Below are 922,746 nucleotides of genomic sequence, written 5' to 3'. Positions count from 1 at the left end.
TGCTCAAGACTTTTATACGGCAGGTGGTGGAATCAGTGGTTTCCAAAATGGTTTGGCGATTGCGGGTGACTATATGTCAGCGGCATCATTTTTGGGTATTTCAGCATTAGTTTTTAGCTCAGGCTTTGATGGCTTACTTTACTCACTTGGTTTTATGGTGGGTTGGCCAATTGTACTTTTCCTTGTTGCGGAACGCTTACGTAACTTAGGAAAATATAATTTGTCAGACGTGGTGTCATTCCGTTTGGAAGAAAAGCCAGTCCGTACTTTGGCAGCATTTAGCTCATTGGTTGTGGTTGCGTTCTACCTGATTGCACAGATGGTGGGTGCAGGTCAGTTGATCAAATTGCTATTCGGTTTGAACTACAACATCGCAGTTGTGATCGTCGGTCTATTGATGATGGCTTATGTGATCTTTGGTGGTATGTTGGCAACGACTTGGGTACAGATCATCAAAGCGGTGATGTTACTCAGTGGTGCGACTTTCATGGCCTTTATGGTGATGAAAGCTGTTGGCTTTAGCTTCACCAATATGTTTAACCAAGCCATTGGTGTGTATAGCCAAGCGCATAGCATGAGCTGGGAAGAAGCATCCAAAATCATGGGGCCAGGTAAACTCGCGGCAAACCCAATTGATGCGTTATCACTTGGTCTTGCTTTGATGTTTGGTACGGCAGGTTTACCTCATATCCTTATGCGTTTCTTTACAGTAAAAGATGCGAAAGAAGCACGTAAATCAGTTGTGGTTGCAACTGGCTTTATTGGTTACTTCTATCTGCTCACCTTCATTATCGGTTTCGGTGCAATCCTGTTTGTTGCGAACAACCCACAATTCCTTGATGTTGCAAAAGCGGCAGTAACAGGAAAATTAGAGTTGGTAGGTGGTAACAACATGGCTGCCGTGCATTTAAGTGATGCAGTGGGTGGCGACTTGTTCATGGGCTTCATTTCAGCAGTCGCATTCGCAACAATTCTTGCAGTGGTTGCTGGTTTGACCCTGTCAGGTGCTTCAGCGATTTCACATGACTTATATGCCAACGTGTTCAAAAAAGGCAAAACGACTCCTGAATCTGAATTGAAGATGTCAAAAATTGCAACTTTAGGTTTAGCAATCTTTGCCATGATCTTGGGTATCTTGTTTGAGAAGCAAAACGTTGCCTTCATGGTGGGCTTAGCATTCTCAGTCGCATGTTGTGCAAACTTCCCAATCCTCGTGTTATCAATGTTCTGGAAAGGTTTGACTACACGTGGTGCGGTGATTGGTGGTGTAGTTGGTTTGGTTGGTGCGGTGAGCCTAATCATTCTGTCTAAAGCCGTTTGGGTGGATACTTTGGCAATTTCTGAAACTGCGCCAAACCCATTCAATGGTCCAGCATTATTTGCAATGCCACTCTCATTCTTCTGCTGCTGGTTCTTCTCTGTAACAGACAAGTCAGCACGTGCGGAGAAAGAGCGTAAAGCCTTTGATGCTCAGTTTGTTCGTTCAATGACAGGGGTTGGTGCATCTGGCGCGTCAGATCACTAATCAAAACCAAGCATAAAAAAAGCCCTCATTGATTGAGGGCTTTTTTTTATGGCTTATTGATGCATACTTGCCAGTTGCTGCCCTTGGTTGCGGTATAAAGACAAACCAATGCGTTGTACCTGTCGTCCATTTTGTTCAAGGAAGTTATTTAATTTTGGAATATGTTTAGCACCTGTATATAAGGCTAAATTACGACCAATCAGATAATAAGCAAACCAAGATGCTGATTGTGGAGCTAAACCGAGCTTCTGCATTTTCTTACGACCAATAAAGAACTGGGTAATTTCTAAATGTTGCTTATAGGCGAGTTTTTGTTGAAAAGAACGTAGATAGCGATATTTTCGCTCAAAAGGTTCTTTGGAAAGACTGGAACCCAATGAAACGCTGCTCGCATCAGATTGAGGATGTGCGAAGTGCATCCAGTAAATCAGTTTCCAACCATCGGCTTCTTGATCGACCAACCATTTTTCTTCAACGCCCATTAGCCAGCCTGCATATTTCCAGAAATGTAAAAAGCTATCAACTTCTTGTTTACTCGGAAAAATGCCTAAAGCCCGTATCCCAAGCAATACCACACCGCTAAAAGCGATATTGGTCATCGCCTGATCATATTGATTGATCGGAATTCCCCAAGTTTCGGCATCCCATTTCTCCGATTTTTGCAGTTGATGACGCACGAGTGAATGAATAAAACGCACAAAAATGGTGGAGGTAAAACCTTTGCTAAAACGTTCAAAACCATTTTTTTCGGTGATATCGACCCACCATTTGGTGGTTTCAGCCAAACGTGTACCTGCCTGTTTTTTTAATGCGCCTGTCAGGACCAAGGGTTGGTTAAAACCAGGGTACATATAGCCTGTCATTAGGGATAAATCTCGGAGGATAAGACCGTTATTGATTCCCAAGCGATAGGTAAACTTCAGTGCAGCATCAATTTTGTTTTGATCATACCAAGCAGGTTTTTGTTCAACGAATTGGAAAAAGGTAGTGAGTTCAGGAATCTCATGTGGCAATTTATCTAAGCCTTGATATAACGCCGTTTCAAAGTATTTACGATGTTGTTTTGGATTCTGTAGCACCCATAGCAGCAGTTGATCCATCGGTTCATCACCACTTTGCAGAGCGGTATTCAGTGCCTGATACTCTGCATAACTTGGTTGCACCTGTTGATGGGTCATATAACTCAGAATTTTGGTTTTGATATTGGACTGACTCATATCTTCAAACGCAGCCAAGCGTTTAGGTTTAATGATGCTTTGCATTGCATAAAGCCTGTGATTGTTATTTAATCAAAGCTTAATATGAATAATTATTCGCATTCAATTCGCATTCCAGTCGAGTCTGTTTATGAGAAAACGACCACAGCAGCAACGTGCCAAAATGATTGTCGAAAGCATTTTGGAAGGGGCGCAGAAATGTATTTCTGAATATGGGGTTTTGCAGGTGACTACGCCTAAAATCTCTGAAAAATCAGGCGTTAGTGTTGGGTCGATCTATCAGTATTTTGAAAATAAAGAACAAATCATCGCAGAACTATTATTGCGTAAAAGTGAAAGCTTGGGGCAAGCCGTAAAGCAACTGGTGATGCTACAACAACAAACCTCTATTCAAGACATCATCACATTAAGTATTGCTTTTGGCTTTGAATCTTTGAAATCCGATCAAGGTTTTTTTATCGAAATCTTAAAAAACTGGCATGCCTATAGTGACTCAGAAGCGGCACAAGTTTTAGAGCAGCATTTTTTAGAAGTCGGCATGTATTTGTTTGGACGTTATTATCCGCATTGGGATTTTGAGACCTTAAAGCACAAGTCTTTTGTGATTATTAACAGTACATTATTTACCATGATGCGTTATGCCAGTAAAAATACTTTTCTCATTGAAGAACAACGACTGCAACAAGAACTGTTTAAAATGATCGTTTCTTTTTTAGATGCAGTATGATGCACTCAACAAAAATGAAAACCATAACAAGATTCAGGGAAACAACATGCAAACGTTAAAACAATTTTGGCAGGGCTTTCGTTTACTTCCATCTGCATGGTTGTTGCTGGTTCAATTGGCTTTGTTAATTTTGGCGATGCTCACTTATGGCGATAGCGAATTTCGTGCCTTAACTTGGTCATTGGGCGTATTGGCCTTACTGATTATCGCTAAAGTGATTCGACAAACCCCTGTATTTACCTTTTGGGGGCTGGTTTTTGTGAGTGGTGCTTTTTTATTTTCGATCCTGATTTTTATTGGCTATAGCAATTTGATGATTCAGATCATCGCACATAGTTTTGAAGCGTTGGCCTATTTCTATGCAGCATATGGTTTGTTGCGCTATATGTTTGCGGATCGTTATCTCACCAAAGATGAATTGTTTGCGGCAGGGGCGGTATTTACCCTCATCGCTTGGGGTTTTGCCTTTCTATATAGTATCTGTCAGCTGTTACTACCGAACAGTTTTCAAAATCCAAATCAGCCTCAAGCCTTACAACATTGGCTGGATCTTTTATTTCTCAGTTTCAGTCTACAATCGGCAACAGGGTTGTCAGATTTGATTCCGATTAGCCCTGCGGCAAGAGTGTTGGCAATGCTGCAAATGTTTGGTGGGGTCATGTATTTGGCTGTCGTCGTATCTCGATTAATCGCATTGCAATATATTAGCCATCAGCCCAAAAATAATTAATTTGATGCGTATGTTGAGATTGTTGGTAAAGCGGTCTCTTGTTGCAGCCATTCAATGAATTTCAGCATGATTGGGTTATGTGGCTGTTCAGCATAAACAAAATAATAGCAACGTGAGCCAGTCAATTTATGAGATGACACAACGATGAGTTCACCTTGCTTCAATTCTTTTTCAATCAGCATTTGCGGAATCAATGCCACACCTAGATGATGTGTGGCAGCAACGGCCAGCATTGAAAACAGTTCATGCCGCTGGCCTTCCATGGCATAAGGTGCATTGTAATTTAGGCTATCAAACCATTCCTTCCAAATCGCTGGGCGAGTGGTTTGCTGTAATAGTGGGAGCTTCGAGAGTTGTTCCGCACTGAGATCAAGAGTGGTAGGGGAATCGTATTCAATCAACGCTGGATAAAACTTCTTGATCAAGGCGGGAGAACAAACGGCAACCACTTCCTCTGGCATTAAAAAATGTGCTGTTGTGCCAGGCCAGTTTTCCACTTGAGCAGGTGTGCCTGCATAAATTGCGGCATCAAAAATTTGTTCACTAAATAAAAAAGGTTTGGTGCTGGTCTCGAGGTGAATGGTAATTTCAGGATAAATTTTATTGAAACGATAAAGACGTGGTAATAACCAACGTGTTGCAAAGGTTGGGACCACGCCCAGTTTGAGTGTGCCACCCAGTCCCTGATGCGACATTAGATCAAGGGTGCTGTGCTCCAGCCCCAACAAATGTGTCTTGATATTCTTGAGGTATTGCTCACCCGCACTGGTGAGTTCTACACCATGCCTTACTCGATGAAACAGTTGTAGGTTGAGAAATTCTTCCAGTTGCTGAATCTGCCTCGAAATCGCACTTTGGGTCATGCTGAGTTCCTGTGCTGCATGGGTATAGGTTTTATGTTTGGCAGCTGCTTCAAAGCAAATCAGTGATTGCAATGAGGGAATCATACGTCGCATAACATCATCCTTATGTTGATTGCGAAAAAGAGAGATGACCCGAAGATCGTTTAAATTTTTACCTTATCCTTAACTTTCTTTTTAGCAGAACAGCAGCAGTGATTTCAATCGAGCTATGCGTTTTTTGCATAGCTGTATGAAAAAACATCGTTTGCTTCACTGTGCAATCTGGCCTAGCATCAATAGCAGAACTTATATTAAGATCGATTAAAAGGAAGATAAAAAGTCATGGCAAATCAAGGAAAGCGCGTCTCTTTTAACTGGCAAGATCCATTTTTACTTGAACAGCAACTCAGCTCAGAAGAACGTATGATTCGGGACAGTGCTCAGGCCTATTGTCAAGACAAACTCATGCCACGGGTATTGGAACAATTTCGCCATGAAACAACTGATCCAGCTATTTTTCGCGAAATGGGCGAGCTAGGGCTGTTGGGTCCAACCATTTCAGAGCAGTATGGCGGTGCAGGACTAAACTATGTCAGTTATGGTTTGATTGCGCGTGAAATTGAACGGGTAGATTCAGGCTATCGTTCGATGGCCAGCGTACAAAGCTCATTGGTGATGGTACCGATTGATGAATTTGGTAGCGAAGCACAAAAACAGAAATACCTACCTAAATTAGCAACAGGTGAATACATCGGTTGTTTCGGTTTAACTGAGCCCGATCATGGTTCAGATCCTGGCAGTATGTTGTGCCGCGCTAAAAAAGTTGCAGGTGGTTATCGCCTCAGTGGCAGCAAAATGTGGATTACCAATAGTCCAATCGCAGATGTATTTGTGGTCTGGGCCAAAGAAGTTTCAGAACAAGGCAATGTTGGGGAAATTCGCGGTTTTATTTTGGAAAAAGGCTGGGAAGGACTGTCTGCACCTGCCATTCATGGCAAGGTTGGACTTCGTGCATCGATTACCGGTGAAATCGTGATGGATCAGGTCTTTGTGCCCGAAGAAAATGCGTTTCCTGAAGTGCGCGGTCTGAAAGGTCCGTTTACCTGTTTGAACAGTGCCCGTTATGGTATTGCATGGGGTGCAATGGGAGCCGCTGAATTCTGTTGGCATACTGCACATCAATACACCATGGATCGCAAACAGTTTGGTCGACCTTTGGCTGCCAATCAACTCATCCAGAAAAAGCTGGCGGATATGCAAACCGAAATTGCTTTGGGTCTGCAAATCGCATTACGTTTTGGACAAATGAAAGATGCAGGTATTGCTTCAGTAGAAGGGACTTCGCTGATCAAACGCAATAACTGTGGTAAAGCGCTGGAAATTGCCCGACTGGCACGAGACATGATGGGCGGTAATGGGATTAGTGATGAGTTTGGCGTGGCACGTCATCTAGTCAATCTGGAAGTGGTGAATACCTATGAAGGCACCCATGATGTACATGCCTTGATTCTCGGGCGTGCACAAACAGGTATCGCTGCATTTTCTAACTAAAGTTTCATCACCTAGTTGAATTGAAAGATACGCTTTCGGGCGTATCTTAGGGCAAATTCATGCCTAAAAAAATTGACCTATACCAATTAAAATCGTCAAGGATTCATCAAGCGCATTTTAGGTGAAAAATGACACTTTGCTAAAAACAATAAATAGCACTGTAGCAAAGTATTCATCACATCAATGATTGATGAAAGACCAGACCCATTTGAGAAAATGAGGTGTCAAATGAACAATGATGTTCAAGCGGTAGCAAGTCCAAATATGAGCAAGTGGCCATCCAATTTGGGAACTTATGAACGGATTAGCCCACACACATGGAAGTTTGCCTTGTTGTTTGCCTACTTCGCCATGGTGGTGGATGGTGTCGATATTATGTTGCTGTCCTATAGCCTCACCAGCTTAAAAACGGAATTTGGATTATCGACCTTTCAGGCGGGTGCACTTGGCAGTGCATCTTTAGCTGGGATGGGGATTGGTGGTATTTTGGGTGGTTGGGCTTGTGACAAATTTGGGCGGGTTAGAACCATTGCCCATTCCGTGACTTTCTTTTCAGTTGCGACCTGTTTGTTGGGCTTTACCCAAAGCTTCGAACAATTTATGTCACTACGCTTTATCGGAGCATTAGGGATTGGTGCCCTGTATATGGCCTGCAATACCTTAATGGCTGAATATGTTCCAACCTCTTATCGCACCACGGTACTAGGCACCTTACAAACAGGTCAAACTGTTGGCTATATTGTCGCAACCCTACTTGCAGGTGCCATCATTCCAGAGCATGGCTGGCGTATTCTATTCTTCATTACATTGATTCCTGCAGCAATTAATATCATTTTGCAGCGCTTTGTACCTGAACCTAAATCGTGGCAGCTCTCAATAATTAAAAGCTTGTCTCCTCAAATACAGGACGTTGTTACGCCTCAAGAACAACCGAAAAGCCAAAGTATTTATAAACAAATTTTTGCCAATCTAAAGCATCGGAAAATGTTCTTGTTGTGGATGAGCACAGCATTCTTTTTACAGTTCGGTTATTACGGTATTAACAACTGGATGCCAAGTTATCTGGAAACCGAAGTCAATATGAACTTTAAGTCGCTTACCAGTTATATGGTTGGTTCGTATACTGCGATGATTTTAGGCAAGATTTTGGCTGGTTATTTGGCGGATAAATTCAATCGCCGTGCCATTTTCGTATTTGGAACGTTGGCCAGTGCAATCTTTTTGCCGATTATTATTTTCTTTAATACGCCTGACAATATTCTGTATTTATTAATTACCTTTGGCTTTCTTTATGGGATTCCATACGGAGTCAATGCAACCTATATGGCGGAATCTTTTTCCACTGATGTGCGTGGCACAGCGATTGGCGGGGCTTATAACATTGGTCGAGTGGGTGCAGCAATCGCACCAGCAACCATCGGTTTTTTAGCTTCTGGCGGAACCTTTACCATGGCATTTATTATCATGGGAGCAGCCTATTTTATTGCAGGGGTGTTACCTGGGTTATTTATTCGTGATCGTCAATACGATCCACAAAAAGCATAATTAGGAGGGATCATTATGGGTGCATTAACAGGTTTACGTGTACTAGATCTAAGTCGGGTTTTAGCAGGGCCTTGGTGCAGTCAGATTCTGGCTGATTTAGGCGCTGAAGTGATTAAGATTGAACGTCCTAAAACGGGTGATGATACTCGTATGTGGGGGCCGCCATGGATGAAAGACGATACAGGACAAGCCACACGAGAGGCGGGATATTATCAATCTGCCAATCGGAATAAATATTCGGTTGCGATTGATATTGCGTCAAATGAAGGCCAAGCGTTGCTCAGAGAAATGGTCAAAGACAGTGATGTCCTGATTGAAAATTATAAAGTTGGTTCATTGCGTAAATATGGGCTGGACTATGCCAGTTTAAGCGAAATCAATCCAGGTCTAGTATATTGCTCGATTACGGGTTTTGGGCAAACGGGACCACGTGCATCTGAACCTGGTTATGATTTTGTCATTCAGGGCATGGCGGGATTGATGAGTATTACGGGTGAACGTGATGATTTAGCAGGTGGTGGCCCACAAAAAGTTGGGGTTGCCGTTACCGATTTGCAAACAGGTTTGTATGCCACGATTGCAATTCAGGCTGCACTTTGGTCACGTCAAAGCACGGGGAAAGGACAGCATATTGATTTGTCTTTGCTCGATGTGCAGGTCGCAGGTTTAGCCAATCATGGGATGAACTATTTGATTACAGGGCAGGCACCGAAGCGTTGGGGCAATGCACATGCCAATATTGTGCCTTATCAAACTTTTAAGGCAAAAGATAAGGACTTTATTATTGCTTGTGGTAATGATGCCCAGTTTAAAGCCTTGTGTCAGGCTGTTGGTCGTGCTGAATGGGCTGAGCATCCCAAGTTTAGATTTAATCAAGATCGACTTGCAAACCGTGGAGAATTGACCAGTTTAATGGATCAGCATTTTCTTAGCCAAGCTGCACAATATTGGGTAGAGCGGATTCACGCCGTTAAAGTGCCTGTCGGGATGATTAATAATGTGGATGAGGCATTACAAGAACCGCAAGTACAAGCACGGGAAATGGTGGTGTCTATTCCACATCCACAATATCGTCATTTTAAAATGATTGCCTCACCGTTGAGATTGTCTGCAACACCTGTGGAATACCGTCTTGCACCACCACGTTTGGGAGAGCATACCCATCAAATTTTGGCAAAATATCGTTCAACAGAAAACTTAGGATACTTAACAGAACTTGGTGTCATCGGGCATTTGTAAAAATGCCTGAAATTTATTCTAACTTTTAGATTGCTTTAAATCTTTATGAGATAAAGCTGTGTAGAGGTTAAATATGATCTTTGTTACAGCATTACAACTGCTTTATTTTTCACATTTTTTATAATTAGTATCGAGTTTTTCATGCTTTAAGCTCGCTTTTATTCACATTGTGAATGTCTTCTTTGGCCGTCATGGCCTGTCCATTATCATTAGAATAACGTGAGGGAATTATGCCTTCCAAGCCATCTTCGCATTTTGCGAATGTGAATCCAAACGTGTTTTTAAGCACGGTGATTATCATTGCGATTTTTCTCGCAATCGTCATTGTCGCACCTAGTTCATTTGAACTGCTTACACAACAGTTAAAACAATGGATCACTGATTCATTTAGCTGGTTTTATGTTTTATCAGTTGCAGTCTTTCTGATCATACTGATTTACATTGCTTGCTCTGCCAGTGGAAAAATTAAATTAGGCCCTGATCATAGCCAGCCTGAATATAGTAATGGCTCATGGTTTGCCATGCTGTTTACAGCGGGGATGGGGATCGGGTTGATGTTCTTTGGCGTGGCTGAACCTGTCATGCATTATATCAGTCCACCGAGTGGTGCACCTGAAAGTGTAGAGTCAGCACAACAAGCGTTACGCATTACCTTTTTCCACTGGGGCTTACATGCCTGGGCCATTTACGCACTCGTTGGTCTATCCTTGGCTTACTTTGCCTATCGTCATAACCTGCCTTTAAAAACCCGTTCTGCTTTATATCCGATTATTGGCAAGAAAATTTATGGCCCATGGGGCGATAGTATTGATACTTTTGCCACCATTGGTACCGTTTTTGGTGTTGCAACTTCCCTTGGTTTCGGGGTAACCCAAATTAACTCAGGTTTACACTATCTTTTTGGTATCGAGCAAAGTAGCAATGTTCAAGTTATTCTGATCATCTTTGTCAGCGCATTGGCATCTTTATCGGTGTTCTTGGGACTAGATAAGGGCGTTAAGCGTCTTTCTGAACTGAATCTGATCTTGGCCTTGGTGCTGTTGGCATTTGTATTTATTGCAGGCCCGAGTATCTATTTACTGCAAACGACCATCCAAAACACGGGTTCTTACATTTCTAACCTGTTTAGCATGACGTTTAACTTATATGCCTATCAACCTAATGGTTGGATCGGTGGTTGGACCATTCTCTATTGGGCGTGGTGGATTTCATGGTCACCATTTGTGGGGATGTTCATCGCACGTGTTTCACGAGGACGGACCATCCGTGAATTTATTGTTGGTGTACTCTTAATCCCGACTGGTTTTACCATTATCTGGATGGGTTTTTTAGGTAATGCTGCGTTATTTAGCATTATGCAAGAACATAATGTCACCCTAATTCAAGCTGTACAAAGCGATTCATCGGTTGCCTTATTTGAATTCCTGAACCATTTACCTTTTTCAGGTGTCATGAGTTTACTCGCGACAGTATTGGTGATGTTGTTCTTTGTCACATCGGCCGATTCAGGTGCATTGGTCACAGATTATCTGACTGCGAAATCTGAAAACTCTCCGACATGGCAGAGATTATTCTGGACTGTCTTGATGGCAGCTCTGGCGATTATTCTGCTTTTGGTTGGCGGTTTAGCTGCTTTGCAAGCTTCAATTATTATGAGTGCTTTGCCTTTTACCTTAGTCATGTTGTTGATGAGTTGGGGTTTATTGAAAGCCTTGAAACTTGATGTGACCAAGATGAACGCGATTCAGGAAGCACGAATTACACCGCGAGCGATTAATAACCCAAGGAGTTGGCAACAACGCTTAGGTTTGATCATGCATTATCCGCATACTGAGGTAGAAGTTCAGCAATACATCGATACGCAAGTGCGTAAGGCATTCGAAAGTATTCAACGTGAATTTAAACGTCGTCATTTAGAGGTGGATATTCGTGAGATTGAAAATGGCTTACAACTGCATGTTGACCATCATCATGAGATTAACTTCACTTATAAAGTAGTTTCGCACGCGACTGTTCCACCAAGCTTTATGTTAGGGCGGGCAGATGAAGATGAGTCGAATTATTTCCAAGCAGAAGTGTTCTTAAGAGAAGGCGGTCAAAATTATGATGTGATGGATTGGACCCAAGAAGATTTAATCCAGGATATTATTGATCAATATGAACGCCATCTTTATTTCTTAAATATTGTGAGAGGCACGACTTCTTAACAGAAGATTTGCATTGCAATAATAAAAACAACGGTTTTGAGTGCATCAAAGCCGTTGTTTTTATTTTAGATGATTGAATTTTAAGCATGACAAGGAGATAGCAAAGATGTTTTAACTGAATGATTGACTCAAAATAAGGGTTAAATATAAAAATAAAGCTGCTTTTTCGATGATAATTAAAACAAATTCCATATAAAAGTCTTAAATTACAGTGCTTTACTTTGTTTAAATTCACTTTTAAGATAATTAATAAATTTTAAATTATATAAATCAGTAGATTAGATAAGTTAAAGTTTAAAAATAAAACAACCGAATTATTAAATTTTTAAAAGTGCTTGCACCTGATGTGAAATGCTGTAGAATGCACATCCATCGGCGGTGATGCAGATAAAAACTTGTTGAGAAACAAGGATTTGGCTTAAGGGTTAAATTTTTGGGTTTGAGAATAAGTTTTGAAAATATCTAAATTACCTGTTGACTTTAAAGAAATTTAGAGTAATATAGCCGACCTAGCTTGATGATGACGAATCATCGAGAAGATCATTAAGAGAATAGAAGAACAACTTGTGTGGATTTTTACTGATTGATCGATCGAAAATATTTCATTGATTGAATGGTAGAAATTTCTCGAAGTTTATTTGAGCGAATTTTTAGTCAGAAAATTGATGAGCCAAGATTTGTAGCCATAAGCTACTAATGATTTTAAACTGAAGAGTTTGATCATGGCTCAGATTGAACGCTGGCGGCAGGCTTAACACATGCAAGTCGAGCGGAGTGATGGTGCTTGCACTATCACTTAGCGGCGGACGGGTGAGTAATGCTTAGGAATCTGCCATTTAGTGGGGGACAACATTCCGAAAGGAATGCTAATACCGCATACGTCCTACGGGAGAAAGCAGGGGATCTTCGGACCTTGCGCTAAATGATGAGCCTAAGTCGGATTAGCTAGTTGGTGGGGTAAAGGCCTACCAAGGCGACGATCTGTAGCGGGTCTGAGAGGATGATCCGCCACACTGGGACTGAGACACGGCCCAGACTCCTACGGGAGGCAGCAGTGGGGAATATTGGACAATGGGCGGAAGCCTGATCCAGCCATGCCGCGTGTGTGAAGAAGGCCTTTTGGTTGTAAAGCACTTTAAGCGAGGAGGAGGCTCTCCTAGTTAATACCTAGGAAGAGTGGACGTTACTCGCAGAATAAGCACCGGCTAACTCTGTGCCAGCAGCCGCGGTAATACAGAGGGTGCGAGCGTTAATCGGATTTACTGGGCGTAAAGCGTGCGTAGGCGGCTGATTAAGTCGGATGTGAAATCCCTGAGCTTAACTTAGGAATTGCATTCGATACTGGTCAGCTAGAGTATGGGAGAGGATGGTAGAATTCCAGGTGTAGCGGTGAAATGCGTAGAGATCTGGAGGAATACCGATGGCGAAGGCAGCCATCTGGCCTAATACTGACGCTGAGGTACGAAAGCATGGGGAGCAAACAGGATTAGATACCCTGGTAGTCCATGCCGTAAACGATGTCTACTAGCCGTTGGGGCCTTTGAGGCTTTAGTGGCGCAGCTAACGCGATAAGTAGACCGCCTGGGGAGTACGGTCGCAAGACTAAAACTCAAATGAATTGACGGGGGCCCGCACAAGCGGTGGAGCATGTGGTTTAATTCGATGCAACGCGAAGAACCTTACCTGGCCTTGACATACTAGAAACTTTCCAGAGATGGATTGGTGCCTTCGGGAATCTAGATACAGGTGCTGCATGGCTGTCGTCAGCTCGTGTCGTGAGATGTTGGGTTAAGTCCCGCAACGAGCGCAACCCTTTTCCTTATTTGCCAGCGAGTAATGTCGGGAACTTTAAGGATACTGCCAGTGACAAACTGGAGGAAGGCGGGGACGACGTCAAGTCATCATGGCCCTTACGGCCAGGGCTACACACGTGCTACAATGGTCGGTACAAAGGGTTGCTACCTAGCGATAGGATGCTAATCTCAAAAAGCCGATCGTAGTCCGGATTGGAGTCTGCAACTCGACTCCATGAAGTCGGAATCGCTAGTAATCGCGGATCAGAATGCCGCGGTGAATACGTTCCCGGGCCTTGTACACACCGCCCGTCACACCATGGGAGTTTGTTGCACCAGAAGTAGGTAGTCTAACCGCAAGGAGGACGCTTACCACGGTGTGGCCGATGACTGGGGTGAAGTCGTAACAAGGTAGCCGTAGGGGAACCTGCGGCTGGATCACCTCCTTAACGAAAGATTGACGATCGGTAAGAATCCACAACAAGTTGTTCTTCGAAGATGTATCTGAGGGTCTGTAGCTCAGTTGGTTAGAGCACACGCTTGATAAGCGTGGGGTCACAAGTTCAAGTCTTGTCAGACCCACCAAATCTGATTGCAGTAGCTTAGATTGAAAGATATGTCGTTCATTAAATGATAAGCTGGGGACTTAGCTTAGTTGGTAGAGCGCCTGCTTTGCACGCAGGAGGTCAGGAGTTCGACTCTCCTAGTCTCCACCATACATTACAAAGTGATGTAAAACGAAAGTTGAATTCCAAGATAGCTTATAGAATTTAGTAAGTAGATAGCTTATTAAGTTCTGTGATTTATCACAGTTTACTACACACCGACGAGGTGGTAGTTAATCATTAACAGATTAGAAAATTGAGTCTGAAATAAATTGTTCAAACTCGATTAATTTGACACTAACGGTAATACGTAAGTATTGCAGTTGGATGAAGAATTAATCTGAGAACTAGCAAATTAACTGAATCAAGCGTTTTGGTATATGAATTAGATTGAAGCTGTACGGTGATTAAATTCACAGGACAACAGATGGTAGCAATTAAGTTTGCAACGATAACACTCACTTGTATGTGTTAACGACTGTTTGGGGTTGTATAGTCAAGTAATTAAGTGCATGTGGTGGATGCCTTGGCAGTCAGAGGCGATGAAAGACGTAATAGCCTGCGATAAGCTCCGGGGAGGCGGCAAATATCCTTTGATCCGGAGATTTCTGAATGGGGGAACCCACCCGCTATAAGGCGGGTATCATAAGCTGAATACATAGGCTTATGAAGCGAACGAGGGGAAGTGAAACATCTCAGTACCCTTAGGAAAAGAAATCAATTGAGATTCCCTTAGTAGCGGCGAGCGAACGGGGAGCAGCCCATTAAGTTGTGTGTGTTCTAGTGGAACGCTCTGGGAAGTGCGAACGTAGAGGGTGATATTCCCGTACACGAAAGGGCACACACAATGATGACGAGTAGGGCGAGGCACGTGAAACCTTGTCTGAATATGGGGGGACCATCCTCCAAGGCTAAATACTCCTGACTGACCGATAGTGAACCAGTACCGTGAGGGAAAGGCGAAAAGAACCCCTGTGAGGGGAGTGAAATAGATCCTGAAACCGCATGCATACAAGCAGTGGGAGCCGACTTGTTCGGTGACTGCGTACCTTTTGTATAATGGGTCAGCGACTTATATTCAGTAGCGAGGTTAACCGAATAGGGGAGCCGTAGAGAAATCGAGTCTTAATAGGGCGTTTAGTTGCTGGGTATAGACCCGAAACCAGGCGATCTATCCATGAGCAGGTTGAAGGTTGGGTAACACTAACTGGAGGACCGAACCCACTGTCGTTGAAAAGCCAGGGGATGACTTGTGGATAGGGGTGAAAGGCTAATCAAGCCTGGTGATAGCTGGTTCTCCCCGAAAGCTATTTAGGTAGCGCCTCGGACGAATACCATTGGGGGTAGAGCACTGTTTCGGCTAGGGGGTCATCCCGACTTACCAAACCGATGCAAACTCCGAATACCAATGAGTACTATCCGGGAGACAGACTGCGGGTGCTAACGTCCGTAGTCAAGAGGAAAACAATCCAGACCGCCAGCTAAGGCCCCAAAATCATAGTTAAGTGGGAAACGATGTGGGAAGGCATAGACAGCTAGGAGGTTGGCTTAGAAGCAGCCACCCTTTAAAGAAAGCGTAATAGCTCACTAGTCGAGTCGGCCTGCGCGGAAGATGTAACGGGGCTAAAACTATGTGCCGAAGCTGCGGATTTACGCATTAGCGTAAGTGGTAGGGGAGCGTTCTGTAAGCCGATGAAGGTGTATTGAGAAGTATGCTGGAGGTATCAGAAGTGCGAATGCTGACGTGAGTAACGACAAAACGGGTGAAAAACCCGTTCGCTGAAAGACCAAGGGTTCCAGTCCAACGTTAATCGGGGCTGGGTGAGTCGACCCCTAAGGCGAGGCCGAGAGGCGTAGTCGATGGGAAATTGGTTAATATTCCAATACTTCTGTGTAATGCGATGAGAGGACGGAGAAGGTTAAGTCAGCCTGGCGTTGGTTGTCCAGGTGGAAGGCAGTAGGCATGCATCTTAGGCAAATCCGGGGTGCTCTATGCTGAGAGCTGATAGCAAGCTGTACTTGTACAGTGAAGTGGCTGATACCATGCTTCCAGGAAAAGTCTCTAAGCTTCAGTTACACAGGAATCGTACCCGAAACCGACACAGGTGGTCAGGTCGAGTAGACCAAAGCGCTTGAGAGAACTCTGCTGAAGGAACTAGGCAAAATGGTACCGTAACTTCGGGAGAAGGTACGCTGCTGACGGTGATGGGACTTGCTCCCTGAGCTATTGGCAGCCACAGAAACCAGGCCGCTGCAACTGTTTATTAAAAACATAGCACTCTGCAAACACGAAAGTGGACGTATAGGGTGTGATGCCTGCCCGGTGCTGGAAGGTTAATTGATGGGGTTAGCGTAAGCGAAGCTCTTGATCGAAGCCCCAGTAAACGGCGGCCGTAACTATAACGGTCCTAAGGTAGCGAAATTCCTTGTCGGGTAAGTTCCGACCTGCACGAATGGCATAATGATGGCGGCGCTGTCTCCAGCAGAGGCTCAGTGAAATCGAATTCGCCGTGAAGATGCGGTGTACCCGCGGCTAGACGGAAAGACCCCGTGAACCTTTACTGCAGCTTGACATTGAACTTTGACCTTACTTGTGTAGGATAGGTGGGAGGCTTTGAAGTTGGAACGCTAGTTCCAATGGAGCCGTCCTTGAAATACCACCCTGGTAATGTTGAGGTTCTAACTCTGCCCCGTAATCCGGGGCGAGGACCATGTCTGGTGGGTAGTTTGACTGGGGCGGTCTCCTCCTAAAGAGTAACGGAGGAGTACGAAGGTGCGCTCAGCGTGGTCGGAAATCACGCGTAGAGTATAAAGGCAAAAGCGCGCTTAACTGCGAGACCCACAAGTCGAGCAGGTACGAAAGTAGGTCTTAGTGATCCGGTGGTTCTGTATGGAAGGGCCATCGCTCAACGGATAAAAGGTACTCTGGGGATAACAGGCTGATACCGCCCAAGAGTTCATATCGACGGCGGTGTTTGGCACCTCGATGTCGGCTCATCTCATCCTGGGGCTGAAGCAGGTCCCAAGGGTATGGCTGTTCGCCATTTAAAGAGGTACGCGAGCTGGGTTTAGAACGTCGTGAGACAGTTCGGTCCCTATCTACCGTGGGCGCTGGAAATTTGAGAGGATCTGCTCCTAGTACGAGAGGACCAGAGTGGACGAACCTCTGGTGTACCGGTTGTGACGCCAGTCGCATCGCCGGGTAGCTATGTTCGGAAGGGATAACCGCTGAAAGCATCTAAGCGGGAAGCCTACCTCAAGATAAGATTTCCCTAGGAATTTATTCCTCTAAAGAGCCGTTCGAGACTAGGACGTTGATAGGTTGGGTGTGGAAGCACGGTGACGTGTGAAGCTGACCAATACTAATTGCTCGTGAGGCTTGACTATACAACACCCAAGCAGTTGTATGTAAAGCTGATAATCGATTCATAAAAGATCAGTTAAACCTGATCTTGAACAAAGAACTTGATTTAGTGATTGCTAAGCAATAAACTTCGACTCAATAATCTAATCCGTTAATAACTCTTTGGACCGTAAGTAAGGCATACGATGAATACATCGTGAATAAGACCCGAAAGCACCACAACAGTTTGCTGGCGACAATAGCAAGAGTGAACCACCTGATCCCTTCCCGAACTCAGAAGTGAAACCTCTTAGCGCTGATGGTAGTGTGGCACTTGCCATGTGAGAGTAAGTCATCGCCAGCTTTTAAATTAGAAACACCCCAATCTCGTGAGAGGTTGGGGTGTTTTTTATTGCGGGGAATTTTATATCTCAACTTATTTTAATTAGATCTGACTAAAAATACTTCATACTCCTCCATCTCTTGCTTAAGATATAAACAATTTGAATCGAGCATCAGTTCATGCAGTTTAAAATTATCGCCGCTCAAGATTTGGATAGACTACAGCGACAACAGATTGCTGAGTTATGTTTTACAGCTTTTGATGAAGATCCTTGGAGTCAGTATGCCTTCATGCAAACAGCTTCTCATTTAATCTGTATATTGGATGAAAAGATTGTATCGCACGCTCTATGGACGGATCGAATGTTCATTGTTAATGACAATATCAGTGTAAAAACTGCCTATATTGAATATGTGACGACTGATCAAATGATGCGGGGGAAGGGGCTAGCATCACAGTTATTAAGATATTTAATCGATGCTTTAACTAATTTGGGTTATGAACTTGCTGCACTCCAGCCCGAAGATGATGCATTTTATAAAAAACTAGGCTGGATTTCTTGGTCGGGGGATTTATATATCAAACAAAATAGCTCTGCTTATCTGACAGATGAACATGAAATTCTGTTGTATCCATTGAGTGCTAAGCTGAAAGAATTACTATCACATCATACAGCTGATGATGCTATTTGCGCGGATTGGCGAGAGGGTGAGCTTTGGTAGTAATCACTGTATAGCGTACTAATATTGAAAAAATTATTTTAATTTAAAGACCGTATAAAGATAAGAATAGCTTGGTATTTCACCTTGCTAAGTTATAACTTTTCATAAATCTTACGTTTTCTGCTTTCCTCCTTGGCTGACAAGCCTATAATGATTGAGAATCATTCCAAATCTAATAAGGAAATAACATGTCAACCGATCAGCAATTTCCAACACCTGCAAACCTCGGTATCGCAGTTTATTCAAATAATGCCGAAGCGATTGGTAACACACCTTTAGTCCGGATCAATCGCCTTATCAAAACGGGTGCAACGGTACTGGCAAAAGTGGAAAGCCGTAACCCTGCATTCTCAGTGAAATGTCGTATTGGTGCAGCGTTGATTGCAGATGCGGAAAAACGTGGTGTACTTAAAACAGGTATGCATATTGTTGAGCCAACCAGTGGTAATACAGGCATTGCCTTGGCATTTGTCGCAGCAGCAAAAGGTTATCCAATTACCTTAACCATGCCTGCAAGTATGAGTTTAGAGCGTAGAAAAGTATTAAAAGCATTAGGTGCAGATCTGGTTCTGACTGACCCAGCGAAAGGCATGAAAGGTGCGGTAGATGAAGCCGTTCGTTTGGCTACTGAAAATCCAGAACAATACTTCTTACCACAACAATTTGAAAATCCAGCCAATCCACAAATTCATACAGACACCACTGGTCCTGAAATTTGGCAGGCAACCAATGGTCAAGTGGATATCTTAGTTGCTGGTGTAGGAACTGGCGGTACCATTACGGGTATTTCACGTTATTTTGAGCAAGTTCAAAATAAACCATTGTATTCAGTTGCGGTTGAACCTGCAGAATCACCAATCATCACGCAAACCAAGCACGGTGAAAGCATTACACCTGCACCGCATAAAATTCAGGGTATTGGTGCGAATTTTATTCCAAAAAACCTGGACTTAGATCTAGTCGATGAAGTGCTGCCAGTGAATAGCGCAGATGCAATTGAGTGGGCAAGAAAATGTGCAACTCAAGAAGGGATTTTAGTCGGCATTTCAAGTGGTGCAGCATTAGCGGCAGCAGCCAAAATTGCTGAACGTCCTGAAAATGCAGGCAAAACTATTGTGGTGATCTTACCTGATAGTGGTGAACGTTATTTATCTTCAGTTTTATTTGAAGGTTTGTTTGACGAAGCTTAATTTCGTGATTCAACCAATAAAAAAAACCATGCTTGAACAGCATGGTTTTTTTATTATTTAACTATTTTTAAAGTGCTTTTTTCAAGTTTTTTTCGTGATGTTTAACCGAGCGTGCATATTTCTTGGCTTTATGGCGCGTCCAGAAACTGCGTTCATAGCCAGTTGGTCCGACATTATAATAGGCCACGGCTTTAGACCAACTGCCAGCAGATCTATAGTAAGTCGAGAGCACATGTGCACCACAGTTAATATTGACATTCTCATCATAGAGATTGCCCGGACAAGACTGACGCCAATGGCTGGAAATAATCTGGGTTAAACCGATTGCACCCGTTGGCGAGCGCGCTGAGCTGTTGTAATTCGATTCTTGACGGATCAGGGCCGCAAGTAGAGTCGGTGATACATCATAATGCTCGGCACTTTGGATAATCATCGGCGATAAGCGATTGGCTGTAGTCGGAGAAACCGAATAGGCATTTTGTAAGCCTGATGAAAGTTGATTCGAGCGATTGGCAAAGGACCCGCTTAAACTGCTACATGCAGATAAACTGATTGCAAGCACAACAAGGCTGATCTTTAAAATGATTGAGGCAAACGGTTTAAAAGCCATATGTTGATCAGAAGAAGTCGATGTGAAGTGCAAAACCAGAACCCGATACCAAACAGAAGTATAAGGATGGTATGCACTCAGTTTAGGCGAGTCAATAGTAGTTATTTTACGGTAATGAATGGGGCAGAGAGGATCATAAAAAAGCCCCGACATCCTGTCGAAGCTTTTTCATATTCGGTTTCCTGCCGCCAACTTCTGTAAATGACTACATTCTGTATTTTTTGTTTGTTTGAATGAGATATCCTGTCTCTCTATGAGTTATAGATTAGTGAATCTAGCCCATTATGTACATTCGGCAATCCCCGCAGTTGTTTTAGGTTTTAAAGAGCTTCTTTTAAACTTTGTTCATGGCGTTTGACTGAGCTGGCATAGCGTTCAGCTTGCTGACGCATATAGGGACTTCTTCTGTAACCTGTGGGGCCAACATTGTAATAGCCGAGGGCTTTTGACCAATCGCCTGTCGATTGATAGTAGTTCGCTAAGATATAAGCACCACAATTGATGTTGACGTGTTCATCATATAAATCTCCAGGGCAGAACTGTTGCCAAAATTTTGGGCGTACTTGGGTTAAACCCACGGCATCTGCTGAAGATCGTGCACGGGTTCTATAGCTAGACTCTTGACGAATCAGCGCGGCTAATAAATGTGGTGAAATATTGTGACGCTCAGCTGTTTGCAGAATGATGGGAGCGACCCGATTTGCGGTTGTTGGTGCTACTGAAAAAGCATTTTGAATACCAGAAGACAATTTCTGGGAGTGATTTACCGTAGGTGCCTTGGTTGTCGTACATGCGACAGTGAAGTAAGTACTTAAAAAATGAGACTCAATTTGGCAAAAGCAATGTGAAAGCGAGAAAAAGAAAATTTTTTGTAAATTATCATCGTAGAAAAAGTTTGACCGTCATCTATAAAACATGCGGATGGTAGGGAGCAAGCCGATAGGAGTCAATGTAATCTATAGGGGTAAATCGTTTAGTTTTAGATATTAAGCCGAATAAAAAAGCCCCGACATCCTGTCGAGGCTTTCTCATATTTGGTTTCTTGCCGCCAACTCCTGTCAACGACCACATCCTGTGCTTATTATTATTCTGAATGAGACATCCTGTCTCTCTATGCTTGATATATTAGCGAATCTATCTCATTCGGTATATTCGCCAATCACCACAGTCACTGTAGGCTTTTACTTACAGAGTGAAAATTAGCGTTTCTTTAGAATCCAGCCGACCAACCTTTGTGCAATTGGTGCGCAGACCAATACGCTAGGAAAGGCAAACATCCACGCCACGATCCATGCTGACATCCACATGGCAAAGAAATTATCGATAAAACCGACTGCTTTTAATGTGGTGATGCCAGAGATTATACAAGACATCATGCAGGATAAAATCAATGGAAATAAAAGACTTGCTGCTTTCACGTGATCATCACTCCTTGATATGCACTTAAGCTCAATGCAAAATTTTGTCCAAATAACTGAGCGGTTTTGATATCGCCAAAATCAAAAGCATCTGCCGCACTGGCATGTTCAGCTTGTGCCATAAGGCCAGACCATGACCCGAGACGATTGGCCGCTTGCGTATAAGGAACACCTTGATGTTGCTCAGGTAAAATAGGATTACCGACCCATATCATACCGTGTTGCATCGAAAAGGTGAAAAGTGAAATCAGGGTAGATTGCTTATCGCCTGCAGGCAGTGAGGAAACTGTAAATCCTGCAGCTAACTTTCCTTTAAATGCTTGTTTTTTCCATAAAGGTCCTGTGGCATCCATCAACAGTTTCAATGTGCCTGACACACCACCCAAATAGGTTGGTGAACCCCAAATCAGTCCATCATAGTGACAGAGTAATTCAGGTTGTGACATTAGCTGCTCAGCGGTGAATAAATCAATTTTAATCTGTCCAACTTGTGCGGCACCGAGTTGAATCTGTTGGGCAATAAATTGGGTATGGCCCTGACGGCTATGATAAATAATAGCAATGGATTTCATGGTTGAACTCCTCAGTGAAACCGTGCAAGCAATTGAGCGCTGAGATATAAACCGCAGCCAAAAATAGTGTGATTGATCAGACTTCGTAGGCAGTTGCGCAAAGGTTGTGCTGTTTTAGCTGAAGCAATGCCTGCTCCCATGGCGGGTTGCATGATGAAAAAGGGAATAAGCACTGTAATCACCCCGAAAATAAAGGCAGAGCTGAATTGAGGGTGTCGTAACCATACACCTCCTACAATCAGGACAAAGCTGAAGGCAAAGAGGATGCCGACACTGTAATGTGCCAGCCAACCCAAGGCATATTCCCTTTGAATGGCAGGGCTTTGCGCAATCGATGCATGGATGAACTTGCCCCGAAATATCCAACCGACCCAACGGCCCAGTAAGGCAAAATTTAAGCTCGGGAGGTGGAGTCTTTTTAACAGCAGTAGCCATATATCCATGATTATTGTGGCTCCTACGCCTAGGCATAGGATTTGAAATAATAGTTCCGCAGTTTCCATTTTTTCACCTTGATCTTTTTTGCATAAAACGCGATAAATATAGTGTGCAAGTTCAAGTCAACTTGAAGTCAAGGGGTATTTATGGATATTGGAGAAGTGGCTAAACGGGCCAATGTGACCACCTCAACCTTACGCTTTTATGAGGAAAAGGGCTTAATTAGATCGATTGGTCGTCATGGATTACGCCGACAGTATGGCAAACAAGTCTTGGATCAATTGGCATTGATTGCTTTGGGGCGGGCGGCAGGTTTTTCCCTCAATGAAATTGCGCATATGTTTGGGGAGAGTGGTCAGCCCGAATTGGACCGAACCATGCTCAATGAGAAAGCAGAGCAGTTGGAACAAATGACCCGACGTTTGCACTTTATCAGCGAAGGGCTGAGACATGCGGCGGTATGCCCCGCAGAAAATCATATGCAATGCCCAACCTTTCAAAATTTTTTAAAAGCTGCGATTGCAGGAGAGTATCAACCGATCAAGCTTTAGCAACATGGAGTCAAGAGGAGTTGGCATGATTGATAGCGTAAAGCCATGAGTGACATTGTCATCTTTTCGCCATAAAGATTTCATTTTATTGCAGTAAAAACGTCATCAAAGCTTGTTTTAATTTGCGTAAATTTTTACCAAATGTATAAAACCATGAACAAGAAAACTTTATTGGCCTTATTCTGCTGTAGTGCTTTGGGTTTAACGGCTTGTAATAATGATGACAATAATCAAGATCAGAATACATCGACAGACAAAGTCACAGAACCCACTCTGATTTCTTTCGCCAAGCTTCCTGTCGCAACTTATGCTGCGGGACCAGATTCAGGTAAAGCGGTGAGTGGGGCCAATGGCATCTATCCACCTTTTAAAGGACAACCTGTACAGGGCTTTTCTGCTGCCTTAAAAAATGAGGATGGCACTTATATGGCCATGGCCGATAACGGTTTTGGCACACAGGATAATTCAGCTGATTTCTTATTACGCATTTATAAAATCAAAGCTGATTTTAAAACCAAGAGCAAAGGTTCGGGGCAGGTTTCTGTACAAAGTTTCATTCAATTACGTGATCCCAATAAGCGGATTCCTTTTGAGATTGTAAATGGCAATACCGCAGAACGTTTATTGACAGGGGCGGATTTTGATCCTGAATCGATGCAACGTGCGCCAGATGGTACTTATTGGATTGGTGATGAATTTGGCCCATTCTTACTACATTTCTCAGCCGATGGTGTGTTACTCGATGCACCGATTGCTTTGCCCAATCCATTTAATCCGAGCCAAGAATTACGCTCTCCGCAAAACCAGCTGAATAAAACCAATATCAATTATGTGGAGCCATTGGTGGGGCGCAGTAGTGGTTTTGAAGGCATGGCAATTTCACCTGATGGCAAATACCTGTATCCGCTACTGGAAAAGCCATTGCTGAATGACTCGACAGGTAGGCTGCTGATCTCCCAGTTTGATCTTCAGAAGAAAGCCTATACGGGTGTTTATTATTGGTTTGTACTGGATAGTAAAGCCACCAATATTGGTGACTTCCAGCTGTTTAATGACAAAGAGGGCATCATTATTGAGCGCGATGTGAGTCAAAATAATCTCGGTGGCCATAAGAAACTGATTCGAATTAAATTCAATGAGCCGAAGCAGGTGGTGGCACGCGAAGACTTGGTCGACTTAATGAAAATTGCCAATCCAAATGGGCTGTATGGTACAGCGCGTGAAGGAGATATTGGTACAGGCAAGCTGTTTGCCTTTCCATTTGAAACCATTGAAGATGTGATTATTGAAAATGGCACCACTTTGACGGTATTGAATGACAATAATTTCCCTGGTTCATCAGGACGCAATGCCAAACTCGCCGATGATAATGAAATAATTCAGATCCGTTTGCCTAAAGCATTATTTTAAACATTTGATAAAAATGGCCGAAATGATCATTCCGCATTTCGGTCGAAGGCGTATACTGATCGGGCATAAGGAGTCCTCATGTCTGAATCAGTGCTGCGCCCAACCCATATTGAATATGGTTCGAAATCGTTTACTGCGATTTTATGGTCATTGTTCTTTGCTGGTTTCGCGTCATTTTCCTCGTTGTACTGTGTACAGCCGATGATGCCGATCTTTGCAGAATTCTTTCATGTCACTCCGACCCACAGTAGTTTTCCGCTCTCTTTTTCCACCATTGCACTGGCTATTGGCCTGTTGTTCACTGGCTTTATTTCCGATCGATTCGGGCGTAAACCCATCATGGTGTTTGCCTTATTTCTGGTCTCGATTTTATTACTGATTAGTGCTTCTTTTCCAATCTGGGAAATCTTTCTAAGTACCCGTGTTTTGATTGGTCTAGCTGTTAGCGGTGTTGCTGCGGTAGCGATGACTTATATCGGAGAGGAGATTGCGCAGAAGGATATCGGTTTTGCCATGGGGCTGTATATCTCAGGTACCGCGATTGGCGGAATGGGTGGACGTCTGATTGCAGGGGTTCTGGTTGATTTTATTTCTTGGCAATCGGCAACTTATATTATTGGTTTTCTGAATTTTGTGATTGCCTGCTTATTCTATCTGCTATTACCTAAGTCACAGTATTTCAAACCGTTTCCATTCCGATTTTCACGTTTTAAAGCAGCGTTTGAGCAAAATTTAAAAGACCCAAAACTACGCATTTTATTTGCCCAAGGTTTTATCTTGATGGGCTGTTTGGTGACTGTATTTAACTATATCAGTTACCACTTATTAGAAGCCCCGTTTCATCTATCGCAAACATGGATTGGTCTGATTTCAATTGCTTATCTGGCAGGGATTTATAGTTCACCCAAAGCCGCGCAATGGGGCTTTAAATATGGGCGCGATAAAGTGTTGCCAGTTTTACTGGTCATGATGATCATCGGTCTATTGATTACCTTGATTCCATCGCTTTGGACCATCTTACTGGGTCTCATAATTTTTACCTTTTCATTTTTTGCGGCACATTCGACGGCCAGCAGTTGGGTTTCTGTTCAAGCTGTTCAGTATCGAGCAGTCGCGTCTTCACTCTATTTATTCTGCTATTACATCGGCTCAAGTTTGCTTGGCAGTAGTGGTGGGTTGGTCTGGGAGAACTATGGCTGGACGGGAATAAATCTTATGGTGGTTGTGGTCTTAGTGATCGGTTTTATGCTCGCGATACGCTTAATGAAGAATGAAAATAAAACGACAAATAAAGTCGCATAAACTTGATAAAAGTTCTGAAGATTTAGTAACTTAAATAAGCACCTATTTGGGTGTAGAGATAATATTAAAATTGGGGAAAATAATATGGAATTACATAGTCGCGTTTATTATAAACATCCTGATTCAACAATCATGGGGCAATTAGAAGTTTTATTTACCACACATCATGGAGATGAAGAAAAGTTCATTCAGACAGCTTTACTAATTAATCCGCAAGCAGATGAGATTACTCAAGAGCTGGTTGATTTGATCGATTCGATTGAACATGATCTTACACCAGAGACACTGCACTATGTTGATGGGTTTGCTGTGCTAGATTTTACCCATGGCTCAAATGGTGATGAAAACATTGAAAATATTTTATTATTCTTAAAAAGAGTATTACCTGATATTCATGCACAAGCTTGGGGCTGTGGTGATGATGATCCTTGGGAGTTTTGGTTCAAATTTAATGGCGATGAGCTTATCCGTGAAGATGATGAACCTTTTAATGATCCTGATGAAGATGAAGAAATTAAAGCTTCTATTTATATATGGTGGCATCAAGATTTACCTTCTGAAATTAAAGAAGGTTTCTTGAACGAAAAAGAATAATTATCATCATCTTATGACGCTGTTTCCTCAATAAGTTACAAATACTTTTTGGGGAAACACTATTGTTTGTTTTTTGAGCTATAAAAATGAATGAAATTCATGTTAAAATGATCGGCTTTCATTTTAGGGGTTAAAATACAACCAACCCCGATAAATGTCTCTCCTTCATCTGCTAGCCGAGATTCGCAAGCTATGTCTACTGCCTATACCATGCAGACTGCGCCTAAAGCGCTGTTTGATTACGACAAATATTGGGCGTCGTGTTTTGAACCCGCACCATTTTTGCCGATGTCACGAGAAGAAATGGATCTACTCGGCTGGGATGCATGTGACTTTATTTTAGTTTGTGGCGATGCTTATATTGACCATCCATCTTTTGTATCAGGTGTGATTGGGCGTGTACTTGAAGCACAAGGCTTCCGTGTCGGAATTATTGCGCAACCTGATTGGACGAATGCAGAGAGCTTCCGCGTTCTAGGCAAGCCAACCATTGCATGGGGTGTGACCGCAGGGAACATGGATTCGATGATTAACCGTTATACGGCTGATCGTAAAATCCGCTCTGATGATGCCTATTCACCAAATAATGAAGCGAATAAACGCCCAGACCGTGCAGCCACGGTTTACTGTCAGCGTTGTCGTGAGGCTTTTCCAGACGTTCCAGTCTTACTTGGTGGGATTGAAGGCAGCTTACGTCGTATCGCACATTATGACTATTGGTCAGACAAAGTCCGCCGCTCGATTTTGATGGACTCTAAAGCTGATTTACTCATGTATGGCAATGGCGAGCGTGCCATCATCGACGTGATGCATCGTTTAGCCAAAGGTGAAAAAGTCCACGAGATCACTGATGTTCGTGGTACTGCATTTATTATTAATAAACATAATAAAAAATCGAAAGCAAAATTTGTTGAAATCGCCAGTAACGATGTTGATACCATTGGTCGTGTTGATCAGATCATCAATCCTTATGTGATGACTGAAGATATTGATGGCTGTGAAGTTGAAAAAGAAAAAGGCAACTCACTGGCGCAGTATCAAAACTTCCAAAAAGAATTTGTGGCAAACCCAATTGTACGTGAAGGCGACAATCTAGATCCAGATACGCAGATCGTACAGCTGAAACCTGCACCATCAAAAGCAATTAAACATAAATTACCACCACGCGAATTAGCGGTAATCCGTTTACCTTCTTATGAAGAAGTGGCTGAGGATCAGGTACTCTATGCACATGCCAACCGTATTTTGCATCTAGAAACCAACCCCGGTAATGCGCGTGCATTGGTGCAACGTCATGGTGAGCGTGATGTTTGGATTAATCCACCGCCAATTCCTCTGACCACTGAGGAAATGGATTATGTGTTTGATTTGCCTTATGCGCGCTTACCGCATCCAGCTTATGGCAATGCGCGTTTCCCAGCATTTGATATGATCAAATTCTCTGTGAATATCATGCGTGGTTGCTTTGGTGGTTGTACTTTCTGTTCGATTACCGAGCATGAAGGTCGTATTATCCAAAACCGTTCAGAAGATTCGATTTTACGTGAAATTGAAAAGATCCGTGATACTGCACCTAACTTCACTGGGATTATTTCGGACTTAGGTGGACCAACGGCAAACATGTACCGTTTGCATTGCCAAGACCCTGAAATTGAAAAGAATTGCCGTAAACCATCGTGTGTTTATCCAGGCGTTTGTCAGAACTTGCATACCGACCATGCACCATTGGTTCAGCTTTATCGTAAAGCCCGTGAAATCAAAGGGGTGAAGAAGATTCTGATTGGTTCAGGTCTACGTTACGACCTTGCAGTTCTAAATCCTGAATATGTCAAAGAATTGGTACAGCATCATGTCGGTGGTTATCTAAAAATTGCGCCTGAGCATACCGAAAATGGCCCATTATCGAAGATGATGAAACCCGGCATCGGGACTTATGATCGCTTTAAGCAAATGTTTGAGCGTTTCAGTAAGGAAGCAGGTAAGGAACAGTATTTAATTCCATACTTTATTGCTGCGCATCCGGGTACCACCGATTACGACATGATGAATCTGGCGATTTGGTTGAAGAAAAATGGCTTCCGTGCCGATCAGGTACAGACCTTCTATCCATCGCCAATGGCAACTGCGACCACAATGTATTACTCAGGCAAAAATCCATTGTCTAAAGTGGCACGTTATACGGAAAATGTGGATATCGTGAAAGGCGAAAAGCGTCGTCGTTTGCATAAGGCATTCTTACGCTATCACGATCCAAACAACTGGCCTTTATTGCGTGAAGCCTTGAAAGAGATGGGGCGTGTAGATTTAATCGGAAATTCAAAGCAGCATTTGATTCCAACTTATCAGCCACAAGGGACTGCTGAAGGTGAATATAAATCGGCACGCAAAAAGAATTCATCTGTCGCAGGGGATTCTGCAAAACGTGGTCAAGGCCAATCTCGTTCACAGTCAGGTCAACAGCGTCCGCAAAAAGGACAGGTCTTAACCCAACATAATGGTTTACCACCACGTGAAACGGGTGAGAAAAGACCATTTTCAGGAAAGCCAAAGTCTAAAACCAAAGCACATCGTTAATTTGGTGTAGAAGAGGGCATGAGAGCGTTCATGCCTTCTTTTTTATGCCTAAATTATCATGTGGTCACAATTTGATCGTAAAACTATCGCCCATAGAAACATAAACTGACAATAACGACTTGAATCTTGGATGCCGAATGATTATAAATAAAGTGCAGAGGGCTATTACGACTTTGGTCGTCTAGGAAAACACGATTAAAAAACTTAAGTTTGCACTGCAAAATGACTTTGCTATCGATGTTCTTGATTAAAAAAATTGGCATAAAGCCAAAATGATTATAAAAAATCTAAAGGGATTAGTTAGAAATGTATTATTTTATAACAACAGTTGGGTTGCTGTTGATCACAGCACTTGCACTTCGCCGCCTACAACAAAATAGGCGTCAGGATAGTCCGTTAAAACGCCGTGGTATTTTGAATATCGCAGAACAAATTACACTCATGCGTTTGCAGGCTGTTTTACCTCGTCATACCATGTTGGCACATGTTTCTTTTGATGCTTTACTGACTACAAAATTTGCGCACACACGCCGTAAATATCAAGGTTTGGTTGCTGATTTTGTGGTTTTAGATCAACAGCATCAAGTGCTTGCGATTATTGAGATTGCAGACGAATCTTATGTGAACCGTCTGCATCAAAAGCACTATCAAGACAGTTTGCTTGAGTTGGCCGGCTATCGTGTACTACGTTATAGCAGTATTCCGACTGAGCAAGAGCTCAGAGAGGATTTGGTGCCTGATCTGTTTGAACCTGCGACGGTTTCAACCGCTTCCACGACAACATCAATGCCAATCGCGAAAGCGGATCGAATGATGAAATATAATGAATTTGCAGTGAAATCTTATTAATCTGGGCGAACTGCGGTTACCGTCATTTCAACTAAAACATCAGGTGTGTATAGTTTAGATTCGACACAGGTACGTGCTGGGGGATGTCCCTCAGCAATCCATGCATCCCATACTGCATTCATTGCCGCATAATCTTTTTCAATGTCTTTTAAAAAGATCAGTACAGATAGAATATGGGTTTTATCTGTACCCGCTTCTGCCAATAAACGATCAATATTATCTAAGGTTTGCTGTGTCTGTGCGGTTACATCAACACTGGTATCATCAGCCAATTGACCTGCTAAATGAACAAGATTTCCTGAAATTGCAACTTCGCAATAACGTGATGTGACATGAAGGCGTTGCACAGACATAGTGATTCCCAAATCGAAAAGTATAGTGGGGATTGTACTTGATGCCATTCAGCTGCAATGTAATTTTGTATAAATCAGGCTAAAAAACTTTCTATTTCCATTAAGTTACGATGTTTGAAAACCAAAATACAGCGTTGTTGTGGGCAAACAATAATATTTCCCAGATTCAAAAACTGGATTTTGGCTTGTCGTAATTGATTCAGACAGCTTGCAATTGAGCTATGTAAAGGACATAGCTGTTTCAGTTGCTTTAACGCTAAATAAGTTGTTTGGTACATGGTATTATTCCTTATTCATGCAGTGAAAAGGGACGAAGACAGTACTTCACCCCTATGTGCTTTTATTGGCTTTGTTGTTCGGATTGGTACCAGTTGACATGACGGGTGATGAACATGACGCAGGCAATCAGGATGAAGGACAGGATCGAACCAAATAAGAAGGTCTTACCACTGGATTGCAGTAATAGATACATCATGCCGTAGAGCACACCGAGTAGAATCCCGAATAACAGTGCAGGTTTAATCCCTTTGACCACAAAATATAAATACCATGTGATGAGACCGACACAAGCGATTGCTGCCGCTAGATAGGCGAGTGAAAAGGCGTAATATTCACTGATCGAAAGTAACAGGACAAAGAAAACGCCTTGCGCCATGGCAACCAGTGCATATTGCACAGGGTGGATTTTGAGTTGTTTTAAAACTTCAAACAGGAAGAAGCAGCCAAAGGTAAGGATGATCACCATCACGCCGTATTTAATCGCACGATCGGTTTGGGTATAGATATTGACAGGCTCTAGGAATTGAGTCGAAATACCTGAAATATTGGAGGGGGTGCGGCTATCATAGGCAGCTTCTGCGGGTGCATTTTCTGTATTTAAGACCTGATAAAAACATTGGCTATTTTCACACAGTGACACATTTTCTAAATTACGTTTACCCAGTGCGATATTTTTCCAGTCTGCCTGAAATTGGTGTTTTTCACTGGATTTTTTAAAGGGTAGGCTTTGCCCATCATATTTAACATCGCCCCAGTTACCTGTGGCTTGATAGGTCATTTCATAACTGGTTGGAATGAAGCTGAATGCACTGAGTCCTTCAAGCTCGAACTGCAGGCCAAATTTAAAACCCTGCTGAAATTTTTGTACCAGTTCAGGATATTTTTTTGCAGTAAGGTGCATCAGATCAAAACCGCGTTGCCCTTGGCTTTGCTCAGAAAAGTCAAACTTATAGGCCTTACCCTCAATATCCAATACAGGTTTGGCATTCAGCCCACGTGCATCTTGGATCGGGAAAATAATTTCAGCCTGCTCCCATAGATAATCACGTTTTGCTTCGTTATCGATGCCCTTAAATGCCCCTTTGCCTGACATTATGTTTTGATAGCTGATCGCTTTATAAATATTGCGTCTATAGGTACTGTCCGAAACTTTAAATTGTGCAGTCCAGTCGGCACTTTCAGCGCCTACCGCGACAAATAGGGTTTGCGTACAGGTATAACTTTTCTTTTGTTCATCGGTACAGGTGGTTTGCACTTGATAAGGCAGTTTTAAATAAGGGGCAACAATTTGCTGTGGACGGATTTGTTCATTGGCAATGTCGCGAATGACTTGTTGTTGATAGCTTTGGCGTTCTGAGACCAAGCTCGAAATAAAAAACAGACCAATATAAAAAATCAAAATCAGGAACAGAATGGCTCCGATTTTAAGATTGATAAAATTGCGACGCATATGAAATTCCATGGTCATTAGGATATGACCAGTATCTATATGCGATATGCAGTTCGGATGTGTTCAGTTTGAAGCTTAAGTGAAGTTTGTGTGAAGTATGATGGTCAAGAGCACACCAGGTTGATGTGTTGCTAAGAAGTCGAGGCGATTTGCTTCAATATTCTGGATGCTAATCTGACCTTGGTGCTGCTGAATAATTTGTTTGACGATACTGAGCCCAATGCCTGTACTGCGTTGCTGATTATGCGGACGTGGTAGAGAAAAATAGGTTTCAAATACACGGCTTAAGGCATATTCAGGAATCGCATCACCCTCATTAAAAAACAGCAAGGTGATGCTTTGATGGGGTAGGTCTTGTTGAAGTTGGACTGCGATTTTTCCTTGTGGCGGGCAGAAATCTCTGGCGTTATCTAAGAGATTATTCAATGCTTGCTTCAGCCAAAATGGATCGGCATGGATCGAACAGTGTTGGGGCAGATCAAGTTGTATTTGGATCTGCTTAAGTTGCAAAGCACTATGTTGTTGCTGAAAGCATTGTTGAATGAGTTCGTTTAGGTCTAAGTTTTGAAACTCTAAAGCATGCTGATTTTTTTCGAGTCGTGTTAATAACAACATCCGTTCAATCAATGACTGCAAACGCTGGCTTTGCTGGACGATATGATGGGCAAACTGTTGCTGATCAGCCAGTGGTAAGTCATCCTGTAGTAATTCAGCGCTGGCTTGAATCGCGGTGAGGGGGCTTTTGAGTTCATGGGTGAGTGTATTGACATAGTTCTCGACATAGCCACGATCTTCCAGTTTTTCCCGCATTTCGCTCAGTGCTTGAGTCACTTGGTTGAGTTCTTTAGCGGAATAAAAGAAAGGCGCCTGATTCACGGGTGCCAAAGCCTGTGCATAGCGTCGAACGCGATCAATACTGTGTCTTAGCCAATACGCCACCATACTCGCCAATAATAAGCTCAGTGCTGCGATCCATAAGGATTGATAAATTAATTGCTGTTCGGCGCGCTCGATATAAGGTTGTACCGACTGATTTGGTTTACCAATACTGACCACACCGAGCAATTGCTGTTGATAAATAATTGGTGCTGCAATATGCATGACACTGCTATTGCGGTCATAGGGGTTGGTTGCCGTTGAACGTGCGCCGTATTTGCCGCGTAGCGTTAAGTAGACATCATTCCATTTTGAATAGTCCTGTCCTACAGCTTGCCCTTCAGAATCATAAATCACGATGCCTTTGGGATCGGTAATGTACAGTTGCTGGTTAATCTGTTCTTTGCGGTGCTGCCAAATGGTGGCATTCAGTTGACGGGACAAAGCTGCTTGAATTTTTTGATCAAATTCGGGCGTATCCACCTGATGTTGATAGACATCTTCCGCAATCAGTTGGGCAATGATATTGGCATTTTCAGCGAGGGTGTCTTCAACCACTTGCCGTACATTGGGTTTCACTTGCTGGGTCAGGGTATAGGCGATAAAACCTAGACTCAGTACCACCACTAAGCTAAAGAAAAACCAGATACGGACAAAGATCGACATGCTTTAGCTCAACTTCATCAAACTATAGCCAAAGCCACGATGAGTACGAATTGGGTCATCATGTGGGGTAATCAGTTTGAGCTTCTGTCTTAAACTCTTGATATGCGTATCGACGGTACGTTCTAAGCTATGTTCAGGGTGTTCCCAAATATGATCCATCAGTTGTTGGCGGCTAAACACCTGTTCTGGATGCTGAATCAGTAAAAATAACAAGCGGTATTCATAGCGAGTCAGTTGTAGCGCTTGTTGATGATAATGAATCTGCAAGGACTGCGGGTTACATGACCAGATTGCCGATTGCACAATAACTTCAGTTTTCGTCGCTGCTACAGAGGCTGTAACAGGCTGAGCTTGCGCTTCCATTCTGCGCCAAATCGCTTTGATTCTTGCCACAATTTCTCGTGCGCTAAAGGGCTTGCTGCAATAATCATCTGCTCCAATTTCGAGCCCCACCACTCGATCAATTTCATCATCACGGGCTGTTAAAAACAGTAAAGGTGTTTGGTATTTTTGGCGTAATTGTTTGCAGACTTCGAAACCATTCAGGTCAGGGAGTCCTACATCTAAAATAATAAAATCAAAGGATTGTTGTGTCAGTAATTGCAGTGCCTGTGTCCCTGTATTGGCCCAACTGACTTGCCAGCCTTCACGCTCAAGCGCATAACGTAGTGGGAGTACAATTGCGGCTTCATCTTCTACACAGAGAATTTGTTTTTGTTTCATAAGACAGTTGTAATGCGCAATATTCTAATTTTATGCACTTAGTTTAACTGAAGTCTTGGAGGAGAGAAGAATTAAATTCAGAATTTTTATAGCGAGGGGGAATTGGTAAAGCACACTTGAAGTGCCCTGTAATATTCGGATTTGATCGTCACGCCAACCACAGGAGCAGATGCTAAAAGTGAGGTTTTCTTTAGCAAAGCAAGCAACATGGATAATGTTACTGCGTTGCTTAGAGTACTGAAAACTGGATAAAAAGCAAACATAAATTTCAGTCTGCGTTGTATGGTTGTGCAAAAAAACAGCATCACCATAAAGAAAGTTGTGATTCTTCTTCAAGCGGTTGCAATTGATAAACACCTACCCCAACCAGACGAAATTGAAATTCTGGGTCAATATGCATTTCATCGAGCAGTTGTAATAGTACTTGGGCTAAATCCTGTTGCGATTGCAGTGCTTGCTTAAAGCTTTTACTGTGTTGTAAAACTTGGAAATTTTTAAGCTTAAGTTTGACCGTCACACCACGCGCGGCTAGCTGTTTTTTAGTCAGACTACGCCAGACTTGCTCGGTCAATGGCTGCCATGCATGGCTGCATTGAGCAAGGGTGTAATCATCATCAAAAGTAATTTCCTTGGAGATTTGTTGACGTTCCCGTTCTGCTTTGACAGGTCGGTGATCAATGCCTTGCGCATATAAATACAGCTGTTTACCGTACTTCCCAAAATGATGAATCAGCACATTTTCGTCGATTTTTTGCAGATCACCCAAGGTATGCAAATTCAGTTGTTGCAGTCGTTCTTGGGTGACTTTTCCCACCCCAGGAATTTTATTCAAGGCTAAATCTTGAATAAAACGTAGCACCTGATTGGGTTTAATCACAAATAAGCCATTGGGTTTGTTCCAATCCGAGGCAATTTTTGCCAAGAACTTATTCGGCGCCACGCCTGCGGACGCGGTCAGTCCTGTGACTGCAAAAATATCAGCACGGATTTGTGCAGCAACTTCGGTGGCACTGGCAATATTCTTTAAGTTTTCAGTCACGTCCAGATAGGCTTCATCTAAAGAAAGCGGTTCAATCAAGGGCGTGTATTGCTGAAAAATCTGATGAATTTGCGCTGAAACTTCGCGGTATTTTTCAAAATTGGGTTCGATCACGATGACCTGTGGACAGAGTTTTTTGGCTTGTCCCATTGACATGGCAGAACGGAGTCCAAAGACACGGGCAGGATAAGAGGCTGCGGCAATCACTGCACGAGGATGATGTGAGGAAATCACCACTGGCAAATCTTTTAGCTCAGGGCGGTCTTTGAGCTCGACTGAGGCGTAAAAGGCATCCATGTCGATATGGATGATTTTGCGTAACTCATTTGACATCGTCAATGCCTTGCTCTTTCAGAAAAATCCGCCATTGCTTTGGCGATTCCGCATAGACATTTAAATCGACCGCTTTAGGAATTCCAGCGATTTTGCCTTGGCTGCTGTGCTGCCAAAATAGCCATTGTCGACCATCTTTGAGTTCAGGTTTGCCCTCATAATCACGAACCCAAACAGGCGTCTGATTAAAGTTCCCCATCAAGACAATGTGATAAAAGCTTTTAGAAATATAAAAAATCGGCTGTTTACCATAGTGTTTTTGCAGTTGATCATGCATGACCTGAATTTCTTTGAGTAGCTGCTCTTTGGTATAGGTATTAATGCAATTACTGTCATATTCCAGATCAATCACAGGCGGCAGGGCATCGGCTTTTTTCGGAACGGTGGCAATAAAATTTTCTGCTTGTATAGCACCATCACGACACAGGCGATAAAAATGATAAGCACCGACATGCAGACCTTGTTCACGCGCCTTTAACCAATTCTGCTGAAAATTGCGATCTTTAAAATCACCGCCCTCAGTTGCTTTGAGATAGACGAATTGATATTGCATCGGTGAGATTTTCTTCCAGTTAATCTCACCTTGATGATGAGACACATCAAAGCCACGGATGGAATAATCTTGTGCCGAGGCTTTTTGCTGATAGAACAAACCAAAGTAACTGACCACACCCAACATGACTGCTAAACCGATACTGACGTAAGTCGGATAATGTTGAGCACGTGGAAATTTTATCGATTTTTTTGCCATATCATTTGTATTATGCGATGTCTAAGCGAGTGTCAGATTTACAGTATTGGTCATGTAGAGATTGTACTCGCTTCGCCTTCATGTGGGTCACCTGACTGCCTAATTGTGCCACAAATTTGCATGATGCATAGTTCTCGGCTTGTTTCTGATAGTCTCGAACCCAGTTTTCACGGATCGCTAAACGTGCTTCACTCACTGGCCAGACGCCGAGTGTTAAGCGATTCACACCAATTCGCCAAGGTTTTGGGCTGATTCTGGCTCGGAAACAATTTTGATTTTTACACATTCGGACGTAGTTAGGATCCGCATGAATGGCATTGAATAATAATTGGGCTGCATCACTTTTAGGTTCAAAGATCTGATGCATTGCCAAAACACGATAACCTTTTGGTGTGAGATAAACGCGTAAATGCCATGTGGGGTGCTGTTGAGAGAAATCTTGAATTGATGCAAATGCACGCTGTTCAGGAGTTCCAAACAACTTGTTTTGTAAATAGAACAGCGCTTTGCCAACTAACCCTGTCAAGATGAGGGAAACAATCACTCCGATTCCCAAGATCATCCATGAACCTAAGTAAACAGCCCCAATACTCGTGACTAGCATTAACAATAAAAAAGCGAATAGATATAGTCTAAATCGAGGTGCGTATTCGAAATCGATATCGGCAAATAACACATCTGGGGTATTTAAGCATAATGCGCCGTAGGAATTTCGCGTGATAATGACATCGTCATGCTGAGCAATAATCTGTTCTCTGATTGGTACACCCTCGGCACCATTGTAGGGAACTTTATGGTCGATTCTTCGGATATTTTCACCAGCCTTGATCCTTTCAATTGCCTCGTCAACACGTTGCTCAGCATGCGATTGCGCTGCTGTAAGGCTTTGATCTGACCAACCAAAGCGTTTAATGGTGTATTGTCGTCCTGCAATCTTGGTTTTTGTTTTGGCCTCTGCCCAATGTTGGGGAACGATCATTTTACTTTTCCTTATTCTGTTTATTTGCGAGAGTTCTAGGCTTTTCGCTTTAATCTGTGGTTTCTTTGGGAATTTGCCAAAACACCAGTGCGGTAATGATATTAATACAGCCAAGTGTGATCAAGGTGGCGTGGAATGCCGTGCTCAGAGATGTGCTTGAGAGGTGTTGACCAAACACATTAATCAGTGTGCCTGCCAATGCTACCCCGATACTCATCGAAAGCATCATAATCATGGATAAGAAGCTATTGCCGCTGCTGGCATCTTGTTGTGGTAAGTCTTTCAAAGTTAGCGTATTCATACCCACGAATTGCAGCGAATTGAGTGTACCGAAGATAAATAGGTGTAGCACTTTTAACCAAAGCGGTGTCGCGGCTGTCATCAATGAAAAACTAGCGATGCATAAACCAACCAAGACGGTATTGGTCAGTAGAAACCGACGATAGCCAACCCGTTGAATTAATGGGCGAATAATGGGTTTGGAAAATAATGAACCTAATACCATTGGAATCATCATTAAGCCAGTAATGAACGGCTCGAAACCAAAAGCCACTTGCAACATCAGCGGCAAGATAAACGGGATTGCATTACTGCCCAAGCGGGCAAAGAAATTGCCGAGTACACCGATCGAGAAAATTTTGTAACGAAATAGGCGACCATGAAACAGGGCATTTTGATGTGTATGTGCGTGATAGGCATAGCCTATTGCTGCAAATAATCCTGCAATGAGTAAACCAATACTGATCAGGCTGGAATATTGAGATGAGGCGATATTTTCAATCCCAAGGGACAAGCCCACCATTGCGACCATTAATAGGATAAAGCCACTTAAATCGAAGGATTTGACGCTAGGTTCTTTCTGGTTTGGCATGACTTTGAAGGTCATGATCATTCCCAAGATTCCCATCGGAATATTAATTAAAAAAATCCAGTGCCAAGTGGTCACTTCGACGAGCCAACCCCCTAAAGTCGGTCCCATCAACGGTCCAATCAAACCTGCAAGGCTCATCAGACTCATGGCAGACAGAAATTGGGAGCGTGGAATGAGTTTTAATAAAGCCAAGCGCCCTACAGGCATCAGTAAAGCACCACCAATGCCTTGAATCACGCGGAAAAATAATAGTTGTTCTAGGTTTTGAGACAAGCCACAGCCTAGCGAAGCCAAGCTGAAAATCACCATAGAACTGAGGTAGATATTACGAATACCGAAGCGATCAGCCAACCAACCACTTAAAGGGATACACGCTGCAACTGACAATACATAGGCCACAATGACGCCATGCATCTGCAATGGATTTTCATTGAGTTGAACCGCCATCGCTGGAATTGCCGTGTTGACGATGGTGGTATCCAAGGCTTGCATAAAAAAGCCAATCGAGACCAGAAGCACCAACAATCGGAACTCAGGTTGTACCGCTTGATGTGTTGTCGTTGTCATGAGCCGTGATGAATAAAAAGGCAGTTTTAGTTTAATGCAACTGTGCGTGAAATAAAGCCTAAAATTGTCAAAGAGTGGTCATGAAACTGACATTAAAGTGTCATCGAATTTGCATCACCAACTACTAGATTAGCCATACAGAATAAATTGTATGGAATTTGATCATGAAATTTAAGATTTCAGTTTTACTGACAGCGTTACTGTCGGTGGGGTTAGTGGCATGTAATGACGATAATGACAAGCAGTCGATTGTGCCTGAAATGGTCGAAGCAACGCCTGAAACGATTAAGTTAAGTTTATTGGGACGTTATGAAACTAATGTTTTCGCCAAAAGTGCGGCTGAAATTCCAGCCTATGATGCTGCAAGCAAACGATTATTTGTGGTCAATGCCCAGAAGGGTTTAGTCGATGTCTTAGATGCTTCTAAGCCTGAAAAGCCAGTTCATCTTGCAGAGCTTTCTGCCCGTACTTATTTAGCCAATTCGGAAGTGAACAGCGTTGCAGTTAAAAATGGCATTGTTGCGATTGCGGTTCAAGCTGAGAAAAAAACTGATGCTGGGATCGTGGTGTTTTTTAATGCTAAGGACTTAAGTTTTATCAGTAAAGTTGCCGTAGGTTCATTGCCGGATATGTTGACTTTTAGCCCAGACGGCAAAACTGTTTTGGTGGCCAATGAAGGTGAGCCAAACGATGACTACTCGGTTGATCCTGAAGGTTCAGTTAGCATTATCGATATCAGCAATATTCAACAACCCAAAGCCAGTGTCGCGGACTTTAAGGCGTGGAATTCACAAAAGGCGGATTTAATCGCCAAAGGTGTGCGTATTTTTGGACCAAATGCGAGCGTTGCTCAGGATTTAGAACCTGAATATATAACCATTTCAGCAGATAGCAAAACTGCTTGGGTGACATTGCAAGAAAACAATGCGATTGCCCGTATTGATATCGCTCAGCAGAAAGTCACCGATATTTATCCATTGGGTTATAAAGATCATGGGCAAATAGGTAATGAACTAGATGTCAGCGATAAAGATAAGAAGATTGATATCAAAACATGGGCTGGCTTGTTTGGTATGTATCAACCTGACTCGATTGTCAATTATCAAGCCAATGGTCAAACCTATCTGGTCACTGCCAATGAAGGTGATGCACGTGCTTGGTTAAAAGATTCAGATGCATATTTTGGCGGCGATACCAGCAAAGGTTTTGTCGAAGAAATACGTGTTAAAGATTTATTCAAGAGCAGTGGTTTTACCAATAAAGTGAAAGACGAGTATCCAGCACATTTACAGAAAATTGCGGTGGGTGTTAAAGGCGCAAGATTGAATGCAGCAGTATTTGGTTATTGTGGGGCAACGGCAACAGATGCAAAAGAATGTCGTGATGATAGCCAATTAGGTCGTTTAAAAGTGACTTGGACCAAGGGTTACCAGATGTATGCAGATGGTACGCCAAAACTGGATGCAGATGGTTATTTGGTTTATGACAAGCTTTATGCTTATGGTGCACGTTCATTCAGTATTTGGAATACTCAAGGTCAAATGATCTGGGACTCTGGTAGCGAATTTGAAAAGAAAATAGCAGAGCTCTTCCCGAATTACTTTAATAGTGATCATGAGGAAATAACATTTGATAAACGAAGTGCAGCGAAAGGTCCAGAGCCTGAGGGTATTGCTGTTGGTACGATCGGTAAGAAAACCTTTGCCTTTATTGGCCTAGAGCGGATGAGTGGGGTGATGGTGTATGACATCACCACACCGAATAAACCGAAATTTATTGAATATTTTAGCACACGTAATTTTGTCGAAACCGATACGGCCAAGCAGGGGGATTTAGGGCCTGAAGGTTTGATTTTCGTTACGGCAAAAGATTCACCAAATGGCAAGCCTTTACTGGTGGTCGGTAATGAAGTCAGTGGTTCAACTGCGCTATATCAAGTGAATGTGCAATAAGTTCTCAATATAAAAAAGCGGATCGATGTGATCCGCTTTTTTTATATGGGGCGGTTTTAGACTTCGATATGGCTAGGTGTGCTTAAGTTTTTAATCACACTTGAAATCTGTTCCAGTGTTTCACAAATAATCACTTTGGCACGGTGCTGTGGTGGTAAAAAGCCTTCTTCTACCGCATGATCAAGCTGTGCAATCAGGGCATCATAAAAGCGATTGACGTTATAAATAATCATGGGTTTCTGGTGCTGATTGAGCTGTCCCCAAGTGGCAATTTCCAGAATTTCTTCAAAAGTACCCAAACCACCTGGTAAGGCAATAAAGGCACTGGCACGTTCAGCCATCAGGGCTTTACGTTCATGCATACTATTGACGATATGCAGTTCAGTCAGTTTATGGTGAGCAATTTCATAATCCAACATAAACTCTGGAATCACACCGACTACTTCGCCACTATGTTCTAGTACGGTATCTGCCACTTGTCCCATCAGACCAATACTGGCACCGCCGTAGACAATACCAAAGCCTTGATTGGCAATATGCTGGGCTAGCTCAATGGCTTTGTCTCGGTAAATCGGCTTGTTGCCTGTACGTGAGCCGCAATATAACGCAATAAGAGATTGAGTGGTTTTTATGGGAGGAGGAGTAATGGTTCTTGTCTCTGTCATTCTTAATACACTATTCATTCGTTTATTTTCACCTTATCATTTTCGCTGTGCTTGTCTAGGCTAAATCAGGTTTGTGACAGTTTTATGCACATTTTACATACAATGTACTTTTGTCGTGCTTCGAAAGAATTTGAAAACATCCTCAACATAAAAAAAGATGAATTTCACTGAAATCTTGCCTATACTAAAAATCCTTTTATTAATCTATGTACCTCTATGAGTAGTGGTTGTTGTCGCTCCGCATTGTTCTTATTTCCTAAAAAAAATGTTTTGGCTGTTTGTGCCGACCTTTTAAAATCTCAACTTCATAACAATATTGCTGATTTTGCAGAGGAGTCACCTCAATGATTCTGGAATGGATGTCAGATCCTGCTGCTTGGGTTGGCTTAGCCACATTGGTGGTGCTTGAAATTGTACTAGGTATTGATAACCTTGTTTTTATTGCAATTTTGGCAGAAAAATTACCACCAGAACAACGTAATGCTGCTCGTAAGATTGGTTTAATTCTCGCCCTGTTAATGCGTTTGATCCTGCTTGCCTCGATCGCATGGGTGGTGACTTTAACCACACCGCTGTTCCATATTTTTGATCATCCCTTTTCCGGACGTGACCTGATTCTACTGTTTGGTGGTGTGTTCTTATTATTTAAAGGCACCATGGAACTGCATGAGCGAATCGAAGGAAAGCAGGCACATAAAGAAGAAAACCCAGTACATGCCGTGTTCTGGATGGTGGTGGTACAGATCGTCGTCCTCGACGCAGTATTCTCTCTTGACAGTGTGATCACTGCAGTGGGGATGGTGAAAGAACTTTCAGTGATGATGATCGCGGTGACGATTGCGATTGGTATCATGTTGCTGGCTTCACGCCCATTGATGGATTTCGTCAATAAGCATCCAACCGTAGTGATTCTGTGTCTTGGCTTCTTGATGATGATTGGCTTCTCATTGGTGGTTGAAGGCTTTGGTTTCCATATTCCAAAAGGTTATTTATACGCTGCGATTGGTTTCTCGGTATTGGTAGAAATGGTCAATCAGACTATGCGCCGTAACCAAGAGAAATTGGTGACGACAACAGATTTACGTTATCGCACCGCCTCTGCCGTACTGCGTATGTTGGGCAGTAAAGGCAATGGTAACGAAAGTCAGAACAAAGAAGCAGAAGATGTTTTAGCGACTCAAGCTTATGCCAAAGAAGTCTTTGATGAAGATAATGGCGTATATCACAGTGTTCTAGTTCAAGGGGTCTTGGGTTTATCCGAGCGTCCAGTCAAGTCGGTGATGACACCACGTCCAGAGCTAGAGTGGCTAGACTTAGATGATGATCCTGCTGAGTTAAAAGAACGTTTAATGGCAATGACCCATTCGCGTTTGATTATTGCTCGTGGTGAGTTAGACAATATTGAAGGTATTGTTCTCACCCATAAAGTATTGAATGAATATATCGAAACAGGTGCGATTGATTTCAGTAAACACTTACGTGAACCTGTGATTGTGCATGAAAATGCACAAGTCCTGATGGTGATGGAACAGTTACGTCAAGCACCATTACAAATGGCGATTGTCCTGAACGAGTATGGTTCGATTGAAGGGATAGCTACTCCAATTGATATGTTAGAAGCGATTGCGGGTGAATTCCCTGATGAAGATGAATTGGAAGCAACTGCAGAAAGTCTAGATGACGGTTCTATGTTGTTAGAAGGTTCAACCGACATTCGTCACGTTTCTTTGTTATTGGGCAAAGATTTGGTCGATGAAAGCGAAGAATACTCAACCTTGTCGGGCTATATCTTATTCCATCTTGGTCGTTTACCTGAAAATGGTGACATGATTGAAGTCGATGGCTATCGTTTTGAAGTGGTGACAATGGATGGGCACAAGATTGAAAAAGTGCGCATCCTTCCGAAAGAGAAGACGACCGAGAAATAATTAAGTTTGAGCAAATAGCCTTTGGGTTTGGCCTTGTGGTACAAGGCTTTTCTCAGGGCTTTTTTATTTGAGAATTGGAAATGACTTCATCACAAAATTGTCCATGTGGGCAGGGGCAATATGCTGAGTGCTGTCAGCCTTTGCACTTAAAACAGCAAGTCGCTCAAACTGCAGAGCAGTTGATGCGATCGCGTTATAGTGCTTTTGCATTGCAACAGATTGATTATATTTTGCAGACGACAGCCTTGGGGCAACAGCCCGCTTTAGACCGAGCTGCGATTGCAGACTGGAGTCAATCGAATCAATGGCTCAAACTGGAAGTCGTGCAACATCAGCCCAAGCTGGATAAAACGCATGCGTTGGTTGAGTTCAAGGCACATTATCATGATGGCACACAAGCGCATATTCATCATGAAATTTCACATTTTGTATTACACCAACAGCGGTGGTATTTCCTTGATCCGACTCTGGATATGCAAATCACCATGAAACAACCCTGCATTTGTGGCTCGGGGAAAAAATTTAAGCAATGTTGTGCGCAATTCATCTAAGTTTGTCTTAGAATAGCGCACACTTTTACGCCTGATTTAGGGATGTAGGCAGATGTTACTCACCGTAATTTATATTATTGCCATTACTGCGGAAGCGATGACTGGTGCTTTGTCAGCGGGCCGACGTAGTATGGACTGGTTTGGTGTGGTGCTGATTGCCTGTGTCACTGCCTTAGGCGGTGGTTCGGTACGTGATGTGCTGTTAGGACATTATCCTTTAACCTGGGTCAAGCATCCTGAATATTTGGTGCTGACCTGTATTGCAGCCTTTGTCACTATTATTATTGCCAAGTGGATGCGCCATCTGCGCAACATCTTCTTGGTACTGGATGCCTTGGGTTTAATTGGTTTTACGATTATTGGTTGTCAGATTGCTTTGTCGATGGGACATGGCTTTGTGGTGTCTGCTGTTGCAGGGGTATTAACTGGAGTATCAGGTGGTATTCTGCGCGATATTCTGTGTAATGACGTACCTTTGGTGTTCCGTCGTGAGCTCTATGCCAGTATTTCCTTTGTCGCAGTGATTTGTTATTGGGTGTGCTTGGAAGTCGGTTTGCCACACGATCTTACTGTGATTTTTACTTTGGTCTTTGGCTTTACCTTACGTTTGATTGCGATTTATTTTGGTTTGGAAATGCCGAAATTTATTTATAAAGAAGATGATGCCGAGTCTGCGTCCTCAACCGATGAGCATTGATATTTCTAAGTTCAAAGAAAAATATATTACAAAAGCAAAATATTGTCTTGAATAGCGGCTTTATGCCGCTTGTCAGCTTATAAATCATGAAGAATGTTTAAGTTTTGAGGCCTTGTAATCATCCTAAGACACCATTTGACGTTTAAACAACAACAAGGGCTTGTCACAACGCCTGCATCCACATAGCATACAAAACATTGACGATAATAAATGATTTTGGATGACTCGCTGAAATGACCAGCCTTGCACATCATGCAACAGAAAACCGTTCCGTAGCCGAATTCACTGAACAGGCTTACTTGAACTATGCCATGTACGTGATTATGGATCGTGCATTGCCCCATATCAGTGATGGTTTAAAGCCTGTACAGCGTCGTATTGTCTATGCGATGAGTGAGCTGGGCTTGAAATCGACGGGTAAGCCGAAAAAATCGGCACGTACCGTCGGTGACGTACTTGGTAAATACCATCCACATGGTGACTACGCCTGTTATGAGGCGATGGTATTGATGGCACAGCCATTTAGCTATCGTTACCCACTGGTTGAGGGTCAGGGCAACTGGGGTTCACCTGATGATCCAAAATCATTCGCGGCCATGCGTTATACCGAAGCTAAACTTTCGGCTTATAGTGAATTATTGCTGAGTGAGCTTGGGCAGGGCACCAGCGAATGGCAGGATAACTTTGATGGTTCGATGAAAGAACCAATCACCTTACCTGCACGTATTCCCAATATTCTGTTGAATGGTACCACGGGTATTGCAGTGGGGATGGCAACCGATATCCCGCCACATAACTTGCGTGAAGTGGTGAAAGGCACGATTGCGCTGATTCGTAATCCTGAAACCACCGATGAAAAATTAGCAGAATATATTCCTGCACCAGATTTACCGACCAAAGCTGAAATCATTACTCCGCCTGAAGAATTACTGAAAATTCAAACCACAGGTCGTGGTAGTTATCGTGTTCGGGCGGTGTATACAGTCGAAAAAAATGAAATCGTGATTAGCGAATTGCCCTATCAGGTTTCTGGTTCAAAAGTTGTGACTCAAATTGCTGATCAAATGATTGCCAAGAAGTTGCCACTGGTTGCCGATATTCGAGATGAATCTGATCATCGCAATCCAACGCGTTTGGTGATCGTGCTGCGCTCTAATCGTGTCGATGCAGAAACGGTGATGAGTCACTTGTTTGCGACGACTGATTTAGAATCAAGCTACCGTGTCAACTTGAACATGATTGGAGCCGATGGTCGACCACAGGTGAAATCGATCCGCCGAATCTTGTTAGAGTGGATTGAGATTCGTAAGCAAACCGTGACTCGCCGTTTGCAATATCATTTAACCAAAATTGAAAAGCGTTTACATATCTTGGCAGGTCTTTTAATTGCCTACTTAGATATTGATACCGTGATTCGGATTATTCGTGAAGAAGACCAGCCAAAACCTGTATTGATGCAGCATTTTGGTATTGATGAGATTCAAGCTGAAGCGATTTTAGAACTCAAGCTTCGCCATTTAGCCAAGCTTGAAGAAATGGAAATTCGCCGTGAGCAAGAAGAACTGGAAGCCAAAGCTGCCATTATTCGTGAGCAATTGGCAAATCCAGAATCATTGAAAAATCTTATTATCAGTGAATTAAAAGAAGACGCGAAAAAATTTGGTGATGATCGCCGTTCGCCAATCGTTGCCCGTGCAGATGCGGTACAGATCAAAGAACAAGATTTAATGCCAGCCGAAGCGGTGACCGTGGTGTTGTCAGAAGCTGGATGGGTCCGTGCTGCTAAAGGTGCGGAAGTGGATGCTGCTAATCTTAACTTCCGAGCGGGGGACCAGTATTTAAGTCATGCGGTGGGTAAAACCAATCAGCGGGTGTACTTCTTGGATGAAACAGGGCGTAGTTATGCCTTGCCAATTAGCAGCTTACCGTCGGCGCGTGGCTTAGGAGAGCCGCTCAGTTCCAAACTATCTCCAGCCAGTGGTGTTTCATTTATCCAAGTCTTTATTGATGACGATAATAGTGAATTACTTGCGGTCAGTTCTAAAGGTTATGGTTTTAAAACCCAAGCCGCGCAATTGGATACCAATGCCAAAGCGGGTAAGGCATTCTTGACGGTTGCAGATAAGGCAACGGCTTTACCATTGCTTCCAATTCAGCAAGCAACCCATGTCGCGATTCTCAGTTCATCAGGACGTTTATTGATTATTGATTTAGCTGAACTTCCAGTTCTGAATAAAGGTAAAGGTAACAAGTTGATACAACTTGATGAAAAAGAGCAAATTTTATCCATGACAACCCTGACGTTAGATGAAATAATCCAAGTCGCTGCAGGACAACAGCATCTAAAACTGAAAGGGGACGATCTCCAAAAATATCTAGGAAAAAGAGCAACAAAGGGGCAACTTTTACCACGCGGATATCAAAAAGCAAATAGACTCTTCATTCAGAGATAAGGCTAGTATTCTGTGATACAAATACGTTATATATGACAATGTATTCATATTGTTTGAATAGATTGACAGGGCAATTCAAAAAGTTAAAAAAATGTTTTGTCATGGACGTAACGTTGTTACATTTTAAGGATTACCACTCGGAGATAATGGCATTATGGAAAAGATTTGGTTTGCTGAATACCAAAAGACAGGAATTCCAGAAACAGTTGAACTGCCTGCTGAAAACACCTCACTTGTTGATATTTTTGAACGCAATTTCCAAAAATTTGGTTCACGTGATGCCTTTATCTTCATGGATAAAGTTTTAACGTTTAATGAATTAGAAGTCGCTAGCCGTAAATTCGCTGCTTATTTACAGAGCTTAGGTCTAGCTAAAGGATCACGTGTTGCGGTCATGATGCCGAACGTTTTCCAATACCCAGTGGTTGCTTTAGGTGTATTCCGTGCAGGTTTAGTGCTTGTAAACGTGAATCCATTGTACACAGCACGTGAACTTGAGCATCAATTGAATGACTCTGGTGCTGAAGTGTTGGTAATCATTGAAAACTTTGCCAGCGTTTATCAAAGCATTATTGGTAAAACACCTGTGAAGCATGTTGTGGTGGCTTCTGTGGGTGACATGTTGGGTACATTGAAAGGTACCTTGGTCAACTTTGTTTTACGTAAAGTACGTAAGCAAATTCCAGCGTGGAATATCCCAGGGCATACCAAATTCAATGCTGCATTAAGCAAAGCCAATCCAAGCAACTACAAGCGTCCAAGCTTAACCTTAAGTGATACTGCGGTACTCCAATACACGGGTGGTACAACAGGTGTTTCTAAAGGTGCTGAATTGACGCATCGTAACCTTGTTGCAAACTTACTTCAGTGTGAAGCAATTTTCTCAAGCAAGTTTGGTGCTTCTGACAGCGCGAAAGGTGATCGCATTGTTTGTGCATTGCCGCTTTATCATATCTTTGCGTTCATGGTATGTGCGCTTTACGGTATGTACAAAGGTCAAGCCAATATCTTGATTCCAAATCCACGTGACTTGCCAGCAGTGGTTGGTGAATTACGTAAATACCAGCCATCATTTTTCCCAGCAGTAAACACATTGTTTAATGCTTTAGTGAACAATGAAGAGTTCAAACAACTTGACCATAGCAATCTGAAGATGGCGATGGGTGGTGGTATGGCGGTATTGCCTTCAACTGCGGCAGCATGGAAAAAGATCACAGGTACAACCATTATTGAAGGTTATGGTTTGTCTGAAACCTCACCTGTTGCAACTGCGAACCCACCTGCAACAACTGAATTCAGTGGCACGATTGGTATTCCATTGCCATTAACAGAAGTTGCAATTTTGGATGATGACGGTAAAGAAGTTGCACTGGGTGAACAAGGTGAAATTTCAATCCGTGGCCCTCAAGTCATGAAAGGCTATTGGAATCGTGCAGATGAAACTGCCAAAGTGATGACTGCTGATAATTTCTTCCGTACCGGTGATATCGGTGTGATGGATTCACGTGGTTATGTGAAGATTGTTGACCGTAAAAAAGACATGATCTTGGTATCTGGTTTTAACGTTTATCCAAGTGAAATTGAAGAAGTGATTGCAAAACATCCAAAAGTATTGGAAGTGGCTGCGATTGGTGTTCCAGATGAAAAATCAGGTGAAGTGCCAAAATTATTCATCGTGAAAAAAGATCCTTCTTTAACGACTGAAGAAATTATTGCTTATGCAAAACAAAACCTAACAGGTTATAAGTGCCCACGTTATGTTGAGTTTATGGAAGAATTACCGAAGTCAAACGTAGGTAAAATCTTACGTAAAGACTTACGTAAACCAGCTTAAGAATAAAGCTAAAAAAAGCGCCGCAATTGCGGCGTTTTTTATTTGGATTTATTTAGTACTATTTGATTTCATGAGCCAACGATCGATATACGGTCGTCCAATACCGACAATGCCGACAAACACCACCATAGTGGCTAATTGAAAGCGTAAACGGGTTGAATCGATACCATTAAAACTAAAATAGTTGTCGGCAAGAGCATAAATTACAATGACCGCCAACCAATGCCAGAGTGTTAAGCGATAAATACCGACCGCATAAAAGGCAATGCTGAGGATCACAAAAGTACCCAAGGTCGACTGCCAATTCAGATTTGCACAAATCACACTGAGTAAAAATGCCATGATTGGGAGTACGACTTTCAATACACGATCAACTAAGAGTTGATGCTGTCTTTGCTGTGCCAAAACATCAAACATTTCTTTTTGATCTTGCTGCTGCATAGTTTGACCTTAAAACTGTATGAAAAAACACAACTTTTACACACAAACGTGGTGTAAAAGAAACGCTTGTAGAACAAGCACAAATGAAAGTTCAATAAATTATAGATTATGATAGCATGATCAGAAGAACTTCAAATGATGGATCTCAGCATGCAAGGTATTAGCGGCATTATATTGATGATTATAGTCGCATGTTTGTTGCCGTATGTGTTTACCTTGATTGCAAAATCGAAAGGTGGTTTTCAAGCAAAAGATAATCAAAATCCGCGCGAGTTTTTAGCTAAAACAACAGGGTTGTCTGCACGAGCCAATGCCGTGCAACAAAATAGCTTTGAAAGTTTACCTTTGTTTATTGCTGCGATTTTGATGGCTGAATATATGGTGGTACCAGAGCGATTCATTTTTAGCTTGGGCTGGGCCTATGTTGTATTTCGCGTGATTTATGGGGTTTGTTATTTAGCCAATCTTGCAACTTTGCGTTCAATCATTTGGTTTTTCTCGCTACTTTGTCCAATTTTACTGTTCGTGATCACAATCAAAATGACTTAAGCATGGCTGGATAGAAAATTCTCCAGCTGTTTGCATATCTAGCATCATTTTCATTGTATTCACGTTATAATCTGTCCGATTTACATCTGACTTCACAATATTAAACGAGTGTTGATATGAGTTATAGCAATATTCCTGCGGGTAAAGACGCACCTAATGACATCTATGTCATCATCGAAATTCCTGCAAATGCAGCGCCAATCAAATATGAAATCGATAAAGATTCAGATGCGTTATTTGTAGACCGTTTCATGGGTACAGCAATGTTCTACCCAGCAAACTACGGTTATGTACCAAATACATTGTCTGAAGATGGTGACCCATTAGACGTACTTGTTGTAACTCCACATCCTGTTGCTGCTGGTTCTGTGATTCGTTGCCGCCCAGTAGGTAAATTAAAAATGGAAGATGATGGTGGTATCGATGCGAAACTGATCGCTGTTCCACACGAAAAATTATCTCCATTGTATAAAGATGTTCAAGAATATACGGATCTTCCGCCGTTATTGATCAGCCAAGTTGAGCATTTCTTTGCTCACTATAAAGATTTAGAGCCAGGTAAATGGGTAAAAATCAGTGGTTGGGAAGGTGCTGACGTTGCGAAAGCTGAAGTACTTAAAGCAATCGAAGCTGCTAAAAAGTAACTTTGAGATGCTCGACCAGATTTTAAAAATTTAAAATCTGGTCATAAAAAAACTCCATTCAAATGAATGGAGTTTTTTTATTGCTTGATCAACTGTGAATTAGAATAATTTCACAGGAATATCAAGCCAGATACGCCATTCGTTGGTATCACCGATATAGTTACCCGCTTGATAAGCATCGCTTGCACGGTAATAAGAGTGACGTAAACGTAAGCTTGCATCTTTGGCAAAACCAGATTGAACGGTGTATTTCACTTGGTTAAAGAATTCACGTTCTTGAGCATTGTCCGTTACGTTTTTAACTTTAATGTCCCAACCATAAACAAATGCAGTCGTCCAGCTTAAACCAGGAACGCCATAACCACCAAAGTCGACGTTATATTGTAATTGCGCAGATTTTTCACTGTTACCAATAAAGTCAGATAGGTAAGAGTTTGGTAAATAGATACTTTGAGCGCCATCAGCGTTCTCGCCGTAGTCATAACCTGTATTACCATTGTTTTGTTGGTAAGCTAACATCACGCTGTGTGGACCAGTGTTATAGGTCGTAGAAAGCGCCCAAATAGTATTCTTACGATTAGATAAATCATCAGTCGTGCTTGAATACGTTGTAGCTTTTTCATCCCACTTGGTGTGGTATGCGCTCAAATCGTAAGTAAGCCCACTGTCTTTATCCAATGGCTGCTTATAGTTCACATTAATATAATGACGATCCAACTTATTTTTGCTGTCTAAGCCAAAATAAGCGGCATTCAAGTTGTCATCGAATTTATATTTTGCGCCCCAAACCACAGCACGATCAAGTTTGCGACCATCAGTATTGATTTGATCAGAGTATTGGTCTTTGGTGAATTTACCCGCAGTTAACTCCAAACCATCAATCTCACGGCTAGTTGCCAAAACACCTTCAAAGTATTCAGGTACTAAACGTGTTGTGTTACTTGCTAAAACAGGGATATCTAAGATTTGTGTACCATAGGTCACAGTTGTATTCGAGATACGTGCTTTTACAAAACCGCCACCACGTGCCCAGTGATCATAGGTATCGCCAGTATTGTTTTTACCATTTAAGCGTTCGCGTGGAATCATGCCGTTACCAGCATTATTGTTTGAACCCAATTTAAAAGAACCATCACCAATGACACCTGCACCAAAACCGATTAAACCTTGAGTAAAACCAGTTTCCAGTTTTACCATTGCGGTTTGGGCATATGAACTCGTGTCTTTGACTAGAATTTCTTCGCCTTTTTGATCAATGTAGTTTTTCTTGTCACGATTTAAATAACCAGTACGGAATAAAATATCCCCTTTGGCATCTTCAACAAGTCCTTTTGCTTCGCTTTGTTCGCTTGCATATGTTGAGGTAATTAACGCGGCATTAATCAAAACCGCTAAAGTAAGTTTATTTGCCTTTGGCATAGCTCGCCTCATTAAAAAAAATAAATTTGGGATAGAACCGAAATTTTGACCAATTGTATAAGTTATGCATAAAAAAGATAGATTTTTATTAAAATAATTTAATTAATATTAAATAAAATACTTATATAATTTTATGATTTGTTTCTCGTTTAAAAAACCGTCAAATTCAATTTAAGCTAATGATTTTTATATCTAAAATAATTTAATTTGGTTGTAAAATAATCTGTATATTTTTTGATTTATTTTTATAAAAATATGTGATTTATTGCATTATTTTTTCTTTTTATTTAATGAGTTATTTTTTCTTTGTTTAAAAAATAAGCGTATCGGTTTGCAAAAAATACCATCCCGACGAATGACAGTGACTCATCAATCCAAAAGTTACAGATGTTCAGGCGAATTTAAGTTTTTTGCTGATGCACTTTTATGGAACACTGCTTACATTTCCTGCATGATGCTTATCTTTTAAGCACTTTGTTGCTTTTTTACTTCACAGATATGCCTCTTTTTTGTGCAATAAATAGTCTTTATTTTTATAGCGCTTCTAAATAGTTCAAAAAAACAGATCTGTTTTTGATAAAGATCAATTCCAAGGCACAGATGAAAGAAGCTCAGCACTTTTATGGGACAAAATCGAGATTTAACCTAGTTTTTATAAAGTTGGCACAGCAATTGCTAATTACTTTGCGATGCAATTTAAAACATAAATCAGTCGAATATCCATCATGGGGGAGATCAATATGATGAAATTTGCATGTAAAGCAATCGCGTTGAGTATTTGTGCAGTGACTTCGACTTTTGCTATGGCGGAAGATAAGCCTTCACTTTATGGTGTAACAGCATCAGGTAACGTCTCTGCTACAACAGACTACCGTTTTCGTGGTGTAACACAATCTTCAAATAATCCTGCTATTCAAGGTGGTTTTACATTTTCACATACTTCAGGTGCTTATCTAGCTCTTTGGGGATCGAGTGTTGATTTTGGTATCTCTGGTGTATCTACTGAAACTGATGCGACATTAGGTTTTACCAATAGCTTTGCATTGACAGATAAAATTAAGCCAGTATATGACGTTGGTGTCATCCATTATGGTTATATTGGTTCTAAGTCAAACTATACAAATACTTATAATGGTAAAAAAGGTTTGGCATTTACTGAAGTATTTGGAAAGTTAACATTCCCTGAAACCATTTTTGCTGGCGACGCTCTAAGTGTTGGTGTGAATTATTCGCCAGATTATTGGGGTAGAAGTGATGATTTTTGGTATTTCAACCTCGGCTATTCTGCTCCAATTGCTGATACAGGCTTAACAGGCCTTGCATCTGTCGGTTACAACAAGCTTAAAAATGCAGACTCATTAAGTGTTGTTGCTGGTGGCCCTGGCAAGGACGATAACTATGTTGATTATAAACTGGGTGTAAATTATAACTTCCTTGGTATCTTAGCTGAGGTTGATGTGGTTGGTACAAATATCAGTAAATCTGGTATGACCAATGCACAGAAGAAACCATATGACACGGGTGTGTTATTTAGTTTGACTAAAACCTTCTAATCTTCTTTGAAGAAAGAAAAAGCCAGCATTTTTGTTGGCTTTTTTTATACAGATTTCGGTCGAATTGTTTTAAGCCGCTAGAGCTTTGGTTCAACAAGGTTTTACAGTCATTTAGAATATAGAGAACCCCATTCTGATAATCAGAAAAACCAAAAGGACAAGAAAAAATAATCTAATAAATTGGCTGCCATAGTGTAGCGCTAAAAAAACACCCACTAAAGAACCCATAATATTACAGACGGCGATCGTTAATCCGATTGACCACAAGACATGACCTGTGGGGATAAAAAATAAAAGTGCTGCGCTAAATGTCCCAAGGTTAACAACCTTTGCCGATGCTGAAGCATTCAGAAAATCAAAGCCAAAAACTTTGACAAACAGAAAGAGCAGAAAACTTCCGCTACCAGGTCCAAAAACACCATCATAAAAACCAATCAATCCGCCAAAGAGGATTCCAAGCAAGATTTCTTTATAGCCACATTTGACATAAGTACTTCGTGCGCCTAAGTCCTTCTTTAAAAAAGTATAAATGGCCATCGTGATGAGTAAAAAGAAAATGACATACGTCATCAATTGTTTTGGGATATAGGCAGTGGTCATCGCCCCAACAAATGCAAATATAAATGCTGCAAGCATGGTGGGAATCAGAAGTTTCCACACAAAATTGATTTTATGAACAAATTTAAAAATAGAAGAGGCTGTTCCAGCCCAAACAGCTAACTTATTTGTACCAAAAACGGTCGCGATGCTGTGTTGTGGCAAAGCATGTAATAGAGCTGGAATTTGAACTAAACCGCCTCCACCCACTGCGGCGTCAATAAGACCACCGCAGAAGGCAAAGAATCCTAAAGTCAGTAGGACGGTTTCATTAATCATCATATTAGCCAGTCTTAGAATTTTTTATGTTGTTCGCACTTTTGAAGGAACAGCATGCGAATCTTGTTAGATCATTATTAAACATCGTTTCTTTTGAAATTGCTGTTTTTTTATGCTGTTCAGGAACTAAAGTTTTGAATGTATAAAAATTATTTGCTTGGCTAAAAAGGTGCTTTTTATGCGCTATGAAGGATAGGGGGGGCGCTCATTTCAGTTGCATGATTAGAAATACTTTGCCTTAAAACTTGGAAAATATTGAGTTAATCTTTATTAGTATTTGATTTTATTTGTCTTTTTTTTATTTTTGTGATTTGGCACAGCAATTGCTAATTAGCTTGTGATGCAATTTAAAGCTTAAAAATCAATTGAGTATCTAAAAATAGGGGGAGATCAATATGATGAAGTTTGCATGCAAGGCTGCTGTACTGGGAATGATGACTGCTGCATCAACTTTAAGTTTAGCAGAAGAAACAAAACTGCCATTTCCGGGCACTGTTACAGGAAATGTGAATGTGGTATCGAGCTATAACTTACGCGGCATGACCAACTCACCAGAAAGTGATACACCAGCGGTTCAAGGGGGGCTGGATTATAGTCATGACAGTGGCTTCTATTTGGGCTATTGGTTTTCGACTTTAACGGCTGCCTATGCTGATTTTAATACTTCACCTACTGATGTGAAGGAAGAGAAGAAATCCTTCGAAAACGATTTTTACGCGGGATATAAAGGCAAAATTACTGACGATTTGGGCTATCAGATCGGGGGGACAGTTTATTACTATTATCCGGGTTGGGAGTCGACAGGTTATGAAACCATCTTGGGTTTGAGTTATAAAGATTTCAGCATTACCGTGCAGACTTTATTGAATAATGTCACCTTCGGGAACAAAGGCGATACCTATTTCTTGGCGACCTATGCGCCAAAACTTGCAGGTGGATTTACAGGTAAAGCGCAAGTTGCAGCCTACTATTATGGTGATGACGATGAGTATCTAGCTTATCAAGCCAAAGCTGGTGATGTAACTAAAACGGATTTTGCTTTCCGTCATGCAACACTGGGTTTATCACATCCTTTGGGTAATACAGGCGCAACGTGGAGTCTGGATTATATTTTTGGTGGCTATACCCGTGATGAAACCAAGCAAAAGAATAAAGTTGTTTTAGCACTTGGTTATGCCTTTTAATGCGCTCTGATCTATAAAAGAGGCGACCTATATGGTCGCTTTTTAGCTTTGACTACCACGATAAGACAATGCTTCCGTCAGATGATTGCTACTGATGCATTCGCTTTCAGCTAAGTCAGCAATCGTTCTGGCAACACGGAGGACTCGATGGTAAGCACGGGCAGAGAGATTTAAACGCTGTTGTGCCATTTCTATGATTTTGGTTGAGCTGTCATCTAAAAGTGCATGTTGTTCCAGCAATTTCGGTGAAAGAGCCTGATTCAAACAGTGTTGTCTCTGGATCTGTTTTTCATAAGCATTGATAACGCGTTGTCGTACCGTATCAGAATTTTCGACGGGAGTCCGATCTTGTAGTTCCTGAGCTTGGAGTGGTGGAACCTCAATATGTAAATCAATCCGATCTAACAGCGGGCCGGAAATTCGATTTTGATAGCGTTGGATACTCTCAGGAGAGCATTGGCAGCGACTATCCTGATTAAAGGCATAACCACAGGGACAGGGATTCATTGCGGCAATAAATTGAAAATTTGCAGGAAAGGTCATTTGACGTGCTGCACGAGAAATCACAATTTCTTTGGACTCTAGTGGTTGACGCAAGACTTCGAGGACTTTGCGATCAAATTCGGGCAATTCATCCAAAAATAAAACACCCAAATGCGCCAAGGTGATTTCGCCAGGCTTGGGTTGAGAACCACCACCGACCAAGGCGATCGCAGATGCGGTATGGTGTGGTGCTCGGAAAGGGCGTTGTCCAAAGCTATGTTGTGCATTGGCGACTGAATAAATACTGGCGACCTCTAAATTTTCCTGTGCATTGAGTGGCGGTAAAATGGAGGGAAGGCGAGAGGCGAGTAAGGTTTTACCTGTACCAGGAGGACCTTTAAATAAGAGCGAATGTCCACCTGCTGCTGCAATCTCCAATGCACGACGTGGCCGTAATTGCCCTTTAACGTCTGCGAGATCAAGTTGATAAGAGGTTAAACCATGATCTGATCTTTGTGGTGCAGCAGTAATTTGCGAATTGCCCGAAAAATGTGCACAGACATCCTTTAGGTGATTGGCCGCATATACCTCAAAATCGGGAAGCTGATTGGCTTCTTCTAAATTGCTTGTAGGTAGTAACAGGCGATGTTGAGCCTGTTGGCAGGCCATTGCGATGGTCAATGCACCTGAAATCGGGCGTAAATGACCATCTAATGCAAGTTCCCCAATAAATTCAAAACCTTCAGTACTATTTTCAGGAAGTTGTCCAGAAGCAATCAAGATACCTAAGGCAATTGGGAGGTCAAGTCGTGAACCATCTTTAGGAAGATCAGCGGGTGCTAAATTGATGGTTAAGCGCTTGGTTGGGAACTGAAAACCGCTATTAATAATAGCTGAGCGGACACGATCTTTACTTTCACGTACTGCTGCTTCAGGTAGCCCCACAATTGTTAACGAGGGCAAGCCTGAACTGATATGAACCTCAACTTCAATTTGTGGGGCATGCAGGCCCAATAGGCCTCTCGTATAGATTTTGGCAAAAGACATCTTATTATTGTTCCATTGTGGTGCTTTATTTTTAATCATTTTTCGGTGCTGTTCGCACCGAATTGGTGCTTATTTTTTATTCTGAACGATTTCTTCGAGTATTTTCATTTGCTGTTGCAGTTCAGTGAGGCGTTGATTGGCCGTATTGAGTGCAGTTCTTTGGCGATCAAGTTCTTGTTTAGAGACAAGGTCTAGTTTTTCGATACTTTCACTGAGTAACGCACGTAAGTTTTTTTCTAGGTCTTTTTTAGGTTGGTCAACTTGTTGCAAAATTGCCTGTAAAAGAGTCTCAATCATAAAGTGCTCAATAGGTTATGTATATTTGCTGCTCAGTGTATCACTGCTGGCTATATTCCTCTAGCACACTTCGGGACAGAAGGATGAGTGACTGGTTGATTTCATTCAATATAGCGAAATGAAACTTATTTTCGATGCACTATCTACATCTTCAAGCCTAAATAGGTTATAAAGAAAGCTTGTGCTCAATATTTAAAAACCCCCAACCTTTAAATATTGGCATGAAAATTGAACATAAAACCTTACTGGTGAAAATAAGCCGAAGGAAAACAAACATGAAGCTTGTAACTGCAATTGTAAAACCATTTAAATTAGATGATGTGCGTGAAGCACTCTCTGAGATTGGTGTTCAAGGGATTACCGTAACTGAAGTCAAAGGTTTCGGACGTCAAAAAGGTCATACAGAACTGTATCGTGGTGCAGAGTATGTGGTTGATTTCTTACCGAAAGTAAAGATTGAAATTGCAATTAGTGATGAAATGGTGGACGCAGTCATTGAATCAATCACTCGTGTCGCAAGCACAGGCAAAATTGGTGACGGTAAAATCTTTGTCACGAATTTAGAACAAGTAATCCGTATCCGTACGGGTGAGACTGGGCCAGATGCTGTCTAAATTGGCACAAACTTTGCTGAGTTAGAAATTAAGAGAAATAGCTCGCAAAATAAGGTTGGGGGACACGAATGAAAAAAATGCTTATGGCGCTCAGTCTATCTGGCGCACTCTTAGGTGGTTCAGCGGTGGTTTGGGCAGAAGATGCTGCATCAGCACCAACAACTGAACAAACCGTAGCCGTTGCTGATACGGGTGCTGCAACAACTGAAATCGTTGCAGTTGAAGCTCCAGCTCCTGAAGAGGCTGCTCCTGCTGCTGTAGCAACAGTGGATACAGGTGATACAGCTTGGGTTCTTGTTTCAACAGCATTGGTTCTGTTGATGACTATTCCTGGTTTGGCTCTGTTCTATGGTGGTATGGTACGTAAGAAAAACGTACTCAGCACCATGATGTTCAGCCTTTCTGCGGCGATCTTAGTGAGTTTAATCTGGGTAATTGCCGGTTACTCATTGGCTTTCTCTGGTTCAGGAGCTTATGTGGGCGATTTGGGCAAGGCGATGCTGAATGGCGTTGCATTTGATGCCTTAAGTGGAACAATTCCTGAAAGCTTATTTGTTATTTTCCAAATGACGTTTGCGATCATCACTGTTGCGATTATCAGTGGTTCGATTGCTGATCGTATGAAATATTCAGCATTTATGGCATTTATCGCAGTATGGGTCATCTTGGTTTATGCACCAATCACTCACTGGGTATGGGCGGCTGATGGTTGGTTATTCAAAGCAGGCGCATTAGATTTTGCTGGTGGTACGGTTGTTCATATTAACGCAGGTGTTGCAGGTTTGGTTGCAGCATACATGTTAGGGAAACGTACAGGCCTTGGCCGTGAATCTATGGCACCGCATAACTTAACTTTAACTGTGATTGGCGCAAGCTTGATTTGGGTAGGTTGGTTCGGCTTTAACGGTGGTAGTGCTTTAGGTGCTGGTGCGCGTGCAAGTATGGCGATTCTTGTAACTCAAGTAGCTGCTGCCGCTGCTGCATTCTCATGGCTCATTGTTGAACGTCTTGTTCGTGGTAAAGCATCAGTTCTTGGTGGTGCATCAGGTGCGGTTGCTGGTTTAGTGGTGATTACCCCTGCTGCTGGTTTCGTTGGTGTAGGTGGCGCATTAATCATGGGCTTAATTGGTGGTGTGGTGTGCTTCTGGGGGATTACTGCACTGAAACGCCTGCTTAAAGCGGATGATGCTCTGGACGCGTTTGGTTTACATGCTGTTGGTGGTATCGTTGGTGCGATTCTTACTGGTGTGTTCTACAGTGATGAAATCATCAAAGCGGCAAATGTTGCACTTGCACCGACCTTTATCGGTCAATTGTGGGTACAAATTGAAGGTGTGTTAGCGACAATCGCTTATAGCGCAATTGTGACCTTCATTATCCTGAAAGTAATTGATCTGGTGATTGGTATCCGTGTAAGTGCTGATGATGAGCGTATGGGTCTTGACCTTAGCCAACATGGCGAACGTATCGAATAATCAGTGCAAGATGTGATTAAAAAAAACAGCCTTATGGGGCTGTTTTTTTATGGCTTTAGGGTGCTAGTTCTGCAATTGAAGAAACTTTGCTACACTTAAGCAAAGTGAGTAAATAATCGCGCAACTATGCATTGTCCATTTTGTAACGCTGCTGATAGTAAAGTCATAGACTCCCGTTTGGCTGCCGAAGGCTGCCAGATTCGTCGTCGTCGTGAGTGTGTCATTTGTGGGGAGCGTTTTACCACCTTTGAAAGTTATGATGTGGTCATGCCTCGTGTGATCAAATCAGACGGTAAAAATGAACCTTTTGATGAGGCCAAACTACGCCGTTCTTTAATGCATGCCTTACAAAAACGTCCTGTCACTCAGGAACAAATTGAAACCGTACTCAGCGATATTCAATCGCAGATCCGCCGCCTAGGCGAACGGGATGTCAAATCTAGAACAATTGGTGAAATTGTGATGCAGGCATTATTTGCTTTGGATCATGTTGCCTACGTTCGATTTGCCTCTGTGTACCAAGATTTCCAAGATGTAGAAGCATTTCGCCATCAAATTGAGCAAATGCAACAACGTGAAAATGAAGCTTAAATTCGAGAGATCATGTCTGAGTTAACCCAAGATCATTTATCTGAACATCAGCACTGGATGCAACAAGCCATTGCCTTAGCTCGACGTGGTCAATATTCGACGAAGCCGAATCCAAATGTCGGTTGCGTCATTGTCAAAGACGGTCAACTGATTGGGGAAGGCTATCACCCTAAAGCTGGTCAGCCGCATGCGGAAGTTTTTGCTCTGCGTCAAGCAGCTGAGAATGCCAAAGATGCAACTGCATATGTCACTTTAGAACCTTGTGCACATTACGGTCGAACACCGCCTTGTGCGGAGGCTTTGGTCAAAGCTCAAGTGAAAAAAGTCGTCATTGCCTGTTCTGATCCAAATCCACTGGTCGCAGGTAAAGGCGTTAAGATTTTACAAGATGCTGGCATTGAGGTTGAAACGGGAATCTGTACGGAAAGTGCAAAAACGCTCAACTTGGGTTTTTTAAAGGCTATGTCAACTGGCCTGCCTTATGTACGTTTAAAGATAGCATCAAGTCTGGATGGCCGTACTGCGATGGCTTCGGGTGAATCAAAGTGGATTACTGGCAAAGCAGCTCGACAAGACGTACAACATTGGCGGGCAATTTCGGGTGCGGTGATTACTGGTATTCAAACGGTTTTAGCTGATGATTGCGAACTGAATGTGCGTGCATTAGAAGGCGTTGATCTGACAACAGTGGTGCAACCAAAACGGATTGTTTTAGATCGACAAGGGCAATTACCACTTTCTGCAAAAATTTTACAGCAATCTGAAACGGTGATGGTGATGACACCATTTCGTCAAGAACTTGCTGATTTAGGCGTGATACAATTGCCACCGCAACCTTTAAACCAGTTATTGCAGACTTTGTCTCAACAATATCAAATTTATGATGTTTTGGTTGAGGCAGGTGCGACTTTATCAACGGCCTTTTTACAACAAGGATTGGTTGATGAAATGATTAGTTATGTTGCGCCAACTTTACTTGGTCAATCTGCTCGGACTATGTTTAATGCTGAATTTAGCAAAATGGCAGAGCAGCTCCGTTTTGAGTTGGTCGATGTAACCCAACTTGGGCAAGACATTCGCCTAAGATTGCTCCCTATCCAAGAGATGATATGAATCCAGAACCATCGGTTTATCACAAACGTCGTCATGCTGCCCGTACGACTGACGAATATCTTTTTCATCAGTTAGTACCTTATCTCGGTAATAAGCGTCGGCTGCTTCACCTGATTTTAGAAGCGCTTGAGATTACGGGTACATTGAATAGCAAGAAAAAGAATCCACCGATTTTTGCTGATTTCTTTGCGGGGAGTGGGGTTGTTTCGCGGTTAGCACGTCAAAATGGCTATCGCGTGATTGCCAATGACTGGGAACCGTATAGTCATGCATTGAACAATGCCATTTTAGCTTGTGTTGACGCCCCTGCTTTTAAAGAGCTAGGTGGTTATCAGAAAGCCATTGATTATCTAAATCGTCTACCTGAAGTTAAAGGCTGGGTCACGCATAATTTATGTCCGCGTAATGATGATGTATATGATCCCGCCCGTGATCGTTTGTTCTTCAAACGCCGTAACGGTATGCGGATTGATGCGATTCGTCAGCAGATTGCAACTTGGCAAGCGCAAGGTGCAATTAATGATGTCGAGATGAGTGCTTTATTGGCACCGCTACTGTATTCAGCAAGTTTCGTCAGTAATACCAGTGGTGTCTTTAAAAGTTTCCATCAGGGCTGGGGTGGACGTACCCAAACTGCCTTGGAGCGGATTGAATCTTTATTGTGGCTGACACCGAGCCGCTTCTGTGAGATTGGTGATCCTAAGCGTCCTGCTGCTGAAATGTGGTGTGTTGATGCACAGCATCTTGCCAATCAAATGAGTGGTTTTGAGGTTGATGTCGCCTATCTAGATCCACCCTATAATCAGCATGCCTATAGCAGTAACTATCATGTTCTGAATGCACTGACTTTATGGGATCAAGTCGACTTGCCATCTCCTGATACTAAAGGTTTTAAAAGCGGTATTGATCGTGCTTGGCGTAAAGAACGTCCAAGTCCTTATAACTCCTCTAAATATGCCAAAGAGGCTTATGAAAAGTTATTGGGAACGATTAATGCACGTTATATTTTGACCAGTTATTCGACTGATGGGAATATTGAGCCTAAAGACTTGCTGACTGCCAATTTGAAGCGCGGTAAAGTGACTTTGCTGACCCAAGATGTTCCACGTTATCGGGTGAGTAAACAACGCCAATCTGAACGTGCTCGCGTACTTGAGTTTATTGTGATTACGGATACCCATGCCAAGTCTGGACCACCGTTACGGCAGCTTTTGGGACAGTTATACCATTTCGCTGAATTGGGTGGTGTAGATACCACGGGTAACAGTACTCAATTGGCACTTTGGTAAAAGAAAAAAAGACACCATTTTGGCAACAAAGTGGTGTTTTTGTATCCAATATTTGCTGAGTATCGGTTAATTAGATTGTTGTGATCGATTTGTAAGATAAGCCTATGTTTTTATAGTAAATATCTACCAATTTTGAGTTGGTTTATACATGCGAAGTCATACATTTAAATTAGAGCTTAGAAAATTATAATTAATAAATAATGATTTAAAACAAATATATGGAATAGTTTTGTCTTTGATTTTTATCGTCATGTTCACTTAATATAAGGCTGGAAATACTTTAACCAATCGTTCAAATTTTTACCAAATGATATTGACCATATCTAAAAATAACTATAGTTTGCCGAGCTTAATTTAGGGTCTTGCCTATTTGCAGCGATGACCAAGAGAGGTTGTTATGAGTCGCTCGGAACCCACCTTATTGGGGCAATGTGTAGCTGAATTTTTTGCTACCGCAATTTTTTTATCATTCGGTATTGGTGTGGTGGCTGCACTTAAGCTTGCGGGAGCGAGTTTAGGCTTGTGGGAAATTAGTATCGTATGGGGTTTGGCTGTTGCATTGGCAGTGTATTTATCTGCTGGCATTTCTGGGGCACATCTTAATCCCGCAGTGACTATCGCTTTGGCATTGTTTGCTGGTTTTGAAAAACGTAAAGTACCTTTCTATATCATTTCACAAGTTGCTGGTGCAGCTGTGGGTGCACTTCTGGTTTATGGTCTGTATAGCAATTTATTTGTGGACTATGAGCAAACCCATCATATGGTGCGGGGCAGTGTAGAAAGTTTAGAATTGGCGGGGATTTTCTCAACCTATCCACATCATCTGCTCTCGCTTGGTCAGGCCTTTATGGTGGAAATGTTTATCACCATGCTATTGCTGTGGTTGATTATGGCGATTGGGGATGATAGCAATGGTTTACCACGTGGTGCTTTGGCACCGATCTTAGTTGGTTTATTGGTTGCAGTGATTGGTGCATCTTTTGGCCCATTGACTGGCTTTGCTATGAATCCGGCCCGTGATTTTGGCCCGAAAATTGTGGCTTACTTCTCTGGCTGGGGACCTGTTGCTTTTACAGGTGGTCGTGATATTCCCTATTTTATCGTCCCAATTATTGCGCCAATCGTGGGTGCTTGTTTAGGTGTGCTTGGTTATAAGTTGTTCTTTAGCTATTTCTTGGTCAACAACCCTGCTGTAGTAAAAGAAAAAGAAATTGCTGAAAAGCAAGTGTCTGAAATGTAATAAAGACCAGATCAAGAATTTGAAGGGCAGTCAACGGATTGCCCTTTTTATTTGCCTGTATTTGGACTGTACATGCCTTGTTATCTCTAGTTCTTTGCTTTAAGGTATCTTCTTTACAGTGGTACATACTGCAATAAAGATAGGTTGAAACTCCCATGTTTACAGGCATTATTGAAAGTTTAGGTAAGGTTGAGAGCCTACAAAGTGTAGGTGGCGACGTTCGTTTACGTATTCAAACTGATTTGGATATGTCTGATGTACATTTGGGGGATTCGATTGCCACCAACGGGATTTGCCTGACCGTGATTGAATGGGGTGAAAACTGGTATGCGGCTGATGTTTCGCGTGAGAGTTTAAACCGTACCACATTAGGTCAATGGAAAGTTGGTCAAGCCGTCAATGTCGAGAAAGCAATGCTGCCAACCACACGTTTTGGTGGGCATATTGTCAGTGGACATGTGGATGGTTTAGGCGAAATTACCTTGGTCCGACATGATGCACGTTCACTGTATTTTGAAGTGACAGCGCCTGTTGAATTAGCTAAATATTTAGCTGAAAAAGGTTCAGTTACTGTCGATGGGATCAGTCTGACCATTAACCATTTACGCGGTAATATTTTAAGTTTGAATTTGATCCCACATACTGCTGAACGTACCAATATTGGCACTTGGCAGGTTGGAAGCAAAGTCAATTTGGAAGTGGATGTCTTGGCACGTTATATCGAGCGTTTATTGCTAGGCGATAAAGCTGCGGAACAGAAAGCTGAATCGAATATCAGTATGGCATTCTTGGCTGAAAATGGTTTTTTAAAATAAAAGATGAAGTATAAAAAAGCCCAGTTCGAACTGGGCTTTTTTATTATTTTTCGTCTGAAAATTCACTGTTTTTCAGGATGTAGTCAATTTCATCTTGTGCTAAGGCGTGCAGTTTTGCTCTAAATACCGTTACTGCTTGCTCAATTAAACCTTCAGCTTCTAATTCAAGTCGTACACGGACACTTTCCAGTTCTGACAGAATTTGCTGATCATCGATCACAACACGTTGAGCCTGTGAATAATCGATACTTGGCTGTTCAGGGTTGCTTTGATAGCGTTCCGTTTGCTGTGCAATTTCCTGATCAATATGGCCACGTAAGGCAAGTAAGTTTTCAGTCTGTTGTTCAAATTGACGGGCTTCATCGGCTTGCAGTTGTGCAGCGTAGGCGGCTTCAGCTGCACGCTTCTCTTCCAGAGCCTTTTCCAAAGCCAGTTGTTTTCGAATACGTGCTTGTTCAATCAAGTCTGCTTTTAAGTCGGCATAGGCTTGATCAATGCGCTGCTGAGAAAGTTGCTGCGCATTTTCCTCATGTTGTGTCCATGTCTGAGTCAGTGTTTGTGGTAGCAGTAGATCACAAATACGTGCTAAATCATCCTGATAGGTCTGACGGACAGCCTCAGGTGCATTTAACCAACGTTTTTTAAAGTCCTGACCTACATTTAATGCCACAAGACACTCCTCAAATGATGCTGTTTATTGCCGATTTATAATTTAAAGGTTCGAGGTTCAATACCTAAACGACGATACATTTTAAATTTTTCCCGCCCGATCTGTTTTGCCGTTTCATTATTTTCAATAATTTCGATAATGTGGCGAAAATCTTGAGTTTGTTCAAGTGCATGATTGTTAAAATTAAACACGATCCAATCATTCGACGGAGGTAATTCCGCTGAAATACACACAGGACTATGCGGCTGATCGATGCCATGTGGAATAAAGCTGAGTGGATCAAAGTTCCAAAGTTTCTCATCTAACTCCGATTGCTGCTCTGAATCAGCGCAATACCACCAAATTTGTGGATGCTGATTCAGAATCTTACGGCATAAACGGCAAGCACTTTCGACTTGCCGTTCTTTACTATTCTCAAATAGATAAAAGCTGATTTGTGGCATGTTTTAGTTTTTCGTTGCAACACGATTGGCTAAAAACTGCATCAGTAATGGCACTGGACGACCTGTAGCACCTTTAGCTGCACCCGATAACCACGCTGTACCTGCGACATCAAGATGCGCCCAACGATAATCACGAGTGAAACGTTCGAGGAAACACGCTGCAGTAATTGCGCCACCATATGGGCCGCCAATGTTAGCAATATCGGCAAAAGGAGAGTCGAGTAATTCTTGATACTCTTCCATCACTGGCATACGCCATACGCGGTCTAGTGACTGTTCGCCTGCCTGTTGTAGGTCTTGGGCAAGTTCGTCATCTGGCGTAAATAAGCCACTCACCACTTTACCTAGCGCAACCACACAGGCACCTGTGAGGGTTGCAATATCAATCACCAGCGCAGGGTTAAAGCGCTTGATATACGTTAAGGTATCACAGAGAACCAGACGGCCTTCTGCATCGGTATTCAGGATTTCAATGGTCTGACCGCTCATACTGGTCACAATATCACCTGGACGAGTAGCATGAGCAGAAGGCATATTCTCAGCAGCTGCAATTGCACCGACCACATGAATTGGCAATTGTGCTTCGCATAGTGCTTGGATTGTCCCAAGAACAGAAGCTGCGCCGCACATATCAAATTTCATTTCATCCATGCCTAGGCCGGGTTTCAATGAAATACCCCCTGTATCAAAGGTCACACCTTTACCGACAAGTACGACAGGTGCTTGATCTGCTTTGGCATTGTATTCGAGTGTAATAATGCGGCCTGGGCGGTCAGAGCCTTTGCTGACTGCAAGGAAGGCATACATCCCCAAGTCTGCCATTTGCTGCTCATCAAGCACCGTGACTTTTAAAAGCGTTGGATATTGTGCTGCAAGTGCAAGTGCTTGATCTGCCAAATATTCAGGGAAGCAGATATTGCCTGGACGGTTGCCAAGATCACGTGCATAGTTTTGGCCTGATTGCACTGCATGAATTAGATTCAGTTGCGCATCATCTAAAGTGGTTTGATTGGCAACAAGATGGATTGTTTCTAATACAAATTCATTTTTTTCGATTTAAATTCATCATAACCATACGCTGCTTGAGTCAGGCTTAAGACAAACAGTGAATGTAAATCGGTTGGGAGTGCTGAAAGATCGACACTAATTTGTTTAAATTTATTTTGTGATGATTTGATAATAGTTTGTGCGAGTTTTGCTAATTTTGTCGCTTTTAACTCGGCACTTTTTCCAAGTCCGAGCAGTTGAGCATTGGCTTGTACGGGAATATTGGCAATTAAGGCTAAGCTTTCGTTAAAACCTGCTTTGAATTGTGTTGCGTTAAGCACTTCTTCTAGGTGATTGATTTGATATGTATTTAAGTTCTGTTGTAATTGTTCTGAATCAACCAAAATCCACAAAGATTCGCTAGACGCCTGAGTTGGGAATGCGTTATGAAGGGTAAATTTCATTGTTTGTATGGAACCTGATGAGTGAAAAATAAAGATAAGTCCATTAAACACTTTCAGATATGAGGTTGCAATCCGCAACAAGCGATAGGTTTTATATTTTTAACATTCGGGTAAACTAGCGTTACCTTCAATTGGGCTTTTTGGAAGTATTACTTTGATTATTCGGCGTTATCTCGTCAAACAAGTGGTTTCGACATCTCTCGTCGTCATTGGTTTATTAACCCTGATTATGATGGGTGGTCGTTTAATCAAATATTTTGGCGTGGCAGCTCAAGGTCGTTTAGATGCAGGTATTTTATTTAGCATCATCGGCTATCGTTTGCCTGAGTTTTTAACGCTGATTCTTCCTTTGGGTTTCTTTATTGCCTTGATGCTGGTGTTTGGTCGTCTTTATGTTGATCATGAAATGGCAGTTTTAAATGGCAGTGGTGTGAGTCGCAATCAATTGGCACGACTGCTGTTGCCGATGACACTGGTTTATCTGGTGGTGCAAACCTGTTTGATGGTCTGGGTTGGACCATGGGGGTTGCGTGAGTTTGAAAAACTAACCAGCACACAAGCGGTACGCACGGGCTTTGACTTGGTTCGTCCCAAGGAGTTTATTTCTTCAGGACCTTTTACCATTTATGCAGGGTCACTTTCAGAAGATCGTAAGAATTTAAAAGATATTTTCTTCTACCAAAAGGCTAAGCAAGAAGACAAGCCCGATGTCATGATCTTGGCAAAAGAAGCAACACGAGTTGAAGTAGAAAATGACACAGCGAATGTGGTGGATTTAGTCCAAGGTCGCCGTTACGAAATTTACCCAAATCAGCCGAGATATACGCAAGCCGAATTTCAGTCTTATCGTTTACGTTTAGAAAGTGATAAAGATGTGAAGTTTGAAAGTGATGATGTTGGGGCATTGTCTATGTCAAAGCTTTGGCAGAAACGTGATGATTCGGTGCTTAAAAGTGAGTTGGGTTGGCGTATTTTTGGACCATTGGTAATTATTGTGGCATTGATGTTGGCGGTGGCATTGTCAGAAGTGAGTCCACGTCAGGGTCGTTATTATCGTTTGATTCCTGCAATTTTTATCTTTGCCAGTTTAATCGTGTTATTGATTGCCATTAAAACCCGAATCAGTAAAGACGAACTGGATATCTGGGCTTATCCAGTGGTACTTGCTGTCTATGCAGCAGCCGCAGCAATCTTTGCGCGTAAACAAAAACTGGCGCCAAAACTTAAGAAAAGCATTCAGCGAGTGGGGTTATAATGTTAGCACGTCGAATAGTCGCCAAACATGTGACAACAACCACGGTTCTAGCCATGCTCGGAACCACGCTGGTATTATCTTTTCTACAAGTTTTATTTACCTATTTAGGTGAATTAGGTGAACTCAAACCTAATTATAATGCTTGGCAAGCTTTTCTCTATGTGATGTGGGGTGCGCCGCGTTATTTATATGAAATTCTACCTGTTGCGGCATTGATTGGTTCAGTGTTGGGTTTAGGCGCATTGGCTTCGAATAGTGAACTGATTGTGATGCGATCTGTCGGGATTAGTCTCTGGCGGATCGTCGGTTGGGTGATGCGAGCGGCCTTGTTATTGATTGTGTTGTCTTTCGTGCTGAGTGAGTGGGTCATTCCATATACGAATGAAAAAGCACAAAGTATTAAAAAACAACGTAGTGTTGCCGCTTTAGGGGAAGTAAAAGGCTATTGGTCACGTGAAGGCCAACGTTTTATTTATATTGATTATGCCAACTCGCAAGGTCAACTTCGCAATATTCAAGTGATTGATTTTGATAAGGACTATCGTTTGCAGTCATTTGTGAATGCTGAGAAAGGCCAGTTTATCAAAGATGGGCAGTGGACCTTAGAGCAGTCTCATCAAGTCGATTTGCTGGCACAGGGTAATGCCATCAAAACTGATCATGATCAACAAGCACTGGGTTTGGCACTGCAGCCGAAATATGTGCATATGGTGACCTTGGACCCTGAAGATTTATCTCCAAGCCAATTGATTAGTTTCATGCGCTATATGGATGAATATAGTCAGGTGCCGAAAACTTATGAACTGGCATTTTGGCAGAAGGTTACTTCACCATTTTCTTTGATTACTCTGGTTTTGATTGCGTGCTCCTTTATTTTTGGTCCATTACGTCAGCAGTCGATGGGCTTCCGTTTAGTGATTGCATTATTTACAGGGCTTGGCTTTTTCTATTTACAAGATTTCTTGGGTTATGCAAGTCTAGTCTATGCACCATCTCCAGCATGGTTTGTGCTGCTACCTGTCGTGCTGATCTTTATGGTGGGTAGTTATTTATTGTATCGGGCGCGATAAAACACGTTATATGAAGACTCTATCATCAGGATTGATGAAAGCCATCAGTCTGGTCATGGAGAATTAGCTTAAATTTCGGTAAAATATGCCGATCAAATGATAGACAAAAAGAGAGTCCATTATGACGGATGCAAATGCTGGCAAAATTCCTCACGTTCTTGTAATTATGGATGGTGTAGGACATCGGGAAGCAGTTGAAGATAATGCTTTTTTAGCAGCAAAAACACCAAACCTCACTGCAATGGTGGCTAAGCATCCGAATAGTTTGATTTCAGGTTCAGGTGAAGACGTTGGCTTGCCTGATGGTCAAATGGGGAACTCAGAAGTTGGGCATATGAATCTTGGTGCGGGTCGTGTGTTGTATCAGGACTTTACCCGAATTACCAAAGATATTCGCACAGGTGCCTTTTTTGAGCATGAAGTGTTAGTTGATGCCGTTGAAAAAGCTAAAGCAGCAAACGGTGCCGTCCATGTGATGGGGTTGCTGTCACAAGGTGGCGTGCATTCGCATGAAGACCATATTGTGGCGATGTGTGAGCTCGCATTAAAACGTGGTGCAACGGTTTATCTGCATGCATTCCTTGATGGACGTGATACACCACCACGTAGTGCAAAACCTTCATTAGAAAAACTCGATGCTTTATTTGCTCAGTATCCAAATCAAGGCCGTATTGTTTCCATGATTGGCCGTTATTTTGCAATGGATCGTGATAATCGTTGGAATCGTGTTGAACTCGCTTATCGTTTAATGACAGAAGGCGAGGCAGTTCGTGTTGCAAACTCAGCTGTTGACGGTCTAGAGCAAGCCTATGCAGCAGAAGAAAATGATGAGTTTGTTCAAGCAACCCGTATTGGTGAGATTGCTAAAATCCAAGATGGCGATAGTGTGGTTTTCATGAACTTCCGTGCCGATCGTGCGCGTGAAATTACCCGTGCCTTTGTTGAAAAAGATTTTGCTGGGTTTGAGCGTAAAGTTGTTCCGAATTTGTCGAAATTCGTCATGTTGACACGTTATCAAGCCAGTATTGATGCACCTGTGGCGTATATGCCAGAAGGGCTTAAAAATTCGATTGGTGAATATCTGTCAGGTTTAGGTAAAACCCAATTACGTATTGCTGAAACCGAAAAATATGCACATGTGACCTTCTTCTTTAGCGGTGGTCGTGAAGATGAATATGAAGGTGAGAAACGTATTCTGATTCCATCACCGAATGTAGCAACCTATGACTTAAAGCCAGAAATGAGCGCGTATGAAGTGACGGATGAATTGGTCAATGCAATCAATTCGCGTGAGTTTGACCTGTTGGTGGTGAATTATGCCAATGGCGATATGGTTGGACATACAGGTATTTTTGATGCTGCAGTAAAAGCGGTTGAAACTGTAGATACATGTCTTGGTCGTGTTTATGATGCAGTCATGGCAAACAAAGGACATATGTTAATTACGGCCGATCATGGTAATGTAGAACAAATGCAAGACTATGATAGTGGACAAGTTCATACGCAACATACCACTGAATTGGTGCCATTTATTTATGTCGGACCGACACAAGCAACGATTGCGGAAGGTGGTGTATTGGCCGATGTTGCACCTACACTACTTCATTTGATGAACATTCCTGTACCTCCAGAAATGCAAGGCAAGAATTTAATTACTTTAAAATAAGGTGAAGCAATGACCCAACACAACAACATTTACAGAACATTATGTGCAAGTGTGTTGATGTGTTGGGGATTGCATCTCTCGGCAGCACCGATTACTCATTCATCTGGATGGGCTGATGAAGACAAAAGCATCAGCAGTACAGAAGTTCCGATTGAGTCGATTCAACAATTTGTACAAATTTATGGCATTGTTAAAGATAACTATGTTGATAAGAAGTCTGATGATGCTTTATTCCAGCAGTCGATTAAGGGCTTAGTGAGCGGTCTGGATCGCTATTCTCGTTATTTATCAGCAGAAGAATATCGTCAACTCATTCAATATACAGAAGGTGATTTAGCCTCTGTCGATTTCAATTTAAATTATGATGCACACTCCAAATCTTGGCAGATTCAAGATTTGAAGCCAGGCTCAGATTCGAGCAAATTGGGTTTGCGTAATGGGCAAGTGATTCTGAAAGTTGATAACCAAGAACTCAAAAATTTAAATCAAGACCAGATTCAGGGTCTATTGTATGGTTCGATTGGCAGTACCGTGCAGATTCACCCAGAAAATAATAACAGCACAGTGATCTTGGTTCGAAATAAAAAAGTCGAGACAGATATTGAACCTGTTCTACTACATAATCAGGTACTGGTACTGAAAATTCGCGTTTTTCAGCAAGATACAGCCAATGAAGTTAAACGTTTAATCGAGGAATATAGCTCAACCAAACTTAAAGCTGTGGTTTTTGATTTACGTAATAATCCTGGAGGACTACTCTCTGCTTCAGTCGAAGCTGCCGATTTATTTTTAAATCAGGGGCTAATTGTGACGACGAAAAGTCGTTCTGAGGGCGACCAGCAATTCCAAGCTTTACCATCCAATGAATTTCAAAATCTAAAGTTAGGTATACTGATCAATCGTCGTTCTGCTTCTGCCGCTGAAGTTTTTACCGCTGCATTAAAAGAACACAAGCGCGCTTGGGTGGTCGGTGAAAACAGCTATGGTAAAGGTGTGGTACAAAAGTTGTTCCCTTTACCAAGTGGGGCTGCATTGCAAATGACGGTATCACACTATTACACCCCGAATGGCAATATGATTGAAGGTCAGGGCATTCAACCTAATCAAACCTATGCTTTGTCTGCCGAAATGAAAGAAGATAATTATCTTGAGCATGTCACAGATCTAGTTTTGAAAAGTAGATACTAAAAATAAGCCCCGAATGATCGGGGCTTATTTTTAAATATTATTCATCATCTTCAGTATCTAAACCGAATTTTTTCAAACGGTAGCGTAACGAACGGAAGGTCATTCCTAATTTTTTCGCGGCTAATGTTCGATTCCAATGGGTGAGATTAAGTGCATTCAGAAGAATTTCTTTTTCGATATTCTCTAAATAACGTTCCAAGCCTTCAGGTGGAAGCTTCTTTGAACTCATGTTTGGGCTTGCAGAATGTTGTGGTGTTTCAGCTTCTTCTGCTGCTGTGTTGGAAAATGACGGTGCTGGATTGGCCAATGAACTGCGTAATGGTGCTGTTTGTAAATGGGCCAAGTCGATATTGTCATCATCACTCAGTGTAATCGCACGTTCAATGATGTTGCGTAATTCACGCACATTTCCCGGGAAATACTGCTGCAATAGGAATTGCTCTGCACGCGAGGAGAGTGACTTTGTCGATAACTCCCATTCTTGGCTAATTCTTTGAATAAAGTGATTTGCCAATAAGAGGATGTCTTGTCCACGTTCACGTAATGGTGGTAGAACGATGTCCATCACATGAATACGGAAGAATAGGTCTTGTCGGAAACGACCTTGCTGTACCAACAGTTCCAAATCTTGATGACTGGCACTGATGACACGGAAATCAACATCAATCTCTTGATCTGAACCGACAGGACGAATTTTCTTTTCTTGTACTGCACGGAGTAGTTTGACCTGCATATTTAAAGGCAGTTCAGCAATTTCATCTAAAAATAGACTACCGCCGTGAGCAGAGAGAATTAAGCCTTGTTTGTCCTGTGTTGCACCGGTAAAGCTGCCTTTTTTATGCCCAAATAGTTCGCTTTCCATCAATTCAGTTGGAATCGCGCCACAGTTAATGGCAATAAAAGGACCTTCGCTACGGTTACTCAAACGATGCACTAGATTCGCGACGACTTCCTTTCCTGTTCCTGATTCACCTGTAATAAAAACAGGGGCTTGAGAACGAGCGATTTTCTTTAAAGCGATACGTAATTGTTGAATAGGTGCTGAACGTCCGATTAACAGTTTATTTTCTAAAGCTGTTTCAGCTGCCTCTTGTTCTGGCTGTGGACGATTCAAGGCTTTTTGGATCAGTTGATCCAAATGCATTTGATTGACAGGTTTGCTGACAAAATCAAATGCGCCTGCTTTAAGTGCTGCAATGGCAATATCCATATTGCCGTACGCAGTTAACACCGCAATAGGTGTATTGGGATAGTTCTGTGTTACATGTTTGACCAGATCCAAACCATTACCATCTGGAAGATTTAAATCTGTTAAACAGGCATCGTACTGGAACTCAGTAAAGAATTTTTTTGCCTGTTCGACCCGATAAGCGAGATGTGTCTTGATGCCCATGCGTGCTAGCGTCATCTGCATTAAAAGACATAAATCTTCTTCGTCGTCTACCAGTAAGACGAGTGGTTGTTTTGTTGCCATTCCCCGAGAAACCTAATCTAATCAATGAATTTTAGAGCATTCAATCCTGAAGCATGCTCCTTGTTGTCGCTCTATATAGGTGAGCTTTGCATGATTGGCCTCACAAAATGTGTGAGACAAATACAATCCTAAACCAGTTCCTTTAATTTCGGTACTAAAAAATGGTTTGAACAGTTGAGAAATATCTCGTTTTGAGACACCCGTCCCAAAATCGATGACATCAATGCAAGTTCGACCATCTTTTTCGTGTACTTCGACCTCAATATAAGGCGCGTCAGTTGCATTATGTCGGAGTGCATTTCTAATTAAATTAATCAGCACTTGGCGTAATTGTTTTTCGTCAAATAAGATACCGACCTGTTCTGTTAGTTTAATTTGAATTTGTTGTTTAGCATCGGCAAGATCTTCATTGAGTAAACTTTCAAAGAAGGAGCTTAGATCAATTTCTTGTACTTCTGTTGGCTTATTCCGTGCCATTGCCAAAGTGTCTTGCACGATGCTATCAATCCGTTTGGCCTGTTTACTGATCATGCGTGACAGCATTTCTTGTTGGTGTGGGTCACTGTCTTTGAATAATTCATTGGCTTGCACAATCGCGGCCAAAGGGTTACGAATTTCGTGGGCAATACTGGCAGAAAGCTGACCAAGTGCTGCAAGCTTTAGTTGCTGAACTTGCTGAGTCAGTTTCTGTGCATCTTTTAAAATTAATAATACTAAGGCCTGTTCAGGTACAAGCAGATGTTTAACCCGAACATTGATGGTGTAGGCGCTTTGTTGTGACTCAAAACTAAACTCTTCACCATCTTTAAGATCACTAAATTGAATCAATTCAAATAGGTCTGGTTGTAATTTGATCAGTGGTGTTTTTTCTAATGAAATCGGTAAATGGATACCTAATAATGTATTGGCTGCCGGATTGGTTAAGACAATATGATTGCTTTCATCGAGTACCAAATAACCATCTTCAATCTGTTCTAAGATATAGCGGTTAATATTTTGCAGCTGGTGAATTTCAATGGATTGATGAAAAGTTAAAGTTTCTAAAATTTTAAAACGTTGTACTGCAATACGACCAATGGCATGGACTACAAAGAACAAAAACGCCAGAAAAATGCTATTACCAAGATGATTTAAATTATTAACGTCAAAGAAGTCACCTAAAAAACGCTGGTAAACCACCATAATCACGGCAAATAAAGTAATGATCAGCGAAAGCTGAGCATTTAATAATATCGCAGAAGAAAAAATAATAATGACGTAAAGCAAGCTTAGTTGCAGATTTGGACCACCCGCAGAGAAGGTGATTAAGCTTAAACAAATGACATCTATCAGAAAGATAAAAATCAGTTGCTTGGACGTCTGTATCGGAAGCAGTTGCAGTAAAAAAAGCTGAAAAATATTGATTGTGATATAACAAATCAGCGTATAGAAATATAAAAAAGGGTAAATATAGTTGCTAGACAGCTGCTCAGCAGTCAATAAATAAATTAAAAGTAGGCTGATCGAAATAATGAGCCGATAGCCACTATACCAAATGCCGAGCCGATAGACCGTCTGTGAAACTGTTGACGCAATTTTCCCTAACATAGGCGCTTACTGTTGTTTTAAGGTTTAATGAGCCCATAGCGAATTGCAAGATGGGTGAGTTTGACATCACTATCAATCGCCAGTTTTTCAAAAATACGATAGCGATAGGTATTTACCGTTTTAACGCTTACAAACAATTTGTCAGCAATCTCTTGGGCACTGATACAGTTCACTACCATCATGGCAACTTGCATCTCACGTTCAGAGAGCGCATCAAAAGGAGATTGTTGTGTATCAGAGAGATAAGAGCTGGCCAATTGTTCAGCAATATCTGCACTAAAATATTTTCCACCTTGCATTACTTTGTTAATGGCGCGAACCATTTCCGTAATTGGTGCACCTTTGGTGATATAACCTTTTGCACCGGCTTTGAGTAAGAGTGATGGATAGGGTTCTTCGGCAAGACCACTCACGGCAATGACTTTGGTTTCAGGCGCGGTCTGTAACAAACGGCGTGTGGTTTCTACGCCACCAATGCCTGGCATATTCACATCTAGTAACACCACTTGAGGATGCTTTTGACGCACCAAAGCAATCGCTTCTTCTCCTGATTCTGCTTGTCCGATGACTTCAACATCAGGGTGATCTTCCAACATACGACAAATTCCTGTGCGTACGAGTTCATGATCATCAACAACGAGAACAGTGATCAAGAAGACCTCCTTTTTTCAAAAAACTGGTTTTTTGTTACATAAAGCAAAATTAGCTTGCAATGAAACGACAAAATTAGCAATCCTATTCTTCGTTTTTAGCGAATAGTTGTACACAATTGTGTCTATAAAAGCTTTACCCGATTTGTTCAAATGTAAGGCATAATGGTATTAAGCGCAAATGTGCAGCGTCCTGAGTTGAGTATTGTGTCGTGAAAAATTCTAAAAAATCTATCATGCATGTTTTAAGCATGTCTATCTTGTGGGCTTTGAGCTCAACAAGTTTTGCAGAACTGGTTGTGAATAACAATCCAGCTTCTTCGCGTGTGAGTGGTTCAGCTTCAATGAATTGGTCTGCAAGTGATGCAAGCCAGTTGATGGAAGATGATGAACCATTGGAAATTGGTCCACAAGGTTCAACCTCTGTTACCACTACATTGCGTAATGGTAGTTCGGCAACGATTAGCTCTTCTACTGCACAGCAATCAACGTCGCAGATTCGAGATACTTTTGGTTACAGTAGTCAGCCTTCTGTCAATGCACGCGCTGCTTTGGTGATGGACGCACAGACAGGCGAAGTGTTGTACAGTAAAAATAGTAATATGTCGGTGCCAATCGCATCTATTACTAAATTAATGACGGCTGTGGTTACTGCGGACGCTCGTTTGAACATGTCGGAAGAAATCACTTTACAGTCGATTGATTTTGCAGGTGCTGGCGGCAAGAACTCAAGTTCGACCTTACGCGCTGGCGATACCATGAATCGCGCAGAAGCACTTCTATTTGCATTGATGAAGTCTGAAAATCCAGCTGCAGCTGCTTTAGCACGTACCTACCCAGGTGGTCGTTCAGCCTTTATTGCTGCGATGAATGCAAAAGCGAGGCAATTGGGCATGACTGCGACACGTTATGCTGAATCAACTGGCTTAGACCCACACAATGTGTCTTCAGCGCGTGATTTGGGTATTCTGGTCAGTACGGCTTCACAATATGGCTTGATTCGTCAATTTTCAACTACACCAACCTATGACTTCAATTTAGGTTACCGTGTGCTGAAATCTAATAATACTAATGCATTAGTGCGCAATGGCGGCTGGAATATTAACTTGTCAAAAACAGGTTATATCAATGAAGCAGGTCGTTGTGTGGTGATGCATACGACTGTGAATTCACGCCCAGCGGTTGTGGTGTTATTAGGCGCGCCAAGTTCACAAGCACGTAACAGCGATGCAACTAATCTATTAAGCTGGTTAAGCACTTTACCAAAACGCGTTTAGTTGTTTTAAGTCAAAAACTCCTCTTTATGAGGAGTTTTTTTATGCCTGAATAATGCGACATAACTTGTCTTATTTCAATAAATTATGTTCGTTTTTTGAGCCGAAATCGGCTAATGTGTGCATACAACAAAAATTGATGACATACCGTTATGAATGCGATGCAACACGCACGGATTTCTGCAAAACGCTGGGGCGGGGAACCCGAAGACTACTATGAACTACATGCGTTTATAGACAGTACCAAAAACCTATGTCGTGATGCACGACACCGAATTTTGCATACCTTGTGGGGCGTAAATTCGGTTGTGATTCCTGTGTTTGGGCATAGCCTTCAAAATAGTGCAGGCAAATCAATTGATATTAAAGATTTGTGCGAACGTGATCATTTATTGGTGGATTACCAACAACGTTTTATTCCGACACTCAATGATTTTGTAAATGCGATAGATGCAAGACAATTGCCTAAGAACTTTGAACAGAATTTAGAACAATTACATCATGATTATGTGCAGGACAAAACACTTTCACAATTAATGTTATCGCCTTTAGCATTACATCAAATAAAACAAACAACTCAATCATAAATGAATTAAGGGGAACACCATGACGACTTACGTAATTCGTGCCAAATACTTTGGTTATAACGATGAAGTGTTTTATGTGGCAGGCAATCGTATTGCCAATATTTTTGAGGATAAAGCCCAAGCCGAAGCTGCATATAAAAAGCTTGAAATTGATGGGGCGAGAGATTTTGCCCTGTATGAAGTGGAATCCCTGTTTGATGCAGATGAAGTATTGCTAAAACAACTGGATGATTTTGTGTTTTCACGTTGTGGTGAGCATGTCTGTGAAGATGGGGATATTTCAGATGATGTATTACCTGAAAGCTTAAGCGATGAAGATACCTTTGAATTTATTCAATTGGCAGGAATGCAAAAATTTCAACTGGTACAGTTTGAACATGAGGCTCGATTTTATGCGCTTTGGTCAGTCAAAAAACAGAAATGGGTGGAAGAGCATGATGAGTTTTTTGCCAGTTTGGCTTATGCAGATCAACCTGAGCAATTAAAAACCAATGTTGGAACTATTTTTGCAGATTATGACTATGGTGATATTCAGCTTAAAGGCTCACTTGATGAGTTGTCTGATCAGCCTGTGCTCTTACAGGCAATGATCACAACGCAATCGGGTTTGAAATACGACCAGAAAAGCCAAATTTTAACGATTATGCAGGGGTGGGAAGAGGAAGCTTTATATGCGGTTAATCCCTTACTCAAACAACCATTATTTGAAATCAAAGAAATTGAGCTTGAAGAAATTCAGAGGATTGAAAAAGAATTAGCTGCACAATATAGCTATGATGATTACGAATAACTTTTTCTTTCTATGATTACGAATAAAAAAACCAGTTGCAGGCAACTGGTTTTTTTTGAAGAGTTTATACTTACATATTTGAAAGAATAGAATCTTTCACTTGATCCATAGTCGCGTCAATCGACAACATCACGGCATCAGCACATTGCTTGATTGCAGTGTCTGGGTCTTTTAAGCCATTGCCTGTCACTGTACATACAATCACAGAACCTTCAGCAATTTTACCTGCTTTAAGATCACGGATCGCACCACCAATAGATGCTGCTGACGCAGGTTCAACAAAGACACCTTCATACATTGAAAGCAAACGTTGCGCTTCTAGAATTTCAGCATCAGTCAGTTCATCAAACCAACCTTTAGAATCACGTACCACTGCTTTAGCATGGTTCCAGCTTTGTGGATTACCGATACGAATTGCTGTTGCAACAGTTTCTGGGTTCTCTACTGGCGCACCACGTAAGAATGGAGCAGCACCAGAAGCTTGATAACCGACCATTGTTGGTAAGCCTTCTGGTTTAGGACCAGTGAATTGATCTGTTGCAGCATCATAAATCACTTGTTCAAATTGATCTGTAGGTTGGTTTGCAACTGCTTCGGTATAGCCCATCCAGTGTGCTGTGATGTTACCAGCATTACCGACTGGTAAGCAGTGATAATCAGGAGCACGACCCAATGCTTCTACGATTTCATAAGCAATGGTTTTTTGACCTTGCAGACGGTATGGGTTGATTGAGTTTACAATCGTTACAGGTGCTTGATCTGCAACTTCTTTAACCAAACGCATGCCGTCATCGAAGTTACCACGGATTTGCATAGTGATCGCGCCGTACATCATTGCCTGCGCCATTTTACCCATAGCAATTTTGCCTTCTGGGATTAGAACAAACGCTTTGATGCCTGCACGTGCTGCATACGCTGCTGCCGCTGCAGAAGTATTACCTGTAGATGCACAGATAATTGCTTTAGAGCCTTCTTCAACTGCTTTGGTCACCGCCATGGTCATACCACGGTCTTTAAATGAACCAGTTGGATTCAGACCTTCGTATTTCACATAGATTTGGACGTTTTTGCCAATAATACGTGGAATGTTCTCTAGTTTAATCAGTGGGGTATTCCCTTCACCTAAAGAAATTGCGCGTGTAGTTGCAGACACAGGTAAACGGTCACGATAACGATCTACAAGACCAGTATAACGATTGGCATTCGACATGATGGTGTTCCAATATGAGGTAGAGCGGGTTGAGGGAAGTCATTTTCCCTCAACCTGATTAACTATCGAGCGATTCTAAACGAATTCTTACGATTTCGCCACGAATTGCAGGTAATGCTTGAATTTGTGCTAGTGCTTCATCCATTTTTGATTCAACGATCGGATCTGTTAAAATCACGATAGGAATCAAGTCTTTTAAGCGTGATTGCTGCATGATGGCATCAATACTAATGCCTGCACGGCTTAGAATCGTAGTGACATCAGCGAGTACGCCTGTTTGGTCTTCAGCATTGAGACGGATGTAGTAACCAGTGGTCATTTCTTCACGGCTCAAGATTGGCACGTTAGTCAATGCTTCAAAAGCAAGCTGAGGAATTGTTCCTGCGCCATCTTCGGTATATGAAATATCACGAACGATATCAATCACGTCAGCAACCACAGCAGAAGCGGTTGGACCTGCGCCTGCGCCAGCACCGTAATATAAAGTAGGACCAACTGCATTGGCCTGTACCAAGACTGCATTTTTAACGCCATTGACGTTAGCAATCAATTCTTCAGCAGGAATTAAAGTTGGATGTACACGTAACTCAATGCCTTTATCTGCGCGACGTGCGATACCTAAGTGCTTGATACGGAAACCAAGTTCTTCTGCATATTTCACATCTTGAGCAGTGATTTTGCTGATGCCTTCGGTATAGACCTTATTAAATTGCAATGGAATACCAAAAGCACATGACGCCAAAATTGTCAGCTTATGTGCAGCATCAATGCCTTCAACATCAAAGGTTGGATCAGCTTCAGCATAACCGAGTTCTTGCGCTTCTTTTAAAACGTCTTCAAAGGCACGGCCTTTTTCACGCATTTCAGTCAGAATGAAGTTACCTGTACCGTTAATGATGCCTGCAAGCCATTCAATATGGTTAGCAGCAAGACCTTCACGGATCACTTTAATGATTGGGATACCACCAGCAACAGCTGCTTCATAGGCAATCTGAACAGCATTGTCTTCAGCTGCTTTAAACAGTTCATTGCCATGTTCAGCCAGTAAAGCCTTGTTTGCAGTCACAACCTGTTTGCCATGTTTAATGGCTTCCATGATGACTTCATAAGCAGGATGAATACCACCCATGACTTCGACCACCATATCAACATCTGGTTGACGTACGATCTCCATCAAGTCATCGCTTTGTTTAATGCCTTCGAGTTGTAAATCTGGACGTGGACGGCGTGTGCCTACGTGTGTAATTTGAATTTCTCGACCGGTACGGCGTTTAATTTCCGCAGCATTTTCTTGTAGTAATTTAAGGGCTCCACCACCTACAGTACCAAGACCGAGTATCGCCAGACGAACTGGTTTCACGTCACACTCCATTATATTCAATCATTTTAATGAAGCTTGATCATAGCTAAAAAAATGCAGAGACACTAGGGCTAAGATCATCTTTAATCTGTCGCCCGAGTCTTTGTTATTTTGAAAGGGATTTTTAGCTTATTTGTTTAAGCGTTGAACAATTTCTTCAGGAGTCATGTAACCACCTAAATATTCACCTTCGACGTTATAAATCGCTGGTGTACCATTTACACCCATATTTAAACCCAATTGATATTGGTCACGTACTGGGTTCTTACATTCTGCTGCAGTCACAGGTTGGCCTTGAGTTGCTTGCTCAAATGCAGCTTTACGATCTTGGCTACACCAGATAGCCTGCATCGTTGGCATGAATTGTTCGCCACGTGGCCAAGCGATATAACGCACTTCAATCCCTTTGGCATTAATCTCTGCTAAGTGTTCATGCAGTTTATGGCAATAAGGGCAGCTTGAATCTGTGAAGACGTAAATGACATGCTTCGCCTTACCACCTTGCGCTGGATAAACGATGAGGTCTTCAGTTTTGAGTGAAGCTAGATGTTTTTTATTTTCGGTTGCTTGTAGAGCATCACTAACATTGTGCAGCTGCTTATCACCTAAACGCACCACATCACCTTGAATGATGTATTGACCATCAGCAGTGGCATAGACTGAACCCATCCCTTCAAGGCTAACCCAGTAAAGGTTTGGAACTTCAGTTTTTTTGATTACTAGAATTTTGGCATTGATGTTTGCTGTTTTAAAATGCTTTTCTAATGTTGAAACCAAGCGTTGTTGCGTATTGCGTTCATTTAATGTCGATGCTTCACCTGTCGCAGGTGCACTTGCTGTGAGTGCATCTTGTTTTTGTGCTGAATTTTCTTTTGAGCAAGCACTTACCAATAATGTTGATGCTAATGTACAAGCAATTACAAGCTGAGACCGAGTAAACAACATAGAGAACCTTTTTGTACGAATTCATTTGTATAAGGGGCTTAGCATAACAAAAAAAATGACTCACTTCGTTAAATCTTGCATAGGCTCTGTGAACGGAATCAAGTTTTAGCTGAATCCTAGATAAAAGGTGGTTTTAGCCTCTTGGATGGTATTTGCCATGTAATTCCTGCATCCGCTGCTGAGCCACATGGGTATAAATTTGCGTGGTAGATAGGTCACTATGCCCAAGCAGCATTTGTACCACACGTAAATCTGCACCGTGATTGAGTAAATGGGTGGCGAAAGCATGACGCAATGTATGGGGGGACAGCTCTGCTTGAATATTGGCCTGTAAGGCATAACGCTTAATTGCATACCAAAAATTCTGGCGACTCATAATACCGCCATGTTGGGTGAGAAACAAATAATCGGTGCTGCTCTTATACAATTGGGGGCGTGATTCAACTAAATATTTTTCAATCCAATCACAGGCAAACTGTCCGAGTGGAACAAGACGTTCTTTATTACCTTTGCCCGTAACACGCAGAAAACCCTGTTTTAAATTAATCAGCTCAAGTTTTAAGTTGAGTAATTCAGAAACACGCAGACCGCAGGCATACAGTACTTCGAGCATAGCGCGATCGCGTAGGCCTAAAGCAGTATTAATGTCAGGTGCATTGATCAAAGCCTCGACATCTTGTTCAGATAAGTCCTTGGGCAAGGCACGACCAATTTTAGGGGAGTGGTGAGTCGCAACAGGATTATCATCACGGAGCTTTTGCTCTCTTAAGAATTTATAAAACTGTCTGAGTGCGGATAAGCAACGGGCAATCGAACGAGGGCTTTTCCCTGCTTTGGTGAGGGCGATGAGAACATCAGCAATGTCATCACTGGACCATTCTGGCAATGCTGAACTTTGATGTAATTCACTACATTGAATCAGATCGGATAAATAAGCATTGCGTGTATGTGGACTGACTGTTTGTGCGACGAGATAATCTCGAAAACCTTGCAAAAAACCGAGCTGAGCTGGAATCGTAATAGCAGCGGGAATACGTGGCTTTTTATTTAGCATAATGGGCCTAAAACGATAATCTATGAAAAAAGTATATGTGCTTTTTAGTCGCGATATACCCTAATTTATCCTTAATTTCATTGCACTGTAAAAGAAAAAGGAATTGTTGTCGAACTGTCACAAAGCTAAATGCCACTGAGATTGTTTTTGGTAATTATTCTCATTTGCTTGTATACTATAATAAAGAGAGTAAAGGGTTAGAGCGGTGCGATTGTCAGCATTAAAAGTCAAGCAAATAGCGGTGATCACGAAAGTGAATCGCTTGGTCGATGAGACAGAACAGCCAGATTTAGTTGCAGTTCGTTTAGAAAGTTTAGGCTTTGTGCCTGGTACACAAGTGCAAGTGATTACCAAAGGTATTTTTGGTGGTGATCCGATTCTAATCCAGCTCGGTTTTACGCGTTTTGCGTTACGAAAAGCTGAAGCCGATAAAATTGAAATTCAACTTGAAGGAGCACCTGCATGAGTGATGCGTTACGTGTTGCCCTTGTGGGAAATCCAAACTGCGGTAAGACATCTTTATTTAACCATTTGACAGGTACACGCCAAAAAGTTGCGAACTATGCGGGTGTAACGGTTGAACGTAAGGTTGGACATTTTCAGCTTCCTTCTGGGAAAGCAGTACGTGTTTTGGATTTGCCAGGAACCTATAGTTTACAAGCAACCAGTCCAGATGAGGAAATTACCCGTGATGTTTGTCAAGGCAAAATTGCGGAAGAAGGGCAACAAGATGCTTTTCTGTGTGTGGTGGATGCAACCAACTTAAAACTACACCTTGGTTTGGTGTTGGAAATTATTGAGTTGGGTCGTCCGATCCTTGTTGTGTTGAACATGATGGATGAAGCACGTCGTCGTGGCATTCAGATCAATACGCAAAGATTATCAGAGCGTCTTGGTGTGCCTGTTGTTGAAACGGTGGCGGTACGTAATTCAGGTATTGAAAATCTGTTGCACGCATTGGATCAGGAAAAATATACGGTTCCACAAACAGAGCTGAGCGGCTTGAAAGGCGACCATCATCAGAAGATTGAAGTGATTTTCAAAGATGTGGTCAACTTTGTCGATCAAGAAGATAAACGTACCGATTTCCTCGACAAAATCTTCTTACACCCAGTCCTGGGTTTGCTTAGCCTTGCGATTATGATGTTTATCGTATTCCAAGCCGTGTTTGCTTGGGCTGCGCCGTTTATGGATGGCATTGAAACCTTCTTTGCATGGTTTGGTGAGAAACTCGGAGAGTATATCTCGCAACCTTTACTACATAGTTTGGTTGTTGATGGAATTATCGCGGGTGCGGGTAGTGTGGTTGTGTTCTTGCCACAAATTTTGATTTTATTCTTCTTTATTCTGGTTTTAGAAGAATCAGGTTATTTACCACGTGCAGCTTTCTTGCTTGATAAATTGATGTTTAAAGCAGGTTTAAGTGGCCGAGCGTTTATTCCATTACTTTCAAGCTTTGCCTGTGCAGTCCCTGGGATTATGGCAACACGTAGTATCAGTGACCCACGAGATCGTTTTACCACGATCATGGTTGCGCCATTGATGACCTGTTCTGCACGGTTACCTGTTTATGCCTTATTGATTGCTGCCTTTATTCCAAGTCAAACGGTCTGGGGCATTTTTAACCTACAAGGTTTGGTTTTATTTGGCTTGTACATGTCTGGTATTGTCAGCGCACTCTGTGTAGCGATCGTGATGAAATTTTTGCAAAAAGATAAGTCACAACATGCACTTTTGCTTGAGCTGCCAAGTTACCGTATTCCTGATCTGAGAAGCGTTGGAATTGGCTTATTAGATCGCGGTAAAATCTTCTTAAAACGTGTTGGTGGCATTATCTTTGCCTTGTCGATTTTACTTTGGTTCTTATGTACGTTCCCGCAAGCGCCAGAAGGGGCAACCTTACCGGATATTGATTACAGTTTTGCTGGGATGTTAGGACACTTGCTGCAACCGATTTTTGCACCTGTTGGTTTTAATTGGCAGATTGTGGTTGCGCTTATTCCTGCAATGGCAGCGCGTGAAGTCGTGGTTGCGGCTTTGGGTACGGTCTATGCTTTATCTGGTGCTGATGATGATGCAATCTCTCAGGGGCTTTCTCATTTGATTAGTGCCGATGGTACAGGTTGGTCATTGGCTACAGGTTTATCACTGTTGGTGTGGTTCATCTATGCACCGCATTGTTTGGCAACCTTGGCAACAGTACGTCGTGAGACAGGTTCATGGAAACATGTTGCTGCGATGACTGCGTATTTATTTGGTTTGGCATATTTAATGTCTTTCTTGACCTACCAAATTGCATCAAGCATTTGGGGCTAAGAAATCCCACCTCGCCACCCTTTAACAAGGGTGACAATTATTGGAGAGACGCTTATGTTTGAGTACTTGATTGTTGCTGTATTGGTGCTGTGGAGTGCTGTTGTAGTCTTTAAGAAGGTGTTCCCTCAAACAGCAAGTTCAGCATTTCTGAGTCTGTCAAATCTTTGTCAGCGTTTAGGTTGGCAACGCTTGGCAGTATGGTTAAAACCTAAAATGGCTGTCGGTTGCGGTGGTGGTTGTGGTTGTTCTACTGATGAAGCAGAGAACAAAAAAGCAGAACCTATTCAAACGGTCAAATGGCGTTAAAAAACAAAATTGCCCATCTTAAGATGGGCAATTTTTTGGAAAAGAAAAAAATGAATCTAACGGATACGATAGAGAAGACATCATTAAGCTTGAAGCACAAATTGATTTTATTGGGCTTTATACTGGTGATGACACTGCTTTATCTTTCTGCTTTATCTAAAGGTTTAAATATTTATAAAGAAACCCTCTCTTGGCTTATCTCATGTTTAATCTTGATTTATCTGTGGCTGAGACCAGAACTGATTGAACTTAAGATCAAACAATATGCCTTTAAGTCTGTAGATTGGCTAGGTGCTGTGATCTTGGTTTTATTGGGGATTAGCTTTTTTATACCTGTCTAAGCTTTTACGCACTGACACAAAAAAGATTGAATAAAACTAAAACTGAAAAAGCATTTAAAACAGTAAAGTGCTAACATTTTTGCCATTCTGTAATCTGCAAAAAATGGGGCGAAAATGTTAATACAACGTGGTGGATTAAAAGTTGTGGCTGGCTTGGGTATTTCCGGTGTGTCAGCAGTCAACTTTCTACATGAACAGGGCTACCAAGTTGCAGTAACAGACTCACGAGCAACCCCACCTGGACATGATCAGATTCCAGCAGGTGTGCGTACCAGTTTTGGTCAACTCGATACCGAACTTTTATTACAAGCAGAAGAAATTATTCTCAGTCCAGGGCTTGCACCTCAACTTCCAGAAATTCAACAGGCCGTTGAAAAAGGTATTCCAGTGGTTGGTGATATTCAATTATTACGCCGTGCGACTGAGGTGCCAATTATTGCGATTACAGGATCAAATGCAAAAAGTACCGTGACCACATTGATCGGCTTGATGGCACAAGAGGCTGGCAAAAATGTGGCTGTCGGTGGCAATTTAGGTCGTCCTGCATTAGATTTATTAAAAGATAAACCTGATCTGATTATTCTAGAATTATCGAGCTTTCAGCTTGAAACCACATCACATTTAAATGCAGAAGTTGCTGTGGTGTTGAATATGAGTGAAGATCACTTAGATCGTCATGGTGATATGCTGGGTTATCACAAAGCCAAACATCGTATTTTTCAGGGTGTGAGAAAAGTCGTATATAACCGTGATGACAATCTAAGCCGTCCATTGGTTCCAGATGTTACCCCAATGCAAAGTTTTGGTCTGAATGCACCTGATTTAAATCAATATGGTGTGTTGCGTGATGCCGACGGCAGCATGTGGTTAGCACGTGGAAGAGAGCGTTTACTGAGAACCTCTGAGATGTATATTCAAGGCATGCATAACGTCGCTAATGCATTGGCATGTTTGGCTTTGGGCGAAGCTGTTGGTTTGCCTACAGCTTCGATGTTTGAAACGCTTAAGCATTTTAAAGGCTTGGAACATCGTTGTGAGTATGTCGAAACGATTGATGGAGTACGCTATTACAATGATTCTAAAGGAACCAATGTCGGTGCGACGCTCGCTGCAATTGATGGCCTTGGTGCTGCAATTGAAGTGAATAAAGGTAAGTTAGCCTTGATCTTAGGTGGACAAGGCAAGGGGCAGGATTTCAAGCCGCTCCGTGATGCAATTCAAAAATATGTGAAATCAGTGATTCTCATTGGTGAAGATGCTGCGGTGATTGAACAGGCGATTCAAGGTACAACAGTTATTCAGCATGCAAACAGCCTAAAAGAAGCGGTCGAACTGGCTCAAAAAGCCACACAAGCGGAAGATGTTGTTTTACTTTCGCCAGCCTGTGCAAGCTTTGATATGTTTAAAAGCTACAATGATCGCGGGCATCAATTCGTGGCATGTGTAAATGCCTTGAACGAAAAGAAGAACTAGGAACAAGACTATGGCTGATTTAGCCCAAAATACGGTGCAAAAGATTTCGCAATTGCTGAATCGTTTACCCAAGCTTCCAGCAGAAATGACGGCACGAAATATCTTAATTTTTTGTGTGATTTCGTTGCTATGTTTTGGTTCAATCATGGTTGCATCGGCGTCAATGCCGTATGCGGAATACATCCATGAGAGTCCTTTTTACTTTTTGATTCGTCATGGTATTTCGATTGTGGTTGCTGCAGTGGTGGCATTTTTAACCTATCGGGTTTCATTGAATCTCTGGTTTAAAAATGCCTTCCCTTTATGGCTCATTACCATTGTATTGTTATTGGCGGTCTTGGTGGTCGGTTCCGAAGTCAATGGTGCGCATCGCTGGATTAAAGTGGGTGGTTTCACCTTGCAGCCAACGGAGATTGCCAAAATTGTCATGGCGATTTTCACTGCGGATTATGTGGTACGCCGTGCTAAAGAAGTCAGAACACATTGGAAAGGTTTACTACGTTTAAGTGGTGTCATGGCTTTAACGGTTGGTTTTATTGTTGCTGAGCCTGACTTGGGTGCAACAGTCGTTATCGTATTAATGATGGTTGGCGTATTCTTTCTGGCAGGGGCGCCAGCAACGCAGTTCTTGATTATGCTGGGTGCGATCTTTGCGGGTGTCAGTGCATTGATTATTTTCGAACCATTCCGTTTCCAGCGTTTGATTTCGTTTACTAACCCTTGGGCAGATCCATTGGGTGTGGGTTATCAGCTCTCCAATGCCTTGATGGCTTTTGGCCGTGGTGAGTGGTTTGGTACGGGCTTGGGGCACAGTGTACAGAAGCTGTCTTATTTACCTGAAGCGCATACCGACTTTATGTTGGCGGTATTAGGTGAAGAGTTCGGTTTCTTTGGCGTGTCTATCGTGATGATGCTGTCGTTTACTATGCTGGCGTGCTGTATTCGCATTGGTCATCGTGCTTTGCAACATAATTACTTGCGTGCAGGCTATTTAGCTTACGGAATTAGCATTATTTTTCTTATGCAGATTCTGGTGAATGCAGGTATGAATATGGGCTTAATGCCAACCAAAGGTTTGACCTTACCTTTCATTAGTTACGGTGGTACTTCCTTGATGATGTGTGCTGCGATGATTAGTTTGATCTTAAAAATTGATGCATCGACACAAGAGTTGAATCCATTGAAAGAAGAATCGAATTTCTAACTACATTTAAATTAACAGCCCTGACAATGTTCAGGGCTTTTTTATGATTTATTGAAAAGTTCCAGCTAAATGGATGCCGAGAGGGATCGAGTTTACATCCCATTGTTGCACCGCTTGTTGCAGCATGATGCGCGGTTGATCCAGTTCAACCTTGGATTGTCCTAAAGCCAAAATGGCTTGTTGTAGTAGTTCAGGTGCTTTGTTGATATCTAAGGCCTGTGCCAAATTTTGCTTAGACAGTTTTTGTCCTTGATCGTTCATGGCAAGTGGTAAATGCATATAGCTTAAACTTGGATAATCAAGCAAACAGCCCAACCAGATTTGTCGAGCAGTGTTATCGAGTAAATCCGCACCGCGTACTACATGCGTGATACCTTGTAGATAATCATCGACCACCACAGCCAGTTGATAGCTGATAATGCCATCACGACGCTTCAAGACAAAATCACCTAACTCATCTTGTAAGTTAGAACATTGTTGGCCTTGTAAACGGTCTTGAAAACAAATCAATTGATCTGCGACTTTTAGACGAATCGCCTGATTGGCAAAATCCAGATTCAGATTGCGACAGGTACCTGCATAGATGTGATTGGAGCCCAACATTTTCCGTGTGCATTGGCAAGCGTAAATGTCTTGTGATTGCTTGAGTTGCTCAAGCACTTGCTCATAAATATCTAAACGGTCTTTTTGGAAAATAATCTCCGCATCTGGTTCAAATTGAAATGCATCGATACAGGAGAGGATATGTGTTTCGCTATTGGGATAAATGCGGGGGATGTCGGTATCTTCAATTCGAACCAGCCATTGGCCGTGATTGGCTTTGGCATCGCAATAACTGGCAACTGCGGTGAGCAGAGAGCCAAAATGCAATGGGCCGGTTGGCGATGGGGCGAATCGTCCGATATAAGACATAAAGATTGAATGGTCGTGTGTTTTAATCCTCCCCCAGACCCCTCCTTTATAAAGGAGGGGAGTACTCCTCCCTTTGTAAAGGGAGGTTGGGAGGGATTATTAACCGTTGTTTTGCTTTTCTTTGATTTCAGCCAAAGTTTTGCAATCGATACAGAGTGTCGCAGTTGGACGAGCTTCTAAACGACGTAAACCGATTTCGATACCACAAGTTTCACAGAAACCATAGTCTTCGTTTTGAATTGCTTCGATCGATTGTTCGATTTTGCGAATGAGTTTGCGTTCACGATCACGTGTGCGTAATTCAATTGCAAATTCTTCTTCTTGCGTTGCTCGGTCGTTGACGTCAGGAAGCGCACTTGATTCGTCTTGCATCGTATTTAAAGTACGATCAACTTCAGACATTAATTCCGCTTTCCATGCATTTAAAATTTGGCGGAAATGCTCAAGTTGTCCTTCAGACATATATTCTTCATTTTTCTTTGGCTGATAAGGCGCAATTCCAAATAAGCTCGCAGTCGTACCACCTTCTGAAGCTTTAGGTTTGGTTTTACGTGTACGTTTCACAGCCAATTTTTGATCGTCGATCACGTCTGTTTGTTCGTCCAAGACTTGATTTTGGTTGTCATTCGCCATATAGGGCATTCCTCATCTTACACGTACTATCTATACGCAAAAAATATGGTGATATGCAAGTGTTTTTATAGAAACCTAAGATGGTTTTTTCCATCAAGGGTCGACATCATATAGAGTTTTTGGACAAGATGGTAGTCATTCCCGTCCAGATTTTGTGAGAAATCGACAATGTAATTTGTAATCAAAAGTTTAGTCATAGCCTAAAACTTCCGAACTGTTCATTCGCTGTGAAGTCGGAAGGCGATAGACCTGAGTTTCAAGTTCACCATTGGCTTTTAGGCGAATAAAACGGTAGCCAGGGTGTTCTTCATCCAAGGCAAATTTATCACTTTTGGGCTTGAACTGAATACAAGTGGATGGGGTCGATAAAAACTCAACACCTTGCCAAGTATTGATTGAGTCTTGATGCACATGACCACATACGATTGCTTTGACATTCGTAAAAGGTTGAATCGTTTCCAGCAAGTCGGATGAATTCTTGAGTTTATGCTGATCAATCCACGCAGATTGCATGGCAAATGGATGGTGATGACAAGCAATAATCACATGACGATCATGGTGTTGTGTCAGCAACTGGGTAAGCTGTTGTAATTGTACTTCAGCAATTTTTCCATCAATTCGCTTTGGCTGTGCACTATTGAGCAGGATAATGCACCATTGACCTAACTCAATTATCGTAGGTTGGGTCTGATCCGCCTCATGAAATGGAAAATGTGTTACATCGTCATGATTTCCTGGGGTTTGAAAAAAAGGGATTCCCAAGCTTTGCATGTGCTGTACATAGCGTTTATACGTCAAAGGTGTTGGCGATTGAGCTAAGTCACCTGTATGTACAATAAGGTCAATATGAGGATGTTGCTGGCGCATCAAGTCGATTACAGCATGAAAACTTTGTTCGGGTTGCATCCCGACAAACTCTAAATGTGGATACTCTAATAAATGTGTATCAGTAATCTGTATCATCACAAAATCTTGTTGCGATAATGATGAGACTTGGAAAGTCACCGTCTTTAGCCCCTTCAGATTTTTATCTTTGTTGTATGTGTTGAGACAACCACTGTAATGCCATGATTACAGGTGCATTTCTCAACCGCCCGTTAATTAACAATGCTTCTAATTCGGAATAGGCAAATAGATGAAGCTGAATATTTTCACCTTCATCTGGCATCCCAAAAACACCCCCGTCCTTTGGTAAATCAACTTCTGCAACATATAAGTGAAAAAATTCAGAACATGCACCAGCAGAAGGGTAGAAGCTAAATAAATGTTTTAATTCAGTGATCTCACAGCCAGACTCTTCTAAGCTTTCACGGCGAATACAACTTTCTGGAGATTCATCTCCATCGAGTACTCCTGCAATAACTTCAAGTTGCCATGGCGAAACTGGATCATTCAATGCACCGACACGAAATTGTTCAATCAATGCAAATCGTTGTTGTTGGTCATTATAAAGTAAAACGCCAGCAGCTTCTGGACGATGAACCAATTCACGCTGAATTAAAGGTGAGTAATCTTCTCGATGAAATAATCGATGTTTTAATCTCACTTTCTCAACTTGAATGAACCCCCGAAATAAAGGCTCTCGAGATTCTATCGTAACGTCGGTTGCTGAATAGCTGGCGTGGTCAAGAATAGTCATCTTCAATCAGGATGAGATTGTACATATCTCATCCTAACCGAGAATGATTCGCAGGAAAATCTTTTTTTAGTCGATTTACACCTTGTGGTACAATTTTTGACCATGTTCCTGATAAGCGGTTTTCATGGCATTGAGACCTGCTTCAACTTCTTTTTCAGCATTATTTGACTGCTTGGCATTGTGCTGGTTTTGCGCATAATCTCGCACATTCTGGGTGATTTTCATCGAACAGAATTTTGGACCGCACATTGAACAGAAATGCGCTGATTTATGCGCTTCTTTTGGAAGCGTTTCATCGTGCATGCTGCGTGCTGTGTCTGGGTCTAAGCTTAAATTGAATTGGTCATCCCAACGGAATTCAAAGCGTGCTTTAGATAGGGCATTGTCGCGGACTTGTGCACCTGGATGGCCTTTGGCTAAGTCAGCTGCATGTGCTGCAATCTTGTAGGTGATGATGCCATCTTTAACATCTTTTTTGTTTGGCAAGCCCAAATGCTCTTTCGGAGTAACGTAGCAAAGCATCGCTGTGCCATACCAGCCGATCATCGCAGCACCAATCGCCGAGGTGATATGATCATAACCCGGTGCGATATCCGTGGTGAGTGGCCCAAGTGTATAGAACGGTGCTTCTTTACAGACTTCGAGTTGAAGATCCATATTTTCTTTAATCATATGCATTGGCACGTGACCTGGGCCTTCGATCATGACTTGTACATCATGTTCCCAAGCACGATGGGTCAACTCACCCAGTGTTTTAAGTTCGCTAAATTGCGCTTCATCGTTGGCATCCTGTACGCAACCCGGGCGTAGACCATCACCTAAGCTAAATGACACGTCATAGGCCTTCATGATTTCGCAGATTTCATCAAAATGCGTGTATAAGAAGTTTTCTTCATGATGAGCCAAGCACCATTGCGCCATAATTGAACCGCCGCGAGAAACAATGCCCGTGAGACGATTTGCAGTCATAGGTACATAACGTAGTAATACACCTGCGTGAATGGTGAAATAGTCAACGCCTTGTTCAGCTTGTTCAATCAAGGTGTCTTTAAAGATTTCCCATGTTAGGTCTTCAGCTACACCATCGACTTTTTCCAGTGCCTGATAGATCGGTACAGTTCCGATTGGCACAGGTGAGTTACGGATAATCCATTCACGGGTTTCATGGATGTTCTTACCTGTTGATAAGTCCATGATGGTATCGGCACCCCAACGGGTTGCCCAAGTCATTTTTGCCACTTCTTCATCAATAGATGAACCAAGTGCAGAGTTCCCAATATTGGCATTAATCTTCACCAAAAAGTTACGCCCAATGATCATTGGTTCACATTCTGGGTGATTAATATTGGCTGGAATAATGGCACGACCTGCGGCAATTTCCTGACGTACAAATTCTGGGGTGATCTCTCTTAAATTTTGTGCACCAAAGTTTTGCCCTGGATGCTGACGCATATCCACATTTTCACGTTGGCGCTGGTTTTCACGAATGGCGATATATTCCATTTCAGGGGTAATAACACCTTGCTTGGCATAATGCATTTGCGTGACATTTTTGCCTGTTTGTGCGCGACGTGGGTTTTGAATGTGGGCAAAACGAATTTCAGCTGTACGAATATCTTTTAAACGTGCTTGACCAAACTCAGAACTAAGACCAGAAAGTACATCGGTATCTTGGCGTTCTTCAATCCATGTTTGACGCACTAAAGGTAAGCCTTTGTTTAGGTCAATTTGTACATTTGGATCGGTATATACGCCTGAAGTGTCATAGACCATGACAGGTGGATTGTGTTCACCACCTAAGCCAGTCGGCGTTTCGGTTAAGCTAATTTCGCGGAAGGGAACTTGGATATCAGGGCGAGAACCTTCAACATAGACTTTTCGAGATGCAGGTAATATTCGGGTTAAATCTTTTGCAGCTTGCTCATGTTGAGCAGAAATATCAGCAGGGGAAAGATTCGTTAATTGGTTCATGGCATGATCCTTATGTATGGCATTAACGAATCAAGCACGACCAAAAACCATGGCGGATTTATCTCTATGATAAATAGAAGCTAAGTTTTTTGCTGGGCTTGATTCCTACGCAGGTGTTAACCTGATCAGGTTCAACGGTACCTATCTTTAAATTGAGTAATTAAGATAATCTCAGCAGTTTGTTAACTGCGCTCCGTCAAGCTAGGCATTTAGCCTAACAGATTTTTTTATTTTTGTTGTATCAATTCGCACCAATCAACAAGACTGAATCCGTGCTATTGTCATAAAAGTTTCATCATTTCTATGTTTTAATCACCAATCATTTTTTCCATGTGTCTAGTGGAGGCATACTGTGAGCCCAAGCAATCCTGTGTTAAGTCATCATATTTCTTCACAATTTAATGAAGACTTGCAAGATGTGCACACCAAGTTTATGACCATGGGTGGATTAGTGGAGCAACAGGTCGCGAATGCGATTCATGCTTTATTAGACACAGATGCTAATTTAGCGATTGATGTACAGTTTAAAGATAATGCAGTGAACCAATTCGAGCGTGATATCGATGAAGGTTTGACATTGATTTTAGCGCGTCGTCATCCTGCAGCAATTGATTTGCGTATGGTCATTGCCATGAGCAAAGGTAATACAGACTTAGAGCGTATTGGCGATGAAGCAGCGAAAATTGCACGTATTGCGCAAAACCTGTGTGAAGAAGGTGAGTCACCGCGTGGTTATATGGAAACCCGTCATATCGGTAACCAAGTACGTGTCATGATTCATGATGCTTTGGATGCTTTCGCACGTTTAGATGTAGAACAAGCCTTGAAAGTGGTGATGGCTGATGTCGATATTGACCGTGAATATCAATCTGCAACTCGTACCTTAATGACCTATATGATTGAAGATCCGCGTCATATTTCACGTGTCATTAATGTGATGTGGGTACTGCGATCATTAGAGCGAATTGGTGATCACGCACGTAATATCTCAGAACAAGTCATTTATATGGCAAAGGGTACTGATGTGCGCCATACCAGTATTGAAGAAATTGAGCAGAAAGTGCATCAAAAATAATAGTAAAAGTAAAATAATCACTGGCCGCTCTAACTAGAGCGGCTTTTTATTTTGAGAACGCCGCAATAAAAAAATCCCAGACTTCGGGGGAAAGTCTGGGAGAGAAATATCATGCGTTACGTGAGATATCAACGTATCTCTTTGTCCTTCTGAATATAACTATAAACAGGGTACCTTAAAGTGTCATGTAGACAACTGTGTATACTCTGTAAGGCTTTATTACTTATGTAAATATCATGTAAAAAGAGAGCTAAAAAACAGCTCTCTTTTTAACAGTGGGGTGAGACAAAACGACTTATTTTTGTTCAGTCCAACCTTCCGCTTTTTCTACACTTTCATCGTTATTAAAGAACTTCTCACGTTGCTCTTCGAGGAACTTCTTCGCATCAGGTTCAAACACATTCAAACGTTTTTCATTAATGAGCGTGGTTTGGTGTTTTAACCATTCCTGCCATGCCTGCTTTGAAACAGTTTCAAAGAATTCTTGGCCTTTGGCGCCTGGAAATGGCGCAAAGTCTAAGCCTTCAAGCTCTTGTTTATATTTGCGGCAAAATACTTGTCTAGTCATTATGGCATCCAGTGAAAGTCCCTCTTTGTAAAAGAGGGATATAGAGAGATTAATATAACTGTTCTAGGCGAGTGTGCGCACGGGCAATCGCAGCTTCAACTTGTTTTGGTGAAGTGCCACCAATATGGTCACGAGCATTCACAGAAGCTTCTAAAGTCAATGCTTTGTCAAATACATCGGCTGTGATCAAATCAGAGAACTGTTGCAGTTGTTCAAGCGTCAATTCTGATAAATCTTTTTCTTCTGCAACGCCTAAAGCCACGGCTTTACCAACAATTTCATGGGCATCACGGAAAGCAACGCCTTTTTTGACGAGGTAGTCTGCAAGATCGGTTGCAGTAGAGAAACCACGTAAAGCTGCTTCACGCATAATCTCGATATTTGGCACTAAGGCTGGAACCATATCGGCAAATGCCATCAATGAACCACGAACGGTATCAATTGCATCAAACAAAGGTTCTTTGTCTTCTTGATTGTCTTTGTTATAAGCCAATGGTTGGCCTTTCATTAAGGTTAATAGACTAATTAAGTCACCAAAAACACGACCTGACTTACCACGTACTAGTTCAGGTACGTCTGGGTTTTTCTTCTGTGGCATGATGGATGAGCCTGTGCAGAAGCGATCTGGAATATTCACGAACTTGAATTGTGCCGAAGTCCATAAAATAAGTTCTTCAGACATACGTGATAAATGCATCATGATCAAAGACGCGGCTGCATTAAATTCAATCGCAAAATCACGATCAGAAACTGCATCTAATGAGTTTTCTGATACAGCTTCAAAGCCAAGGAGTTCTGCTGTGTAAACACGATCAATCGGATAGGTTGTTCCAGCTAACGCTGCTGAACCGAGTGGCATACGATTCACACGTTTACGACAGTCTTGTAGACGCTCTGTATCACGGACTAACATCTCAAACCATGCTAATAGGTGATGACCAAAGGTCACCGGTTGAGCTGTTTGTAGATGAGTGAAACCTGGCATAATCGTGTTGGTGTTTTTACTTGCCAAACTGAGTAAGCCTTTTTGTAAACGCAGTAATAAACCTAAGATGTCATCAATTTCATCACGCAAATATAAGCGGATGTCAGTTGCAACTTGGTCATTACGGCTACGGCCTGTATGTAATTTTTTACCTGTAATGCCGATACGTTGAGTCAAACGAGACTCAATGTTCATGTGCACATCTTCTAAATCAATACGCCATTCAAAGTTGCCAGCTTCAATTTCAGCTTGAATAGTGCTTAAGCCTTGGATAATGTCATCACGTTCAGCTTCAGTGAGGACGCCAACTTTGGCAAGCATGGTTGCATGTGCGATTGAACCTGCAATATCTTGTTTATAAAAACGTTGGTCAAATTGCACAGATGCGGTAAATTCTGCAACAAAAGCATCAGTTGCTTCAGAGAAGCGACCACCCCACATTCCAGAGGTTTGATTTGGGCTTGCTGCAGAAGAGGATTGAGAAGATGTGGTCATGGCGGCTCAGCAAAATAAAAAAGAGTATAGCAAATCCAAACACAGTTGCCGAAACTCGACGTAAGAAGTTATCGCAAACTCGTCAGGGAAATCCAACAGGCTCCTATTTTTTTACGAAAATTGGGCAATGGCAATACTTATTAGAACTAATTGTTGCAAGTAATGTTTTGGCGATGGTGTTGGCTTTGGCTGAAGCCCGCTCATGGCAAGCCTTAGAGGGCTTTCGTGTGCTGCAATATATGGTTTTTATTAATTGGGTGATTTTATCATTTGCGGCACTGGTTGATTACTTTCAAGGTTTTTTTGCCAAGTTTAGTCAGAAAGTGGCATTAATCTTCGGTTTTATTTTACTTCAATTGATTGTTTTATTGACCACCTGCGCGGTCAATGTTATTCAGTATTGGGCAGCACGTTCAGGTACATTTAGTGAAGAGTTGCTGTTTCATGGGACAAGTCTGCATCTAGGTTATGGCGTTTTACTCGGTGCATTCTGTTTGCGTTATTTATATATGCGCGAACAATGGATGAGCCAGCAATACAGTGAACTGAATGCGCGGATTCAGGCGATGCAAGCACGAATTCATCCACATTTCTTATTTAATAGTATGAATAGTGTGGTGAGTTTAATTGCGATTGATCCTGAAAAAGCTGAAAATATGTTGATTAATCTGTCGCGCTTATTCCGAGCCAGCTTTCAAGAGCTGAAATTGGTGAGTCTGGCAGAGGAAATTGACTTATGTCAGCAATATTTAAGTATAGAAAAGATGCGTTTAGGCGAGCGTTTAAATGTAGAATGGAACATACAGGCGACACCAATTGAATTAAAACGAGTGACGATTCCGTTATTAACGTTGCAACCTTTGCTTGAGAATAGTATTTTTCATGGGGTGGAAAAAATTTTGCAGCCATCAACCATTAGCGTATTGGTTGAAATATTGCAAAATCAAGTCAGTATAGTCATTACCAACCCTTATTCTCACGATACAATAAAATCGAGACAGGGAAATGGTATTGCGATAGACAATGTGAAGCAGCGCTTGAAAGCTTATTATGGGCCAACAGTGAAGTTTCAGATTTATGGGGGAGCGTCGTTATATACGACGGTGGTGAGCTACCACTATCGAGTAAAATAATAAGTCAAGTTAACCATAAAAAATATGGATGAAGTTAACGGTGACAAGGAGGAGAGGATGAGAGTTCTGATTGCTGATGATGAGCCTCTCGCTGTAGAGCGTTTGTCACGTTTAGTGACCCAGATGGGACACGAAGTCATTGCGACGGCGCATCATGGTCAGGATGTGTTAAATCATATTGAAAACGACTCACCTGATGTCGTTTTATTAGATATTCAAATGCCAGGAATGAATGGTTTGGAATGTGCTGAGCAACTCAGTCAGCTCAATCCTAGACCTGCGATTATTTTTTGTACGGCATATGATCAACATGCATTGGAAGCATTTAAATTTCAAGCACAAGGATACTTACTTAAACCTGTTGCACAACAAGATTTACAACAGGTGTTTAATCATTTAACTCACCTTACACAAGCACAAATGACTGGTTTAAAACAACAAGACGATATGTACGATACCAAAACACAACGCCATCAAATTGCTGCGAAAACATATCGCGGGGTAGAACTGATTCCATTGGAAAATGTTTATTATTTTTTAGCAGATCAGAAATATGTCACCGTTCGCCATAAAAATGGCAGTGTGCTAATTGATGAAACACTGAAAGATTTGGAATTGGAATTCGCAGATCGCTTTATCCGTATCCATCGTAATGCCTTGGTCTCATTAGACTATCTTGAAGGGCTGGAATTGGTCGCCGCAGGGCAATATCAGGTACGTCTGCGTGAACTGGAGGAGCGATTATCGGTCAGCCGTCGCCACTTGCCGAGTTTAAGAGAGTGTATGCATCAATTATAAAACCCAGCTTTTTAGCTGAATGATTGATCACTTTATGAATTTTTGCTTGCAATTTCAGGTGATCAAGTTAAGTTTGGAACAATTGCTTTGATCAATACTTAACTTGAATTTATGAAAACCTTAAAAATTGCGACTCGACAAAGCCCTCTTGCACTTTGGCAGGCAGAACATATTCGTTCTCGTTTAAATGTGCTTTATCCAGATTTAACGGTTGAATTGGTTAAGTTTGTCACCCAAGGCGACAAGATTTTAGATACACCGTTAGCCAAAATTGGTGGTAAAGGTTTATTCGTAAAAGAGCTAGAAGCGGCATTGCTGGATGGTCGTGCGGATTTGGCTGTGCATTCAATGAAAGATGTGCCGATGCATTTGCCTGAAGGTTTAAGCTTGGCCGTGATCTGTGAGCGTGAAGATCCTCTAGATGCTTTTGTCTCAAATCAATACTCGCATTTTGATGAGCTGCCACAAGGTGCGAAAGTAGGTACATCGAGCCTACGCCGTAAGTGTCAAATTTTACAGCTCCGCCCTGATTTAGAAATTGTCGATTTACGTGGAAATGTGGGGACACGTTTATCCAAGCTAGATGATGGTTTATATGATGCGATCATCTTGGCCAGTGCTGGTTTAAAACGGTTAGGTCTCGTGGATCGAATTCGTCATTGCTTAACACCTGTTGTAAGTTTACCCGCGGTGGGGCAAGGTGCACTTGGTTTAGAGTGTCGTACGGATGATGTGGAATTATTAAAACTGATCCAACCGTTACAACATGAAGAAACCTCGATTTGTGTGCGTGCAGAACGTGCCTTTAACGCCTATCTTGAAGGCGGTTGCCAAGTGCCGATTGCTGGTTATGCGATTTTGGCCAATGATCAATTACACATTGAAGGGCGTGTTGGCAGTGTAGATGGCAAGACCTTGTTGAAAGAGCAATTGGTTGGTGCAACAGTCGATGCTGAGCAACTGGGTGAACAGCTTGCTCAGCGATTGCTAGCGCAGGGTGCGGGTGAATTGCTCAAAGCGTTGTATTAATGCTGTTTATTAATACACGTCCTGATGACCGTGCTTCTGTTTTAACTCAAGCATTGAGCGAGGCGGGTTATCAGGTTGAAGCATTACCTTTGCTTGAATTGGTTGCAGAGCCTTTTTCTGAAGCTTTGCAACAACTTTACTTAGCCTTGGCTGAGACTCAAGTAATCGTAGTGGTTAGCCCGACTGCCGTTGACATTGGAATACGTTATTTGCAGCAAGCGGGATTGCAACTAGATCAGCTTAAACATATTCAATGGGTTGCGGTGGGACAAGCTACGGCAAAGGCTTTAGCCCAATTTAAAATAGCAAGTGTTGTTCCTGAGGTAGAAACTTCCGAGGGTATGCTGGAGCTTCCCCTCCTAAAACAGCAGATGCATTTAAAGAAAATTGCATTTTGGCGTGGTTTGGGAGGGCGGCAGTTTATGATGCAGCAATTGCAGCAACAAGGTGTTGATATTCTGAATTTTGTGCTCTATCGCCGCCAATGCCCAGAACAAAGTTTTACCAAATTTCCTGAAATTGTAAAAAAAATAAGTTTAAATCAACCTGTTGCAGTGTTGATCAGTAGTGAAGCGAGTTGGAACTATTGGCAACAGCTATGTGGTCAGCGTCCATGTGAAGCAGCGTGGGTTTATTTGGTTTTAGGGTCACGTTTGGCCCAGATTCTGAGACAGGTGCGGGATCAGACTGCTCAAGGATTTAACATTATTCAGCTTGAAAATTTATCTGCATCAGAGATCATTCAACGCATGAGTGATTGGCAAGGACATGTATGAGAAAAATTGGTTATTTAATATTAGGATTGAGTTTATTGTGGTTAGCTAAACTCAGTTACGATGTTGCGCAATATTCTCAAACTGTACCCCAATTGCAACAGCAATTAGATCAAACCGAGCAGCGTTATGCTTTATTGAATGATCAGTTCGTTGCCGTACAACGCCAGTTGCAAAATACCAGCCCAGTAGAACCTACGGATAGTGTTGCCATCCCAACTACGGTAACGGGGATTGCGCCAGTTGTTTTGATTAAGCAGCAAGTGCAATTGGTGCAGTTTGCGCTGGATCAGCAACAATTTATTTATGCATTAGATCAATTGAATCAAGTCCAACAGCATGTTGTGCAATCGGCAGTCTCTCCCGCATTGCAGCATAGTCTGGTGAAATCGATTGAGCAGGATAAACAAATCATTCAGCAATATGTTTTAAGCCAAACACAACAGCAACAACAACTCGATAATTTATTGCAGCAACTGGATCAAAAGATTCAACAAGAAATTCAGAACCCAAAACTCAGCATAGCAAACAATGAAAGCAGATCTTGGTGGCATTGGTTTAAATTGGAAAAAGTCCAACGCAATTCTCCAGATTTACTGAGTCGTAATATCACTTTAAAAGAAGCTCAATTACGCTTATTGCTTGCTTCTCAGGCATTACAGCAAGGTCAGTTAGTTGAATATCGAAAATCGATTTTGGAAGTCATGCAGTTATTTGCTGAATTGCCTGATCAAGCTAGCCAACAGATGAAACAGAAATTAGAGAAAATTGTAAATTTACCGGCAGTGCCTACACCAAAACTAACCACACTGGGTTTATTGGGGTAACGCATAATGAAATATTTGCTGCTCGCTTATTTGCTTGTAAGTTTGGTGCTATTCGCACTGTTTGCTGTGTTGAGTTATGGCTATGGAAATGGCTATGTTTATATTTACTGGCGAGACTGGCAGTTTCAAAGTGGTGTTTGGGGGCTGATTGCACTTTTTATTGTGATTAGTTTACTCGCACAATCAGCATGGTTACTTGGTAAACGTTATCTTGCCCGAGAGCAGCGTAAAAAAGAGACGATTTTACATTTTAAAGATTTACACCCTTATGAGCAGCTCGGCATTGTTTGGTTACTGGAAGCTGCGAAAGATCAACAAGTTTTTATTGAGCGTGTTTTTACCCAATCGGGATTACTGAATAATATTATTGATGCGCAGTTTGATTATAAGAATGGTGATTATGAAACAGCATTACAGAGCTTAGAAAGCTCTGCACCGATGGCATTTGAACTGGCTGAGTTGCAACGCATTGATATTTATTTGGAGCAGCAACAGACTGAAAAAGCACTTACACATTTAGAGTTTCTTGCTCAACATCAGCTTTCTCCTTGGTTGACTGAAATTGAAACTGCTTATCAGCAACGTATCACTGCTTTGTGGGGCAAGCTTGCCTTACAAAAACCGTGGCTATTCCTACAAGCGATTCAATTTGGTTTGTTGGATGCAGAGCATCGTGATTTATGGCTGCAGCAGTTATTAATACAATTTGAACATGCTTCGGTGGATGATCTCTCTGCTTTACAGCAACGTTACTTGGCTTTGCAAAGCGAAATACAGGATCGACCTTATAGCAGTAAAGTCCTTTGGTTAAAGTTGCTGGCGCGTATGCCAGAAATGAGTTTACAGCATGAAGATTTGGCCTTGCATTTATTGCAAGAGCAGTTTGATCCAGAAGTATTTTATCTGTGGTTCCAACAACAGTTATTAAAGCAAATTCCAGATTATACCTATGTTGAACAGCGGATTATGCAGCTTGAGCAGCGCTATACCAGTGTTCCGATGTTAACCTTTGCTAAATGGCATATTTATGTGGCCACACAGCGTCAGCAAGAAGCCGAACAGCTATTAACTCTATACCCAGATAACATTTTAATGAGTTATTTAAGGATTAAATCTACATTAGGTGATAATCCTGATTTAATCAGGCAGTTAAATTTAATATTTGAAAATGATGTGAATTTTCTTAACTTTAAGATATGAGTGTAAATATGAAAGAACTGTCTGTCTATCCTGTGGTACATAAGCAAGCAGTAGCGTGGGGAGATATGGATGCTTTCGGGCATGTTAATAATGTGCAGTATTATCGTTATATGGAAAGTGCACGAATTGCCTATTTAATGGCATTAAATATCTTTGATCAGGATATATTGACGGTGGTGGCTTCCAGTCAATGTAAGTATTTAAGTCCTGTATTCTATCCCGATGTGCTGCATGTTGGTGCGCGAATTGAGGAGTTACGCAATAGTGCTTTTCGTATGCATTATGTTTTGTGGAGTGAAACACAACAACAAATGATAGCGACCGGTGAAGCGGTCATGGTCTGTGTCGATAAAGAAACATCGGGGAAATTGAATATCCCCGAAGTGATTAGACAGAAAATTATTCAACTGGAACAAAGTGTGGGGCACGATTTAATATCTAACTAATTATTATAAAGACGATTATGTCTATTTTTGTTTGATTATATAGTGAAATTATATAATAAGGTTCAAATACCGAGGTCACATATGTTGAAGGTATTTGAACCAAATTAGCGTCAATAAAATTAGATTTTTTTAGATAAAATTAAGAATAAGTTAATATAAATGTGTTGTTTGCTCTGTTCAGATATTGCCTTTACAGAATATGTTTTTATATAACAGGTCTACTTTTTAAGGTTTATTGTAAACAAAATGCTATTTTGCACCTGATATACGATTAACTGGGGTATTCTTATATTGATTATTTAATCATTTATAAATTAATATTGAATCGAATTTTAAATTCATTTTATTTTTTGAGTGATATATTTCCCCTATTAAGTCGGAGTGGTTCTAATGAAACCAGATATTAGCGATTTATCTGTAGAAGATTTAAAGCGTTTACAAGCAGAAGCGGAAGCTTTAATTGCAAGTAAAAAAGATCAAGCAATCGAAGATGCATATAATCAAATTATTGCAATTGCAGATGCGATTGGTTTTAGCGTTGAAGAATTATTGGAAGTTGGCGAGCAAAAGCGTAAGAAAACAACGCGTAAAGCAGTAGAGCCACGCTACCGTAATAAAAGCAATGCTGAAGAAACTTGGACTGGTCGTGGTAAACAACCACGTTGGTTAGTTGCTGAATTAGAAAAAGGTGCAAAACTTGAAGATTTCTTAATCTAAGCAAGTTTTAAAGTCATCGTTTTGTCATACGACGACTTTATCCTTTATTAAAAGCCAAGCTCAAAAAGCTTGGTTTTTTTATATGAGAGAATTGGCGATGTTGAAAAAGTATGCATAATGTCATTCAGGGGCGAGTGTCTCAAGAAGGATGATATTTGGCATGTTGGTAAGGGTGGAATGAAGAAAAATACCAAGCAATGGAGATGGTGGATTTTCGCCATTTTTGCATTTTTAATTTTTATTATTTTACAAATTCCAGCAACTTGGTTAATTGCGAAATTTTCAAAAGATAATCAAATATTACATAATGTCAGCGGCAATATATGGCAAGGACAGGCAGATTGGCAGCGTGGTCAATTGCGTGGATCAGTGCATTGGAAAACACGACCTTTAGATTTGCTGTTACTGCGCGTTGGTGCAGATCTCGATATTCATAGCGGTAATACCCAATTCAATGGAATTTTTGCTTATGGTTTTGGCAAAAAAATCATGATCAAAGATCTGCAAGGGAAAATCTCGCCTGAAACATTAAAGTACTTTGCCAACTGGCAGTGGCCTGAAAATTCAATTCAGTTGAAAGATGTACAGTTCAATTATCAAAAAGAAAAAGGCTTTAGCGCGACGGAAGGTCAATTAAATTGGGGCGGCGGTGAGTTGGGCTATACTTTTGGTCAACGACAGGACCGCATGAATATGCCTTCTTTGGTGGCTGAACTGAAAGATGAAAACGGACAATTACAAATCGATGTTCGTGACCAACGCAGCCAAAAAATGGCAAATCTGAGTTTAGATGCAAGTCTGATGTTGGATGTGCAATTAACGCAACGCATGTTATTGAATATTCCATCCTATCAGGGTAAAGCTGGACTTGACACGTATGTGATTAGCTCGCGTCAACCATTATTGCAAGGTGGTTTCTAATGAAGGCAATCACTCAAAAGTTGCAACAATTGCGTTGGCAAAAAGTTGATAAGCTCAGTGGCTTGGTTCTAGCTTTACTGATCTTGTGGTTATGCTGGAAATTAGCTTCATTGTTTTGGTGGGTGCTTGCACCTCCTCAACCCATGCAGTTCGATCGGGTTGAGTTGGGTTCGCAACAAGCACAGGTACCAAATATCAGTTCCTTTGCTTTATTTAATGAGCCTGCAGCAACTTCAGCTGATGATAATGTTAACTTGGAGTTACAAGGTGTATTGTTGGGTCAACCAAATTACTTGTCTTCTGCGGTTATTAAGTTGAATGATACAGCTGAGCGTTATCGTGTGGGAGAGACGGTTGGTTCGACCTCATATCAATTGGCGGAAGTGTACTGGGATCATGTGATCTTGAGACAAGGCAATGGCGCGACTCGAGAAGTAAAGTTTAAGGGTTTGGATAATGGCTTGTACCAACCGATTGCACCTGTATTGAACAGTGGCAATAATGCCCCACCTCCAGCAGCTGCACCGACTCAGAACTCACCGCAATCAGCCTTAGGTCAGGCAATCCAGCAAATGCAGGATAACCGTGAGCAATACATGAAAAACATGGGGGTAACGGGAGGCGGTTCAGATGGTTATGAAATATCGGATAAGACCCCATCGAATTTAAAAAATACCTTGGGTTTGCGTGCTGGCGATCGTATTCTATCGGTCAATGGTCAGAGCGTCGGGCAGGGGCTCAACGAAGTACAATTATTAGAGCAAGTACGTCGTGAAGGGCATGCCAAAATAGAAATAAAACGTGGTGATCAAGTGATGACCATACAACAAAGTTTTTAGTGATCACACGTCACCATATCAGTTAGGAATAAGTGCAGGTTATGGCTTTTTTAAATCATCAACGTCCACTTTGGGCATTATTGGCCGCGGCACCTTTGGTTGCGACAATCAGTACCAATGTGCAAGCACAGACATGGAAGATCAATCTACGTGATGCGGATTTAACGGCATTTATTAATGAAGTTGCAGATATTACAGGAAAGAACTTTGCTGTAGACCCACGTGTACGCGGTAATGTGACGGTTATTTCCAACAAGCCGCTAAATAAAGATGAAGTATATGACCTATTTTTAGGTGTACTTAACGTCAATGGTGTGGTGGCACTTCCTTCTGGGAATACGGTTAAGCTCGTACCTGATAGTAATGCCAAGAACTCAGGCATTCCTTATGACGCACGTAGTCGTGCAGGTGGCGATCAAATCGTGACACGGGTCATTTGGTTGCAAAACACCAATCCTAATGATTTGATTCCTGCTTTACGTCCGCTGATGCCGCAATTTGCTCATTTGGCAGCAGTTGCTGGGACCAATGCCTTAATCGTTTCTGATCGGGCAACCAATATTTATCAGCTAGAAAGTATTGTGCGTAATCTGGATGGTACGGGGCAAAATGATATTGAGGCGATTAGCCTGCAATCGAGTCAAGCCGAAGAAGTGATTGGTTTGCTCGAAACCATGAGTGCAACAGGGGCTTCAAAAGACTTTATTGGATCACGTGTTCGGATCATTGCTGATAATCGCACCAACCGAATTCTGATCAAAGGTGATCCCGACTCGCGTAAGCGCTTACGTCAAATGGTTGAAATGCTAGATGTGCCATCAGCAGATCGATTGGGTGGCTTAAAAGTTTTCCGCTTAAAATATGCCAGCGCAAAAAATTTAGCTGAGATTTTACAAGGCTTGGTGACAGGTCAATCTGCTTCGTCTTCATCATCGTCGTCGAGTAGTAATAACCGATCTAGTTCGTCTAATAATTTGATCTCAAACAATCAAAACTCAAGTTCATCAACAGGTTCATCGGTCTCTACGCCTTCGATTAATTTAAATGGCAATTCAAATAACAGTCAAAACTTGGCAATTACCAGTTTTAATGGTGCAGGCATTAGTATTATTGCGGACCCGACTCAAAATGCATTGGTGGTTAAAGCCGATCCACAGTTGATGCGAGAAGTTGAAGCGGCCATCCAACAGCTGGATATTCGTCGTCAACAAGTATTGATTGAGGCAGCAATTATTGAAGTTTCAGGAGATGATGCAGATCAACTGGGAATTCAATGGGCATTGGGTGATTTGAGTAGTGGAGTCGGTCTTCTTAGCTTTAGTAATGTAGGTGCAAGTCTGGCATCTATTGCTGCGGGTTATGCGACGGGTGGTGCAAGTGGTGCAGCTGCGGCGATTGCTGGGGATGCCAATAAAGGGAATGGCGCGACGCTTGGGTTAGGGAATTTTGAAAACTCACGTAAAGCTTATGGCGCGTTGATACAAGCGTTGAAAACCAACACCAAATCTAATTTCTTGTCTACGCCTTCAATTGTGACCATGGACAATGAAGAGGCTTATATTGTTGTAGGTCAAAACGTTCCATTTGTTACTGGTTCGGTATCGACGGGGACCTCTGGTACAGTTAACCCTTATACGACAGTTGAACGTAAAGATGTGGGTGTCACTTTAAAAGTGGTTCCGCATATTGGTGAAAATGGTACAGTGCGCCTTGAAGTTGAACAGGAAGTTTCCGATGTTCAGAACAATAAAGGCCAGGCAACCGACCTTGTTACCAATAAGCGTGCCATCAAAACGGCGGTGCTTGCTGAGCATGGACAAACGGTCGTATTAGGCGGCTTGATTGCGGACAATACTTCTTTGTCACGTCAAGGTGTTCCAGGCTTGAGTAGTATTCCATATCTTGGACGTTTATTCCGTGCTGATGCGCGTAGTAATATCAAGCGTAATCTGTTGGTATTTATCCATCCTACGATTGTCGGGGATGCGGATGATGTGCGCCGTCTTTCTCAGCAACGTTATAATCAGCTTTATAGCTTGCAATTATCTATGGATAAAAATGGTAATTTTGCAAAGCTTCCTGAAAATGTGGCAGATATTTATAATCCGCGACCTGTAGTAAGCAACTCTCCTTATCAGAAAGTTCCAACTGCGACGCAAGCGAAACAAACGGTTGTAGTGACAACACCTGTTGCTGTTGAAGAGCCGCAGGTGCAGCAAAAAACAGTGCAACTGCCAGCAAAATCTACAGAGCGCAGTAAAAACACCGTGACGACAACCACAATTCGTCCAGTGTCTTCACAGTAGAAGCACAGAAGCGCTTATGTCACAATGCTATGATTGCAAGAAATTATATAAGGATATGCATCTATGACTTGGAAATTACAAGCCATTACAGGTGAATTTACGGGGCAAGAACTGAATATCGAGCGCGATATGCTGGTGGGTAGACACCAAGATGCCGATATTTTGTTGCAATCAGCAGATATTTCGCGTCGTCATGCCGCTTTGTTGCTGAAAGATCAGCAGCTTTGGGTACAAGACCTTAATTCGTCAAATGGTACCTTCATTAATGATGCGCGTGTCGAGCAAGAAACCGAATTGCATGATGGTGATATTTTGCAGTTTGCAAGTTTTGTCTTCTCTGTACTTGCACCAGCAGTAACTGAAGCTGAATTACCTGAAATCGAAATTGAGCCTGTGACCTCGACTACACATGATCAAGGTATGCCAAGTATTGCTGAGCGTGCAGTTGAAACACCAATAACGCGCGATGGTATGCCGCAACAGGTCTCGATTCCAAAACCCGCTCCAATTCCTGAAGGGGTGAGTGTTCAGGCTGTACCTGAGCCACAACCTGTTGCGATTGATGAGCCAGTTTCGCGTGTCGCTCAGGAAAAAGAGCAACAAAAGAACGCTTCTGTTGGTTTGATTTCGATTATTGTACTGATCATTTTGGCTGTGATTGCCTGGCTGTTCTTTAAATAATCGGGCGAAGCTTCTACAATCAAGGCATGCCCACGTTGGTATGCCTTTTTCATTTCTTGGGTCGAAATATATGTCTGTTGCTCAGTTACAAAGCCGTAATTTAGTTTTATTTGATCTGGATGGGACACTGGTGGATTCTGCTGCTGATCTATATCGAGCGATGAATTTGAGTCTGGAAAAACTGGGCTTCGCGACAGTGACTGAAGCGCAAGTCCGTGTTTGGGTCGGAAAAGGTGCTGCCAAACTGTGTGAAGCTGTGTTGGAACATTTATTTGAACAAGTAGATGCCCAACAGCAAGAACAACTCCTCAGTACATTTGTTGACGTCTATGCTCAGGAACTCTGTGTAAATACCCGAGTGTATGAGGGTGTTTTGCCATTTCTGGACTATTGTCAAACGCATAACATTACGATGGCATGTGTTACCAATAAGCCTGAGCATTTAGCGAAGGGTATTTTGGATATTTTGCAATTGAGTCCGTATTTCAAAATTGTGATTGGTGGTGATAGTTTGTCTGAACGAAAACCGCATCCATTACCGCTGCTGCATTGCGTGGAACTCGAAGGGACATCTACAGCAGAAACCTTAATGATTGGTGATTCAAGTAATGATGTGGAGGCGGCAAGACGTGCAGGTATTGATTGTATTGTGGTCAGCTATGGCTATAATCATGGAGAAAGCATCTATGATTGCCAACCACAGCAAGTGGTCGATCATTTGGCAGAATTAGTTTAAGAAAATTCGGTAAGGAGACAGGCATGAAGATTGTTATGGTTTTTCGATGGCGGGCTTGAAATAGCACTACAGAAAAAACGCACAGAAATTAAAAAACCATAGAGATGATTCATGACCACATTTGTACAATTTGAGCAATTAAAATCAGCAGGCTATAACACCATTCCTGTATACCGCCAACGTTTGGCGGATACTGAAACCCCACTTTCTGTTTTCGCACGGTTTAAACATCATCAACAAGCGTATCTCTTCGAGTCTGTTGAGGGGGGAGAAAACTGGGCGCGCTATTCCATGATTGGGTTGGGTGAGTCGACTGTTTTTTCCTGTAATGCTGGCGTATTAACGATTCAAGACGCAGATGGTACGGTGACTCAGCAAGATTGTGCCGACCCATTTCAATATATTCGAGAGTTTCAAAGTCAGTTCAAAGTGCCTACACAGGCAGATTTACCCGATTTGCCTAATTTTACAGGTGGTTTGGTCGGTTATTTGGGCTATGACGCTGTGCGTTATATTGAACCAAAACTGAAAAATGTACCGACTGCTGATCCAGTTACTTTGCCCGACCTTTGGTTGATGCTCTCTCAAACCGTGATTGTGTTTGATAATTTAAAAGATACTTTATTCCTCATCCATCATGCCGATGCAAATCAGCCTGATGCCTATGCTCAAGCTCAGCAAAAGCTAGATCAACTTGAACAATTGCTGGCGATACCTGTTAGTTTGCAAGCCAAACCCCATACTGCACCGCATTTTGAATCGATTACAGGAAAAGAGAAGTTTCTGGAAACGGTTGAGAAGGTTAAGGAATACATCCGTGCCGGCGATGTGATGCAGGTTGTGCCTGGTCAACGTATGGTATCGGACTTTGATGGTGAAGCCTTGCAAGTGTATCGTGCGCTCCGTCATTTAAATCCATCACCGTATTTATTTTTGGTGCAAGGGCAAACCCTTGGAGATAAAAAACCATTTCATATCGTTGGTTCATCACCAGAAATCTTATCTCGTCTGGAAAATGGGATTGCGACAGTACGTCCATTAGCAGGGACGCGACCACGTGGTAAAACCAAAGAAGAAGATATTGCCTTGGAACAAGATTTGTTAACTGATGAAAAAGAGATTGCCGAACATCTCATGTTGATTGATCTGGGGCGTAATGATGTTGGACGTGTTTCTAAAATCGGAAAAGTGCAAGTTACCGATCGTATGGTGATCGAGCGTTATTCACATGTGATGCATATTGTGTCAAATGTACAAGGTGAAGTTCGTGATGATGTCGATGCTTTAGATGTTTTTAAGGCGACATTCCCTGCAGGGACACTTTCTGGTGCACCAAAAATTCGTGCTATGGAAATTATTGATGAAGTTGAACCCGTAAAACGTGGTGTATTTGGTGGGGCTGTTGGATATTTAGGCTGGCATGGTGAAATGGACATGTCAATTGCGATCCGCACCTGTGTTATTCGTGATAAAAAAGTCTATGTACAGGCTGGAGCAGGGTTAGTTGCGGACTCAAATCCAGAGTCTGAGTGGAATGAAACCCAAATAAAAGCTCGCGCAGTGATCAAAGCGGTTGAATTATCGTCAAACGGATTGATTTTATGAGTTTTTAGCGATTTTTTTGAAAAAAGCACTTGCATCGATTCAGAGTTTTGCTAAACTGCACACCGTTCCGATACGAAACGTACGAAACACTAAGAAAGAGCCGGCATAGCTCAGTTGGTAGAGCAACTGACTTGTAATCAGTAGGTCCACAGTTCGAATCCGTGTGCCGGCACCATCTTAAAAGTGTGATAGTATAGTGTAAAGAACAGCACTGTGTAAGTGTGATATGGTGAGATTCCCGAGCGGCCAAAGGGGGCAGACTGTAACTCTGCTACGAAAGTTTCGAAGGTTCGAATCCTTCTCTCACCACCATCTAACTTCGATAGAAGTGGTAAATACCAATATGCGGGAGTAACTCAGTTGGTAGAGTGGCAGCCTTCCAAGCTGCATGTCGCGAGTTCGACCCTCGTCTCCCGCTCCATCGAAGATGTCGCTCTTATAGCTCAGTGGTAGAGCACTCCCTTGGTAAGGGAGAGGTCTCGAGTTCAAATCTCGATAAGAGCTCCAGATATAAAACTTAGTAGAATTTCTACAGATTTTAAAGAAGCAGGCTATTATAGTCTGCTTTTCAAGTATTGGGTGTCTAGTTTTTTAGGCGATTGTCGATAAGTAAGGTTTTTCAGGGTTGTTTTTCTCTAAACTTGTGTCGACGTAAACGAGGAGAATCAAATGGCTAAGGCTAAGTTTGAACGTAATAAACCACACGTAAACGTGGGTACAATTGGTCACGTTGACCATGGTAAAACAACTTTAACTGCTGCGATTGCAACTATCTGTGCAAAAACTTACGGCGGTGAAGCGAAAGATTACTCACAAATCGACTCAGCTCCTGAAGAAAAAGCACGTGGTATTACAATTAATACTTCACACGTAGAATACGATTCTCCAATCCGTCACTACGCTCACGTAGACTGCCCAGGCCACGCCGATTATGTTAAAAACATGATTACTGGTGCTGCTCAGATGGACGGCGCGATCCTTGTATGTGCTGCGACTGATGGTCCAATGCCACAAACTCGTGAACACATCCTTCTTTCACGTCAGGTTGGTGTACCTTACATCATCGTATTCTTGAACAAGTGTGACCTTGTTGATGATGAAGAATTACTTGAATTAGTAGAAATGGAAGTTCGTGAACTTCTTTCTACTTATGACTTCCCAGGTGATGACACTCCAATCATCCGTGGTTCAGCTCTTCAAGCATTAAACGGTAACGACGGTCCTTATGGCGAGAAAGCTGTAATTGATTTAGTTGCTGCACTTGATTCTTACATTCCAGAACCAGAACGTGCTATCGACAAAGCATTTTTGATGCCAATCGAAGACGTATTCTCTATCTCAGGCCGTGGTACAGTTGTAACTGGTCGTGTAGAAGCTGGTATCGTAAAAGTTGGTGAAGAAGTTGAAATCGTAGGTATCAAAGATACGGTTAAGACAACTGTAACTGGCGTAGAAATGTTCCGTAAATTGCTTGACGAAGGTCGTGCAGGCGAGAACTGTGGTGTTCTTCTTCGTGGTACTAAGCGTGAAGACGTACAACGTGGTCAAGTACTTGCTAAGCCAGGTACAATCAAGCCGCACACTAAATTCGATGCAGAAGTATACGTACTTTCTAAAGAAGAGGGTGGTCGTCATACTCCATTCCTTAACGGTTACCGTCCGCAGTTCTACTTCCGTACAACTGACGTAACTGGCGCGATCAAATTACAAGATGGCGTAGAAATGGTAATGCCTGGTGACAACGTTGAGATGTCAGTAGAATTAATTCACCCGATCGCAATGGACCCAGGTCTACGTTTTGCGATCCGTGAAGGTGGTCGTACTGTAGGCGCTGGTGTTGTTGCTAAAGTAACTGCATAAGCCCAATACCGTGTGTTACACTCAAATCGAAAGCTCCGGCTTTCGATTTGTACGTTAGGTCAGTAGTTCAATTGGTAGAGCGTCGGTCTCCAAAACCGAATGTTGGGGGTTCGAGTCCCTCCTGGCCTGCCACTTTTTTTTAAGAAAAAAGCTTAATTCTGGCTAAGTTGTCATATAATAAGTCGCGAATTCTACGACGAGTAAAAAAATGTCGAATGATAAATCGCGTGACGCATTAAGCGACGCGCCAATCCCTCAAAGAAATAATGTTGCAGAAGTTGTAAGTTCTGGTTCACCGCTAGATGTTGTCTTATGGTTGATTGCTATAGCTTTATTGGTCGGTTCAGCATTGGTAAATCAGCATTTACCTGCCTATTGGGCACCAGCAAATGATATTTGGGTGCGTGTTGGGGTGATTTTGGCTTGTGTCGTAGTCGCTTTAGGTTTATTATACGCCACCCATCAAGGCAAAGGCTTTGTGCGTTTATTACAAGATGCGCGAATTGAACTGCGTCGAGTGACCTGGCCAACAAAACAAGAGACGATCACGACATCGTGGCAAGTTCTTTTGGTTGTACTTGTTGCATCATTGGTTTTATGGTGTTTCGACTACGGCTTAGGTTGGTTTATTAAGTTAATTATTGGGTAAGAACGCGATGAAACGTTGGTATATTATTCATGCCTATTCAGGCTTTGAAAAACAAGTGATGCGTTCGCTTAATGATCGAATTCAGCGTAGTACTGTTGCTGAAAGCTTTGGTGAAGTCCTTGTCCCTACTGAAGAAGTAGTGGAAATGAAGGATGGTAAGAAGCGCAAGTCTGAACGTAAATTCTTTCCTGGCTATGTGTTAGTCGAAATGGAAATGAATGATGATACTTGGCATATCGTAAAAGAGTGTCCAAAAGTTCTTGGTTTTATTGGTGGTACTCCAGAGAAACCAGCTCCGATTTCACAACGTGAAGCTGATGCGATTCTTGCTCGTGTACGCAACACAGGCGAAGCACCTCGTCCTAAGACGATGTTTGAACCTGGTGAAGAATTGCTCGTTATAGATGGTCCGTTCACAGACTTTAAAGGAGTCGTGGAGGAAGTACTATACGAGAAGTCACGTTTAACGTTGACGATTAATGTATTTAATCGACCAACTCAAGTTGAACTAGAGTTTCGCCAAGTCGAAAAAACAGTTTAATTTGAATAGGTTGTGAAGCGCCCGATCTGATCGGGCATTGTTGTTCTAACACTTCGGTGTTGTTTAATTTTTGGGGAGCCTAACGGCGTCTGTACCCAGAGGTAATTTTCAATGGCTAAGAAGATTGACGGCTATATCAAGCTGCAAGTTCCAGCTGGTAAAGCAAATCCATCTCCACCAATTGGTCCTGCTTTAGGTCAACGTGGTGTAAACATCATGGCATTCTGTAAAGAATTCAATGCTGCTACACAAAAACTTGAAGTTGGTTTGCCAATTCCTGTCGTGATTACTGTGTACAACGATAAGTCGTTCACTTTCATCATGAAAACTCCACCTGCATCTATTCTTCTTAAGAAAGCTGCTGGTATCCAAAAGGGTTCTTCTGTACCTAACAAAACTAAAGTTGGTAAGTTGACCCGTGCTCAGTTAGAAGAAATCGCGACTACTAAAGAACCAGACTTAACTGGTGCTGATTTAGACGCTCGTGTGCGTACCATTGCTGGTTCTGCACGTTCTATGGGCTTGGAAGTGGAGCTATAAGACATGGCAAAGTTAACTAAACGTCAAAAAGCCATTGCTGCTGCTGTAGAAGCAAACAAAGTTTACACTTTGGAAGAAGCAGTACAAGTTCTTAACAGCCTTCCAGCTGCGAAGTTCAAAGAATCTTTAGATATCGCTGTAAACCTTGGTGTAGACCCACGTAAATCTGATCAGGTTGTTCGTGGTGCTACAACTTTACCTGCGGGTACTGGTAAAACTGTACGTGTTGCAGTATTTGCTCAAGGTGCTGCTGCAGAAGCTGCGAAAGCTGCTGGTGCTGATATCGTTGGTTTTGATGACCTTGCTGAAAGCATTCAAGGTGGAAACCTTGATTTCGACGTAGTGATTGCTGCTCCTGATGCAATGCGCGTTGTTGGTAAGCTTGGTACAATTCTTGGTCCACGTGGCTTAATGCCAAACCCTAAAGTGGGTACAGTAACTCCTGATGTTGCTAACGCGGTTAAGAATGCTAAATCTGGTCAAGCACGTTACCGTGTAGACAAAGCGGGTATCATCCACGCTGCGATCGGCCAACTTGGCTTTAGCGAAGAAGCTGTACGTCAAAACGTTGAAACTTTAATTGCAGACTTGAAAAAGTTAAAGCCTGCAACTTCTAAAGGTGTATACGTTAAAAAGATCACTTTGAGCTCTACTATGGGTCCTGGTTTGATCGTTGACGTAAGCAACGTTTCTAAGTAATTAGAAAGAATTTTGAAGCCTTAGATTTTTTCGTTGAAAAAATCTAAGCAAACTTTGAATTGATAAATGAATGTTTATCAGCGTCAAAGACCTCAGGCGAAGTGATTCTTTTTAGAAGATCTTCTTAATAAACCAGTCTGAGTAGACGCGGTGGTGTGATTTGTTGCTCCTCCGCGTGTAAGTCTGAATAGGGCTTACGAATTGGGAGTGCACTCGTATGAGTGCATAAATCACCGTTAGGAGGTTTTACGATGGCTCTTCTTATCGAAGACAAAAAACAGATCGTTGCTGAAGTAAGTGAAATTGCTTCTACAGCGTTCGCTGCCGTTGTTGCTGACTACCAAGGTTTAACCGTTGAGCAATTAACTGCTCTTCGTGTTGAAGCTCGTAAACTAGGTGTTGCTACACGCGTTGTACGTAATACTTTAGCTAAACGTGCTCTTCAAGATACGCCATTCGCTATCTTGAATGACGACCTTGTTGGTCCAACAATCTTAGCATTCTCAACTTCTGAAGACGACATGGGTGCAGCTGCACGCTTGTTCGAAGAATTTGCTAAAACTAATAAAGCATTTGAATTAAAGGCTGCTGCATTTGAAGGCAAACTTTATCAAGGTGCTGACGTTAGCGTTATCGCGAATCTTCCGAACCAAGAAAAAGCGCTTACTATGCTTGCCTCTGTTCTTCAAGCTCCTATTTCGAAATTGGGTCGCTTACTTACAGCGCTTCAAGAGAAAAACGGGTCAGAAGCTGCTTAAGCTTAAATCTACTTTCACACCATTCAATATCCATTTGGAGTTACTCTCATGGCTTTAACAAACGAAGAAATCTTAAACGCAGTTGCTGAAAAAACTGTTCTTGAACTTGTTGAACTTATTTCTGCTTTCGAAGAAAAATTCAACGTATCTGCTGCTGCTGTAGCTGTTGCTGCTGGTCCAGCTGTTGCTGCTGCTGAAGAACAAACTGAATTCAACGTAGAGTTGACTTCTTTCGGTGCTAACAAAGTTGCTGTAATTAAAGCAGTTCGTGAAGCTACTGGTCTTGGTCTTAAAGAAGCTAAAGATCTTGTTGAAGGCGCTCCTGCTGTTCTTAAGGAAGGCGTTTCTAAAGAAGAAGGCGAAGAACTTAAGAAGAAGCTTGAAGAAGCTGGTGCTACAGTTACACTTAAGTAATGCTGTAGGGAGTCGATTTTTTGAAAATCGGCTCCAAAAAATGGCTGATGGCTCTTGGGTCATCAGCCTTTTTGCGTTACAATAATCGGCTCGTTTTTTGTTAGTTTTACGTTTTTGTGCGTAAAATTCAAACAAATAACACAATATCAAACGCTTACCAATATTTTTTTGCTTATAAAAATATTGTTAAGCGTTTTAATACCACTAAAAATTGCAGCATTTGTAAACAGTGGTGGCCATATCGGCCTGCGTAATTCCTTCTAAACCCGTTCTGCAGGCGGGTTTAGTTTACTTTCCGAGGACTCCAGATGGCATACTCATATACCGAAAAGAAACGGATTCGTAAGAATTTTGGTAAATTGCCCCACGTAATGGAAGCACCGTACTTACTTTCGATTCAGGTCGATTCGTACCGTACTTTCTTACAAGGTGGTAAAACTCCAAAAAATCGCGAAGATATCGGTCTCCAAGCCGCATTTCGTTCAGTTTTTCCTATTGAAAGTTATTCTGGCAATGCTGCTTTAGAATTTGTTGAGTATAGTCTTGGTAAGCCAGAGTTTGACGTACGTGAATGTATTTTACGTGGTTCAACTTATGCGGCACCAATGCGCGTAAAAATTCGTTTGATCATTAAAGATCGTGAAACGAAATCAATTAAAGACGTGCGTGAACAAGAAGTTTATATGGGTGAAATGCCACTCATGACAGATAACGGTACGTTCGTTATCAACGGTACTGAGCGTGTAATCGTATCTCAATTACACCGTTCACCAGGTGTATTCTTCGACCATGATAAGGGTAAAACCCACTCAAGCGGTAAAGTGTTGTATTCAGCACGTATTATTCCTTACCGTGGTTCATGGTTAGACTTCGAATTTGATGCCAAAGATTTGGTATTCGTACGTATTGACCGTCGTCGTAAGTTGCTTGCAACGGTAATCCTACGTGCCTTGAATTATAGCAATGAACAAATCTTGAATTTGTTCTACGAGAAAGTACCTGTATATCTTGATATGGGTAGCTATCAAATTGACCTCGTTCCAGACCGCTTACGTGGTGAAATGGCGCAATTTGATATCTTGGATAATGATGGTAAAGCGATCGTTGAACAAGGTAAACGTATTAATGCTCGTCATGTACGCCAAATGGAAGCTGCTAACTTAGCGAAGCTTTCTGTACCTGATGAATATTTATATGAGCGTATTACAGCTGAAGACATCAAGTTGAAAGACGGTGATGTGATTCCTGCAAATACCGTACTTAGCCATGACATTATGGTGAAGTTGGCTGAAGGTGGTGTTAAACAGTTTAACATCCTGTTCACAAACGATATCGATCGTGGTTCTTTCGTTGCTGATACATTACGTGCAGATACAACAACAGGTCGTGAAGAAGCGCTTGTTGAAATCTATAAAGTAATGCGTCCAGGCGAGCCACCAACAAAAGAAGCTGCTGAAAACTTATTCAACAACTTGTTCTTCTCTTCTGAGCGTTATGACCTTTCTCCAGTGGGTCGTATGAAGTTCAACCGTCGTTTGGGTCGTCCTTACGAAGTGGGTACAGATCAGAAGTCTCGTGAAGTTGAGGGTATTTTATCGCACGAAGATATCATCGATGTACTGCGTACATTGGTTGAAATCCGTAACGGTAAGGGTGAAGTCGATGATATCGATCACTTGGGTAACCGTCGTGTACGTTCTGTTGGTGAAATGACAGAAAACCAATTCCGTGTTGGTTTAGTTCGTGTTGAACGTGCTGTTAAAGAGCGTTTAAGCCAAGCAGAAACTGATAACTTGTCTCCGCAAGATTTAATCAACGCGAAACCAGTTGCTGCTGCAATCAAAGAATTCTTTGGTTCAAGCCAATTGTCTCAGTTCATGGACCAAAATAACCCATTATCTGAGATTACACACAAACGTCGTGTATCTGCGCTTGGTCCTGGTGGTTTGACACGTGAACGTGCAGGCTTTGAAGTACGTGACGTACATCAAACTCACTACGGTCGTGTATGTCCAATTGAAACACCGGAAGGTCCAAACATTGGTTTGATCAACTCGCTTTCTGTTTATGCAAAAGCGAATGACTTCGGTTTCTTGGAAACCCCATACCGTCGCGTTGTTGAAGGCCGTGTAACAGATACAGTTGAATATTTATCTGCGATTGAAGAAGTGGGTACTGTGATTGCACAGGCCGATTCTGCAGTAGATAAAGATGGCAACTTGACTGAAGAAATGGTTTCTGTACGTCATCAAGGTGAATTCGTACGTATGTCGCCTGAGCGCGTTACACATATGGACGTTTCAGCACAGCAGGTTGTTTCTGTTGCTGCATCATTGATTCCATTCCTTGAACACGATGATGCGAACCGTGCATTGATGGGTTCGAACATGCAACGTCAGGCTGTTCCTACATTACGTGCTGACAAGCCGCTTGTTGGTACTGGTATGGAAGCAAACGTAGCACGTGACTCGGGCGTGTGTGTGATTGCAGACCGTGGTGGTGCGATTGAATATGTAGATGCATCTCGTATCGTTATTCGTGTAAACGAAGATGAAATGATCGCGGGTGAAGCAGGTGTAGATATCTACAACCTGATCAAATACACACGTTCAAACCAAAATACATGTATCAACCAAAACGTGATCGTAAACTTGGGCGACAAAGTTGCTCGTGGCGATATCTTGGCTGATGGTCCATCGACTGATATGGGTGAACTTGCGCTTGGTCAAAACATGCGCGTCGCGTTCATGACATGGAACGGCTATAACTACGAAGACTCGATCTTACTTTCTGAGCGTGTACTTCAAGAAGACCGTTTAACGTCGATTCACATTCAAGAATTGTCATGTGTAGCGCGTGATACTAAGTTGGGTGCAGAAGAAATCACTGCCGATATTCCTAACGTTGGTGAAGCTGCACTGTCTAAGTTGGATGAGTCTGGTATTGTTTATATCGGTGCTGAAGTGACTGCGGGTGACATCCTTGTTGGTAAGGTAACGCCTAAAGGTGAAACTCAGTTAACACCTGAAGAAAAACTACTTCGCGCAATCTTTGGTGAAAAAGCAGCTGACGTTAAAGACTCTTCTTTACGCGTTCCATCTGGCACCAAAGGTACCGTGATTGACGTTCAAGTCTTCACACGTGATGGTTTGGAAAAAGATGAACGTGCTCAAGCAATTGAGAAAGCTCAACTTGATGCATACCGTAAAGACTTGAAAGAAGAATACAAAATCTTCGAAGAAGCAGCACGTGAACGTATTGTTCGTTTGTTGAAAGGTCAAGAATCTAACGGTGGTGGTTCAACTAAACGTGGCGATAAACTTGCTGAAGACGTATTGTCTGGTTTAGAGCTTGTTGATTTACTTGAAATCCAGCCGACTGATGAAGCAATTGCAGAGCGTTTAACTCAAATTCAAGTGTTCTTGAAAGAGAAGAGTTACGAAATTGATGAGAAGTTTGCTGAGAAGAAACGTAAACTTTCTACAGGTGATGAATTAACAACTGGCGTATTAAAAGTTGTTAAGGTTTACCTCGCTGTTAAACGTCGTATCCAGCCTGGTGATAAGATGGCGGGTCGTCACGGTAACAAAGGTGTTGTATCAAACATCTTACCAGTTGAAGACATGCCGCATGATGCCAATGGTGTACCAGTCGATATCGTATTGAACCCGTTGGGTGTACCATCACGTATGAACGTGGGTCAGATTCTCGAGACTCACTTGGGTATGGCTGCTAAAGGTCTTGGCGATAAAATCGAAAAAATGTTGAAAGAACAGCGTACAGTGATTGAACTGCGTGAATTCTTAGACAAGATTTATAACAAGGTTGGTGGCGAGCAAGAAGAGCTTGATAGCTTAACTGATGCAGAAGTCTTGGCACTTTCAGGTAACTTGCGTGCAGGTGTTCCATTGGCAACACCTGTATTCGATGGTGCTGAAGAAAGTCAGATCAAAGACTTACTAGAATTGGCTGACATTTCACGTACTGGTCAAACGGTATTGTTTGATGGTCGTACAGGTGAACAGTTTGATCGTCCTGTAACTGTAGGTTACATGTACATGCTTAAATTGAACCACTTGGTTGATGACAAGATGCATGCGCGTTCAACAGGTTCTTACTCACTTGTTACTCAACAGCCGCTTGGTGGTAAAGCACAATTCGGTGGTCAGCGTTTCGGTGAGATGGAAGTATGGGCACTTGAAGCATACGGTGCAGCATATACACTTCAAGAAATGCTCACTGTGAAGTCGGATGACGTCGAAGGTCGTACACGCATCTATAAGAATATTGTAGATGGTAACCATTATATGGATCCGGGTATGCCTGAATCGTTCAACGTATTGACCAAAGAGATCCGTTCTTTAGGTATCAACATTGAACTGAAAAATGGTGACTAAAAAATCTCCCCCAACCCCTCTTTAAGAAAGAGGGGGGGAAGTCCCCCTTTGTAAAAGGGGGATTTAGGGGGATTAGAGATTCCCAAATTTCAGTAAAAACAATATTTGTGACCCAGTCGAGTGAGCTTAGCTCCTCGACACACGGAGAAAAAAATTGAAAGACTTGCTCGATATCATGCGTAAGAAACCGGATTCAGAAGGTCATGCACCTGTTGAATTTGACCGTATCCGTATTGGTCTTGCGTCGCCAGAGATGATTAAGTCATGGTCTCACGGTGAAGTTAAAAAGCCTGAAACCATTAACTACCGTACTTTTAAACCTGAACGTGACGGTTTGTTCTGTGCCAAAATCTTTGGTCCAGTAAAAGATTACGAATGCTTGTGTGGTAAATACAAGCGTATGAAATACAAAGGTGTCATTTGTGAAAAATGTGGCGTTGAAGTAACAACTGCCAAAGTTCGTCGTGAACGTATGGGTCACATCGAGCTTGCATCTCCAGTTGCACATATTTGGTTCTTGAAATCATTACCGAGCCGTATCGGTTTACTTCTTGATATGACATTACGTGATATCGAACGCGTATTGTATTTCGAATCTTATGTTGTAACAGATCCTGGTATGACTCCGTTTGAAAAGTATCAACTTTTAACAGACGAAGAATACTACAATGCACTTGAAGAACACGGTGATGAATTCACTGCGAAGATGGGTGCAGAAGCGATTCAGGATCTATTAAAAGATATCGATCTTGAAGCTGAAATTGCGCGTTTACGCGAAGAAATTCCTCAAACAACCTCTGAGACGAAACTTAAGAAATCGTCTAAGCGTTTGAAATTGATGGAAGCTTTCAAAGATTCAAATAACAAGCCTGAATGGATGGTGATGAACGTACTTCCGGTACTTCCACCAGATTTACGTCCGCTTGTACCACTTGAAGGTGGTCGTTTCGCGACTTCAGACTTGAACGATTTGTATCGTCGTGTGATCAACCGTAACAACCGTTTAAAACGTCTTCTAGACTTAGCTGCACCAGACATTATCGTACGTAACGAAAAACGTATGTTACAAGAGTCTGTAGATGCGTTGCTTGATAACGGTCGTCGTGGTCGTGCAATTACAGGTTCGAACAAACGTCCATTGAAATCTTTGGCAGACATGATCAAAGGTAAACAAGGTCGTTTCCGTCAAAACTTACTTGGTAAGCGTGTTGACTATTCTGGTCGTTCGGTAATTACCGTTGGTCCTACTTTACGTCTTCACCAATGTGGTCTTCCGAAGAAGATGGCACTTGAACTATTCAAGCCATTTATTTTCGCGAAATTACAAGCTTCTGGCCAAGCAACAACCATTAAAGCTGCGAAGAAAATGGTTGAGCGTGAGACACCAGAAGTTTGGGACGTTCTTGCATCTGTGATTCGTCAACATCCAGTCATGTTGAACCGTGCGCCAACACTTCACCGTTTAGGTCTTCAAGCGTTTGAACCTATTCTGATCGAAGGTAAAGCGATCCGTCTTCACCCACTCGTATGTGCTGCGTTTAACGCCGACTTCGATGGTGACCAAATGGCGGTACACGTTCCATTGACACTTGAAGCACAGTTAGAAGCACGTGCGTTGATGATGTCAACCAATAACATCTTGTCACCTGCAAACGGTGAGCCAATCATCGTTCCTTCTCAGGACGTTGTCTTGGGTCTTTACTACATCACGCGTGATGCGGTAAATGCCAAAGGTGAAGGCATGGTGTTTGCGGATACACACGAAGTTAACCGTGCCTTAGCGACTGGTAAAGTTGCGATCCATGCACGCGTTAAAGTACGTGTACACCAAACTGTAATTGATGAAAATGGTCAGCGTGAAAAGCAAACTATTATTGTTGATACAACACCAGGTCGTTGCTTGTTGTGGGAAGTTGTTCCACAAGGTTTAAGCTTTGAATCGATCAACCTTGAGATGACTAAGAAAAACATCTCTAAGTTAATCAACTCTTGCTACCGTAAGCTTGGTTTGAAAGATACTGTTATCTTTGCTGATCAATTGATGTATTTGGGCTTCCGTCAAGCGACGCGTTCAGGTGTATCTGTAGGTATGGAAGACATGCTTATTCCACCAAATAAGCACACCATTATCGACAAAGCTGAAACTGAAGTTCGTGAAATCGAACAACAGTTTGAACAAGGCTTCGTAACTGCGGGTGAGCGCTATAACAAAGTGGTCGATATTTGGGCTCGTACCAATGACCAAGTTGCGAAAGCAATGATGGATAACTTGTCTTATACCCTTGTGAAAAACAAACAAGGTGAAGACGAGAAACAGAAGTCATTCAACTCAATTTATATGATGTCTGACTCGGGTGCCCGTGGTAGTGCGGCGCAGATCCGTCAGCTTGCTGGTATGCGTGGTTTGATGGCTAAGCCAGATGGCTCGATCATTGAGACCCCAATTAAAGCAAACTTCCGTGAAGGTTTGACAGTACTTCAGTACTTCATCTCAACACACGGTGCGCGTAAAGGTTTGGCCGATACCGCATTGAAAACTGCGAACTCTGGTTACTTGACTCGTCGTCTTGTAGACGTAGCACAAGATTTAGTTATTACTGAATCTGATTGTGGTACAGCTGGTGGCTTAGTGATGACACCATTCATTCAAGGTGGTGACGTGATCGAGCCATTACGCGATCGCGTATTGGGTCGTGTAACTGCTGAAGATGTACGTCGTGCATCTGATGATGAAGTTGTACTTCCACGTGGTACGTTAATTGACGAGAAAATTGCTGCTGAGCTTGAAGAAGCGGGTGTCGATGAAGTTAAAGTACGTTCAGTAATTGCATGTGAATCGACATTCGGTGTATGTGCACGCTGTTATGGTCGTGATCTTGCACGCGGTCACTTGGTGAATCCAGGTGAATCTGTCGGTGTAATGGCTGCTCAGTCAATTGGTGAACCTGGTACACAGTTAACAATGCGTACCTTCCACGTTGGTGGTGCTGCAAGCCGAACTTCTGCTGCAAACAGTGTTCAAGTACGTAATAAAGGTACTGTACGTTTCCACAACGTGAAAACTGTACAACATGCCAAAGGTCACTTAGTGTCAGTTTCACGTTCAGGTGAAATTGGTATTGCGGATGATTTAGGTCGTGAGCGTGAGCGCTATAAACTTCCTTACGGTGCAAGCATCTTGTTGAAAGATGGTGAAGCTGTAGAAGCTGGCGGTATCGTGGCGACTTGGGATCCACATACACATCCACTTGTTACCGAAGTTGCGGGTAAAGCACGTTTCAGCCAAATTGCTGATGGTGTAACTGCAACCTCTAAGACAGATGATGCGACAGGTATGACCACTGTTGAAATCTTGCCTGTAACAGCTCGTCCTGCTTCTGGTAAAGATTTACGTCCTGCAATTGTGTTGGATACAACAGATGGCGGCGAACAATTCTACTTCTTACCACAAAATACGATCGTAACTGTTCGCGATGGCGCAACGATCGGTGTGGGTGATGTACTTGGTCGTGTACCACAAGAAACTTCACGTACACGTGATATTACCGGTGGTCTTCCACGCGTAGCTGACTTGTTTGAAGCGCGTAAACCGAAAGAGCATGCGATTCTTGCAGAAGTATCAGGTGTTGTAAGCTTCGGTAAAGAGACTAAAGGTAAAAACCGTTTAGTGATTACTCCGGATGATGGTTCTGAGATCTACGAAGAATTGATTCCAAAATGGCGTACGATCAACGTGTTTGAAGGTGAGCATGTGAACCGTGGTGAAACCATTTCTGATGGTCCACAGAACCCACATGACATCTTACGTTTGAAAGGTGAAGTTGCATTAACCAACTACATCGTGAACGAAGTTCAAGACGTTTACCGTCTCCAAGGTGTAAAAATCAACGATAAGCACATTGAAGTTGTTGTACGTCAAATGTTGCGTAAAGTTGATATCACTGATGGCGGTGATACAAGCTTCATCAAAGGTGAGCAAGTGGATTACATCCGCGTTGTTCAAGAGAACCAAGCTGTCTTGGCTCAGAACAAGTTCCCTGCGAAGTTTGAACGTCAGTTAATGGGTATCACGAAAGCGTCGCTTTCTACTGACTCGTTCATCTCTGCTGCATCGTTCCAGGAAACAACTCGTGTGTTAACTGAAGCGGCTGTAACAGGTAAAGAAGATGATTTACGTGGCTTGAAAGAGAACGTTGTTGTAGGTCGCTTGATCCCTGCTGGTACAGGTCTTGCGTATCACCTAGAGCGTCGTCGTCAAGAATCAGAAGCTGCTGAGTTTGAACTTCACAACGATTTCAGTGAAGTTGATCAAGCATTTAGTCAAGCGTTGAACTCAGACCAGTTCTAAGTTTTAACGAATTAAAAAGGCACCTTCGGGTGCCTTTTTTTGTGGAAAAATAAAGCAGTTGTTACAAAAACACATTACAGCATCAGCATTTGATTACTTAATAAAAGTAAACAGTTCATTAAACAATACTATTCTATGCACATCTGAGAGAGGAGTTGTTCTAATGAAAAAAATGATGATGATTGCTGGCGTTGGTTTAATGTCAACTACACTTTTTGTGGGTTGCCAGAATGCGAGCCCAGAAAGTAAACGTATTGGTTCTGCTGCAATTGGCGGTGGTGCAGGCGGTGCAGTAGGTAAGCACGTGGGTGGTAACCTTGGAGCTGGTCTTGGTGCTGCAATTGGCGCGGGTGTTGCTGCCAATGCTAAAGGTTCAAATAGTAAAAATACCAGAAACAGTGCGATCGGTGCTGGTTTAGGTGCAGTGATTGGTGGTGCAGTATTGGGTGGCGATTCAGGTGCGGCTGTAGGTGGTGCACTTGGTGGTAGTGCTGGTTCTGCTTATGGTGAGAAAAAAGGCAAGTACTAAGCCTGAATAGAAATCGCTCGATGGCTGATTATCTCTTTGAGCTTGAGCCATCGAACAGTTTCATTGAAGAAAGTTGTCCTTTCTCATTGGGCATAAATGCATTGCCGAGAAAAGTTCCATAATAAAGCCCCTATTTATAATTCAAATTTTAATTCATCCTAATTCTTTAAAGCACTCAGTGTTGAGCAAAGGTATCTTGATCTTATTTATATCATCTTCATTCAAATTTTTTAAAAGCAGCCGCCTTTACAAAATATCAATCGATTAGGACATTGTGATAACACAATGTGATCAAATTCCCCATAAAAGAAGATTATGCTTTTCACTAGATGGTATAGAAGTGAGTATAGTCATGAAAAAAACAATTGGTTTAGTTTCAACTTTGGTGTTATCGGCGGTAATGTTTACAGGCTGTCAAAATATGAGTGCCTCTGACCAGCGTATTGGTACAGCAGCTCTTGGTGGTGCTGTCGGTGGCGGTCTAGGTAACCATGTAGGTGGCGGATTAGGTGCGGGTGTTGGTGCAGCTGCGGGTGCAGGTGTAGGTGCTAATGCGAAGGGCGCGAATAGCAGTTCTACCACCAGTAGCGCGATTGGTGCTGGTATCGGTTCTGTCGTGGGTAAAGCAATCTTTGGTGGTGACTCAGGCGCTGCAATTGGTGGTGCAATCGGTGGTGGTGCGGGTGCCGCAATCCAAGAGAAAAAGAGATAATTTCTGATCATCAGATTCAAAAATGCCTGCAAACGATTGCAGGCATTTTTATGTGAAGGGCGCTAAGCACTGGCTTTGGGTTTTTTACGACGGATATAAAGAACCTTTTCAACTTCTGCAATTCGCGTTCCTGCTTCATCAACAATATTCAATGTGTAATGGCGTAGAACAGGCTCATGATTTTCAGCCAATTTCTTGATTTCAGTGATTTCATCACGATTCAGTTGAATCTCAGCATACACTGTATTACGGCCTGGTGAGAGAAAGTTAATCGTGGCACTTTTATCCCAGACAATATATTTATGCCCCAAATGATGAATCAGAATCAGCATATAAAAAGGGTCGACCATTGAATAAAGGCTGCCGCCAAAATGCGTTCCGACAAGATTGCGGTTACGTCTCGTCAGTGGCATTTTGACTCGAATGTAGTAATCATCCAGATCAATGGTTTCAATCTCAATACCTGCACCGCGATAAGGTGAGTAATGATTGAGCATAAATTTGGATATCGCAGGAATGGTTCGAATTTTTTTGAAAAAGTCTTTCATGGTCAATTTTTTTTCTTGCAACTCTATTCATACTCCATAAGTATCATTTTTATTGCATCGCTGGCAATGGCTGTTTTATGACCAAGCCGATAGAAAACAAAATGGGAAAGAATTATGCAAGCACAAGTAAAAACAGTAACGACGTCTGATCAGCAAACGCTTTGTGTCAAAACATGGGGAGATGAGAAAAAAACACCTCTAGTTTTAGTACATGGCTATCCAGATAATCAGGAAGTTTGGGAGCCGATCATTGAAAACCTTGTCGATGATTACTATGTGGTGACTTATGATGTGCGTGGTGCAGGTCTGTCTTCGATTCCTAAGCGCATCAAAGATTATCGTTTGCCACGTTTGTCATTGGACCTTCAAGAAGTGGTTGATGCCGTGATCCCAAGCCGTAACTTTCATATGGCAGCACATGACTGGGGTTCATTACAGTCTTGGGAGTCAGCGACTGAACCAAAACTCAAAGGTCGTTTATTGTCTTATACGACGATTTCAGGTCCTTGTTTAGACCATGCATCTCTCTATTTACGTGAAAAATTTAAATCTGCACCAAGCAATGTACTGAAAATGCTGACCAAATCTTGGTATATCGGTGCTTTCCATTTACCTTTAGTTGCACCAACGGTATGGACATTCTTTAGTCCAGAAAAATGGGGCAAGATCCTAAGTGGTTTGGAAAAGAAGAAAAATTTACCTTTGAATGCCAATATTGTGGCGGATGGTAAATACGGTATTAATCTTTACCGTGCCAATTTTATCCCATCTCTTACTCAGCCACGCCAACGCTATGCACAATGCCCTGTACAAGCGATCGTGCTACAGCGTGATGCTTTTGTGAGTCCAGAGTACATCACTGAAGCAATGCCGAAATGGGTGGAAAAATTTGAGTATGTCGAACTGGATGCCAACCACTGGGCGGTACTGAGTCAGCCTGAAAAAATTGCTGAACTGATCCGTCAATTCGTGCAACGTCAAGCTGCTTAAGGCTTTAGTGGATTTATTAAGCTAAAAATCACTTAAGATTAGCAATAAGACGGCGATATTTTCAGCTAGGTTTTAATGAATCTGCTAGAATATCGCCTTTTCTTTGCTCCTGAATTTGTTCATGAATGCTGTCGTAATTGCGATTGCCGTGATGTTTATCTTGTCACTGGCACGAGTTTCTGTTGTTCTCACTTTGGTGATTTCAGCCATTATTGGAGGCTTGGTCGCTGGTCTAAGTCTTTCTCAAACTGTAGAAGCATTTAATGCTGGCTTGGGTGATGGTGCTGAAGTTGCTTTGGCTTATGCAGTATTAGGTGCATTTGCATTGGCACTTTCAAAGTCTGGATTGCCCGATTTACTGGCCCATAAACTGATTGGTTTATTAGGAATGGAAGCAGGTAAAAACCAGCAGAAAAAGGTGAAATATCTTTTATTAACGATTCTACTAATTGCTGCAATCTTCTCTCAAAACCTGATTCCTGTACATATTGCCTTTATCCCGGTATTGGTTCCGCCTTTATTGAAAGTGATGAACCACTTGAAGCTAGATCGTCGAGCGGCAGCATGTGTGATGACTTTAGGCCTGGTCGGGACCTATATTTTCCTGCCTGTTGGCTTTGGTGCGATTTTCCTTGAACAAATTCTGATGGGCAATATCAACAAGATTGGCGCAGCTTACGGTTTGCATGTGGAACGGGGCATGATGCCAATCGGTATGGCGATTCCAGTCTTAGGGATGGTGATTGGTACCTTAGTTGCGGTATTTATTAGCTATCGTAAGCCGCGTATTTATGTTGATCGTTCAATTACACCAGTTAAAACCATTGATCTAGACAAGCCACTGAAAGTGACTACACAAGCAGAGTATGATCTCAAAGCGGATGCTGAAGAACTCAAACAAGAAGCTGAGAATGTACCTTATATCTCCAAGAAAACCATGTTTATGGCCGTTCTTGCGATTGGTTTAACTCTGGTTGCTCAGCTCTATTCAGGTTCGATGATTCTAGGTGGCTTGGTTGGTTTTGCAGTGTTGTCCGCATCAGGTATTTTTAAATGGCAAGATGCTGATGACGTATTTGTACAAGGTATGCGAATGATGGCGCTAGTGGGCTTTATCATGATCTCTGCGGCAGGTTTTGCCTCAGTGATGACCCATACAGGTGATATTACCCATCTGGTTAATGGCGTGGTGCATATCATTGGTGATAACCATGCATTAGCTGCGTTCCTGATGCTCTTTATCGGCTTATTCGTGACGATTGGTATTGGTTCATCGTTCTCAAGTGTGCCTGTGCTGGCCGTGATTTACGTACCTTTGTGTGTACAGTTTGGCTTCTCACCTTTAGCAACAATCGCTTTAATTGGTACCGCTGCAGCATTAGGTGATGCGGGTTCACCTGCATCTGATTCGACTTTAGGACCAACAGCTGGTTTAGGTGTAGATGGTCAACATGATCACATTTGGGATACGGTTGTGCCGACTTTTATACATTTTAATATCCCGCTGCTTATTTTTGGCTGGATTGCCGCAATGGTTTTATAATGAAAATGGCTCTTTAAGAGCCATTTTTTATGCTTGTATATTTTCTAGAATTAAAATATAAAAATAATCAGTATTTGACATTTTTTGTCTCTTTTATAATGTGATTTTAATATTAAGTTTTATGTGACTATATTTTTTAATCCATCTAAATTGAATTTTTCTAAAAACTTTATCTAATATTTGAAATTGATGTATTCTGATTGAAATGCTAGGTTTTATAGTGATTTAAGTGGACTAAAAAGGTCTGAATTAATAAATATTACATATTTTAACAATTATATTTTATTAATATTCAACATATTACAAAATAGATTTAAATGGTCGGAATTAATAAGTATTGCATAATGTAAAAACCCGTGTTTATTATGTTGAACAAGAACATAAATTGTTAAAGAGGTTGTTTTAATGTTAAAGAAAGTATTGGTTGTTGCATTATTGGGGTTATCTTCAACTGCATTTGCAGGGGGCTTTCAAGTTAAAGTAGGTGCGAGTTTAATTGATCCAACTGCGGATGTAACTTTAAAGCCAGGTGCAACTGTAAAAGGGGATTACGAGTTTGCATTTACGCCATCGGTTGAATATTTCTTTGGTGAAACGCCATTCTCAGCTGAAATTTTATTGGCGACACCTGTGAAGCATGATGTTTTATTAAATGGTGAGTCTGTTGCGAGTGTTCGCCATTTACCACCAACAATTACAGCGAAATATAACTTTAAAAACTCAACTCGCTTCACGCCATATATTGGTGTCGGTGGTACAGCCTTCATCCCTTGGCATGAAAAGGGTGTAGCGAAAGATGTAAAAGAAGCATTTGGTTTTGCCGGTCAGTTAGGTTTTAACTTCCAGCCTGCTGATGCGAAAAACTGGGGTGTTTATGTTGATGTGCGTTATGCAGACATTAGCCCAGAAGTGACCTTGGTCGATGGCACTAAATTTGATTTAGACCTCAATCCAGTGGTGTATACATTAGGTTATAGCTACAAGTTCTAAGTCAGTGAAAGATTGAAGAACCTCACCTTGTGTGAGGTTTTTTATTTTTGCAATTTGAATATAAAACCAATACAGGCTTCAACACTTGAGTTTTGTATGCTGAGACATAAGCTTAAATAAAAGTGAATGATCCATGATGAAAAAATTGATAACGACAGCATTATTACTCACACCCTTATTAATTTTGTCCCAAGCTCAGGCAGCGAGTTTCTCTTGTAAGGCGGCGAAGCTAAAAGCTGAACAACAGATTTGCAATGACCGCAGTTTAAATGATGCCGATGTCAAACTTGCGACCACCTACCAAATCATTCTGCATGCTTTACCTATGGGTGGTCGTGATGCAGAGAAAGATCAACAATTTAAATGGTTAAAACAGCGTAATTCCTGTGCTGCCAATAGCCCTTGTCTGAAGCGTGCCTATGCACAAAGACAGCAACAGTTAGATCAACTTCTACAGACGCGAGTCTTGAGTCAAGGTCCATTCTAATTGTAACTTTTGTGCGATTTTTAGCTGAAAAATAAACATCAAGGATTGAAAAATCCAAGATATGCACCATTCATAAATCATTCCAAGATATAAGCACAGATAAGGAGTGATTTATGAGTGAGCAAGTCGCACAGAATTATAGTTTCCAAGCTGAGGTTGCTCAGTTATTGCATTTAGTGACCCATTCACTGTATTCCAACCCTGAAATTTTCTTACGTGAATTGATTTCAAATGCATCGGATGCTTGCGATAAGTTACGTTTTGAAGGGATTAATCACCCTGAATATTATGAAAATGATCCAGATTTACGTGTTCGCGTCAGCTTGGATAAAGACAATAAAACCTTAACTATTTCAGATAACGGGATTGGTCTAAGCCAACAAGAAGCCATTGATAACCTAGGGACCATTGCAAAGTCAGGTACCAAAGACTTTATGTCTAAGCTAACAGGCGACCAAAAATCAGATGCCCAGTTGATTGGTCAGTTTGGTGTTGGTTTCTACTCAGGTTTTATTGTTGCCGATAAAATTACCGTTGAATCACGTCGTGCAGGGCTGGATGCAGCTGAAGCTGTGCGTTGGATCAGTGGTGGTACAGGTGAATTTGAAGTTCAAACGATTGAGAAAGCAACACGTGGTACAGACATCATCTTGCATTTACGTGATGATGCACTTGACTATTTAGAGTCGTGGAAGGTTAAACAAATCATCAATAAATATTCTGACCACATCAGTTTGCCAATCGAAATGCAAAAAGAAGTGTGGCAAGAGGAAGAAGTCGCTGAAGGTGAAGAACCGAAAGGCGGCCAAATGGTGAAGACGGATGAATGGGAAGCGATCAACTCAGCAAGTGCGTTATGGACGCGCAACAAGAGTGAAATCACTGATGAGCAATACATCGAGTTTTATAAGAACCTGAGCCACGATTTTGCAGAGCCTTTGGCATGGGCGCATAACCGCGTGGAAGGTAGCACTGAATATACTCAGTTGCTGTATATCCCAAGTCAGGCCAAACAGGATTTGTTTACCCGTGAAGCAAAAGCAGGCATTAAGCTGTATGTAAAACGTGTATTTATCTTGGATGAAGCAGATAACCTGATTCCAAATTATTTACGTTTTGTTCAAGGCGTGGTGGACAGTGCGGATTTACCGCTGAACGTCAGCCGTGAACTTTTACAAGAAAGCCGTGATGTAAAAACCATTCGTGAAGGTAATGCGCGTCGTGTATTGACCTTACTGGATGGCTTGGCAAAATCGGAAGATGAGAAAGACCAAGAGAAATTTAAAACCTTCTACACTGAATTTGGTTCAGTATTGAAAGAAGGTTTAGGTGAAGACACGGGTAATCGTGAACGTATTTTAAAATTATTACGTTTTGCAACTTCAAATCATGATGAGATCAGTACTTCTTTTGCCGACTACAAGGCACGTATGAAAGAAGGGCAGAAAGCGATTTATTATGTGACTGCGGATAATTTAACGGCTGCGAAAAACTCACCACAACTTGAAGTATTCAAGAAGAAAGGCATTGAAGTTTTACTCATGGCAGATCGCGTTGATGAGTGGGCCATGAACTTTGTATTTGAGTTCGATGGTACGCCATTGCAGAACGTGTCTAAAGGTGCAGTTGATCTTGGTGATCTACAAGATGCCGAAGAGAAAAAGGCCTTAGAGCAGGCGGCTGAACAGTTTAAGCCAGTGGTGGATCGTTTAAGTAGCTCGTTAAAAGACAAAACCAAAGAAGTGCGTGTGACGACACGTTTGGTGGATTCTCCTGCATGTTTGGTTACCAGTGAAGGGGAACTTTCGCCACAGCTAATTCGTATGTTGAAGCAAGCAGGCCAAGCTGTTCCTGAAATTAAGCCAACTTTGGAAATTAACCCTGAGCATCCTTTGGTGAAAAAATTAGAGAACTCAGCGCAGTTTGATGATTTGGCCAATGTGATCTTTGATCAGGCTGTGATTGCAGAAGGTGGCTTACCAGAAGATCCAGCAGCCTATGTTAAACGTATTAATAGCTTGTTATTGAAATAAGCGTTTTAATCACAAAAAACCTCTGCTTCGGCAGAGGTTTTTTTATGTGTGTGGATAACTTTAAAGTTATCCATAGTGGTGTTGCTATTTTCATCAGAAGTGGGCTTCAAAGCTCATTTGATAGCTGAAATGATTGTCCTGCTTATCGGCAGGCAGATTTAAATAATTCAGATCATTTTGCATATACAGCCAGTTACGCCAAATCGGACGCTTCCAAGAAAAATAAGGTCCCCATTGATTGACTCGAAGTTCTTTCTTTTCATAATCGCCTTCACTGACAATGCCATAGCTGAGGTTGTCTTTGGAGAGTAAATGCAACTTTTGGAAAGTCCGATTACGCCAAGTGTAGTCTTCATCTTGGGTCTTCGACAGATTGAATTGAGTTGAGAATAATGCTTGTTGCTGAAACATCTGGGTTAGATTTAGATTGGTTTCCGCATAGTTTTTACTGCTTGAGCCATAACGGAAGATTTGCGCCGTATCCAGATTCAGTCCTGAGTGTAAATTCCATTGCTTCTTGGCAAGAAATTGCACATAAATATCAGTATTGGAGTTCGAACCCAGATCTAGATCATTGTTAAAGGGTAACCAATTTGAAATCGTACTCCAACTTGCGCTGACAGGATTGGGAGAATTGATATTTTTATGTGATTGATGATGTTTAGTGACTTTACCAAGTTTTTTTAGCGGAGGTGGCTGCTGTGCACGCTGCCATAATGAGTCTTCGCCAAAAACAGCCATTAACTCCTGACTCAGTTGAGTATCATTGAGTTGCTCCTCTGGTCTTTCTGTTGCAACATCGCAAGCAAAGGTTTCTGTGGCTTGTTTTTGAGTGAGGGGATGCCAAGTCTTTTGATCTAAGAATAGATTTGATGTGCGATTGAAATGTCTATGAAGCGGTAAGAATATTGGAAAGAAGGGTGTCAGTAGCTCGCCGAGGCAAAGATTGCCTACAATCAAAAAATACACAGCCAAAGCGTATCGTTGATACATGTTAAAGTGAAGAAAAATAAAAGAAAATAATAATAACAGTCGAAGCTTAAAAAATTATTGATTGTGCAAGCAATTTTAGCAATGAAAATGCCCAATCAAAATTTCAATTGGGCATGATGAGCTGTGATGGAAGGACTAGAATAAGGTCTCAAGTCGGACGAAAGTACTGACAAAATGATTACGGTCTTCTCGATGATCATTAAAATAATTAAGATCGCCTTGTACATAGAACCATTCACGCCAGAGTGGTTGTCGCCATGACACAAACGGTCCCCAACTGTTTAAACGGAGTTCATCTTTGTTGTAGTAGCCACCGGTATAAATGCCATAATTGAAGTTGTTATGTGCAAAGAACTGGTGTTGACGGAAAAGACGGTTATCCCACCATAGATCATCATCCTGCTTGTCCGCGTAGGTCAAACTGAACTGATTGGAGATAAAGGGTTGATTTGGGCGTGCGTGGATCAACTCTAAATTGGTGCGCAGATAATTTTCACTTTTGCTGCCATAGCGATAAATTTGTTCTGCATTAAAGCGAAAATCATTGCGTAGATCCCAATGTTTTTCCGCTCTTAAGCGGGCATAAATATCACTGCCTGAACGAATACCAATGTCAGCATCGGTTTCAAAAGGGAGTTTTTTGGAGAAATTTGACCAACGTAAGGCTAAAGAACCATTACTGTCTCGGGTTTGTTTGGAATCAAATTTTTTATCTGGATCCTGATTCGGCTGGTTATTGGTGTTGGCAACATTATTTTTAAATTCATCATCGAGAGAGTCATCACCAAATACCACACTGACCTTTTTCTCTAAGGTCGGTAATTTAATTTTACCGCGGATACGAGGTTTGACTTCATAACCATCATATTCATTCCAGTAGTTATCAAGCATTACCCGAATAGTGGCTGAGGCTGGATTTTCAGGATCGACATCACCAAACCAATCATCAATTTTGACTGAAGTACGGTCAGCCCATTCACGAATACTGCGTTGCTTTTTATCGGCCCAGGTTCTGTCTTCGGTTTCGGCAGTCGGTGGGACCGTAGATTGATTGGATTGCGCAGGAAAGATTGTTGGCGTTGCATCAACCCAGCGTGGAATGTAGTCCAATGCATTTTCATCGTGATTTAATGTGGTCGAATTTTCAGCAGAATTGGGCTGCTGGTTTTGAGCATTGGTTTCTGCGTTGGTAACACTCAACGTACCCAGTGAAAGTGTTAGCAAAGCAAAAAAGATACGTGTCGGTACCATTTGCTGTAAATTATTCATAATGAAGACTTATATATTGTTCTTATGTTAACTTTTGATGATTGAGGCCATAAAAGCAAGTATCAGACACAAAAAGCAGCAATTTAACCATGTAAAAATGCTAGAAATCATAATGGTTTAGTGAGATATAGCGGCATGAGCTGATCCAAGTCCTTTTGGAAAAATGCAGCTAATCACTGAATTACAGCTTGGGACAGAGCGTATCAATAATGTTCAGTTTAAGACGATTCTGGCAAGGCACTATTTTCTAAGGCTTGATAGAGATCATGCACAGAAATAGGTTGAGGTAAGCGGCTAATGACCTGACGGATCAATTGCCATGTATAGCCATCGGCACGGTCTAATAATAGATAAGGGTAGGCTTGGTCTTCATTTGACAGCTTGACACGTTCTAAGCCATGAATAACACGAATTTTCTGACGCTCTCTAAGTAAAATCACAGGCGTTAAAAAAGTAGCAGCAGTCTCATCAAATGGAATAAATTTCTGCGTGTTGATAAATGATGCAGGAATATAAGGATAAACACGCTGATCGCGTTGCCAAACCAGAGTGCCATTCATAATACATTCATTAAACAAGGTCTCATGCTGATGATAATGTTGTTTAAAATTATTCCAGCTGGTTTGATGAATGGAGCTGGTTCGAGTATGTCGTTGATTGGTATAGGCCTGTAAAATTGTGGTTGCGTATTCGACACTATGGGTTCCGACCAAGACCACATAATGTGAAAATTGGCCCTGCGCATAAAGTTGCTCAGCAATGAAAATTTGTGCTGATCCCCAAAGCGGTTGAGCTTCATTTTCGGCTTTCAGATACAGCCAGTCAATTTTGATATTTTGATCAATTTCGTTATGTAAATCGACTCGATACAGCGATGGAAAGGTTCGTGGATCCAGTCGTTCTAATTTGCAGAGTAAACCATCCAAATTAAAATCATTCAGTGTTAGCGGTTTTGCCTTATTCAGGTTTGCTGATGGACGTGTACCTGATCTAAAACTCGGCTTAACCCGTGTTGCTGCTGGAATAGAGGGAGTCACTTGCGCGGGTTGAATTTTTTCTTGAATAATTGCTTCGAGCTGTGTCTGGAATTTGGCAGTTTCTTCTTTAAGAATAGATAGGCTGTCTTTACTTGTCGTTTGTTGCATATCCGCAGCTTGAATCGGTTCTAAGATAGGGATCAAATTTTGTAATTCATGATCTGTTTTAACATATTCGCTAGCGTGCTCTTGTAGCCATAGTAAGGCATCTTGAGCGGAGTTCAGCCAAGGGCTTTTCAAGAAGGAGAGTGCAGGACGAATCACCCAAACCTGCCAGTGCTGTGCTTGACGTAATGCCGCCCAGCCCATATCAGCCGAAGCAAATAATGCATTTTCCACACGGCCCATAAAGTTATAGGTTCCACGATAGGTCATCGCATAGCCATAATGAGCCAAATCCTCGCTAGAAAATTCTTCATTGAGAATAAATTCTTTAAAGGGTGTCAGTTGATCCTGAAAATTAGGATCGTCGCAAGATGCGCAGATGTCTTTGATGCGTTGTTTTGATTTAGCAATTTCAAAAAGTGATGTTTTATCATCATTAAGCCCGTTAACGAGCGTTTTAAGCTCATCAACCAAGAGTGCTTTCTCTAATACGTCCATCTATTGTTTCCTTAGAGATAGGCTTGAGCCTGTTTTAAATCATGAATAAGGACAAAGTGACAGCAGCTTCTAACAGTTTTTAATCGGTTATAGTTGATAAAGTATGCTGTTTTACGCTTGTGACAAGCGGTTTTCGATATGGATGTATGCGTACATTTGCTTCAAAGACGCAGCTTCCAAAGACTACATTTTAGTCACAAAAGATTGTCACTTTATGACGATTATAGAAGAAAAAGAGGCAAAATCTATAGTGGAGCAGTTAGTAGAAAATCTCATTTGCATCGCTTAAATCGAGATATGGGTCATGGTTTCTCTTTGAAAATAAAAACATTTTAAAATAGTGAATCGAAGAAGCAGATCATAAGATAAAACTTTATCTATAAATTTGTGCGTGAATTGTGATCACTTTCACATATCTCTTGATGAAAAGCTCAGCAAATAAAAATATGTTGTTATTGAAATAATCATGACCGTCGATAAACGGTATTTATTTAAAGATAAAAGACTGAAATAAAAGAAAATTAGTTATAAAAAAGCCGCTGCCATACGTTGCTGGAAGCGGTTTTTTGATCAATCTAAATTAGGGTTTAATTTCGCATTGATCATCATTACATTGAGCTGCATCAGTTTGCTCAATCTCTTCGGTTGATTCTGACTGTGCTTGCTGCATAGCCTGTAAGAAAATCTCACGGGGTTGAGCACCTGAAAGAGCAAGTTTTTGATCAAACACAAAGAAAGGAACGCCTGTCACTTTCAATTGTTCGTGGGCAATTTGTTCATCGTGATGAACAAAATCAGCGAGTTCATTGGTATCCAGCACATATTCTACTTCGGCATTGTCTAGGCCAATCCGTGAGGCGATTTCTTCAACCACTTCACGCTCACCAATCGCAAGACCTTCAGTCATATAAGCATGGAAGAATGCTTCTTTCGCTTCATTTCCCAAGCCCTTACTTTGTGCAAGGTGGATAATGCGGTGTGCATTGAAGCTATTGCCTGAATTGGCCTTTTGCCATTGGAAATCGATACCTTCTACTGCGGCCATAGCTGCAACATTACGTTCCATTTCTTCCATTTCAGCATAACTACGACCATACTTTTTGGCTAAACGTTCAGTATTTGAGGTGTCGTGTTTAGCAGGTGCATTTGGATCCAGTTCAAAGCTATGCCAGTGGATGTCTAATTCAATACCAGCTTCTTGGGCAACATGTTCAAGACGCTTTTTACCGATATAACAAAACGGACAGACCACATCTGACCAAATATCTACACGCATGGTGGATCTCTTCAATTCTCGTTAAACAGATAATAGGGGCGAACGTGTAGAATTTAAAGCGATGAAAATGTAATGCTCCGTTACGAGAAGTGAAATAAAAAGGACTATAACCACATGTGTTTTATCAATTAAACTCAGATTCAGAACATAAAAAATATAATGATACTTGGAGGCAATATGCGCCGTTTTTTATTATTTATTACAGTTGTGGTGCTTTGTATTGGTTCATTTTTCTTTTATCAGCATACTCTGAAACAACGAGCCATCAATAATCAGCAAATGTTTGAAGTGGTGATGGCTGAGAAAATGCGTGAACTTTATGATCAGGCACAAGACTGGTCAACCCCCGTACAGTTGGATATTCATGATGATCGTTTATCTGGCGATTATAAGTTGATGTCTGAGTTTCTACTGAACTACTGGATGCAAAATGTAGAAGCCCGCAATCATTATTTACGGGAACTCAAAGCTGCTAATTGGGATACTTTTCTCAATGTCGAACGATTAGATCAAGATCGTAAACAGGGCTATAAAGATACGGAACAGATGTTTGTGAATGTCCGTAAAGCATCAGCGAAGTATGAACAAGCACGGCAACAGATTCAGACCAGTTCAATGCAGCAGGCAAAAAGTTTAGCAATTCATAATGAAATGAGAAGCTCGCTCCTAGCAAAATTAGAACATAATCTGAAAGCAGATAAAGCCCATGACATTTTTCCGATTGAGCAGCAAATCATTGAAAAGGCACAAGCCATGTTCGATATGCTGAAGAAATATCAGTGGCAACGTAAGGACAAAATGATTCTTTTTGCTGAAACAACACAGGTGAAAAAGTTTAATGGACTCTATCAAGATGTATTAAAGCTGAATGCCAAGATGGAGAAAATTAAAAAAAACAATACTGAAGTTTTAGAGGATGAGTTGTAACAGAGCTTGATAACGCACAGGCATTGCAGACTTAGCACAGGTAGACGTCGAAGAATATGAATCTATGGCAGTTATTTCATAAAGTTAAACCTTTTGTACTTCCTTATAAGTGGCTGGTTGCGGTGACGCTTGTGCTGACCTTGATCGGTGCCTTAACGGCACAAGTCAATGCATTAACTTTGCAATATGCGGTCGATCAGATCAATGCCGTGGTTGAGTCAGGGCTGGGCTTAAATGCAGGTTGGCATATCCTGATTACCATCAGCGTGATTTTATTGAGCAAAGAAGTGCTGAATATTTTCATTCAGTTTGGGCAGAAATTTTTTGGTGAAAAATTAAGGATTCTGATCTCACAGGATGTCGCACAGTCGATCATCGTGAAGTTTCTACAATATCGTCTGGCTTTTTTTACCCAAGATGACAATCAGGCAGGAAAATTACAGACTCGAATTGATCGAGGTATTGGTTCGATTACCCGATTGGTACAGATCTTCTTTATTGATATTTTTCCGTTGTTTAGTAGTGCAATTATTGCGCTGTGTCTGATGTTCTACGCCAACTTCTGGATTGGATTGGTGGCGTTGAGTATCGTGCCAATTTACTTCTGGATCACCTTTAAGCAGGCACAAAAACTCAGTGGGACAAGACGTAATTTACGTGATGGTCGAGAACGTAAAAGTCAGGGTACCTTAAGTATCATTCAGTCGATCACGGTGATTAAGTCTTTTAACCGTGAACAAATTGAAGCGGAAAAACAGCTGACCTTACAAAAACAACTGACCGATGATCAGATGCGTACTCGCCAACTGAGCTTTCTGTTTGATGGTTTAAAAACCTTTATTGAGCAGATTGGTGTCGTCTTCATTATCATTTTAACGGCCTATTTTGTTCTGGTCGGTGATATGAGCATCGGTATGATCATGTTTCATATTCTGCTATTCAATAATGTCTCAGCACCGATTCGCTCTCTACATCGAATCTATGATGAAGTGAATGATGCGATGATTTATGCGGAAAGTTTTTTCAAAATTTTAGAAGCCGATGATGAAATTGAAACTTCTGGAGAATTGAAACCTCAGCCCCTGACAGGTAAGTTTGAACTCAAGCAGGTGAATTTTTTCTATCCCAATGGCTATCATGCGCTGAAAGATATTAATTTAACTATTCAGCCGAATAAGATTACCGCGTTGGTTGGATTGTCGGGAGCAGGTAAATCAACCTTAATTAGTCTACTCGATAAATTTTATTTACCTCAGTCTGGTGAAATTCTACTCAATGGGAGTTCATTGACCGAGATCGATACCCAATATCTACGCGACCATATTGGTCTGGTACTGCAAAAGAATCATATTTTTCAGGGAACGATTGAGGAAAATATCCGTTACGGCAAGATGGATGCAACACAGGATGAAATTATCCTTGCTGCAAAAAAAGCCTCGATTCATGAGCAGATTCTCAAGTTACCGCTGGCCTATCAATCCGATGCCTTATTGCTTTCTGGCGGTCAGCAACAACGGATTGCTATTGCACGTATGTTTCTGAAAAATCCACCGATTATTTTTCTGGATGAACCGACTGCCAGTCTGGATGCCATTGCAACTGAACAGATCAAACATAGTTTGGATGAGATCAAGCAGGGGCGGACCGTGATTATCATCTCGCATAGCTTGTCGCAGATTATAGATGCGGATTATACCTATGTGATGCAGGATGGCATGATCGTGGAACATGGTGAGCATCATCAGCTCTATCAGCAACAAGGGGTGTATAAGAACATCTTTGATGCGATGGCGAAGAGTCTTAATATCGAGAAGATTTCCAAGACCTTTGAAGGGGATGATGAAGAGGAAACACATAGTTAGTCACTTCATCATCCTGTTAGAGAAGGCTTTATTTTGTAGCGTTAATCAAAAATCTTATCCGCAGCTTGGAAAGGAAGGCTGACCACGTCAATCGCGACTGCAAAAGGCAGCAGCACCAGTTTTTCAAAAGGATTCAAGCCAGATTTGGATTTATAACTTTCTTCTTTGTTTGTATAGATTGTGACTTGATAAGCCTTGCTTAAGGGCTTTAACGAGGTGAGATTGTTTGCTGCTGGATAGACCACGCCTTTCAATTTAAGATCAAAACAGAAGCGTTGTGCCTGCATGCGTTCATCACTTGAGGACGAGCATTCTTTGGCGCCATTTTCAATAAAGAACTCAAGGTCTTTCTTGCTGAGGTCTTCTTTTAACTTCACATAACTAAGCGGCAAAGTACCTGAAAAATTGCCGTCATTTTTTTCTGAATAGAAATTGAGGTCTCGAGTGATTTGAATGTTTTTAGGATCAAGTTTGCTGATGAGAGTGACGAATTGTGCACCGCCCTGAGTGAGGATATAACTGTTTTTCTGACCTGCAATGACGATACTGTCTTTCGGTAAATTTGCAGCATTTTGTGCTGGTCGACCAAAAGCCACTACGTTGTCTTCGACCAAGGTCACTTTTGTGGTTCGAGTATAGCTGCGATTGTCTTTCTTGATCAGGGTTGAAGTAGCGCAGCCTGTAATAACTATGCTCGACAACGTGATAGCGAACGTCGTTTTTATTATATCCTTCATCTTTATGATCCTAAGTATTTGATTCAACTGTACCATGATCTAAAAAAGATTTTAACAAGTCATGCGATCGTTGTAATTTGCTTAATTGTCCATCCACTTGTTTAAGTTCATTTTCTAGTTTCGACAATACAACTGAACATAAACTAAAACGGCGATCTGCTAAATCAAAACATGGTAATAGCACTTGGATGTCTTTTAGGTTCATGCCTGCATCATTCAGTATTTTAATCTTATGAATATCTTCAATATTTTTTTGACTGTAATCTCGGTAGTTATTTGCAGTCCGTTTGGGTTGTAGCAGTCCTAGATTCTCATAATAACGCAGCATACGAGGGCTGACTTGAGTCAATTTGGCAACTTTTGCAAGATTCATAAATACGACTTGACCCTGACATTGGTGTCATAGTTTAGCATAGCTTTTAAGCAATATAACTGTGGTCGATTTGAATGAAAAAAATGGTTGGTTTGATTGGATTATGGTGTATTTCAATGTTGGGATATACGGCTCAGCAAGACGTTCCACAACGACATATTTATATTGTGCCTGGCTATGGGGCTACAGTACATGACCATTGGTTTGAGTCCGTTCAAAGGCAGATACAGGATGCCCATACGAAGGTAACGATTTTATCTTTACCTGATCCGATGCAGCCAGATGTAGAGACGTGGCAACAAACTTTGGAACAGAATATTCATGTGATAGATAGAAATACTTATTTTGTCGCCCATAGTTTAGGTGGTATCACGTTATTAAATTTTCTATCTAAGCGGAATCCCTCACAGGTTGGAGGTATTGTGCTGGTGTCGGGTTTTACTGAAACTTTACCCGCTTTGCCACAACTCAACTCTTATATTCTAACCAGTCAAAATCTTAAATTTAATTTTCAGAATGTTGTAAATAATCATCTGTTTATTTCTGACAATGATGCTTATGTCCCGCCTGAATTGAGTCTGAAATTAGCAAAACAATTTAAGATACCTTATACCGTTGTTGCTAACGCAGGTCATTTCTTAGCAGAGGATGGTTATAGTGAATTTACACAATTAGTTCTGTATCTAAAGGAAATATTGGCACATTAGAAATTTATATATAAGAGTTTGTGTTTTGTTTTCCTATTATAGAATGGAACTAATGGCTTAAATCTAATTGATTTTAGGTTCAAACTTTGATTGATATTTACCGTTTATCTGACCTCTACTGAATCAAACATCACTTTGTTGTAGCCTATTAAGTAGACGCTTTTATTTAACTCGATCTTCTTATGGATGAGGGATGTTTGGAGCAAGAGATGAATTTCCTAAAACGATCCGTCCTGATCACTATATTGGCTTTTACAGGTTTGCCGATGGCCTATGCGAATGAAGCAGAAGTTACTTCATTACCAACCATTCGTGTAATGGCTGAATCTGAATTACGTGAAGAAGTGGGATTTGTGCCTTATCAGGAAGATAAGCAAGTCCGCCAAGCACTGCAACATCGTGTCTATAAAGTTCATAATGATATGCAGAATGCTGGTGTGAGCGAAAGTCCACTGATCGTGAACTATCAACCGATGCAGGCACAGCCAGACATGTCTCAGCTTTCGCCTATGCTGCAGCAATATATTTTAGCGGTTGCAGCGGGTTTTCAATCTTCTGACCCAACCAATGGTCTATTTAAAATCCTAGAACCACTTAATATTAATCGGAATAGTGTTGATGGGATTCGGAATGGCACCATTAAGGTTAATGTTGATGATATTTTGAGATTACAACAACAGTATAGAGATGCACTCAATGGTTCTCAAAATAATTTGATCCCACGTTAGTACTTCTATCTCCTCTAAAAGAAAAATCCCCGCATAGTGCGAGGATTTTTCTTTTTATCTCAGTGTCGATTAAACACGTTCGATAATAGTCGCGATACCTTGACCAAGGCCGATACACATGGTCGCAAGACCGATTTGTGTATCTTGTTGTTCCATCACGTTCAACAAGGTTGTAGTGATACGCGCACCAGAACAGCCCAATGGGTGACCCAATGCAATCGCGCCACCATTCAAGTTGATGATGTCTTGCTTGTCATATACACCTAAGCCTTTCATCACTGATAAGCCTTGAGCAGCAAATGCTTCGTTTAACTCGATAGTCTGGATATCCGCCATGGTCAAACCGGCACGTTTAAGTGCTTTTTGCGTTGCTGGTACTGGACCGTAACCCATGATTGCAGCATCACAACCTGCGATCGCCATTGAACGAATCACGGCACGTGGTTTTAAACCCAATGCTTGCGCACGTTCAGCAGACATCAATAACATTGCAGATGCGCCGTCAGAAAGCGCAGATGAAGTTGCTGCTGTTACTGAACCACCTTTAGGATCGAAAACAGGTTTCAATGCTTGGAATGCTTCAAGGTTCGCATCAGCACGAATTACTTCGTCGATGTCGCAAAGGATTTTGAAGCCATTTGCATCATGACCTTCAACACCAATGATTTCGTTTTTGAAACGACCTTCTTGAGTTGCAGCCCAAGCACGACGGTGAGATTCAACACCGAAAGCATCTTGTTCTTCACGAGAGATACCGTTCATACGACCTAACATTTCAGCTGTTAAGCCCATCATGTTCGATGCTTTCGCATAGTGTTTAGATGCTTCTGGGTTAAGGTCGATGCCGTGCATCATACCAACGTGGCCCATGTGCTCAACACCACCAATGATGAATACATCACCTTGGTTGGTTGCAATCTGTGCAGCAGCTGTGTGGATTGCTTGCATTGAAGAACCACAAAGACGGTTTACTGTTTGACCGCCAGCAGTTTTTGGAATATCAGCCAATAAACCAATGTTACGAGCAATGTTCATACCTTGCTCTAAAGTTTGGTTTACACAGCCCCAAATTACATCTTCAACTTCATTGGTATCAAACTGGTTACGAGCAACAAGTGCACGTACTAATTCAGCAGATAAACTGTCGGCACGTACATTGCGGAACATACCGTTACGTGATTTGCCCATGGCAGAACGAACGCCATCAACAATCACAACGTCACGTGGATTTAAAGTAGCCATTCACGTCGCTCCTTAACCGTAGAATTTTGTGTTGTTAGCAGCCATGTCACGCAACATTTGTGGCGCTTCATAAGCCTTACCTAAGTGTGCATATTTGTCGCAAAGCGCAACGTATTCAGCAACACCTGTTTGGTCGATGTAACGGCATGGACCACCACGGAATGGAGGGAAACCTACACCCATGATCATCGCCATGTCTGCTTCAGAAGCAGTTGCAACGATGTTGTCTTCTAGGCAACGAACTGTTTCGTTACAGAAAGCAAGCATCATACGGTCAATGATTTCTTGATTATCAAACTCGCGTTTTTCGCCAGTAACGAACGGTGCAATAATTTCGTATGCTGTTGGATCAACAGTTTTCGCTTTCTTGCCTTTCTTATCTAATACGTATTTGTAGAAACCAACGTCATTCTTTTGACCAAGACGTTTTGCTTCGTACATCGCTTCGATAGAACCTTTGTAGTCTGGCTTCATACGGTCAGGGAAACCTTCAGCCATCACTTCTGCGCCATGAACACCTGTATCGATACCAACAACGTCGATCAAGTATGCAGGACCCATAGGCCAGCCGAATTTTGCCATCACATTGTCAACTTGTTGGAAATCTGCACCGTCTTTTACAAGCAGGTCAAATGCACCAAAGTAAGGGAACAATACACGGTTAACCAAGAAACCTGGGCAGTCGTTAACAACGATTGGTGTTTTACCCATTTTTTGAGCAAGAACAACAGTTGTTGCAATCGCTTCTTCAGAAGTCTTTTCACCACGAATCACTTCTACAAGTGGCATCATGTGTACAGGGTTAAAGAAGTGCATACCAACGAAGTTTTCAGGACGTTGTAATGCTTTCGCCAAACGAGTAATTGAAATCGTAGAGGTGTTAGATGCAATGATCGTGTTTTCACGAACGTGCTTTTCAGTATCAGCAAGAACGATTTCTTTGACTTTTGGATTTTCAGTCACGGCTTCGATCACGATATCCACTTCTTTAAACTCGTCATAGCTTAAAGTTGGACGGATGCGAGCCAGTGTTTCACCCATTTGCGCAGGTTTCATTTTCTTGCGTTCAACTTGCTTGGTCAGCAAGCCATTCGCTTCTTTCATACCCAATGCAAGTTGTGGGTTACCAATGTCTTTCATGATGATTGGTGTGCCTTTGCTTGCCGCTTGGTAAGCAATACCACCACCCATGATACCTGCACCTAATACAGCTGCTTGGTTAACAGGGTGAGCACCTTTCTCATATTTTTTCGCAGTTTTCTTCACCACTTGGTCATTGATGAATAAACCAATCAATGCACCGGCTTGTGGCGTAATCGCTGCTTTTGCAAAACCTTGTGCCTCTGCTTTTAACGCGTCATCACGTGTTGAGCTTGCACCAGCTTGTAATGAATCAAGCAATAATTTTGGAGCGGGGTATTGAGCAGGGTTTGCTTTCGCAAGAACCGCACCTTTCGCTGTATTGAACGCCATCATTTGTTCAAGTGGGTTCAACTTGATTGCGTCTAATTTTTCTTGACGCTTTGCTTTCCAGTTCAAACGACCAGCAATCGCTTGTTTAACTAAGTCAACCGCAGCTTCTTGTAATTTGTCAGCAGCAACAACCGCATCTACAGCACCATCTTTTAGTGCAGCAGCTGGTTTTTTAGGATTCGCCATTGCCATCCATTCAACGGCATTGTCGATACCAATAACACGGCTTAAACGTACGCTACCACCAAAACCAGGATAGATACCCAATTTGATTTCTGGTAAGCCCACTTGCGCTTGTTCTGACATCACACGATAGTCACACACCAAGCACATTTCAAAACCACCACCAAGCGCTGTACCATTGATCGCAGCAACTTTCGGTAGATCTAAATCTTCAAAGCTGTTGAAGATTTCGTGTACAGGCATAAGCCAATCAACAATCGCTTGCTCACCCGCAGCGAAGTTTTGGCCGAATTCAGTGATATCAGCACCAACGATGAATGTTGATTTGCCAGAGGTAACAACTAAGCCTTTAATATCGTTATTGGCTTTCACTGCAGCAATCGCTGCTTGGAAGTCTTCGATGGTTGCACGGTTAAATTTATTAACCGACTCACCTTGTAAGTCAAAGCGGAATTCTGCAATTCCGTCCGCAAGCATTTGGACGGTAATGGCATTGCCAGCGTGGATCATGCCTGATCTCCCTTGTTGTGGAGGATTCTGAGTGGATGTCATAAAGCGTGTGTGCGCTTAAGCACACAAAAAAGCTTCGCTAATCTTACGATAACTATATCCAAAAAGGACATAACAAGTTGTATCAAGCCGTGACGCTAGGGTCATCAATTGTTTAGTTATATATAATTTTCACTTTATCTTTTTGAAAATATTTGTTTTTTATGATTTTGGGTTGCTTCTGTCCGCAGTTTTTGATGAGGTGCTTATCACCTGATGCTAAAGAAGGCTGTTTTAATGATGAATGCTGATTTTTATGAAATTGATACAACAAGGTTTTTAACTCTAATGGTGAGACTTAATAACAAAGAAAAAATATTTATTAAATAGTTTAGGACAATTTAAAAGTATTAGACAGAAAGGCTTGTCTTTTTTTTATTCTTAGATAATCTTTGTGTTATAAAAATGTTCTGGAAAGTAAAATTATGTTAAAAAATAAATTCCTAGTTTTATCAATAATTTCAGTAATGTTGAGTGCTTGTGGAGGCGGAGGAGGCTCTTCTTCCGCTGAAAATAACTCATCCTCTGGTAATAATTCATCTTCTAATCCAAATGAAGTTAAGGCTGAGCTTTTCCCGAACGGGGAAGCTAAATTATTTAGCTATGCAATTGATATTGATTATGGTCAAGACTCGTTGGATTTTGATAAGTCTGAATGGAATATTCAGAAAGGAATTTTGCTTGAAAAAACTAAAAATCCTATCTTTTATAATCATTATGTAACTCAAAAGGATGGATTATATATTCCTGAAACAGAGCAGACTTACAATGCTGCGCAGGGTATCCGAGATAGTTTTATCCATTCAATGAGTTCAACAGCATGGGTCACGTCACCATATAATCAGGCTGGCTTTAAAGATCTAAAAATTACTCAGAAGGTGAAAGAAATTGACCTTCAAGGATTACGGATTGTTGATCAGTTTGCTCCAGCACTGATTTCTATGTATGAGTTCGAAGTCAAGAATGGCGGTTCGCCTAATTTAGGTGCCATACCGAGTCAGTTGGTCAATATAGTGGACACATTTCCACGCGGAGCAAAGTGTTTACAACAACAAGGAGTCAGCTCGAATCAAGTCTTTTTTGAGTTTGGGCCAAATGAGTCGTATGAAATTCCAAATGCCAAGATTTTACAGGATTGGGCTGATCAGGAGTTTAAAGCAGGTAGGACTGCTCAAGCAGTCCCCGATATAGAGGTGTGGGGAAAAATAAAAATAGGCTCTCTCTTGGATAAAAATGATAATCCATCTGAACCGCAATATTACCAGTTCGCATTGGAATACCAGAGTAAGGTATATCAAGCATTTCCTCAACAACCCGAATGGAAGAGCGATGAACTTGTTGAGGAGCTAAAAAGTCAATTTAGAAAGACTGCGTGGTTTCAGGATGTTGTCGTTCCTTTAGGTAAAGCAAAAGAAGATCAGTTCATGGCATCAGTTGAAGCAAAAATGCGTAGCCAATGTAATTATTACAATGCAGAAGCAGCAAAATCTAAGGATAGTGTTCTAAGTAAAGTTAAAAAATAAGTTTCATTTAGACAGGTATGAGGAGCACCGCATACCTGTCGATCTATTTAAATTATGCAATTCTTGTTTGAATCAATAAATACGGTGTTAAAATAGTGCTGATTTTTTTAAAGCTAAAGCAATAGTCTATGATTAAGTGGATCATATTAGCGATTTTTATCATTTCTGCACTGTATATTCAGCGTCGTGGGAAAGTGAAGCATTCGTTTTATCGTCAATTTTTTGACCATTCTACGATTCTCGCACCCATTAACTTTTTAATGTACATGTTTTCCAAAGTGCCGAATCAACCGTACATCGATACCCAACATTTCCAGGACTTAAAAGTTTTAGATGAAAATTGGGAAATGATTCGTGATGAAGCAAAAGCCTTATATGACAAAGGTGGGATTAAAGCATCGAGTAGTTATGATGACTTGGGCTTTAACTCATTCTTTAAAACAGGTTGGAAACGTTTCTATTTAAAATGGTATGACTCAGCGCATCCATCAGCTGCGGAGCTTTGCCCAAAAACAACAGCATTGCTAAAGACTTTGCCAACGATTAAAGCTGCAATGTTTACTGAACTAGCACCAGATAGCCGTTTGGTTCGTCACCGGGACCCATATGCAGGTTCATTACGCTACCATTTAGGCTTAATCACACCCAACGATGATCGCTGTTTTATTGATGTCGATGGTGAGCGTTATTCTTGGCGCGATGGTGAAAGTGTCGTATTTGATGAAACCTATATCCACTATGCTGAAAATACCACTGACCAAAACCGGATTATCTTTTTCGCAGATGTAGAGCGTCCATTAAAGACTCGCTTTATGGAGAAGTTTAATCACTGGTTTGGTAAAAGTGTGATGACGGCTGCGAGTTCACCGAATGAAGCCGGTGACCAAACAGGCGGTTTGAATAAAGCTTTTGGTTATATTTACCAAATTCGTATTAAAGCGAAAGCATTAAAAGCATCGAATCGTTCTCTATATTACTTCTTGAAGTGGTTCATCATGCTCGGTTTGTTTTTCCTTATTTTTATTCGTCCTTATGTGTTTTAAGCTAAGATCGAATTTTAATATATTTAGCCCTGAAATCTAAAAGATTTTAGGGCTTTTTCCACTTTGCAATCATGGTTGTAATCTCAGTTTGGTTGTATCAAATGATATAAAATAAGATAATTAGCTCAATTTGTAGTCATGAGAATACATAATGAAAAAACAATTATTGATATGTATAGCTATTTTAAGTTTAGTGGCATGTACGGATGAGAATGATGATAGTTTCGGTACTGGTAAAAATCAGGGATTTTATAGTTATGATTTTGCTACGAAAAATTCCTCGAATAAGTTAACCAAGAAACTCTATCAAGTTAATAAAAATAGTGATCTTTTAGTAAGTTATACTGAAACACCAACACTGCAAACAGAGGCGTTACGTAACTTTATAACCAAAGATGGAATATCAACAATATTTCCACCACAGAATACAACTGGTGATTATATCATAGGTCGTAAAGCAACCTTTAGTGATACGATTTTAGAATACGAACCTTATAATTTAGACCAGAAAACAACATTTAAACTCACTTATCAGCTCAAGAAGGTTGATTTATCAGGCTTAAATGTATCAGATTATATGCGTTATTTTCTGAAGCAGGCATCAGCCTCATCTTTTTTTAGCGACACCACTTTAGAAATTATTCAGGCATTAATATTGCCTACACAAGATAAATTTTCTTCAGGTGCAACATGTTGGCAAAAACAAGTTCAGTTGAGTACTCAAGATTATATTGAGTCTTATCCAACACAAAATCTTGAGCATGTCAGCACGAGTAATAACGTTCAAAATCAAGGGACTTGGCAAAATGCGGCTTGGACAGTCTTTGAGTCTGATGTTGAGTTTAATTTAGCTAATACGAGAGTTCATTATCAAGGGAAAGAGCATTGGGGTTTTTTCCATACAACTAGAGAAGTTAATCCCATTTCCCCAACAAATGAGCTAGCCTGTGATTTCTTTAATGAGTCTGCATTTAAGAGTGTAGATAAAGTTTTAAGTAAAGTCTTTTAACTTGGCATTGATTATATTGACTCAATAGATGGATTTCGCAGCATGAGGCTTGAAATTCATTGGTACAGACTACATCATCAAGAGATTACTGATGATCAAAGTTGACTAGTGAACCCAAACGCTCGAGAACACATTGAAAAAATATTGGCGCATATGACTCAGTTACCTGGCGTTTATAAAATGCTGGGTAAGGATGGGGAATTATTGTATGTAGGCAAGGCCAAAAATCTAAAAAATCGTGTATCGAGCTATTTTGTTAAAACCATTGAACATCCTAAAACGCAGGCATTGGTTGCCCGTATTTATGATATTGAAAGCTTGGTGGTACGTTCAGAAACTGAAGCATTATTGCTTGAGCAGAATCTGATTAAGCTGCATCGTCCACCTTATAACATTATGTTGCGGGATGACAAATCCTACGTCTATATTTTTGTCTCGTCAGATAAGCCTTATCCGCGTATCGCTAGTGGACGTGGTAAGGGAAAGCATCAAATTGGTAAGTTTTTTGGGCCCTATCCAAGTGCTTATAGTGCACGTGACACCTTATTGGTATTGCAGAAGCTGTTCAATGTGCGTCAGTGCGAAAACAGCTATTTTTCGCAGCGCAAACGCCCATGTCTGCAATATCAAATTAAACGCTGTACTGCACCTTGTGTTGGCTTAATTAGTCCTGAAGAATATAAAGAAGATGTTGATAACTCCATTCGCTTCCTTCAAGGCGATACCAAAGAGCTAAATCAAGAGCTAATTGGAAAAATGGAACAAGCGGCTGAAGCACTGGAATTTGAAAAAGCGGTGTTTTATCGAGATCGTTTGTCTTTACTTCGTGAAGTACAGGCACAGCAAGCGGTTTTTAAAATCAAAGGTGAAGCCGATATTCTGGCGATTGCTTATCAAGCTGGGGTGACTTGCGTCCAAATTATGTATGTGCGTAATGGACGCATGCTCGGTGGTAAAAGTTATTTCCCCGATATGCTGAGTGATGATTTGGGACAGATGCTCAGTGATTTTATGGCGAATTTCTACTTCCAAGTTGCCGATGAAGTGCCGACAGAGCTGATTGTAAATGTTGATGTACCAGATCAAGAACAACTGGAAGAAGCTTTACAGCAAACCTTTAATAAAAAGGTACAGATCAAGCATAAAGTACGTGAGACTCGAGCCGAATGGTTAGAGTTGGCTCAAATGAATGTACAGCATGCAATTAAAGGTAAGCTCAGTAATCATTTAGAATTAACAGAACGCTTTCATCAGCTTGAACAGGTGGTGGGGCGTCCGATTGATCGGATTGAATGCTTTGATATTAGTCATACTATGGGTGAAGCACCAATTGCTTCCTGTGTTGTGTTCGATCAAGGTGGGTCACGAAAGCGAGACTATCGTCAATTTGCCATTCAGGATATTACCGGGGGCGATGATTATGCTGCAATGCGGCAAGCGCTGATCCGTCGCTATAAAAAGAATATGTTGCCTGATCTTCTGCTCATTGATGGAGGTAAAGGGCAATTACATATGGCGATGGAGGTTATGCAAGAGCTAGAGCTGGATGCCTTTATGATCGGAGTGTCTAAAGGTGAAGGTCGTAAGCCTGGTTTGGAAACGCTACATTTTACCGATGGCACCAAGATTCAGCTGCCAGAAGATCATAAAGCGCTACACCTCATTCAACAGGTGCGTGATGAAGCGCATCGTTTTGCAATTACCAAGCATCGTGCCAAGCGCGATAAACGTCGCAGTAGCTCTGTGTTAGAAGCTATTCCAGGACTTGGGCCAAAGCGTCGTCGTGATTTATTGACGCATTTTGGTGGGATACAAGGCGTACTTAGAGCATCGGAAAAAGAGTTGATGTTAGTACCTGGATTGGGAGAGGTTCTGGCGCGGACGATTTATAAAATCCTACATGAATAATTTGACTGATTGACTAAATCTTCCCAATAAAGCTGTAGTAAAGATCATTCACAAAAGACGAAAAACATTGAAAGATAGAGTGTTTCGATGATGAAGGAAAAATGATGTCATTGCTTCCGTTATATCAGCAGGTTGAACAACAAGAGTGGATTGATATTCCATCGGGTTGGTTGCAAGGCCGTACAGTGTTTGGTGGTCTGGTTGCAGGCTTATTGATCCATAAAGCTCTTAGCACAGTGCATGATGCGGCAAAACAATTACTCAGCTGTAATATCACCTTTGTCGGGCCTGTACAACAAGGGCGAGCAAGACTCAGTGCTGAGATATTACGTGAAGGGAAATCGGTTACGACACTGGAAGTTAGGCTATGGCAGGATGATGCTGCTCAAAGTATCTTAATTGCCAGTTTTGGTACGCAGCGTGATTCTCGTATTCATGTACAGAATCTGCCGCAAGTTCCAGCTTATCCAACGCCAGAGCAACTGGATAAGACCTTCTATCTGGAAGGATTAATGCCTGAGTGTTTACAGCAATTTGAACTGTGCTGGGCAGAGGGCAGTTACCCAATGGCAGGCAGTAAGGTGCCAGACTTTGGTGGGTGGAGTCGCTTTGCACCCAATTTTCATCCAAATCGAAGCATGCAATTAGCAGATTTATTTGTGCTGATGGATGTATGGCCGCCAGGGGTTTTGCCAATGTTTAAAATCCCAGCTCCTGCAAGTTCGTTGAGTTGGCAGATTACTTATCTGAGTCCGATTTCGGATCAAATTCAAGATTGGTTTAAATATAAAGTTGTGACTGAATATGCAGAGCATGGTTATTCAACCGAATATGCATATGTTTGGGATCGTGAAAACCAGTTAATTGCGGTGCTTAGACAAACAGTTGCGGTTTTTGCCTAGTCGACACTACGGTGCATTTCGTATAAAGTTGCTGACACATGAATACAATCTCAGCACATCCTTTGTGCAGTATGCATATTTGATGCGAACAACATGGCGGTGTTTATGAGCACAGGGCAGATCCTGAACATTCCTAATATTTTAACTTTGGCACGTATTGCCTTTATTCCTGTATTTTTGGTGATTGCTTATTGGCCACCAGCAATCGGAATTGCTGAGCATCATGGGGGAATGATGCGCCATATGGTACTCACTGCAATATTTATTATTGCAGCAGTAACCGATTGGTTTGATGGCTATTTAGCGAGAACCTTAAATCAGACCTCTGCTTTTGGGCGCTTTCTTGATCCTGTGGCCGATAAGTTAATGGTTGCGGCAGCACTGATTGTATTGGTGCAATGGCAACCGACCATTTCAATGGCTTTTGCTGCAATTGTAATTATTTCTCGGGAAATTACTGTTTCTGCCTTGCGTGAATGGATGGCAGAATTAGGTGCTCGTACGAATGTGGCAGTCTCGACAGTAGGGAAATATAAAACCGCTTTTCAAATGATTGCGATTAGTGTGTTTTTATTGAATTGGAAGCCTTTAGAAATTTGGGCTTATGCTTTGCTTTATGCAGCAGTGATACTAACGCTTTGGTCGATGTTTATTTACCTGAAAGCCGCTTGGCCGTATTTAAAACAACCCTGAGAGCATATATTTGACAGAAAAAGCCTTCTATCTAGAGGGCTTTTTTATTGCGTTATAAAAATCAGACAAGAAAAAAGCCCATCACAAAAATGAGCTTAGTTCTCTGAGGAAAGTCATGCTCTTTTGGGAGAGTATGCTGAAGAACATAATCATCATATGAGAATTTAATGTGATTTACAACAGTGAAAAATGTAAATGTTTTTTAATATTCTCAACTTTGATTGTTCTGAATTTCTGAAAGTGTTGCAAATTTATGCTCGATTTGAGTTGCGTTATTTTGCAAAATTTCAATTAATTTCTGAATATTGATGAAATCAAAGCGATTCTTCGATGCCACTAAAGTGAGTGCAATAGGGGCTTCTTTGCTGGAAAAGCGGATAGGAACGGACAAACTGCAAAGTTGAGGATCAATTTCACCTTGTGATAGGTAAAAACCCTGTTTTTTAATTTTCCGCATGTGTTGAATGAACTCATCCTGAGTTTGTGCAAATCCGACTTGCGCCAATTCTTTCGAAAACTGCTGATAATAGCCCTGAATACGCTGCTTGGTTAAATGTGCGATGACAATTTTAGGAGAAGCTCCGACATAGACGGGGCGTGGACAACCTCGTCCAAAAGAAAGTAATTCTGCATCTTTAAAAGTTTCATGATGTAGGTCGATACAATAATCATGATTTAAATAGGTCAGTAAACAGCACAGTTCGGTGCGTTCCACGATATCTCGCATAAAGGGAATACTGATCTGAACCAGAGGATCGGTGCTATGTGAAATATAGTCTAAAACCGCAATTTTAGAGCCAAGCGTATAATCGCCAGAAGTACCGCTGATTCGTTTGAGAATATCGGCAGAAACAAGTTCTTTCAAATAACGATAGGCTGTTGGTTTGGATAGGCCAAGCTCATCACAAATGATATCGACATTGATAATCGGACGTGAAACTGAGAATAAATCCAGCACGGTGAGAATTTTACCAAAACTCGAAATTGCCATGATGAGTTGTCTACTCCTTAAAAATAACGTGAAAACCGAACTTTTATTGCTTTATAGCAGAAAAGCAGAAGATCGTGTATGGGCTTTTAAATTTGATCAATCAAGATCAATAAATTAATTTATATCCTGAGAAAATGAATTACTTTTATAGAGATTATTCTAAATTAAAATTAAAAATTATCAAATAGTGATAATTTATGTTGACTATTTCACTCTATTTTGAAAAAATTAGCAACACAATGTCTTATTGGGATAATAATTTTTAGGATTTCTGACCTAAAAATACCCAACATTGTGCATCACGCCCAAACCCCAGCTTTATTTATATTGGTTGCCCTGATTCGAATTGTTCTAATCAGTTAGGACGAGCCGTCACTTTTTTAGTGCGTAATGAAGAGTAAAGCTGAATCTGAATTGAGACATGTTCATGCTATTTAAACAGTTGTTGGCTTTTAGACCGAGTCGACTTGACATCATTTTTGCGTGCAAAACATTTGTGGCAGGTATGCTGGCACTGTTTATCTCGTTTGAATTGGATTTAATTAATCCGATGTGGTCAATTGGTACAGTCCTGATTATTGCCAGCCCCTATTCGGGTATGGTGTCTTCAAAATGTGTCTATCGTTTGGTCGGTACTATTGCAGGCGCGATCATTGCGTTATTGCTCACACCACATTTCATTAATACGCCTTGGCTATTTACTATTATTTTGTCGTTATGGGTCGGCTTTGCTTTATACGTATCATTGCTTGACCGTACTGCTCGTAGTTATGTATTCATGTTGGCGGGTTATTCAACGGCCATGATTGTCTATAACGCGATTACTTATATCGACACCTACAATATTTTTGATATTGCCTTGGCACGCGTCTTGGAAATTTCAATTGGTGTGATTGCAACAGCAGTGGTTTCTGCAACTTTCTTTCCAGTTCATGTTGGCGCAATGATCAAGCAACGTGTGAACAAGACTTTAAGTGATCTGGAAAGTACCTTCGAAAAACTAATTAAAGTGCAGGATCAACCCGAGAATTACACCCAAATCTTGTCTGTGATCACCCGTGATGCCTCAGATATTCATGCTTTAGCGGTGCATTTGGCTTATGAAAAAGGTGAGCTAAATGGTATGACCAAACCTTTGCAGGAAATGCTGCATCAGGTCTCATTGGTGGTTGCCAATCTCGTTGCTATGTCTCAACGGGTAAAACAACTGCAGCAAATGCAATTGCTTGATCTTGCACCGCATTTAAAAACTATTCATCAACATACTTTGGCTTTTTTAAAGCAAGAACGCGTGCTTAGCCCAAAGGATTTACTGACGCTTCCCGTTGGATTTGAAGAGGATTTTGCTGAGCTAATTTCGATGGCGTCATCGGAGCAGCAAATTGTGTTAGCAGCGTTAAAAATGGATGTTCGGCATTTTATTGCCAATATTTTGGCAGTGAAGTTGATTTGGCAGCAAATCCAGCAAGGCCAAAAAGATATTCCAACTGAGATTACTGCGATTACAACTAAATATCCGAGTTTACATCGAGATCATGGTATTGCGATTCGTGGCGGGATTAGTGCGGTATTGATTACCTTTATTGTAACAGGGGCATGGATTTTATCAGGTTGGAAAACGGGCTTTATGATGGCACAAATGGGTGCGATTACTGCCTGTATTCTTACAGCTTTGGATAATCCAGTCCCTGTACTTAGAATCTTTATTTGGGGCAGTATTGTGTCTGCTGGCTTAGTGTTTTTATATGCTTTTGGTATTTTCCCGCATGTGACCCACTTCTGGCAATTGGCTTTGGTACTGTTCCCTGTATTCCTTGTGGCTGTGACGATGATGGCGAATCAAATGTTAATGCCGATCGGAATGGTGCTTGGGATTAATACCATGATGGGTTTGAATCTGCATAATCAATATACGATGGACGCAGTTTCTTATCTGGATGGCTCTTTTGGGATGATACTAGGTGTTTTGGTTTCACTTATTGTCATTAATTTGGTTCGTGCAATTTCACCAGATACCAGTGCAACGCGAATCCTAGCTTTACATTATCAAGCGATGCGGCAAGCTCTTCATTTGCCTTATGGTAGTGATTTCAAAATCCATTTACGCAGCATGTTAGATCGTGTTGGGGTATTGAATACCAAGATGGTACAAAATCCTGAGATTAAAACTGCGATTCAAAATGCGTTGGTTGAAAGTAGTTCGACCGTGGATTTGGTACGTTTACAAGAAATTAGCCAGAAGTTACCACAACAAGCAGAGCTACAAAGTGAACTCAATCTATTGCAGCAGCAACTCGCTGACTATTTTCATGCCCAAGAAAAGCAGCTTTCACTTAATCACTTCCCTATACAAATTGTGCAGCAAATAGAACATTTGCAGCGCATGGCGCAACAGATTGAAGATGTTCAATTACACCAGCGACTGTTGATTTCTCTTAACAATATTTGCGAAAGCATTGGTCACGTCTCAACAGAACAGATGTATTCCGATATCTACGGTTTAGGTGTATCTCATGGGTGAAATTAATGTTTATGGGATTTATATCCCAATCCTTTTGGTGCAAGCCATTATTGCCTATGTGCTGTTCAAATTGGTGAGTCCTTTAATCGACCGTGCGGCAATCAAAGGCTGGATCGCGTTACCAAGTATTTTTAACTTATGTTTTTACTTTGGTTTATTGCTTGTGGTGCATTGGCTGTTTGTTTGGTTGTGGGCCTAAGGTCTCTGAATCAATACACATTCTGAAATTTAATGATTTAAAAATAAGTGGTAGAGGTAATGAACATGAATGCATTTGATGTGCGAAAAATCATACGTCCTATTGTATTGATACTGGCAGTTCTCATTGCTGTATATACCGTGGTGCATTTATGGAATTACTACAATGCTGCGCCGTGGACGCGTGATGGTCGTATTCGTGGTGATGTGATTCAGGTTGCATCTGACGTCAATGGTTTAGTCACTGAAGTATTGGTTCAAGATAACCAGACGGTGAAAAAAGGGCAGGTGCTTTTTAAAATTGATGTCGCACGTCAAGCACTCGATGTCGAGCAAGCTAAATCAGATTTAGCCAAAGCCAAAGCGGGCTTGGCGCAAGCACATGCCAACTTGGCTGGTGCAAAAGCCAGTTTGGTCAAGACCGAAGCGAATAAAAAACTGGCTGAAAGAAATGCAGCTCGGTATGCGAGTTTGATGGATGGTGCGATTTCAAAGCAGGAACAAGATCAGGTGTTTGCAGTGCGTGATCAAGCTGTAGCTGAAAAAGAGCAACTGACAGCCAATATTGAGCAAGCCAATGCTGCCATTCAACAACAACAAGCTTTGATTGAAGTTGCGAATAGTAACCTTCATTTGGCGCAATTGAATTTACATCGCTCGGAGGTGGTCGCTCCAGCGGACGGAACTTTATCAAACTTTGATTTGCGCGTGGGTAACTATGTCAAAGTGGGGCAGGCGGTTGCAGCACTTTTAGATCGCCAACAGCTTTATGTTGTCGGTTACTTTGAAGAAACCAAATTGAATCGTATTCATGTGGGGGATTCAGCAACAGTTCAACTGATGGGTGATCGTCAGCAGATTCGTGGACATGTGCAAGGTATCGCGACAGGGATTGAAGATCGCGAGCGTTCAGGCAGTTCTAATCTGTTGGCAAATGTGAATCCCACCTTCAGTTGGGTACGTTTGGCGCAGCGTGTACCAGTGAAAATTGTTTTGGATGAGCAACCGCATAATCCATTGGCCTTTGTTTCTGGACGTACCGCAACGGTTAGAATTATTGAGAAATAATGTTATTCACTTACGCTGAGCGGCACGGATGCCGCTATATTGAAAGAACTGTAATGAGATTTATTGTTAAGGCGTAATCCCAACAGGATCGTGATACCAACTTTGAATCAGTAATGCAGCAGCAAAACTATCCGCAGATAAACGTTTAGCCTGTCCTTTACTTTGATAAGACTCAAGTTCCTCTCTCGCTTCACGTGTAGTCAGCCGTTCGTCTACCATCCAGGTTTCAATATTGGTTTGGTGGCGTAAACGACGTGCAAATTTTCTCGCACGGGCAGACAGTTCCGATTCACTATCATCCATATTCAGCGGTAAACCGACTAGAAATAAATTAGGCTGCCACTCTTTAACGACTTTTAATAATTTATCCCAGTCGGGAATACCATCTTTCATGGCAAATAATGGTAAGGGATTGCTACTTTCAATAGTCGATTGACCGATTGCCATCCCCATTTTTTGTGTGCCGAAATCAAAAGCCATAATCGATTGAGCGTTTTGCATATCAGGCATGACCAATCTCAGACGCAAGCCAAGTACGGTCTACCCCAATTTTTCTGTAAGCTGCATCCCAACGATCGTCATATGGCAGATTAAAAATCAGATCCATATCTGAATCGCAAATGAGCCAATCACCACGTGCAATTTCTTCTTCAAGCTGATTTTTGCTCCAACTCGCATAACCCAATGCAATTTGATAACGTCCTACACCTTCATTATGCGCAATTGCATCCAGGATATCTTTACTGGTGGTGATACAGACGTTTTCACCCACTGCAATTGATGAATGCCATGTTGGTTGCCCTGTGTGTAGAACAAATCCAGCTTCTGGACGTAATGGGCCGCCCTGCAAAACTGCATGCGGCTGTACATTGTCGGCATCAATCTCTAAATCATTGAGTAGTTCTTTGATTTGTAGATCAGACGGGCGGTTGATAATAATACCTTGAGCACCGTCTTCATCATGGCGAGCAAGATAAATGACGGTATTTGCAAAGCTGTCATCTGCCATGTCTGGTGGAGCGATGAGACAACGGTGAGTTAAGTATTGTTTCGTCACCTAGGCGGTTCTCCATCAAAAATTGTGCTGATCTATCTATATAGGTTCTTTTTATCAACATACAAGAGTTAATCGGATTTCGCCAATTATTTTCTAATATTTTGTAATAAGGTCAGGCAGACTGAAATTTTAGCTGACGTAATTGTTTTGCATGCTGCAAGGTGGTTTCACTGATTTCAACACCACCAGACATACGTGCCAGCTCTAAAATACGTTGTTCTTCATCCAGCTCAATAATGGTACTGCTTGCAGGATCGGTTTGTTGTTTCTTCACTAATAAATGTTGGTCAGACTGTGCGGCTACCTGAGCTTGGTGGGTAATACATAGCAATTGTACGTGTTGTGCTAGATCAGCCAATAAACGCCCAACAACCTCAGCCGTACCACCACTAATCCCCACATCAATTTCATCGAATACCAGCACCTCAGCATCTGTTTTTTCAGCATTCATGACCTGCATCACCAACGCAATACGTGAAAGCTCTCCCCCTGATGCAACGCGTGCGAGTGGCTGCGGTGGAATCCCTTTATTCGCGGTAAATAACAGTTGAATAAAGCTTAAGCCTTCTGCATTGGCAGGTTCTTGTGGTTCAAATTTAAATTCGAAATGTGCTTCAGGCAGTGCGAGCGGTTTAACTTGCTCGGTCAGTTGTTTGGCCAATGGAATTGCTGCTGCACGACGAATATCATCTAAATGTTGTGCTTTCTGCATAAATGCTTGATAAGAGACTTCAACTTGTTCGGCCAAGGTTTCTGGATCTTCAAGTTGATGTAATTGCTCTAATTCTTGCTGCCAAGTTTCGTATTCTTGCTTGAGTAATTCAGGTTGAGTACGGTGTTTGCGGGCCAAGCGATGGAATACTTCCAACGTCGCATTCAGTTGTTCCATACGCTCTGGATCAAAGCTTTGACGATCAATAAATTGACGTAAGCTCGCCGTGGCGTCATCAATTTCGCTTTGGGCATTCAACAAGGCATTATAAATATTCGACAGTTGTTCACTACGACCAGCATGGGATTCTAAGCGACGAATGATCGAGGCAACTTCTTGGGTAATGTTTTGTTCTGCTTCATCCAAGACATTCAGGCTATAGCTACAGTCCTGCATGATATGTTCATGGTGACTCAGACGATCAAACTCTTGTTCAGTTTCGCGATAATCCGTTTGAACGACGTCCTCAAGCTCTTCGATTTGAGATTCTAGGTTTTGTATTTTTTGAATACGCGTGGTTTGTGCATCTAAAGCCGCTTGATGTTGGCGAATATTTTTTTGCCATGTGCTATATGCTTCGCGTACCGCATTCGAGGGCTCGGCAAAATTGTGATAACGGTCTAACCAGCGTTTAGGATAAGGTGGTTCTAATAATTGTTGTTGACTGTGTTGGCTGTAGAGTTGTACCAGTAAGCGTCCGATTTCTTTGAGTTCGGCTAAACTACTCGGACGACCATTAATCCATGCCTTGCTGCGACCTGTAGCAAAAACTACACGTCTTAAATGAATTTCACCAGAGTCATCATCAAGTTCATGTTCCGTGAGCCAATGCGCTTCGGCACTCTCCGGTTGATAGCTAAATACGGCAGTGATGTCTGCTTTATCTGCCCCGTAGCGTACATAGTTGGTATCGGTGCGTTCACCTAAGCAGGCAGAGAGAGCATCTAACAATAATGATTTGCCCGCGCCAGTTTCACCAGTCAGTACATTGAAGCCTTGTTCAATATCTAAAGCCAAATGGTCAGCGAGTGCAAAATTAATTAAAGTTAAATGGGTGAGCATAAACGCATCCAATGCACAGAATCTTTTGCTTAAAGATAGAGAAGTTTTAAAGTTGCTACAAGAGTTGAATGTAGGATTTTCCTGATTTACTGAGGAATTGCTGATTGTTTGTAAGTTTAAGAGAAAGTTTCGCTTTGTATTTCTTCATCGTGGGTAGAAAAGCGGTTGGTGTAGTGCTTAGCTCTTGCGATCAGTAAACATTAATAATGTTTGCTGATCTTTGCACTCATAGTAAAGCTACGGGTCTTGAGTCCCAACCTTACGAAGCGCTGCTTCTCATGCTTTGTTAATCCTCGCCACTCACAGCAGAGCTGTTCGTCTTCTTGCGGAACTTGAATCGTTCCTCAGGACAAAGCTTCGCTTTGTTTTTCTCGCCACCCGCAGCATATGAGCCATGTATGGCGCAAGGTCTTGCGCTCGGGCAAAGTTTCACTTTCTTAATCCTTGTCACTCGTAGCATAGCTACTCGTCTTACGCTCGGACAAAGCTTCGCTTTACTTTTCCTCTTCACTCACAGCATAGCTGCTCGTCTTACGCCCAGACAAAGCGTTGCTTTGTTAATCCTCGCTCAGGTATGAAAATTGCTATGATTAGCCTAGAAAATGGATTGATTAGTTGTCACAGCGCAATTAAACTACGTCCAGCATAATCTAATATAAATGCGGCATTATTTGGAGAGTACGCATGAGTTCAGTGCAATTTGATCATGTAACGGTCATTAAGAAATCGAATGTGTATTTTGGTGGGGCATGTATTAGCCATACAGTACAATTTGAAGATGGTACAAAAAAGACTTTGGGTGTAATTCTACCTACTGAACAGGCTTTAACTTTCGAAACACATGTTCCAGAACGTATGGAAATTATTTCTGGTGAATGCCGTGTTAAAATAGCAGATAGCACTGAAAGCGAATTATTCCGTGCAGGCCAGTCATTCTATGTGCCTGGTAACAGTATGTTCCACATTGAAGCGGATGAAGTACTCGATTATGTCTGTCATTTAGAAGGCTAACTTATTCCTTTCTAAATCGAGTACACTAGAGTCAGTAAAAATCCTGTAAAGACATTTTGCAGGATTTTTTTATTAAGTACTCTTGCGGAGCTATAATCGCTCCTCACCTGTAAAGTTACTTTGCAGGATTTTTATTTTTCGTTGATATGAAATTGTTAGAGGTCGTTCATGGCAAAACCTGAATATTATTATGGCGTTCATTCGGTAGAGTCATTGTTGGAGTTAGAGCCTGAACGCGTTTTGACTTTATTTACGTTAAAAGGTCGTGATGATCAGCGTTTGCAAAAGATTTTGCAGCTTGCGGAACCTTTTGGGATTAGTGTCCAAAAAGCCAGTCGTGATAGTTTAGAAAAGCTTGCAGGCTTACCTTTTCATCAAGGCGTGGTTGCCGCTGTTCGCCCACATCCAACTTTAAATGAAAAAGATTTGGATGAATTGATGCAGCAGTCACCAGATGCTTTGTTGTTGGCGCTTGATCAAGTCACAGATCCGCATAATCTTGGTGCATGTATTCGTACTGCAGCTGCGATGGGTGTTCAGGCGGTAATTGTTCCACGTGATCGTTCAGCAAGCTTAACACCTACTGCACGTAAGGTTGCGGCAGGCGGTGCTGAGAAGGTTAAATTCATCCAAGTGACCAATTTAGCGCGAACTTTAGCGCATCTAAAAGACAGCACCCATACTCGTGTGATTGGTACGATGTTGGATGAGAAAGCATTGCCGATACAACAATGTGATTTTAAAGGTCCTGTGGTGATCGTTATGGGTGCGGAAGATACGGGACTTCGTCCAATTACTCAGTCACAATGTGATCATACTGTTTATATTCCCATGTCTGGTGATTTACAAAGTCTGAATGTCAGTGTGGCAACAGGTATGGCACTTTATGAGGCGTGTCGTCAGCGTAGTGCTGTATAATTTAGCCAAATGTTGGCAATGTAAACTCAGATGACCGTCCGTACGCAAGGCTATTTCTTTGTCTTTATTACCATGTGTATTTGGGGAGGATTCACCATTTTCTCCCGCTTAAATGCACATTGGCATGTCAGTGTCTGGGATCTGGTGGCAATGCGTTTTGCAATTGCCTCCCTGATTTTAATGCCAGTCTTGATCTATAAAAAAGATTTTACATTTTTATGGGACTCTCGGCTCGTCATCTTGGCTCTCATTGGTGGTCTGGCTTATTGTTTTACCGTCTATACTGCTTTTTTACATGCACCTGCCGCACATGCTGCTATTTTTTTAAATGGCTGTATTCCACTTTGCACAGCCGTTGCTGCTTATCTTCTATTCAAACAACCATTTGATAAACATACGTGGTTGAGCCTGATCATCATGATGGCTGCTCTAATCCTCATGAGTTATCTCATGCTGAATGATCAAGCTTCAGCATTAGGCGTAGGAGATTTACTTCTTTTTATCAGTGCGGTGTGGTGGGGGATTTTTACAGTCTTACTCAGACAATGGAAATTATCTGCTTGGCATGCGACAGCTGGTGTGGTGATTTGGTCGGCCATTATTTATTTACCGATTTATATTTTATTTATTCCTAAACATTTTCAAGATGCAGCGCCCATACATTTACTGATTCAAGGGCTGTTCCATGGCATTCTGGTGGTGATCGTGGCAACGTTGACGTATGTGGCTGCAATTGAGCGCTTAGGTGCATTTAAGACAGGCAGTATTGTGACTTTGGCACCATTTATTGCAGCTATTGTGGCTGTGCCTTTGTTAAATGAGCCGCTGAATGCCGCGATCGTGTCTGGCTTGATCGGGATGGGTGTCGGTGCATTACAGCCATGGCGATGGCTGCGGAAAGACACCTTGGCAACTCAACTCGCTAAACAGAAACAAGGCTAAAATGCGTGTTCTGCTCGTTGTAAATAACTGAAGTGCAAGGGTCTGAGTTGTTGATGTAGATGTTCTAATAAACCATCATTGAGCACAATATCATTGGCTAACTGTTGTTTTTGAACACGTGGCATTTGTGCTGCAATAATTTTCAGAATCTGTTCTTCACTCTGCCCATCTCTCTGACCAGCACGTTGTAGCTGAGTTTGTTCATCAGCATCGATCAGTAAGGTATGCTGAACCAATTGATGTTGATTGGTTTCAAACAAAAGCGGTGAGACTAAAATTACATAAGGACTTTCAGCATGTTGTAGTTGGTGAATGATTGACTGGCGAATGGCAGGGTGGGTAATTTTTTCTAGGTTTTGACGTGCGTCTGGAAACTGAAAAATATGCTCACGCAGTGCACGGCGGTTCAAACTACCATCTTCTAATAAGACCCAGTCACCAAATGCTTGTTGAATCGCTAGCAAAGTGGGCTGACCTGGTTCAACTACTTCTCTTGCGACAATGTCAGCATCAACGACGGTGATACCTTGAGACTCAAACCATTGTGTAGCAGCCGATTTTCCACTACCAATACCGCCTGTAATGCCCAAGATAAAACTCATATTAACCACCTAAATAGACTTTCATAATTTGATCACCCCATAAAAAAGCAATCCAACCTGCAATTGCGATATAAGGGCCAAATGCGAATGGCTGGTTTTCACCACGCATTTTCATCAAAATAATACCAATAATTGCACCGACCATAGAAGAGAGCAGCACAATTAAAGGCAACAGCATTGGACCCATCCATGCTCCGAGTGCGGCTAAGAGCTTGAAATCACCATAACCCATACCTTCTTTGCCTGTTACTAGTTTAAAGATGTAGTAAACAATCCAGAGGCACAGGAAACCAATGAGATAACCCCAAATTGCGGCGGTCGCTGTCGTGTAAATCGCATAGCTATTAATACCGAGGCCTAAAGCAGCTAAGGGTAAGGTAAAGCGGTCTGGCAGTAGTTGAGTATCAAAATCAATAAACGTTAATGCAATCAATACCCACGTGAGGACTAAACCAAATAGCATTTGTATGGTAGTACCGAATACGGCAACAACAACCAAAGAGCAGAGCATGGTCAACAGTTCAATGAATGGATAGCGGATACTAATTGGATTTTGACAAGTCCCACATTTACCACGCAGTACTAACCAGCTAATCACGGGGATATTTTGATACCAACGGATAGGCGAATCACATTTTGGACAGGTTGAGGCTGGTTGGCTTAAGGTCAGTTTACTCTGATCAATAATGGGTTGTTCTGGGTGTAACAACATTTGACATTCTTGCTGCCATTCCTGTTCCATCATGCGAGGGGTGCGGAAAATAACAACATTTAAAAAACTGCCGATGCATAAACTAAAAAGCCCAACCGCAAGATAAAGGGCGGCTGGGTTATCAATAAAATAAGAAAGGAATTGTTGCATAAATATTAGACCACAGAACCCATTTGGAAGATTGGTAAGTACATGGCAATCACTAGACCACCGACTAAAACACCAAGAATTGCCATAATAAGGGGTTCCATCATAGACGTTAATCCATCTACGGCATTGTCCACTTCATTTTCATAATGAGTCGCGACTTTATCCAGCATACTGTCTAGCGCACCTGATTCTTCACCAATTGCAACCATTTGAATCGCCATGGATGGAAAGCGATTGGAAACACGCATGGCAAATTGCAGTTGTTGACCTGTGGCCACATCTTCACGAATTTTCATTACTGCTTCTTCGTAAACGACATTGTTGGTTGCACCCGCAGTGGATTCTAGTGCATCAATCAGTGGAACACCTGCTGCAAATGTTGTCGCTAAGGTACGGCTGTAACGTGCAATAATGGCTTTATAAACGAGATCTCCAAAAATTGGGGCTTTGAGTGCCATTTTATCCAGTAGATCTCTGAATTTTTTACTGCGTTTTTTTGCTTCCAAGAAGGAAGCAATAATAGCACCAATCACAATAATCAAAATAAACCAGTACTCTTGCATCCATTTCGACATTTCTACCACCATTTTGGTAAATGCGGGAAGATCTGCACCAAAAGAGCTAAATAAATCTTGGAATACTGGGACGACTTTCACCATTAGAATAATGGTGACAATGACGGCAACAACAACGACTGTGATCGGGTACTTCATCGCTTTTTTAATTTTCTGCTTTAGTAGTTCACTCTTCTCTTTGTAAATCGCGACGCGATCTAACATGGTTTCAAGTGCACCAGACTGTTCGCCAGATTCAACTAAGGAACAAAATAAATTATCAAAGTATTGAGGGTATTTTTTGAGTGCGCCAGCAAAGGTATTACCGCCTTCAACTTCGCCTTTAATACCTAGAACAACTTCACGCATGGATGGATTTTCTAATCCCTCTGCGACAATTTCAAAGCCTTGTACCAATGGGACACCCGCTTTCATCATGGTTGCCAATTGGCGCGTAAAGATGGTGATATCGAGTGTCGTGACTTTTTTCTTCATCAGACCTTCGAGAATATTTTTACGTTTTTCTCGAATGTTTTTGATGGTCACGCCTTGTTTACGCAAGGTGACTTTTGCTAAAGCCATGTTGCGTGCTGGTACTTCCCCTTTAATTTTTGCTCCTTTCCGGTCGACCCCTTCATAAGCAAAAGTTGGCATCATTTGCGCTTTTTTAGCTGCCATGATTATTAATCCTTTTTATTAATTTTATTCACTTGTTACTCGGTTGACTTCTTGCAAAGAGGTGATTCCTTGCATGACCTTTTTCAAACCTGAACGACGTAGATTATTAAAACCTGCTTGTTCTGATGCTGCCGCAATTTGTAAGGCGTTACCATCTTCCATAATCAGTCTGGAAATTTCTGGTGTGACCTTCATGACCTCGTAAATCCCCACACGCCCTTTATAGCCTTCACGGCACTCAGCACAACCGACAGGTTGAAAAATTTTAAACTCGGGATCATTTAAATCTTGTTCAGTAAAGCCGAGTTCTAACAAGCTTTGTTTAGGTATGCTAATTTCTTCTTTACATTGACCACAGAGGCGGCGTGCCAAGCGTTGCGCAATCACCAGATTGACGGAAGTTGCAATATTGAATGAGGGAACGCCCATATTGCGTAATCGGGTCAATGTCTCCGGTGCACTGTTGGTATGCAGTGTCGACATCACCATGTGACCTGTTTGCGCAGCTTTAATTGCAATTTCTGCTGTTTCCAAATCACGGATCTCCCCGACCATGATCACGTCTGGATCTTGACGTAAAAAGGCTTTCAGGGCAGCAGAGAAGGTGAGTCCTGTTTTTGGGTTTACGTTAACCTGATTAATCCCTTCCAAGTTAATTTCGACTGGATCTTCGGCCGTGGAAATATTGGTGTCTTCCGTATTTAAAATATTTAATCCCGTATACAGCGAAACCGTTTTACCAGAGCCCGTTGGACCTGTAATCAGGAGCATGCCTTGAGGTTTATCAAGTGCATCCATAAATAAAGCTTTTTGTTCGTCTTCGTAGCCGAGAGCTTCAATACCCAGCATGGCGCTGGATGGATCTAGAATACGCAGTACCAACTTTTCGCCAAACAGTGTGGGGAGTGAGTTGACACGGAAATCAATCGCTTTGGTCTTGGACAGTTTAAGTTTAATACGTCCATCTTGCGGCATTCGTTTTTCAGAAATGTCCATTTGTGACATGACTTTTAAACGTGAGGCGAGACGGGTTGCCATTTGTAATGGTGGGTTGGCGATTTGACGAAGTACACCATCAACGCGATAACGGACACGATACATTTTTTCATAAGGTTCGAAATGTAAATCGGATGCACCCATGCGAATCGCATCAATCAATAGCTTATTGATGTATTTTACAATCGGAGATTCATCCCCTTGAGGCGCCTCATCATCGTCTTTGGCAGTGTCTTGATTCACATCGATATCGAGATCAAAGTCTTCACTATCACCAAAATCAAAGCTGCCAGAATCGCCAAACTGCTGTTCAATCAGTTTTTCGAGTTTGGTGTGTTCAACAATAATCGGTTCAATATTGAGTTTGGTATTGAAGCGAATCGCATCCAGTGCCTCGATATTGGTTGGATTGCTGGTCGCAACATAGAGGATTTGACCACGTTGAATCAGCGGGACCACTTTATGCTTTTGGATTAGCTTATTATCCGCCAGATCACGAGGTAACAAGGCAGTATCATAAACAGCCAAATCGAAAAGTGGCTCACCAAACTCGGCTGCAATGGTTTCAGCAATGGTTAATGGAGATACGCGATGCTGTTCAATCAGATGTGCAACGATATCTTGTTGTGCTTTTTTAGCAGCATCGATGGCTGTTTGCATTGTTGTTATAGGCATATGCCCATCTTCAACTAACCGTCGAATAAACCCCGAAAACTTTGGAGACGTATGTAATCCTGACATCTGTCCGCCTTATGACAATAAATGTTTATAATATGTATTTTAAAAATTATACTTTTGTTATGCAAAAATACCACTACAGAAAGTGTTGTTTTCACCTTGATTCATAGCCAAAACTTTGAACTGATCGAGTGTTTTGCAAATTAATTTTCTTTTATTAAGCTAAATCTTATAAATAATCAAATCAATTGTATGTAAGTCAGCTTTTTTTTAAGCACAATTGGAATTTTTTTATGAAGCAAGAATGAGCAATTTTCTTGATCTTTATGATTTTGGAGTGATTTCTATCGCATTAAAAGAAAAAACTGAATTTTATAAAAATCCGTGTAAAATATGCAGCATTTTTGAGAAATTAATTAACAGTGGGTGGGCGAAGTATGTCGAACTCGAGCATTACTCCTTGGGTTGTTGGCAATTGGAAAATGAATCCAATGCATGCGAATGCTTTCCAATTAGTAGAAGAATTTAAACAGTTATTACAACAGGAAAATATTGCGCCTGAGCAATGTCATATTGGTGTCGCACCAGTTGCAATTGCTTTGGGTAGTATTCAAACGCAATTTAAAGATGCAACGAGACCAATTCATACGGTTGCTCAAGATGTGTCTCGTGTTGCAGGTACAGGTGCCTATACAGGTGAAGTCAGTGCTGAGTTATTGAAAGACAGTGGCATTGAATTTGTTTTAATTGGGCATTCTGAACGCCGTGAATTATTCGGCGACAGTGTCGAAATTTTAAAAGTAAAATTGCATAATGCATTGAATGCAGGTTTGACTGTTATTTATTGTGTTGGTGAAAGCTTGGAACAACGAGAGCAGGGTGCTGCTGAACAAGTGGTATTGCAACAAATTTGTGATATTGCGGCTGTTGTTCAAGCGGATCAATGGCAAAAAATTGTGTTCGCTTACGAACCAATTTGGGCAATTGGCACAGGTAAAACTGCATCGCCAGCGGATGCTCAAGCCATGCATGCAAAGATTCGTGAAGGTTTAAAACAAATTACCTCATATGGTGAACATGCTGCCATTTTATATGGTGGTAGTGTTAAGGCTGAAAATGCAGTTGAATTAGCTGCTTGTCCAGATATTAATGGTGCTTTGGTGGGTGGTGCATCTTTAAATGCAGAATCATTTTACCAAATCGCAAAAGCATTTGCTCAAAGCAAATAACGAGGAATCGAGATGTATAGTTTTATACTCGTTGTACATATCATTTTAGCAATTTTAATTATTGCGTTGGTTTTGGTACAACAAGGTAAAGGTGCAGAAGCTGGGGCATCATTTGGTGGTGGCGGTGCTGCTACAGTTTTTGGTGCTTCGGGTGCAGGTAACTTTTTAACTCGTTTAACTGCGATTTTTACGGCATTGTTTTTTGCAACTAGCTTGACCTTGGCTGTATTTGCTAAAAAACAGACGACAGATGCATATAGTTTAAAAACTGTTCAAACAACGACATCTGCACCAGCGACATCGTCTGAAACTTCACCAAATGCACCAAAAACAACTGAATAAGTTGAATTAGCACTTTCCTTTTTGTGTTTATGGGACTAGAATGCGTCCCACAATACTGCGGTGGTGGTGGAATTGGTAGACACGCTACCTTGAGGTGGTAGTGCTTTCGGGCGTGGGGGTTCAAGTCCCCCCTTCCGCACCAAGCTTAATAACCAGTAAGTTTGGTGTGTGCAGTGTTTGTATTGTTGCGGGATGGAGCAGTCTGGTAGCTCGTCGGGCTCATAACCCGAAGGTCGTTGGTTCAAATCCAGCTCCCGCTACCATTTGATTAAGGTGCAACTTAATCAAGCGAGTATGAAGAAAACTTAAATTGACTTTTTTTCATATTTGTATATAATTTTTGCACGTTGATGCGGGATGGAGCAGTCTGGTAGCTCGTCGGGCTCATAACCCGAAGGTCGTTGGTTCAAATCCAGCTCCCGCTACCAAGTTTCTAAAAAGAGGCTCACAATAAGGTGGGCCTTTTTGCACAGTGGGCTTTGCTTTTCTGTGTAACATAGGGGCGATTTACGCCCTTTTTTATTGGTTGTTTAGCTATATCGTGTAGTTGTTCGACATCAATTGGTCAAATAGTCGTGCTTCACTATACGGTTAAGATTGATTGGCTCGTATGAGAGCGACGAGAGTAAATGAAATTATCAAATAAATCTCAAGCATTGCATGATCTAATTGCACCAGCTGTAGCTGCGTGTGGTGTAGATTTGTGGGGAATTGAATTCCTCCCACAAGGGAAACGTTCTTTATTACGCATTTATATTGATAAAGCGGTCGAGGAGAATGTTGAACCTGTCTTAACAGAAGATGGTGAAGTTGAGCTCGGGCGTGGTATTGGCGTTCAAGATTGTGTTCTCGTAACGCAACAAGTGGGTGCAATGCTTGATGTTCATGATCCGATTTCAGGTGAATATGCTTTAGAAGTTTCTTCACCAGGTTGGGATCGTCCATTTTTCCAATTGAACCAACTGCCTGCATATATCGGGCAACAAGTGGCTTTACGATTAATTGCTGCTGTCGAGAACCGTCGCAAATTTCAGGCAAAATTACTTTCTGTAGACTTAGAAAATGAAATGATTCAAGTTGAAGTCGAAGGTAATCATGTGCTTGAAATTGATAGTCATAATATTGATAAAGCAAATTTAATCTATCAAGACTAATATTAACTTAATTTTATAAGAAATCGGTAGGTGACTTATGGGCCGCGAAATTCTTACCGTTGCAGAAACGGTTAGTAATGAAAAAGGTGTTAGTCGTGAAGCGATCTTCCAAGCGTTAGAGCAAGCACTTGTTGCGGCAACGAAGAAAAAGTTTTACGAAGGCACACGTTCTGAAGAAGCTCAACTCCGTGTTGAGATTGACCGTAAAACAGGTGATTACCGTACTTTCCGTCAATGGACTGTGGTTGCGGATGAAGATCATGAAATGCCAGCATGCCAAGACGCGATTTCTGATTTAGACCCTGCTCAGTGGTCAATCGGTGACGTACGTGAGTTGGAAGTTGAATCGATTGAATTTGGTCGTATTGCAGCACAAATTGCAAAACAAGTAATTGTACAAAAGATTCGTGAAGCTGAACGCGCATTGGTTGCGGATGCATATGAATCTAAAGTTGGTGAGCTGATTTACGGTGAAGTGAAAAAGCAAACCAAAGATGGCTTTATCATTGATCTTGGTGACAATGCAGAAGCGTATTTAGCGCGTGAAGAAACCATTCACAAAGAAATTTTGCGTCCTAAGCAACGTATCAATGCAATTTTGTTTAACGTGAACCGTGAAGGTCGCGGTGCGCAATTGTTATTGTCGCGTGCTCGTCCTGAAATGCTCATTGCTTTGATGAAGAAAGAAATTCCAGAAATTTCTGAAGAAATCATTGAAATTAAAGCAGCGGCGCGTCAGCCAGGTGTTCGTGCTAAAATTGCAGTGAAAACCAATGACCATCGTATTGACCCTGTAGGTGCATGTATTGGTATGCGTGGTACACGTATCCAAGCAGTACAGCAGGAATTAAATGGTGAGCGTATTGATGTTGTGGTGTGGTCTGATGATCCAGCACAATATATCGCAAGTGCATTAGAGCCAGCTGATGTATCGGGTATCGTGCTAGATGAAGATACGCGTAGTGCAGATATCATTTTTGCAACCAATGATCAGTTAGCGCGAGCAATTGGTTCTCAAGGGCAAAATGTTCGTTTAGCATCAGAATTGACGGGTTATAAACTCGACATGATGTTGGAAGAAGAGTATCGTGCACGTCAGCAAAATGAAGCGCAACAATATTTAGACATGTTTGTTTCTCGTCTGGATATTGAAGAAGATTTAGCAATGGCATTGGTTGAAATGGGCTTCACTTCGTTAGAAGAGATTGCTTATGTACCAGCTGAAACATTTGATGAAATCGAGCTTGAAGCTGATTTAGTTGAGTTGTTGCAAAGCCGTGCTAAAGAAGCCGCTTTAACGGATGCTTTAAAACAGCAAGAAAATATTCAAGAGCCAAGTGCGGAACTTCTCGGTATGGAAGGTATGACGACTGAGATTGCGTATGCATTGGCGGCGCGTGGTGTGGTTACTGTTGATGATTTGGCAGACCAAGCAACTGATGATATCTCGGATATCGAAGGTTTAGGTCATGACAAAGCAGGTCAGTTAATCATGAAAGCACGTGAATCATGGTTTAACTAGGAGATAATAGATGACGGACAAGTCGATTCAAGAGTTAGCGCTCAGCGTAGAACGTCCTGTAGAGAAACTCCTAGAGCAGGTTCGCGAAGCAGGTCTACCACAGCGTAAAGCAGATGACATTATTACCACTGAACAGCAAGATACTTTGATCAATCACTTGAAAAAAGTACATGGTCAGGAAAGTGGTAACACAGGAAAGATTGCGTTGAAACGTAAAACAACGAGTACTGCTAAAGTTACAAGTACTTCAGGTAAAGCGAAAAGCATTAATGTTGAAGTTCGCAAGAAGCAAGTTTTTGCTAAACCAAACCCTGAATTACTTGCAGCTGAAGCAAAAGCGCGTGTAGAAGCAGATGCAAAAGTACGTGCTGAACAGAAAGTACGTAATGAAGCTGAGCAAACTGCACGTAATACTGCGGAACAAAAAGCCAATGCAACTTTAGAAGCAATGCGTGCAGCGCATACTTCTGACAGTTCAGGTCAAACACCAGCGAAAACTGCTGTTGTGGTGAAAAAGCGTAATAGCGATAAAGTTATTAAAGCACCTGTTATTCGCCCTACAGAAACACCAGAGCAAAAGAAAGCACGTGAAGAGCAAACAGCTCAGTTGAAAGCGACTGAAGAAGTCGTACGTCGTAAAGCAGCTGAAGAAGCGCAGCAACGTACACTTGAGCAAATGCGTCAGATGGCATCAAAATATTCAAATGATGATGCGACTGCAACGATCCGTGTGATTGATGATTCACCTTTAGCTGCTGGTCTTGTTGGTCAAGCATATGAAGATTCCTTCAATAAGGAAGACCGTGAAATCAAACGTGGTGGCGCAACTGCAAATCCACGTGCTGGTAAGAAAGGCGGTCGTGGTGGTGATGCTCAATCTGAGCAAAGCTTCAGCAAAAGCCATCATAAGCGCGGCTTAAAAACCAGCCAAGCAAATAAACATGGTTTTGAAAAACCAGTTAAAAAGCAAATTTATGATGTTGAGATTGGTGAGAAAATCATCGTTGCTGATCTTGCACAAAAAATGGCGGTTAAAGTTCGTGAAGTGATCAAGACCCTCATGAAAATGGGTGAACTTGTAACTCAGAACCAAGCCATTGATCAAGATACTGCTGTACTTGTGGTTGAAGAATTGGGTCACAATCCAGTTTTAGTTTCTGATACGCAAGCAGAAGATAACTTATTGGTTGCTGCTGAAGAAGCACGTGGTGAGCAAACAACTCGTCCGCCAGTTGTAACGATCATGGGTCACGTTGACCATGGTAAAACGTCGTTACTGGATCGTATCCGTCGCTCTAAAGTAGCTGCGGGTGAAGCGGGTGGTATTACTCAGCATATTGGTGCTTATCACGTTGAAACTGAGAAAGGTATTATTACTTTCCTAGATACACCAGGACACGCAGCATTTACCTCTATGCGTTCACGTGGTGCAAAAGCGACTGATATCGTGGTTCTTGTTGTTGCTGCTGATGATGGTGTTATGCCACAAACAGCTGAAGCAATTGACCATGCACGTGCTGCAGGAACACCGATTATTGTTGCCATCAACAAGATGGATAAAGAATCGGCTGATGTAGACCGCGTATTAAACGAATTGACCACCAAAGGTATCGTACCTGAAGAGTGGGGCGGTGATGTTCCAATTGCTAAAGTATCAGCACACTCTGGTGCAGGTATCGATGGCTTACTTGATTTAATCTTGATCCAAGCTGAATTGATGGAGCTTAAAGCTTCAGCTGAAGGTGCGGCACAAGGTGTTGTAATCGAAGCACGTGTTGACAAAGGTCGTGGTGCAGTAACGTCGATTCTTGTACAAAATGGTACATTGAACATTGGTGACTTGGTACTTGCTGGTTCATCTTATGGTCGTGTTCGTGCGATGGTTGATGAAAATGGTCAACGTATTACTTCTGCAGGTCCTTCAATTCCAGTTGAGATTTTAGGTTTACCTGATGCGCCAATGGCGGGTGATGAAGTTCTTGTGGTTAATGATGAGAAGAAAGCACGTGAAGTTGCTGATGCTCGTTCTGACCGTGAACGTCATAAGCGTTTAGAGCGTGCAAGTGCAATGCGTCTTGAAAACATCATGGCATCTATGGGTAAAAAAGATATTCCTTATGTGAATGTCGTACTCAAAACTGATGTTCGTGGTACGTTGGAAGCATTACATGTTGCGCTTGATGAGCTTTCTACTGATGAAGTTAAAGTCCGTGTAATCGGTTCTGGTGTTGGTGCGATCACTGAGTCAGATGTTACTTTAGCTGAATCTTCAGAAGCAGTCTTGTTAGGTTTTAACGTACGTGCGGATAACTCTGCTCGTCAAAAATCTGATCAAGATGGTATCGATATTCGTTACTACAGCGTCATTTATCATTTGATTGATGATGTTAAAGCTGCAATGAGCGGTAAGCTTGCACCAGAACACCGTGAAACGATTCTGGGTGTTGCTGAAGTTCGTGAAGTGTTCCACTCAAGTAAGTTTGGTGCAGCAGCAGGCTGTATGGTACTTGAAGGTGTATTACACCGTAACAAACCGATTCGCGTATTGCGTGATGACGTGGTTGTGTTCCAAGGTGAGCTTGAATCTCTTCGTCGTTATAAAGAAGTGGTTGAAGAAGTTCGTGCCGGTATGGAATGTGGTCTTGCGGTGAAAGGTTATAAAGACATCAAAGAAAAAGATAAGATCGAAGTCTATGATGTTCAATTGATTAAACGGAGTCTTTAATGGCGGGTAGCCAACGCTTAAAGCGCATGGCGGATTCAGTACAACGTGAGTTGTCTGAGCTCATCCGTCAGGAGCTTAAAGATCCACGTCTAGGTGGTCTTGTGACCATCTCAGCCGTGAAAGTCAGTGCAGATATGGGATATGCTGAAGTATATGTCACTGTAATGGGGCGTGCGCTTGGTGATGATCAAAGTGAAGCTGCAAATAAAGAAACTTTAGATGTATTGAATAAAGCTTCTGGTTTCTTGCGTCATGAATTGAGTCGTCGTATCAAGACACGTATTACGCCAAGATTGCGTTTCCATTACGATAAGACCAATGCCTATGGTAACTATATGTTTGGTCTGATTGCTGAAGCGGTTAAAGATCTGCCTGAACAAGAGCAAGATGAACAAAAGTAAATCGATATAAAAAAAGCCACCTTCGGGTGGCTTTTTTATGGCTTGGATTAATCCTTTTTCAGTGGATGGCGACGATAGCGTTGCCAAGGCAATGGGCGATTGAGTGCTTCAGGTACATCACCACTGGTTGAACGTAAGCGTAGATGAATTGCAGCCTGTGCCATCAAATTGGCAGATACTGGCGCGGTAATAAACGCAAACAAAGTAATCAGTAGCTCAGCAAAACCAAAGCGACCATGCATTGCAGCAAAGATCATGGCAGCGATCAGGAAGCTACCTAAGCCCAAGGTACTTGATTTGGTCGGAGCGTGTAGACGCATAAACAGATCGGGTAGGCGAATCATACCGATTGAGCCGATCAGCATAAAGAAAGCACCAAAGACCACAAAGAATGAAACGATAATTTCAAGAATGAGTTGCATGAGGCTGCTCCTTAATCAATCACATGACCCGTAGTGAAATAACGAGCAAGCGCGGCAGTCGAGACAAAACCAAGCATTGCAACCAAGAGCGCACCTTCAAATAGATTGGTACTTACCCAGTAGATACTCAATACAACGATGAGACAGGTTGCATTCAAAAATAAGGTATCCAAGGCTAACAAACGGTCAATCACAGAAGGGCCAGCAATCAGACGAATCAAACACAAAAACATTGAAATCGTAATGGCAATTAAGCCAATCCCAAGTGCATAAGGTAAAATAGTCATTTAGTTGCTCCTTCTGCAATCTTTACATCAAAGATTTCGATTAAAGGCGTTTCATAGCGGGTTTTGATCTCTTGAATGTCAAGTTCAGTGTCATCTGAACTGAGCGCATGTACCAGAATATCACCACGCTCTTGATCGATACCGGCTGAAACGGTACCTGGTGTGGTGGTGATAATCATTGCGAGCAAGGTATTCACTTGCTCGTGCTCAGTTTCAAGTGGGACGCGATACCATTTGGGATGTAGTTTATCCATTGGCCCAAGTACCATTTTGGCAACACGGAAATTAGAAACCACAATATCCCATAACACTACAAAAACTAACCGTATTGCAGGAGCCCAATGAATGTGGGGTGTTCTGGTAATAAATGGGCTGACTAAACGGGAAATCCCGATAGCTAAAACCAGTGCGATTAAAATATCAGTAGCATCGAGACTGTGTGCCAGCATCAACCAACTCAAAAAAATCAGAAAAGACACAAATGGATGGGGGAACCAACGGTCAAGCAAAGATTGTTTTTGCATTAGTGATCCTCCATTGGTTTTAACTGAGTTGTATTTGGAATGGTTGGAGCTTCTAGGATTTGCTCAGCAATTTGACGCTGCTTATATTCAGAAATGTGCCCACCTTGAAGGGTTGGCTTTGAAATAATATCTGGGATAAGCAATGCATTATGATCTTCAACTTCACCACCATATTTAGTTTCTGGTAGATAGCTTGGATCATAAGGCTGTACGCTGATTGGACGACCTTGCGCATCATTTTTTAAGATGGTCTGGTTGTAAAGCGCATGGTTCTGAATTTGCTGTGCTGTTGCAACCGTATAAGTTTGAATTGGCGAAGCAAAGACAACATAGGTCATCAACGCGCCAAGTAAGACATAAATTGCAGTATCATTACGCTTTGGTGCAACTTCAGGTAAGGCCTGATATTCAGCATAAGCTGTTTCTTTCAAGTCTTCTTCAGGTGGTGTGGCACGCCAGAACAGAATAAAACCAACACGGGTCAGTGCAATAATGCTGAGTAAGCTGACAATCAGGATAACCGCAATGATCCAACCCTGATACGGTGTTTCAGCAGTAGCTTGCAAAATAAAGACTTTACCCAAGAAACCACTAAATGGCGGTAAACCTGCCATCATCAGAGCAATGATAAAGTAGGTAAAAGCAGCCGCTTTTTCCTGTTTGATTTTTGGTGCAACTTTTAAATGATCTTTAAAAGCACCACGTTGTGAAGTCATCCAACCACAGAATAAATAGAATGATGCTGCGATTAAAGTACTATGCACCACATAGTAGAGTGCAGCAGCCCATGCCTGTGTATTGAACATTGCAAGTGCAATCAGCAAGGTACCAATGGATGACAGCACCATAAAGCCCACAAAACGACGTAGACGTTCTGCGCCAATTGCACCAATCACACCATAAAGAGAGGTCACAAGACCGATAACCAGCAGACAGTTTTTGAAAATGCTTTGTGCCATAGCATCGTCAAAGACGGTGCCATTAACACGTAAAATGGCATAAATCCCGACTTTAGTCATGATGGTAAAAATGGCTGCGACGGGTGTGCTGGCAACGGCATAGGTTTTTGGTAACCAGAAGCCGACAGGCAACATTGCTGCTTTAATGCCAAATACGACAAAGAGCAGCATTCCACCTGCAATCGCAAGCTTGTGCTGGTCGCCATCAAGCAGAGGAACCAGACGACCGACATCGGCCATATTCAAGCTACCAACGCTACCATAGATCATGCCTAGACCAATCAGGAATAGGGCAGAGGCAAGGAGGTTGATGGTGACGTAATGAACCCCAAGTTGAAAGCGTGGACGCCCTTGACCGTGCAATAACAACACATAGGAAGCTAATAGCAGAATTTCAAAGAAGACAAATAAGTTAAACAAGTCACCGGTTAAGAACGCACCTGTGATTCCCATGAGCAGGAAATGCAGCATGGTATGGAAATAACGACCACGGGTGTCCCAGTTATCGCTTGCATACCAAATCACAGGGACTGCAAGAATGTAGGTAAGCACCAGCATAAATGCGGATAGACGATCAAGGACTAAGACAATCCCGAATGGTGCAGACCATTCACTGAGTTGATAAACAGTAATTTGCCCAGTATTGGCTATGCTGAGATAACTGACGGCGGTGATTAAACCTAAAATAGCAGAGCTAAGACTAATCCCGCGACGCCAAGGTTGGCGCCAATCTTGTTTTAAAGAACCTGAACCTGGATTGCCCAATAACACCAAGATAAAGCCTGTAAATGCAGGGATTAAAATACTGATAATTGGAGCGTGAGCGTGCCAGAAACTATAAAAATCAAACATTATGGCTCATCCTCACGTGGGTCATAAGTTACGGTTGGTTCTTCTTTCGAGTCGACATGATCTGTACCCGATTCATAACGACTACGTAATGCAAGTTGCACGATAAAAGCTGTGGTTGCGAAGCCAATCACAATCGCAGTCAAGACCAGTGCCTGAGGTAATGGATCAGTGACTTTAGTGGTTTCAGTTAGCACTGCGGGTGCATTGATTTGTAAACGTCCCATTGCAAACAGGAATAGATTAACGGCATAGCCAATCATGGCCAAACCCAGCACTACGGGAAATGTTCTGGCACGCAGAATTAAATAAATGCCTGTTGCAGTAAGTAAGCCAATCCCCGAAGCGAGTAAAAATTCAATACTAACCATTTTCTTTATCTCCACTTGGGATTGGACCAGCCATGCTGGAGTGACGTGAGTCTCCTAGGACTGAGATCAGCAACATGGCAGCACCAACGACGGTAATGTAGACACCTAAGTCAAATGAGACCGCAGAGGCGATATGCATTTTTCCTAGCACAGGGAATTCAACATAAACATGTGCGCTGGTGAGGAATGGGCGTGCCCAGAACCATGCAGCAACACCTGTTAAACCTGCAATGGTTAAACCAGAGCCAATCCATACCTCATACAGGCGACCCGATTTTGCTTTGATCATCTGTTCGGTTTGGTCTTGGCCTAAAACGATGTATTGAATAATTAATGCTAGCGAGGTAATCAAGCCCGCGATAAAACCGCCACCAGGAAGATTATGACCACGCATAAAGATATACACGCTGACGACTAGTGCGAGCGGTAAAATCCACGATGCAGTGATACGGAACATCAACGGTGAAGGGTTAAAACGATAAGAAAGGCCTTGTGTCATGGTGGTACCATGCGCACGCATCCCATCCATGAGGCAAAGTGCACCAATCGCAGCAATACCCAAGACCGTAATTTCACCGAAGGTATCAAAACCACGGAAATCGACCAGAATAACGTTCACTACATTTGAACCACCACCCAGTGGAATCGCTTGCTGCATGAAGAACCATGAAATTGAATTATGGTCACGTGTCAGCAATAACCATGCGATCCAGCCAATTCCTAAGCCGCCCGCAATTGCCAGACTGGCATCTCGCCAACGACGTGAACGACTTGATTCATATGGTGTGAGTTGTGGTAATAACGACAAACTCATTAACAAGAGCACTGTGGTCACAACATCGACTGTAATTTGGGTCAATGCCAAGTCTGGTGCTGATAAGGTGACGAATACCATGGTCACCACCAAACCAACCGCACCACTGATCAATACTGCTTTGATGCGTTCATGGTGGAACCACAGCATCATCCAACAGCCAGAGAACAGCGTGAGCCATAATACAATTGCAACCCATGGTGCATGTGTCAATTCACGTGTACCCGTCGTTAAACCTTGGTTGAATAACGGTAGACCAACCATGACAATGCTAAATAAAACGATCAAGAGCAGATAGCTCTGTAGCGAACCATTCTCGGTTGTCTGTTTGATCTTGCGGCTGGTGAGTAATAAATTTTTAAGGAACAGGTCGAATAGGATTTTACCTTGGAACTTTCCAAGATACGGATCTAAGTCGATTTTGCGGATACGGCCCTCTTTTGCTAGTGCAAAGTAGAAGACTGACCCACCGATTAAGGCAATTAGACTCATGATCAAGGGGGCATTAACACCATGCCAGATCGCGAGATGAACACCTTCAAATTCTGGCTGTGCCAAACTGGCGCGAGTCACGCTGTTAACCATGGTTCCAGCCAGTAGGGCAGGGAGGATGCCTACCAAAATACATAAGGTTGCCAGAATGATCGCTGGTAAGCGCATGCCTAAATGTGGTTCGTGCGCATCTTTATTCGGCACATGTTTACCAATCGGACCATCAAAAAACACACCATGTACCAGACGAATCGAATAACTGACTGCAAAAATACCTGCTAACGTAGCGACAATGGCTGAAATGACCATCACTGGACCAGACAAATTAGCCAATAGCTCTGTAAAGAACATTTCTTTAGAAATAAAGCCATTGGTCAATGGTACACCCGCCATTGAGGCAGCAGTGATCATGGTTAAGGTGCCTGTAAACGGAAGCAGTTGCCAAATACCACTGAGCTTGCGTAAATCACGGGTTCCAGTTTCGTGGTCAATAATCCCTGCAATCATGAACAGTGCAGCTTTAAAAGTTGCATGGTTAATGATGTGGAAAATTGCAGCTGCAACTGCCAGTGGTGATCCAATACCGAGTAGACAGACAATCAAACCTAAATGACTGATGGTCGAATAAGCGAGAAGGCCTTTTAGATCCTCTTTGAAAATGGCAAAACCTGCGGCCATACACAAAGTGAATAAACCAACAAACGTTACGATGTTGTGATACAGCGCAGCACCAATAAAGATTGGTGCTAAACGCGCTAGCAAGAAAATCCCTGCTTTTACCATCGTTGCTGAATGCAGATAAGCGGATACAGGCGTTGGTGCAGCCATCGCATTCGGTAACCAAAAATGGAATGGGAACTGAGCACTTTTGGTGAATGCACCTAATAAAATGAGCAGTAAAGCTGGAACAAAAAGCGCATGCTGTTGAATGGTATCTTTCATCAAGACCAATTCATCAATCTGATAAGTTCCTGTGATTTGTCCAATCAGGACAAAACCACCCAGCATCGCCAAGCCGCCCATACCTGTAATGGTGAGCGCCATACGCGCGCCGCGCTGAGCAGCTTCATATTGGCTCCAGTAACCCACTAGCAGGAAAGATGAAATACTGGTGAGTTCCCAAAAGACCAATAAGATCATTAAGTTATTTGAGAGTGAAATCCCCAGCATAGCTGCCATAAACAGCATCAATAACTGGTAAAGCTTACTGAGAGAGTTTTTAGGGCTGAGATAGTAATAGGCATAAATATAAATCAGGGTGCCGATACCGCTAATCAGCAGACCAAACAATAAACCTAATGCATCTAGGCGAAAACTCAGATTAATTCCGAGCTGAGGAAGCCAGTCCCAACTTTGTTGCAGGGTATTGCCCTGAAGAACCGTTTCTGCCTGAGTTAAAAGTAAAATAAAACAACTAAGGCTGATGCCAATCGCCCCAAGTGCCGTCACGCCACGCGAAATACGCTGTAATTGTGAGACAAGGGTGGTGCCGAGTATGAGCGGTAATAAGATAATAATCGGTAGCACACTGGTATCCATGTCGATGATTTAGGTCGAAGACCTAAGGGGTGAATTTTCTTTCAAGACTTACAGGCACTCAAAGAGAATACCAAAAACTTTAAATCTTGAAGCCCAATCAAGTTAACGGAGGCAGCAAGTTGTATTGCACAACTTGAAAATAAAAAATACGATTTATTTTACTATAAAATATCAATAAATATTCGATGATATTACATGAAACAAACAACATAATTTATTGAAAACATTTCAATATTCCCTCCATCTAATCTTTCATAAAGGGGTTTCTTGAGGTGTGTCATCAATCTTGAGTAGATTGAGTAAGTCGCTCTTTTCTTGTTCGTTTAACTCCTGAATTTGCTGGAATAAATCATCAACTTTATGGGTTAAGAGATCAGATTGCAGCAAAGTCTGGGCTTGATCAGAAGCAGTGGCTTCAGTTTTTGTTAATTCATTATATAAATCTGAAAGCTGTTGTTGAGATGCTTCTAAATTGAGTTGATAGGCACCTTTTTGATCGAGTTTTAGGCATTGGTAATGAACAGCATGTTCGAGTAGCGCATCGCGATTACCTGTGGCAATGATTTGCAGACGAGGGAATGCTTGATGTAAACGTTCAAGAATTTCAGCACAGTTATTCTGATCGAGTTGATGATCAATTTGATCAATCATCAAAATACCTTCACCCTCTAAGCATGGGTTAAAACAATGCTGATTTAATAAGCATAGTCGACGGCTCACGTCTCCTACCAGAGCAATCCATGCTTTGAGAGAGGCCGACAATTGTTGAAATGGGATCAGTTGGTCTTGGTAGCGCACCATCAATTGCAGTTTTGGAACATACTGAATGTAAATATCATTTAATTCAGGAAAAACGGCATGCAGGCTATTTTTCAAGGCATAGAGATTGGGTGCAGACAACTGTTTTGGATGATTGACCAATTCCTGTTGTAATTCTTGCAGTACTTCTGATTGATTTTGTTGATTAAAATCATTGCCCATTAAACGCCTAACAATATGGGCTGAATGTGCATTTTCGACATCGCTGATTTCACGCAGCCACTCAAAAAAACGGGCAAAGGTCGTATAGGGCACAGCGGTTAAATCGTAGGCCGAAATTTCCTGTAATGTCCCTGGGGTATTTTTACTTTGCAAATTGATGTCTTGGACAAAACGTTCGGCAGGATAATAGGCAATCAGTGGGAGTCCAAATAAAGGATCTTGCAGCCCTGTTTTTTGATATAGGGTGACCATTTGATCAAGCTGTTGGGTCTCAACTTGGCTAATCCCAACGCCTTGACTGTTAAATGTTTTATAGAGTTTCCATGCACAAGTTTGCGTGTCGGTCTGTTGTGATGAACTACTTTCTGTCATCGTACCGCTCAGTTCGCTGCTCATACGAATTTGAATTTGAATTTTTGCCTGTAAGCGATTTAGCATAATATCTTGATCAGCAATCACCACACCTGCAGTACGAATATCCTTATAACGTGCAGAAAACCAAGTCAGGCTTTGATAGATATTTTTTAAAATTGTACTTTTGCCTGTGGCTTGATCACCCAAAATTAGGGTAATAGGATATTGCTCAGGTTGAAACTCGAGATTTAAATCCCGAAACATCCCGATGTGTTTAAAGAGAACCGATTCAAGTTGCATAAGCTGACCTCAATCATAAGCGCTTTAACCTGCTGACTGACGAAGACTTGAGGGGGCGCACCGTTTTAATTGTTGTATTAAGTCGTATAAATGATGAATATTTAAACTTACTTTAGCACGCGTACAGGCCACGTAAAGTAGTCTTAGCTCTTCATCTGTAATTTTATGTTCTAGTCCATTTATTTTAAATTGGTAATCGTCTTCGATATGCACACGATTCCATTCCAAACCTTTGGCTTTATGTGCAGTTGAAATTACATAATCTGCCTGTTCAATCGGGGTGATTTTTGCCAGAGCCTTCTTAAGTGGATCGGTACCATGATCATCAACCAGTTTGACTAAGGGCTTGATATCACTGCCATCATTGGTTTCACAATATTCGTGTACATCATGCCAAGAGTTAAACCAAGCCAGCTCAGGAACATCGGTAATTCGTTTGCCTTGTTTCAATAAACTTGCTGCATCGACAAAACGACTCAGTTTCTGCTGGTCCGCTTGTAAGCCGACTTTATCACCATTGACAAGACCAGAAAGTAATAGCTCCATTGCACGGGCGTTAGTCCGACATAGAATTGCATCGCGCATCTTGGTATGGGGCTTATTCACCACACTTGATTTTTGGTTTGGATTACCAAGTAGGGGCACGGTTTCATTTAATGCGCCAAGCAAGCTGTTGGCGACATCTGCAATGGCATCGCCAAAACGGAAAGAGGTGGTTAAACGACTTTCAGGCAATGGCATTTGCTGCATGGCATTGATTGCTCCACGCCATGCGTAAATTTGCTGGTGTGCATCACCGACATAAATCACTTGGGTACTTTTCTGACGCAGTAAAATACCAAGCATCAGTGGATCGGCATCTTGTGCTTCATCAAACAACACGTAATCCGCAGGAATATTTGGTTCTGATAAAGCCCAAAGCTTTAAGTAGATATCGTGTCCAATACCTGCTTGATGATTTGGATCAATTGATTCGAGCCAACGTCGTTCCACCGCAGGGTAGAGATGTTGTTGTAAAGCTTCGATATCATCCAGATGTAACCAGCTCGGTGCCTGAATATGCCGAGGAGCTGGATACTGTGAACTGGTTGAGCAGAAGTAGCTCACTGCATTGGCAACTAAGCTGGCCAAACGACTTGGCATCAACACGTATTTTTCGTAACGCCCACCCATGAGGCGACGTAGCGTTATGGGTTCCAGGCGATATTCTTTAGCAATGAAACTTGGGCTTAAGCGTGGTAAGCGTAATTTGTCGGTCACGCCACGCGGTGCACTGCGAAATGCAAGCGAGTGAAAGGTTCGACAGTTTACATTACCATGAAATTTATTTTGTGCTTCTGAAGCGATGGCTTTGTTGAATGCCAAGTACATGCCACGCCGTTCAGGCATGGCATCACTGATCATTTGCAATGTTGTGGTTTTTCCTGTGCCAGCATAGGCAATCACTTTAAAGGATTGACCGAGACGAGCATTGTCTATGGCAATGGCTTGCTCATAGGTGGCTTTGGGTTTTTCTATATTTGACACAGGCTCTGATTACGCTTCTTGACTACGGTTGGCTTTTTCAACTAAACCAGATAAGCCTTGGCGACGTGCTAACTCATCCAGCACCACTTGTGGCTCAAGATCGAAATAACCTAACATCACAATGCTGTGGAACCATAGATCCGCCACTTCATAAATTAGATCATGTTTATTTTCCAGTGAAGCTAGAACTGCATAATCTTTGGCAGCAATAATACTTTCAATACTTTCTTCACCGACTTTTTCTGAAATCTTATTGATGCCTTTTTTATACAGGCTGGCGATATAAGAACTATCAGATTCAGCTGTTTTACGCTCTTGCATTAAGCGACCTAAATAGCTGAGTACATCAACTTGTTCACTTTGACCATGATCATGGGCTTCAACTTTAGCTGATGCACCGTAAATCGCTTTTGGATCTTTAAGCTGAGCATCAACAATTTCCCAGCCTTGTGGGGTGAGTTTACGATAGAAACAAGACTCACGACCAGTATGGCAGGCAATACCACCATGTTGTTCAATCTGTAGAATAATCACATCTGCATCGCAATCCAGACGAATTTCATGCACGGTTTGAAAGTGTCCTGATTCTTCGCCTTTATGCCAGAGTTTTTGACGTGAACGTGAGTAATACACGGCCTGATTTTTTTCAGCCGTCAGTTGTAAAGCCTCACGATTCATCCACGCAACCATTAACACTCGACCAGTTTGATGATGTTGTGCAATGGCAGGAACAAGACCATTGGAATCAAATTTAACTTCATCTAACCAGTTTGACATGAGTGAAAATCCATTGAGTGGAGAGCAGCTAGTGTAGCGGTTGTGGCAAGGGTTGGCTATGCTTGTTGGGTAAAAAATCGGTTATGCGGTTTTTGCATGAGATTGATAGAGTGAAGTTTATATTGTTATAAATAGGAATTAACTTACTTGTTTTAAGTAAAACTTTTTCAATCCGTATTAATTGAGTGTTGGGTAAAATTTTGGGGTTCAGTATTGAAAAATCATGGAAATCTGGCTTGTAGAGTGTGTGGACTTATTCAATTCGAAGCACCATGGGGGGACGATGGGAAAACACCTAACTTTATGATATGTGCTTGCTGTGGTGCTGAGTTTGGGTATGAGGACTGCACAAAAGAATCAGTAAAAGTTCATCGTACAAAATGGCTAGATACTGGTGCAAATTGGTGGGAAATAAAAAATAAGCCGGATCATTGGGATATTCATCTGCAACTGCAAAATATCCCGATAGATTATAAATAAAGGTGGTTTCTTAGTAGTTTGAAATTTCAATCAAATTTTGATCAGGATCTCTTAAATAAACCGATAAAATTTTTCCCATCGCACCCGTTCTTTCGATTGGACCTTCAATGATTTCAAGTTGCTGTGCTTGAAGATGTGCAATTACTTCATTCAGTGGCGTTTCCGCAATAAAACACAGATCTGCCGAACCAGAAGTCGGGCGAAGTGCTTTGGGTTCAAACTCTTTGCCCACTTGATGCAGGTTGATTTTTTGATTGCCAAATTGCAGTGCTTTGCGGTTTTCACCGAAATGAATGACCTCAAAATTCAGGGCTGATTGATAGAACTTACAAGTTGTCTCAATATCTGCAACGGTCAGAACCAAATGATCTAAATGACGAATTTTCATATTAAACCGCTCTTATTCATATTCAGGTAGTGATTCCGTTTTAGTATTGGAAACATGATCTTTGTCAGCATATTGCGCCACTTGTTGATAATCAAGTTGCTGAAATAGTCCTGTTTTTAAGCCTGAAATGGTGATTGCCATTTCTTTGCGAAAATAGGGGATTTGATACATCCACGGGAAGGTTAAGTCACGTAAGCCACCTGCCCACCAATGATCAGATTGATACAGTGGGGTGAGTAGACGACTTAAAAATTGATAGAACTGGGTCGAGGAACCACGATGTTGATGATAGTGCTGCCACAGCATTGACCAATCCATTTGCTGATTTTGTTTTGCTGCTTGTAGTGACTGTGAAAAGGCCCATGCATCCAACAACGCCATATTAGCACCTTGGCCCAGTTGAGGGCTCATGGCATGAGCAGCATCACCGATGACGCCAATTCGACCTTGCCCAAATTGAGACATCACCACATCCCGATATTGAGCGGATAACCATTGTGGTTGATTGTATTCGTTTGAGATTAACCGTCTTAACCATTCCGCGACATCAGGCCAACGATCGGCCACCTGTTTTAACCACTGCTGTTTTGCCGACTCATCTTTTAAGAATGATTGTAGTTGCGAGGTTGGCAAACTCCAGAACACACTAGAAAGTCGTTGCTGAGGTGCTGTTGGTATAGCACCCGTAGGCAACACGCCCATCATGATTTTGGAGCGATCATAAAATTGATGCAGAATTTCAGGATCGAGTGTTGGACACTCAGGCACGATACTCCATGCAGCTCCCCATGGGTAAGCCTGATCGACTTTCACCCATGCTGGAGGGCGCAATTGACTGCGTGCACCATTAGCAATCAGTACAGCATCGAAGCAGGCATCAAAACTTTGTTGCTGGTGAGTGCCGAATAATCGCACTTCATGTGTATTTTCTTGAATACGATCAACTGTATGACTCATACGCCAAGTCAGATGACTGGAATATTCTTTTAGCTTTTGGATTAGGACATAGCATAAGGTGGCGCGGTGAATACCGAGACCATAGAGATTGCTGCCTGCTTGATGATAGTGACTATTCACCAACAGACGTTTATTCGGAAGTTGGCCTTCCAGTCCTGTGACTTTGGCACCTAATTTTAAAGCCTGATCGAGTACACCTAGATGCTCAAATACAGCTAAGCCAGCAGGTTGCAGCAACAAACCTGCACCCACGGGAGAAAGTTCATCGACTTGTTCAAAAATCGTAACTTGATGGCCTTCTCGAGTAAGTAAAATTGCGGTTGCGAGGCCTGCTGTGCCTGCACCAATAATGGCAAAATGAAGTGTTTTCATTGTTTGTTCTTTTAAAGTCTTTATGAAATGTACTCAAACAGCATCTTAACTGATCTGAAAGACTTTTTAAAAAAGAAAATCTGATGCACAACGAAGCTACAGGTTGTTTATTTAGGTTGATCTTGCCCCGTAGTCATCTTGAGGAGAGTACGATCTTTTTTCACAAAGTGATGATACAGAGCAGCGCCTGCATGTCCTAAAATCAGCATCCAGATCAGCCATTTTCCAAGAATTTGCTTATGTATAAAATCAATCGGGATCTCGAACTCTTCAAAGCTCAAGCCTAAGCCTTGAGCAATCAAGTTTTGAAACAGACTTGTGTGTTCAAATTGGGGAATTTCAAATAAGAAAAAGAACTCGGTATTTACACTCGTACCCAAATAACCTGTTAAAGGTGCAATGACCATAATGGCATATAGGGCAAAATGCCCTGCATGCGCTGCAAAAGTCGCAGCTGGGCTAGCAGGCTCTAATTGGGGTTGTGGATTGTTCAGACGCCAAATAATTCGAAGGATAATGAGTATGGCAATACTGATGCCGACGGAAAGGTGAAGCTGTAATGCTGTCCAGTTTTCAGGTGTACCTTTTTCGGTAAACCAATGTCGGTAATAGACACTGCAATAAGCGCATAAAAACAATAATGCCGTGCTCCAATGCAGCCATTTTGCAATCGAGCCATAGTTATGAATACTATTTCTTAAACCCATGTTCTCTTCCTTTAAAATATGTGTCGATTCACCTTAGTATCTTGCTGTGGCACGTCGCACAGGGATGCATGATCGTATATCTACAAAATGATGAGAAGCTTTTGAGTGAGAATGGCCTAAGTTGGAGTTAAAACTTTCCTAAACTATAAAAATGAATTGAGTTTTCATCAGGATTTGGATGGAGGTAGCGTTTAAAACAATAAAGGCCGTATTTAAAAATACGGCCTTCAATGCAAAACAGAATAGTTTATTTCACGATTCGCCAGAATGCTAATAGGCTACTCAGCACAATCAACACAATGGAAATAAACCACGGGCTAATAATGGCAATGGTGAGTAAAATCACCATGGTACTGCCAAATATCCAGCTACGACGTTGCTGTTGCTGCATTTGCAAACGCATTTGCTGAAGTTCACGCAATTGTTTGTCGTGCCAAGCCGATTGGTTTTTTAGACCATTTAAGCTGTCAATTAATAAACCTGGAATATCTTGTGCGCCAAGTAATAGATCTGGAATTTGCTGTCCCAGTTCTTTCACATTTTTGACTGGATTCATATTGGCTTTGACCCATTCGGTCAGAATTGGTTTTGCCAGTTTCCAGATGTCGAGTTGTGGGTAAAGATCCGTTCCTAGGCCTTCAACATGCACTAAGGTTTTGAGTAACAGCATCAACTGCGGTGGAATTTCTAAATGGAAACGACGGGCAATATCCATCACCTGAATCAAAATGCCTGCAAAATCAAGTTGATCCATTGGTTTGGAAACCATCGGACCAACGGTACGACGCATTTCGCGGGATAGGGCATCTTGATCTGTACCCGGTGGAATCCAGCCTGCTTGATGCACAATTTGAATCAATTGCATGAAGTTACTGTTCATCACAGCCAGTAGCATACGAGCAATCGTCATTTGATCGTGCTTAGACAATTCACCCATAATTGCACAGTCCAACGCGATAAAACGTGGATTGCTTGGGTTAATGGTCTCGACAAAGACATTGCCTGGATGCATATCCGCATGGAAGAAGTTGTCACGGAATACTTGGGTGAAGAAAATGGTTAAGCCTTTTTCCGCCAGATCCGCACGATCCATACCTAAACGATCAAAGGTAGCAATATCCGAAATCGGGACACCTGTGATGCGTTCCGCCACCATGACGTCTTTACTGTCCATATAGACTTCTGGCACGTACATCATGCTTGAGCCAGTAAAGTAGTGACGCATACGGCGGGTGTTGTCTGCTTCCAGACTCAAATCAAGCTCATTTAAGATGATTTGACGATAGTCTTGAATAATTTCTGATAAATGCAGGGCACGCGCTGCTTCTAAGCGATTTTCCAACCAATCGCCAAGCCAAGCCAGAATCTCAAAATCTTGTAAAATTTGACTGCGAATATCGGGGCGAGTGACTTTAACGACAACTTCACGACCATCATGCAAAGCTGCTGTATGCACTTGTGCAATCGAGGCTGCGGCAAGCGGCTGCTCATCGAAGCGTGAGAATAAGGTTGATACATCTGCTTTGAGTGATTCTTGAATGCGCTGTTTGGCTAGCTGAGTGTCATACGGTTTGACACGATCTTGCAATAACACCAGTTGTGATAATACTTCAGGTGGAATCAAGTCACGACGCGTAGATAGCAATTGGCCGAGCTTAATCGCTAAGGGACCCATATCCTCAAGGGCTTCTTTTAGCTTAAGCGGGTTCTTTTTTTCACGACTTGACCAAGCTGCAGGATGCATTTTAATCAGGCTTAATGCATGACGAGCTTTTACTGGTAATTCTTCCGCAGGGAACAAGGTGTCAAGGCGATAGTGTGCTGCAATACGCCAAAGTTCGAGTAACCGTGTAACATGCGGAATCATATAAAGTCTTACCTAGTCTTGTGTGGGTTGCTTGGATGGATTGAGTTGAGTATTGAGTTGTTGAAGCTTGGCTTCCAAACGATCAATTTCCTGATTGAGTTGGCGGGTCTCTCGATTGAGATCATCCATTTGCCAACGTGGGGCAAATAAACCGCTATCTTCTTTTAAGGCATCTTCAACAAAAAATAAATGACTTTGTAGTGAGCGTCTCAAATGCTTGGGTGCAAGTTGAACTTTACCCAGCTCATGTGCCAGTTGCGGGCCAATCCAAGGTGACAAATGTGCTGCGAGATCAGGCTCAGCCTGTTGTATGATTTTTTGAATATCCTGCAATAGGTGATAATCACCTTGCAATGGGATATTACCAATTTGATCCATATCACTGAGCAGTAATTTAACCAGCTCAACCGTATTTTCAACATGTAATGTTGCGGTTGCAGTCGTAATTTTAGATTGAGGATCAAATGGACGCTGTTCAAAGAGAGAAGGGGTTTGACCTTGTCCAGTCACGGTCGGTTCTAGACGAACTCTATTTTCATCAAAAAAAACATCAACTGAGAGTTGTGGACTGTCGATCACAACACGTAATAATTGACCTTGTAGTTGATTAAGTTGAATGCGAGTAATCGCATCCAAATCAATCACATGATGAATGATACGCTCGACTGCACCGAGTGCTAAAATCGACCACATATCTTAAGCCTTAAAGTTTGAATCCACGGTGAACAGCAACAATACCACCCGTTAAGTTGTGGTAGTCACAGCTTTGGAAGCCCGCATTTTCCATCATACCTTTCAGTGTACGTTGGTCTGGGTGCATACGAATTGATTCAGCAAGATATTTATAGCTTTCAGCATCATTGGCAACCAGTTTGCCCATGATCGGCAATGCGGTGAATGAATAGAAGTCATAAAGTTTTGAGAACGGCTCAAATACAGGCTTAGAGAATTCAAGAATAAGCAGGCGACCACCTGGTTTAAGCACGCGGTACATGGCTTGTAAAGCAGCATCTTTATCGGTCACATTACGCAGACCGAAGCTGATAGTGACTAAATCAAAACTGTTGTCTGCAAATGGCTCGAGCGTTTCAGCGTTGGCAAGCACGAAATCAACGTTGGTGCAGCCTGCATCGATCAGACGGTCACGGCCTACATTTAACATTGATTCGTTAATATCTGAAAGAACCACATGACCTTGAGGTCCAACTTCACGGCTAAATACTTTGGCTAAATCGCCTGTACCGCCTGCGATATCAAGCACGTGTTGACCACGACGAACACCTGACATATTAATGGCAAAACGTTTCCAGATACGATGGATACCAAAAGACATCAGGTCATTCATGATGTCGTATTTGCTGGCAACCGAATGGAATACTTCAGCAACTTTCTGTGCTTTATCATCACTATTTACGGTTTGATAACCAAAGTGTGTGGTTGCACCGACGTTACCAGTATTGGCACCACGGGGTAAGTTATATTTTGGAATTGAAGCTGTTGAGGTCTGTGCTGCACCTTGTTGAATCGGTTGCTGCTGACCTTGTGGTGTGCCTTGTGGAAGGGGCGTGTTTAAGAAAGGGCTGACTTTGTCTGAACTTGGGTTTTGCTCAACTTCTGGGGTAGGCTGTTGGTTTTCGTTAGACATTGTTTTCTCCTAAACTTTCGCTCTAGCGGCACGAATCAGCAAGCATGATGACAGATTTTGTATCTTTTTACAGGGTTTCAGCTGTAATTGATATGAATAATATACAGAAAGTCACTTTCTAAAAAGGGTTTTAATTTTTCTTAAGATTTGAAAAGACTCATTTTTCTCTGCAACCCCAAGCGTTAAGGTTGCAGAGCAATCATCTAAACTTTAGTTACGGAATGGATTTGGATGTCCAGCATGTACCTTCTCAATAATTTCACGCTCTTTTTCGCTGAAGGTTTTGATAAAGGTTGCAGCTGACTTCATTGGTTTCATGGCTGCGAAACCTTCTTGGATAAACTCGTACATACGATCAAATTGATATTTATGCGCAATGCCTTTACACATTTTAAAAGCGGCATACATCATGGTTGAACGCATATATTTATCAAGGGTAAGGCCTAGCTCATCAAGCAGTTGTAACTGTTCATAACGCGCATCGCCTTGATCAAGTTTAACTAAGGTTTGACGCATGATTTCATCAGTTAACGGTGTGTCGGGAGAGTAATCCTGCAACAGCTGTACCGCGACTTGTTCATCCAACTGTGTAGCAAGGACTGCCAAACTGACCGATTTTGTGCCTGTCTTGATGGCATTTTCTGGCAAAAGACTTTCAGCTTTATGTGCATATTTCAGCAGGCGTTCGATTTGCTGCGCCATTGCATCAAAGTCTGGTCCACCATACAAACGATTTAAAAAATACTGGGCCATGAGTTGATTTTGAGGTTCAGCAAAAAACTCAGCATGCGTTTGTGCAATACGCTCTTTCATCCATGCCTGTACTTCATGCAATCTCTGTGCAAGCACAGGATCTTGGTGGTAATTCAAAGTTTGATATTGTAATAAAAGATTATCAAATGCAGCGAGTTTTGACATGTTCGAACTCAAAGAAAATAAAACCATAAAATCATAGGCTGCATCATAACCAAGAACCATGACAGCATAAACTCTAAATGTTTAATAATCGGTCACTGTGCTGATGTTGAAACAGGAATCTACAGAAATTGTACACGGGTTTTTCTGAGATAAGCCTTGGTTTTGACTATACTCTTTTTTAATTTGAATAATGAGCCGCTTAGAGCAAAAAAAGATGAGTAAACAACAACCGACATTTGAATTACGCGATGAAGATGAACTTTCGCTAGAGCTGATTGAAGCACAATATGCTTTAAAGAATAGCCGAGATAAAAAAAATGCCAAAAGTGTTTTGGTTCTAGTCAGTGGAATCGAGTTGGCAGGTAAAGGCGAGGCTGTTAAACAATTACGAGAATGGCTCGATCCACGTTATTTACGGGTGAAAGCCGATGCACCTCAACTCTTATCAAATAATCAGGCTTTTTGGCAATCCTATACGCGCTTTATTCCAGCCGAAGGGCAAATCGTAGTGATGTTTGGCAATTGGTACAGTGACTTACTCACTACTGCGATGCATGTTTCGAAGCCTTTAGATGAGAATCTGTTTGATGGCTATGTGGAACAAATGCGCGCTTTTGAACATGATTTGCAGAATAATCATGTGCATATTGTCAAAGTCTGGTTTGATTTATCATGGAAATCATTGCAAAAGCGTTTAGATCAAATAGATGCTTCTGAACAGCAATGGCATAAATTGCATGGTTTGGATTGGCGCAATAAAAAACAATACGATACTTTGCAAAGTTTGAGCCAGCGCTTTACCGATGACTGGTTTATTGTTGATGGTGAAGATGAAAAACTGCGTGATCAGTGCTTTGCCCAATATTTATTGCAAACTTTACAAGAGTTACCTGAGCATCAAACCAAAGTTACGCAAAAATGGCAGCAAGCTGCGATACCGAAAGCCTTACTTGAACCTGAAAAAGCGGGTTTAGAAAAACAAGATTATAAAGAAGAGCTGAGTAAACTGACTAAAAAGGTGGCAGATCGGTTACGTTATGACGAACGTAAAGTGGTGATTGCCTTTGAAGGAATGGATGCAGCAGGCAAAGGCGGTGCGATCAAACGAATTGTGAAAAAACTCGATCCAAGAGAGTATGAAATTCACACCATTGCCGCACCTGAGCGGTATGAGTTACGCCGTCCTTATTTGTGGCGTTTCTGGAGCAAGTTGAATGATAGTGGCAAGATCGCCATTTTTGACCGCACTTGGTATGGGCGTGTGCTGGTTGAACGGATTGAAGGTTTTGCTTCTACGGTCGAGTGGCAGCGGGCATATAGTGAAATTAACCGTTTTGAAGAAAACTTGGTGGATAGCCAAACCGTCATTGTGAAAATCTGGTTAGCGATTAGTAAGGATGAACAAGCCTTACGCTTTAAAGCGCGGGAACAGACGCCACATAAACGCTTTAAGATTACTGAAGAAGATTGGCGTAACCGTGATAAATGGGATGAGTATCTCAAAGCGGCTGCGGATATGTTTAAGCGCACCGATACAGATTATGCACCGTGGTATGTGATTGCAACCGATGATAAATATTTAGCCCGAATTGAAGTGTTGAAAGCGATCTTAAAACAGTTGAAGGCGGATTAATCCGCCTTCTGTTTGTCATTGCCTAGGTTAATTGTTATTTGCCAATTGTGCGCTGTAACTGCGATGTTGTCGGAACACGATTAAGGTCGCGATTAAGCTGGTGATGGCAGCAAACATGAGCCAGAATGCAGGCATGCTCTTATTGCCAGATGTTTGTACCAGATAGGTCGCTATCATTGGCGTGAGTCCACCAAAGATAGAAGTGGCAAAGCTATAAGCAACCGAAAATCCTGCAATCCGTACTGAGCTTGGCATCATTTCAGCCAATGAAACCACTAAAGCACCATTATAAAAGCTATACAGTAATGAGAACCACAATAACACCATCAGCATGTGCGATAGGCTAATCGTATGTGTTAACCAAGTCAGTAGCGGATAGGCACTGACAAAGATCAATACAGTCGTCGCGATTAAGAGAGGCTTGCGGCCAAACTTATCGGAGAGATGACCGCCAAGGGGTAATAAAATAAAGTTACTCAGCCCAACCATGATGGTGGCGATCAAACTTTCGGTGCGTGTTAAATGTAGTACTTCTTTACCGTAGGTTGGGGTGTAAACCGTAATGAAATAAAACATCGTGGTGGTGGTTGCAACCATGCATACACCTGCCAACACAATTTTCCAGTTGGCCGCTAATGTGGCGAGAATTTGTCGAGTACTTGGATGCTCTTTGCGAGAAGCAAAGGCTTCTGTTTCAACCAGTGACTTACGCAACCAGAAAATAAAAGGAATGATGGCACAGCCGACAAAGAACGGAATCCGCCATGCCCAAGCATCCACTTGTGCTTTGGTAAACACTACACTGACGATATAACCTAAGACGGCTGCAAAAATGACGGCAACCTGCTGACTTGCCGATTGCCAACTGGTAATAAAACCACGGTTATGCGGTTCGGCAATTTCGGCCAGATAAACTGAAACACCGCCCAGTTCAACACCTGCGGAAAAGCCTTGCGCAAGACGCCCTACGAAAATCAGCACAGTCGCGGCAAATCCAATACTGGCATAGCTCGGTGTGAATGCAATGATTAGCGAACCGAAGGCCATGATACTTAAAGTCACCATCAGACCACGGCGACGCCCAATGCGATCAACATAAGGACCGAGTACTAAAGCACCAATTGGGCGCATGAGAAAACTGACTGCAAATACGAGGAAGGTTTTCATCAGCGCGGCATAGCTACTGTCTGAATGGAAAAAAGTTTGGCCTATGGCTTGTGCATAGAGTCCAAACAGGAAGAAGTCGTATTGTTCAAGAAAGTTCCCGCTGGTCACGTTAAAAATTGAACGGACACGAGAAGGTGATTGGCTATTTTGCACAATGACGCTCCATCATCTGTTTATCATCGAGATGTGGAGATTAAAAATACAATCTTTATGAATGCTTAAAAAATTAAGTGAATATTAACGTATTTGTGTGGTTTTTTTATTGATCTGTTGCATCACTGTAAAGGTCAATAATTTACAGTGATGCAAAAACACGGCTTGAGATGAACTGACCGTTTTTTATTTAATAGGTTGAAACGGTCTTCTTCTGAATGCGTTTTGCAAGGTTGTAGCAATCCTGCACATGTGCTTCGGTAATTTTACGCATCATAAAGTAGCCCAGACTAGCGGCAACAAGTTGCCCGCCTAAAGGGATAAACTTGGTCACTTGCTTGGTGGCAATTTTGGTAAAAAAACCATTAAATGATTTTTTCATGGCAGTACGTGCCACCACAAAACCTGAAAACTCAAAACCACGTTTGCGTAGTTCATCCCAATGAATTTTTTTGGTTTCAGGGTCATAAACACTGATGTGCTCAGGTGCAAGACCGAAACGCGCATTAATATCTGGGATCACTTGTGTCAGCATACCTAAATCAACAACGACATCAAAAAAGGGAATGGGTACAATCGCTGCACCTGCTGACCAATATGCACGCTTTTTAGCGAGTTCTAGACACTCATCACGAATCTGTTCCAAGTTTAAGTTTGGATTAATTGATTCAGGAATATTATCAATTTTCATAAAGTTATACCTAAAGTCTATCCCTCGATAGTACATTCAATCGTATGGAATGGTGAAATTCAAAACAATTTTTTTATTTCCTTGTGTGTTTAGCGTGACATAGTGATTTGAAGTTGTATAGTGATGATTGTGTACGATTTCGTGCAACAGTCTGCTGTTTTATTGATGAGGTTACATTAACGCATGGGGATTCATGTTATTCAAAGTCAACGCCTTGATGTATTGTTGCAAGGTGTGATGGCATCAATCACTCAGCCGAGTAGCTCCGCATTTCAGGTGTTTAAAACCCAGCATTTTATTGTACCGAGCCCCGCACAAGAACAATGGTTGACCCAGAAAATTGCTGAACAGCAAGGCATGACTGCCAATTATCAATTTCATCAACGCATTCGTGGTTTTCAGTGGTATGCCTATCAACAGGTATTAGAAAATAAAGAGCAAGTACGTAAAGCCAATATTCCACATTTGATCTTAAAATGGCGTATTCATCAGGCCCTGCAGCCTTTTATACAAGCGCAACAGAATACACTTGCTTTAGACCATCCATTATATTCGATCGTACAGCGCATTTATGACAGTGCAGACCAATTACAACAAGGCACAGAAAAGCAGCTTAAAAAGCAGAGTATGTTGTATTGGATCGCGGAGCAGGTTTCGCAGCTTTTCAGCAACTATATGATTTATCGGGGTCACTGTCAGCGAGCCTGTCAAGGCAATTGCACATGTACAGGTAACTGGCTATCGGCTTGGGGACAAAATCGCGCTTTAGATATTGAACAACTCATTTCTAAAACAGATCAAGAAACCTCAGCATTTACCTTAAATCAAACTCAGCAGCTTGAAGCTTGGCAACGTTGGCTATGGCAGAACTATTTCCATGATGATTTTTTAGAAATACAAGGTATTGATGCTGATTTCTGGCAGCTTCTAGACAATGAACAGACACGTCAGCAAGCATTGGCACAGCTCCCGAATCAGGTGATTGTATTTACGATTTTAGATTTACCGCCGAGCCAGCTACAATTTCTACGCCGTTTGGGACAATATTTAGATGTGGTGATATTGCACTATAACCCATCACAAGAATATTGGGCGGACAGCGTCGATCCTCTCTGGAAAAAACGCTATGACTTAGGGGTGAAAGAACGCTTTCTGGTTAAACATCCCAATGCCAGTGATGCAGATATTGCTACATTTTTTGAAAATTTCAGTCTCGGTTTCAATGCCTTAAATCGTGAATCTCGCCATCCTTTACTGACACGTCTGGGCAAGCAGGCACGTGACCACTTCTCATTATTATCGCAACTGGCAACAGGAGAAGAAGGGAAGTGGGTCGATGCTTTTGAGGATTATTTCCCTGACACTTTGCTGGGTAAAATTCAATCCGATATTTTCTATTTAGTGGAACCCCAGCCACAACAATATGAACTTGCACCTGATGATCAGTCGATCCAGATTCATGTTTGTCACTCCAGTATACGCCAGCTCGAAGTGTTAAAAGAGCAGCTGGTACATTGGTTAGCTGAAACCGATTCGGTACCTCGCCGTCCAAGCGATATTTTGATTTTAACGCCAAACTTAGCTGAGCTTGAGCCTTCAATTCGCAGTGTTTTTCCTGCGGTCGCAAACGAGCATGAAGTTTTTTTACCCGTTAAAATTGCAGGGGTCGCGCAGTTAGATGCATTAAATGCCTGGCGTGCAGTGCTTGGGCGTTTGCAACTGACGCAAGGTCGATTTATCCAAGATGAGTTTGCCGATTGGCTTAATCTTGCCGCAACGCAACAACGCTATGGTGTGGATTACTCGCAGACACAACGAATATTGGAATTGCTCAATGATGCTGGTTTTAAGCGTGGTTTAGATGCAGAACATTTAAAACATAGTTTAAGTGCAGAGGATCAAGACTATCGTTATAGCTTTAAATTTGCTTTAGATCGTTTGGCTCTCGGCATTGCCGTACCCGTACATGCGATGGTGCAAAACACCTTGAGTTATGCTTTGGTGCAGCCAAGTGATTTTGAATTGATTGGGATTCTGATTCAGATTTATCATGACTTATCTACTCGACGGGATTGGCTGATTGCACATGAACAAGGCCAACGCTTCCCTGTTGAAGTATGGTTAAAGCGAATCAAAGATGATGTATTAGAGTTTGAACAAGCTGATGTGGTTGCCTTAAAAGCAGTTCGTGAAATTATTCAAAAACAAGAACGTATGCTGACTTTGGCCAGCTATTATGACGATGCAGAAACCCAGTTACGCCAAATTTCCTTGCCTTTGCCTTATATCATTGAAGAAATTCAAAAAACACTAGAAAACCAGTCAGCCCAAGTTGAACCAACGGGACAAATTACTTTTAGCCAGATTGGGCAGATTCGTCCAATTCCATATCGCTTGATTGTATTGTTGAGTCTAGATACAGGTAAATTTCCAAATCGAGACAGTCATATTCCCTTTGATTTGATGGATGCATTGCGTCAACAATTGGGTGATCGTTCTCGTCTGGAAGATGATCAGGGCGCATTTTTAGATGCAATTTTATTGGCACAAGAACAAGTATGGCTGTTTTATAATGGCTTTGACATCAACGATGGTGAGGTCAGAGAGCCATCCAGTGTGGTACAAGGTTTCCGAGATCATTTGGCTTTGATTGTGAAACCTTCATCAGCTCAAAGTGAACAGCGTTCTATTTTACCAACCGGAGATGCTGGTGAGTTTGAGGCATTGCAAATCCCACCGCAGCTTTATCCTCTTTACTATCTACACCGGTTACAGCCATTTGACCCCTTAGGTTTTGTGGCGGATCGTCCTGTTCGATATCAGGACCAATGGTTTAAAGTCGCCTCACAGATTCAGCAAGTTAAAGGTGAACGACAGGCATGGGCCAATATGCCTTACCCTGTTGAGCAGCATGAAATGACTATTTTGAGTAGTCAGCAATGGATTCAGGATGTTACTTTCCCTGCAAGGTTGTATTTAAAGACATTAGGAGTTGAAAATTTAACTGCAACTGAACTGGTCGATCAAAACGAACCTCTATTGTTGGATGGGTTGGGTAAATATGCCATTCGCCATTTTTTACAACAGCATGATGAGTCGATATCACCGAATATTTTGCAAGATCAATTGCCTGTTGGAAAAGTCCAACAAAGTGCATGGCAGCAAAGTCGTTTAGAGCAGCAGCGTTTGCTGGAGCGTTTACAGCAATATGCCGCAGCACCGACGGAAACTACACAACGGGTTTGGCGTGTCTCTAAACATTTACAAATCGGCTGCGTCACACCTAAACAGTTAACCCAAGATTGGGTGAGTTTGGACCCATCGAGTGCACGTGCTAAACGCTTAGCCAAGGTCTGGCTGGAATATCTGTTGTGGTTGGTGGTGTTGGACAGTGTCAGTGCAACCGAACAACGTCGTATAGTGGTATTTAGTGACCAAACTGTGATTTGTGAAGGGTTAAATTCTCAGCAGGCACGAGATTATCTGCAAGCATGGTTGCAGCTTTGGTATACAGCACAACAGCAACCCGTGGTGTTGCCAGCTGCATTGATGTTAAAACCGCTGGAAAAAGCCAAGCGCTATGAATGGATCGAACGGGATGCACAGCTTATTCTAGCTGAAGACAGTCAGAAACAAGTCTTCAAGGACTGGAATGATACAGGTGATTTCTCAGGTTTTGATATGAGCCAAAATGAAGCTTGTAAATTGCATCGCGATTGGCAGTTTATTTTACAAGAGCAAGATGCAGCAGCCTTATTGCAATTTGCTTGTGATCATTATTCTTATGCCTTGTATCAACCAATTTTTGAATTTTTACGGGTGGAGTAAGACATGAGCTCGCAATATCCTGTGTCTTATCAGCCTATTCTTGATATTCAATTTGAAGGGCTGCATTTAATTGAAGCTTCTGCGGGGACAGGTAAAACCTACACGCTATCAAGTTTGATGGTGCGGATTTTTTTAGAAAAATATCTCCCCAGCCAAGTGATTGCCACCACTTTTACCCGTGCCGCAGCTGCAGAACTTAAAAGTCGTATTCGCTTGCGTTTAGTCGAGGTACTTGAATATTTAGAACCTTTTCGTGACGTATTGGAACAAGATATTCAAGCACAGGCATTACAGCAATCTGATCCATTAAAACAACAAGTCTTACAAAAGTTTGCGCCACGAATTGCCTATGCTTGCGAACGTCTCAAACTGGTGATTGACCAGTTGGATGAGTTGTTTGTGGGAACGCTGGATAGTTTTAGCCAAAAGCTATTGCGAGAATTTGCCTTTGAAAGCGGCAAAATCGAACGAACAGAAATTACGGATGATTCGAAAAGTTATACCCGCCAATTGATTCATGATGTGTTACGTGAATGGATTCAAACCCAGCCGCAGCAGGTCATTGATGCCCTGTATAGTGTGGGTGGGCTGAAAAGTGTTGATCATTTTGTGGGGATGGTGGAAAGCTCACTGAACTTTAGCTCAGCACAATTTAAACTCCCTGCCATGCCTGAAATTGAGTTGGCACAATTACAGCAGTGGCAACAGCAAACACAGCAGATTGAATTGAATACACTGGCTGACTACTTTCAGTTAGACGGTATGTATTACACACATATTAATGGTGCCTCTTTTCGCAATAATGCTTTTCATAAACTGTTTACCGAATCATTGCCAGTTTTGTTAGGGGCGATCGGGAGTGCAGAGAATGTGCAGGTTTTTGATGTTTATTTTGCCGATGCGCGTGATGCGGTATTTAAGTTTTTAGAAAAGCTCGAAAACCAAAAGATTTTTAAGAAATGTCCTGTCGACATTGCCGAAGGTTTTTATCAGCATCCGACACTATTGCAATTGCAATCGTTGTTTCAATCATTGCAACGCATACAGCAAGCGTTTGAGCAGCTACAGGTTTATCTAAAAGCTTATTTGTGTATTGAAGTAAAGAAACGCTTGCCACAAGTGCTACAGCAAAAGGGTGAAACCACCTTTTCTCAGCAAATCAAAACCTTGTCTGATGCTTTAAAAGGAGAGCAAGGGCAGCGTTTTGCCGTGTTTGTGCAGGCTCGATATCCTTTGATCTTGGTCGATGAGTTTCAGGATACTAACCAAGATCAAGATGATATGTTAGCCAATATTTGGCGGCATCCGCAGCGTTATCAAAAAGGCTGCATGATTATGGTCGGTGACCGTAAGCAAGCGATCTATGGTTTCCGTGGCGGAGATATGCTGACCTTTCTGAATGCGTATCAGGATGTGATGTCCAAGCAGGGGCATGAATATAAACTGATTCACAATCATCGTTCTGTGAAAGAACTGGTTGAAGTGGTTGATGTGCTGTTTCAGCGACAGATAGATTTTGGTGAGCAGGTCATGTATGACCCGATTCAAGCAGGTTCACGACCACATCCAGCCTTGATTGAAAATACTCAATCTAATCCTGCACCTTTACGTTGGCTGCAACTGCAAGAGGGCAATGAACAGGCGACGCAAGTGGCTTGGCAGATTCAGACTTTATTGAATCAAGCTTATTTAAAACAGTTGTATTTAGAAGCTGATGTAGCCACGGCAATTAACGAAGATGATATCGCCATCCTTTCTCGTAGCCATCGCCAACTGGATGAAGTGCAATATGTACTAGAGCGCATGGGAATTCGTGTTAATCGACCTTCGAAACGCAGTGTATTTGATTCAGCGATTGCAAAAGATGTAGGTGCTTTATTAACGGCGTTACTTCATCCTTATGATGAAGCCAAGATCAAACGTGCTTTGCTCAGTCGTTTATTCGGATTTGATTTAACCCGACTGTTGGCATTGGAGCAGAGTGTAGAAGGGCTGAGCTATTATATTCAACAATTTGATGACATCCGTGAGATGTGGTTGAATCAAGGTTTTCTATCCGCATGGCAGCGTTGCTTAAACCAATTTGGTATTTGGCAGCAGTTGGTTGCAGCACAAAGTAAAGACAATGAGCGTGCGGTAGTAAATTTACGCCATTTGACAGATCTTCTGAGTCAGCATAGTGAACAGGTACAAGGTAGTCATAATCTGTATCACTGGTATTTAAAACAATTAAATTCACATAGTGATCGGGAGTGGGAGCTAGAGCATAAGCTGTCTAATGAAGCAGGTGTACAGTTGATGACGATCCATCAGTCCAAGGGGTTGGAGTTTAAAATTGTCTTTTTGCTTGGCGCAAATAAAGCTTTTGCTGAAGTACAGAAAAGCTTAAATTTCTCCACCACAGAAATCCAATTGCCTGCGACAGGTCAAACTCGTATTCAACGTGTGGTTGCAGTGGCCGATAAAAACTTTTTACAGCAGGCCGAATTGGATCAGCATCAACAGCGCGCTTTAGCGGAACAAAATCGTTTGTGGTATGTGGCACTGACACGCGCGAGTCATCGTGTTTATGCAGTGTTCGAACCTGAAAAAGGGGATAAAAATAAGCACTCTGGTTTGGCGTTCTGGAAGAATCAAGGGGATGGCTTTCAGCATCCGTACAGTATGGAGTTATCCCCAATTTTAGAGCGGCCTCAGGCAGTACAGTTACAGCAAGCGCAGCAGCATGTAGTCGTCTCAGCACAGCCTTTACCTTCGCAGCGTTTTTATGCACGTGGTAAAACCAGCTTTAGTTATTTGGCGCAACATTTAAAGCATAAAGCCAACCGTGTGGATCGCATGGCCAATATTGATGCTGATTTTGAGCAAGCAGAAGATGAGTTGAATCTTACTGAAATAGAAACCATATCAGGTACTCAGCCGATTGTCTGGATTAAGCAGTATTTCCCCAAAGGGACTTTGGCAGGCAATTTCCTGCACGAAATTTTTGAACAAATTGATTTTCAGCAGCCCTCAACTTGGGTGGAGGAAATTCGCCGTCGTTTTAAAAATACCTATCAAAGTTTATGGCTAGAACTGTTGCAACAGTATCAACAGCATTTTCCAGAACAGGAGAATGCTGAGCAACAACTTTATCAATGGATTGCCGAATGGCTGCATGAGGTACTACAGACGCCGCTTAATCAAGATTTTCAATTGCAGCAATTAGATGCAGGGCAATATTTATCAGAATGTCCATTCTATTTGGCTTTGTCAGATCGTGTGTTGGCCATGCAACGTGTACAACAACTGTTTGAAGAATACGGCATCGAAATGCCTGAGCTACTTGAAGCAAAATCTGCTCGTTATTTGAATGGTTCGATCGACTTGGTGTATTTCGATGGACAGCGTTACCATATTGCCGATTATAAGAGTAATTATCTGGGTGCAGAGCAGAGAGATTATCAGCAAGCTCAGATTGCTGAAAGTATGTCGCTTTCCAGCTACTGGCTACAAGCGGCTTTATATCTGGTGGCGTTGCATCGTTATCTGACGGTTAAGTTGCAAAATTACGATATACAGCAACATTTGGGTGGTGCATCGTATTTGTATTTACGCGGCATGAATGGACAAGCTCAGCAGGGCTATTTCTATTGGAAGCCTGAGGATGAATTTATTTTGCGTTTGGATGCAATCCTTGGATATTTCTCTGAGGATAATGCTGGAAAAATGGTGTAGATAAAGTGTGTGAACTTAAATTAAACAAAAGCTTAGCTTGTGAATAACTCTGTTTATAACCTTGTGGACAAGCGTGTGGGTAAGTGTGAGGATAACTCTGTGGACAAACAAATCGGTCATCAGATAGAACAAATGACTTGGTTAAATATGTGGAGTAATTACCTCGCACAAGCCCCATTTTCCCAATCAGCTCAAGCAGTTAACGCTGCAGAAGTACTGCAACAATTGGTTGAAGCCAGTTTACAGGGTGATAGCTGTATCGAAGCCGATCGTGCACAGATCGAAGCACTGGCTGATTTGGCTATTTCGAGTGAAAATGCAATCACTCAAGTTGCCCCATGTGTCTATGATCAGCAGGGCTTGGCATTATACCGATATTGGTCCTTAGAGCAACGCCTTGCCCAGCAGATTTGTCGATTAAAACGACAAACGATTCAGGTCGTGAATCCAGAAATTTTTCAGAACTTACTCAGCGATGAGCACCAACAAGCAGCGCTTAAAATGGTGTTGCAACAATGGCTGAGTATTATTACGGGGGGGCCTGGTACGGGTAAAACCTATACCTTGGCACGTATCATCGCGGCTTTAAACCAGACTATTCCAGATATTCGTATTGCTATGGCAGCGCCTACAGGCAAGGCTGCACAACGTATGCAGGAAGCATTACAGAACTCATTTAATGATCCAAAATTATTGGAATCAGGTTTAATTACAGATGAGTTGCGTAATCAAAACACTCAGACCTTGCACCGTTTATTGGGCATGGGCAATCGGCAGATTCCACGGTTTAATTCAAAACAGCCTTTGCCTTATGACGTGATTGTGGTCGATGAAGCATCAATGCTGGATTTAAATCTTGCGACTTTATTATTTGAAGCAGTGCCTGAGCAGTGTCGGATCATCCTACTTGGGGATGCTAATCAGTTGGCCTCTGTAGATGTCGGTTCGGTTTTGGCAGATTTACAGCAAGTAGAAGCATTGGCAGAAAACCGCGTCCAGTTACAAACCAGTCGCCGTTTTTCTGCTGAGGCGAAAATTGGACAGTTTGCGAGGTTCATTCAAGCCCAGCAAGATTCAGTTAAGCATGATGACGTACTTTTGAAGCTAGCGCATGACATTGTAGAAGCAGCGCCATTGCAGGCAATAACGTTAAATACAGATATGTCAGATCATATTCAACTGGAATATCTACCAGAGCCGCATGGCCTTGATATTGAGTCCTATCAGCAAAAATTGATGTATGGATTTCAAGGCTATGTTGATGCCTTAAAAGGTTATATGCATGCAGATGAAACAGCCGATTCTATTCAGTCCGTGATTCACGCTTTTGATGATTATCGAATTTTAACCGCTGTTCGGCATGGGGCATTCGGTATTGAACAACTCAATCGTTATGCTGAACATTGGTTAAACCAGCAACTCAAACAGGTCGCTGTAGGGGATTGGTATATCGGGCGTCCAGTGATGATGACGTATAATGATTATCAGCTTGGGATTTCCAATGGTGATATTGGCATTTGTTTTAAGCACCGTACTCAAGCACAGCAATTTGAAGTATTTTTTCCAAGTTTAAATAAGTGGATTGCAGCACATCGATTACCACGTAGCATGCAGACTGCATTTGCTTTAACCATTCATAAATCTCAGGGTTCTGAATTTACCCACACAGCGATTGTATTGGATGCGCAAGCTGAGAAATTATTAAGTCAGGAATTGATTTATACAGCGGTGACTCGTGCTAAAAAAGTCGTGAGTATTTTGGCTGATTCAAATGCCTTACAGCAGGCATTGACGATACGCACGATTCGCCGTAGTGGTTTAGTGCAGAAGATCAATTTGAACAGATTGTGAACTTATTCTTCAGAATTCACCGTTTTGTAAGTAAAAGCTTACAAAGATTCGAGATATTGTCGCTAGAGCAAGCGCAAGGTTTTTGAGATTATGTACACACAAAGAGCCTAGCAAGGAAAGCTAGGTAAATCGCATAAATATAATAATAACGTCGTATGACAGCGAACTTACAGTGAAGTAAGTGATAAAAGAGGAAATTTACAGCCGCTAAGCCTTGTAGTTTTGGGAGAGACTACAGGGCTTTTTTATTTTTATACGTCATCTACGATAAAACCCTTATGATTCACTGGTTCAATACCCTACATATTTAATATGTGAATATTCATCTACTGTTTATGGAGGGTCTATTTCAGTGTGCTCTAGGGTTCAAATAAAAGGAAGAAATATAAATCTTATTGTCTGACAATTTTTTGTTATTATTAAGTTAAATGTTATACAGACTTGTACGTTTTTTCGTACACAGAGATAAGAGAAATGCTATTTTTCTCCACAATTGAATCTGACAGAATAGTCGGTATAGAGAGAGGGAAAAGCAAGACAAACAACAATAAAGAAAAGGATGTGTGTGAACATTCAGAGGGTTTGAATGGTGCAGGAAAAAAGAATAAAAAATAATAAAATAGAAGAACAATGAAAAGTTTCAAGCGCAAAAGCCCAAGTTTAACTTGGGCTTTTTTATGCCTGTGATTTGGATGTCGAGCGCTTAGACCAAATCTGCTTCTGTACGATCTGTTGCAAATAATGAACGACGTTGATTCTTTGGGATTTTCGGGCAGTTGGTCGAAATCTGATAAAGCGTTTTTGCTAAAGCGGGTAAATGAGTGCCGACTACAGACTTTCCTGTGGTCAGCAGCGATACGCTGATATCTCGCTCTGGATCTGCCCAGCATAGAATATTCGAGAAGCCAATATGACCGAATGCCTGTCCTGTCATTGGGCCAAATAATCCTACTGGATTACTGCCGAGCATTGGACCCAGTGCATAACGCATCGGTGCCAATAGGGTTCGATCTAGACTAAGACCAGAGGTTGGGAGGGTAGAGCGGAACACCGTCTTGGCACTCATAATCTGTTTGCCTTGATATTCGCCGCCGCTGAGTAACATTTCAAAGAAACGACCGGCCTGTTCTGCACTGGTATAAATGTTTCCAGCAGGACAAATGGTGTCCATGAAGCGGGTATCGTTCGTCACATCAACTGCGAGTTGTAGGCCGCCACCTAGTACGTGATTGAGATAGTGGTCTGTGCCTAATTTGGGATGGATCCCTGTCGCATAGTTCAAAGCTACGTCTGCACGATACTCAGGTTTTAAACCATAGTTGAAATAGTCTAGGCCCATTGGCTTTTCAATATGCTCAGCCAAAAACTCACGAACGCTTTGACCAGTTACACGCCGAACGATTTCACCCAGAATATAACCCGCAGTGACGGCATGGTAAGCAAGGTGTGTTCCTGACGGAGAAACAGGTTTCGCAGCGTAGAGTAGTTTTAAAATATCTTCTTGATTAAATAAAAGCTCTGGTGTGACCTCAGTGTCAATGCGAGGAATCCCACCACGATGGGAAAGCAAATGAAAAATCGTGGCACGACGTTTACCATTCACACCATATTCAGGAATGTAGTAGCTGATTGGATCAAGTAAATTAAGCTCTCCACGTTCATCCAACATATGGATTAACATGGCGGTAACCATTTTAGAGGCTGAGAACAGACAGACAGGCGTATCTGGCGTTCCAATCTTGGCATCCGTTGCCAAGCCCTCCGCGGAATTACCTTGCGCATAACCAATACTGCGGTTTAAAAGAATTTTCCCCTGACGACGCAAACATAAAGTAATGAGTGGATAATTGCCTGTTTTATACAGTCCTTCAACGCTGTGCCAAATCTTTTGGACCTGTGTTTCAGTCATGCCGCCCAATTCAGCTGAGACTTCATCTTTGCTGCGAATCACTTGATTTAAGTCATGTGGCACATAACAGGTATTAGTTGATAAGATTTTCACGATTCCCTCGCAATATTTTCGTTTTCTTTCTTCTCTGTCATAAATTGAAAACAGAATCAGGCTAGTGTGCCTATTTTGTACAACGCTGTCAGCTGCCGAATTGCCAGTGAACTTAAAACATTTTTGCAATATAACGATAGATCACTTAAAATAGGCGACTTGCTGTAGTGATGCACGGCAGTCGGTTGGTAACAACTGATCATTATCATTTTATTTTTGTAAGCATCTCGGAGAAATCGAATGGCTTTAACTAACACTGATCGCGCAGAGATCATCGCTAAATTTGCTCGTGCTGAAAACGACACTGGTTCACCTGAAGTACAAGTTGCTTTATTAAGTGCTCAAATCAATGATTTGCAAGGTCACTTTAAAGAACACAAACACGACCATCATAGCCGTCGTGGTTTGATTCGTATGGTAAACCAACGTCGTAAATTACTTGACTATTTAAATGGTAAAGATCACGGTCGTTATGTTGCTTTGATCGGCGCATTAGGTTTACGTCGTTAATTCGATTTTACTTTGTTTTCACTATTTCGCATGTTGTTATGCTTTATTGCTGAAAAGAGAGTTTCACCTAATTTACCTTAGGTGATTTTTAGAAGGGGCGCTTGTTCGCTCCTTCTTTGCGTTTAACTTTTTTAAAATTTAGTCTAGTGTGATGGCTTCTAAGCTTTGTCATTTATCTACACAGCAGTTGTAGTCTGAATGCCAAACCTTAGGGGTCTCACTAGAAAAAAAGTAGGAAAATACAATACATGTCAATGTTTAATATCATTCGTAAAGAATTCCAATTTGGTCAACACCAAGTTGTTTTAGAAACGGGTCGTGTTGCGCGTCAAGCAAATACAGTTTTAGTCACTATGGGTGGTGTGACTGTCCTTGTTGCAGTTGTTGCACAACCAAAAGCAAAAGCGGGCCAAGACTTCTTCCCGTTAACAGTTAACTATCAAGAAAAACAATATGCTGCGGGTCGTATCCCAGGTGGTTATGGTAAGCGTGAAGGCCGTGCTTCTGAAGCTGAAACTTTAATTTCACGTCTTATTGACCGTCCAATTCGTCCGTTGTTCCCAGAAGGTTATTTCAACGAAATCCAAGTAACAGCAACAGTTGTGTCTTCTGACAAAACGATGGACGCTGATATCGCTGCGATGCTTGGTGCTTCAGCTGCATTGTCAATTGCTGGTACACCGTTCCGTGGTCCAATTGCTGGTGCACGTGTTGGTTTAATCAATGGTGAATACGTTCTTAACCCGAATTTTGAACAACTTGCTCAATCTGATCTTGACCTAGTGGTTGCGGGTACAGAATCAGCTGTACTTATGGTTGAATCTGAAGCGAAAGAACTTTCAGAAGATCAAATGCTTGGTGCTGTACTTTTCGGCCATGACGAAATGCAAATTGCAGTTCAAGCAATTAAAGAATTTGCTGCTGCTGCGGGCGCAGTTGAATCTACTTGGGTTGCTCCAAGCAAAAACGAAGCACTTCTTGAGCAATTAAAAGCAGCTTTCGAAGCGAAGATTTCAGAAGCATATACCATTGCAGTGAAACAAGACCGTTATGCAGCACTTGATGCACTTTATGCAGAAGCGGTTGCCCAATTCGTTCCTGAAAATGACGAAACGGGTATTGCTGATGAAGTAAACGAATTATTCGAAGACCTTAAATACCGTACCGTACGTGACAACATCTTGTCAGGTAAGCCACGTATTGATGGCCGTGATACCAAAACTGTTCGTGGTATCGATGTACAAGTGGGTGTATTAGACCGTGCACACGGTTCTGCATTATTCACACGTGGTGAAACTCAAGCGTTAGTTACAACGACTTTGGGTAATACACGTGATGCGTTGATGGTTGATACGCTTTCTGGTACTAAAACCGATAACTTCATGTTGCACTATAACTTCCCTGCATACTCTGTAGGTGAAACAGGTCGTGAATCTGGTCCTAAACGTCGTGAAATTGGTCACGGTCGTTTGGCACGTCGTGGTGTTCAAGCTGTTCTTCCTGCAGCTGATCGCTTCCCGTACGTGATCCGTATCGTATCTGACATTACTGAATCTAACGGTTCATCTTCAATGGCTTCTGTATGTGGCGCATCATTATCATTGATGGATGCGGGTGTTCCATTGAAAGCACCAGTTGCGGGTATCGCAATGGGCTTGGTGAAAGAAGGTGAGCGTTTCGCAGTACTTTCAGACATCTTGGGTGACGAAGATCATCTTGGTGATATGGACTTTAAAGTCGCAGGTTCTGCAAACGGTATTACTGCACTTCAAATGGACATCAAGATTGAAGGGATTACAGAAGAAATTATGGAAGTTGCATTAAACCAAGCATTTGCTGGTCGTATGCACATCCTTAATGAAATGAACAAAGTGATTTCACGTGCTCGCGCAGAAATCAGTGCAAATGCACCGACTTTTGAAGTGATCAACATCAATCCAGACAAGATTCGTGACGTGATTGGTAAGGGTGGTGCAACCATTCGTGCGATTACTGAAGAAACTAAAGCTGCGATTGATATCGAAGATAACGGTACAGTACGTGTATTTGGTGAAACTAAAGCGGCGGCTAAAGCTGCGATTGCAAAAATCCAAGCACTTACTGCTGAAGTTGAACCAGGTACGATTTACGCAGGTAAAGTCATTCGTATCGTTGAATTCGGTGCATTTGTAAATATCATGCCAGGTACTGATGGCTTGCTTCACATTTCACAAATTTCGAATGAACGTATTGCGAATGTGACTGACGTATTGAAAGAAGGTCAGGACATCAAAGTACAGGTTGCAGATGTTGACAACCGTGGTCGTATCAAATTAACCATGAAAGATATTGAACAAGCTTAATTAAGCCAATATCCAAATCTAAAAAAGCGCATTGTTTAAACAATGCGCTTTTTTATTAAATGAATGATTGTTATAGCTATAAAAAACCAAAACTATAAACATAAATTTTCTTTATATTAGACATTAGTCTAATGCTTTAATTGCGGTACACACAATTAACGTAGAATTCTCCCACTTTCCGCTCCTACCTGTGTTTATAAGGGTTTAGATAGACAGTCGGAAGTCTATTTGTCATCTCAATATGAAGGAATATCGCGCATGCACGTCGATCATGTAGCCACAGGTCAAGATGACCAACAGCCGCCAAAGAAACCAAAATTTTATCAAATTCTCTATGTGCAAGTGATCTTCGCAATTGTTGCAGGGATATTGCTCGGTCATTTCTTCCCAGAATTTGGTGAAAGCTTAAAACCACTAGGTGAAGCTTTCATTAAATTGGTAAAAATGATTATTGCACCTGTGATTTTCCTGACTGTTGTGACAGGTATTGCTGGGATGAAAAATCTCGGCAGTGTTGGTCGAGTGACAGGGAAGGCGATGATCTACTTTCTGACTTTCTCAACCTTGGCTTTGATTGTCGGTCTGATCGTCGGGAATGTGATTGAGCCAGGTCATGGTTTGAATATTGATCCAAGCACGTTGCACAGCACAAAAGTTGATGAATACGCAGCAAAAGCGCACGAGTCGACGATTACCGGCTTCTTGATGAATATTATTCCAGATACCTTGATCAGTCCATTTGTATCAGGTCAAATTCTTCAAGTCCTCTTTGTTGCAGTGCTATTTGGCTTGGCTTTGGCGAAATCAGGTGATTTAGGTCGTCCAATCACTGATTTCCTACAGCAACTCACTACACCAGTATTTAATTTAGTCGGTATGTTGATGAAGTTTGCGCCGATTGGTGCATTCGGTGCCATGGCCTTTACCATTGGTGCTTATGGAATTAGCTCGATTGGTAATTTGATGTTATTGATTGCGACCTTCTATATTACCGCTTTACTGTTTGTCATTATCATTTTAGGTGCAGTGGCACGCTATAATGGTTTCTCGATTATTGATCTGATTCGTTATATTAAAGATGAGCTCTGGTTGGTGCTTGGAACAAGCTCATCAGAAGCTGCATTACCATCGTTAATGGCGAAAATGGAAAAAGCGGGTTGTGAAAAATCTGTGGTTGGTCTGGTGATTCCAACGGGTTATTCATTTAACTTGGATGGTACTAATATCTACATGACATTGGCGGCATTGTTTATTGCACAGGCATGTAATATTGAACTGACTTTAACGCAACAGATCACGATTCTTTTGGTAGCAATGTTAAGTTCTAAAGGTGCTGCGGGGATTACAGGGGCGGGCTTTATCACCTTGGCTGCAACACTTTCGGTTGTTCCCGCGATTCCTGTTGCAGGTATGGCATTGATTCTCGGTATTGACCGCTTCATGTCAGAATGCCGTGCATTAACCAATTTAGTCGGCAATGCTTGTGCAACAATTGTTGTTGCAAAATGGGATAATGCTTTAGATAAAGAGCAATTAGACAACGCTTTGAAACATGGCATTGTTGAGAAAGACGCTTAATTCCTTATATTGTTAAAAGCCTCCATGTGAGGCTTTTTTTTTATATTTGATGATGTTCTTGCTCTGTAATATCCATAGCTTTTTATACAGCTTCGTGGCAGCATTTCTTTCATAGCTATTCAAATTTCTATTGTCCTATGCAGCTTTATTATTTTTATCGCCATAACAGTGAAAATACAATTTTTATCAGTACGGAACAACAAACAGAACATACGCTTGAATTCTTATGGGTCGATAGTCTAAGACAGGATATGGTGAATCACACCGAGTCTTGGCAGAAAAAAATCTATGACTGTACTGGGCTAGTTTTGAATGAATTCCATATGCGGGATTTACTCAATATTGAGCATCCTTGTGCCTTCGATACGGTTGAAGAATATGACCTGTTGGTGTTTCGCAAGTTGATTAGTCCAGATGACCAAATTCTTGAAAGTGAGAATGTACTGGAAGCGCATGAAAGTGTATTTGGCCTTGCAACAACACCCATGAGTTTTATCCTCACGCCAACAGTTTTAGTCAGTGTGAGAGAACAAGGCAATAAGGCGGTAGAAAGCTATATCCAACGTATCCAAGTGATTATGGGGCGACCGATTGCAGAGCAGAATAAACCACGCAAGTTACCCAGCACACCTGCTGATTTATGCTTGCGTTTGCTCAATAGTATGATTGATGGCTATTTAAATCTACGTAACCCTCTAACACGCCGTGTTGAATATTGGCAGCAGCAATTGTTACAGGGTAATCGTCGTTTTAAGCAGTGGCATCAACTGTTTCATGAAGATATGGCTTTTCAACAAATCGAAAACTTGTGTGAGGAACAGATCGAGACTCTGCAAGAGTTTAGAGATGAATTGGTTGATAATTATCATCATGTCGTTGGTGAGCATAAGCAGCATAAAGCGCAAGATATTCTACTGGTGCGTTTGAATGATCTGATGAGCCATGTCGAGCGAGTACAGAAGCATACGTTACGTTTAAGAAATGCGATTCAATCCGCTATCGATTTACACTTTTCTGCAATTGCCAATCAAACCAATGAAAACATGCGCATCTTGGCAATCATTACTGCCATCTTTGCACCGCTGACTTTGCTAACGGGCGTGTATGGCATGAACTTTGAGTTTATACCAGGACTAAAATCACCTGTCGGTTTTTGGATTATGCTGGGTGTGATGCTGATGAGCACCGTATTCTTGCTGTATTACTTTTATCGACAGCATTTGGTTGGACGTGGTGAACGCAGCGTGATTGATTTGCTGGCGCAGCAGCATAAGCAGCGTAATTTTAATTTGTTGTGGTTCTTGGATTATGAACCGATTAAGCAAACATTGAAAGAAGTGGAGAAAATGACCAAGCTGAAATAGTCTGGGCTTGGTCATTTGCAGGATGGCTTAATGAAAATGTTTGAGCTGTTTACGTAAGTGCTGGACTTCATCGATTAAATCCAGCATCACTGCTACTGCAGATAAGCTTGCATCAAAGTCACGTTGTAAACGGTATGCACGTCTCGCCCGACTCACATCTTCACCAATAAATTGATAACTTTGAGGATCAACGGTGATCTGCAAAATATCATAATCAATCAGTTTTAATACCCAGTCGGTACTTTGGCCACATGCTTCTGCAAAGTGTTCAAGATCAAGTGCCAATTGCTCATCAATGATTTCAACTTGATAATGACCGTCGTATTGAATTTCTTTGTATTGAATGGTTGTCATGATCTTACTCCTTATGAGGCACGTGGTTGGAATGCAGCAAAGGCATCGGCAAACTGTTGATAAGCCTGCTGCTCTTGCTCACTGTGCGCTGGCGGTAAAACAATATTAATAATCAGGTATAAGTTTCCTGCAGTCTTGCTTGGAATCCCTTTATCTTTTAAACGAAGCTGCTGCCCATTTTTAGCATTTTTAGGTAAGTTGACTTTGAGTTGTCCAGCAGGAGTGCGAACCTCAACACTTTGTCCTAAACCTGCTTCCCAAGGACTGACATCAATGGTTTGGTAAACATCAGCACCTTCAACACGGATTCGGTCGCTATCTTTGTATTGGATCTCAATGTATAGATCACCATTTTCGCCGCCATTAACACCGCTCTGACCTTGACCATTTAAGCGAATTTGTTGACCTTCCTTCATTCCTTTTGGAATTTTAACCTCTAAGGTTTTACGTTGTACCTCAGGTTCACCATAAACGTTATAAGTCGGAATCTGTAGGGTAATTTGTTGGGTTGAACCGTGATAGGCAATATCTAAATCAACTTGAATGCTGGCGTGCTGGTCTTCACCACGATAGCTACGTTGTTGACGCTGAGAGCGTTGCTGACCTCCACCAAAGCCAGAACCAAAACGGCCAAATAAGTCCTCAAATCCACTAAAGTCAGCACCATCGCCTGAACTTTGGCGATAGAACTGTGAACCGTCAAAACCACTTTGATTGCCTTGTCCAAAATTAGAGAAACCTTGTGGATGATCCAGCATCTGGTCATATTCAGCTTTTTTAGTACTGTCACTCAAAGTGTCATAGGCGACATTAATTGCCTGCATTTTGGCTTCAGCATCGGCTTCTTTGCTAATGTCAGGATGATATTTACGCGCCAGTTTTCGATAGGCTTTTTTGATTTCATCTGCTGAGGCATCTCTTGAAACACCCAGCTCTTCATAATAATTTTTTGCCATGATCTATAATAAATATAATGATGTGTTTATTTTATTATGAAACGAATCCAAGAGATTTCAATGGATTCGATTGTATAAGACTTGTTCTGTTTGGCTAAAAACTACATCGTTAAGGTTTTTAATGTGGACTTGATGTCGATTTTAAATAAAGGTATCGACCAGTCCATAGAGCGCGATCAAGACCAGTAAAACACCACATAGTCCCAGAATCTTCGGATAGATGCTGCTTTGAGATAGGCTACGGAAAAACAGATAGACCAACGACAACGTGAGGAAATCCAAAATAATCCACGTTACTGTGAGTAGGCTTAAACTGAAATTGATATTCGATGAGATGTTAATAAACTGCGGGAAAAAAGCCGAAAAGAAAATAATATCTTTCGGATTGGAAATTCCCACGAGAAAGCCTTTTTTAAAGCCGCCACTTTGTGCTGACACAGTTTGGATGGTAGTTGGATGTGCTGCCTGAAGCACTTCTTTAATAATGCTATAACCCAGATAGGCAATATAAAGGCAACCTAATATGCGAATGGCTTTTAGGTAGTTTTCATCAATGGTGAGAAAACCCTTGAGAATGAGTACGGAAATAAAAATCAGGATTAAAGAGGCGAAGTTGGTTCCAAAAATTGTCTCTAATGCTTTTTTATAGCCACCCTTAAGGCCAGCACTGGCCACCAAAATCATCACAGGGCCAGGCGTGGCAATCAGTACAACCACACTGATGATAAACAGCAAGTATTCGAAGTAATTCATAAGGCAAATTTTAGGTCTATGTTATTGGGAGATTTGCAAATTGTTTTATCGCATAGACCTTAATACAAAATAAAAAAAGACGGAAGCCCGTCTTTTTTTATTTTTAACATTTAGTCAATTAACTTAAATGTTCACCGAACAAACCTAAAGCTTCTTCTGCGGTAAATTCATAACGTGTATTACAGAACTGACAATCCATTTGGATCGGGTTTTGCGCTTCTAAAGTTTCATGAACTGCAGTAACGCCGATTTGGATCAAGGCATTGGCACAACGTTCTTTCGAACAAGTACAACCAAACTTTAACTGCTCAACTTCAGGTAAACGCACTTCTTCTTCGTTATACAAACGATAGAGGATTTCATTTGCTGATAGATCAGTCAGTTCTTCCGGCTTAAGGGTTTCAGTGAGCATGGTTAAACGTGGCCATAGATCTTCATCAACCAACTTTTGCTCTTCTTCATCATTACGAGGAAGTAACTGAATCAATAGACCACCCGAACGTTGGTTATTCGTTGCCAATACAATGTGGGTTGGGATCTGTGCAGACAAATCGTAATACTGTGTCAAACAACCTGCCAAGGTTGGTTGATCAAGTGGAACGATCCCTTGATAGCGTTCGCCGTGTTCAGGTTCAATGTTGATGAACAGCACTGGATTGGTTAAAGCCGCAAGCACAGTACGACTGTCGCTACCTTCAACGAAACGAGGATCTTCTTCGTAATCCGCCAATGCGCGAACTTCACCCAAATGGTTGCACTCAGCCATCGCCCATTTAAATGTTCCATTTGCTTGGATCTGTAAGCTAATACGGCCACGAATCTTGAGTGTACTGGCAAGTAAGGCTGTTGCACTGAGCATTTCACCTAACAGGCTTTGTACTGCAGGCATATATTCACGTTGCGCCAAAATAGTTTGAAGCGCTTCTTCTAAATGCACTACTTCACCGCGAACAGGGCAGTCTTCGATAAAAAAGCGTTGGCGTAAATCAGACATATTTTTCTCCAGTACCCCCTAAGGGGAAAACAAAGCAACGCTTTGCCTTGTAAAGCACTTCAGGCTTTATAAAAAGGTGCATGGTTATGCAGTCAATAATGGTGTCAGTTTGCCAAAACTCAAGATGTTTCATTGAGTGAATTTGCATCACTTTGTGTGTTTTGATCATTGCTCAAGCGATCTGATCTTAAAGTTTTTGTGTTTTCAAACAAATGCTCAAGTTCTGCAATCGCACTTGGATAGTTTTCAAGGACATCTTGTTGATCATGGGACCAATGTTGCTGCATGAGCAGCTTTTCATCTTCTTGTTTAAAGCGCTCAATTTGAATATGTGCATCTTCAACGGAGAGACCCGTTTCAATCAATGCCTGTTGTGCCATATTTAACGATGAGGCATAGGTTTCACGCCAAATATGTTGTACGCCTAAATCATTGAGTAAATGCGCATGATGGCGGTCACGTGCTCGTACAAACAGGGTTAAATCTGGATAGTTCAAACGTAGATGCCGTGCCAGATTCATACTGTCTTCAACATCATCAATTGCAACAATCAATAATTTGCAATATTCAATGCCTGCAGCACGTAAGTTCTCGACTTGGGTGACATCAGCATCAAAGAAACGATGTCCATATTGTTCAATAAAATCAGCGTCAGGTTGGTTGCTATCAATGACACTGAATTGTTTGCCTTGTGCGTGTAAGGTCCGTGCGATGACTTGTCCAAAACGGCCAAAGCCCAAAATAAGAATCGGGTGTTGAGGGACATCGTCAATCTGTACTGCCACCTGCTTCTGCAATTTTGGCAAAACTTTTGAATCAAATAACCAATACAGCAGTGGGGTCAATAGCATTGAACCAAATACAATGAGTAAGGTCGGTTGCAGAAGATCTTTAGTCAGCAAGTTCTCACTTTCTGCCAGCTTGAGCAGAATAAAACTGAGTTCGCCGCTTTGCGCCAAGGTGATTGCAAACAGGGTGCTGAGCTTGGCATGGCGTTGTTGGTAATAGCTGATTGCCGTAACAACAGCAGCCTTGATCACAACTAAACCAAAGATTGATGCGATGATCAATAATGGTGTTTGGATAAGGGGTTGCAGTGAAAGCCCCAAGCCAATCGCCAGAAAAAATAGTCCTGTTGCAGCATCTTTAAAGGGTTCAAGAATGCGTTCAACTTCACTTTTAAATTCTGTCTCTGCCAGTAATAAGCCCCCCAGAAATGCACTAATTAGCACATGAATATTTAAAATATCCATGATGAGGATGACAGAAAGTAAGACCAATAAACTGAGTACAGGAATGAGATGGATACTATTTTTCCGTGCTAAGAAACGGAATGCTGGGCGCACTAAATAACGGCTGGCTAAGAATAATCCTGAAAATGTCGCGATGATTGCTGCAAAATAGGCAATGCCATGCCGTGTAGAAGCAGTGTCTTCGAGTAATGGAAATAACATAATCAAGACGATGGCAACAAAGGCTTGAAATTGCAAGGTTGCTAAAGTCGCTTGCCCTAATTTGTTATTGAGCTGCTGTTTTTTTTCTAGGAGTTGTAATGGTAAAGCAACTGCGGATAGCGCTAAAGCACATCCGAGAATCAGACTGGTTAGCACATCATTAAACAGTAAAAAACATGCGCCAATCAGAACAAGGGTAATGATTAGGAGTTGTAATCCGCTGTTTTTTAGAATGCCTCTACGCTCGAGCCAAAGTTGTTGTGGTCGAAAAGCAAAACCGACAAAGAACATGACTGCAATCATACCAAAATGTAGCAATTGCTCGATCAGTTGAGGATCTTCAATCAGGCCCGAAACACTGGAGCCAAGTAATAGCCCTGCAATCAGATAACCCAGAACAGTGGTGGAGGCATAGCGTTTTGCTAATGGAGCAAAAATTAAAGTCGCAGCCAGTAATAAAATAATCGGTAGCAGAAAAGACATTGAATGCCTCAAATTTTTCTATTTTGTCTAGACTAACTCAAATGAGTCGTCTGTAAAAATATGATCTGAAAAGATGATGTTGGAAAACGTTCGATGACTTGAACACGCTCAGGCTAAGCCTCTAACTAAACTCTTGCGGATCAACATCAATCGATAGCCTCAGTAGATGCTGGCGAGGTAAGTGTACGACGTGTTGCCACCACTGGCGCAAATAAAAATGCAGTTTTGCTCGATCGCTAGACAAAATCACCATATGTGCACGATAACGGCCTGCTTTACGTTCCATCGGTGCGGGAATCGGTCCCCAAATGTCGACTAAATCTCCAGCCATTGTCCGTAATTGTTGTGCAATATCCGCTAAGAATTGCTGACTATAATCCCGATCTTTAGATTCAACCCGAACCAATACTGCATAACGATAGGGTGGTAACATCGCGATTTTACGATCAGCCAGCATTTGTTTGGCGACAGTACGGTAGTCATGCTCAATTAAAGTGGTCAACATCGGGTGATCAGGGCGCAGACTCTGTAAATAGACACTGCCTTTATGCTCGCCTCGACCAGCACGACCAGCAACTTGTACAATCAGCTGTGCGGTACGTTCAGGCGCGCGTGGGTCAACACTGAGCAAGCCTGCATCAATATCTAAAATCGCAACGAGCGTCACATGTGGGAAATGGTGACCTTTGGCCAGCATTTGTGTGCCCAATAAAATATTGGGTTTATTTTGCTGAATGCGATCATAAATTTTCTGCCAGCTACCCACTTTGCTGGTACTGTCACGATCGACCCGAATCACTTCATGGTGAGGGAATAACTCTTGTAGGTGTTCTTCAAGTTTTGCTGTGCCTGCACCAATGGTTTTTAAGCTTTGTTTTTGACATGCAGGACAATGATCAGGCAGACGATTGATGGTGCCGCAATGATGGCAATGCAAATAATGATAAGGCTGTGAATGTAGGGTAAAGTGCGCATCACAGTGTGGGCAGTTGGCTTGCCAGCCACAGCTTTCACACATCAGAATCGGCGCATAACCGCGTCGATTTAAAAAGATCAGCACTTGTTCTTTACGTTCTAACGTATGCTTGATCTGTTCGATGAGCGTTTGGCTCAGTCCGTGTTTCTTTTTTGCGATTTTTAAATCAACCACATGCATTTTCGGCAGTACAGCCACGCCCGCACGTTGATTTAGTTCAAGCAAATGTAATTTGCCTGACTCCACTAAATGATAACTGTCGATACTTGGTGTTGCCGATCCGAGGATGACAGGGCAGTTCTGTAAATGACCACGATATAAAGCCACATCACGGGTATGGTAGCGGAAACCTTCTTGCTGTTTGTAAGAGAGGTCATGCTCCTCATCCAAGATGATTAAACCAAGCTGAGGAAGCGGGGTGTAAATTGCAGAGCGTGTACCAATAATAATCGAGGCTTTACCCGTTTGCGCATGTTGCCATGCCTGTAAGCGTTTCGAGTCATTTAAGCCTGAATGGAGCAAGGCCACATCACAATGAAAACGTGACTTAAAACGAGCTACAGTTTGAGGCGTCAGGCCAATTTCAGGCACCAGTACCAACACCTGTTTACCTTGTTTTAATACCTCATACATGACTTGCAAATAGACTTCAGTTTTACCGCTGCCGGTCAAACCATCCAATAAAAATGCTTGGTATTGATGCTGTGCTTTGAGAATCTGTTGAATTGCTTTCTTTTGATCTTCGTTCGGTGTCAAAGGCACTTGCGCCAGTTGTACAGGTGTTGGGGTGAAATCATGCGGTTCCAGACAGCACTCAACCAAGCCTTTCTTTTCCAGTGCTTTCAGGGTTGATGTTTCTACACCACTTAGATTGAGCACGTTTTCAGTAGTGCCATGTGGATGCAGTTTTAAAACCTGATAAGCATCATATTGTTTTTGAGAGCGTTTTAATAAGGAGGCTGGGTCTTCATGCGGTGTGATCTTCCATAAATGAAACAGGATATCTAAGGCGCGACCTTGTCTTAATAAGGTAGGTAGGGCACTTTGCATCACCTCGCCAATCGGGAATTGATAATATTGGGCTGACCATGTCAACAAAGTTAAAACTTGTTGGTCTAGAATGGTTTCCTGATCAAGTAATTCTGTGATGGCCTTAAGTTTGAATTGTCCTGTAAATACTTCGTTAGGATCAACTTTCTCGATAATGATCCCAACAAGATTCTGCCGACCAAAAGAAATCGCGACACGTGCACCGATTTGAGCTTGAGCGTACTGCTCAGCACTGACCGTGTAGTCAAACGTGTCATACACATAAACGGGTATTGCAACTCGAATACGGTACAAAATAGCGTTAGAATTTTCGGTAGGCATATAGGCTTCATTCATATAAGGGGCGATTGACACTTCAGCCTTTAGGTTGTGTTATTGACTAAAACAACTTATACAAGGCATGACTGCATGTCATGGAATTATGCTAAAGTGCGGAGTGTTATGTCGATGAATTTCTTGTGAAACTCACGTATTTCATTGCAAACACGGATGCAATAGCAACAACAACTATTTTGGGACAATTAGAACAGAACCATGCCTGCTTATCAATTTACCGCTCTTGATGCCTCAGGAAAGCAACATAAAGGTGTGCTGGAAGGGGATTCTGCACGTCAAATTCGACAACAGTTACGCGATAAAGCATGGACACCAATTGCAGTCGATGCCGTTGAGCAAAAAGACAAACAGCAACAACGTTCATGGTTTAAAAAAAGCTTTAGTGCTTATGATTTGGCACTGATGACCCGCCAGCTTTCTGTGTTAGTTGCTGCTGGTATTCCATTGGAAGAAGCTTTGCGTGCAGTGAGTAAACAAAGTGAAAAATCACATGTGCAAAACCTATTAATCGCCGTACGGTCTAAGGTTTTGGAAGGACATTCACTGGCAAAAAGTATGCAACAGTCAGGTCGTTTCCCAGAACTATATATTGCAACGGTTGCAGCTGGAGAGCGTTCAGGACATCTTGATTTGATTCTAGATCAGCTGTCTGATTACACCGAAAATCGTTTTGCCATGCAGAAGAAAATTCAGGGCGCGATGATTTACCCGATAGTGCTGATGCTGATGTCTTTCGGGATTGTGATGGGTTTGATGACCTACGTTGTGCCTGAAATTGTCAAAACCTTTGAACAAAGTAAAGAAGCCTTGCCTTGGATCACGGTCGCATTGATGAAGGCCAGTGCCTTTATTCGGCATACTTGGATTGGCATGCTCATTCTTGCCTTTATTGCCATTATTGTATTTACCCGTTTTTTAAGAACCAATGCAGGGCATTATGCATTTGACCGATTAACGCTCAGATTGCCACTATTTGGTAAACTTTCGCGTGGTATAAATGCTGCACGTTTTGCCAGTACCTTATCGATTTTGACCCGTTCAGGTGTGCCTTTGGTTGAGGCCCTACGGATTGGTGCTGAAGTCAGTAATAACTGGGTGATTCGTGATGCGATCGAAGTGGCGATGGAGCGTGTAACAGAAGGTGGTAATTTGGCAACGCAATTGGAGCGTTGCGGTTATTTTCCGCCAATGATGGTACAAATGATTCGAAGTGGTGAGGCGTCGGGTGAATTGGATCGGATGTTGGATCGTGCATCGACCATGCAAGATCGTGAGGTGACCACCTTTATTTCAACTTTACTGGCGTTACTCGAACCCTTGATGCTGATTTTTATGGCAGCAATTGTATTGGTGATTGTGATTGCGGTAATGTTGCCAATTATTAATATGAACAATATGATCTAATGAGTGACATGTAAGAGATGAATATGAATAATTCAATGGATAAACAAAATGTTGGACGTAGCTTGAATGCTTCTCCTGTTGCAGAATCTTGCAACTCAGAGTCCGAGTATAATCTTAATCCTGCCACTCGAAGCATAGCTTCTCGTCTTACGACCCGACCGAGCGCTGCTCGGTTTAATCGGGTCTCAGGATTTACACTCATTGAAGTGATGGTTGTTATTGTAATTCTTGGTGTTTTGGCAGCATTGATCGTTCCAAACGTAATGGGTCGCGGTGAAAAAGCCAAAGTCGATACAACCAGTATTACCTTAAAAGGTGTCGCGGGTGCTTTAGATCAATATAAATTAGATAATGGTCGTTACCCATCGATGCAAGATGGCGGCTTAGATGCATTGGTGAATCAACCTGCTTCTGCAAAGAATTGGTTACCGGGTGGTTATGTCAAAGGTGGCTATCCAAAAGACAGTTGGGAAAATGATTTACAGTATGTAATTCCAGGCCGTGAAGGTCGTTCATTTGATTTATATTCGTTTGGCGCGGATGGTAAAGAAGGTGGCGAAGGAAATGATGCGGATATTTATTATCAGCCATAATGTAGAATAAAATATCACTTCACTTTTGAATTAAATAAATAGAGAGTGAAGTGATAATGTTTCTTAATTCAATAAAATAACATAACTGTTTGAAAAATATAAAATGAATAAAATATTGAATATGTGAGAGTTATAATAAGAATTATTCCCATATTTGATAGTTACAATAAAAAGAAATTATGCAGAAAAATAGACTATTTCTTTAGATCAAAGCTTTGCATAATAAATTCAAGCCATTGAAAAATAAGATGTGGAGAAATCAGATGAAAGCATTCTTTATGTTGGATGAACTGAATCAGTTTCATTGGGCAATGCTTAAATCTGTATTGCTCATTTTAACTTTATTGCCTTTTAGTGAAGGCGCTTTAACATTGTGGCAAGCTTCGGAAGGAAGCAGTCAAATCATGATCGGCTTTTTTGCACTGAGTATGTTGAGTGCATGGTTTGTATTGTGTTTTTTAAGTGCCTTAAAAACCAGTGTCTGGGATAATCGGGAGCTGATTTCTAAATATGAGCAGCTTGTATTTAAAGCCTACCGATATATTCCGATGCTGTTTCTGTCGAGTCTTGTGGCTTATTTATCGGTGCAATTGTCGATTAATTTCTAAGCCAAAGATATTCAAAAACGTAGACCCAAGATCTACGTTTTTTTATGGCCTAAATTTAAACTGGTCGAACCAATAGCATTGTCATTTTACGCACGATAGGTAACACCAAGAGCAGCACAGGAAATGCGATCAGCCAAGAAATTCCCCATGCCGACATCCACGTAGAAAAAGAGAACTGCTCAAATCCCATACTTCTGAGCGTACTAATACAAGACACAATAAAAGTCATGATAATGGATAAGAAGAAAGGTAAAACAAAGGATGCGTAACGATTAGGAATTTTTTGAAAATTAAAACAAAAAGATTTTGAACTCTGCATTTTTTACTCCGTAAACCAACAAACGCCAGTGCCTGATCAAAGATAAAAATATCTTGATCAAATAGCTCCAAGCCTTGTTGGAGATATGTTGGCACGTTGATTGACGTAAACGTTTACGGCTTTATGATCAGCAAAATTAATTTAGCATGAAGTTACTCAATTGAAAATAAAAATAAGCGTATTTATTGAGTCGGATAGATTCGCTATGCTGCAACTGGGCTTAAAAAGAGAGAAAAGGAAAAAGCATGCAACAGATCGAATGGAATGACTTTAGCAAGGTTGAATTACGTGTGGGTAGAATCATTCAGGCGGAAGTGTTTCAACAAGCGCGGAAACCCGCTTATATTTTGCAGGTAGATTTTGGTGAAGAACTTGGCATCAGAAAATCTAGTGCGCAAATTACCAAGCTGTATCAGCCTGATGATTTGATTGGGAAACTGGTGGTTGCGGTCATCAATTTTCCAAAAAAACAAATTGGACCGATTCAATCAGAGTGCTTGGTGACAGGTTTTCATAATGCAGAAGGGGATGTCGCACTTTGTGTCTCAGAGTTTGATGTTCCTCTGGGCACAAAGTTACTGTAATTTATCGACGGGATTTGAAGCTAATATCAACTTTATGTGGACGATAAATCCACCCCATCACTAACAATAATAGTGAGAAAATCAAGATCGGATAATCGCTTAAACGGTTGTAGAGCGTTTGTCCTTGCATGGCAGGTAATTCACCACGCAAGACCACTTCTAGATCCATTGGTGCTTGTTTGACAATATGACCATTCTGATCGATAAACGCGGTTACACCTGTATTGGTGGCACGAATAAACCAACGACCATTTTCTTTGGCACGCATCTGTACCATTTGCAGGTGTTGCCAAGGTCCAGCTGTACCTGTAAACCAAGCGTCATTTGACACGGTGATTAAGAAGTCACTGTTAGATGCATTACGACGAGTCAGGTTTGGATACGCCACTTCATAGCAAATGGCGGCTGCCAGTGCATGACCTTTCACAGTCAGCGGTTTTTGATTGGCTTCACCACGTGAAAAACCACTCATACTGACATCGTTTTGCATTGCAGGCAGTACCCATTTCAGCATGCCTGACAGTGGAATATATTCACCAAACGGTACTAAACGTTGTTTCTTATACAGACCATATGAATCGCTACCTGATGCCATAATACTGTTGTAGTACAACGGCTCACCTACTTGCTGCGATTTAGCCAGATCCCAATAAGGAATACCTGTGACCCAAGCGCTATCGGTTTTCTTCGCCTGTGCTGCCATCGCATCCAAGAATTCTTGAATATCGGTCTGGAACATTGGAATTGATGATTCAGGCCAAACGATCAGATCACGGCCCCATTCTGCGCGCGTCAGGGTGGCATAAATTTCCAAGGTTTTAATCTGATATTCAGTTAACCATTTCAGATCTTGCGGAATATTCCCTTGGATCAGTGAAACACTCAGCGGCTTCGCTGCTTTAGGCTGTACAAATTGAATAAACCCAGCCCCCCAAGCACCTAATACCAAGAGTGCTGAAGGAATCGCCCAAAACCAACGACGATTTAAAATCTCGACTAAGGCACAGGCCAGTACGATGACCACGAAAGAAACGGCATAGACACCAAATAAAGGTGCATAGCCATCGAGTAAACGTTCAGTGAAGGCATAACCTGCAAATAACCATGGAAAACCTGTGAATACCCAAGTTTTTGCCCACTCAAATAAAACCCAGAGTGGAGCGAAGGTTAACGGTGTTTCTGGGAAGAAGCGACGATACAACCAGGTTTGAAATGCAGTAAATAAGCCCATTGCGGCTGCCATAAAGACAATCATCAAAATGCTTAGAAAGGCATTGGTATCGCCGTAGGTATGGATAGAGGTGTAGAGCCAGAACGCGCCGACAAACCATAAACCAAAACCATAGGCCCAACCCAGCGCAAAAGCTTGGCGTGGACTACGTTGACGTAATACCGCATACAATAGTGCAGGCGACAGAATCGCAAGCCACCAAAAATAATATGGGGCTAAAGCCAAACTAAAGATTGCACCAGAAATTAGTGCAATCAATAGGGGAAAAATAAAAGGAAGCTGAGTTTGTGCTTGAGATGGATTTAACAGCTTCTCAAAATAGGTTCTCATTGACGGACAGCTCGAATCAGATGGATAGTGCGTGCATCTGCTTCAATAATGGTAAATTGCCAATCGCCAAGTTCAATGGTTTGACCTTGTAAATCGCTCACTAAACCAATCTCTTGCAGCAGTAAACCGCCCATAGTTTCAACTTCATCGTCAGAAAAATCTGCATCTAAAATAGTGTTGAAGTGTTCGATTGGTGTAAGTGCCTGCACAATCCAGGTATTGGCTGTGGTCGGATCATTGTCTGGGACGATATACAGTGCTTCTTCGTCTGCGATATCGTGCTCATCTTCAATTTCACCGACAATCTCTTCGAGAATGTCTTCAAGTGTGACTAAACCAGAAGTCGAACCATATTCATCGATGACAATCGCAATATGGGTTTGGGTATTTTTCAACATGCGCAACACTTGGTCTGAACGTGCACTTTCAGGTACAAATACAGGCTGACGCATCAGTGAGCGAATATCGACTTTGACATTACGTTCTGTTAAGAAGGGCAATAGATCTTTCGCTAATAAGATACCAACGACATTATCCGTTTGATCCGCAGAGAATACTGGGAAGCGCGAATGTGCCGAATCAATCAGCACATGCAGAATATCAAGTAATTGATCATCTTCCTGCAAGCTGATAATCGCTGTACGCGGCGTCATGACTTCTCGAATCTTAGTTGCTGGCAGATCGAGAACACCCTCAAGCATAGCAACAGTATCTGGCTCTAAAAAGCGACGTGAGTCTTGAACTAACTTGAGTAATTCATCGCGGGTTTCAGGTGCGGTACCTAACCATTTTCTTAAGCCACGCATACCCCACGATGGACTGGATTCCTCGACCATGATCTTTCCTAAAGACTCTCTATATCAATTAGATGATTTTCATCATACCGAAGATAAAGCGGATATGCATCAATAATACTATGTAAAAAACGTACAGTTTTTCAAAAAGCTGCTGATGATTTTCATATCAGCAGTTTATGCTAAAATGTGAAAATTCGAATATTTGAGTTTTATGATGTCTGAACAACCAAAACTTCCTACTGTTCAAATCAATACGCGAGGTTTACGTTGCCCTGAACCTGTGATGATGTTGCATCAAGCCATTCGCAAAGCCAAGTCTGGCGATATTGTCGAAGTCTTAGCTACAGATCCATCAACATCATGGGATATTCCAAAATTTTGTATGCATCTTGGGCATGAGTTGGTACTCAAAGAAGAAAGCCAAGATGAAAATAGCAATACGGAATATCGTTATTTGGTGCAGAAGGGTTAACTGTCATTTCAGCCAAATAAAACGAAAGCATAAAAAATCCGAGTCTAAACTCGGATTTTTTATTTTGAATTACATATTCGGGTAGTTTGGACCACCGCCACCCTCAGGCGTTACCCACGTAATGTTTTGTGATGGGTCTTTGATATCACAAGTCTTACAGTGTACACAGTTCGCAGCATTGATCTGGAAGCGTTTAGAACCATCATCATTTTCCATGATTTCATAAACACCAGCAGGGCAGTAGCGTTGAGCTGGCTCATCCCATTTTGGTAGGTTTACATTCACTGGAATAGATGGATCAGTTAACTTCAAATGGGCTGGCTGATTTTCTTCATGTACAGTATTTGATACGAATACAGAAGATAAACGGTCAAAGGTCAACTTGCCATCTGGTTTTGGATAGTTTGGTTTAAACGTTGAAGCATCCACTGTTTTAAGCACTGCAAAGTCTTGTTTAAGATCATGCAGAGTGAATGGCACTTTAAAGATGTTTTGATCGATAAAGTTAAATGCACCACCAATCCATTGACCAAACTTATGCATCGCTGGACCAAAGTTACGCGAGCTATATAACTCTTCTTTTAACCAAGAATTGTTATATTTATCGGTATAAGCAGTTAATTCTTTATCGAAGTGGTCTTCGCCTTCAAGCACACGTGCAATCGCCAGATCACCACCTTTAGCAACACCCGCAGCAATCGCTTCAAATACTGCCTCACCACACAACATGCCTGATTTCATTGCAGTGTGTGAGCCTTTGATTTTTGAGAAGTTCAAGAAACCAGCATCATCACCAATCAAGCAACCGCCTGGGAAGGTAAGTTTAGGTAAAGCATTGAAGCCACCTTTCACAACAGCACGAGCACCATAAGAAATACGTTTGCCACCTTCAAGGAATTGCTTGATGGTTGGGTGTGTTTTCCAACGTTGCATTTCCATGAATGGGTACATGTGTGGATTTTCATAAGATAAATCTACGATCATGCCCATGGTAACTTGATTGTTTTCTGCGTGATATAACCACCAACCACCAGTAGAGCCTGTTTCAGACAAAGGCCAACCAGCGCCATGCATCACTAAACCTGGTTTGTGTTTTGCAGGATCAATTTCCCAAAGTTCTTTAATCCCGATACCGTAATGTTGTGGATCAGCATCTTTATCTAGATTGTATTTGGCAATCAGGCGCTTACCAAGGTGGCCGCGGCAGCCTTCAGCAAATAATGTGTATTTGGCATGCAGTTCATAGCCAGGCGTGAAGTTATGTGTTGGCTCACCATTTTTGCCAATCCCCATATCACCTGTTTGAATGCCTTTTACCGTACCATCTTCATGGTAAAGCACTTCAGCAGCAGCAAAGCCTGGGAAGATTGAAACTTCAAGTTCTTCGGCTTTTTGACCTAACCAGCGAACAACGTTACCAAGAGAAACCACATAGTTTCCATCGTTGTGCATTGATTTAGGCACCATCCAATGCGGCATTTTTTGTGCTTTGCTATCAGACAGTAAGAAATATGTTTCGTCGCCTGTTACAGGGACATTCAGTGGCGCACCTTCTTCTTTCCAGTTCGGAAATAATTCGTTCATGGCACGTGGTTCAAGTACAGCACCAGAAAGGATATGCGCACCTACTTCAGAGCCTTTTTCAACAACACATACAGAAAGATCAGGTAGGTTGTTTTCAATCGCTAATTGACGAATTTTAATCGCAGCAGATAAACCCGAAGGTCCTGCGCCAACGATCACTACGTCAAACTCCATCGCTTCACGTTCGATGTGTTCCATGTAGGACTCCTCATATTTTTAAGGGTGGCAACCGTAATATTGCGATTCGGTGCTGCCATGAGTGTTCTGAATTGCCGAACACAAATGATAGTATGTGCTCGCAAACGTTTGGGCTAGTATAGTTTTAAACCTTGGTCTCGCCAATTGGCTGAGCGGTCATATTTTCTCGTCATCAAGGCATAAACTATGATAAATGAAAATGATTCTCCACAAAACCCTTTAGAAAATCAGGGAAAAATCATGTTTTCTGATGATAAAAACTTAATCGACATTGCACAATACATAAAAGATGTACAGCAAAGTCACAAAAGGTCAATTCCCCCATTGGAGCAGTGGCATCCAAAGCATTGCGGCAAAATGGATCTACGCATAAAAGCCAATGGCGAATGGTGGCACGAAGGTCAATTGGTCAAACGACAAGCGCTACTCGACCTGTTTAGCAAAGTCTTGTGGAAAGAAGATGGCAAATTCTATCTTAAAACCCCAGTTGAACAGATTGAAATTGAAGTCGAAGATGAGCCTTTGCTCGTTAATCAGGCAGATCAGGTGGAAATCGAAGGTAAAACCTATTTGCAGCTGACGACGATCAATCAGGATGTGGTGATTGTTGATGAGCAACATCCCATTTTTATGCGTGAATATGACGGTGAGTTAAGGCCTTATGTACATGTTCGCTTTGGTATGAATGCCTTGATTCAACGTCAGAGTTTTTATCATCTCGTGAACTACGGCAGTTTGTCTGAAAATGCGCAGGGCGAGACGGTTTTAACACTAAAAAGTGGTGATTTGGTCTTGCATTTGAGCACCTGAGGTTTAAGCTTAAAAGAGCGAATAAACCAATGCCTAAGTGTGTATGACAGCTGTTCAATCGATGCCTCTTTTACTCAATCCTATGCCACATGCGTCATCAGATGCGCCTATTGGTGTTTTTGATTCAGGGGTAGGTGGATTGTCAGTCGCGCAGGAGATTGCCCGACATTTACCCAATGAACAGATTATCTACTATGCAGATACGGCACATGTCCCGTATGGCGCACGTAGCGATCAGGAAATCCGCCAGCTCACGGCTAAAGCGATTGAATGGTTGTATCGTCAAGGCTGCAAAATTGCGGTAGTCGCATGTAATACAGCTTCGGCATTTAGCTTAGATTATTTACGTGACCATTATGGTGAGCGATTTCCAATTGTTGGCTTAGTACCTGCATTGAAACCCGCAGTGATTCAAACCCAGTCAAAAGTTGTAGCTGTACTGGCGACACCTGCAACCTTTCGCGGTCAGTTGATCAAAGATGTCATCGCTAAATTTGCGGAACCTGCTGGTGTCAATGTTCTAACAGTCACGAATTTAGAATTGGTACCGTTTGTGGAAGCTGGTCAGGAAATGAGTCCAGCATGTTTAAATGTCTTGCAACAGATACTTCAACCTGTGGTTGAACAGGGTGCTGATTATTTAGTGCTGGGATGTACTCACTATCCATTTCTAAAACAAGCGATTCATCAGATTTTTGCAGAAAAATTAAAATTAATTGATTCTGGACAAGCAGTTGCACGACAAACCACCTATATTTTAATTAAAAATGGGTTATTATGTGACAAATTGCGTCATAACATTACACGTATTGAATGTTATGTCAGTGGTAACAATGCTGTTGCACTGCAACCAGTCCTTCAGCACCTAATACCAGAACAATTAACATGGAAAGTTAGAAATTTGGACGATCTAGGTGTTTCTCATATCTAAAATCGAGCCAGTTTTATATATTTTATTGGGGATAGCTGTTAATAAAAATCAAGATGCATACTTGATATTATTGATAAATGAATTGGGGCTTAGCCTATGCAAGATACTCGTTATCAAGTCTTTATTTCTACCTCTGGCAATGAAATGCAACCAGAGCGAGCGGTTTTGGCACAAACTCTTGTGGGAATGGGATTCCTGTCTTGGGGTTTAGAACAACGTACGCCTTTAAGTACATCAATTGCACGCCGTCAAATTGATGATTGTGATTATGTGGTGATTCTATTGGGTAGCCAATATGGCGAACAATCGGTTTCAGGTGTGGGCTATATGCATCTGGAATATATTTATGCGATGACCAAACAGAAGCCTGTGATTGTGTTTATGCATGAAGATCCAGAATCGCGTGATACAAAACTGCATGATCATAAATCTGAGTTAAAAGAAAAATTTAAAGAGTTTAGAAAGCAGCTTCAACATGAAGTTGACCAAGTATTCTGTTATCGCACATTAAGAGATCTAGAGTTGGCAGTGCGTTCTAGTATGCCGCAGATGCTAGAGCGTTATCCTGTAGTGGGTTGGGTACGTCCACAAAACACGCAAGTATTGCGCGATGAAATTGATGCATTGCGTGCCAAAGTGAAACAGCTGGAAACTGAACTGGGGAACCGTGAGGCAGACCCGCTGACCAATGTACCCAAAGTCTCTATGCACGAACTCTATTCATTTGAATACCGTATGCATGCTTATCAAGATGGTAACTTCAAGGAAGTTAAATCGCATCGTAAAATGACTTGGGCGCAATTGTTAAATGTTCTAGGCACAGCATTTGTGACTCCGACCCCTGAAGAATATTTTTCAAAAAGAATGAATGAATATTTGAATGAAACGGGTTTGGACGATGCCCGCAAAGAAATGCCACGGGCGCATGCGGTGTCGCGCGCGCAGGTAAATATTCGTGCTTTGCATGAGATCAAGTTACAAATGCGTCAAAATGAATGGATTGTGCCAACTGGACGGGATGATCGCCAGCGTATGTTGTGGCAACTGACTTCCAAAGGGCAGAAATTGTTGGAAAGTAATGTTTTGGACAGTAATCGGGTTTTTCAATTTAAGACCATGCATTAATCCAATTTAGTAAAAAGCGCTAAAACTGCTAAAGTAATTGAATGAATTCAATGAAAAGCGGATGCGGTCTATGTTAGCGACACAAAAACCTAAAGTGACGGTGATTCTGGCAAATTTGGGAACGCCTGATGCAGCTACTGTGCCAGCTGTACGACGCTTTCTGAAGCAATTTTTATCTGATACACGTGTGATCGAGATTCCAAAACTGCTTTGGTGGATCATCCTGCACTTATTTGTCCTGACCTTTCGTCCAAAACGTGTGGCTGAAGCTTATGCTTCGGTTTGGTCAAATGACTCGCCAATGCGTGAAATTGTATTGGAACAAACACTGCTGATTAAGCAGCGTCTACAAGAAGAAAATCATCAGTTTGATCTTAGCGTTGTCCCTGCAATGACTTATGGTCAACCCAGTATTCATGATGTACTTGATCAACTGGCGCAAACCCCACAAGAGCATGTCATTTTATTACCCTTGTTCCCGCAATATTCTGCGACCTCAACTGCACCTTTATACGATGCCTTTGCCAAATGGATTCCACAGCAGCGCCACTTACCTGGTATTACCCTGATTAAGGATTATTATCAGCATCCTCTGTTTATTCAGGCTTTGGTAGATAGTGTATTAAATTATCAATTGCAGCATGGAAAACCTGAAAAATTACTCATGTCGTTCCACGGTATTCCTCAGCCTTATGCCGATAAAGGTGATCCTTATGCCGATCGTTGTCGAATGACTGCGCGTCTGGTGGCAGAGGCTTTACATCTGCAAGAGCATGAATGGGCAATCAGCTTTCAATCTCGTTTTGGCAAACAAGAGTGGGTCAAACCGTATACCGACCAACTATTACAACAATGGGGCGAGCAAAAAGTTCAGTCTGTGCAGGTGATTAGTCCTGCATTTTCAGCCGATTGTCTAGAAACGCTGGAAGAGTTGGCAATGCAAAATAAAGAGATTTTCCAGTATGCAGGTGGTGGAGATTATGCCTATATTGCTGCCTTGAATGCAGATCAGGCCCATATAGATTTGCTTGCCAGTCTGGTTCAGGCTAATCTTGACGCACTCACTCATACCTTAGCCCATCGTTAAATCGACGCTTTATTTCGCCAGAGGTTTCTATGCTACAAGTCAAAATTGTCCCTGTTACTGCATTTGCCCAAAACTGCTCAATCTTGTGGGACAGTGAAAGCAAAGAAGCGATTTTGATTGATGCGGGCGGTGATGCTGCGGTACTTAAAAAAGAAGTAGAAAGCTTGGGCTTAAAAGTGAAAGCACTATGGTTGACCCATGGACATCTTGATCATGCAGGTGCAGTCGGTGAGTTGGCTGAAGCGTGGAAGATCCCTGTGATTGGCCCGCACAAAGAAGACCAGTTCTGGTTGGATATGATTCAGGAAGTCTCGGCTCGTTATGGTTTCCCAATCCCGCAACCTGTAAAAGTAGATCAATGGCTTGAAGGTGGCGAAGTATTAAAGTTGGGTGATGATGAGTTTGAAGTGCGTTTTGCGCCAGGACATACCCCAGGCCACGTGATGTTCTATAACGCCAAACATGGCTTGTTGTGGACTGGCGATGTACTGTTTAAGGGTTCGATTGGGCGTACAGATTTCCCAAAAGGCAATCACCAGCAGCTATTAGATTCGATTCAACGCGAATGCTTTAGCCTGCCAGATGAAACGCAATTTATTTCAGGACATGGGCCAATGAGTACCATTGGCTATGAGAAGCAATTTAACCCATTTGTTGCCAGTAAAGCAGGTTAATCTTTGATTTCAGCTTCTGTATAAAGATTGGAATTTATACAGAAGCTTGTGGTTCAAATTGTTTCCAGCCATTTTTGATTAGCAAGATTCACATCAAAATTCAAACTATTACAAATTGTTTGTAAGTCAAAAGACGCTTTATCTTCTGGGATTTGAATCAAAATCGGTAATCGCGTAATGCCATTGTCGCCTGTAGGAAAAGCATAATGGCGTTCTTTATGATTGATTGAGATGAGCGACTCAAACTCTAAATACACAATCAATGATGGAAAGCGCCGTTGAATACGAATAATTTCCTGATGCGCATGTCTTTTGATTTGCGTGGTTTTTTCTTTTAACTTGATAATATTATCTTTAATTTTCTGAGGTTTATTCAGTAGCTTACTGAGAAATGACGCGCTTTGTTTGAGTTGGCGTTGATTTTCCTTTAATTCTGAAAAGGCATCTTTATATTCTTGTAAGGAACTTGCGCTGAGATCTTTGAGAATATTGGTTGGTTCCAGTGCTTCTGCGTGGTGTTTTTTCCAATCCTCATACGAAAATACAGTAAACACATCGGCATGTCGTTTTTGCAATAAGGTGGCATAAGACTTAAGTCGGGCGATGAACAAATTGACCTGTTTATTGAAGATGATTGAAGGCTGAGAGTGAAATTCAATAAAGTGGCTAATTAGATCGTCCAGTGTTTGTTTGACACTCAGATACAGGTAGCTGCATTCATCACTATGATGAACAGCATGTTTTAAGGCATCTGCAATTGGTTCAAGAATATGGCGACATAACTTTTGTTCAAAATCAATCAGTCGCTGTTCAACCAACTTTTCAATAAACACGCCCTGAGGATTGAGAGGTTCCATCAAAAATGGAATCAGAGTTTTATTGGCATACAGTTCGATTTGGCGGACCACATCAGAAACATATTGGTTGACCTGTTTATCAATGGTAATGATGTGGCTTACTTGCCATTGAAACTGTTCATGATGGGATTCGTTTTCAATCTGATCTAAATCTAAAATGGCAGAATTGAAGTAAACGTTTTCGCAGGCTTCAAATTGTTCTTCTTGTAAAAAGCGTCGAATTGAAAATGTATTTGTTAATCCTTCCTTGCTCGGAGCGAGTGCAAAAATATATCTAGAGGTTCTAACGATATCCAGTTGTCTAGATTTCTGCTGTTTATATAAAAAATATTTAAGAATATGCGGCTTTTCTTCTCGTAGTTGATGAGCACGAACGATGTTAAAAGAATATTTGAGTAGTTGTTGTTTTAAAAATACTTCGCTAATAAAAGTCTTGATGATGTCCGTATTGATATTGCGTTGATTGCGAGGTAATTGGATCAGTTCTTTTGCCAAGATGATTTGTGCTGCAGCATAAATAAATTCTTTTAGCACCTGTTTTTTTTGTTCTTGTAGATCAAAGTCATCTTCGGTATTAATCCGATGGATTTGACTCAGCATATTCTCTAAATAATCAGAAATTGCATAGATATCATTGTATTGTTTTAATTTCTCTAAGGAGTTTGCAATGGTTCTGACCAATACCTTCATGGGTGCATCTTGAATTTTTTCTGCCAGTAGATTGATGTCATGTTTGGCCAAATAGCAGAAGCTATTTTCTTTTCGATTCCAATGGATTTTTTTGAGTTGCAATATCTGTTGGCAGATATTTTCGCAGTCTTCATGAGAGCATGTGACAAAAAGTGCCTGTAAATGAGTCTGCCAATTGGCATCTAAGTTTGGATCGATTTGGTTGACCAAAACCTTCAGTTGATAGGGAATATACTGATTCATTATTACATCCTGGTAAGTCTAAATATTTTTATTAAACAAACTGATCCCTATAAAATTTAGAGTAAAGCTGGATCAGTGTGAGCGATAAGTTGTCGTGTTATTTGCTATTTTTATTCAATACAATGTATAGCTTAAGATTTGCACAGGGTCATAAAAAAGTAAATTACCGTGATGTAAATCACATATCTAAAATATGTAAATTTTTATTAAAATAAATCTAAGATGATCAATATTTAATTTTATTTTTTGAAAAATGAAGATGATTAGTCTTCATAATCATCTTCATTGCGTTTGCGGTCTGCTTGTGGCGCATCTTGTGTAGGCAGTTTATATTCATCACTGGCCCAGGCACCAAGATCAATCAACTTACAGCGTTCTGAACAGAAAGGACGAGATTGATTATCTTCCCAAGTGCTGGCTTCACCGCAACGCGGGCAGGGGAATGTACGTGACATAGAAAATTCCTAAAACATAGAGCAAATAGATTAGGCAAAAGTAAGGTGAGTTGTTAGACTTATGCCGATTTCTAGATAGTTTGATGAGATTATGTCGATTCGTCAATTTCAAGCACAACGTATGCAAGCCCCCCGTGATTTTATAGCCATTCCTAACACGCCGATCTGCGTTGAGATTGGGGCAGGAAAAGGTAAACATGCCTTATTGTTTACTGGGCAAAATCCGCACACCACGTTGTATGCAATTGAGCGAACCAAAGAAAAATTTGTGGCAATGCAGAAACAGCATCAATTAGAACCACGTGAATATTTAAATCCGATTCATGCAGATGCACTTCCTTGGGTGGTGCATGCCTTATTCCCTGCACAAGTTGAACAATTTTTTATTCTCTATCCGAATCCCGAACCGCATAATCCTGCGCAGCGTTGGCTGAATATGCCGTTCTTTGAGTTTCTACTGTCTCGTCTTCAGCCGAATGGCACAATTACTTTGGCGAGTAATATTCCTGAATATATTGATGAAGCAGAACAACAATTGATTGAATTGTGGAAGCTGCCGCATGAAAAGCAAAAAATTGCAGCAGATTCTGCCCGAACACATTTTGAAATCAAATATTTAGAGCGTGGTGAATTGTGCCAACAGTTAATCATTCGAAAACCAGAAGGCTATACAACCCGCTTTGATGATTTTGAACCGTTACAAGGTCAAAATGCTCAAGAGCAAGCTGATGCCTAAGCGTGTTGCAATTATTGGTGCAGGCCCAGCAGGGTTGATGGCTGCTGAAGTTCTAAGCCAATATGACTATGAAATTGATGTGTTCGAACAAAAGCCTTCGGCGGCACGCAAGTTTTTAATGGCGGGTAAAACAGGTTTAAACATTTCACATGCTGAGCCTGTGGATACGTTTATACAACGTTATGATCGTGCAGAATGGCTGGGTCCATGGATTAAGCAATGGGATGCGCAGTGGATTCAGAACTGGATGCAAGGACTTGGGATCGAATCTTATATCGGTAGCTCTGGTCGGGTTTTCCCGATTGAAATGAAAGCTGCCCCCTTACTCCGTGCGTGGTTAAAACGATTAATGGCTAATGGTGTGCATTTTCATTATCGTCATCGTTGTGTGGATTTATCGCATAATCATCTCACGATTGAGAACCAAACAGAGCACTTTAGTGCAACGTATGATGCCATTATTTTGGCCTGTGGGGCGGTGTCATGGTCACAATTGGGCAGTGATGGTGCTTGGCAGCCATGGCTCTCAAAAAATGAAATTGAGCCTTTCCAAGCCAGTAATGCTGGTGTTCTGAAAACATGGTCACCGTTCATGCAGGCGTGCTTCGGTCAGCCGTTGAAGCGTGTCAATGCATGGGTGCAATCCGAACAGCAAACTCATGGCGATATCATCATTACTCACTACGGCTTTGAGAGTGGCGTGATTTATAAATTGGGTCGTGATCTCAGAGCACAGCTTGCCCAAAAAAAGCGTTTACAATTACATCTGGATTTACTGCCTGATATCAGCATTGATCAATTAGGAAAGAAATTACAGGGCAATAAAAAGCAGTCTTTGACCAATCTCTGGCGTAAAGCAGGTTTGGACACTGTCAAAATTAGTTTACTTCGAGAAATTGTCGAAAAAAGCTTATGGTCAGATGCCAAGCAAATGGCTCAGCAAATTAAGCAGTTGAGTATTCCTTTGGATGGTTTCCGTCCAATCGAAGAGGCCATCAGCTGTGCCGGTGGTGTGAAGCAAACTGCTGTATCCCCACAACTGCAATTGCAATCGAACCCTTATGTATTTTGCTGTGGTGAAATGCTGGATTGGGATGCACCCACAGGTGGCTATTTACTGACAGCCTGTTTTGCGACGGGAAGAGCGGCAGCAGAAGGGGTCAATACATTTATCAAATGATAAAATAAGCTAAAATAATTGAATAAAAATAATCTAAATCAATTGATGAAGAGGGTATATGAATATTGAGCCGATTGTAGAAACACAAGACAACGTAATAATAAAACCATTGCAACCGAAGCAAGTGATCACTTTATTTTTTCAACCGAAAAAATTCTTTTCACAATCTAAAACCTATCATCATCAAAGCATTATTGTGATTGCTTACTTAATTGGTATGGTGACGGTGATGGACCGAATCGATCAGCAGCTATTACGTGCCGAAACAACAAATAGAACCTCTTTCATGAGCTCAGCTGTGGATTTTTGGTCAAGTTACTGGGTATGGGTGCTGGGTATGGGGATTATTTCTGCTGCATTTGGCTGGTTGATTCAAGGCTGGTGGTATAAGAAAAGACTACAGTTTTCAGGTGCTAAAGAGGCTGATCCACAACTTGCCCGACATGTCTATGTGCTGCAATCGTTTGTCTTTGCTTTGCCGATCGTGATTACAACTGCGATCCAAACATTTTTATATCCAAATTATATTGAAGCCTATAATCAATCTACAATTTTAGGCTTTATTTCAGTTCCATTTTTATTCTTGTCATGTTGGGTGAGTTACCGCGGGGCTACCCAAGTGTTTCATACCAATGGCTGGGCAAAATTTTGGTTTTTAGGATTGCCTATTCTGTTCTACGTTTTGATCATTGGGGTATTTTCTGCTTTGATCAGTTAAGGTTAAAGGGGCTGTGTGATTTCCCTTGAATCACATTATATTTCTTGAGCAGATTTGCCTTGTGATTCAGCATTTAAAAATGCTAGTTTTGAGTAAATGTTCATCAGGAATAGGGATATGTCTCAAGCTTCATCGGTCTATCGTGGCAGTTGTTTATGTGATGGGATTCATTATGAGATTCATGGTGAAATTGGTGAGATCATACAATGCCATTGTCAACGTTGCCGAAAAGCCAATGGTACGGCCTATGCAACCAATGCACCGATTAGCAGCACAGCGTTTAAAATCGTACAGGGTGAAGCGCTAGTTAAAAAGTTTGCTGCATCTGGGGTGTATCGCTGGTTCTGTGGCGAATGTGGTTCTCCACTGGTCAGTTCACGGGATGCACAGCCTGAGCTTTATCGTTTAAGAATCGGAACTCTGGATACACCATTACAGCAAAAGCCAAGCATGCACATTTTTGCTGCGTCTAAAGCAGAGTGGGATTGTATCGTAGATGATTTACCGCAATACGCTGAACGTCCTTAAACTGGATGTATTTTTGCGATGATTTTTGAGACTTCAGATTTACAAGCAAATGATATCTACCGCTTATTGGTTGGTGGGATTTCACCTCGACCGATTGCATGGATTAGTACGCTTTCTGTAGATGGCGTAGCAAATATTGCACCTTATTCATTTTTTAATGTTGCCAGCTGTAATCCACCCATTTTATGGTATTCACAAGTCAATCCAAGAAATGGTCAGGATAAAGATACCATTCGCAATTTGATCGATACACGAGAATGTGTCGTGCATATTGTGAATTCAGCATTGCTGGAAAAGATGAATTTATCCTGTGCTTTATTGCCACCAGAGCAAAGTGAATTTGATTTTGCCAATATTGAGGCTGAACCAAGCCATACAGTTGCAGCTTTATCTGTCAAAGATGCACCTATTCGCTATGAGTGCCAGCTAAGGGAAGTTCTGCAACTCAGTACGCTTCCATCGGGTGGTACAGTGGCTTTGCTGGATGTGAAGTCGATTTATGTTGATGATCGGCTTTGGGATGGACAGATAATTGATCAACAGCAACTGGACAGTGTCGGGAAAATGGGTGGTGATTTTTATAGTTTAACCACCGACTTGCGAAAATTGACAAGACCCTAGCCATCGAATAGAAGCAATAAAAAAGGAGGCTTTGCGCCTCCTTTTCTTATTTTGCAGCTAAAGCTTCACCTTCAAACTTCACGCCATCCCAACCGTGTTGCATGAATTGACGAATATTCTGGTGATCAGTCGCCTCAGGGGTCGCCAGTACAGAAGCATAATGTTCTGCAAATAAATTTAACGTCTCTGCTTGGCTCAAACCTTCAATTTTTGCAAAGCTAAGTACTTTGGCACTGCCTTGGTTCTCAGTGGCTGCATTTGACTGTGCGCCATTTTGAAAGGCTGTTGGAGTGTGTTGATAACGTGCTTCGATAAATGCCAATACATCAGCAAATTTTGCCGAGCCATCTTTAAGTTGCGCCAATAAGCTTTGAGCCATTTCAAAATTCCATGTTTATTGAATCAATGGCAGCATCATAACATTGAAAATGTAGAATAGAAGTCGATAGATATCCGAACTAGACGTTATAGCGCTGGCGGTTTATGCTCAGAATGCTTATGAATGCGTTGAATAATAATGAATCGACATGACTTTAAATTACCGCCATCCAAACGCTTATTGCGCTTTCTCGCTCCCGTTTTTAGTTGCTGTTTCCTATTGCAACTGCGCCGTTTGATGATGCGCATATTGCCGTTTATGCCTTTGCAGAGTCAGGTCAGCAATATTGTGTATTTATCGTGGCTGGTGGATGTTGAACAGGTCCGTCAGCGCTATCCGAAAGATGTACTCTTATGGGAAAAAGATGGGAAAACCATTTTTACCATTCTGACTTATCAGCATCATCATTTTGGTTTCAGTTTCTTGGGAAAATTACGTCAGTTAATGCCTTCACCTCGACAAAGTAACTGGCGCTTTTATTTGGATGAGCCGCATCCAAAGACCGTGATTTTTGAACAGGTAATCGTCGATCAGTCCTTATATGTGATTGGTGGCCGTTTTGCCAGTGATGTGATGCCAGCACAATATGCTTCGGTGTTTCAACATCAACTTGATGAGCAACAAGGCAGTATCCATACTGAAATTAGCGTTGATAAGGATTATGCCTTGATCAGCGATGTGCAGATAACGAAGCAAAAGCAATTACCTACTTCATGGGAAATGCTATTTCCATCATGGGATGCCGCTGTTCAATTCTTAGTTGATCAAGACCATGCATGGACAGAATGGGTCGATCAACCGACTCGAATGTCGCAAGGGGATATTCAGATGCCGTTTCAGTTTCAACAGATTCAAGCTGCTCAGGTTCGTGCATTACAAGCACCCAAATTATTGCAACAATTCGGTTTAGACCAGGAGACAGAAGCCTTCGCTTTTGTCGTACCTGCATTAGATTTCTATGTGGTTGGGGAAAAAGTTTTAGCAACATCGGAATAAGCTGTGGATAAGTTGATGTTTATACACAGCGTCATTCAGCATCAAAACATGGGTTGAGTTGCCCAAAAAATATGTTATTTTAGAGCAAAGGAGATGGCATTCCTCCTGTCACAAACCGCCATAATGGCTAATGATGCCTACGTTACCCTGAACAGGGGGCGTAGGTTCGTGCGTGCTCTGTTCCCATTTTTGGAGTTCGCCAATGAAAATTCTTCAAAACAATAGCTATAAATCCATGTCACCCTATTCTTTCACTCCAACATTGTCTTTGGAGTAAGTCATGTACTATCCATTACTTTCAATCGCTTTAGGCTCGGTACTCGGCGCATGGCTGCGTTGGTTTTTGGGGCTAAAACTGAATCCGATCTTTCCAACGATTCCTTTGGGTACGGTCACAGTCAATTTTGTTGGTGGCTTTATTATTGGTTTTGCAATTTCCTATTTTTCTCAAAGCTCATTGAGTCCTAATTACAAGCTGTTTGTAATCACAGGCTTTTGTGGTGCATTAACCACCTTTTCGACCTTTTCTGCCGAGATTCTTGCGTTATTGCAAAGTGGTAAGTTGGGTTATGCCTGTGCAGCGATTCTGATTCATGTACTTGGGTCGTTGCTATTTACGATTTTAGGCATGAGTTTGCATCAATGGCTGAGTGCTGCATAGTTGAGGAGCAACGATAATGAATGGATTTTTAATTACTTTTTATACCGCCCAGAATCGTAACTATCAGGGACAACCGATCAGCGAATGGTTATTGTCTGTCGCAAAACAAATGAATTTACGTGGCGCGACGGTGCTCGCTGGACTGGAAGGCGTTGATCATCATGGTTTGTTTCATTCTGCCAGTTTCTTTGAGTTGGCTGATCGACCTGTACAGATCCAGTTCGCAGTAACAAATGAGCAGGCAGTCGAATTAATGAATTATTTGAATGATAAAGAAGTTTCTTTGTTCTATGTCAAAACACCAATTGAGTTTGGTGTAGTTGGACAAGCAACGACGGATTCTTAGAGGGTAAACGTTAGGTATAAAAAAAGAAGTCTAAGTGGAGGAGAGATAGCCTTAGACTTCTAATGTTTACAGCTTAATATGTGAAACTTAACAGAAGATTAACTATTGCGATTGAAACGTGCAAAGCGTTTGTTAAAGCTTGCGACACGTCCTTCATTACTTGCCTGACGTACTTCACCTGTATAAAACGGATGTGATGCACTTGAAATATCAAGGGTCACGTATGGATAAACTTTACCTTGATATTCACGAGTTTGTTTGCTTTGCAGGGTACTACCAATTAAGAAATAAGTATCCGCATTGGTATCGTGAAACAGCACTTGTTGATAGGTTGGATGAATACCTTTACGCATTTTGAATGACTCCTATTATTTGTGGAAATGTTATAACATAACAATATGTGAAGTCAATCTTCTTCATTTCAAGTTTTGTTGGCACTTATTTTTAAATAGCTGATCGGCAAGTACCGAAAAACCTAGCTTTGATCATGTGATTGTATTGGTTCAATTGCCTCATACTTTATCGAGTATGGGGAAAAAATAACGAAAATTGATGGGCTAAAATAAATGAGTTCATAAAAATGCCAATCAGATGATTGGCATTTTTATATGGACTAGTTTGGAACTAATTCTTCAAACAAATCATTGAGATTGTCATGCACTTTGAGGTGAATGAGATTCCAATAATGTCCTGAAATAGTTCGATTAACCATGAGGGTATCTGGAGAGGGTTTAAACACATCCCAGTATTTCAATGATTGTTTGACCAGACGTATACCATCGTGATGTGATGAGTTTTCGGCAAAATCATAATGTGTGCTTAGAGGACGCAACAGGATTTCAATCCATTGTGTATATAACTCACTTGGGAATTTCTGCTTTTCAGCAATCGAATGTAATTCCACCAGCAGATCTTCAACCTGAGCAATATCTTCTTGGCGAGCAGCATTCACCAGTGCTTTGAAATGCTGAATGATTTCAGGTGAAAGGGTTTTTACGCTGCCGTAATCATAAATAATCACGCTGCCATCTGCACGGAAAGCAAAGTTGCCTGGATGCGGGTCACAATGGAAACGCTTTAAGAAAAACATTTCCTGTCCTAAAGCACGAATCAGACGACGACCAATTTGATTACGTGTTTCAACCGACCATGTACTTGCCGTTTCGATGGATTCACCTTGTTCAAGACTAAGCGTGAGTACACGACGAGAAGAATAATCTTTATATACAGTTGGGATAATGATTTGATCATCGAGCTTTTCATGGAAGGTTTTAAAGACTTCTAGGTTTTGTGCTTCAATTTCATAATTCAGTTCCGCAGAAAGGCTGTCTTGAATTTCCTGAAACAGTTGATCTTGCAGCTTCTTATCAATCTTTAACACGCCCATTAAGCGTAAAGCGAGACGGACTTGTTTTAAATCACTTTCACAGGCTTGATCCACCCCAGGATATTGCACTTTCACCACCACAGCTTGACCGTCTGGTAGTACTGCACGGTGTACTTGTCCAATTGAGGCAGCAGCAAAAGGTTCTACTTCAAAAGAGCTAAAAATCTGGTTTAAAGGTTTGCCCAACTCTTTTTCAACTTGTTGCTGAATGGCAGAAAAGGGCATGGCAGGGGCTTGACGTTGTAGTTTGGCTATAGCCTTTGCCACTTCTGGTGGGAAAATATCTTTATATTGTGAGGCGATTTGCCCAACTTTCATTACTGCGCCTTTCATTTCTCCCAATGTATCTGCAATCTGTAAACCAATGTCTTGAAACAGTTTGCTACGTGCAGCGTTTTTTTGTTCTTCGTCTGCCGTGAGATTTCGAATGGAATTGGCAACACTTTTACTGGCAATACTTGCGGTCATGCCAGCCAGTTTTAAAAAACGTCTACTGGGAGAGCTTGCATGCTTTGCCATATGCGCTTGACCTCGGTCGATCTAGTTTCAAAGTGATATCTTGATCATAGGCGACAAAACTTAAATTGCCTATAACAAAATGTTAAGTGATGTAAGTATGAAATGAGGCCGAATTAAAGAATAAAAATTTGTATAACTTAATTTTGATCAGGACCGTCGAATGTAGGATGTATCGGACTTTACTTTAATTTTTAACGATCAAAATGGACAGTATTGGAGGCCTAACAGAGGCAGTATCCATGCCACCTCTGTAGGCTTGGTTTTAACACAAGGTCATGTTTATAGCTTTGGGCTAGCCATTTGCATCAAACGCTTATTGTTAAAATATAAACGACCAATCAGTAAAACACAGGCAATACTTAAACCAATAATCAGGCCGAGCCAGACACCAGCAGCACCCCAAACCGTATAGCGAGCAAGGTATAAACCAATCGGGAATGCTATGACCCAATACGCCATCAAGGTGATCCACATAGGAGCCTGAGTATCCTGCATACCACGTAAACAACCTGCGGCACTGACTTGCCATGCGTCCATCAACTGATAGGCCATCGCGAACCAGAGTAAGTACATCGCAACAGGAATGACATTAATATCAGTAGTATAGATCGCCACGATATAGGGACGCGCAAGCGCAATCAATGTCATGGTCAAGGCTGCAAAGATCGTGGCCGTAATCAATCCCACAATTTGTACTTGACGCATTGCATGCCAGTTTTGTTCGCCATAATACATGCCAACACGAATCGTCAATGCAATCGCTAAGGACAGTGGGATCATAAACAGCTGAGAAGTGACTGAAATTGCAATCTGGTGAGCTGCAATCGCATTTTCACCAAGTGGGCCAAGTACAATTGCACCGGTACTGAAAATACTGACTTCAAAAAATACAGCAAGTCCAATGGGTAAACCCAATTTTAAAATGCGTTTAATCCAAACTGGATCAATTCTTTCCCATTTGGTGAAGATAGGCGCCTGTTTATAGGCTTTTGCTTTGGAAATATAAATGGCTAAAGTGATAAACATGAGCCATTGCAAGATCGCCGTTGCAAAACCACAACCTGCGCTGCCTAGTGCAGGAATTGGTCCAAAGCCATACATAAAGATAAAGTTCAGCGGAATCAGTACCAATAAGGCAATCAAGCTAATGGCTGTGACAGGGCGTGGATGTCCCAACGCTTCGGAATAACTACGCAGTGCTGCATACATCATGACTGCAGGCATACCAAAACCAATCGCATGTAAGAACAGGCTTGCTTTCGGTATTAAGCTTTCAGGCACACCAAACAGGGGCAGGAACATTGGCATACATTGCAGAATTAGCATCGCTACGATACCGAGAATGACAGCGACCCATAGAGACTGTCGGGCAATGGTTGGAATTTTTTCGGGTGTTCTTGCACCACGCGCCTCAGCAACCAAAGGTGTTGTTGCCAACATGATTCCTGCAAAGAGCAGCATGATGGGAATCCACAAACCAACACCGACTGCGATCGCTGCCAGATCCGTAGCAGAAAGATGCCCTGCCATAATGGTATCGATTAAACCTAATCCAGCTTGGGCAAATTGTGTAATTAGAATTGGAAACATCAAATGAAATAGCTGTTTGAGTTCAAATCGCTTGGTTGTGGCATGGGACACAAAAAATACTCTTATTAAAATGGGGGGAGAATTAGCGTTGTAGTGTTAATAACACACCAATAAAAATTACAATACTGCCCAGTAGGCGTTGCCAGTTAATTGGTGTTTTGTCTGTACCTAACCAGCCAAAGTGATCAATCAACATGGAAATTACCAATTGTCCAAAAATCACTAAACCTGAAAAAGTTAAAAATCCGAGTTTAGGTGCAGTATAAATGCTCATACTGATTGCATAAACCCCAAGGCAGCCGCCTAACCAAAGAAACCATGGAATTTGTGAAAGTTCACTTAAACTGGGTCTGTCTGCACCTTGGAAATAAACTAATAGGGCTAGAATAATCGTCCCAATCAAAAAGGAAAGTAAGGCGGCTTGCAGTGGTGAGTTGAGATACTCTCGGAGCTGTGCATTGATTGCCGTTTGAAAGGCCATTGCAATCCCGATTCCTAAAGCAAGGGGAAGGATAAATAGCAATTGGCTGGAAATTTTCATCATATTATCGGTCTAATTGTTCTTTATGTTCTCAGTCTAACTGAATACATAGGGGATGATAAGCCGTGTGTATCGTCGAAGCGGCAACCGTGCCGAGTCGAGTCATGTTAAAATAATCAGGTTCTGTTGTTGAGCTTGTATCTTGAGTCTGTTAAATCCAGTAAATATTCCACTGTCTTTGTATATTCATATGCCTTGGTGTGTACGTAAATGTCCTTATTGTGACTTTAATTCGCATGCTGTTCCTGATGGGCAATTGTCGATGGACTTGGAACAGCAATATCTTGAAGCATTGGTGGCTGACTTTGAGACTCAGGTTGAAATGGCGCAAGGGCGGTCTATCCACAGTGTATTTATTGGTGGTGGTACGCCGTCACTGATTTCTGCACAAGGTTATCAATGGTTGTTCGATCAACTCAAAGCGCATTTAGACTTTGAAGATGACTGTGAAATTACACTGGAAGCTAATCCAGGTACGGTTGAGCATGATCCATTTGCCGATTATCTGGCGGTGGGGATTAATCGTTTATCACTGGGCGTACAAAGTTTTGATCCAGAACATTTACAGCGACTTGGTCGAATTCATTCAGCCAATAATGCACTGGATGCGATTCAGCAGGCGCGTCAAGCAGGCTTTGAGCGTGTTAATGTTGATCTTATGCATGGTTTACCCCAACAAACAGAAGAACAAGCCTTAACGGATCTTAAATTGGCTGTAGAGCATGGTGCAACGCATATTAGCTGGTATCAACTGACCATTGAGCCAAACACGGTTTTCTTCCGCACTCAGCCTGTATTGCCACAAGATGAGGTTTTAGAACATATTCAAGAACAGGGTGAGGCGTATTTAAAAGCTAATGGTTATGTGAATTATGAAGTTTCAGCATGGCGTAAGGAAAAGCCATCTGCGCATAATTTAAATTATTGGCAATTTGGTGATTATCTGGCGATTGGCGCAGGTGCACATGGCAAGGTGACACGTCCGGACGGTGTCTATCGTTTTCAAAAAACACGGTTGCCGAAAGATTATTTAGCTAAAGTTCCTGCAGAGCATGTGCAAATGAAGCGTATCGAAGCTGAGGAATTACCTTTTGAATTTATGATGAATGCTTTGCGTTTAAACGAAGGTGTTGCAGCAGCATTTTATGCTCAACGTACTGGGCTTGAACTGGATGAGTTAAATCCAAAGCTAGTGCGGTTGCGCGAGAAAAAATTATTGATTGCGGATAGCCAGCGAATTGCTTGTACAGAGCAGGGACATATTTTCTTAAATTCAGTATTAGAAGCATTTTTATAATTTAAGCACATGATGACTTTAAGCAAGGATGCTTAGAGTGAAACCAGTTCTGTTGTCATCTTTTAGAAAGAAATTGAGTAGACAATAAAAAAGCCTCATCAATGATGAGGCTTTTTAGAATTTGGTGGGTCGTCCGCGATTCGAACGCGGGACCAACGGATTAAAAGTCCGCTGCTCTACCAGCTGAGCTAACGACCCTGAGCGAGGATAAGTAAAACAGCGTTTTACCTGAGCGCAAGAGAAAATCTATGATTTTCCGTAGCTTAACCTCTTACAGGCGTTTGTAAAATACATTTTACAAACTCTCAAAACATTAGATGGTGGGTCGTCCGCGATTCGAACGCGGGACCAACGGATTAAAAGTCCGCTGCTCTACCAGCTGAGCTAACGACCCTAAGCAAGTATTTCAACAAGCTTCGCAAGAAAAACTAATTTGTTCTAAATGCGTCTTCGTTTTGATGTTGCGTATTCTAGCAACTTATTCAGCTAACACAAGAGGAAATTCAAAAACATGTGCATGATTGTTTATAAAAAGCACGATTTCCTCTTATTTAGCTAAAAAATAAACTAGAAACGGTATTGATAGCTTTGAATATTATCAAAGATCTCAGCATTTACATCACTATAGCTGCTTGCACCTGGTAATAAAACCAGTAAACGTTCAGAAGTTTTACTCGGATTAAATGAGTCTTCTTTCAGTTTATTCTTCTGGTATTTAAATGTCCCAGTTGTTTCTACTTTCTCTTGAACACGTAAGAAAACGGGAATGGCATAAGACGGTAAGCATTTTTTAAACACATTAACCATGTTGCTTAAATCCGCTTCATTGAGTTCTGCACCATCGACCAGAGTGATCGCTGCCATACCTGCACGACCATTGGTATTTGGAATTTCTACGCCGTATACCACAGCCTCTACGATCTTTTCATATTCGCAGACCATGTTTTCAACTTCTGTTGTAGAAACGTTTTCACCTTTCCAACGGAAAGTATCACCTAGACGATCCACAAACTGTGCATGGCGGAAACCTATGTCGCGGACCAAGTCTCCAGTATTGAAGTATGAGTCACCTTGGGTAAACACATCTTTCAAAATCACAGACTTGTTCTTTTCAGGATCGGTATAGCCATCGAATGGTGAACGGCTGGTGATCTTACCAATCAGTAGACCGACTTCGCCTGTTTTCACTTTCTTACAGTGACCTTTCTTATCGCGGACTAATTCATTCTTCTCTTTGTCGAATTCAACGATTGCATACGGTGTTGGAGAGAAGCCTACGGTGTTGTCAAAGTTGAAGATGTTGCTAAAACCAACGTTACCTTCGCTAGATGCATAAAGTTCAAGTACTTCTTCGACACCAAAGCGTTCTTTAAACTTGCCCCAGATATTCGGACGCATGCCGTTACCGATCATTTTGGTGACGCGGTGTGCACGATCTTGTTCTGTTGCAGGTGCATCAATCAGGTAACGACACAGTTCACCGACATAACCAATTGCAGAGGCATTGAATTTCTGTACATCTTTCCAGAAGGCACTGGTTGAATATTTACGACGAACAGCAAGTGTTGCACTGCCAGCAATCACACCACACCAACATACGACGACACCCGTCGCATGGTAAAGCGGGAGAGTCACGTACATCACATCATCTTTACCTAAATTCAGAATGTGACCATAGGTGCCATAAGCTAGCGTCCAGCGACTATGAGTGAAAATTACTGCTTTTGGTAAGCCTGTTGTACCTGAGGTATAGATGTAGAACAAACCATCTTTACCTGTCACTGTGCGCGTGGTCGATGGATTGAATTTGGGGAATTGATCAATTTGTTGGGCAAGGTTCACGTAACCTTGTGGTGCAGTCCCTGCATTTTTACGGGTTTCTTGATCGGCAAACCAGTGGAAACGATCTTGAGCAACTTTTAAGTCTTGACGTGCTTCATCAATCGCAGCGCGAACTTCTTCACCTGCAATCACCGCAATTGGATTGACCAGATTAATACTGTGCGCGAGTACCTTACCGACTTGCGAGGTATTGACGAGTGCAATTGTCACCCCAATTTTTGCCAATGCAACGATAGAGGCAATAAGTTCAGGACGGTTTTCAACCATCACTGCAATGACATCGCCTTTTTTAGCACCAAGCGATAAATAATAATGCGCAATTTGGTTTGCCCATTCATTGAGTGCTTGGTAGCTATAGCTTTGATCTTCAAATAACAGTGCGATGCCTTGAGGGTTACGCTTGACTGCTTTTTCAAAGGCAATACCTAAACCAGCAGGAGATGTTGGTGTTCGCAAATATGCTTGTTTAAGACCATTGAGGATATGAGGTACTTTAGTGATGAAGTTAGGAAGTCGAGTTGCGACATCACCAAGGGTAATAATATCGGTCTGCGTAGTTTGGCTCATATCAATCCTATTTATTTTTCGATCAATCCAAGAAATGGCTATCCGTTAGAACACAACCATTCACACCATTTTGTTAATGCTGTTTTGTAATGGTAAGTGCCTAGAGCAATCAACCTAATTTGACAAAATAACAAAAAAGCCTAGTCATCGAAATGACTAGGCTTAGCCTTATTGAGTGCAATTTAGCAAATTACTCACTCAGCTGTGGCTTTTTTAGGTGGACGGCCACGTGGACGACGAGGGCGGCTAGATTTCTCTTTTTCCGCTTTCGCTGCTTCATCATCCAATTCTGCTTCTGTCGAAGTTGTCGCTTGTTCAGCTTTTTCAACAGCTTGAGCAGGCTCGGTAACTTCTGCAACCGTCTCGCTTACGGTTTCAACTTCAGCAGTGACAACAGGTTCAACTGCTTCAGCCTCAACTGGCGCAACTTCTGCTACAGCATCTGTACTGGCAAGTTCTAAAGGTTGTTGCTCAGGTGCAGTAGTTACGGCTGCTTCTGCGACAACGGCATCTTCTGCTTGTTTCACTTCTTCTTTCGATTCAGTGCTTTCCACAGGAGCTGGTGCTGCATTTGAGGCAACATGTGCTTCTTTCGCTTGCTCTGCTGCCATTTTCGCTAAACGACGACGTTCACGCGGATCATTGGCAACACGAATTGCTGCTGCTTCTGGTGGTGTAAGTGCTAGCACAGGTGCTGGTTCAGCTTCTTCCACTACTTTTTTGCTTGGAAGTTCAGCATCACGTGTGACAGGACGCTTATTTTCTTCAACCGTTGTTTCCACGACTAAAGAGTTTGCATATTGTTCAGCAAACTTTTGTAGTGCGCGGTTAAACGTGGTGATTAAGCCAAATTGGTCAATGAGAATAGTGCAATCTTCACCATAGACATGACGAATCAAACTGCTGACAGTGTATTGACCCAAAGTCGGAATTTGTGAGGGTGCCACAACGACTTTAGGTGCTGCTTTTTGAGCTGCTTGAGCACCACGTTGACGACGACGTGAACGTGGGTCATTGGCTGCACGTTTTACAGGTGCTTGAGCAGTTTCTGTTGCAGGTGCTTGTTCAGCAACGGCAGCTTTTTCTGCTTGAACAACAGGTGCGGTTTCAGCTTTTTCAACAACCGCAGCTTCAACTTTAGGTGTCAAAGCAGGTGCTTGTTGCGAGTTCAGAGCCACAATTTCACTTTGACCTTGATCAATATTAACGATTAGGGCAGTGTTCATTGGTGCTGAACGTGGAGCATCTACCACATCAACTTTCACCTGTTGCGGATTCGCTGGTGCTTCAGTTGTAGCAGGAGCTTCATTCAATACGCTTTGATCGCGATGACGATTTGGGCGATTTGGACGTTGCTGATTACGATCACGACGTGGCAACGGTGCAGCCTCGTTACCATGCGCAGCATCATTGTTGTGCTGTTGCTGGTTTTGTGATTCTTGAGGTTGTTGACGTTTTTGCTGACGTTTTAGCTCACGTTGCTCATGGCGCTGTTCTTGGCGTGAAAGCTGTACCACTTCTTCATGCACTTGAGTTTGTTGTTCATGTGCATGCGCGTGTTGCTCGCGTTGTTCTTTGTGCTTACGCTTCTTCTGATTTTGATTTGGACGATTTGATTTCTCGTCTTTATCAAACTGCTCACGAGCTTCTTGTTTCACAGGATTTTGCGAAATATAAGCATTGTTTGCTGCTGGTGCTGCGACTTCGGTGGCAGCAGGTGCATTCACTTGACCAAATTGACCACGGCTTACAGCACCATTATTTACCATTTGCTCAATGGCTGCTGCTGCATTTTGTGCAGAACGTGCTTGGTCAGTGGTTTGTGCTTGTTTTTGAACAAATAAGTTTTCTAACCATGCACAAGGACTTGCTGACTTTTGTGTCGTTGCTTGTGGTTGTTTTGCTTGAGCAGCGTGTTGTTGTGCCGCTTTCTTTTGTGGTGCTGCATTATTTTGTGTTGGTGCAGCATGGTGGTGCTCTGCATCTTCTAAATGCCAGTCAGAAGATTCATAACCCAGTTCTTTTTCACTTGAACGGGTTGCTTCTGTACGTTCATAACTAGAAGGTGCAAAACCGTCTGGATTGAACTGGATTTGATAATGTGGAGTTTCTAAATGTGGGTGAGGCAATACTGTCACACGAACATTCGAAGTTTGCTCAAGGTAAACCAGGCTGTGACGCTTTTCATTCAACAAGAATGCTGCAATTTCAACAGGGACTTCGACTTGAACTTCACCTTGACGCTCACGTAAAGCGATTTCTTCAACCTTACGCATAATCGAAAGTGACAGTGAACGTAAGTCACGTACCATGCCTGTGCCATGACAGCGTGGGCATACGTAGCCAGTCGCTTCTTCTAAAGAAGGACGTAGGCGTTGACGACTCATTTCCATGAGGCCAAAACGTGACAGTTGACCGAATTGAATACGTGCGCGATCGCTTTGAGTTGCTTCCCGTAATTTCGCTTCAACCATACGTTGGTTACGGTCTTTGGTCATGTCGATAAAATCGATCACGACTAAACCACCGATATCACGTAAACGAAGTTGACGTGCAATTTCTTCGGCAGCTTCTAAGTTGGTATTGAGCGCAGTTTCTTCAACATCATGGCCACGTGTTGATTTTGCCGAGTTGATATCAATTGATACCAGTGCTTCGGTTTGATCAATCACGATTGAACCGCCAGATGGAAGTTTTACTTCACGCTCATACGCAGTTTGGATTTGGCTTTCGATACCAAAATGAGCAAATAAAGGCTCATTCAATGTATAGGTTTTTAATTTGTCGAGTTGACGCGGCATCACTGCTTTTACGAAGTTATACGCTTCGTTGTAGGCTTGCTCGCTATCAATCAGAATCTCAGCAACGTCATCGCGTAAATAATCACGAATCGCACGCGTCACTACACCAGCTTCTTGATGAACTAGCATTGGTGATGGGCCTGAACTTGCTGAACCTTGGATTTGTGCCCAAAGGTCAAGCAGATGTTGCAAGTCGAGTTGAAGCTCTTCTTGAGTACGGCCAATCCCTGCGGTACGAACGATGACGCTCATGCCACGTGGTAGATTTAAAGACGCTAAAATTTCTTTCAATTCTTCACGAACTGAACCAGAAATCTGACGGCTAATACCACCACCTTTTGGATTGTTTGGCATGAGGACCAAATAACGGCCTGCAAGTGAGATAAAAGTAGATAGGGCAGCACCTTTATTGCCACGCTCTTCTTTTTCAACTTGAACCAGTAATTCAGTGCCTTCAGTGATGAGTTCACGAATATTTGAGGTTTGACGAGGGTCAGCTTTGAAGTACGAGTTTGCAATTTCTCGCATCGATAAAAAGCCTTGACGCTGTGCGCCGTACTCAACGAAAACCGCTTCTAAAGACGGTTCAACGCGAGTGACATGACCTTTATAGATATTTGATTTTTTTTGTTCGCGTGTACGATTCTCTAAATCGAAATCGTAAAGACGATTACCAGTGATAAGTGCAACGCGAACTTCTTCTGCGTGGGTTGCATTAATCAACATACGTTTCATGGGTGTGACACCTAATAGTGATGCACACAAACAACAAGCTCAATATTTTTGAGCAGACATCAAATTGGCGCGATCAAGACTCAGAAGCAACTTTGTGTAGGAAGCTCTGAAACCACTGACTGTAAATATCCAGCTGGGTTTTGATACGGTTACTTCGATGTCAGCAATACTGCTTCGATCTTGAATCCGTTGATATTTCATGTATGTCTTACATCTGTGAAATATCACTAGATCCGACATAATCAAAGTTTCCTGTACGCTTCACTGGCGGGTGAGCGGTGCATTGGATGGTGACTTTCACTGTCATTAAGCATTGAAGTCGATCCATCTGGAAGTCTTGATACGGAATGATCATCGTATCTCTGCTTAGCAGTTCCAATGCATCAACGCTTTAGCCTGAATGCGACATCAGGGAGCAAATTGTCTGATGTGGATCAGTTTACGTTTAATAACCAGCAAATTGCTGGCGACATATTTTTTCTGAACAAACTGTATGTGCAGATGCACAATTAAACGCAACAGTTTGCCATTTTGCCGATATAATAAGCCTTCGGCGTCGGCATAATTCTTTAGGACCTATCCGAGTTGTTGGTGAATATCTCATCGATTTAAAATTTTATCTAAATAAAATTTTTGATTTGATGCTCACTTACGGTGGTATCCGTGCGCTGAATATATCAAACCTTGCAGCATCTGCCTATGGGCTAAGTTTAGGTTTCTTGTGAAATAACTTAGCTAAATGATCAATTTTTAATCATATTTAACAAATCTTGGATTAATCGAGCGTATGAATTCTACACAGCAATGGCAAAGTGTCACTTGGTTTGACGTGGATGAACATCAAGAAGGGCAGCGAATAGATAATTTTTTATTTACCCGATTAAAAGGTGTTCCAAAAAGTCGCATTTATCGCTTAATTCGTGAAGGGCAAGTACGCGTTAATAAAAAAAGAATAAAAGCAGAAACACGTTTGAGCATTGGTGACCAAATTCGTGTCGCTCCAATTCGTTACGAACAAAAAGATGAATCTGATGTACCGGTGAGTGATGATGTGGCACAAAGCTTACTGAGCCGTGTGGTCTATGAAGACGAAGGCTTGTTGGTGATCAATAAACCTTCAGGGATCGCTGTACATGGTGGCAGTGGTGTGGCTTATGGCTTAATTGAAGCTCTACGTGTCGCGACAGGTAAAAAATACTTGGAACTGATTCACCGTATTGACCGTGATACCTCAGGTTTGGTCATGATCAGTAAAAAACGCAGTACCTTAAAATTGCTACAGGATTTACTGCGCGAGCATAAAATTCAAAAAACTTATGCTGCAATTGTCAAAGGGCAAGTTAGTCTGGATCAGCAATTGATTGATGCGCCATTATTGCGTTATGAGTTGGCTAATGGCGAACGTCGTGTGCGTGTGACCAAAGAAGGCAAGCCAAGCAAGACCAACTGGAAAGTGGTTGAGCGATTTAAATCGGCTACTTTGGTACATGCTTCGCCGCTTTCAGGTCGTACCCATCAAATTCGTGTGCATGGTTTAAGTATTGGTCATCCTTTAGTTGGGGATGATAAGTATGGTCACAACACGCCATATGCAGGTCCAGAGGCACGTCGTTTGTGTCTACATGCGATGCGCTTAGACATTCCAAACTATCCAAGCATTGAAGCGCCAATGCCTGAAGACATGCAACAGGTGATCGATCAGTTGAGAAAGCAGAAATGAGTCAAAATATCGAGTTAGTGATTTTCGACTGGGATGGCACTTTATTTGATTCGGTTGGGCAAATCGTGGCAAGCCTGCAATATGCGGCACAACAGTTTGAACAACCCCTGACGGACGACGCGGCAAAAAGTATTATTGGTTTAGGTTTGCCTGAAGTGATGCAAATCTTGTTTCCACAAGTTCCGCATTTACAGCAAGACATTTTGCAATGTTATGCGGATCACTATGTGGCAAACTCCAAAGGGGATGCATGGTTTAGTGGTGTTGCAGAGTTACTCGCAGATCTAAAACAGCAAGGTTTAAAGCTGGCTGTGGCAACAGGCAAAAGCCGTAAAGGTTTAGATCGGGTTTTGGCACAAACCAATAGTGATGAGATCTTTGATATTACCCGTGCAGCAAGTGAAACCAAATCTAAACCTGATCCATTGATGTTGCAGGAAATTCTTGCCGAGATGGATGTCACTGCTGATCGTGCTGTTATGGTAGGTGATACCAGTTATGATCTAGAAATGGCTCGTAATCTCAATATGCCGCGTATTGGTGTGAGTTATGGTGTGCATAGCATTGAAACCTTACTGCAATATCAACCTCTGGCGATCGCGCATGATGTGCAGGATCTACACAAAGCTTTGTAAAGTGTGCTGAATGTGGCTGCTTTGACCGAGAGTTAATTCATCTAAATCATATGAAACGACAATGATGGGAGTGTTTGCATTCCCATCATCCATAATAACAATAGGGACCATATGAGTCGTTCAATCCGTTTGCTCAATTTATTACAGCTACTTAGAGAATATCGCTATCCTGTGACCGCGCAGGTGTTGGCAGAGCGTTTACAGATTAGCCAGCGCAGCGTCTATCGTGATATCGAAACTTTGCGAGAGCAGGGTGTTTGTATTGATGCTGCCGCTGGATTAGGGTTTCAACTGAAACAAGATTTTCTGCTTCCACCGATGACGCTGAATGAAACCGAGATCGAAGCGATTTTTTTAGCACTGAATTGGTTGAGTGATATTCCTGATTTGGCTTTGAAATCGGCTTCAACTTCAGTATTGGCAAAACTCAATGCGGTACTGCCTGAGCATTGTCAGCATCAACTTGAACAAACCACTTTAAGATCCATCAATGTCTGGTTACCAGTTGATGAAACTCTAGTTGAGCAAGTGCGTTTGGCGATCCGTCAGCAGTTAAAAATTACCGTAGATTATGCCGACGAACAACAACGGGTAAGTTCTCGTATTTTGTGGCCATTTGCGCTAGGTTATTTTAATGATCGAATCGTATTGGCGGCATGGTGTGAGCTACGTAAAAGTTTTCGTCACTTCCGTATTGATCGGATTCGAGCGCTGAGCTTAAGTCAGGAGCTTTATCCTCAATTCAAACAGCAATTATTCCAACAGTGGTGGGCACAGGAAATGTGCCGTGAGACTACTGACAAAAACTGACAATCAAAACAATTACATTGAAATAAGAATAACTCACCAAGGAAATATCAAAATGGCACTTAAACTTTATACCAATAGTTTTTCGCGTGGCGTCGTTGTTGACTGGTTACTGATCGAGCTTGGCATTGAATGCGAACGTATCGAGGTTGCTTTTCAAACTGAGATGAAAGCACCTGAATATTTAAAAATTAATCCATTTGGCAAAGTACCTGTTCTTGTTGATGGCGATGTTGTTGTCTATGAGCTAGATGCAATTTGTGCTTATTTAGCCGATAAATTTGCAGATAAAGGCTTGGCACCCGCACTCAATGATCCAAAACGCGGTGTCTATTATCGTTGGTTATTCTTCATTTCTGGGCCTTGGGAAGCCGCTTCAACCAATAAAATGCTTGGGGTTGAGGTGAAGCCCGATCAGAAAGGTTCAGTTGGATATGGTGATTACCACGATGCCTATAATGCCTTTGTGCAAGGACTGAGTGAAGTTGATCCTTATTTATGTGGGAAGCAGTTTACTGCTGCAGATGTGACGGTTGCTGCGATGTTATTTTGGCAGCTTAAGATGGGGGATATTCAGTCTCATCCTGCGATTGAGCACTATTTAGAAAACATTAAACAGCGACCAAGTTATCAAAAATTCGCTGCATTTTTTAGCAATGCCTAAGCCAATAGTATCTGCTTAAAGAATAAGGAAGCCGAGTAACTCGGCTTTTTTATTTGTTTGATTTTATTTCGGATCAAGCTGGCTTTCTAAGCCAAATACCTGCCGAATTTCCTCCAAAAATTGCTGTGTTGCTATGCTGGATTTAAGTTTTTGGTAACTCATAAAAACATCTAAATGGGGCAGAGCATGATTCAGTGGCCGTACCACAATTTGATCAGTGGCCAAAGCTTGGATATAAGCTGGTAAAATGGCACAACTGTGCCCTGAATGAACTGCTTGAATCGCTTCGCCAATCGTATTGGCCTCATCAATACTTTGAAAGTGAATCTGCTGCTGTTTAATGTATTGCGTAATGGTTCGTGCCAAGGGTTGAGAGAGCTTGTGGGTCAGTATGGTTAAAATCGCACCCTGTAATTGAGTAGTGGTGATTTCTGAGTATTGGGCAAGCGGATGTTGCTTGGGCAGCATCAGTACCAAAGGTTCTTTTAATACCAGTTGACTGGAGAAGGTCTCATTTTCAAATTTTTGATTAATAAAAATAACATCTAAATCGCCTTTTTTAAGTAGGTTGATTTGATCGCTTTCTTTGAGATTGAGGCTGCGAATTTGTAACTTAGGTAGTCGGACTCTCAAACGTGGCAAGATATAAGGGAAAATACGAATTTCAGCAGAAGGGACAAAACCAATTCTTAAGCATAGTACTTTGGCGGCAGCAACCTGTCGTGCCATGGTCACGGCTTTATCTGCCTGCGTCAAAGTTAAACGGGCTTGCTCTAAAAAAACTTGTCCTTCATCAGTCAATTCAACTTTTCGTTTGGTCCGATGCAAAAGCTGAACGCCCACTTCATCTTCAAGATCTTTAATCTGCTGGCTTAAAGAGGGTTGTGCCGTGTGTAATTTAAGCGCTGCTTTACTGAAACTGAGCTCTTCAGCAACGGTAATGAAATAGCGTAAATGACGTAATTCCATAAGGCTGGTCCAAAGGTGTCTAACAGTTTTTGTAGTTTTAGTGATGAGAACACCATGCTATTGGCGCATTATAGCCAAGGTGATTTTATATACAATATGCTTTTCCATAAAATGTAAAAAAAGATAAAAAACTCATGCTTACAGATTGGCCTGAATTGTCAGCACGGTTTATTAGTTCGGTAAAATTGTGTTGACTCTGCATCAGAAAATCAGCATAACTAATAAGCTTATGTTAGGATCAAAGACCGATTTTATGAATCTAGAATAAGACGGGAATCCTGAAAAATCATCATGATTTGAATGGGTCGCGTTAAATAAGATTCATGATCTGAAGGGATAAATATTACCCACCTCATGCGATGAGATTCCACCAAAGAAGACGTACATGAAAGATAAGCCGACATTAACTTACCAATTGCCGACACAATCTTGCTTGAGCCATACTTGGGGGAAACCTCCTTTTCCACATGAGGCCTCTGATCATTGTGGAATAGATCGTTTCTATAATTTGCAGAAACCGCTCACACCTTTTGATCGTAAAGGTCTATTAAAATGGCTGGCTACACGCCAATCATCGACTTGGACGGTAGATCGCTCGCATGAATGGAATATGCGAAATCACATGCTGGAGCTTCCCCAAAACCGTCCCCATGCAGATCTCAATGATTGGCAAATCTGGTTTGTTGGGCATGCGACGGTGTTAATTCAAATCGGCCCCTATAATTTTCTAACTGATCCAGTTTGGTGTGAATATGTCAGCCCCAAACAGGGCAATGGACCACGTCGAGTGTGTCCAGCGGGGATTGCTTTGGAACATCTTCCAACAATTCATGGCGTGTTGTTGAGCCATAATCATTATGATCATATGGATTTGGCAACTTTAGAATGGTTGCATCAAAAATTTGAAATGCCGATTTATACAGGCTTGGGTAATGGTTATTACCTACCTAAACATTTACATGTGATTGAAATGGATTGGTGGCAGGAGATTCCGTTTCATGATGAGTTGAAGATCGCTTATACACCTGCGCAACATACTTCTGGACGAGGTGTACGTGATCAAAATAGAGCACTGTGGGGTGGTTTTTCTTTAGTTGCTAAAACAGGACATTGCTTCTTTGCTGGGGATACAGGCTATTCCACGCACTTTAAACAAATCCATGAGCGTTATGGTGATGCACGTGTGGCGTTATTGCCGATAGGTGCTTATGAACCACGCATGCTGATGCGCTATGTACATATGAATCCACAAGATGCGTTTCATGCACATCTCGATTTACATGCCCACCGTTCTTTGGCGATTCATTATCGAACCTTTCAACTGACGGACGAAGATCGTGATGCCCCCGAGCATGAACTCCAACAAGCCATGAAATCCTCTTCAAAATTGGTGAATCCGTTTTATTGTATCCGTGAAGGGCACTTTATTCGTGCTTAGCATTTTGAAGTGCGTTGATACAGCATAGTGAAATCACAGAAAGGCTCGCAAGTGCAATATTCATGACCACAGGATTGAAAGCCTGATAGATTTTTTCGGGATAAATCAACAAGACGAAAATAAATAAGCCAATCAAACTGATGATGCTGAGCCAATGTAAATACTTGTGAGTTAAAAATAAAAACAAACTACCAAAAATGATTTCGGCAATGCCCGACAGTGAAATCATCCATGTAATATAAGGCATAGGCACATCGAGTTGCTGCCAAACATATTGCTCATCTTGTACCTGAAAAATTAATTTGGGAATCAGTCCCTGATAAATCCAGAGCACTGCAATAATTAGCTGACAAAACCTTAAGATCTGTTGAATAGTCTGGTTCTCTCTATTCATGTTAAGACCTCATCCAATAGAAAATGCTGCTGAGTTTCAGGTGTGACGCGATAGCATTGTTCGGTTTTACCAAATAGGCGATAACGATTAAGCGCAATACGACGATAAGCGAAATCACGTACCAGTTTAGGGATAACACGCGCATATTTTAAACTGGCGTAAGGGGAGTCTAGCTGATGCATGATGCGTAGAAATGCGGTCGATTCGGTATAACATTGACCATTTTCCAGTAACACCATTGTTTCAAAATGATCAGTAGGGAGATGGCAATAGGCAAGGAGTTGCTGTCCGACATTGGATTGAACAGAGGCCAGTTTGAACAGATACTCAACATCATGTTTGATCATAAAATCAGCCCATGCCGAGCACAGCACACACTCAGCATCAAACAAGATGATGTTATTGGTTTGAATCAGTTGCTGTAATGGTTTTGGCATGGTTATTTTTCTGATGCTGTTTTGAATAAATTGTCACCCAATTCCATAAAAAAAGCCATCCGAGGATGACTTTTGTTTTAGCATTTCAAAGCTTATAGGAAACTTGGTAAATGACGGGCTGGATCGGTTTCACGTGCTGCCTGAGCATCTGCAACAGTAAGTCCTAGTGCTGCAGCAACACCTTCACCATAAGCTGGATGGCAAGCATAGCAGTTACGGATGTGGCGATATTTGATGAAGTCTAAAGCATCACCCATCGCACGTGCGGTATTACCAAACAGTGCTTGTTGTTGTTCAGGTGTCATCAATTCAAACAATGCACGTGGCTGACTGAAATAGTCATTGTCATCTTCACGATAATCCCAGAAATCAGCATCGCCATTAATTTTCAATGGTGGCTCTTTGTATTGAGGTTGCTCTTGCCATTGACCGAAGCTGTTTGGCTCGTAATGTGGTAAGCCACCATAGTTGGCGTCGATACGACCTTGACCATCGCGGTGGTTACTATGTACAGGGCAACGTGCGGCATTGACTGGAATTTGTTGGTAGTTCACACCAAGGCGGTAGCGTTGAGCATCGGCATAGTTAAATAAACGCGCTTGTAACATACGGTCTGGTGAAACACTGATACCAGGTACCAAGTTACTTGGTGCAAAAGCAGATTGTTCTACATCTAAGAAGAAGTTTTCTGAATTACGATTTAGTTCGAATTCACCAACTTCAATTAATGGGTAGTCGCCGTGAGGCCAAACCTTGGTTAAGTCAAATGGGTGATACGGAACTTTCTCGGCATCTTGCTCTGGCATGATTTGTACGAAAAGCGTCCATTTTGGATAGTCTTTACGTTCAATCGCATCGAACAAATCACGTTGATGACTTTCACGATCTTGACCCACCAATTCGCCAGCTTCTGCATCGGTTAAGTTTTTAATCCCTTGTTGCGTTCTAAAGTGGAATTTCACCCAGAAACGCTCATTGGCGGCATTAATGAAGCTATAGGTATGGCTACTAAAACCATGCATATGACGGTAGCTTGAAGGGATACCACGATCAGACATCACGATGGTCACTTGGTGTAATGCTTCTGGAAGTAATGTCCAGAAATCCCAGTTATTGGTTGCACTACGCATGTTAGTTTTAGGGTCGCGTTTTACCGCTTTGTTTAAATCTGGGAATTTACGAGGATCACGTAAGAAGAACACAGGGGTATTGTTCCCGACCATGTCCCAGTTACCTTCTTCAGTATAAAATTTTAAGGCAAAACCACGGATGTCTCGCTCCGCATCTGCTGCGCCACGTTCACCTGCAACCGTGGTAAAGCGCGCAAACATTTCGGTTTTTTTACCGATTTCACTAAAGATTTTCGCGCGAGTATATTGAGTAATATCATGGGTGACCGTGAACGTGCCAAATGCACCTGAACCTTTGGCATGCATACGACGCTCAGGAATGACTTCACGAACAAAGTTGGCAAGTTTTTCATTTAGCCATAAATCTTGGGCTAATAATGGTCCTCTAGCTCCTGCGGTCATACTGTTTTGGTTATCAACGACAGGGGCACCAAAATCAGTGGTTAAGTGGCTATAAGGACATTTTTTATCGTCTTGGCTCATGTTCTATCTCCATTAAGATGACCTGTGAGTGAGATCATCTCAACTATTGGACCGTTCTAAGATATGAATGCTTCGCCATATCACTCATCAATTGGGTATCGAAATTTCAGATGCCTAAATGTGATTTGCAATGATTAAGCTCAGCCTTTGTATTTTTACTCTAGGTTGATGAAAGCTTTTTTTCCAATGGATTAAAGTTGATGTCATAAATGCTTTATTCGATTGAAGCTGTCTAAATCTTAAATATGAACTGCGTTGTTTTGAATGTTAGATTTGTTAAAAAAAGATAAAAGCTAATGAAAAAATAAAGACTTACTGTTTTAGTTGGATTAAATAAAAACGAGGACCAACCCGATTTTTAAAAAGTAAAAATCTGAGAATTTAGGTTAAAGGAAGGTGATTTCTACCTGTTGGAGTTGTGTAAAAGATCTTAAATAGTGCTCTAGAATTATTTTTTCATATCTCCAATGCTGTTTGAGCAGCATTTTAAACATGAGATATTTTACTCTATGTGAGTTAGGTTTCTGAACATAAAGACTAAGTTGGAGATATGTAAATCCTCAGGATTTTAATATTTGCTATGTTATTTTGTGCTTATGTTTTAAGAGATTAAAAAAATGAAAAAGTTAGCATTAAGTTTCGGATTGTCTTTAACTGTTTTAGCAGGTTGTACTTCCATGCCACAAAAAGATGAGGCTAAAGCCAACTCATTGAATGTTGAGTTTGTAGGACAAGGTAATTATGCGGTAACGCCACAGCAGGGTACCGTAAGTTTGTATGCGGTGGACAGTCAGATCGCCGATGTTCCAGCGACGTTGATTCAACAGAAAAAAGTTCAGATCTCTCAGGTGCCATTTGTAGTTGATTTTACTGTGCCAGCAGATCATCGTAAGCTTATTCAACCCTCAGTTCGAGAGGATGCAAATATCAAGTATTACGTGACTTGGGAATCAGATGCCAAGAATTTGACTGGTAAAGATGCGATTGTGATCGATTATGATCGTAAATTTCCGAACGTGACGTTGAATGGCGCTAAACAACAGATTTACCTACGCCCAGCAAAATAAACAGATATATTGAAAAAGGGCGATCTTGTTGAAAGAGTCGCCCTTTTTTATGTTTGATCTTATCTGCAAATGTCTGGTTTAGACATTGAGCATACGATTTGATTTAACCATATCGGCCAAACCGTGGGTTCTAAAATAATGTTCGAGCCAGCTTTTAATGACCAATGGGTTATTCATTTGTAGAACATCATCTAAGAGTTTTTTGGCATCACTCATTGGGACATGACAAATCGCTTTGCGTACTCTTAGAATATTACTAGAACTCATCGACAGGGTATTAAAACCCATTGCCATCAGGAGAATAGCTGATAATGGATCACCTGCCATTTCACCACAGATACTGACTGGTTTTTGATGCTCATGGCAGTCCTGTACCAAACGTTTTAAGGCACGCAGGATAGAAGGATGGAAATGTGAATAGACGTTGGCGACATGAGGATTATTTCGATCAACTGCCAATAAATATTGGGTTAAATCGTTGGAACCGACCGAGAAGAAATCAACCAGTTCGGAAAACTCATCAATTTGTAATAGAACACTCGGTACTTCAACCATAATGCCGATTTTCGGTTTGGTAATCTTGACCTGTTCTTCTTCTTGTACTGCGATCCAGTCACGCTCCAACAGATATAGAACTTCTTCAACTTCACTGACACTGGTTACCATTGGCAACAAGATATGCAAATTATTCAGGCCGATACTGGCTTTGAGCATGGCACGGATTTGTGCAGAGAAAATTTCTGGATGATCCAGTGTAAAGCGTAAGCCACGCCAGCCTAATGCTGAGTTTTCTTCTTCAATACTGAAATAAGGTAAGTCTTTATCCGCACCAATATCGAGGGTACGCATAATTACGGGTTTATTGGCAAAATGGCTGAGCTGTTGACGGTAAATGGCACGTTGCTCTTCTTCGCCAGGAAAGCGTTCACGTAGCATGAATGGAATTTCACTACGATACAGACCAACGCCTTTGGCACCACGTTGTACGCCACGAACCACATCAATCATCAGACCTGTATTTACGAACAAAGGAACTGACACACCATCAGGGGTAATTGCATCTTTGGTTTCGTATTGCTTTAAATCTTTGGCAATTTGCTCTTCTTCTTTTTGAACTTCTTTATAACGCTGGCGTAAGCGGCGAGGTGGATTGACGAAGATACGCCCTTGATAAGCATCGACAATCATCTCAATATCATCGAGTGTAGTAATGGGTAACTCGGTCACACCCACCACGGTTGGAATACCCAGTGCACGTGCCACAATCACCATATGTGAGTTGGCAGCACCTTCAGAGGTGACAATTGCAGCAATATTATCGACGGGTAATTCAACCAATGCTGCTGTACTGATTTCTTCGCCAATTAAAATACTGTCAGGACTGAGTTCACGGTGACTGGTATCATTTTCTTGCAAGCAAGCCAGAATTCGACGACCGAGATCTTTGAGATCTGAGACGCGCTCACGTAGATAGTCATCTTCCATTTGTGCAAATAGTGCAACATGTTTATCGATGACTTTACGTACCGCACCTTGTGCCCAACTGCCTGCACGAATATGGTCTTTGATTTCGCTTGGCAAAGCATTTTCATCAAGCATTCTTAAGAATACGCTAAATAAGGCGCGTTCTTCAGACATCAATGAATCTTGCATTTTTTCATCTAGAGATTGAATCTCCAAACGTACCGCAGCGATGGCTTGATCCAATAATTCCAATTCATCGCTGATATCTTCTGCTTCACGATCTGGAATCGCAGCAAGATCAGCAGGAGGATAGAGTACGATGGCACGACCTAAAGCGACACCGCCTGCACCAGAAACACCTTGGAAGGTTTTATAGCTAGGGCCATTGCTCGGTTTGCGGAAAACATCAATATTTCCCACCGCATGTGCATGGGCAATAACCCCTGAAAGTTGCGCACAGAGTGTAACCAAGAATGATTCAGCCGCTTCGCTAAAGTCTTGCGATTCTTTATTTTGAACAACCAAGACACCCATCACCTTACGGCGATACATCACTGGAACGCCAAGGAATGAGTTGAACAGTTCTTCACCAGTTTCAGGTAAATAGGCGAAGCGTTCATGTTTTGGTGCATTGTCTAAGTTAACGATTTCTTCACGTTGTCCAACGAGACCGACCAAACCTTCACCCACACTGAGTGATACTGCACCAACTGCTTCAGGTTTTAGACCTTTAGAGGCCATTAATACATAGCGGCGATTGCGTTCGTCCAATAAATAAATCGAGCAGACATCCACATGCATGGCATCGGCCACATGATTGACCATAATGTCCAAGGAATCATGCAAACTGACGGACGCATTGATTTCTTGCACAATGCGTCTAAGCGTGTCGAGTTGCATGTTTGACATGGATGTTTACTCCAATTTATTGAATCGTTATAGGCCTAGTTATAACAGCTCTGTAGCCAAAAATCATTGCTTAAAATGATGATTTCATGACAATTAGCGCTGAGGTAGTTGTAAACATAATTCCATCATGGCTTTACGGTAAACATCACGTTTGAAGTTGACCACTTGACCCAATGGGTACCAGTAACTCACCCATTGCCATTCATCGAACTCGGGTGGGTCTGATAGGTTTAACTGAATATGATGAGGCGAGGCCGTTAACTTCAGTAAAAACCATTTCTGCTTTTGTCCAATACATACCGGATCTGAATCTGACCGAATGTACCGATGTGGCAAACGATAACGCAGCCAACCTTTTGTTTGCGCTATAATTTGGACGTGTTCGGGCAATAAACCGACTTCTTCTCTCAGTTCACGAAAAAGTGCCTGTTCAGGGGTTTCTCCAAATTGGATTCCTCCTTGTGGAAATTGCCAAGCATTGTGACCAATGCGTTTTGCCCATAAAACTTGTCCGTCATCGTTTGCCAAAATGATCCCGACGTTGGGTCGGAAACCTTCTGAGTCGATCATTTGGCTACCTAAATTTTGTCTATATCGTTGACTTTGATCTCGGGGACAGTCACTCTTTTGTCCAACTCGAAAAAGGTCAAAGTAAAATGTTTAAAAATTGCTATGATCTTAACGAATTTCTATCGACTAGCGGTGATAGATTTACATTTTTTTTCTTAATTTTCAGTTTAAACGAGAAATTCTATGCAATTGGCTTTGTTTGATTTAGATCACACCCTGTTAAATACTGACTCTGATCACTCTTGGGGTGAATTTTTGGTCAATGAAGGTTTGGTTGATCCAGTTCATCATCGTCAAATGAATGATAAGTTCTATGAAGACTATAAAGCAGGGCAACTTGACCCGATTGCCTATAATGAATTTGTCTTTCAATTTCTAACCAAGCACGATAATAACTATTTAACTGAGTTACATCAGTTGTTTATGCAGAAAGTCATTCGTCCACAAATGCGTCCCAAAGGTTTTGAGGCAATTAAAAGACATCAAGCCCTTGGTCATGAGCTGGTTGGCATTACAGCGACCAGTGATTTTATTACTGCACCGATTTTCCGTGAATTTGGTATTACAGAAATTATTGCCACCAATGCAGAAGTGATCGATGGTCAATATACAGGCAAGGTGACAGGGATTCCGTGTTATCAAAAAGGCAAGCTCGCACGTTTAGATCAATGGTTAGATGGACGATCAGTTACAGAGTCATGGGCATATTCAGATTCAATCAATGATCGTTTCCTGTTGGAATATGCGACGCATGCAATTGCAGTAAACCCTGATGATCGTTTAGAAGCCCTGGCTCAAGAGCAGGCTTGGGAGATTCAGGACTGGTCGATATAAACTGATGATTTGATGCCAAATATCACCTGATGTAAGTGGGGGTATTTGGCAATGTATGAACAACAATAAAAAATATTGAATGACGCATTATATCTAGAGAAATATAGAAATTCTGATTAAAAAGATTGAGAGCGTGATATGTCAAAACAACGCATTAAATTACCTAAACAACTTTGGACAGAACAAAGTATTGATCTCACTAGACACCGCTACCAAGGCAAGTTACTGACCAAAAGTGAAGGTTTTGCTTTGGGGAAAGCACAACGGAAAAAAATTCCACGTGAACAATTGGCTCAACTTTCAGAGAGACCAAAAGATATTTCCGCTTTAACCCTCTATGATTGGAGTAATGAAGGCCGTTTGGAACGACTAAAACCAATTCGTGCCAAGCGGATGAGTGTATCTCCGTTTACCTTTTATCGTGGTATGCCTGCACTGATGTTATTTGATCAGGTTTGGGAGCCGTACAATTCAGGTTTATTTCAACAGATTTGTGGGGATTGTCATTTAAGTAACTTTGGTGGATTTGCTAGTCCAGAGCGTAATCTCTTATTTGGTATTAATGATTTTGATGAAACTCTGGTTGCACCTTTCGAATGGGATATTAAGCGCTTAGTCACCAGCTTTGTCATTGCAGCAAAAGAGATTGGCTTAGACGAAAGCGGTGGTTTAAAAGCAGTTCAGCGGATGCTCAACGCTTATATCTCGCACTTAGATCAGCAAATTGCGCTATCTCCTTTGCAAATCTGGTATGAGAAAATTGATGCCAGTATTTTATTGGAAAAAACTGAAAACCAGAAAATTCGTAAAAAATTAGCAAAAAAAGTGAATAGTGCCTCAGGTCGAGACAGTGCTTCGGTATTGCCAAAATTGACCCAACAGGATGATGAAACAGGATTTCGGCATTTTATTGAAGATGAGCCCTTGCTTTGGCATCCCAAAGCAGGAGAGCCATTTAGCGAGGATAATGATGCATTTTTTGAGTCCTACCGCAGCACGCTGAAATATGATCGCCAAGTCTTGTTTGATCGCTATCAATGTACTGACATCGCGTTAAAAGTTGTTGGCGTTGGCAGCGTGGGGACGCGTTCAGCCATTGCATTATTTGAAGATGCTGATCGGGAACCGCTGATTTTACAAATGAAAGAGGCCAATCCTTCGATTTTAAGCCCACTGTTTTTACAGAAAGTGCCACATGAAGGTGAACGAGTGGTCTATGGCCAACAGCTTATGCAAGCCGCCAGTGATATTTTCTTGGGATATTCAACTGATCAGCAGCAACATTATTTGATTCGTCAATTACGTGATATGAAAGTGTCTATCGATTTGGCAGGAATGGATGATGCGTTTTTTTATGAATATGCCGATAGTTGTGGTCTGGCTTTAGCACATGCGCATGCCAAAGCGGGGAATGCCGATGTCTTGATTGGATATTTAGGTGAAGGTGGCAGCATAGTTCAGATTTTACAAGACTATGCGTCACAGTACGCTGGGCGGAATTTAAGTGATTATCAGCAATTTATGAATGCGATTGCCGATGGTAAAATCCAGCTCGCTGGAGAGGAAGCACTTTAATTATAAGTCTATTGCTACAGATGTAATCATCGTCAGGATCTGAAAGAAAAATGTTGAATAAAATTATGTCGGGTTTAGGCTTGCAAGGTGTCACTGTTGAAACACATTTGCATAATCCAACACTACAAGCAGGTGCAACATTACAGGGAGAGATTAGTTTTAAAGGTGGCTCATCCGATAAGGATATTAAAGGCCTCTATTTGCAATTGATGACGATGGCAGAAGTTGAATCAGGAGAGCATGAGTTTAATCAGCCTTTTGTGTTAGTCCAATGGTTAATTAGATCAAATTTTTCTTTACCAGCACATCAAAGCTACCATGTTCCATTTAGCATAGATTTGCCGCATGAAACGCCGATCACCGAAGTGGTTTGTCGTCGTAATGGAACACGGGTATGGATCAACACGTATATGGATGTTGATTGGGGTTTGGATGCCTCGGATCGAGATTATTTAAATGTGTTACCAACCCCAGCAATGCAGGCATTTGTACAGGCGATGCAGCAATGTGGTTTTGTACTTTCTTCCGTAGATGTAGAAAAAGGTCAATTGACTGCGCAGAATTTCAGCTCAACAATAGGTTGCTACCAAGAACTAGAGTTTGTTTCTTCGCATATGTTCAGTGGTTTTAATGAGGTTGAGGTTTCTTTTGTCGCCGAAGCAACGCAAACCCATGTCATGCTTGAAGTCGATCGCCACTTTCGTTCCGATCAATTGCTCACAATGACCTTGTTGCATCATTGTTTAGAGATAGATCAGATGACGCAACAGATTCGCTATTTATTAAAAATTTAACCGATTCAATTTGACCTCCTCAACGGGAGGTTTTTTTGTCATATTAGTGTCATTATTTATTTTTAAGATCAAAGCATGAAAATAAAAATAAATCAGGAAGCGCAGACTTCCATTTCAGTTGATGCATTACTGCAATTAAAAAGACAACAACCGATGATTAAAATGCGATGGATCGCTCTCCCGATCTTGCTATTGATATTCATGTACAGTTGGCAGCAACAGCTTTTTACTGCTTGGGTGATACTTCCTTTTCTATGGCTAATCATTGTACTGAATCTGGCGTTGGTTGCCCGCTCTAAACGTGAGAAGTTGCAACAGCTTGAGCACTTCAAGTTTGATCCGATTTTTTGGAATAAATTCAGATTCTATTATCCAGAACTGGGTCTAAAACAACGGCAATTGATCGAAGCTGGATTCAAAGATTATTTGGCACTACATCTTATGCAAAAACAAGCTTACGCGATGCCTTCGCATGCAGTGGATAGTTTATGGCATGTGATGCTGGAGTTTCCGAAACAATATCAGCAATTATGTGAGCAGATACTCGGTCGACAGTTGCATCATAGCCCCTACGATGCAACGACTACATCTCAGCAGCAGACTAAACAATTGTTTGAAGCGTGGCGAATGAGTTGTACTTTGCATACTTTCCAGCCAAGAAATACTACGTTGTTGCCAAGACTGTTTGCAATCGATCAGGCACTCAATTGGCAGGAGGGGCAATATTTTAATTTAGAGCTGATGACGAAGGATTATGCACAATATTTGCAAACTCAGTCTTCGTCGTCCTCTTCGAGTTGTGGAAGTAGCAGTAGTAATAGCTGTAGTAGTTGTAGCAGCTGTGGAGGGGGCGGTGGCGATTAATAAATGTCGTTAACCAACATGCATCATTCGAATCAGTTCTTCAGCCGCTTTGGATTGAATGCGTGCGGGATGCCAAACCATACCCAGTTGACGCTGCATATCCAGTTTTAGATCAAGTTGCTTTAAATCCTGATTCACCAAGGTTTTGGGTAAAACCGACCAACCTAAACCAATCGACACCAGCATTCGTATTGATTCTAATGGGTTATTGCTCATGGTGATTTTGGGTTTTAAGTTATTTTTTTCAAATTCTGAAAGGGTAATTTGACTGGTATAGGTTTGTGCTGCTGGTAAAAGGCTTGGATAGGCAATCAGGTCTTCCAGTTTAAGTTGTGCTTGTTGTGCCAATGGATGGAAAGGAGCCGCCACGAATACCAAAGGATCATTCCAGATGGTGACGTAGTTAAGACGATCATCCCCAACTGGTGGTAAGGTTAGAAAGGCCAGTTCCAGTTCACCTGCCAAGACCTGTTCATGAGCTTGCTCAGAATCGACAAAATGCACATCTAAGGTCACTTGAGGATAATGTTGGACAAAGTTTTTAAGTGGTTCAGCCAGATGATGTAAGCCAATATGATGGCTGGTACCTATTTTTAAGCGGCCTTGGACCTGCGCTTGTTCATGGCTTAAGGTATGATGAATTTCCCCTAATTCATTTAACCACATGCGAACTTTAGGTAATAGAGAATGCGCTGCATGGGTGGGCTGAATTCCCCGACCCGCAGATTCAAATAGCTTGACCCCAAAATAGTCTTCTAAGCTATGAATCCGTTTGGTGACTGCGGGCTGAGTAATAAATAATTGCTCTGCTGCGATGGAAATTGAACCAGTTTCCATGACTTTTACAAATGCTTCAAAAGCAGCGAGATTCATACAAAAGTATCCAAAGAAATTTTAAAGCTGTTGAGTGTCTTTATTTAATTTAAATTCGAAATGATTCCAAATTTTCTCATGAAAGAAAAATGCAAAGGCTTGTACCGTTGGTTCAAGTAAACTTAAGGTCGCTGCAATCCAGAAGTTTCCTGTGATCACATAAGCAACCATCATGGCAACGCTGATATGCACAATATAATAACTTAAAGTTTTTTTAAAAGTTCGACGATTGTTATGTACAAATTTTTTAATACGAGTCATGGTGATGTCCTTAAGAACCTCTATATTTGTAAATAATAATCATTATCGAATGCAATGTAAAAAAGAAATTTCAATTTATGACGATTGGATTTATAAATCGTGAGATGATTGATTGAAAATATGCGGCTCAAAGCTATAGTGTGTATGAGCTGCACTCAGCTAAGATGATTTAAATTTTTTTTTAATTTAATGAGATGATCCAGATATAAAATTCTAATTTATCATTCCTAAAAGTTTGTTAATTTATAAAAATGATAAATTAGATTTATGTGATGTGATTGCTATAATTAATCCAAGATGAAAATACCCAGACCAATGGCAAGCACGATGGAGGGCGACGACATGGCAGGCAAGACTTTATATGACAAATTATGGGATGACCATTTAGTAAAACAACGTGATGATGGTTCGAGCTTAATTTATATTGATCGCCATTTATTACATGAAGTGACAAGCCCTCAAGCTTTCGAAGGTTTACAGCTTGCTGATCGTCAACCTTGGCGCTTAAGTGCCAATGTGGCGACGCCTGACCATAACGTGCCAACCTCAAAAAAAGAACGTGAACAGGGGATTGCTGGGATTGAAGACGATACCTCTCGTATTCAAGTACAAACCTTAGATGACAACTGTAAAACATTTAATATCGTTGAGTTTGGTATCAATGATATCCGTCAAGGTATTGCCCATGTGGTTGGTCCAGAGCAAGGTTTGACTTTACCTGGTATGACCGTGGTCTGTGGTGATTCGCATACAGCAACGCATGGTGCTTTCGGATGTTTGGCACACGGGATTGGGACATCGGAAGTTGAGCATGTGTTGGCAACACAATGTTTAGTACAGAAAAAATCGAAGAACATGTTGGTTCGTGTCGATGGTGTATTAGGCAAAGGCGTGACTTCGAAAGATGTCGTGTTAGCAATTATCGGCAAGATTGGTACTGCCGGTGGTACAGGTTATGCGATTGAGTTTGGCGGGCAAGTATTCCGTGATATGTCAATCGAAGGTCGTATGACCGTATGTAATATGGCAATCGAAGCCGGTGCTCGTGTGGGAATGGTTGCAGTCGATGACAAAACCATTGCGTATGTGAAAGATCGTAACTATGCACCTAAAGGTGAGCAGTGGGATCAAGCAGTCGCATACTGGGATACCTTGCATTCGGATGAAGATGCAGTATTTGATGCCGTAGTGGTATTGAATGGTGCAGAGATTGAGCCACAAGTGTCTTGGGGAACTTCTCCTGAAATGGTGATTCCAGTTTCGCAGGCAGTACCAACCTTAGAACAAGCCAAAGATGATGTCCAACGCAATGACTGGACCCGTGCTTATCAATATATGGGCTTAACTGCTGGTCAAGCTTTGGCTGATATTCAGTTAGATCGTGTTTTCATTGGCTCATGTACTAACTCGCGTATTGAAGATATCCGAGCTGCTGCAGATGTCGTGAAAGGTCGTACAGTTGCTTCAAGTATTAAGCAAGCGATGATTGTTCCAGGTTCTGGTTTGGTGAAACAGCAAGCTGAACAAGAAGGTTTAGATCAAATTTTCTTGGCAGCAGGTTTTGAATGGCGTGAACCTGGCTGTTCAATGTGTTTGGCGATGAATGCTGACAAGTTACAACCAGGTGAACATTGTGCTTCAACCTCGAATCGTAACTTTGAAGGTCGTCAGGGCAATGGTGGGCGGACGCATTTAGTGAGTCCAGCGATGGCAGCCGCAGCCGCAATTGCAGGTCATTTTGTTGACGTTCGTTCATTCTAAGGGAGCAAGATCATGGAAAAATACACTGTAGAGCAAGGTATTGTTGGGCCTTTAGATCGTGCCAATGTGGATACTGATTTAATCATTCCAAAGCAGTTTTTGAAATCGATTAAACGTACAGGTTTTGGTGACAACTTATTTGATGAGTTACGCTATTTAGATGAAGGTTTCTTAGGTCAAGACATTAGTAAACGTCCAAAAAACCCTGATTTTGTGTTAAATCAACCACGTTATCAGGATTCAAGTATCTTATTGGCACGAACTAACTTTGGTTGTGGTTCAAGCCGTGAGCATGCGCCATGGGCATTGAATGAATATGGCTTCCGTACCGTAATTGCGCCTAGCTTTGCCGACATTTTCTTTAATAACTGCTTTAAAAATGGCATGTTACCTGTGATTTTATCTGAACAGATCGTGGATCAATTATTCAAAGAATGTGCTGAGACAGAGGGTTATCAACTTACGATTGATTTAGAAGCTCAGGAAGTTCGTACGCCCGCAGGTGAAGCATTTAAATTTGAAATCGACCCATTCCGTAAACATTGCTTGTTGAATGGTTTGGATGATATTGGTTTAACTTTACAAGTTGCGGATGATATCCGTGCTTATGAAGAGAAAGCAAAACAATCGCGTCCTTGGGTATTTCAGGAGATCCAAGCCTAGCTTTGGAGCGAAGAAATAAGACTTGGTCTTGGACATTTGTAACATAGCCATAGCGCAGAGATTGAACTCTTGTTAACATGCTAGCGGATAATATTTTGCTTACATGTTAACAAGACATGAGGACTGGGCTTGAATAATGAAAAGAAGACTCGCTCGCAGTATTTTACTGTGTCTAGGCGCTGCTACGACTTTAACTGCGTGTCAAAATGCACCCAATGTGGTTGATCAAGTTCGTATCGCACAAAACACGTTAGAAAGCAAAGCGGACAACACAACTTTATATTGTTCAGGTGTTGAGAATTGTGAGTTTGAACGAATCGGTGATATTGCTGTCATTGATGCAAAGACACACCGGATTAGCCAACAGGCAATGGAACGTGGCATTGTACGATTACATGGTTCGGTGTTTAGCCGAAAACAGCAGGTCTATTTAAGTATGCCTGCGAAGCAATATGAAGTCGTAATTCGTTTCTATCCAATTTCTCCAGATCGTGCGGAGACCTTTCATGTCATTCATGCATTTAAACCGCACGTGCGCTATACCTTTAAAATGTATCGAGACCGAACACGTCGTTCATCAGGTAGTTTGTTGAATGTTTCTGTACCTGATCCGTTGTGTGTAGATTTACAGCAAGAGCAACACACCATTCGCCGTTTCTGCCGTCCTTTTGATGTCAGTACAGGCCTAGGTGAATTTGTTGAGAAAAAGATTTAATCGGCTCGCAGTCTCAAAGCTGCGCATAGGGAAACTGGAAAAATAGATGTCTAAACATATTTTAATTTTAGCGGGTGATGGCATTGGTCCTGAAATCGTGGCTGCTGCAGAAAAGGTTTTAACCAAGGTCAATGATAAATTTAATCTAGGTTTGACATGGGAACATGGTTTATTGGGCGGCTCAGCGATTGATGCACATGGTGAACCGTACCCAACTGTGACCAGTGAACAGGCAAAAAAAGCGGATGCAATTTTATTGGGCGCTGTCGGTGGTCCGAAGTGGGATACGATTGAGCGTTCAATTCGTCCTGAACGTGGCTTATTAAAAATTCGCAGCGAATTAAATTTGTTTGCCAATTTGCGTCCTGCAATTCTCTATCCACAATTAGCAGATGCCTCAAGCTTAAAGCCAGAAATTGTTGCAGGCCTTGATATTTTGATTGTTCGTGAATTAACAGGTGGGATCTACTTTGGTCAGCCACGTGGTATTCGTGAACTTGAAAATGGTGAAAAGCAGGGCTATAACACTGACGTTTATTCAGAAAGCGAAATCAAGCGTATCGCTAAAGTTGCTTTTGAACTTGCTGGATTACGTGGTGGCAAAGTATGTTCGGTGGATAAAGCCAATGTACTTGAAGTAACTGAGTTGTGGAAGCAAACAGTCACAGATTTACAGCAAGCTCAATATTCAAATATTCAGTTATCGCATATGTATGTCGATAACGCAGCAATGCAATTGGTTCGTGCTCCAAAGCAATTTGACGTGATTGTCACAGGTAATTTGTTCGGTGATATCTTGTCTGATGAAGCAGCCATGTTGACAGGTTCAATTGGTATGTTGCCTTCAGCGTCTCTAGATGAAAATGGTAAAGGTATGTATGAACCTTGCCATGGTTCTGCACCAGATATTGCAGGACAGAACATTGCCAATCCATTGGCGACTGTGCTTTCTGTGGCGATGATGTTGCGTTACACTTTCCGTGAAGAAGCGGCGGCTAAAGCGATTGAAGATGCAGTCGGTCAGGTCTTGGATCAAGGTCTACGTACAGCGGACATCCTATCTGAAGGCATGACTAAGGTCGGTACAGATGCGATGGGTGAGGCTGTCGTTACAGCATTGAACTAAGCATTGAAGTCTATAAAAAACGCAGCATTGGCTGCGTTTTTTATGGGGGAAGCTTAGCAAGCTTTACCTTCATAGCGAATTGAACGTGCAATTTGTTGTTGATCCAGTTCAAAAATAATGTGGCAGTAGAAATTTACATCATAGGATTGCTGACTGGTTGAGATAGAGCCTAAACGTACTGAGCCGCTCATCGGTGAACTGGCATCGCCATAAGACTGTGCGATTGGAACTGGAATATTGATTGGACGTAGTACGGTAAAAACTAAATTTTGATTGCTTCTTTGTGGTTGTTTGAGTGTTTGAAAACCTAAAGTTCGCAAATTAAGATTCTGTTGAATCTGGTCGGCTGATTGTCCTATATAAGGTTGTAAATAGTCTTGTAGAGGCACTGATTGCCATCCAGACGTTGCACACCCTTGTAGCACTAAAGCCAATGTACCTAGACATATTTTATAATTCACCATCTTATTTTCCTTAATTTATAGTCCATGGATATAGGCTAATGATAGAAGATAAAGACAAAAATGTACAAACTTGTCTACTTTAGGACAATGTTCAAGCTCAGCAAAATATGCTTAGATAGTGATGATAATTAAGCGATTTGGAAATTTCATGCGCAGAATAATATTCAGCCTCATCTGTGGCGCGATGGCGACATTGAGCTATGCAGATAATTGTGATAATGCTCGCAATACTTATGATGATATCTACTGTACCAATAAAATATATGCCAGTGCTGATGCCGATTTAAATAAAAACTATCAGCAACTAAGAAAACAATTGAATGAAACACAACAAAAAATTTTGAAGAAATCACAATTGGCCTGGATTCGACATCGCGATGCAGAATGTACTGACGATGTGCAAAGCTCAGTGAATGTTCAGTGCCGTTTAACCACGACTCAAGAGCGTAATAATTGGTTGCAAGAGCGCATACGTGAATGTCAGACAGTTGGTTGTAAAACCACCCGGCTGAGTGAATAAGCTCTAGTGAACGATATAAAAAAAGCCACATGATGTGGCTTTTTTGCATTCACTAATCTGACTTAGCGCGCACGATAAGTGATACGACCCTTAGTTAAATCATAAGGTGTCATTTCAACTTTTACACTGTCACCTGTCAAAATACGGATATAGTGTTTACGCATTTTACCAGAAATGTGAGCAATAACTTCGTGACCGTTTTCTAAACGTACACGGAACATCGTATTAGGAAGCGTTTCGGTGACAACGCCTTCGAACTCAATGAGTTCCTCTTTATTGGCCATAGCCTACCTGAGATCAAATTGGGAAGGCGCAAATTATAGTCAATTTATTTGAAATTTACAAGATCAAGTCGGTGAGAGACTGTCAGATATTAACCGAAAGGAACTGTCCGACAATCCACGATTTTTTTTAACAAAATAAGCAGAATATTGTTGTCAGTTTGGTCAATCAACGTTAATCTAAAATTGTTGTTCATTGTCATAATAACGTATCTACAGGGAAGGGCACTGCGTGGGTCAGCTAACAGATGCATCAGTTGTATTGCGCTTTGGTTATCAGGCAATTCGTAAAGCCGGATTACCGACTGAAGAGATTTTAACAAAGGCCGGCGTGGCATTAAATCAAATAGATACCAATGCTAGAACGCCGTTAAGTGCACAAAATGCATTTTGGATTGCTGCACAGGAAGTCAGTCATGATCCAGACATTGGGCTACATTTAGGCGAGTATCTACCTCTGTATCGTGGCCAAGTCATTGAACACTTATTTATTAGTAGTGAGACTTTTGGTGAAGGACTGAAACGGGCTTTGGCCTATCAGCGCTTGATCAGTGATGCGTTCGATGCCAAGTTGGTTGTTGAGGATGGTCGCTGCTATTTGACCAATGCTGAGCAGTTCTGGTCCGATAATTTAGTAAACCGCCATTTTTCTGAATGTGCGATGTCAGGCATTTTACGTTTCTTTAAGTTCATTACTGAAGGTCAATTTCAGCCGATTTATATTGATTTTAATTTCAGTGAGGGTGCTGCTGATGATGAATATTTTAGGGTGTATGGTTGCCCTGTCAGCTTAGGGCAAAAAGCAACACGACTTTATTTTGATGTTGCTGTTTTGGATTATCCATTATGGCAAGCTGAACCAGAGCTACTTCAATTACATGAACAGCTTGCAATTGAAAAATTACAAGAACTGGCGCGCTATGATTTAGTAGGTGAAGTACGTCGAGCCATTGGTTCAACTTTGGAAAGTGGTGAAACAACCTTAGAAACGGTTGCTGCTCAGTTAAATATCACGCCTCGTCGCTTAAGAACACAGTTAAGCGAAGCCAATACCAGCTTCCAGCAAATTCTTTCAGATTATCGTTGTCGTTTGGCGAAAAAACTTTTGGCGAATACCAATGAAAGCGTAGAACGTATTGTGTATTTAACAGGTTTTTCTGAGCCAAGTACTTTTTATCGTGCCTTTAAGCGCTGGACCAATGAAACACCAGTCGAATACCGCAAGCGAAAACAGCGCTAATTGCTCCTACAGAAAAAGCCTTATCAATTGATAAGGCTTTTTGTTATTCAGGCAAATTCAACCAGTGTGGGCCTAATGGCAACTGTGGTAAATCAAACTCATCGGGATAATACGATTGGATAAAATATAAACCATCAGGTGGAGCGGTAATGCCAGCGGCTGTGCGGTCTTCTGCGGCAAACATGGTATCGATATGATCAATCTCATACATACCTTGCCCAATTTCAAGCAGGCAGCCCATGATATTACGCACCATATGGTGCAAGAAGCCATCTGCTTGAATGTCTAAGACCAGATAACGGCCATGTGCAAATAAATGACAGTGTTTGACATGGCGAACAGGTTGATTGGACTGACAGGCTGCAGCACGGAAAGTCTCAAAATTATGGGTACCCTCGAATTTTGCAGCAGCGGCAATCATTTTTTCTACATCAAGTGTTTGATAAAGATGTGTCACCTGTTTATACAATAAGGCAGGGCGAGTCGGGGCGTTATACACTACATAACGATAACGACGTGCTACTGCTTTAAAGCGTGCATGGAAATTTTCATCCATGCATTTAATCCACTGAATCGAAATATCTTTAGGTAGTTGACTGTTGGCACCACGAATCCAGCCTTGTTCTGGGCGGATTGCGTTGGTATCGAAATGCGCCACCATATTGGTTGCATGTACACCAGCGTCGGTTCGACCTGCACCATGCAAAATGACGGTCTCATTGGCAATGGTGCTGAGTACTTTTTCTATGGTTTCTTGAACAGTGATAACGCCAGCCTGTTGGGTTTGCCAACCACGGTATTGAGTACCGCAAAATTCAATACCAATTGCATAACGTTGCATGTTCTAACCTCAATATTAGTGTTGATGCCAATGCGCGAACCATTGTTCATGGGTCGGGTATTTTAAATACATTTGCAATGCTTTTGCATATAAATCGGCATGGCTATGGCAATCATTGACTAAAACTTTAGCAGATTGAATCCAGGAGCTAATGGCATAACGTTGATCAAGCTGACCGAAAGTCACTTGCGTGCTGATAATTGGCAGGCATTTTTGCTGATATAAACGATCAAACAAGTCAATCATTTCATCGTTCACTGCAATATTCCCTGTCCCGAATCCTTGAAGGATTAAAAAGTTAGGTGGGGTATTTAAACTATTTTTTAATTGCAAAACCAGTTGTTCTTTGGCGATTGGCTGCAGCATTAGATTGAGAATGCTGAGTTGTGCTGCCTGCTCTATATGTTCATTTTGAACCACAAAATAATCTGAAGTTGTTGGGCAGCTTTGCTCAGCCTGAATGCCTACAAATGCATCCAGTTCTGTGGTATGCGCTTTTAGAGTGGTTTGAGCATGAAAAACTTGCTGATGGAAGGCAAGATAGACCCCACTGGCTAAAGTTAGAACTTGTTCGAGAGCTAAATACAGATTACCAAGAGCATCAGTAAATTCTCGAGTGTCATTGCCTTCAATGTTGAGTAAGGGATATTGGCTGCCTGTAATGATGGCATGGCAGGAATGCCCTAAGAAACGTGCCAGTGTTGCCGCAGCATAACTCAGTGTATCTGTTCCATGAATAATGACGAAATGCTGAAAACCCTTTAATTGTAGTTGTTGAATTTGTTGTACCAGTGCAAGCCAGTCGGTTGCTGTACATGCACTACTGTCTTTAATGCTTGGGGCTGCAAAACATTCGACTTGTAAATGCGGTGGAATCACCTTACTTAATAAAGGTAAAAATTGCTGTTCAGGCATTGGCATCAGTGGTTCACCAATACAACCAAACGTCCCACCCATATAAATTAAAGCGATTGTTTTCATCATAAAAAAAGCAGTCTGAGAGACTGCTTATATTAGACTGATCAAATTCAGGAAGCTATTTTATTCAGTAAATTTTCTGAACGTTGTTGTTGCTCTGCATTAAATGACAGGTTGTTTTTTAACAACTCACGGGCTGAATCATAAGCGCCCAGTTCAATATACTGTTCTGCAAGCTCTAAATTCAGCTGTGCTTCATCAAGTTGTTGCAGGTCAGGGAAGGATTGCGCCAAAGGATCATTGACTACAACATGAGGTGTCGCAGCAACTTCAATTTTAGGTTCAACGGCTGCAACAGGTTCTGCCACTTCAAAAGAAAATGCGGTAGTTTCAATTGGAGCTTGTTCTACTGTTTTAGCTGAGGTTGGTTCAAAATTAAAATCTAAGCTTGGTGCGACATCTGCAACAGGCGCTTGCTCTTTAGTCTGGTTTGATTCGACTTCTAAGTTTGAAAAATTAAAGTCGAGCTCAGGTGTTGCTTGCTCTCTTTTCGTTTCTTCAACTGGAACAGATGTACTTGGATCTAAATTAAAAGAAAACTCAAGTGGTTGCTGTTCCTTAGCTTCAGGTGCTTCAACTGGAGTGGGTGCTGGTTCGACAGCTTGTTTTTGCTCAAAAGAAAAGTTGAAGTCTAAAGGTTGTACGTCTGGTACAGGTTCAGCTGGCTTCGTTTCTTCCGTAGGAGCGGCATATTCTGATTGTAAGTCATCGAAAGACTGTGCTGCTGGCGTTTGAACTAAAGCATCGAAATGGGCAGTATTGTTTTGCGTATTCGGTTCAGCTGGTGTGTGGGTTTGATGAAAACCATGACTCGCTGAGTTAAATTCAATCGAGTCAGGTTGTTTATTCTGTTCGTATTCTCGACGTTTTGCTTCAGCAGCTTGTGCAATATCTTCAAGTTTTAGGGCATGAATATGTTTGATCAATTGATCAATTGCTAAATCATCTTTTTGCTTCAAATGCAGATCAAGTAAAAAGAGATAAAGCTCATGTTGAGAGTTATCTTGTTTTAAGGCTTGATTGATCTGAGCTTCAGCGGATTGAAAATTACCACTCTGAATTTGTTGCTCAAGCTTTTGGCGCAAACTCTCAGAAATGGCAGTTGTCGCTGGCGGGGCATATTCTTGTTCTTCCCGAACCAAACTGGTACGCGAAGTTGATCTTGTCGCTGCTTTTTTTGTCGTTTTACTTGCACCTTTTTTAGGTGCAGTATTGGCTTGATTGCTTTCACGTTTTTTTAAAACGATAGCTACAATCAGTACAATGACGAGCAGTACAATGATTATAGTTGACATGATCTTTACCCCTTAAAGATAGAGCCGCTTTTATGCAAATTTATGAGAATATTCTCGCAACCTAGCGTGTTGGCTTTTTAGTGTCCTGTTGCGCTTTCAACTGATCTTGGAGTTCGGCAAGCCGAGCATTTAGCAGGTGAATACGTTGTTCCTTCTGACGTAGTGCCAATTCTAACTGTGTTACGTTTCTTTGTAATGTAACGGTTTTTTCTCGTGCTGTCATAACTTTTAATGATAAATCGGCACTGGTTTTTTGCTGTAATGTGTCTTTTTTGGCACTTCCAGTACTGGAATCTTGATTACTTTCCGCGACTAAAGACATTTCGGCTTGTTGTAAACGATATTTGGCTTTTCCTGCTGCAGGGCCTTGGGTTTGTGCAGCAATTTGATTGGCACTCTTATTCTGCTGTGTAGATATTGCAGTGAGATTAAAGTTTAAATTTGAGCCCTGTCTAAGACGATTGGCATTACCTCCAATAAACGCATGCTCATTTTGTGCTTTGATTTGAGTCATGACTTTAGAGACAGGTTGATGTGTTTGTCCTGCAATACGTTGTGCAATGCTCCACAACGACTCATTACGTTGAACTATATGTTGTTGGCTATTTTCATTATTTGGTGTTGATGATGGGCTTGTTGGGGCTTTTTTCTTGGCAGATTGCACAGTTTCTTTAACCTGACTTTGTGCTTTATCTTTTTCTTTGACTGCGACTGTTTTCACATCCGTAGTTTTTAACTTAGTCTCAAGTGCTTCGCTGTTCTTGGTCGCTGTTGGTGGCAAACTTGCTTGAGCTGTTGTTTCTTGTTTAAGTGCAGCAGTTTCAGGTTGAGGTTTAACTTGCTCTGCAACAGGTGTTATTGGTTGCGGAACAGTTGTTGCGGCCGCTATTGTTCCTGCTTTAACTGCTGGAGCAACCGAAATAGCACTGGCATTTGTCGTTGTTGTGACAGTTGGCTTTGATGTTTCTAATACAGGTGGAAGAGTGAAAGGTGCATTGAGGAGTTTTTCTTGTTTTAAACCCTGAGGTTGTGGAGTCGTGTTTGCAACATTAAAGCGTGTACTTTCTGGTAAGTTTAAAGCGATGTCTTTTTCACTCACAATAAACTTAGGTGTCAATGATTTTTCATTTGCATTTTTAACTGAAGGGACTTTTGCAATCCGACGCATTGGCTCGCGAATATGTTTTAAATGAGATGCACCACCTTCCTGAATTTTTAAAATAATATTCAGTTCAGCATCGGTCATTGGACGTGATGAAGTGATCACAATCACACCTTCACCTTGATTATTACGACGCGTAAAAAAATTAAGACTTGAGGGCGGCTGATGCGCAGCGCCTATCATCAGTAAATCTTCTGGGGTTGCCAAACTGACATCTAATTTTGAGTTGGCATCGGCTTGATGGAAGCTCATTTCTGCATAAAGTAATTCACCAGGCGCAGACTGGATTTGTACTGGATCAAGTGTAATCGCATAAAGGTGTTGCGAGGAAAATATGGCTAAAATGGCAATTTTTAATTTGTTATAAACAGTCATCTCGATCCATGAAAAAGTGATGTTATAGTCAGGAAAAAGTATACATTACCGTGATGTAAATGAATTGTAAATTAATCATCTTTCATCGCAATAAAAAAGCCGATCAAATGTGATCGGCTTTTGATTTTTAGACGTTTTTGCTTAAGCGTTCTTATATTCCACCAAGATACGAAGCATACGGCGTAATGGCTCAGCAGCACCCCAAAGCAGTTGATCACCGACAGTGAATGCACCAAGATATTCTTTACCCATATTGAGCTTGCGTAAACGGCCAACAGGAACAGTTAAAGTCCCTGTGACTGCAACAGGAGTAAGATCAGTCATCGATGCTTCACGAGTATTCGGAACTACTTTTGCCCATTGGCTAGAGTTGCGAATCATGTCTTCGATTTCATCAAGTGGTACATCTTTTTTCAATTTCAATGTGATTGCTTGAGAGTGGCAACGCATTGCACCAATACGAACACAGTGACCATCAATTGGAACGATCTGTTGATTACCTAAAATCTTGTTGGTTTCAACCTGACCTTTCCATTCTTCTTTCGATTGACCGCTTTCAAGCTGTTTATCGATATAAGGAATCAATGAACCTGCCAATGGCACGCCAAAGTTTGCTTTAGGGAAGCCTTCACCACGTTGCAAGTCCGCAATTTGACGGTCAATATCAAGAATTGCAGATTTAGGGTCATCCAATAACGTTTTGGTATTGTTATACAAATAACCCATGCCAGTGATCAGTTCACGCATATTCTGCGCACCTGCACCAGACGCTGCTTGATAAGTCATTGAAGTCGCCCATTCCACTAAATTGTTTTGGAACAGTGAACCTAAGCCCATCAACATCAAGGAAACGGTACAGTTACCGCCAACAAAGGTTTTAGTGCCGTTAACTAAACCATCTTTGATCACATTTAAGTTGACTGGATCAAGAACGATAATCGCATCATCAGCCATACGCAAAGTTGATGCAGCATCAATCCAGTAGCCATCCCAGCCTTCAGCTTTGAGCTTTGGGAAAACTTCAGAAGTATAATCACCACCTTGGCAGGTTAAAATGACATCCATTTGCTTCAGACTGTTAATGTCTGTTGCATCCATAAGTGCTGGGGCAGTCTTACCACCAAATGAAGGTGCTTCGCCACCTGCATTACTGGTAGAGAAATAGAATGGCTCAATGTGAGCAAAATCATTCTCTTCAACCATACGTTGCATCAGGACAGAACCAACCATCCCACGCCAACCGACCAGACCTACTTTCATGTCATTGTGCCTCGGTATGTAAAAAAATTTAAAGGGGTTTGAGTGTATCAAAAGTGCCCACAACTGCAAGCTTTACCGAAATAAAACAGTGCGTTTATTGAGTGGAATAACTTGTTTATATTAGATAGAAAATTGATAAAGCGGCAACTTTATTGTAAATCTATGCTACTCCAAAGAGAAAAATGAACATGATATGGATTCAGATTTGTGCGGTACTGGTGATATGGCTTTCATTTTGGTCTTTGATTCCCAGAGATGAATGGTGGATTCGGGGTGCTGATTTTCCTAGATTACAAATTTTAGCACTGGGCATCATTACACTCGTTGCGATGTTATTTGGTCTATCTGACTGGACCTTAAGTACAGAGTTGCTTTTTCTAGGTTTGGTCGCTGCAGTTGCCTATCAATTAAAAATGGTTCTACCTTATACCCCGTTATGGCGAAAACAAGTCCAGAAAGTGAAAAAGGCACAATCCAAGCCTGAGCAACAAATTTCACTACTGGTTGCAAATGTCCTGACACCAAATCATAAATATCATCTATTACTTGCACAGATTGAGGCCCTAAAGCCTGATTTAGTGCTTACGCTTGAGTCGGATACTGCATGGCAACAAGCGTTGAGTAAGATTGAACAAGATTATCCATTTCGTGTCCCAGTACCTCTAGACAATCTATATGGGATGCATTTGTATAGTCGTTTAGCGCTCAATGATACAGAGGTTAAATTCATTCTGAGCGATGAGATTCCATCTATTCATACGGTTGTGACTTTACCATCAGGTGTACAGATTCAACTGTATTGTTTGCACCCCAAACCACCCAGCCCAACCGAAGCCAAAGACTCGACTTTAAGGGATGCAGAGTTATTAATTGTTGGGGATCAAATTAAAGATTTGGACCAGAGCTGCATTGTTATGGGGGATTTGAATGATGTGGCTTGGTCGAGAACAACGCGTTTATTCCAGCGGATTAGTGGTTTACTTGATCCACGAGTAGGTCGCTATTTTATGAATACCTTCCATGCAGATTATCCATTATTACGTTGGTCATTGGATCATATCTTTCATAGTACTGATTTTGGTTTAGTCGAAATGAAACGCTTATCTCATATTGGTTCAGATCACTTTCCAGTGTATGTGGTTTTACAAACAGGCCGTATTTTTGAACAACAGCAACAGGCATTGGAACTGACGGCTGAAGATGAGCAAGATGCTCAAGAAGCAATACAAGACGGAATAGAAAAGGCAGAGCAAGAGGAGAAACAGGTGACAGATTCTTTAGCACAACCACATAAGCAGCAATTGGAAAGTTAATCAGGTTTGATCGGGCGCAGAAAGAAATGGTTGATTCTAAAGTTTCGCTAATCAATGTACGTTATTTCGTACATAGATTTAAGTCTGCAACGAATAGTGCAACATCGGCAAAAGGTTTATTCTAAATACATCAGCACAGGGAAGCAGGAATGGAATTCCGATTAAGGATAGCAACGCTGAGATGGAAAAGTCATCATGGATATGATGCATGCGATGGACGCAGGATAATAAGAATATTGTGAAAGCACAACCTCATTTGCCCGAGTTTTGCAGGATGCAGAACTCGGGTTTTAATTTTTTTATATCTGTCAAATTTTAATCTGCTGTTTCACCACTTGGGATTTCAGGGACGCTTTCAATTGGCTCTTTTGTTCCAATCACTTTTGGAACATGCCGTTTATGAATAGGAATGACCATTTTTGCGGCATCACATTTTTTCCATACCGTATCAGCCTTTGGTAATTCTGTTTGATAAAAGGCGTTATAACTTACGATGAACGGAAGTTCAGTTGCTGCAAAGCTTAAGCTCAGTTCGTAGGTACGGGTTTCATATGGGCGAAGTAGTTGCAGTTCATCTTGTTCGGCGCCACATCTTAACGATTGTCCAAAGGCCATGGGGGTTTGGTCAAGCTGAAACTCAATCGGGCTGCATAGTGGAACCAGTTGATACACATAATTCGGTGTGGTGTTTTTAATCTCAATTTGTAATGGTGTGATGTTAATCTGTTGAATTTGACCGATTGGCAAAGCCTGTTTGGTTTCCCAATCGATCAAGCGCATGTTGCGTTGTATGCCCATACAGGTGTCTTGTGTTTCCTGTGGAACAGTGACCACATACTCATAGACTTCATCCTTATCACCAGTAGATGGGTTTGAAATTCCCCCTGTGTCACCACCAGGAAGTGGCTTCTGAGTGCCAGATCCACTTCCACCAAGACTGACATTGGCGACAGAAAAGTTTTCTCCACAAGCGGTCAAGTTAACCACAGAGATTAGAGAAACAAGGGGTAACAGTAAGCTTCTCATTGTTATTGATCCTTAAGAATATAAGGCACTTGTAGTTTTATCTGACTATCGTACTGGTAAACGCCAAATCGAAATTGATAATGTGCATCATCTTTTTCTTGGTCTTGTTCACAATGTTGGATCGCGGCATTTAAGAGTTGTTTTGCCATGTCTTGCCAAAGTTCGATACTTAACTGTCGAAGTGCTTCAACCGATTGGGCGGTTAATTTCTCCGCATGTACGGCTTGTTCGAGATGGGTAAAGGGTTTTTCACTAATAAAGTTATCTACGCCAGCAGCCAAATGATCACTGAGATTGGCTGAAAATAGGGCTTTACTTTCTTGCATTTGGTTATCTGGGGTAAAGCTATTTTGTTGCAGAATGACATTTTGCCCAGTTTGTTCAACAACACCTAAACGCTGTAATTCAAACAAGATTGAACGTGGATGTTTTTCTGTTGAAATATGCTTTACCAGCGCTTCAAAGCTATTTTCTTCACCAGAAATAGGGATTTGATGGGGCAGATCAAGCGCAATCCAACGCGCAATAACACGTGCAGGAACGCTAATGGCAAAATTGGGAGCTTCAGTGACCGTTTGATTGGCCTGTAATCTAAACGCACTGACATCTTTACGATGTAGTCCTGATAACAAACTTACTGCTGAATCAGTCTTATTCTGTTGGATTCGTTCTAATTCGACTAATGCTTGTTGATAAAAAATAGGTTTAAGTGCAGCAACGAAATCTGTATAGCCAACACCCGAATGAATCAGCCAACGTGCAATATGCTGCATCATTGGAAAGATACTTTCCAATGTTGTTTCCGCATCTTGTGGAATCACGCCTTGTAGATTAAGCCCAGATTGTTCGCTGCTTATCGTGACTCGTTCTGTTGGTTTTACCATTCAATCACCTTAACAATGGATTCGATATAAATTACTTAAGCGTAAGTTGGGATGGGGAAGGACGCTGCCCCACTATTGTCGATATTAAAATGAGTAAAAGAGACACTCATGGAAATATCTAAACTCTCGACACAATGCCACCAGCCGAGAGGGATAAACAAGGCTTCACCCTCATTGAGAATGCATTCGAGTTTACTGCTTTGAGCAAAGTCTGGAAATGATTCAAGTACATTGGGACAGTGAGGATCCGCAATTTTACTAAATACCGCAACATCATTATAGAGATGCGGTGTTTGTAACGCAGGGATCAGGGTTACTTTTTTCCGTCCATAAATTTGTACTAAAAAGTTATTGGTCAAATCATGGTGTAAGGGGGTAAAGGCACCTTTAGGGCCAAACCAGATGAAGCTACGCTCATACACCTGTGTATGGTCGGTATAACCATGAAAGTGATCAATATCTTGAAACAATGCAGCCAGACTGGATTGGCAGGCTTTGGCATTGTTCGCTGTCATATAAAAATTATTGGAGTGCTGAGTCTGTTCGATTAAATCGACGAAATCATTCATTCGCATTTTGGTCTTATGCTGGATTGAGTTGCGTTCGAATAAGGGATCTCGCTCACGATTGAATTGCACTTCAATTTCTTTGGTACCCACGATTTGTTTGAAATATTGCGGTGACCATTTTTGCAGAGCTGGCCAATGTTGGACGGCATCGGTCAAAATTACAGGTAAATTTCGGCTGTAATACTGTTGGATAAAATCTGCAAAATCAGGTTTTGAAATTCGCTTAATCTGCTGATATTCAGGATTTAAACGGGCAAAACGATCTAAAGTATGCAGCAGCCAATTACGTTTTTTGAGCAGGAAGTGCTGCTCTTCGGCGATTTGAAAATAAGGATGTTGCTTTAACTGTACCCATTCGAATGCAATATCGTTTTCATTCAATCCTTGCTTCATCAATGACTGATAAATCTCAGCTTTGCTTAAACCATCCAGTAGCATCTGAGCCAACCATTTTTTTTGTTCTGGTGTAAATGTACTGCTGAGTTGGGTTTGTTTTGTGGCTGCTGCCTGTTCAAGTTCTCGGTAGTGTTGCTCTTCAGCGTATATCGGAGCAGAAAAATCTTTATTTAGGTCAATTAAACCTTCACGCAACAGAATATTGGCTAAATCAATGGGAGCACAACCGCGCTCTAAATTTTCCTCTAACCATGCCTGCCATTCTTTCGGTAAAGCATTGAATTGTCTTGCTAAGTTTTCTTGAGCATCCATACCTTCCAACCATCAATAAAAAATGATTTTGACCTTTCGTTATTAATTTACGCATAAACATATTTGCACTCAAGCATAAAAGTGTTAAATTTTCACATACACAAATATGTGAAAAAATCACACAGAGGGTGATGCAATGAAAAATATATGGACTCAACTAGCACTTAGCGTAACTTGCGCAATCTTGGTGGGCTGTGGATCTGATAATGATTCAGATTCAACACCGACCCCAACACCTACCCCGACTCCAACACCTACCCCGACTCCAACGCCTACACCGACCCCGACTCCAACACCCACCCCGACTCCTACACCAACTCCAGTCGTGGCTGATCGTTTTGTGGGTTCATGGTTGGGTGGATTCTGCCATAAGGGAGCACGAACCAATTTAACAGTACATAAAGCGTCCGAAAACAGCGTTCGCTTTACCATTGAAACCCGTCAATTTGAAAAAGAGGATTGTACTGGTGCAGTCATTAAAAATTACGATGTTTCATCGGATGATGCACTGATTAGCGAGATTGCAGCGACTGAAACCAGCGGTACAACCACGGCAAATCGAGTGAAATATAGTGATCGCTATCGACCAAATGGAATTGCTTCAGCTTATGCCTTTAAAGGTGATGGCATGTGTGCAGTGAGTGAAACAGCGAATATCAAAGATATTCAAACTTATATGGATTCAGTCGATCCATCTAAAGTTGTCACTTGTTATACCCGTACCAATGTCGAAGGTTATAGCTTATTAAAACCGACTGTGAGTAAAGCAACAGCAAGTTATCGTCTACTCGATAATCAAGCGTCTTGGGCCAATTTCTTGGCGCAAGCCAATGAGCAGGGTAGTCAAGGTTTTGCCTTGGCGGGTACATCATTGGATGTAAAAAAAGCCAATAGTGATTTCCCTGAACCTAAAAACTTATATGTAAAAAATAATGCTTCAACCGATACCTATAGCTATAAAATTGCTGATATCACCACCAATGTGATTGCAAATAGATATGTGCTCAAATTAGCTGAAATGAAAAAGCAAGGTGAGTCTGGCTTTATTTATAAGTCGTTCTTGAGAGAGGATCCAAGCAATACCTATAAATATTTATTTGTGAAAAATGATAAGAAACCAGCAACCTATACTTATGACAATCGCTTTTTAACCAATAAAACCAGAGCAAGTATTCTTGCTGCATTTAATGAGCTCGGCGCACAAGGCTGTAAATTAATCTCTGCGGGTGAAGACTTCACAACCAATGGTACCAAGAATGATATGTATTACATCCCAACTTGTGTAAATAGCAGCGCCCATAATGGGACCTATAGCTATCGTTATTTTGACATGCCAAAAACGGAAGCAGGATTCTTTGAGGATAATCCAACCAAACTAGATGCGTTGCTAAAACAGCAAGCTGCAGAAGGTTATCATTTGATTGATAAAGATAATTCGATTGGATTTGGTGTGTTACAACAAGGCTATTTATTTGAACGCGATAGTGAAAGCACAGCCAGCATTGAATCAAAAGTCTTTAAAGAAGATGCGATTTATAAATTGGATTTACCGAGCGAAATTCAAAACCGTTTACAAGATCAAGGTAACTTGGGTTGGTTCATTAATGTTAAATTGGGTTCGGTGTATAGCAACACCCCTACTTATTTTGATTTAAGTACTGGGGTAATTTTCCCGAATTAATTGTGGTTATTGCTTTAGAAAAAGCCGCTTCATTGATTCATGAGGCGGCTTTTTTAGCTTAATAAATTTTGTCGTAACCTTCAGCACGGGTTTTAAAACGACGGTGGAACCACATCCATTGCGTAGGTGCGATACGAAGTTGAGCTTCAATAATCTGATTCACTCGGATCGCATCACTTACCTCATCTTCACTTGGCATATTGTCCACAATTGGTTCAATCAGCACTTTATATTGTGGATTGCGAACATCGCCATAACGGTAGAAATATAATGGAATCGCGACAGCTTTCGAAATTTTGAGTAAACGGCGATGTGCAGTGACGGTTGCAGCAGGAACACCAAAGAATGGAGCCATCACACCTTGTTTTAAACCAAAATCTTGATCTGGACTATACCAAATTGCACCACCGTCTTTTAGGCGACGAATCAAACCTCGCATGTCATCATGGTCAATTTGATGTTGATAAATGGTGGCACGACAGCGATAAATCAGCATATCCAACAGCGGATTGTTTTGTGGGCGATACACCACATCGGGTTCAAAATATTGAGAACAGATATAACCGCCTGCATCCAGTAAGGTACTGTGGGTCCCGAGTAATAATACGCCTTTACCTTGTGCTTTTGCATCGGTGATATGTTCTAAGCCTTCAATACTATGGCGGCCTTTAAACCATTTGGGGCAGTACCAAGCATTGAGGGTTTCAAATACACCAAGCATCATATCCACGAAAACTTGTTTTGCTTGAGCTTCAACTTCTGCGGGAGACCATTCCGGAAAACACAACTCTAAATTTCGAAGTGTGGTTTTACGGCGTGATTTAAGCAATTGCCAACATAAAGCGGCTAGACCATGTGCCAAGCGCCATTGAATAGCCCACGGGAGAATCGCCAATAGCATAAGAAAGAGAATGGCGATCCAAATTTTCCAGTATTTGGGTAATAGAAATTTCCATTGAAATTCGCCAGGGATATAAGACTGATTTTGACTCATAAACTTAGTAAAGAGAATAACGTTGAATTTCAGAGCAGTGTAACATGAAGTGAGTTTGGCAACTTTAAATGTAAAATAAAACTAAAGCTGTTTTTATCGTTCACGATCTCTTATATAACACACTGAGAAGGGGAGTCTTTTGAAAAGTATCAGAATAATCAAAGGGGATATTACCCAAATCGAGGTAGATGCAATTGTTAATGCAGCCAATACTTCACTATTAGGTGGTGGAGGTGTAGATGGTGCGATTCATCGTCGTGGTGGCGCAGCGATTTTGGCAGATTGTCAAAAGATCCGTGCCAAGCAAGGTGGTTGTGCGGTTGGCGAAGCGGTCATGACCACGGCTGGAAATCTGCCTGCTAAATATGTCATCCATACGGTTGGACCGACTTGGGTAGATGGGCAGCATAAGGAAGAGAGACTATTGGAAAGTGCCTATCGCAATAGTTTTAAATTAGCAGAAGAGATGAAACTACAAAGTCTTGCATTTCCCAATATTTCAACGGGGATTTATCGCTTTCCGAAACAGCTAGCCGCACAGATCGCCTTAAAGACCATTGCTGAACAACTAAGTAAGGGAATATGTGTACAACAGGTTGTTTTTATTTGTTTTGATGATGAAAATTTTAATATTTACCAGAAATTTAAAGAAGATTTTAATTTGAACTGAATTGAGTATCTGAGGTAGGAGCATTTACCCTCGAAAGGATAAATGCTCAATCAACTTAGTTGCCTTTAGACATATTTTCTAAAATGTCCCAGCGTTCCAATTTTTCTAGCAATACTTCTTCAATTTCTGCTAGGCGTTGGCTGGCTGCAGTTGCGGCATTGGCATCTGAAACAAACCAAGACCCATCAGCTAATTTTTCTGATAATTCTGCTTGTTCAGTTTCCAGTTTTTCAATCTCAGCAGGCAATTGTTCAAGCTCACGCTGGTCTTTATAACTGAGTTTTACCTTTTTAGGTGCTGCAGCCGCTTCTGCTTTGGCTTGCGCTTTTTTTACATCACTTTTCTGATCAACCACCTTTTGATCTGGGCGCTGTTCCAGATAGTCTTGATAGCCACCGATGTATTCATCAATGTTACCTTTACCATCGAATACCCATGTCGAAGTCACGACATTGTCCATAAAGGCACGGTCATGCGAGATCAACAGCAACGTACCTTTATAGTCAGACAACATTTCCTCAAGTAGCTCAAGTGTCACCATATCTAAGTCATTGGTTGGCTCATCCATCACGATTAAATTCGATGGTTTGAGCAATAATTTTGCTAATAAGATACGGTTTCTCTCACCTCCAGATAGGGCTTTAACTGGGGTACGCGCACGTTCTGGTGAGAATAAAAAGTCTTGTAAATAGCTATAAATATGACGGCGGTTACCATTCACATCAACAAAATCAGAACCTTCTGAAACGTTGGCCATGACGGTTTTTTCAAGATCTAAGGCATTACGCAATTGGTCAAAATAAGCAACTTCGAGTTGTGTGCCTGTTTTCACAGAACCACCGTGCTCAATCTCACCTAAAATCGCTTTAATCAAAGTGGTTTTACCGACACCGTTGTCACCGACCAAACCAATACGATCACCGCGTAGCACGATAGCAGAGAAATCTCTGATCAGTGGTTGTTGGCCATAGCTGACACTGAGATGTTCAATTTCAAATACCAGCTTACCAGAGCGATTGGCTTCTTGCGTTGCCATACTGACTTTGCCTTGTTGTGAACGACGTGCTTTAGATTGTTCACGTAAGTCTTGCAACGCACGGACACGACCTTCGTTACGGGTACGACGTGCTTTAATGCCTTGACGAATCCAAGCTTCTTCTTCAGCTAACTTTTTATCAAATAAAGCATTCTGCTTTTCTTCTGCTTCCATTTGTTGTGCTTTGAGATCGAGATAGCGAGAATAGTTACCTTCGTAGCTACGCAAAATACCACGATCAAGCTCAACAATACGGGTCGCAATGCTGTCAACAAATGAACGGTCATGCGAAATAAACAGCAGGGTCAGGTTATTTTGATCCAATAAAAACTTTTCTAACCATTCGATACTTTCGACGTCTAAATGGTTGGTTGGTTCGTCGAGTAACAATACATCAGGTTGAGTGAGTAGGGCACGTGCCAATAACACACGACGTTTACGACCACCCGATAAATCCGCTAGATCTGCGTTAGGATCAAGTCCCATTTTACTGAGAATCGAGTTGACCTTATTTTCTAATGCCCAACCATCCAACTGATCCAGTTTGTGCTGTAGCATGCCCATGCGGTCGCAAGCTTCCATATCACCTAATACGCAGGCATCACTGGCTTCGTGATATTCTTTCAATACAATAGACGCTTCGCCTGCACCATCGGCAACGATGTCCGCAACTTTGCCTGAGTCCATTGGAACGTCTTGGGCTAACATTGAAACAGTTAAACCATTTTGAATTGAAACTTCACCGTTATCTGGTAACAAGCTTCCCTCAATCAGTTTTAATAAAGTAGACTTACCTTCTCCATTACGACCAATTAAACAGACTCGCTCGCCACGTTCTAGGTTGAAGTTCGCGCCGTCGAGTAAGGCAGGTCCGCCAAATGCGAGATGGACATCCCTTAAAGTAATATAGGCCATAATGTTTCCTAAAAGTTCAGATGAGGTCTGAAATGACTAAACCACAAAATTTTGATAATCACGCGTCATTCTCCGCACCCATTGAAGATTTGCAAGTCCGAATTGCATTTTTAGATGATTTAGTTGAACAATTGAATCAGCAACTTGCAATTCAAACGCAGGAAATTGCTGATTTAAAAAAACAAATGCAATTTTTATATCGTCGGATTGAATCTTCAGATTTATCGGAAGGAATTGCAGCTTTTGATCCGATAAATGATAAACCACCGCATTATTAATAAATCTTGCAGCAATGCCGAGTGGCATGACTGCAAGATCTAGGTTGTATAATTGCATTTAAAAACCATGCAGGACAATTTTTCCTTTGGTCGTGCCACTTTCGATTTGTTGATGTACACGTTTTAGGTTTTCTGCATTGATTGGCGAAAGTACCTGACTCACTGTGGTTTTAATCTTTCCTTCATCAACTAAGCTTGCAACTTGATTCAAAAGTTGGCTCTGTTGGATCATATCTTCGGTCTGATACATAGAGCGTGTGAACATAAACTCCCAGTGAACCGAAACAGACTTTGATTTAAAGGGCTTAATGTCGAGTTGCTCTGGGTCATCAATTAAACCGAAATGGCCTTGTGCTGCGATCAGTTCTGCAATATCAGCGAGATGCTGATCGGTTTGCGTGGTTGAAAATACATATACAGGCGCATTTAAGCCGAGCTGCTGAATTTGTGGAGCTAAAGCTTGGTGATGGTCTAGGACATAATCAGCACCCAACTGTTTTACCCATTCAGACGTTTCTGGTCGAGATGCGGTACTGATGACGGTTAGATTGGTTAATTGTTTGAGCAATTGAATGGTGATTGAACCCACTCCACCTGCACCGCCAATGACAAGGATCGAAGTGTGCTCAGCGGCAGCTCGAGGAACTTGTAATCGATCAAACAGCATTTCCCATGCGGTAATGGCGGTTAAAGGTAGTGCTGCTGCTTCGCTAGCATCGAGTGACTTAGGTTTATGTCCGACAATACGCTCGTCAACCAATTGTAATTCACTATTACTGCCTTGTCGGTTGAGTGCACCTGCATACCAGACGTGGTCACCAATTTTGAATTGAGTGACGTGTTTGCCAATCGCCTCAACGACACCCACTGCATCCCAGCCCAGAATTTTCCATTGCTGATCTTCTGCACTTTTATTGTTCCGAATTTTGGTATCGACTGGATTGACCGAAACAGCTTGCACACGAACGAGTAAATCATGTCCATGTGCAATAGGTGAGTCGATCTCAATGTCTACAAGCGCATTGTCTAAACGAATTGCACCTGCCTTTTGATATGCCACAGCTTTCATGGTTTTGCTTCCACTTGATTGGAATCTCAGCATAACTTAAGCTTAATTTTAGTGACTACAGACAAATAACGCTCATAGTGTCAAAAAGGATACTGTAAAATGGCAAAAATGCGACATTCGAGTTTTGATTGTTCTCCAGGCTGTTCCGTCGAAGCCGCGATCAGTTTGATTGATGGAAAATGGAAATGTGTCATTCTCTGGCATTTATTTAATGAAGGTACCTTACGATTTAATGAAATCCGTAAGCGTGTACCGAGTATTACCCAGAGAATGCTCACCAATCAGCTACGCGAATTAGAACAAGATGGCATTTTGCATCGAGAGGTCTATCCTCAGGTTCCTCCAAAAGTTGAATATTGTTTAACTGATTTAGGTCGTAGTCTGGAACAGATTATTGTTGCATTAAAGAATTGGGGCGATGCACATCTTGATCAATTCGGAAAATTAACCTTGATCGAATAAAGTAAGCGCGTTAAAAGCATTTGGCATTTTAGGTGTTCGATAGTCTGAAAATAGATGCTTTAAAGGGTGCTGTTGGATACAAGATTATTTTTTACGTTGTAACTTGCCTTTTGGATTCAACTTATGTAACGCTAATAAAAGAAAGTTTTGGACTACTTTATGAGTAATATTGGAATTTGGATCACGGTTGCGATTGTACTGTTTGTACTTGGCTCGATTTTTGGCTTGCGTGTCAGTCCACGAGAAAAGGCATTGGGTATGATGCGTGATCAGGCGCGCAAAATGGGATTGCATCCGCGTTTAATCGTTGCGCCAGAATGGACCAAGATTCCAATGGCATCGGAAAAACGTGCCAGTATGGTGGCTTATTACAGTGTGTTGATTCCAGATGCTCGTTTGGCGTTAATGCGCGCGCGGGTGGTGGATGGCAAGCTTCAGGTTGTGCAAGGGGATCAGAAATTTAATGATTTAACCATTGCATTAAAAGGAGTTTATGCTATTGATATGCAGGCAAACTGTGTCGGACTGTATTGGGATGAAGAAACTGACCTAAGAGCCACACAGCTTGAACAGATAAAAACTTATTTACATGATTTAGCACAGCGCTAACTCTCTGATTGATCATAGGAAAAACGATTTATTATGGCGAATACTCCACGCTCTGCTTCAGAAAGCACAGCAGCTTCCGCATCTGCTGCAAAGAAACGTGCCTTAGTGATTGTGGAGTCGCCTGCAAAAGCGAAAACAATTAATAAATATTTGGGTTCACAATATGTGGTGAAGTCATCTGTCGGTCATGTGCGTGATTTACCGACAGGAGGCGGGGCGAAATCCACTGAAAAGAAGCCCGCAACCCGTGCTAAATTAACGGATCAACAGAAAGCCGAAAAAGCACAGTCTGCACTGATCAATCGTATGGGGGTCGATCCAGAGCATGATTGGATTGCACACTATGAAGTGCTCCCAGGCAAAGAACATGTGGTTGCCGAACTAAAAAAACTCGCCAAAGATGCAGATGCAATCTATCTCGCAACGGATTTGGATAGAGAAGGGGAAGCAATTGCTTGGCATTTAAGAGAAGTGATAGGTGGGGATGATAGTCGCTACCATCGTGTGGTCTTTAACGAAATTACCAAGAATGCCATTCAAGAAGCATTTAAACAGCCAACACGACTTGATTTAAACCGCGTTAATGCTCAACAAGCGCGTCGTTTCCTCGACCGTGTGGTGGGCTTTATGGTGTCGCCATTACTATGGGAAAAGATTGCCCGTGGTTTATCGGCAGGACGCGTGCAGTCCGTTGCTGTGAAACTGGTGGTTGAACGTGAACGTGAAATCCGTGCATTTATTCCGGAAGAATACTGGCAAGTTTTTGCAGATACCATTTCTAAGAAAGAAGACATACGCTTAGAAGCGGTTAAGCAAGCAGGTAAAACACTTAAACTCAAAAATAAAGCCGAAACTGATGCCTTACTCAGTGTATTAAAAGATGCTGAATATAAAGTTGCATTGCGTGAAGATAAGCCGACCAAAGTTAATCCGAGTGCACCGTATATCACTTCAACCTTACAACAAGCAGCGAGTACGCGTCTAGGTTTCTCTGTAAAGAAAACCATGATGCTGGCACAGCGTTTGTATGAAGGTGGTTTTATTACCTATATGCGTACCGACTCAACCTTTTTGAGTGATGACGCTGTGAATATGGTGCGTAACCATATTCAACAAAATTTTGGTGAAAAATATGTCCCTGCCAAGCCAAATCGCTATGGCAATAAAGCGGGTGCGCAAGAAGCCCACGAAGCAATCCGTCCTTCAGATGTTGGTTTGACTGGCGATAAACTGGCGGGTGTAGAGCGTGATGCACAGCGTTTATATGATTTGATTTGGCGTCAATTTGTTGCCTGTCAAATGACACCAGCAGAATATTTATCTTCAACGTTGACTGTTGAAGCGTCAAATGTTGAGTTAAAGGCGAAAGGCCGTACGCTGGTATTTGATGGTTTTACCCGTGTTCGTGGTGCCAATAAATCTGATGATGATATTTTATTGCCTGCGGTGAAAGTTGGCGAAGTACTTAAGTTGGAAAAACTTGATCCGAGTCAGCATTTTACCAAGCCACCTGCACGCTTTACTGAAGCGTCTTTGGTGAAAGAATTAGAGAAGAAAGGGATTGGTCGTCCATCGACTTATGCTGCGATTATTTCAACTATTCAAGAACGTGGTTATGTAAAACTGGAAAACCGTCGTCTCTTTGCAGAGAAGATGGGTGAGATCGTTACAGACCGTTTGGATGAAAGTTTTAATAACCTGATGAATTATGCCTTTACTGCTGATTTAGAAGGTCAATTAGACCGTGTTGCAATGGGTGAGCGTAATTGGAAAGAGTTACTGGATACCTTCTATGGTGATTTCAAGAAACGTTTGACCAATGCGCAGGGTGAAAGCGGCATGCGCCGTAATCAGCCAGTCGAAGTTGCCGATGTCTCTTGTCCTGAATGTTCGCGTCCAATGCAAGTTCGTACAGGAACAACAGGTGTATTCTTGGGGTGTTCAGGTTATAACCTACCACCGAAAGAGCGTTGTAAAGGCACACTCAACTTAACACCAGTTGAGTCTTTGGCGGCATTGTCGGATGATGATGGTGCTGAAACAGCTGATTTGATGTCGAAACACCGTTGTCCTAAATGCGGTACAGCAATGGACAGTTATGTAGTCGATGGTGGTCGTAAATTGCATGTTTGTGGTAATAACCCAGATTGTGATGGTTACGAAGTCGAAGAAGGCGAATTCAAGATTAAGGGCTATGACGGTCCAACCATTCCATGTGATAAATGTGATGGTGAAATGCAGTTAAAGACAGGTCGTTTTGGCCCTTACTTTGCCTGCTCAAGTTGTGACAATACCCGTAAAGTATTAAAGAGCGGTCAACCAGCGCCGCCGCGTGTTGATCCAATCAAAATGGAACACTTACGTTCAGCCAAGCATGATGATTTCTTCGTGTTACGTGATGGTGCAGCAGGTCTGTTCTTAGCAGCTAGCAAATTTCCGAAAATTCGTGAAACGCGCGCACCAAAAGTCGCTGAATTACGCAGTGTTGCTGAGCAGCTTGATCCGAAATACCAGTTCTTGTTAGAAGCTCCGGATGTCGATCCTGAAGGTAATCCAACGGTAGTGAAATTCAGCCGTAAGAACCAAGCACAGTATGTGGGTTCTGAGACCGCTGAAGGCAAGCAAACCAAGTGGAGTCTAGTTTTCCAAGATGGGAAATGGGTAGAAGCTTAAACATTAAAGTTTAAAAAAATGCTGGCGATTGCTGGCATTTTTTATAGCATAAAGAAAAACAATAATGACTTTTGGTTGGGGGAGAAGTTCATGTGGAAAAATATCCGAGTTGCATGTTTATTGCTCGTGTTGTTAATCGTTGCGATCAATGCTTATCGTGATCAAAATCAGGATTGGAATCAGCCGATTAATGTACTGTTGCATCCGATTAATGCCGATGCTTTGCCTACAACAGAGCAGTATATTCAACAATTGCAGCAAGATGATTTTACTGAGGTAAAACAGTATCTGGAAAAAAATAGCCAGCAATATCGAGGACAAAGCAGCTACTTTATGATCCAGATTGGGCGGGAATTGCAACAAGCACCACCGAAGATGTCTGAGCAGCCGAGTATTCTGAATAATATTCTATGGAGTCTCAAGTTTCGCTTTTATGCATGGAAGCAGCATCAGTCTTCAGATGGTTCACCGAGTTTAACTCTATATTTGAATTTCTATGACCCAAAGCAAACACGTGAGTTAAAACACTCGACTGCATTGGAGCGTGGACGCATTGGTTCAGTCAATTTATTTGCCTCAGCCAAACAGACAGAACAGAACAATGTGGTATTGGTACATGAGCTATTGCATGGTTTTGGCGCGACCGATAAATATAACTTAGCCAATGGTGAACCTATTTTCCCGATTGGCTATGCACAGGCAGATAAACAGCCGCTCTATCCACAAACTGAAGCTGAAATTATGGGAGGACGTATTCCTCTATCGGAACACAAAAGTAAAATGCCAAACGATTTAGAGCAGACGGTAATAAGTGTACTTACTGCCCAAGAAATAGGCTGGATCAAATAAATTGTGGATAAGTTTCGACTTATCCAGAGATGGGCGTTGGTGATTAGAATCATGGCCTAGATAGAGAATGACAGAATAAAATATGAGTTTTCCTGACATTAAATCATTAATTATCAACATGCCTTATACAGAACTGAGCGGAAAATTCGCTCAAAATGTAGATATAACATTGATGATAAAAGAGTAAATAATGATGAAAACAGTGGGTAACGATCTGATTCGCAATCAGCTACACGCTGATCGTAAATGGTATCTGTTATTGGGCGTGTTATTGGTTATTTTTGGTCTTGTTCTTTTAGCAGCTTTACCATTTGCAACATTATCTGCCGTGTTGTTGTTCGGTGTGTTGATGATGTTGGGTGGTATCTTGCATTTTGTTGCCGCATTTATGGTGTTTAAAGGGGGTACACGTTGGTTGTGGGCCTTGTTTGGTGTGCTGTATTTGGCAGCGGGTTACTTTGCGTTTACTACACCTGTGATTACCGCGGTGGTGCTCACCAGTTTCTTGGCGATTGCATTAATTATTGCGGGGATTATTCGTAGCGTAAATGCCTTTATTCTACGACCAATTTCAGGCTGGGGGTGGGTACTCTTTTCTGGCATATTAACCTTGCTTACAGGTATTCTCATTCTTTCATCACCTGATTCACCATTCTGGGTCTTAGGGATGTTCCTTGCGATTGATATTTTGTTCCAAGGGATTAATTACTTAACTTTTGCTGGTGCAATTAAACAGTTACCACATAGCTCAACCACAGTTTAAGCGATCAAGTTAAAACTAAGAGCATGTAATACACATGCTCTTTTTGTTTTTGTAGCAGAAAACATCTCGACTGCTTTAGTCTGTTAAAATAGCAGTTCATTTCTAACTGACCAATTGTATGACGCTTGCCAAGCTAATTGATGAACTGAACCCACAACAAAAACAAGCAGCCACAACGACAGCACAAAATTGTCTAGTCTTGGCAGGAGCTGGTTGTGGTAAAACCAAAACCATCGTGGCAAGAGCAGCATACTTAATTGATCAGGGTTTAGCTGCACAACAAATTCAGATTCTGACCTTTACCCGACGTTCAGCAAGTGAAATCGTGACACGTGTTGAACAGCATATGGGCGTACAGGCCAAAGGTTTACGTGCATCAACCTTTCATACATTTTGTATGTATCTATTGCGCCGTAATCCACGTGCTTTTGGGCTGAGCCAATTCAGTATTATTGATCGAGATGATCAGTTGCTGATGTTTCGCTTATTGCGTGGTAAAGATAAGGGCAATGTGTTGCCGAAAGCTGCGGAGTTGTGCGATCTGTATTCTTATGCACGGAATACCAAAACCAAATTGTCAGATGCATTGGTTGAGCAGCTACCCCAAGCGGTTGAGTATAAAGCTCAAATTGCTGAATTGATGAAAGCCTATGAGCAACGCAAGCAAGAACGTAATTTTCTGGATTATGATGACATCCTATCTATTGTTGCCGTGCATTTGCAAAGTTCACCAGAGTTAGTGAAGTGGGTCACTGGTTTTTGTTCTGCCTTATTGGTTGATGAAATGCAGGATACCAATCCACTGCAATGGGCTTTGCTTCAGCCTTTAGTTGGCAAGGTGAAACTATTTTGCGTAGGGGATGATGCACAATCCATTTATGGCTTTCGTGGCGCAGATTTTGAAAATATTCATCATTTTAAAGAACGTGTACCTGATGCAGACGTGCTGACTTTGGAAATGAATTATCGTTCGACCCAAGGTATTTTAGATTTATCCAATTGGCTGCTGGAGCAGAGCCAAATTGAATATGATAAGCATCTACAGGCCTATCGAGGCAAAGGGTTAAAGCCACAACTGCATATCTTGAGCAATGAGTTTGAAGAAGCCAACTGGATTATTCAGGATTTGAGTCGCCGTCATATGCAAGGTGCGGCTTGGGCAGAACATATGGTGTTGCTGCGCTCAGGTTTTAGTGGGCGTTATTTGGAAGGTGCTTTGATTGCAGCCAATATCCCTTATCGTTTTGTTGGTGGGGTAAAACTGCTTGAGTCTGCACATGTTAAAGACGTATTGAGCTTACTTCGGGTCAGCGTTAACCCGCAGGATGATTTAGCCTGGATGCGTTTCCTGACGCTTTGGGATGGCGTGGGCGATGTGGGTGCAAGTAAGTTGGCGCAAGAGCTGATTCAACTACCTGATATCGAAGCCCGTTGCCAACGTTTAGAGCGGCATGGCAAAGTACCACAACAGGCGATTTTAATTTTGATGCAACTGGATGTATTGCAGCAGCATGTTGAAGCTTGTATTGGCCTCGCACTGGATGCGCTAAATGAACAGCTGGAAAATAATTATAAAACTAAAGATTGGTCACGCCGTGTTAAAGACTTTGATTTGGTCAAGCAATTGGCACGTAAGCACAGTGCTCTTGGGGAGTTCTTAGAGGAATATGTACTTGATCCAATTTCTATCTCAGAAATTGATAAAACACCTGACCAAGATTTAGTGACGCTGATTACAATCCATTCTGCCAAAGGCGCAGAACAAAAAGTCTGTTATGTCCCACATGTTTCTCCGAATCAATATCCTCATGCACGTGCACAAGGCGATTTTGATGATGTGGAGGAGGAGCGTCGTGTGCTGTATGTGGCCTTAACACGTGCAGAAGATGAATTGATTTTGACCAAACAGAATTTAAATTTATGGTCACAAGATCAATATGATGAGCTAGGAAGAAAAATAGAAAGTTACTTCCTCAATGATTTACCTCAACATTTAGTTGATGTTCAGATTCATCGAGATATTCCACGTGGCTATGGTCAAAGCAATCGTTCTCGCACGACTGCAATCAATTTAGGTTTTGGGATTGATTTCGATTAAACTAGGCAGATTCAATTTATTTTGATTCATTGATTCTACAATGAATCATCTTTTAGGTTTTAGCATGAAAATTTTAGTTCGTAATTTAGACCGTAATGTGACTGATGCGGAAATTCTCGACTTATTCAAAGCATATGGAAAAGTTGAGTCTTGTGTCGTGGTCAAAGACGAAGCAACGGGTAAATCGAAAGGTTTTGGTTTTGTTGAAATGCCAAATCCACGTGAAGCGATTAAAGCAATTAAAGGTTTAAATACCTTGAAAGTAAAAAGCCAAGGTATTCGTGTCAAAGCTGCGGATGATAAAGCTTAATTATCAATGTTAAAGCAATATACTGCTTTATCAATTGTTGCACCAAATGCTGAGCGAATAGCGAAGAAAATAAAAACTCTTGAAGTTCGCTCATGGCAACCTGAAATGTTGCCATTGAAAGATTTGATAATTGTAGAGAATCAAAACTTTCTTTTGAGTGATGGGGATAAAGACGTTGGTTTTGCAGTTGCATTGGTGGATATTGAATCAGTGCATCCATGGCGATCTGATGAAGTTGACGCAGCTTGTGCGACGTATTGGGCTGAAGGATATTTTGCTTAGGTTCTTGGTAATATTCGTCCGATTGATCCACCGATTCAAATCATTGCCAAACGAAAACTCTATCTGCTTGAGTTGGACATTGGATAACTTATCCTACCGTTATTTACCCCAAGTTGAACCCCAGCCCTGACAAGGGTTCGAAAAATATTGATAGATATTAATCATTTCTTGCTGGTCGATCAGACCATTGTGATTAAGATCTAAGGCTTTAAAGATTTTTATTCTTTTGGAATCAATTGTGAGGACCTGTTTTTGCCAAGCAACGGGTTGGCCTCGTAAATGGATCAGTTTTTTCCATTCGTTTTGATCGATCATTTGATCATGGTTTACATCATAATCTGCATAGAGCTTTTCCCAGTCTAATCCTGCTGGCTCACAGCTATAGGTGGTTGGCATGACCATACAGCATATTAAGCTCAGTATGGCTTGTTGAATATGACGCATGGGTAGGCTCAAAAGATATTGATTTTATCATTAAAGCATTTAATCTTAGGTAGGGTCTATTGATATTTCAGCTGTACCTCTGAGCAAGAGTAAAGCACTGCTTTGATCGCAGCGCAATCAGCGTTATTGCTCGTAAGGTGTAATCTCAATAGTCCCTAAACCAAGCGAAAGGATCTTGAAGGAAAATATTATGTCCCGTGTTGCTCGTTATCATGCAGATCGTACCAATCAAAAACTGTATTTTGCTCGTCTTGCATGTCAACAAGCGGAGCAAACTGAGCATATTCAGCAGGCACAGGCTTATCGCGAAGCTGCGGTTTTCCATTTGCATGGTGCACTTTTAGCTTTCTTGCAGGAACTGGTGCGTTATTACCGTCTCAATGATTTACAGCCGACCTTTAAATCGATTGAAGAGCATATGGCAGATAAAGGGCAGGTTTCACCTGAGGTTCTAGTTTTGCAGCAATTGGCTAAAGATGGTTTTGTGGCAGAATTAAAGCGTGCGTACCGTATGTGTCAATATGCACCTGAGCCAACAGCACCTGAACCTGAAAATGAGACGTCCTCAAATCTGATCATCAAGGTCACTCAAAGCCCGCAGGCTTGGTTGCCCGATGCCAAAATTTTACGTGAGTGGCATCGTGAATTGAGTCATTTAATTGATGGTTTCCGTAATGAAATGGTTGAGTTCTAAGTCGAATGTTTAAAGCGACTTGAAATCTATGCAAACAGTACTTATATAAATAAGACGTGAGCGCAAAATACTTTGCCACCATGTTGAAGCATGGAGAAAATTTATGTCAATGCAACAGTTAAAAGAATTATTTGGTAATCAAGAAGCAGTTCTTGAGTTGGTCCAACTCGAGGGTGGTGAGCTAGCTTTGCGCAATGCGGGTTCTGAAAATGAGCCTTTAGTTAAGATACAGTTTAGTGATGAGGTCAAAGCCATACTTGGCGATCAAACAGCAACTGTCGCACAGCACATGATTCAAGCGGCTTTGTTTGGTCTGTTAGAAAAGCAGATGAATGAGTGGCAAGCCGAAGTCGTCGATGAGCAACCTCAACACTTGAGTTAATCCCCAAAAATAAAAAAGCGTACTTTAAGTACGCTTTTTTATTTTTGAACATATTTAGTGAGCTTCGGATTGATGCGCCAGTTCGATTTGACTGAGAATATGATGGCTCATATTTTTTGCCATTTCTTCTTTGGCGTAGAACACTTCACCAATATTTTCTTCGCGTATCACCACAGCTTCTTCTTTACTCTCTGCGCAAATAAGGACCTGAATTTCAGGATTTAGCTGTTTTGAAATGTCCACGATACGATGAATGTCTAAAATATCCATCGGTGAAATGACTAGCAAACGGGCATGTTGAATATGTGCCTGAATCAATACATTGGGTTCCGTCGCTTCACCACTGACCGCGGCAATGCCTTGGCTACGTAGTTTTTCAACAATTTCACGATTTTCTTCTGCAATCACGACTTTGATATTTTGTTGCATCAGATTTTCGCTAATACGGCGGCCGACGCCACCATAACCGATAATCACCACCTGATCACGCAGATAAGCTTGATCTACCTCATCTGGCAACATTGCCAGTGGGTCACCACTACGTTCTAACATACGGGCCAAATGCGAGCGCTCACGAATCCAGCGTTGCACAGGCTCAATCGCAGAGAACACAAACGAGTTGAGGGTAATCGAGAACAGTGCCCCTGCAAGAATCAGATTTTGTGCATCAGGTGTGAGTAAACCGAGGGATAAGCCAAGTGTCGCCAAGATGAAGGAGAACTCACCAATTTGCGCCAAACTTGCACCTACCGTTAAGGCGGTATTAATTGGATAGCGGAAGAATAGCACCAGAGCCATAGCAGCTAAGGTCTTACCCACCATGATAATGGCAACAACAGCCAGAATACGTAACGGCTCTTCAACCAAAATACTTGGATCAAACAGCATGCCGACAGAAACGAAAAATAGAATCGAGAAGATTTCACGTAAGGGGAGAGTTTCTTCTTCCGCGCGGTGACTAAAGTCAGATTCTTTTACCACCATACCCGCAAAGAATGCGCCAAGTGCCATTGATACGCCAAATACGGCATAAGAGCCATAAGCAATCGAAACTGCAGCAGCCACAACAGTCAGTGTGAACAGTTCACGAGAACCTAAACGTGCGACAAACTGCATAATCATTGGCACAAGACGTTTACCAATAATCAGCATGAATGCAATAAAGCCTGTGACTTTAAGTAGAGTAATGCCGATGGTCATCCAAATGCTTTGCGAGGTATCTGTCCCAGGTAATGCTTGTCCACCGAGTAATACTGCTGTTGCAGGTAAAAGTACCAAGGCCAAGACCATCACAAGGTCTTCAACCAAGAGCCAACCTACGGCAATTTTTCCGTTCACTGAGTCCAGTAAGCCGCGATCTCCCAAAGCCTTGAGTAATACCACAGTACTCGCACAAGATAAGCTTAAACCGAAGATCAGTGCTGAACCAAAACTCCACCCCCAAAACATGGAGACAGCAATACCAAGCAAGGTTGCCACGGCGATCTGCAAAATTGCACCAGGTAAGGCAATACGGCGAACTTGCAGTAAATCTTTGAGGGAGAAATGCATCCCCACACCGAACATCAAAAACATCACCCCAAGTTCGGCAAGCTGATTGGCAAGTTGAATATCACCAACCACGCCAGGCGTATTTGGACTAATAATAATGCCTGCAACTAAATAGCCAATTAGAGGAGGGAGGCGTAAACGTGCTGCGATATAGCCAAAAATAAGGGCCATACCAAAACCAACAGCAAGTAATATAATTAAATCAACATCATGTGGCATCGAGACTCCTTAATCGTTGCGGTTAAGGTAGAAATAAGTGAGCATAAAACATGCCAAGAAAACAGCGAATAAAGTGTAACAAGTAAAATCGAATTTGTTGATGACAATTTTTTTAATTATCAAAAAAAATCATGTAAGTCTTTTATGCATTTCATTTAATCAAAATACATTTTTTAGGCAAAAAAAACGACTTCAAATGAAGTCGTTTTTTTAAAGAACTAAAATTATTTAATTTTAGCTTCTTTGAAAATTACGTGTTGACGGATTTTTGGATCAAATTTTTTGATTTCCATTTTTTCCGGCATAGTACGTTTGTTCTTAGTAGTGGTATAGAAATAACCTGTACCAGCTGTAGAAACGAGGCGAATCTTATCACGCATTGTTCAGACTCCTTAAATCTTTTGACCTTGAGCACGGAGATCAGCAACAACTTTCTCAATACCCAATTTATCAATAATACGCATACCTTTAGTGGTTAGACGAAGACGTACAAAACGCTTTTCGCTTTCTAACCAAAAACGGTGGTGGTGCAGGTTCGGCTCGAACCGGCGTTTGGTTTTGTTGTTTGCGTGCGATACGTTGTTACCAACGATTGGACGCTTGCCGGTAACTTGGCAAACCTTAGACATGGTGAACTCCATTGCTAGTTTATACAGCACCGTTTCGTGCAACTAGCCATTCAAGTAAACGGATGAAATCATTCAAGGGGCGTTTTATACCAAAAATACGATTAAAAGACAAGCGAATTTGGTAAAAACAAGACATGATCTAGTGTGATAGCTCATGCCTTAACCAAGTGAGGGTTTGTTGATATGTCAACAGCCCCTTTCTAACGAAATAGTGTTTTTAAAAGCAGCTTATGCGTTGCTTTATTATAAGGCGGTAGGATGAATTTTAAACTGTAAAGTTTAGGGCTCACTGGGTTAGACATCATTGAGCGTTCATGTGAGAAGCTAAAGAAGCCTTCTTTACCATGATATTTGCCCATACCTGATGCACCAATGCCGCCAAATGGCAGATCATCCTGCGCCACGTGGGTAAGCACTTGGTTGATACCAAAATGTCCTGAATGAGTACGTCCTGCGACATAATCAGCACGTGCAGTATCAATATCAAAGTAATAGAAAGCCAGTGGACGTGGACGACTATTAATGAACTGAAGTGCATCGTCGATATGGTCGTATTCTAAAATAGGCAGAATTGGACCAAAGATTTCATTCTTCATAATTTCCATTTCAGTGGTCACGCCCGTTAATAAGGTCGGTGCAATTTTACGAACTTCAGTTAAAGACTCATTCTTGGCATTTAGTTCAACAATTGTTGCACCTTGGTCACGAGCATCCTCTAAGTAACCTTGTAAACGATTATATTGTTTGTCATTCACAATAGAGGTGTAATCTTTATTGTCACGCAAGCTTGGGTACATTGTGGTCACAAAGTCATTGTAGTGCTTGGTGAACTCTGCTGTTTTGCCTTTAGGCAGGAACATATAGTCTGGCGCAACACAGGTTTGACCCGCATTCCATAGCTTACCCACGGCAATACGTTGTGCTACATCACGAATATTCATCGCTGAATGGACCAGTGCAGGCGATTTTCCGCCAAGCTCTAAAATCACTGGAACAAGATTCTCTGCTGCCGCTGCCATCACAGTTTTACCGACAGAGGTTGAGCCTGTGAAGATCATTTTATCAAAAGCGAGATGACTGAATGCATCTGAAATAACGCCACCACCATTCACGACAGCAACCAACTCTTGTGGGAATGCTTCAGAAAGGGCATTTTCAAGCACATAACCAAAATTTGAAGAAGCACTCGAAATTTTGATCATGGTATGGTTACCAGCAGCCAAAGCACAGATCAATGGGCCGACTGAAAGTAATAAAGGGTAGTTCCATGGAGCAATCACCCCGATTACACCCAATGGTTGATATTCTACCCAGCCTTTTGCTGGTTGGTGTAACATGCTGATATGGCGTTTAGATGGTTTCATCCATTCAGTTAAGTTCTTGCTATAGTATTTGATATGTTCTAAACAAGTCAGAACTTCGCCAATTTTGGTTTCCATAATGGCACGGTTGCCATAATCTTGACTAATTGCGTTAGCAAATTGATCTTGATACTTTATCAAGATGTTTTTAAGTCGAGCTAAGCGTTCAATACGTTCTTTGGCGCTTGGCACAGGATGGCGTTGGTAAGCTGCTTTTTGCTGCTCAAGCAAATCATGTAGCCGTTTCACATCAACATGAGGTGTCATAGCGGTTGTTTTTGTTTGACTGTTCATAGGAGTGGACCAAAAGAAAGCTTATTATTTTTTAATTTTTAGAGTAAATACTCTAAAGTGTCAAGTCGCTTTATAGGTTTGTTTTATAACCTATTGATTATGTTATAGATGGTTAAAATCAATGTCGCACGCTAAACCGAATAAAACAAAAGATCGAATTCTGCAAATCAGTTTGCAGTTGTTTAATGAGCGTGGAGAGCGTTCGGTCACAACCAACCACATCGCGGCTGAACTCGGGATTAGCCCAGGCAACTTGTATTATCATTTCCGTAACAAGCAGGAAATTATTAAAGAACTGGCACAGCAATATCAGGCTGAAACCTTGGAAATGTTGGCCTTGCCAACGGATCGTCCATTGAATGCCAATGATAAAATTAGCTATTTTCAAGTGCTTAGCAATCAGTTGTGGGCCTATCGTTTTATCCATCGTGATGTCTATCATCTGGTCGAAAATAATGAAGACTTTAGAAAAATTTATCCGCGTTTTGCCGGGCAGGTGATGCAGCAGGGGCAAAAAATCTATCGTGCCTTCGTGGATGCAGGTTTGATGAAGATGACCGATTCAGAAATTGAAGCTTTGATCATCAACTTATGGATTGTGCTGACTAACTGGACCAACTTCTTATATATGTCCGGTCATATCAGCGATAATAACCGCCTCGAAGAAAAGTGGGTTTGGCAAGCATTGCGACAAATGGTGTTCTTAGAAGGCCCATATTTAATGGGTGAAAGTCGCCAAACCTATGAACAGTTACTGAAATCACTTGGACCATCGGACTTGTTCGCGAGTTTGTCTAATCTTAAAAATGATGATGAATAGATCGTCAGCAGCTATTTAGTCAATAGCAAAAAAGGGTTAGAATGCTCGGCTTGATTTTAATTTGATTCGAATAAGTGATATTAACCAAATGAACACGACTACAGCCCACACAGCGCGATTACTGATTACTTGTGAAGACAAGCCGGGGATCGTGCAAGCCGTATCGAGCTTTTTGTATCATCAGGGAGCAAACATTACCGCACTTGATCAGTACGCAACAGAAGCTCAAGGCGGGCGTTATTTCATGCGTGTTGAGTTTGAGATTGATCATTTGCAATCTCGTAAAGAAGCGTTGATGCAGACCTTTGCTGCCAATGTTGCTGAACGTTATGAGATGCAATGGAAGCTTACTTTTGTTGGTGAGTTGAAAAAGGTCGGTATTTTAGTTTCTAAAGTAGACCATGCTTTATTGGAATTGTTATGGCGTCATGCACGTGGTTCATTGCCATGTGAAATTACCCAAGTCATCTCAAACCATCCAGATTTGCGTGAATCGGTTGAAAACTTTGGTATCCCATTCCATGTTGTTCCCGTCAATAAAGACAATAAAGTTGAAGCGTATGCTCAAATTGATGAAATGATGCAGGGCAATGATCTATTGATCTTGGCGCGTTATATGCAGATTTTGAGTGAAGACTTTGTTGCTAAGTGGGAAATGAAGATCATCAATATTCATCATTCTTTCCTACCTGCTTTCGTGGGTGCAAATCCATATAAGCAAGCCTATGAGAAAGGGGTGAAGCTGATTGGTGCAACCGCGCATTACGTGACAGCTGATCTTGATCAAGGCCCAATCATTGAGCAAGATGTTGAGCGTGTGAGCCACGATTATAACGTTGAACAATTGCGTGAGTTGGGTGAAGATGTTGAACGTAATGTCTTGGCGCGCGCAGTTAAATGGCACTTGGAAGACCGTATTATTGTAGATGGCAATAAGACCGTGGTTTTCTAATAAATTGCTAGGTTACAGTATGTAAAGAGAACATGCCGAAAGGCATGTTTTTTTATGTCTATTTTTCAATGGCTAGCAAATATACAAGAAAAAACAGTTGCAAATGAAAACACTTCTCATTTATTATTACGGCACTTTCATTGTTCTATCCGATGAGTGAAATCGTTTTTTTGAAAGCGTCACCATCTATTAGGTACTTAGATTCTTATGAGTCAATCTCCTGCTACATTCAACACGCCACACCCGATGAAAAAGAAAATCATCGCTGCCTTAGTTGCAGTTGTGATTGGACATGTAGGAGTTCTGTGGGCGGTGAGCCACATGAAAACGATTGAGTTAAGACCAATCGAAAAAGAACCGCTTAAGGTGAAGTTCGTTAAGATTAAAGAACCACCTAAACCGGAACCACCGAAACCAAAAGAACAGCCAAAACCTGAACCTAAAAAAGAAGTGAAGGAAGTTAAGGTCGTTGAAAAACCTTTGCCTCCACCGAAAAAGATTGAAAAGGTTCAACAGGTCAAAGAAGCACCAAAACCTGTTCTTCAAAAAACTGAACAAAAGATTGAACCTAAAGTTGAGACCAAAGTCGTTACCACCGTTACTGAAAAAGTAGTTGAAAAACCACAACCCGTTCAGGAAGTAACGAAACCTCAACCTGCTGCTGATCCATCACCAAAACGTGTATCAATTGGCGGTTCAGGGGTTCAATGGAGTCGTTCACCGAAATTATCTGTTACAGCAAAAGATTTAGATAACCAAACACGCTCAGTGATGGTACTGATTGAAGCTGATGAGAAAGGTAAAATTACCAATGCACGTATTACACGTAGTAGTGGTATACCAAATCTCGATGAAAAAGTTTTACGTGCTGTCAGAAGTGCGAAATTTAAACCGTATATGGAAAATGGTGTTGCTTACCCGATTCGAGCAGAGCAGCCGTTTGATCTTAGTCCTTAATAAATTTGAGTCCTTGCGACAGATTAAATCAGGAGTTCGTATATGAACTTTTCAGTTTATTGGCAACATGCAGATGCAGTAAGTAAAACACTGTATTTCATCCTATTAGCAATGTCGATTGCGACGTGGACTATTTTCATTCTGCGCCTATTAGGAACACGCCAATTAAAACAACAAGCTTATACTCAACTTGTTCAAGCTTTGGCTACGCTTAAATCAAAGTTACAGCCATTATCGTTTGAACAACGTAAAGCTGTTGCTGAGCAAGCATTGCTTCGCCAAATCTCTGCTGAAAAATCTCAAGCAGAAAAAGGTGTATCAGTTCTTGGAACGATTGCTTCACTTGCACCGTTTGTGGGTTTATTCGGTACAGTATGGGGGATTTTCCACGCACTTGTTGCTGTTGGTAAAAGTGGTCAAGCTGGTTTAGCTCAAGTTGCAACACCAGTGGGTGAGGCACTGATCATGACCGGTCTTGGACTTGCAGTGGCGATTCCAGCAGTGATGGCGTATAACATCTGTGTACGTTTCAATCGTGGCTTGGCGCATGATTTACAAGATCAAGCACATAGCTTGTTAATCGATACCATGTTGCAGCAAGAAACAGCGGCAAAACCAGAAACTAAAGCGACTCAACAAAGTTTAGTTGGAGGTCAAGCTTAAAATGGGCTTTCAATTGGGTGAAGACCACGACAGTGGCATGAATGAGATGAATCTCATTCCTCTGATCGACATTATGTTGGTATTGATGATTATCTTTTTAGTCACAGCAACGGTTGCTAACCCATCAATTCCATTAAGTTTACCAAAAACCACTGCTGAAATTGTAGATCCGCCACCAAAAGCCATTACCATTAGTATTAATGACAAAGGTGAAGTGGCTTGGGATGCGCAGATTATTAGCTTAGAAGAGCTAGAGAAACGTTTCCACGAGGCGGGACAGGCTGCGACCAAACCGACGGTGCAGTTACGTGCAGATAAAGAATCAAAATACGATACGGTTGCGCAAGTGATGTCTCGTGCTAGCGAAGCAGGCTTAAGTGATATCGCGTTTGTGAGTGAAAACTAAAACAACGCGTTAGAAAGAAAAAAGCAACTCTGAGAGTTGCTTTTTTTATGCCTAGTCAGTTTTGAGCAGATCGAGATATTTAGCACGTAATTTAGAAAGCTTCGGAGGAATGCTAAAGTTGCAGTAACCTTGTGATGGATTGCGTGCAAAGAAGTTTTGGTGATATTCCTCGGCAGGATAGAAGGTTGGTGCTGAGCTCAGTTCAGTCACTATATTCAGACCTTCATCTTCTAGATCATGAATAATCTGTTCTGCTTGTTGCTTTTGCTCCTCATCGAAGTAATAAATAACAGAGCGATACTGCGTGCCAATATCATTACCTTGGCGATTTAAAGTGGTTGGATCATGCGTCGTAAAAAAGACATTCAGTAGTTGTGAATAGCTGATCTGCTGTTCATCAAAATCAATCAGCACAACTTCTGCGTGTTGAGTATTGCCTTGGCAGACTTGTTCATAGGTTGGGTTTTGGCTAATCCCACCTGCATAACCACTCACGACTTTTTCTACACCTTTAAGCTGTAGAAAAACCGCTTCTACACACCAAAAACATCCACCACCTACGAGCGCTTGTTGCATGAGACTCCCCAATTTTTAATTTTAAGAATGCTACTAAAGTAAACGAAGTATTGAAAAAGTAAAAGCCCGTGTTCGAAACGAGCTTTTACTTTTTTGTGATCTACAAATTACGGAAGAGGCTGAATCACTGTGACGAAGCTAACCAGTACTTTGCCTGATGCATCCATAAATTTAAGCTCATGGCCTTTCAGCTCGTAATTGGTTGTGCTTGCCAAAGCATTGCTATATTGGCGTGAAAGCGCGCTATTATCTTTACCGATACACGCCATCATGGTTGAAGCAATCGGACCTAAGCGTAAGACCGCACCTTGGCTTTCAAAGCTGCCTTGAATCTGGTTACAACCATCTGCACCGAAGAAGCGTTTACCTTTCGCATCAAATTGAATCGCAGGGCGCTTGCCAGAAAGATCATTGCTTTTGATCTCTACACCATTGATCTGTGTAGCGATCCAGTTACGGTTATACAGTCCGATGCTTTCTTTTTGAGATGCATTCGGTGAGGTCTGGAGAGATTCTGTAGTTGCACAACCCGTCATTGCTACGGCAACTGCCAAAGTACAAGAAGCTAAAAAAGGCTTTAACATAAGATTTTAAATCCGAATCATTGTGTTTCTATGCCCGCTATTAAAATAAAACAACGTGGAGCTGAGCAGGATATTCGGTATCCTTTTGTAAATGTTCAGATGTTTTTAATGAAATTAGTGGAAAAATCACTCAGTTTTAGGAAGCCCTGTACGAATGACATCCGAAAAATATTCACTGCTTTGGTTGGGTTGTTGTTCATATTGCTCAGCACGTGGATTGATATGCGCCAAGCGATACCATTCTTTCATGCTGTAATTTTGATTGAGCGCTTTCAAATCGTAGAGGTAATTGGGTAAATAACCTGAGGCCAATAAACGATAATCTTTGGGTAAACGTTGCGGATTAATCGCTTGAACCATATCAAAGACCAGTGTGGTGCAGTTACTGGTAAGCGTGTTGTACCATTTTGCTTCTGCACGCAGTTCATCAGCTTTGTGTAGATATTCAATAAATAGGGCTTTACGTTCAGGCGCAGGCATTTTGACTGGGAATAAATAGACTTGCTCATGACGAATATTGCTGCGCGTATAGATCAAATCTTTTTCATCGGATGCGACTAAACTGAGTTCGTATTTACGGAAAAAGCCACCAATCGCAGAAAAGTCTTCACCTTTTTCCTTACGAATTTCAATAGAGAATACCAGGGGCTTTTGATCTGCAAAATCGAAACTGACCAGCGTATGCGCAATTTGTGGGCCCATCCAATAAGAAGTGATGACATTGATGCCCGTAATTTTATTCAGATCAATGCTACGGTCTTCCCAACGAATGTCATAGCTGCCATCAGCATGCCAATCGAAATTTCGGACATTGTGTAGCTGTACAATATCCCCATTCTTTTCGTAATGGAGCTGTTCTGCAACTTCTGGGTTCCAATCTCTATCCTGTCTTGCATCCAGAGAAAAATACCAAGCTAAGGAGCAGGCAAATGCAACACAATAAATAATGATATCAGTGCGGCGGCTAAAAAGATGACCGCTGACATAAACGCCAATTAGGCTAAGTGCAAATAAAACCCATAGCACAATTGCAGCGCGGCTAAAAAAGCTGCCTAAGGGTTGCTGAATCCATAATGCCAGACAGAGCCAGACACTTGAAAGGATCACGCACAAGGTAAACAGACCGTGTAAAAGCCCGATGCCTAAAGCGATGAAAAACTCACGTGATCCAATATTGTGCATGGCAAGTGCGATCCATTTTTATTTTTGGTAGGTCGCAAACTCAAAAGTAACCCCTGATTTCTCATCAGTATGCTGTTCTGAGTTTACTTTGCGAAAGTCGTCAGAGATTTTTGGGTAATGTGCATCGCCTTGAACATCGAGATCAACGTGAGTTAATTCTAAACGATCAGCAATGGCGAGTGTTTGAGTAAAAATCTCTCCACCCCCAATGATAAATAAGGATGCTTTTTCAGCGTGTTGTGCATCTGTAAATGCACCATTGAGCGCATCTTCAATACTGTGCGCGACTTTAACCCCTTCAAAATGCCATTCAGGGTCACGGGTAATCACCCAATTGACACGATTCGGTAGGGTGCGTCCCATAGATTCAAGGGTTTTACGCCCCATAATCACCACACCACCTTGAGTAATGGCTTTAAAGTGTTTTAGGTCAGCAGAGATATGCCACGGCAAAGCATTGCCTTTACCGATACAGTGATTTTTATCCATTGCAACTACGTGGACAACTTCAGTGCCTTGCCATGCCATTTTTATATGCTCTCTAATCGATTTAAACTGCGACGGGTGCTTTAATTGCTGGGTGTGATTCATACCCTACAATTTCAATATCTTCAAATTTAAAGTCGAAAATATCAGTGATCTCAGGATTTAGTTTTAATTGACACAGCGGTAGCGGCTCACGGCTAAGCTGTAATTGCGCCTGTTCAAAGTGATTGGCATATAAATGCGTATCACCACCTGTCCAGACAAAATCACCTACGCCTAAACCACAGACCTGGGCAATCATATGTGTAAGTAGGGCATAGCTCGCAATATTAAACGGGACACCTAAAAACACATCGGCACTACGTTGATATAACTGGCATGACAGCTTGTTGTCTTGTACAAAAAACTGGAACAGGGTATGGCAAGGTGGTAATGCAACTTTGCCTGCTTCATTTGGATTCCAACCTGACACAATCAAACGACGTGAATTCGGATTGGTTTTAATTTCATTGATCAACCATTTGATCTGGTCAAAGCCATCCTGCTGATAGCTACCATCTTCATTTTGGGTTGCGCCAAAGTTACGCCATTGGTGACCATAAACTGGACCAAGCTCACTTTCAGGGCGGCCAAAACGAGCTGTTTGTTCTGCGGTTGCCCACTCATCCCAAATCGAAACTTTATTGTCTTTGAGGTATTGAACGTTGGTATCACCTTTAAGGAACCAAAGTAATTCAATGGCAATAGAGCGAAAATGGACTTTCTTGGTGGTGAGCAGCGGAAAGCCTTTAGAAAGATCAAAGCGCATCTGATGACCAAATACAGAACGTGTACCTGTGCCAGTACGGTCGCCTTTGTCGCCGCCATTGTCGAGGATATGTTGTAAAAGGTCTAAGTAAGTGCGCATCGTGATTCCTAATCGCAAATTTTTATCGGGCTAATCTTATCAGAATTTATGTGATAAATAATGTGGCAATTAAGCGTCATTAACTGTCGTAGTACAGACTTTGTACTCTATCCTAGTTTAGCTGCTTGTTTTATATTAAGTTCTATAAATAAGTACATGGACAAGCAACAAAATGAATCTTCAACCAGAAAATTTACCGAATACTTTACATCCATATCTAGAAAAAATTTCAGCCACTGTTTTGCCAACTGTAATCTTACAGCTCACTCCTAACGATGCCTTGACTGTATGGCAAAGTAAGATTGGGGGAGAACCGTATTTACCTTTGGATACTGCTTATCCTGTCGATTCGAATGGCAATCCGTTGGCTTTGTTGGCACAGTTTAATTTTTCTGAAATTCCAAGTTTACCCAATTTTCCAGACAAGGGGATTTTGCAGTTTTATATTGCAGCTGATGATTTGTATGGAATGAATTTCGACGACCAGCAACAGCAATCTGGTTTTAAGGTCTTATATTTTGAGCAGTTGATTGAAGATGCAGCGCAATTAAAACAGGATTTTTCAGATATTCAATTGAGTGAAGCTGATTATTTACCTTTTGCAGGACAGTACTCGATTGAATTTCAGCGTACTGAACAGCCGATCAGTCTTGAGGATTTTACTTTTGGAAAGAAAGTCTTGGGTGTTGATGAGCTTTACGATTTTGAAGATCAATTTGAAGGTGGCGATTTCGAAGATGATTTTATTGAACCCTACAATGAGTTGGTTTCCGCAACAGGCCATCGCTTAGGGGGATATCCTTATTTTACCCAGACAGATCCACGCCACTATAACGAAAAGGTGCAAGATTATATTTTACTTTTCCAACTGGATACTGATGATGCAGAAAACGAGATTATGTGGGGTGATTCCGGCGTAGGGAATTTCTTTATTCATCCAGAAGATTTAAAGAAGAGAGACTTTTCTAAAGTGCTATATAACTGGGATTGTTGTTAAATAAAAAAAGCGGATGAGTTTTCATCCGCTTTTTTCTAGGTTTTAAATCTTATTCAGTAACAAAAGTAACTTTGCCATCTTCTAAAGATTTAACACGCGCTAAGGACTCAACGCGGTAGCCTTTTTCAAGCAATACGTCACGGCCCGGTTGGAATGATTTTTCAATCACGATACCAACACCAACAACTTCAGCTTTTGCTTGATGAATTAAGTCAATTAGACCTAACGCAGCTTGACCATTTGCCAAGAAGTCATCGATCACAAGTGCTTTGTCAGTTGAACTAAGGTGCTTGTTTGAAATCGCAATAGTACTTTCAGTTTGTTTGGTGAACGAGAACACTTTAGAACGGTAAAGGTCGTCTTTCAATGTTAATGACTGGTATTTACGTGCAAAAATAACAGGAACACCAAGTTCTAAACCTGCCATGATTGCAGGTGCGATACCTGAAGCCTCGATGGTAATAATTTTAGTAATACCAGCATCTTTAAAGCGAGCGGCAAACTCTTTACCAATCAGTTGCATTAACACCGGATCGATTTGGTGGTTTAAGAAAGCATCAACTTTCAAAACCTGATCAGATAGAACGATACCTTCATTTAAGATTTTCTGTTCTAAAGCGTACACGGGAGAATCCTCTAAACGGATGCTTATTCAAGCAAAGGCATATTTTAAAAAGCATCTAAAAAAATGCAAGCCAAAATTGACCAGATGCTTAGTTTGTTTTACCTGAATAACCCGTTAATAGTAGGCCATATGATGATTTTCCATCATTATGTGCCATTTTTACTGGTAAGTAATCCAATTTCGGAGCTAACCAGAACACAGTATTACGCTCAGGTTTATCGTGCTGCATGACGACTTTAATGGTATTAAATGTGCCATAAGGGGTTTTGATACTTTCGTTGCCTTGTTTCACAAAACGACGTTCATCCAATGCCTTTGCATCTGCAATTAGATATTTGGTTTTGAGTGAATTGTTTTTTAAATCCTCACGAATTTGCAATTCAGCATTGAGTTCATCCAATGCACCTGCTTGCCATGCAAATGAGTTAGAGGTTTTATCTTTTTGGGTATTCACAACTTTACTGTTTGGGTTGAAGTCGATACTCATGGTGTTGTTGTGAATCAAAACTTTGCTGCTACGGCTAAATTTTTGTGAGCTAATCTTATTGTCAGCAAAGCTAAATTGACTGGTTTCAGATGCAGATGCGATCGCACCAGCTTTGGCATTGAATTTGTACGTCCAGTTATTGCCTTGCTGTGAAAGGGTACGTGTGGCAGAGCCTAAGTTTTTATTGTTGTAGCTAAACTGATAGCTCGCCTGAAAAGGTGCCATTGCCAGCGCATGACTAGATAAGCTTACACTTAGAAGCGTCGCCGACGTAATGCCTAGAACTTTCAATAATTGCTTTGTCATAACACTATATCCTTTGAGTGATGCAATCAGTCATCACTCATTTATCTTTACCATTTAAAGCTATTATGCTTGTAGATTATGAAGAAAAGATCAGGCTTTTTATGAGGTACTTGTTAATTTTTCGTATAAATCATGAAGATATGTATTTCAATAAAATATCGTGAGATGGGATAAACCACAGCGAGGTGTGGCTATCTTTTACTGTCTTTTTGTTGAATCGGTGTGACCTCGGAGTCCTCTAGTCCATCGGCATCAAAATCGTCATCATTCGGTGGATATAATATCGCGGCGAGATTGACATTGCCCCAAACGATGAGTTCCGCAGGGCGAACGCGTGCGCGATTAACATGTACTTTACTCAACGTTTCGATAATGCTGGCTTTTTTGCCTAACCAGCGATTTAAATCAAGATAAAGTAGGTCATCTTGAACTTTGACGACTTCAAAATGTTCTAAGATTTTGCCGAGCGGGTCTTCTTCACGAAATTTCTGGTAATACCAGATCGCAATATAAAAGCCCCATTTCTGAAAAATGTTTTTGAATTTGGCTTCAATCACTTGGGTATTGCTGATTTGTTCAAATACCATAAGCTGTACGTCTTGATTCATTTCCATTTGAATCAGTTTTAAATCAACAGATAAAGTGGTATGTAAACCTTTAACATCTAAAGTTGTATATAAGCGTAACCAACCATCATAAAGGTCGGCATGCAGGTCTTGCATGATGCCAACGTTCTCAGTGACGTAACGTTCCATGGTCGCATTCACAAAGACTTGTGAAAGTGAAAACTCTCTTTCTTCTTCGATGAATTCTTCGGCTTTTTGGTAAACTTTACGTAGACGTTTAACAACGGATGAAATTAGCGTTTGCATAAAAGTTGTTCCAGAAAGTGAATTGATGGGTTATGCAATGCCACGATCTTTGTATTAACTAAAAAAATAAAAATAAATTTCTGACTTGCAGTGTAGCAAAATTAATTGCTACATTTTCATAAAATGATGGTATGGAAACACTGTAACTATAAGTGGATCACATTTTTGTAAAATTTTGAATATTGGTTTGGTTTTTATACGGTTATACCGTTGGGGAAGGGGCATTTTTGTCACTTAAATACCATGTGGAATAAAATTAATTTTCGTTCAGAACTGTCTCCTTATTGGTGGCAAGATCCAATTTTTGTTGGGGCAGTGGCTTTGGCGATGCTTTTGCATGGCGCGGTGTTGGCTATTCAATTTGCAATGCCATCACCATCTGACACTTCGACTAAAGAAATTGCGGTGACAGTTCGTCCGAGTCAGGAAAAAGTCAAAGATGCGGACTTCTTGGCACAAGCTGATCAACAAGGTTCTGGTGATTTCCGCGAAGCACATCGTATGTCAAGTGATATGCCATCACCGATGCAGGCGGATGCGACAACAGGTGAAAAAGAGCTAGAAAGTCTGGAAAAAGTTCAGCAAAAACGTGAACTAAAATTTGAAGAAAAAGTTTTAATGACTGTTTTGAGTTGGCAAAAGCAAGCAGAGCAGAGCGAACGAAAAAAGACCTTGGATGATTTACAAAGCCAATTTCAAGCCAAAGCTGCAATGGTGGCAAGCTTGGAAGCACAATATCTGCAACGCCAACAAAACTTTAGCCGCAAACAACGCATTAAAACCGTTGATGGGATTCAGGCTAAACAAGATGCGTCTGCGACTTACTTAGATAAGTTTCGTCAAAAAGTTGAACTTTATGGCAACCGTTATTATCCAGATCAAGCAAAACAGCAGCATTTAGCGGGTGAAGTCCGTTTGATGGTGATTTTGAATGCCGAAGGTGGAATTCGAGCTATTCGTCTTATCGAAAGTTCTGGACATGCAATTTTGGATGAAGCCGCTAAGGCATCAGTACGCCGTGGTGCACCATTTGGACCTTTCGATGCCAAGATGAAAAAAGTCATTTCTGAGTTACGTATCATTCGTACATGGCGTTTTGATCCTATCGATGCAGAGTTTGAAGTGCACTAATGAAAGCTGCACTTCTTATTCGAAAATAATGATGTATAAACTGAAAATTAAATATTGATAAAAATCATTTGATTATTTTTCACCAATCGCGAGCACTCTTTTAAGTTTAATTAAAACAAGCAACTAAATTTACCTATTAGAACTTGAATTGATAATAAAAACAATTATCATTTGCAATGTGTTTTAGGTTAATTCTCCTTTTGAAAATGAATGCATCCTTCTTAAAATTTATCGGGGGAATGAGATGCATGTTTTCAAGACCGCTCCCTTGCAATAAGGACATATTTCATGCATCAACATCCAACTTTAAATGTATTTAAAGCGCATCCGCTTGTATTGGCGATGGCTGCCATACTATTACCTTCATTGGCTTTTGCAGAAGGCGATAACAGTACTGAAAATGCCAAACTACCTACAATTACCGTTAAAGCAGATGAGTTAGAAAAAGAGAAAACAGCATATACCGTTAAAAAAACAACCACGGCTGTACCGCTAGGGTTATCTGTGAAGGAGACTCCGCAATCAGTTTCTATTATTACAGAGCAGAGAATAAAAGATCAGGGGCTTACTAGCCTAGTCGACGTTGCTGAAAATGTAACTGGAATTAATGCGCAACGTTATGAAACCAATCGTAATAGTTTGCATGCGCGAGGTTTTCAAATTGATAATTATCAAATAGACGGCGTCCCTACACGCTATGAGCAACCTTGGAGTTCAGGTGAGACTGCAACAAGTGCTGTTTTATTTGATCGTATTGAAGTGGTACGTGGGGCAACTGGTTTAATGACAGGGCCTGGGAATCCTTCTGCTGCGATCAATATGATTCGTAAGCGAGCTACTAGTACAGTGCCTACAGGCAATTTGGAGGTCAGCGGTGGTAGTTGGAATAATTACCGTGTTACGGGAGATATTTCTAATAGTCTGAATGAATCTGGCTCATTACGAGGCCGTGCGGTTGCTCAATATGAACAAGGTGATAGTTATATTGATTTGTTAAATAAACAAGCCTTGACTGCCTTGATTACTGGGGAAGCTGATCTGACTGAGAATACGCTATTATCAGCAGGTGTTAGCTATCAAGAAAACAAAGGCGATAGTCCAATGTGGGGTGGTTTACCTGTTTGGTATAGCGATGGCAGTCGTGCTAAATGGGACCGTAGTAAAACAACAAGTACAAATTGGGCGCGGTGGGATAGTGACTACACTAATCTATTTGCAGATATAACCCACCGTTTTAATCAAAATTGGAATGCGAAACTATCTTATAGCCGAGGTGATCGTAATGGCGACTCGAAACTATTGTATCTGTCTGGAAGTCCAGATAAGAATACAGGGCTAGGTTTGGGGGCATTTGCTGGTTCTTATATTACGAATACTCAGCAAGATGATATTGGTTTACAAGTGAACGGAAAGTTCGAATTATTAGGTCAACAGCATGAACTGACCTTGGGGTATATTCACTCTACACAAGACTTTAAATCGGATAGTCGAAATGCAAACTACGCAACACAGCCTGCGATAAATTTTAATAACTGGAATGGTTCATATCCAGCTCCTAAGTGGAGTGATGCAAGTTTCTATGAGAAAAGTAAGACCAAACAAGATGCGGTTTATTTTGCAACGCGGTGGACAATATTAGAACCCTTAAAGCTGATTTTAGGTGGTCGTTTAACAGATTTTCAAAAAACTGGAAATGGGCTCTGGACGCCAGCCTACGACATTAAACATAACAATGAATTTACGCCTTATGCTGGTGTTATATATGATTTCAATGATGCGATTTCTGCATATGCAAGTTATACCAGTATCTTCCAACCACAGTCTGAACAAGATATTAATGGCAAAGTACTTAACCCAATTGAGGGCAAGAGTACTGAAATCGGTTTGAAATCAGGTTGGTTTGATGGGCGCTTAAATGGGACATTGGCTCTATTTAAAATTGAACAAGATAATTTAGCTCAACAAGCTGGGGTTCATGAGAATAAAGATATTTACTATCGCGCTGCAAAAGGAACTGAGAGTAAAGGATTCGAATTAGAGCTTAGTGGTGAGATTTTACCAGACTGGAAATTAACAGCTGGTTATAGCCAGTTTAAGGCAACTGATATTAATGGTGATGACATTAATTCTGAGTTACCTCGTAAAATGATACAGACTTTTACGACGTATCAATTACCAGGTAAATTTAGCGCGCTTACAGTTGGTGGTGGCGTAAATTGGCAAAGCAGCACTTATGTGAAAGCAGTAAATCCGCTAAAAGTGACTGAAAAAGTTGAGCAAAGCTCATATGCATTAGTGAATTTAATGGCTCGTTATCAATTAAGCAAAGACTTCTCTGCTCAACTCAATATCAATAATTTATTTGATAAAGAGTACTATGGAATTTTCCCTGCATATGGTCAAACAACATGGGGAACGCCACGGAATGCAACTTTAGCTTTACGCTACCAATTCTAATTATTTCGAAAATCAAAAACGGCTGAATTCAGCCGTTTTTTGATTGAACTTGTGGATAAGTCAAAGATTATTCACAGGCCATTTTGACTCGAATAAGCACGCTCAACTTTGCAGATTTCAACACTAAAATCTTGATACCATTTTTCTTTGCCTAAACGCTGAGCAACCAGATGTTCTGCATCGCGTTGCCACTGCTTGATATCTTCAAGGCTGTTCCAGTAAGACAGCGCTATTTCAAAACCATTTTCACTACAAGCTTCAAATTTGACACAATTAAATTGACTCAAGGCTTTATTTCTCAGCTTTTGTGCCATTTCTGAGTAAGTTGCATCAAGTTGTTTGATCGTGGCTTTAAAAATAACGATATACATAGGACCTTGGATTAGCTTTCATCGGCTTGGTAAGGATTGTCGATACCCAATTTTTTCAGAATCTCAATTTCTAAAGCTTCCATTTCTTCAGCTTCAGTTTCACTGGTTTCATGGTCAAAGCCAAGCAAATGTAGAACGCCATGAACCAGTAAATGAGTGAAATGATCGCTTGGTGTTTTTTGTTGTTCTGCAGCTTCTTGTAAAACGACAGGAATACAAATCACCAAATCCCCTAGAGGCTCTGCATCGAGTAAGCTCAGCATTTCCTCAGGAATATCACTTGGAAAAGAAAGCACATTGGTCGGTTTGTCTTTTTCACGATATTGCAGGTTGAGTTCATGGCTTTCTGCGATGTCGACACAGGCAATACCAATTTCACAATTGACATCGAAACCGACATGGCGCAGTGCAGTTTCGATATTTTTTTTGATTTGACCACGTTTCAGTGGCAATTCCGCAGCTTGAAAGTCTTGTTGCAGACTTAAATTGATTTTCAAAGTAGATCCTTAAAATCGTCCCCCTGAGATGCGACTAGAGCATCGCAACAAAGGGGGAATGAAGGGGTTTTCTAAAAGTGTTGTGCATCCGCCGCAGAGTCATTCTCTGCAACAAGTGCTTCTTGTCGAGCTTTGCGTTCGGCACGGGCTTCAGCAGACAGGCGTTGCTGTTCACTGTCCCAACCTTCGTAAGCTTCAACAATTTTTTGAACCAGTTGGTGACGGACGACATCTCGAGAATGGAAACGTGTGATATGAATTTCATGTACGTTTTCAATGACACGTAACGCATGTGCCAAACCTGATTGTTGTCCGCGAGGTAAGTCAACTTGTGTGACGTCACCTGTAATGACGGCACGCGAACCAAAGCCTAAACGGGTGAGGAACATTTTCATCTGTTCAGGTGTGGTATTTTGCGCTTCGTCTAAAATCACAAAGGAATGATTGAGTGTTCGTCCACGCATATAAGCAAGAGGAGCGACTTCAATCACTTGGCGTTCGATGAGTTTGGCTACTTTTTCAAAGCCAAGCATTTCATACAATGCATCGTAAAGTGGGCGTAAATAAGGATCGATTTTTTGGGTGAGATCACCTGGCAAGAAACCGAGTTTTTCACCAGCTTCAACTGCTGGACGAACCAGTAAAATACGTTGAATTTCGTTACGTTCCAGCATATCCACCGCTGCAGCAACCGCGAGATAGGTTTTACCTGTCCCGGCTGGACCAACACCGAATGAAATATCGCTTTGTAAAATGCGTTGTACATAACGCTTTTGATTGGCACCACGTGGGTTGATTCGCCCTTTGCGGGTCTGCAACCAAACATTGTCTAAGCCCGTATGTTCTTGATCTGAATCATCCATCAGTTCACGGTCTGTCTGTGAACCTTGGATCATCAAATGTATTGCATCGGCACTAATTTGTGAGGAAATTTCTGATTCTTGATAGAGCCGTTGCAATAGTGCTTCGGCTCTTTCGACCGCTTCTATGTCACCATCTAGATAAAAGGCATCGCCACGGTGAGTAATTTTGACATCTAAACGTTGTTCGATTTGTTTTAAATGCCCGTTATACGCACCGAGCATGCTTTTTAAGCGTTCCATTGAAATCTCAGGGAACGTTACTGTACGTCGAATCGCTGCAGTCAAGAGAAACCCTTTTGTTGCTTTATAAGAATACCCTTACATTACGCCACGTCAGGTTCAAGATTCAAGAGTTCGCCATAAACTAAATTTAAAGTTTTAATTTCAGTGATCTCAATCTCTGCAAAACGTCCAATCCACGTGGCATCACCGATAAAAGTAACTAAACGTGTATTGTCAGCTGTACCGATTAAAACATTTGGATCTTTATCAGAAACTTTCTCAATCAGAACACGCTCAATTTTACCGAGCATGGCATCGGTCTTCTCAATACTAGAGCGTTTAATCACTTCTTGTACTTGAGCCAAACGATCTTTTTTCACCTGCTCAGGAGTGCTGTCTGGTAAATCAGAGGCTGGTGTACCAGGACGTTTTGAGTAAACGAAGCTATAAGAATGATCGAAATCTAAATCTTTGATGAATTGTAAGGTTTCAGCAAAATGTTCATCCGTCTCTCCAGGGAAACCAATGATGAAATCGCTGGATAAATGCATATCTGGGCGGACTTTACGTAATTTAGCAATTTTATCGATGTAGACATCAATGGTGTGGTTACGTTTCATGGCTTGCAATACATCGTTTGAACCACTTTGTACTGGTAGATGTAAATGCGAAACCATTTGTGGTAAATCACGGTAGCATTGAATTAAATCTTCAGAGAATTCAAGCGGGTGAGAAGTGGTATAGCGTAGACGACCAATACCTGGGATTTCTGCAACTAAACGGAGTAACTCAGGGAAGGTGCAAATTTCACCTTCGAAAGTTTCACCGCGATAACCATTCACGTTTTGACCGAGCAAACTGATTTCACGCACGCCTTTTTCAGCCAAGCCAGCAATTTCAGCTAATACATCATCTAATGGACGCGAAACTTCCTCACCACGGGTATAGGGAACCACACAGAATGAACAGTATTTTGAGCAACCTTCCATGATTGAAACGAATGCTTTAAAGCCTTCTACGCGTGGTTCAGGCAGAAAGTCGAACTTTTCGATATCTGGGAAAGAAATATCAACCAGTTTGATTTTTTCTTTCTTCGGTTTTTCCACTTGCTCATTATGCTGATCTAACATTTGTGGCAAACGGTGCAAGGTTTGCGGACCAAATACCATATCGACATAAGGTGCACGTTTTTGAATGTTGTCACCTTCTTGAGAGGCAACACAACCACCGACACCAATCACTAGATCAGGATTTTTTTCTTTAAGTTTGCGCCAGCGGCCTAAACCACTGAATACCTTCTCTTGCGCTTTTTCACGAATTGAGCAGGTATTCATGAGCAGGATATCTGCTTCATTTGGATTGTCAGTGAGCACATAGCCATGTGAATCACCTAACAAATCTGCCATACGATGACTGTCATACTCATTCATCTGACACCCTTGAGTTTCAATAAACAATTTCTTGATCGAAACATCAGCGGTGTGCATTGGCTGGGTAACAGTGTTTTCTGAAGCAGCTTTTACAGCACTGGGAATGAATGTTTGAACCGTCATGCAGGCTCCTAAACAAGGTGGATTTAAATAAACGGCGGATTATAGCAGTATTTTAGACTGAACGCAGAGAATAAAAAACTGACAAAAATGGACAGTTTGTGAATAAAATTGTGTGAATTTTAATGAATATGAATCAGTAATTTACATAACACAACAATAGTAGAAGGCTAGACTTATTACACTATAATGGCTGGGCGAAATTGGGCATATATATTGATGAAGATGAAAAAGCAGCGTGATTTTAGAACAACCGAAAGTCATAAATTGAATAACAAGAACAGCCTCCATTGTTTTATTGCAATGGGTGGTATGATTGCTTGCTCATCTGTCTATGCATTAGATGAACAATTTAATGATGCGTTGCGTGCTGCCAATGCCAGCAATACTGCTTTGCTTGATCAATACCAATTTGAAATGCAAAATGATGCGCTCGGTTATTATCCTGAGTATTGGAAGCTCAATACCAATCTAGGTTTTCAACCTGCATCTTCAATTATTAGTTTTGCACAACGCTACCCACAATCAGCAATGGCAGAAAAATTATCTGCCGATTATGTTGAAGAAAAAGTAAAATTGGGTAGCTTCGCCGATGCAAAACCCGTCCTTAGTTATGTCACCAATCCCGATCAAGAAGAAAGTTGTGCTGTGGCGCAAGTACGAGCAAAAACTGGAGATAGTCTAGTTTTTGCAGAGTATAAGGATATTTGGTTAACCACTAATTCTCAGCCTGAGTCATGTAATGGCTTGGGACGTTTGATGTTGTCTAGTCCGCTTATGACGACTCAGGATCGCCAGCAAAGATTATGGGGGCAGCTCCGTGCAGGGCAGTCTGGCCCAGCAATTGCGACAGCTCAAACGATGGGGTTGAACCTTTCTTTAGCGCAGTTTAATCAAATTCAAGCCAATCCATTGGGCTATCTGTGGAGTGCACCGAAGTCCAATGATGCAGATTATGCCTATTTGATTTTTGCTTTAGGTCGTGTTGCAGATAGTGATTTAACCAATGCTTTGGGTAATGTGCAACGTGTTGTTCAGGATGTGCCTCAACCTGTACAGAAATACCTATACCGCACCATTGGTTATGTCGGCGGTACCACCGTGATGAAGAACGGTTTTAACCGTGAAGTGCTCAATGCTTTCGATCAAAGTTATGGTTATCCATTTAGTCCAGAAGAAGCTGAAATTTATGCCCGTCAGGCAATTCGTTTTGGGGCTTGGGAAAGTCTGATCCGCTCCATTGATGCGATGTCGGTGACCCAAAAACAGGAAGATCGCTGGCAATACTGGTTAGCGCGTGCATCTGAGCAACGTTCGGATGGTGGTTCCAAGCAAGCCGCTCAACAGATCTATCGTAAATTGGCGCAAGGTGGGGATGATTACCATAATTTACTAGCAAAAGATCGTATCGGCGAACGCTATAACCATCAGCCTTATAATGAACAACCGAGTGCTCAAGATACGCAGCGTCTGAATCAAAATATTCATTTTAGACGTGCCTTTGCATTAAGAGATGTGAATGCACCTGCTAATTATACCAATCGTGAATGGAACTGGGCGGTTCGCCAAGCGTATTTACAGCATGATGATGGTCTACTTTTAGCAGCGGCAAAACGAGCACATGATGTGGGTTGGTATGACCGTGCAATTTATGCGGCTGATCGTACTACATCACGCCATAATGATACTTATCGCTATGCAACACCACATCGTAGCAATGTCACCAGTCATAGTTACAATGCTGGTATTGATCCTGCTTGGGCGTATGGTTTAATGCGCCAAGAAAGTCGTTTTGTGACTTCAGCACGTTCACATGTTGGGGCGGGTGGTTTGATGCAGATCATGCCAAACACGGCAAAACTGATTGCACGACAAATGGGTGAAACCTATAACCCTGCGGCATTAAGTGAAATGAATACCAATATTCGTTACGGAACTTATTACCTTTCAATGATCCAGAGTCAATTGAGTGGTAGTTCTGTATTGGCAACTGCAGGTTATAACGCAGGTCCGAATCGTGCACGCCGTTGGCAGCCTGATGTTCAGACTATGGCAGCAGACCAATACACTGAAACCATTCCATTATTGGAAACACGTGACTATGTAAAACATGTCATGACCAATGCCACGCATTATGGTGTGGTATTAGGGCAAGGGGCGCAATCGCTAGAAAAGCGAATGAGCACGATTCCTGTACGCAGTGGGCCTTAAGACACACCAAGATGTTTAAGTGAAACAATGAAGTTTTTGCATTTGATGAAACCCGTCCAATTACTTAAAGGGCAGTTGATGAGATCTCTACAGGTGTTGATCTGTTATACGGTCTTGTCTCTTGCTGTACCCGTATATGCTGCAAGTGATCAAGATGTGGCGGGATATGTCATGCATGTACAAATGACGCCAGCAGCGTGTGCCTTTGACTCATCACGACAAAAACAACGTAAATGTCTGGAAGGTTATTCTCTTACGATTGCAAGTTTATTGCCTGAAGTGCCTTTAAATCGGGATTGTTCAACAAAAACCTCTGCCAAACTCTCACCATTACAAGCCAAAGTGGTGGCGCGGGTCATGCCAGATGAAAATGCGCGAGTGCAACTGTGGCAGGATGTGGGCGGATGTATGCCAATGAATGCCAGTCAATATTTTAGAACAGTAATTAATTTTGCTGAGCGCTTGAAAATACCAGCTGATTTGACCAGCCCAAATACGATTGAAGTCCAAAAAGAAAATTTAAGACAGCAATTTACCAAACTCAATCCATCTCTACCGCCAAATGGAATTCGCTTTACTTGCCAGTCATCAAGATTTGATACAGTTTTAACCGAGATTCGCGTGTGCTATCAGAAAAATGGTCAATATAAACAATGTGCAAGCCATATTGTGACGGGCTGCCCAAGTGAGTTTACAATTAAAGGAAGTTATTAGGGATTTACCTAGTTTGATTTGTATTTTCTATTAGACTTTTGTTGAAATTCATTCTCTTTTACATGCATCTGTATTCGCTTTAGAGTACAATCTTTGCCGTTTATGATAATTCGATTGAATAATAATAGCGTTCAATCGTGCAAACGCATCTCATTGGAGAATATCACATGAAGCAACCCGTTCGTGTAGCCGTTACAGGCGCTGCTGGTCAAATTGGTTATAGCTTATTATTCCGTATCGCAAGCGGTGAAATGCTCGGTAAAGATCAACCAGTAATTTTACAATTGCTTGAAGTTCCTTTTGAGAAAGCTCAACAAGCGCTTAAAGGCGTGATGATGGAACTTGACGACTGTGCTTTCCCATTATTGGCAGGTATGATCGGGACTGATGATCCTAAGGTTGCATTTAAAGATGCTGACTATGCATTGTTGGTAGGTTCACGCCCACGTGGTCCTGGTATGGAACGCGCTGACTTGTTGAAAGTCAACGGTGAAATTTTCATTGGTCAAGGTCAAGCACTCAACGAAGTTGCTAGCCGTGATGTTAAAGTATTGGTTGTAGGTAACCCTGCAAACACCAATGCATATATCGCAATGAAATCTGCTCCAGATCTTCCAGCGAAAAACTTCACAGCAATGTTACGTCTTGACCACAACCGTGCGTTAACTCAAATTGCTCAAAAAGCGGGTGTTGCAGTTTCTGATATCGAGAAATTAACTGTTTGGGGTAACCACTCTCCAACAATGTATGCTGACTACCGTTTTGCAACTGCAAATGGCGAAAGCTTAAAAGACAAAATCAACGATGCTGAATGGAACAAAGATACGTTCCTTCCAACTGTTGGTAAACGTGGTGCTGCGATCATCGAAGCGCGTGGTTTGTCTTCAGCTGCTTCAGCTGCGAATGCTGCAATTGACCATATGCGTGACTGGGCGTTGGGTACAAACGGCAAATGGGTAACTATGGGTATCCCATCTGACGGTTCTTATGGTATTCCAGAAGGCGTAATGTACGGTGTGCCAGTAACTTGTGAAAATGGCGAATACACACGTGTTGAAGGTCTTGAAATTGATGAGTTCAGCCGTGAGCGCATGAACATCACACTTCAAGAACTTGAAGACGAACGTGCAGCGATTGCTGACATGTTAAAATAATTTATCTTTTTGATAAATTGGAAGCACTCTCCCTGAGAGTGCTTTTTTTTATGGGAGAAGGAACAAAAAACAACAAGAAAATATAGACATACATCTGCATGATAATGGGATTTACTGTTAAATTATTTTTATAAGAGACATGATTTGGAGAATAACAATGTTTGAACAGCAACCGACACTGGAACTTTTATTTGAGCAACTCGGGCTTGAGGCTGATGATGCTGCAATTGAAAATTTTGTGAAAGCCCATCAGCTACCTGCCGATCAAAAATTACATGAAGCAGAATTTTGGAGTGCAGGGCAGCGTGATTTTTTAAAAAGTCATTGGGATAAAGATGATGAATGGGCCATTGTGATTGATGAGTTGAATCAACAACTACATGTCGATAGCACAAGATAGTCAAATAAAAAATAAAGCTCACATCAGTGAGCTTTATTTTTTATAAGGGCTGCAAACCAGTCTTCTTGACGTGCTTGATTCAAAGCAGGATGCAGTTGTAATAACTCTAAATCATGATCCAAGCAAGATACGTATTTCGTTAGCCAATGCCGTGTTAATGCTAGTTCTTGCTTAGCAGCTGAAGCGTAAGCCAAGAAGAAATAAATATCTAAGTGTTCTGTATATGCTAAAGGTTTAAGAATTTGCTGTGTAATTAAAGCAAAACGCTGCTCTTTAGTGAGCTCAAAGTAAATCATATAGGCTTTGGCTAAACATAAAGACAAATTCAAATACAAGCTTAATGGCATTTCATCATATTCAACACGAGCTTGTTCAAGCAGTACGATTGCTTCTTGCAAAAAATGCAACTGTTCCTGTCGAATATGGCTCAATACGACCAATTGCAAACGGAGGTCAGCACGCTCTAAAGCAAGTTCGGGAGTATTGCTTTCTAAATAGAGTTGGTCTGTTTCACCAATTCGAGCAATCACTTGTTGAGTTTCATTCGACATTATTGATCCAAAATCGTCAGTTATGCCTGATATATAAGGCTGTTTTTCTAAATTTAAAGGTAGAAGGGTTGCTGATATTTCATAGATGTCAGCAGACCCTAACCATTCCAAATTGACCCACCACTACGTAACCATGCTGTAATGGATAAACGCTGCTGTTTCGAAAGTAGTACTTCGTGCAAGACATCACTTTGAAAAATCGCGAGACGATTCGGTTGTGGTTGGATGATATGCCATTGACCAAGTTTATCCTGTAGTCGTAATTGTCCACCCCAATCTTCTTGCCAACTTTCATGTAAATAGAACACGGTTGACATCATACGATCATTTTTTTGCTGTGGGTTATCTCGGTGTAAGGCATAAAACTCACCTGCGTTATAACAGGCGAAATGTGCTTCGACTTCCTTGATTCCTAAATAAAAAGCCTGATTTAACGCTTGAGATAAGTGTTCTAGAGTCTGTAAATGCTGTTGTGCAATTGGCAGTTGCCCATCGATCCATAGAATGTGATCACTACGGATATGGCTAACTACACCATTCTGTATGCCGGCTGCTCTAAATTCCGCAAGATGCGAAGTACATTCATTTGCCAATGTCTGTACATAATCAAGTGAGTAAATATCATCAATCAAGGCAAAGCCAAATTCATTTAGATCATCCAGCACTTGATCCAGATTCCAAGACTGAAGATTTAATGCGGGTGGGAGAGTTGTTGCTTGCATAGCACTCCAGTGACTTAGGTTTGATTGTTGGGCAATTTTAGACGATCACATCAACGCTAAAGAATACTTTTTTCTTTCATGTTAAACTACCCGCTGAATTGAGGAATAATTGTCAACATGAATTACCGTCACCATTTCCATGCGGGTAACTTTGCCGATGTTATGAAGCATGTACTTTTGCTTCAACTGCTCGCTCGTTTAAATGCTAAAGATAAACCTTATCGATATATCGATACCCATGGTGGTGCAGGTAAATATGATTTATCTACTTCTGAAGCGCAAAAATCAGGTGAATTCCTAACGGGTATCCATCGTTTGGTTAAGCTTGACGATTCGATTAAGCGTAATGCGCCTGAAGGTGTAAAACAATATCTTAAAATTGTTGAAGATATGCGTGCAGGTTCGGGTAAAGGTGCTTATCCAGGTTCACCTTGGTTTGCGCTTGAAGGCATGCGTGATATTGATAAAGCGACTATCTTTGAAATGCAGCGTGATGTATTTCAACAATTGTATTTCAATATTCGTGATAAACGTGCGGGCTTGCATGAGCGTGATTTTTATGAAGGCCTGATGGGTGTCATTCCGCCTAAAGAAAAGCGCGGATTGGTCATGATTGACCCGCCTTACGAAATTGAGCGTAAAGATTTCCCGCAATTGGTTGAAATCCTCCAAGCTGCACATAAAAAATGGCCAACAGGTGTGTTTGCCGTTTGGTATCCGATTAAAGACCGCGCCATGATTGAACGTTTTGAAAAGAAAATGTTTAAAACAGGTATTCGCCGTCAGCTCATTTGTGAAATTTGTGTATGGCCAGATGACACACCAGTTGGATTGAATGGTTGTGGTTTGCTCGTGATTAATCCACCTTGGAAATTCTCTGAAGATGCGGATCAAGCATTACAATGGTTATTCCCACATTTACGCATGAGTGAAAATGGTGGACATGCTGCTGTGCGTTGGTTGGTGGGTGAATAACCCATCAATTTCAAAATATTCTCGAGGAATTGAAAATAATGACAAATTCTCTTAAACCTGATTCTGATTTGAACAAAGAAGATCATTCTTTTGACGGAATCACTTTTGAAGTAGAAGAAGAAGAACATACGCACGAAGGACAAAAAGTGAAACGCCGTGGTATTTATTTGTGGCCGAATTTAATTACAACAGCCGCACTTCTTTCTGGTTTTTATTCAATTATTGCCAGTATGAATGGAAACTTTAATCAAGCGATCTATGCCATTTTCTTGGCAGCATTGCTAGATGGTCTGGATGGGCGAGTTGCACGTGCCATTGGTGCACAAAGTGCATTTGGTGAGCAATATGATTCACTTTCTGACTTGTTGGCTTTTGGTGTTGCACCAGCAATCTTAATGTATAGCTGGAGTTTGCATGATCTTGGGCGTATCGGTTTAGCCTGTTGCTTTATTTATACCGCTTGTGCAGCTTTCCGCTTAGCGCGTTTTAATGTGCAAATTGGTGTGGTGGATAAGCGTTACTTTATTGGTATCGCCAGCCCGCTTGCGGCAGTAACTGTTATTTCATTGGTATGGGTCGGCCGTGATTATCCATTTATCTTTGATCTAAAAGATATTGTCATTCAAGTCATTAACTCGGTGGTTATGGTTGCAGTTGGCTTGCTGATGATTTCAAACATCAAATACTATTCATTTAAACAAATGGATCGTAAGCGTGTACCTTTTGTCGTGATGTTGCCAGTGGTCTTGATTTTTGCTGCAATCACGTACAACATTCCTGTAGGGATACTCATTGTTTGTATCCTCTATGTACTTTCAGGATTTGTAACAACGTTGTTTGCCAAAAAGAATGATGCAAAAATAACAACTTAAAATACGGAGGTTCAGTATGCCAATATTGATGAATAACAATCAATTAAAGCAGCTGAACCTCAATAAGTCAGATGCTTTAACCTTTCATCCGCCCAAAGGTCTTTTTAAAATTGTTTATCAGGCGTTGATCCTGCCAAATTTGCCTGAACCTTTCCATTATTTAAACTTCATTAGCCTGATTGGGCAACCTCGGATCCCTATTTGTTATAACGCGAGTGCAATTGCTACAACCGCAATTGATACTGCGACAGTTTTGGTGAGTAGTAGTGCATCAACCGTCGGGCACCTCAAAAGTTATAGTGCCAAAGAACAATGCCAATTAGAGCAGGATCGTTATCAGTTTTTAGATGTAGACCAAATCCAAGTTGATTTTCCAAATTACTATTTTAAGCGTGATGATGCAGAACTCAGTTGCCAACTCAAAGTGAATATTGGTACTGAAATAGAAAACCATTCAGCCTTGCAATGGGGCGTTGGGGATTATTGGTATGTTCGCTGTCAGTGCGAAGGCGAAATCATTTATAAAAAACAAAAATATCAGATCGAAGCACAGGGGATCTTGAAACATGCCAGAGCCATCTATTTACCTTTTATCGCCTTCCATTTTTTTAGCTATCAAATTATTCAGGTCAGTGCAGACTTTCAGATCATCTTGTCTGAACTTAGAAATCAGTGGAATAACATTATTTTTTCTAGAATTGAAATTCAGTCGAATGAACAACATTCCATACTTTATGATCATCAAGTGATTTTTGATGTCACCCGTGTTTATCCAAAAGTTCAGACACCCAATGGTCGAGAGATGTATTTGCCGCGGGAATTTATTTGGCAATATCAAGAAAAGGGAGAGGTGGTCTTTCAACTACACGCTCAAAGCCGAGGGGATTATAAATTTGGCCTAGCTGCGGGTTATGTAGGAAGTTTTAATTATCAATTATTGTGGAACAAACAAAGCTATCAAGGTTCTGGATACTGTGAATATATCGATTGTCGCCCTTTACACTGGCAAGAAAAAAATAAAACTGAGCAAATAATCGACCAAATACCGCATTTTCAACCTTATTTGTGCAAAAAATAATCGCTTGATTTAATAATTTAAGAATATTTGAAAAATGGGGTTGTGTCTGATGTGAAATGCTGTAGAATGCACATCCATCGGCGGTGATGCAGATAAAAACTTGTTGAGAAACAAGGATTTGGCTTAAGGGTTAAATTTTTGGGTTTGAGAATAAGTTTTGAAAATATCTAAATTACCTGTTGACTTTAAAGAAATTTAGAGTAATATAGCCGACCTAGCTTGATGATGACGAATCATCGAGAAGATCATTAAGAGAATAGAAGAACAACTTGTGTGGATTTTTACTGATTGATCGATCGAAAATATTTCATTGATTGAATGGTAGAAATTTCTCGAAGTTTATTTGAGCGAATTTTTAGTCAGAAAATTGATGAGCCAAGATTTGTAGCCATAAGCTACTAATGATTTTAAACTGAAGAGTTTGATCATGGCTCAGATTGAACGCTGGCGGCAGGCTTAACACATGCAAGTCGAGCGGAGTGATGGTGCTTGCACTATCACTTAGCGGCGGACGGGTGAGTAATGCTTAGGAATCTGCCATTTAGTGGGGGACAACATTCCGAAAGGAATGCTAATACCGCATACGTCCTACGGGAGAAAGCAGGGGATCTTCGGACCTTGCGCTAAATGATGAGCCTAAGTCGGATTAGCTAGTTGGTGGGGTAAAGGCCTACCAAGGCGACGATCTGTAGCGGGTCTGAGAGGATGATCCGCCACACTGGGACTGAGACACGGCCCAGACTCCTACGGGAGGCAGCAGTGGGGAATATTGGACAATGGGCGGAAGCCTGATCCAGCCATGCCGCGTGTGTGAAGAAGGCCTTTTGGTTGTAAAGCACTTTAAGCGAGGAGGAGGCTCTCCTAGTTAATACCTAGGAAGAGTGGACGTTACTCGCAGAATAAGCACCGGCTAACTCTGTGCCAGCAGCCGCGGTAATACAGAGGGTGCGAGCGTTAATCGGATTTACTGGGCGTAAAGCGTGCGTAGGCGGCTGATTAAGTCGGATGTGAAATCCCTGAGCTTAACTTAGGAATTGCATTCGATACTGGTCAGCTAGAGTATGGGAGAGGATGGTAGAATTCCAGGTGTAGCGGTGAAATGCGTAGAGATCTGGAGGAATACCGATGGCGAAGGCAGCCATCTGGCCTAATACTGACGCTGAGGTACGAAAGCATGGGGAGCAAACAGGATTAGATACCCTGGTAGTCCATGCCGTAAACGATGTCTACTAGCCGTTGGGGCCTTTGAGGCTTTAGTGGCGCAGCTAACGCGATAAGTAGACCGCCTGGGGAGTACGGTCGCAAGACTAAAACTCAAATGAATTGACGGGGGCCCGCACAAGCGGTGGAGCATGTGGTTTAATTCGATGCAACGCGAAGAACCTTACCTGGCCTTGACATACTAGAAACTTTCCAGAGATGGATTGGTGCCTTCGGGAATCTAGATACAGGTGCTGCATGGCTGTCGTCAGCTCGTGTCGTGAGATGTTGGGTTAAGTCCCGCAACGAGCGCAACCCTTTTCCTTATTTGCCAGCGAGTAATGTCGGGAACTTTAAGGATACTGCCAGTGACAAACTGGAGGAAGGCGGGGACGACGTCAAGTCATCATGGCCCTTACGGCCAGGGCTACACACGTGCTACAATGGTCGGTACAAAGGGTTGCTACCTAGCGATAGGATGCTAATCTCAAAAAGCCGATCGTAGTCCGGATTGGAGTCTGCAACTCGACTCCATGAAGTCGGAATCGCTAGTAATCGCGGATCAGAATGCCGCGGTGAATACGTTCCCGGGCCTTGTACACACCGCCCGTCACACCATGGGAGTTTGTTGCACCAGAAGTAGGTAGTCTAACCGCAAGGAGGACGCTTACCACGGTGTGGCCGATGACTGGGGTGAAGTCGTAACAAGGTAGCCGTAGGGGAACCTGCGGCTGGATCACCTCCTTAACGAAAGATTGACGATCGGTAAGAATCCACAACAAGTTGTTCTTCGAAGATGTATCTGAGGGTCTGTAGCTCAGTTGGTTAGAGCACACGCTTGATAAGCGTGGGGTCACAAGTTCAAGTCTTGTCAGACCCACCAAATCTGATTGCAGTAGCTTAGATTGAAAGATATGTCGTTCATTAAATGATAAGCTGGGGACTTAGCTTAGTTGGTAGAGCGCCTGCTTTGCACGCAGGAGGTCAGGAGTTCGACTCTCCTAGTCTCCACCATACATTACAAAGTGATGTAAAACGAAAGTTGAATTCCAAGATAGCTTATAGAATTTAGTAAGTAGATAGCTTATTAAGTTCTGTGATTTATCACAGTTTACTACACACCGACGAGGTGGTAGTTAATCATTAACAGATTAGAAAATTGAGTCTGAAATAAATTGTTCAAACTCGATTAATTTGACACTAACGGTAATACGTAAGTATTGCAGTTGGATGAAGAATTAATCTGAGAACTAGCAAATTAACTGAATCAAGCGTTTTGGTATATGAATTAGATTGAAGCTGTACGGTGATTAAATTCACAGGACAACAGATGGTAGCAATTAAGTTTGCAACGATAACACTCACTTGTATGTGTTAACGACTGTTTGGGGTTGTATAGTCAAGTAATTAAGTGCATGTGGTGGATGCCTTGGCAGTCAGAGGCGATGAAAGACGTAATAGCCTGCGATAAGCTCCGGGGAGGCGGCAAATATCCTTTGATCCGGAGATTTCTGAATGGGGGAACCCACCCGCTATAAGGCGGGTATCATAAGCTGAATACATAGGCTTATGAAGCGAACGAGGGGAAGTGAAACATCTCAGTACCCTTAGGAAAAGAAATCAATTGAGATTCCCTTAGTAGCGGCGAGCGAACGGGGAGCAGCCCATTAAGTTGTGTGTGTTCTAGTGGAACGCTCTGGGAAGTGCGAACGTAGAGGGTGATATTCCCGTACACGAAAGGGCACACACAATGATGACGAGTAGGGCGAGGCACGTGAAACCTTGTCTGAATATGGGGGGACCATCCTCCAAGGCTAAATACTCCTGACTGACCGATAGTGAACCAGTACCGTGAGGGAAAGGCGAAAAGAACCCCTGTGAGGGGAGTGAAATAGATCCTGAAACCGCATGCATACAAGCAGTGGGAGCCGACTTGTTCGGTGACTGCGTACCTTTTGTATAATGGGTCAGCGACTTATATTCAGTAGCGAGGTTAACCGAATAGGGGAGCCGTAGAGAAATCGAGTCTTAATAGGGCGTTTAGTTGCTGGGTATAGACCCGAAACCAGGCGATCTATCCATGAGCAGGTTGAAGGTTGGGTAACACTAACTGGAGGACCGAACCCACTGTCGTTGAAAAGCCAGGGGATGACTTGTGGATAGGGGTGAAAGGCTAATCAAGCCTGGTGATAGCTGGTTCTCCCCGAAAGCTATTTAGGTAGCGCCTCGGACGAATACCATTGGGGGTAGAGCACTGTTTCGGCTAGGGGGTCATCCCGACTTACCAAACCGATGCAAACTCCGAATACCAATGAGTACTATCCGGGAGACAGACTGCGGGTGCTAACGTCCGTAGTCAAGAGGAAAACAATCCAGACCGCCAGCTAAGGCCCCAAAATCATAGTTAAGTGGGAAACGATGTGGGAAGGCATAGACAGCTAGGAGGTTGGCTTAGAAGCAGCCACCCTTTAAAGAAAGCGTAATAGCTCACTAGTCGAGTCGGCCTGCGCGGAAGATGTAACGGGGCTAAAACTATGTGCCGAAGCTGCGGATTTACGCATTAGCGTAAGTGGTAGGGGAGCGTTCTGTAAGCCGATGAAGGTGTATTGAGAAGTATGCTGGAGGTATCAGAAGTGCGAATGCTGACGTGAGTAACGACAAAACGGGTGAAAAACCCGTTCGCTGAAAGACCAAGGGTTCCAGTCCAACGTTAATCGGGGCTGGGTGAGTCGACCCCTAAGGCGAGGCCGAGAGGCGTAGTCGATGGGAAATTGGTTAATATTCCAATACTTCTGTGTAATGCGATGAGAGGACGGAGAAGGTTAAGTCAGCCTGGCGTTGGTTGTCCAGGTGGAAGGCAGTAGGCATGCATCTTAGGCAAATCCGGGGTGCTCTATGCTGAGAGCTGATAGCAAGCTGTACTTGTACAGTGAAGTGGCTGATACCATGCTTCCAGGAAAAGTCTCTAAGCTTCAGTTACACAGGAATCGTACCCGAAACCGACACAGGTGGTCAGGTCGAGTAGACCAAAGCGCTTGAGAGAACTCTGCTGAAGGAACTAGGCAAAATGGTACCGTAACTTCGGGAGAAGGTACGCTGCTGACGGTGATGGGACTTGCTCCCTGAGCTATTGGCAGCCACAGAAACCAGGCCGCTGCAACTGTTTATTAAAAACATAGCACTCTGCAAACACGAAAGTGGACGTATAGGGTGTGATGCCTGCCCGGTGCTGGAAGGTTAATTGATGGGGTTAGCGTAAGCGAAGCTCTTGATCGAAGCCCCAGTAAACGGCGGCCGTAACTATAACGGTCCTAAGGTAGCGAAATTCCTTGTCGGGTAAGTTCCGACCTGCACGAATGGCATAATGATGGCGGCGCTGTCTCCAGCAGAGGCTCAGTGAAATCGAATTCGCCGTGAAGATGCGGTGTACCCGCGGCTAGACGGAAAGACCCCGTGAACCTTTACTGCAGCTTGACATTGAACTTTGACCTTACTTGTGTAGGATAGGTGGGAGGCTTTGAAGTTGGAACGCTAGTTCCAATGGAGCCGTCCTTGAAATACCACCCTGGTAATGTTGAGGTTCTAACTCTGCCCCGTAATCCGGGGCGAGGACCATGTCTGGTGGGTAGTTTGACTGGGGCGGTCTCCTCCTAAAGAGTAACGGAGGAGTACGAAGGTGCGCTCAGCGTGGTCGGAAATCACGCGTAGAGTATAAAGGCAAAAGCGCGCTTAACTGCGAGACCCACAAGTCGAGCAGGTACGAAAGTAGGTCTTAGTGATCCGGTGGTTCTGTATGGAAGGGCCATCGCTCAACGGATAAAAGGTACTCTGGGGATAACAGGCTGATACCGCCCAAGAGTTCATATCGACGGCGGTGTTTGGCACCTCGATGTCGGCTCATCTCATCCTGGGGCTGAAGCAGGTCCCAAGGGTATGGCTGTTCGCCATTTAAAGAGGTACGCGAGCTGGGTTTAGAACGTCGTGAGACAGTTCGGTCCCTATCTACCGTGGGCGCTGGAAATTTGAGAGGATCTGCTCCTAGTACGAGAGGACCAGAGTGGACGAACCTCTGGTGTACCGGTTGTGACGCCAGTCGCATCGCCGGGTAGCTATGTTCGGAAGGGATAACCGCTGAAAGCATCTAAGCGGGAAGCCTACCTCAAGATAAGATTTCCCTAGGAATTTATTCCTCTAAAGAGCCGTTCGAGACTAGGACGTTGATAGGTTGGGTGTGGAAGCACGGTGACGTGTGAAGCTGACCAATACTAATTGCTCGTGAGGCTTGACTATACAACACCCAAGCAGTTGTATGTAAAGCTGATAATCGATTCATAAAAGATCAGTTAAACCTGATCTTGAACAAAGAACTTGATTTAGTGATTGCTAAGCAATAAACTTCGACTCAATAATCTAATCCGTTAATAACTCTTTGGACCGTAAGTAAGGCATACGATGAATACATCGTGAATAAGACCCGAAAGCACCACAACAGTTTGCTGGCGACAATAGCAAGAGTGAACCACCTGATCCCTTCCCGAACTCAGAAGTGAAACCTCTTAGCGCTGATGGTAGTGTGGCACTTGCCATGTGAGAGTAAGTCATCGCCAGCTTTTAAATTAGAACACCCCCAACCTAACGGCTGGGGGTGTTTTTTATTGTCAGAGGGAAATGTGTGGTGGGAAATAGACTGCACTTTTAGCATTACTCTAAGCTTTTATTTGATCGTGTTTTAATTTAGATCGACTTGAAATTTATTCTATTCATTTTTATTTGTTAAAACTCATAGAAAATATCTCTATTTAATAAAATAGTTTGATTGAGTTCACTTTAATATTCTTTACTTGAAGATAAACTTTATTTACACAAAATCTATATTATGATTACATTAGACATATTTTTATAATGAAAAATCCTATTCCATTTGGGGATTTGATCGGGGTTAAAAGGAATGATTATGAATAGAAAACAACTTACATTAAAGTTGTCTGCAATCACTGTTTCTGTATTATTGGCGAGCTGTGGCGGTGGTGGCGGTGGGTACTATGGATCAACGAATGACAATAGTTCCTCTGGTGGAAATAATAATGGTTCTTCTGGTGGCAATGGACAAACTCCTGTTACCGCAGTGAATATAGGGAATATTTCTTTAACCGACTCTAATGGTAATACTGTTACGACTATTACAAATCAAGGTGTAACGGCTCAGGTCGTAGTTAAAGATGGAAATGGAAAAGGCATTAGTGGAGCTGTTGTAACATTTACTGGTAGTAATATGGTGTTTGGTACCACTAATGCAACAGCGCTTACCAATGCGGAAGGTGTAGCTACAATTTCGATAATGCCTACTGATCCTACAGTCACGGGCATATATGCTTTATCGGCAACAGCTGTCTATAATAATGTTACATCGGCTGCTGCTAATTTAAGTATTGTTTTCTCTAAACAAGACGTTGTGATTTCTAATATGCTTGCTGCAAGTAAAGCTCTAGAATCTGGTGGATCGACTTTAGTAAGTTTAGTAACGCAGGACTCTAAGGGTAATTATCAGAATAATGTGGCAGTGAACTTTACTGCTGATTGCGGTAGTTTTAGTAATAGTAGTGTAACCTCATCTAATCAGGGAAATATTGCCACAACATATTATGCTTTTGATTCAAAAGGTAATTTATGTGATGGTAATCAAGAGATTAGAGCGACAACTTCGACAGGGGCAACCAATAGTACATCGGTTTCTATTGCTCAGGCCATTGCAACCTCAGTTATATATACGACAAAAGAGCCTGTGCAGTTAGGGATTAATGCTAGTGGTTCATCTTCCTCTGGACAAATTGAATTTACCGTATATTCAAATGGGACAGTACTCAAAAATCAAGATGTTACAGTGAGTCTAGAGAAAGCCCCTACAGATTTAAACTTTATTCGATTAGGCAATCGTACAGCTCAAACTGTTAAGAGTGATAGTGCTGGCAAAGTAACAGTAACACTATATCCAGGTAATATTCCTGGGCCTGTCGAGATTAAAGCAAGTTTACCGAATGGTTTAAGTGCGTTATCTAAGAATGTCACGGTAACTACTGGGCGAGCTACGCAGAAGAGTTTTAGTTTGTCTACAAGTAAGCAATCTTTACAAACAGATAAAGATGGCGACATCGCAACAATTACCGCAATGTTAGCAGATCGGAATTCTAATAGTGTTCCAGACGGTACTGTTGTTAACTTTGTTGCTGAAGGTGGGAAAGTTGACGGAAGCTGTAAAACTGTTGATGGTGAATGTAGTGTTAACTTGAGAACACAGAATCCTCGACCTGCGAATGGGCGCGTGACAGTACTTGCTTATGTAGAAGGCGATAAGTCATATACAGATAGAGATGGCGATGGTGTTTATACTCCAATCAGTGCTGGTGGAACTGATACGCTTGATAACAATATTGGTAATTTCTTCCGTGATGATAATGAAAATGCTACATATGATAGCAGCAATGGAGAGTTTCTTTATAAGCGTGTTGCGACACCGTATAGTACCAATACATGTACTTTATCCTCGGTTTTTCAACCCAATATTCCATACACTTGTGATGATCAGTTAGCAACGACACTTCGCCAACAGATGATTTTCTCTTTTGCTTCTGATACACCAACGTTTATTGATAATTATGGGATAAATGGTAATACAATCACATCAGACTCATTTGGATTCCAGATCTTTGGTAATAGTATGTTAACTACTCCAATGCCATCTGGTACGACTATTAGTGTCTCAACTGAAGATAATACTGATGCAAATAACCAATCGTGTTCTGCTAAAATCGTGAATGGTTTTGTACCTGTACCGAGTGTAATGAATTTAGAATCTCCTAGCTCTTTTAGTAATAGTGCCGTTACAAAATATGGTGCAGAGTTGAAAGGTTGTGCAACAGGAGATAAAGTTTTAGTAACAATTACAGCTCCAAATAAAGTAACAACGTTCAGATTTACTCGTTAATTAGTAGTACGAACGGGAAACAGCACTTAGGTGCTGTTTTTTTATAGGGCTGTTCCTACACTCACTGTTGCTGTTGGGCGAACTTGAAAAGAACTACACGCTGAAAGTGAGATAAGGCATAAAATAATAATGGCGAGTTTGTGCATGGTTCTTTATCTTGTGAAAAAGAACCATCATCTTATAAATAAAATGGTTTAACTATTTTGATCAGGTAATGAAATGTAATGAATTTAATCGTCCAATAAATCCATTTGTTTAGCAATCTGATATAAATTATTTGAACGGTTACCGGTACGGCAGAACATTAAAATTGGTTTTGGCAGTTCATTATAATGATTGGCGAATGTACGGACATCAAGTTCAGTGATTTGCCCAGCAACAACCGGTTGATAGACATAGTCTAGACCTGCACTGCGCGCAGATTCTTCGATTTGGGCACTTGTAGGTTGTTCAGGACCACCTTCCAGATCTGGACGGTTATTAATAATCGATTTAAATCCTTTTTCAACCACTTGCTCAACATGCTCAGGGCCGATTTGACCTGCAAAACCAACATTCTCTGTCATCTTGTCACTCCAAAAACAAACAAAACATTTTATGCTCTATCATAGCATTAAGCTCGATCTTGAGTTTAAATGTCTATAGTAAATAAGTGATGATAATTAAAAGATAAGGCAATGGAGCGCGCATGCATACCTATACCGTTGAGCCGTTGTATGTTGCAAGTGGTGATGAAACCATCGCTGCGGATTTCTATCTACCTAAAAGCAATACCAAAGCTGCCGTGATTATCATGGCGCATGGCTTTGCGGGTTTGCGTCAATTTAAACTGGTTCAATATGCACAGCGTTTTGCCCAAGCAGGCTACGCAGTCATTTTATTTGATTATCGCTATTGGGGTGGCAGTACAGGGAAACCACGGGAATTGGTTTCACTCAGTGCCCAGCTTGATGACTGGAAAACCATTGTTCAATATGCTTCGAATTGCAAGCTGATCGATAGTCGACGGATTATCTTATGGGGAACCTCACTCAGTGGTGGATATGCCTTAAGTCTGGCAACAGACCTAAAAAACATTCAGGCGGTTATGGTACAAGTTCCCTATGTTGATGGGGCTGAGACGGCCAAGCTTTACCCTTTGCAACGTTATCCAGAAGCATTAAAGCGTTCCAGTCAGGATTATATGGGTTCTAAGATGGGCTTGGCATCTAAAACCTTACCTGTCGTCGATCAATATCGACTGTGCTTTCTTCCGACCTCAGATAGTTACTATGGATATCACTCGATTGTAAATCCAGATTATTACTGGAGTGGGGAAGTTCCTGCGCGGGTCTTCTTTAATTTAATGCGTTATCGACCAATCCAGTTTGTTCGTAAGATTAATATCCCTGTTTTATTTATTGCAGCAAAGCATGACACTTTGATTCCAATCGAATCGAGTCGGGAAGCTGCGACCAATATTGCGCCATTTGTGAGCTATCATGAGTGGGAAATGAAACATTTTGATGTTTATCATGGTTCTTGGTTTGAAAAAGCAGTCACAACCCAATTAGAATTTTTACATCAACATATTGGAGTGATGTAGATGATTATTGTCTGTGCATCATGTGGTGCAAAAAATCGTGTACCCGAAGAAAAATTGGCAGTTCAGCCGAATTGTGGACAATGCCATAAAGCGTTATTGCCTTTAGAGCCGATAGAACTCAATGAACAAAATTTCAGTAACTTCATCAGCAATTCAGATCTGCCTGTATTGATTGACTTGTGGGCTGAATGGTGTGGTCCTTGCAAGATGATGGCACCACATTTTGCTCAAGTGGCAAAGCAAAATCCATATGTGGTTTTTGCCAAAATTGATACTGAAGCTAATCCACGTTTAAGTGCTGCATTTAATGTGCGTAGTATTCCGACTTTGGTCTTGATGAATAAGACCACGGAATTGGCGAGAATCAGCGGAGCCTTACGCGCACCTGAATTACAGCAATGGTTAGATCAGCAATTACATCAACATCAAGGACATTAACATGAGTGAACGCCCAAATCATCCTGAAGGGATTTTATCTCTACAAAACATTGCCATGCCTGCGGATACCAATTGGAGTGGTGATGTTTTTGGAGGTTGGATTGTTTCTCAGATGGATTTAGCTGGAGCGATTCATGTTGAACGTTTTAGTAAAGGTCGTTGTGCAACGATTGCGATTAATCAAATGACCTTCCTGGTGCCTGTCAAAGTGGGCAATGTGATTAGTTGCTATACCAAAATTCTGAAAGTTGGTGGTAGCTCGGTGCAGGTTCAAATCGAGGTGTGGAATAGCCATGATGATTCCCGTGAACCAGTGCGTATTACCGAAGGCGTATTCACCTTTGTCGCGGTGGATGTAAATGGTAAGAAACGTTTGATCTCAGAAGAGATTAAACAGGCATTTGCAGAAACATTATAAGCTTCAACAAGTGAGTAGTTTGGCAATACTTTTCATTGGAATATAAGCATGGCAGAAGAATTAGTTTTACAGCAAGGTCATAAAGCTGAGCAATATCAAAGCATCATTCCGCAGATTCAAGCGATTGTTGAAGATGAGTCAGATGTGATTGCCAATCTTGCCAATACCTGCGCAGCGTTAAAACAGCAGTTTGGCTGGCTTTGGATTGGCTTTTATCTAGTTAAAGACAATGAATTGGTTTTAGGACCATTTCAAGGCCCAATCGCCTGTACCCGTATTGCTAAAGGTCGCGGCGTATGTGGAGCAGCATGGCAACAGCAGCAAGTGATTGTCGTGCCAGATGTAGATCAGTTCCCGGGACATATTGCCTGTAGTTCTGCTTCAAGATCGGAAATTGTTTTGCCGATTATGAAGGCAGGGGAATGTGTAGGCGTGTTGGATATTGATAGTGATGAACTGAATCAATTTGATGAGGTTGATACGGAATATTTGCAGCAACTGATGCAGGTTATTGAAAAATTTATTTAAGTATTTAAAAAATAAAGCCCAAATCAGTTTGGGCTTTATTTTTTGTGTACTGTTTAGAACATGGTATTGGAATTCTGGCTCTTTTCAGGAATATTTTGTATCACATCCCAATGCTCTACAATTTTTCCATTTTCTACACGGAATATATCAATAATCGCTCGACCTCGATCACTGTCATTCTCTGTAGAATGCACATGCAGGACGACTAAATCGCCTTCAGCAATTGCTTTCTTGATGACATTCTTTGCCTGAGGGTTATTGCTAAATTTTTGGCTAAAGAAGTTTACAAAAGGTGCCTTACCGTCAGGTACATTCGGATTATGTTGAATATATTGATCCCCAATATAACGATCGGCATATTGTTTCACTTGGTGTTTCAAGAAAACACCTTCATAAAAATCAGTGACAATTTTCTTGTTTTGTTCAGCTAAAGAAGGGATCTGTTTTGAGAGCGTTGGAGCTGAAGAGTCAGCAGCGAGCACTTGACTAGAATATGTTGCTAGATTGAGTGCGATAAAAAAATGAGAAAGCAGAAGTATTTTTTTCATTTTTAGCATCAGAACACAAAGAGTGATCTTTGCATCCTGATGCTAATACTGCCACTAGAATAGTCTAGGTCAGTTATTATTTTTTACGTTTTGGTAACCAAGCCCAAAGCATTTGGCATTGGATTGGTTCATTACCTGAATCATCAATCACGGTCACTGGCACCAATAACTCGCCTTTATCATTATCCGCAATAAACTTTTGTTGATCTGCTGATAATGTTGCAGTTGCTGTTAAACCGCCTTGAGCAACTTTTAAATAGTCAACATGCAATGATTTGATCAACAAAATCCGATCATCTGGTACATGTAAACCAGTTAAAAAGCCCGTTGCCGTTTCAGACAATAAAGCCATCGCAGCAGCATGAACGCCTTTAATATGATTTTGCATATTGCGTTGGTTTTCAATGCGAACAGTGACGTGGTCTTTATCCACTTCTAAATAGCGAATATTTGCTGTTCCAACCATCGGAACCACACGACCAAAAGCTTTGCTCCAGAGCGTGCTACGGATTCCTTTCGGAAATTTAGAAGTGGTTTTAACCAGCTTATAAAGGCGGTTATCTTTTGCCATAGTGAACCTATTGCTTAATCTTTGAAATTATTAAATTGCAGTGGCAGACCAAATTGTTGTTCACGTAAAAAGTTCATGACTTGTTGCAGAGTATCGCGCTTTTTATCCGTGACACGGATTTTGTCTCCTTGGATAGAAGATTGCGCTTTGATGCCACTTTCTTTAATGGCTTTATTAATTTTTTTTGCAGTATCTGAGTCAAGTCCATCTTTCAGCTTGATCACTTGCACCACATTTTTACCAGAAGCTGTGGCTTTTTGCGGATCTAAAGCTTGTACATCAATTTTACGTTTATAGAAGTGATTTTCAAGCATGGTATAAACTTGCTCACATTGGAAATCGCTTTCAGTTGAGATTTTGATTTCTTTATTTTTCTCATTTAACTCAATTGAAACGTCTTGTCCACGAAAGTCAAAACGTGTTGCGATCTCTTTTTCTGTATTTTGTACAGCGTGATTAACTTCAAATAACTCTAATTCAGAAACAATATCAAAAGAAGGCATGGTTAGACCTTTACAAAGGGAAAGAATATTTGAGATGCTAAGGGGGTTTTCTTCATTTGCCAAGTGTTGTTTACATCAAAGGAGTGCACAATGATCCGTAAACAAGAAATTACAACATTTGAGTTCCCAGAAGGCGCTGTCATCTGGGATGTCCGAGATACCAAAGCGTATACAGAGGCTCATGTTAAAGGGGCGGTGAATCGTCCAATTACTGATATCACTGCGGATAGTTTGACTCAAGTTGCAGCGGATCAGCCGATTTATATTTTATGTGGTGGCGGAAGTAAAGCACCGCGTGCAGCAGAGCTGTTAGACGGTATGGATGGTTCTCGTGAATATGTTGTGTTAATGGGTGGCACACGCGCAGCGCGTGATGCAGGCTTGCCTTTAGAACAAGGCGCTTAAAGCACTCAAAAGATTGGCCAAAATACCGCTGTATTTTGGCCAATTCAAAATTCTAGATTTCTGTCATTTTAAAATTAAAAAAATATTTAACCAGAATAATACGGTTTCTTTGCCTTAGTCTTCTTTTGAAAACGCTGTGGGTTGAGTTTATCCAATAATGATTGCGGAATTGGACAAAGTTCTCCGAGTACTAAAGCTGCTAATACTTCGCTACACAACGGCGCAAACAAGAATCCTTTTGAACCTAAACCTGCAAAAGTATAGATTTTCTGGTGATTTTGCATTTTTCCAAGCAGAGGAAAGTAATCCAGACTTTGTGCACGCACAGATGCACGGCCTTGCCATGTTTCAGTGGATGGAAGCTGTTGCGCATATTCAGGGAAGACACTGTGGATAAGTTCGTAGTTATGCACATGATCTTCTGCTAAAACTTCAACATCGTCTCGATTGGGATAAAAAGATGCACCTAAAATCAATTGAGCGGCATCCAGTTGCATACAATAACCGCCATAACTATAGGCTTGATCTAGAGCTAAAGCTTGTTCGCGATTCTCAACCCAGCTGACTTGTCCACGAATTGGTTTTAACACGGGGTAGTTTTCAAACAGCTCAGCACTTTGCTTGGCACAACACACAATCACATCATCGGCTGTTGCAATGAGCTGTTGATCTTGCCAAAGCTCTGTTTGGTTGTCTGCGCTATTTAAGCGAGAAATTTTTGCCTTTTCGATTTTGATATTCGGATGGTGCAAAATTTCATTACGCATTTGCTGTGGAGAAACTGCACCAGCCTGATGTAGCGTCAAGCTTGGATAATCAGTTTCAGGTATTACATCCTGCTGATCTTGAGTGGATAACACGCCCGAAGGATACTGTTCCGCTAAGCTGAGTAATTCATCCGCATTTTTTAAAGCCATTTGTTGGACTTGAATGGGTCTAAATGCTTTGAATCTAGGATAAAAATTCAATGCATGTTGCCAGCTTAAGGTCATCAAATGTTCATGTGCCTGTTCAATTGGGCACAGCTTGGGATTGAGTAAAGCAAGGGGATTGCCTGATGCCCCGGAGAGAGGCTCATTTTGCTCGTAGATCGTGACTTGATGACCACGTTGAGCAAATGCCCATGCTGCGCTTAAACCTGCGATTCCCGCGCCAATAATTGCGATCTGGCGTGGTATCGTTTTCAATGCAGCTTGTGAGCTTGTACTGTTTTGTTCTGAATCAGCCTGAGTGGATGTTTCGGATGACGTATCTAACCAAATAGCTTTCAACATTTCACGTTTATGACCAAAACCTCGCGGGCGGCTAATGTGCACACCATGCTGTTTCAGTCCACGTTTCAGTACACCAGCAACACTAAAGGAAGCAAAGGTCGTTCCAAACTCAGATAAACGTACAATGTGATTGAGTACGTTTTCCTGCCACATATCTGGATTGCATGATGGAGCAAAACCATCGAGAAACCATGCATTCACGGTTTGAGTCTTTGGGATACTTGGAAAAATATCCTGAGCATCGCCCAACCATAAATCAATGCTAAAACGTTCTTCAGGAAAGCTTAAACGGTGGCAGCCTGCGATAGGCAGGGGATATTGTTGAATCAGCTGTTCTGCAAGTGGCTTAAGTTCAGGCCAGACATTCAGTGCACGAATAAGATCCGCTTTATTCAGTGGGAATTTTTCAACACTGATGGCATGTAAGTGGCTGTGATTATCTGGACGAACCTGCTGCCAAAGTTGCCACAGGGTCAGAATGTTTAAGCCCGTACCGAAACCTGTTTCACCCACACAAAAGTATTGAAAATCTTTTAGTTCTGCTAGTCGTTCAGTTAGGTCATTACCATTTAAAAACACATGGCGTGTTTCAAGTAAACCGTTATCTTTAGAAAAGTAGACATCGCCAAACTGTTTAGAAATGGGAACTTCGATAGCATCGACCAGTTCCCAGTCTAATTCGGCTGTTTGTAATTTTGCAGATTGAGACATAAATAAAATGTTGGGATTTACCACTGACGACGACGTTTAGTGTGAACATAACTGGCAATTAAGAAGCCGAGAATGACGCCCACAGCAATGGTCATTGCGCCATATAAAAACATTTGCGCACTGCGTTCACTTTGTAATACTTGAACTTGTACGGTCAGGTTGTCATTTTTTAACTGTAATTCTTGGTTCTGCGAAAGTGCTTCTAAATTGGCATGTTCCAGTTGTTTCAAGCGGCTGGCTTGATCTTGAATCATGGCTTTGACTTTTGCATCTTGCTGCTGTTTGGCTTTGGCAATTTGTTCAGCGGTCAAAGGTTTGGCTACTGCGGTAGTTGCATTGGTTGGCGCAGCAGTTGTGGCATTGGGTTGCACTGGGGCTGTGTTGGCTGCTGGAGCCGCAGGTGTTGCTGGCTCAACTGCCCATGCAGGAGAACTAAATAAACATAAAGCCAATACGCTTTTTACGACAACTTGCATGATTTACCCTTTTGGAAAAGCTTTGTTGAAAGGTTTTACCTCAATATTTGAGTAAATCCCTTCTTTTAAAAATGGCTCTTCCTGAATCCAAGCATCTAAGGATTCACGACTATCAAACTCGACAATGATGGTACTGCCAAAAAAACCAGCTTGTGGATCATTTGGATCTTTCGGATGCGCACCTGCAGCAATTAAACGTCCTTCATCATCTAACTTTTGTAGACGTTCAATATGTTGTGGGCGGGTGGCTAAACGTTTTTCCAAAGTACCTTCGCGATCAGTACAAGTCAGCACAAAATATGGCATGGCAGTAGCTCGATGATTTAAAATCTATTCAGTGGTTTTAAAATGCTTTCTTAAGAAAAACAGTATAGCAGCTAGGTAACTGATAGAAACGATAATATCGCCAAAAGCAGTGAATTCGCCCCAATATTTTCCTTGCATATAGACAAAACCAAAGAAGAAATGCAAAGCCGCAAGTAAAAAGAATTGACCACACCACGCCCAGTTCAACTTTAACCAACCTTTAGGGCTAAGTTCTAATAACGAGCCTAAAAGTTTTTGGATAATTGGCATACGTTCTTTATTGAATAGTGGCGTAACCAGAAAGCCTAATCCGATACCGATATTGATGATGATCGCCTTCATTTTAATATAGGTCACATCGCTGAAAATCAGGGTGATTCCACCAAAAACGACCGACATGACGACAATAAACCACTGCATTTTTTCCAATTTAAATTTTTGGAAAAAGAATAAGCAGCCATAAACCACTAAGGTTGAAATGAGCAGCGCACATGTTGCAACAAGGATATGATTTTGATCGAGATTTCCAGAGCTACCCACCAACTGTAGCAAAGGATGATGACTATCTTTAGGATCAGTGGTTTTATAGAAATAAAAGAAGATAATAATTGGAAGATAGTCGAGCAACGCTTTCATGTTACAGTACGATGATGAAATAGGTCAGATAGCATAATACAAACCATGTTCGGTGTCGATTTACACACACATACACTCATTTCCGATGGTACCTTCTCTCCTGAGCAACTGGTACAGGCTGCTGTTGATTTAAAAATACATACCTTAGCCGTGACAGATCATGACACTATGGATGGTTTGTTGCGTGCTCAAGACTATGCACAAGCACATGATATTCAAATCATTTCTGGCGTGGAAATTTCCAGTCAATGGTCTCGACCGAATACCAAAAAGAGTTATGGGGTGCATATTGTTGCCCTGAACATGCAAGATGATGCGCCGATCAAAGCCATGCTGGAACAGCAGAAAAAAGTCCGTGCTGAACGGGCAAAAGTGATTTGTCAGCTCTTAGAAAAATGTATCGATTTTGATATCTATCCTGATGTGATTGCCCAAGTGGATGGGGAAGCCGATCGTGTCACTCGAACCCATATCGCCAAAGCCTTAGTCGAAAAGAATATTGTCAGTCGCCCACAGCAGGCTTTTGACCGTTTTCTGAAAGAAGGCAAAAAAGCCTTTGTGAAATTTGAGGGGATGGGATTAAAAGAAACCATTGATGTGATTCATGCCAGTCAGGGTTTCGCCGTGCTTGCTCATCCGACCCGTTATGACCTGTCTGCCACCAATATCCGTTATTTGATTGAACTATTTGCTGAATCAGGTGGCGATGCTGTGGAACTACCACCAAGTATCGAACCTGCTTCGACACGTCAAATGGTCGATCGTATGATTCAACAGTTTGATTTAGCTGTTTCGATTGGCAGTGATTTTCATGGCGAGAATATGCCGTGGATTAAATTGGGACAGACGCCACGCCTTAAAGAGGGGCAGAAAGGGATTTGGGACCGCTTTAAACCATCGGTGATATGAAAAAATTAGAACTTTGCCTCATGCTTGTTTTTTTCATGCTGCTTGCATGGGGCGTGCAATGGATGTTTCATGGTTTTGTAGGGATGTCATAATCAATATTGCAAGGTGAAGATTAGTCTGACGTACTAATTTTTCATCATTCACGCTGCTGAAAGTAATCGACTAAATAATCCAAGAAGCGTTGTACTTTTGGCGCGATCAGCTCTCGATGCGGAAATACTGCATAAATTGCCGTTGTTTCAACAGGATAGTCAGGTAGAACTTGTACTAATCTTCCTGAAGCGAGATCTTCAGCCACATGCCAAATCGAATGATTGGAAATGCCAAGACCTGCTAAGGCCGCTTGCCGAACGCCTTCACCTGAGTTGGTTGCAAAATATCCCTCGACATGAACCTGTTCAACCTGACCTTCTGCATTGATCAAATGCCATTGATCGGTCAGACCATGGCCATGCTGTTGCAATATACAACGATGTAACTTCAGATCGGACAAGCTTGTTGGCACACCATATTGTTGTAAATAGGCGGGAGAAGCACAGAGTACGCGTTGATTTGTACTCAACCGTTTGGCAATCAAGCTTGAGCTTTTTAACTGACCAATGCGAATGGCCAAGTCCATACCTTGCTGAATAAGATCGATGTTTTGATCATTCAGATCTAAATGAATTTTCAGTTCAGGGTGCAATAGCGCAAACTCGGCAATCACAGGCATCAAAACTTTTGTGCCAAAGGTTGCGGAGGTGGTAATCCGAAGTGTACCTGTGAGCGGCCGATCTTTAAGCTTTAATGATTCTTGCAAGTGAATAAAATCAGCAATCCAATGTCGACCATGTTCAAGCAAAACACGACCTTCATCGGTTAAGGTCAGTTTCCGCGTGGTGCGATGAAACAAGCGCAATTGTAGGTTTTGTTCTAAGCGCTGCAATTTCTGACTGGCAACTGACACTGAAATATTAGCGTCCTGAGCGGCTTTACTGATTGAGCCTAAGTCTGCCACTCGAATAAAGAACTCAAAATCTTCTGTATTCATTATCAATAAAATCAGAAAAGTATTTCTTGATTATCGTGGTTTTTCCAATAAATCCCTAGGGGTATTTTTGTATCTAAGCCATCATATGTTTAAGAGACAGATCATGAAATATCATTTTTTAGGAAACTCGGGTTTAAAGGTTTCAGAGTTGGGATTTGGTGCAGGGACCTTGGGTGGGCAGGGACAAATCTTTGCTGCTTGGGGACAAGCCAGCCAAACTGAGGCCAATCAGATGATTCGCGCTGGTTTAGATGCAGGCATTAATTATTTTGATACAGCAGATGTGTATTCAGATGGAGAATCTGAACGAATGCTGGGTAAGGCACTTGCATCAGAACGGCAGCATACTATTATTTCGACCAAAATCGGTATTCGTAGTTCAGAGCATCTAAATGATGCAGGATTTAGTCGGCATTATTTATTGTCCGCAGTTGAACAGTCCTTAATTCGATTGGGAACGGATTATATTGATGTATTACAGCTGCATCAGTTTGATAGTTTTACTGCATTGCCTCAGTTAATGAAAACACTTGATGAACTGGTCCGTAGTGGCAAGGTACGTTACATCGGTGCTTCGAATTTTGCAGGTTGGCAACTGATGAAGGCGCAGGCGATTGCTGAGCAGTACGGCTATGAAAAGTTTGTGGTCAATCAGGTCTATTACTCATTGATCGGTCGTGATTATGAATGGGAGCTGATGCCCTTAAATGATGACCAGCAAATTGGTGCGGTGGTATGGAGTCCTTTAGGTTGGGGCAGATTGACGGGTAAATTTGATCGGGAGAATCCGATTCCAGCACAGAGCCGTTTACATGATACAGCGCAATTTGCGCCACCAGTGAATGAAGCGCATCTCTATAATGTGATTGACGTGCTAAAGCAGATTGTAGTTGAAACTGGCTATACGATTCCGCAAATTGCCTTAAATTGGTTATTACAGCGCCCAACTGTATCCAGTGTGCTGATTGGCGCACGTAATCAAACCCAACTGCAAGACAATCTTGTTGCCAAGGATATTCAACTGTCGATTGAACAGACTGAACGTTTAAATCAGGTCAGTGCGATTTATCCGCCGTATCCTTATTATCCCTATTGGAATGGACAGTTTACTGAACGCTTTAAGTCCATCGTTCCCTCACAATTTATTTAATTGATTTTGACCTGAATAAAAATGCCCTCATTGGAGGGCATTGAAATTAGAGTAGGTTATGGTCATGGGCCTGAATCGGCGGTGGGGTTGGGCGACCTAAAGTTCCAAGTAATTCAATTTCAATTGAACGTACCATCGCATCAAGTGGTAAGTCGTTGCTTTGTGTGCCGAAAGGTTCTTCTATTTCAGTGCTTAAAGCATCCAGACCTAAAAAGGTATAGGCCAAAATACCGACCAATAATGGTGTCACCAAGCCCAATAAAGAGCCGAGACTGAATGGCAACATAAAGCAGAAGAAATACACGGTACGATTCAGCAAAACGGAATAGGCAAATGGAATTGGGGTATTGGCAATTCGATCACAGCCCGTTTGCATTTCACTTAATGCTGCAACATGGCGGTTCATCTGGGTATAAATAATATCCGAGATTTCACCTTCTTTCATGGCCTGTAACAGTTCCCATTGAATCAGGCTCAAGGTGTACTGCGGCGCATTATGTTGTTGATAAAGTTGGGTCAAGGCTTGTTGGCTAAGCCCACTGGTTTCAGTTAACTCAGTTGGATTGGCAGTCTGATGGCGTAGACGGTCACGCAGTACGTTGGCAAATACGATTACATTTTGAATAATACGTTCACGACGAGCCTGTGTCAGGACACGGCAATCACGGTCAAAATGACGAGAGGTCGCGATTAAAACGCCCCAAAGTTTACGTGCTTCCCACCAACGGTCATAACAGGCAGTATTCTTAAATCCCAAGAAAATGGACAGCACCACACCAATCAAGGTGAAGCCGACTAAGGGAATTTCAGGGAAGCGATATAGATTGACATATTCGACCCCACCAATGATGGCAGAGATCAGCATCACGAAACCAAGAGAGGGCAAAATTTTGGGTAAAATAGTCCCCCGCCATGAGAATAAAACTTTAAAAATACTCGGCTGGTCACGGACAATCATGTTATTTGAATCATTAATTTTATATTTTGATATTCCTGTTTGATTTAATCTTTGTCAAGGCGAGATTGCTTGATTTTAATAGGGTTGAGCAGTTGTTGTTCAGAAAATGAAAAATGCCCTTCGGATGAAATAATAAAATGATCGATCAGGTGAATCTCCAGCAGTTGACAGGCTTGTTTTAGTTGTTGGGTCAGATAAATATCCTCTGCTGAGGGTTTGGCAATACCATAAGGATGATTATGTGCGACCACGATTTGGCTGGCTTGATGTTGTAGTGCATAACGCAGGGTTTGATTGAGTGAAACGCTACAGGAGCGATGTGAACCAAAAAACAGTTTTTTAAAATGCAACTTTCTCAGTTCAGCATCTAAGCAGAGGACAGCAAAAACCTCCTGTTTTTCACCTAGAAGTTCATAGCGTAAATAGTCGAGTACCAGTGTTGATGTATCCAGACAAAGTCGTTGTTGATGGAAATGATTATTCAGATAACGGCGCCCTAATTCTTTTACCGCCATCAGTTGTGCATATTTGGTTGAGGCAATGCCATTAAATTGTGATAAATCCTCAAGATTGGCATCAAAGATCAAATTAAGTCCACCAAAGTGTTGAATCAAAATGCGCGCCAATTCCACCGCAGAGTGCTGTTTTGAGCCTGAACGCAGAAAAATTGCCAACAATTCAGCATCGGATAAGCTTTGTGCACCTTGAGATAAAAGTCGTTCTCTTGGGCGTTCTTGCTCTGGCCAAGTTTTTATTGATTGAATCACTGGTTGGTTTTCCTTTGATTTTATTATGATTATTATTTTTATAGGCAAAAAATATTGTGGATATTTTCCTTTTAATTTTTGCCATTTAAACAATATTCTCTATCGGCAGTTTGAGGGAAATGTTGATGGTGCTACTTGGGTATCAACTTATTTAATGCTATTGTGAGCGCCACTGCAACAGTAAGGTATCCTGTTTGTGAGCTTCGATCTAAGTGTTATTCCCCATAAAAACATTATATTAGCGGTTACAGGTGGTATTGCTGCCTATAAAAGTGCCATTCTGGTACGCCGTTTAAAAGATTTCGGTTTTGATGTCCGTGTGGTCATGACACATGGCGCACAAGCATTTATTACCCCACTCACTTTTCAAGCACTTTCAGGCAATCCTGTGCATACCGAATTGCTTGACCCAGAAGCCGAAGCAGGCATGGGGCATATCGAACTGGCACGTTGGGCTGATTTAGTTCTGGTTGCACCTGCTAGCTGCGACAGCATTGCAAAATTTGCCAATGGCTTGGCGGATGATTTACTCAGTACGCTATATCTAGCAACTAAGGCTCCTGTTTGGGTTGCACCTGCCATGAATCAGCAAATGTGGGCGGCAAAAGCCACACAGCGCAATCTGCAAACGTTGGTCGAAGATGGCGTTCATGTGATCATGCCAGATGCGGGTGAGCAAGCTTGTGGTGATGTTGGTCTAGGTCGTATGCCTGAACCTGAAGATTTGGCTCGCCAAGTTGCAGCCTATTTCCATAAAGCGCAACGTGCCTTGGCTGAAAAATTTGGTCTGTTGGCGGGTAAACGTGTCACCATTACTGCTGGCCCTACACGTGAAGCGATTGACCCTGTGCGTTATATTTCCAACCACAGTACTGGAAAAATGGGCTTTGCACTGGCAGCTGCCTGCTATGCCGCAGGGGCAAAAGTGACATTGGTCGCAGGTCCGGTCAGCTTGGATACGCCGAATGGTGTACAACGTATGAATGTAAGTTCAGCCATGCAGATGCTGGATGTCAGCATGAACCAGTTGAAAGAAGGGTGTGACATCTTCATTGCAACGGCAGCTGTAGCGGACTATCGTGTGGCACAGGTTGCAGAACATAAGATTAAAAAAGCAGGTGATGAGCTTGCTGTCGCATTGGTGAAAAACCCAGATATTGTAGCGACCATTGCTCAGCAAGAAGAGCGTCCATTTATGGTTGGCTTTGCTGCTGAAACGCAAAATGTCGAGGAATATGCTGCTGGTAAATTGGTGGCGAAAAAACTGGATATGATTGCCTGTAATGATGTGTCACGCCCAGATATTGGTTTTGCCTCTGATGAAAATGCCATGACGGTATTCTTTGCCCAGTCTTATCATATGAAAAAGCGTGAGTTGGAAAAAGCATCGAAACAGGAGATTTCACAGCAACTGGTTGAATCGATTGCAGATGCTTTACGCCGTCGCCTATAAAACCTGAACGCGACCTTTTTTATCAAAATGCAACGATTTCGTTGCATTTTTTATGTATGCTAAATCAGCAATTATCATGGTTGCTTTGAAGCCAATGCATCATGTTTTGCCTACACATAAAGCATAGCCACAGTTTTTGATAGGATATCCTAATGATTAAAAAAACTTTAGCCACTGTTGTCTTGTTCTCTGCTTTTGCATTCAGTCATACAGCTATGGCTGCTGGATTAGAAGATGAGATGAAAACGCTGGGAAAGAATTATAAAGCGTTTAACCAAGCTGCAAACCCACAAGCTGCTACAGCCGCTTTGGATAATATGCGTGCAGCTGCCGTGCATTCAAAACAGTATAAATTAGCTCCGAATACGACAGACAAAGTATCAAGCTCAACGTCTTTATTTGACCAGATTGTGGTTGAGATTGATAAAGCCAAACTGTTAGTGCAAGCGGGTAAGTTGGATGATGCTAAGAAGCAAGGTAAGAAGATTGCTGAATTACGCGATCAAGGGCATAAGTATTACACCCACTAAGATATAAGTGACAAATAATAAAACGATGGAGCTGTACTCAGAAGAGTGCAGCTTTTTTATTGGGACTTAGACTGGCAGAACATAAAGCTAAGACTGAGCATGATTCAGATTTTCACGGAATGGCAAAGTTGTTACAGTGAAAATATGAATAATGAGAGGTGATGATATGTCCTCACAACAACGTAATTATGAGCGTATTGCTCAAGCGATTGACTATATTCAACAGAACTTTCAGCAACAACCACAACTGGATGAAGTCGCTGCACATATTCATTTAAGTCCTGCACATTTTCAGCGCTTATTTACTGAATGGGTGGGCACCAGTCCGAAAAAGTTTTTGCAATATATTAGTGTTGAACATGCCAAGAAGATTTTAAAACAAGAGCAGGGCAGTATTTTTGATGCAACCTTTGCCACAGGACTGTCCAGTACCAGTCGATTGCATGATCTATTTATTCAGATTGAAGGCATGACCCCTGCTGAATATAAACATGGCGGACAGAGTCTGACGATTCATTATCAATTCGCAGAGACCTTGTTTGGCGAAGTACTGATTGCATCCACGCATAAAGGTATTTGTGCGCTCAGTTTTGTGGACAATCAGGCTGATGCGCTGATGCAGTTAAAAGCGCAATTTCCTCAAGCTGAATTTATTGAACAGGTCGATGCATTTCAGCAAAGTGCCTTGGCCTTGTTTCAAAAGGATCAACCTCAACTGGGAGAGATTAAACTGCATTTAAAGGGTACCGAGTTTCAGCTTAAAGTGTGGCAAAGCCTGCTCAAAATTCCAATGGGGCAGCTCTCTACCTATGGTGAGTTGGCAAAGGCGATTGAACATCCCAAAGCCGCACGAGCGGTCGGCACAGCCATTGGCAGTAATCCAGTAGCATTTCTGATCCCGTGTCATCGGGTGATTCAGTCTACAGGTGCTTTTGGTGGCTATGAGTGGGGAACATTGCGTAAAACGGCATTGATCGGTTGGGAAGGTGTACAAACCCATGCAGCCATCTGAATTGACACAAATCCAAACCGTGATTGATAAGATTCAAACAGCGGATTGGGGTGATATTACTGAGCAAATGCACCAACAGGGCTTTGCCCTGATTGAGCAGGTTCTATCGACAGAGTTATGTGAAATGCTGCAACAGACATATTCGCAAACCGAGCTGTATCGTAAAACGGTTGAGATGCAACGTTATCGCTTTGGTCGAGGTGAATACAAGTATTTTACTTATCCTTTGCCAAATTTGGTTGAGCGGATACGGCATGAGATCTATCCCTATTTGGTACCGATCGCGAATGCATGGTTTAGGGTGTTGAAGTTAGAAGGTTCATTTCCATCATCACATCCTGAATTTCTACAACAGTGCCATCAACAGGGGCAAACGCTGGCAACACCACTGATTTTGAAATATGGACAAGGTGGTTTTAATACACTTCATCAGGACTTATATGGTGAGGTGTACTTCCCGATACAGTTGGTGATTGTATTGAGTCAGCCGAATGTGGATTTTAGTGGTGGAGAACTGGTCTTCACTCAACAAACACCCAGAGCGCAATCGAAGGCGATGGTGATGCAGCCACAGCAAGGTGATCTTCTGATTTTCACCACTCAGTTTAAGCCTGAAAAAGGCAGTCATGGCTATTATCGGGTCAATATGAAGCATGGGGTGAGTCCGATTCATCGAGGTGAACGTTATAGCCTAGGCATTATTTTCCATGATGCGGTAAGTTAGTCAGATGTGGCGACATAGTGAATTGGCGCGGACCAAGCTGCATCTGAAATTAAAGCAGCAGGAAATTCTGTTTGCAGGAAACGCACAGCTTAAAATCTATGGCAGATTGACCTGTGCTTCAGGGAAGCGCATGCTGAAAAAGAATCGGGTATTTTTTGTCGATGAGCATGAAGCAATTGCACAAAGCTTCCGACCGTGTGGACATTGTATGCAGCAAGCCTATAAGAAGTGGAAAGATGCAACTATTTGATATTGAAGCTGATCCAGAGCAGAATCATTTGCCTTATGACGGCACGGTACAGTACTATGGCAAAGTGGTGCAGACTGCGGTGGCTGATTATTATTTTGATCAACTGATGAAGACCATTGCATGGGAAAATGATCAGGCCATGATTTTTGGAAAATTGCTCATCACTAAGCGTAAAGTAGCTTGGTATGGGGATCGGCGCTTTGAATATACCTATTCCAATATGAATAAATATGCTTTGCCGTGGACCAAGGAATTACTGGAGTTAAAACAACTGGCCGAAGAGTTAACGGGTGAGACATTCAACTCCTGTTTGCTCAATCTTTATCATAGTGGTGAAGAGGGGATGGCTTGGCATAGCGATGGTGAGACGGATTTAAAAAAAGATGGTGCGATTGCCTCATTTAGTTTTGGCGCAGAGCGTAAATTCGCATTTAAACATAAGCAAAGCAAAGAAAAAGTCGAACTGTATTTAGAGCATGGCAGTTTATTGGTGATGAAAGACACCACGCAAACCTATTGGTTGCATCGCTTACCTCCGACCAAGAAAGTTAGTGCGGCACGGGTGAATCTGACCTTTAGAACGATTGTGACTTAAGCATAAAAAAAGGACTGAAAAATCAGTCCTTATACAATTCATCTCTGCCAATCCCTTCTTTAGCAAAGAGGGGATTAGAGGGAGAATTCCTTATGCTTGACCTTGCGCGTCTGCATCCGCTTGGAGGCGTTGCATGTTTGCTTCAAATTCAGCATCAAAGTTGATTGGTGTAAGGAGCAATTGCGGGAAGCTACCTTTAGTCACTAAATCATTTACCGCTTCACGTAAGAACGGGAACAAGATATTTGGGCAGTAAGCACCTAAGATGTATGGAAGACGATCTTCTTCAACACCATCAACCAAGAAGATACCTGATTGAGTTACATCAACGATGAACGCAGTTTCATTTTCGTTGTTTGCTTGAACCACAACTTTTAAAGACACTTCATAGTGTGTAGCATCAATTTTTTCTGCAGCAGAAGATAAATTGATGTTCAACTCTGGTTGCCATTGCTTAGTAAATACTTGCGCACCAGGAACTTCAAAAGAGATGTCTTTTGTATAGATACGTTCTAACGCGAGTTGTGGTTGAACTTGTTCTTCGCTCATTGTTTTTCCTTAAATCTTGGATTTAGATGTTGTTAAGCTAATAATTGGTCGAGTTTACCTTCACGCTCTAAAGCATAAAGTTGATCAAAACCGCCAATGAATTGGTCTTTGATAAAAATTTGCGGCACAGTACGGTGATTGGTACGTTGCATTAACTCAATACGAACTTCTGGTGCTTCATTGGAAAGATTAATTTCTTTATAAGCAACGCCTTTGCGCTCAAGTAATTGTTTTGCGCGTACGCAATATGGGCAAGAAAGCGTTGAATAAATGGTGACGTTTTGAGTAGTCATTTTATCTCTCCTTAAGCTTTGGTTTTGCTTTTCACTAAAGGTAAGCCTTGAGCTTTCCAATTGCTGATACCGCCGTCTAAACGGTAGCTGTCGGCATGACCAACTTTTTGCAATGCAGAGCCTGCAACTTGACCTAAGTTACAAATAAAGACCAGTGGACGATCACTTGCTTTTAATTCATCTAAATGACTGGTGATTTGGCTATATGGAATGTTACGACTGCCGCTGATGTGACCATCACGGAAATCTTTTCCATCACGTAAGTCGATCAAAATGGCATTTTTTGCCTTGACCAAAATACCTAGAGATTGTGGTGAAATTTTACGACCGTTGCGTTGTCCTTCTAAAACAAAGAACAACACGATTAACACGCCGAGCGCACCAAATAAGAAGGGGTGATTCCCCATAAACTCTAACCAGCGTTCCACAAGTCACCTAAAGTTAAAATCAAAATTGACCCTGAGTATAACTTATCTCAATGGTGATCAAAAACTTTAGTTCAAGGGCAAACAACCAAGAAAATTAACTTTTTTGCTGTGCTTCTTGAATTTCATCCAGTAAGCGTAAATAACTGTCGAGACGGCGAGGTAAAATTTCACCTGCATCAACCGCTTGTTTCAGCGCACAATTTTTCTCGTGGGTATGGGTGCAGTTACGGAACTGGCACAGTCCTAGATGGGCTTCAATCTCAGGAAAACCCGTGCGTACCTTTTCTAAACTGAGATGCCATAGCCCAAATTCACGAATTCCAGGGGAGTCAATCAACGCACCGTTTGTTCCAAATTTAATCAAACGTGTTGATGTTGTGGTGTGCTGACCCAGTGCTGAGTTCTCAGAAATGATATTGGTTTTCTGTGCTGCATCTGGAACGATGGTATTAATCAGTGAGCTTTTTCCGACACCTGATTGTCCAACGAAGGCAACGGTTTCATTATCAATGCGATTTGAAAGCTCAGATAAGTCACCTTGCGAATGACAAATCAAGGTTTCATAGCCTAAAGATTCATATTCGCTGAGCAAGGTGAGAATCGGGTCATTTTCAGTGAGCAAATCGGATTTATTCAGGACTAACAGTGCTGGAATATTGGCATCAGCGCACGCTACCAAATAGCGGTCAATCAGTGTTGGCGCAGGTTCTGGTAAAGGTGCAAATACAATCACAATCAAACTGATATTGGCTGCGACAGGTTTCACTTTGTGATAACGGTCAGGGCGAGTCAGGAGCGATTGTCTTGGATAAATCGCGGTGATAATGCCTAAACCTGTAATCGGATCCGCTTGCCATTTAACCCGATCACCAGTAACCAACAGTTCTAGGTTGGTACGGGTATGACAACGCCAAACACTGTCGAGTTCGATCGGTTTCCAGAACGGTTCTGGTTCACCTTCAGCCACTTGTGGTTTTTCTGGGTGCTGTTCAGGCACAGATAAAGCTTGTACTTCGAGTTGACGACCATAATGCTGAACAACCAGTCCATCCAGATCTTGCGATGTATCAATGTCGTCTTGACGTGATTTATGCTGTTTCTCAATACGACGTTGCTGTTGTTCGGTTAAACGACGCTTACGAATTAAAGCCATTCATATCCCAAAAAATCCACACTTTGAAGACCGCAAAAATAGCACGAAGCCACCATAGAATTACAGCCAAGATGTAATTAATTTGCTACTATTGATGTTTTTAAGCACTTTAGAATCGCCATCCATGAGCAGCACCCCTGATACACGATTAATTTGGATCGATCTGGAAATGACAGGTCTCGATACCGATAACGACAAGATTATTGAAATTGCAACAATTATTACAGATGACCATTTGAATATCTTGGCTGAAGGACCTGTTTTAGCGGTACATCAATCTGATTTGATTCTAAATGCGATGGATGAGTGGAATACCAAGCAACATGGCCAGTCTGGTCTGATTGAGCGAGTACGCCGCAGTAAGTTAAAGGCTCAAGATGCAGAACAGCAAACCCTTGAGTTCTTAAAGAAATGGGTGAGTCCAAAATCATCACCAATGTGTGGGAACTCGATTTGCCAAGATCGCCGTTTCTTGCATCGTTTGATGCCTGAATTGGAACAATTCTTCCATTACCGTAATTTAGATGTGTCTTCGGTGAAAGAGCTAGCGAAACGCTGGAGACCTGAAATTATGAGTGGTTTAAAGAAAAATGCCTCACACTTGGCGATGGATGACATCCGTGATTCGATTGCAGAATTGAAATACTACCGCGAATACTTTTTTATCATGAATAACGATAAGTAATCGATTATTGAGTAATACATAAAAGGAGCTTTGGCTCCTTTTTTAATGCATTAAAAAAGTTTGGGCTTGATCAAAAAATCGCTTAAACTCGGCTTTTAATTGCAAACTATAAAAAAAGAGAGTCTATATGCAAAGTACCAACCCCATTTTAACGCGGGTAGAAACCTATCAAGATTTGGCTGAGCCAATGACCATTCAGGGTGCGATTCAAAAATCTGTACTTTTAACCGTGATTGCTGCCGTTTTAGGCATGGCCTTATTTTTCTACTGTGCGATGACAGCGAATCTTTCGATTGCCTATGCTGCAACGATTATTGGTGCAGTCGGTGGTTTAATCCTTGCTTTGATTACTACCTTTAAAAGTAATACGGCCCCAGCTTTAGCCATTCCTTATGCTTTATTTGAAGGGGCATTTTTAGGTGGGGTATCGTTTATTTTCCAATTGAAATATCCAGGTGTTCCTTTACAAGCATTGCTTGCGACTTTCGTGACCACATTGGTTTTATTTGCTTTATATAAATTCCAAGTGATTCGTGCCACTGAAAAGTTTAAAGCAGTTGTGATTTCAGCTTCGATTGCGATTGCCTTGGTATTTGTGGTGCAGATCATTTTGCGTTTGGCTTTTGGTTCAAGTATTCCTTATATCTTTGAAAGTAACTGGTTGGGTATTGGCTTTGCTGCTTTTGTTGCAGTGATTGCTTCATTGAATCTGATCTTAGATTTTGACTTGATTGAAAATGCAGCTGCACAACGTGCACCAAAAGCATTTGAGTGGATCTGTGCCATCGCCTTATTGGCAACATTGGTGTGGATGTATTATTCATTCTTGCGTTTATTGAGTCTGTTACGCGGTGATGATTAAGTTCTGATTCAAGTAAAAAATACAAATCGTCTTCAAGTGAAGGCGATTTTTTTATGCAAGATTGTAAAAAAGATGGATTATGCAATTCCGCAAGCGACGGAATATTGGCATGATGTGGTGAAAATTTTTCGAGTGAGAATAAGATGTCACAAGGACTTTTAGCTGGTAAACGTTTTTTAATTGCCGGTATTGCAAGTAAATTATCGATTGCTTTCGGTATTGCTTCTGCCTTACACCGTGAAGGTGCGGAGCTTGCGTTTACTTATCCAAATGAAAAACTGAAAAAACGTGTCGATGATTTTGCAGCACAGTTTGGTTCAACACTGGTTTTTCCTTGTGATGTTGCTGTTGACGCAGAAATTGACAATGCCTTTGTTGAATTGGCAAAACACTGGGATGGTTTGGACGGTGTGGTACATTCAATTGGTTTCGCACCAGCGCATACGCTTGATGGTGACTTTACTGATGTAACGGATCGTGAAGGTTTTAAAATTGCACATGACATTAGTGCTTATAGCTTTATCGCGATGGCACGTGCGGCTAAACCTTTATTGCAAGCGCGTCAAGGCTGTTTATTGACGTTGACTTATCAAGGTTCTGAGCGTGTAATGCCAAACTATAACGTGATGGGTATGGCGAAAGCATCACTTGAAGCAGGTGTCCGTTATTTAGCATCAAGCTTAGGCGTAGATGGTATTCGTGTGAATGCAATTTCTGCAGGTCCAATCCGTACTTTGGCTGCATCAGGGATTAAATCTTTCCGTAAAATGTTAGATGCCAATGAAAAAATTGCACCACTAAAACGTAATGTGACCATTGAAGAAGTGGGCAATGCAGCATTGTTCCTTTGTTCGCCGTGGGCTTCGGGTATTACTGGTGAGATCATGTATGTTGATGGTGGCTTTAATACGGTTGGTATGAGCCAAAGCATGATGGATGATGAATAATTAGATTGATCTAAATCATCTAATAAAGCCGCTTTTATAGCGGCTTTGTTTTTTGATGTGAAATTTGATAAAGGACAAGGGTATTTTATCTGTTTTAATTTTCTGGAACACTTAGATCAAGTTCACCTTCACGATAAAGTTGCCATTGTTCCCATGCCTCAGGAGCATAAAGATCACAGTAGCCACGGCTTTTCAACAGAGCAGGCATAGCTGACAATGGCGCGACAATAACGGTGGCATTATCTCTAATTTGCAAAACCTCTTCTTTTGAAAGAGGCTTTTTAGCAAACTTTTCTGCATGAACAAGTAATGTCACTAATGCTGGAACAAATACTTCTATCATTTTTCATGACTCATTAAAAAATCCTTTGACTACAAAATATGATGCATTTTAATTTTCTAGAGGATTTCATCTATATAGGAGTTATTAGATTTCTTCTGCTTGTAGTACTCTTGCATAAGATTTATCACTTAAAAGCATATTGCACATATATGCTGCATCTTGATGGAATGTCCATTCACCGAGGGCAACAAGATAAGGTTTTTGCTCTATCATTTTAATTATAAGCCAGTTACCCAAGTCTCCTTGTGCTTGACCTGAATAATATATCCAATCCTTATATCTAGCGATATAATCGTTTTCAAGGTCATAAATTAGGCTCCAAATCGAAATTTCTTCCTGCCTTTGAGGCAGTAAATTCGAAAATTCTGTTAGTGGTTTTACTTCGTTTATTGATACCTTCAGCCATGCTTCAATATCGTTGGAAAATAAAACGGATTCGATTTTACATTTAACAAAAGCACTAGACTCAATTTCTTCCATGTGCTCTTCATATCCATTCAATGAAGACAATGCAGGTGCATATAAAGTCCAAAATAATGCACCTATATCCTCATTAAATGGTTGTTGAACATGGATGACTCGATTTTCGGACAAAGAAGGCATTTTATCCAATCGCATCCACCAGCCATTTTCATTTTTTCAGGAATAGAATTTAAAGACTCTGACCACTCCACACAAACTTCATATCCGATTATATCAAAGTCATTTATTTCCTTATCCCCATTTCTACACTCTTGAGAACCGCAGACTTTGCATTGGAAACAAATTTTCATCTCCTCATACTTAATGATGTTGATACAGCGTACCTACCCTATATCATTAAAAAGTAATCAAACCATATCCCTAAAATTATGGTTTAACCGGACTTCCACCCATGGCTTGCATTAAAGTCACATACGCATTGTATTGATTCTGCTTGGTTTCTACCAAGCTGAGTCGTGCATTACGTGTGGTTTCCTGCGCATCCAATAAGTTCTTTAATGCAATCGCACCATTGCGATAACGCACTTCGGTTAAACGTTCGGTCTTATCTGCCAGCTCGACATTACGTTGCTGTAACTGCACTTGCTGATTCAGTTGAGTGCGATTTGATAGTGCATTTTCTACATCGGCAAAAGCTTGGTATAGCGTTTGACGATATTGGGTAATGGCTTTTTCATATTCAAGGTCACTGATTGCAATGTCTTTCTTCATATCATTATATTGAAGAAAGGGCAGGCTGAGACTTGCACCGAGTGTCAAAGCAGGGTTCTTTAACAGTTGCGTTAAAGAAGTGCTAGAAGAACCAACATTTCCCGTCAAATTAATCGAAGGATAATAGCTGGCTTTGGTCGCATCTTTATTCGCTAAAGTCTTGCGTAGACGTAACTCAGATGCTTGTAGGTCTGGGCGACGCGATAAAATATCAGCAGGGAGTCCGACAGCGATATTTGGTAAAGCATTACGAGGTAACTGCGCAGGCTCTTGAATATTGAGCTGTTGTACAGGTTCATGTAACAGCACTGCAAGTGCAGTTCGTGCTTCAACACGCTGCTGCTCAATCTGGCTTAGACTGGCTTTTTGGCTTTGTACTGATTGTTCAGCTTGGGTTAAGTCCAAACCAGATACTGCACCTGCTTTATATTGCGACTGTACCAAAGAATAGGTTTTTTGAGTTGAGGCAAGATTCTGCTGAATGGTTTGATAGCGTTCATTCAAATAGCCCAGCTGCCAATACAGTTTTGCTGTCGTGCCAACTAGACTTTGTGCTGTCGCTTGCAAATCTTGTTCAGTGGCTAAAGCTTCCCATCGGCTTGCTTCGGTTTGGCTGGCAAGCTTGCCAAATAAATCGAGTTCATAGCTAACACCAACGCTAGTCGATAAACCACGATCAGAGCCATCACCTGAACGCAAATCATAATTATGACCTGCGGAAACGCTAGAACTGGTTCGAATCCCTTGTTTATTTTCAGCCAGACCAGCTTGTAGTCGAGCTTGTTGTAGGGTGATACCTGCGACACTTAAGTCACTATTTTTAGCGAGCACTTGATCGACCAATTGATTCAATTGGGCATCGTTAAATAGCGTCCACCATTGATCAGTTAGATTCACATTTTTACTTTTTTGTGCATCGTATTGGAACTGTTGTGGCACTTGGACTGTTGGGGCGTTATAGGGTGTTTTGACCACAGCAGAACAGCCAGCTAAGGAACCAGTGAGTACCAGTGCAAGTCCTAATTTTGTGAATTGAAAAGACATACTCAAATTCCTTATTCTCTCGCTAAAGCAGCAACTGGGTCGAGTTGTGCTGCATTTCGTGCTGGCAAGAAGCCAAATACAATACCAATCATGCTTGAGCAGACAAAGGCCGCGACAATCGAGGTGGTTGAATAACTCATTTCAATTACGCCTTTGGCAAAGTGCCCGATGATTTGACCAATCCCTAAAGAGAGTAGTACACCGAGTACACCGCCCAATAAGCAGACCAGAATTGCTTCAATCAGGAATTGCTGCAAAATGTCACTTTGTCGAGCACCAACCGCCATACGTACGCCAATCTCTTGGGTTCGTTCAGTCACAGAAACCAGCATAATGTTCATAACCCCAATACCGCCAACGACTAAAGAAATCACGGCAATTGCCGAGATCAGCAAAGTCATGGTTGCTGTGGTTTGCTGGATGGTTTCACGAATACTGTCTGAGTTTTGGGTAAATACATCTTGAGCACCGTGACGCTGTTCTAGCAAGGTCAGAATTGCATTTTCAGCGGCACTACTCGGGTATTCATCCTTAATACGGACAATGATGCTACGAACATTGGATTGCCCCAACATACGACTCATGACCGTAGAGTAGGGCAGATAAACGTTCAAGCTGTCAGAACTTCCCATAAAGCCTTGTTGGGCATCAATCACCCCAATAATACGGCTTGGTACACTACCCAATAACAATACTTGACCAACGGGATTGGTCCCATCTGCAAAAAAGGTTTTTTCGGTATTGGTATCAATTACCACGTCTTGGGTACGCTGAGTAACGCTGCTCTTGTCAAAGGGCTGGCCTGATTTAAAGGTCATGCCACGGACATAGAAGAAATCCTCACTGACACCATTCACTGTTGCAGATGCTTCAGTATCTTTATAGCGAAGTGTCACACTGGTATTGGCAGAAGGACTGACCCCATCGACATAAGGCTGTTCTGCCAATGCTTCTGCATCGGCTGGAACCAGTGTTTTGACTTGTGAAGCACGTGAATTATCACCAAAGCCACGACCTTGATATACGGTAATGGTATTGGTACCCAGACTACTGATATTTTCTAAAATTTGTTTTTGTGAGCCATTCCCAAGTGCCACCACCGAGACCACGGAGGCGATCCCGATAATAATCCCGAGCATGGTTAAAAAAGTCCGCATGCGGTGTGCATTCATGGCAAGCAGTGCCATACGGAACGCTTCACCAAGACGATCGAAGAAAGAGCGCCAAGCTGAGGTTTTTTTCTGTGGTGTGCGTTGCAGGGTTTGATGTTCTAAATCAGAATCGGCATTTTCAGGCACATTGGCACGGTCTGAAATAATATTACCGTCGCTGATCTCAATAATTCGGGTCGCATTTTTCGCGACATTGAGATCATGAGTGACCAGAATAATGGTATGGCCTTTGGCATTTAGCTCACGCAAAATGCGCATCACTTCAATACCACTATTCTTATCCAATGCACCTGTTGGCTCATCGGCAAGAATCACATCGCCGCCATTCATTAAGGCACGGGCGATGGAGACACGTTGTTGTTGACCACCAGAAAGCTGGCTTGGTCGATGATGTAAGCGTTCTTCAAGGCCTAGCTCAGACAACAATTCAGCAGAGCGTTCCTGACGAATATGGCTATCAACGCCTGCATAAATTGCAGGTACTTCAACGTTACCAGAAGCACTCAAATCGCCGAGTAAGTGATAACGCTGGAAAATAAAACCAAAATATTCACGGCGTAATTGGGCCAGTTCATCTGGTTCAAGTTGTCGCGTTTCTCGACCGCTGACACGATAGCTACCCGCAGTCGGTTTATCCAAACAACCCAAGATGTTCATCAGGGTGGATTTACCCGAACCTGATTGACCCACAATGGCAACCAATTCACCTGCATAAATTTTTAAATCAATGCCTTTCAGGATTTGTACAGTTCCTTCACCCGCAGGAAACTCACGAGTGAGGTTGCTGACCTCAAGTAGTGGCTGTGATGAATGCGTTTGATTTTGAGTCATATTACATTCTCATTGCACGTTGATTACTGCGTTTTGCTGCTTCGTTTGAACTGTCAGAAGCATCGGCAATGACCACTTGATCACCTTGTTTTAAACCTTTCAGTACTTGAGCTGTAACGCGGTTATTCAGGCCAATCAATACAGGTTGCGGTTGAGCCGTACCATCAGCTTGTAATACACGAACCATACCTGTTGATGCTTTACCTTGTGCAATCAGCGCTTTTTCTTCTTCACTCAGTTCAAGACGTTTTGGACGTTGTGCTTTGTCGCTATCTGATTTTTTCGCTTGCTCTGCTGATGCGTTACCATTGGCTTGATGGTCTTTACTGCGGTTACCACGTTGAGTTTGAATGGCTGCTGCAGGAACGGTCAGTGCATTTTTTGCTTCTGCCAACACAATATAAACTTGTGCTGTCATATCGATACGTAATTGACCATCTTCATTGGGAACATCAAACAAAGCATTGTAGTAAACCGCTGCATTAGAGGTCGATGAACTACTGTTACTGCTGGTTTCGGTATTAATTGAGTTAGGTGCAGGCTCTACTTGGCGTAGTTTTGCATAATGCTTTTTATCACTGTTGCCTAAAGTGGTGAAATATACGGTTTGTCCCTTTTCAACCTTCATAACATCTGCTTCAGAAATCTGTGCCTTGATGGTCATGGTGTCCAATTTGGCTAATTTCACAATGGTTGGAGCAGTTTGATTGGCGTTTACGGTTTGACCTTCTTCCGTCACAATCGCCACAATGGTGCCATCCATCGGCGCAACGATACGGGTATAACCTAAATCTTCTTTTGTTGTTGCGAGTGTTAAGCGTGACTGCTCGATTTGTGCATTAATTGCCGTGATTTGCGCTTGAGCAGTTTTATAATTGGCTAATGCGCTTTCAAGTTCAGCACGTGAAGTTGCATCTTGGCTAAACATGGCTTGTTGACGTTTATATTCTGCTTCAACTTTTGCCAAATTAGCTTGTTGTACTGCGAGCTGTGCTTGCTGATTTTTAATACTGGCTTCGGCTGTTTTGAGTTCGTTTTCTTGGCGAATCGAATCAATTTGTGCGATCAGTTGACCTTGTTTGACTTGGTCGCCGAGTTGCACATACATTTTCTTGACCTGACCCGACACCTGCGCACCAACACTTACCATCTTGGTGGCTTCAAGCACACCAGTTGCCAGTACAGAGTTTTCGATATCTCCTCTGGAGACTTCGGCACTAATATATTGTGGTGCTTGAGCTTTCGGTTTAAAGAACATCCATCCGAGTGCTGCAATGATCAGTACCCCGATAGCAATCATGATGATTTTGCGAGGCTGGATTTTTTTAATGGTTGTTTTTGGCATGGCGACAGGTCAAAAGTGGAAAACTGGACTTAGTATAAAAGTGAAATAAGGATAAAGCGTGAATATTTTTAATCTAGAATGAGAATTATTTTCTATTTTTCTGCTGAGTTATTCTATAAATATCTTATAAATACTGCGTACAGCAATTTCCGCATTTGTTGGCAGCGCGATGCCTCCTTGAGAGGGAAGTTCGAATTCACGGGGATTGATTCGAATGAGATTAGGCGCAAATCGCTCACTAAAATAACGTACAGTCGGGATTGCGGTGCCAGCACCTATTTCAATCACGAGTGGTTGGTGATGTATCTGTAGAAACGTGTCTAGACGTTGCTTTTGTTGTTTTTGACGCTGGCTGAGCCATGCATAGTCATCGAACATCAGAATATTGGGGCGCGCTAAATTCCCACAGCTTGGACACAAGGGAAGTGGAGCTAACCATTGGCAATCTTGCTGATCAATTTCTGGCGTTAAATCATCAGCGGGCCAGATGTCTTGCTTACATGCAGCAAGGCATTGTAGGTGATGAATTGATCCATGACATTCATAAATTTGCTTGGGATCAAAGCCTGCTTTTTGAAATTGCCCATCGACATTCGAGGTAAATACAAAATAAGGTAGTTCTAATATTTCGGCCAATTGTCTAAGTAAATGAAATCCTTGATGGGGCAGGGTTTGACGGTAAAGGTCTAAACGATGCCCATAAAATCCCCAAGCCAAACGTGGGTGATGTCTAAAAGCGGCTGGATTGGCAATTTCGGTAAAATCGATACGTTGTTTACCTAGCTCGGGATAAGCTTGCCACATACCTTGATTGCCACGAAAGTCAGGTAAACCCGAATCGACGCCCATGCCTGCACCTGCACTGATGATCAGGCTGTCTGCATGTTTAAATAGACGTTGTATGTGTTCAATTTGGTTTGGATTTAAATGGAATGGCATAGTGGAATCCATTATTTTTATTATTTAATTTTTAGTGTTTAAGCGGGCTGTGCAAATAAAGTTGTACTGCAAAGTTCGGCTAAAGCTTGCAGCATTAAATGTTCAGGGTTTTCTTTGGACATGCCTTTGATTGAAGCATCAATACGCAGTAATAAATCAGGCCAAGTTAAAAATTGTCTTGGATTCAAACGGCGTAAGGTTTGTTGATATTGTGAAACTTTGGTTTTCCAGATCCCAAGCTGGATGGCATTGTGTGGTTGCTCAAATAATTGCATCAATAAACGCATTTCTTTGCTCAACGTCCATAAAATCAAACTATCTGGCTCACCCGCAGCGATCAGATATTGGTAAATCTTGACCGACTGTGCCAAGTTTCCAGCAAGCAATGCATCACTTAAATCATAAGTGGTATAGCGAGACTGATCTTGTAAACAGGCATATAGCTGTTCAATCTGAATTTGTTGAATATCTGGGAAGGTGTCTGCAACACGCATCAAACTATTTTTTGCAGCGAGCAGGTTATGTTCGTGATGCTGCATCAGCCATTGCCAAGCATCATTATTCAGCTGGATACCCAGCTTTTCTGCTTCTATGCTTAAGATCCGCTGACGATCTTGTGGGTAGGTCGCCGTGAGTGGAACCACGACACCATTGGCTTCAACCACTTGGAAAAAGGCTGACTTTAAACTGCTGCTGTCTTGTTTCGGCAAGACAATCAGTAATAAATTATGCTCATTATGCTGAATATAGCTTTTAAGCAGTTTTAGGCCATTGGCATCAGGTTTGATATTGCCATGCACTTCAATTGCAAGCTGTTGTGAAAACAGAGACAGGCTATTCAGTGCGTTAAAGACATTTTTCCAGTCATTCACGCTACTGATGTCATAGCGCTGGCGTTCAACTTCTTGTTGTTGCCAGCTTTTACGGAAAGTATCGAGCAGGTTTTGTTCAAGTAAAGGCTCTTGTCCGTGCATGATCCATGCACCGCGAGCCTCACCTACACGTTTTAACGCTTGAACATAATCCAGTTTCATAATGCGTGATTATGGCTGAGCTTTAGGTAAACGATTGGCTGCAATTTGACGAGTCACTTGTTGGGCAACGTCATCAATTACAATTCGATTCAGATAAGCTTCTTGCTGGTTATCGGTGTTCACCGTTGCAACGTCGTATTGATAAGTACGAGAAGCCGTTAAAGTACGTGGCTCAGTAATTTTCTTACCTTGACGGTCTTCAATCTGGAAGGTTACGGTTAAACGTAATAATACTTCAGTCAATTTACCGTTGAGTAACTGGCGGCGAGGAGTGTAATCCAAAATCCGCAGTACATAAGCATCATTGGCGTTACTGAGTTGAACCCCTGTAGCGCTGAGATAAATACTGAGTTTATTCTCAAGTTCGCCCGTATTTGCTGGCATTGCAAGTGTTAACTTGTTATAGACCAGTGGTGCCGCTGTTGGGTTGCTTCCTTTTAAATGAAAGCCACAGCCGACTAAACCTGCACTTAGGCCTAAAGTGAGAACGATAGCAGCTGCACGTTGCGCTAAGTGCATATTTATTCCTCTATTTATTCATCTTCCCTAAGCCCTCTTTGTTCAATTGAGGGAATCTCTCTTTTGAATAAAAGAGAGATTAAAAGGGATTATCAAACAACTAAGTTAACAAGTTTATTTGGTACAACAATTTCTTTCTTGGTTGGACCCGTCAAGAATTGTTGAGCTTCTGGTAATGCTTTTGCCAAAGCCAATAAGTCATCTTTTGAAATATCGACTGCGACGTCTAACTTACCACGAAGTTTACCATTCACTTGTACAACAATCGTTTGCGTATTACGGGTTAACGCTGACTCATCCACTTGCGGGAATTCGACTGTCGTTAATTCCAAGCCAAACTGAGTCAACAGAGTTTGACTCAAATGCGGTGCAAATGGTGCAAGTAAGATCAACAATGTGGTGATTGCTTCACGTGCAACCGCGGCATCATTGTCATCTTTTGCTTCGAACTTGTTGCTGGCATTGAGTAATTCCATCAATGCGGCAATAGCCGTGTTGAACGCATGACGACGTTCAATGTCATCACCGACTTTCTGGATGGTTTCATGGGTTTTACGGCGTAAATCTTGCGCATCTTTCGATAAGTTTGCTGTATCGATTGCTGTGGTTTGATTGCCTTTTTCCAAGAAACCAGCAGCCAAACGCCAAACACGTTTCAAGAAGCGATTTGCACCTTCAACACCTGCATCAGACCATTCGAGTGATTGATCTGGTGGCGCAGCGAACATCATGAATACACGAGCAGTATCTGCGCCGTATTGGTCAATAATCGCTTGTGGGTCGATACCGTTGTTTTTTGACTTAGACATTTTTTCTTGTCCGCCAATCACAACTTCCTGACCATCACCTGAATATTTCGCAGAAAGGATACGACCTTTTTCGTCACGTTCTAATTCGATGTCAGCAGGGTTGAACCAAGTTTTCTTACCGTTTTCTGCTTCACGGTAGAAGGTATCAGCCAACACCATGCCTTGAGTTAACAAGTTAGTAAATGGTTCGTTACCTTGTACCACGCCTTCATCACGCATCAACTTATGGAAGAAACGTGCATAAAGTAAGTGCAGAATTGCGTGTTCAACACCACCGATATATTGGTTCACAGGAAGCCAGCTTTGAGCCGCTTCAGGTTTTACCATACCGCCAGTGAAATCAGGAGATGCATAACGTGCATAGTACCAAGATGATTCTACAAAGGTGTCCAAGGTATCTGTTTCACGACGAGCATCGCCACCACAGCTTGGGCATTTAGTTTCGTAGAATTCAGGCATCTTGTTCAATGGGTTACCCGAACCATCTGGAACTACATCGGTTGGTAATACCACAGGTAATTGATCTTCTGGAACAGTGACTTGACCACAGTTGTTACAATTGATCATTGGAATTGGGCAACCCCAGTAACGTTGACGAGATACACCCCAGTCACGTAAACGGAATTGAACCTTAGAATTTGCTAAAGCTTGTGGTTCTAATTTTGCAAGGAAGGCATCAAAAGCAGCTTGGAATGCTAAACCATCAAACTCGCCAGAATTAACCAATTTGCCATCTTTAGAACCGTACCATTCTTGCCACTCAGTTGCAGAATATGCTGCATCTTCAGCACCTTGGGCATCGATCACTTGTTTGATTGGCAAGTTGAACTTATTGGCAAATTCAAAATCACGCTCATCATGTGCAGGAACCGCCATCACAGCGCCTGAACCATATGACATCAATACATAGTTGGCAATCCAAACAGGAAGTTCGTCGCCAGTCACTGGATGTTTAACAGATAAGCCTGTTGCCATACCTTTCTTTTCAGCAGTCGCTAAATCCGCTTCTGCCACTGAACCCATACGGCATTCTTCAATAAATGCAGCAAGTTCAGGATTGTTTTCAGCTGCTTTAAGCGCCATTGGGTGTTCTGCTGCAACAGCAACATAAGTCACACCCATCAAGGTATCTGCACGCGTGGTATAAACGGTTAGGCCATCTGCATAGATTGCTGGATTGGCAGAAGGGAAGGTGATTTCCATCCCAGTTGAACGACCAATCCAGTTACGTTGCATAGTCAAGACCTGTTGCGGCCAACCATCTTTTAAAGTATCTAAATCGTCTAATAATTCTTGTGCATAGTCGGTGATGCGGAAGTAGTACATTGGAATATCGCGTTTTTCCACCAATGCACCTGAACGCCAACCACGACCATTTTCAACTTGCTCGTTGGCTAACACGGTCTGGTCTACTGGGTCCCAGTTCACGGTTGAAAGCTTACGATAGATCAAGCCTTTCTTATAAAGCTGTACGAATAACCATTGTTCCCAGTGATAGTACTCTGGTGTACAAGTTGCAAATTCGCGATCCCAATCGACAGACAGACCCAATTTTTTTAATTGGTCACGCATGTAAGCGATGTTTTCAAAAGTCCATTTTGCTGGTGCAACTTGATGTGCAATCGCTGCGTTTTCAGCGGGCAAACCAAACGCATCCCAACCCATTGGTTGTAATACTGTTTCGCCTTTTAAGCGATGGAAACGGCTGATCACGTCACCAATAGTATAGTTACGCACATGCCCCATGTGCAGTTTGCCACTTGGGTACGGGAACATCGACAGGATATAGCGATGTTTGCCCTCTACAGTGTCTGCAACTTTAAAAACTTTGCGATTGTCCCAGTCTTGTTGAACTTGAGGCTCAATGGCACTTGCTTGATATTCGGAGTCAATGTGAGAAGTCGTCATAGGGATATGCGATACAACAAAAAAGTAAAGTTAAGATTGCTGCACAGCATAGCGCAAAATTGTAGGAAATGTCAGTTTTTAGATCGGGATTTTATCTGCAAGGCCATAGTCTAGAGTAAGGCCTTGCAGGATCATGCATATGTTTAGCGGTTGGATGTTGCTGAAGCTGGCGGTGGACTTTGCGGTTTCACTGTGTTTGCAGGAACTTCTGGCACAGCTTGAGGTGCATGCTGCAGTTCATTTGGTGTCACGTCTGGTGTGGCTTGATGTCCTTGTTGAGCACTAGGGGCCGTTGTTTGGTGGCTATTGCCATAAGTCGAAACTTTGTCCAAACGTTTTGCTCCTTTCGGCGGTGGGGTGGTGGTGTAATGGGTTGAACCATTGGCATCGACCCATTTGTAATATTGTTGGGCATAGTTGTGGCTAGAACAGAGCAGTAACGTTGTTGTCGCAATCGTGTATAAGCTTGTTTTTAAATAAGATGACTTCATATTTGATCTCCCCAAGAGAATGTTATCTATATTCGATCAAAGCGCCTAAATAAGCAGTTTACAATGCCTAGGTTTAAGTCAAAAGAAAATAGTTTTTTGATAAATGGGCGTTTAAAAAGACCAAATTATTCTGTGAAATGTGTTTAAAAAAACAACAGCTAAAAAATATTCGTTAAAATCCTTTTCTTTGTTCTTGACATTGCTTATGAAAGAAACAAGAATGCTTTCTCAAGTTTTATATGTGTTTATTTGATCACCCTTCGAATAAATGTCATGGCTTGCAATGGACATTCTTTCTAGCCGAGAGAATGATTTTTTGAAATATGCTTATCCCAGCACATTTTGATTCGAGATGTCATCAAGTTTATACGGCTGATGAGTCTCAGAAAATTTTTCCTATTGCAGCAAAAACGAGTAGAATACGCACACTTATAAGAAGTGCAAAAGTTAATGAATGAACACAATTTATGTCTCCCATAAATTGTGCAAAATACTAGGGTGAATCACGTTGGAACTTTTATCTGGTGGTGAAATGCTCGTTCGTGCGCTTGCGGACGAAGGCGTAGAGCATGTTTTTGGGTATCCAGGCGGCGCTGTATTACATATTTATGATGCGCTATTTCAACAAGACAAAATTAACCATTACCTCGTGCGTCATGAGCAAGCTGCTGGTCACATGGCAGATGCATACTCACGCGTAACAGGTAAAACAGGTGTGGTACTGGTCACTTCTGGACCAGGCGCTACGAATACCGTCACTCCAATCGCAACAGCCTACATGGACTCAATCCCAATGGTGATTTTGTCTGGTCAGGTTGCAAGCCATCTCATTGGAGAGGATGCGTTCCAAGAAACAGATATGGTTGGTATTTCTCGTCCAATCGTAAAACACAGTTTCCAAGTGCGTCACGCGAGTGAAATTCCTGCAATTATTAAGAAAGCATTTTATATTGCTTCGTCTGGCCGTCCAGGTCCAGTCGTTGTTGATATTCCAAAAGATGCGACGAATCCTGCAGAAAAGTTTGCCTACGAATACCCAGAAAAAGTGAAGATGCGTTCATATCAGCCGCCTTCACGTGGTCACTCAGGTCAAATTCGTAAAGCGATTGATGAATTAATTACTGCTAAACGTCCAATGATTTATACGGGCGGTGGTGTTGTTCAGGGTAATGCTTCTGGCTTATTGACAGAACTTGCGCATTTATTGGGCTATCCAGTAACAAATACTTTGATGGGCTTAGGTGCTTTCCCGGGTAACGATCCACAATTCGTGGGGATGTTAGGGATGCATGGTACTTATGAAGCCAACATGGCAATGCACAATGCAGATGTGATTTTGGCAATTGGTGCGCGTTTCGATGACCGTGTAACCAATAACCCTGCAAAATTCTGTCTCAACGCCAAAGTAATCCATATTGATGTTGATCCAGCAACCATTTCGAAAACGATTATGGCGCACATCCCGATCGTGGGTGCGGTAGAGCCAGTACTTCAAGAAATGTTGGCTCAATTGAAACAAATGAATGTATCTAAGCCAAACCCTGAAGCAATTGCGGCATGGTGGTCTCAGATTAATGAGTGGCGCAAGGTACACGGCTTACGTTATGAAGCTGGTCAAAATGGTGTAATGAAACCTCAGCAAGTGGTTGAGGCATTAGATCGTGTGACCAATGGTGAAGCCATCATTACTTCAGATGTTGGTCAGCATCAGATGTTTGGTGCGAATTACTATAAATACAAACGTCCGCGTCAGTGGATCAACTCTGGTGGCTTAGGCACCATGGGGGTTGGCTTGCCGTATGCAATGGCTGCGAAGCTAGCATTCCCAGACCAGCAAGTGGTTTGTATTACAGGCGAAGCATCGATTCAGATGTGTATCCAAGAATTATCGACATGTAAGCAATATGGCTTGAATGTGAAGATCCTTTGCTTAAATAACCAAGCCTTAGGCATGGTAAAGCAATGGCAAGACATGAACTACGAAGGACGTCATTCAAGTTCTTATGTAGATTCATTACCAGACTTTGCCAAGTTAATGGAAGCTTACGGACACGTGGGTATCCAGATTGATCATGCTGATGAGCTAGACGCTAAATTAGCTGAAGCGATGGCAATTAATGATAAATGTGTATTCATTAATGTCATGGTTGATCGCACAGAACATGTTTATCCAATGCTGATCGCTGGTCAGTCGATGAAGGATATGTGGTTAGGCAAAGGGGAGCGTACATAATGAGACATATTATTTCTGTACTCGTTGAAAATGAAGCAGGTGCGCTTTCTCGTTTGGTGGGATTGTTTTCTCAACGTAATTACAACATTGAGACACTTAATGTTGCGCCAACCGAAGATGAAACCTTATCTCGTTTAACTTTAACGACATATGGCGATGATCACAAAATTGAACAAATCACCAAGCAACTGAATAAATTGGTTGAAGTTGTAAAAGTGGTTGATTTGTCAGAAGGTTCACACATCGAACGTGAATTGATGTTGATCAAAGTCAAAGCCTTGGGTGCAGCACGTGCGGAAATTAAACGTACAGCTGACATCTTCCGTGCGCAAATCGTTGATGTAACACCAACGACCTATACCATTCAGATCGCAGGTACAACAGACAAGATTGATGGTTTTATTGATGCGCTTGCAGAAAATACTATCCTTGAAGTTGTACGCTCTGGTGTATCAGGCATCGCGCGTGGCGAAAAAGTTTTAACAATTTAAGTTTTTAAAAACCCTCATCCCAACCTTCTCCCAGAGGGAGAAGGAGTTCCCTCTCCTTGGGGAGAGGGTTAGGGTGAGGGGGAAATACCTAACATATTTTTAAAGTTTTCATGGAGAAAACAGATGCAAATTTTTTACGATAAAGACTGTGACTTATCAATCATCCAAGGCAAGAAAGTTGCAATCATTGGTTATGGTTCTCAAGGTCATGCGCACGCACTTAACTTGAAAGATTCTGGCGTAGACGTAACTGTTGGTTTACGTGCTGGTTCTACTTCTTGGAAAAAAGCTGAAAACTCTGGTCTTAAAGTATCTGAAGTTCCAGCTGCTGTTGCTCAAGCTGACTTAGTCATGATTTTGACTCCAGATGAGTTCCAATCTCAACTTTATCGTGATGTGATTGAACCAAACATCAAAGAAGGTGCAACTTTAGCATTTGCTCATGGTTTCTCTATTCTTTATAACCAAGTTGTTCCACGTAAAGATTTAGACGTAATCATGGTTGCGCCTAAAGCACCTGGTCATACTGTACGTTCTGAATACCAACGTGGTTCAGGTGTTCCTGACTTAATCGCGATCCATCAAGATGCTTCTGGTAATGCACGTAACGTTGCACTTTCTTATGCTTCAGGCGTAGGTGGTGGTCGTACGGGTATCATCGAAACTTCTTTCCGTGAAGAAACTGAAACTGACTTATTCGGTGAGCAAGCAGTTCTTTGTGGTGGTGCGGTTGAATTGGTAAAAATGGGCTTCGAAACTTTGGTTGAAGCTGGTTATGCACCTGAAATGGCTTACTTCGAATGCTTACATGAGCTTAAGTTAATCGTTGACTTGATGTTCGAAGGCGGTATCGCAGACATGAACTACTCAGTTTCTAACAATGCTGAGTATGGTGAATATGTGACTGGTACTGAAGTAATCAACGAACAGTCTCGTGAAGCAATGCGTAATGCATTGAAACGTATCCAGTCTGGTGAATATGCGAAAATGTTCATTCAAGAAGGTGCGTTGAACTATCCATCAATGACTGCTCGTCGTCGCCAAAACGCAGCGCATGGCATTGAAGTAACTGGTAATAAGTTACGTGCGATGATGCCTTGGATTCAAGCGAACAAGATTGTTGATAAAGAGAAAAACTAAGCTTTAGTTTAATCTTTAAAAAAAGCCTTTGTTTATACAAGGGCTTTTTTATTGAGAAATCCTTATGTTACGTGCGTGAGCGAAACATAGTTTCACCCTTGCATTTGGACCTTATGAAGCGATGCTTCTCATGCTTTTCTATTTCCCTGCTCATACTTTGCACTCGAGCAGATGAGCCATATATGGCGGAACTCTGCTAATCCTCGCTCATACTCAAGATTCAAGCGAACAAGATTGTGGATCAAGAGAAGAACTCAGTTTTTTCTCTAGGTGTGATAACACAGTTATAACAATATAGATGAAAAAATAAGCTTATATTGGTTGTGTTTTAATCACTTTGCTGAGGGGTAACAGTTAGAATTTAAACTAAAAAGTGTTGCATGCGTTGGGGTATCTGCACGATTAAAAACAAACAAATTGTCATGACTTAAAAATTAAAATTATTTAGTAAAAATAAATGAGTCTTTTGGTAAAAAAACTGTAATAAAAAAAACAAGACTTTTCATTGGTTTGAAATGAAAATGTGCTTTTATTCTATTGATTTATAAAGTGAAAAAGACTTGACCTTATGCTAGATGATGTTATTGTTAAGGAAAGTTTATGAATACAATATTCATGGCTTTTTTGTGTGTAAAACGTCGTTCGGATTTCGAGCACTTTGCTCATCATATAAAAAAAAGTACTGAATAATCATGGAAGTCCTTTATGGTTCACGTTGATTACGATAGCACATTGGTCATCGTTTCCATTTTGGTTGCAGTCGCGACATGTTACGCTGCAGTTTCGATGGAAGAACTCGTTTTTAAAGGTGCTTATAAAAAGTTTGAAAAAAGCATTTTGATTGCGAGTGGGCTAATCTTGGGGTTAGCAATATGGTCAATGCACTTTGTGGGAATGCTGGCTAGCCATCTGCCAGAAGGCTATTCTTTTGATGTTAATTTAACTGTACTGTCCTATCTTATTGGTGCAGCAGCTTCGATTTTTGCCGTTTGGCTGACTTCAAGACCGACTTTACCGATTCCGCGGTTGATTCTCGGTGCTGTATTTATGGGGCTTGGCATCTCGGGTATGCACTATACGGGTATGGCTGCACTGACGGTTGAACATCATGCAATGCATTATGACCCCTTACTGGTGCTGTGTTCTGTACTGATCGCGATTAGTGGCTCGGGACTAAGTTTCTTTTTCATTTTTAAATATAAAACGGCTGCTGCCTACCGTACTTTACTTAAAGCTATTGTTGCAATCTTGATGGCCTTAAGCATCGTGGGTATGCACTATACGGGTATGGCAGCGACTTTCTTTGACGAAAGCCTAGCGCAGATTCTGACCTCTGAACAGACCGAACAAAGTGTTTTACTATTCACGATTATTTTTATTACCAGTCTGGTTTTAGTTGCAGGCTTTGCGGTTGCAGTGCTCGAAGCGCGTTTAGAAGAGCGTAATGAACAATTAACGCTGATCAATAAAGAACTGGCAATACAGTCCTTACATGACACCCTCACCAAGTTACCGAATCGTTTATACCTGACTGAACATGCAGAAGTGGTATTTAACCACCATCGCCTACACGAGCAAAAAGCAGCATTCCTCTATATCGATTTGGACCGCTTTAAATCAGTGAATGATGCCTTTGGTCATCATGTTGGCGATCAGTTACTGATACAGATGGCGAACCGTTTACACAATAAACTGGGTGCAAGCCATAAGTTATTTCGTATTGGTGGTGATGAATTTGTTTTAATCTCTGAAAATACTGATATCAATGATGCGATGCAGCTTTCAGAAGATATTTTGCATTACATCCAAGAAACCTATTTGATTGCTGCAAAAGATATTAATATTTCTGCCAGCGTTGGGATCGCGATGTATCCTGAGCATGGCTTGAATGTCCAAGACCTATTGATTAATGCAGATGTGGCGATGCTGATTTCAAAAGATCAGGGGCGTAATACCTATACCATGTTCCACTCGATGTCAGATCAGCAAGATGTACGTAGTCAGTCAAAACTGATCAATGACCTGTACAAAGCTGTCGATGAACAGCAGTTTGTATTGTTCTACCAACCTAAATTTACATCGAACTATGAAGTTTGCGGTGTTGAAGCGCTGATTCGATGGAAGCATCCAAGTTTAGGTCTGCTGACACCACAGATGTTTATAGAGGGGGCTGAAAAAACTGGTTTGATCATTCCAATGGGATATTGGGCACTGGAACAAGCCTGTCAACAAATCCAGAAATGGGAACGAAGTAATAGTCCGTTTTATCCAATTGCTGTTAATCTATCCGCACTGCAATTTGAAAATAAAAAGCTCTTTAGTGTATTAGAACAATTATTAGAACAGTACCAAATTCAACCGCATCATCTCATTCTTGAAATTACTGAATCCACAGCAATGCATCATATCGATTCCAGTATTCGTACCTTAGAACGATTACGTAAGCTCGGGATTCGGATTGCCATTGATGACTTTGGCACAGGATATTCAAGTTTCTTATATCTGAAAGACTTACCTGTCGATGAACTTAAAATTGATCGTGGCTTTTTGATTGATCTCAAACCAAATTCTAAAGAAGAAGCCATTCTAGAAAGTATCATTCATCTTGCTGCAAAATTGGGTCTAGTCGTTACCGCAGAAGGGGTAGAGACCCAACAGCAGGCGGATATTCTGACCAGCCTAGGCTGCAACCAGTTACAGGGTTATTTATTAGGTACACCTGTCAACGTTGAAGGATTGTTGCTACATCGCTATCAACATTTTGCATGATTGATTAAAGATCTGTGGATGTTAAAAAAGGCAGCTCATCATGGCAGCCTTTTTATTTCTTTTAGCGTAGTCAAACTTAGTCAGAACGTGGCGCTAGCCATTGTATGACCACAGGCCATACCAGTTGTGGTGCTTGGCTGCCTGAGACGAGGCCCATATGGCCACCCGGGACAATTTCAAACTGTTTGTCGGTGCTGCTGATTAAATCCATCAAAGGACGTACGGCTTCTGCTGTGACAATAATATCGCTACTACCGCCAATCGCGAGTACTGAACAATCGATGTCTTTTAAATTGGCACTTTGCTCCCCGAATTGGACTGAACCTGTTGATAGCTCATTATCAATCCAGAAACGCAAAATAATATCGCGCATCACACCACCAGGGTAAGCCAGCATATTGTCTACAAAGGAGCTTGAAGTGGCATGGTTAATCACAAATTGACGATCATCGAGGTTCTTTAATAACTCCCAATAGTTTTTAAAGTTTCCAATCGGATCGGTGAGTTTAAACCCCAAGGTATTTTGCCAACCATGAATATGAAATACACGGCTTGGTACTTGGTGAATACGGAACTTGGTATTACTACGAATCCATTGCGCAGGAATGGTGAGACGTTGATAAAACTTGCCCATATAACCTGATTTATGGGTATTAATCGGTGAGGCTAAAATCATCAGGTTCTGAATATTTTTATCCTGTGATAAAGCGGTATAGCAAAGCGATAACGCTCCACCTAGACTCCAACCAAACAGTGACAGTTGTTGTTGACCACTATGTTCACGAATCTTTTCGATAAAGTCGGGCATAAAGGTTTTAACGTATGTTCCAAGATTATATTTGGCTTGGCGTAGGCTTGGTGTGCCCCAGTCAATCAGATAAACATCAAAGCCTTGAGCTAAAAAATAACGGACTAAGCTGCGATTTGGGAATAAATCGTAAATCAGCATATTGGCTGCCAAGGGTGGCACGATCACCAACGGAATACGATGTTTTGTCGCGTGATCGTTCGCTGCTGTGTAGTGACGCAGACTAATGATTTCACGTTGGTACACAATATCAAAAGGTGTTTTGCCTGAGAGCGCGAGTTGCTGTCCACGTAAAATACGATCTCGTGCATTTGAGAAGATTTTGCGTGCTTGATGGCTTGCAGGGCTATTCAGCATTTTTTGCGCGGTTTTCGTTTTGAGAAAACTGCGTTTAACTTTTGGCGATTGAGTCATGTGAACCTAAAGCTCGAAGGTTACTATTCAGTAGCCGCATATTAGAAGAAAAAATAAATTTGCTCAGTGACTCATTTGCTTAACTTGTCTTTCAAAATGATCAATTCGGTTAGAACAAGATGACCCGTTTTTGTTTAAGAATGAAAATATGTAAAGTATACTTTACATTGGAGAGTTGAACTCATATATTAATGTAAAGTTTGCTTTACATGGTGGGTTATGAAAAACTATCGGAATTTATTTGAGCTGATTGCTGCAATTGCACTGTATATCGTGGTTTTGGTGGGATCATTAAAGGCATTAAATTTTATTGAGATACAATGGCTTAAAATTGTTGTTTCATTAATGCCAATATTGCCTGCACTGATGATTGCATTGATCATTATTAAACAATTCAAACGTTTTGATGAGTTACAGCAAAAGATACAATTGCAAGCCTTGGGTCTTGCTTTTGTTGGTACTGCGCTCATTAGCTTTAGCTATGGATTTTTAGAAAATGTTGGATTTCCAAAATTAACCATGTTTATCATTTGGCCAATGATGGCAATGCTTTGGTCTATTGCTACAGCGGTTGGAACTTGGAAATATAGATGAAAAATAATTTACCCGATTTAAGAAAGCACAAAGGTTGGTCACAAAGCGACTTGGGGGATTATGTGAGCGTGTCGAGGCAAACTATTAATGCTATAGAAAAGGGGCGCTATGATCCCAGTCTGTCATTAGCCTTTAAAATTGCACATGCATTTGATCTCACTATTGAGCAAGTGTTTATTTTTGAGCAGGAGTCAGATTAATTCACTTCCACTCAAGCTGGAATTTGTAGATGTAAAATGGGATAGGGGTTGCCTTGACCATCGAGTTCAGAACGACTCACAGTATGAAATCCCATTTTCTGATAGAAGTTAACTGCTTGTAGATTTTGCTCATTCACATCGACTTTATAGATCTGAAGTTGTTTTACAGCAAAATCGAGCAACGTCTTACCAATTCCTGCTCTTCGATACTCAGGCAGAATAAATAACATTTCAATATTGTCATCACTGGTACCCAGAAATCCTACAATCTGTTGATCAACCATATATTTATTCAGCTGAACATGATGAAAGTATTCATTCAAAATTAATGGTTTCAATTCAGCAATCATCGTTTCTGGTAAAAAATCATGGGTCGCTCGGACTGATTTTTCCCATATTTCTAATAAGGTCGAATGGTCTTGTTGGGTCGCTTTTGTAATCATGTCTTCACTTTGATGACGTGCTTTAATGTGGTCAATTCTCTAGTATTTCAGCAGCAATTTCTATAGTTGGTATTTGGTGAGCTGTCGATAAGGGCAAGGGGATGTATAGCTTATTCAAGCTCAATTTGATGATCGTCTTTGGTGACTTTAATTTTAAGTTTCTTATATTTACGTTTATTTGGATCAAGAGCTGAGTTTAAGACTTCATCTGCAAATCCTTGATCTTGCATAAGTGCGCCATAGGTTTTATAACCTAAAATAATTCGAGTCGGTCGATAGCCATTTCTCGTAACATAATAATTAATCATGAGATTTAATTCTGTTAAAAGACATGTATCGTTCATTGTTAGATATCGCTTTTAAGTGACTTAAGCAGCATAGTCTATAAGAGAAAACTTATCTAGCTGATGTTCATTGATTTTTGCTGAAAGTTAGAGCTATCATAAAAACGTCATCTAAAAACATTATCGTGATTTATATAATAAAAATTGCAACAACAAAAAATTGATAAATACTGATTCAGACAACTTTATATCATTTTCAATGGAGGGGGGAATAAATCGAGGAGTTGTTTATATGCAGAATAAAGTGCTCACAATACGAGATCAAAAGCCATTGAATCATCGGCTGAATGTCTTGCTTTCGGCCTATCAAGGATTCCTAACTGCTAAAGGTCTGGTCAACAGTGAGTTTAGTCGTCTCATCTTTGTTGAAAATTATACCCAAACGCTAAAATTCAAACTTTATGATGATGAACTAAAGAAACAGCTGATTGATGAGTTAGAACGATTTAGCTCATTTTAGTCATTACTTTGAACAGTTTGGAATACAAAAGTAGCCTCAGACTCACAATAATTAAAAATTTATAAAATCATATCTATCTAATTTTAATAATATATTTTTAAAGGGTAAATATTTAGGATGAATATATGGATTTACATATATATGGTAAATCATATATATTGGTTTTATTCAATTTATCAGATCATAACCTCATGGCTGACATCATCATCTATCACAATCCTGCTTGTGGTACTTCTCGGAATACCTTGGCTTTAATTCGAAATACAGGTATAGAACCAACCATTATTGAATACCTTGTTCGTCCGCCAACGCATGATGAGTTGATTCAATTGATTCGGGATGCCAATTTAACTGTGAGAGAGGCAATCCGCAGTAATGTTGATCCTTACCAGGATTTGCAATTAGAGCGCGAAGATTGGTCAGAGCAGCAGCTCATTGCCTTTATGCTGAAATATCCAATCCTCATCAATCGTCCTTTTGTGGTGACTGAGTTAGGAACACGTCTGTGCCGACCATCAGAACTTGTACTTGATATTCTTCCTATTCCTCAGAAAGGTGCTTTTAGCAAAGAAGATGGCGAACAGGTCATAGATCAAAATGGTCAGCGAATTCAGTAAATACGAGTCGTCAGATTAACGATTCAAGGGGAAAGAGAAATGGAAGCTGTTGAGTTTTTTAAATGCTTATCAGATGAAACAAGGCTGAATATTGTCATGCTGGTTACAGAGCATCAGGAGTTGTGTGTCTGTGATTTGACCGAAAAACTTCAGTTAAGCCAGCCAAAAATTTCTCGACATTTGGCTTTGTTGCGTACTTCTGGATTATTGCTGGATCGCCGTCAAGGGCAATGGGTCTATTACCGTATTGCTGACCAATTACCGACATGGTGCTCAGATATTTTAAATGTGTTGAACGCTCAAAACTTGACAGTATTTCCACGACTACAAAGCTTAGCAGCAAAAAGCTGTTGTGAATGAAATCTATGAAAACTCTCTCTTTTTTAGATCGTAATCTAACTCTGTGGATCTTTATTGCAATGGCTTTGGGCATTGCGATTGGCACTTTTCTCCCACAAGCATCAGCCACGCTAAATAAAATGAGTGTTGACTCCGTCAATATTCCAATTGCGATCGGTCTGATTTTGATGATGTATCCACCGTTGGCAAAAGTGGATTATGCAACGCTGCCACAAGTGTTTAAAGATAAAAAAACTTTAACTTTGTCATTGGTGCAGAACTGGGTGATTGCACCAATTTTAATGTTTGCACTGGCAATTATTTTTCTACATAGCTATCCAGAGTATATGACAGGATTGATATTGATTGGCTTAGCCCGTTGTATCGCGATGGTGTTGGTATGGAATGGTCTCGCTTGTGGTGATAATCAATATGTTGCTGCACTGGTCGCATTCAATAGTATTTTCCAGATTTTATTCTTTAGTAGTTATGCTTGGTTATTCCTTACGTTCTTGCCACCGTATTTTGGGATTGCTGGACAAGTAGTCAATGTGGATTTTTGGACCATTACCCATGCAGTTTTTGTGTATTTAGGGATTCCATTTTTTCTGGGTTTTATGAGTCGTCAGGTGTTGGTAAAAGCCAAAGGCCTAGATTGGTATAACAAGATTTTTCTACCGAAGATTAGCCCATTAAGTTTGTTGGCGTTATTGTTTACCATTGTGGCGATGTTTAGCTTAAAAGGTGGGGATGTGGTGAGCCTACCTTTCGATGTGATCCGTATTGCGATACCACTGACGATCTACTTTGTTGTGATGTTCTTTATTAGCTTTTTTATGAGTAAATGGATAGGCAATAACTATGCTAAAACCACAGCCATCTCATTCACTGCAGCAGGCAACAACTTTGAACTTGCGTTGGCAGTTGCAATTGCAACTTTTGGTTTGGCATCGCCTGTGGCATTTACCACGGTAATTGGACCACTGGTTGAAGTACCCGTGTTGATTGCTTTAGTCAGCGTATCTTTATGGCTTAGAAGAAAGTATTTTAAAAATGCGAATGAGTAAAATAGAACTCAAATTATTTCAAAAGCGTTATAAATAAAATATCTAAAAATAAAAAGCCTCAGTTGCCTAATCGGGGTATCAGCAACTGAGGAGGAAAGCTTTTTTATAATGTATATCTGTTTTTTAAATAACGGAATGTTTTTGGTTAAATATACATAAAATGTATATTTTTAAAGTCTCTAATGTCGGTTATAAGTGTGATTAATTTAATATTTACTCTTTTTAAGATAATAATTTTTTATTGATATTCTTTGTTCTCGAATATACTCACTTGGTTTTTTCCCTGTCCAGCCAAAAAATGCTCTTGAAAAAGCACTAATATGGCTATAGCCCAGCAAATCTGAGATTTCTTGGATGTTTCGATTTGAATCAATGAGTTTTTTCGCGAGTTCAAATTTCTTGGATTGCAGCAGTGAAGAGTAAGTTGTATTTGAATTGGCAAGTTCTCTCTTTAGTGTTCTTTCCGATATTTTTAATTTACTTGCAACATCAACCAAGCTCGGAAAACCTAGACCAGGTGTAAACTTAAGTTGCTGATTCACTTTTAAAATAATTTTATTGTCTTGGTCTTGATAAAAAAGATATTCCTTGTTGACCAACTCCATTGCAAGCACATAAGCCGTTGAAGAACTAAAGGTTAGGGGAAGATCCAAGCATTTAAGATCGAAACTAATTTGATTGTGGTCTTGATTGAAGTGAATAATAGGGAGCCGTTTTTCATAAAGTAAATGATAATCTTCCTGATCCCATGCAACATTAATATTTACACCAGTGAGATTATAGTTGGTGATCATTTGTAAGTTGGTTGTTATATCGACAAGCGCACTTTCCAGAAAGAATTTATTGACGATATTCTTTCTACTTTCATTCATATGCGCTGGTAATTGATAGAGAGGCGTAAGTCGAAGAATGATTTTATTGTTTTTGTTTAGAATGGATAAATCCATTTTATGGATACGCATACTGTAGTATTTTTGCATATCGATTAAAACTCGACCGATTGTACTATTGCTAATCAGTACAAATCCGAGTGCGCCGTGTACAGTTAATTTACAATTTAAACCGAATTGATAGCCAAGTCCTTTATTGGGAATTAACTCTAACAGTCGAGTGACAATATCGATCCATTGGTCGAAAAATATCCGATCATTATTATTGTTATCAGTAAGTAAGGATAAAGGAATTTGACAATACCGAATGATTTCGCTTTTAGGGACTCCAAATGTAGTCGCTGTATCTACAAGTATTTTTAGATAATCATTATAGATGCTAAGTGGTTGTTTTTTCATGCTTTCCGTGATAAAAATAAAATATTAGTCTAAAAATATTTATACAGCAGCTAAATATATTTTTAAGAATTTGCTGTCAAAAGTCCTATTTTGTTAAATTTTTTTGATAGAAGTGTTTATTAGTATTCTTTGTGGGAATAATTGGTGATTTTTTTATAAAAAGTGATGGAATTGTTAAAAATTCGTATTAATTGTTAAGTGGATGGAGACTTTGTTTACTTAGATTTATAGGTGCTTGGATCCTTTTTATAGGCACTTATTTCATGAATAAAATATACAGATTGGTCTGGAACAAAAGCTTAAGTCTATGGACTGTGGTTTCAGAGAACGCACGAGGCGTCACAAAAAAACGTAATGTAGTGACAAATACATCAGTAAAAACAGTCACTTCTTCATCTATCCAAAAGTATAAGCAATATCAACTTAAACCTAGCTTAATTGCACTGACCATTAGTTCAATTTTTGGGGCAGTAGTGCTTATGCTGCCACTAATACGGGTGGCGGTACCGTAAGTAATGGTGGTAATAACAGCCTTGCAATGTCACCTACTCAACAGCAGTGCGGTAGTGATGGCCAAGCAACAGTGAATGGCAGTAACGGGATGGCGATTGGTTGTGGCAATAGTGTCGGACCAGTCGGTAGTAATGGACAGGCATTAAATAACCGCCGTGGTACAGGAAATAATAATTATCCAACAGGAGTCGCATCTATCGTCTCCTCTGCAACAGCTGTGGGTAAAAACAATAAAATCTCCAATCCGGGTGGAGCCTCTTTATTTGGTACCGGTAATGTCTCAGAAGGGAGTGGTACCTTTCATAATGTTGGGATTGGGCAAGGGAATCTTCTTGGTGGGCCTGGTTATAATACGGCTGTTGGTATCGGGAATGAGGCTGTAACAGGAGCTTCTAGTGTAGTTATTGGTACAGATAACCGATCGCGTGGTGGAACAGCTATTGCTATGGGGCGGCAGACTTATGCTGATGCAAACTATACGATTGCGCTAGGGAATACCGCAACTGCTGAATCAACTGCGGTTGGTGGTATTGCAATGGGACACTCTGCCACAGTGAGTGGGGCAAGAGGCATTGCGATTGGTAGTTCTACAGCAACAGATAATAACAATGCGCCTGCAACTGCAGCTAATGCAGCTGGTACTGATTCCGTTGCAGTTGGTAGTGGTGCTAATGGTACTGGTAACCAAACGACAGCAGTAGGTCGCCAAGCGAAAGCAATAGGTGATAATTCAGCAGCGTATGGTAATCAAGCAGAAGCAACAGGGGCTTCCTCAGTTGCTGTTGGCGACGGCTCAAAAGCGCAAGGCGCTAATGATATTACACTTGGTCGTAATGCAGCCACAGCCAGTGGTGGTAGCAATAATATTGCAATGGGTAACGGGGTTACAACGGGTAGTACTGGTCAGAACGTTGCAATTGGTTCGGATGGTACGACAGCCAACTCAGCAAGTGCAGATGGTGGTGCTGTTGCGATTGGTCGTGGTCAAAGGGCTCGAGGTGATGGCGCGGTTGCGATTGGTGATCCGAATACAACCAATGGTAATGGCGCGGTAGCTGTAGGTCGTAATAATACGGCCGCAGGTGACACTGCAGGTAATACAGCGGCTGATGGAGCAGTTGCATTGGGGAATGAAAACCAAGCAATTGGTCAAGGTTCTGTTGCTCTAGGTAATGCTTCTAGAGCAGAACAGGCTGGCTCAATTGCCCTTGGTGATACAGCGAATGCAAAAGCTGCACGTGGTATTGCACTTGGTTCAAATGCTGTAGCAAACAATGCTGATGATGTTGCATTAGGTTCAGGCAGTACGACCAGTACAGCAACTGGTACAGGGTTCCTTACTGGAACAGCTGCGCCAACGTCTGTTGTTTCAGTCGGAACAGCAGGTAATGAACGTCGTATTCAGAATCTATCTGATGGTGCGGCTGATACAGATGCGGTGAATGTTCGTCAATTAAAAAGTCTAAAAGATATTGTCGATGAACAAGGGGATACCACTGCGGCTGGTCTTGGTGGAGGCTCTACCTATGACCCAGATACAGGTACAGTGACTAATCCAACCTATAACGTAAATGGCAAGGACGTAAATAACGTTGGTGCTGCGATCACAGAATTAGACAAAGGATGGAACCTACAAAGCAACGGTGCAAATACTGGCGCAGTCAAAGCAGGAGATACCGTTGACATTGGTACAGCGGATGGCGAAGAAAACTTACAAGTGGCGAAAGACGGCAATGACATCAAATATAGCCTGAATCGCGATTTAAAAGTGGATAGTGTAAAAGCTGGTGATACGGTTATTAACAATGATGGTATGACCATTGCGAATGGTCCAAGTGTGACCAAATCAGGCATTGATGCGGCAGGAAATACCATTAGTAATGTTGCCGATGGTGTTGCAGGAACTGATGCCGTCAATAAAAATCAATTAGATAATGCGGCGGCAGCAGCGAAGACCGAAGTCACCGAAGGTAAGAACATTACCGTAACCAAGACTACGGGTGATGACGGGCAAGACATCTACAATGTTGCAACTGCAGACGATGTTGAATTTAACTCAGTTAAAGCAGGCGATACGGTCATCAATAACGATGGGATGACCATTGCAGGCGGTCCAAGCGTTACCAAAGATGGCATTGATGCGGGTAATAAGACGATTGGCAATGTTGCCGATGGTGTGGCTGATAGTGATGCAGTAAACAAAGGCCAATTGGATAAATCCAGTCAAGACTTAACAGATAAAGGCTTTGGCTTAACCGCACAAGATGGTACGACTGTTCAGAAGAAACTAGGTGAAGCAGTTGAGGTTGTTGGCGCAGATAGCAATATCACCACGAAGGTTGAAGATGGCAAGGTGGCGATTGAACTGGCAAAAGACCTAGATGTAAATAGCGTCAAAGCAGGCGATACCGTGATTAACAATGATGGTATGAGCATTGCCAATGGTCCAAGTGTCACCAAGTCAGGGATTGATGTTGCTGGAAATAAAATCAGTAATGTTGCCGCAGGTACAGAAGGAACTGATGCGGTCAATAAAGATCAGTTAGACAATGCCGCAGCAGCAGCGAAAACGGAAGTTGAAGCTGGCAAAAACATGACCGTTGAAAGCGAAATAGGTGCAGATGGGCAAACCATCTACACCGTTGCAACTGCGGATGATGTTGAATTTAACAATGTCAAAGTGGGTGACGTTAGCATTGATGCAACAACGGGCAAGATCGATGGTCTCAGTGATGGCACAGTAGCCGAGGGTTCTAAAGAAGCAGTGAATGGCGGTCAATTACATAGTGTTGCCGACAGCGTGAAGAATTCTATTGGTGGTGAAACCACATTGAATCCAGATGGATCAGTGACCACCAGCAATGTGGGTAATACAGGCAAGAATAATATTCACGATGCAATTGATTCGGTTCGAGGTCAGGCAGCAGCAGCGAAAACTGAGGTGACGGAAGGTAAGAACATTACTGTAACCAAGTCCACAGGCGATGATGGACAAGACATCTACAATGTTGCAACCGCAGATGATGTTGAATTCGACTCAGTTAAAGTGGGTGACGTTACGATTGATGGCACGACAGGCAAGATCAGTGGTGTCGCTGCAGGTGATGTGAATCCTGATTCAACTGATGCGATTAACGGCAGTCAATTGGCGAACAACGCGCAAAGTGTTGCCGATGCTTTAGGTGGCGGTTCAACAGTTAATCCAGATGGCACGGTTAGCAAGCCGAATTACACGGTAAATGGCGATAGCTTGAACAATGTTGGTGATGCGATCACAGCATTGGATAAAGGCTGGACTTTACAGAGCAATGGTGCAAATGCAGCTGCAGTGAAAGCAGGCGATACGGTTGATATCGGTACAGCAGATGGTGAAGAAAACTTACAAGTAGCGAAAGAAGGCAATGACATCAAGTACAGCCTGAATCGTGATTTGAAAGTGGACAGCGTCACTGCTGGCGATACTGTGATTAATAGTGATGGTATGACGATCACAGGTGGTCCAAGTGTGACCAAGTCAGGCATTGATGTTGCAGGTAACAAGATCAGTAATGTTGCAGCAGGTACAGAAGGAACTGATGCGGTTAACAAAGATCAGTTAGACAATGCAGCGGCAGCAGCGAAAACAGAAGTTGAAGCTGGCAAGAACATGACTGTTGAAAGCGAAACAGGTGCAGATGGACAAACCATCTACACAGTTGCAACTGCGGATGATGTTGAATTTAACAATGTCAAAGTGGGTGATGTCAGCATTGACGGTAGCACAGGTAAGATCGATGGTCTAAGCGATGGCACAGTAGCTGCAGGTTCTAAAGAAGCAGTGAATGGCGGTCAATTACATCGTGTTGCCGACAGCGTGAAGACTTCTATTGGTGGTGAAACCACATTGAATCCAGATGGAACAGTGACCACCAGCAATGTGGGTAACACAGGCAAGAATAATATTCACGATGCAATTGATTCAGTACGTGGTCAAGCAGCAGCAGCGAAAACAGAAGTTGAAGCTGGCAAAAACATGACAGTTGAAAGCGAAACAGGTGCAGATGGACAAACCATTTACACCGTTGCAACTGCAGACGACGTTGAATTCGACTCAGTTAAAGTGGGTGACGTTACGATTGATGGTACGACAGGCAAGATCAGTGGTGTCGCTGCGGGTGATGTCAATCCAAACTCAACTGATGCCATCAACGGCAGTCAATTGGCGAACAATGCACAAAGTGTTGCAGATGCCTTAGGTGGCGGTTCAACAGTTAATCCAGATGGCACGGTCAGCAAGCCGAACTACACAGTAAATGGCGATAGCATTAACAATGTAGGTGATGCGATCACAGCATTGGATAAAGGCTGGACTTTACAAAGTAATGGAGAAAATGCAGCTGCAGTTAAAGCAGGCGATACGGTTGATATCGGTACAGCAGATGGTGAAGAAAACTTAAAAGTATCGAAAGAAGGCAATGACATCAAGTACAGCCTGAATCGTGATTTGAAAGTGGATAGTGTCACCGCAGGCGATACTGTGATTAACAACGATGGTTTAAGCATTACTAACGGCCCAAGTGTGACCAGAGACGGTATTAATGCTGGTGGTAAAAAGCTGACCAATGTTGCAGCAGGTACAGTGAGTGCGGATTCAACCGATGCAATCAATGGTAGTCAATTACACGCTCAAGGCGAGGGTGTGAAGAACATTATTGGTGGCAACACCACTTATGATCCAGCAACAGGACAATATACAAATCCTGATATTGGTGGTACAGGTCAAGACAACATCAATGATGCCATTGGCGCAGTAGGCGATGCGGCAAAAGCTGCAAAAACCACAGTCAAAGAAGGTGAAAACATTGTTGTGACTGAGTCTAAAAATGCGGATGGCAGTACCAACTATGAAGTTGCTACCGCCAAAGATGTGAAGTTTGACAGCGTCACCGCGACCGATGAAGAAGGCAATGAAACCGTACTGACTGCGACTGGAACCCAAGTCAAAGATGGAGAAGGTAACGAAGCCGAATATGGTGCCAAAGGAATCAGCCTGAAAGATCAGGATGGTAACGGTACGATCCTGAACTCAGGAGGACTAGGCTTTGTCGACCCAATGGGTAACAACATTGGACCTAGTATTACGGTTAAAGGAATTGATGCGGGCAATACTGTCATTACTGGTGTAGCGGCAGGCCGAGTTGCAGGAGACTCACAAGATGCGATCAATGGCAGTCAGTTACATGGTGTAGCCGATAGCGTGAAGAACATCATTGGTGGCAATACGACAGTGAATCCTGATGGCACGTTAAGTGGCAGTAATATTGGAGGAACAGGCAAGGACAACATCAATGATGCCATTGGTGCAGTGGGTAAAGCTGCGCAAGAAGCGAAATCGACAGTAAGTGATGGCAAAAACATTATTGTAAAAGAAAGCAAGAATGCAGATGGCAGCACAGACTATGAAGTATCAACTGCACCAGATCTAGAAGTAGACAGTGTTACAGCGGGCGGTACTAAAGTCGATGGAGATGGTTTACACATTGATGGTGGTCCAAGTGTGACTAAAGATGGCATTGATGCAGGAGACAAGAAAGTCACGGGTGTAGCGGATGGAGAGATTGCCAAAGGTTCGAAAGATGCCGTGAATGGCGGTCAACTGCATGATGTTGCGGACAGTGTGAAAAACGTAGTCGGCGGCAATACCACAGTGAATCCAGACGGAACGATCAGCACCAGCAACGTAGGTGGAACAGGTCATAACAACATCAACGATGCGATTGCCTCAGTGAAACAAGATGCCCAAGCAGCGAAGTCTACGGTAAGTAATAAAGATGGCAACATCAAGGTGAATGAAACGACCAAAGCAGATGGAAGCAAAGACTACGAAGTTGGTTTAGCCAAAGACATCACTGTGGATAGTGTTACAGCGAAAGATGTCAAAGCGAACCAAGTAACAGTTGCTGGCGATCAAGGTACGACTAACATTACAGGTGGTGGTATCAGTATTACTGGGCCGAAAGGAGAATCAGGTCCGAGCATGACCACGGATGGCATTAATGCAGGTGGTAAGAAAGTGACTGGCGTGGCAGATGGAGCAATACATAGTGCTTCAAAAGATGCAATCAATGGTAGCCAGTTACATCAATCGTATCAGGATGTAGGTGCAGCCTTAGGAGGAGGAGCTGGTTATGATCCTGAGAAAGGATGGAAAGGCCCGAGCTACGATGTTGCTGGTGGAAGCTATAACAATGTCGGTGATGCTTTAGGGGCGATTGATAACCGTGTCACGAACTTAGGAGATCAGTTACAACAAGCATTCTATGACACCAATAAGCGTATGGACAAATTGGAAGACAAGATGTCTGCGGGTATTGCTGCAACGGCTGCACTTGAAAATGCACCGTTTGTTCCAGGGAAGTTAACCATGGCAGCTGGAGCTGCTTATTACAATGATCAGAGTGCGATTGGTGTGACATTTAGACGTACTGCTGATAATGGACGTTGGTCACTTACAACGGGTGCTGCAATGGGAAGCCAAGGCAATAGCCCACTGGTTCGTGTTGGTGTCAGTACTGTTATTGACTAAATCATCTATTAGGGGGCGCCGAAAGGCCCCCTTTTTCTCTAACAATAATTAAGTGAGAGCAGACATGAATAAGATTCAAACTTTAATGATGATGGCATTTTTTAGTGTTGCATTAAATAGTCAGGCGGAAACCGAAACGGAAATTCAGGGTCAGACTGAAGTTCAAGGTGAAGTTGAGTTAGCACAATCTCAAGAAGTCAGTTTCCCAGAAGTCGATAAAAGCTATCTTAAACTGGTCAAACGCTATGAATATAATGATGTTGCCCGTTTAGATACAGGAATGAATAAGGACCAATTTCGACATATTTTAGGTAACCCTCATTTTAGTGAAGGCGTATTTGGAGTGAAAGTCTGGAACTATGTATTGGACATCCGTGTACCAAATACTCAAGACTATAAACGTTGCCAATTACGTATCGACTATGACAAAAAATATATTGCGGAACGTTTATCTTGGAAAGGCGAAGAATGCCAAGGTTTAATGGCATGGGGCGTAAATAATGTTGTTCCCGCAACTTTACCAGCACCAGCCGCACAGACAGCAACGGTCTTTTTTGCGTTTGATCGCTCGGATACAAATGCGATAGAACAACGTTCCACGAATCTTGCGGATGTTGTCGGATCAATTCAACAATCTCGCAATCCAATTGTTATTTCAGGTTATGCGGACCGACTAGGTAAGTTTGCTTATAATCAGGATTTATCTTCACGTCGGGCGAATACAGTAGCTCAGTTATTGGTACAGCAAGGGGTAGATCCTGCCAGAATTCAATTACAAGTGAGCGGTGGAACGAGTATTTATCAAGAATGTTCTGGTCAGTCTCGAAATGTACAAGTCGTACAATGTTTAGCACCTAATCGCAGGGTAAATATTCAGTGGTAAATTAAGTCAAAGAAAAAGGGATAGGTCTGATTTCACACCTATCCCTTTTTTATGAATATGACTTTAATATATTTACTTTGTTTTTATTTTTTGTGAAATAGCATAAAAAACTTACCTTTGCTGTGTGTGTTTTTAGCCTTAAGTAAAAATATTATTTATGTGAATAATAATTAGAAATTTGAATATTTGAAAATATAATTTTTGTTTATTGTGTTTAATTAAATGTCCTAAATTGGTTTTATTTCAAATATTAAAATAGATTTTTAGGGTTTTACAAAAAAAGTATTCCAATTGTTAACTTTTTGACTGGAACTGTTAAATGGTTCTCTATTTTATTCACTAAATTAAATAGTCCTTTATGAATAAAAAAGGCATTTAAATATGAATAAAATTTATCGTTTAGTTTGGAATAAAAAATTAAATTTATGGACGGTTGTTTCAGAAAATACAAGAGGAGTAACTAAAAATAGGAATGTTGGAGCTATTGCTGCAGTTTCAACAGAAAAACATAAGGGATTAATAGATGAACACAATTTCAATTTATTTAAATTAAATAAGATATCTAACTTTTTAAAAATTATAGGAATCTTAGTATTTGGAAGCCTTGGGATACCACAAGTAAGTTTAGCAGCAACATATACTGGCTCCCAACCATGTAGCGCAGCAGGTGGTACTGGACCAGATGGGGCAACTCATCCGAATGATACGAATCCTGTTAATGGTAGTGGTACTTGGAGTAATGTGATTGGCTGTAATTCTAATGGCAATGGGTATAACGGTGTTCAAGTTGTAGGACCCTTTGCGAGAGCTACAGGCGCAGGAGCTACAACCATGGGATTTGCTTCAGAAGCAACAACGAGAGCATCTGCTTATGGTATGAGAGCACAAGCATCGGGAACTCAATCAACCGCTGTAGGTTCTTGGGCGCAGGCGAGTGGGACAGGTAGTGTTGCTTTGGGATCAGATGGTTTAACAAATAATAGAGCCTCTGGTGCACGTGCATCTGGTAATCAGGCTGTTGCAATAGCAGGACAAGCCAAAGCAACGGGTGATAAATCAATTGCAATTGGGCATGCTTCAAATGCAGAAGGAAGTGGAGATCTAGCTTTAGGTCAAGATGCTTATGCTAAAGGTGTGACAGAGAATGGCACTGTTTATACGGCTACGGCTGTTGGTGCAGCTTCTCGTGCTGATGGTAAAAATACCACTGCAGTGGGGCAAAATAGTAAGGCTACCGCTTTAGGTGCATCTGCCTTTGGGGCACTGTCTGAAGCTACAGCTCAATATGGAAGCGCATTAGGAAATGGCTCAAAAGCAACAGCAGATTTTACCACTGCTATTGGTAATCGAGCTGAAGCGACAGCAATTGGTGCAACAGTCGCTGGTTCAAATTCAACCGCAAAGGGTGAATTGGCGAGTGGTTTTGGTGCTCTGGTTAACGCAGAGGGGGCAAGGTCTACTGCAGTTGGTACGAGTGCTCAAGGTATTGGTGCCTCTTCTGTTGCAGTCGGTGACAATGCACAAGCCAACGCAGATCGCGCACTTGCTTTAGGTGCAAATGCGGTTGCAAATAATGCTGATGATGTTGCATTAGGTGCGGGCAGTACCACCAGTACAGCCACGGGCGCAGGTTATCGGACAGGGACGGCAGCCCCAAATTCAGTTGTTTCAGTCGGAACGGCAGGCAATGAACGCCGAATTCAAAATTTATCTGATGGTGCAGCAGATACAGATGCAGTGAATGTTCGTCAGTTAAAAAATGTTCAAGATGGTGTTGACCAACTGGGTGAAAGTACAGCGGACGCGTTGGGTGGTGGTTCGAGCTACGACCCGAGCACAGGAACTGTGTCTAATCCGACTTATAACGTAAACGGCAAGGACGTAAATAACGTTGGTGCTGCGATTACTGAATTAGACAAAGGTTGGAACCTACAAAGCAACGGTGCAAATACTGGCGCAGTCAAAGCAGGTGACACCGTTGATATTGGTACGGTTACAGGTGAAGAAAATCTGACAGTCACTAAAAACGGAAACACCATTCAATACGGTCTCAATAAAAACCTCAAAGTAGACAGCATAACTGCGGGTGATACGGTACTGAATGACAATGGTGTAAGTATTGCCAATGGTCCAAGTATGACCAAAGACGGTATTGATGCAGGCAATAAAACGATTAGTAATATTGCCGATGGTGTCGATGCTAATGATGCAGTGAACAAAGGTCAATTGGATAAATCCAGCCAAGACTTAACAGATAAAGGCTTTGGCTTAACTGCACAAGATGGCAGTACTGTTCAGAAGAAACTGGGTGAAGCCGTTGAAGTTGTTGGTGCGGATAGCAACATTACTACCAAAGTCCAAGATGGTAAAGTTGCGATTGAACTTGCTAAAGACCTAGATGTGAATAGCATCAAAGCAGGCGATACCGTGATTAATAACGATGGTATGAGCATTGCTAATGGTCCAAGTGTTACTAAGTCAGGGATTAATGCTGCGGGCAACACGATTAGCAATGTTGGTCCGGGTGTTGCAGGTACAGATGCCGTCAACAAAGATCAATTAGATTCAGCAGCGGCAGCAGCGAAAACCATAGTGACCGAAGGTGACAACATTGTTGTGACTGAAAGCAAGAATGCTGATGGCAGTACCAATTATGAAGTTGCCACAGCGAAAGACCTGAAAGTAGACAGCATAACTGCGGGTGATACGGTACTGAATGACAATGGTGTAAGTATTGCCAATGGTCCAAGTATGACCAAAGACGGTATTGATGCAGGCAATAAAACGATTAGTAATATTGCCGATGGTGTCGATGCTAATGATGCAGTGAACAAAGGTCAATTGGATAAATCCAGCCAAGACTTAACAGATAAAGGCTTTGGCTTAACTGCACAAGATGGCAGTACTGTTCAGAAGAAACTGGGTGAAGCCGTTGAAGTTGTTGGTGCGGATAGCAACATTACTACCAAAGTCCAAGATGGTAAAGTTGCGATTGAACTTGCTAAAGACCTAGATGTGAATAGCATCAAAGCAGGCGATACCGTGATTAATAACGATGGTATGAGCATTGCTAATGGTCCAAGTGTTACTAAGTCAGGGATTAATGCTGCGGGCAACACGATTAGCAATGTTGGTCCGGGTGTTGCAGGTACAGATGCCGTCAACAAAGATCAATTAGATTCAGCAGCGGCAGCAGCGAAAACCATAGTGACCGAAGGTGACAACATTGTTGTGACTGAAAGCAAGAATGCTGATGGCAGTACCAATTATGAAGTTGCCACAGCGAAAGACCTGAAAGTAGACAGCGTAACTGCGGGTGATACGGTACTGAATGACAATGGTGTCAGTATTGCCAATGGTCCGAGCATGACTAAAGACGGTATTGATGCAGGTAATAAAACGATTAGTAATGTTGCCGATGGTGTGGCTGATAGTGATGCAGTGAACAAAGGCCAATTGGATAAATCCAGTCAAGACTTAACAGATAAAGGCTTTGGCTTAACTGCGCAAGATGGCAGTACTGTTCAGAAGAAACTCGGTGAAGCAGTTGAGGTTGTTGGCGCAGATAGCAATATCACCACGAAGGTTGAAGATGGCAAGGTGGCGATTGAACTGGCAAAAGAGCTTGATGTGAATAGCGTCAAAGCAGGCGACACCGTGATTAACAATGACGGTATGAGCATTGCCAATGGTCCAAGTATTACTAAGTCAGGCATTGATGCGGCAGGCAACACGATTAGCAATGTCGGTCCGGGTGTTGCAGGTACAGATGCAGTTAACAAGGACCAGTTAGATTCAGCAGCGGCAGCAGCGAAAACCATAGTGACCGAAGGTGACAACATTGTTGTGACTGAAAGCAAGAATGCTGATGGCAGTACCAATTATGAAGTTGCCACAGCGAAAGACTTGAAAGTAGACAGCATAACTGCGGGTGATACGGTACTGAATGACAATGGTGTAAGTATTGCCAATGGTCCGAGCATGACTAAAGATGGTATTGATGCAGGTAATAAAACGATTAGTAATATTGCCGATGGTGTCGATGCTAATGATGCAGTGAACAAAGGCCAATTGGATAAATCCAGTCAAGACTTAACAGATAAAGGCTTTGGCTTAACTGCACAAGATGGCAGTACTGTTCAGAAGAAACTAGGTGAAGCCGTTGAAGTTGTTGGTGCGGATAGCAATATCACCACCAAAGTCCAAGATGGCAAAGTTGCGATTGAGCTAGCAAAAGAGCTTGATGTGAATAGCATCAAAGCGGGCGATACTGTGATTAATAACGATGGTATGAGTATCACAGGTGGTCCAAGTGTGACCAAGTCAGGCATTGATGCGGCAGGTAGCACGATTAGCAATGTCGGTCCGGGTGTAGCAGGCACAGATGCCGTTAACAAAGATCAGTTAGACAGTGCCGCAGCGGCAGCGAAAACGGAAGTTGAAGCTGGTAAGAACATGACCGTTGAAAGTGAAACAGGTGCAGATGGACAAACCATCTACACAGTTGCAACTGCGGATGATGTTGAATTTAACAATGTCAAAGTGGGTGATGTCAGCATTGACGGTAGCACAGGTAAGATCGATGGTCTAAGCGATGGCACAGTAGCTGCAGGTTCTAAAGAAGCAGTGAATGGCGGTCAATTACATAGTGTTGCCGACAGCGTGAAGACTTCAATTGGTGGTGAAACCACATTGAATCCAGATGGAACAGTGACCACCAGCAATGTGGGTAACACAGGTCAAAACAATATCCATGATGCAATTGATTCAGTACGTGGTCAGGCAGCAGCAGCGAAAACAGAAGTCACAGAAGGTAAGAACATTACCGTGACCAAGACCACAGGCAATGATGGCCAAGACATCTACAATGTTGCGACAGCCGATGATGTTGAATTCGACTCAGTTAAAGTGGGTGACGTTACGATTGATGGCACGACAGGCAAGATCAGTGGTGTTGCTGCGGGTGATGTCAATCCAAACTCAACTGATGCCATCAACGGCAGTCAATTGGCGAACAATGCACAAAGTGTTGCTGATGCCTTAGGTGGTGGATCTACGGTTAATCCAGATGGCACGGTTAGCAAGCCGAACTACACTGTAAATGGCGATAGCTTGAACAATGTAGGTGATGCGATCACAGCATTGGATAAAGGCTGGACTTTACAGAGCAATGGTGCAAATGCTGCCGCAGTCAAAGCAGGCGACACGGTTGATATTGGCACAGCGGATGGTGAAGAAAACTTACAAGTAACGAAAGAAGGCAATGACATCAAATACAGCCTGAATCGTGATTTGAAAGTGGATAGTGTCACCGCAGGCGATACGGTGATTAACAACGACGGTATGACGATCACAGGTGGCCCAAGTGTGACCAAGTCAGGGATTGATGTTGCTGGAAATAAAATCAGTAATGTCGCAGCAGGTACAGAAGGAACTGATGCGGTCAATAAAGATCAGTTAGACAATGCGGCAGCAGCAGCGAAAACGGAAGTCACAGAAGGTAAGAACATTACCGTAACCAAGACCACAGGAGATGATGGACAGGATATCTACAATGTTGCAACTGCAGATGATGTTGAATTTAACAATGTCAAAGTGGGTGACGTTACGATTGATGGTACCACTGGAAAAATTAGTGGTGTTGCTGCGGGTGATGTCAATCCAAATTCAACCGATGCAATTAATGGTAGTCAATTACACGCTCAAGGCGAGGGTGTGAAGAACATTATTGGTGGTAATACAACTTATGATCCAGCAACAGGACAATATACAAATCCTGATATTGGCGGCACAGGTAAAGACAACATCAATGATGCCATTAGCGCAGTAGGCGATGCGGCAAAAGCTGCAAAAACCACAGTCAAAGAAGGCGAAAACATTGTTGTGACTGAGTCTAAAAATGCGGATGGCAGTACCAACTATGAAGTCGCTACCGCCAAAGATGTGAAGTTTGATAGTGTCACCGCGACCGATGAGGAGGGGAATGAAACAGTACTGACTGCGACAGGAACTCAAGTCAAAGATGGAGAAGGTAACGAAGCTGAATATGGTGCCAAAGGAATCAGCCTGAAAGATCAAGAAGGCAAAGGAACGCTGATCAATCAAGACGGTATGAGCTTTGTTGATGCGGCAGGTAATAACATCGGACCAAGTATTACAGCAGGTGGTATCAATGCTGGAAATACGGTTATTACTGGTGTAGCGGCAGGCCGAGTTGCAGCAGACTCACAAGATGCGATCAATGGCAGTCAGTTACATGGTGTAGCCGATAGCGTGAAGAACATCATTGGTGGTAATACGACAGTGAATCCTGATGGTACGTTAAGTGGCAGTAATATTGGCGGAACTGGCAAGGACAACATCAATGATGCCATTGGTGCGGTAGGTGATGCTGCGAAAGCCGCGAAGTCTACTGTGAGCAATAAAGATGGCAATATCAGTGTGAATGAAACCATCAAACCCGATGGTAGCAGAGACTATGAGGTTGGTTTAGCTAAAGACATTAAGGTCGACAGTGTTACAGCTGGTGGTACTAAAGTCGATGGAGATGGTTTACACATTGATGGTGGTCCAAGTGTGACCAAAGACGGCATTGATGCAGGTGATAAGAAAGTCACAGGTGTAGCGGATGGAGAGATTGCCAAAGATTCGAAAGATGCTGTGAATGGCGGTCAACTGCATGATGTTGCGGACAGTGTGAAAAACGTTGTAGGCGGCAATACCACAGTGAATCCAGATGGAACGATTAGCACTAGCAACGTTGGAGGAACAGGTCATAACAACATCAATGATGCGATTGCCTCAGTGAAACAAGATGCCCAAGCAGCGAAATCTACGGTAAGCAACAAAGATGGCAACATCAAGGTGAATGAAACCACCAAAGCGGATGGAAGCAAAGACTACGAAGTTGGTTTAGCAGACAAGATCAAAGTGAAGGAGGTCGATGTAGGTCAGGTGAATGTGACAGGAGATAAGGGTTCAACCACAATTACAGGTGGTGGTATCAGTATTACTGGGCCGAAAGGAGAAGCAGGTCCGAGCATGACCACGGATGGCATCAATGCAGGCGGTAAGAAAGTCACGGGTGTAGCAGATGGAACGATTGCCAGTGGGTCGAAAGATGCAATCAATGGTGGGCAGTTACATCAATCCTATCAGGATGTCGGTGCAGCCTTAGGAGGAGGAGCTGGTTATGATCCTGAGAAAGGATGGAAAGGGCCGACTTACAATATTGCAGGTAGTAATTACAACAATGTTGGTGATGCACTGGGGGCTCTGAATCAAGCCGATCAGGCACTCGATAACCGCATCACAAATTTAGGCGATCAAATGCAACAAGCTTTCTATGATACCAATCGTAGAATTGATGATGTAGAGAAAAAAGCCAATGCTGGTGTAGCTGCCGCTATTGCGTTAGAAGCAGCACCTTTTGTCGCAGGTAAATATACCTATGCGGTTGGTGCTGCTTATCATGGTGGAGAAAATGCATTTGGTGCGACGCTACGTAAGACCGCAGATAACGGACGCTGGTCATTGACTGGTGGTGTTGCAGCAGCGTCACAAGGTGATCCAAGTTTCCGTCTTGGCTTGAGTGGCGTAATTGATTAATTACTCATTTTGAGTTCACGGGGGGATCATTAAGTTCCCCCTAGTTTTCAATCATAATTAAGAGAGAATAATGATATGAATAAAATCATGACGTTAATCGTAATTTTCTGTGTAGGCAGTATTTCCCAGAATCAGGTGATTGCTGCGACAGAACAGTCCAAAAAAGTTGTGTTTCCAGAGTCGAGCGAAAGTGATTTGAACGTGGTGAAACGCTATGAATACAGCAATATAGCTCGTCTCGATACTGGGCTAAATAAAGACCAGATACGGCATATTCTAGGCAATCCACATTTTAATGAAGGCTTAATCGGAGTCAAAACATGGAATTATGTACTGGATGTGCGCGTACCCAACACACAGAAGTATAAGCGTTGTCAGTTACGTATTGATTTTAATAAGGAATATCTAGTCGAAAGCCTCGCTTGGAAAGGTGATACGTGTCAAATAAGTGGTGTTTAGCCAAGAGGCAATCTGCATGAGTCATGTCTGACAGGTTTTTCACGGTAATTGAGCAGATGAGGCAAATATTTAACTTTTCTGTTTAATTTTCCTAAAATGATTATTTAAAAGATATAATATGTTAAAAAAATAATGCCGAAGTTTGTTAATCTCTAAAGAGTTGACACATGAGATGGATAATATGTTTCATACTTTTTCACATTGTGAAAAAAATATAAAACTGCATATTATTGAAGTCGGAAATAAAGATCTAAAACATGCGGTTATCTTTTTTCTTTTTGATGTTGATAAGTTTCTTTCCCTTATTGATCGTTTATCTTTAGATTATTTTAGAATTATTCTTGTTTATAAGTGTGAGGTCGTTAATCAGGATTTTTTACTTAATGATTTTTTTCACGGTATGAAATATTTGATTGATAGCCTTGATATTGAAGATAAATATTGCATACTCGAATCGACATTAGATAATGTTTATAAGGATTCTTTATATTCGAGTGACTTGTTTAATTCTATTACAGTTTGCAAGAAGTTTGATGAGATCTATTTAGAAGCTTTTTTGGCATCATATATACATAGGAGCAAAGGTGGAATAGATTTTATTGAAAAAGTAAACATTCAAATTAATAATATTTTATCTGAGGGAGAACCATATTTAATCAAAGTTGCAAAGAAAATGCGACTAACACCTCGAGTTTTATCTAAAAAAATAAGAAATGAAGGCAAAGAATTTAAGCTTTTGGTAAAACAAAAGCGACATGAAAAAGCACTGACTTTATTGAAAAATGAAGATGTTAAGCTATCTGACATTGCATATACATTGGGGTATACAGAACATAGTGCATTTACACGTGCATTTAAAAGTTGGGCAGGATGTTCCCCTTGTCAGTTTAGGAAACATTTAAAATAATTCAATGGAGGTATAAAGTTTTGGATATTAGGGACTTAAAAACTTTCATATACGTGGTTGATCATCAGTCCATAACTATTGCTTCCGAAAAATTGGGTGTTAATCAATCTACTGTCACGAAAAGAATTGGCCATATGGAAGGTGCTGTTAAAGGTGTGTTATTTAATCGAAAGACACGACCTTTACAATTAACAAGTTTAGGAAAGAAAGTTTATTTGAAAAGTTGTTTTATATTGAGGCAACTTGAATCACTTAAAAACTTTCATATCGAGAACGGTGAGATTGTTAAAAAGAATATTAAAATCGGAATTGCTCAAACATTTATTGATGATATCTTGGATTATGTAATTTATGAGTCTCAAAAACTTAATCCATATTATGAAATCGACATTTATAGTGGATGGGGCTGTAGCTTGGTGAAGCAAGTCTATGAAGGTGAAATAGATTTAGCTGCCCTGATGATCCCATCTAATATTGGTTTGAAAACTAATATCGCATTCTTCGAAGTCGGTCAGCTTCCTTTCGTGGTTCTTGCAAAGAAAGGAGAGGCTCGCAAATATCAAAGTTTGGAAATGTGTAGCAAAAGAGGGTGGGTGCTTCATCCTGATGGTTGCTGTTTTAGAGAAAGTCTGGCTAAAACGCTATATGAAAGAAAGCTGGGTTTTAATATCAATAAAGAAATTTTTGGCGTAGATATTCAACTACAAAGTATTTTGGATGGTGAGGGGTTGGGGTTGTACCCAAGATCTTTCTTTGATCAGTCTATCTTGGAAAAAAAAGGATTAGAAATTGTTGAGTTGAAAGACTTTTCACTATATTTGCAAGTGGGCGTTGCGAAGGCTCAACATGTAAGTATGGATGAAGCAAATGCTTTTATTGAGGTTGTAAAAAATCATTATTTTAATCCTTCAACATAACCATGTTTTTTTGTTTTTATTTCTCTATTTTTTATTGAGTAAAATTATTCGAATAATAATTAAAAGCCCAAATTGGAATAAGGGCTTTTAATGAGATGATTTTGTATGGCTATAATTTCAATTGTAGCCAGTGGTTTTGGCGATCTACATTTCTTTTTGATATTCAGTAATGACTTCCAGCGCAGCTCTAAAGGCTTCTTGTGTTGTAGGTGCGCCACAATAAGGAAGGCTGTGAAGCAAAACCTCTTGGATTTCCTCAACACTCGCACCATTATTTAATGCACCACGGACATGGCCTTTCAGCTCTGTTGGGCTTTTTTGGGCAGTTAAAAATGCAATGGTAATAAGAGAACGATATTTGCGTGGCAATACGCCTTCACGTTGCCAAGTTGAACCCCAAGCATGTTCATTGATCCAGTCTTGTAAGGGCTGAGTAAAGGGCACGGTATTGTCTTGAGCACGTTTTACAAAAGATTCTCCCATCACTTCTGTACGAACTTTTAATCCATTTTCATAATCTTGTTGTGACATATTTTTACTCTTCTAGCTGTGGAAAAAGATTGGGGTTGTCCGTCGACATCTGTTCATCCTAACTCAACCATTGTGTGAGCTAAAGTCATAGAGACTGACTGTGATGTTCTCAATTTCACAAAGGCAGTGATTCAGGTTTTATTCCCCTAAGATGACATACCTCGATGAATCTGAACATGCGACTCTAGAACTAAGTGAGCGCTAATTTGTGGATAACTTAAGACATATCAACAATCGAAAATATATTTTAGAAATCTGCTACAATTGCGCCAATTTTAAATTCTTTCGCACGCCATCTGTTCTTGCCATCGTTTGCAGATACACATGGGTGCACAAATTGTAGATTTTTAGCATGTTTAAAGATGAATTAGCGGCACAGGTTGCCCAACGACGCACATTTGCGATCATTTCCCACCCCGATGCGGGTAAGACCACCATGACAGAAAAACTGTTGTTATGGGGTAAGGCGATTCAAGTTGCTGGTATGGTAAAAAGCCGTAAGTCTGACCGCTCTGCAACGTCTGACTGGATGGAAATGGAAAAAGAACGTGGTATCTCGATTACCACGTCGGTGATGCAGTTCCCTTATAAAAAGCACACCATTAACTTACTCGATACACCGGGACATGAAGACTTCTCGGAAGATACCTACCGTACATTAACCGCAGTTGACTCAGCTTTAATGGTGATCGATGGTGCAAAAGGTGTCGAAGAACGTACCATTAAATTGATGGAAGTGTGTCGTATGCGCGACACACCAATCATTTCATTTGTGAACAAAATGGACCGTGAAATTCGCGAGCCTTTAGAGTTGCTCGATGAAATTGAAAATGTCCTGAATATTCGCTGTGTGCCAATCACATGGCCTTTAGGTATGGGGCGTGACTTTGCAGGTGTTTATAACTTGCTTGAAAACAAACTGTATGTCTATAAAGCAGGGTTTGGCTCAACGATTACCGATATTGATGTTCGTGATGGTTATGATCATCCGGATATCCGTGAAAAAGTGGGTGAGTTGGCATGGGCTTCTTTTGAAGAATCCCTTGAGCTGGTGCAAATGGCAAATGAACCATTAGACCGTGAATTATTCTTACAAGGTAAACAAACCCCTGTTCTTTTCGGTACAGCATTGGGTAACTTTGCGGTTGACCATGTCTTGGATACCTTTATCAATTGGGCGCCAGAACCAAAGGCACATCCAACACAAGAACGTATTGTGGATGCCAATGAAGAAGGTTTCACAGGCTTCGTGTTTAAAATCCAAGCCAACATGGACCCGAAACACCGTGACCGTATTGCCTTTATGCGTATTTGCTCGGGTAAATATGAAAAAGGCTTGAAAATGAATCATGTGCGTATTGGTAAAGATGTACGTATCAGTGATGCATTGACTTTCCTTGCAGGTGAGCGTGAACACCTCGAAGAAGCTTGGCCGGGCGATATCATTGGTTTGCATAACCACGGTACTATTCAGATTGGTGATACCTTTACCAGCGGTGAAAATCTTCATTTCACAGGGATTCCACACTTCGCACCTGAAATGTTCCGTCGTGTTCGCTTAAAAGATCCGTTGAAATCGAAGCAGCTGCAAAAAGGTCTGAAAGAGTTATCTGAAGAGGGTGCAACTCAGGTTTTCATGCCACAAATCAGTAATGATCTGATTGTCGGTGCTGTCGGTGTGTTACAGTTTGATGTGGTCGCTTACCGCTTAAAAGAAGAATATAAAGTGGACTGTATTTATGAGCCTGTCAGTGTGCATACGGTTCGTTGGGTGCATTGTGATGACGAAAAGATACTGAATGAGTTTAAGAAAAAAGCACATGATCAACTTTCAGTTGATGGCGGTGGCCACTTAACTTATCTTGCACCAAGCCGCGTAAACTTACAGCTGATGCAAGAGCGTTGGCCAGACATTCAGTTCCGTAACACACGAGAACACTAGAATCTCCCTAGATCCCTCTTTATAAAAGAGGGACTTTTTCACGAGTCTATAACTATTTAGATTCGTGATGCTCCTCCCTTTTATAAAGGGAGGTTGGGAGGGATTAAAATAAAGGATGATGTGATGAACACTTTAAAACCACTTTTTGCTGTCAGTGTATTGATTGGAATGATGGCTTTAACCGCATGTGATCATCCTAAGAAAAATGAGACGGATGCCGCTAAAAGTAAAGAACAAGTCGCTGTGTCTGCCGAAAAAGCCGAAGTTCTCCCTTATTTAAATATGAAAGAAGCCAAGGCAGATTATGCTTTGCCATTTTGTGAAAAGAAAAATTGTATTGATGTCGATATTCAAACCATTAAAACCCAAGATGATTGGCTGAATGCATGGATTGCGAAAAATCAGGCCAACGTGATTCAACAACAGATTGAGTTGAATAAAAATTTAACCTTGCAACAGGCAATTAATGCCTATGTGAAAAAGTCGGATGAATGGCAGGATAAATATTCTAAGAATAAAGCTTATGAACTGCATTTAAATACCCGAATTGCCTCGCAGCGTAACCAATATGTGTTGCTACAAGTTGGGGTAAATGCACAACAAGAAGATATTGCGGTTAAAGATCGTTTCTATTTCTTTGTTGCAGATCGCAAGCTACAAAAGAGCCTCAGTGTGTTGGATGTGATCCAGAAAAAACAGCAAAATGCATTAAACGATATTGTTCAGGCGCATTATCAACAGTGGATTGCAAAACAATCAGCAGAAGTGAAAAAGCAGGTGCCGAAAAAATTATATTGGGGGCAGGCAGATTGGTTCTTTGATGGTGAGGGCATTGGATTACATTATCGTGCCAATGAAATTAGTAAGGATGCACCACAGTTAGATATTTATTTAACCACTGAACAAAGTAAACAGATGCTACAAGCTGAAATTTACCAGCAAATGTTCTAATCAGGTTGAGTACAAGATTCTTGAGATTCGTATAGAAATTGCATGCACTGCTAGCGGTTTTGTATGAAGTTCGATAGCATTTAAAAATCTTGTGTAATAACAATGCTGATAGGTTTTAAATGAAAACAATTGCTAAATACAGCGTGCTTGCTTGTGCAATTCTACTTGCTGCTTGCCAGCCGAAATCAGAACCTAAAGAATCACAGGATAAACCGACAGATCCACCAGCGGCACAGCAAACTGCCGAGCCGATTTTGCGTGGTGAAACCGTGAAGCTACAGGTGACTTTACCTGAGTGTAAAGGTAATACCTGCCCAGATTTTACCGTTGAACGATTAGAAAGTAATTTCCCATTCATTGACCAGTTACTGGATCAGCAGATTCTCGATCAGCTGAGTAAAATGCTTGATGTGGTTGATGCCGATGCTTCAGCAGCATCTACAGCAAAAACGACTGAGCAAAAAACAGGTCTAGATGCTCAGGCACAGGCCTATGCCAACGCCTTTGTTAAAATAGATGATGAGTTAAAAGCACTGAGTAGTAGTCATCAGATCAGTTTGATGGTTAAGCCAAAGATTTTACAACCGAAAGGCAAGCTGGCAACTGTAGTGTTGAATAGCAGCAGTTATTTAGGTGGAGCACATGGTTCAACCTCTCAACGTTACTATAACTTTGATTTAGCGAATCAAAAACAGATTCAATTGCATGACCTATTATTGCCGAAGCAAAAAGCAACTTTAGACAAACTGGCGCATGAAGCATTTAAAGCGTGGATTGTCGATTCAAAACTCGCAACTGATCCGAAAGAATATGAACAGGCTTGGCCATTCCAAGTCACCGATAATTTCTTATTAGGTGAACAGGGTTTAATTCTGCAATATGGCGAATATGACATTGGTCCTTATGTCGTAGGTTTACCGCGTTTAGTGATTCCATTTAGTGAATTGCAGGGTGTTTTAAAACCTGAATATTTACCAAAAATTGATCAGCCAGCAGCGTCTACGCCTGCTGCAAGTACACCAAGTCAAAGTTAATGCAACTGTTCGATACCCATACCCATTTTGATGTTGCCGATTTTGATCATGATCGGCAACATTTGGCTGAGCAAGCAAAACGGGTTGGGGTCGATGCTTTGGTGTTAATCGGTTTTGTTGAGTCTAGATTTGATGAGCTGATCCATACCCATCAACAATTACACGCTTGGGATAAGGTGCCGACTTCTTATCTGGCACCTGGCTTGCATCCTTTTTATATTGAACAACATCAGCCAGAACATTTACAGCGGCTTGAGCAAGTCTTACAACAACATGACTGTGTGGCTGTAGGTGAAATTGGTTTAGATACTTTTTTAAAACAACATAAACAGCCTGAACTGTTTGCCAAGCAACAACATTATTTTATTGAGCAATTGGCATTGGCAACACAGTATCAAAAGCCTGTGTTATTACATATCCGTAAGGCGCATGCAGAAACCATTGCCATTTTAAAAACACAAAAATTCAAATTAGGTGGCATTGCCCATGCTTTTAGTGGTGGAATCGAAGAAGCCAAAGCCTTGGTTAAACTGGGTTTTAAAATTGGGGTGACAGGACAAATCACCAATCCGAATGCTAAAAAACTGCATCAAGTGGTGCAGGCGATTGGCAGTGAAAATTTGGTGATTGAAACAGATTGTCCAGATATGACGCCGTTGTGTTGCCAAACTTCGACCGAGCATCGCACCCGTAATACCCCAGTCAATTTACCTTATGTTCTAGAAAGTTTGGCTCAGACCCTTGACCAGCCTAAGTTGCAGCTGGCTGCACAAGTATGGCAAAACTCATTGGGTGCGTTGCGACTTAAATTTTAAGAGAATAAGCAAATAATCTCGTTAAAAATAAGATACTAAAAGGGAACACATGCTTTTCTAAACAGGGGTACATTAAAAGAACAATTTGATAATAAACAAATCAGCCAATACTGGGAGGGTAACCTTATGGCCAGATATAGCAAAATCAATAGTTTCAATGCATTACAAACACTCACCGTCGGTTCGACATCCTATCAAATCTATAGTTTAGCGCGAGCAGCTGAAACACTTGGCAATATTGATAAATTGCCAAAGTCTTTAAAGGTTTTGCTAGAAAATTTACTCCGTTTCGAAGATCAAAAAAGTGTAAAAGTGGAGCATATTCAGGCCTTGGTTGATTGGCAGAAAACCAAAAGTTCTGATCAGGAAATTCAGTATCGCCCTGCACGTGTGTTAATGCAGGATTTCACGGGTGTTCCTGCAGTGGTCGATCTGGCTGCGATGCGTGCCGCAATGTCTCAAGCAGGCGGTGATCCTAACCTGATCAATCCTTTGTCACCCGTTGATCTGGTCATTGACCATTCGGTGATGGTTGATCATTTTGCTGATGAAAATGCCTTTGCCGAGAATGTTGAAATTGAAATGCAACGCAATGGTGAGCGTTATCAATTCCTGCGTTGGGGACAATCTGCATTTAATAATTTTAGTGTGGTGCCACCTGGTACAGGGATTTGCCACCAAGTCAATTTAGAATACTTAGCGCAAGCGGTCTGGTTAGGTGATGATGAAGGTCAGGTTTTTGCCTTTCCAGATACCTTGGTGGGTACAGATTCACATACCACCATGATCAATGGATTGGGTGTTCTCGGTTGGGGTGTGGGTGGGATTGAAGCCGAAGCAGCCATGCTCGGGCAGCCTGTATCCATGTTGATTCCAGAAGTGATTGGATTCAAGCTCACAGGCAAGTTGAATGAAGGGATTACTGCAACCGATTTAGTTCTGACCATTACCCAGATGCTGCGTCAAAAAGGTGTAGTGGGTAAATTTGTTGAATTTTATGGCGATGGTTTGGCTGATTTACCATTGGCTGATCGTGCGACCATTGCCAATATGGCACCTGAATATGGGGCAACCTGTGGTTTCTTCCCGATTGATGATGTGACATTGGGGTATTTAGCCCTAACTGGCCGCAAACAAGAACGTATAGATTTAGTCGAAGCCTATAGTAAACAACAAGGCTTGTGGCGTCATGCAGGCGATGAACCTGTATTTACCGATACCTTGAGTCTGGATATGAGTACCGTACAAGCCAGTCTGGCTGGGCCAAAACGTCCACAAGATCGGGTTTTGTTGGCTGATGTACCAAAAACATTTAATGCATTGATGGAGCTGAATTTAAAACCTGCGAAAGAAGCCAAAGAACGTTTAGAGAATGAAGGCGGCGGAGGTACGGCTGTTGAAGCCAAGAAAGCGAATTTAGCACATGAAGAACCTGCTTGTACCATTGATGGAAAATCGTATCCATTGAAGGATGGTGATGTGGTGATTTCAGCAATCACTTCATGTACCAACACATCCAATCCAAGTGTGATGTTAGCTGCGGGACTATTGGCTAAAAAAGCAATTGAAAAAGGTCTGCAACGCAAACCATGGGTGAAAAGCTCGCTGGCTCCAGGTTCTAAAGTGGTCACTGATTATTTAGCGGCTGCAGGTGTAACACCATACTTGGATGAGTTGGGTTATAACTTGGTTGGTTATGGTTGTACCACCTGTATCGGTAACTCTGGGCCTTTACCTGAACCGATTGAAGAAGCAATTCAGTGCCATGATTTAAATGTTGCTTCGGTGCTTTCAGGTAACCGTAACTTTGAGGGACGCGTTCATCCATTGGTAAAAACCAACTGGTTGGCGTCTCCACCTTTGGTCGTGGCTTATGGTTTAGCGGGGAATATCCGTACTGATTTAACCACGCAACCAATTGGACAAGGCAAAGATGGTCAAGATGTTTATTTGAAAGACATTTGGCCAAGTCAGTTTGAAATTGATCAAGTACTGCAAAAAGTGAATACCGACATGTTCCATAAAGAATATGCAGCAGTATTTGATGGTGATGCAACTTGGCAGGCGATTCAGATTCCACAAAGCCAAACTTATGCGTGGCAAGATAATTCGACTTATATTCGCCATCCACCATTTTTTGAAGAAATTAATCAACCACCCAAAGCCATTCGCAATATTGAACAAGCACGCATCTTGGCGGTATTGGGTGATTCAGTCACCACCGATCATATCTCTCCAGCAGGGAATATCAAGAAAGACAGCCCAGCAGGACGCTATTTACAGCAGCAGGGGGTTGAGCCAAAAGATTTCAACTCCTACGGCTCTCGACGTGGTAATCATGAAGTGATGATGCGCGGAACTTTTGCCAATATCCGAATCAAGAATGAAATGCTGGGTGGTGAAGAAGGTGGTAATACCATCTTTATTCCAACAGGTGAAAAGCAGGCCATCTATGATGCATCTATGCTGTACCAGCAACAGAAAACACCGTTGGTGATTATTGCAGGTAAGGAATATGGAACGGGTTCGTCACGAGACTGGGCCGCAAAAGGGACCAATCTCTTAGGGGTTAAGGCGGTTATTGCTGAAAGTTTCGAACGGATTCACCGCTCTAATTTGGTCGGCATGGGCGTATTGCCATTACAGTTTGTGGATGGGCAAACACGTCAATCCTTGAACCTCACTGGTCGGGAAGTACTGTTGATTCATGGATTATCTGATGATATCCAACCACATCAAACTTTGGATATTCAGGTACAACGAGAAGATGGCAGTCAAGACCAGTTCAAAGTGTTATGCCGTATTGATACATTGAATGAGGTAGAATACTTTAAAGCAGGTGGTATCTTGCATTATGTATTACGCAATCTGATTGCTGCATAACGAAACACACTCTTAAATCAAAGATGAAAGCTGGTCTTTCATCTTTTTTTGTTTGAATTTTAAACATTCAGCGTTAAGGTAGTCAGGCCCGATTAAATTGGATAAAGGCTTTGAATCAGTTACCTCGCTATGTTTATTACCTCTTGGTTGCACAGGCCTTTAACTTAATTGCTGCGGTGCTGTCTGTTACCGTGGCTGCAATTGTGGGATTAAAGTTAGCGCCAACTCAGGCTTTGGCTACGGTTCCATATGGTTTGCAGTTTTTAGCGATGCTACTGACCACTTTTATTTTTTCTTTTCTAATGAAAAAGCTTGGCCGGCATTTGGTTTTCCAGTTTGGTTGCATCTGTCTTTTCTCTGCCGGTGTTCTCGGTTATTTGGCTCTACAGCAGCAACAGTTTTATTTATTATGCCTCAGTCATTTTTCACTGGGTTTATTTATCTCCACTGCGAATTTTTATCGCTTTGCTGCTTCTGATCGGCTAGCAACAGATTTAATTCCGAAAGCCACTGCAATGGTCATTTCGGGCGGCGTGATTGCAGCAATTATTGCGCCCATATTGGCAATTCAATTTCAGCAGGTAGCAGGTTTACCCGATTTCACTGCGATCTATTTCATCTTTAGTGTCTTGGCTTTGTTACTCTCTCCGACTTTGTATCTATGGAACAAAAAATTTCAACGCCAGCAGATACAGCAGGTGCTAATTGAACCAACCCAGCGTAGCAAACTGCCAAGTACTTTGATTATTGCTGCGGTGATCAGCGGAGCATTTGCCTACTATATTATGAATGTCATGATGATTATGTCCTCCTTGCATCTCAAGGAACATCACTCATTTCATTATGCTTCGATCTCGATTCAGCTACATGTGCTGGCAATGTTTATCCCATCCTTCTTTGTGTCGAAACTAATTCAACGATGGGGAACGCATACCACGATTTATGTTGGTTTTGCTTTGTTGATGTTATCGTCTTTAATTCCAATGTTTGGACAGGTCGGTATCTATATTAATATTGCCTTGATCGTTCTAGGCGTGGGTTGGAATTTTGCTTATTCAGGTGCATCAACCTTGTTAGCAGGTCTTAACGAACAGCAAAAGCATCGTGTCCAAGGCATCAATGAAACAGGAATTGCTTTGTTTGCGACTTTGGGAGCATTTTTACCTGCACCGATTTTGAGTAGCCTCGGATGGATCAATGCAAACCTGTTGGCTCTATGCATGAGTCTGATCGTTTTTACCCTGTTGGTTATTTTAATTCGCCGAGATCAACCATCAAGTAAAGTTTCAGTGGGCTAACCTAAAACCAGTTAAACACGGTAAAATAGTGCTTTGATTTAAAAGATAGACCACGACTGTGATGACCGATGTTCCTGTAAATGATGAATATGAGCGCCGTTTTGCTGGTGTCGCCAAAATTTATGGAGAAAATGCATTTTCGCATTATGAACAAAGTCATGTCATGGTGATTGGGATTGGTGGCGTCGGCAGTTGGGCCGTTGAGGCATTGGCACGGACAGGCATTGGTGAGCTGACCTTAGTCGATATGGATGTGGTGGCCGCATCGAATATTAACCGTCAATTGCCAGCGATGAGTTCGACACTGGGACAAGAGAAAATCGAAGTGATGGCAGAGCGTTGTCGTCAAATTAATCCACGTATGAAAGTAAACGTGATTGATGATTATCTGACGCCTGAAAATGTCAAAGAAATTCTAAATCCAGTGCCAAGCATTGTTCTGGATTGTATTGATGACGTCAAAGCTAAACTTGCCTTGATGCTACATTGTCGTTTTAACAAAATCCCATTGATTGTTTCGGGTGGTGCAGGTGGAAAGCTTGATCCATTGAAGATTCGCGTGGCAGATTTGTCCAAAACTGAACAAGATCCCATGTTGGCAAAGTTACGTACCCAATTGCGTTCTATGGGGATTTGCAAAAAGCCAAAAGAGAAATTTGGCATCACTTGCGTGTATTCGATCGATAACCCATTTTCCAGTGTAGATGTTTGCCCAAGTGCGGGTCTACGCTGCGGGGGATATGGTTCGGCGGTGGTAGTGACTTCAAGCTTTGCCATGGTGGCAGTGGCTGAAGTCTTAAAGAAACTGGATCGTATGCAGACTAGCAAATAGTTGTTGAGGGTGATTAGCCCTTATTTAACAGGCATTTAACAACCACCGCAATTGAGCGAAATTGATTAGTGATAGATAAAAAAGTAGAGAATAATCAACATGAGTTTAAAAAATACTTTAGACAATACAGAACAGCTTATATCAAACAATAAAAATAGTTATGCCGAGTTTTGGCAATGGTTTCAGAAACATCAATATGATTTTCACCGAATAGTCGAAGCAAGGGATCAAGATAAAATCCAAGAAGATTTCTTTGATAAATTATGGGCTGAATTGGCGAGCGTTCATGATGGAATTTTTTTCCTAGTAGGAATGGCAGATGAACACACAGCTGAACTTATATTAACACCTGATGGGGTGATTCGAAATATTATCTTTGTAGAAGAGCTTATTGCTGCAGCGCCTGAAATTACAGGATGGAAATTTACAGCCCTTAAACCCGCTAGTGAAATCCATCAGACCTGTATTGGCATGCATGACCATGAATTTAGTCAAGACACCTTATCTTTTTACCTAAAAGACCATCCTGAATATCCAGATGAAATTGACCTATTTGTAGTTCATGATGAATATAATGAAGCGCAAAAAAGTGAATTTTTACAAGGCGTTTATATTTTCTTAGACAATTACTTGGGGGAATATGATTCGGTAACCAAACTCGATCAAGTTTCAGTGCAATCTAAACAAGATGCTGAAAAAGAATTAATGCCGATTGCAAATTTAAAGAAAATTTTAACCTTAAAAAACAGTGAAATCTCTCGTTTTGATAAAGTGATTCGTTCAAATACTGATGAGGATGAATATATTAGTTTAGAAGGAGAGACGAATGACGGTTTACCTCTTATCGCCATTTTAAACAGTACATTATTAGAGTGGGATAAAAAAGCATCACATCCTTGGATGATGATTATTGAAATACGCTATGGTGGGGAGAACTTTAATGGTATGCCACCATCGAATCAATATGAACTGCTTGAAAGTGTTGAACAGGCATTAGTTGCTGAATTAAAAGATGTTGATGGATATCTAAATATTGGTCGTGAAACTGGTAATCATTTAAGAACGATATATCTCGCTTGTAAGGATTTTAGAAAGCCATCCAAGGTAATTGACCAAATTATTCAAAATCATGAAGATAACTTTGAAATTGAGGTTAGTTTTTTCAAAGACAAATATTGGCGGTGTCTGAGTAAATTTGGAAGATAAAAAGCAAGATCAATAGAATGTTGGGTAACTAGACTATTGCGATTTGATTGCTACCCAATTTATGGAAAAGTATTTCCTATGATCAATAGTGAGCTTGTTTCATCGTGAAGAGGAGGCTACATCTGGGTATTAACTACGCTGTTGCAGAAGCTGGGTGAGTTGATAATGGCTCAACCCAGAGATTAAGCCTGCGGATACTGTGGTGCTAAGCGGTAATAGCTATACGTCACATTCGGATCTTTATAGACATCATAGCTAGTTTGCTTGTAGTCAGACACCCACTGGGAACCTGTAAAGCCTGCAATATGTCCGTAACGGTGCTTCTTGGTGCGGTGGATAATATAAATGTCACCCGGCTGAGGATTATTAAATTCAGGAGTGATTTTCTGATAACCAATCTGTTGTAAGGTACGTCCCCAGTCTGATGCTGCAACAGGATGTTGAACGATATTTGCACCAGCGGATTGTAAAGCGATTCTGACGAATTTAGCACATTGAGATGAGCTGCGATAAGATGCTCGTTTGGTCAACTTCTGAGAGAACTTACTCACATCAATTCCAGAGGTCGATGGCAGCTTTGGCATCTCTCGATAAGGAATAACCACCTGTTGCGAGGGTGGGTGAATCATACTATGGTCAACTGAAGGTGCATCATAAATCATTGTGAATCTCTACCGCATTTTCAAAACAACTGAACGTGTGCCAGAATCTCTAACGGGGCACATAGTAAGCGATAAATCTTCAAAAACCTAAAATGTAATGTAATAATATAACAAATTGATCGAATTATAATGAATTCAGAATGAATATTTTTTGAAGATCATCTTAATTATAAAAGGTTTAAGTTCTCTTTAAAGAAATCTTTCATATTTGTAAAATGATATTTCACACTGTGATGAAGTTGGCAGTTTGAGAGCATCAATTAAGGTTGATGCTCTTTCAGGTAATCTTCAGTTCTTTGCATTGCTGTTTGAATATTTTGAATTGCATTTTCGATATCAGCAATCGTTTTGGCATTGCCACCGCTCAGAGCTTGACGCCATTTTCTTGCGCCAGGCAAGTTTTGGAATAGACCTAAAATATGACGTGTGATAATTGAAAGCGGTGCACCCTCAGCAACACGCTGATGAATATATGGCATCATTTGTTGCATAATCTCAAAACGGTCTGGTGTTTCTAGATTCCACAGTTGTCCCATCTCAGCTAAAAGATATGGATTGTGATAGGCTTCACGACCAATCATCACCCCATCAACATGCTGTAAATGTTGCTGTGTTTCATCAAAAGTCTTGATGCCACCGTTAATCTCAATGGTGAGGTGTGGACGTTCTTGCTTTAAGCGATAGACATCGTCATAACGTAATGGCGGAACATCACGGTTTTCTTTAGGCGATAAACCTTGCAAGATGGCAATACGTGCATGCACGATAAAATGAGTACAACCTGTTGCTGCAACGGTATCCACAAAATGCAGCATTTCTTCATAAGACTGCATATCATCAATCCCAATACGATGTTTCACCGTCACAGGAATCGATACTGCTTTTTGCATGCTATGAATGCATTCGGCAACGAGATTGGGTTCAGCCATGAGGCATGCACCAATCTTGTTATTTTGAACGCGATCGCTTGGACAACCTACATTTAAATTGACTTCGTTATAACCCCAATCTTCAGCCATTTTGGTACAGGTGGCTAAATCTTGCGGATTTGAGCCGCCAAGTTGTAACACAATTGGATGTTCTTGTTGGTTGAAGTCTAAATGACGGTTTGCTCCACCATAAATGATCGCACCAGTGGTGACCATCTCGGTATAGAGCACCACATTTGGATTAAATAAGCGTGCAAAAAAACGGTAATCTTTTGTTGTCCAATCCATCATCGGGGCGACGGAAATACGTGGCTTTAATGATTCAAGTGGTTGCATAAACGGTTCTCGGATGTGGACAAGAAAAGAAAGGGCAGCATTATACGAGTTTTGTGATCAATTCACCAATTATGCTTGGTATGGTTTAAATCTTAAAGAGCTTGGCTCTTTTGGCTAAGTTTCAATATTTCAGTGTTTGGGCATCTAACTGTAGCTGCTATGTTTTTTATACTCTAGTCATGGCTCAATGTTTATATCCCGCAATAATACTATTCCTGTATCCCACATCTCAAAAATTAAACCTAAAAACTATAAAAATATTTGATTTATATCCATTTTTAATCCTATTTTTTATCTGAGAATACCTGTCCTAAGATAAAGCAAAGAACACTGGTGTATGGCTTTTAGCTAATTCCGAGGTAGTAAAAGAAATACAATTATGAACCGAACGGTGTAGTAAAATTAGCATCGTAATTCATTGGTTTTTTTTACATAAATTTATACTTTGACAAGATCTATCATATAAATATTAAAGGAAAGATATGCACAACGCAGTGATTGTAGACGATCATCCCGTTGCACGGTTGGCTGTTCGAATGCTCTTGGAAAAAGAAGGTATGACCGTGGTTGCAGAAACTGGGGATGGTTTGGATGCAGTTTCTTTAATAAAGCAGCTTGGACCTGATTTAGTTGTAATTGATATTGATATGCCATCTTTAAATGGTATTGAGGTTGTTCAGCGCTTGCGTAAAACGGGTTACCAAGGCGGTATGTTGATGCTCAGTGGCAAGGATGATGATCATTATATTAAGCGCTGTGCTAGTGTTGGTGCCGATGGATTTATTAGTAAGAAAAATCAGCTTGTTGAATTTCATGATGCGATTCGTGCGTTAAGAGGAGGTTATGGCTATTTCCCGCGCGCGCTTGCTCGTCTTCACGCTGCTGATGCAACGTTAAGTGATGCTGATACTGAAAAGCATAAAATTGCTGAACTTTCACCCAAAGAATTACAAGTGCTACTTTATTTAGCTAAAGGCGAGAAGGTGATTGATATCGGGGCGCTCATGCATATCAGTGATAAAACAGTGAGTACCTATAAGAGCCGCATGATGCAAAAGCTTGAACTGAAAAATATGATGGAATTGTATGACTTTGCCCAACGTAATCATCTGGACTAAGGAATCATATGCCAAAACTATGGATACTTGGTTATTTAGTCTTCTGTCTTTTTTGCAGTGCTGTACGGGCAGAGTCACCACAACTGATGAAAGTATTCAGTCGGGAAGCACCGATCCAGCTTGAATTTGAATTAAACGATAAAGACTGGCGTTGGTTAGGGAAAAAACAAGAAATAAAAGTGGGTGTCTATGACCCTAAAAATCCACCTTTTGCTTTGTTATTAGAACCCGATATTTTTGAAGGTATTGCCGCGGATTATACCTTATTAATCGCCCATTCTTTAGGCGTTCGCGTTAAGGTTATGCGCTATTCTGATCGAGATGCTGCAATTGATGGGCTGAATCAGGGGCAGGTCGATATGCTAGTTGATTATGCCAATGATATTACTGATGAAGCACATTTTAAAGCGAGTATTCCTTTTACTCCTGATGCAATTGCATTGGTTAGTCGAGAAGAAGTTCTAACACGGAATTTAAAAAAACCTCAGAATATACGGATCGCTTTGCTGAATGATTCTTTATCTGATGAATGGGTTGCAAAATATTATCCTCAAGCAAAGACAGTGCGTTATGCCTCACCTGCAACAGCATTATCATCTGTCGCTTTCGGAAATAATGATTATTTTATAGGTAGCTTTGCTACCGTTAGTTATTTGGTCGAACGAAATTACGATAGTTTGTTATCGATCGCTGAAATCCTGTCAACCGAAGAAACTGGACCGCATTTTTTATTTCGAACAGATGAAAATGTGTTACAGCACACAGTAAATACGGTATTGGCGGCTATTCCTCCAGCACAGCGAAAAGCAATTTCACATCACTGGAGTTCAGGCTCTGATTTATGGGAATTCCAGTCACGTTTGGCACTTACCGAACGGGAGCAGCGTTGGTTAGACCAAAATCGTGAAGTACGTGTTGTTATTAATCCGCTCTATGCACCATTTACCATGCTGGATGCAAACGGACAATTTTACGGGATTAGTGCGGATGTCCTACGTTTGATTCATTTACGCACAGGCTTACATTTTAAGGCTGTTGAGGCTGATAACGTTGCTGACATGTTTCAGAAGGTGAACCAAAATGAAGGCGATCTCATTGCTGCAATGAGTTACAGTGATGAACGAGATAAACAACTCATCTTTACTCGTCCTTACATTCAGCCTCCTTTTGTCTTGATCGTCAAAAATAGCACTACAGCACCAAAAGGATTATCGGACGTTAAAAGTTTGGCGATTACGCCAGGTAACTCTTTGTGGGAATGGATAAAAACACAATATCCGCATATTAAATTGGTCAAAGCTGAAAATGCCAGTTTAGCAATGCAGTGGGTTAAAGAGAAAAAAGTAGATGGCGCCGTACATAATCTGATTGGCGCCAATTATATGATTGATAGTTATTTCCGTAATGAACTCAAGATTGCCACTCGAATCGGAGATAACCTTTCACATATATCCTTTGCTGTACAACGGGATGAACCTGAACTTTATAGTATTCTCAACAAGGCTTTAGCAGATATCTCTCCTCGGGATATTTCAGTGATCGCGTACAAGTGGCAAGGAACCCCTACGGTCAAATTAAATACATGGACCGTATATCGTTGGGAGTTTTATTGGCTGGCTGGGATTTTTGTTGCTTTGGTTCTGATTTCGTTGAGTTGGAATTACTACTTACGTCAAAAAATGAGTAAACGTAAAAAAGCACAAATGAAGTTAAAGGAACAGGTCGAATTTAGAGAAACATTATTTAATAGTATGTTGGTACCCGTTTACGTGGTTGATCGAGAAGGAAATATTCTAAGCCGCAATCAGGCTTGGGAAGATTTTTTTAAGTTGGATATTAAGTATTTAGATAAATTGGCACTCACTTCACCTTCACACCCGTTAGCAATCGTATATTCGACCCTAAAAGAGATGCTTAAGGATTCATATGGCTCGCCGCTATTAAGACATCGCTATACCATTAAAAATGGTGATGAGATGTGTGTAATCATCCATCAGGCAGTTCCGTACATGGGGTTAAATGGAGAAATTGTTGGATTTATTTGTAGTTGGCAGGATATTACCGAGCACGAGGCATTGTTACTCGAACTGTCATCTGCACGAGAAAGGGCAGAACAGGCAAATCGAACTAAAAGTACATTTCTAGCGACAATGAGCCATGAGATCCGAACGCCAATTAGTGCCATTATTGGTCTACTTGAACTTACGGTGACCAATAAAACGTTTACTAAAAATGATATGGAAGCGGTACAGGTTGCCTATGAGTCAGCTAAATCGCTCATGGATTTAATTGGTGAAATTCTGGATATGGCCAAAATTGAGTCTGGAGAGCTTGAATTGGCCCCCAAATGGACTGATTTTGATGAGTTAGTGCAACCTATAGTCAGAGTATTTGAAGGGTTGGCGCGGCAAAAGAATTTGACTTTATATAGTCATATTGATGCTCGGCATCCAGATGAAATATTTATTGATCCGATGCGTGTTCATCAGGTGCTGTCTAACTTAATTAGTAATGCAATCAAATTTACTGAGCAAGGTTCCATTGAGATTGGGATGAAATGCTTACGTAAGAAAGATCAGCATATGATTTTGGAGTTGGTTGTTTCTGATACTGGTGTCGGGATTGCAGAAGAAGATCAAGGGCAAATATTTACGCCGTATAAGCAATCTGATGCTGGGAAAATGCAAGTTGGTACTGGATTGGGCCTAGCGATATGTATGCAATTGGTCAAAATGATGGGTGGCGTAATCACGCTACGCAGTGAGCAAGGAAAAGGAACGCACATTACGGTACATTTGCCTGTTGAGCATCGGCAATTTCAGCCTGCATCGACTGAGAGTATTACGACGGTTATAGATCGTATGCAACCATTGAAAATTCTTGCTGTGGATGATCATCCTGCGAATCGATTATTGCTCAAGTCACAACTCACACGCTTAGGGCATTTTGTTGTAGAGGCTGAGAATGGGGAGCAAGCCTTACAATTATGGCGTAAAAATGATTTGGATTTGGTGATTACCGATTGCAATATGCCCGTTATGGATGGAATCACTTTGACACGGTTGTTGCGTCAGGAAACAGCCAGACCAGTGACGATTTTTGGACTCACCGCAAATGCTCAAGCTGAAGAACGGGCACGTTATTTGGCCGCGGATATGGATGATTGTTTGTTTAAACCATTGCAGTTAGCACAATTAGAAGCACTTTTAAATAAAGTGGTTCGCCGTGTCATTCAAAATAAACCCACACAGAAACAATTAGGGAGTTTGGTTGACTTAAGTGCTCTACGTCATTTAGTGAATGATAATACGGAGTTGTTGCAGCAGCTGTTACTGACGACACGAAATGAAAATGTTAAAGATATACAACGGGCCCGTTTATGCATCGAAAAGCAAGATCATGCTGGATTAGCTCGATGTTTTCATCGTATGGCTGGTGCGGCACAGATTTTAGGTGCATCCGATGTTGACAGACATTGTCGCGAACTAGAAAGTTATGCTGAAAATGTTGCATATTCTGAATCGCTTAGACAAAAATCCGAGCAAGTATTAGAGCTTGTTACGCAGCTGAATGATGCAATAGATGATTTTCTGACTAATGAAAAACTTGATGAAGGACTGATTTAAAGATGGATTCAGTTGTATAACTGAATCTATGCATCAGATACATCGATAAGAGTCAATTGAGTGGCCGTATTCGGATATCACCGTCATATTTTTCTAGATATTTTTGTTCGGGGCTGATTGGTATTTTTTGTAAGATTCTGTTTTATATTAATAAAAATAAATATTTGTATGGGTGGGTGGTATCTTAAAAATTATTCTAATAGCTTCTACATATCTAAGTTTTGTAGTCGAAGCCCTACAGTGAAATCATTATTGCACTACGTGATTTACATCATCAGATGATATATCCCCTCATTGAACCTATTCATAATCTTACTCTAAGTAATGGGGTAGGCGTAATCTAACAACCTAATCCATTGCTTCGGGTCGCACATTAGTGCCGTTCAGAAATTCATAGCTAAAATTTCGAGATGCAATAATGGAAAAGTGGGTTTGTAAAGAATGTGGTTTATATCAACGAGTTAACCATAAAAAGATTAAGGCTGGGCAGCGGGTTTATTTTTATAAAAATAAAAACCATATCAATCGATTTTTTGAGCAACTCGAGAGTAATGTAATCACAGGTGTCGTTTTAAATAAGCGTGGCAATTTTATTACGGTATTGGGAAGTGGAAAGATATCAAAAGTGCTGAATATTGATGTTTATCCAGAGTGCGCTCCAATGCATTTTATTTATAATATGTTTGGTACGTGTGAATGTTGATTTGATTTTTAAATAAAAATATTTCTTTGCTATTCATTATAAGTTTTGCATCATAGCCATAGATTGGCTCAACGAAGTTGCAGAACTACTTTCTGATTTTGAGTCACACATGATAATAATTTGAATCTTGAGATCTATTGGCAAACAGTGCTCATCTCTAAAGTCTGAGTTTTAGAGATGAGGATCAGTCTTCACGAGCTTAGAATACTATTTCTCTTCGTCAAAAGGTAATCAAACAAGCTAAACAGCATGCATGCGAAAACGAGGCTGATTCCTGCTAAACAAGTCATGCTCCAGCCACCGTGATTCCAGGCAAAAATGCCGAGAGCCGAACCACATGCGCCGCCAGTAAAATAGGCGGTCATATAAATGGCATTAATACGAGACTTTGCATCAGGACGTAAACGGAAAATCACACTTTGATTGCTGGTATGGACTAAGGCGAGTGCCAACTGGATGAGTGCAAAACCAAGGATATAGCTGAACAAGACGCTTTGTCCGAAATAGAAGAAGATCCAACTCACGATAAATAAACCACATCCAAGCCATGTTAACTGATTGGTATAACCTTGGTCGGCATATTTACCGACATACTGTGTTGAGAGCGCACCAAAGATTCCGACCAATGGCACCATACCAATTAAAAGATCTTGAAGATGATGTGCTGAGGTTAGCAGTAGGGCAATGGTAGAATATAAAATACTGACCGCGGCAAAAGCAAAGCCGCCTGCAAGTGCACGTAAGACTAAACGTTTCTCTTGCTTTAACAGTTGTGCCATTGAAGCGAAGACTTGGCTATAATTCATTTTCATGCGCATGGCGTATGGCAAACGACTTTTTAATGCGTAGGCCAAGATCAGCATCAGTATGCCACTGACCACATAAATCACTTTCCAGTGGAATAAATTCGAAAATAAACCTGCCAGACTGGTTGAAAGTAAAATACCTACCAGCAATCCACTCATCAAGAAGCCAATCACTTCACCTGTTTTTTCTGGTTTTACCGTCATGGTTGCAAGCGGAATCAATACCTGTGCAGCAACTGAAAATAGTCCAGCCATGACCGTACCGAGCCAAAGCATAGGTAAGTTGATGGAGAAAGCACTAATAAATAGGCCAACAGCACATAACACCATCAATAAAGGAATGAATTTAGTTTTATTGACCACATCGCCCATTGGCACAATAAACAGTAAGCCCAATGCATAAGAGACTTGGGCAAAAGTCACTGTCAGTGCAGCTTGACCTTCGGTCACTACAAAATACTGCTGAATGGAGTGAATCAAAGGCTGACTATAATAGTTAGCACCCGCACACAAACCACATGCTGCAGCCATAAACCAGAGTAATGCTTTATTTTGACTAATATCTTGGGGGGCAGACATAATTTTCTCGATCACTGATTTATGCGGTATAGGCAGTTGCTTCAACTTCGATTTGCATGCCTTCCAATGCCAAACGTGGGACAGGAATGAGCGTACATGCTGGGAAAGCATGGTTTTTCCATAAATCTTGCATGATTTGAATCAAAGCCTGATGCTTTTTAGCATCATGTTCCACGATTAGAATGCGTAAAACGGCGATATCCGTAATTTGAGCATGGACTGAAGCTAAAGCGTGTTGAATATTATAGAAGACTTGTTGTACCTGTTGGTCAAAATATTCTGAAAGCTCACCATTTTTATTTTCGCCACCTTGGCCTGCGATATGAATGGTACGCATATTGGGTGGAACAATCGCCACATGACTATAACCATTACTACGTGGATCATAAAGTTCATTCGGATTAATGATTTCAAAGGTCGGTGTGTCAATCTGATTCATGGCTAAAACATCATGTTGAACATTGAGATGACTCAGTATCAAAGCTCAAGTTAGCTTGAGGTCAAGTGGATTTTGAAGCAAAATCCACAATCAATGATAATAAAAAGCCTATTTTTTAGAATTTTAAGTTTTATGCAGATCAAAAGTTGGTTTAATTGCTAAGGGTGTTTATTTTTTGCACCAATGTTGTGCAATAAAGAAGCTTTTGCTAGACAAAACCATACAAATATCACTTGAAAAAATGTCTATCTAAGTTTTTTTAACTCTTTTTGATTTTTCTGAAGTATTTACTGCCTACAATTCAGATTAATTGATAAAGAGAAATAAGCGCTCATGCTTATAACTCACCTGAGTTCTATAAATTAGCTGATAAAAAGTAGCCGAAAAGACCAATAAAAGTTCAGAGAAGCCAATCCCTCCTAACAACTGCATGATTATGATGCCGATTCAACCCATCTATCATTACTAGATAAAAGGAGTGATCCAATTTGGTGAAACGAATTTAGTGTGCTGGTAATGATGATAAGGGCGATCAGTAGGTTTATTGAGTGAATGCCGCTTTTATCTTTCGTATGAGAAAGGGAAATGCAAGAAAATAGATGGATTGATTATGAGAATGCTTGAGTTCTCACATTCATGGAATATGAAAAACAGGGTTTGACTGATCAAAAGGCAAACCTGCGGATCATACAAGTTAAAAACCTGAATGTGAATCATCAGTTCAAAATATAGGTATTTATTAAATAAATATTGGGTGGAAATTTAAAATACTTCCATTAGAATCCAAATTTCTACAAAGAATACTCCTGGGGGAAACATTGCTATTTGCGATGTTTACTTAAGAAAAACTAGCTTGAGGAACGCTCATGCAGATCGGAATCCCAACCGAAACTGTTGCAGGTGAAAGTCGTGTAGCGGCAACACCAGAGACAGTTAAGAAGTTGATTAACGCAGGTCATAGTATTGTCATTCAACGTGGTGCTGGTGTTAAAGCTGCATACATTGACAGTGCTTATGAACAAGTTGGCGCAACCATTACGGACGATGCTTATACAGGCAGCCAAATTATTTTGAAGGTACGTGCCCCTAAAGGCGATGAAATTCAAAAACTTGCGGCGAATACTACTGTCATAGCAATGTTTGACCCTTACCGCAATCCAGAACTAGATCAGTTTGCTAATCAGCAAGTATCTGCTTTTGCTCTAGAATTACTTCCGCGTACGCTTTCTCGCGCACAAAATATGGACGTACTTTCTTCTCAAGCAAACTTGGCAGGTTATAAGTCTGTATTGTTAGCTGCGGCTGAATATCAACGTATGTTCCCAATGTTAATGACGGCTGCAGGTACTGTTAAACCAGCACGTGTTGTGATTATGGGTGTTGGTGTTGCGGGTCTTCAAGCGATTGCGACTGCGAAACGTTTAGGTGCAGTGGTAGAAGCAACTGACTTACGTCCAACAGCAAAAGAGCAGGTTGAATCTTTAGGCGGTAAGTGGCTCGATGTGCCAATGTCCGATGAAGAAAAACAACGTGCTGCTGAAGCTGCGAAAAGCGGCTATGGTTGGCAGCCGGGTGAGCAATACATCAAAGATCAAGCTGCGATTGTAGATAAAGCGGTATCAAATGCTGACATCGTAATCACCACTGCATTGATTCCGGGTCGTAATGCTCCGCGTTTAATTAAAGCTGAAACCGTTGCCAAAATGAAACCGGGTTCTGTCATTTTAGATATGGCAGTAGAAACGGGTGGTAACGTTGAAGGTTCTAAAGAAGGCGAAACAGTCACAACTGAAAATGGCGTGAAAATTTTGGGTATTCCAAACATCCCAGCCACAGTTGCAACTGAAGCATCTGCATTGTATGCACGTAACGTTTTTAACTTCCTTGAGACATTATTTGACAAAGACAAAGGCTTTGCGATCAATCAAGAAGAAGAAATCCAAAAAGCGTTACTCGTGACTCATGGCGGTCAAGTACTGCTCAAGCGCGGTTAAGGAGAGTTCTCATGGTTGAAACGATTACAATTTTCGTCCTTGCCATCTTCGTTGGTTATTACGTGGTGTGGGGTGTAACACCTGCATTACATACACCATTAATGGCAGTAACTAATGCGTTGTCTTCAATTATTGTGGTTGGCGCGATGATCCAAACAGTGGGTATGCCAGCGATTGGTGTAGATGCTAATGTTGCATTCCAAAGTGTAAACGTGGTGAGTATCCTTGGTGCGATTGCTGTGTTCTTGGCAAGTATCAATATCTTCGGTGGCTTTGCTGTAACTGCTCGTATGCTTGAAATGTTCAAGCCGAAGCAAAAGAAAAAAGAGGGTTAAGCAATGGAATTCATTCGAGACTATGCGGATTGGTTCTACCTGATTGGTGCTGTCCTCTTTATCTTAACTTTACGTGGCTTGTCTGGTCCTAAGACTGCAATTGCAGGTAACCGCTACGGTATGATCGCAATGGCGATTGCTGTAGTAACCACCTTCTTTGTTGCTGAACATCCTGTTGTTTGGATGATCGGTGGTGCAATGGTATTGGGTGCTGTCGTTGGTATCGCACGTGCGAAAACAGTGCCCATGACACAAATGCCTGAGACTGTTGCGTTGATGCACTCTCTCGTGGGGTTGGCTGCGGTATTGATTGCAATTGCGGCGATTCTGCATAACAACCAACTCAATGTTTTATTTGAACAAAATGAGGCTGCGTTAACAGCTGCTGGTGTTCAACATGCACATATGAGTTCAGTTCATTTATTTGAATTGTTTGTGGGCTGCTTCGTGGGTGCGATCACATTTACTGCATCTGTATTTGCTTACGGTAAATTGGCTGCGAAGAAATGGGCAAAAACAATTTCTGGTGCATGGGTTAAACCAGTTCAAGCAACCATCTTTATTGCGATGCTTGCATGTGGTTTCTATTTTTTCACCACGGGTAACATGACTGCATTCTGGGCAATGACAGCACTTGCACTTGCATTTGGCTGGGTATGGATTGCACCAGTCGGTGGTGGTGATATGCCAGTTGTGGTATCACTTTTGAACTCATTCTCTGGTTGGGCTGCGGCAGGTATTGGTTTCACACTTGAAAACAATATGTTGATCGTTGCAGGTTCGCTTGTAGGTTCTTCTGGTGCGATTCTTTCTTACATCATGTGTAAGGCGATGAACCGTTCAATCATCAACGTTTTGTTTGGTGGTGCAATGGGCGGAGCGGCAGTTGCATCAGCAGATAAAGGTGAGCAAGTTCAACGTAACCATCGTTCTGGTTCAGCAGATGACGCAGGCTTCTTGATGTCAAATGCAGACAGCGTTGTGATTGTACCGGGTTATGGTATGGCGCAAGGTCGTGCACAGAATGCGGTTAAAGAGTTATGTGAAATCTTGAAAGAGCAGGGTGTAAAAGTTCGCTTTGCGATTCACCCAGTTGCTGGTCGTATGCCTGGTCACATGAACGTATTGTTAGCTGAGGCAGATGTTGCTTATGAAGACATCTTGGAAATGGATGAGATCAACTCAGATTTCCCTGCAACAGACGTGGTGCTTGTTATTGGTGCAAACGACGTTGTGAACCCCGCGGCGAAAGACGATCCGACTTCACCGATTTATGGTATGCCGATTCTTGAAGCGCATAAAGCACGTACCATCATGGTGATCAAGCGCTCTATGGCGACAGGTTATGCTGGCTTAGACAATGACTTGTTCTACAATGAAAAAACTATGATGATCTTTGGTGATGCTAAGAAAGTTGTGGAAGATATGACCAAAGCAATCAATGGTGGCGGTCACTAATCTGACCTCAATCAGGATTGTAAAAGCCACCCTCGGGGTGGCTTTTTTATTTGGTTTATTTTTTAAAGAAACTTTTCGACCAATTGTATAGATTGTTGATATAGATCACGTGCCAATTGCTGATTTTTGGCATGTGAAGATTTCCAGTCAGGCATATGCGCACTGACATACTCTCCATTACGGTTTGCCCATTCATCGCCAATCGCCATTTTGCTGATTAGATTTGCAGGAACAGAAGTGGGGACCAAACCTAATTTCATGGCAGCGTAGACAGGTTTAGGCAGATCGCGATAAATATCCGAAGCAACACCACCTGGATGTAATGCATTATTGGTGACGGAGCTACCTGCTAGTTGTTCTGCTAATGCATTACTGAACAGTAAATTTGCAAGTTTGGATTGTCCATAATAAAACAGTGGATTATAAAAACCTTCTGCACGGAACTTATTGGGTTTGATTGAGCCAGCCCAGTGTGCAATCGAGGCTAAATGCACAATACGTGCTTGGGGAGATTGTTTTAAAACGGGAAGCAGTTTTTGGGTCAATAGAAAATGCCCCAGATAATTGACGCCAAATTGTTGCTCAAAACCATCAGCAGTCAGTTGCTTGGTTTTGGCAAATAGACCTGCATTGTTGATCAACACATCTAGATTGCCATAACGATCTGCGATTTCATCAGCTGCTTTTCGAGTGAGTTCAAGGCTGTTGAGGTCGAGGGAGATGAGATCGACTTGCCCTTGATCGAGTGCACGTAATTTGTTTTGTGCTTGTTCTGCCTTCTGAGGGTTTCGGCAGGCCAGAATCACGTGTTGCCCTTGTTTAACCAACTGTTCTGCTGTGGCAAAACCAATGCCTGTATTGGCGCCTGTAATCAGTATTTTCACTTCCTGTACTCCAGTTATGCTATTTATTGGTGGGATTGCAAGAATCTGTATAGTGCTGCAATTTTGACAATTTGTCATGTCAAATTTATAGGTGGGAGATGATTGGTATTTGCTAGTCCTTAGATAGCAAAGATGTTGTTTTTGGGGATTATATTTTTTTAATGGGTTTCAGAATTGAACGTTAGTCGAAATAAGTATTTTCGGGTAATTTTTGTAGTAACTCAAAAAATTGGTGGATTTGTGTTTCTGTAACACGAGCTGTAGAAATCGGTGGTAATTCATCCTTAGCAAAGAAACCCACCTCAGAGGTCTCGATGCTTGGCTTGAGTTCACCACCAATCAGTTCACACCAGAAGAACGCTTTATAGACATGCAGAAACATAGCGGGGTGAGGGTGCTTTCTTCGGTCTGTGAGCGCGAGGAGTTTAACCGCTTTTACTTCTAATCCTGTTTCTTCAAGAACTTCTTTTTCCGCATTTTCGGCAGCGGAATATCCTACGTCTGCCCAGCCTCCTGGAATAGACCATAAGCCGTCCTGTGTTTCTTTGGCTAATAGAAGTTTATTGTCTTTAAATACAACAGCACGGACATCTATTTTGGGTGTTGCATAGCCAATATCTTGTAGTACGTTTGGGATAAAATGAGAGGTATCAATTTCTTTTAATTCAATCAGGGTACGGACGTGGTCAAGTAGTTGCTGATAACGCTCTTTATCGTATACATCTTTGCTGTAGTACAAACCTGATTGCGCTAATCCTGTAATCTTGTTGAGTGTTTCAATCCATTCAGTTGAATCTTTCATATTATTTTTAGTTGTGATTAAGCAGAGGGTTTAATACTAGCATTGCTATTAAATTTTACAACGAGCAACAGGGGGTAAGCATTGAGTCGGCTTATGCTTGCTTATGTTTAGATCTCTTTTGATTGATGTATGTCGTATAAAAAAGCGACCTATTCGGTCGCTTTTTTTGAGAGCTTTACGCTACAGATTCGGGTGCACGCCATAAGCTTTCTAAGTCGTAGAACTTACGCGCGGTTGGTAACATTACATGTACCACAACAAAACCGAGGTCGATTAAGATCCACTCAGCGTCGCGTTCACCTTCGACACCGATTGGGCGGAAACCTGCTTTACGTGCTTCATCAGCAACATTGTCTGCAAGGGCTTTGACATGACGAGTCGATGTACCGCTTGCAATCACAATTGCATCGGCAACATTGCTAATCGTACTTACGTCAAGTTCAAGAATATCTTTGGCTTTTACATCAGTGAGAGCTTCATGTACAACTTTTAGGCAAGCTTGTACATCTTTGTTCGCTGTTTTGATTTTTAGGTCGTGAGAATTAGAAGCGCTGGGCGATGGTTCTAAATTCATAGAGGGTATATTTTCCTGACAATTGCTCATTGTCAAATATACCGTTTTTCTCTAAAAAGTTCAAATTTTAGCAGTAACAGTTTATGTATTCACATCATTGGAAAAGTACTTCTTTTTCCATGCAAAAGATTGATCTGACTCAGTTTTTGGTCTGTATTCAGCTGCAATGAGACCCCGATAGTCACTTTGTGCTAACCAGTCAAAGATCTGTTTATACGGGATATTTCCTGTATCTGGCTCATTGCGGCCCGGACAGTCGGCAAATTGAATATGCCCAATTTGATGTAAATTTTCTTGTAGACCTGCCAAAACATCTTCACCCATCATGGCCATGTGATAACAGTCATACTGCATTTTGAGCGCAGGATGGTTGACCGCTTCTAGCATTTCTTGCGCTTGAGCAATGTTCTGAACCAAAAAGCGTGGCATATCGGTGCCATTAATCATTTCTAAAACAGGTTCAATACCTTGTTCGGTTAACATATGACAAGCAAGCTTTAGATTATTTGATAGGGTATTAAGACAAGGGAGTAGATCAGCATCAAGTGGCTGTTTACCTGCCAGAATATTCACACGTGGAACATTTAATGCATTTGCATAGTTAATGGCCAGTTCAAGGGCCTGATGAAACTCGACTTCACGACCAGGTACACCCGCAAGCCCATTGCCGCCTTGCATTAAATCGCCTGCAGGAACGTTAATCAGACAGAGAGATAAATTGTATTGTTCAAGTTGGGTTCGAATATCAATAATATCGAGTTCATAAGGAAATTGAATTTCCACATGCTGAAAACCGTGAGCTTGTGCTAAGGCAAAACGCTCGATTAAAGGGACCTCAGTGAAGATCATTGATAAATTGACTGCAAGATGGCTCATGTTCGGACTCCCTGAATCAATAGATCCTATTTATTGTTCTATAATTTTGATGATAGTCGCTAAATCCTTCTCAGCAAAGCCATTTTCTTGGTGAGCTTGTAACTGTAATAGAGCTTTTTGTGCCACAGGTATCTTTAAGTTAAAACTTTGTGCCAGAAGTAATGCATTGTTTAAATCTTTTGATAGGGTTTGCACCTTCCACTGTACTGGCTCAAAAGTATGTGTTGCCATACGAGGAGCGAGAATTTGAAAGGGTTTAGAGTCGGCAAAACCACCTGCGAGTGCAGGAGCAAGTAAAGTCGTATCCACACCTGCTTGGTCTGCAAGAGCGACTGCTTCGGCAATGAGCGTGCTATTAGCTGCAACAATCAATTGATTGCAGATCTTGGTGGCTTGCCCTGTGCCTGACTCTCCCATACGAGTAACACGCTGTGATAGCACATTGTAAATTGGGTTCAGTTGCTGGATGGTCTCAGCATCTCCACCCGCAAAAATAACCAATGTACCTTGCTCAGCTCCCATGGTTCCGCCTGATACAGGGGAGTCAATCCATGTGACCTGTTGTTGTTGAGCAGACTGAGCCAATTGTTGCGTTGCTGAGACTGATAAGCTGGAGAAATCAACGATGATCTGTTCAGCTTTCAAATACGGTTGAATTTGGGCGAAAACATTTTGCACCGCTTGATCATCGGCTAAACACGCCAAAATAACAGGATAGCTTCCGATGTCATTTAGCTCTAAGTGTAATGCACCTTGTTGTTGTAGAGGTTCACATGCAAGTGGGCTACGATTCCAGACCGCGACAGGATAACCTGCTTGTAATAGTCGGCTGGCCATACGTGTGCCCATTAAACCCATACCTAGAAATGCGATTGGTGTTTGTTGATTAACATGCATGTGAATATACCCAGATTGTGATTATTTATATTGACGTGGTAGGAATTGAACCTCTGGATTCTTGTCCTTTTTACGCGCAAGACTGCTGTTTTTACCTAAGAGTAGCTTGAGCTGCCAAAGTTTTTCTAAGCGTAAAGCTTTTTCGGGTTGGTGTTCCATCGCATCTAACACACGTTTGGCCGCCATAATGGCATCTGGTGAACGCTGTAAAATTTCTTCGGCAATGATGTTCGCTTTCGCTAATGGATCATTGTCTAAATGGGTGACTAGACCAATTTGTTTGGCGTATTCAGCATCAAAGATACGTGCAGTTAAGGTCAATTCTTTGGCTAAATCAACGCCAATCAGTCCTTTTAATGAGCGTGTTAGCCCCATATCGGGTACAAGGCCCCAGCGACTTTCCATAATTGACATTTGTGTGCTTGGCGTCGCAATACGAATATCGGCTGCGAGTGCGAGCTGCATACCCGCACCAAAGCAATAGCCTTCGATTGCTGCAATCACAGGGATCGGTAGGTTTTGCCAGATCAGGAACGCTTTTTGAAACAGACTTTGCCCTGGTTTGATCAGTTCCCAAGCGGCAAAAGCGGTATTTTTAGGATTGTTTAAATCAGACAGGTCGATGCCTGCACTAAAGACTTGTGCTTCACCTGTGAGAATGACACAGCGGATTGAACGATCTTTTTCAATTTTTTTAGCAGTTGCCACCAGCTCTTTGAGTAATGCAAAACTCATTGCATTACGTTTGTCAGGTCGGTTTAGGGAAACTGTTGCAATTCCATTGTTCTTTTCAACGCGTAAAAGTGCCATCTGCCTTACTCTTATTGTGTTTGATGAGGCAGCATAGCACGAGTCTTTAGGTTGAAACATGACAGGGCAGTCACAAAAAAGCCTGCCTGTATTTTAATCATTGATTATCCAATATACCAACGTACAGTCTTAGGAATCATGGGCATGTAGGATTAAGTTGGCGGCCTGTCTCACTTGTTCAATTGCCGTGCTGAGTTCATTGAAACGATGCGTGGTTTCACGAATAAACACATCATCCGCTTTACGACGTTCTTTGCGTAAGGTCGAGACAAATTGTTCAAACTCACCTGAGACTTGCTGTAAGTTTGGGGTGCCAACATAACGGGTTGCGCCATAAAGACGATGTAGGACATGCTCGAGTTGTGGAAAATCTTCCATCTCAATCAGTTGCTGCATTTCCGCTAGTTCCGTATCGAAACTATCCACCAGCATATTTAATAAATCTTGTGCTAGATCTTCTTTGTTAGCTGCAAGTTGCACGCTTTGTTGCCAATTCAGGATTTGAGGATCAATTGATTCAATTGGCCGCTTAGGTTCAATGCTCGCAGGTTGGGCACTGAAGTTATTTTTGGTCCAATGCGTCAGAATCTGAATGATTTGCTCCATTTGAATCGGCTTGGTCACATAATCATTCATACCAACTTTGAGCAGTTTCTGCTTTTCATCGGCTAGAGCATGTGCTGTGAGTGCAATAATTGGCAGTTGCATTCCATTATCGAGCGTTGATTCTAACGAGCGAATGGCGCGCGTGGTATCAATCCCTGACATCACTGGCATTTGAATATCCATAAATACCAAATCAAACGGCGGCGATTTTTGTTCGATTCGCTCTTGAATAATGTCGATGGCCTTTTGTCCACTTAAGGCTTTGGTGGTGGTGACATTGAGCTCGCCAAGTAAGGCTTCAAGTACAATCAAATTAGGCAGATGATCATCCACAGCCAAGATGTGTAAACCTTGGCCATTAAAGTCTTCTGGTTCTTGCTCAAAAATAGGCTCATTGCCGAGTAACTGGACTAACTCACGACGACTTAACGGTTGATATAGTGGGCGAGCACGATATTCATTGAGCATGTTCGGCTCAAGACTCATCTGGTAGCCATAAACGGCTAAGTTGCCATGATAGCGTTGACGAATTTCTTTGAGTAAGGCCTCTGTATCACCACTATGATCTACAATTAGCCACGTATTTTCCTGCTGGTTCAGGTGATTTAAACGGCTGAATAGATCCAGAATCGACTGTGTTTCAATATGTGAAACATGATAATTCTCGAGGTATGAACGTAGTACGCTGGCCGTTGCTGGATGGGCAAGATACGACACCACTTGTAAATGATCGAAACGAGGGTGTTCAACAAACTCATCTTGTTCTTCAACTTTAAATGAAGCCGTGAACCAGAAGGTTGAACCTTTCTCTGTTGGCGCACGTTCTTGGTTATCTTCAAAGCCAATTTGACCGTGCATCAAATGTACCAGCTGTTTGGAAATCGCTAAACCAAGTCCTGTACCACCAAATTGACGGGTGACTGAAGCATCACCCTGAGAGAATGATTCAAATAACTTTTTACGATCTGTACCACTCAGACCAATACCGCTGTCTTGGACACTAAAATGCAGTAGGCATTGTCCGATCTCATCATCTTCCATACGTACACGGACAATGATTTCCCCATCAGGAGTGAATTTGATCGCATTGGAGATTAGATTGGTCAGAATCTGTTTAAAGCGTAAGGCGTCACCCACCACATGTTTTGGAATATTCTCTGCATAATAGAAAGCCATATTGATATGTTTTTGTGCCGCCAAAGGCGAGAGCATATCCATCACATCGAAAATGGCTTCTTCAAGGTCAAATGGGGCGGTTTCGAGTTCGAGTTTACCGGCATCAATTTTAGAGAAATCTAATACATCATTGATCAGTGCCAATAAGTGTGCAGATGATTTTCGGATGGTTTGCAAATAAAGGTTTTGCTCATTACTCAGATTCTGCTGACGCAGCAGTAAATGAATAAAGCCATCAATACTGTTCAATGGTGTTCTAAGTTCATGGCTGATATTGGCTAAAAACACCGACTTGGATTGGTTGGATGAAATCGCTTGGTCACGTGCCTGACGATAGGTAATGTTCTGAACTTCTAAGGTGTCTAGTGTTCGACGTAAATCTTCTTCAGTTTGTTCGGTATGTTCTTTTAATTCTAAAAAACTAAAGTGCAGACGTTTTACCACATTAGCAATATCACGTTGCAGCAAACGCAGTTCACCCGTACTGTTCACTACGATATGCTGGTCTAGTGTATCGGCATTTAAGCGTTGCATCTGCATGCGGATTTCGTATAGTGGTGCGAGCCAGCGACGCGAAAAGACATTTAAACAGAACAGTAAAATGAGTAAGGTGAGCAGTCCAGTCACCACCAACGAAAGTAGAATTTTATAGCGAGCAAGTTCAAGTGGTTGATTGTCTAATTCAATCATTAACCAAACAGAGTTGGGGTTGCCACTGTCCAGCTTGGAGCCATAGATGCTGTTGTGGTTGTGGGCAATTGGCCCAAAGAAATTACTATTTTCTGGGAAGTTTGGCCAAAAACGGTTGTTTTGATAGCCAACACTTAAATAAGTTTGTCCGCGGGTATCAATGAGCACAGCGCGCTGTAAATTTTTTTCATCAAACATTTTTTGCATGATGTTTTGGGCACGATCATATTGATCAGGCTGTTCTTGTACTAAGCGTAATAAATCATTTGCGGTTTGATGGTAGCGCGCCAAAATCGCCGAAGCATCCGAACGTTGTTGTGATTTTGCGGAGCTGGTGGTTTCGGATAAAACCCAAAGAATTCCAACGCCTGTCAAAATGGCAATCGGCACCAAAATCAGTGCAATCAATTGCCCATAAGCATGATTGAGGCGTAAGCGTTTCGATATGGTCTTATTGAAATTTGACATAGTACGGTCAGATTTATCATTCTGCGCAACATCTTAGCACGCTTTGTGAAAATCAAGGACATCTGCTTGCCAATAAAAAGCATAGTGAAAAGGTGCAGTATCTCTATTTTTTTCATACAATAGGCGCCACCTTGATATCGGTGTCGATCATGACGAATACGCAAACTGATTTTTTAGCAGATGATTTTTTACTGGATTACTATGTCGGTAAAACCCCTTTGGTGCGTTTGCAGCGTTTAGCGTGTCATACCCAAGCCACGGTATTAGCAAAATTAGAAGGCAATAATCCTGCAGGTTCGGTCAAAGACCGTCCAGCTTATAACATGATTGTGCAAGCGGAAAAACGTGGCCAAATTCAACCGGGCGATACTTTGATCGAAGCGACCAGTGGCAACACCGGTATTGCTTTGGCGATGGTTGCAGCAATGCGCGGCTATAAAATGAAGCTGATCATGCCGAACAACATGAGTCAGGAACGTAAAGATGCAATGTTGGCTTATGGTGCTGAGCTGATTGAAGTCACGCAGCAACAAGGAATGGAAGGTGCCCGAGACCTTGCTTTGCAAATGCAGGCGGAAGGCAAAGGCTTTGTACTGAATCAGTTTGGTAACCCTGATAATGTAGAAGCGCATTACCTAACGACTGGTCCTGAGATCTGGAAGCAAACAGGTGGGAAAATTACTCACTTTGTCAGCTCAATGGGTACCACAGGGACGATTATGGGCGTCTCTAAATATTTGAAAGAACAAAATCCAGATATTCAGATTGTCGGCTTACAACCTTCTGATGGTTCAAGCATTGCTGGGATTCGCCGTTGGCCTGAAGAATATTTGCCGACGATTTTTGATCGCAGTCGTGTAGACCGTATTATCGATATTCCACAGATTGAAGCAGAAAAAACCATGCGTAAACTGGCACGTACGGAAGGTATCAGTGCGGGGACATCTTCAGGTGGTGCGGTTTGGGCATCAATTAAAATTGCTGAAGAAAATCCTGATGCGGTGATTGTCTGCATTATTTGTGATCGTGGGGATCGTTACTTATCTACGGGATTATTCTCAGTACAAGATTAGAATCTCCCCGAAACCCCTTCTTTTTAAAAGAGGGGGGAACTCCTCCCTTTATAAATAAAAGGAGGTTGGGAGGGATTTGAAGAGATTTTAAGATGAATTTACGTTTTCCGATTTTAGTTTTTGATATTGAAACACTGACTGATATAAAAGCTGGTGCACATCTTTATCATCTTGATCTGCCTGAAAGCGATGTTGAACAAGCGTTGACCAAAATTCGTCGTCAAGAGTCAGGGATGGATTTTCAACGCTTACCATTACATGAAATCGTTTGTATTTCAGGGTTGTGGATCGATGAAAAAGGCTTTCGCCTGTTTTCATTTAGTCAGGAACAAAACACCGAAGCTGAGATGTTAACCAAGTTCCTGTCTATTTTTGATAAGAAACAACCGACCTTGGTCAGTTGGAATGGTTCACAATTTGATTTGCCTGTGATCCTATTCCGGGCCATGTATCATGGTCTTTCGGCACCAAGTTTATTTGATCAAGGCGAAATTGATCAGCAAAAGCGTTTTAATAACTATCAAAACCGTTATCACCATCGTCATGTTGACCTGATGGATGTAATGGCGATGTTTAATGGTCGCAATTTTCAAAAACTGGATGATATTGCTTGTTTGCTTGGTTTTCCTGGGAAAAGAGGCGAGTCTGGCTATCATGTGCCAGAATATGTTCGTACGGAACAGTGGTTGAAATTGACCAGCTATTGCGAAGGTGATGTGCTGAATACATGGCTGGTTTATTTACGCTGGCTGTTGCTCAAAGGGCAGCTCAATCAACACGATCATCAGCATTTGGTTCAATCGACGATTGATTATTTACAAACGCAAACCCAACAAACAGAATTCTTACAGGTATGGCAGCAGTCATCGCAATATACTGTATTCACCGCAGATACTTTTGCGCCAAAAAATTAGGTTCATCTTTTGAAACACAAAGCCAAACAACGTCCAGCTCAATATCCAACTTATACCTTTCAGATTGAAGCTTTTTCACATGAGGGGCGTGGTATTGCGCACTATGGAACGCACCCAGATCATCCTAAAGAAAAGCAGGGCAAGAAAGTTTTTATTCGTTATGCCTTGGTAGGTGAGACGGTACAAGCCAAGATCACCAATCAGACCACACGTTTAGAAGAAGCAGATATGATCTCGCTTGCGAGTGAGGCTGCGCAGGAACGTGTCGATCCGATTTGTCCGCATTTTGGTGTGTGTGGCGGTTGTAGTCTGCAACATATTCATCCTGACCAACAGATTTTACTTAAACAGAATGTTTTAAAATCCCATTTGCAGCATTTTGCAGGTCTGCAACCCGAGCAATGGTTGGATCCAATTCGTTCTGTCAAAGCTGATTACCGCCGCCGTGCCCGAATTGGGGTGCGTTATATGGCTAAACAGGATCGTTTGGTGATGGGGTTTCGTGAGCATCATAGCAATCATTTGACTGCCATTCAGCAGTGTAAAGTATTGGATCAAAGTTTATCCGAAACTTTACCAGAATTGAAAAAACTACTCGAAAGTCTAACAGGCAAGGCGCATATTGGTCATATAGAATTGGCGATGGGAGACCATGAGGTTGCATTGCTGATTCGTCATTTAGATGAATTAAATGTGTCGGATGTCAACCAATTACGTCAATTTACGTTACTCAAAGGATGGCAGTTGTATTTGCAACCTAAAGGTGGAGAAAGTTTACATCGCGTAGATGATTCACAAGCTCCAATGCGTTTGCATTACAGTTTGGACGATTTTGACGTCAAATTTGCGTTTTCACCTTTAGACTTTACCCAAGTCAATAGTGGCGTAAACGCACAAATGATTCAGTTGGCATGTGAATTGCTTCAATTACAGGAAGGGGAAAGAGTGCTTGACCTATTCTGTGGGTTAGGTAATTTTTCTCTACCAATTGCACGTTGTGTGGGGGAGACAGGTCAAGTGGTCGGTGTTGAGGCGAGTGATGAGATGGTGCAACGGGCAACTGAAAATGCGAAAGCGAATCAATTGTCACAGGCAGTATTCTTTTCACAAGATTTAACAAAAGACTTTTCGCATCATTCTTGGGCGAAGCAAGGATTTGATGCATTATTAATTGATCCTCCACGATCAGGTGCATTTGAAGTCATGCAATATGTACCAAAGTTTGGAGCAAAAAGAATCGTTTATGTTTCATGTAACCCATCAACACTGGCAAGGGATGCAGGTGTACTGGCACAATATGGCTATCAATTGAAGAAAGCTGCGGTAATGGACATGTTTACGCATACTGAACATGTTGAATCGATTGCCCTGTTTGAAAAAATTGGTCGGCTTGAAAAAATCGAAGAGATAAACGATTAAAAAATGAGTTACATATCCAGAGGAGAAAGGTATGGTCACAGTACGTGAGCAGTTACCTGGACGACTCCAAGAGTTGTCTGAGGAAGCGACTGTAGAACATGCCGCTGAAGCGCAAAGTAGTCTAGTGTCTTGGCTAGATCGAGTGCGTGGTATTTTGGATGGGGCTGAGCTGAAACAACTTCAACAAGTTGCAGAGCTTACCTTAGCAAAAGAATTACAAGCGACGGTGAATCATCGTATCAATACCTTTAGTACAGGGATTGGTATGGCGGATATTTTGGCCCATTTACGTGTTGATGAAGACACGCTTTCAGCGGCGGTGTTATATCGTAGTGTACGTGAGGGATTAATCACCTTAGAAGATATTCAACAACAGTTTGGCGAGCAAGTTTTGGCGTTGGTCCAAGGCACTCTTGCAATGGGTAAACTGTCAGAGTTGATTGAAAAGAATAAACGCCTCGAAGATCATTTTAATAATAACCAGCGCGAGCACTTAAATGGCATTTATAAAATGCTGATTTCAGTGACCGAAGATGTTCGTGTTGTTTTGATCAAATTGGCAGAGCGGACCTATGCTTTACGTGAGTTGGCGACAGCAAGCAAAGAGCGTCAAGAGCGTGTGGCACGCGAAATTCTCACCATTTATTCTCCATTGGCACACCGTTTAGGCATTGCCCAGCTCAAGTGGGAATTGGAAGATCTTGCCTTTCGTTATTTAGCACCAGAACGTTATAAAGAAATTGCATCTTTATTGAATGAAAAGCGTTTGGAGCGTGAGCAATATATTCAGTTTGTGATTGATAAACTCAAAACTGAACTGGGTGAATACGACATTCAAGCTGAAATCACTGGCCGAGTGAAGCACATTTATTCGATTTATCGAAAAATGAAAAGCAAGAACCTCAGCTTCGACCAGCTTTATGATATTCGTGCAGTGCGTGTGTTGGTGAAAAGTGTCCCTGATTGTTATCACGCATTGGGGATTGTGCATCAGTTATGGCGTCACATTCCGAACCAGTTTGATGACTATGTCACTAATCCAAAAGCAAACGGTTATCGCTCATTGCATACTGCTGTGATTGCTGAGAATAAGTCTTTAGAAGTACAAATCCGTACCTTTGAGATGCATAACGAAGCAGAGCTTGGGGTATGTTCGCACTTTAACTATAAAGAAGGTGCCAAGAATACCGATCATTCCTTTAATGATCGTTTACATTCATTACGTGCTGTACTTGAGCATTATCAAGAGCGTACTGAGACTACACCGCACGGTGAAGATGAAGAGTCGAATGGTATTGATCAAATTCAAGATTTTGAGAATTTTGAAAAGATCTATGTGTTTAGTCGTGATGGTGACATCAAGGAGTTGCCACGTGGTTCAACCGTTCTTGACTTTGCGTATCATGTGCATACCGAGGTGGGGAACAAGTGCTATGCGGCACGGGTAAACCAACGTTATGTGCCTTTAACCTACACTTTAAAGACAGGTGAGCAGGTTGAGATTTTAACCAAGAAAGACCGTGAACCGAACCGTGACTGGTTGGTGAACTCTCTGGGTTATATCAAAACAGCACGTGCGCGTGACAAGTTACGTCATTGGTTTAGACAGCAGGATCGTAGCAAGAACGTTGAAGTTGGACGTGAGCTTCTGACTAAAGAGTTGGCGCGTTTAGCAATTCACCCAAAAAGTATTGATCTCAAAGATTATTCATCTCATTTCAACCTGAAATCGGGTGATGACATTTTGGTTGCATTGGTCAGCGGTGATGTCAGTCTGCATGCTTTGATGAATCAAGTGAATCGTCAGATGCACTTGGATCAAGACGAACCTGAACTGGTGTTAAAACCTGCCTTAAATCCACGTGCCAGCCATACGTTATCGGCACATGGGATTTTGATTGATGGTTTGGATAATGTTGAGCTACATATTGCGCAATGTTGTCAGCCCGTACATGGTGAGTCGATCGGTGGTTATATCACCTTGAATCGTGGTGTGAGCATTCATAAGGTTGCGTGTCCTGACTACTTACGGATGACCACTCAAGAACCTGAGCGTGCTGTTGAAGCTGATTGGGAAATGCAGCCAACGCGTGGTCAGAGTGTGCAGATCGTGGTGGAAGCTTATGATCGTCGTGGTTTACTGAAAGATCTGACACAGGTGATTTTCTCAGACCAAATCAATATTCGTCAGGTCAATACGATTTCTGAGGCAGATGGTATCGCCAATATGAAGTTGTTGATTGAAGTAAAAGGCTTGGCACAACTGTCTCGTTTATTGGCTCGTTTAGAGCAACAACCAGGCATTATCAGTGCAAGACGTTTGGTTCAAGGAAGCTAATTTCATCATATTTCTGAAAGGATGATCATACGATGCCTCGTGCAAAGTTAATATCTACGAAAGGAATATATTTAGATGCGGTTATTGAGGTTGATCAACAGATATATCATGTATTTGATGAATTTAGCCTCAGTGGTCGTGAAAATAAAGAACAGAGCTGTTTTGACTTCAAGTGGTCAATAGAATGCTCCGATGATGAAAGTTGGGATGAAATATTTACCAATAACGCTGAACAGAAGTATGGTTTAGTGCATCTTAGTGGTTGGACTTATCATGCATTTGGTCAAATTGTTGGGATTAATCCCGTTGTAGTGGATTGCAAGGTTTTACGGGTTGAAGATGTTATTGTTTCAAGTGATGAGCTGCTTGTTGGTGAATGGGTTCGATTCACGATTAGCCGTTTAGGTTGTTTTAGCAATTAACGATTCAATTTATTAAAAAGAGGCTTTAATTCATTTAAAGCCTCTTTTTTTTAGCGTTTCGCTAAAAAGATATTGGTGAGTCGATTTAAAAACTGTGGGCTAATACTGGACAGTTGATACATCAATTTGGTTTTTATCCCAACAGGTGTGTGGGTCGGGATTAGGGCATGGTCTTTTTGTTGTGCCAAATGCAGTACCTGTTTCGCCACATCGGCAGGGGTTAAATCCACACCAATATTTTGAATACTACCCGCATCCATGTCTTTCACCATATTGGTTTGTACAAATAGCGGCATGACGTCTAAGACTCGAATATTGTATTTTTGCCATTCGACGTCCAAGGCTTCCGTTAAACCGCGAACTGCAAATTTGCTGGCAGAGTAAGATGCTAAATCAGCTTGACCATAAATCGCAGATGCTGAAGAAAGGTTGATAACACGTGCAAATTGAGCTTGTTGCAGATGAGGCAAGGCTGCATGACAACCATTCAAAACACCTTTAACGTTAATATCAATGGTACGGTGATGTGATTGAATTGGGGTATTTTCAAACGCACCTGAATAGAGAATCCCTGCATTATTGACCAAGATATTTAGTTCACCAGCCCAGCTTTTAAATTCCTGTAGTGCGATCTGCCATTGACGGTGATTGCTTACATCAAGATAGCCTGCTTTGGCGTTATCTCCCAATTGTTCAGCTAAGACTTGAGCTTGTTCTTCGTTGATATCATAGATACCAACTTTGAAACCTTTTTGGTGAAATAAACGTGCGATTTCAGCACCAATTCCTTGTGCGGCCCCACTAATAAAAACACTATATTGCATTACTTTCCCTTGCTTTATATTGATAATTTTTGCGTGCGTGTATATTACGCATATGCAGCTTGGTGCTGCAACAATTTGCTTGTTTGGGTTTGGAGATCATCATGGAAAAATTATTGGCAATCATGCAAGAACTAAGACAAAAGTGCCCATGGGATCAACAGCAAACCCCAGAAAGTTTGACGCGATATGCCATTGAAGAGGCTTATGAAGTTGAGGATGCAATTCGTTCGGGTGATATCGATGAGATTCGTAATGAGCTTGGTGATTTATTGTTGCAAGTGGTGTTTCAATCTCAAATGTTTGATGAAAAAGGATTATTTAATTTTCAGGATGTGGTAAATGCGATCAGTGAAAAATTGATTCGTCGTCATCCGCATGTTTTTGAGGCAGAAAAATATCAAAATCTAAGGCCTGAGCAAGTGAGTGAGTTGTGGAAACAAATCAAACAACAAGAAAAACAAGGTAAAGTACAGTCAAGGCTAGATGAGATTAAACATGCGCCTGCACTGGTACAGGCACATGAAATTCAGAGCAAGGCAGCACAACTCGGCTTTGATTTTGAAACTGTTGAAGATGCTTATGGCAAGTTAGATGAGGAGTTATGTGAATTACAGCAAGCGCTAAGAAATCAAAATGCTGCTGAAATTCAAGAAGAGTTTGGGGATTGTTTGTTCTCTTTGATTAATGTGGGTCGTAAGCTTGGTGTCTCAAGTGAAACTGCATTGCTGGCAACGATTCATAAATTTAGAAGCCGTTTCGCCTTTATTGAGCAACAGGCGGTAGAACAACAGAAAGACTTGCAAGAAATGAGTTTGGCAGAAATGGATGAACTATGGGAGCAAGCAAAAAGACAATTAAAAACGCAGGAGAGGAACAATGACATTGCCGCAGTTAAGCAGCAAACATAAGATCTTTTTAGTGATGCTTTTGTGCGTGGGGTGTATTTCACATCTCAACGCACAGCAGTTTGATCAATCTTATCAGCAATGGAAAGCACAGCAGCAGGTACGTGATCAGCAATTGGCGAATCAGCAGAACAATAACTATTATTTATCTCGCCCTACACAACAGCAAAATTCTAAACAAGTTTCATCATCTGTAAATATTCAAGGCGGTAAAATTAGCTTAAACCAAACGAACTTACAGCAATTACAGACACTCAGTGGCGTTGGTGAAAAAAAGGCGCAAGCGATTATGGAATATCGCCAAAAAAATGGTGCTTTTAAAAGTATAGATGAGTTGATGAACATAAAAGGTATTGGACCAAAACTGCTTGAGAAAAACAGAGCAAGGCTCATGTTATAACTAAGAAAGTGAGATGTGGTTGTTAATTTCGCATACAGATCTGTTGAAACTACAACAGAATAAATTGCCCTTTGTGTGTGTTAGAGCTATGATTAGCGACAAATTGTTATTTACGTCCTGACGTAGGAGACAGTGTCTTTTGCAAACTTTGCGTGCGTCAAAATGTGGTTTATCCACAACTCAACTCCCTTCCTCAATTTTAGATGTGATTGATAGTCTGACGAAAGCAGGCTACGAGGCATATATTGTGGGTGGTGGTGTTCGAGACATGATGTTAGGTCTTAATCCAAAGGATTTTGACGCGGTTACTAATGCTACACCAGCCCAAGTCAAAGAGGTTTTTGGTCGACGTTGCCGAATTATCGGACGGCGTTTTGAGTTAGCACATGTATATTCTGGTCGCGAACTGATTGAGGTTGCGACATTCCGTGCCCCACCAAAAAAAGCAGTCACCAGTGCCTCTGGTATGATTCTTCGAGATAATAACTGGGGAACGATTGAGCAAGATTTTGCTCGTCGAGATTTTTCGATCAATACCTTGTATTACCAGCCACGAAAAGGTGTCGTACTTGATTTCTGCCATGCGGTAGATGATATCAATACGCGTACCCTACGTTTCCTTGGTGAACCTGCACAGCGTTTTGAAGAAGATCCTGTACGCATGTTGCGTGCTTTGCGCTTTGCCGCAAAATTGAATTTTCAAATTGATCAATCCATTCTAGATGTTTTTGATGCAGATATGACGCAACTGTTGCGTGATGTCTCGCCACATCGTTTATACGATGAGTCACAAAAATTATTTACCATGGGGCATTTGACCCGTGTACTACCAATGTTGATTGAGTTTGGTGTCTGGAAGCAATTGTTTGCCGAAATCCCACCGAATCTCACTGCATTTATTGAGCGTGCGGCAAGAAATACCGATCAACGAATTCAAATTGGTAAAACCATTAACCCTGCATTTTTCTATGCAGTGTTGTTGTGGAAGCCATTTTTAGAGCGTTGTGATTTTTATTTAAACAAAGGTGTTGTTCCTGCAGAAGCACGTGCTCAAGCAGGACTTGATGTGCTTAAGCGTCAGGCAACCCGAACCATTATCCCTCGTTTTGCTGAAACCTTTATTCGTGAAGTTTGGGAGATGCAAACGCGGTTACTGAATCCAAAACCACAGCAGATTGAAGCATTGGCAGGGCATGCACGTTTCCGTGCAGGATTCGACTTTTTGTTACTGCGTGAGAAATCAGGTGATAGCAGTACTGAAGGTATGGGTGTTTGGTGGGAAGCCTACCAAGAAATGACCACAGACCAAAAAGAAGCTGTGATTCGTCAATACAACCGTCAACGTAGTAAGACACGTCGTAAAGCAGCTGAGGTGGATGAGCCGAAGACTACTGAAATTGAGCCTTTGGTCAATGTGCCTGAGCCAAGAAGTCGTCGAGCTAAAAAAGAGCGTGTGCGAGCGGATGAGTCCGCCAGTCGTTTTATTGAGAAAGCATCTTCGACTTCAGGTCAAATCAATGCAGATCATCCGATTCTCAAGCGTAAACGTGTACAACGTGATCTTAGCCAAGTGGTTTTTGGGCCAACGCAATGACCATTCGTACCTATATTGGTCTAGGCAGTAACTTAGGCGATTCGCAGCAGATTTTGAGTGAAGCTGTTGCGAAGCTCGCGACCTTGGGAGCTGTACAGGTATCGCGACTATATCAAAGTCCGCCGATGGGGCCGCAAGATCAACCCAACTATTTAAATGCCGTTGTTCAACTTGACACCACGCTAGCACCACTTGCTTTACTTGATCAATTACAACAATTTGAGCAAGAGTCTGGGCGTGTCCGTTTGCGCCGTTGGGGAGAGCGTACCCTTGATCTGGATTTACTGATCTATGGTCAAGAGCAGATTCAAAATGAACGTTTAACCGTGCCACACATTGGTCTGTTGGAACGTGATTTTGTGATCCTTCCCTTATTAGATTTAGATGCTCATTTACAATTGAATGGTCATTCTTTAAAAGATTTAGAACTGGTACAGCAAGCAAACTTGACTGTAATAGCAGACCAGTCTTGGGCAACCGCTTAAGACTGTTTCGTTCTGGAAACGCCTGTAGAGGACATCATCATGATTAGTCTAAGTGACTTAAGAAAGTTTAAAGCCGAAGGACGCAAGTTCTCATGTCTTACTTGCTACGATGCAAGTATGGCTAAAGCTATGGAATTGGCTGAAATTGATACGATTTTAATCGGTGACTCTCTAGGAATGGCGATTCAAGGCAGAGACTCTACACTTCCTGTCACTGTCGAAGATATGGCTTATCATACCGCTGCTGTACGCCGTGGTAATTCACATGCCTTAATCATGACTGACTTACCATTCATGAGCTATGCAACGCTTGAAGATGGCTTGAAAAATGCCAAGACTGTGATGCAAGTCGGTGCTCAAATGGTCAAGATCGAAGGCGGAGCATGGTTAAGCGAGTTGGTTACGGTATTGACGCGTAATGGTATTCCTGTCTGTGTCCATTTAGGTTTAACACCACAGTCAGTACATGTGTTTGGTGGCTATAAACTTCAAGCTAGAACACGTGAAGCAGCAGATCAATTGATCGCAGATTGCCAAGCCGTGGTTGATGCGGGTGCAGCAGTTTTATTACTTGAGTGTGTACCAGCTCAACTGGGTAAAGAAATTGCCGAATTATTCCCGAATACGCCAGTGATCGGGATTGGTGCAGGGAATGAAACTGATGGTCAAGTCCTCGTTGTACAAGACATGTTGGGTTTAACTTTTGGTCGTGTTGCGCGTTTTGTGCGTAACTTTATGAAAGAGCAAGCGGGTGAAACTGCAATTGTAGATGCATTTAAATCGTATCATGCCGCAGTACAAGACCAGTCGTTCCCGGCCAAGGAACATACTTTCCAAGTTGAGCTTTAATTCATGAAAACTGAAACAACAATACAAGGCTTAACTGCATCACTAGCACCGACACGTAGCTCAAAAAAATTGATTGGTTTTGTGCCAACCATGGGAAATCTGCATGAAGGTCATTTGACTTTGGTGCGTGAAGCAAAAAAACTCTGTGATGTGGTCGTGGTGAGTATTTTCGTCAATCCAATTCAGTTTGGTGCAGGCGAGGATTTTGATAGCTATCCACGTACTTTAGAGCAAGATAGTCGTTTATTGGCAGATGCGGGCTGCGATATTATTTTTGCGCCTTCTGTTGAGCAAATGTATGGTACTCAACCACGTTTGACCAATATCAGTGTTAGCCAAATTACCGACGATCTTTGTGGTAAATCACGTCCAGGTCATTTTGATGGTGTCGCGGTTGTAGTGACCAAGCTATTCAACATTGTACAGCCAGATTATGCATTTTTCGGGCAAAAAGACTATCAGCAACTGGCCGTGATTCGTCAGTTGGTGCAAGACTTAAATATGCCACTGGAAGTGATTGGTGTGCCAATTATTCGTGCTGAAGATGGGTTGGCCTTAAGTTCACGTAATGGTTATTTAACTGAACAGCAACGTGCACTTGCACCGACAATTTACCAATTGCTCAAACAAGCTGAACAACAATTGCATGAAGGGCAGACACTTACACAAGTGTTAGAAAATATCTCAGCTCAATTGACACAGGCAGGCTTTGTTGTGGATTATGTGGAGGCTCGTCAAACCAACTTGCAACCGATTCAGCAATTTGACCAAAACTTGGTGTTATTTATTGCAGCGAAGCTGGGTTCAACACGTTTGATTGATAATTTGCAAATCGATTTTAAAACATAAAAAATGAAGGTAAAAACGCCATGAAGCGTATTCTTATCGTTACAGGTCAATCCGGTTCAGGAAAATCCTCTGCCTTACAAGTACTTGAAGACTTGGGCTATTATTGTATAGATAACTTACCTTTGGCGTTGTTGCCTGAAATTGTGGCAAAACTGGATCATGAAAATAATCTGGAGCAACTTGCACTTGGGGTCGATATTCGAAGTACCCGTGCAGATATGCAAGAGTTTGATCATGTTTTTGAGCAATTAAAAAGACATGGTTCGGTCGATGTGATCTACCTGACCACTCAGGATCAAGATTTGATTGCACGTTTTAGTGCATCACGTCGACCGCATCCTTTGGCCAGTCGTTTCAATAGTCTGTTGCAATGTATCCAAGAAGAGAAGCAATTGCTCATCCCGATACAATTCCGTTCAACAGTACATATTGATACGACTGATAAAAGTGTTCATGATTTAAAACATATTCTATTGTCTAAACTCGGGCAGTCAGATAACTTAATTGTGATTCTGCAGTCCTTTGGTTATAAACACGGCATTCCGTTGGATGCTGATTATGTATTTGACGTACGACATTTACCAAACCCGCATTGGGATTTAGAATTACGTCGTTTTTCAGGTTTAGATGAACCTGTACGCCGCTTTTTGGAAGGGAGTCAACAAACCAATGAGATGTTTGAAGACATTTATACTTTCTTGGATAAGTGGTTACCTGCATTTGCAGAAGGGCATCGCCATTACATGACCATTTCTGTGGGATGTACAGGTGGGCAACATCGGTCGGTTTATATTGTAGATAGACTCAAACAAGCCCTTGAGGCAAAATGGGCTGTCCAAATCTTACATAGAGAAATGAAGCACTGGTCATGATAGACACAACAATTGATGTAATTAATAAACTCGGCTTACACGCTCGTGCATCTGGTAAACTGATTGAAGTGACGACGAAATTCCGTTCTTCTATCCAAATTGGTAAGGGCGATAAGTTGGTTGATGCAAAAAATATTATGTCATTGTTGATGTTAGGTGCAGGTAAAGGCACCACATTAAGATTGGTGATTGAAGGTGCTGATGAAGACAAGGCACTGGAAGAAATTCAAACGCTGTTCGCAGCAAAATTTTACGAGGCAGAGTAATAGTGGCACGTGGTACCCAGCGTTATACCGATGAAGATTTTGAGTCATTAGATGGACGTGCGAGTAGAACTGAGCAAAAAAAAGCTGTGCAGCGAATGGCAGCTTTGGGTGAGCAATTGGCTCAACTGAATAAAAAACAGATTCAGAAACTTCCAGTTGATGAGCGTCTCATCGATGCTTTACTGGAAATACAAAATATTAGTGCGCATGAAGCACGTCGTCGTCAATTTTTACGTATCGGTAAATTATTGCGAAATGAAGATGAAACCGTCATTTTATCTTATTTAACACCGCAACAAGGTGCTAAAAAACAGATGCAATTAATGCGTTGGGTTGACCGTATGATTGACCAAGGTGATCCAGTGATCAATGAGTTTAGTAAGGTGTTTAATGCATCTGAACGCCATACCTTGCGTCAGCATGTCTTGCGTATTCACCGTGATATGAAGCAGCAAGTCAGTGAAGAAGACCTTGCCGCATCTAAGCTTAAATTTGTGAATTACGTACAACAAGTCGCTTTGTTATCTGAACAAGGTTAAAACTAAAAAGAAGTTTCCAAGGAAACTTCTTTTTTTGATTATGAGTTTGCTGAGCTATCTGCCGCGCGCTCCTTTGCCCATTCTCTTAAAATAAATTTCTGTAATTTCCCTGTCGAAGTTTTGGGGATATCAGTAATCACCACATCTTTTGGGACTTTAAATCGAGCGAGTTCTTTTTGACAATGGGCAATGATCTCCTCAGCCGATGCGGATGCTCCTTGTTTGAGTTCAATAAAAGCACACGGCACTTCTTGCCAGCGTTGATCAGGTTTGGCTACCACTGCGGCAGTGAGCACAGCTGGATGACGATAAAGCACATCTTCAACTTCGAGCGAGGAAATATTTTCTCCACCTGAAATAATAATATCTTTCGAGCGATCCGTAATCTTGGCATAGCCATCAGGATGACTCACTGCTAAATCACCTGTATGAAACCAGCCACCTTTAAATGCCTCTTCTGTGGCCTGAGCATTTTTCAAATAACCTTTCATCACGATATTGCCACGGAACATGATTTCACCCATGGTTTGTCCATCATTGGGCACAGGTTGCATGGTGTCTGGGTCAAGCACACGCATGCTATCTTGCAAGGGGTAAGGTACGCCTTGGCGAGAGTGTAGTTGCGCTTGCTCCTGAATGGATAAATCACTCCAGCCAGCCTGTGAAGCACATAAGGCAGAAGGGCCGTAGGTTTCAGTCAAACCATAAACATGATTGACGTTAATACCGATATTACGCATCCCTTCGATGATTGCCACAGGTGGTGCAGCACCTGCAACCATGACTTCAACATTATGCTCAAAAGCAGTTCTCTGTTCGCTTGATGTGTTGATCAGCATGGAGAGCACAATTGGCGCGCCACAGAAATAATCCACTTTATACGCTGCGATGTATTTGAAAACTAATGCTGGGTCGACACGACGCAGGCAAATATTGGTACCACCACTTGCAGCAATTGACCATGCAAAGCACCAACCATTACAGTGAAATAGCGGCAGTGTCCAAAGGTACACAGCGCGAGGTTTCATACCGCAGGCCAAAATATTACTGGCGGCATTCAGATAAGCACCACGATGATGATAGACCACACCTTTAGGGTTGCCTGTGGTGCCTGAGGTATAACTCAGGCTAATCGCATCCCATTCATCTTGCGGTAGCAACCATTCAAATTCAGGGTCTCCTTGTGCTATCCATGCTTCATATTCATATTGACCAATCGTAATTTGCTCACCATCAAACTCAGTATCAAAGACATCAATCACAATAATATCTTGCGCAACAAGCTGAAGTGCTTCTTCTGCAACTTGTCGAAATTCAGGATCGACCAATAGTACTTTGGCTTCTGCATGTTCTAGCATAAAGGCAATGGTCTTGGCATCGAGACGGGTATTCAAAGTATTCAGTACCGCGCCAGCCATTGGTACAGCAAAATGTGCTTCAATCATGGCAGGGATATTGGGTAATAGCACGGAAACAGTATCGTTCTTTTGGATACCTAAATGACGGAGTTGATGCGCAAACTGACGGCAGCGCTGATAAGTCTGTTGCCATGTGATTTGGCGTTGGCCATGAATAATTGCAGCCTGATTAGGATAGATATAAGCAGCCCGTTCTAAGTAGCGTAAGGGTGATAAAGCAACAAAATTTGCTGGATTTTTGGGTAGTTCGTCATATGCACTTACCATGTGTCTTGCTCCATTTCCGTTTTTTTCATTTATTTGTATTAACCTAGACTGTCATTGAGTCTAAATCATTTAGGCTTTAGTCGGAGACGAATCTGAACTGATCTCGGGTTTTTCTGGTTCAGAGGTTTCATCCACAGCTAAACCCGTGTAAAATCTTCGATACTTTTTTATCCGCCGTTTTTTATTTTTTGAGGCTTGCCTCAATACATAATCTCGCGGTGATATGCTCCTTCGTATAGGGCATCACTCCTTAAGGATTTTATTATGCCAATCATTACTTTACCAAATGGTGATCAGAAGCAGTTTGATCATCCGATTTCTGTGATGGAACTTGCTCAGAGCATTGGTCCAGGTCTTGCAAAAAATACTGTTGCTGGCCGTATCAATGATCGCTTGGTGGATGCTTGTGATTTAATCACAGAAGATGCGACAGTTCAGATTATTACCCCTAAAGATGAAGAAGGTTTAGAAATTATTCGTCACTCATGTGCGCACTTGGTAGGACATGCCGTTAAGCAATTGTTCCCAGAAGCGAAAATGGTGATCGGTCCTGTGATCGAAGAAGGTTTCTACTACGACATCTGGATGCCACGTCCATTTACTTTGGATGATATGGCTGCGGTTGAAGAGCGTATGAAAAAGCTCATCGATCAAGACTATGACGTCATCAAAAAGATGACACCACGTGAAGATGTGATCGCTGAATTCACAGCACGCGGTGAAGAATACAAGTTACGCTTGATTGCAGACATGCCGAATGAAACTCAAATGGGCTTGTACTATCATCAAGACTATTTAGATATGTGCCGTGGTCCGCACGTACCGAATACTAAATTCTTAAAATCATTCAAACTCACTAAAATCTCTGGTGCTTACTGGCGTGGTGATGCGAAGAATGAACAGCTACAACGTATTTATGGTACTGCTTGGGCTGATAAAAAACAGTTAGCTGCTTATATCAAACGTATTGAAGAAGCTGAAAAGCGTGACCACCGTAAAATTGGTAAAGCATTAGACTTGTTCCACATGCAAGAAGAAGCACCAGGTATGGTGTTCTGGCATCCGAACGGTTGGACTATTTACCAAGTGCTTGAACAATACATGCGTAAAGTTCAGCAAGACAATGGTTACCAAGAAATTAAGACACCGCAAATCGTAGACTTTACGCTTTGGGAAAAGTCAGGGCATGCGGCAAACTATGCTGAAAATATGTTTACGACTCACTCTGAAAGTCGTAACTATGCAGTCAAGCCAATGAACTGTCCATGTCACGTACAAGTCTTTAATCAAGGCTTAAAGTCTTACCGTGATTTACCAATTCGCCTAGCTGAATTTGGTTCTTGTCACCGTAATGAACCATCAGGTTCTTTACATGGGATTATGCGTGTTCGTGGCTTTACCCAAGATGATGCACATATCTTCTGTACCAAAGAACAGATTGGTAAAGAAGTTGCAGACTTTATTAAGCTGACTTTAGATGTGTATAAAGACTTCGGTTTTGAAGAAGTGCAAATGAAATTGTCTACACGTCCAGAAAAGCGTGTGGGTGATGATGCACTTTGGGACTTGGCTGAAAAATCTTTAGCAGATGCTTTGGATGATGCTGGCTTGGCTTGGGACTTGCAACCAGGTGAAGGCGCATTCTATGGTCCGAAAATTGAATTCTCATTGAAAGACTGCTTAGGTCGTATCTGGCAATGCGGTACAATCCAGTGTGACTTTAACTTACCAATCCGTTTAGACGCTTCTTATGTCACTGAAGACAATGATCGTGATCAACCAGTCATGCTTCATCGTGCAATTCTTGGCAGTTTCGAGCGTTTTATTGGTATACTAATTGAACACTATGCGGGCTTCATGCCACCATGGCTTACACCAATCCAAGCTTGTGTCATGAATATTACTGATTCACAAGCGGAAGCAAGTGAGCAAGTGGTCGCAAAACTCAAAGAAAATGGTCTTCGTGCTATTTCTGACTTGAGAAATGAAAAGATCGGATTTAAGATTCGTGAGCGTACCCTAGAGCGTATTCCTTACCTTCTTGTTCTCGGTGATCGAGAAGTTGAAGAAGGTACAGTCAATGTGCGTACTCGCTCAGGAAAAAATTTAGGTACTATGTCAGTAGATGCATTTATTGACTTAGTGAAATCTGCCGTTGCCGAACGTGGCCGGTATATCGTGGAGTAATAAAGATTAAACAGCCTGACCGTAACCAACAACAAGGTGCTAAAAGTAACCGTCCTGCAATTAACGAAGAGATCCGTGCGAAAGAAGTACGCCTCGTCGCTGCAGATGGAGAACAAAAAGGTGTCGTTTCATTAACTGAAGCGTTGCGTGCTGCTGAAGAAGCTCATCTTGACTTGGTTGAGATCGTTGCGAATGCAGAACCACCTGTTTGTAAAATCATGGACTACAACAAGCACTTATTTGACTTAAAGCAAAAGCAAAAAGATGCGAAGAAAAAACAGCATCAAGTGCAAGTGAAAGAAATCAAATTACGTCCTGCAACGGATGTAGGTGATTACCAGATTAAATTGCGTGCAATTTTGCGTTTCCTTGAAGAAGGGAACAAGGTAAAAATCACTTTACGATTCCGTGGTCGTGAGATGGCGCATCAACAGCTTGGTTTGGCTCAATTGCAAAAAATTGAAGCAGACGTTGCTGAATTTGGCGTGATTGAACAAGCGCCTAAGATGGAAGGTCGTCAAATGGGCATGTTAATTGGTCCGAAAAAGAAAAAGTAATTTTTCTTATAAAAAAGCACCGCTCTTAGCGGTGCTTTTTTTTGTCTAAAAACGTATAACCTAAGCAGGGATAAGTCTGTTAAAAAATGTCTAAGTATCATTGGATCAGCTGAAAACAAGCTATGATAGGATTTGTTGATAATTACACTATTCAAAAATAGGAATAAGACATGTCTACAGTTACTGGTACTCAACAACTCTCTGAAATTAATCAAAAAGTGCTACAAGACGGTGAGGTTTTACCACAAGTCACATTGAAAGATGGCAGTCGTGTACAAACGGGTACTGTTGCGACCATGCTGCACAATATTAATTTATATAATGCAGGCGTTCGAGGTACGGTTGAAGATGAGTTGATCCTAGCCGTTCCCACCTTATTTAAAGTGGGGATGTTTGATTTATTCTCTGTGGAAGAGTGGATCAATGGCAGTAATGCTGGTCGTAAATTCGTTGGAGAGAAAGCCAAAGAATTCTTGGATAATCAAGCTTAAATCTTTGCAACATTGTCTTTGAAAACACCGCTTTATTGTTTCTTTTCGTGCTTGTCTACTGATCAATAAGTAGGAAGTGTGCTATAACGCAACAACAGTCAAGATAACGATGAATAGGACAATATAAAATGATTGACTTATATTATTGGGGTACACCCAATGGGCATAAAATAACAATCGCCTTAGAAGAAATGGGACTTGAATATCAGATTTTTCCAATTAATATTTTGGAAAATGATCAGTTTCAGCCTGATTTTTTAAAAATCTCTCCCAATAATAAAATTCCAGCGATTGTCGATCAAAATGGTCCAAGAGGTGAGCCGATTTCAGTATTTGAGTCGGGTGCGATTCTACAGTATTTAGGTCGAAAAACAGGTTTGTTCTATCCGACCGATGAGCAAGAGCGAGTCGAGGTTGAACAATGGTTGATGTGGCAAATGGGTGGATTTGGTCCAATGCTTGGGCAAAATCACCACTTCAATAAGTTTGCCTCTGAACGTATTCCTTATGCGATTGATCGTTATGTCAATGAAACCAAGCGTTTGTATAGTGTCTTAAACAAACAGTTGATTGGTCAAAAATTTGTAGCAGGCGAATACTCGATTGCGGATATGGCAATCTTACCTTGGGCGTTGCGTTACGAATGGCAGGGCATTCAACTTGAAGACTATCCGTATGTGAAAGATTATATTGAACGCTTAACAGCTCGTCCTGCGATACAAAAAGCCTTGTCGATCAAAGTTGGATGAATCAAGGTGTTGGGCGACACCGCTACTTAAAGCACTGGGCGATTGCGATGGGATTGTTGTTGCTTACAGCAATCCTTTGTGCTCAGCTGCAAACACTCTATTCAGAGAGTCATTTAGCGGTTTTGGTATTTGCTTTTATTACTGTTTTAGGGCTCTTATTTTCTACACTCTTTGCTTGGCTACAGCTAGAGACCAAAAATTCATATTTTAGTAGCTGGGTTTTTGCCGGCTTTTTAAGTTTATCCTTAGTGTTATGTAGCTATCTTGATCATACGGTCTCTATTGATTGGGCTGCGGTTTCTGCGGGGGAAATGCAACTTAGCCTGTACCAAAAAATTATTAGATCTGATCTTACATTTTGGCTCTTATTTGTTTTTCCATTCATTTTTTCAGTTATGTATTTTTCTATTCGATCTAAAAAAGCGAAAACTAAAAATTAATCTTTGCAAAAGCCATGATTTCAGGCATGTAAGCTTGACTATTTTATAATTGTGTAATTTTTCATCTAGTCTATTCATGTTCAAGCTACGATGATTTAAGTTCATCAAAGATAAAGCATCATGCAAGCAAAAATATCTGCCCTTTATTTAAAAAAGCTTGGTTTTGAAGGGGATTTCTCTCCAACTTTGGCTAACTTAAAAAGCCTATTAAGTCTTCATGTGCAAGCTATTCCTTTTGGTAATTTATCCTCTTTTTTAGGAGATGAGGTTTCATTAGCGTCAGACCAACTTGTGCAAAAATTATTGATTGAAAATCGTGAAGGCTATTGTTTAGAACACAGTACCCTAACCAGAATTGTGTTAACTGAACTGGGCTATGAGGCATATAACGTACTCGGTCGAGTGTATTATCAAAATTCGCCTGTCAGTACTCCGGTGAGAACTCATTTAGTCACACTGGTGCGTATTGATGGGCAATTGTTTTTGTATGATCCTGGATTTGGAGGGATGACGCCGACCACGGTTTTATCACTTGAGCATATCGGTGAAACACAGCAGACACCGTTAGAGCCTTTTAGATTTGTTGAAGCTGCCCAGAGCGGTTTGGATGTGACAGTGCTGACGGAAATGACTTATATGCTGCAAGTCTGTATTCATGGTCAATGGGTGAATGTCTATGCAATTAACCCCGAGCAACAAATTGCAGATGCGGATGCTCTGGTTGCAAACTGGTACATTTCCACCTCGCCTGAATCTTTATTTACCCAGTATTTAATGTTATCTACTGCCAATACAGAGATGCGAATGACCTTAAAAGATCGTGTTTTAAGAACGCATGGTAAAGGAAATTCTGATAAGAAAGAGTTAACCAACTTTGATGAGTTTGAAAATACGCTCAAAACAGTTTTTCGGATTGATGTTTCACAACAGAAACTTAACGCGGTTTGGTCAAAATTAGCCTTGAATCCATAGTATTCACACGATATTGTCTGTTTCGGATGATGTGCTGATACTGTTTTGACTGAATTTTTGAATTGATGTCTTATTTTCTATTATTTCTCTCTGCCTTTGGCGCTGCTACTTTATTGCCTTTACAGTCAGAAGCGGTATTAATGACTTTGCTGGTACAAGGGCTTTCTAATCCTTTCTATCTTATCTTGGTTGCGACCATTGGTAATGTCTTGGGTTCTTGTGTGAATTGGTGGCTCGGCCTAAAAATCGAACATTTTAAAGATAAAAAATGGTTTCCTGTTTCAGAACAAAGGTTGTTACAAGCACAGCAGATTTATCATAAATATGGCTTTTACTCGTTACTGCTAAGTTGGACTCCTGTGATTGGTGATCCAATTACCCTGATTGCTGGACTGATGAAGGAAAACTTCTGGCGCTTTTTATTGATTGTCACCATCGCTAAAGGTGGGCGTTATCTGACGTTATATGCATTGTATTTGGGTATTTTTTAAAATAGGGAAAGGGGTGAGAGCCTCTCCCTATTGATTTAATGTTCAGAGCCTTTGGTAATATCGACTTTGAATAAATCACTGGTTTTAAACCAGCAATAAGTTACTACCGCTAAGGTCATACAACCGCCAAGAATAGTTGCAGTGATTGTGCCGAGGTATTTGGCTGCGAGACCGGATTCAAAAGCCCCCAGTTCATTACTTGAAGAAACAAACATCCCATTCACTGCTGCGACACGACCTCGCATATTTTCGGGTGGAAAAATTTGCAAGATGGTTTGGCGAACTACGACAGAAACACTGTCACAAGCACCAGTCATGGCTAAAGCAAATAATGAAAGCCACATATGATTCGAGAAGGCGAACAGAATGGTAAAAATACCAAAACCAGCCACAGCCAATAACATATTCCGCCATGCATGTTGCATTGGTGGGAATTTGGTGAGTGCAATCATGGTCAAGAGAGCACCAATAGATGGTGCAGCACGTAAATAACCAAGACCTTCAGGGCCGACTTTTAATATTTCTTCGGCAAAAATTGGCAATAACGCAATCACACCACCAAATAGCACGGATACTAGATCAAGCGAGATCGCCCATAAAACGATTTTAGTTTTCCAGATAAAGTGGAAGCCATCAGTCAGGCTTTGTAGTACATTCTCCGTTTCCATTTTCGGAAAAGTACGTTTTTGCAAACGAGTAATTAAGATAAAGCAAATGGCCAATAATGCCGTGACAGCAAATAAGCTAGTTTCACGTCCCAGAAATGCCAGCATAAAGCCACCGAGCATAGGACCGATGATCACACCACTTTGCCATCCAATTGTGGTCCATGTTGCACCGTTGGCATACAGTTCACGAGGAATTAGAAAAGGTTTGAGTGATGTTGCAGATGGATTATAAAAACCTCGAATGGTTCCTAAAGCAAAAATGACGGCATAAATTCCCCAAGACAGCGTGCTGATTCCAATTTTTTCTAAGCCGTGTAAATGAAACAGTGCCCAGAGAATTAAAGGTAAGGGAATCGAAAAGAATAAGCAGATTTTCATAATGGTCTGTTTATTCAATTTGTCGGCGAAATAGCCGCCCCACAAGGAAAGTGTGATAAATGGAATCGCTTCTGCCAGACCAATGAAACCCAAGGTGAGTGGGTCACGGGTGATTTGATAAAGTGAATAGGCGACGATAATTTCTTGAATCAAAATTGCCAGTGTTAGGCAGAATTGATTAATAGTCACAATAGAGAAATCCCGATACCGTAATGCAGCAAAAGCATCATTCTGTATAGTCATATTCTTTTGAATTTAAGAGCTTGTATTTATTATAGGTGTTAATTTTAGGGATGTTTCTCGTAATTTGAGAATTGGTTATAGAAAATAACGTTTATAGAAAATAGACGATTTACTATCAAAAAATGAGCATTTTACTTTTGTTTTCGCTTGCTATGCTTTAGAATACTGGCTCCCTTACCTGCAGGTCGTTTTTGCAATGGTGCAAACGTTCCGAACAGGTGTTCAAAAGAGGTTGTTATGCCTAAGATGAAAACTCGCCGTGGTGCAGCTAAACGCTTCAAAGCGACTGCAAACGGCTTTAAGCGTAAACAAGCGTTCAAACGCCACATTTTGACCAAAAAATCTGCTAAGCGTATCCGTCAATTGCGCGGCTGTGTAATGGTTCACGTAAGTGATGTTGCATCAGTTCGTCGTATGTGCCCATACATCTAAGGAGATTATAAATGGCTCGTGTAAAACGTGGTGTAGTGGCTCATCGTCGTCACAAAAAAATTCTTGCTCGCGCTAAAGGTTACTATGGTGCTCGTTCACGCGTTTATCGCGTAGCGTTCCAAGCGGTAATCAAAGCTGGTCAATACGCTTACCGTGACCGCCGTCAGAAGAAACGTCAATTCCGTGCTTTATGGATTGCGCGTATCAATGCTGGTGCTCGTCTTAACGGTTTGTCATACAGCCGTATGATCGATGGCTTGAAAAAAGCTCAAGTGATCATCGACCGTCGCGTATTAGCTGACATCGCTATGCATGATGCAGTTGCATTTGCTGCTTTAGCTGAAAAAGCTAAAGGCGCATTAGCTGCATAAGCTTAGAGATTCAAAGAAGGCCGCTTTTTAGCGGTCTTTTTTATTTCCGTCCTATAATTATAAGTACAGACAAGATTGTGGTAATAATTAATAAAAACTTAGCAAATTCATATTTCTGAACCAATAAAAATAGGCCATATAATATTATTAAGAGTATTGCTAAGACGATGAGTAGTGTGGTTAGTGCTCGCCAACCAGAAATAGTTTCAGGTTCTGGCGATACGGTATTTTCGATAGCTGGTGAGTTTTGCAAACCAGATTGTTTTTTACTTGATATTATTTCTTTTTCTAACTCATTTTGAGTTTTTAACGAGATATAAGATGCTTGATAACTATTAGCAGTATGGCAAATAAGTTGGACAAGTTGTTGACCGATTGATTCCTCATAGAGATTAAATTTATTGATTTCTTCCAAATCAAAGTTGTGATATTCAGACATTTCATTACGTGGATGTTTAAAACCTCGAAGATGAATTTGTAAAGTTTCGAACTGTTGAAGCAGGGCGAATGCAAGATTATTTTGTGAAGAGGGATTCTCTAGCAATGGAAAAGTACATCCTTCTTCTTCGTGGGGGTAAAGATGTAAGTTGTTTGTGAACGAAATATCATAGGTTCCATAAAATTGATAAGGTGCAGAACGAATAAGCTCTTGAGTTTCTTTATAGAAATTTTCCCAATTCAGACCGCTATTAAATATTCTAATTTTTTTGTTTTGCTCTAAATTTAGAGGAATAAGAGTAAACAACATATAGTTGCACTCGTCTTGTGTGGATAGAGCTCCCCAAAACTCTCTAGGGTCACCTATAGGTTGGATCTCTTTTACAATCTCTCTTTTTATTTTTATTAATGCGATGTTGGTGTGTCTTAGCTTGAAAACTAATACTGGATAATTATTTATTTCAAATAAAAATTTAGATTGGGTTTTTTCAAATTCAGGAAAAAGTAAAGCAAAAGGGTAAAGTGAACAATCGTAGGCACCTTGATGAAATAGATCAAATATTAAGGCATCAATTGAGTCATAAATAAGCGAGCAATTCTCTAAATCTCGTACCATAAAAATATCGTGATTACGAATGCTCCAATGGTGACGAACGGTATGATAAGAAATTAGGCCTTTAAAAAATTGTTGGGCATTATGTTGTAAGCCTAAAATAAACTTCCAGTAATTATCGGTCATTGTTTTATGTATGCTGTTATTGGTGAGACGCTAAGCTTATTATCATATCTGAAATTAATGATGGATTAAAACGTGCGCAGACAATATCACTTTAGACAAGTTGGAGAGGATACTTATATTTGGGATGTTCATCGCTTGGTTGAACTGACAAATAAGTTCGTCGCTAAGAGATTACAACTTGTTGATATTCAAGAACTCAATGAAGCCTATTGGTTTCCAGATCAGTATCCGACGACACAGCAAATCATTGAACACTTTCAATTGGTGCAAGATGCTGATCTGAGTTATCCGATTATTCTGTGTGCTGAAGGTCGAGTCATGGATGGTATGCATCGTGTTGCTAAGGCAAGCTTACTTAAGCAAACTGAGATTCTAGCGGTACAATTTGAGCAAACCCCTGAACCTGACTTTATTAATGTTGATGAAGATGAATTGGACTACGATGTGTAAATCAAAGATATGATTTATTTCAAGATTACATAACCTGAACATGTTTAATTAGACATTTACGTTTGAATCTTTTTACAGTAAAGAAAACAAGCGAAAGGTAAAAAATATGTTAGTGAGTGTAGAAGGCCTGGAACAAGGTGCGATTGAAGTAGAATTGAGTATTGTGCCGAGAAAGGGTGAGACCATTCGGATTTTTTATGGACCAGATGCTGAGGTTGAAGGTGAGATTGAAAATGTACATCACGTTATTAATCAGCATGATGGTGGACATAAAGTGATTTTAAAAATTAGACCCACTTTTTAAGTAGTGAAAAATAAAAACCTAGATTTTGAAATCTAGGTTTTTATGACTCGTATTGTTACAGACCAAAATAGTAAGCAACGAGACAAATAATCACGGTCAGGATAATCAATTTAATCACGCCTGATGCGCCAACTTTATGATGTTGAGTTTTATCAAGCTGATGATGTGGAATCTCCATTGTTCGATCAATGATTTCAGGCTCAGCGGCAGTGAGTTGAGCTGTTTGATAATGATTTGCAGTCTTTACAATCAGCTTGGCAAATAAATCATCGGTTTTTTGTGAAAAATTACGTAGATTAATTTGCTCTTCTGGGCTAATCAGTTCGCCAGAAGCATTGTAAGGATGCAGCCTTTGTTGTTCTAAGTAATCCGTTAATGCCTGAGTGCGATGCAATAAGCTGTGAGCGCAATCCGCTGGATAGTCTGTTGGAATCAATGCAAGTTGTTGTTCTGATAGCGCTGCTAGATCAATGTCGTACCCATAAAATGGCAAGTCTTGCTGTTCTGGTTCTGAAAAATACTCCGCATATTTGCTGGTGAACAATTCACGTTCCAAGAATGAAGTAACATCATTCCAATTTAATTTTTGTAAATCTGTATTAATTTTTCTGGAAAATTTATCATTCAACTCATAACGCCAAAGCGTTTCTACTCGCAAATTACTTTGCTGGGAAACTGGGGCCTCAAATTCTTTATCGCTGTTGTACCACTCAGGCAGTTCATGACCGCAGATCCAAGCTGTTTTTTTGTTGGCTTGATGACTGACAATAAAATGAGTGAAGGGAAGCAGCTCAACATTGGCATTGGGATTTTGTTCATCACTGAGTAAGCTTGATAAATGTAAGCTGAGTTTGTTAACCCCTTGTTTTTTTAGACCTTCAAGCCAAACTTGAAAATGTTGGGCTAAGAGGTGTTGAGAAAGTAAATCTCTAAAAACTAGGCTTTTTTGATTGAAAATTGGGTGTTCAATCCAACGGCTAAAATGAAGTCCTCCTGCAAGGAATTCATTGCCATAGGTGACAAGTGTAAGCTGTTGTTTCCAAATCTGATCAAGCGCCATCGTTATTCTTTCTCATTGACGATATTGGTATCTTATCCATTTTATTCAATTATTGATCATTTTTTCAAAAAATTAAGTTATCTACTTCATCATCCTGTTGTTTTATCTTTACATTGACATTGAAAAAGTCGCTTATTTAAACCGTGGTTTATCTTCATAAAATAGGTAAAAAGCTGATAAACTATAGCGTTTTATTATATTTCTATATTTTGTTGCTTTGAGAGTTACTATGTCACTGGAAGCCCTGACCACTGAAGCGCTTGCTGCCATTGCAGCGGCTCAAGACCTTGCTGCACTCGATCAAGTCCGTGTGCAATTTACAGGGAAGAAAAGCCAGCTTGCAGAGCAGTCGAAAGCACTTGGAAAAATGGATCCTGAAGAGCGGAAAGTACAAGGTGCTGCGATCCATGCTGTTCGTGAAGCAATCAATACCGCTTTGACTGAACGTCAACAGACATTACAACAAGCTGAACTTGCAAAGAAATTGGCAAGTGAAACGATTGATATTACTTTGCCTGGTCGCGGTCAGCGCATGGGAAGTATTCATCCTGTTACTCAGGTACAAGAGCGTATTTGCCAGTTCTTTACCAAAGCTGGTTTCCAAATTGCGTATGGTCCTGAGGTTGAAGATGATTATCACAACTTTGAAGCCTTAAACATTCCGGGTCATCATCCAGCTCGTGCTATGCATGACACCTTCTATTTTGATGCAACGCATTTGCTTCGTACCCATACTTCGGGTGTGCAGATTCGTACCATGGAAACTAGTCAGCCGCCAATTCGCATCGTGTGCCCGGGCCGTGTATATCGTTGTGACTCGGATCAAACGCATTCGCCAATGTTCCATCAGATCGAAGGTTTATACGTTGCAGAAAACACCAGCTTTGCTGAGTTAAAAGGTTTATTGATTAATCTGTTAAATGAATTCTTTGAAAAAGATTTAAAAGTCCGCTTCCGTCCTTCGTATTTCCCATTTACTGAGCCAAGTGCTGAAGTGGATATTATGGATGAGCGTGGTCGTTGGTTAGAAGTTTTAGGTTGTGGCATGGTACATCCAAATGTATTGCGTGCTGCAGGGATTGATCCTGATAAATACAAAGGCTTTGCTTTTGGTTTAGGGGTAGAGCGTTTTGCAATGTTGCGTTATGGCATCAACGATTTGCGTATGTTCTACCAAAATGATGTGCGTTTCTTACGCCAATTTGCCTAAACATCTTTTCAGGATTAAAGAAGGTTTATATAAATGAAAATTAGTGAAAATTGGTTACGTACGTGGGTGAACCCAGCAATTGATAGCGAAGCACTTTCTGATCAATTGACCATGCTAGGTTTAGAAGTTGATGAGTTAGCACCTGTCGCAAAACCATTTACACGTGTGGTGGTGGGTGAGGTCCTAACTGTTGAACAGCATCCAGATGCAGATCGTTTACGTGTCACGACAATTAATATTGGTTCTGGTGAGCCATTACAAATTGTATGTGGTGCGCCAAATGTTCGCGTGGGTATGAAAGCACCAGTTGCAACCATTGGTGCCGTACTGCCAGGCGATTTTAAAATTAAAAAGGGCAAGCTGCGTGGTGTGGAATCACAAGGCATGCTATGTGGTGCTTCTGAAATTGATTTAGAAGATAAAATTGATGGTTTGTTGGAATTACCTGCTGATGCACCAGTGGGGATGAATATTCGTGAATATTTAAAGCTTGATGACAATGTCATTGATATCAGTATCACACCAAACCGTGGTGACTGCTTTAGTATTCGTGGAATTGCCCGTGAAATCGCAGTGATCAATCAGTTGAAGATGAATGAGCCTGAGATTCAGTCTGTACCTGCAACAATCACAGATGAGAAAGCAGTAACGATTAGCACGGAAGGTACACCACGTTATTTGGGTCGTGTTATCAAAAATGTGAATGTCAAAGCGGCAACTCCTGAGTGGATGGAACAAGCTCTTGCACGTTCAGGTATTCGTACGCATAGTATTTTGGTCGATATTACCAACTACGTGTTGCTTGAATTGGGTCAACCCATGCATGCCTTTGACTTGGCAAAAATCGAAGGTTCAATCCAAGTTCGTCAAGCCAAAGCTCAAGAAAAATTGACGTTGTTGAATGATCAAGAAGTCGAATTACAAGATGATATGATGGTCATTGCAGATGATCAGAAAGTTCTAGCCATTGCAGGTATTATGGGTGGCTTGGACTCATCGGTTACTGATGATACTCAAGATATTTTCCTTGAAAGTGCATTCTTTGCACCTTTAGCGATTGCTGGTCGTGCACGTCGCTTTGGTCTACATACGGATTCATCTCAACGTTATGAACGCGGTGTGGATTTTGAATTGCCAATGATTGCTATGCACCGTGCTTCTGATCTAATTCAAGCCTTTGCTGGCGGTGAGTTTGGTCCAATCACAGTTGCTGAGCAAGTCGCTTTGTTGCCAAAGCGTGAAGCAATTGAGTTAAAACAAGCTCAAGTTGACCAATTACTCGGTTATCAAGTGGCAGGTGATTTTATTGCCGATGCTTTGACGCGTTTGGGCTGTGTAGTTGAAACTCAAGCACAAGGTGAGTGGCGTGTTGTCCCGCCTTCGCATCGTTATGATATGGCAATCTATCAAGACTTAATTGAAGAAGTTGCCCGTATTGATGGTTATGACAATATTCAAATCAGTTTGCCGAAAATTGATGCGAAATTAGAGAAATATCAAGATCGTTTTGAAATTTCACAATTACGTCAAACTGTTGCGACATTGGGCTACCAAGAAGCAATTAGCTTTAGCTTTGCCGATGCAAAACTTGAGAAGCAGTTGAATCCAAATGTACAGCCATTGATGTTGGCGAATCCAATTTCAAGTGATTTGGCTGCAATGCGTAGTACTTTGTTATCAAGTCTGATTCCATGTGTACAGTACAACTTAAATCGCCAACAGCAGCGTGTACGTTTCTTTGAACTCGGTTTACGTTTTGATTATCAGAATGCACAGAGCATTCATGATCTGAAACAGATTCCAACTTTGGCATTGATTGCAGTAGGTTCACGTACACCAGAATCTTGGCATGCAAAACCACAAGTAATGGATTTCTTTGATTTCAAAGGTGAGGTTGAAGAAATTTTAGCAGCGGGACGTATCAGTGTTGAATTTGTGCGTACTGAGCGTGCATGGTTACATCCAGGCCAATCTGCAGAGATTTTAGTCAATGGACAATCAATTGGTTATTTGGGGCGCTTGCATCCATCTTTGCAAAATGAGCTTGATTTAGATACAACTTGGGTCGCAGAGCTGGATCAGCAGGCAGTTTTGCAATCTTATGTATCTAATTTTACAGAATTATCACGTTTTCCATCGGTTAGACGTGATATTGCGCTTTTAATCTCTGATAATATTGAGGTAAGAGATATTCAGCGGTTAATTGAGCAAACTGGTGGAGAGTTACTCGACTCGACATGGTTGTTCGATGTGTATACGGGGCAAGGGGTTGAACAAGGCAAGCGCTCTTTAGCTTTTGCAGTGTTATGGCAACATCCAACTCGTACGCTTGAAGATGCTGAAATTAAATCTGGTATGGATAACATTATTCAAGTGTTGGAAGACACTTACCAAGCGACATTGAGGGCCTCATGACAGCATTAACAAAAGCAGATATGGCGGACCATTTAAGTGAGCTTACTAGCTTAAATCGCCGCGAAGCAAAACAAATGGTCGAGTTATTTTTTGACGAAATTAGCCAAGCATTAATTGCAGGTGAACAAGTCAAACTTTCTGGCTTCGGTAATTTCGAGTTACGTGATAAGCGTGAACGTCCGGGACGTAATCCTAAGACGGGTGAAGAAATTCCAATTTCTGCACGTCGAGTAGTGACGTTTAGAGCGGGTCAGAAATTTAGACAGCGTGTTGGGAATGAGCAGATCGATTGATCTGCTTTTTTATACCTATGATTTACTTTAATAAAATTTAGGCATAAAAAAAGAGAACCGTAAGGTTCTCTTTTTTAATCTAAAACTAGATTAGTGTGCAGCAGAAGCTGGAGCAGCTTCAGAAGCAGCTACAGCAACTTCAGAAGCAGCAGCTACAGCAGCAGTAGTAGCTTCAGAAGCAGCAGTAGTAGCTTCAGAAGCAGCAGCTACAGCTTCAGAAGCAGCAGCGTTAGCATCAGCAGCAGGTGCTTCTTCTTTCTTAGAGCAACCAACGAAAGCTAAAGTAGTAGCAATAGCAGCAGCAACAGCGAATTTCTTGAATAACATGGCATCACTCTCATAAAATTGTGAGATTAAAAAAAACCTTAAGTTAGTCTGTTTGTGCTTTTATTATTCCTAAACGCTTTAGGTAACAACGCAGGGAGCAGCCTAACTGGTCTGATGCTATCCTATCAAAGCAATTCATGAATTACTACTGTTCTGTCCAACAAAACGACAAAAATGGGCAGAATTTGGCTATTTTTTGATAGAAAATAACTATGGAAAATAGATTTTGAATCGGTAAGTTAAGGAAAATAAAGAATTTTATTTTATTATTTTTATATAAAACAATAACTTGAATTTTTTGATAAATTTTAAATGAATGTGTAAATATTCTGTAAGTCTGTCAACCAAATAAAAAAAGCCACCATTGAGGTAGCTTTTTTTATGTGTGCTTAGAACTTAGGTTGATGCTTTACGCTTCATTTGATCGAAGAAATCATCATTGGTCTTGGTTTCTTTCATACGATCCAATAGGAATTCCATCGCAGCAAGCTCATCCATTGGGTGTAGCAATTTACGTAAAATCCAAACCTTACGTAAGTTATCTTCATCCATCAAACGTTCTTCACGACGAGTACCTGATTTCTTGATGTTCATTGCAGGGAACACACGTTTCTCAGCAATACGACGATCAAGGGTAATCTCTTGGTTACCCGTACCTTTAAATTCTTCGTAAATCACATCATCCATCTTACTGCCTGTTTCAATCAAAGCAGTAGAAATGATCGTCAAAGAACCGCCTTCTTCGATATTACGTGCAGCACCAAAGAAACGTTTAGGACGTTCTAAAGCGTGAGCATCCACACCACCAGTTAATACCTTACCTGATGATGGAATTACCGTGTTGTAAGCTCGCGCAAGACGGGTAATTGAGTCAAGAAGAATGACGACATCTTTCTTGTGTTCAACCAGACGTTTTGCTTTCTCAATCACCATTTCAGCGACTTGAACGTGACGGGCAGGAGCTTCATCGAATGTAGATGCAATTACCTCACCACGAACGGTACGTTCCATTTCGGTGACTTCTTCAGGACGTTCGTCAATTAAAAGTACGATTAAAAAAACTTCTGGGTTATTGCGTACAATTGATTGAGCAATAGTTTGCAATAACATTGTTTTACCCGCTTTTGGCGGTGCAACAATAATAGAACGTTGACCTTTACCGATTGGCGCGACTAGATCGACAACACGAGAGGTTAGGTCTTCAGTAGTACCATTACCAAGTTCCATGACCAATTGCTCAGTAGGGAATAATGGCGTTAGGTTTTCGAATAAGATTTTATTACGTGAGTTTTCAGGTGTATCGTAGTTAATTTGGTTTACTTTCAACAAAGCAAAATAACGCTCACCTTCTTTTGGTGGACGAATTGTGCCAGTGATGGTATCACCTGTACGTAAATTAAAGCGGCGAATTTGTGATGGGCTCACATAAATGTCATCTGGCCCTGCGAGATACGAACCAGCAGCAGAGCGTAGGAAGCCAAAACCATCAGAAAGAATTTCGAGAACACCATCACCAAAAATTTCTTCGCCATTCATGGCGTGGCGTTTTAAAATGGCAAAAATAATATCTTGTTTACGGTTACGTGCCATGCCTTCAAGGCCCATAAACTCCGCAATTTTAATGAGTTCGCCAATGGGTTTTTTCTTGAGTTCAGTTAAGTTCATAAGTGGTCAGACAGAATGGAATAAGTGGAGGACTACGTTAGGGAAAGAATAAAAAATCGACCGCATACATACATGCTGATGTAATTGTATTTACACAACCACGATTCAGTAGTCTGGTTCATTGTTTCAGAGAGAAATGTGAAAACAATTGTTTATTGCCGAGCGGCGATCTTATGTTTTGTGTCTTGGTAAGAAGCGCAATGAAGTAGATTCCATTCAAAGCTTCTTGATTCAGAAATATAGAGGAAATCAAGGAATTTGTCAATTTTTAGCTAAAAATACGCGATTCAGTGAATCACGTATTTTCAGATTGACCATTTAACAATTGTATTAGATGTTTTGATCAATGAATGCTGCAAGTTTTGAACGAGGTGCTGCGCCAACTTGTTGAGCAACAACTTCGCCATTTTTAAACATTAATAATGCAGGGATATTACGAATGTTATATTTTACAGCAATATCTTCACATGCAGTCACGTCAACTTTAACGATTTTTACTTTACCTGCATATTCATTTGACAAGTCTTCTAGAACAGGTGCAATTGCTTTACAAGGCGCACACCAGCCAGCCCAGAAGTCAACAAGTACAGGAGTTTCAGCATCTAAAACATCTGCTTGGAAGTTTGAATCAGTTGTATTAACAATAGTCGCAGACATGAGGTTGCTCCAAATTTAAGAAATAAAGTGCGAATTTGATCATCATCACGATGAATATTACATTGCCGCTTTATTCAATGTAAGGGTTTGTTGTGATTATTCAAGTTTGAAAATGAAAAGTCTAATGGATGCTCACGATGTTGATCATCGACTTCTACAATCATTTATCAAGTAAAAGCGCAAATACAGTACTTTTATTGCTTAAAATGACTTTAAAATTGTAAGCATGTGAATTACTCTAATGCGTGAATTGAGCATGGGTTTATATGAATAATGTCTGATTTTCTGATTGATGAAGAATTACTTGCTGCGATTGATATGGGATCGAATAGTTTCCATCTGGCAATCGCTCGTGTTGATCACGGTGAAGTTAAGAAAGTTGCTTCAATGTCAGAAAAAGTACAGTTAGCTGCTGGGCTTGATGAAAATAAAAATTTAACCGAAGCTGCACAACAACGTGGATTAGCCTGTTTAGCCCGTTTTGTTGGGCGTTTAAGTTCTGTACAGGCAAATCGGTTGAGAATTGTTGCAACCAATGCGTTAAGACAAGCAAAAAATGGCCATGAATTTATTCAAAAAGCCGCAGAAATTTTACCAAAACCAATTGAAATCATTGCAGGTCGAGAAGAAGCTCGTCTAATTTATTTAGGTGTTTCACATACCATGGCCAATGGTGGTCGACGTTTAGTCGTTGATATTGGTGGTGGTTCAACTGAATTCATTATTGGCGAAGAATTTGAGCCACTGCATACCGAATCCTTACAAATGGGCTGCGTGGCCTACAGCAAAACCTATTTCCCTGATGGTGAAATTACCAGCAAAGCATTTGATAAAGCCGTGGTTGCTGCACGTAAAGAAATGTCTGCTATTGCCAATACTTATAAATCTGTGGGTTGGGATACCGTTGTCGGATCAAGTGGAACCATCAAAGCTTGTCGTCAGATCGCGGTTAATCTTGGTTTAAGTGACGAACAAGAAAATCTGACTCGTGACGGTTTATATAAGTTAAAAGATCGATTACTTAAATTTAAACATGTCACTGAAATCGATTTTGAAGGTCTACGTGAAGACCGTCGAGCAGTTTTGCCAGCTGGTCTTGCGATTTTATATGCGATTTTTGAAGTTTTAGATATCGACAAATTGGCATATTCTGACGGTGCATTACGTGAAGGTGTAATGTACGACTTGCTCGGTCGTTTCAAACATGAAGATATTCGTGACCGCAGTGTACAGGCGTTAATGGGGCGTTATAACGCAGATCCCAAACAAGCTGAACGTGTAGTAAATACTGCACAAGAATTGTTTGATGGTGTCGCCAATGCATTAAATTTAACGACTGAAGACAGTGACTTACTGCGTCGTGCGGCATATTTGCATGAAATTGGATTGGCAATTAGCCATGGTGGTTATCACCGTCATGGGGCTTATTTACTGCAACATTCAGATATTCCTGGTTTCTCACAAATTGATCAAAATCATCTCTCGCATTTGGTTTCGCACCATCGTCGTAAGTTACGTGCAGATGCAAAAAATGACGTTTTAAAGGTCGGCGGTAGCCATTTACTTTACCTTTGTTTATTGCTTCGTCTCGCAGTTTTGCTGAACCATAGTCGTAGTGATCAGATGCTTCCTGCCATTGAACTGAGTGTTGTAAATGATCAACAATGGCAACTCAGCGTTTCTGGCGATGCTAAACAATGGCCTTTATTGGTTGCTGACCTGCATGATGAGCAGGTGCAATTTAAGCATTGGGACATTGAGTTAAATATTCAGTCAGACAAATTTGTTGATTAACCATATTATTATGGACCATTCTTGACTTATGAAAAATAAAGCGACTCAGTCCAAGGCTTGGGCTACGGTTCAAATTGCACGACACCCTGAGCGTCCGCAATTTCTAGATTATGTCAGTGAAATTTTTACTGAATTTGATGCACTTCACGGCGACCGTTTATTTGGTGATGATGGTGCCATGATTGGTGGTTTGGCACGTTTTGACGGACAACCTGTAATGGTGGTTGGTCAACATCGTGGTCGCAGCACACGTGAAAAACTACAGCATAACTTTGGGATGTGTAATCCAGAAGGATATCGTAAATCACAACGTTTACTCGATATGGCTGAGCGTTTTAATTTACCTGTGTTTACCTTCGTCGATACCATGGGTGCATATCCTGGTGTAGGGGCTGAAGAACGTGGTCAAGCAGAAGCGATTGCAACCAGCTTGGCACAACTTTCAAGTTTAAAAGTTCCTGTTATTGCGACGATTCTTGGTGAAGGCGGTTCAGGTGGTGCTCTCGGTATTGGTGTAGCCGATCGTGTGATTATGCTGTCACACAGTATTTATTCGGTGATTTCACCAGAAGGTTGTGCGTCTATTCTATGGAAAACCGCGGATAAAGCAGCACAAGCGAGTGAAGCACTTTCTTTAACTGCAGATAAACTTCAAGCTTTAGGCATTGTTGAATATGTTGTGGATGAAGGTGATGGTGCACACTTGCAGCCTGAAAAAGTCATGCATGATTTGAAAGATGTGTTAAAACAAGCTTTAGATGAATTGCAACCGATGGATGCACAAGAACGATGCGACGCACGTTATCAACGTTTAATGAAGTTTGGCAGCAGCAATTTAGGCATCGCGTCTTAGCACAAACACAGCATTTTTCTGAACAAACTCAATTCTTGATTGGGTGTAGCGGCGGCATGGATTCCATGCTGTTGCTGTTTCTAATGTCTGAACTTTTTCCGACTCAAACCCGTGCGATTTATGTTGATCATCAACTACAAGCAATGAGTGCCGAATGGGGTCGTGTTGTAAAGCAGCAGTCTGACGTCTTAAATATCCCGTGTATTATCCAGCAAGTAGACGTTGCGACAGGCAATTTGGAACAGCAAGCGCGTCAAGCGCGTTATCAAGCGTATCAACAGCATTTACAATCCAATGAAATTTTAGTTTTGGCCCATCATCAGCAGGATCAGGCTGAGACGCTATTATTACGCTTGTTTTCTGGAGCAGGCGTGCATGGATTAGCTGCGATGCAGCAAATTGATATTCGTCAAGACATGACCATTTGGCGACCATTTTTAGATGTGAGTCGCGAGCAAATTGAACAATGGTCGCAGCAACTTGGTTTTGCCTATGTGACAGACCCAACTAATCATGATACGCACTACGATCGGGCGTGGTGTCGAGAAGAATTATGGGATGTCTTACAAAAACGCTTCCCCAAAATGCAGGCAGCTGTAGCACGGACCAGTTCTTTGATGCAGGATGCTGCGGAAATACTGGATGAAGTATTGCAGAAGGATTGGCAACACTGTGCAACCGATCGTGTACTTGATCTGATCAAGTTGCAGCAGCTCTCGGCTGCACGGCAACGTCAATTGTTATCGACTTGGATGAAGGGGGCGGATCAATATCGACCAAGTTATGAGATGGTGCAGCGATTGCAGCATGAGGTCATTCTTGCAAAGCCAGATGCGCAGGCAACTTTACATATCAATCAACATTATTTCGTTCGCTATCAGAAGACGTTATATCGTTTAACCCACGATGAGCTGTACGCAGAAAAATTATTTTCCTTTCCAGATACGTTGTCACAACAGTTTGATATGGGTGAAACCATCAATGTTGCGGCTGGAAAATTTAAGATTGAAACTCAAAAAATTGGTCTTTCATCTCGGCTTTTAGGGCGAGAGTTAAGGTTGCTTAAACGACAGGGTGGTGAAAAAATTCATCTTTATGGTCGTGTTGGACATTGGCCTCTGAAAAAAGCCATTCAAGAGCTACAGATTTTGCCTTGGTTACGTCATACAATTCAAATATTAGTCGTAGATAATGTTATGCTTGGGGTTTTTAGCCCAAAGGGTTTTTGGTTGGCGCGATCTGATTATTTAGAGCAGGGCGGTTGGCAACCAAGTTTAATTTCTGACTGTAATGACGTTTTTCAGCAGTCTTTTTCGTATGATGAGTAGGACATGGCGACAACATTGAACCAAAATATTTGTTTTATTGGCGGCGGTAACATGGCACAGGCCTTGATTGGTGGGTTGCTATCTCGTGGTTTACCCACAACGCGCATTACAGTTTCTGATCCTGTAGAACAAATTCGTCACATCTTAGAAGAAAAAAATATTCAAACCACAACAGACAATGTGGACGCAATTAAAAATGCGGACGTTGTGGTATTGGCGGTCAAACCCCAAGTCTTGGCAACGGTATTACAACCATTAAAAGGTTTATTGTCAGATAAACTCGTGATCTCAATTATTGCGGGTGCTGAAATTCAAACGATTTCAGATTTAATTGGTGGTAGTCAACGGATTGTCCGTGTCATGCCGAATACGCCAGCATTGGTCCAAACAGGTGCACATGGTATTTATGCATCTGAAGCGGTAAATGCTCAAGATCGTGAGTTAACCAGTCAAATTTTAGCGGCGACGGGTTTAACCATTTGGGTGGAGAGCGAAGCTCAAATTGATGCAGTAACCGCAGTCTCTGGTTCTGGCCCAGCATACTTTTTTTATTTGATGGAAAGTATGATTCGTGCTGGCAAAAACTTGGGGCTCGATGAAAAAGTGGCGACGGCATTGACCTTGCAAACAGCTTTGGGTGCGGCACAAATGGCGATTACCAGCTCAAATTCTCCAGCAGAATTACGTAAAAATGTGACCTCTCCAAATGGTACAACGCAAGCAGCTTTAGAGGTGTTTGATCGTGCGCAGATTTCACAAAATATTCAAGCAGCGCTTGCAGCAGCTCAGAAGCGTAGCCAAGAGCTAGCGCAAGAGTTGAGTGACAAGACTAAATCGGTTTAAGTAGGATAAGACAATTATGGGTGCAAGTTCTGCGCTAATTTTTGGTGTTTTGATCAATGTTGCAATTTTATTGGTCTTTTTCCGTTTTTTAATGCAATTGGCAGCAGTCAGTCCATACAATCCTGTGGTGCTTTCAACCGTGAAAGCCACCAAGATTGTGGATGTGTTTAGCCGCATTTTCCCGACGATAGGTAAAGGCCGTGTCAATTTAGCGGCAGTTGCTTTGTTGGTGGTGCTGTATTTATTGAAAATGTTTGGTCTGATGTATTTGTCTGGACAGATGCCACATAGTGCGGTGTATCTGGTGATCACGACATTTGTGACCATGATTCAAGATTTGATTCGTTTCTGTCGTTACTTGATTTTTGCAACGATCATTTTAAGTTGGGTAGTGATGTTTACGCAGTCGCGCTCACCTTATATTGAAGTGATCCAAGAGTTGGCTGAACCATTGCTTGCACCATTCCGTCGCTTATTGCCGAACATGGGGATGATTGACTTGTCTCCAATTTTGGCGTTCTTGGCTTTGTATGTGGCTGAGATTTTGATGAATGAAGCAGCTAAAGTGCTATTAACTGGTCTTTAAGCCAATCTGATTCAATAAAAAATGGGCGTTATGCCCATTTTTTATTTCTTGATCAAACGTTGCCGTATGGCTCGATTTAATGGATTGGAGAAATAGCGTGCAATGAAAGCACCTAGCCCAATCGCAAGGACGAAATAAATCAATAATAAGACCAGTTTAATGTTGCCCTCAGTAAGGGCTGGCGTATAAAACAGTTTAAAGAAACCTAAAATAATCAGGTGGAATAAATAAATTTCATAACTGTTTTTGCCAATCTCCTGTAACCACTTAAAACGCTGTGTCTGCGTATTAATGTGTTCATTTGCCACATTCGCAACAATCACGATTGCTGTCGCAAGTGCAAATAGGCTGACGCCCCAAATACAGTTTTGTTTAATTGGTGCAGAAAAATAAATGATAAACATCGTCGCAATGGCAAGGTATTTCAACCCTAACCAAGTTTCGGCTTGCAGCTTAAGTTGCGGTGCGATCAGTGCTGCAATACAGCCAAAGGCAATCCCATCAAAACTAGAGAAGTAATGGTAGAGGTAGGCACCACTTTCCTCACCATAATGTAAATATCTAAAATAAGGTGCAAATACAATTAGCGTGAAACAGACAAATAAAAAGTAGGGCTTTTTCTTGAATAGCAGTGCTGTCAGTGGGAACAGTAGATAAAACACTTCTTCCACAGATAAAGACCATAACACGCCAAGCGCATAGTTGACCCAACCATTTTCAATAATCAGGATGTTCATCCAAAAGGTCAGGGCTGCTAGGTTAACTGTTGATTGAGCAACGACAATGCCATTTGGAGCCTGAGTCATAAAAGGTTTAAGCTCTAATGCCGCGAAGAGATTGACCAGACAGATCAGCAGAATCAAGGTCGGCATGATGCGAGCGAATCGTGAAATATAAAAGTCGCGCGTATTGATCTGATGTAGCGCACCCCAGCGTTTGATAGTATGTGAGGTGATCAGGTAGCCCGAGATGACAAAGAACATGGTGACACCATAGTTACCATTGCGAGCTAAAAGCGTGGTGATGTTTTCACCAAAAATCTGAAAATTGATCGAGGTGTCAAAGAGCTTATAAGGGATATTGAAGTGATGCAGTAAAACCAAAAAGATTGAAATACAGCGTAATGAATCAATAGAGTGAAAGCGCTTAAATTGAACTTGATTAAAGGACATATTGCATTCCTTTCTCCTATACGAATTAATTTTTATCAGATATTCTTTATTTTCAGTTTTCTTGTAGCGCAGGGGAGTTTATCCCCTGTCTGCAAGAAACATTTTGTTTTTCGAGTATGTAGATGCCTTAGTGGGCAGCATCCCAGTTTGGACCTTGCCCAACTTCAACCACAAACGGCACCGAAATTTCTAATACCGATTGCATCACTTCAGCAATTTGCTTTGAAAGTTCATCTGCAATCGCAGCATCCGCTTCAAACACAAGTTCATCGTGCACTTGTAATAATAGCTTAGCTTGATCTTTAGGTAGCATTTTATCCACTGCAATCATGGCAAGTTTAATAATATCTGCCGCACTGCCTTGTAAAGGTGCATTGATTGCCGCGCGTTCAGCTGCTTGTTTGATCATTTTATTGCTGGCCATAATGTCTGGTGTATATAGACGACGGCCTAAAATGGTTTCAACAAAACCTTGCTCACGTGCAATCTGACGCGTACGTTCCATATAGTCCAATACGCCCGGATATCGTTGGAAGTAACGTGCGATATAGCTACGTGACTCTTCACGGCTAAAGCCAAGCTGACGGGTTAAACCAAATTCAGACATACCATAGAGCAGACCAAAGTTAACCGCTTTGGCTTGGCGGCGTTGGTCATTGGTGACATCTTCAATGGCAATGCCGAGCACTTCAGATGCGGTACGGCGATGCACGTCTTGACCTTGTTGGAAGGCATGGACTAACGCATCATCTTGAGAGAAATGTGCCATCAAACGCAGTTCGATTTGCGAATAATCGGCAGCGAGTAACACTCGACCCTCAGGTGCAATAAAGGCTTTACGAATTTGACGCCCAATCGGAGTACGGATTGGAATGTTTTGCAGGTTTGGATCGGTTGAAGACAAGCGACCTGTTGCAGTTAAGGCTTGATGATAGCTGGTATGTACACGATGTGTTGTGTCATGCGATTGTTCAATCAGGCGATCGGTATAGGTGTTTTTGAGTTTTGCCAAGCCACGATGTTCCAAAATGACTTCAGCCAATGGATGTTCGATTTTCTCTAAAATACTTTCACTGGTGCTGTATTGACCTGTTGCAGTTTTCTTACCACCTTTGAGTCCTAGCTTTTCAAACAGGACTTCACCGACTTGCTTTGGTGAAGCAACATTAAAGGCTTCGCCTGCCAGTTCTGCTGCTTGAGCTTCCAGCGTTTGAATGGTTTCTGAAAACTCGACACTGAGTTGATCGAGGAATTGATGGTCGAGCTTAATGCCATCTTCTTCCATTCCCGTGAGCACGCGAGCAACAGGCATTTCAATATTATGTAGAATATTGACCAGTTCTGGATGGGCTTTCAGTTTTGCTGCGAGCACTTCATACAAACGATAAGTGACATGCGCATCTTCGGCGGCATAATGCGCTGCGACTTCAAGCTCAATCTGATTAAAGGTTTTTTGCTTTGCACCTTTACCTGCGATTTGTTCAAAAGTCGTGGTCAAATGGCTGAGATAAAGACGAGCAACATCGTCCATACCATGTCGCGTTGCAGCGGCATTCAATACATATGAAGCAAGCATGGTATCGAAATACCAACCTTGAATGGTGATACCATGATTGGCAAAGATATGCGCATCATATTTTAAATGATGACCAATTTTCTTGACTTGTTCATTTTCAAGAATCGGTTTGATCTGAGCGAGAAGCTGTTCACGATTCAGTTGCTCAGGTGCACCTTCATAATCATGTGCAACAGGAACGTAATAGGCATCTTTGGCATCAAATGCGACCGAGAAACCCACCAGTTCCGCTACTCGATAATCGAGGTTGGTGGTTTCTGTATCAATCGCAAAATGATCAGCTTGCTGCATACGTTGTAATAAGACATCCCAATCTTGTTGGCTCAATACCGTATGATAAGTCGCATTACCGAGTTGATCATCTTGGCTTGAAAGATTGGCATGATCTTCAGCAACCACGGGTTCTGCTTTTTGTTCAGCTTTAGCAATACTTTGCGATGTTTGTTGATAAGCAGGACTATTTGGATTGTTTGGATGGTCTAATGATTGTAATTGGTTACGAAACTCTAATTCGGTATAAAGCTCACGGAGTTGATCCACATTTGGATTGGCGAGTTTAAGGTCATGCCAATCTAAGACAAGATCGAGATCACAGACAATGCTGGCAAGTTGATGGTCAACTTTGATGTTGTCTACATTATCTTTAATATTCTGGCTGAGTTTGCCTTTAAGCTGATCCGCATTGGCAATAATATTGTTTAAAGTGCCGTATTCATTCAGCAATTTCGCTGCTGTTTTTGCGCCAACACCTGGAACGCCCATGATACCGTCAGACGCATCGCCCATTAGGGTAAGGTAATCGATAATTTGATTTGGATGTACACCAAACTTTTCAAAAACACCCGCTTCATCCAACACACGCTCTTTGAAGCTATCTTCAAGTTTGACATGTTCATTGACCAACTGTGCCATGTCTTTGTCACCCGTCGAGATGAGGACATGATGACCTTCTGCCAAGGCACGTTTAGTTAGCGTACCAATAATGTCATCCGCTTCCGCACCCGCGAGAAAATACAGAGGAATGCCTTGCGCTTTGATCAACGCATGTAAATAAGGAATCTGTTGAGATAACTCCTCAGGCATGCTTGGGCGATCGCCTTTGTAGATTGGCGATAATTTATGACGGAAGGTTGGTTCTGGCGTATCAAAAATTACAGCCATATGCGTTGGTTGAGTACGACGCATCAGTTTTTGGATCGCTGAAATTGCACCACGTATTGCATTGGTATGTAAGCCAGTCGACGTGGTTAATGGTGGTAAAGCGTGAAAAGCACGAAATAAGAAATAAGACCCGTCTACCAAGACAAAAGGTGGCATTGCGCAAATCCTAATTATAAATTAGTTGGTATTTTACGTGAAAAAGCCGTGGCTGTCTTATCTGAACTTGGAAGAGTACGGCTAGCTGTGTCGTTGAAAATTTGCAGTATTTTGTATGTAACAATACCTGCTTATCTAGTGATCAAGTAAGATGACTGCAATGAAGCTATCATAATTGATATAAGTCTATGTATAAAAAAGACAAACAGGGAATCGTCATTGTTTTAATTGCACTGACTGTATTGCTCGCTTGTGCAATTGCCTTTAAATGGCAAGGGACGATTGTCGCTGCTGCAATCGGCCTGACCGTTGTAATTGTGCACATTCTGTCTGAAATTCATCAGCGTTTGCTTCAACTCGAACAAGCAGCGCTGAACTATTCTGCATTAGGGGCGGGTATTGGTGTACAAAAAATTGTGATATATGCTGCGGCACTCATCGCCTTATTTGCCTATGCCAATACATGGATGTGGTTGGCAGGTGGCGCTTTATTGGTATTGTTATTGTGTTTGATCCAGACCATCAGTGCTTTTCAAACCCGATTGCTGCATTTAGAGCAGGTTGCAACACAATCACTCAATCCAAATATCTCAATTCAGCCACAACAACAGACCTCAAGTATTGGTCAATCTGCTGAATGGGTTGAAACGACAGCTTCAAACTCTCCAATTGAGCAGCAGCCAGCTTGGTTGCAGGCTCGACCTGAATCAGTTCAGAGTCCAATACTTCAGAACTCTAGCTCTGCTGTTCATCCTTCAGAGTCCAAACAAGCTGCCTGGTGGCAGCCTGCATTGGACTGGATGATACATGGTAATCCGATTCTCCGTGTTGCTGTCGCCATTTTAATGGTCGGTGTGATTTTACTCTTACGTTTTGCCAGTGAGCATTGGCAACTCAGCCTAGGTGTGAAACTAGGCTTTATTGCGATTGCGGGTGTAGCCACAACTGTTGCAGGATATTTACTGCAAAAGAAAAATCAATTATTTGCGGTGGCTCTCCAAGGTGTCGGTCTGGCAGTTGTATTCTTGACCTTAATTTTTTCACATCATTTTGCAGTAATTGCCAGTTTAAGCACCGCCAGTATTCTGTTTGTGATTTTATTATTGGCGACGGTTTATCTAAGCTTAAAACAACACGCTTTGTATTTAGCCATGTTGGCATTGACCATGGCCTATCTGGCTCCGTTGGTCATTCCACAAAACCATCCTGATGTGATTTTCTTGTTTGGCTATTACTTTGTCATTAACTTGGCCGTGGTAGCGTTGAACTTTATTCAACCTTGGAAAATTCTGCATCAAATTGCCTTCTTTGCCACTATGTTCATTGGTGGTTCGACCATCGGAATTTATGCAAAAACTGCGCAGTTTGATACCTTGGATATCATTCTCTGGTTGCATATTGCTTTATTTATCTGGCTCAGTATCCGTTACAGCCAACTAATGCTGCGTGCTCAAAATGCGCAGCAACAAACAGATCAGCGATCTGAGCGTTTACAACCGATTTTAGATGTAGGCCTAATTTTTAGTGTGCCTGTACTGGGCTTTTCGCTACATGCTTATTTAATGCATAACTCGACCTCAGCACTTACTTCGGGAGCGGTTGCACTCGCGATTGTTTATATCAGTCTAAATATCTGGATTAAACGCCAGCATCCACAGCTTTCAATTTTGGCAAAAAGTTTCTTTATTCTTGCCGTTGTGTTTGTTGCCTTGATTTTCCCACTGGCCAAAGGGGCACATTGGACGTCAACAGGCTGGGTGATTCAGGGAACTGCACTGATTGTCTGGGGCGTTACTGAACGATATCGTTTAAGCCGTTATGTTGGTGTGGCACTGGTGTTATTAAGCTCAGTGGCATTGCTGTTCCAAGTTTGGTCAAACGATCATTTTCCAATTTTAAGTACCGCGATTTTTGCGCTTGCTCAATTTATTTCTGCTTTTTACTTATTGCATTATCAAGAGGTCGAGAAGTATTTCAGTGCACGCATGTTGAGTGGGGTTTTTCTAGCACTTGGGTTGTATTCAGGTGCAATTGCTGCTGTTGAATTGATGCAGTGGCAGCACGATGGACTGAGCCCTTATCTTGCTGTTGCTGCAATATTATTGGCATTGTTTAGTCTGGCGGTACATATTAAATCACGTTTACAGTGGGCTAATGTGCAGCTCATCTTGTTGGGAGCTTTGCTGGCTTTACTTTATGGCGAAAGTTTTGCTCAACATGTATATGTGGTTTGGCACTGGTCAAGTCGCTTAGATCAAGTGATGTTTGCCATAGCATCAATCACGATTACGTTGATATTGAGCAGCTTGAGTACTCACACATCTAAAGCAACTGTTATGCTGTGGTCTGCGTTGCTTTGGCTCAGCCTTGCCAGTATAGGATTGGCTATTTTTCCAATCATGCCGCTTGTCGCGTTTGCCATTATCCCAGCTATTTATAGTATTTGGCGATTTACATCAAATAAAACCGAGTTGCTGCATCAATTGCCAATCTGGTGTTTAACGCTATTTTGGCTAGTGTTGGTCAGTCTAGATCCATATTCTGCTGAACAATATTATTTTATACCACTGCTTAATCTGACAGATATTCTGTCTTTACTGATGTTTTTTGGTTTGATCTGGATGATTTATCATCATGATTTTAGCGCAGAGCGTTCGATTGAGTGGGGCTTTAAAGTGACCACCATTTTGATTGGCCTATTGGTGCTGAGTAGTGTGGTGGTGCGTGCTATGCATCATTATTTGGGAACACCACTCTGGAGTGCAGCAATTTGGTCGAATGGTGATGTGCAACTCAGTTTGACACTATTGTGGGTTATTTTAGCCTTCATTCTGATGACCTTTTCCAGCCGCCGCCACATCCGACAAATTTGGTTTGTCGGTGCAGCTTTGTTAGGTATTGTCGTAGCGAAACTGTTGTTATTGGATTTATCGCAAAGTGGCACTTTAACCCGTGTGATTTCTTTTATTGGTTCAGGGGCTGTGATGCTGGTCATTGCTTATCTGGCACCATTACCACCTGCATTAAGTGAAACCAAGAAAGAAAGTTAACTCTCTTTCTGTTCTTTTTTAAGTTCTTTTTGATTGGCATATTGATCGACTTCATCATTTTCTAATGGGAGAGGTCGGTCAATCAGGCCCATCTTCGGTACAGGAATCTCGATCTCATTTTCTAAGAAGCCATTACGAATGCGTTCCTGCATTTCATCACGTACTTTGAGCGAGTTTTCCTGACGGCACCACACTGCAAATAACAGTTCAATAGAAGATTCTCTAAATGCAGTCACCGTGACAGTTGCTTTAGGGTCATCCATCACCAAAGGATATTTGGCGGCAACGTCTAATAAGACTTGGCGGACTTTGTGAATATCTTCATGGAAATTAATCGCGAGCGTAATTGGAATACGCCGTATCGGATATTTAGACAGATTCATCACTGGTGTTCGGATCAACTGTTCATTCGGCAAACGAATATAAACATTATCCAGCGTCAGAAGTTTAACCGAGAGTAGATCAATCGAAATCACTTCACCTTCAATGGTCTGACCTCGAATTAAGGTGATCTGAATGGTATCACCAACTTCAAATGAGCCTTCACCAATCAAGAATAAACCACTAATCAAGTTGCTGGCAGAGGTTTGAGAGGCGAAACCCAGTGCGACAGTTAATATCCCTGCAGCACCTAAAAATACGCTGAGTTTAAAACCTGCTTCCCTTAAGCTGGTCATAATGAATAGCAGAAAGATAAAATAAAAAATACCTCGACGCCATAGTAAGCGTTGATGGGCATTAAAGCGGTTACCAATGGTGCGAATGAAGGTGTTCGAGACTAGACGTGCAATCACGAAACCGATAAAACACAAAATAATGGCGACTACGATTTCGCTAAGCCGCTCAAAGTTAATGTTGGTAAAAAAACTGGTGAGACTGCCAGCCACATCTTTTGGAATATTTGAATTTGGCATCGCGGCCCCTTAAAAAAATGAATCAAACATATTGAATAAAGTACTGCCTGGTGCACGAGGGGGATGCACATAGGTGACTTCACCCGCTTGGGTTGGGGTCTTGTTTTCAATACGAATACGAGCAGGATGATCAGTACCTTCATAGTAGACTTTGATTTGAGACGTCCATAAACGGCCTGTACTTTCGCTATAAAATAATGGCAGTGCAGGCACAGGTACATTCATGCGATCAAAACGCAGTTGATGGTGACTGGTATTGTGGAACTCAATCGGTGTCACTGCACGGAAAGCACGCGGTTTGAGTAGATTCAAATCAATACGACCATCTACAGAGGTTGCGTAGCAAATCTCACCATTTTGTGGGTCTTTACCAAACCAAGTATCTTTCGGTTGAATCACAGGGATATCAAATAGCGGTTCAGAAAGACCGTCAACCAAACCCGCAATCCACAAGGGGGTGCTGATATACAAGGTTCCTCGCTGACCCGCAGGAATATAAATCGGATCAACAGGTCGAATCACCACGGAACGATCAGCCAAGCGTGGCATCAAATGAAAGGTGCCATTGGTCTTGTGGAACATATAGCGTTCGATTTTTGCCGGAGGCGGCATGGCAAATTCAATATCATTCAATATTCGCCACTGTTGCTCGTAGTCATACTGAAATTGAGGGCGATGATATTCCAAACGCCATTCTTTGATGCCGCGAGTCAGACGAAAGAGCAATGAACCGAATTGCCAAGCTTTGGCCTGTTGAATTTCGAATTGTTGTTCGCCCCACCATTTCAAAGTGTCAGAATGGGGAACTTGATATTGATTATTTTGAGACAAGATGCAAAATTCCTTTGTGAGTATGCTAAACAGACTTCACGCTGTAATCTGCTTAGAGTACACTCAATACTTTCTCTTATCATTATTTGTGTGATGCAAATACTTAAACAAATACAAATTCCTTATAGTTTTGCTAAACGACATGGCGTTTTGTTACGTTATGAAGGTGATCAAATTTTTATTGTACGACGCAAGGACACCGCGCGTATTGCTTTGCAGGAAGCTCGTCGAATTTTGGGGAAATCTGCTCATGATCAATTGTGTACCGATCAAGAGTTTCATGCCTTACTCAGTTCTAGCTATGCAGGGGATACTGGCGAGTCGCAACAAGTTGCGGCAGGTCTAGAAGATCATCCAGATTTATTGAGTTTAGCGGATCAAGTACCTGAAGCTGAAGACTTGATGGATCAGGAAGATGATGCACCGATCGTGCGTCTAATCAATGCTTTATTGTCCGAAGCGATTCGTGTCAGTGCCTCTGATATTCATATCGAAGCTTTTGAGAAAAAGCTCTCGGTACGATTACGTGTCGATGGTCAACTCCGTGAAATTGTCCAGCCACGCCGTGAATTAGCGCCATTATTGGTGTCACGTATCAAAGTCATGGCAAAACTGGATATTGCGGAAAAACGTGTTCCACAAGATGGTCGTATTTCATTGCGTCTCGCAGGGCGTGAAGTGGATGTGCGTGTCTCAACTTTACCGTCTTCGCATGGCGAACGTGTGGTCATGCGTTTGCTGGACAAGCAAGCGGGCCGCTTGAACATGACTCATTTAGGCTTGATGCAAAATGACTATGATCGTTTAACGCAACTGGTTCATCGACCACATGGCATTATCTTGGTGACAGGTCCAACAGGTTCAGGTAAAACCACCACCTTGTATGCAGCATTGTCAGATTTGAATGACCATACGCGTAATATTTTGACTGCCGAAGATCCGATCGAATATCAATTGGAAGGCATTGGTCAAACCCAAGTCAATACCAAAGTCGATATGACTTTCGCGCGTGCGCTTAAGGCGATGCTGCGTCAAGATCCAGATGTGGTGATGGTCGGAGAGATTCGTGACTTGGAAACTGCGGAAATTGCGGTACAAGCCTCTTTAACGGGTCACTTGGTGTTATCTACGTTGCATACCAATACTGCAATTGGTGCGGTGACGCGTTTAAAAGATATGGGAATTGAACCGTTCTTACTTGCGAGTTCACTGATTGGCGTGATTGCGCAGCGTCTGGTTCGTACTTTATGTCCGCATTGCGTGACTTGGCGTAAGGCTGATGATTTCGAGCGACAAGTATTCCAGCATCTCAAGGTTGATGAACATATGGAATTACCACAACCACATGGTTGTGAAAAATGTTCACATGTTGGTTTTAGTGGGCGAACGGCAATCTATGAAATCGTGCCTGTGGATGAGCCGATGCGTCGTTTGATTCATGGCAATGCGGCTGAGTATGAGCTGGAAAATCATGCACGTCGTTATGCAGCTTCGATTCGTGATGACGGTTTATTAAAAGTTTTAGCTGGAAAAACTACATTAGAAGAAGTACTTCGTGTAACCAATGAAGCTGCGGAAGAGTAAGCTTTTTATCTTTAAAAAAACAGCATGGTTTAACCATGCTGTTTTTGTTTGAGTGCGCGGATTATGCAGTCGTTACGATATTGAAAGTGACATCAATATTATTACGCGTCGCATTTGAATAAGGGCAAACGATATGTGCAGCAGCAACCAATTGTTCTGCTTCTGCTTGTTCCATTCCAACTAAATAAACATTGAGTGTTACTTCGATACCAAAGCCATTTGGAATCGGACCAATGCCGACTTCACCTTCAACATACGCATCTTTAGTAATCTTGAATTTATCACGGTTGGCAACAAACTTCATTGCACCTAAGAAACATGCAGAATAACCAGCCGCAAACAATTGCTCTGGATTGGTGACTGCACCACCAGCACCTCCCATTTCTTTTGGTACACCTAACTGAACATCTAAAACACCGTCAGAAGAAGTTGCACGGCCATCACGACCACCTGTTGCTTTCGCTTTTGCACGATAAACGACTTGTTCTAAAGACATGATAATTATCCCTGAATATTATTGAATGCAATTTGATCGTACTGGATCTAAATTAAAATACAAGTCAGCAAACGTTATGGATCCAGCCATCTTTGGTCTTTATACCTGTAGGGGAGTTTCTATGTTTTATAGGTGTTTTGATTGATGTGGATGGGGGGGCTCGTGCCAATTCACGTTCGATATGAATGTAAGTGCCAATTGTGTAAATCATGAGGATTTGATATTTGGGACGATAAATTGACCTGAAAGATAGTTTTTATTGTTCATCCAAAACAAAAAAGCACAAGTGATTAGACTTATGCCAAATGCTAGATAATAAATTTGATGTGCCAGTTACCAGAGATCGGCAATTTTTTTCATCAAACGTGCTCGGTAGCGTGCGGTTGGGTTGCTGAGATTATTTTGAGCTTCAAGTTCGAAATGTTGCTGCCATGCTTTGATCATTTCTAAGGTTGTGCCTTTTTGCTTAATGACCATAACGTCTTCACGTTGAATATTGTCTAATCGCTGCCTTGCGCCTTCAGCACCTGTTCCCCAACCAATGATCCATTGCCCAAAAGCATTCAGCGATAAGTTTTGTGGTGTAGACAAAACACGAGATGATTGAGTTGATTCATCACCATCTACATCCACAGATGTCGCGTGAAGTTGTACAGCTGTCCCCACAAAAAAGAAAATAACAATAAGTCTAAACATGAATAAAGCTTAATAAGAATTAACGGATGATGTTACATCATAGCTAGCGCAAAGTTGGCTGACTTTGTTCTACTATGATTAATAATTTGTATTAAATCATGATTCTATATATCAGGCATTTATAAAAGTTGACTATTGCAGTCAGATTGATCTTGGGTGTTTAAATTTTGTACTGTGGCGCATTTAAATTGGCGTAAAGATAAAGTATGAATCAATAAGTAATAATTTTTCGATGTTGCATTAACGGCATGGCAAGACGAAGCTTATTTTGTGTCTCAAGGTCAAATTCACTGCTAATTAAATCGTATCCATCAGTATCAATACTTTGAAGTAGTTGCCCACGACTATTAGCAATGCCTGCATGTCCCCAAGTTTGACGTTGTTCGCCGTGCCAACCTTGCTGTGCAGCACCTAAGACATAACACTGGCTGTCCATGGCGCGTGCTTGTAGCAATAATTGCCAGTGGAGCTGACCTGTGGTGTAAGTAAAAGCCGCAGGAGCAGTAAGAATATCTGCACCTTGTTGACGTAAGCTTAAGGCAAGTTCAGGGAAGCGTAAGTCATAGCAAACCATCAGACCGATATTGCCAAAAGGTGTTTTTGCGACAACCACTTGATCTCCAGGTTCAAAGAATTTAGATTCTTGATAACCACCTACAGCATCACCGACTTGTACATCAAACAAGTGGATTTTGTCATAACGTGCTTCAGTTCCTTCAGGACTAATGCATAAGCTAACAGTGCGAACACGACCATCTTGAATGACTGAGCCATCTGGACGGAAAGGGCATGGGAGTGTACCTGCAACAATCCAGATTTGATAACGATGTGCTAATTGTTCTAGACGTGCTTGAATTGCTTCGAATTGAGCTGCAGTTTCACGCTGCTTACCCGCAGCAAAGCAAACAAAATTCTCGGGGAAAACGATTAGCTCAGCACCTTGAGCCTTACTTTGTTGAAGTAATGATTCAATGACATCGAAGTTTGCTTCAATGTCATTTTGAGAATTCATCTGTGCAACAGAAAGTAAGGTCATAGGGAGATCACGATACTGAGTTTAACGATCAAGCGTTTTGTTTTTGTACGTCGAGATTTAAGCAGTCTTGCTCTTTTTGCAATTGCTTAACCAGCGGTTCAAACATATTTTGGTTGTTTTCGTTCAAGCGCATCAGTGTTTTATGTGCGTCGAGCACAGTGTTGAGCATTGCGCTATGCGTAACTTGCTCTTCTGTAAGCTCCAAGGTACATACACTTGGATCGCCACAGTAGTTTAAAATCACAAACACTTGCCCAAGCCCCATGCTATTGGCCAAGGTGGTAATGTCTGGATTTGTCGAGAGCATAACGGCTTGTATTTGATGAACTTGCTTAAGCTTTAAACCTAGTTTTGCCAATATACCTAAAACAGTACTGTCAATAAACGTGGTTTCGGTTAAGTCAACGATTGCACCAACAACATTTTGCTGTTGTTCAATTCGATTGAGTAGTTTGTCTAGACTTATACAAGAGTGAGCACGCACTTCGCCAATAAGCTTGAAAATATGCGTTCCGTTCAAACTTGCATATTCAACATGACCTGTTGACATATAAATGCCATTTTCAGAGAAAGGATATCAAATTATCCCATAGTGATATTGGAGACACAAGTGGTTGAGAGGTGTGATTTAATTAAGATATTGATTTTAATATTAATTCATTCGACATATGCTCAAAATTGCAATGTCATCTGCTACATGTTCAGGGGCTTTGAATGAGTCATTTTTAAGATGTTCGACCAATTGATTAAACTGATCATTCAGGCCACCATCGAATGGCTCCAAGGCACCATCAGAACATAAAATGAACCGCGCATGACGACTTAATTTACAGTGGTGCTCTTCAACTTCAAGCTCTTCAGTCAGGCCAAGTGGGAAGCTACTTGTGGTTAAAATCTGAGGCGGTTGATTCGGTTCAAAAATAATGGGGGGAGGGTAATGTCCTGCACTTGACCAACGCACTTCATGGGTGACTAAGTTTAAGATCCCAGCAACCATGGTAATGTGTTTTTCAATATTCTCTTGCACCAACATTGCATTCAGTTTTTGAATCAATTGACTTGGTGTTTTTGAACGGCCATGAAAAGCTGCCATCCACGAGGTTAATAAACTGCTGGTGACACCATGTCCTGAAACATCAGCCAGATAGAACAATACTTCTTCATCATTTAAACGCCAGTAATCATACCAATCACCAGATAAATAAGCAGATGGCTGAAAAAGGGATTCAAATTGATAATTCGGCAATTCGATTGGATTTGGTAAAAGACGTTTTTGTAATTCGGCAGCAGAGGGTAGATCTCGGCTATCTTGATTACGTTTGTATTGAGCATCTATTTTAAACAAAGAATGAATTGGATTTTTTGGCAGACTATCCCAAATCCAACCTGCTAATGCACCTTGTTCCCATGCTTGAGCTAACGCTGTACCCTCATGCTCAAATGCAAGCACAATTGTTGGAAGTTTCCACTGATACTTTAAAAAGTCTTGTACATCGGCAATCGCAATGATGGTTTGATCATACAAATCCAAATCGTCAATTTGAATGATCTGCAAACTCGGTAACTCAGTTAAAGCTTGATCTAAACAAGGTACGGAACGCGTGGGTTGTATGAAATACATAGATGAATAGCCAATCCTTTGTATGATCATTTAAAATTCATCATAGATGAAAGATGACCTTATACATAGTATTGCCAGAGTTTAAATTCTCTGGCAATACATTAGTTTGTAAAACATTATTTTAGTTTAATCATTTATCGTCAGAAGAAGCGTCGTCAACATCATCTGCATCACCAATAAAGGATACGTCATTTGCATCACCGCGTTTCTCTGCAATTTGGAAGGATTTACGCTGTAAATAAAAATCACGGATCATTGAATATTTATCGCCTTTTAAGCTTTCTTCAATATCAAGAATCTGAGAGCGCGCATCAATGGCTTGCAATACATTGGTAGACCAGTAAATACCATCTTGATCTTCTAATAAGTATTTTTGTGGGCGACCGAAACTATCCGCTGCCAAACCAAAGCCATCACGGAAAGTACTTGGACCAAAGAAAGGCAACATCACATAAGGGCCAGAAGGAATACCATAATAACCTAATGTTACACCGAAGCTTTCTTCTTCCGTGTTTAAACCTAAACGACGTGCAGGATCAGCAAAACCTAAAGTTGTTAATGTATTTACGGTAAAACGACCTAAAGTTTTTGCAGCACGGGTAGGTCGACCTTGAATTAACTGGTTTACAGCATTCCATGGCTCACCTAGGTTTTTACGGAATTGGCGATAGGGGCTACGTACAGGTTCTGGAACTTTAGCAACATATTGAATCGCAACTGGCTTTAATAGGTTGCGGTCTAACATGTCATTAAATGCATAAATTTGGCGGTTTAATGGTTGCAGTGGATCCTTAACTGAATCTGGCTGTGCAGCATTGGCATTTACTTTTAAATCATTCTTGGTGAGATGTTTTAAATCTTTAATGGCTTGAATGGTTGATGTCTTTTGTTCAGCAGTGACTTGAGTTGCTACAGCATTCGCTTGGTTGGCTGAATCACTGGCAGGAGTCTCTTGTGCGAATACTGATGAACATGCTCCAGCAGTTAACAACCCAAGCAAGATAAAATTGGAGTAATGCATATAAGTCCTTAATCGCTGTTAGAGCGAAATAATACAACCATTAAAATGAGTGCGTCACTGAACGCAAAACATAAAGAGAAGGCATACAGTTTAGTTGTTCTCCTATTATTAAAACAAATTCGGTCGAAAAATATAAGAAAAATTGTGAATTTGGTTTAAAAATGTTCACTCGAATAAAAAGATTGAAAAAGGGGGTTGTATTGGGTTTGGAATGCTGTAGAATGCACATTCATCGGCGGTGATGCAGATAAAAACTTGTTGAGAAACAAGGATTTGGCTTAAGGGTTAAATTTTTGGGTTTGAGAATAAGTTTTGAAAATATCTAAATTACCTGTTGACTTTAAAGAAATTTAGAGTAATATAGCCGACCTAGCTTGATGATGACGAATCATCGAGAAGATCATTAAGAGAATAGAAGAACAACTTGTGTGGATTTTTACTGATTGATCGATCGAAAATATTTCATTGATTGAATGGTAGAAATTTCTCGAAGTTTATTTGAGCGAATTTTTAGTCAGAAAATTGATGAGCCAAGATTTGTAGCCATAAGCTACTAATGATTTTAAACTGAAGAGTTTGATCATGGCTCAGATTGAACGCTGGCGGCAGGCTTAACACATGCAAGTCGAGCGGAGTGATGGTGCTTGCACTATCACTTAGCGGCGGACGGGTGAGTAATGCTTAGGAATCTGCCATTTAGTGGGGGACAACATTCCGAAAGGAATGCTAATACCGCATACGTCCTACGGGAGAAAGCAGGGGATCTTCGGACCTTGCGCTAAATGATGAGCCTAAGTCGGATTAGCTAGTTGGTGGGGTAAAGGCCTACCAAGGCGACGATCTGTAGCGGGTCTGAGAGGATGATCCGCCACACTGGGACTGAGACACGGCCCAGACTCCTACGGGAGGCAGCAGTGGGGAATATTGGACAATGGGCGGAAGCCTGATCCAGCCATGCCGCGTGTGTGAAGAAGGCCTTTTGGTTGTAAAGCACTTTAAGCGAGGAGGAGGCTCTCCTAGTTAATACCTAGGAAGAGTGGACGTTACTCGCAGAATAAGCACCGGCTAACTCTGTGCCAGCAGCCGCGGTAATACAGAGGGTGCGAGCGTTAATCGGATTTACTGGGCGTAAAGCGTGCGTAGGCGGCTGATTAAGTCGGATGTGAAATCCCTGAGCTTAACTTAGGAATTGCATTCGATACTGGTCAGCTAGAGTATGGGAGAGGATGGTAGAATTCCAGGTGTAGCGGTGAAATGCGTAGAGATCTGGAGGAATACCGATGGCGAAGGCAGCCATCTGGCCTAATACTGACGCTGAGGTACGAAAGCATGGGGAGCAAACAGGATTAGATACCCTGGTAGTCCATGCCGTAAACGATGTCTACTAGCCGTTGGGGCCTTTGAGGCTTTAGTGGCGCAGCTAACGCGATAAGTAGACCGCCTGGGGAGTACGGTCGCAAGACTAAAACTCAAATGAATTGACGGGGGCCCGCACAAGCGGTGGAGCATGTGGTTTAATTCGATGCAACGCGAAGAACCTTACCTGGCCTTGACATACTAGAAACTTTCCAGAGATGGATTGGTGCCTTCGGGAATCTAGATACAGGTGCTGCATGGCTGTCGTCAGCTCGTGTCGTGAGATGTTGGGTTAAGTCCCGCAACGAGCGCAACCCTTTTCCTTATTTGCCAGCGAGTAATGTCGGGAACTTTAAGGATACTGCCAGTGACAAACTGGAGGAAGGCGGGGACGACGTCAAGTCATCATGGCCCTTACGGCCAGGGCTACACACGTGCTACAATGGTCGGTACAAAGGGTTGCTACCTAGCGATAGGATGCTAATCTCAAAAAGCCGATCGTAGTCCGGATTGGAGTCTGCAACTCGACTCCATGAAGTCGGAATCGCTAGTAATCGCGGATCAGAATGCCGCGGTGAATACGTTCCCGGGCCTTGTACACACCGCCCGTCACACCATGGGAGTTTGTTGCACCAGAAGTAGGTAGTCTAACCGCAAGGAGGACGCTTACCACGGTGTGGCCGATGACTGGGGTGAAGTCGTAACAAGGTAGCCGTAGGGGAACCTGCGGCTGGATCACCTCCTTAACGAAAGATTGACGATCGGTAAGAATCCACAACAAGTTGTTCTTCGAAGATGTATCTGAGGGTCTGTAGCTCAGTTGGTTAGAGCACACGCTTGATAAGCGTGGGGTCACAAGTTCAAGTCTTGTCAGACCCACCAAATCTGATTGCAGTAGCTTAGATTGAAAGATATGTCGTTCATTAAATGATAAGCTGGGGACTTAGCTTAGTTGGTAGAGCGCCTGCTTTGCACGCAGGAGGTCAGGAGTTCGACTCTCCTAGTCTCCACCATACATTACAAAGTGATGTAAAACGAAAGTTGAATTCCAAGATAGCTTATAGAATTTAGTAAGTAGATAGCTTATTAAGTTCTGTGATTTATCACAGTTTACTACACACCGACGAGGTGGTAGTTAATCATTAACAGATTAGAAAATTGAGTCTGAAATAAATTGTTCAAACTCGATTAATTTGACACTAACGGTAATACGTAAGTATTGCAGTTGGATGAAGAATTAATCTGAGAACTAGCAAATTAACTGAATCAAGCGTTTTGGTATATGAATTAGATTGAAGCTGTACGGTGATTAAATTCACAGGACAACAGATGGTAGCAATTAAGTTTGCAACGATAACACTCACTTGTATGTGTTAACGACTGTTTGGGGTTGTATAGTCAAGTAATTAAGTGCATGTGGTGGATGCCTTGGCAGTCAGAGGCGATGAAAGACGTAATAGCCTGCGATAAGCTCCGGGGAGGCGGCAAATATCCTTTGATCCGGAGATTTCTGAATGGGGGAACCCACCCGCTATAAGGCGGGTATCATAAGCTGAATACATAGGCTTATGAAGCGAACGAGGGGAAGTGAAACATCTCAGTACCCTTAGGAAAAGAAATCAATTGAGATTCCCTTAGTAGCGGCGAGCGAACGGGGAGCAGCCCATTAAGTTGTGTGTGTTCTAGTGGAACGCTCTGGGAAGTGCGAACGTAGAGGGTGATATTCCCGTACACGAAAGGGCACACACAATGATGACGAGTAGGGCGAGGCACGTGAAACCTTGTCTGAATATGGGGGGACCATCCTCCAAGGCTAAATACTCCTGACTGACCGATAGTGAACCAGTACCGTGAGGGAAAGGCGAAAAGAACCCCTGTGAGGGGAGTGAAATAGATCCTGAAACCGCATGCATACAAGCAGTGGGAGCCGACTTGTTCGGTGACTGCGTACCTTTTGTATAATGGGTCAGCGACTTATATTCAGTAGCGAGGTTAACCGAATAGGGGAGCCGTAGAGAAATCGAGTCTTAATAGGGCGTTTAGTTGCTGGGTATAGACCCGAAACCAGGCGATCTATCCATGAGCAGGTTGAAGGTTGGGTAACACTAACTGGAGGACCGAACCCACTGTCGTTGAAAAGCCAGGGGATGACTTGTGGATAGGGGTGAAAGGCTAATCAAGCCTGGTGATAGCTGGTTCTCCCCGAAAGCTATTTAGGTAGCGCCTCGGACGAATACCATTGGGGGTAGAGCACTGTTTCGGCTAGGGGGTCATCCCGACTTACCAAACCGATGCAAACTCCGAATACCAATGAGTACTATCCGGGAGACAGACTGCGGGTGCTAACGTCCGTAGTCAAGAGGAAAACAATCCAGACCGCCAGCTAAGGCCCCAAAATCATAGTTAAGTGGGAAACGATGTGGGAAGGCATAGACAGCTAGGAGGTTGGCTTAGAAGCAGCCACCCTTTAAAGAAAGCGTAATAGCTCACTAGTCGAGTCGGCCTGCGCGGAAGATGTAACGGGGCTAAAACTATGTGCCGAAGCTGCGGATTTACGCATTAGCGTAAGTGGTAGGGGAGCGTTCTGTAAGCCGATGAAGGTGTATTGAGAAGTATGCTGGAGGTATCAGAAGTGCGAATGCTGACGTGAGTAACGACAAAACGGGTGAAAAACCCGTTCGCTGAAAGACCAAGGGTTCCAGTCCAACGTTAATCGGGGCTGGGTGAGTCGACCCCTAAGGCGAGGCCGAGAGGCGTAGTCGATGGGAAATTGGTTAATATTCCAATACTTCTGTGTAATGCGATGAGAGGACGGAGAAGGTTAAGTCAGCCTGGCGTTGGTTGTCCAGGTGGAAGGCAGTAGGCATGCATCTTAGGCAAATCCGGGGTGCTCTATGCTGAGAGCTGATAGCAAGCTGTACTTGTACAGTGAAGTGGCTGATACCATGCTTCCAGGAAAAGTCTCTAAGCTTCAGTTACACAGGAATCGTACCCGAAACCGACACAGGTGGTCAGGTCGAGTAGACCAAAGCGCTTGAGAGAACTCTGCTGAAGGAACTAGGCAAAATGGTACCGTAACTTCGGGAGAAGGTACGCTGCTGACGGTGATGGGACTTGCTCCCTGAGCTATTGGCAGCCACAGAAACCAGGCCGCTGCAACTGTTTATTAAAAACATAGCACTCTGCAAACACGAAAGTGGACGTATAGGGTGTGATGCCTGCCCGGTGCTGGAAGGTTAATTGATGGGGTTAGCGTAAGCGAAGCTCTTGATCGAAGCCCCAGTAAACGGCGGCCGTAACTATAACGGTCCTAAGGTAGCGAAATTCCTTGTCGGGTAAGTTCCGACCTGCACGAATGGCATAATGATGGCGGCGCTGTCTCCAGCAGAGGCTCAGTGAAATCGAATTCGCCGTGAAGATGCGGTGTACCCGCGGCTAGACGGAAAGACCCCGTGAACCTTTACTGCAGCTTGACATTGAACTTTGACCTTACTTGTGTAGGATAGGTGGGAGGCTTTGAAGTTGGAACGCTAGTTCCAATGGAGCCGTCCTTGAAATACCACCCTGGTAATGTTGAGGTTCTAACTCTGCCCCGTAATCCGGGGCGAGGACCATGTCTGGTGGGTAGTTTGACTGGGGCGGTCTCCTCCTAAAGAGTAACGGAGGAGTACGAAGGTGCGCTCAGCGTGGTCGGAAATCACGCGTAGAGTATAAAGGCAAAAGCGCGCTTAACTGCGAGACCCACAAGTCGAGCAGGTACGAAAGTAGGTCTTAGTGATCCGGTGGTTCTGTATGGAAGGGCCATCGCTCAACGGATAAAAGGTACTCTGGGGATAACAGGCTGATACCGCCCAAGAGTTCATATCGACGGCGGTGTTTGGCACCTCGATGTCGGCTCATCTCATCCTGGGGCTGAAGCAGGTCCCAAGGGTATGGCTGTTCGCCATTTAAAGAGGTACGCGAGCTGGGTTTAGAACGTCGTGAGACAGTTCGGTCCCTATCTACCGTGGGCGCTGGAAATTTGAGAGGATCTGCTCCTAGTACGAGAGGACCAGAGTGGACGAACCTCTGGTGTACCGGTTGTGACGCCAGTCGCATCGCCGGGTAGCTATGTTCGGAAGGGATAACCGCTGAAAGCATCTAAGCGGGAAGCCTACCTCAAGATAAGATTTCCCTAGGAATTTATTCCTCTAAAGAGCCGTTCGAGACTAGGACGTTGATAGGTTGGGTGTGGAAGCACGGTGACGTGTGAAGCTGACCAATACTAATTGCTCGTGAGGCTTGACTATACAACACCCAAGCAGTTGTATGTAAAGCTGATAATCGATTCATAAAAGATCAGTTAAACCTGATCTTGAACAAAGAACTTGATTTAGTGATTGCTAAGCAATAAACTTCGACTCAATAATCTAATCCGTTAATAACTCTTTGGACCGTAAGTAAGGCATACGATGAATACATCGTGAATAAGACCCGAAAGCACCACAACAGTTTGCTGGCGACAATAGCAAGAGTGAACCACCTGATCCCTTCCCGAACTCAGAAGTGAAACCTCTTAGCGCTGATGGTAGTGTGGCACTTGCCATGTGAGAGTAAGTCATCGCCAGCTTTTAAATTAGAACACCCCCAACCTAACGGCTGGGGGTGTTTTTTATGGCGTGGACGAAAGAAAGTAGGTAGTGAGGAGAATCAACCGAAAAATCTGAGCTAGCGCTTTTATAGAGGGTGTAAAGAAAAGTCCTTTCTGACAATTTTTGATGAATATTATAAAAGATTGGACGTATGCTAGTTTTTTGAACAGATAAGTCAGTTGAAAAGGTTTTTCCTTGTATGCGGAAACATTGCTTTATGTTATAAATATTTTTATAGGCATGTTTTTTGCTTATTTTAATAAAAGGAAAGACTATGAAATTATCTGTTGGATTGAAAGTAGCGAACAGTTTATCGTTAACTCCTCAATTGCAGCAGGCCATACGTCTTTTACAGTTATCCAGTTTAGAACTTGAACAAGAAATTCAAATCCAGTTAGACAGTAATCCCTTACTTGAAAAAATAGAGGATATGGGTACAACGGAAAGTCTTTCTTCACTAGAAGAAAAAGAGAATGGAGACTTAACCACTGAACTGAATGCTGATCATCTTCCAAATGATTTACCTGTTGATACGGAATGGGATGATATTTATACCCATCAATCCACAGCGTTGGCCTCCCCAGAATATGAAGAAAGGGAAGACAATCGTCAGGTACAACTGAGCCTCAAAGAGCATATTTTAGATCAAGTCAATCTCTTGCATTTCTCGACTGTAGACAAACTGATTGCTTATTGCATCGTAGACTCTCTTGATGATAAAGGATTCCTCGATGCAGAGTTGGATGATATTTTGCTTGCTGTTTCCCGTCTTTTACAGGAAATGGAGAGTGAGGAAGAAGTTGAGCAAGATGAAATTATTGTTGTTTTAAAACATATTCAACGTCTTGATCCTATTGGTGTCGGTTCCAGAAATTTAGCAGAATGCTTGAAAATCCAACTTGAAACTTTTAATGAAAAAGTTCCCTATCTAGCTGAAGCTAGAAATTTATTGAAATATTATGAGTTATTGATTTCGAATGATTTGAATAAGTTGTTAAAGCAAACAGGGTTATCCAAAGAGCAATTAAAAAGTGCCGTTGATTTGTTAAAGACTTTGAAGCCTTATCCTGGGTTAGAGTTCAATCAACAAGAATCTGAATACCAAGTTCCTGATGTAGTCGTGTCGAAGAAAGATCAACATTGGCAAGTTCAGCTTAACCCTGATGTATTGCCTAAGTTACGGATCAATTCTTTTTATTCAGGCATGATTCGTCGAGCTGATCAAAGTGACGATAATGTCTATCTGCGCAATCAAATGCTGGAAGCGAAGAATTTTATCAAGAGTATTGATGAACGTCATAAGACGTTGTTGAAAGTAGCAACCTGTATTGTTGAGCATCAGCGAGCTTTTTTGGAGCAAGGCCCAGAAGCGATGAAGCCTTTAGTGCTTCGTGATGTGGCAGAAGAAGTTGAATTACATGAGTCGACCGTATCTCGTGTAACAACCAACAAGTATATGCTAACACCACGTGGTCTATTTGAATTGAAATACTTCTTTTCTAGTCATGTTGGAACAACAACAGGTGGTGAAGCTTCATCGACGGCAATTCGTGCCATGATTAAAAAACTTGTTTCAAGTGAGAATCCACGTAAGCCTTTGTCGGATAATGCAATTGCTGAAATGTTGAAGAATGAAGGGATTGAGGTGGCTCGACGCACGGTGGCAAAATATCGTGAATCGTTACATATTGCCTCATCTTCTGAAAGAAAAGTCTTGATCTAAATTTCAAGGTGTGACTATTCTAGGGGTTCATTATTACGGAATAATGAATTTTTTTAATGATCACTAGAGGAATCGCTGAAATGATTTAATGGATATTGAACCACTGATAATGTGCATTAAATTTGCTGAAGCGATTTTCTTGTATCCTGAGAAAAAGGTGAGGGATAGAATTATGCAAATAACGATTCGTGGGCACCATTTAACCATTACACCAGCCATTGAAGAAAATATAAAAGAAAAGTTTAGTCAAATGACCAAACACCTAGATCAGGTCAATAGTATGCAAATCAAGCTGGCTAAAGATCATCAAATTGACAAACGTTCACACAAAGGTAGCGCAAATCATATCGCTGAAGCGATTATACGTTTGCCAGGGGTAGAACTGTTTGCACAGGCGACAGCCGATGATATGTATACTTCAATTCGAAAACTGACAGACAAATTAAAACGCCAGCTAGCAAAACATCGAAAAATTCAATGTTCGTACCAACATGAACTGGCACTTTTGAGTTAATTTTTTATTTTGTATAAGAGGCTTTTTGTGAAGCCTCTTTTTTTATTGATAAAAAAAGAAACTGCTTACTGAATTATGTGAAAAAGTTATAGTAAAATAGCTGGTTTTACACCAATGGTTGTATAAGAGGCCTTGTAATGAATAGTGAGCAGCTCACGCAAATTTTAAAAGAAGCTTTCCCTGAAGCAGAAGTAGCAGTGAGCGGTCAAGCTGGGAAATTTGACCTTCGTATTGTTGATGATCAGTTTGAAGGTAAGCGTACCGTTGCTCGTCAACAAGCCGTTTATGCACCTCTAAATTCTTATATTGCGAGTGGTGCAGTTCACGCTGTTACGATTCGCGCAATGACAAAAGACGAATGGCGCAAAGCAAGCCTTTTCGGAGCTTAAATATTAATGGATAAATTTTTAATTACGGGCGGTGTTAAGCTCGAAGGTGAAGTACGCATTTCTGGTGCTAAAAATGCAGCTTTACCTTTACTTGCAGCAATGATCCTTGCTGACTCTCCGATTAAGCTAACCAATGTACCTAATCTAAAAGATGTAAACACATTGGTTAAGTTGATTGCTGGTCTTGGTGTGACCATGAGCTATGAAGGTGAAACGGTTTGTGCTGATGCTTCAACATTAGATAACCAGTTTGCACCATATGAACTTGTACGAACCATGCGTGCATCTATTTTGGTGCTTGGTCCATTGTTAGCGCGTTATGGTAATGCAAAAGTATCATTACCAGGCGGTTGTGCGATTGGCTCCCGTCCAGTCGATCAACACTTAAAAGCTTTAGAAGCTTTAGGTGCGCAGATTGAAGTTGAAAATGGTTATGTGCATGCTTCAGTTGATGGTCGTTTGAAAGGCGGTGAAGTTGTTTTTGATATGGTGACCGTTGGTGGTACCGAGAATATCTTAATGGCTGCTGCACTCGCTGAAGGTGTGACCACGATTCGTAATGCTGCTCGTGAACCAGAAATCACCGATCTTGCGCAAATGTTGATTAAGATGGGCGCTAAAATTGAAGGTTTAGATACGGATACTTTAGTCGTTACTGGTGTTGAAAGTTTGCATGGTTGTGAATATGCCGTTGTTGCAGACCGTATTGAAACAGGTTCATATTTAGCTGCTGCTGCCATTACTGGTGGACGAGTAAAGACTACTCATACTGATCCTTTATTATTAGAAGCAGTATTGGATAAGTTCGAAGAAATGGGTGCGGAAGTTACGCGTGGTGATGATTGGATTGAGTTGGATATGCAGGGCAAACGTCCTAAAGCTGTGAGCTTTAGAACTCTGCCACATCCAGAATTTCCAACAGACATGCAAGCACAAATTATGGCTGTCAATGTGATTGGTCGTGGTTTTGCAACGATTTCTGAAACCATTTTCGAAAACCGTTTTATGCATGTACCAGAACTTTCACGTATGGGTGCTAACATCCAAGTTGAAGGACATGATGCGGTCGTAACAGGTGTAGAAACACTTCAGGCTGCACCTGTAATGGCAACCGATCTACGTGCTTCATTCTCACTTGTTTTAGCTGCTTTGGTTGCTGAAGGTGAAACACTGGTTGATCGTATCTACCATATCGATCGTGGCTACGAACATGTGGAAGAAAAATTGCAAAGTTTAGGTGCTCAGATTAAGCGAGTAAAAGGATGAATGACTTAAGAAACGATGATCCAAATTTTGACGTAATGGGCAATTTTGATCATGGTTTAACTTTAGCACTCAGTAAAGGTCGTATCTTAAAGGAAACATTACCCTTGCTTGAAAAGGCGGGTATTAATTTACTTGAAGATCCAGATAAATCACGCAAATTGATTTTTCCAACTACGCACAAAAAAGTTCGTATTTTGATTCTACGTGCGTCTGATGTTCCGACTTATGTTGAGAATGGTGCAGCAGACTTTGGTGTAGCGGGTAAAGATGTATTGATGGAACATGGTGCGCAACATGTTTATGAGTTGCTTGACCTGAAAATTGCCAATTGTAAGTTGATGACGGCGGGTAAAGTCGGCATGGAACGACCAAAAGGCCGTTTAAAGATCGCAACCAAATACGTCAATTTGACCCGTCAATACTATGCAAGCCTTGGTGAGCAGGTTGATGTCATTAAGCTGTACGGATCAATGGAACTTGCACCTTTGGTTGGGTTGGGGGATTACATTGTCGACGTGGTTGATACAGGTAATACTTTACGTGCCAATGGCTTAGAGCCATTAGAAGAAATTTGCAAAGTTTCTTCACGCTTAATCGTCAATAAGGCGAGCTTTAAGCGTAAGCAAGCGGTGTTAAATCCGATTTTGACGCAACTTGAACAAGCCATTAAAGCACGTAAGAACTAAGTTTTAGATTGAATTGAATAAAAAGGCCAGCTTCGGTTGGCCTTTTTATTTGAGTTTATCTGGATTACGTAAAGAATAAATGCTTTGCAGTTGTTGCTGATCATTGAAAGTAAAAGTAAGTACCATGACACAACAATGGTCTGAGTCATAGAGTTTAAAACCGACACTGCCATTGATATGGCACATTTCCCAAGAGAGCTCTGTCCAAGCCTGAAAAAGCAAGCGTTCAAAGAAACGTAATATAGGCGGTTGGCCAATGAAAGGCTGTCGAATAGCTGAGACTTTACCACCGCCATCCGCTGCAAATTGGATATCGTCACTGAGTAATTGTGTGAGTTGATTCAGGTCATGTGAATGAATGGCGACCTTGAATGCATTGAGTAAGTTGATTTGCTGTTGAGTCGGGTGATTCGAGAGAACGTTCGGTTCATCCGCAATACGTTTTCTGCTGCGGGCTACCAATTGTCGACAATTACTTTGTTGTTCCCGAAGGATTTCCGAAATTTCAACATAGTCAAGATTAAAGATGTCATGTAGCAAATATGCCGCACGCTCTTTAACTGAAAGTTTTTCAAGAACCAAAAGGAAAGCGGTGGAGAGGGTATAGTCGGATTCGACTGAGAATGTTTCAGTATGATGATAGGGTTCAGGTAACCATGTTCCCGTATATTCAGTTCTAGATCTATGGTGGGCACGGAGTAGATCAATGCAATGGCGTGTACATACAGAGGTCAGCCAAGCTTGAGGATTGAGAATATCTTGCTTAGGTTGCTGCTGCCATTTTATAAAAATATCTTGTAAGACATCTTCAGCATCACTTGTTGTTCCCAGCAGTCGATAAGCAAGACCGAACAGAAATGTTCGGCTTGTCTCAAAAATTGTTAAATCTTGTTGGCTAATCATGCCTGATGCTTTCATAGATGTTAATGCTGTGAAATTGCAATTCGATTCCACAAATTAATCATGCCAATCAGTAAAGTTAAAGCTGAAATTTGTGGCTCGCTGAAATATTTTAACAGGGCTATACGTAACGGCTCATAATCAGTGAGCGCTTGTAAAGTCGTGAGTGCTTCAACCCAAGCAAAGGCGGCTTTTTCCTGATCCGTATAATCATTGCAATGTCGCCATACCACCAAATGGTCCAAACGTGATTGTATTTCACCATCTGCTAAAGCTTCAGCAATATGCATCTTCACACAAAAAGCACAACCATTGATTTGCGAGGCACGTAATAGAACAAGATGATAAAGAGAGCGATCTATCAGAGCTGAATCGAGAATGTTTTGATGGACTTGATAGAGGTGATGAATTGACTCTGGTAAATGTTTTTTCGGATGAATATTGAGTGTCGTCATTAAAGTGTTCCTGATTAAAATCAACGTAGGTATTCATTTGACGACTCATCCTTTTGTTTTGTGACAAATGGAATAAAAAAAATTAATTTTTGTTGCTTAAATATTTTGACTCGGTGGATAAAAGTAAAAATTGTGGATTGATCGAAGAACCCTCTCTTTCCGATTGATTTTTTAGCCTATATTGTGCCCACAAGTACACTGAAAAAGAGTAAACTTAGCGCTCTCTTATTCGCCTTGTGGGTAAATTGATGCGACGTTTATCGACTCAGGATCAAAATTTTAAACAGACATTTGCTGAACTTTTGGCATTTGAAACGGTTAATGATCCTCAATTAATTCAAACTGTAGATCAAATTATTGCTGATGTACGTCAGCATGGTGATGATCATGTGCTTAAATTAACGCAACAGTTCGATCGACATCCAGCGCATCAATTCTCTGACTTAGAACTGACTCAAGCACAGCTCAAAACCGCATTTGATGGTTTAAGTGTTGAAATCCGTGAAGCATTAGAACTTGCTGCAAAACGTATTCGTTCGTTCCATCAGGCACAAAAGCAGGAAGGTTGGACCTATATCGATGAGTTGGGTAATACCCTAGGTCAAAAAGTTACACCTTTGGATCGTGTAGGGATTTATGTGCCTGGCGGATTAGCCTCTTATCCATCATCGGTACTTATGAATGCTTTGCCTGCACATGTTGCAGGGGTTCCTGAAATTATCATGGTGGTTCCTGCACCAAATGGTGAGTTGAATCCATTGGTATTGGCAGCTGCTTATTTGGCAGGCGTAAGCCGAGCGTTTACTATTGGCGGTGCGCAGGCCGTTGCAGCATTGGCTTATGGAACACAAACTATTCCAGCGGTCGATAAAATTACAGGGCCAGGCAATCGATTTGTAGCAGCCGCAAAACGTGCGGTCTTTGGTCAAGTTGGTATCGACATGATTGCAGGACCTTCGGAAATTTTGGTGTATGCCGAAGGGGAAAATAATGCTGAATGGCTAGCCATGGATGTATTGTCTCAAGCAGAGCATGACACCGTTGCACAAGCGATTTTCATTACCCCAGATGAAAGGCTGTTAAATGCAGTTGAAGCTGCGATTGAAAAGCATTTAACTGAACTACCAAAAGCCGAAATTGCTAAAACATCGATTCAAAATCGTGGTGCATTGGTGTTGGTAAAAGATCGCGCAGAAGCAGTTGAACTGATTAATCAGGTCGCACCTGAGCATTTAGAACTTTGTCTTGATGATGCTGAATTGATGAGTCAGGAGATTCGTCATGCAGGTGCAATCTTTATGGGACGCTATACCCCAGAAGCCATTGGTGATTATTGTGCTGGACCAAACCATGTCTTACCGACATCGGGTACTGCACGTTTTTCTTCACCGCTCGGTGTTTATGATTTTCAGAAACGCTCTAGCTTAATTATGTGCTCAGAAGAGGGTGTGAAGAGCTTGGCAAAAGCAGCCGATGTTCTGGCAGTGCAAGAAAATCTTGATGCCCATGCGCGCTCAGCCCGTTATCGCTATGAAGTTTGAATAAGAAGTGTGTGTTGCTCTAGCACGATAACAAATATAAACCTCTCCCTAACCCTCTCCTAAAAAAAGAGAGGGGACTTATCACGATATATGTGAAATAAGTTTGAAGACTCCTCTCCCTTTGGGAGAGGTTAGGAGAGGGTAACAAGAGAATAGAAAATGACGTTTACAGCAGAACAAATGCGTTTTTGGAGTCCAGAGGTTCGTGAATTAGAGCCTTATGTACCCGGTGAGCAGCCTAAAATTCAGAACTTGCTCAAATTAAATACCAATGAAAACCCTTATCCGCCATCACCAAAAGTGGTAGAAGCAGTGCAAGCTGTTTTAGCAGATGATGCTGATGCGTTACGTCTATACCCAGATCCAGATGCGACGGCTTTAAAGCAGGCGATTGCCAAGCAGCAGCAGGTTGATGTGGCTCAAGTCTTTGTCGGTAATGGGTCTGATGAAGTATTGGCACATATCTTCAAAGCTTTTTTTATCCAGAAACAGCCGATTCTTTATCCAGATATCACCTATAGTTTTTATCCTGTTTATAGCCAGTTCTTTGCGACACAAACCAAGCAGATTCCTTTGAATGAAAAATTTGAAATAGATGTATCGGATTATGAACAGGAAAATGGCGGTATTATCATCACCAATCCAAATGCGCCAACCAGTATCTCGCTCGGTTTAGATGAGATTGAGCAGGTACTCAAGGCAAATCCAGATCGCGTGGTTGTGATTGATGAGGCTTATGTTGATTTTGGTGCTGAGTCAGCGGTGCAATTGGTCAATCGCTATGAAAATTTGGTTATTTGTCAGACCACTTCGAAATCACGTTCACTTGCAGGGTTACGTGTTGGTTTTGCGATTGCACAAGCGCATTTGATTGCGGCACTTGAAGCTGTGAAAAATAGTTTTAACTCCTATCCAATCGATCGTTTTGCGATAGCCGCTGCCGTGGCTTCATTTGAAGATCAAGCTTATTTTGAAGCGCAATGTGCCAAAGTGATTGAGAGCCGAGAAAAATTAGTGACTGATCTCACTGCCTTGGGCTTTGAGGTATTGCCTTCGAAAGCCAATTTTATCTTTGCTACACATCCAAAACATGATGCTGCTCAGTTGGCTCAACAATTGCGTGAGCAGGGGATTATTGTGCGTTATTTCAATAAGCCGCGCATTAATCAATTCTTGCGTATCACGATTGGTACAGATGAACAAAACCAGCGTTTAGTCGATACGCTTAAAACTCAAATTTTATAAATCTGTATTGACACTTACTGTTCAGATATCTGCCATGTATTGAGTAAATCAAGCATGGCAGAAATTTTATCAAAGCATTCTTGATATTCTGCTTCTGCATCAGAAGCTATGGTGATGCCACCACCCGCCCACATTGATAATTGATCCTGATATTTTTGAATACTGCGAATCAAGATATTCCAACTACCTGTACCATCGAAATTAAAATAACCTAAGCTGCCACAATAGGCACCTCGTGGTGCACCTTCTAATTCTTCAATGATTTGCATGGCACGAATCTTCGGTGCACCTGTGATTGAACCACCAGGTAGTGCAGACAATAACATTTGCATTGGATTGATTTCTGCTTTTAAGGTTGCCGTAATCTCGCTGACCATATGATGGACTTGATTAAAGCTTTCAATTTCAAATAATTTGGTTGTTTCAACAGAGCCTGTTTCAGCATAGACACTCAAGTCATTACGGAGCAAATCTACAATCATTACATTTTCAGCCTGATCTTTTTCAGATTGACTGAGTTTATCTTTGGAAATTTGATCTTGTTGTGGATCATCAAAGCGTGGCATCGTGCCTTTAATTGGACGTGTTTTTATTTTTTGATCAGCTTGAAATTCGATGAACAGTTCAGGCGAACAACTTAATAGTTCAAAATTATCTAATTTTAGATAACCCGCATAAGGTGCATGGGTCAGTTTCCATAACTCATCGGCGCGGCTCAAAAGTGAACCTTGCGCCTGTGCTGTAAATTCTTGGGTCAAGTTAATTTGATAACAATCACCTGCTTTGATGTATTCCTGTACTTGCTGAAAAGCATTTAAATATTTAGATTTAGACCAACGAGGACGGCAGTTTTCCTCTAAAGAAAGTGCTGGAATTTGTGTGGGATTATCGAGCCGATTCAAAATTTCTTGATAAATATACTCAGCTTGATCTTCGTCGCTATAAAAGTACCAAGCATCTTCTTGAAATTTTAAAAAACTTGAGTATTGACCTAAGAAAAAATTCGGCTGTGGATGAGCGTCAATTTCAATAAATTGATCGGCACTATAGTCATAGCTAAAAAAGCCAATATATCCTCCAGCAAAGCCCTTAATATTATTGCTCTTAGAGGATTGGTTGAATTTGCAAAACTCTAGAAGTGAAGATGGTTCTGATTTTATTTGATATTGATTGAAGTGTATTTGCTGAAAGTGTAGAAGCGTAGACTTTTGAGAAACTAAAAGTTCTTGAGGTAAAAAGGCGATTGTTGGCGTATTTTGGTCATATAAATAGACCAATCCTGTTAAATCATAAAGGCGAGAAAGAAGATCAAATGCAGAAGTGAGTGGCGTGTTAAGTTTTTGCTCAAAATAGGACATATAAACAGAAAGACTTGTATCTACATTTGGAGGAAAGAATTGTACTACATCCAAAAAGTTTGGGCTGTTTTTTATGGAACCTTAGGTTGAAAGAGGGCAAACTTTAGACTGGATTACTTAGATGAAATAAATGATGTATTTATCAAAATAGAAATAGAAAAGCGTTTTTGTTAACACTTCTTATCAGGATTTTGACGATGATGAATGGTAAATAAATGCTATTCTTGATTTGGTTTCTAATGATGTTTAATAAAAATAATGAATGATTACATGTTGTTATTCGTATTGTTTTTGAAGAATTAAGGTTGAGTGTTTTATATGCCGTTTGTCGGTTTGTAGCTAAAAAGCAGTTAACAGGAGTTGAACATAAAATAACAAACAGGTAATTTAGTAATTGCTAAGCGAACTACTCAAGGATTGGAAGTTCAAGTTGTCATTTAAGAATAAAACGACCGTGGACAGTTTAGAGTAGTGTAAGTCAAAAAATAAATGCTCTTGGGAGAGTGCTCAATGAAAATGTTTACTAAACTAGCTTTAGTTTCTTCAATGGCGATTAGCGCAAATGCAATGGCTATGCAGTCAATGGATGATGCTGCACTAAGCGCTGCAACAGGTCAAGACGGTATCAATATCGGTATCGGTATCTCTAAAGTTGAGATTGAAAAAGTTTTAATTCATGATAATGATGGTTTGGCAGTTGGACCAGCAGGTGGTACGGCTACTGCAGGTGCGATTGTTATCTCTGGTAACGGCATTGCTGGTGATGTTAACGAAACTCAAGGTGTTGTAATTAGTGCAAACACAGCTCAACTTCTACCTACTTTAAATTTAGCTGACCTTGTGATTGATACTGATGCTGGTACAGGCACAAATGGTGCATTTTTGAACGTAGCGGCTAATGTTTCTGGTTTGAATATTAATATCGGTAAAATTAGCGTTGCAAAATCAGGTACTGCAAGTGCAACAAGTGTTCGTCGTGGTGCTGTAACTGGTAGTGAAAATGCGATTTTATCTGGTTTAAGTTTAACAACTGGTAAAATGACTGCGAATGTTCAACTTGGTGCGGCTCCACAAGGTGCAATGATCAAGTTAAATACATCAATGATTGGTGGTTTAGAAATTAAGAATTTAGGTATTCTTGATAACTCAACTGCATTGGGTACTAAAGATGGTTCTTCAGCTGCCAACCGTGCTGCTGGTGAAATTCACATTGATAGTATCAAAGTTGCTGATGCGACTGGTCAAAACTTAACTGTTGATGCTGATATCAGTGTTGTCGGTAAATCAGGTGCAACCAATGCAACTGCTGGTTATTTACAAATTGTTGGTGGTAAAACTGCACAAGATATCTATATCAATGGTGTGTATTTAGGTAGTAAAAACGGTGGTTCAGCTACTACTCGTGGTACGAACGCAATTGGTGATGTAGAAGTTCAAGGCTTACAAACTTATTACAACCCAACGCATACAGCGGGCGGTGATATCAAAGGCGCTGCAATCACGATTTCTGGTCACTAATCAGTTACCAAAACAAAAAAAGCGCTTTATGCGCTTTTTTTGTTTTTACATATATTGTGTAATCACAAAGTTGGAGAAAAATTTTAATTTTAAGTGATGCTAATTATGGCGGTTTACCGATGTTATATTATGCCAGCAACATAAATAATTTTATAAAAAAGACATAAAAATTCATCAAACTTTAAAAATAATAAAACAACCTTGTGTTATAGAAGTGTGTTTTTAAGGGTGATTTTTGTCAATTTGTAGATGTAATAATAAAAAAAATAACATTCTGTCAAAAATAACTAAAAAAAAGGTGTTTTTTCTTATAAAAAACGTTATCTTCAACAGGCAGGGATGGAGTGTCGTAGACACTAAAAATAAAACGAATAAGGCAAGTGTTGCCATTGTTAGAAAAAGAGACTTATGTTAGAGATCGCTTTAGGCTCGGCATTGATGTATTACTTTACAACGCAAGCCTTTGAAATAGAAAAAAAACCAGAGGGGTCTGTTTATTATACAGAAACTTTGGATTCTCGTTATCCTTCTTTTACGCGAAATCATCGTGAAGCAGTGGTGATCAAACCGGCCGTAGAAGATCAGTTTAGGGGGATTGTACGCCAAGCGTATGACTATAGCTGTGGTTCAGCAGCATTGACTACACTTTTAAATGGCTACGGTGGATTAAAATTAACAGAACAACAAACAATGAGTGGTCTACTTCAATACGGTGAGTATCAACGGATCATCGAGCGTCGTAGTTTTTCACTCTTGGATATGAAGCGTTTTGTCTCCGCTTTGGGGATTAATAGTGGGGGGTATCGTGGAGAGTTTTCAGATCTTACCGCCTTAAAGCAACCCGCAATTGTGCCTATTACTTATGCGGGATTTAAACATTTTGTTGTATATAAAGCATATAAAGATGGGCGAGTTTATGTTGCTGATCCTGCATTAGGCAATATTAGCTTTGACGAAATTAGATTCAAGGAGATTTGGGATAATAATACCTTGTTTATCGTCGATATTCCGCAACAGTATCAGAAAAGCTTACTAGCACTTCAAGATTCAGATATGCGTCACGTTGAAGATGCAACAGTAAACAGATATGCCCTTGCTGAAATTCAATTCCCAACGCAGAAATTCGAACGTTTAGCAGATAAAGCTTCAACAATGCGTCGAGTATTAGACTCAGATCCTAAATCGGCAACTTATAATCAACCGATAACGACGTATATGCGCTTATATTACAAGCGAAAGTGAATTTAGAAAAAACAGTAAAATTAATGTAATAGGATGCAAAGTAAAATGAATCGTACATGGATGAATATGAGTGTGTTAGCGTTAAGTTTAAGCGCGATCACATCAACACTTTACGCAGCAGAATCACAAACAACTGCTGAAGCTGTTAAGTCTGAAGCAGATCAGGCTGTAGTTGAGGTACAGGGGAATACCACAACGGAAAACTCCGCAGTACCAAGTACTGGGACCAATGCAGTTACCGAGAATAGTCAAGCAGATCAAGCCGCAAGCGCATTGCAGAAAAAAGAAACCGATGCTACACAGGAAACAAATTTACAAGAAGTATTTACTTCAAATGAGCGACAATACTCATTAATTAAAAAAGGTATTTTTTCGTCTTATTATGATTTGGATTATACCTATTATCGTGATAGTCGCCTCGATTTGGCATTAAATGATAACAATAGTTCATTGACCCGATTACGTGTGGAGGAAGATGCCAATCATACATTAACCAATACATTTACTGTTCAGTATGGATTATTGGATAATTTGACTTTGTCTACTTCAGTTCCGTTTGTAGCAAAGAAAGACTTGTTGAACGATCAAACAACGGCTGGTTTGGGAGATATCAATTTTGGTGCACGTTGGGAACCATTTCCGTTAAAACAAGGGCGCTTGCCATTAGTGCTGTTTGGGAGCCTATCCACTAAAACAGGGGATAGCCCTTATGAGGTCGGTGCTACTGAGTTATCAACGGGTAAAGGTTATTACTCTGTAGGGGCTGGCGCTAGTACTCGTAAATATATTGATCCTGTAGTGCTATTTGCTTCAGTTTCTACGAGTTATGGTTTAAAGGAGTCTGGATTGAATCAGGCTCGTGGGGAGAAAACTTTAGAAAGTTTTGACCCAGGATTAAGTGGCGGGTTCTCTTTTGGTTTTGCTTATTCCTTTAACTATGATGTGTCTTTGACCATGTCATATCAACAAAGCTTCAATACAGGGGCGAAATTCTATTTTAAAGATAGTTCGAGCTATCAATCTGCTGATCAAAGTAGCGCAATGTTGTCATTTGCTTTAGGGGTGCGAGTTTCTCCTGAGACTATTGTAAATGGTACTGTAGGAATTGGCCTAACTGAAGATGCACCAGATGTCTCACTCGGTTTGTCATTCCCGCTTGATATCATAGGTTTTGGTAAAAAAATTCGTTAAGGAGATATAATAATGGTGAGGAACCTTAAATTATGTCCATTAACGATAGCAGTTTTTTTTGCTGGACTATCAGGTGCTAGTCATGCACAACTTGGACAAGACTTATCCGTAGATTTGCGTTCTTTGGCATTAGGAAATGCAGTAACTGCAGATCCTCCAGGAATTAGCGCGGTTCACTTTAACCCAGCGGCACTTGCTAAATTGGACGGACTACAAACAGATGTGCAGGGGATTTTAGCTAACTTTGCAATCAAAAGAGACTATTCAGCGCCTGGAGGTTATAACGTTTTTGGTTATTCTGATGACCCTCTTGTTTGTAATGATGGGCCTGAAATTGATGCTAATGTTTGTACAGATTATAAAGGAACAGTACATGGTGATGTTGAATATGCCAGCATTTATGTGCCTATTCTAAAGAAAATTGTAGATTTAGGGCCTAATTCTCCTTTAGTTGCACCGACAGCTGGGATTTCCTATAAACCACCAGGTTCAAAAGTGACTTATGCAACAGCCGTATACGCACCGCTTGTTGCTGGTTTTGGTGCGGAAGATGGTAATCCGAGTAATTATATGGGGCAACAAGTTGCACTAGAGCGTATTACTTATTTATCACCTTCCTTTGGTTATCAAGTTAATGATCAGCTCTATCTTGGTGCTTCTTTTGGTATGTCTTATCAAGCCATTGCTATGAAAACAGATTTACGTTTCCCCAATGAACTTATAGGGGTACTACGTATGGTTGATGAGGTCGTTTGTGGACCATTTAAGGAAAATGGCGATATTATTACAGACCTTCTTCTTTTTGGTATGTGTAATGCAAAAGAAGGGATGAATCCTTTTAATAAAGTGGGTTCGCTAGATGTTTCATTGGAACAATCGCTCAGCCCAAGTTATAACTTAGGTTTACTTTGGGAACCAACTGATGATTTTAGTTTCGGGATGGTCTATCAGAGTGAAGCTAAAATGCGTTTACATGGTAAGTATTTAATCAATGTCGCGAATGCACCACGTGAATTAATTGCTGGTCTAAATTCATCTGCAACAGGACAAATCCTTGCCGCAATTCTTGGTTTCCCTGGCTATGCTCCTGAGACAGAGTCTGGTTTATTGGCAATGGACTTTAAGTACCCTCAGCATTTTAAAGCTGGTATTAAGTACAAGATTTTACCAGATTTACAAGTCAATTTTGATTTAGGCTGGACGGACTTTTCGGCATGGGATAAGTTTAAGTTTGAGTTTGATAGACAAATTTCATTGTTAAAAGTTGCTAAATTATTATCTGCGGATGTAACAGATCGTTCACTTTCTTTACCGTTGAAATTTCAGTCATCTTGGCGTTGGGGAATTGGTTTTGAGTATTCCGCAACTGATCGTTTGAAATTACGTATGGGTTATGAACCACGTACAAGCTCGATCCCTGATGATAAACGAAATACGATGGTACCAATTAATAATGCGCAATTATTTGGTTTAGGTATTGGCTATCGTTTTGATCAGGATACCGATTTAGATTTATCACTCGGTTTTTTACGCAGTCGTGATGATATTCCTGCAAATACAAGTAGCCTTTCAAACCAAACGGGGGTAAATAATATTTTATTAAATCCTTATGCGGGTTTGAATGTGAAAACAAATACAAAAGTCACTTTACTTGGAATTAACTACAGAACTAGATGGTAATGCAAAAGAAAATGTTCCTTAAACCAAGACTTGTAATCTCCTATCTATATTTAATGATTGCAAGTATCTCGGTTGTCTACGCAGATGGTTTCTATACGATTATTGGCCCAGATGGTCGTCCAATGGTTGTGCCTATGAACGTTTCAAAAAAAGAACCAGAGCCTAATAAGCATATACAACAAGTGAATAGTGAAAAACTCCCTCAACCTGTTATTCAAAGTAATGAAACTGAGAAGAAGCTTTCACTGCCACTTCATCAGCAAAAAACAGATGATCTGAAACAATTTGAGTCTAAAAAAAATCAGCTCGATACAGTCAAAAAAAAGGAGCAAGCTGAATCTTTAAAATCGCAACCGATTGTTATTCCAAAAGTTATTGAGAAATCTAATATTTCGTCTAAAAACAAGACAGAAGTTTATACTATTTTAGGAAAAAAACTCCCTGCTAAAATTGAACAGCCAACTGTAACTCAACAAGTAACAACGAATATTTCAGTGATAGATAAACCAATCCTTGAAAGTAAACCAGCAGCTGTAGATAAATCTCAAGTACTGCAAACAAACATAGCCCAAACTAAAGACACTCGTGTTTTGGCTGGATTTAGTCAGGTTGATGGTGTTGACTATGTCAGTAATGAGTATTTAGAAAATCAAGAGTTTAATGTGGAGGGTAAGAAGCGATTTTACACTATGCCAGATGGTTCAGGGCGGATGGAAACTGTAGAAAGGAAAAAGGGAGTGAGCCGTTCAGTTTTAGATAAACTTTTCAATCGAACACAGCAGTCAACTGCGCCTATAGTACTATCTGGGACATATGTTCGTTTATCTAGCGAAGACTTAAAATCTGCTTTTGAAAATGATCGTTGCTTTTTAGAGGGTTATAAAAAAAGCATAAAAACGCTATCCATGAATAAGGATGTTGGATTGTGGCCGCGAAAACCGCTTAAAGAAAAATTTGAATATGAAGTAGTTAAACTGGACTCTTCAATTCAATATCTACAAATTGATTCATATGCTTCGAGTAATGACAAGCCTGTCTATTATTGGCCTCTGGTTGTTTTTCTGGATGAAAACGGTTGTATAGCGGAAGGGGTTAGTGGTTTTAAAAGTAATAAAACTACGGCAACTGTATTGCAACATACGGCAATTCAAGGTGTGCTTAAAGTACCAGAACATGTACGATATATGATGATGACACCATTAGCTTCGGCAGTTGATGTTTCTGAACAAGAACTTTCAAATCAAGGACAGGTAAAACTTTCAGTTTTACAGTAATGAGAAATTAGGAATAGTTAAGCATGAATAAAAGAATATTATTGCCGTTTACACTTTCTGCATTAACGCTCATTCTAAATGGATGTGGTGGTGAGAGAGCAAATACTAATGAAGATCCAACACGTGGAATTGGTGTTACCTCAAGTACAAGTTGTGATATTAAAGCTTCTGATTGTTTGCAGTTTGTAATGGATTATCCGATCGCGGGTCTAAATTTTGATTGTAGCAGTGATACGGTAAATCACTTCGTAACCAAGGTAGATAGTAACTCCGTTTCTGGCGCATGTAAAATAGGCGATAGTGTCACATTTTATATTCAGGGTGAAAGTGCAAAAAAAATTAGCCTTGGAACCGTAAAACTTGAAAATATCGCTAAATCAAAAACGGCAACGCCACCATTTATTCGATTACTTGATATTGCAATGGGAGCTACAGGGAAAGTACCAACATCATTGAGTATTAATGATGATACGGTTAGAGTTGCTATCGCTTTGGTTAAAATATCCCAAGTTATAGGGGTTGAACAAGGTTCAAATGTTATTGGTGATATTCAACCAACTGAGATTACCAAAGAAAAAGCAGATCAATTGGTTCGTATCTCAAAAAATGTCGGGACAGCTGAATTCATTTCTGGTGAATATATCAGTATTCTAAAACCGTGGCTGAACCTAGATCAAATTAATGATGAGACTGCACTAAGATTGCTAATACAGTCAATAAATTTGTCAAATACAGGTGTTTGGCTATCAGAGGCACCAGTTTTAAAAGCCGGTGAAACTGGGGCAGAAAATATTAATGTTGGTTTACCAGAAGGTTTTTTTGGTTGCAATAAAGAAGATTATTCAACTTGCGTAACTGAAAAAAATAATTTACTGCATTCTATGGGGAGCTTTTACCTTTTATCTGATCGTCAAGGGTATATCTTTGGATATGGTCAACAGTGGCGAGGACCTGCTACAATAGCGAATAATTTAGTTCGTGAACCATTTATACTAACGACGAAAGTTAAACCTAGAAAAATGCAATTAAATGCTCAAAATAATTGGTTTAATCCTATTAGTCAGGCGATTGATACTGATAGGGGATTAAATCTTAGTACAAGTAATAATGTTGCTGAAAACTTATTAATTAAGCAAGGGAAAATGATCAATGGTAATACCATTGCTGGCACTGCACCTTATTATCGACAGTTAATGGGATTAAAGCAAACAGATACAGTTGATAATAGTCTTTTAGGTATGTGGGAACAAAGAATCGATGATCAACTCTATAAGGGAAGGATCGATATACTTAGATTTAGTCCAGCAAGTTATTTGTCAAAAGATATTTTTAAAACAGAAGTAAATGTTGATTCTAAGCAAACATATATATTTCCATTATATGCAACATTAACATTTAAGTTTGCAGAAACTAAATTTGAACCCGTTGATATAGGGATTGTGATTGATGAGCACGGTGATATTCGGACTGATATAAAAGCGAATGCGACGACCACCGATAAGTCAGGTATTTGTGGTACTGTAAAGTCTATTAATTCTGATGGGACTATTACTGATAGTAATGATCAAATCCAATATCGTATTGGTACAACAGCAGCAACTGAGTTTAGTACTGCTGATAAATCACTTACTGTAAGAATGATTTTATCAAATCCTGCATTTGGTACAGTTGATGGTGCGATATTCGGTTTAAACCTAAGCCAAGGAACTGGTGCCAAGATTAATATTCATAATTTATTAGCGGGCCAACCATCTGGTATTAATCTAACAAACTTTAGTAATAATACAGTTGTTTGGTCTAATACATATGCTGCGCAACAGTTAATCTATAATACCACATATGATAAGTTAACTGATAAGAAAGATTATATTGCTCCAACAGATGAAGAGAGAGAGCTAGCGAAAAGATATTCTGGTACGGTAACGATAAAAGTTGCAGATCAAAATATCCCTGCATGTAATGCAATTAAGATAAAAGGTTAGTCCAAGAAATAAAAAAGACCGCTCCTGCGGTCTTTTTTATTTAGCCAGTATGATCTAGTCGTGTTCCTAGGGTTTCTAAATGTGTTGGAAATTCACCACTTTTACGATCAGAAAAATAATGTCTAAGTGTTTGTTCTACACTAGGAAAAGCCAGTTCCGTCCAAGGAATTTCATGTTCTTCAAACAAACGGCATTCGATACTTTCTTCGCCAGCACCAAATAAGCCTTGTTTTAATTGTGCTTTGAATAAAACATAAATTTGCCCAATACGTGGAATATTGTACATACAATACAGTTGTTCAATCTCAACTTCTGCTTCGGCTTCTTCACGGGTTTCTCTTGCAGCGCCTTGCTCCATGGTTTCAAAGAGTTCCATGTAACCTGCAGGTAAAGTCCATAACCCATAGCGAGGTTCAATTGCTCGACGACATAGCAAAACTTTATCATCCCATAGTGCCAAAGCACCACAAATGACCTTGGGATTTTCATAGTGAATGTTGCCACAGTGAGTGCAGACAAGTCGTGATTTATGATCACCTACTGGAATTTTTGCTTCAGTTTGATGTCCACACGCAACGCAAAAGCTCATAATTATCATCGGCCGTAGAGATAGCTCAGCATAACTGAATTTTGATGACTTCGCATCATGATCTATGATTGCACTGAAAAATTCGGCTATGATGTTGATTAAGGAAAAAAGAGAAAAAGAGATGAGTCATATGGAAGAACCATCGTTAATACAGCTTTTACAACAACGGTTGCGTTTTTCCAAACGAATCCAGCAGGCGGATGCTGCGGTTTTGATTGCAATTACCCAAGAAATTCAACCGAAAGTCTTACTGACCCGCCGTTCTATGCAGTTGTCTCAACATGCGGGGGAGGTGTCTTTTCCTGGTGGAAAACGTGATCCAAGTGATACTAGTAATATCGTGGTTGCTTTGCGCGAGGCTCAGGAAGAAACTGCGCTGAATCCATTTGACGTCAAACTTTTGGGTGATTTACCTATACAGCGTGCGCGGAGTGGCCTATCTGTCAAACCCATTGTGGGATTAATCCCTGCTCAAGTCGATTTAATCGCTCAACCTACAGAAATTGATCGAATTTTCTTTGCTCCATTACAAGAGTTGATGGATGCACCTCCTTTGCCGTATGAAGTTCGCTTGGCACGACAGTCGCTTTATTTTCCAAGTATGCAGGTAGAAAGTGAAATTGTGTGGGGACTTACGGCTCGTATGCTAATTTCTTTATTTCAATATGGATTGGGCTATCAAAAAAATTGGCCATTCTTGGTGAATCCACCTCATTTTGGTTTATCTAAATTCTAATTTTTTTAAGAGTTACTGATCATGATGTATACCTATCAGGGATTGAGTCCAAAAGCGTTACATGAACCTTGGGATGGCTGGGTTGCTCCAACAGCAACAGTAATTGGTCAAGCAGAATTGGGTCGTCAAGTAAGTATTTGGTTTGGCGCTGTGGTTCGTGCCGATAATTGTGTGATAAGAATTGGTAATTTTTCCAATATTCAGGAAAATGCAGTGCTGCATACCGATGCGGGTATTGAATTAAATATTGGCGAATATGTCACGATTGGACATAAGGTGATGTTGCATGGCTGTACGATTGGAGATAACTCTTTAATTGGTATGAATGCCGTGATTTTGAACAATGCTGTGATTGGCAAGAATTGTATTATTGGTGCGAATGCACTGATTCCTGAAGGGAAAGTGATTCCCGATAATTCTGTGGTGATGGGATCACCGGGTAAAGTGGTGAAAACGTTGGATGAGCAGGGAGCTGCGCGATTACGCTTAAGTGCATTGCATTATGCCGAACATTATAAAAATTTCTTAGATTTAGAGCCGTTCCAGTTTTAATCAATTCAGTTTAATCAGCCAAGTTTATGCTTGGCTTTTTTATGGCGATAAAAAGACAATAACTCGCCTATCGCGTTTGAGTGGAGTATGATACTCGACGTTTTTTATCTCTTTTTCGCTAAGGTTTTTGCATGAAGTTGCTTGCATTGGAAACTGCAAATGAGCAGTGTTCGGTTTCATTAATTGATGATACTCAAGAGCTGTATTTTCAGTTGGATGAGCGGACTAAAGCACAAACCCAAACGATTCTGCCTTTAACCGAACAAGCTTTACTACAAACGGAAACTCAATTGGCGGATTTAACTGCAATTGCATTTAGCCGTGGCCCGGGTTCATTCAGTGGTGTGCGCATCAATGCGGCTGTGGCGCAGGCACTCGCGTGGTCGCAGGACTTACCCGTGATTCCTGTATCGAGTCTACAGGCTTTGGCACAGGCGGCCTATCGTCTTAACGGCTTAAAACAGGTAACTGCTGTTCTCGATGCACGTATGCAAGAAGTCTATATTGCCAATTTCAGTTTGGATGAGCAGGGCATGATGCAGGCGATTGATGATGAAAAGTTATTAGGTTATGAGCAAGCAGCAGCTTATTGTAAATTTACCGTAATTGGTTCTGGTTCAGAATTAATTAAGCCAACTGAAATAGACTCAGAAGCGGCTTCCAATGCGCACACGTTAAATGTAGACATCAAGGCAACAGCACAGGATATTGCAGCGATTGCACGCGTTTACGCTGCACAACAAAAATGGGTAGATGCTGAACATGCATTGCCAGTGTACTTGCGTGATGATGCTTGGAAAAAAATTCCAGAACAAGGTAAGGCGAATTAAGGTTAATTATGGATCTTTTATTGCTATTTAAAGCAGCGATCATGGGCTTGGTAGAAGGGATTACTGAGTTTCTACCGATTTCAAGTACAGGACATTTGATTTTAACAGGCCAATTGCTGGATTTTTGGACTGTTGAAAAAAGAGATATGTTTGCCGTGGCTGTTCAGATTGGTGCGATTGCCGCAGTCATTTATGAATATTGGGGTAAATTGTGGGGGGCATTGATTGGCGCACTCACGGGACAAGAGCAAGGCCGCCGTTTAAGCCTGAACCTGATTATTGCCTCAATTCCAATTGTGATTATTGGTTTGACCTTCGGTGATGTGGTCAAAGCTTATTTATTTAATGCGATTACTGTTGCGATCGCCTTGATTGTCGGTGGCTTTATTATTTTATGGGCAGAGCGTCGCCCACATCAGATTGTCACTCAAGAAGTGGATGATCTCAGCTTTAAACAAGCAACCTTAATCGGTTTGATCCAATGTCTGGCTTTAATTCCTGGAACCTCTCGTTCAGGTTCGACCATTATTGGTTCATTATTCTTAGGCGTATCGCGCAAAGCGGCAGCTGAGTTTTCCTTCTTTTTAGGGATTCCAGTGCTGATGGGTGCAGGCTTACTGGATATGTACAAGATGCGTCATGAGTTGCACAGTAATGATATGACAGTGTTAGCTGTCGGTATCATTGTTGCCTTTGTTTCAGCTTTGGTGGTGATTCGCGCTTTGATTCGTTATGTTTCTAAGCATGACTTCACCGCATTTGCATACTACCGCATTGTGTTTGGCTTATTTATTTTGGCAACATGGTGGACAGGTTGGGTGCATTGGTAATGCAAATACGATGTTGGTATCCAGCGGAATGTGAGCAGCAATTTCTGCAATTGCAAACACGTTTGGCTGAGCTGAATGTACAGCTCAATGGGCAAGTTGTAGAAAAGATTAATGCACGTTTTTTACGTTTGAATCCTGACATGGCATTGATTTTGGATGAGGATGGACTCAGTCTCGCTGCCAATGGCATGAAAATGCAACCTGATTGGCGTGCTGAAATTCCTCGTCTAAAAAGAGCCAGTTTAAAATCTGAAATGATTGCTAGAGCCTGCCAACTGGGTGAGAAACCAAGCTTGATTGATGCCACTGCTGGTTTAGGTCATGATAGTTTACTCATGGCCTATCTTGGCGCGGATATACGTTTGGTTGAACGTCATCCAATTCTGTTTGTGTTACTGGAATATAGTAAAGCTCAAGCTGAGCAAGATCCTTTCCTGCAAACATCTATGCAGCGAATTGAGCTGATTTTTGCAGATTCAAATGCTTATTTACAGCAGTTGGGTCAGCAAGGCGAGCAAGTGGATGTGGTGTATTTAGATCCAATGTTCCCGCAGCGTGATCAGAATCAACAGGCAGTAAAAAAACAGGCACAAGTCAAAAAGCAGATGCAATTATTGCATATGTTATTGCCTGAAGATGGCGAGATGGATTTAGGTGATCAGCTACTGCATTTGGCTCAACAGATTGCCAAGCGCGTGATTGTGAAACGCCCAAGACATGCTGTTTATCTGGCAGATCAAACGCCTGATCATCAATGGCTTGGTGATGCATGTCGTTTTGATGCATATTTTCCAAAAGGTAAAATTTAACTCAGAATGAGATGATTGTTTGGCTTGCGTCAATGCTCAGTAAAGATTTGTGATATAGTGCAAAAGCATGATTGCTAAAAAATTCTTGTCGAGCTTACACTACAGTCGCGCATCGCGTTTTTTAGGAAAAGTACTGTCCATTCAATTATTAGAATGGCATATTTTCAGTTTAGGCTTGAAAAGAGAAACTCCCGAAGAATTTTATGATAGACCTTAAACCCTCCATCAATATCTGGCATGATTTTAAAAGTAACCAAATTGCTGGAATGTGGTTGTTCCTCGGGTCTCGTCGTTCCTTACAGATCGTTCATCCCTCGATTACCCAACTGATTATCTGGGGTATTCTCGGAGGCTGTACCAACTCTTTGTATAGCTGGTTAGTGGCAGGTCAAGTTGGAGAGTTTAACTCGCAAGGTTTGATTGGTTACGCGCTTTGGCCCTTTATTGCCCTCATTGTGGGTATTTTCCTTTCACAACGTATGAACCAACCGCGTTTGATGTTGGTGCCTGCATTGTTGTGGTTAGTACTCGATACCAATATTCTGCTTTTACAATGCATCATTCAATATCTTGGCTCAAACGGTTATCTCAACTTTATTCCTGATAGTATTTATAACGGTTTCTTACCGCCATTATTTGTTGGGTTGTTTGTTTGGCAAAGTCTGGCTGTCATTTGGGTTTTTTCACGTGCCTTAAACTGGCCGTGGTGGGAACGAGCTTTGGTTTTTGTGGCAACCATTGCGACCATGGTGGTTTGGCAACTTTCAGTAAAAGATCAGCCGATTTGGAAAGTCGAAGAAACACCGCCTAGTTTTGCAGAAGATGCTTTCTATGCACAAAGTCATTTACTGGATAAAGCACTTGATCAAATTCAATATGGTGATATCGCCAAAAGCCATTGGTATTTTATGGGGGTGGCGGGTGATAGCTATGTGGATGTGTTTAAATCTGAAATTGAGCGCATAAGAGAACAGTTTGATACGCGTTTTGGAACATTTGGTCGTTCTATTATGCTGATTAATAATCCTGCGACGCGTTTAGAGGTACCAATTGCATCTAAAACCAGTATGGAGTTGGCTTTACGCCGTATTGGTCAGCAAATGAATCGTGATAGTGATGTGTTGTTTCTGTATATGACTTCACATGGCGAACGCAATCATTTTGAAATTGAAAATGCGCCCTTGGATTTAGGTCAAGTTGATCCAAAATGGTTAAGAGAAACACTAGATAAATCTGGAATTCGTTGGCGTGTGATTGTGATTTCAGCTTGTTATTCAGGTAGCTTTATTCCAGCATTACAATCACCAGATACTTTAATTATTACGGCTTCTGCTGCGGATAAAACCTCGTTTGGCTGTAATAATGAAGCAGACTATACTTATTTTGGTCGAGCATTCTTTGATTTGGCAATGCGTGAACAATATTCAATGAAAAAAGCGTTTGAGCAAGCCAAACAAACGGTGACTAAGTGGGAGATGGCACAAGGTGTAGAGCCTTCTGAACCACAATGGTCAATGGGACGTAATATGGAACTCATGCTACCGCAGCTGGAGCCGTATTTGTTCCCATCACAGAATATAGCAACCACAGATATTACAAAAACACAGGATGATGAACATGCAGCTACTGCAAAAAAATCGTTGTTTTGAGGGCGAGCAACGGATTTATCAGCTTGAATCTCAACATCTGAAAGGGACAAGCAAGGTTGGGGTATATTTGCCACCTGCTGCCTTAGAAGGAAAAGCATGTTCAGCCTTGTTTTATCTTGCGGGTTTAACCTGTACTGAAGATACCTTCGCCATCAAAGCACATGCCCAACGGATGGCTGCTCGATTAAGTCTGATTTTGATTACGCCTGATACTTCTCCACGCGGTGAGGGTGTTGCACAAGGGGATCATTGGGATATTGGACAGGGAGCAGGTTTTTATATCAATGCGACGCAACAGCCTTGGGCAGAGCATTACCAAATGGAATCTTATTTGGTAGATGAACTGTATGCCCATGTATTACAAGCGTTTCCAATCATCGAAAGTCAAATTGGTATCTTTGGACATTCGATGGGTGGGCATGGTGCTTTGACCTTAGCATTCAAATATCCTGACCAATTTAAATCAGTTTCTGCTTTTGCGCCGATTTGTGCACCAAGTATTTGCCCTTGGGGTGAAAAGGCATTTAGCCAATATCTAGGAGCAGATCAACAACAATGGTTAGCGCATGATGCGACGGCATTGGTTCAACAAAACGGCCGAATTTTCGATGAAATTTTGATTGATCAAGGTATAGATGATCAGTTTTATGATCAATTAAACCCTGAAAAGTTTAAACAGGCCTGCTTGGATGTCGGGCAACATCTGACTTTGCGCTTACATAAGGGATATGACCACGGTTATTACTTTATTCAAAGTTTTATTGATGACCACTTACAGTTCCATGCCATACAACTGGAAAAAGTTGCAGGTTAAAAAAAGAAGCTCATATGAGCTTCTTTTTTTAATGATGCTGCCATTCAACAATAAACTCTTGTTGTGCCATGCGATTTAAATGATCAATAACTACCTGTTCTAGACGAACAACATCTTCTTGCTGATTTTCAATCAGCACATCTAAGTGCTGTTCATGTGGCGTAAGCGTCACGGTTGCTGTCGGCATGAAAATTTTTGAATGCAGCTCAGTTTCTGATACTTCAAATTTATGCTTCCAGTGATTCACTAAACGTTTACTGATCCGTTTTCCTTCATTTGTGGTGATTTTAGTGCTGCTATTGGTCATTCAAAGTCGTCCTCTTGTTCTAACGATTAACATAGCAAAGCCTGCAAGAGATAAAAATAGCCTAGATGCAACGTGGTGTTGCAAGTTTGCAATGCCGTAATAATGACTTTGTAACAGACTTAGGCCGTCTAAGTTTGTTATAATCAAGGCATTATTTTCTCAGAGTTTGCCAGGTCGTCCATGTCCAAGCCTTATTTAATTGCGCCTTCGATTTTATCTGCTGATTTTGCACGTTTAGGTGAAGATGTAGAAAAAGTTCTAGCTGCAGGTGCAGACGTTGTGCATTTTGATGTGATGGATAACCACTATGTGCCAAACCTAACCTTTGGTGCTGGTATCTGTAAGGCACTGAAAAATTATGGTATCAAAGCACCGATTGATGTGCATCTTATGGTTTCACCAGTTGATCGTATGATCGGTGATTTCTTGGAAGCAGGTGCAGACATTATCACTTTCCATCCCGAAGCAACGGATCATATTGATCGTTCTTTGCAGTTAATCAAGTCTGGTGGTGCGAAAGCAGGTTTGGTTTTCAATCCAGCAACGCCATTACATCATCTTGATTACGTTTTAGATAAAGTGGATCAAATTTTATTGATGAGCGTAAACCCTGGTTTTGGTGGGCAGAAATTTATTCCGATGACTTTGGTAAAGCTTCGTCAAGCACGCAAAATTATTGATGCGAGTGGTCGTGATATTCGTTTAGAGGTTGATGGTGGCGTCGGTCCAGCAAATATCCGTGAAATTGCCGAAGCAGGTGCTGATATGTTCGTTGCAGGTTCAGCGATTTTTGGTCAACCCGATTATAAAACTGTGATTGACCAAATGCGTGCAGAGTTGGCAAAAGTTGGTGCAACAGAAGTTTAGTGTTTTCATCCTATTTTTCACATAAGCTTGTGGATAACTTTGTTTATAACTGGGTGGATAACCATGTTGATAAGCAGGTGGGTAAGATGTTGTTAAAATAAACAAAATGATTTCAGTTGTTTATATTCACAACAAAATGATGAAAAAAGGACAAGTTTTTGTCCTTTTTTTGTACATTAACTTCTTCATTTTGCTTTATTTTTGCCCACCGATGTCGAAGTGGCGATTTGTTTGATAAAACAGCAGTTTGTGGCAGCTTGGCGATGAATTTATCGAAATTCAAACACTCAGATCATTGTGTATAACCATAAAAGAAATTATGCTAAGCAGACTAAATTAATTTTTAATGATTGAAGCAAGGAACATTAAGTGCAACTGCGCAAGCAATACAAACATCTGTGGTTTGTATTCCTGATGATATTTTTCATCGGGGGAAGCAGTGTGGCTGTTGCAGCAGTTCAAAGCCTTCAATCTGATCAAACGACATCTACAACACTTCAAACCATGTCTTGTCATGACCAGCAAATGATGGATCAACATCATCAAATGCCACATGCCCATTCGGGTAATTCTGTGAAATGTCATGAGGGAATGATGCAAGATAGTGTGCACTGTCAGGACTGCAATAGTTCCTCACATTGCCAAACGGTTAATCTTGCTGTGGATCAACAGACACCAAGTCTGTCCTCTTCACCCTTTCTAGAGCTCAGTACGCATATTAATACGGCCTATCAGGCTCGACATCTTGCTGGCTATTGGCAAGAGATTTTACGCCCTCCTAGAACCTGATCTGTCTTTACAGGCTGTTTCTCTATATCTCAGAGAAACGAGCAATTTGAAAAGTTAACAGATTAGGAAAAATATCATGTCCTCAAAAATATATGCTGGTGTCATTGCTAGCTTAAGCCTATTGTTTGCACCTTATAGTTTGGCTGCAATTAAAGAATATCACCTGAATATCAATCAAGGCACGGTGAATGTGACTGGTAAGCCCGTCAAACGCATCACTGTAAACGGTAAATTTATTGCACCGCTTTTGGAGTTTGAAGAAGGCGATGAAGCGGTCATTCATGTGCATAACCAATTGAAAGATCAAGACACTTCACTGCATTGGCACGGATTGTTGTTACCTGGTTTGATGGATGGTGTGCCCGGTTTTAACGGTTTCAAAGGCATTAAACCGAATGGTAGTTTTGAATATCGTTTCAAAGTTCGCCAAAACGGAACTTATTGGTATCACGCGCATAGTAAAGGACAAGAGCAGGATGGCTTGTATGGCGCTTTGGTCATTTATCCGAAAGGCAAGCAACCTGTTGCTGCACATGAAAAAGCACAGCGTGATTATGTGGTGATGTTGTCGGATTTCCATGAAACGGAAAGTGACAAGATCATGGCCAATCTGAAAAAGTCTGCTGAACATTATCAGGACCAACGTGAAACAGTTGGTGATGTGTGGAGGCAGGTGAAGCAGCAAGGCCTAAAAGCAACTTGGCAAGACCGCTCGATGTGGAATCAGATGCGAATGCTGAAAACAGACTTGTCTGATGTTACGGGCTATACCTACTTAGTCAATGGTCAGACACCACAGCAGAATTGGACGGGCGCTTTTAATGCAGGTGAAAAGGTTCGTTTGCGTTTTATCAATGCGTCAGCAATGTCTTTTTTTGATGTACGTATTCCTAACTTAAAAATGACCGTGGTCAGTGCCGATGGTCAGCCAGTAAAACCTGTTCCAGTGGATGAGTTTCGAATTGGCACAGCGGAAACCTATGATGTGTTGGTAGAACCTACACAGGCTCATTACCAAATTGAAGCTGAGTCAATTGACCGTTCTGGATTTGCAATTGCTTCATTGCACAATAGCATGATTCCGAATACGCAAAAGGTTCAGATCCCTAAAGCGCGTCCACGTGCACTATTGACGATGGAAGATATGGGCATGGATCATGGTTCGCATGGTCAGATGGATATGAGCAAAATGGATCATGGCTCAGATCAGAAAATGAAGATGACTAATATGGACCATAGTCAGCATCAGATGCCACAGGACAAAGCTCAGGTTACACCGATGCAACAAGCAGCGATGGAGCATAGTTCGCATGGAAAAATGGACATGTCGAAAATGGATCATAGCTCGCATGAGCAAATGAACATGGCAGATATGGATCACAGTGCACATGCTCAGATGGACATGTCTGCTCCAATAAGCTCAGATCATAGCCAACACCAGATGGCGGCTTCTCCTGAAAAAGGAAATTCAGATACAGTTCAAGGTTGGGCCAATGCTGCAACACCAGCAGGCCATAAAGCTTTAAGTTATGCAGATTTGAAATCATTACAACCCCAACCAGAAAGCTATAGCCGTCCTGCAGAGCGTGAGCTGGTGATTCGTCTGGGGGGAACGATGGAGCGTTATATCTGGACCATTGATGGCAAGAAGTTTAGTGATCCTGACTTTAAGCCGTTAACCGTGCGTTATGGTGAACGTATCCGCCTGAAATTTGTCAATGACAGCATGATGGCGCATCCGATGCATTTACATGGCATGTTTATGCAGTTGGAAAATGGTCAGGCTCCACAAGATATGCCAAATAAGCATACCGTCATTGTGCCGCCAGGCAAGACAGTTACAGCTCTATTGACTGCGGATGAACTAGGCGAATGGGCAATTCATTGCCATCTGCTGTATCACATGAGTGCAGGGATGATGAGTAAGTTGATTGTTGCCAATGTTGATGAAAGTAAAGCAGTACCAGCAGCACCTGTTCAATCTTCACAAGGAGTGAGCCATGCAAATCACTAAGCTATCTTCGAAAATGAAGCGTTATACGCAATTACTTGCGATGGGTGGTGTGGTTAGTTCTTTGAGTGCATTTGCGTATGCGCATGGACATGATCAGATGATGCAAATGGATATGCCAGTCCAATCTAGTATGCCAATGAATACTTCTATGGAACATTCGCAACATCAGAATTCAACTGTTTCTGTGCAGACACAAAATAAAGATGAACATGCTGACCATTACAAGGAGCATGGTGGGCAAATTTATCAGGCGACGCAGTTCGATACACAATGGTTGCTTGATGAAGACGGGCAGGGCACGCTCAAGTCCAAATTAAAAACTTGGGTGGGAACTGATGAAAATAAACTATTCATCACTGCGGATTATGCCAAGGCTGAATCAGAAAAATCTGAACAGAGTCTTGCTGCACTCTATAGTCGTAATATTGCTGATTTCTGGGATGTACAGGCAGGTGTGAATTACCGTTATAACGCTGAGCGAGAGTTAGATAAGGAACAATTCGAAGGTGTTGTCGGTTTACATGGTATGGCACCTTATTTCTTTGAAACAGATGCGCATGTTTATTTCGGACAGGATCAGCAATGGCGCTTTGTATTGGAAACTGAGCGTGATTTATTATTGACTCAAAAGTTGATTATGCAGCCTTATCTGGAAATGGAATGGGTCATTCGAGATGAGTCCAAGTATGCCGCCAAAACCGGTCTTGCTGATGCTGAAGTAGGGATTAAAACCCGTTATGAAATCGTCAAGAATCGAGTCATGCCTTTTATTGATGTTGGTTATGGCTATAGTAAAGGGCGTAAAGAGACCAATTGGCAAACCGCCAGTGACTCTAAAACGGGTTGGGTCTATGGTGCTGGCCTTTCGCTAAAGTTCTGATATTTTGTTTAAAAGGTCATTTTTTCGAGATACTGTTGGTTTATACTAACAGTATCTTTTTTGAGTCATTCATGGTGCATAAATGGCTTTAGAACAACAACACAATGCAATAACAGATAAAACAAACTCGCATGCCCATCTGAAAGAAAAAACGGAGAGATCGTCTCTATCTCAACTTGAGCTGATTCCTGCTGATGGCAGTATGAATGTGAGTTTTTATTATATTCCGCATATGAGCAGCCCTGTAGAAGCACAGCGGGTGAGGAAAGCATTAATCCCTTTTTCAGAGCTATTGATTGAGCACTGTATTGATTTAGAAGCACGACATTTAGCACTTTATCATCAAGACCCTGTTTCAGAGGTTACGGCAGCATTGCAGCGTTTGAATCTTGGTGCGGAACTACAACAAACCATGCCGCATTATGAACCTTTGGAACTGGCTACCTCAAAACAACATGTCGCTCAGAATAAATATCAGCAGCAAGATGAAAATGTCTTAAGCCTGATTCAGCAGTTCTTTTCAACTGCTTTAGCGCGATTTAAGCAATGGATAAGCGCCTTACAAAATAAACAGGATAAGTAACATGCCAAGATGGATGTATGGCTTGCTGGTGATTGCACTCGGTTGGATGCTGTGGACAAAATGGATTAAGCCGACACCTGATATCAGTCAGATTACGACTCAGCAAGATGTGCAAGTTGTGGCATTAGAAAATTATGAAGGTTCATTCCGTGTGCTTTCCAGAGAAGACTATAACTTGGGGCGTGAAGCTGAGTTTTCTCCTATGGATATTGCCGTAGGTTGGGGTGAAATGGCCAATCCTCAGGTCTACAAACAAATTGATATTTCCCAAAGTAACCGTTGGTATCGTTGGTCTATCGATCATGAGCCACCCATTCCACTGCGGCAGATTGCAACACACAGTGCCAATATGCATCTGGTGCCTGCCAATGCCACAATTGCAGCACAAATGAAAAAAATTAAACAAGATGATTTGGTGTATTTAAAAGGCTCATTGATTGAGATTCAGGCCAAAGATGGTTGGCGTTGGAAAAGCTCTTTATCTCGAGAAGATACGGGCAATGGCGCGTGTGAGTTGATGCGGGTCGATCAAATTGTCTGGCAGTAGTCGAATTAAATAAAGAACTTCATGTTTTCAAAAACTTAGTCAATATGGATACAGAACAAATCACATATTTTTAAAATTCCACAGTACACTACCGCACCTAGGAGGACGACCTCCCTCGAAAGAATTACGTTGGGACGACCCAACACTCGATAAAGTTGAGCGTAATAAAATGGCATGGGCAATTTTAATTTTGGCAGGTATTTTTGAAGTTATTTGGGCATATTCCATGAAAATGTCTGAAGGATTTACCAAGTTAACGCCAAGTATCGTGACCATTGTTTTCATGATTTTAAGTGTGGTATTACTTTCGATGTCGATGCGGGCACTTCCACTTGGAACGGCCTATACCATCTGGACGGGAATTGGTGCGATTGGGTCATTTGTTGTCGGCATTTTGATCTTGAATGAACCGATGACGGCTATGCGCATGATCGCAGCAGTCTTAATTGTTTCGGGTCTAGTATTGATGAAGTTATCATCAAATTAATGGTTGAGGAGAGCGTGATGCAACTGATGTATATGTACATGGATTCTCCTGTGGGTGCATTAAAACTGGTTGCTCACGATCAGGCACTTGTCGCCGTGATGTGGGACAATGAAGACCATAAACGGGTGCGGCTTTCTGAGCTGATTGAGGATCGTCAGCATCCAATGCTGCATCGTGTCAAACAACAATTAGAACAATATTTTGCAGGGCAACGTCAGCAGTTTGATTTACCACTTGATTTTCAAGGCACTGCATTTCAGCAACAAGTCTGGCAGGCTTTATTGAGCATACCTTATGGGGAAACACGTAGTTATAAAGACATTGCTATTCAGTTAGGGAATGAAAAAGCGGTACGTGCTGTTGGAGCCGCCAATGGTAAGAATCCGATTTCGATTATTGCGCCGTGTCATCGGGTAATTGGATCGAGTGGGGCTTTGGTGGGTTTTGCAGGTGGTCTAGATAAGAAGCAGATTCTACTCAGTTTAGAGCAAAGTAAATCTGCTTAGTTCATGGATAAAAACTCGATTTTTCTGATTATTTAGCATAAGCTTTTAAGGCAAGGTTTGGTATATAAACCTGAGTAGATTTTTGATACGCGGAAACGTCACCCGCAACCTGCGTGCTTTAGAGAAGATGTAAGATATTGTATTTATGATTGAAATTAGATAGATGCAAGAAATGAACAGGTTTTGCGGGTGACAAATGGTTTTGCCTACTTTTCCCGAAATGAGAAATAACGTTTCGTAAGGTAGGTCGAGCCGAAGGCTTACCCAGAAATGGGATGAAAGTTAAATAAGACTCCGATGAGATAAATCTCTTAATTAAATATCAAACTAATATCTTTAAAGCTTAATTAATGGAAGTTTAAAAATGGCTGTTGGTGACGTAACAATGCCACTTATGCATGTGGTGCAGGGTGTAAAAATTGGCTCAACTGAGGCGTATGTACGTTATCCAAATCGACGAGATCTAGTCATTTTTGAATTTGCTGAAGGCTCAAACGTTGCAGGGGTATTTACTCAAAGTGCCTTTGCTGCAGCTCCGGTTCAATTGAGTAAAAAGCATTTGGCAGAAAACACACCACGTTACTTGATCATCAACACGGGTAATGCCAATGCTGCAACAGGTGCGGTAGGCTATAAAAATGCAGAAGCGACTTGTGCCAAGTTAGCTGAATTAACAGGTGTGCAAGCCAATCAAATTTTACCTTTTTCAACTGGTGTGATTGGTGAGCAGCTCCCAATTGAACGTTTAGTACAAGGGATTCAACCTGCATTAAATGATTTAAATGCAGATCGTTGGGCAGATGCGGCATCTGGCATTATGACCACAGACACCACACCAAAAGGTGCATCTGAACAGTTCGAACTGGATGGTGTGACCTATACCATGACGGGAATCAGTAAAGGTGCAGGCATGATTCGTCCAAATATGGCGACCATGCTCAGTTTTGTTGCAACCGATGCTCCGATTAGTGCTGAACTGGTACAGCGTTTATTGCAAACCACGGTTGAGCACTCTTTTAACCGTATTACCATTGATGGCGATACTTCGACCAATGACTCGTGTATCTTTGTGGCGACAGGTTTGGCAGGTGGTACCGAAATCCAGAATCAAGAGGATGCACGTTATCAGCAAGTATTAGAAGTACTTGCTCGTATCATGGATCGCCTGGCGCAATTGATCGTACGTGATGGTGAGGGTGCAACCAAGTTCATCACAGTTCAGGTGGAAGGCGGAGCCAATACTCAAGAATGTTGTGATGTTGCCTATAGTGTTGCCGAGTCACCACTCATCAAAACGGCTTTATTTGCCTCAGATCCAAACTGGGGACGTATTGTGATGGCAATCGGTAAGGCAGGTGTGCCAAATCTAGACAGTAGCAAAGTTCAGGTCTGGATCGGTGATGTACAAATTTGCCTAGATGGTGGTGCAAACCCTGACTACACGGAAGAGGCAGGTGCAGCAGTGATGGCAGAGAAGGAAATTACTATTCGTATTGATCTAGGGCGTGGTACAGCAAAAGACACGGTTTATACCTGTGATTTTTCTTACGACTATGTCAAAATTAATGCCGATTATCGCTCATAAATTTGCGTTATAATAAAGCCTCCACAGTGGGGCTTTTTTTATAAGCTGGTTTGTGGACGAGGTGATTTATCCCAAATGATCGCCCATTACCCACGTTAAAAGTTTGCAGTGATGCAAGCACGCAGGATAGAGAAGACGTTTTATGAATAATGCGAATTTAATTGCGAACGAAGCCAAAAATATTGTGCAGACGCATTTAGATCGTTTGGGTGAGCCTAAGGACAACAGTCTTAGCCCAGAAGTGAAACAAGAAAAGTTTGCCCAAATTGCAGCAGAGCTTAAAAAACGCAATGCAGTACTTGTGGCACATTATTACTGTGATCCTGACGTGCAAGAGCTTGCAGAGCTGACAGGTGGTTGTGTTTCTGATTCATTAGAAATGGCACGTTTTGGTCGTGATCATCCTGCAACGACATTGGTGGTTGCAGGGGTTAAATTTATGGGGGAAACCTCAAAAATCTTATCACCTGAAAAAACAGTATTGATGCCAACATTGGAAGCCACTTGTTCACTGGATTTGGGCTGTCCTGTAGATGAATTCAGTGCATTCTGTGATCAACATCCAGATCATACCGTCGTGGTCTATGCCAATACTTCTGCAGCAGTCAAAGCACGCGCCGATTGGGTGGTGACTTCTAGCTGTGCGGTAGAGATCATTGAGCACTTAGATAGCTTGGGTGAAAAAATTATTTGGGCACCTGACCAGCATTTAGGTCGCTATATTCAAAAGAAAACAGGCGCGGAAATGTTGTTGTGGGATGGCGCATGTATCGTACATGAAGAGTTCCGCGCGCGTGGGATTGCGCAGATGAAAGCGTTATATCCAGATGCAGCTGTATTGGTCCATCCTGAGTCACCTGAATCGGTGGTGGATATTGCAGATGCTGTTGGTAGTACCTCGCAACTGATTAAAGCAGCGCAGACCTTACCGCATAAGCAAATGATCGTGGCAACGGATCGAGGCATTTTTTATAAAATGCAGCAAGCGGCACCAGATAAAGAATTATTTGAAGCACCAACCGCAGGTGAGGGGGCAACTTGTCGTTCATGCGCACATTGTCCGTGGATGGCGATGAATGAACTTGAAGGCATCTTGCATGTATTACAACATGCCGATCAAGAAATACACGTTGATCCAGCCTTGGCAGAACGTGCGAAACTACCTTTAGATCGAATGTTGAACTTTAGTGCTTCGCTAAAGCGTTAATATGCTTGTTAAATATACATTTGATAAGGAAAAATCACTTTTTTTAAAACTAGGTGTTGACGTGATGCAACGTCAAGCCTAGAATGCACACCGTACCGCACGATGTGCGATACAATAAAAGCTGAAAAGAAATCGGAGCATAGCACAGCCTGGTAGTGCACCTGGTTTGGGACCAGGGGGTCGTAGGTTCGAATCCTACTGCTCCGACCATTTAAAATATGTTGAAAAATATAGTTTTAAATATCGGCGAAGTATCGTGATAGTATTATCATCGTTATGCGCCTGTAGCTCAGTTGGATAGAGCATCCGCCTTCTAAGCGGATGGTCACAGGTTCGAATCCTGTCAGGCGCGCCATTTGGCAGCTTGGTATATAGAATCAAAGTTTTGATGGTGGATGTAGCTCAGTTGGTAGAGCCCCGGATTGTGATTCCGGTTGTCGCGGGTTCGAATCCCGTCATTCACCCCAATTTCGGAGCATAGCACAGCCTGGTAGTGCACCTGGTTTGGGACCAGGGGGTCGTAGGTTCGAATCCTACTGCTCCGACCATCATCTTAAAGATGAGATAAGAAGCCGCTTAGTTAGCGGTTTTTTTTACGTCTGGATTTTTTCATATTTAATAAACATGATATTTATAACGCATTAGATGTATTACTTAAAATTTAAAAAATTATAAATGATTTGAAAATGCTTCTTCCTAGGTCTATTTATCACGCTGATATTTATGGTTTTAATCTATTTGAAATTATTTTCTTGGTAAAAAAGCTGATGAATAACATATCAAATATCTAAAACTAAAAGTTAGAAGAAAAAGAAGGATGTTGAGTTTCAAAAAATTGATGATTTATCGCAATTGGCTTGCTTGATTTGGCTATTGCGCTTTGATGATGATCCAGTTAAGTTGCTTATATTAATATGAATTGGTTAGACAACTACAACAGTATTTAAATGCCGTGTTCGGCATAATGCTTCCACTTTTTAAAAAGAAAAAACAGAGTATAGCGATGACAGAAACAGCTTTTGATTTTGTAATTATAGGTGGTGGTTCAGCAGGTTCGGTACTGGCTGGGCGATTATCAGAAAATCCAAATATTTCGGTATGTTTATTAGAAGCTGGCGGTGATGGGAATAGTTGGCTGGTGAATACACCTTCGGCAGCAGTGATTAGTATTCCAACCAAGATTAATAACTGGGCTTTAGAAACAATTCCACAAAAAGGCTTAAATGGCCGAAAAGGCTATCAACCGCGAGGTAAGTGCTTAGGCGGTAGTTCTGCCATCAATGCGATGGTATACGTTCGTGGACATCACAGTGATTATGATCATTGGGCTGCATTGGGTAATACAGGCTGGTCGTATCAAGATGTATTGCCATATTTTATAAAATCAGAACATAACGAGCGCATTCGCAATGAATATCATGGACAGCATGGTCCCCTCAATGTTAGTGAATTACGTTCAGACAATCCTTATCAAAAGACCTTTATTGAAGCGGCGAAGCAGGTGGATTATCCACTGAATGATGACTTCAATGGCGCTGAACAAGAAGGGCTTGGCGTTTATCAAGTTACGCAAAAAAATGGCGAACGCTGGAGTGCTGCCCGAGGTTATTTGTTCCCATATTTGGGCACGCGTCCGAATCTACAGGTGATTACGCAAGCTAGTGTTTCTCGCATTGTGATTGAAAATGGTCGTGCTGTCGGGGTTGAATATAAACATAAAGGCCAAACCACGATTGTCCAAGCCAATAAAGAAGTGCTTTTATCAGCGGGTGCATTCCAATCGCCACAAGTGTTGATGCTGTCTGGTATTGGTCCCCGCCAAGAGCTTGAAAAGCACGGCATTCCCGTTGTTAAAGATTTAGCAGGTGTGGGTGAAAATCTGCATGACCATCCTGATTTTATTTTTGCTTATAAGACCAAGCAAATGGATGGAACCTTTGGGGTGTCAGTGGGTGGAAGCCTCGATCTAGTCAAGCAGATTGGACGTTATCGTAAAGAGCGTCGTGGTTTGATTACCACTAACTATGCGGAATGTGGCGGTTTCTTAAAAAGCCGTCCTGAGCTAGATAAACCTAACTTACAGCTGCATTTTGTCATTGCTGTAGTAGATAACCATGCTCGAACCATGCATATGGGGCATGGGATTTCATGCCATGTGTGTTTGTTGAATCCGCGTGCACGTGGTTCGGTCAAACTCAGTGGTAAAAATGTGGATGATCCATTGTTGATTGATTTTAAATTCCTTGAGGATGAACAAGATCTTCAGGATATGGTCGATGGCTACAAGGTCACACAAAAGTTGATGAACGCTCCTGCTTTAAGTGAAAAAATTAAAGAAGATATGTTTACTGCCAATGTGCAGTCTGATGATGAAATTCGTGAGATTTTACGTCAACGTGTCGATACGGTGTATCACCCAGTCGGTAGTTGTAAAATGGGTGTGGATGAGATGGCAGTGGTCGATCCTGAACTGAAAGTATATGGCATAGAGGGGCTGCGAGTTATTGATGCGTCGATTATGCCAACAGTGGTGAATGGCAATACCAATGCACCGACGATTATGATTGCTGAGAAAGCGGTGGATTTGATTCGTCAAACGTGGAAGTAAGCTATGCGTTATCAGAGCTAAGGTAGAAATATCTTAGCTCTTTTGATTTTCAGTGGAGTTGCGTGGCGTTTCCAGCATATGCGGAAAGGTAAAATTATAATTTTCCAGTGCATAGCGAAACAATTGAGCGGGGCATTTACGATTGTTATGTGATAATTAAAAAATCATTTGAGTCTAATTATTATAAATAAATGTGCAGTGCTGACTTTATTGCTTCGATATATTGATGTTTCGGTCATAGTTTTTGACAATTATCCTTGTCAGGATTGAGGCATGTATTGTTTGCTTGGCATTGCAGCAGGTCAAAGTGCTAAAAGTGAACAATGGGAATAAAACAAAAAAGGAAAGCATCCTATGAAATCTCTGATTTGTCATAACGCTGAGTTAAAACTAGAAGACAGTCTTCAATTGGTTCCTGCAAAAGGGCAAGTCTTACTTGAAGTCGTACGTTGCGGTATCTGTGGTTCAGATTTACACATGCAACATCACTGTGATCACATGCATGATTTGGCAGCACGAGTCGGGTTCAATGGAGTTGCAAAGTCCTCTGATAAATTGGTTTTCGGTCATGAGTTCTGCGGTAAAGTCTTGGATTATGGTCCAAAAACACGCCGTAAATTGAAAGCGGATACTTTGGTGTGTGCCATGCCATTGTTAAATGTTGATCCGCAAGGTTATGTGCCTACAGGGCTGTCGCCAAGTGCTTCTGGCGGTTATGCAGAACAGGTCTTGGTACAATCGAGTTTAATGTTTGAAGTGCCTAATGGCCTAGATGCGGATCGTGCTGCACTGACTGAGCCAATGGCAGTTGCCTTACATGCGGTACGTCGTAGTCGAATCAAGAAAAACGAGCCTGCGATTGTGATTGGCTGTGGCCCTGTCGGTTTGGGTGTAATTATTATGCTCAAAGCAGCAGGCGTTAAAACCGTGATTGCCAGTGATTTTTCACCGAACCGTCGTCGTCTGGCCGAGCAATGTGGTGCGGATGTCTTGATTGATCCTAAACAACAGTCTCCATTTGGTAGTTGGAAAGAGCTTGGCTTATTGGGCAATGTCTCTGAAGCAGTGAATATGGGCATGGGAATTTTTGACAAGGTTCAGACGTACTCATTACCGTGGGTCAATGCCATGCGCGTAGGGGATAAACTTGGGATATTACCAAAACGTCCTGTGATTTTTGAGTGTGTGGGTGTGGCTGGGATTATGCAGCAGATCTTAGAGGGCGCACCGCTATTCTCACGTATTGTCGGAGTGGGGGTTTGTATGCAAAGTGATAAGATCGAACCTGCGTTGGCGATCAATAAGGAATTAGAAATCCAGTATGTGCTAGGTTATACCCCACTTGAGTTCCGTGACACCTTGCATATGATTGCGGAAGGTAAAGTTGATTGTTCACCATTGATCACGGGTGTGGTCGGTTTGGAAGGCGTCGGCAATGCCTTTGAGGCGCTACGCGACCCAGAGCAACATGCCAAGATTTTGATTGATCCAAAACGTGCAGGTTCAACGATTGAACTGATCAAGCCTTAATATTCAAGATTCTAAAAAGCCGCTTTCAATGAAGCGGCTTTTTTATGTCAGAAGTCTTGATCCCACTTGGATTAGAAACTTTTGGTCAATGACAGGGTTACGGTTGAATCAATTGGATTAGAGACTTTGGCATTGGGATTACCATTGCTGTATTGCTGATAAAAACCGTCTTTATCCCATGCTTTGCTATAGGTCAAGCTGCTTGAAAGGTTATATGGCAGTTCTTTGTTGACGGCAAAACTGGCATCTTGAAAGCTTGCTGCAGAAAAGTTTTTAATGCGTTGGTTGCCATAATGGGCATCGACAGACCAACCTTGTGTAATCGGTTGATGCCAATTGACATCTAAATAGCCCGAACCACGTGAATGCTTATTGTTGCCGATGCCCAAAGTATCCGAGTTATTGCCGAAATAATCTTGGGTATAGGTAATCGCATATTTAACGCTAAGCGGCCCATAGCTGATCTCAGGGATAATTTCCCCATAATCAAAACGGGTATTGCCTGTATCAGCAGTGGTTTTTGCCCCTGGATAATAGTAATAGGCGACTTTGGTGCCAATAGTTAAATCGCCAAAACTGCGGCTATAGCCAGTATACACATCCCACTCGACCGAGGCATCACGAATAAAATGATCACTTACCGTCGATGCCCAAGTCCCTGCATAAAAACCGCTGGCATGGTTGTAATCCAGTCCACCTTGTAAGGCAGGTTTGCCCCAAGTTTGTTGAAAACCGCGAGAAACGTATTGGCTAGCCGCAGTGATATTGGCTGAGTAGGGTGAGGTGGTTTCAGTGGCGTGGGTGCTTTGAAAATAAAAAGCCAAAGGTACAATTAAAAATAAGGTTTTTTTCATCATTTCTCCCTGAATGAAGTAAAACCCGAAGCTTTGCTTCGGGTATCCCCTAAAGGAATTTCTTGCTTATTGTATTGGACGTAACGGTGCTTGACGTACAGGTGCTGTACCCGCTTTGTAATAAGCCGCTTCAGAACGAGGGAGTTTTTTGCCACGGATTTTGTCGGCAATTTTTTCTGCGATCATAATCGTGGTGGCATTCAAGTTACCTGTAATGATCAACGGCATAATTGAGGCATCGACTACACGTAAGCCTTGTACACCATGGACGCGACCTTGGCCATCGACTACAGCCATCTCATCTTCGCCCATCTTACAGCTGCATGATGGGTGAAATGCTGTTTCCGCATGCGTACGGACGAATTCATCTAGTTCTGCATCGGTCTGGATATGTTTACCCGGACTGATTTCCTCACCACGATACGGATCAAGCGCAGGCTGAGCCATGATTTCACGGGTAATACGGATCGCATCACGGAATTCACGCCAGTCTTGTTCAGTTGACATGTAGTTGAACAGAATACTTGGATGCTCAAACGGATCTTTGGATTTCAGCTTGATGCGACCACGTGATGGTGAGCGCATTGAACCGACATGCGCTTGGAAGCCATGCTCTTTTACTGCATTACTACCGTTGTAGTTAATCGCAACAGGTAAGAAGTGATATTGGATATTCGGCCAGTCAAACTCTTCCGAGCTACGGATAAAGCCACCCGCTTCGAACTGGTTGCTTGCACCCACACCTGTACCATTGAATAACCATTCAGCACCAATCGCAGGCTGGTTATACCATTGCAGTGCAGGGTAGAGTGATACTGGTTGCTTGCATTGATATTGCAAGTACATTTCCAAGTGATCTTGCAGGTTCTCACCCACACCCGGCAAATCATGCACGACATCAATATCCATCGATTTCAGGAAGTTGCTTTCACCCACACCTGAGCGTTGCAAGATTTGTGGCGATGCAATTGCACCTGCACAGAGCAAGACTTCACGTTTCGCTTGTGCCTGTTTCATATTGGCTTTGTCTGCACCAATAATATATTCCACACCCACCGCCTGTTTTTGATTAAACAAGATTTTATTGGTGGTGGCATGCGTGACGATGGTCAAATTCGGACGACCTTTGGCTAGATCCAGATAACCACGGGCAGTACTTGAGCGACGACCTTTTGGGGTCACAGTACGGTCCATTGGACCAAAGCCTTCTTGTTGATAACCATTTAAGTCATCGGTACGTGGATAACCCGCTTGTACGCCTGCTTCAACCATGGCATGGAACAAGACATTGTTGCCATTTTTAGGGGTTGCCACTGACACAGGGCCTTTGTCACCGTGGTAGTCATTACCACCGATATCACGAGTTTCGGCTTTTTTGTAATACGGCAAGCAGTCTGCATAGGTCCAGTCTTCCAGACCTTTCATTGTTGCCCACTGATCCAAGTCCATGGCATTACCACGTATATAGCACATGCCATTAATCAATGAAGAACCACCTAAGCCCTTACCACGACCACATTCCATACGGCGATTGTTCATGTGTGGTTCAGGATCGGTTTCATAGGCCCAGTTATAGCGACGACCTTGTAAAGGAAAAGCCAAAGCAGCTGGCATTTGAGTACGGAAATCTAAACGGTAGTCTGGACCACCTGCTTCCAATAATAAAACAGTCACGTCTTTGTCTTCAGTCAGACGTGTTGCGAGCACATTTCCGGCAGATCCTGCGCCAATGATAATGTAGTCATATGCTTGAGTATTCATCGTTATCCCTTTTTTCTATTCTTGAGGATGCCGATGCAATCATGGGATTGCTCGGCATTGAGGATTAATTTTGAGGGTGAAAGCTGAGGGCATTAGAAAATGCTGTGATACTCACCCAACTCAACTTGAACGGATTTGATACGGGTGTAATGACCCAAAGTGGTTAAGCCATTTTCACGACCAACACCAGATTGCTTGTAGCCACCGACTGGCATTTCCGCAGGCGATTCGCCCCAGGTATTGATCCAGCAGATACCTGCTTCAAGTTTATGAATCATACGATGTGCTTTGGTGATGTCTTGGGTCACCACACCTGCAGCTAAGCCAAAGGTGGTGTCATTGGCACGACGGATCACTTCTTCCTCAGTTTCATAGCTGAGAATGCTCATCACTGGGCCAAAGATTTCTTCTTGCACAATTGCCATATCATCTTGGCAGTTGCTGAATACAGTCGGTAGTACATAAGCACCTTTGGCTAAGTCACCTTCAGTGGCACGGCCACCACCGATCAAGAGTTTTGCACCTTGCTGTTTGCCTGACTCAATGAAAGACAACACTTTTTCCATATGTGGGAAACTGGTGAGAGGTCCGAAGTTGGTTTGCTCAGCCATCGGATCACCGATACGGATACGTTTTACACGTTCCACAACGGCTGCTTCAAAATCCGCAAGCAAGGCTTTTGGTACAAACACACGGGTACCATTGGTGCAGACTTGACCTGAGCTAAAGAAGTTCGCCATCACTGCAATATCTGCAGCACGGTCGAGGTTGGCATCATCACAAATAATCAGGGGTGATTTACCGCCAAGCTCCATGGTGACTTCTTTCAGGGTCGAACCCGCAGCACTGGCCATCACTTTCTTGCCAGTCTCAACACCACCAGTGAATGAAATTTTTTCAATCACAGGATGTTCGGTCAACCATTGACCGATCTCGCGACCCGCACCTTGGACCACGTTAAATACGCCGTCTGGTACGCCCGCTTCGGTATAGATTTCAGCAAGTTTAAATGCAGTCAGCGGCGTAGTTTCGCTTGGTTTGAAAATCATGGCATTACCCGCTGCTAGGGCAGGCGCAGATTTCCACATTGCGATTTGAATTGGATAGTTCCAAGCACCGATACCAGCCACTACACCGAGGGGTTCACGGCGGGTATAGAAGAAGCTTGATTCGCGCAGTGGCACTTGCTCGCCTTGAATCGCGGTTGCAAGACCTGCGTAGTATTCGAGTACATCCGCGCCTGTCACGATGTCCACGGTCGAGGTTTCGCTATAGGCTTTACCGGTATCGAGGGTTTCGAGTTGGGCAAGTTCATCATTACGTTCACGTAAGATATCAACTGCACGACGTAAGATGCGTGAACGCTCCATCGCCGTCATCGCTGCCCAGATTTTTTGGCCTTGTTGTGCGCTTTGAACAGCCGCTTCAATGTCTTGTTGTGAGGCTTGTTGAAGTGTTGCGATCACTTCACCGTTGGCAGGGTTAATGCTGTTAAATGTTTTGCCACTGGTCGCTGCGACATAACGTCCGTGGATATATAGCTGGTGAACTTGTGCATCACTCATTCTGTTTCTCCTGCAAAGGCTTGTTCGCAAATTGAATTTGCGTTTTTACATAATCGTAAGCAATGGAACGGGCCAGTTGGCTGTCAAACTCGTCGTGACTACTTAAACTGCCGCGTAACCATAATCCGTCAATCAAAGCTGCTAATCCGCGAGCAGCGATGCTTGCCTGTTGTTTATCATCGACCAACATAAGAAAATAATGTTTCAAGTTGGAATACAGGCGTTGATCATTAATTCGTTGTAAACGTCCAAGTTCGGGAAGGTGCATACTGGCAGACCAAAAGTCTAACCAGACCCGCATGGCTTGTTTGTTGACCTGACTGATATCGAAGTTGGAATCAATAATGGCCTTGATCTGGCTTTCTGGATGCGTATCTGCTTCGGCTTTGTATTGGTCAGTCTTTTGACGCAAAACGTTGAGCATTTCTTGCATACAGGTATTGATCAATCCTTGTTTATCACCGAAATAGTGACTCACAATACCAGTCGATAGTTCGGCCTTTTTTGCAATCTGTGCAATGGTGGTATTGGATAACCCCACTTCAGAAATTACATAAAATGCGGCGCTAATAATTTCTTCACGTCGCACATGCTCTGGTTTTACTCTACGCTTTGTCATGCTTATCCATTTAAAGCCCTGCCAAGGTGCTTTTTATTCAACATTTCTCGATGTAGAGCATCATAACATTTTTTTATCATACTTTTTATTGATTGAACGTTCAATCAATAAAAAGTATAATCTGTAAAAATCAATGAATTTTTGATTGGAAAGAATAGAAGTAGCGTAATAAATCAAAGATTCTTATGGATAAGGCGATAAGCAGAATTGAACACTTATCACATTATTTTTTAAGAAAAAACACCAATTGCAAGGAGCAAGAACATGGTGTCAGAAAGTAATGACGGGTCCCCATCTGAACCTATACGTTTAAATTTGTTTGTTTTTTGGAGCTCCGCAATCAGTATCGGCATTTTTGGCCTATTGTTTGTGTTGTTTCCACAGCGCAGTCAGTTCTGGTTAACCTATATACAAGGGCAGGCGAACCAATTATTTGGTTGGTACTACATGCTGGTGATTGTGGTTTGTTTGGGTTTTGTCGCATGGCTGGCCTTTTCTCGGGTTGGGCAGATTCCTTTAGGCAAAGATGACGATAAACCTGAGTTTGGCTATTTGGCTTGGGTGTCGATGCTGTTTTCCGCAGGAATCGGGATTGCCTTGCTCTATTACGGTGTAGCTGAACCTGTTGACCATTTTATTCGACCGCCAGAAGGTCAGGGTGGAACCATTCAAGCCGCACGTGATGCCATGATGTATAGCTTTTTACATTGGGGCATTCATGGTTGGGTATTGTATGCCTTATTGGGTGTGACACTCGGTTATTTTGCATTTCGTCAGAACTTGCCATTGGCGTTGCGCTCTGCGCTGTATCCAATCTTTGGTGAACGTATTCATGGTTTGATCGGTGATTTTGTCGATGGTTTTGGGATTTTAGCCACGGTCATTTCTTTGGTAACCAACCTCGGTATTGGTGCTTTGGTACTGGTTTCGGGTGTACATTATCTCTTGCCCGAGATTCCAAATAACCAAACCACTCTAATTACGGTGGTGTTGCTGATGATGTCAGTCGCGACCATGACCACCGTGGTTGGGATTGAAAAGGGCTTGGCTTGGTTATCTCGTATCAATTTGCGTTTGCTCTATGCGCTCTTGCTGTTTGTATTCCTCACAGGACCAACCAACCATTTGCTCAATGGTTTAGTACAGAACGTGGGTGATTATCTTGATCATTTTCTAGCGAAGAGCTTTGATATGTACCTCTACAATGCCAAAGCAGGTGAGTGGTTAGGTTCATGGACAGTGTTCTATTGGGCATGGTGGATTGCATGGGCACCATTCGTAGGCATGTTTATTGCGCGTATTTCCAAAGGTCGTACTATTCGTGAAGTTGTGCTCGGTGTCTGTCTGATTCCACTCGGTTTTACCTTGGCTTGGATCTCGATTTTTGGTAACACTGCAATCTATTTTATTTTGGAACAAAAGCAAAAAATCTTAGGTGATCTGGTGTTAACCGATCCTGCTTTGTCCTTATTTAAGCTTCTCGAATTTCTACCATTCAATCCTTATGTTGCTGGGATTGTTGTTGTGATTTGTTTCGTATTGTTTTTGACCCCTGTGGGTTCTGGTACACTCATGATCGCAAATCTGTCCTCGAAAGGGGGTAGCAATGAAAGTGACTCACCGATTTGGTTGCGAATTTTCTGGTCTGTGGTGATTACCATTGTCAGTATCGGGCTGCTGTTGGCAGGGAGTTTTCACTCTATGCAAAGCGCTGTGGTACTGTGTGGTTTGCCATTCTCCGTTATTATTTTGCTGTATATGTTTGGCTTGGCCAAAGCACTGAAACAGGATCAATTTAGTCCTACGCCACCGCAAGTGATAACGCAGGTAACTCAGTCATTACATCACACTACTGAAAAATCAGAAACATTGTAATTCGGGTAAATAACTTTTGTTTTTCATTTTCTATTCAGATATGTCTTTTCATTGATCGAGTGATGAAAAGACGTGGATGAATATTTTCTTTTTCTTCTCTAACTCCCTGAGGATTGTATGGCGACAGATAATCCAAGAGCGGTTGATGATGCTACATTAGCGAATAAAGACCATTTAAATCGTGTGGTCTTCTATGTTTCAGCTCTACTTATTTTAACATTTGCACTTGTTACGATTTTATTTAACGATTTTGCCAACCATTTGCTCAACGTGGTGCTGGCTTGGGTCAGTGATAAATTCAGCTGGTATTACCTATTAGCTGCAACATTGTATTTAATCTTTGTGGTTTTTATTGCTTGCTCACGTTATGGCGATATCAAACTTGGTCCTAAGCATTCCAAACCTGAGTTTAGCTTACTCAGTTGGTCAGCGATGTTGTTTGCGGCGGGGATCGGAACAGATTTAATGTTCTTCTCTGTTGCAGAACCTTTATCTCATTATATGAATCCGCCTGTGGGTGAAGGTCAAACCTATGAAGCTGCGCGTCAGGGCATGGTTTGGACGCTATTCCACTATGGTTTAACCGGTTGGGGCATGTATGCCTTGGTTGGGATGGCCTTGGGCTACTTTAGTTATCGTTATAACTTGCCACTGACCATTCGTTCCGCGCTCTACCCAATTTTTGGTAAAAAAATTGATGGTCCAATTGGGCATAGTGTAGATATTGCAGCGGTTATCGGGACGATCTTTGGTATTGCCACCACCTGTGGTATTGCCGTCGTTCAGATCAATTATGGTTTGCATGTGTTATTTGGCTGGCCTGAAAACCTGTTGATTCAGTCGGCACTGATTTTGGTTGCTGTGATTGTTACCATTATTTCGGTGACAGCTGGGGTCAATAAAGGCATTAAGGTTTTATCTGAAATCAATATTTTTGCCGCAATTGGCTTAATGTTGTTTGTATTGTTCTTGGGCAATACCGGATTCTTACTCAATGCATTGGTACAAAACTTTGGTGATTACATCAGTCGATTCCCAAGTTTGGCCTTGGAAAGTTTTGCCTTTGATCAGCCTAAAGACTGGATGAACAGCTGGACTTTGTTCTTCTGGGCATGGTGGGTGGCTTGGTCACCTTTTGTTGGTCTGTTCTTGGCGCGCATTTCCCGTGGCCGTACCATTCGTGAATTTGTTTGCGGTACCTTAATTATTCCATTGTTGTTTACCATCACGTGGTTATCTATTTTTGGAAACAGTGCCTTATATAACGTCATTTTTGAAGGCAATACGGCACTGGCTCAAACGGTTCTAACTGATCCTGCACATGGTTTTTATGACCTATTGGCGCAATATCCGTGGTTTGCATTTATTGCAGGTGTGGCGACGATTACAGGTCTATTGTTCTATGTAACCTCTGCCGATTCTGGTGCGTTGGTTTTAGGGAACTTCACCACTAAATTTTCCAATGTTGATAATGATGCGCCACGCTGGTTAAGAGTGTTTTGGGCAACGGCAATTGGTTTGCTCACCTTGGCAATGCTGATGGCAAACGGGATTACCGCGCTGCAAAGTGCTACGGTAATTATGGGCTTACCCTTTAGTTTTGTCATGTTGTTGGTCATGGCGGGTCTGTACAAGTCTTTGCGTCTGGAAGATTATCGGAAGGCAAGTCGTAGTATGAATGCTGCACCTGTGGTCGGAAACGTGGATATCCTGAACTGGAAAAAGCGTTTAGCCCGTGTGATGCATCATCCAGGTACCAGTGAAACCCAGCGGATGCTTGATAGTGTCTGTGAGCCAGCAGTATGCACAGTTGCCGATGAACTGGTTAAACGTGGCATGCATGTCGATGTCACCCAAACAGCATTGGAAGACAATGATGCACTCTATCATTTAGATTTAACCATCTACTTGGAAGAAGAGCATAACTTCGTTTATCAAATCTGGCCTGTACGTTATATCGCGCCTAACTTCAGTGAACGTGGTAAACGTGGTAAGCAGTTCTACTACCGTCTGGAAACTTTCTTGTATGAGGGTTCACAGGACAATGATCTGGTTGGATACACCAAAGAACAGGTGATTAACGACATTCTTGATAAGTACGAGCGTCATATGACCTTCTTGCATATCAATCGTATTAGTCCCGGGAATCGTCCTTTGTATCCTGATTCGCAAGATTAATAGTTCAAATAAAAAAACCTCACGGCATGTGAGGTTTTTTTTATGGCCTAATTTATAAGGCCCCATATTTTTGCCATGTTTCACCCGTTTCATAGGTTTCATAATGGCTTTTGAGTTCATGTAGAGATTGGGTTTGGTAGACCGCAAAGATGATCATAATCAAGAATAAACTGATCAATTTAATGGCACGCTTATTCTTATATTCATCTGAATAGAGGTAGAAAATACAATAAAAGGCAATCATCAAATAGGTGCAAAACAGCGAGTTCAACACCAGATAAATCAGCAAGGCAGCCGTGATCACAAAAGCAATTCGATTTTTTAAAATCGTTGGGCGCAAGCTCAGGATATTCAATACCAAAAGGCCAAATGAGGTCCAGAATAGATAGGCAGGTCCACCGATAATGACAATATAGGTCGATTGCAGCCACAGCAGGACCAGCCATACAAAAACGGAAAAAATAATAAATTTAGAGAGGCCTGAAGACGCGGGCAAAGTATGTTTCATATTACATTGAATTTTAAAATAACTATTTGTTTAATAGGGGAATTAAAAACGAAAATTAAATAAGTCTTTGGTCTTGAGCTTAGTTAAAACAACGCAAAGCAAAGACAGTGAACCACCCATCAACATCGCAGGAATCACGCTGAAAAAGCGCGTCATCACACTCGACTGTAACGCACCAAGCTCATTACTCGAGGTGACAAAGATGCCATTAATGGCAGCTACACGTCCAAGCATGTCCTTGGGTGGAATTAGTTGCAGAATCGTTTGACGAATGACTATGTTGATACTGTCACATGCTCCCATGATAATGAGAACTGCGACAGAAAAATACAGTTGTCTGGTAACAGCAAATAATAAAGTACAGAGGCCAAAGCCTGTCACTGCTATGAGCATCATCTGCCATGGTCTAGATTTTGGTGGATAGCGAATTAAAATGATCATCATCACCAATGCGCCAAAAGCAGGTGCCGCGCGTAATAGACCAAAACCATCAGCACCGATATGTAAAACATCTTGGGCAAAAATTGGCAATAGCGCGATGATGCCACCAAAAAAAACTGAGCTCAGATCGAGAAACATGGCCCAAAAAATAATTTTAGTTTTAAAAATAAAATGCAGCGCTTCTTTTAGACTCTGAGTTACTGACTCTGTTTGGATTTGCGGGAAATCTCGTTTTTGCAAACACCAGAGGGCAATACTACCACTGAAAAAAAGTGCCACGATGACGCTAAAAGTAATATCTAAATCCAAATGAGCCAACAGGAAGCCCCCAATGACGGGTGCAAGAATGCCACTGGCTTGCCAACACATGCTGGTCCATGTTGCTGCATTGGTATACAAATGTTCGGGTACGACAAAAGGACGTAAAGAATTAAAGCAGGGACTGTATATACCGCGAATACAGCCAAATAGAAATAAAATACTCAAGGATGAGATTAATAATAAATTTGCACTGATGGTTTGGGTGTGGAAAAGATCAAAACTTATCCACAAAGCAATCGATAAGGGAATGGCAAAGCTAAAGCTGATCTGCAAAATACGCTGACGATTAAAACGGTCAGCAATATAACCACCCCATAAAGAGAGGACGAGAAATGGTAAAAAATCCATGATCCCGACCAAGCCGAGGATAAGCGGATTCTTGGTAATTTGATACAGATAATACGCGATTAGGACTTCTTGAATCAGCACCGCAAAAGTCAGGCAGCATTGATTGACGGTCAATAATGTGAAGTCACGACTGGCAAATGCAGCAAAAGCAGAATGAGGTACAGCAGAGGACATAAGGCGTAGATTTAAAACATACAAATAAAGAAAAAGGGAAGAGCTGAAACTCCTCCCTTTTTGATGTGCTTAGCGTTACTTATTGAGCAACAGCTTCAGCTTTAACAACTTTCTTAGCAGGAACTAAGTTTGCTGGAGTCGTATAGTTCAAGCCCAAAGTTGAACTTGAGTACTGACGGATTTGATCTAACAACGCTGGATCTGTTGAAAGGTCTTTACCATAAGAACGTACGATCTCATGCAATTTGTCATTCCATACACCTTTAGTTTGCTCAGGGAATGCTTTTTCAAGCAAGTTAAGCATGATGTAAGGTGATGTAGACGCACCCGGAGAAGCACCTAGCAATGCAGTTACAGACTTATCTTTAGATGCAAAGATTTCTGTACCGAATTGCAATTTAGCAGGTTTGCCTGGCTCTTTCTTGATGATCTGAACGCGTTGACCACCTTGTTGTAAATGCCAGTCTTTTGGATCAGCTTCAGGGTAGTATTTTTTCAACTCATTGAAACGATCTGCATCAGACATTAACACTTGGCTTACGAGGTACTGAACAAGATCAGCATTTTGTAGACCAATTGCAGCCATAGGCAACACGTTGTTTTTGTTGGTTGATGCAAGCAAATCAAGCTGTGAACCATTTTTCAGGAACTTGTTTGAATAAGTTGCGAATGGGCCAAACAACACATATTTTTTACCGTCAATATAACGAGTATCGATATGTGGAACAGACATTGGAGGCGCACCAAGATCAGCACGACCATAGACTTTAGCTGTGTGTTTTGCCGTTACTGCTGGGTTGTCAGTTACAAGGAACTCACCGCCTACAGGGAAGCCAGCATATTGTTGCGCTTCTGGTAAGCCAGTCATTTGCAATAATTTAATTGCAGCACCGCCTGCACCAATAAACACAAAACGTGTTTTCACATGATCAACTTTGCCAGATTTCAAATCTTTGAAAGCCACAGACCATGTGTTGTCATCGTTTTTGCTGATACCCGTCACTTCAGTTGAAGTGCTGAGTTTGAAGTTTGGACTCTTTTCAAGGTTGCCAATCAACTGCTTGGTGATTGCACCGTAGTTCACGTCAGAACCAACGTCCATACGAGTTGCAGCCACTTTTTGTTGAGGATCACGACCGTCCATCACCAATGGTGCCCATTGTTGAATTTCAGCTTTGTCTTCACTCAATTTCATACCAGCGAATAACGGATTTTGAACCATGGCAGCATAACGCTTTTCCATGAAATTCACGTTATCGCCCCATACAAAAGCAATGTGTGGTACTGGGTTAATGAAGGTATTTGGTGTTTCGAGTACACCTTGCTTCACTTGGTATGCCCAGAACTGTTTGGCAATTTCAAACTGACCTGCCACGTTTACAGCTTTAGAAATGTCCATTTTACCGTCTTTTTCTTCGGTATAGTTCATTTCCATAAAGCCTGAGTGGCCTGTACCCGCGTTGTTAAAACCGTTTGAACTTTCTTGTGCAACAGCATCAAGACGTTCATACATGCGGATATTCCAGTCGGGTTGTAATTCGTTGAGGTAAGTACCTAAAGTGGCACTCATGATCCCGCCGCCGATGAGTACAACATCGACAGTTGGTTCGTTACTGGTGGTTTTAATTGCCTTAGACGCAACTGGTCTAAAAAGAAAGGCAATTGCAATAATAATTAATACTACGAGTAGTACTAATAAATATTTCCAAAATTTTTTCATTCAATTTACCTTAAAAATTAAATGACGCTCTATATGACAAGCGATATAGAGAGAAAGAATTTAAATGATGATACAGGCGCAATAAAGGCACATCAGTACGGCAAGGGATCGCCTTAACACTGATGTTGAAGAAGTTAGTTCATGAATTTTACTTTAATTTAGACGGTATTTTGGTTGAACTAATGTTTCAAAATGTACAAATCAAGCCGACTTTGATGATTTATTGTGTGAAAGTTGTAGGAAGTTCTAGTAAATCTTAGACTTATGGTTTAGAGAGATCAGTCACATTTTGACCAAATGAGCGGATTGAATTATCAAAAAATTGGTCTAGATGAAAAGTTTAAATTGGCACTCGGCTTTATAAAAGACAAAACTATGATGTTTAGACACCATCCTAATATGGAGGCACTGGCATGAAGCTCAGAGCGCTTGAGCAGCAAGATTATCAAAACTGGTTGTTGTTATGGCAAGGCTATCAGGCTTTCTATAAGGTCGAGATTGATCATAAGGTGACGGAAAAAACATTTTCTCGATTACTTGATCCAAATGAAGATATGTACTGTCTAGTGGTGGGGGATCAAGATACTTTGATTGGCTTTGTGCATTTTATTTTTCATCGAAGTACGTGGACTACAGGTGATTACTGTTATTTACAGGATTTATTTGTTGATCAACATTCACGGATAAAAGGTTTAGGTCGTAAGTTGATAGAAGCTGTTTACCAAAAGGCGGCTGAAAGAGAATGTTCACGTGTTTATTGGCTAACTCATGAAACCAATTACCAAGCACGAATGCTTTACGATAGCATGGCCGTGAATGCAGGATTTATCCAATATCGGAAAAATTTGCATTAATTCCAGAATCTTAACCAAGTGTGTAGGTTGAGTTCTGTTTTAAACCGCGAGAAAAGGCGGTTTTTTTATAGCTCATCGGTTATGTTGTGACAAATAAAACTGATTATAAAACTTTCTTTGTGACTTTATTTAATGATTTCACTTCAACGGAAAGCAGCAAATTTTTCCTAAGGTGATCGGGCTGAGCTCTACTGTCCGCCTGATTGTACAGACCTTGTTGAGCAATTTTCACCTTAGTGAATTTCACAACATGAATTTCATTCATTTTGAGGTTAGATTAAATCATTTTTATTCAGCTAATGATTGCGGTATAAATCACTCTATAAAGAAATTTAGATTTATCTCGGAAATTAGGGTGGCAGATTAAAATGAGTAAAGAGTTTGCATTTACGATTAAACGTATTGATTTTGATGAGAACTACACGCCATCAGAAAATACACGTATCACAACCAACTTTGCGAATTTGGCAAGAGGCGAGAGTCGCCAACAGAATCTGCACAACACCTTAAAGATGATCGACAATCGCTTTAATGCTTTGGCGCATTGGGATAATCCTTTGGCTGATCGTTATAAAGTTGAGCTGGAAATCATTTCGGTTGAAATGAAGGTGGATGCAGCAAGCAATGCCAATGCGCTTCCTTTAATTGAAATCTTGAAAACCAATATTGTTGATCAAAAAACCAATGAACGTATTGAAGGTATTGTGGGCAACAATTTCTCTTCTTATGTACGTGACTATGATTTCAGTGTGCTATTGCTTGACCATAATAAGAATCAGTCTGGATTTAGCACACCAGAGAACTTCGGCGACTTACATGGCAACTTGTTTAAGAGCTTTATTGAGTCAGAGACTTACAAGGCAAACTTTAACAAGCCACCTGTGATTTGCCTCAGTGTTTCGAGCAGCAAGGTGTATCAACGTACTGAAAATCAGCATCCTGTGTTGGGTGTCGAGTACCTGCAAGATGAATATTCATTAACAGATGAATATTTCCAAAAAATGGGTTTAAAGGTTCGTTATTTCATGCCGCCAAATAGCGTTGCGCCGTTGGCTTTCTATTTCTCTGGAGATTTGCTGGCAGACTACACCAATCTTGAATTGATTAGCACCATCAGCACCATGGAAACGTTCCAAAAGATTTACCGACCTGAAATTTACAATGCGAACTCTTCAGCAGGAAAGTCTTATCAACCAAGTTTGAAGAACCAAGATTATTCACTGACTCGCATTGTATATGACCGAGAAGAGCGCAGCCGTTTGGCGATTGAACAAGGGAAATTTGTTGAAGAACAATTCATCAAACCATACCGAAACATTCTGGAACAGTGGTCTGCCAGTTATGCAGCACAAAGCAACTCGCAAAAAAGTTACGCGCACTAATTTATTGAAAATATAAGGTTATTGATGATGAAAAGATTATTACCAACGTCGACTGCGGGTAGCTTACCGAAACCGTCTTGGCTGGCAGAGCCTGAAAAGCTTTGGTCACCATGGAAATTGCAAGAGCAGGGTCTGATTGAAGGTAAACAGGATGCTTTGCGTTTGTCTTTGCATGAACAGCAAGTGGCGGGCATTGATATTGTTAGTGATGGCGAACAAACCCGTCAGCACTTTGTGACGACATTTATTGAGCATCTTACGGGTGTTGATTTTGAGAAACGCGAGACGGTGCGAATTCGTAATCGTTATGATGCCAGTGTTCCGACTGTAGTCGGTGCGGTATCGCGTCAAAAGCCAGTTTTTGTTGAAGATGCCAAGTTTTTACGTCAGCAAACCAATCAACCAATCAAATGGGCGTTGCCAGGTCCAATGACCATGATTGATACGCTGTATGATGCACATTATAAAAGCCGTGAAAAATTGGCATGGGAATTTGCCAAAATCCTGAATGAAGAAGCGAAAGAGTTAGAAGCGGCGGGTGTGGATATTATTCAATTCGATGAACCTGCTTTTAATGTGTTCTTTGATGAAGTGAATGACTGGGGTGTTGCGACTTTAGAACGTGCGCTTGAAGGTTTGAAGTGTGAAACTGCGGTGCACATTTGCTATGGTTACGGCATCAAAGCTAATACCGATTGGAAAAAGACCCTCGGCTCTGAATGGCGCCAATATGAAGAAGCTTTTCCAAAGCTACAACAATCAAAACTTGATATCATCTCGCTCGAATGTCATAACTCACGTGTGCCGATGGATCTGATTGAATTGATTCGCGGTAAAAAGGTGATGGTTGGTGCGATTGACGTGGCGAGCAACACGGTTGAAACGCCAGAAGAAGTTGCCGATACCTTACGTAAAGCACTTCAGTTTGTCGATGCAGATAAGCTGTATCCATCAACCAACTGTGGTATGGCACCTTTGGCGCGTGATGTTGCACGTGGCAAGCTGAATGCATTAAGTGCAGGTGCAGAAATTGTTCGTAAAGAACTCGCTTAATTTACCGACCTCTTGATGGCTTAAGGGCTACACATTGTAGCCCTGAGCACATTTAAAACAGATCGGGTTTAATTTAGGAATAAAGTGATGGTTGAAGCAACAGATTTTAGAGATGCAATGTCTTTACTCACCAGTGCAGTCAGTGTGATTACCACCACAGGCATGTCTGGTCGTTATGGCTTTACTGCATCTGCTGTATGTAGCGTCACTGATACACCTCCGACTTTATTGGTGTGTATGAATCGGGCATCGAGTTCGCATGTGCATTTCGTCGACAATAAAATCTTAAGCGTGAATGTGTTAAGCGCAGATCATCAACATATTTCTAAAGCCTTTTCGTCTAAATTGAGTCCAGAAGAACGTTTTAAACACGGTGCTTGGTCAGAATTGGAAACAGGTGCGCCTGTTTTGGATGATGCCTTGGTGAATTTCGATTGTGAGATTGATCAAATTCAGGAAGTGGGAACGCATACGATTTTTATTTGTCGTATTGTGGCAGTTCAACAAAGTGGACATGATCAAAGCTTGGTTTATTTTAATCGTGCTTATCACCAAGTGGGGCAGACTGAACTTGCTTAAAGCGTTGTGCTTTAAGCGACCTACTTATTTGTGAAAATATTCTTATAAAATAGTTTAAAAATAATAAAAATATAAGATATTGAAAAATAATAATAAAACTTATTTGGCCCGAAGTGTAAATTGACACTCATCACTACCCCGATTATTCTTTAAGCGCTGGCCTACATCGCCAGTCGGTTTTGACAGACCGTTTCCTAAGTGCATTGAAAAACCTTGTTTTTTTAATGTAGACTCGTTCGTCCCCCTTTTTTGTTGCGGTAGGGCGGAAGGGGGACACCTTCGGGTGTGCTGATTCTTAGGTTCAGTCTGTCAACCTTCTTTCGTCCTGCCACCATAAAGCTTTATGTCTTGGCAGCGTTCCGAATTATTCAGGAGTTGGCCATGCACTGTATTTTCATCCTTCTTCATTAGTCTCTGACATGGTTTGAATGCATTTCGCTATTCAGGCATTGCTTCGTCACGACTAAACACACACAGATCAACAATAAAACTTGAGATGAGCTAAAGCCGTCTTTAGAGGCTTTTGCATGCCTTTTTTTGCTCATGGAAAGATTGAAGGCTGTTTATCTCTTTAGGCACAACAAAAATTATTGAATTATGGTGAATATATGCCATCTTTTTCTCAGTCATCTCGTGCAGTATGCGCGTTTGAGACAGCGATCTGTCTTTTTAACCAGTATGGTTTCAATAATATTGGCGTTGATCGCATTATTGAGACCTCTCAAATTGCCAAAGCGAGTTTTTATAAATACTTTCAGTCTAAAGAACAATTGATTGAAATTTGTTTGAGTGATCAAAGGAAAGCACTCAAAAAGGAAGTGTGCTGGGTCATTAACACACATAAAAATTTGTCAGTGCATGAAAAGTTAACGCGAATTTTTGATCTACATGCCAATCTAGACGGATCGTATCATTTATTGTTTAAGGCAATTTTCGAGATTGAAAAACGTTATCCCGATGCTTATCAGATTGTGGTTGAGTATCGCAGTTGGTTGATTGAAGAAGTTTATAAATTGCTTTTAGTTGGTCAGGTGAATGCTTTGAAAGTTGATGCGCAGATGTTCTTGTTTGTGGTGGATGGGGCAATGGTGCAATTGTTGAGTGGTCATAAAGTGGATAAAGGAAAGTTGTTGGAAGGGTGGTTGGTGGGGCTAGTATGGTTGGAAAGAAACTAAATGAATAAGGGTATCTGTAGTAGGAGAATCTTTTCTTTGAGATTTTTAGATCTCGTAATATTTTATAAGGAAAAATATTTATAAACTTTGAATGATCTAAAATATAATAAAGTTATAAATAAATTATATTTTTCATGTGTTTGGATGTTTTCTAGTTTTTATAAATTATTAGCTTAATTCCAACATATTAATTTAAAAAATACTCGATTATTTGATGGAATGATTTGTATAAATAGATATCTCATTCTATTATTCTTGCTATAAACATCAAATACATGGCTTTGAAATGGATAAGAAGAAACTATCAGAACGATATATATGCAGTAAATTTATTAATCCTGCATTAGAACAAGCAGGATGGACTGCACATCAAATCCGTGAAGAGGTGACTTTTACCAATGGTCAAATCATGGTGCGTGGGAAACTACACACTCGTGGTGAGCGGAAACGTGCCGATTATGTTCTTTACTATAAGAAAAATATTCCTTTAGCGATTATTGAGGCTAAAGATAACAATCATAGTCTGGGAGCTGGTATGCAGCAGGCTTTAGCCTATGCTGATTGCTTACAAGTGCCTTTTGTTTTTTCAAGTAATGGTGATGGCTTCTTATTCCATGACCAAACTGGATTATTTGGAAAAGTTGAGCAAGAACTAAGATTGGATGAGTTTCCTTCTCCTGAACGGTTATGGAAACTGTACGAGCAATATAATGGTTTAACTAGCCCTGAATCAAAGCAAATCGTTGAATATCCATATTATGACGATGGCTCAGGACGCATACCACGTTATTACCAAGTTAATGCAATTAACAAAACAATTGAAGCGATTGCGCGAGGGCAGAACCGAATTTTACTTGTCATGGCAACAGGTACAGGAAAAACCTATACAGCTTTTCAAATCATTTGGCGGCTATGGAAAGCAGGTGCAAAAAAACGGATTTTATTTTTAGCGGATAGAAACATTTTAGTCGATCAGACTAAAAACAAAGATTTTAAACCTTTTGGTCAGCACATGACTAAAATTTCAAATCGTATGATTGATAAAAGTTATGAAATTTATCTTTCACTTTATCAGGCAGTAACTGGCTCGGAAGAAGAAAAGAATATCTATAAGCAGTTCACACCTGAATTTTTTGATTTAATTGTGATTGATGAGTGTCATCGAGGAAGTGCAAAAGAAGATTCATCATGGCGTGAAATTTTAGAATACTTTAGTTCAGCCACCCATGTTGGTTTAACAGCGACTCCAAAAGAAACCAAAGATACTTCAAATATTACATATTTTGGTGATCCTGTTTATACCTATACGTTAAAACAAGGCATTCAAGATGGTTTCCTCGCACCTTACAAAGTTGTGCGTATTGATTTAGATAAAGACCTACAAGGATGGCGACCAGAAAAAGGCAAGAAAGATCAAAATGGTAATGAAATTACTGATCGCATCTATAATCTTAAAGATATGGATAAAGGGCTTGTTTTAAAGAGTCGTACAGAACTTGTTGCTCAAAAAATTACAGAGTTCTTAGTTAATACAGATCCTTATGCCAAAACAATTGTGTTTTGTGATGATATTGATCATGCAGAGCGTATGCGGCAAGCTTTAGTAAATTTAAATCCAGAACGAATCAAAGAAAACCGTAAGTTTGTCATGCGTATTACTGGTGATGATAAAGAAGGTAAAGCTGAACTAGACAACTTTATTAATCCTGAAGAGCGCTATCCTGTCATTGCAACAACTTCTAAATTGATGACCACAGGAGTAGATTCAGAAACGTGTAAATTGATTGTGCTTGATCAGCATATTAAGTCTATGACTGAGTTTAAACAGATGATTGGTCGTGGTACGCGTATCAATGAAGAGTTTGGAAAAACTTGGTTTACGATTATGGATTTCAAGAAGGCGACAGAGCTTTTCAGTGACCCAGCGTTTGATGGTGAGCCTGTTGTCATTTATGAGCCGAAACCTGATGAACCTGTAGTACCACCCGATGAGCCAGATATAGAAGACGAAGGTGATGAGACCGATTATCCTGATGATGATTCAACAACAGGTGGTACTTCTGGTGGTGAAGATATTGGTGGAGGTGATGGCGAACCACCAAGAAAATTCTATGTAAATGATGTTGCTGTTAATGTAATTGGAGAGCGTGTTCAGTTTTATGATAACGATGGAAAATTAGTGACTGAATCTCTGAAAGATTATACGCGTCAGCATATTTTAAAAGATTATGAATCTTTAGATGTATTTTTAAGAAAATGGAAAGGTACTGATAAGAAGTCACTCATTATTGATGAGTTCAAAAAGCAGGGCGTAATTTTTGAAGCATTAGAGGATGAGGTTGGCAAAGATTTTGATCCATTTGATATGATTTGCCACATTGCTTTCGATCAGCCTGCATTAACTAAAAAAGAACGTGCGAATAATGTGCGTAAACGTAACTATTTCACCAAATATAATGATCAGGCTCGTCAGGTATTAGATGCATTACTCGATAAATATGCAGATCAAGGTATTGAGCCAATTGAAGATGTAAAGATTTTACAAATTCCTCCGTTTAATCAAATGGGATCAATCATTGAAATTATTCAGTCATTTGGGTCGGTTGAAGCGTATACAAATGCTTTAAAAGAATTAGGAGATCACTTATATGATGATGCATCTTAACGGTCTGATTGATACAATTGCCGCCAAATTTTTAAAGTCTAATGCAGTTGTCATATGAGCATCTCAGGAACAATTAAATCCATCCAAGATACTATGCGTGAAGATGTAGGTGTTGATGGTGACGTACAACGTCTTGGGCAGTTGGTGTGGATGTTGTTCCTGAAAGTTGCTGATGATCGAGAAAATGAACTGGCAACTTTAGCTTTATTGGAAGGGAAAACTTTTAAATCCCCGATTCCTGAAAAATTTCGTTGGCGCAATTGGGCTGCGAATGATGAAGGTATGACAGGAGATGAGCTTAAAGATTTCATCGACAATGAATTGTTCCCAGCATTACAAAATCTAGCTGTTGAAAATGATGATCTGCGTGCTCGTGTCGTGCAAAATGTATTTGCTGATGCATATAACTATATGAAATCTGGTGGTTTGATTCGTAAAGTCATTAATCAGATTCAAAAAGGCTTTGATTTTAATAAATCTAAAGAACGTCATGCCTTTGGTGATATTTACGAACAGTTATTACGTGATTTACAAGCAGCCAAGAATTCTGGTGAGTTTTATACTCCACGTGCAGTCACAACTTTTATGGCACAGATGATCGATCCTCAATTAAGTGAATCTGTGCTTGATCCTGCATGTGGTACAGGTGGATTCCTGACTTCTGCAATTGAACATAAACGTGAAAATTATGTTCAAACTGCTGAAGATGAGAAGATATTACAAAATAGTATTTACGGAATAGAAAAGAAGCCTTTACCGCATTTGTTATGTACAACCAATATGATTTTGCATGGTATTGATGTACCTGTACAAATCCGTAGAGACAACACATTATCGTATCCTCTGATTTCGTGGGGAACGGATAAACGTGTAGATGTAGTTCTGACTAACCCTCCATTTGGTGGCACTGAAGAACAAGGCATTGAAAAGAATTTCCCTTCAAAATTCCAGACTCGTGAAACTGCCGATTTATTTATGGTGTTGATCATTCAGCTTTTAAAAGCGCATGGTCGTGCAGCAGTAGTATTACCAGATGGCTTTATGTTTGGTGAAGGCATTAAAAATGCGATTAAAGAAAAATTAATGGAGGACTGTAATCTACACACGATTGTTCGTTTACCTAAGTCTGTATTCGCACCATATACATCGATTAGTACCAATATCTTATTCTTTACCAAAGGTAAGAAAACAGAAGAAATATGGTTCTATGAACATCAATTACCACAAGGTGTAAAAGCCTATAACAAAACTAAACCGCTTCAGCTTAAAGAGTTCGACTCTTTAAAAGCATGGTGGGGGGAAGAAAGTGATGGTTTTGCAAGTCGTATAGTAAATGAACAGGCATGGAAAGTATCGCTTCAAGATATTATTGGTCGAAACTATAACCTTGATATAAAAAATCCGCATCAGATTGAAGAGGATATAAAAGACCCTAAAGAGCTTTTAGTTAAATATGAGAATCTTGAGGCTGAGGTTGCTAAAATTCGCCAGCAATTAAAAGCTATTTTAGATGAAGCTTTGGGGCAATAAGTCAGGATGAGTAAAATGACAGATGTTAAAAAACTCATTACTGAGCATTTAGATATTTGGTTAACAGCGGAAACTGAGAAGAAGTCGGGGCGTGGACGTAGTTCAGGTTCTAATGATTCAATTTATGGGATTCAAAAACTTCGTGAATTAATTCTTGATTTAGCTGTTGTTGGAAAACTAACTAAGCAAAATTTTAATGATTCTAATGTAGAAAGTGCTTTAAAAGATACATTAAACATTAAATCACTTAAACTAAGTTCAAAAAAAACAAAGAATAGAAAAAATATTAATCTAGATCTTTCAAATAATAATATTCCATTAAACTGGAGACAGACTTATTTAGAAAATTTAGTAGAAGTTTTAAATGGAAGAGCATACAAAAAAAATGAATTGCTAGAAGCGGGTACACCCGTATTACGTGTAGGCAACTTATTCACTTCAGATCATTGGTATTACTCTGATCTTCAGTTAGAAGATGATAAATATTGTGATAATGGTGATCTATTATTTGCATGGTCTGCATCTTTTGGACCAGTTATCTGGCAAGGTTCAAAAGTCATATATCATTACCATATTTGGAAATTGAATTTTTTTAGTGAAACTGCAATTCATAAACAATATTTGTATCTTTATTTATTACAACAAACTAAAAGTATAAAAAATGCAGGTCATGGTGTGATGTTGGTACATCTTACTAAAGAAAAGATGGAAAAATTAGTCATAAACGTACCACCTTTAGAAGAACAACAACGTATAGTTGCGAAAGTGGATGAGCTGATGCAACTATGTGATCAACTTGAACAACAGCAAAATCTAAGCTCAGAAGCACATGATCAATTAGTTGATACATTATTAAATGTTTTGATTAACTCATCTGATGATGATGAGTTTCAACAGAATTGGCAGCATATTTCAAACAACTTTGATCTGCTAATTACTAGTGAATACAGTATTGGACAGCTAAAACAAACGATTTTGCAGTTGGCCGTGATGGGTAGGTTGGTAAAACAAGACTCTAATGATGAACCAGCAAGTGAATTGCTAGAACAAATTGCTGAAGAGAAATCGAAATTAGTAAAAGAAGGTAAGATTAAGAAGTCTAAGCCTTTGCCTGAAATAACTGACGATGAAAAGCCTTTTGAATTGCCAAGTGGGTGGATTTACACAAAAATCGCTGATCTTTGTCGTCCAATTTCTTCGGGTTCTACACCTAGCGCAGATAAATTCACACAGTTGGGTATCCCTTTCCTTAAAGTCTATAATATTAGAGATCAGAAGATAGATTTTTCTTATAAAGAGCAATTTATTGATAATGAAATTCATAAAGGAAAGCTAAGTCGCTCAAGACTTTATCCTAATGATGTCGTCATGAACATTGTTGGTCCACCTTTGGGTAAAATTGCAATTATTCCTGATGATTATCCAGAATGGAACTGTAACCAAGCCATAGTTTTCTTTGGTGTTTTAATTCCTGATATTTCAGAATATCTGTATACATATTTATGTGAAGGCTCATTTCTGAATCAAATTGAATTGATTGGTACAGCAGGACAAGACAATATCTCTGTGACAAAATCACAGAATATTGTTATGCCTTTACCGCCATTAAATGAGCAAAAACGTATTGTTAAAAAAGTAAATCAACTCTTCTCTATTATTGAACACTTGCAGGTTCTACAAAGTAAATTACGTAAAACAAAGCTTCATTTGGCTGATAGCTTAGTTAGTAATGCATTGAATGGTTCAAACGATAAGAGTAAATCCGAAACTACAGACAATATTATTCAGTTTGAAAAGCCTATTGAGGCTATTAAGCAATCGAATCAAAAAGTTGCTGACCAAATTGATTTATTTACAGATGAAAGTGTTGACGATGATGTGAAGCTTTTATCTCTAGCTGCTGAAATCACTTTTCAATTGCATACAGAGCCAACTTTTGGTCATCTAAAGCTACAAAAATTGATTTACTTATGCCAACAGTTAAAGCATATGGATTTAGCTGCTGATTTTAAACAACATGCCGCTGGTCCCTATGATCCAGTTATGGCTTGTTATTTAGATAAAGAGTTTAAAGATCGTGAGTGGTTTAGTTATGATCCTAAGCGAGACTTAAAGTACAAACCTCTTAGTAAGTGTAATGATCATAGATCAGCATTTAATAGGTATTTTGCTAAAGATGTGTCTGAGATTTATAACTTAATAGGAATTTTTAGAACAAGTAAGTCGGACCATATAGAAATAGTCGCAACACTCTTTGCATGTTGGTTACGTTTGTTAGAGAAAAAGCTATCAGTTAGCGAAGACCAGCTTTTAAAAGACTTTTATGCTTGGTCTAAAGAGAAGAAACGATTTAGTAAAGTTGAAGTTCTTAATGGTTATAAGTGGATGAAGCAAAATTCCGTTGTACCTGTTTAATATTAATCTAAATCTCTAAAAACCATTATTTGATTTCATGTCAGATATTGTAGGTGAGTTAATTAGACCTAAGTAAATAAAAAACCGCCATTTCGGCGGTTTTTTATAATTTGCTAATTCAACTTACCAGCTTAACGCACCACCAGTTTGGTAGTCTGTTACACGCGTTTCAAAGAAGTTCTTCTCTTTACGCAAGTCCATCATCTCAGACATCCACGCAAATGGGTTGGTTACACCAGCAAACTGCTCAGGTAAACCAAGTTGCGCTAAACGACGGTTACAGATGAACTTCAAGTATTCTTCCATCATGCTTGCATTCATACCCAATACACCACGTGGCATGGTGTCACGCGCATATTCGATCTCAAGCATAGTGCCTTCAAGAATCATTTGAATCACTTCTTCTTGGAACTCAGCCGTCCACAAGTGCGGGTTCTCGATCTTGATCTGGTTGATCATGTCGATACCGAAGTTCAAGTGCATAGATTCATCACGCAAGATGTACTGGAACTGCTCAGCAACACCGTTCATCTTGTTACGACGACCCATACTCAAGATTTGAGTAAAGCCACAGTAGAAGAAGATCCCTTCAAGAACACAGTAGAACGCGATCAAGTTACGCAATAAACGTTGGTCGTTTTCAGGCGTACCTGTGTTGAAAGTCGGATCACTTAAAGATTGAGTGTATTTCAAGCCCCACGATGCTTTACGTGCAACACTTGGAATCTCGCGGTACATGTTGAAGACTTCGCCTTCGTCCATACCCAAAGATTCGATACAGTATTGATAAGCATGCGTGTGAATCGCTTCTTCAAACGCTTGACGCAAGATGTACTGACGGCATTCAGGGTTGGTAATGTGACGGTAGATCGCCAACACCAAGTTGTTTGCAACCAATGAGTCCGCAGTTGAGAAGAAACCCAAAGAACGCATGATGATGGTACGCTCATCTTCAGTTAAGCCATTTTCAGACTTCCAAAGCGCGATATCGTGGTTCATGTTGACTTCTTGCGGCATCCAGTGGTTTGCACATCCGTCAAGATACTTCTGCCAAGCCCACTCGTATTTAAACGGAACAAGCTGGTTTAAGTCTGCGCGACAGTTGATCATTGCTTTATCATCAACCTGTACACGCTGTGCACCCATCTCAAGCTCTTCCAAGCCAGGTGCAGCATCTAAATGCTCTAAGGCAGCAGATGCTCGTGCCAACGAATCGGTGGGATTTGTTGATCGCACGGTATTGGTTCCAGCGGGTTGTGCAGCTGCCACGCGCGGCGATGATTGCTCTGAATCAGATACCACTTGCGTATTAACCGTTTTTTGCGTGTCGATGGGCGCAGACTTGTGTTCAGGTGCAGTCGGTTTTTGCGAATCATCTTCAAAATCGTCCCAACTAAGGATAGACATATTAATTCTCTCTTCGTTGCTTTATATCTTTTATTTAGACATCTCAAGCAAGGAGATGTCCTACTATACGCTCAATTTGTGTAAGCAAAATTAAGTTTTATTGACTGAAATTTTAAAAAGTGACCAGTGGACACTGATAATCCCTAAAACTTATTTTGCTTACGCTGTTGTTTACGTATTTTAAAAAATGCGTAAACCATTGGAATATAAAACACTAAAAAGGCACAGATCAGGACTATCACACCAAATTGATAATTATGACTGAGATGGAACATGATCTATGCCTCAATAGAAACCTCTCTTGCGGAGCTTTAGTCGCTCCTCACCCCTCCAAAGGAGAGGGAATTTATGGAGAGAGGTGTGAAATTACTGACAAGCTTCGCAGTCTGGATTGTCAATTGAACACGCCAATGGCACTGGCGCTGCTGTTGAGAAACCATCATCTTCAGTTTGAACTTCAGCTTTTTCTGTTACAACCGCTGCTGCCGCAACCACAGGCGCTTCAACCGATGCTGGTTTAACTGCATTCAGTGCCCCAGTATTAATGGTTGATTTCTCTGCAGAAGTCGCACCTAAAGCTCGGAGGTAATATGTGGTTTTAAGACCACGTAACCATGCCATCTTATAGGTGATGTCAAGTTTCTTACCATTCGCGCCAGCGATGTAAAGGTTCAATGACTGTGCTTGGTCGATCCATTTTTGGCGACGTGACGCAGCATCTACGATCCAGCGAGTATCCACTTCAAATGCAGTCGCGAAGATTGCTTTTAATTCTTCAGGAATACGCGCAATCTTTTGAACTGAACCTTCGAAGTGTTTTAGATCATTGACCATTACGGTATCCCAAAGACCACGTTCTTTTAATGCACGAACAAGGTAAGGGTTGATCACTGTGAATTCACCAGAAAGGTTAGATTTCACATACAAGTTTTGGAAAGTTGGCTCAATTGATTGAGACACGCCACAAATGTTAGAGATGGTTGCAGTCGGTGCAATCGCCATCACATTTGAGTTACGCATACCGTCTTTTTGAACTTTGGCACGTAAAGTGTCCCAGTCTAAACGTTGAGTACGATCCACTTCGAACATACGCTCTGGACGAGATTTCGCAACGATTTCTAAAGAGTCGATTGGCAAGATACCTTGATCCCACAATGAACCTTTAAATGTTGAGTAAGCACCACGTTCAAGCGCAAGGTTGCTTGATGTTTCGATTGCGTAGTAGCTGATCACTTCCATCGATTCATCAGCGAAATCAACGGCTGCATCTGAACCATAAGCAAGATTCATTTCATACAATGCATCTTGGAAGCCCATGATACCCATACCCACAGGGCGGTGTTTCAAGTTCGACGTTTTCGCTTGTGGTACAGCATAGTAGTTAATGTCGATTACGTTATCGAGCATACGCACCGCAGTTTTCACTGTACGCGCAAGCTTTTCACGATCTAATACGCCACCTTGAACGTGTTGTACAAGGTTAATCGAACCTAAGTTACATACCGCGATTTCATCTTGGTTTGTGTTTAACGTGATTTCTGTACACAAGTTAGATGAGTGAACGACACCCACGTGTTGTTGTGGTGAACGTAAGTTACATACGTCTTTGAATGTGATCCATGGGTGACCAGTTTCGAACAACATCGAAAGCATTTTGCGCCATAAATCTTTAGCACGTACTTTCTTGTGTAGCATGTTTTGTTCTTTTGCTACAGCTTCGTAGTGTGCATAACGCTCAGCGAATTCTGCGCCAGTTAAATCATGCAGGTCTGGTGTTTCAGACGGTGTGAATAATGTCCATTCAGCATCTTCAAACACACGTTGCATGAACAAGTCAGGAACCCAGTTCGCTGTGTTCATGTCGTGGGTACGACGACGGTCATCACCTGTGTTTTTACGTAGCTCTAGGAATTCTTCAACATCCAAGTGCCAGGTTTCAAGGTATGCACAAACTGCACCTTTACGCTTACCACCTTGGTTCACTGCAACGGCTGTATCGTTCGCAACTTTAAGGAACGGTACAACACCTTGAGATTTACCGTTGGTGCCTTTGATATAAGAGTTCAATGCACGTACAGGTGTCCAGTCATTACCTAAACCACCCGCCCATTTTGACAGCATCGCATTGTCACGCATTGCACCATAAATGTCATACAGGTCATCACCAATCGTGGTTAAGTAACAGCTAGATAATTGCGGACGCAATGTACCTGAGTTAAATAGCGTCGGTGTAGAAGCCATGTAGTCGAAGCTAGACAATAAGTCATAGAACTCGATTGCACGGTCTTCTCTATTTTCTTCATTGAGCGAAAGACCCATTGATACACGCATAAAGAATAATTGTGGTAATTCAAAACGCACGCCATTTGAATGGATGAAGTAACGGTCAAATAAAGTTTGTAGACCTAAATAGGTGAATTGGTTTGAGCGTTCTGGTTTGATCGCAGCAGCCAATTTTGCAAGGTCAAAATCAAGCAAGTCTTTAGACAGAAGATCAAGCTCAATACCTTTCTTCAAGAAGGTTTCTAAAGCATCACCTTCTAAGGTATCTGTCGGTAGACCGAGGAACTCTAAACCTGTGCTAACGAGCTCGCTACTAAGTAAACGCGCAGTCACATAAGTATAGTTTGGCTCTTGTTCGATACGGGTACGCGTTGCCATCATCATGGTGGTCGCGATATCGCTTTCTTTTACGCCGTTATATAAGTTCTTCACCGTTTCATCAAGAATGGCTTGAACATCAATTCCTTCTAGACCTTCACTTGCAGTTTGAATGGTTGCTGTAAGCGCATCCAAATCCAATGGTTGGAGCTGACCATTGGCATCTGTAATTTGAAGGGTAGGGTGATGGTTCGCACCAGTTTGCTGACGAGCACTTGCGCGTTGGTCACGATAAATGACGTAGGCACGTGCAACTTTTTGCTCGCCTGTACGCATCAATGCCAATTCAACTTGGTCTTGAATTTCTTCGATATGAATTGTACCGCCAGAAGGCAAACGACGATTAAATGTGTTCATTACCATTTCAGTCAGTTGAGTGATACGGTCATGGATACGACTTGAGTCAGTACCTTGTTGACCTTCAACAGCTAAAAATGCTTTCCCAATCGCAACAGAAATTTTCTCGGCATTAAATGTCGCAATCTCACCGGTGCGCTTAATGACCTGAAGTTGGCCAGGAGTAGAAGTGATGATGCTCATGTCAGCATAGCTCCATTATCATCTATTTTTATGTTCATGGACCGTTTGAATCGAGCAAAAAGTATGCCACGATGTTTGAGGGATAAACACAATACTTAGTGGTTAAAGTTTATTTTCAACACAAGATACGGGATTTTTTGGAGTAGATCAATCCTTGACATTTTACTAATTTTTTTTTCATGTCTTAACTGCTGAAATCACAGTCACATAGCATATCAAAGCCATTGAAAAAGGCTTATAGATAACTCTGTGGATAACTCAAAAAACAAACACTTAAATTATTTTGGGCCAAGAAAGAAACAAATTGTTTAACATTGGCACAAAATTTATACTAAATATTCATCCTATCGGAAAATGCATATATTTCTGAAAAATATATTAAAATTCATAATTTTAATAAAAAGATAACAAAACTGGGTAAGCGTGTATCAGTTTGGTGAACGCCTACTTGTTTACAATGTAAACGTGTGTATATTGCAAAACATAAACCAATGTATCTGTCAGATTTCATAGATAGATTCACTCAGATTTTAGGGGCAAACAAATGAGCCAAGAAGAAAAGTTACCGAAGATTTTGATCGTAGAAGATGACGAACGCTTAGCACGTTTAACACAAGAGTATTTGATTCGTAACGGTTTAGAAGTTGGAGTCGAAACTGATGGTAATCGTGCAATCCGTCGCATTATCAGCGAGCAACCAGATTTAGTGGTTCTCGATGTGATGTTACCTGGCGCAGATGGTTTAACCGTTTGTCGTGAAGTGCGTCCACATTACCACCAACCTATTCTGATGCTTACTGCACGTACAGAAGATATGGATCAGGTACTTGGCTTAGAAATGGGTGCGGACGATTACGTTGCGAAACCTGTTCAACCACGTGTATTACTGGCTCGTATCCGTGCTTTATTACGCCGTACTGATAAGACAGTTGAAGATGAAGTTGCTCAACGTATTGAGTTTGATGACCTTGTCATTGATAACGGTGGCCGTTCAGTAACCTTAAATGGTGAGTTGGTTGATTTCACCAGCGCTGAATATGACTTGTTATGGTTGTTGGCTTCAAACGCTGGTCGTATCTTGTCTCGTGAAGATATCTTTGAGCGCCTTCGTGGTATTGAATACGATGGCCAAGATCGTTCAATCGATGTACGTATTTCACGTATCCGTCCAAAAATTGGTGATGATCCAGAAAACCCGAAACGCATTAAAACTGTGCGTAGTAAAGGTTACTTGTTTGTTAAAGAAACCAACGGGATCTAAATCCCTCGAATCCTCCTTAAAAAAGGGGGATTCTTTCCTTTCTGCAAAGGACTTGTGTAGCGTAGCTGCATAAGTGGGATTTTAATAGCTTGGAATTATTTACCTTATGGTGAGTCGAGTACTGAAAAACAGCATATTCTTGCGTATTTATGCTGGGTTGGTGGTTTTAGTTGTTGTGGTTGCCGCATTTTGTTATTTGCTGGTCCAAATCATTAACTATCAACGGGCGCAAGAATATCGCGAGTCTCTCACAGATGGCATTTCCTATGTCATTAGTGAAGGGGTATCTCGTCAGCCAGAAAAACAACAGAAGTTAGATTGGATTTCCGATGCATCTGACTTGCTGGAACTCCCTATCTACTATGTCGATGCTGAACGGGTAGAATTATCCCGTACAGAGAAGAAAAGGGTCGCTGAGCAAAAGTCGGTGGTTCGTTATGATGCAAATAATGGGATCGGCTATATTATTATTGGCCTGAAAGATGATCCTAAGCATTTTCTTTATATCAAAGTCGATAAAATTGGCGAACGCCAAATGAAAGCGCTTCCGATTTTTGTACTGGATTATTTGATTTTCTATCCAGGGCAGGAGCGTGAGTACTTAGACAAAATTAAAAAGCATTTCTATTATTCAATTGAAATAAAAGATATTAAAGACATCAATCTGGATTCAGAACAGATTGGTCGCTTACGCCAAGATCAAAGCGTGTTGTTGTATAAAGACAGTGCAACCATGCGTGGCACCACGATTTCCATTGTTTCTCCAATGCCAAACCATCCTGCACAAGTCCTGATTCTTGGGCCTGTGCCAATGTTCAATTGGATGCCGTTCCAGCTTTCAGCCGGGATTACCTTATTTAGCTTGTTCTTGTTGAGCTTGGGTGTTTATGGCCTGATTTTACCGCTTGAGCGTAAAATCCGTCAGGTACGTTATGCTTTGAACAAGATGAAGTCGGGTGATTTGTCATTACGTGTACCAATTGAAGGTACTGATGAAATGGCAAACTTGGCATCAAGTTATAACAATATGTCAGATCATATTCAGCGTTTGATTGAAGCACAGCGTGAATTGATGCGTGCGGTGTCGCATGAACTCAGAACACCTGTGGCGCGGATTCGTTTTGGTATGGAGATGCTGGCTGAAGAAGATGATTATAATTATCGTATTCAGCAAGTGGACATGATTGACAAGGATATTGAAGCACTCAATACCTTGATTGATGAGATCATGACCTATGCCAAATTGGAGCAGGGTACGCCATCTTTAGACTTCGAAGATATTGTACTGGTTGAGGTGCTTGACCAAGTGGCAATGGAAACGGAAGCTTTGAAGACTCAAAAAGAGATTGAGTTGATTGCGCCACCATTGGCCTTGAAAGTCGATGCAGAGCGTCGTTATCTACATCGTGTCGTACAAAACTTGGTGGGTAATGCAGTCCGTTATTGCGATAACAAGGTACGTATCAGCGGTGGTATCCGTGCTGATGGTAATGCCTATGTTTGTGTGGAAGATGACGGTCCCGGGATTCCAGAGCAAGAGCGTGCGCGAATCTTTGAAGCTTTTGCCCGCCTAGATGATAGTCGTACCCGCGCTTCGGGTGGCTATGGTCTTGGTTTGTCGATTGTCAGCCGTATTGCTTATTGGTTCGGTGGAACGATTCAGGTGGATCAGAGTCCAAATTTAGGCGGTGCTCGTTTTATTATGACGTGGCCTGCAAAGCGATATAAGCAAGTAATTAAAAAATAACGAAAGAGTAAAAAGGAATGACGCAGATCATTCCTTTTTTATTTGTTTATTCTGAAACAGAGCACTCTAAAACAGCAAGGCTTAGTGGGGGATTAGCAATTTAAGCCCATGTTTTTGACCAGTAGATTTGATGTTCTTTACTATTCCAATGACCTTTGAGTTGTGCAGCTTGAAAAGAGTCTAATTTTTGGACGCGCTGCATATAATTGATCGTTGCAGAAAACTGTTGACTGTCTGGGATTAAGTCCAGCAGAGCTTCCACTAAAAAGACCATCATGATATCCGCAGCAGAGACGTTTTCTCCTGCAAACCATGTATGTGCAGTCAGATGCTGTTCTATTAACGCCATTTGGCTATAAAGGGTGGGGTTGAGAAATTGTTGGTCAAAAGCTCGCTTGATGATTTTGATTAAAGGTCGCGCAAAAAAAGGCGACCGATCTACCATGCGAGAGAAAATTTGCTTGAGTGCTAAATTCGGCATCAGCGTTGCATCTGCAAAATTTTTCCAATAAAAATAGTGCTGTTTATTTACTGAATCTATTGGTTGGAGCTGATGAAGCGACTCCTTCGTGAGCAGATTGTCTAATATAGCGGACGTCTCTGCTAAAACTTGGGGCGGGGTAGCTGTGTCATCCACCAGAATGGGCACCTTACCTAAGGGGTGAATGTCCTTCAGCCACTCAGGTGCCTCGCCGTTGTGAGTGCGCTCACAAAAAATAAGCTCATAGTCGAGTTGTAAGACTTCAAGTAGCCACACAATACGCTGCGAGCGAGAGTTGCTTAGATGGTAGAGTTTTAACATAGATTTTAATCGGCTCTAGTTAATAGTGTCCGCCTGCTGGGGAGTGTGGTCCTGGTGTCCAGTTACGTGTTGCGGCACGTATACCCAGGTTGGCAATGACTTGTGATGCCAATTGAGCTTTGATGCTCTGTGGTGCTTGGGCATTCAGTCCAGTCATGATTGAATTCATTGCATTATCTACCAACGTATTGATCGCTGTGGGGTTTTGCAAGCTTTGTAGAATGACCGTGCTGCTCTTACTGGCGAGAATAAAATCGGTGACAGCTTGGCTATTGGCATATAAGAATTCTGCTTTACTGCGATCAAAGGATTGATCGGAACCGTTTATATACACAGTAGCCCCGTATAAAATCGATTGACCTACACTGACATTGTTTTGCTCGACTTGCCCATAATTTAATGGCGCATTCCAATAGTAAAAAGAGCCACCCCAACCTCCCGGTGTTTGCTGAAAACGGCCCAAGCGGTAATTGCCAATTGCTGCGCTAATATCGTTGCTAATCATGGCGGGGAAAACAGGTATTCCTTTGCTACTTAAAATGTCATTCATAACATTTTGCCCAATTAGGTTTGAGGTTTTTTGTAGTTGTTGATTGATTTGAGATTGTGGCATGTTGGATTGAATAGCGCCGCGATATTGCAGACCGTATTGAGTCGCGCCACGGATATAGTTGCTGGCGGGTACGCTGGTGTTTGCAGCGTTGATCGCAGCCGCCTGACTAAACCAGAATTTAGTATTTTGATCGACGAGACTAGAGTCTTTGATGATTTGATAAACATATTGATATAAAGGTGAAAATAGTCCAGCAGGCTGATTATCGCCGTAGGTAGAAATGACATCTACCAGTTGATTATTCTGATCCAGTAAATTCTGTTGCTTCAATAATTGGGTGAGTTGCTGCATTTGCTCTGCGGTAAATGCTTGTTCCAAGGTTTTTGCTGAGGCGATCGTCGATAAGCCCAATAACAAAATGATCGTGATACTTTGATTTAGTTGTTTGATTTGCATCATCACTCCTGAAGACTATATTGTCATTTCTTGGATTGTCTTTTGCCATTTTTGGAATTATTGGCAAGAAAAAAGCAGCATCTTTGCTGCTTTTTATAAATATAGTGAAGAATGACAATAATCTAAAGTGCTGACCGTTTATTGGCACGAAATGAATAAGTTTTACTCATGCAGTGTTGCATCTGGTGTGATTAATGTTTTGCCATTACGTAAGCTGGTCAGCGCCTCAGCATTAAAATCAATGAGCAGAGCATTATTTTTAATATCGATTTTATAACCTTGGATGAGTGCTTGATCTCCATTTAAGGTTTCGACTTTATAGGTGTCAGCAATATTCAGAATGCTTTCTAAATTGGTCGTTGTTGCCGCAAAATCCTCTCTAAATACTTCGTATATGTCTCTTAAATCAAAAATCGCATTATCAGCATCTGGATGTTTTCGAACATAACTTTCTATGTGACGCATGAGTAGTTGTGAAAAAAAGAAATAATCCGAAGCGTGAGTGTATTCTAGATGCATATTTTTCTCCTTTTGTGCTCATTCTAGAATACTCATCTATTGAGTCGGCTGTGTATAAAGATAATTAAAGTATTTAGCTGAATTGCAACATATTATGTCGAAATGATAACTTGGTTTCGGCCTTGTCTTTTAGCTTGATAAAGGGCGTCATCTGCCTGTTTAAATAATTGCTCGATACTGTGTTGATTTTCAGGTGCGCAGACACAAATTCCAATGCTGATTTGAATGAAGAAACTTTGCTGTTGTTCTTGTTCAATTGGCGTTTGGCTGATCTGTAGACGAATTTTTTCAGCGCAAAGATAGGCCGCATCGGCATCGGTATTGGTCATAAAGATCGCGAATTCTTCACCGCCTAAACGTCCGAGTAAATCTTGTGGTCTGAGCAGGCTTTGAATGGTTTGTACGCAGCTTTGTAAGGCGCGATCTCCCATTTGATGACCATAGTTATCGTTGACCTGTTTAAAATGATCAATGTCGAGCATCAGGAAAGCGGTAGTGTGACCTGAGTGTGTTGCCTGTTGCTGTAGCAATTGTACCGATTGTAGAAATTGACGTCGGGTGAGGCTTGAGGTGAGTTCATCGTGCGCAATGGTATGCTGCAATTCTTGGATTAACTTGGATCTCACCATATTAATACTGGAAACGGTGAGGGGAGCAATGGTCATCATAATCAGCCCAAGGCGGATCGAGATGGCATTATTTAAAAATTGCTCTGGGTAAAGCAATAGATAGTTTTGCGAGACATGATAGATCACAAAAGCACAGCTGATCGAGGTAATGATCGCCACAGAAAAATGGCGATAACTCAAGGCGCACCAGATCAGTGCCGCAATTGGGTAAAGCAAGGAACCAGGGCCTGCATCATAGTAGCCAATTGCAATGGAGAAAATAACTGCAAATAGCGGCAAGCTTTGTTGAACGGTCTGAGTTTTAAACTCTTTCAGTTGTTGTTTAAATTCACTCCAATATGGTGCGCTAATGATGGCCGGTAACAGCAGCAGTGCATTTTGAATTTCTGCAGTAAACCAATAACCAAAGTCGATCCAGAACGAACCTAAAGCAAATTTAGTATTGAATAGAGGAAGGGTGATTGCCGCAAAAGAAGAACTGGCTAATCCACCAATACAGCAAAAACTAAATAGAAATAGATAAAAATAGCCATGATGCATTGAACGGATGAATGCATTAAATTTGATATAAAGGGCCAATGTCGTGATGACATACAGCAAATTTGCAGAGGTAAGGCAAATATTGAGTAAAAAAGGTGTATCTTGGGAAGTATCAGCGAGTAGATAACCCACAATTGCCCCAATAAAACTGATCGGATGGCGTGTTTGTGGAAAGCGGATCAGTAAACCAAGCAGAACAGAGTTGGCTGGCCAAAAAGAAGCGAGAAAAGTTAAGTGTCTGGTCGCAATACCGAGTAGGCAGCACAGTAAAATCACCCCGCTAAAGAGTAGAAATAAGTGTAACAGTGAGCGTGGTTTTAATGCTGTAAGAGCTATAGGCATTCTGACGCGTTTCTATGGGGAGGCAAGGTCGCGCTATTATATAAATTCTGTTTAAATTTTCATCATAAATTTGTATCAATGCAATGATTTAGTTCGTGCTGCAATATATTGGGGCGGGGCACTCAAAATTTAGATTTTTTCACGATGTAGAAAAAGAAAAAAATGATCAATATTGTTTTCTTGATTAGATAATTCGATTTTTAGGGGTGAATTAACCATGATCTTGGATATATCTGTAAATTTAAGGACAAAATCATCCGAAAGACTAAAGCGCATCAACTAGCATGAGAAATTAGAAATCAGGTACAATTGGCGGGATTAATTTTGTGTTTGGTGTATTTGAAGGCCAATACATACATTCTTTGTTAAAAATAGGCCTGCCAGGAGTTATCCCCGCATGAGTGCCATTACTCCATACGAATGGGCAATAATTGCCTTCGTGATCGGCGTTACATTTCTTTGCGTTTTTATGCTCACTGTTCCCTTACTCCTAGGGGGTAAAGCATGGGGACGTGCAAAGCAAGAGCAGTTTGAATCAGGTGTAGTTGGTGCGGGCGGTGCTCGTATCCGCTTGTCAGCCAAGTTCTATTTAGTTGCAATCTTCTTTGTGGTTTTCGATTTAGAAGCCCTCTATCTTTACGCTTGGGCAACTTCAGTTCGTGAAGTTGGTTGGGTTGGCTTTGCGACGGCTGCAGTCTTTATTTTAGTTTTATTGATCGGTTTAATTTACGAACTTTCAACAGGCGCACTCAACTGGGCACCTTCAGATCGTCGTAAAGCGGCTGGAATTAAAACCAAAATTGGTTCGCCAAATATGAACATTGCTGACATTACGCGATTCAATAACATTGAAGAGTTAGTAATCGATCCTACTGGTCATATTCCAGCACAGTCTTCTGGTCGTGTTAAATCAAAAACACCGACTACATCATCATTTGAACAGGAGTAAGTCGGGATGAAATATACTTTAACCCGTGCGAATCCGGATGCAGATCAATATCCATTACAAGATCGTCAAATCGTTACAGATCCACTTGAAGAAGAAGTGAATAAAAGCGTAATGATGACGCGTCTTGAAGATGTGTTGCATACAGCGGTGAACTGGGGGCGTAAAAACTCTTTGTGGCCATTTAACTTTGGTACTTCATGCTGCTACGTTGAATATGCAACGACTTTAACGGGTGTACATGACTTATCACGTTTTGGTGCTGAGGTTATTCGTGCTTCACCACGTCAAGCAGACTTGATGATTGTTGCAGGGACCTGCTTTGTCAAAATGGCACCTGTAATTCAACGTTTGTATGAACAGATGCTTGAGCCTAAATGGGTCATCTCAATGGGTGCTTGTGCGAACTCTGGCGGTATGTATGACATCTACTCTGTGGTTCAAGGTGTCGATAAAATTATTCCTGTTGATGTGTACATCCCAGGTTGCCCGCCTCGTCCAGAAGCATTGATTCAAGCATTGATGTTACTTCAAGACCAAATTCAACTAGAGCGCCGTCCACTTTCAGCGGTTATTGGTGATGATCTTCAGCCTGTGTATAAGCCAAAGATGATGCCAGAACGTGACCGTAAAAATGCTGAACGTATTGCGGTGAAAAACTTACGCTCTATGGATGATATTAAATAATTTTGACGATGAGTTTTTGACATGTCCGTGATGGGTATGGTCATCGGAAAAATTGCCAGAATTTGTATTAAATAGGAAGCCAAGCCAATGGCTGAAACTGACATTGCTATGCCAGAATCAACACCAGTTGATTCCCGCCCTGCATTTGCAATTGTAGAAGAGCTCAAAACCAAATTTGGTGAGAACTTCTACGTGCAGACGACTTTTGAAGAGTTTCCAACAGTCTGGGTTGAGCGCGCACGCGTGCAAGAAGTCCTTATGTTCCTCCGTAAAGTGGAACGTCCTTATGTGATGTTGTTTGACTTATCAGCGGTAGATGAGCGTTTACGTGTTCACCGCGATGGTTTACCAGCATCTGACTTCACTGTGTTCTATCACTTGTTATCGCTTGAGCGTAATAGTGATATTCGTATTAAAGTTGCGTTGAATGAAAATGATTTAAGCATTCCAACTGCAACCAACATTTGGCCAAATGCCAACTGGTACGAGCGTGAAGCTTACGATATGTTCGGTATCGATTTCGCAGGGCATCCTATGCTCCGCCGTATCTTGTTACCAACCTATTGGGAAGGTCACCCATTACGTAAAGAATATTCAGCGCGTGCGACAGAATATACGCCGTATATGCAAGACCAAGCAAAGCAAGATTTCGAACAAGAACACTTACGCTTTGTACCAGAAGACTGGGGTCTAAAACGCGGTAATGACGACGAAGACTTCATGTTCCTGAACTTGGGTCCTAACCATCCATCTGCGCACGGTGCTTTCCGTGTGGTGTTACAGTTGGACGGTGAAGAAGTGAAAGACTGTGTACCTGATATCGGTTATCACCACCGTGGTGTGGAAAAGATGGCTGAACGTCAAACATGGCATTCATTCATTCCTTATACCGATCGTGTCGACTACCTCGGTGGTTGTGCGCAAAACATGCCATACGTGATGGCAGTTGAGCAGCTTGCTGGTATTAAAGTCCCTGAGCGTGCACAAGTCATTCGTGTGATGCTGAACGAATTGTTCCGTATCAATAACCACTTGTTGTTCTGTGGTACAGCGATTCAGGATGCGGGTGGTATGACCCCTGTATTCTATATGTTCGCAGACCGTCAAAAAGTCTATGACATCGTTGAAGCAATCACGGGTTACCGTATGCACCCAGCATGGTTCCGTATTGGTGGTACAGCACACGACCTTCCAAACAACTGGCAAAAACTTGTTAAAGAGTTGCTAGAGTGGATGCCGAAACGTTTGAACGAGTACTACACAGCGGCGCTTAAAAACTCAGTGTTTATTGGTCGTACGCGTAACGTTGCGCAATACGATGCTAAATCTGCGTTGGCTTGGGGTGTAACGGGTACTGGTTTACGTGCGACGGGTATTGATTTTGACGTTCGTAAATATCGTCCATACAGTGGTTATGAAAACTTCGACTTTGATATTCCAGTGGAATATGAAGGCGATGCATATGCACGTGTCTTGGTTCACTTCCGTGAAATTACTGAGTCGTTGAAAATCATTCAACAGTGCTTGGACAACATGCCATCTGGTCCTTATAAAGCGGATCATCCATTGGCTGTTCCACCACCGAAAGATAAGACATTACAAGATATTGAAACCTTGATTACGCACTTCTTGAGCGTATCTTGGGGTCCAGTAATGCCTGCTGGTGAGTCATCATTTATGACGGAAGTAGTGAAAGGCGCGAGTACTTATTATTTGACTTCAGATAAGTCAACCATGAGTTACCGTACCCGTATTCGTACACCGACATTCACTCACTTACAGCAAATGCCTTCAGTGATTAACGGCAGTTTGGTTTCTGACTTGATCATTTATTTGGCGACCATTGACGTGGTTATGGCTGACGTGGATCGCTAGGGGTAAACGATTATGATGATTTTGACTGATAAAAAACCACGTGTGAATGTTGAAGGGATTTTGACTGCTGACGAAATTCATGACATTGAACATCACATTGGTCATTACCCGTACCCACGTGCAGCCTCTTTGGATGCTTTGAAGTGTGTACAGCGCCGTAATGGTTGGGTAGATGATGCACAAATGAATGCGATTGCACAGTTGTTGACGATGAGTGTGGCGGATCTTGAAGGTGTTGCAACTTTCTATAACCGTATCTACCGTCAACCGGTTGGTCGCCATGTGATTTTATTGTGTGACTCAATTGCATGCTTCTTGATGGGTGCAGAAACTTTGGCAGAAGCATTCCAGCGCGAGTTGGGTATCCAGTACGGACAAACTACAGCAGATGGTCGTTTTACCTTGCTCCCAATTTGCTGTTTAGGCAACTGCGATAAAGGTCCAACTTTAATGATTGATGAAGATACTCACGGTTTGGTGGACGTGTCATCAGTTAAACAGTTATTGGAGAAGTATGTATGAATACTGAACCAAAACCAATTTATGGCGACGGTAACCCAGAAACGCATCCATTGACTTGGCGTTTGAGCAAACAAGAGTTTGTTCGTGCGGCAGATGAATACGAAGCACTTGAAGGTTATGCTGGCTTTAAGAAAGCATTGAGCATGCCGCCAAAAGACGTGCTTGAAGTGATTAAAGCTGCGACGGTCAAAGGTCGTGGTGGTGCAGGTTTCCCAGCGGGGATTAAATGGTCATTGATGGCACCAAATGATGGTGGTCCACGCTATTTGATTTGTAATGCCGATGAAATGGAACCAGGTACCTTTAAAGACCGTTTGTTGATGGAAAAACTTCCTCATCAATTGATCGAAGGCATGCTGATTGCAGGTTATACCTTAGAAGCAACTCAAGGTTATATCTTCATCCGTGGTGAATATGTTGAAGCAGCTCAATACTTAAATGAAGCATTAGAGCAAATTCGTGCCAAAGGTTACTTGGGTGACAACATCCTTGGAACAGGCTGGAACTTTGATATGCATGTTCACACTGGCGCAGGTCGTTATATCTGTGGTGAAGAAACTGCATTGATCAACTCGCTTGAAGGTCGTCGTGCCAATCCGCGTACTAAGCCACCATTCCCGCAAGTTGCAGGGGCATGGGGCCGTCCAACGATTGTCAACAACGTTGAGACCTATAACAACTTGCCAGCGATTATGCTTCGTGGTCCTGAGTGGTACATCAATCTTTCTGCTGGTAAGTCGAAAGATCCGGGTACCAAGATCTATGGCGCATCAGGCAAAGTTAAATTCCCTGGTCTTTGGGAACTTCCATTCGGTACAACAGCGCGTGAAGTGATTGAAGAACATGCGGGTGGTATGCGTGATGGTCTTACTTTGAAAGCATGGTTACCGGGTGGTGCTTCGACTGACTTCTTGGCAGCTGAGCACATTGATTTGCCAATGGATTCTGAAACAATCATGAAAGCGGGTTCACGTTTAGGAACCTGTTTGTTGATGGTTGTGGATGAAACTCAATGTATGGTTTCTGCAACACGTAATTTAGAAGAATTCTTTGCACGTGAATCATGTGGTTTCTGTACACCATGCCGTGATGGTTTACCTTGGGCAGTTAAAGCGCTTAAAGCACTCGAAGCAGGCGAAGGTAAGAAAGAGGATATCGATCATTTACAAGAACTTACTCGTAAATTGTGGATTGGTAAAACTTTCTGTGCTCACGCACCAGGTGCGATGGAGCCGCTTATGGGCGCACTTAAATATTTCCGTGGCGAGTTTGAAGCAAAGGTTAAAACCCATGCTCCTGCTCTAGACGTAGAACAAGCTTAAGGAATTCGACTATGGCTACAATTCATGTCGATGGAAAATCGTATGAAGTCAACGGCACTGAAAACTTGCTACAAGCATGTTTAAGCCTTGGCATCGACATCCCGTATTTTTGTTGGCACCCATCCTTAGGTTCTGTTGGTTCTTGTCGTCAATGTGCGGTGACTCAGTACGCAAATCCTGAGGACACACGTGGACGCTTGGTGATGTCATGTATGACACCTGCTGCCGACAATACCTATATTTCGATTGAAGACAAAGAAGCAACGGATTTCCGTGCGTCGATTGTTGAATTCTTGATGACGAACCACCCGCACGACTGTCCAGTCTGTGAAGAAGGTGGTCACTGTCATTTACAAGATATGACCGTCATGACGCAACATGACCGTCGTCGCTATCGCTTTACCAAACGTACGCATTACAACCAAGAGTTGGGTTCGTTTATTGCGCATGAGATGAACCGTTGTATCGCATGTTATCGTTGTGTGCGTTACTACAAAGATTATGCGGGTGGTACGGACTTTGGTGTCTATGCCAATGCTTCACGTGTTTACTTTGGTCGTCCAGAATCAGGCACTTTAGAGTCTGAATTCTCTGGTAACTTGACTGAAGTTTGTCCAACGGGTGTATTCACGGATAAGACCCATTCAGCACGCTATAACCGTAAGTGGGACATGCAGTATGCGCCAAGCGTATGTCATGGCTGTTCTTCAGGTTGTAACATTTCTCCGGGTGAACGCTATGGCGAAATCCGTCGTGTTGAAAACCGTTTCAATGGTTCAGTGAACCAATACTTCCTTTGTGATAAAGGTCGTTTCGGTACGGGTTATGTGAATCGTGAAGATCGTCCACGTCAACCGCAGTTCCGCAATGGTGAAACTGTTGCGACTGTGAGTGTTGATCAGGCACTTGATCAAGTGATTACTCAACTTCAAGGCAAGAAAGTGTTAGGTATTGGTTCACCACGCGCAAGCTTGGAATCAAACTACGCACTGCGTGAATTGGTTGGACAAGACAACTACTCAACAGGTATGTCGCAAAAAGATCAAAACTTGGTTGAGTTAGCTGCATCAATCATGCAAACACAGGGGATCTATAACCCGAACATGCGTGAAATTGAAAGCTATGATGCGGTGTTGATCTTGGGCGAAGACTTAACTCAAACTGCGCCACGTATGGCATTGTCAGTTCGCCAAGCTGCGAAAAACAAAGCCAAAGAAATGGCTGCTGCAACACGTACGCCAGACTGGTTAGCTGAACCTGTACAACGTATCGGTCAAGATGCAAAATCACCAATCTATATCCTTGCTGCAACTCAAACGCGTTTAGCCGATGTAGCAACAGGTGAAGTGGTTGCATCACCAAATGATATCGCACGTTTAGGTTTCGCGGTTGCTGCTGCTGTTAAAGGTGAAGTGCTTTCTGGTTTAGCTGATGATGCCAAAGCATTTGCGCAAACCATTGCAGATACTTTGAAAGCAGCGAAAAAGCCATTGATTATCTCTGGTACCAGCTTACAAGATCCTGCGATCATGGAAGCTGCAGCTCAAGTTGCACAAAACTTAGGTGAACATGCAGGCTTGTCATTGACTGTTCCTGAAGTGAACTCAATGGGCTTGGCGCTGTTTGGTGGCTTAAGCTTAGAACAAGCATTTGCACAAGATTATGATGCAGTGGTTGTGATTGAAAATGACTTAACTCGTCGTTTACCAGTGGCTCAAGTGAAAGCTGCATTTGACAAGGCTGAAACTGTGATCGTACTCGATCATAGCGAAACTGAAACCTTGAAACTTGCAGATATCGTACTTTCAGCAGCAAGCTTTGCTGAAGGTGACGGTACTGTGGTTAGCCAAGAAGGCCGTGCACAACGTTTCTATCAAGTGTATGACCCAAGCTACTACAAACCTGAATACGCGATCAAAGAATCATGGCGCTGGTTACATGCCATTGAGACAGGTCTCAAAGGCAAAGCAGTCGATTGGACATTGCTTGATGATGTGATTGATGACATCGTGAAAAATGTTCCTGTGCTTGCTGCAATTGAAGACGTTGCACCAGATGCCGGCTATCGTATCCACGGTTTGAAAATTGCACGTGAACCACGTCGTTACTCAGGTCGTACCGCAATGCGTGCGCCGTTATCGATTCACGAACCTAAGCAACCAACGGATATCGACTCTGCATTAACGTTCTCTATGGAAGGTTATGTAGGGAATCAGACTGCATCTTCATTGGTACCTTTCGCATGGTCTGCGGGTTGGAACTCACCACAAGCTTGGAATAAATACCAAGATGAAGTGGGTGGTCACTTAAAAGGTGGTGATTCGGGTGTACGTTTATTCGATCGTTTAGCAAAACGTCCTGCGCGTAGCTATGTAGCACCTTCAGCTGTTGTTGTGAATCCTGAAAGCTTCCGCCTTGTGCCAATGCACCATATTTTTGGTTCTGGCGAATTCACCATTAAAACACCTGCGATGGAATCTCGTATTCCTGAAGCAATGTTTGCTGTGGGTGAGCAAGATGCGACACGCTTAAATGTTCAAGATGGTCAACGTATTACAGTGAAAGCGGGTGAAACGAGTATTAGCTTGCCAGTACAAGTGATCGAATATTTACCAACAGGTTATATCGGTTATCCAATTGGTTTAGCACCAACTGTTTCATTGGCAGAGCCTGTTTCTGTGGCGGTAGGAGTGTAATTCATGAATCAAGAAATTATACGTCAAACGCCACTTTGGGCTGAGAACTGGCCAATCGCTTATTCAGTGATTCAGGCGATTGTGATCTTGCTTGTGGTGGTTTTGGTTGCTGCTTTGATGTCATTTATTGAGCGTCGTCTCTTGGCATTATGGCAAGACCGTTATGGTCCAAACCGTGTCGGTCCGGGTGGTATGTTCCAGATCGTTGCCGACATGCTCAAGATCATGTTCAAAGAAGACTGGACACCAAAGTTTGCTGATAAGTTGACTTTCCGTTTAGCACCAGCAGTTGCGATGGCAACTGCGGTACTTTCGTTTATGGTGATTCCAGTAAGTCCTACACTGGGCGTTGCGGATATGAGTATCGGCCTATTGTTCTTTATGGCAATGGCGGGTATTGCAGTTTATGCAGTGTTATTTGGTGGTTGGGCGTCTAACAACAAATACTCATTACTCGGTGGTCTTCGTTCTGCTGCTCAAACCATTTCTTATGAAGTGTTCTTGGGTATCTCGTTGATGGGTGTGGTTGCGATTGCAGGTTCATTCAACCTTCGTGAAATTGTTGAAGCACAACGTGATATGTGGTTCATCATTCCTCAGTTCTTAGGTTTCTTGATCTTTGTGGTTGCGGGTGTTGCGGTTACGCACCGTCACCCATTTGACCAACCAGAAGCTGAACAAGAATTGGCTGAAGGTTACCATGTTGAATATGGTGGTATGAAGTGGGGGATGTTCTTCGTTGCGGAATACGTCAACGTTGTTTTGATCTCTGCTTTGATCGTGACTTTATTCTTCGGCGGATGGCTTGCACCATTTAACTTAGAAATTCCATTTGTTCCACCATTATTCTGGTTCGTGATTAAAACAGCATTCTTTGTAATGATGTTTGTCTTGGCGCGTGGCTCGTTAATGCGTCCACGTTATGACCAAGTGATGAACTTTGGTTGGAAAGTTTGTTTGCCATTGGCGTTGGTCAACTTGTTAGTGACTGGTGCTGTGATTCTGATGAATCAGGCCTAGGACAGCAGGGAGTACAAAATGTATAAAATTCTAGCTGGCTTTGGATCGATTGTACGTTCGTTATGGATGGTGTTCAGCCATGTAACACGTAAACGTGACACGATCTTATATCCAGAAGTACCAGGTGAACAAATTGCGCCTCCACGCTATCGCGGTCGTATCGTATTAACGCGTGATCCAGATGGTGAAGAGCGTTGTGTGGCATGTAACCTTTGTGCGGTTGCATGTCCAGTGGGCTGTATTTCATTGCAAAAAGCGGAAAAAGAAGATGGACGTTGGTATCCAGAATTTTTCCGTATTAATTTCTCACGCTGCATTTTCTGCGGTATGTGTGAAGAAGCATGTCCAACCACAGCGATTCAGATGACACCAGATTTCGAACTTGGTGAATATGTACGTCAAGACTTGGTGTATGAGAAAGAAAACTTACTCATTTCTGGACCTGGTAAATATCCTGACTACAACTTCTATCGTGTAACTGGTATGGCTGTGAGCGGTAAAGAAAAAGGTCAAGCACAAAAAGAAAGTGCACCAGTAGATGTACGGAGCTTATTACCATGATGTGGCCATTTTATTTGATGGCACTTGTGGCCATTGTTTCGACAGTACGTGTTGTGACCAACACCAATCCTGTGCATGCATTACTTAGCTTGATCGTTTCTCTTCTTGCGGTTGCTGGCATTTTCATGATCGTGGGTGCGCCGTTTGCGGCTGCCCTTGAGATCATCGTTTATGCAGGTGCGATCATGGTCTTGTTCGTCTTCGTTGTCATGATGTTGAACCTTGGACAAGATACCATTGAACAAGAAAGCAAATGGTTGACTTCAGATGCTTGGGCTTTTCCTGCACTGATGAGCTTTTTATTGGGCTTAATTTTGGTGTGGATGCTCGGTGGTGAATACACCACGATTTCTGCACCAATGGGTACAGAAGTTGTTGGGCCTAAAGCAGTCGGTCAAGCACTATTTACTCACTATCTATTATTGGTAGAAGTTGCCGCGATGTTATTGCTTGCAGCACTTGTTGCAGCATTCCACTTAGGCAAACGTGAACCAGGTGCAGAAGAGGATAAAGAATAATGGGACACATCCCTTTAGAACATGGTTTGATCGTTGCAACCATCCTTTTTGCACTGGGTTTTTACGGTGTAATGGTGCGACGCAACCTTTTATTTATGCTAATGAGCCTTGAGGTGATGATGAATGCTGCTGCGTTGGCATTCGTCTTGGCAGGTAGTGTTTGGGCTCAGCCAGATGGACAGATCATGTTCATTTTGATCCTGACGCTTGCTGCAGCAGAGGCATGTATTGGTCTTGCGATCGTCCTTCAGTTTTATCATCGCTTCCATCACTTGGATGTGGATGCTGCTAGTGAGATGCGCGGATGAGTACATTATATTTAACCGTTTTATTTCCGCTCATTGGTTTTATCCTTTTGGCGGCAGGGCGTGACAAACTTTCTGAAAATGTAGCTGCCATTATTGGCGTTGGTTCAGTTGGTTTATCTGCGTTATTTGCTTTAATTGCCGGTCTTGCATTTACCAGCAGTGGTCAAACCGTTTTTGTTCAACACTTATGGACTTGGTTCAGTGTTGGCGGTTTTGAGCCAGGCATCAGCTTACATTTAGACGGCTTGTCATTATTGATGACAGGTATGGTCACAGGTGTTGGCTTCCTGATTCACATCTTCGCATCATGGTATATGCGTGGTGAAGAAGGTTATGCGCGTTTCTTCTCTTATTTCAATCTATTCGTTGCCAGCATGTTGTTGTTGGTATTGGGCGATAACTTGGCGTTATTGTTCTTAGGTTGGGAAGGTGTAGGTCTGTGCTCTTACTTATTGATTGGTTTCTACTACTCAAACCCTGCAAATGGTTGGGCAGCAATCAAGGCATTCACAGTAACACGTGTGGGTGACGTATTCTTACTCATCGCATTGTTCTTGCTCTATCAACAATTTGGTACTTTGAATATTCAGTACATTGTTGAAAATGCAGCGACGGTTATGACGCAAAGCTCATCATTGTCGATCTGGACAGCATTGATGTTGTTCTTGGGTGCGGCGGGTAAATCAGCGCAAATTCCATTACAAACTTGGTTAGCTGATGCGATGGCTGGTCCTACACCAGTATCTGCATTGATCCATGCTGCAACAATGGTTACAGCGGGTGTGTACTTATGCTGCCGTATGTTCTCTGTGATGGAAATGGCGCCAGAAGTAATGCAGTTCATCTCGATTACAGGTGCTGTGACTTTACTGGTTGCTGGCTTTGCCGCATTGGTTCAAACCGACATCAAACGTATCTTGGCTTACTCAACCATGAGTCAGTTGGGTTATATGTTTATGGCGGTGGGTGCTGAAGCGTACCAAGCTGGTTTATTCCACATGTTGGCTCACGCATTCTTCAAAGCGTTATTGTTCCTTTCTTCAGGTGCCGTAATTCTTGCATGTCATCACGAACAAAACATTTTCAAAATGGGTGGATTACGTCACAAGATTCCATTCGTATTCTGGTGTTTCGTGATCGGTGGTGGCGCATTGGCAGCACTTCCAATCGTGACTGTTGGCTTCTTCTCTAAAGATGCGATCTTGGGTGCAGTATATGCACAGTCTACAATTGCAAATCTTCCACTTTACAATACCTTGTACTGGGTTGGTGTTGCGGGTGCATTCTTAACGTCTATCTATACTTTCCGTTTAATCTGGGTGGTATTCTTCGGCGAAGAGAAAACCCATGCACATGCGATTCATGGCGTCACTTACTGGGGGCCGCTTGCAATTCTTGCTGCGTTATCAACAGGTATCGGCTACTTCCTACAAGCGCCAGTTGCAAAATTACTGACTGCTGCAAGTATTCCAAGTTTTGTTGTTCCTGAGAGCTTAGAAGCAGCTGTTGCACATGCTGAACATTTAGCAAGTGGTGTTGCCCTCGCTGGTTTAGCTGTGGGTATCTTCTTATTTGCTTTTGCATACGGTGCAGTAAAAGCTTTTGCTCAAACATCTTTGGGTTCAGGTTTAGCGCACATTTGCCGTACAGCATTTGGTTTCGATGCTTTGTATGACATCGTATTTGTAAAACCTTATTTATTGATTGCGAAAATTTTAGGTCGTGATCCAGTTGACGGTTTATGGTTAGTACTCCCTGCAATTGTGAAGGGCGGCAATAGCTTTACAAGTTCGCGTCAAACAGGTTCATTACGTGAATACGCTTCAAGCATGTCACTCGGTGTAGTGGTGTTATTGATGATCTTGATCGTGATTCAGGTTGTGGGGAAATAAAATGGAAAACAATTTAATTTTACCCGCACTGATTTTAGTTCCTTTCATTGCTGGTTTTATTTGTTGGTTAGTCGATAAATACGACCAACATTTGCCGCGCTGGATTGCCTTGATTGGTATGTTGATTACCTTCGGTTTGGGCATTGCACTGTGGCAAAGTGGTACATTTAGCTACGAGTTGGGCGGTAAAGTCCCGACTTGGGCGGCTGAATTCCATCTTCCATGGATTCAGACTTTAGGCATTAGCATTCACTTAGCGGTGGATGGTTTATCTCTACTTATGGTGTTGTTGACTGCATTACTGGGTGTACTTGCAGTTGGCTGTTCATGGGGTGAGATTCAAAAGAACGTTGGTTTCTTCCATTTAAACTTACTTTGGAGTTTGGGTGGGGTCATCGGTGTATTCTTGGCGATTGACTTATTCTTGTTCTTCTTCTTCTGGGAGATGATGCTCGTACCAATCTATTTCTTGATTGCGTTATGGGGACACTCAGGGTCGAATGGTCGTTCGCGTGTTTATGCTGCAACTAAATTCTTCTTATATACTCAAATCGCTGGTTTGATCATGTTGATCGGTATCTTGGGCCTCGTGGTCTATGGATACATGATGACAGGTATGATCGGTTTCGATTACAACTATCTATTGGCTGTTGCGAACCACTTACCACCTGAAGTTGCTTATGCATTCATGCTGTGTTTCTTCATTGGTTTTGCGGTGAAATTACCAGTATTCCCATTACACGGTTGGTTACCTGATGCGCATGCTCAAGCACCAACAGCGGGTTCTGTGGATTTAGCGGGTATCTTGATTAAAACAGCTGCGTACGGTTTGCTTCGTTTCGTAATTCCATTCTTCCCGGCAGCATCAGCACAATTTGCTGATATCGCCATTATTCTGGGCTTGATTGGTATTTTCTACGGTGCATTCTTAGCGTACCAACAAACAGATATGAAACGCTTACTTGCGTACACGTCTATTTCGCACATGGGTTTCATCTTACTTGCAATTTATGCAGGTAATATCCTGACTTTCCAAGGCCTCATGATCATGATGTTGGCACATGGCTTGTCATCTGCTGCATTGTTCATTATGTCGGGTCAAGTGTACGAGCGTTTACATACACGTGATTTACGCTTGATGGGTGGTCTTCGTGGCCAGCTGCAATACTTGCCATTCTTCTTGATGTTCTTTGTTGCAGCATTGGTTGGTGTACCAGGTCTAGGTAACTTTATTGGTGAATTCCTGATCTTGATGGGTTCATTCAAAGCTTATCCAGCGTTCACGATCATTGCAGCAGTGAGCTTGGTATTCGCTGGTCTTTATGGTCTGATTCTGATTCACAAAGCATTATTTGGTGAACCAAACCCAGAGCAAAAACAGCACTATACCAGTCCGCTTAAAGATCTATCTGCACGTGAGGTCACTATTTTGATGATCTGTGCGATCGGTTTGGTTTGGTTAGGTATTTACCCGCAAACATTCTTGGATATGTCTCATTCAAGCATGCAATGGTTAGTAAATAGTTATATGCCAGTACAAGAAGTTGTCGAAACTGTTCAACAGGCTGCAACTCAACTTGAACATGTGGAGATGCAATAAATCATGAACTTCACAATTTCTTTTTCTGAGCTAATGCCACTTGCTCCCGTGATGATTGTGGCTTTGACCGCAATCGTCGTGATGTTATTAACTGCGATTAAGCGTAATCACAATCTGATTGCAACAACTTCGGTTGTGGGTTTAAACCTTGCTGCAATTTATATTGGATACACCATGTTTAGTGGGCACTTTGCACCAGTAAACGTGATGGGCATGTTTATGGTTGATCCATTTACCATGCTCTATCAATTCCTGATTCTGATTGCTGCTTTAGCGTGCTGTACTTTATCTCATGCCTATATTGAGACCTATAAGGACAACCGCGAAGAGTTGTATATCTTGTTACTGTGTTCAGTGACAGGTGCAATGTTGTTGGTTTCAAGCTCACACTATGCAGCTTTCTTCATCAGCTTAGAATTGATGTCGATTCCTGTATACGGCATGTTGGCGTATACCTATCAACGTAGTCAGTCTTTGGAAGCAGGGATTAAATACCTTGTACTTTCAGCGACTGCTTCTGCAATGTTGCTCATGGGTATGGCGTATATCTATGCATACACAGGTTCATTGTCATTCTATGACTCTGTTCAGGCATTGTTTGCTGCGATCAAACAACCAATGGTGTTATTGGGCTTAGGTTTAATTACCTTTGCTGTTGCATTCAAACTTTCACTTGCACCATTCCATAAATGGACGCCAGATGTTTATGCAGGTGCACCAGCACCTATGGCAACCTTCTTGGCAACAGCTGCGAAAGTTGCAACGATTGGTCTATTTGTACGTTACTTACTTACTTCTGGTACAATCTTGGTTGAATCATTAGTGACAGTCATTACCATCATTGCGGTATTGTCGATCGTGGTGGGTAACTTACTTGCAGTTCGTCAAGTCAACTTGAAGCGTATCTTGGGTTATTCATCGATTGCACACTTCGGTTATTTGTTGATTGCTTTAATCAGCATGACTTATGCAAGTCTTGGTAGTGTGACTGTTTATGTAATTACCTATGTATTGACCACAATCGGTGCATTTGGTGCGGTTGCATTAATGTCGAGCCCGTATAACAATGTCGATGAAGCACAAAGCCTTGCAGACTACCGTGGTTTGTTCTGGCGCCGTCCGATCTTGACTGCAACATTAACTGTAATGATGTTGTCTTTAGCAGGTATTCCATTAACAGCAGGCTTCATTGGTAAGTTCTTGGTGGTGATGGCTGCGGTGACAACGCAACACTGGTTCTTGGCTGCAATGATCGTGGTGGGTAGTGGTATCGGTTTATACTACTACTTACGTGTGATGGTGGTGATGTATATGACTCCACCAGATGTACCACGTATTGATGCGGATGCCCATTGGGGAAGCAAAGTTGGTGGTCTTATGGTCCTTGCTGCTGCGTTATTGGTATTGGTGATGGGTGTTTATCCAGATCCAATGATTAACTTGGCATTGAAGGCAGAGATCCTTTCTCCGTTGCACTTTATGTTGTCTCAACAACAGTAATCGTCGGATTTGTACAAAAAAGCCTCCAAAGTTGGAGGCTTTTTTATTGATGAGTAAAAAAACACTTTATAATGGAGTGAGATTAATATTACCTAGGTACTCATTCGTGTCGATTCAAGAAATCCGTCATCCGCTTATTCGCCATAAACTTGGTTTATTACGTCGTTCAGATATTAGTACCAAGAACTTCCGTGAATTAGCGCAAGAAGTCACGATGTTACTGACTTATGAAGCAACAAAGGATCTTCCTGTTGTTGATCATGAAATTGATGGGTGGGCAGGGAAAGTCTCAACTCAGCGTATCGCAGGGAAGAAAATCACAATTGTTCCGATCTTGCGTGCTGGTATTGGTATGCTTGAGGGCGTTCTTAGCCTGATTCCAAGCGCGAAAGTGAGTGTGTTAGGTTTAGAGCGTGATGAAGCAACTTTAGAAGTGCGCACCTACTATAAAAAGTTGGTGCCTGATGTTGCCAATCGTTTAGCCATGATTATTGATCCAATGCTTGCAACAGGTAATTCTTTAATTGCTGCAATTGATGTATTGAAAGCAAGCGGCTGTAAAGATATTCGTGTCATGGTCTTGGTTGCTGCGCCAGAAGGTGTAGCGAAAGTAGAAGCTGCACATCCTGATGTGTTGATCTATACCGCATCGATTGACCAAGGTCTGAATGAGGAAGGCTATATTGTTCCTGGTCTGGGTGATGCTGGCGACAAGATTTTTGGTAGTGTTCAAAAAGATTGATTTTTGAAACATTCATAAAAAGAGACTTGATCTCATCCTGAAGCAGTTTTGGGGATAGATTGAAAGTCTCTTTTTTATTTTTATATACTGTGATGATCAGATTTGCAAAGTAGGATAAATGTCATGAAGCAAGAGTTCTATCAGGGAAAAATTAAACAATATAATCCAGACAAAGGCTTTGGTTTTATTGGGACCTCTGAAGGGGATGTGTTTTTTCATATTTCCGAGTATCCAGCTGGTGGCGAACCGAAAAGAAATGAAAAAGTGAAATTTGTGGTCGTTGAAAATGACGGAAAGTACAAAGCTACAAAAATTGAGCTTGTTGATCCAAATCCAGCGAAAACCAGAAAAACTAAAATAACGACGCACAATAATTCGATCACAACCGAATTGTTATCGAACTTCCGTCGTTAATTGGCTTTTGCTCGCTCTTCACTGTGCTTGAATTATGATGAGAAAAGAGGCTTTTAGCCTCTTTTTCTTTCTATAGGATCTAAATACGATCGCCTCTTCATTGCTCTATTGCGGCTAATCAACTGTTGAACTAAGTCCGAGAGGTAAAAAGCATTTCATAGGTTATTGAGTTAAAATAAATTATGCGAATTCTCATCATAAGATTTTTATATTTATTAAATAAATAGGTATTATTTTATTAATGATTTTTATTATCATTTGTTAATTAATCTTATATACTGTGGTCAAATTTTTATCGGGGTTTGATCACGTGAAAAGAATATCTTGTTTCTATCTCTTATCGCTTTGCCGATGTTTGCTGTTGCAGATGATAATACCGTTTTACCAACCATTACCGTAAAAGCTGATTCACAGGCAACGGATGCGACAGGGAAGCTTAAAAAAGATGCCAGCTTAGGTATTCTAGGCGAGAAAGCTGTATTGGATACGCCATTTAGTATTCAGTCATATACAGAGCAGGCAATTAAGGATAAGCAGGCCGATTCGATTGCGGGCATTCTTAAAAATGATCCAAGTATTCGTACCACCACCAACAGCGGACATCTAAACGAAAACTTTATGATTCGCGGTTTTGCCGTGACATGGGAAGATGCCAATATCAATGGTTCTTATGGGATGTCACCCAGTGGTCGGACCCCAACAGATATTTTGAGCTCTGCTAGTGTACTAAAAGGACCAAATGCGTTGATTGCTGGGATGGCACCAGGTGGCAGCGTTGGTGGTGTGGTGATGGCTACGACCAAACGTGCTGATCGAGATTTGACCCAAGTTTCAGCCATGTACGAAGATGGTGGCTATTACAAATCAGGTTTTGATGTGGCTCGTCGTTTTGGTGAAAATCAGGAGTATGGTGCACGTGTCAGTGCGACCTATGGGCAAGGTGAACATATTGTTGACGGCTTAGAAGATAAGAATACCGCGGCTGTATTCGCACTCGACTATACGACTGATCAAGCTAAAGTTAACTTCGATGCCTACACTACACGTGACAGCCGTGATGGTGGTTCACCAGCCATGATTTCTTTTGCGACTTTGAAAAATGTTTTAGCTGCTCCAGACGGTAAACTTAATTATTTCCCGCATTTAGAGGGTATGCAAAGTGCCAATTATGTAGGCTTGTCGGGTGAATATAAGCTTTTACCAAATTTAAAAGCATTTGCTGGTGCTGGATTTAACGAGCGTGAATATCGTGGGCATTTATTTGGTACACGTATGGTCGTACGTGATTTACCTGCCAATTATTGTGTGAGCGCTACTCAATGTCTAGGAAATACCAAGCCATTAGTGGGTGCGAATGGTGATGCGTTGGCACAATATTATCGAGTTGGTTCAAAGGAACATAACACAACCTTTAATGCGGGCTTAGAAGGTCAAATTTTCACGGGTGATATTTCTCATACGTTGGCATTCCGTGCGGATTATCTCAAGCGTAAATACAGCCAACATAAAGGACGTGGAGCAGCAGAGGTTTACTTCCCAACCAATATTTATAATCCAAGTAGCGAAGGGCATATGCCAAATACTTGGCCTGAAATTATTCCTACTGCTGATGATGTATATGTCAGCTATAGTTTGAGTGATCAAATCTCTATGCTTGATGACAAGCTACAGTTTATTTTAGGGGTACGCTATCAAGACATGGATTTAAAAGCGCTTACGACCAATACTAAACTGAAGGATGATAAAGTATCTCCAAGTGCAGCAATTGTCGTGAAACCTTTTGGTGAAGAAACCTCGTTCTATGTGAGCTATGTTGAAGGCTTGGTTCGAGGTGCAACAGTAAGTGTTGCAACTGATGCAAATTACAATAAAACCTTTGCGCCGTTTGAAAGCAAACAATATGAAGTCGGTGCAAAATATCAGGGGGATCGCTGGTTACACACGCTAGCACTGTATCAAATCAAAAAACCAAGCACGTTGACGGATACATCTTATCGAGATCCAAATAATTCAAAGATTACACAAATCACAACCGACGGTGCTGAGACCGAGTCAAAAGGCGTGGAATATGGTTTTTCAGGTAAAGTGACGGATGATCTGATCGTTTATGGTAACTTGGCTTATATTGATACCAAATACAAAAAAGCGATTTTAAGTGGTGGAGTGAATGTATCTGGTAATACTATTGAAGGAACACCAGAATTCACTGCAGGTGTTGGTGTGGATTATCAAATTCCATTTGTTGAAGGGTTAAGCGTAAATGCCTTCGTGACTTATGTCGATGATCAATATTTAACGGCTGATAATACACTCAAGTTACCTGATTACACCTTGGTCGATTTAGGGGCGAAATATGCGACTAAACTGGGTGGCGTCAACACAACTTTCCGTGCCAATGTCGATAACGTTGCTGACAAAAAGTATTGGGATGGTGTGTTCACTAGTGGCTTTACCACTGTAGGCGCAGGTCGTACCTATAAGTTAGGTGTGAGTTTCGACTTCTAAATGAAAATAAAAAACGCTTCCAATCGGAAGCGTTTTTTTATTCTTAAATAAATTAAACCTGATCTTCGCAGAATTGCAAAAAGGCTTTTAACCCTGGTCCTTGATACTTCTGACGATGCACGAGCATGTAGAGGGGGCGAGTTAATTCCCAGAAAGGTGTATCGATAATCACCAACTGACCTTTTTCTTGTAGCGGCTCAATCGCCAGTCTTGAAACACAAGACATGCCTAAACCGCCTGCTACAATTTTTAAAATCGCTTCATTATGACCTAGCGTTAAACGGATATTGGCATCAGGAAGGTCTTGTAAAATAGCATTGTCAAACACTTCACGTGTACCTGAACCTTCCTCACGTAAAATCCATTCAACATCATTAAAATCAGCTGGACTGATTGGGCGGTTCAACTGTGCTAAGGGATGATCAGGTGCACAACAAACCGCTAACTCGTCATCGCGCCAATGGATGCATTGCAATTGGGGTAAGTGGCAAGAGCCTTCAATTAAAGCTAAATCCAGTTGAAATTGATTGACGGCTTCAATCATTTGACGGGTATTGCCGACTTGTAATTGTAAATGGGCTTTTGGATGACGTTGTAAGAAGTCAGCCATCAAATCAGGCATTAAATAATCACTGATGGTAAGCGTTGCGCCTAAGCGTAGATCAATACTTTGTAATTCACCCTTAGCCGCTTGTTCAAAAGAATCACAGCGACCTAAAATTTCTAAAGCTTGTGGGAGTAAAAAACGTCCCAAATCATTGAGTTGTAATCGTTTACCCAAACGATCAAAGAGTGGTGCACCGAGACCATCTTCTAAATCTGCTAAAGCCATACTTGCCGCACTTTGTGTAAGTCGGACAGCATCGCTCGCTTTGGTAACAGTTCCTTCTTGAGCGACCGCCACGAAAACAGCCAACTGGCGTAATGTCATGCGCATGTTAAATAGCCTTAATGTTTTTGAGTATCCATCAATTATTCGATCATGCTAACATGAGCCTACTGTTTCGTGCCACGTTCAAATCATGTCAATTGAAAAATTTAGCTTAGAAAAGGTTTTGTCTGTACACCGTTGGACTCATAATTTGTTTAGTTTCACGATGACCCGACCAGCTCATTTTAAATTTACCGCAGGTCAGTTCGCGCGTATAGGTTTAATGGTTGAAGGGGAATTGGTTGTTCGTGCTTATTCAGTTGTATCTTCACCCTTCGATGAAACTTTAGAATTCTTTTCAATTGTTGTTCCCGATGGGGCATTTACCTCGAATCTACAACATCTAAAAGTGGGTGATGAGCTTTATCTTGAAAAAATCTCTTATGGATATTTAACGCTGGCACGTTATCAGCAGCCTTTGCCGCAGGATTTATGGTTATTGGGTACAGGCACAGGGTTAGCACCATTTTTATCGATGTTGCAAGACTTTGAAACATGGAGCAAATATCAGCAGATCAATTTGATATATAGCGTACGTACTGAATCTGAGCTGGCTTATGTCGAACGTATCCAAGAGATTGCGGCATTGTTTGGTGAGGGGCATACGGGCTTTAAGTTCATTCCAATCATTACCCGTGATCCGAATGCAGCCCTACATGACCGTTTACCAGTTTTAATTGCCAATGGTGAATTAGAAAAAGCAGTGGGTCTACCTTTTAACCGAGACAGTAGTCATGTGATGTTATGTGGTAATCCGCAAATGGTGGAAGATACCAAAGAAGCACTGAAGCGACGTGGTTTAATCATGAATCGCCGTGGCGAAGGCAATATTGCGGTAGAAAATTATTGGTAATAAGTCGTGCGTGGAAGAGGATATGTTTTAATGAACAAACATATCCATAAATTCACGAATTTCTTGAATCGCGGTATCTACATCTGTGGTTAACCAGGTTGGTTCAAACAGCCCGATATAATGTTCCAAGCGATCTTGTGGGACGACCAGACGAACTGGACAATCTTCTTCAAGTAAACGCCAAGGCAGGATTGGAACTTCATTGTCTAAAAATGGCTGTACATTGCGAATATCGACAATCATTGCATTGATACAATCAGGCAATGGCATCACTGAAAACTCTTCTGTACGACGACGGAAGTACTCTAAATCGCCCCATTTCAGGATATAGCTTGGTTTATTAAACTCAATAATTCCAATCAAATGTTCATCGCGTGTGTGATGTAAAAAACATTGATGTGTGACATCAGTGTCTAAATCAAGAGAAACACTTTGCTGGCTATAGGACATAAAGCAGAACGGCTGAGAAAGAAGGCGCGTATTATAGCTTATTTTAACGTATTCTAAAACCGACTATATTTTAAACAAAAAATAAAATAATAAAAGTAGAGTTCTGCAACTGCTGCAACGATAGTCCGAAGCTTCTTCACACAATGCTACATAGGGTATTGTTAATATAAAACTTGAAAAGTAACAAGGATGAGGGTTGCTATCATGCATGATTTTAGTAAGCCACAACCTCATGTGGCGAGCAAAGAAGAAATTACCAAAAAGAGAAGATTACCAGTTTATATTCTGATTTTAGTGGGAATCTTCCTGATTGCATTACTTGTATATATGGTTGCTGATCATTCGGCCAATCCAACTGCTCAAGTGATCATGTCACATATGCAGTCGGCTATTCTGAATGCTTAAGCAGGCATATCTTTAGACCAAACTAATTCATAAACAAAGCTCATTGGTGTGAATCAATGAGCTTTTTGCAAAATTATGAGACCTTTTTGTTGTATTAGTGCTGCCATTGATTGATTGGAAAATAGACAAAAACTATGGTGGAAGTATCCATAAATCATGTTCTTAATGCTAGAGCGTTTATCAATGGATTTTTAGCAAGATTTAAAAACACACTATAAGGATAACAACATGAATGATTTTTTTAGTGACCCCTCCAATCGCGGAGGATTTGATGCAATGTATTACTGGGATCAATTTCATCCTATCTTTGCTGCTGTTGTCATCCTACTTGTTGGTTGGATTGTTGCTTTAGTTATTGCAGCAGGCGTAAAGAAATTATTGCAAAAGCTTGATACCAATCACAAGTTGTCTACAGCAACGGGTCGTACTCCAAATATTGAGAATCTCGTGTCCAAACTGGTATTTTGGTTCGTGATGATCCTTGCAGTAGTCGGTGCTTTAAATGTTTTAAATATTAGTGGTGTGAGCGATCCATTTAGCAATATGGTGGGTCGCGTCCTCGCTTATATACCGAACTTGCTGGCTGCTGTTGCTGTGGGTTTCATTGGCTGGATTGTTGCACGTTTGGTTCGTGCAGGTCTAACAAATGTACTTTCCAGAACTGAGTTAGATGAGAAATTAAGTGGCGAAGTTGGTGTGAGTTCACTCAGTACCAATATCGGCGAGATTTTTTACTGGTTGGTTCTATTACTGTTCTTACCAATTGTTTTATCGATTTTAGGTCTAACTGGTTTGCTGATCCCTGTACAGAATATGGTGAATGAAGCAATTGCTTATCTACCGAATCTGTTTATTACAGGTGTAATCATTTTTGTGGGCTATATACTTGCGAAAATTGTGCGTGGCATAGTTGAAGGCTTGAGTAATAGTCTAGGCTTGCAAGCACAAGCGGAGAAGGTGGGGCTGTTTAAAAACTCCAATGTGTCTAAATTCTTAGGCTCATTTGTGTTTGCCATCATCATTATTACTACTTTAATAGTGGCCTTTGAAGCTCTTGGTATTCAAGCGATTTCTCAACCTGCAACTGCCATGCTTAATCAAATCATGTATGCAATTCCACAAATCATTGCAGCTGGTTTGATTCTAATTGTGGCTTATATCGTCTCCCGTTTTGTGGGGCGTTTAGTGGCTGAGCTGATCTCTGGCGCAGGCGTTGATGAAATTCCAATGAAGCTGGATTTACAACGCTTCCTTGGACAAACCCGTGTTTCTGACGTGATCGGTTGTTTAATTGTTTTCTTTACCATGCTGTTTGCAGTTTCAGAAGCAGCCAATCGACTTGGATTAGAGCAAGTTAGTGTATTGATTGCGATGTTTATCCAGTTTGGTGCAAGCATCCTGCTTGGCGCTGTGATTCTAGTGATCGGCTTTTGGCTGGCCAATATTGTTGCGAATATTGTACAACGTGGTGAATACAACAGTTCACGTTGGTTAGGCAATCTGGTTCGTATTCTCATTATGGGCTTAGTGATTGCAATGGGTTTAAAAGCCATGGGTATCGCTGATTCCATTGTGAATTTGGCATTTGGTTTAACACTTGGTTCAGTTGCAGTCGCATTTGCATTGGCCTTTGGTCTAGGAGGACGTCAACCTGCGGAACGTTTGCTGACGGATCTTTTAGATAAAGCAAAAACTGAAGGCAATAAACCAAATCCGTTGCATAAGGATGAGGTTAAGCCAGTAGTTCCTGTGAGCCCAACAGCACCAACGACTCCTGTGAGTCCGACGCCAACGTCATCAGATACTCCGGCGAATCCAACACCACCAACTCCGCCATATTCGGATGAATAGTAAAAATAATCTTTGATTTTTTTAATCAATTCGACCACTCTAAGCAGGGTGGTCGTTTTGTTTGTATAAGCGCTATTGAGCTTTATTTTGAGATTGTAATCGGCATTTTGAGCAGGCTTAAACGCCTCAAATCAAAAAATTGACCTAAAAAGCAATTCATTTATAGATAAAGTATCTCTAGTCTCTAAATAAAAAGTCTATAGGAGAATGAAATGAAGAGGCCAAATCGAGTATTCGCACCGATTATTATTGCAGGTATTACTGTCGGATTTTTAGCGAGTGCTTATAAGTTTGTGATTACTAAATCAAACTCTTCTTCTAAAGAGAAACCGCTTGAAAGTAGCCAGCAAATTTCAACCTCAGAAGCAGCCAACTCTTCTGATGAACATAACTAGAGCAGACCTCATCGTAAGAAGTCTGAAAGCTGTTATTTATGAGATTGCATTAAACAAATTGAGCCGCGGCTTGCGCAGAAGACCATGCCCATTGGAAGTTATAGCCGCCTAAATGTCCTGTGACATCGAGTACTTCCCCGATAAAATATAAACCTTTCTGTTTTTTGCTTTCCATGGTTTTAGAGGAAACTTCGCTGGTATCGACACCGCCAAGTGTCACTTCTGCTGTACGATAACCCTCAGTACCCGATGGTTTTACTGTAAAGCCATGTAGCTGTGTTGCAATATGCTCAAGCTGCAGGTCACTCAGATTTCCAATCGCTGTTTCGCTCTGTTCAGCCCAAATTAATTGTTGCAGTTCCAGTACGATACTTTTCGCTGTAAATTCGCTCAGTAATGTACGAAGCAGTACTTTAGGCTGTGATTTTTTCTTGTCTTTAAAGAACTGATTCAGCTCCTGACTTGGGAAAAAATCAATCTTGAAGCTTTCCCCAACGTTCCAGTAGTTGGAAAGTTGTAATGAACTTGGACCACTCAAACCACGATGGGTGAACAGTAGAGCTTCCGTAAATTGATGACGATCATTCACCAACGTTGCATCTAAGGCATTGCCACTTAAACGTGTAGTAACTGCTTTAAATTGATCGGAGAAAGTGAAAGGAACTAGACCTGCACGGGTTGGGTAGACATGATGTCCGAACTGCTGTGCAAGTTCATAACCAAAGCCTGATCCTCCGAGTGTAGGAATAGATAAGCCACCTGTTGCAACGACTAGCGATTCACATTGATAGGTTCCTTGACTGGTTTCAATGATAAAACTTGAATCTGCTTGGGCTGTGACTTGCTCTACTTCACAATGGGTTTGAATTTCAACCCGTTTGGTTTTGCTACATTCAGATAGCAAAAGTTCAAGAATTTCTTTAGCCCCTTTTAAGGTAAACAATTGCCCATGTTTACGCTCTTCATATTCGATGCCGTATTCACACACTAAACCAATAAAGTCCCAGTTGGTATAACGGGTTAAGGCTGAGATGACGAAATGTGGATTTTCAGAAAGGTAATTAGATGGTTCAACATCCAGATTGGTAAAGTTACATTTACCACCACCTGACATCAGAATTTTCTTACCCACTTTATTGGCTTTTTCCAATACCACAACCGAGCGCCCACGTTTGCCTGCTTCTGCAGCCAACATCAAGCCCGATGCACCAGCACCTAAAACAACAACATCAACTTGATGAACCATGGGGGAAATACTCGAAAGAGGAAAAGCGGGCAATTATAAAAGATTTACGCGGCTTTTAGTATGCTTTCAACTTTCCTTGTAACCCACCCGTATGAATCACCAAAATACGTGTATTTGCAGGAAAGTGATTTTGTTGAATTAAATCGAATAGCCCCATCATCATTTTGGCGGTATAGACTTGTTCTAAAGGAATTGCGTAGCGTTGTTCAAATTGCTGCATAAATTGCAGCAGTTCAGAATTGGTTTTAGCGTAGCCACCACAACAGTAGGCATCGGTTAAAGACCAGTTCTGCTTATTGGTCCACTGTTGAATATCCTGCTTTAAAAAGTCGCCTTTCAATGCAGAAAAGCCTAAAACCTGTTGTTGTGTTGAGCTGCTTTCAATCAGCCCTGCAATGGTTCCACCAGTTCCAACTGCACAGCAAATCACATCATAATTTTCCCGATCATTTTCGCTCAAAATTTCCTGAGTCCCTTGCAAAGCAAGTGCATTGCTGCCGCCTTCTGGAATGATAAAGGCTTGCGGATATCGCTGTTGTAATTGTTGTAAATATTCCACTTCATGACGCAGTCGATACTCAGCTCGGCTGACAAAATGCAATTGCATACCAAAATCGTGTGCAGTTTGAAGGGTTGGATTTAAGGTCTGTGAGCTAAGTTCCTCGCCACGAATCATACCGATACTTTGAAAACCGAAGTGTTGCGCGGCATACGCCGTTGCGGCGATATGATTGGAGAAAGCACCACCAAAAGTCAGTACTTGAGAAAAGCCCTGTTGTTGAGCAGCGAGCAGGTTGTATTTCAGCTTAAAAAACTTATTGCCTGAAATATGGGGATGAATCAGATCAAGACGTTTGACTGTTACTTGAACCGAATAGGGCAGTTGTAATGTTTGATAGGGTGTTGGAAAAGCAATGTGATCAAACATTTTCGAACAAGGGAAATGGATTTGATCACATTGTAAATGTATTTGATTGAGAATGTCAGTCTTGCGTTAGGAGTCGGTATCCACAGAAGTGATTACCGACATGCCTGGACGTAAATTTTCGATGCCTTTTTGATTTGGATCTATCGCAATACGCACGGAAATACGTTGTACCACTTTGGTGAAGTTACCTGTCGCATTATCTGGTTTGAGCACACTAAATTCAGAACCTGCTGCTGGGGAAATTTGTTCAACATGACCCGTAAATTTTTGGTGATTCATGGCATCAACCGTGAAGTAGGCTTTTTGTCCAATTTTCATATTGGCAATCTGAGTTTCCTTAAAGTTGGCAATCACCCATGTTTGGTTTGGAATCAGATAAAGCAATTGTGTTCCTGCCGCAACGTATTGCCCGACCCGTGGATTGACTTCACCCAACTGGCCATCCAAAGGGGCAACAATGGTACTGTAATCCTTGGTGGTATTGGCCTGATCAAGTTGAGCCTGCGCGCTATTTACTTGCGCTTTTAAACCCGATTGTGCCACTTGAGCTGTTTTCAAAGCCTCTTGCGCGACTAAAATATTGGCTTCAGCCTGTTTCAGTAAAGCATGATTGTTTTGTGCATCGGCTGCTGCTTTATCTTGTTCAGATTTTGAAGCCGCACCACTATCACCAAGTTGCTGATAGCGTTTTAATTGAGCTACAGACAAATCGTATTGTGCCTTGACCTGATCAAGTTTGGCTTGAGCTGCTGTGACATCGGCCTGACGTTGTGCGATGGCTTGAGTCTGATTGGCAAGACTATTTTCTGCCTGCTCCACACCAGAAACCGCCTGTGTCACTTTTTGATCATAGGTGGTGGCATCGATATGCATCAATACCTGACCTTGCTTGACCTGATCAAAGTCTTTGACTAAGACATCTTTGATGTAGCCATTGATCTGTGATGACAGAATCGTGGTTTTACCTTTTACATAACTATTGTCCGTTTGTTCAACGGCTGTATGAAAGGGGCCAATGCGCCATGCCCATAAAATAATGGTGATTCCAACCAACAGCACCAATAACATCCACCAAAGTGTTGAGCTTTTGGTCTTAATCAACTTACTGGTCGGTGGTGGAGGCGGTGGTGGCATTTGCACGACAGTCTCAGGTGATTTTACAGTTTCGGGTGTTTCTTTTTGCTCGTTATCTGGAGCTGGATTCTGTTCGGGTTTATCTTGTTCAGACATAATGTTTTCTCAATCAAATACAATAAGGGCTAACTGGCTGCTTGCAGGCTTCTTCGGGTTTTGTACTTGTTGCGTACATATTTGAATAATCCCCAAACTAAGAGCACCACAGCAAAAATACCGTTCAACACGATGACATCGTTATAGGCACGTACCTGAGCTTCGCGGGTCACCACTTTATTCAGGTTTTGCAAAGCTTGATTATTTTGTAAAACAGGATCATTGGTACTGATCATGGAACTATGTTGGTAAGCTTGTAGACGCTGCGCGACCAATGGATCGGTGGGATCAAGATTGCTGTTGATCTCGACTTTATAGTCGTAGGTATGACGTTGTTGGTAGGTATTAAAAAATGATGAACCTACTAGACCGCCAAAATTCTGAGTCGCAGAAAACAGTACGATAAAGGTCACTACATATTGAGGTCCACGTTGCAAGGTTCGCATAAAGCCCATCAGTAGCAATGGGCCAATAAAGACACCACCTGCAAAACTCACTAAGAATTGACTGCGATAAAAATTGGCTGGGCGCACATCACTGGTCAGGTGATAATCCAGCGCACAGGCAATTAAAATCAGGATTTCAGCAAGGAATAAATTTAAAATCAGCCGTTCACGATGGAAGGTCAATGCACTAAAAACTGAACCTGCAATGGTGCCGCAGAAGATCACCACATACAGCGGCACAAATTGATCTGGTCCCATACCCATGGTTTTAAGAAAATTTACAGCAGCGTAGCTTTGCTCTGACATCAGTAAGCGTAAGGCAAAGGCACTGACTACAAAACTGAGTAAATCACCAGCAGCCAACCAACGGGTCATAATCAAAGGATTACTCCGATAGTGTTCATAGGTGAGTCCCAACACAATCAGACAAAAGCCAACAATCAAGGTATAGGCCAGCCATGGGCTATTGAACCACCAAAGAATTGGCCCTTGCGTCAATACGATACATAGACAGGCAAAGCCGGGCGCGAGTAAGGCAAAGGTAAAAAAGTCCTGCTTTTCGAATACTTCCATACGTAAGCTGCGGGGGAGTTTTAATGACACCACCATGGCTAAACAACAAATTGCCAGACCTAATTCGAAGGTGTAAATCACATCCCATTGATTTGCGCTGAGCAGAAAAGGCGAAATGATCCATGCCAAAGGCAATCCCAGCTGTTGAAATCCGAAAGCCAGATAAATCCCTTTAGCCATGTCTGCTTTACCAAAAGCCTGCATGGTGTAATACATTCCCAGTGAACTGAGAGGGGCAGCTGCCAGACCTGCGATAAAGCGTACGAATAAGGCCATTTCATAGGTTTTGACAAAGATATGCAGGATCAGTACGCCAATAAATACCAGCAAGCCTATTTCTGAAAACAGGCGTAAACCATACTGTTGACGTGCTTTGAATAAGATTAGGTTTGAGCTGACATTCGCCATTACATAAGCTGCAGGGAGCCATGCTGCCTGTGATGGGGTTAGACCATATTCACCTTGGAAAATTGGTAAATTGGCAACGATAAAGCCATTACTTAAACTGGCAGCAATACAAATAAACAGACCAATAAAAAAGTAGGCAAAGCGTTTTGGTCTGGCATGTGCAATTGCAGCAGGCGAACCGGGCAGGGTTGGGCGCTCATCAGCAGACCAATCTGGAGGAGTCTCAAGATAGCGAGGGCTTTTATCCATGTTATTCCTCGAACTAAACTTTGATGCCGTTTAATAATAATTCTATTGCACGTTGGGCCAACCGAACTTGATCTGAAGCCTGATGCCCTTGAAATGAAGAACCCAAGATCGCGGTAATCATGCCGAAATCTTGTGGCGTTAAATCTGGACGACATAATTTGTGTTGTATGGCTTGATCAATTAGTGGTTGCAATGCTTTATCGCGTCTTTCATAAATGTTTAGCATGATTGGGTCTTGCCGATCAATAATCCGCCAGTAATCAATGAGTACAACTAGATGTGGAAGTTGCTCAATATGACCTTCTATCAAACGAATAAAGCCATCATCGAAGCTTTGCAGTGCAAGAGCACGTTGTTCCAGACGGCTAATTGCCCGTTCTAACAGGGCAGCAATCAGTGCTTTGCGATCCGCAAAATTACGATAGAAGGTGGCACGGCCAACACCCGCATGATCAATAATCGCTTGCAAAGGGACATGAACGCCTTGCTTACGGAAGATTTCTTCTGCGGCATTGAGAAGTTCATCCCGATTATGGGCAGCTAATTGTTGGCGTTTGATCATGGGTAAAATTTCGAAGAAGTTCTAAAGTGAATTAAACGGACATTTTTGTCCGAAGTAAATATCCTCTGAATCTTTATTTTGTTTAATTTAAGTAAAATAGCAGTAATAAGAGCTATGACAAAGGCAATACAATGCTAAAAATAAGCGTAAATTAGTCATGAATACAAATATAAATAGGTGAACAATGCAGGGATTTTTACAGCGTTTTGCGAGAGGGATAAGACACCGTCCATATTTATCTGCAACTTTTGCCTTAGGTCTCGTGATTTATGGGATCTTGCATATATTTACCCAATGGCAATGGGCGACTTGCTTGCAACTGGGCTGGAATATTGCCATTTGGCTGTATTTATTTCTAACCTTGAAAATGATGTGGCATTTGGATGCAACCCATATTTTACAACGTGCCAAACAACAGGATGAAGGGAAGTGGATGATCCTGACTGTGGTGCTGATTGCGATTGTGATCTGTTTTATCTCCATTGTGGTGCAATTGGGACATGTTCCTAAAGATCAGCCTATTTTAAAAACGGTGCTCATTCTCCTGACCATTGGTACGATTTTTTCAACATGGCTGTTATTGCATACCTTATTTGCCATTCATTATGCGCATGACTTTTATCTGGCCAAAAGTCGACACGAAGAAGCAGGTTTAGAGTTTCCAAAAACAGATCAGCCTGACTATCTCGATTTTATTTATTTCAGCTATATCATTGGTACCTCCGCACAAACGGCAGACGTATCTATTACCAGCTCTTCGCTCAGGCATTTGAATATCTTTCATTGTGTATTGGCGTTTATTTTTAATACCATGATTCTAGCGGTTGCAATTAATGTTGCTGCCAGTCTGATCGGGTTGAATTAATAACTTATTTTTATTAATTTAATTAAAATTGATCATTTTTATTTTTGGTTATGCTTGGCTATTTTAAAGAGAGACAGGTACAGCAAGGATAAGAATATGACCACCCAGCACCAAGTTAATCAACAGCAATACCAAGATAAATCTCAAGCCTATTTACATAGCAGTGTCCATGCTCAGGGGGTAGAGTTTGGAAAAATGCAGCAATTGATCCAATCCTATCAATTGAAAACAGTTTTAGACTTAGGCTGCGGTGGTGGACATGTCAGCTACCAAGTTGCACCCTTTGTAGATCGTGTAACAGCCTATGACTTAACGCCGTCTATGGTGGAACTTGTTGCTGAACAAGCTAAACACAAAGGTTTGGACAATGTGATTGCCCAGCAAGGTGCAGCGGAGTCTTTAGCTTTTCCTGATCAAAGTTTTGACTGTGTAATTACCCGCTATTCAGCACATCATTGGCAGAACGTGGCACAGGCGATGAATGAAATCTATCGTATTGTGTCTCAACAGGGGAAAGTGATTATTATTGATATTTTAGGAAATTCAAATCCTGTGATGGATACATTTTTTCAGACCATTGAAACGATTCGTGATCCGAGTCATGTACGTAATTATAGTTTACAAGAATGGACACGTTTTGCTGAATATGCGGGATTTACTGTCGATATTGTCGAAAAGCAGAGCTTGGATTTAGAGTTTAAAAGTTGGACGGAGCGGATGCAGACGCCTGAATATGCAGTCCAGACCATACGGGATTTACAGCGTAAGGCATCTGATCAAGTTCAGCAATATTATCAAATCCAAACAGATGGTTCATTTAGAAGTGAAGTTGTTTATTTGGTGTTATCTCGACCCTAAATTCCTGTTCGAAGAGAATTTGCAAAACGATGTTATGCACTAGAGATACAAAAAATGCTGTGGCAACTCAAAATTTATGTATCTCCCTGATCCCTTTTTTAAGTAAAATTAATATTTGAAAATTATTCTAATCTAGAGGTCTATCTTGGAATCGTTATTGATTTTAGGCTCAATTGCTTTAGCACTAATGTTGGGTGCAATTAGCCCGGGTCCTACATTTATTTATGTTGCTAAAAACTCAATTGCGATTTCACGTAAACATGGCTTATTTACCGCTTTGGGAACAGGCACGGGCGCAGCCTTATTTGGTTTGCTTGCTGTTATGGGTTTACAGGCAATTTTATTGGCGGTGCCATCTGCTTATATCGCGCTAAAAATATTTGGTGGTTTGTACTTACTTTGGCTGGCGTATAAAATTATTAAGCATGCCAAAGAGCCAATGGAAGCGGTGAATGGCACTGTGAATCAGATGAGCTATGCACAAGCCTTTCGTTTAGGGCTGATTACCCAGCTTAGTAACCCGAAGATTGCGATTATTCTTGCCAGTATTTTTACTGCCTTATTACCGAAAGACATTCCAAGTTATTACTATGTGGTGTTACCAATGCTATGCTTCTTTATTGACGCAGGTTGGTATTCGCTAGTTGCGGTGGCATTGTCAGCAGAAGGGCCACGCAAAGTTTATCTAAAATCCAAATCAGTGTTTGACCGTATCGCAGGTGGCGTGATGACGCTGTTGGGATTAAAGTTGATCTTTGGAATGAAATAATGTCACAGAAAAAGCGACCACGAAGGTCGCTTTTTTATTGCCTAAAATCCACTTATTCAGCTTAATCCTTAAAATGCACTGGAATCCATTGATAGCTTTTTCCATCAGCAGAATAAATATGTCCAATCCCCGGGAAAGGTAAATGTGGTGCGGCAATGGTTTGTCCATTCTTGGCGAAATCAGCAAACTGTTTTAAGCGGGTAGCTACGGCTTTTTTCGGGTCAATATCGTATTCAATCGCAGTTTCGGGCTTATCAAATTGCACGGTGTGTGAATGTACGATATCTCCAATAAAGACCACACTTTCACCTTTGGTTTTTAATTCATAGCTAAAATGCCCAGGCGTATGTCCCGCCGTATTGATGACTTTAAAGCCCTGAATTTCATCACCGAGTTTATAGGTTTTAAAGCGTTGTTTGGCTTGGTACGGGGCAATGGCCTGTTTAATGTGCTTCACTGTTCCTTCATAACCCGCTTGTTTGTCTTTTGGAAGCTTGGCTGCCTGTTTTGGATCTAACCAATAATTGGCTTCGTCACTTGAAACGTACACGGTTGCATTGGGAAAGTTCGCAACACCATCTTTGCTGATACCGCAAACATGGTCGGGATGTAAATGGGTGAGTAAAATGGTATCGACCTGTTCAGGTTTATAGCCTGAAGCTTCTAGATTTTTTAGAATCGAGCCTAAATGGGCACCAAAACAACTGGCTGCACCGCTATCCACTAGGACCAGTGATTTTCCTGTATTGACGAGGAAAGCATTGATGGAGGTCTGTACGCCTTTATCTTGATCGGCATAGTATTTCTTTAAGATGTGCTGGACTTGTTGCTGAGAAATATCTTTAAACAAGCTTGGTGACATAAAGTTAGTGCCATCGAGCAGGGCGGTAATTTGTACATCACCGACTTGGTGTTGATAGTAGCCCGCAACCTGTTTTTGTTGTTCAATGACTGGCAGGGTTTTGCTTGTTTCTGCGTGAGTGAGTAAAGGGAAGCTGCTCAAGAATGAGATAGAAAGGAGGAGGGCTGTTTTTTTCATTTATAGATATTCTCAAGTTTAGTTGAATTGTCTACTTTTTAGCATGGATATCTATTCTTTAAAAGGAAAACGATATTAAATTGAATTTGCTGTTTTATCTTGCAAATTGGAATGTGAGTAACTGTTTGATTTTATTGTTCTTATTGTCTTAAAAATATTTATTGCATATTACTTTAAATCTTGATTATTATAATATTGGATATATAAAAATTAATTTGTCATTAAGCTTATTTTATTTGATGAGGGTGGTATGGGGAATACATATAATATTTATAGAATCAAAAATGATAAATATGTTGATTTGTTAAATAAAATTGAATCTGTTGGTTTAGTTAAGCAAAAAACTCAAAATTATGACAATTATGAGATGACCTTCTTTTTTTCAGAAGAAATTAAAGGAAATGAGGTTTGGTGGTTTGAAACTTATAAAGACTTTTTAAATTCGCCAGATGAACTACCCAAAAATATTTTCTATTTTGGTTTGTTAATCTGTAAAAATGAAGATAACCCAAAAGAAATTTATGCTGTTAGTTTAGGTAAATCTCATTTTTATTTGTCAAAATTCATTGAATTGGATTTTGGAATTAGCTTAGCTATACGTATGGCTAATGAGCAGTCTATTCTTTTAAAGAAAAGCCGATATTTCACAGGAACTAAACGTCATGAAGTTTCCTCTTATGAAAATTTTAATAAAGATAGTTATGATTCTGGAGAATCAGTTGAGCATTTAAAATTGAAAGCTTCAAATACAGAGGTATGGGGGGATAAAAATATAGTTTTTGCAGACTCTATTCAGCTGGATATAAGTAAAGAACCTTGCGAGCTATCAAAAATACTTAATGATATTTCGGATAGTATGAGTGGCGATGAAATTATTAGATTGCCAAAATTAGAGCTAATATCAGATGAAATATTAATTAATGATCTTAACTCAGAAATTTTAACTAAAATAATTAATAATCAGGCTAATGTCGGTGTTGAAGAAATTAGTATATCTGGAATCAATATTATTTTTAGATTTAATGAATATAATTATGAATTGGTTTTTAAACAAGGACGAAAAGAAGTTGAAAAGCTTGATATAGGAAATAGCTTAGATATTGTAAAAATTTCAAATTTTTTGAAAGAAAATCAAATTAATAATCTTGATGATGTAAAAGTAAGATTCAAGCGTGAAGAAAGTAGTAGATTAACTAAAGACTTAAAAGAACTTTTAGATTTTTATACAGAATATGAGGGATATAATTATTTTCTAAAAAATGGAAAATGGTTTAAGTTTAATCAAACATTTATGGATTATTTAAAAAAATCATTAGTAGGGATTGAAATAGTTCCCAGTGATGCACTAATTGAGAAAGAATATTTAGATTGGAAATCACAAAAAGAAAAAGAAATAGCTAATGATACTGGCACTGATAAGTTAAAATATCGTGAATATTACTTTAATAAAAAAATGAGTGAGGTTAATGGATATGAGTTGTTAGATCGTCAATTGGAAATAATACGATCATTAGATCCGGATGGTAAAAAATATAAAATAGAAGTAGCTGATTTGCTTAAGGATAATGAAATAATTTCTGTGAAAATTCCTAGTACAACTCAAGATCTAATTTATAATATTGAGCAATCAAAAAGTTCACTCGAGTTAATCAAACAAAATATAATTTCACTTAATTGTGAGTTAAAGGCAGTGGCATTATGGATTGTTTATGACAAAACTATTTCATCTATCATTGAAATAAATTCTATTCAATTTTTGTTAGCTCTTGATTCATGGAAAAAACGTGTAGAGTTTTTTGGCTTAAAACCTAGAATATATATTTCTAGACATATTAAATAGTGGAATTAATTAAAAAAGCCCCTACATTAGTAGAGGCTTTTCTTGTCTAACATTTAAAACCTTAAGACACTTTATCGCCTGGTTTTGCGCCCGATTCAGGTGAAATTACCCAAACACCTTCACCATTACCCGCTGCAAGTACCATACCGTTAGAAATACCAAAACGCATTTTACGTGGCGCAAGATTCGCAACCATCACCACCAACTTGCCTTTTAAGTCTTCTGGCTGATAAAACTCACGAATACCACTAAACACATTACGCGGTTCAGCTTCACCGACATCTAAAGTTAATTGCAGCAATTTATCAGAACCTTCAACCGTCGCAGCTTCCAATACATTTGCTACACGAAGATCAATTTTCATGAAATCTTCAATACCAATGATTTCAGCTTCACCTACTTTTGGTTCAGGCTTTTTCTCGGCTTTCTTTTCTTTTTTCTTCTCTACTTTTGGCGCTTCTGCCGCAGCAGCTAAAGAATCTTTAGAAGCATCCACCATTGCAGCAACCGCTTTGGCATCAACACGTTGCATCAATGGTTGGAATTGCGCAATTTCATGACCAACCAAGATGTGCTGACGTGATGCAAAGTCGAAGCTTTCAAGTTGTAAGAAAGCTTGAACCTGTGCAGCAAGCGTTGGTAAGACTGGCGCCAAGTAAATCGCAAGTTGACGGAATAGGTTAATACCAACTGAGCAAACATCATGAACTTGTTGCTCTTGACCTTCTTGCTTCGCAAGTGCCCACGGTTTTTTCTCATCGATATACTGATTGGCACGGTCAGCCAACGCCATGATTTCACGGATTGCAGCTGAGAATTCACGTGCTTCGTAAGCTTGTGCGATTGAATCACCTGCATCAATAAAGCTTTGAACCAGTTCCAACTCTGCACATGTATCTGACAAAGTATTGTTGAAGTTGGTGTTAATAAATTTTGCACAACGGCTGGCAATATTCACCACTTTACCCACAAGGTCAGAATTCACTTTCTGAACGAAGTCATCTAGGTTCAAATCTGAATCTTCAACTTTGTCAGACAGCTTAGACGCAAAGTAATAACGTAGATATTCAGGATTCAAATGCTCTAAATAGGTTTCAGCTTTAATGAAGGTCCCACGAGATTTTGACATCTTCTGACCATTCACCGTTAAGAAACCATTCACGAATAAACCTGAAGGGGTACGGTAGTTGGCACCTTCAAGCATTGCAGGCCAGAACAGCGCATGGAAGTAAACAATGTCTTTACCGATGAAGTGATAAACTTCTTTATCGCTGTCTTTTTTCCAAAAATCATCAAAGCTTAGATCTGGACGTTTGGTTTTGATGTAGTTTTCAAAACTCGACATATAACCAATTGGTGCATCGACCCAAACATAGAAATATTTGTTTGGTGCATCTGGAATTTCAAAACCGAAATAAGGCGCATCACGTGAAATATCCCAATCTGATAAACCTGCTTCAAACCATTCATCTAGCTTGTTAGCGATCGAAACAGGTAGACGACCTTGGTCACGCGTCCACTTCTGTAAGTATTCTGAGAAATTCGGCAATTTAAAGAAGTAGTGATCCGATGATTTCTCAACAGGGGTCGCACCACTTAAAGTTGAGCGTGGATTTTCTAATTCGGTGGCGTTGTAGGTTGTACCGCACACTTCACAAGCGTCACCGTATTGATCTTCCGACTTACATTTTGGGCATGTACCTTTAATGAAACGGTCAGACAGGAACATGCCTTTTTCAGGGTCGAACAACTGGGTAACAGGACGAATTGCAATATTGCCTGCTTCACGGTTTTTAATATAGATTTCTTCAGAACGTGCTTTGTTCTCGTCACTATTGGTTGAATCATAGTGATCGAAATGTACGCCAAAACCATCAAAGTCACGGATATGTTCTTTCTGAACATTGGCAATTTGTTGTTCTGGACTAATCCCATTAGCCTCAGCACGCAACATGATTGCTGTACCGTGAGCATCATCCGCACATACATAAGTCACATCATGGCCCATTGCACGCATCGCACGAACCCAAATATCTGCTTGGATATAACCGAGTAAGTGACCCATATGGATAGGACCATTGGCATAAGGTAGGGCATTGGTGACTAAAATTTTACGCACGGATATTGTTCTCTCATTCGTATTTGCAAGGCAGATGATTTTACATGACTTGGCCTCGACTTGCACAAGGGATTCGGTGAAATCTTTTCAAGCCTCGTTTTTAGTTCTTCTTGCACTTCATTAAAGCTTCACTTGTACTTCAATCAAAACACATTTCCTTTATCGATAATGGCTACATGGTCAATAAAGAAAGGAAATAACAATGAGGTCTTGGCATTTGCTCTGTGCATCTATGTGTGCAAGTGTGGCATCGGTTTTTAGTTTTGTGATTCCGTATTGTTTGTTCTTAAACTTTCAACAAAACCATTTATTGCATGTGGTCAGCAACGCGATGCAAGTGATGCTATATCTCACACCATTTCTGATTGTTCTTGCTTTTATCTTTTACATCATTGTTTTATCAATATTGAAATTACCCAGCAAAATTTTTGATTTGGTGCAGTTTTTAAAAGTCAGTTTGGTCTTTTTTACGGGATGGATGTGCTTAGTGCTGATGATTTTGTTTGAAGATCAGGTCAATGGCTTCGATTTTGAAACCTTGGCCATGAGTCTTTTAATTTTTCTTGCTGTTTTGCCTGTGCTTGCACTGGGCTGTGTCAGTGCCAATAGTTGTTATGTGTTGATGTGCAAAAAGAAGTATGGCGATTTAAATCAATTTGAGAGGATCTAGAGGAGGAGAGTATGCATCCCGAAGGATTACATACTCTGCATTTGTTTAACGGTCACACTGTGCTTTGAATTTTTTCTTAAAGAGATAATCTTTCCTTTAGATAGGAAATGAATGTGATAGCTCTTTAAGCCATCCGTTTTCGGATCAAGGGTAATTTCAGCAAACATTGGTGTCTGCCAAAGTTCATCACTGCCCAAAGTTCCTAACCACGCTTGTGCTTTTAGTGCCACCGTAAATTCATCTTTGAACTCAAGCTCAGTAATACTGAGTTCACTGCACCAATGTTCGGTTTTAGGAAATTCAGCTTTAGAAAATTTCCAGCAAATGGTCAGTGCCAAACTACTTTCAACAGGTGCTTTATCGTCACTTTGCTGATCAATAACTGGAATTAACTGTTCAGCAAGATCCTTTTCAAACGAAAGAATCATGTTCTGGATTCTTCTTTTACTTGAAAGAATATACTTCAAACGTTTTTCTTGGGCTTGAAGTTCCTGCTGAATTTCTAAAAGTTCATTTTCATTCATATTAGGTAATTCTGACAACGAGGTCTATGATTGAGATATTGCGGAAGTATATCCGAACTATCTCCTTATATTGTTAATAGTTTTTAATACAAATTTATTGGTTGTAAAAATGATCGAAACAGCTCGACTGCGTTTAAGACAATGGCAAGCAGAGGACTATGCATCCTTTGCCGCGATGAGTACCAATCCACAGGTCATGGAATATTTCCCTAAACTCCTGACTCGAACGGAAAGCGATGCCATGATCGATAAAATGAAATCGATTATTGAAACACAAGGCTGGGGCTTATGGGCGGTTGAGTTAAAGCACAATCATCAGTTTATTGGTTTTGTTGGTTTGCATGATCAACCGACACAATTTGCTTTTTCACCTTGTGTGGAAATCGGATGGCGACTCGATCAAGCCCATTGGGGGCAGGGCTATGCGCCAGAAGCTGCTCAAGCCGCGCTTGCATTTGCTTTTGATCAATTAAAGTTAGAGAAAGTGGTTGCATTTACCACATTAGAAAATACCAAGTCACAAGCGGTGATGAGAAAATTAAACATGAAAAAAGTGTCTAACTTTCAACATCCCGCTTTAGCGACAGAGCATCCTTTAAGTTGGCATGTACTTTATGAAATTTTAAAAGCTGACGTTAAAATCTAGATGGGAGCCAGCGATTCATTTATCTAAAATTTAATGCTACCCGAGACAACGACTGTTCTAGGGTCCCCTAAAATAGATTCATTGGCCCAGTAATGTTTATTGAATAGATTGTTAACGTTTAATCGAAGTGTCAAAGGATTATCTTTTAAATTAAATTGATAGCGAGAGCCTATATTGAAAAGCGTATAAGCAGGAAGCTTATCTGTATTTTCAGCATTTGCATAACTTTTGGCAGTGTGGTTAAAACCTGCAGAAACACTCAGAGATTCAAAGTTCGGAATCGTATATTCTGAGTAAAGTTTAAACATTTGCTGTGCCACTAAAGGTGGGCGTTTACCTTCAAGAAGTGGGTTTTGTTTCTGTTTCTTGATTTCAGGATCTAACAGGGTAAATCCACCCAGAATAGTAAGATGGTCGGTTGCTTTTCCGATTGCGGTAAATTCAACCCCTTTATGCTCTTGTCTGCCATCCTGAACGAATTTGGGTGCTGTTGGCATACTGACATCATAGTATTGTAGGCCTTTATCAATTTTAAATAAGGCGGTCGTGAACAGCAGATCGCCCAGACTGAGTTTCGCACCTAATTCAATTTGTTGGCTTTTCAGTGGCCCAAAGATATCACCTGCATTTGTGACTGCTACACCACGATACTCATCAGCTGCGATACCACCTGCTTCCAGAGATTCGATATAAGTCAGATAAGTGGTTAAAGCAGGTACGGGACGATACAAGATAGATAAATTGGGCGATATTTTTGATTCATCATAACCTGATCCCATTTTATTAATAATGTTGACATATGCCGCACCTAAAAGTATTGACCATTGGTCATCGAGAGTGATGTCATCACCAATAAGCCAACTTTTACTTTGACTATGAGAACGTGTTTGAATTTCACCTCGATCAACTTGTTGTCCAATTGGCTTTGGCATAGCAGTCGGAGAACTTAGATCTAAATTCTTAAAGACAACTTCTTTAGCTTCTCTTGGATAACGCTTTTGTCGAGTATCACTCATCTGAAAACCCGTCGTAAGTTTGTGTTTAAGTGGTCCTGTATCAAAGTTAAAATCGAGATAAGTGGCCCAACGTTTATCCAGTTGTTCACTGGTCATTCGATCTTGACCAGCGGCATATATTCTTGAAACAGCTTGGTCATAGGTATTTTCTGAGGTCACTGTATTGGTGGTGAGTTGTGTACCTCTTCGACTATAACTATCTAAATATGAACTTCTTATTGTAATATTCTGAGTAGGGTTCCACTTTAAATGAGCACCATAACGCTCAGAATGATAATAATTGTTGCTCCAAGGGACGCTCCAAGAAATATTATTTTGCAGTTGATGTGCTGGCAGCCGTTCAATCCCCTTAGCGAAGTTCCAATTCGCAGCTCCACCATTGATTTCATAATCTCTTTGCATCGCATCAACTTGAATCAGTAAGGTGTCTAAGGCTTGCCAATCCAGTGCAAGGCTTGCAAATTCTTTTTTCACTTCTTGTTGTTTGATGGCCGTATCACCACCTTGTTTTGCCAGATTGAGTCTGTAGCCAAATTTTCCAGCTTCATCAAATTTTCCACCAAAATCACCATATGTGTACCAGCTTTTTCCACCTAAACTTGCCAAACTGATTTCATTCAATCTGCTCTCTGTTGAACGCTTTGTGACATAGTTAATCAGGCCTCCAACATTCCCTGGACCATATAAAAAGCCTGATAATCCATTCAGTACTTCTATTTTTTGCGCGTCCTCAGTGGTGGTACCGTGTCCATATTGATCACCTTCCATGCCATCTCGATAGGCATTTGATACGCGAAAACCTCGGGTATAGGTAACGGGTTGATCATTCTCATACTGAGAGCGGCTTAATTGGCTGGTGGGGTTGAGCCGGTAAATTTCATCTGGACTAGATGTTGCCTGTACATTTTTAATTAACTCTTCGGAAAAGACTTGTATTGAATATGGGAGTTGTTGCAAAGACCGACCTTGCCAAAGTCCTAATTGAGATACCGTATCCTCTTTATATCCTTGCTCGGCACTGCCTTGGCTATGCTCTGATGCCGTAACTTTGATTGGTGAAAGCCGATTTATAGAGCCGACTTCTTCAGCAAAAAGAGAGGTGCTCACAAGTGTAGATGAGGCAAGCAGGCTACTGTGCATGAATAACGATAACTGAGTACTCAAGATACTTTTTTTAAGAGTTAATAATTTATTTGTTCTTAACAACTTGATCACCATGAATATTGTTTAAATAAGTAATAGAAAAATATTTACTTGTTTAGGGGAGCAAATACGCTTTTAATTTTATTATAAATGATTATTATTATCATTTGTGTGATTGCAATTCCATTTGCCTGTAAAGATAAAATATTTGAATCTTCCTGTATCCCATTTGTTTCAATTTGCAGCGATGCACAAAAAAAGCCCTCAAACACGGTATAAATAAGACTGCTCCAAGCAATATGTTTTTTACCTATAGTGAGGAAATACCATGACAAACGAAAAACTTGATGAATTAAAAGACCAAGCAGCAGAATTGGGTAATGACTTAAAATACAAAGCAAAAGAAGCTCAGCTACAAGGTGAAAAAGCAGTTGATGACTTAAAACACTCCGCCGAGGAGCTTAAGTTAAAAGGCGAAAAAGCCCTTGATGATTTAAAGAAAGATGTCTCTGAGCAAAATGCTGAAGGTAAAGAAGCAGTTTCGAATAAAGTAGATGATCTCAAAGCCAAACTTGAAGATACCCAACACGCGGTTCAAGATAAATTTGACCACTTCAAAGAAGAGGCTAGTCATAAGTTAGATGATGCCAAAGCAAAAGCATCTGAACTAAAAGATGAAGCTGCTGCAAAGTTTGATGATTTGAAAGCTCAAGCAAGTCATAAGTTGGATGATTTAAAGAAAGCAGCAACAGATACCATCAATAAATTCAAAGGCTAAGCTTTGTATCAATGCTAAATAATGGATGCTCATATCTAGAGAAGAAAAGTTGCTATAAAAAATGAGCAATTATCTGCTTTGATATGAGCGTCAATTCTTCAATACTGCTAAACTAGCCAAACTCAGTGATTGTTGAACTGTTTTTGGAGTAAACAAAATGTCGTGGCTTTCTTCCTTAAAATCTGTTTTTTCACCAGCGCAAGAAGTGAAGGAAGACGAGATTCAAACAGTTCTACAAAATTATATATTGCCGCATTCTGAAAACAGTCTGAAAGATCGTATTAGTCAAGTGAATGTACAAGGCCGTATTTTACAACTCACAGTGAATACCTTTCCTCAAGAAAAGGACCATTTACAGCAGATTCATGATGAGTTGGCAGAAGCTTTAGAAAAATGCGGTATCCAAGAATTAAACTTACATATTATCCAACAAAAACATGCAGCGCATGGTGAAGCGGGACATAGCTGTTCATCAAAGCCAAAAGCAGAAAATAGGAATTTACCTCCTGTGATGGATGCTTCACCTAAAGCGGAAGTTGATCCGAATAATCCACCAATCCAAAAAGCGGCACCACAACAACGCGATGTAGCGGCACATCCACGCATCCAAAATGTGATTCTGGTTTCTTCTGGTAAAGGCGGGGTAGGTAAATCAACCACGACGGTCAACCTTGCACTCGCGTTACAACAACTCGGTTTAAAAGTTGGTGTTTTGGATGCAGATATCTATGGTCCAAGTATCCCAACAATGTTGGGCAATGCAGGCAGAACCCCGCAGATCGAAAATGAACACTTCGTACCTTTAGATGCTTATGGCATGGCGGTGCTGTCGATTGGACATTTAATTGGTGCGCACAATACACCCGTGGCTTGGCGTGGCCCAAAGGCGACAGGTGCGTTGATGCAATTGTTCAATCAGACTTTATGGCCTGATTTAGATGTGTTGGTGATTGATATGCCACCAGGCACAGGTGATATTCAGCTGACTTTGGCACAACGTATTCCTGTAACGGGTGCAGTGATTGTGACCACCCCACAAAATGTGGCGTTGATGGATGCAACCAAAGGGATCGAACTATTTAATAAGGTAAATATTCCTGTACTTGGTGTGATTGAAAATATGTCGACCCATATTTGCTCTAATTGCGGTCATGAAGAGCAAATCTTTGGTACAGGTGGAGGTGATCAGTTGTCTGAGCAATATCATATTCCTTTACTCGGTCATTTACCTTTAGATGCCAAAATTCGTGAGCATGCAGATCAAGGCACACCAAGTGTGATCGCAAAAGATGCAGCCGCAGACAGTTATCTCAATATTGCACAAGCCGTGTTGCAACAAATGGATAAATTACCAAAACGCCAGAAAGACGATAAGCGTATTTTTTAAGTACACAGAAAACCCAACATGCTGATGTTGGGTTTTTGCTTTCTAAAGCAAATCACTTTTTATTTAGGCCATTTCAAAACTCACCTTAACAGCAAAGTAGGTACGTTACTTGCTTTGTATAGGGTTTCTTTTTTAGACAGGTTAATGATGCAAGTTAAATATTTTATCGGTATTGCCAGTGTATGTACGGCTCTATTTTTAGGTGCATGTAATGGTGACGGCAATTCAAATTCGACTCAACCTCAAGAACAAGCGAAATTACAGCCGATTGTGATCCAAGGTGCATTACCTGTTGAATCAAAAAGAATGGCCTCAAAATTAGATAATGCGAGCTACGAAATCATTGGTGGTTGGGAATTTTGGAAAGGTACCTATAAAGGTTATCCAATGGTGATCTCTAAAACACGTATGGGTATGAGTAATTCTGCCGCAGCGACAGCCATTGCTATTCAGCATTATCAGCCGATTGCGATTATCAATCAGGGAACTTCAGGTGGACATGATCCAGACCTAAAGGTATTTGATATTGTGTTAGGCAAATACACTACCAATATTGGGGCATTTAAAACGCCAAATAAACCGATTGGTGGTGGTTCAAATGCGTTGGAATGGAATGAGGCGTTCGATGTGTTGCCAGAGGATGAATCTGATCCAGAACCGATTGCAATTCGTAAATTTGAAGGTGATAAGGAACTTTTAGTTGCGGCTTACAAAGCTAAAGTGCATTACAGCAAAGGACAAGTGGTCGAAGGTACCATCGGCTCAGCAGACACGTGGAATAATGAACTCGATCGTATCAACTTTTTCCATACTAAATACGGAACATCTGTCGAGGAAATGGAAGCGGCATCCGTTGCACAAATTGCGCAACAATTCAAAGTACCATTCCTTGGGGTTCGTATCTTATCAAATAATATTACCAATAATGGTGCCTATAACCCTGCGACAGGTGAAGCGTGTCAGGACTATGCACTTGAGGTTGCTGAGCAATATATGAAAGCAAAAGCAGAAACTAAATAATTAATGTTATTGAGAAGAAATCATTTAGATGGTTTCTTCTTTTTTATTTTTATAACGATTTTTCCAACTTCTGATGACGACCCAACGCCAGAGTAGATGTGTGCTTAGATAGAAAATAACAGCAAATAAAATTGCTTCAATAACGAGTCCAGAAACCAATATCTTGGCTAAACTAAAATCAATATGCCCATGCCCAAAGTTCTTAATCCAGTTTAAAATTTGATGTAGAACGCCAAGTAGCATTTCTTTATTAATCATATTGACGTGATAAATTTTTGTCCCAAACCAAAAGCCTAAATACAGAATTGGTACCACGGTAAACGGATTGGTCAACCATGCCATACATAAGCCAATTGGTAAATTTACTTCAAAAAATAATACGGTCAGAATAATAAACAGACTATGAAAGGGGACAGGTAAAATCCCCCAAAAGGTGCCTATAAACATGGCTTTTGCAATCGAGCGACGATTCACATACCAAAGCAATGGATTTAAGGCGCGATCACCAAAAATTTTCATCAGCTTTAGGCTCGCGACTTTCTCTGATGAAGGCAGCCACTTGTGAAAGAATTGCTTAGGCATAAACGCGGAAATAGACCCAATAGGACAGATAAACAGGAAATTGTATAGAAAATAACACGATTTACTTAGTGAAAACTTAAAATAGCGTCAGACATTATTGCACTAAAAATAAGCCCAAGACGAATAGGTTACATTTATTGTATTTTAAATAGACGCCTTTTATGCGGTGACTGCTGAGTAGAGTAGGCTTGAATTTAATAAAATAAATATAAAACAGTTGCTTAAGCTGCATTTAGTCATAACTGTTTACAGTTAATTTTTTGCTATGGCTTGTGAATTGGATTAATCTGAAATTATCTTCTAGTGAGGTCATTCAATGATTTCATGGTTCTTTATTGGTTTAGTCATTACCATTCTATTGACTCCAGGCCCAACCAATACCTTATTGGCATCTTCTGGTATTCAGGTTGGATTGCGCAAGTCTTTACTATTGATTCCTGCTGAAGCAGTTGGCTATATCATTGCGATTACTGCGTGGGGAATGCTAATTGGTAAAGTCTCAGCGACTTTGCCAGCTTTACCAATTTTTCTGAAATTATTAAGTGCGGGTTATATCGTCTTTCTTGCGATTAAATTATGGCGCACTGCGAACCAAGAAGTGGCTTTAAATCAACCGACCATTCGGCCTAGAGAGTTGTTATGTGCGACCTTGCTTAATCCTAAAGCATTGTTATTTGCTTCAGCGATATTTCCTGTTGCAGCATGGAAAAGCCAAGAGATTTATATTGCACATATGAGTACTTTTGTCGGCTTGATTTTACCAATTGCATTATTCTGGATTTCAGTTGGTGCAATGTTAGCAACGAATAAAGTTGCATGGTTGTCTCAATCAAAATTACAGCGTACTGCATCTGTAGTGCTTATGGCTTTTGCCATTCCAATTAGCTATTCAGCATTGATCAATTTATAACTTTGACAGTGTTATCCACATAACAGGATAGTGCTGTTGTTTTCATTGATACCATTTTACGTTAAAGTACTCGCCAATTATTAACTTCGTCTATGGATAAAAAGTCATGGCAATAAAATCTGATCGTTGGATTCGTGAAATGAGCGAAAAACACGGCATGATTGAACCTTATGCAGAGAATCAAGTTCGTTTTGATGAAAACGGAGAAAAGTTGATTTCTTATGGGGTATCGAGCTATGGCTACGATGTCCGTTGTGCGCGCGAATTTAAGGTGTTTACCAACGTTCATTCAGCGATTGTTGATCCAAAAAACTTTGATGATAAAAGTTTCATCGATATCGAATCTGATGTTTGTATTATTCCGCCAAACTCATTTGCTTTAGCGCGTACCATCGAATACTTCCGCATCCCACGTAATGTTCTAACAGTTTGCTTAGGTAAATCAACTTATGCACGTTGCGGTATCATTGTAAACGTTACGCCATTAGAGCCTGAGTGGGAAGGTCACGTTACCCTTGAGTTTTCAAATACAACTAACCTACCAGCACGTATTTATGCGGGTGAAGGTGTTGCACAAATGCTGTTCTTTGAAAGCGATGAAGTATGTGAAACATCATATAAAGACCGCGGTGGTAAATACCAAGGTCAAACGGGTGTGACTTTACCGAAGACCTAATTATTAAGGCAGATTAAAAAGCTCATTCTATGAAAATAGGATGGGCTTTTTTATGTGATTTGTTTAAACAAATTTTATATTTATGGCCTAAATTGTTTAGTTAAATTAAACTTGTATTTAATATTATTTAAAATATAATTAAAAAACGATTTGTTTTTATACCAGCTCACAGCGTGTAAATAGATTAGAACCTCGTCTGTAGTTGATATAAGACATTATAAAAATAAACAAATATGGATGTTTTAAACACGGAGGTCGGTCATGCGACAGTTTAAATCTCGTCATTTAGCAATATTTTTGTTAGGCAGTTCATGCTTAAATTTTGCATATGCCACTACCAGTACATTAAAAAGTATGACGGATAGTGAGTTATCTGCGTCGACAGGGCAGGCATTAATGAGTCTGTCTTATATTGCACCGACTGATGCTAAAAACTTGGAGAGTCAGCGCTCAGGCGGGGATCAAAATCTTGGTTTTTATCGTTTAGGTATGGAGGCAGAGTTAGAACTTAATACTAATATTAAAAAACTACAATTAGGTTGTGGTGGTGTAAATGGTATTGGTGGATGCGATATTGATATTGATTATCTGAGTTTGAGTGGAGTTTCAGATACGAGAGAGGGACGAGCAAGTTCGAGTGCAAAACTAACGAATCCATTTATAGAGTTTGCAATTAAAAATCCAAATTCTGCAGCAACTCGCAATGTAGTTGGGTTAAGGTTAAGTGCTGAAAAAGTTTTAGGTTTATTAACATTTGGAACAGAAAATTCGGCTAATCCTGATGGAATAAACAGTCTTTCTGGTTATATGAAAGTGAGATCTGGTATTGGAGATACTGAAGCAGAGAGAAGCAAAATTAAGGGTTATGCAAATACAGCAGCACAATATATGAGCCTAGCGACTTATCCGATAGAAGGACGTTTAATTGCTAATGTACTAGTTGATTTAGCTGATGCAGATTTTAGAACTAACGGTGGTGGGTTTAGTATCCCTGAAATGAATAATCTTCCTTTTGAAACTCCACAAATAGTCGTAAATGGTAAGAGAAATATTTCAGTTGGTTTAAATGCAACAGTTAATGTTCCAACAATTCATTTAGGAACAGGAAATGACTATCCATCAGGAGGCAGAACTACTACAGATACTAATGGAAGAACTATAGCAGTCTATACGGCAGGTAATCCGGTGGATGCTGTGATTACGGGATGTAGAAATCTGACACTCGCTCCAACATGTTTAGTAGCATGGGAAGGGCGCCAGTTTAGTAATATTCGAATGAGTGGTTCTGTGAGTGGAGCTAAGGCAACAGTAAATTTTCAAGAAGCTCTTGGGTATATTCATCGATTAGAGATTAATTCAGCGGCGTCATTGAGCCTACAAAATCAAAATATTTTATGGCCAGATTCGGAGGTGACAAATATAGCACAACAAGGATGGTGGTTAGCTTTGCAAGATCCTGTGAGTATTGGGCGTGTGGAACCTACGCAAAGATTGAGTCTTGAACCTTTACTAGGGCAGTTTGCTGCCAAAGCTGGAAATTATTTAAAACAGAACCCTGCAAGAACAAGTGATATTTTGGGGGTAATGACAGGAATGGGCTTAGATGCAGATATTGGAAATGTAGATTTATCTAATGTTTCTCCTTTGCAGATGAACCTCTCTAATTTACAGCTCAATGGGCAAAATTTTGCTCCCAACTGTTATGGAAGTTTAAAATTTTGTTAGCTTGACCTCTTTAATAAAAAGACAGCATATGCTGTCTTTTTATATTTATACATAGGGGCTTATACATTCTTAATTATTGATGTTTAACCTTTTGTGACATTTTATTTATTTTTAGAGGATATATTTGTTACATTTTGTCTATTATTTAACATAAATTGAGTTTATATTGACAGAAATATTTATGTCATTGGGTTAGACAACTCATTTTTTGCCGTTAATAGTGTCGCATGGACGCGAGTATTGTTCTCTAGCTTGGTAGAGCCAAAGGGATTTTTATTATGAAGAATAGAGATTTATCTGTAATGTTTTTAGGAATAATAAGTTGTTGCACGCATTCAGCTTATGCTACTTCTACTCTACATTCTATGTCTGATAGTGAATTGGCGGCTACCACTGGACAGGCACTCATGAGCTTGTCTTATCTAGCTCCTGCAGATTTATCTAATCTAGAATCAAAAAGATCAGGCAATAGTAATGCGAGTAATGGCGGGGTTGGATTCTATAAATTAGGATTAGAGGCTACACTTGAGTTGAATGCAAATATCAAAAAACTGCAACTAGGGTGTGGGGGTATCAATGGAGCAGGAGGATGTGACATTGATATCGACTATTTGAGTTTAAGTGGTGATTCGAATACGAGTGTCGGTCGTGCAAGCTCTTCAGCTAAATTAACGAATCCATTTATCGAGTTTGCGATTAAAAACCCAAACTCAGCATCAACACGCGAAGTGACAGGCTTCAGGTTGAGTTCAGAAAAAGCAGAGGGTTTGATTACTTTTGGTTTAGAAAATGCTAAAGATTCAAATAATAATGGCATTAGAAGTGGGATTAATAGTTTAAGTGGTTATATGGAAGTTTCACCACAAACAGGAATGGCGACTGTTAATCCAATAACGATAACGCAAAATGGGGCAACTAATCCAACGAATGTCGCTTTGAGTGGTAAAGCATGTAGTGGACCCTATTTTGGTAGCTGTGGGATTGTACAAACGACTTATACGACTACTGGTTATACCTTGAACTTAACACCGTCACAGCAAGCAAGTTTAACTTTACCAGGTCAACCCATTACGGGAAAGCGTATAACATCGGCTCCTTTAGTGGCCTCAACAATCGTAAATGGAATTAATATTTCTGGTAATTTGTCTGCGAATACTGGTATTGGCATTCCATTATCTGGTACTGCAAATGGTGTTTTGAATAATTTAAATGTAAATGTGACGATTGATGAAGATTTAGGGCTTTTTCATAAAGCGAATCTTAATGGAACACCTGCATCATTAGCACTACAAAAACAAGATATACGTTGGCCTGGGACAAAATCTGTTGCTCAGCAAGGATGGTGGTTAGAGTTTTCTAATCCTATTGATATTGGTGATATCACGCCCAATAAGAATGTTGATATTGCGATGCCTACAATTATTGAAGCTTTAGGATTAGTTAATAAGCAGTTAGCAAACCAATGGGTATATTGTGGTTTCTTTGCAACGAGCTGTTTGGCCGGTAATATTAATATTGGTCCGATCAATTTGCCAGATAGTGCAACACCAGCCAACTTAGCCTTAACGAACTTATCTTTAAAAAACCAAGACTTTGCTCCTAACTGTTATGGTGGCTTAAAATTTTGTTAACTTAATCTTTTTAATGAAAAAGACAGCTCAGGCTGTCTTTTTTATTCTTATTCAATGATAGATTTACCAGTTTTAGATTATATGATTTTTCATGACATTTCTATTATCTTTATAGGATATTTTTGACATATATTGTCTATTATTTAATATAAATTGAGTTTATATTGGGGAAATAATACTTGTGGCATTGGGTTTGGTAACTCATTTTTGCCAGTAATAGGGGTGTATAGAAACAAGTATTTTTATCTAGCTTTTTAGAGTTAAAAAAAGGATTTTTATAGTGAAAAGTAGAAATTTATCTGTAATCTTTTTAGGGATAATAAGTTGTTGTGCTAATTCAGCTTATGCTGCTTCTACTCTACACTCTATGTCTGATAGTGAGTTGTCTGCAACTACGGGACAGGCATTGATGAGTCTATCTTATATATCACCTACCGACGCAGCCAATTTAGAATCAATACGCTCAGGTAATAATAATGCGAGTAATGGTGGAGTGGGATTTTATAAATTAGGCTTAGAAGGTACTCTGGAGTTGAACGCAAATATCAAAAAACTCCAGCTTGGATGCGGTGGAATCAACGGAGCAGGGGGATGTGATATTGATATTGATAATTTAAGTTTAAGTGGAAATATAACAAGTTCTTCAACAGATAGAGCAAGTTCAGATGCAGTTATAACAAATCCTTTCCTTGAATTTGCAATTAAAAACCCTAATTCTGCCTCAACAAGAAGTATACAAGGTTTTCGTTTAAGCGCAGAAAAAATTGTAGGTCTATTAACAGCAGGTACAAATAATGATTCCCCAAATGGGATTAATAGCCTATCGGGATATCTCGTTATTAATGGCTATGGCACGGCGACGACGTTAGCAGGTACTTTTGGTACACATCCTGGCGAAACAATTAATACTGTCGTGGATACGACTAGTATACCGCTATGTACAAGTGGTTGTAGTGCCAATTCAGCAGTTACTGTAGGTTATGGAACAAGTAATAATACAGGATTAACGATCCCATCTGTAAATGCGCAGTTTTCTGTAAGTAATCAAACTGTAACTGGCAATCGTATGACTACAGCAAATGTTCAAGCTATAGCGAACATTCCAAATATTGCTATAACAACCTCATCTGGTCAATTAGGGGCCCATCTGACAAAAAGTGCATGTGTTATTTTCGTTGCATGTGTCAGTGATACTTTTGTTAAGTTGAATACTAGTCTAGATAATTTAAAAGCAAATATCACATTTAGCGAAGGTTTAGGTTATATACATAATATTCCAATTAACAGTTCTGGTTATTTATCTTTACAATCTACGGCATTGCGTTGGCCGGGTGCTGCTGAGGTTGCACAGCCTGGCTGGTGGTTATCTATGCAAGATCCAATTGATTTAGGGGAGATATCGCCTAAAAATAAATTGGATATATCAAGTGTGTATCCACAGATTGCAACACTTTTAGGGCAAAAACTTGCACAACCTGAATATAAGCTTGCATTGGGATTAGGAGATGGGATTAATGCAATCTTTGGTGCCGGTATTACCAAAACTGTTTCTCCAATTGATTTGACAGGTAATTATGTGAACTTGCCCTTATCTAATTTAATTTTAACTTCACAAAATATAACTCCAAATTGCTATGGTGGCTTAAAGTTTTGTTAATTTAGTTTCTTAAAAAAGCAGCAGTTGCTGCTTTTTTTGTTTTTAACATGAGTATTTAGAAAAAACTACTGATTTACCTTTATAGGTCATTTTCGTCGGATAATGTCTAATTTGCATAAAAAATTGGTTATATTGGAATAAAAGAGCATTTACTCAGATTTTAAAGTATAAAAGGATTTTTATAATGAAAAGTAGATACTTATTTATTTTGGGAGTGTCAGGCTGCCTTGTTAATTCAATAACGGTTGCTTCTCCAACTTTACAAAGTATGACAGATAGTGAAATGTCTGCTACGACTGGGCAGGCATTAATGAGTTTGTCATATATCGCCCCAAGTGATGCATTGAACTTGGAAGCTAAAAGAACTGGTGGCGATACAAATATTGGTTTTTATAAACTGGGCTTTGAGGCTAAAGTTGAAATCAATGCCAATATTAAAAAATTACAATTAGGTTGTGGTGGTATAAATGGTGCAGGTAGTTGTGATATTGATATTGATAATTTTAGCTTAAGTGGTGCATCTACTGATACTCAGGACACCGCAGCAAATCGTGCAGCGCGAGTTCAATCCGATGCAATCATGAACAACCCTTTCATAGAGTTTGCAATTAAAAATCCTAATTCAGCTTCGACTCGATCTGTGGAAGGACTTAGACTGAGTGCTGAAAGTGTTATAGGCATGTTAACGTTTGGAACAGAAAACTCACAAACAAGTGGAAAGGTTGGTATACCCAATGGTATCAATAGTCTGAGTGGTTATATGGAGTTAAACTCTGCAAGCGGTACAGCAGTAACAAATGCCAGAAATATGACACAAGCGATTGGTGATATGACCGGGCGCGTGGAAATGTGTATTGGAGCAAAGTTGGGAGACTTTTGTTTAGGGGGATGGGCACCAGTTAATTACACTGCCTCTACATATAATATTGAGTTGAGTAGTGCTTCTGCGAGTTTTACTACCAATCCAGCTGTAGTCAATGGTAAGCGGCAAACTGCTGTCCAGCTTACGGGTATTGCAAATATTGGTGATATTACGTTCAAGTGTCCTGCGGGTCAGGAAACAAGCTGTGTGACTGCTACAGCATTGGGGTTACCTCTGAAAGAAGGTGTTTCAGGAACGATCTCTAATCTGAAAGCAAATGTTCAGGTAAGTCAAAGTTTAGGATTAATTCATAAAATTCCTGTGAATGGAAATGCATTTTCTTTATCTCTTCAAAATAAAAATATTCAATGGCCAGGTGCTGCTGCTGCAAATATTGCACAACAGGGATGGTGGTTAGCATTTGGTGGTGGCATTGATATCGGGAGTATCAGCCCAAGCAACAACGTAGATATTCCAGATTCAAGTTTACGCCAAGCATTAGGGCCAGCGGGTGATCAGGGAAATACTACAATTAATGGTGCACTTTATAATAATATGCCGAGATGTAGTATTACTGGATGCTTATTTGGAACAGTTCTTCAAGTTCCTAAGATTTATTTAGGTCCGGGCAATGGCGCTCCAGCCAATACCCCACAAACCTATGTAGATTTCCCATTAGTAAATCAGGTCTTAAGTGCACAAAGTTTTGTTCCGAATTGTTATGGCAGTTTGAAATATTGCTGATTTAATTGAAAGTAGCTAAGACTACTTTTCGTTTCGCTTATCGGAAAAATGTAACATTTCCCCTGTTTTTTTGCATTTGTGTAATTGTTAGGCATAATAATCTATAGTAGTTAAAGTTGAGTGGTGCTTGGATGCAAATTCTTTATTACTAAAGATTGATCACTCAAATGGATTAAAAAAATAAAGTTGGTGCGGAGCATCGTTAACAGGAAGGTCAAGATGACTACACTTCATACGGTATCTTTTCAAAAAAAATTATTGGTAAGTCTAATTGGCTTATGTTTAAGTCAATCTGTTTTTGCATTACAAGAATTGACCGATCAAGGATTAAGTGAAACGACTGGTGAAGGGATTGCAATTTTACCAACGAACAGTTTTTTTGTATTTCGTGAAGCTGGTGCAAATGAATCATTAAACACGCTATTAACAGATCGTACAAAAGATACAGGTTATATCCATTATTTACCAATCGGTGGTCTTACCTCAACTGTTCAGGATACCAATAAAGATGGTTATGTCTCCGATGGAACCACAGCAATTAGTGGTACTGTTAGACCTGTTGATCATTCTGTAGGGAAGGCTGATCTTTATTTATATGGTTTAGCATTATCTAAAAATGCCAGTAATAATAGTAATAGTCGCTTAGATAGTGGAATTACAAACGGAACTGCAAATGCAGCAATTACATCTTGGGGGACTGCTGCGAATCCATGGTTATTTAAAACAACAACCGCTAAAAATGTACCGAATTTTAGTGCGACGAATTGTACAGGTGCCGCAGATACCAAATGTCAAGTGACTTATCTGAACCTTGAAGCACCACTTTATGAAACTACAGTGCCTACCTTAGCTGCAAATGGAGCCGATGCTTATAATTTGAAATTGGCATTATGGGCAGATGCTTTTGTAAGAGATCAAAGTAAAGCCGAAGGTGATGTAAATCAATTCAATTTAGGTGAAAACTTTGGGCAAAATACAACTGGGCGTGCAAATCGGTTGCGTTTGCAAGGCGTTTGGAATGGTTTTAGCATAAATGGTAGTAATTTACAGGTTTTTCAAACATTAGGTGGCGCTACGAACACCAATGGTATGAGTTCTTTTTATAACAATACGCTTGGACTATCAGGAATCCTCCGTTTTAACAGTGGTACAGGCACAACGGCATCTGATGCAGATGTTTTGCGTTTAAGTACTCGTGAGTGTGGTGCAGGTAATCCAAATGGTTGTACAACTGGAACAGCTCAGGGACTGTTAGCGAGTCCTGGTGTAAGTGGAAGCGGAGTTACAACTGCACCTAACTTCTCTCCAGATGAAGGTTTATTTATTTATAACTTAAATACAAATTTAGTGTTGGGTTCACTTTATCAGCCTTTAATTTTAGGTTCAGATGGGAAAAACTTTAGCTTAGAAATTGCCCGAATTCCCAATAAAGTAGAGATATACTCCAAAATATATACCCGCTACGCAGGAGATACAGGAGATGCTGCGGTTACATATTATGGATCAACTTGTAATGTATTTACCTGTGGTACAAGTACTTTAACAGGCTATCAAGGTGGTTCACCACGTAATGATTATGGTAGTTTGCCTACAAATACCACATTACCAACACATAGTAGTATTAGTATTGGGTCGGTGACTCAAGGTGCTAATAATTTACTTATCGCTGATAAATCAGCCTCTGCAGTAGGTATTTCGTTTGGAAAAGCTGGCACTGCTGGCGCTACTAATATGGGATCAGCCGTTATAGATGGTTTACTGATTCAACATATGAAAATCACTACAGCGGGGCTATGATGAAAACGATAACTTTACTACTTTTACTTTTTACAGCAGTAGCTCACGCAGGCTTAGAAACTTTAGACAACAATGAATTGCGAGCAATTGAAGGACAGGCTGGCGCTGATTTGTCACTGAAACTTACCTTAAACCAAACACCTACTTTTCAATTTGATAATGGTGTTGGAGGGGTGTGCCAAGATTTGGCATATTGCCATCTTGGAATTTCTGTAAATAAAAGGTTCGTTGATGCAAGTAATAATGCTGTCAGTGATCCTACCCAAGCAAACCCTGCAAATAAACTTTGGTTAGTGTTTAAAGGTATACAAGGAACAGTCAATCTTCAAAAATTGGGTTTAGATGGTTTTGATTTGACCTATAAAAATGATGGTGGTCAAGATATTGTTAAACCGGCGATGATGTTTAGTTTAGATTCAACTTTACCAATTCTCATTAGAAATCTTGGTTTTAATGCACTATCAATTGAAAAAGATGACTTTACGAGTTACTACGATAATACAACAGGTAAATTAATTGAGGGAACGAACCCTGCAGTAGCACCGACGACTGGCTATGGTTATTTAAAAGCACCAACTTATACGGCAGTGGCACAAAAGGTTGGGACAGTGGCAAGCGGAGCAACAACAGCAAACAATTATGATACTGGTCGAGAAACAGGATTTATGGGAGTAAACATGAATGGCAACTTGGCGATACAAGGGAAAATTATGATGTTCTCTTGTGATGCTAGCCATCCACGTTGTTAAGTAAGTCTAATTTTCAAAGGATTGAAGTGATGAAAAATAAAAATGTAAATCACAGGAAAATAAGTTTTGCGCTCAATACTTTGGCTGCAAGTATATTTTTTATTAGTCATTCTGCTTATGCATTACAAGCATTAGATGACAGCGCTCTACGTAGTGTGAATGCTCAGGATGGTGTTCATATTGAAACGACGTATGACAATATTAATGTAGATCAGTTTTATTGGCAGGATAATGCAGGAAGAGGAAGCTCTGATGCAGTTGGTACTACATTAAAAGCTGTAGCGAATAATTTTAGAATACAAAAAAATGCTTTAGGTGATCAGCTTGGCACAAATTATAAATTAAATACGGGAAGTAATGGGGCCAAAACTGGTCTAGATATTGAGTTATCTTCAAATCCATCATTAATTACAATTGGTTCATTCCAGATTTGTGATCCGAGCAGATGTAGTAGTGATATTGGTAACTTGGCGATTCAAACAACTTCACCGTTAGATTTAAAATTTAAGACGACGGATGGTCTATTTAGTAAAAATAGCCAAGCATCTTTGGAACTTGGACTAAAAAATGCCACAGTTTATTTAGGCCAGACATCTAATAGTCAATTGAATCAGTTGATTTTAAAGAATTTCAACTTTAACTTTCTTGGTAAAGGGGTGATGTTTGTAGACGCTGCAGAAGGAATGAAGCTTCAGACGAATAATGCTTTACTTACTGGAAATGCTGTGAATGCATCATTAACCCAAACGCCAAATGGGGATTATGGTTATGTTGATTTTACGCGTGTTAAAGATACAGGGGCGGTGACAGCTGGAACATATTCAGAGAGTGGTGTTGCAACTAATTCGGGTTTAAACCTTGAGTTTATGTTGAATAAAAATGTGAACCCAAGTTCTCCTTATACGTTTGATTCAACCAATACTCCATTAAATCAACAGGCCGCACCAAATAATAAAGCACAAGGACTCATTCGCGTGGGTGCAAATGGGCGTATGGTCAATGGCTCCCTTCAAGTGCGTGGCCTAAATGCAAATGCGGCGATTGATCCAAACTATAGTACAAATTATGGAGATCCCAATGGAACCAATATCTTAGGTAAGACCAGTGATGGCAAGGCGATCATGGGGGATACTGGGGTTGCATTCCGTATGAAGGCCGAATTTACCAAAGATGGTGATTCTATGTTGGGGAGTGATGGTAAAGCAACGACTTTAGAAATTGGTGGTGCTGGGCTAAACACCTATGGTTTTGAATTTGGTAACTTAACAGGATTACAGTTAGGCACACGAGGTTCATTTGATACGGGGAATGTTTATATCAATCTAGTTGATGCAAAATCAGTGTACTTACCAGCGAATTATATTTTTCAGACCTCTAAGTTCGGTAATGGTAGTTTCTTAACCCAAAATTCTGATTATATTCAAAGTATTCATACGCAAACAGGAACCACAAATCCTTACAGCTTATTGATGGCAATTCGTGGTGCTGAGTTCCAAGCGATTTCTAGACGTGGTCGTTTTACCAATAGTGCAACCAACAATCCTGAAAGTGGGTATGCCCCGATTACAGAGCATACAGACAATAATTGGGGGTTAGCATTACCATTCTATAATCTCAATGCCAACATGGCGATGTACGGTACAAGAATTAATGCAAATGAAGCTTTTTATTTTGATAAAGCTGGTGTGAAGCGTAGTGTTGCAAGTAGTGGAGATACCCCTCGATTAGGTTTCTCATTAGGAATGAGTACAACTGGGGTGGATCGTGACACCAGTTATACTGCTTTAGGAAATAAAACCACTTCAATTTTAGTGATAGATGGTGCAAAAAACTATTATATGGGACTTCGTAATATTGATATGTTATTGAAAGGAACAGGTACTATTGGTCTTGAAAATGGTAGTTTGAATGCAACATTGAAAGATATGTTAATCGTCATGGCCGCAGAAGTTGCTGCTGGATATTTACCAGGGACTTCTTATAGTGGTGGTGTTGCGCCAAATAATAACTTTGCTTTAAGTAATGATGTCTTATTTGGTCTAAAACTTCGTGTTGGGGGGGATATGAATCTATCTCTTATCCCAAATAACGAATATAGAACTGATGGTACTGGTAATGCGATGAATATTGTTGGCGATCTAAAACTCAATGCCGCAAGTAATAATACCATTCAAATTAGTGATCCTGTGGATGGTTCGGCGCTAGGTCTAGACAATATACAAGGTGATCTAGCATTTAATAACGCAATCCAAATTAATCGACATAGTTCTGGTGAAGGCGTAGTGAGTTTTAATACGGCCTTAACATTTAATCCAAATCGCACCGCTGATGGTGTATTTAGAACTAGAGACATTAATCTTTATGCACCTAGTGGGGGGGCTCAACGATTAGGTGAGATGGCAATTACGGGAGGGCGGTTGACAAGCCAACTTTCTATTATGCCTAGAAACTAAGTCGTTGTAATATGAAGAGAGTCATTTTCCATCTATCTATTAATTGTGAAAATGATTGTGCTTCGGATCTGTTATGCTAAGCTATAGTACATATTTTAAACATTTGTCTACGGATGAGGACAATGAATAAAAACAAGAAATTAGGATGTTTGTCATTATTGTTGCTAAGCCCATTGGCAATAGCAATGCAACCGATGGATGATCAAAGTCTTTCTGCAACGACTGGGCAAGATGGTTTAACGATTGGTGTTCAGGCAAACGTTCAATTTAATCAAATAGCAATCATTGATAATGATGGCTTGTCTTATGGCGGTTATACGGCTCCGTCTTATACTAATCGCGCAGGTTTAGTGATTGCTGGCGTTGCTGGACAATCGACAGCAGCACCAGTGAAAGTCTCTGGTCTTAATGGTAGTGCAGAGACGATATTAGGTTTGAAAGCCGCTATTGATACCGATGCGGGAACAGCTTCTACAGGTGGAGCTTTTGCCAATATCGCTTTAGCTTTTGATAGCAATATAACCGGTCTCCGGATTTCTCCATTTTCAATTTATACGGCTAGTCCTACCTCGCTTTCTAACATGAATGGGGGAACTTATACACGGAACTCAATTTTTAGCTCAGGCACTTTGCTGAAAAGTGATGTAAAAGAGCTATTGCGTGTAGGGGGAATAGATATTGTCTTTGGTTCCAATAAGCCAAGCATGAATATTCAGATGGGAGCCGCTCCGCAAGGGCGTATGGTTCTTTTTGATGGTGCAATTGAGTCAATCTGTGGCTCAGGTACGGGTTGTAATATTCTATTGGTATCGGATTATGCCGCTGCAGGAAATTCAACTACAGCACCTGTTGGTGCGAGTTTTGACTTTAAACTAACTGGAAATAATGGCAATCCTTTCGGGCTTAAAGGTTTCTATGCTGGTATTTATGGTTCAGCAGGTACTACGGATAAAGGTGGAGTTGTGTTTGGAAATGCAGGCACAACCGATAAGTTTGATCTACAGCTAAATAATGTATTACTTGGTACCAGTGGCTCTCAGAAGACAGGTACGTTTAATAATTTGCCGAATGCTTCCATTGGAAATATTGGTATGTCAGGTGCTTCTGTGACAAATTTACAGATGAAAGTGAGTGGGATGTAGTTAGATCACTTGGATTATAAAATCAATTTTAAAGCGGCCTAGGCCGCTTTTTTATGGCATGCAGAATAGCTATAAATTTAGCTTTGTTTTAAGTATTGGATAATTTCATCTAATTGCTTGATCTTCTTCACTTGCCCCCACAAAGCTTGCGCTTCAGGATAAGCCTTGGTCATCATGCCTAGCCACTGCTTGTAACGTCCCACCATGCCAATTTTAGTTTTATATTGGCCGCTTAAGAAACGTAGTTGTAATTCAACCAAATCTTGCCAAGACAGCACGGCCTGCTCCATATTTTCTCGAATACACAGGGTTAAATCTGGTGTGGTGACTGCACCACGTCCAATCATCAAATCTTGGCAATGCGATTGTTCTAAGCAGACTTTAGCATCGGCATTGTTCCAGATTTCACCATTGGCAATCACATTAATTTTCAATGCTTCGGTAATCGGTTGGATTTTTTCCCAATAGGCAGGTGGGGTATAACCATCTGCTTTAGTGCGTGCATGAACTGTAAGCCAACTTGCGCCTGCATCTTCAATCGCATGGGCATTATCTAAGGTATGGTTTTCATCGAGATAACCCAAACGCATTTTGGCAGAAACAGGAATATGTGCAGGCACTGCATCACGAACAGCTTTGACCAATTGATGTACGGTTTCAGGTTCATCCAGTAAAACAGAGCCACCACGATGACGATTCACCGTTTTTGCGGGACAACCAAAATTTAAATCGATTGCAGGTGCACCCAGTTCAACGACTTTTGCTGCATTGGCTGCTAGCATCTCTGGGTTATTGCCAAGGAATTGCACATGTACAGGCGTGCCTGCTGCGGTTTTGCCGTCATTTTTGAGTTCAGGACAAAAATTATCGTAGATATGATCTGGCAGAATGCTATCGGTAATACGGATAAACTCAGTCACGCACCAATCAAAACTGCCAACATGGGTGAGCACGTCACGCATGATCGGATCAGTCAGACCTTCCATTGGAGCGAGTACAAGTTTCACGATTTTTTACCTAGATAAGCGAAAACAGCGTTATACGCATTTTCAGATAGGCTGTCTAGTTTTTATTAAAATGCGAAAAATCTAGCGACCTAAAATCATTTCTAAAACAAATTTACTGCCCATAAAGCCAATGGCAAGCAGGACAAAACCAGTAATGGTAAAACGAATGGCTTTACGACCGCGCCAGCCAAATTTGTAATGACCGATGAGCAAGGCACCGTATAAGAACCATGAAATAATACTAAAGGCGGTTTTATGTGCCAGATGCTGAGCAAAGAAGTTATCAATGGTGAAGAAACCAAATAACAAAGCTGCTGTCAGTAGACCAAAACCTGTGATAATCAAGTCAAATAACAGGGACTCCATGACTTGAAATGGTGGCAGCAAGTTCACCCAAATCCGTCGTTTTTGTTTCTTTTTCAGTTCTCGATCTTGGCACCACAACAATACCGCATGAATGGTGGCCATCAGCAGCACTGCATAAGCAGATAGCGAAAGAATGATGTGTAAATCTAAGCCTAAGCTATGCTGTTCAATAATTTGATTCGGTTGGCTAAAGGCAAAGCCCAAGATTAGGCCAAAGGCAGCAACAGGTGTACCGATCAGGTTGAGTGGCAGAATCGGGCGGATCAGGCTCAAAATCAAACTCAGCGCCAACATCAGCCCTGAAGTAAATGACATCAAGTTAAAGACATCATAATTCACCCCAATCGGTGTCATCATGTCTTGGTAGAGCACGGTACTATGCAGTACTAACCCTAATCCAACCATAAGACCATAACACCAAAGATTTGGACTACGTTTTGACATCAACCGTATAAACAAATACCAAAACGAACTGGTATAGGCGATGAGTGCCAAAATTGTGTAAACCAAGGGGAGACTGATCATGTCAAACCTTTTTTAGGAGGATGAATAATATTCACCATATAAGATATAAATTCGCTTCGAACTACAGTATCCTATAGCATCTTATGCATAAATTTTCTATTTTAAGAAAGATTTTTTTGCAACTAGCCATTTTAAGCGGATTTCGCAATGTTTGATACCTTAACAGAACGACTCACACAGAGTTTAAGAAATGTTACTGGCTCAGGGCAGCTGACCGAAGACAATATTAAAGATACCCTACGTGAAGTACGTATGGCACTTCTTGAAGCCGATGTGGCGTTACCTGTAACTCGTGAATTTATCGCGAAAGTTAAGGAAGAAGCGCTCGGTCAAGAAGTCATGACTCAGCTTTCTCCTGGTCAGGCATTTGTAAAGATTGTCTATGATGAACTCACCAAGATGATGGGTGAGGCCAATGAAACACTAGATTTAAGTGCAAAACCACCTGTTGTTGTCCTGCTTGCAGGTTTGCAAGGTGCGGGTAAAACCACAACTGCGGCAAAATTAGCGCGCTTCTTAAAAGAACGCCAAAAGAAAAAAGTCATGACCGTTTCTGCCGACGTGTATCGTCCAGCAGCGATCAAGCAGTTAGAAACCGTATCCAATGAAGTAGGTGTGGGTTTCATTGCTTCAGAAGCAACTGAAAAGCCAATTGATATTGTGAATCGTGCCATTGAGCAAGCAAAAATCCAGTTTGCTGATGTCTTGATTGTCGATACTGCAGGCCGTCTACATGTCGATGAAGACATGATGGATGAGATCAAAGAATTACATGCTGCGGTCAAACCAACCGAGACCTTATTCGTTGTTGATGCGATGACGGGTCAGGATGCTGCCAATACAGCAAAAGCCTTTAACGATGCTTTGGCTTTAACCGGCGTGATCCTCACTAAAACCGATGGTGATGCACGCGGTGGTGCAGCACTTTCTGTTCGTGCCATCACAGGTAAGCCAATTAAATTCTTGGGGATTGGTGAAAAACTAGATGCACTTGAGCCATTCCATCCAGATCGTGTTGCACAACGTATCTTGGGCATGGGTGACGTCCTTTCTTTGGTCGAAGAAGTTGAACGCAAAATCGACAAAGAAAAAGCCGAAAAAATGGCGAAAAAATTGCAGAAAGGCGGTACCTTCAACTTTGAAGATATGCTGATGCAATTTGAGCAAATGAGCAAAATGGGCGGCATGATGGGCTTCTTGGACAAGTTGCCTGGTATGAGCAATGCGGGTATTCAGGATGCGATTGAAAAAGCCAATCCTGAAAAACAAGTTAAGCGTATGGAAGCCATCATTCAGTCGATGACGATCAAAGAGCGTCGTAATCCTGACTTGATGAATCCAAGCCGTAAAAAGCGTATTGCTGCAGGTTGTGGTATGGATGTGGCTGAAGTCAATAAGCTGATCAAGCAACAGGCGCAAATGGCGAAGATGATGAAGAAATTTGCTAATCCATCGGGTATGAGCAAAATGCTGAAATCATTAGGCAATATGCAAAAACAATTTGGTGGTGGTGGCGGTAATATGGGACCTTTATTTGGTAATAATGACCAAAAAAAGTAAGCAATTACTGAACATTAAAAAAGGCGCCTCTGGTGCCTTTTTTAATGTTTTGATCTTGTGCTGTTGTATAAATTTAATACAAAACATCAACACTCAATAGGATTTAAAAATAAGAAAATTAAAACTAAACCTATGTTTTATATTGAAAAGTAGTGTTAACTATGTCACATAATTCAAAAAATAATGTATTTATTCTGCATTGCGAGAATGCTGATCCAGAACAGCATTGGTATCTCTGGCTAGAACAGCAGTTAAAAAGTGAAACAGTTGGGGTTGAACGTATTTTTCTAGCTGATGCAAATCATCCGGAAGCTGAGATTTGGCAGACATGTTTGGAAGCACAGTTAAAAGGCTTGAATGAGCACAGCATTGTAGTCGCACATGGTTTGTCCTGTGTGGCTGTGGCTCGGTTTTTAGCAAAGAAGTTGAAGCAAACGACATTGAAAGCAGGGATTTTTATTGCGGGTTTTAGTGATGCAATATCGAATCATCCTGAATTTAATGCCTTAATTGAGCATTCATATTTTGAAAGTGGCATCTTACGAGCTAACATCAAACGACGTCTGGTTTTCTTTTCTAGCAATAATCCAATCGTGCCTGTACCTTTAACTTTTAAATTTTCCAATTTACTCAATGCCCAGTTGATTGAGGTGGCTCAAGCCGGGCATTTCCGTCGTGAAGATGGTGTTAATGAGTTTCCGCAGTTATTACAGGCAATTCAAACTTTAGTAAAAGCGGAATTGAGTTGAACATAATGCCTTAAGCCTTTAAGTAATAAATCTGATTCGACTTGAGGCTGATAATGACTGAGGAATTTGGCAAATAAACTGGCATCACCACCAGTTAAAATCAGCTTTTTAGGCGATTGCTGCATAATTTGATCAATCGTACTGATCAGACCAAGTAAGATACCGTGATGTACCGCATCGACCGTATTATGTCCGGGTTTTAAATTGTCAAAGGCAGAGTCTGGAATCTTGATGCCTTTGGTATTTTGAATCAGTGAGTCTCGTTGCAGATATAAATTTGGCAGAATATAACCGCCCAGATGTTGCAATCCTTCGACCAAATCGATGGTTAGGGCAGTGCCACAGCCAATCACACAAAAGTTCTCATCTGGCTTTGCCATGGCTAACACTTGTAACCAACGGTCAATCCCGAGTTGACTTGGAACATCATAGCCACAGTGCAGACCAGCATATTCAGCATGGACTTTGGCAAAAATAATCGGAATATCCAGAATATCGAGAATCATGTGAATACGTTGATTATTTTCCGAATCTAGAACGGAAGAGATACCGACGCGACTTAAATTCTGATGACGAAAGTGTTGGATCAAACCCAGTAATAAATCAGCAGGCGATTGCAGGTGTAATTCAGCAGCATGTTCGATCACTTGGTCATGTGCCGTGATCCAGTATTTTAAGCGGGTATTACCAATGTCCAGCCATAAACTTTTCATAGAATCATCATTTCCTCAAATCGAAGCGAGACGCAAACGGCCTTGATAGAATTGTTGAGTCTGATCGGTTTTGATCAGTACCGCACCGTCATTGTTGATCCCTTGAAACAGCCCTTGAATTTTACCTTGGGTATATTCAAATTCAACTTGTTGATTGAGCCAAATCGCGTGATGGTTAAAGCGTTCTGCTAAATTATAGCTACCATGTTCAAACCATTGAGCTGCTTGTTGAATTGCCGTGTAGAGTTCAGCAATCAGGGCTAAACGATCAATTTGAGCTAAACCAAGCATCGCTAAAGAGGTAATAGGTTGATCCGCATTTTCCACAGGGGGCGTGTTTAAATTAATCCCAACACCGACAATCGCTTGATGTGGGGAAATCGGTTCAACCAAAATTCCCCCCCATTTGCCTTGGGGACTATATAAGTCATTTGGCCATTTGACTTGTAAGTTTAAACCACGCAAGCTCGGCATCTGTAGAATATTCAGCGCAACTTCAAGCGCAAGACGACCATCCAGTGCTGTCTTGGTTTGAATCAGTGTGCTTAAATAAATGTTACCTTCAGGAGAGGCCCATTGTCGCTGGTGTTGACCACGACCTTGGGTCTGTTGTGCACTGCATACCAACCCTGTTGTAATGCCTTTTTGTGCAATTTCACGTATATCATCATTTGTCGAGGTTGTGGTTGTTTTGAGTAGTACCACTTCTGGAAATTGATTTTTTGCGTTCAATAATTGCTGAAGCTGGCGGGTTGCGAAATCATCCATCATTTTTACAAGTAGAGTGGTCATGTGTTTATGGAGTTAATCATATATTTGCTGATTGGCGCAATTGCTGGATTTACTGCGGGGCTATTTGGTGTTGGCGGTGGCCTAATTATTGTGCCAATTTTATATATTGTCTTTACTCAAATGAATTATGACCCGAATGTCATTATGCATATTGCAGTTGGAACATCGTTAGCAACCATTATTGTGACTTCGATTAGTTCGGTGATGGCACATCATAAAAAAGGAGCGGTTCTATGGTCGGTATTCCGTAATTTGGCACCAGGCTTAGTGCTCGGTTCATTCCTTGGTGCTGGTGTGGCAGATTTGATGTCTGGACAGCACTTACAGTTAGTGATTGGTGTCTTTGCTGTTTGGATGGCTTACAAGATGTTTAGAGGTGCAAATGCGATGGTTGATCCGAATCGTCATCTACCGTCGGCTGCATTACAACTTGCTGCGGGTGGGGGAATTGGGGTGGCATCCGCGATTTTTGGTATTGGCGGTGGCAGTCTTACCGTGCCTTACTTAAATCGTCATGGTGTCGTGATGCAAAAAGCTGTTGCGACGTCAGCAGCTTGTGGCTTACCCATCGCAGTGGCAGGTGCACTGGGCTTTATGTGGTTTGGGGCCAAAGAACAGATTGAAGTGCCGAATACCATTGGCTATGTGCATATCTATGCTTTCTTGGGGATCAGTGTGATGAGTTTTATCACCGCAAAATTTGGTGCAAAAGTTGCACATCGTTTATCGCCAGCCATGCTGAAAAAATGTTTTGCTGGTCTATTAGTGATCGTCGGTAGCTACTTTATTTATAAAGGATTGATCTAATTTTTTAGTGAGTAAGACCATAATGTACTTCAATGGTGGCAATCAAGGTTTCGACCAGAAGAAGTACATCATCTTGCTGACGTGCGTCGATAAAGAACATTGGGTAATTCATTTCTTTGGCTTTCAGCCAGTCACGATAAATCGATAAAGTTCGTTCTGGCATACGGTCGATATGGGTAATTGCAATCACAATATTATGACCAAAGGGCTGAAACGCTTGAAGATATTGCTCTAAATCCAGCAAAGGATTTTCAGCAGCATGGTCAATCATGACAATGGTGCCAATTGCGCCTTTACAGATCACGGCCCAAATAAAATCAAAGCGATCTTGCCCAGGCGTACCATACAATCCGACTTTAACCCCATCATCCAAAGTCAGTTCACCATAATCTATTCCAACGGTGGTGAGTAATTTTTCATGCGATTCGGTATCGGTATTGAGTGCTTCAGTACTCAGCACTTCAATTTCAGACAAGGCTTTGATCGCCGTGGATTTACCTGAACCCATGGTGCCACCGAAGACAATTTTATATTGATGTAAAATCATAGAAGCATCCTCGATTAAAAGCCTAAACGATGGCGTAAGCGACCAAATAGTTTTTTCATAAAATGCTGTTCTGTTTCACTTTGCTGAGTTTGCGGTCGATATTTTGCCTGTTGATCTTTAATCAGCGTTCCACACTGTGCACCCAAGCATGCTGCAACAAAGTGTCTGACTTTCTGTTCGGGGAGGTTAAGTTGTTGGGCAACTATGCTGATCTGTGCACCTTGTGCAAAACAGGCTGCCATCCGCAAGATATCTTGGCGATCATGTTTGTTTTTGGGTTGTGGCCAGAATTGCAGATAAAAACTTGAGGCAAAGGTTGGACAGAGTTCCTCAAAATCCATAGAGGTCCAAAGTAAATGCCAAAGCCATTGTTGTAAGTCTTGCTGAGCTGCATCTGCAATCCAATGCTGATCATTTTGCGTTGCATAGGTGTAATTCAAGCTCGGATCAGTTTGAAAGGAATGAAATTCAGGATGTTGCCACAGCCATTGATTGCGTGGGTCGGCAATGGCGAGTAGTCCTTGGTTATCAAACAGCTGAATCTTGCCATTCTTAGGATTTTGAATTTCTTGCAACACGTCTTTAATTTGTTTGCGATGAAAGATTGGCACATCTTCAGTTTCGATATTCTCTGATGCTTGATTTAAGTGTTCATCCAGATGAAGGCTCAGCCAGTGATGCAAGGAATGAATATGGTTCAAGGGCAGAAATAAGGTGTCATCTTCGATGGCGCTATTTTTATCAGCATCATTGGCAATTTTCAGCACATTGATTTTATTGCTTTGCAGTAGGCTCTTGATATTGGGTGAGTCAAAAAATACTTGGTTAATCATGAGAATATCAAGTTGTGGCTCGGCAATATTGCTCCAATTGATTTGGACATGCTGCGGCACAGCCGTTTGAACCTGTTGTTTTAACTCATTCAAGGTTCTGAGACTGAGTCCAAAAATGGCAATATTGACGGCTTGATGAACACCCATGTTATGACTCATCTATGTATGTACTGAGCAATTCAGTAGGAGATTTAAAATGCGATACTATTAATGAAAATATTATTTTTTGTGAATTACATCAATAAAAATACGATGAAAGAAAATCTTTCAGATATGCGGTTAAATAAGAATAAAAAGGTTAAATAATTGATATTAAATACAGAAAAACTGACTTTTTAGTACATATTGAGAATTATTATTTGGTTTTTTAGCACGATTGGCTTAAAAAGCAATAAAATTGTCAGACAATGATATAGAATTTATGCGGTGAGATCAGTTAAAACAAAAAAGCGCAAATAGCATTGGATCAATGCGTATAACAAAGATAGCGAGGGGCTCATGAATCTCGAAGAGGCTGATAGTCTTTCTGAACAGATTGCAAAATATATTAGTGAACAAATTATTAGTGGTGAGCTGGTTGAAGGCGAACGTATTCAAGAGCTACGCATTGCGAAAGAATTAGACGTCAGTCGTGGTTCGGTTCGTGAAGCATTGCTGTTACTTGAACGTACTTATTTAATTGAAATTTTTCCGCGTCGTGGTGCAATTGTTTCTGAAATGTCGGCTCAACAAGTCAAAGCATTATTCGATACTAATGTGATGGTACTTGGACATATTGTGCAGCGCATTAGTGAAACTTGGCGAGTCAATGAGGCGGAGCAACTGCAAGCATTATTGGATCAATTGGTCGAGTTTGTTCGCGCGGGTGATATCGAAAAATTTTACGATGCGATCTTTAAATATCTGGCTGAACAGCATGATATGGTGGCGAATCCCTATCTGATGCAATTCTATAAAGAACTCCTACCATCATTACGCCGTAGCTATTTTTTGACCTTAAATACTTCACGTCGAGAGCTACAAGAATCGTTTACCCTGTTTAAGTTAGTGATTGATGCTATTTTGATCCGAAAATCACAACAAGCTGCTTTATTTATGGAAGATTTTTGTCGACACTTGCGTAACCTTGTGTTGGAATCTCTGACACGTATGAAACAGATTGAATTGGCCTGGGCTAGACGCTCACGCCGCTAGTTAGGGCAGTATGCGTTTAAGTAGTTTAAAACTTTCAGGCTTTAAATCTTTCGCCGATAGTACAACATTAAATTTCAAGGCGAACCGAACTGCGGTTGTGGGGCCGAACGGTTGTGGTAAATCCAATGTGATTGATGCGATTCGCTGGGTAATGGGCGAGTCCAACGCACGTCAATTGCGTGGCGGTAGCATGCAGGATGTCATCTTTACCGGGACAGCCAAGCGTAAACCTGTTGGTGTTGCCAGTGTAGAACTTCGTTTTGACAATACCTATGGCAAATTAGGCGGCGCTTATAATGCTTATAGCGAGCTTGCAGTGCGTCGCCAAGTCACGCGTGAAGGTAAATCTGAATATTTCTTAAATGGCACCCGTTGCCGTCGTCGCGATATCACCGATATTTTCTTGGGCACGGGTTTAGGGCCGCGCTCTTATGCGGTGATTGAACAAGGCATGATTAACCGTCTGGTTGATGCCAAGCCTGAAGAAATGCGCGTGTTTATTGAAGAAGCGGCAGGAGTGTCTCGTTATCAGGCACGCCGTCGTGAAACCTTGCAGCACTTAGAACATACTGAACAGAATCTGGCACGTTTAGACGATATTGCCGCTGAACTAAAATCACAACTCAGAACATTAAAACGTCAATCTGAAGCTGCGATTCAATACAAAACCTTAGAAGGTCAGATCCGTACTTTAAAAATCGAGATTCTTTCATTTCAAGCCAATCAAAGTCAAAAGTTACAACAAGAATATACTGTTGAAATGACGGCGCTGGGTGAAAACTTTAAGTTGGTCCGTTCAGAATCACAGACCATTGAACATGACCTTGAAGCCACCAGTGCTTTATTCCAACGCTTAATTCAGCAATCTTCGCCTTTGCAGCATGAATGGCAACAGGCCGAGAAAAAGCTGTCTGAATTAAAAATGACCTTGGAACAAAAACAGAGTTTATTCCAGCAAAACAGCAGTAGCTTGCTACAACTTGAGCAGCAGAAAGTACAAACCAAAGAGCGTTTGCAACTCTCTGAATTACAAGTTGAAACTCTAAGCACCCAATTTGATGAGCAAAATGAAAGTTTGCTTGCCTTAGAGCAGCATACACAAACGGCTGAGCAAAATTTTACAGATGTTCAAGTCCAGCACAAGCAAGCACAACAGCAATTTGAACAACTGAAAACCCAAGTCGATCAGCAACAACAAAAAAAGTTGCAGATGGCAGCGCAAATTGAACAGTTGGGTAAGAATGTTCTGCGCATTGAGCAGCAAAAGCAGACCTTGCAAACGCAAACAACTCAGATCCGTGCTCAGGTTCAGGATGATGAACAGGCGCAACTGGAACAATTGCAACAACAACTTCAACTAGAGATTGTCGAGTTAGAGACCGCGATTGCGCAATTACAACAAGATGTTCAGACACAGCAAGATCAACAACAGTTGCAGAAGGCTGATGTGCAGAGTTTGAAAACTGAGATTCAGGTTTTATTGGCTGAGCAAAAGAACTTAAATCAGCTCGTCGCAAAGCAAAGCCCGAAGCATGATCAAAACGCAGTTCGATTGATGCAAAGCCTACGGTTGAGCACTCAAGCTAAAGCGCATGCAAACATTATTGAGAAGTTCTTGGCCAAGTGGCTGCAAGCGCATGTACTGGATGGTGAACAATCATTTCAGGAAGGTGTGGCGCGTCAGTTAAAAAATCCCTCTTGCGGAACTACAACTGTTCCTCATCCCTTTGATAAAGGACTTGCGAAGCAAGGCTTCTCATCCCCTCTTTCTCAAAGAGGGGTTAGGGGAGATTTAAAATATCTATCAGACTGGATCGAAGCCCCCCAATCTTCACTCTGGGCCAATGTAGCAGTAGCAGAGAATTTAGCGCTTGCATTGGAACATCAAGGGGATCTCCAGCAAGCACAATCTATTCTGACGCTTGATGGTTATCATGTGGGTGCCGATTGGGTGATTGCGCTGCACTATGATGAAGACAGTCAAACTGCGCAGGGCATGCTCAGTCATCAAGTGCGCTTAGAGGAAATTGAACAGCAACTGGCACAGAAACAACCACAGTTGCTTGATCTAGAAAGTCAATTTTCTCAACAATTACAGGCTTTGCAACAGCAGCAGCAGAGTGTGCAGCAACAGCAGCAAGGTTTGAAACAAAAGCAAAAAGAACTGCAACAGCTCGACGTGCAAATTGCCAAACTGCAAAGTACGGCACAGGCCTTTGTGTTGCAGCAACAGCAATTGGCAGATCAACTGAAACAACTTGATGCGCAGCTTGAAGAAGATGCCATGCAGCGTGATGATCTAGAAATTGATCTGCATGCATTAGCAATCAAATTAGAAGCTGTATTGCCGAATTATAAAACTTTGCAATTTCAGGTGGAAAACTTGAATGAGCAGTTGGGTGAGCAGCAACAACAGTTGACTCAACAGCAGCAGCAACGTGAAGCTTTACGTCGTCAAACCTCGCAAGCCAATCAGCAAATTGAGTTATTGGAAAAAGATATCTCGTTCCTGAAAACACAATATCGTCAAATCATTGAACAAATTGAGCAGGCCAAGAAGTTTGTTGACCCAATTCAGCTTGAACTACCCAATTTAGAGTCGCAATTCCACGAGCAATTTCAGCAAACAGAAAAACTGCAAAAAACCTGGAATGAATGGCAGCTTGAACTAAATCAAGTGCAAGAGAAACAACAGCAACTCACAGAACAACGCCATCAAGCTCAACAGAAAGACGAGCAGGTGCGTGAGCAGTTGGAACAAAAGCGCTTGGCTTGGCAGGCGGCGAAATCAGATCGTGAACATTATCTGGAACAACTGAACGAACTCAATGCAGAGGTTTTATCTGATCTGTCGATTGAAATTAAAGATCATCAGCAGAAACTGGAAAAAGCCCAGCAGCAATTTGAGAAAATCGGTGCAGTGAATTTAGCAGCGTCGCTAGAATATGAGGAAGTGTCGCAACGTTTTGATGAACTGAGTCACCAGATGCAGGATCTACAAAATACGGTTGATCAGCTCAAAGACGCGATGAAAAGTATTGATCAGGAAACTCGTAAACTGTTTATGACGACTTTTGATCAGGTCAATCAAGAGTTACAACTGCTATTTCCAAAGGTGTTTGGTGGTGGTGAAGCGACTCTAAGCCTTGAAGATGATTGGCAGTCTGGGGTCAAACTGATGGCGCGTCCACCTGGCAAGCGTAACAGTTCCTTGGCCTTGCTTTCCGGTGGTGAAAAGACCTTGACCGCTTTGGCTTTGGTGTTTGCAATCTTTAGATTGAACCCTGCACCGTTCTGCGTACTGGACGAAGTTGATGCGCCACTTGATGATGCCAATGTACAACGGTATTGTAATTTGGTAAAAGAGCTTTCTGAACAAGTGCAATTCATTTACATTACACATAATAAATTGGCGATGACAATGGCAACTGATTTACTTGGAGTCACCATGCCAGAGCCAGGTACATCAAAATTAGTGACTGTCGATTTAGAACAGGCAAAAGAATACGGGTTAGTTGCGGAGTCTTAGTATGGAAATGAATACAATAATAGGCATTGTTGCCGCCGTTGCGATTATGCTCGTTGGTTTAATCATGATTTTAAGAAAACCAAAACCAGTTGAGCCGTCATTAGAAGCAGATTTACATATTAATCCTGAAAGTCAGCAACCTGTGATCCCACGTCACGTACGTGACCAGCTTTTACAAAATGAAGTAGTGGCCACAACTGAGCGTGTTGAGCCAAGTTTAAATACTGAAGCAATTGTATCGGAGCCTGTGGCAGAGCAAACAGTTGAAGCGGCTGGTGTTGAAACAAAAACGACGGAAATCGAACAAACTGCTAAAGCAGATGAGGTGGTTGAAGCTGTAGCAGAGGTCGAAGGGGCTCAAAAAGATGAGATAGTCGCAGTTGAAGCAGAAATAACAGTGGCCTCTGAAAATGTAGAAGCTACAGAGAAAGCAGAGGAAAGCAAAGCGGAAACTGAGCTTAGCTTAAATCCAAATATTGAAACCGTCGCGATTGAAGAGTTTGATGGCGAAAGTAATATTCTGGATGTGCATTTACATGAACAGCAACGCTATGATGATGAAAGTGCTTTAGCAACCGCAGAGCAAATCATTGCCCTGAATGTTTATCCGAATCCACGTCGTGCCTTATCAGGTGATAAAGCACTGAAAATATTATTGAAATACGGTTTACGTTTCGGTGAAATGTCATGTTTCCATCGTTATGAAAATACCGATGAGCCAAGTGCCTTGATGTTCTCGGTATTGCGTATGACGGATAATGGTCCTGCAGGTTTTGATTTGGAAACTTTATCGGGTGAGCAGGTGCAAGGTCTTGCATTCTTCTTGGCTTTACCAAATAGTAAAGCGGTTACGGGTTATGACATGATGACCAGTATTGCAGGCTTAATTGCACGTGAAGTGGATGGTAAGGTTTATGATGAAAACAATTTAGAATTTACGCCGCAGTTGAAAGAGCATTGGCGTCATCATGTGATTGATTATCGTCCAAATCAGGCGGCAGTTTAATTGGTTGTTTCTTCATAAAGTGATTAACATATTTTTAAATTTGAAAATAAAGAACTTAACGGAGTCTTGTTAGGTTCTCATCCTATTTTAGGTTAAACCTTCGGTTCGACTTACTTTTGTTTCGTCAAAAGTAAGCAAAACCATTGTCATCTGCAAAACCTGTTCACTACTTTCATTAAAGTGATTTTATTGCAAAAACATTATCTTGTTTAAATCACGCAGGTTGCAGATGACATTTCTGAGTATCATATTTCATGTCTAACTCAGGTTCGATATACTAAATTTAGTAAAAATTATAGGGCGGTTTTTCCGCCCTTTTATATGGTGAAATTTAAATGGAACATAACTCAGTCATTGAGCAAATGCGTCAGTTGATTCAACTGATTGCAAAACACAATCATGCTTACTATGTGATGGATCAACCTTCCATTTCAGATAGTGAATATGACCATTTATTTCATCAACTGAAAGCACTCGAACAACAATATCCAGACTGTATTCAGGCAGATACCCCAACCAATAAAGTGGGGGGGCAAGCCTTATCGAAATTTGAAAGTGTCACCCATGCAGTACCGATGCTGTCATTGGGCAATGTCTTTAATCAGGAAGACCTGTTTGCTTTTGCCCGCCGTATTGATGAACGTTTACCGAATCAAAAAGTCCAGTATGAAGTAGAGCTGAAACTGGATGGTTTAGCGATTTCACTGTGGTATGAAAATGGTGTCTTGGTTCGTGGCGTGACACGTGGTGATGGCGAGACAGGTGAAGACATTACTCAGAATGTTAAAACCATTCGGAATTTGCCGAAAGTCTTATCCAGTCAGCATCAAGCAATTCCAGAGTTTCTGGAAGTTCGTGGTGAGGTATTGATGCCAAAGCAAGGCTTTGAAAAGCTCAATGCCGATCAAGAAGCCAAAGGAGATAAGACCTTTGCCAATCCACGTAACGCCGCAGCAGGAAGCCTGCGTCAGCTTGACCCGAATATTGCAGCTTCACGTCCATTGGCGTTCTATGCTTATGGAATTGCGCAGTGTGTACCGAATCATGGCCTTGAAACCATGCATGACAGTTTGCACTGGTTAACTAGATTTGGTTTTGAAATTGCAGAACGTCAATTCTTGTGTGCCTCGATTGAAGAAGTGCAACAACGTTATGAACAGATACAACAAGAACGCCCAGACCTCAAAGTTGAAATTGACGGCATGGTGATTAAGGTGGACAGCCTTAAACAGCAACAACAATTAGGCTTCCTGAGTCGTGAACCTCGTTGGGCAACGGCTTATAAATTCCCAGCGCAGGCAGCACTGACCAAAGTTGAAAATATTGACTGGCAAGTGGGGCGTACTGGAACACTGACCCCTGTCGCACGTTTAGCACCCGTCTTTGTTGGTGGGGTAACGGTGTCTAATGTAACTTTGCATAACATTGGTGAAATTCATCGTTTAGATGTGCGTGTTGGTGATACCGTTAGTGTCTATCGTACCGGGGACGTGATTCCAAAAGTTGAGAAGGTTTGGGCTGAGTTTCGACCTGCCGATGCGGAGATGGTTCATCTCCCGACCAATTGCCCAGTCTGTGAATCACCTGTGGTGATGCCAGAAGGTGAGGCCTTGGCACGTTGTTCAGGTGGCCTGTATTGTGCAGCACAACGGATTGAAGCCATTCGTCACTTTGTTTCACGTAAAGCACTGGATATTGAGGGCTTGGGCGATCGTTGGGTCGAGTCACTGTTACACCTCGATCTACTCAAAGATGTGGCTGATATTTATCATTTGCATGAGCATCGCGACACCTTATTGACCATCGAAAAAATGGGTGAGAAATCCGTTCAGAACTTGATTGATGCGATTGAAGCGAGCAAGAAAACCACTTTGGCGCGTTTTATCTATGCATTAGGTATTCGTGGTGTTGGTGAAACTACAGCGCGTATGCTGGCCAATACCTTCCAGACGCTTGAGGCACTGAAAGCTGCGGATATTGAAGCACTGAAGAAAACCCCTGATGTCGGTGATATTACCGCAGAATGGATTGCTGACTTTTTCCAAGCACCGCATAACCTTGAAGTGTTAGATCGTTTAATGGCAGCAGGCATTCATTGGGATGCACCAACCGCACCAACGCGTCAGCCTTTGAATGGTGAGAGTTGGGTGGTCACAGGTACATTGGAAACCATGGGCCGTGATGAAGCGACACAAAAGCTTCAAGCCTTGGGTGCGCGTGTCAGTGGTAGTGTGTCCAGTAAAACCAAATGTTTGGTTGCAGGCGAGAAAGCAGGTAGTAAGTTGGATAAAGCACAAAAACTTGAAATTCGAGTCTTGAATGAGCAAGAGTTCTTAGAATTTTTGAAGCAGTATGAAGTCTGATTCTTTATTTAAATTTTGAGTCAGCACGAACTGATAAAAAAGGCGGCATTTATGCCGCCTTTTTTAATGCATTAAATATATTTTTTTACAATGCCATCATCCAGCAATTGCTGGAAATGTTCGCAGACGCTTTCACGCACATCGCGATATTCGATGCCGAGTTCTTTGATGCTACGTTGCGCATTAAAATAGATTGGATAACCCATATTTAATTTTACAAACTCACGTGAATGACCGAGGATTGGCGCAACAAATGAAAAGGCGGTCTTTGGTACAGTAAAGTGTGGGAACGGAAACTTATAACCAAACTTTTGTGTGAGTGCTTTGCCCATATCCAATAAGCTGAGTGTACCACCACAAATGATATAACGGCCTTTTGCCTGTGGATTCAATGCCGCAGCCACATGCGCATCAGCAACATCGCGGACATCTACAATACCATTCCACATTGGCGGTACGCCAAACAAGGTAGTGCCATTACCAAACTGTTGTAATACTTCAATACTACCTGACTGGCTGGCATCGGTGAGGGAAGGTCCCATCACTAAGGCGGGGTTAATACAGACTAAATCCCAGCGGTTCTGTTGTTCGGCCATTTCCCATGCTTTGCGCTCAGCAGCAACTTTTGAATAAGGGTAGGGCTGATGGGTTTCACTACTGGTATTGTTCCAATGGCTCTCATCAAATTCATTGTTGGCGGTATTTTGAATCTCAACTGCATCGCCATAGGTTGAAGCAATGCTTGACGTCAGTACCACACGTTTGACCGACTCAGTGCGATTGACGCTGTCTAATACGTTTTCTGTGCCTTTCACCGCAGGCTCAATAATGTCTTTGACTGCATCTTTATAATTGGTCACCACAAATGGAGATGCGGTATGAATCACGATTTCACAATCTTGCATTGCATCATCAAATGAACGCGGTTCAAGCAAATCTGCTTTAAAAAATTCAATCTTCCCAGAAGATTGATCGGCCAGATCATATAAATGCTGAATCTTGTTTTTCTTCGATGGGTCACGCACTGTGGCATGAACTGTATAGCCTTGATTCAACAGACGTTCAATAATCCAGCCTGCAATATAACCCGTCGCGCCAGTGACCAAAATTGGTTTGCTTTTATCCATTGTGGTTTCCACATTATGTTTTTGTGATTGCTGTTATTTACCGAATTTTGCTCAAACAAACAACAGCTGAGCAGTCATTTTTTATGATTTTTTGATCAAAACATCAGCGGAATAAGAAGCATTGCTAATGGTTACAAAAAATCAAACAAATGATTTTCAATAGGATTATCTCTTTTTAAAGTCATAAATGATATGCAAAGGCTTATTTTATTTAGATAAATTGAGCTAATTAGAACTGTAAATGCGTATGTTTCTCATTTTAATTTTATAAAAATCATAAACTTACACACTTTTATTTTTGCAATTCTATTGTAACTTGGCCATAATATTGTCATTCGATAGGAGTAAGTATTATGCGTGGCAATCCAGAAGTCATCGACTATTTAAATATGCTCATTGGCGGTGAATTGGCTGCTCGTGATCAATATTTAATTCATTCAAGAATGTATGAAGATTGGGGCTTGAGCAAAATCTACGAGCGTATTGACCATGAAATGCAAGAAGAAGCATCTCATGCGGATTCAATCATTCGTCGTGTGTTGTTCTTAGGTGCTCAACCGAATATGAATCGTGAAGACATCAACGTCGGTAACGATGTTGTCAGTTGCTTAAAGGCTGATTTGGCACTTGAATACCACGTGCGTGAAAAATTGGCTGTGGGTATTAAGCTGTGTGAAGAAAAAGGCGATTTTATTAGCCGTGATATGTTGCGCCAGCAGCTTTCTGATACAGAAGAAGATCATACCTATTGGTTAGAAAAGCAATTACGTTTAATTGAATTGATTGGTTTACAGAATTATATTCAATCACAAATTTAATCGATCAGATTTAAACTTGTGAGGCATAAAAAGAGAACTTCAAATGAAGTTCTCTTTTTATTTTAGGGGGATAAATTGTTTAGTTAACTGTCAGACCAAGACTTAGAATTTTTTACTATAATTCACGAATAAACGATCTTCGCCAAAGTCATTGCCGTGTTTCACATCATAGTCAATGCGGATGTATTGCAGTGCAAGGCCTTTGAGATAGGGCTGCTGAAAAGCATAGTTCATAATAATATTGGACTCGGTTTCATGATTTTTGTCACCATTGGCTGCCTTAAAATCATGACCATAGACATATTTCACCATCGCATTTAGCCCAGGCACATAGTCCTTAAAATCATAGCCATACATCAAGTGATAAGACTTTTCATTCTTTTTAAAGAAGCCTGTGGCATTCCAGTTGATAAAATAAGTTTCAGGCAGGAAACCATCAGGTAACGGATAAGCAGACTCCCCGATAATCTGTTGATAGCCCAAACCAAAGGACTGATTCTTCACTTTCAGCATTTCCAAGATTCCAATATTTTGGGCCTCAATATCAAAGTTGCTGCCGTCATTTTTGGCATTAAAATATTTAAACTTGGAATTCAGTGAGAAGCTGGCTTGTTTCCACGTATGGTCTAGCCCAAGGTAGTGTTTATTGTAGAGGTCCTCTAAATTACCAAAGTAGTATTCGACCTTTAACGATGGCGTGAGTTGATAGCGTAGATCCAGATAATTCAAACCATCAGAATATTCAGTTTTGCCATTGGCAGTAAAAGAAAATTTCTTAAAATCTTCTTCATTACGCGGTGACACTTTAGTGACTCGGCCTATTTCTGCATAGAGTTGATCAGAAAGTTGTGACTTTAAATTTGTCCCCCAATATGATGCCAACAACTGGCGACTGGCATCTACCGCCGTCACAGGAAGATCCAGCCAGAGTTCACCGACACTGAGCAGTGTTTTGTCATAGCCCAGTTTGAGGGTCGCACCATATTTTAAATAATCAGAGGCTTGTGATTGGGTTTGGGGATCAAAGGGCAACACCGTATCCGCCACATGCTTATCCTTGCTTAAACGTACCGCATATTGCACCGAAGCATCTGCCCCGATGGTGATTGGTTTATCCGCGATTTGTAGGGGGGTATCCTGCATATTTGACTTGTAAAATAAAGACGCCGCTTGTGACCAACTGCCTGTATCTTTCAGGCTCGGATTGTCATAGTCACGATTAATATAGGCATTTTTAAGCGTGAATTTCCATTGATCTTGAGTTGGCTGAGCTGTCTCCGCAGCCAAAGCAACCGAGCTAGACCAACTGCCCATTGCCAGTAAGGTTGCAACCGTTAAACGCGTAGGGGAAAAGCGCTGTAATAATTTCATAATCCATATCCGAAGTTAGTGCGCCAGTCCTCGGCGCACATGGTTTTATTGCTGAGTTAGTGAAGATTGTGGGTTAAAGCTCGTCGCAGGTTGAGCCGCAACCGAGACTTTTAAATTCACCAAGAAGATGGCGAGAGCCGCAATAATGCCGGGAATCGCGATGGCGAGAAAATTCATTTGATGAGGCAATTCAAAGGTGAGTAGCGCACCAGTGAGCACAGGGCCGATGATGGCACCGATTCGGCCAATACCCGAAGCCCATCCCATCCCAGTTGAACGTACTGCGGTTGGGTAGAATTGCGCCACAAAGGTATAGAGCAGAATCTGTGAGCCAATCGTGGCTGCGCCTGCGATTGCAATCAGGCTGTATAAAATAAATTGTGGGCTATTAAAACCAAGTAAGATCAAGGCAGCCGCGCCGATCACAAACATGCTGGTAATCACGGGTTTTAAGTGGAATTTATCCGCTAATGCACCACCGCCAATCGCGCCAACCATACCTCCAATATTCAGTGCAAACAAGAACAGCATGCTGGCACCTAGAGAATAGCCTGCTTGTAACATCAGTTTTGGTAACCAGCTACCCAATGCATAAACCATCAACAGGCACATAAAGAACGCCACCCAAAACATAAAGGTGCTGAAACTACGACCTTGTTGGAATAGGGCGCGAACAGGCGCATCAGTCGTGGTACTTTCATTTAGAACCAGTTCTGAATGATTGCTTAATTCAGTTTCAGGTGCGATTTTACTGACAATCATTTTGGCTTGATCGTGATGATTCGATTTTACTAAGAAAGCCAATGACTCAGGCAGAAATTTCCAGATTACAGGCAACAGCAATAGTGGAATGCCTGCAATTAAAAACATGATTTGCCAGCCCATGTCTTTGACTAACCATGCGCCCAGTAAGGCAGAACTCATCCCGCCAATGGCATAGCCACTAAACATCAGTGCGACTAAGGTACTGCGGATTTTTTTCGGTGCGTATTCGGTCATCAGTGCGACAACGTTTGGCATCACACCACCAATGCCAAGCCCCGCGATAAAACGTAAAATTGCAAATTCAGTGGGGCTTCGGGCAAAAGCACCTAAGAAGGTGAAGCCACTGAATAAAGTGACACAGATCATAATGGTTTTTTTACGCCCCAGTTTGTCTGAGAGCGTGCCAAAAATCATGGCACCAAACATCATCCCGAACAGCGCTGCACTGGCAAGCAATCCCGCTTGCACAGCAGTCAGTGACCATTGCTGCATCAGCAAAGGTAAGGCGACACCGTAAATAACCAGATCGTAACCGTCAAAAATAATAATGATGAGACACCAGATTAATACTTTCCAGTGAAATGCCGTAAAACGGGCTTTATCAATAATGTCATTAATATTGACCTTATTTGTGTCCATTGCTTCACCTCCAATTTGTGAAGTACCGAGTTATTTTTTATTAAGCTATTTTGTTATTGGGTGAGAGTCAAAAACCTAATTGATATATCTTTATGTCTTTAAGGTATTGTGATTTTATTTAATGCATTGAAATTTATGTGTTTATTATTTTTATTTAATTTCTTTTTAAATGTGAGTGAAATATTAAATGGTGAGAATTTTAACTATTTTATGATGTTTAAATCTTATTTTTATAATTGAAAAATCATTAAACAAACTTATGGTGTGATTAAAATAAGTCAGGATATTTTATTTTACCTATTGGTTAAAATAATGAGGAGCATTTAATTAAGTTGAATGAGGGGGAGACTTTAAAGTGAGATTTTTAAAATTGCCTTACTGAATTTTGATTGCTCAACTTTAGTGGGCAAAGTAGTCTGTTATTCGACAGTAAGGCGGAGAGTCGAGGAAGTTGTTCTCTTTTTTCTTAAGCGGATTGTGTTGCAGCGCGTTGAGTGAGAATGAAATGAGCAATCACCCCAATACAAATGCCCCAAAATACAGAACTTAATCCTAAAAAATGCATGCCTGAAGCTGTGGCAAGAAAGGTAATCAGTGCGGCATCGCGCTGTTGGTCATTTTTCATGGCAACGGCAATATTGGTGGAAATTGCACCCAGCAAGGCCAAGCCTGCTAACGCGGCAACCAGTTCTTTGGGTAGTAAGCTAAATAGCATCACAATACTGCCCGCAAATAGTCCGCCGAGAATATAGAAAATTCCATTGGCAATCCCTGCGATATAGCGTTTTTCTTTCAGTTCATGTGCATCTTTTCCCATACATAGGGCTGCTGTAATCGAGGCGAGCACAATGGTAATACCACCGACACAGGCTACGGCTAAAGAAGCAATACTGGTGACACTAATAATCGGTTTGGCAGGCGTGTCATAGCCGCTTAGCTTCATAATCGCCATACCCGGTAAAAATTGACCAGTCAGACTCACGAGTATCAAGGGCAGTGCCAGATTCAAGGTCGAGTTCCATGTCCATTCCGGGCTGATCCATTGTGGAATAGCAAGGTTAAAACTGATCTCCACAGGATTCATTTTACCCAGAATCAAGCTCAATAAAATTCCAGCAGTCAATACCCAAATCATGGTATAGCGAGGCATCAGCCTTTTAGCGATCAAAAACACAATCAACATGCTAAACACAATCAGTGGCATGCTATCTGTGGCTGTAAATAGATTAATGCCGAATTGAAACAAGATGCCTGCCATCATACCTGCGGCAACATCCTGAGGAATCCATTTCAGTAGTTTGTCAAAACAGCCTGTAATCCCGATCAGAAAAATTACAATCGCAGAAGTGATATAGGCTGCGACTGCTTCATTCAGTGAAATATCAGGAAATAACGTGACCAATAAAGCGGTACCAGGTGCAGACCAAGCAGTAATGACGGGGGTTTTATATTTAATTGAGAGATAAATACCTGATACCGCAGCACCAATCGAAATGCCCCAAATCCATGACACCATCATCTCTGTTGAGACATGAGCACGTTGTGCCGCTTGAAAGAAAATAATCAGGGGCCCTGAATAAGAAATCAGAACCGCAAGAAAGCCAGCAACCATGGCTGAAATGGACCAATCTTGTTTTAATGTTTTGAGTAAAGTTGTCATTGGGTGATGGCCTCCATGCACATCTTGTACTTTATCTGAAATACAAAAGATCAGGCTTAACCCTGATCTCCACCTCCCACTGGAATGACGCTGCCCGTGATATAGGAGGCATCATCGGACGCAACAAAGACAATGGCTTTGACCTGTTCATCAATACTGCCATAACGGCCCATAAAAGTACGGTCTATGGTTTGATCCACCACTTGTTGCATCCAGTCTTTTTCATTTTGACTGAGTGGATTGTTATTGCGTGGTACTTTGCGTGATGGGGCTTCAGTTCCGCCTGTGGCAATGGCATTCACCCGGATTCCATCTTTGGCATGTTCAAAGGCCAGTGACGCTGTCAGCGCATTGACCCCACCTTTTGCGGCTGAGTAGGGAATACGGTTAATCCCGCGAGTTGCAATCGATGAAACATTGACGATCACACCTGCCTGTTGCTGAATCATTGCAGGTAAGACCGCTCGACAGCACCATAAAGTTGGAAACAACGAGCGATTCACTTCCTTGATAATTTCCTGTTCAGAAAATTCCTGAAAAGGTTTCATCCAGATTGCGCCACCAACATTGTTGATCAGCACATCGACTCGACCAAACTGTTCAATGGTTTTGGCAACCACACTTTGTGCACCTGCAAAGCTTTCCAGATCGGCTTGAATGGTCATAGCATCAGCACCCAAGGCTTTGACTTCGGCTAGTACCTCCTGCACATAATCAGAACGATCGGCCAAGACCAGTTGCGCACCTTCTGCCGCCAGTTGTAGTGCAACCCCACGGCCAATGCCCTGAGCACTGCCTGTGACAATCATCACTTTATGCTTAAATCTTTGAACTTGAGACATGGCTTGATTTTCCTGTAGCTATTAATTCGCAGAGAACTTTTCGAACAGGAAATTGGCTGGTTTGATCTGTTCAGCATCTAACCAGCCACGGACCGCTTCGACCATTGGGACAGGACCACACAGATACACATCAACATCGCCACTGTTTAGCCATTCAGATTCGATATGGCCTGTGACATAGCCTTTACGCGCATGCTGGCTGTCAGGATGAGCAACCACAGTCCGATATTCAAACCAAGGGAATTGCGCCTGTAATTCTGCTAATTTCTCCAAAGCCACTAGATCAAAATCGTTGGTCACACCAAACACTAAGCGTACAGGTTGGCTCGAACCTTTTTCTTCAAGCACCTGCAGCATCGAGATAAAAGGAGCAATACCTGTTCCACCTGCCAGCATCAGCACAGGACGAGTGACATTACGTAGATAGAAGCTGCCGAATGGACCTGTGAAGCTCATCTTGTCACCTGCCTGCGCGGCCTTGCTTAAGAAATCGCTCATTTTGCCATTTGGGACATTACGCACCACAAAGCCAGTTAAACGGTTGCCTGGCTTTGAGCTAAATGAATATGAACGGGTTTCACCTGTTTCAGGAATAGCGACATTGACATACTGTCCTGCAAGGAAATGTATATCGGGTTGACCTTCATCCAGTTGAATATCGAAGCTAATGGTTGAGTCAGAAAGATTTTCTACCCGAGCCAATGTGCCTTGGAAAGAATGAATTTCGGTTTTACAGACATCAGATGAGGCCTGAATTTGGAATACTGCATCTGAGCTTGGACGACATTGGCACGCCAGAATATAACCTTGCTCTGCTTCTTCTGGGGTGAGGGCATCTTCGATATAACTTTCTTCTGGCATGTCATAACTGCCAGATTCGCAGAATGCACGGCAAGTACCACAGGCACCGTCACGGCAATCCAACGGGATATTAATTTTTTGGCGATAGGCTGCATCGGACAGGGTTTCACCTTGAGCAACACTGATAAAACGTGTCACACCATCTTCAAATTGAAGTGCTACATTGTGGTTTGACATGAGACGTATCCTACAAAATAATTTAAATTTGGGACCCCAACCAATAGTCCATTTGACTGGGGAGACCTATTTTTACAGGTGGTAGATATCAATAACTTGATTGATATAGTCATTTTTGAGTACGACATATTTGCTCAGGATTTTCGGTTCATCACCCGAACAATCAATCACATAACGTGACATGCCAAAGTAGCTATAGGTGGTTTTATAGCGGAAGCTCAGGGTATTCCAATTGAAGCGAACCGTGAGTTTATCTCCGTCGCGCGCTACGATTTCAACATTGGCAATATTGTGGCAAGTACGGGTATCAGGCATGGTGGCAGAAGAGCGTTCGGTCTTGATACGGAATACACGGTCTTCCAGTCCTTGGCGATCTGGGTAATAAATCAGCGAGATTTCAGCTTGTGGGTCTTCGGTGAGTTGATCATTGTCATCCCACGCTGGCATCCAGAAGCTGGCTTCAGGCGCATAGCAATTGAGCCAGTCATCCCATTGTTCATCATCTAAAAAGCGAGCTTCACGATAGAGAAACTGAGCAATATTTTCCAAGCTGCTTTGATCTTGAATACTCATGCGTTTTCTCCTTGAGCAGCAATTTGCTTCTCAGCGACGATGGCGTGTTTCATGGTATGCAACCAATATTGATGTTGCGCCAGATAGAGGCCTTCATCTTCGGTTTTAATTCCGCTTAACATCGGTTTAAGTCCAATTTCATTGGCTGCATCATCGGGGCCATAAATCCAGTGTTTAGAACCACGGCACATGTCGTTCCATTCCAGCGCGATGCCTGCATAACCTGCCTGACAGGCACGGAATTCTTCTAGGTCATCAGGTGTGGCCATGCCTGAGGCATTAAAGAAATCTTCGTATTGACGAATACGACGCGCACGCGCCTCTGGGGCTTCACCTTTTGGTGCAATACAGTAAATCGTCACTTCAGTTCGATCGACTGAGATAGGACGCAATACACGAATTTGTGAGCCGAACTGATCCATTAAATACACGTTTGGATAGAGACACAGATTACGCGAGCGTTCGATCATCCATTTCGACATGGCTGCACCATATTTCTCGGTATATTCATCTGCTTTCGGGAAGTTTGGGCGATCTTCTGGATTGGCCCATTGTGTCCATAGCAACATATGACCATTTTCAAAGCCATAAGAACCACCGCCTTGCTTGCCCCAGGAACCTGCGCTCATGGCACGAATATTATCGGCAGCTTGTGTTTCTTTGCGGTGTTGTGTGGTTGCGGCATAGTTCCAGTGCACCGCTGAAACGTGATAACCATCGGCACCATTTTCAGCAGTCAGTTTCCAGTTCCCTTCATAGGTATAAGAGGAGGTACCGCGCAGAACTTCTAAACCATGTTCGGATTGATCGACAATCATGTCGATGATTTTGCTGGTTTCACCCAAAAATTCTTCCAGTGATGGTACATCTGGATTGAGACTGCCAAACAAGAAACCTTTGTAATTCTCAAAACGAGCGACTTTTTTCAGGTCATGTGAACCGTCTTGGTTAAAGCAATCTGAATAACCAGCTTCACTTGGGTCTTTAACTTTGAGGAGTTTGCCTGAGTTGTTAAAGGTCCAACCATGGAAAGGGCAAGTGTAAGTGGCTTTGTTACCGCGTTTATGACGGCAAAGTTGCGCACCACGATGCGAACAGGCATTGATCATGGCATTCAGTTCACCGTTACGGTTGCGGGCGATAATGACAGGTTGACGACCAATATGGGTGGTGTAGAAATCGTTGTTATTGGGGATTTGGCTTTCATGTGCAAGATAAACCCAATTGCCTTCAAAAATGTATTTCATTTCAAGGTCAAATAAGGCTTGATCGGTAAATACTGAGCGATGAAGTTTAAATTCACCCGTGTCGATATTATCGACCAGTAATTCATCAATGCGGTCAAGATGGCTGGTATTGATTACAGGAATACGTGGCATGTCCGTTCTCCGACTTTCCAAAAATGTGGAAGTCATCGAGTTGCGCTTAAAGCGTCTCGATATCCTAATAAGTTGAATGTGGCGAGTGTTGTGGCTTGAACCGATAAGGATGAATGTGGGCAGCTGGAATCTAGCGGAAGCGATTCATAACTTCATCGGTTTATCTCTTGTCTATACCTTAAAAGAATGAGTAAACTCTGTCTAAGACCGAATTTATATTTATATATATCTTAAAGGTATGGAAACCTCATGGAATTACGTCATTTACGGTATTTTGTTGCTGTTGTTGAAGAACAGAGCTTCACCAAGGCCGCAGAAAAACTATTTATTGCTCAACCCCCTTTGAGTCGGCAGATCCAAAATTTGGAAAGTGAGTTGGGTATTCAACTATTTGAACGGGGGAGCCGACCTCTACAAACCACACCTGCTGGGCATTTCTTTTATCAGCACGCGATTAAACTTTTGTCTAATGCTGAAGAAATTAAAAGTATGGCGAAGCGTATTGGACTGATTGAACGCAGTGTCACCATAGGTTTTGTTGGGTCGCTGCTTTATGGTCTATTGCCACGGATCATTTATTTATTTAGGCAGCAGCAGCCACATCTCAATATTCAACTGGTTGAAATGAGCACCACAGAACAACTGCAAGCCTTAAAAGAAGGGCGTATTGATGTGGGCTTTGGACGCTTGCGGATTAGTGATCCTGCCGTCAGACGGATTTTATTGCGGAAGGAGCGTTTGGTCGTGGCGGCGCATACCAGCCATCCCATTGCACAGCGGACAGAAGGGGTCTATCTGGCAGATCTAATCGATGAGAAGATGTTTATGTATCCCACTTCGCCGAAACCGAATTTTTCGACGCAACTGCTGAATATTTTTGCCGAGCATAGTTTAGTACCAAAAAATATGCATGAAGTGCGTGAAATTCAATTGGCCTTAGGATTGGTGGCCGCAGGTGAAGGCCTGTGTGTGATTCCTGCCAGTGCTGATACCATTCGCTTTCCTCATTTGAACTACATTCCGATTCTGGACAATGGGGCAGTCAGCCCAATCTTTCTGACCGCGCGAGCAATGGATCGTAGCGAAGACTTACAACTGTTATTTGATTGTGTTTATCAAGTCTATGATCTGGAAGGCATTCCTTATCAGCGGACTGTATTTACACTGGATCAGAATCCGATTGATGATTCCAATGGCATTGATTTTTAAACACGTATAAAAATGCCTAGACTTCAAACAGCTAGGCATATTATTACTCGATAAGCTGACTCAGAATCTTGAATGTGATTATTTGCTTTGTAAGGTTTTTAAATCCTTCAACACTTGATCGGCATGAGTTTGAGTATTTACGCTGGTGTAGTGATACATCACCGCGCCTTGAGGATTAATCAAAAAACTCTCTCGTTTGGCAATTTTAGTAATACCCAAGTTTCGTACGATGCCAAATTTAGTTGCTAGCTCTCCTTGATCATCAGCAAGAATCGGGAATGGTAGGCCAAGTTTTTCTGAGAATTTTTGATGTGATGCAACATCATCCAGACTGACACCCAGTACCACAGCATTTGATTTGCTAAATTGTGGATACAGTGATTTAAATTGATTAGCTTCTTGGGTACAGCCTGCAGTATTGTCTTTAGGATAGAAATAAAGTACCACCCATTTGCCTTTATATTGATTTAAGGTATGCCATTTGCCAGTTTGATCTTGCAGTTTAAAGTCTGGCGCAGACTGTCCAACCCATTCTTTTTGAGCGGTATCTTGCTTTGAAAATAAGGTAGTTTGTGCGCTACTGAGCATTGGTGCACTGAGTAAAAAAAGTGAACTACATAAAACGAGAACTTTGGACTTTATCGTATTCATCATGTTGATCTCAAAGTGTAATAGCAGCTACTTTAGCAAATTTAGTGATTAGATGGGGTAGAAAATTCTTTACAGGGTTTTGCTCTGCTTTATATATTTAAATTGAATAGCAATTTAGAAAAAGAAAAGGAAAATCAATGGATGTTGGTGCAGTTCTGATTAAATTAAAAGCAAATAGGCAGGCTGAGGTCGAGGCTTGGCAGCGAGAAATTAAACAACGCAAAGTAGAAGCCATTCAAACACTTCAAGCAGAAGGGGTAACCGTTGAATCTTGGTTTCAACTTGAGATAGAGGGAGAAAATTATTTACTTGCTTATATGCGTGCCAAAGATATTGCTCTTGCTCAGCAGGTGGCGAGAAATAGTTGCTTTGATATTGATCAAGTTCATCGACAGTTCAAGCAACATTGGGAGCAAGTGATTCCAGCGCAGCTTTTGGTAGATTTGGAAAATAATGAGGAGTGTTAATCAGAGTATACTGCGTTGAAGTTTTTGGAATTGAGCAAGCACGTGATTTACAAGATTCTACTCATCACGGGATGGGGCGGTGGTGCCGAATTATTAAAACCTTTACATGAGGCTTTAGAACAAAAGGGACATAGCGTTGAACGGATGGATATCTTTAATGCGCTGAATGATGACATCTTGAAACAGCATGTTGAACGTGCAGTGAAATTTGATGTGATTGTCGGATGGTCGCTTGGCGGACAACTGGCAACCTTATTGGTCGATCAAATTCAACAAAAATATGCTGAGCAGAAAGTTTTAATCACTTTAGCGTCAAATCCATGTTTTGTGGCACAAGCTGATTGGACCACAGCAATGCCTGTTGAAACCTTTATGCAGTTCAAACAGTCATTTGAACAGGATGCAATTAGTACTTTAAAGCGTTTTGGCTTGTTGGTGTGCCAAGGTGCAAGTTCAGCAAAGAAAGATTTCGTAGCCATGCAGAAATTGATTCGTCCACAACCGATTGCATTGCTTCGGGACGGATTGCAGTTGCTGGAGCAATTAAACTTGGTTGAGTTGTACGAACGTTGTCAAGGTAAGCAGTTGCACGTCTTTGCAGAGCATGATGCTTTAGTTCCTTACCAAGTTGTGCGAAAAACTAAAGATTTGGCTACAAAGAATCTATCTGTTGTTTTGATTGATGGAGCTTCGCATGGTTTTCCATGTTTTATGGTTGAGCAGACTGTGCAAATAATTGAAGATTTTATTCAACAGACGGTTTAATCTTGCTTGAATTGAAAGTTCTCGCAATATATTTTAGATTTTGACACGTTTAAGATGTTCACAAGTTCTTCTGTATGAATTTTCCAAAAAATTGATACTCGGTAAGGTCATCCACAACCTGCGTGGTTATCGTAAAAGTGATGAAGATGGATGAGTAGATATATTTGGATGGGATCAAGAAGTGAACAGGTTTTGTGGATGAGCAGCGCTAAAGCTGCGCAAGATGGTTACCCTTGCGGAGCTGCGCTCCTCATCCCGAAAGAAAAGTAGGTTCAGCTGAAGGCTTATCCTAAAATTGGGTGAGTACTCGGAATGACACTGTACAGCACATCATTAAATATTGAATTTACAGAGGTAAAGGATGACAGACCCATTTGATTTAGAACATATATGGCATCCCTATACTTCGATGTTAAATCCACTACCAACCTTTAAAGTCAAACGTGCCTACGGTGCAACGATTGAATTAGAAGATGGTCGAACTTTGGTTGATGGCATGTCGTCATGGTGGTGTGCGATTCATGGCTATAACCATCCTGAACTAAACCAAGCAGTTACAGATCAATTGCAGAATATGGCGCATATCATGTTTGGCGGTCTGACCCATGAACCTGCAATTGAATTAGGCAAATTATTATTAAAAATCACGCCGCCGAATTTAGATAAGATTTTCTACGCAGACTCAGGTTCGGTTGCCGTAGAAGTAGCGTTAAAAATGGCAGTTCAATATTGGGCTGCATTAAACAAACCAGAGAAAACCAATTTTATTACCACCCGTTCTGGCTATCATGGCGATACATGGAATGCGATGTCGGTGTGTGATCCAGTCACGGGGATGCATCAGATTTTTGGTACAAGTTTACCGAATCGAATTTTTGTACCCGCGCCACAAAGCCGCTTTGATAGAGAGTGGGATCCGCAAGACATTCAGGAACTCAAGAAACAGATTGAACAGCATCATCACAGTATTGCTGCCCTGATTATCGAACCGATTGTACAAGGTGCGGGAGGGATGCGTTTTTATCATTCTGAATATTTGCGCCAAGCCAAAGCGTTGTGTGAGCAATACAATTTATTGTTGATTTTTGATGAGATTGCGACAGGTTTTGGGCGTACAGGCAAAATGTTTGCATGGGAACACGCACAGGTTGAACCCGATATTATGTGTATTGGCAAAGGTTTAACGGGTGGTTATATGACGCTGTCTGCAACCTTGACCACCAAGCAAGTGGCTGAAACCATTAGTCGTGGTGAAGCAGGCGTGTTTATGCATGGCCCAACCTTTATGGCGAATCCACTGGCTTGTGCGGTTGCATTAAGAAGTACTCAATTGCTGGTGGAACAGGATTGGCAAGCCAATATTCAACGAATTGAACAGATTCTGACTGAACAGTTAAATGATTTAGCCCAGCTTGACCACGTTGCGGATGTACGGGTTTTAGGGGCGATTGGCGTGGTTGAATTAACCACCAATGTTGATATGAAAACCTTACAGCAACAGTTTGTTGAACGGGGGATTTGGGTACGACCATTTGGAAAATTGGTCTACGTGATGCCGCCGTATGTGATTAGCGATGATGAACTCCATTATTTATTAGCACAGATGAGTGAAGTGGTAAAAAATATGCAAGGAGTAAATGCCAATGTCCTTGCTTGATCATTATGCCGAGCAGCTTGAGCAACTTAAGCAACAGGGCAATTTCCGCCAATTCACTGCAAATGAGCAATCTGGACGATGGATCACCATTCAAGATCGAACCATGTTGAATCTCGCATCCAATGATTATTTAGGTTTGGCCGCTGATTTAACTTTAAGAGAAGAATTTCTTGATACGTTGAAAATCGAACGAGCGCTCTTTAGTTCATCTTCTTCACGCTTGCTGACGGGTAATTTTGCAGAATATGAACAATTTGAAAATAGCCTAAGCAAAGCGTTTAGCCGTGCTACCTTACTCTTTAATAGCGGTTACCACATGAATATCGGTATTTTGCCAGCCTTGTGCGATAGCAAAACCGTGATTCTGGCCGATAAACTGGTACATGCCAGTATGATTGATGGCATTCGGCTTTCGACTGCTCAATATGTACGTTATCGTCATAATGATTTGCAACATCTGGAACAGTTATTGCAAAAGCATCATCAAGATGAGCAAGTTGAACGCATTATTGTGGTGACCGAAAGTATTTTTAGTATGGATGGGGACGAGACGGATTTAGCTGCATTGGCGCAGTTAAAGCAACGCTTTGCCAAAACCATGTTGTATGTCGATGAAGCCCATGCGATCGGCGTCAGGGGTGAGCAAGGTCTGGGTTGTGCTGAACAATATGGCGTATTGGATCAGATTGATTTCTTGGTGGGAACCTTTGGTAAAGCAATTGCTTCGGTAGGAGGCTATATCATTTGTGATTCAATCATTCGTGATTATCTGATCAATAAAATGCGCCCACTGATTTTTAGTACTGCGTTACCGCCGATCTCGATGGCATGGTCAGATTTCATGTTTAATAAAGTATTGAGCATGCAGCCACAGCGTCAGCACTTGGCTGAGATGAGCCAGTATTTACAACAGGCGGTGATCGCAAAAGGTTTCTCTAGTCCTTCCAGCAGTCATATCATTCCGATTATTGTGGGTGAAAGCCAAGCTGCAATTGAAAAGGCTTGCTATGTGCAGCAACAGGGTTTTTATGCCATGCCGGTACGCCCACCAACAGTGCCACAGAATAGTTCACGTTTGCGTATTTCATTAACCTCTTTGGTGCAAAAAAATGAATTGGAACAATTGGTGGAGTGTTTGTGAGCATCAATAAAGCACTAGTTGCCCAACGTTTTGCCAAAGCAGGGCAAAGCTATGTCGAGCATGCTGTGGTACAGAAACAGATTAGTGCGCAGTTATTTGAATATCTTAAAGTGTATTGTCCGCAAAGCTTAAATTCAGTCCTAGAGATTGGCTGTGGTTCAGGCAATCTCACCCATTTATTTGAGTCCTATTTTCAGGTTGAGCAACTGTACTTAAATGATTTATATGCAGATGTCGATCAGCATTTTCTTAATCTTAAACATTTAAATTGGCTGATCGGGGATGTTGAACAGCTCACTTTACCGCAGTCTTTAGATGCAGTGATTTCCAGTTCAGCATTACAGTGGATGATTGACTTACCTGCTTTATTGCAGAGGGTTTATGCTGCGTTAAAGCCGAATGCGTATTTCTGTTTTTCTACTTTTGGAGCAGATAATCTAACGGAAATTAAACAGCTGACTGGGCAAGGCTTAAATTATGTTGGCTTAGAGTCTTTAAAGCGACAGCTTGAACAGCAAGACTTTGAAATTCTATTGATACAGCAAGATCATAAGCAGGTTTATTTTGATCATCCAAAATCTGTATTGCAGCATTTAAAAGCCACAGGCGTGACAGCAACAGCTCAATCACATCGTTGGACTAAGCAATCTTTACAGCAGTTTTATTTAGATTATCAACAGTTTTATGATATGCAGGGTTTTCGCCTGACTTATCATCCGATTTATGTGATCGCGTGGAGAACAGCATGAGTGCAACAATTTATTTTGTCAGCGGTATAGATACTGAAATTGGTAAAACTTATGCCACTGGTTATCTCGCCAAGCTTTGGACCGAACAGGGACAGCGTGTCATTACCCAAAAATTAGTACAAACTGGGAATGTAGATATCTCCGAAGATATCGAAAAGCATCGTGAAATTATGGGGAGTGGCTGGTTTCAGGAAGATCATGAAAAGCTGACCATGCCTGAGATTTTTACCTATCCAGCGTCACCGCATTTAGCCACACGTTTGGATGGGCGTGATCTAGATTTCGCGAAAATTGAAGCTGCGACTAAAGAACTTGCTCAGCGTTTTGAGGTGGTGTTGTTAGAAGGTGCTGGTGGTTTAATGGTACCTTTAACCACAGAATTGTTGACGATTGATTATATCGCTCGGCATCAATTTCCTGTGATTTTAGTGACTTCTGGGCGTTTGGGTAGTATTAATCATACTTTATTGAGTTTAGAGGCTTTAAAGCAGCGTGGTTTGAGTTTGTATGCTTTGGTGTATAACTTAAAGGATGAGTCGAAAGATCCACTTATTTCGAAAGATACCGCCGATTATTTAAAAGCTTATTTGGCGAAGCATTTTCCTGATGCTCAATGGATTGAATTGGAAAAGTTTAACTCATTCTAGGTATTTATTGTCTAGTAAATATCTGTGATCGTGGAGGGCGGCAAGGATGCCGCCAAGTTAGACTGCGGTAGCAAGGACGTACCGTCAGTCTAACAAAAGATTTTTGTTACTTTTCATCTTTGAAAAGTAAGAGGGTTTCCCTATGATTGGATGAGTGCTTGGAGAGACTCCGTCAAGATCGCTTTCAGATTTAATCTCTAAAGAGAAATCATAATGAATAAAAAGAAATTTATTTTTATAACACTTTGTCTATCAAGTCTAATCTCGACTACTCACGCTGCTGTACCTAGCGATAAGGCCATTATTAGTTGGATCACCAACTTACAAGATTCAAATGCCAATCCACCCCAAGCTATTCAGATCGATTCGACTGAAACAGTAAAACTGATCTCGGGTGAAGAAGCCTATTTATCTGGTGTGAGTTTTGAAAATGCAGGACGTAATTTTTGGGCTGGCTATGTGTTAACCCGTCCAAAATTAAAGCAGGCGCGAATCTTAAAAGAGTTTGGTGGGCAATCGAATAGCTTTAAAGTGCATCCAACCGTTTATAAAGGTAAACCGATTCAACTGATCGAAATTGAAAGCGCAGGTTCAGGACAGGGTACTGTTGAATCGAGTAAAAGTTTGGTTTATTTCACTCAGTGGACAAGCAAACTGATTACCGAGGTAGAGGAGTCTTCCTATGACGGACGCTATGACGACAAACTAGGGGCAGAAGACTGTCGTACTGGCCGAGATAATTCGGGCTATTTAAATGTAATGCCTTATTCTCCTTATATCATTCGAACAACCGTAACAGGGGATGCTTGTAATAACAAACCACAAGGTTATAAGGTGAGCAGTAAACTTATTCCGATTATGATCCGTGAAATAAAATAAAAAAAGCTAACAAGCGAACTTGTTAGCGCAGGAGTAAAATTATAGTTATCTGATTAATTTTTTGTTTTTATTATTTAGTTATTACTGACGATACCAATTTTGGTGACATTACTCTGTTGAGCGAGTGCCATCACCATCGCGATATTCTTGTATTCAGCCTTTGCATCAGGCTTAAACTTAATCTGATCCTGATCAGCTTTTTGAGCAACCGAATCAAACAGGGCTTTTAAGGCTGAACGATCAGCAACCGCTTGATCATTCCAGAAAATATGCCCTTGTGCATCAACCCGTAAATTAATGGTTTCTGGTGGCTTCTGATCGGTTGGCGGTGGCGGTGTGCCATTCGGCAAATTAATGTTAATGGCATTGTTCGGAATTGGAATGGTGATAATGAACATGATCAGCAGCACCAACATGACATCAATCAAGGGGGTCATGTTGACGTCGAGCATCACATCTTCTTCATCATTTTTTGAACCCACATTCATACCCATGTGTGATCCTCCTGTTATGGTGTAGAAGCAGGGGGAGTTGTAACAAAAGCGATTTTGCCAATTCCAGCCTGTTGGGTTGTACTGATTACCTGATCAATCGCTTCATAATGTGTCTGTTGATCACCACGAATATGAACTTCAGGTTGTGGACGTTTTTGCGCTTCAGCTTGTAAACGGGCAAGTAACGTTTCTTTATTTGCAACGTGTTGTTCATTCCAGAAAATATCCCCCGTTTTATTCACTGAAAGCTGGATATTTTGTGGTGTGGTGGCATAAGGTGTATTTTTTTCTTCAGGTAGTTTTACCGGAACAGTGTGTGTGACCACTGGAACTGTGATTAAAAAGATAATCAGCAGCACCAGCATGATGTCGACTAATGGAGTCGTGTTAATCGTCCCGATGACATCATCGTCGCTTTGATCTGAATTAATCATCATGCCCATAATGGTGTTCCTTATTTAGAATCACGGTTTGGATGATTACTGTTTAGGTCGCCGCTGAGGAGTACGGCATGTAGGTCTGAGCCAAATGAGCGAACATTGTCCATCACCGCTTTATTACGACGGGTTAACCAGTTATAACCAAGTACGGCAGGAACGGCCACAGCAAGACCAATTGCGGTCATAATCAGTGCTTCACCGACAGGTCCAGCAACTTTATCAATTGATGCTTGGCCTGAAATACCGATTGCAGTAAGCGCGTGATAAATCCCCCAAACTGTTCCAAATAAGCCGACAAATGGTGCGGTTGAACCCACAGTGGCAAGGAAGGCTAGGCCATTGCTTAAGTGACTTTGTACTTTTTCGATTGCACGTTGAATTGAGATTGTTACCCATGTGTTGAAATCAATACGTTCTAATAAGGTGCCATCGTGATGTTTGGTTGAGCGAATGCCTTTTTCAGCAATATAACGGTAGCTACTATTGCTATTTAAACTTTCTGCAGCACTATTTAAAGACTCTGCTTCCCAAAAATGACGTTCAGCTTCTGTGCCATGGCGTTTAATTTTACTTTGTTGGAACACTTTCGACAGAATGATGTACCACGTTCCAATTGACATTAATACCAAGATAAATAGTGTTGATTTTGCGACTAAGTCACCTTCGCGCCATAGGGCTTCTAAACCATAAGGGTTATGTACTTTCTCAACAGTTGCAGGTAATGGAGGCGGGGTTGGTGCTGCTTGTGCTGCGGCATCAGTCGCTACTGTCGTTACGGCTGTGGTTTGCGTGGTTTCATCCGCCCACACGCTTGCAACTGGAAGTAAGGTCGTACCTGCGATGAGGCCAATTGCTGCGATTCGAGAAATACGTTTTGCTGTGTTTATCATCTTTAAATTCTCCAAAAATTTGTTTGTTCAATGCATTTAATTAGGAAATCGTGAATGGATATTCGATTTCGTACCATTCTTGTTGTGGTACACCGTCTTTCATCGCTGCTTTAAAAGTACACAGGCTATACGCTTTAATAGCCGCCTTATCTAAGCTTTTACTGCCGCTGGATTTTTTGACTTTTGAGTCAATGACTTTGCCTGAACCATCAACCAGTACACGAATACGCACCGTACCTTCTTCTTCATTCATCAAGGCTTCACGTGGATATTCAGGTTTTTGGCAGCCCGCTTCGCCTTCAGAAACGCCGCGTGAAATTCCTGCGGGTTTAGCTGGAGCCGCAGGTGCGGCAGGCGCTGTTGGAGCAGCAACAGGACTCGGACTTGCTGCAGCAGGCGTAGGTGTTGGTGTAGCAACAGCCGTTTTGGTAGGTTGAGCTGGGGCTGATTTTTGCACAGGTGTGACTTTCTCCACCTGTTTAGGTAGGGCAGGCATCTTGGCCACTTTTTCGACCATTTTCGGTGGCTCGGGTGGCTTTTCTTTAGGTTTTGGTTCCTCTGGTTTTGGAGGCGGTGGTGGTTTGATGTCCTGAATAATCTGTAGTTCTACAGGCTTATCGACAGGCTTGCTAAAGTCGGTCGCTAAACTTGTCATCAGAATATAGGCGATAATGAGATGTAGAAATAACACCAGACCAATACCAACAAGGCGTTTGGCAGGTTGATTTTCATTCTCAGAAAAGGGGATGCCCATAATTACTCCTGAAATTGTAATCATGAATTCATCGTCGTTTGGAGGAAGGGATCAATTAAAAATTGATACTAGCCGCTTTAATTTTTGATGAATCATAGGATTACGGTAAACCACTGCGACATAATGGAATTTATGTTGCAGTGGCGAAACACATTAGAATTTATAAGTGCCACGGGCGAAGTAGGTACGACCAGTTGGATCGCTGAAGCGAGGGTCATAACCATACTGGAAGTTAGTGACTGTATTGGAAACCGTTGGATCTTCATCAAACAGGTTTTTAATACCAAGTGTTAAATCTAGGTTTTTAAAACCTTTGTAAGTCCCAGAAACGTTATAAACGGTATAGTCACTTACGCGATGATTCTTATAGCCATCGGCGAGATTGTCAGAGTTTTGATCTTTGTACCCACTTGTGAATTGTTGTTGGAAGTTAAGAGACCAATTTTCGTAGTACCAATTTAGGTTTGCAACATGCTTCCAGCGAATCGTTGGCCCACCATTACTGATCGGGCTATTATCTTTATACGCCCCTAGGTTGCTAAACCATTCACCATCTTTTTCGGTTTGGTAATCGTATTTGGTGATATAGGTTCCATCAATACCAAAACCAAATCGACCAGTAGAAGTTACAGGAGTGAGATAATTCAAACCAAGGTCAATACCTTCTGTTTTAATATTTCCCATGTTTTGCATGGTTGTGATGACATAGTCGATTGAACCATCTGTCTTACGTACGAATTTGTCTTGGTACTTGTTTGGATCAGCAAAAATGGCAGCAGAATCAAGTGCAGAAATTTGATTTCTGATTTCAACATTGTAGTAATCTAGAGAAAATACAAGATTCTTGACTGGTTCTAATACGAAACCAGCTGTAATAGAAGTTGATTTTTCTGGTTCTAAGCTTTTATTCCCCCCTTGCATACGATCAAATTGTTGACCACAGTCCCGAGCTTTTACTCCACCTAATTGTGCATTTGGTACCCCATTCGGGCATAGCACAGGATCATCGCTGACAGGTGCGAGTGTTCTACTATTACTTTTATTAATTTCATAAAGTGTTGGAGCGCGGAAGCCTGTACTGTAAGAGGTTCGGAGCATTAATTGTTTAATCGGTTCCCAACGTAAAGCAATTTTAGGATTAACGGTGCTACCTACATCACTATAGTTATCATAACGAGCGGCAATTTGTGCTTCTAAAGTTTTATGCAGTGGGATATGGAACTCTGTAAATGCTGAGCTAATATCACGTTTGCCTTCTTGGCTAGGATTATCTGGATCTGCACCAACGCTTGGGAGTCGTTCGGCAAGTTCTGAATTTACGTCTGAATTCCATTTGTCATGGCGGAAACTACCACCAAAGGCAAAACCAACATCACCAGCTGGGAGAGTATAGATTGGACGACTTACAGTGAAATCTGCAGTTGTTGATTCTAATTTAGCAGTATTGTATTTGCCTGAAAGAGAGAGTTTATTCCAAATCTCAGGGTCATCTCCAGCTGCTTGAGGCCCAAATGGATTTAATTTGCCATCATCTAAAGCAGATTGTACAGCTGCTTTATCTAAGTAACCGCCTAATGCACTATCTGATGCTTTACTTTGTGCATAAGTAATACCTGCATTAATGTCCCAACCTGCTGCTTCACCTTCAATTCCAGCAAATAAACGATGTGATTCATTTTCCGATTCACTGATTCGATTACCTGCTTGAGAGCGCAAAGAGAGTTGTAACGGGTCTCCGCTAATACCTGTGACATTTGGGACAATGCCTTTACCTGGATAATATTTACTGGTGTTGCTGATGGTTACTTTGTTGTTGCCATTATAGACATCGGGAGCAATTGCAGACGTTACTTTATTTTTTGCGTAGACATATTCACCAATCGCATTGAAGCTATCGCTCAATTTATAAGTGAGACGTCCCATCGCTGAAATATCTTCAGTTTCAGGAACAATACCAATTAAACGTTGTGTGTTTAATAAGCATACGCCATCTTCAGAAGAAGTACCTTCATAGCTTCCACAATTGGATGCAGCATAAGGATTGCCACCAATTTTACTAGTCGGATCATAGAAGTTAGCAGGGAATGAACCCGTACTACGTGCATCTAAGCCAATCTCAGGAATTAAACTTCCTTTGGCACTCAGTTTGCGGTCTTTGGCCATAATATCGTTGGAACGACGGTAATCGATGACACCGAAAACATTAAAACCATTGTCTTCTAGATCGCCATAACCACCGAAAATACTCACATCTTGAGTATCTCCCCCTTTTTGCTCAGGCTGGGTTAATCCACCACTAATATTTAGTCCTGTGAATTGCTTTTTAGTAATAAAATTGATAACACCACCGATGGCATCAGTACCGTAAATTGCTGATGCTCCATCACGGACAATCTCAATACGTTCCAGCATGGCAAGTGGAATAATATTTAAATTGGTCACACCACTATCAAATGCATTGGCTGCTAAACGACGTCCATTGAGTAAAATTAATGTCTTATTTTCACCAACACCACGTAAATTTGCTGTTGCCCCAGAAGTGTTACCACGACCAACATTCTGAGAAGTGGTGAATCCAGCTTGGTTGGCAGTAATTTTAGTTAGTGCTTCTTCGGTTGTTGTGACCCCTTGTTTTAGAATTTCATCCACTTTGACAATGGTAATCGGTGAAGCACTCTGTGCCGCAACGCCTTTGATGGATGAACCTGTAACAGCAACTTTTACGACTTTGGCTGCTTTTTCCTCTGAAGGTGACTCAGCCTCGGCAGCATGAGCCATGGTTAAACACAACATACTTAAACTAAGTGTACTGAGTTTGAGTATGGTTTTGCTCGCTTTTGGCAGAGCAGTTGGTTGAGCGAAGTTGGCTTTTTTCATTGATTATTTAACCCCTAAATGGATTGCCACTCTAAAAATTCAATAAATCCGTTTTAGCAAGAGCTGTGCCAAACCCTATTTTTAGATTTCGCTTAATGTAGAATAAAATGTGTAAAAGTGTTTTAGTTTTTATATATAAGCTTTTCATATTTTTACTAAATATTAAAAATATTGAAATAATTTTAAATGTGGATTGGTTAACATAAAGTTCCAAATAAAGCATGGTTTTGTAATGCATTAAAATGAATCATAAAGTTTTATTTTTGCTTTTTTGTGGTGCGTAATGAATTTTATTGCTATAAAACATTAGGTTTGTTATTTTTATTTCATTGAAATGGAAAATAATATATAAAAATATGATTTGGCATAAAGTTACTTTTATTTAAGATGCGTGAAATTAAGTCTGCTTGAAATATTTTTTGATTAAAAAATAATCTTAATTTTTTTATTTGAAAAGTGGCATGAAAATAGCTAGGTAATTTTCGATCTTTAAGGGGTTTTTCTTTTGACTTAATTTTTCCAACTGGTAAAACATCATTAAATAAATGATTTTTTAATAAAAAATTGGAATAAGAAACGCAGAAAGGGAAACGGTTGTAGTGTTGAATGCTATGCGAAAGTCTAGTATTTATTAAAAAACGATGATGTGAGCACTGATTTGAAGTCAACTTTTTTTACGGTCACTGTATTATCAACCGTTATTGCATTTATGCCGATGGGCTATGCAAAAACACCTGCTCAGGCAGATAAAGTACTCCGTGTTGCTTTTGAAGCCCCAGATGATGGTTTTGATATGGTTAAAACTTTTAATTTTTACAGCGGGAATGTGGCCGATGTGATTTTTGAAAGATTGCTTCAATACGATTATCTTGCTAACCCAGTAAAATTGGTTCCATCGACAGCAGAAAGCCTACCTGTGATTGAAAAAAATGGTCAGGTATATATATTTAAAATAAAGCCTGGTATTTATTTTACCGATGATCCTGCTTTTAAAGGCAAGCGTAGAGAGCTGGTTGCTGAAGATTATGTCTATTCCATTAAACGAATATTAGATCCTAAAAATCACGCTTCATCATTTTCTTTTATTGATAATAAAATTGTGGGTGCAAATGCACTGGTTGATCAGGCCAAAAAGACGGGCACATTTAACTATGATGCTCAAATTGCTGGGATCAAGGCACTGGATAAATATACAATTCAATTTACGCTGACACAACCTGATTATAATTTTCCTTATATATTGGCGTACAGTACCTTTGGTGCAACAGCTCGAGAAGTCGTTGAATATTATAAAGATCGTTTAGCAATGCATCCTGTTGGTACGGGGCCATATATGCTCAGTAAATATGTACCACGGAGTAAGATTGAACTGGTTGCCAATCCTGATTATCGAGGTTTTGTCTGGAACTTTAAATCGACAGGTACAGCTTGGGACAATCAGCTGGTTAAAGAAATGAGTGGCAAACAAATGCCACAAATTGGCAAGGTCAATATCAGCATTATCGAAGAAGAACAATCACGTTGGCTGGCATTTCAGTCTAAACAGCTCGACTTTGATAAAGTTACCGAAAATGCAGTTCCCAAAGTGCTGGATCAAAATAACCAGTTAAAAGCTGCTATACAAAAGCAGGGCATACGACTCTACGCCAATAAAGAGGCCGAGATCACCTATTCGATGTTCAATATGCGTGACCCTGTTGTTGGTGGTAATAGTCTCGATAAAATTGCATTAAGACGAGCAATCGCGATGTCTTTTAATGTCAATGAATATATTCGTATTGCAAGAAAAGGACAGGCAGTTAAGGCTGAAATGCTCGTACCAGCAGGTATCAGCGGTCATAACCCGAATTATCGTAGCAGTATTGGTTACAACCCCTTGTTAGCTAATAAATTGTTGGATCATTTTGGCTATAAAAAAGGACCAGATGGTTACCGTAATTTGCCCAATGGTAAGCCCTTAACTTTAAAAATAAATACAGAAACAGGATCAGCGAAGCTAATCTCCTCCGAGCTTTGGAAAAAAAGTTTAGATGCAATCGGTATTCGAGCAGACTTCAAAGTCAGTAATTTTGCCGATAACTTAAAAGCCGCAACTCAGTGTCAATACATGATGTGGAGTGGAGCATGGCACGCGGATTATCCAGAGGGTGAAAACTTCACTCAATTACTCTATGGTCCGAATGTTGGACGTGGTAATCAATCTTGCTATAAGTCAGCAGCTTATGACAGTTTATACAAACAAGCGATGCAGCAACCGCCTGAAAAACGTATGCCTTTCTATGAAAAAATGAGTCGCCAAATCGAAGCAGACAATGCATGGATTTTACAAGACACACGAATTCGTAACTGGCTGATTCAACCTGAGGTTCAGGGCTTTAAAGCACATCCAATTATGAATACCAATTGGCAATACTTAGATATTGTTTCACCAAGTGAAAAATAAGTGATACATGTATGATGAAACAAAAGTTTAAATTTTCTATATCACCTTACGGTTTGGCATTGTTACTGGGAGCAGCTACAAGTTTTGGAGTATCTGTAGCAGAGGCGAAAAGTCCAGCAGATCCGAAGAAAGTTCTGCGCTATGCTTTTCCTGTGGCGGAAACGGGTTTTGATCCAGTTGCCACACAAGACCTGTATTCGGCTCATGTCTTATATTCTATTTTTGAAACGCTCTATACCTACGATTATTTAGCTTCGCCTGCCAAGTTGGTGCCAAAAACAGCAGTTGCTCTGCCTGAAGTAAGTGCAGATGGCTTAACCTATACCATTCGAATCAAGAAAGGCATTTATTTTACTCCTGACCCAGTGTTTAAAGGTAAGCCGCGTGAGCTCACTGCGGCAGACTATGCTTATTCATTTAAACGTCTAATTGATCCCAACCTACATTCACCAAATAGCTGGTTATTTGAAGATAAGCTGGTAGGGATTGAACCTTTGATTCAACAGGCGGGTAAAACTGGGAAATTTAATTACGATCAGCCAATTGCAGGTATACAAACACCAGATCGCTATACTTTGGTCCTTCGTTTAAGAGAGCCGAATCATAATTTTCCAATGCTGTTGGCGCATCAACCCACTGGTGCTGTCGCAAGAGAAGTGATTGAGCATTATCGAGATAAAGCCGGTTATGTGATGGGACGTCCAGTTGGAACAGGTCCTTACGTACTTGCTCATTGGACACCAGGTTCACGGATTATTCTGAAAGCAAATCCAGATTATCGTGGTTTTACATGGGACTTTAAGGCCAGTAATCCTGAAGATCAAAAAATCGTGCAACAGATGCAAGGCAAAAAAATGCCGCAGGTTGGTGTTGTCGATATTCAGGTGATTGAGGAATCGCAATCGGGCTGGTTATCCTTTCAAAAAGATGGATTAGATTTATTTACCTTGGATGGTGAGTTACCTGCACAGGCTTTACAATCTGATGGTTCATTAAAACCTGAACTCGCTAAGAAGGGCATCCAACTGTCTCGTATCTTAGATCCATCGATTGATTATATGTATTGGAATATCCAAAATCCCGTAGTCGGTGGTCTGAGTAAAGAAAAAATTGCACTACGCCGTGCCATGTCTATGGCAATTTCCAAAGAAAAATTTATTACGATTTTAGCCAAAGGCAATGCTCAAAAGTTGGAGTCTCCAATCCCATATGGTGTAGCTGGACACGATCCAAATTATAAAAGCAGTATTCCTTACTCAGTTAAAGCCGCGAATCTTTTACTGGATCGCTACAATTATAAAGTGGGGAAAGATGGTTGGAGGACGTTACCTGATGGCAAGCCTCTGGTGATTGAGTTCATGCCTTCAACCAGCAGTGCCCGCAGTATGCAAATGGCAGAATTGTTGAAAAAAGAGCTCACCAACATCAAGATTAATATGGTGTCGAAACCAGTTCCGTTTGCTGAAGGTTTAAAGGCAGAAAAACAATGTAAGACTATGTTTAAGGCCTCCGCTTGGATTGCGGATTATCCAGATGCAGATAATTTTGTGCAGTTGTTCTATGGCAACAATATTCATGCAACCAACCATACCTGTTTTAAATTACCCGAATATGACCGTTTATATGAGCAATCCCAGAAACTTGATGATGGGCCTGAGCGCGATTTGCTGTATCGCAAAATGTCACGTCTTTTAGAGTTTTATTCACCAGTACAATTCATGTCGACTCGTTACCGTACGGTTGTCGTACAACCTCGCGTCATTGGCTATAAAAAGCATCCTGTGTTGCCTGCAGAGTGGATGTATATCGATATTCAAGATAAGAAATAACCAACAAATTAAATTGGAGAAAAAGCATGGCGAAAAAAATGTTGAAATTATCAGCCTTTGGTTTGTTATCGATGGCTGTAACAGGGATCAGTCAAGGTGTTTGGGCTGAACAAGGTACACGTACAAGCTTACCTATTTTAAAAACTAGCGCCAGTGCTCAGTGGTGTGATGCCAATATACAAAGCTTAAAACAACGTATTGCTCAACTTGAGAAGCAAAATATTAAGCCGCAGTCCGATGCCGCACCAGTATTGGCAGAGTGGGATCAATTGATGGCAACTGTTGAAGACTTTGCAGGACCGATCAGCCTGTATAGCAATGTTGATCCTGATGCCACTTTACGTAAAGCAGCTGAAGACTGTGAAGTAAAATTGAATCAATTACAAACCGAAATTTATCAGAACCCAAAGTTGTATCAACGTTTTAAAAATACCAAAGCCAATGATGCAATCGATACGAAGTACCGCCAAGATATTCTTGATGCTTTTGAAGATACAGGGGTACAACTTCCACCCGAAAAAAGAACACGTGTCAAAACTATTTTTGATGAGTTAACCAAACTCTCGCAAGAGTTCTCTCGCAATATTCGTGATAATCCTGAAAAGTTAGAGTTTACACCTGCTGAACTTAAGGGCTTACCTGACAGTTATATTTCAGCTTTAAAGAAAAATGACAAAGGCAATTATTTATTAGGGTTTGAGTATCCAGAATATCAACCCTTTATGGAGCTGGCAGATAGTGATGCTGCTCGAAAACGTTATCAGACCGCATTTACACGACGGGGTACTGAAAAGAATTTAGTCTTGCTTAAACAAATTATCGATTTACGTTATGAACTGGCACAGCTATTTGGTCAGCCAAGTTATGCAGACTGGGCATTAAAGAAACGTATGGCAAAAACGCCAAAAACAGTTAATAACTTCTTAGCAGATGTACACAAAGTCGTTGCACCTTTAGAGCAAAAAGAGGTAGATGAGTTACGTGCATTTAAAGCAAAAACCTTAAATACCTCTTTGGATAAGGCTGAAATTAATCGCTGGAATGTGGGGTATTGGAGCGAAAAACTGCGTAAAGATAAATATCAGATTGACCAAGAAAAACTACGCGATTATTTCCCGACGCTTGCTGCACAAAAGTGGTTATTTGCAATTTCTTCAGACTTATATGGCATTGAGTTCAAGCCTGCCAAAGTTGATACATGGCAAGATGAAGTTGAATATTATGATGTAACGGACAAGAAAACTGGTGAAGTGCTGGGTGGTCTGTACATGGATAAATTTCCACGTGAAGGTAAATATGGGCATGCAGCGGTATGGGGTGTCTATGGTGGAAGTACATTAAGCAAGCGTAAGCCTATTTCAGTCTTGGTGACTAACTTTAACCGCAAAGGTTTAAATAGTGATGAGTTAGAAACTTTTGTCCATGAGTTCGGTCATGCGTTACATGGCATCTTATCGAAAACCCGTTATGCAGGTCAGTCAGGTACATCGGTAGAACGTGACTTTGTTGAAGCACCATCTCAAATGTATGAAGAATGGGCACGCCGTAAAGAAACATTATCTAAAGTTGCTGATTATTGTGACCCTGCTTGTCCTCGAGTTGATGATGCACTGATTGCACGTCTGAAATCGGTACACAACTATGGGCGTGGTATGCGTTATGCACGTCAGACCTTATATGCACAATACGACATGGCATTACATGGGGCTGATGCGCTCAAAGTACAGCCTATGGATGTGTGGAAAAAAATGGAATCAGCAACCGCATTGGGTTATGTGCCGAGTACCGAATTCCCTGGTCAGTTTGGGCATTTGATGGGATACCAAGCGGGCTATTATGGCTATATGTGGTCTGAAGTCTTGGCACTCGATATGTTGTCTGCTTTTGGCAATAACTTAAATAATCCTGAAGTTGGACAGCGTTATCGTCAAGCTATTCTTTCGCAGGGTAGCCAAAAAGATGCAGCTCAGTTGGTGAAAGACTTCTTAGGTCGAGAGCCTGATAATAAAGCCTTCTTTAATGAAATTACAGGTCAACGGGTCAAATAAGGATTTGCCATTATGCTCGCTTATGTCGTACGCAGACTATGGCAAATGATCCCGACCATGTTGGGTGTCATTTTGCTGATCTTCTTTTTATTTAACTGGGTAGGTGGTGATCCTGCATATATTCTGGCAGGGAAAATGTCCAACCCAGAGCAAATTGATAACATCCGTAAACAGTTGGGGGTAGATCAACCCTACTATGTGCAGTTGTGGATTTTTATCAAACAGATTCTGACTTTTGACTATGGTGCAAGCTGGAGTACGGGAGAATCTGTATCGCAAATTATTCTGACTCGCTTAGGACCATCACTGACTTTATTGATTCCGCTCACGATTTTACAAACGGTAATCTCAATTATTCTGGCTTTAGCGGTTGCTTCAGTTCGTGGATCGCTCACAGATCGTATGGTGATGATGCTCTGTACTATTGGCATGTCGATTAGTATTTTGGTTTATATCATCGTGTTCCAGTATGTCTTGGCATATCAACTCAGTTGGTTTCCAGTACAGGGCTGGAGTGATAATTTTAGCGAAAACTTATTTCACTATGCCTTATTGCCGATCTTGATTATGTTGGTGGTGAGCATTGCCCCAACTTTACGTTTGTATCGTAGTTTTGTGCTGGATGAAATTAACCAAGATTATGTCAGAACTGCTCGTGCCAAAGGTGTGGGTGAGTCTCGCGTACTTGGTGTACATGTATTGAGGAATGCCTCGATTCCAATCGTTACCGAAGTCATGGCCAGCTTACCTGCGTTATTGATTGGTGCATTCTTGATTGAGCGATTCTTTGGTATTCCTGGTATTGGTCGTGAAATTATTATTGCGGTTGAACGTAGTGATTTCCCTGTGATTAAGGCCATCACCGTGTACATTGCAGCTGTGACCATGATTTTTAACTTGATCGCCGATCTGATATATAAGCTCCTCGATCCTCGTGTACAGTTGAAGTAGGGGAACGATGATGCTAAGTACAATTTTTAAAGGCAAAACCTCCTCAAATGAATCATCTGCTTCAACAGGGTTATGGCAGTTGGCATTGAATCGATTGAAATCAGATCGGATTGCCGTAGTTTCTTTCTTGGTGGTGCTATTCTATTTCATCCTGCTCGCTTTATCGATGTCAGGGGTAATCGCCTCAAATTGGAATAAAGAAGTGGCAGTCAGTTATGCGCCACCGACATTTTTAGGCGCTGATACTGAATCAGATCAAATCAAAGCCAATACCCAAACGACTCAAGCATTACCTGATAATCCAGTTGATCCATTGAAAGATGTAATTCAACAGCTTAATACCGAAATTCAGGCTGAACAGCAAGGTGATTCAGTTATTGATAATTATGGCGTGGTTGATCCTTTAGCAGAGGATATACAGCAAATTGATCAACAGCTCGGTGGGCATTTACTTGAACAAAAACAAGAGTTAAAAACCACTTTGCCTTTTGGGGCGGATAAGTGGGGACAAGATATCTTGTTAAAAACCATTAAAGGTGCTGAAACCTCAATTTTGGTGGGTTTGTTATCCGCTTTGTTGGCTGTCGTGATTGGTACTTTTCTCGGTGCAATTGCGGGATATTTCGGTGGTTGGGTCGATGATGTTTTAAACTGGTTTTATAACATTTTCACCTCGATTCCTTATCTGTTATTGGTATTGGCCATTGCGGCAGTACTACAACAAAAAGGGATTCTATCGATTGTCTTGATTTTAGGTTTAACCGGTTGGACTGGGGTATTCCGTTTGATTCGTGCCGAATACATGAAGCATAAATCGCGTGAATATGTACTTGCAGCGAAGGCAATTGGTGTCAGTCATTTACGTCGAATGTTTGTACACATTTTCCCGAATGTCAGTCATATCGCGCTAGTTCAAATTTCAATTTTGGTGGTGTCATTTATCAAATCGGAAGTCATTCTAAGCTTCCTTGGTTTTGGTGTTCCTGTTGGGGTTGTGTCATGGGGCAGTATGCTAAATGAGGCGCAAAGTGAATTGATTTTGGGCAAATGGTGGCAATTGGCAGCGGCATCAATCGCCATGGCTATTTTGGTCACAGCATTCTCCATGTTTACCGATGCATTGCGTGATGCCTTAGATCCTAAGTTGAAATAGCGGAGAGAAAATATGCAACATCAAAATGAAACACCGCTATTACAAGTAGAAGATCTTCGGGTCAGCTTTAAAGGCGAAAATAAACAATGGATCGAAACGGTTAAAGGGATTTCATTTTCAATTCCTAAAAATAAAACCGTGGCTTTGGTGGGAGAATCAGGCAGTGGTAAATCAGTCACATCCTTGGCGGTGATGGGCTTATTGCCGAAAGGGCAAAGTCAAATTGCAGCGCAAAGTCGTATTACTTTTGAGGGTAAGGATTTACTGAATTTATCTGCAAAAGAGATTCGCAAAATTTGCGGTAAGGAAATTGCCATGATTTTCCAAGAGCCGATGTCATCATTGAATCCTGTATTTACTGTGGGAGACCAGATTGCTGAAGTGTTGTGTATTCATTTAGGCATGGGACGCAAGCAGGCAAGAGCACGCGTATTAGAACTGCTTAAAGAAGTTGGCATTCCCGCACCTGAAACAAAAATAGATGCTTATCCAAGTCAGCTTTCTGGTGGTCAGCAGCAAAGGGTCATGATTGCCATGGCAATTGCTTGTGAGCCAAAGCTATTGATTGCAGATGAACCAACAACGGCATTAGATGTCACCATTCAAAAGCAGATCATTGATTTGTTGGAATCATTACGACAACGCCATGAAATGTCGATGCTGTTCATCACCCATGATTTAGCACTGGTTGGTGAAATAGCTGATGAAGTGATCGTGATGCGGCATGGTGAAATCCGTGAATGTGGCGCCGTTGGGCAAGTTTTGGAACAGCCGAAAGATGTGTATACCCGTGCTTTATTGCACTGTCGACCACAACTTTCAACCCGACCATATCGTTTACCCGTCACCAGCGATTTTATGAAACAGGACGAAAATGGACAATTGGTCGAAGCAACCAATTTGTCCGAATTGAATCTGAAACAGCGGTCGCGAGGACTTACAGGCGAAGAACAAATTGTTTTAGAGGTCAAAGACCTGAAAAAATCGTTTTATAGCCGTAAAGGTTTATGGGGGCGAGATGAATTTCAGGCCGTGAAAGGCGTATCTTTCCAATTGGCAAAAGGCAAGACTTTAGGTTTGGTTGGCGAGTCGGGTTCTGGGAAAACCACCATTGGTTTATTGCTGATGCGTTTGCATGAAGCAACAGGTGGACAAGCCTTGATTGGCGGAAAAGATATTTTGGCAATGAGTGAGAAAGAGTTTTGCCAGTACCAACGCAAGATTCAAATCATCTTTCAGAATCCATACGCTTCACTCAATCCTCGCTTTACTATCGGGCAGATTTTGTTAGAGCCGATGCGAATTCATGGTATTGGACAGAATGATGCTGAACGCAAGAAAATTGCACTTGAGCTATTGGAAAGGGTGAGTTTACCAATACAAGCTTATGATCGTTATCCACATGAGTTTTCAGGTGGTCAGCGGCAACGGATTGCGATTGCGCGCTGTTTAACTTTAAAGCCAGAGATTCTGATTTGTGATGAATCTGTTTCTGCATTGGATGTCTCTGTGCAGGCACAGGTATTGAATTTATTGCAGGATCTACAGGATGAATTTGGTTTGAGTTATATCTTTATTTCGCATGACTTATCCGTAGTGAAATATATTTCAGACCAAGTGATGGTGATGAATCATGGTAAGTTGGTTGAAATTGCCAATTCGGATGAATTGTATTTACACCCACAACATGAATATACCAAGAAACTGCTGAATGCCATTCCGCAGGGTATAAGCCATCATCATTAATATTTAATTAATAAAAAACGCTCTATTTAGAGCGTTTTTTATTAAAGCCAAGAATTAGAATTTCTTAAAGCCTTTATTGAAACCAATGGTTTTACGGCCATTGTTATTGTTGCCATTACCGCTTGGACGCTGTTGTGATTGATCTTGCTCATCATCACGACGTTGCTGACGTAAATAACCACCACGACGTGAAGCTAATGGCTTTTCTGCCATTTTTTCAGTACGGCGTTTTGCCATACCAAACAAGCCAGTACCTTGACGTGGTTTTAATTCAACTGATTTTGCTAAATTATCGATATCAGTTTTATCCAGTTCCATCCAACGGCCTGTACGTAACTCACGCGGTAAAATAACCGTGCCATAACGAGTACGCAATAAGCGGCTTACTTTCAAGCTTTGAGATTCAAAGATACGACGTACTTCGCGATTACGGCCTTCTTTAACCACAACTTGGTACCAACGGTTGATACCATCACCACCAATTTCAGAGAATGATTCGAACTTAGCCGGACCATCTTCAAGCTCAACACCTTTGAGCATGGTATTGCGAATTTGTGGTGTCACTTCACCCATGACACGTACGGCATATTCACGTTCAACTTCATTTGATGGATGCATCAAGCGGTTTGCAAGTTCACCATCATTTGTGAATAACAATAAACCAGTACTGTTAATATCTAGACGACCGACCATCACCCAACGATCATTGGCAATTTGAGGTAAATGATCAAATACCGTTGGACGTTTTTCAGGATCATTGCGTGAGCAAATTTCACCTTCTGGCTTATAGTAAATTAAGACGCGACGACGAATTTCATCTTCAATTTGGAACTGTACTTTACGACCATCGATACGGAGTTCATCAGTGGGTTCGATACGCTCACCCACTTGGGCAATACGACCATTGATGCTGACACGACCAGCAGCAATGACTTCTTCCATATAGCGACGCGAGCCTAACCCGACTCTCGCTAAAACCTTTTGTAATTTTTCACTCATGACAGCACAACCTTAGACATAATGATCAACAGTTCACCTTTCTCAGGACTTCGGCGCATGCGCGTCGAGTGTCATGAATGCTTCCTTGGCGTTCTGCAGGGGAGGCAATTGACCTAGCGATGCTAAGCCAAATGCATTTAAAAATTGGGGCGTTGTGACTAACAACGCAGGTCTTCCAGGCAAATCTCTGAAACCAGCTTCTTTAATCCAGTTCCAGTCAAAAAGATTTCTTAAGATTTGGCTATTGTTGGATACACCACGAATTTGTTCGATATCAGCACGAGTTACGGGTTGATGATATGCAATCACTGCTACCGTTTCGAGTAATGAAGGTGACAGTTTAGTCGGGCGCTCTGGCCAAACTTGGGCAATAATATTTCTATACTTTGCACGTACCTGAAAACGAAAACCTTGTGCAGTTTCAATCAGTTCAATTGATCGACCATGTTGTAACATCGCCAATTGCTGTAAAAAAAAGCGTAATTGCTGCTTATTATATTGGTTTTGAAAAGCTTCTTTTAGTCGCGCAAGTGAAACTGGTGAGTCACTGGCAAATAAAATTGCTTCAATTTGCAATAAAACATCATGATGAATGTCTTCGAGTGACATACCTTCATTTGGGTCAAGTTGCTCTAAACTCATGCTGCAACTCCTTGAATGGTTAAAGGAGCTTCAATACCACTATGAATAATCTGAATTTTTTGCTGACGCGTCAATTCTAGTACCGCCATAAAGGTCACCACCATACCCATACGACCTTGTTGGGGATTTAATAATTCAATAAAACTTAGGGCCTCGCCAGATGCGAGTTGGCTTTCAATAAATGCAATCCGCTCTTCTAAAAGTACCGGTTCTTGAGCCACGACATGGGTAATCGGCTCAGGGCGATTGAATACACAGAATAACGCATCACGCAAGGTATCGACATCATAACCTTCATAAATAGGCGCAATGTGTCCAATACTCACGTTGGTGCTAAAAGTATCGCGCTCAAAGATTGGCATTTGTCCTAATCTTTCAGCCGCTTGCTTAATACGTAAATAGGTTTCTAAACGATCAATCAGTTCTTGTTTTGGATCTTGTTCAAATTGATCAACAGCCGCAGGTTTCGGGAGCAGTAAACGCGATTTCAAATCTGCGAGCAGGGCGGCCATAACCATATAATCAGCCGTAAGTTCAATATTTAGCGATTTCATGCTATCCATATAGGACAAATATTGAGTGGCAATCGGGGAGATATCGAGCTGTAATAAATTAAAACCGTTTTTTTGAATCAGATAGATCAGAAAGTCTAAAGGACCTTCAAATTGTTCAAGTAAAATTTCAAACGCAGCAGGTGGTATATACAAATCTTCGGGTATGACTTCTTGCCACTCGTCAAGGACACGAATGGAAGGTGTTAGCTCCAAAGTTGTTGAAGGGAGAATTTGATTCATTACCGTTATGAGCCACGCGAATTTTCAAAAGCATGAAAGATATAATTTTGTGTGCAAAAAGGGCACATGCTACCGAGAGCAAGCCTATTCTAATCGAAATCCCCAATTTAATAAATTAGTAGCTTACAAAAACCTTAAACTTCTCAGGGTATTTTCTTTATTTATATACGATTAGCTAGGGTATATAAAAAACTTATGCTTAAATTAACAACGAAATCATTATTTTTATTAAATTATAAATTGCGATGAAAAAATATTTAAGAACACAACAGAACCAATTCGGACAAAGTGTGGGTTTCTTGGTCGAAAGTGATTTACCCAGCAAAGCCATCAATCAGAATCTTGTGGGACAATACGTCAAACTGATTCATATTGCCGATGAGATTTCAGATTCAGCTGCAAACCAAATTTGGGAAGCAGTATCAACCGAACCGAATGCAGCTTGTTGGACTTATTTACCTTATTCCGCACCGCAGAATCGAGACATCTTAAAAGACAAATTACAAAATCTATTTGGTTTTAAAGGCTCAACTCATTTTTTGATTGAGGTAGAAGGTGAGATTCAAGGCTGGATTGCATTATTAAATCCAAGGCTAGAGCAGGGTGCCATTGAAATTGGCAATGTCTATTTTTCCCATAAAATGAAAAAATCCAAAGCTTCAACTGAGGTGATTTTCTTACTGTTACAACAATGCTTTGTTCGTGATTTTCGACGGGTGGAATGGAAATGTGATGATTGTAATGCACCGTCTAAAGCCGCAGCCTTACGTTTTGGTTTTCAATATGAAGGGTTATTCCGCCAAGATCGAATTACCAAAGGCCATAACCGTAATACGGCGTGGTTTTCTATCATTGACGAGGAATGGCCTGCATTAGAAAAAAACTATCAACAGTGGTTAAGCCCTGAAAATTTTGATGCACAAGGTTTTCAGAAACAGCGATTGTCTGATTTTATTGAAGACGAATGAGTGATTGTTAAAATTCACTTATCCTATTTTTTAAGAATTCATCATAGAGTTGATGTTGATTATCTAGTCATCGGAAAAGTAAGTTTTTTTGATCTATTTTTATCTTATTTTGTTGAATTTAATGATTATTTATAAATAATACTCGATCATTAAATGAGTGTGAACTCATGAATTATAAAATTAAATATTAAGAGAGAAATACAAAATGAATTTTAAGTTTGTTGTAGGTGGGGTAGCAATTATTGCCGCATTATATTTTGGTACTGAAAAATATTGGCAATATGAATTTGAGGAACAAGAAAGAAATAGTTTAAAAAATCTTGCCATTACTCCAGAGATGCAAAGTGCTTCTAAAGATTTACCGATCAAAAGTGATATTTTGAATCAGTATCCTAATATTTTCTTTTATATGAATTTTACTCAGGATCTTCCTCAAGGGATGGAAGCTTTCATTAGACCTAAATTACTAGAAAATAGTCAGAAGCTAGCCTGTGGTTATTTTTCTCAACTACCTCAGCAAGATAATAAATATAAAGATAAGGCTAAAGCTGTTGTAAGTGTGATAGAGCACGATAATGTCGTGATGACCTATATTGTTAAAAATCGTTTAGGCAACGTTTTAATGGAACACAAGCAAGTACTTTCTCAATGCCCTGAATTTCAAGTGTTAAAACAGAGTATTGCCTAAGTTTAATTTAATTCCCAATTTGTAGATTTTAAGATTAGAAATTTAAAAATCCATTGTTATCTAGGGCTAACTTTTAGTGAAAAACATCCTTATTGTATTTGTGGTATTGGCAATATTTTGGCAAGTGATTTATCCAAAATATCAAACATATAAATATGAAAAAGAAGCGAGAGAATATTTAAAAACGACTTGGGTAGATGAGACAAAAAGGGAAGTTTCATCTAGACAACCACAAGGTTTACAAATTGATTTTTTAAATCAATATCCCAACATTCGTATTTATCAAAACTTTTTGGTTGATGCTGTTCCAATTCCTGAATTGTTAGATAAACAAGCATTTCAAAAGGCTTGGTGTAGCCAATTAAATGGGTTGACCGCGATGGAAGCTACACCACGTTTGGCAATGCTGAATGTTTTTGAACAAGATAGAGTAACTTTTTATTTGACGATTAAAGATAAATTTGGGAAAGAATTATTTTCCTTTCAACAAAGAATTTCAGAATGCCCAAACTTCCATAAAATACGAGATGCAAAACAAGGTGACGTGATTGAAGATACGAAAGAAGTCACTTTTATCCCAAGTGCTGCCCCAGCAGCACAAAGTGCTCCTAGAGAACAGGCTGCATCTGTGCAGTAATCAATAGCAATTGAATTACTCAAAAGCACTGACATCACCGACACCACGACGCACAACCTCAGGATTTTCTCCAGATAGGTCAACAATACTGGTGGTGGATAAAGTACCGAAGCCACTATCAATGAATACATCAATACGTTTACCTAGCTGGTTTTCAATATCAAATGGATCATCAAGCGGATCTTTTTGATCAGGTAAAATTAAGGTACTGGTTAACAGTGGTTCACCGAGTTCTTTCAATAATGCCTGAGCAACGGGATTGCTTGGAATACGCAGACCAATGGTCTTTTTCTTCGGATGCATTAAACGTTTTGGTACTTCGCTGGTCGCTGGCAAAATAAAAGTCGTAACTGCTGGCGTATTATTTTTCAATAGACGATACATGGCGTTATCGACTTTGGCATAGGTCGCAATATCAGATAAATCACAACACATAATCGCATACTGATGCTTTGGCCCCAAACCACGAATTTGTGCAATTCGTTCCATTGCGCTTTTATTTCCAATCTGGCAGCCAATGGCATAGGCTGCATCGGTTGGATAGACCACAACATCACCAGCACGAATACGTTCTACTGCTTGAGTAATTAAGCGAGCCTGTGGGTTTTCAGGATGAATATGTAAATGCAACATTATTTTAACTCCCTGATTTATACGGCTAAATTCAGTATGAAACTTGTTAGGGGCATGTTGCAAGTCTTAGATGTGATAATTTTGTCATTTAATCAAGGTATTCACGTTTAAATTCATCGAGTTGTAATGGTGTTCCATTGCGGGTAGACAAGCAGATGTAATGAATGAAATGTGCAGCATCACGTGGTAATTTTGCTTCCCCAGAAAAATAACGTTGTACTTGGGCAAAGACATGATCTTTAAATTGATCGCCATTACCGCCATCGCCAGTTAAGTTATCTAGCGACACACGAAATTTTCGACCAAAGGCAGTCGCAAATAGCCATTCTATGGCTTGAGGTTTAATTTCAACTCGTTCAAACAGGGCTTGCTGTTCTGAACTTCGTCCATCGGGCGCATACCAATAACCAAGGTCGGAAAGTAGGCGACGTTGCTTGCCAGCAATGCTCCAATGACTGATTTCATGTAGGGCACTATTGAAGAAACCATGGGCAAATTGGATCTTTGCAGGGTGCTCAGAAGTGGCTGGGAAATATTCTGGTTCAAAATCACCTTTAACAAGTGTGACATTATGGTGGGAAAACCAATGATTAAAGTGTAAAATAAGCCAATCGACCTGTTCTGGTTCTGTTGTTACCTTTTGCCAAGATGAACGTTGCACTTGATCTAGCGCTAACACAGGAACAGAGGTTGAATGGGTGCTTACGAGTAATGAAGATGTTACTTCAAGTTGCGGCTGCAACAGGTACATTGCTTAATTTACCCCGAGTTCTGTCTAAAGAAGTACAAAATTGTATCTTAATCTTTGACAGAGTACCGATGAATTTGTAGAATTGCCGCCTTAATTATGTCAGCAAATACTTTTCCAAGCCAAATCGAGCCATTTAAATGGGCTGAACAGGGCTTTACATGGTCAGGAACACTGCCATTGTCTCGCTTTGCTCGTATTGCTCGAGAAGCTGTTGGTTCAATTGATGATCAATTGATCAACATAGACTGTAAGCTATCAATGGATATCTATCATCGTATTGTATGGTTAGATGGACATACTGAAGCAAAAGTTCCAATGGTGTGCCAACGTTGTTTGGAAGCCGTTGAAATTGAATTGGTTTCAGACTTTCATTTAGCTTTGATTGATGATGAGTCACTGATAGAGCGATTGGATGAGGATGCTGATTTCATCGTTCTAGGTGAAAGTGAATCTTCAAAAAAAGGTGATTATGATGCACCTGCAGTGATAGATTTACTCGCACTACTAGAAGATGAGCTGTTATTGTTGGTGCCTTTATCTCCTAAGCATGATGCTTGCGAGCATAAGCATCAACCTACCACTCCAGATGTTGTCGAAGAGAAACGGGATAATCCGTTTGATGTTTTGGCAGGTCTGAAGGGTAAACTTAACTCATAATTTATGTTATAATGTTGAGTTAAGACAACTGAATTTGTTCTGATCCATTTTTTCGATCTTTGTAAGGAGCCATCATGGCCGTTCAGCAAAACCGTAAAAGTCGCTCTCGCCGTGACATGCGCCGTTCACATGACGCTTTAACCGAGAATGCATTATCTGTAGACCAAACTACTGGTGAAACTCATCGTCGTCACCACGTGACTAAAGACGGTATTTACCGTGGTCGTCAATTATTCGCTAAAGCAGCTGATGCTGAATAATTGAACTATATGCATTAAGCGTTAGCTTAAAGTATAGAAAAAATGGGAGCGAAAGCTCCCTTTTTTGTTGTTTTTCGCAATTATAAAAAGAATTAATCAGTGTTAAATTGCCGCATCGCTAAAGAGTCTATTGTCATTCTCATGTAGAATTATGAGTATTGATAAAATTGGCGGTAGACTAATTTAAGGATTTTTATATGTCGACTAAACGACTTGAGCAGGCTGCTCAAGCAACAAAAACAGCATTTGTTTTTCCTGGTCAGGGTTCTCAAAAGGCAGGTATGCTGGCTGAACTTGCAGAGCAGTTTAGTGTCGTTCAAGATACATTTGCTGAGGCATCAGCTGCACTAGGTTTTGACCTTTGGCAGATTGCCCAAACAGGTGAAGGCTTGGACCAAACTGAAAATACCCAACCTGTGTTACTGACTGCAAGTATCGCGCTATGGCGTGTATGGTTAGAGCTGGGTGGTATTGTGCCGAAATACTTGGCTGGACACTCTTTGGGCGAATACAGTGCACTTGTTGCAGCGGAAGCAATGAGCTTGGCTGATGCAGTTAAACTGGTTCATTTACGTGGCAAACTGATGCAGAGTGCTGTTCCTTCAGGTGAAGGTGCAATGGCTGCAATTCTTGGTTTGGCTGATGAGAAAGTGGTCGAGCTTTGTCAAAATGCTTCTGCTGCAGGTCAAGGTTCAGTTGAAGCGGCAAATTATAATGCACAAGGCCAAGTCGTGATCGCTGGTAGTGCAGCATTGGTTCAGCAGGTCATGGCAGAAGCAAAAGAACAATCAGGTAAAGCAATCGCATTGCCTGTTTCTGTCCCATCTCATTGCACATTAATGAAACCAGCGGCGGAAAAGTTTGCCGAAGCTTTGGAACAAACTGCCATTGAGCTACCATGCCTTCCTGTAATACAAAATGTCAACGCGGAAATCGCGACAGATGTTGCTCAATTACGTCAAGCATTAACAGCTCAATTGTACCAATCAGTACAATGGACGCGTACGATGCAATATCTGCAAGATCAAGGTATCCAGTACGTGGTTGAATGTGGCCCGGGTACGGTACTGAGTAATCTTGCTAAGCGATTACCGAACATAGAAAAAGCATTTGCCCTTGATAGCAAAGCACGTATGGAAGATGCCCTAAACGCAGTGTTAGTGGCAGAAGGAAAAATTGCATGACACAACAACGAAAAGTTGCGTTAGTGACAGGAGCAAGCCGAGGCATTGGTGCAGCGATTGCACAGCAACTCATTCAAGACGGTTTTTTTGTGGTTGGTACCGCAACTTCTGAAGCAGGCGCGCAAAAGCTGACAGAAAGCTTTGCTGAACATGGGACAGGTGCTGTACTTGATGTTCGCAATGGCGAAGCGATTGATGCACTGGTTTCAGACATCGAGCAAAAATATGGCTCAGTGTTGATTTTGGTCAACAATGCAGGCATTACCAAAGACAACTTGCTGCTGCGTATGTCAGAAGATGATTGGGATGACATTCTCAATATTCATCTAAAAGCGGTTTATCGTTTATCTAAGCGTGTATTGAAAGGCATGACCAAAGCACGTTTTGGCCGCATTATTAATATTAGTTCAGTGGTTGCACATTTTGCTAACCCTGGGCAAGCGAACTACTCGGCAGCAAAAGCAGGGATTGAAGCATTCAGTCGTAGTTTAGCCAAAGAGATGGGTAGTCGTCAGATTACAGTGAACAGTGTTGCACCTGGTTTCATTGCCACTGAAATGACTGATCAGTTAAGCGAAGATATTCGTAAAAAAATGACTGATCAAGTAGCTTTAAATCGTCTAGGTGAACCTCAAGATATTGCAGATGCAGTGAGTTTCTTGGCGAGCGATAAGGCTAGTTACATTACTGGTACAGTTTTACACGTAAATGGTGGTCTATACATGGCCTAAGTGGCGATGTATAAACTTTTAAAAAATCTTATATTCAATTAAACTAGTGGCAAATTAAAACGCCACAAGCAATGAGGAGAATTCCTGTGAGCGATATCGAACAACGCATCAAACAAGCAGTAGCTGAACAATTAGGTATGCGTGCTGAAGAGATTAAAAACGAAGCATCTTTCATGGATGACTTAGGTGCTGACTCTTTAGATTTGGTTGAACTTGTAATGTCTTTTGAAAATGATTTTGACATCACGATTCCAGATGAAGATTCAAATGAAATCACAACTGTTCAATCTGCAATCGATTACGTAACTAAGAAACTTGGTTAATCATCTTGCATGATCAAAAAGCCACCGCAAGGTGGCTTTTTTGTGCCCAGATATTTCGCAACAGTGTGTTTTTCATCGGGTTCTAACTTATATACATATATTTACAAGACCGCGCTAAATTGAAACTCGAGTGATTTATTTTTTCTGTATAACTAGATGTAGGTCTTTTTTGACTATATTCAATTAATAATTACAGAGGAAATAACAATGGGTCTTTTTGATTTTGTTAAAGGCATTGGTAAGAAGAATACAGCACCAGCAGAGCCACAAGCTGCACCAGCAACGCCAGCTGAACCATCAGCTCAAGAGATTGCGAATAAATTATTAGGTTTGATTAAAAGTTTAGGTCTTCCGATTGATGGTTTATCAGTCACATATAATGGCAATACTGATACGGCAACAGTTAAAGGACAGGTTAAAACTCAGGCCGATAAAGAAAAGATTGTACTTGCTGTCGGAAATATTGATCATGTGGCGCAAGTTGATGATCAACTTACTGTGGAAACACCTGAGCCAGAAAGTAAATTTTATACTGTGAAATCAGGAGACAATTTGTCTAAGATTTCAAAAGAATATTATGGTGACCCAAACCAGTACAACAAAATTTTTGAAGCGAATCGTCCGTTACTTAAAAATGCAGATGACATTTTCCCTGGTCAAGTACTCCGTATTCCACAATAATTTTGGATAATAAAAAAGGCGCATTCAGCGCCTTTTTTATTCGATCATTTCTTGAAAATAATGATTTTTTGAAACAGCTTAAAAGCGTTTTGGAATCTTTTGCCCATTCGGTACTGGTGTTTCCGCATGTTTTAACACGCCAAATAGCCATGTTTCCGCATGTTGAACCGCAATTTTAAGCGAATCACCAAGTGCTAAACGCCCTGCAATAAAGCTTGCCAATGAACAACCTGAACCGTGGTATTGACCTTCTAAGCGTGGGCAGCGGCTTTCTGCAAGCATTTTTCCATCCGAGTAGAGCACATTACGGATATGATCAGGCGTATCTTCATGCCCACCTTTGACCAATACTGCTTTTGCACCCATTTCGAAAAGCTTTTGTGTGGCTTGTTCAATATCATCCAGACCAGTTAAGGCTCGCAATTCAACCGTATTTGGCGTGATTACTGTTGCCAATGGAATTAGCTCAACAAAGGCTTTGACTAATGTCGCTTGGTCACCCAATGAACCGCCACTATTTGCGACCAAAACGGGGTCTAGAACATATAAATAATCTGGATGTTCACGTAAGAATTCAGCCAGTGCCGCAATATTGTCGGTCGTACCTAACATACCAGACTTCACACATTTGATTGGTAAATCGCCGACCACCGCATTGGCTTGTGCGAGCAATAATTCCTTTGAAGTCGCTTCAAAACCAAACACTTGTTGTGAGTTTTGAATGGTTAAAGCAGTACATGCAATTGCAGCATGTGCACCACTTTGTCCAATTGCTTCAATATCTGCCTGTAGGCCAGCCCCACCAGAAGGATCTAAACCTGAAAAACAAAGTACGGTCGGACGCACTGCAATTTCCTTTTATTCTGCAATCTACGGTAGTATAGGGAAGTTTCGAGAAACTCTCGACTGTGTTGTGTAAGACTGTAAGAGATTGAGCGAATGACGATCAAAAATATTCTCATCGATTTAGATGGAACCTTAACCGATCCTAAAACTGGAATTCATGGTTCAATTCGTTTTGCACTAGAAAAATTAGGTCAGCCCGTAGCCGATGAGGTCGATCTAGACTGGACTATTGGCCCACCTTTAAAAGCATCTCTCGCAAAATTACTCAATACTCAAGATGATGATCTAGCTGAGCAAGCATTGCTGGCTTATCGTGAGCGTTTCTCTGTGACAGGCTTATTTGAAAATGAAGTTTATTCATCAGTTGCTGAGACTTTGCAACAATTGCAATCACAAGGCTATGCTTTGTTTCTTGCAACAGCAAAGCCTACAGTTTATGCGAAGCAAATTTTGGTTCATTTTGATTTAGCCCAGTATTTTACCGAAATGTATGGCAGTGAATTGACTGGTGAGAGAACCAATAAAGCGGATTTAATCGCTTATATTCTTGAACAACAACAGTTAGATGCACAGCAATGTATTATGGTAGGTGATCGCCAATACGACATCATCGGTGCGCGTGCCAATGGGATTGAAACCATTGCTGTGAATTATGGTTATGGCAAGGCAGAAGAGTTGGCTCAAGCACAACCTGTGACCCAAATTTCGCAATTTAGTCAGTTGATTGAAGCTGTTGCTGAATTGAACGCCGAGCGAAAAGTTTCATAAAACAAATTGAAAAAAAGCCTCGATGATTCGAGGCTTTTTTATCTCTAATTAGACATTGTGTTTTAAGCGGTATTGCACCAGCTCTTCAATGCTGATCACAGTTAAACCATGGGTTTGTGCATAAGCAAGTACTTGAATACCTGAAGCCATGGAACCATCAGGATTGGTCAATTCACACAGCACTCCAGATGGTTTTAAACCTGCTAGACGAGCTAAATCAATTGTACCTTCCGTATGACCACGACGGGTTAAAACACCGCCTTCACGCGCACGTAAAGGGAATACATGACCTGGACGGCTTAAGTCACTTGCAACTGCACCATCCTTGGTTGCAGCTAAAACAGTGGTGACACGGTCTTTGGCAGACACGCCTGTGGTTACGCCTTGTGCCGCTTCAATCGTTACTGTAAATGCTGTTTTAAATTGGCTGGAATTGTCGACGACCATAGGTGGAAGTTCTAAATGATCAGCTAAGGCTTCTGTTAAGCATAAGCAAACAATACCTGAACCATCACGAATCATTTGCGCCATGGTTTCGACTGTTAATGTTTCAGCAGCAATAATCAAGTCAGCTTCGTTTTCACGATCAAAATCATCCATCACCAATACAGGTTTGCCTTGGCGAATATCTTCTAAAGCTTGTTGAATACGTTGTTCAGCAGGGGAAAGGACTGAAAAGAAAAGTTCGGGTTGGATTAAACTAGACATAATGAAACGCTCTCGTAAATTGGATACGGTTGAACATTTCAGGACTGATGTAAAAAATAAGCGTGCACAAAAACAACGCAAAAAGCGTATTTCAGTGGTTTCGTCTTCTTTCATCCGGACTATACCGTCGGCTTTGGTTTCTCACCAAATCTGCTAGTATATAAAAATATATACAGGCTCGTGGGCTGATTAGGTCATTTGATTAGAATGCCTAACTTACCACCGGTGGGGAATTTCACCCCGCCCTGAAGCGATGTGCTTTGATTATAGCCAGATTTTTATGAGAAAAGGCAACTTTTTATAGAATGTATCGTTCTATAAAAATGAAGAAAATTGCTGAGACTTGAAGCTGATTTTTGTCTGATCATCGAAACTGGTAATCCATTTGAATTGAGCATAGACTCAAAAGATAAAACAACAATAACTGTAAGGATCACTCTAATGGAGAAAGTAGATAAAACAGCGTTAGAACAATTGGCGCAACAGTTACATCGGCCAGTGATGAGTCTTCAAACATTTTCACAGTTATCCAACCAAGATTTGGTTTGGCTCAATCAGCAATTACAACAAACCATAGAAAATGAAGATAAGAAGCTGAATCAAAGTTTGTATCAAACTCCATTTTTCTTGCGTTGGCTATTTCGAGATAAATAAGGAGGGGATACGATGACTCGACTTGCAGTACAGGCAGAGATTATTAAGCTCGCTCGTATTTTGAAGGTTTCAGAGCAAGAATTAGCATTTATTCAGTCTTTGGCACCTGAGAGTTTAAGGCAGTTCCGTTTTGCGATATTAGAGCGCTTACAGAATCAGCAAAAAAAGCGTTTTCGTTATTTAGCGACATGGGTCAATTGGTTGCCGCGCTGGATCAGTATTTTTATGGTAAAGCACTTCTTGGACCCTTTTATCGTGGCACAAATTGCAGTGTATTTGTCTACGGAAAGTTCTTATCGAATTGCTAAGCATTTACCTGCAAAAACCATAGCTGCAATTGCTGTTTATTTAGATCCACGGCTGGCAAGAGAACTACTTGGCTATCTCACCACACATCAGATTACCGATATTACTCAAGTTTTATTACTGCAACGGGACTTTGTAACGATTGGGCGTTTTGTCAGTATGTTATCTGATACTGTTTTATTGGATGTTGCACAGATCGTTGAAAGTGAAAGTGATCTGCTAGAAATTGCATTTTATATAGAATCTCGTGAGCAGATTGATCATTTGGTGCATGTACTGCCAAAAGAGCGCATTGAGCAAGCCTTATTGATTGTTGGTGATCCAACCCAACGGCTGGTATGGCCTAAAGTTTTGGCTTTAATGAGTTATATTAGTTATGGTCTGAAACAGGAACTGGGTGATTTGGCGGTTCAGCAAGGGGAATCCGTCGTGAATGCAATTATTCAAGCGACACAGGAAGACCAGCTTTGGGAGGATATGTTGCCTGTGGTGGCGTGCTTATCTCCACAAGCACAAAATTTTGTGGCAAATCTACCTGCTTTGAGACAAGTTGAAATTATTCAAAGTATTGTTGAAGCTGCTGATCGTTGTGATTTATGGGCAGATATGTTGGTGATCGTCAATTATATGCAAGATGAAGCAAGACAGACGGTGGCAGCAGCCATTGCCCAGATCGATGAGGATGTATTACATCATATTGCCTATGCCTCATTGCTACGTTCACAATGGGAGGTCACATTTGACATTATGCGACGTATGCCAGTTGAAAAGCAGCAACAATGCCATCGTATTTTGGATGGTTATATGCAGCAATTAGACCCTGAAACTTATCAATATCTAGATGGTTTGTTGGATCGCTACCAAATTCAATCATCGGTGACAGCGTGGCTTGGTTAAACTAAACGTTTGGTAAAGTCTCTCGGATTGGAAGCAAGGTTTCTAAAGCATGCTCATAACCACGTTCTACCAAGGTATCTAATTTATGCCAGTCAAACATGCCAATGCCTTCAATGGGCATGCGAATATGTAAATTTGCACGTTCAATGGCCGCGGTCTGAATCATGGTATCGCTGGCGAGGGTTGCCGTCCGCATTAAGATTTCTGCCAGTCTTGGCGCATGAAGCAATTTATCTTTAATGATTTTATTCCAATTGAGTAAGGCACTTTGATCAGGTTCATCCAAGCCAATGCCTGGTACTCGAATATCATCATGCAGACTCACATTACTGGCAATAATGGTACCTCTTTCTAAATTTTGCATGACATCTGTGGGGAGGTTATTAATTACTCCTCCATCGCAGAGCAGGTTTTCATGCCAAGCCACGGGAGGTGCCACACCAGGTACACTCATACTGGTGCCGACCCAAGTCGCAAGTTCACCTTGATCATGAATCACGGCTTGACCTGTGGTGAGGTTGGTCGAAATACAATAATAGGTTTGTCTGAGCTCTTCGATTCGTCGATGTCCAAAGATGGCATGCAGGCGAGTATGGAACCTTTGTCCTCGAATGAGGGAAACGCGTGGCATGGTGTAATCATTGAGATAATTACGCGCTACAAAGGTTTCGTAAGCAATATGAGTCATTTCCACGCTATCAAAGCCACAGGCGACAAGGGCTGCCACAAATGCGCCCATACTGGTACCACCAACAATATCAATCGGAATATGTAGTTGTTCCAGTGCTCGAATTAAACCAATATGGGCAAAACCACGTGCACCACCGCCACCCAGCACTAAACCAACCCCTTGACTGGAGATTTGGCGGGCAACGGCACAGATATCAGCTTGAGCCCAAGGGTGAATAAAGTAGTGGGCGCGAGCATGGTACAGTTGTTTCCAAATCAGGGTATGTGGGGAAGGGTCACCTTCGGAACGCAATAGTACTAATTCAATTGGGCTTTGCCACTCATGTTGATTGAGCACATGAGATAGCGGTGTTTGTGTCGGTGTTTGATTGGCTTCAGCAAGGATGAGAATCCGATCGGCTTGATGTAAGCAACGTTTTGACCATTCATCTTCACTATTATTGGCGGCATAAAGTACATAGCAATGTTTTTCTTCTAGGTTGGCAAGCCATTGGCGTAGTTGTAAATCTTCAGTGCTGTAATCCAGTGGAGTTTGGCTAAACCCAGAACCAAATAGCGCATCTACATGTGCTGCAGTGACTAAACGTGCATGAGGCCAACGTTGTAAATGTTCGGTGAGTTTTTCTGCCAGATGAGTAGCTGGAATATGTGTTGAAACAGGAATGACAGAGAGGGTTCGACTATGTCCCATTGCATGGGTGAGTTGTTGCTCAGGTTGGGAACGATGAATGATCAAACGAGACAGTGCAAACAAAACTTTTGGATATTGGTGGATAAAATCTAAGAACTGTTGCTGGGGAATACCCAATAATGCAGTATCTCGAATGGCATTGACCGTACAGTGATGTGGTTGGTTAGAAATGACACCTGTTTCACCAACAATTTCGTTTCGGCCATAATAAGTGAGTAAACCCGCTGAGCTGGTGAGCTTTACTCGACCGTAAGCAACAATATAGACATGATCAGCAATATCATGAGCACAATACAGCTGTTGTCCTGTTTGCAGATGACGAATATGGCAATAGGGGACCAAGCTCTCTAGCGTCGTATGATCTAATTCTGCAAAGAGACTGACTTTGCAGAGAATATTAAGAATATCCATATTTTTCAAATTATCGTTATTGTCTATTTATTGAATAAGGCCTAGCACCGTTTTACAAGTTGGGTTAAGTAAAACTTGGGGTTATTTCTCAGTGTTTTTGTATTTTTAAGAGAGGGTGATTTGGAAATTTCTCACAATAAAAAAGCCAGTTCATATTGACTGGCTTTTTCGGAATCTGTTTTATTGCTTATGCAATTTGCACAGGAATACAGTTGGCTGTGTGATTCACGGTATTGTCTGGATTTGCGTAAACGAGGCGTGGTTTGTGAAGATTCGCTTCTACTTCAGTAAAGTCACCGAAGGTCGCAATAATCACTAAATCACCAACATCAGCTTGATGTGCAGCGCCACCATTGACTGAGATAATGCCTGAGTCATCTTCACCACGAATTGCATAAGTTGTGAAGCGTTTGCCGTTAGTTACGTTCCATACGTGGATTTCTTCGTATTCACGAATCCCTGCTAAGTCCATTAATACGCCATCAATTGCACAAGAACCTTCATAATGAAGCTCTGCATGAGTCACAACTGCACGGTGAATTTTACATTTTAATAAACGAGATAGCATGGCTAGCGTCTCCTGAGTAAGACCTAAGATGAATATCTTATGGTTGACTTGTCACGTTTTCCGCGGGCTACAGGCGGTTCGATGCGCATTTTGCGCTTAAAAATGCAATATGGCAAGTGTGATTGATCAACAATTCAGTTTATGCGGGTTTGTAAGCGTTAATTTGATTCATGGCTTGTGAAACTTGTCCATCAACAAGCATTTTCACTTTAGCTAAGGCATGATCAATTGCGGCGTCCATTAAAGCTTGTTCACTGCTAGGCGCTTTGCCAAGCACATGACCAGAAACGCGTTCTTTAGCGCCTGGATGCCCAATTCCAATTCTTAAACGGTGGAAGTTAGCGCCGATATGAGGAACGATATCACGAAGACCATTGTGTCCACCATGTCCGCCACCTGTTTTCAAACGAATAACACCAGGATCCATATCCAGTTCATCATGCGCAATCAGGATTGATTCTGGTGCAACTTGATAAAATTTAGAGAAAGGAACAACACTTTGACCAGAACGGTTCATAAAAGTGGTAGGGAGTAATAAACGTACATCATGACCTTCAATTTGGCCACGACCACTGTATCCATGAAATTTAGGATCAGCTTTTAAAGAAATGCCATAACGATCTGCAAGCTGTTCAACGAACCAGAAACCTGCATTATGGCGGGTTTGGGCATATTCCTTTCCAGGGTTGCCCAAACCAACAATTAGCGAAATATTTGACACTAATTTACGCCTTTAACACTTATGCGCGTTTGAAGTCAGCGTGCATAGGCGTGTTTTTAGCAGGGTGACGTTGTAACGCTTGGATTTTAACGTTTTCAACTTTATCACCGATTTTGATTTCGATAACTTCTTCGAAGAAAGCGTTGTTTTCTAAAGCTTTAACAATTTCACGAAGCTCTAAAGTAACTGCTACAGGCTCAGCGCTACCACCGTAGATGATTGCTGGGATTTGAGCAGCGTGACGAAGGCGGCGGCTCGAACCTTTCCCTTGTTGTGCTACTTCACGTGCTTGAGCGTTTAATACGAAGTTTGCCATGGGCATATCCTCATTGAGTTTGAGTAACTAAACTTGCGACCAGTTTAGTGATAGAAAAACCTTAGCGAGCTAGGGTTTAAGAAAAAAAGCTGGGCTATTATAGATAACTATCGAACATTGCGCTAATAGATTCTTCGTTATTGATACGACGAATTGTTTCAGCAACCATGCTAGCAACAGAAACTTGGCGAATTTTGCCTAAGCTCAATGCTTCATCTGAAAGAGGAATCGTGTCGGTAACAACAAGTTCATCAATCACAGAGTTACGAAGGTTTTCAATGGCTTTGCCAGATAAAACAGGGTGAGTTGCATAAGCAACAACACGACGAGCACCAAATTGTTTTAGTGCATCGGCCGCTTTGCAAAGCGTACCTGCCGTATCAACCATGTCATCGACAATGACACAGTCACGATCATTTACATCACCAATCAAATGCATCACTTGTGATTCATTTGCTTTTTGGCGACGTTTATCGATGATAGCTAAGTCGATATCACCCATTTGTTTAGCAACAGCACGGGCACGAACAACACCACCTACGTCAGGTGAAACCACCACGAGGTTATGATGTTGTTGTTGACGCAAGTCAGCAAGTAACGCTGGCGTTCCGTAAATGTTGTCAACAGGAATATCGAAGAAACCTTGAATTTGGTCTGCGTGTAAGTCAATCATTACAACACGGTCAATTCCAACGGTTGTGAGCATATCTGCAACAACTTTCGCTGTAATTGGTACACGAGCAGAACGTGGACGACGATCTTGGCGTGCATAACCGAAATAAGGAATAACAGCAGTGATACGACCAGCACTTGCACGACGCAAAGCATCAGCCATAACCAAGATTTCCATTAGGTTATCATTGGTCGGCGCACAGGTAGACTGGACGATAAAAACGTCTTTACCACGAACATTCTCAGTAATTTCAACTGAAATTTCACCATCAGAGAACTTGCTTACAGAAGCAGCACCTAAAGGAATATGTAAATGGCTTACGACTTTTTGAGCGAAATGTGGATGAGCACTTCCACTAAAAACGACAAGATTGGGCATGAAGCACCCTTGGCGGTTGGCTTATAATGAATTTGGATGGCAGGGGCGGCTGGATTCGAACCAACGGATGCCGAGATCAAAACCCGGTGCCTTACCACTTGGCGACGCCCCTAATGCGGCAGAACTTTAAAGGTTTTAGATGATAATGTCAATATATTTGATCAAATATCAATATAAAACAAGTCTGTCTTAATATATGGCAGGGGCGGCTGGATTCGAACCAACGGATGCCGAGATCAAAACCCGGTGCCTTACCACTTGGCGACGCCCCTAAATTTGATGATATGTAATGGCAGGGGCGGCTGGATTCGAACCAACGGATGCCGAGATCAAAACCCGGTGCCTTACCACTTGGCGACGCCCCTAAATATTACATATATCTACAGATGAAAATTGGCAGGGGCGGCTGGATTCGAACCAACGGATGCCGAGATCAAAACCCGGTGCCTTACCACTTGGCGACGCCCCTAACATGTAACTGAAAAATGTCTTAAAGGTGATTCTGCTAAACTGTTAACCAAGTAAGATTTACAAGGTGAGTTTTGCAAAATTTGCTCTACGTTCATTTCATCGGTTACTTCAATAAAAACACAAGCACCTGTACCTGTAAGCTTTGCTAGACCAAACTGATCTAAATATTGCATTGCTTCTTCTACTTCAGGGTATAACTGTCGAGCCAGAGGTTCAAAGTTATTTCCAAAATTAGAAGGTTCTAACTGATAGGCGCAAAATGTAGTGATCTTAGAATCTCTTGTCAATGTTTTTTGCGAAAAAAGCTGTTGAGTGCTGATAAAACAGTCAGGTTTTAAAATTATGAATTTTTTTTGAGCTAAGTCTATGAATGATAAATGTTCACCGATCCCTTCTGCCCATGCATTACGACCTAAAACAAAGATCGGAACATCCGCCCCAAGCTGTACGCCATAATCGGCTAATTGCTGTTCATTTAAGCCGCATTGCCAAAGCTGATTCAGTACAATCAGTGTGGTTGCTGCATTGGATGAACCACCACCGAGACCAGCACCCATTGGAATATTTTTTTCAATGCTGATATTTAGCCCACATGGTTGTTTTGCATGCGGGCGTAATAATTGTGCTGCACGATAGATTAAATTATGTTCAAGTTTAACTTCGCTTAGACCTTTAATTTGAATGATTTGTTCTGGATTTTGTTCAAAATTCATCCAGTCATATAGATCAATCAGTTGAAAAATAGTCTGTAATTCATGATAACCATTTTCACGACGACCTGTGATATGCAAAAACAAGTTCAATTTAGCAGGGGAAGGCACTCTAATCATAAAAACAATCTAAATTATCGGTTTTGAATCACCATTGTAATACGATTTTCTTTGTCATCGGCAAGTGCTTGCTTCAACAAAAGCTTATTGGGAAGGGTTTGACCATCGTTATAACTAAAATCAACCGTCCAACCATCTTCAACCAATTGCTTTAGACGATTATTTTCATCTTTATTCACTTGTGCATTTGAGGTCGCTGGTTTGGCTTGTACCCAATAAGCGAGATGCATAATCGGCGCTTGCCAACCTGTGGCTTTCTCTAGTAATTCTTCAGGTGTAGCAGCTGTAATTAGACCGGTTTTGGCACTGTTTAACGTCACTTCACCTGGTTTGCCTTCAATTTGGGTCTTGCCTACACCTAAAATTCCTGTGAGTTCAATATCGAATTGCTCTTGTTGCTGTACCCATGTAAAAAAAGCACTGCCTGATTGTTGTGGTGTACGGACACCAATTTTGCCTTGTAAGCTAAAATTATTTTCATCTTGAATTTGTGGTGATGCAATTACTTTATTTGGTTGGCTTAAGTGTTGGCAGCCTGTCAAAAATAGAACGCTACTACTACATACAGTGATGCACAATTTTGAAAACAAGCGCATGGATTTAACTCTTTTTTACGGTGATGGGTAAGATTAAGCTATCAAGTTGTTGTAATTGTGGGGCATTGGCATGTTTTTGTTTCAATTGCTGTAACACCTCGCTAAATTGCGTGAGTGCGCCTTGCATATATAGGGCTTTGGCATAACGAATACCAATATTGACATTCTCACTTAGTGAATACGCTTGGCCTAGGACTTTGGATGCGGTATCAAAATCATTTTGCAAGAAGGCGATATAACCTAATGTGTCGAGGATAGAGGCCTGTTCAGGCGCGAAATCCAGTGCCAATTCTGCGTATTTTCGTGCCTCTTTGAGACGACGGTTTTGCAGTGCCAATGTGTAGGCATAAGCATTTAGATAGGTCGGACTATTTGGTTCAATCGTTAAGAGCTGTTTTAAAGTTTTGTCTAATTTATCTCGATCGGTATATGGGTCAAGTAATAATACTTCGGCATAAATCAATTCGGGATCATCAGGAAGGCTCTTAATCGCTTCATCCAATAAGGCCAAAGCTGCTTTTTTATTGTCCATTTTCTTTAAAATATCGGCCTGCGCTTGATATAAGAAACTGGCATGCTGTGGATAGTTGACTCGTTCTTGCGTTAAAAAGCGCAGTGCATCATTGAGTTGTCCCTGTTTTTCAAAAATTGCGATCATATTGCGACGTGAAACGATATATAAACTACCGTCAACCAAGCGATAGTAGGCTTTTGCAGTTTCATAATGTTGTTTACGTTGTGCATTGATCGCAAGGTAATAATAAGCTTCATTTTGATATTTCGCAGATGAGCGTAATTCGACTAGATATTGCTCAGCTTTTTCATACTGCTTTAAATCGATACTGGTTAAGCCTGCGATAAAAAGGGCTTCTTCAGCTTTAGGGTGATCTTTAATGATGCTTTCAAGTTTATCCAAAGCTTCTTGTTGCTGATTGATTTGAATGTAATAACGTGCTTCAGCCATTCGAATATCAATATTATTTTTATTTTTTCGGCTGGCTTTTTCAAACCAATTTTTCGTTTCTTCATCATCACGTAAAGCCATCAATAAGTTAGCTTTCATTAAAATAAAGCTGGTCGATTTAGAGCGTTTGCGTAATGCGCGATTAATATTATTCAGTGCTTGTTCGTACAAGCCATCTTGTGCTTCTAAACCCGCAATGAGAGCCAAAATGGAAGGGTTGTTTCTTTCTGCGCTTGCTCGAAGTGCATTGAGCAGAATCTCACGATCTTGTGCTTGTTCAGGTGCAATCCCCGCTAAAATCTCTTCAAGATCAGCAGTCGGGTCGATATTTAAAATTTTATCTAGAGTCTTTGCTGCGAGTTCATACTCATGTGTTTTTAATGCAATATGTGACAAATAAAATAAAGCTGGAACATCTTTTGGTTCTTGTTCAACCCAATGTGTTGCAATGTCTAAAGCTGACTGTAAGTCATTATATTCTAAAGCGATATCTAACGCGCGTTGCTTAATTGTGGTTGAGTTGCTTCGAATCGCAAGTACAGTATAGTTGTGTAGCGCGGTTGCAATATCATCATAAGCAAGAGAAAATTCGGCAATCATGCTTTGTTGAAGCGCATGTTCAAAGCTGTTATCTGCATACATGTCGTGTATTGCTTGTGCAGAGACATAAGAGCTCATGCTACCTAACAACAAGATTGTGGTAGAATACCGTCTAATCGTCTTGCCGCTAAAAAGGGTACGGCGATATAGCTGACGCAATTTTTATTGATCCAAAGTAATGCTTTTTATGACACCGATGTTGCACAATAACATAAATTTAGCGAAATGATGATCTGATATGTCTTTCTTTGCATTGGGTGTCAACCATCAAACAGCTTCTGTTGAACTTCGTGAACAAATCGCTTTCAATGCAGAGCGGTTAGCTGCGCTATTGCTTGAACAAAACCAAGGTTCATCACTGAATGATTTGGTGGTTGTATCAACCTGCAATCGCACCGAAGTGTATGCCATGACAGAGGATGCGGATAGTGTTCTGAATTGGTTGGCCCAAGTGAATAATATTGATGTAAAACAGTTAATTCATCATGTTTATCGTTACGAGAATGCTCAAGCTGTTACACATTTAATGCGTGTTGCCAGTGGTTTAGACTCGTTGATGTTGGGTGAGCCACAAATTTTAGGGCAAGTTAAAAGTGCATTAGCGCTGTCTAAAGATGCAGAAACTGTTTCGCCTGAATTAAATAGTGTTTTTGAATATGCATTTTATGCTGCAAAACGGGTTCGTTCAGAGACATCTGTTGGAAGTCATGCAGTTTCAATGGGTTATGCGGTTGCTCAGCTGGCATCGCAAGTATTTAGTCGTCCTGAAAAATTAACCGTTATGGTGGTTGCAGCCGGTGAGATGAATAGTCTTGTCGCTAAACATCTAGCAGAAATGGGTGTGGCGAAGATATTGATTTGTAACCGTAGTCGTGAACGTGCAGATATTCTGGCACAAGAAATTGCCCATCAAGTCGATGTGGAAATCATTCCTTTTGCAGAACTTGCACAAAATTTGCATAGAGCAGATGTTATCTCAAGTTGTACAGGTAGTTTGCATCAAGTGATTGGATATGCTGACGTTAAAGTTGCTTTAAAAAAACGCCGTTACCAACAAATGCTATTGGTCGATTTAGCGGTTCCACGTGATATTGATCCCAAAGTTGAATCGTTAGATAACGTCTATTTGTATGGCGTTGATGATTTGCAAAGCGTAATTGATGAAAATTTAGCACAACGTCGTCAAGCTGCTGTTGAAGCTGAAATCATGGTCAATCAATTGGCAACTCAATTGATGACTCAGCAAAAAGTAAAAGAGGCGAGTGGTACAATTCAAGCGTATCGCCAGCATAGTGAAGAAGTAAGCCAAAAAGAGTTGTCACATGCGCTAGAGTCTTTGCAACATGGAAATTCAGCTGAACAGGTACTGCAAGAGTTTGCACATCGTTTAACCCAAAAGCTAATGCACCCAACCTCAATTTTACTCAGAGAAGCGGCAAAAGCGGAAAATCCAGATTACTTTGAATGGCTGCAACAACATCTACAAGATGTGTTTGAACATGAGCGTAAACCGAGACAGTAGGGCTATTTTTTAGTTGGATTTAATAATTAATTTTAATTTATAAGTAAAAATTATTTATCTTAGTTTGATATTAATTAAATAACTTTTTAGAGTAAATGACGATTTATATTTTATTTGCATGGCAGATAGAATAGAAGTATTTTATGCATCTGAAAAAAATTACTTTAAGAAAGAAATATATAATGAAACTAAAACATCAAATATTAACTCTGTCGATAATCTCATTTTTAAATACACATATTCATGCCGAAGATGTTGTAACTGAGAATCTTCAAGTTAAGAGTCCGTATGGTGCAGTGGTAGCTTCAATTTCAGCGGGGGCTGCAGAAGATGCTTATTTCTACATGCGAGGAGAGAGCTATATTTATGGCACATCTACCGTTATGGGAGAATTAAAGGCAACAGAATTGAATGCTGATAATATACGTATGACGGATAACAATAACAACACACTGTTAGAAATTTCAGAGCAGAACACTGGCAAGGCTAATTTATATCTAAAAGGCTATAGTCATATAAGTGATGATTTAGTTGTCGGTGAAAAAATTATTACAAAAAATTTGGAAGTTAACGGCACAATAAGAGGAAATGTTTCAGGGAACATTGTTAGTAATGACATCTATGTGAAGTTCTTAAACAGTGAAAATCAGAGAACTCAGTCATTAGAAGTAACGGGACGTTTAAATGCAAAAAATATAGATTTACAAGGAACGAATATCTCTTCTTTGGCTGATGCTACAGAAGATAATCAGGCGGTTAATTTAAAACAATTGAACTCAGCTTCAACAAAAAATTTAGCTGATGCGAAAGCTTATACTGATAACACTGCAAAAACTTTACGTGATGAGAATAAAGTGGAATTTGTAAAAGTAAATAAAGCAATACGAGATGGTGATAAAGAAACTTTAGCCTTAGCAAATAAAAATACTGCAGAGATAGCGGCAACGATTCGTTTAGACATGGAAAAAGCAGATACAACTGTTTTAAATAATTCCAAGTCATATACAGATAGTGCTACAAAAACTTTGCGTGATGAAAATAAAGCAGAAACTGCTAAAGTAAATAAAGCGATGCAGGATGGTGATAAAGAAACTTTAGCGCGAGCGTATAAAAATACGACTGAGACAGCTACCACGATTCGTTCTGAAATGGAAAGAGCAAGTATTAATGTTTTAAATAATTCCAAATCTTATACGGATTTACGTGTTGATCGCTTAAATGAAGATTTGCAATCTTTTAAGAAGGACTCTTATGCAGCTACCGCAGCAAGCCTTGCAACAGCATCTTTACCACAACCCAGTAATGCTGGTTATAGCATGGTAAGTGCTGGTACTGGGACTTGGAAAGGTCAACAAGGATTTGCAATTGGAATGAGTGGAATCTCAGAAGATAATAAAGTTATTTATAAGCTGGCAGGTACAGGTAATACACAGGGTGATTTTGGTGGTTCTGCTGCTATTGGATATCAATGGTAATTCAATCAGTTAGGATAAAAAAATCTCTCGTTTCACGAGAGATTTTTTTAAGACAATAAACGTAAACTAATCTGTTTGGTCAATTCATTCAATTGTTGACGTAAATTACGTGATTCAATCAAAGAAATGGGTGATTTGAGCTTTAGGCGCAAATATTTCTCTTGTAACCCCAAGGCATATTCCTTCGCAAGTTTATCAGCAACTTCTGGTGCTTGGGTTAAGGCCTGAATATTGGTGCGTTGCATAATATCAGCCAATTCATGACTATAACTGCTACAGGCGCCGAGTACATAATAGGTCGCGAGTTCCTGATCATCTGGCAGATCATCAAACACAATATTCAGTGCAGCTAAAATCTTCGCCAAGAGTTCATTTTGATCAATCACCGCGCGTAATTCTTCAAAATGAATATACAGGAAGGGGTGATGCATTAAGATTGCAACCGCAAAGTCTTCATCTTTGGTCTGGATATTAAATGATAAAGAGGCATCATGGCTGATTTGTGGGGTGAAACGTTTTCCGAGACCAAGCTTTTCACGAAAAGACTGCGTTAACAAATAACGGAATGAGCCATGTTTAGGTAATAGTTCAGTCAATTCGCGCAGTTCGCCCATGACCAGACTTTTGCCTTCAGGCGAACTAATATCATGTTGCCCAGTCAGATGTGCAAATACGAAGTCTGATAATAACGGTGCTTGCTGTAATAGTTTTTGGAAATTCTCTAAGCCTTCGCGACGGATTAAAGAGTCTGGATCGTGTTCATTGGGAAGCACAAAGAATTTTAACTCACGACCATCATTGAGTAGCGGAAGCGCAATTTCTAAAGTACGTCGTGCTGCTTTCTGCCCTGCAGCATCACCATCAAAAGCGATGGTGATTCGAGAGTTTTGTTTAAATAGCGTGGTTAAATGATCTGCGTTACTGGCTGTGCCAAGTGTGGCGACTGCACCATTAATGCCATATTGCTGTAAGGCAATCACATCCATATAACCTTCAACCATGAACCAGTCATTGGCCTTGAGTTTACGCCCTTCATATAGGCCATAAAGCAATTGATTTTTATGGAATACTTCTGAATCAGGAGAGTTGATATATTTGGGTTTGATCTCATCGTTTAAAGCACGGCCACCGAAGCCAACTACTCGACCTTTATGATCGCGAATTGGAAAGATCACTCGTTCACGCAATAAGTCAAAGTCTCGGCCACTGTCACTAGAACGAATAAGGCCGATTTGTTTTAAACCTTCAATATCTTGTGGGAAGGCTTTTTCTAAATGTTGCCAATCTTCTGGCGCATAACCTAAACGCCAAAATTGAATGGTCTGTGCAGATAAACCACGTTGTTTGAAATAGTTTTGTGCTTTCTGGCTATTGGGGAGTTGACGTTCATAAAATTGGGCAACATTTTCCAATAGGTCATAAAGGTTGCCTTCTTGTACCTGCTCTTCAATATTGAATGAAGGGTCAAACTGTGCAAAAGGATCATCTATAAAGCGATCCATATCGACAAAATGATCGTCCAGTGCTTCATGAATAGACTGGGACTGGGCTGGTGCGATTGGCTGCTCTTGCTGTGGTTGTGGTTTTTGCGTAGCTGTAGCCTGTTGGGGACTACGCTTATAAGAAAGTTTTTTATTGTCGTGATTATCTTTGGGTAATTCGATGCCTGTCTGATTAGATAAATCTTTCATTACATCGACAAAGTTACGACTGTCAATGTCCATCAAAAAGCGAATGGCATTACCATTGGCTTGGCAACCGAAACAATGATAGTACTGCTTATCTCGATAAACATGGAATGAGGGTGACTTTTCCTGATGGAAAGGACAGCAACCCGAATAGGTTCGCCCCGTCTTTTTTAACTTCACACGCTGACCGATCAAATCGACAATGTCGGTTCGATCTAGGATTTGATCAATCGTATGTTGTGGAATAGCCATGCGTGTTTAACCATCTAAAACAGGGAGAGAACATTCTTGCTCGGCAAAAATGTCAGAAATCATTGTTGCATAAAATGAAAAACAGGCAAGGGGATACTTGCCTGTTTTGTGAATCAGAAGATTGCAAATTAATTTGCAGCATCATCCTCAGCTGTTTTTTCAGCTTCTGGTTTGTCTAATAGACCAAAGCTTAAACGGTTTTTCCAACTCGGTTTATTTTCCGTTGCTGCTGGTGCTTCAGGCGCTGCAACTGGAGCAGGTGTTGCTTGTTCCGTTTCAGGTTTATCAAACAAACCGAAGCTTAAGCGGTTGGTTAAGCTACGTTGTTCAGTATCGCTTTTCGCTTCATCTTTGACTTGATTAGTTTTAGATTCACGACCCAACAAACCTAAAGTTGCACGATTCACCCAGCTACCTTCTTTACGTGCAGCACGTAAATTCACTTCGCCATTCGATTTTACTAAGTTCGGATAGTTCAGTTTTAAGATATCAATATATTGTTGCGAGGTCGCTTTATCACCAAGCTGTTGATAGCTATAGGCTAGAGTCGCTAACGCTTCAGGGGTTTGTGGCGTTTGTGGATAATGTTCAATGACCCATTGCGCACGTTCAGCAGCAGCAAGCCATGCTTTACGTTGAATATTGAAACGTGCTGCATTCATTTCACTTTCTGCAAGTTCTTGACCAATAAACTTCATGCGCTGTGCTGCATCAACTGAATATTGGCTACTTGGGAAACGACGAATCAGATCAACAAAATTTTGATACGCGACTTTTACATAGCTCACATCACGGTGTGATTGCTGTAAAGAAGTATAACGAATTAAGCTGTCGTAATTCATTTCCATATTCGCTACGCCACGGACATAGTAAGCGTAATCTACATTTGGATGCTGCGGATTTAAACGAATGAAACGATCTGCAAGCGCAATTGTGCCTTCATAATCTTTTTGTTTGAATTTCGCGTAAAGAAGCTCTAGTTGAGCTTGTTGTGTGTATTGCCCAGTCGGATAGTAAGTATCTAAAGCTTCAAGTGACTTTACCGCATCTGTATATTGATTACGATCAAGCGATTTTTGTGCCTTTTCGAAGTAAACTTGTTCACTTGATTGTGGACCTTTATCCACCACTTCTTTCTTACTTGGATTGCTGCTACAGCCCACAAATGCAGATGCTACACCTAAAGAAAGTGCAAGCACCGTAATTTTATAACGTGGTAGCGACATAAAAACTCCTCTGTTATTCTGGGCAATGAGCTACAATGGTGCTATTAAACCATTTTTGTACCGATCATCAAATGACTTCAGCACAATCTTCCAATTCAAACATCTCTGAAACAGATTTCTTACTCGAAGATTCTGTCGATGCAGATAATCATAATTCTGACTCAACTGCAACACGTTTATCGTTGCAAATTCAACTTGATGAAAACTATTTAGGTCAACGTATTGATCAGGTTGCCGCATTAGTTTGGAGCGAGTTTTCTCGTGAAAAACTCAAGCAATGGATGAAAGACGGACATCTGTTGGTAAATGGTAACATTGTTAAACCTAAGTACCGTTGTGAAGGCAATGAGCTGCTTACGCTCGAAGTTGAACTTGAAGCACAAACATCAAGCCAGCCTGAAAATATTCCATTAAATATTGTCTATGAAGATGATGATATTATTGTGATTAATAAAGAAGTGGGAATGGTCGTTCATCCTGGTGCAGGCAACCCAACCGGAACCTTGGTGAATGCGTTACTTTATCATGCACCAAAATTGGCAGAGTTGTCTCGCGCAGGCTTGGTACATCGTATTGATAAAGACACCAGTGGCCTATTGGTGGTTGCAAAAAATCTAGAAGCTCAATTTTCTCTGAGCAAGCAGTTAGCCAAGAAAAGCGTTTATCGCGTTTATGATTTAGTTGTCTATGGCAATGTCATTGCGGGTGGCACCATTGATGAGCCGATTAAGCGTCATCCTGTTGATCGTATTAAGATGGCGATTTTACCGGGCGGGCGTGATGCGGTAACACACTATAATGTAAAAGAACGCTTCCGTGACTTTACCCGTATTCAGGCACAACTTGAAACAGGGCGTACTCATCAAATTCGTGTGCACTTTAGCTATCTTGGGCATGGTTTGGTTGGCGATCCTGTTTATGTTAATCGTGTGCGTTTCCCCGCAGGTGCATCAGAAACATTAACTGATAAGTTACGTAGCTTTAAGCGTCAAGCTTTGCATGCAGCCAAACTTGGTTTGGTACATCCACGTACGGGTGAAGAAATGATGTTCGAAGCACCTTGGCCTGAAGATTTTACTCAGTTGCTTGAAGTCCTACGTAGTGAAAATGAAGCCTATTAAGTAAAGTTCCTTTTTAATAAAGGATGATTTATTCAGCTCCTCCCTTTGAAAAGGGAGGTTGGGAGGGATTTTATGGAATTTGTACAAGCTCTGCCTAAAGGTATTTATGTTGGGCAAACACGAATTGAACATCCTCAAACTATTGCAACATCAAATGAAAATCTGTCTGGATTTAATCTGGCTTTGCATGTCAATGATGATGCACAACGTGTTCAACAGCATCGTATGGTCTTGTTGAATCAGTTATCTGTATTTGGTGTAGATAAAATCACATGGATGACGCAAACCCATAGCACGATTTATCATACCGTAAATGAACAAATTCCATTTATTGCGCTTGAAGGCGATGGCTTGGTTACGCGAAAAGCAGGTCATGCTTTAATGATGATGACAGCTGATTGCCTGCCTGTAGTCTTGGGAAATGCCGAAGGGACTGAGGTTGCCAATTTGCATGCTGGTTGGCGTGGTTTAGCCAATGGGATTATTGAAAATACTGTTACTGAAATGCAGTCTCAGCCGAGTTGGGCATGGCTAGGTGCAGCAATTAGCCAACCGTGTTTTGAAATAGGTGCCGAAGTTAAAGCCGTATTTTGTGAAAAATATCCTGAACTCGAAACTGCTTTTGTTGCGGGTCAAGTGGTGGGTAAATATCATGCGGATCTTTATGCGATTGCACGCTTTATTTTAAACCGTTTGGGCGTGGAAACTGTTTTAGGCGGAGATCAGTGCTCTTATCAACAAGCCGAAGATTATTTTTCTTATCGTCGTGATGCAAAAACAGGACGAATGGCAACTTTTGTATTCATGCAATAAATTGCATCCCTTGTGTTGTTGATTCGCCATGTCGTAGTGAAAATGTTAAACTTGATCTAATTCATTGGTTTTTAAAATTCTCCATGTCTGTTATTGAGCAAATTATTCCCCAAGTTAAAGTTTGTGTGGTTTATCACAGTCCTTATGGGCATACAGCCAAAGTTGCGCAATATATTACTCAGGGTGCCGAGCAGGCAGGTGCAGAGGTGCATCTCATTTCTGTGGCTGCGCCACAGTGGGACTTATTAGACCAAGCAGATGTGATCGTTATTGGTTGTCCAACCTATATGGGTAGTCTCACAGCTGCATTGAAACAGTTTATGGAAGATTCGTCTAAACGCTGGTTGGCGCGGGCATGGCAAGGCAAACTGGCTGCTGGTTTTACCAATGGTGGCGGTCTTAGTGGCGACAAGTTGGCGGTATTGCAGCAGATTAACTTATTTGCGATGCAACATGGCATGGTGTGGGCTGGTTTGCCATTTATGCCGACGGGAAGAAGTGCTTTAGATATTAACCGTATGTCGAGCTTTCTGGGTTTAATGACCCAGTCGGATAATGCCAGTGTTGAAATTACTCCACCAGAAGGTGATTTGGAAACTGCACGTAAGTTCGGAAAATATCTAGCTGAATTAAGATTGACACATCTCCCAGTTTAATATCGAGCGAAAAAAACCTCCAATAATTGGAGGTTTTTTTTATTTATATAGCAGACGGGATTTATCACGTTGCCAGTCACGGTCTTTTTCTGTAGCACGTTTGTCGTGTAATTGCTTACCTTTCACCAGTGCAATTTCTAACTTAACCAAACGACCTTTCCAGTAACAAGCCAATGGTACACATGAATAGCCCTTTTGATTCACTGCACCCAAAAGCTTTTCTAGCTCACGACGAGAGAGTAGCAACTTACGCGTACGCGTTGCTTCTGGAACGACATGGGTCGATGCAGACAATAAAGGCTGAATTTGTGAGCCCAGCAAAAAAGCTTCGCCATTTTTAAAAACCACATAGCTTTCAGTGAGCGTCATACGTCCTGCACGCAAAGACTTTACTTCCCAGCCTTGGAGTGACATGCCTGCTTCAAATTTTTCTTCGATAAAGTAATCGTGACGCGCTCTTTTATTTTGAGCAATCGTGCCACCATTATGTTTTTTTACAACTGTTGCTTGCGCCATAATCTAAACTTCCACAATTACAGCTATTGTGCCGCAAAACGCAACCTTTTTCCATTGTTTAGGAATTTCGCGTTTAGGCCGAACATTTGTTAAAATACGCGTCTTATCTCATTAACTAGAGTACAACGCATGTCTAAAACACGTGTGATTTATCCGGGGACTTTCGATCCAATTACCAATGGACATGTTGATTTGGTTGCAAGAGCATCAAAAATGTTTGATGAAGTTGTGGTTGCAATCGCGATTGGTCATCATAAAAATCCTGTGTTTAGTTTAGAAGAGCGTGTTGAATTGGCCAAAGCATCATTGAGTCATTTGACCAATGTTGAGTTTGTTGGTTTTGATGGTTTGCTGGTTAACTTCTTCCGTGAACAGCGTGCAACAGCAGTACTACGTGGTTTAAGAGCAATTTCTGATTTTGAATATGAGTTTCAACTGGCGAATATGAACCGTCAACTTGACCCACATTTTGAATCAGTATTTTTAACTCCCTCTGAGCAATATTCATTTATCTCATCGACATTGGTAAGAGAAATTGCTCGTTTAAAAGGTGATGTGACCAAATTTGTGCCTGCCATTGTGGTTGAGGCCTTTGAACGTAAACATCAACAAGGTTGGTAGCGTGTCTTTATATATTACAGATGAATGCATTAACTGTGATGTCTGTGAACCTGTTTGTCCCAATGAAGCCATTTATATGGGTGAGCTGATTTATGAGATCGATCCCGCACTCTGTACAGAATGCATCGGTCATCATGATCAGCCACAATGTCAGTTGTTTTGTCCTGTTGATTGTATTCCGCTCGATCCGCAACATGTCGAATCACATGATGACTTGATGGCGAAATACAAAAAGTTAACTGGGCAAAAAAATGCGAGCAATTAACTTCGATCTTTGATAAGATGCGCCACGAAGTGGGCTGGACGGTCGCTGCTGTGGAGGTCTCCGTGACTGAAACAGGGGAGGAAAGTCCGGGCTTCATAGGGCAAGGTGCCAGGTAACGCCTGGGCGGCGAAAGTCGACGGCAAGTGCAGCAGAGAGTAGACCGCCTCATTCGTGAGGTAAGGGTGAAAGGGTGCGGTAAGAGCGCACCGCGTGTCTGGTAACAGTTCACGGCAAGGTAAACCCCACCAGAAGCAAGACCAAATAGGAATCCTGAGGCACGGCCCGTGCTGGATTCGGGTAGGTCGCTTGAGCGTATGAGTGATTGTACGCCTAGAGGAATGATCGTCCTCGACAGAACCCGGCTTATAGGCCCACTTCTCAAATTTTTTAAAATTGTGCTTGACGTGTGTATTGAAAGTTAAGATAATGCGCCCACAGTTTTCGGCTATGTAGCTCAGTTGGTTAGAGCACCGCACTCATAATGCGGGGGTCACAAGTTCAAGTCTCGTCATAGCCACCATTTTATAGACCACGCTCCTGCGTGGTCTCTTTTTATCTGCAGTTTTTATAACATTCAAAAAAACAATCTTTTGTCTCACTATTTGTTGTTTATTTTCGCTTTAATAAAAGCTCTATCATCATCAAATTTTGTCATGGTTAAATAGATGTGTTGAAATTTGATCAATTGATGGTTGATAGCATAAAAACTGTTCATATGTTCTATATTTTCAAGATCATAGACTTGACCAACTAGGTTGGAAGCTAGATAATGCGCACACAGTTTACGGCTATGTAGCTCAGTTGGTTAGAGCACCGCACTCATAATGCGGGGGTCACAAGTTCAAGTCTCGTCATAGCCACCATTTTAAAAACCACGCTCCTGCGTGGTTTCTTTTTATCTACTTATTGGGTAAAAATAATTCATCAGATGTGCAAAAGCCTGTAAATAACTCATTTATTTACAGGCTTTACTTTTTATAAATGTTTTTCGATGGTCGCTAAGGTTTGAGGACTTTCATAAAACGGTTTTAAAATGAGGGTAATGATCGGCTCGAGTACATCATGTTCATCTAAAGCCACCACGACTTTAGGATAGAAACGTACCGCTTCATTAAGTAGATCTGTTTCTTCTATGCCGATTGCAGCAAAAACATCTTCCAAACTTTCATCTTTATAGAAGTCATAAAACACTTTCACGCCGTATAAGATTAGATCTTGTATAAAAGAGGATTGGCGTAACTCTTTCCAATACTCATAGATCATGACAAAGAATTCTTCCACATCAAGTGGCGTGACTTGCTTGGTATATTCAGATAAAGGCTGAGCTTTGTTGTCGTCCCAGATATTGCGTGCAAGGCTCTCTAAATCATCATTGAAAGCAAGCTGAGATCGACCAATTGTTCTTGTATGAAGCGGGCAATACTCTCTTCAATTTTTTGTTCAATACGTTGTTGCTGACGATGAGAAAAGCTTTTTAGTTTTTGTTGCCATTCATATTTACTCTCCGAAATTCGTTCTTCATCCGACTGAGTAAATAGTTTTGGTAATTTGTTTTGTAGTGTTGTGGTTGCGATGTATTGGCACAACTGTTGAATCGAAGGGCTTTCTTTTAAAAACTGATTTAAGTAATGGCGAATATTATCCAGTTCTAAAAACTTGGATAACCACATTTCAAACTGGTGGTCTGAAAATATATCTTGTAGTTGGGATGATGATTGCAGTGAGAATACATGCAGTCTTTGCGCAATTTCCCCAATAAACTCTAATAGACCTGCGCCGAGCTGCATTTCAAAAGCATAGCGTTTTACCACTGCTTGGATTTGCTCTAATTCAACCACTTCCTTGAGCTGAATGTTGGGTGCATGTTGAAGAAAAAGCTGAATAAATTGCTGGAAGAAATCAGCAGAAAGTTGGGTTGTGAGTTGATTTTTATAAAATGCAACTTGCTCAAGCATTAAAGCTTGAGCAAGTAATTGTGACTTTTCAGAAACAATTTTTTCAGTCATTCGCGGTCCATCCGTTGACGATCGGGTAGCGTCGCTCGCGACTGAAGGCACGTGAACTAATGCGTGGCCCAATCGCGCCCTGACGACGCTTGTATTCATTGCGATCAACCAAACGAATCACTTTCTCTACGACTGCGGCTTCATAGCCTTTGCCGATAATGTCCGCTTGGCTGAGATCTTCTTCAATATAAGCATATAAGATAGCATCAAGTACATCATAAGCAGGTAATGAGTCTTGATCTTTTTGATCAGGACGAAGTTCTGCTGATGGTGGACGAGTAATGACACGCTCAGGAATCACTGGTGTTTCATCTAAGGTGTTACGGTATTTCGCCAACTCAAATACAATGGTTTTATATACATCTTTAAGGACTGAGAAGCCACCAACCATGTCGCCGTACAAGGTGCAATATCCGACAGAAATCTCAGATTTGTTACCTGTAGAGAGTACAAGATTACCAAATTTGTTGGATAAACCCATCAATAATGTACCGCGAGTACGCGCCTGTAAATTTTCTTCTGTTGCGTCAGCAGGGGTGTTGCCAAAGAATGGGAACAAGGTCTGCATGAAGCTATTTACGATTGGGTGAATCTCGGCAATACCAAAGGTGACACCCATACGACGTGCTTGCTCAGTTGCGTCTTCTACACTCATTTGTGAGGTATAGGTATATGGCATCATCACTGCTTGAACTTTATCAGCACCAATGGCATCAACGGCAATCGCCATTGTCAGTGCAGAATCGATCCCGCCTGATAATCCTAAAATCACGCCTGGAAAGCCTGAACGCTGCACATAATCGCGTGTTGCCATCACCAAGGCTTGGTAAATTTCAGCAAAAGTTTCTAAAGCAGGTGTTGCATCTGCTGTTTTAAATTGTTTTTGTTCAGCATCATATTCAGCAATTGCAATAGATTCTTGGAAACTTGGTATCTGTAGTACCAGTTGCCCATTATTGCTGCTTACAAAACTTGAGCCATCAAAAATCAGGTCATCTTGCCCACCGACTTGGTTGACATAAACAATATTTAGACTTAATTGTTTAGCAAGTTCATTTAAGGTTTGAATACGGTGCTGTGGTTTACCTACTTCATAAGGTGAGGCATTTAAAACTAGCACTGTTTCCACATTAAGCTGGCTAAGTTGTTTAACGGTATTTAGTGACCATACATCTTCACAAATCAAGACACCAAACTTGTGCCCTAAATATTCAAAAACGAGATGTTGATGACCTTCTTGGAAGTAGCGCTTTTCATCAAACACACCGTAATTTGGTAAGTTATGTTTGTTATAAACACCTAATACCTGTCCATCTTTCATCACAGCAGCAGAGTTATAGCGATGACCATCCTCAGTTTGGTGCACAAAACCGAATACCATCAGAATATCTTTTACTTCGCTTAACTGAGCAAACGCTTTTTGAGTGCGTTTTTGTAGGTTTGGGCGGAGTATTAGGTCTTCAGCAGGGTAACCTAATGTAGAAAGTTCAGGGAAGATGATCAAATCAGCCTGTTGTTGTTTCGCTAAATTTGCTTGCTCAACCATCTTTTGAGTGTTTGCATCAATATTGCCAATATGCGGAGAGAATTGAGCAAGGGCAACTTTAAAATTTTTCATTCAAACCTAATCCTAAGTCTTAACAGGTTATGATATACAAGCTTTTGATTTATATAAGTATAGTTATTAAAAACAAGTGTATATCATGGCGCCAAACATTTTATATCTTAAACAAAAATTACAAGTTTACTAATATATACTAAATGCACATTTTTCTGCGTAAAAATAACAAGTTTTTCTGTATAAAACAGCAACATTTCTCAATGTTTGCGTGATTATGGTGCATGAATGTGAATAAATATAATAGAGTCAGATAAAGTTTTTTTCATGTCATTTTCGCATCTTGCTGTGACATATCAATTACAGCATAGAAAAATAATAAAAAATTTGAGTAAAAAGAATTACTTTAGGCTCTTATCTTACATTTTAAAATATTTAAAACAGTTGTACTTTTTTAAAAAATCATATTATTCATTATCTTAAAATTGTATCGTATGTTTTTTATACCGTTTATCGGGAATATCTTTGCGACACTTGAGTGTACATTTGTGCACTGCTATTATCCTAATTAATGTGAACGGATGTGCACTTTGATGCTCATCAAGTGTAACCAAGCACGTAAAATGAAGAGGTAACAACAATGTCAGTTTTATTATTTCCTGTAATTGCATTTGGTTTGGCTGTAGTCGTTGGCCGTGTGGGTACAGTAATGTTCCAAGAAAAAGATCAACAGGTTTAATTGATCACTAAATTTTGATTCATTTTTGATGAGGTAACGAACGATGTCAGTCTTATTATTTCCTGTAATTGCTTTTGGTTTAGCTGTGGTTGTTGGTCGTATTGGAACAGTAATGTTTCGCGAACAAGATCAGCAAGCCTAAGCTAATTTATTAAATAGTCATTTAAATAAAGAGGTACGAAATTATGACTTCAACAATTTTATTGCCTGTAATCGCCTTGGTTTTAGCTATTGGTGTTGGGCGTATTGGTACCATTGTTAAGGATGCGATGCGTGTAGATTTTACGACTGATATGGATGATAGTCATGAACTTAAAACTGAAACTCAAAAAGGCACTGCTGCATAATTTTTCTTGCACACTGCTTACTTAAAAAGCTCTGTAGTTAAAACTTACAGGGCTTTTTATTTTTCTAGAATGATGTTGGGGATTTTATTAAAGAAGATATCTCTTGCAATATCACCTTGTTGTTCGATGTTATAACTCGAGAAGACTTTGTCTTTTATAAATTGATATCGATATGGATTGTATTGTTTAAAACTAAGGTAATAGCTAGCCTGAAGAATTGCACCTTTAACAACGACATTGATTCCTAGTTGAAACTGTAGAATATGCGCCAGTTCGTGAATAAAGATTCCTTGTAGGGACATTGGGCATATTGAATAATCAGGACGGAAATATTTCTGATGAACAAATAAGTTGCCATTTGGTGCCATAAAAATATTAGCAGGCTGCCAAGGTAAGTAGGGAATATTAAAAATCTTTATTTGTGCATAATCGATAAGATCGCCAAAAACAGGACGCGCCATTTTGATTTCACCAGACGTCAAACCACGATATTGAAATTGATTTATTTTGAGATAGATGATTAGGCTGGAAATCAATCGAGCTTTCAATCTGTGTAGAGCGTACTGAAATGGTTTGTTCATATGAACGATGCGTCTGAAAAACGAGAAGATCTGTTTTATTCTAGAATAAAAAACCTCAGTTAAAACTGAGGTTTTACTACGACTAAAATCACCACCGCAAATAGGATCAAGGTCGGCATTTCATTAAAAAATCGCCAAAACTTGTGTGATTTATAGTGGGCATTACCAATCAGTTTTTTACGGTAATAACCACAAACGAAATGGTAAATCACCAATAAACCGACTAGACCGACTTTAAGATAGAACCATAAAGCTTCATGATAATGTCGGGTTGCATCACCCCAATCAACTAGAAAGTGGGCGGTAATGAGTGTGGCAATCATAGACGGCCACATAATACCGCGATACAACTTACGTTCCATGACTTCAAAGCGTTGATGACTCACAGCATCTTCACTCATGGCATGGTAGACATAAAGGCGTGGTAAGTAGAACAATGCAGCAAACCAGCAAACCACAGCAATAATATGTAATGCTTTTACCCACAAGAAAGCATCAGAAGGTGCATCCATCGATAATCCTGCTACATGGGATTATGCATCCCACTTCTTGAAAATAAGGCAGGCGTTAACACCGCCAAAGCCAAAACTGTTACTCATGACAGTATTCAGTTTTGCATCACGTTTTTCAAGTACAATATCGAAACCTTGTGCGCCTTCATCAAGCTCAGTCACGTTGATGTTTGGAGCAATAAAGTCATTTTGCATCATCAAGACAGAATAAATCGCTTCCTGAACGCCCGCAGCACCTAAGCTATGACCCGTCATCGATTTGGTTGAACTGAGCGGGGGAACTTGTCCTTCACCAAACGCACGTTCCATTGCTTTAAGCTCAGTTACATCACCCGCTGGTGTTGAAGTACCGTGTGTGTTGACATAGTCAATTTGCTCTACACCATGCTGTTTTGCTTCATCCAATGCCATGATGATACAACGTGTTGCACCTTCACCACTTGGTGCAACCATGTCAGCACCATCACTGTTTGCAGCATAGCCAATTACTTCGGCGAGGATATTCGCGCCACGTGCTTGTGCATGTTCAAGTGACTCAAGCACCACGAAACCACCACCGCCTGCAATCACGAAACCGTCACGGTCTTTTGAATATGGACGTGAAGCAGTTTCTGGTGTGTCATTATATTTTGAACATAATGCACCCATTGCATCAAACAATAAGCTTTGTGACCAGTGATCTTCTTCACCACCGCCAGCAAGCATTAAATCTTGTTTACCCAATTGAATCAGGTTGTAGGCATAACCAATTGCATCGGCAGACGTTGCACATGCACTGGTAATCGAGTGCGCTACACCTTGCAGTTTAAATGCAACGCCAACGTTCGCAGTAATGGTGTTACTCATATTGCGAGGTACAAAGAAAGGACCGATTTTACGCGCGCCTTTTTCCTCTAACAGTTTGATCATTTCTGCAACAGATGCAGTTGAGTTACCACCAGAACCGCCAGCGATACCGTAACGTGGATTGTTTGCCAAATCTTCTTGTTTCAGTCCAGCATGTTCAACAGCTGCGACAGCTGCGTTATACGCATACATCGCGCAGACGCCCATAAAGCGTTTCAGTTTGCGATCAATACCATCAAAATCCTGTTCAGCTGCAGCGCTAACATGGCTTTTGAAATTCAGTTCTGCATAAGTTGGGTTTAAACGTGTGCCTGAGATTCCATTTTTTAAAGAATGAGTGACCTCTTCTAAAGAGTTACCGATACATGAGTTAATGCCCATACCAGTGATTACAACACGTTTCATTTACAGATCCCTTTTATGGTAATACTTAAGCCCTGTGCATCTCGCTATGAATACAAATCAGGAGAAAAATAACGATTAAAATGGCTTATGAGTGAATGACACCATGATAGCAGAAAGGTTTTTTATTTCTTATGGCAAATCTTATGCCTATTTCCAGTTGTGTAAATATTCGTAAATATTCGCAATGTTGTGACGAAACGTAAAGAAAGAACACAGATAAAAGTTGAGATAAATCTGCATTCAACCTAGTATTTACCTAGAAATGCACAGATTACACAACAGAGGTACTTGATGACAAAATCTAAAAACAAGCAATCTTCAGGTTTATTTGCACAAGCCTTTGGAGTGGCTAAAAAGCTCAGTTCAGAATTACAGAAATTTCAAGTTGCCCCAACCACATCGGGTGCGGAACTCGCGAATTCATCCAATATTGTTGAAGGAAAAGCACGTTTCAAAAGTCCATTTGAGGTCGAAAAATATGAAAACCCTCAACAAATGCTACGTCAACAATTTCCAAAACTATCTCATCAATTGCTAGGTCGTCATTATAACCGAGTCAATAGTGTGGCTTCGTTTGTATCACCAGATTTGGGCGATAAGGTTTCAGACTATTTATTCCAATGGTTAAATGAGTTTAGTTCAAATAGTTCTTTGACTGAAAAAATCCTTGAGGAAGCAGGGGTCAAAGATATTATGGAACTGACCACAGATACAGGGCGTTCACAGCGCTTAAGTCAGGCATTAATTGAGCAAAATAAATTATTAGCTGCAGCGCAAGGTGCGATTACAGGTGCAACGGGTGTCTGGGGTGCTGCGATCGATATTCCAGCGTCTATTGTTTTGACCCTGAGAACGATTTATCAAACTGGACGTTCACACGGTTTCGATTTATCTGAAGATGCTGACCAAGAAATTGTTGCCTTCATTTTTAAAGAAATTGATTTGAGTTTGGTTGCGGAAAAACAAACCTTGTTGGTTGCATTAAAAGCATTGAAATCCATGTTGGAAACACATGATTTGCAGCAATTCCAGCAATTGTTAGGTTCAAATAATGATATCGAATTGGTGAAGAAGTGGTTGGTGGATGAAAATGGTCAGTTTAAATGGAACTGGCTCAATCGCATTCCTCAAGCTTCGGTGGTTGGTAAACTGACCCCAATTGCAGGCGCAGCACTGGGTGGTTTTTATAGTTGGAGACTGCTAGAAGATGTTGGGCATAAATCGCAATCGATTTTTGGTGCAGCACGCTTTTATATGAATGAATATCCGAATGAAAAGATTTCACCTCTAGAAGCATATTTTAAAGCAGAAGCCTTATTGAAGAAGGCGAGTCCACGTTTATTAAGCTCTACAGCAGTTGCAAATAATAAGACCACATCAGAAGAACCGAATGATGTGATTACCCATGTAACCGTTAAAACCAAAGACAGTACAACGCCAACAGTTGCTGTAGATGACAAGGTTGAAGCTGGAATTCAACAACTTGCTGAACAGCATGTGGTTGAGCATCCCCATACAGAACAACAACCTGCATTAAAAGAGCAGCAAGATGAAACTTTTGAGGATGCTGAGGCGGAGGTTGTTGCTGAGCAAAAATCAATTGATATAGAACCTGCCTCAACAAAACATAGCTAAATTTGGGTCTAATGTTTTAGGTATTAAAAACACAACAAACTTAAGAAATGGTCGACACTTGAAATGTTGACCATTTTTACTTCTTAGCTTACAATTATGTGCCCTTAAAAAGAGGTTCTTTTCTTTTTTTAAGGTTGTTTAATAACGGGAGAATTGCCAAATGGCAACAACAAATCAGTTGATCCGTAAGGGTCGTACAACTTTGATTGAAAAATCTAAAGTTCCTGCGTTGAAGGCTTGTCCGCAACGTCGTGGTGTATGTACACGTGTTTATACTACTACACCTAAAAAACCTAACTCAGCAATGCGTAAGGTTTGCCGTGTTCGCTTAACTTCAGGTTTTGAAGTATCTAGCTATATCGGTGGTGAAGGTCATAACTTACAAGAGCACAGTGTTGTTCTTATCCGTGGTGGTCGTGTTAAAGACTTACCAGGTGTACGTTACCATACCGTTCGTGGTTCTTTAGACTGTGCTGGCGTTAAAGATCGTAACCAGTCACGTTCTAAATACGGTACTAAGCGTCCTAAGAAGTAATTCTAGGAAACTAGTCCAAGCAACCCTTTAGCGTTTCGCTTGTTTGAATTCTTCATAGTTTTGTAATTCAAGCGACGTATAGTAAGGCCAGCGAAAGTACATGACACTCGTACAAACTGCTGGATTATCCTGAAGTGTCATATTATTAGGTGTATTAAAATGCCAAGACGTCGCGTAGTCGCTGCTCGTGAGATCCTTCCAGATCCAAAATTTAGCAGCCAAACAATCGCTAAATTCATGAACCACGTAATGCAAGATGGTAAAAAATCTATTGCTGAAAGTATCGTTTACGGTGCTTTAGACCGCGTTCAAGAAAAAAACAAAGTAGACCCAGTTGAATTTTTCGAGACTACTCTTGAAAAAGTTCGTCCTATGGTTGAAGTAAAAGCACGCCGTGTTGGTGGTGCTACTTATCAAGTACCTATGGAAGTACGCCCATCCCGTCGTACTGCTTTAGCTATGCGTTGGTTAGTAGATGCTGCTGCTAAGCGTTCTGAAAAAACGATGGCTTTACGTCTTGCTGGTGAGTTGCTTGATGCAGCTGAAGGTAAAGGTTCAGCGATCAAAAAACGTGAAGACGTGCATCGTATGGCTGAAGCCAACAAAGCCTTCTCTCACTACCGTTTCTAAGCGGATAAAACAGTCCCTAATCAGGAGAATATTCATGCGTACCGCAGCTCGATTCAACATCGCTCTCTATCAAAGTGGGGGCTTTGCGGGTATTTAAGTTGCCTGCTTGGATATTCGTGCGCATCAATTTAATTGATGCGTCCTGTTTTAAAAATAACATTTAGGAATGTAGACATCATGGCTCGCCAAACCCCGATTAGTAATTACCGTAACATCGGTATTTCTGCGCACATCGACGCAGGTAAAACAACTACAACAGAACGTATTTTGTTCTACACAGGTGTATCTCACAAAATTGGTGAAGTACACGATGGTGCAGCAACAATGGACTGGATGGAACAAGAGCAAGAGCGTGGTATTACAATTACCTCTGCTGCAACGACTTGTTTCTGGTCAGGTATGAGTAGCCAATTCCCACAACACCGTATCAACGTAATCGATACACCGGGACACGTAGACTTCACAATCGAAGTTGAACGTTCTATGCGTGTTCTTGATGGTGCGTGCATGGTTTACTGTGCTGTTGGTGGCGTACAACCTCAGTCTGAAACTGTATGGCGTCAAGCGAACAAATATAAAGTGCCTCGTTTAGCGTTCGTGAACAAGATGGACCGTACTGGTGCAAACTTCTTCCGTGCTGTTGATCAAGTTAAAACTCGTCTAGGCGGTAATCCTGTTCCTATCGTTGTGCCAATTGGTGCAGAAGATACGTTTGCAGGTGTTGTTGACCTCATCGAAATGAAAGCGATTATCTGGGATGAAGCATCTCAAGGTATGAAGTTCGAATACGGTGATATTCCTGCTGACCTCGTTGATACTGCGAACGAATGGCGTACTAAGATGGTTGAAGCTGCGGCTGAAGCATCTGAAGAGTTAATGGACAAGTACCTAGAAGAAGGCGATCTTTCTAAAGAAGAAATCATCGCTGGTTTACGTACTCGTACTTTAGCATCTGAAATCCAAGTTATGCTTTGTGGTTCAGCGTTCAAGAACAAAGGTGTTCAACGTATGTTGGATGCTGTAATTCAATTCTTACCTTCTCCAACAGAAGTTAAAGCAATTGAAGGTATTCTTGACGACAAAGATGAAACTAAAGCATCTCGTGAAGCATCTGACGAAGCTCCGTTCTCTGCACTTGCGTTCAAAATCATGAACGATAAGTTCGTAGGTAACTTAACATTCGTACGTGTTTATTCTGGTGTTCTTAAACAAGGTGATCCGGTTTATAACCCAGTTAAATCTAAGCGTGAACGTATCGGTCGTATCGTGCAAATGCATGCGAACGAACGTCAAGATCTTGATGAAATCCGTGCAGGTGATATCGCAGCGTGTGTAGGTCTTAAAGACGTTACTACGGGTGATACATTATGTGATGAGAAAAACATCATTACACTTGAGCGTATGGAATTCCCAGAGCCAGTAATTTCATTGGCTGTTGAACCAAAAACTAAAGCTGACCAAGAAAAAATGTCAATTGCTTTAGGTCGTTTGGCTAAAGAAGATCCATCGTTCCGCGTTCGTACAGATGAAGAATCTGGTCAAACAATTATTGCTGGTATGGGTGAGCTTCACCTTGACATCATCGTTGACCGTATGAAGCGTGAATTCGGTGTTGAAGCGAACATTGGTAAACCAATGGTTGCTTACCGTGAAACGATCAAAAAGTCTGTTGAACAAGAAGGTAAGTTTGTTCGTCAAACAGGTGGTAAAGGTAAATTCGGTCATGTATATGTTCGTTTAGAGCCTATGGATGTTGAAGAAGCTGGTAAAGAATACCAATTCGCTGAAGAAGTTGTCGGCGGTACAGTACCTAAAGAATTCTTTGGTGCGGTTGATAAAGGTATTCAAGAACGTATGAAGAATGGTGTATTGGCTGGTTACCCTGTTGTGGGTATCAAAGCGACATTATTTGATGGTTCTTACCACGATGTCGACTCTGATGAATTGTCGTTCAAAATGGCAGGTTCATACGCTTTCCGTGACGGTTTCATGAAAGCGGATCCTATCCTTCTTGAACCAATCATGAAAGTTGAAGTAGAAACTCCAGAAGACTACATGGGCGATATCATGGGTGACTTAAACCGTCGTCGTGGTATGGTTCAAGGTATGGATGATCTTCCTGGTGGAACAAAAGCAATTAAAGCAGAAGTTCCATTGGCTGAGATGTTTGGTTACGCGACTCAAATGCGTTCTATGTCTCAAGGTCGTGCGACTTATTCTATGGAATTCGCTAAATACGCTGAAACACCACGTAACGTGGCTGAAGGCATCATCGCTAAGTTCCAAGCTGGCGGTAAAAAAGGTGACGACGAGTAATCTTTCGATTACTATATTACCCAACTAAATTTAGTTAAAAAACCAAGTGCTCATGGGCGACCCTCATGAGCAGTTTATAAAGGAAGATCATCATGGCTAAAGCCAAGTTTGAACGTAATAAACCACACGTAAACGTGGGTACAATTGGTCACGTTGACCATGGTAAAACAACTTTAACTGCTGCGATTGCAACTATCTGTGCAAAAACTTACGGCGGTGAAGCGAAAGATTACTCACAAATCGACTCAGCTCCTGAAGAAAAAGCACGTGGTATTACAATTAATACTTCACACGTAGAATACGATTCTCCAATCCGTCACTACGCTCACGTAGACTGCCCGGGCCACGCCGATTATGTTAAAAACATGATTACTGGTGCTGCTCAGATGGACGGCGCGATCCTTGTATGTGCTGCGACTGATGGTCCAATGCCACAAACTCGTGAACACATCCTTCTTTCACGTCAGGTTGGTGTACCTTACATCATCGTATTCTTGAACAAGTGTGACCTTGTTGATGATGAAGAGTTACTTGAATTAGTAGAAATGGAAGTTCGTGAACTTCTTTCTACTTATGACTTCCCAGGTGATGACACTCCAATCATCCGTGGTTCAGCTCTTCAAGCATTAAACGGTAACGACGGTCCTTATGGCGAGAAAGCTGTAATTGATTTAGTTGCTGCACTTGATTCTTACATTCCAGAACCAGAACGTGCTATCGACAAAGCATTCTTGATGCCAATCGAAGACGTATTCTCTATCTCAGGCCGTGGTACAGTTGTAACTGGTCGTGTAGAAGCTGGTATTGTAAAAGTTGGTGAAGAAGTTGAAATCGTAGGTATCAAAGATACTGTTAAGACAACTGTAACTGGCGTAGAAATGTTCCGTAAATTGCTTGACGAAGGTCGTGCAGGCGAGAACTGTGGTGTTCTTCTTCGTGGTACTAAGCGTGAAGACGTACAACGTGGTCAAGTACTTGCTAAGCCAGGTACAATCAAGCCGCACACTAAATTCGATGCAGAAGTATACGTACTTTCTAAAGAAGAAGGTGGTCGTCATACTCCATTCCTTAACGGTTACCGTCCACAGTTCTACTTCCGTACAACTGACGTAACTGGCGCGATCAAATTACAAGATGGCGTAGAAATGGTAATGCCTGGTGACAACGTTGAGATGTCAGTAGAATTAATTCACCCGATCGCAATGGACCCAGGTCTACGTTTTGCGATCCGTGAAGGTGGTCGTACTGTAGGCGCTGGTGTTGTTGCTAAAGTAACTGCATAATCGCTTAGAGTGATAAAAAACACCCCTCTGGGGTGTTTTTTTATGTCTGTAGTTTTCTTATATCTAAAATCAAATATTCAATTAAATTTTTCTTTTAGCTCAAAAAGTAGTTTCATTGATTTTCTTTTTCTCTTGCGTCGAAAAATTTAATACTTAATTAAATTTTTCCTTTACGTCAGAAAATTAGTTTCATTGGTTTTCTTTTTTCTCTTGCGTCGGAAATTTTAATAATTAATTAAAATTTCCTCCTCATGTCCTAAACTGATACCACGCTGTCCTAAACTGCACTTAATTGATTCGCATAAAACCGTAATATAAAACTCAAGAAAACGAACAAAAGTACTCAGTGGAGATATTCCACTGAAAAGGAGTAGGCAGCATGAATGCTAAAGTGAATGTTTCGAATCGTGCAGGTGCAAGTTTCCCAGTACGTCGTATGAATTTTGATTTTAATGAAGTTCCTGAATATTGGGTCAGTGGTTCTGCTGGATTAACTCATTTTATGACAGGTTTATCTGCACTATTTCCAGATGGTGAAAAACTCTTTATCGACTCAGTGCGTGCTGTACGTTATCACCCAGCCATTAAAGACAATGAAAAGCTGCAAAAAGAAATCAGTGCTTTTATTGGGCAAGAGGCGATGCATACTCAAGAGCATGTCAACTTTAATGCTTCAGCTCAGAAGTATGGTCATGATGTCGAGACACTTGAACGAAGAACAGGTGTCGTGATTCAAACCGGCCGTAAACTATTTGCTAAATTGGTTAAGCCATTTGGCATGACACAAGAAATGGTGGATTTGACTGCAACCACAGCACTCGAACATTTTACTGCAACCATTGCTTCAGAATTATTGCGTAATCCGCATATTCAAGAATTAATGCAAGACAAGACCATGGAATATATGTGGTTATGGCATGCGGTAGAAGAAAATGAACATAAAGCAGTTGCTTATGATGTGTATGAAGAAATTTTTGGTCGTGGCGTAAAGGCCTATGCATTACGCAATACTGCACTGGTTGTTTCGATGGTTGCAATTTTCTTGACTCAATCTTCATTCGTATTGAAATTATTGAAAGATGATGGAAAATTAAATCTCAAAGAGCTAGGTATGATTTATGAATATGCCTATAGTCCGTCGAAAGGAATTATCTCTGGAATGGCGGGTGAAATGTTGGCGTACTTCAAGCCTGGTTTCCATCCAAATGATTTAGATACTGTGCAATTACTGCAAGATTGGAAGGCAAAATTAGGTCTGTAAATCCTTCCTATTCTTACTCGAAATTCCTGAAAAGGGGACAATAAATTTTGTCCCCTTTTTTATTTTTAACCTTTCATTTCATACAGAATTTTGAGTAAGGCGACATGTCCTAAGATGATGCTTTTATGACCTTATCTGCACTTATTGGATGCGCTGAAAAGGGCGTATAAATAAAGTATAGAAAATAATCAATAAAGCGTATTCATCGTATAGGAGAACAGGGTATGAATGCTAAAGTTAATATTTCAAACCGTGCTGGTGCCAGCTTTCCCGTACGCCGAATGGATTTTGAATTTGGTGAAGTGCCACGTTATTGGGCCAATGGCGATGCTGCACTCACACATTTTATGACTGCGCTTTCGGCACTATTTCCTGAAGGTGAGCAATTCTTTGTAAATAGTACCCGTGCAGTACGTAATGACCCTAAATTGGCAGATCAGCGGCTGCAGAAAGAGATTAGTGCCTTTATTGGTCAAGAAGCGATGCATTCTAAAGAGCATTTGGCTTTTAATGCCTCGGCTCAAGCTTATGGTTATGATGTTCGTGAGTTAGAGGCTCAAACTGGACGTCTGATTAATCGCACTATAGGCGTTGCTTCAAAAGTACTAAAACCATTTGGTTTTAGTAAAGAGATGATTGGGCTTACTGGAACGTGTGCCTTAGAGCACTTTACTTCCACTATTGCAGAAGAACTATTAAGCAATCCAGACATCCAAGCAATGTTTATGGATCAAACCATGTATCACTTATGGATGTGGCATGCAGTAGAAGAAAATGAACATAAGGCAGTTGCCTTTGATGTCTATGAAGCGATGTATGGTCAAGGTCCTAAAGCGTATTTTATGCGTTCATTGGCTTTGGTTATTGCGATGGGTTTGATCTTTATCACTCAATCTTATTTCACAGCGAAACTTTTGCGAACTGATGGCAAATTAACATGGCGTGATACCAAATACATGATCAAATTCATGTATGGCTATAAAGGCTTTATGACTCGCCAAATCCCAACCTTATTGGATTTTTTAAGACCGAAATTTCATCCAAACGATCAAGATACGACTGCGTTGCTGAATAAATGGCGTGCTGAGTTGGGTTTTAATCTAAGTTAACTTCAATGGGCAGTCAAAACTGCCCATTTTTTTATTCAAATTTTGCTTTAAATTGCTGATAATCTGCAGCAGTATTTTATAGAGTAGCAGATCGTGATTCGATTGATGCAAGAAAAAGATTTAGATCGTATTTCTGCAATTGAAGCTTTAGTTCAAACACATCCATGGTCGAAGCAGCAGTTTCAGGAATCTTTCGCCTCTTATCAATGTACGGTGTATGAGCAAGCCAATCAAGTGGTGGGTTTCTGTATTTTGCAGCCAGTTTTGGACGAAGCGAATTTATTGTTGATGGCGATTCACCCAAGCCAACAGGGCAAAGGACTGGGTTATGAATTATTAGAAAGTTCAATACAGCAATTAAAAAATAATCCGATCCAGATTTTTCTGGAAGTTCGTGAGAGCAATACAGCCGCAATTCGTTTGTATGAAAAGTCAGGTTTTCACCAAATAGATTTGCGTAAAAATTATTATCCAAACCCCGATGGTTCAAGAGAGCATGCTGTGATTATGGTCAAAACATGCACTGATGATTTTGCAGCGTTATTTAATAATTAAATTATTCCACTCAGAAGGTAGCGTACTCATCAATGAATTTCCAAGTTGATGGATCTCATTTTCAGAGAGTGGGCGATTGAGTCGACGCCATTGCCCATCAAGCAATAATTCGAGTGGCGTATATTGCGATTTATAATTCATTTTGGGTGAATGTGGCACCCAGTAGCCTAGATATAAATAGTCTAGGTTCAATGTACGTACATATTCGATTTGTTTAAGGATCGCAAACACACCTAAAGAACGGCGTTGTTCATCTGGATCAAAGAAGGTATAAACGGCTGACAGTCCGTCATCCATCAAATCACAAGTTGAAACACCAATCAGTTTTTGGTCTTTCCAAAGTTCAATAAAGAAACTTTCTGTGCAGCTATGTACCAGAAATTTTTCAAACTGATCAAGACTGGCAGGATACATATCACCATCTGAGTGACGTTCATTGATATAACGTTCATATAAGTCGTAGTGTTGTTGAGTGGCTTGCGAGGTCGGCAAAATACTCATTTGCAAATCTTGATTGCGTTTCCATGCCTTTTTTTGGCTGCTGTTCATTTTAAATTCTTGAACGGGAACACGGCAAGATAAGCATTGGCGACATAAGTGACATTCAGGACGATAGACAAAATCACCGCTACGACGAAAACCAACACGAGAAAGTTCTGACAAAGTCACCACATCGATACGGTGAATTGGATCTAGGAACACCATTCGGGCTGATTTGTTATCAAGATAACTGCAGTCGTGCGGTGGCGTAATATAGTACTGTAAGTCATTTAAAAGGGACTTGGGTTGATATGATTTCATTAATCTGTCCCTCCAAGGTGTTCATCCGTTAACCGTCTAATTTTGCAAAAACTGCTATTGTTTTACTTGAAAATACACGTTCTTGATAACTTTTCCAATTGATAGAGGGGGCAATAATTACATCTTGTAACGATTTAAGGTAGGCTTGGCGAGAAAGTGTACTCGCACCGAGGCTTAAAAGGTGATCATTGACCAATTGGCAATCAATCCACGGTAACTGATTTTCTTGCCCAATCAGCATTAAAGTATAGAAAGCCATCTTAGAAACATCGGTTTCAGTACTAAACATGGACTCTCCAAAACAGCCTTTGCCAATACTGACACCATAGAGTCCGCCAACCAAGTTATCTTGCTGCCAGACTTCAACACTGTACGCATATCCTGCTTGGAACAAGGCGCAATAGCCTGCAATGATATCTTCACTAATCCATGTTTCATTGGCATAGCTCCGAGGCAATGAACAAGAACGAATCACGTCTTCAAAAGCATTATTAATGGTAATTCGATAATCATGCTTTTTCATATTTCGAATTAAAGATTTACTTGGTTTGTAAGCATGTGGCTCGATAATGCAACGTGGTTCAGGACTCCACCAGCAAATTGGCTCGTCTTCATTAAACCAAGGGAATAAGCCATGCGTATAGGCTTCAAATAAGGTTGAGGGTGAAAGGTCTGCGCCGATGCAGATAAATCCTTGACCTTCTGGATCTGCTTCAATTGGATTGGGGAATATATATTGTGAGGGAGGAAGCTGTTGCATGATCAGAAAAAGCAAATAAGAATGATTCTAAGCTAACTGAAGTTGTAGGGAATGGCAATCTTTGGCATTGTCATTCCCTTTGCGAGTTTAATTAAATAAGCGTAGCTGTTTAGCAATTTGTAGTTTGTTACTATCCAAGAAAAGCTGTGCTTTGGCTTGAATAATTTCGAGACTTTTTTCTCGATCAGTAACGGTTTTTCCGTCACTGTCCAAGACCAACCAATTCAGTTGACTGATGACATCTTGAACATATTGTGCAAAGTCACTCGCTGACGCTAAGCCATCAATAAAATGTGCACGATAGAACAATTGATGGAAATGCTCAGTTGGAATACCAATACCGGTAAGTGGACTAATCAAAACACTATAATTCTGATGAAAACTGGCTTGTTTGAGTAAATAATGATTTAAGCGATGACACTGTTGCAATGTTTCTTGTTTGGGCTCTAATCTTTGACAAGGTTGAGCCAAGCCTAAGTGAGACAAAATTACTAGAGCATTGAGGATCTTTGCATAATTTAATTGTGGGAAACTTTGTTCTAATTCGGCAATCGTCAGCGGTCGATAGTTTTCCTGTGCGAATTTATCACCAATTGGCGTGTAGATTTCCTCGATTAAATTAAAGGTGCCTAATAAGCCATTGATATTGGTTGGAAGTTGTTCCTTAGCTGTGAGCAATACAAAAGCTGTGTTACGCAGTCGCTCTTGCACCTGTAATGGGGTTAAATTGTTTTTACCGCGAATAAATAGGTAACGTCTAAATTGCGTGTTGGCAAAATAGTCGCGGCATTGTTCTTTGAAAATTGGGTGCTCAATCGCATTCAAAAAAGCTTGGTGTTGTTCTGAAAAATTGATGTTATCTAAGTGAGTACTTAGATCGGTTGAACCTGCATAAGATAGTTTGATTTCATCTAAAATACGTACAATTTGCTGGAAAGAAAAACATTGCCAATCTTGATTTAAATATTCATGAATCAAATAATTCGGATTTTGCTGTTTTAAATCAGCGACTTTTTGTACGGCATTGGGATTGCGTTGTGCAAAAATTGGATTTTGTTTAAGTAGGTCTTCACTGAAGCTGAGGGCTTCACTGACCTTTTGTAGAGGATTGGTGCTTTTGCTATTGAATTTGAAGTGGCTATGGAACAGCTCACGGATTGGCATATTGGCAGCCCAACCTGTGACACAGTTATAGCTGATATAGACAATACCATTGGGTTTTAAAAATTTACGGATAAATTTTAAAATAATGTGCTGGTTCTCATAGCTGATCCAGCTCCAGATGCCGTGCAAACTGATCGAGTCAAACATGGGCAAATCTTGGCGATTCAGCAACTCTTCAAAGCTATCATCATAAAAATAATGCTCAGTATTACTGTGTTCTGCTAATTGGTTGGCATGTGCTGCATGAGCAGGATTGAAGTCTGTGCCATAAAACTTTGCTTCGTTACAGGTTGCATGAATATTGATGCTGACACCTTGACCAAAACCAAGTTCACAATGTGTTTGATTTTCCTGAAAGTCGGGACTATCAATACCATTGAGTAATAAGCAAAACTTTTGGAAATTCGGGCTGAGGTCTCGATAATAACCGTAGGTATAATTTACTTCAGTTTGGTAGCCATTGGTCCATGTTGTTGTCATTTATTTACCCTATCAATTATCTAAAAAATGTACATTCAAAAAGTCATCATTTTTTGATTGTAGGGATGCAGGCATAAAAAAACCACCAATGTCTGGTGGTTTTTAAATTTTGGCCCGATTAGTTTAAATTATCGAGATATTTCTCTGCATCTAATGCTGCCATACAGCCTGAACCTGCAGAGGTAATCGCTTGGCGATAGATACTATCTGCAACGTCACCCGCAGCAAATACACCTTCAATCGATGCAGCTGTTGCATTGCCCGCAGTACCGCTATGTACTTGGATATAGCCATCACGTAAGTTAAGTTGGCCATCAAACATACCCGTATTCGGTTTATGTCCGATTGCAACAAACAAGCCTTGAACTTGAATATCTTGTGTACTTGCATCTTGAGTCGATTGAATACGAACTGCGGTTACACCAGTTTTGTCACCCAAGACTTCATCCACTTGGTGGTTCCAGATAATGCTGATTTTGCCTTCTTTTTCTTTGGCAAAAAGATGGTCTTGTAAGATCTTTTCAGAACGCAAGCTGTCACGACGATGAACCAGTGTGACATGCGCTGCGATATTTGAAAGATAGAGTGCTTCTTCAACCGCAGTGTTACCACCACCAACAACCATGACATTTTGGTTCTTATAGAAGAAACCATCACAGGTAGCACATGCGCTCACGCCTTGACCCATAAATGCAGCTTCAGATTCAAGACCTAAATATTGTGCAGTCGCGCCTGTTGCAATAATCAACGCATCACATGTGTACTCTTCCATATCGCCTTTGAGCACGAACGGACGAGTTTGAAGATCTACTTCATTAATATGATCGTAGACAATTTCTGTACCAAAGCGTTCTGCATGAGCCTGCATACGCTCCATAAGTACAGGACCGGTTAATCCTTCTGGGTCACCTGGCCAGTTATCAACTTCAGTAGTCGTTGTTAATTGACCACCTAATTGTAAACCCGCAATCAGTGTTGGCTTAAGGTTAGCACGTGCTGCATAGACTGCTGCGCTATAACCTGCAGGACCAGAACCCAAAATAATTAACCGTGAGTGACGAGCGCTCATTAAAGAACATCCTTTTTATATCAAAACTGCTAAAATTATACGTGAATCCGAAGGGGAGTGGGCTAAATCCATCGGGATAATACTGATTAACTCAATCGAATTGAGCTATATCCGAGCAGGATGTTAACAACAACAGTAAACAATCGTGCATCTTTTTTGTAAGAACGAGTGCATAATATAAAACTTATTGATTAAGGTAATTTAGACCTTAAAAGATACTAACAAATAACGAATTGGGTTACAGGACTGTATATGACTGCGGTGTCAAGTGTTTATGCACAACGCTTTTTAATGACATTATTTTTGATTTCTTTTGGCATTTATTTATTTCTTGCCACAGTGACTTATACACCATTTGATCCGGGCTGGATGCATATTTCCAGTGATACCCAGCAGGTCTCAAATGCAAGTGGTGTAGCAGGTGCTTGGATCGCAGATTTACTGTTTGGATTTTTGGGCTGGGCGAGTTTGCTCATCCCACTATTCTTATTCATCGAGGCTATTCAGGTCTGGTGGCCAAGAAGCTTTTTAAACCGTCCATTTCGTTATGCTGCCCAATTCTTCTTGATTCTTTCAATTTCAAGCTTACTGTATTTACATTGGAATACACCAGCGGATACCTTGGATAATGCAGCAGGCGGTATCATTGGTTATGAGTTGGGGCGGAGTTTATCTCAATTATTAACGATTTATGGTGCAACCCTTTTCTTACTGGCATTCAGTATTTTATTGCTTACGTTGGCTTTTGGGATTCAGTGGAACAAGACCTGGATCACTCTGAAAAATACACCGGCCTATTTACAAGATTTATTCTATAAAAATGTGCCACAGCATGAGTCTGCATATGACCTGACTGAGCAATTAGCCGCAGCCGATACACCAGCAATTAAGAGTAAAGTACAAACTGAGCCTGCTCCTGTAGCAGAGACCAATGACGCTAAAGCGAATCAAGTTCAGGCAAAACTGATTAAAATTGATGATTCACATCATCAATTAATGGCTGAAAAATTATTTGCCGATGTGGTTGCGAAAGAGCAACAGCACAATTCCCAACCACAAGCTGTAGAGCAGGTTGAAGATTTTGAACAGACACTACAGCGAGCTCATCAGTTTGAGACAGAAAGTCAACGTTTAGTGCAAACGGGTGAGGTATGGCGTGCATTGCAACATGACGATGCGAGCCATAAACAAGAGATTGATGCATTATTAAGAGCTGCAGATGATTCAGCCAATGCTGCTACGCATTATGCGCCTGCGGCACGTACAGATTCGTTAACGCAACAAGCAAATATAAGCAATTTAGATTGGAATGATGATCAAATCTTTGATGAGTTGTTGGCTGCGGTACCGAATAGTAAGACAGCAACAGATTTGCATACGCCATTTACCCAAGAGCCTGTAGCAGCACCAAATCATCATGTGCCTGAAGCTGAATTTGAAGCGGATATCGAAGCTCTAATTACTGAGTCTGCACGATCAACAGAAATAACAACGCAGTCATATTCATCTCCAACTCAAGATGAAACCCACAATAGCGTTAATGAAGAACGAGATGATTTTAATGATCTTCTCGTGGAAGATGAGCATGAAAATAGCAGTCCGCGTACCACCAGTTATGCGCAATCGTCTGCTTTCGTGAAGGCACCTATTGAAGTTAAGTCAGCACCAAAAGAAACCTTGTCTAAAGAAGCTTTCATTGAAGCTTGGCAAGAAACTGCAGGTAAGGCAGAGCCTGAATCTGATTTAGAGATTGAAGATGATTTTGACCTAGATGCACCGTTAACAGATGCGTTTGGTCGTCCGATGTCGCGTGCGATGCAAGTGGCGAAAAAACGTCTTGATTTGCCAACCTTGCCGGGCCTAGAGCTGCTTGATAATGTGGATCCAAATAAAAAGGTCAATTTCACTGCTGAACAATTGTCACGTCTTTCTGAGCTTTTAGAAATTAAATTACAAGAATTTAATGTGAAAGCACAGGTGGTAGAGGCGCAACCTGGCCCAGTCGTTACCCGTTTTGAACTGGATCTCGCACCAGGGGTGAAAGCCTCAAAAGTGACCAATATTTCGCGTGATTTAGCCCGCTCTATGTCGATGGCTTCTGTTCGTGTGGTTGAGGTAATTCCGGGTAAACCGTATATCGGAATTGAAGTACCGAATAGCAGCCGTGAAATGGTACGCTTGATTGAGTTATTGAAAACGCCAGCTTTTGAAGACCCTGCGGGTTTACTCTCTATGGCGATGGGTAAAGACATTTCAGGAAATCCAGTAATTACTGACCTCGGCAAAGCACCGCATATGTTGGTTGCGGGAACGACAGGTTCAGGTAAGTCGGTTGCAGTCAACTCGATGATTCTTTCGATGTTGCTGAAATACACACCTGATCAGTTACGCTTAATTTTGATCGATCCAAAGCAGCTTGAATTAGCTAACTATAACGATATTCCACATTTGTTAACGCCTGTTGTTACGGATATGAAAGATGCCGTCAGCGCGCTAAATTGGTGTGTAAATGAAATGGAACGCCGTTATAAGCTGATGTCATTCCTGAAAATTCGTAAGTTAAGTGACTATAACCGTAAGGTCGAAGAAGCGATTGCCAATGGTGAAGATCTCATTGATCCAACATGGAAAGCCAGTGATTCTGTTGTGGGCGAGCGAGCACCACGTTTAGCACCATTACCATCAATTGTAATTGTTGCCGATGAGTTCGCTGACATGATCATGCAAGTCGGTAAAAAAGCGGAAGAAATGATTACGCGTTTGGCACAGAAATCGCGTGCAGCGGGTATCCATCTATTACTTGCAACTCAACGTCCTTCGGTCGATGTCATTACAGGCTTGATTAAAGCCAATATTCCAACCCGTGTTGCATTACGTGTCAACAGTAAAATTGACTCGCGTACCATTCTCGATGCAGGTGGTGCAGAAGACTTACTCGGTCATGGTGATATGCTGTTTCTAGGACCGGGTAAAATCGAGCCTGAGCGTGTGCATGGTGCCTTTATTAGTGATGATGAGGTCAACCGTATTTGTGATGCTTGGCGCGAACGTGGTGAGCCCGATTATGTTGATGAAATTCTCACGCCATTTGATGAAGAACCAACATCTCGTGGTTTTGAAGATGGTGATGGTGACCCAAGTCGTGATGCACTTTACGATCAATGTGTATCCTTTGTCCTAGAAACACGTAAAGCATCAACATCATCATTACAGCGTAAATTTAGTCTTGGCTATAACCGTGCCGCCCGCATTATTGACCAAATGGAAGAGAATGGCATTGTGAGTTCCATGGGTGCCAATGGTAAGCGTGATATTTTGGTTTAATCAAAACTCTTTGCTAAAAAGCCTCTAGTCAATAGAGGCTTTTTTTATTTGTCTTGTATGAGGCGAAGGGATTTTATCTAACTCCCATAACTAAACCTGCAAGTACGAGCAACCACCATAGCGAACCAAAAATGATCATCACTAGATGCGCAGTACTTAACTTTTCTTGGATGACGCTATTCACTTGATCAGCGTGTGTTTTGGCATAATTCAATGTGACAAAAGCAGGAATCAAGAAAATGAAATTGAATAGGGCAATCAACCAATAAGGATCAGGCAAATGGGAGGCAAATGTCACTACTAGGTAGCCAGCGAACATCCATGCGGCTGAGAATGATCGTGTATAACCATTTTCTTGGGCATAGCCTTGAATCCTATTAAACAGTGCGTATAAGAAGAAGATTGAAAAAATGGCACGTAGCGCAGGCATAATATTTAAATTATCTTTAATCGCAAAAAAACGCCATGCTTTAAACATCCACCAAGTTTGATATAAGCCAAAAGAAGTGATGGATAAAATAATAAATCGTTTCATGCTGATAATTTTAAGATCAGCAACATGGTATTTTATTGGAGGTGATTCAATTAAATGATTGTTCGTGTCTGTCATTGTCTTTCTTTGAAAATAGAATTGTTTTGGTTTTATTTTAATAAATTACAACAAATTGGTGACATGGTGGTTTTAGATAATGCCACATCATTAAGATCTGATAGCGATAGCACAGATAAATCATATGGCATTATTGGGGAAAGCAATTAGGCAAATTTTGCCAAGACTTCCAAGAAACCATCTTTTTGGCGTGGGAACTGTGCAATCACATCGTGAATGCGTTGGCCTTCAGGATTGGTTGCATTGAGATTACGACCATCAGCCAAAAACTGGATGATTAAGCGTTCATAGTCATTTGGACGCATATGTTTGAATGCATGATAGAGCACATGAAAGTCAGCATTTACGCCAGTTGGAGGAAGTTGGTTAAGGTAGGCAAACACACGCTCATCTGACCATTCTTCATTGAAAGTTGCTGGCTGTGATAATGCCATGACAATCTCCTCAGTCTTATAAAATAATAAAGGCAAAATACTTGAAGTGGGGAAAGTCCTACTTTCCAAATCCACCCGCGTATTCTGCCTTTATTTGCGAAAAATCGCTAATGAAAAAACTTCTATCGATCTTCAGGTAAATTGATATTCATTTCTAACATTTCGATATTTGCTTCTGAACGAACCTGCATTTGAATATGCTGTTCATCCACACCACGAACATAACGACTCACAACCTGCATGATTTCTTTTTTCATCTGGTCGATTTTGTCTTGGCCTAGGCGACGGCCTAAACCTTGTTCAGAGGCAACAATTACCTTTAAACGATCTTTGGCAGTTTGTGCACTTGATGGTTTTTCATCACTGCTAAAAAGTTTACTCCAGAATCCTGCCATAATTACGCTCCAAATAGTCTAGCTAACCAACCTTTTGGCTGTACTGCAATGTGTCGATAAGGACGGTCTTCGCCAAGGAAGCGAGCCACTAAGTCATCATAAGCTTGTCCAGCTTTTTCTTCTGTATACAGAATCACTGGTTTACCTTCGTTTGATGCTTGAAGTACGCTCGGACACTCAGGGATGACACCCAAAGTTGGCACACGTAAAATATCTTTCGAAATATCATCGATCGTAAGCATTTCTTGTTTATCAGCACGCTCTGGGTTAAAACGTGTAATACATAAGTGCTTACGAATACGACCTTCGTTTTGTTCAACTTTTTTGGTCTTGCTGTCCAGCATACCAATAATACGGTCTGAGTCACGTACTGATGAAATTTCAGGGTTTGTTACAATGATTGCTTCATCAGCATGATACATTGCTAAAATTGCACCGCGCTCGATACCAGCAGGTGAGTCACAGATGATGTAATCGAACTCTTGAGAAAGTTCATCAATCACACGTGCAACACCTTCATCGCTCAAGGCATCTTTATCACGCGTTTGTGATGCTGGGAGAATGTATAAGTTCTCAATCTCTTTATCACGGATGAGTGCTTGTTGTAGGCGTGCTTCATTATTAATGACATTGACAAAGTCATACACTACGCGGCGTTCGCAGCCCATGATTAAATCAAGATTACGTAAACCCACATCGAAATCAATCACAACAGTTTTATGACCACGTAGGGCTAAACCTGTTGCAAAAGATGCACTTGTTGTAGTTTTACCTACACCACCTTTGCCTGACGTTACGACAACAATTTTGGCCACCGAATCCACTCCTATTTATGGTCATACGCCCCTAAAAGGGCTTATTGGTGCTTTTAAAACTTCTTTCGTTAAATTAAAACTGCAAGGCTTCAAATTCAAGTTCTTGCTTGTTATTTAAATAAATATGTACAGGCTTTTTGATCATATCTTTAGGAATATCATCTGCTACACAATAGGTCCCCGCAATAGAGATTAATTCTGCTTCGAGCGAATGGCAGAAAATACGCGCCGCAGCTTGTCCACCTGCACCTGCAATGACTCTACCACGAGCATTACCATAAATGTGAATATTTCCAGATGCAATCACTTCTGATCCACTATTCATGCCAGCATTTAAGATAATATCGCCCTGATCTTGTACCAAACATTGGCCTGTCCGCAAAATCTCATCATGATAAGAGGTGATATACGCATTCGATGTATTTTTTTGTGGTGTTTGTATTGCTGAATCATCGGCTGCTTTTGTAGGAGCATGATCAACCACTTGTTCTTTTGATGCTTTGATCCGTTGTAACGGTTGATCTGTAGGAAGAACAGGGAATTGAATCGCACGTGCTTCATCACCCAAAATGCCATCAATCACAGCCATGGGTTGTAAACCTAAATCGATTAAGAGCTGAATTAATGCAATGAGCTCTTGCTCAACGGTACTGTCTATAATGACTAATGTTCCGAGATAAGAACCTTCATTCAGCGTGCTGGTAAGTTGCTGTCGGATTGCATTATGGTCATTTGTGTCGAAAGTCAGTCGACTAAAATTCACCATTCTGCCCGTAATCCGTATATCAGCCATAATTTATCCTTCAGGGCTTTTTAAGCGCTCTATTGTGTTAAAGCAGTTGTAAATAAAAGCAAATGCTAGAACAAATTACACGAATTCTCTAGCTTGATTGGTAATTTTTCTTGTAATCACTCTGCTTTTTTATCCAATTGATCATATTCTTGCAAAGTTTGCTGCCATTGCTTTACTTTTACTTGTTTTCGAATCGCTTCAAGGCTTTCAAATACTACTGATTCGACCAATTCTTCTAAGTACTGATTATCAATATTCAGTTCGCTGACTTTTTCTGCAATGAATTGATAATTTTCATTGGGTCTTTGAGATGAACCTGAAGTAAAGGGTTCAATTAAGCCTGCACTAATATTTTCACCTAAACGTTGTCCAATACTTTGTATTTGTTGTTCGATTCGGCCACCAACAATTGGAATCAAGCGCAATAATTGCGTCAGTTCAGGCGTATCTTCAATGGCTTGATTGACAATGACACCTACTTTTTGAGTAATCACTGGTTGTTGTTGCTGTAAAGCAGTCGCTAAAGATTCCTGCAACATTGAAGAAAGCGTTACAGTAAACAATTGTCGATGATGATCAACCAGATCATGGATAATTTTTTTATGACTTGAACTGGTTTCAAGTTCATGTCGAATGCCATCAATGACCGTAATGACAACACGATCAGAAAGCTCCTCCATCACGACACGATAGTAAAACAGAGCTTTGACTCGAATCCCATCTGGTACGACCTTATAGCCTAGTTCATGCAGTCGGTAGGCGATAATTCCCGCACGAAATAGTCGTAGAAAACGGAAATGCGGAATAATGGCAATGATTTCGTACCAATGAATAAAGGGAAAGAACCACCAACGTGCATGATGTTTTTGTACGATTGAAAGAAACCAGCGAATAGATAGTTCCGCAATCAAAAAGATGATAAACCAAGCTTCAGTGATAATGACCCAAGGGTGTAAATAAGTACGATAGAATTCAAGTACATTTGCAAGGTGAATGGTATTAAAAAACCATGCACCAATATTACTCATCAAGAAAAAGTTCATGCCTAAGCAGAACAAATTAAAAACAATAATAAACACCATGAAAATGTCATAGACAAGGAACAGCTTGAAGAACTTACTGCTCGGATTGACATAGCTATATTTAGAGTTTTTTCCTGAGTCCTGCTGGGTCATGTTTGTGCTCAATCCCTAAGGAGATTATTGGTGATACTTGGATTTCATTTGTGTGATTAACTGATCTTTTTCAGTCCAGATCTGATCCACCCATTTTTGGAAGCGTTCACGATAAACCGGGTCATCTTCATAATTACCATTGAGTGCCCACTCTGGAATATCTATTTTACGTAAATCTACAGCAATACGTGATACGTCTCCCAACCAAAACTCGCCGTAACCAGGAGCACCATCAGGATAAACAATGGTCATATCTACAAAAGCATCAATTTGATTGCCGAGAATATTCAATGCTAAAGCCAAACCACCAGCTTTGGGTTTAAGCAGGTTTTGATAAGGTGATTGTTGTTTTGCATGCTTTTCTTGGGTAAAACGTGTGCCTTCTAAATAGTTCAATAAAGTAAAAGGCTGGCTAAGTAATTGTTCACACGCCTTACGTGCTTCAAGCATATCGCGTGATTTAAGTTCTGGATTTTTGGCAATTTGTTCTTTGGTATGTCGCTTCATCATCGGGAAGCCCAAAATTTTGAAAGCTTGCCCCACAAAAGGAATAAAAATAAGTTCCCATTTGGTGAAAAAGCGGGTCAGTGGCATACGGGTTAAGCCAAAGTATTGATTCACTGTCGTATCGACCCAACTTTGATGATTACACATCATGAGATATCGACCTTGTAAATTAAGATCGAGGTTTTTATCTATACTGATATCCCAGTGTAAATCTGGCAATACATTGTCAATTAACCAGTTATTTACCCCTAACCAACTGTTGGTAATCTGAATATTGGTTTCGTCTACTTTTGCAGATTTTTTAAATAATTTGGTTAAACCTAATGCCAGTACAGGTGGGCCATGAAAAAATGTACTTCCTGTGATGACTGAACTAACGGTTAATCCTTTACTGACTTTTTGCAATAAGGACGCTTTTTTATTGGCGTTAGACATAAATCAAACCTTGAGTGCAGATATTTGGAAAAGAGATGGTTCAACTATAAACAACAGAAGTTGAAATACAACTGTATATTTGGCTGATCTGACAAATTTTATATATTTAGGTGGTTTAGGTTGTTTTTTCAACTAAAGTTATGAATTTTTCTCTGTTGGATAACCAAAAAATGTAAAATTGTATTTTGTGACAAATGTCTCTAAAAATATTTTTTATGTTAAAAACAACAACAATGAAGGGATTGTGTGGCTTTGTTCAAGTAAAATGCATCAAAATATTACAAAAATATAAATAAAGTGTTTATTATTAACAAAATATCAATGGTCTAGCTTAATTTTCTCATTCATTATTTGTCCAGACAACAAAATACATAGACAGGAGCTACGCGATGCGTGCATTAGTAATTTCAACACTCGTAGGGGCTGGATTGGTACTTTCTGGTTGCCAAACAACAGGTAATAACATTGGCGGCGTTGAGTATGACAAATCTGCTTTAGGTGCATTAATTGGTGCAGCTGCGGGTTATGGTGTATCTAAGGGTAACGCAAACTCAAGCAAGCAAAACAACCGTGCTGCAGCAATTGGTGCGATTCTTGGTGGTGCAGGTGGTTTATACCTCGACAACAAAGAGAAAAAATTACGTGAGCAAATGGCGGGTACTGGTGTAGAAGTAGGCCGTAACCCAGATGGTTCTGTACAATTGATCATGCCTGGTAGCATTACATTTGATACTAACAAATCAAACATCAAACCTAACTTCTACGGTACTTTGAATAAAGTAGCGCAAACTTTAGGTGAAGATAACAAGAGTGCGATCCTTGTAACAGGTTATACAGATAACACGGGTAATGACTCAATCAATATCCCATTATCTCAAGCACGTGCTCAATCAGTTAAAAACTATTTAGCTGGTCAAGGTATTGCAGGTAGCCGTATTGATGCGCAAGGTTTAGGTTCAGCTAACCCAATCGCTTCAAACACAACTGCTTCTGGTAAAGAGCAAAACCGTCGTGTTGAAATCAGCATTTATGCAAAACAGTAATTTTTTACTGATTTAAAAAAACCACCTTCGGGTGGTTTTTTTATTGCATATAAATATAGACGACAAGCTATGGCGTGGTATTTGTGTAAGGCATCATAATTTATACATATCCCTAGATTTACTATTGGGATTCTAAAACAGAGATGTCTATAATTGTGCTCGAAAAAACAGGCTCGGAAACGAGAGAGGTACGTCCCATGTCATCTGCCAGTCAACTCAATGACAAGCAACTTGAAGCCATGAAATATGTTCAGGGGCCATTGCTGGTACTTGCAGGTGCAGGTTCAGGTAAAACTTCTGTAATTACCCGAAAAGTTGCATTTTTGGTGCAGCAGTGCGGTATTCCTGCCTATCGTATTACCGCAATGACCTTTACCAATAAAGCTGCACGTGAAATGAAAGAACGTGTCGGAAAGTTGCTTTCACGTGAAGAAGCAAAAGGACTTTCGGTTTCGACTTTCCATACTTTTGGTTTAAATTTACTCCGCTTAGAATTAAAACATCTGCCGCTTAAAAACAATTTCTCGATTTTAGATGCCGATGACTGCAAACGAATTTTGATGGATTTGATGCAGCGGGACAATTTGTCGGGTGCAGAGAGTAAAGAACTGCTTGCTAAGGCAATGAAGAAAATTTCAGATTGGAAAAACGATCTGATCGTTCCAGAACAAGCACATTCAACTTGTGAAACGGTCGAAGACGTGCAATTTGCACATCTTTATCAGCTCTATGAGCGTAATTTACGTGCTTATAATGCAGTTGATTTTGATGATTTGATCGTAATGCCAACGCGTTTACTTCAGGAAAATGCTGAAGTCCGTGACAAATGGCAGAATCGTGTTCGTTATTTATTGGTGGATGAATATCAGGATACCAACACCGCCCAATATACCTTGGTTAAGCTTTTAGTGGGTGTGATGGGGCAGTTTACCGCTGTAGGTGACGATGACCAATCCATCTATGCTTGGCGTGGTGCAAAGCCTGAAAATATGGCGTTATTGAAAGATGATTTCCATAATCTCAAAGTGATTAAGCTGGAGCAGAACTATCGCTCGACCAGCCGTATCTTAAAAGCGGCCAATGCCGTGATTGAAAATAACCCACATATTTTCGATAAAAAATTGTGGAGTGATAAAGGTCACGGTGAAACCATTCGTGTCATCACTTGTTTAAATGATGATGATGAAGCAGAACGTGTGGTGAAAGACTTGATCACACATAAGCTGATGAATGGTAAGAACTGGAAAGATTATGCAGTGCTGTATCGCGGGAATTTTCAGGCCCGTGTGATTGAAACCCAACTGCGTCAGATGCAGATCCCTTATAAATTGTCGGGTGGGCAATCCTTCTTCGCACGTGCCGAAATTAAAGATGTGATGAGCTATTTACGTCTCATCATTAATCCTGAAGATGACAGTGCATTCTTACGTATTATTAATACGCCAAAACGTGCCATTGGTCCTGTGACTTTAGAGAAATTAGGTTTATTTGCTCAGGAAAATACACTGTCTTTGCTGACTGCGTCATCAGACCAACGCTTAAGCATGGTATTGCCGAAAAAAGCTGCGACTCAATTACATGAGTTCGCTGATTTTATCGCGACATTTACACGCGAGTTGTTAGATGATGATGAACCGATGCCAAAGGTTCGTCAGATGATCAACGAAGCAGGTTATATCGATTATATTCGTGAACAGGCTGCGACACCTGCACAAGAGAAGACCAAACTCGACAGTATTGAAAGCTTGTATAGCAGTATTCAAAATCTATTGAATCGTACTGATGATGTAGATGAGAAGAATATTGAAAGCGTGATTCGTAAACTGGTGTTGTTGGATATGCTTGAGCAGCAACAGGAAGAAGAAGATACCGATAAAGTAAACCTGTTAACGCTGCATGCGGCAAAAGGTTTGGAATTTCCTTATGTCTATATGATCGGCTTGGAAGAAGAGCTATTGCCGCATAAGAACTCCATTGCATCGGAAACCGTCGAAGAAGAACGCCGTTTGATGTATGTGGGGATTACCCGTGCACGTCAAGGTTTAACACTGACTCTTGCCGAGCAGCGTAAGAATGGTGGACAAATGCGTCAAATGACGCCAAGCCGTTTCTTGGATGAGATGCCACAAGATGATTTGGAATGGCATGGTCGTAAAAAGAAACTAGCACCCAATGTTGATCCGAAAGAACAGGCTCAGCAGTACCTCGCTAATTTAAAAGCATTGTTGAAACGTTAAAAAATTGTAAGTAGGAAATTTAATGAAAGTTCAAGTTAAAGTATTAGATGCGCGTTTAGGTCAAGAGTGGGCTTTGCCTTCTTATGCGACGACAGGTTCAGCAGGTTTAGATTTACGTGCGTGCTTAGATGAAGCGATTGATATTGCTGCTGGTGAGACTTTTTTAGTAAAGACAGGTTTGGCGATTTACATTGAAGATCCAAACTTTGCTGGTTTAATTTTACCGCGTTCAGGCCTAGGTCATAAACACGGTATTGTATTAGGCAACCTGGTAGGCTTGATTGATTCAGATTATCAAGGTGAACTGATGGTATCGGTTTGGAACCGCGGCAAAAACAGCTTCCGTTTAGAGCCAGGTGAGCGCTTAGCACAATATGTACTGGTTCCTGTGGTACAGGCAGAGTTTGAACAAGTGGACGAATTTGTTGCGACTGAGCGTGGAGCAGGTGGTTTTGGTCATACTGGAAAACAATAAGTTTTTCAGTAATTATCACTTTAAATGCAATGTTTTGCTGAAAAACGTTGCATTTTCTATATTGATTGTTGCCTCGATATATATTACAAAGCAGCTGACTGATTACTTTAATTTTTCTGAATAAGGGTTAATTAATTTCTTAATAGTTTCTGCTTTTTTTATGGATCAAAAGATTATAAAAATAGGGGCTTACAGTGAATATAAAACATACATTTCCTCTGAATATTTTCCGCGCCTATGATATTCGCGGAAAGTTAAGTAATTTAACACCGAATATTATTTGTTCTATTGCCTATGCTTTGGCATCGCAATATAAAAATGCTGAGCAAACGCATGTTGTGATTGGTTATGACGCGCGTTTAACTAGTCCTACTTATGCCAATATTCTTCAACATATATTTGAGCAACAAGGTTTACAAGTCACCAATATTGGTTGTTGTTCATCCCCAATGATGTATTACATTGCCCGTGATTTTGGCGGTAATGGGGTGATGGTCACAGCAAGCCATAACCCTAAATCGGATAATGGCATTAAATGGATTTTAAAAGGTGAACCGCCTACGCCAGAAACCATCCAACAGGTGGGCCAGTTCGCACAAATTTCTATCCCAAATCTTGAAGATATTCTACATTCAAAGAATACCGAGCATCATATTGTTCCCAAATATTGCTTGCAGTATCAGCAGGCATTGATCAGTGACATTCAGTTAGCACGACCATTAAAAATTGTTCTAGACGGATTACATGGTTCCGCAGGGCGTTGCGCCAAACTGGTTTTAGAAAAACTGGGTTGTGAGGTGATCGCTTTACGCTGCGAAGCAAATGGACATTTTCCTGATCATGCACCAGATCCATCTCATGCAGAACATTTAGTAAAGTTACAAACCGCTATTGTTGCTGAAAAAGCGGATCTTGGTATTGCGCTGGATGGGGATGGGGATCGCTTGGTTTTACTGGATGAACAGTCGCATATTATTAGTCCTGACCGGTTATTATCGTTGTTTGCCCAGATCTGCTTACAGCAACATCCACATAAAGAAATTGTGTTTGATGTGAAGTGTTCGCGTATGGTCGCAGATACGGTACAACGTTTAGATGGACAGGCGAAAATGATTCGCACAGGCAGCAGTTTCCTGCGTGCTTATCTGTCTCAATCGAAAGGAAGTGCTGTATTTGGTGGCGAATATGCAGGTCACTACGTTTTTAACGATGGACGTGGTTTTGGCTATGACGATGGTCTATATGCTGCGTTACGTGTGATGGAGTATTTAACCCAATCCAATGCAACAACCCTGTCTGAGTTATTGGCAGCCTACCCAGAACGTTATTGTACAGAAGACACTTATATCAGTACCCATGATGCCAATCCGAAACAGGTTTTAAATGATATTGAAATTTTAAGTCATCGTTTAGGCGCCCGTTTAAGTAAAATTGATGGTGTAAGACTTGATTTTGACGATGGATTTGGCATTATTCGAGCATCAAATACTGGTGAATATTTTACCGTCCGTTTTGACGCTGATAATCAGAATCGATTAATTGAAATTCGTCAGAAGTTTGTTTCTATGTTGCAAGACCAATATCCACAGATTGCACAAGAACTCGCACAGGCCTAAACAGGAGAGAAGACGCATGCCACACGAGCATATCGGCATTGATAAAGCAAAAATTTTGATTGAAGCTTTGCCGTATATCCAACGTTTTGCAGGAAAAACGCTGGTTGTAAAATATGGTGGTAATGCGATGACTGATCCAGAATTGGAAAGTTCATTTGCTCGTGACATCGTGTTGTTAAAAACAGTGGGTTTAAACCCAATCGTTGTGCATGGTGGTGGCCCACAGGTGGATTCATTGCTAAAACGCTTAGGACAAGAGTCAGATCGTATTGATGGCATGCGCGTGACCGACCAAGCGACCATGGAAGTGGTCGAAATGGTGCTGGGTGGTAGTGTCAATAAATCGATCGTGAACCTGATTAATAAACATGGCGGTCGTGCCATTGGTTTAACGGGTAAAGACGGTAATTTGCTGCGTGCACGTAAATTATTGATGGAAAAACAGGAAGCTGACGGCTCTATTTCGCAAATTGATTTGGGCATGGTCGGTGAAGTGACTGGTGTAAAAACTGATGTACTGGAAATGTTTACCCAAAGTGATTTCATTCCAGTGATTGCACCCTTGGGTGTGGATGAAGAAGGTAATACCTATAATATCAATGCAGATCTTGTGGCTGGAAAAGTTGCAGAAGCCTTAGGCGCAGAGAAGTTGATTCTACTCACCAATATCACAGGGGTATTGGATGAAAATAAAAACTTATTAACAGGCTTAAGCACACAAGAAGTCGATCGCTTGATCGAAACGGGTGTGATTTACGGTGGCATGATTCCTAAGGTGGGTTGTGCACTAGATGCTGTTAAAGGTGGTGTGGTCAGTGCGCATATTGTTGATGGTCGCGTACCTCATGCAAGTTTATTAGAGATCTTCACCGATCATGGGGTCGGTACACTCATTACCAATCGTGCCAAACATTAATTCATCCTATTGATTTGAAAAGAGACCTCAAGCAGGTCTCTTTTTTTGTCATGACCTGTTCATGTTTTAGTCATCGCAATGTCATTTAAGTAATTTAAGGTAGGTCTAGTCATAAGGAGCTTTCATTATGCTAGAAAAATTAAATCAATATCGCCAGACATTGACTTTACCCTTACGCCACAAGCCAGCTCAAAATCAATTCCGTTTTGAATGGGTGGATAATTTAAAAGAATTACAAGAAGTACAACGCTTTAGAGCAACGCAATTTAGCCATCAATTTGGGATGCGTTTTGAAGACGGTTTAGATCAAGATCTTTATGATTTTGGCTGTGAGCATGCAGTATTACGTGAAAAATGGACAGGTGAAATTGTCGCTTATACCCGTCTTAAATTGTTCCAAGGTTATGAAATCGGGCAGAGTTATAGTGCTCAAGAGTTTGAAATTGTCCCGCATTTATCTCATTTACCAAGTGTGTTAGAAATTGGACGTACTTGTGTGCACCCTAAATTTCGCTCGGGTAAAGCACTATCCATGCTATGGTTGAACTTAACCCCTAAAGTACTTTGGTCAATGCGTGCTAAATACTTAATGGGCTGTGTCAGTATCCATTTGGATGATAACTTGGCACGTGCCTATTACACCCACCGTCAGATCCAACAGTTGGGTGATCATCAAACCATAGATATCCGCTCAAAACGTAGCTTTGAACCAGAACGTCCTGACTATAGTTTCCCGCAAGATGAACGCATGCCAAAACTGTTTCAGACCTATCTGGGAATGCAGTCGAAACTGTCAAAACAAGCATTCTATGATGAAGATTTTAAATGCTTGGATTATTTTGTTTTCCTTGAAGTGAATAAGATTGCGACCTCTTTTGTGATGAACAAAATGGTGCAACGTTAGTGCCTTATCATTCTTAATCTAATAGTGAGCACATATTGAGATTTACAAGCCATCTATCCCTCATGCACAATAGGCGTAGATGTTTGATAGTTTAAAGATATGTGCCAGCTATTAGGAATGAATTGCGCCACCCCGACAGATATTACTTTTTCTTTTCGTGGGTTTTCACAACGCGCAGGGGTGACCTCTGATCATTGCGATGGTTTTGGGATCGCTTTTTTTGAAGATAAAGCTTGCCGCTTATTTGTGGATAATCAATCTGCGGTTGAATCTCCTATTGCTGACCTGATTCGTAATTATCCAATCAAGTCTCGCAACGTCATTGCCCATATTCGTAAAGCCACTCAAGGTAAAATCAACCTCGAGAATTCACATCCCTTTTTGCGGGAGCTTTGGGGGAGACATTGGATTTTTGCGCATAATGGTGATTTGCATGACTTCAAACCTGAGTTAAGTGGCCGTTTCGAGCCGGTAGGTAATACCGACAGTGAACTAGCATTTTGTTATTTACTGGATCAGATGGTTGAAGCATTTGGCTATACCGAACCAAGTTTAGAAGAGATTTTCTCACTATTGGAACGTATTTCGCCACAAATTGCAGAGCATGGTACCTTTAATTTCTGTCTTTCTAATGGTAAGGCCTTATTTAGCTATGCGACGACGAAGTTGCATTGGCTCGTACGTGAGTATCCATTTCAACCTGCACATTTAATTGATCTCGACGTGGAAGTTGATTTTAGTCAAGTTACCACACCAGAAGATCGCGTTGCAGTGATCACGACTGAGCCGTTAACGCATAATGAAGCATGGACTGCATATCAAGCAGGGGAAATGATTTTATTCCAGCACGGTAAACCGATTCAGCATGCTTTAACACGAGTTGAGCGCTTAATCCGTGAAGCAGAAAATCCAGCATTAAAACGAGTAACAAAAGCCGATCAGTATTAATATATAAGATATAACTGGAATATATATTTGGCAGGATTTTACTTAATGGAATCTGCATGTATTTTTCGAGTTATATCAATAAAATTAGATAGATATTTTTTCTTGTTGGTTAAAAAATACTTGAGTGTTTTGATCGGTTAAAATATTTAAATAAATATAAAACAAGGGTTTAATTTGTTTTCTTTATCAATAGTTAAAATCTGACAAAAACGCTGTGTTTTTATTTAATTGCTTTGCCGATATTATATCCTTATTCAATAAATCAAATATGGTTTGGGGTTCGATATGGGTATGAAATGGTCTGTCGAATATAATACAGGAATCGAGGTGATCGATGATCAGCATCGTCGTATTCTAGATTATATTAATGAAATTGATGAATTAAATGAGGGTGATGATCGGGCAAAATTAAAAGGTATTTTGGATAATATCATTGATTATACCCAGTCTCATTTTACCTTTGAAGAAAGCTTACAAGAAGAAGCAAACTATAAATATCGTGTACCACATAAGCGTGTACATGACTTATTTATCAAAAAGATAGAGACTTATCGTCAACGTTTTGAGCTGGGGCAAGAAATTGATAGCGAGCTACATGAAGCACTCTCAAAATGGTTGATCAACCATATTCGACATGATGATGCTGATTATGTCGGTGCTGTAAAAGAAAATATGATCGGAATCATTAAAGAAAATGAAAAGAAAAAAGGGAAAAACTGGTTTTCTCGTTTCTTCTCATAATAATAAGACAATAATAAAAGATCCCTTATGATAAATAATAATAAGTGTGGTATGAGTGATACATAAGGGATCCACTTAATAATATAATAATTCGTGCGCAGCAAATCACCGTAAGGTGATTTGCTTCTTTCTTTCGAGATCTTTTGTTTTGATTTTCAGGCTTGAGGAAGGCAAAATAGATTGAATATTTCATTGCAAGCTCCATAAAGTGCAATGAGTTCAAAGATTTTTCAAGGAATGCATTATGCAGGACACAACTCTGTCACGCTGGCCTGCGCCAGTGATGGCGTTTTGCCTATCTTTTGTCATGATTACGACATTGGCACCTACTGTTGGAATTCAAATCGATCGTCAATTCGACTTCTGGTTGCTTTGGTTAGGCACAATGATTCTGTTGGCATTACCCATCGGTTATCTTGAAATTGCTTTAGCAAAGCGTTCGCAGACTACAGCATTACAAGCACTTTCAAGCTTAACACGTGATGCAGATGCTTCACCGAGATGGCGTATTGTAGGCTGGTTGGCTGTTATATTTGTTCCATTCTTTGCAGGTAGTGTATTGACTGCCGCAACCCATGTCGTGAGCCAACAGCTAGCGCTTGCTGTATCAGATCAGATTGTTTTTTCAGCTCTTGCTATTGTTGCACTTGGATTGTCTTTTATTCCTCGCCAATTTTTAATTGCTTTGACAACAATTGGTGTGATTGCCGCATTTATTCTTGCCAATGTCATGGGAACACATCTAACGGCTTGGCATTGGACAGGAATCGAGTTTAAAGAGTGGGGCAATGCAACAGTCCTTGCTTTAGTTGCAAGTGGTTTAGGGCTTGGATTGTACTGGCAAAGTAGTTTAGTTGCTGTGAAAAAACAGGAAGCCGCAACAAGTACAGCCTTGCCAATTTGGGTGGCGCAATTACTTGCTGTGATTGCCTTTGGCTTCTTCTCTGTGCAAGCACAGCTACCTGCATTGGCATGGGTGTTTGCTGCCATCATGTCAGCTGCACTCTTAATTCAATTTGCAAAAGAACAGTTAGCACAGCGTCAGCTTGCGATCGTGATTCAATGGGTGATTTTGCTTGCAGCTATTGCTGTTTGGACTGTACCACAAGTGGAACAAATCTTTAATAGCCTGCTCATGCTTTGGGGATTACTGATTTGCTTGATTTATGCAGTATTCGCTGGCTGGATTATGAAGATTAGTCATCTGCGTAAAGCAATGGGTTTTAGCAATGAGCTGTTTTATAACATTTGGCGTATTGCCATCCGTATCGTGTTACCACTTTCAATTGTCGTGGCAATCATTGCTGTGATCGGACAAGTGCTGTAATGGAGCAGGCTAAACAAGTTTGGGTCGCTTTCTCAAGTACTGAACAGCAATTCCATATTCCTGTCAGCTTTAGCGAGGGAATGACGGCCCAACAGGCAATTCATGCCAGTGGCTTAGCAGCACAGACGGTACTACCAGAAGTTTTACAGTTAGGTGTATTTGGTAGCAGAATTGACGCGGATACGGTCCTGCAAGCAGGTGACCGTGTTGAAATCTATCGGACACTTACCATTAACCCGAATGATATTCGGCGTAAGCGGGCAGCAAAGAACCCCGTTGGGCGATTTATCAAAGGTAATCGCTTTAAGGCATAAAGCTGATAAGTAAAACCCCTCATGATTGACTCGATGAGGGGTTTCTTTTTACTGGAAAGCCGTTATAGTGGTGGCGCAGTCAAAATAGCTTCTTTTGATGCCGGTAAACCAGGTTGTGATTCTGGAATCGTATCTAAACCTTCTAAGCGTTCTACGTTACCATTCGCATCAAAATAAACTTTTAAATGTTGACCGTGTGCCGCAGGTATTTTTGCTTTTTTCGCATAAGTACCTGGAATATAGTTGTAGATGTAGTCCCAACGTTGCGGGTTCAGTGGATCTGTCACTGTTGGACTACCAAGCAAGAAACGGACTTGCTGAAAGCTCATGCCCACTTGTACTTGAGAAGCTTGTGCTTTGGTTAATGGTGTTCCTTGTGGAATATCAACTTTATAAACACCAAAGACTGAACAACCGCTAAGTACTGTAGTGACGAACAACGCCAGCATGATTTTTTGCATTTTGCTACACTATCCTGATAAATGATGATGCATTTGATTCAAGGATAGATCATACTGCATCTAAACTCTATTGCCTATTCCAACTTAAGATTTGTTGAGAGACCTTTTTTTATGCCGATTTCTAATCAAGACTTACGCAAAGCTGGACTTAAAGTTACCCTTCCTCGTATTAAGATTTTGGAATTATTAGAAAATTCAAAACAACATCATTTGAGTGCTGAAGATATTTATAAAACTTTGCTCGAGCAAGGTGAAGATGTTGGTTTAGCAACGGTTTACCGTGTGTTAACACAATTCGAAGCTGCGGGTATTATTCAGCGTCACCATTTTGAAAACAATCATTCAGTTTTTGAAATCATGCAAGAAGATCATCATGATCACCTTGTTTGCTTAAACTGTAATAAAGTTGTTGAATTTACAAATGATATTATCGAGAAAGAGCAACATGCAGTTGCAGATAAGCATCAATTTGCTTTAACTGGACACTCTTTAAATTTATATGGCTACTGTAGTGATGCGGAATGCCAAGAGGCTTATCGTAAAAAATAAGCTCAATTGCGTTAAAATTAAAGAGTTCACGAAAATTGAACAAATAAAAAAGGGAAGGTTACAAAAACCTTCCCTTTTTTAATGGCTTAATTTGAATTATTGACCATCAAAGGTAATATTTCGACTGGCACTCAATAATTGGTCTGCGCCTTCTTCGGAAAGTTTGATGGTGAGGCGTAGATCGTTTGGTGAGTCTGCATGCTTCAATGCATCCTTATAGGTAATCTGACCTGCTTTATAAAGGTCAAATAAGGCTTGGTCAAAGGTTTGCATTCCCAATTCGCGTGAACGTTTCATCAGATCTTTAATCTCATGAATTTCACCCTTACGGATATAGTCAGCTAAAAGCGGTGTATTAATCAAAATCTCAATGGCAGCACGACGTGAATTACCGTCTGGGGTTGGAATCAATTGTTGTGCGACGAGTGCTTTTAAGTTGAGTGACAAGTCCATGTACAGCTGACTATGACGGTCAGCTTCAAAGAAGTGAATAATACGGTCTAAGGCTTGGTTGGCATTGTTGGCGTGCAAGGTCGCGAGTACTAAGTGACCAGTTTCTGCGAAAGCAATCGCATAGTCCATAGTTTCACGCGAACGAATCTCACCAATTAAGATCACATCTGGTGCCTGACGTAGCGTATTTTTCAATGCCACTTCAAATGAATCAGTATCAATCCCGACTTCACGTTGCGTCACGATACAGCCTGCATGTTGATGCACAAATTCGATCGGGTCTTCAATGGTGATGATATGACCTTTAGAATTCTGGTTGCGGAAACCAATCATTGACGCCAAAGAAGTCGATTTACCGGTACCTGTTGCACCTACAAAGATGATGATGCCACGTTTGGTCATCGCCAATTCTTTCAGCACTTCTGGCAGTTTTAGATCATCCATGCTTGGAATATGGGTTTCGATCTTACGCAATACCATGCCTGGCATATCACGTTGTTGAAAAGCACTGACACGGAAACGCGCTGTCTTTTCACGGTTCATGATCGCAAAGTTACATTCACGCGTCTCTGCAAACTCTTTACGCTGCTTGTCGGTCATAATGGATTGAACCAGTTGACCCACAATTTCCCCTGAAAGTTTCGATTTGGAAACAGGCACGATCTGCCCGTTAATTTTCATTGAAGGTTCAACATCCGCAGTGACAAATAAGTCCGATGCATTTTGTTGAATCATCAAATTGAGTAAATCATTAAAATCCATGATATTTCTCTAATCCATTTATTTTTATAGGAATGATTCGGGTTGTTTTGCAACAGTACGAGCAGTTTGTGGGCTAATTAAACCTTTAGACACCAGTGTTTTCAGGCTTTGATCCAAAGTGGTCATACCGTAGTTGGCACCTGTTTGGATCGCAGAATACATTTGTGCGACTTTGTTTTCACGTACGAGGTTACGAATCGCAGGAATACCGATCATGATTTCATGTGCAGCTACACGACCACCACCATTCTTTTTCAATAGTGTTTGAGAAATCACGGCTTGTAGAGATTCAGATAGCATGGCACGTACCATGTCTTTTTCTTCTGCTGGGAATACGTCGATAACACGGTCAATGGTTTTCGCCGCAGAGGTGGTATGCAGTGTACCAAACACCAAGTGACCTGTTTCCGCAGCGGTCAGTGCCAAGCGGATGGTTTCTAAGTCACGCATCTCACCGACCAGAATAATGTCAGGGTCTTCACGCAATGCTGAACGCAGCGCTGCATTAAAGCCGTGGGTATCACGATGTACTTCACGTTGGTTGATTAGACATTTTTTCGATTGGTGTACAAATTCAATTGGATCTTCGACGGTTAAAATATGGTCATAACGGTTTTCGTTAATATAGTCGATCATCGCTGCGAGTGTGGTGGATTTACCAGAGCCCGTTGGGCCTGTGACGAGTACGATTCCACGTGGATAATCACAGATTTCTTTGAAAATTGAACCTAAGCCCAAATCTTCCATCGTTAAAACTTTAGATGGAATGGTACGGAACACCGCACCTGCACCACGGTTTTGGTTGAATGCGTTAACACGGAAACGAGCAATATTCGGTACTTCAAATGAAAAGTCAGTTTCTAAATCTTCTTCAAAGTCACGACGTTGTTTATCATTCATAATGTCGTACACCAAGCGATGTACATCTTTATGTTCAAGTGCTGGTAAGTTAATACGACGAACTTCACCATCCACACGAATCATAGGAGGCATACCCGCTGAAAGGTGTAAATCGGAAGCACCGTTTTTAACTGAAAAGGCGAGTAGTTCTGTAATATCCATAATTTCCCCGAAACAAACTAAAATGTCTCATTATTTTGTAGAATAATATAAGGCTTTCATTCGGGCTTACCAACACCTTAAAGAATGGAAAGCAAAAAAAGATTTCGTAAATGAGAACTGTGTCAATGAATCAATCGCAACAATCCCGCCAATCTGTTTTAAATCAAATAGAACAAGCCTGTCAGCGTGTTCAACGTGATCCTGCAACGGTGCAATTGTTAGCGGTTTCCAAGACCCATCCTGCTTCAAGCCTTCGCGAAATGTATGGAGTCGGGCAGCGCAGTTTTGGTGAAAACTATTTACAGGAAGCACTAGAAAAAATTGAGGAATTAAAAGAATTAGAGATCGAATGGCATTTTATTGGACATGTGCAGCGTAATAAAACCAAACATTTAGCAGAAAAATTTGACTGGGTGCATGGGGTTGATCGTTTGATCATCGCTGAACGTTTGTCCAGTCAGCGTATCGAATCTCAAAAGCCTTTGAATCTTTGTCTGCAAGTGAATATTGATGGGCAAGATTCTAAAGATGGTTGCCGACCTACAGAGGTTGCTGAACTGGTTCAGCAAATTAGCCAACTTCCAAATATCCGTTTACGTGGTTTGATGGTGATTCCAGCACCCGAAAATCATGCTGCATTTGCTGATGCCAAAGTTCTATTTGAGCAAGTGAAAGCTCAGCATACACAGCCGCAAGACTGGGATACTTTAAGTATGGGGATGTCCGCTGATCTTGAAGCAGCAATTGCAGCGGGTTCAACCATGGTTAGAGTAGGAACTGCATTATTCGGAGCACGGGATTATTCAAACTAATATAGAGCGGATTGAATAAATATCCGTAGAGATAAAGAACAAATTACAATTATATAAAATATATTTGCTGTTGAAAAAAACGGCATAAATTAAGATAACCTGTTTATTCATTTATATCGAACATTGGTATAAATGAATAACAATTATTTTTTACAAAGATAAAAATTGAATTTAGGATCATATTTAGAATGAAAAAACTGTATTTTTTAATCTTTTTTATTTTATGTTTATTTTTAGCAGCTTGCAGTAAAAAACAGAGTGATGTAGCTGCAGAAGCGAGCGATAGTAATGCTCAAGTAGCTGTAGACGAAAAGCTCGGTACAAAATGGGGCGATGAAATTAGCTCGCATGTGACGGAGGTTAATTTAAGCCGTTTAACAGAACAACCGATTGCTGAATCACAAGTTCGTTATGCCAATAAACAATATCAAGGCAAGACCGTTAACAGTATTTCGTTGGCAGCAGGGAAAATTAGTTTTTCTATCGTTGATGATGCTGATCAACCATTTGCTTTATCTAGAGATGGTCAAAACTATTATCTCTCAGCAAAAGATGGCCAAAGCTACCAATTAAAATATGAAAACCATAGCGATAATACCTATGAAGTGGTGGCAAGTGTTGATGGGATTGATGTTTTAGATGGCAGTGCTGCTTCACGAAATAATGCAGGATATGTGCTCCATCCGCATAGTGAGATCACAATAGAAGGTTTTCGTAAGAGTGACTCTGCTGTCGCTTCTTTTACCTTTAGTAAGCCTGAAGATGCGTATGCTGCAAACTCAGATAATGGCTCAATTCAGAATACAGGCATTATTGGAACAGCGATTTATCAAGTTGAATCACTGAAATCCGCTGATGCAGCCGCAGAAGAAAAGCCATCTAAATATGCTCCTCCACCAAAGGCTTTCCCAGCTGATAAGAATGAATAAGGGATGAGAAAATCCCTACAAGATTGGTTATGTTTAAGGGATTATTATTCTCGAAGTTATTTACTCTAAGCCTTTTAATGTTTCGATGAAGTTTTTTAAATCATGTAGATTTTGATCAGCTATTACTGAGGAAATCGCAGGATTGGGATGGAAGAAAAGGTTTTCATCCCGACAGCCTTTGCACCTTGTATGTCTGCCAGTTCATTATCTCCGACAAAGATACAATTTTTTGGGTGAACACCAAGTTGCTGACAAGATAATAGAAAAATTGCGGGATCTGGTTTTCTGAGCCTAACTGCTTCGGAAACAATGGTGCTAGAAAAGAATTCAGTCAGCCCTAGCGCATAAAAATTATTTTCTTGAAAGGGTGTTCTGCCATTAGAGATTAATCCAATTAAATAGCCTTGCTGTTTTAATTGGATGATGGTGTTTTCTACATGTCCAAAGCAGCATGAAAATTTATTAAAATCATTGATATAACTAGTTAAAAGGATTTTTTTAGAATGGCCGTGAATTGAAAACTCCTGAATCAGATTTTCATAAACACGATCTTTCCAAACTTTGCCATTATCATCTAACTCAAGAAAGCGAAGAATAAATGGCTCTCTATCATCGGCAGCAACCAATTGAAAGAAATTAATCTGCCAAGTGAGGAATTTTATTAACGACGTTGTTCGATCAAGTAAGGTTTGATCGAGGTCAAAAATAACCGCCTTATTCTGATTCATATGATTTAAGCATTGTGATTATTTAATTATCATAATGCTTTAACCCACCACTTCGATCCGACTCGAACCTGACCCTATTGGCTGTACCTGAATCTGTACAGGAATACGCTCATGCATTTCCTGAATATGTGAAATCAATACCACTTTACGGCCTTGGCTTTGTAATTGATCCAGCGCATTCATCACCATATGCAAGGAAGAAGCATCCAACGTCCCAAAACCTTCATCAATAAACAATGATTCGATTTTCATGGAACCTGAGGCCATGTTGGCAATTGCCAAGGAAATCGCAAGAGCAGTGAGGAAGGACTCACCACCAGACAGAGAAGCCACTGAACGAGTTTCTCCATCCATATCATGGTCAATGATGGCTAGGCTGAGGGAATTATCCAAACGTTTTAAGGTATAACGCTGTGACAACATTGTGAGTTGTTGGTTAGCATATTCAAGCAGAATATCCAGATTATATTGCTGGGCTAAATCACGAAAATCCTTGCCTTTAGAATCACCAATCAAGCTAGAAATTTTATTCCAGCGATGTTCCTGCTGCTGAATCTGCTGGATTTGATCTGCAAATTGCTTTTGCTTGGCAACATTTTGTTGATGTAGTTCCAGTTTCAGTTTGAACTGATCACGTTGTTCAGCTTGCTGCTGTAAGTTCTCATGATTGAGATGGATGTACTCAAGCAACTGGGTGTATTCGATGGGTGGCTGTTGTTGCTGATGTGTCTGTAATTGCTGTTGCAGCGTTTTCAATGCAGAGGCGGCCTCATTGAGCAAACGTTCTGCATGTTGTAGCGATGTTCGTATTTGCTGTTCTTGCTCAGCACGAATAGCAAGTAAATCAGCTAATTGATGCTCTTCAAATTCAGGATGCTGGTCTAACCAGGCTCGAATTTCAGTTTTAGATTGGGCAAGGGCAGATTGTTGTTGTTGCTGTTGGGCTTTGAGCTGTTCCAGTTCATTTTTCTGCTGTTCAAAACTTTGACGAGCCTGTTCAAAACGCTGCTTGATCTGCTGATATTGATTTTGGAGTTGCTGACGCTGTTGATCGTGTTGGTTTAACCATTCATTGGCTTTGAGTTCGGTTAAACCTGTCATTGCCACAATCAATTGATGCGCTGACTCTGTATTTTGTTTGCCTTTAATTTCGACCTCTTTAAGTTGCTGGCTAAACTCGGTATGTTGAGTGATCAAGCTGGTTAAATTGGACTTTAATAGATTCAGTTGCTGTTCAAGCTGCTGTTGTTGTTTGTTGAGTGTTTCAGCTTGTTCAAGCTGTTGAACACGTTGCTGTAAACGTTGTGCTAGCTGTTGAGCAGAGCTTAGCGTTTGCTGTTGCCATAAGTTTTGTTCATCGCTGCTCAGCCAATCCACAACATGCTGAATCTGTTGCTGTGACTGCTGCACGCTTTCAAGTTGATAGCGGATATTTTGAATCGTTTGAGTCAGGTGATAGTGATCTTTATTGGCCTGTTGCAGTTGTTGTAATTCAAGTTCAGTCTGCTGTTTGAGTTGAGTTGCTTCACTCGTCCATTGTTGTTGAGCTACCGTGATTTCCGCATGCGACTGCGTTAAATCTAACTGGATCTCGAATTGTGCTGCATGTTTGAGTAATTCCTGATGTTGCAGCTTGAATTTGTCATCTGCTTGTTGCACTGAGGATTGCAATTGAGTAAGTTCGGTACGAATCTGGGTAAATTGCTGCTGTGCGTTTTGCCAAAGCTGAAAGCATTGTTGTTCCTGTTGAATGGCCTGTTGCTCTTGCTGTTGTTGCAGCTCATACAAGGCTTTGGAGAGCTGACTGGCATCATCACGATAGGGGTGTTCGGTGCTGCCACAGACCAGACAGGCTTCCCCATGTTTGAGTTCTGCACGGAGATGTTCAATATTTTCAGCATGTAATAAACGTTGTTGTTGCAACATCAGCTGCAACTTTTCCCGTTCATTTTTGGCAGATTGGAATTCACCTTGGCTAGTTTGCAGTTGTTGGTCAAGCTGCTGATGTTGCTGCTGTGTGCTACTGAGCTTATCGCCTAGCTCATCACGTTCTTTTTTAAGCTCAAAATAATGCTGTAACTTTTGCTGAATTAGATCCAGTTGATTCAGTCGGGCTTGTTGCTGTTCTCTGAGTTTTTGTTTCTGTTCAAGCTGGCTTTCAATCTGTTGTGGTGCGCCAAATTTTTGAATGAGCTCATTCAATACGATCTGATCTTGTTCAAGCTTGGATTGGGCTTGTTGAATTGAACCTAAATTCTGTTCGACTTTTTGGTATTGTAGAATAAATTGCTTTAGCTGCTGAAGATGTGCATTCAAGCCTTTATCTAAAGTGGAGAATTGTGCGCTCTGTTGCAGCTGTTCAGAGCAGTTTTGTTGTTGTATGGATAGACTGTGGCGACTTTGTTCAAACTGCTGTTGTTGTTCAAGTAATGGTTGTTGTTGCGCTTCGTTTTGGTTTAGGCGAACTTTAGTTTTCTTATATTCATCAGCAATGTATTCACGTTCCTGTACATATTTACGCACTTGGGTGAGTTCTTGCTGATGGTTTTGTTCAAAACTCTGAAATTGCTGTAAGGCCGTTTCAGCCTGCGTATAAGCTGTTTTTTCTTGCTCAAATTGGGTGCTTACAGCGGTAAATTGCTGCTGCTTGTGTTGAATCTGTGGTTCAAGCTGTTGCAGTGCTTTTTCCAATTGTTGCTGTTGGAACACAATCGGACGAATGCCTGAAAAGGTTTCGAGTTGGCTGAGTCGATTGCGATCTGCGGCTAAAGCCTGATGTGCTTGAATTTGAATGTCATGCTGTTGCTGTTTTAGTGTAATTTCAGTTTCGAGTTTCTGTCGCTGTTCAAACCATTGTTGCTGTTGATTAAGCTGAATTTTGTCGGTTTCAAGCTGTTGAACCTGTTGTTGTATCTGCTGAAATTGAGTCTGTAACTCGGCAACTTCTTCATCTGAACGAATTTCAATATGGCCGAGCACATTTTCCAGTTGCTTGCGTTGGTTGCTAATTTCACGGGTTTTTTCAAAAGCCAGTTGTCCAATTTTGGCAAAAATACTGGAATTGGTCAGATATTCGAGTAATTCACCACGCTCATTATCGCGTGCCTTTAAAAAAGCGGTGACCTCGGACTGTGCCAACAGTACCGCACGGGTGAATTGCTCAAAACTCAGTTGGGTAATCTGTTGAATATGCGCTTCAACCGCTTTGGTTTTATCTGCAATCACTACACCGTCGGTCAGGCATTTGAGTGAGCGTTGCACACTTTGCAGTTTGCCACTGGCATTTTCACGGGCACGTTTAATTTCCCAACGTGCGAGATAATGTTTCTGATCTTGTGCCACAAAACACAGTTCGGCAAAACCATGGCCTGTGCCACGACGTAGAACGGTTAAAGGGGAGTTGGTCAGTAGTTCAGAACCATCGACATCTAACAGTTTGCCGTCACTTTCTTTGAGGCGGGGAATCTTATTAAATAAGGCCAGACACATGGCATCTAGAATCGTAGATTTACCTGCGCCAGTTTTTCCAACAATGGCAATCAGTCCAGCACTGGCCAAAGGCTCAGTTTCAAAATCAATAAAATGCTCATCTGCCAGAGATGCCAAATTTTTCAGTCGAATTGATAAAATTTTCATGGCAGCTCCTTAAACAGTCTGATCATCTTCAAGTTGCTTTTGCGCTTCTGCGACCAAACTCATAAAGTCTTGAGTGACTTCATCATCGGCGTGATAGCCTTTTTTCTCCCAAATTTGCTGAAATAGTTTTTCAGGTGTCGGTGGTTCTAAGCTAATACTCTGCTTGCTTTCGGCATTAGTTTCATTGGAGAGATATTGTCTGGAAATGCGCACCAGTCGATAACGATTTTTGGGCAAGGCATCTTCAAATTGTTGTCGTAAATTGGGCTGTGGTGGCGTCGAGGTATGATATTCGATATCGACATATTCACGATGCTCAAGATTTTCGATCGGTTCATTTGGCAGATTACGAAGGCGCTGCATGACTACAGTAAGTTCATCTTTAATTTTATGCAGTTGAATACTTCGTGGTATCGCTAAAGCTTCAAAGTTAAACGAATCTTCACTTTTTTTAGGATCAATCGTGACTTCAACCACTTGGTGTTTATAGTTGATTTCACTAAATGACAGTGGAATTGGTGAACCGCTATAACGAATATGTGGATGCTGTACTTTTTGCGGTTTATGCAAATGCCCCAGTGCCACATAATCAATGCTGTCGTCGAACAGAGCTGTAGATAGGGCTTCTTCATTACCAATAATAATCGGCCGTTCTGAATCGGAGGTTTCTCCGCCTTGCATATGCGCATGCGACATCAGAATCAGGGCCTGATCATCGGTTTTACGACGTTTGGCTTCTTCGATTAACTGTTGGTGTAGATAAGCAATCGCATTTTGACTGTTGGTGGTGTGCTCATTAAAGCCTGTAATTTCAGCTGAACGTAGGAATGGCAGGGCAATACACCACGCTACAATCTGCTTTTGTTCATTATAAATCGGCAAAATTAAACGCTCTAAGTCGAGGGTCTTATCTTGATTCCAGCGAATCACACCGACCGTTTTGGCGTTATATTTTTCTAATAAGGGTTCAACTTGTTCAATGCGATAACCTGAGTCGTGATTGCCAGCAATCATTAAGGTTTGCATATGTGGGGCAAGCTCATGTGCATCGGCAAGAAATTGATAGAGTTGTTTTTGTGCCTGTGAACTCGGGTTGATCACATCAAAGATATCACCCGCAATTAATAATGCATGCGGTTGTTTGGCTTTGATCTGCTCAAGTAACCATGTCAGAAATTGTTCATGTTCGTAGTGGCGGGAATGATTATAAAAAAACTGCCCCAAATGCCAGTCAGACGTATGAAAAAAACGCACGGTCATAAATGAATCTAAAAATAAAATAAACCCGAATAAGGTAGCACGTATTCAGGTGGAAGGGAGAGCCTTGATGAGCAGAAAAGCACTACAAGATCTGCCTTGATCATTTTTCAACGATGCTCTAGTTTGATCTCAATGCCATTATTTTAACAATGAGGAAGATAAAATGAGCTTAGGTCAAGTAAGCCGTGAAATTTTTGATCAGATTATGCTGATCGGTCTGGATCGTGTGGAAAAACGTAATGCTTTTGATAGCCATATGATTCATGACCTATCTCAAGCCTTGACTGAATATGAAAATGACCCAGAACTACGCTGCGCCGTGATTTTTGCGCATGGTGATCATTTTACTGCGGGCTTAGATCTGGTGGAATTACAGTCCAAAATTTCACAAGGTATTTTTAATTTTGAGGCAGATCAGATTAATCCGTGGGGAACGGGTGGGCGGCATCGAACTAAGCCTGTGGTGGTGGCTGTACAAGGGATTTGCTATACCGCTGGCGTCGAATTAATGCTGAATGCTGATGTGGTGATTGCCAGTGAAAATACGGTCTTTGGTCAGCTTGAAGTGCAACGTGGGATTATGCCTTTTGGCGGGGCAACGGTACGTTTTGTACAAGCTGCGGGTTGGCAAAAAGCCATGCCTTATTTATTGACAGGGAAGACCTTTAATAGCAAAACGGCCTATGAGCTCAATCTCCTGTCTGAAGTGGTGGAATCAGGGCAACAACTTGAACGGGCCTTGGAAATTGCCAAAGAAATTTGTAGTGCTGCACCGTTGGCAGTGCAAGCTTTATTGGCATCTGCAACCGATGCAGTCGTGGAAGGGCAAACAGTTGCATTTGAAAAAATGAACAATTATTTGATGCCGTTGTTTGTATCGGAAGATGCTCAAGAAGGGGTTCGCGCTATGTTAGAAAAACGGCCACCACAGTTTAAGGGGCGGTAATCATTTTACTTTAACTTGAGTTTAGCAAGTTATTGCGCCCGCTCATCGATTTCACAAATTCCAAAGGTATTATGATCGAGGTCGATGAAATAGCCTTGCCAGCAGCGGTTCGGGATCGCAAATTTATCCATGGCGATAATCCCACCTAAACTTAAAATTTTAGCTGCGGTTTCATCGAAATTTGCCACCTCTATACTACAGGTAAAGGCATTGGTTCCACATCCTGTTGCTGGTGTTGCTACAGGACGTTGTAATAGACCGCCATGAATTCCTGTGGTTGCGATACGATAATATTCAATCGGTAGGCCTTCTACTTTTTCAAATTGCCAACCAAATACGGATTGATAAAAGTGAATGTCACGTTGTGGAGCTGATGACTGAATTTCAAAATAAATAATGTTGTTCATTCAATCTGTCCTTAATTTTTATAGTCGTAGAATTATTCTAAAGAGATATGGAATGGGAAGATGAGAGATTTATGTAAGCAGCTGCGCATTTTGCTGTTTGATCATAAAATCGCATTGAATACATTTGAGTAAAGTATAAGAGGTTAATCCTGCATTGATGAAGATTATTAAATTAGCGAATCATCCTGAATTGCGAGAACAGGCTGCAATCTGGTTTTCAGATAAATGGGAGATTCCTGTTGAGGCCTATCGAGACAGTATACAAAGCTCGATTGAACAGCCAGAAGGAATTCCGCAATGGTATGTGATTATCGATGATACACAGCAGATCATTGCTGGCACTGGGGTAATCGACAATGATTTCCATGAACGCAAAGATCTCAGTCCAAACCTATGTGCCTTATTTGTAGACGAGGCTTACCGAAAGCGAAATATCGCCAAACAGCTGCTGGATTTTGCCCGAGTAGAAATGAAAAGTTTAGGCTTTGAAAAGCTTTATCTGGTGACTGACCTAGATGATTTTTACGAAAAGTGTGGCTGGACATTTTTAACAAGGGTTAAAGAGGATGAGGGTGAGTTGATTAAAATGTATGTAGCCAATACCTGATCAACCCCAAATTGCAGGCAAATAAAAACCGACGATTCGAGTGATGATAAATCGTCGGTCAAAATCTTTTTCAATGGTTCTGGCTGCTAACACAACCATTGTTAAAGATGGAGAGTCATAATGAAAGGTCACCGAAAACATCGCGGATGCCGTGCAATGTCCAATCGGTTGCTGCGACCTTATACCTTATATAACGCTGCTGGTTGAGGATTGGTTGACATAAAAATGAAAAAAAAGTGAAAAAAATTTATAATTATTTTCTAAAGCCAGTCTAATTAGGTTTATCTTTATGATTTCATTGCGTTTGTACTATCTCTGGTTTTTTATAATTTGTTTTACTGCAACATTGTTGGCAGGTGTATTGGCCGCTATTTTACCCAATAGTATTGGTGGCGTGTTGACTGCGGTTCCTTATTTAATTGCCATTATTGTTATTTTATTCAAATTTTTGAAACAACAACGCCGTGCACCGACACAACAGGAACGAAAACGTTTAAGCATCGGCTTTAGTCTGATCTTTTGGGGCTATAACGCATGTGGCTTACTCCTCGGTCTGTTTATCTTTGCACGGAAAGATCCCGAAGTTTGGCAGAACTTTTTACTCTATCTGAAACAGCCCCAATTTTTGCTAACGGTATTGGCGATGTGGTTTGTGATTGCTGTACCGTTATTCTTAATTACCTATTGGTTTTATGGACCGCAAGCACAAAGAATGGCCAATAAAATGTTCAACTAGTTGAACAAAGTTCACTTGTAATTCACTTTCATTCTGCTAAGACTGAGATATCGAGCTGATCAATATCATGCAGGATGAGGGTGCGATGCAAAAACAGACGGTTTTAATCACAGGCGCAAGTGGATTTATTGGTTCTCATTTGTTGCCTTTTTTATTGGAACGACAATATCAAATTATTGCACTGACCCGACAGCCAAATCGAGTTTCTCAGCATTCAGCGCTACGTTGGGTGAGTGATTTTGATCAAATTGAAACGCAACAGATTGATTATGTGATTAATCTGGCTGGTGAAAATATTGGTGCAAAACGCTGGACGGAACAACGTAAACAGCAATTAATACATAGCCGTGTTGCGGTGACAGAGCAACTGTATCAATGGTTGGAACAACGGAAAATTTTTCCGAAATGTATTATTTCTGGTTCTGCGATTGGTTATTACGGTATTGATCCACAAGAACAATGGAAGCTTGTTTGTGATGAAAATACAGCACCGCAAGCGATTTTTATGTCTGAACTTTGCCAGAAGTGGGAGCAAACCGCTTTAAAATTTAGCCAACAAAATACCAAAATCATTCGTTTAGGTGTGGTTTTTGGGCAGGGCGGGATTTTGCCACAAATGCTGTTGCCGATTCGATTGAATGCGGTTGCAAAAATTGGTTCGGGACAACAACCGATCGTGTGGATTCATATCCAAGATGTACTAAATGCCATGGTTTTCCTGTTGCAATCTACTCATCCTCAACAGGTATATAACCTAGTTGCACCTGATCAAATCAATCAACAACAATTCGCTCAAAGGGCTGCCCACATTTTAAAGCGAAAACCTTTTATGCGAATGCCTAAGTGTGTATTTATATCGATGCTTGGCGAGCAAGCGCAGCTTATTTTAAATGGCCAATATGTGGCGCCCAAGGCCTTGCTGGAACAGGGTTTTCAATTTCAATATCCAGATTTAAATGTGGCATTAACTGCAATTTTAGCAAGAAATTAAATCCTGTCGCTTTAAGCGCAGCGGTGAATAAGCATTCGGATCAACCAGTGTCTCTTGCCCTAATATCAGCTGACGCAGCAGACGTGCTGAACCAGCGCCCATGCATAGACCATTGCGGAAATGTCCAAAATTGGTCCAAAGATTTTCCAGTTCAGGCATTGCGCCGATATAGGGAATGCCCTGTGGAGAACTTGGACGTAGGCCTGCCCAGCGTTTTACGATCGGAAATTGCGCTAATTCAGGCACCATCTCTAAACAGGCAGTGAGAATATCCTGTTGAGTATGTGTATCTACGGCAGTGCTAAAACCAGTCTCTGCCATACTGGAACCACAGACGATGTGACCATCTTGACGTGGAATTAGATACATTACCTGATTCATACACATGGTCGGTAGCCAGTTTTTAGGGGTCTTAAATAACAGCATTTGTCCTTGTACAGGATGCACGGGGATATTACGTTGGATTTGTTGCTGCCATTGCTGGCTCCATGCCCCAGAGGTCATCACGACATGATCCGCGCTAAATTTCTGACCCTCCTCAGTTTCAATTCCTTGAACTTTTTTATTTTGAATCATCAGTTTTTCAACAGGACACTGTTCAAAAAAACGTACAGCGGGATGTTGTTTTAAATAGCAAATTAACGATTGTAAAAGACGTGGATTACGAACATTGGACAGTTGTGGGAAATAAATAGCTTGTTGGAACTTTTCTGAAATATGAGCGTTAACTTGCTGGAGTTGAATACGATCAAGTAGTTCACAGTGTTGCATCGGCTCTTGATGTCGCGTGGCATAATTCAAGCCGATCTCGAAATCTTCCTGATCGAAAATCAGCATGCCGGTATCGTGGATTTGAAAATCAATGCCAGTGATGGGCAGCAATTTTTCATTCCATGTTTGATAGAGCGGTTTACCGTATTGAGCTAACTGATTCACTTCGGGTGCATAACGCCAAGGATACATGGGTGAGAGGATACCTCCACCTGCCCATGAGGCTGCTTGACCTGCAAGTTGTTGGTCAAAAATATCGACAGAGCAGCCTTGTTCAGCAAGTTCCAATGCTGACATTAAGCCACTAATACCCGCACCAATGATGGCAATATGCATAACTTTAATTTAAGTGGTTTCGAAGATAAAACGTATCTTGAAATTTGCTACACGGAAGACGTCATTCGCAACCTGCGTGATATACGCTAAGAGAAGTCCTGTTATACATCCCCAATATCAGAAAAATGTAAGAAGTGAACAGGTTTTGCGAATGACAATGGTTTTGCCTACTTTTCCCGAAAGAAAAGTAGGTCGAGCCGAAGGCTAATCCAGAAATAAGGATGAGAGCTCAACAAGACTCTGGAGTAGATACTATCATTTTCAGATAGATGAAATATAACTTCTATCTCATCTCTTTTAATTTACGTGCTGCATCTTCCGCAAAATAGGTCCAGATCCCATCTGCACCTGCACGACGGCAACACATCAACGATTCTAGAATTACGCTGTCAGAGAGCCAACCATTTTGAATTGCACCTGCAAGCATGGCGTATTCACCACTGACTTGATAGATAAATGTCGGCACACCAAAAGTATCTTTAACTTCACGAACCACATCTAAATAAGGCATCCCTGGTTTGACAATCACCATATCCGCACCTTCTTGCAGATCCAGCGCAATTTCATGCAGTGCTTCGGCACGGTTGCCAATATCCATTTGGTAATTGTATTTATTGCCACCTTTCAGGTTGCTGGCAGAACCAACGGCATCACGGAAAGGACCATAGAAGCTTGAGGCATATTTTGCTGAATAGGCCATGATATTGGTGTAGATAAAATCGTTTTGCTCTAGTGCTTGACGAATCGCACCGATACGACCATCCATCATGTCACTTGGGGCAATCACATCTGCACCTGCCGCAGCATGACTGAGTGCTTGTTTTACTAGGCATTCAACGGTTTCATCATTGAGTACATAACCCGTGTCATCAATAATACCGTCTTGACCATGCGTGGTATAAGGATCAAGCGCGCCATCGGTAATCAAGACCATCTCTGGTAATTCTTTTTTAAGTAGGCGGCAGGTCGTCTGAACCAAGCCATTGTCATCCCAAGCAGCTTCCGCTGTTAAGCTTTTATCTTGTTGTGGTGTGACAGGGAATAAGGCAAGTTTCGAAACCCCGAGTTCAAGCAAGGTTTCTGCTTTTTTTAGTAATAAGTCAGCCGACAAGCGTTGCACATTTGGCATGCTTGGAATGTCTTGGGTCTGTTGTTGTCCTGGTAATACAAACACTGGATAAATCAAATGATTCGCAGTTAAATGAGTTTCGCTGACCATGGCACGAAGTTGGTCATTTTTACGGATACGGCGCATGCGAGTCGCAGGAAAAGCTGGACGATTGAACGTATAAGTCATAACAATCTCGATGTTCAGTATTACACTATAGGAATAATTGAGGTATTAAGTCAGGCTAGGGAGAGCTTAGCGCTGTTACCCAATTACAGAACCCCGCTATTGTAGCCCCATATTTTTAGATTTGTGCAAAATAATGGAAAGTTATTCTTTCCATTGAGTGTAGGCCGCGTATGAATGATGTAAAGAAAAACTGGACTGGGAATATTCAGCTAGGTGCCAAGGCAGATCACCAAGTGGTCTTGAAACAGCTGTGTAAGGCATTTAATGCCTGTCCATTTTTTAAATACAGTGGCATGGTCATGCGAGTGGTCGATGATCAAATTGAAGCCTATGTGGAGATGCAGCCCGAACTGGTCGGGAATCTGGCATTTCAGATTTTACATGGTGGTGTGGCTGCCACGATTCTGGACAGTATTGGTGGTGTGGCAGCCATGGAGCAGCTTTATCGCCGCGCCTCACCAGAAGATTTACCTGATACCATCAAAAAAGTATCACGCTTAGCCACCGTAGATATGCGGGTCGATTATCTGGCACCAGGACGTGGCAAACATTTTATTGCCCGTGCTGAAACCTTACGTCTAGGTCGTAAAGGTTGCACCATGCGTATGACCATGGTCAATGATGAAGATAAGCCGATTGCAACTGCGATTGCGTCTTATGCCTATTAATTTAGATTGCACAAGCTCAGCTGTCTTTTAGGCAGTAGCTTCTGTCCTGAACTCCGCTTCCTTTTTTCGCATTGATATCGTATTTCTATCTTGAACGATTTAAGCGTTAGAAAAGGGAGCTTCATTATGGCAAAGCCAATCCATCATTTCGATTTTCTCAGCCATAATCGTGCAGCTTGGGATCAGCAGGCGAGAGAACAGCAAGCTTGGTCACGTCCCGTCAGTCATGAACTGATTCGCGCAGCACGTCATGGTGATTGGGAGCTACATATCACGCCAAGACCATTATCCAAAGCATGGCTCGGTGATATTGTCGGAAAAAAAATTCTGTGCTTAGCCTCTGCAGGTGGTCAACAAGCACCTGTGTTGGCGGCTGCGGGCGCGAATGTTACGGTCTTTGATCTTTCTGATCAACAATTGCAGCAAGACCGAATGGTTGCGGAACGGGAAGAGCTTTTGCTCAAGACCGTGCAGGGAGATATGTGTGATTTGCAGGCATTTCAGGATGCTGAATTTGATCTGATCATCCAGCCGATTTCAAACCTGTATGTTGCCGATGTTGAAGCGGTATGGCGGGAATGCTATCGGGTACTCAAACCGCAAGGGGTTTTGATCGCCAGTTTTTATAATCCTGTGGTTTTTATTGCAGATCGCAATCCTGAATATGCCAAACAGGGGCTGATTCGCCCGATTTATAGATTACCTTATTCCGATCTTCAAGATCTGGGTGCAGAGGCACTCAATGCCAAACTGCAAGCAGGTGAGGCAGTGGTGTTTGGACATAGCCTAACGGATTTAATTCAGGGGCAACTGGCCGCAGGTTTTCTTATTCAAAGCTTTTATGAAGATGATCAACCACAATCACGCTTTTTAGTGGATCAATTTATGCCAACCTTTTTGGCAACACGGGCGATTAAAAATTAACGGCCTATCTTCCCTAAAATATCATTCGATAAGTCAGATTGAGGTAGGAATATTTCCACCTCAATTGGCTTCATTATCTTGCAATAGAGCAATCCCCAAATAATTCCCAAACTGGATAGAGATCTGGAAAAAGTGGATAGAGTCCAGCCATAAATCAAGCTTCAATCATGAAAAGGTTTTTATGGATTGGAGGAGATAAAAATGGCTCCACGTAATGTTGCAGAATGGCAAGATTTCATCACAGGATGTTTGGATTTTCGCCCGAAAGAGGGTGTATTCCGTATCGCACGCGAGATGTTCACAGAAGCTGAGCTTTTCGATTTGGAAATGGAATTGATCTTTGAAAAAGTCTGGATCTACGCCTGCCACGAAAGTGAAATTCCCAATAATCATGATTTTTTAACTGTTCAAATTGGACGACAACCGCTGATTATTAGCCGTGATGGTCAAGGTCAACTGCATGCCATGGTCAATGCCTGCGAGCATCGTGGTGCGACCTTAACCCGTGTGGCCAAAGGCAATCAATCCACTTTTACCTGTCCGTTCCATGCATGGTGTTATAAGTCTGATGGGCGTTTGGTCAAAGTCAAAGCGCCTGCGGAATATTGTGAAGATTTTGATAAGTCCAGCCGTGGTCTCAAACAAGGACGCATTGCCAGTTATCGTGGCTTTGTCTTTGTCAGTCTGGACACACAAGCCACGGATCGCCTTGAAGACTTTTTAGGAGATGCCAAAGTCTTTCTGGATTTAATGGTGGAGCAGTCACCTACAGGTGAATTGGAGGTCCTGCAAGGCAAGTCTGCCTATACTTTTGCAGGAAACTGGAAGCTGCAAAATGAAAATGGTCTAGATGGCTATCATGTCAGTACTGTGCACTATAACTATGTCTCAACGGTACAGCATCGCCAACAGGTCAATGCCGCCAAAGGCGATGATATGGATACCTTGGATTACAGCAAATTAGGTGCGGGAGATAACCAAACCGATGATGGCTGGTTCAGTTTTAAAAACGGTCACAGTGTTCTATTTAGTGACATGCCAAATCCTGCTGTGCGTCCTGGCTATGACACGGTGATGCCTTATCTGGTAGAGAAATATGGCAGTAAACGTGCTGAATGGGCGATGCATCGGCTCAGAAATTTAAACCTATATCCAAGCTTATTCTTCATGGATCAAATCAGTTCTCAATTGCGGATAGTCCGTCCTGTGGCGTGGAATAAAACTGAAGTGATTAGCCAATGTCTGGCAGTAAAAGGTGAGTCGACTGAGGCACGTCGTAACCGCATTCGCCAGTTTGAAGACTTTTTTAATGTCTCTGGCTTAGGTACACCTGATGATCTGGTGGAGTTCCGTGAACAGCAAAAAGGCTTCCAAGCACGTTTGGAGCGATGGAGTGATATTTCCCGCGGACAGCATAAATGGTGTTATGAGCTGACGCAGAATGCACAGGATTTGGGGATTCAACCTGTGATCACGGGCCGTGAACTGACGCATGAAGGCTTGTATGTCAATCAGCACGGTCAATGGCAGCGTTTAATGCTGGATGGCTTAAATCGCAAGGCCTTAAAAATGCAGGATATTACCTCCCAGTTAGATACTGTAACAGAGGAGGTCTAAGCCATGACTGCTGAATTACATTTTGCTGTTTCACAATTTTTATATCAGAAGTCTGAACTGTGCGATCGCTATGATTGGGATGCCTATCTGGAACTGTATGATGAAGATAGCGAATATCACATTCCGCAATGGATTGATGATCATCGTTATGTCGAAGATCCAAATCAGGGCTTGTCTTATATTTATTATGCAGATCGCTCAGGTCTGGAAGATCGCGTGTTTCGTATTCGTACCGGCAAAGCGGCATCAGCCACACCATTACCTCGCACGCAGCACAGCATTCAAAATGTACAGGTCAAAACCCTGCCAGAGGGTTTGATTGAAGCCAAAGTTGGATGGAGCACGTTATATAACCGTCAAGGTCTGGAAGGTTGTTTCTATGGACATGCCACTTATCTGTTAAGACCTACGGCAGAAGGATTCCGTATCCGCCGTCAACACACGATTTTGCTGAATGACAAAATTGATTCGGTCTTAGATTTTTATCATGTTTAAGGGAGAATCATGATGGGACATTCAGTTGCACTTAATTTTGCCGATGGAAAAACCTTTTTTATTTCAGTTCAAGAGGATGAGTTACTGCTCAATGCTGCAATTCGTCAGGGCATCAATTTACCCTTGGATTGTCGTGAAGGCGTGTGCGGGACTTGTCAGGGCCAATGCGAAACTGGTATCTATGAACAGGAATATGTCGATGAAGATGCTTTGAGCGAGCGTGACTTGGCTGAGCGTAAAATGCTGGCTTGCCAAACGCGGGTCAAATCCAATGCTGCCTTTTATTTCGATCATGGTTCTGAGATGTGCCATGCAGGTGAAACTTTAAAAATTGCCAGCAAAGTGACTAAAGTTGAACTGGTTTCAGAGACCACCGCCATCCTGCATGTCGATGCCAGTGCCCATGCCAAGCAACTTGAGTTTTTGCCGGGTCAATATGCCCGTTTGCAGATCCCAGAGACAGAGGATTGGCGTTCTTATTCCTTTGCCAATCGGCCCAATCCAGACAATCAACTGCAATTTTTAATTCGTTTATTACCTGATGGGGTGATGAGCAATTATTTGCGTGAGCGTTGCCAAGTGGGTCAAACCATTATGATGGAAGCGCCTTTGGGCAGTTTTTATTTACGTGAAGTGCAACGACCACTGGTCTTTATTGCAGGCGGCACAGGTCTATCCGCCTTTTTAGGCATGTTGGACAATATTGCCGGGCAAGCCAATGCGCCTGCGATTCAATTGTTTTACGGGGTTAATCAGGAAGCCGACCTCTGTGAGCAGTCACGTTTACAGGCCTATGCAGAACGGATGCCACATTTTAACTATCAACCCATTGTCACCCAAGCTTCTGATAGGTGGACAGGCAAAACAGGTTATATCCATCAGCATCTGAATCGGGAGCAACTGGCAGAACAGGCTTTTGATATGTATTTATGCGGGCCACCGCCGATGATCGAAGCGGTCAAAAGCTGGCTGGATGAGCAAGCATTAACTAATTACCGTCTCTATAGCGAGAAGTTTTTACAAAGCAACAGTGCACGTATTGCACTCGATGCTTAATAGAGAAAGGGATGGAACATCGTAATGACCATCCCTTTTTTCATTCATCAAAAACATCATCCTCAACATTAAAAATATGGGATGCATGCAGATAATTCTGAAGGGGAGATTGACTGCAGATATTTAATTGATCCAACCAACAGAAGTTTTAACAGAATTTGCTTTTAAGGGAATAAAGATGAAGACAGTTGATGTTAATACAGTAATCAATCGTGACCGCTTATCGCCATTGCAATGGCTGGTATTTACACTGGGTTTCTTGGTGTTTTTTTGCGATGGTTTAGATACAGGAATTATTGGTTTTATTGCACCCGCCTTATTGGATGATTGGGGTATCAGCAAGCCTGAATTGGCACCTGTACTCAGCGCGGCACTGGTGGGGATGTCGATCGGTGCAATTATTTCAGGGCCATTGGCAGATCGGTTTGGACGCAAAGGGGTGATTGTATTCACGACCTTATTATTTTCCGTATTTACCATCTTGTGTGGTTTTGCTTCTTCTACACAAGACCTGATGATTTACCGCTTTATCACGGGTGTCGGGTTGGGCGCTGCCATGCCGAATATCAGTACCATTGTTTCAGAATATATGCCTGCAAAACGCAAAGCTTTCCTCACGGGACTGGCTGGTAGTGGCTTTATGCTAGGCATTTCTTGTGGCGGGGTGTTGTCGGCCTATTTACTGGAAAATTTAGGTTGGGCCAAAGTGGTAATTCTAGGTGGGATTATTCCCTTGTTCCTCGTGGTGGCTTTATTACTGAAATTACCAGAATCGGTACCTTATCTGATCAAACGAGAGCAGCAAGCCAAAGCGCAACAGATTCTGGCAAAGATTCAAGGTCATGCATTTACCGATACTGTTAAAATCGAGTTGCCACACCTTGATGTGGATCGCAGTGAAAGTCCTGTTAAAACAGTTTTAGGCAAATATCTGTGGGGTTCTGTGATGTTATGGCTGTGCTGTTTTATGAGCCTGTTGGTGTTCTATTTGCTAACCAGCTGGATGCCAACTATTTTAAAAACAGCAGGTTTTAGCACACAACAGTTTAGTTTAATTGCTGCGATTTTCCCCTTTGGTGGAGTGATTGGTGCCATCATCATGGGCTGGTATATGGATAAACTGAATCCAACTCAGGTGATTAAATATGCTTACCTGACTGCATTTATCATGTTTATCGTTGCGGGTTTTGTTAGCTCAAGCATTTTGTTACTTGGCATTAGTATTTTCCTGATTGGTGCATTGCTGACAGGAGCGCAATCGTCTCTATTACCTTTGGCAGCATTATTTTATCCATCGCAATGTCGTGCGGTTGGGGTATCGTGGATGCATGGGATTGGTCGCGTTGGTGCCATCTTTGGGGCATTTTTCGGTTCTTATATCTTTACTTATGAGATCAGCCTTGGCGGAATTTTCTATTTGCTGGCCTTGCCGACCTTTATTGCTTTCATTGCCTTGAGTTTAAAAGCCATGCGTCAGAACAACAAAGCCAAACCCGTGTTAAGCACCAGTTAATGGATAAAAAAGCCCAGTATGTTGACTGGGCTTTTTTATTTAAGAGTGTTCACTCATGTTTATTTCGGGTTTCACTTGGTTTTTCCCCAAATTCATCTTTATATTCCTGAGCAAAACGGCTGAGGTGATTAAAACCCCAGTCATAAGCCAGTTTGGAGATTGAAATTTTTTGATGCTTGGCAGTATTACTCAATATTTTATAAATTTGCTGTAGGCGATATTTACGTAGATAGGCCATCGGACTCAGGCCATAATGCTGCTGAAATTCTTCATAGAGTTTGGATTTAGACACACCTGCCAAAATGTGAAGGCTTTCGGCATTGAGGGCTTCATGAGCATGCTGAATGATAAAGTCTTTTACTTTGCGTAGATAAGCTGGCTCGCCTCGGTTGCAACGCTCATGTAGGGCTGCAGAATAATTATTTTCCTGAGACAGCAGCAGGGCTTTAATCACAAAATTTTCATAGTCCTCGGAAAACATGGGTAGGCCGGAAAAGTCGGCATAGTGTGATTTTAACTGTAAAAAGTTTTGAATATTGTGCCACCATGCCTGCATCAAGCCAGTCATCGACAGTGAAATTTCAGGGTTAAATACGATGGCTTCTTCAATCGGCTGGTTCAGAAGTTCAGACAGCACCAATTGCAGGCTGTTTTCAGGAATCACCACCTGAAATTTTTGACAGTCCTGATTGATGACCAAATCCTGTAAGTCCTGATTGGAGACAATCAAACCCGTTTGTGCGTCGGATTGGTATTTTGCGCCACGGATACTCAGCGTTTGTTTGCCATGAAAGGGCAGGCTGATGCTATAGGCTTTCAGGTTGGCAATATTGATGGCGACATTGGCGCCATAACTGATGGTTCCGATCGCCATTTTTTTATGCGGTAAACGAATCCCGTCATAATGAAAATCGAGTGTTTCTCGACATAGGGTATCCAAGCGGTGTTCACCACAGATCATTGACATTAGATCTTGAGCAAAATCGGCCTGATGCGAATGATGGATAAGATCCATATTTTGGCTGAGTGATGTCATCGTCCTTTCACCTAGCGAAGTGTTTGTTGTTTTAGCAGCAAGAAAAATGCCATTCTGATCCATAAATGACCGCGTTTTTCTCGCGTGGAAGAATGGGTTGCTGTGCAAAAAATCATTATTCCACCTGAGTTCATTAGAACAAATCCAGCCAAATACACAAGCCTATTCCACATATATCTTCATGCTTTATAGGTATGTTAAGCATTGCTGTATCAGAGAGAATTACGAAAATCTCTTGCTTAGAACCCAAACTTTAAGTTTCTTATCATCGTTAAAGTATCAATTTATAAGAATTGAACGCATCAGTTATTTTTTTTAATCTCGCCATATGATTTTTTATCGTTAAAATGCGAAATGGTTTTTGTTCTTATTTTTCATTTTTGGTTTTTTAACATTCAGTTAAGTTTTCAAAATTAAACTGATCGGCTGATTAAACCAAAAGTTAAAAATCTCTTTAATTTTCAGGAATAACTTATGACTGACGCTCAAGCCAACCAACAGGATGCTGCTTCAGATTCGGCATCAGATGATGCAATGAAAGCAAAACGTAAAAAATTCCTCGGATTTTTCGCACTCATTCTCATTCTCGCTGCAATTCTGTATGGTATTTGGGCGTTATTCTTTAATCATTCGGTCAGTACCGATAATGCTTATGTCGGTGCAGAAACTGCACAAATTACCTCAATGGTCAGTGGGCAAGTGGCTGAAGTCTTGGTCAAAGAGACTCAACAGGTCAAACAAGGTGATGTATTGGTACGTATTGATGAACGTGATGCTAAGATTCAATTGGCACAAGCGCAGGCAGAACTGGCTAAAGCGCAACGTCAATATAAACAAAGCCAAGCCAATAGCAGTTCTTTAAATTCTCAGGTTGTGGTTCGTAATGATGAAATCACCAGCGCACAGGCACAAGTGACCAAAGCACAAGCCGATTATGATCGCGCTGCATTGGAATTGAATCGTCGTAATGAACTGGCTGCATCGGGTGCAATCTCTAAAGAGGAATTAAGCAAGGCACAAAGTGCGGTTTCAACAGCAAAAGCCAGTCTGGATTTGGCTCAAGCAGGTTTGGCGCAAGCAACATCAAGCCGTAAAGCGGCTGAAAGTACTTTTGCTGCAAACGAAGCCTTGATTCAAGGGGTGAATGAAGCCTCAACGCCTGATGTATTGGTGGCGAAAGCACATGTGGAACAAGCCGCATTGGATTTAGAGCGTACGGTGATTCGTGCGCCTGTTGATGGTGTAATCGTGCGCCGTAATATTCAGATTGGGCAACGGGTTGCGCCTGGAACCGTGATGATGTCGGTGGTGCCTGTCTCTGCACTGTATGTCGATGCGAACTACAAAGAAAGCCAATTGGCGAAAGTCAAAGCAGGGCAGAAAGTGACTTTACGCTCTGACTTATATGGTGATGACGTGGTTTATCACGGCGTAGTACAAGGTTTCTCAGGCGGAACAGGAGCAGCGTTTGCCTTGATTCCTGCGCAAAATGCCACAGGGAATTGGATTAAAGTAGTACAGCGTTTACCTGTGCGTATCAGCCTTGATCCGAAAGAACTTGCAGAACATCCATTGCGTGTAGGGTTGTCGATGCAAGCGGATATTGATCTCGCATCGAAGTAATCAGCCATGAAAACGCAAAATCCATTTGCAGAACTGAGTGGCGGGCGCTTACTGCTAGCAGCATTTATCATTGCCCTTTCAAATTTTATGGTGGTACTGGATACCACCATTGCCAACGTATCTGTGCCTCATATTACAGGTAACCTTGCGGTTTCTAGTTCTCAAGGGACATGGGTCATTACCTCTTATGCCGTTGCAGAAGCGATTTGTGTACCGTTAACTGGTTGGCTGGCAGGACGCTTTGGTACAGTTCGGGTGTTTGTTTTTGGTCTGATTGGATTCACCATCTTTTCATTCCTGTGTGGTTTGGCAACATCCTTAGAAATGCTGGTATTTTTCCGTATCGGACAAGGTCTCTGTGGCGGACCATTGATGCCACTCAGCCAAACGCTATTGATGCGGATTTTCCCACCTGAAAAACATGCGCAGGCAATGGGATTGTGGGCAATGACCACGGTGATTGGACCTATTCTCGGGCCGATCCTTGGTGGACTCATCAGTGACAATCTGTCTTGGCACTGGATTTTCTTTATCAATATTCCTGTGGGTATTTTCTGTGTTTTAGCAGCGATACGTTTGTTGTCGGTGGCTGAGACCAAAACTGAAAAACTGCGGATCGATGCGATTGGTCTAGGCTTGTTAGTGCTTTGGATTGGTGCACTGCAATTGATGCTCGATCTAGGGCATGAACGCGATTGGTTTAATAGCAGCAGTATTATCATGCTGGCTTTGATCGCGGTGGTTGGCTTTATCGTGTTTATGATCTGGGAGCTGACCGAAAAGCATCCCGTGGTCAATTTGTATGTGTTCCGACATCGGGGCTTCGCCGTGTCAGTACTGGCGCTGGCCTTTGGCTTTGGTTCCTTCTTTGGCAGTATCGTGTTGATCCCGCAGTGGTTACAGATCAATCTCGGCTATACCGCAACATGGGCGGGTTATCTGACCGCGACCATGGGCTTCGGTAGTCTGACCATGTCGCCAATTGTAGCGAAGCTGTCGACCAAATATGACCCACGCGCCTTGGCCAGTTTTGGTTTGGCGTTGTTGGGTGTCGTGACCTTAATGCGAGCTTTCTGGGTCACCGATGCGGACTTTATGGCTTTGGCTTGGCCACAAATCTTGCAAGGTTTTGCAGTGCCATTCTTCTTTATTCCATTGTCAAATATTGCAATGGGCTCAGTTTTGCCACAGGAAATGGCATCTGCTGCAGGTTTGATGAACTTCTTGAGAACCATGGCTGGGGCGATTGGTGCTTCAATTGCAGTCACCATTTGGGATGATCATGCCAAAGTGGCACGTAGTGAAATGGTGAATAACTTACATCCGCAAGAAGTACAAAATACCTTATTGCAGAATGGGTTCTCTTCTGATGCGACACTTGCCACGATTGCGAATCTGGTGGATAAAGAGGCGATTACCATGTCTGCCAATCATGTATTTATGCTGTTGGCGATCGTGTTTGTGTTTGCTAGTGCTCTGATCTGGATGAGTCCAAAGCCAAAAGGCAATACAGGTGGTATGCCGACTCACTAAAAACTCTGAACTAAAAGCACCTCTAAGTAGGTGCTTTTTTTATGTATAAAAATAGTGTTTTGGCTTGGAATTGATAGATTTTGCCTGTTTTTATACAGAGAAAGCGTGCCAGAATCTAGTTCAAAGCGATGAGGATTGTATTGTAATTATAAGGAGGAGTATTACTGGGCATAGGAGATAAAGCCTATAATCATTGAATATTATTAAAAGTTTATTTTTATCAAATATTAAAACCTTCACACCTGAAAATAAAGAAACTAGCATGACATTTGCATGGATAGGCAGGTATATATAATGGAGTTATCACGTGAATCATAGATATTCATTTCTTTTCAGCAGCTTATTGGCTGTTGGTGTATTACAGGGATGTGGAAATGACGCCTCATCAGATCAATCAGGCAAAGATTCAAATACAGGACAACCTTCAAAACCCAATCTGATTATTGATCAAGACCCTAGCAGTTGTAGCAAACTGGCACAGGATGGCTCGAGTGTCGTGGTGGGTTCCAATCAGAATGGTGATCCAGCAGCACCTGAAGGTGCGTCGGGTTATCGTTTAAACAATACAGTCAAATATGCCGATAAATATATGGTGGTGGCGAACACGCCATTGGCAGTAAAGGCAGGCTGCGAAATTTTAAGGGCAGGTGGAAGTGCCGTCGATGCCGCAGTTGCTGTTCAAGCAGTATTAGGTTTAGTAGAACCACAATCCAGTACCATCGCGGGTAGCGGTTTTATGATGTATTACGATGCGAAAAGTAAAACCGTCACCGCATATGATGGGCGAGAGACTGCACCTGCTGCGGCCAATGAATATTATTTGATCCGACAAGATATACATGATCCTGCATCTCCTGCACCTGTGCCAAGTACCCGCCGTAGTGGGCGTTCAATTGGTGTACCTGGGGTAATGCGTTTACTGGAACAGGCGCAACAGGAACATGGCAAACTGAAATGGGATCAGTTGTTTAATCAAGCTATTGATTTGGCTGATCATGGCTTTCGAATTCCTGGACGTCTAGCCGATGCGATTGCAAGTAATGCAGGTCATTTGGCTCTTGATGCTAATGCAGTCGCAACCTATTTCTACCCAGATGGTACACCACGTAAAGTTGGTGAGACCATGACCAATAAAGCCTATGCCAAAACCCTTGAAGCGCTTGCGACTCAAGGTGTAAAAGCCATGTACAGTGGGCCGATGGCACAGAATATTGTGGCGAAGGCGGGTCAAACGGTCGGGGATGATGCAGCTCGTACACCAATTACCCCAAGCTTAATGACTTTACAGGACTTATCTAATTATCAAGTTAAAAAACGAACCCCAATCTGTAGTACTTACCGTGATCGTTACTATGTCTGTACCATGCCACCGCCATCATCAGGTGGAATTGCAGTTGCACAAACGCTGGGCATTTTAGAAAATTTTGAGATGAGTAAATATCCACCGCAAAATCCAGAAAATGAGGGTGGGATCCCTGATGTTATGGGCGTGCATTTGGTTTCGGAAACAGAACGCTTGGCCTATGCAGACCGTGATAAATATGTTGCAGACACTGATTTTGTGCCATTACCAGCGAAAGGTATTGCGAGTCTGATTGATAAAAATTATTTAAGACAACGTGCTGCACTGATTAATCCGAACCAAAGTATGGGTGTCGCGCAGGCAGGTCAATTCGACTCAAATTCAGGTATTGATACGACAGTAGAACATGGCACCACTCAGTTCACTATCGTCGATGCCTATGGCAATGTGGTTTCCATGACATCGACGGTTGAATCGAGTATGGGGTCATTCCATATGGTGGATGGCTTTTTGTTATCAAATCAATTAACTGATTTTAGCGCCAACCCTGTTGATCAAACAGGTGCATTGTTGGCGAATCGAGTCGAAGGTGGCAAACGTCCACGCAGTACCATGGCGCCAACTTTAGTATTTAAAGGCACTACAGCAGATGAGTTTTATATGGCAACGGGTTCACCGGGTGGCGGTACCATTATTCAATATGTGGTCAAAACCTTGGTTGGTGCATTGGACTGGAACTTGAATGCACAGCAGGCGACATCGTTGGTGAACTTCGGTGCAACCAATAGCCCAAACACCAATATTGATAGCTCAAATGACCAGTTATCCTTGCTTGAATTGATTGAAGGTTTAAAAGCAAAAGGCCATGGTATTTCCAATACGGCACAAACCAGTGGTATTGCGACAATTATGAAAGTCAAAATTGATAATCAAAGCAAATATGCGGGTGGGGTCGATCCTCGTCGTGAAGGCATTGTGCTAGGTAATGGGGCGTTATAAGCCAAAATTAAGAAGCTGCCCTTGTGGCAGCTTTCTAAAACCAGCCCTTGAAAGAGTAAGTTCCGCAACAATATAAGCTTATAAGCGCATATTTTGCTCGATGCTTAGAAATTAAGATTTAAATTCTAGTCATCTATGCTATGATTGCGATGTACTTTGGGGATGTTCCTGGCTTCGACGCTGGTGATGAAACTCATAGATGCATGCCGAGAGCGCATTTCCTCTCGTAAATCAAATTTGCATTTTTTAGTCGCAAACGACGAATCATACGCTCTAGCTGCCTAAGGGCAGCTTGTCCGCCTCTCTGAATACTTGTGGTTAGAGAGTCCGACTGAAGCGCACGCACACAAGTCCGTATAAAGCCAAGCCTCGGGGCTTTGTACTAAACTTAGAGGATCGCGATTTGTACCCTGTTCGTCGGGTCACAAAGAGTTAAAACAGTAGACGATATCTAAGCATGTAGTATTCTCGGGCGTAGTGCTGGCGGACGCGGGTTCGACTCCCGCCATCTCCACCAAAATATTATTCGGGATTGTTTGATCCGATATAAAAAAGCCTTTAAGTTCAATACTTAAAGGCTTTTTTATTTGCCTGTTTGTCCGATATCATCCGACTTGATTTGACCTTATTTTTGCCTTTTAAGGGTCAGAATTGGGACAATTTGACCCACAAGATTCAAAATGAGTGGGCAGGAAAAATGGCACTAACTGATGTGGAATGCAAAAAGGCATTACCTAAAGAAAAGCAATATCGATTATCAGATTTTAATGGATTGTCACTCATCATTGATCCGAAAGGGAGTAAATATTGGTCGGTTCGATTTACGGTTGAAGGACAAAGAAAATCTAAAGCACTAGGGCAGTATCCTGATCTAAGTTTGAAAAAAGCTCGTGAAATTGCTTTAAATATAAAATATAAATTTTCTCGTGTAGAAACGGTTGATGAGTTAAAGCCACTTTTTAAAGAGGTAGCAGAAGAGTGGTTTGAAAATCAAAAAGAAACATGGTCTACAAAGCATATTAGCAATGTCCAAGCATCATTAGATGAATTGTATATAGGACTTGCCAACAAGCGAATTAATCAAATTCAAGCTCCTGAAATTTTGAAGGTTATTAAGAAAATAGAGGCAAGAGGCTCTCTTGAAATCGCCAAGCGCACCTTATCACGTTGTGGTATGGTCATGAAATATGCCATAGCTCATGGCTATAGATTCGATAATCCTGCAAGTGATTTGGTTTATGCACTCAAGAATAAAAAAGTGAAGAACTTAGCTTCATTATCAGAAAGTGAAATGCCCGAATTCCTTAGACGCATCAAAACCTATCCAGCAGATGCTCAAACCCATCACGCAATTATTCTGGTCATGCTTACTGGCGTTCGAGTAAGTGAATTACTGCAAGCGCGATGGGATGAATTTGATCTAGATGAGCGTAAATGGGATATCCCTGCTGAGCGTATGAAGAACGGTTTACCCCATCGTGTACCATTAACAGACATGATGATTAGTGAACTCCAAGCATTGCGTCTGACACATAATAAAGATCTGTTATTTCCACATCGACTAAATAACAAGCAAGCTATGCGTAGCGAGTCAATATTGGCTGTAATTAAACGTTCAGGCTATGCAGGGCGAATGACTACACATGGGTTTAGATCTTTATTTAGTACAGTAGTGAATGAATCAAATTTATTCAATCCTGACGCAATTGAACGTCAGCTTGCCCATGTGCCTCAAAATCGAATCCGTTCAGCTTACAACCGCGCACAGTACTGGGATGAGCGTGTGAAGATAATGGAGTGGTATGGTGAGAAGGTGAATAGCTGGTTGATGTAAATTGGAACAATGTAAAAAGCCATACTTGAATATGGCTTTTTACATTACAATATATGTTTTAGATGCTAGCGATTCTAACGAATGTTTTATTTTAGAAAATAAAATAAAAATTAATAAAAACAATAATATATATTTGTTTTTTGAGAGATTAATATGAGTCTAATTTTTTTGTGACTAGATTTAGCCTGTAGTCTTCGGTTGTTGTCAATTCATTAAAGGTTGGTTCAGCATTCACTGTGTTGAGAACATTTTGATCTGCGATTGATTCATTTCTGTATGTCTGCTCACTTTGTTTATTCTGGTTGAGCTTAGGTTTAACTGTTACTGAAATACTTTTAGGTATTTGTGCTGGTTTCATGGCAACAGTTTTTTTATGTTTGTTTTGAATCTTTGGCTGTTTTGTATCTTTTGAGGATGACAAGGGGGATTCTAAGACAGTATTGTCTTTTTTTTGCTCAATAACTGCATTTTTTGGTCTGTTGTTTGTTTCGGACAAGATCATTTCATTTTGAAGGAGTCCTATAGGGGGGGTATGGGTGGTAATCTCATTTGGAGGCTGTATTTCTTTATTGATGCTTTGACATGATTCTGCAGGAGTATGGTTTTTGCTCTCAGACTGCATTCTGGTTAGAGAGTTTTTATCAGTATTGGCTAAATCGTGTCCTTGTTCTTCTTGTGAATTATTCTCATCTATAAATGGGGTGAGAGTCGGTTTCAGAACTAAACTCTGCCGATAGTTTGCAAGTTCTGCCAAATAGTTTTTTTCACGCTTATAAGCTAAATCTAGCTGTTCTTGTAAGGTGATATTTTGCAAATAAAGCATGTTTAAAATATGTCTAAAATTTTCATCATCCGTTACTTTTGTTTTATTGATTTTAAATGTGGTGATAACCTGCAGGGCCTCTTTATAGTTTATTTTTCCATTTGAAATTAATATTTTACCTTTTTTAATAAGATAATATATTTTTGATCTAGTGAGCCCAGTCTGTTCACTTAACTCTATAACAGTTACTTCTTTCATGATAAAAATGTCTAAAATATGTTTAATTATACATTATCTTGTGAAAAAACTAACCCTTTTGGCATGACAACTTAAGTAGTGAAAAGTATTGAAGGTAAGATAAAACTTATTATTCATAGTGATTAATATTTTTATAAACCGTGAATAATGGTAAAATATACTGTGATTAATGCGTGAAAATTCATTGTGAAATATGATTCAACTCCGCTATTATAAAGATCTTCGGTGGGTTTTTAATATGTTTATGGATAATTATAATCTGGTTGTTAAGGGTGAAGATCAATTTAAATTATTTTTAAAAAAAGTTCCCTATTATTGGAAAGTCTTAGATTCCTCTTTGAGGTATGACAATAAACATGATCATGTTTGTTTGTATAAAGAGTCGGTTGAGGTTATTCGGTTGGTTGATAAATTCATGGATGATTTAAGGACAGGATGTTTACCTCAAGTGCCTGAATTGGGAATTGACCTAACTCTGCCAGTTGAACGTTCATCTTTGTTTCTTTCTTATTTTAATAAGCTTAAATTTGAACGTAAAATGTTCGACATGACTTGTCTTGAGCTTGGGTTGAATTGGGCTTATTTTCAGAAATTTTTGGAGGAAGATGCGGTTAATATACGTATTCAGTCTGATGATATTGAACAGGTTCGCTTAAATATCGGAGATTCGGAAGTATTGAGGAATCAATGGTTAACCTCAAAATTTCATTATGGAAAAGCAAAAAGATTGATAAATTACTTTTCCGACTTGCAAAAAGATCCTTTGTATATTGAGGAAAAAAATAAGCAGACTCAGAAAGTCGTAGACAAAATCAATGATGCTTTTATGCATTTTGATAAGCTTTTATCAATACATCATGAAGCATATATTTTAGTTCTTGATATTCGGTTTGTACGTATAGCGAATCAAGCAAAGAATGAATCGTTAGAGCAATTGATTGAAAAAGTATGTAAAGATCGGGCTGAGATACAGAATACAATTTTTAAGATGATCCCTGGTTGGCTGCGAGCATATACCAAGCTTGAGCATGATTATCAAAATGGGTTAAAGCTTTCATTTATTTTTATCTTAAGAAGTTTTCACATTGATCAAGAGGATGAAATTGTCGCTCATTTACAAACATTATTGAAGAAAGGTTTTGGTCACTATGATGTTATTGACGTCATCAATGGAAATAGGTTTGTAAGGAAACACGGCAATAAAGATGCTGTTGGTCGTATCGGAATAGATCAGCTTAAGCAAGTTGAACAATTTAAGTATTGGGTACTCAGCTATTATTTTAAAATAGACTCAGTGGCTAAACTCATACATCCTCAGATGGCTTTTGAGGTGAATGAGTTTTTTGATGATCTGAATTGGGAAAAGCCTGAAATAAATTATCAGGTTCTGCCATCTAAGATAAGCCCTCAACCTAAAAATCTTGCGCAGGTTTTGCACGAATGGAAAGTACCTAAAGGCATATGGGATCTCAAACATCTAGACAAGCGTGTGGCAGATCGTCTACTCATTGGGCAGATTTACTATAAAGAATTTTGTACTGAGCAAGGATTATCAGAACTGTATGGAGAGTGGCTGTTCCAAATTGAAGTATTTATTGAGACTTTGTTACACAATCAATATTCAGCCTTTAATGAGATGAAATTAGCGAATCAGATTCACTTTTTGAATGTTAAGGATATACAAACATCAGCTACACAACTTGGACAACAGTATTTATCACTTGTAAAGCAAGTTGCAAACGATCCCAGCTTTTGGGAGCTAATTCAAAAAAGTGGTTTACGGACGTGGTGGTTTGGGCATGAAGACAGTTTAAGGTTGTGGGGACAGGTTCAACAGATTCTTACAGACCTTATATTTTATCATCCAGTAGACTCTGCTGGGTTAGGCCAGATGAATAGAAAGCTCCAAAACTTACGGCAAGCTACTGAACTAGATAAACGTGAAATCTTGGAGAAAAAATATGCGCAATGTGAACGAAGACAGACGGATACACGAGAATACCTTAATCGTGTACTGGAGCAAAATAGTTGGGCTTATCGTATTACAGTTGAGGCACGTTCATCAAAGGGAAGTCTTGAACAGTCAGAGTTCTCAAAATTATTTACTGAGTTTATACGCCTAGCAAAGCGAGCTAAACCTTGTTACTGGTTGAGTGGCTACGTGGGTATCTGGCAAGAGAAAAACTGGATGGTGTTTCCAGAATTTACAATAGATGTCGTATTGTTCTTTAATGATCGTTGTCAGGAACAATTACAAACAGTCGTACATGATTTGGATCAGCGATGGATTAGCTTTCTTGATACAAAAGCTGCTCAGACTTTAAAGCTGCAAGATGCCGAAAATATAAAGTACTATGGAGCTATTAAGCCGAAAATATTGATGCGCTCTGTTGATGGGTTGAATACAATGGATAATACATATCATGTTTGTCTTGAAGCAAATGACCGAAAAATGAAAAAAATTGTCATTGAGCATGTCATTCCATATTTTGCGTACCGGGATGTATTCCGTGCTCCGTTTAGACAGATAGTCCCCAAAGCTTTTATTAAGGGGGCAATGCCGAAAAAATAGTAGTCCTTAGCGTTAAGCAATTTTTTTCAATCCACCGATTAATTTCAAAGGTGGACCTACCAACACAGTATGTAGCTAATTGAACTTGTTTGTGAAAGATAGGTTTATATTAGTAGAATCGAGAAATATTTACATTTGTACACATACAATGGCAATCAACTAAACGATCGATTAACACATTTCAGATATTTTAGAGTGACAGTTTAGGGGAAATAAACTTGAATGATTTTTTTATAATAAAAGCTGACTTCTGACCTAACTATCGCAAATGAAGTTTTCACTAAAAGTACAGGTTTCGGGGAGAAGGAATTTTAGCAGTGATCTATCCATAGACTGGTTTTTCAACTATTTAGTTATGTAGTAAGTCGGTAAATAATATTATTAATAATAAATACTTAATTAAGATTAGAGGCTTGTACTTAATCTAGATACATGTAATCAATAAGCTATCAATACAACATACATCATCAGTCATGAGATGCACCCTCGTATTGAATACGTAATGTAAACATTCTCAGATATAAAAAAATAATGCTGTCTCCTTAGTTATGCGTCAAACATAACGAAGGAGTATTTTAATGCAATATGATCTATCTCATCAGGCTGGTGCAATGACAGCAGTGAATGACTTTGTTGATTGGGTGCTGAATCTAGAATTAGACCAATCTATCTTTATCGCTCATCTTTGTTCACTGATTCCTGCATTTCAGACTTTTGATCATGAGGATATTGAGTACAGTGCATCCATTCAAGCTTTTATAGATATGATACAAACCATTGAGGCATTAAGAGGGGATTTATGTCTTGAAGACTATCTATCAGAATTATCTTCAGCTGAGGTATCACAGTTAAAGCGTAGATTGAAAGATTACCGCAGTTTGATCTTAGAACAGATTCGACTATTCAGGCAGCAAGAATCAGCTAATCAAGACAGCTTTCGGGCTTATGTTCAGCAAATGATTCAAGATCATAATAAGGTTCTGATTGTTCGTGTGGATCTGGGTTATTTAAAGGAGTTTATGTCGAATGTCACAGTTCATGACTTCTATCTTCATACTCAGGCCTTATGCAAGTATCTAAAAGATAAGAATGGCTGTTTTAAGCATTTATTGGGTTATGGTTTAGCTTTAGAACAGGGAGGTACAAAGGGTTACCATGCACATCTGATGCTGATTTATAACGGGTCAAAACGTTATCAGGATTGGTTTCTTGGAGATCGAGTCATTCTTAAGTGGCAGGAAATTACGCATGGTTGGGGGTATGGAATGAATGGTAATACCAAAGACAATAAAGATCAGTTTGCCAATAAAGGCTTATTGGGTATTGGCATGATTCACCGTAAGAATCCAAAAGAACTTCAAAATGCTTTGAATGTCGCTAGTTATCTGACGAACCCAGAAAAGTATCTGCAAAAGCTGTTAGTCAAACCGAATGGGAAAAGAACATTCTTTAAAGGTATTTACCGAGCGCATGGCCGTAACTACCAGCACGTAGCTGAGTAAGAGTCTGTAAAAAAATATAGATGAAACAGTTCTATGAAATCCACAACTTTATAGAACAATTTCTATGGATATTACATACCTTGAACACCAAACAGCCCCACGTTTAGAGAAAGATGTGCACGACTTCTTTACTCATGCTCGCTTTGGGGTTCCAGATTTAAAGATAAGCGATGATAAAAATGTAAAGAATCTGAAAAGGGAATGGTCACAAGTTTTTTTTGATTACTTTGATGAGTGGAATTTCTTGATGTTTTCTCATCGAGATTCGGAGTTTAGCTTTTGGATCACTCAATTTAGGAATGCTTATTTTTCTGTGTTATCTGGAATAGATCTGCATCAATGTTATTTTGTACCTGATACGACGCATACTGCGAAATGGTTGATTGAACAGATTCTCGAAAAACTAAAAGCACTGTTTAAGACCACAGGCTTTTATGAGTATTTAAACCAGTGTAATGATCAATATGAGAAGCATATTCTTCAGCTTCAAGATACTTACACTGCTATCAGTAAAATAAGTGTAAATACACCTGATCTCAAGTTCTATTTGAGTTATCCATCTGGGACCGAACAACTGCAGGCGATTGATCAAGTGATTCAATCATTTAGAGCATTTGAGAAAAAGTTGAAATGCCAGCCTTGGTTTAGGTCACAGGTCATATTGACTTACTACCACTTAATTCGTGATAGCTACAGGAACTGTTATGTGATTCGTTTTTATTTAACCTTTCAAAAAGTTTTTTACTCCACCGATACGAACTATTCAGAATTGATACAACGATTGTGGTTGGATGCAACCAATCAATTAGGAACGTTACTAATCATAGATGAAGAAATGTCTAAGCAGCCATTGGGTAATCCTTTTGGCTTAGGTCGAGATGAGATTATGGCATTTCCTGAGCCGAAAGATCCTCTAGATGATTTAGCAGAGTTGCCTGAATCTGTTACCTGTGTATCTGAAAAGATGAATAAGATTTGTATCATGACACGTGGATTTAAAGTGTTTAATGCTAAGAAAATACTTTGATTGAAAAATCATCTAAGGTATAGCTTTGAATAAATACAACTGTATTCAGTGAGATAGGGGCACTATCTGTATAATTTCCTAAAGGTTTGTACATTGACAGCTATTGCCTCACTGATTATCCTTTGCGTGCTGACCTACATTGTCAGTCGGTTTTGACAGACCGTTTACACACAAGCACATCAAAAAATTTGATTTTTTGGTGGCGAACTCGTTCGTTCCTCCTCCGTTGCGGTAGGGCGAGGGAGGGACGCCTTGTGCGTGCTGATTCTTGTGTGTCAGTCTGTCAACCCTTTCTCGTTCTGCCACCATTATTTGACAGTAATTTGGTAGAGCTCTTTAATACACACAAGGAGTCCGCCATGCGTACTACATTTCGAAATTCTCATTCTCTTTTTTACCCCAGTAAGTTTTATGGCTTTATCGATGCCAGATAACACTACATTTTAAAAATCATGCGATTGGGGAACACTCAATGAAGGAGCTTATTCCTTTATTGGCCTGCTTATCTGAAATATTTAAAGACTAAAAAGTAGATATCACTCTACGGAATTGTCACGTCAGCAGAGAATGCAGAACTCCAAGTTAAACATCAAACCACCATGAGCCTAGCTTCGCTATTGCTGAGAGGTGCTTATGGACAATAAAAGAGAATGATGCACGATGGCAACAAAATTAAAGCGTCTGTCCTTATGTATTTTATTCATTGGACTGAATGCCTGTTCGAGTAAAGACAAACCAGAAAGTGATCCTGCTGTAAACGACCAAACCATTGAAACAATGGTAGAGTCTGAGCCTGTTGCTGAAATGCCAACCGTAATTGTTCCTAAAGATCAAATTAGTCCCGACCAAAATTTGCAAGAATTCGAGCTCTCGGATATTCAAGCACAATACCGAATCCGTTATCCGACAATGTGGGAGACGGAAAAGTTTAGACTCTCTGCATTCGTTGACAACTATGATCTTATTTATCCTCAGCTACATTTGGGATCGGATCAGATTTTTGTGATTGGTAATCGGGAACATAGTTCTAGAGATAATGATTTGTTCATTGATTTGACCAATGATGAATATTTTAAATATAGCAATAACTTGGCAATCAATTATATCCGCTACTTAAAAGCACCAAAGATTGAGTCGAAGCAGAAATTTGAAAAAAGCCAAGCCTATGAGGAACGGGTGAAACAGGCAAATCAAAATGCTGAAACGACGGCGGTCGATTATGATCTGAAATTATTAGAACAGGCTTTAAACCGTAGTGTGGGTGATATTTATTTTGCAGTTTCAGATGCTTCTTATGAGTACGATGCAGATCAGGAACAGATGCATATTCATCTAGCACTTGACGTTATGGAGTCTGATCTAGTCATCAAGGTCCAACCTGATTTAGCCAAACAAATTGCGGCAAACTTTAACCAGCTTAGATTAGGTTTTGTCTTTAATTTTAAAAATAATCAACTCAATCTTGATGGCATTTTTTTCTACTTTAAAAAGGTAGGAAATCCAGATCGGCATAGTAGTAATGTTGAAGAAGTGATGTATGTGTCACCTGTATTTAAACCGATTAATTTTAAACAAAAATCGGCAATCGAGTTGCAACGACAGTTTGTTACTGATGCTCATGAACAATTGAAAACAATGCCCTTTAAGGATGTCTCTCTTTCTCCTGTGTGGCAATTTAAATTTGGTCTAGAGCAATATCAGTCTCCTGAAAGCTTAATGCAGAAATATCCCAAAAAAGAAATTCCTAAAGAACCTGAAGAGTTCAAGTATTTGGGTGAAGGATGAATATGACCAAACATGCTTTTCTGTATTTTTAAGAACAAAGAAATTTCAAATACATATTACCTAGATGTAAGAGGTGTTCTCTGCTGAACACGGGCAGAGAAAAATAACTTATCAACTCAACATCTGAATACAAAATTTAGGATTAATGAATGATGAACAACTTAATTAAAACAGTGGGATGGACTGCATTAATATCATTGTCGGTATTTGCTCTACAAGGATGTGGCACGGGGCTTGAGCCAGATACATTCTCAGTGGAATTAAACGAAATGGGAGGGATAGCTTACCATCCACCTGCAATCATCACGATTCGCTCGAATTCACCTAACCAAATAGATGTCACCAATGTCACTGTGAACAATGGGCAGTGCCAATATATTGGACATGACCGAAGATTCAATTTCCCACTGCATTTTCAAATGGGCCAAGTGTCTAGACTCAGACTGCAAGGTTGTAGCTTTGAAAATGTGGTACAGGTTGATATAGAAACCACACAAGGAACTGCAAGTTATAGCTTTAACTAAGACGATCCATTAAAAAGCTAAATCGAACTTAAACATACACAACTAAATAAAAAAGCCATGCCCTCAAAGAGCATGGCTTTTTTATATCTCAAATTTATGGTGCTTACGATGATCAGAATAAATTGTCCAATGTGTGGCAGTGATGAAACAGAAATAATTCCCCAGCCGATTCCTAATACAGCAACATCCCAGCAAAAATCATTTAGCAAATCACCGATGCAGAACCTGATGCAGCATGTCGTTAACTATGCCGTGATGGGAGCTTCAAGCGCACGAATGATTAAAGGACAACGTCCTATTGTTTATGTCATTGGCAGTTTGATTGGCGGTGTAATCGGCTGTGCAGTCTGTTTTCTCAATCATGTTCATGAACATGCACCAGAACCCATGCTGAAACAAAGTCCGAAACCACAAACGCTCTATCAATGTTTGGAATGTGATCATCATTTTGCACTGGCATTTGAACAAGGCGAATACAACAGCTCACAACACCCATATTTTTATCATTCAAACCGATAAGGAAAACATCATGGCACATCAACTTGAACAAATGGCCTATGTTGGACAAACCCCTTGGCATGGCTTAGGTAATCAACTCACTCAAAACCAACCCATCGAAGTGTGGGCGCAACAGGCGGGCATGGATTGGCGGATAGAATCTTCCAATGTCAGCTATATGGCACAAAACCATCGTGGGCAAAGCATCATCATGTCTTTTGAAGAACAGCGAGTGCTGTATCGATCAGATACCCATGCGCCGTTATCCGTGGTGAGCCAACGTTTTCAGGAGGTACAACCGATGGAGATATTGGAATTTTACCGAGACTTAACCGAACAATCAGGTTTTGAACTGGAAACCGCAGGGGTACTCAAAGGTGGGAAGAAATTCTGGGCATTGGCACACACAGGGCAGACTTCAGCACTCAAAGGAAAGGATATCAGTAATGGTTATATTCTTTTAGCTACGGCTTGTGATGGCACACTTGCAACTACGGCACAATTCACTTCTATTCGAGTGGTGTGTAATAACACTTTGGCGATTGCTCTGAAAGGGCAGCAGAACAGTGCAGGTGTAGTGAAAGTTCCACACAGTACTCGATTCGATGCTGAAAGAGTCAAACAACAGCTCGGAATCTCTGTTCGAAAATGGGATGAACACATGTACGAAATGAAACAACTAAGTCAGCGTAAAGTCACGCAACAAGAAGCCGCTGCTTATTTTGATGCAGTGTTTAACAATACCAATCTTAGCATAGCTGAACAGGATGACAGCATTATCCAATTTTACCGTAATGTTGCTATGCCTGATCAAACGAGATCAGACAATAAAACTGAACCCAATGGACGTGCTATGTCAAAGGTGATGACCATGTTTAACGGGCATGGACGAGGTGCAGAACTGAGTTCAGCCAAAGACACGGCTTATGGTTTACTGTGTGCAATAACAGAGTTCACCGATCATGAACGTCGAGCGATGAGTATCGATCACCGACTTGATTCTGCTTGGTTTGGGGCAGGGGCAGTAATCAAGCAACGAGGTTTGGAGCAAGCCCTCCGAATGGTGGCTTAGATCATACATTCTAAAACTTCGAATCTATTAAGTTTGATTTAAGTCACCTCCATTAGCCTAAACATAACGTAACACCGTACAAGCACAGCAACACCTTTAGCCGCACCCTCAGATGCGGCTTTTTTTATGCCCAAAATTCAGCTTTTACGATTTTACTCATACAGGAATAATTGCAATGAATAGCAATACTCAAATTCAGAACAGGATAAATCATCCACCCTTACAACCTTATGTACCAAACTTAAATCAACCCACTCAACAGGTTGAGTTGGGAACTCGCCCCAAACGTGACCGACTGAACAAACAGCCACGAAAGACTAAGGTTCTGACAGCGAAACGACTCGCCAACACCAAGCAGATGAACTACCAGCAATGGCTAGAGGTCAGAAAACAAGGTATTGGCAGTAGTGATGCAGCAACGGCCTGTGGACTGAATCCTTATATGTCGATGCTGGAACTGTGGATGATTAAAACAGGGCGGATGCAACAAAATATTGAGGATGAAAGTGCCGGCTATGCACCGTTGTACTGGGGGAAAAAGCTAGAACCGTTGGTGGCGGAATACTACAGCATGCACACTAATAACAAGGTACGTCGAGTCAATGCAGTATTGCAACACCCTGATGAAGACAAACACTTTATGTTGGCGAATTTAGATTATGCCGTGGTAGGCAATGGCGAAGTGCAGATTTTGGAATGTAAAACCGTTGGAGAATATGGCTCAAAACTATGGCGAGATGGTGTACCACTGTATGTCCTCTGCCAAGTCCAACATCAACTTGCAGTGACAGGCAAACAGGCAGCGCATATTTGTGCGCTAATCTGTGGGCATGAAACCAAAATCTATAAGGTGACGCGTAATGAAACTGTGATTCAGAACATTATTAATGCCGAACGACACTTCTGGCAATGTGTCGAAACTGGCATTCCACCAAGTGTAGATGCTTCGGATTCAGCAGCCAAAGCCTTACAGCAACTCTATCCAGAACAGATCCCCTTAACAGTGGAAGACCTGACCCAAAATGAACAAGCCAACTATCTATTTAACCAATTGCTTGAGGAGAGACATAAGGTTGAGCAGCATAAACAGTATTTTGATGAACTTAAACATCAACTTCAAATGATGATGAAAGATGCAGAACGAGCAGTGTTTATAGGTGGCTCAGTGACATGGAAGAAGTCACAAGACTCAATCAGCCTAGACAGTAAATCGCTTCTTAAACAGCATCCTGAATATCTCCAGCAGTTTCCACAAACTAAAGCTGGAACAAGACGTTTTCAGATTTATTCAAACGGTGGATAACTCATCACCTATCCACAGCTGAAAATCCCATGATCAAAAATCATGGGATTTTTTTATATTCAATTTTTATTTAAAGGAAATGACTATGATTAAAGGTCTCGCAATTACACCACCCGTACTAGGTCGTATCAGCATTGGCAAGGTTGTCGAAAAGAATGGCAAACGAGTGCCTGAAAAAGATGATCAATTTACCATTACCAGTCAAATTCAAGGGAAAGATGGATGGATTAAGCATCCCTTGGATGAACAACTACGAGCCAAAGCACCAAACCAAAAACTGAGAACCATTCCAGTCCGTATGATCTTCAATGATCCTGAACTAAATTTAAGAGCTGAGTATAGTTTATTTGATCGACTAACAGGACGACTACTCTGCACAGGCAATGGAGAGTCTTGTCAGCGACTCGGACAAAATGGCATTGAGCAACATCCATGTCCATCCCCTGATTTATGTCCATTGGCACAAGGTGGCTTATGCAAACCCTATGGCAGACTTTACGTCAATTTAGATGAGTCGGATGAATTTGGCACATTCATCTTTAGAACCACTGGTTTTAATAGTATTCGGACATTGGCAGCAAGATTACGTTATTACAGTGCTGCATCGGGTGACTTACTTTCATGTCTGCCATTGCAACTGACTTTACGGGGAAAAAGTACCACGCAAAGCTATCGAACGCCGATTTACTACGTGGATTTAACTTTAAGAGACGGTGTGAATTTAAAAGATGCTATTACTTCAGCCAAGCAGATTGATGAACAGAGCAAAGTAACAGGATTTTATCAGGAAGCTCTGGATCATGTGGCACGTCATGGCTATGGTAACGCCAGTTTTGAGGTAAGTGGTGAAGAGGGGCTAGATGTTGTTGAGGAGTTTTATAACGATGAACCCAAACCAGATCCGCATCAGCAAACGCAGGGCCTGGACCACGTGCAGGATATTCAGAAAGGGTTGCAGCAATCAGTTCAGGCTTTGAATTAGAAGAACTTGGATAACATTGGACTGCGTAAAATTTTACTGGACTGACCTATCATCTGAGCGAATACGCGCTCGCATCAATGATTAGGAGAAAACATCATGAATGCGTTCACAGGTCAAACTTTTCAGATGAATCAACTCATAAATATAAAACAGGTTATAGAGTTCACAGGTGTGTGTCGTTCAACAATATATGAAATGATGGATGAAAACTCGCCTTACTATGATCCTACGTTTCCAAAGAAAATCACGATCTCGCAAAAACGTATTGGTTGGTCAGCTTGGGAAATCAATCAATGGATTGAAGCTAAGTTAGCTAGTCGTGAATAGGGAGCAGATGCTCCCTATTTTTCAATTTAATTTTTTTTGATAAAAGATATAATTTTGAGTTCAATCATAAACATTGGAATATAAAGCTCAATAAGAAATATCTACACAACTGACCATGAGTTAACTATATAAAACAGTAGGATCTCATGAAGTGGTATAGATAAAGGTTATGAGAATGTAAATTCTTACGTAGGCGGCGAAGAAAAAATATACATACAAAAAGCTTTTAGAATAGTAACAGTAGATCTATTAAATAGATAATAGTGAGAAATCTTTCGACTTTCTTTTAGTAAATCATCCGATTTGATGGGGAAAAGGCCAAGAGAGTTGAATTAAATCTGATATGTTTTCTAAGTTGTTAATTTCCTGGCTGAATACAGAATAGTTAAAGCAAACAAAAGTATTTTTTGGGGTGAGCATATCAAGTGCTCTTTGGTATTCTTTTTTTAATGCCACTAAATCATTGTCACGAATAGCAATATTTATTGCATTAACTTGGGGAGTGAGGATGGTCTCATAATGATCTTTTCTTAATTCTCTCAAGTCTTGATGATTTAAACCATAAATCTGAATACTTTTTTGACCCTCAATGCTTCTATTTCGTTCTTTAGCCCACCAGCCTTGATTTTCAAAAACAAACATAATATGTTCTACAGGGTTAATTGAAGAGCTGGGATCTATAAGTAATGGAACTTCATTACTAGGTGGAGGGGTTTCCTCTTGTAGGGAAATAGATCCATTTGCAAGAGGAAAGAAGGATCTTTTATGTGAACGATTACAACTTGGACATGCAAATAATAAATTCTCCCAAGTATAAGCTAGCCACCAATATCCATGTTTTAGGCTGCATCCAGGTGATCTATCTGCATTAGCTTTGGGACGATAATGTTCGACATCATTATAAGACTTTACAATACGATGTTCACAATAACAACACTTATGATGTTGAGCTTTCCATAAGCTTTCAGCTACAATTTCATAACCATGAATATCTTCAGATTTAGGTGTGTACCCTAAATTACGGAGTCTAGATAGGTGACTTATTCTTGCAGTTTTTAGGTTGTTAGGTTCTGGACCACGATTAACTTTTATCACAATATATATCCATTAATAAATTAGCTTGTCTGAAAGGTTTATATTTATTAACCAATCACACGTGGTGTAATTTCCCAACCAGTTTCTATACCTGCTTCTGATAATTCTTCATTAATTCTTATTAATTCAGCCTCTTCATTATCATCTCGTAAGGAAAAACTAGATAAATGACTAAATCTTTTTAATAAACGACCCAAATGATTTGGATAGATATCTTTAATACCAAAATATTGACGGTAGATTTGACCACTTGTTAAAAGCATTGGCGTTTCAACTCCTTGTGATGCTGTTATTCGTTCTTCATTGCGATTAAGCGTCCATATTTCTTCACTTTTAGCGCCTACTAATGTTAATGGATTATGTGTAGATACGATAAAAGACATCTTTGGTAAAATTTTCTTAGTTCTAGAAATAATCTCAATTTGCCACTCAGGATGTAAATGAAGATCTATTTCATCGATGATTACTAACCCTGTCATATTATTCAAGAAGTTTTTATCAATTTTAAAATTATATTGTTCAGCATATTTTAACCATCTAGCTACTAAATCAAGAAACCAACCAGCATTTGTTAAATATCCATCACTTAAGCAGCTAAAAGGGATTTTAATGTTATCGTCTTCTGAAAACCAAAGTTTTTGATCAAAAACTTCAATTGATTTTAAATTCATTAATTTCTTTAATGAATCAAGAGTGTTTTCAAATATTAATTTGCTTGTAGGGTTTTTTGAAATATCACCTTCCAGACTAATCAGCCAAGTTTCAGCTTGAATTAGATCTGCACTTTCATCGAAAAGTGTGGCTATTTCAGGACCATCATTCTCATCTAAATTAACTTGGCGAGATGCACCTCCTAAAGCTGATCCTCTACGACATCCGTATGCAAATATAGGGAAAAGCTGAGGTTTTTCTTGTTCTGGAATTTGAATGAAGTCTAATCCATAAGTATTATTTGGCCTGATATGGATTTGGTGTTCTGATGTGTCACTAAGAGTAATTGTTATATTTGAGTTAATAAAATCATTATTTTGCTCTTTTGTTACTTTTCTCCAATAATTACCAAAAACTCCCCTTGGCCAGATTGACGGATTTTTAATATTTCTAAGGGATATTACAAAGCTTTTTAATAAAGTTGTCTTGCCAGAACCATTTGGCCCAATTATAACTATCCATTGCCCATGATCTTTTTCTGGGTTAATAAATTCCAAAGTTAAATCACTTATTGCTCCAATACCTTCAACTTTAATTGATTTGATATGAATTGGATTTTCAGGAATTCCTCCCAAAATTATTTGTTCTTTAGATTGCTGTGGGACTGGAAAAGGTAACGATAGTTTATTCCAATTAGTTGTTAATTCTAACCCTGATGTTCTTTTTTGGAACTGCTCCTTAATTTCTTGTAATAGAGGTCTTTTATAAAGAGAGTTTTTATTAAAAATAAAATTATAAATTTCAATTAAAACTAATTCATTGTTTTTTTGTGATGTACTAACCATTTTTAATAAAATAATAGTGTTTAATAGAATTCTAGGTTCACTTTCATAAGCTTTGAAAATTATAGATAAAAAATCTTGGTTGCGTTCAATTTGATACTGACCTAAAACAATTTGTATCAGAATGAAATTTGCTTTAGTTAAATTTTCATTGAATTCATCAGGATCAATTTTTTTAATAATTTCTTTTAATTTATATGTTTGAGGAATTGCATTGATGTAATCTATGTGATTCTGGTAGCGATATAGTAAATTGATAGTAAAGTATATAAGAGTTGGATGCTTTGGTAACTCTATTAAGGAGCTAAATAGAGTTTCTAATGGATCAAGTAGAAGTAAATCTTGCTTTTTTAGTGTGACTTTATTTAATAATTCTGACCATTTAATTAGCGATAAGCTTTTGGGTCTTTTGAGTATGATTGTTTGATATGAGAAATTGTTTGATACCCATGTGTCTAAATGATTTTCATTATATATTTTTTGTGATTTTAAAGGAAGTTTTCTCCAAAAAGATAAGCATATGACTGATAATGCTTCTTTAAGTAATGCAGATTTTGTTTTATTTATTAATAAACTAGATGTTTCTATAATTTCTTCTTTATTCTTAATCTTTAGGTTTGAGTTTATAAAGTAGCTTAAGTTTGATAGGTTGGTAGTTAATATTGGGGGATATAAATTGATAGACTTTAAAGTCCAAGGTAAATTAAGAGATAGATTAATGCTTTTAATAATATTATCTATATCTTGTGGCCCAGACCATGCATGTTGTGCATTTATCCAATCTATTTCATTTCCTAATTCTTTTGCTTTTAGCTTGATTATTACTTTCTTTAATTCAACAATATTATTAACATAAGAAATAGTAGCCAAGAAAGGCCATGAAAATCTAATTTTTTGTTTTTTCCAATAATCCAAACTTTTATTTTCTTCAATTTTTTCCAATAATATAATTAGATTGTCTAAAGTTGGTTCTTTTTCGAAATTTGCAACTAAATACCATGTTTCCCACTTTTTTGATTTTGGAAGTTCATAAGATGGTGATGGGATTTTTTGAAAATAACTTTTGTTATTATCAATTTTTAAAACGTCGAAGCGGTCACGGTTTGGGTTCTCTTCAACTATAAAAAAGATATATTTTAACCAGTTTGTCCACTTAATGTCTTTTTTAAATTTTCCTGGAAATAATTTTGAAGTATTTATGAATATTTCCGGATCTATTTCATGTGAATATTCTTCAATTTTATTACAAATCCATTCTCCTAGTGATATGCTAGAAATATTTAAAAAATAAAATAGGTCTTCAGTAAGTACTTTAGTGTTGAAATATTCATTTCCTATATTTATGGCCCAGGTCTCATTTTTATTTGTTGATTCAATTATACATGCCCATACAGCATTATTTTCACCATAGTTTTTTTTTGCTGAAACAATTAAATGCTTTTCGATAGCTTCAATTAAAATAGGTTTGGTTTCTTCATTTATAATTCTTAATAAACGGATATGTTCATAATCGGCTGGTAACTCTAAAAGGCCAACGGCTCTATTTACTAAAGCACGAGCACGTTTTGGTTGTGCTAAAGCAGAACCTTCTTCTAGAATTTCCAATGCGAGTCTTGAACCAGCTTTTGAAGCCCTTGCTAATTCATCACTATTATCGTCATCTAGATATTTACAAATATGATCAGCTAGAATATCCCTTAAAGGTGAGGATTCACTAAATAGTTTACTGGAAACAAACAATAAAACATTACGGAACATAGGAGATTTAGAAATTTGAATTAATCTAGTTTCAACTTCAGAGTCTCTACCACTGCATAAAGCCCAGGCAGCCATGAATTCTTGTAATGAGCGAATTTCAAAACCAAATTTTCCTGGTTCTGGTTCAACAAGAAAAACTAATCTATTTTCAGCGGCATTAGCGATTTCACGTATTAATTCTTTTTGTTGATCTATCGAAATTTCATCTTCAGTCAAAACTGCAGAAATAACTTCTTCTAATCTTGTCTTACTCATACGTGCCGAGGCTCCTCCATAACGCTCTGCTTCAACTTGAAGTAGTAATCCAACACGTGCATGAATTCTTTCAATATGAGTCCGGTGTTCTGCTAATAATGATGAGGCATAAGTTTCTCTTTCGATTTCTCTATCAAACGTATATGAAAAATATCTGGAAAATAAATTCCATCTCTCTTTGGGAGCCCGTCCAAGTTGTTGTATTAAAGCTGTAAGAATAGTTACTTGCAATGGAGTAGTTAAAAGTCGTTCAGTAGAAGGTTCTGTTGCTGCTTCTGAAATTTGACGAAATGCTTTTGCTTGCAGGTCAGCACCTGTAATTTTCGCTTGAATAAGTTTGTTTGCATATGTTAAAGCTTCATCTTTTTCTAATGGAGCTAGAAAAAATTTTTGAAGTTTCAAGCCAATTTGTGAAAATTCGTCAGCATAACCTTGAGGGCGAGTCGTAGCAAGAATTTGAGCAGAGGCAGAATTTTCTGCTAAGATATTAATGAGCTCTCGAACTGCTTGAACAATACGTTCTCTGTCCTGTGCCGCACCTACTTCATCAAAACCATCTAGAATAATAATAGAAGGTGTTACGCACATTAGTTGAAAAAGTTTTGATGCGTCTAGTTTTATATTTTTAGAGCTAGGTAGCTGTTCAATAAATTGTATAAATAAGGGAAGTGGGGATGTATTGTTTTGAATATCTGTTCGTGCAGCCCATTCTGCAAAGTTAGGCAAAGTGATCTGAATTGGTAATAAGGCTACTTTAGGTGGTTTTAGTGAATTAAGAGAGTCATCTTGAGTGAAAAAAGAATTAACAGTTTCTTTCTGAACTGATGTTAATTCATTTATATATGGATAAATCAAGTTCGCTCTATGAAATTGGCAAGCTAATTGAGTTAAAGTTGATTTCCCTTGCCCAGGTCCTCCTATAAGTAGAGTAGCACCCCAATTATGATTATCATGGAAAGAACGGTTACTAAAAATTTCTTCATTAGAATCCTCATTTTCTATGAGGTCCATAGAATGCAAATCTGTATTAGATTTGAGGGCATTTTTTAAATTAATTGGCTGACTTTTAAAAAGATTTTTAAGAAATAAAGGCCTCTCTTCTTGTTGAGAGTGATGAGCCTTTATTGGTAAGTCAATAAAAACATTGCTTAATGGCACCTGAGAATTTGTATGTCCTCCTTGTTCTAATTTAGCATATTTTTGAGAAACTAATTGCTCTGCTAACCAATGCTTAATTATTGTAAGTTCTTCTTTATTTAATTTTGCTTTGATAGCAACTTTTTCTAAAAAATTTGAATTATTGTGTTCAAAATGAACATTAAGCTCTTTCTTATCCATTATTAGAATTCCAATTTAGAATTTGTTGACTATACATCTGAATTTTGCAAAAAAAGTTCATTTATGTAAAGAAAATAATAGAAAATCAGACAGATATTCGCCCTATTGGGTGGAATACTTCTCATATTCACTTTAATAGTAATTATTTTTTAGATCGAAAGATTTTCCTTTTTTAACGTTATATAAGGTATCCCTATTCTTAATAGAAGAAGGAGCACATCTTAATAATGTTAGTGTCAGGGTTTTGATAAAATTTTTAATTTTAAAAAACCTTATATATCAAATATTTATTTTTAAATATTGAAATTTAATAGTGCGTAGGTGCACTGCGCTATATGTGTTTTTATTGAATAAAAATTTTAACTTATCAAGAAATGTAAAAAAGTAATGGGGTGAGATTGGATAAATAAGAACTCATATTTTAATAAAAAACTATATAAAACATGGCCTTATTTATTTTGTTCAACTGACGCCACCTCCACCAAAATATCAACAGAGATTATTCGATCTGAAATAAAAAAGCGTTTAAATAAATCTTAGGGTTGCTACTAACTTGTCGTTAAAGAAAATTCGGAATCATTAGAAACAAAGATATTTTCTGTCTTTGAACTGGGAACGATGTATTGCGCTAACAATACACAGCTCTTCGACAGTAGCTCCTGTCAAAGTTACGCAGCCATCGTGCGTACGATAGGTCATTATTGTCAATAAGTTTATGTTTTTAAATAGGAAAATATAATGTAGTGATTGTGATGAACTAGCTTAGTTAAAGAGTAAATATTGATAATGGGATGCTGGCAACTGAACAGGAATTTAAAGCCTGAGAGTTTTCTTTAAGTACAATGATATATACTATTTTTCTTAAATTACAATAATGGAAAAGGCTATGTTCATTCAGCATAATGAATACTATATAAACACATCAACTATTACATATTTTAAGGTGAGTGAGTCTGAAAAAAAAGTTTTAGTATTTTTTGGGGGAGCAAGCCAAACTAACTTAGACATGGCCGTTACATTGCAATACAATACAAAACCTGAGTTAGATGCCTTAATTTCTAAGTTAAAAAAATGGTAAATGAAGAGCCTCTTGTTTTTTTAGTCAATGAAGTAACATAATCAATATTATATTAATCAACGTAATTACGAATTAGAGAAAGCGCATGGGGCACAACAGCATACATCTAATTTGAGTCCTCATGATAAGTCTAAATATTATCTCGAACATAGGATTTGATGCTTTAAATGTACAAGGATATGAGCAACAGCTCAACTCAATTTTGAAGGCGAAGAACAGAGGTTTAATTTCTGAAAAAGACTACCAGCAAAGAATTGCAAAACATAACCCAGTGCAATTAGATCAGAAAAGTTATCAACTTAAATTTTCAATTCCTATCGGGAATTGAAAATAAATGTAAGTAAAATCTCAATCTAAAAGGTTCCTTTTTATACATGCTATAGTGATTATTTGTTAGAGAGCCACGAAATGAATATTTTTATTTCTGGTGTTTTGGATGGCCAGATTCTACCAATAGAAGAATACAAGTCCGATACATTCAAAATTTCTCATATGGATACGTCAGAATGTACTGAATATATTCGTAATGTATTTGAGAAAGATCATATTACACATATCTTTTGGATACCTGAAAGTCTAGATAGAAAGTATGTATATGAACGAATTGAAAAATATTTACATGATAAATGATCTCAATTCTTAAGGAAAACCCTAAAAGCCATATGGTTTTAGGGTTTTATAAATCTTAGTCCATTGTTCTTACGATAATTTATACAATTCTAAATATTAGATACATGAATTAAAAAAGTCCCTCAGATCTGAGAGACTTTTTATATCTTCTTTAGTTAATGGATAATTGCAATTTCTTAAACAACTAAACCAATCAAAGGGATAAAATTAATGAATAGTAAAATAAATCAGTGCACTAATTTATTCTCTATAATAACAGTACCTTAAATCAGTTTCTTAGGCACTGATAATAAGAAATTATTTGTTGTTAGTCTCAGGTTCTTGCGAATCCTGTGGTTTCGGAGAGTCTTCAGGTTTAGGAGTGGTTTGAGGACTGTTAGGAGTATTTACCTGAGTATGTTCATTCGCTTGAACTTGATGTGCCGCTTCGTTGTCTTTAGTCGCTTTCTTAGAAAAATCTTTAAAATCAGACATTTTAATCTTCTTTGTTTGGCTATGGAGAGCCCATAGTACGCGGTTATTTTGCTTACACTACAGTAGCTTTAAGAAGTATTTGTAGGGATATGTAGGTGAACTCAACAATATATCTCTGAAATGTTTCTTAAATAAATTCAAATAAATATTAAGTGTTGATTACTATAATTTAAAAAGCATTACCTGCTCTCAATAATTTCAAGGGCAGGTACATAAAGATTACAAATCTAATATTTAAAAAAATCTAATTACTTAGATGTGATATTTATAAAGCCATATTGAAAAGTAATTACTTCAAATGAAAAGAAAGCAAAGAGGTTTAAAAGCAAAAGAATCAAATTGGTCAAATGACCAAGATTCATGTCTTATAGAGAACAATTCAATGACTATTGAACAAGTTATGTTATTTCTGCCATTTAGTGGAAATGAAATTAAAGCACGAAAACAATTTCTCGGACTTTATAAGCGACACAGACAAATGAAGAGTATTGAGTAGCGCTTTATTTTTTGTTCGGTGCCAAAATTTTAATACTCTGTATGAGTTATAAAGGTGAGGTTATCTAAATGTGCTCACAAAAGTTTTTAAGCGAAATAAAGAGACTGCCTTGTGTGATTTGCGGTAATTCGCCCGTAGAAGTAGCACAAAATAATCAAGTTGATCTTTTAAAGGAATCAAGTGCCAAAGCAAGTGATTCCTTTATAATTCCTCTATGTAGGAACCACCATATTGAATATGATCAGTTCCAAAAGATGAATCGATCACAGTCAGTTGAATGGTTTTATCAAATGCTTGAAAAGACTAAGTTGATGTTGATTATTAGGAATCAGGGTGATGTTTTTTAATATGATTTTCTATACTAAAAAAGACATAATCCATGAAAATTATAAATAGGATTTATGATGCTCAAATTGATTACGAAGAGAAATACAACGAATCCCCTGAAATTTTATTTTTAAGTATTCTAACTTATGGAGAAATGCACAAAGAGCCTCAATCTCTTGAAGGTGTTTCTTTAACAATTGCTGGATGCGAGTTAATTATTGTAGAAAATATGCTAGGTGACTTTAAGTACTTATCCCATGTAGATTTAACTAAAGCAATTAATGCTTACAATGCTAAGCCTAAGGATTTAATTTTAATTAGAAAATTTGAAAAAGCTGATAAAAGTGCAGGAGAAAATTTAAGTACATGCAGAAATGATCCAAGGATGATTGCTGTCCAATTTTATATTCAGCGTGAGCTGATTGATGCTTATCAGCGACATTATTTTGATAAAAAAATTTAAAGTTCTAGTCATCAAATATTCAAGAATTACAGCATTGTAGATGTATGAGAAATGAATCTGTAAAAGGTGAAGTTAAGGCGTCTTGGGTTGTAGTATGTTAGTCTAGTTGTTCAAGTGAATTGAAAAAAACAACTTAAACTGGTGAGCCTATGAGTTTCACAATGTGGTTGCAAGAATTAGACAAGGATATTGAAACTAGAACTGAAATTAGAATTACTCTGGATTCAGAAGTCCAGCCATCTTATATGTCAGAATTTGGTGGTGGAGTAGTTGAAATTGAATCAAATGGATATTTCTCAAATTGCGATGATGCAAGACTGACAGCAAATTTTGGGTTGAAATTAAAAATTACTAATAGTGAAAAATATTTAAATATATTTATTCCTACTCAAGAGGAAAAAAATGAAGATACTAAACAAATGAAAGTGGTGGAGCGAAAACTCCATAAAGGAATGAAAGTAAAAGTTTATAGATCAAAGTTAGGATTTTCGTATTTAGCTGAGATTAAATCTTTTTAAATAAAAAGCCCTCGGGGGGCTTTTTTATTTAACTGAAATTTCTCATATTTTAATGTGTGTTTGGCCGAAATTTATGCATATCGAATTTTGGTGCTGCAGTGTAATCATCTGGGGAGAATTCATGCAAAAATTGAGTTGCTTCCTCATTGTCACATCTTAGCCAGTTATTTCGCCTATCTCGTGGAATAACAACAACAGATCTCTTTTCATCTTCAGGTGCATGAAAATGTTGCATGAAAGGGTGTGAATCAGCATTGATTGTAATCATCGTCATAGAGATGATTGACTTACCGTTAATACTTGATTGCTCATAGAGTCCAGCCAATGTAAATGGCATGCTGTCTTGTCGATAAATTCCATACCATATAGCTTTGCCGTCTATATATTTAGGTTCAAAGATAGTTTCAACTGGTATTAGACAGAATTGGTTATTCTTCCAAGCATTCTTAAAGCTGCGTTTAGTAGCAATGGTTTCACATTGAGCATTAAATGTATTTTGAACCCTTTCCAAATCCTCAGTCCAAAAGGGTATCAGACCGAAACGGGCAGAGTGCCATTCAATATTTTCGTTAGTAGAAATCAAAATTGGGGCATTATAACTTGGGTAAATGTCTGAATTATAATCGAAAGTAGGTTCATAAAGATCGAGGAGATGAGCACGATTTTTTGAAATTGGTTCGTAATTAGAACACATTTGAATCACCACTTATATCAAGTGAGTAATATTTAATATAGCAGGGTTTTTTGTGGAGATAAAAATAATATTTAAATATATGATATTACATTTAATGTACTCAAAATGAATACATTTCTTAGAGATCGGGCTAATGTAGAGGTAACTGTATGTTCAGTTGTCTATTATTGAGATAATTATGAAAGACGGAATTTATTTGCTTACATTTAAAAGTCAAGATAAAGACTTTGGGAGTGGGATTCTTGTAGTTGATGATAGTGTGGTTAATGGAGGAGATATAACCTATTCATATAATGGAATAATTGAAGAAAACAGATTGGTTTTGAGTCTAAATAAGCACAATGTAAATGTTCATTCTCTTTTTGGGGATTTCGGATCGTTAAAACTTAATCTAAGTTTTCAAGAGAATAATCAAGGTTATATTTTGCATGGAAATGTAGAAAATTTACAATCAGTTCCTTTGCTTGTACAAGCAAAATTGATTGGAAAAGTTGAATGAATATTTTTTAGTTTGTTGAAATTTATATTTTAAAAGACCCATTTAAAATCTCTGGTGTATAGTTTGCAAATGACTTTTAATAATAAATATAAATCAATTAAATGTATAACATGTTATTTTGTTGTCTACGAAACATAAAGTAGAGTAAAAAATGGAAAGTTATCTAGAAGTAGCGGAAAAGCTATACAGTTCCTTATATAGTAGAAATAAATTGTCATCTAAATCAAATAATTGGTTGAACTTGCTAATAAGAGAGTTAAAGAAAGAGATAGTTGGAACAAATATTCAGCTAAAATTTAATCATATTTATTTTAGACAAGGGTTTAAGAATGAAACTGAGATTAAATTTTTAAGTCTTGATATCAGTCTGATACCAAATTGTGAGAATAAGTATGAATTTATTCTTTGGCTAGCTGGATTTATTGAAAAAATAACTACAGGAGGGAGGAAAGCTCCGCCTGCTATTAAATTAAATATTCCTTCTGAATATATTTATTTGAAATATTTAAGTAAAATTTCTAAAGAATGGGAGGGTGGAAGTAAAGCTGAGATACTTTCTGGGTTTAATTCTAGAGAATTTTATGATAATTATAAAAGATATAATAATTCCATTTAAATTTAATAATTTTTATACCTGAGAATGCTTATATTTATTAAAATGTTAGAGTGATTATATATTTTTACTTACAAGTAAGTGCATTTAAGCTATATCTATAATTCGATTAAAGGTCTATGGTGGTTGAGTGCTAGATAATTATCTACACATCATTAGATAGGAGAGACACTAATGTCTCAGAATCAAGATAATTCAAAACAACAGGCTAATCAGCAAAATCCATCACCAGGGCAGCAACAGCAGTCTGAGCCAAAAAAAAATCCACCTGAGCAGCCTGGTTCACAACAACCAGACACCAAACAACCTAAAGAAAGTAATGAGCAGCATAAATAATCATTATTATTTTAAGATTGTGTAGGCTTATGCCTATTTATAGAGAGCTATAATAAGCTCTCTATTTGTTGTGATTAATTATCTATGGTGAATTTTCTATTTTTTTATAGTGAGTGATGCGATTTATAAGAGTAAATAATTATGATTTGGGTATTTGCAATAATAGTGATTTGGGTCCTATATATTTTATTCGGAAAAAAGATAAGTAATAGGAATAGAGTCCAAGAGTTCCCTAATTTCACATTAAATATTGTAGGAAAGATTTTTTATGAGAAAGATGAAGAGTATGAGCATGAAGTTATTGTGGTGCTTTATCAAAATGAATTAAAAACTGTTATTGGAATTGATAGTGAAAAATTCATTAAAGTTAAAAAAGACGCCATAGTTGCACAAGAAGATACAGGTGAAGTAGGTGTTTACATAGATGCAATGCGAGTCGGTTATTTAAATGCTGATAGTGCCAAAGAATTCTGTAATTTTATAAAAACAAAGAACCTATCTAAAAATGATGCTTTTGAAGTTGAAGCAATTATTATGGGTAATCCAAAGGGTGATAAGTGGTACGTTAAGCTAAACATACCATGCAAGATGCAAAAATTTAGATATAAGATTTATTGAATGTCGCAGATTTATAAAAGACCTTTACATTTGGTGACCTGCTTTCATGCCTACTTTTGTAACTGACTTTAAGATACAAGAGCACGACTCAAAGTTATCGAACGCCGATCTACTATGTGGACTTAACATTACGTGATGGTTTCATTTTACAAGAAGCAATTAGCTCAGCCAAAAAATTTTGATAACGAGAGCAAGGCAGCAGGATTTTATCAGGAGGCATTAGATCATTTTGCACGGCAAGTTTATGCCAAAGCCAGGTATAAGGTAGAAAGTAAAGATAGTGTGGATATTGATAAAAATTTTATACGGAGAGAGTGAGGCAAAAAAGTCTTAATAAATGCATAGTTAGTTAAATTGATTGTTGAATTTTTTCATGGATTAAAATTGGTAATAAATGTCTATATTTTATTATTTAATGTATAAAAGATCTTATTTTCACAATTTATTCACGTCAGTTTCCATTAATTTAGTACTATTATAAATGTGAAAGGCGTTATTTATGCAGCTTATTAAACGAACAATGATTTTTTCAGGTTTGATTGCTTCTTTAGGATTTTTAGGCTCTTTTGCAGCGTATGCAGAAATCAATACTCCTAAAGCTGTGGATAAGGTTGAGGTAGATAAGTATGTCGGTAAGTGGTATGAAATAGCACACTTTCCGATGTATTTTCAGCGAAAATGTGTGAGTGATACTACAGCCAATTATTCGATCAACTATGATAAAACTATTGCTGTAATTAATAGTTGTCGTACAAAAACAGGAGAAACGATTAGTTCTGAAGGTATTGCTTATCCCCAAAATGAAGGGAATAGTATGCTAAAAGTTAGCTTCTTACCTTCTGGATTAAGATGGATTCCGTTCACTAAAGGAGATTACTGGGTTCTAAGAGTTGATTCTGACTACCGAGTAGCATTGGTAGGAGGCCCATCTCATAAGTACCTATGGATATTATCAAGAGAGCCGAATCTGGATGCAGCAACGTATCAATCGTATGTGCAAACTGCACACGATTATGGATATGATACTTCTAAGCTGGTTCGGACTCCGCAGAAACAATAAATTGAAAATAGTTATGTTGAAATTTTAAAGACTAATACGGGTTCATCTTATCAGTTCTTTGAAGACTTCCAGCTCGATATAATTGGCTATTAGAATGGATAGGCACAATTTTTTTAGTGCATAAACATAGCATTATAACAATTTGGATTGATACTGATTAAGCATGATAAAAGTAACAGCTACGATTATGCTTATAGCCAAGGTTGGCAAACTAATTAGAAGGATAACCAGAGATAGAAGAAGAGAAAATCTTTGTTTTATGTTACCTCTTCCCCAAAGTTGTAAGCTCTGATTTACGAAATTGGAGGTTGTCTGCTTTAAATTAAATGTACGACTCCATAGCCAGAAGGCCAAAAGAATCATACTGCAAAGAGCAAGCGAATAGATCATTAAGATGAGTTGATTGATCCAACCAAATAAAATACCAATATGCGCATCCACTCCCCAACGGGTTAGTTTGGCTGCTAGTGGAAAATCTTCAAATTTTAAATGATCAATCACTTTATTACTTTGCAGATCAATCGCGATACTATCTGCTTCTGTAGGCCAGCGACGACGTATTTCTGATACGGTCCATGCTGTATTAATCCTTGTAGGTGGCTTTATTTGAAGTTCAGAACTATGAATACCATTTTGTCTAGCAACCTGTAGCACTTGATCAAAATTTTCTGCTTTAATAAGTGGCTGATGGTTCATTGGGCCCGTATCGGTATGATGATGTACATGTCTATCAACCAAATGCGTACCCGAAAGAGAGCTGACGAGCGCTGGGGTCTGCCAACTCAAGGCTTGGCGAAGTATACGGATATTTTCTCCAGTCCATTTAGACCATGTCAAACCTGTGATCGCAACAATCAGCAAGAGTGGAAATAAAATAATTCCAATCGAGCTATGCCATTTTAAAACTTTTTTTCGGACAGTCTTGCTCTGATTAAAATGTTTTCTACGTATATACCAATGATAAAGCCCTGACAGACTGAGAATTGCTAACCAACTTGCGGCAAGCTCACTATAGAATCTTCCAACGTCACCCAGAAGTAAATTGCTGTGGAGTTGATCGATTAGCGTTCTTAAGGGGAGTACACCGCTCGTACCATAAACAGGTAATTGCCCCATAACCTCTAATGTATACGGATTCACAAAAACTGCTTGGTTATTCAGTTTATTTTCTGGATCTGAATAAATAACCCGAGTGGTTTGATCCGATGCAGGTGCTGGGCGTACCTCAGTAATTCTTGCTGATTCTGCCATCTTTGACTGAGCTGCAAGAACTTGCAGACTCAGTTGTTGTTGAGGGCGATTTTCACTGTGTATATACAACTGCTCCTTATAAAGATATTGCTCTAATTGCGGAGTGCTGACATACAGTAAGCCAGTAAACGCAGCAATAAAAATAAATGGCGCAACAAATATTCCTGCATAAATATGAACTAAGCGGAATAGATTTTGCCAATAAGAGGGTTGTTGGGGCATGGCAATCAGAAGTTAATTATGAGCTATTGGGGGGGAAGAAATTATAACTGTTTAGACCATATAGCACGATAGGGTAATGTTAATGCGTATTATAAGGTTGGCGGTTATATTCGATGCTGACAATATGTTTAAACTTTCATAAGTTTAATGGTTAAGGCTATATCAGCTTAGCTAGCCTTAACGCATTCATTCAAACATTTTAAAATTTCCATTGCACTGCCAATGATGCATTCAATGGTTCACCTGGTTGTATCCACATCTCACTATAACTCGCCGTGTAATAGGTTTTGTCCAAAAGATTATTCAGGTTGAACTGATAACGTATTTGCTCTCTTCGCGCATAGTAAGCATTTAAATTAATTAATGTATATTCAGGAAGATTGAATCCGTTATCGGTGCTATGACCGCTACGTTTCCCAACATAAACAGCTGTTGCCCCAATGCCTACATTTGAGTTGTTTGATAACGTCCATTCATAGTTTGTACTGATTGAACCACTATGTTTAGGAACGTTGCTTAAGCGGGAACCTTTAGCAAGCGTTTGATCCTTCTCAATTTGAGCATCTGTGTAACTATAGTTGGCGCGGAGTGATAACTGGTCATTCAGTTGTGTTTCGACATCTAGCTCTATCCCTTGGCTAGAGACTTCTCCCGCGGTTATCTGGAAGTTGTTATCTATTGGGTCTGTTGTGAGCACATTTTTCTTATCCATTTTGAATAATGCAACACTGATCAGACTTTGTGGGTTAAGTTGGTATTTACTGCCGATCTCATAACTTTGACCTTTTTCTGGGTCGAAGGTTTGATTATTGCGATCCATTCCACTATTAATTGCAAATGATTGGCCATAATTGGCATAGACTGACCATGCATCACTCAAACGATAGTTCAAACCAAAACGTGGACTAGTTTGTTGTAAGTCTTTTTGATTTGAGGTCGTGGCAATCTTATTCACAAATTCTTGTGTGACATGATCAAAGCGTAGACCAAGTAAAACACTCCATTGATCATTTAAAAATATCTGATCTTGGACATTGAAGGCGAAGTATTTTTGTCGATCCTCAGTGTCAATAAATAGGGGAAGGTCTGGTAAATATTTTCCATAGGTAGGTTGGTAAATATCAATGATGTTGGGTCTATCTGAACTGTGATTACGGCGTAGTTGCAATTGGCGATATTTCATTTGTCCTGTTTCAGCACTCAACAATATTTCATGTTTTGCCCAGTCTTGCTGGATCGTGCCTAACATTTCTGTTTGGAATAACACATCATCACTTTTATTATCCCGATAACGTCGCTGCCGCTCTAAAGTACGACCATCGCTTTGTATACGACGAGGTTCACTTGAAAAACCTTTTAACAAACTATCTTTCACACTTATAGCACTTTTGACTTTCCAATCGTCATTTAACTCATGCGTGAGTCGAATTTGATAAAAATTATCAGTTTGTAAATGATCTCCATCACTTGGTTCACCTGTATAGGTTTTTGGATTCATCACAATTTGTTTCTGATAAGCACTAATACCACGATCAAATAATCCTTCTACGCGAGTGAATTCTGTGTCTAAGTCCAATTGAGTTCGATCGGATAACTTCCAGCTTAATTGCGGAGAAAAAAACCAGCGTGAATTACTCACATAGTCCCGAAAACTCTGATTATCTTCATGTGCAATAGCAAAACGATATGCTAATTGGTCGTTAATAGGGGCGGTATGCTCAAAGCTAGCACGATATTTTTCTAGACTATTCGCTCGTAAATTGATTTGAGTAGATGATTCCCATGCAGGCTTTTTAGTATTGATATTGAGTAAACCACCTGTTTCTCCACGTCCATATAGCGCAGCCATTGGCCCTTTTAGAAACTCTAAAGATTCAATATTGACCATATCCCGAGACGCACTGAGACCGCGATTTACACTTAATCCATTACGAATAATTTGCGGCCCGATATTCGGGTCAGTACTAAATCCACGGAATGAGAAATTATCCCAGAAGCCGCCACCATAATTCGTTTGACTGAATACGCCGCTCACTTGATTTAAGGCATCATCTATACGTTGTACATCCTGCTGTTTTAAAACTTCCTGAGAAAGAAAGCTACGACTGGAAGGGGTATCAAGTACATCATGGGTAAATTTAGTTGATGCAGATGTTGTTAAGACATTTTGATCTGTTTTTTGTGCTTGTATGACAATTGTGGGAAGGGAACTCGTTGGATCAGATGTTTGTGCCCAGACTAAGTTTGAGAGTAATGAACATGAAGAAATTAGATAAAATTTGGAAAACATAGGGAGTAAATATCAATCAAGTGTAATGTTATATTATTACAATAAATTTTATTTTGCATTTTATTTCTTAAATATTTCAGAAGATTGGAGGTGCTTACTTATTCTAAGCACTCCCAATCACATATTTTTAAAAGAGCGAAAATTCACTTTCAATTAAAAATACTTAAGTAAGGTGATATGCTTGTTTCTATGTTTAAATTCAGAAAATTTAACAATAAGTGGATAGAGTAATACACTGAGTACTATAGCAATCGCCCAAAGCGTCGAAACGCCTTCTACACCGTAATATTCGCCGTAATTTTTACCAAAAATATTGACAGCAATAAGGTATAAAACTTTTAAAACATATAAGTGGACGATATAAAAAAACATCGGGACAGAACCAAATACAATTAAAGGCTTAACCCAATACTTACTTTCAACTTTTTGTAACAAAACTAATAGAATCAGTCCAACACCTACATTGAAAAGCGTGAATAGAAGTGAAGGTGGGTATTTAGTAAGATTCATAAAACTCATTGCAGTTTCAGTAAATGAAGGCATTACAAGCCAAGCTTGATCGCCATAAAAATTTAAATACCGTAAAAGAATAAAGGTTCCGATACTCGCTAGACCCAAGCTAAGTAAGAACTGATTCTTCTGTCGCATTGTTTTGGATTGATTAAATACTGTTGTACCAATGCAATATCCTAAAGTAATGATCCCTATCCAAGGCAAAACAGGGTAAGAAGTCCTAAAACGAATAGTATCTCCAATTATAATCCAGCCTCTTTCATGGAGGATTAACCACAAGTTATGCAGAATTGGAACATTTTCAAATGAAAGATGATCTAGTAAGTTATGGCCAAAAATTATCAGCAAGCTAATGGACCAAAGCAATTTTCTAGGTAACCCAATGAGAGCTGCGAGAGCGACCATGCTAATACCAATTGCCCATATGACTTGTAAATAAACAACGTCAGGTGGGAAGGTTCCAGTCCAAGCAAAGTTAATGACAATTAGCTCGAGGAAAATTAAGAATAATCCGCGTTTTAGAAGAAACTCTCGTGTCATGGCCAGATTATTCTTCGCTTGATAAAGATAAGCCGATAGTCCAGTTAAAAGCACAAAAACAGGCGCACATAAGTGAGCCAATATTCGACTTAAGAAAAGAGATTCTTCAGTGCCAGGGACAAGCATTGGATCAGGAACTTGATGGTGAAGGTAAAAGGTTTCTCTTACATGATCGACCATCATGATTAAGATAACCAATCCCCGAAGAGCATCAATTGCCTGTAAGCGTTGAGAAAATGTAGACATATATTTAGTAAATGACATTAATTGATATGTTATAATATATCAATTAATGGTTTAGGTCGTGTATACTTATAATAAAATACATATCCAGTTTGCTAATTATTTAGCTGAAAAATATCTATTAAAAATTTTAACTACAGCACATCATCAATGCTGCTAAATTTAAGTAAAACAATTAAATGGTTTAATTTTACAAGTCATGTTTTACACTTAATTTATTTTATCAATAATTTTGATAATATTTATATATTTTGTTTATATCCGATCGAGAAATTAATAAAATCAACTAAATCATCTTCAATATTTAACAGTTCATCAAATTTATTTTGACAGATATAACGAAAAATAATTTCATAAGCTCCGCCAATCGCCGCGTCATAAAATAAATCAGGAACAGCTACCCACAATTCAGGTTGTTTGATCTTTATAGCACTATGAATTAATTTAAGTCTTTTTCCTAATTCTGAAAAAATAAATTGCGTTGCTCTAAACATCGACTCCCAGCTTTCGGGAATTCAATTGCCCATGCCTTAGTGAAGTCCTGTTCACTAACACACAGTTGTAAATAGGCACGTAGAGAAGACCTGATCCATTGATCGCCGTTGCTTCCCTGAGCTTTGATATCTGTAAGCACTTGTTCATACAAGGCTTTTCGACCTAAATCATCAGCGGCAAGAAAACAATCTTCTTTATTTTCAAATATTTCATAAAATGCCTGTTTAGATACTCGTGCTGTTTTAACAATGTCAGCAATCGTTGTGGCAGCAAACCCCTTTTCAGCGAATACACTAATTGCTGCTTTAACCAAACGTCGACGTTGCTTTTCACGTGTTTCTTTGGTTAACAGGCTGGTACGGCCTCTGGGTAAGCCTGCAGCTTGAGTATCGTAAGCACCAGAAAGTTTTTCCACACTAAATCTTCTACAAATTTTTAATCTTAGCAAAGCTATCATTAACCCGTTTATTGCTCAAGATTGTTTTGTTTAAACAATCTTCAATTGAAAAATAAATATATAAGTTTCAATTGGATGAAAAATATTGATTGACTAAGAATGCAAAGCAATCTACAAAAGAACCAGTAAGTACTTTTGTGAATTGGAAATAATATGTCTACCTTAGAAGCTATTGAAATTAATCAATCTTCCACAGCACATCGTTTGAAAGCTTCTTTCCCTGTCAGACGCTTAAGTTTTGATTTCACCAGTTCAAAGCGTTATTGGTTTGATAATAATGCTTATTTCACCCATTTGATGAATGCAATGTCCGCTATTTTTCCTCAGGGGGAATTGATGCTAATAGAAGCTTTGAGAAATATTCGGGACAAAATTGATGATCCTCTACTTCAAGCAGAAATCAGTGCTTTTATCGGACAAGAAGCCATGCATGCTAAAGAGCATTTGGCATTTAATCGTTATGCTGATGAACAGCAGATTAATATCGATAAATTACAGAATGAAGTTAAAGCCTTGTACGCCATAATGCAAAAAATATTGCCGAGTATGCATATCATGTCAATTGGGTGTGCGATTGAACATATTACCGCAACCTTAGGGGCTGAACTTTTACGCAATGATCATTGGAATAATCGTTTAGTTGGTCCAGTTGCTGAACTATGGCTTTGGCATGCAGTTGAAGAAAATGAACATAAAGCAGTATTCTTTGATGCTTATGTCGCCTCAGGTGGGGGATATGTATCACGTATTTTTTATATGACCTTTGCAGGCAGTATTTTAACTTTCTTAATTGCAAATAACACACGACGATTGCTTAAAGCAGATCGAATGCTTTCTCTGCAAGGTATAGCGCAGTTCCTCAAAGAAGGAGTCGGTCATCGAGGATTATTAACCTTACAAACCGTTAAAGATTTTTTAGATTATTATCGACCTGATTTTCATCCTTTTGATCATGATACCAAGGCTTTAGAAAAACTCTGGCAGCAACGTTTGGATCTAAAAATTTAAATCTTAGGGAAATACATAAATGAAAACCACATCAAATATTGATGCAACTTATATTCAAGCACAATCAGAAGAAGTTGTAGAACGATTTCTGACTGCTTTGGTTGAACAAGATCATAATGTGATTAGTGAACTCCTTCATTCAGATGTGCTTTATACAAATGTTTCTTTACCGACTTTTAGAGGTGGAAAACGGGTTGCTGGTTTAATCAAACTTGCGCTCAGTAGCTCAAGAAAGTTACAAGTTAAAAATCATCAAATCGTAGCAAAAGGAAATATTGTACTCACCGAGCGTACAGATATTGTAGAAATTGGACCATTGCATATTGGATTTTGGGTATGTGGCACATTTAAAGTGGAGAATGGAAAAATAATTTTATGGCGTGATTATTTTGATTGGTTAAATCTTAGTAAGGGGTTGCTCAGAGGAGTTTTTGGGATAGGAATAGAGGGGTTTCGTCCCAAGATATAGATTTCTAAGATATTTTTGAAATTTTCGACTTTGGTGAATTGTGTATCTTCAAGTTTAAAAATAAGTAGTGTATTTGGCTGATAGTGTTTTTGCGAACAAAGTCCCGAAATGATATTTAATCTTATTTAATAAGTTCTAAAATAGAACTTTAAAAATAAAAGAGTTGAGTTGTTCGATGAAAGTTCTCGTATCAAGTAAAATGTCATCAGGAAAAATCAAAGATAAGATTAATCAAAAGATTGCTCAAACGGCAGGGGCTTTAATCGGAGTTGTAAAACCTGAAAAACAGGATTTATTACCAAGGGAATTTGAACTTAGTCCGCATGTATATTACAAACGTTTTGGTAGTACGCATTATGGAATTATGGTACCTGACTTGCCTGAACCATTAAGGTATTTATCGTGGGCATCCGTAATCGGTTATATTGGTTTTGCTATAACGGATTCAGAATACAAAATATCTCTGGATGGAAAAGGGGATACGGCATCATTGGTACATGGAACCGCTTTATCTACTTCAGATGATGCTTATCAAACGTATTCGATTAAACGTGATTTAACGTTTCAAAGAAAACCCTTTTCAGTTCAATTTAAAAATCACACATCTTTGACTCAGCATGGGAACAATTATTTATTAGAAACAGATCGTGATGATTTAAAAGTTGAATTAATACTTGAACCAACTCGAGCAATTACTTGGTTTGCACATAGTGAACTTTATAAGCATTTCAGTACGCTTATGCGTTATAAGGGATGTATAACACAACAAGGTATTAAAAAAAATGTTGACGGAATATGTACGTTAGAGTCATGGAAAGCAGTTTCTACATCCTTATTAAGGAATACTTGGTTAGTTGATAACATTCAGCTACCAGTAAAGATTTTTAGTTACCAAGTAATTAATATTGATGAAAAACAACAGCTTTTATTAGTTTTTGTTTGCTATCAAGATCAGCCTATCATAACATCTGTTTATTACCGTCATGTTGATGGTACATCAATACAATATAATGGCGAAGCTCATTTTGAGGTAATGGAATTAAAGCATAAGCCTGAAATTACGCCTGATGGTTTCTTGATGGATGTTCCAAAAAGTTTTGCATGGAGTGCATATCATAACGATAAGAAAATTTTAGATATTAACGCAAATGTTGATACCGAATATTGTTATGGTTTAGCAGCTGGATTTGTTTCTGCTTATCAGTGGCAAGGCGAGTTTTGTGACCAAAAAGTTAGTGGTAGGGGGTATTTAGAATATATTGATAGACGATAATCAATTTTGCTTTTGCTCAAGATGAGATATTAAAAATGGTCGCAGTAGTCGGTTTAGATTGTGAATTGAATGATATCAATACTTTAAAAAATTTTTGAAGACCATGTGTGGGCTATTTTTTAAAATAAATGTAAAAATAGACCCACTATCATTCCTCAAGACCTTAGGATGTTTGTATGGTCTCTAATTGCTTTAAAAATTTTAACTGATATCCAATAGTTTTGGGAAAATAAGGTTCGAAGTATGGATCAAAATGATCAGCGTCCATTTCGATTACCTGAAGTAATGGATTACCCGCATTTTTTATTTTTTCAGCTACGAATGGAGCTACCGTGTCACGCGTTGCACCAATGATTAACATCGGAATTTTTATATCTTTTAATTTTTTCCACGGTCGATAAAAGCTTACTGTTAATAAAGAACGTGCAGTTACACGATTATCATATTTCTTACCATTGTGAGCATTTAATGCCGTTTGAAGTGCTTCCCAAGCTTTATCTCTATCCATTGAGCCAAATTCTCCCGCCTCTGACAAAGTTGGTATATGTATTGGTGAGCCCGGTTTCATCAAATCTACAAAGCCTAGACTGATAAATTTTACTAATTTGGTGAATGGAACAGCCTGAACTGTTGCCAAACCATCTAACATCGGGACTTGGATAATGGCACCTTGTAAATCAGGATGCTGTGCAGCAAGGTCAACAACATGCCCACCACCAAATGAAGTGCCCCATAAATAAATGGCGTGTGCGTCTACTTGAGTTTGATTTTTTAGGTGTGCCAAAGCAGCATTAGCAGTCTTTACTCGTGTCCATGGATTAATATCCTGACGTGGCCAACCACCGCTTAAACCCCAACCAGGATAGTCAAATTCCATTACAGCAAATCCAGCTTTAATAAATTGATTAATGTAAGGTAGAGTTAGGGCTTGTTGAATGCTTCCCCATCCGCCAAGCATTAGAATTGCGGGATATTGCTTTTGATCTGTTTCCAGTGGGGTGTGGAGTGTCGCAGCACATGTTATACCATCCATCAAGAATGTAGATTTTTGAGCAGAGTTTTCTATTTTTGATATGTCTGGATAAATACGATTTGACATAATTTTCTCACTTATTTCTTTACTGTTAAAACGGTAACAAATTGAGTTAATTCACTTTTATTGTTTAAAAGGGTTCATGTGATTACCAAGAAAATATTGGAGTGAAATTGGTAAAGGACGAACACTACTCGCAATCACTTTATTCACTAAACCTGGTACGCACACAGGCTTACCGTTCATAACGGCATCCCAGCCTTCTTTGACAACTTCTTCAGGTTCTTGCCAAAGGACTGAAGGGAGGCTATTTGCTGCATCACGAGTCCCCATTACATCGTGAAATTCACTATATGTGAATCCAGGGCAAAGCGCCGTGACATGAATCCCTTGAGGTTTTAACTCCATATCCAGTGATTGAGAAATATCTAAGACATAATGTTTGATTCCCGTGTAGAGAAGACTTGCACCAGGAGGTGAAAATGCTGCGAGTGAGGAAAGGTTAATAATACGTCCCCAACCATTTTTCTGCATTTGAGGTAATACTCGGTGGCAAAGCTCTGTTACGCTCGTGATCATCAATTGGATTTCTGCTGCTAGTTTTGACCAAGGGGTTTCAGCAAATGCGGTTTTACCCGATAGACCTGCATTATTAATTAGAATATCTATCGTGATTCCTAAACTTTCTGCATAAGACATAATTTCAGCTGGTGCGGATGGATCATTCAAATCAGCAGCAAAAATATGGCAATTGATACTATATTTTTCAACTAATTCAGCAGCTAATTCTTTTAATCGCTCTTCACGGCGTGCGACTAATAACAAAGAATATTTTTCTTTAGCTAAATGGTGTGCAAATGCTTTACCAATCCCAGCAGAAGCACCTGTAATAAGTGCAGTATGAATTTTCATCGTCATTCTATTTACCTATATGAAATCTAAAATAGTCTTGGAATTTCTCGTGAACTGATCTGAAAACCATTCCGTTTACGACCAATATCGCCTCTATAAGGTGTATGAGGACCTGTTAATAAAAACGGATAAGGAATATGGCGTTGATTATGGGTAAAGCCATAAGTACCAATACCGAGATATAAGTTGGGTGAAACTCTTCTAATCTCATCGACCATATTGATGCTGCCGCAAACCGAGTGAAAATGACGATAAATAAGTTGGTAGGCAGGTCGGTTGTCGAAGCGAGAGGTGGCGATCATGGTCATCATTGGGTAGCACTGAATAATGCGATGCCCTTGTTGGAAAGTGTTGTAGCCTTGACCAGTTGTGGCATTTAAAGGTCTAAAGGCTTTACTCAGCCACCGTCGGAAAAAATTGTTTAAAGTGATATGACCTATTTTATCTGCCAGCCAAGTCGGTTGAGCTAACAGATATGCAGCATATTCACCATTCATTTCTTCCATAGTTGGAGCACGAAGTGTACGAAACAAATCAAGAAGTTCCTGTACCGAAAGTTTTAGTAAGTCTTCTTCTGTAAATTTTTTCTGCATATTCCTTCCTTTTTATTTTCTTGAATGTCATTCAAGATTAGTTTGAATTTAATCATTTCTTGAATGATATTCAAGAAGGTGTAAAATAAAACCGACAAATGGTTTTCTGAGCTATTCATGTTTATGCTGAGAAATAGGAGATATTGATGGCTCGTAATAAACGTCTACAAGACCGTGAAGAGAAACAAAAAGAAATTATGAGTGCTGCACGTACTTTATTCTTAAATGAAGGGTATGAAGCAACTTCTATGAGCCGCATTGCGAATATTGCAGGAGTCGCACCCAACACAATTTATTGGTATTTTAAAGATAAAGATGAATTATTAGTTAATATTCTAAATACTGAACTGATTGATCGATTTTTTACATATATTGAACTTCAAACAAAAAATATCATTGAGCGCATATTGTGGGTAATTGATCAATTTAAATTGGTAAAACAACTCGTGACTACAGTGCATGCCCGATTACATTTGTCTCCTGAAATCTATATTTGGCATGAACGCTTTCATATTCTTGTTGAAAATCTATTACGCCAAGAGTTGATACAATCTGGTGTAGAAGAGGGAAGAATTGAAGCTAAGGTAAAAATTGCGATTTTTACAGTAGAAGGATTGTTGGCGCATGAACTTACTGATGATGAAAAGCATGCGATTTGTAGCGAACTATTCAAATTATAGACTTTTGAATATCATGTTAGATTATTAAAAAAGCCCATCAGAACATGGGCTGGTGTCGGTAGAAATTTAGCAGCCAGTCTAATTTTATTGGCAATTTGGTCAAAATTTGTCCAATGCTAAATATAGTTGTTTTTGCCATTACTCCATGTAAAGCAACTTAATTGGCAATAATTAAAGTCCTTATTAAAGCTTAAAGCTCAATGATTGAAGAGATTAACAACTTACCTAATAAGTCTTTGGAATTACTAGAATATGAAAGAATTATTTTGCTTAGAGAAGAGCATTCTTTCTTGGAATACTCTTCATAAATCAAATTTTAATGAAGTTTAAGATTTAACTCTTTTTGCCAGCGTTGTTCTAGTTGTTTTGTATCGTAGTCAAATGGATGAAATGACGGACGAATATAATTGAGAAATTCTTTAAGGACTGAAATATTAAATAGCCCTGTTCTTGGGTGAGTGATTTGACTGATAGATTGCAAATGTTTTTTTGATAGAAACTTCTTATCTGCAATTAAAAGTCGGGCGGTTCCATAGGTCATTAATCCTGCAAAAATACTACATCCAAGGATCATCCATACAATTCGTCTTGTATAGCCACCGCCTGCAGCATGATAGGCATCAAAAAACACTGCTTTATGTTCATTCTCTTCAACCGCATGCCAAAGCCATAAATCACGTAGAGGACCAACCATCTTCTGATTCCACTCATCATTACGTAATAACTCTGCACCAAATGTTCCATTACAATGTTCAATTGCGCATCCGATTGCGATACGATCCATTAACGGTAAGGTTCTATCTAGTAGAGTATATATCTGAGTTAATTGTTGCTCAAAAGTTTCAATATCAATTCCATTTTGATCTGCATAACGATGATATGCAGTATGTTCTTTTGAATGCATGGCTTCTTGACCAATAAATGCGCTGATATCAGCTTGTAAAACTGGGTCAGTAATACGTACTCTAAGCGTACGAAGCATTCTTATTAAAAATAATTCTCCTTGTGCTGTTATAGCCGATAATGTATTTAAAAAATGACTATAAAGAGGATCTTTATCAAACCAATAACGTGTAGAAGGATCAAAATTAAATTTAATATTTCGAACAGGAAAGGAGGATTTTACTTTTTGTAGAGCGCTAATTGTAGTTGACATGTTGAATAATACTCCATTAAAGGGAAACGATGTAGTTGAGTACCATTTAGCGTCATAGATGAGACATAATGGATACCATACAAAAGAACTATTCGGTTCTTTTGTATGGTATTAAGACTATATTTGTCAACATATTTATGACAAGAAGTATTGTCAAAATTTCTATTGTTAAATATTTTTTATATATTTCATATGCTTGATCATATTTTTATCTAATTTTATTTAATTTGCATTTAGTTCTTAAAATTCAATTTAGCAGACAAAAGAAAACCTCTACCAGTACTTGATAAATTAATCATAGTTCTAGTAGAAGTTTTAATATCTAGTCAGTTATATGCAGCATCTTCTGTGTGACACTATTAATTAAACTAGGCCGTTTTCTCTTGCACTGTAAAAATATAGTCTTTCAAGTCGAAATGGCGGCTTTTCCAGGCGGCTTCTAGTGTGGTGGAAGCACGGAAGGGCACATCACCTTGCTTTGTAAAATAGTAACTGTTAGAACCCTGACAGCTTGGGTTGGCAAATACCTGACGATCCTTGCGTGACAGGATGTCTGTCATGTAGGCATCCTGCGCGGATTTTTTCACTTCAACAGCCACGGCACTTCGCTTTTTGGCTTCTTTCAACACACGAACAATATGTGCTGCGCTGTTTTCAATTAGGGTGAAGAAAGACGCGCCGTTATAGCCGTATGGACCAAAAATGGTAAAAATGTTGGGGAAGCCAGCTACAGTAATCCCTTGGTATGATCGTAAGCGGTTTTCTTCCCAGTCGTCAGCTAGATTAACGCCATTTCGCCCAAAAGCGGCATAGGTTGGGAGAGCATCCTTGTCAGTTACCTTAAAACCGGTAGCCAGAATTAGCACGTCCAGTTCATGTTCTACACCATTACTAGTGCGAATGCCTTTTGGAGTGATTTCTACAATGCTGCTGGTTTCTAGTACCACGTTATCACGGTTGAAAGTCTTCAGGTAGGTGTTATGGAAGCTTGGGCGCTTGCAGCCAATCGCATAATTGGGGGTTAGCTTTTGACGGATTGCTGGGTCGTGTACCTGCGCGGCCACATAGGCGCGGGCAGCTTTTTCAATCAGTTCCGTACCGGGAATCAGGCTGTGATAATGAGCCATCACTGGAAAGGTGAGTTCTACAAAGGCCTGACTGGCAAGACGAGATATTCCTTTTACCCCTGGTAAGGACTTCAAGCCTCGGCGTGCGGTGCTAGAAAGAGAGAAATCTGGCTTTGGTAAACACCAGATAGGGGTACGCTGGAAGACGGTCAGTTTTTTAACTGTAGGTGCAATCGCTGGAATCACCTGTACTGCAGTTGCACCTGTACCAATAATACCCACACGCTTGTCTGTTAAATCAACCGAGTGATCCCAGCGGCTGGTGTGCATCGTCTTACCTTTGAAGCTTTCAATACCAGAGATGTCAGGTAGTTTGGGTTGGCTTAATGGCCCGCCAGCATGGATCAGCCAACGTACGGATAAGTTGCCACTGCTTGTTTCTAGATGATATAGGCTTTCATTTTCTTCAAATACAGCTTTTTGTACGCGTGTATTAAAACGGAACAGTTTGGTTAGATTATATTTGGCCACACATTTCTCGGCATAGGCTTTCAGCTCTTTGCCTGGGGCATAGCTACGAGACCAACTATTGCCTTGTTCAAAGGAAAATTGGTAACTGAATGATGGAATATCAACTGCCACACCTGGATAAGTATTCCAGTGCCATACACCACCAGGCCCACTGGCATCATCAAGGATGATAATATCTTCAAAACCTGCTTTGCGAAGTGCGATAGCTGTACCAATGCCTGAAAAACCGGCACCGACAATAACGATCTCATGATGTTCAGTCATATTGAATTCTCCATCTTATTACTTTTGTATTCATCTACTAGGGTACCTACATGTAGTAGCCCTTAGGTTATCTGCTTGGGCAATATTGCTTAGACAAGTTTTTATAAGCTATAGAGAATAGATATTTACCACAAGTACCAAATAGTACTTTTGGTATTAGCACTTATGCCAAACAATCATATAAACACTTTTTGTCACATTCCCAAATGTGGTTTCAAATGACCTTTGGCTAAGGACTTAGGTCGGGATTCTATTGCGGCTGCATTATTTTCATTTACTGCTTGTGCAATACGGATTGGTATTTTTTCTCTAGTCTGGGGAGAAATTAATTCTTTATTAATTGCTATTTCTACCCAACCATGGTGGAGTCTTTTAGTTGGAATTCGTGTGCATTGCTTTGTTAAGTAATTTTTGCGCTAACAATCTGTCTATCCGGTTTGTTAGGAATGGAGATTGCTGGGCAGATTATCTCTTCATTATTAATTGACCATTTGGGACTGTTGGGAGCAATTGAAGTCCAATTTATTATCTAGAACTCATTTTACCGCTAGTCATGATAGTCGGTCTGGAAATTATTATATTAGGTGATGAGTTATCTTTTAAAATCTTTAGCTAGCTGTTTAAAATATCTAGTGAAATGTTCATTTAGATTTTACAGAATGATGGAATAGTTAGGGCTGCTCTATTTGTTCTACTTTAAACAAGCTCTTTAAAGAAACTAACGTACCTCTCTGAGTGGCATTTTTATTGAATATAAAGAGTTACAAACTCTTTATATTCAACTCGTAGATATATTATTTTTTTATTCTATTTTCGATAGCAAACTTGAGTAACGCTGAACTACGATAAAAACCATGTGCGAATTTTCCAAATGGCATGGTAATAAAGAAGGTCATAACCGTGGCTAAATGGAAAATCAGTAAAAGTGCCATATAAGGCGTATCACGCAATGCCATGAGTGCTAGCCCTGAAGCGCTAACGATAAGTAGAAGGAATATAAAGCCTCGATCTACAGGTTTTTGTTCAAGGTCACCATGCAACGGATGACGCTTAAGATTTAAATAGAGCAAACCAAATGGTCCGACAACTAAGCCAATGCCACCTAAAGTGCCTAAAAATACTGGCAAGCTTAGGTAAGGATAAGGTGCATGTAGGTCAAGGAAATAGTGATATAAAGTCGCTACACCTGTGGCCGCAAAACAAAGCATAAAGCCGTAAAAAGTTAGGTGATGGAACACACGGCGGATTTGTGTGTAACGGTCATCTTGCTCATTACAGCCTTTGCCATGTCCACCATCTAAATATTTAAGCGTTAATACATTTTGGGTGGCTTGAACCAGATCGGGTTTCTCAACTTTGCCATGAATGACTTTAGACGTTTGTCGCCAGAATTTGCTAATTCCAATGCCAAGCAGCACAATCGCAACTGTAAAGGTTGCTCCAAACAATAGTGCTAAAAAGTTATGCGGGAAAATTGCATAGAAATTACCTTGGTAGCTAGCAAACAGATCGGTACCTTTGTACCACACCACAGCTAACATGCAAAAAAAGAAAATGAGTGTTAACGCCGAGACAAAAGGAATACCTACAGATTTATAAAGTCGACCTAAAGGTTGTGGCGTCGCAAATTCTTGATAAGTTTCTAAACGAACTTGCGCCATCGCTTTTGGAATATTTACACCAAACTCGTGTGGTGGGGCATATTGGCAAGCATGTAAGCAGGCACCACAGTTATGGCACAGATTCGCGAGGTAATGAATGTCGGCTTGATTAAACTCAAGGCGTTTGGTCATGGCTGCAAAAACAGCACAAAATGACTCACAGTATCGACAAGCATTACAAATCTGTAATGCTCTTTGAACTTCCTGCTCATGGCCCGAGAGCTGTACAACTGGAATGAGGGTTTTAGTACGAGCAATCATGTTCAAATCCTTTTGAAAGTGCATAGTGGGCTGCATTTTTTCCGGCAATGCGTCCAAAGGTTGTGCCGATCGACATGCCAACGCCTGCGGTATAACCCTGACCGAGTACGTTACCTGCCATCATTTCACCTGCGACAAACAGGTTGCGGCTGGCTTTATTGTTAAAACGCACAGCAGCATCATCTTCGACTTTTAAACCTAAATAGGTAAAGGTAATGCCAGGTTTAAGCGCATAGGCATAGAATGGTGGTTGATCGAGAGGAACGGCCCAGTGGGTCTTGTTGGGAACAATATTTTCGGTGCTGCAATCATCTAAAACGGTATGGTTAAAGGTGCCTTGCACACAGGCTTGATTAAATTCTTCTACGGTATGGCATAAGGTTTTTGCATCCAGCCCGATTTTTTCAGCTAACTCTTGAATGCTATTTGCTTTTACACCAGCAAATACAGGTGGCATAAAGCGACCAATGGCTTTTGAGTCAATAATGGAATAGGCAATTTGCTGGGGTTGTTTGGCAACAAGGCGGCCCCAAATCGCATAACGTTTTGGCCAAAAGTCTTCGCCTTCATCGTAAAAACGTTCGGCTTGGTTATTGACCACAATTCCCAGTGAAACGCAGTCAATACGGGTGCAGATGCCGCCATCATATATCGGTGCTCTTGCATCTACAGCGACGCAATGCGATTGCGATGGGTCACCAATAATATCTGCACCTTGATCTATCATAAATTTGAGTAAGTTGCCTTGATTAAAGCGGGTTCCGCGAATAATGAAATTATCGGCAGGCCATTCGCCGTTTTCATTTTGTCCCCATGCTTCTCTTAACCATTCCAAATTTGACTCAAAACCACCTGCTGCCAGTACACAGCTTTTCGCTTTAAATACACGGTCATCTTCTGCAATTGCGGCTTCAAAATGTCCTTGGTCTAACTTTAGATCTTTAATTCTTGTGTTATATAAAATTTCGATGCCAAGTTCTTGGGCACTACGGTAATAGGCATTTATGAGGGCTTTACCACCACCCATAAAAAAGGCATTGGTACGCGCAACATGTAAAGCACCCGATAGTGGCGGCTGAAAATTGACACCATGTTTACGCATCCAGTCGCGACAGGTCGCCGTGCTACGAATCACCAGACGAGCTAAGTGCTCATTGGTTTTTCCGGCAGTGACTTTAAGTAGATCTTGCCAATATTCTTCTTCGGGGTAGGCATCAACCAATACATCTTGAGGCGCATCATGCATGCAGCGAAGGTTACGAGTGTGTTGTGAGTTACCACCACGCCATTCTTTAGGTGCTGCTTCTATGACAAGCACAGACGCGCCACTTTCTTTTGCCGTGAGCGCGGCACACAGTGCGGCATTCCCACCCCCAATTACAATCACATCATGCATGGATTTCTCCCTTTTTCAGCTAGGGCTAATGTAGCTTTAAAAGGGAAGATGAAGTGAGAGGCTAAGCTTGAATGGGTGTTTAGTAAAAATAAACACTAATGGCTTAAGTGTTTATAAGTTTCGCACCGGGCCAACGCTTTTCATTAATCAGGTTGGTCACACAAGCACGAATCACCACTTTGGTGGCTAGAGTAGCAGGTGAGAGCTCTTCTTCAGACAGACTAATCAAATAGTTAATGCGTTCAATGGCAGGTTCTACAATACGCAGTAAACATAGGTCTTGTCGTGAGTTTAATGAGGCACCCGCAGGTTGGATGGTTGCCATTTCGAGTTGGCTAATGCTTTGCATTAACACATGCAACCCATCAATTTCATAGGCCACTTTAAGTTGATGAATTTTCTGTTCGAGCAACAAACGTAGTCCATGTCTTTGACTCGGTAAAATTAGCGGAAGCTCTTTAAGCTCTGAATGAGTAATGGTTTGAGTGTCTATACAGCTTTCAAGATGGTACTGACTCAGTACTTCTTTAGGTGAAATTAAAAACATCTGTTCTTTGACTAAAGACTGTATGGCCCACTGTGGATCGACATCGTCACTAAAGATGATGGCAACATCGAGCTGCCTTGCATTAACTAATGCCTTCAGGTCACCCGATAAGCCTTCAATTAAACGGACTTTAATGTCGGGATAACGGTTTCTCATAAGTTTTAAAAAGTGCGTGCCTATAACCGACGCGACACTTGGCGAAAAACCGACGGTGACATGACCACTTAAACGTGAAGAATGCGCAGAGTCTACGGCATGGTCTAAGTGCCTAAGTGCAAGTTGAACCTGTTGAAAAAAAGCTAAACCCGCTGGGGTGGGAACCGTACCCAAAGCAGTGCGTTGTAACAGGCGAATAGAAAGCTCACTTTCTAATTTTGAGATTTGCTGACTTAATGCAGAAGTTCCAATATCGAGATTTTTTGCAGCTTTACCCAAGCTTCCTGACTCGATCACCGCAATAAAATACTTGAGTTGTTTGAGTTCCACGGCAAATACTACATTGTCCTTTATTGGTTATTCTACACTGGTTTATTGCTATACATTTTGTTCTATTACGTTGTGTAAACCACTAACAGAGTAAAGGCAACATCAGCTCAAGATGTTGCCTTTTAGCGCTTTTATTGTTTAACCTGCTCAAGACCCTGTTCTTCAATAATTTGTGTTGCTTTAGGCGATTTCACAAATTTGATGAGTTCTTTTGCGACTTTTTCATGTTCAGAGTTTTTACCAATGCCCGCCGCAAACACAGTGACTTTTTGATAAGGCGCAGGAATTGGGCCGACTAAATCAACTTGACCATATTGGCCAGTAAACGGTTTGATTTCACTGATTTGCTGGAACCCAATATCAAACTGTCCTTCGGCAATACGTTTGGCAACGCGATCACCGACCACTTTTTCTGCTTTACCAGCAATCACTTTGTACTCGACAGGTGGGAAGCTTGGAAAAACATCTTTTTCAAGATGGGTGCCGCTTGCACTTGCTGAATAGCCGATATGCTTAGCATTGAGTAAAACTTTTTCGAATTTTGCCGCAGAGCTAATATCTGGTTTTGGGGCGCCTTTAGGCACAGCCATTCCAATGCTTGAATTGACTAAAGCACGTTGTGAATCTGGGTCGACATACCCCTTTTCTGCGAGCTTATTGAGTTCAGGAGCCGCCAACACCACCACATCAAAACGTTCACCGCGATCGAGTCGATTGGGAATTGCGGTTGGTGACGCACCCATGGATGAACCAGACGAAAGATGTACGGTATGGCCTGTCTGCTTTTCAAATATTGGAATGAGTTTTTCCATAGATGAATAGAAACCGCCTGAGCTAATCACTTCGAGGGTATCTGCGTAAGCAAGCGTTGAGCCTAAGCCTGCACCAGCCAGACAAATGGTCATCAAGATAGGGGACGTTTTCATAGTGCCTCACTTTAAGTACAAACAAGAAAAGTACGGAGATTTATGGGCTGCCGTACTGTTCATTAAAATTTCAGGTTAAGTCGTTGTTTTAAGCGCTAACCTTGGCTGGTTCAGCAATTGGATCCGTATTTTTCTGTTGAGAACCACGGCATAAATACAAGCTTGAGACTAAGCTACATACCGCAGCGAGCATCAGCCAGAACGCAGGGGTACTTGCGTTACCTGTGTTTTCGACTAGGAAAGTACAGGCCATTGGGGTCATGCCACCAAAAATCGCGGCTGCAAGGCTGAATGCCAAAGAGAAGCCAACGGTACGAACACGTTTTGGCATTACTTCGGCAAGTGTTGCGACCATGGTGCCGTTGTACATACCAAAGAAGAACGAGAAGTAAGCAAGCGTAATCAGTAGGTTTGAGAAACTGATGTCACTGACCAACCAGCTTAAAACTGGATAAGTGGTCAAGATGGCAAGGGAAGTAATGCCGACGAGAACTGGACGACGACCAATTTTGTCTGAAAGCAAGCCACCCATAGGTAACCAAAAGAAATTTGATAATCCCACAAATACGGTAGCTAAGAGGCTATCTGTTACCGACATTTCTAAAGTACGCTTTGCGTACACTGTGGTGTAAACCGTAATGAAATAGAACGTGGTTGTGGTCATCGCACTCATCATCATACCTGCAAGTACGATGCGCCAGTTGCTTGCTAATGTGCTGAAAATTTCTTTTGAAGAGGGATGAGTCTTTTGTGCTTTAAAGTCCTCTGTTTCCTCTAAAGTACGGCGGAACAAAAAGATTAGAGGAATAATCAAGCAACCAATCAGGAATGGAATACGCCAGCCCCATTCGCCGACCTGAGCGTGAGTTAAGACGGTATTTAGCCAATAACCTAGTAATGCTGCGAATACAACCGCAATTTGTTGGCTGCCAGACTGCCAGCTGGTAATAAATCCACGGTTTTTATCAGTTGCAATTTCAGCCAGATAAATCGATACACCGCCAGATTCCACACCCGCGGAGAAACCCTGTAACAGGCGGCCAATTACCACTAATATCGGTGCAATAATACCAATAGTTTCATAGCCTGGCACAAAGGTAATCAGAATGGTGCCAATGGCCATAAGGCTTAAGGTAACAATCAAACCTTTACGTCGCCCGACTCTGTCAACATAGGCACCTAAGAAAATAGCGCCAAGTGGTCGCATTAGAAAACCCGCAGCAAACACGGTAAATGTCATCATTAAAGAGACATATTCGTTCTCAGAGTGGAAAAACTTTGCTGCAATATAAGTAGCGTAGAAGCCAAAAAGAAAAAAATCATATTGTTCTAAAAAATTGCCACTGGTTACATTTAATATTTTTTTAAAAGTAGCTGTGCGATTATTTGCGACATCCATTAAAGACCTCCTTGGCCTGATAAAATGGAAACGTTCACAATTTTCAGTTTTTGGATATAAATTGATCTACCCCATAGACCCTAATATGAAATGGGTGAGAGATGAGATATTGAACTATCCTTTGTAGAAAATGTGCTGCCTTGTTTCCAGTTCAAACTACACGTCAATATTCTGATAAACAGAAATCTACTTATCATTCGAAAAGAAATGTAATCCTAAAAAGGGAAAAGGAGTGAGAGGGCAAAATTAATGAGGTATTTAATAAAATTAATGACCCTTTAAAAAATAATCTCTGAACATGGCCAAATTTGATTTTGGATCAAGTCTTTGACACAAGCTTTAATTGCGGCTTTGGCGGCGAGTGCAGCAGGTGATAATTCTTCTTCAGCAAGGCTGACCAAGTAATTGATTCGTTCAACTTCTGGGTCAATCAATTTTAGTAATTTTATCTTGTGCTTATACTCTTGTAAGCAGGCGCTTCCAGGACGAATACTTGCGAGGTCAAGGTGAATAAGGCTATCCATAAGCAAATGTAAGCCATCAATTTCATAGACGACATTGAGCTGTCCAATCTTGTGCTCAAGGAATTTTCTTAAACTGTGACGCTGACGTGGCAGCACCAACGGAATGTTACCAATTTGTTGGGATTGGATAATGCTGTTATTAATGCATTCAGAAAGACCATATTTTTCGAATACTTCTGTACGCGCCATTAAATACATTTGTTCACGTACCAAAGGTTGTATTGACCATTGTTTATCAACTTCGTTGGTAAAAATTATGGCGATATCAAGTTGGCGTGAATTAATCGACTGAATTAGATTCCCTGAAAGTGTCTCCACAATTTCCAGACGAATGTCTGGATAACGTTCAGACATTAATTTCATCAAAGGTATACCAATCAAAGCAGTAATAGTCGGTGGGAAACCTAAACTAACATGGCCTGAAAGTCGGGCTGAATGAGCAGCGTCAACAGCAAAGTTTATTTGACGCAAAATAAGTTGAGAGTGCTTTAGAAATGCAAGGCCAGCCGGAGTAGGCGTGACCCCAAAGGCATTACGCTGTAATAGACGAATACTTAATTCCTGTTCGAGCTTACTCATTTGCTGGCTAATTGCGGAAGCACCGACATCAAGTTTCTGAGCTGCTTTACCTATGCTGCCGGCTTCAACCACAGCCAGAAAATACTTTATTTGCTTGATTTCCATTAAAATGTATTCTTTTCGTCCTATGCCTTAGATGGTTCTATAAAGCAAATTAATCAATAAAGTAGATGTTATCAGTGTTGCTAGAAAAATGTTTAAGTGATGTTGAAAATTGACAAAATGATATTTAAAAAATACTCCGTAGAATAATCATACAAGTGTTTATTATACAGGCCAAACTTTAACAGGAGAGAATAGACCAAGGCCGTTGATTTCACGCTACAAGCAAATCACAATAGAGTAATCCAATTGCTCATAAAGATTTTGTACTCACTCTTATAATTTAACGATATACAAGTAGTTCCACTAACTCTTTTACAGTAAGAGTTTTTATCTGGTTGAAAAATGTACGCAAAGCTAATGGGACAAGATTGAGTAAATTTGAGTTGTATAAAAATAAAATTTAAACAAAACATGTCGTTATGGGGTTGATTCAACTGTCGTCATCCCACCAAATACTTAAATCAAGCTGAATCACATACGTTTATAGCTAATAAAAATAATTTAATTTCAATTATTTAGATTTTATTTTCTTGTTTATTCGATATGATCTGACCTAATTTTTGCTTTTTAAGGGGCAGAATTGGAAATTTTGACTTTTAGTATCCATATCTTGATTAAGATATAAACTCAAATCCTTTAGAATTTGAGTTTATTGATAACACCATCTGATCAATCTGAAGACAGAATGATAATCTAAAGATCATTAAAACAGACTAGAATGAATCAATCGTAATAAGATTATCATAAGGCAATTTTCCAACTCTCGGGTAAGGTTGCGATGCTGATTTACCAACAGCAATCATTAAACACACTACATGATCTTCAGGTAAGTTAATGAGCTTTGCCATCGCATCAAAGTCAAAACCATCCATAGGGCAACTGTCTAAACCATGTTCTTGAGCAAGTAACATCAAAGTTTGAGCAAAGATACCCGCACTACGCATAACTTCGTCACGTTGGGTTTGCGGGCGGTCACGGTAATATTGGTCAATTGCGCCAACCATAATATTTTGAACTTCTGGTGAAGCCCCATCCCATACATGCTTCGCATCAACTTCCCATGTACTGACTTTTGCACATAAAACAATCAATAATGATGATTCTGTAACTTGTGGCTGATCCCAGGCAATTGCTCTTATCTGCTTTCTTAATTCAACATTCTCAACCAGCACGGGTCGCCAGTGCTGAAGGTTAAAGGCACTCGGTGCATTTTCCATGACACTGCTTAATAATTTCTTTTTATCTTCATCCAAGATTTTGAAATCTGGATCAAAGCGTTTAATGGCACGGCGTTGTTGAATTGCATCGATTACATTCATAAATTATATCCTTGAATTTTTTGGAAAAATTATTGGGATTGATAACGAAGTGCGACTTCGCTTGAGGAAAAGTTAGGTAAAAGTTTTAAACGTGAATTTTGATAAGTTTTCCACAAATTTTCATCTTTTAAAACAGGTATTGTTATTGTTTCTCGTTTATCAAAGCCAATCAACGCTGCATCAACAAGTTGATCCACATCCATCATTGGAGGCATTTGACTGATATCGGCACCTGAACGTTCCCATATTGCGGTTTTTGTCGCAGAGGGGAGCACAGCCTGAATATAAACATTGGTTTCTTTGAGTTCTAAGCTCAGGCTTTGACTAAAAAATTCAACAAATGATTTACTTGCCCCGTAGACAGTCAGACCAAACTCTGGGGCAAGACCAACTACTGATCCAAGATTAATAATAGCACCCGTGTTTTGAGGGATTAATCTTTGTAGAATTGCGTGAGATAAGCGGACTAACGCTGAGATATTTAAAGAAATCAGTTTCTCAATTTGTTCTAAATCCTGTTCTAAAAACTGACCACTAACGCTAATTCCTGCGTTATTGACCAGTAGATTAATTTGAGGATCGGATTTGAGTCGGTTTTCAATTGATATTACATCTTCATTTTTAGATAAATCGACGGCCATCACTTCAACTTGGACGCCATATTGTTGTTGGATTTTTTGCGCGATTTGTTTCAATCGGCTTTGATCTCTTGCTACTAGAATTAAATCATACCCGCGTTTTGCCAGACGATCTGCATAGACTGCACCAATACCTGAAGATGCGCCCGTTACCAGTGCTTTAGAATGTTTATTCATAATTGCTTCCATTTAGATTATGATCATAATCTAAACCTGTATTTTTTTGATGTCAATCATAATCAATGTATAATCGAATTATTGCTATCCATGTTGAGCATTGCCAATGAAAGTGACCAAGACTCAGGTTAAAGAAAATCGTGAGAAGATTGTGACTAAGGCGACTGAGCTATTTAAAAGCAAAGGTTATGATGGCATTGGAATTGCTGAATTGATGTCCAGTGCAGGTTTCACACATGGCGGTTTTTATAAGCATTTCAGTTCTAAACTAGACCTAATTCAAATTAGTGTAAAAAATGGTGTTGAACAAGTTTTAAAACAAGTTGATGGGCTAAGCTTGAAACAATTTATTCAACTATATGTTTCTAAGCAGCATCGAGATCATGCTGATCAGGGCTGTACTTTGGCTGCTTTATCCTGTGATGCGGCAAGGCAACCTAAGCAAGTTAAACAAGAGTTTGAAAGTGGTATCGAACATTTACTGCAATTTATTATGGCTGAACTTGCTAAACATTCTACTGATGAAAATGCTGAGCTGCGGAAAAAAGCGATTTATATCTTATCTACGTCGGTTGGGGCAGTCGTATTGTCTCGGGCATGCCTGATAATTCGAGTTTGTCAGATGAAATATTGTTAGACTGTAAAGAAGATTTAATAAAACTTATAGCTGAATAATATGAAGAAACTAATTTTAGTATGTTTAATGGGGCATTTCGGTAACAAATGCTTTTGCTCATTCAGGTGGTACTGATTCTTCAGGCTGCCATACGAACAGCAAGACAGGGGATCGTCACTGCCACTAATGGTATAAGAAAAGGAAGCTAAGCTTCCTTTTCTTTTGAACGCTAAAACACTGAGCTTATGCACCTATATATAAAATCAAGCCACAGAATGCAGAAGCAAAAATCACATACATGACTTTGACTTCAAAATGGAATAAGGCAACAAATGCTCCAATTGCAATGAATGCAGCTTCAAAGTTGAAAGGATGATTGAATCCATTTGGCCATAAAACATGATAGCTGAAGAAAAGTGCAAGATTTAAAATTACCCCCACTACAGCTGCAGTGATTGCTGTTAATGGTGCAGTAAATTTCAACTCATTATGAGTTGATTCAATCACTGGGGCACCAGCTAGAATGAAAATGAAAGAGAATAGAAACGTAAACCAAGTAACAATGACAGCACCTAAGGCGCCTGCTAAAAATACATGATCACTTCCTAATAATGCATGATTAAAGCCACCTAGAAATCCGACAAATGCAACCACCATAATCAGTGGGCCAGGGGTACTTTCACCTAGTGCTAAACCATCGATCATTTGTGTTGGACTCAACCAACCATAAAAATTTACAGCACCTTGATACACGTAAGGTAATACTGCATAAGCCCCACCAAATGTTAACAGTGCAGCCTTCGTGAAGAACCAAGCCATTTGTGTATAGGCATGATCCCATCCGAAGGTAAGAGTCAAACCTATAATGGGTGTAAACCATAAAATTGCACCGATAAATAAAATTTTTCCAAAGTGCTTCCAACTAAATATGGCATGTTCTGGGGTTGGAGTATCATCATCAATTAGTGCTGGGCCATAATCTTTTTTACCTTGCTGATGTGAACCTCCACCCGTAAAAAAGCTTGGATATTTTTTACTTGCCAAGTATCCAATGATTGCAGCGCTTAGAACAATTAAGGGAAACGGAAGGTTAAAGAAAAAGATAGCAACGAATGCAAGTGCAGCAATTGCCCATAAAAATTTATTCTTTAATGATCGGCTGCCAATTCGGTAAGTTGCATGAAAGACAATAGCAACTACAGCAGGTTTAATTCCATAAAAGAGCCCAGCAATAATAGGAACATCACCAAACTTTACATAGACCCATGAGAGCGCGATCAGGATAAATAAAGAGGGTAAAACGAATAAGACACCCGCAACAATACCACCTATAGTCCTATGCATTAACCAACCTATGTAGGTTGCTAATTGTTGAGCTTCAGGTCCGGGTAATAACATGCAGTAGTTGAGAGCATGTAAGAAACGTTTTTCAGAAATCCAACGTTTTTGTTCAACAAGCTCTTGGTGCATGACAGCGATTTGCCCCGCTGGTCCACCAAAACTAATAAATCCCAATTTAAGCCAAAATAAGAAGGCTTGCCAAAAATGAACTGGCTGTGCTGGCTCATCGGGTGCAGCGGCTTGTTCTTGTTCCATAATTATTCTCTTGATAGGTTGGCATATAAGCCATCGAAAATGTGATTCGATAATGCAAATAATTGATCATCGTCACTTATCTGACTTCGAATTCCTTGAATAACTTTTTCAATACCGATCGCTTCGGGAGGCTCAATTCCACCTACATCTAGGTAATGAACAATTTCAGCGATTTTCTTTAATGCGGGTGTTTCTAGATCAAAACTATGTAAAAGAACTTCGAAGGTCACCCAATGATTGATATGACTGAAAGTTGCACCATCAAAATCGAATCCAAATGCTTCTTTTGGGCAGTCACTTGGTGTTTCTAACCAAATGAATGTAGGTGAGGTATCAATAAATGTCTTTATTAGCCATGCAGAGGCTAAGCGATCAATCCAAGGTCTTTTACGAGTTGCCCAAATTCTATTTTGATAACTAGCTTTATCTAGAAGTTGAATGTGAGCTTGTATTGCTTGAGGCTCATTCACTTCACCAAGACGTGCAATTGAAAGTTCTAAAAAGGAAAGCTCATTTAAAACCTGTGCTTGAGTCTCATCGGGGTAATAGTCAATTTCTACAAGCGCATCGATACTTTTTCTTAATTTCCGGATTTGCTTGAGCAGCTCTTTCTTTTCATCTTTGGTCTGCCGATCTCTTAATTCAGACAGTTGTTTATAGAGCGCATCGTATTCTTCTTTCCGACTGAAAAAAGGAGCAAGCTCAAGATTTAAGGGTTGCTCTGCATGAAAGATATAAGCAGTTCCTTGTTCTGAAATAACATCATTAGCAATAGGTTCAAACTTTGCACTATGAGTAATAGGGAGCAAATAGACGCCATCTCTTAGAATTGCTGCGCCGCTTGCTTTGAGAGATCGCCAGACTCTCATACGAGTTGTTGTGTTCTGCGTTGGCAATGAGGATATGAGTAAAGATATTTTCATGTAATATACTCAACTTATTTGTTTAATATATTACATTTATTTTATTCTAGTACAAATATGAAGAACCGATTTCTTATATTAGAATAGATATTAAGATGAATAGTAGATAAGTTTTGATGAAAGCAGAGTTAAAGTTGAGAACTATTTGATGTGTTAACGTTACTCGTCTGTTGTACTGCAAGAAGACTCAGTAGCACGAATACTCATTTTTAATGATCCTGAACTAAATTTATGGGCAGAGTACAGTCTATTTTGACCGACAAACAGGCAGATTAATCTGCCTAGGCAATAGAGAAATTTGCCGTCGGATAAAAGAGCATTGAACAACATCTATTATCAGCTGCTAATCTGTGTCTATTGGCAGAAGAAAGGAGGGCTTTTATGCCTTATGGTTGGCCTTGCATCAACTTGAATGAGCTAGATGAATTTGGCTATTCATCTTTATACCCATAGGTCTTAACAGCATTCACGCTTTGTCAGCACGACAAAGTATATGGCAATACCAACTTTGAGTGGGGGGCTTGGATATTATTGAGTAGCTCTATATAGATGAGAGAAGATAAGAGTATAATTGAGGTACCCTCGACTTGCCCCATGCAAAGAATATTCAGAAGGCCACAGGGTCAAGATTGGGTAAATTAAAGTTGTATGAAAATAAAATATAGATAAAACATAATGTTATTGATCTGGTTCAATTGACGCCATCTCCACCAAAATTCGAAAAGCCCTGAAATGAAAGTTTCAGGGCTTTTTTATGCCGAAATTTAAGTATTTAAAATATTATTTATTTCAACTAGCTAGAGCTTAAAAATAATAGCCAATATTAACGTTGACTTGATTTTCCCATTGATTACTTCCACCTGCAGCAAGACTTTGTCCATAACTACTACCACCGATATAAGGATTATTTTTTCCAAATAACCATTCAGCAGCAATATAAACATTCTTCTTGTAGGTAAATGCGGAACCTAGTACGAACTGCTCTGAGTCTAAAAATGCATTTTTTGCTTTATCGTATCGGCTGTAATGCAGATACACATTGAAATCATTAATATCCCTTACATTAAATTCTGGAATCTTATAGTTGAGATCTAAGCTGTAGAGCATGCCTTTATTGGCGATATTAAAAGTTCCATCATAAGAGCCGAAAGTCGTCTGATCATAGGGAGTATCAATCTGATTGAATATACTGATAAATTTAAGCCCTAGACGATCTTTATTTAGCCCATAATGCAGTGCGTAGACGCCACGATGACCTTCTTTATCCTCTTTTAGTTTTGACTTTAACTGAGCATAGTATGCAGAGATCCCATAGTTTGCTGACCAACTGTCATTATTTTGAGTATAGTTGTATTGTAAAGCAACGGCATCTTGCTCTTTATAGTGCGTGCCATTCTCGAGATTTTCATCGGCAGGAATAAGCTGATTAGAATAATATGCTCCTTGGCTTGTCCCTTTGCCTTTCCACGGGTTGGCGGCGTAGTAAGCCGCATAAATTTCATGATTGTCTTTTTTATAATTATATTTTGCACCTAAGCGATATAAGTCTTCAATTCCTGCGATATAAGCCATCGACTCAATGACTGTACTGGTGTAATAGAGCTGAAAACCAATCGGAACTTGATTTAAACCGACTTGAATTGATTGCTGGGGATTTACTGCATACTCAAGATAGGCTTTTTTAGTGAAGTTAACATCACCAATATGATCTGTATAATCATAAGGATACGCACCACCCAAAACACGATGCTCGATGTGACCTGATAGTTGGTCATAATAAAAATCGAGATTCACGATCGCCGTATCAAAACTTAACTTACGGATATCTCGGTCGGGATCGTAATCCAAGCGCATACGGACAGCTCCACCAAGGTCTACACGATTTTGGGAGGCTTGCATGGTATTCATTGTTTCATCTGCAGAACTTGCAGCACTGAAAAGCATGCTGGCACTGAACAAAATAATGGCTGAAATGGTCTGTGATTGAAATGTTTGAGTCGATACAGTCCATCGCATCAAGGATGAGTTATTTAAAAAATTTTGCATATTTCGTCCTTAAACTAGTTTGATCTGCCTTCCAACGGCAAGACTTATTCCCTCGAGAAATCGAGTGTTTTAAATTAGTTCTTGAATATAAAGAGAGTTGTCCCGATCAAATCCTGTTTAATCGGGAGGAAATAACACCTATTCGACAGGTTTGTCGTAGAAAAAGGTTTTAATAATTGAGAGTAGCTGCAGCATAAAGATAAACAGGACACAGAAGCCGCCACAAACGGCTAAATATTTAATCCCATCAATGCCTTGGCCACCGCCACCAAAGGCACTCATGATGATGGCAATTGAACCAATGAGAACACCCCAGATAATACGTTGATAGGAAGGGGCTTCTTCACCAATCGGGACATTTTTGCTACACATACCTGCGATTGTGGTCGTGATACTGTTTGCAGCAACGGCGGAAGAAAACAGGGTTAAAACCAGAATCAGCGGTACGATGACGATACCTAATTTAAATGGAAGATGCTGTAAGAACGCCCATAGGCCAGACACTGCACCGTTATCCTTAATGATTTGGACTAAATCCAATACACCGCTTTGCTGTAAATAAAGCGATGTGCCTCCCCAAACTGAAAACCAGACGAGGGCAAAGCAAGAAGGCATAATCCAGTTCACGATAATGAACTCTTTTAAGGTACGACCGTATGCGATCAGCGCCAAGAACATTCCCATCAATGGTGCATAAGCCACCCAAACCGCCCAGTCAAACAGCGTCCACCATTGGGTTAAGGCTGGACCACCAATATCAATTGGATCTAGACCCCAAAGGAAGAAATTATCCAGCCAAATTGCCATACCCGCAGTAGATGATCTCAGGATGTAAAAGGTTGGGCCAGTAAGGAATAATAAAATCAGCAAGAAATATAAAACTTTCGATTTAATACTCGCTAGAATTTTAAAGCCTTTGTCTAAACCTAAATAAGATGAGAAGGTGAATAAGAAGGTGGTTAATGCACCTAATAGTACCCATAAAATCGTAGTGGCGTGATAACCATAAGCGACTTTTAGACCTGTGACCACGACAGTCAAACCAGTACCTAGGCCCGATGCTAAGCTTAGAACGATTGCCATGGTTGCAAGGACATCAATAATATCTGCAATAATTCGATTCTGTGCGTATTTCCCAAGTAAAGGTTCCAAAGTTGCTGCAACAGACAAGCCTTTTTTCTTGTTGTAATACATATAAGCAGCAATTAAACCAGAGAGGGTATACATGGAGTAGGGGATAAAGCCCCAATTGTAAAAGACACGGCCCAGACTCCAAATTGCAGCACTGTGTGTCAATGGCTCTACTCCAACTTGGTTCAGCTCTCCGTAGACATTACCAAAATAGATAATCGGTTCATTCACCCCATAGGTAATTAAACCTGTTGCAACACCACTGCTGAGCGCCATGGCAAACCATCGACCAAAACTGGTGCTTGCTTTGGCATCTTTTCCCCCGATACGGATATGTCCATAGCGAGATACCAATAAAATTCCGACCAAGATGAGCGAAATCATGGAGACCCATTGATATAACCAACCAAAGTTTTGCAGAGACCAGTTAAAGAAATCTTTGGTCAGATTAATTAATGATTCGCTATGTGAAATGCCTAAAACAACAGCTGAAGACATTAATAAAAATAAGGGAACAAAGACACCCCAGCGTACGGTTTTTACCTGTTTCGAAACACCTTCCATATACTCATCCTTATGTATTCGGTGGGAATAAGCTCATGACCTGCCACGTGTACATCCATGTGGCGTTTGTTTTTTGTTCGGAATAAACATTACATGCTTTAGCATGTATATACAACTAAAGTTTTTATTTTAACCCCATGTTTTTTAATGAGATTAAAAGAATATGGGCGAGTGAAATTTTATCCCTGTTAATTGAATAACTGGATATTGATGAAATGAGTTTTGATCTTAAAACTAAGATTGAAAATAGAGTAAAAAATACTTTTAAATTTATCGAATTTAAAAGTAATGATGATTTAATCTAACTTTTCAATTTTATCTTCAATGATGTTTAAAAGCGTACCATCGTGAATCATTCCTTTGATTTCATTGATAAAGCTATAGAGATAAGTATCTTGGTCTGAGATTTTGATACGTTGCTCTAATGCATAGATAATTGTCTGCATCGCAGGACTTCGTTTCTTATCTTTTGCTAGAAATTGATGTGCGTAATATCCAGATAACAGCTCAATGGCCAGAATGTATTCTAGTTTGTCGGCAATGGATATTGCCTTTTTTGAGGCATTATAGCCCATTGCCACATAGTCTTCTTGATTGCCACAAGTCGGGGTGTTATCAATGGTTGCAGGGTGGGATAAGATGCGCATGTCATTCAAAAGCGCAGCTTGTGTATATTGTGGAATCATGAGTCCTGAGTTCAATCCAGGCTGTCGGATCAGAAAATAAGAAAACCCAGATAAGCTGCCGTCAATCAAACGATTATTCCTGCGTTCAGACATTTTGGCTAAATTTGTGGCCGCAATTGCTGCTGTATCCATCGCTAAACCCACATAAGATGAGTCTGGATTACAAGCTGAAATGATTTCTTGCTGATTTTGATCATGCCAAACGATAGGATTATCGCAACATGAGTTCATTTCAATTTCAATCGTGATCAGTGCATCATTCAGAACTTTCTTTGCAGCACCATGCAGTTGTGGGATACATCTGAGTGAGAGTGCATCTTGTAATTTGGTTGGATGTTTAAGTAGGGCCAGTTCCGAATCTTTTAGTAACCGTCGAATATTCGATGCCGTTTGTGCCTGCTCAGGATGAGGGCGAACCTTCATCACGCGTTCATCAAAGGCAATAAGGATTCCATCGAGTGATTCGAGACTGAGAGCTGCGATAATATCCGCGGACTTGGCCGCATTTTGCAGATCATATAAAGCTAAACTGGCAAGGGCGGTAGTCGAGGTGGTACCTGAGATTAAGGCTAAGCCTTCTTTTGCTTGCAACTGTAGTGGAGGGATATTTTCCGTAGCAAAGACGTCTCGGGTTACACGTAATTCTCCTTGGTAGTAAAGCTGACCACGTCCAGTGAGCGTCAGTGCTAAATGAGCTTCTGGTGCCAAGTAACCAACCGAGCCTTCTCGTGGCATCCACGGAACTAAATTTAGGTTTAAAAATTGACGGATTCTCTCGAGTACTTCAAAACGTACACCGCTATAACCTTGACCTAGGTTTTGTAGAATCATCAGCATACAGGCGCGTGCTTGTTCTTCGTTTAGTGGTTCACCAACAGAAACGGCATGAGATAAAATTAAATTTTCTTGTAATTCTGCGGTTTGTTGTTGCGAGATTTTTTCTGAACATAGGGCACCAAAGCCTGTGGTAATCCCGTACATCGGTTCATCACTTGACATCATATCTTCAAGAACGGCCCGTGATTTTTTTACCCGAGCAACATAGTGTTCTGAGAATTCAAGTTGAGATTTAAAGCGTGCAATTTGAATAAAGGTCTCTATATCAATTTTGTCGCCTAATTGAATGGTCATCGTTTCGTCCTGATACGTTGCTTTCATGTTTGAAAACAGATGCATTTCTTTTTGATGTTACTCAAGAAAAGCATTTCCCTCGCTCTTCACTATAGGAAGGTTTTATTTCCTACGCTGGTGTATAAAACACAGTTTCTTTATATACCTACTTTGATCTCGGCATTGTTGGTCTACAGCACATACACTTTTTCCATAAAAATTCAGAAAAGAATGATAATGAAAGATTGAGATGTGTTTACTTGTATATACATATGTATACTAAATTGAGACTAGATTGAAAACTTATTTTTAAAAATATTTTATATCTTTTTGATTTTATAAATTAAATTTTATAGCTGAGCTTTGTTTATGTTACTTCGTAACGTAGAAGTCATTGTTTGAAAGGATTGTTCATATGGTTGCTGTGCTTAGAAAGCAAGAAGGGATATTGAAATAAAGGGACTCGATTTGGACTTTTTAAGTTAGCCCGTTTAAGGAAATCTCTAATAAAGGGTTTTGAAGAAATTATATATTTGATTGAACTGAGAGCTTTTTAGAGCTGAGTTTTAATATAAGGCGAGGAGGGAATATGTTATTCCCCATCCTCACCCGCAACATAAACAGGTGACATCTGCCTAGCATCAAGAGGCTGCTTGCAACAATCACAAGTTAGGCTTGGGCTGGTCACATGCCCACAGCTTTTATGCAGATAACGCAATTCAGGAAATTGCTTATTTTCATTCTGCCAAATATTGCCCCATGTACTCATGGTGACAATAATCGGGTATAGCGCTAAACCTTTTTCCGTCAGCTTATACTCATAACGCTTCGGCGCTTCATGATATAGCACTTTCTCAAAAATTTTGTGTTCTACCAAGCGGTTAATACGTTCGGTCAGCAAATGACGGGTGATGCCCAACTGTTTTTGAAAATCATCAAAACGACGGGTTTTCATAAAAGCATTACGAATAATCAGCAGGGTCCAGCGGTCGCCAAAAATCGACAAAGTCCGTGCAATTGGACAATTCATTTCACCGAGTTCATGCCATTTCATCGCAATACCATCTATATGTCTTTACAGGAAGCAGGCTGTCATTTTAGGACAACTTGAACGATTAAGATATCCGCTTTATTGACAACTTATCATAGCAGCTATATTTTTCAATTAAGTTCTTTTTTGGAACTTAATATTTTGAGATCTATTCTTGAGGTGAGTTATGTCTGCGTCAGCGTTAAAAGAAAAATCAAAGCAAAAGATACCTGCATCATTTCCAGTCCGCCGTATGGATTATGAATTTCAGGATATGCCCAAATACTGGTGTAATGATGAACCAACCTTTACCCATTATTTCACGGGACTGTCCACTCTATTTCCAGAAGGAGAGTCTTACTTTGTCCGTTCAGTCAGGGCTTTACGAGACCAAGTCAAAAGCAACCCGCAACTGGATCGTGATATTGGCGCATTCATTGGTCAGGAAGCCATGCATTCCAAAGAACACCATGCCTTTCATGTCAGTGCACAACAATATGGGCTAGATCCTGAATCATTGGAAAAAGTGACGGGTATCATCCTCAAAGCCATTGAACGTACTTTTCCGAAAAAGTGGAATTTATTGGTCACAGTGGGATTGGAACATTACACCGCAGTATTGGTGGTGGAGATGATGAAAAACGTCAATGAATTAATGACCGATACTACCATTCGTAATCTATGGCTGTGGCATAGTGTCGAAGAAACCGAACACAAAGCGGTTGCCTATGATATGTATGAATATCTCTATGGCAAAGGGCTTGATGCCTATATCCCACGGGTTGCGATTTTTAGCCTGAGTTTGGTCCTCATCACCACTTTCTCGAATGTCTACCAAGTGGTATTGATGTCCAGAGATAAGCAATTACTGAATCTAAAATCGTGGGCTAAATTTGCAGGTTTTACCGTGCAGGCCTACCGAAAACTGGTGCCACAATTTTTTTCTTATTATCGTCGTGACTTCCATCCAAATGATACCGATGAGTCTGACATCGTGGCAAAAACCAAAATCAAAATTGGTTTGTCTCCTGAGCAGTCGACTTTCGTGCATTAATAAATTGTAGAGAAAATCATCGGCACAGATGCATCGCCAAAGGGACAAATATCTGTAAGATAAGTTGAGTGAGCGCCAAGCTGCTCACTTATCATCGAGATGAATTCAATAAAAAATGGATAGATAACAATGAGTACAGTGGTTTTACATCAATGGGAAATTTCGCCATTCTGCAAAAAAGTCGCACGGATGTTGCAGTTTAAAGGCATTCCATTTGAAACCGTGAATTATAACGGCGTATTGGGGGCCAAAGTCCCAATGCTGAGTAAAGTGGGCAAAGTCCCTGTGCTGGACATTAACGGACAACGCATTCAGGACAGTACCCGCATTGCCCGTTATCTGGATGAAGCGTATCCAGATTTGCCACTTTTATATCCTGTAGATCCACTACAAAAAGCCTATGTCGAATTGTGGGAAGACTGGTCCGATGAGTTGTTATATTTCTATGAAGTGTATTTCCGTGTTAGTGATGCCGATGCCTTGAATCATGCTGTGGCCATTAGTGCAGAGGGTCGTCCCAAGCATGAAATTGTACTGATGAAACCTTTGCTCAAGGCTGCGTTGAATATGCAGGTGAAGATGCAAGGTACAGGACGGATGGCAAAGGCTGATATCGAAGCAGAATTTACACGACACTTAGAACGTATTGAATTGGTGTTAGGTCAAACGGGATGGCTGGTCGGTGAAGCCAAAACCATTGCCGATATTGCAGTCGGTTCTCAACTGTTAGAGGTGATACGCACCAGTAAAATTTGGGGACCAAAAATTAACAGCTATCCGCATATTCAGCACTGGATACAACAATTATGAGTCAGGCCAATCAAGATCCAACCCAGTCTACAGGTATTATTGTCGTGATTGGCGTTGGGGCAGAACAAGGCATTGGTGCAGCAGTCTGTCGTCGTTTTGCCCATGAGCAATTCAAAGTTTATGTGGTGGGGCGAACGCTCAATAAAGTTGAAAAGGTGGCAGCAACAATCAATGGTCAAGGTGGGCAGGCTATTGCCTATGCACTGGATGCTGAAAATGAGCAACAGGTACAGACCTTGTTTGAGCATTTAAATGATCAGCCAGAAGCATTGGCAGCGGTGATTCATAATGTGGGAGGTAATATTCCTTCGATTTTTTTACAGAGCAGTTTAAAGTTTTTTAGCCAAATGTGGCGTTCGACCTTTTTATCTGCGGTATTGGTGGCGCAGCGTAGTTTGCCCATTTTTCAAAAACAGCAGCAGGGCACCTTGATTTTTACGGGTGCCAGTGCCTCATTGCGTGGGAAGCCTTTTTTTGCCGGATTTACCATGGGCAAGTCTGCGTTGAGAAGCTATGCCTTAAATTTGGCAGCACTATATCGCCCTCAAAATATCCATGTGGCGCATGTGGTGGTGGATGGCATGGTCGATGGTGATCGTGTCAATAAAGCCTTGTGGGGCTTAGGGCGGCTGGCGCGGTTAACCCGTGGTACGGGTGGTTTAAATATTGAGGCAATTGCCGAAAATTACTGGATGCTCTATCAGCAAAATGCTGATTTATGGACGCATGAACTGGATTTACGTCCTTATCAGGAGAAATTCTAAGATGAGTAAGCTACTGCCACAATGGTTTAAATCCAAACAAAAAACGAAGGGCTGTATTGTGATTGTGGGCAATAATGTCCAGCAACTGAGTCAACTTTTTGTTGGGCAAGTTCAGTACGATGCTATGCCTGTTTATCAACTGCAGCATGATCCGATACAAACCCAGCCAAAGATTGAAGCTCAAATGGAAGGGCTGATCGCTGTTCGCCTAAATTTGCTTGATGCTGCTTCGCTAAAAAGTGTTATCCAGCAGATTCAGAAAGCAGGGCATTTTGTCGATTTATGCATTTTTCAGCCTGACTTTGTGCTGCCTGAAAATAGTCATACATTGTCCGCTGAACAGCTTGAGTCCTATTGGCAAAATACAGGCTTAACGGGAGTGAGTATTGCCCAAGCCGTGATTCGGCAGATGCAATCTAGGCAGCAAGGAACCTTGATTTTTCTAGGGAGTCAGCAGCCCGTCGAATCGGAGCAGGATTTATTCAGTCAAAGTCTATCTGCCAGTATTCGAGCCTTAGCACAGTCCATAGCCAGAGAGTTCCACCCCAAGGGCATTCATGTGGTGTATTGTGTGGTACCGCATGGGCAAAATCATGAATTGATGCAATCGCTGCAACAGACCTGTTGGCATTTGTACCAACAACCTAAATCGACATGGAGTCAGGAGCTGCGCTTAGGATTATAAAATCATGCGCATTCAATCATTGAGTTGAAATGCCTCATAGAGCAAGCGGATGATGTTTGAAATTTCCGTTTCATTAATAGCAGCATAACCAAAACGGATATGAAAATGATTTTTTGATTGCTGACTTTGCTCCGCAAAATGCGCTTCGGCATCAATATGCAATTGATTCAGTAGCTCGGCATATTCAGCACGATAGGGAAATTTAAATTTGACCCATAAGGTCATACCACCTAAAGGGGAATTAATTTCGACCTGATCTTTAAATACGGCTTGGAATTGATTCACTGCAAAGTCACGCCGTTGTTGATAAATCTTACGCATCTTACGGATATGGCGTTTGATTTCTCCCTGTTGCATTAGTTCTGCCATCGCCAATTCAGTGATGATATTGCCTTGTTTATCGATCAATAAAATATCCTGATTCATGGCGTGGATGATGTCTCGATTGGCGACCACATAACCAATTCTTAGGCTTGGGGCAAAGACCTTGGACAGTGAGCCAATATGGATGACCTTTTCTGCATGCGGTAGGCTGATCAGCGGTGGAATTGGTCGACTGTCATAGTGGAACTCATGATCATAGTCATCTTCAATAATATAAAAATCAAACGCTTTCGACAGTTCCAATAGCTTTAGGCGTCGATCCATCGCCATGGTCACGGTGCTGGGATATTGATGATGCGGGGTGGTATAAATTGCAGCTACAGCATGCTTTTCTAATATTTCTTCAAGATGTTGAATATCAAGACCGTGTTGATCCAACCGAACCCGAACGATGTGATAGTGATGTGATAAAAAGGTTTCGACAGCAGGCGGATAAGACCAGTGTTCCACCACAACCACCTTGCGTTGCATGGATTGCTTAGCCAAGACACGAGCGGCTAAAAAAATCCCCATTTGGCTACCGCGAACCACACAGATATTGTCGATACTGGTTTTAATAAAACGTTCCATCGACAGCATTTGCAGCAATGCCTGACGTAACTCAATACTGCCTTGTGGATCGCCATAACCCATGATTTGAGAACGGGTCACTTGAATCAGGGCATGTCGGTAGGCGCGGGAAAATAACTCATAAGGGATTAGGCGGGTATCTGGAATGCCATCATTTTTGATGGGTACTGGACTGCTTGTATTGGATGAAGGATTGGGTTTTTCCACAGCATCGATTTTTTTATGTTTTAACTCAGGCAGATTCTCTGCCACAAAAGTGCCTTGGCGTGGTTTTGAGATCAGCCAACCTTGTGCTTCTAAATCCTCATAAACCGACTGTACGGTTTTACGATTAATTTTTAATTCATCGGCAAGCGAGCGGGAGCCAGACAGACGCGAACCTGAGCTGAGCCGTCCAGACAGAATCTCTTCAATAATCTGATTGGCCAACTTGAGAAAGATGGTTTTTTCCTCTCGGTCTTCAAGGTGAAGGCGAATCTTCCATGGCTGCTGCATGCTGATCTGGACCATATAAGTTTTAAAAACTGGATATTTTAACTCATCCACTGACTTCGTATTCTGCATTTGTCCCATCCATAAATCAACCGTAGCGAGGTGGTCTTATGCAAACCGCATTACTCAGCAAACAGCAATTGATGCAAACTGCGCAGCAGAATATGAATTTGATCCAAGAGGTCAATTACACGGATCGACAGAAGTTGGCTTTGACTTGTCGTATTTTATTTGATCATGGTCATGATGCAGGCTTGGCAGGACAAATTACCTGTCGTGCTGAGCAAGAAAATACCTTTATCACGCAGCGTTTTGGTTTGGGTTTTGACGAAATTACTGCCACCAATTTATTGGTCGTGGATCAAGATCTCAAACCTTTAGATCAGCAAAGCATGGCCAACCCAGCCAACCGTTTCCATACTTGGATTTATCAGCAACACCCTGAAGTGAATTGCATTATCCATACCCATCCAACCCATATTGCCGCCTTGTCGATGCTACGTGTGCCACTTGCCATCTCGCAAATGGATACCTGTGCCTTGTATGAAGACTGTTCCTTTGTGGGCGAATGGCCGGGGGTACCTGTCGGTAATGAAGAAGGCATTTTTATTTCCGAAGCTTTGGGAAAAAATCGGGCGGTGTTGCTGTCTCATCATGGTCAATTGGTGGCAGGCAAGAGCATTGAAGAAGCCTGTAATTTAGCGCTGTTGATTGAGCGTGCCGCACGTTTGCAACTGTTAGCCATGGCGGCAGGGCAGATTCAACCGATTCCGCATGAACTGGCAAAAGAAGCCCATGACTGGCTGTCTACCGATAAGCGGAACAAAGTCAATTTTGCCTATTACGCACGTAAAGCGCTGAAAAACCATCAAGAGTGTATAGAGGAGTAAAACACATGAAAATTGAAGGCATTATTGCGTATCCCGTCACGCCATTCAAAGCAGACAGCCAACAGCTTGACCTTGAGGCCTTGAGCATCAGTCTAAATGCATTGCTTGAATCACAATGTGATGCGATTGCACCTTTAGGCAGTGCAGGGGAAAGTGCCTATTTAACTTGGCAAGAATGGCAACAGGTGGCGCAAACCACAATTGAAGTGGTGAATCAGCGTGTTCCTGTGATTGTTGGGATTTCTGAACTGACCACTGCCATGGCGATTCAAAAAGCCAAAAAAGCAGAAGAATTGGGTGCAGATGTGATTATGGTGATTCCTGTTTCTTATTGGAAACTCACCGATCAAGAAATTTATGATTATTATCAGCAGATTGCTGCATCGGTAAAATTGCCGATTATGGTCTATAACAATCCTGCCACCAGTGGGATTGATATGTCACCTGAGTTGATCGTGAAAATGTTTAATGAGATCGACAATATTTGCATGGTCAAAGACAGCACCGGTGATATTCAGCGTATGCATAAGTTTCATGCATTGAGCCACGGAAAATTGCCATTTTATAATGGTTCTAATCCATTGGCGCTAGAAGCCTTCTGTGCAGGAGCAACAGGTTGGTGTACTGCTGCGCCGAATTTACTCGGTGATTTGCCAAAGCAATTATATCAAGCGATTCAACAAGGTGATTTGTCAAAAGCACAGGCGATATTTTATCAGCAATTACCTGTGCTGAGCTTTATTGTCAAAGGTGGCTTACCGAAAACCGTAAAATCGGGACTCAACTTATTGGGCTTCTCGGTTGGTTCGCCAAGATCGCCTTTGCAAGGTGCGACAGGGGCTGAAATTGAGCAGTTAAAAGGCTTGATACAAGCGGCTGTAAAATAATTATGTTGGCGTCAGGTCGAGATTGACCGACCTGACTTAAATATATTCTGAGCAGCTTAAGTTTGAGTTTGACGAAATTGACTGGGTGTAAGCCCACTCCATTTCTTAAAGGCACGGGCAAAGTTGGCAGGTTGTAGATAGCCTAAATACAGTGCAATATCCTGTACTTCCATGTGTGGATTAAGCAATAGCTGTTTTGCCTCTTGATATCTGACTTCATCTAATAAACCTAGATAAGAATAACCCGCTTCATCTAATTTTCGTCTTAAGGTTCTGCTTGATGTATGTAAGCGCTCGGCAACCGTATCTAAACTCGGGTAGCCTTTTTGTGGAACGAGCTGCAACTCAGTTTTGACCTTGAGTCCAATATCTTGAATGGTTTCGGAAAAGCGGATTTGTTCGGCTTCACATTGGGCCAAGGCTTGTTGAAAAGCAGTCGGATCAGCCATTTTGGTGCAGAGGTTAAGGATGGCGGAAGGGTATCGAATTTGGTTGTGAGTTTGATTAAAGCGAACGCTTGGAAGTTGGGGCTGAAAGTTTTGATGGTAGGGCGGTTCAGCCCAGTCGACATGCAGTTCAACATCCGAAAAATCATGTTCGGCTAAGGCCTGTGCTGTGTGAACCACGCCAATCATTAGGCATTCATAAAAGAAGCGTCTCAGCATTTCTGCTTGTGCAAGCTGCTGACTGACCACGGGATGGGTTTGTTGAATTTCAATAATTGAAACGAGATTTTCTTGGTAACAATCAATGCGATAATCTTTGAGCCGCATATTAAAAAATTGACTGGCCAAGGCAATAGCATGTCTGAGCGAGGGGCTGCTCATTAGGGCATAACCCATTGGACCATGCGCAGTTAAACGAAGTTTCAGCCCATATTCATATCCCAGACCACAGTCTTGCGCCAGCCCTAAACTGACCCATGCCAATTTTGACCATTGGATTGGAGTAATACGGGCATCGACTTGATGCAGAAGTGCTGACGGTATTTTGCTTTGGTATAGAATTTCGGAAGCAGAAAAACCTTTTTCAACCATGATTTCTAATAATAAATGTGCATATGAAATCGGGATACTGGCTTTGGACAAGCCATAGGGGTCTTTCATTTTTTTATTTTATGCTGGCCGAAAATGATTAGCAGTATGGCTGAATTACCGCTCACGCTCAAGTTTTAGCTCTTTGATACTAGGGTTATTCTGTTGATCTGAGTATTGGTAATGAGTTTACCTCTTCCTATTAAAGATTCCCCCGTTGTGATTACTGGCGCATCGTCTGGTATTGGCGAAGAACTGGCAAAACAATTTGCAGCACGTGGCTATTCACTTGTTTTAGTTGCGCGACGAGTCGATAAGCTTGAGGCTTTGGCACTGCAGTTACGTCAAAAATATCAAGTTGAAGTACTGCTACGTCCCTGTGATCTCGCGGATCGCGAGGCAAGAACTCAGTTCCGTCACGAGTTGGAACAGCTTGATGTGGCGATTTTATGTAATAACGCAGGCTTTGCCACCTTTGGCCGATTGCAGGACTTAGATGCTGATCGTGAACGTGAACAGACCGAGCTAAATGTGGTGGCGGTGCAGGATCTGACCTTAACGGTATTACCCAACATGATTCAGAAACGACGGGGCGCCATTCTGATTGTTGGCTCTACTTCGGGTCATCAACCCACACCAGCCAATGCCACTTATGCGGCAAGTAAAGCCTTTGCCAACTCTTTTGCCGAATCACTGCATAGTGAACTGAGCGGTACAGGGGTGAGCTGTACCTTATTGGCACCTGGTCCCACCATTACCGGCTTTAATGCAGTGGCAGGGATCAGCAAGATTGATGGAATCGGGGGCAGTCTGGTTTGGGTGACCGCCGAACGGGTTGCCAAAGAAGCCATTCAAGGTATGGCCTGCAATCGTCGAATTGTGATTCCTGGTCTGGTCGCACAGGCACAAACGCTGGGGGGACGTTATACCCCACGCATTATTTTATTGCCGATTTTAAAGCAAGTGTTTTCGAGATTAAAAGCATGAGACAGTTGATTCAAGATTTACGGATACCAATAGGTCTCGCCAACTTGGGCAATAAGCTCTATCACAATGCCCAATATTTAACCGCAGTGGTTGAAGTCAATGAGAAGGCAATGGCGCGTTGGCTGCCTGCTGGAATGAAGCTGGCGAAACCAGCCAGAGCGGATTTGTTTTGTGCTTATTTCCCTGAAAATTTGTATACCGGCGCTTATCACGAAGCGGGACTATTTGTGCATATTCAGGTCGGCAATAAAACAGGCATCTTTTGTCCGTGGATGATTCTGGATGATGATCGCGCCATGATTATCGGCCGTGAGTTGCTGGGTTATCCCAAAAAAATCGGGGAAATCAGTTGGGACAATGATGGTTCACGGATTATCAGCCAAGCATCACGTCGTGGGACGGTGCTGATTGAAATGGACGCCAAACTAGGTGAGGTGATACAGGATGCACCACCTATTTTAGGTTTGCCGCATCGTAATATCACAGGTGGTTTGGGGTTAGGTTTACCTCGGGAAGTTCGATTCACCCCGAAAGAGCATGTTGTTGAAGTGCGTCGTGTAGATATGAAATTACGTTTTACTGGAACAGTGAATGATCCTTTGCATGAAATGGGCTTAGGTAAAGTGGTGGATGCACGCCTACATCGGGTCGATTTATCGGGTGGCCTGATTCCACCGATTCAGATTCCTCGATTACGTACCCTGTTGTTTTTATTGCGTCAATTTAATCCACGGGTTTTATAGAAGATAAATCCTAGATTGAATTAAAGATTTATTTAGAAAAATGAATAAAACAGATGACATCGATCTATATCGATCAGAGTTTGAGGAACAGTAAAAATGACACAATCAAATATTAGCAATTCACCCTTACAACAACCATTAGCTTTGGCATGTGGCATCACTATCCCGAACCGAATTGCAAAGTCTGCCATGAGTGAACAATTGGCTGATCGACATGGCTCGCCCACCACAGACCTACAGCAGCTCTATGCGGCATGGGCCAGAGGGGGTACTGGTTTATTAATCACTGGGAATGTCATGGTTGATCATCGTGCCTTTGTTGAGCCGAGAAATGTGGTGTTGGAAGATGAACAATTCTTACAAGCGCATAAACTTTGCGCCCAAGCAGCACAGGCCAATGGCAGCAAGATTATTATGCAAATTAATCATCCAGGTCGGGTTGCTGTATTGCCTTTATTTAAAAAGCCGATTGCACCCTCAGCTGTGGGGCTAGATTTACCTGCAATGAATCTTATTCGTGTCCCGCGAGCCATGTCTGAAACAGAAATCCTAGAACAAATCCAGCGTTTTGCCAGCACAGCGGCATTGGCGGTGCAGGCTGGCTTTGACGGGGTACAAGTCCATGCGGCACATGGCTATTTGCTATCCCAATTTTTATCGCCTTTGGCCAATACCCGTACCGATCAATGGGGGGGAAATCCAGAAAATCGTCGTCGAATCTTGATTGAAACGGTTCGAGCTGTGCGTCAGGCCATTGGCAAAAATAAAATCCTCAGTGTCAAATTGAACTCTGCCGATTTCCAAAAAGGCGGGCTGAGTCAGGAGGAGTCACTGCATATTGCTTTGGCATTAGCCGCTGAGGGCATAGATTTATTGGAAGTGTCTGGGGGCAATTACGAATCCCCAGCGCAACTGGGCTATGCCCCTGATCGTCAGGTACAGCGCGATGCTTATTTTCTGGATTATGCCACCGCATTGCGCCAACAGAGTCAATTGCCACTGATGTTGACAGGTGGGCTACGCGATGTAGAGGTGATGAATCGTCTGGTGCGTGATGGCACGGTGGATGTCGTCGGTTTGGCTCGTCCTTTTGCCTTACAGCCTGATTTAGCCAAACAGCTTTTGGCAGGAAAATCTGTCACCGAAGCTGCAAAAATCCCAGCTGTTGGCTATAAGCCTATCGATGCTTATCTGCAATTGGCTTGGCATGCAGCTCAATTCCGCCGTATCAGTAGTGGTCAGAGACCAAAGGCGATTAAAGGGCTGATTCGAACATTAGTGGCATTTGGACCGCGTATGGGCTTTAACATTTTGACGCAGGAATAATGCTCGAAGTCTTGTTTACACAAGGAGTTTTTATGAAGGGTTTAATCAAGCAGCACCATCGCATTATTCCTCGACGGCCCGTATTTGATTTTACAGGAACACCGAGCCACTGGATTTATGACGATCCGTTGGCATCGCAGATCCTCAATGTTATTAATCCGATTACCCCCGCACCTGAACGCTGGTTCTGTCAGACCTTCAGAGATGCACTGCCACTAATCCAGGATGAACAGTTAAAAGCAGCAGTCATCGCTTTTATTAAACAGGAAGGGGCGCACAGTCATGGACATATCTTGGGCACGCGACATATTGAGGCCTTGGGGATTGATTTGAGTCAATATAGTCAACTGATGAACTGGATCTTTCATGACATGCTTGGGCAGAAACCATTCGGTTATGAGCTGCGTCACTCTGCTTTGAAATTGAGATGGTTACAGACCCGCCTTGCCATGGTTGCCGCTGCGGAACATCTCACGGGGGTATTAGGGCATTGGGTACTCAATGCACAAGGTTTACAACAAGCGCCTGTCGATGAGGAAATGCTACGCTTGTTGCAATGGCATGGTGCCGAAGAGGTAGAGCATCGTGAAGTCGCCGATGCCATGTTTCGGCATCTCAGTAATAATATGCTGCTGCGAACAGTGACGGCTGCTGTTACCTTTCCTTTATTTATTGTATTGGCCTATGTGGCTGTGGAAACCTTGGTTGCCAAAGATCTACAATTACCGCAGCGTTTTCGTTTTAAAGATTATTTGCGTGCTGCCCGACAGGATCGCGTGCCGCGTGTGGGTGATGTCTTGGCTGCTTGCTTACGCTATTTTAATCCCAAACATAGTCCATTACATGAAGGGTCAACAGAACAGGCACTGGCTTATTTAAATCAAATGCCAGCATTTAAGCCAGCATAAATCACAAGCCAAAGTTGAGTTTTAAGCGATGCCCGCCATCATCATTTGAATTGCAGCATCGCTATATTTTTTTAACAGATTGGCATCTTCAGGTGCAGATAAGAACTTAAATGCACCGGCGATAATCATGCCGACTATGGCATGTCCGGTCATCTCAGTATCCAGATCCGCTTTTAAATAACCACATTTTACCCCATTTTTTAAATAGTCTGCGGTGAGGAGGCCACCGAGATGCAGCAGGTTATGCACTTGGGCGGTCATTTCTTTATCAATCGAGGTCGCTTCAAGCAAAATCAAACGTACCGCACGTGGATTGTCCTTGGCAAATTCCTGAAATTTACTGGAAATCCGTTCGCATTGGATGCGATAAGCCTCCAGTGTGGATACCGCATCTGGTGCATTTTCATCGGCCAATAAGGCGGTTATTTTGAACATGGTATCGACAATGACTTTATCCAGAATGTCTCTTTTATTCTCAAAATGACGATAGAAAGTGCCGTGACCAATACCCAGTCTTTTGGCAATGTCAGAGATCGCAGTTTGATGATAACCGCGTTCAGAAAATTCCAAAAAAGCAGCTTCAATAATTTCTGCTTGTAATTGAATACGTTGGCGTTCAGCACGCGAGAGAGTTGTTTGATCATTCATGCTAAAAATTTTATCAGAACTTTATCGGAAATACGATAAAACAAAATTAACTAAAATTGACACATCATTCCGTAAATGACATTATGTTCCGAGTTGGTGGTTTTTTGACTAATGAAAGGAACTGGACATGGGAAAAAAATACAGTTTTTCAAATAAAGTGGTGTTGATCACAGGTGGTGGGCGAGGGATTGGTTTAGCCACCGCCGTTGCCTTTAGAAAACTCGGTGCCAAAGTAGCGATTGGCGATATTGATCTGGAGTTGGCACAACAAGCCGCCACTAAAGTGCAAGGATTTGGCGGCTATTTAGATGTGCGTTCACAGAACTCTTTTCATGACCTCATTGTGCAGATTGAAAAGCAATTGGGTCCCATAGATATTTTGGTCAACAACGCTGGCATTATGCCAATGGGGGCGATGGTCGAGGAAAGCCAAGCCATCACCGATGCGCAAATTGATATCAACTTGCGTGGAGTGATTCATGGCATGAAAGCGGTATTGCCCAAAATGCTGGAGCGACAAATGGGTCATATCGTCAATGTCGCTTCGCTAGCAGGTAAATATCCGATTCCGGGTGCTAGTATTTATTGCGCGACCAAATTTGCTGTGGTGGGTTTAACCGCATCGATGCAACAAGAGCTTAGAGACACGCCGATTGGCTTATCGGCAGTGTTACCATCTAAAGTTTTGACTGAATTGTCCTCTGGTACGGGTGACAGTTTGCCGATTCCGACGGTAGAACCACAAGATGTGGCGAATGCGATTATTCAAGCCATCGCACATAATCTAGCTGAAATTGCGGTGCCGAATTATTTAACCCACACCCCGAAAGCCTATGGGTTGGTGCCGCATTGGTTAAATACCGGATTCCGAAAACTGATCGGGGATGACCATATTTTAAAAGGCTTGGATCAGAATGATCGCAAAGCATATAGCCAACGTTTAAGCCAATTGGCACAGACAAAATAAGGATTAAAACTCATGGCGAAGATCGAAAAATTTCATGTGGTGATTATCGGGGCTGGCTTTGCAGGGATTGGTGCAGCCATTAAATTACAGCAAGCGGGTTTTACAGATTTTGTGGTCTTGGAAAAAGCTGATGAAATTGGCGGTGTTTGGCGTGCCAACACCTATCCGGGGTGTGCTTGTGATGTACCGTCAGCGTTATATTCCTATTCTTTTGCACCGAATCCACAATGGAGTCGGGTCTTTGCTCAGCAGCAAGAAATTAAGACCTATATACAAAATGTTGCACAGCAATTCGATGTGAAAAACTATGTGCGCTTTGGCTATGAAATGCTGGAAAGTGCTTGGGATGATCAGGCCAAGCATTGGGTGGTGAAAACCAATCAAGGTCTCATCCACGCCCGTTTTGCGATTATGGCGGGTGGGCCAATGCATCAACCTGTATTGCCTAAAATTAAAGGTTTAGAGACATTTAAAGGGGCTCAGTTCCACTCGGCAGAATGGAATCATGATGTTGACTTAAACGGAAAAAAAGTTGCCGTTGTCGGTGCAGGCGCGTCTGCAATTCAATTTGTACCTGAGATTCAAGCTCAAGTTGCGAAACTTACTTTGTTACAGCGTACCCCACAATGGGTATTGCCAAAAATGGATCAAAGCCTGCCAAAACTTGCTCAGGCACTGTTTAAAGTGCTTCCAGTCACACAACGTTTAACCCGTTATGGTGTTTATGGGGTGTTCGAATCGTTAAATTCTAGTATGCATCATCCAAAACTGGTCAGTCAGATTGAACGCTTAGCTAAATTGAATATTCGTTTAGGGGTGAAAGATCCCGAGCTACGAGCAAAACTGTTACCTGACTTTACCATTGGCTGCAAACGGGTGTTACAGTCCAATCAATGGTATCCCGCATTGGCAAAGCCGAATGTAGAGGTATTGCGCTGTGGGGTGGAAGAAGTGCGTGGCAATACTTTGATCGCCAGTGATGGATCGCAACATGAGGTTGATGCGATTATTTTTGGCACAGGCTTTGAAGTCAGTAATCCGCCAATTGCCAAACAGATCCGTAATAAACATGGCAAAAGCATGGACGAAGTATGGCAAGGCAGTGCCCAAGGCTACCTCGGTACAGTTGTGGAAGGCTGCCCAAATGCCTTTGTCATGTTTGGTCCTAATATTGCGGTCAGCTCATCGGCACTGATTATCATTGAAGCACAATTGGCATATATATTGGATATGCTGAAAAAAGTACAGGCGCAGCAGATTGAAACTGTTGAAATTCGTGCTGAGGTATTGGAACAATACAATGATGAAATCCAAGCGGCATTAAAAAATACGGTCTGGAATACCGGTGGATGTAGCAGCTACTTTATCGATCGGAATGGTCGTAACAGTACCTTATGGCCGTGGACCACCTTTGAGATGCGTGCTCGCTTGGCACAATGCGATCTGAACGATTATGTGCTTGGTTTTGCTGAGTCTGAATCTGAGAAAAAAGCCAGTTAAATGATGACTCGATGAAGTCTTCAACAGGAGCACATGATGCAGCAAAAGATGATTGAAACAGGCGTAAAAATGAGTTTGCGACTGAGTTTTAAGCTGGCCAGTGGTTTGGCTTTACCTTTTCCGATCTTGCGTGGTGCAATGGAAGTGGGCTCTCGTATTTTTAAACCCAGAGCCGATGTTGTTATACAAAAGATTAAATTGAGAGATGCACAGGATCAACGTATTGTTCCTGTCGAAGTGGCAAGGCCTGCGGGTGAGGTGCAAGGGATATTATTGCATTGTCATGGAGGTGCTTTTTTTGCAGGTTCATCACGAACCCATCGCGCACTGTCTACCGAATTGGCTGCACGAGCCAAGGTCAACGTGTATATGCTGGATTATCGACGTGCGCCTGAACATCCTTACCCAGCAGCATTGGAAGATGTGAGGTCAGTCTATCAACATTTATTGAGTGATGGCTGGAAGCCTGAGCAAATTATTTTGGGTGGAGATTCAGGTGGATGTGCCTTGGCCTTAGCATTCGCGGTGGGATTAAGAGAGGTAGGGCAGATTTTGCCTGCGGGTATGATCATGATCTCGCCTTATGTGGATATTACTTTGAGTTCAGCTTCAGTATTTAAAAATGCCAAACGAGATCCAATGATTCGCGCCTATGCCTTAAAACGGGGTGGGGATGGATATCGTGGGCAATTACGATCTAATGATCCACGTATTTCGCCTATTTTTGCTGATTTGAGCGCTCTTCCACCGATATTGATTCAAGCAGGCAGTGAAGAGATTCTTGTGGATGATGCGATCAATCTGGCTGAGCGTGCCCAACAATCAGGTGTGAAGGTTCATCTGCATGTCTATAAAAATATGTGGCATAACTTTCAGATGTTTAATCGCTTTGTGCAAAAATCTGAACAGGCCTTAGATGAGATTGGTGATTTTATTCAAGCGACATTGGCAAAGACATAAGCTTCACGTTCTAGACTTTTTAAACGGTTCATTTTAATTTTTTAACATTTATATAAATCGCTGATTGATCTTAAAAATAGACAATAATCCACATATAAGAAATAAAACATCAGCTCAATTCGTTTAGAGGCTGCTTTTTTGCGTTCTGGTTATTAGCCAAGCTTATCTTTGTTTGGTTGAATGATGTTTTAAGAACAGCCATAGCCATTCTTAAAACCCCTTGTGATGATTATTGTGTTACGCCTCCACCCAATACTTTATAGAGTTCAATCTGATTGTTGAGCCGTGCCTGTTCCAGTAATAACAAACTTTGCTCAGCAGCATAATGAGAACGTTGTGCATCCAAGACACTTAAATAACTATCAATCCCTGCACGAAAGCGCGTATTAGACAGTTTGTAGTTCCGATTGGCCGCATCGACTAAGCGCTGTTGTGCAGTAATCCGTTCATCCATATAGGCACGTGTGGCAAGGCTATCATTGACTTCTTTAAAGGCAGATTGAATGGATTTTTCATAATTCGACAGCGCGATTTGCTGCTCGATTTTTGAAATCTTAAGATTGGCCTGACGGGTGCCCCAGTCAAAGATTGGCAGATCCAGACTGGGACCAATCGACCAGACATTGCCTGATTTAAACAGATCACTGAGTTGAGTTGATGCATAACCTGCTGAGCCTGTTAATCGAATGCTGGGAAATAAGGCAGCTTTGGCAACTGCAATATTGGCACCTGCTTCGTGCAATTGATATTCAGCAAGTTTAAGATCAGGACGATTATTGAGTAAATCACTGCTTAAACCTGTGCTTAAAACTGCGTTGGTGCTGATGTTTTTAACGGGTTGTTGTGGCAATAGATCAACAGGAAGCTGCTGCCCCACCAACAGATTAAGTAAATTTTGCGCCTGCATCACCTGCGTTTGATAGTTGGCCGCATCATGACGTGCAGTTTCGACTGAGATCTGTGCCTGACGCAGGGGGATTTCACTGTCAGTGCCCGCATCGAAACGTTTTTGATTGAGCTGATAGGCATTCAATTGTGTCGCAAGGGTTTGTTGGGCAAGTTTTAACTGTGCATGGGCAAAGGCATAATCCAACCAAGCTTGGCTGACCTGACTGACCAAACTGATTTGCATAGCATCACGCGCACTTTGGGTCGCCAGATAACGATCCAGTGCCGCATCTTTCAGATTGCGAACCCGTCCCCAAAAATCCAGTTCATAAGCTGTCAAACCAAGGTCAACTTGCAAGCTTGAACGGGGATTGTTGGGATCAAGGGTCGGAGAGACTTGGCGAAGCAGCTCTGCACGGCCAGTAATTATCGGAAACTGATCATTTTTCCTGATCTGATAGTATTGCTGTGCGCGCTGAATATTCAGGCTGGCGCTGCGTAAATCACGGTTATGACTGAGGGCTAGTTCAATCACCTGCACCAAACGTGGATCAGCAAGAAACTGCTGATAGCCTTGGGATGCAATGGAACTGCCTTGAATCGAATGGTCATAACTGTTTGGAATATCAGCACTGACGATGGGTGGTTGTGGTTTAAGATTTTGGCAACCACTCAGTGACATGCCCAAAGCTGCCATGATCAGTCCAGTACTCATCATTTGCTTGTATGAATGATGCTGGGAGCTTTTGGCGAAGACTAGATCGTTATTCATGCTTGAGACTCCATTGCATCAATTTTCTGTAGTTCCTGTACACGAGCCGAACTTTGGTTATGTTGACGTGCCAGCAGACTATAAATGGTGGGCAATACAAACAGGGTGAAGAATGTGCCAATCAACATACCGCACACAATCACCAATCCAAGACCAAAACGGCTATGTGCGCCCGCACCTGTGGCAAACAGTAGTGGAATAAGACCAAACACCATCGCTGCCGTGGTCATCAGAATCGGGCGTAAGCGAATTTGTGCCGCTTTAAGGATGGCGGCCTGTTTATTCAGTCCTTCATGCAGTTGCAACTCATTGGCAAATTCAACCATGAGGATGCCATGCTTACTAATCAAACCGATCAGGGTGACCAAACCAATTTGGGTATAGATATTGACGGTGGCATAACCGAGTGCCAAGGGTATCAAGGCACCGCAAATCGATAGGGGCACGGTAATTAAAATAATGAACGGGTCGACTAGACTTTCATATTGCGCGGCCAAGACCAGATAAATCACCACCAATGCAGCCAAAAATGCAAACAACAGCGTATTGCCTTCCTGCATATACTGACGGGCATCGGCTTGCCAGTCATGGCTGAAACCCGTCGGTAACTCAGCCGTGACTTGTTCAAGGAACGCTAAGGCTTGGCCGAGAGAAACGCCAGGCGCAGGTATGGCTTGGAAGGTTGCGGCATTCTGTTGGTTAAACTGCGTCAGTTTATTCGGCTCGACTTGTTCATTCAGACGGACCACGGTAGATAGTGGAATCAATGTCCCCTGATCAGTGCGTACAAATTGCTGGGTCAACGCTTGTGGGGTCAGACGCTGGCTTTTGATACTTTGAGGAATGACATCATAAGCGCGGCCTAACATACTAAAACGATTGACATAGTTTTCACCCACAAGGGTCGCCAGTGCCTCACCAATATCTTGCATCCGAATACCCAAGCTGTTGGCTTTGGCGCGATCGACTTCAATTTTCAGCATTGGATTATTGAAATCGAGATCACTGTCTACCACCACAAACAAGCCACTTTCACGAGCTTTTTGTTTGATATTTTCCATGGTTTGATAAATGGTGGCATAGTCTTGGGCACTACGCAGCACCATTTGTACAGGTAAGCCACCTGTTGAACCGGGCAAAGCTGGATTTTGGAATACAAAAATACTGGTACCTTCTACAGCACCGACCTTGGCTTGCAGTTCCTGCTGTAGATCATCGGCAGAGCGCGTACGTTCAGCCCATGTGGATAAGGTGGTGCCACCAAAACTGGCCGCTGGGCCGTCCGTACCATTAATAATCCATGTGGTGCTGGTTTCAGGCAGTGTCCAGAACACTTTATCCAGCTCATAGTTAAAGTGTTCGGCATAGTTTAAGTTGGCATGTTGTGGTGCCTTAATCGCAGTTAGCACACTGGCTTGATCTTCTAATGGTGCCAGTTCCTTTTGTGGGAGTTGATAAAGAAAAGGCAGGCTGGCAAAAACAGCAATGGCAAAGACCACAGTGATCCAACGATGCTGCAATGAAAATTGCAGTAAGCGGTGATAGACATGAGTTAAACGTTCAAAAAACCATTCAGCAGCTTTAGCCATGCGGCCTTCTTCCTGCTTGGATTGCAGCAGATAAGAACTCATCACTGGGGAGAGGGTGAGGGCAATAATCCCTGAGACCAAAACTGCGCCCGCCAAGGTCAGTGCAAATTCCTTAAATAATGAACCTGTTAATCCACCCATCAGACCAATCGGCGCATAGACGGCAGCAAGGGTAATGGTCATGGCAATCACGGGGCCTGCGACTTCACGTGCACCTACCAGTGCGGCGGCAATAGGTGACAAGCCTTCTTCAATATGGCGGTGTACATTTTCCACCACCACAATGGCATCATCCACCACCAGTCCAATTGCCAGTACCATCGCTAATAAGGTCAGTAAGTTGATACTAAAGCCAAAAATCAGCATCAGGCCTAAAGCGCCCAGCATTGAGAGTGGAATTGTCACCACAGGAATCAAGACACTACGAAGTGAACCTAAGCACAGATAGATCACAGCAATGACAATAATCAGGGCTTCGATAAAGGTATGCAGCACTTCATCAATCGAAGCATCAATAAAACGTGCGGTTTCATAAGCCAGATTGGCTTTGACACTCGGCGGTAAGGTTTTCTGTATCTCAGGCAATTTATCCTTGATGCCTTGAACAATCACCAGTGGATTACCTGTTGGAGTGGCCTGTAAACCAATAAAAATTGCGGGTTGCCCATCCATTGAGGCACTGGTTTCGGTAGATGCTGCACCGAGTTCAACCGTGGCGACATCCTGCAAACGAATCAGGTTCTGCCCATCATTACGGATCACCAGATTTTTAAAGTCTTGAATACTGGTTAGCTCGGTTGACACGTTGACATTGGAAACCACCAATTCACCTTTGATTTGACCGGGGGCGGCTTGGTAGTTGTTTTGACGAATCGCACTGGCGACATCGGCAGCGGTCACGCCACGACTGGCCAAACGGTCTGCATCCAACCAGATCCGCATCGCGAGGCGTTGGCTACCATAGGTTTGAACTTTTGCCACGCCTTCAATGGTGGATAGCATCGGTTCAACCACCCGTGATAGGTAGTCGGTCAACTCGGGCATAGACAGTTGTTCACTGGAAAAGCCGATATAAGCCACGTCGGTCGATTCGCCTGAGGAGCGTTCAATCACAGGGTCAAATGCCTGTTCTGGCAATTTATAGCGAACTTGGTTGACCTTGGCCATGACTTCGGTCAGGGCTTGAGTGGAGTCTCGGTTGAGTTGCATACGCAGGGTGATGACACTGCGCCCTTGTACTGAGGACGAACTAAGATAATCAATGTCTTCAACCGAAGAGACCGCTTGGGCAATCGGTTGCGTGACAAAACCTTGCATCAGTTCAGCCGATGCACCTGGATATTCGGTACTGATACTGATGGTTGAACTTTCTAATAAAGGATACTGGCGGATCGGCAGTTTATTTAGGGAGAATAGACCTGCCAATAAAATCAGGGTACTGACCACCAGAGCCAATACGGGACGTTTCACAAAAAGATCGGTAAATTTCATCTGAGTTTCTCCCTAAACCTTTGTTTTGGCTTTGGAAGATGGGACTTGCTCTAGGCTATTCGCCGTCGGCTCGATTTGCATGCCATCACTGAGTCGAACTTGACCTGAAACCACCACTTGGTCACCTGCTTTAACACCAGATTGCACTTCGACCCAACCTTGATGACGTTCGCCGAGTTCGACCGCAACACGTTGTACCGTTTGTTTCTGTTGCTCATGTTTCACCAGAAAAACAGTATTGCCATAGGCGGTATACGTAATTGCAGTTTCAGGGATGACCAAACTTGGCAGGTTGGCTTCCTGTATTTCCAGTTTTGCGTACATACCTGGTTTTAACTGCTGATGTTGATTATTGAGTAGTGCCTGTCCGGTCATGGTTCTGGATTTACTCACCATTGGATCAATTGCATTTACTACGGCAGAAAAGCTTTGTTCGGGGAAGGCATCTATTTTTAGTTGAACGGCTTGGCCTGTTTTTAACCGTGCAGCCAGTTGTTCATCCAGTGTGAAATTGGCAAGCAGTTGCTGTGTATCCACTAAATTGGCAATACTCGTGCCTGCTTCAAGGTATTGTCCTTGATGCACTTGGCGAATACCAATCACGCCAGAGAAGGGCGCACGAATGGACTTTTGTTCAATCTGGGCTTGAAGTTGCTGGATTTCAGCACGGGTCATATCTCGGTCAGCTAGCGCCGTATCTAGTTCCGCACGTGAAATCGCATTGCTATCAATTAGCTGTTTGGTGCGGTGATAGGTCATTTCTGCCTGTTTCAGCTTGGCTTGTAGCCGACCTAAATTGCCTTGCTCAACATTGGTTTTTAGTTGAACCAGTAATTGTCCCTTTTTGACGGATTGTCCTGATTGAAAATAAATCTGTTCAATCACGCCAGTCGTTTCAGCAGACACTTGGACTTGTCGTATCGCTTCTAACTCGCCAATACTGGACAGAATGCGCGGTGTAACTTGTTGTTTGACTGTTGTCAGCGCGACTTTGACCGGTGGATAACTGTAGCTGGAAGCATTCTCTGCGGAGCGGGATTTAAAATAAAAATAAGCGGCTACAGCAATGACAATTAAAATGCTGATAATCAGCAAAATACGCAGTTTGGTTTTCATGCGATCACTCCAACATCTTGCAGCTGTTGACGAAAATGGCTGGCAATAGCAGTACCGAATAAGCCACCAATCACTGAAATATGTTCAAGTGCAAAATAAAGCGAGATTTGTGCTTGTAGCCCTGACATGTTCCAAAAGGTATGTACCAGTACAATCGTTATCACTAAAAAAACAGAGAGTAGGGCGGCGCCTAACCAAAGGTAGCGATCAAACAAAATACTGTAAGCACCCACAAGTAAAATCAGTGCAGAGGCATAATTAAACAACCAGATCGGTTTTAGACCAGCAGCTTGCATTTCCTGAAACCCTGTTTCCACATCAAGGACTTTACTGAGACCTGAGCTAAAAAATAACAGTGCCAAAAAGCATCGGCTAATGATCCATAACCATTGGCTTTCCAAACTTAATTTAATGAAGTATGGCATGAGAGTATTTCCCGAATAGAATCAGACTGAATGCTGAAAAACATTAAAAATGAATTGCTTAATTGCATTTAATGATGCAGTGCCAAGCAGTCTAAAACCTCAAGTTATATTGAGGTCAATGGGGAAACTAGAAAATTAGAGATCGGAAAAGGGCTCTATCAAAAGTATTGGGATGACAACTTCGGTCGATACTTCTGTGTTTTTTATGAGAGGGGAAGTTAAGCAAATGACTTGTTTTGACTCATGCTACAAGGCTTTAAATTGACAAATCACGTTGCCATAAATTATAAAACCTAAAGTAATCTTGAGATATTGAACCATGACACCCGAACGAAAAATTGATATCAATCGGATGCTGACAGTTGGGGAAGTGGCTAAACGAAGTGGTGTCGCGGTTTCAACCTTGCATTTTTATGAGTCCAAAGGATTGATTAAAAGTATTCGAACCAATGGCAATCAACGTCGTTATCCTTTGTCTGTGCTGCGCTATATCGGAATTATTAAGGTCGCGCAAAAAGTTGGAATTTCATTAGAAGAAATTAAAAAAGCGTTGAGTGTTTACCCAATAGGCAGCAAATTAACGGCGGAGCAGTGGGCAGAATTATCCACTTGTTGGCGTAAAGACTTGGATGAACGTATTCAAAAGCTGACTCGTTTACGAGATGAAATGGATTGGTGCATTGGCTGTGGGTGTTTGTCTTTGGAACAATGCCGTTTGCGTAATCCAGAAGATATTCTAGCAGAGTTAGGCTCAGGTCCCCGTATTTTAGAACGTGAGGATGATTCAATTATAAATTTTTGAGTAATTGAAAAATAATAATTAGCATAGTTTGGTTGAGGGTGTGCTTTATATCGATTACAGAAAGTACAGGTGGAAAGTATCACTTTAACTAAGCTCCTGTCCTGAATTGACCTGCATTGATACTTTGACAGGTTTAATTCCCATCTTGATCAATTGATGATTCGTTTTCTTTTTTGGCCTAAAAAATCAAATAAATATTAAACAATTGTGAATTCTGCATTTATTTTTGTATTGATAATAATAATGATTCTTATTTAATTAATTGTAGCATTATGAACAATCAGCTTAGACAATCTGCTTTAAATATTGCGATAAAATCGATTCTTATTTTCGGGGCCTTCTCACATCATGCTTGGGCGCAAGAACAGGACGCAAGCGTACTCCCAACCATTAAAGTTGCAGCCGATGATGAAAAAACGGAAGGCAGTGAAAGCTTCCAAGCGAAATCATCTCGGACATCCTCCAAGTTAAAACTTTCCTTAAAAGAAACACCACAATCCGTCAGTGTCATTACACGTGAACAAATTGAGCAACGTAATCTGAATATTATTGATGATGTACTTGCAGCCACACCGGGTGTTACGGTCACTAAAAATGATAGTGAACGCTCAAACTATTCCGCACGAGGCTATGCGATCAGTAATCGTCAAATTGATGGCATGCCAATTGGTGAGAACAGCCCACGTGTTGATAGCTTTTTCTTTGACCGTATTGAGGTGATAAAAGGGGCAACAGGTTTAACAGGATCTACAGGAAACCCTTCTGCAACCATCAATATGATTCGTAAACGGCCTGCAAAAGAACTGACAGGCTCGGTTGCCACGTCATTTAGTCGCTGGAATACCATTCGAAATGAAGCTGATGTTTCTATCCCTTTAACAGCTGATGGCAGTGTGCGTAGCCGTGTGATGGCAGCACGTCGAGAGGGAGAATCCTATATGGATTATTACTCTCTGGAAACCTTGGCTGCGATGGCGATGGTTGAAGCGGATATCACGGATAAATTAACAGGCAGTATTGGTTTTCAATATCAAGACAACCAACCACGTGGTTCAACGTGGGGAACTGTACCGTACTGGAATCAAGATGGTTCGCTGGCTAATTTACCGCGTAATTTCAGCTTGGCAAATCGTTGGAATACCATTAGCCAAAGCGACAAAACTGTATTTGCTGATTTGACTTATAAATTTGATAACAACTGGATGATTAAGGCAGCTGCCTCACATTCCTTGTCCAAAAGTTTCTGGTTAATGTCTTATGGTGGTTCTGGTTTTCCAAATCAAAATGATGGAACAGGGGTTGGGGTTTGGTCAACGGTATATCCAACATCCGACTCTAAAAAAACAAGTTTAGAGTTGTTCGCCAGTGGGCCGTTTAAATTATTTAATCGTGAACATGAATTGGTGATTGGTGGAAATGGCTTTGATCGTTCTACAGACAGCCCGGGTGGATTCATTGATGGGATTGCCAGTAATCAATTGACTTGTACCAAGAAAGTGAACGGGGTAACGCTACCTTCTAATAATATTGGTGATACTTGTGTAATTAATGATTGGCGGACATGGGATGGTAATATGACGCCTAAACCTGGCTATAGTGTTATTCCATCAACCAAAGACGCAAAACAACGTAATTATGGTGCATACAGTACCTTAAAGCTAAACCTGACAGATGACCTGAAATTGATTGTAGGGGGACGCTATAGTGATTATTCGGCAACCAATGGTACCAAAAGTGATGTGAAAACCGATGCTTTCACACCGTACTTTGGTACCACTTACGCGATTAACGATATTGTAACGGCCTATGCCAGTTATACCGATATGTTTAATCCAAGTAGTCAAAAGGACCGTAATAACAGTTTCTTAGAACCTGAAACAGGTAAAAGCTATGAGGCGGGCTTAAAAGCCAGTTTATTGGATGATCAACTTTTGGCAACCGCTGCTGCATTCTGGTCAAAAAAGGAGAATGTTGCGGTTCGTGATGAAGAAGCAATTGTAGCAGGTATTAAAACCGATGATGGTGGTGATCCAATGAAAGCTTCGGGGGAAGGCCTAAAAATTGAAGGTTTTGAGTTGGAAGCAATTGGACGCATTACACCAACGTGGAACATTACCGCAGGCTATACTTATGTGAATAGTATCAGTTCAGAAACCGTAAAGGCTTCAACCACGCTTCCTCAGAATCAAGTCAAAATCTACACCAACTTCAAACTCCCTGAACAGCTATGGGACGGTGCCAATAAATTCAATATTGGGTTTGGTGTGAATTGGCAAAGTGAGGTGGTAAGTAAATCGACCAGTGCGCCTAAAAATTCTGATGGTTATGTACGACAAGATGCATACTTCTTGGCGAGTGCCAATATAGGTTATACCTTCAGTGAGTCATTTAGCGCAAACCTACAAGTGAATAACTTATTTGATGAAAAATATTATCAACAGGTTGGTTTCTATAATGGTGTTTATTGGGGCGAACCACGTAATGTAACTTTATCGCTGCGTGCTAGATTCTAAAAATGGGAAATATAGATTTTTAGCTATTAATTGAAAATAAAGGTGTATCTATAACGGTATGCCTTTATTTCAATAAAAGCTAAGTTTTAGCTGAACTGAAATATTATTTGCTCATTCACTTCCTATTAATCCTCTTATAAAAAATAGCATTGACTGAAAAAAATGAAACAAGCTTTAGATTGTTCGATTGGTGTGTTTAGTAAAAAAATGAATTGACTCAAAGTTATAGGCTAGGTTGGCCCAATTCGGTAAAATAAATCCAACAAAAATGTGACGTAAATTGTCATAAATAGACGGTTCTGTATGGACATGAAATCTATATTTTGATTAAAATTCGCTAAATTTAAGCAGATAATCTATAAAAAGATGTCGAATAATATATTTCAAGCTTTAGAGGGTTTGGGGCTTACAGCACAGAAACGTGCTATTCATGCTCAGTTTTCAAATTCATCTTTGAATAGCCAAGTTTTCTTGCAACGTATTGATGGTCTACATCAGCTGAATCATGGTATTGATCTACAGTTACTTTGCCTTTCGACCAATGCAGTTATCCCTTTAAAAAGTTTTATCGGTAGTCAGGTTGCGATTGATATTGTGACCGATAAAGCTGAACTTACACGTATTACAGGTATTATTACTCAAGCTGATATTGGTGCAAGTGATGGTTCACTGACGATTTATCGACTTGGTGTACAAGACCCGACAGCATTATGGAAACATCGTCGTAATAGCCGTGTTTTTATGGCGAAATCAGTGGTCGATGTGATTCAGACCATTTTTCAAGAATGGCAGAGCAAAAGTCCATTATTTGCTGCTAGTTTAAGCTTGGATTTAACCGGCTTAAGCAAACAATATGATATTCGCCCATTTATCATGCAGGGCAATGAAACAGATTATGATTTTCTGACGCGTTTGCTGCGAAGTGAGGGGATTAACTGGCTGATTGATGAAGCACAACTGAAGGTATCCAGTTCAAGCGAACACATCCAGCCACAGAAACTCCGATTAATCGATGACAATAATCAATATAAAGCCTTAGACCGTCGTAACATTCGCTTTCATCGCAGTAGTGCCACTGAAACACAGGATAGCATCACCGCATTTGTGGCACAGCGCTCACTACAACCGAGTGCGGTACACGTGCAACGTTGGCAAGCTGATGCTTTAGAACAAGATGAAGGTGCAGGTAGTGTTCAAAGTAAACATAGCCATAGTGATCAGCACGATAACCAACAACTTGCTTTAGAGCAGGCATGGCATTTTTCACCTGCATGGATTCAAGATTTAAACGGTGAGGATGGTACGACCAAAGCAGGTAATGCTCAAATTGAGAAACTGAATCAGAATTTAAGCCAATATTATGATTCGCAGGCTAAGCAATTTGTTGCGACATCTACAGTACGCGATACACATGTCGGCTACTGGTTTGAACTGAATGAACATCCAGAAATTGATCAACATGATGGTGCAGATAAAGAATTCTTGATCAGCTCAAAAAGCTTTTATAACCAAAATAACTTACCTAAAGATTTAAATGATCAAGTGATGGCTTTGCTACAACAAAGTCATTGGCAAAGTAGTTCTTTTCAGCATGCTGCATCTGATGAACGTCAAGCGAATCAACTGATATTGCAACGACGTAATATTAGTCTAGTTCCTGAGTACAACCCGTTACAGCATCGACCTGCAACCCATCCACAACGCGCTAAAGTCGTAGGGCCAAGCGGTGAGGAAATTCATGTGGATGAATGGGGACGGATTAAAGTTCGATTCCTGTTTACCCGAGCCGATGATCACAGTCATGATGGTGGTGCAGGTGCCAATGACAATGATACCGATTCTGCATGGGTGGATGTATTAACGCCGTGGGCAGGTGAAGGCTACGGTGCACGTTTCTTACCAAGAATTGGTGAGATCGTGGTGATCAACTTCTTTGATGGCAATATTGATCGTCCTTATGTGGTCGGACGGATTCATGAAGCCCAACGCAGTCCAACTAAATTCGATCATACAGGTAAGCTGCCTGATACCAAGAAATTGGCAGGGATCAAGTCCAAAGAATACCAAGGCGAAGGCTTTAACCAACTGCGGTTTGATGACACCACGGGTCAGATCAGCGCGCAACTACAAAGTAGTCATGCTGCCAGTCAGTTGAACTTGGGTAAACTGAGTAATCCCAAAGACAAGGCTGAAAGTGAAGACCGTGGAGAAGGCTTTGAACTGCGTACTGATCAATGGGGAGCTGTGCGTGCAGGGCAAGGCTTACTTGTTAGCACACAAAAGCAGGATCAGGCACAGGGTGAGCATCTGGATGCACAGCCTGCCAAGCAGCAGCTCGAAGGCAACCAAAGCAATGCCAAAGCATTAAGTGAAGTTGCCAAGAACCAGCAAACCGATGAAATTGAATCACTTGATCAGTTAAAAGCGTTTGCTGATCAGATTCAGGACAAGATCGCAAAATTCGAAAAAGCTTTATTGCTGTTAAATTCACCTGCGGGGATAGGTCTAAGTACCAATGAAGATATTCATCTCTCAGCAGATGGGCAAATTAATCAGATTGCGGGTGATAGTATTAATCTGAGTACGCAAAAGAATCTGGTTGCCCATGTCCAGAACAGGATCAGCCTGTTTGCTGCGCAGAATGGGATTAAGCAGGTGGCTGCTAAAGGTAAGTTTGAGGTACATGCCCAGTCGGATGGAATGGATTTACTTGCCAAGCAAGGGATTCAAATTATTTCGACCGAAGACCGTATTGAAATTACCAGTCCTAAGGAAATTGTATTTACCGCACAGAGTTCGCAACTCAAGCTGAATGGTTCAGGGATTTTTCCGACCACGGGTGGCAAGTTTGAGGTGAAAGCGGGGCAGCATTTGTTTATGGGTGGAGGTACAGTAAAACAGAATTTGCCAATTTTTCCAGCTCTTTCAATGCCTAAGAATCTGCTTGAATTTAGAAAGGTATATGCAGATGGGACACCTAGCCCTAACATCCCTTATACAATTCATTTGCCTGATGGAACTACACAACAAGGTAAAACGGATTCAAATGGTATGGCATTTTACGCTGATCAAAAAAATGGACGTGCTGTTATCGAATATGGTGATGACAGAAATCCATTGGAGTCAGCATTAGAAATGAAGTTTGAGCAAGAGTTAGATAACTTATTTAAAACTGAAATTTTTGTACTTCCACTTGTAGACGATCAATCAGAAGAATAATTATGGATATGTTACAGACACTTAGTGGTTATCAAAATCAGCTTCAGAGAAGCTTTAATCAATCTATCAATGGTTTGCAATCCAATTTTAATCAAACCGCACAATGGGTAGAGAAGGAGCTGAATGAACTTATCGCAGAATATGGTAAGTCGTTGGATGGCGCTCAAAGTTGGGTTAAAAGTTTCATTTATGGTGAGTTCAATACAGATGAACGTCCTGTTTCTGTCATTGTAACTGAAATGCTCGCAGGTTTTGTTCCCGGGACGGTTCTTGTATTTAGTGCCCGAGATGCGATCGCGGTTATCATGAGGATGCTAAATGATCCAAAGAAACAAGATGAAGTACAGGAGTGGATGCTTTTAGCTGTTTATTTGCTACCGTTTGTTTTAGTTGGTGCGACTGCCGCGACAGGTGCTGCAACAGGCGGTGCTGGAGGAGCATTTTTTGGAGGCGTTGGTGCCGCTCCAGGTGCAGGAGCTGGTGGTGTTCTTGGTGGGGCTATCGGAAGCGAAATTGGAAATGTTGTTAAGTGTGTAGGACTTTTTCTTATTAAAAGAACGCCTCATTTAGCAACTATTATTTCTAAGCTCAATGGCTTTATGAAGGGCAATGTAGTTCCAACATTGAAGAAGATAAAGTACTCAGATTACGCTAGCGCTGTTACGAATATTATTACCTCGATACTTAATCAATTACTTGGTTTGGTCAAACGTGTTAAGTCATTGTTGAGTTACGGCGCAAAGATCAATTGGATGGGCTTAGGATGGGCCAAATCTATTTACTTAAGAATGGAGCGATTTGAAGCGGTTTTAATTTCAATGATTCAGAAATCAGCGATCAAAATTAAACAGGGCTTTAAAGAGTTTGACGAACATTTACAGGACTTATTAAAGCAATCGGTCAAGTATGAACCTGCTTATGCTACAGTTGGAACCAAGGTAAAACCTGTTCCTACACCAACACAAACGGTTAGGCCTTCTTTCCCGCAAACAACTAAAGCGAATGTGGTACATACAGCAGCCGCATCTAATAAAAGTGCATCAGGCACTAAAACACCTGAAAATGTTCATCAGCCAAAAGTAAAAGAGCCGATTACCAAGAAGATGCCTGAGACAAAGGTAAAATGCTTTAATCCTGTTAATACATCTTCTGCAAGAAAAAATGCGGATAAGATGATTAAAGAAAACTATCCGAAGGACAGTAACAGTTTAGCGGTTGAAGAATACTTAAATAAAGAGACTGATTGGCAGTTGGCAAATCAGCAAAAAGGTCTCAATGAGATGAGTGTAGAGGACTATATACAAGGGCGAAAAGCTTTTGATACAGAGGGTCGTGGAGGTGGTGTACCAGCAGCTACAGCTAGAGAAGAATATGGAGAAAGTTTAACAGAGAAATATAAGAAAGAGTATGAGAAACAGGGCGTTGGTGCTAGGGAAGCAAAGAAAATGGCCCAAGATAAGTCTGGTCGAATTATGAATGAAATGGCTGCCTTACATAACCCAGATCAGATCGTGGGTGGGGCAAATAAAGTGGATACTAAAGCAATCGGGCTAAAGAATGTCAATTCTTCTATTGGTAGTCAATGGAAAACCAGGGTTCAAACATTAGATGAAGCGGCAGCAAAAGTTCCTGTAAGTGAAAGAAGTTCGACAGGAATGAATGCAAAACTGGAAAGGTGTAAGAAATGAGTGAGTTTATAATGGATGAAAATTTTGAAATTTTTTATCATGATGAAGGTTTTGGACCGCCAGTTTGTGTAGAGTCCGTACCAGAAGAAACTCTTAAAAAGTATCAAGGCAAACTACCAAATCAACTGCTTGAATATTGGAAAGCTTTTGGTTTTTCTGGTTGGGGGAATGGATTGTTCTGGTTGGTTAACCCAGAAGACTATCAAGATGTATTAGATGCTTGGTTAGAGCATATAGAGTTACCTCCACATGAAGAATATTTTGTTTTTGGTCGTAGTGCATTTGGTGATCTTATTATCTGGGGGACGATACATGGTCGCTGTTTAAAAATTTCTTCGGTCACTTCGCAAATTTTTCCAAATATGGAAAAAATGGAACAGGGTGAGGAAGACTTTATACTACGTAACTATATTTCAACCCCGACGAAGAAGACATTTGATTTTAAAGACTATAAGAATAAGCCTTTATTTGATCGGGCTGTGAAAAAGTATGGCGTACTAAAACCGAATGAAGTGTTTGGTTTTGAACCCGCTTTGATTTTAGGTGGGGAAGCTAAACTAGAGAATGTACGCAAGCTACCCATTATTTCACATCTACAATTGTTAGCCTCTCTTGATACGCCAAGAATGATGCTAGATATTGGTCAGTTTGTGGACGAGCAAGGTTTAGGAAAAGATGATTAAAGCCCGTAAGGGCTTTTTTTATGTCATTTTATATTTTTAAAAATGATATAGAGCATGATTTTTAAAGTTACAGCTGACGCAACTGGAAAAATGTCAATAGACTCAAATATTTTTAAACCAGATTCCAATACAAAACAAGATGGGAAAAAACTATGACGCAGATATCATCTGTAACTTTCAACGCAGCATGTGCTATCTCAGATGATATGGTATATGTATCGAGCTCATTGGATAAATTTGATGATAATCAGCAATTTAGTCGATTGTTTATGTACGATTATACTGAAGATAATGGGCAAGGATGGTATTATCATGATGTTAATTTTATTGTAGTGGATGTATGTTTCTATAATGTTGAAAATAATAAAAAGTTAGTTGCATTAAGTGATGAAGGTGAGATTGAGGAGTTTGATGGTGAAAATAGTAAATTTAAACATATAGATGGCGCTGGTTTAAATCAAGAGTGGAGTAACGATCGTGGTTATCTCTCTAAAATAAAATTTCAAAATAGCAAGTTATTTGCTTGTGGATATGATGGTCAGGTTTATGTTAATGATTTTAAGTGGTCTGACATCTCAAGTGGTTTAAATATTAATGATAATCAGGCGTTAAATTTTGATTCGCTTGATCGTGAAGATGATATTTCTGTTATTGATATATGTGAGGTGGATAGTAATTATTTCTGTGTAGGTGGTATTGGAGATAATGGGCTAATTGCTAATTATGATGGTAATCAATGGAATATATTGAAAAAAGTTACACCTGCTACACTATATTCAATTCTTTTGAAAAAAGATGGTAAATTAATTGTATGCGGAACATATGGGAATTTAATAGAAATTAATGATAATACTGATTTTGTTCGGAAAACAAACTTAGGTATAAAAGATGATTTCTATTCTTTAACTGAATTTAATGGAGTGGTTTATATCGGTTCAGCATGTGGTCTATATAAATTTTATGAAAATGAAATTACAAAAGTTAATGTTCATGAGGAAGTTGATAGTAATCTTGTATTTAAAGTAGATTGTACTGAAAATATTTTATGGATTTTTACGAATAAACTTGTGGGCAGATATGATGGGGTTTCTTGGAAGATTCTTGATCATCCTGATAATAAAGAATACCAGAAAATATCTTTAACTGTCAGTGCTAATGAAAAATGTCCTAAGTCAGGATACTGGTATACGGTTGCGAAACCTAATTCAAGAGATTATTTTAGACAAGGTGATTCTTTTCCTCAGTTAGTCACTGATTGGGGCGAAGTATATTGGCAATTCGATGGTGAGTAATGGTTATATTTATTAGATCAAATATATGAAAAATCCTATTACATTTACTTCAGGATGCGCTATTAGTGCCCATAGATTCTGTTTATCAGCAAATATTGATGAATTGGATACATGGGATTGCTTTAGTAAAACAATAATTTATAAACATTTAGAACAGCAAAACTGGTCATGTTTGGATTTGGAAGGATGGAAAGTTATTTCAGTTGCTTACCAAAGTAGAGAGGGTGAGCCTTCCATTATATCGCTTGATCAAGAGGGGGATGTTGGGATATTTCAACAAAATAATAATGAACATCAAGAGATTAGATATAAATTAGAGGAAAAAATTTATGGGAAATTTAATCATGTCCGTGTAATTAATGGTGATCTTTATGCTTGTGGAGATGGAAGTCAAGTTTATAAGAATAACCAGAATGAATGGAAATCTATTGGAATGGGATTGGAAGAAGACCCTATTGAATTGAAAAATCAAGATTTATCCTTTTTAAAATATGAAAATGACTTAGCTTTTAATAAATGTTTCTATGATATAAATGGATTTAATAACAATGCTTTATATGTATGTGGGACACAAAAAGAAGATGGGTTTATGGCCTTCTTTAATGGTAATAATTGGATAGAGATTAATCGAATTGCGACATCGGCATTGTATGGGATTACGTTATGTCCAGATGGGAAAAATATTTTAATTACTGGGCAAGATGGTACACTTCTGAAAGGGAATATAGATGATGGATTTAAAAGTCTAAAAAATAGAAGTATAAATTCGACTTTTTATAATGCAGCTTTTTATCAAGATGTTATATATATAGCTTCAGAACAAGGGTTATACAGATATAAGAATTCAGAATATTCCATCGTTTCTGAATTGAGTGATGTACAAGGTGTCATTTCTGTTGAGGAAAAAGATGGGATTCTGTGGGTACTTAGCTATAAGTACTTGATTCGGTTTGATGGAAAAACATGGGATAGAATCAGTCATCCTGACAATGATGAAAGATAATAAATGAACAAGATTTAATTTTAAGTTTAAAAAAGCCCCATACATGATGAGGCTTTAATTGATTGCACTAACTAAGTCTATTTTAAATCTACTTTATTGCCTTACCAACTCCACTTGCCCAGTATGCCAACCACCACCTAAAGCACGAATCAGATCCACACTGGCAATCATCCGACTACCATGAAGCTGTGCAGCCAATTGCTCTTGTTGCAAGATACTTCGGTCAGAATCAATCACATCCAGATAACTAATGCTGCCTTCACGATAACGCAAATGTGAAAGCTGATTAGCATGTCGGGATGAAGCCAGTGCTTGGCTCTGAGCCTGTATTTGCTGATCCAGAATACGCTGATCAGACAGACCATTTTCAACTTCACGAAAAGCATTCAGTACCGTTTGCCGATAATTGGCGACACTTTGCTCGTAGCCTGCACGCGCTTGAGCGATACCCGCCTTACGTTGCCCACCGTCAAATAACGGTAAAGACAAAATTGTGCCTGCAACGGGGCCGAGTAAAAAGGTCCGACTAGACCATTTGCCTAAATCGCCTAAACTTGCAGATTCGTAACCCAACGCACCAGTGAGATCAAGTTTTGGAAAAAAGGCAGCACGTGCAATACCGATGCGTGCATTATCGGCGGCCATAGCGCGTTCGGCGGCAGCGATATCAGGACGACGTTCCAGCAAGGTCGAAGGTAAACCCGCAGGCAGGCGAATTGCCGTAGCAGATAAGGGTTGAATCGCTAAGCTAAATTCAGCAGGGGGTTTACCGAGTAATACTGCCAGTGCATGTTCGGTATTGGCACGATTCCGTGTAATGTTGAGTGCATTTGTCTGGGCAGTTGAGAGTTCGGTTTGTGCGCGAAAAACATCCAGATCACTGACAAGGCCATTGCGATAACGTGCTTGAATCAAATTTTGATTCTCAGTTAGTAACTTAATGTTTTGCGTATAGATGGCTTGTTCAGCATCGAATTGACGAATCAGAAAGTACGCCTGCGCTACATCTGCTTGTAGTGCTAACAGTGCAGAATGATACAAGGCTTCCTGTTGCTGTACATCTGCGGTTGCTGCATTGATACTGCTGGCAACCCGTCCAAATAGATCCAGTTCATAGGAGACATTGGCTTGTGCTCGCCACAGTGTACGTGCCGATGTGGATGCATCCGAATCAAGCCCTAAAGAAGCAGGTGAGGGCTTTTGACGGGTTGGCCCAAAACCTGCACCAATACTAGGTAAACGTTCAGCTTGTGCAGCAGACCTTAAGGCACGAGAAGCCTGAATATTGGCTGCTGCTGCTTTTAGATTCTGGTTCCCTGCAATTGCCTGTTGTTCTAGATCATCCAGTTGTGGATCATTAAAAATACGCCACCATTCACCGCGAGACTGCGCATCTGCAGGTTGCGCGATGGTCCAGTTGGGATCGTTCAACTTAGCATCAGCTTCCTTGAATTGCAGTGGAATAACCACCTTGGCAGGCTGATATTCCGGTGCCAATGAGCAGCCTGCAAGCAGCAGGCTTCCCATCAGTGAGGAGAGTATCCAGTGTGGTTTTAATCCTGTCATGGCCTGCTCCTTAATGATCGTGTGAACTGTGCAGTGGTGCTTCATGCACAGCTGCCGAATGCAGTTTATGTTTGCTGTTCAGGGTACGAATCAATACATAAAAGGCAGGTGTCAGGAACAAACCAAAGAAGGTCACTCCGATCATGCCAAAGAACACCGCAACGCCCATGGCATGACGCATTTCAGCACCCGCACCAGTTGATGTGACCAGTGGAACCACACCCATAATGAAGGCGATTGAAGTCATCAGAATCGGACGCAAACGTAAACGGCTGGCTTCAACCGCAGCATTGAATGCGGTCGCTCCTTGCATTTCCAGTTCTCGGGCAAATTCCACGATCAAGATGGCATTCTTACAGGCCAGCCCGACCAACACCATTAAGCCGATTTGGGTAAAGATATTGTTATCACCGCCTGTGAGCCAAACCCCAGTTAGTGCAGCTAAAATACCCATTGGGACAATCAGAATCACAGCCAATGGCAAGGTCAGGCTTTCATATTGCGCCGCCAAGACTAAGAACACTAACAACACACTGATTGGGAATACCCACAATCCAGCATTACCTGCCAAGATCTTCTGATAGGTCAGATCGGTCCATTCAAATTTCACCCCACGTGGCAAGGTTTCAGCGGCAATGCGCTCAACCGCAGCTTCGGCTTGGCTGGATGAATAACCCGGTGCAGGTCCACCGTTAATATCGGCTGCGGTATAACCGTTATAGCGCACCACCATTTCTGGGCCATAGGTTTGAGTCACATTGACCAGTGAAGACAGCGGTACCATTTGCCCTGCATTGTTACGGGTTTTAAGCTGTAAAATATCTTCAGGATTGGCACGGAACGGCGCATCGGCTTGAGCACGCACCTGATAGACACGACCAAAGCGGTTAAAGTCATTCACGTATTGTGAACCGAGATAAATCTGCATGGTATTAAATACATCGGTCACGGCAACGCCTTGTTGCTTGGCTTTGACCCGATCCAGATCAACATTCAATTGCGGCACATTGATTTGATAACTGGAGAACATGGGCCCCAATTCAGGTGCAGATTGTGCCGCCTTCATAAAGGATTGCGCTGCGTTATTTAACTCGGCATAGCCTAAAGCACCACGATCTTCGAGCTGCAGTTTAAAGCCGCCCATGGTGCCGAGACCCATTACGGGTGGTGGCGGAAATACTGCAATATATGCATCTTGAATCGCGGCGTATTTCTGATTCAAAGCACCAGCAATAGCATTGGCTGAAAGATCGGCTGCTTTACGTTCAGAAAATGGTTTTAAGGTCACAAACACAATCCCTGCGCTGGAGCTGTTAGTAAAGCCATTAATCGATAAACCAGGGAAGGCCACTGCACTTTCTACGCCGGGTTGTTTCAGTGCCGCATCGCTCATTTTACGAATCACGGTTTCGGTTCGATCCAGTGAGGCACCATTCGGTAATTGGGCAAAGCTAATCAGATATTGCTTATCTTGCGCAGGGACAAAGCCACCCGGAACAATATAAGAAATCCCGATGGTCAGGCCAAGCAGGGCTGCATAAACACCCATCGCTGAGGCTTTATGGGAAATCACCCGACTAACACCACGACCATACTGATCAGAGGCACGTGAGAATACGCGGTTAAACAAGGCAAAGAAGCGTCCGAAAATACGGTTCATCACGCGGGTTAGGAAGTCAGGTTTGGCATCATGACTTTTTAGCAGCATGGCTGCCAAAGCAGGTGACAGGGTAAGTGAGTTGAATGCCGAAATCACGGTGGAGATGGCAATGGTCATGGCAAATTGCTTATAGAATTGCCCTGTTAATCCTGTCATAAAGGCCAGAGGAACGAACACGGCAACCAGAGTTAACGCGATGGCGATAATGGGGCCACTGACTTCGCGCATGGCACGATAGGTGGCATCCCTTGGACTGAGTCCTGCTTCAATATTCCGCTCGACATTCTCCACCACCACGATGGCATCATCGACCACGATCCCGATGGCGAGCACCATCCCGAACAGTGACAGGGCATTGATGGAATAACCAAAGGCCAGCATCAAGGCGAAGGTACCAATGATGGAAACAGGTACTGCCAGTAACGGAATGATTGAGGCACGCCATGTTTGTAAGAACAGGATCACCACCACAACCACCAGTGCAATCGCTTCAAGCAGGGTATGAATCACCGCTTTGATACTTGAGCGTACGAATTGGGTTGGGTCGTAAACAATGTCGTATTTAATTGAGGCTGGAAAATCTTTGGACAGTTCCGCCATGGTGCTACGCACTTGATCCGAGACCTGTAAGGCATTGGCACCTGGCGCTTGGAAAATTGGAATCGCCACCGCCTGTTTATTGTCCAGTAATGAACGTAAACCATATTGCGAAGCGGCCAGTTCAACACGTGCCACATCACCGAGTCGCGTTACTGCACCATCCGTAGCCGTTTTTAAAATAATATCGGCAAATTCCTGTTCGGTACTTAAACGCCCTTGTGCATTCACCGAGAGTTGTAAAGGTGAATTATTGGGCGCTGCACCAATAGTTCCTGCGGCAACTTGAATATTCTGTTCACGAATTGCATTGACGATTTCAGTGGCGGTGAGATTGCGTTGCGCCACTTTTTGTGGGTCTAACCATACGCGCATGGCGTAATCACCCGAACCAAACAGACCGACTTCACCTACACCCTGTAGGCGCGCCAGACGATCTTTGACATTGAGTACCGCATAGTTACGCAAGTAGGTCATGTCATAGCGATTATCTGGTGAGGTGAGATGCACCACCATGGTTAAGGTTGGCGAGCTTTTTAACGTGGTCACACCAAGACGTTGTACATCTTCTGGCAAACGTGGAAGTGCTTGTGAAACCCGATTCTGTACCAGTTGCTGCGCTTTATCTGGGTCAATCCCAAGCTTGAAATTGACAGTAATGGTTAGGTTACCATCGCTGTTGGCCTGAGACTGCATATACAGCATGTTCTCTACGCCGTTGATGGATTCCTCCAACGGAGAAGCAACCGTTTCAGCAATCACTTTAGGGTTGGCACCCGGATATTGGGCACGCACTACGACAGAGGGTGGCACCACTTCTGGATATTCAGAAATGGGCAGTTGGAAAAGGGAGAGTAGGCCCGCCAGTAGAATCAGAACGGACAGTACCCCAGCAAAGATCGGGCGATCAATAAAAAATTTAGAAATATTCATGAGGATTAACCTTTTGCCGAAGTTGGGGTTTTTTCTGTAGGCTGAGGTTGTTGTGCTGTGTTATCGGCAATGGTTTGAGGATTCGGCATAGCAACGAGTTGAGGTTTGACAGGATCACCCGGACGGATACGTTGTAAACCATTCACTACGATGCGGTCACCGACTTGCAGACCACTATTGATGATTTGTAGGCCGTCTTGTTGCGCGCCGAGTTTTACTTCACGGTATGCAGTTTGATTTTTCGCATCGACCACCACCACAAAGCGTTTGTCCTGATCGACACCAATCGCAGTTGGGCTAATCAGAATGGCTGAGCGAGGTTGTCCACCGCCCAGACGAATGCGGGCATACAGTCCAGGAAGCATCACACCTTTAGGATTATCGAAGGTGGCACGAACACGAATGGTGCCTGATGTGGTATTTAAATTATTGTCGATCGAACTGATATAACCTTCACGGCTAAAACCAGATTCATTGGCAAGACCAAGATAAACGGGGACTTGGGCTGAATTACGTTGATTGCTGATGTATTTTAAATAAGTCTGTTCATCCACATCGAAAGATGCATACAGACGTGACACCGAAACCAAACTGGTGAGGACTTGTGCGCCATTGCCTGCGGAAACCACATTTCCAACCGTGACTTCGGCACGAGAAATACGTCCACTGACAGGTGCGGTAATACGGGTATATTCCAGATTTAAACGAGCGGTTTCGACTGCGGCTTTGGCAGCCTGCAAATTGGCATTGGCGGAGCGTGCTTCATTTTCTGCTTGATCAAGTTCTTGATGGGCAATCGCATTACTTTGGATTAAGCGCTGGTTACGGCCTAGGTTAGCTGAAGAGTACGTCACTTGTGCTTCAGCAGATGCCAGTTGAGCTTTGGCACGATTTAGTTCTGCTTCAAAAGGCCTTGGGTCAATGGTGAACAGTAAGTCGCCTTTGTTAACTAAACTGCCATCTTTAAAATGCACGGCAATCAGTTTGCCTGAGACTTGTGGACGAACATCAACTTGATCGATGGCTTCGAGACGTCCCGAATATTCTTGCCAGTCGGTAATGGTTTTACTGAGTACATTCGCAACATCTACGGTTGCCGCTGGTGGTGCACTTGATGTTGGGGGGGCTTTCGCATCTGCATTTTCTTGGAAGAGAATAAAACTGCCACTGCTTGCTAAAATGGCAATAATGACAGCAGACAGCGTCAGCTGTTTGCGAGAAAGTGACATGGGATGCTCCTGGTTATTTGAATCCCTGTTTTCAGACTTTTTGTTTTCGTCTGTAGGGGAGAAACAGGTTTATGGAATGAAAGGAGCATAAAAGTTTGTCAATTACGAATAAATATACTAAATTTGATAACACTATTCGTATTTTTATAACAATTGATGTGTGAAACTTGAAAATACATCAATGGGAGTGGGCCAGTGGATCTATTTCATGCAATGAAAGTCTTTAATAAAGTGGTTGAAACTAATAGCTTTAGTTTGGCTGCCGATAGTCTGGGACTACCACGTGCTTCTGTGACCACGACCATTCAAGGATTAGAAAAACATTTACAAGTTCGTTTATTGAATCGAACCACACGTAAGCTCAGCCTAACACCAGATGGTGCTGTGTATTATGACCGAACATTAAGAATTCTGGCCGATGTTGAAGATATAGAGGCATCCTTCCATGATGAGGAACGAGGACCGCGGGGACGGTTGCGTATTGATGTACCTGTCTCGATTGGTCGCTTGATTCTAATTCCACGATTGAGAGAGTTTCATCATCGTTATCCTGATATTGATCTGGTGATTGGCTTGAATGATCGCCCAGTCGATTTGGTGGGTGAAGCTGTAGACTGTGCAATTCGGGTGGGAGAGCTACAAGATTCCAGTTTAATCGCACGCCGTATCGGTACATTTCAGTGCGCAACAGCAGCATCAGCGTGCTATTTGGAAAAATATGGCGAACCTAAGACATTACATGATCTGCAAAAAAACCATCAGGCTATTCATTTCTTTTCCAGCCGTACAGGGCGCAATTTTGACTGGGATTTTGTGGTCGATGACCTGATCCAAAGTGTCAGTGTCAATGGGCATGTTTCTGTCAATGATGGTGATGCCTATATTGATTTGGCTTTACAAGGTTTTGGCCTGATCCAAGGTCCACGCTATATGCTGACCAATCATTTTGAAGCGGGAACTCTAAAAGAAGTCTTACCACAATGGACACCTGCACCGATGCCAATTTCGGTGGTGTATTTGCAAAGTCGGCATTTATCCCACAAAGTTAGAGTCTTTGTTGATTGGGTGGCGGAGTTGTTTGCAGGCTGTCCACTACTTGGGGGGAGTGTGCTACCGTTGGATCAGAAATGTGAATTTGCATGCGATCAGAAAACCAATCATGAATATACCATTCGCACTTTGGTGGAGCAGCATAATATTGCTGAAGCACGCGCGTTGAAGACTTAAGTGAATGACAAGCGTCGATAAATAGATATCTCTATGATCGACGCTTAAGAAATTACAATTCACATAGCAGATGGATATCTTCAGGCTCTAATTGCCATAGCTGTTGGTCTGGATGATCAAGTAGCTTAGCACCATGTTTCATATAAAAATCGACGGTTCTTTTGCTCGGTGTCGCTGAAATATAGAGATATTTAGCTCCGAGCTTACGTGCAGAAGTTATTGCAGTTTGCATTAACTTTGCACCGATTCCTTGACCTTGATGGTCTGCATCGACATAAAAATAATGCAAAAGTTTAGCGTCTGGATAATCATGAATCAATTGATTGGATACGACCGATACGCCAAGTAATTTCCCCTTAGAGCTGAAAGCTCCAATCATTTCAGCCTTGTGCTGATAAAGCTGTTTTAGTTTTGGGGGATCATATTGTAGATGGTAATCGTCCCATTGCTGTACGTCATAGAAGCAGTCTTCTAATTGCAAAGACTGTCTTATGTAGTTTTGTGTGATCAGCTCACGTCGACTAATCTGTTGCCAGATCAGATCAATTTCTGAATATTGCAGTGGTCTTAAAATAATATTGATACAGTTTTCCTTTATGGGGGCAATAGGCGCGTGAGCAGGGCTATTTTAAAGCGATTGATTTACATGAGAGACAATCTGTTAAGCAAATCAACTATTTCTCAATCATACATCGGATTATCCTTGTGCTAGTGATAAAAATAAAAGGAGATCCATCATGCTGGCTCGGTTTATCCACTCTATTTTAGCTTCAAGTGTTGTTTTGACTTTTTCAGGGTGTACTGCATCATCTCAGGAGCCAACCATGGCCGGTTATGGCTCACAACCCGTATTGCCTAAACCACAGTCAAGTGTATTGCCAACAATTAATATAGCACCTGCCAAAGGCTGGCCGAAAGGTATGATGCCTACGCCAGCAGAAGGTTTAAAAGTTCAGCCCTTTGCACAGGGGCTTGATCATCCAAGGTGGCTCTATGTATTACCAAATGGTGATGTGTTGGTTGCTGAAACAGATGCACCGCCTAAGCCCGATGATAGTAGAGGGATTCGTGGAAAAATCGCGAAGAAGGTAATGCAACGTGCGGGTTCTTCATTTCCTAGCGCGAACCGTATCCGTTTGCTACGTGATACCAATGGTGATGGTATTGCCGATAAAAATACGGTTTTTCTTGAAAACTTAAATTCGCCGTTTGGTATGGCTTTGGTTGGCAATATGTTCTATGTAGCCAATACCGATGCCTTGATACGGTTTCCTTATCAGGATGGTGCAACAAAGATTATGACATCAGGTACCAAGGTGCTGGATTTACCCGCAGGGAAACTCAATCATCATTGGACAAAGAATGTGATTGCGAATCCAGCGGGTACCAAACTATATATCTCGGTTGGATCGAACAGCAATGTGGCTGAAAATGGGTTGGACAAGGAAGTTGGTCGAGCACAGATTTTAGAGTTTGATATTGCCACTGGCAAAGCAAGACCATTTGCAACAGGGCTGCGTAATCCGAATGGAATGGGATGGCAGCCGCAGGGTGGTCAGTTATGGACCGTGGTGAATGAGCGTGATGAACTGGGCAATGATTTAGTTCCTGATTATATGACCTCGGTTAAAGATGGTGCATTTTATGGTTGGCCCTATAGCTATTATGGTCAGCACGTCGATACTCGGGTAAAACCACAAAATCCAGAGATGGTGGCTCGTGCACGTAAACCTGATTATGCTTTGGGAAATCATACTGCATCTTTAGGGTTGGCCTTTTATGCGACGGAATTAATGCCACAATATCGCGGTGGGGCATTTATTGGTCAGCATGGCTCATGGAATCGTAAACCGCATAGTGGTTATAAAGTAATTTTTGTCCCGTTTAGAAGTGGTCAGCCGTATGGACAACCACAAGATGTATTGACTGGCTTCTTAAATGACAAAGGTGAGGCATATGGAAGACCAGTCGGCGTTGCGATTGATTTTTCTGGTGCACTTTTAGTGGCTGATGATGTGGGTGATGTGATTTGGCGTGTATCACCTATCGCTCAAACGACCTATGAAACACCAATGCGAGAGTAAAATGGCAACTCAACAACTTGAATTATTTTTTCTTTTGAACCTGATCACAGCAAAGCTTAGATAGACCGTTATGTATTGTTTTTGTGATTAATTAATCATTAATTAATATTATTGTGATATAAATAACATATTCGCGATAAGCTTCTCTGTGGAATGTCTATATCGTAATCTCATTCTCTTCCCCAAGAGTTTGAGATTTTTTTCGTTTGAAAAATATAGATCAACTATCTTTAGACATAAAATTGATGCAGAAAACTGCAGATAGGGGTTACTAAGCAGGGGATTAAAACGGGAAGTATTTGGAGAACTGATTTTAAAAAATCTGTCCCCCAATTGATTTGGAATAAATGAGGTCTTATTTCTTTTGTTTAAAACGATATTTGCACTTTAAGCAACGGTAATCCTGAAAAATATTCTTATCGACCATCACACCCGCTTTTTTTCCAAAAATATTACCAATAACGCCACCCGTAACACCTGCACTGATTGCACCGACAAAAGTGCCTACCGTACCACCGACAATCACACCTAAAGGTCCAGCAACCGTACCAATTGCTGCACCGATGGATGCACCACCTGCAGCACCACCGACTGTACCTGCAGTCGTACCTGCGGCCGTTAGTAATACACCGCCCGTAGTTCTCAATAATTTGTCATGATTACGTGCTTCAATTTCAGTCGAACCACATTTAGGGCATTCGATAGGTTTTTCCATAAAACGATTTATCCTGTATTTCTTTATTGAGTCGCCCAGTCGATTTTGCTCAATCAAGTGAGTGAGTCAATATCATACTTTGGAAGAAGCTATATTTCCGATGAGAGAAATCAGCGACATAACTTTTTCAGTTCTGATTTTAGCGAAACAAGGGCATAAGTATTTATGGTTCATGTAAATACTTGTACTTTAATAATTATCCAGATATCGAAGTCAGGGTATCAGGGCAGAGTAGCATTTGCTGCGTACCTGATTCATTGGTTTTAAGCTAAGCGTTAAATCTGAGGGAGAGAATTGTTAAAGTCGATTTTGGATCTGTTTGGTATGTAAAAACTCTTGTTTTTACAAGAATTTTTACATGATTTATTTAGGCTAAAAATGTTTCTTGCAAATAGCTCCAGACCATTTTTCCGTTAATTTCTTCAATTAAAGCGCATGAGCGTCGAATCAAAATACCCGTGTCTTTGGTATGCTTTTCGGTATAGGTCAGAACAATTGCATCTTGTTTTTGCATTAAGACTTGCTCGTCATAGATTTCAATTTTGATATCAGGCATTTTCCCTTGATTGTTGCTAAATAAGCCTTTGACATCTTCAAGTGAAAACCGTTTTCCCGCCGCACCAACCATTTCAAAATGATCAGCAAAATAATCAATCAGCAGGGGAAGGTCTTGTTCAGCATGTTTTCCATTAAAAATTTTTTCAATCAAGACGTGCATACTATGAATGCTTTCGATTGCTTGTTCTTTGATAAGTGCCATATTCATTTCCATTGAAAATTGAGTATCTCACTTTATTTTAAACCAAAAATAAATGTAAAATTCAATATAGTTTTAAAATAAAATAAGCATCAGTATTTTTCACGATTCAGGAAACTTTGATGCAATATTTTAAAAAGTTTATCATATCAAATATTTAAATCATAAAAGTGAGTCTTTAATCATTTATCCAAACGTTTAAGTCGCGAAGATCGCAAAAAAGGTATAACTTTATACCTGAAATATTGTGGAAAATTCCATGTAAAAATAATAAATATAGAGAAGGATGATTTACCTTATTGAGGACTGAGCAGAAACGGATTCTGGTCATATTGTCTCCAATAAGAAGACGCATTAGAAAAATGGCATGGACAAGGAAGCAAAATGGATACGCAATCTACTGAGCCGAAACAAGCTCAATCAAATCTCTATGCATGGTATGTGGTATTACTGTGCATGTTGGCTTATATCTTCTCATTTATTGATCGGCAAATACTGGCGCTGATGATCGAGCCCATTAAGGCTGATCTAGGAATTTCAGATACTCAATTCAGTTTATTACACGGTTTAGCCTTTTCTCTGTTTTATGCTTTTATGGGTCTACCCTTGGCATATTTAGCTGATCGTTTCTCCCGTCCAAAAATTATTGCCATCGGGGTGGTGTTCTGGAGTATTGCAACGGCATTTTGTGGTCTAAGTAAAAACTTTATTCAACTGTTTTTGAGTCGTATGGGCGTTGGTGTGGGCGAAGCTGCTTTGTCACCTGCTGCTTATTCGATGTTTAGTGATATGTTTAGTAAAGATAAGCTTGGGCGCGCTGTGGCGGTGTATTCGATAGGTTCCTTCGTTGGTGGCGGTATTGCCTTTCTGGTGGGGGGGTATGTGATTGGTTTACTGAAAAATATGGATACCATCATGGTTCCAGTTTTTGGTGCACTCAAGGCATGGCAAGCTGCATTTATTATTGTTGGTCTACCTGGGGTATTTATCGGTTTACTGGTTTTATTGACGGTAAGAGAGCCGCAGCGTAAAGGCCAACGTTTAAATGCACAGGGGCAGGTTGAAAAGACCAGCATGAAAGATGCGTTTAAGTTTATCAAAAAGCATGGCCGTACTTTTAAATGTCATTATTTAGGCTTTACCTTCTACGCGATGGCGCTGTATTGCCTGATCAGTTGGTCCCCCGCATTTTATATGCGTAAGTTTGGTTTAACGCCGACTGAAGCGGGTTATATGCTGGGCAGTGTGCTATTGGTTGCCAATATTCTAGGCGTATTCTGTGCGGGTTGGTTGAATGACTGGTTTATTCAGAAGGGCCGTAAGGATGCCCCGATGATTACGGGCGTGATTGGTATTGTCGGTTTAATTATCCCGATGATGGTGTTTACGCAAGTGAATGAGTTGTGGTTGTCGGTGGTGTTTTTGGTGCCTGCGATGTTCTTTGCTTCCTTCCCGATGCCGATCTCAACCACCGCTATGCAAATGCTGGCGCCGAATCAGTTACGTGCACAGATTTCAGCAGTTTTCTTGTTGATTAGTAATCTGGTTGCGGTCGGGATTGGGACCACATTGGTGGCATTGATTACCGATAAAATCTTTGAAAATCCATTGATGGTCGGGATGTCACTGTCGATTGTCGGGACGATCTCTTGTGTACTAGCCTTCATTTTATTGAAAAAAGGCTGTCAGGCATTTAGTGACAGTATGCAACAGGAGCATGCTTCTTGATCTGACCAAAGTGCAAGCGTTAAGAGCCCATTCTTTTGCAATGGGCTTTGTGCTTTGCCCGTGACATTCATAACAAGGGAGTGAAGTGATGCAAGCGACGTTTAAACTGGATCATTTGCATTATCTGGATGAATTTTTATTATTTCAGTCCAATGATTACCAGACCATTAAAGATCAAATCAGTTATTATCTCTGCCCGCATCGTTTTGATGTTGAAGCCCAAGAGCCGCTTAACACGCGCTTAAATGGTTTTAGTTTTGGCAATGGCGCGCTGTACGATCTGAAATATAGTGCGCCAGTCATGATTAACATTGAGGATAGTGCTGACTTCTATTTATTTAGAATCACGTTGGAAGGACAATGTGAGCTCAAATTTGATCGGCAGCAGATCCTGCAATCTGCAGGAATCATGTCGGTCACCCATCCGCATACCCGACAGCAGATCATCACCAATCAGCATTGCCGTAATATTATTTTAAAATTGGCGCAACAGGATATCGAAACTCAATTATTCAACATGTTGGGATGTTGTAGCCAAGAACCGTTACGCTTTAATTCTTCATTATCCTGTAGTTTGGAAGGGATCGATGCGATTATTGAAACGCTGAATTATCTGTGTCATGCCTATTATAATATTCGCAACTGGAGCTTTATTTCAGCCAGTTTTAGCCAGTATTTGATTGAGCTCATTTTGCTGAAAATTCCGAATAACTATACCGAACGGTTGAATGCACAGCGTCAGCAGCTTGTACCAGGCTATATCAAAAAAGCGCAGCAGTATATTCAGGACAATCTGCATCAAGCGATTTCGCTAGCGACGTTGAGTCAATATTGTGAGGTATCGATCCGAAGCCTACAAAAGGGCTTTAGCCAATATCTCCAGCAGACACCCGTCGAATATATCCGTGAGCAACGTCTGGAACGGGTACATTCCGCTTTACAGCAAGCACCATCACATGAAACTGTGACCGATATTTTACTGGATCATGGCATTCAAAGTTTTGGGCATTTTTCCAGCCTATATAAAAAACGTTATGGCTGCTTGCCTTCGCATACTTTAAAAAAGATGCCGTGCCAGTTCATCAAATGCGTGCGTAAATGGAATAACGCTTGCGTATTTGGATAAGCCACAGGTCGTGCTCTCTTTTATGCTGAATTGAAAATCAATCAGCAGGAAAGCAAATGAAAATTACAGTACTCGGTGGGGGACACGGATGTTATGCCGCAGCAGCAGAGATGGCAGAAAAAGGTCATGAGGTCGTGCTATGGCGCCGTGACCATGAGGCTTTGCAACAGCTGGCAGCAACCGGTGAACTCAAGATTAAAGATTATCAGGGCGATCGTAGTGTCACAGTCGGTTTTGAGCGGAGTCAGATTAATCTGTCGGATGATTTACAACATGCCATCCAGCATGCCGAGCTGATTATTATTCCTTTGCCCGCAACCACACATCTGGATTTAGCGCAGCAGACCGCGCCGTTCTTTCAAACGGGACAGGTGGTGTATTTACCGCCTGCAACTTTTGGTAGTTTTATCTTTGCCAAAGCCATGCGTGAAGCAGGTAACACTGCTCAAGTGGCCTTTGCCGAAACTGGAACCTTACCGTATCTGGTACGTAAGCACGGCGTCAATCAGATCGTGGTGAGTGGCTATGCGACCCGTCTACCAACGGGGGTATTGCCAAGCAGCTTGTCCGAGCATGCATTCCAAATTTTGAAACAGGCGTATCCAAGTATTGAGCCAATTGAAGACAGTTTGAGTGGTGCATTAATGAATGCGGGACCGATTATTCATCCACCGTTGATTTTGATGAACGCAGGGCCACTGGAACATTTTGAGGCTTGGGATATTCATCATGAAGGGACACAACCGTCGATTCGCCGTGTCACTAATCAGCTTGACGCAGAGCGTATGCGCGTACGGGAAGCACTCGGTTATGCTGCTCCGCATTTTCCACTAGCAGACCACTATAATAAAGATGGTGAAGGAGATGAATGGATGTATGGCCGTGGGGCACATGGCAAATTAACCGATAGTGGTGACTGGCGTGAGGACATCGACTTACAGACACATCGTTATATGCTGGAAGATACGCGTCTAGGATTATCCTTTCTGGTTTCGGTCGGGCGTTGGGCGGGTGTCGCGACACCTGTGGCAGAAGGGCTACTGAATATTGCTTCTGCGGTGACAGGAAAGGATTTGTATCAGGAAGGGCGGACTTTTGAGAACCTAGGGCTTGCCGATAAAAGCAAGGCTGAGTTGCAAGTGACTTTGCAGCAAGGAGTCTAAGATGAATCCAATTCAACAAGTTGCGGTACTTGGCGCTGGGCGAATGGGCAAAGCCATTGCAATTGCCTTTGCTTATGCTGGACTAAAAGTGGCCTTAATTGATGCGAGACAACGCACTGAGACTGAGTTTGATCAATATCAGGCTCAGGTCCAAACCGACTTAAAACAAGAATTGCAGTTGCTGGAAAGTATCCAGTTTATTCAATCTGAACAAACTCTATTTATTCTGGATCAGATTAAGATTTTAAGTCGTGAAGCTTCAATACCAGTCTTAGCCCACTGTGATCTGGTTATGGAAGGCGTACCCGAGGTCAGGCAAGCCAAAGAAGATATTTTTACTTGGCTGGATCAACATATTACACCGACTTGTATTGTTGCATCGACCACTTCAACCTTTCTGGTCACTGATATTGCGCACATGATTTCTCATCCAGAACGGGTGGTGAATGCGCATTGGCTCAATCCTGCCTATCTGATTCCGCTGGTTGAGTTAAGTCGTTCTGAGCAAACCTCAGATGAGGCAGTAAATACCTTGAAAAGCTTCTTGCAGGCAATTGGCAAAGTACCTGTGGTGTGTCATGCCAAAGCGGGCTATATCGTGCCACGGATTCAGGCATTGGCCATGAACGAAGCGGCACGGATGGTGGAAGAAGGTGTGGCCTCGGCAGAAGATATTGATATCGCGATTCGGACTGGGTTTGGTTTACGTTTTTCGGTGTTGGGCTTGCTGGAATTTATTGACTGGGGTGGTGGCGATATTTTGTATTACGCTTCACAATATTTACAAAAGGAGCTAGGCGAACGTTATCGAACACCTGAAATTATTGCCGAGAATATGCGACAGCAACGCAATGGCTTACGCGAGCAGCAGGGTTTTTATAATTATCAGCAGATCGATATTCCTGCTTATAAACAACGGGTTTTGCAGACATTTTCAGATCGGATTGCCGCAAATCAGCTTAAACCACCCTTTAATATTCTAAATCAGTGATCCGAATTTTAGCCCATCTGCTGATAATGATGGGCTTTTGTCGTTGCTTTAGCTTGAGGGCATTAAATCAAACAGCTTTTTTAATTGATCATTCAACTGATGCAGTTCAGCATCATCAAAGGCATTCAGAATCCCAGATAGGGTGACCTGACTGATCTGGTTAATTTGTTCAACCATTTCTTTACCTTTATCGGTCAGTTTCACCATGGAGATACGTTCATCCGATTCGGATGAAAACACCTGCACAATATCATCTTCAACCAAGCGATAAACGGCTTTGGTTGCCGTGGTCAGCTTGAGAGTAGAGAGGTTGGCAATCTCGGTAATACTGGCTTGTTCAAGCGCATTGGTGCTTAAAATAATTTTACGACGTGTATTGTCGATACCTAGTTTTTTAATTGATTTTTCAATAAGTTGTGTGTATTTACCATTCACTTGAGAGATCCAGAAAAAAGGATAGCTCTGTAAGCTGCTCGGTTCATTGTTGGGTAGAAATTGTTCTAAATGAGTAAGCATAGCCAAGTCATTACTTTTATAAAAATGGACATTCAGCATTATACAAAAATTAGAAACATTTTCTTTGTTCTTAATCATGAAAAATACTTGACAATTACATTACTTTTTCCGATATTTGTATTAAGTATAAAAATACATGGAAAAGTGAATGAATATTATTGTACAAGAGGTACAAAAAGGAGCAGGTGCTTTGAAAGTCATGGTGAAAGATTCCATTGATATTCAAGGTATGCAGACCATGGCAGGGAGCAAAGCCTTAATGCACAGCCAACCTGCAACTACAAACGCAGAAGTGGTAAACCGTATTCTCGCAGCGGATTGCAAAATTACGGCAAAGACCAATCTGCATGAACTGGCTTTTGGGATCACAGGCATTAACCATACCTTTGGTACAGCCATAAATCCGAAATATCCAGAGCTTATCCCAGGTGGTTCTTCGAGTGGTTCTGCGGCTGCCGTTGCAGTTGGTCTGGCAGATTTCACCTTAGGAACCGATACCGGTGGTTCGATTCGTATGCCTGCTGCATGTTGTGGGGTCTACGGTCTAAAACCAAGCTTTGGTCGTGTCAGCCGTGCTGGGGTACATCCAGCAACAAGTTCATTGGATTGTGTTGGTCCTTTTGCAAATTCAGTCGAGATGATTGAAACCGCAATGCAGATTATTGATCCTACGTTCCATCAATCTACTGAATTGACTCAGGCACCGAAACTGGCGTGGCTCAATGTCGTTGCTGATTCAGTCGTCATTGAGACGATCCAGCAATATCTGAACCAAGCCAACCTGACAACATCCACCGTGACTTTGAAAGGCTTTGAAGCTGCTTTTGATGCAGGTATGCAGATCATCAATTATGAAAACTGGCAGGCCTATGGTGAGTTGACTGAAACAGGTTTACTCGGTGCTGACGTCAATGGACGTTTATTGAAAGCAGCCGACACCACCTTGGCACAGGTCGCACAGGCTGAACAGGTAAAAGCCGATTTTACCGCCGAGCTTGATGCCTTACTGACTCAATACGATGCCTTGATTTTACCGACTTTACCGCAGCTGCCGCCTAAGGTCGCTGATGCTGAAAATACCGTGGCTTTTTTAAATCTTACTGGTCTGGTTCGACCATTTAATCTTTCTGGGCATCCTGCGATTTCAGTACCACTGGAAACTGAACAAGGTCTGCCAGTGGGTTTGCAAATTGTGGCGAAACGGAATACGGATGAATATTTGTGTGCGATTGCGAAATATATCGTGAAAGCTGCGCAATAAATGACAAGGAATTAGGGAATGAATTATTTAGCGACAAAGGAATTTGTAATGGACAGCTATACAACGCAATTAGATGCCTTATGTCAGGAAATTCGTGAACGTGCCTGCACAGGGGAGTTCGATAATCAGGCCTATGTCAGTCAGGACATCATAGATAAACTAAAACAGATTGGCGTTTACCGTGCTTTGGTTCCAAAACGTTTTGGTGGCAATGAATGGTCTCCAAAACAGTTTTGTGAATTGATCGAACAATTGTCAAAGGCCGATGGCTCAGTTGGTTGGGTCGCAAGTTTTGGTATGAGTCCTGCCTATTTGGGCAGTTTGCCAGAAGCAACGCTTGAGCAGTTGTATAAAGATAGCCCTGACATTGTGTTTGCAGGTGGTATTTTTCCACCACAACCCGCTGAAATTACCGATGCAGGTGTGGTGGTGAGTGGGCGCTGGAAATTTTCTAGTGGCTGTATGGGCGCGGATATTGTCGGGGTCGGGATTTCTCCACAAAAGGACAATGAAGCACAAGGTTTGCCGCGTATGGCGGTGATGCCAGCCAACAAAGCTCAAATTGATATGACGTGGGACACGGTCGGTCTAAAAGGTACAGGCAGCCACGATTTGGTGGTAAAAGATGTGCTGGTTGAGAAGGAATGGACTTTTGTCCGTGGTGAACCTTCAAAACTACCTGAGCCATTTTTTAAATATCCATCTTTATCTTTAGCCACTCAAGTCTTAACCGTGGTAGGGATTGGTGTTGCTGCCGCAGCGATCGAAGAATTTCAAAAACTGGCACCGGGCAAGTCTTCAATTACTGGTGGTGCGGAAATTGCCAGCCGACCTGTAACCCAATATGAATTTGCCCAAGTCGAAGCAGAGTTTAAGGCTGCACGTGTGTGGTTCTACGACACCATGCAGATTGTCTGGAATGAAGTGGTTGCAGGGCGTACGCCAACTGCAGAACAAATCAGTGACATGCGTTTGTCCTGTACCCATGTGGCCCGTGTCTGTGCCCGTGTCACGCGCAAAATCCAGATGCTGGCAGGGATGACAGCCATTTATACCCACAACCCATTTAGCCGCTTTGTGAATGATACCAATGTGGTGACCCAGCATGCCTTTATGGGTGATGCCACTTTGCAAAATGCAGGTTTGGTCAGCTTTGGCATGAAACCAGCACCCGGTTATTTATAAGTCTGATTGGATTAAAAATTGGAATGGCAAGGATGAGTGACATGAATGCGCAAATGGATTTAACGGTTTTATTACAACGCCTGCAACAGCTCGAAGCCCAAAATGCGATCCGTAACTGTATCAATCTTTATATGGAAATTTGTGATGCCTTGAATGCCGATACTGACCTGAATGAATTAATGGATTTATTTGATCAGGATAGCATTTGGGAAGGGATTGGCGAGAAATATGCTCAGTCTTTTGGTCGCTATGCGTCTTGGCAAGCCATTTATGACATGTTCAAAAGCTATACCCAAAAGCAGTCGCATTTTGTCATGAATGCGCATTTTGTTAGCTCAGAGCAAATTTATATCGAAGCAGATCAGGCCAATGCCAGCTGGTTGATGTTGCAAACCTCAACCTTTCGTGATGGTCGTAGCCATTTAAATGCTGCCAAACTTACCGTGCAATTTAAACAGCAAAGCGATGGTCGCTGGAAGATCAAACATTTTCAGACTGAAAACATTTTTAGTCGCCCTGTATCTCACTGGGACAGTACAGCCACATTGCCAGTACCGTCTCAGCAATAAACTGATGGATAGATCGAAAAGGATAGTTGATATGAACAGTATTATTCCAATGCATAACATTGAAATGGATTACAACGAGTTAGTTCAAAGTGATCGTGCCCACACATCTTTATATAAAGATGAACGCATCTTTGAAGAAGAGATGGAAAAGATTTATTACAGCACTTGGGTATGGGTGGCACATGCCAGCGAGATTCCTGATGCAGGCAGTTATAAGACCATCAATATTGGCAAGCAACCTGTTGTGGTGGTGCGTGACCGTAAGAAAAAAGTGCATGTTCTGCTGAACCGTTGTCGTCATCGTGCCGCAACCGTGTGCGAACATAAAAAAGGTAAAACCAACAGTTTTGTTTGTCCATATCATGGCTGGAGTTATGCACTTGATGGTTCATTACGCGGCGTACCTTCACCTGAAAGCTATGGTGAATGTCTAGATAAATCTGAATTTCCATTAATCAGCCTGCGTGTTGAAGAATACAACGGCATGATTTTCGCGACCTTTAAACAGGATATTGAACCTTTAGAAGATTTCCTCGGTGCTGCGAAAAAGTGGATCGACTTATTCATGAAACAAGGCGCAGGTTATCCGATCAAGGTCTTGGGTGAACATCGTTTCCGTTTTCCGGGTAACTGGAAAATCCAGCTGGAAAATACCACCGATGCTTACCACTTCCCATTGGTACACAAGTCATTCTTAAGTTCAGTCGATGAAAAAACCGAAGAGCTGTTTAACTTTGAAAATCAACCGGGCTATGTCGAAGACTTAGGCAATGGTCACAGTGTGATGGTGATGATTCCTGAACTGGTTGATCTGGATGAAGAATTGATGGAACGTCCGATTCAGGAACGTTTTGAAGACTTGGCTCAAGCCTTGCGTGATGAAGGACATGAAGAACTGGAAGTACGCCGTATTGTGCGTGCGGTGGGTGGTTCTGGATTTAACTTGAACATCTTCCCGAATATTGCCTGCTCAATGGCGTTCTTCCGTGTCATGCAACCGATTTCGGTTAATGAAACTGAAATTCATCATTCCGTCATTACCATGGATGGTGGTCCACAAATTGCCAACCAGTATCGTTTACGTCTGCACGAACATTTCCAAGGTCCATTTGGCTTCGGTACGCCAGATGATTCGGAAGCGTGGGAGCGTGTACAGCATGGTGCCAATGCAGGCAATGACCTGTGGATCATGCTGAATCGTGGCCTGCCAGGCGAAGTTAAAACTGAAGATGGCTTAAAGAGTGATGTCAGTGCTGAAACAGGGATGCGCGCTGCCTATCAGCAGTGGAAAAAGATGATGACGGCTTAAGGAGAGTGCTATGAAAACCGATTTAAATTTACTCAATGAAGTGACTGCATTTGTCTGGGCAGAAGCCGATATGCTGGATCATTCTGAGCATGATAGCTGGCTGGATCTCTGGAATGAAAAAGGCGTGTACATCATCCCGATCGATCCGAAATTGACCGATTATGAAAATAATTTGAACTATGCCTATGACGATCATCATATGCGTAAGTTACGGGTACAGCGTCTGGAAAATGGTGAGGCGATTTCAACTGCACCCAAAGCCAATACAGTGCGTAGTGTTTCGCGTATCCGCATCGTCAAAGATCAAGAGGGTGAAATCATTTTACGTTGCGCACAAAACTTGCGTGAGTTCCGCAAAGAAAATCTGAAACATTATACCGCTGACGTGACTTTCCATCTGGTTCGTGATGCAGAACAAGGGTTTAAGATTAACCGCAAAATTATCAATTTAGTTAACTCAACCGATACCTTGGCGGGTATCAGCTACATTCTCTAGGAGCAAAAAATGAAACAGGTTGTTTTAGTCACAGGTGCCGCTTCTGGTTTAGGGAATGTCATTGCCGAATATTTTGCAGCGCAAGGGCATCAGGTGATTCTTTCTGCCAGTACTTTAGAGAAAGCAGAGCAAGCCAAAGCACGTAGTCCGCATGCACAGAATCTATTTCCACTGAAACTGGATATCTCGGTTGAGGCTGATTTTCATGCCGCTGTGCAGTGGATTCAGCAGACATTCTCAAAACTGGATGTGTTAATCAACAATGCCACCATGACCAAAGCAACCCCAGTTCTAGAAATTAGTGCCGCGGATTTTGACATGATTACGCAAGTGAATCAGCGTGGTACGTTCCAGTCTTGCCAGATCATTGGCAAATATATGGCTGATCAAGGTTATGGCCGTATCGTCAATATGGCATCTTTGGCAGGGCAAAATGGCGGTACTGCCACTGGCGCACATTATGCGTCTACCAAAGGCGCCATTATTACCCTAACCAAAATCTTTGCCAAAGAGTTTGCAGCCAAAGGGGTGACGGTGAATGCGATTGCGCCTGGGCCAATGGAATCACCAATTGTTCATAGCGTGGTGTCTGACGAAAAAATGGCGCAATTTATTCAAAATATCCCAGTCAAAGCATTAGGCAGCATGGAATTTATTGCCGAAACCTGTGCGCTATTGGCCAGTCCAAGTGCTGCCTTTGTAACTGGGGCAACATGGGATATTAACGGTGGATTATTTATGCGTTAAGCCTTCGGCGAGATGCATATCAGGGAGAGAAATCATGACGATACTGTATAACGTGGTGGTAAAAAACCGTCATGTCGAAGGTGGGAATGTTGCAGTCATGGAGTTTGAATCTGCAAATTCGACCGTATTACCCAAAATTGAAGCAGGTGCGCATATTGATGTGCACCTTCCGAATGGCATGGTGCGTCAGTACTCATTATGCCAAAACCCGAATGATGTCGGTAAGTTCCGACTAGGCATTCTACGTGATCCCGAATCACGTGGTGGTTCAGTGTCGGCCTTTGATGAGTTAAAGGATGGCATGCAGATTCAGGTCAGTGAACCGAAGAACCTGTTTCCTTTAGTGAAATCCAAACATGCGGTACTGGTGGGTGGGGGGATCGGAATTACCCCCCTAATTACCATGGCTTATCAGTTGGCACAGGAAGGTACTTCTTTTGAATTGCATTACTGCGGCGCAAGCCCAGAACGCTGTGCTTTTGTCGATGAAATTAAACATGGCATCTTGGCACCTTTCACGACCTTTCATTTTAAATCGGAAGGGGCGAGTCACCGAGAGTTTTTCCAATCCGCCATTCAAGACATTGATCAAGACAGCCATATTTATACCTGTGGCCCGAATGGATTTATGGATTGGGTGATTAATTTAGCCCTGACACAGAATTTCCCTGAACAGCAAATCCATAAGGAATATTTTCAGGTTGAAGTTGAAACAGGTGGTGATGCATTTGAAGTCGTGGCGCAGCAAAGTGGCAAGATCATTATGGTCAATGCAGAAGAAACTATTTTGCAGGCCTTGGCGCGTGAAGGTATTGAGATTGAAATGTCGTGCGAACAAGGCGTTTGCGGGACCTGTATGTGCGATGTGATCGAAGGCGAACCTGATCATCGTGACGTGTATTTTACCGATGAAGAAAAGGCCAGTAATGAGCAGATTTTGGTGTGCTGTTCACGTTCTAAGTCAGCACGATTGGTACTGGATATTTAAGCGATTTAATCAGGATAAATCACTATCCAATATCGGCCAGAAACAGGATAAAAGATTCAGGAGAGAATAATGAATTCACTAAAATCAATGGATGAAATCACAATAGATCCAATGCAGTTTAGACGTGCTTTGGGCAATTTTGCCACAGGTGTCACCATTGTGACCGCGCAGAATGCTCAAGGTGAAAAGGTAGGAGTGACTGCCAATAGCTTTAATTCAGTGTCGCTAGATCCACCACTGATTTTATGGAGCATCGATAAAAACTCATCCAGTTTTCCTGTATTTGAACAGGCTTCACATTTTGCAGTGAATATTCTATCGGGCTCGCAGATTGAATTATCAAATAAGTTTTCACGCCGTAATATCGATAAATATGAAGGTACCAGCTACCAGACAGGTTCAGGACAAGCGCCTATTTTAGACCATTGCTCTGCGGTGTTTGAATGTGAACGCCATGAGATTATTGAAGGTGGGGATCACTGGATTATTATTGGTAAAGTGGTGCGTTTTCGTGATGAAGGACGTAGTCCACTGGTGTATCACCAAGGGGCTTATTCGGGTGTGATTCCACATCCTTTATTGCAGTTAAAAGACACCGTTGAAGCTGAAGATATTGGTGAAATGCATCAAGGGCATTTATATAGCAATGTCTGTTATCTCATGAGTCGGGCTTTTAAATTTTATCAAACTGATTATATTCCCAAGCAGTTGGTGACTGGATTTAGAACCAGTGAAGCACGTTTATTGTTGGTACTGGGCAGTGGTACTGCGTCGAATAAAGCAGATTTACCACGTGATATTGCCATGCCGATGCGTGAAGTGGAGCAGGCAGCAACCATTCTGAAAAAAGATGGTTTACTGATTGAGAGTGATGGCTTTTTTAAACTCACCGAAAAAGGCAAGAAAACTGCGCATTATCTGTTTGATATCGCGGATAGCCATCAAAATGAGGTGTTTGAAAAATATTCTGATGAGCAAAAGGAGACCTTTATCACCATGCTGAGAGACTTTGCTGGTGTAGCATAAGCTGAGTGAAGCTGATAAATTGAATCGATTTATCAGCTTCTATATATATCGAGCTGACTCTAATCAAAAAAGAATTCCAAGGATGAGGAATTTTTGGCACGCAACTTGTTTATTGATCAAACATGATTGCAAACAAGCCAAAACAGAGCACCAGCGCTAAAGAACAAACTTTAGCAATTGTGCTGCACAGGGAGCGAAGGGATGAACCAATATGTGAGTGATGCACTGTTAACGTGGACGCATCACATCAAGAATGTGTGCGGCAATTTTGAAACAGACTTCGATGGCACACGACATTTGTTTATTGGTGAAGTGCAATGTTTTTTACTGGGTGATACCGAGATTGCCTTTATTAAAAATAATGCCAATAAAATCGTCCGAAAGGCGGATGAAATCGATCGGGTCAATAATCGTTTCTGTTTTTTGATTTTGCAGAATTCGGGCAAGATGTTGCTGCAATATAAAAATGAAACTTTGACCTTAAATGAGGGTGATATTGTCTTGGTTGATCCCGTCGAAACCATTTCGATGTTTCCACAAGGTTTAGTCAGTCAAATTTCAGTGCATCTGTCACGAGAAAAGTTGCTGAAAGAGAATATTAGTTCTGAATATTTTGGTAAGTTGATCACCCAAAATATGAGTGGTTTTTTGCTTAAGAATATTTTGAAAAATATGTCGCCTGAAAATATCAAGCTTTGGTATGCATCGGAAGATGGCAATGCCTTTGAAGATGCGTTGATTGCCCTAATCAAACCGACCATTAATTATAAAAATATCAATAATAATCAGAATCATCTTTTGGAAAAAGCCGAGCGCTATATTATTGAAAATCTGACAAAACCTGATCTTTCCCCTAAATTGATTGCCGCACATATCGGGGTATCGTTACGACACCTGTATCGATTATTTGTGCAAGAAAATCTATCAATTAATAAATACATACAGATCAAACGACTCGAGAAGGTCAAAACAGATCTGTTGGATAAAAGAAACAAGCAGAGTTCGATCACTCAAATCGCGCTGAAATGGGGCTTTTGGGATGGTGCTCATTTTTCAAAGATCTTCAAAAAAACCTATGGTATCTCTCCCAAAGAATTTAGAGAAACGATGTTGGCTTAAACATTTTAGATGTCATTTTTAGACAAGTTCCGCGTCATTCTTGGACAAGCTAGACCCATGCAACTGTGTTGAAATTAAACCAATAAGGGAAGATTAAAGCGCTTCAATCGACTTGAAATATGAAGTTGATTTTCGCCGCTGCACACAGAGCAAAGAGCATTTTAACGATCTGATACAGATCGCTCAGGGATAGATGAAAAAGGATCAACGTGATGCATAAACAAAGATTATTCAAAGAGATACAAAAAATACTGACGTTTAACCTATCCATCGCTGCGAGTTTGTGTGGTGTTCATAGCACCGCTTATGCGCATGGTGAGGCTGCCGAATTGGTGCCACTGTACCAAAACATGAGTGAGCAGGGTGCCAAAGTGGTCAAAGATGATTTCACCAATAGCTATACCATCTCCAAAGGTTCTATTGTGGTCAGAGCCAAACCCAATTCAGATCAGGTCTTGGTGAATGGAAAACCCTTAAAGCTGAGTGTTCCAGTATTAATCAAAGACGGTAAACCTGTTATTGGGAAAGATTTTTTCAATGAGGTGTTCCAGTCGGGTTTAGACCAGACCTTTAAAATTGAAAATACCTTTCATCCGCTCAATAGCCTAAATACAGATGAAATCAAAAAGACCTTTGACGTCATTAATCGCTCAAAATATGCCTATAAAAATATGCGTTTTGCCGAGTTGAAGCTGAAAGAGCCAGAAAAGGCCAAAGTCTGGGATTTCTTTATCAATCATAAAGAATATAAAGATGATCGGGTGGCATCGTTCATTTTATTGAAAGGCAATCAGGCGATTGAAGGTGAAGTAAATCTGAATACACAGCAAGTCACAAAATGGAATGTCCTTAAAGATACGCACGGTATGGTGTTGCAGGATAACTTCGAGACGGTTCAGCGTGTGATCGAATCCAGTAAAGAATATCAGGATGCTTTACGTAAACGTGGCATCACTGATGTGAAGAAAGTGATCACCAATCCATTAACTGTCGGCTATTTTGGCGGGAAAGATGGTTTAGATAAACAACTGAATGTCTTAAAAGTCGTATCTTATCTGGATACAGGAGATGGTAACTATTGGGCGCATCCGATTGAAAATTTGGTCGCAGTGGTGGATTTAGACAAAGAAAAAATTATTAAAATTGAAGAAGGGGCAATGATTCCTGTACCGATGACAGATCGACCTTATGCCACCAAGAATACTCAGCCACCGAAAATCAAACCGCTCAATATCAGTGAACCTGAAGGCAAGAACTTTACCATTACAGGACAAACCGTACATTGGGGTAACTGGTGTTTCCATGTGGCACTGGACTCACGTGTCGGCCTCCAGCTTTCTACGGTCACCTATAAGGATAAAGGGGTAAAACGTAAGGTCATGTATGAAGGGAATTTGGGCGGGATGGTGGTTCCTTATGGCGACCCAGATATGGGATGGTACTTCAAATCTTATCTGGATTCAGGTGAGTACGGCATGGGAACCCTGACCTCAAGCATTCAACTGGGAACCGATGCACCCGAAAATGCGGTGTTACTGGATGCAGTGATTGCCGACTACAAGGGACAACCGCAAATTATTCCCAATGCAATCGCCATTTTTGAGCGTTATGCAGGACCTGAGTATAAACACCAAGAAATTTTTGGTGATCAGGATGCCAGTGAAGCACGCCGTGAACTTGTGGTGCGCTGGATTAGTACGGTGGGTAACTACGATTATATGTTTGACTGGGTCTTTGCCCAAAATGGTGTGATTGGGATTAATGCTGGGGCGACAGGGATTGAAGCGGTAAAAGGGGTTAAAGCCCGTACCATGCATGACAGCACTGCTAAGGAAGACACCAAATATGGCACTTTAATTGACCATAATATTGTTGGAACCACGCATCAACATATCTATAACTTCCGCTTAGATATGGATGTAGATGGGGAAAACAACAGCTTTATGCATATGGACCCTGTGGTGAAGGCCAATGATCGAGGTGGTGTGCGTACAAGCACGATGCAAATTAACAGTAAAGTGATTAGCAATGAGCAAAACGCAGCTGAAAAATTTGATCCCTCTACCATTCGCTTACTCACCAATTTCAATAAGGAAAATAAACTAGGTAATCCTGTTTCTTACCAATTGATTCCGTTTGCGGGTGGCACTCACCCAGTAGCGAAAGGTGCCAATTTTGCTCCAGATGAATGGCTATTTAAGCGCCTTAACTTTATGGATAAACAAATTTGGGTGACACAATACAAGCCAGATGAACGTTATCCAGAAGGGAAATATTCGAATCGTTCAACCCATGATACGGGTTTAGGTCAGTTTATTCAGAACAATGAAAATATTGAAAATAAAGACCTTGTGGTGTGGATGACCACAGGAACCACCCATGTGGCACGCGCTGAAGAATGGCCAATCATGCCGACGGAATGGGTCTATACCTTGATCAAACCGTGGAATTTCTTTGACAACACCCCGACCTTGAATTTGGGTGATGAACAGGAACATGCCCAACACGAGCATCACTAACAACGCAGATCAAGTTATATGGGTAATCCAAGATTACCCAAAACTGAGCGTTAAGTAGATCGCTGACAAAAAAGGAATTTTGTATGAAAACTTTAGTTTCTCAAGTCGTGAGAGGGACGCTGTTTGTCTCATGTTTTTCCACTGCATATGCAGGTGAGCTTGAAATTAAACCGATTTTTGAAGCCACTTTTGGTGCTTTTAGCAGTGCTAAAAGCTATAACGGTGAAAACATCGATGACCAACGGATCAATTGGCAAGAAGGCCACCTTAAATATGGTGCCAAAGGGCAACAAACATTTCAAAACTATCAGCTCTATGCCAGTTTAAGCGGAATCAGCTCAGCGACATGGGGCGATGGTGATGCTGGTCAAAATAGCAATGGTCAAGAACATAAAACCGATGTGAATGAATGGGTGATTGGTTTTAAAGATGGTACCCATAAAGATGAATTGACGACCTACAATTTCAGTATCGGTCGGCAAAATATCATGATCGGTGATGGTTTTTTTGTTGCGGGTGATGCCTTAAATCTGGGTAAAGCACCTGCGGATGGGGCACTCGATCGAGGTGGGGCCTATTATCTGGCAGCACGACGCAGCTTTGATTTTAGTAGCCTGCTTCAATACAAACCGCAACAGGATACAACGCTAAAACTGGCGTATTTAAAGTCGAATAACAAAGCACAATTTTCATCAGAACTGTTTGTGACGGATCTGATCTATCAACTTAAAGATAAAGGCATCGGCTTTACTTATTTAAATGTCTTGGACCTTGATGATGCCGAACACATTTCAGGACGTCAGGATCTTAAGAATTATGCCTTACGCTTGAACTATCAAGCCTTAGCTGAACTGCAACTGAAGTCTGAATGGGTGGTTCAGGATAAACAGGACAGCACGGAAAATGCGGGCTATCTGGGACTGAACTATAACTTCTTATCTACAAAATATACGCCGTCCCTAGGTTATCGTTTCAGCCATTTTTCAGACCAGTACGATCCCATGTTTTACGGCAATACGGTTGGATTTGGAACATGGTTTCAGGGAGAAGTCGCTGGAAACTATGCAGGGCCCTTCAATAAAAATGCCGATATTCACCAAGTTTCTTACAGTATTAATTTAAAAGAAAATTTTATGCTGGGTGCATTGGCTTATAAGTTTCAAACCGTAAATAAGTCATTGGCAAATGTGGATGGGCATGAGCTGGATGTGTTTTCAGTCTGGTCAGTCAATAACAATCTCACCGTTATTCCGCTGATCGGACTATATAAGCCAAAGCATGATATCCACAGTGGTGGCACTCAAAATTATGATGACAAAACCAATTTATATGCCCAGTTGATTCTGCAATACATCTATTAAATCAGTGCGAAGCAGACCGTATTTATTGGCGGTGCATTCATAGAAATAAAATGAGGGTGAAATCAGATGAATACACAATATGACTATATCGTGATTGGTGCTGGCTCGGCAGGCTGTGTTGTTGCAGCACGACTATTAGAAGCCAAGGCTGGGCGTGTTCTCGTTCTAGAGGCAGGAAGTCGAGATAGCAGTATGTTTCATACCATACCTGCAACCGTGATTAAAGTATTCCAGCAGAAATCATGGCAATACATGACCGTCCCACAAAAGTATTGTAATCAGCGAGAGATGATCCTTGCACAAGGCAAAGTGTTGGGAGGTGGAAGCTCGGTCAACGGGATGATCTATTGTCGAGGTCAACGTCAGGATTATGATTTATGGGCCTCGGAATGGGGATGTAATCAGTGGTCTTATCAACATGTACTGCCTTTTTTTAAAAAGGCAGAAAAAAATGAAAGTCTTGCTGATGAATATCACGGACAAGATGGCATTTTACCTGTCAGTGAAAACCGTTATCGGCATCCTTTGACGCTTGCTTGTATTAAAGCAGGTCAGCAAATGGGGATGAATTACGTCAATGATATGAATGGTTGGGATCAGGCGGGTGTAGGGTTTTATCAAACGACTACTCAAAACGGTTCTCGGGCGAGTACCTCAAAAACTTATTTAAAGTCAGTCGAAAACCACCCAGACCTTACAGTGATTACGGATGCTTTAGTCCATAAAATTGAAACTCAAGGTGATCAGGTGACTGGGGTGACTTATAGTGTTGGCGGAAAATCCCCCATTACTGTACAGGCTCAAAAAGAAGTCATTCTGAGTGCTGGTGCAATTGGCAGTCCTAAGGTTTTATTACTTTCGGGAATTGGTCCAAAACAGCATTTAGATGAACTCGGAATAGAATGTATAAGTGACTTACCTGTAGGTGAGAATTTTCACGACCATTTGCATATGTCGGTTAATGCGACAGTAACAACCAATAATAGTCTGCTCGGTGAAGACCAAGGTTTAACTGCAGTACGACACTTTTTACAGTGGTGTTTTACACGTTCAGGATTGTTAACCACCAATATTCTAGAAGGTGGTGGTTTTATTGACACCAATAACAATGGTCGACCTGATGTCCAATTTCACTTTTTACCTGTGCTGGATAATTTCGATAATACCCCTGGTGAAAAAGACACAGCTCAAGCACATGGACTGACGATTAAAGTCGGACATATACAGCCAAAAGCACGTGGGACTTTACGTTTAAGCAGTAAAGATCCGAATGCAATGCCGATTATTGATCCAAACTATTTAGGCCATCAAGACGATATTGAGGCCAACATTCGTGCGGTACAGGCTGGGCTGCGCTTATTACAACAATCTGCCTTAAAAGCCATTGTCCAAGACATTATTGAGCCTGCAAATATTGATCCTGAGAATGTTGCCGCGATTGATGCATGGATGCGCCAGAACATTAAAACGGTTTATCACCCTGCGGGCAGTTGCAAAATGGGCAATACACCAAAAGATTCAGTCACAGACCAGACGCTTAAAGTACATGGCTTCCAAAATTTACGCGTCATTGACTGTTCGATTTGCCCACAAGTTCCAAGCGGAAATACCAACGCAATTGCCATCATGATTGGTGAACGCGGTGCAGACTTTATTTTGAATCAAGTCGCTTAGTTGCTGTCATAACAAAATTTTAGAAATGAAAAGAGGAAAAGAAAATGAGTGAAGTTCAGATTTTACAAAGCGTACAGCAATTTATGGCACGTCAACATGGGCATTTTATTGATGGAAAACTAGTTGCTGCTGAGCTTTTAGATAAAGTGGATATTGTAAATCCATCGACTGAACAAGTGGTTGCTCAAATTAGTATTGGTAGTCAACACGATGTCGAAAATGCGGTGAAAAGTGCGGAACATGCTTTTCAAAATGCTTGGGCTGAAACTACGCCCTATGAACGCGGCGTTAAACTGAACAAGCTCGCAGATTTAATTGAGCAACATGGTGAAGAACTTGCACAGCTAGAGTCGTTGTCTACTGGAAAACTCATTAATATTTCCCGCCATCTTGAAGTCGCACAATCTGTTATTTTCTTAAGATATTTTGCGGGTTGGGCAACCAAAATTAATGGTCAAACCATGCAACCTTCTATTCCTTCTATGCAAGGTGAAAAATATACGGCCTTTACTTTTAGACAACCGATTGGTGTGGTTGCAGGGATTGTGCCTTGGAATTTTTCACTGATGATTGGTGTCTGGAAAATTGGTTCAGCGTTAACAACTGGTTGCAGCATTGTGCTTAAACCAAGTGAGTTTGCCAGCTTATCTTTATTACGTTTAGCTGAACTTGCCATTGAAGCAGGGATTCCAGCGGGTGTGATTAATGTGGTGACTGGTAAGGGCGATACAGGACAATATTTAATTGAGTCTCCGCTGGTTAAGAAAGTCTCATTTACAGGTTCAGTTCCGACTGGCATTGCGATTGGTAAACTTGCGATGAGCAGCGATTTAACCCGTGTCAGTCTGGAGTTGGGCGGTAAAAATGCCATTGCTGTTTTGGCCGATGCAAATATTGATGAGATTTTACCAACTTTGATGCAAGCAACTTTTGTGCATCAAGGTCAAGTTTGCGCATCCCCAGAGCGTTTTTTTGTACACCGTACAAAACATGATGAACTGGTCGAGAAACTCTCTAAAGCACTTTCTAGTTTCAAAATTGGATCGGCTATGGATGAAGGAAGTATGTTTGGCCCACTCTCTAATCAGCCACATTTTCATAAAGTAAAACATTATTTAGATATGGCAAAAGCCAATAATCAAATTATTGCAGGGGGTGAGGCTTTAGATCAGACAGGGTATTTTGTACAGCCGACTTTAATTTCCTTTAAAAATACCGATGATCCTTTATTTTCAGAAGAAACCTTTGGTCCTGTGGTCGGAGTGATGCCTTTCGAAACTGATGAAGAACTCATTCAACTGATGAATCAGTCGCGCTTTGGTTTAACTGCAAGTATTTGGACCAATGATTTATCTAAAGCTTTACGTTTAATTCCTAAAATTGAAGCAGGGACTTTATGGGTCAATATGCATACATTCTTAGATCCATCTGTTCCATTCGGTGGAGTGAAAGCATCAGGAATTGGCAGAGAATTTTCAGATGCATTTATTGAAGATTACACTGAATTAAAATCAGTCATGATTCGCTATTAAGTGAAGAACGAGGTTTGTTATTTGAGACATAATAAACCTCGTTTTTAAAAGATAAATTGGACTAAAAATTAGTAAGTTAAAGTGATACTTTGTTGTGTTACTTGATCGATTTCCTTTTGACTCACTGCATCATCTTTACATTTATAACTTTCAAATAAAGGAAGCTGATCTGCAAAATGGGCATCAGTTTTTCCATTTTGATTGATAAAGCCACTTTGTCCTGGGGCTAAAATCGAACACATGCTAATCTGATTTGGATTTAACACCACTCTAAACGTAGCACTTCCTGTATTGCCATAAGTACTGAGCTGTTGTTCATGTGATGCATCCGCCCATGGGATACCGACCGAATTTTTGCTGGAAAAGCCCATGGTTGCTACAGAAATTTTCCAGTCATTTGGATTGGTCGATTGATATTGTTTTGAAAGTTCAGTCAGCGCATTTTCTAAAGCTTTTAAGACAACCTCATCTGCTGTTTGTCCTTTTAAGAAGTCAACCTGTTGAGGAATGCTTGCCTGTTTTCCTTGCAATGCATTCCAGATTAATTTTGAGGCGCTGGCAGGCTGGGCACTACGTGGATCATTATTGACTGGATAAAGCGTATCGGTATAACGCTGATAAATATTTTCAGACAAGTTCGGTTTTAATACCAAGATAATCATCTGATTCAGCCATGCGCGCATAATCGCTGGTGCTGCACCCTGATAATTTTTCCCTTCACGATCTGGACGTAATTTTAGATCCCATTCTGCCAATAGCGGTGCGACTTTTTTAGCTTGGGCCGAGGCTTTATCACTTTGTGCAGCCTTGATCATATAGGGAATAAAATAGCGCGCATTTAGATCCGACCAAGCACCTATTTTATTAATGTCCCAAATCTCTTGCTGGCTTAACTTTGGTTTACTTTCCAAAGGCTCGATCAGTTCATTGACACGATCAACATAAGAGAAATTTGATGAGTCAGAACGTAAACCTGCATATGCTTTATTATTCCAACTGCTGATATAACCTTTTTCAGGATTATATTGTTTTGGATTATGCGAGAAATCGTAGAAACCCTGCCATTCCATTGAACCATCGCCAAGTGCAGGAAGTTGAATATGCTGGTTTTCAGGGCGAATCGGTAAACGTCCCAACGCAGCGACCCCAATATTGTTTTTGGTATCGGCATAGAACCAAGTAATAGAGGCTGCGACACGTTTGGCTTGAGCAAGAAACTCATCCCAATTTGTGGCCTTGGCTGCATTGGCCCAGCCTAATAAGGTTTCAATTTCTACACCTTCCCAGCTACGTTTTTGAGCATAGGCGGTGTGATTTTTTTCATCCCATGTGCTGACAAAGCCTTGTTTGCTCTTATAAATATCTAAAATATGGTCGGCCTGATTCTTAACTTTTATTTTTACTTGCTTGTGCTCAAATGGAATATAAGCGCCTTTGTATAAATATTCTTTTGAATTGCTTGGATTTAGTGTGAGTTGGTAAACATCGTTAGTATCGAGTGAGCCTACCGTAGAACCCCATGCGATTTTGCCATTGGTGCCAAATAGAATTGCAGGTAAACCGACAGGGGTAATACCTGTTAGGTCATAGCCAGCGCCGTGCAGGCCAATTGCATAGGTAATCGCAGGGGTATACCAGCCTTGTTGGGGGCCATTATATAAAACAGTCTGGCCCTCAATGGTCTTATCTCCCTTTACTACCCAAGCATTGCTGGCAGTGGGTACGCCATCGACCACACTTTTGCCCATGGCAATACGTGCTTGTGCTAAATATTTTTCTGCTGCCTGATTGGAGATAGGCAAAATCTTTTTTGAGATAGCGTGCTGTCGTGCTGAAAGCTGTGCTGCTTGTTCAGACTGAATAATTGTTGGTGCTTTTGGATCATCTAGCCAGCGTAATTGTTGATAAAGTTTTAAGCCTTGCTCTTGACCTTTTTCTTTTTGTAGTTGGGTGAGCAAGTCTAAGTTTGAAACTTCTAAACTTGCTGAAAAGAAGCGATTGAGAATGAGGCCGACCCAAACCATTGCTATGTCTTCTGTTTCCCAGCTTGAGGGTTTAAATCCATAATCAACAAATTCTTTTGGCATGAGTGCTGGATTGGCTAAAACTTCTTTGATGCGTTTATTGAAACCTGCCGCATAACCCTCAAAAATTGCACGGTCTTCAGGAGAGAGTCGCGCAATTTGTTGTCGAATATTTTCTGGATCAAAACGACTATGTGTTGCAATGTCATACTGTAAATAGTCTGGTCCCAGCACTTCGGCGACCGTACCTTGGCCTGTACGTTTTGACATCTCCATTTGAAATAAGCGATCTGTTGCCACTGCATACCCGTAGCCATAAAAAAGACCATAGGTGTCATTTGCATAGACATGTGGTGTACCAAAACTATCTCTTTGAATGGTGATCTGTTTTGAGATGGGGAATGTTTCTACACTTGAAGATGAATTACATCCGATAAGTAAGGCACAACTTAGTCCTAAAATTCCATTTTTAAACAGCGTATGTTGATAGATGGGTTCATGATTTTTCAATTGTAGATATCCTTATTTTTACTATGATTTAAGTGTGAATAATTTGAAAATCTTCTTTCTGATACTGAAATGATTCACGCGTGAACATGCCTTGTTCATTATTTGAAATTATGATGATTTATCTATGTAATTTTCCATTACCTTGTGGGTATATCTTTATACTTTATGAGCGTTTTACTTATGGTCATCGCGAGTGGAATGGTCGTGCTTTTATGCTGTCGATAATAAAAAAGTCTTGTATCAACAAGACTTTATATGAAAGAAAATGATTGTACTGACTTTAGAAATCGAAAGTGGAGGAGAGTAATAGCGTTCTGGGCGTACTGATAGTCATATAGCTACTCGGATTGGCTTCCCAATATGCTTTATTGAATACATTATTTAAATTGGCTTGTAAGGTAACAGGGGTTTTTCCTATTTTAGTTTGATAGTGGCCGCCAAAATCAAAACGTGTCCAGTCTGGTACAGACTGACTATTATCTGCACTCACGTAAGCTTTTGCATTATGTATCATCCGTCCTGTAAGTGTGAGTCGTGGGTTAAATGGCGTATCCCATTCTAGGCCCAAGTTGCTTAGAAATTGTGGTACTCCAACAGCATGATGATTGTCATTGAGTCCATCTTGTGTGCGACGTAGTTTGGCATCTACGAAGCTTAAACCACCTAGAAAGCGCAGTGTCGGTGTAATATTTCCAAAGCCATTGAGTTCAACTCCTTGATTCTGCTGTTCGCCGTCAAGGCTATATATTTTACTTTCTGGATCGACGATACCTGTGGGTTTACGAATCTGAAAAATTGCGACTGTCCCACCAAAGTTACCTAAATCAAATTTAGTTCCAAGCTCATATTGTTTGGATTTGTAGGGTGCAAATACCTGATTAAAATTTACAGCGTCATCTGGTGGTGTTGCTCCAACGGTCAGGGCCTCAATATAGTTTGCATAAAAAGAAAGTTGTTTAAATGGTTTATAGACCAAAGCAAATGAAGGCGTCGTGGCACTTTCATTATAATGATTGCTTCGCTCACCATTAGCCGAAAAGTTACTGGTCTCAACTTGTTGGTGACGTAGTCCAAGGGTGAATTGTAGCTTGTCTTGTGCTGTGGATAAGGTGTCTGCGAATACCACACTTCTTAGCATTGTTTCATTGCTTTTTGCCTTGGGTACCACTGCAATGGGCTGACCTAAGTCATCAACATAAGTTGGATGATAAATATTGGTTAAGTAACTTTCATATCGTGATTGTCCAAACCAGCCTTGTTGACGAAAATGATTAGCAGCTAAAACGAATTGATGCTGAATATTGCCTGTAGATAATTTAATGCGAGTGCCAACTTCTGCTGAAACAGTGCCATTATGACCCTGTTGTAAATTGGTGTCCGCACGAGTATCACCATTAGGATTTAAGATTGTTAATCCTGGAACTTCTTGTTTGTCATAGTTAAAGTGATTATGTCCAACCGTACCATAGACGAGGGCTGCATCATTGAGTTGATACTCGGCACGACTCAACAAAGTTAAACTCTCCGCCTGAGAATAATCAGATAAAGCAGATAGATTGGTTTTGGGATTTGGTGCTTTGGGTATATCAATTCCTACTATTGCAGTCAGGCCTCTTACTGCTCGGCTCATCATATCCTTTTGGTAGATGATATCTGCAGAAAGATTCAAACGATCCGCTTGATAGTCTAAGCCTAAAGAATGTGAACTGTTTCTTGAGTTTTGATGATCAATGCTTGTATCTCCATCACGATACGCGGTATTGAGCCTTAGCCCATATTCTTGCTTGTCTCCAAAGCGTTGTCCGATATCGGCATGGATACCGAGATGTTGATCTGTACTGTACACTGTTGTAAGTTGTCTAAGTGGTTGTTTATCTGCCCGTTTAGTTACAACATTAACATTGCCACCAATCGCACCGAAGGGTGACATGCCATATAAAAATGCACCTGCACCACGAGTCAATTCTATCCGTTCAACGGGATCGACGCCTACACGATAAGCAGGGACGAGACCAAATAAGCCATTCAAGGCCATATCATCATTTTCAATACGGAAGCCCCGAATTGTCAGTGCATCATAGCGATTGGTACTGCCTGTGGTTGTACGTACTGAGGCATCTGCAGTGGTCAACGTTTCAGCTACGCTGAGAGCGTGTTGATGACGGATGGCATTGGAACTATAACCGACCTGACTAAAAGGTGAGTCCATATAGTCTTTATTGCCCAAAATCCCCATTTGTGTAATGCGTGCAATTTGCCCACCCGCATAAAGATTAGGTAAATATAAGGAATCTTGTATTGCTGCAACTTGAATTGTGGGGAGGGTAACTTGGGCCTGATTGATATGACTGGGTTTTATGGTTGCTGCAATATCATTGGCGAGCGAGCTGGTCGTACTATGAGCAATAACTAGAAAAAAGCTGAGCTGTTTGATGCTTACCTTTTTATTTTTATGGATTGTTCGTGAGCCGAGAAACAACATATACCGATATCCTGTCCAATGATTAAATAGCTGCTTTTAGCATCGTGGCTAGCAACCACTTCAGTATTGAGCATGGATAAATGTTACGATTTTTTATTGATAATGGTAATTGTTATTATTTTGTGATTTTATAAAACTTAATATTTACAAATAGTTGGTATATTCGAGGAGAGAAATATTAACCTATTAAATTATATTTAATGACCTAATCTGTTTTATTGGCACTCGTAAAAGTATCATGAAATTTTACGAGTGCTTTCACTCAAGTGACGGAAAGGGCGTATTGCATTTTTCCCAATCTAGCTTTGGATAAAATGCAATAAAGCTAGATTAAACTGCTCTGCTTGTTCAATATTCGAAATATGCGAGGTATTGATTTCTACCAACTGGGCATCTGGAATCTGCTGTTGCATAAATTGTCCATCTGCAACGGTAGTCACAGGGTCTTGTGTACCAGCGATAACCAAGACCGGAATGGTAATATCCTTCAACTGTTCACGGACATCCGCCTTAGCCAAAGCCTCACAACAATTGGCATAACCATTTGCGCTGCCAGCACTTAAGTCGTTACACAGATTATTGACGATTGCAGGATGACTTTGGATAAAGGGATCTGTAAACCAGCGTGAAGCCGCTGTCGTGGCGATAGGAACTAAACCTTGCTTTCGAACCAGTTGGGCACGATCGAGCCATGCTTGTTCCTGTCCAATTTTTGCAGCGGTATTACTCACAACGACTCGTTGAAAACGTTCTGGGTAATGGATGGCAAGCCATTGACCTGTTATTCCGCCCATAGAAATACCACAGAAATGAGCTTTTTCAATTTTTAAATGATCGAGTAGGCGAACGACATCTTCACCGAGTTGTTGCAGGGTATATGGGCCAGTTGGCGTCGAAGATGAACCATGACCACGTGTGTCATAACAAATCACATAAAAGTGTTCTTTAAAATAATTGAATTGCTGTTGCCACATCCCGTAGTTGGTCCCCAAAGAGTTGGAAAACACCAGTGCCGGGGCGTTGGGATCGCCAAAGGTTTGATAGTGAATTTGCGCATCGGCAGACTGAAAAACTGACATCTACTATTCCTTTATTTTAATCAACACGTTGAATAATCAAGGCAATCCCTTGACCGACACCAATACACATTGAACACAAGGCATATTGTCCCTTGATCTGTTCAAGCTGGTTTAAGGCCGTTGTGACCAAACGCGCACCAGAGGCACCTAAAGGATGACCCAATGCAATTGCACCGCCATTCGGATTAACCCGTGCATCATCATCCGCCAAACCTAAATCACGAGTCACCGCTAAAGCTTGTGCTGCAAAGGCTTCGTTTAGTTCAATCACATCCATCTGTTCAAGAGAGAGATTAGCCTGCTTAAGCAGTTTCTTAATGGCAGGTGCAGGTGCAAAGCCCATAATCCGTGGTTCAACACCAACAGTGGTTGCTGCAATGATTTTGGCACGTGGCTTGAGCTGATATTTTTCTACCGCTTCGTCCGAAGCAATCAACACTGCTGCTGCACCATCGTTAATCCCAGAGGCATTACCCGCCGTGACGGTGCCTTCTGCTTTTACCACACCTTTAAGTTTGGTTAATGCTTCTAAGGTGGTTGATGCACGTGGATGCTCATCCGTATTCACCACAAGTGCATCACCTTTACGCTGTGGAATGCTGACGGGTACGATTTCATTGACGAAGAAGCCTTTGGCTTGTGCAGTTGCAGTACGTTGCTGGCTGTTGAAGGCAAATTGATCTTGATCGGCACGGTTAATATTGAATTGTTCTGCAACGTTTTCCGCGGTTTGCGGCATGCTGTCCACGCCATACATTTCTTTGAGCTTTGGATTGATAAAACGCCAGCCCATGGTGGTGTCTTCAATTTTTTGACTACGCCCAAATGCACTGTCTGATTTGCCCATCACATAGGGCGCACGGCTCATGCTTTCGACGCCACCTGCAATAATCAGGTCAGCTTCATTGGCT

The 922,746-nt window shown here is 41.2% G+C and carries 807 protein-coding genes, 26 tRNA genes, 9 rRNA genes, 2 other RNA genes, 13 pseudogenes and 3 riboswitches (2 of these 860 only partly in view); of the genes and pseudogenes, 514 read left to right on the top strand and 343 right to left on the bottom strand.

What is annotated here, in order from left to right; genetic code table 11:
- Positions 1–1,525, top strand: the 3' portion of a protein-coding gene (locus FPL17_RS13220; RefSeq protein ID WP_032864364.1) for a cation acetate symporter. The gene continues 191 nt to the left of window position 1, outside the view; only the last 1,525 of its 1,716 coding nucleotides appear in the window; its start codon lies beyond the left edge, outside the window; the stop codon is at positions 1,523–1,525.
- 53 nt (positions 1,526–1,578) lie between these two features.
- Here the strand turns inward: FPL17_RS13220 and FPL17_RS13215 are convergent, their stop codons facing one another.
- Positions 1,579–2,787 (bottom strand): oxygenase MpaB family protein, encoded by a 1,209-nt coding sequence (locus tag FPL17_RS13215; RefSeq protein WP_159885471.1) that lies wholly within the window; start codon positions 2,785–2,787, stop codon positions 1,579–1,581.
- An 85-nt stretch (positions 2,788–2,872) separates the two neighbouring features.
- On the opposite strand from FPL17_RS13215, the gene FPL17_RS13210 reads away from it, so the two are divergent.
- Both FPL17_RS13210 and FPL17_RS13205 read left to right on the top strand, forming a co-directional pair.
- The gene (locus FPL17_RS13210) at positions 2,873–3,469 is read left to right on the top strand and encodes a TetR/AcrR family transcriptional regulator (RefSeq protein WP_159885469.1); all 597 of its coding nucleotides are present in this window, start codon (positions 2,873–2,875) and stop codon (positions 3,467–3,469) included.
- A 46-nt stretch (positions 3,470–3,515) separates the two neighbouring features.
- Positions 3,516–4,199 (top strand): ion channel, encoded by a 684-nt coding sequence (locus FPL17_RS13205; protein WP_005186692.1) that lies wholly within the window; start codon positions 3,516–3,518, stop codon positions 4,197–4,199.
- Here FPL17_RS13205 and FPL17_RS13200 read toward each other — a convergent pair.
- Positions 4,196–5,155, bottom strand: a complete 960-nt coding sequence (locus tag FPL17_RS13200) for a LysR family transcriptional regulator (RefSeq protein WP_159885467.1) — start codon at positions 5,153–5,155, stop codon at positions 4,196–4,198. The two genes, FPL17_RS13205 and FPL17_RS13200, sit on opposite strands and share 4 nt — an antisense overlap.
- 228 nt (positions 5,156–5,383) lie before the next feature.
- Here FPL17_RS13200 and FPL17_RS13195 point away from each other — a divergent pair, with 228 nt between their 5' ends.
- The 11 genes from FPL17_RS13195 to cysK all read left to right on the top strand — a co-directional run bounded on the left by FPL17_RS13195 (position 5,384) and on the right by cysK (position 19,579).
- Positions 5,384–6,592, top strand: a complete 1,209-nt coding sequence (locus FPL17_RS13195; protein WP_005186696.1) for an acyl-CoA dehydrogenase — start codon at positions 5,384–5,386, stop codon at positions 6,590–6,592.
- Between the two features lie 228 nt (positions 6,593–6,820).
- A complete protein-coding gene (locus FPL17_RS13190; RefSeq protein WP_159885465.1) occupies positions 6,821–8,137 on the top strand; it encodes an MFS transporter in 1,317 nt (438 codons plus the stop codon).
- Positions 8,138–8,152: 15 nt separating this feature from the next.
- Positions 8,153–9,376 carry a CaiB/BaiF CoA transferase family protein gene (locus FPL17_RS13185; protein ID WP_159885463.1) on the top strand — a complete coding sequence of 408 codons (1,224 nt, stop codon included), beginning with the start codon at positions 8,153–8,155 and terminating at the stop codon, positions 9,374–9,376.
- Positions 9,377–9,606: 230 nt separating this feature from the next.
- A complete protein-coding gene (locus FPL17_RS13180) occupies positions 9,607–11,583 on the top strand; it encodes a BCCT family transporter (protein WP_159885461.1) in 1,977 nt (658 codons plus the stop codon).
- Between the two features lie 704 nt (positions 11,584–12,287).
- Positions 12,288–13,825 (top strand): 16S ribosomal RNA (locus tag FPL17_RS13175).
- A 59-nt stretch (positions 13,826–13,884) separates the two neighbouring features.
- Positions 13,885–13,961 (top strand) — tRNA-Ile (locus FPL17_RS13170).
- Positions 13,962–14,016: 55 nt separating this feature from the next.
- Positions 14,017–14,092, top strand: a tRNA-Ala gene (locus FPL17_RS13165).
- Positions 14,093–14,475: 383 nt separating this feature from the next.
- A 23S ribosomal RNA gene (locus FPL17_RS13160) occupies positions 14,476–17,368 on the top strand.
- Between the two features lie 205 nt (positions 17,369–17,573).
- Positions 17,574–17,688, top strand: a 5S ribosomal RNA gene (gene rrf / locus FPL17_RS13155).
- The 16S, 23S and 5S rRNA genes sit together here with 2 tRNA genes alongside, the layout of an rRNA operon.
- A 158-nt stretch (positions 17,689–17,846) precedes the next feature.
- Positions 17,847–18,389 (top strand): GNAT family N-acetyltransferase, encoded by a 543-nt coding sequence (locus tag FPL17_RS13150; RefSeq protein WP_151716582.1) that lies wholly within the window; start codon positions 17,847–17,849, stop codon positions 18,387–18,389.
- 188 nt (positions 18,390–18,577) lie between these two features.
- On the top strand, positions 18,578–19,579 hold the full coding sequence (gene cysK, locus FPL17_RS13145) for a cysteine synthase A (RefSeq protein WP_159885459.1): 1,002 nt from the start codon (positions 18,578–18,580) through the stop codon (positions 19,577–19,579).
- Between the two features lie 67 nt (positions 19,580–19,646).
- Here the strand turns inward: cysK and FPL17_RS13140 are convergent, their stop codons facing one another.
- The 5 genes and pseudogenes from FPL17_RS13140 to FPL17_RS13120 form a co-directional block, all read right to left on the bottom strand.
- Complete coding sequence (locus FPL17_RS13140; protein ID WP_159886868.1) at positions 19,647–20,189, bottom strand: lytic transglycosylase domain-containing protein; 543 nt, start codon at positions 20,187–20,189, stop codon at positions 19,647–19,649.
- 320 nt (positions 20,190–20,509) lie between these two features.
- Positions 20,510–21,072: pseudogene (locus FPL17_RS13135) on the bottom strand (lytic transglycosylase domain-containing protein).
- A 316-nt stretch (positions 21,073–21,388) separates the two neighbouring features.
- Entirely contained in the window at positions 21,389–21,607 is a 219-nt protein-coding gene (locus tag FPL17_RS13130) for a DUF2798 domain-containing protein (protein ID WP_005191653.1), read from the bottom strand.
- Positions 21,604–22,179 (bottom strand): flavodoxin family protein, encoded by a 576-nt coding sequence (locus tag FPL17_RS13125; protein ID WP_159885457.1) that lies wholly within the window; start codon positions 22,177–22,179, stop codon positions 21,604–21,606. The genes FPL17_RS13130 and FPL17_RS13125 overlap by 4 nt, the downstream gene beginning before the upstream one ends.
- An 11-nt stretch (positions 22,180–22,190) precedes the next feature.
- Positions 22,191–22,682: a DUF2938 domain-containing protein gene (locus tag FPL17_RS13120; RefSeq protein ID WP_151716586.1), complete on the bottom strand. Its 492-nt coding sequence runs from the start codon at positions 22,680–22,682 to the stop codon at positions 22,191–22,193.
- Positions 22,683–22,763: 81 nt separating this feature from the next.
- Between FPL17_RS13120 and FPL17_RS13115 the strand changes: the two genes are divergently transcribed.
- The 6 genes from FPL17_RS13115 to FPL17_RS13090 all read left to right on the top strand — a co-directional run bounded on the left by FPL17_RS13115 (position 22,764) and on the right by FPL17_RS13090 (position 29,897).
- Positions 22,764–23,168: a helix-turn-helix domain-containing protein gene (locus FPL17_RS13115; protein ID WP_078197417.1), complete on the top strand. Its 405-nt coding sequence runs from the start codon at positions 22,764–22,766 to the stop codon at positions 23,166–23,168.
- A gap of 153 nt (positions 23,169–23,321) precedes the next feature.
- On the top strand, positions 23,322–24,578 hold the full coding sequence (locus FPL17_RS13110; RefSeq protein WP_167515368.1) for an esterase-like activity of phytase family protein: 1,257 nt from the start codon (positions 23,322–23,324) through the stop codon (positions 24,576–24,578).
- 78 nt (positions 24,579–24,656) lie between these two features.
- On the top strand, positions 24,657–25,880 hold the full coding sequence (locus FPL17_RS13105) for an MFS transporter (RefSeq protein WP_159885453.1): 1,224 nt from the start codon (positions 24,657–24,659) through the stop codon (positions 25,878–25,880).
- Positions 25,881–25,964: 84 nt separating this feature from the next.
- Positions 25,965–26,474 (top strand): hypothetical protein, encoded by a 510-nt coding sequence (locus tag FPL17_RS13100; RefSeq protein ID WP_005191670.1) that lies wholly within the window; start codon positions 25,965–25,967, stop codon positions 26,472–26,474.
- A gap of 192 nt (positions 26,475–26,666) precedes the next feature.
- Positions 26,667–29,048 carry a YgiQ family radical SAM protein gene (locus tag FPL17_RS13095; protein WP_005191672.1) on the top strand — a complete coding sequence of 794 codons (2,382 nt, stop codon included), beginning with the start codon at positions 26,667–26,669 and terminating at the stop codon, positions 29,046–29,048.
- Positions 29,049–29,354: 306 nt separating this feature from the next.
- Positions 29,355–29,897 (top strand): DUF2726 domain-containing protein, encoded by a 543-nt coding sequence (locus FPL17_RS13090; protein ID WP_005191674.1) that lies wholly within the window; start codon positions 29,355–29,357, stop codon positions 29,895–29,897.
- Here the strand turns inward: FPL17_RS13090 and FPL17_RS13085 are convergent.
- The 9 genes from FPL17_RS13085 to mdtD form a co-directional block, all read right to left on the bottom strand.
- On the bottom strand, positions 29,894–30,250 hold the full coding sequence (locus tag FPL17_RS13085) for a RidA family protein (protein ID WP_004802050.1): 357 nt from the start codon (positions 30,248–30,250) through the stop codon (positions 29,894–29,896). The two genes, FPL17_RS13090 and FPL17_RS13085, sit on opposite strands and share 4 nt — an antisense overlap.
- A gap of 74 nt (positions 30,251–30,324) precedes the next feature.
- Entirely contained in the window at positions 30,325–30,528 is a 204-nt protein-coding gene (locus tag FPL17_RS13080) for a hypothetical protein (protein WP_159885451.1), read from the bottom strand.
- Between the two features lie 62 nt (positions 30,529–30,590).
- Positions 30,591–31,979: a cell envelope integrity protein CreD gene (creD, locus tag FPL17_RS13075; protein WP_159885449.1), complete on the bottom strand. Its 1,389-nt coding sequence runs from the start codon at positions 31,977–31,979 to the stop codon at positions 30,591–30,593.
- 75 nt (positions 31,980–32,054) lie between these two features.
- On the bottom strand, positions 32,055–33,482 hold the full coding sequence (gene creC / locus FPL17_RS13070) for a two-component system sensor histidine kinase CreC (protein ID WP_266095751.1): 1,428 nt from the start codon (positions 33,480–33,482) through the stop codon (positions 32,055–32,057).
- 42 nt (positions 33,483–33,524) lie between these two features.
- A complete protein-coding gene (creB, locus tag FPL17_RS13065) occupies positions 33,525–34,244 on the bottom strand; it encodes a two-component system response regulator CreB (protein ID WP_159885445.1) in 720 nt (239 codons plus the stop codon).
- A 304-nt stretch (positions 34,245–34,548) separates the two neighbouring features.
- A complete protein-coding gene (dinB, locus tag FPL17_RS13060) occupies positions 34,549–35,616 on the bottom strand; it encodes a DNA polymerase IV (protein ID WP_159885443.1) in 1,068 nt (355 codons plus the stop codon).
- Positions 35,606–36,367 (bottom strand): glycoside hydrolase family 25 protein, encoded by a 762-nt coding sequence (locus FPL17_RS13055; RefSeq protein WP_159885433.1) that lies wholly within the window; start codon positions 36,365–36,367, stop codon positions 35,606–35,608. Before FPL17_RS13055 ends, dinB begins: the two co-directional genes overlap by 11 nt.
- 10 nt (positions 36,368–36,377) lie before the next feature.
- Positions 36,378–37,346 (bottom strand): hypothetical protein, encoded by a 969-nt coding sequence (locus FPL17_RS13050; protein WP_159885431.1) that lies wholly within the window; start codon positions 37,344–37,346, stop codon positions 36,378–36,380.
- A 49-nt stretch (positions 37,347–37,395) separates the two neighbouring features.
- Positions 37,396–38,784: a multidrug transporter subunit MdtD gene (mdtD, locus tag FPL17_RS13045; RefSeq protein ID WP_005191694.1), complete on the bottom strand. Its 1,389-nt coding sequence runs from the start codon at positions 38,782–38,784 to the stop codon at positions 37,396–37,398.
- 164 nt (positions 38,785–38,948) lie between these two features.
- On the opposite strand from mdtD, the gene FPL17_RS13040 reads away from it, so the two are divergent.
- Positions 38,949–40,736, top strand: coding sequence for a choice-of-anchor I family protein (locus FPL17_RS13040; RefSeq protein WP_159885429.1), 1,788 nt, complete (start codon positions 38,949–38,951; stop codon positions 40,734–40,736).
- 56 nt (positions 40,737–40,792) lie between these two features.
- Here FPL17_RS13040 and FPL17_RS13035 read toward each other — a convergent pair whose 3' ends face one another.
- Complete coding sequence (locus FPL17_RS13035; RefSeq protein WP_151716600.1) at positions 40,793–41,419, bottom strand: LOG family protein; 627 nt, start codon at positions 41,417–41,419, stop codon at positions 40,793–40,795.
- A gap of 326 nt (positions 41,420–41,745) precedes the next feature.
- Between FPL17_RS13035 and FPL17_RS13030 the strand changes: the two genes are divergently transcribed.
- From FPL17_RS13030 to FPL17_RS13010, 5 genes are all read left to right on the top strand, one after another.
- Positions 41,746–43,329: a TerC family protein gene (locus FPL17_RS13030; protein ID WP_005191700.1), complete on the top strand. Its 1,584-nt coding sequence runs from the start codon at positions 41,746–41,748 to the stop codon at positions 43,327–43,329.
- Between the two features lie 80 nt (positions 43,330–43,409).
- Positions 43,410–43,880, top strand: a complete 471-nt coding sequence (locus tag FPL17_RS13025; RefSeq protein WP_159885427.1) for a YchJ family protein — start codon at positions 43,410–43,412, stop codon at positions 43,878–43,880.
- Between the two features lie 52 nt (positions 43,881–43,932).
- A complete protein-coding gene (locus FPL17_RS13020) occupies positions 43,933–44,577 on the top strand; it encodes a trimeric intracellular cation channel family protein (protein WP_004802075.1) in 645 nt (214 codons plus the stop codon).
- 233 nt (positions 44,578–44,810) lie between these two features.
- Positions 44,811–47,030 carry a DNA topoisomerase IV subunit A gene (parC, locus tag FPL17_RS13015; RefSeq protein WP_159885425.1) on the top strand — a complete coding sequence of 740 codons (2,220 nt, stop codon included), beginning with the start codon at positions 44,811–44,813 and terminating at the stop codon, positions 47,028–47,030.
- Between the two features lie 154 nt (positions 47,031–47,184).
- Positions 47,185–48,864 (top strand): long-chain-fatty-acid--CoA ligase, encoded by a 1,680-nt coding sequence (locus FPL17_RS13010; protein WP_005191709.1) that lies wholly within the window; start codon positions 47,185–47,187, stop codon positions 48,862–48,864.
- A gap of 48 nt (positions 48,865–48,912) precedes the next feature.
- On the opposite strand, the gene FPL17_RS13005 is transcribed toward FPL17_RS13010, so the two are convergent.
- Positions 48,913–49,305 carry a hypothetical protein gene (locus FPL17_RS13005; protein WP_159885423.1) on the bottom strand — a complete coding sequence of 131 codons (393 nt, stop codon included), beginning with the start codon at positions 49,303–49,305 and terminating at the stop codon, positions 48,913–48,915.
- Between the two features lie 150 nt (positions 49,306–49,455).
- Here FPL17_RS13005 and FPL17_RS13000 point away from each other — a divergent pair, with 150 nt between their 5' ends.
- Together FPL17_RS13000 and ppa are read left to right on the top strand one after the other, a co-directional pair.
- Positions 49,456–49,854, top strand: coding sequence for an MAPEG family protein (locus FPL17_RS13000; protein ID WP_159885421.1), 399 nt, complete (start codon positions 49,456–49,458; stop codon positions 49,852–49,854).
- Between the two features lie 116 nt (positions 49,855–49,970).
- Positions 49,971–50,498, top strand: coding sequence for an inorganic diphosphatase (gene ppa, locus FPL17_RS12995; protein WP_004656389.1), 528 nt, complete (start codon positions 49,971–49,973; stop codon positions 50,496–50,498).
- Positions 50,499–50,597: 99 nt separating this feature from the next.
- Here the strand turns inward: ppa and FPL17_RS12990 are convergent, their stop codons facing one another.
- On the bottom strand, positions 50,598–51,917 hold the full coding sequence (locus FPL17_RS12990) for an OprD family outer membrane porin (RefSeq protein ID WP_159885419.1): 1,320 nt from the start codon (positions 51,915–51,917) through the stop codon (positions 50,598–50,600).
- Between the two features lie 740 nt (positions 51,918–52,657).
- Here FPL17_RS12990 and FPL17_RS12985 point away from each other — a divergent pair.
- Positions 52,658–53,470 carry a TorF family putative porin gene (locus FPL17_RS12985; RefSeq protein ID WP_005191715.1) on the top strand — a complete coding sequence of 271 codons (813 nt, stop codon included), beginning with the start codon at positions 52,658–52,660 and terminating at the stop codon, positions 53,468–53,470.
- 111 nt (positions 53,471–53,581) lie between these two features.
- On the opposite strand, the gene FPL17_RS12980 is transcribed toward FPL17_RS12985, so the two are convergent.
- On the bottom strand, positions 53,582–54,346 hold the full coding sequence (locus tag FPL17_RS12980; RefSeq protein ID WP_159886864.1) for a sulfite exporter TauE/SafE family protein: 765 nt from the start codon (positions 54,344–54,346) through the stop codon (positions 53,582–53,584).
- A 395-nt stretch (positions 54,347–54,741) separates the two neighbouring features.
- Here FPL17_RS12980 and FPL17_RS12975 point away from each other — a divergent pair, with 395 nt between their 5' ends.
- Positions 54,742–55,530, top strand: a complete 789-nt coding sequence (locus FPL17_RS12975) for a TorF family putative porin (protein ID WP_159885417.1) — start codon at positions 54,742–54,744, stop codon at positions 55,528–55,530.
- Positions 55,531–55,572: 42 nt separating this feature from the next.
- Here the strand turns inward: FPL17_RS12975 and FPL17_RS12970 are convergent, their stop codons facing one another.
- Both FPL17_RS12970 and FPL17_RS12965 read right to left on the bottom strand, forming a co-directional pair.
- Entirely contained in the window at positions 55,573–57,060 is a 1,488-nt protein-coding gene (locus FPL17_RS12970) for a YifB family Mg chelatase-like AAA ATPase (protein WP_159886862.1), read from the bottom strand.
- 69 nt (positions 57,061–57,129) lie between these two features.
- Complete coding sequence (locus FPL17_RS12965) at positions 57,130–57,357, bottom strand: accessory factor UbiK family protein (RefSeq protein WP_004802123.1); 228 nt, start codon at positions 57,355–57,357, stop codon at positions 57,130–57,132.
- Between the two features lie 275 nt (positions 57,358–57,632).
- On the opposite strand from FPL17_RS12965, the gene glnK reads away from it, so the two are divergent.
- The 7 genes from glnK to FPL17_RS12930 all read left to right on the top strand — a co-directional run bounded on the left by glnK (position 57,633) and on the right by FPL17_RS12930 (position 64,494).
- Complete coding sequence (gene glnK, locus FPL17_RS12960) at positions 57,633–57,971, top strand: P-II family nitrogen regulator (protein ID WP_004656379.1); 339 nt, start codon at positions 57,633–57,635, stop codon at positions 57,969–57,971.
- 68 nt (positions 57,972–58,039) lie between these two features.
- On the top strand, positions 58,040–59,446 hold the full coding sequence (locus FPL17_RS12955) for an ammonium transporter (protein ID WP_004802125.1): 1,407 nt from the start codon (positions 58,040–58,042) through the stop codon (positions 59,444–59,446).
- A 126-nt stretch (positions 59,447–59,572) separates the two neighbouring features.
- A complete protein-coding gene (gene nrdR, locus FPL17_RS12950; RefSeq protein ID WP_004656377.1) occupies positions 59,573–60,037 on the top strand; it encodes a transcriptional regulator NrdR in 465 nt (154 codons plus the stop codon).
- 12 nt (positions 60,038–60,049) lie between these two features.
- The gene (ribD, locus tag FPL17_RS12945) at positions 60,050–61,150 is read left to right on the top strand and encodes a bifunctional diaminohydroxyphosphoribosylaminopyrimidine deaminase/5-amino-6-(5-phosphoribosylamino)uracil reductase RibD (RefSeq protein WP_159885415.1); all 1,101 of its coding nucleotides are present in this window, start codon (positions 60,050–60,052) and stop codon (positions 61,148–61,150) included.
- Positions 61,147–62,439 (top strand): DNA adenine methylase, encoded by a 1,293-nt coding sequence (locus FPL17_RS12940; protein WP_078197371.1) that lies wholly within the window; start codon positions 61,147–61,149, stop codon positions 62,437–62,439. Before ribD ends, FPL17_RS12940 begins: the two co-directional genes overlap by 4 nt.
- A gap of 397 nt (positions 62,440–62,836) precedes the next feature.
- Positions 62,837–63,679, top strand: coding sequence for an MIP/aquaporin family protein (locus FPL17_RS12935; RefSeq protein ID WP_078197369.1), 843 nt, complete (start codon positions 62,837–62,839; stop codon positions 63,677–63,679).
- Positions 63,680–63,834: 155 nt separating this feature from the next.
- Positions 63,835–64,494 (top strand): riboflavin synthase, encoded by a 660-nt coding sequence (locus tag FPL17_RS12930; protein ID WP_078197365.1) that lies wholly within the window; start codon positions 63,835–63,837, stop codon positions 64,492–64,494.
- Positions 64,495–64,537: 43 nt separating this feature from the next.
- Here the strand turns inward: FPL17_RS12930 and blhA are convergent, their stop codons facing one another.
- The 3 genes and pseudogenes from blhA to FPL17_RS12915 all read right to left on the bottom strand — a co-directional run bounded on the left by blhA (position 64,538) and on the right by FPL17_RS12915 (position 67,058).
- On the bottom strand, positions 64,538–65,164 hold the full coding sequence (blhA, locus tag FPL17_RS12925; protein ID WP_005210033.1) for a cell division protein BlhA: 627 nt from the start codon (positions 65,162–65,164) through the stop codon (positions 64,538–64,540).
- Positions 65,165–65,199: 35 nt separating this feature from the next.
- Positions 65,200–65,607 (bottom strand): DNA polymerase III subunit chi, encoded by a 408-nt coding sequence (locus FPL17_RS12920; protein WP_159885413.1) that lies wholly within the window; start codon positions 65,605–65,607, stop codon positions 65,200–65,202.
- A 3-nt stretch (positions 65,608–65,610) separates the two neighbouring features.
- Positions 65,611–67,058: pseudogene (locus FPL17_RS12915) on the bottom strand (leucyl aminopeptidase).
- Between the two features lie 154 nt (positions 67,059–67,212).
- Between FPL17_RS12915 and lptF the strand changes: the two are divergent.
- The 4 genes from lptF to FPL17_RS12895 all read left to right on the top strand — a co-directional run bounded on the left by lptF (position 67,213) and on the right by FPL17_RS12895 (position 72,237).
- Positions 67,213–68,313: an LPS export ABC transporter permease LptF gene (lptF, locus tag FPL17_RS12910; RefSeq protein ID WP_005191750.1), complete on the top strand. Its 1,101-nt coding sequence runs from the start codon at positions 67,213–67,215 to the stop codon at positions 68,311–68,313.
- The gene (gene lptG / locus FPL17_RS12905) at positions 68,313–69,383 is read left to right on the top strand and encodes an LPS export ABC transporter permease LptG (RefSeq protein WP_005191753.1); all 1,071 of its coding nucleotides are present in this window, start codon (positions 68,313–68,315) and stop codon (positions 69,381–69,383) included. The genes lptF and lptG overlap by 1 nt, the downstream gene beginning before the upstream one ends.
- A gap of 121 nt (positions 69,384–69,504) precedes the next feature.
- Positions 69,505–71,049: a 2,3-bisphosphoglycerate-independent phosphoglycerate mutase gene (gene gpmI / locus FPL17_RS12900; protein WP_159885411.1), complete on the top strand. Its 1,545-nt coding sequence runs from the start codon at positions 69,505–69,507 to the stop codon at positions 71,047–71,049.
- Positions 71,050–71,058: 9 nt separating this feature from the next.
- Positions 71,059–72,237 (top strand): S41 family peptidase, encoded by a 1,179-nt coding sequence (locus FPL17_RS12895; RefSeq protein ID WP_005191756.1) that lies wholly within the window; start codon positions 71,059–71,061, stop codon positions 72,235–72,237.
- Positions 72,238–72,274: 37 nt separating this feature from the next.
- Here the strand turns inward: FPL17_RS12895 and FPL17_RS12890 are convergent, their stop codons facing one another.
- Genes FPL17_RS12890 through gacA form a run of 3 tightly spaced genes read right to left on the bottom strand, consistent with a single transcriptional unit; the run spans position 72,275 to position 75,951 of the window.
- Entirely contained in the window at positions 72,275–73,711 is a 1,437-nt protein-coding gene (locus FPL17_RS12890; RefSeq protein WP_005210046.1) for a sigma-54-dependent transcriptional regulator, read from the bottom strand.
- A 21-nt stretch (positions 73,712–73,732) separates the two neighbouring features.
- Positions 73,733–75,298 (bottom strand): sensor histidine kinase, encoded by a 1,566-nt coding sequence (locus FPL17_RS12885; RefSeq protein ID WP_159885409.1) that lies wholly within the window; start codon positions 75,296–75,298, stop codon positions 73,733–73,735.
- A gap of 17 nt (positions 75,299–75,315) precedes the next feature.
- Positions 75,316–75,951 (bottom strand): response regulator transcription factor GacA, encoded by a 636-nt coding sequence (gene gacA, locus FPL17_RS12880; protein ID WP_005154729.1) that lies wholly within the window; start codon positions 75,949–75,951, stop codon positions 75,316–75,318.
- A gap of 209 nt (positions 75,952–76,160) precedes the next feature.
- Between gacA and pbpG the strand changes: the two genes are divergently transcribed.
- The 3 genes and pseudogenes from pbpG to FPL17_RS12865 all read left to right on the top strand — a co-directional run bounded on the left by pbpG (position 76,161) and on the right by FPL17_RS12865 (position 78,599).
- Positions 76,161–77,225: a D-alanyl-D-alanine endopeptidase PBP7/8 gene (gene pbpG / locus FPL17_RS12875; protein WP_143233178.1), complete on the top strand. Its 1,065-nt coding sequence runs from the start codon at positions 76,161–76,163 to the stop codon at positions 77,223–77,225.
- A gap of 149 nt (positions 77,226–77,374) precedes the next feature.
- Positions 77,375–77,669: pseudogene (locus tag FPL17_RS12870) on the top strand (DUF6915 family protein); the annotation flags it as partial.
- Positions 77,670–77,828: 159 nt separating this feature from the next.
- On the top strand, positions 77,829–78,599 hold the full coding sequence (locus FPL17_RS12865) for a hypothetical protein (protein WP_159885407.1): 771 nt from the start codon (positions 77,829–77,831) through the stop codon (positions 78,597–78,599).
- Positions 78,600–78,669: 70 nt separating this feature from the next.
- On the opposite strand, the gene thrC is transcribed toward FPL17_RS12865, so the two are convergent.
- From thrC to xerD, 4 genes are all read right to left on the bottom strand, one after another.
- Positions 78,670–79,809, bottom strand: coding sequence for a threonine synthase (thrC, locus tag FPL17_RS12860; RefSeq protein WP_159885405.1), 1,140 nt, complete (start codon positions 79,807–79,809; stop codon positions 78,670–78,672).
- A gap of 58 nt (positions 79,810–79,867) precedes the next feature.
- On the bottom strand, positions 79,868–81,169 hold the full coding sequence (locus FPL17_RS12855; protein ID WP_004802159.1) for a homoserine dehydrogenase: 1,302 nt from the start codon (positions 81,167–81,169) through the stop codon (positions 79,868–79,870).
- 129 nt (positions 81,170–81,298) lie between these two features.
- Positions 81,299–82,114 (bottom strand): DsbC family protein, encoded by an 816-nt coding sequence (locus tag FPL17_RS12850; protein WP_005191767.1) that lies wholly within the window; start codon positions 82,112–82,114, stop codon positions 81,299–81,301.
- Positions 82,115–82,247: 133 nt separating this feature from the next.
- Positions 82,248–83,168 (bottom strand): site-specific tyrosine recombinase XerD, encoded by a 921-nt coding sequence (xerD, locus tag FPL17_RS12845; protein WP_159885403.1) that lies wholly within the window; start codon positions 83,166–83,168, stop codon positions 82,248–82,250.
- Positions 83,169–83,373: 205 nt separating this feature from the next.
- Here xerD and FPL17_RS12840 point away from each other — a divergent pair, with 205 nt between their 5' ends.
- From FPL17_RS12840 to ftsW, 6 genes are all read left to right on the top strand, one after another.
- Positions 83,374–83,634 (top strand): FeoA family protein, encoded by a 261-nt coding sequence (locus tag FPL17_RS12840; protein WP_005154750.1) that lies wholly within the window; start codon positions 83,374–83,376, stop codon positions 83,632–83,634.
- Positions 83,631–85,484, top strand: coding sequence for a ferrous iron transporter B (feoB, locus tag FPL17_RS12835; RefSeq protein ID WP_078197347.1), 1,854 nt, complete (start codon positions 83,631–83,633; stop codon positions 85,482–85,484). Before FPL17_RS12840 ends, feoB begins: the two co-directional genes overlap by 4 nt.
- Before the next feature lie 54 nt (positions 85,485–85,538).
- Positions 85,539–85,790, top strand: a complete 252-nt coding sequence (locus FPL17_RS12830) for a DUF6587 family protein (RefSeq protein WP_005191789.1) — start codon at positions 85,539–85,541, stop codon at positions 85,788–85,790.
- A 50-nt stretch (positions 85,791–85,840) separates the two neighbouring features.
- Positions 85,841–86,131 (top strand): hypothetical protein, encoded by a 291-nt coding sequence (locus FPL17_RS12825; RefSeq protein WP_159885401.1) that lies wholly within the window; start codon positions 85,841–85,843, stop codon positions 86,129–86,131.
- 114 nt (positions 86,132–86,245) lie between these two features.
- Positions 86,246–87,604: a UDP-N-acetylmuramoyl-L-alanine--D-glutamate ligase gene (gene murD, locus FPL17_RS12820; RefSeq protein ID WP_159885399.1), complete on the top strand. Its 1,359-nt coding sequence runs from the start codon at positions 86,246–86,248 to the stop codon at positions 87,602–87,604.
- Between the two features lie 10 nt (positions 87,605–87,614).
- Complete coding sequence (gene ftsW / locus FPL17_RS12815) at positions 87,615–88,808, top strand: putative lipid II flippase FtsW (protein WP_005191820.1); 1,194 nt, start codon at positions 87,615–87,617, stop codon at positions 88,806–88,808.
- A gap of 48 nt (positions 88,809–88,856) precedes the next feature.
- Here ftsW and gluQRS read toward each other — a convergent pair whose 3' ends face one another.
- From gluQRS to thiC, 5 genes are all read right to left on the bottom strand, one after another.
- Positions 88,857–89,720, bottom strand: coding sequence for a tRNA glutamyl-Q(34) synthetase GluQRS (gene gluQRS, locus FPL17_RS12810; protein WP_159885397.1), 864 nt, complete (start codon positions 89,718–89,720; stop codon positions 88,857–88,859).
- A 99-nt stretch (positions 89,721–89,819) separates the two neighbouring features.
- Positions 89,820–90,353, bottom strand: coding sequence for an RNA polymerase-binding protein DksA (gene dksA, locus FPL17_RS12805; protein WP_005191824.1), 534 nt, complete (start codon positions 90,351–90,353; stop codon positions 89,820–89,822).
- A gap of 189 nt (positions 90,354–90,542) precedes the next feature.
- The gene (gene cpdA, locus FPL17_RS12800) at positions 90,543–91,358 is read right to left on the bottom strand and encodes a 3',5'-cyclic-AMP phosphodiesterase (RefSeq protein ID WP_159885394.1); all 816 of its coding nucleotides are present in this window, start codon (positions 91,356–91,358) and stop codon (positions 90,543–90,545) included.
- A gap of 22 nt (positions 91,359–91,380) precedes the next feature.
- A complete protein-coding gene (locus FPL17_RS12795; RefSeq protein ID WP_159885392.1) occupies positions 91,381–91,992 on the bottom strand; it encodes an NUDIX domain-containing protein in 612 nt (203 codons plus the stop codon).
- 75 nt (positions 91,993–92,067) lie between these two features.
- Positions 92,068–93,963 (bottom strand): phosphomethylpyrimidine synthase ThiC, encoded by a 1,896-nt coding sequence (gene thiC, locus FPL17_RS12790; RefSeq protein WP_159885390.1) that lies wholly within the window; start codon positions 93,961–93,963, stop codon positions 92,068–92,070.
- Positions 93,964–94,048: 85 nt separating this feature from the next.
- Positions 94,049–94,169: riboswitch (TPP riboswitch) on the bottom strand.
- 146 nt (positions 94,170–94,315) lie between these two features.
- Between thiC and phoU the strand changes: the two genes are divergently transcribed.
- Positions 94,316–95,038, top strand: coding sequence for a phosphate signaling complex protein PhoU (gene phoU, locus FPL17_RS12785; RefSeq protein WP_005191833.1), 723 nt, complete (start codon positions 94,316–94,318; stop codon positions 95,036–95,038).
- 295 nt (positions 95,039–95,333) lie between these two features.
- Here phoU and FPL17_RS12780 read toward each other — a convergent pair whose 3' ends face one another.
- Positions 95,334–95,606, bottom strand: coding sequence for an oxidative damage protection protein (locus tag FPL17_RS12780; RefSeq protein WP_004773983.1), 273 nt, complete (start codon positions 95,604–95,606; stop codon positions 95,334–95,336).
- A 49-nt stretch (positions 95,607–95,655) separates the two neighbouring features.
- Positions 95,656–97,086: an argininosuccinate lyase gene (argH, locus tag FPL17_RS12775; protein WP_159885388.1), complete on the bottom strand. Its 1,431-nt coding sequence runs from the start codon at positions 97,084–97,086 to the stop codon at positions 95,656–95,658.
- Here argH and FPL17_RS12770 point away from each other — a divergent pair.
- The 30 genes from FPL17_RS12770 to FPL17_RS12625 all read left to right on the top strand — a co-directional run bounded on the left by FPL17_RS12770 (position 97,077) and on the right by FPL17_RS12625 (position 126,544).
- Positions 97,077–98,219 (top strand): sensor histidine kinase, encoded by a 1,143-nt coding sequence (locus FPL17_RS12770; protein WP_005191838.1) that lies wholly within the window; start codon positions 97,077–97,079, stop codon positions 98,217–98,219. The two genes, argH and FPL17_RS12770, sit on opposite strands and share 10 nt — an antisense overlap.
- 57 nt (positions 98,220–98,276) lie before the next feature.
- The gene (locus FPL17_RS12765) at positions 98,277–99,017 is read left to right on the top strand and encodes a LytR/AlgR family response regulator transcription factor (RefSeq protein ID WP_005191841.1); all 741 of its coding nucleotides are present in this window, start codon (positions 98,277–98,279) and stop codon (positions 99,015–99,017) included.
- 111 nt (positions 99,018–99,128) lie between these two features.
- Positions 99,129–100,046, top strand: coding sequence for a hydroxymethylbilane synthase (gene hemC / locus FPL17_RS12760; protein ID WP_159885386.1), 918 nt, complete (start codon positions 99,129–99,131; stop codon positions 100,044–100,046).
- Complete coding sequence (locus FPL17_RS12755; protein ID WP_159885384.1) at positions 100,046–100,822, top strand: uroporphyrinogen-III synthase; 777 nt, start codon at positions 100,046–100,048, stop codon at positions 100,820–100,822. The genes hemC and FPL17_RS12755 overlap by 1 nt, the downstream gene beginning before the upstream one ends.
- Entirely contained in the window at positions 100,819–101,646 is an 828-nt protein-coding gene (locus FPL17_RS12750) for a hypothetical protein (protein WP_159885382.1), read from the top strand. Before FPL17_RS12755 ends, FPL17_RS12750 begins: the two co-directional genes overlap by 4 nt.
- Positions 101,647–101,652: 6 nt before the next feature.
- Positions 101,653–102,846, top strand: coding sequence for a heme biosynthesis protein HemY (locus tag FPL17_RS12745; protein ID WP_159885380.1), 1,194 nt, complete (start codon positions 101,653–101,655; stop codon positions 102,844–102,846).
- A gap of 8 nt (positions 102,847–102,854) precedes the next feature.
- Complete coding sequence (locus tag FPL17_RS12740; protein ID WP_078197329.1) at positions 102,855–103,292, top strand: acyl-CoA thioesterase; 438 nt, start codon at positions 102,855–102,857, stop codon at positions 103,290–103,292.
- 390 nt (positions 103,293–103,682) lie between these two features.
- Positions 103,683–104,009 carry an H-NS histone family protein gene (locus FPL17_RS12735; protein ID WP_005191849.1) on the top strand — a complete coding sequence of 109 codons (327 nt, stop codon included), beginning with the start codon at positions 103,683–103,685 and terminating at the stop codon, positions 104,007–104,009.
- Between the two features lie 177 nt (positions 104,010–104,186).
- Positions 104,187–104,930, top strand: coding sequence for a type II secretion system protein N (gene gspN / locus FPL17_RS12730; RefSeq protein ID WP_005191850.1), 744 nt, complete (start codon positions 104,187–104,189; stop codon positions 104,928–104,930).
- A complete protein-coding gene (locus tag FPL17_RS12725) occupies positions 104,930–105,769 on the top strand; it encodes a type II secretion system protein N (protein WP_078197325.1) in 840 nt (279 codons plus the stop codon). Before gspN ends, FPL17_RS12725 begins: the two co-directional genes overlap by 1 nt.
- A 41-nt stretch (positions 105,770–105,810) precedes the next feature.
- Positions 105,811–108,075 carry a type II secretion system secretin GspD gene (gene gspD, locus FPL17_RS12720; protein ID WP_078197323.1) on the top strand — a complete coding sequence of 755 codons (2,265 nt, stop codon included), beginning with the start codon at positions 105,811–105,813 and terminating at the stop codon, positions 108,073–108,075.
- A gap of 63 nt (positions 108,076–108,138) precedes the next feature.
- Positions 108,139–108,756, top strand: a complete 618-nt coding sequence (locus tag FPL17_RS12715) for an FHA domain-containing protein (RefSeq protein ID WP_005191858.1) — start codon at positions 108,139–108,141, stop codon at positions 108,754–108,756.
- Between the two features lie 70 nt (positions 108,757–108,826).
- Positions 108,827–109,492, top strand: coding sequence for a phosphoglycolate phosphatase (locus tag FPL17_RS12710; protein ID WP_159885378.1), 666 nt, complete (start codon positions 108,827–108,829; stop codon positions 109,490–109,492).
- Positions 109,493–109,603: 111 nt separating this feature from the next.
- On the top strand, positions 109,604–111,097 hold the full coding sequence (trpE, locus tag FPL17_RS12705; protein WP_159885376.1) for an anthranilate synthase component I: 1,494 nt from the start codon (positions 109,604–109,606) through the stop codon (positions 111,095–111,097).
- 99 nt (positions 111,098–111,196) lie between these two features.
- Positions 111,197–111,272, top strand: a tRNA-Thr gene (locus FPL17_RS12700).
- A 53-nt stretch (positions 111,273–111,325) separates the two neighbouring features.
- Positions 111,326–111,409 (top strand) — tRNA-Tyr (locus tag FPL17_RS12695).
- A 33-nt stretch (positions 111,410–111,442) separates the two neighbouring features.
- A tRNA-Gly gene (locus tag FPL17_RS12690) sits at positions 111,443–111,518 on the top strand.
- Positions 111,519–111,529: 11 nt separating this feature from the next.
- Positions 111,530–111,604: transfer RNA gene (locus tag FPL17_RS12685), tRNA-Thr, on the top strand.
- A 162-nt stretch (positions 111,605–111,766) separates the two neighbouring features.
- Positions 111,767–112,957, top strand: coding sequence for an elongation factor Tu (gene tuf, locus FPL17_RS12680; protein WP_004802222.1), 1,191 nt, complete (start codon positions 111,767–111,769; stop codon positions 112,955–112,957).
- A gap of 56 nt (positions 112,958–113,013) precedes the next feature.
- Positions 113,014–113,089 (top strand) — tRNA-Trp (locus tag FPL17_RS12675).
- A 76-nt stretch (positions 113,090–113,165) separates the two neighbouring features.
- Positions 113,166–113,606: a preprotein translocase subunit SecE gene (gene secE, locus FPL17_RS12670; RefSeq protein ID WP_004802225.1), complete on the top strand. Its 441-nt coding sequence runs from the start codon at positions 113,166–113,168 to the stop codon at positions 113,604–113,606.
- Between the two features lie 7 nt (positions 113,607–113,613).
- Positions 113,614–114,147 (top strand): transcription termination/antitermination protein NusG, encoded by a 534-nt coding sequence (nusG, locus tag FPL17_RS12665; protein ID WP_005154809.1) that lies wholly within the window; start codon positions 113,614–113,616, stop codon positions 114,145–114,147.
- Between the two features lie 111 nt (positions 114,148–114,258).
- Positions 114,259–114,687: a 50S ribosomal protein L11 gene (gene rplK / locus FPL17_RS12660; protein ID WP_004637639.1), complete on the top strand. Its 429-nt coding sequence runs from the start codon at positions 114,259–114,261 to the stop codon at positions 114,685–114,687.
- A 3-nt stretch (positions 114,688–114,690) separates the two neighbouring features.
- A complete protein-coding gene (gene rplA, locus FPL17_RS12655; RefSeq protein ID WP_004656290.1) occupies positions 114,691–115,386 on the top strand; it encodes a 50S ribosomal protein L1 in 696 nt (231 codons plus the stop codon).
- A gap of 251 nt (positions 115,387–115,637) precedes the next feature.
- Entirely contained in the window at positions 115,638–116,144 is a 507-nt protein-coding gene (gene rplJ / locus FPL17_RS12650) for a 50S ribosomal protein L10 (RefSeq protein WP_004802230.1), read from the top strand.
- A 48-nt stretch (positions 116,145–116,192) separates the two neighbouring features.
- Complete coding sequence (rplL, locus tag FPL17_RS12645) at positions 116,193–116,558, top strand: 50S ribosomal protein L7/L12 (RefSeq protein WP_005191867.1); 366 nt, start codon at positions 116,193–116,195, stop codon at positions 116,556–116,558.
- A 308-nt stretch (positions 116,559–116,866) separates the two neighbouring features.
- Entirely contained in the window at positions 116,867–120,955 is a 4,089-nt protein-coding gene (gene rpoB / locus FPL17_RS12640) for a DNA-directed RNA polymerase subunit beta (protein ID WP_151715599.1), read from the top strand.
- A gap of 154 nt (positions 120,956–121,109) precedes the next feature.
- Entirely contained in the window at positions 121,110–125,303 is a 4,194-nt protein-coding gene (gene rpoC / locus FPL17_RS12635) for a DNA-directed RNA polymerase subunit beta' (protein WP_005191871.1), read from the top strand.
- 163 nt (positions 125,304–125,466) lie between these two features.
- Positions 125,467–125,832 carry a hypothetical protein gene (locus tag FPL17_RS12630; protein ID WP_004774021.1) on the top strand — a complete coding sequence of 122 codons (366 nt, stop codon included), beginning with the start codon at positions 125,467–125,469 and terminating at the stop codon, positions 125,830–125,832.
- Positions 125,833–126,184: 352 nt separating this feature from the next.
- Positions 126,185–126,544: a YMGG-like glycine zipper-containing protein gene (locus FPL17_RS12625; RefSeq protein ID WP_004774022.1), complete on the top strand. Its 360-nt coding sequence runs from the start codon at positions 126,185–126,187 to the stop codon at positions 126,542–126,544.
- A gap of 62 nt (positions 126,545–126,606) precedes the next feature.
- Here the strand turns inward: FPL17_RS12625 and FPL17_RS12620 are convergent, their stop codons facing one another.
- Positions 126,607–127,092, bottom strand: a complete 486-nt coding sequence (locus FPL17_RS12620; protein ID WP_159886860.1) for a DUF4442 domain-containing protein — start codon at positions 127,090–127,092, stop codon at positions 126,607–126,609.
- Positions 127,093–127,206: 114 nt separating this feature from the next.
- On the opposite strand from FPL17_RS12620, the gene FPL17_RS12615 reads away from it, so the two are divergent.
- The 5 genes from FPL17_RS12615 to htpG all read left to right on the top strand — a co-directional run bounded on the left by FPL17_RS12615 (position 127,207) and on the right by htpG (position 133,135).
- A complete protein-coding gene (locus tag FPL17_RS12615; protein WP_159885374.1) occupies positions 127,207–128,082 on the top strand; it encodes an alpha/beta fold hydrolase in 876 nt (291 codons plus the stop codon).
- Between the two features lie 121 nt (positions 128,083–128,203).
- The gene (locus FPL17_RS12610; RefSeq protein WP_005191876.1) at positions 128,204–129,625 is read left to right on the top strand and encodes a Na+/H+ antiporter family protein; all 1,422 of its coding nucleotides are present in this window, start codon (positions 128,204–128,206) and stop codon (positions 129,623–129,625) included.
- A gap of 405 nt (positions 129,626–130,030) precedes the next feature.
- The gene (locus FPL17_RS12605) at positions 130,031–130,615 is read left to right on the top strand and encodes an OmpW/AlkL family protein (RefSeq protein WP_151715598.1); all 585 of its coding nucleotides are present in this window, start codon (positions 130,031–130,033) and stop codon (positions 130,613–130,615) included.
- A 136-nt stretch (positions 130,616–130,751) separates the two neighbouring features.
- Positions 130,752–131,102: a lysozyme inhibitor LprI family protein gene (locus tag FPL17_RS12600; protein WP_032864566.1), complete on the top strand. Its 351-nt coding sequence runs from the start codon at positions 130,752–130,754 to the stop codon at positions 131,100–131,102.
- A 113-nt stretch (positions 131,103–131,215) separates the two neighbouring features.
- Positions 131,216–133,135, top strand: coding sequence for a molecular chaperone HtpG (gene htpG, locus FPL17_RS12595; RefSeq protein ID WP_159885372.1), 1,920 nt, complete (start codon positions 131,216–131,218; stop codon positions 133,133–133,135).
- A gap of 93 nt (positions 133,136–133,228) precedes the next feature.
- Here htpG and FPL17_RS12590 read toward each other — a convergent pair whose 3' ends face one another.
- The 4 genes from FPL17_RS12590 to FPL17_RS12575 form a co-directional block, all read right to left on the bottom strand.
- Positions 133,229–134,128 (bottom strand): selenocysteine synthase, encoded by a 900-nt coding sequence (locus FPL17_RS12590; protein WP_159885370.1) that lies wholly within the window; start codon positions 134,126–134,128, stop codon positions 133,229–133,231.
- Between the two features lie 135 nt (positions 134,129–134,263).
- Positions 134,264–135,397: a hypothetical protein gene (locus tag FPL17_RS12585; protein WP_151715595.1), complete on the bottom strand. Its 1,134-nt coding sequence runs from the start codon at positions 135,395–135,397 to the stop codon at positions 134,264–134,266.
- A gap of 218 nt (positions 135,398–135,615) precedes the next feature.
- A complete protein-coding gene (locus tag FPL17_RS12580) occupies positions 135,616–137,037 on the bottom strand; it encodes a hypothetical protein (protein WP_159885368.1) in 1,422 nt (473 codons plus the stop codon).
- Between the two features lie 580 nt (positions 137,038–137,617).
- On the bottom strand, positions 137,618–138,313 hold the full coding sequence (locus FPL17_RS12575) for a DsbA family oxidoreductase (RefSeq protein WP_005191894.1): 696 nt from the start codon (positions 138,311–138,313) through the stop codon (positions 137,618–137,620).
- Between the two features lie 177 nt (positions 138,314–138,490).
- Here FPL17_RS12575 and FPL17_RS12570 point away from each other — a divergent pair, with 177 nt between their 5' ends.
- Positions 138,491–139,240 carry a hypothetical protein gene (locus tag FPL17_RS12570; protein ID WP_159885366.1) on the top strand — a complete coding sequence of 250 codons (750 nt, stop codon included), beginning with the start codon at positions 138,491–138,493 and terminating at the stop codon, positions 139,238–139,240.
- A 56-nt stretch (positions 139,241–139,296) separates the two neighbouring features.
- On the top strand, positions 139,297–141,102 hold the full coding sequence (locus FPL17_RS12565) for an ABC transporter ATP-binding protein (protein ID WP_159885364.1): 1,806 nt from the start codon (positions 139,297–139,299) through the stop codon (positions 141,100–141,102).
- Between the two features lie 41 nt (positions 141,103–141,143).
- Here the strand turns inward: FPL17_RS12565 and FPL17_RS12560 are convergent, their stop codons facing one another.
- Both FPL17_RS12560 and FPL17_RS12555 read right to left on the bottom strand, forming a co-directional pair.
- A complete protein-coding gene (locus FPL17_RS12560) occupies positions 141,144–141,839 on the bottom strand; it encodes a YidX family protein (RefSeq protein ID WP_159885362.1) in 696 nt (231 codons plus the stop codon).
- A 10-nt stretch (positions 141,840–141,849) separates the two neighbouring features.
- On the bottom strand, positions 141,850–142,212 hold the full coding sequence (locus tag FPL17_RS12555; RefSeq protein WP_151715590.1) for a MerR family transcriptional regulator: 363 nt from the start codon (positions 142,210–142,212) through the stop codon (positions 141,850–141,852).
- A gap of 74 nt (positions 142,213–142,286) precedes the next feature.
- Here FPL17_RS12555 and FPL17_RS12550 point away from each other — a divergent pair, with 74 nt between their 5' ends.
- Positions 142,287–142,919: an RBBP9/YdeN family alpha/beta hydrolase gene (locus FPL17_RS12550; RefSeq protein WP_159885360.1), complete on the top strand. Its 633-nt coding sequence runs from the start codon at positions 142,287–142,289 to the stop codon at positions 142,917–142,919.
- Between the two features lie 209 nt (positions 142,920–143,128).
- A complete protein-coding gene (locus FPL17_RS12545; protein ID WP_159885358.1) occupies positions 143,129–143,647 on the top strand; it encodes a hypothetical protein in 519 nt (172 codons plus the stop codon).
- A 69-nt stretch (positions 143,648–143,716) separates the two neighbouring features.
- On the opposite strand, the gene fadA is transcribed toward FPL17_RS12545, so the two are convergent.
- Entirely contained in the window at positions 143,717–144,889 is a 1,173-nt protein-coding gene (fadA, locus tag FPL17_RS12540; RefSeq protein WP_159885356.1) for an acetyl-CoA C-acyltransferase FadA, read from the bottom strand.
- A 12-nt stretch (positions 144,890–144,901) separates the two neighbouring features.
- Positions 144,902–147,055 (bottom strand): fatty acid oxidation complex subunit alpha FadB, encoded by a 2,154-nt coding sequence (gene fadB, locus FPL17_RS12535; protein WP_078197576.1) that lies wholly within the window; start codon positions 147,053–147,055, stop codon positions 144,902–144,904.
- Between the two features lie 464 nt (positions 147,056–147,519).
- Between fadB and FPL17_RS12530 the strand changes: the two genes are divergently transcribed.
- The 6 genes from FPL17_RS12530 to pgsA all read left to right on the top strand — a co-directional run bounded on the left by FPL17_RS12530 (position 147,520) and on the right by pgsA (position 154,172).
- Positions 147,520–148,617 carry a hypothetical protein gene (locus FPL17_RS12530; RefSeq protein WP_159885354.1) on the top strand — a complete coding sequence of 366 codons (1,098 nt, stop codon included), beginning with the start codon at positions 147,520–147,522 and terminating at the stop codon, positions 148,615–148,617.
- Between the two features lie 128 nt (positions 148,618–148,745).
- Positions 148,746–149,660, top strand: coding sequence for a lipid A hydroxylase LpxO (gene lpxO / locus FPL17_RS12525; RefSeq protein WP_005154856.1), 915 nt, complete (start codon positions 148,746–148,748; stop codon positions 149,658–149,660).
- A 151-nt stretch (positions 149,661–149,811) separates the two neighbouring features.
- The gene (locus FPL17_RS12520) at positions 149,812–150,669 is read left to right on the top strand and encodes a hypothetical protein (protein ID WP_159885352.1); all 858 of its coding nucleotides are present in this window, start codon (positions 149,812–149,814) and stop codon (positions 150,667–150,669) included.
- A 108-nt stretch (positions 150,670–150,777) separates the two neighbouring features.
- Complete coding sequence (gene uvrC, locus FPL17_RS12515; protein WP_159885350.1) at positions 150,778–152,577, top strand: excinuclease ABC subunit UvrC; 1,800 nt, start codon at positions 150,778–150,780, stop codon at positions 152,575–152,577.
- A gap of 104 nt (positions 152,578–152,681) precedes the next feature.
- Positions 152,682–153,479, top strand: coding sequence for a thioesterase family protein (locus FPL17_RS12510; protein WP_159886858.1), 798 nt, complete (start codon positions 152,682–152,684; stop codon positions 153,477–153,479).
- Between the two features lie 105 nt (positions 153,480–153,584).
- A complete protein-coding gene (pgsA, locus tag FPL17_RS12505) occupies positions 153,585–154,172 on the top strand; it encodes a CDP-diacylglycerol--glycerol-3-phosphate 3-phosphatidyltransferase (RefSeq protein ID WP_005154866.1) in 588 nt (195 codons plus the stop codon).
- Between the two features lie 211 nt (positions 154,173–154,383).
- Here pgsA and FPL17_RS12500 read toward each other — a convergent pair whose 3' ends face one another.
- The gene (locus FPL17_RS12500) at positions 154,384–155,163 is read right to left on the bottom strand and encodes an IclR family transcriptional regulator (RefSeq protein ID WP_078197586.1); all 780 of its coding nucleotides are present in this window, start codon (positions 155,161–155,163) and stop codon (positions 154,384–154,386) included.
- Between the two features lie 427 nt (positions 155,164–155,590).
- On the opposite strand from FPL17_RS12500, the gene FPL17_RS12495 reads away from it, so the two are divergent.
- The 3 genes from FPL17_RS12495 to FPL17_RS12485 all read left to right on the top strand — a co-directional run bounded on the left by FPL17_RS12495 (position 155,591) and on the right by FPL17_RS12485 (position 158,950).
- Positions 155,591–157,684 (top strand): FUSC family protein, encoded by a 2,094-nt coding sequence (locus FPL17_RS12495; protein WP_159885348.1) that lies wholly within the window; start codon positions 155,591–155,593, stop codon positions 157,682–157,684.
- Complete coding sequence (locus FPL17_RS12490; RefSeq protein ID WP_005191934.1) at positions 157,677–157,883, top strand: DUF1656 domain-containing protein; 207 nt, start codon at positions 157,677–157,679, stop codon at positions 157,881–157,883. The genes FPL17_RS12495 and FPL17_RS12490 overlap by 8 nt, the downstream gene beginning before the upstream one ends.
- Before the next feature lie 65 nt (positions 157,884–157,948).
- Positions 157,949–158,950 carry an HlyD family secretion protein gene (locus FPL17_RS12485; RefSeq protein WP_005210140.1) on the top strand — a complete coding sequence of 334 codons (1,002 nt, stop codon included), beginning with the start codon at positions 157,949–157,951 and terminating at the stop codon, positions 158,948–158,950.
- 66 nt (positions 158,951–159,016) lie between these two features.
- Here the strand turns inward: FPL17_RS12485 and ruvX are convergent, their stop codons facing one another.
- From ruvX to recN, 3 genes are all read right to left on the bottom strand, one after another.
- A complete protein-coding gene (gene ruvX / locus FPL17_RS12480) occupies positions 159,017–159,460 on the bottom strand; it encodes a Holliday junction resolvase RuvX (protein WP_159885346.1) in 444 nt (147 codons plus the stop codon).
- The gene (locus FPL17_RS12475; RefSeq protein ID WP_005154877.1) at positions 159,453–160,007 is read right to left on the bottom strand and encodes a YqgE/AlgH family protein; all 555 of its coding nucleotides are present in this window, start codon (positions 160,005–160,007) and stop codon (positions 159,453–159,455) included. Before FPL17_RS12475 ends, ruvX begins: the two co-directional genes overlap by 8 nt.
- 112 nt (positions 160,008–160,119) lie before the next feature.
- Positions 160,120–161,781 carry a DNA repair protein RecN gene (gene recN / locus FPL17_RS12470; RefSeq protein ID WP_159885344.1) on the bottom strand — a complete coding sequence of 554 codons (1,662 nt, stop codon included), beginning with the start codon at positions 161,779–161,781 and terminating at the stop codon, positions 160,120–160,122.
- Positions 161,782–162,465: 684 nt separating this feature from the next.
- On the opposite strand from recN, the gene ppnP reads away from it, so the two are divergent.
- From ppnP to FPL17_RS12455, 3 genes are all read left to right on the top strand, one after another.
- Positions 162,466–162,792, top strand: coding sequence for a pyrimidine/purine nucleoside phosphorylase (gene ppnP / locus FPL17_RS12465; protein WP_004802302.1), 327 nt, complete (start codon positions 162,466–162,468; stop codon positions 162,790–162,792).
- 168 nt (positions 162,793–162,960) lie between these two features.
- Positions 162,961–163,710, top strand: a complete 750-nt coding sequence (gene rlmB / locus FPL17_RS12460) for a 23S rRNA (guanosine(2251)-2'-O)-methyltransferase RlmB (protein WP_005191946.1) — start codon at positions 162,961–162,963, stop codon at positions 163,708–163,710.
- 30 nt (positions 163,711–163,740) lie between these two features.
- Entirely contained in the window at positions 163,741–164,652 is a 912-nt protein-coding gene (locus tag FPL17_RS12455; protein WP_159885342.1) for a DMT family transporter, read from the top strand.
- Here the strand turns inward: FPL17_RS12455 and coaE are convergent.
- From coaE to pilB, 4 genes are read right to left on the bottom strand one after another with little or no spacing between them, the layout of a single operon-like run.
- The gene (coaE, locus tag FPL17_RS12450; RefSeq protein WP_159885340.1) at positions 164,649–165,254 is read right to left on the bottom strand and encodes a dephospho-CoA kinase; all 606 of its coding nucleotides are present in this window, start codon (positions 165,252–165,254) and stop codon (positions 164,649–164,651) included. The two genes, FPL17_RS12455 and coaE, sit on opposite strands and share 4 nt — an antisense overlap.
- 1 nt (position 165,255) lies before the next feature.
- A complete protein-coding gene (locus FPL17_RS12445) occupies positions 165,256–166,116 on the bottom strand; it encodes a prepilin peptidase (protein ID WP_159885338.1) in 861 nt (286 codons plus the stop codon).
- A gap of 5 nt (positions 166,117–166,121) precedes the next feature.
- Complete coding sequence (locus FPL17_RS12440) at positions 166,122–167,348, bottom strand: type II secretion system F family protein (RefSeq protein ID WP_078197602.1); 1,227 nt, start codon at positions 167,346–167,348, stop codon at positions 166,122–166,124.
- A gap of 24 nt (positions 167,349–167,372) precedes the next feature.
- Complete coding sequence (pilB, locus tag FPL17_RS12435; protein WP_159885336.1) at positions 167,373–169,085, bottom strand: type IV-A pilus assembly ATPase PilB; 1,713 nt, start codon at positions 169,083–169,085, stop codon at positions 167,373–167,375.
- Positions 169,086–169,459: 374 nt separating this feature from the next.
- Here pilB and tpiA point away from each other — a divergent pair, with 374 nt between their 5' ends.
- The 9 genes from tpiA (at position 169,460) to FPL17_RS12390 (ending at position 176,395) form a co-directional block, all read left to right on the top strand.
- Positions 169,460–170,251, top strand: coding sequence for a triose-phosphate isomerase (gene tpiA, locus FPL17_RS12430; RefSeq protein WP_032864570.1), 792 nt, complete (start codon positions 169,460–169,462; stop codon positions 170,249–170,251).
- A 12-nt stretch (positions 170,252–170,263) separates the two neighbouring features.
- Positions 170,264–170,593 carry a preprotein translocase subunit SecG gene (gene secG, locus FPL17_RS12425; RefSeq protein ID WP_078197608.1) on the top strand — a complete coding sequence of 110 codons (330 nt, stop codon included), beginning with the start codon at positions 170,264–170,266 and terminating at the stop codon, positions 170,591–170,593.
- A 57-nt stretch (positions 170,594–170,650) separates the two neighbouring features.
- Positions 170,651–170,735, top strand: a tRNA-Leu gene (locus FPL17_RS12420).
- Positions 170,736–170,779: 44 nt separating this feature from the next.
- Positions 170,780–170,856, top strand: a tRNA-Met gene (locus FPL17_RS12415).
- An 88-nt stretch (positions 170,857–170,944) separates the two neighbouring features.
- A tRNA-Met gene (locus FPL17_RS12410) sits at positions 170,945–171,021 on the top strand.
- Between the two features lie 201 nt (positions 171,022–171,222).
- Entirely contained in the window at positions 171,223–171,747 is a 525-nt protein-coding gene (rimP, locus tag FPL17_RS12405; protein WP_159885334.1) for a ribosome maturation factor RimP, read from the top strand.
- 37 nt (positions 171,748–171,784) lie between these two features.
- Entirely contained in the window at positions 171,785–173,269 is a 1,485-nt protein-coding gene (gene nusA / locus FPL17_RS12400) for a transcription termination factor NusA (protein WP_005191970.1), read from the top strand.
- A 10-nt stretch (positions 173,270–173,279) separates the two neighbouring features.
- Positions 173,280–175,994: a translation initiation factor IF-2 gene (infB, locus tag FPL17_RS12395; RefSeq protein WP_005191973.1), complete on the top strand. Its 2,715-nt coding sequence runs from the start codon at positions 173,280–173,282 to the stop codon at positions 175,992–175,994.
- Entirely contained in the window at positions 175,994–176,395 is a 402-nt protein-coding gene (locus FPL17_RS12390; RefSeq protein WP_005154904.1) for a ribosome-binding factor A, read from the top strand. Before infB ends, FPL17_RS12390 begins: the two co-directional genes overlap by 1 nt.
- A gap of 47 nt (positions 176,396–176,442) precedes the next feature.
- Here the strand turns inward: FPL17_RS12390 and FPL17_RS12385 are convergent, their stop codons facing one another.
- From FPL17_RS12385 to hisIE, 9 genes are all read right to left on the bottom strand, one after another.
- A complete protein-coding gene (locus FPL17_RS12385) occupies positions 176,443–176,817 on the bottom strand; it encodes a Na+/H+ antiporter subunit G (RefSeq protein ID WP_005154905.1) in 375 nt (124 codons plus the stop codon).
- An 11-nt stretch (positions 176,818–176,828) separates the two neighbouring features.
- Entirely contained in the window at positions 176,829–177,104 is a 276-nt protein-coding gene (locus FPL17_RS12380; RefSeq protein ID WP_005191977.1) for a monovalent cation/H+ antiporter subunit F, read from the bottom strand.
- Entirely contained in the window at positions 177,101–177,628 is a 528-nt protein-coding gene (locus FPL17_RS12375) for a Na+/H+ antiporter subunit E (protein ID WP_151715577.1), read from the bottom strand. Before FPL17_RS12375 ends, FPL17_RS12380 begins: the two co-directional genes overlap by 4 nt.
- Complete coding sequence (locus FPL17_RS12370) at positions 177,628–179,439, bottom strand: monovalent cation/H+ antiporter subunit D (RefSeq protein WP_005191983.1); 1,812 nt, start codon at positions 179,437–179,439, stop codon at positions 177,628–177,630. Before FPL17_RS12370 ends, FPL17_RS12375 begins: the two co-directional genes overlap by 1 nt.
- Complete coding sequence (locus tag FPL17_RS12365; RefSeq protein ID WP_005154911.1) at positions 179,439–179,807, bottom strand: Na+/H+ antiporter subunit C; 369 nt, start codon at positions 179,805–179,807, stop codon at positions 179,439–179,441. The genes FPL17_RS12370 and FPL17_RS12365 overlap by 1 nt, the downstream gene beginning before the upstream one ends.
- The gene (locus FPL17_RS12360; RefSeq protein WP_159885332.1) at positions 179,800–182,652 is read right to left on the bottom strand and encodes a monovalent cation/H+ antiporter subunit A; all 2,853 of its coding nucleotides are present in this window, start codon (positions 182,650–182,652) and stop codon (positions 179,800–179,802) included. Before FPL17_RS12360 ends, FPL17_RS12365 begins: the two co-directional genes overlap by 8 nt.
- Before the next feature lie 252 nt (positions 182,653–182,904).
- Positions 182,905–184,287: an ATP-binding protein gene (locus FPL17_RS12355; RefSeq protein ID WP_005210176.1), complete on the bottom strand. Its 1,383-nt coding sequence runs from the start codon at positions 184,285–184,287 to the stop codon at positions 182,905–182,907.
- A 24-nt stretch (positions 184,288–184,311) separates the two neighbouring features.
- Positions 184,312–185,814 (bottom strand): UvrD-helicase domain-containing protein, encoded by a 1,503-nt coding sequence (locus FPL17_RS12350; protein WP_005314969.1) that lies wholly within the window; start codon positions 185,812–185,814, stop codon positions 184,312–184,314.
- 9 nt (positions 185,815–185,823) lie between these two features.
- Positions 185,824–186,591 (bottom strand): bifunctional phosphoribosyl-AMP cyclohydrolase/phosphoribosyl-ATP diphosphatase HisIE, encoded by a 768-nt coding sequence (gene hisIE / locus FPL17_RS12345; protein WP_159885330.1) that lies wholly within the window; start codon positions 186,589–186,591, stop codon positions 185,824–185,826.
- Positions 186,592–186,804: 213 nt separating this feature from the next.
- Between hisIE and FPL17_RS12340 the strand changes: the two genes are divergently transcribed.
- Positions 186,805–187,071, top strand: coding sequence for a hypothetical protein (locus FPL17_RS12340; RefSeq protein WP_159885328.1), 267 nt, complete (start codon positions 186,805–186,807; stop codon positions 187,069–187,071).
- Positions 187,072–187,081: 10 nt separating this feature from the next.
- Here the strand turns inward: FPL17_RS12340 and FPL17_RS12335 are convergent, their stop codons facing one another.
- The 7 genes from FPL17_RS12335 to FPL17_RS12305 form a co-directional block, all read right to left on the bottom strand.
- A complete protein-coding gene (locus FPL17_RS12335; protein ID WP_159885326.1) occupies positions 187,082–187,459 on the bottom strand; it encodes a VOC family protein in 378 nt (125 codons plus the stop codon).
- Positions 187,460–187,471: 12 nt separating this feature from the next.
- Positions 187,472–188,788, bottom strand: a complete 1,317-nt coding sequence (locus FPL17_RS12330; RefSeq protein ID WP_159885324.1) for an FAD-dependent oxidoreductase — start codon at positions 188,786–188,788, stop codon at positions 187,472–187,474.
- 107 nt (positions 188,789–188,895) lie between these two features.
- Positions 188,896–189,495 carry a cytochrome b gene (locus FPL17_RS12325; RefSeq protein ID WP_151715569.1) on the bottom strand — a complete coding sequence of 200 codons (600 nt, stop codon included), beginning with the start codon at positions 189,493–189,495 and terminating at the stop codon, positions 188,896–188,898.
- 247 nt (positions 189,496–189,742) lie between these two features.
- Positions 189,743–191,362: an ABC1 kinase family protein gene (locus FPL17_RS12320; RefSeq protein ID WP_159885322.1), complete on the bottom strand. Its 1,620-nt coding sequence runs from the start codon at positions 191,360–191,362 to the stop codon at positions 189,743–189,745.
- A 12-nt stretch (positions 191,363–191,374) separates the two neighbouring features.
- Entirely contained in the window at positions 191,375–192,055 is a 681-nt protein-coding gene (locus tag FPL17_RS12315) for a ubiquinone biosynthesis accessory factor UbiJ (protein ID WP_159885320.1), read from the bottom strand.
- Between the two features lie 10 nt (positions 192,056–192,065).
- Complete coding sequence (gene ubiE, locus FPL17_RS12310; protein ID WP_151715566.1) at positions 192,066–193,007, bottom strand: bifunctional demethylmenaquinone methyltransferase/2-methoxy-6-polyprenyl-1,4-benzoquinol methylase UbiE; 942 nt, start codon at positions 193,005–193,007, stop codon at positions 192,066–192,068.
- A 210-nt stretch (positions 193,008–193,217) separates the two neighbouring features.
- Positions 193,218–193,925: a DUF8198 family protein gene (locus tag FPL17_RS12305; protein ID WP_167515367.1), complete on the bottom strand. Its 708-nt coding sequence runs from the start codon at positions 193,923–193,925 to the stop codon at positions 193,218–193,220.
- 214 nt (positions 193,926–194,139) lie between these two features.
- Here FPL17_RS12305 and pap point away from each other — a divergent pair, with 214 nt between their 5' ends.
- Positions 194,140–195,558, top strand: coding sequence for a polyphosphate:AMP phosphotransferase (gene pap / locus FPL17_RS12300; RefSeq protein ID WP_159885318.1), 1,419 nt, complete (start codon positions 194,140–194,142; stop codon positions 195,556–195,558).
- A 27-nt stretch (positions 195,559–195,585) separates the two neighbouring features.
- On the opposite strand, the gene tcuC (FPL17_RS12295) is transcribed toward pap, so the two are convergent.
- Positions 195,586–196,878: an MFS transporter gene (tcuC, locus tag FPL17_RS12295; RefSeq protein WP_159885316.1), complete on the bottom strand. Its 1,293-nt coding sequence runs from the start codon at positions 196,876–196,878 to the stop codon at positions 195,586–195,588.
- Positions 196,879–197,068: 190 nt separating this feature from the next.
- Positions 197,069–197,569, bottom strand: coding sequence for a hypothetical protein (locus FPL17_RS12290; RefSeq protein WP_151715563.1), 501 nt, complete (start codon positions 197,567–197,569; stop codon positions 197,069–197,071).
- 183 nt (positions 197,570–197,752) lie between these two features.
- Between FPL17_RS12290 and FPL17_RS12285 the strand changes: the two genes are divergently transcribed.
- The 3 genes from FPL17_RS12285 (at position 197,753) to recD (ending at position 206,965) form a co-directional block, all read left to right on the top strand.
- Entirely contained in the window at positions 197,753–201,397 is a 3,645-nt protein-coding gene (locus FPL17_RS12285) for an exodeoxyribonuclease V subunit gamma (protein WP_159885314.1), read from the top strand.
- 3 nt (positions 201,398–201,400) lie between these two features.
- Positions 201,401–205,114, top strand: coding sequence for a UvrD-helicase domain-containing protein (locus FPL17_RS12280; RefSeq protein WP_159885312.1), 3,714 nt, complete (start codon positions 201,401–201,403; stop codon positions 205,112–205,114).
- A 99-nt stretch (positions 205,115–205,213) separates the two neighbouring features.
- On the top strand, positions 205,214–206,965 hold the full coding sequence (gene recD, locus FPL17_RS12275; protein WP_420867264.1) for an exodeoxyribonuclease V subunit alpha: 1,752 nt from the start codon (positions 205,214–205,216) through the stop codon (positions 206,963–206,965).
- Between the two features lie 703 nt (positions 206,966–207,668).
- On the opposite strand, the gene FPL17_RS12270 is transcribed toward recD, so the two are convergent.
- On the bottom strand, positions 207,669–208,967 hold the full coding sequence (locus FPL17_RS12270) for a serine hydrolase domain-containing protein (RefSeq protein ID WP_159885308.1): 1,299 nt from the start codon (positions 208,965–208,967) through the stop codon (positions 207,669–207,671).
- Between the two features lie 240 nt (positions 208,968–209,207).
- Here FPL17_RS12270 and rpsO point away from each other — a divergent pair, with 240 nt between their 5' ends.
- The 4 genes from rpsO to FPL17_RS12250 all read left to right on the top strand — a co-directional run bounded on the left by rpsO (position 209,208) and on the right by FPL17_RS12250 (position 214,761).
- Positions 209,208–209,477, top strand: coding sequence for a 30S ribosomal protein S15 (gene rpsO / locus FPL17_RS12265; protein WP_005154935.1), 270 nt, complete (start codon positions 209,208–209,210; stop codon positions 209,475–209,477).
- 254 nt (positions 209,478–209,731) lie between these two features.
- On the top strand, positions 209,732–211,819 hold the full coding sequence (gene pnp / locus FPL17_RS12260; RefSeq protein WP_171067193.1) for a polyribonucleotide nucleotidyltransferase: 2,088 nt from the start codon (positions 209,732–209,734) through the stop codon (positions 211,817–211,819).
- Between the two features lie 258 nt (positions 211,820–212,077).
- A complete protein-coding gene (locus FPL17_RS12255) occupies positions 212,078–213,397 on the top strand; it encodes a dicarboxylate/amino acid:cation symporter (protein ID WP_005192041.1) in 1,320 nt (439 codons plus the stop codon).
- Positions 213,398–213,534: 137 nt separating this feature from the next.
- Positions 213,535–214,761 (top strand): magnesium transporter CorA family protein, encoded by a 1,227-nt coding sequence (locus tag FPL17_RS12250; protein ID WP_005192043.1) that lies wholly within the window; start codon positions 213,535–213,537, stop codon positions 214,759–214,761.
- A gap of 27 nt (positions 214,762–214,788) precedes the next feature.
- On the opposite strand, the gene FPL17_RS12245 is transcribed toward FPL17_RS12250, so the two are convergent.
- The 6 genes from FPL17_RS12245 to FPL17_RS12220 form a co-directional block, all read right to left on the bottom strand.
- The gene (locus FPL17_RS12245; protein ID WP_005192045.1) at positions 214,789–215,115 is read right to left on the bottom strand and encodes a chaperone modulator CbpM; all 327 of its coding nucleotides are present in this window, start codon (positions 215,113–215,115) and stop codon (positions 214,789–214,791) included.
- A gap of 11 nt (positions 215,116–215,126) precedes the next feature.
- Entirely contained in the window at positions 215,127–216,071 is a 945-nt protein-coding gene (locus FPL17_RS12240; RefSeq protein ID WP_159885306.1) for a DnaJ C-terminal domain-containing protein, read from the bottom strand.
- A 141-nt stretch (positions 216,072–216,212) separates the two neighbouring features.
- On the bottom strand, positions 216,213–216,824 hold the full coding sequence (locus FPL17_RS12235; protein ID WP_159885304.1) for a LysE family translocator: 612 nt from the start codon (positions 216,822–216,824) through the stop codon (positions 216,213–216,215).
- 118 nt (positions 216,825–216,942) lie between these two features.
- Positions 216,943–217,818 (bottom strand): Hsp33 family molecular chaperone HslO, encoded by an 876-nt coding sequence (gene hslO, locus FPL17_RS12230; RefSeq protein ID WP_005200437.1) that lies wholly within the window; start codon positions 217,816–217,818, stop codon positions 216,943–216,945.
- A 119-nt stretch (positions 217,819–217,937) separates the two neighbouring features.
- Positions 217,938–219,755 carry a cation:proton antiporter domain-containing protein gene (locus FPL17_RS12225; RefSeq protein WP_159885302.1) on the bottom strand — a complete coding sequence of 606 codons (1,818 nt, stop codon included), beginning with the start codon at positions 219,753–219,755 and terminating at the stop codon, positions 217,938–217,940.
- 121 nt (positions 219,756–219,876) lie between these two features.
- Complete coding sequence (locus tag FPL17_RS12220) at positions 219,877–222,102, bottom strand: primosomal protein N' (RefSeq protein ID WP_420867263.1); 2,226 nt, start codon at positions 222,100–222,102, stop codon at positions 219,877–219,879.
- A 213-nt stretch (positions 222,103–222,315) separates the two neighbouring features.
- On the opposite strand from FPL17_RS12220, the gene gspF reads away from it, so the two are divergent.
- The 3 genes from gspF (at position 222,316) to FPL17_RS12205 (ending at position 224,722) form a co-directional block, all read left to right on the top strand.
- Positions 222,316–223,521 carry a type II secretion system inner membrane protein GspF gene (gene gspF / locus FPL17_RS12215; RefSeq protein WP_005192058.1) on the top strand — a complete coding sequence of 402 codons (1,206 nt, stop codon included), beginning with the start codon at positions 222,316–222,318 and terminating at the stop codon, positions 223,519–223,521.
- Between the two features lie 17 nt (positions 223,522–223,538).
- Positions 223,539–224,114, top strand: a complete 576-nt coding sequence (gene gspG, locus FPL17_RS12210) for a type II secretion system major pseudopilin GspG (RefSeq protein ID WP_276529328.1) — start codon at positions 223,539–223,541, stop codon at positions 224,112–224,114.
- Between the two features lie 263 nt (positions 224,115–224,377).
- Positions 224,378–224,722, top strand: a complete 345-nt coding sequence (locus tag FPL17_RS12205) for a hypothetical protein (protein ID WP_004802390.1) — start codon at positions 224,378–224,380, stop codon at positions 224,720–224,722.
- 55 nt (positions 224,723–224,777) lie between these two features.
- Here FPL17_RS12205 and FPL17_RS12200 read toward each other — a convergent pair whose 3' ends face one another.
- Positions 224,778–225,041, bottom strand: coding sequence for a DUF2798 domain-containing protein (locus FPL17_RS12200; RefSeq protein WP_159885300.1), 264 nt, complete (start codon positions 225,039–225,041; stop codon positions 224,778–224,780).
- Between the two features lie 245 nt (positions 225,042–225,286).
- Here FPL17_RS12200 and FPL17_RS12195 point away from each other — a divergent pair, with 245 nt between their 5' ends.
- The gene (locus FPL17_RS12195; protein WP_159885298.1) at positions 225,287–225,625 is read left to right on the top strand and encodes a tRNA-binding protein; all 339 of its coding nucleotides are present in this window, start codon (positions 225,287–225,289) and stop codon (positions 225,623–225,625) included.
- A gap of 1 nt (position 225,626) precedes the next feature.
- Here the strand turns inward: FPL17_RS12195 and lnt are convergent, their stop codons facing one another.
- Together lnt and FPL17_RS12185 are read right to left on the bottom strand one after the other, a co-directional pair.
- Complete coding sequence (gene lnt, locus FPL17_RS12190; RefSeq protein WP_159885296.1) at positions 225,627–227,186, bottom strand: apolipoprotein N-acyltransferase; 1,560 nt, start codon at positions 227,184–227,186, stop codon at positions 225,627–225,629.
- On the bottom strand, positions 227,183–228,022 hold the full coding sequence (locus FPL17_RS12185; protein WP_004802396.1) for an HlyC/CorC family transporter: 840 nt from the start codon (positions 228,020–228,022) through the stop codon (positions 227,183–227,185). The genes lnt and FPL17_RS12185 overlap by 4 nt, the downstream gene beginning before the upstream one ends.
- Before the next feature lie 175 nt (positions 228,023–228,197).
- On the opposite strand from FPL17_RS12185, the gene tusA reads away from it, so the two are divergent.
- On the top strand, positions 228,198–228,455 hold the full coding sequence (gene tusA / locus FPL17_RS12180; RefSeq protein ID WP_159885294.1) for a sulfurtransferase TusA: 258 nt from the start codon (positions 228,198–228,200) through the stop codon (positions 228,453–228,455).
- Between the two features lie 69 nt (positions 228,456–228,524).
- Here the strand turns inward: tusA and FPL17_RS12175 are convergent, their stop codons facing one another.
- The gene (locus FPL17_RS12175; RefSeq protein WP_159885292.1) at positions 228,525–230,237 is read right to left on the bottom strand and encodes an electron transfer flavoprotein-ubiquinone oxidoreductase; all 1,713 of its coding nucleotides are present in this window, start codon (positions 230,235–230,237) and stop codon (positions 228,525–228,527) included.
- A gap of 186 nt (positions 230,238–230,423) precedes the next feature.
- Between FPL17_RS12175 and FPL17_RS12170 the strand changes: the two genes are divergently transcribed.
- The 5 genes from FPL17_RS12170 (at position 230,424) to FPL17_RS12150 (ending at position 234,864) form a co-directional block, all read left to right on the top strand.
- Positions 230,424–231,047 (top strand): DUF1285 domain-containing protein, encoded by a 624-nt coding sequence (locus FPL17_RS12170; protein WP_033133222.1) that lies wholly within the window; start codon positions 230,424–230,426, stop codon positions 231,045–231,047.
- Between the two features lie 43 nt (positions 231,048–231,090).
- Positions 231,091–231,978 carry a glutamate racemase gene (gene murI, locus FPL17_RS12165; protein WP_159885290.1) on the top strand — a complete coding sequence of 296 codons (888 nt, stop codon included), beginning with the start codon at positions 231,091–231,093 and terminating at the stop codon, positions 231,976–231,978.
- A gap of 96 nt (positions 231,979–232,074) precedes the next feature.
- Entirely contained in the window at positions 232,075–233,103 is a 1,029-nt protein-coding gene (locus tag FPL17_RS12160; protein WP_159885288.1) for a DUF4062 domain-containing protein, read from the top strand.
- Between the two features lie 70 nt (positions 233,104–233,173).
- Positions 233,174–234,190 carry a ferrochelatase gene (gene hemH, locus FPL17_RS12155; RefSeq protein ID WP_159886854.1) on the top strand — a complete coding sequence of 339 codons (1,017 nt, stop codon included), beginning with the start codon at positions 233,174–233,176 and terminating at the stop codon, positions 234,188–234,190.
- A gap of 29 nt (positions 234,191–234,219) precedes the next feature.
- Entirely contained in the window at positions 234,220–234,864 is a 645-nt protein-coding gene (locus tag FPL17_RS12150) for an MBL fold metallo-hydrolase (RefSeq protein WP_005192094.1), read from the top strand.
- 53 nt (positions 234,865–234,917) lie between these two features.
- On the opposite strand, the gene FPL17_RS12145 is transcribed toward FPL17_RS12150, so the two are convergent.
- Both FPL17_RS12145 and FPL17_RS12140 read right to left on the bottom strand, forming a co-directional pair.
- Complete coding sequence (locus FPL17_RS12145) at positions 234,918–236,654, bottom strand: hypothetical protein (RefSeq protein ID WP_159885286.1); 1,737 nt, start codon at positions 236,652–236,654, stop codon at positions 234,918–234,920.
- A gap of 263 nt (positions 236,655–236,917) precedes the next feature.
- On the bottom strand, positions 236,918–237,109 hold the full coding sequence (locus FPL17_RS12140) for a DNA gyrase inhibitor YacG (protein WP_159885284.1): 192 nt from the start codon (positions 237,107–237,109) through the stop codon (positions 236,918–236,920).
- A gap of 91 nt (positions 237,110–237,200) precedes the next feature.
- On the opposite strand from FPL17_RS12140, the gene FPL17_RS12135 reads away from it, so the two are divergent.
- The 5 genes from FPL17_RS12135 to FPL17_RS12115 all read left to right on the top strand — a co-directional run bounded on the left by FPL17_RS12135 (position 237,201) and on the right by FPL17_RS12115 (position 240,892).
- Positions 237,201–237,845 (top strand): class I SAM-dependent methyltransferase, encoded by a 645-nt coding sequence (locus FPL17_RS12135; RefSeq protein ID WP_159885282.1) that lies wholly within the window; start codon positions 237,201–237,203, stop codon positions 237,843–237,845.
- Positions 237,838–239,025, top strand: a complete 1,188-nt coding sequence (locus tag FPL17_RS12130) for a TIGR03862 family flavoprotein (RefSeq protein ID WP_159885281.1) — start codon at positions 237,838–237,840, stop codon at positions 239,023–239,025. Before FPL17_RS12135 ends, FPL17_RS12130 begins: the two co-directional genes overlap by 8 nt.
- 58 nt (positions 239,026–239,083) lie before the next feature.
- Positions 239,084–239,743 (top strand): hypothetical protein, encoded by a 660-nt coding sequence (locus FPL17_RS12125; RefSeq protein ID WP_159885279.1) that lies wholly within the window; start codon positions 239,084–239,086, stop codon positions 239,741–239,743.
- Positions 239,744–239,860: 117 nt separating this feature from the next.
- Complete coding sequence (locus FPL17_RS12120) at positions 239,861–240,271, top strand: GFA family protein (RefSeq protein ID WP_159885277.1); 411 nt, start codon at positions 239,861–239,863, stop codon at positions 240,269–240,271.
- 18 nt (positions 240,272–240,289) lie between these two features.
- A complete protein-coding gene (locus tag FPL17_RS12115) occupies positions 240,290–240,892 on the top strand; it encodes a flavin reductase family protein (RefSeq protein ID WP_159885275.1) in 603 nt (200 codons plus the stop codon).
- A 46-nt stretch (positions 240,893–240,938) separates the two neighbouring features.
- Here the strand turns inward: FPL17_RS12115 and FPL17_RS12110 are convergent, their stop codons facing one another.
- The gene (locus FPL17_RS12110; protein ID WP_005210246.1) at positions 240,939–241,271 is read right to left on the bottom strand and encodes a HopJ type III effector protein; all 333 of its coding nucleotides are present in this window, start codon (positions 241,269–241,271) and stop codon (positions 240,939–240,941) included.
- A 138-nt stretch (positions 241,272–241,409) separates the two neighbouring features.
- Between FPL17_RS12110 and FPL17_RS12105 the strand changes: the two genes are divergently transcribed.
- The 3 genes from FPL17_RS12105 to FPL17_RS12090 all read left to right on the top strand — a co-directional run bounded on the left by FPL17_RS12105 (position 241,410) and on the right by FPL17_RS12090 (position 243,274).
- Complete coding sequence (locus FPL17_RS12105) at positions 241,410–242,267, top strand: DUF2071 domain-containing protein (RefSeq protein WP_159885273.1); 858 nt, start codon at positions 241,410–241,412, stop codon at positions 242,265–242,267.
- Positions 242,268–242,347: 80 nt separating this feature from the next.
- Positions 242,348–242,414: riboswitch (Fluoride riboswitch) on the top strand.
- 133 nt (positions 242,415–242,547) lie between these two features.
- The gene (crcB, locus tag FPL17_RS12095) at positions 242,548–242,928 is read left to right on the top strand and encodes a fluoride efflux transporter CrcB (protein WP_005192109.1); all 381 of its coding nucleotides are present in this window, start codon (positions 242,548–242,550) and stop codon (positions 242,926–242,928) included.
- Between the two features lie 16 nt (positions 242,929–242,944).
- Positions 242,945–243,274 carry a DUF190 domain-containing protein gene (locus FPL17_RS12090; protein ID WP_151715536.1) on the top strand — a complete coding sequence of 110 codons (330 nt, stop codon included), beginning with the start codon at positions 242,945–242,947 and terminating at the stop codon, positions 243,272–243,274.
- A 98-nt stretch (positions 243,275–243,372) separates the two neighbouring features.
- Here FPL17_RS12090 and FPL17_RS12085 read toward each other — a convergent pair whose 3' ends face one another.
- The 4 genes from FPL17_RS12085 to FPL17_RS12070 all read right to left on the bottom strand — a co-directional run bounded on the left by FPL17_RS12085 (position 243,373) and on the right by FPL17_RS12070 (position 247,314).
- Positions 243,373–243,627, bottom strand: coding sequence for a type B 50S ribosomal protein L31 (locus tag FPL17_RS12085; protein WP_005155032.1), 255 nt, complete (start codon positions 243,625–243,627; stop codon positions 243,373–243,375).
- Positions 243,628–243,887: 260 nt separating this feature from the next.
- Positions 243,888–245,180, bottom strand: coding sequence for an ABC1 kinase family protein (locus tag FPL17_RS12080; protein WP_151715535.1), 1,293 nt, complete (start codon positions 245,178–245,180; stop codon positions 243,888–243,890).
- Between the two features lie 279 nt (positions 245,181–245,459).
- Positions 245,460–246,821 (bottom strand): MATE family efflux transporter, encoded by a 1,362-nt coding sequence (locus tag FPL17_RS12075; protein WP_151715534.1) that lies wholly within the window; start codon positions 246,819–246,821, stop codon positions 245,460–245,462.
- A gap of 31 nt (positions 246,822–246,852) precedes the next feature.
- On the bottom strand, positions 246,853–247,314 hold the full coding sequence (locus FPL17_RS12070; protein WP_005210256.1) for a DMT family transporter: 462 nt from the start codon (positions 247,312–247,314) through the stop codon (positions 246,853–246,855).
- Positions 247,315–247,453: 139 nt separating this feature from the next.
- Here FPL17_RS12070 and hemW point away from each other — a divergent pair, with 139 nt between their 5' ends.
- Positions 247,454–248,608, top strand: coding sequence for a radical SAM family heme chaperone HemW (hemW, locus tag FPL17_RS12065; RefSeq protein WP_151715533.1), 1,155 nt, complete (start codon positions 247,454–247,456; stop codon positions 248,606–248,608).
- A gap of 122 nt (positions 248,609–248,730) precedes the next feature.
- On the opposite strand, the gene FPL17_RS12060 is transcribed toward hemW, so the two are convergent.
- The 5 genes from FPL17_RS12060 to FPL17_RS18795 form a co-directional block, all read right to left on the bottom strand.
- A tRNA-Lys gene (locus tag FPL17_RS12060) sits at positions 248,731–248,806 on the bottom strand.
- Between the two features lie 120 nt (positions 248,807–248,926).
- Positions 248,927–249,002, bottom strand: a tRNA-Lys gene (locus FPL17_RS12055).
- Positions 249,003–249,175: 173 nt separating this feature from the next.
- Entirely contained in the window at positions 249,176–251,017 is a 1,842-nt protein-coding gene (locus tag FPL17_RS12050; protein WP_159885271.1) for a long-chain-acyl-CoA synthetase, read from the bottom strand.
- Positions 251,018–251,211: 194 nt separating this feature from the next.
- Positions 251,212–254,553 (bottom strand): Rne/Rng family ribonuclease, encoded by a 3,342-nt coding sequence (locus tag FPL17_RS12045; RefSeq protein WP_159885269.1) that lies wholly within the window; start codon positions 254,551–254,553, stop codon positions 251,212–251,214.
- A 208-nt stretch (positions 254,554–254,761) separates the two neighbouring features.
- Positions 254,762–254,908: a hypothetical protein gene (locus FPL17_RS18795; RefSeq protein WP_004637771.1), complete on the bottom strand. Its 147-nt coding sequence runs from the start codon at positions 254,906–254,908 to the stop codon at positions 254,762–254,764.
- Positions 254,909–255,340: 432 nt separating this feature from the next.
- Between FPL17_RS18795 and FPL17_RS12035 the strand changes: the two genes are divergently transcribed.
- The 4 genes from FPL17_RS12035 to FPL17_RS12020 all read left to right on the top strand — a co-directional run bounded on the left by FPL17_RS12035 (position 255,341) and on the right by FPL17_RS12020 (position 258,379).
- The gene (locus tag FPL17_RS12035; protein ID WP_159885267.1) at positions 255,341–256,273 is read left to right on the top strand and encodes an RluA family pseudouridine synthase; all 933 of its coding nucleotides are present in this window, start codon (positions 255,341–255,343) and stop codon (positions 256,271–256,273) included.
- Entirely contained in the window at positions 256,270–256,908 is a 639-nt protein-coding gene (locus FPL17_RS12030) for an HAD-IA family hydrolase (protein ID WP_159885265.1), read from the top strand. Before FPL17_RS12035 ends, FPL17_RS12030 begins: the two co-directional genes overlap by 4 nt.
- Positions 256,909–257,019: 111 nt before the next feature.
- Entirely contained in the window at positions 257,020–257,718 is a 699-nt protein-coding gene (locus FPL17_RS12025) for a helix-turn-helix transcriptional regulator (RefSeq protein WP_005192133.1), read from the top strand.
- Positions 257,719–257,770: 52 nt separating this feature from the next.
- The gene (locus FPL17_RS12020; RefSeq protein WP_159885263.1) at positions 257,771–258,379 is read left to right on the top strand and encodes a glutathione S-transferase family protein; all 609 of its coding nucleotides are present in this window, start codon (positions 257,771–257,773) and stop codon (positions 258,377–258,379) included.
- Between the two features lie 63 nt (positions 258,380–258,442).
- On the opposite strand, the gene FPL17_RS12015 is transcribed toward FPL17_RS12020, so the two are convergent.
- On the bottom strand, positions 258,443–259,348 hold the full coding sequence (locus FPL17_RS12015) for a LysR substrate-binding domain-containing protein (protein ID WP_159885261.1): 906 nt from the start codon (positions 259,346–259,348) through the stop codon (positions 258,443–258,445).
- A 385-nt stretch (positions 259,349–259,733) separates the two neighbouring features.
- On the opposite strand from FPL17_RS12015, the gene FPL17_RS12010 reads away from it, so the two are divergent.
- Positions 259,734–260,786, top strand: coding sequence for an MBL fold metallo-hydrolase (locus FPL17_RS12010; protein ID WP_005192140.1), 1,053 nt, complete (start codon positions 259,734–259,736; stop codon positions 260,784–260,786).
- Here the strand turns inward: FPL17_RS12010 and FPL17_RS12005 are convergent.
- From FPL17_RS12005 to FPL17_RS11995, 3 genes are all read right to left on the bottom strand, one after another.
- Positions 260,773–261,180 (bottom strand): DoxX-like family protein, encoded by a 408-nt coding sequence (locus FPL17_RS12005; RefSeq protein ID WP_005192142.1) that lies wholly within the window; start codon positions 261,178–261,180, stop codon positions 260,773–260,775. The genes FPL17_RS12010 and FPL17_RS12005 overlap by 14 nt on opposite strands.
- On the bottom strand, positions 261,177–261,617 hold the full coding sequence (locus FPL17_RS12000; RefSeq protein ID WP_159885259.1) for a thiol-disulfide oxidoreductase DCC family protein: 441 nt from the start codon (positions 261,615–261,617) through the stop codon (positions 261,177–261,179). The genes FPL17_RS12005 and FPL17_RS12000 overlap by 4 nt, the downstream gene beginning before the upstream one ends.
- Positions 261,618–261,709: 92 nt before the next feature.
- Positions 261,710–263,230 (bottom strand): catalase, encoded by a 1,521-nt coding sequence (locus FPL17_RS11995; RefSeq protein WP_005192148.1) that lies wholly within the window; start codon positions 263,228–263,230, stop codon positions 261,710–261,712.
- A 617-nt stretch (positions 263,231–263,847) separates the two neighbouring features.
- Between FPL17_RS11995 and FPL17_RS11990 the strand changes: the two genes are divergently transcribed.
- On the top strand, positions 263,848–264,297 hold the full coding sequence (locus FPL17_RS11990) for a hypothetical protein (RefSeq protein WP_159885257.1): 450 nt from the start codon (positions 263,848–263,850) through the stop codon (positions 264,295–264,297).
- Between the two features lie 78 nt (positions 264,298–264,375).
- Here FPL17_RS11990 and ptsP read toward each other — a convergent pair whose 3' ends face one another.
- Entirely contained in the window at positions 264,376–266,670 is a 2,295-nt protein-coding gene (gene ptsP, locus FPL17_RS11985; RefSeq protein WP_005192157.1) for a phosphoenolpyruvate--protein phosphotransferase, read from the bottom strand.
- 93 nt (positions 266,671–266,763) lie between these two features.
- Entirely contained in the window at positions 266,764–267,240 is a 477-nt protein-coding gene (locus FPL17_RS11980; RefSeq protein ID WP_004656060.1) for an RNA pyrophosphohydrolase, read from the bottom strand.
- A gap of 183 nt (positions 267,241–267,423) precedes the next feature.
- Here FPL17_RS11980 and FPL17_RS11975 point away from each other — a divergent pair, with 183 nt between their 5' ends.
- From FPL17_RS11975 to FPL17_RS11960, 4 genes are all read left to right on the top strand, one after another.
- Positions 267,424–268,074: an HAD family hydrolase gene (locus FPL17_RS11975; protein WP_151715525.1), complete on the top strand. Its 651-nt coding sequence runs from the start codon at positions 267,424–267,426 to the stop codon at positions 268,072–268,074.
- A 138-nt stretch (positions 268,075–268,212) separates the two neighbouring features.
- Positions 268,213–269,649 (top strand): DUF2252 domain-containing protein, encoded by a 1,437-nt coding sequence (locus FPL17_RS11970; RefSeq protein WP_159885255.1) that lies wholly within the window; start codon positions 268,213–268,215, stop codon positions 269,647–269,649.
- 50 nt (positions 269,650–269,699) lie between these two features.
- Positions 269,700–270,443 carry a sporulation protein gene (locus FPL17_RS11965; protein ID WP_159885253.1) on the top strand — a complete coding sequence of 248 codons (744 nt, stop codon included), beginning with the start codon at positions 269,700–269,702 and terminating at the stop codon, positions 270,441–270,443.
- A 75-nt stretch (positions 270,444–270,518) separates the two neighbouring features.
- On the top strand, positions 270,519–271,307 hold the full coding sequence (locus FPL17_RS11960) for a glycine-rich domain-containing protein (RefSeq protein ID WP_151715523.1): 789 nt from the start codon (positions 270,519–270,521) through the stop codon (positions 271,305–271,307).
- Positions 271,308–271,316: 9 nt separating this feature from the next.
- Here FPL17_RS11960 and FPL17_RS11955 read toward each other — a convergent pair whose 3' ends face one another.
- Positions 271,317–272,180 (bottom strand): LysR family transcriptional regulator, encoded by an 864-nt coding sequence (locus tag FPL17_RS11955; protein WP_005192172.1) that lies wholly within the window; start codon positions 272,178–272,180, stop codon positions 271,317–271,319.
- 21 nt (positions 272,181–272,201) lie between these two features.
- Positions 272,202–272,441 carry a DUF2061 domain-containing protein gene (locus tag FPL17_RS11950; protein WP_005192174.1) on the bottom strand — a complete coding sequence of 80 codons (240 nt, stop codon included), beginning with the start codon at positions 272,439–272,441 and terminating at the stop codon, positions 272,202–272,204.
- A gap of 342 nt (positions 272,442–272,783) precedes the next feature.
- On the opposite strand from FPL17_RS11950, the gene leuC reads away from it, so the two are divergent.
- From leuC to leuB, 4 genes are all read left to right on the top strand, one after another.
- Positions 272,784–274,202, top strand: coding sequence for a 3-isopropylmalate dehydratase large subunit (gene leuC / locus FPL17_RS11945; RefSeq protein WP_005315166.1), 1,419 nt, complete (start codon positions 272,784–272,786; stop codon positions 274,200–274,202).
- Between the two features lie 12 nt (positions 274,203–274,214).
- Entirely contained in the window at positions 274,215–274,865 is a 651-nt protein-coding gene (gene leuD / locus FPL17_RS11940; RefSeq protein ID WP_159885251.1) for a 3-isopropylmalate dehydratase small subunit, read from the top strand.
- Between the two features lie 136 nt (positions 274,866–275,001).
- A complete protein-coding gene (locus FPL17_RS11935) occupies positions 275,002–275,580 on the top strand; it encodes a hypothetical protein (protein WP_005192180.1) in 579 nt (192 codons plus the stop codon).
- 46 nt (positions 275,581–275,626) lie between these two features.
- Positions 275,627–276,706, top strand: a complete 1,080-nt coding sequence (gene leuB / locus FPL17_RS11930; protein WP_159885249.1) for a 3-isopropylmalate dehydrogenase — start codon at positions 275,627–275,629, stop codon at positions 276,704–276,706.
- Between the two features lie 53 nt (positions 276,707–276,759).
- On the opposite strand, the gene FPL17_RS11925 is transcribed toward leuB, so the two are convergent.
- Complete coding sequence (locus FPL17_RS11925) at positions 276,760–277,170, bottom strand: hypothetical protein (RefSeq protein ID WP_159885247.1); 411 nt, start codon at positions 277,168–277,170, stop codon at positions 276,760–276,762.
- A 148-nt stretch (positions 277,171–277,318) separates the two neighbouring features.
- Here FPL17_RS11925 and FPL17_RS11920 point away from each other — a divergent pair, with 148 nt between their 5' ends.
- Positions 277,319–277,690, top strand: coding sequence for a lysozyme inhibitor LprI family protein (locus tag FPL17_RS11920; protein WP_005192185.1), 372 nt, complete (start codon positions 277,319–277,321; stop codon positions 277,688–277,690).
- Between the two features lie 62 nt (positions 277,691–277,752).
- Here FPL17_RS11920 and infA read toward each other — a convergent pair whose 3' ends face one another.
- The gene (gene infA / locus FPL17_RS11915) at positions 277,753–277,974 is read right to left on the bottom strand and encodes a translation initiation factor IF-1 (RefSeq protein WP_001284370.1); all 222 of its coding nucleotides are present in this window, start codon (positions 277,972–277,974) and stop codon (positions 277,753–277,755) included.
- A 229-nt stretch (positions 277,975–278,203) separates the two neighbouring features.
- On the opposite strand from infA, the gene FPL17_RS11910 reads away from it, so the two are divergent.
- On the top strand, positions 278,204–279,211 hold the full coding sequence (locus tag FPL17_RS11910; protein WP_005155109.1) for an AraC family transcriptional regulator: 1,008 nt from the start codon (positions 278,204–278,206) through the stop codon (positions 279,209–279,211).
- 43 nt (positions 279,212–279,254) lie between these two features.
- Here the strand turns inward: FPL17_RS11910 and truA are convergent, their stop codons facing one another.
- From truA to asd, 5 genes are all read right to left on the bottom strand, one after another.
- On the bottom strand, positions 279,255–280,052 hold the full coding sequence (gene truA, locus FPL17_RS11905) for a tRNA pseudouridine(38-40) synthase TruA (RefSeq protein WP_159885245.1): 798 nt from the start codon (positions 280,050–280,052) through the stop codon (positions 279,255–279,257).
- Between the two features lie 15 nt (positions 280,053–280,067).
- Positions 280,068–281,036, bottom strand: a complete 969-nt coding sequence (locus FPL17_RS11900) for an asparaginase domain-containing protein (protein ID WP_171519519.1) — start codon at positions 281,034–281,036, stop codon at positions 280,068–280,070.
- Between the two features lie 44 nt (positions 281,037–281,080).
- Complete coding sequence (locus FPL17_RS11895; RefSeq protein ID WP_159885243.1) at positions 281,081–282,325, bottom strand: FimV domain-containing protein; 1,245 nt, start codon at positions 282,323–282,325, stop codon at positions 281,081–281,083.
- A gap of 61 nt (positions 282,326–282,386) precedes the next feature.
- Positions 282,387–283,862, bottom strand: coding sequence for a FimV/HubP-related protein (locus FPL17_RS11890; protein ID WP_159885241.1), 1,476 nt, complete (start codon positions 283,860–283,862; stop codon positions 282,387–282,389).
- A 141-nt stretch (positions 283,863–284,003) separates the two neighbouring features.
- Complete coding sequence (gene asd, locus FPL17_RS11885) at positions 284,004–285,122, bottom strand: aspartate-semialdehyde dehydrogenase (RefSeq protein WP_005210320.1); 1,119 nt, start codon at positions 285,120–285,122, stop codon at positions 284,004–284,006.
- 188 nt (positions 285,123–285,310) lie between these two features.
- Between asd and FPL17_RS11880 the strand changes: the two genes are divergently transcribed.
- Positions 285,311–286,435, top strand: a complete 1,125-nt coding sequence (locus FPL17_RS11880; protein WP_159886850.1) for an endonuclease/exonuclease/phosphatase family protein — start codon at positions 285,311–285,313, stop codon at positions 286,433–286,435.
- A 315-nt stretch (positions 286,436–286,750) separates the two neighbouring features.
- Here FPL17_RS11880 and FPL17_RS11875 read toward each other — a convergent pair whose 3' ends face one another.
- Genes FPL17_RS11875 through FPL17_RS11865 form a run of 3 tightly spaced genes read right to left on the bottom strand, consistent with a single transcriptional unit; the run spans position 286,751 to position 289,622 of the window.
- Entirely contained in the window at positions 286,751–287,461 is a 711-nt protein-coding gene (locus FPL17_RS11875) for a hypothetical protein (RefSeq protein WP_159885239.1), read from the bottom strand.
- Between the two features lie 2 nt (positions 287,462–287,463).
- Complete coding sequence (locus FPL17_RS11870) at positions 287,464–288,345, bottom strand: DUF6502 family protein (RefSeq protein ID WP_159885237.1); 882 nt, start codon at positions 288,343–288,345, stop codon at positions 287,464–287,466.
- Between the two features lie 35 nt (positions 288,346–288,380).
- Positions 288,381–289,622, bottom strand: coding sequence for a cupin-like domain-containing protein (locus FPL17_RS11865; protein ID WP_159885235.1), 1,242 nt, complete (start codon positions 289,620–289,622; stop codon positions 288,381–288,383).
- Positions 289,623–289,758: 136 nt separating this feature from the next.
- Here FPL17_RS11865 and FPL17_RS11855 point away from each other — a divergent pair, with 136 nt between their 5' ends.
- Positions 289,759–291,303: a PT dipeptide repeat lipoprotein gene (locus FPL17_RS11855; protein WP_167515366.1), complete on the top strand. Its 1,545-nt coding sequence runs from the start codon at positions 289,759–289,761 to the stop codon at positions 291,301–291,303.
- Between the two features lie 58 nt (positions 291,304–291,361).
- On the opposite strand, the gene FPL17_RS11850 is transcribed toward FPL17_RS11855, so the two are convergent.
- Positions 291,362–292,297: an LpxL/LpxP family acyltransferase gene (locus FPL17_RS11850; RefSeq protein WP_151715510.1), complete on the bottom strand. Its 936-nt coding sequence runs from the start codon at positions 292,295–292,297 to the stop codon at positions 291,362–291,364.
- 139 nt (positions 292,298–292,436) lie between these two features.
- Here FPL17_RS11850 and FPL17_RS11845 point away from each other — a divergent pair, with 139 nt between their 5' ends.
- Complete coding sequence (locus tag FPL17_RS11845; protein ID WP_159885229.1) at positions 292,437–292,967, top strand: O-acetyl-ADP-ribose deacetylase; 531 nt, start codon at positions 292,437–292,439, stop codon at positions 292,965–292,967.
- Positions 292,968–293,022: 55 nt separating this feature from the next.
- On the opposite strand, the gene FPL17_RS11840 is transcribed toward FPL17_RS11845, so the two are convergent.
- Entirely contained in the window at positions 293,023–294,918 is a 1,896-nt protein-coding gene (locus tag FPL17_RS11840; protein ID WP_159885227.1) for an ATP-binding cassette domain-containing protein, read from the bottom strand.
- A gap of 32 nt (positions 294,919–294,950) precedes the next feature.
- On the opposite strand from FPL17_RS11840, the gene FPL17_RS11835 reads away from it, so the two are divergent.
- Positions 294,951–295,196: a SlyX family protein gene (locus FPL17_RS11835; RefSeq protein WP_159885225.1), complete on the top strand. Its 246-nt coding sequence runs from the start codon at positions 294,951–294,953 to the stop codon at positions 295,194–295,196.
- 58 nt (positions 295,197–295,254) lie between these two features.
- Here FPL17_RS11835 and FPL17_RS11830 read toward each other — a convergent pair whose 3' ends face one another.
- Complete coding sequence (locus FPL17_RS11830; RefSeq protein WP_159885223.1) at positions 295,255–296,265, bottom strand: zinc-binding alcohol dehydrogenase family protein; 1,011 nt, start codon at positions 296,263–296,265, stop codon at positions 295,255–295,257.
- 99 nt (positions 296,266–296,364) lie between these two features.
- On the opposite strand from FPL17_RS11830, the gene FPL17_RS11825 reads away from it, so the two are divergent.
- The 8 genes and pseudogenes from FPL17_RS11825 to FPL17_RS11790 all read left to right on the top strand — a co-directional run bounded on the left by FPL17_RS11825 (position 296,365) and on the right by FPL17_RS11790 (position 304,398).
- Complete coding sequence (locus FPL17_RS11825) at positions 296,365–296,727, top strand: winged helix-turn-helix transcriptional regulator (RefSeq protein WP_005192219.1); 363 nt, start codon at positions 296,365–296,367, stop codon at positions 296,725–296,727.
- A gap of 159 nt (positions 296,728–296,886) precedes the next feature.
- Positions 296,887–297,336, top strand: a complete 450-nt coding sequence (locus FPL17_RS11820; RefSeq protein ID WP_005192222.1) for a hypothetical protein — start codon at positions 296,887–296,889, stop codon at positions 297,334–297,336.
- Between the two features lie 33 nt (positions 297,337–297,369).
- The gene (topA, locus tag FPL17_RS11815; RefSeq protein ID WP_016164983.1) at positions 297,370–300,009 is read left to right on the top strand and encodes a type I DNA topoisomerase; all 2,640 of its coding nucleotides are present in this window, start codon (positions 297,370–297,372) and stop codon (positions 300,007–300,009) included.
- 90 nt (positions 300,010–300,099) lie between these two features.
- Positions 300,100–300,858 carry a hypothetical protein gene (locus FPL17_RS11810; protein ID WP_159885221.1) on the top strand — a complete coding sequence of 253 codons (759 nt, stop codon included), beginning with the start codon at positions 300,100–300,102 and terminating at the stop codon, positions 300,856–300,858.
- Positions 300,859–301,048: 190 nt separating this feature from the next.
- Entirely contained in the window at positions 301,049–301,621 is a 573-nt protein-coding gene (locus FPL17_RS11805) for an HdeD family acid-resistance protein (RefSeq protein WP_005155139.1), read from the top strand.
- Positions 301,622–301,739: 118 nt separating this feature from the next.
- Positions 301,740–303,719 carry an ATP-dependent helicase gene (locus tag FPL17_RS11800; protein WP_159885219.1) on the top strand — a complete coding sequence of 660 codons (1,980 nt, stop codon included), beginning with the start codon at positions 301,740–301,742 and terminating at the stop codon, positions 303,717–303,719.
- Between the two features lie 64 nt (positions 303,720–303,783).
- Positions 303,784–304,029, top strand: coding sequence for an RNA recognition motif domain-containing protein (locus FPL17_RS11795; RefSeq protein WP_004802550.1), 246 nt, complete (start codon positions 303,784–303,786; stop codon positions 304,027–304,029).
- 6 nt (positions 304,030–304,035) lie between these two features.
- Positions 304,036–304,398 (top strand): annotated as a pseudogene (locus tag FPL17_RS11790) (ASCH domain-containing protein).
- Between the two features lie 12 nt (positions 304,399–304,410).
- Here FPL17_RS11790 and FPL17_RS11785 read toward each other — a convergent pair.
- On the bottom strand, positions 304,411–304,755 hold the full coding sequence (locus FPL17_RS11785) for an EF-hand domain-containing protein (RefSeq protein ID WP_159885217.1): 345 nt from the start codon (positions 304,753–304,755) through the stop codon (positions 304,411–304,413).
- Positions 304,756–304,945: 190 nt separating this feature from the next.
- Between FPL17_RS11785 and FPL17_RS11780 the strand changes: the two genes are divergently transcribed.
- Together FPL17_RS11780 and FPL17_RS11775 are read left to right on the top strand one after the other, a co-directional pair.
- Positions 304,946–305,449, top strand: a complete 504-nt coding sequence (locus FPL17_RS11780; protein ID WP_005192240.1) for a DUF6586 family protein — start codon at positions 304,946–304,948, stop codon at positions 305,447–305,449.
- Positions 305,450–305,552: 103 nt separating this feature from the next.
- On the top strand, positions 305,553–305,831 hold the full coding sequence (locus FPL17_RS11775) for a hypothetical protein (protein WP_004802556.1): 279 nt from the start codon (positions 305,553–305,555) through the stop codon (positions 305,829–305,831).
- A 54-nt stretch (positions 305,832–305,885) separates the two neighbouring features.
- Here FPL17_RS11775 and FPL17_RS11770 read toward each other — a convergent pair whose 3' ends face one another.
- The 4 genes from FPL17_RS11770 to FPL17_RS11755 all read right to left on the bottom strand — a co-directional run bounded on the left by FPL17_RS11770 (position 305,886) and on the right by FPL17_RS11755 (position 309,885).
- On the bottom strand, positions 305,886–307,601 hold the full coding sequence (locus FPL17_RS11770) for a cation:proton antiporter (RefSeq protein WP_005192246.1): 1,716 nt from the start codon (positions 307,599–307,601) through the stop codon (positions 305,886–305,888).
- A 224-nt stretch (positions 307,602–307,825) separates the two neighbouring features.
- Complete coding sequence (gene rpmG, locus FPL17_RS11765) at positions 307,826–307,981, bottom strand: 50S ribosomal protein L33 (protein WP_003654787.1); 156 nt, start codon at positions 307,979–307,981, stop codon at positions 307,826–307,828.
- A 12-nt stretch (positions 307,982–307,993) separates the two neighbouring features.
- Positions 307,994–308,230 (bottom strand): 50S ribosomal protein L28, encoded by a 237-nt coding sequence (rpmB, locus tag FPL17_RS11760; protein WP_004649871.1) that lies wholly within the window; start codon positions 308,228–308,230, stop codon positions 307,994–307,996.
- A 200-nt stretch (positions 308,231–308,430) separates the two neighbouring features.
- Positions 308,431–309,885, bottom strand: coding sequence for a coniferyl aldehyde dehydrogenase (locus FPL17_RS11755; protein WP_016164977.1), 1,455 nt, complete (start codon positions 309,883–309,885; stop codon positions 308,431–308,433).
- Positions 309,886–310,006: 121 nt separating this feature from the next.
- Here FPL17_RS11755 and FPL17_RS11750 point away from each other — a divergent pair, with 121 nt between their 5' ends.
- The 5 genes from FPL17_RS11750 (at position 310,007) to FPL17_RS11730 (ending at position 313,683) form a co-directional block, all read left to right on the top strand.
- Positions 310,007–310,705 carry a TetR/AcrR family transcriptional regulator gene (locus FPL17_RS11750; RefSeq protein ID WP_004655980.1) on the top strand — a complete coding sequence of 233 codons (699 nt, stop codon included), beginning with the start codon at positions 310,007–310,009 and terminating at the stop codon, positions 310,703–310,705.
- A gap of 88 nt (positions 310,706–310,793) precedes the next feature.
- Entirely contained in the window at positions 310,794–311,657 is an 864-nt protein-coding gene (gene purU / locus FPL17_RS11745; RefSeq protein ID WP_004802565.1) for a formyltetrahydrofolate deformylase, read from the top strand.
- 207 nt (positions 311,658–311,864) lie between these two features.
- Positions 311,865–312,614: an energy transducer TonB family protein gene (locus tag FPL17_RS11740; protein ID WP_004802567.1), complete on the top strand. Its 750-nt coding sequence runs from the start codon at positions 311,865–311,867 to the stop codon at positions 312,612–312,614.
- 42 nt (positions 312,615–312,656) lie between these two features.
- Complete coding sequence (locus FPL17_RS11735; RefSeq protein WP_159885215.1) at positions 312,657–313,277, top strand: MotA/TolQ/ExbB proton channel family protein; 621 nt, start codon at positions 312,657–312,659, stop codon at positions 313,275–313,277.
- Between the two features lies 1 nt (position 313,278).
- The gene (locus FPL17_RS11730) at positions 313,279–313,683 is read left to right on the top strand and encodes an ExbD/TolR family protein (RefSeq protein WP_159885213.1); all 405 of its coding nucleotides are present in this window, start codon (positions 313,279–313,281) and stop codon (positions 313,681–313,683) included.
- A 51-nt stretch (positions 313,684–313,734) separates the two neighbouring features.
- Here FPL17_RS11730 and msrA read toward each other — a convergent pair whose 3' ends face one another.
- From msrA to thyA, 5 genes are all read right to left on the bottom strand, one after another.
- Positions 313,735–314,259, bottom strand: coding sequence for a peptide-methionine (S)-S-oxide reductase MsrA (gene msrA, locus FPL17_RS11725; protein WP_159885211.1), 525 nt, complete (start codon positions 314,257–314,259; stop codon positions 313,735–313,737).
- A gap of 107 nt (positions 314,260–314,366) precedes the next feature.
- Positions 314,367–314,843: an META domain-containing protein gene (locus tag FPL17_RS11720; RefSeq protein ID WP_159885209.1), complete on the bottom strand. Its 477-nt coding sequence runs from the start codon at positions 314,841–314,843 to the stop codon at positions 314,367–314,369.
- Between the two features lie 126 nt (positions 314,844–314,969).
- Positions 314,970–316,025 carry an Lnb N-terminal periplasmic domain-containing protein gene (locus FPL17_RS11715; RefSeq protein ID WP_151715495.1) on the bottom strand — a complete coding sequence of 352 codons (1,056 nt, stop codon included), beginning with the start codon at positions 316,023–316,025 and terminating at the stop codon, positions 314,970–314,972.
- An 18-nt stretch (positions 316,026–316,043) separates the two neighbouring features.
- Positions 316,044–316,553 carry a dihydrofolate reductase gene (locus tag FPL17_RS11710; RefSeq protein WP_159885207.1) on the bottom strand — a complete coding sequence of 170 codons (510 nt, stop codon included), beginning with the start codon at positions 316,551–316,553 and terminating at the stop codon, positions 316,044–316,046.
- Between the two features lie 22 nt (positions 316,554–316,575).
- Positions 316,576–317,418: a thymidylate synthase gene (gene thyA, locus FPL17_RS11705; protein WP_005192259.1), complete on the bottom strand. Its 843-nt coding sequence runs from the start codon at positions 317,416–317,418 to the stop codon at positions 316,576–316,578.
- Between the two features lie 172 nt (positions 317,419–317,590).
- Between thyA and FPL17_RS11700 the strand changes: the two genes are divergently transcribed.
- Positions 317,591–318,415, top strand: coding sequence for a YwqG family protein (locus tag FPL17_RS11700; RefSeq protein ID WP_159885205.1), 825 nt, complete (start codon positions 317,591–317,593; stop codon positions 318,413–318,415).
- Between the two features lie 49 nt (positions 318,416–318,464).
- Here the strand turns inward: FPL17_RS11700 and FPL17_RS11695 are convergent, their stop codons facing one another.
- From FPL17_RS11695 to FPL17_RS11685, 3 genes are all read right to left on the bottom strand, one after another.
- Positions 318,465–319,040: a xanthine phosphoribosyltransferase gene (locus tag FPL17_RS11695; protein ID WP_151715492.1), complete on the bottom strand. Its 576-nt coding sequence runs from the start codon at positions 319,038–319,040 to the stop codon at positions 318,465–318,467.
- Positions 319,041–319,128: 88 nt separating this feature from the next.
- Complete coding sequence (locus FPL17_RS11690; RefSeq protein WP_005192263.1) at positions 319,129–319,833, bottom strand: DUF3108 domain-containing protein; 705 nt, start codon at positions 319,831–319,833, stop codon at positions 319,129–319,131.
- A 191-nt stretch (positions 319,834–320,024) separates the two neighbouring features.
- Entirely contained in the window at positions 320,025–320,705 is a 681-nt protein-coding gene (locus tag FPL17_RS11685) for a hypothetical protein (protein WP_159885203.1), read from the bottom strand.
- A 243-nt stretch (positions 320,706–320,948) separates the two neighbouring features.
- Here FPL17_RS11685 and FPL17_RS11680 point away from each other — a divergent pair, with 243 nt between their 5' ends.
- Entirely contained in the window at positions 320,949–321,836 is an 888-nt protein-coding gene (locus tag FPL17_RS11680) for an energy transducer TonB (RefSeq protein ID WP_159885201.1), read from the top strand.
- A 288-nt stretch (positions 321,837–322,124) separates the two neighbouring features.
- Positions 322,125–324,293 carry a ferric-rhodotorulic acid/ferric-coprogen receptor FhuE gene (fhuE, locus tag FPL17_RS11675; protein ID WP_151715489.1) on the top strand — a complete coding sequence of 723 codons (2,169 nt, stop codon included), beginning with the start codon at positions 322,125–322,127 and terminating at the stop codon, positions 324,291–324,293.
- A 71-nt stretch (positions 324,294–324,364) separates the two neighbouring features.
- Here fhuE and FPL17_RS11670 read toward each other — a convergent pair whose 3' ends face one another.
- From FPL17_RS11670 to miaB, 4 genes are all read right to left on the bottom strand, one after another.
- The gene (locus FPL17_RS11670; protein WP_005192273.1) at positions 324,365–324,664 is read right to left on the bottom strand and encodes an antibiotic biosynthesis monooxygenase family protein; all 300 of its coding nucleotides are present in this window, start codon (positions 324,662–324,664) and stop codon (positions 324,365–324,367) included.
- Between the two features lie 11 nt (positions 324,665–324,675).
- Positions 324,676–325,161, bottom strand: coding sequence for an rRNA maturation RNase YbeY (gene ybeY / locus FPL17_RS11665; protein ID WP_159885199.1), 486 nt, complete (start codon positions 325,159–325,161; stop codon positions 324,676–324,678).
- Between the two features lie 71 nt (positions 325,162–325,232).
- The gene (locus FPL17_RS11660) at positions 325,233–326,309 is read right to left on the bottom strand and encodes a PhoH family protein (RefSeq protein ID WP_032857438.1); all 1,077 of its coding nucleotides are present in this window, start codon (positions 326,307–326,309) and stop codon (positions 325,233–325,235) included.
- A 38-nt stretch (positions 326,310–326,347) separates the two neighbouring features.
- Positions 326,348–327,799 carry a tRNA (N6-isopentenyl adenosine(37)-C2)-methylthiotransferase MiaB gene (miaB, locus tag FPL17_RS11655; RefSeq protein ID WP_159885197.1) on the bottom strand — a complete coding sequence of 484 codons (1,452 nt, stop codon included), beginning with the start codon at positions 327,797–327,799 and terminating at the stop codon, positions 326,348–326,350.
- A 300-nt stretch (positions 327,800–328,099) separates the two neighbouring features.
- Between miaB and FPL17_RS11650 the strand changes: the two genes are divergently transcribed.
- The 4 genes from FPL17_RS11650 (at position 328,100) to FPL17_RS11635 (ending at position 332,275) form a co-directional block, all read left to right on the top strand.
- On the top strand, positions 328,100–330,007 hold the full coding sequence (locus FPL17_RS11650; RefSeq protein ID WP_171494274.1) for a lytic transglycosylase domain-containing protein: 1,908 nt from the start codon (positions 328,100–328,102) through the stop codon (positions 330,005–330,007).
- Between the two features lie 45 nt (positions 330,008–330,052).
- Positions 330,053–330,721 (top strand): ribonuclease T2 family protein, encoded by a 669-nt coding sequence (locus FPL17_RS11645; protein ID WP_151715600.1) that lies wholly within the window; start codon positions 330,053–330,055, stop codon positions 330,719–330,721.
- 167 nt (positions 330,722–330,888) lie between these two features.
- Entirely contained in the window at positions 330,889–331,875 is a 987-nt protein-coding gene (locus tag FPL17_RS11640; protein ID WP_004668635.1) for a malate dehydrogenase, read from the top strand.
- A gap of 157 nt (positions 331,876–332,032) precedes the next feature.
- Positions 332,033–332,275 carry a DUF2789 family protein gene (locus FPL17_RS11635; RefSeq protein WP_005192283.1) on the top strand — a complete coding sequence of 81 codons (243 nt, stop codon included), beginning with the start codon at positions 332,033–332,035 and terminating at the stop codon, positions 332,273–332,275.
- Between the two features lie 23 nt (positions 332,276–332,298).
- On the opposite strand, the gene FPL17_RS11630 is transcribed toward FPL17_RS11635, so the two are convergent.
- Positions 332,299–332,826 carry a hypothetical protein gene (locus FPL17_RS11630; RefSeq protein WP_159885195.1) on the bottom strand — a complete coding sequence of 176 codons (528 nt, stop codon included), beginning with the start codon at positions 332,824–332,826 and terminating at the stop codon, positions 332,299–332,301.
- A gap of 98 nt (positions 332,827–332,924) precedes the next feature.
- Complete coding sequence (locus FPL17_RS11625; protein ID WP_159885193.1) at positions 332,925–333,548, bottom strand: 2OG-Fe(II) oxygenase; 624 nt, start codon at positions 333,546–333,548, stop codon at positions 332,925–332,927.
- A 117-nt stretch (positions 333,549–333,665) separates the two neighbouring features.
- Here FPL17_RS11625 and FPL17_RS11620 point away from each other — a divergent pair, with 117 nt between their 5' ends.
- From FPL17_RS11620 to FPL17_RS11580, 9 genes are all read left to right on the top strand, one after another.
- Positions 333,666–334,523 (top strand): 23S rRNA (adenine(2030)-N(6))-methyltransferase RlmJ, encoded by an 858-nt coding sequence (locus tag FPL17_RS11620; protein WP_005192293.1) that lies wholly within the window; start codon positions 333,666–333,668, stop codon positions 334,521–334,523.
- A gap of 38 nt (positions 334,524–334,561) precedes the next feature.
- Complete coding sequence (pssA, locus tag FPL17_RS11615; RefSeq protein WP_005155209.1) at positions 334,562–335,395, top strand: CDP-diacylglycerol--serine O-phosphatidyltransferase; 834 nt, start codon at positions 334,562–334,564, stop codon at positions 335,393–335,395.
- A gap of 16 nt (positions 335,396–335,411) precedes the next feature.
- A complete protein-coding gene (locus FPL17_RS11610) occupies positions 335,412–336,473 on the top strand; it encodes a DUF6670 family protein (protein ID WP_159885191.1) in 1,062 nt (353 codons plus the stop codon).
- Positions 336,474–336,882: 409 nt separating this feature from the next.
- A 16S ribosomal RNA gene (locus FPL17_RS11605) occupies positions 336,883–338,420 on the top strand.
- 59 nt (positions 338,421–338,479) lie between these two features.
- Positions 338,480–338,556, top strand: a tRNA-Ile gene (locus tag FPL17_RS11600).
- 55 nt (positions 338,557–338,611) lie between these two features.
- Positions 338,612–338,687 (top strand) — tRNA-Ala (locus FPL17_RS11595).
- 383 nt (positions 338,688–339,070) lie between these two features.
- Positions 339,071–341,963: ribosomal RNA gene (locus tag FPL17_RS11590) — 23S ribosomal RNA — on the top strand.
- A 205-nt stretch (positions 341,964–342,168) separates the two neighbouring features.
- Positions 342,169–342,283 (top strand): 5S ribosomal RNA (gene rrf / locus FPL17_RS11585).
- A 344-nt stretch (positions 342,284–342,627) separates the two neighbouring features.
- A complete protein-coding gene (locus tag FPL17_RS11580) occupies positions 342,628–344,655 on the top strand; it encodes an autotransporter outer membrane beta-barrel domain-containing protein (protein WP_159885189.1) in 2,028 nt (675 codons plus the stop codon).
- A gap of 230 nt (positions 344,656–344,885) precedes the next feature.
- On the opposite strand, the gene FPL17_RS11575 is transcribed toward FPL17_RS11580, so the two are convergent.
- Positions 344,886–345,221: a protein tyrosine phosphatase family protein gene (locus FPL17_RS11575; RefSeq protein ID WP_004804274.1), complete on the bottom strand. Its 336-nt coding sequence runs from the start codon at positions 345,219–345,221 to the stop codon at positions 344,886–344,888.
- 122 nt (positions 345,222–345,343) lie between these two features.
- On the opposite strand from FPL17_RS11575, the gene FPL17_RS11570 reads away from it, so the two are divergent.
- Genes FPL17_RS11570 through FPL17_RS11555 form a run of 4 tightly spaced genes read left to right on the top strand, consistent with a single transcriptional unit; the run spans position 345,344 to position 347,624 of the window.
- Complete coding sequence (locus tag FPL17_RS11570; protein ID WP_159885187.1) at positions 345,344–346,240, top strand: alpha/beta hydrolase; 897 nt, start codon at positions 345,344–345,346, stop codon at positions 346,238–346,240.
- Positions 346,241–346,678 (top strand): thioredoxin TrxC, encoded by a 438-nt coding sequence (trxC, locus tag FPL17_RS11565; RefSeq protein ID WP_159885185.1) that lies wholly within the window; start codon positions 346,241–346,243, stop codon positions 346,676–346,678. It begins immediately after the preceding gene.
- A gap of 1 nt (position 346,679) precedes the next feature.
- Complete coding sequence (locus tag FPL17_RS11560) at positions 346,680–347,096, top strand: acyl-CoA thioesterase (RefSeq protein ID WP_159885183.1); 417 nt, start codon at positions 346,680–346,682, stop codon at positions 347,094–347,096.
- Positions 347,097–347,144: 48 nt separating this feature from the next.
- A complete protein-coding gene (locus FPL17_RS11555; protein WP_159885181.1) occupies positions 347,145–347,624 on the top strand; it encodes a GAF domain-containing protein in 480 nt (159 codons plus the stop codon).
- Positions 347,625–347,677: 53 nt separating this feature from the next.
- On the opposite strand, the gene FPL17_RS11550 is transcribed toward FPL17_RS11555, so the two are convergent.
- The 3 genes from FPL17_RS11550 to FPL17_RS11540 form a co-directional block, all read right to left on the bottom strand.
- Entirely contained in the window at positions 347,678–348,181 is a 504-nt protein-coding gene (locus tag FPL17_RS11550) for a nuclear transport factor 2 family protein (protein WP_005319195.1), read from the bottom strand.
- Positions 348,182–348,248: 67 nt separating this feature from the next.
- Entirely contained in the window at positions 348,249–348,743 is a 495-nt protein-coding gene (locus FPL17_RS11545) for a DUF4442 domain-containing protein (protein ID WP_004804285.1), read from the bottom strand.
- Positions 348,744–348,757: 14 nt separating this feature from the next.
- A complete protein-coding gene (locus FPL17_RS11540; RefSeq protein ID WP_004655922.1) occupies positions 348,758–349,246 on the bottom strand; it encodes a YajQ family cyclic di-GMP-binding protein in 489 nt (162 codons plus the stop codon).
- Positions 349,247–349,336: 90 nt separating this feature from the next.
- Here FPL17_RS11540 and FPL17_RS11535 point away from each other — a divergent pair, with 90 nt between their 5' ends.
- The gene (locus FPL17_RS11535; RefSeq protein WP_004804287.1) at positions 349,337–349,651 is read left to right on the top strand and encodes a rhodanese-like domain-containing protein; all 315 of its coding nucleotides are present in this window, start codon (positions 349,337–349,339) and stop codon (positions 349,649–349,651) included.
- An 86-nt stretch (positions 349,652–349,737) separates the two neighbouring features.
- On the opposite strand, the gene mnmC is transcribed toward FPL17_RS11535, so the two are convergent.
- Genes mnmC through FPL17_RS11515 form a run of 4 tightly spaced genes read right to left on the bottom strand, consistent with a single transcriptional unit; the run spans position 349,738 to position 353,054 of the window.
- Complete coding sequence (gene mnmC, locus FPL17_RS11530) at positions 349,738–351,636, bottom strand: bifunctional tRNA (5-methylaminomethyl-2-thiouridine)(34)-methyltransferase MnmC2/FAD-dependent 5-carboxymethylaminomethyl-2-thiouridine(34) oxidoreductase MnmC1 (protein WP_159885179.1); 1,899 nt, start codon at positions 351,634–351,636, stop codon at positions 349,738–349,740.
- A gap of 17 nt (positions 351,637–351,653) precedes the next feature.
- Positions 351,654–352,112 (bottom strand): SH3 domain-containing protein, encoded by a 459-nt coding sequence (locus FPL17_RS11525; protein ID WP_159885177.1) that lies wholly within the window; start codon positions 352,110–352,112, stop codon positions 351,654–351,656.
- 3 nt (positions 352,113–352,115) lie between these two features.
- Positions 352,116–352,418: a YciI family protein gene (locus FPL17_RS11520; protein WP_159885175.1), complete on the bottom strand. Its 303-nt coding sequence runs from the start codon at positions 352,416–352,418 to the stop codon at positions 352,116–352,118.
- A 24-nt stretch (positions 352,419–352,442) separates the two neighbouring features.
- Positions 352,443–353,054, bottom strand: a complete 612-nt coding sequence (locus FPL17_RS11515) for a septation protein IspZ (RefSeq protein WP_004804291.1) — start codon at positions 353,052–353,054, stop codon at positions 352,443–352,445.
- A 45-nt stretch (positions 353,055–353,099) separates the two neighbouring features.
- On the opposite strand from FPL17_RS11515, the gene FPL17_RS11510 reads away from it, so the two are divergent.
- Positions 353,100–353,963 (top strand): PHP domain-containing protein, encoded by an 864-nt coding sequence (locus tag FPL17_RS11510; RefSeq protein WP_159885173.1) that lies wholly within the window; start codon positions 353,100–353,102, stop codon positions 353,961–353,963.
- A gap of 136 nt (positions 353,964–354,099) precedes the next feature.
- Here FPL17_RS11510 and FPL17_RS11505 read toward each other — a convergent pair whose 3' ends face one another.
- A complete protein-coding gene (locus tag FPL17_RS11505) occupies positions 354,100–354,993 on the bottom strand; it encodes a LysR family transcriptional regulator (RefSeq protein WP_159885171.1) in 894 nt (297 codons plus the stop codon).
- Between the two features lie 103 nt (positions 354,994–355,096).
- Between FPL17_RS11505 and FPL17_RS11500 the strand changes: the two genes are divergently transcribed.
- Positions 355,097–356,143: an aldo/keto reductase gene (locus FPL17_RS11500; RefSeq protein ID WP_159885169.1), complete on the top strand. Its 1,047-nt coding sequence runs from the start codon at positions 355,097–355,099 to the stop codon at positions 356,141–356,143.
- Positions 356,144–356,189: 46 nt separating this feature from the next.
- Here FPL17_RS11500 and FPL17_RS11495 read toward each other — a convergent pair whose 3' ends face one another.
- The gene (locus FPL17_RS11495; RefSeq protein ID WP_005146919.1) at positions 356,190–357,101 is read right to left on the bottom strand and encodes a bestrophin family protein; all 912 of its coding nucleotides are present in this window, start codon (positions 357,099–357,101) and stop codon (positions 356,190–356,192) included.
- A 44-nt stretch (positions 357,102–357,145) separates the two neighbouring features.
- Positions 357,146–357,868 (bottom strand): RadC family protein, encoded by a 723-nt coding sequence (radC, locus tag FPL17_RS11490; protein WP_159885167.1) that lies wholly within the window; start codon positions 357,866–357,868, stop codon positions 357,146–357,148.
- A 196-nt stretch (positions 357,869–358,064) separates the two neighbouring features.
- Between radC and coaBC the strand changes: the two genes are divergently transcribed.
- The 6 genes from coaBC (at position 358,065) to FPL17_RS11460 (ending at position 362,432) form a co-directional block, all read left to right on the top strand.
- Complete coding sequence (gene coaBC / locus FPL17_RS11485) at positions 358,065–359,321, top strand: bifunctional phosphopantothenoylcysteine decarboxylase/phosphopantothenate--cysteine ligase CoaBC (protein ID WP_005184971.1); 1,257 nt, start codon at positions 358,065–358,067, stop codon at positions 359,319–359,321.
- Between the two features lie 152 nt (positions 359,322–359,473).
- Positions 359,474–359,851: a cytochrome b562 gene (locus tag FPL17_RS11480; protein WP_159885165.1), complete on the top strand. Its 378-nt coding sequence runs from the start codon at positions 359,474–359,476 to the stop codon at positions 359,849–359,851.
- Positions 359,852–360,017: 166 nt separating this feature from the next.
- Entirely contained in the window at positions 360,018–360,863 is an 846-nt protein-coding gene (locus tag FPL17_RS11475) for a methylated-DNA--[protein]-cysteine S-methyltransferase (RefSeq protein WP_159885163.1), read from the top strand.
- Entirely contained in the window at positions 360,850–361,587 is a 738-nt protein-coding gene (locus FPL17_RS11470) for a 2OG-Fe(II) oxygenase (RefSeq protein ID WP_159885161.1), read from the top strand. Before FPL17_RS11475 ends, FPL17_RS11470 begins: the two co-directional genes overlap by 14 nt.
- Before the next feature lie 4 nt (positions 361,588–361,591).
- The gene (locus tag FPL17_RS11465; RefSeq protein WP_159885159.1) at positions 361,592–361,837 is read left to right on the top strand and encodes an Ada metal-binding domain-containing protein; all 246 of its coding nucleotides are present in this window, start codon (positions 361,592–361,594) and stop codon (positions 361,835–361,837) included.
- Complete coding sequence (locus FPL17_RS11460) at positions 361,824–362,432, top strand: alpha-ketoglutarate-dependent dioxygenase AlkB family protein (RefSeq protein ID WP_159885157.1); 609 nt, start codon at positions 361,824–361,826, stop codon at positions 362,430–362,432. Before FPL17_RS11465 ends, FPL17_RS11460 begins: the two co-directional genes overlap by 14 nt.
- Before the next feature lie 90 nt (positions 362,433–362,522).
- On the opposite strand, the gene secB is transcribed toward FPL17_RS11460, so the two are convergent.
- From secB to rsgA, 4 genes are all read right to left on the bottom strand, one after another.
- Positions 362,523–362,981 carry a protein-export chaperone SecB gene (secB, locus tag FPL17_RS11455; RefSeq protein WP_004804306.1) on the bottom strand — a complete coding sequence of 153 codons (459 nt, stop codon included), beginning with the start codon at positions 362,979–362,981 and terminating at the stop codon, positions 362,523–362,525.
- A gap of 32 nt (positions 362,982–363,013) precedes the next feature.
- On the bottom strand, positions 363,014–363,274 hold the full coding sequence (gene grxC, locus FPL17_RS11450; protein ID WP_005184953.1) for a glutaredoxin 3: 261 nt from the start codon (positions 363,272–363,274) through the stop codon (positions 363,014–363,016).
- Positions 363,275–363,285: 11 nt separating this feature from the next.
- A complete protein-coding gene (locus FPL17_RS11445) occupies positions 363,286–363,702 on the bottom strand; it encodes a rhodanese-like domain-containing protein (RefSeq protein WP_005146887.1) in 417 nt (138 codons plus the stop codon).
- A 94-nt stretch (positions 363,703–363,796) separates the two neighbouring features.
- Positions 363,797–364,855, bottom strand: coding sequence for a ribosome small subunit-dependent GTPase A (gene rsgA, locus FPL17_RS11440; protein WP_004804309.1), 1,059 nt, complete (start codon positions 364,853–364,855; stop codon positions 363,797–363,799).
- A 124-nt stretch (positions 364,856–364,979) separates the two neighbouring features.
- Here rsgA and orn point away from each other — a divergent pair, with 124 nt between their 5' ends.
- The 3 genes from orn to FPL17_RS11425 all read left to right on the top strand — a co-directional run bounded on the left by orn (position 364,980) and on the right by FPL17_RS11425 (position 367,349).
- A complete protein-coding gene (gene orn, locus FPL17_RS11435; protein ID WP_005184949.1) occupies positions 364,980–365,540 on the top strand; it encodes an oligoribonuclease in 561 nt (186 codons plus the stop codon).
- 127 nt (positions 365,541–365,667) lie between these two features.
- On the top strand, positions 365,668–366,402 hold the full coding sequence (locus tag FPL17_RS11430) for a Bax inhibitor-1/YccA family protein (RefSeq protein ID WP_004804311.1): 735 nt from the start codon (positions 365,668–365,670) through the stop codon (positions 366,400–366,402).
- A gap of 143 nt (positions 366,403–366,545) precedes the next feature.
- On the top strand, positions 366,546–367,349 hold the full coding sequence (locus FPL17_RS11425) for an enoyl-ACP reductase FabI (protein WP_005184938.1): 804 nt from the start codon (positions 366,546–366,548) through the stop codon (positions 367,347–367,349).
- Between the two features lie 94 nt (positions 367,350–367,443).
- Here the strand turns inward: FPL17_RS11425 and FPL17_RS11420 are convergent, their stop codons facing one another.
- The 10 genes from FPL17_RS11420 to FPL17_RS11375 form a co-directional block, all read right to left on the bottom strand.
- On the bottom strand, positions 367,444–367,692 hold the full coding sequence (locus tag FPL17_RS11420; RefSeq protein ID WP_159885155.1) for a hypothetical protein: 249 nt from the start codon (positions 367,690–367,692) through the stop codon (positions 367,444–367,446).
- Positions 367,693–367,776: 84 nt separating this feature from the next.
- Positions 367,777–368,304, bottom strand: a complete 528-nt coding sequence (locus tag FPL17_RS11415; protein ID WP_159885153.1) for a hypothetical protein — start codon at positions 368,302–368,304, stop codon at positions 367,777–367,779.
- 237 nt (positions 368,305–368,541) lie between these two features.
- Positions 368,542–369,930 carry an efflux transporter outer membrane subunit gene (locus FPL17_RS11410; protein WP_159885151.1) on the bottom strand — a complete coding sequence of 463 codons (1,389 nt, stop codon included), beginning with the start codon at positions 369,928–369,930 and terminating at the stop codon, positions 368,542–368,544.
- A gap of 11 nt (positions 369,931–369,941) precedes the next feature.
- Positions 369,942–371,933 carry a MacB family efflux pump subunit gene (locus FPL17_RS11405; RefSeq protein WP_005184928.1) on the bottom strand — a complete coding sequence of 664 codons (1,992 nt, stop codon included), beginning with the start codon at positions 371,931–371,933 and terminating at the stop codon, positions 369,942–369,944.
- A 1-nt stretch (position 371,934) separates the two neighbouring features.
- Positions 371,935–373,278, bottom strand: coding sequence for a MacA family efflux pump subunit (locus FPL17_RS11400; RefSeq protein WP_159885149.1), 1,344 nt, complete (start codon positions 373,276–373,278; stop codon positions 371,935–371,937).
- 108 nt (positions 373,279–373,386) lie between these two features.
- Entirely contained in the window at positions 373,387–374,217 is an 831-nt protein-coding gene (locus tag FPL17_RS11395; protein WP_159885147.1) for an SIR2 family NAD-dependent protein deacylase, read from the bottom strand.
- 38 nt (positions 374,218–374,255) lie between these two features.
- A complete protein-coding gene (gene holA, locus FPL17_RS11390) occupies positions 374,256–375,251 on the bottom strand; it encodes a DNA polymerase III subunit delta (RefSeq protein WP_151717021.1) in 996 nt (331 codons plus the stop codon).
- Positions 375,252–375,260: 9 nt separating this feature from the next.
- The gene (locus tag FPL17_RS11385) at positions 375,261–375,770 is read right to left on the bottom strand and encodes an LPS-assembly lipoprotein LptE (RefSeq protein ID WP_005184924.1); all 510 of its coding nucleotides are present in this window, start codon (positions 375,768–375,770) and stop codon (positions 375,261–375,263) included.
- 92 nt (positions 375,771–375,862) lie between these two features.
- Positions 375,863–378,487: a leucine--tRNA ligase gene (gene leuS, locus FPL17_RS11380; protein WP_159885145.1), complete on the bottom strand. Its 2,625-nt coding sequence runs from the start codon at positions 378,485–378,487 to the stop codon at positions 375,863–375,865.
- Positions 378,488–378,630: 143 nt separating this feature from the next.
- Entirely contained in the window at positions 378,631–378,978 is a 348-nt protein-coding gene (locus FPL17_RS11375) for a DUF4124 domain-containing protein (RefSeq protein WP_159885143.1), read from the bottom strand.
- Between the two features lie 508 nt (positions 378,979–379,486).
- Here FPL17_RS11375 and FPL17_RS11370 point away from each other — a divergent pair.
- The 4 genes from FPL17_RS11370 to FPL17_RS11355 all read left to right on the top strand — a co-directional run bounded on the left by FPL17_RS11370 (position 379,487) and on the right by FPL17_RS11355 (position 385,611).
- On the top strand, positions 379,487–381,211 hold the full coding sequence (locus FPL17_RS11370) for an acetolactate synthase 3 large subunit (RefSeq protein ID WP_005146854.1): 1,725 nt from the start codon (positions 379,487–379,489) through the stop codon (positions 381,209–381,211).
- A complete protein-coding gene (gene ilvN / locus FPL17_RS11365; RefSeq protein ID WP_004804329.1) occupies positions 381,211–381,702 on the top strand; it encodes an acetolactate synthase small subunit in 492 nt (163 codons plus the stop codon). Before FPL17_RS11370 ends, ilvN begins: the two co-directional genes overlap by 1 nt.
- 123 nt (positions 381,703–381,825) lie before the next feature.
- Positions 381,826–382,842, top strand: coding sequence for a ketol-acid reductoisomerase (ilvC, locus tag FPL17_RS11360; RefSeq protein ID WP_004655853.1), 1,017 nt, complete (start codon positions 381,826–381,828; stop codon positions 382,840–382,842).
- 705 nt (positions 382,843–383,547) lie between these two features.
- On the top strand, positions 383,548–385,611 hold the full coding sequence (locus FPL17_RS11355; RefSeq protein ID WP_159885141.1) for a putative bifunctional diguanylate cyclase/phosphodiesterase: 2,064 nt from the start codon (positions 383,548–383,550) through the stop codon (positions 385,609–385,611).
- Positions 385,612–385,687: 76 nt separating this feature from the next.
- Here FPL17_RS11355 and FPL17_RS11350 read toward each other — a convergent pair whose 3' ends face one another.
- On the bottom strand, positions 385,688–386,833 hold the full coding sequence (locus FPL17_RS11350; RefSeq protein ID WP_159885139.1) for an alpha/beta fold hydrolase: 1,146 nt from the start codon (positions 386,831–386,833) through the stop codon (positions 385,688–385,690).
- A gap of 219 nt (positions 386,834–387,052) precedes the next feature.
- Here FPL17_RS11350 and FPL17_RS11345 point away from each other — a divergent pair, with 219 nt between their 5' ends.
- Together FPL17_RS11345 and FPL17_RS11340 are read left to right on the top strand one after the other, a co-directional pair.
- A complete protein-coding gene (locus FPL17_RS11345; protein WP_005184912.1) occupies positions 387,053–387,427 on the top strand; it encodes a hypothetical protein in 375 nt (124 codons plus the stop codon).
- Positions 387,424–387,627 (top strand): helix-turn-helix transcriptional regulator, encoded by a 204-nt coding sequence (locus FPL17_RS11340; protein ID WP_159885137.1) that lies wholly within the window; start codon positions 387,424–387,426, stop codon positions 387,625–387,627. The genes FPL17_RS11345 and FPL17_RS11340 overlap by 4 nt, the downstream gene beginning before the upstream one ends.
- 11 nt (positions 387,628–387,638) lie before the next feature.
- Here FPL17_RS11340 and FPL17_RS11335 read toward each other — a convergent pair whose 3' ends face one another.
- Entirely contained in the window at positions 387,639–388,070 is a 432-nt protein-coding gene (locus FPL17_RS11335) for a GNAT family N-acetyltransferase (RefSeq protein ID WP_159885135.1), read from the bottom strand.
- 110 nt (positions 388,071–388,180) lie between these two features.
- Positions 388,181–388,414 (bottom strand): hypothetical protein, encoded by a 234-nt coding sequence (locus tag FPL17_RS18945; RefSeq protein ID WP_005184904.1) that lies wholly within the window; start codon positions 388,412–388,414, stop codon positions 388,181–388,183.
- Positions 388,415–388,646: 232 nt separating this feature from the next.
- On the opposite strand from FPL17_RS18945, the gene FPL17_RS11325 reads away from it, so the two are divergent.
- The 4 genes from FPL17_RS11325 (at position 388,647) to arsB (ending at position 390,897) form a co-directional block, all read left to right on the top strand.
- Positions 388,647–388,874, top strand: a complete 228-nt coding sequence (locus tag FPL17_RS11325; protein WP_005184902.1) for a hypothetical protein — start codon at positions 388,647–388,649, stop codon at positions 388,872–388,874.
- Positions 388,875–389,065: 191 nt separating this feature from the next.
- A complete protein-coding gene (gene arsC, locus FPL17_RS11320; protein ID WP_159886848.1) occupies positions 389,066–389,491 on the top strand; it encodes an arsenate reductase (glutaredoxin) in 426 nt (141 codons plus the stop codon).
- Between the two features lie 39 nt (positions 389,492–389,530).
- Positions 389,531–389,851: a metalloregulator ArsR/SmtB family transcription factor gene (locus FPL17_RS11315; RefSeq protein WP_159885133.1), complete on the top strand. Its 321-nt coding sequence runs from the start codon at positions 389,531–389,533 to the stop codon at positions 389,849–389,851.
- A gap of 5 nt (positions 389,852–389,856) precedes the next feature.
- Positions 389,857–390,897, top strand: a complete 1,041-nt coding sequence (arsB, locus tag FPL17_RS11310; RefSeq protein ID WP_159885131.1) for an ACR3 family arsenite efflux transporter — start codon at positions 389,857–389,859, stop codon at positions 390,895–390,897.
- Between the two features lie 206 nt (positions 390,898–391,103).
- Here arsB and FPL17_RS11305 read toward each other — a convergent pair whose 3' ends face one another.
- On the bottom strand, positions 391,104–392,186 hold the full coding sequence (locus FPL17_RS11305; protein WP_159885129.1) for an AraC family transcriptional regulator: 1,083 nt from the start codon (positions 392,184–392,186) through the stop codon (positions 391,104–391,106).
- 263 nt (positions 392,187–392,449) lie between these two features.
- Between FPL17_RS11305 and FPL17_RS19105 the strand changes: the two genes are divergently transcribed.
- The 8 genes and pseudogenes from FPL17_RS19105 (at position 392,450) to FPL17_RS11275 (ending at position 410,038) form a co-directional block, all read left to right on the top strand.
- Complete coding sequence (locus FPL17_RS19105) at positions 392,450–392,698, top strand: ESPR domain-containing protein (protein ID WP_216070843.1); 249 nt, start codon at positions 392,450–392,452, stop codon at positions 392,696–392,698.
- A 26-nt stretch (positions 392,699–392,724) separates the two neighbouring features.
- Entirely contained in the window at positions 392,725–399,264 is a 6,540-nt protein-coding gene (locus FPL17_RS11300; protein ID WP_228277573.1) for a hypothetical protein, read from the top strand.
- Positions 399,265–399,328: 64 nt separating this feature from the next.
- A complete protein-coding gene (gene tpgA, locus FPL17_RS11295) occupies positions 399,329–400,147 on the top strand; it encodes a trimeric autotransporter adhesin/peptidogylcan-associated protein TpgA (RefSeq protein WP_005184877.1) in 819 nt (272 codons plus the stop codon).
- A gap of 381 nt (positions 400,148–400,528) precedes the next feature.
- Positions 400,529–403,606: pseudogene (locus FPL17_RS19130) on the top strand (ESPR-type extended signal peptide-containing protein); the annotation flags it as partial.
- A gap of 189 nt (positions 403,607–403,795) precedes the next feature.
- Positions 403,796–407,755, top strand: a pseudogene (locus FPL17_RS19125) (hypothetical protein); the annotation flags it as partial.
- A 75-nt stretch (positions 407,756–407,830) separates the two neighbouring features.
- On the top strand, positions 407,831–408,214 hold the full coding sequence (locus FPL17_RS11285; RefSeq protein WP_159885125.1) for an outer membrane protein assembly factor BamE: 384 nt from the start codon (positions 407,831–407,833) through the stop codon (positions 408,212–408,214).
- Between the two features lie 181 nt (positions 408,215–408,395).
- On the top strand, positions 408,396–409,121 hold the full coding sequence (locus FPL17_RS11280; RefSeq protein ID WP_159886846.1) for a helix-turn-helix domain-containing protein: 726 nt from the start codon (positions 408,396–408,398) through the stop codon (positions 409,119–409,121).
- 20 nt (positions 409,122–409,141) lie between these two features.
- Positions 409,142–410,038: a LysR family transcriptional regulator gene (locus FPL17_RS11275; RefSeq protein ID WP_159885123.1), complete on the top strand. Its 897-nt coding sequence runs from the start codon at positions 409,142–409,144 to the stop codon at positions 410,036–410,038.
- Between the two features lie 144 nt (positions 410,039–410,182).
- Here the strand turns inward: FPL17_RS11275 and FPL17_RS11270 are convergent, their stop codons facing one another.
- Positions 410,183–410,569, bottom strand: coding sequence for a carboxymuconolactone decarboxylase family protein (locus FPL17_RS11270; protein ID WP_159885121.1), 387 nt, complete (start codon positions 410,567–410,569; stop codon positions 410,183–410,185).
- Between the two features lie 352 nt (positions 410,570–410,921).
- On the opposite strand from FPL17_RS11270, the gene FPL17_RS11265 reads away from it, so the two are divergent.
- From FPL17_RS11265 to FPL17_RS11230, 8 genes are all read left to right on the top strand, one after another.
- The gene (locus FPL17_RS11265) at positions 410,922–412,511 is read left to right on the top strand and encodes a peptide chain release factor 3 (RefSeq protein WP_005184862.1); all 1,590 of its coding nucleotides are present in this window, start codon (positions 410,922–410,924) and stop codon (positions 412,509–412,511) included.
- Between the two features lie 123 nt (positions 412,512–412,634).
- The gene (locus FPL17_RS11260) at positions 412,635–413,462 is read left to right on the top strand and encodes a hypothetical protein (protein ID WP_159885119.1); all 828 of its coding nucleotides are present in this window, start codon (positions 412,635–412,637) and stop codon (positions 413,460–413,462) included.
- 119 nt (positions 413,463–413,581) lie between these two features.
- The gene (locus FPL17_RS11255) at positions 413,582–414,496 is read left to right on the top strand and encodes an RsiV family protein (protein ID WP_159885117.1); all 915 of its coding nucleotides are present in this window, start codon (positions 413,582–413,584) and stop codon (positions 414,494–414,496) included.
- The gene (locus FPL17_RS11250) at positions 414,496–415,311 is read left to right on the top strand and encodes a TatD family hydrolase (RefSeq protein WP_159885115.1); all 816 of its coding nucleotides are present in this window, start codon (positions 414,496–414,498) and stop codon (positions 415,309–415,311) included. The genes FPL17_RS11255 and FPL17_RS11250 overlap by 1 nt, the downstream gene beginning before the upstream one ends.
- Before the next feature lie 126 nt (positions 415,312–415,437).
- Positions 415,438–418,194 carry an aconitate hydratase AcnA gene (gene acnA, locus FPL17_RS11245; protein WP_159885113.1) on the top strand — a complete coding sequence of 919 codons (2,757 nt, stop codon included), beginning with the start codon at positions 415,438–415,440 and terminating at the stop codon, positions 418,192–418,194.
- A 110-nt stretch (positions 418,195–418,304) separates the two neighbouring features.
- Complete coding sequence (locus tag FPL17_RS11240) at positions 418,305–419,492, top strand: MFS transporter (RefSeq protein WP_159885111.1); 1,188 nt, start codon at positions 418,305–418,307, stop codon at positions 419,490–419,492.
- Positions 419,493–419,553: 61 nt separating this feature from the next.
- Positions 419,554–420,324, top strand: a complete 771-nt coding sequence (locus FPL17_RS11235) for a tRNA threonylcarbamoyladenosine dehydratase (RefSeq protein WP_159885109.1) — start codon at positions 419,554–419,556, stop codon at positions 420,322–420,324.
- A 99-nt stretch (positions 420,325–420,423) separates the two neighbouring features.
- Positions 420,424–421,530: a DUF695 domain-containing protein gene (locus FPL17_RS11230; RefSeq protein WP_159885107.1), complete on the top strand. Its 1,107-nt coding sequence runs from the start codon at positions 420,424–420,426 to the stop codon at positions 421,528–421,530.
- Between the two features lie 182 nt (positions 421,531–421,712).
- Here the strand turns inward: FPL17_RS11230 and FPL17_RS11225 are convergent, their stop codons facing one another.
- Complete coding sequence (locus FPL17_RS11225; protein WP_159885105.1) at positions 421,713–422,192, bottom strand: CHAP domain-containing protein; 480 nt, start codon at positions 422,190–422,192, stop codon at positions 421,713–421,715.
- Positions 422,193–422,452: 260 nt separating this feature from the next.
- Complete coding sequence (gene dusA / locus FPL17_RS11220; RefSeq protein ID WP_159885103.1) at positions 422,453–423,457, bottom strand: tRNA dihydrouridine(20/20a) synthase DusA; 1,005 nt, start codon at positions 423,455–423,457, stop codon at positions 422,453–422,455.
- A gap of 482 nt (positions 423,458–423,939) precedes the next feature.
- On the opposite strand from dusA, the gene FPL17_RS11215 reads away from it, so the two are divergent.
- From FPL17_RS11215 to FPL17_RS11205, 3 genes are all read left to right on the top strand, one after another.
- Positions 423,940–424,575 carry a response regulator gene (locus FPL17_RS11215; RefSeq protein ID WP_159885101.1) on the top strand — a complete coding sequence of 212 codons (636 nt, stop codon included), beginning with the start codon at positions 423,940–423,942 and terminating at the stop codon, positions 424,573–424,575.
- A gap of 8 nt (positions 424,576–424,583) precedes the next feature.
- Positions 424,584–428,201 carry a transporter substrate-binding domain-containing protein gene (locus tag FPL17_RS11210; RefSeq protein WP_159885099.1) on the top strand — a complete coding sequence of 1,206 codons (3,618 nt, stop codon included), beginning with the start codon at positions 424,584–424,586 and terminating at the stop codon, positions 428,199–428,201.
- Positions 428,202–428,619: 418 nt separating this feature from the next.
- Entirely contained in the window at positions 428,620–428,904 is a 285-nt protein-coding gene (locus FPL17_RS11205; RefSeq protein WP_005184827.1) for a hypothetical protein, read from the top strand.
- Positions 428,905–429,095: 191 nt separating this feature from the next.
- Here the strand turns inward: FPL17_RS11205 and FPL17_RS11200 are convergent, their stop codons facing one another.
- Complete coding sequence (locus tag FPL17_RS11200) at positions 429,096–430,289, bottom strand: MFS transporter (RefSeq protein ID WP_159885097.1); 1,194 nt, start codon at positions 430,287–430,289, stop codon at positions 429,096–429,098.
- 19 nt (positions 430,290–430,308) lie between these two features.
- Positions 430,309–430,728: a RidA family protein gene (locus FPL17_RS11195; protein WP_159885095.1), complete on the bottom strand. Its 420-nt coding sequence runs from the start codon at positions 430,726–430,728 to the stop codon at positions 430,309–430,311.
- Positions 430,729–431,594: 866 nt separating this feature from the next.
- Here FPL17_RS11195 and FPL17_RS11190 point away from each other — a divergent pair.
- The 3 genes from FPL17_RS11190 to FPL17_RS11180 are packed head-to-tail and all read left to right on the top strand — an operon-like array spanning position 431,595 to position 434,515.
- A complete protein-coding gene (locus FPL17_RS11190; protein ID WP_159885093.1) occupies positions 431,595–432,722 on the top strand; it encodes a Re/Si-specific NAD(P)(+) transhydrogenase subunit alpha in 1,128 nt (375 codons plus the stop codon).
- A gap of 11 nt (positions 432,723–432,733) precedes the next feature.
- Positions 432,734–433,057, top strand: a complete 324-nt coding sequence (locus FPL17_RS11185; RefSeq protein WP_004655717.1) for a proton-translocating transhydrogenase family protein — start codon at positions 432,734–432,736, stop codon at positions 433,055–433,057.
- Positions 433,058–433,060: 3 nt separating this feature from the next.
- The gene (locus FPL17_RS11180; protein WP_005184817.1) at positions 433,061–434,515 is read left to right on the top strand and encodes an NAD(P)(+) transhydrogenase (Re/Si-specific) subunit beta; all 1,455 of its coding nucleotides are present in this window, start codon (positions 433,061–433,063) and stop codon (positions 434,513–434,515) included.
- Between the two features lie 62 nt (positions 434,516–434,577).
- Here FPL17_RS11180 and FPL17_RS11175 read toward each other — a convergent pair whose 3' ends face one another.
- The 7 genes from FPL17_RS11175 to FPL17_RS11145 form a co-directional block, all read right to left on the bottom strand.
- Positions 434,578–435,399 (bottom strand): SDR family NAD(P)-dependent oxidoreductase, encoded by an 822-nt coding sequence (locus FPL17_RS11175; protein WP_159885091.1) that lies wholly within the window; start codon positions 435,397–435,399, stop codon positions 434,578–434,580.
- Between the two features lie 181 nt (positions 435,400–435,580).
- Complete coding sequence (locus FPL17_RS11170) at positions 435,581–436,201, bottom strand: NUDIX hydrolase (protein WP_159885089.1); 621 nt, start codon at positions 436,199–436,201, stop codon at positions 435,581–435,583.
- Between the two features lie 175 nt (positions 436,202–436,376).
- Positions 436,377–436,775 (bottom strand): ribosome silencing factor, encoded by a 399-nt coding sequence (gene rsfS / locus FPL17_RS11165; RefSeq protein WP_004774663.1) that lies wholly within the window; start codon positions 436,773–436,775, stop codon positions 436,377–436,379.
- A gap of 81 nt (positions 436,776–436,856) precedes the next feature.
- Positions 436,857–437,651, bottom strand: coding sequence for a hydroxypyruvate isomerase family protein (locus FPL17_RS11160; protein ID WP_159885087.1), 795 nt, complete (start codon positions 437,649–437,651; stop codon positions 436,857–436,859).
- Positions 437,652–437,681: 30 nt separating this feature from the next.
- Positions 437,682–438,548, bottom strand: a complete 867-nt coding sequence (locus FPL17_RS11155; RefSeq protein WP_159885085.1) for an NAD(P)-dependent oxidoreductase — start codon at positions 438,546–438,548, stop codon at positions 437,682–437,684.
- A 21-nt stretch (positions 438,549–438,569) separates the two neighbouring features.
- Entirely contained in the window at positions 438,570–439,358 is a 789-nt protein-coding gene (locus FPL17_RS11150; protein WP_004655703.1) for a crotonase/enoyl-CoA hydratase family protein, read from the bottom strand.
- A gap of 129 nt (positions 439,359–439,487) precedes the next feature.
- Positions 439,488–442,298 (bottom strand): GacS-like sensor histidine kinase, encoded by a 2,811-nt coding sequence (locus FPL17_RS11145; protein WP_159885083.1) that lies wholly within the window; start codon positions 442,296–442,298, stop codon positions 439,488–439,490.
- Between the two features lie 149 nt (positions 442,299–442,447).
- Here FPL17_RS11145 and cysM point away from each other — a divergent pair, with 149 nt between their 5' ends.
- From cysM to FPL17_RS11120, 5 genes are all read left to right on the top strand, one after another.
- Positions 442,448–443,371 carry a cysteine synthase CysM gene (gene cysM / locus FPL17_RS11140; protein WP_005184808.1) on the top strand — a complete coding sequence of 308 codons (924 nt, stop codon included), beginning with the start codon at positions 442,448–442,450 and terminating at the stop codon, positions 443,369–443,371.
- Positions 443,372–443,463: 92 nt separating this feature from the next.
- Positions 443,464–444,285 (top strand): 3'-5' exonuclease, encoded by an 822-nt coding sequence (locus FPL17_RS11135; RefSeq protein ID WP_005184806.1) that lies wholly within the window; start codon positions 443,464–443,466, stop codon positions 444,283–444,285.
- A 9-nt stretch (positions 444,286–444,294) separates the two neighbouring features.
- Positions 444,295–445,704: a 23S rRNA (uracil(1939)-C(5))-methyltransferase RlmD gene (gene rlmD, locus FPL17_RS11130; protein ID WP_159885081.1), complete on the top strand. Its 1,410-nt coding sequence runs from the start codon at positions 444,295–444,297 to the stop codon at positions 445,702–445,704.
- 31 nt (positions 445,705–445,735) lie between these two features.
- A complete protein-coding gene (locus tag FPL17_RS11125; RefSeq protein ID WP_005184802.1) occupies positions 445,736–448,042 on the top strand; it encodes a RelA/SpoT family protein in 2,307 nt (768 codons plus the stop codon).
- A gap of 32 nt (positions 448,043–448,074) precedes the next feature.
- Positions 448,075–448,464 carry a hypothetical protein gene (locus FPL17_RS11120; RefSeq protein WP_005184800.1) on the top strand — a complete coding sequence of 130 codons (390 nt, stop codon included), beginning with the start codon at positions 448,075–448,077 and terminating at the stop codon, positions 448,462–448,464.
- Positions 448,465–448,514: 50 nt separating this feature from the next.
- On the opposite strand, the gene FPL17_RS11115 is transcribed toward FPL17_RS11120, so the two are convergent.
- Positions 448,515–449,288 (bottom strand): SDR family oxidoreductase, encoded by a 774-nt coding sequence (locus tag FPL17_RS11115; protein ID WP_159885072.1) that lies wholly within the window; start codon positions 449,286–449,288, stop codon positions 448,515–448,517.
- 101 nt (positions 449,289–449,389) lie between these two features.
- On the opposite strand from FPL17_RS11115, the gene mazG reads away from it, so the two are divergent.
- The 9 genes from mazG to yjgA all read left to right on the top strand — a co-directional run bounded on the left by mazG (position 449,390) and on the right by yjgA (position 456,047).
- On the top strand, positions 449,390–450,196 hold the full coding sequence (mazG, locus tag FPL17_RS11110) for a nucleoside triphosphate pyrophosphohydrolase (protein WP_159885070.1): 807 nt from the start codon (positions 449,390–449,392) through the stop codon (positions 450,194–450,196).
- Entirely contained in the window at positions 450,165–450,593 is a 429-nt protein-coding gene (locus tag FPL17_RS11105) for a ComEA family DNA-binding protein (RefSeq protein WP_159885068.1), read from the top strand. The genes mazG and FPL17_RS11105 overlap by 32 nt, the downstream gene beginning before the upstream one ends.
- A gap of 139 nt (positions 450,594–450,732) precedes the next feature.
- Positions 450,733–452,187 carry a polynucleotide adenylyltransferase PcnB gene (pcnB, locus tag FPL17_RS11100; protein ID WP_159885066.1) on the top strand — a complete coding sequence of 485 codons (1,455 nt, stop codon included), beginning with the start codon at positions 450,733–450,735 and terminating at the stop codon, positions 452,185–452,187.
- Entirely contained in the window at positions 452,184–452,672 is a 489-nt protein-coding gene (gene folK, locus FPL17_RS11095) for a 2-amino-4-hydroxy-6-hydroxymethyldihydropteridine diphosphokinase (RefSeq protein WP_159885064.1), read from the top strand. The genes pcnB and folK overlap by 4 nt, the downstream gene beginning before the upstream one ends.
- A 39-nt stretch (positions 452,673–452,711) precedes the next feature.
- Entirely contained in the window at positions 452,712–453,521 is an 810-nt protein-coding gene (gene panB, locus FPL17_RS11090) for a 3-methyl-2-oxobutanoate hydroxymethyltransferase (RefSeq protein WP_005184787.1), read from the top strand.
- A 3-nt stretch (positions 453,522–453,524) separates the two neighbouring features.
- Complete coding sequence (gene panC / locus FPL17_RS11085) at positions 453,525–454,370, top strand: pantoate--beta-alanine ligase (RefSeq protein WP_005184785.1); 846 nt, start codon at positions 453,525–453,527, stop codon at positions 454,368–454,370.
- A 20-nt stretch (positions 454,371–454,390) separates the two neighbouring features.
- A complete protein-coding gene (gene rapZ / locus FPL17_RS11080) occupies positions 454,391–455,242 on the top strand; it encodes an RNase adapter RapZ (RefSeq protein ID WP_005146575.1) in 852 nt (283 codons plus the stop codon).
- A complete protein-coding gene (locus FPL17_RS11075) occupies positions 455,239–455,508 on the top strand; it encodes an HPr family phosphocarrier protein (RefSeq protein ID WP_004804467.1) in 270 nt (89 codons plus the stop codon). Before rapZ ends, FPL17_RS11075 begins: the two co-directional genes overlap by 4 nt.
- A 2-nt stretch (positions 455,509–455,510) precedes the next feature.
- Positions 455,511–456,047 (top strand): ribosome biogenesis factor YjgA, encoded by a 537-nt coding sequence (gene yjgA / locus FPL17_RS11070; RefSeq protein WP_005184782.1) that lies wholly within the window; start codon positions 455,511–455,513, stop codon positions 456,045–456,047.
- Positions 456,048–456,085: 38 nt separating this feature from the next.
- Here yjgA and FPL17_RS11065 read toward each other — a convergent pair whose 3' ends face one another.
- Positions 456,086–457,732: an acyl-CoA synthetase gene (locus tag FPL17_RS11065; protein ID WP_159885062.1), complete on the bottom strand. Its 1,647-nt coding sequence runs from the start codon at positions 457,730–457,732 to the stop codon at positions 456,086–456,088.
- Between the two features lie 264 nt (positions 457,733–457,996).
- Between FPL17_RS11065 and thrS the strand changes: the two genes are divergently transcribed.
- From thrS to FPL17_RS11030, 7 genes are all read left to right on the top strand, one after another.
- Positions 457,997–459,919: a threonine--tRNA ligase gene (gene thrS / locus FPL17_RS11060; RefSeq protein WP_005184776.1), complete on the top strand. Its 1,923-nt coding sequence runs from the start codon at positions 457,997–457,999 to the stop codon at positions 459,917–459,919.
- Positions 459,920–459,924: 5 nt separating this feature from the next.
- Complete coding sequence (gene infC, locus FPL17_RS11055) at positions 459,925–460,476, top strand: translation initiation factor IF-3 (RefSeq protein ID WP_081401483.1); 552 nt, start codon at positions 459,925–459,927, stop codon at positions 460,474–460,476.
- A gap of 170 nt (positions 460,477–460,646) precedes the next feature.
- Positions 460,647–460,967 (top strand): DUF7709 family protein, encoded by a 321-nt coding sequence (locus FPL17_RS11050; RefSeq protein WP_005184774.1) that lies wholly within the window; start codon positions 460,647–460,649, stop codon positions 460,965–460,967.
- Positions 460,968–461,095: 128 nt separating this feature from the next.
- Positions 461,096–461,716: a glutathione S-transferase N-terminal domain-containing protein gene (locus FPL17_RS11045; RefSeq protein WP_005184766.1), complete on the top strand. Its 621-nt coding sequence runs from the start codon at positions 461,096–461,098 to the stop codon at positions 461,714–461,716.
- The gene (locus FPL17_RS11040; protein ID WP_159885060.1) at positions 461,713–462,156 is read left to right on the top strand and encodes a hypothetical protein; all 444 of its coding nucleotides are present in this window, start codon (positions 461,713–461,715) and stop codon (positions 462,154–462,156) included. Before FPL17_RS11045 ends, FPL17_RS11040 begins: the two co-directional genes overlap by 4 nt.
- 120 nt (positions 462,157–462,276) lie before the next feature.
- Positions 462,277–463,128: an arylamine N-acetyltransferase family protein gene (locus FPL17_RS11035; RefSeq protein WP_159885058.1), complete on the top strand. Its 852-nt coding sequence runs from the start codon at positions 462,277–462,279 to the stop codon at positions 463,126–463,128.
- 65 nt (positions 463,129–463,193) lie between these two features.
- Positions 463,194–463,619 (top strand): YqaA family protein, encoded by a 426-nt coding sequence (locus FPL17_RS11030; RefSeq protein WP_016653023.1) that lies wholly within the window; start codon positions 463,194–463,196, stop codon positions 463,617–463,619.
- 35 nt (positions 463,620–463,654) lie between these two features.
- Here FPL17_RS11030 and FPL17_RS11025 read toward each other — a convergent pair whose 3' ends face one another.
- On the bottom strand, positions 463,655–464,908 hold the full coding sequence (locus tag FPL17_RS11025) for an MFS transporter (protein WP_159885056.1): 1,254 nt from the start codon (positions 464,906–464,908) through the stop codon (positions 463,655–463,657).
- Positions 464,909–465,145: 237 nt separating this feature from the next.
- Between FPL17_RS11025 and rpmI the strand changes: the two genes are divergently transcribed.
- Both rpmI and rplT read left to right on the top strand, forming a co-directional pair.
- The gene (gene rpmI / locus FPL17_RS11020) at positions 465,146–465,340 is read left to right on the top strand and encodes a 50S ribosomal protein L35 (protein ID WP_004278281.1); all 195 of its coding nucleotides are present in this window, start codon (positions 465,146–465,148) and stop codon (positions 465,338–465,340) included.
- 11 nt (positions 465,341–465,351) lie between these two features.
- Positions 465,352–465,711 (top strand): 50S ribosomal protein L20, encoded by a 360-nt coding sequence (rplT, locus tag FPL17_RS11015; protein ID WP_004664213.1) that lies wholly within the window; start codon positions 465,352–465,354, stop codon positions 465,709–465,711.
- A gap of 40 nt (positions 465,712–465,751) precedes the next feature.
- On the opposite strand, the gene FPL17_RS11010 is transcribed toward rplT, so the two are convergent.
- The gene (locus FPL17_RS11010; RefSeq protein ID WP_159885054.1) at positions 465,752–466,888 is read right to left on the bottom strand and encodes a hypothetical protein; all 1,137 of its coding nucleotides are present in this window, start codon (positions 466,886–466,888) and stop codon (positions 465,752–465,754) included.
- A 72-nt stretch (positions 466,889–466,960) separates the two neighbouring features.
- On the opposite strand from FPL17_RS11010, the gene FPL17_RS11005 reads away from it, so the two are divergent.
- Both FPL17_RS11005 and FPL17_RS11000 read left to right on the top strand, forming a co-directional pair.
- Positions 466,961–467,338, top strand: a complete 378-nt coding sequence (locus FPL17_RS11005) for a hypothetical protein (protein ID WP_159885052.1) — start codon at positions 466,961–466,963, stop codon at positions 467,336–467,338.
- A 106-nt stretch (positions 467,339–467,444) separates the two neighbouring features.
- Positions 467,445–467,642, top strand: a complete 198-nt coding sequence (locus FPL17_RS11000) for a hypothetical protein (protein WP_005184732.1) — start codon at positions 467,445–467,447, stop codon at positions 467,640–467,642.
- A 55-nt stretch (positions 467,643–467,697) separates the two neighbouring features.
- Here FPL17_RS11000 and FPL17_RS10995 read toward each other — a convergent pair whose 3' ends face one another.
- Positions 467,698–468,702: a hypothetical protein gene (locus tag FPL17_RS10995; RefSeq protein ID WP_159885050.1), complete on the bottom strand. Its 1,005-nt coding sequence runs from the start codon at positions 468,700–468,702 to the stop codon at positions 467,698–467,700.
- Between the two features lie 229 nt (positions 468,703–468,931).
- Between FPL17_RS10995 and pheS the strand changes: the two genes are divergently transcribed.
- From pheS to FPL17_RS10980, 3 genes are read left to right on the top strand one after another with little or no spacing between them, the layout of a single operon-like run.
- Positions 468,932–469,912, top strand: coding sequence for a phenylalanine--tRNA ligase subunit alpha (pheS, locus tag FPL17_RS10990; RefSeq protein WP_005146537.1), 981 nt, complete (start codon positions 468,932–468,934; stop codon positions 469,910–469,912).
- A gap of 33 nt (positions 469,913–469,945) precedes the next feature.
- Positions 469,946–472,327, top strand: coding sequence for a phenylalanine--tRNA ligase subunit beta (gene pheT, locus FPL17_RS10985; RefSeq protein WP_159885048.1), 2,382 nt, complete (start codon positions 469,946–469,948; stop codon positions 472,325–472,327).
- Complete coding sequence (locus FPL17_RS10980; RefSeq protein WP_000126166.1) at positions 472,324–472,620, top strand: integration host factor subunit alpha; 297 nt, start codon at positions 472,324–472,326, stop codon at positions 472,618–472,620. Before pheT ends, FPL17_RS10980 begins: the two co-directional genes overlap by 4 nt.
- Before the next feature lie 90 nt (positions 472,621–472,710).
- Here FPL17_RS10980 and FPL17_RS10975 read toward each other — a convergent pair whose 3' ends face one another.
- The 3 genes from FPL17_RS10975 to trxA form a co-directional block, all read right to left on the bottom strand.
- Positions 472,711–472,947: a hypothetical protein gene (locus tag FPL17_RS10975; protein WP_005210586.1), complete on the bottom strand. Its 237-nt coding sequence runs from the start codon at positions 472,945–472,947 to the stop codon at positions 472,711–472,713.
- 396 nt (positions 472,948–473,343) lie between these two features.
- The gene (rho, locus tag FPL17_RS10970) at positions 473,344–474,612 is read right to left on the bottom strand and encodes a transcription termination factor Rho (RefSeq protein ID WP_005146524.1); all 1,269 of its coding nucleotides are present in this window, start codon (positions 474,610–474,612) and stop codon (positions 473,344–473,346) included.
- A 330-nt stretch (positions 474,613–474,942) separates the two neighbouring features.
- Positions 474,943–475,269, bottom strand: a complete 327-nt coding sequence (gene trxA / locus FPL17_RS10965; protein WP_005184718.1) for a thioredoxin — start codon at positions 475,267–475,269, stop codon at positions 474,943–474,945.
- Between the two features lie 273 nt (positions 475,270–475,542).
- On the opposite strand from trxA, the gene ppx reads away from it, so the two are divergent.
- From ppx to FPL17_RS10940, 5 genes are read left to right on the top strand one after another with little or no spacing between them, the layout of a single operon-like run.
- A complete protein-coding gene (ppx, locus tag FPL17_RS10960) occupies positions 475,543–477,063 on the top strand; it encodes an exopolyphosphatase (RefSeq protein WP_005184716.1) in 1,521 nt (506 codons plus the stop codon).
- Positions 477,064–477,091: 28 nt separating this feature from the next.
- Positions 477,092–477,916, top strand: coding sequence for an acetyl-CoA carboxylase carboxyltransferase subunit alpha (locus FPL17_RS10955; protein WP_005146510.1), 825 nt, complete (start codon positions 477,092–477,094; stop codon positions 477,914–477,916).
- 56 nt (positions 477,917–477,972) lie between these two features.
- Positions 477,973–479,244 (top strand): tRNA lysidine(34) synthetase TilS, encoded by a 1,272-nt coding sequence (gene tilS, locus FPL17_RS10950; RefSeq protein WP_266095749.1) that lies wholly within the window; start codon positions 477,973–477,975, stop codon positions 479,242–479,244.
- A 3-nt stretch (positions 479,245–479,247) separates the two neighbouring features.
- Positions 479,248–480,087, top strand: coding sequence for a pyrroline-5-carboxylate reductase (proC, locus tag FPL17_RS10945; protein WP_004804503.1), 840 nt, complete (start codon positions 479,248–479,250; stop codon positions 480,085–480,087).
- 16 nt (positions 480,088–480,103) lie between these two features.
- The gene (locus FPL17_RS10940) at positions 480,104–480,673 is read left to right on the top strand and encodes a YggT family protein (protein ID WP_005184711.1); all 570 of its coding nucleotides are present in this window, start codon (positions 480,104–480,106) and stop codon (positions 480,671–480,673) included.
- Positions 480,674–480,714: 41 nt separating this feature from the next.
- On the opposite strand, the gene FPL17_RS10935 is transcribed toward FPL17_RS10940, so the two are convergent.
- Positions 480,715–481,845 (bottom strand): acyltransferase family protein, encoded by a 1,131-nt coding sequence (locus tag FPL17_RS10935; protein ID WP_159885037.1) that lies wholly within the window; start codon positions 481,843–481,845, stop codon positions 480,715–480,717.
- A gap of 127 nt (positions 481,846–481,972) precedes the next feature.
- Entirely contained in the window at positions 481,973–484,738 is a 2,766-nt protein-coding gene (gene polA, locus FPL17_RS10930) for a DNA polymerase I (RefSeq protein WP_159885035.1), read from the bottom strand.
- A gap of 188 nt (positions 484,739–484,926) precedes the next feature.
- Here polA and FPL17_RS10925 point away from each other — a divergent pair, with 188 nt between their 5' ends.
- Positions 484,927–487,788 (top strand): DUF2339 domain-containing protein, encoded by a 2,862-nt coding sequence (locus FPL17_RS10925; protein WP_159885033.1) that lies wholly within the window; start codon positions 484,927–484,929, stop codon positions 487,786–487,788.
- On the opposite strand, the gene FPL17_RS10920 is transcribed toward FPL17_RS10925, so the two are convergent.
- Both FPL17_RS10920 and FPL17_RS10915 read right to left on the bottom strand, forming a co-directional pair.
- Complete coding sequence (locus FPL17_RS10920) at positions 487,785–488,702, bottom strand: mechanosensitive ion channel family protein (RefSeq protein ID WP_151716816.1); 918 nt, start codon at positions 488,700–488,702, stop codon at positions 487,785–487,787. The two genes, FPL17_RS10925 and FPL17_RS10920, sit on opposite strands and share 4 nt — an antisense overlap.
- Positions 488,703–488,711: 9 nt before the next feature.
- A complete protein-coding gene (locus FPL17_RS10915; protein WP_005184691.1) occupies positions 488,712–489,533 on the bottom strand; it encodes a hypothetical protein in 822 nt (273 codons plus the stop codon).
- A gap of 93 nt (positions 489,534–489,626) precedes the next feature.
- On the opposite strand from FPL17_RS10915, the gene gspE reads away from it, so the two are divergent.
- Positions 489,627–491,117 (top strand): type II secretion system ATPase GspE, encoded by a 1,491-nt coding sequence (gene gspE, locus FPL17_RS10910; protein WP_005210601.1) that lies wholly within the window; start codon positions 489,627–489,629, stop codon positions 491,115–491,117.
- A 61-nt stretch (positions 491,118–491,178) separates the two neighbouring features.
- On the opposite strand, the gene FPL17_RS10905 is transcribed toward gspE, so the two are convergent.
- The 6 genes from FPL17_RS10905 to FPL17_RS10880 form a co-directional block, all read right to left on the bottom strand.
- Positions 491,179–491,613 carry an organic hydroperoxide resistance protein gene (locus FPL17_RS10905; protein ID WP_005146490.1) on the bottom strand — a complete coding sequence of 145 codons (435 nt, stop codon included), beginning with the start codon at positions 491,611–491,613 and terminating at the stop codon, positions 491,179–491,181.
- Between the two features lie 333 nt (positions 491,614–491,946).
- Complete coding sequence (locus tag FPL17_RS10900) at positions 491,947–492,309, bottom strand: DUF4951 domain-containing protein (RefSeq protein WP_159885031.1); 363 nt, start codon at positions 492,307–492,309, stop codon at positions 491,947–491,949.
- 211 nt (positions 492,310–492,520) lie between these two features.
- A complete protein-coding gene (locus tag FPL17_RS10895) occupies positions 492,521–493,345 on the bottom strand; it encodes a carbon-nitrogen hydrolase family protein (RefSeq protein WP_159885029.1) in 825 nt (274 codons plus the stop codon).
- A gap of 28 nt (positions 493,346–493,373) precedes the next feature.
- On the bottom strand, positions 493,374–493,895 hold the full coding sequence (gigB, locus tag FPL17_RS10890; RefSeq protein WP_004804515.1) for an anti-anti-sigma factor GigB: 522 nt from the start codon (positions 493,893–493,895) through the stop codon (positions 493,374–493,376).
- A 102-nt stretch (positions 493,896–493,997) separates the two neighbouring features.
- The gene (gene gigA, locus FPL17_RS10885; protein WP_005184685.1) at positions 493,998–494,966 is read right to left on the bottom strand and encodes an RsbU family protein phosphatase GigA; all 969 of its coding nucleotides are present in this window, start codon (positions 494,964–494,966) and stop codon (positions 493,998–494,000) included.
- 130 nt (positions 494,967–495,096) lie between these two features.
- Positions 495,097–495,987: an MlaA family lipoprotein gene (locus tag FPL17_RS10880; protein ID WP_159885027.1), complete on the bottom strand. Its 891-nt coding sequence runs from the start codon at positions 495,985–495,987 to the stop codon at positions 495,097–495,099.
- A gap of 564 nt (positions 495,988–496,551) precedes the next feature.
- Between FPL17_RS10880 and FPL17_RS10875 the strand changes: the two genes are divergently transcribed.
- The 10 genes from FPL17_RS10875 to hisG all read left to right on the top strand — a co-directional run bounded on the left by FPL17_RS10875 (position 496,552) and on the right by hisG (position 506,552).
- Positions 496,552–498,089, top strand: a 16S ribosomal RNA gene (locus tag FPL17_RS10875).
- Between the two features lie 59 nt (positions 498,090–498,148).
- A tRNA-Ile gene (locus FPL17_RS10870) sits at positions 498,149–498,225 on the top strand.
- 55 nt (positions 498,226–498,280) lie between these two features.
- Positions 498,281–498,356 (top strand) — tRNA-Ala (locus FPL17_RS10865).
- 383 nt (positions 498,357–498,739) lie between these two features.
- Positions 498,740–501,632, top strand: a 23S ribosomal RNA gene (locus FPL17_RS10860).
- A 205-nt stretch (positions 501,633–501,837) separates the two neighbouring features.
- Positions 501,838–501,952, top strand: a 5S ribosomal RNA gene (rrf, locus tag FPL17_RS10855).
- Between the two features lie 296 nt (positions 501,953–502,248).
- Positions 502,249–503,697: an RNA polymerase factor sigma-54 gene (locus FPL17_RS10850; RefSeq protein ID WP_159885025.1), complete on the top strand. Its 1,449-nt coding sequence runs from the start codon at positions 502,249–502,251 to the stop codon at positions 503,695–503,697.
- Between the two features lie 172 nt (positions 503,698–503,869).
- Positions 503,870–504,211, top strand: coding sequence for a ribosome hibernation-promoting factor, HPF/YfiA family (gene hpf / locus FPL17_RS10845; protein ID WP_004655596.1), 342 nt, complete (start codon positions 503,870–503,872; stop codon positions 504,209–504,211).
- A gap of 137 nt (positions 504,212–504,348) precedes the next feature.
- Complete coding sequence (gene ibaG / locus FPL17_RS10840) at positions 504,349–504,600, top strand: BolA family iron metabolism protein IbaG (RefSeq protein WP_005151378.1); 252 nt, start codon at positions 504,349–504,351, stop codon at positions 504,598–504,600.
- A 6-nt stretch (positions 504,601–504,606) separates the two neighbouring features.
- Positions 504,607–505,866, top strand: coding sequence for a UDP-N-acetylglucosamine 1-carboxyvinyltransferase (gene murA, locus FPL17_RS10835; protein ID WP_159885023.1), 1,260 nt, complete (start codon positions 504,607–504,609; stop codon positions 505,864–505,866).
- Positions 505,863–506,552: an ATP phosphoribosyltransferase gene (hisG, locus tag FPL17_RS10830; RefSeq protein ID WP_159885021.1), complete on the top strand. Its 690-nt coding sequence runs from the start codon at positions 505,863–505,865 to the stop codon at positions 506,550–506,552. Before murA ends, hisG begins: the two co-directional genes overlap by 4 nt.
- A gap of 45 nt (positions 506,553–506,597) precedes the next feature.
- Here hisG and FPL17_RS10825 read toward each other — a convergent pair whose 3' ends face one another.
- Both FPL17_RS10825 and FPL17_RS10820 read right to left on the bottom strand, forming a co-directional pair.
- Positions 506,598–507,470, bottom strand: coding sequence for a sigma-70 family RNA polymerase sigma factor (locus FPL17_RS10825; protein WP_159885019.1), 873 nt, complete (start codon positions 507,468–507,470; stop codon positions 506,598–506,600).
- Between the two features lie 5 nt (positions 507,471–507,475).
- Positions 507,476–507,907, bottom strand: a complete 432-nt coding sequence (locus FPL17_RS10820; RefSeq protein WP_159885017.1) for a carboxymuconolactone decarboxylase family protein — start codon at positions 507,905–507,907, stop codon at positions 507,476–507,478.
- A gap of 248 nt (positions 507,908–508,155) precedes the next feature.
- Here FPL17_RS10820 and hisD point away from each other — a divergent pair, with 248 nt between their 5' ends.
- Together hisD and hisC are read left to right on the top strand one after the other, a co-directional pair.
- On the top strand, positions 508,156–509,448 hold the full coding sequence (gene hisD / locus FPL17_RS10815) for a histidinol dehydrogenase (protein ID WP_159885015.1): 1,293 nt from the start codon (positions 508,156–508,158) through the stop codon (positions 509,446–509,448).
- Between the two features lie 159 nt (positions 509,449–509,607).
- On the top strand, positions 509,608–510,693 hold the full coding sequence (gene hisC, locus FPL17_RS10810; RefSeq protein WP_159885013.1) for a histidinol-phosphate transaminase: 1,086 nt from the start codon (positions 509,608–509,610) through the stop codon (positions 510,691–510,693).
- Between the two features lie 14 nt (positions 510,694–510,707).
- Here the strand turns inward: hisC and FPL17_RS10805 are convergent, their stop codons facing one another.
- On the bottom strand, positions 510,708–512,051 hold the full coding sequence (locus tag FPL17_RS10805) for an anthranilate synthase component I family protein (protein WP_159885011.1): 1,344 nt from the start codon (positions 512,049–512,051) through the stop codon (positions 510,708–510,710).
- 510 nt (positions 512,052–512,561) lie between these two features.
- Between FPL17_RS10805 and filA the strand changes: the two genes are divergently transcribed.
- The 6 genes from filA to filF all read left to right on the top strand — a co-directional run bounded on the left by filA (position 512,562) and on the right by filF (position 520,938).
- On the top strand, positions 512,562–513,569 hold the full coding sequence (filA, locus tag FPL17_RS10800) for a putative pilus system protein FilA (protein WP_159885009.1): 1,008 nt from the start codon (positions 512,562–512,564) through the stop codon (positions 513,567–513,569).
- 408 nt (positions 513,570–513,977) lie between these two features.
- Positions 513,978–514,811 (top strand): putative pilus system C39 family peptidase FilB, encoded by an 834-nt coding sequence (gene filB / locus FPL17_RS10795; RefSeq protein ID WP_159885007.1) that lies wholly within the window; start codon positions 513,978–513,980, stop codon positions 514,809–514,811.
- Between the two features lie 45 nt (positions 514,812–514,856).
- The gene (gene filC, locus FPL17_RS10790) at positions 514,857–516,002 is read left to right on the top strand and encodes a putative pilus system protein FilC (RefSeq protein ID WP_159885005.1); all 1,146 of its coding nucleotides are present in this window, start codon (positions 514,857–514,859) and stop codon (positions 516,000–516,002) included.
- 15 nt (positions 516,003–516,017) lie between these two features.
- Positions 516,018–517,682 (top strand): putative pilus system OmpP1/FadL family transporter FilD, encoded by a 1,665-nt coding sequence (filD, locus tag FPL17_RS10785; RefSeq protein ID WP_171519544.1) that lies wholly within the window; start codon positions 516,018–516,020, stop codon positions 517,680–517,682.
- Complete coding sequence (gene filE / locus FPL17_RS10780) at positions 517,682–518,956, top strand: putative pilus assembly protein FilE (RefSeq protein WP_159885001.1); 1,275 nt, start codon at positions 517,682–517,684, stop codon at positions 518,954–518,956. Before filD ends, filE begins: the two co-directional genes overlap by 1 nt.
- A gap of 23 nt (positions 518,957–518,979) precedes the next feature.
- Positions 518,980–520,938, top strand: coding sequence for a putative pilus system protein FilF (gene filF, locus FPL17_RS10775; RefSeq protein ID WP_159884999.1), 1,959 nt, complete (start codon positions 518,980–518,982; stop codon positions 520,936–520,938).
- A 40-nt stretch (positions 520,939–520,978) separates the two neighbouring features.
- On the opposite strand, the gene FPL17_RS10770 is transcribed toward filF, so the two are convergent.
- Entirely contained in the window at positions 520,979–521,527 is a 549-nt protein-coding gene (locus FPL17_RS10770) for an NUDIX hydrolase (protein ID WP_159884997.1), read from the bottom strand.
- A 121-nt stretch (positions 521,528–521,648) separates the two neighbouring features.
- Between FPL17_RS10770 and FPL17_RS10765 the strand changes: the two genes are divergently transcribed.
- From FPL17_RS10765 to fghA, 7 genes are all read left to right on the top strand, one after another.
- Positions 521,649–522,263, top strand: coding sequence for a CoA pyrophosphatase (locus FPL17_RS10765; RefSeq protein ID WP_162180579.1), 615 nt, complete (start codon positions 521,649–521,651; stop codon positions 522,261–522,263).
- A gap of 24 nt (positions 522,264–522,287) precedes the next feature.
- On the top strand, positions 522,288–522,815 hold the full coding sequence (locus tag FPL17_RS10760) for a gamma carbonic anhydrase family protein (protein WP_167248366.1): 528 nt from the start codon (positions 522,288–522,290) through the stop codon (positions 522,813–522,815).
- Between the two features lie 131 nt (positions 522,816–522,946).
- A complete protein-coding gene (gene tsaB / locus FPL17_RS10755; RefSeq protein ID WP_151716071.1) occupies positions 522,947–523,645 on the top strand; it encodes a tRNA (adenosine(37)-N6)-threonylcarbamoyltransferase complex dimerization subunit type 1 TsaB in 699 nt (232 codons plus the stop codon).
- A gap of 8 nt (positions 523,646–523,653) precedes the next feature.
- Entirely contained in the window at positions 523,654–524,475 is an 822-nt protein-coding gene (locus FPL17_RS10750; RefSeq protein ID WP_159884995.1) for an undecaprenyl-diphosphate phosphatase, read from the top strand.
- Positions 524,475–525,284: a class I SAM-dependent methyltransferase gene (locus tag FPL17_RS10745; protein WP_159884993.1), complete on the top strand. Its 810-nt coding sequence runs from the start codon at positions 524,475–524,477 to the stop codon at positions 525,282–525,284. Before FPL17_RS10750 ends, FPL17_RS10745 begins: the two co-directional genes overlap by 1 nt.
- 203 nt (positions 525,285–525,487) lie before the next feature.
- Complete coding sequence (locus tag FPL17_RS10740; RefSeq protein WP_159884991.1) at positions 525,488–526,933, top strand: C13 family peptidase; 1,446 nt, start codon at positions 525,488–525,490, stop codon at positions 526,931–526,933.
- Positions 526,902–527,747 (top strand): S-formylglutathione hydrolase, encoded by an 846-nt coding sequence (gene fghA, locus FPL17_RS10735; protein ID WP_151716068.1) that lies wholly within the window; start codon positions 526,902–526,904, stop codon positions 527,745–527,747. Before FPL17_RS10740 ends, fghA begins: the two co-directional genes overlap by 32 nt.
- Positions 527,748–527,775: 28 nt before the next feature.
- Here fghA and FPL17_RS10730 read toward each other — a convergent pair whose 3' ends face one another.
- A complete protein-coding gene (locus FPL17_RS10730) occupies positions 527,776–528,054 on the bottom strand; it encodes a DUF2218 domain-containing protein (protein ID WP_151716067.1) in 279 nt (92 codons plus the stop codon).
- A gap of 180 nt (positions 528,055–528,234) precedes the next feature.
- Between FPL17_RS10730 and rpe the strand changes: the two genes are divergently transcribed.
- The 15 genes from rpe (at position 528,235) to FPL17_RS10655 (ending at position 540,127) form a co-directional block, all read left to right on the top strand.
- The gene (gene rpe / locus FPL17_RS10725) at positions 528,235–528,921 is read left to right on the top strand and encodes a ribulose-phosphate 3-epimerase (RefSeq protein ID WP_159884989.1); all 687 of its coding nucleotides are present in this window, start codon (positions 528,235–528,237) and stop codon (positions 528,919–528,921) included.
- 369 nt (positions 528,922–529,290) lie between these two features.
- Positions 529,291–529,710, top strand: a complete 420-nt coding sequence (locus tag FPL17_RS10720; RefSeq protein WP_159884987.1) for a hypothetical protein — start codon at positions 529,291–529,293, stop codon at positions 529,708–529,710.
- Positions 529,711–529,786: 76 nt separating this feature from the next.
- A complete protein-coding gene (locus tag FPL17_RS10715) occupies positions 529,787–531,724 on the top strand; it encodes a multicopper oxidase domain-containing protein (RefSeq protein WP_159884985.1) in 1,938 nt (645 codons plus the stop codon).
- Positions 531,711–532,604, top strand: a complete 894-nt coding sequence (locus tag FPL17_RS10710; protein WP_159884983.1) for a copper resistance protein B — start codon at positions 531,711–531,713, stop codon at positions 532,602–532,604. The genes FPL17_RS10715 and FPL17_RS10710 overlap by 14 nt, the downstream gene beginning before the upstream one ends.
- Before the next feature lie 82 nt (positions 532,605–532,686).
- Positions 532,687–533,187, top strand: coding sequence for a cobalt transporter (locus FPL17_RS10705; RefSeq protein WP_159884981.1), 501 nt, complete (start codon positions 532,687–532,689; stop codon positions 533,185–533,187).
- A gap of 1 nt (position 533,188) precedes the next feature.
- The gene (locus FPL17_RS10700) at positions 533,189–533,734 is read left to right on the top strand and encodes a hypothetical protein (RefSeq protein WP_159884979.1); all 546 of its coding nucleotides are present in this window, start codon (positions 533,189–533,191) and stop codon (positions 533,732–533,734) included.
- A 169-nt stretch (positions 533,735–533,903) separates the two neighbouring features.
- On the top strand, positions 533,904–534,221 hold the full coding sequence (locus FPL17_RS10695) for a DMT family transporter (protein ID WP_159884977.1): 318 nt from the start codon (positions 533,904–533,906) through the stop codon (positions 534,219–534,221).
- 17 nt (positions 534,222–534,238) lie between these two features.
- Positions 534,239–534,727 (top strand): methylated-DNA--[protein]-cysteine S-methyltransferase, encoded by a 489-nt coding sequence (locus FPL17_RS10690; RefSeq protein ID WP_159884975.1) that lies wholly within the window; start codon positions 534,239–534,241, stop codon positions 534,725–534,727.
- Between the two features lie 364 nt (positions 534,728–535,091).
- Positions 535,092–536,312 (top strand): bifunctional glutamate N-acetyltransferase/amino-acid acetyltransferase ArgJ, encoded by a 1,221-nt coding sequence (gene argJ, locus FPL17_RS10685; protein ID WP_159884973.1) that lies wholly within the window; start codon positions 535,092–535,094, stop codon positions 536,310–536,312.
- Positions 536,313–536,454: 142 nt separating this feature from the next.
- Positions 536,455–537,519: a quinolinate synthase NadA gene (gene nadA / locus FPL17_RS10680; RefSeq protein WP_159884971.1), complete on the top strand. Its 1,065-nt coding sequence runs from the start codon at positions 536,455–536,457 to the stop codon at positions 537,517–537,519.
- A gap of 133 nt (positions 537,520–537,652) precedes the next feature.
- A tRNA-Pro gene (locus tag FPL17_RS10675) sits at positions 537,653–537,729 on the top strand.
- A 68-nt stretch (positions 537,730–537,797) separates the two neighbouring features.
- Positions 537,798–537,874 (top strand) — tRNA-Arg (locus FPL17_RS10670).
- 36 nt (positions 537,875–537,910) lie between these two features.
- Positions 537,911–537,986: transfer RNA gene (locus FPL17_RS10665), tRNA-His, on the top strand.
- 4 nt (positions 537,987–537,990) lie between these two features.
- Positions 537,991–538,067: transfer RNA gene (locus FPL17_RS10660), tRNA-Pro, on the top strand.
- Positions 538,068–538,522: 455 nt separating this feature from the next.
- Positions 538,523–540,127 (top strand): GMC family oxidoreductase, encoded by a 1,605-nt coding sequence (locus FPL17_RS10655; RefSeq protein ID WP_159884969.1) that lies wholly within the window; start codon positions 538,523–538,525, stop codon positions 540,125–540,127.
- Between the two features lie 33 nt (positions 540,128–540,160).
- Here FPL17_RS10655 and FPL17_RS10650 read toward each other — a convergent pair.
- Positions 540,161–540,265: pseudogene (locus FPL17_RS10650) on the bottom strand (NUDIX hydrolase); the annotation flags it as partial.
- 216 nt (positions 540,266–540,481) lie between these two features.
- Here FPL17_RS10650 and FPL17_RS10645 point away from each other — a divergent pair.
- Positions 540,482–541,657, top strand: coding sequence for a zinc-binding dehydrogenase (locus FPL17_RS10645; protein WP_016164624.1), 1,176 nt, complete (start codon positions 540,482–540,484; stop codon positions 541,655–541,657).
- A gap of 71 nt (positions 541,658–541,728) precedes the next feature.
- On the opposite strand, the gene FPL17_RS10640 is transcribed toward FPL17_RS10645, so the two are convergent.
- The 4 genes from FPL17_RS10640 to betI all read right to left on the bottom strand — a co-directional run bounded on the left by FPL17_RS10640 (position 541,729) and on the right by betI (position 546,456).
- On the bottom strand, positions 541,729–542,511 hold the full coding sequence (locus tag FPL17_RS10640) for a TorF family putative porin (RefSeq protein ID WP_159884967.1): 783 nt from the start codon (positions 542,509–542,511) through the stop codon (positions 541,729–541,731).
- 66 nt (positions 542,512–542,577) lie between these two features.
- On the bottom strand, positions 542,578–544,272 hold the full coding sequence (betA, locus tag FPL17_RS10635; RefSeq protein WP_005312413.1) for a choline dehydrogenase: 1,695 nt from the start codon (positions 544,270–544,272) through the stop codon (positions 542,578–542,580).
- Positions 544,273–544,364: 92 nt separating this feature from the next.
- A complete protein-coding gene (gene betB, locus FPL17_RS10630) occupies positions 544,365–545,837 on the bottom strand; it encodes a betaine-aldehyde dehydrogenase (protein ID WP_159884965.1) in 1,473 nt (490 codons plus the stop codon).
- Positions 545,830–546,456 carry a transcriptional regulator BetI gene (gene betI, locus FPL17_RS10625; RefSeq protein WP_004804724.1) on the bottom strand — a complete coding sequence of 209 codons (627 nt, stop codon included), beginning with the start codon at positions 546,454–546,456 and terminating at the stop codon, positions 545,830–545,832. Before betI ends, betB begins: the two co-directional genes overlap by 8 nt.
- Before the next feature lie 264 nt (positions 546,457–546,720).
- Here betI and FPL17_RS10620 point away from each other — a divergent pair, with 264 nt between their 5' ends.
- Both FPL17_RS10620 and FPL17_RS10615 read left to right on the top strand, forming a co-directional pair.
- Complete coding sequence (locus FPL17_RS10620) at positions 546,721–548,331, top strand: BCCT family transporter (RefSeq protein WP_159884963.1); 1,611 nt, start codon at positions 546,721–546,723, stop codon at positions 548,329–548,331.
- Positions 548,332–548,448: 117 nt separating this feature from the next.
- Complete coding sequence (locus FPL17_RS10615; RefSeq protein ID WP_159884961.1) at positions 548,449–550,509, top strand: choline transporter; 2,061 nt, start codon at positions 548,449–548,451, stop codon at positions 550,507–550,509.
- Positions 550,510–550,561: 52 nt separating this feature from the next.
- On the opposite strand, the gene FPL17_RS10610 is transcribed toward FPL17_RS10615, so the two are convergent.
- The 3 genes from FPL17_RS10610 to mqo form a co-directional block, all read right to left on the bottom strand.
- Positions 550,562–551,017, bottom strand: a complete 456-nt coding sequence (locus FPL17_RS10610; RefSeq protein WP_005191326.1) for a hypothetical protein — start codon at positions 551,015–551,017, stop codon at positions 550,562–550,564.
- A 42-nt stretch (positions 551,018–551,059) separates the two neighbouring features.
- Entirely contained in the window at positions 551,060–552,301 is a 1,242-nt protein-coding gene (locus FPL17_RS10605; RefSeq protein WP_159884959.1) for an MFS transporter, read from the bottom strand.
- A 79-nt stretch (positions 552,302–552,380) separates the two neighbouring features.
- Positions 552,381–554,021: a malate dehydrogenase (quinone) gene (gene mqo / locus FPL17_RS10600; protein ID WP_005191321.1), complete on the bottom strand. Its 1,641-nt coding sequence runs from the start codon at positions 554,019–554,021 to the stop codon at positions 552,381–552,383.
- 413 nt (positions 554,022–554,434) lie between these two features.
- Between mqo and FPL17_RS10595 the strand changes: the two genes are divergently transcribed.
- The 8 genes from FPL17_RS10595 (at position 554,435) to FPL17_RS10560 (ending at position 565,674) form a co-directional block, all read left to right on the top strand.
- Positions 554,435–554,875: a GNAT family N-acetyltransferase gene (locus FPL17_RS10595; protein WP_033133484.1), complete on the top strand. Its 441-nt coding sequence runs from the start codon at positions 554,435–554,437 to the stop codon at positions 554,873–554,875.
- A gap of 368 nt (positions 554,876–555,243) precedes the next feature.
- Positions 555,244–556,257 (top strand): DUF1852 domain-containing protein, encoded by a 1,014-nt coding sequence (locus FPL17_RS10590; protein WP_159884957.1) that lies wholly within the window; start codon positions 555,244–555,246, stop codon positions 556,255–556,257.
- A 27-nt stretch (positions 556,258–556,284) separates the two neighbouring features.
- Positions 556,285–557,310 (top strand): methionine synthase, encoded by a 1,026-nt coding sequence (locus FPL17_RS10585; protein ID WP_032864471.1) that lies wholly within the window; start codon positions 556,285–556,287, stop codon positions 557,308–557,310.
- Between the two features lie 87 nt (positions 557,311–557,397).
- Positions 557,398–557,889: a flavin reductase gene (locus tag FPL17_RS10580; protein WP_005191312.1), complete on the top strand. Its 492-nt coding sequence runs from the start codon at positions 557,398–557,400 to the stop codon at positions 557,887–557,889.
- A 608-nt stretch (positions 557,890–558,497) separates the two neighbouring features.
- The gene (locus tag FPL17_RS10575) at positions 558,498–559,064 is read left to right on the top strand and encodes a TetR/AcrR family transcriptional regulator (RefSeq protein WP_159884955.1); all 567 of its coding nucleotides are present in this window, start codon (positions 558,498–558,500) and stop codon (positions 559,062–559,064) included.
- Between the two features lie 286 nt (positions 559,065–559,350).
- Complete coding sequence (gene hsdR, locus FPL17_RS10570) at positions 559,351–561,729, top strand: EcoAI/FtnUII family type I restriction enzme subunit R (protein ID WP_159884953.1); 2,379 nt, start codon at positions 559,351–559,353, stop codon at positions 561,727–561,729.
- 54 nt (positions 561,730–561,783) lie between these two features.
- Positions 561,784–563,259: a type I restriction-modification system subunit M gene (locus FPL17_RS10565; protein ID WP_159884951.1), complete on the top strand. Its 1,476-nt coding sequence runs from the start codon at positions 561,784–561,786 to the stop codon at positions 563,257–563,259.
- 15 nt (positions 563,260–563,274) lie between these two features.
- A complete protein-coding gene (locus tag FPL17_RS10560; protein ID WP_159884949.1) occupies positions 563,275–565,674 on the top strand; it encodes a restriction endonuclease subunit S in 2,400 nt (799 codons plus the stop codon).
- Positions 565,675–565,797: 123 nt separating this feature from the next.
- Here FPL17_RS10560 and FPL17_RS10555 read toward each other — a convergent pair whose 3' ends face one another.
- The 3 genes from FPL17_RS10555 to FPL17_RS10545 all read right to left on the bottom strand — a co-directional run bounded on the left by FPL17_RS10555 (position 565,798) and on the right by FPL17_RS10545 (position 570,282).
- On the bottom strand, positions 565,798–567,081 hold the full coding sequence (locus tag FPL17_RS10555; RefSeq protein WP_005191303.1) for a ribonucleotide-diphosphate reductase subunit beta: 1,284 nt from the start codon (positions 567,079–567,081) through the stop codon (positions 565,798–565,800).
- 143 nt (positions 567,082–567,224) lie between these two features.
- Entirely contained in the window at positions 567,225–567,356 is a 132-nt protein-coding gene (locus FPL17_RS10550; RefSeq protein WP_004804753.1) for a hypothetical protein, read from the bottom strand.
- Between the two features lie 91 nt (positions 567,357–567,447).
- On the bottom strand, positions 567,448–570,282 hold the full coding sequence (locus FPL17_RS10545; protein WP_159884947.1) for a ribonucleoside-diphosphate reductase subunit alpha: 2,835 nt from the start codon (positions 570,280–570,282) through the stop codon (positions 567,448–567,450).
- Positions 570,283–570,826: 544 nt separating this feature from the next.
- Here FPL17_RS10545 and bfmR point away from each other — a divergent pair.
- The gene (gene bfmR, locus FPL17_RS10540) at positions 570,827–571,543 is read left to right on the top strand and encodes a response regulator transcription factor BfmR (RefSeq protein WP_004655457.1); all 717 of its coding nucleotides are present in this window, start codon (positions 570,827–570,829) and stop codon (positions 571,541–571,543) included.
- Positions 571,544–571,649: 106 nt separating this feature from the next.
- Positions 571,650–573,290, top strand: a complete 1,641-nt coding sequence (gene bfmS / locus FPL17_RS10535) for a sensor histidine kinase BfmS (protein WP_005151261.1) — start codon at positions 571,650–571,652, stop codon at positions 573,288–573,290.
- A gap of 100 nt (positions 573,291–573,390) precedes the next feature.
- Here bfmS and FPL17_RS10530 read toward each other — a convergent pair whose 3' ends face one another.
- The 4 genes from FPL17_RS10530 to FPL17_RS10515 all read right to left on the bottom strand — a co-directional run bounded on the left by FPL17_RS10530 (position 573,391) and on the right by FPL17_RS10515 (position 577,131).
- A complete protein-coding gene (locus FPL17_RS10530; RefSeq protein ID WP_159884945.1) occupies positions 573,391–574,092 on the bottom strand; it encodes a glutathione S-transferase family protein in 702 nt (233 codons plus the stop codon).
- Positions 574,093–574,111: 19 nt separating this feature from the next.
- Positions 574,112–575,101 (bottom strand): hypothetical protein, encoded by a 990-nt coding sequence (locus tag FPL17_RS10525; protein ID WP_159884943.1) that lies wholly within the window; start codon positions 575,099–575,101, stop codon positions 574,112–574,114.
- A 162-nt stretch (positions 575,102–575,263) separates the two neighbouring features.
- Positions 575,264–575,620: a hypothetical protein gene (locus FPL17_RS10520; protein WP_005191290.1), complete on the bottom strand. Its 357-nt coding sequence runs from the start codon at positions 575,618–575,620 to the stop codon at positions 575,264–575,266.
- 92 nt (positions 575,621–575,712) lie between these two features.
- Positions 575,713–577,131 carry a GGDEF domain-containing protein gene (locus tag FPL17_RS10515; RefSeq protein WP_159884941.1) on the bottom strand — a complete coding sequence of 473 codons (1,419 nt, stop codon included), beginning with the start codon at positions 577,129–577,131 and terminating at the stop codon, positions 575,713–575,715.
- A gap of 397 nt (positions 577,132–577,528) precedes the next feature.
- On the opposite strand from FPL17_RS10515, the gene ndhC reads away from it, so the two are divergent.
- The 16 genes from ndhC to FPL17_RS10435 all read left to right on the top strand — a co-directional run bounded on the left by ndhC (position 577,529) and on the right by FPL17_RS10435 (position 596,239).
- A complete protein-coding gene (ndhC, locus tag FPL17_RS10510; protein WP_005151251.1) occupies positions 577,529–578,080 on the top strand; it encodes an NADH-quinone oxidoreductase subunit A in 552 nt (183 codons plus the stop codon).
- 6 nt (positions 578,081–578,086) lie between these two features.
- Positions 578,087–578,764, top strand: coding sequence for a NuoB/complex I 20 kDa subunit family protein (locus FPL17_RS10505; protein WP_004655450.1), 678 nt, complete (start codon positions 578,087–578,089; stop codon positions 578,762–578,764).
- An 87-nt stretch (positions 578,765–578,851) separates the two neighbouring features.
- On the top strand, positions 578,852–580,639 hold the full coding sequence (gene nuoC / locus FPL17_RS10500; protein ID WP_004804769.1) for an NADH-quinone oxidoreductase subunit C/D: 1,788 nt from the start codon (positions 578,852–578,854) through the stop codon (positions 580,637–580,639).
- A 12-nt stretch (positions 580,640–580,651) separates the two neighbouring features.
- The gene (gene nuoE / locus FPL17_RS10495) at positions 580,652–581,161 is read left to right on the top strand and encodes an NADH-quinone oxidoreductase subunit NuoE (RefSeq protein WP_004804770.1); all 510 of its coding nucleotides are present in this window, start codon (positions 580,652–580,654) and stop codon (positions 581,159–581,161) included.
- Positions 581,158–582,483: an NADH-quinone oxidoreductase subunit NuoF gene (gene nuoF / locus FPL17_RS10490; protein WP_004804772.1), complete on the top strand. Its 1,326-nt coding sequence runs from the start codon at positions 581,158–581,160 to the stop codon at positions 582,481–582,483. Before nuoE ends, nuoF begins: the two co-directional genes overlap by 4 nt.
- 11 nt (positions 582,484–582,494) lie before the next feature.
- Positions 582,495–585,179 carry an NADH-quinone oxidoreductase subunit NuoG gene (gene nuoG, locus FPL17_RS10485; protein WP_159884939.1) on the top strand — a complete coding sequence of 895 codons (2,685 nt, stop codon included), beginning with the start codon at positions 582,495–582,497 and terminating at the stop codon, positions 585,177–585,179.
- Positions 585,180–585,182: 3 nt separating this feature from the next.
- Positions 585,183–586,199: an NADH-quinone oxidoreductase subunit NuoH gene (gene nuoH / locus FPL17_RS10480; RefSeq protein WP_004804775.1), complete on the top strand. Its 1,017-nt coding sequence runs from the start codon at positions 585,183–585,185 to the stop codon at positions 586,197–586,199.
- Positions 586,200–586,217: 18 nt separating this feature from the next.
- A complete protein-coding gene (gene nuoI, locus FPL17_RS10475; protein ID WP_004655439.1) occupies positions 586,218–586,760 on the top strand; it encodes an NADH-quinone oxidoreductase subunit NuoI in 543 nt (180 codons plus the stop codon).
- Complete coding sequence (nuoJ, locus tag FPL17_RS10470; RefSeq protein WP_171061079.1) at positions 586,760–587,278, top strand: NADH-quinone oxidoreductase subunit J; 519 nt, start codon at positions 586,760–586,762, stop codon at positions 587,276–587,278. The genes nuoI and nuoJ overlap by 1 nt, the downstream gene beginning before the upstream one ends.
- Positions 587,278–587,586, top strand: coding sequence for an NADH-quinone oxidoreductase subunit NuoK (gene nuoK / locus FPL17_RS10465; protein WP_004655436.1), 309 nt, complete (start codon positions 587,278–587,280; stop codon positions 587,584–587,586). Before nuoJ ends, nuoK begins: the two co-directional genes overlap by 1 nt.
- A complete protein-coding gene (nuoL, locus tag FPL17_RS10460; RefSeq protein ID WP_005191273.1) occupies positions 587,583–589,478 on the top strand; it encodes an NADH-quinone oxidoreductase subunit L in 1,896 nt (631 codons plus the stop codon). The genes nuoK and nuoL overlap by 4 nt, the downstream gene beginning before the upstream one ends.
- A gap of 1 nt (position 589,479) precedes the next feature.
- Positions 589,480–591,078, top strand: coding sequence for an NADH-quinone oxidoreductase subunit M (gene nuoM, locus FPL17_RS10455; RefSeq protein ID WP_005191270.1), 1,599 nt, complete (start codon positions 589,480–589,482; stop codon positions 591,076–591,078).
- Positions 591,079–591,081: 3 nt separating this feature from the next.
- Positions 591,082–592,578 (top strand): NADH-quinone oxidoreductase subunit NuoN, encoded by a 1,497-nt coding sequence (gene nuoN / locus FPL17_RS10450; RefSeq protein ID WP_159884937.1) that lies wholly within the window; start codon positions 591,082–591,084, stop codon positions 592,576–592,578.
- A gap of 106 nt (positions 592,579–592,684) precedes the next feature.
- The gene (gene upp / locus FPL17_RS10445; RefSeq protein ID WP_017402053.1) at positions 592,685–593,320 is read left to right on the top strand and encodes a uracil phosphoribosyltransferase; all 636 of its coding nucleotides are present in this window, start codon (positions 592,685–592,687) and stop codon (positions 593,318–593,320) included.
- 123 nt (positions 593,321–593,443) lie between these two features.
- Positions 593,444–593,734, top strand: a complete 291-nt coding sequence (locus FPL17_RS10440; protein WP_159884935.1) for a cold shock domain-containing protein — start codon at positions 593,444–593,446, stop codon at positions 593,732–593,734.
- Between the two features lie 351 nt (positions 593,735–594,085).
- Positions 594,086–596,239, top strand: coding sequence for a TonB-dependent receptor (locus FPL17_RS10435; RefSeq protein WP_159886844.1), 2,154 nt, complete (start codon positions 594,086–594,088; stop codon positions 596,237–596,239).
- Positions 596,240–596,291: 52 nt separating this feature from the next.
- Here the strand turns inward: FPL17_RS10435 and gigC are convergent, their stop codons facing one another.
- A complete protein-coding gene (gene gigC, locus FPL17_RS10430; RefSeq protein ID WP_151716040.1) occupies positions 596,292–597,176 on the bottom strand; it encodes a LysR family transcriptional regulator GigC in 885 nt (294 codons plus the stop codon).
- Positions 597,177–597,261: 85 nt separating this feature from the next.
- On the opposite strand from gigC, the gene FPL17_RS10425 reads away from it, so the two are divergent.
- Entirely contained in the window at positions 597,262–598,023 is a 762-nt protein-coding gene (locus FPL17_RS10425; RefSeq protein WP_005191254.1) for a ferredoxin--NADP reductase, read from the top strand.
- Positions 598,024–598,050: 27 nt separating this feature from the next.
- Here the strand turns inward: FPL17_RS10425 and FPL17_RS10420 are convergent, their stop codons facing one another.
- Positions 598,051–598,473, bottom strand: a complete 423-nt coding sequence (locus FPL17_RS10420; RefSeq protein WP_005191251.1) for a hypothetical protein — start codon at positions 598,471–598,473, stop codon at positions 598,051–598,053.
- Between the two features lie 204 nt (positions 598,474–598,677).
- Between FPL17_RS10420 and FPL17_RS10415 the strand changes: the two genes are divergently transcribed.
- The 3 genes from FPL17_RS10415 (at position 598,678) to FPL17_RS10405 (ending at position 601,124) form a co-directional block, all read left to right on the top strand.
- Positions 598,678–598,878, top strand: coding sequence for a hypothetical protein (locus FPL17_RS10415; RefSeq protein ID WP_005191248.1), 201 nt, complete (start codon positions 598,678–598,680; stop codon positions 598,876–598,878).
- Between the two features lie 228 nt (positions 598,879–599,106).
- Positions 599,107–600,729: a mechanosensitive ion channel gene (locus tag FPL17_RS10410; protein WP_151716038.1), complete on the top strand. Its 1,623-nt coding sequence runs from the start codon at positions 599,107–599,109 to the stop codon at positions 600,727–600,729.
- Positions 600,730–600,941: 212 nt separating this feature from the next.
- Entirely contained in the window at positions 600,942–601,124 is a 183-nt protein-coding gene (locus tag FPL17_RS10405) for a hypothetical protein (RefSeq protein WP_005210765.1), read from the top strand.
- Between the two features lie 49 nt (positions 601,125–601,173).
- Here FPL17_RS10405 and FPL17_RS10400 read toward each other — a convergent pair whose 3' ends face one another.
- The 5 genes from FPL17_RS10400 to FPL17_RS10380 all read right to left on the bottom strand — a co-directional run bounded on the left by FPL17_RS10400 (position 601,174) and on the right by FPL17_RS10380 (position 606,766).
- The gene (locus FPL17_RS10400; RefSeq protein ID WP_159884933.1) at positions 601,174–602,370 is read right to left on the bottom strand and encodes a BaiN/RdsA family NAD(P)/FAD-dependent oxidoreductase; all 1,197 of its coding nucleotides are present in this window, start codon (positions 602,368–602,370) and stop codon (positions 601,174–601,176) included.
- A gap of 55 nt (positions 602,371–602,425) precedes the next feature.
- Entirely contained in the window at positions 602,426–603,298 is an 873-nt protein-coding gene (locus FPL17_RS10395) for a 1-aminocyclopropane-1-carboxylate deaminase/D-cysteine desulfhydrase (protein WP_159884931.1), read from the bottom strand.
- 66 nt (positions 603,299–603,364) lie between these two features.
- Positions 603,365–604,432 carry an HlyD family secretion protein gene (locus FPL17_RS10390; protein WP_228129595.1) on the bottom strand — a complete coding sequence of 356 codons (1,068 nt, stop codon included), beginning with the start codon at positions 604,430–604,432 and terminating at the stop codon, positions 603,365–603,367.
- 125 nt (positions 604,433–604,557) lie between these two features.
- Positions 604,558–606,204: an MFS transporter gene (locus tag FPL17_RS10385; RefSeq protein WP_151716034.1), complete on the bottom strand. Its 1,647-nt coding sequence runs from the start codon at positions 606,202–606,204 to the stop codon at positions 604,558–604,560.
- 13 nt (positions 606,205–606,217) lie between these two features.
- Entirely contained in the window at positions 606,218–606,766 is a 549-nt protein-coding gene (locus FPL17_RS10380; RefSeq protein WP_005191229.1) for a TetR/AcrR family transcriptional regulator, read from the bottom strand.
- Positions 606,767–606,950: 184 nt separating this feature from the next.
- On the opposite strand from FPL17_RS10380, the gene FPL17_RS10375 reads away from it, so the two are divergent.
- The 3 genes from FPL17_RS10375 to FPL17_RS10365 all read left to right on the top strand — a co-directional run bounded on the left by FPL17_RS10375 (position 606,951) and on the right by FPL17_RS10365 (position 609,258).
- Positions 606,951–607,631 (top strand): DUF1345 domain-containing protein, encoded by a 681-nt coding sequence (locus FPL17_RS10375; RefSeq protein ID WP_151716032.1) that lies wholly within the window; start codon positions 606,951–606,953, stop codon positions 607,629–607,631.
- 96 nt (positions 607,632–607,727) lie between these two features.
- Positions 607,728–608,489, top strand: coding sequence for a class I SAM-dependent methyltransferase (locus FPL17_RS10370; protein WP_159884927.1), 762 nt, complete (start codon positions 607,728–607,730; stop codon positions 608,487–608,489).
- Positions 608,490–608,634: 145 nt separating this feature from the next.
- Positions 608,635–609,258, top strand: coding sequence for a LysE family translocator (locus FPL17_RS10365; protein ID WP_005191224.1), 624 nt, complete (start codon positions 608,635–608,637; stop codon positions 609,256–609,258).
- 61 nt (positions 609,259–609,319) lie between these two features.
- Here the strand turns inward: FPL17_RS10365 and FPL17_RS10360 are convergent, their stop codons facing one another.
- Complete coding sequence (locus FPL17_RS10360) at positions 609,320–610,297, bottom strand: MBL fold metallo-hydrolase (RefSeq protein WP_159884925.1); 978 nt, start codon at positions 610,295–610,297, stop codon at positions 609,320–609,322.
- 250 nt (positions 610,298–610,547) lie between these two features.
- Here FPL17_RS10360 and FPL17_RS10355 point away from each other — a divergent pair, with 250 nt between their 5' ends.
- A complete protein-coding gene (locus FPL17_RS10355) occupies positions 610,548–612,137 on the top strand; it encodes a DUF6119 family protein (RefSeq protein WP_159884923.1) in 1,590 nt (529 codons plus the stop codon).
- A gap of 61 nt (positions 612,138–612,198) precedes the next feature.
- Here FPL17_RS10355 and metG read toward each other — a convergent pair whose 3' ends face one another.
- The gene (gene metG / locus FPL17_RS10350; RefSeq protein ID WP_159884921.1) at positions 612,199–614,256 is read right to left on the bottom strand and encodes a methionine--tRNA ligase; all 2,058 of its coding nucleotides are present in this window, start codon (positions 614,254–614,256) and stop codon (positions 612,199–612,201) included.
- Between the two features lie 202 nt (positions 614,257–614,458).
- On the opposite strand from metG, the gene FPL17_RS10345 reads away from it, so the two are divergent.
- Positions 614,459–614,926, top strand: coding sequence for a hypothetical protein (locus tag FPL17_RS10345; protein ID WP_151716026.1), 468 nt, complete (start codon positions 614,459–614,461; stop codon positions 614,924–614,926).
- A 26-nt stretch (positions 614,927–614,952) separates the two neighbouring features.
- Here FPL17_RS10345 and FPL17_RS10340 read toward each other — a convergent pair whose 3' ends face one another.
- The gene (locus tag FPL17_RS10340; protein ID WP_005205601.1) at positions 614,953–615,450 is read right to left on the bottom strand and encodes a hypothetical protein; all 498 of its coding nucleotides are present in this window, start codon (positions 615,448–615,450) and stop codon (positions 614,953–614,955) included.
- Between the two features lie 109 nt (positions 615,451–615,559).
- Between FPL17_RS10340 and FPL17_RS10335 the strand changes: the two genes are divergently transcribed.
- Positions 615,560–616,096, top strand: coding sequence for a GNAT family N-acetyltransferase (locus FPL17_RS10335; protein ID WP_159884912.1), 537 nt, complete (start codon positions 615,560–615,562; stop codon positions 616,094–616,096).
- A 23-nt stretch (positions 616,097–616,119) separates the two neighbouring features.
- Here the strand turns inward: FPL17_RS10335 and FPL17_RS10330 are convergent, their stop codons facing one another.
- Complete coding sequence (locus tag FPL17_RS10330; protein ID WP_228277571.1) at positions 616,120–618,276, bottom strand: TonB-dependent siderophore receptor; 2,157 nt, start codon at positions 618,274–618,276, stop codon at positions 616,120–616,122.
- A gap of 307 nt (positions 618,277–618,583) precedes the next feature.
- Here FPL17_RS10330 and FPL17_RS10325 point away from each other — a divergent pair, with 307 nt between their 5' ends.
- The 3 genes from FPL17_RS10325 (at position 618,584) to FPL17_RS10315 (ending at position 621,440) form a co-directional block, all read left to right on the top strand.
- On the top strand, positions 618,584–619,033 hold the full coding sequence (locus FPL17_RS10325) for a hypothetical protein (protein ID WP_005191206.1): 450 nt from the start codon (positions 618,584–618,586) through the stop codon (positions 619,031–619,033).
- 157 nt (positions 619,034–619,190) lie between these two features.
- The gene (gene apbC / locus FPL17_RS10320; protein ID WP_159884908.1) at positions 619,191–620,420 is read left to right on the top strand and encodes an iron-sulfur cluster carrier protein ApbC; all 1,230 of its coding nucleotides are present in this window, start codon (positions 619,191–619,193) and stop codon (positions 620,418–620,420) included.
- Positions 620,421–620,564: 144 nt separating this feature from the next.
- A complete protein-coding gene (locus FPL17_RS10315; protein WP_171519517.1) occupies positions 620,565–621,440 on the top strand; it encodes a 5'-methylthioadenosine/S-adenosylhomocysteine nucleosidase in 876 nt (291 codons plus the stop codon).
- A 24-nt stretch (positions 621,441–621,464) separates the two neighbouring features.
- Here FPL17_RS10315 and FPL17_RS10310 read toward each other — a convergent pair whose 3' ends face one another.
- Positions 621,465–622,022 carry a DUF2062 domain-containing protein gene (locus tag FPL17_RS10310; RefSeq protein ID WP_005210795.1) on the bottom strand — a complete coding sequence of 186 codons (558 nt, stop codon included), beginning with the start codon at positions 622,020–622,022 and terminating at the stop codon, positions 621,465–621,467.
- A gap of 316 nt (positions 622,023–622,338) precedes the next feature.
- Between FPL17_RS10310 and FPL17_RS10305 the strand changes: the two genes are divergently transcribed.
- The 10 genes from FPL17_RS10305 (at position 622,339) to FPL17_RS10260 (ending at position 636,368) form a co-directional block, all read left to right on the top strand.
- A complete protein-coding gene (locus FPL17_RS10305; RefSeq protein ID WP_159884906.1) occupies positions 622,339–622,932 on the top strand; it encodes a LysE family translocator in 594 nt (197 codons plus the stop codon).
- 106 nt (positions 622,933–623,038) lie between these two features.
- On the top strand, positions 623,039–623,608 hold the full coding sequence (gene dcd / locus FPL17_RS10300; RefSeq protein ID WP_003653416.1) for a dCTP deaminase: 570 nt from the start codon (positions 623,039–623,041) through the stop codon (positions 623,606–623,608).
- 261 nt (positions 623,609–623,869) lie between these two features.
- A complete protein-coding gene (locus FPL17_RS10295; RefSeq protein ID WP_159884904.1) occupies positions 623,870–625,333 on the top strand; it encodes a hypothetical protein in 1,464 nt (487 codons plus the stop codon).
- Between the two features lie 278 nt (positions 625,334–625,611).
- The gene (locus tag FPL17_RS10290) at positions 625,612–626,964 is read left to right on the top strand and encodes a hypothetical protein (protein ID WP_159884902.1); all 1,353 of its coding nucleotides are present in this window, start codon (positions 625,612–625,614) and stop codon (positions 626,962–626,964) included.
- A 280-nt stretch (positions 626,965–627,244) separates the two neighbouring features.
- A complete protein-coding gene (locus FPL17_RS10285; protein WP_418655471.1) occupies positions 627,245–628,621 on the top strand; it encodes a hypothetical protein in 1,377 nt (458 codons plus the stop codon).
- Between the two features lie 184 nt (positions 628,622–628,805).
- Positions 628,806–630,227: a hypothetical protein gene (locus FPL17_RS10280; RefSeq protein ID WP_159884900.1), complete on the top strand. Its 1,422-nt coding sequence runs from the start codon at positions 628,806–628,808 to the stop codon at positions 630,225–630,227.
- A gap of 219 nt (positions 630,228–630,446) precedes the next feature.
- On the top strand, positions 630,447–632,024 hold the full coding sequence (locus FPL17_RS10275; RefSeq protein ID WP_159884898.1) for a hypothetical protein: 1,578 nt from the start codon (positions 630,447–630,449) through the stop codon (positions 632,022–632,024).
- Positions 632,021–632,773: a hypothetical protein gene (locus FPL17_RS10270; protein ID WP_159884896.1), complete on the top strand. Its 753-nt coding sequence runs from the start codon at positions 632,021–632,023 to the stop codon at positions 632,771–632,773. Before FPL17_RS10275 ends, FPL17_RS10270 begins: the two co-directional genes overlap by 4 nt.
- 29 nt (positions 632,774–632,802) lie before the next feature.
- On the top strand, positions 632,803–635,226 hold the full coding sequence (locus FPL17_RS10265) for a DUF6160 family protein (RefSeq protein ID WP_159884894.1): 2,424 nt from the start codon (positions 632,803–632,805) through the stop codon (positions 635,224–635,226).
- Between the two features lie 122 nt (positions 635,227–635,348).
- On the top strand, positions 635,349–636,368 hold the full coding sequence (locus FPL17_RS10260; protein WP_159884892.1) for a DUF6160 family protein: 1,020 nt from the start codon (positions 635,349–635,351) through the stop codon (positions 636,366–636,368).
- A gap of 77 nt (positions 636,369–636,445) precedes the next feature.
- Here FPL17_RS10260 and FPL17_RS10255 read toward each other — a convergent pair whose 3' ends face one another.
- On the bottom strand, positions 636,446–637,375 hold the full coding sequence (locus tag FPL17_RS10255; RefSeq protein WP_159884890.1) for a tRNA dihydrouridine synthase: 930 nt from the start codon (positions 637,373–637,375) through the stop codon (positions 636,446–636,448).
- Between the two features lie 81 nt (positions 637,376–637,456).
- Positions 637,457–638,266 carry a cytochrome C assembly family protein gene (locus tag FPL17_RS10250; protein ID WP_159884888.1) on the bottom strand — a complete coding sequence of 270 codons (810 nt, stop codon included), beginning with the start codon at positions 638,264–638,266 and terminating at the stop codon, positions 637,457–637,459.
- A 147-nt stretch (positions 638,267–638,413) separates the two neighbouring features.
- On the opposite strand from FPL17_RS10250, the gene ffh reads away from it, so the two are divergent.
- Positions 638,414–639,826 (top strand): signal recognition particle protein, encoded by a 1,413-nt coding sequence (gene ffh / locus FPL17_RS10245; RefSeq protein WP_004804865.1) that lies wholly within the window; start codon positions 638,414–638,416, stop codon positions 639,824–639,826.
- A 161-nt stretch (positions 639,827–639,987) separates the two neighbouring features.
- The gene (locus FPL17_RS10240; RefSeq protein ID WP_005191169.1) at positions 639,988–640,575 is read left to right on the top strand and encodes an RBBP9/YdeN family alpha/beta hydrolase; all 588 of its coding nucleotides are present in this window, start codon (positions 639,988–639,990) and stop codon (positions 640,573–640,575) included.
- Here FPL17_RS10240 and FPL17_RS10235 read toward each other — a convergent pair.
- Together FPL17_RS10235 and FPL17_RS10230 are read right to left on the bottom strand one after the other, a co-directional pair.
- Complete coding sequence (locus FPL17_RS10235) at positions 640,545–641,288, bottom strand: pantothenate kinase (protein WP_005210821.1); 744 nt, start codon at positions 641,286–641,288, stop codon at positions 640,545–640,547. The genes FPL17_RS10240 and FPL17_RS10235 overlap by 31 nt on opposite strands.
- Before the next feature lie 15 nt (positions 641,289–641,303).
- Positions 641,304–642,080, bottom strand: a complete 777-nt coding sequence (locus tag FPL17_RS10230) for a biotin--[acetyl-CoA-carboxylase] ligase (protein ID WP_005210823.1) — start codon at positions 642,078–642,080, stop codon at positions 641,304–641,306.
- A gap of 6 nt (positions 642,081–642,086) precedes the next feature.
- Here FPL17_RS10230 and FPL17_RS10225 point away from each other — a divergent pair, with 6 nt between their 5' ends.
- On the top strand, positions 642,087–642,887 hold the full coding sequence (locus FPL17_RS10225) for a sulfite exporter TauE/SafE family protein (RefSeq protein WP_159884886.1): 801 nt from the start codon (positions 642,087–642,089) through the stop codon (positions 642,885–642,887).
- A 4-nt stretch (positions 642,888–642,891) separates the two neighbouring features.
- On the opposite strand, the gene FPL17_RS10220 is transcribed toward FPL17_RS10225, so the two are convergent.
- Positions 642,892–643,434 carry a GTP-binding protein gene (locus FPL17_RS10220; protein ID WP_159884884.1) on the bottom strand — a complete coding sequence of 181 codons (543 nt, stop codon included), beginning with the start codon at positions 643,432–643,434 and terminating at the stop codon, positions 642,892–642,894.
- 14 nt (positions 643,435–643,448) lie between these two features.
- Entirely contained in the window at positions 643,449–644,414 is a 966-nt protein-coding gene (locus FPL17_RS10215) for a hypothetical protein (RefSeq protein WP_159884882.1), read from the bottom strand.
- Positions 644,415–644,765: 351 nt separating this feature from the next.
- Between FPL17_RS10215 and FPL17_RS10210 the strand changes: the two genes are divergently transcribed.
- The 4 genes from FPL17_RS10210 to ligA all read left to right on the top strand — a co-directional run bounded on the left by FPL17_RS10210 (position 644,766) and on the right by ligA (position 652,359).
- Entirely contained in the window at positions 644,766–645,461 is a 696-nt protein-coding gene (locus tag FPL17_RS10210) for a GntR family transcriptional regulator (protein ID WP_005151133.1), read from the top strand.
- Positions 645,462–645,471: 10 nt separating this feature from the next.
- The gene (smc, locus tag FPL17_RS10205) at positions 645,472–648,990 is read left to right on the top strand and encodes a chromosome segregation protein SMC (protein WP_159884880.1); all 3,519 of its coding nucleotides are present in this window, start codon (positions 645,472–645,474) and stop codon (positions 648,988–648,990) included.
- 1 nt (position 648,991) lies between these two features.
- Positions 648,992–649,996 (top strand): cell division protein ZipA C-terminal FtsZ-binding domain-containing protein, encoded by a 1,005-nt coding sequence (locus FPL17_RS10200; RefSeq protein WP_159884878.1) that lies wholly within the window; start codon positions 648,992–648,994, stop codon positions 649,994–649,996.
- A 335-nt stretch (positions 649,997–650,331) separates the two neighbouring features.
- The gene (ligA, locus tag FPL17_RS10195; protein WP_159884876.1) at positions 650,332–652,359 is read left to right on the top strand and encodes an NAD-dependent DNA ligase LigA; all 2,028 of its coding nucleotides are present in this window, start codon (positions 650,332–650,334) and stop codon (positions 652,357–652,359) included.
- Positions 652,360–652,430: 71 nt separating this feature from the next.
- On the opposite strand, the gene FPL17_RS10190 is transcribed toward ligA, so the two are convergent.
- Positions 652,431–653,486, bottom strand: coding sequence for an SDR family oxidoreductase (locus FPL17_RS10190; RefSeq protein ID WP_159884874.1), 1,056 nt, complete (start codon positions 653,484–653,486; stop codon positions 652,431–652,433).
- 353 nt (positions 653,487–653,839) lie between these two features.
- Here FPL17_RS10190 and ftn point away from each other — a divergent pair, with 353 nt between their 5' ends.
- Positions 653,840–654,304: a heteropolymeric bacterioferritin subunit Ftn gene (ftn, locus tag FPL17_RS10185; RefSeq protein WP_005191131.1), complete on the top strand. Its 465-nt coding sequence runs from the start codon at positions 653,840–653,842 to the stop codon at positions 654,302–654,304.
- A gap of 102 nt (positions 654,305–654,406) precedes the next feature.
- On the opposite strand, the gene FPL17_RS10180 is transcribed toward ftn, so the two are convergent.
- The 7 genes from FPL17_RS10180 to benA all read right to left on the bottom strand — a co-directional run bounded on the left by FPL17_RS10180 (position 654,407) and on the right by benA (position 662,571).
- Positions 654,407–655,675, bottom strand: a complete 1,269-nt coding sequence (locus FPL17_RS10180; RefSeq protein ID WP_159884872.1) for an OprD family outer membrane porin — start codon at positions 655,673–655,675, stop codon at positions 654,407–654,409.
- Between the two features lie 45 nt (positions 655,676–655,720).
- On the bottom strand, positions 655,721–657,079 hold the full coding sequence (locus FPL17_RS10175) for an aromatic acid/H+ symport family MFS transporter (protein WP_159884870.1): 1,359 nt from the start codon (positions 657,077–657,079) through the stop codon (positions 655,721–655,723).
- 466 nt (positions 657,080–657,545) lie between these two features.
- Positions 657,546–658,739: a benzoate/H(+) symporter BenE gene (benE, locus tag FPL17_RS10170; RefSeq protein WP_159884868.1), complete on the bottom strand. Its 1,194-nt coding sequence runs from the start codon at positions 658,737–658,739 to the stop codon at positions 657,546–657,548.
- 56 nt (positions 658,740–658,795) lie between these two features.
- Complete coding sequence (gene benD, locus FPL17_RS10165; RefSeq protein ID WP_159884866.1) at positions 658,796–659,581, bottom strand: benzoate diol dehydrogenase BenD; 786 nt, start codon at positions 659,579–659,581, stop codon at positions 658,796–658,798.
- 21 nt (positions 659,582–659,602) lie between these two features.
- Positions 659,603–660,619 carry a benzoate 1,2-dioxygenase electron transfer component BenC gene (benC, locus tag FPL17_RS10160; protein WP_159884864.1) on the bottom strand — a complete coding sequence of 339 codons (1,017 nt, stop codon included), beginning with the start codon at positions 660,617–660,619 and terminating at the stop codon, positions 659,603–659,605.
- A 72-nt stretch (positions 660,620–660,691) separates the two neighbouring features.
- Positions 660,692–661,192, bottom strand: a complete 501-nt coding sequence (gene benB / locus FPL17_RS10155) for a benzoate 1,2-dioxygenase small subunit (RefSeq protein WP_159884862.1) — start codon at positions 661,190–661,192, stop codon at positions 660,692–660,694.
- Positions 661,189–662,571, bottom strand: a complete 1,383-nt coding sequence (gene benA, locus FPL17_RS10150; protein ID WP_005191113.1) for a benzoate 1,2-dioxygenase large subunit — start codon at positions 662,569–662,571, stop codon at positions 661,189–661,191. Before benA ends, benB begins: the two co-directional genes overlap by 4 nt.
- A gap of 249 nt (positions 662,572–662,820) precedes the next feature.
- Here benA and FPL17_RS10145 point away from each other — a divergent pair, with 249 nt between their 5' ends.
- Positions 662,821–663,780 (top strand): LysR family transcriptional regulator, encoded by a 960-nt coding sequence (locus tag FPL17_RS10145; protein ID WP_004655319.1) that lies wholly within the window; start codon positions 662,821–662,823, stop codon positions 663,778–663,780.
- Between the two features lie 78 nt (positions 663,781–663,858).
- Here FPL17_RS10145 and FPL17_RS10140 read toward each other — a convergent pair whose 3' ends face one another.
- Positions 663,859–664,434 carry a peroxiredoxin gene (locus FPL17_RS10140; RefSeq protein WP_159884860.1) on the bottom strand — a complete coding sequence of 192 codons (576 nt, stop codon included), beginning with the start codon at positions 664,432–664,434 and terminating at the stop codon, positions 663,859–663,861.
- Between the two features lie 134 nt (positions 664,435–664,568).
- Here FPL17_RS10140 and FPL17_RS10135 point away from each other — a divergent pair, with 134 nt between their 5' ends.
- The 7 genes from FPL17_RS10135 to FPL17_RS10105 all read left to right on the top strand — a co-directional run bounded on the left by FPL17_RS10135 (position 664,569) and on the right by FPL17_RS10105 (position 670,736).
- Entirely contained in the window at positions 664,569–664,898 is a 330-nt protein-coding gene (locus FPL17_RS10135) for a DUF6176 family protein (protein WP_159884858.1), read from the top strand.
- Between the two features lie 42 nt (positions 664,899–664,940).
- Positions 664,941–665,663 (top strand): alpha/beta hydrolase family protein, encoded by a 723-nt coding sequence (locus tag FPL17_RS10130; RefSeq protein ID WP_159884856.1) that lies wholly within the window; start codon positions 664,941–664,943, stop codon positions 665,661–665,663.
- Between the two features lie 361 nt (positions 665,664–666,024).
- On the top strand, positions 666,025–667,320 hold the full coding sequence (gene bioA / locus FPL17_RS10125) for an adenosylmethionine--8-amino-7-oxononanoate transaminase (protein ID WP_159884854.1): 1,296 nt from the start codon (positions 666,025–666,027) through the stop codon (positions 667,318–667,320).
- Positions 667,307–668,461 (top strand): 8-amino-7-oxononanoate synthase, encoded by a 1,155-nt coding sequence (locus tag FPL17_RS10120; RefSeq protein WP_159884853.1) that lies wholly within the window; start codon positions 667,307–667,309, stop codon positions 668,459–668,461. Before bioA ends, FPL17_RS10120 begins: the two co-directional genes overlap by 14 nt.
- Positions 668,458–669,210 (top strand): malonyl-ACP O-methyltransferase BioC, encoded by a 753-nt coding sequence (gene bioC, locus FPL17_RS10115; protein WP_159884852.1) that lies wholly within the window; start codon positions 668,458–668,460, stop codon positions 669,208–669,210. The genes FPL17_RS10120 and bioC overlap by 4 nt, the downstream gene beginning before the upstream one ends.
- Positions 669,207–669,857 (top strand): dethiobiotin synthase, encoded by a 651-nt coding sequence (gene bioD / locus FPL17_RS10110; protein ID WP_159884851.1) that lies wholly within the window; start codon positions 669,207–669,209, stop codon positions 669,855–669,857. The genes bioC and bioD overlap by 4 nt, the downstream gene beginning before the upstream one ends.
- 213 nt (positions 669,858–670,070) lie before the next feature.
- Positions 670,071–670,736, top strand: a complete 666-nt coding sequence (locus FPL17_RS10105) for a hypothetical protein (protein WP_159884850.1) — start codon at positions 670,071–670,073, stop codon at positions 670,734–670,736.
- 74 nt (positions 670,737–670,810) lie between these two features.
- Here the strand turns inward: FPL17_RS10105 and FPL17_RS10100 are convergent, their stop codons facing one another.
- The 5 genes from FPL17_RS10100 to FPL17_RS10080 all read right to left on the bottom strand — a co-directional run bounded on the left by FPL17_RS10100 (position 670,811) and on the right by FPL17_RS10080 (position 676,191).
- Complete coding sequence (locus FPL17_RS10100; RefSeq protein ID WP_159884848.1) at positions 670,811–671,230, bottom strand: ExbD/TolR family protein; 420 nt, start codon at positions 671,228–671,230, stop codon at positions 670,811–670,813.
- A gap of 14 nt (positions 671,231–671,244) precedes the next feature.
- Positions 671,245–671,673: an ExbD/TolR family protein gene (locus FPL17_RS10095; RefSeq protein WP_004804911.1), complete on the bottom strand. Its 429-nt coding sequence runs from the start codon at positions 671,671–671,673 to the stop codon at positions 671,245–671,247.
- Between the two features lie 11 nt (positions 671,674–671,684).
- Positions 671,685–672,560 (bottom strand): MotA/TolQ/ExbB proton channel family protein, encoded by an 876-nt coding sequence (locus tag FPL17_RS10090; RefSeq protein WP_159884846.1) that lies wholly within the window; start codon positions 672,558–672,560, stop codon positions 671,685–671,687.
- A 40-nt stretch (positions 672,561–672,600) separates the two neighbouring features.
- Positions 672,601–673,314 (bottom strand): TonB family protein, encoded by a 714-nt coding sequence (locus FPL17_RS10085; protein ID WP_159884844.1) that lies wholly within the window; start codon positions 673,312–673,314, stop codon positions 672,601–672,603.
- A gap of 153 nt (positions 673,315–673,467) precedes the next feature.
- The gene (locus FPL17_RS10080) at positions 673,468–676,191 is read right to left on the bottom strand and encodes a TonB-dependent receptor (protein ID WP_159884842.1); all 2,724 of its coding nucleotides are present in this window, start codon (positions 676,189–676,191) and stop codon (positions 673,468–673,470) included.
- 658 nt (positions 676,192–676,849) lie between these two features.
- On the opposite strand from FPL17_RS10080, the gene FPL17_RS10075 reads away from it, so the two are divergent.
- The 6 genes from FPL17_RS10075 to FPL17_RS10050 are packed head-to-tail and all read left to right on the top strand — an operon-like array spanning position 676,850 to position 686,361.
- The gene (locus FPL17_RS10075; protein WP_159884840.1) at positions 676,850–678,634 is read left to right on the top strand and encodes an ABC transporter substrate-binding protein; all 1,785 of its coding nucleotides are present in this window, start codon (positions 676,850–676,852) and stop codon (positions 678,632–678,634) included.
- Positions 678,635–678,645: 11 nt separating this feature from the next.
- Positions 678,646–680,463 (top strand): ABC transporter substrate-binding protein, encoded by a 1,818-nt coding sequence (locus FPL17_RS10070; protein ID WP_171519516.1) that lies wholly within the window; start codon positions 678,646–678,648, stop codon positions 680,461–680,463.
- 26 nt (positions 680,464–680,489) lie between these two features.
- Complete coding sequence (locus FPL17_RS10065) at positions 680,490–682,511, top strand: M3 family metallopeptidase (RefSeq protein ID WP_159884838.1); 2,022 nt, start codon at positions 680,490–680,492, stop codon at positions 682,509–682,511.
- A 12-nt stretch (positions 682,512–682,523) separates the two neighbouring features.
- The gene (locus tag FPL17_RS10060; RefSeq protein ID WP_005191062.1) at positions 682,524–683,462 is read left to right on the top strand and encodes an ABC transporter permease; all 939 of its coding nucleotides are present in this window, start codon (positions 682,524–682,526) and stop codon (positions 683,460–683,462) included.
- Positions 683,463–683,472: 10 nt separating this feature from the next.
- Complete coding sequence (locus FPL17_RS10055) at positions 683,473–684,615, top strand: ABC transporter permease (protein ID WP_032857505.1); 1,143 nt, start codon at positions 683,473–683,475, stop codon at positions 684,613–684,615.
- Between the two features lie 12 nt (positions 684,616–684,627).
- Positions 684,628–686,361 (top strand): ABC transporter ATP-binding protein, encoded by a 1,734-nt coding sequence (locus FPL17_RS10050; RefSeq protein WP_159884836.1) that lies wholly within the window; start codon positions 684,628–684,630, stop codon positions 686,359–686,361.
- Positions 686,362–686,415: 54 nt separating this feature from the next.
- Here FPL17_RS10050 and rluB read toward each other — a convergent pair whose 3' ends face one another.
- The 3 genes from rluB to FPL17_RS10035 are packed head-to-tail and all read right to left on the bottom strand — an operon-like array spanning position 686,416 to position 688,796.
- A complete protein-coding gene (gene rluB / locus FPL17_RS10045) occupies positions 686,416–687,360 on the bottom strand; it encodes a 23S rRNA pseudouridine(2605) synthase RluB (protein ID WP_005191054.1) in 945 nt (314 codons plus the stop codon).
- 42 nt (positions 687,361–687,402) lie between these two features.
- Positions 687,403–688,002 carry an SMC-Scp complex subunit ScpB gene (scpB, locus tag FPL17_RS10040; protein ID WP_005191051.1) on the bottom strand — a complete coding sequence of 200 codons (600 nt, stop codon included), beginning with the start codon at positions 688,000–688,002 and terminating at the stop codon, positions 687,403–687,405.
- Positions 687,999–688,796, bottom strand: a complete 798-nt coding sequence (locus FPL17_RS10035) for a segregation and condensation protein A (RefSeq protein ID WP_159884834.1) — start codon at positions 688,794–688,796, stop codon at positions 687,999–688,001. Before FPL17_RS10035 ends, scpB begins: the two co-directional genes overlap by 4 nt.
- Positions 688,797–689,041: 245 nt before the next feature.
- Between FPL17_RS10035 and FPL17_RS10030 the strand changes: the two genes are divergently transcribed.
- The 3 genes from FPL17_RS10030 (at position 689,042) to FPL17_RS10020 (ending at position 691,089) form a co-directional block, all read left to right on the top strand.
- Entirely contained in the window at positions 689,042–689,764 is a 723-nt protein-coding gene (locus FPL17_RS10030; protein WP_159884832.1) for a GNAT family N-acetyltransferase, read from the top strand.
- Between the two features lie 205 nt (positions 689,765–689,969).
- Positions 689,970–690,452 carry a hypothetical protein gene (locus FPL17_RS10025; RefSeq protein WP_151716575.1) on the top strand — a complete coding sequence of 161 codons (483 nt, stop codon included), beginning with the start codon at positions 689,970–689,972 and terminating at the stop codon, positions 690,450–690,452.
- Positions 690,453–690,528: 76 nt separating this feature from the next.
- Complete coding sequence (locus FPL17_RS10020) at positions 690,529–691,089, top strand: hypothetical protein (RefSeq protein ID WP_159884830.1); 561 nt, start codon at positions 690,529–690,531, stop codon at positions 691,087–691,089.
- Between the two features lie 15 nt (positions 691,090–691,104).
- Here the strand turns inward: FPL17_RS10020 and FPL17_RS10015 are convergent, their stop codons facing one another.
- Both FPL17_RS10015 and FPL17_RS10010 read right to left on the bottom strand, forming a co-directional pair.
- Positions 691,105–691,722 (bottom strand): L-threonylcarbamoyladenylate synthase, encoded by a 618-nt coding sequence (locus FPL17_RS10015; protein WP_004804938.1) that lies wholly within the window; start codon positions 691,720–691,722, stop codon positions 691,105–691,107.
- A gap of 88 nt (positions 691,723–691,810) precedes the next feature.
- Positions 691,811–692,473, bottom strand: a complete 663-nt coding sequence (locus tag FPL17_RS10010; protein WP_159884828.1) for an elongation factor P hydroxylase — start codon at positions 692,471–692,473, stop codon at positions 691,811–691,813.
- Positions 692,474–692,569: 96 nt separating this feature from the next.
- Here FPL17_RS10010 and FPL17_RS10005 point away from each other — a divergent pair, with 96 nt between their 5' ends.
- The 6 genes from FPL17_RS10005 to lysM all read left to right on the top strand — a co-directional run bounded on the left by FPL17_RS10005 (position 692,570) and on the right by lysM (position 696,309).
- Positions 692,570–693,130, top strand: coding sequence for a YceD family protein (locus FPL17_RS10005; protein ID WP_005191036.1), 561 nt, complete (start codon positions 692,570–692,572; stop codon positions 693,128–693,130).
- A 74-nt stretch (positions 693,131–693,204) separates the two neighbouring features.
- The gene (gene rpmF / locus FPL17_RS10000; RefSeq protein ID WP_004638135.1) at positions 693,205–693,390 is read left to right on the top strand and encodes a 50S ribosomal protein L32; all 186 of its coding nucleotides are present in this window, start codon (positions 693,205–693,207) and stop codon (positions 693,388–693,390) included.
- A 197-nt stretch (positions 693,391–693,587) separates the two neighbouring features.
- Entirely contained in the window at positions 693,588–694,574 is a 987-nt protein-coding gene (gene fabD / locus FPL17_RS09995; RefSeq protein ID WP_005191032.1) for an ACP S-malonyltransferase, read from the top strand.
- Positions 694,571–695,305 carry a 3-oxoacyl-ACP reductase FabG gene (fabG, locus tag FPL17_RS09990; RefSeq protein ID WP_005191030.1) on the top strand — a complete coding sequence of 245 codons (735 nt, stop codon included), beginning with the start codon at positions 694,571–694,573 and terminating at the stop codon, positions 695,303–695,305. Before fabD ends, fabG begins: the two co-directional genes overlap by 4 nt.
- 86 nt (positions 695,306–695,391) lie before the next feature.
- On the top strand, positions 695,392–695,628 hold the full coding sequence (acpP, locus tag FPL17_RS09985; RefSeq protein ID WP_004655272.1) for an acyl carrier protein: 237 nt from the start codon (positions 695,392–695,394) through the stop codon (positions 695,626–695,628).
- Positions 695,629–695,835: 207 nt separating this feature from the next.
- Entirely contained in the window at positions 695,836–696,309 is a 474-nt protein-coding gene (gene lysM / locus FPL17_RS09980; RefSeq protein WP_005191027.1) for a peptidoglycan-binding protein LysM, read from the top strand.
- Between the two features lie 78 nt (positions 696,310–696,387).
- Here the strand turns inward: lysM and FPL17_RS09975 are convergent, their stop codons facing one another.
- Positions 696,388–697,155 carry a hydroxymethylpyrimidine/phosphomethylpyrimidine kinase gene (locus FPL17_RS09975; RefSeq protein WP_159884826.1) on the bottom strand — a complete coding sequence of 256 codons (768 nt, stop codon included), beginning with the start codon at positions 697,153–697,155 and terminating at the stop codon, positions 696,388–696,390.
- A 93-nt stretch (positions 697,156–697,248) separates the two neighbouring features.
- Between FPL17_RS09975 and FPL17_RS09970 the strand changes: the two genes are divergently transcribed.
- Positions 697,249–697,923, top strand: coding sequence for an HAD-IA family hydrolase (locus tag FPL17_RS09970; protein ID WP_159884824.1), 675 nt, complete (start codon positions 697,249–697,251; stop codon positions 697,921–697,923).
- A gap of 48 nt (positions 697,924–697,971) precedes the next feature.
- On the opposite strand, the gene ribB is transcribed toward FPL17_RS09970, so the two are convergent.
- Entirely contained in the window at positions 697,972–698,631 is a 660-nt protein-coding gene (gene ribB, locus FPL17_RS09965) for a 3,4-dihydroxy-2-butanone-4-phosphate synthase (RefSeq protein ID WP_159884822.1), read from the bottom strand.
- A 98-nt stretch (positions 698,632–698,729) separates the two neighbouring features.
- Positions 698,730–698,887, bottom strand: a riboswitch (FMN riboswitch).
- A 185-nt stretch (positions 698,888–699,072) separates the two neighbouring features.
- Here ribB and FPL17_RS09960 point away from each other — a divergent pair.
- Both FPL17_RS09960 and FPL17_RS09955 read left to right on the top strand, forming a co-directional pair.
- The gene (locus tag FPL17_RS09960) at positions 699,073–699,285 is read left to right on the top strand and encodes a hypothetical protein (protein ID WP_159884820.1); all 213 of its coding nucleotides are present in this window, start codon (positions 699,073–699,075) and stop codon (positions 699,283–699,285) included.
- Between the two features lie 12 nt (positions 699,286–699,297).
- On the top strand, positions 699,298–700,488 hold the full coding sequence (locus tag FPL17_RS09955; RefSeq protein WP_159884818.1) for a hypothetical protein: 1,191 nt from the start codon (positions 699,298–699,300) through the stop codon (positions 700,486–700,488).
- A gap of 1 nt (position 700,489) precedes the next feature.
- Here the strand turns inward: FPL17_RS09955 and FPL17_RS09950 are convergent, their stop codons facing one another.
- The 12 genes from FPL17_RS09950 to FPL17_RS09895 all read right to left on the bottom strand — a co-directional run bounded on the left by FPL17_RS09950 (position 700,490) and on the right by FPL17_RS09895 (position 708,556).
- Positions 700,490–702,280 carry a patatin-like phospholipase family protein gene (locus FPL17_RS09950; RefSeq protein WP_159884816.1) on the bottom strand — a complete coding sequence of 597 codons (1,791 nt, stop codon included), beginning with the start codon at positions 702,278–702,280 and terminating at the stop codon, positions 700,490–700,492.
- Between the two features lie 187 nt (positions 702,281–702,467).
- A complete protein-coding gene (gene panD / locus FPL17_RS09945; RefSeq protein ID WP_004655255.1) occupies positions 702,468–702,848 on the bottom strand; it encodes an aspartate 1-decarboxylase in 381 nt (126 codons plus the stop codon).
- 139 nt (positions 702,849–702,987) lie between these two features.
- Positions 702,988–703,569 carry an aminoacyl-tRNA hydrolase gene (gene pth / locus FPL17_RS09940; protein ID WP_005191009.1) on the bottom strand — a complete coding sequence of 194 codons (582 nt, stop codon included), beginning with the start codon at positions 703,567–703,569 and terminating at the stop codon, positions 702,988–702,990.
- 19 nt (positions 703,570–703,588) lie between these two features.
- Positions 703,589–703,885 (bottom strand): 50S ribosomal protein L25, encoded by a 297-nt coding sequence (gene rplY, locus FPL17_RS09935; protein ID WP_004663523.1) that lies wholly within the window; start codon positions 703,883–703,885, stop codon positions 703,589–703,591.
- 97 nt (positions 703,886–703,982) lie between these two features.
- On the bottom strand, positions 703,983–704,936 hold the full coding sequence (locus FPL17_RS09930) for a ribose-phosphate pyrophosphokinase (protein ID WP_005151027.1): 954 nt from the start codon (positions 704,934–704,936) through the stop codon (positions 703,983–703,985).
- A 37-nt stretch (positions 704,937–704,973) separates the two neighbouring features.
- Positions 704,974–705,048: transfer RNA gene (locus FPL17_RS09925), tRNA-Gln, on the bottom strand.
- Positions 705,049–705,133: 85 nt separating this feature from the next.
- A tRNA-Gln gene (locus FPL17_RS09920) sits at positions 705,134–705,208 on the bottom strand.
- A gap of 18 nt (positions 705,209–705,226) precedes the next feature.
- Positions 705,227–705,301 (bottom strand) — tRNA-Gln (locus FPL17_RS09915).
- 29 nt (positions 705,302–705,330) lie between these two features.
- Positions 705,331–705,405 (bottom strand) — tRNA-Gln (locus FPL17_RS09910).
- Positions 705,404–706,237, bottom strand: coding sequence for a 4-(cytidine 5'-diphospho)-2-C-methyl-D-erythritol kinase (gene ispE, locus FPL17_RS09905; protein ID WP_159884814.1), 834 nt, complete (start codon positions 706,235–706,237; stop codon positions 705,404–705,406). Before ispE ends, FPL17_RS09910 begins: the two co-directional genes overlap by 2 nt.
- Positions 706,238–706,251: 14 nt before the next feature.
- Entirely contained in the window at positions 706,252–706,833 is a 582-nt protein-coding gene (lolB, locus tag FPL17_RS09900) for a lipoprotein insertase outer membrane protein LolB (protein ID WP_005191003.1), read from the bottom strand.
- A 4-nt stretch (positions 706,834–706,837) separates the two neighbouring features.
- Complete coding sequence (locus FPL17_RS09895; RefSeq protein WP_151716564.1) at positions 706,838–708,556, bottom strand: tetratricopeptide repeat protein; 1,719 nt, start codon at positions 708,554–708,556, stop codon at positions 706,838–706,840.
- A 79-nt stretch (positions 708,557–708,635) separates the two neighbouring features.
- On the opposite strand from FPL17_RS09895, the gene hemA reads away from it, so the two are divergent.
- On the top strand, positions 708,636–709,919 hold the full coding sequence (gene hemA / locus FPL17_RS09890; RefSeq protein WP_005190999.1) for a glutamyl-tRNA reductase: 1,284 nt from the start codon (positions 708,636–708,638) through the stop codon (positions 709,917–709,919).
- A gap of 182 nt (positions 709,920–710,101) precedes the next feature.
- On the top strand, positions 710,102–711,394 hold the full coding sequence (locus FPL17_RS09885) for a YadA C-terminal domain-containing protein (protein ID WP_159886836.1): 1,293 nt from the start codon (positions 710,102–710,104) through the stop codon (positions 711,392–711,394).
- A gap of 47 nt (positions 711,395–711,441) precedes the next feature.
- On the opposite strand, the gene FPL17_RS09880 is transcribed toward FPL17_RS09885, so the two are convergent.
- Both FPL17_RS09880 and FPL17_RS09875 read right to left on the bottom strand, forming a co-directional pair.
- Positions 711,442–713,334: a DNA primase gene (locus tag FPL17_RS09880; protein ID WP_078197493.1), complete on the bottom strand. Its 1,893-nt coding sequence runs from the start codon at positions 713,332–713,334 to the stop codon at positions 711,442–711,444.
- 128 nt (positions 713,335–713,462) lie between these two features.
- Positions 713,463–714,560 carry an outer membrane protein assembly factor BamD gene (locus FPL17_RS09875; protein ID WP_159884812.1) on the bottom strand — a complete coding sequence of 366 codons (1,098 nt, stop codon included), beginning with the start codon at positions 714,558–714,560 and terminating at the stop codon, positions 713,463–713,465.
- Between the two features lie 71 nt (positions 714,561–714,631).
- Here FPL17_RS09875 and rluD point away from each other — a divergent pair, with 71 nt between their 5' ends.
- The 3 genes from rluD (at position 714,632) to FPL17_RS09860 (ending at position 717,150) form a co-directional block, all read left to right on the top strand.
- Complete coding sequence (gene rluD, locus FPL17_RS09870) at positions 714,632–715,681, top strand: 23S rRNA pseudouridine(1911/1915/1917) synthase RluD (RefSeq protein ID WP_078197511.1); 1,050 nt, start codon at positions 714,632–714,634, stop codon at positions 715,679–715,681.
- Between the two features lie 72 nt (positions 715,682–715,753).
- Positions 715,754–716,494, top strand: a complete 741-nt coding sequence (gene pgeF, locus FPL17_RS09865; RefSeq protein ID WP_159884810.1) for a peptidoglycan editing factor PgeF — start codon at positions 715,754–715,756, stop codon at positions 716,492–716,494.
- A gap of 83 nt (positions 716,495–716,577) precedes the next feature.
- Positions 716,578–717,150 carry a flavodoxin family protein gene (locus FPL17_RS09860; protein ID WP_005205470.1) on the top strand — a complete coding sequence of 191 codons (573 nt, stop codon included), beginning with the start codon at positions 716,578–716,580 and terminating at the stop codon, positions 717,148–717,150.
- 39 nt (positions 717,151–717,189) lie between these two features.
- On the opposite strand, the gene smpB is transcribed toward FPL17_RS09860, so the two are convergent.
- A complete protein-coding gene (smpB, locus tag FPL17_RS09855) occupies positions 717,190–717,666 on the bottom strand; it encodes an SsrA-binding protein SmpB (protein WP_005190982.1) in 477 nt (158 codons plus the stop codon).
- Between the two features lie 129 nt (positions 717,667–717,795).
- Here smpB and coaD point away from each other — a divergent pair, with 129 nt between their 5' ends.
- From coaD to FPL17_RS09830, 5 genes are all read left to right on the top strand, one after another.
- Positions 717,796–718,287 (top strand): pantetheine-phosphate adenylyltransferase, encoded by a 492-nt coding sequence (gene coaD, locus FPL17_RS09850; RefSeq protein WP_004805114.1) that lies wholly within the window; start codon positions 717,796–717,798, stop codon positions 718,285–718,287.
- Between the two features lies 1 nt (position 718,288).
- Entirely contained in the window at positions 718,289–718,552 is a 264-nt protein-coding gene (locus tag FPL17_RS09845; RefSeq protein WP_004805118.1) for a YfhL family 4Fe-4S dicluster ferredoxin, read from the top strand.
- Between the two features lie 26 nt (positions 718,553–718,578).
- Positions 718,579–718,934, top strand: an RNA gene (rnpB, locus tag FPL17_RS09840) — RNase P RNA component class A.
- A gap of 61 nt (positions 718,935–718,995) precedes the next feature.
- Positions 718,996–719,072: transfer RNA gene (locus tag FPL17_RS09835), tRNA-Met, on the top strand.
- A gap of 266 nt (positions 719,073–719,338) precedes the next feature.
- Positions 719,339–719,415 (top strand) — tRNA-Met (locus FPL17_RS09830).
- Between the two features lie 112 nt (positions 719,416–719,527).
- Here FPL17_RS09830 and FPL17_RS09825 read toward each other — a convergent pair.
- Together FPL17_RS09825 and FPL17_RS09820 are read right to left on the bottom strand one after the other, a co-directional pair.
- Positions 719,528–720,558: pseudogene (locus FPL17_RS09825) on the bottom strand (hypothetical protein).
- Positions 720,551–722,176, bottom strand: coding sequence for an NAD+ synthase (locus FPL17_RS09820; protein WP_078197489.1), 1,626 nt, complete (start codon positions 722,174–722,176; stop codon positions 720,551–720,553). The pseudogene FPL17_RS09825 and the gene FPL17_RS09820 overlap by 8 nt, the downstream one beginning before the upstream one ends.
- An 864-nt stretch (positions 722,177–723,040) precedes the next feature.
- Between FPL17_RS09820 and FPL17_RS18785 the strand changes: the two genes are divergently transcribed.
- The gene (locus FPL17_RS18785; RefSeq protein ID WP_005210934.1) at positions 723,041–723,202 is read left to right on the top strand and encodes a hypothetical protein; all 162 of its coding nucleotides are present in this window, start codon (positions 723,041–723,043) and stop codon (positions 723,200–723,202) included.
- Between the two features lie 56 nt (positions 723,203–723,258).
- On the opposite strand, the gene FPL17_RS09815 is transcribed toward FPL17_RS18785, so the two are convergent.
- Genes FPL17_RS09815 through FPL17_RS09805 form a run of 3 tightly spaced genes read right to left on the bottom strand, consistent with a single transcriptional unit; the run spans position 723,259 to position 725,546 of the window.
- On the bottom strand, positions 723,259–723,783 hold the full coding sequence (locus tag FPL17_RS09815) for a hypothetical protein (protein WP_159884808.1): 525 nt from the start codon (positions 723,781–723,783) through the stop codon (positions 723,259–723,261).
- A gap of 59 nt (positions 723,784–723,842) precedes the next feature.
- Positions 723,843–724,295 (bottom strand): protoporphyrinogen oxidase HemJ, encoded by a 453-nt coding sequence (gene hemJ / locus FPL17_RS09810; RefSeq protein ID WP_004805133.1) that lies wholly within the window; start codon positions 724,293–724,295, stop codon positions 723,843–723,845.
- Between the two features lie 21 nt (positions 724,296–724,316).
- Positions 724,317–725,546 (bottom strand): beta-ketoacyl-ACP synthase II, encoded by a 1,230-nt coding sequence (locus tag FPL17_RS09805; RefSeq protein ID WP_004805136.1) that lies wholly within the window; start codon positions 725,544–725,546, stop codon positions 724,317–724,319.
- A gap of 291 nt (positions 725,547–725,837) precedes the next feature.
- Between FPL17_RS09805 and FPL17_RS09800 the strand changes: the two genes are divergently transcribed.
- The 8 genes from FPL17_RS09800 to rimI all read left to right on the top strand — a co-directional run bounded on the left by FPL17_RS09800 (position 725,838) and on the right by rimI (position 734,870).
- Complete coding sequence (locus tag FPL17_RS09800; protein WP_159884806.1) at positions 725,838–727,181, top strand: EcsC family protein; 1,344 nt, start codon at positions 725,838–725,840, stop codon at positions 727,179–727,181.
- Positions 727,182–727,341: 160 nt separating this feature from the next.
- Positions 727,342–727,716: a 30S ribosomal protein S12 gene (gene rpsL, locus FPL17_RS09795; protein ID WP_004648013.1), complete on the top strand. Its 375-nt coding sequence runs from the start codon at positions 727,342–727,344 to the stop codon at positions 727,714–727,716.
- Positions 727,717–727,875: 159 nt separating this feature from the next.
- The gene (gene rpsG / locus FPL17_RS09790; protein WP_005190966.1) at positions 727,876–728,346 is read left to right on the top strand and encodes a 30S ribosomal protein S7; all 471 of its coding nucleotides are present in this window, start codon (positions 727,876–727,878) and stop codon (positions 728,344–728,346) included.
- Between the two features lie 177 nt (positions 728,347–728,523).
- A complete protein-coding gene (fusA, locus tag FPL17_RS09785; protein ID WP_004805140.1) occupies positions 728,524–730,662 on the top strand; it encodes an elongation factor G in 2,139 nt (712 codons plus the stop codon).
- A gap of 92 nt (positions 730,663–730,754) precedes the next feature.
- On the top strand, positions 730,755–731,945 hold the full coding sequence (tuf, locus tag FPL17_RS09780; protein ID WP_004802222.1) for an elongation factor Tu: 1,191 nt from the start codon (positions 730,755–730,757) through the stop codon (positions 731,943–731,945).
- A 379-nt stretch (positions 731,946–732,324) separates the two neighbouring features.
- Entirely contained in the window at positions 732,325–733,206 is an 882-nt protein-coding gene (locus tag FPL17_RS09775; RefSeq protein WP_159884804.1) for a metal-dependent hydrolase, read from the top strand.
- Between the two features lie 224 nt (positions 733,207–733,430).
- Entirely contained in the window at positions 733,431–734,315 is an 885-nt protein-coding gene (locus tag FPL17_RS09770; protein ID WP_151714996.1) for a metal-dependent hydrolase, read from the top strand.
- Positions 734,316–734,408: 93 nt separating this feature from the next.
- Complete coding sequence (gene rimI / locus FPL17_RS09765; RefSeq protein WP_216070842.1) at positions 734,409–734,870, top strand: ribosomal protein S18-alanine N-acetyltransferase; 462 nt, start codon at positions 734,409–734,411, stop codon at positions 734,868–734,870.
- Here the strand turns inward: rimI and FPL17_RS09760 are convergent.
- The 4 genes from FPL17_RS09760 to trxB all read right to left on the bottom strand — a co-directional run bounded on the left by FPL17_RS09760 (position 734,856) and on the right by trxB (position 739,144).
- On the bottom strand, positions 734,856–735,671 hold the full coding sequence (locus FPL17_RS09760) for an arginyltransferase (RefSeq protein ID WP_004805148.1): 816 nt from the start codon (positions 735,669–735,671) through the stop codon (positions 734,856–734,858). The two genes, rimI and FPL17_RS09760, sit on opposite strands and share 15 nt — an antisense overlap.
- 28 nt (positions 735,672–735,699) lie before the next feature.
- Entirely contained in the window at positions 735,700–736,431 is a 732-nt protein-coding gene (gene aat / locus FPL17_RS09755) for a leucyl/phenylalanyl-tRNA--protein transferase (RefSeq protein WP_159884800.1), read from the bottom strand.
- An 87-nt stretch (positions 736,432–736,518) separates the two neighbouring features.
- Positions 736,519–738,075 (bottom strand): methyltransferase regulatory domain-containing protein, encoded by a 1,557-nt coding sequence (locus tag FPL17_RS09750; RefSeq protein ID WP_159884798.1) that lies wholly within the window; start codon positions 738,073–738,075, stop codon positions 736,519–736,521.
- A gap of 118 nt (positions 738,076–738,193) precedes the next feature.
- Positions 738,194–739,144, bottom strand: a complete 951-nt coding sequence (gene trxB, locus FPL17_RS09745) for a thioredoxin-disulfide reductase (protein WP_005190950.1) — start codon at positions 739,142–739,144, stop codon at positions 738,194–738,196.
- Between the two features lie 252 nt (positions 739,145–739,396).
- On the opposite strand from trxB, the gene FPL17_RS09740 reads away from it, so the two are divergent.
- Positions 739,397–742,468: a DNA translocase FtsK gene (locus tag FPL17_RS09740; RefSeq protein WP_159884796.1), complete on the top strand. Its 3,072-nt coding sequence runs from the start codon at positions 739,397–739,399 to the stop codon at positions 742,466–742,468.
- Positions 742,469–742,541: 73 nt separating this feature from the next.
- Here the strand turns inward: FPL17_RS09740 and FPL17_RS09735 are convergent, their stop codons facing one another.
- Positions 742,542–743,078, bottom strand: a complete 537-nt coding sequence (locus FPL17_RS09735; RefSeq protein ID WP_159884794.1) for a hypothetical protein — start codon at positions 743,076–743,078, stop codon at positions 742,542–742,544.
- On the opposite strand from FPL17_RS09735, the gene FPL17_RS18780 reads away from it, so the two are divergent.
- Positions 743,058–743,228, top strand: coding sequence for a hypothetical protein (locus FPL17_RS18780; RefSeq protein WP_167515348.1), 171 nt, complete (start codon positions 743,058–743,060; stop codon positions 743,226–743,228). The two genes, FPL17_RS09735 and FPL17_RS18780, sit on opposite strands and share 21 nt — an antisense overlap.
- On the opposite strand, the gene FPL17_RS09730 is transcribed toward FPL17_RS18780, so the two are convergent.
- The 6 genes from FPL17_RS09730 to FPL17_RS09705 all read right to left on the bottom strand — a co-directional run bounded on the left by FPL17_RS09730 (position 743,225) and on the right by FPL17_RS09705 (position 747,632).
- Positions 743,225–743,512 carry a PA4642 family protein gene (locus FPL17_RS09730; protein ID WP_159884792.1) on the bottom strand — a complete coding sequence of 96 codons (288 nt, stop codon included), beginning with the start codon at positions 743,510–743,512 and terminating at the stop codon, positions 743,225–743,227. The two genes, FPL17_RS18780 and FPL17_RS09730, sit on opposite strands and share 4 nt — an antisense overlap.
- A 122-nt stretch (positions 743,513–743,634) precedes the next feature.
- The gene (minE, locus tag FPL17_RS09725) at positions 743,635–743,907 is read right to left on the bottom strand and encodes a cell division topological specificity factor MinE (RefSeq protein WP_004655180.1); all 273 of its coding nucleotides are present in this window, start codon (positions 743,905–743,907) and stop codon (positions 743,635–743,637) included.
- Between the two features lie 2 nt (positions 743,908–743,909).
- Positions 743,910–744,722, bottom strand: a complete 813-nt coding sequence (gene minD, locus FPL17_RS09720; protein ID WP_004805162.1) for a septum site-determining protein MinD — start codon at positions 744,720–744,722, stop codon at positions 743,910–743,912.
- Between the two features lie 73 nt (positions 744,723–744,795).
- Positions 744,796–745,515: a septum site-determining protein MinC gene (gene minC / locus FPL17_RS09715; protein WP_151714990.1), complete on the bottom strand. Its 720-nt coding sequence runs from the start codon at positions 745,513–745,515 to the stop codon at positions 744,796–744,798.
- Between the two features lie 116 nt (positions 745,516–745,631).
- Positions 745,632–746,690: a preprotein translocase subunit SecA gene (locus FPL17_RS09710; RefSeq protein ID WP_159884790.1), complete on the bottom strand. Its 1,059-nt coding sequence runs from the start codon at positions 746,688–746,690 to the stop codon at positions 745,632–745,634.
- 24 nt (positions 746,691–746,714) lie between these two features.
- Positions 746,715–747,632 carry an acyltransferase gene (locus FPL17_RS09705; RefSeq protein ID WP_159884788.1) on the bottom strand — a complete coding sequence of 306 codons (918 nt, stop codon included), beginning with the start codon at positions 747,630–747,632 and terminating at the stop codon, positions 746,715–746,717.
- A 389-nt stretch (positions 747,633–748,021) separates the two neighbouring features.
- Here FPL17_RS09705 and FPL17_RS09700 point away from each other — a divergent pair, with 389 nt between their 5' ends.
- The 10 genes from FPL17_RS09700 to FPL17_RS09655 all read left to right on the top strand — a co-directional run bounded on the left by FPL17_RS09700 (position 748,022) and on the right by FPL17_RS09655 (position 758,153).
- On the top strand, positions 748,022–748,675 hold the full coding sequence (locus tag FPL17_RS09700; protein ID WP_005150975.1) for a YiaD family glycine zipper/OmpA-like lipoprotein: 654 nt from the start codon (positions 748,022–748,024) through the stop codon (positions 748,673–748,675).
- 197 nt (positions 748,676–748,872) lie between these two features.
- Positions 748,873–750,912: a DNA helicase Rep gene (gene rep, locus FPL17_RS09695; RefSeq protein ID WP_004805171.1), complete on the top strand. Its 2,040-nt coding sequence runs from the start codon at positions 748,873–748,875 to the stop codon at positions 750,910–750,912.
- Positions 750,913–750,934: 22 nt separating this feature from the next.
- The gene (gene dut / locus FPL17_RS09690) at positions 750,935–751,387 is read left to right on the top strand and encodes a dUTP diphosphatase (RefSeq protein ID WP_159884786.1); all 453 of its coding nucleotides are present in this window, start codon (positions 750,935–750,937) and stop codon (positions 751,385–751,387) included.
- 194 nt (positions 751,388–751,581) lie between these two features.
- On the top strand, positions 751,582–753,003 hold the full coding sequence (locus FPL17_RS09685; RefSeq protein WP_159884784.1) for a phosphomannomutase/phosphoglucomutase: 1,422 nt from the start codon (positions 751,582–751,584) through the stop codon (positions 753,001–753,003).
- 16 nt (positions 753,004–753,019) lie between these two features.
- Positions 753,020–753,919 (top strand): acetylglutamate kinase, encoded by a 900-nt coding sequence (gene argB, locus FPL17_RS09680; protein ID WP_004655163.1) that lies wholly within the window; start codon positions 753,020–753,022, stop codon positions 753,917–753,919.
- Between the two features lie 127 nt (positions 753,920–754,046).
- The gene (locus tag FPL17_RS09675) at positions 754,047–754,823 is read left to right on the top strand and encodes a GNAT family N-acetyltransferase (protein WP_004805180.1); all 777 of its coding nucleotides are present in this window, start codon (positions 754,047–754,049) and stop codon (positions 754,821–754,823) included.
- A 99-nt stretch (positions 754,824–754,922) separates the two neighbouring features.
- Positions 754,923–755,771: a class II glutamine amidotransferase gene (locus FPL17_RS09670; RefSeq protein ID WP_026057514.1), complete on the top strand. Its 849-nt coding sequence runs from the start codon at positions 754,923–754,925 to the stop codon at positions 755,769–755,771.
- A gap of 285 nt (positions 755,772–756,056) precedes the next feature.
- Positions 756,057–756,512 (top strand): bacteriohemerythrin, encoded by a 456-nt coding sequence (locus FPL17_RS09665; RefSeq protein ID WP_004655155.1) that lies wholly within the window; start codon positions 756,057–756,059, stop codon positions 756,510–756,512.
- A gap of 244 nt (positions 756,513–756,756) precedes the next feature.
- The gene (locus tag FPL17_RS09660; RefSeq protein WP_159884782.1) at positions 756,757–757,839 is read left to right on the top strand and encodes an SLC5/6 family protein; all 1,083 of its coding nucleotides are present in this window, start codon (positions 756,757–756,759) and stop codon (positions 757,837–757,839) included.
- Positions 757,839–758,153, top strand: a complete 315-nt coding sequence (locus FPL17_RS09655) for an RnfH family protein (protein ID WP_159884780.1) — start codon at positions 757,839–757,841, stop codon at positions 758,151–758,153. Before FPL17_RS09660 ends, FPL17_RS09655 begins: the two co-directional genes overlap by 1 nt.
- 62 nt (positions 758,154–758,215) lie before the next feature.
- On the opposite strand, the gene FPL17_RS09650 is transcribed toward FPL17_RS09655, so the two are convergent.
- Positions 758,216–758,614 (bottom strand): outer membrane protein assembly factor BamE, encoded by a 399-nt coding sequence (locus tag FPL17_RS09650; protein ID WP_004805189.1) that lies wholly within the window; start codon positions 758,612–758,614, stop codon positions 758,216–758,218.
- Positions 758,615–758,725: 111 nt separating this feature from the next.
- On the opposite strand from FPL17_RS09650, the gene fur reads away from it, so the two are divergent.
- A complete protein-coding gene (gene fur, locus FPL17_RS09645) occupies positions 758,726–759,163 on the top strand; it encodes a ferric iron uptake transcriptional regulator (protein WP_159884778.1) in 438 nt (145 codons plus the stop codon).
- A gap of 96 nt (positions 759,164–759,259) precedes the next feature.
- Here the strand turns inward: fur and FPL17_RS09640 are convergent, their stop codons facing one another.
- Together FPL17_RS09640 and FPL17_RS09635 are read right to left on the bottom strand one after the other, a co-directional pair.
- Positions 759,260–760,378 (bottom strand): PilT/PilU family type 4a pilus ATPase, encoded by a 1,119-nt coding sequence (locus tag FPL17_RS09640; RefSeq protein ID WP_033134346.1) that lies wholly within the window; start codon positions 760,376–760,378, stop codon positions 759,260–759,262.
- A 24-nt stretch (positions 760,379–760,402) separates the two neighbouring features.
- A complete protein-coding gene (locus tag FPL17_RS09635) occupies positions 760,403–761,440 on the bottom strand; it encodes a type IV pilus twitching motility protein PilT (RefSeq protein WP_004655144.1) in 1,038 nt (345 codons plus the stop codon).
- Between the two features lie 125 nt (positions 761,441–761,565).
- On the opposite strand from FPL17_RS09635, the gene FPL17_RS09630 reads away from it, so the two are divergent.
- A complete protein-coding gene (locus FPL17_RS09630; protein ID WP_159884776.1) occupies positions 761,566–762,252 on the top strand; it encodes a YggS family pyridoxal phosphate-dependent enzyme in 687 nt (228 codons plus the stop codon).
- A gap of 188 nt (positions 762,253–762,440) precedes the next feature.
- A complete protein-coding gene (locus FPL17_RS09625; RefSeq protein ID WP_159884774.1) occupies positions 762,441–763,181 on the top strand; it encodes a putative periplasmic lipoprotein in 741 nt (246 codons plus the stop codon).
- A 60-nt stretch (positions 763,182–763,241) separates the two neighbouring features.
- Here the strand turns inward: FPL17_RS09625 and FPL17_RS09620 are convergent.
- The 3 genes and pseudogenes from FPL17_RS09620 to FPL17_RS09610 form a co-directional block, all read right to left on the bottom strand.
- Positions 763,242–763,909, bottom strand: a pseudogene (locus FPL17_RS09620) (HAD family hydrolase).
- A 39-nt stretch (positions 763,910–763,948) separates the two neighbouring features.
- Positions 763,949–767,545, bottom strand: coding sequence for an AAA family ATPase (locus FPL17_RS09615; RefSeq protein ID WP_159884772.1), 3,597 nt, complete (start codon positions 767,543–767,545; stop codon positions 763,949–763,951).
- 9 nt (positions 767,546–767,554) lie between these two features.
- Positions 767,555–768,805: an exonuclease SbcCD subunit D gene (locus tag FPL17_RS09610; RefSeq protein ID WP_159884770.1), complete on the bottom strand. Its 1,251-nt coding sequence runs from the start codon at positions 768,803–768,805 to the stop codon at positions 767,555–767,557.
- A 163-nt stretch (positions 768,806–768,968) separates the two neighbouring features.
- Between FPL17_RS09610 and FPL17_RS09605 the strand changes: the two genes are divergently transcribed.
- Positions 768,969–769,751: a crotonase/enoyl-CoA hydratase family protein gene (locus FPL17_RS09605; RefSeq protein WP_159884768.1), complete on the top strand. Its 783-nt coding sequence runs from the start codon at positions 768,969–768,971 to the stop codon at positions 769,749–769,751.
- A 29-nt stretch (positions 769,752–769,780) separates the two neighbouring features.
- Here the strand turns inward: FPL17_RS09605 and FPL17_RS09600 are convergent, their stop codons facing one another.
- Complete coding sequence (locus tag FPL17_RS09600; RefSeq protein WP_159884766.1) at positions 769,781–770,158, bottom strand: VOC family protein; 378 nt, start codon at positions 770,156–770,158, stop codon at positions 769,781–769,783.
- Positions 770,159–770,315: 157 nt separating this feature from the next.
- Here FPL17_RS09600 and FPL17_RS09595 point away from each other — a divergent pair, with 157 nt between their 5' ends.
- The 3 genes from FPL17_RS09595 to FPL17_RS09585 all read left to right on the top strand — a co-directional run bounded on the left by FPL17_RS09595 (position 770,316) and on the right by FPL17_RS09585 (position 772,492).
- Positions 770,316–770,765 (top strand): GNAT family N-acetyltransferase, encoded by a 450-nt coding sequence (locus FPL17_RS09595; RefSeq protein WP_159884764.1) that lies wholly within the window; start codon positions 770,316–770,318, stop codon positions 770,763–770,765.
- A gap of 289 nt (positions 770,766–771,054) precedes the next feature.
- The gene (locus tag FPL17_RS09590) at positions 771,055–771,501 is read left to right on the top strand and encodes an ABZJ_00895 family protein (RefSeq protein WP_159884762.1); all 447 of its coding nucleotides are present in this window, start codon (positions 771,055–771,057) and stop codon (positions 771,499–771,501) included.
- 85 nt (positions 771,502–771,586) lie between these two features.
- Positions 771,587–772,492: a TIGR01777 family oxidoreductase gene (locus FPL17_RS09585; protein WP_159884760.1), complete on the top strand. Its 906-nt coding sequence runs from the start codon at positions 771,587–771,589 to the stop codon at positions 772,490–772,492.
- Here FPL17_RS09585 and thiO read toward each other — a convergent pair.
- The gene (gene thiO / locus FPL17_RS09580) at positions 772,478–773,599 is read right to left on the bottom strand and encodes a glycine oxidase ThiO (RefSeq protein WP_159884758.1); all 1,122 of its coding nucleotides are present in this window, start codon (positions 773,597–773,599) and stop codon (positions 772,478–772,480) included. The two genes, FPL17_RS09585 and thiO, sit on opposite strands and share 15 nt — an antisense overlap.
- Before the next feature lie 283 nt (positions 773,600–773,882).
- Positions 773,883–774,896, bottom strand: coding sequence for a porphobilinogen synthase (gene hemB, locus FPL17_RS09575; RefSeq protein WP_159884756.1), 1,014 nt, complete (start codon positions 774,894–774,896; stop codon positions 773,883–773,885).
- A 170-nt stretch (positions 774,897–775,066) separates the two neighbouring features.
- Between hemB and FPL17_RS09570 the strand changes: the two genes are divergently transcribed.
- From FPL17_RS09570 to FPL17_RS09545, 6 genes are all read left to right on the top strand, one after another.
- The gene (locus tag FPL17_RS09570; protein WP_005321475.1) at positions 775,067–775,564 is read left to right on the top strand and encodes a thioesterase family protein; all 498 of its coding nucleotides are present in this window, start codon (positions 775,067–775,069) and stop codon (positions 775,562–775,564) included.
- A 126-nt stretch (positions 775,565–775,690) separates the two neighbouring features.
- Positions 775,691–776,488, top strand: coding sequence for a class I SAM-dependent methyltransferase (locus FPL17_RS09565; protein ID WP_159884754.1), 798 nt, complete (start codon positions 775,691–775,693; stop codon positions 776,486–776,488).
- 201 nt (positions 776,489–776,689) lie between these two features.
- Positions 776,690–778,105: an anthranilate 1,2-dioxygenase large subunit gene (antA, locus tag FPL17_RS09560; RefSeq protein WP_159884752.1), complete on the top strand. Its 1,416-nt coding sequence runs from the start codon at positions 776,690–776,692 to the stop codon at positions 778,103–778,105.
- Positions 778,106–778,108: 3 nt separating this feature from the next.
- Positions 778,109–778,600 carry an anthranilate 1,2-dioxygenase small subunit gene (antB, locus tag FPL17_RS09555; RefSeq protein WP_004805221.1) on the top strand — a complete coding sequence of 164 codons (492 nt, stop codon included), beginning with the start codon at positions 778,109–778,111 and terminating at the stop codon, positions 778,598–778,600.
- Between the two features lie 6 nt (positions 778,601–778,606).
- On the top strand, positions 778,607–779,656 hold the full coding sequence (gene antC, locus FPL17_RS09550) for an anthranilate 1,2-dioxygenase electron transfer component AntC (RefSeq protein ID WP_171519541.1): 1,050 nt from the start codon (positions 778,607–778,609) through the stop codon (positions 779,654–779,656).
- Positions 779,657–779,834: 178 nt separating this feature from the next.
- Positions 779,835–781,169 carry an MFS transporter gene (locus tag FPL17_RS09545; protein WP_159884750.1) on the top strand — a complete coding sequence of 445 codons (1,335 nt, stop codon included), beginning with the start codon at positions 779,835–779,837 and terminating at the stop codon, positions 781,167–781,169.
- A gap of 49 nt (positions 781,170–781,218) precedes the next feature.
- On the opposite strand, the gene FPL17_RS09540 is transcribed toward FPL17_RS09545, so the two are convergent.
- Entirely contained in the window at positions 781,219–782,205 is a 987-nt protein-coding gene (locus FPL17_RS09540; RefSeq protein WP_159884747.1) for an AraC family transcriptional regulator, read from the bottom strand.
- 474 nt (positions 782,206–782,679) lie between these two features.
- Between FPL17_RS09540 and FPL17_RS09535 the strand changes: the two genes are divergently transcribed.
- The 5 genes from FPL17_RS09535 to FPL17_RS09515 all read left to right on the top strand — a co-directional run bounded on the left by FPL17_RS09535 (position 782,680) and on the right by FPL17_RS09515 (position 789,497).
- Complete coding sequence (locus tag FPL17_RS09535) at positions 782,680–783,828, top strand: HlyD family efflux transporter periplasmic adaptor subunit (protein WP_159884745.1); 1,149 nt, start codon at positions 782,680–782,682, stop codon at positions 783,826–783,828.
- A gap of 6 nt (positions 783,829–783,834) precedes the next feature.
- On the top strand, positions 783,835–785,361 hold the full coding sequence (locus FPL17_RS09530) for a DHA2 family efflux MFS transporter permease subunit (RefSeq protein ID WP_159884743.1): 1,527 nt from the start codon (positions 783,835–783,837) through the stop codon (positions 785,359–785,361).
- Positions 785,362–785,668: 307 nt separating this feature from the next.
- Complete coding sequence (gene ggt, locus FPL17_RS09525) at positions 785,669–787,663, top strand: gamma-glutamyltransferase (protein WP_159884741.1); 1,995 nt, start codon at positions 785,669–785,671, stop codon at positions 787,661–787,663.
- 158 nt (positions 787,664–787,821) lie between these two features.
- Positions 787,822–788,180, top strand: a transfer-messenger RNA (tmRNA) gene (gene ssrA / locus FPL17_RS09520).
- Positions 788,181–788,360: 180 nt separating this feature from the next.
- Positions 788,361–789,497 carry a tyrosine-type recombinase/integrase gene (locus FPL17_RS09515; RefSeq protein WP_159884739.1) on the top strand — a complete coding sequence of 379 codons (1,137 nt, stop codon included), beginning with the start codon at positions 788,361–788,363 and terminating at the stop codon, positions 789,495–789,497.
- Between the two features lie 148 nt (positions 789,498–789,645).
- Here FPL17_RS09515 and FPL17_RS19015 read toward each other — a convergent pair whose 3' ends face one another.
- Positions 789,646–790,518 carry a hypothetical protein gene (locus FPL17_RS19015; RefSeq protein WP_228277570.1) on the bottom strand — a complete coding sequence of 291 codons (873 nt, stop codon included), beginning with the start codon at positions 790,516–790,518 and terminating at the stop codon, positions 789,646–789,648.
- A gap of 238 nt (positions 790,519–790,756) precedes the next feature.
- Between FPL17_RS19015 and FPL17_RS09505 the strand changes: the two genes are divergently transcribed.
- The 10 genes from FPL17_RS09505 (at position 790,757) to FPL17_RS09460 (ending at position 802,110) form a co-directional block, all read left to right on the top strand.
- On the top strand, positions 790,757–793,090 hold the full coding sequence (locus FPL17_RS09505; protein ID WP_228277569.1) for a hypothetical protein: 2,334 nt from the start codon (positions 790,757–790,759) through the stop codon (positions 793,088–793,090).
- Between the two features lie 578 nt (positions 793,091–793,668).
- Positions 793,669–794,592, top strand: a complete 924-nt coding sequence (locus FPL17_RS09500) for a YagK/YfjJ domain-containing protein (protein ID WP_159884737.1) — start codon at positions 793,669–793,671, stop codon at positions 794,590–794,592.
- 64 nt (positions 794,593–794,656) lie between these two features.
- Positions 794,657–795,619, top strand: coding sequence for a hypothetical protein (locus FPL17_RS09495; protein WP_159884735.1), 963 nt, complete (start codon positions 794,657–794,659; stop codon positions 795,617–795,619).
- A 660-nt stretch (positions 795,620–796,279) separates the two neighbouring features.
- Complete coding sequence (locus tag FPL17_RS09490; protein WP_159884733.1) at positions 796,280–797,404, top strand: hypothetical protein; 1,125 nt, start codon at positions 796,280–796,282, stop codon at positions 797,402–797,404.
- Between the two features lie 149 nt (positions 797,405–797,553).
- Positions 797,554–797,928, top strand: a complete 375-nt coding sequence (locus tag FPL17_RS09485; RefSeq protein WP_228277568.1) for a hypothetical protein — start codon at positions 797,554–797,556, stop codon at positions 797,926–797,928.
- Between the two features lie 108 nt (positions 797,929–798,036).
- Positions 798,037–798,447 (top strand): hypothetical protein, encoded by a 411-nt coding sequence (locus tag FPL17_RS09480; protein WP_167515364.1) that lies wholly within the window; start codon positions 798,037–798,039, stop codon positions 798,445–798,447.
- Between the two features lie 10 nt (positions 798,448–798,457).
- The gene (locus FPL17_RS09475; protein WP_159884729.1) at positions 798,458–799,498 is read left to right on the top strand and encodes a DUF932 domain-containing protein; all 1,041 of its coding nucleotides are present in this window, start codon (positions 798,458–798,460) and stop codon (positions 799,496–799,498) included.
- A 175-nt stretch (positions 799,499–799,673) separates the two neighbouring features.
- Positions 799,674–800,801 carry a YqaJ viral recombinase family nuclease gene (locus tag FPL17_RS09470; RefSeq protein WP_159884727.1) on the top strand — a complete coding sequence of 376 codons (1,128 nt, stop codon included), beginning with the start codon at positions 799,674–799,676 and terminating at the stop codon, positions 800,799–800,801.
- An 85-nt stretch (positions 800,802–800,886) separates the two neighbouring features.
- The gene (locus FPL17_RS09465) at positions 800,887–801,783 is read left to right on the top strand and encodes a recombination directionality factor (RefSeq protein ID WP_159884725.1); all 897 of its coding nucleotides are present in this window, start codon (positions 800,887–800,889) and stop codon (positions 801,781–801,783) included.
- A gap of 96 nt (positions 801,784–801,879) precedes the next feature.
- Entirely contained in the window at positions 801,880–802,110 is a 231-nt protein-coding gene (locus tag FPL17_RS09460) for a helix-turn-helix transcriptional regulator (RefSeq protein WP_159884723.1), read from the top strand.
- A 294-nt stretch (positions 802,111–802,404) separates the two neighbouring features.
- Here FPL17_RS09460 and FPL17_RS09455 read toward each other — a convergent pair whose 3' ends face one another.
- Together FPL17_RS09455 and FPL17_RS09450 are read right to left on the bottom strand one after the other, a co-directional pair.
- Positions 802,405–803,205: an HNH endonuclease family protein gene (locus FPL17_RS09455; RefSeq protein ID WP_159884721.1), complete on the bottom strand. Its 801-nt coding sequence runs from the start codon at positions 803,203–803,205 to the stop codon at positions 802,405–802,407.
- A 47-nt stretch (positions 803,206–803,252) separates the two neighbouring features.
- Complete coding sequence (locus FPL17_RS09450) at positions 803,253–808,049, bottom strand: AAA family ATPase (protein ID WP_159884719.1); 4,797 nt, start codon at positions 808,047–808,049, stop codon at positions 803,253–803,255.
- Positions 808,050–808,935: 886 nt separating this feature from the next.
- On the opposite strand from FPL17_RS09450, the gene FPL17_RS09445 reads away from it, so the two are divergent.
- A complete protein-coding gene (locus tag FPL17_RS09445) occupies positions 808,936–809,127 on the top strand; it encodes a hypothetical protein (protein WP_159884717.1) in 192 nt (63 codons plus the stop codon).
- A 51-nt stretch (positions 809,128–809,178) separates the two neighbouring features.
- Positions 809,179–809,455, top strand: a pseudogene (locus tag FPL17_RS19010) (hypothetical protein); the annotation flags it as partial.
- 599 nt (positions 809,456–810,054) lie between these two features.
- On the opposite strand, the gene FPL17_RS18775 reads toward FPL17_RS19010, so the two are convergent.
- Positions 810,055–810,231, bottom strand: a complete 177-nt coding sequence (locus FPL17_RS18775; RefSeq protein ID WP_004771033.1) for a hypothetical protein — start codon at positions 810,229–810,231, stop codon at positions 810,055–810,057.
- A 564-nt stretch (positions 810,232–810,795) separates the two neighbouring features.
- Between FPL17_RS18775 and FPL17_RS19120 the strand changes: the two genes are divergently transcribed.
- From FPL17_RS19120 to FPL17_RS09430, 3 genes are all read left to right on the top strand, one after another.
- On the top strand, positions 810,796–811,074 hold the full coding sequence (locus FPL17_RS19120; RefSeq protein WP_151714939.1) for a DUF968 domain-containing protein: 279 nt from the start codon (positions 810,796–810,798) through the stop codon (positions 811,072–811,074).
- A gap of 32 nt (positions 811,075–811,106) precedes the next feature.
- Positions 811,107–811,517 carry a hypothetical protein gene (locus tag FPL17_RS09435; RefSeq protein WP_151714938.1) on the top strand — a complete coding sequence of 137 codons (411 nt, stop codon included), beginning with the start codon at positions 811,107–811,109 and terminating at the stop codon, positions 811,515–811,517.
- Between the two features lie 161 nt (positions 811,518–811,678).
- Entirely contained in the window at positions 811,679–812,035 is a 357-nt protein-coding gene (locus FPL17_RS09430) for a hypothetical protein (protein ID WP_151714937.1), read from the top strand.
- A gap of 49 nt (positions 812,036–812,084) precedes the next feature.
- Here the strand turns inward: FPL17_RS09430 and FPL17_RS09425 are convergent, their stop codons facing one another.
- A complete protein-coding gene (locus FPL17_RS09425; RefSeq protein ID WP_151714936.1) occupies positions 812,085–812,729 on the bottom strand; it encodes an SOS response-associated peptidase in 645 nt (214 codons plus the stop codon).
- A 178-nt stretch (positions 812,730–812,907) separates the two neighbouring features.
- Between FPL17_RS09425 and FPL17_RS09420 the strand changes: the two genes are divergently transcribed.
- The 6 genes and pseudogenes from FPL17_RS09420 (at position 812,908) to FPL17_RS09405 (ending at position 815,855) form a co-directional block, all read left to right on the top strand.
- Positions 812,908–813,228, top strand: coding sequence for a GrlR family regulatory protein (locus tag FPL17_RS09420; RefSeq protein WP_151714935.1), 321 nt, complete (start codon positions 812,908–812,910; stop codon positions 813,226–813,228).
- 151 nt (positions 813,229–813,379) lie between these two features.
- Positions 813,380–813,844: a hypothetical protein gene (locus FPL17_RS09415; RefSeq protein WP_159884715.1), complete on the top strand. Its 465-nt coding sequence runs from the start codon at positions 813,380–813,382 to the stop codon at positions 813,842–813,844.
- 171 nt (positions 813,845–814,015) lie between these two features.
- On the top strand, positions 814,016–814,177 hold the full coding sequence (locus tag FPL17_RS18770; protein ID WP_004771043.1) for a hypothetical protein: 162 nt from the start codon (positions 814,016–814,018) through the stop codon (positions 814,175–814,177).
- Positions 814,178–814,318: 141 nt separating this feature from the next.
- Positions 814,319–814,795, top strand: a complete 477-nt coding sequence (locus FPL17_RS09410) for a hypothetical protein (protein WP_151714933.1) — start codon at positions 814,319–814,321, stop codon at positions 814,793–814,795.
- 32 nt (positions 814,796–814,827) lie between these two features.
- Positions 814,828–815,045: pseudogene (locus FPL17_RS19005) on the top strand (recombination directionality factor); the annotation flags it as partial.
- Positions 815,046–815,315: 270 nt separating this feature from the next.
- Positions 815,316–815,855 carry a lipocalin family protein gene (locus FPL17_RS09405; RefSeq protein ID WP_373885776.1) on the top strand — a complete coding sequence of 180 codons (540 nt, stop codon included), beginning with the start codon at positions 815,316–815,318 and terminating at the stop codon, positions 815,853–815,855.
- Positions 815,856–815,987: 132 nt separating this feature from the next.
- On the opposite strand, the gene FPL17_RS09400 is transcribed toward FPL17_RS09405, so the two are convergent.
- The 5 genes from FPL17_RS09400 to FPL17_RS09385 all read right to left on the bottom strand — a co-directional run bounded on the left by FPL17_RS09400 (position 815,988) and on the right by FPL17_RS09385 (position 821,824).
- The gene (locus FPL17_RS09400; RefSeq protein ID WP_151714931.1) at positions 815,988–817,328 is read right to left on the bottom strand and encodes a PepSY-associated TM helix domain-containing protein; all 1,341 of its coding nucleotides are present in this window, start codon (positions 817,326–817,328) and stop codon (positions 815,988–815,990) included.
- A 199-nt stretch (positions 817,329–817,527) separates the two neighbouring features.
- Positions 817,528–819,618, bottom strand: coding sequence for a TonB-dependent siderophore receptor (locus FPL17_RS09395; protein ID WP_159884713.1), 2,091 nt, complete (start codon positions 819,616–819,618; stop codon positions 817,528–817,530).
- Between the two features lie 153 nt (positions 819,619–819,771).
- Positions 819,772–820,917, bottom strand: a complete 1,146-nt coding sequence (locus FPL17_RS09390) for an acetyltransferase domain-containing protein (RefSeq protein WP_151715005.1) — start codon at positions 820,915–820,917, stop codon at positions 819,772–819,774.
- 239 nt (positions 820,918–821,156) lie between these two features.
- Entirely contained in the window at positions 821,157–821,408 is a 252-nt protein-coding gene (locus FPL17_RS19000) for a hypothetical protein (RefSeq protein ID WP_228277567.1), read from the bottom strand.
- Entirely contained in the window at positions 821,372–821,824 is a 453-nt protein-coding gene (locus tag FPL17_RS09385) for a TetR/AcrR family transcriptional regulator (RefSeq protein ID WP_228277566.1), read from the bottom strand. Before FPL17_RS09385 ends, FPL17_RS19000 begins: the two co-directional genes overlap by 37 nt.
- A 195-nt stretch (positions 821,825–822,019) precedes the next feature.
- Here FPL17_RS09385 and FPL17_RS09380 point away from each other — a divergent pair, with 195 nt between their 5' ends.
- The 3 genes from FPL17_RS09380 to FPL17_RS09370 all read left to right on the top strand — a co-directional run bounded on the left by FPL17_RS09380 (position 822,020) and on the right by FPL17_RS09370 (position 824,616).
- On the top strand, positions 822,020–822,874 hold the full coding sequence (locus FPL17_RS09380) for a metal-dependent hydrolase (RefSeq protein ID WP_151714928.1): 855 nt from the start codon (positions 822,020–822,022) through the stop codon (positions 822,872–822,874).
- 19 nt (positions 822,875–822,893) lie between these two features.
- Complete coding sequence (locus tag FPL17_RS09375; protein ID WP_159884711.1) at positions 822,894–823,343, top strand: limonene-1,2-epoxide hydrolase family protein; 450 nt, start codon at positions 822,894–822,896, stop codon at positions 823,341–823,343.
- A 175-nt stretch (positions 823,344–823,518) separates the two neighbouring features.
- Positions 823,519–824,616, top strand: a complete 1,098-nt coding sequence (locus tag FPL17_RS09370; protein WP_151714926.1) for a DUF6670 family protein — start codon at positions 823,519–823,521, stop codon at positions 824,614–824,616.
- A 163-nt stretch (positions 824,617–824,779) separates the two neighbouring features.
- Here FPL17_RS09370 and FPL17_RS09365 read toward each other — a convergent pair whose 3' ends face one another.
- Genes FPL17_RS09365 through FPL17_RS09355 form a run of 3 tightly spaced genes read right to left on the bottom strand, consistent with a single transcriptional unit; the run spans position 824,780 to position 827,154 of the window.
- Entirely contained in the window at positions 824,780–825,715 is a 936-nt protein-coding gene (locus FPL17_RS09365) for an alpha/beta hydrolase (protein ID WP_151714925.1), read from the bottom strand.
- A gap of 57 nt (positions 825,716–825,772) precedes the next feature.
- Complete coding sequence (locus tag FPL17_RS09360) at positions 825,773–826,567, bottom strand: SDR family NAD(P)-dependent oxidoreductase (protein ID WP_151714924.1); 795 nt, start codon at positions 826,565–826,567, stop codon at positions 825,773–825,775.
- Between the two features lie 20 nt (positions 826,568–826,587).
- Positions 826,588–827,154, bottom strand: coding sequence for a hypothetical protein (locus tag FPL17_RS09355; protein ID WP_151714923.1), 567 nt, complete (start codon positions 827,152–827,154; stop codon positions 826,588–826,590).
- Positions 827,155–827,300: 146 nt separating this feature from the next.
- Between FPL17_RS09355 and FPL17_RS09350 the strand changes: the two genes are divergently transcribed.
- On the top strand, positions 827,301–827,834 hold the full coding sequence (locus FPL17_RS09350; protein ID WP_151714922.1) for a TetR/AcrR family transcriptional regulator: 534 nt from the start codon (positions 827,301–827,303) through the stop codon (positions 827,832–827,834).
- Positions 827,835–828,150: 316 nt separating this feature from the next.
- Here the strand turns inward: FPL17_RS09350 and FPL17_RS09345 are convergent, their stop codons facing one another.
- The 10 genes from FPL17_RS09345 to FPL17_RS09295 form a co-directional block, all read right to left on the bottom strand.
- Positions 828,151–828,990, bottom strand: coding sequence for a metal-dependent hydrolase (locus tag FPL17_RS09345; protein WP_151714921.1), 840 nt, complete (start codon positions 828,988–828,990; stop codon positions 828,151–828,153).
- 368 nt (positions 828,991–829,358) lie between these two features.
- Entirely contained in the window at positions 829,359–830,852 is a 1,494-nt protein-coding gene (locus FPL17_RS09340) for a flavin-containing monooxygenase (RefSeq protein ID WP_159884709.1), read from the bottom strand.
- 794 nt (positions 830,853–831,646) lie between these two features.
- Positions 831,647–832,774 (bottom strand): tricarballylate utilization 4Fe-4S protein TcuB, encoded by a 1,128-nt coding sequence (gene tcuB / locus FPL17_RS09330; RefSeq protein ID WP_159884707.1) that lies wholly within the window; start codon positions 832,772–832,774, stop codon positions 831,647–831,649.
- Positions 832,758–834,170 carry an FAD-dependent tricarballylate dehydrogenase TcuA gene (gene tcuA, locus FPL17_RS09325; RefSeq protein ID WP_159884705.1) on the bottom strand — a complete coding sequence of 471 codons (1,413 nt, stop codon included), beginning with the start codon at positions 834,168–834,170 and terminating at the stop codon, positions 832,758–832,760. Before tcuA ends, tcuB begins: the two co-directional genes overlap by 17 nt.
- A 103-nt stretch (positions 834,171–834,273) precedes the next feature.
- Complete coding sequence (locus tag FPL17_RS09320; RefSeq protein ID WP_159884703.1) at positions 834,274–835,203, bottom strand: LysR family transcriptional regulator; 930 nt, start codon at positions 835,201–835,203, stop codon at positions 834,274–834,276.
- 131 nt (positions 835,204–835,334) lie between these two features.
- Positions 835,335–836,129, bottom strand: coding sequence for a substrate-binding domain-containing protein (locus FPL17_RS09315; protein WP_216070841.1), 795 nt, complete (start codon positions 836,127–836,129; stop codon positions 835,335–835,337).
- Between the two features lie 88 nt (positions 836,130–836,217).
- A complete protein-coding gene (gene tcuC, locus FPL17_RS09310; protein ID WP_070076330.1) occupies positions 836,218–837,528 on the bottom strand; it encodes an MFS transporter in 1,311 nt (436 codons plus the stop codon).
- Between the two features lie 278 nt (positions 837,529–837,806).
- On the bottom strand, positions 837,807–838,736 hold the full coding sequence (locus FPL17_RS09305) for a LysR family transcriptional regulator (RefSeq protein ID WP_151714916.1): 930 nt from the start codon (positions 838,734–838,736) through the stop codon (positions 837,807–837,809).
- A 713-nt stretch (positions 838,737–839,449) separates the two neighbouring features.
- Positions 839,450–840,055: a nitroreductase family protein gene (locus FPL17_RS09300; protein WP_004805232.1), complete on the bottom strand. Its 606-nt coding sequence runs from the start codon at positions 840,053–840,055 to the stop codon at positions 839,450–839,452.
- 29 nt (positions 840,056–840,084) lie between these two features.
- Positions 840,085–840,870, bottom strand: a complete 786-nt coding sequence (locus tag FPL17_RS09295; RefSeq protein WP_005205356.1) for an SDR family NAD(P)-dependent oxidoreductase — start codon at positions 840,868–840,870, stop codon at positions 840,085–840,087.
- A gap of 106 nt (positions 840,871–840,976) precedes the next feature.
- Between FPL17_RS09295 and FPL17_RS09290 the strand changes: the two are divergent.
- Together FPL17_RS09290 and FPL17_RS19090 are read left to right on the top strand one after the other, a co-directional pair.
- Positions 840,977–841,545 (top strand): annotated as a pseudogene (locus tag FPL17_RS09290) (TetR/AcrR family transcriptional regulator).
- Between the two features lies 1 nt (position 841,546).
- A pseudogene (locus FPL17_RS19090) lies at positions 841,547–841,673 on the top strand (YHYH domain-containing protein).
- A 56-nt stretch (positions 841,674–841,729) separates the two neighbouring features.
- Here the strand turns inward: FPL17_RS19090 and chrA are convergent.
- The 6 genes from chrA to FPL17_RS09255 form a co-directional block, all read right to left on the bottom strand.
- Entirely contained in the window at positions 841,730–843,082 is a 1,353-nt protein-coding gene (chrA, locus tag FPL17_RS09280) for a chromate efflux transporter (RefSeq protein WP_151714914.1), read from the bottom strand.
- Positions 843,083–843,084: 2 nt separating this feature from the next.
- The gene (locus tag FPL17_RS09275) at positions 843,085–844,005 is read right to left on the bottom strand and encodes a chromate resistance protein ChrB domain-containing protein (protein ID WP_151714913.1); all 921 of its coding nucleotides are present in this window, start codon (positions 844,003–844,005) and stop codon (positions 843,085–843,087) included.
- A gap of 804 nt (positions 844,006–844,809) precedes the next feature.
- Entirely contained in the window at positions 844,810–846,051 is a 1,242-nt protein-coding gene (locus FPL17_RS09270) for a hypothetical protein (RefSeq protein WP_159884701.1), read from the bottom strand.
- A 138-nt stretch (positions 846,052–846,189) separates the two neighbouring features.
- Positions 846,190–847,746, bottom strand: a complete 1,557-nt coding sequence (locus FPL17_RS09265; RefSeq protein WP_159884699.1) for a BCCT family transporter — start codon at positions 847,744–847,746, stop codon at positions 846,190–846,192.
- A gap of 296 nt (positions 847,747–848,042) precedes the next feature.
- Positions 848,043–849,563, bottom strand: a complete 1,521-nt coding sequence (locus FPL17_RS09260; RefSeq protein WP_159884697.1) for an HAL/PAL/TAL family ammonia-lyase — start codon at positions 849,561–849,563, stop codon at positions 848,043–848,045.
- A gap of 571 nt (positions 849,564–850,134) precedes the next feature.
- On the bottom strand, positions 850,135–850,596 hold the full coding sequence (locus FPL17_RS09255) for a winged helix-turn-helix transcriptional regulator (protein WP_159884695.1): 462 nt from the start codon (positions 850,594–850,596) through the stop codon (positions 850,135–850,137).
- 163 nt (positions 850,597–850,759) lie between these two features.
- Between FPL17_RS09255 and FPL17_RS09250 the strand changes: the two genes are divergently transcribed.
- From FPL17_RS09250 to FPL17_RS09235, 4 genes are all read left to right on the top strand, one after another.
- Positions 850,760–851,626 carry a metal-dependent hydrolase gene (locus tag FPL17_RS09250; RefSeq protein WP_005190682.1) on the top strand — a complete coding sequence of 289 codons (867 nt, stop codon included), beginning with the start codon at positions 850,760–850,762 and terminating at the stop codon, positions 851,624–851,626.
- Between the two features lie 129 nt (positions 851,627–851,755).
- Positions 851,756–852,436, top strand: a complete 681-nt coding sequence (locus FPL17_RS09245; RefSeq protein WP_159884693.1) for a glutathione S-transferase family protein — start codon at positions 851,756–851,758, stop codon at positions 852,434–852,436.
- Positions 852,433–853,200 (top strand): SDR family NAD(P)-dependent oxidoreductase, encoded by a 768-nt coding sequence (locus FPL17_RS09240; RefSeq protein ID WP_159884691.1) that lies wholly within the window; start codon positions 852,433–852,435, stop codon positions 853,198–853,200. Before FPL17_RS09245 ends, FPL17_RS09240 begins: the two co-directional genes overlap by 4 nt.
- 1 nt (position 853,201) lies before the next feature.
- On the top strand, positions 853,202–853,885 hold the full coding sequence (locus FPL17_RS09235) for an SDR family NAD(P)-dependent oxidoreductase (protein ID WP_159884689.1): 684 nt from the start codon (positions 853,202–853,204) through the stop codon (positions 853,883–853,885).
- Positions 853,886–853,897: 12 nt separating this feature from the next.
- On the opposite strand, the gene pdxR is transcribed toward FPL17_RS09235, so the two are convergent.
- Complete coding sequence (pdxR, locus tag FPL17_RS09230) at positions 853,898–855,403, bottom strand: MocR-like pyridoxine biosynthesis transcription factor PdxR (protein WP_159884687.1); 1,506 nt, start codon at positions 855,401–855,403, stop codon at positions 853,898–853,900.
- A 38-nt stretch (positions 855,404–855,441) separates the two neighbouring features.
- Here pdxR and FPL17_RS09225 point away from each other — a divergent pair, with 38 nt between their 5' ends.
- Complete coding sequence (locus tag FPL17_RS09225; RefSeq protein WP_159884685.1) at positions 855,442–856,221, top strand: aldolase; 780 nt, start codon at positions 855,442–855,444, stop codon at positions 856,219–856,221.
- A 5-nt stretch (positions 856,222–856,226) separates the two neighbouring features.
- Positions 856,227–857,108 (top strand): dihydrodipicolinate synthase family protein, encoded by an 882-nt coding sequence (locus FPL17_RS09220; RefSeq protein WP_159884683.1) that lies wholly within the window; start codon positions 856,227–856,229, stop codon positions 857,106–857,108.
- Between the two features lie 56 nt (positions 857,109–857,164).
- Here FPL17_RS09220 and FPL17_RS09215 read toward each other — a convergent pair whose 3' ends face one another.
- Entirely contained in the window at positions 857,165–858,214 is a 1,050-nt protein-coding gene (locus tag FPL17_RS09215; RefSeq protein WP_159884681.1) for a helix-turn-helix transcriptional regulator, read from the bottom strand.
- A gap of 111 nt (positions 858,215–858,325) precedes the next feature.
- Between FPL17_RS09215 and FPL17_RS09210 the strand changes: the two genes are divergently transcribed.
- The 4 genes from FPL17_RS09210 to FPL17_RS09195 all read left to right on the top strand — a co-directional run bounded on the left by FPL17_RS09210 (position 858,326) and on the right by FPL17_RS09195 (position 862,106).
- Positions 858,326–859,129, top strand: a complete 804-nt coding sequence (locus tag FPL17_RS09210; RefSeq protein WP_159884678.1) for an SDR family NAD(P)-dependent oxidoreductase — start codon at positions 858,326–858,328, stop codon at positions 859,127–859,129.
- Positions 859,126–859,872: an acetoacetate decarboxylase family protein gene (locus tag FPL17_RS09205; protein ID WP_159884676.1), complete on the top strand. Its 747-nt coding sequence runs from the start codon at positions 859,126–859,128 to the stop codon at positions 859,870–859,872. Before FPL17_RS09210 ends, FPL17_RS09205 begins: the two co-directional genes overlap by 4 nt.
- Positions 859,873–859,968: 96 nt before the next feature.
- Positions 859,969–861,198 carry an NADH:flavin oxidoreductase/NADH oxidase family protein gene (locus tag FPL17_RS09200; RefSeq protein ID WP_159884674.1) on the top strand — a complete coding sequence of 410 codons (1,230 nt, stop codon included), beginning with the start codon at positions 859,969–859,971 and terminating at the stop codon, positions 861,196–861,198.
- 32 nt (positions 861,199–861,230) lie between these two features.
- A complete protein-coding gene (locus tag FPL17_RS09195) occupies positions 861,231–862,106 on the top strand; it encodes a metal-dependent hydrolase (protein ID WP_159884672.1) in 876 nt (291 codons plus the stop codon).
- A 21-nt stretch (positions 862,107–862,127) separates the two neighbouring features.
- Here FPL17_RS09195 and FPL17_RS09190 read toward each other — a convergent pair whose 3' ends face one another.
- Entirely contained in the window at positions 862,128–862,754 is a 627-nt protein-coding gene (locus FPL17_RS09190; protein ID WP_004805327.1) for a TetR/AcrR family transcriptional regulator, read from the bottom strand.
- 127 nt (positions 862,755–862,881) lie between these two features.
- Between FPL17_RS09190 and FPL17_RS09185 the strand changes: the two genes are divergently transcribed.
- The 3 genes from FPL17_RS09185 to FPL17_RS09175 are packed head-to-tail and all read left to right on the top strand — an operon-like array spanning position 862,882 to position 866,181.
- A complete protein-coding gene (locus tag FPL17_RS09185; protein ID WP_159884670.1) occupies positions 862,882–863,721 on the top strand; it encodes an SDR family oxidoreductase in 840 nt (279 codons plus the stop codon).
- Between the two features lie 12 nt (positions 863,722–863,733).
- Entirely contained in the window at positions 863,734–865,221 is a 1,488-nt protein-coding gene (locus FPL17_RS09180; RefSeq protein ID WP_159884668.1) for a flavin-containing monooxygenase, read from the top strand.
- A 36-nt stretch (positions 865,222–865,257) separates the two neighbouring features.
- Positions 865,258–866,181 (top strand): alpha/beta hydrolase, encoded by a 924-nt coding sequence (locus FPL17_RS09175; RefSeq protein WP_159884666.1) that lies wholly within the window; start codon positions 865,258–865,260, stop codon positions 866,179–866,181.
- Between the two features lie 229 nt (positions 866,182–866,410).
- Here the strand turns inward: FPL17_RS09175 and adeC are convergent, their stop codons facing one another.
- Genes adeC through FPL17_RS09155 form a run of 4 tightly spaced genes read right to left on the bottom strand, consistent with a single transcriptional unit; the run spans position 866,411 to position 872,462 of the window.
- Entirely contained in the window at positions 866,411–867,841 is a 1,431-nt protein-coding gene (gene adeC, locus FPL17_RS09170) for an AdeC/AdeK/OprM family multidrug efflux complex outer membrane factor (protein WP_276529327.1), read from the bottom strand.
- Positions 867,838–870,921: a MexW/MexI family multidrug efflux RND transporter permease subunit gene (locus FPL17_RS09165; RefSeq protein WP_159884664.1), complete on the bottom strand. Its 3,084-nt coding sequence runs from the start codon at positions 870,919–870,921 to the stop codon at positions 867,838–867,840. The genes adeC and FPL17_RS09165 overlap by 4 nt, the downstream gene beginning before the upstream one ends.
- Positions 870,922–870,933: 12 nt before the next feature.
- Entirely contained in the window at positions 870,934–872,037 is a 1,104-nt protein-coding gene (locus tag FPL17_RS09160; protein WP_159884662.1) for an efflux RND transporter periplasmic adaptor subunit, read from the bottom strand.
- A complete protein-coding gene (locus tag FPL17_RS09155; RefSeq protein WP_159884660.1) occupies positions 872,034–872,462 on the bottom strand; it encodes a DoxX family protein in 429 nt (142 codons plus the stop codon). The genes FPL17_RS09160 and FPL17_RS09155 overlap by 4 nt, the downstream gene beginning before the upstream one ends.
- Before the next feature lie 319 nt (positions 872,463–872,781).
- Between FPL17_RS09155 and soxR the strand changes: the two genes are divergently transcribed.
- The 7 genes from soxR (at position 872,782) to FPL17_RS09120 (ending at position 883,662) form a co-directional block, all read left to right on the top strand.
- A complete protein-coding gene (gene soxR, locus FPL17_RS09150; RefSeq protein WP_159884658.1) occupies positions 872,782–873,264 on the top strand; it encodes a redox-sensitive transcriptional activator SoxR in 483 nt (160 codons plus the stop codon).
- Between the two features lie 272 nt (positions 873,265–873,536).
- On the top strand, positions 873,537–875,777 hold the full coding sequence (locus FPL17_RS09145; RefSeq protein WP_159884656.1) for a TonB-dependent siderophore receptor: 2,241 nt from the start codon (positions 873,537–873,539) through the stop codon (positions 875,775–875,777).
- A 366-nt stretch (positions 875,778–876,143) separates the two neighbouring features.
- Positions 876,144–878,996, top strand: a complete 2,853-nt coding sequence (locus tag FPL17_RS09140; RefSeq protein WP_159884654.1) for a type VI secretion system Vgr family protein — start codon at positions 876,144–876,146, stop codon at positions 878,994–878,996.
- 2 nt (positions 878,997–878,998) lie between these two features.
- The gene (locus FPL17_RS09135) at positions 878,999–880,684 is read left to right on the top strand and encodes a polymorphic toxin type 15 domain-containing protein (RefSeq protein WP_159884652.1); all 1,686 of its coding nucleotides are present in this window, start codon (positions 878,999–879,001) and stop codon (positions 880,682–880,684) included.
- A complete protein-coding gene (locus FPL17_RS09130) occupies positions 880,681–881,367 on the top strand; it encodes a GAD-like domain-containing protein (RefSeq protein WP_159884650.1) in 687 nt (228 codons plus the stop codon). Before FPL17_RS09135 ends, FPL17_RS09130 begins: the two co-directional genes overlap by 4 nt.
- 152 nt (positions 881,368–881,519) lie before the next feature.
- Positions 881,520–882,659: a hypothetical protein gene (locus tag FPL17_RS09125; protein WP_228277600.1), complete on the top strand. Its 1,140-nt coding sequence runs from the start codon at positions 881,520–881,522 to the stop codon at positions 882,657–882,659.
- A gap of 25 nt (positions 882,660–882,684) precedes the next feature.
- Positions 882,685–883,662: a hypothetical protein gene (locus FPL17_RS09120; protein WP_159884648.1), complete on the top strand. Its 978-nt coding sequence runs from the start codon at positions 882,685–882,687 to the stop codon at positions 883,660–883,662.
- Between the two features lie 93 nt (positions 883,663–883,755).
- Here FPL17_RS09120 and FPL17_RS09115 read toward each other — a convergent pair whose 3' ends face one another.
- Genes FPL17_RS09115 through FPL17_RS09105 form a run of 3 tightly spaced genes read right to left on the bottom strand, consistent with a single transcriptional unit; the run spans position 883,756 to position 889,647 of the window.
- Entirely contained in the window at positions 883,756–885,228 is a 1,473-nt protein-coding gene (locus FPL17_RS09115; RefSeq protein WP_159884646.1) for an efflux transporter outer membrane subunit, read from the bottom strand.
- Between the two features lie 10 nt (positions 885,229–885,238).
- Positions 885,239–888,418 (bottom strand): multidrug efflux RND transporter permease subunit AdeG, encoded by a 3,180-nt coding sequence (gene adeG / locus FPL17_RS09110; RefSeq protein ID WP_159884644.1) that lies wholly within the window; start codon positions 888,416–888,418, stop codon positions 885,239–885,241.
- A gap of 5 nt (positions 888,419–888,423) precedes the next feature.
- A complete protein-coding gene (locus tag FPL17_RS09105; RefSeq protein ID WP_159884641.1) occupies positions 888,424–889,647 on the bottom strand; it encodes an efflux RND transporter periplasmic adaptor subunit in 1,224 nt (407 codons plus the stop codon).
- Between the two features lie 195 nt (positions 889,648–889,842).
- Between FPL17_RS09105 and FPL17_RS09100 the strand changes: the two genes are divergently transcribed.
- On the top strand, positions 889,843–890,874 hold the full coding sequence (locus tag FPL17_RS09100) for a LysR family transcriptional regulator (RefSeq protein WP_005190617.1): 1,032 nt from the start codon (positions 889,843–889,845) through the stop codon (positions 890,872–890,874).
- A 52-nt stretch (positions 890,875–890,926) separates the two neighbouring features.
- Here FPL17_RS09100 and FPL17_RS09095 read toward each other — a convergent pair whose 3' ends face one another.
- Positions 890,927–891,451: a GNAT family N-acetyltransferase gene (locus FPL17_RS09095; RefSeq protein WP_151714889.1), complete on the bottom strand. Its 525-nt coding sequence runs from the start codon at positions 891,449–891,451 to the stop codon at positions 890,927–890,929.
- A 160-nt stretch (positions 891,452–891,611) separates the two neighbouring features.
- Between FPL17_RS09095 and FPL17_RS09090 the strand changes: the two genes are divergently transcribed.
- Positions 891,612–892,958: a PQQ-dependent sugar dehydrogenase gene (locus FPL17_RS09090; protein WP_159884639.1), complete on the top strand. Its 1,347-nt coding sequence runs from the start codon at positions 891,612–891,614 to the stop codon at positions 892,956–892,958.
- 355 nt (positions 892,959–893,313) lie between these two features.
- On the opposite strand, the gene FPL17_RS09085 is transcribed toward FPL17_RS09090, so the two are convergent.
- A complete protein-coding gene (locus tag FPL17_RS09085; RefSeq protein WP_005190609.1) occupies positions 893,314–893,673 on the bottom strand; it encodes a hypothetical protein in 360 nt (119 codons plus the stop codon).
- A gap of 367 nt (positions 893,674–894,040) precedes the next feature.
- Positions 894,041–894,433, bottom strand: a complete 393-nt coding sequence (locus tag FPL17_RS09080; RefSeq protein ID WP_159884637.1) for a DUF4440 domain-containing protein — start codon at positions 894,431–894,433, stop codon at positions 894,041–894,043.
- A 381-nt stretch (positions 894,434–894,814) separates the two neighbouring features.
- Between FPL17_RS09080 and FPL17_RS09075 the strand changes: the two genes are divergently transcribed.
- From FPL17_RS09075 to FPL17_RS09060, 4 genes are all read left to right on the top strand, one after another.
- A complete protein-coding gene (locus FPL17_RS09075) occupies positions 894,815–896,158 on the top strand; it encodes a spinster family MFS transporter (protein WP_159884635.1) in 1,344 nt (447 codons plus the stop codon).
- An 88-nt stretch (positions 896,159–896,246) separates the two neighbouring features.
- Positions 896,247–897,284, top strand: a complete 1,038-nt coding sequence (locus FPL17_RS09070) for an AraC-like ligand-binding domain-containing protein (protein WP_159884633.1) — start codon at positions 896,247–896,249, stop codon at positions 897,282–897,284.
- A 56-nt stretch (positions 897,285–897,340) separates the two neighbouring features.
- The gene (locus tag FPL17_RS09065) at positions 897,341–898,447 is read left to right on the top strand and encodes an NAD/NADP-dependent octopine/nopaline dehydrogenase family protein (protein WP_159884631.1); all 1,107 of its coding nucleotides are present in this window, start codon (positions 897,341–897,343) and stop codon (positions 898,445–898,447) included.
- A gap of 1 nt (position 898,448) precedes the next feature.
- The gene (locus FPL17_RS09060) at positions 898,449–899,438 is read left to right on the top strand and encodes a 3-hydroxybutyryl-CoA dehydrogenase (protein WP_159884629.1); all 990 of its coding nucleotides are present in this window, start codon (positions 898,449–898,451) and stop codon (positions 899,436–899,438) included.
- A gap of 48 nt (positions 899,439–899,486) precedes the next feature.
- Here the strand turns inward: FPL17_RS09060 and FPL17_RS09055 are convergent, their stop codons facing one another.
- The gene (locus FPL17_RS09055; protein ID WP_159884627.1) at positions 899,487–899,954 is read right to left on the bottom strand and encodes a MarR family winged helix-turn-helix transcriptional regulator; all 468 of its coding nucleotides are present in this window, start codon (positions 899,952–899,954) and stop codon (positions 899,487–899,489) included.
- 148 nt (positions 899,955–900,102) lie between these two features.
- Between FPL17_RS09055 and FPL17_RS09050 the strand changes: the two genes are divergently transcribed.
- The 13 genes from FPL17_RS09050 to FPL17_RS08990 all read left to right on the top strand — a co-directional run bounded on the left by FPL17_RS09050 (position 900,103) and on the right by FPL17_RS08990 (position 915,740).
- Entirely contained in the window at positions 900,103–901,215 is a 1,113-nt protein-coding gene (locus tag FPL17_RS09050; RefSeq protein ID WP_159884625.1) for an amidase, read from the top strand.
- Between the two features lie 18 nt (positions 901,216–901,233).
- Entirely contained in the window at positions 901,234–902,400 is a 1,167-nt protein-coding gene (locus FPL17_RS09045) for an acyl-CoA dehydrogenase family protein (RefSeq protein ID WP_159884623.1), read from the top strand.
- Positions 902,401–902,441: 41 nt separating this feature from the next.
- Positions 902,442–902,969: a nuclear transport factor 2 family protein gene (locus FPL17_RS09040; RefSeq protein ID WP_159884621.1), complete on the top strand. Its 528-nt coding sequence runs from the start codon at positions 902,442–902,444 to the stop codon at positions 902,967–902,969.
- Positions 902,970–903,000: 31 nt separating this feature from the next.
- Complete coding sequence (locus tag FPL17_RS09035; RefSeq protein ID WP_159884619.1) at positions 903,001–904,278, top strand: aromatic ring-hydroxylating oxygenase subunit alpha; 1,278 nt, start codon at positions 903,001–903,003, stop codon at positions 904,276–904,278.
- Positions 904,279–904,288: 10 nt separating this feature from the next.
- Positions 904,289–904,774 (top strand): aromatic-ring-hydroxylating dioxygenase subunit beta, encoded by a 486-nt coding sequence (locus FPL17_RS09030; protein ID WP_159884617.1) that lies wholly within the window; start codon positions 904,289–904,291, stop codon positions 904,772–904,774.
- A 9-nt stretch (positions 904,775–904,783) separates the two neighbouring features.
- Positions 904,784–905,521, top strand: coding sequence for an SDR family NAD(P)-dependent oxidoreductase (locus tag FPL17_RS09025; RefSeq protein ID WP_005321705.1), 738 nt, complete (start codon positions 904,784–904,786; stop codon positions 905,519–905,521).
- A 34-nt stretch (positions 905,522–905,555) separates the two neighbouring features.
- Positions 905,556–906,509, top strand: coding sequence for a PDR/VanB family oxidoreductase (locus FPL17_RS09020; RefSeq protein ID WP_151714877.1), 954 nt, complete (start codon positions 905,556–905,558; stop codon positions 906,507–906,509).
- A gap of 66 nt (positions 906,510–906,575) precedes the next feature.
- Entirely contained in the window at positions 906,576–907,535 is a 960-nt protein-coding gene (locus tag FPL17_RS09015; protein ID WP_167515410.1) for a p-hydroxyphenylacetate 3-hydroxylase reductase component, read from the top strand.
- A gap of 201 nt (positions 907,536–907,736) precedes the next feature.
- Positions 907,737–908,654, top strand: coding sequence for a transcriptional regulator FeaR (feaR, locus tag FPL17_RS09010; RefSeq protein ID WP_004805411.1), 918 nt, complete (start codon positions 907,737–907,739; stop codon positions 908,652–908,654).
- Positions 908,655–908,857: 203 nt separating this feature from the next.
- A complete protein-coding gene (gene tynA, locus FPL17_RS09005) occupies positions 908,858–911,173 on the top strand; it encodes a primary-amine oxidase (RefSeq protein ID WP_167515409.1) in 2,316 nt (771 codons plus the stop codon).
- An 83-nt stretch (positions 911,174–911,256) separates the two neighbouring features.
- Entirely contained in the window at positions 911,257–912,534 is a 1,278-nt protein-coding gene (locus tag FPL17_RS09000; protein ID WP_159884613.1) for a hypothetical protein, read from the top strand.
- 66 nt (positions 912,535–912,600) lie between these two features.
- Positions 912,601–914,208: a GMC family oxidoreductase gene (locus tag FPL17_RS08995; RefSeq protein WP_159884611.1), complete on the top strand. Its 1,608-nt coding sequence runs from the start codon at positions 912,601–912,603 to the stop codon at positions 914,206–914,208.
- 44 nt (positions 914,209–914,252) lie between these two features.
- Positions 914,253–915,740 (top strand): NAD-dependent phenylacetaldehyde dehydrogenase, encoded by a 1,488-nt coding sequence (locus FPL17_RS08990; protein ID WP_159884609.1) that lies wholly within the window; start codon positions 914,253–914,255, stop codon positions 915,738–915,740.
- A 68-nt stretch (positions 915,741–915,808) separates the two neighbouring features.
- On the opposite strand, the gene FPL17_RS08985 is transcribed toward FPL17_RS08990, so the two are convergent.
- The 4 genes from FPL17_RS08985 to pcaF form a co-directional block, all read right to left on the bottom strand.
- Positions 915,809–918,274 (bottom strand): penicillin acylase family protein, encoded by a 2,466-nt coding sequence (locus FPL17_RS08985; RefSeq protein ID WP_159884606.1) that lies wholly within the window; start codon positions 918,272–918,274, stop codon positions 915,809–915,811.
- A 280-nt stretch (positions 918,275–918,554) separates the two neighbouring features.
- The gene (locus tag FPL17_RS08980) at positions 918,555–920,756 is read right to left on the bottom strand and encodes a TonB-dependent receptor (RefSeq protein WP_159884604.1); all 2,202 of its coding nucleotides are present in this window, start codon (positions 920,754–920,756) and stop codon (positions 918,555–918,557) included.
- Positions 920,757–921,055: 299 nt separating this feature from the next.
- Positions 921,056–921,835, bottom strand: a complete 780-nt coding sequence (gene pcaD, locus FPL17_RS08975; RefSeq protein WP_159884602.1) for a 3-oxoadipate enol-lactonase — start codon at positions 921,833–921,835, stop codon at positions 921,056–921,058.
- 16 nt (positions 921,836–921,851) lie between these two features.
- Positions 921,852–922,746: the 3' portion of a 3-oxoadipyl-CoA thiolase gene (gene pcaF, locus FPL17_RS08970; protein WP_159884600.1), read on the bottom strand. The gene runs 314 nt beyond the window's last position; only the last 895 of its 1,209 coding nucleotides appear in the window; its start codon lies beyond the right edge, outside the window; its stop codon occupies positions 921,852–921,854.

The organism is Acinetobacter dispersus, assembly GCF_009884975.1.
Classification (GTDB): Bacteria; Pseudomonadota; Gammaproteobacteria; order Pseudomonadales; family Moraxellaceae; genus Acinetobacter; species Acinetobacter dispersus.
Note: the sequence above shows the minus strand (reverse complement) of the source record. Positions and strands in the feature narration are given on the sequence as shown.

Coding starts and splice junctions, on each gene's coding strand:
- FPL17_RS12965 (WP_004802123.1), bottom strand. CDS start 57,357: ATGATTGAGACTCTTTTACAGGCAATTTTGCAACAAGTTGACCAACCT.
- FPL17_RS11960 (WP_151715523.1), top strand. CDS start 270,519: ATGAAAATAAAAATAAATCAGGAAGCGCAGACTTCCATTTCAGTTGAT.
- FPL17_RS11990 (WP_159885257.1), top strand. CDS start 263,848: ATGAAAAAGTTAGCATTAAGTTTCGGATTGTCTTTAACTGTTTTAGCA.
- FPL17_RS13035 (WP_151716600.1), bottom strand. CDS start 41,419: ATGAATAGTGTATTAAGAATGACAGAGACAAGAACCATTACTCCTCCT.
- FPL17_RS11700 (WP_159885205.1), top strand. CDS start 317,591: ATGAATCTTCAACCAGAAAATTTACCGAATACTTTACATCCATATCTA.
- FPL17_RS09205 (WP_159884676.1), top strand. CDS start 859,126: ATGAGACAGTTGATTCAAGATTTACGGATACCAATAGGTCTCGCCAAC.
- FPL17_RS09955 (WP_159884818.1), top strand. CDS start 699,298: ATGACTCGACTTGCAGTACAGGCAGAGATTATTAAGCTCGCTCGTATT.
- mazG (WP_159885070.1), top strand. CDS start 449,390: ATGGAAAAATTATTGGCAATCATGCAAGAACTAAGACAAAAGTGCCCA.
- FPL17_RS09655 (WP_159884780.1), top strand. CDS start 757,839: ATGGAGCAGGCTAAACAAGTTTGGGTCGCTTTCTCAAGTACTGAACAG.
- FPL17_RS11340 (WP_159885137.1), top strand. CDS start 387,424: ATGAAAAATAATTTACCCGATTTAAGAAAGCACAAAGGTTGGTCACAA.
- FPL17_RS11670 (WP_005192273.1), bottom strand. CDS start 324,664: ATGTATATCGTTATTTTTAAAGCCACGATCAAACAACTTGATGCAACT.
- nuoE (WP_004804770.1), top strand. CDS start 580,652: ATGATGATTTTGACTGATAAAAAACCACGTGTGAATGTTGAAGGGATT.
- proC (WP_004804503.1), top strand. CDS start 479,248: ATGGCGACAACATTGAACCAAAATATTTGTTTTATTGGCGGCGGTAAC.
- FPL17_RS09360 (WP_151714924.1), bottom strand. CDS start 826,567: ATGACGATGAAAATTCATACTGCACTTATTACAGGTGCTTCTGCTGGG.
- FPL17_RS09515 (WP_159884739.1), top strand. CDS start 788,361: ATGGCACTAACTGATGTGGAATGCAAAAAGGCATTACCTAAAGAAAAG.
- FPL17_RS12085 (WP_005155032.1), bottom strand. CDS start 243,627: ATGCGTAAAGGTATTCATCCAACCTATCAACAAGTGCTGTTTCACGAT.
- FPL17_RS11920 (WP_005192185.1), top strand. CDS start 277,319: ATGCGCAGAATAATATTCAGCCTCATCTGTGGCGCGATGGCGACATTG.
- argB (WP_004655163.1), top strand. CDS start 753,020: ATGCCACACGAGCATATCGGCATTGATAAAGCAAAAATTTTGATTGAA.
- FPL17_RS09495 (WP_159884735.1), top strand. CDS start 794,657: ATGGATATTACATACCTTGAACACCAAACAGCCCCACGTTTAGAGAAA.
- FPL17_RS11270 (WP_159885121.1), bottom strand. CDS start 410,569: ATGTCACAACAAGATTATGAAAATGGATTAAAAGTTCGTACAGAAGTG.
- FPL17_RS10085 (WP_159884844.1), bottom strand. CDS start 673,314: ATGGGCATCCCCTTTTCTGAGAATGAAAATCAACCTGCCAAACGCCTT.
- FPL17_RS10655 (WP_159884969.1), top strand. CDS start 538,523: ATGACAGAAACAGCTTTTGATTTTGTAATTATAGGTGGTGGTTCAGCA.
- nrdR (WP_004656377.1), top strand. CDS start 59,573: ATGCATTGTCCATTTTGTAACGCTGCTGATAGTAAAGTCATAGACTCC.
- ibaG (WP_005151378.1), top strand. CDS start 504,349: ATGAATAGTGAGCAGCTCACGCAAATTTTAAAAGAAGCTTTCCCTGAA.
- rpmG (WP_003654787.1), bottom strand. CDS start 307,981: ATGCGTGATAAGATTCGCCTCGTTTCTACAGCTGGTACAGGTTATTTC.
- htpG (WP_159885372.1), top strand. CDS start 131,216: ATGAGTGAGCAAGTCGCACAGAATTATAGTTTCCAAGCTGAGGTTGCT.
- FPL17_RS10240 (WP_005191169.1), top strand. CDS start 639,988: ATGTCACATAATTCAAAAAATAATGTATTTATTCTGCATTGCGAGAAT.
- FPL17_RS09670 (WP_026057514.1), top strand. CDS start 754,923: ATGTGCCAGCTATTAGGAATGAATTGCGCCACCCCGACAGATATTACT.
- FPL17_RS12495 (WP_159885348.1), top strand. CDS start 155,591: ATGCTATTTAAACAGTTGTTGGCTTTTAGACCGAGTCGACTTGACATC.
- tusA (WP_159885294.1), top strand. CDS start 228,198: ATGTCTGAACAACCAAAACTTCCTACTGTTCAAATCAATACGCGAGGT.
- FPL17_RS09740 (WP_159884796.1), top strand. CDS start 739,397: ATGACTGCGGTGTCAAGTGTTTATGCACAACGCTTTTTAATGACATTA.
- FPL17_RS12610 (WP_005191876.1), top strand. CDS start 128,204: ATGAATGCTGTCGTAATTGCGATTGCCGTGATGTTTATCTTGTCACTG.
- FPL17_RS10015 (WP_004804938.1), bottom strand. CDS start 691,722: ATGTTGCATTTACATATTCATCCTGAAAACCCACAGGCTCGCTTAATT.
- FPL17_RS09650 (WP_004805189.1), bottom strand. CDS start 758,614: ATGCAAAAAATCATGCTGGCGTTGTTCGTCACTACAGTACTTAGCGGT.
- xerD (WP_159885403.1), bottom strand. CDS start 83,168: ATGCTAAATAAAAAGCCACGTATTCCCGCTGCTATTACGATTCCAGCT.
- FPL17_RS10385 (WP_151716034.1), bottom strand. CDS start 606,204: ATGGATAAAAGCCCTCGCTATCTTGAGACTCCTCCAGATTGGTCTGCT.
- FPL17_RS09630 (WP_159884776.1), top strand. CDS start 761,566: ATGAATCAATCGCAACAATCCCGCCAATCTGTTTTAAATCAAATAGAA.
- FPL17_RS10695 (WP_159884977.1), top strand. CDS start 533,904: ATGGCATGGGCAATTTTAATTTTGGCAGGTATTTTTGAAGTTATTTGG.
- FPL17_RS11010 (WP_159885054.1), bottom strand. CDS start 466,888: ATGACCGATAATTACTGGAAGTTTATTTTAGGCTTACAACATAATGCC.
- panB (WP_005184787.1), top strand. CDS start 452,712: ATGATTAGTCTAAGTGACTTAAGAAAGTTTAAAGCCGAAGGACGCAAG.
- FPL17_RS11395 (WP_159885147.1), bottom strand. CDS start 374,217: ATGCCATTCCATTTAAATCCAAACCAAATTGAACACATACAACGTCTA.
- FPL17_RS09425 (WP_151714936.1), bottom strand. CDS start 812,729: ATGTGTTCTAATTACGAACCAATTTCAAAAAATCGTGCTCATCTCCTC.
- FPL17_RS09565 (WP_159884754.1), top strand. CDS start 775,691: ATGGCAAAGCCAATCCATCATTTCGATTTTCTCAGCCATAATCGTGCA.
- pcaD (WP_159884602.1), bottom strand. CDS start 921,835: ATGTCAGTTTTTCAGTCTGCCGATGCGCAAATTCACTATCAAACCTTT.
- pgeF (WP_159884810.1), top strand. CDS start 715,754: ATGGAATTTGTACAAGCTCTGCCTAAAGGTATTTATGTTGGGCAAACA.
- coaD (WP_004805114.1), top strand. CDS start 717,796: ATGTCTAAAACACGTGTGATTTATCCGGGGACTTTCGATCCAATTACC.
- FPL17_RS11995 (WP_005192148.1), bottom strand. CDS start 263,230: ATGAGCCAAGACGATAAAAAATGTCCTTATAGCCACTTAACCACTGAT.
- FPL17_RS11710 (WP_159885207.1), bottom strand. CDS start 316,553: ATGGCATGGCAAGGCACTGAAGTTGTCCACGTAGTTGCAATGGATAAA.
- FPL17_RS10380 (WP_005191229.1), bottom strand. CDS start 606,766: ATGATCAAACGCCAACAATTAGCTGCCCATAATCGGGATGAACTTCTC.
- ilvC (WP_004655853.1), top strand. CDS start 381,826: ATGCAAATTTTTTACGATAAAGACTGTGACTTATCAATCATCCAAGGC.
- FPL17_RS12330 (WP_159885324.1), bottom strand. CDS start 188,788: ATGAAAACACTTCATTTTGCCATTATTGGTGCAGGCACAGCAGGCCTC.
- FPL17_RS12390 (WP_005154904.1), top strand. CDS start 175,994: ATGGCGGGTAGCCAACGCTTAAAGCGCATGGCGGATTCAGTACAACGT.
- FPL17_RS09505 (WP_228277569.1), top strand. CDS start 790,757: ATGTTTATGGATAATTATAATCTGGTTGTTAAGGGTGAAGATCAATTT.
- FPL17_RS09115 (WP_159884646.1), bottom strand. CDS start 885,228: ATGACAGGATTAAAACCACACTGGATACTCTCCTCACTGATGGGAAGC.
- FPL17_RS13200 (WP_159885467.1), bottom strand. CDS start 5,155: ATGCGACGTATGATTCCCTCATTGCAATCACTGATTTGCTTTGAAGCA.
- FPL17_RS12145 (WP_159885286.1), bottom strand. CDS start 236,654: ATGAATCAGTATATTCCCTATCAACTGAAGGTTTTGGTCAACCAAATC.
- FPL17_RS11030 (WP_016653023.1), top strand. CDS start 463,194: ATGTCTTATTTTCTATTATTTCTCTCTGCCTTTGGCGCTGCTACTTTA.
- FPL17_RS11775 (WP_004802556.1), top strand. CDS start 305,553: ATGTCAATGCAACAGTTAAAAGAATTATTTGGTAATCAAGAAGCAGTT.
- FPL17_RS09885 (WP_159886836.1), top strand. CDS start 710,102: ATGAAACTAAAACATCAAATATTAACTCTGTCGATAATCTCATTTTTA.
- FPL17_RS09610 (WP_159884770.1), bottom strand. CDS start 768,805: ATGACCGTGCGTTTTTTTCATACGTCTGACTGGCATTTGGGGCAGTTT.
- gspD (WP_078197323.1), top strand. CDS start 105,811: ATGGCTTTTTTAAATCATCAACGTCCACTTTGGGCATTATTGGCCGCG.
- rpe (WP_159884989.1), top strand. CDS start 528,235: ATGTCCAAGCCTTATTTAATTGCGCCTTCGATTTTATCTGCTGATTTT.
- FPL17_RS10210 (WP_005151133.1), top strand. CDS start 644,766: ATGAATCTCGAAGAGGCTGATAGTCTTTCTGAACAGATTGCAAAATAT.
- FPL17_RS09665 (WP_004655155.1), top strand. CDS start 756,057: ATGGGTATGAAATGGTCTGTCGAATATAATACAGGAATCGAGGTGATC.
- FPL17_RS10010 (WP_159884828.1), bottom strand. CDS start 692,473: ATGTACCTGTTGCAGCCGCAACTTGAAGTAACATCTTCATTACTCGTA.
- hisD (WP_159885015.1), top strand. CDS start 508,156: ATGCGACGTTTATCGACTCAGGATCAAAATTTTAAACAGACATTTGCT.
- FPL17_RS12385 (WP_005154905.1), bottom strand. CDS start 176,817: ATGCAACTCATTCTTGAAATTATCGTTTCATTCTTTGTGGTCTTTGGT.
- FPL17_RS12000 (WP_159885259.1), bottom strand. CDS start 261,617: ATGCCAAAACCATTACAGCAACTGATTCAAACCAATAACATCATCTTG.
- antA (WP_159884752.1), top strand. CDS start 776,690: ATGGCTCCACGTAATGTTGCAGAATGGCAAGATTTCATCACAGGATGT.
- FPL17_RS10030 (WP_159884832.1), top strand. CDS start 689,042: ATGAAAAAATATTTAAGAACACAACAGAACCAATTCGGACAAAGTGTG.
- FPL17_RS11830 (WP_159885223.1), bottom strand. CDS start 296,265: ATGAAAGCTGTGGCATATCAAAAGGCAGGTGCAATTCGTTTAGACAAT.
- orn (WP_005184949.1), top strand. CDS start 364,980: ATGAGCAGCACCCCTGATACACGATTAATTTGGATCGATCTGGAAATG.
- FPL17_RS12570 (WP_159885366.1), top strand. CDS start 138,491: ATGCGCCGTTTTTTATTATTTATTACAGTTGTGGTGCTTTGTATTGGT.
- FPL17_RS12545 (WP_159885358.1), top strand. CDS start 143,129: ATGAATTTCCTAAAACGATCCGTCCTGATCACTATATTGGCTTTTACA.
- FPL17_RS12985 (WP_005191715.1), top strand. CDS start 52,658: ATGATGAAATTTGCATGTAAAGCAATCGCGTTGAGTATTTGTGCAGTG.
- FPL17_RS18775 (WP_004771033.1), bottom strand. CDS start 810,231: ATGTCTGATTTTAAAGATTTTTCTAAGAAAGCGACTAAAGACAACGAA.
- FPL17_RS09305 (WP_151714916.1), bottom strand. CDS start 838,736: ATGGAAATCAAGCAAATAAAGTATTTTCTGGCTGTGGTTGAAGCCGGC.
- FPL17_RS10710 (WP_159884983.1), top strand. CDS start 531,711: ATGCAAATCACTAAGCTATCTTCGAAAATGAAGCGTTATACGCAATTA.
- rplJ (WP_004802230.1), top strand. CDS start 115,638: ATGGCTCTTCTTATCGAAGACAAAAAACAGATCGTTGCTGAAGTAAGT.
- FPL17_RS11685 (WP_159885203.1), bottom strand. CDS start 320,705: ATGCAAACGCTAATTTCATCCGTTGTTAAACGTCTACGTAAAGTTTAC.
- ffh (WP_004804865.1), top strand. CDS start 638,414: ATGTTTGATACCTTAACAGAACGACTCACACAGAGTTTAAGAAATGTT.
- FPL17_RS13120 (WP_151716586.1), bottom strand. CDS start 22,682: ATGGAAACTGCGGAACTATTATTTCAAATCCTATGCCTAGGCGTAGGA.
- FPL17_RS12020 (WP_159885263.1), top strand. CDS start 257,771: ATGGCACTTAAACTTTATACCAATAGTTTTTCGCGTGGCGTCGTTGTT.
- FPL17_RS10820 (WP_159885017.1), bottom strand. CDS start 507,907: ATGACGACACTCAATATTCATCCGAAAAAACATTTACCAGAGTCAATT.
- FPL17_RS09875 (WP_159884812.1), bottom strand. CDS start 714,560: ATGTCGCTACCACGTTATAAAATTACGGTGCTTGCACTTTCTTTAGGT.
- FPL17_RS09805 (WP_004805136.1), bottom strand. CDS start 725,546: ATGAAACGTGTTGTAATCACTGGTATGGGCATTAACTCATGTATCGGT.
- FPL17_RS09050 (WP_159884625.1), top strand. CDS start 900,103: ATGAATATTATTGTACAAGAGGTACAAAAAGGAGCAGGTGCTTTGAAA.
- nusG (WP_005154809.1), top strand. CDS start 113,614: ATGAAACGTTGGTATATTATTCATGCCTATTCAGGCTTTGAAAAACAA.
- FPL17_RS11120 (WP_005184800.1), top strand. CDS start 448,075: ATGCCTCGTGCAAAGTTAATATCTACGAAAGGAATATATTTAGATGCG.
- FPL17_RS10390 (WP_228129595.1), bottom strand. CDS start 604,432: ATGCCACCACCGCCTCCACCACCGACCAGTAAGTTGATTAAGACCAAA.
- FPL17_RS12320 (WP_159885322.1), bottom strand. CDS start 191,362: ATGATTCCGCATGTTACACGGTTACTCGAACTTTGGCGTATTGCAGCA.
- FPL17_RS10065 (WP_159884838.1), top strand. CDS start 680,490: ATGGCGAAAAAAATGTTGAAATTATCAGCCTTTGGTTTGTTATCGATG.
- FPL17_RS12255 (WP_005192041.1), top strand. CDS start 212,078: ATGCACGTCGATCATGTAGCCACAGGTCAAGATGACCAACAGCCGCCA.
- gigB (WP_004804515.1), bottom strand. CDS start 493,895: ATGTCAACAGGTCATGTTGAATATGCAAGTTTGAACGGAACGCATATT.
- FPL17_RS13215 (WP_159885471.1), bottom strand. CDS start 2,787: ATGCAAAGCATCATTAAACCTAAACGCTTGGCTGCGTTTGAAGATATG.
- filC (WP_159885005.1), top strand. CDS start 514,857: ATGAATCGTACATGGATGAATATGAGTGTGTTAGCGTTAAGTTTAAGC.
- FPL17_RS11420 (WP_159885155.1), bottom strand. CDS start 367,692: ATGATAGAAGTATTTGTTCCAGCATTAGTGACATTACTTGTTCATGCA.
- FPL17_RS10595 (WP_033133484.1), top strand. CDS start 554,435: ATGAAGCTCAGAGCGCTTGAGCAGCAAGATTATCAAAACTGGTTGTTG.
- panC (WP_005184785.1), top strand. CDS start 453,525: ATGAAAACTGAAACAACAATACAAGGCTTAACTGCATCACTAGCACCG.
- FPL17_RS12110 (WP_005210246.1), bottom strand. CDS start 241,271: ATGGCTCAAAGCTTATTGGCGCAACTTAAAGATGGCTCGGCAAAATTT.
- FPL17_RS12940 (WP_078197371.1), top strand. CDS start 61,147: ATGAATCCAGAACCATCGGTTTATCACAAACGTCGTCATGCTGCCCGT.
- gigC (WP_151716040.1), bottom strand. CDS start 597,176: ATGCGCATGACATTACGCCAGTTGGCTGTTTTCGTGGCGGTCGCTCAA.
- FPL17_RS11900 (WP_171519519.1), bottom strand. CDS start 281,036: ATGATGAAAACAATCGCTTTAATTTATATGGGTGGGACGTTTGGTTGT.
- FPL17_RS09070 (WP_159884633.1), top strand. CDS start 896,247: ATGCAAGCGACGTTTAAACTGGATCATTTGCATTATCTGGATGAATTT.
- FPL17_RS09105 (WP_159884641.1), bottom strand. CDS start 889,647: ATGTCACTTTCTCGCAAACAGCTGACGCTGTCTGCTGTCATTATTGCC.
- FPL17_RS09585 (WP_159884760.1), top strand. CDS start 771,587: ATGCAAAAACAGACGGTTTTAATCACAGGCGCAAGTGGATTTATTGGT.
- ribD (WP_159885415.1), top strand. CDS start 60,050: ATGTCTGAGTTAACCCAAGATCATTTATCTGAACATCAGCACTGGATG.
- FPL17_RS09540 (WP_159884747.1), bottom strand. CDS start 782,205: ATGACATCACTCAGCCAAAATATGGATCTTATCCATCATTCGCATCAG.
- FPL17_RS11375 (WP_159885143.1), bottom strand. CDS start 378,978: ATGAAGTCATCTTATTTAAAAACAAGCTTATACACGATTGCGACAACA.
- FPL17_RS10620 (WP_159884963.1), top strand. CDS start 546,721: ATGGTGTCAGAAAGTAATGACGGGTCCCCATCTGAACCTATACGTTTA.
- FPL17_RS13210 (WP_159885469.1), top strand. CDS start 2,873: ATGAGAAAACGACCACAGCAGCAACGTGCCAAAATGATTGTCGAAAGC.
- FPL17_RS10925 (WP_159885033.1), top strand. CDS start 484,927: ATGTATAAAAAAGACAAACAGGGAATCGTCATTGTTTTAATTGCACTG.
- feaR (WP_004805411.1), top strand. CDS start 907,737: ATGAACCAATATGTGAGTGATGCACTGTTAACGTGGACGCATCACATC.
- parC (WP_159885425.1), top strand. CDS start 44,811: ATGACCAGCCTTGCACATCATGCAACAGAAAACCGTTCCGTAGCCGAA.
- FPL17_RS10700 (WP_159884979.1), top strand. CDS start 533,189: ATGCCAAGATGGATGTATGGCTTGCTGGTGATTGCACTCGGTTGGATG.
- tcuA (WP_159884705.1), bottom strand. CDS start 834,170: ATGCATGATGTGATTGTAATTGGGGGTGGGAATGCCGCACTGTGTGCC.
- FPL17_RS12305 (WP_167515367.1), bottom strand. CDS start 193,925: ATGTCAAAACTCGCTGCATTTGATAATCTTTTATTACAATATCAAACT.
- rlmB (WP_005191946.1), top strand. CDS start 162,961: ATGGCAAAACCTGAATATTATTATGGCGTTCATTCGGTAGAGTCATTG.
- FPL17_RS09140 (WP_159884654.1), top strand. CDS start 876,144: ATGTCGAATAATATATTTCAAGCTTTAGAGGGTTTGGGGCTTACAGCA.
- FPL17_RS09480 (WP_167515364.1), top strand. CDS start 798,037: ATGATCAGAATAAATTGTCCAATGTGTGGCAGTGATGAAACAGAAATA.
- truA (WP_159885245.1), bottom strand. CDS start 280,052: ATGCAACGTTATGCAATTGGTATTGAATTTTGCGGTACTCAATACCGT.
- thrS (WP_005184776.1), top strand. CDS start 457,997: ATGCCAATCATTACTTTACCAAATGGTGATCAGAAGCAGTTTGATCAT.
- FPL17_RS11825 (WP_005192219.1), top strand. CDS start 296,365: ATGGCAAAAATGCGACATTCGAGTTTTGATTGTTCTCCAGGCTGTTCC.
- FPL17_RS11740 (WP_004802567.1), top strand. CDS start 311,865: ATGAGTCAATCTCCTGCTACATTCAACACGCCACACCCGATGAAAAAG.
- rep (WP_004805171.1), top strand. CDS start 748,873: ATGTCATCTGCCAGTCAACTCAATGACAAGCAACTTGAAGCCATGAAA.
- FPL17_RS12205 (WP_004802390.1), top strand. CDS start 224,378: ATGAAAGCATTCTTTATGTTGGATGAACTGAATCAGTTTCATTGGGCA.
- FPL17_RS09640 (WP_033134346.1), bottom strand. CDS start 760,378: ATGGATTTTAATGATTTACTCAATTTGATGATTCAACAAAATGCATCG.
- FPL17_RS11405 (WP_005184928.1), bottom strand. CDS start 371,933: ATGACTCAAAATCAAACGCATTCATCACAGCCACTACTTGAGGTCAGC.
- FPL17_RS11820 (WP_005192222.1), top strand. CDS start 296,887: ATGAGTAATATTGGAATTTGGATCACGGTTGCGATTGTACTGTTTGTA.
- pssA (WP_005155209.1), top strand. CDS start 334,562: ATGACAAATTCTCTTAAACCTGATTCTGATTTGAACAAAGAAGATCAT.
- FPL17_RS10760 (WP_167248366.1), top strand. CDS start 522,288: ATGTATACCTATCAGGGATTGAGTCCAAAAGCGTTACATGAACCTTGG.
- topA (WP_016164983.1), top strand. CDS start 297,370: ATGGCGAATACTCCACGCTCTGCTTCAGAAAGCACAGCAGCTTCCGCA.
- FPL17_RS12830 (WP_005191789.1), top strand. CDS start 85,539: ATGTTTGAGTACTTGATTGTTGCTGTATTGGTGCTGTGGAGTGCTGTT.
- FPL17_RS11935 (WP_005192180.1), top strand. CDS start 275,002: ATGAAAAGAAGACTCGCTCGCAGTATTTTACTGTGTCTAGGCGCTGCT.
- FPL17_RS09410 (WP_151714933.1), top strand. CDS start 814,319: ATGATTTGGGTATTTGCAATAATAGTGATTTGGGTCCTATATATTTTA.
- FPL17_RS10105 (WP_159884850.1), top strand. CDS start 670,071: ATGAATAAAAAGAAATTTATTTTTATAACACTTTGTCTATCAAGTCTA.
- FPL17_RS10265 (WP_159884894.1), top strand. CDS start 632,803: ATGAAAAATAAAAATGTAAATCACAGGAAAATAAGTTTTGCGCTCAAT.
- FPL17_RS12370 (WP_005191983.1), bottom strand. CDS start 179,439: ATGTTTGATTTTTATAGTTTCTGGCACGCTCACGCTCCAATTATCAGT.
- miaB (WP_159885197.1), bottom strand. CDS start 327,799: ATGACGGTTCAAACATTCATTCCCAGTGCTGTAAAAGCTGCTTCAGAA.
- FPL17_RS12560 (WP_159885362.1), bottom strand. CDS start 141,839: ATGAAGGATATAATAAAAACGACGTTCGCTATCACGTTGTCGAGCATA.
- gluQRS (WP_159885397.1), bottom strand. CDS start 89,720: ATGTCTTATATCGGACGATTCGCCCCATCGCCAACCGGCCCATTGCAT.
- FPL17_RS12825 (WP_159885401.1), top strand. CDS start 85,841: ATGAATCTAACGGATACGATAGAGAAGACATCATTAAGCTTGAAGCAC.
- FPL17_RS08995 (WP_159884611.1), top strand. CDS start 912,601: ATGAATACACAATATGACTATATCGTGATTGGTGCTGGCTCGGCAGGC.
- leuS (WP_159885145.1), bottom strand. CDS start 378,487: ATGACGACTTCTCACATTGACTCCGAATATCAAGCAAGTGCCATTGAG.
- FPL17_RS10995 (WP_159885050.1), bottom strand. CDS start 468,702: ATGGCGCTTGATCAGATTTGGAAACAACAGCTTACACTTGTCACCTAT.
- FPL17_RS10340 (WP_005205601.1), bottom strand. CDS start 615,450: ATGAATGAAAATGAACTTTTAGAAATTCAGCAGGAACTTCAAGCCCAA.
- FPL17_RS13050 (WP_159885431.1), bottom strand. CDS start 37,346: ATGATCGTTCCCCAACATTGGGCAGAGGCCAAAACAAAAACCAAGATT.
- holA (WP_151717021.1), bottom strand. CDS start 375,251: ATGAAACTGGATTATGTTCAAGCGTTAAAACGTGTAGGTGAGGCTCGC.
- FPL17_RS12630 (WP_004774021.1), top strand. CDS start 125,467: ATGAAAAAAATGATGATGATTGCTGGCGTTGGTTTAATGTCAACTACA.
- FPL17_RS11115 (WP_159885072.1), bottom strand. CDS start 449,288: ATGCAATATAGTGTTTTTATTAGTGGGGCCGCACAAGGAATTGGTGCT.
- ppx (WP_005184716.1), top strand. CDS start 475,543: ATGTCTGATTTTCTGATTGATGAAGAATTACTTGCTGCGATTGATATG.
- ftn (WP_005191131.1), top strand. CDS start 653,840: ATGCGTGGCAATCCAGAAGTCATCGACTATTTAAATATGCTCATTGGC.
- FPL17_RS11225 (WP_159885105.1), bottom strand. CDS start 422,192: ATGATTTATGATGCACCTTCAGTTGACCATAGTATGATTCACCCACCC.
- FPL17_RS11850 (WP_151715510.1), bottom strand. CDS start 292,297: ATGAGTCAAAATCAGTCTTATATCCCTGGCGAATTTCAATGGAAATTT.
- FPL17_RS09275 (WP_151714913.1), bottom strand. CDS start 844,005: ATGAAAATATCTTTACTCATATCCTCATTGCCAACGCAGAACACAACA.
- FPL17_RS12770 (WP_005191838.1), top strand. CDS start 97,077: ATGTGGTCATGGCGGCTCAGCAAAATAAAAAAGAGTATAGCAAATCCA.
- FPL17_RS09060 (WP_159884629.1), top strand. CDS start 898,449: ATGAATCCAATTCAACAAGTTGCGGTACTTGGCGCTGGGCGAATGGGC.
- FPL17_RS13100 (WP_005191670.1), top strand. CDS start 25,965: ATGGAATTACATAGTCGCGTTTATTATAAACATCCTGATTCAACAATC.
- FPL17_RS12445 (WP_159885338.1), bottom strand. CDS start 166,116: ATGCAACAATTCCTTTCTTATTTTATTGATAACCCAGCCGCCCTTTAT.
- FPL17_RS11470 (WP_159885161.1), top strand. CDS start 360,850: ATGCAGCCATCTGAATTGACACAAATCCAAACCGTGATTGATAAGATT.
- ribB (WP_159884822.1), bottom strand. CDS start 698,631: ATGTCTAGTTTAATCCAACCCGAACTTTTCTTTTCAGTCCTTTCCCCT.
- nadA (WP_159884971.1), top strand. CDS start 536,455: ATGAATAATGCGAATTTAATTGCGAACGAAGCCAAAAATATTGTGCAG.
- FPL17_RS11890 (WP_159885241.1), bottom strand. CDS start 283,862: ATGACTGTTTATAACAAATTAAAAATTGCCATTTTAGCCATATTTTCC.
- FPL17_RS09420 (WP_151714935.1), top strand. CDS start 812,908: ATGAAAGACGGAATTTATTTGCTTACATTTAAAAGTCAAGATAAAGAC.
- FPL17_RS09405 (WP_373885776.1), top strand. CDS start 815,316: ATGATTTTTTCAGGTTTGATTGCTTCTTTAGGATTTTTAGGCTCTTTT.
- FPL17_RS11865 (WP_159885235.1), bottom strand. CDS start 289,622: ATGGATGCTCAAGAAAACTTAGCAAGACAATTCAATGCTTTACCGAAA.
- FPL17_RS09225 (WP_159884685.1), top strand. CDS start 855,442: ATGCAAACCGCATTACTCAGCAAACAGCAATTGATGCAAACTGCGCAG.
- FPL17_RS11555 (WP_159885181.1), top strand. CDS start 347,145: ATGGCAGAAGAATTAGTTTTACAGCAAGGTCATAAAGCTGAGCAATAT.
- FPL17_RS19105 (WP_216070843.1), top strand. CDS start 392,450: ATGAATAAAATATACAGATTGGTCTGGAACAAAAGCTTAAGTCTATGG.
- FPL17_RS12780 (WP_004773983.1), bottom strand. CDS start 95,606: ATGACTAGACAAGTATTTTGCCGCAAATATAAACAAGAGCTTGAAGGC.
- FPL17_RS12050 (WP_159885271.1), bottom strand. CDS start 251,017: ATGAGCCAAACTACGCAGACCGATATTATTACCCTTGGTGATGTCGCA.
- FPL17_RS09250 (WP_005190682.1), top strand. CDS start 850,760: ATGTCTGCGTCAGCGTTAAAAGAAAAATCAAAGCAAAAGATACCTGCA.
- FPL17_RS11795 (WP_004802550.1), top strand. CDS start 303,784: ATGAAAATTTTAGTTCGTAATTTAGACCGTAATGTGACTGATGCGGAA.
- FPL17_RS12285 (WP_159885314.1), top strand. CDS start 197,753: ATGGGGATTCATGTTATTCAAAGTCAACGCCTTGATGTATTGTTGCAA.
- filB (WP_159885007.1), top strand. CDS start 513,978: ATGTTAGAGATCGCTTTAGGCTCGGCATTGATGTATTACTTTACAACG.
- filF (WP_159884999.1), top strand. CDS start 518,980: ATGAATAAAAGAATATTATTGCCGTTTACACTTTCTGCATTAACGCTC.
- FPL17_RS09155 (WP_159884660.1), bottom strand. CDS start 872,462: ATGCCATACTTCATTAAATTAAGTTTGGAAAGCCAATGGTTATGGATC.
- FPL17_RS11895 (WP_159885243.1), bottom strand. CDS start 282,325: ATGTCAACTATAATCATTGTACTGCTCGTCATTGTACTGATTGTAGCT.
- FPL17_RS13105 (WP_159885453.1), top strand. CDS start 24,657: ATGTCTGAATCAGTGCTGCGCCCAACCCATATTGAATATGGTTCGAAA.
- FPL17_RS09160 (WP_159884662.1), bottom strand. CDS start 872,037: ATGAAAACCAAACTGCGTATTTTGCTGATTATCAGCATTTTAATTGTC.
- filA (WP_159885009.1), top strand. CDS start 512,562: ATGAAAATGTTTACTAAACTAGCTTTAGTTTCTTCAATGGCGATTAGC.
- FPL17_RS12745 (WP_159885380.1), top strand. CDS start 101,653: ATGAAATATTTGCTGCTCGCTTATTTGCTTGTAAGTTTGGTGCTATTC.
- mdtD (WP_005191694.1), bottom strand. CDS start 38,784: ATGACAACGACAACACATCAAGCGGTACAACCTGAGTTCCGATTGTTG.
- FPL17_RS10505 (WP_004655450.1), top strand. CDS start 578,087: ATGAAATATACTTTAACCCGTGCGAATCCGGATGCAGATCAATATCCA.
- FPL17_RS10370 (WP_159884927.1), top strand. CDS start 607,728: ATGACCACCCAGCACCAAGTTAATCAACAGCAATACCAAGATAAATCT.
- minE (WP_004655180.1), bottom strand. CDS start 743,907: ATGGCAGGATTCTGGAGTAAACTTTTTAGCAGTGATGAAAAACCATCA.
- FPL17_RS11640 (WP_004668635.1), top strand. CDS start 330,889: ATGAAGCAACCCGTTCGTGTAGCCGTTACAGGCGCTGCTGGTCAAATT.
- FPL17_RS10315 (WP_171519517.1), top strand. CDS start 620,565: ATGATGCAAGTTAAATATTTTATCGGTATTGCCAGTGTATGTACGGCT.
- FPL17_RS11230 (WP_159885107.1), top strand. CDS start 420,424: ATGAGTTTAAAAAATACTTTAGACAATACAGAACAGCTTATATCAAAC.
- hemH (WP_159886854.1), top strand. CDS start 233,174: ATGTTAGCGACACAAAAACCTAAAGTGACGGTGATTCTGGCAAATTTG.
- dcd (WP_003653416.1), top strand. CDS start 623,039: ATGGCAATAAAATCTGATCGTTGGATTCGTGAAATGAGCGAAAAACAC.
- FPL17_RS09590 (WP_159884762.1), top strand. CDS start 771,055: ATGATTTCATTGCGTTTGTACTATCTCTGGTTTTTTATAATTTGTTTT.
- FPL17_RS11385 (WP_005184924.1), bottom strand. CDS start 375,770: ATGCACTTAGCGCAACGTGCAGCTGCTATCGTTCTCACTTTAGGCCTA.
- FPL17_RS11835 (WP_159885225.1), top strand. CDS start 294,951: ATGACTAAACCACAAAATTTTGATAATCACGCGTCATTCTCCGCACCC.
- FPL17_RS11540 (WP_004655922.1), bottom strand. CDS start 349,246: ATGCCTTCTTTTGATATTGTTTCTGAATTAGAGTTATTTGAAGTTAAT.
- fhuE (WP_151715489.1), top strand. CDS start 322,125: ATGCATCAACATCCAACTTTAAATGTATTTAAAGCGCATCCGCTTGTA.
- FPL17_RS09380 (WP_151714928.1), top strand. CDS start 822,020: ATGTCTACCTTAGAAGCTATTGAAATTAATCAATCTTCCACAGCACAT.
- FPL17_RS10415 (WP_005191248.1), top strand. CDS start 598,678: ATGCATGATTTTAGTAAGCCACAACCTCATGTGGCGAGCAAAGAAGAA.
- FPL17_RS12010 (WP_005192140.1), top strand. CDS start 259,734: ATGAAAGATAAGCCGACATTAACTTACCAATTGCCGACACAATCTTGC.
- crcB (WP_005192109.1), top strand. CDS start 242,548: ATGTACTATCCATTACTTTCAATCGCTTTAGGCTCGGTACTCGGCGCA.
- FPL17_RS12225 (WP_159885302.1), bottom strand. CDS start 219,755: ATGTCTTTTCTGCTACCGATTATTTTATTACTGGCTGCGACTTTAATT.
- FPL17_RS11780 (WP_005192240.1), top strand. CDS start 304,946: ATGTCCCGTGTTGCTCGTTATCATGCAGATCGTACCAATCAAAAACTG.
- FPL17_RS13115 (WP_078197417.1), top strand. CDS start 22,764: ATGGATATTGGAGAAGTGGCTAAACGGGCCAATGTGACCACCTCAACC.
- FPL17_RS09120 (WP_159884648.1), top strand. CDS start 882,685: ATGAAAAATCCTATTACATTTACTTCAGGATGCGCTATTAGTGCCCAT.
- feoB (WP_078197347.1), top strand. CDS start 83,631: ATGAGTGATGCGTTACGTGTTGCCCTTGTGGGAAATCCAAACTGCGGT.
- hslO (WP_005200437.1), bottom strand. CDS start 217,818: ATGTCTGATTTACGCCAACGCTTTTTTATCGAAGACTGCCCTGTTCGC.
- FPL17_RS11000 (WP_005184732.1), top strand. CDS start 467,445: ATGTTAGTGAGTGTAGAAGGCCTGGAACAAGGTGCGATTGAAGTAGAA.
- FPL17_RS12550 (WP_159885360.1), top strand. CDS start 142,287: ATGAAAAAAATGGTTGGTTTGATTGGATTATGGTGTATTTCAATGTTG.
- dksA (WP_005191824.1), bottom strand. CDS start 90,353: ATGGCGAATGACAACCAAAATCAAGTCTTGGACGAACAAACAGACGTG.
- FPL17_RS11180 (WP_005184817.1), top strand. CDS start 433,061: ATGGAATTCATTCGAGACTATGCGGATTGGTTCTACCTGATTGGTGCT.
- FPL17_RS12555 (WP_151715590.1), bottom strand. CDS start 142,212: ATGAATCTTGCAAAAGTTGCCAAATTGACTCAAGTCAGCCCTCGTATG.
- FPL17_RS10730 (WP_151716067.1), bottom strand. CDS start 528,054: ATGACCAATAGCAGCACTAAAATCACCACAAATGAAGGAAAACGGATC.
- FPL17_RS11235 (WP_159885109.1), top strand. CDS start 419,554: ATGACCGATGTTCCTGTAAATGATGAATATGAGCGCCGTTTTGCTGGT.
- FPL17_RS09315 (WP_216070841.1), bottom strand. CDS start 836,129: ATGAAAACGTCCCCTATCTTGATGACCATTTGTCTGGCTGGTGCAGGC.
- bioA (WP_159884854.1), top strand. CDS start 666,025: ATGACAGACCCATTTGATTTAGAACATATATGGCATCCCTATACTTCG.
- FPL17_RS10025 (WP_151716575.1), top strand. CDS start 689,970: ATGAATTTTAAGTTTGTTGTAGGTGGGGTAGCAATTATTGCCGCATTA.
- FPL17_RS09460 (WP_159884723.1), top strand. CDS start 801,880: ATGAATGCGTTCACAGGTCAAACTTTTCAGATGAATCAACTCATAAAT.
- FPL17_RS12755 (WP_159885384.1), top strand. CDS start 100,046: ATGCTGTTTATTAATACACGTCCTGATGACCGTGCTTCTGTTTTAACT.
- FPL17_RS09500 (WP_159884737.1), top strand. CDS start 793,669: ATGCAATATGATCTATCTCATCAGGCTGGTGCAATGACAGCAGTGAAT.
- FPL17_RS13010 (WP_005191709.1), top strand. CDS start 47,185: ATGGAAAAGATTTGGTTTGCTGAATACCAAAAGACAGGAATTCCAGAA.
- FPL17_RS11580 (WP_159885189.1), top strand. CDS start 342,628: ATGAATAGAAAACAACTTACATTAAAGTTGTCTGCAATCACTGTTTCT.
- gspN (WP_005191850.1), top strand. CDS start 104,187: ATGAAGAAAAATACCAAGCAATGGAGATGGTGGATTTTCGCCATTTTT.
- fghA (WP_151716068.1), top strand. CDS start 526,902: ATGCAGCTACTGCAAAAAAATCGTTGTTTTGAGGGCGAGCAACGGATT.
- FPL17_RS11315 (WP_159885133.1), top strand. CDS start 389,531: ATGGAAGCTGTTGAGTTTTTTAAATGCTTATCAGATGAAACAAGGCTG.
- FPL17_RS12885 (WP_159885409.1), bottom strand. CDS start 75,298: ATGTTAGGGAAAATTGCGTCAACAGTTTCACAGACGGTCTATCGGCTC.
- FPL17_RS12220 (WP_420867263.1), bottom strand. CDS start 222,102: ATGCCTACCGAAAATTCTAACGCTATTTTGTACCGTATTCGAGTTGCA.
- FPL17_RS10560 (WP_159884949.1), top strand. CDS start 563,275: ATGACAGATGTTAAAAAACTCATTACTGAGCATTTAGATATTTGGTTA.
- fur (WP_159884778.1), top strand. CDS start 758,726: ATGCCGATTTCTAATCAAGACTTACGCAAAGCTGGACTTAAAGTTACC.
- FPL17_RS10895 (WP_159885029.1), bottom strand. CDS start 493,345: ATGACCTTACTTTCTGTTGCACAGATGAATTCTCAAAATGACATTGAA.
- FPL17_RS11215 (WP_159885101.1), top strand. CDS start 423,940: ATGCACAACGCAGTGATTGTAGACGATCATCCCGTTGCACGGTTGGCT.
- FPL17_RS09530 (WP_159884743.1), top strand. CDS start 783,835: ATGAAAACGCAAAATCCATTTGCAGAACTGAGTGGCGGGCGCTTACTG.
- FPL17_RS11875 (WP_159885239.1), bottom strand. CDS start 287,461: ATGAGAAGCTTACTGTTACCCCTTGTTTCTCTAATCTCTGTGGTTAAC.
- FPL17_RS09175 (WP_159884666.1), top strand. CDS start 865,258: ATGCAGCAAAAGATGATTGAAACAGGCGTAAAAATGAGTTTGCGACTG.
- purU (WP_004802565.1), top strand. CDS start 310,794: ATGAACACGACTACAGCCCACACAGCGCGATTACTGATTACTTGTGAA.
- FPL17_RS10295 (WP_159884904.1), top strand. CDS start 623,870: ATGCGACAGTTTAAATCTCGTCATTTAGCAATATTTTTGTTAGGCAGT.
- FPL17_RS12500 (WP_078197586.1), bottom strand. CDS start 155,163: ATGGCAATTTCGAGTTTTGGTAAAATTCTCACCGTGCTGGATTTATTC.
- panD (WP_004655255.1), bottom strand. CDS start 702,848: ATGCTATCTCGTTTATTAAAATGTAAAATTCACCGTGCAGTTGTGACT.
- ppnP (WP_004802302.1), top strand. CDS start 162,466: ATGAGTTCAGTGCAATTTGATCATGTAACGGTCATTAAGAAATCGAAT.
- glnK (WP_004656379.1), top strand. CDS start 57,633: ATGAAGCTTGTAACTGCAATTGTAAAACCATTTAAATTAGATGATGTG.
- FPL17_RS11205 (WP_005184827.1), top strand. CDS start 428,620: ATGGAAAAGTGGGTTTGTAAAGAATGTGGTTTATATCAACGAGTTAAC.
- FPL17_RS09735 (WP_159884794.1), bottom strand. CDS start 743,078: ATGACAGACACGAACAATCATTTAATTGAATCACCTCCAATAAAATAC.
- gigA (WP_005184685.1), bottom strand. CDS start 494,966: ATGTATTTCATACAACCCACGCGTTCCGTACCTTGTTTAGATCAAGCT.
- FPL17_RS11810 (WP_159885221.1), top strand. CDS start 300,100: ATGTGGAAAAATATCCGAGTTGCATGTTTATTGCTCGTGTTGTTAATC.
- FPL17_RS09245 (WP_159884693.1), top strand. CDS start 851,756: ATGAGTACAGTGGTTTTACATCAATGGGAAATTTCGCCATTCTGCAAA.
- dut (WP_159884786.1), top strand. CDS start 750,935: ATGAAAGTTCAAGTTAAAGTATTAGATGCGCGTTTAGGTCAAGAGTGG.
- FPL17_RS11135 (WP_005184806.1), top strand. CDS start 443,464: ATGAATTTACGTTTTCCGATTTTAGTTTTTGATATTGAAACACTGACT.
- pheT (WP_159885048.1), top strand. CDS start 469,946: ATGAAAATTAGTGAAAATTGGTTACGTACGTGGGTGAACCCAGCAATT.
- FPL17_RS10435 (WP_159886844.1), top strand. CDS start 594,086: ATGTTTGCTGTTGCAGATGATAATACCGTTTTACCAACCATTACCGTA.
- FPL17_RS10175 (WP_159884870.1), bottom strand. CDS start 657,079: ATGGACACAAATAAGGTCAATATTAATGACATTATTGATAAAGCCCGT.
- FPL17_RS12455 (WP_159885342.1), top strand. CDS start 163,741: ATGACCGTCCGTACGCAAGGCTATTTCTTTGTCTTTATTACCATGTGT.
- FPL17_RS10275 (WP_159884898.1), top strand. CDS start 630,447: ATGACTACACTTCATACGGTATCTTTTCAAAAAAAATTATTGGTAAGT.
- FPL17_RS09750 (WP_159884798.1), bottom strand. CDS start 738,075: ATGACAACAACATGGACCAATGGCTACCAAACTGAAGTAAATTATACC.
- FPL17_RS09180 (WP_159884668.1), top strand. CDS start 863,734: ATGGCGAAGATCGAAAAATTTCATGTGGTGATTATCGGGGCTGGCTTT.
- pdxR (WP_159884687.1), bottom strand. CDS start 855,403: ATGCAGAATACGAAGTCAGTGGATGAGTTAAAATATCCAGTTTTTAAA.
- FPL17_RS13110 (WP_167515368.1), top strand. CDS start 23,322: ATGAACAAGAAAACTTTATTGGCCTTATTCTGCTGTAGTGCTTTGGGT.
- FPL17_RS11805 (WP_005155139.1), top strand. CDS start 301,049: ATGATGAAAACAGTGGGTAACGATCTGATTCGCAATCAGCTACACGCT.
- FPL17_RS10090 (WP_159884846.1), bottom strand. CDS start 672,560: ATGATAAACACAGCAAAACGTATTTCTCGAATCGCAGCAATTGGCCTC.
- FPL17_RS09615 (WP_159884772.1), bottom strand. CDS start 767,545: ATGAAAATTTTATCAATTCGACTGAAAAATTTGGCATCTCTGGCAGAT.
- FPL17_RS09815 (WP_159884808.1), bottom strand. CDS start 723,783: ATGAACAAACCATTTCAGTACGCTCTACACAGATTGAAAGCTCGATTG.
- FPL17_RS09675 (WP_004805180.1), top strand. CDS start 754,047: ATGCTAGAAAAATTAAATCAATATCGCCAGACATTGACTTTACCCTTA.
- pilB (WP_159885336.1), bottom strand. CDS start 169,085: ATGTCAGGATTACATACGTCTCCAAAGTTTTCGGGGTTTATTCGACGG.
- FPL17_RS13140 (WP_159886868.1), bottom strand. CDS start 20,189: ATGGCTTTTAAACCGTTTGCCTCAATCATTTTAAAGATCAGCCTTGTT.
- FPL17_RS10055 (WP_032857505.1), top strand. CDS start 683,473: ATGCTAAGTACAATTTTTAAAGGCAAAACCTCCTCAAATGAATCATCT.
- FPL17_RS13150 (WP_151716582.1), top strand. CDS start 17,847: ATGCAGTTTAAAATTATCGCCGCTCAAGATTTGGATAGACTACAGCGA.
- FPL17_RS09430 (WP_151714937.1), top strand. CDS start 811,679: ATGTGGTTGCAAGAATTAGACAAGGATATTGAAACTAGAACTGAAATT.
- rplK (WP_004637639.1), top strand. CDS start 114,259: ATGGCTAAGAAGATTGACGGCTATATCAAGCTGCAAGTTCCAGCTGGT.
- FPL17_RS09535 (WP_159884745.1), top strand. CDS start 782,680: ATGACTGACGCTCAAGCCAACCAACAGGATGCTGCTTCAGATTCGGCA.
- FPL17_RS11045 (WP_005184766.1), top strand. CDS start 461,096: ATGATTGACTTATATTATTGGGGTACACCCAATGGGCATAAAATAACA.
- minC (WP_151714990.1), bottom strand. CDS start 745,515: ATGGCTGATATACGGATTACGGGCAGAATGGTGAATTTTAGTCGACTG.
- lptG (WP_005191753.1), top strand. CDS start 68,313: ATGTTAGCACGTCGAATAGTCGCCAAACATGTGACAACAACCACGGTT.
- fadA (WP_159885356.1), bottom strand. CDS start 144,889: ATGGCTACTTTAAATCCACGTGACGTTGTGATTGTTGATGGCGTTCGT.
- FPL17_RS11955 (WP_005192172.1), bottom strand. CDS start 272,180: ATGAATCTCGCTGCTTTTGAAGCATTTGTAAAAGTCATGGAAACTGGT.
- polA (WP_159885035.1), bottom strand. CDS start 484,738: ATGCCACCTTTTGTCTTGGTAGACGGGTCTTATTTCTTATTTCGTGCT.
- FPL17_RS09025 (WP_005321705.1), top strand. CDS start 904,784: ATGAAACAGGTTGTTTTAGTCACAGGTGCCGCTTCTGGTTTAGGGAAT.
- FPL17_RS10225 (WP_159884886.1), top strand. CDS start 642,087: ATGGAGTTAATCATATATTTGCTGATTGGCGCAATTGCTGGATTTACT.
- FPL17_RS10425 (WP_005191254.1), top strand. CDS start 597,262: ATGTCAATTGAAAAATTTAGCTTAGAAAAGGTTTTGTCTGTACACCGT.
- hisIE (WP_159885330.1), bottom strand. CDS start 186,591: ATGTCAAACTGGTTAGATGAAGTTAAATTTGATTCCAATGGTCTTGTT.
- tcuC (WP_070076330.1), bottom strand. CDS start 837,528: ATGGATGTCGCAAATAATCGCACAGCTACTTTTAAAAAAATATTAAAT.
- FPL17_RS12120 (WP_159885277.1), top strand. CDS start 239,861: ATGTCTCAAGCTTCATCGGTCTATCGTGGCAGTTGTTTATGTGATGGG.
- FPL17_RS11625 (WP_159885193.1), bottom strand. CDS start 333,548: ATGCAAGCAACAACTCTCCCACCCGCATTAAATCTTCAGTCTTGGAAT.
- FPL17_RS09970 (WP_159884824.1), top strand. CDS start 697,249: ATGACGATCAAAAATATTCTCATCGATTTAGATGGAACCTTAACCGAT.
- rsgA (WP_004804309.1), bottom strand. CDS start 364,855: ATGGCTTTAATTCGTAAGCGTCGTTTAACCGAACAACAGCAACGTCGT.
- hemB (WP_159884756.1), bottom strand. CDS start 774,896: ATGACTTATACGTTCAATCGTCCAGCTTTTCCTGCGACTCGCATGCGC.
- FPL17_RS12130 (WP_159885281.1), top strand. CDS start 237,838: ATGCCTAAGCGTGTTGCAATTATTGGTGCAGGCCCAGCAGGGTTGATG.
- FPL17_RS09930 (WP_005151027.1), bottom strand. CDS start 704,936: ATGCCCAATCTTGTCGTTTTTAGTGGAAGTGCTCATCCACATTTCGCT.
- tpiA (WP_032864570.1), top strand. CDS start 169,460: ATGTCGAACTCGAGCATTACTCCTTGGGTTGTTGGCAATTGGAAAATG.
- FPL17_RS11630 (WP_159885195.1), bottom strand. CDS start 332,826: ATGTCGAATGAAACTCAACAAGTGATTGCTCGAATTGGTGAAACAGAC.
- FPL17_RS18945 (WP_005184904.1), bottom strand. CDS start 388,414: ATGAACGATACATGTCTTTTAACAGAATTAAATCTCATGATTAATTAT.
- FPL17_RS10305 (WP_159884906.1), top strand. CDS start 622,339: ATGATTTCATGGTTCTTTATTGGTTTAGTCATTACCATTCTATTGACT.
- FPL17_RS18785 (WP_005210934.1), top strand. CDS start 723,041: ATGACTTCAACAATTTTATTGCCTGTAATCGCCTTGGTTTTAGCTATT.
- FPL17_RS11255 (WP_159885117.1), top strand. CDS start 413,582: ATGAAAACAATTGCTAAATACAGCGTGCTTGCTTGTGCAATTCTACTT.
- infA (WP_001284370.1), bottom strand. CDS start 277,974: ATGGCCAATAAAGAGGAACTCATTGAGTTCGAAGGCGTTGTCACCGAA.
- FPL17_RS09820 (WP_078197489.1), bottom strand. CDS start 722,176: ATGAAAAATTTTAAAGTTGCCCTTGCTCAATTCTCTCCGCATATTGGC.
- FPL17_RS10615 (WP_159884961.1), top strand. CDS start 548,449: ATGGCGACAGATAATCCAAGAGCGGTTGATGATGCTACATTAGCGAAT.
- FPL17_RS11410 (WP_159885151.1), bottom strand. CDS start 369,930: ATGTCTTTTCAATTCACAAAATTAGGACTTGCACTGGTACTCACTGGT.
- FPL17_RS10095 (WP_004804911.1), bottom strand. CDS start 671,673: ATGGGCATGATGATTAATTCAGATCAAAGCGACGATGATGTCATCGGG.
- FPL17_RS12135 (WP_159885282.1), top strand. CDS start 237,201: ATGTCGATTCGTCAATTTCAAGCACAACGTATGCAAGCCCCCCGTGAT.
- FPL17_RS11950 (WP_005192174.1), bottom strand. CDS start 272,441: ATGACTCGTATTAAAAAATTTGTACATAACAATCGTCGAACTTTTAAA.
- FPL17_RS10440 (WP_159884935.1), top strand. CDS start 593,444: ATGAAGCAAGAGTTCTATCAGGGAAAAATTAAACAATATAATCCAGAC.
- pap (WP_159885318.1), top strand. CDS start 194,140: ATGAGTAAACAACAACCGACATTTGAATTACGCGATGAAGATGAACTT.
- FPL17_RS10980 (WP_000126166.1), top strand. CDS start 472,324: ATGACAGCATTAACAAAAGCAGATATGGCGGACCATTTAAGTGAGCTT.
- FPL17_RS10515 (WP_159884941.1), bottom strand. CDS start 577,131: ATGCCTATAGCTCTTACAGCATTAAAACCACGCTCACTGTTACACTTA.
- betB (WP_159884965.1), bottom strand. CDS start 545,837: ATGAGTGATGCACAAGTTCACCAGCTATATATCCACGGACGTTATGTC.
- FPL17_RS12565 (WP_159885364.1), top strand. CDS start 139,297: ATGAATCTATGGCAGTTATTTCATAAAGTTAAACCTTTTGTACTTCCT.
- murD (WP_159885399.1), top strand. CDS start 86,246: ATGTTAATACAACGTGGTGGATTAAAAGTTGTGGCTGGCTTGGGTATT.
- rpmI (WP_004278281.1), top strand. CDS start 465,146: ATGCCTAAGATGAAAACTCGCCGTGGTGCAGCTAAACGCTTCAAAGCG.
- FPL17_RS13000 (WP_159885421.1), top strand. CDS start 49,456: ATGCAAGGTATTAGCGGCATTATATTGATGATTATAGTCGCATGTTTG.
- benC (WP_159884864.1), bottom strand. CDS start 660,619: ATGTCAAACCACAATGTAGCACTTCAATTTGAAGATGGTGTGACACGT.
- FPL17_RS12725 (WP_078197325.1), top strand. CDS start 104,930: ATGAAGGCAATCACTCAAAAGTTGCAACAATTGCGTTGGCAAAAAGTT.
- FPL17_RS11065 (WP_159885062.1), bottom strand. CDS start 457,732: ATGGTAAGTGCATATGACGAACTACCCAAAAATCCAGCAAATTTTGTT.
- FPL17_RS09340 (WP_159884709.1), bottom strand. CDS start 830,852: ATGACTGAACATCATGAGATCGTTATTGTCGGTGCCGGTTTTTCAGGC.
- rho (WP_005146524.1), bottom strand. CDS start 474,612: ATGAACTTAACTGAACTCAAGAAAAAACCCATTGGCGAACTCATTAAA.
- FPL17_RS09295 (WP_005205356.1), bottom strand. CDS start 840,870: ATGAATAAACATTCTAAAGCACTGGTAACGGGCGCATCTTCAGGTATT.
- ligA (WP_159884876.1), top strand. CDS start 650,332: ATGGAACATAACTCAGTCATTGAGCAAATGCGTCAGTTGATTCAACTG.
- FPL17_RS19015 (WP_228277570.1), bottom strand. CDS start 790,518: ATGAAAGAAGTAACTGTTATAGAGTTAAGTGAACAGACTGGGCTCACT.
- FPL17_RS10360 (WP_159884925.1), bottom strand. CDS start 610,297: ATGAAAAAAACAGCCCTCCTCCTTTCTATCTCATTCTTGAGCAGCTTC.
- rplY (WP_004663523.1), bottom strand. CDS start 703,885: ATGGCAAACTTCGTATTAAACGCTCAAGCACGTGAAGTAGCACAACAA.
- FPL17_RS11125 (WP_005184802.1), top strand. CDS start 445,736: ATGGTCACAGTACGTGAGCAGTTACCTGGACGACTCCAAGAGTTGTCT.
- FPL17_RS11260 (WP_159885119.1), top strand. CDS start 412,635: ATGAACACTTTAAAACCACTTTTTGCTGTCAGTGTATTGATTGGAATG.
- lpxO (WP_005154856.1), top strand. CDS start 148,746: ATGATTAAGTGGATCATATTAGCGATTTTTATCATTTCTGCACTGTAT.
- rpoB (WP_151715599.1), top strand. CDS start 116,867: ATGGCATACTCATATACCGAAAAGAAACGGATTCGTAAGAATTTTGGT.
- FPL17_RS09040 (WP_159884621.1), top strand. CDS start 902,442: ATGAATGCGCAAATGGATTTAACGGTTTTATTACAACGCCTGCAACAG.
- FPL17_RS12335 (WP_159885326.1), bottom strand. CDS start 187,459: ATGAAAATTCGTCATTTAGATCATTTGGTTCTGACCGTTGCAGATATT.
- fadB (WP_078197576.1), bottom strand. CDS start 147,055: ATGATCCACGCTGGCAATGCCATTACCGTCCAAATGCTTGCGGACGGA.
- FPL17_RS11570 (WP_159885187.1), top strand. CDS start 345,344: ATGCATACCTATACCGTTGAGCCGTTGTATGTTGCAAGTGGTGATGAA.
- coaE (WP_159885340.1), bottom strand. CDS start 165,254: ATGAGTTTTATCTTGGGCATTACAGGCGGTATTGGTAGTGGAAAATCG.
- FPL17_RS09700 (WP_005150975.1), top strand. CDS start 748,022: ATGCGTGCATTAGTAATTTCAACACTCGTAGGGGCTGGATTGGTACTT.
- FPL17_RS09085 (WP_005190609.1), bottom strand. CDS start 893,673: ATGGAAAAACCTATCGAATGCCCTAAATGTGGTTCGACTGAAATTGAA.
- FPL17_RS10940 (WP_005184711.1), top strand. CDS start 480,104: ATGGGTGCAAGTTCTGCGCTAATTTTTGGTGTTTTGATCAATGTTGCA.
- FPL17_RS11880 (WP_159886850.1), top strand. CDS start 285,311: ATGATATGGATTCAGATTTGTGCGGTACTGGTGATATGGCTTTCATTT.
- FPL17_RS10520 (WP_005191290.1), bottom strand. CDS start 575,620: ATGCATCTAGAATACACTCACGCTTCGGATTATTTCTTTTTTTCACAA.
- rplL (WP_005191867.1), top strand. CDS start 116,193: ATGGCTTTAACAAACGAAGAAATCTTAAACGCAGTTGCTGAAAAAACT.
- FPL17_RS10400 (WP_159884933.1), bottom strand. CDS start 602,370: ATGGTTCATCAAGTTGATGTTGTTGTTTTAGGTGCTGGTGCATCGGGC.
- FPL17_RS10750 (WP_159884995.1), top strand. CDS start 523,654: ATGGATCTTTTATTGCTATTTAAAGCAGCGATCATGGGCTTGGTAGAA.
- FPL17_RS11355 (WP_159885141.1), top strand. CDS start 383,548: ATGGTTCACGTTGATTACGATAGCACATTGGTCATCGTTTCCATTTTG.
- FPL17_RS09485 (WP_228277568.1), top strand. CDS start 797,554: ATGATGAACAACTTAATTAAAACAGTGGGATGGACTGCATTAATATCA.
- FPL17_RS11785 (WP_159885217.1), bottom strand. CDS start 304,755: ATGCGTCATATTCAACAAGCCATACTGAGCTTAATATGCTGTATGGTC.
- FPL17_RS09770 (WP_151714996.1), top strand. CDS start 733,431: ATGAATGCTAAAGTTAATATTTCAAACCGTGCTGGTGCCAGCTTTCCC.
- dusA (WP_159885103.1), bottom strand. CDS start 423,457: ATGCAACCACTTGAATCATTAAAGCCACGTATTTCCGTCGCCCCGATG.
- FPL17_RS10530 (WP_159884945.1), bottom strand. CDS start 574,092: ATGTTAAAACTCTACCATCTAAGCAACTCTCGCTCGCAGCGTATTGTG.
- FPL17_RS12485 (WP_005210140.1), top strand. CDS start 157,949: ATGAATGCATTTGATGTGCGAAAAATCATACGTCCTATTGTATTGATA.
- benE (WP_159884868.1), bottom strand. CDS start 658,739: ATGACAACTTTACTCAAAACATTAAAACAAGATTGGTCCATTTCAGCC.
- FPL17_RS09000 (WP_159884613.1), top strand. CDS start 911,257: ATGAAAACTTTAGTTTCTCAAGTCGTGAGAGGGACGCTGTTTGTCTCA.
- FPL17_RS10405 (WP_005210765.1), top strand. CDS start 600,942: ATGAAGAGGCCAAATCGAGTATTCGCACCGATTATTATTGCAGGTATT.
- FPL17_RS09260 (WP_159884697.1), bottom strand. CDS start 849,563: ATGACCATTCAATTAGGCGACAAAATTGATATAGAGACCTTTATTCAA.
- ndhC (WP_005151251.1), top strand. CDS start 577,529: ATGAGTGCCATTACTCCATACGAATGGGCAATAATTGCCTTCGTGATC.
- chrA (WP_151714914.1), bottom strand. CDS start 843,082: ATGGAACAAGAACAAGCCGCTGCACCCGATGAGCCAGCACAGCCAGTT.
- FPL17_RS11350 (WP_159885139.1), bottom strand. CDS start 386,833: ATGACTCAATCGCCAAAAGTTAAACGCAGTTTTCTCAAAACGAAAACC.
- ftsW (WP_005191820.1), top strand. CDS start 87,615: ATGGCTGATTTAGCCCAAAATACGGTGCAAAAGATTTCGCAATTGCTG.
- FPL17_RS09395 (WP_159884713.1), bottom strand. CDS start 819,618: ATGTTTTCCAAATTTTATCTAATTTCTTCATGTTCATTACTCTCAAAC.
- betI (WP_004804724.1), bottom strand. CDS start 546,456: ATGACAAAGCGTAGAGTAAAACCAGAGCATGTGCGACGTGAAGAAATT.
- FPL17_RS19120 (WP_151714939.1), top strand. CDS start 810,796: ATGTGCTCACAAAAGTTTTTAAGCGAAATAAAGAGACTGCCTTGTGTG.
- FPL17_RS11620 (WP_005192293.1), top strand. CDS start 333,666: ATGAATTACCGTCACCATTTCCATGCGGGTAACTTTGCCGATGTTATG.
- FPL17_RS12125 (WP_159885279.1), top strand. CDS start 239,084: ATGAATATTGAGCCGATTGTAGAAACACAAGACAACGTAATAATAAAA.
- FPL17_RS10770 (WP_159884997.1), bottom strand. CDS start 521,527: ATGAGCTTTTGCGTTGCGTGTGGACATCAAACTGAAGCAAAAATTCCA.
- FPL17_RS12360 (WP_159885332.1), bottom strand. CDS start 182,652: ATGGATACCAGTGTGCTACCGATTATTATCTTATTACCGCTCATACTC.
- FPL17_RS11105 (WP_159885068.1), top strand. CDS start 450,165: ATGACATTGCCGCAGTTAAGCAGCAAACATAAGATCTTTTTAGTGATG.
- FPL17_RS13030 (WP_005191700.1), top strand. CDS start 41,746: ATGATTCTGGAATGGATGTCAGATCCTGCTGCTTGGGTTGGCTTAGCC.
- FPL17_RS10575 (WP_159884955.1), top strand. CDS start 558,498: ATGCCATCTTTTTCTCAGTCATCTCGTGCAGTATGCGCGTTTGAGACA.
- FPL17_RS13005 (WP_159885423.1), bottom strand. CDS start 49,305: ATGCAGCAGCAAGATCAAAAAGAAATGTTTGATGTTTTGGCACAGCAA.
- FPL17_RS12115 (WP_159885275.1), top strand. CDS start 240,290: ATGATTTTTGAGACTTCAGATTTACAAGCAAATGATATCTACCGCTTA.
- FPL17_RS10935 (WP_159885037.1), bottom strand. CDS start 481,845: ATGTCCTTTAATCAAGTTCAATTTAAGCGCTTTCACTCTATTGATTCA.
- FPL17_RS12280 (WP_159885312.1), top strand. CDS start 201,401: ATGAGCTCGCAATATCCTGTGTCTTATCAGCCTATTCTTGATATTCAA.
- fabD (WP_005191032.1), top strand. CDS start 693,588: ATGTCGACTAAACGACTTGAGCAGGCTGCTCAAGCAACAAAAACAGCA.
- FPL17_RS10145 (WP_004655319.1), top strand. CDS start 662,821: ATGGAATTACGTCATTTACGGTATTTTGTTGCTGTTGTTGAAGAACAG.
- benD (WP_159884866.1), bottom strand. CDS start 659,581: ATGTCTCAAGTTCAAAGATTTAAGCATAAAGTGATGATTGTCACAGGC.
- FPL17_RS11465 (WP_159885159.1), top strand. CDS start 361,592: ATGTGGCGACATAGTGAATTGGCGCGGACCAAGCTGCATCTGAAATTA.
- murA (WP_159885023.1), top strand. CDS start 504,607: ATGGATAAATTTTTAATTACGGGCGGTGTTAAGCTCGAAGGTGAAGTA.
- lnt (WP_159885296.1), bottom strand. CDS start 227,186: ATGAGAACCTATTTTGAGAAGCTGTTAAATCCATCTCAAGCACAAACT.
- FPL17_RS10850 (WP_159885025.1), top strand. CDS start 502,249: ATGAAATTATCTGTTGGATTGAAAGTAGCGAACAGTTTATCGTTAACT.
- FPL17_RS10335 (WP_159884912.1), top strand. CDS start 615,560: ATGATCGAAACAGCTCGACTGCGTTTAAGACAATGGCAAGCAGAGGAC.
- tuf (WP_004802222.1), top strand. CDS start 111,767: ATGGCTAAGGCTAAGTTTGAACGTAATAAACCACACGTAAACGTGGGT.
- FPL17_RS10825 (WP_159885019.1), bottom strand. CDS start 507,470: ATGAAAGCATCAGGCATGATTAGCCAACAAGATTTAACAATTTTTGAG.
- FPL17_RS11575 (WP_004804274.1), bottom strand. CDS start 345,221: ATGACAGAGAATGTTGGTTTTGCAGGTCAAATCGGCCCTGAGCATGTT.
- FPL17_RS11425 (WP_005184938.1), top strand. CDS start 366,546: ATGTCACAAGGACTTTTAGCTGGTAAACGTTTTTTAATTGCCGGTATT.
- FPL17_RS12365 (WP_005154911.1), bottom strand. CDS start 179,807: ATGGTTAGTATTGAATTTTTACTCGCTTCGGGGATTGGCTTACTTACT.
- FPL17_RS12440 (WP_078197602.1), bottom strand. CDS start 167,348: ATGGCAGCTAAAAAAGCGCAAATGATGCCAACTTTTGCTTATGAAGGG.
- FPL17_RS11200 (WP_159885097.1), bottom strand. CDS start 430,289: ATGTCTGCCCCCCAAGATATTAGTCAAAATAAAGCATTACTCTGGTTT.
- FPL17_RS09775 (WP_159884804.1), top strand. CDS start 732,325: ATGAATGCTAAAGTGAATGTTTCGAATCGTGCAGGTGCAAGTTTCCCA.
- nuoL (WP_005191273.1), top strand. CDS start 587,583: ATGAGTACATTATATTTAACCGTTTTATTTCCGCTCATTGGTTTTATC.
- FPL17_RS09190 (WP_004805327.1), bottom strand. CDS start 862,754: ATGAATGATCAAACAACTCTCTCGCGTGCTGAACGCCAACGTATTCAA.
- FPL17_RS13125 (WP_159885457.1), bottom strand. CDS start 22,179: ATGAAATCCATTGCTATTATTTATCATAGCCGTCAGGGCCATACCCAA.
- FPL17_RS10190 (WP_159884874.1), bottom strand. CDS start 653,486: ATGGATAAAAGCAAACCAATTTTGGTCACTGGCGCGACGGGTTATATT.
- FPL17_RS10260 (WP_159884892.1), top strand. CDS start 635,349: ATGAATAAAAACAAGAAATTAGGATGTTTGTCATTATTGTTGCTAAGC.
- rplT (WP_004664213.1), top strand. CDS start 465,352: ATGGCTCGTGTAAAACGTGGTGTAGTGGCTCATCGTCGTCACAAAAAA.
- FPL17_RS11520 (WP_159885175.1), bottom strand. CDS start 352,418: ATGCCATATTTTGTGCTGACTTGTACTGATCGCGAAGGTACTTTGGAA.
- FPL17_RS09880 (WP_078197493.1), bottom strand. CDS start 713,334: ATGGCTATTCCACAACATACGATTGATCAAATCCTAGATCGAACCGAC.
- FPL17_RS12245 (WP_005192045.1), bottom strand. CDS start 215,115: ATGACAACCATTCAATACAAAGAAATTCAATACGACGGTCATTATCAA.
- FPL17_RS10270 (WP_159884896.1), top strand. CDS start 632,021: ATGATGAAAACGATAACTTTACTACTTTTACTTTTTACAGCAGTAGCT.
- FPL17_RS12605 (WP_151715598.1), top strand. CDS start 130,031: ATGTTAAAGAAAGTATTGGTTGTTGCATTATTGGGGTTATCTTCAACT.
- FPL17_RS11770 (WP_005192246.1), bottom strand. CDS start 307,601: ATGCCACATGATGTTGATTTAATTATATTACTTGCTGTTGGTTTTGGT.
- FPL17_RS12710 (WP_159885378.1), top strand. CDS start 108,827: ATGTCTGTTGCTCAGTTACAAAGCCGTAATTTAGTTTTATTTGATCTG.
- FPL17_RS11185 (WP_004655717.1), top strand. CDS start 432,734: ATGGTTGAAACGATTACAATTTTCGTCCTTGCCATCTTCGTTGGTTAT.
- FPL17_RS10690 (WP_159884975.1), top strand. CDS start 534,239: ATGCAACTGATGTATATGTACATGGATTCTCCTGTGGGTGCATTAAAA.
- FPL17_RS10550 (WP_004804753.1), bottom strand. CDS start 567,356: ATGTTCCATCTCAGTCATAATTATCAATTTGGTGTGATAGTCCTGATC.
- asd (WP_005210320.1), bottom strand. CDS start 285,122: ATGAAAGTAGGTCTGGTCGGTTGGCGTGGGATGGTTGGTTCTGTCCTG.
- FPL17_RS11500 (WP_159885169.1), top strand. CDS start 355,097: ATGAAATATCATTTTTTAGGAAACTCGGGTTTAAAGGTTTCAGAGTTG.
- hemA (WP_005190999.1), top strand. CDS start 708,636: ATGTCTTTCTTTGCATTGGGTGTCAACCATCAAACAGCTTCTGTTGAA.
- FPL17_RS10060 (WP_005191062.1), top strand. CDS start 682,524: ATGCTCGCTTATGTCGTACGCAGACTATGGCAAATGATCCCGACCATG.
- FPL17_RS12585 (WP_151715595.1), bottom strand. CDS start 135,397: ATGAATAATTTACAGCAAATGGTACCGACACGTATCTTTTTTGCTTTG.
- FPL17_RS11690 (WP_005192263.1), bottom strand. CDS start 319,833: ATGACAAAGCAATTATTGAAAGTTCTAGGCATTACGTCGGCGACGCTT.
- FPL17_RS12510 (WP_159886858.1), top strand. CDS start 152,682: ATGTCATTGCTTCCGTTATATCAGCAGGTTGAACAACAAGAGTGGATT.
- grxC (WP_005184953.1), bottom strand. CDS start 363,274: ATGACTACTCAAAACGTCACCATTTATTCAACGCTTTCTTGCCCATAT.
- FPL17_RS09760 (WP_004805148.1), bottom strand. CDS start 735,671: ATGAAATCATATCAACCCAAGTCCCTTTTAAATGACTTACAGTACTAT.
- FPL17_RS13180 (WP_159885461.1), top strand. CDS start 9,607: ATGCCTTCCAAGCCATCTTCGCATTTTGCGAATGTGAATCCAAACGTG.
- FPL17_RS11720 (WP_159885209.1), bottom strand. CDS start 314,843: ATGTTAAAGCCTTTTTTAGCTTCTTGTACTTTGGCAGTTGCCGTAGCA.
- FPL17_RS11325 (WP_005184902.1), top strand. CDS start 388,647: ATGCAGAATAAAGTGCTCACAATACGAGATCAAAAGCCATTGAATCAT.
- FPL17_RS09450 (WP_159884719.1), bottom strand. CDS start 808,049: ATGGATAAGAAAGAGCTTAATGTTCATTTTGAACACAATAATTCAAAT.
- FPL17_RS12930 (WP_078197365.1), top strand. CDS start 63,835: ATGTTTACAGGCATTATTGAAAGTTTAGGTAAGGTTGAGAGCCTACAA.
- FPL17_RS11650 (WP_171494274.1), top strand. CDS start 328,100: ATGGGTGGTATGATTGCTTGCTCATCTGTCTATGCATTAGATGAACAA.
- FPL17_RS10280 (WP_159884900.1), top strand. CDS start 628,806: ATGAAAAGTAGATACTTATTTATTTTGGGAGTGTCAGGCTGCCTTGTT.
- tpgA (WP_005184877.1), top strand. CDS start 399,329: ATGAATAAGATTCAAACTTTAATGATGATGGCATTTTTTAGTGTTGCA.
- FPL17_RS09435 (WP_151714938.1), top strand. CDS start 811,107: ATGAAAATTATAAATAGGATTTATGATGCTCAAATTGATTACGAAGAG.
- gspF (WP_005192058.1), top strand. CDS start 222,316: ATGCCTGCTTATCAATTTACCGCTCTTGATGCCTCAGGAAAGCAACAT.
- FPL17_RS10140 (WP_159884860.1), bottom strand. CDS start 664,434: ATGATGAATACGATAAAGTCCAAAGTTCTCGTTTTATGTAGTTCACTT.
- FPL17_RS11480 (WP_159885165.1), top strand. CDS start 359,474: ATGATTAAAAAAACTTTAGCCACTGTTGTCTTGTTCTCTGCTTTTGCA.
- FPL17_RS12615 (WP_159885374.1), top strand. CDS start 127,207: ATGCAAGCACAAGTAAAAACAGTAACGACGTCTGATCAGCAAACGCTT.
- FPL17_RS10525 (WP_159884943.1), bottom strand. CDS start 575,101: ATGCAAATCAAACAACTAAATCAAAGTATCACGATCATTTTGTTATTG.
- FPL17_RS11800 (WP_159885219.1), top strand. CDS start 301,740: ATGACGCTTGCCAAGCTAATTGATGAACTGAACCCACAACAAAAACAA.
- FPL17_RS11300 (WP_228277573.1), top strand. CDS start 392,725: ATGTCACCTACTCAACAGCAGTGCGGTAGTGATGGCCAAGCAACAGTG.
- hemJ (WP_004805133.1), bottom strand. CDS start 724,295: ATGGATGCACCTTCTGATGCTTTCTTGTGGGTAAAAGCATTACATATT.
- FPL17_RS13205 (WP_005186692.1), top strand. CDS start 3,516: ATGCAAACGTTAAAACAATTTTGGCAGGGCTTTCGTTTACTTCCATCT.
- FPL17_RS11400 (WP_159885149.1), bottom strand. CDS start 373,278: ATGCCAAAAACAACCATTAAAAAAATCCAGCCTCGCAAAATCATCATG.
- FPL17_RS10135 (WP_159884858.1), top strand. CDS start 664,569: ATGGATGTTGGTGCAGTTCTGATTAAATTAAAAGCAAATAGGCAGGCT.
- FPL17_RS12080 (WP_151715535.1), bottom strand. CDS start 245,180: ATGGCAAAGCATGCAAGCTCTCCCAGTAGACGTTTTTTAAAACTGGCT.
- FPL17_RS10705 (WP_159884981.1), top strand. CDS start 532,687: ATGGCTTTAGAACAACAACACAATGCAATAACAGATAAAACAAACTCG.
- FPL17_RS11345 (WP_005184912.1), top strand. CDS start 387,053: ATGAAAAACTATCGGAATTTATTTGAGCTGATTGCTGCAATTGCACTG.
- gspG (WP_276529328.1), top strand. CDS start 223,539: ATGAATATGAATAATTCAATGGATAAACAAAATGTTGGACGTAGCTTG.
- filE (WP_159885001.1), top strand. CDS start 517,682: ATGCAAAAGAAAATGTTCCTTAAACCAAGACTTGTAATCTCCTATCTA.
- FPL17_RS11970 (WP_159885255.1), top strand. CDS start 268,213: ATGTCAAAACAACGCATTAAATTACCTAAACAACTTTGGACAGAACAA.
- FPL17_RS12250 (WP_005192043.1), top strand. CDS start 213,535: ATGCAGCTTTATTATTTTTATCGCCATAACAGTGAAAATACAATTTTT.
- FPL17_RS10905 (WP_005146490.1), bottom strand. CDS start 491,613: ATGTCTTTAGAACAAGTCGTTTATCGTGCAAAAGCGAAAGCAACAGGT.
- thyA (WP_005192259.1), bottom strand. CDS start 317,418: ATGCGCACTTACTTAGACCTTTTACAACATATCCTCGACAATGGCGGC.
- FPL17_RS09950 (WP_159884816.1), bottom strand. CDS start 702,280: ATGGATATTCTTAATATTCTCTGCAAAGTCAGTCTCTTTGCAGAATTA.
- nuoG (WP_159884939.1), top strand. CDS start 582,495: ATGGCTACAATTCATGTCGATGGAAAATCGTATGAAGTCAACGGCACT.
- FPL17_RS09570 (WP_005321475.1), top strand. CDS start 775,067: ATGAATGATGTAAAGAAAAACTGGACTGGGAATATTCAGCTAGGTGCC.
- FPL17_RS11755 (WP_016164977.1), bottom strand. CDS start 309,885: ATGAACAGTCAAACAAAAACAACCGCTATGACACCTCATGTTGATGTG.
- FPL17_RS12975 (WP_159885417.1), top strand. CDS start 54,742: ATGATGAAGTTTGCATGCAAGGCTGCTGTACTGGGAATGATGACTGCT.
- recN (WP_159885344.1), bottom strand. CDS start 161,781: ATGCTCACCCATTTAACTTTAATTAATTTTGCACTCGCTGACCATTTG.
- FPL17_RS09210 (WP_159884678.1), top strand. CDS start 858,326: ATGAGTTTACCTCTTCCTATTAAAGATTCCCCCGTTGTGATTACTGGC.
- rapZ (WP_005146575.1), top strand. CDS start 454,391: ATGAAGCGTATTCTTATCGTTACAGGTCAATCCGGTTCAGGAAAATCC.
- FPL17_RS10590 (WP_159884957.1), top strand. CDS start 555,244: ATGAGTAAAGAGTTTGCATTTACGATTAAACGTATTGATTTTGATGAG.
- FPL17_RS11510 (WP_159885173.1), top strand. CDS start 353,100: ATGTTCGGTGTCGATTTACACACACATACACTCATTTCCGATGGTACC.
- FPL17_RS19000 (WP_228277567.1), bottom strand. CDS start 821,408: ATGTTTAGAGCAACGCAATTTATTTTTTCAGAATTAGGAAAAAGACTT.
- nusA (WP_005191970.1), top strand. CDS start 171,785: ATGGGCCGCGAAATTCTTACCGTTGCAGAAACGGTTAGTAATGAAAAA.
- pnp (WP_171067193.1), top strand. CDS start 209,732: ATGTTTAATATCATTCGTAAAGAATTCCAATTTGGTCAACACCAAGTT.
- nuoI (WP_004655439.1), top strand. CDS start 586,218: ATGTATAAAATTCTAGCTGGCTTTGGATCGATTGTACGTTCGTTATGG.
- trpE (WP_159885376.1), top strand. CDS start 109,604: ATGACCACATTTGTACAATTTGAGCAATTAAAATCAGCAGGCTATAAC.
- FPL17_RS09355 (WP_151714923.1), bottom strand. CDS start 827,154: ATGCAGAAAAAATTTACAGAAGAAGACTTACTAAAACTTTCGGTACAG.
- FPL17_RS12035 (WP_159885267.1), top strand. CDS start 255,341: ATGAATTCTACACAGCAATGGCAAAGTGTCACTTGGTTTGACGTGGAT.
- FPL17_RS11460 (WP_159885157.1), top strand. CDS start 361,824: ATGCAACTATTTGATATTGAAGCTGATCCAGAGCAGAATCATTTGCCT.
- creB (WP_159885445.1), bottom strand. CDS start 34,244: ATGAAACAAAAACAAATTCTCTGTGTAGAAGATGAAGCCGCAATTGTA.
- FPL17_RS12750 (WP_159885382.1), top strand. CDS start 100,819: ATGAGAAAAATTGGTTATTTAATATTAGGATTGAGTTTATTGTGGTTA.
- FPL17_RS11150 (WP_004655703.1), bottom strand. CDS start 439,358: ATGGCACTTTTACGCGTTGAAAAGAACAATGGAATTGCAACAGTTTCC.
- FPL17_RS13095 (WP_005191672.1), top strand. CDS start 26,667: ATGTCTACTGCCTATACCATGCAGACTGCGCCTAAAGCGCTGTTTGAT.
- nuoJ (WP_171061079.1), top strand. CDS start 586,760: ATGTGGCCATTTTATTTGATGGCACTTGTGGCCATTGTTTCGACAGTA.
- FPL17_RS09035 (WP_159884619.1), top strand. CDS start 903,001: ATGAACAGTATTATTCCAATGCATAACATTGAAATGGATTACAACGAG.
- FPL17_RS18770 (WP_004771043.1), top strand. CDS start 814,016: ATGTCTCAGAATCAAGATAATTCAAAACAACAGGCTAATCAGCAAAAT.
- FPL17_RS11305 (WP_159885129.1), bottom strand. CDS start 392,186: ATGAAAAAACAACCACTTAGCATCTATAATGATTATCTAAAAATACTT.
- tsaB (WP_151716071.1), top strand. CDS start 522,947: ATGAAGTTGCTTGCATTGGAAACTGCAAATGAGCAGTGTTCGGTTTCA.
- arsC (WP_159886848.1), top strand. CDS start 389,066: ATGGCTGACATCATCATCTATCACAATCCTGCTTGTGGTACTTCTCGG.
- FPL17_RS09375 (WP_159884711.1), top strand. CDS start 822,894: ATGAAAACCACATCAAATATTGATGCAACTTATATTCAAGCACAATCA.
- FPL17_RS18780 (WP_167515348.1), top strand. CDS start 743,058: ATGATTGTTCGTGTCTGTCATTGTCTTTCTTTGAAAATAGAATTGTTT.
- FPL17_RS12290 (WP_151715563.1), bottom strand. CDS start 197,569: ATGAAAATTGATAATATTCCTGAATCAATTAATCCAAACTTAAACTTG.
- ilvN (WP_004804329.1), top strand. CDS start 381,211: ATGAGACATATTATTTCTGTACTCGTTGAAAATGAAGCAGGTGCGCTT.
- FPL17_RS12240 (WP_159885306.1), bottom strand. CDS start 216,071: ATGGCAAAAAATTATTATGAAGAGCTGGGTGTTTCAAGAGATGCCTCA.
- FPL17_RS09220 (WP_159884683.1), top strand. CDS start 856,227: ATGAAAATTGAAGGCATTATTGCGTATCCCGTCACGCCATTCAAAGCA.
- FPL17_RS11250 (WP_159885115.1), top strand. CDS start 414,496: ATGCAACTGTTCGATACCCATACCCATTTTGATGTTGCCGATTTTGAT.
- FPL17_RS09445 (WP_159884717.1), top strand. CDS start 808,936: ATGTTCATTCAGCATAATGAATACTATATAAACACATCAACTATTACA.
- FPL17_RS09660 (WP_159884782.1), top strand. CDS start 756,757: ATGCAGGACACAACTCTGTCACGCTGGCCTGCGCCAGTGATGGCGTTT.
- fusA (WP_004805140.1), top strand. CDS start 728,524: ATGGCTCGCCAAACCCCGATTAGTAATTACCGTAACATCGGTATTTCT.
- FPL17_RS13090 (WP_005191674.1), top strand. CDS start 29,355: ATGTATTATTTTATAACAACAGTTGGGTTGCTGTTGATCACAGCACTT.
- rpmB (WP_004649871.1), bottom strand. CDS start 308,230: ATGTCTAAGGTTTGCCAAGTTACCGGCAAGCGTCCAATCGTTGGTAAC.
- FPL17_RS12150 (WP_005192094.1), top strand. CDS start 234,220: ATGCTACAAGTCAAAATTGTCCCTGTTACTGCATTTGCCCAAAACTGC.
- FPL17_RS12070 (WP_005210256.1), bottom strand. CDS start 247,314: ATGATGAAAATTTCCAGCCAATTGCTATTTATCCTTCCCCTTGCTTTA.
- FPL17_RS11870 (WP_159885237.1), bottom strand. CDS start 288,345: ATGGTAAAACCAACAGAACGAGTCACGATAAGCAGCGAACAATCTGGG.
- FPL17_RS11535 (WP_004804287.1), top strand. CDS start 349,337: ATGATCCGTAAACAAGAAATTACAACATTTGAGTTCCCAGAAGGCGCT.
- FPL17_RS11170 (WP_159885089.1), bottom strand. CDS start 436,201: ATGAAAGATTCAACTGAATGGATTGAAACACTCAACAAGATTACAGGA.
- FPL17_RS09055 (WP_159884627.1), bottom strand. CDS start 899,954: ATGCTTACTCATTTAGAACAATTTCTACCCAACAATGAACCGAGCAGC.
- gpmI (WP_159885411.1), top strand. CDS start 69,505: ATGACGGATGCAAATGCTGGCAAAATTCCTCACGTTCTTGTAATTATG.
- FPL17_RS09185 (WP_159884670.1), top strand. CDS start 862,882: ATGGGAAAAAAATACAGTTTTTCAAATAAAGTGGTGTTGATCACAGGT.
- FPL17_RS12160 (WP_159885288.1), top strand. CDS start 232,075: ATGCAAGATACTCGTTATCAAGTCTTTATTTCTACCTCTGGCAATGAA.
- FPL17_RS12105 (WP_159885273.1), top strand. CDS start 241,410: ATGAATCGACATGACTTTAAATTACCGCCATCCAAACGCTTATTGCGC.
- FPL17_RS09470 (WP_159884727.1), top strand. CDS start 799,674: ATGAATAGCAATACTCAAATTCAGAACAGGATAAATCATCCACCCTTA.
- FPL17_RS09030 (WP_159884617.1), top strand. CDS start 904,289: ATGAAAACCGATTTAAATTTACTCAATGAAGTGACTGCATTTGTCTGG.
- FPL17_RS11475 (WP_159885163.1), top strand. CDS start 360,018: ATGTCCTCACAACAACGTAATTATGAGCGTATTGCTCAAGCGATTGAC.
- FPL17_RS10410 (WP_151716038.1), top strand. CDS start 599,107: ATGAATGATTTTTTTAGTGACCCCTCCAATCGCGGAGGATTTGATGCA.
- smpB (WP_005190982.1), bottom strand. CDS start 717,666: ATGGCGCAAGCAACAGTTGTAAAAAAACATAATGGTGGCACGATTGCT.
- FPL17_RS09600 (WP_159884766.1), bottom strand. CDS start 770,158: ATGAACAACATTATTTATTTTGAAATTCAGTCATCAGCTCCACAACGT.
- thiO (WP_159884758.1), bottom strand. CDS start 773,599: ATGCATATTGCCATCATTGGTGCGGGTATTAGTGGCTTAATGTCAGCA.
- FPL17_RS09215 (WP_159884681.1), bottom strand. CDS start 858,214: ATGAAAGACCCCTATGGCTTGTCCAAAGCCAGTATCCCGATTTCATAT.
- rpmF (WP_004638135.1), top strand. CDS start 693,205: ATGGCCGTTCAGCAAAACCGTAAAAGTCGCTCTCGCCGTGACATGCGC.
- FPL17_RS11160 (WP_159885087.1), bottom strand. CDS start 437,651: ATGAGCCATCTTGCAGTCAATTTATCAATGATCTTCACTGAGGTCCCT.
- mqo (WP_005191321.1), bottom strand. CDS start 554,021: ATGAAAAAATTTTGGAAATATTTATTAGTACTACTCGTAGTATTAATT.
- FPL17_RS12325 (WP_151715569.1), bottom strand. CDS start 189,495: ATGGGTTTAAGAAATAGTATTCATAACTATGGCTCGATTGCAAAATGG.
- rsfS (WP_004774663.1), bottom strand. CDS start 436,775: ATGAATTTAGAACCATCGCCCAGCGCTTCTAATTCTCACGACCTAAAA.
- FPL17_RS09860 (WP_005205470.1), top strand. CDS start 716,578: ATGTCTGTTATTGAGCAAATTATTCCCCAAGTTAAAGTTTGTGTGGTT.
- FPL17_RS12890 (WP_005210046.1), bottom strand. CDS start 73,711: ATGGCAACAAAACAACCACTCGTCTTACTGGTAGACGACGAAGAAGAT.
- FPL17_RS12175 (WP_159885292.1), bottom strand. CDS start 230,237: ATGGAACACATCGAACGTGAAGCGATGGAGTTTGACGTAGTGATCGTT.
- FPL17_RS10900 (WP_159885031.1), bottom strand. CDS start 492,309: ATGTTTAGACTTATTGTTATTTTCTTTTTTGTGGGGACAGCTGTACAA.
- FPL17_RS11975 (WP_151715525.1), top strand. CDS start 267,424: ATGCAATTGGCTTTGTTTGATTTAGATCACACCCTGTTAAATACTGAC.
- FPL17_RS09390 (WP_151715005.1), bottom strand. CDS start 820,917: ATGTCTACATTTTCTCAACGCTTACAGGCAATTGATGCTCTTCGGGGA.
- FPL17_RS11610 (WP_159885191.1), top strand. CDS start 335,412: ATGCCAATATTGATGAATAACAATCAATTAAAGCAGCTGAACCTCAAT.
- FPL17_RS10715 (WP_159884985.1), top strand. CDS start 529,787: ATGTCCTCAAAAATATATGCTGGTGTCATTGCTAGCTTAAGCCTATTG.
- FPL17_RS12970 (WP_159886862.1), bottom strand. CDS start 57,060: ATGTCTTTTGCCAAAATCTATACGAGAGGCCTATTGGGCCTGCATGCC.
- FPL17_RS12490 (WP_005191934.1), top strand. CDS start 157,677: ATGGGTGAAATTAATGTTTATGGGATTTATATCCCAATCCTTTTGGTG.
- FPL17_RS09400 (WP_151714931.1), bottom strand. CDS start 817,328: ATGCCCCAACAACCCTCTTATTGGCAAAATCTATTCCGCTTAGTTCAT.
- FPL17_RS09235 (WP_159884689.1), top strand. CDS start 853,202: ATGAGTAAGCTACTGCCACAATGGTTTAAATCCAAACAAAAAACGAAG.
- FPL17_RS11680 (WP_159885201.1), top strand. CDS start 320,949: ATGTGGAATAAAATTAATTTTCGTTCAGAACTGTCTCCTTATTGGTGG.
- FPL17_RS12715 (WP_005191858.1), top strand. CDS start 108,139: ATGACTTGGAAATTACAAGCCATTACAGGTGAATTTACGGGGCAAGAA.
- FPL17_RS10200 (WP_159884878.1), top strand. CDS start 648,992: ATGGAAATGAATACAATAATAGGCATTGTTGCCGCCGTTGCGATTATG.
- FPL17_RS09605 (WP_159884768.1), top strand. CDS start 768,969: ATGAGCTTAGGTCAAGTAAGCCGTGAAATTTTTGATCAGATTATGCTG.
- argH (WP_159885388.1), bottom strand. CDS start 97,086: ATGACCACATCTTCTCAATCCTCTTCTGCAGCAAGCCCAAATCAAACC.
- hsdR (WP_159884953.1), top strand. CDS start 559,351: ATGGATAAGAAGAAACTATCAGAACGATATATATGCAGTAAATTTATT.
- rluB (WP_005191054.1), bottom strand. CDS start 687,360: ATGAGTGAAAAATTACAAAAGGTTTTAGCGAGAGTCGGGTTAGGCTCG.
- FPL17_RS11265 (WP_005184862.1), top strand. CDS start 410,922: ATGTTTAAAGATGAATTAGCGGCACAGGTTGCCCAACGACGCACATTT.
- FPL17_RS10180 (WP_159884872.1), bottom strand. CDS start 655,675: ATGAAATTATTACAGCGCTTTTCCCCTACGCGTTTAACGGTTGCAACC.
- rpsL (WP_004648013.1), top strand. CDS start 727,342: ATGGCAACAACAAATCAGTTGATCCGTAAGGGTCGTACAACTTTGATT.
- FPL17_RS11545 (WP_004804285.1), bottom strand. CDS start 348,743: ATGGCAAAAGATAACCGCCTTTATAAGCTGGTTAAAACCACTTCTAAA.
- tilS (WP_266095749.1), top strand. CDS start 477,973: ATGGATTCCATGCTGTTGCTGTTTCTAATGTCTGAACTTTTTCCGACT.
- FPL17_RS12520 (WP_159885352.1), top strand. CDS start 149,812: ATGAAAAAACAATTATTGATATGTATAGCTATTTTAAGTTTAGTGGCA.
- nuoK (WP_004655436.1), top strand. CDS start 587,278: ATGGGACACATCCCTTTAGAACATGGTTTGATCGTTGCAACCATCCTT.
- FPL17_RS10250 (WP_159884888.1), bottom strand. CDS start 638,266: ATGATCAGTCTCCCCTTGGTTTACACAATTTTGGCACTCATCGCCTAT.
- thiC (WP_159885390.1), bottom strand. CDS start 93,963: ATGAACCAATTAACGAATCTTTCCCCTGCTGATATTTCTGCTCAACAT.
- mnmC (WP_159885179.1), bottom strand. CDS start 351,636: ATGTCTCAATCTGCAAAATTACAAACAGCCGAATTAGACTGGGAACTG.
- FPL17_RS09300 (WP_004805232.1), bottom strand. CDS start 840,055: ATGAATGTAATCGATGCAATTCAACAACGCCGTGCCATTAAACGCTTT.
- FPL17_RS09465 (WP_159884725.1), top strand. CDS start 800,887: ATGATTAAAGGTCTCGCAATTACACCACCCGTACTAGGTCGTATCAGC.
- FPL17_RS10610 (WP_005191326.1), bottom strand. CDS start 551,017: ATGAAACATACTTTGCCCGCGTCTTCAGGCCTCTCTAAATTTATTATT.
- FPL17_RS11635 (WP_005192283.1), top strand. CDS start 332,033: ATGTTTGAACAGCAACCGACACTGGAACTTTTATTTGAGCAACTCGGG.
- FPL17_RS10375 (WP_151716032.1), top strand. CDS start 606,951: ATGCAGGGATTTTTACAGCGTTTTGCGAGAGGGATAAGACACCGTCCA.
- betA (WP_005312413.1), bottom strand. CDS start 544,272: ATGAATACTCAAGCATATGACTACATTATCATTGGCGCAGGATCTGCC.
- FPL17_RS09200 (WP_159884674.1), top strand. CDS start 859,969: ATGACACAATCAAATATTAGCAATTCACCCTTACAACAACCATTAGCT.
- FPL17_RS11980 (WP_004656060.1), bottom strand. CDS start 267,240: ATGATCGACTCAGAAGGTTTCCGACCCAACGTCGGGATCATTTTGGCA.
- FPL17_RS10005 (WP_005191036.1), top strand. CDS start 692,570: ATGTCAGCAAATACTTTTCCAAGCCAAATCGAGCCATTTAAATGGGCT.
- tuf (WP_004802222.1), top strand. CDS start 730,755: ATGGCTAAAGCCAAGTTTGAACGTAATAAACCACACGTAAACGTGGGT.
- FPL17_RS11840 (WP_159885227.1), bottom strand. CDS start 294,918: ATGGCCTATATTACTTTAAGGGATGTCCATCTCGCATTTGGCGGACCT.
- FPL17_RS10805 (WP_159885011.1), bottom strand. CDS start 512,051: ATGTCCTATTTTGAGCAAAAACTTAACACGCCACTCACTTCTGCATTT.
- bfmS (WP_005151261.1), top strand. CDS start 571,650: ATGGTGAGTCGAGTACTGAAAAACAGCATATTCTTGCGTATTTATGCT.
- cysK (WP_159885459.1), top strand. CDS start 18,578: ATGTCAACCGATCAGCAATTTCCAACACCTGCAAACCTCGGTATCGCA.
- scpB (WP_005191051.1), bottom strand. CDS start 688,002: ATGAGTTTAGAGCAACTTGACCCAAATGAAGGTATGTCACTCGAAGAC.
- FPL17_RS12990 (WP_159885419.1), bottom strand. CDS start 51,917: ATGCCAAAGGCAAATAAACTTACTTTAGCGGTTTTGATTAATGCCGCG.
- FPL17_RS08990 (WP_159884609.1), top strand. CDS start 914,253: ATGAGTGAAGTTCAGATTTTACAAAGCGTACAGCAATTTATGGCACGT.
- FPL17_RS11195 (WP_159885095.1), bottom strand. CDS start 430,728: ATGAATCAGATTGACACACCGACCTTTGAAATCATTAATCCGAATGAA.
- FPL17_RS13055 (WP_159885433.1), bottom strand. CDS start 36,367: ATGGCAAAAAAATCGATAAAATTTCCACGTGCTCAACATTATCCGACT.
- FPL17_RS10395 (WP_159884931.1), bottom strand. CDS start 603,298: ATGTTTGATCACATTGCTTTTCCAACACCCTATCAAACATTACAACTG.
- FPL17_RS09545 (WP_159884750.1), top strand. CDS start 779,835: ATGAAGACAGTTGATGTTAATACAGTAATCAATCGTGACCGCTTATCG.
- FPL17_RS09145 (WP_159884656.1), top strand. CDS start 873,537: ATGAACAATCAGCTTAGACAATCTGCTTTAAATATTGCGATAAAATCG.
- secG (WP_078197608.1), top strand. CDS start 170,264: ATGTATAGTTTTATACTCGTTGTACATATCATTTTAGCAATTTTAATT.
- FPL17_RS09960 (WP_159884820.1), top strand. CDS start 699,073: ATGGAGAAAGTAGATAAAACAGCGTTAGAACAATTGGCGCAACAGTTA.
- folK (WP_159885064.1), top strand. CDS start 452,184: ATGACCATTCGTACCTATATTGGTCTAGGCAGTAACTTAGGCGATTCG.
- FPL17_RS13080 (WP_159885451.1), bottom strand. CDS start 30,528: ATGTACCAAACAACTTATTTAGCGTTAAAGCAACTGAAACAGCTATGT.
- FPL17_RS09635 (WP_004655144.1), bottom strand. CDS start 761,440: ATGGATATTACAGAACTACTCGCCTTTTCAGTTAAAAACGGTGCTTCC.
- hpf (WP_004655596.1), top strand. CDS start 503,870: ATGCAAATAACGATTCGTGGGCACCATTTAACCATTACACCAGCCATT.
- FPL17_RS12200 (WP_159885300.1), bottom strand. CDS start 225,041: ATGCAGAGTTCAAAATCTTTTTGTTTTAATTTTCAAAAAATTCCTAAT.
- rluD (WP_078197511.1), top strand. CDS start 714,632: ATGACTTCAGCACAATCTTCCAATTCAAACATCTCTGAAACAGATTTC.
- benB (WP_159884862.1), bottom strand. CDS start 661,192: ATGAGTATTCAAGATCAAAGCAGCTTGGAAAATATTGCTCAGTTTCTC.
- FPL17_RS11560 (WP_159885183.1), top strand. CDS start 346,680: ATGAGTGAACGCCCAAATCATCCTGAAGGGATTTTATCTCTACAAAAC.
- nuoN (WP_159884937.1), top strand. CDS start 591,082: ATGAACTTCACAATTTCTTTTTCTGAGCTAATGCCACTTGCTCCCGTG.
- dinB (WP_159885443.1), bottom strand. CDS start 35,616: ATGTCAAATGAGTTACGCAAAATCATCCATATCGACATGGATGCCTTT.
- FPL17_RS09240 (WP_159884691.1), top strand. CDS start 852,433: ATGAGTCAGGCCAATCAAGATCCAACCCAGTCTACAGGTATTATTGTC.
- FPL17_RS11035 (WP_159885058.1), top strand. CDS start 462,277: ATGCAAGCAAAAATATCTGCCCTTTATTTAAAAAAGCTTGGTTTTGAA.
- FPL17_RS10920 (WP_151716816.1), bottom strand. CDS start 488,702: ATGCCAAATTCAAATATTCCAAAAGATGTGGCTGGCAGTCTCACCAGT.
- FPL17_RS11645 (WP_151715600.1), top strand. CDS start 330,053: ATGAAACCCGTCCAATTACTTAAAGGGCAGTTGATGAGATCTCTACAG.
- FPL17_RS18795 (WP_004637771.1), bottom strand. CDS start 254,908: ATGATCATTCCGTATCAAGACTTCCAGATGGATCGACTTCAATGCTTA.
- hemC (WP_159885386.1), top strand. CDS start 99,129: ATGAAAACCTTAAAAATTGCGACTCGACAAAGCCCTCTTGCACTTTGG.
- pgsA (WP_005154866.1), top strand. CDS start 153,585: ATGAGCACAGGGCAGATCCTGAACATTCCTAATATTTTAACTTTGGCA.
- FPL17_RS10640 (WP_159884967.1), bottom strand. CDS start 542,511: ATGAAAAAAACCTTATTTTTAATTGTACCTTTGGCTTTTTATTTTCAA.
- arsB (WP_159885131.1), top strand. CDS start 389,857: ATGAAAACTCTCTCTTTTTTAGATCGTAATCTAACTCTGTGGATCTTT.
- FPL17_RS10765 (WP_162180579.1), top strand. CDS start 521,649: ATGAGTCATATGGAAGAACCATCGTTAATACAGCTTTTACAACAACGG.
- FPL17_RS10230 (WP_005210823.1), bottom strand. CDS start 642,080: ATGACCACTCTACTTGTAAAAATGATGGATGATTTCGCAACCCGCCAG.
- FPL17_RS10290 (WP_159884902.1), top strand. CDS start 625,612: ATGAAGAATAGAGATTTATCTGTAATGTTTTTAGGAATAATAAGTTGT.
- FPL17_RS13040 (WP_159885429.1), top strand. CDS start 38,949: ATGAAATTTAAGATTTCAGTTTTACTGACAGCGTTACTGTCGGTGGGG.
- FPL17_RS12025 (WP_005192133.1), top strand. CDS start 257,020: ATGAGTCGTTCAATCCGTTTGCTCAATTTATTACAGCTACTTAGAGAA.
- trxC (WP_159885185.1), top strand. CDS start 346,241: ATGATTATTGTCTGTGCATCATGTGGTGCAAAAAATCGTGTACCCGAA.
- FPL17_RS12625 (WP_004774022.1), top strand. CDS start 126,185: ATGAAAAAAACAATTGGTTTAGTTTCAACTTTGGTGTTATCGGCGGTA.
- secE (WP_004802225.1), top strand. CDS start 113,166: ATGTCGAATGATAAATCGCGTGACGCATTAAGCGACGCGCCAATCCCT.
- FPL17_RS10975 (WP_005210586.1), bottom strand. CDS start 472,947: ATGTTATTCAAGAAATTCGCTGTTGCTGCTGCTATTGCTACTACTTTA.
- ubiE (WP_151715566.1), bottom strand. CDS start 193,007: ATGTCTAACGAAAACCAACAGCCTACCCCAGAAGTTGAGCAAAACCCA.
- FPL17_RS13085 (WP_004802050.1), bottom strand. CDS start 30,250: ATGTCTGTGCAACGCCTTCATGTCACATCACGTTATTGCGAAGTTGCA.
- FPL17_RS12935 (WP_078197369.1), top strand. CDS start 62,837: ATGAGTCGCTCGGAACCCACCTTATTGGGGCAATGTGTAGCTGAATTT.
- rplA (WP_004656290.1), top strand. CDS start 114,691: ATGGCAAAGTTAACTAAACGTCAAAAAGCCATTGCTGCTGCTGTAGAA.
- FPL17_RS12195 (WP_159885298.1), top strand. CDS start 225,287: ATGCAACAGATCGAATGGAATGACTTTAGCAAGGTTGAATTACGTGTG.
- FPL17_RS11050 (WP_005184774.1), top strand. CDS start 460,647: ATGTCTACAGTTACTGGTACTCAACAACTCTCTGAAATTAATCAAAAA.
- FPL17_RS10325 (WP_005191206.1), top strand. CDS start 618,584: ATGACAAACGAAAAACTTGATGAATTAAAAGACCAAGCAGCAGAATTG.
- FPL17_RS10605 (WP_159884959.1), bottom strand. CDS start 552,301: ATGTCCTCTGCTGTACCTCATTCTGCTTTTGCTGCATTTGCCAGTCGT.
- FPL17_RS12005 (WP_005192142.1), bottom strand. CDS start 261,180: ATGAATAGAGAGAACCAGACTATTCAACAGATCTTAAGGTTTTGTCAG.
- FPL17_RS13185 (WP_159885463.1), top strand. CDS start 8,153: ATGGGTGCATTAACAGGTTTACGTGTACTAGATCTAAGTCGGGTTTTA.
- FPL17_RS10880 (WP_159885027.1), bottom strand. CDS start 495,987: ATGCATTACTCCAATTTTATCTTGCTTGGGTTGTTAACTGCTGGAGCA.
- fabG (WP_005191030.1), top strand. CDS start 694,571: ATGACACAACAACGAAAAGTTGCGTTAGTGACAGGAGCAAGCCGAGGC.
- FPL17_RS11750 (WP_004655980.1), top strand. CDS start 310,007: ATGTCGCACGCTAAACCGAATAAAACAAAAGATCGAATTCTGCAAATC.
- FPL17_RS10580 (WP_005191312.1), top strand. CDS start 557,398: ATGGTTGAAGCAACAGATTTTAGAGATGCAATGTCTTTACTCACCAGT.
- FPL17_RS09800 (WP_159884806.1), top strand. CDS start 725,838: ATGACAAAATCTAAAAACAAGCAATCTTCAGGTTTATTTGCACAAGCC.
- FPL17_RS11025 (WP_159885056.1), bottom strand. CDS start 464,908: ATGACTATACAGAATGATGCTTTTGCTGCATTACGGTATCGGGATTTC.
- FPL17_RS10345 (WP_151716026.1), top strand. CDS start 614,459: ATGAGGTCTTGGCATTTGCTCTGTGCATCTATGTGTGCAAGTGTGGCA.
- FPL17_RS10745 (WP_159884993.1), top strand. CDS start 524,475: ATGCAAATACGATGTTGGTATCCAGCGGAATGTGAGCAGCAATTTCTG.
- leuD (WP_159885251.1), top strand. CDS start 274,215: ATGGAAAAATACACTGTAGAGCAAGGTATTGTTGGGCCTTTAGATCGT.
- FPL17_RS12895 (WP_005191756.1), top strand. CDS start 71,059: ATGACCCAACACAACAACATTTACAGAACATTATGTGCAAGTGTGTTG.
- FPL17_RS11715 (WP_151715495.1), bottom strand. CDS start 316,025: ATGCACAATATTGGATCACGTGAGTTTTTCATCGCTTTAGGCATCGGG.
- secB (WP_004804306.1), bottom strand. CDS start 362,981: ATGAGCGAAGAACAAGTTCAACCACAACTCGCGTTAGAACGTATCTAT.
- FPL17_RS11495 (WP_005146919.1), bottom strand. CDS start 357,101: ATGATTGTCCGTGACCAGCCGAGTATTTTTAAAGTTTTATTCTCATGG.
- argJ (WP_159884973.1), top strand. CDS start 535,092: ATGGCTGTTGGTGACGTAACAATGCCACTTATGCATGTGGTGCAGGGT.
- tcuB (WP_159884707.1), bottom strand. CDS start 832,774: ATGATTGCTCGTACTAAAACCCTCATTCCAGTTGTACAGCTCTCGGGC.
- adeG (WP_159884644.1), bottom strand. CDS start 888,418: ATGAATATTTCTAAATTTTTTATTGATCGCCCGATCTTTGCTGGGGTA.
- FPL17_RS09195 (WP_159884672.1), top strand. CDS start 861,231: ATGAAGGGTTTAATCAAGCAGCACCATCGCATTATTCCTCGACGGCCC.
- adeC (WP_276529327.1), bottom strand. CDS start 867,841: ATGAATAACGATCTAGTCTTCGCCAAAAGCTCCCAGCATCATTCATAC.
- soxR (WP_159884658.1), top strand. CDS start 872,782: ATGACACCCGAACGAAAAATTGATATCAATCGGATGCTGACAGTTGGG.
- FPL17_RS09125 (WP_228277600.1), top strand. CDS start 881,520: ATGACGCAGATATCATCTGTAACTTTCAACGCAGCATGTGCTATCTCA.
- FPL17_RS09045 (WP_159884623.1), top strand. CDS start 901,234: ATGAATTATTTAGCGACAAAGGAATTTGTAATGGACAGCTATACAACG.
- lolB (WP_005191003.1), bottom strand. CDS start 706,833: ATGCGCTTGTTTTCAAAATTGTGCATCACTGTATGTAGTAGTAGCGTT.
- FPL17_RS13195 (WP_005186696.1), top strand. CDS start 5,384: ATGGCAAATCAAGGAAAGCGCGTCTCTTTTAACTGGCAAGATCCATTT.
- FPL17_RS10100 (WP_159884848.1), bottom strand. CDS start 671,230: ATGGGTATGAATGTGGGTTCAAAAAATGATGAAGAAGATGTGATGCTC.
- FPL17_RS12575 (WP_005191894.1), bottom strand. CDS start 138,313: ATGCGTGTAGATATTTGGTCAGATGTGGTCTGTCCGTTTTGTTATATC.
- FPL17_RS09730 (WP_159884792.1), bottom strand. CDS start 743,512: ATGGCATTATCACAGCCAGCAACTTTCAATGAAGAATGGTCAGATGAG.
- FPL17_RS10220 (WP_159884884.1), bottom strand. CDS start 643,434: ATGATTTTACATCAATATAAAATTGTCTTCGGTGGCACCATGGGTTCA.
- FPL17_RS10740 (WP_159884991.1), top strand. CDS start 525,488: ATGATAGACCTTAAACCCTCCATCAATATCTGGCATGATTTTAAAAGT.
- FPL17_RS10050 (WP_159884836.1), top strand. CDS start 684,628: ATGCAACATCAAAATGAAACACCGCTATTACAAGTAGAAGATCTTCGG.
- FPL17_RS10545 (WP_159884947.1), bottom strand. CDS start 570,282: ATGAGCATCATCACTTCTACTCCTGGCCAACTTCAGGTCATTAAGCGC.
- FPL17_RS09490 (WP_159884733.1), top strand. CDS start 796,280: ATGGCAACAAAATTAAAGCGTCTGTCCTTATGTATTTTATTCATTGGA.
- murI (WP_159885290.1), top strand. CDS start 231,091: ATGACAGCTGTTCAATCGATGCCTCTTTTACTCAATCCTATGCCACAT.
- FPL17_RS13190 (WP_159885465.1), top strand. CDS start 6,821: ATGAACAATGATGTTCAAGCGGTAGCAAGTCCAAATATGAGCAAGTGG.
- FPL17_RS09130 (WP_159884650.1), top strand. CDS start 880,681: ATGAGTGAGTTTATAATGGATGAAAATTTTGAAATTTTTTATCATGAT.
- FPL17_RS09350 (WP_151714922.1), top strand. CDS start 827,301: ATGGCTCGTAATAAACGTCTACAAGACCGTGAAGAGAAACAAAAAGAA.
- nuoM (WP_005191270.1), top strand. CDS start 589,480: ATGGAAAACAATTTAATTTTACCCGCACTGATTTTAGTTCCTTTCATT.
- creD (WP_159885449.1), bottom strand. CDS start 31,979: ATGCGTCGCAATTTTATCAATCTTAAAATCGGAGCCATTCTGTTCCTG.
- FPL17_RS09365 (WP_151714925.1), bottom strand. CDS start 825,715: ATGTCAAATCGTATTTATCCAGACATATCAAAAATAGAAAACTCTGCT.
- benA (WP_005191113.1), bottom strand. CDS start 662,571: ATGCCACGTATTCCTGTAATCAATACCAGCCATCTTGACCGCATTGAT.
- FPL17_RS12090 (WP_151715536.1), top strand. CDS start 242,945: ATGAATGGATTTTTAATTACTTTTTATACCGCCCAGAATCGTAACTAT.
- FPL17_RS10585 (WP_032864471.1), top strand. CDS start 556,285: ATGAAAAGATTATTACCAACGTCGACTGCGGGTAGCTTACCGAAACCG.
- trxB (WP_005190950.1), bottom strand. CDS start 739,144: ATGAGCGCTCGTCACTCACGGTTAATTATTTTGGGTTCTGGTCCTGCA.
- FPL17_RS11735 (WP_159885215.1), top strand. CDS start 312,657: ATGAACTTTTCAGTTTATTGGCAACATGCAGATGCAGTAAGTAAAACA.
- FPL17_RS09625 (WP_159884774.1), top strand. CDS start 762,441: ATGAAAAAACTGTATTTTTTAATCTTTTTTATTTTATGTTTATTTTTA.
- leuB (WP_159885249.1), top strand. CDS start 275,627: ATGTCTAAACATATTTTAATTTTAGCGGGTGATGGCATTGGTCCTGAA.
- FPL17_RS10215 (WP_159884882.1), bottom strand. CDS start 644,414: ATGGGTGTTCATCAAGCCGTCAATATTGCCATTTTTGGACTCAGTCTC.
- FPL17_RS09710 (WP_159884790.1), bottom strand. CDS start 746,690: ATGACCCAGCAGGACTCAGGAAAAAACTCTAAATATAGCTATGTCAAT.
- FPL17_RS09270 (WP_159884701.1), bottom strand. CDS start 846,051: ATGCAAAATTTTTTAAATAACTCATCCTTGATGCGATGGACTGTATCG.
- FPL17_RS09415 (WP_159884715.1), top strand. CDS start 813,380: ATGGAAAGTTATCTAGAAGTAGCGGAAAAGCTATACAGTTCCTTATAT.
- FPL17_RS09135 (WP_159884652.1), top strand. CDS start 878,999: ATGGATATGTTACAGACACTTAGTGGTTATCAAAATCAGCTTCAGAGA.
- rpsG (WP_005190966.1), top strand. CDS start 727,876: ATGCCAAGACGTCGCGTAGTCGCTGCTCGTGAGATCCTTCCAGATCCA.
- msrA (WP_159885211.1), bottom strand. CDS start 314,259: ATGCAACAAGCGCTCGTAGGTGGTGGATGTTTTTGGTGTGTAGAAGCG.
- lysM (WP_005191027.1), top strand. CDS start 695,836: ATGGGTCTTTTTGATTTTGTTAAAGGCATTGGTAAGAAGAATACAGCA.
- FPL17_RS11550 (WP_005319195.1), bottom strand. CDS start 348,181: ATGCTAAAAATGAAAAAAATACTTCTGCTTTCTCATTTTTTTATCGCA.
- FPL17_RS12740 (WP_078197329.1), top strand. CDS start 102,855: ATGAAAGAACTGTCTGTCTATCCTGTGGTACATAAGCAAGCAGTAGCG.
- ppa (WP_004656389.1), top strand. CDS start 49,971: ATGAGTTATAGCAATATTCCTGCGGGTAAAGACGCACCTAATGACATC.
- FPL17_RS12015 (WP_159885261.1), bottom strand. CDS start 259,348: ATGGAATTACGTCATTTACGCTATTTCATTACCGTTGCTGAAGAGCTC.
- nuoF (WP_004804772.1), top strand. CDS start 581,158: ATGAATACTGAACCAAAACCAATTTATGGCGACGGTAACCCAGAAACG.
- FPL17_RS11075 (WP_004804467.1), top strand. CDS start 455,239: ATGATAGACACAACAATTGATGTAATTAATAAACTCGGCTTACACGCT.
- FPL17_RS09090 (WP_159884639.1), top strand. CDS start 891,612: ATGCTGGCTCGGTTTATCCACTCTATTTTAGCTTCAAGTGTTGTTTTG.
- FPL17_RS11925 (WP_159885247.1), bottom strand. CDS start 277,170: ATGGTGAATTATAAAATATGTCTAGGTACATTGGCTTTAGTGCTACAA.
- FPL17_RS12765 (WP_005191841.1), top strand. CDS start 98,277: ATGAGAGTTCTGATTGCTGATGATGAGCCTCTCGCTGTAGAGCGTTTG.
- FPL17_RS12795 (WP_159885392.1), bottom strand. CDS start 91,992: ATGACTATTCTTGACCACGCCAGCTATTCAGCAACCGACGTTACGATA.
- rpsO (WP_005154935.1), top strand. CDS start 209,208: ATGGCTTTAACTAACACTGATCGCGCAGAGATCATCGCTAAATTTGCT.
- FPL17_RS08980 (WP_159884604.1), bottom strand. CDS start 920,756: ATGTTGTTTCTCGGCTCACGAACAATCCATAAAAATAAAAAGGTAAGC.
- FPL17_RS09265 (WP_159884699.1), bottom strand. CDS start 847,746: ATGGAAGGTGTTTCGAAACAGGTAAAAACCGTACGCTGGGGTGTCTTT.
- trxA (WP_005184718.1), bottom strand. CDS start 475,269: ATGTCTGCGACTATTGTTAATACAACTGATTCAAACTTCCAAGCAGAT.
- FPL17_RS11285 (WP_159885125.1), top strand. CDS start 407,831: ATGAATAAAATCATGACGTTAATCGTAATTTTCTGTGTAGGCAGTATT.
- FPL17_RS09075 (WP_159884635.1), top strand. CDS start 894,815: ATGGATACGCAATCTACTGAGCCGAAACAAGCTCAATCAAATCTCTAT.
- gspE (WP_005210601.1), top strand. CDS start 489,627: ATGCAAATACTTAAACAAATACAAATTCCTTATAGTTTTGCTAAACGA.
- FPL17_RS12140 (WP_159885284.1), bottom strand. CDS start 237,109: ATGTCACGTACATTCCCCTGCCCGCGTTGCGGTGAAGCCAGCACTTGG.
- cysM (WP_005184808.1), top strand. CDS start 442,448: ATGACGAATACGCAAACTGATTTTTTAGCAGATGATTTTTTACTGGAT.
- FPL17_RS10645 (WP_016164624.1), top strand. CDS start 540,482: ATGAAATCTCTGATTTGTCATAACGCTGAGTTAAAACTAGAAGACAGT.
- bfmR (WP_004655457.1), top strand. CDS start 570,827: ATGAGCCAAGAAGAAAAGTTACCGAAGATTTTGATCGTAGAAGATGAC.
- FPL17_RS11335 (WP_159885135.1), bottom strand. CDS start 388,070: ATGATTACAAAAGCGACCCAACAAGACCATTCGACCTTATTAGAAATA.
- FPL17_RS10035 (WP_159884834.1), bottom strand. CDS start 688,796: ATGAATCAAATTCTCCCTTCAACAACTTTGGAGCTAACACCTTCCATT.
- FPL17_RS09345 (WP_151714921.1), bottom strand. CDS start 828,990: ATGTCAACTACAATTAGCGCTCTACAAAAAGTAAAATCCTCCTTTCCT.
- FPL17_RS13025 (WP_159885427.1), top strand. CDS start 43,410: ATGACTTCATCACAAAATTGTCCATGTGGGCAGGGGCAATATGCTGAG.
- FPL17_RS09705 (WP_159884788.1), bottom strand. CDS start 747,632: ATGTCTAACGCCAATAAAAAAGCGTCCTTATTGCAAAAAGTCAGTAAA.
- FPL17_RS12045 (WP_159885269.1), bottom strand. CDS start 254,553: ATGAAACGTATGTTGATTAATGCAACCCACGCAGAAGAAGTTCGCGTT.
- antB (WP_004805221.1), top strand. CDS start 778,109: ATGACTGCTGAATTACATTTTGCTGTTTCACAATTTTTATATCAGAAG.
- FPL17_RS12980 (WP_159886864.1), bottom strand. CDS start 54,346: ATGATTAATGAAACCGTCCTACTGACTTTAGGATTCTTTGCCTTCTGC.
- apbC (WP_159884908.1), top strand. CDS start 619,191: ATGTCGTGGCTTTCTTCCTTAAAATCTGTTTTTTCACCAGCGCAAGAA.
- FPL17_RS11855 (WP_167515366.1), top strand. CDS start 289,759: ATGAAAAATATATGGACTCAACTAGCACTTAGCGTAACTTGCGCAATC.
- FPL17_RS12920 (WP_159885413.1), bottom strand. CDS start 65,607: ATGCCACAAATCAGCTTTTATCTATTTGAGAATAGTAAAGAACGGCAA.
- FPL17_RS09165 (WP_159884664.1), bottom strand. CDS start 870,921: ATGAAATTTACCGATCTTTTTGTGAAACGTCCCGTATTGGCTCTGGTG.
- FPL17_RS12315 (WP_159885320.1), bottom strand. CDS start 192,055: ATGTGGTCGATTTTAGCACTCGGTGCAGTCGAGCGTATCATTCATCAT.
- FPL17_RS10355 (WP_159884923.1), top strand. CDS start 610,548: ATGGGGAATACATATAATATTTATAGAATCAAAAATGATAAATATGTT.
- FPL17_RS11145 (WP_159885083.1), bottom strand. CDS start 442,298: ATGTCAAATTTCAATAAGACCATATCGAAACGCTTACGCCTCAATCAT.
- bioD (WP_159884851.1), top strand. CDS start 669,207: ATGAGTGCAACAATTTATTTTGTCAGCGGTATAGATACTGAAATTGGT.
- nuoH (WP_004804775.1), top strand. CDS start 585,183: ATGAATCAAGAAATTATACGTCAAACGCCACTTTGGGCTGAGAACTGG.
- FPL17_RS10420 (WP_005191251.1), bottom strand. CDS start 598,473: ATGTCCTATAGCCAGCAAAGTGTTTCTCTTGATTTAGACACTGATGTC.
- ptsP (WP_005192157.1), bottom strand. CDS start 266,670: ATGTCAAACATGCAACTCGACACGCTTAGACGCATTGTGCAAGAAATC.
- rimP (WP_159885334.1), top strand. CDS start 171,223: ATGAAATTATCAAATAAATCTCAAGCATTGCATGATCTAATTGCACCA.
- FPL17_RS12530 (WP_159885354.1), top strand. CDS start 147,520: ATGTTAAAAAATAAATTCCTAGTTTTATCAATAATTTCAGTAATGTTG.
- FPL17_RS09065 (WP_159884631.1), top strand. CDS start 897,341: ATGAAAATTACAGTACTCGGTGGGGGACACGGATGTTATGCCGCAGCA.
- FPL17_RS12235 (WP_159885304.1), bottom strand. CDS start 216,824: ATGAATTACTTCGAATACTTGCTGTTTATCATCAGTGTGGTTGTACTG.
- FPL17_RS12865 (WP_159885407.1), top strand. CDS start 77,829: ATGACGACTTACGTAATTCGTGCCAAATACTTTGGTTATAACGATGAA.
- leuC (WP_005315166.1), top strand. CDS start 272,784: ATGGCAGGCAAGACTTTATATGACAAATTATGGGATGACCATTTAGTA.
- FPL17_RS12735 (WP_005191849.1), top strand. CDS start 103,683: ATGAAACCAGATATTAGCGATTTATCTGTAGAAGATTTAAAGCGTTTA.
- FPL17_RS11430 (WP_004804311.1), top strand. CDS start 365,668: ATGCAAAGTACCAACCCCATTTTAACGCGGGTAGAAACCTATCAAGAT.
- FPL17_RS11515 (WP_004804291.1), bottom strand. CDS start 353,054: ATGAAAGCGTTGCTCGACTATCTTCCAATTATTATCTTCTTTTATTTC.
- FPL17_RS12590 (WP_159885370.1), bottom strand. CDS start 134,128: ATGTATCAACGATACGCTTTGGCTGTGTATTTTTTGATTGTAGGCAAT.
- FPL17_RS10955 (WP_005146510.1), top strand. CDS start 477,092: ATGAAAAATAAAGCGACTCAGTCCAAGGCTTGGGCTACGGTTCAAATT.
- FPL17_RS10235 (WP_005210821.1), bottom strand. CDS start 641,288: ATGAAAAGTTTATGGCTGGACATTGGTAATACCCGCTTAAAATACTGG.
- FPL17_RS09370 (WP_151714926.1), top strand. CDS start 823,519: ATGAAAGTTCTCGTATCAAGTAAAATGTCATCAGGAAAAATCAAAGAT.
- FPL17_RS10310 (WP_005210795.1), bottom strand. CDS start 622,022: ATGCCTAAGCAATTCTTTCACAAGTGGCTGCCTTCATCAGAGAAAGTC.
- FPL17_RS12620 (WP_159886860.1), bottom strand. CDS start 127,092: ATGAAAGACTTTTTCAAAAAAATTCGAACCATTCCTGCGATATCCAAA.
- hisC (WP_159885013.1), top strand. CDS start 509,608: ATGACGTTTACAGCAGAACAAATGCGTTTTTGGAGTCCAGAGGTTCGT.
- infB (WP_005191973.1), top strand. CDS start 173,280: ATGACGGACAAGTCGATTCAAGAGTTAGCGCTCAGCGTAGAACGTCCT.
- FPL17_RS12030 (WP_159885265.1), top strand. CDS start 256,270: ATGAGTCAAAATATCGAGTTAGTGATTTTCGACTGGGATGGCACTTTA.
- FPL17_RS12580 (WP_159885368.1), bottom strand. CDS start 137,037: ATGGACGTATTAGAGAAAGCACTCTTGGTTGATGAGCTTAAAACGCTC.
- smc (WP_159884880.1), top strand. CDS start 645,472: ATGCGTTTAAGTAGTTTAAAACTTTCAGGCTTTAAATCTTTCGCCGAT.
- FPL17_RS09255 (WP_159884695.1), bottom strand. CDS start 850,596: ATGAAATGGCATGAACTCGGTGAAATGAATTGTCCAATTGCACGGACT.
- FPL17_RS12850 (WP_005191767.1), bottom strand. CDS start 82,114: ATGTTGTTTACTCGGTCTCAGCTTGTAATTGCTTGTACATTAGCATCA.
- FPL17_RS12600 (WP_032864566.1), top strand. CDS start 130,752: ATGAAAAAATTGATAACGACAGCATTATTACTCACACCCTTATTAATT.
- FPL17_RS10120 (WP_159884853.1), top strand. CDS start 667,307: ATGTCCTTGCTTGATCATTATGCCGAGCAGCTTGAGCAACTTAAGCAA.
- FPL17_RS11190 (WP_159885093.1), top strand. CDS start 431,595: ATGCAGATCGGAATCCCAACCGAAACTGTTGCAGGTGAAAGTCGTGTA.
- aat (WP_159884800.1), bottom strand. CDS start 736,431: ATGCAACAGCTTCCTCCCTCACAATATATATTCCCCAATCCAATTGAA.
- FPL17_RS11965 (WP_159885253.1), top strand. CDS start 269,700: ATGTTGAATAAAATTATGTCGGGTTTAGGCTTGCAAGGTGTCACTGTT.
- pheS (WP_005146537.1), top strand. CDS start 468,932: ATGTCACTGGAAGCCCTGACCACTGAAGCGCTTGCTGCCATTGCAGCG.
- FPL17_RS11505 (WP_159885171.1), bottom strand. CDS start 354,993: ATGAATACAGAAGATTTTGAGTTCTTTATTCGAGTGGCAGACTTAGGC.
- FPL17_RS11040 (WP_159885060.1), top strand. CDS start 461,713: ATGAATCAAGGTGTTGGGCGACACCGCTACTTAAAGCACTGGGCGATT.
- nuoC (WP_004804769.1), top strand. CDS start 578,852: ATGGCTGAAACTGACATTGCTATGCCAGAATCAACACCAGTTGATTCC.
- FPL17_RS10555 (WP_005191303.1), bottom strand. CDS start 567,081: ATGTCTATCCTTAGTTGGGACGATTTTGAAGATGATTCGCAAAAACCG.
- FPL17_RS12375 (WP_151715577.1), bottom strand. CDS start 177,628: ATGCAAAAACAATCTTTGCTTGACCGTTGGTTCCCCCATCCATTTGTG.
- ruvX (WP_159885346.1), bottom strand. CDS start 159,460: ATGCCTGATATGCAAAACGCTCAATCGATTATGGCTTTTGATTTCGGC.
- FPL17_RS11525 (WP_159885177.1), bottom strand. CDS start 352,112: ATGCAAGTTGTCGTAAAAAGCGTATTGGCTTTATGTTTATTTAGTTCT.
- FPL17_RS12355 (WP_005210176.1), bottom strand. CDS start 184,287: ATGCAACTTGAATCGGTTCTCTTTAAACACATCGGGATGTTTCGGGAT.
- FPL17_RS11730 (WP_159885213.1), top strand. CDS start 313,279: ATGGGCTTTCAATTGGGTGAAGACCACGACAGTGGCATGAATGAGATG.
- FPL17_RS10070 (WP_171519516.1), top strand. CDS start 678,646: ATGATGAAACAAAAGTTTAAATTTTCTATATCACCTTACGGTTTGGCA.
- FPL17_RS09080 (WP_159884637.1), bottom strand. CDS start 894,433: ATGGCACTTATCAAAGAACAAGCAATCGAAAGCATTCATAGTATGCAC.
- FPL17_RS12185 (WP_004802396.1), bottom strand. CDS start 228,022: ATGGTCGAGGAATCCAGTCCATCGTGGGGTATGCGTGGCTTAAGAAAA.
- FPL17_RS13020 (WP_004802075.1), top strand. CDS start 43,933: ATGTTACTCACCGTAATTTATATTATTGCCATTACTGCGGAAGCGATG.
- acnA (WP_159885113.1), top strand. CDS start 415,438: ATGGCCAGATATAGCAAAATCAATAGTTTCAATGCATTACAAACACTC.
- FPL17_RS09475 (WP_159884729.1), top strand. CDS start 798,458: ATGGCACATCAACTTGAACAAATGGCCTATGTTGGACAAACCCCTTGG.
- FPL17_RS11155 (WP_159885085.1), bottom strand. CDS start 438,548: ATGCATGTTAATCAACAAACACCAATCGCATTTCTAGGTATGGGTTTA.
- FPL17_RS12955 (WP_004802125.1), top strand. CDS start 58,040: ATGAAAAAAATGCTTATGGCGCTCAGTCTATCTGGCGCACTCTTAGGT.
- hisG (WP_159885021.1), top strand. CDS start 505,863: ATGAATGACTTAAGAAACGATGATCCAAATTTTGACGTAATGGGCAAT.
- FPL17_RS12380 (WP_005191977.1), bottom strand. CDS start 177,104: ATGACTATTTTACCTTATGCACTTGGGATTGGCTTAATTGCCATTACG.
- ispE (WP_159884814.1), bottom strand. CDS start 706,237: ATGATTAGAGTGCCTTCCCCTGCTAAATTGAACTTGTTTTTGCATATC.
- FPL17_RS09020 (WP_151714877.1), top strand. CDS start 905,556: ATGACGATACTGTATAACGTGGTGGTAAAAAACCGTCATGTCGAAGGT.
- FPL17_RS12170 (WP_033133222.1), top strand. CDS start 230,424: ATGATAAATGAAAATGATTCTCCACAAAACCCTTTAGAAAATCAGGGA.
- FPL17_RS10565 (WP_159884951.1), top strand. CDS start 561,784: ATGAGCATCTCAGGAACAATTAAATCCATCCAAGATACTATGCGTGAA.
- FPL17_RS09595 (WP_159884764.1), top strand. CDS start 770,316: ATGAAGATTATTAAATTAGCGAATCATCCTGAATTGCGAGAACAGGCT.
- FPL17_RS11210 (WP_159885099.1), top strand. CDS start 424,584: ATGCCAAAACTATGGATACTTGGTTATTTAGTCTTCTGTCTTTTTTGC.
- FPL17_RS10080 (WP_159884842.1), bottom strand. CDS start 676,191: ATGAAAAAAGCCAACTTCGCTCAACCAACTGCTCTGCCAAAAGCGAGC.
- thrC (WP_159885405.1), bottom strand. CDS start 79,809: ATGTCGAATGCCAATCGTTATACTGGTCTTGTAGATCGTTATCGTGAC.
- FPL17_RS11280 (WP_159886846.1), top strand. CDS start 408,396: ATGTTTCATACTTTTTCACATTGTGAAAAAAATATAAAACTGCATATT.